This window comes from Sphingobium sp. SYK-6, assembly GCF_000283515.1.
GTDB lineage: Bacteria > Pseudomonadota > Alphaproteobacteria > Sphingomonadales > Sphingomonadaceae > Sphingobium > Sphingobium lignivorans.
Map to the genome: position 1 here is coordinate 55,140 of NC_015976.1, position 910,456 is coordinate 965,595.

At 66.6% G+C, this 910,456-nt stretch carries 845 protein-coding genes, 5 tRNA genes, 1 other RNA gene, 6 pseudogenes, 3 riboswitches and 1 other annotated feature (2 of these 861 only partly in view); of the genes and pseudogenes, 443 read left to right on the top strand and 414 right to left on the bottom strand.

Going from position 1 to position 910,456, the window contains the following annotated elements:
- Both SLG_RS00275 and SLG_RS00280 read left to right on the top strand, forming a co-directional pair.
- On the top strand, nt 1-33 hold the end of the coding sequence (locus tag SLG_RS00275) for an SLC13 family permease (RefSeq protein ID WP_014074385.1). It extends 1,743 nt beyond the left edge of the window; the window shows 33 of its 1,776 coding nt (coding positions 1,744-1,776); its start codon lies off the left edge, out of view; its stop codon occupies nt 31-33.
- 94 nt (nt 34-127) lie between these two features.
- Nucleotides 128-2,200, top strand: a complete 2,073-nt coding sequence (locus SLG_RS00280; RefSeq protein ID WP_014074386.1) for a S9 family peptidase — start codon at nt 128-130, stop codon at nt 2,198-2,200.
- A gap of 17 nt (nt 2,201-2,217) precedes the next feature.
- Here the strand turns inward: SLG_RS00280 and SLG_RS00285 are convergent, their stop codons facing one another.
- The gene (locus tag SLG_RS00285) at nt 2,218-2,478 is read right to left on the bottom strand and encodes a hypothetical protein (protein ID WP_014074387.1); all 261 of its coding nucleotides are present in this window, start codon (nt 2,476-2,478) and stop codon (nt 2,218-2,220) included.
- 122 nt (nt 2,479-2,600) lie between these two features.
- Between SLG_RS00285 and hisN the strand changes: the two genes are divergently transcribed.
- Nucleotides 2,601-3,383, top strand: a complete 783-nt coding sequence (gene hisN, locus SLG_RS00290) for a histidinol-phosphatase (RefSeq protein WP_014074388.1) — start codon at nt 2,601-2,603, stop codon at nt 3,381-3,383.
- A 276-nt stretch (nt 3,384-3,659) separates the two neighbouring features.
- On the opposite strand, the gene SLG_RS00295 is transcribed toward hisN, so the two are convergent.
- Complete coding sequence (locus SLG_RS00295; RefSeq protein WP_051003821.1) at nt 3,660-3,851, bottom strand: YMGG-like glycine zipper-containing protein; 192 nt, start codon at nt 3,849-3,851, stop codon at nt 3,660-3,662.
- An 84-nt stretch (nt 3,852-3,935) separates the two neighbouring features.
- The gene (locus SLG_RS00300) at nt 3,936-5,234 is read right to left on the bottom strand and encodes a dipeptidase (protein ID WP_014074390.1); all 1,299 of its coding nucleotides are present in this window, start codon (nt 5,232-5,234) and stop codon (nt 3,936-3,938) included.
- Between the two features lie 147 nt (nt 5,235-5,381).
- Between SLG_RS00300 and SLG_RS20130 the strand changes: the two genes are divergently transcribed.
- A complete protein-coding gene (locus tag SLG_RS20130) occupies nt 5,382-5,846 on the top strand; it encodes a hypothetical protein (protein ID WP_148276448.1) in 465 nt (154 codons plus the stop codon).
- Nucleotides 5,847-5,865: 19 nt separating this feature from the next.
- Here SLG_RS20130 and SLG_RS00310 read toward each other — a convergent pair whose 3' ends face one another.
- Complete coding sequence (locus SLG_RS00310) at nt 5,866-6,705, bottom strand: diacylglycerol/lipid kinase family protein (protein ID WP_014074392.1); 840 nt, start codon at nt 6,703-6,705, stop codon at nt 5,866-5,868.
- Nucleotides 6,706-6,875: 170 nt separating this feature from the next.
- Between SLG_RS00310 and SLG_RS00315 the strand changes: the two genes are divergently transcribed.
- The 4 genes from SLG_RS00315 to SLG_RS00330 all read left to right on the top strand — a co-directional run bounded on the left by SLG_RS00315 (nt 6,876) and on the right by SLG_RS00330 (nt 11,001).
- Complete coding sequence (locus SLG_RS00315) at nt 6,876-7,661, top strand: succinate dehydrogenase iron-sulfur subunit (protein WP_014074393.1); 786 nt, start codon at nt 6,876-6,878, stop codon at nt 7,659-7,661.
- Nucleotides 7,662-7,924: 263 nt separating this feature from the next.
- Nucleotides 7,925-8,662, top strand: a complete 738-nt coding sequence (locus SLG_RS22070) for an NF038132 family protein (RefSeq protein WP_158512657.1) — start codon at nt 7,925-7,927, stop codon at nt 8,660-8,662.
- Between the two features lie 96 nt (nt 8,663-8,758).
- Nucleotides 8,759-9,877, top strand: a complete 1,119-nt coding sequence (zapE, locus tag SLG_RS00325; protein ID WP_014074395.1) for a cell division protein ZapE — start codon at nt 8,759-8,761, stop codon at nt 9,875-9,877.
- Nucleotides 9,874-11,001, top strand: a complete 1,128-nt coding sequence (locus tag SLG_RS00330) for a glycosyltransferase (protein ID WP_014074396.1) — start codon at nt 9,874-9,876, stop codon at nt 10,999-11,001. The genes zapE and SLG_RS00330 overlap by 4 nt, the downstream gene beginning before the upstream one ends.
- Here SLG_RS00330 and SLG_RS21185 read toward each other — a convergent pair.
- The gene (locus SLG_RS21185) at nt 10,979-11,320 is read right to left on the bottom strand and encodes a hypothetical protein (RefSeq protein WP_148276449.1); all 342 of its coding nucleotides are present in this window, start codon (nt 11,318-11,320) and stop codon (nt 10,979-10,981) included. The two genes, SLG_RS00330 and SLG_RS21185, sit on opposite strands and share 23 nt — an antisense overlap.
- A 67-nt stretch (nt 11,321-11,387) precedes the next feature.
- On the opposite strand from SLG_RS21185, the gene mdh reads away from it, so the two are divergent.
- The 6 genes from mdh to SLG_RS00360 all read left to right on the top strand — a co-directional run bounded on the left by mdh (nt 11,388) and on the right by SLG_RS00360 (nt 19,720).
- Nucleotides 11,388-12,350 carry a malate dehydrogenase gene (gene mdh, locus SLG_RS00335; RefSeq protein WP_014074398.1) on the top strand — a complete coding sequence of 321 codons (963 nt, stop codon included), beginning with the start codon at nt 11,388-11,390 and terminating at the stop codon, nt 12,348-12,350.
- 66 nt (nt 12,351-12,416) lie between these two features.
- The gene (sucD, locus tag SLG_RS00340; protein ID WP_014074399.1) at nt 12,417-13,301 is read left to right on the top strand and encodes a succinate--CoA ligase subunit alpha; all 885 of its coding nucleotides are present in this window, start codon (nt 12,417-12,419) and stop codon (nt 13,299-13,301) included.
- A gap of 98 nt (nt 13,302-13,399) precedes the next feature.
- Nucleotides 13,400-16,219, top strand: coding sequence for a 2-oxoglutarate dehydrogenase E1 component (locus SLG_RS00345; protein WP_014074400.1), 2,820 nt, complete (start codon nt 13,400-13,402; stop codon nt 16,217-16,219).
- A 34-nt stretch (nt 16,220-16,253) separates the two neighbouring features.
- On the top strand, nt 16,254-17,528 hold the full coding sequence (gene odhB / locus SLG_RS00350; RefSeq protein ID WP_014074401.1) for a 2-oxoglutarate dehydrogenase complex dihydrolipoyllysine-residue succinyltransferase: 1,275 nt from the start codon (nt 16,254-16,256) through the stop codon (nt 17,526-17,528).
- Nucleotides 17,529-17,617: 89 nt separating this feature from the next.
- Nucleotides 17,618-19,018, top strand: a complete 1,401-nt coding sequence (lpdA, locus tag SLG_RS00355; RefSeq protein WP_014074402.1) for a dihydrolipoyl dehydrogenase — start codon at nt 17,618-17,620, stop codon at nt 19,016-19,018.
- 12 nt (nt 19,019-19,030) lie between these two features.
- Nucleotides 19,031-19,720 (top strand): hypothetical protein, encoded by a 690-nt coding sequence (locus SLG_RS00360; RefSeq protein WP_014074403.1) that lies wholly within the window; start codon nt 19,031-19,033, stop codon nt 19,718-19,720.
- Between the two features lie 6 nt (nt 19,721-19,726).
- Here SLG_RS00360 and SLG_RS00365 read toward each other — a convergent pair whose 3' ends face one another.
- Nucleotides 19,727-20,305, bottom strand: a complete 579-nt coding sequence (locus tag SLG_RS00365; RefSeq protein WP_014074404.1) for an NADPH-dependent FMN reductase — start codon at nt 20,303-20,305, stop codon at nt 19,727-19,729.
- A gap of 136 nt (nt 20,306-20,441) precedes the next feature.
- Between SLG_RS00365 and SLG_RS00370 the strand changes: the two genes are divergently transcribed.
- Nucleotides 20,442-21,110 (top strand): trimeric intracellular cation channel family protein, encoded by a 669-nt coding sequence (locus tag SLG_RS00370; protein WP_014074405.1) that lies wholly within the window; start codon nt 20,442-20,444, stop codon nt 21,108-21,110.
- On the opposite strand, the gene SLG_RS00375 is transcribed toward SLG_RS00370, so the two are convergent.
- Nucleotides 21,086-21,475, bottom strand: coding sequence for a GFA family protein (locus tag SLG_RS00375; RefSeq protein WP_014074406.1), 390 nt, complete (start codon nt 21,473-21,475; stop codon nt 21,086-21,088). The genes SLG_RS00370 and SLG_RS00375 overlap by 25 nt on opposite strands.
- 7 nt (nt 21,476-21,482) lie before the next feature.
- A complete protein-coding gene (sppA, locus tag SLG_RS00380; RefSeq protein ID WP_014074407.1) occupies nt 21,483-23,375 on the bottom strand; it encodes a signal peptide peptidase SppA in 1,893 nt (630 codons plus the stop codon).
- Between the two features lie 375 nt (nt 23,376-23,750).
- Between sppA and groES the strand changes: the two genes are divergently transcribed.
- The 3 genes from groES to SLG_RS00395 all read left to right on the top strand — a co-directional run bounded on the left by groES (nt 23,751) and on the right by SLG_RS00395 (nt 26,818).
- The gene (gene groES, locus SLG_RS00385; protein ID WP_014074408.1) at nt 23,751-24,038 is read left to right on the top strand and encodes a co-chaperone GroES; all 288 of its coding nucleotides are present in this window, start codon (nt 23,751-23,753) and stop codon (nt 24,036-24,038) included.
- A gap of 56 nt (nt 24,039-24,094) precedes the next feature.
- The gene (gene groL / locus SLG_RS00390) at nt 24,095-25,729 is read left to right on the top strand and encodes a chaperonin GroEL (protein WP_014074409.1); all 1,635 of its coding nucleotides are present in this window, start codon (nt 24,095-24,097) and stop codon (nt 25,727-25,729) included.
- 420 nt (nt 25,730-26,149) lie between these two features.
- Nucleotides 26,150-26,818 (top strand): PEPxxWA-CTERM sorting domain-containing protein, encoded by a 669-nt coding sequence (locus SLG_RS00395; protein WP_014074410.1) that lies wholly within the window; start codon nt 26,150-26,152, stop codon nt 26,816-26,818.
- A gap of 1,052 nt (nt 26,819-27,870) precedes the next feature.
- Here SLG_RS00395 and SLG_RS00400 read toward each other — a convergent pair.
- Nucleotides 27,871-28,284, bottom strand: coding sequence for an EVE domain-containing protein (locus SLG_RS00400; protein ID WP_014074411.1), 414 nt, complete (start codon nt 28,282-28,284; stop codon nt 27,871-27,873).
- A 136-nt stretch (nt 28,285-28,420) separates the two neighbouring features.
- On the opposite strand from SLG_RS00400, the gene SLG_RS00405 reads away from it, so the two are divergent.
- Complete coding sequence (locus SLG_RS00405; protein WP_014074412.1) at nt 28,421-29,365, top strand: isopenicillin N synthase family dioxygenase; 945 nt, start codon at nt 28,421-28,423, stop codon at nt 29,363-29,365.
- 39 nt (nt 29,366-29,404) lie between these two features.
- Here the strand turns inward: SLG_RS00405 and SLG_RS00410 are convergent, their stop codons facing one another.
- Nucleotides 29,405-29,806, bottom strand: a complete 402-nt coding sequence (locus SLG_RS00410) for a dihydroneopterin aldolase (RefSeq protein ID WP_014074413.1) — start codon at nt 29,804-29,806, stop codon at nt 29,405-29,407.
- Nucleotides 29,807-29,900: 94 nt separating this feature from the next.
- On the opposite strand from SLG_RS00410, the gene SLG_RS00415 reads away from it, so the two are divergent.
- The 4 genes from SLG_RS00415 (at nt 29,901) to SLG_RS00430 (ending at nt 32,930) form a co-directional block, all read left to right on the top strand.
- Entirely contained in the window at nt 29,901-30,446 is a 546-nt protein-coding gene (locus SLG_RS00415; RefSeq protein WP_014074414.1) for a GNAT family N-acetyltransferase, read from the top strand.
- Nucleotides 30,447-30,523: 77 nt separating this feature from the next.
- On the top strand, nt 30,524-31,093 hold the full coding sequence (locus SLG_RS00420; protein WP_014074415.1) for a DUF1285 domain-containing protein: 570 nt from the start codon (nt 30,524-30,526) through the stop codon (nt 31,091-31,093).
- Nucleotides 31,090-31,713, top strand: a complete 624-nt coding sequence (locus tag SLG_RS00425) for a CoA pyrophosphatase (RefSeq protein WP_014074416.1) — start codon at nt 31,090-31,092, stop codon at nt 31,711-31,713. The genes SLG_RS00420 and SLG_RS00425 overlap by 4 nt, the downstream gene beginning before the upstream one ends.
- 8 nt (nt 31,714-31,721) lie before the next feature.
- Nucleotides 31,722-32,930: a CCA tRNA nucleotidyltransferase gene (locus SLG_RS00430; protein WP_041392267.1), complete on the top strand. Its 1,209-nt coding sequence runs from the start codon at nt 31,722-31,724 to the stop codon at nt 32,928-32,930.
- Here the strand turns inward: SLG_RS00430 and SLG_RS00435 are convergent.
- Both SLG_RS00435 and parC read right to left on the bottom strand, forming a co-directional pair.
- Nucleotides 32,894-34,600 carry a putative bifunctional diguanylate cyclase/phosphodiesterase gene (locus SLG_RS00435; protein ID WP_231848712.1) on the bottom strand — a complete coding sequence of 569 codons (1,707 nt, stop codon included), beginning with the start codon at nt 34,598-34,600 and terminating at the stop codon, nt 32,894-32,896. The genes SLG_RS00430 and SLG_RS00435 overlap by 37 nt on opposite strands.
- Nucleotides 34,601-34,864: 264 nt before the next feature.
- On the bottom strand, nt 34,865-37,156 hold the full coding sequence (parC, locus tag SLG_RS00440) for a DNA topoisomerase IV subunit A (protein ID WP_014074419.1): 2,292 nt from the start codon (nt 37,154-37,156) through the stop codon (nt 34,865-34,867).
- A gap of 133 nt (nt 37,157-37,289) precedes the next feature.
- On the opposite strand from parC, the gene hemB reads away from it, so the two are divergent.
- The 3 genes from hemB to SLG_RS00455 are packed head-to-tail and all read left to right on the top strand — an operon-like array spanning nt 37,290 to nt 39,389.
- Nucleotides 37,290-38,285: a porphobilinogen synthase gene (hemB, locus tag SLG_RS00445; RefSeq protein ID WP_148276660.1), complete on the top strand. Its 996-nt coding sequence runs from the start codon at nt 37,290-37,292 to the stop codon at nt 38,283-38,285.
- Nucleotides 38,278-38,835 carry a GNAT family N-acetyltransferase gene (locus tag SLG_RS00450; protein WP_014074421.1) on the top strand — a complete coding sequence of 186 codons (558 nt, stop codon included), beginning with the start codon at nt 38,278-38,280 and terminating at the stop codon, nt 38,833-38,835. The genes hemB and SLG_RS00450 overlap by 8 nt, the downstream gene beginning before the upstream one ends.
- On the top strand, nt 38,832-39,389 hold the full coding sequence (locus tag SLG_RS00455; RefSeq protein ID WP_014074422.1) for a gamma carbonic anhydrase family protein: 558 nt from the start codon (nt 38,832-38,834) through the stop codon (nt 39,387-39,389). The genes SLG_RS00450 and SLG_RS00455 overlap by 4 nt, the downstream gene beginning before the upstream one ends.
- On the opposite strand, the gene SLG_RS00460 is transcribed toward SLG_RS00455, so the two are convergent.
- Nucleotides 39,364-39,906 carry a hypothetical protein gene (locus SLG_RS00460; protein WP_014074423.1) on the bottom strand — a complete coding sequence of 181 codons (543 nt, stop codon included), beginning with the start codon at nt 39,904-39,906 and terminating at the stop codon, nt 39,364-39,366. The genes SLG_RS00455 and SLG_RS00460 overlap by 26 nt on opposite strands.
- Nucleotides 39,907-40,122: 216 nt before the next feature.
- Between SLG_RS00460 and rplU the strand changes: the two genes are divergently transcribed.
- The 3 genes from rplU to SLG_RS00475 all read left to right on the top strand — a co-directional run bounded on the left by rplU (nt 40,123) and on the right by SLG_RS00475 (nt 41,624).
- A complete protein-coding gene (gene rplU, locus SLG_RS00465) occupies nt 40,123-40,482 on the top strand; it encodes a 50S ribosomal protein L21 (RefSeq protein WP_014074424.1) in 360 nt (119 codons plus the stop codon).
- 29 nt (nt 40,483-40,511) lie between these two features.
- Nucleotides 40,512-40,781, top strand: a complete 270-nt coding sequence (gene rpmA, locus SLG_RS00470) for a 50S ribosomal protein L27 (protein ID WP_014074425.1) — start codon at nt 40,512-40,514, stop codon at nt 40,779-40,781.
- Between the two features lie 270 nt (nt 40,782-41,051).
- Nucleotides 41,052-41,624, top strand: coding sequence for a GNAT family N-acetyltransferase (locus SLG_RS00475; protein WP_014074426.1), 573 nt, complete (start codon nt 41,052-41,054; stop codon nt 41,622-41,624).
- Here the strand turns inward: SLG_RS00475 and SLG_RS00480 are convergent.
- Entirely contained in the window at nt 41,594-42,154 is a 561-nt protein-coding gene (locus SLG_RS00480; protein ID WP_014074427.1) for a GNAT family N-acetyltransferase, read from the bottom strand. The two genes, SLG_RS00475 and SLG_RS00480, sit on opposite strands and share 31 nt — an antisense overlap.
- Before the next feature lie 179 nt (nt 42,155-42,333).
- On the opposite strand from SLG_RS00480, the gene SLG_RS00485 reads away from it, so the two are divergent.
- Nucleotides 42,334-43,239: a hypothetical protein gene (locus SLG_RS00485; RefSeq protein WP_041391657.1), complete on the top strand. Its 906-nt coding sequence runs from the start codon at nt 42,334-42,336 to the stop codon at nt 43,237-43,239.
- Between the two features lie 102 nt (nt 43,240-43,341).
- On the opposite strand, the gene SLG_RS00490 is transcribed toward SLG_RS00485, so the two are convergent.
- Nucleotides 43,342-45,009 (bottom strand): MFS transporter, encoded by a 1,668-nt coding sequence (locus tag SLG_RS00490; protein WP_014074429.1) that lies wholly within the window; start codon nt 45,007-45,009, stop codon nt 43,342-43,344.
- Between the two features lie 221 nt (nt 45,010-45,230).
- Between SLG_RS00490 and obgE the strand changes: the two genes are divergently transcribed.
- From obgE to SLG_RS00505, 3 genes are read left to right on the top strand one after another with little or no spacing between them, the layout of a single operon-like run.
- Entirely contained in the window at nt 45,231-46,289 is a 1,059-nt protein-coding gene (gene obgE / locus SLG_RS00495) for a GTPase ObgE (RefSeq protein WP_014074430.1), read from the top strand.
- 29 nt (nt 46,290-46,318) lie between these two features.
- Complete coding sequence (gene proB, locus SLG_RS00500; RefSeq protein ID WP_041392273.1) at nt 46,319-47,464, top strand: glutamate 5-kinase; 1,146 nt, start codon at nt 46,319-46,321, stop codon at nt 47,462-47,464.
- Nucleotides 47,461-48,411, top strand: a complete 951-nt coding sequence (locus tag SLG_RS00505; RefSeq protein WP_041391658.1) for an NAD-dependent epimerase/dehydratase family protein — start codon at nt 47,461-47,463, stop codon at nt 48,409-48,411. Before proB ends, SLG_RS00505 begins: the two co-directional genes overlap by 4 nt.
- On the opposite strand, the gene SLG_RS00510 is transcribed toward SLG_RS00505, so the two are convergent.
- Nucleotides 48,354-49,112 carry a hypothetical protein gene (locus tag SLG_RS00510; RefSeq protein WP_014074433.1) on the bottom strand — a complete coding sequence of 253 codons (759 nt, stop codon included), beginning with the start codon at nt 49,110-49,112 and terminating at the stop codon, nt 48,354-48,356. The genes SLG_RS00505 and SLG_RS00510 overlap by 58 nt on opposite strands.
- Nucleotides 49,113-49,369: 257 nt before the next feature.
- Between SLG_RS00510 and SLG_RS00515 the strand changes: the two genes are divergently transcribed.
- From SLG_RS00515 to lptG, 5 genes are all read left to right on the top strand, one after another.
- Nucleotides 49,370-49,618 carry an acyl carrier protein gene (locus SLG_RS00515; protein ID WP_014074434.1) on the top strand — a complete coding sequence of 83 codons (249 nt, stop codon included), beginning with the start codon at nt 49,370-49,372 and terminating at the stop codon, nt 49,616-49,618.
- A gap of 3 nt (nt 49,619-49,621) precedes the next feature.
- The gene (gene spt / locus SLG_RS00520) at nt 49,622-50,881 is read left to right on the top strand and encodes a serine palmitoyltransferase (RefSeq protein ID WP_014074435.1); all 1,260 of its coding nucleotides are present in this window, start codon (nt 49,622-49,624) and stop codon (nt 50,879-50,881) included.
- Nucleotides 50,882-50,951: 70 nt separating this feature from the next.
- Nucleotides 50,952-52,949, top strand: coding sequence for an ATP-binding protein (locus tag SLG_RS00525; RefSeq protein WP_014074436.1), 1,998 nt, complete (start codon nt 50,952-50,954; stop codon nt 52,947-52,949).
- Between the two features lie 228 nt (nt 52,950-53,177).
- A complete protein-coding gene (locus SLG_RS00530; protein WP_014074437.1) occupies nt 53,178-54,392 on the top strand; it encodes an LptF/LptG family permease in 1,215 nt (404 codons plus the stop codon).
- Nucleotides 54,393-54,396: 4 nt separating this feature from the next.
- Nucleotides 54,397-55,491, top strand: coding sequence for an LPS export ABC transporter permease LptG (lptG, locus tag SLG_RS00535; RefSeq protein WP_014074438.1), 1,095 nt, complete (start codon nt 54,397-54,399; stop codon nt 55,489-55,491).
- 215 nt (nt 55,492-55,706) lie between these two features.
- Here the strand turns inward: lptG and SLG_RS00540 are convergent, their stop codons facing one another.
- Entirely contained in the window at nt 55,707-56,777 is a 1,071-nt protein-coding gene (locus tag SLG_RS00540) for a fatty acid desaturase family protein (RefSeq protein WP_041392277.1), read from the bottom strand.
- A gap of 190 nt (nt 56,778-56,967) precedes the next feature.
- Between SLG_RS00540 and SLG_RS00545 the strand changes: the two genes are divergently transcribed.
- Both SLG_RS00545 and SLG_RS00550 read left to right on the top strand, forming a co-directional pair.
- Nucleotides 56,968-58,128, top strand: a complete 1,161-nt coding sequence (locus SLG_RS00545) for a hypothetical protein (protein WP_041392279.1) — start codon at nt 56,968-56,970, stop codon at nt 58,126-58,128.
- Nucleotides 58,129-58,277: 149 nt separating this feature from the next.
- Nucleotides 58,278-58,712: a TIGR01244 family sulfur transferase gene (locus SLG_RS00550; RefSeq protein ID WP_041391659.1), complete on the top strand. Its 435-nt coding sequence runs from the start codon at nt 58,278-58,280 to the stop codon at nt 58,710-58,712.
- A gap of 83 nt (nt 58,713-58,795) precedes the next feature.
- Here SLG_RS00550 and SLG_RS00555 read toward each other — a convergent pair whose 3' ends face one another.
- The 4 genes from SLG_RS00555 to SLG_RS00570 form a co-directional block, all read right to left on the bottom strand.
- Nucleotides 58,796-59,197, bottom strand: coding sequence for an MAPEG family protein (locus SLG_RS00555; RefSeq protein ID WP_014074442.1), 402 nt, complete (start codon nt 59,195-59,197; stop codon nt 58,796-58,798).
- A gap of 284 nt (nt 59,198-59,481) precedes the next feature.
- A complete protein-coding gene (locus tag SLG_RS00560; RefSeq protein WP_014074443.1) occupies nt 59,482-60,813 on the bottom strand; it encodes an ammonium transporter in 1,332 nt (443 codons plus the stop codon).
- Between the two features lie 16 nt (nt 60,814-60,829).
- Entirely contained in the window at nt 60,830-61,168 is a 339-nt protein-coding gene (locus SLG_RS00565; RefSeq protein ID WP_014074444.1) for a P-II family nitrogen regulator, read from the bottom strand.
- Between the two features lie 639 nt (nt 61,169-61,807).
- The gene (locus SLG_RS00570; protein WP_014074446.1) at nt 61,808-62,704 is read right to left on the bottom strand and encodes a prephenate dehydratase; all 897 of its coding nucleotides are present in this window, start codon (nt 62,702-62,704) and stop codon (nt 61,808-61,810) included.
- Nucleotides 62,705-62,884: 180 nt separating this feature from the next.
- Between SLG_RS00570 and SLG_RS00575 the strand changes: the two genes are divergently transcribed.
- Complete coding sequence (locus SLG_RS00575; protein ID WP_014074447.1) at nt 62,885-63,514, top strand: c-type cytochrome; 630 nt, start codon at nt 62,885-62,887, stop codon at nt 63,512-63,514.
- Between the two features lie 60 nt (nt 63,515-63,574).
- Here SLG_RS00575 and SLG_RS00580 read toward each other — a convergent pair whose 3' ends face one another.
- Nucleotides 63,575-64,456 (bottom strand): TIGR00730 family Rossman fold protein, encoded by an 882-nt coding sequence (locus SLG_RS00580; protein ID WP_014074448.1) that lies wholly within the window; start codon nt 64,454-64,456, stop codon nt 63,575-63,577.
- A gap of 42 nt (nt 64,457-64,498) precedes the next feature.
- Entirely contained in the window at nt 64,499-65,185 is a 687-nt protein-coding gene (locus SLG_RS00585) for an extensin family protein (protein ID WP_148276450.1), read from the bottom strand.
- 289 nt (nt 65,186-65,474) lie between these two features.
- On the opposite strand from SLG_RS00585, the gene SLG_RS00590 reads away from it, so the two are divergent.
- The 4 genes from SLG_RS00590 to SLG_RS00605 all read left to right on the top strand — a co-directional run bounded on the left by SLG_RS00590 (nt 65,475) and on the right by SLG_RS00605 (nt 70,502).
- On the top strand, nt 65,475-66,623 hold the full coding sequence (locus tag SLG_RS00590; protein WP_014074451.1) for a phosphoserine transaminase: 1,149 nt from the start codon (nt 65,475-65,477) through the stop codon (nt 66,621-66,623).
- Nucleotides 66,624-66,772: 149 nt separating this feature from the next.
- Nucleotides 66,773-68,356 carry a phosphoglycerate dehydrogenase gene (gene serA / locus SLG_RS00595; RefSeq protein WP_014074452.1) on the top strand — a complete coding sequence of 528 codons (1,584 nt, stop codon included), beginning with the start codon at nt 66,773-66,775 and terminating at the stop codon, nt 68,354-68,356.
- 113 nt (nt 68,357-68,469) lie between these two features.
- Nucleotides 68,470-69,606: an ATP phosphoribosyltransferase regulatory subunit gene (locus SLG_RS00600; RefSeq protein ID WP_014074453.1), complete on the top strand. Its 1,137-nt coding sequence runs from the start codon at nt 68,470-68,472 to the stop codon at nt 69,604-69,606.
- A 137-nt stretch (nt 69,607-69,743) separates the two neighbouring features.
- Entirely contained in the window at nt 69,744-70,502 is a 759-nt protein-coding gene (locus SLG_RS00605) for a Crp/Fnr family transcriptional regulator (RefSeq protein ID WP_014074454.1), read from the top strand.
- Nucleotides 70,503-70,509: 7 nt separating this feature from the next.
- On the opposite strand, the gene SLG_RS00610 is transcribed toward SLG_RS00605, so the two are convergent.
- Nucleotides 70,510-70,950 (bottom strand): hemerythrin domain-containing protein, encoded by a 441-nt coding sequence (locus tag SLG_RS00610; protein WP_014074455.1) that lies wholly within the window; start codon nt 70,948-70,950, stop codon nt 70,510-70,512.
- Nucleotides 70,951-71,662: 712 nt separating this feature from the next.
- On the opposite strand from SLG_RS00610, the gene SLG_RS00615 reads away from it, so the two are divergent.
- The 3 genes from SLG_RS00615 to SLG_RS00625 are packed head-to-tail and all read left to right on the top strand — an operon-like array spanning nt 71,663 to nt 78,412.
- Nucleotides 71,663-75,007, top strand: a complete 3,345-nt coding sequence (locus SLG_RS00615; RefSeq protein WP_014074456.1) for a transglutaminase family protein — start codon at nt 71,663-71,665, stop codon at nt 75,005-75,007.
- Between the two features lie 5 nt (nt 75,008-75,012).
- Nucleotides 75,013-77,505 carry a circularly permuted type 2 ATP-grasp protein gene (locus tag SLG_RS00620; protein ID WP_014074457.1) on the top strand — a complete coding sequence of 831 codons (2,493 nt, stop codon included), beginning with the start codon at nt 75,013-75,015 and terminating at the stop codon, nt 77,503-77,505.
- 10 nt (nt 77,506-77,515) lie between these two features.
- Complete coding sequence (locus SLG_RS00625) at nt 77,516-78,412, top strand: transglutaminase family protein (RefSeq protein ID WP_014074458.1); 897 nt, start codon at nt 77,516-77,518, stop codon at nt 78,410-78,412.
- Nucleotides 78,413-78,471: 59 nt separating this feature from the next.
- Here the strand turns inward: SLG_RS00625 and rpsT are convergent, their stop codons facing one another.
- From rpsT to SLG_RS00660, 7 genes are all read right to left on the bottom strand, one after another.
- Nucleotides 78,472-78,735 (bottom strand): 30S ribosomal protein S20, encoded by a 264-nt coding sequence (rpsT, locus tag SLG_RS00630; protein ID WP_014074459.1) that lies wholly within the window; start codon nt 78,733-78,735, stop codon nt 78,472-78,474.
- Nucleotides 78,736-78,873: 138 nt separating this feature from the next.
- On the bottom strand, nt 78,874-79,440 hold the full coding sequence (locus tag SLG_RS00635) for an HdeD family acid-resistance protein (RefSeq protein ID WP_014074460.1): 567 nt from the start codon (nt 79,438-79,440) through the stop codon (nt 78,874-78,876).
- A gap of 21 nt (nt 79,441-79,461) precedes the next feature.
- Nucleotides 79,462-80,595, bottom strand: a complete 1,134-nt coding sequence (locus SLG_RS00640) for an AI-2E family transporter (RefSeq protein ID WP_014074461.1) — start codon at nt 80,593-80,595, stop codon at nt 79,462-79,464.
- Nucleotides 80,596-80,743: 148 nt separating this feature from the next.
- Nucleotides 80,744-81,094, bottom strand: a complete 351-nt coding sequence (locus tag SLG_RS00645) for an arsenate reductase (RefSeq protein ID WP_014074462.1) — start codon at nt 81,092-81,094, stop codon at nt 80,744-80,746.
- Entirely contained in the window at nt 81,091-81,579 is a 489-nt protein-coding gene (locus SLG_RS00650) for a GFA family protein (protein ID WP_014074463.1), read from the bottom strand. Before SLG_RS00650 ends, SLG_RS00645 begins: the two co-directional genes overlap by 4 nt.
- Nucleotides 81,576-82,010 (bottom strand): RrF2 family transcriptional regulator, encoded by a 435-nt coding sequence (locus SLG_RS00655; RefSeq protein WP_014074464.1) that lies wholly within the window; start codon nt 82,008-82,010, stop codon nt 81,576-81,578. Before SLG_RS00655 ends, SLG_RS00650 begins: the two co-directional genes overlap by 4 nt.
- A gap of 174 nt (nt 82,011-82,184) precedes the next feature.
- The gene (locus SLG_RS00660; protein ID WP_014074465.1) at nt 82,185-83,558 is read right to left on the bottom strand and encodes a class II 3-deoxy-7-phosphoheptulonate synthase; all 1,374 of its coding nucleotides are present in this window, start codon (nt 83,556-83,558) and stop codon (nt 82,185-82,187) included.
- Between the two features lie 95 nt (nt 83,559-83,653).
- On the opposite strand from SLG_RS00660, the gene SLG_RS22335 reads away from it, so the two are divergent.
- From SLG_RS22335 to SLG_RS00670, 3 genes are read left to right on the top strand one after another with little or no spacing between them, the layout of a single operon-like run.
- Entirely contained in the window at nt 83,654-83,779 is a 126-nt protein-coding gene (locus SLG_RS22335) for a hypothetical protein (protein ID WP_269453889.1), read from the top strand.
- A 13-nt stretch (nt 83,780-83,792) separates the two neighbouring features.
- Nucleotides 83,793-84,059, top strand: a complete 267-nt coding sequence (locus SLG_RS00665) for a helix-turn-helix domain-containing protein (protein ID WP_014074467.1) — start codon at nt 83,793-83,795, stop codon at nt 84,057-84,059.
- Nucleotides 84,056-85,780: a SulP family inorganic anion transporter gene (locus tag SLG_RS00670; RefSeq protein WP_014074468.1), complete on the top strand. Its 1,725-nt coding sequence runs from the start codon at nt 84,056-84,058 to the stop codon at nt 85,778-85,780. The genes SLG_RS00665 and SLG_RS00670 overlap by 4 nt, the downstream gene beginning before the upstream one ends.
- Before the next feature lie 36 nt (nt 85,781-85,816).
- On the opposite strand, the gene SLG_RS00675 is transcribed toward SLG_RS00670, so the two are convergent.
- From SLG_RS00675 to thrS, 5 genes are all read right to left on the bottom strand, one after another.
- Complete coding sequence (locus SLG_RS00675) at nt 85,817-86,776, bottom strand: D-2-hydroxyacid dehydrogenase (RefSeq protein ID WP_014074469.1); 960 nt, start codon at nt 86,774-86,776, stop codon at nt 85,817-85,819.
- Entirely contained in the window at nt 86,766-88,241 is a 1,476-nt protein-coding gene (gene cysS / locus SLG_RS00680; RefSeq protein WP_014074470.1) for a cysteine--tRNA ligase, read from the bottom strand. Before cysS ends, SLG_RS00675 begins: the two co-directional genes overlap by 11 nt.
- A 153-nt stretch (nt 88,242-88,394) precedes the next feature.
- Nucleotides 88,395-89,075, bottom strand: a complete 681-nt coding sequence (locus SLG_RS00685; RefSeq protein WP_041392287.1) for a PEPxxWA-CTERM sorting domain-containing protein — start codon at nt 89,073-89,075, stop codon at nt 88,395-88,397.
- A 186-nt stretch (nt 89,076-89,261) separates the two neighbouring features.
- Nucleotides 89,262-89,798, bottom strand: a complete 537-nt coding sequence (gene infC / locus SLG_RS00690) for a translation initiation factor IF-3 (protein WP_014074472.1) — start codon at nt 89,796-89,798, stop codon at nt 89,262-89,264.
- 281 nt (nt 89,799-90,079) lie between these two features.
- Nucleotides 90,080-92,083 (bottom strand): threonine--tRNA ligase, encoded by a 2,004-nt coding sequence (gene thrS, locus SLG_RS00695; protein ID WP_014074473.1) that lies wholly within the window; start codon nt 92,081-92,083, stop codon nt 90,080-90,082.
- Between the two features lie 389 nt (nt 92,084-92,472).
- On the opposite strand from thrS, the gene SLG_RS00705 reads away from it, so the two are divergent.
- Genes SLG_RS00705 through SLG_RS00715 form a run of 3 tightly spaced genes read left to right on the top strand, consistent with a single transcriptional unit; the run spans nt 92,473 to nt 93,263 of the window.
- Nucleotides 92,473-92,652: a hypothetical protein gene (locus SLG_RS00705; RefSeq protein WP_014074474.1), complete on the top strand. Its 180-nt coding sequence runs from the start codon at nt 92,473-92,475 to the stop codon at nt 92,650-92,652.
- A gap of 3 nt (nt 92,653-92,655) precedes the next feature.
- Entirely contained in the window at nt 92,656-93,075 is a 420-nt protein-coding gene (locus SLG_RS00710) for a hypothetical protein (RefSeq protein ID WP_014074475.1), read from the top strand.
- Nucleotides 93,072-93,263: a helix-turn-helix transcriptional regulator gene (locus SLG_RS00715; RefSeq protein ID WP_014074476.1), complete on the top strand. Its 192-nt coding sequence runs from the start codon at nt 93,072-93,074 to the stop codon at nt 93,261-93,263. The genes SLG_RS00710 and SLG_RS00715 overlap by 4 nt, the downstream gene beginning before the upstream one ends.
- A 25-nt stretch (nt 93,264-93,288) precedes the next feature.
- Here SLG_RS00715 and SLG_RS00720 read toward each other — a convergent pair whose 3' ends face one another.
- On the bottom strand, nt 93,289-94,026 hold the full coding sequence (locus SLG_RS00720) for a methyltransferase domain-containing protein (RefSeq protein ID WP_041391661.1): 738 nt from the start codon (nt 94,024-94,026) through the stop codon (nt 93,289-93,291).
- 171 nt (nt 94,027-94,197) lie between these two features.
- Between SLG_RS00720 and SLG_RS00725 the strand changes: the two genes are divergently transcribed.
- Together SLG_RS00725 and SLG_RS00730 are read left to right on the top strand one after the other, a co-directional pair.
- Nucleotides 94,198-95,256, top strand: coding sequence for a YjgN family protein (locus SLG_RS00725; protein WP_014074478.1), 1,059 nt, complete (start codon nt 94,198-94,200; stop codon nt 95,254-95,256).
- Nucleotides 95,257-95,334: 78 nt separating this feature from the next.
- Complete coding sequence (locus SLG_RS00730) at nt 95,335-96,414, top strand: M48 family metallopeptidase (protein WP_014074479.1); 1,080 nt, start codon at nt 95,335-95,337, stop codon at nt 96,412-96,414.
- Between the two features lie 7 nt (nt 96,415-96,421).
- Here SLG_RS00730 and SLG_RS00735 read toward each other — a convergent pair whose 3' ends face one another.
- Nucleotides 96,422-97,432: a sensor histidine kinase gene (locus SLG_RS00735; RefSeq protein WP_014074480.1), complete on the bottom strand. Its 1,011-nt coding sequence runs from the start codon at nt 97,430-97,432 to the stop codon at nt 96,422-96,424.
- A gap of 303 nt (nt 97,433-97,735) precedes the next feature.
- Here SLG_RS00735 and SLG_RS00740 point away from each other — a divergent pair, with 303 nt between their 5' ends.
- Nucleotides 97,736-98,491, top strand: coding sequence for an alpha/beta hydrolase (locus SLG_RS00740; RefSeq protein ID WP_014074481.1), 756 nt, complete (start codon nt 97,736-97,738; stop codon nt 98,489-98,491).
- A gap of 7 nt (nt 98,492-98,498) precedes the next feature.
- A complete protein-coding gene (locus tag SLG_RS00745) occupies nt 98,499-99,416 on the top strand; it encodes a hypothetical protein (protein ID WP_014074482.1) in 918 nt (305 codons plus the stop codon).
- 52 nt (nt 99,417-99,468) lie between these two features.
- Here SLG_RS00745 and SLG_RS00750 read toward each other — a convergent pair whose 3' ends face one another.
- Entirely contained in the window at nt 99,469-101,274 is a 1,806-nt protein-coding gene (locus SLG_RS00750) for an AMP-dependent synthetase/ligase (RefSeq protein WP_014074483.1), read from the bottom strand.
- A gap of 201 nt (nt 101,275-101,475) precedes the next feature.
- On the opposite strand from SLG_RS00750, the gene ggt reads away from it, so the two are divergent.
- From ggt to SLG_RS00765, 3 genes are all read left to right on the top strand, one after another.
- A complete protein-coding gene (ggt, locus tag SLG_RS00755) occupies nt 101,476-103,212 on the top strand; it encodes a gamma-glutamyltransferase (protein ID WP_014074484.1) in 1,737 nt (578 codons plus the stop codon).
- A gap of 261 nt (nt 103,213-103,473) precedes the next feature.
- A complete protein-coding gene (locus tag SLG_RS00760) occupies nt 103,474-103,995 on the top strand; it encodes an EI24 domain-containing protein (RefSeq protein ID WP_014074485.1) in 522 nt (173 codons plus the stop codon).
- A gap of 4 nt (nt 103,996-103,999) precedes the next feature.
- Entirely contained in the window at nt 104,000-104,392 is a 393-nt protein-coding gene (locus SLG_RS00765) for a hypothetical protein (RefSeq protein WP_014074486.1), read from the top strand.
- A 5-nt stretch (nt 104,393-104,397) separates the two neighbouring features.
- Here SLG_RS00765 and queG read toward each other — a convergent pair whose 3' ends face one another.
- Nucleotides 104,398-105,477 (bottom strand): tRNA epoxyqueuosine(34) reductase QueG, encoded by a 1,080-nt coding sequence (gene queG / locus SLG_RS00770; protein WP_014074487.1) that lies wholly within the window; start codon nt 105,475-105,477, stop codon nt 104,398-104,400.
- Nucleotides 105,478-105,541: 64 nt separating this feature from the next.
- Here queG and msrB point away from each other — a divergent pair, with 64 nt between their 5' ends.
- Nucleotides 105,542-106,051 (top strand): peptide-methionine (R)-S-oxide reductase MsrB, encoded by a 510-nt coding sequence (gene msrB, locus SLG_RS00775; RefSeq protein WP_014074488.1) that lies wholly within the window; start codon nt 105,542-105,544, stop codon nt 106,049-106,051.
- A 68-nt stretch (nt 106,052-106,119) separates the two neighbouring features.
- On the opposite strand, the gene SLG_RS00780 is transcribed toward msrB, so the two are convergent.
- The 14 genes from SLG_RS00780 to SLG_RS22075 all read right to left on the bottom strand — a co-directional run bounded on the left by SLG_RS00780 (nt 106,120) and on the right by SLG_RS22075 (nt 126,526).
- Nucleotides 106,120-107,943, bottom strand: a complete 1,824-nt coding sequence (locus SLG_RS00780) for a hypothetical protein (protein ID WP_148276451.1) — start codon at nt 107,941-107,943, stop codon at nt 106,120-106,122.
- Nucleotides 107,904-108,299, bottom strand: coding sequence for a GtrA family protein (locus SLG_RS00785; RefSeq protein ID WP_014074490.1), 396 nt, complete (start codon nt 108,297-108,299; stop codon nt 107,904-107,906). The genes SLG_RS00780 and SLG_RS00785 overlap by 40 nt, the downstream gene beginning before the upstream one ends.
- 9 nt (nt 108,300-108,308) lie before the next feature.
- Complete coding sequence (locus SLG_RS00790) at nt 108,309-109,853, bottom strand: NAD(P)/FAD-dependent oxidoreductase (RefSeq protein ID WP_014074491.1); 1,545 nt, start codon at nt 109,851-109,853, stop codon at nt 108,309-108,311.
- Nucleotides 109,854-109,927: 74 nt separating this feature from the next.
- The gene (locus tag SLG_RS00795) at nt 109,928-110,674 is read right to left on the bottom strand and encodes a hypothetical protein (protein ID WP_014074492.1); all 747 of its coding nucleotides are present in this window, start codon (nt 110,672-110,674) and stop codon (nt 109,928-109,930) included.
- Between the two features lie 253 nt (nt 110,675-110,927).
- A complete protein-coding gene (locus SLG_RS00800) occupies nt 110,928-111,245 on the bottom strand; it encodes a DUF6152 family protein (protein ID WP_197535676.1) in 318 nt (105 codons plus the stop codon).
- A gap of 124 nt (nt 111,246-111,369) precedes the next feature.
- Nucleotides 111,370-114,006: a M1 family metallopeptidase gene (locus tag SLG_RS00805; RefSeq protein WP_014074494.1), complete on the bottom strand. Its 2,637-nt coding sequence runs from the start codon at nt 114,004-114,006 to the stop codon at nt 111,370-111,372.
- A gap of 29 nt (nt 114,007-114,035) precedes the next feature.
- Nucleotides 114,036-115,625, bottom strand: a complete 1,590-nt coding sequence (purH, locus tag SLG_RS00810; protein ID WP_041392294.1) for a bifunctional phosphoribosylaminoimidazolecarboxamide formyltransferase/IMP cyclohydrolase — start codon at nt 115,623-115,625, stop codon at nt 114,036-114,038.
- A 12-nt stretch (nt 115,626-115,637) separates the two neighbouring features.
- Nucleotides 115,638-117,389 carry a heparinase II/III family protein gene (locus SLG_RS00815; protein ID WP_014074496.1) on the bottom strand — a complete coding sequence of 584 codons (1,752 nt, stop codon included), beginning with the start codon at nt 117,387-117,389 and terminating at the stop codon, nt 115,638-115,640.
- On the bottom strand, nt 117,386-118,048 hold the full coding sequence (gene rpe / locus SLG_RS00820; protein WP_014074497.1) for a ribulose-phosphate 3-epimerase: 663 nt from the start codon (nt 118,046-118,048) through the stop codon (nt 117,386-117,388). The genes SLG_RS00815 and rpe overlap by 4 nt, the downstream gene beginning before the upstream one ends.
- Before the next feature lie 110 nt (nt 118,049-118,158).
- A complete protein-coding gene (locus SLG_RS00825) occupies nt 118,159-119,460 on the bottom strand; it encodes an RsmB/NOP family class I SAM-dependent RNA methyltransferase (RefSeq protein WP_014074498.1) in 1,302 nt (433 codons plus the stop codon).
- A gap of 94 nt (nt 119,461-119,554) precedes the next feature.
- Nucleotides 119,555-120,718, bottom strand: a complete 1,164-nt coding sequence (locus tag SLG_RS00830) for an L-lactate dehydrogenase (RefSeq protein WP_014074499.1) — start codon at nt 120,716-120,718, stop codon at nt 119,555-119,557.
- A gap of 198 nt (nt 120,719-120,916) precedes the next feature.
- On the bottom strand, nt 120,917-124,219 hold the full coding sequence (locus SLG_RS00835) for an error-prone DNA polymerase (protein WP_014074500.1): 3,303 nt from the start codon (nt 124,217-124,219) through the stop codon (nt 120,917-120,919).
- Nucleotides 124,216-125,676, bottom strand: a complete 1,461-nt coding sequence (locus tag SLG_RS00840; RefSeq protein WP_014074501.1) for a Y-family DNA polymerase — start codon at nt 125,674-125,676, stop codon at nt 124,216-124,218. Before SLG_RS00840 ends, SLG_RS00835 begins: the two co-directional genes overlap by 4 nt.
- Before the next feature lie 28 nt (nt 125,677-125,704).
- Entirely contained in the window at nt 125,705-126,526 is an 822-nt protein-coding gene (locus SLG_RS22075) for an ImuA family protein (RefSeq protein ID WP_014074502.1), read from the bottom strand.
- 344 nt (nt 126,527-126,870) lie between these two features.
- On the opposite strand from SLG_RS22075, the gene SLG_RS00850 reads away from it, so the two are divergent.
- Nucleotides 126,871-127,155, top strand: coding sequence for a hypothetical protein (locus SLG_RS00850; protein WP_014074503.1), 285 nt, complete (start codon nt 126,871-126,873; stop codon nt 127,153-127,155).
- A gap of 119 nt (nt 127,156-127,274) precedes the next feature.
- Here the strand turns inward: SLG_RS00850 and SLG_RS00855 are convergent, their stop codons facing one another.
- Together SLG_RS00855 and SLG_RS00860 are read right to left on the bottom strand one after the other, a co-directional pair.
- Entirely contained in the window at nt 127,275-128,048 is a 774-nt protein-coding gene (locus SLG_RS00855) for a TerC family protein (RefSeq protein ID WP_041392297.1), read from the bottom strand.
- Nucleotides 128,049-128,086: 38 nt separating this feature from the next.
- A complete protein-coding gene (locus tag SLG_RS00860; RefSeq protein ID WP_014074505.1) occupies nt 128,087-128,803 on the bottom strand; it encodes a Bax inhibitor-1/YccA family protein in 717 nt (238 codons plus the stop codon).
- Between the two features lie 373 nt (nt 128,804-129,176).
- Here SLG_RS00860 and ligA point away from each other — a divergent pair, with 373 nt between their 5' ends.
- The 4 genes from ligA (at nt 129,177) to SLG_RS00880 (ending at nt 132,829) form a co-directional block, all read left to right on the top strand.
- Complete coding sequence (ligA, locus tag SLG_RS00865; protein WP_014074506.1) at nt 129,177-129,578, top strand: protocatechuate 4,5-dioxygenase subunit alpha; 402 nt, start codon at nt 129,177-129,179, stop codon at nt 129,576-129,578.
- Nucleotides 129,578-130,447 carry a class III extradiol dioxygenase subunit beta gene (locus SLG_RS00870; protein ID WP_014074507.1) on the top strand — a complete coding sequence of 290 codons (870 nt, stop codon included), beginning with the start codon at nt 129,578-129,580 and terminating at the stop codon, nt 130,445-130,447. The genes ligA and SLG_RS00870 overlap by 1 nt, the downstream gene beginning before the upstream one ends.
- Nucleotides 130,448-130,516: 69 nt before the next feature.
- On the top strand, nt 130,517-132,139 hold the full coding sequence (locus SLG_RS00875) for an NAD(P)/FAD-dependent oxidoreductase (RefSeq protein WP_014074508.1): 1,623 nt from the start codon (nt 130,517-130,519) through the stop codon (nt 132,137-132,139).
- A 327-nt stretch (nt 132,140-132,466) separates the two neighbouring features.
- A complete protein-coding gene (locus SLG_RS00880) occupies nt 132,467-132,829 on the top strand; it encodes a hypothetical protein (protein WP_148276452.1) in 363 nt (120 codons plus the stop codon).
- 35 nt (nt 132,830-132,864) lie between these two features.
- On the opposite strand, the gene SLG_RS00885 is transcribed toward SLG_RS00880, so the two are convergent.
- Nucleotides 132,865-133,503, bottom strand: a complete 639-nt coding sequence (locus SLG_RS00885) for a TlpA family protein disulfide reductase (protein WP_014074510.1) — start codon at nt 133,501-133,503, stop codon at nt 132,865-132,867.
- A 31-nt stretch (nt 133,504-133,534) separates the two neighbouring features.
- Here SLG_RS00885 and argH point away from each other — a divergent pair, with 31 nt between their 5' ends.
- The 6 genes from argH to SLG_RS00915 all read left to right on the top strand — a co-directional run bounded on the left by argH (nt 133,535) and on the right by SLG_RS00915 (nt 139,136).
- Nucleotides 133,535-134,917 (top strand): argininosuccinate lyase, encoded by a 1,383-nt coding sequence (argH, locus tag SLG_RS00890; RefSeq protein ID WP_014074511.1) that lies wholly within the window; start codon nt 133,535-133,537, stop codon nt 134,915-134,917.
- On the top strand, nt 134,914-135,177 hold the full coding sequence (locus tag SLG_RS00895; protein WP_014074512.1) for a hypothetical protein: 264 nt from the start codon (nt 134,914-134,916) through the stop codon (nt 135,175-135,177). The genes argH and SLG_RS00895 overlap by 4 nt, the downstream gene beginning before the upstream one ends.
- A 156-nt stretch (nt 135,178-135,333) precedes the next feature.
- Complete coding sequence (lysA, locus tag SLG_RS00900) at nt 135,334-136,596, top strand: diaminopimelate decarboxylase (RefSeq protein WP_014074513.1); 1,263 nt, start codon at nt 135,334-135,336, stop codon at nt 136,594-136,596.
- A gap of 5 nt (nt 136,597-136,601) precedes the next feature.
- Nucleotides 136,602-137,387 (top strand): precorrin-2 dehydrogenase/sirohydrochlorin ferrochelatase family protein, encoded by a 786-nt coding sequence (locus SLG_RS00905; protein ID WP_014074514.1) that lies wholly within the window; start codon nt 136,602-136,604, stop codon nt 137,385-137,387.
- A 112-nt stretch (nt 137,388-137,499) separates the two neighbouring features.
- Nucleotides 137,500-138,258, top strand: coding sequence for a winged helix-turn-helix domain-containing protein (locus tag SLG_RS00910; RefSeq protein ID WP_014074515.1), 759 nt, complete (start codon nt 137,500-137,502; stop codon nt 138,256-138,258).
- A complete protein-coding gene (locus tag SLG_RS00915) occupies nt 138,255-139,136 on the top strand; it encodes an SMP-30/gluconolactonase/LRE family protein (RefSeq protein ID WP_014074516.1) in 882 nt (293 codons plus the stop codon). The genes SLG_RS00910 and SLG_RS00915 overlap by 4 nt, the downstream gene beginning before the upstream one ends.
- A gap of 88 nt (nt 139,137-139,224) precedes the next feature.
- On the opposite strand, the gene SLG_RS00920 is transcribed toward SLG_RS00915, so the two are convergent.
- The gene (locus tag SLG_RS00920; RefSeq protein WP_041392302.1) at nt 139,225-141,279 is read right to left on the bottom strand and encodes an alpha/beta hydrolase family protein; all 2,055 of its coding nucleotides are present in this window, start codon (nt 141,277-141,279) and stop codon (nt 139,225-139,227) included.
- Nucleotides 141,280-141,538: 259 nt separating this feature from the next.
- Nucleotides 141,539-142,402 (bottom strand): PEPxxWA-CTERM sorting domain-containing protein, encoded by an 864-nt coding sequence (locus tag SLG_RS22080; RefSeq protein WP_231848713.1) that lies wholly within the window; start codon nt 142,400-142,402, stop codon nt 141,539-141,541.
- 244 nt (nt 142,403-142,646) lie between these two features.
- On the opposite strand from SLG_RS22080, the gene ispG reads away from it, so the two are divergent.
- Genes ispG through bla form a run of 3 tightly spaced genes read left to right on the top strand, consistent with a single transcriptional unit; the run spans nt 142,647 to nt 145,052 of the window.
- Nucleotides 142,647-143,792 (top strand): flavodoxin-dependent (E)-4-hydroxy-3-methylbut-2-enyl-diphosphate synthase, encoded by a 1,146-nt coding sequence (gene ispG, locus SLG_RS00930; protein ID WP_014074519.1) that lies wholly within the window; start codon nt 142,647-142,649, stop codon nt 143,790-143,792.
- Entirely contained in the window at nt 143,789-144,079 is a 291-nt protein-coding gene (locus SLG_RS00935; protein WP_014074520.1) for a hypothetical protein, read from the top strand. The genes ispG and SLG_RS00935 overlap by 4 nt, the downstream gene beginning before the upstream one ends.
- Nucleotides 144,060-145,052 (top strand): class A beta-lactamase, encoded by a 993-nt coding sequence (gene bla, locus SLG_RS00940; RefSeq protein ID WP_083853278.1) that lies wholly within the window; start codon nt 144,060-144,062, stop codon nt 145,050-145,052. Before SLG_RS00935 ends, bla begins: the two co-directional genes overlap by 20 nt.
- A gap of 48 nt (nt 145,053-145,100) precedes the next feature.
- Here bla and SLG_RS00945 read toward each other — a convergent pair whose 3' ends face one another.
- Nucleotides 145,101-145,628 carry a hypothetical protein gene (locus SLG_RS00945; RefSeq protein ID WP_051003662.1) on the bottom strand — a complete coding sequence of 176 codons (528 nt, stop codon included), beginning with the start codon at nt 145,626-145,628 and terminating at the stop codon, nt 145,101-145,103.
- Nucleotides 145,629-145,786: 158 nt separating this feature from the next.
- Between SLG_RS00945 and SLG_RS00950 the strand changes: the two genes are divergently transcribed.
- The 7 genes from SLG_RS00950 (at nt 145,787) to SLG_RS00980 (ending at nt 153,161) form a co-directional block, all read left to right on the top strand.
- The gene (locus SLG_RS00950) at nt 145,787-146,695 is read left to right on the top strand and encodes a DMT family transporter (protein ID WP_014074523.1); all 909 of its coding nucleotides are present in this window, start codon (nt 145,787-145,789) and stop codon (nt 146,693-146,695) included.
- Complete coding sequence (locus SLG_RS00955) at nt 146,692-147,177, top strand: GNAT family N-acetyltransferase (protein WP_014074524.1); 486 nt, start codon at nt 146,692-146,694, stop codon at nt 147,175-147,177. The genes SLG_RS00950 and SLG_RS00955 overlap by 4 nt, the downstream gene beginning before the upstream one ends.
- 128 nt (nt 147,178-147,305) lie before the next feature.
- On the top strand, nt 147,306-149,648 hold the full coding sequence (locus tag SLG_RS00960) for an FtsK/SpoIIIE family DNA translocase (RefSeq protein WP_014074525.1): 2,343 nt from the start codon (nt 147,306-147,308) through the stop codon (nt 149,646-149,648).
- Nucleotides 149,649-149,761: 113 nt separating this feature from the next.
- On the top strand, nt 149,762-150,430 hold the full coding sequence (locus tag SLG_RS00965; protein ID WP_014074526.1) for a LolA family protein: 669 nt from the start codon (nt 149,762-149,764) through the stop codon (nt 150,428-150,430).
- 271 nt (nt 150,431-150,701) lie between these two features.
- Nucleotides 150,702-151,517, top strand: coding sequence for an exodeoxyribonuclease III (locus SLG_RS00970; RefSeq protein WP_014074527.1), 816 nt, complete (start codon nt 150,702-150,704; stop codon nt 151,515-151,517).
- On the top strand, nt 151,517-152,578 hold the full coding sequence (gene ribA, locus SLG_RS00975; protein WP_014074528.1) for a GTP cyclohydrolase II: 1,062 nt from the start codon (nt 151,517-151,519) through the stop codon (nt 152,576-152,578). The genes SLG_RS00970 and ribA overlap by 1 nt, the downstream gene beginning before the upstream one ends.
- Before the next feature lie 55 nt (nt 152,579-152,633).
- On the top strand, nt 152,634-153,161 hold the full coding sequence (locus SLG_RS00980; protein ID WP_014074529.1) for a L,D-transpeptidase family protein: 528 nt from the start codon (nt 152,634-152,636) through the stop codon (nt 153,159-153,161).
- Nucleotides 153,162-153,189: 28 nt separating this feature from the next.
- On the opposite strand, the gene SLG_RS00985 is transcribed toward SLG_RS00980, so the two are convergent.
- From SLG_RS00985 to metX, 10 genes are all read right to left on the bottom strand, one after another.
- Entirely contained in the window at nt 153,190-154,593 is a 1,404-nt protein-coding gene (locus SLG_RS00985) for an alpha/beta fold hydrolase (protein WP_014074530.1), read from the bottom strand.
- 238 nt (nt 154,594-154,831) lie between these two features.
- Nucleotides 154,832-155,446: a PEPxxWA-CTERM sorting domain-containing protein gene (locus SLG_RS22085; RefSeq protein WP_041391662.1), complete on the bottom strand. Its 615-nt coding sequence runs from the start codon at nt 155,444-155,446 to the stop codon at nt 154,832-154,834.
- Between the two features lie 214 nt (nt 155,447-155,660).
- Nucleotides 155,661-157,532 (bottom strand): ABCB family ABC transporter ATP-binding protein/permease, encoded by a 1,872-nt coding sequence (locus SLG_RS00995; protein ID WP_014074532.1) that lies wholly within the window; start codon nt 157,530-157,532, stop codon nt 155,661-155,663.
- Nucleotides 157,533-158,088: 556 nt separating this feature from the next.
- Complete coding sequence (locus SLG_RS01000; RefSeq protein WP_014074533.1) at nt 158,089-159,018, bottom strand: dioxygenase family protein; 930 nt, start codon at nt 159,016-159,018, stop codon at nt 158,089-158,091.
- 80 nt (nt 159,019-159,098) lie between these two features.
- Nucleotides 159,099-160,034 (bottom strand): glutaminase, encoded by a 936-nt coding sequence (locus tag SLG_RS01005; RefSeq protein ID WP_014074534.1) that lies wholly within the window; start codon nt 160,032-160,034, stop codon nt 159,099-159,101.
- A gap of 10 nt (nt 160,035-160,044) precedes the next feature.
- A complete protein-coding gene (locus SLG_RS01010) occupies nt 160,045-161,355 on the bottom strand; it encodes a dicarboxylate/amino acid:cation symporter (RefSeq protein WP_014074535.1) in 1,311 nt (436 codons plus the stop codon).
- A gap of 64 nt (nt 161,356-161,419) precedes the next feature.
- Nucleotides 161,420-162,670 carry a multidrug effflux MFS transporter gene (locus SLG_RS01015; RefSeq protein ID WP_014074536.1) on the bottom strand — a complete coding sequence of 417 codons (1,251 nt, stop codon included), beginning with the start codon at nt 162,668-162,670 and terminating at the stop codon, nt 161,420-161,422.
- Nucleotides 162,671-162,786: 116 nt separating this feature from the next.
- On the bottom strand, nt 162,787-163,380 hold the full coding sequence (gene metW / locus SLG_RS01020; RefSeq protein WP_014074537.1) for a methionine biosynthesis protein MetW: 594 nt from the start codon (nt 163,378-163,380) through the stop codon (nt 162,787-162,789).
- Nucleotides 163,377-163,838, bottom strand: a complete 462-nt coding sequence (locus SLG_RS01025; protein ID WP_014074538.1) for a GNAT family N-acetyltransferase — start codon at nt 163,836-163,838, stop codon at nt 163,377-163,379. Before SLG_RS01025 ends, metW begins: the two co-directional genes overlap by 4 nt.
- The gene (gene metX, locus SLG_RS01030; protein ID WP_014074539.1) at nt 163,835-164,980 is read right to left on the bottom strand and encodes a homoserine O-acetyltransferase MetX; all 1,146 of its coding nucleotides are present in this window, start codon (nt 164,978-164,980) and stop codon (nt 163,835-163,837) included. Before metX ends, SLG_RS01025 begins: the two co-directional genes overlap by 4 nt.
- 165 nt (nt 164,981-165,145) lie before the next feature.
- Between metX and hisC the strand changes: the two genes are divergently transcribed.
- The 3 genes from hisC to SLG_RS01045 all read left to right on the top strand — a co-directional run bounded on the left by hisC (nt 165,146) and on the right by SLG_RS01045 (nt 167,937).
- On the top strand, nt 165,146-166,273 hold the full coding sequence (hisC, locus tag SLG_RS01035) for a histidinol-phosphate transaminase (RefSeq protein ID WP_014074540.1): 1,128 nt from the start codon (nt 165,146-165,148) through the stop codon (nt 166,271-166,273).
- The gene (locus SLG_RS01040; protein ID WP_041391663.1) at nt 166,270-167,178 is read left to right on the top strand and encodes a prephenate/arogenate dehydrogenase family protein; all 909 of its coding nucleotides are present in this window, start codon (nt 166,270-166,272) and stop codon (nt 167,176-167,178) included. The genes hisC and SLG_RS01040 overlap by 4 nt, the downstream gene beginning before the upstream one ends.
- Before the next feature lie 84 nt (nt 167,179-167,262).
- Nucleotides 167,263-167,937 carry a hypothetical protein gene (locus SLG_RS01045; protein WP_041392319.1) on the top strand — a complete coding sequence of 225 codons (675 nt, stop codon included), beginning with the start codon at nt 167,263-167,265 and terminating at the stop codon, nt 167,935-167,937.
- A gap of 24 nt (nt 167,938-167,961) precedes the next feature.
- Here SLG_RS01045 and SLG_RS01050 read toward each other — a convergent pair whose 3' ends face one another.
- On the bottom strand, nt 167,962-170,316 hold the full coding sequence (locus SLG_RS01050) for a ribonuclease R family protein (RefSeq protein WP_014074543.1): 2,355 nt from the start codon (nt 170,314-170,316) through the stop codon (nt 167,962-167,964).
- 195 nt (nt 170,317-170,511) lie between these two features.
- Between SLG_RS01050 and SLG_RS01055 the strand changes: the two genes are divergently transcribed.
- Nucleotides 170,512-171,777: a mechanosensitive ion channel family protein gene (locus SLG_RS01055; RefSeq protein ID WP_197535677.1), complete on the top strand. Its 1,266-nt coding sequence runs from the start codon at nt 170,512-170,514 to the stop codon at nt 171,775-171,777.
- Between the two features lie 161 nt (nt 171,778-171,938).
- Entirely contained in the window at nt 171,939-172,655 is a 717-nt protein-coding gene (locus SLG_RS22340; protein ID WP_014074545.1) for a methyl-accepting chemotaxis protein, read from the top strand.
- Between the two features lie 113 nt (nt 172,656-172,768).
- On the opposite strand, the gene dapD is transcribed toward SLG_RS22340, so the two are convergent.
- The gene (gene dapD / locus SLG_RS01065) at nt 172,769-173,611 is read right to left on the bottom strand and encodes a 2,3,4,5-tetrahydropyridine-2,6-dicarboxylate N-succinyltransferase (RefSeq protein WP_014074546.1); all 843 of its coding nucleotides are present in this window, start codon (nt 173,609-173,611) and stop codon (nt 172,769-172,771) included.
- Nucleotides 173,612-173,899: 288 nt separating this feature from the next.
- Here dapD and SLG_RS01070 point away from each other — a divergent pair, with 288 nt between their 5' ends.
- The 6 genes from SLG_RS01070 to SLG_RS01095 all read left to right on the top strand — a co-directional run bounded on the left by SLG_RS01070 (nt 173,900) and on the right by SLG_RS01095 (nt 182,702).
- Complete coding sequence (locus SLG_RS01070) at nt 173,900-174,328, top strand: GlcG/HbpS family heme-binding protein (RefSeq protein WP_014074547.1); 429 nt, start codon at nt 173,900-173,902, stop codon at nt 174,326-174,328.
- 18 nt (nt 174,329-174,346) lie between these two features.
- Entirely contained in the window at nt 174,347-176,449 is a 2,103-nt protein-coding gene (locus SLG_RS01075; RefSeq protein WP_014074548.1) for a malate synthase G, read from the top strand.
- 326 nt (nt 176,450-176,775) lie between these two features.
- Nucleotides 176,776-177,462 (top strand): response regulator transcription factor, encoded by a 687-nt coding sequence (locus tag SLG_RS01080; protein ID WP_014074549.1) that lies wholly within the window; start codon nt 176,776-176,778, stop codon nt 177,460-177,462.
- Nucleotides 177,459-178,814 carry a sensor histidine kinase gene (locus SLG_RS01085; RefSeq protein ID WP_014074550.1) on the top strand — a complete coding sequence of 452 codons (1,356 nt, stop codon included), beginning with the start codon at nt 177,459-177,461 and terminating at the stop codon, nt 178,812-178,814. The genes SLG_RS01080 and SLG_RS01085 overlap by 4 nt, the downstream gene beginning before the upstream one ends.
- A complete protein-coding gene (locus SLG_RS20135) occupies nt 178,811-179,416 on the top strand; it encodes a hypothetical protein (RefSeq protein WP_014074551.1) in 606 nt (201 codons plus the stop codon). The genes SLG_RS01085 and SLG_RS20135 overlap by 4 nt, the downstream gene beginning before the upstream one ends.
- Before the next feature lie 226 nt (nt 179,417-179,642).
- Nucleotides 179,643-182,702, top strand: coding sequence for a TonB-dependent receptor domain-containing protein (locus SLG_RS01095; protein ID WP_148276454.1), 3,060 nt, complete (start codon nt 179,643-179,645; stop codon nt 182,700-182,702).
- Between the two features lie 424 nt (nt 182,703-183,126).
- Here the strand turns inward: SLG_RS01095 and SLG_RS20140 are convergent, their stop codons facing one another.
- The 3 genes from SLG_RS20140 to SLG_RS01115 all read right to left on the bottom strand — a co-directional run bounded on the left by SLG_RS20140 (nt 183,127) and on the right by SLG_RS01115 (nt 185,511).
- Nucleotides 183,127-183,774 carry a hypothetical protein gene (locus SLG_RS20140; protein ID WP_014074553.1) on the bottom strand — a complete coding sequence of 216 codons (648 nt, stop codon included), beginning with the start codon at nt 183,772-183,774 and terminating at the stop codon, nt 183,127-183,129.
- 85 nt (nt 183,775-183,859) lie between these two features.
- Nucleotides 183,860-184,651, bottom strand: a complete 792-nt coding sequence (locus tag SLG_RS01110; protein ID WP_014074554.1) for an OmpA family protein — start codon at nt 184,649-184,651, stop codon at nt 183,860-183,862.
- A 143-nt stretch (nt 184,652-184,794) separates the two neighbouring features.
- Nucleotides 184,795-185,511 carry an SIMPL domain-containing protein gene (locus SLG_RS01115; protein ID WP_014074555.1) on the bottom strand — a complete coding sequence of 239 codons (717 nt, stop codon included), beginning with the start codon at nt 185,509-185,511 and terminating at the stop codon, nt 184,795-184,797.
- 110 nt (nt 185,512-185,621) lie between these two features.
- On the opposite strand from SLG_RS01115, the gene SLG_RS01120 reads away from it, so the two are divergent.
- The 3 genes from SLG_RS01120 (at nt 185,622) to SLG_RS01130 (ending at nt 187,523) form a co-directional block, all read left to right on the top strand.
- Nucleotides 185,622-186,053, top strand: coding sequence for a VOC family protein (locus SLG_RS01120; protein WP_014074556.1), 432 nt, complete (start codon nt 185,622-185,624; stop codon nt 186,051-186,053).
- Between the two features lie 131 nt (nt 186,054-186,184).
- Complete coding sequence (gene gloB / locus SLG_RS01125; RefSeq protein ID WP_014074557.1) at nt 186,185-186,928, top strand: hydroxyacylglutathione hydrolase; 744 nt, start codon at nt 186,185-186,187, stop codon at nt 186,926-186,928.
- A 190-nt stretch (nt 186,929-187,118) separates the two neighbouring features.
- Nucleotides 187,119-187,523: a DUF6491 family protein gene (locus SLG_RS01130; RefSeq protein ID WP_014074558.1), complete on the top strand. Its 405-nt coding sequence runs from the start codon at nt 187,119-187,121 to the stop codon at nt 187,521-187,523.
- 39 nt (nt 187,524-187,562) lie between these two features.
- On the opposite strand, the gene purD is transcribed toward SLG_RS01130, so the two are convergent.
- Nucleotides 187,563-188,873 carry a phosphoribosylamine--glycine ligase gene (gene purD / locus SLG_RS01135; protein WP_014074559.1) on the bottom strand — a complete coding sequence of 437 codons (1,311 nt, stop codon included), beginning with the start codon at nt 188,871-188,873 and terminating at the stop codon, nt 187,563-187,565.
- On the opposite strand from purD, the gene xseA reads away from it, so the two are divergent.
- Both xseA and SLG_RS01145 read left to right on the top strand, forming a co-directional pair.
- Entirely contained in the window at nt 188,872-190,380 is a 1,509-nt protein-coding gene (xseA, locus tag SLG_RS01140; RefSeq protein ID WP_014074560.1) for an exodeoxyribonuclease VII large subunit, read from the top strand. The two genes, purD and xseA, sit on opposite strands and share 2 nt — an antisense overlap.
- A gap of 276 nt (nt 190,381-190,656) precedes the next feature.
- The gene (locus SLG_RS01145; protein WP_331386498.1) at nt 190,657-191,367 is read left to right on the top strand and encodes a M23 family metallopeptidase; all 711 of its coding nucleotides are present in this window, start codon (nt 190,657-190,659) and stop codon (nt 191,365-191,367) included.
- 41 nt (nt 191,368-191,408) lie between these two features.
- On the opposite strand, the gene SLG_RS01150 is transcribed toward SLG_RS01145, so the two are convergent.
- Nucleotides 191,409-191,972, bottom strand: coding sequence for a hypothetical protein (locus SLG_RS01150; RefSeq protein ID WP_014074562.1), 564 nt, complete (start codon nt 191,970-191,972; stop codon nt 191,409-191,411).
- Nucleotides 191,973-192,428: 456 nt separating this feature from the next.
- On the opposite strand from SLG_RS01150, the gene SLG_RS01155 reads away from it, so the two are divergent.
- Nucleotides 192,429-195,368: a TonB-dependent receptor gene (locus SLG_RS01155; RefSeq protein ID WP_014074563.1), complete on the top strand. Its 2,940-nt coding sequence runs from the start codon at nt 192,429-192,431 to the stop codon at nt 195,366-195,368.
- Nucleotides 195,369-195,577: 209 nt separating this feature from the next.
- Here SLG_RS01155 and SLG_RS01160 read toward each other — a convergent pair whose 3' ends face one another.
- Nucleotides 195,578-196,603, bottom strand: coding sequence for a hypothetical protein (locus tag SLG_RS01160; RefSeq protein ID WP_014074564.1), 1,026 nt, complete (start codon nt 196,601-196,603; stop codon nt 195,578-195,580).
- A 199-nt stretch (nt 196,604-196,802) separates the two neighbouring features.
- Between SLG_RS01160 and SLG_RS01170 the strand changes: the two genes are divergently transcribed.
- The 3 genes from SLG_RS01170 (at nt 196,803) to SLG_RS01180 (ending at nt 198,852) form a co-directional block, all read left to right on the top strand.
- On the top strand, nt 196,803-198,083 hold the full coding sequence (locus SLG_RS01170; protein ID WP_014074565.1) for an aspartyl/asparaginyl beta-hydroxylase domain-containing protein: 1,281 nt from the start codon (nt 196,803-196,805) through the stop codon (nt 198,081-198,083).
- Between the two features lie 85 nt (nt 198,084-198,168).
- Complete coding sequence (locus SLG_RS01175) at nt 198,169-198,453, top strand: hypothetical protein (RefSeq protein ID WP_014074566.1); 285 nt, start codon at nt 198,169-198,171, stop codon at nt 198,451-198,453.
- A 123-nt stretch (nt 198,454-198,576) separates the two neighbouring features.
- Entirely contained in the window at nt 198,577-198,852 is a 276-nt protein-coding gene (locus SLG_RS01180) for a hypothetical protein (RefSeq protein ID WP_041391667.1), read from the top strand.
- A 209-nt stretch (nt 198,853-199,061) separates the two neighbouring features.
- On the opposite strand, the gene clpB is transcribed toward SLG_RS01180, so the two are convergent.
- Both clpB and SLG_RS01190 read right to left on the bottom strand, forming a co-directional pair.
- The gene (clpB, locus tag SLG_RS01185; protein WP_014074568.1) at nt 199,062-201,641 is read right to left on the bottom strand and encodes an ATP-dependent chaperone ClpB; all 2,580 of its coding nucleotides are present in this window, start codon (nt 201,639-201,641) and stop codon (nt 199,062-199,064) included.
- A 197-nt stretch (nt 201,642-201,838) separates the two neighbouring features.
- Nucleotides 201,839-203,428: a leucyl aminopeptidase gene (locus tag SLG_RS01190; RefSeq protein ID WP_014074569.1), complete on the bottom strand. Its 1,590-nt coding sequence runs from the start codon at nt 203,426-203,428 to the stop codon at nt 201,839-201,841.
- A gap of 194 nt (nt 203,429-203,622) precedes the next feature.
- Between SLG_RS01190 and SLG_RS01195 the strand changes: the two genes are divergently transcribed.
- From SLG_RS01195 to SLG_RS20145, 3 genes are all read left to right on the top strand, one after another.
- Nucleotides 203,623-206,484 carry a M16 family metallopeptidase gene (locus tag SLG_RS01195; RefSeq protein WP_014074570.1) on the top strand — a complete coding sequence of 954 codons (2,862 nt, stop codon included), beginning with the start codon at nt 203,623-203,625 and terminating at the stop codon, nt 206,482-206,484.
- 27 nt (nt 206,485-206,511) lie between these two features.
- Complete coding sequence (locus tag SLG_RS01200; protein WP_041391668.1) at nt 206,512-206,814, top strand: hypothetical protein; 303 nt, start codon at nt 206,512-206,514, stop codon at nt 206,812-206,814.
- 83 nt (nt 206,815-206,897) lie between these two features.
- Nucleotides 206,898-207,347 carry a hypothetical protein gene (locus SLG_RS20145; RefSeq protein WP_148276456.1) on the top strand — a complete coding sequence of 150 codons (450 nt, stop codon included), beginning with the start codon at nt 206,898-206,900 and terminating at the stop codon, nt 207,345-207,347.
- A gap of 171 nt (nt 207,348-207,518) precedes the next feature.
- On the opposite strand, the gene pal is transcribed toward SLG_RS20145, so the two are convergent.
- The 6 genes from pal to ybgC form a co-directional block, all read right to left on the bottom strand.
- Nucleotides 207,519-208,031: a peptidoglycan-associated lipoprotein Pal gene (pal, locus tag SLG_RS01210; protein WP_014074573.1), complete on the bottom strand. Its 513-nt coding sequence runs from the start codon at nt 208,029-208,031 to the stop codon at nt 207,519-207,521.
- A 106-nt stretch (nt 208,032-208,137) separates the two neighbouring features.
- Nucleotides 208,138-209,481, bottom strand: a complete 1,344-nt coding sequence (gene tolB / locus SLG_RS01215) for a Tol-Pal system beta propeller repeat protein TolB (protein WP_014074574.1) — start codon at nt 209,479-209,481, stop codon at nt 208,138-208,140.
- Complete coding sequence (locus tag SLG_RS01220; RefSeq protein ID WP_014074575.1) at nt 209,478-210,347, bottom strand: TonB C-terminal domain-containing protein; 870 nt, start codon at nt 210,345-210,347, stop codon at nt 209,478-209,480. The genes tolB and SLG_RS01220 overlap by 4 nt, the downstream gene beginning before the upstream one ends.
- A gap of 7 nt (nt 210,348-210,354) precedes the next feature.
- Nucleotides 210,355-210,825 carry an ExbD/TolR family protein gene (locus tag SLG_RS01225; protein ID WP_014074576.1) on the bottom strand — a complete coding sequence of 157 codons (471 nt, stop codon included), beginning with the start codon at nt 210,823-210,825 and terminating at the stop codon, nt 210,355-210,357.
- Nucleotides 210,825-211,538, bottom strand: coding sequence for a protein TolQ (gene tolQ / locus SLG_RS01230; protein ID WP_014074577.1), 714 nt, complete (start codon nt 211,536-211,538; stop codon nt 210,825-210,827). The genes SLG_RS01225 and tolQ overlap by 1 nt, the downstream gene beginning before the upstream one ends.
- Nucleotides 211,539-211,667: 129 nt before the next feature.
- The gene (ybgC, locus tag SLG_RS01235; protein ID WP_014074578.1) at nt 211,668-212,120 is read right to left on the bottom strand and encodes a tol-pal system-associated acyl-CoA thioesterase; all 453 of its coding nucleotides are present in this window, start codon (nt 212,118-212,120) and stop codon (nt 211,668-211,670) included.
- Nucleotides 212,121-212,344: 224 nt separating this feature from the next.
- Between ybgC and SLG_RS01240 the strand changes: the two genes are divergently transcribed.
- The gene (locus SLG_RS01240; RefSeq protein WP_014074579.1) at nt 212,345-215,197 is read left to right on the top strand and encodes a CHAT domain-containing tetratricopeptide repeat protein; all 2,853 of its coding nucleotides are present in this window, start codon (nt 212,345-212,347) and stop codon (nt 215,195-215,197) included.
- A gap of 69 nt (nt 215,198-215,266) precedes the next feature.
- Here SLG_RS01240 and SLG_RS01245 read toward each other — a convergent pair whose 3' ends face one another.
- Entirely contained in the window at nt 215,267-215,746 is a 480-nt protein-coding gene (locus SLG_RS01245) for an SspB family protein (RefSeq protein WP_041391669.1), read from the bottom strand.
- Nucleotides 215,747-215,873: 127 nt separating this feature from the next.
- On the opposite strand from SLG_RS01245, the gene hisB reads away from it, so the two are divergent.
- The 7 genes from hisB (at nt 215,874) to SLG_RS01285 (ending at nt 221,422) form a co-directional block, all read left to right on the top strand.
- Nucleotides 215,874-216,461 (top strand): imidazoleglycerol-phosphate dehydratase HisB, encoded by a 588-nt coding sequence (hisB, locus tag SLG_RS01250; protein ID WP_014074581.1) that lies wholly within the window; start codon nt 215,874-215,876, stop codon nt 216,459-216,461.
- 6 nt (nt 216,462-216,467) lie between these two features.
- Complete coding sequence (hisH, locus tag SLG_RS01255) at nt 216,468-217,082, top strand: imidazole glycerol phosphate synthase subunit HisH (RefSeq protein ID WP_014074582.1); 615 nt, start codon at nt 216,468-216,470, stop codon at nt 217,080-217,082.
- Nucleotides 217,079-217,834, top strand: coding sequence for a 1-(5-phosphoribosyl)-5-[(5-phosphoribosylamino)methylideneamino]imidazole-4-carboxamide isomerase (hisA, locus tag SLG_RS01260; RefSeq protein WP_014074583.1), 756 nt, complete (start codon nt 217,079-217,081; stop codon nt 217,832-217,834). Before hisH ends, hisA begins: the two co-directional genes overlap by 4 nt.
- Nucleotides 217,831-218,595 carry an imidazole glycerol phosphate synthase subunit HisF gene (gene hisF / locus SLG_RS01265; RefSeq protein WP_014074584.1) on the top strand — a complete coding sequence of 255 codons (765 nt, stop codon included), beginning with the start codon at nt 217,831-217,833 and terminating at the stop codon, nt 218,593-218,595. The genes hisA and hisF overlap by 4 nt, the downstream gene beginning before the upstream one ends.
- Nucleotides 218,596-219,040: 445 nt before the next feature.
- Nucleotides 219,041-219,358 carry a phosphoribosyl-ATP diphosphatase gene (locus tag SLG_RS01275; protein WP_014074586.1) on the top strand — a complete coding sequence of 106 codons (318 nt, stop codon included), beginning with the start codon at nt 219,041-219,043 and terminating at the stop codon, nt 219,356-219,358.
- A 4-nt stretch (nt 219,359-219,362) separates the two neighbouring features.
- The gene (locus SLG_RS01280) at nt 219,363-219,740 is read left to right on the top strand and encodes a histidine triad nucleotide-binding protein (protein ID WP_014074587.1); all 378 of its coding nucleotides are present in this window, start codon (nt 219,363-219,365) and stop codon (nt 219,738-219,740) included.
- A 143-nt stretch (nt 219,741-219,883) separates the two neighbouring features.
- On the top strand, nt 219,884-221,422 hold the full coding sequence (locus SLG_RS01285) for an amino acid permease (RefSeq protein ID WP_014074588.1): 1,539 nt from the start codon (nt 219,884-219,886) through the stop codon (nt 221,420-221,422).
- Between the two features lie 98 nt (nt 221,423-221,520).
- Here SLG_RS01285 and SLG_RS01290 read toward each other — a convergent pair whose 3' ends face one another.
- The 8 genes from SLG_RS01290 to SLG_RS01325 form a co-directional block, all read right to left on the bottom strand.
- Nucleotides 221,521-222,636, bottom strand: coding sequence for a 5-methyltetrahydropteroyltriglutamate--homocysteine S-methyltransferase (locus SLG_RS01290; protein WP_014074589.1), 1,116 nt, complete (start codon nt 222,634-222,636; stop codon nt 221,521-221,523).
- 231 nt (nt 222,637-222,867) lie between these two features.
- On the bottom strand, nt 222,868-223,293 hold the full coding sequence (locus SLG_RS01295; RefSeq protein ID WP_014074590.1) for a secondary thiamine-phosphate synthase enzyme YjbQ: 426 nt from the start codon (nt 223,291-223,293) through the stop codon (nt 222,868-222,870).
- A 15-nt stretch (nt 223,294-223,308) separates the two neighbouring features.
- Nucleotides 223,309-223,893 (bottom strand): hypothetical protein, encoded by a 585-nt coding sequence (locus SLG_RS20150; protein ID WP_051003665.1) that lies wholly within the window; start codon nt 223,891-223,893, stop codon nt 223,309-223,311.
- On the bottom strand, nt 223,890-224,960 hold the full coding sequence (aroC, locus tag SLG_RS01305) for a chorismate synthase (protein ID WP_014074592.1): 1,071 nt from the start codon (nt 224,958-224,960) through the stop codon (nt 223,890-223,892). Before aroC ends, SLG_RS20150 begins: the two co-directional genes overlap by 4 nt.
- A 7-nt stretch (nt 224,961-224,967) precedes the next feature.
- Entirely contained in the window at nt 224,968-225,771 is an 804-nt protein-coding gene (gene fabI / locus SLG_RS01310) for an enoyl-ACP reductase FabI (protein ID WP_014074593.1), read from the bottom strand.
- On the bottom strand, nt 225,768-226,733 hold the full coding sequence (locus SLG_RS01315; protein WP_014074594.1) for a YihY/virulence factor BrkB family protein: 966 nt from the start codon (nt 226,731-226,733) through the stop codon (nt 225,768-225,770). The genes fabI and SLG_RS01315 overlap by 4 nt, the downstream gene beginning before the upstream one ends.
- Nucleotides 226,734-226,869: 136 nt before the next feature.
- Nucleotides 226,870-227,811, bottom strand: coding sequence for a DnaJ C-terminal domain-containing protein (locus tag SLG_RS01320; RefSeq protein ID WP_014074595.1), 942 nt, complete (start codon nt 227,809-227,811; stop codon nt 226,870-226,872).
- A gap of 106 nt (nt 227,812-227,917) precedes the next feature.
- Nucleotides 227,918-228,619 carry a DUF4136 domain-containing protein gene (locus SLG_RS01325; RefSeq protein ID WP_014074596.1) on the bottom strand — a complete coding sequence of 234 codons (702 nt, stop codon included), beginning with the start codon at nt 228,617-228,619 and terminating at the stop codon, nt 227,918-227,920.
- 125 nt (nt 228,620-228,744) lie between these two features.
- Between SLG_RS01325 and pdxH the strand changes: the two genes are divergently transcribed.
- The 3 genes from pdxH to SLG_RS01340 are packed head-to-tail and all read left to right on the top strand — an operon-like array spanning nt 228,745 to nt 231,082.
- Nucleotides 228,745-229,368 carry a pyridoxamine 5'-phosphate oxidase gene (gene pdxH, locus SLG_RS01330; RefSeq protein WP_014074597.1) on the top strand — a complete coding sequence of 208 codons (624 nt, stop codon included), beginning with the start codon at nt 228,745-228,747 and terminating at the stop codon, nt 229,366-229,368.
- Nucleotides 229,365-230,291, top strand: a complete 927-nt coding sequence (locus SLG_RS01335) for a cation diffusion facilitator family transporter (RefSeq protein WP_014074598.1) — start codon at nt 229,365-229,367, stop codon at nt 230,289-230,291. Before pdxH ends, SLG_RS01335 begins: the two co-directional genes overlap by 4 nt.
- Nucleotides 230,288-231,082: a PhzF family phenazine biosynthesis protein gene (locus tag SLG_RS01340; RefSeq protein WP_014074599.1), complete on the top strand. Its 795-nt coding sequence runs from the start codon at nt 230,288-230,290 to the stop codon at nt 231,080-231,082. Before SLG_RS01335 ends, SLG_RS01340 begins: the two co-directional genes overlap by 4 nt.
- An 11-nt stretch (nt 231,083-231,093) precedes the next feature.
- Here SLG_RS01340 and SLG_RS01345 read toward each other — a convergent pair whose 3' ends face one another.
- The gene (locus tag SLG_RS01345) at nt 231,094-232,212 is read right to left on the bottom strand and encodes a serine hydrolase domain-containing protein (RefSeq protein WP_014074600.1); all 1,119 of its coding nucleotides are present in this window, start codon (nt 232,210-232,212) and stop codon (nt 231,094-231,096) included.
- Nucleotides 232,213-232,238: 26 nt separating this feature from the next.
- Here SLG_RS01345 and SLG_RS01350 point away from each other — a divergent pair, with 26 nt between their 5' ends.
- The gene (locus tag SLG_RS01350) at nt 232,239-232,577 is read left to right on the top strand and encodes a hypothetical protein (RefSeq protein ID WP_014074601.1); all 339 of its coding nucleotides are present in this window, start codon (nt 232,239-232,241) and stop codon (nt 232,575-232,577) included.
- 48 nt (nt 232,578-232,625) lie between these two features.
- Here the strand turns inward: SLG_RS01350 and SLG_RS01355 are convergent, their stop codons facing one another.
- From SLG_RS01355 to SLG_RS01455, 21 genes are all read right to left on the bottom strand, one after another.
- Nucleotides 232,626-233,549, bottom strand: a complete 924-nt coding sequence (locus SLG_RS01355) for a DUF808 domain-containing protein (protein WP_014074602.1) — start codon at nt 233,547-233,549, stop codon at nt 232,626-232,628.
- Between the two features lie 69 nt (nt 233,550-233,618).
- The gene (gene ung / locus SLG_RS01360; RefSeq protein ID WP_014074603.1) at nt 233,619-234,341 is read right to left on the bottom strand and encodes a uracil-DNA glycosylase; all 723 of its coding nucleotides are present in this window, start codon (nt 234,339-234,341) and stop codon (nt 233,619-233,621) included.
- A 79-nt stretch (nt 234,342-234,420) separates the two neighbouring features.
- Nucleotides 234,421-234,810 (bottom strand): flagellar export chaperone FliS, encoded by a 390-nt coding sequence (gene fliS / locus SLG_RS01365; RefSeq protein ID WP_014074604.1) that lies wholly within the window; start codon nt 234,808-234,810, stop codon nt 234,421-234,423.
- Between the two features lie 53 nt (nt 234,811-234,863).
- A complete protein-coding gene (fliD, locus tag SLG_RS01370) occupies nt 234,864-236,249 on the bottom strand; it encodes a flagellar filament capping protein FliD (RefSeq protein ID WP_014074605.1) in 1,386 nt (461 codons plus the stop codon).
- Between the two features lie 90 nt (nt 236,250-236,339).
- Nucleotides 236,340-236,777 carry a hypothetical protein gene (locus SLG_RS01375; RefSeq protein ID WP_014074606.1) on the bottom strand — a complete coding sequence of 146 codons (438 nt, stop codon included), beginning with the start codon at nt 236,775-236,777 and terminating at the stop codon, nt 236,340-236,342.
- Between the two features lie 57 nt (nt 236,778-236,834).
- Nucleotides 236,835-237,977, bottom strand: coding sequence for an EscU/YscU/HrcU family type III secretion system export apparatus switch protein (locus SLG_RS01380; RefSeq protein ID WP_014074607.1), 1,143 nt, complete (start codon nt 237,975-237,977; stop codon nt 236,835-236,837).
- A 3-nt stretch (nt 237,978-237,980) separates the two neighbouring features.
- Entirely contained in the window at nt 237,981-238,757 is a 777-nt protein-coding gene (gene fliR, locus SLG_RS01385) for a flagellar biosynthetic protein FliR (protein WP_014074608.1), read from the bottom strand.
- Nucleotides 238,754-239,026: a flagellar biosynthesis protein FliQ gene (gene fliQ, locus SLG_RS01390; protein WP_014074609.1), complete on the bottom strand. Its 273-nt coding sequence runs from the start codon at nt 239,024-239,026 to the stop codon at nt 238,754-238,756. Before fliQ ends, fliR begins: the two co-directional genes overlap by 4 nt.
- 47 nt (nt 239,027-239,073) lie before the next feature.
- A complete protein-coding gene (fliP, locus tag SLG_RS01395) occupies nt 239,074-239,877 on the bottom strand; it encodes a flagellar type III secretion system pore protein FliP (RefSeq protein ID WP_041391671.1) in 804 nt (267 codons plus the stop codon).
- A 1-nt stretch (nt 239,878) separates the two neighbouring features.
- On the bottom strand, nt 239,879-240,148 hold the full coding sequence (locus tag SLG_RS01400; RefSeq protein ID WP_014074611.1) for a flagellar biosynthetic protein FliO: 270 nt from the start codon (nt 240,146-240,148) through the stop codon (nt 239,879-239,881).
- Nucleotides 240,145-240,474 carry a flagellar motor switch protein FliN gene (gene fliN / locus SLG_RS01405; protein ID WP_014074612.1) on the bottom strand — a complete coding sequence of 110 codons (330 nt, stop codon included), beginning with the start codon at nt 240,472-240,474 and terminating at the stop codon, nt 240,145-240,147. Before fliN ends, SLG_RS01400 begins: the two co-directional genes overlap by 4 nt.
- A 9-nt stretch (nt 240,475-240,483) precedes the next feature.
- On the bottom strand, nt 240,484-241,353 hold the full coding sequence (locus SLG_RS01410) for a flagellar motor switch protein FliM (RefSeq protein ID WP_014074613.1): 870 nt from the start codon (nt 241,351-241,353) through the stop codon (nt 240,484-240,486).
- 39 nt (nt 241,354-241,392) lie between these two features.
- On the bottom strand, nt 241,393-242,016 hold the full coding sequence (locus SLG_RS01415; protein WP_014074614.1) for a flagellar basal body-associated FliL family protein: 624 nt from the start codon (nt 242,014-242,016) through the stop codon (nt 241,393-241,395).
- A gap of 11 nt (nt 242,017-242,027) precedes the next feature.
- Nucleotides 242,028-243,923 (bottom strand): flagellar hook-length control protein FliK, encoded by a 1,896-nt coding sequence (locus tag SLG_RS01420; protein WP_014074615.1) that lies wholly within the window; start codon nt 243,921-243,923, stop codon nt 242,028-242,030.
- On the bottom strand, nt 243,920-244,345 hold the full coding sequence (locus tag SLG_RS01425; protein ID WP_014074616.1) for a hypothetical protein: 426 nt from the start codon (nt 244,343-244,345) through the stop codon (nt 243,920-243,922). The genes SLG_RS01420 and SLG_RS01425 overlap by 4 nt, the downstream gene beginning before the upstream one ends.
- On the bottom strand, nt 244,342-245,673 hold the full coding sequence (locus SLG_RS01430) for a FliI/YscN family ATPase (protein ID WP_014074617.1): 1,332 nt from the start codon (nt 245,671-245,673) through the stop codon (nt 244,342-244,344). Before SLG_RS01430 ends, SLG_RS01425 begins: the two co-directional genes overlap by 4 nt.
- A complete protein-coding gene (locus tag SLG_RS01435) occupies nt 245,670-246,335 on the bottom strand; it encodes a FliH/SctL family protein (protein ID WP_014074618.1) in 666 nt (221 codons plus the stop codon). The genes SLG_RS01430 and SLG_RS01435 overlap by 4 nt, the downstream gene beginning before the upstream one ends.
- Entirely contained in the window at nt 246,328-247,353 is a 1,026-nt protein-coding gene (fliG, locus tag SLG_RS01440; protein ID WP_014074619.1) for a flagellar motor switch protein FliG, read from the bottom strand. The genes SLG_RS01435 and fliG overlap by 8 nt, the downstream gene beginning before the upstream one ends.
- The gene (gene fliF / locus SLG_RS01445; protein WP_014074620.1) at nt 247,346-249,067 is read right to left on the bottom strand and encodes a flagellar basal-body MS-ring/collar protein FliF; all 1,722 of its coding nucleotides are present in this window, start codon (nt 249,065-249,067) and stop codon (nt 247,346-247,348) included. Before fliF ends, fliG begins: the two co-directional genes overlap by 8 nt.
- A gap of 6 nt (nt 249,068-249,073) precedes the next feature.
- Nucleotides 249,074-249,421 carry a flagellar hook-basal body complex protein FliE gene (gene fliE, locus SLG_RS01450; protein ID WP_014074621.1) on the bottom strand — a complete coding sequence of 116 codons (348 nt, stop codon included), beginning with the start codon at nt 249,419-249,421 and terminating at the stop codon, nt 249,074-249,076.
- 17 nt (nt 249,422-249,438) lie between these two features.
- Nucleotides 249,439-250,725 carry a sigma-54 interaction domain-containing protein gene (locus tag SLG_RS01455; protein WP_014074622.1) on the bottom strand — a complete coding sequence of 429 codons (1,287 nt, stop codon included), beginning with the start codon at nt 250,723-250,725 and terminating at the stop codon, nt 249,439-249,441.
- A 371-nt stretch (nt 250,726-251,096) separates the two neighbouring features.
- Here SLG_RS01455 and SLG_RS01460 point away from each other — a divergent pair, with 371 nt between their 5' ends.
- Nucleotides 251,097-251,921 (top strand): flagellin N-terminal helical domain-containing protein, encoded by an 825-nt coding sequence (locus SLG_RS01460; protein ID WP_014074623.1) that lies wholly within the window; start codon nt 251,097-251,099, stop codon nt 251,919-251,921.
- Nucleotides 251,922-252,962: 1,041 nt separating this feature from the next.
- Here the strand turns inward: SLG_RS01460 and dnaA are convergent.
- The 8 genes from dnaA to SLG_RS21885 form a co-directional block, all read right to left on the bottom strand.
- A complete protein-coding gene (gene dnaA / locus SLG_RS01465) occupies nt 252,963-254,357 on the bottom strand; it encodes a chromosomal replication initiator protein DnaA (RefSeq protein ID WP_041392348.1) in 1,395 nt (464 codons plus the stop codon).
- Between the two features lie 511 nt (nt 254,358-254,868).
- The gene (locus SLG_RS01470; protein ID WP_148276458.1) at nt 254,869-256,311 is read right to left on the bottom strand and encodes an efflux transporter outer membrane subunit; all 1,443 of its coding nucleotides are present in this window, start codon (nt 256,309-256,311) and stop codon (nt 254,869-254,871) included.
- 5 nt (nt 256,312-256,316) lie between these two features.
- Complete coding sequence (locus SLG_RS01475) at nt 256,317-257,429, bottom strand: ABC transporter permease (RefSeq protein ID WP_014074628.1); 1,113 nt, start codon at nt 257,427-257,429, stop codon at nt 256,317-256,319.
- The gene (locus tag SLG_RS01480; RefSeq protein ID WP_014074629.1) at nt 257,426-258,604 is read right to left on the bottom strand and encodes an ABC transporter permease; all 1,179 of its coding nucleotides are present in this window, start codon (nt 258,602-258,604) and stop codon (nt 257,426-257,428) included. Before SLG_RS01480 ends, SLG_RS01475 begins: the two co-directional genes overlap by 4 nt.
- Nucleotides 258,601-260,424 carry an ATP-binding cassette domain-containing protein gene (locus SLG_RS01485; protein ID WP_231848716.1) on the bottom strand — a complete coding sequence of 608 codons (1,824 nt, stop codon included), beginning with the start codon at nt 260,422-260,424 and terminating at the stop codon, nt 258,601-258,603. Before SLG_RS01485 ends, SLG_RS01480 begins: the two co-directional genes overlap by 4 nt.
- Nucleotides 260,425-260,460: 36 nt before the next feature.
- Nucleotides 260,461-261,462: a secretion protein HlyD gene (hlyD, locus tag SLG_RS01490; protein ID WP_014074631.1), complete on the bottom strand. Its 1,002-nt coding sequence runs from the start codon at nt 261,460-261,462 to the stop codon at nt 260,461-260,463.
- 4 nt (nt 261,463-261,466) lie between these two features.
- Nucleotides 261,467-262,141 (bottom strand): CerR family C-terminal domain-containing protein, encoded by a 675-nt coding sequence (locus SLG_RS01495; protein WP_014074632.1) that lies wholly within the window; start codon nt 262,139-262,141, stop codon nt 261,467-261,469.
- A gap of 170 nt (nt 262,142-262,311) precedes the next feature.
- Complete coding sequence (locus SLG_RS21885) at nt 262,312-262,464, bottom strand: hypothetical protein (protein ID WP_014074633.1); 153 nt, start codon at nt 262,462-262,464, stop codon at nt 262,312-262,314.
- Between the two features lie 113 nt (nt 262,465-262,577).
- Here SLG_RS21885 and SLG_RS01500 point away from each other — a divergent pair.
- Nucleotides 262,578-262,652 (top strand) — tRNA-Thr (locus SLG_RS01500).
- A gap of 173 nt (nt 262,653-262,825) precedes the next feature.
- Here the strand turns inward: SLG_RS01500 and SLG_RS01505 are convergent.
- On the bottom strand, nt 262,826-263,269 hold the full coding sequence (locus SLG_RS01505; RefSeq protein ID WP_041392355.1) for an EF-hand domain-containing protein: 444 nt from the start codon (nt 263,267-263,269) through the stop codon (nt 262,826-262,828).
- Nucleotides 263,270-263,283: 14 nt separating this feature from the next.
- Complete coding sequence (locus SLG_RS20155; protein WP_014074635.1) at nt 263,284-263,859, bottom strand: hypothetical protein; 576 nt, start codon at nt 263,857-263,859, stop codon at nt 263,284-263,286.
- Nucleotides 263,860-263,993: 134 nt separating this feature from the next.
- On the opposite strand from SLG_RS20155, the gene SLG_RS01515 reads away from it, so the two are divergent.
- Together SLG_RS01515 and SLG_RS01520 are read left to right on the top strand one after the other, a co-directional pair.
- Entirely contained in the window at nt 263,994-264,746 is a 753-nt protein-coding gene (locus tag SLG_RS01515; protein ID WP_014074636.1) for a response regulator, read from the top strand.
- Between the two features lies 1 nt (nt 264,747).
- Nucleotides 264,748-266,112, top strand: coding sequence for a sensor histidine kinase (locus SLG_RS01520; protein WP_014074637.1), 1,365 nt, complete (start codon nt 264,748-264,750; stop codon nt 266,110-266,112).
- Nucleotides 266,113-266,133: 21 nt separating this feature from the next.
- On the opposite strand, the gene SLG_RS01525 is transcribed toward SLG_RS01520, so the two are convergent.
- Complete coding sequence (locus tag SLG_RS01525) at nt 266,134-267,081, bottom strand: helix-turn-helix domain-containing protein (RefSeq protein ID WP_014074638.1); 948 nt, start codon at nt 267,079-267,081, stop codon at nt 266,134-266,136.
- Nucleotides 267,082-267,634: 553 nt separating this feature from the next.
- Between SLG_RS01525 and SLG_RS21200 the strand changes: the two genes are divergently transcribed.
- The 4 genes and pseudogenes from SLG_RS21200 to SLG_RS01545 form a co-directional block, all read left to right on the top strand.
- On the top strand, nt 267,635-267,904 hold the full coding sequence (locus SLG_RS21200) for a DUF4168 domain-containing protein (protein ID WP_148276459.1): 270 nt from the start codon (nt 267,635-267,637) through the stop codon (nt 267,902-267,904).
- Nucleotides 267,905-268,104: 200 nt separating this feature from the next.
- Nucleotides 268,105-269,109, top strand: a complete 1,005-nt coding sequence (locus SLG_RS20160) for a helix-turn-helix domain-containing protein (protein ID WP_014074640.1) — start codon at nt 268,105-268,107, stop codon at nt 269,107-269,109.
- Nucleotides 269,110-269,241: 132 nt separating this feature from the next.
- Complete coding sequence (locus SLG_RS01540; RefSeq protein WP_014074641.1) at nt 269,242-270,396, top strand: iron-containing alcohol dehydrogenase; 1,155 nt, start codon at nt 269,242-269,244, stop codon at nt 270,394-270,396.
- 228 nt (nt 270,397-270,624) lie between these two features.
- A pseudogene (locus tag SLG_RS01545) lies at nt 270,625-270,948 on the top strand (GNAT family N-acetyltransferase); the annotation flags it as partial.
- 36 nt (nt 270,949-270,984) lie between these two features.
- On the opposite strand, the gene SLG_RS01550 reads toward SLG_RS01545, so the two are convergent.
- On the bottom strand, nt 270,985-272,301 hold the full coding sequence (locus SLG_RS01550) for a hemolysin family protein (protein WP_014074643.1): 1,317 nt from the start codon (nt 272,299-272,301) through the stop codon (nt 270,985-270,987).
- A 262-nt stretch (nt 272,302-272,563) separates the two neighbouring features.
- On the opposite strand from SLG_RS01550, the gene SLG_RS01555 reads away from it, so the two are divergent.
- Nucleotides 272,564-273,238: an OmpA family protein gene (locus tag SLG_RS01555; RefSeq protein ID WP_014074644.1), complete on the top strand. Its 675-nt coding sequence runs from the start codon at nt 272,564-272,566 to the stop codon at nt 273,236-273,238.
- Between the two features lie 65 nt (nt 273,239-273,303).
- On the opposite strand, the gene SLG_RS01560 is transcribed toward SLG_RS01555, so the two are convergent.
- Together SLG_RS01560 and SLG_RS01565 are read right to left on the bottom strand one after the other, a co-directional pair.
- Entirely contained in the window at nt 273,304-274,158 is an 855-nt protein-coding gene (locus SLG_RS01560) for an acyl-CoA thioesterase (protein WP_231848717.1), read from the bottom strand.
- A gap of 57 nt (nt 274,159-274,215) precedes the next feature.
- Nucleotides 274,216-274,419, bottom strand: a riboswitch (cobalamin riboswitch).
- An 82-nt stretch (nt 274,420-274,501) separates the two neighbouring features.
- Complete coding sequence (locus SLG_RS01565) at nt 274,502-275,680, bottom strand: DUF1176 domain-containing protein (protein ID WP_158512658.1); 1,179 nt, start codon at nt 275,678-275,680, stop codon at nt 274,502-274,504.
- Nucleotides 275,681-275,759: 79 nt separating this feature from the next.
- Here SLG_RS01565 and SLG_RS01575 point away from each other — a divergent pair, with 79 nt between their 5' ends.
- Nucleotides 275,760-276,629 (top strand): 3-hydroxybutyryl-CoA dehydrogenase, encoded by an 870-nt coding sequence (locus SLG_RS01575; RefSeq protein ID WP_014074648.1) that lies wholly within the window; start codon nt 275,760-275,762, stop codon nt 276,627-276,629.
- Nucleotides 276,630-276,657: 28 nt separating this feature from the next.
- Here SLG_RS01575 and SLG_RS01580 read toward each other — a convergent pair whose 3' ends face one another.
- The 4 genes from SLG_RS01580 to SLG_RS01595 all read right to left on the bottom strand — a co-directional run bounded on the left by SLG_RS01580 (nt 276,658) and on the right by SLG_RS01595 (nt 280,694).
- Nucleotides 276,658-277,431 (bottom strand): MerR family transcriptional regulator, encoded by a 774-nt coding sequence (locus SLG_RS01580; protein ID WP_014074649.1) that lies wholly within the window; start codon nt 277,429-277,431, stop codon nt 276,658-276,660.
- 55 nt (nt 277,432-277,486) lie between these two features.
- On the bottom strand, nt 277,487-278,719 hold the full coding sequence (locus tag SLG_RS01585; protein WP_014074650.1) for a NupC/NupG family nucleoside CNT transporter: 1,233 nt from the start codon (nt 278,717-278,719) through the stop codon (nt 277,487-277,489).
- A 172-nt stretch (nt 278,720-278,891) separates the two neighbouring features.
- A complete protein-coding gene (locus SLG_RS01590; protein ID WP_014074651.1) occupies nt 278,892-279,344 on the bottom strand; it encodes a hypothetical protein in 453 nt (150 codons plus the stop codon).
- Nucleotides 279,345-279,365: 21 nt separating this feature from the next.
- Complete coding sequence (locus tag SLG_RS01595) at nt 279,366-280,694, bottom strand: amidohydrolase (RefSeq protein WP_014074652.1); 1,329 nt, start codon at nt 280,692-280,694, stop codon at nt 279,366-279,368.
- A 238-nt stretch (nt 280,695-280,932) separates the two neighbouring features.
- Here SLG_RS01595 and SLG_RS01600 point away from each other — a divergent pair, with 238 nt between their 5' ends.
- The 7 genes from SLG_RS01600 (at nt 280,933) to SLG_RS01630 (ending at nt 285,589) form a co-directional block, all read left to right on the top strand.
- On the top strand, nt 280,933-281,625 hold the full coding sequence (locus SLG_RS01600; RefSeq protein WP_014074653.1) for a queuosine precursor transporter: 693 nt from the start codon (nt 280,933-280,935) through the stop codon (nt 281,623-281,625).
- A gap of 58 nt (nt 281,626-281,683) precedes the next feature.
- On the top strand, nt 281,684-282,601 hold the full coding sequence (gene argB, locus SLG_RS01605; protein WP_041391673.1) for an acetylglutamate kinase: 918 nt from the start codon (nt 281,684-281,686) through the stop codon (nt 282,599-282,601).
- A 141-nt stretch (nt 282,602-282,742) separates the two neighbouring features.
- Complete coding sequence (locus SLG_RS01610) at nt 282,743-283,036, top strand: YggT family protein (protein ID WP_014074655.1); 294 nt, start codon at nt 282,743-282,745, stop codon at nt 283,034-283,036.
- 36 nt (nt 283,037-283,072) lie between these two features.
- Nucleotides 283,073-283,366 carry a DUF167 family protein gene (locus tag SLG_RS01615; RefSeq protein ID WP_041392367.1) on the top strand — a complete coding sequence of 98 codons (294 nt, stop codon included), beginning with the start codon at nt 283,073-283,075 and terminating at the stop codon, nt 283,364-283,366.
- On the top strand, nt 283,363-284,259 hold the full coding sequence (folD, locus tag SLG_RS01620) for a bifunctional methylenetetrahydrofolate dehydrogenase/methenyltetrahydrofolate cyclohydrolase FolD (protein WP_014074657.1): 897 nt from the start codon (nt 283,363-283,365) through the stop codon (nt 284,257-284,259). Before SLG_RS01615 ends, folD begins: the two co-directional genes overlap by 4 nt.
- A complete protein-coding gene (locus SLG_RS20165; RefSeq protein WP_014074658.1) occupies nt 284,256-284,972 on the top strand; it encodes a hypothetical protein in 717 nt (238 codons plus the stop codon). Before folD ends, SLG_RS20165 begins: the two co-directional genes overlap by 4 nt.
- Nucleotides 284,969-285,589, top strand: coding sequence for a MarC family protein (locus tag SLG_RS01630; protein ID WP_014074659.1), 621 nt, complete (start codon nt 284,969-284,971; stop codon nt 285,587-285,589). The genes SLG_RS20165 and SLG_RS01630 overlap by 4 nt, the downstream gene beginning before the upstream one ends.
- Nucleotides 285,590-285,632: 43 nt before the next feature.
- Here the strand turns inward: SLG_RS01630 and SLG_RS01635 are convergent, their stop codons facing one another.
- Both SLG_RS01635 and SLG_RS01640 read right to left on the bottom strand, forming a co-directional pair.
- Complete coding sequence (locus SLG_RS01635) at nt 285,633-286,889, bottom strand: gallate dioxygenase (protein WP_014074660.1); 1,257 nt, start codon at nt 286,887-286,889, stop codon at nt 285,633-285,635.
- Nucleotides 286,890-287,023: 134 nt separating this feature from the next.
- A complete protein-coding gene (locus SLG_RS01640) occupies nt 287,024-287,671 on the bottom strand; it encodes an SOS response-associated peptidase (protein WP_014074661.1) in 648 nt (215 codons plus the stop codon).
- Nucleotides 287,672-287,751: 80 nt separating this feature from the next.
- Between SLG_RS01640 and SLG_RS01645 the strand changes: the two genes are divergently transcribed.
- Entirely contained in the window at nt 287,752-288,186 is a 435-nt protein-coding gene (locus tag SLG_RS01645) for a cupin domain-containing protein (protein ID WP_014074662.1), read from the top strand.
- Between the two features lie 11 nt (nt 288,187-288,197).
- Here SLG_RS01645 and SLG_RS01650 read toward each other — a convergent pair whose 3' ends face one another.
- The 3 genes from SLG_RS01650 to SLG_RS01660 form a co-directional block, all read right to left on the bottom strand.
- Nucleotides 288,198-288,776 carry a 2'-5' RNA ligase family protein gene (locus tag SLG_RS01650; RefSeq protein ID WP_014074663.1) on the bottom strand — a complete coding sequence of 193 codons (579 nt, stop codon included), beginning with the start codon at nt 288,774-288,776 and terminating at the stop codon, nt 288,198-288,200.
- 68 nt (nt 288,777-288,844) lie between these two features.
- A complete protein-coding gene (locus SLG_RS01655; RefSeq protein ID WP_014074664.1) occupies nt 288,845-289,648 on the bottom strand; it encodes a DODA-type extradiol aromatic ring-opening family dioxygenase in 804 nt (267 codons plus the stop codon).
- Nucleotides 289,649-289,688: 40 nt separating this feature from the next.
- Complete coding sequence (locus tag SLG_RS01660) at nt 289,689-291,236, bottom strand: hypothetical protein (protein WP_148276460.1); 1,548 nt, start codon at nt 291,234-291,236, stop codon at nt 289,689-289,691.
- Between the two features lie 201 nt (nt 291,237-291,437).
- Here SLG_RS01660 and SLG_RS01665 point away from each other — a divergent pair, with 201 nt between their 5' ends.
- From SLG_RS01665 to SLG_RS01675, 3 genes are all read left to right on the top strand, one after another.
- Nucleotides 291,438-291,680 carry a DUF2061 domain-containing protein gene (locus tag SLG_RS01665; protein WP_014074666.1) on the top strand — a complete coding sequence of 81 codons (243 nt, stop codon included), beginning with the start codon at nt 291,438-291,440 and terminating at the stop codon, nt 291,678-291,680.
- Between the two features lie 85 nt (nt 291,681-291,765).
- Nucleotides 291,766-292,542, top strand: a complete 777-nt coding sequence (locus SLG_RS01670) for a transglutaminase-like domain-containing protein (RefSeq protein WP_014074667.1) — start codon at nt 291,766-291,768, stop codon at nt 292,540-292,542.
- 97 nt (nt 292,543-292,639) lie between these two features.
- Nucleotides 292,640-292,948 carry an alkylphosphonate utilization protein gene (locus SLG_RS01675; RefSeq protein ID WP_014074668.1) on the top strand — a complete coding sequence of 103 codons (309 nt, stop codon included), beginning with the start codon at nt 292,640-292,642 and terminating at the stop codon, nt 292,946-292,948.
- A 134-nt stretch (nt 292,949-293,082) separates the two neighbouring features.
- Here the strand turns inward: SLG_RS01675 and SLG_RS01680 are convergent, their stop codons facing one another.
- From SLG_RS01680 to SLG_RS01695, 4 genes are all read right to left on the bottom strand, one after another.
- Nucleotides 293,083-293,616 carry a COG3650 family protein gene (locus SLG_RS01680; RefSeq protein WP_014074669.1) on the bottom strand — a complete coding sequence of 178 codons (534 nt, stop codon included), beginning with the start codon at nt 293,614-293,616 and terminating at the stop codon, nt 293,083-293,085.
- Nucleotides 293,617-293,700: 84 nt separating this feature from the next.
- Complete coding sequence (locus SLG_RS20170) at nt 293,701-294,477, bottom strand: hypothetical protein (RefSeq protein WP_014074670.1); 777 nt, start codon at nt 294,475-294,477, stop codon at nt 293,701-293,703.
- Nucleotides 294,478-294,623: 146 nt separating this feature from the next.
- Nucleotides 294,624-295,013 (bottom strand): DUF4440 domain-containing protein, encoded by a 390-nt coding sequence (locus tag SLG_RS01690; protein ID WP_041391674.1) that lies wholly within the window; start codon nt 295,011-295,013, stop codon nt 294,624-294,626.
- A 22-nt stretch (nt 295,014-295,035) separates the two neighbouring features.
- Nucleotides 295,036-296,175, bottom strand: a complete 1,140-nt coding sequence (locus SLG_RS01695; RefSeq protein ID WP_014074672.1) for a Fic family protein — start codon at nt 296,173-296,175, stop codon at nt 295,036-295,038.
- A 215-nt stretch (nt 296,176-296,390) separates the two neighbouring features.
- Between SLG_RS01695 and SLG_RS01700 the strand changes: the two genes are divergently transcribed.
- Nucleotides 296,391-297,050, top strand: a complete 660-nt coding sequence (locus tag SLG_RS01700; protein WP_014074673.1) for a DUF2726 domain-containing protein — start codon at nt 296,391-296,393, stop codon at nt 297,048-297,050.
- A gap of 30 nt (nt 297,051-297,080) precedes the next feature.
- Here the strand turns inward: SLG_RS01700 and thiC are convergent, their stop codons facing one another.
- The 13 genes from thiC to SLG_RS01765 form a co-directional block, all read right to left on the bottom strand.
- Complete coding sequence (thiC, locus tag SLG_RS01705) at nt 297,081-298,955, bottom strand: phosphomethylpyrimidine synthase ThiC (protein ID WP_014074674.1); 1,875 nt, start codon at nt 298,953-298,955, stop codon at nt 297,081-297,083.
- Nucleotides 298,956-298,972: 17 nt separating this feature from the next.
- Nucleotides 298,973-299,392, bottom strand: a complete 420-nt coding sequence (locus SLG_RS01710) for a DUF2065 domain-containing protein (RefSeq protein WP_014074675.1) — start codon at nt 299,390-299,392, stop codon at nt 298,973-298,975.
- A 61-nt stretch (nt 299,393-299,453) separates the two neighbouring features.
- Nucleotides 299,454-299,563: riboswitch (TPP riboswitch) on the bottom strand.
- 57 nt (nt 299,564-299,620) lie between these two features.
- Nucleotides 299,621-300,496, bottom strand: a complete 876-nt coding sequence (locus SLG_RS01715; RefSeq protein WP_014074676.1) for a MipA/OmpV family protein — start codon at nt 300,494-300,496, stop codon at nt 299,621-299,623.
- Nucleotides 300,497-300,763: 267 nt separating this feature from the next.
- Entirely contained in the window at nt 300,764-301,450 is a 687-nt protein-coding gene (locus SLG_RS01720; protein WP_014074677.1) for a phosphoribosylanthranilate isomerase, read from the bottom strand.
- 259 nt (nt 301,451-301,709) lie between these two features.
- Complete coding sequence (gene galE, locus SLG_RS01725) at nt 301,710-302,714, bottom strand: UDP-glucose 4-epimerase GalE (protein ID WP_014074678.1); 1,005 nt, start codon at nt 302,712-302,714, stop codon at nt 301,710-301,712.
- 189 nt (nt 302,715-302,903) lie between these two features.
- Nucleotides 302,904-303,962, bottom strand: a complete 1,059-nt coding sequence (locus tag SLG_RS01730; RefSeq protein WP_014074679.1) for a mannose-1-phosphate guanylyltransferase/mannose-6-phosphate isomerase — start codon at nt 303,960-303,962, stop codon at nt 302,904-302,906.
- A 72-nt stretch (nt 303,963-304,034) separates the two neighbouring features.
- The gene (locus SLG_RS01735) at nt 304,035-305,018 is read right to left on the bottom strand and encodes a type II secretion system F family protein (protein WP_014074680.1); all 984 of its coding nucleotides are present in this window, start codon (nt 305,016-305,018) and stop codon (nt 304,035-304,037) included.
- A gap of 15 nt (nt 305,019-305,033) precedes the next feature.
- Complete coding sequence (locus tag SLG_RS01740) at nt 305,034-306,029, bottom strand: type II secretion system F family protein (RefSeq protein WP_041392382.1); 996 nt, start codon at nt 306,027-306,029, stop codon at nt 305,034-305,036.
- A gap of 49 nt (nt 306,030-306,078) precedes the next feature.
- Entirely contained in the window at nt 306,079-307,383 is a 1,305-nt protein-coding gene (locus tag SLG_RS01745; protein ID WP_014074682.1) for a pilus assembly protein CpaE, read from the bottom strand.
- A 1-nt stretch (nt 307,384) separates the two neighbouring features.
- Complete coding sequence (locus SLG_RS01750; protein ID WP_014074683.1) at nt 307,385-308,050, bottom strand: CpaD family pilus assembly protein; 666 nt, start codon at nt 308,048-308,050, stop codon at nt 307,385-307,387.
- An 18-nt stretch (nt 308,051-308,068) separates the two neighbouring features.
- Entirely contained in the window at nt 308,069-309,580 is a 1,512-nt protein-coding gene (locus tag SLG_RS01755; RefSeq protein ID WP_014074684.1) for a type II and III secretion system protein family protein, read from the bottom strand.
- A 2-nt stretch (nt 309,581-309,582) separates the two neighbouring features.
- Entirely contained in the window at nt 309,583-310,593 is a 1,011-nt protein-coding gene (cpaB, locus tag SLG_RS01760; RefSeq protein WP_014074685.1) for a Flp pilus assembly protein CpaB, read from the bottom strand.
- A gap of 52 nt (nt 310,594-310,645) precedes the next feature.
- The gene (locus SLG_RS01765) at nt 310,646-311,119 is read right to left on the bottom strand and encodes an A24 family peptidase (protein WP_014074686.1); all 474 of its coding nucleotides are present in this window, start codon (nt 311,117-311,119) and stop codon (nt 310,646-310,648) included.
- 103 nt (nt 311,120-311,222) lie between these two features.
- On the opposite strand from SLG_RS01765, the gene SLG_RS01770 reads away from it, so the two are divergent.
- Complete coding sequence (locus SLG_RS01770; RefSeq protein ID WP_014074687.1) at nt 311,223-312,341, top strand: NAD(P)/FAD-dependent oxidoreductase; 1,119 nt, start codon at nt 311,223-311,225, stop codon at nt 312,339-312,341.
- 45 nt (nt 312,342-312,386) lie between these two features.
- On the opposite strand, the gene SLG_RS01775 is transcribed toward SLG_RS01770, so the two are convergent.
- Complete coding sequence (locus SLG_RS01775; RefSeq protein ID WP_014074688.1) at nt 312,387-312,932, bottom strand: c-type cytochrome; 546 nt, start codon at nt 312,930-312,932, stop codon at nt 312,387-312,389.
- 236 nt (nt 312,933-313,168) lie between these two features.
- Between SLG_RS01775 and SLG_RS01780 the strand changes: the two genes are divergently transcribed.
- From SLG_RS01780 to SLG_RS01795, 4 genes are all read left to right on the top strand, one after another.
- The gene (locus SLG_RS01780) at nt 313,169-313,720 is read left to right on the top strand and encodes a MarR family winged helix-turn-helix transcriptional regulator (protein ID WP_158512659.1); all 552 of its coding nucleotides are present in this window, start codon (nt 313,169-313,171) and stop codon (nt 313,718-313,720) included.
- A gap of 102 nt (nt 313,721-313,822) precedes the next feature.
- Nucleotides 313,823-314,788, top strand: coding sequence for an NAD(P)-dependent oxidoreductase (locus SLG_RS01785; protein ID WP_014074690.1), 966 nt, complete (start codon nt 313,823-313,825; stop codon nt 314,786-314,788).
- An 8-nt stretch (nt 314,789-314,796) separates the two neighbouring features.
- Nucleotides 314,797-316,017, top strand: a complete 1,221-nt coding sequence (locus SLG_RS01790) for a glycerate kinase type-2 family protein (RefSeq protein WP_014074691.1) — start codon at nt 314,797-314,799, stop codon at nt 316,015-316,017.
- A 1-nt stretch (nt 316,018) separates the two neighbouring features.
- Nucleotides 316,019-316,906 carry an alpha/beta fold hydrolase gene (locus SLG_RS01795; protein WP_014074692.1) on the top strand — a complete coding sequence of 296 codons (888 nt, stop codon included), beginning with the start codon at nt 316,019-316,021 and terminating at the stop codon, nt 316,904-316,906.
- Nucleotides 316,907-317,203: 297 nt separating this feature from the next.
- Here the strand turns inward: SLG_RS01795 and tgt are convergent, their stop codons facing one another.
- On the bottom strand, nt 317,204-318,373 hold the full coding sequence (gene tgt / locus SLG_RS01800) for a tRNA guanosine(34) transglycosylase Tgt (RefSeq protein ID WP_051003670.1): 1,170 nt from the start codon (nt 318,371-318,373) through the stop codon (nt 317,204-317,206).
- A 398-nt stretch (nt 318,374-318,771) separates the two neighbouring features.
- On the opposite strand from tgt, the gene SLG_RS01805 reads away from it, so the two are divergent.
- Nucleotides 318,772-319,644: an AbiTii domain-containing protein gene (locus tag SLG_RS01805; protein WP_041391675.1), complete on the top strand. Its 873-nt coding sequence runs from the start codon at nt 318,772-318,774 to the stop codon at nt 319,642-319,644.
- A 387-nt stretch (nt 319,645-320,031) separates the two neighbouring features.
- Nucleotides 320,032-320,439: a hypothetical protein gene (locus SLG_RS01810; RefSeq protein WP_014074694.1), complete on the top strand. Its 408-nt coding sequence runs from the start codon at nt 320,032-320,034 to the stop codon at nt 320,437-320,439.
- Between the two features lie 59 nt (nt 320,440-320,498).
- Here SLG_RS01810 and SLG_RS01815 read toward each other — a convergent pair whose 3' ends face one another.
- The 3 genes from SLG_RS01815 to SLG_RS20175 all read right to left on the bottom strand — a co-directional run bounded on the left by SLG_RS01815 (nt 320,499) and on the right by SLG_RS20175 (nt 325,217).
- Entirely contained in the window at nt 320,499-321,395 is an 897-nt protein-coding gene (locus SLG_RS01815) for a CHAD domain-containing protein (protein ID WP_014074695.1), read from the bottom strand.
- Nucleotides 321,396-321,479: 84 nt separating this feature from the next.
- Entirely contained in the window at nt 321,480-324,272 is a 2,793-nt protein-coding gene (gene polA / locus SLG_RS01820; RefSeq protein WP_014074696.1) for a DNA polymerase I, read from the bottom strand.
- Between the two features lie 75 nt (nt 324,273-324,347).
- Nucleotides 324,348-325,217 carry a hypothetical protein gene (locus tag SLG_RS20175; protein WP_158512660.1) on the bottom strand — a complete coding sequence of 290 codons (870 nt, stop codon included), beginning with the start codon at nt 325,215-325,217 and terminating at the stop codon, nt 324,348-324,350.
- A gap of 432 nt (nt 325,218-325,649) precedes the next feature.
- Here SLG_RS20175 and SLG_RS01830 point away from each other — a divergent pair, with 432 nt between their 5' ends.
- The 3 genes from SLG_RS01830 (at nt 325,650) to SLG_RS01840 (ending at nt 327,988) form a co-directional block, all read left to right on the top strand.
- Complete coding sequence (locus tag SLG_RS01830; protein WP_014074699.1) at nt 325,650-326,393, top strand: YebC/PmpR family DNA-binding transcriptional regulator; 744 nt, start codon at nt 325,650-325,652, stop codon at nt 326,391-326,393.
- 94 nt (nt 326,394-326,487) lie between these two features.
- Entirely contained in the window at nt 326,488-326,982 is a 495-nt protein-coding gene (gene ruvC, locus SLG_RS01835) for a crossover junction endodeoxyribonuclease RuvC (RefSeq protein WP_014074700.1), read from the top strand.
- Nucleotides 326,983-327,085: 103 nt separating this feature from the next.
- Nucleotides 327,086-327,988 carry a DUF481 domain-containing protein gene (locus tag SLG_RS01840; protein ID WP_041392393.1) on the top strand — a complete coding sequence of 301 codons (903 nt, stop codon included), beginning with the start codon at nt 327,086-327,088 and terminating at the stop codon, nt 327,986-327,988.
- 112 nt (nt 327,989-328,100) lie between these two features.
- On the opposite strand, the gene SLG_RS01845 is transcribed toward SLG_RS01840, so the two are convergent.
- Both SLG_RS01845 and SLG_RS01850 read right to left on the bottom strand, forming a co-directional pair.
- Nucleotides 328,101-328,439 (bottom strand): DMT family protein, encoded by a 339-nt coding sequence (locus SLG_RS01845; RefSeq protein WP_014074702.1) that lies wholly within the window; start codon nt 328,437-328,439, stop codon nt 328,101-328,103.
- An 87-nt stretch (nt 328,440-328,526) separates the two neighbouring features.
- Nucleotides 328,527-329,069: a MarR family winged helix-turn-helix transcriptional regulator gene (locus SLG_RS01850; protein WP_083853285.1), complete on the bottom strand. Its 543-nt coding sequence runs from the start codon at nt 329,067-329,069 to the stop codon at nt 328,527-328,529.
- A gap of 138 nt (nt 329,070-329,207) precedes the next feature.
- Between SLG_RS01850 and SLG_RS01855 the strand changes: the two genes are divergently transcribed.
- Nucleotides 329,208-329,636: a SufE family protein gene (locus tag SLG_RS01855; RefSeq protein WP_041392396.1), complete on the top strand. Its 429-nt coding sequence runs from the start codon at nt 329,208-329,210 to the stop codon at nt 329,634-329,636.
- A 70-nt stretch (nt 329,637-329,706) separates the two neighbouring features.
- On the opposite strand, the gene SLG_RS01860 is transcribed toward SLG_RS01855, so the two are convergent.
- Genes SLG_RS01860 through SLG_RS01870 form a run of 3 tightly spaced genes read right to left on the bottom strand, consistent with a single transcriptional unit; the run spans nt 329,707 to nt 335,474 of the window.
- On the bottom strand, nt 329,707-331,095 hold the full coding sequence (locus SLG_RS01860) for an efflux transporter outer membrane subunit (RefSeq protein WP_014074705.1): 1,389 nt from the start codon (nt 331,093-331,095) through the stop codon (nt 329,707-329,709).
- Nucleotides 331,096-331,097: 2 nt separating this feature from the next.
- A complete protein-coding gene (locus SLG_RS01865) occupies nt 331,098-334,313 on the bottom strand; it encodes a multidrug efflux RND transporter permease subunit (protein ID WP_014074706.1) in 3,216 nt (1,071 codons plus the stop codon).
- Nucleotides 334,314-334,319: 6 nt separating this feature from the next.
- The gene (locus tag SLG_RS01870; RefSeq protein WP_014074707.1) at nt 334,320-335,474 is read right to left on the bottom strand and encodes an efflux RND transporter periplasmic adaptor subunit; all 1,155 of its coding nucleotides are present in this window, start codon (nt 335,472-335,474) and stop codon (nt 334,320-334,322) included.
- 233 nt (nt 335,475-335,707) lie between these two features.
- On the opposite strand from SLG_RS01870, the gene SLG_RS01875 reads away from it, so the two are divergent.
- Nucleotides 335,708-336,202: a flavin reductase family protein gene (locus SLG_RS01875; RefSeq protein WP_014074708.1), complete on the top strand. Its 495-nt coding sequence runs from the start codon at nt 335,708-335,710 to the stop codon at nt 336,200-336,202.
- Here SLG_RS01875 and SLG_RS01880 read toward each other — a convergent pair.
- The gene (locus tag SLG_RS01880) at nt 336,166-336,684 is read right to left on the bottom strand and encodes a hypothetical protein (protein WP_014074709.1); all 519 of its coding nucleotides are present in this window, start codon (nt 336,682-336,684) and stop codon (nt 336,166-336,168) included. The two genes, SLG_RS01875 and SLG_RS01880, sit on opposite strands and share 37 nt — an antisense overlap.
- 417 nt (nt 336,685-337,101) lie before the next feature.
- Between SLG_RS01880 and SLG_RS01885 the strand changes: the two genes are divergently transcribed.
- The gene (locus SLG_RS01885) at nt 337,102-339,267 is read left to right on the top strand and encodes a putative bifunctional diguanylate cyclase/phosphodiesterase (protein ID WP_041391677.1); all 2,166 of its coding nucleotides are present in this window, start codon (nt 337,102-337,104) and stop codon (nt 339,265-339,267) included.
- Nucleotides 339,268-339,339: 72 nt separating this feature from the next.
- Here the strand turns inward: SLG_RS01885 and SLG_RS01890 are convergent.
- Nucleotides 339,340-339,413, bottom strand: a tRNA-Gln gene (locus SLG_RS01890).
- Between the two features lie 213 nt (nt 339,414-339,626).
- Here SLG_RS01890 and SLG_RS01895 point away from each other — a divergent pair.
- The 3 genes from SLG_RS01895 (at nt 339,627) to SLG_RS01905 (ending at nt 342,429) form a co-directional block, all read left to right on the top strand.
- Complete coding sequence (locus SLG_RS01895) at nt 339,627-340,697, top strand: Ppx/GppA phosphatase family protein (RefSeq protein WP_014074712.1); 1,071 nt, start codon at nt 339,627-339,629, stop codon at nt 340,695-340,697.
- Nucleotides 340,697-341,401, top strand: coding sequence for an RlmE family RNA methyltransferase (locus SLG_RS01900; protein WP_014074713.1), 705 nt, complete (start codon nt 340,697-340,699; stop codon nt 341,399-341,401). Before SLG_RS01895 ends, SLG_RS01900 begins: the two co-directional genes overlap by 1 nt.
- A gap of 80 nt (nt 341,402-341,481) precedes the next feature.
- The gene (locus SLG_RS01905) at nt 341,482-342,429 is read left to right on the top strand and encodes a hypothetical protein (protein ID WP_014074714.1); all 948 of its coding nucleotides are present in this window, start codon (nt 341,482-341,484) and stop codon (nt 342,427-342,429) included.
- A 36-nt stretch (nt 342,430-342,465) separates the two neighbouring features.
- Here SLG_RS01905 and SLG_RS01910 read toward each other — a convergent pair whose 3' ends face one another.
- From SLG_RS01910 to SLG_RS01920, 3 genes are read right to left on the bottom strand one after another with little or no spacing between them, the layout of a single operon-like run.
- Entirely contained in the window at nt 342,466-342,666 is a 201-nt protein-coding gene (locus SLG_RS01910) for a hypothetical protein (RefSeq protein ID WP_014074715.1), read from the bottom strand.
- 4 nt (nt 342,667-342,670) lie between these two features.
- Entirely contained in the window at nt 342,671-342,976 is a 306-nt protein-coding gene (locus SLG_RS01915; protein ID WP_014074716.1) for a hypothetical protein, read from the bottom strand.
- Nucleotides 342,973-343,509: a J domain-containing protein gene (locus SLG_RS01920; RefSeq protein WP_014074717.1), complete on the bottom strand. Its 537-nt coding sequence runs from the start codon at nt 343,507-343,509 to the stop codon at nt 342,973-342,975. Before SLG_RS01920 ends, SLG_RS01915 begins: the two co-directional genes overlap by 4 nt.
- 121 nt (nt 343,510-343,630) lie before the next feature.
- Here SLG_RS01920 and SLG_RS01925 point away from each other — a divergent pair, with 121 nt between their 5' ends.
- Nucleotides 343,631-345,442, top strand: a complete 1,812-nt coding sequence (locus SLG_RS01925) for a hypothetical protein (RefSeq protein WP_014074718.1) — start codon at nt 343,631-343,633, stop codon at nt 345,440-345,442.
- Here the strand turns inward: SLG_RS01925 and SLG_RS01930 are convergent.
- The 13 genes from SLG_RS01930 to SLG_RS01985 all read right to left on the bottom strand — a co-directional run bounded on the left by SLG_RS01930 (nt 345,400) and on the right by SLG_RS01985 (nt 357,645).
- Entirely contained in the window at nt 345,400-346,299 is a 900-nt protein-coding gene (locus SLG_RS01930; RefSeq protein ID WP_014074719.1) for a hypothetical protein, read from the bottom strand. The genes SLG_RS01925 and SLG_RS01930 overlap by 43 nt on opposite strands.
- Before the next feature lie 54 nt (nt 346,300-346,353).
- Nucleotides 346,354-346,781, bottom strand: an RNA gene (gene rnpB / locus SLG_RS20640) — RNase P RNA component class A.
- Between the two features lie 32 nt (nt 346,782-346,813).
- Complete coding sequence (locus SLG_RS01935) at nt 346,814-347,752, bottom strand: ornithine cyclodeaminase family protein (protein ID WP_014074720.1); 939 nt, start codon at nt 347,750-347,752, stop codon at nt 346,814-346,816.
- A 3-nt stretch (nt 347,753-347,755) separates the two neighbouring features.
- The gene (locus SLG_RS01940; RefSeq protein WP_014074721.1) at nt 347,756-348,892 is read right to left on the bottom strand and encodes a dipeptidase; all 1,137 of its coding nucleotides are present in this window, start codon (nt 348,890-348,892) and stop codon (nt 347,756-347,758) included.
- On the bottom strand, nt 348,882-350,267 hold the full coding sequence (locus SLG_RS01945; RefSeq protein ID WP_014074722.1) for an amidohydrolase family protein: 1,386 nt from the start codon (nt 350,265-350,267) through the stop codon (nt 348,882-348,884). Before SLG_RS01945 ends, SLG_RS01940 begins: the two co-directional genes overlap by 11 nt.
- Nucleotides 350,268-350,382: 115 nt before the next feature.
- Nucleotides 350,383-351,066 carry an N-acetylmuramoyl-L-alanine amidase gene (locus SLG_RS01950; protein ID WP_014074723.1) on the bottom strand — a complete coding sequence of 228 codons (684 nt, stop codon included), beginning with the start codon at nt 351,064-351,066 and terminating at the stop codon, nt 350,383-350,385.
- Between the two features lie 87 nt (nt 351,067-351,153).
- Nucleotides 351,154-352,017, bottom strand: a complete 864-nt coding sequence (locus SLG_RS01955; RefSeq protein ID WP_014074724.1) for a CheR family methyltransferase — start codon at nt 352,015-352,017, stop codon at nt 351,154-351,156.
- On the bottom strand, nt 352,014-353,099 hold the full coding sequence (locus SLG_RS01960) for a chemotaxis protein CheB (protein WP_014074725.1): 1,086 nt from the start codon (nt 353,097-353,099) through the stop codon (nt 352,014-352,016). Before SLG_RS01960 ends, SLG_RS01955 begins: the two co-directional genes overlap by 4 nt.
- Before the next feature lie 21 nt (nt 353,100-353,120).
- Nucleotides 353,121-353,486: a response regulator gene (locus SLG_RS01965; protein ID WP_014074726.1), complete on the bottom strand. Its 366-nt coding sequence runs from the start codon at nt 353,484-353,486 to the stop codon at nt 353,121-353,123.
- Between the two features lie 75 nt (nt 353,487-353,561).
- Nucleotides 353,562-354,005, bottom strand: a complete 444-nt coding sequence (locus SLG_RS01970; protein ID WP_014074727.1) for a chemotaxis protein CheW — start codon at nt 354,003-354,005, stop codon at nt 353,562-353,564.
- On the bottom strand, nt 354,002-356,425 hold the full coding sequence (locus tag SLG_RS01975) for a chemotaxis protein CheA (RefSeq protein ID WP_014074728.1): 2,424 nt from the start codon (nt 356,423-356,425) through the stop codon (nt 354,002-354,004). The genes SLG_RS01970 and SLG_RS01975 overlap by 4 nt, the downstream gene beginning before the upstream one ends.
- Nucleotides 356,426-356,514: 89 nt before the next feature.
- The gene (locus SLG_RS01980; protein WP_014074729.1) at nt 356,515-357,174 is read right to left on the bottom strand and encodes a histidine phosphotransferase family protein; all 660 of its coding nucleotides are present in this window, start codon (nt 357,172-357,174) and stop codon (nt 356,515-356,517) included.
- A 60-nt stretch (nt 357,175-357,234) separates the two neighbouring features.
- Nucleotides 357,235-357,645: a Mov34/MPN/PAD-1 family protein gene (locus SLG_RS01985; RefSeq protein ID WP_014074730.1), complete on the bottom strand. Its 411-nt coding sequence runs from the start codon at nt 357,643-357,645 to the stop codon at nt 357,235-357,237.
- 15 nt (nt 357,646-357,660) lie between these two features.
- On the opposite strand from SLG_RS01985, the gene SLG_RS01990 reads away from it, so the two are divergent.
- From SLG_RS01990 to SLG_RS02015, 6 genes are all read left to right on the top strand, one after another.
- Nucleotides 357,661-358,614, top strand: coding sequence for an RluA family pseudouridine synthase (locus SLG_RS01990; RefSeq protein ID WP_014074731.1), 954 nt, complete (start codon nt 357,661-357,663; stop codon nt 358,612-358,614).
- A gap of 61 nt (nt 358,615-358,675) precedes the next feature.
- The gene (rpoH, locus tag SLG_RS01995) at nt 358,676-359,578 is read left to right on the top strand and encodes an RNA polymerase sigma factor RpoH (RefSeq protein WP_014074732.1); all 903 of its coding nucleotides are present in this window, start codon (nt 358,676-358,678) and stop codon (nt 359,576-359,578) included.
- 307 nt (nt 359,579-359,885) lie between these two features.
- A complete protein-coding gene (locus SLG_RS02000; RefSeq protein ID WP_014074733.1) occupies nt 359,886-360,521 on the top strand; it encodes a hypothetical protein in 636 nt (211 codons plus the stop codon).
- A complete protein-coding gene (locus SLG_RS02005) occupies nt 360,511-360,966 on the top strand; it encodes a hypothetical protein (protein WP_041391678.1) in 456 nt (151 codons plus the stop codon). The genes SLG_RS02000 and SLG_RS02005 overlap by 11 nt, the downstream gene beginning before the upstream one ends.
- Before the next feature lie 127 nt (nt 360,967-361,093).
- Nucleotides 361,094-361,477 carry a fluoride efflux transporter CrcB gene (gene crcB, locus SLG_RS02010; RefSeq protein WP_014074735.1) on the top strand — a complete coding sequence of 128 codons (384 nt, stop codon included), beginning with the start codon at nt 361,094-361,096 and terminating at the stop codon, nt 361,475-361,477.
- The gene (locus SLG_RS02015) at nt 361,474-362,817 is read left to right on the top strand and encodes an RluA family pseudouridine synthase (RefSeq protein ID WP_014074736.1); all 1,344 of its coding nucleotides are present in this window, start codon (nt 361,474-361,476) and stop codon (nt 362,815-362,817) included. Before crcB ends, SLG_RS02015 begins: the two co-directional genes overlap by 4 nt.
- Before the next feature lie 33 nt (nt 362,818-362,850).
- On the opposite strand, the gene SLG_RS02020 is transcribed toward SLG_RS02015, so the two are convergent.
- The gene (locus tag SLG_RS02020) at nt 362,851-364,935 is read right to left on the bottom strand and encodes an AsmA family protein (protein WP_014074737.1); all 2,085 of its coding nucleotides are present in this window, start codon (nt 364,933-364,935) and stop codon (nt 362,851-362,853) included.
- A 138-nt stretch (nt 364,936-365,073) separates the two neighbouring features.
- On the opposite strand from SLG_RS02020, the gene SLG_RS02025 reads away from it, so the two are divergent.
- Entirely contained in the window at nt 365,074-366,519 is a 1,446-nt protein-coding gene (locus tag SLG_RS02025; RefSeq protein ID WP_014074738.1) for an MFS transporter, read from the top strand.
- Nucleotides 366,520-366,564: 45 nt separating this feature from the next.
- Here SLG_RS02025 and yghU read toward each other — a convergent pair whose 3' ends face one another.
- On the bottom strand, nt 366,565-367,464 hold the full coding sequence (gene yghU / locus SLG_RS02030) for a glutathione-dependent disulfide-bond oxidoreductase (RefSeq protein WP_014074739.1): 900 nt from the start codon (nt 367,462-367,464) through the stop codon (nt 366,565-366,567).
- 186 nt (nt 367,465-367,650) lie between these two features.
- Here yghU and SLG_RS02035 point away from each other — a divergent pair, with 186 nt between their 5' ends.
- On the top strand, nt 367,651-368,412 hold the full coding sequence (locus tag SLG_RS02035; RefSeq protein WP_014074740.1) for an SIMPL domain-containing protein: 762 nt from the start codon (nt 367,651-367,653) through the stop codon (nt 368,410-368,412).
- A 74-nt stretch (nt 368,413-368,486) separates the two neighbouring features.
- Here the strand turns inward: SLG_RS02035 and SLG_RS02040 are convergent, their stop codons facing one another.
- The 5 genes from SLG_RS02040 to ftsE all read right to left on the bottom strand — a co-directional run bounded on the left by SLG_RS02040 (nt 368,487) and on the right by ftsE (nt 372,383).
- The gene (locus SLG_RS02040; RefSeq protein WP_041392403.1) at nt 368,487-369,272 is read right to left on the bottom strand and encodes a DUF1134 domain-containing protein; all 786 of its coding nucleotides are present in this window, start codon (nt 369,270-369,272) and stop codon (nt 368,487-368,489) included.
- A gap of 206 nt (nt 369,273-369,478) precedes the next feature.
- Complete coding sequence (locus tag SLG_RS02045; protein WP_014074742.1) at nt 369,479-370,216, bottom strand: lysophospholipid acyltransferase family protein; 738 nt, start codon at nt 370,214-370,216, stop codon at nt 369,479-369,481.
- 11 nt (nt 370,217-370,227) lie between these two features.
- Nucleotides 370,228-370,758 (bottom strand): YdcF family protein, encoded by a 531-nt coding sequence (locus SLG_RS02050; RefSeq protein WP_014074743.1) that lies wholly within the window; start codon nt 370,756-370,758, stop codon nt 370,228-370,230.
- Complete coding sequence (locus tag SLG_RS02055) at nt 370,755-371,669, bottom strand: cell division protein FtsX (protein WP_014074744.1); 915 nt, start codon at nt 371,667-371,669, stop codon at nt 370,755-370,757. The genes SLG_RS02050 and SLG_RS02055 overlap by 4 nt, the downstream gene beginning before the upstream one ends.
- A gap of 3 nt (nt 371,670-371,672) precedes the next feature.
- On the bottom strand, nt 371,673-372,383 hold the full coding sequence (ftsE, locus tag SLG_RS02060) for a cell division ATP-binding protein FtsE (protein ID WP_014074745.1): 711 nt from the start codon (nt 372,381-372,383) through the stop codon (nt 371,673-371,675).
- A gap of 170 nt (nt 372,384-372,553) precedes the next feature.
- Between ftsE and SLG_RS02065 the strand changes: the two genes are divergently transcribed.
- Nucleotides 372,554-373,453: a zinc-ribbon domain-containing protein gene (locus tag SLG_RS02065; RefSeq protein WP_014074746.1), complete on the top strand. Its 900-nt coding sequence runs from the start codon at nt 372,554-372,556 to the stop codon at nt 373,451-373,453.
- Here SLG_RS02065 and SLG_RS02070 read toward each other — a convergent pair.
- Complete coding sequence (locus SLG_RS02070) at nt 373,428-374,804, bottom strand: MATE family efflux transporter (RefSeq protein WP_014074747.1); 1,377 nt, start codon at nt 374,802-374,804, stop codon at nt 373,428-373,430. The two genes, SLG_RS02065 and SLG_RS02070, sit on opposite strands and share 26 nt — an antisense overlap.
- A gap of 362 nt (nt 374,805-375,166) precedes the next feature.
- On the opposite strand from SLG_RS02070, the gene SLG_RS02075 reads away from it, so the two are divergent.
- From SLG_RS02075 to SLG_RS02085, 4 genes are all read left to right on the top strand, one after another.
- Nucleotides 375,167-375,253, top strand: a tRNA-Leu gene (locus SLG_RS02075).
- 528 nt (nt 375,254-375,781) lie between these two features.
- Nucleotides 375,782-375,958 (top strand): hypothetical protein, encoded by a 177-nt coding sequence (locus tag SLG_RS21585; RefSeq protein WP_014074748.1) that lies wholly within the window; start codon nt 375,782-375,784, stop codon nt 375,956-375,958.
- A 390-nt stretch (nt 375,959-376,348) separates the two neighbouring features.
- Nucleotides 376,349-376,422, top strand: a riboswitch (cyclic di-GMP riboswitch).
- A gap of 209 nt (nt 376,423-376,631) precedes the next feature.
- Nucleotides 376,632-386,543 carry an autotransporter-associated beta strand repeat-containing protein gene (locus SLG_RS02080; protein ID WP_014074749.1) on the top strand — a complete coding sequence of 3,304 codons (9,912 nt, stop codon included), beginning with the start codon at nt 376,632-376,634 and terminating at the stop codon, nt 386,541-386,543.
- A 477-nt stretch (nt 386,544-387,020) separates the two neighbouring features.
- Complete coding sequence (locus tag SLG_RS02085) at nt 387,021-387,350, top strand: hypothetical protein (RefSeq protein WP_014074750.1); 330 nt, start codon at nt 387,021-387,023, stop codon at nt 387,348-387,350.
- A gap of 139 nt (nt 387,351-387,489) precedes the next feature.
- Here SLG_RS02085 and SLG_RS02090 read toward each other — a convergent pair whose 3' ends face one another.
- The gene (locus tag SLG_RS02090; protein ID WP_014074751.1) at nt 387,490-389,772 is read right to left on the bottom strand and encodes an FdhF/YdeP family oxidoreductase; all 2,283 of its coding nucleotides are present in this window, start codon (nt 389,770-389,772) and stop codon (nt 387,490-387,492) included.
- Nucleotides 389,773-390,110: 338 nt separating this feature from the next.
- Here SLG_RS02090 and SLG_RS02095 point away from each other — a divergent pair, with 338 nt between their 5' ends.
- The 4 genes from SLG_RS02095 to SLG_RS02110 all read left to right on the top strand — a co-directional run bounded on the left by SLG_RS02095 (nt 390,111) and on the right by SLG_RS02110 (nt 393,427).
- Nucleotides 390,111-390,941 (top strand): sulfite exporter TauE/SafE family protein, encoded by an 831-nt coding sequence (locus SLG_RS02095; protein WP_014074752.1) that lies wholly within the window; start codon nt 390,111-390,113, stop codon nt 390,939-390,941.
- Between the two features lie 36 nt (nt 390,942-390,977).
- Nucleotides 390,978-392,105: a pyridoxal phosphate-dependent aminotransferase gene (locus SLG_RS02100; protein WP_014074753.1), complete on the top strand. Its 1,128-nt coding sequence runs from the start codon at nt 390,978-390,980 to the stop codon at nt 392,103-392,105.
- Nucleotides 392,106-392,324: 219 nt separating this feature from the next.
- Entirely contained in the window at nt 392,325-392,828 is a 504-nt protein-coding gene (locus SLG_RS02105; RefSeq protein WP_014074754.1) for a CinA family protein, read from the top strand.
- A gap of 86 nt (nt 392,829-392,914) precedes the next feature.
- The gene (locus tag SLG_RS02110; RefSeq protein WP_041392409.1) at nt 392,915-393,427 is read left to right on the top strand and encodes a hemerythrin domain-containing protein; all 513 of its coding nucleotides are present in this window, start codon (nt 392,915-392,917) and stop codon (nt 393,425-393,427) included.
- Between the two features lie 342 nt (nt 393,428-393,769).
- On the opposite strand, the gene ligD is transcribed toward SLG_RS02110, so the two are convergent.
- Genes ligD through ku form a run of 3 tightly spaced genes read right to left on the bottom strand, consistent with a single transcriptional unit; the run spans nt 393,770 to nt 397,714 of the window.
- The gene (gene ligD / locus SLG_RS02115; RefSeq protein ID WP_014074756.1) at nt 393,770-396,277 is read right to left on the bottom strand and encodes a DNA ligase D; all 2,508 of its coding nucleotides are present in this window, start codon (nt 396,275-396,277) and stop codon (nt 393,770-393,772) included.
- The gene (locus SLG_RS02120) at nt 396,277-396,768 is read right to left on the bottom strand and encodes an MgtC/SapB family protein (RefSeq protein ID WP_014074757.1); all 492 of its coding nucleotides are present in this window, start codon (nt 396,766-396,768) and stop codon (nt 396,277-396,279) included. Before SLG_RS02120 ends, ligD begins: the two co-directional genes overlap by 1 nt.
- Before the next feature lies 1 nt (nt 396,769).
- Nucleotides 396,770-397,714 (bottom strand): non-homologous end joining protein Ku, encoded by a 945-nt coding sequence (gene ku, locus SLG_RS02125; RefSeq protein WP_014074758.1) that lies wholly within the window; start codon nt 397,712-397,714, stop codon nt 396,770-396,772.
- 175 nt (nt 397,715-397,889) lie between these two features.
- Between ku and SLG_RS02130 the strand changes: the two genes are divergently transcribed.
- From SLG_RS02130 to SLG_RS02150, 5 genes are all read left to right on the top strand, one after another.
- Entirely contained in the window at nt 397,890-399,056 is a 1,167-nt protein-coding gene (locus tag SLG_RS02130) for a PepSY-associated TM helix domain-containing protein (RefSeq protein WP_014074759.1), read from the top strand.
- Complete coding sequence (locus SLG_RS02135) at nt 399,053-399,232, top strand: hypothetical protein (protein ID WP_014074760.1); 180 nt, start codon at nt 399,053-399,055, stop codon at nt 399,230-399,232. The genes SLG_RS02130 and SLG_RS02135 overlap by 4 nt, the downstream gene beginning before the upstream one ends.
- A 42-nt stretch (nt 399,233-399,274) precedes the next feature.
- Nucleotides 399,275-401,467: a TonB-dependent receptor gene (locus SLG_RS02140; RefSeq protein ID WP_041392410.1), complete on the top strand. Its 2,193-nt coding sequence runs from the start codon at nt 399,275-399,277 to the stop codon at nt 401,465-401,467.
- A 195-nt stretch (nt 401,468-401,662) separates the two neighbouring features.
- Nucleotides 401,663-402,118 (top strand): hypothetical protein, encoded by a 456-nt coding sequence (locus SLG_RS02145; protein ID WP_014074762.1) that lies wholly within the window; start codon nt 401,663-401,665, stop codon nt 402,116-402,118.
- Entirely contained in the window at nt 402,115-402,927 is an 813-nt protein-coding gene (locus tag SLG_RS02150) for a ferredoxin--NADP reductase (protein ID WP_014074763.1), read from the top strand. The genes SLG_RS02145 and SLG_RS02150 overlap by 4 nt, the downstream gene beginning before the upstream one ends.
- Nucleotides 402,928-403,091: 164 nt before the next feature.
- On the opposite strand, the gene SLG_RS02155 is transcribed toward SLG_RS02150, so the two are convergent.
- Together SLG_RS02155 and SLG_RS02160 are read right to left on the bottom strand one after the other, a co-directional pair.
- Nucleotides 403,092-404,066: a DUF6607 family protein gene (locus SLG_RS02155; RefSeq protein WP_014074764.1), complete on the bottom strand. Its 975-nt coding sequence runs from the start codon at nt 404,064-404,066 to the stop codon at nt 403,092-403,094.
- 23 nt (nt 404,067-404,089) lie between these two features.
- Complete coding sequence (locus SLG_RS02160; protein ID WP_231848718.1) at nt 404,090-406,408, bottom strand: TonB-dependent hemoglobin/transferrin/lactoferrin family receptor; 2,319 nt, start codon at nt 406,406-406,408, stop codon at nt 404,090-404,092.
- Between the two features lie 310 nt (nt 406,409-406,718).
- On the opposite strand from SLG_RS02160, the gene SLG_RS20180 reads away from it, so the two are divergent.
- Nucleotides 406,719-407,102, top strand: coding sequence for a c-type cytochrome (locus SLG_RS20180; protein WP_051003673.1), 384 nt, complete (start codon nt 406,719-406,721; stop codon nt 407,100-407,102).
- Between the two features lie 102 nt (nt 407,103-407,204).
- Here the strand turns inward: SLG_RS20180 and SLG_RS02170 are convergent, their stop codons facing one another.
- Complete coding sequence (locus SLG_RS02170; RefSeq protein WP_014074767.1) at nt 407,205-408,128, bottom strand: VOC family protein; 924 nt, start codon at nt 408,126-408,128, stop codon at nt 407,205-407,207.
- Between the two features lie 22 nt (nt 408,129-408,150).
- Entirely contained in the window at nt 408,151-410,088 is a 1,938-nt protein-coding gene (locus SLG_RS02175; protein WP_014074768.1) for an outer membrane protein assembly factor BamB family protein, read from the bottom strand.
- Nucleotides 410,089-410,420: 332 nt separating this feature from the next.
- Here SLG_RS02175 and SLG_RS02180 point away from each other — a divergent pair, with 332 nt between their 5' ends.
- The 5 genes from SLG_RS02180 (at nt 410,421) to SLG_RS02200 (ending at nt 418,535) form a co-directional block, all read left to right on the top strand.
- Nucleotides 410,421-413,633 (top strand): autotransporter outer membrane beta-barrel domain-containing protein, encoded by a 3,213-nt coding sequence (locus SLG_RS02180; RefSeq protein ID WP_014074770.1) that lies wholly within the window; start codon nt 410,421-410,423, stop codon nt 413,631-413,633.
- A gap of 271 nt (nt 413,634-413,904) precedes the next feature.
- The gene (locus SLG_RS02185; RefSeq protein WP_041391679.1) at nt 413,905-414,426 is read left to right on the top strand and encodes a sigma-70 family RNA polymerase sigma factor; all 522 of its coding nucleotides are present in this window, start codon (nt 413,905-413,907) and stop codon (nt 414,424-414,426) included.
- Nucleotides 414,416-415,351: a FecR family protein gene (locus tag SLG_RS02190; protein WP_014074772.1), complete on the top strand. Its 936-nt coding sequence runs from the start codon at nt 414,416-414,418 to the stop codon at nt 415,349-415,351. Before SLG_RS02185 ends, SLG_RS02190 begins: the two co-directional genes overlap by 11 nt.
- The gene (locus SLG_RS02195; protein WP_231848730.1) at nt 415,333-417,810 is read left to right on the top strand and encodes a TonB-dependent receptor; all 2,478 of its coding nucleotides are present in this window, start codon (nt 415,333-415,335) and stop codon (nt 417,808-417,810) included. The genes SLG_RS02190 and SLG_RS02195 overlap by 19 nt, the downstream gene beginning before the upstream one ends.
- A gap of 173 nt (nt 417,811-417,983) precedes the next feature.
- A complete protein-coding gene (locus tag SLG_RS02200; RefSeq protein WP_051003675.1) occupies nt 417,984-418,535 on the top strand; it encodes a hypothetical protein in 552 nt (183 codons plus the stop codon).
- Between the two features lie 6 nt (nt 418,536-418,541).
- Here SLG_RS02200 and SLG_RS02205 read toward each other — a convergent pair whose 3' ends face one another.
- From SLG_RS02205 to otsB, 4 genes are all read right to left on the bottom strand, one after another.
- Nucleotides 418,542-418,931 carry a nuclear transport factor 2 family protein gene (locus SLG_RS02205; protein WP_014074775.1) on the bottom strand — a complete coding sequence of 130 codons (390 nt, stop codon included), beginning with the start codon at nt 418,929-418,931 and terminating at the stop codon, nt 418,542-418,544.
- Nucleotides 418,932-419,002: 71 nt separating this feature from the next.
- Nucleotides 419,003-420,469 carry an alpha,alpha-trehalose-phosphate synthase (UDP-forming) gene (locus tag SLG_RS02210; protein ID WP_014074776.1) on the bottom strand — a complete coding sequence of 489 codons (1,467 nt, stop codon included), beginning with the start codon at nt 420,467-420,469 and terminating at the stop codon, nt 419,003-419,005.
- The gene (locus SLG_RS02215; protein ID WP_014074777.1) at nt 420,466-422,262 is read right to left on the bottom strand and encodes a glycoside hydrolase family 15 protein; all 1,797 of its coding nucleotides are present in this window, start codon (nt 422,260-422,262) and stop codon (nt 420,466-420,468) included. The genes SLG_RS02210 and SLG_RS02215 overlap by 4 nt, the downstream gene beginning before the upstream one ends.
- Entirely contained in the window at nt 422,259-423,071 is an 813-nt protein-coding gene (gene otsB, locus SLG_RS02220) for a trehalose-phosphatase (protein WP_014074778.1), read from the bottom strand. Before otsB ends, SLG_RS02215 begins: the two co-directional genes overlap by 4 nt.
- 86 nt (nt 423,072-423,157) lie before the next feature.
- On the opposite strand from otsB, the gene SLG_RS02225 reads away from it, so the two are divergent.
- From SLG_RS02225 to SLG_RS02255, 7 genes are all read left to right on the top strand, one after another.
- Complete coding sequence (locus SLG_RS02225; protein ID WP_014074779.1) at nt 423,158-423,631, top strand: low molecular weight protein-tyrosine-phosphatase; 474 nt, start codon at nt 423,158-423,160, stop codon at nt 423,629-423,631.
- A 371-nt stretch (nt 423,632-424,002) separates the two neighbouring features.
- Nucleotides 424,003-425,961, top strand: coding sequence for an extracellular solute-binding protein (locus SLG_RS02230; protein ID WP_014074781.1), 1,959 nt, complete (start codon nt 424,003-424,005; stop codon nt 425,959-425,961).
- 209 nt (nt 425,962-426,170) lie between these two features.
- Complete coding sequence (locus SLG_RS02235; RefSeq protein ID WP_041392417.1) at nt 426,171-428,051, top strand: extracellular solute-binding protein; 1,881 nt, start codon at nt 426,171-426,173, stop codon at nt 428,049-428,051.
- Entirely contained in the window at nt 428,048-429,127 is a 1,080-nt protein-coding gene (locus SLG_RS02240) for a microcin C ABC transporter permease YejB (protein WP_014074783.1), read from the top strand. The genes SLG_RS02235 and SLG_RS02240 overlap by 4 nt, the downstream gene beginning before the upstream one ends.
- The gene (locus SLG_RS02245; RefSeq protein WP_014074784.1) at nt 429,127-430,212 is read left to right on the top strand and encodes an ABC transporter permease; all 1,086 of its coding nucleotides are present in this window, start codon (nt 429,127-429,129) and stop codon (nt 430,210-430,212) included. Before SLG_RS02240 ends, SLG_RS02245 begins: the two co-directional genes overlap by 1 nt.
- A complete protein-coding gene (locus tag SLG_RS02250; RefSeq protein WP_014074785.1) occupies nt 430,209-431,849 on the top strand; it encodes an ABC transporter ATP-binding protein in 1,641 nt (546 codons plus the stop codon). Before SLG_RS02245 ends, SLG_RS02250 begins: the two co-directional genes overlap by 4 nt.
- A 128-nt stretch (nt 431,850-431,977) precedes the next feature.
- Nucleotides 431,978-433,027: an ABC transporter substrate-binding protein gene (locus SLG_RS02255; protein ID WP_041391680.1), complete on the top strand. Its 1,050-nt coding sequence runs from the start codon at nt 431,978-431,980 to the stop codon at nt 433,025-433,027.
- Between the two features lie 79 nt (nt 433,028-433,106).
- Here SLG_RS02255 and gmk read toward each other — a convergent pair whose 3' ends face one another.
- On the bottom strand, nt 433,107-433,787 hold the full coding sequence (gene gmk, locus SLG_RS02260; RefSeq protein WP_014074787.1) for a guanylate kinase: 681 nt from the start codon (nt 433,785-433,787) through the stop codon (nt 433,107-433,109).
- 146 nt (nt 433,788-433,933) lie between these two features.
- On the opposite strand from gmk, the gene SLG_RS02265 reads away from it, so the two are divergent.
- Both SLG_RS02265 and SLG_RS02270 read left to right on the top strand, forming a co-directional pair.
- A complete protein-coding gene (locus SLG_RS02265; RefSeq protein ID WP_014074788.1) occupies nt 433,934-434,077 on the top strand; it encodes an entericidin A/B family lipoprotein in 144 nt (47 codons plus the stop codon).
- Nucleotides 434,078-434,101: 24 nt separating this feature from the next.
- Complete coding sequence (locus SLG_RS02270) at nt 434,102-434,407, top strand: hypothetical protein (RefSeq protein ID WP_014074789.1); 306 nt, start codon at nt 434,102-434,104, stop codon at nt 434,405-434,407.
- Between the two features lie 84 nt (nt 434,408-434,491).
- Here the strand turns inward: SLG_RS02270 and SLG_RS20185 are convergent, their stop codons facing one another.
- Together SLG_RS20185 and SLG_RS21890 are read right to left on the bottom strand one after the other, a co-directional pair.
- Nucleotides 434,492-435,163, bottom strand: coding sequence for a hypothetical protein (locus SLG_RS20185; protein WP_148276463.1), 672 nt, complete (start codon nt 435,161-435,163; stop codon nt 434,492-434,494).
- Between the two features lie 259 nt (nt 435,164-435,422).
- Nucleotides 435,423-435,581 (bottom strand): hypothetical protein, encoded by a 159-nt coding sequence (locus SLG_RS21890; RefSeq protein WP_014074791.1) that lies wholly within the window; start codon nt 435,579-435,581, stop codon nt 435,423-435,425.
- Between the two features lie 207 nt (nt 435,582-435,788).
- Between SLG_RS21890 and SLG_RS02280 the strand changes: the two genes are divergently transcribed.
- Both SLG_RS02280 and SLG_RS02285 read left to right on the top strand, forming a co-directional pair.
- Complete coding sequence (locus SLG_RS02280) at nt 435,789-436,358, top strand: NAD(P)H-dependent oxidoreductase (protein ID WP_014074792.1); 570 nt, start codon at nt 435,789-435,791, stop codon at nt 436,356-436,358.
- Between the two features lie 73 nt (nt 436,359-436,431).
- Nucleotides 436,432-436,563 (top strand): entericidin A/B family lipoprotein, encoded by a 132-nt coding sequence (locus SLG_RS02285; protein WP_014074793.1) that lies wholly within the window; start codon nt 436,432-436,434, stop codon nt 436,561-436,563.
- Between the two features lie 28 nt (nt 436,564-436,591).
- On the opposite strand, the gene SLG_RS02290 is transcribed toward SLG_RS02285, so the two are convergent.
- Nucleotides 436,592-437,083, bottom strand: a complete 492-nt coding sequence (locus SLG_RS02290; protein ID WP_014074794.1) for a nuclear transport factor 2 family protein — start codon at nt 437,081-437,083, stop codon at nt 436,592-436,594.
- Nucleotides 437,084-437,267: 184 nt separating this feature from the next.
- Complete coding sequence (locus SLG_RS02295; protein WP_041391681.1) at nt 437,268-437,822, bottom strand: glycine zipper 2TM domain-containing protein; 555 nt, start codon at nt 437,820-437,822, stop codon at nt 437,268-437,270.
- 346 nt (nt 437,823-438,168) lie between these two features.
- Between SLG_RS02295 and SLG_RS02300 the strand changes: the two genes are divergently transcribed.
- Nucleotides 438,169-439,323 (top strand): HNH endonuclease, encoded by a 1,155-nt coding sequence (locus SLG_RS02300; RefSeq protein ID WP_231848731.1) that lies wholly within the window; start codon nt 438,169-438,171, stop codon nt 439,321-439,323.
- Between the two features lie 42 nt (nt 439,324-439,365).
- Here SLG_RS02300 and SLG_RS02305 read toward each other — a convergent pair whose 3' ends face one another.
- The 4 genes from SLG_RS02305 to SLG_RS02315 form a co-directional block, all read right to left on the bottom strand.
- Nucleotides 439,366-440,421 carry a ribonucleotide-diphosphate reductase subunit beta gene (locus SLG_RS02305; protein WP_041391682.1) on the bottom strand — a complete coding sequence of 352 codons (1,056 nt, stop codon included), beginning with the start codon at nt 440,419-440,421 and terminating at the stop codon, nt 439,366-439,368.
- Between the two features lie 370 nt (nt 440,422-440,791).
- Entirely contained in the window at nt 440,792-440,959 is a 168-nt protein-coding gene (locus tag SLG_RS21590; protein ID WP_014074798.1) for a hypothetical protein, read from the bottom strand.
- A gap of 14 nt (nt 440,960-440,973) precedes the next feature.
- The gene (locus SLG_RS02310; RefSeq protein ID WP_014074799.1) at nt 440,974-441,393 is read right to left on the bottom strand and encodes a PepSY domain-containing protein; all 420 of its coding nucleotides are present in this window, start codon (nt 441,391-441,393) and stop codon (nt 440,974-440,976) included.
- A gap of 40 nt (nt 441,394-441,433) precedes the next feature.
- Entirely contained in the window at nt 441,434-441,745 is a 312-nt protein-coding gene (locus SLG_RS02315; RefSeq protein WP_014074800.1) for a hypothetical protein, read from the bottom strand.
- Between the two features lie 184 nt (nt 441,746-441,929).
- Between SLG_RS02315 and SLG_RS02320 the strand changes: the two genes are divergently transcribed.
- The gene (locus tag SLG_RS02320; RefSeq protein ID WP_014074801.1) at nt 441,930-442,232 is read left to right on the top strand and encodes a DUF2171 domain-containing protein; all 303 of its coding nucleotides are present in this window, start codon (nt 441,930-441,932) and stop codon (nt 442,230-442,232) included.
- A gap of 323 nt (nt 442,233-442,555) precedes the next feature.
- Here SLG_RS02320 and SLG_RS02325 read toward each other — a convergent pair whose 3' ends face one another.
- Nucleotides 442,556-444,481, bottom strand: a complete 1,926-nt coding sequence (locus SLG_RS02325; RefSeq protein WP_051003677.1) for a ribonucleoside-diphosphate reductase subunit alpha — start codon at nt 444,479-444,481, stop codon at nt 442,556-442,558.
- A gap of 508 nt (nt 444,482-444,989) precedes the next feature.
- Here SLG_RS02325 and SLG_RS02330 point away from each other — a divergent pair.
- Nucleotides 444,990-445,574: a hypothetical protein gene (locus SLG_RS02330; RefSeq protein ID WP_014074804.1), complete on the top strand. Its 585-nt coding sequence runs from the start codon at nt 444,990-444,992 to the stop codon at nt 445,572-445,574.
- A 20-nt stretch (nt 445,575-445,594) separates the two neighbouring features.
- Nucleotides 445,595-446,824, top strand: coding sequence for a multidrug effflux MFS transporter (locus SLG_RS02335; protein ID WP_014074805.1), 1,230 nt, complete (start codon nt 445,595-445,597; stop codon nt 446,822-446,824).
- 36 nt (nt 446,825-446,860) lie between these two features.
- Here SLG_RS02335 and SLG_RS02340 read toward each other — a convergent pair whose 3' ends face one another.
- On the bottom strand, nt 446,861-448,321 hold the full coding sequence (locus tag SLG_RS02340) for a methyl-accepting chemotaxis protein (protein ID WP_014074806.1): 1,461 nt from the start codon (nt 448,319-448,321) through the stop codon (nt 446,861-446,863).
- A gap of 171 nt (nt 448,322-448,492) precedes the next feature.
- Here SLG_RS02340 and SLG_RS02345 point away from each other — a divergent pair, with 171 nt between their 5' ends.
- Nucleotides 448,493-449,416 (top strand): SMP-30/gluconolactonase/LRE family protein, encoded by a 924-nt coding sequence (locus tag SLG_RS02345; RefSeq protein ID WP_014074807.1) that lies wholly within the window; start codon nt 448,493-448,495, stop codon nt 449,414-449,416.
- Here SLG_RS02345 and SLG_RS02350 read toward each other — a convergent pair.
- The 3 genes from SLG_RS02350 to SLG_RS02360 form a co-directional block, all read right to left on the bottom strand.
- Complete coding sequence (locus SLG_RS02350) at nt 449,397-449,816, bottom strand: hypothetical protein (RefSeq protein ID WP_014074808.1); 420 nt, start codon at nt 449,814-449,816, stop codon at nt 449,397-449,399. The two genes, SLG_RS02345 and SLG_RS02350, sit on opposite strands and share 20 nt — an antisense overlap.
- A gap of 9 nt (nt 449,817-449,825) precedes the next feature.
- A complete protein-coding gene (locus tag SLG_RS02355) occupies nt 449,826-450,893 on the bottom strand; it encodes a DDE-type integrase/transposase/recombinase (protein ID WP_014074809.1) in 1,068 nt (355 codons plus the stop codon).
- Nucleotides 450,894-451,203: 310 nt separating this feature from the next.
- Entirely contained in the window at nt 451,204-452,127 is a 924-nt protein-coding gene (locus SLG_RS02360) for a DMT family transporter (RefSeq protein WP_041391683.1), read from the bottom strand.
- Nucleotides 452,128-452,284: 157 nt separating this feature from the next.
- Here SLG_RS02360 and SLG_RS02365 point away from each other — a divergent pair, with 157 nt between their 5' ends.
- Complete coding sequence (locus SLG_RS02365) at nt 452,285-453,472, top strand: serine hydrolase domain-containing protein (protein ID WP_014074811.1); 1,188 nt, start codon at nt 452,285-452,287, stop codon at nt 453,470-453,472.
- Between the two features lie 50 nt (nt 453,473-453,522).
- Here SLG_RS02365 and SLG_RS02370 read toward each other — a convergent pair whose 3' ends face one another.
- Nucleotides 453,523-455,046 carry a fumarate hydratase gene (locus SLG_RS02370; RefSeq protein ID WP_014074812.1) on the bottom strand — a complete coding sequence of 508 codons (1,524 nt, stop codon included), beginning with the start codon at nt 455,044-455,046 and terminating at the stop codon, nt 453,523-453,525.
- Nucleotides 455,047-455,226: 180 nt separating this feature from the next.
- Here SLG_RS02370 and SLG_RS02375 point away from each other — a divergent pair, with 180 nt between their 5' ends.
- Complete coding sequence (locus tag SLG_RS02375) at nt 455,227-455,478, top strand: GlsB/YeaQ/YmgE family stress response membrane protein (RefSeq protein ID WP_014074813.1); 252 nt, start codon at nt 455,227-455,229, stop codon at nt 455,476-455,478.
- Between the two features lie 30 nt (nt 455,479-455,508).
- On the opposite strand, the gene SLG_RS02380 is transcribed toward SLG_RS02375, so the two are convergent.
- The 3 genes from SLG_RS02380 to SLG_RS02390 all read right to left on the bottom strand — a co-directional run bounded on the left by SLG_RS02380 (nt 455,509) and on the right by SLG_RS02390 (nt 457,545).
- Entirely contained in the window at nt 455,509-456,378 is an 870-nt protein-coding gene (locus SLG_RS02380; protein WP_014074814.1) for an arylamine N-acetyltransferase family protein, read from the bottom strand.
- Between the two features lie 56 nt (nt 456,379-456,434).
- The gene (locus tag SLG_RS02385) at nt 456,435-456,830 is read right to left on the bottom strand and encodes a VOC family protein (protein ID WP_014074815.1); all 396 of its coding nucleotides are present in this window, start codon (nt 456,828-456,830) and stop codon (nt 456,435-456,437) included.
- Nucleotides 456,831-456,981: 151 nt separating this feature from the next.
- Nucleotides 456,982-457,545: a DUF3617 domain-containing protein gene (locus SLG_RS02390; RefSeq protein WP_014074816.1), complete on the bottom strand. Its 564-nt coding sequence runs from the start codon at nt 457,543-457,545 to the stop codon at nt 456,982-456,984.
- A 374-nt stretch (nt 457,546-457,919) separates the two neighbouring features.
- Between SLG_RS02390 and SLG_RS20190 the strand changes: the two genes are divergently transcribed.
- From SLG_RS20190 to uvrB, 3 genes are all read left to right on the top strand, one after another.
- Nucleotides 457,920-458,456 (top strand): FxDxF family PEP-CTERM protein, encoded by a 537-nt coding sequence (locus SLG_RS20190; protein ID WP_158512662.1) that lies wholly within the window; start codon nt 457,920-457,922, stop codon nt 458,454-458,456.
- Nucleotides 458,457-458,908: 452 nt separating this feature from the next.
- The gene (locus SLG_RS21210) at nt 458,909-459,724 is read left to right on the top strand and encodes an N-acyl amino acid synthase FeeM domain-containing protein (protein WP_158512663.1); all 816 of its coding nucleotides are present in this window, start codon (nt 458,909-458,911) and stop codon (nt 459,722-459,724) included.
- Between the two features lie 263 nt (nt 459,725-459,987).
- Nucleotides 459,988-462,183 (top strand): excinuclease ABC subunit UvrB, encoded by a 2,196-nt coding sequence (uvrB, locus tag SLG_RS02405; RefSeq protein WP_014074819.1) that lies wholly within the window; start codon nt 459,988-459,990, stop codon nt 462,181-462,183.
- 37 nt (nt 462,184-462,220) lie between these two features.
- On the opposite strand, the gene SLG_RS02410 is transcribed toward uvrB, so the two are convergent.
- A complete protein-coding gene (locus SLG_RS02410) occupies nt 462,221-463,126 on the bottom strand; it encodes a LysR family transcriptional regulator (protein WP_014074820.1) in 906 nt (301 codons plus the stop codon).
- Between the two features lie 96 nt (nt 463,127-463,222).
- Here SLG_RS02410 and SLG_RS02415 point away from each other — a divergent pair, with 96 nt between their 5' ends.
- The 5 genes from SLG_RS02415 to SLG_RS02435 all read left to right on the top strand — a co-directional run bounded on the left by SLG_RS02415 (nt 463,223) and on the right by SLG_RS02435 (nt 470,538).
- Nucleotides 463,223-463,552, top strand: coding sequence for a nuclear transport factor 2 family protein (locus tag SLG_RS02415; RefSeq protein ID WP_041391684.1), 330 nt, complete (start codon nt 463,223-463,225; stop codon nt 463,550-463,552).
- Complete coding sequence (locus SLG_RS02420) at nt 463,549-464,337, top strand: SDR family oxidoreductase (RefSeq protein WP_014074822.1); 789 nt, start codon at nt 463,549-463,551, stop codon at nt 464,335-464,337. The genes SLG_RS02415 and SLG_RS02420 overlap by 4 nt, the downstream gene beginning before the upstream one ends.
- A 487-nt stretch (nt 464,338-464,824) precedes the next feature.
- Nucleotides 464,825-466,000 carry an efflux RND transporter periplasmic adaptor subunit gene (locus SLG_RS02425; protein ID WP_014074823.1) on the top strand — a complete coding sequence of 392 codons (1,176 nt, stop codon included), beginning with the start codon at nt 464,825-464,827 and terminating at the stop codon, nt 465,998-466,000.
- 51 nt (nt 466,001-466,051) lie between these two features.
- Nucleotides 466,052-469,201, top strand: coding sequence for an efflux RND transporter permease subunit (locus SLG_RS02430; RefSeq protein ID WP_041391685.1), 3,150 nt, complete (start codon nt 466,052-466,054; stop codon nt 469,199-469,201).
- Between the two features lie 89 nt (nt 469,202-469,290).
- A complete protein-coding gene (locus tag SLG_RS02435; RefSeq protein ID WP_041392434.1) occupies nt 469,291-470,538 on the top strand; it encodes a DUF445 domain-containing protein in 1,248 nt (415 codons plus the stop codon).
- Nucleotides 470,539-470,568: 30 nt separating this feature from the next.
- On the opposite strand, the gene SLG_RS02440 is transcribed toward SLG_RS02435, so the two are convergent.
- From SLG_RS02440 to rph, 6 genes are all read right to left on the bottom strand, one after another.
- The gene (locus SLG_RS02440) at nt 470,569-471,897 is read right to left on the bottom strand and encodes a hypothetical protein (protein ID WP_014074826.1); all 1,329 of its coding nucleotides are present in this window, start codon (nt 471,895-471,897) and stop codon (nt 470,569-470,571) included.
- 128 nt (nt 471,898-472,025) lie between these two features.
- A complete protein-coding gene (locus SLG_RS02445; protein WP_014074827.1) occupies nt 472,026-472,787 on the bottom strand; it encodes an NRDE family protein in 762 nt (253 codons plus the stop codon).
- A gap of 3 nt (nt 472,788-472,790) precedes the next feature.
- Nucleotides 472,791-473,939 (bottom strand): radical SAM family heme chaperone HemW, encoded by a 1,149-nt coding sequence (gene hemW / locus SLG_RS02450; protein ID WP_014074828.1) that lies wholly within the window; start codon nt 473,937-473,939, stop codon nt 472,791-472,793.
- Nucleotides 473,940-473,969: 30 nt separating this feature from the next.
- Nucleotides 473,970-474,407 carry a hemerythrin domain-containing protein gene (locus SLG_RS02455; RefSeq protein WP_014074829.1) on the bottom strand — a complete coding sequence of 146 codons (438 nt, stop codon included), beginning with the start codon at nt 474,405-474,407 and terminating at the stop codon, nt 473,970-473,972.
- Nucleotides 474,408-474,539: 132 nt separating this feature from the next.
- On the bottom strand, nt 474,540-475,163 hold the full coding sequence (gene rdgB, locus SLG_RS02460) for an RdgB/HAM1 family non-canonical purine NTP pyrophosphatase (protein ID WP_014074830.1): 624 nt from the start codon (nt 475,161-475,163) through the stop codon (nt 474,540-474,542).
- 16 nt (nt 475,164-475,179) lie between these two features.
- Nucleotides 475,180-475,896 carry a ribonuclease PH gene (gene rph / locus SLG_RS02465; RefSeq protein ID WP_014074831.1) on the bottom strand — a complete coding sequence of 239 codons (717 nt, stop codon included), beginning with the start codon at nt 475,894-475,896 and terminating at the stop codon, nt 475,180-475,182.
- A 147-nt stretch (nt 475,897-476,043) separates the two neighbouring features.
- Here rph and hrcA point away from each other — a divergent pair, with 147 nt between their 5' ends.
- Genes hrcA through SLG_RS02480 form a run of 3 tightly spaced genes read left to right on the top strand, consistent with a single transcriptional unit; the run spans nt 476,044 to nt 478,057 of the window.
- Nucleotides 476,044-477,087, top strand: coding sequence for a heat-inducible transcriptional repressor HrcA (hrcA, locus tag SLG_RS02470; protein WP_014074832.1), 1,044 nt, complete (start codon nt 476,044-476,046; stop codon nt 477,085-477,087).
- Nucleotides 477,088-477,096: 9 nt separating this feature from the next.
- Complete coding sequence (gene grpE / locus SLG_RS02475; protein WP_014074833.1) at nt 477,097-477,654, top strand: nucleotide exchange factor GrpE; 558 nt, start codon at nt 477,097-477,099, stop codon at nt 477,652-477,654.
- A gap of 10 nt (nt 477,655-477,664) precedes the next feature.
- Entirely contained in the window at nt 477,665-478,057 is a 393-nt protein-coding gene (locus SLG_RS02480) for a hypothetical protein (protein WP_014074834.1), read from the top strand.
- A gap of 235 nt (nt 478,058-478,292) precedes the next feature.
- Here SLG_RS02480 and SLG_RS22420 read toward each other — a convergent pair.
- The 5 genes and pseudogenes from SLG_RS22420 to SLG_RS02500 all read right to left on the bottom strand — a co-directional run.
- A pseudogene (locus SLG_RS22420) lies at nt 478,293-478,409 on the bottom strand (PEPxxWA-CTERM sorting domain-containing protein); the annotation flags it as partial.
- 75 nt (nt 478,410-478,484) lie between these two features.
- Nucleotides 478,485-479,435, bottom strand: a pseudogene (locus SLG_RS22100) (NF038122 family metalloprotease); the annotation flags it as partial.
- 137 nt (nt 479,436-479,572) lie between these two features.
- Nucleotides 479,573-480,325 carry an SDR family oxidoreductase gene (locus SLG_RS02490; protein ID WP_014074836.1) on the bottom strand — a complete coding sequence of 251 codons (753 nt, stop codon included), beginning with the start codon at nt 480,323-480,325 and terminating at the stop codon, nt 479,573-479,575.
- Nucleotides 480,326-480,337: 12 nt separating this feature from the next.
- The gene (locus SLG_RS02495) at nt 480,338-480,655 is read right to left on the bottom strand and encodes a heavy metal-binding domain-containing protein (protein WP_041392438.1); all 318 of its coding nucleotides are present in this window, start codon (nt 480,653-480,655) and stop codon (nt 480,338-480,340) included.
- Nucleotides 480,656-480,774: 119 nt separating this feature from the next.
- The gene (locus tag SLG_RS02500; RefSeq protein ID WP_014074838.1) at nt 480,775-481,014 is read right to left on the bottom strand and encodes a DUF2312 domain-containing protein; all 240 of its coding nucleotides are present in this window, start codon (nt 481,012-481,014) and stop codon (nt 480,775-480,777) included.
- A 205-nt stretch (nt 481,015-481,219) separates the two neighbouring features.
- On the opposite strand from SLG_RS02500, the gene SLG_RS02505 reads away from it, so the two are divergent.
- Nucleotides 481,220-481,675, top strand: coding sequence for a carboxymuconolactone decarboxylase family protein (locus tag SLG_RS02505; RefSeq protein ID WP_014074839.1), 456 nt, complete (start codon nt 481,220-481,222; stop codon nt 481,673-481,675).
- Complete coding sequence (locus SLG_RS02510) at nt 481,675-482,541, top strand: sigma-70 family RNA polymerase sigma factor (protein WP_014074840.1); 867 nt, start codon at nt 481,675-481,677, stop codon at nt 482,539-482,541. The genes SLG_RS02505 and SLG_RS02510 overlap by 1 nt, the downstream gene beginning before the upstream one ends.
- A gap of 99 nt (nt 482,542-482,640) precedes the next feature.
- Here SLG_RS02510 and SLG_RS02515 read toward each other — a convergent pair whose 3' ends face one another.
- Nucleotides 482,641-484,452 (bottom strand): DEAD/DEAH box helicase, encoded by a 1,812-nt coding sequence (locus tag SLG_RS02515; protein WP_014074841.1) that lies wholly within the window; start codon nt 484,450-484,452, stop codon nt 482,641-482,643.
- 350 nt (nt 484,453-484,802) lie between these two features.
- Between SLG_RS02515 and parS the strand changes: the two genes are divergently transcribed.
- Both parS and SLG_RS02525 read left to right on the top strand, forming a co-directional pair.
- The gene (gene parS, locus SLG_RS02520) at nt 484,803-485,225 is read left to right on the top strand and encodes a type II RES/Xre toxin-antitoxin system antitoxin (RefSeq protein WP_231848732.1); all 423 of its coding nucleotides are present in this window, start codon (nt 484,803-484,805) and stop codon (nt 485,223-485,225) included.
- Nucleotides 485,222-485,659, top strand: coding sequence for an RES family NAD+ phosphorylase (locus SLG_RS02525; RefSeq protein WP_014074843.1), 438 nt, complete (start codon nt 485,222-485,224; stop codon nt 485,657-485,659). Before parS ends, SLG_RS02525 begins: the two co-directional genes overlap by 4 nt.
- A 48-nt stretch (nt 485,660-485,707) precedes the next feature.
- On the opposite strand, the gene SLG_RS02530 is transcribed toward SLG_RS02525, so the two are convergent.
- Nucleotides 485,708-486,751: an aspartate-semialdehyde dehydrogenase gene (locus SLG_RS02530; RefSeq protein WP_014074844.1), complete on the bottom strand. Its 1,044-nt coding sequence runs from the start codon at nt 486,749-486,751 to the stop codon at nt 485,708-485,710.
- A gap of 324 nt (nt 486,752-487,075) precedes the next feature.
- The gene (locus tag SLG_RS02535) at nt 487,076-487,369 is read right to left on the bottom strand and encodes a DUF1244 domain-containing protein (RefSeq protein WP_014074845.1); all 294 of its coding nucleotides are present in this window, start codon (nt 487,367-487,369) and stop codon (nt 487,076-487,078) included.
- A gap of 114 nt (nt 487,370-487,483) precedes the next feature.
- On the opposite strand from SLG_RS02535, the gene pyk reads away from it, so the two are divergent.
- A complete protein-coding gene (gene pyk, locus SLG_RS02540) occupies nt 487,484-488,941 on the top strand; it encodes a pyruvate kinase (protein WP_014074846.1) in 1,458 nt (485 codons plus the stop codon).
- A gap of 89 nt (nt 488,942-489,030) precedes the next feature.
- Here pyk and SLG_RS20735 read toward each other — a convergent pair whose 3' ends face one another.
- The 3 genes from SLG_RS20735 to SLG_RS02555 form a co-directional block, all read right to left on the bottom strand.
- Nucleotides 489,031-491,223, bottom strand: a complete 2,193-nt coding sequence (locus SLG_RS20735) for an SIR2 family protein (protein ID WP_014074847.1) — start codon at nt 491,221-491,223, stop codon at nt 489,031-489,033.
- 297 nt (nt 491,224-491,520) lie between these two features.
- Nucleotides 491,521-492,147 carry a hypothetical protein gene (locus SLG_RS02550; protein ID WP_014074848.1) on the bottom strand — a complete coding sequence of 209 codons (627 nt, stop codon included), beginning with the start codon at nt 492,145-492,147 and terminating at the stop codon, nt 491,521-491,523.
- Nucleotides 492,134-493,216, bottom strand: coding sequence for a Rieske 2Fe-2S domain-containing protein (locus SLG_RS02555; protein WP_014074849.1), 1,083 nt, complete (start codon nt 493,214-493,216; stop codon nt 492,134-492,136). Before SLG_RS02555 ends, SLG_RS02550 begins: the two co-directional genes overlap by 14 nt.
- 81 nt (nt 493,217-493,297) lie before the next feature.
- Between SLG_RS02555 and SLG_RS21980 the strand changes: the two genes are divergently transcribed.
- On the top strand, nt 493,298-493,846 hold the full coding sequence (locus tag SLG_RS21980) for a TetR/AcrR family transcriptional regulator (RefSeq protein ID WP_014074850.1): 549 nt from the start codon (nt 493,298-493,300) through the stop codon (nt 493,844-493,846).
- 38 nt (nt 493,847-493,884) lie between these two features.
- Here SLG_RS21980 and SLG_RS02565 read toward each other — a convergent pair whose 3' ends face one another.
- The 4 genes from SLG_RS02565 to ubiA all read right to left on the bottom strand — a co-directional run bounded on the left by SLG_RS02565 (nt 493,885) and on the right by ubiA (nt 496,722).
- On the bottom strand, nt 493,885-494,598 hold the full coding sequence (locus SLG_RS02565; protein ID WP_148276465.1) for a 2-phosphosulfolactate phosphatase: 714 nt from the start codon (nt 494,596-494,598) through the stop codon (nt 493,885-493,887).
- Between the two features lie 121 nt (nt 494,599-494,719).
- Nucleotides 494,720-494,845, bottom strand: a complete 126-nt coding sequence (gene ykgO, locus SLG_RS02570) for a type B 50S ribosomal protein L36 (protein ID WP_008069451.1) — start codon at nt 494,843-494,845, stop codon at nt 494,720-494,722.
- 271 nt (nt 494,846-495,116) lie between these two features.
- Nucleotides 495,117-495,761 carry a YqaA family protein gene (locus SLG_RS02575; protein ID WP_014074852.1) on the bottom strand — a complete coding sequence of 215 codons (645 nt, stop codon included), beginning with the start codon at nt 495,759-495,761 and terminating at the stop codon, nt 495,117-495,119.
- A 55-nt stretch (nt 495,762-495,816) separates the two neighbouring features.
- Nucleotides 495,817-496,722 carry a 4-hydroxybenzoate octaprenyltransferase gene (gene ubiA, locus SLG_RS02580; RefSeq protein ID WP_041392444.1) on the bottom strand — a complete coding sequence of 302 codons (906 nt, stop codon included), beginning with the start codon at nt 496,720-496,722 and terminating at the stop codon, nt 495,817-495,819.
- A gap of 154 nt (nt 496,723-496,876) precedes the next feature.
- On the opposite strand from ubiA, the gene SLG_RS02585 reads away from it, so the two are divergent.
- The 3 genes from SLG_RS02585 (at nt 496,877) to SLG_RS02595 (ending at nt 499,272) form a co-directional block, all read left to right on the top strand.
- Nucleotides 496,877-497,248 (top strand): DUF4440 domain-containing protein, encoded by a 372-nt coding sequence (locus SLG_RS02585; RefSeq protein ID WP_014074854.1) that lies wholly within the window; start codon nt 496,877-496,879, stop codon nt 497,246-497,248.
- Between the two features lie 261 nt (nt 497,249-497,509).
- Nucleotides 497,510-498,118, top strand: a complete 609-nt coding sequence (locus SLG_RS02590; RefSeq protein ID WP_014074855.1) for a DUF4136 domain-containing protein — start codon at nt 497,510-497,512, stop codon at nt 498,116-498,118.
- Nucleotides 498,115-499,272, top strand: a complete 1,158-nt coding sequence (locus SLG_RS02595) for a M14 family metallopeptidase (protein ID WP_014074856.1) — start codon at nt 498,115-498,117, stop codon at nt 499,270-499,272. Before SLG_RS02590 ends, SLG_RS02595 begins: the two co-directional genes overlap by 4 nt.
- Nucleotides 499,273-499,559: 287 nt before the next feature.
- Here SLG_RS02595 and map read toward each other — a convergent pair whose 3' ends face one another.
- The 5 genes from map to SLG_RS02620 form a co-directional block, all read right to left on the bottom strand.
- On the bottom strand, nt 499,560-500,330 hold the full coding sequence (gene map, locus SLG_RS02600; protein ID WP_014074857.1) for a type I methionyl aminopeptidase: 771 nt from the start codon (nt 500,328-500,330) through the stop codon (nt 499,560-499,562).
- A gap of 1 nt (nt 500,331) precedes the next feature.
- Entirely contained in the window at nt 500,332-500,544 is a 213-nt protein-coding gene (locus SLG_RS02605) for a ParD-like family protein (RefSeq protein ID WP_014074858.1), read from the bottom strand.
- Nucleotides 500,545-500,826: 282 nt separating this feature from the next.
- Nucleotides 500,827-502,020, bottom strand: coding sequence for a hypothetical protein (locus tag SLG_RS02610; protein WP_041391687.1), 1,194 nt, complete (start codon nt 502,018-502,020; stop codon nt 500,827-500,829).
- A gap of 41 nt (nt 502,021-502,061) precedes the next feature.
- Complete coding sequence (locus SLG_RS20195; protein ID WP_148276466.1) at nt 502,062-502,457, bottom strand: hypothetical protein; 396 nt, start codon at nt 502,455-502,457, stop codon at nt 502,062-502,064.
- Nucleotides 502,458-502,726: 269 nt separating this feature from the next.
- Complete coding sequence (locus SLG_RS02620) at nt 502,727-503,443, bottom strand: dienelactone hydrolase family protein (protein WP_014074862.1); 717 nt, start codon at nt 503,441-503,443, stop codon at nt 502,727-502,729.
- A 126-nt stretch (nt 503,444-503,569) separates the two neighbouring features.
- Between SLG_RS02620 and gpmA the strand changes: the two genes are divergently transcribed.
- Entirely contained in the window at nt 503,570-504,256 is a 687-nt protein-coding gene (gene gpmA, locus SLG_RS02625; RefSeq protein WP_014074863.1) for a 2,3-diphosphoglycerate-dependent phosphoglycerate mutase, read from the top strand.
- 289 nt (nt 504,257-504,545) lie between these two features.
- On the opposite strand, the gene SLG_RS02630 is transcribed toward gpmA, so the two are convergent.
- Nucleotides 504,546-505,469: a diguanylate cyclase gene (locus SLG_RS02630; RefSeq protein WP_014074864.1), complete on the bottom strand. Its 924-nt coding sequence runs from the start codon at nt 505,467-505,469 to the stop codon at nt 504,546-504,548.
- Between the two features lie 230 nt (nt 505,470-505,699).
- Here SLG_RS02630 and purE point away from each other — a divergent pair, with 230 nt between their 5' ends.
- From purE to SLG_RS02660, 6 genes are all read left to right on the top strand, one after another.
- The gene (gene purE, locus SLG_RS02635; protein WP_014074865.1) at nt 505,700-506,188 is read left to right on the top strand and encodes a 5-(carboxyamino)imidazole ribonucleotide mutase; all 489 of its coding nucleotides are present in this window, start codon (nt 505,700-505,702) and stop codon (nt 506,186-506,188) included.
- On the top strand, nt 506,185-507,273 hold the full coding sequence (locus SLG_RS02640; RefSeq protein WP_014074866.1) for a 5-(carboxyamino)imidazole ribonucleotide synthase: 1,089 nt from the start codon (nt 506,185-506,187) through the stop codon (nt 507,271-507,273). The genes purE and SLG_RS02640 overlap by 4 nt, the downstream gene beginning before the upstream one ends.
- Nucleotides 507,274-507,292: 19 nt before the next feature.
- Nucleotides 507,293-507,787 (top strand): dihydrofolate reductase, encoded by a 495-nt coding sequence (locus tag SLG_RS02645; RefSeq protein WP_014074867.1) that lies wholly within the window; start codon nt 507,293-507,295, stop codon nt 507,785-507,787.
- A gap of 128 nt (nt 507,788-507,915) precedes the next feature.
- Nucleotides 507,916-508,848, top strand: a complete 933-nt coding sequence (locus SLG_RS02650) for a bifunctional riboflavin kinase/FAD synthetase (RefSeq protein ID WP_014074868.1) — start codon at nt 507,916-507,918, stop codon at nt 508,846-508,848.
- Between the two features lie 102 nt (nt 508,849-508,950).
- Nucleotides 508,951-509,514, top strand: a complete 564-nt coding sequence (locus SLG_RS02655) for a GNAT family N-acetyltransferase (RefSeq protein WP_014074869.1) — start codon at nt 508,951-508,953, stop codon at nt 509,512-509,514.
- A gap of 16 nt (nt 509,515-509,530) precedes the next feature.
- Nucleotides 509,531-509,923 (top strand): nuclear transport factor 2 family protein, encoded by a 393-nt coding sequence (locus SLG_RS02660; protein WP_014074870.1) that lies wholly within the window; start codon nt 509,531-509,533, stop codon nt 509,921-509,923.
- A 10-nt stretch (nt 509,924-509,933) separates the two neighbouring features.
- On the opposite strand, the gene SLG_RS02665 is transcribed toward SLG_RS02660, so the two are convergent.
- The 3 genes from SLG_RS02665 to SLG_RS02675 form a co-directional block, all read right to left on the bottom strand.
- Nucleotides 509,934-510,737 carry a MipA/OmpV family protein gene (locus SLG_RS02665; protein ID WP_014074871.1) on the bottom strand — a complete coding sequence of 268 codons (804 nt, stop codon included), beginning with the start codon at nt 510,735-510,737 and terminating at the stop codon, nt 509,934-509,936.
- Between the two features lie 161 nt (nt 510,738-510,898).
- Nucleotides 510,899-511,177 carry a hypothetical protein gene (locus tag SLG_RS02670; protein WP_014074872.1) on the bottom strand — a complete coding sequence of 93 codons (279 nt, stop codon included), beginning with the start codon at nt 511,175-511,177 and terminating at the stop codon, nt 510,899-510,901.
- A gap of 67 nt (nt 511,178-511,244) precedes the next feature.
- Entirely contained in the window at nt 511,245-511,433 is a 189-nt protein-coding gene (locus SLG_RS02675; protein ID WP_014074873.1) for a Thivi_2564 family membrane protein, read from the bottom strand.
- Between the two features lie 338 nt (nt 511,434-511,771).
- On the opposite strand from SLG_RS02675, the gene ileS reads away from it, so the two are divergent.
- From ileS to SLG_RS02695, 4 genes are all read left to right on the top strand, one after another.
- Complete coding sequence (gene ileS, locus SLG_RS20740) at nt 511,772-514,822, top strand: isoleucine--tRNA ligase (RefSeq protein WP_014074875.1); 3,051 nt, start codon at nt 511,772-511,774, stop codon at nt 514,820-514,822.
- Nucleotides 514,819-515,334, top strand: a complete 516-nt coding sequence (lspA, locus tag SLG_RS02685; protein WP_014074876.1) for a signal peptidase II — start codon at nt 514,819-514,821, stop codon at nt 515,332-515,334. The genes ileS and lspA overlap by 4 nt, the downstream gene beginning before the upstream one ends.
- 1 nt (nt 515,335) lies before the next feature.
- Entirely contained in the window at nt 515,336-515,755 is a 420-nt protein-coding gene (locus SLG_RS02690; protein WP_014074877.1) for a DUF3035 domain-containing protein, read from the top strand.
- 65 nt (nt 515,756-515,820) lie between these two features.
- On the top strand, nt 515,821-516,309 hold the full coding sequence (locus SLG_RS02695; protein ID WP_014074878.1) for a pyridoxamine 5'-phosphate oxidase family protein: 489 nt from the start codon (nt 515,821-515,823) through the stop codon (nt 516,307-516,309).
- An 88-nt stretch (nt 516,310-516,397) separates the two neighbouring features.
- Here the strand turns inward: SLG_RS02695 and SLG_RS02700 are convergent, their stop codons facing one another.
- Both SLG_RS02700 and dxs read right to left on the bottom strand, forming a co-directional pair.
- Nucleotides 516,398-517,222 carry a DUF72 domain-containing protein gene (locus tag SLG_RS02700; RefSeq protein ID WP_014074879.1) on the bottom strand — a complete coding sequence of 275 codons (825 nt, stop codon included), beginning with the start codon at nt 517,220-517,222 and terminating at the stop codon, nt 516,398-516,400.
- Nucleotides 517,219-519,147 (bottom strand): 1-deoxy-D-xylulose-5-phosphate synthase, encoded by a 1,929-nt coding sequence (gene dxs, locus SLG_RS02705; protein WP_041392450.1) that lies wholly within the window; start codon nt 519,145-519,147, stop codon nt 517,219-517,221. The genes SLG_RS02700 and dxs overlap by 4 nt, the downstream gene beginning before the upstream one ends.
- A gap of 91 nt (nt 519,148-519,238) precedes the next feature.
- Here dxs and SLG_RS02710 point away from each other — a divergent pair, with 91 nt between their 5' ends.
- Complete coding sequence (locus SLG_RS02710) at nt 519,239-519,625, top strand: VOC family protein (RefSeq protein WP_014074881.1); 387 nt, start codon at nt 519,239-519,241, stop codon at nt 519,623-519,625.
- 3 nt (nt 519,626-519,628) lie between these two features.
- On the top strand, nt 519,629-519,949 hold the full coding sequence (locus SLG_RS02715; protein WP_014074882.1) for a hypothetical protein: 321 nt from the start codon (nt 519,629-519,631) through the stop codon (nt 519,947-519,949).
- A gap of 69 nt (nt 519,950-520,018) precedes the next feature.
- On the opposite strand, the gene SLG_RS02720 is transcribed toward SLG_RS02715, so the two are convergent.
- Nucleotides 520,019-520,483, bottom strand: coding sequence for a Fur family transcriptional regulator (locus SLG_RS02720; RefSeq protein ID WP_014074883.1), 465 nt, complete (start codon nt 520,481-520,483; stop codon nt 520,019-520,021).
- Between the two features lie 110 nt (nt 520,484-520,593).
- Between SLG_RS02720 and SLG_RS02725 the strand changes: the two genes are divergently transcribed.
- Nucleotides 520,594-521,595, top strand: coding sequence for an alpha/beta hydrolase (locus tag SLG_RS02725; RefSeq protein ID WP_014074884.1), 1,002 nt, complete (start codon nt 520,594-520,596; stop codon nt 521,593-521,595).
- A gap of 21 nt (nt 521,596-521,616) precedes the next feature.
- Here SLG_RS02725 and dctA read toward each other — a convergent pair whose 3' ends face one another.
- Entirely contained in the window at nt 521,617-522,891 is a 1,275-nt protein-coding gene (dctA, locus tag SLG_RS02730; RefSeq protein ID WP_041392454.1) for a C4-dicarboxylate transporter DctA, read from the bottom strand.
- A 118-nt stretch (nt 522,892-523,009) separates the two neighbouring features.
- Between dctA and SLG_RS02735 the strand changes: the two genes are divergently transcribed.
- The 6 genes from SLG_RS02735 to SLG_RS02760 all read left to right on the top strand — a co-directional run bounded on the left by SLG_RS02735 (nt 523,010) and on the right by SLG_RS02760 (nt 535,565).
- On the top strand, nt 523,010-524,752 hold the full coding sequence (locus SLG_RS02735; RefSeq protein WP_014074886.1) for an acyl-CoA dehydrogenase: 1,743 nt from the start codon (nt 523,010-523,012) through the stop codon (nt 524,750-524,752).
- Nucleotides 524,753-525,091: 339 nt separating this feature from the next.
- Complete coding sequence (locus tag SLG_RS02740; protein WP_014074887.1) at nt 525,092-528,244, top strand: TonB-dependent receptor domain-containing protein; 3,153 nt, start codon at nt 525,092-525,094, stop codon at nt 528,242-528,244.
- A 143-nt stretch (nt 528,245-528,387) separates the two neighbouring features.
- Nucleotides 528,388-530,535: a PQQ-dependent dehydrogenase, methanol/ethanol family gene (locus SLG_RS02745; protein ID WP_014074888.1), complete on the top strand. Its 2,148-nt coding sequence runs from the start codon at nt 528,388-528,390 to the stop codon at nt 530,533-530,535.
- A gap of 432 nt (nt 530,536-530,967) precedes the next feature.
- Nucleotides 530,968-531,531: an alkyl hydroperoxide reductase subunit C gene (gene ahpC, locus SLG_RS02750; protein WP_014074889.1), complete on the top strand. Its 564-nt coding sequence runs from the start codon at nt 530,968-530,970 to the stop codon at nt 531,529-531,531.
- A gap of 172 nt (nt 531,532-531,703) precedes the next feature.
- Nucleotides 531,704-533,287, top strand: coding sequence for an alkyl hydroperoxide reductase subunit F (gene ahpF / locus SLG_RS02755; protein ID WP_014074890.1), 1,584 nt, complete (start codon nt 531,704-531,706; stop codon nt 533,285-533,287).
- Nucleotides 533,288-533,426: 139 nt separating this feature from the next.
- Nucleotides 533,427-535,565 (top strand): M3 family metallopeptidase, encoded by a 2,139-nt coding sequence (locus tag SLG_RS02760; RefSeq protein ID WP_014074891.1) that lies wholly within the window; start codon nt 533,427-533,429, stop codon nt 535,563-535,565.
- A 54-nt stretch (nt 535,566-535,619) separates the two neighbouring features.
- Here the strand turns inward: SLG_RS02760 and SLG_RS02765 are convergent, their stop codons facing one another.
- The 5 genes from SLG_RS02765 to ispH form a co-directional block, all read right to left on the bottom strand.
- Nucleotides 535,620-535,973 (bottom strand): YbaN family protein, encoded by a 354-nt coding sequence (locus SLG_RS02765; RefSeq protein WP_014074892.1) that lies wholly within the window; start codon nt 535,971-535,973, stop codon nt 535,620-535,622.
- 52 nt (nt 535,974-536,025) lie between these two features.
- Nucleotides 536,026-536,496 (bottom strand): DUF6265 family protein, encoded by a 471-nt coding sequence (locus SLG_RS02770; protein WP_041391688.1) that lies wholly within the window; start codon nt 536,494-536,496, stop codon nt 536,026-536,028.
- 95 nt (nt 536,497-536,591) lie between these two features.
- Nucleotides 536,592-537,050 carry a ribonuclease HI gene (gene rnhA / locus SLG_RS02775; RefSeq protein WP_014074894.1) on the bottom strand — a complete coding sequence of 153 codons (459 nt, stop codon included), beginning with the start codon at nt 537,048-537,050 and terminating at the stop codon, nt 536,592-536,594.
- The gene (gene thrB, locus SLG_RS02780; RefSeq protein WP_014074895.1) at nt 537,047-538,021 is read right to left on the bottom strand and encodes a homoserine kinase; all 975 of its coding nucleotides are present in this window, start codon (nt 538,019-538,021) and stop codon (nt 537,047-537,049) included. The genes rnhA and thrB overlap by 4 nt, the downstream gene beginning before the upstream one ends.
- A gap of 4 nt (nt 538,022-538,025) precedes the next feature.
- Entirely contained in the window at nt 538,026-538,982 is a 957-nt protein-coding gene (gene ispH / locus SLG_RS02785) for a 4-hydroxy-3-methylbut-2-enyl diphosphate reductase (protein WP_014074896.1), read from the bottom strand.
- A 143-nt stretch (nt 538,983-539,125) separates the two neighbouring features.
- Between ispH and SLG_RS02790 the strand changes: the two genes are divergently transcribed.
- The 9 genes from SLG_RS02790 to tatC all read left to right on the top strand — a co-directional run bounded on the left by SLG_RS02790 (nt 539,126) and on the right by tatC (nt 546,501).
- Complete coding sequence (locus tag SLG_RS02790; protein ID WP_014074897.1) at nt 539,126-539,779, top strand: hypothetical protein; 654 nt, start codon at nt 539,126-539,128, stop codon at nt 539,777-539,779.
- A 72-nt stretch (nt 539,780-539,851) separates the two neighbouring features.
- Nucleotides 539,852-541,582 (top strand): arginine--tRNA ligase, encoded by a 1,731-nt coding sequence (gene argS / locus SLG_RS02795; RefSeq protein WP_014074898.1) that lies wholly within the window; start codon nt 539,852-539,854, stop codon nt 541,580-541,582.
- The gene (locus SLG_RS02800; protein WP_014074899.1) at nt 541,582-542,325 is read left to right on the top strand and encodes an SPOR domain-containing protein; all 744 of its coding nucleotides are present in this window, start codon (nt 541,582-541,584) and stop codon (nt 542,323-542,325) included. The genes argS and SLG_RS02800 overlap by 1 nt, the downstream gene beginning before the upstream one ends.
- Nucleotides 542,326-542,353: 28 nt before the next feature.
- Nucleotides 542,354-543,367, top strand: a complete 1,014-nt coding sequence (nagZ, locus tag SLG_RS02805) for a beta-N-acetylhexosaminidase (protein ID WP_014074900.1) — start codon at nt 542,354-542,356, stop codon at nt 543,365-543,367.
- On the top strand, nt 543,364-544,233 hold the full coding sequence (locus SLG_RS02810; protein WP_014074901.1) for a segregation and condensation protein A: 870 nt from the start codon (nt 543,364-543,366) through the stop codon (nt 544,231-544,233). Before nagZ ends, SLG_RS02810 begins: the two co-directional genes overlap by 4 nt.
- Nucleotides 544,230-544,841: an SMC-Scp complex subunit ScpB gene (scpB, locus tag SLG_RS02815; protein ID WP_014074902.1), complete on the top strand. Its 612-nt coding sequence runs from the start codon at nt 544,230-544,232 to the stop codon at nt 544,839-544,841. The genes SLG_RS02810 and scpB overlap by 4 nt, the downstream gene beginning before the upstream one ends.
- Nucleotides 544,842-544,994: 153 nt before the next feature.
- Nucleotides 544,995-545,240 (top strand): twin-arginine translocase TatA/TatE family subunit, encoded by a 246-nt coding sequence (locus tag SLG_RS02820; RefSeq protein WP_014074903.1) that lies wholly within the window; start codon nt 544,995-544,997, stop codon nt 545,238-545,240.
- 32 nt (nt 545,241-545,272) lie between these two features.
- Entirely contained in the window at nt 545,273-545,731 is a 459-nt protein-coding gene (tatB, locus tag SLG_RS02825) for a Sec-independent protein translocase protein TatB (RefSeq protein ID WP_014074904.1), read from the top strand.
- Nucleotides 545,728-546,501, top strand: coding sequence for a twin-arginine translocase subunit TatC (tatC, locus tag SLG_RS02830; RefSeq protein WP_014074905.1), 774 nt, complete (start codon nt 545,728-545,730; stop codon nt 546,499-546,501). The genes tatB and tatC overlap by 4 nt, the downstream gene beginning before the upstream one ends.
- Before the next feature lie 24 nt (nt 546,502-546,525).
- Here tatC and SLG_RS02835 read toward each other — a convergent pair whose 3' ends face one another.
- Complete coding sequence (locus SLG_RS02835; RefSeq protein WP_014074906.1) at nt 546,526-547,587, bottom strand: cell wall hydrolase; 1,062 nt, start codon at nt 547,585-547,587, stop codon at nt 546,526-546,528.
- Nucleotides 547,588-547,786: 199 nt separating this feature from the next.
- Here SLG_RS02835 and SLG_RS02840 point away from each other — a divergent pair, with 199 nt between their 5' ends.
- The 23 genes from SLG_RS02840 (at nt 547,787) to SLG_RS02950 (ending at nt 573,342) form a co-directional block, all read left to right on the top strand.
- Nucleotides 547,787-548,773, top strand: coding sequence for a cysteine synthase A (locus SLG_RS02840; RefSeq protein ID WP_014074907.1), 987 nt, complete (start codon nt 547,787-547,789; stop codon nt 548,771-548,773).
- 58 nt (nt 548,774-548,831) lie between these two features.
- Complete coding sequence (locus SLG_RS02845) at nt 548,832-549,218, top strand: hypothetical protein (RefSeq protein ID WP_014074908.1); 387 nt, start codon at nt 548,832-548,834, stop codon at nt 549,216-549,218.
- 7 nt (nt 549,219-549,225) lie between these two features.
- On the top strand, nt 549,226-550,560 hold the full coding sequence (locus SLG_RS20200; RefSeq protein WP_014074909.1) for a DUF4350 domain-containing protein: 1,335 nt from the start codon (nt 549,226-549,228) through the stop codon (nt 550,558-550,560).
- 204 nt (nt 550,561-550,764) lie between these two features.
- Complete coding sequence (locus tag SLG_RS02855; protein WP_041391689.1) at nt 550,765-551,247, top strand: division/cell wall cluster transcriptional repressor MraZ; 483 nt, start codon at nt 550,765-550,767, stop codon at nt 551,245-551,247.
- Nucleotides 551,244-552,224, top strand: coding sequence for a 16S rRNA (cytosine(1402)-N(4))-methyltransferase RsmH (gene rsmH, locus SLG_RS02860; protein ID WP_014074911.1), 981 nt, complete (start codon nt 551,244-551,246; stop codon nt 552,222-552,224). The genes SLG_RS02855 and rsmH overlap by 4 nt, the downstream gene beginning before the upstream one ends.
- Nucleotides 552,221-552,850: a hypothetical protein gene (locus tag SLG_RS02865; RefSeq protein WP_014074912.1), complete on the top strand. Its 630-nt coding sequence runs from the start codon at nt 552,221-552,223 to the stop codon at nt 552,848-552,850. The genes rsmH and SLG_RS02865 overlap by 4 nt, the downstream gene beginning before the upstream one ends.
- Complete coding sequence (locus SLG_RS02870) at nt 552,850-554,607, top strand: peptidoglycan D,D-transpeptidase FtsI family protein (protein WP_014074913.1); 1,758 nt, start codon at nt 552,850-552,852, stop codon at nt 554,605-554,607. Before SLG_RS02865 ends, SLG_RS02870 begins: the two co-directional genes overlap by 1 nt.
- Nucleotides 554,607-556,034, top strand: coding sequence for a UDP-N-acetylmuramoyl-L-alanyl-D-glutamate--2,6-diaminopimelate ligase (locus tag SLG_RS02875; RefSeq protein WP_041392469.1), 1,428 nt, complete (start codon nt 554,607-554,609; stop codon nt 556,032-556,034). The genes SLG_RS02870 and SLG_RS02875 overlap by 1 nt, the downstream gene beginning before the upstream one ends.
- The gene (locus tag SLG_RS02880; RefSeq protein WP_014074915.1) at nt 556,031-557,416 is read left to right on the top strand and encodes a UDP-N-acetylmuramoyl-tripeptide--D-alanyl-D-alanine ligase; all 1,386 of its coding nucleotides are present in this window, start codon (nt 556,031-556,033) and stop codon (nt 557,414-557,416) included. Before SLG_RS02875 ends, SLG_RS02880 begins: the two co-directional genes overlap by 4 nt.
- Nucleotides 557,413-558,483 (top strand): phospho-N-acetylmuramoyl-pentapeptide-transferase, encoded by a 1,071-nt coding sequence (mraY, locus tag SLG_RS02885; RefSeq protein ID WP_014074916.1) that lies wholly within the window; start codon nt 557,413-557,415, stop codon nt 558,481-558,483. Before SLG_RS02880 ends, mraY begins: the two co-directional genes overlap by 4 nt.
- A complete protein-coding gene (murD, locus tag SLG_RS02890; protein WP_014074917.1) occupies nt 558,480-559,808 on the top strand; it encodes a UDP-N-acetylmuramoyl-L-alanine--D-glutamate ligase in 1,329 nt (442 codons plus the stop codon). The genes mraY and murD overlap by 4 nt, the downstream gene beginning before the upstream one ends.
- A 74-nt stretch (nt 559,809-559,882) precedes the next feature.
- Nucleotides 559,883-561,082 (top strand): putative lipid II flippase FtsW, encoded by a 1,200-nt coding sequence (ftsW, locus tag SLG_RS02895; RefSeq protein WP_041392470.1) that lies wholly within the window; start codon nt 559,883-559,885, stop codon nt 561,080-561,082.
- Nucleotides 561,079-562,242 carry an undecaprenyldiphospho-muramoylpentapeptide beta-N-acetylglucosaminyltransferase gene (murG, locus tag SLG_RS02900; protein WP_014074919.1) on the top strand — a complete coding sequence of 388 codons (1,164 nt, stop codon included), beginning with the start codon at nt 561,079-561,081 and terminating at the stop codon, nt 562,240-562,242. Before ftsW ends, murG begins: the two co-directional genes overlap by 4 nt.
- Nucleotides 562,239-563,666 carry a UDP-N-acetylmuramate--L-alanine ligase gene (murC, locus tag SLG_RS02905; protein ID WP_014074920.1) on the top strand — a complete coding sequence of 476 codons (1,428 nt, stop codon included), beginning with the start codon at nt 562,239-562,241 and terminating at the stop codon, nt 563,664-563,666. The genes murG and murC overlap by 4 nt, the downstream gene beginning before the upstream one ends.
- Complete coding sequence (locus tag SLG_RS02910) at nt 563,666-563,884, top strand: hypothetical protein (protein WP_014074921.1); 219 nt, start codon at nt 563,666-563,668, stop codon at nt 563,882-563,884. The genes murC and SLG_RS02910 overlap by 1 nt, the downstream gene beginning before the upstream one ends.
- Nucleotides 563,884-564,807, top strand: coding sequence for a UDP-N-acetylmuramate dehydrogenase (gene murB / locus SLG_RS02915; protein ID WP_014074922.1), 924 nt, complete (start codon nt 563,884-563,886; stop codon nt 564,805-564,807). Before SLG_RS02910 ends, murB begins: the two co-directional genes overlap by 1 nt.
- A complete protein-coding gene (locus SLG_RS02920) occupies nt 564,804-565,775 on the top strand; it encodes a D-alanine--D-alanine ligase (RefSeq protein WP_014074923.1) in 972 nt (323 codons plus the stop codon). The genes murB and SLG_RS02920 overlap by 4 nt, the downstream gene beginning before the upstream one ends.
- Nucleotides 565,772-566,746 (top strand): cell division protein FtsQ/DivIB, encoded by a 975-nt coding sequence (locus tag SLG_RS02925; RefSeq protein ID WP_014074924.1) that lies wholly within the window; start codon nt 565,772-565,774, stop codon nt 566,744-566,746. Before SLG_RS02920 ends, SLG_RS02925 begins: the two co-directional genes overlap by 4 nt.
- A gap of 5 nt (nt 566,747-566,751) precedes the next feature.
- Complete coding sequence (gene ftsA, locus SLG_RS02930) at nt 566,752-568,014, top strand: cell division protein FtsA (RefSeq protein ID WP_014074925.1); 1,263 nt, start codon at nt 566,752-566,754, stop codon at nt 568,012-568,014.
- Between the two features lie 115 nt (nt 568,015-568,129).
- Nucleotides 568,130-569,614 carry a cell division protein FtsZ gene (gene ftsZ / locus SLG_RS02935; protein WP_014074926.1) on the top strand — a complete coding sequence of 495 codons (1,485 nt, stop codon included), beginning with the start codon at nt 568,130-568,132 and terminating at the stop codon, nt 569,612-569,614.
- 54 nt (nt 569,615-569,668) lie between these two features.
- Nucleotides 569,669-571,471, top strand: a complete 1,803-nt coding sequence (locus tag SLG_RS02940; protein WP_148276468.1) for an SPOR domain-containing protein — start codon at nt 569,669-569,671, stop codon at nt 571,469-571,471.
- Nucleotides 571,468-572,628: a deoxyguanosinetriphosphate triphosphohydrolase gene (locus SLG_RS02945; RefSeq protein WP_014074928.1), complete on the top strand. Its 1,161-nt coding sequence runs from the start codon at nt 571,468-571,470 to the stop codon at nt 572,626-572,628. The genes SLG_RS02940 and SLG_RS02945 overlap by 4 nt, the downstream gene beginning before the upstream one ends.
- A 36-nt stretch (nt 572,629-572,664) precedes the next feature.
- Nucleotides 572,665-573,342 carry a DUF938 domain-containing protein gene (locus tag SLG_RS02950; RefSeq protein WP_014074929.1) on the top strand — a complete coding sequence of 226 codons (678 nt, stop codon included), beginning with the start codon at nt 572,665-572,667 and terminating at the stop codon, nt 573,340-573,342.
- On the opposite strand, the gene SLG_RS02955 is transcribed toward SLG_RS02950, so the two are convergent.
- From SLG_RS02955 to SLG_RS02990, 8 genes are all read right to left on the bottom strand, one after another.
- Nucleotides 573,305-574,258, bottom strand: coding sequence for a DMT family transporter (locus SLG_RS02955; protein ID WP_014074930.1), 954 nt, complete (start codon nt 574,256-574,258; stop codon nt 573,305-573,307). The two genes, SLG_RS02950 and SLG_RS02955, sit on opposite strands and share 38 nt — an antisense overlap.
- Entirely contained in the window at nt 574,255-575,166 is a 912-nt protein-coding gene (gene rarD, locus SLG_RS02960) for an EamA family transporter RarD (protein ID WP_014074931.1), read from the bottom strand. The genes SLG_RS02955 and rarD overlap by 4 nt, the downstream gene beginning before the upstream one ends.
- On the bottom strand, nt 575,163-575,384 hold the full coding sequence (locus SLG_RS02965) for a hypothetical protein (RefSeq protein ID WP_041392478.1): 222 nt from the start codon (nt 575,382-575,384) through the stop codon (nt 575,163-575,165). Before SLG_RS02965 ends, rarD begins: the two co-directional genes overlap by 4 nt.
- Nucleotides 575,385-575,516: 132 nt before the next feature.
- On the bottom strand, nt 575,517-576,092 hold the full coding sequence (locus SLG_RS21215; RefSeq protein WP_014074933.1) for a PEPxxWA-CTERM sorting domain-containing protein: 576 nt from the start codon (nt 576,090-576,092) through the stop codon (nt 575,517-575,519).
- Between the two features lie 135 nt (nt 576,093-576,227).
- On the bottom strand, nt 576,228-577,511 hold the full coding sequence (locus SLG_RS02975) for a cystathionine gamma-synthase family protein (protein WP_014074934.1): 1,284 nt from the start codon (nt 577,509-577,511) through the stop codon (nt 576,228-576,230).
- A 100-nt stretch (nt 577,512-577,611) separates the two neighbouring features.
- Nucleotides 577,612-578,895 (bottom strand): UDP-N-acetylglucosamine 1-carboxyvinyltransferase, encoded by a 1,284-nt coding sequence (murA, locus tag SLG_RS02980; RefSeq protein WP_014074935.1) that lies wholly within the window; start codon nt 578,893-578,895, stop codon nt 577,612-577,614.
- 103 nt (nt 578,896-578,998) lie between these two features.
- Nucleotides 578,999-580,318, bottom strand: a complete 1,320-nt coding sequence (locus tag SLG_RS02985) for a M20/M25/M40 family metallo-hydrolase (protein WP_014074936.1) — start codon at nt 580,316-580,318, stop codon at nt 578,999-579,001.
- 99 nt (nt 580,319-580,417) lie between these two features.
- Nucleotides 580,418-580,984 carry an HNH endonuclease gene (locus SLG_RS02990; protein WP_014074937.1) on the bottom strand — a complete coding sequence of 189 codons (567 nt, stop codon included), beginning with the start codon at nt 580,982-580,984 and terminating at the stop codon, nt 580,418-580,420.
- Between the two features lie 96 nt (nt 580,985-581,080).
- Here SLG_RS02990 and gluQRS point away from each other — a divergent pair, with 96 nt between their 5' ends.
- Genes gluQRS through SLG_RS03005 form a run of 3 tightly spaced genes read left to right on the top strand, consistent with a single transcriptional unit; the run spans nt 581,081 to nt 582,833 of the window.
- Nucleotides 581,081-581,965: a tRNA glutamyl-Q(34) synthetase GluQRS gene (gene gluQRS / locus SLG_RS02995; RefSeq protein WP_014074938.1), complete on the top strand. Its 885-nt coding sequence runs from the start codon at nt 581,081-581,083 to the stop codon at nt 581,963-581,965.
- A 32-nt stretch (nt 581,966-581,997) separates the two neighbouring features.
- The gene (locus SLG_RS03000; protein WP_014074939.1) at nt 581,998-582,234 is read left to right on the top strand and encodes an HIG1 domain-containing protein; all 237 of its coding nucleotides are present in this window, start codon (nt 581,998-582,000) and stop codon (nt 582,232-582,234) included.
- A 14-nt stretch (nt 582,235-582,248) separates the two neighbouring features.
- Nucleotides 582,249-582,833 carry a cob(I)yrinic acid a,c-diamide adenosyltransferase gene (locus SLG_RS03005; protein WP_014074940.1) on the top strand — a complete coding sequence of 195 codons (585 nt, stop codon included), beginning with the start codon at nt 582,249-582,251 and terminating at the stop codon, nt 582,831-582,833.
- A gap of 32 nt (nt 582,834-582,865) precedes the next feature.
- On the opposite strand, the gene SLG_RS20210 is transcribed toward SLG_RS03005, so the two are convergent.
- Nucleotides 582,866-583,819, bottom strand: coding sequence for a hypothetical protein (locus SLG_RS20210; protein ID WP_148276470.1), 954 nt, complete (start codon nt 583,817-583,819; stop codon nt 582,866-582,868).
- A gap of 122 nt (nt 583,820-583,941) precedes the next feature.
- Here SLG_RS20210 and SLG_RS03015 point away from each other — a divergent pair, with 122 nt between their 5' ends.
- From SLG_RS03015 to SLG_RS21595, 3 genes are all read left to right on the top strand, one after another.
- A complete protein-coding gene (locus SLG_RS03015; protein WP_014074942.1) occupies nt 583,942-585,207 on the top strand; it encodes a glutamate-5-semialdehyde dehydrogenase in 1,266 nt (421 codons plus the stop codon).
- Nucleotides 585,204-585,782, top strand: a complete 579-nt coding sequence (locus tag SLG_RS21985) for a hypothetical protein (protein WP_014074943.1) — start codon at nt 585,204-585,206, stop codon at nt 585,780-585,782. Before SLG_RS03015 ends, SLG_RS21985 begins: the two co-directional genes overlap by 4 nt.
- Before the next feature lie 398 nt (nt 585,783-586,180).
- Nucleotides 586,181-586,324, top strand: coding sequence for a hypothetical protein (locus SLG_RS21595; RefSeq protein WP_158512665.1), 144 nt, complete (start codon nt 586,181-586,183; stop codon nt 586,322-586,324).
- Nucleotides 586,325-586,377: 53 nt separating this feature from the next.
- Here SLG_RS21595 and SLG_RS21225 read toward each other — a convergent pair whose 3' ends face one another.
- The 3 genes from SLG_RS21225 to SLG_RS03035 form a co-directional block, all read right to left on the bottom strand.
- Complete coding sequence (locus tag SLG_RS21225) at nt 586,378-587,094, bottom strand: L,D-transpeptidase family protein (RefSeq protein ID WP_041391690.1); 717 nt, start codon at nt 587,092-587,094, stop codon at nt 586,378-586,380.
- 93 nt (nt 587,095-587,187) lie between these two features.
- Nucleotides 587,188-587,703: a DUF2721 domain-containing protein gene (locus SLG_RS03030; protein WP_014074945.1), complete on the bottom strand. Its 516-nt coding sequence runs from the start codon at nt 587,701-587,703 to the stop codon at nt 587,188-587,190.
- Entirely contained in the window at nt 587,700-588,911 is a 1,212-nt protein-coding gene (locus tag SLG_RS03035; RefSeq protein WP_014074946.1) for an LL-diaminopimelate aminotransferase, read from the bottom strand. Before SLG_RS03035 ends, SLG_RS03030 begins: the two co-directional genes overlap by 4 nt.
- A gap of 119 nt (nt 588,912-589,030) precedes the next feature.
- Between SLG_RS03035 and SLG_RS03040 the strand changes: the two genes are divergently transcribed.
- The 7 genes from SLG_RS03040 to ppc all read left to right on the top strand — a co-directional run bounded on the left by SLG_RS03040 (nt 589,031) and on the right by ppc (nt 597,114).
- Complete coding sequence (locus tag SLG_RS03040; RefSeq protein ID WP_014074947.1) at nt 589,031-590,773, top strand: PHA/PHB synthase family protein; 1,743 nt, start codon at nt 589,031-589,033, stop codon at nt 590,771-590,773.
- Nucleotides 590,774-590,923: 150 nt separating this feature from the next.
- Complete coding sequence (locus SLG_RS20655; protein WP_014074948.1) at nt 590,924-591,847, top strand: phasin family protein; 924 nt, start codon at nt 590,924-590,926, stop codon at nt 591,845-591,847.
- 152 nt (nt 591,848-591,999) lie between these two features.
- On the top strand, nt 592,000-592,329 hold the full coding sequence (clpS, locus tag SLG_RS03050) for an ATP-dependent Clp protease adapter ClpS (protein ID WP_173385012.1): 330 nt from the start codon (nt 592,000-592,002) through the stop codon (nt 592,327-592,329).
- Nucleotides 592,330-592,546: 217 nt separating this feature from the next.
- Complete coding sequence (locus SLG_RS03055) at nt 592,547-592,876, top strand: ArsR/SmtB family transcription factor (RefSeq protein ID WP_041392486.1); 330 nt, start codon at nt 592,547-592,549, stop codon at nt 592,874-592,876.
- A complete protein-coding gene (arsC, locus tag SLG_RS03060) occupies nt 592,873-593,292 on the top strand; it encodes an arsenate reductase (glutaredoxin) (protein WP_014074951.1) in 420 nt (139 codons plus the stop codon). Before SLG_RS03055 ends, arsC begins: the two co-directional genes overlap by 4 nt.
- Nucleotides 593,289-594,356, top strand: a complete 1,068-nt coding sequence (gene arsB, locus SLG_RS03065) for an ACR3 family arsenite efflux transporter (RefSeq protein ID WP_014074952.1) — start codon at nt 593,289-593,291, stop codon at nt 594,354-594,356. Before arsC ends, arsB begins: the two co-directional genes overlap by 4 nt.
- 70 nt (nt 594,357-594,426) lie before the next feature.
- On the top strand, nt 594,427-597,114 hold the full coding sequence (ppc, locus tag SLG_RS03070) for a phosphoenolpyruvate carboxylase (RefSeq protein ID WP_331386504.1): 2,688 nt from the start codon (nt 594,427-594,429) through the stop codon (nt 597,112-597,114).
- Between the two features lie 102 nt (nt 597,115-597,216).
- On the opposite strand, the gene SLG_RS03075 is transcribed toward ppc, so the two are convergent.
- Complete coding sequence (locus tag SLG_RS03075) at nt 597,217-597,783, bottom strand: outer membrane protein (protein ID WP_014074954.1); 567 nt, start codon at nt 597,781-597,783, stop codon at nt 597,217-597,219.
- 246 nt (nt 597,784-598,029) lie between these two features.
- Nucleotides 598,030-598,479: a peptidylprolyl isomerase gene (locus tag SLG_RS03080; RefSeq protein ID WP_014074955.1), complete on the bottom strand. Its 450-nt coding sequence runs from the start codon at nt 598,477-598,479 to the stop codon at nt 598,030-598,032.
- Between the two features lie 279 nt (nt 598,480-598,758).
- On the opposite strand from SLG_RS03080, the gene mgtE reads away from it, so the two are divergent.
- Nucleotides 598,759-600,186 (top strand): magnesium transporter, encoded by a 1,428-nt coding sequence (mgtE, locus tag SLG_RS03085; RefSeq protein WP_014074956.1) that lies wholly within the window; start codon nt 598,759-598,761, stop codon nt 600,184-600,186.
- 30 nt (nt 600,187-600,216) lie between these two features.
- On the opposite strand, the gene SLG_RS03090 is transcribed toward mgtE, so the two are convergent.
- The gene (locus tag SLG_RS03090; protein WP_041391693.1) at nt 600,217-601,869 is read right to left on the bottom strand and encodes an MFS transporter; all 1,653 of its coding nucleotides are present in this window, start codon (nt 601,867-601,869) and stop codon (nt 600,217-600,219) included.
- Between the two features lie 265 nt (nt 601,870-602,134).
- On the opposite strand from SLG_RS03090, the gene SLG_RS03095 reads away from it, so the two are divergent.
- The 4 genes from SLG_RS03095 to SLG_RS03110 all read left to right on the top strand — a co-directional run bounded on the left by SLG_RS03095 (nt 602,135) and on the right by SLG_RS03110 (nt 604,916).
- Nucleotides 602,135-602,452: a hypothetical protein gene (locus SLG_RS03095; RefSeq protein WP_014074958.1), complete on the top strand. Its 318-nt coding sequence runs from the start codon at nt 602,135-602,137 to the stop codon at nt 602,450-602,452.
- A 118-nt stretch (nt 602,453-602,570) separates the two neighbouring features.
- Nucleotides 602,571-603,359, top strand: a complete 789-nt coding sequence (locus SLG_RS03100) for a nucleotidyltransferase family protein (protein WP_014074959.1) — start codon at nt 602,571-602,573, stop codon at nt 603,357-603,359.
- Entirely contained in the window at nt 603,343-604,116 is a 774-nt protein-coding gene (locus SLG_RS03105; RefSeq protein ID WP_014074960.1) for a metallophosphoesterase family protein, read from the top strand. The genes SLG_RS03100 and SLG_RS03105 overlap by 17 nt, the downstream gene beginning before the upstream one ends.
- 188 nt (nt 604,117-604,304) lie before the next feature.
- Nucleotides 604,305-604,916, top strand: coding sequence for a DUF3885 domain-containing protein (locus tag SLG_RS03110; protein ID WP_083853297.1), 612 nt, complete (start codon nt 604,305-604,307; stop codon nt 604,914-604,916).
- Nucleotides 604,917-605,012: 96 nt separating this feature from the next.
- On the opposite strand, the gene SLG_RS03115 is transcribed toward SLG_RS03110, so the two are convergent.
- On the bottom strand, nt 605,013-605,462 hold the full coding sequence (locus SLG_RS03115; protein WP_041391695.1) for a MarR family winged helix-turn-helix transcriptional regulator: 450 nt from the start codon (nt 605,460-605,462) through the stop codon (nt 605,013-605,015).
- 92 nt (nt 605,463-605,554) lie between these two features.
- On the opposite strand from SLG_RS03115, the gene hppD reads away from it, so the two are divergent.
- Genes hppD through maiA form a run of 4 tightly spaced genes read left to right on the top strand, consistent with a single transcriptional unit; the run spans nt 605,555 to nt 609,154 of the window.
- Nucleotides 605,555-606,646 carry a 4-hydroxyphenylpyruvate dioxygenase gene (gene hppD, locus SLG_RS03120; protein WP_014074962.1) on the top strand — a complete coding sequence of 364 codons (1,092 nt, stop codon included), beginning with the start codon at nt 605,555-605,557 and terminating at the stop codon, nt 606,644-606,646.
- Nucleotides 606,643-607,191, top strand: a complete 549-nt coding sequence (locus SLG_RS03125; RefSeq protein ID WP_014074963.1) for a VOC family protein — start codon at nt 606,643-606,645, stop codon at nt 607,189-607,191. Before hppD ends, SLG_RS03125 begins: the two co-directional genes overlap by 4 nt.
- Complete coding sequence (gene fahA, locus SLG_RS03130; RefSeq protein WP_014074964.1) at nt 607,188-608,486, top strand: fumarylacetoacetase; 1,299 nt, start codon at nt 607,188-607,190, stop codon at nt 608,484-608,486. The genes SLG_RS03125 and fahA overlap by 4 nt, the downstream gene beginning before the upstream one ends.
- Complete coding sequence (maiA, locus tag SLG_RS03135) at nt 608,483-609,154, top strand: maleylacetoacetate isomerase (RefSeq protein ID WP_014074965.1); 672 nt, start codon at nt 608,483-608,485, stop codon at nt 609,152-609,154. The genes fahA and maiA overlap by 4 nt, the downstream gene beginning before the upstream one ends.
- 11 nt (nt 609,155-609,165) lie before the next feature.
- On the opposite strand, the gene SLG_RS03140 is transcribed toward maiA, so the two are convergent.
- Nucleotides 609,166-609,543 carry a winged helix-turn-helix transcriptional regulator gene (locus tag SLG_RS03140; RefSeq protein WP_014074966.1) on the bottom strand — a complete coding sequence of 126 codons (378 nt, stop codon included), beginning with the start codon at nt 609,541-609,543 and terminating at the stop codon, nt 609,166-609,168.
- A 103-nt stretch (nt 609,544-609,646) separates the two neighbouring features.
- On the opposite strand from SLG_RS03140, the gene SLG_RS03145 reads away from it, so the two are divergent.
- Both SLG_RS03145 and SLG_RS03150 read left to right on the top strand, forming a co-directional pair.
- On the top strand, nt 609,647-610,228 hold the full coding sequence (locus tag SLG_RS03145) for an FMN-dependent NADH-azoreductase (RefSeq protein ID WP_014074967.1): 582 nt from the start codon (nt 609,647-609,649) through the stop codon (nt 610,226-610,228).
- Between the two features lie 230 nt (nt 610,229-610,458).
- The gene (locus SLG_RS03150; RefSeq protein ID WP_014074969.1) at nt 610,459-611,418 is read left to right on the top strand and encodes an IS1595 family transposase; all 960 of its coding nucleotides are present in this window, start codon (nt 610,459-610,461) and stop codon (nt 611,416-611,418) included.
- 20 nt (nt 611,419-611,438) lie between these two features.
- Here the strand turns inward: SLG_RS03150 and SLG_RS21600 are convergent, their stop codons facing one another.
- Nucleotides 611,439-611,603, bottom strand: a complete 165-nt coding sequence (locus tag SLG_RS21600) for a hypothetical protein (RefSeq protein ID WP_158512667.1) — start codon at nt 611,601-611,603, stop codon at nt 611,439-611,441.
- On the opposite strand from SLG_RS21600, the gene SLG_RS03155 reads away from it, so the two are divergent.
- Entirely contained in the window at nt 611,602-612,417 is an 816-nt protein-coding gene (locus SLG_RS03155) for a hypothetical protein (RefSeq protein ID WP_148276472.1), read from the top strand. The two genes, SLG_RS21600 and SLG_RS03155, sit on opposite strands and share 2 nt — an antisense overlap.
- A gap of 179 nt (nt 612,418-612,596) precedes the next feature.
- Here the strand turns inward: SLG_RS03155 and SLG_RS03160 are convergent, their stop codons facing one another.
- Complete coding sequence (locus SLG_RS03160) at nt 612,597-615,119, bottom strand: ABC transporter permease (protein ID WP_014074970.1); 2,523 nt, start codon at nt 615,117-615,119, stop codon at nt 612,597-612,599.
- Nucleotides 615,116-615,805, bottom strand: coding sequence for an ABC transporter ATP-binding protein (locus tag SLG_RS03165; RefSeq protein ID WP_014074971.1), 690 nt, complete (start codon nt 615,803-615,805; stop codon nt 615,116-615,118). The genes SLG_RS03160 and SLG_RS03165 overlap by 4 nt, the downstream gene beginning before the upstream one ends.
- Here SLG_RS03165 and SLG_RS03170 point away from each other — a divergent pair.
- The gene (locus tag SLG_RS03170; protein WP_041392492.1) at nt 615,804-616,538 is read left to right on the top strand and encodes an arylesterase; all 735 of its coding nucleotides are present in this window, start codon (nt 615,804-615,806) and stop codon (nt 616,536-616,538) included. The genes SLG_RS03165 and SLG_RS03170 overlap by 2 nt on opposite strands.
- A gap of 130 nt (nt 616,539-616,668) precedes the next feature.
- Complete coding sequence (locus SLG_RS03175) at nt 616,669-617,532, top strand: amidohydrolase family protein (RefSeq protein WP_014074973.1); 864 nt, start codon at nt 616,669-616,671, stop codon at nt 617,530-617,532.
- A gap of 32 nt (nt 617,533-617,564) precedes the next feature.
- On the opposite strand, the gene SLG_RS03180 is transcribed toward SLG_RS03175, so the two are convergent.
- The 10 genes from SLG_RS03180 to SLG_RS03225 all read right to left on the bottom strand — a co-directional run bounded on the left by SLG_RS03180 (nt 617,565) and on the right by SLG_RS03225 (nt 628,873).
- Nucleotides 617,565-618,200: an O-methyltransferase gene (locus SLG_RS03180; protein ID WP_014074974.1), complete on the bottom strand. Its 636-nt coding sequence runs from the start codon at nt 618,198-618,200 to the stop codon at nt 617,565-617,567.
- A gap of 93 nt (nt 618,201-618,293) precedes the next feature.
- A complete protein-coding gene (locus tag SLG_RS03185; protein WP_014074975.1) occupies nt 618,294-619,139 on the bottom strand; it encodes an HAD-IIA family hydrolase in 846 nt (281 codons plus the stop codon).
- A 59-nt stretch (nt 619,140-619,198) separates the two neighbouring features.
- Nucleotides 619,199-620,665: a biotin carboxyl carrier protein gene (locus tag SLG_RS03190; protein WP_014074976.1), complete on the bottom strand. Its 1,467-nt coding sequence runs from the start codon at nt 620,663-620,665 to the stop codon at nt 619,199-619,201.
- 3 nt (nt 620,666-620,668) lie between these two features.
- The gene (locus tag SLG_RS03195; RefSeq protein ID WP_014074977.1) at nt 620,669-622,033 is read right to left on the bottom strand and encodes an acetyl-CoA carboxylase biotin carboxylase subunit; all 1,365 of its coding nucleotides are present in this window, start codon (nt 622,031-622,033) and stop codon (nt 620,669-620,671) included.
- Nucleotides 622,034-622,189: 156 nt separating this feature from the next.
- Nucleotides 622,190-622,675 carry an acetyl-CoA carboxylase biotin carboxyl carrier protein gene (gene accB, locus SLG_RS03200; protein WP_014074978.1) on the bottom strand — a complete coding sequence of 162 codons (486 nt, stop codon included), beginning with the start codon at nt 622,673-622,675 and terminating at the stop codon, nt 622,190-622,192.
- A 1-nt stretch (nt 622,676) separates the two neighbouring features.
- On the bottom strand, nt 622,677-623,720 hold the full coding sequence (locus SLG_RS03205) for a PEP/pyruvate-binding domain-containing protein (RefSeq protein WP_014074979.1): 1,044 nt from the start codon (nt 623,718-623,720) through the stop codon (nt 622,677-622,679).
- Between the two features lie 43 nt (nt 623,721-623,763).
- Nucleotides 623,764-625,602, bottom strand: coding sequence for a PEP-utilizing enzyme (locus SLG_RS03210; protein WP_014074980.1), 1,839 nt, complete (start codon nt 625,600-625,602; stop codon nt 623,764-623,766).
- Between the two features lie 222 nt (nt 625,603-625,824).
- Nucleotides 625,825-626,790: a helix-turn-helix domain-containing protein gene (locus SLG_RS03215; protein WP_014074981.1), complete on the bottom strand. Its 966-nt coding sequence runs from the start codon at nt 626,788-626,790 to the stop codon at nt 625,825-625,827.
- A gap of 71 nt (nt 626,791-626,861) precedes the next feature.
- Nucleotides 626,862-628,349, bottom strand: a complete 1,488-nt coding sequence (locus SLG_RS03220) for an MFS transporter (protein WP_014074982.1) — start codon at nt 628,347-628,349, stop codon at nt 626,862-626,864.
- Between the two features lie 128 nt (nt 628,350-628,477).
- Nucleotides 628,478-628,873, bottom strand: coding sequence for a cupin domain-containing protein (locus tag SLG_RS03225; RefSeq protein WP_014074983.1), 396 nt, complete (start codon nt 628,871-628,873; stop codon nt 628,478-628,480).
- A 127-nt stretch (nt 628,874-629,000) separates the two neighbouring features.
- Here SLG_RS03225 and SLG_RS03230 point away from each other — a divergent pair, with 127 nt between their 5' ends.
- Together SLG_RS03230 and SLG_RS03235 are read left to right on the top strand one after the other, a co-directional pair.
- A complete protein-coding gene (locus tag SLG_RS03230; RefSeq protein ID WP_014074984.1) occupies nt 629,001-629,903 on the top strand; it encodes a CmcJ/NvfI family oxidoreductase in 903 nt (300 codons plus the stop codon).
- Nucleotides 629,904-630,002: 99 nt separating this feature from the next.
- Nucleotides 630,003-630,500, top strand: coding sequence for a MarR family winged helix-turn-helix transcriptional regulator (locus tag SLG_RS03235; protein ID WP_014074985.1), 498 nt, complete (start codon nt 630,003-630,005; stop codon nt 630,498-630,500).
- A 76-nt stretch (nt 630,501-630,576) separates the two neighbouring features.
- Here the strand turns inward: SLG_RS03235 and SLG_RS03240 are convergent, their stop codons facing one another.
- The 5 genes from SLG_RS03240 to SLG_RS03260 all read right to left on the bottom strand — a co-directional run bounded on the left by SLG_RS03240 (nt 630,577) and on the right by SLG_RS03260 (nt 638,565).
- Nucleotides 630,577-633,777 (bottom strand): TonB-dependent receptor plug domain-containing protein, encoded by a 3,201-nt coding sequence (locus SLG_RS03240; RefSeq protein WP_014074986.1) that lies wholly within the window; start codon nt 633,775-633,777, stop codon nt 630,577-630,579.
- Nucleotides 633,778-634,634: 857 nt separating this feature from the next.
- Entirely contained in the window at nt 634,635-635,531 is an 897-nt protein-coding gene (locus SLG_RS03245) for a hypothetical protein (protein ID WP_014074987.1), read from the bottom strand.
- Nucleotides 635,532-635,700: 169 nt separating this feature from the next.
- Nucleotides 635,701-636,165 (bottom strand): nuclear transport factor 2 family protein, encoded by a 465-nt coding sequence (locus tag SLG_RS20225; protein WP_014074988.1) that lies wholly within the window; start codon nt 636,163-636,165, stop codon nt 635,701-635,703.
- 109 nt (nt 636,166-636,274) lie between these two features.
- Nucleotides 636,275-637,315 (bottom strand): amidohydrolase family protein, encoded by a 1,041-nt coding sequence (locus SLG_RS03255; RefSeq protein ID WP_014074989.1) that lies wholly within the window; start codon nt 637,313-637,315, stop codon nt 636,275-636,277.
- Complete coding sequence (locus tag SLG_RS03260; protein WP_014074990.1) at nt 637,312-638,565, bottom strand: MFS transporter; 1,254 nt, start codon at nt 638,563-638,565, stop codon at nt 637,312-637,314. Before SLG_RS03260 ends, SLG_RS03255 begins: the two co-directional genes overlap by 4 nt.
- Before the next feature lie 662 nt (nt 638,566-639,227).
- Between SLG_RS03260 and SLG_RS21230 the strand changes: the two genes are divergently transcribed.
- Nucleotides 639,228-639,695 (top strand): hypothetical protein, encoded by a 468-nt coding sequence (locus SLG_RS21230; RefSeq protein ID WP_148276473.1) that lies wholly within the window; start codon nt 639,228-639,230, stop codon nt 639,693-639,695.
- Nucleotides 639,696-639,902: 207 nt separating this feature from the next.
- On the opposite strand, the gene SLG_RS03265 is transcribed toward SLG_RS21230, so the two are convergent.
- The 4 genes from SLG_RS03265 to SLG_RS03280 form a co-directional block, all read right to left on the bottom strand.
- Entirely contained in the window at nt 639,903-641,087 is a 1,185-nt protein-coding gene (locus tag SLG_RS03265; RefSeq protein ID WP_014074991.1) for a glycosyltransferase family 2 protein, read from the bottom strand.
- 115 nt (nt 641,088-641,202) lie between these two features.
- Complete coding sequence (locus tag SLG_RS03270; RefSeq protein ID WP_014074992.1) at nt 641,203-642,090, bottom strand: EpsD family peptidyl-prolyl cis-trans isomerase; 888 nt, start codon at nt 642,088-642,090, stop codon at nt 641,203-641,205.
- Nucleotides 642,091-642,653: 563 nt separating this feature from the next.
- Entirely contained in the window at nt 642,654-643,625 is a 972-nt protein-coding gene (locus SLG_RS03275; RefSeq protein WP_014074993.1) for a hypothetical protein, read from the bottom strand.
- Entirely contained in the window at nt 643,586-643,807 is a 222-nt protein-coding gene (locus SLG_RS03280; protein WP_041391699.1) for a DUF6471 domain-containing protein, read from the bottom strand. The genes SLG_RS03275 and SLG_RS03280 overlap by 40 nt, the downstream gene beginning before the upstream one ends.
- A 98-nt stretch (nt 643,808-643,905) precedes the next feature.
- Between SLG_RS03280 and SLG_RS03285 the strand changes: the two genes are divergently transcribed.
- A complete protein-coding gene (locus tag SLG_RS03285; protein WP_014074994.1) occupies nt 643,906-644,886 on the top strand; it encodes an IS1595 family transposase in 981 nt (326 codons plus the stop codon).
- Here the strand turns inward: SLG_RS03285 and SLG_RS20755 are convergent.
- The 3 genes from SLG_RS20755 to SLG_RS03290 all read right to left on the bottom strand — a co-directional run bounded on the left by SLG_RS20755 (nt 644,825) and on the right by SLG_RS03290 (nt 646,325).
- Nucleotides 644,825-645,490: a Fic family protein gene (locus SLG_RS20755; protein ID WP_083853299.1), complete on the bottom strand. Its 666-nt coding sequence runs from the start codon at nt 645,488-645,490 to the stop codon at nt 644,825-644,827. The genes SLG_RS03285 and SLG_RS20755 overlap by 62 nt on opposite strands.
- Before the next feature lie 66 nt (nt 645,491-645,556).
- Nucleotides 645,557-645,724, bottom strand: coding sequence for a hypothetical protein (locus tag SLG_RS21605; RefSeq protein WP_158512668.1), 168 nt, complete (start codon nt 645,722-645,724; stop codon nt 645,557-645,559).
- Between the two features lie 175 nt (nt 645,725-645,899).
- Nucleotides 645,900-646,325, bottom strand: coding sequence for a hypothetical protein (locus tag SLG_RS03290; protein ID WP_014074995.1), 426 nt, complete (start codon nt 646,323-646,325; stop codon nt 645,900-645,902).
- A 678-nt stretch (nt 646,326-647,003) separates the two neighbouring features.
- Between SLG_RS03290 and SLG_RS22425 the strand changes: the two are divergent.
- Nucleotides 647,004-647,117 (top strand): annotated as a pseudogene (locus tag SLG_RS22425) (PEPxxWA-CTERM sorting domain-containing protein); the annotation flags it as partial.
- Here SLG_RS22425 and SLG_RS21610 read toward each other — a convergent pair.
- The 9 genes from SLG_RS21610 to SLG_RS20230 all read right to left on the bottom strand — a co-directional run bounded on the left by SLG_RS21610 (nt 647,105) and on the right by SLG_RS20230 (nt 652,110).
- Nucleotides 647,105-647,266: a hypothetical protein gene (locus SLG_RS21610; RefSeq protein WP_158512669.1), complete on the bottom strand. Its 162-nt coding sequence runs from the start codon at nt 647,264-647,266 to the stop codon at nt 647,105-647,107. The pseudogene SLG_RS22425 and the gene SLG_RS21610 sit on opposite strands and share 13 nt — an antisense overlap.
- Nucleotides 647,241-647,675 carry a hypothetical protein gene (locus SLG_RS03300; protein ID WP_014074997.1) on the bottom strand — a complete coding sequence of 145 codons (435 nt, stop codon included), beginning with the start codon at nt 647,673-647,675 and terminating at the stop codon, nt 647,241-647,243. Before SLG_RS03300 ends, SLG_RS21610 begins: the two co-directional genes overlap by 26 nt.
- Before the next feature lie 29 nt (nt 647,676-647,704).
- Nucleotides 647,705-648,187 carry a lysozyme gene (locus SLG_RS03305; RefSeq protein ID WP_014074998.1) on the bottom strand — a complete coding sequence of 161 codons (483 nt, stop codon included), beginning with the start codon at nt 648,185-648,187 and terminating at the stop codon, nt 647,705-647,707.
- A gap of 88 nt (nt 648,188-648,275) precedes the next feature.
- Nucleotides 648,276-648,551, bottom strand: a complete 276-nt coding sequence (locus SLG_RS03310; protein ID WP_014074999.1) for a hypothetical protein — start codon at nt 648,549-648,551, stop codon at nt 648,276-648,278.
- Between the two features lie 6 nt (nt 648,552-648,557).
- Entirely contained in the window at nt 648,558-649,778 is a 1,221-nt protein-coding gene (locus SLG_RS03315) for an SGNH/GDSL hydrolase family protein (protein ID WP_014075000.1), read from the bottom strand.
- Nucleotides 649,778-650,044 (bottom strand): spike base protein, RCAP_Rcc01079 family, encoded by a 267-nt coding sequence (locus SLG_RS03320; RefSeq protein WP_014075001.1) that lies wholly within the window; start codon nt 650,042-650,044, stop codon nt 649,778-649,780. Before SLG_RS03320 ends, SLG_RS03315 begins: the two co-directional genes overlap by 1 nt.
- A 92-nt stretch (nt 650,045-650,136) precedes the next feature.
- A complete protein-coding gene (gene nth / locus SLG_RS03325) occupies nt 650,137-650,805 on the bottom strand; it encodes an endonuclease III (protein WP_014075002.1) in 669 nt (222 codons plus the stop codon).
- A 7-nt stretch (nt 650,806-650,812) separates the two neighbouring features.
- Nucleotides 650,813-651,580, bottom strand: a complete 768-nt coding sequence (gene dapB / locus SLG_RS03330; RefSeq protein WP_014075003.1) for a 4-hydroxy-tetrahydrodipicolinate reductase — start codon at nt 651,578-651,580, stop codon at nt 650,813-650,815.
- A 167-nt stretch (nt 651,581-651,747) separates the two neighbouring features.
- Nucleotides 651,748-652,110 (bottom strand): DUF7079 family protein, encoded by a 363-nt coding sequence (locus SLG_RS20230; RefSeq protein WP_014075004.1) that lies wholly within the window; start codon nt 652,108-652,110, stop codon nt 651,748-651,750.
- 88 nt (nt 652,111-652,198) lie between these two features.
- Between SLG_RS20230 and SLG_RS03340 the strand changes: the two genes are divergently transcribed.
- Both SLG_RS03340 and SLG_RS03345 read left to right on the top strand, forming a co-directional pair.
- Nucleotides 652,199-652,900, top strand: a complete 702-nt coding sequence (locus tag SLG_RS03340; protein WP_014075005.1) for an NAD-dependent deacylase — start codon at nt 652,199-652,201, stop codon at nt 652,898-652,900.
- Between the two features lie 66 nt (nt 652,901-652,966).
- Complete coding sequence (locus SLG_RS03345; RefSeq protein WP_041391701.1) at nt 652,967-653,644, top strand: MBL fold metallo-hydrolase; 678 nt, start codon at nt 652,967-652,969, stop codon at nt 653,642-653,644.
- Nucleotides 653,645-653,809: 165 nt separating this feature from the next.
- Here SLG_RS03345 and rnk read toward each other — a convergent pair whose 3' ends face one another.
- On the bottom strand, nt 653,810-654,211 hold the full coding sequence (gene rnk, locus SLG_RS03350) for a nucleoside diphosphate kinase regulator (RefSeq protein WP_014075007.1): 402 nt from the start codon (nt 654,209-654,211) through the stop codon (nt 653,810-653,812).
- 547 nt (nt 654,212-654,758) lie between these two features.
- On the opposite strand from rnk, the gene rpmF reads away from it, so the two are divergent.
- The 5 genes and pseudogenes from rpmF to SLG_RS22105 form a co-directional block, all read left to right on the top strand.
- Nucleotides 654,759-654,938, top strand: coding sequence for a 50S ribosomal protein L32 (gene rpmF / locus SLG_RS03355; RefSeq protein ID WP_014075008.1), 180 nt, complete (start codon nt 654,759-654,761; stop codon nt 654,936-654,938).
- A 23-nt stretch (nt 654,939-654,961) separates the two neighbouring features.
- On the top strand, nt 654,962-656,008 hold the full coding sequence (gene plsX / locus SLG_RS03360; protein ID WP_014075009.1) for a phosphate acyltransferase PlsX: 1,047 nt from the start codon (nt 654,962-654,964) through the stop codon (nt 656,006-656,008).
- On the top strand, nt 656,005-656,976 hold the full coding sequence (locus tag SLG_RS03365) for a beta-ketoacyl-ACP synthase III (protein ID WP_014075010.1): 972 nt from the start codon (nt 656,005-656,007) through the stop codon (nt 656,974-656,976). The genes plsX and SLG_RS03365 overlap by 4 nt, the downstream gene beginning before the upstream one ends.
- Nucleotides 656,977-657,130: 154 nt before the next feature.
- Complete coding sequence (locus tag SLG_RS03370) at nt 657,131-657,427, top strand: integration host factor subunit alpha (RefSeq protein WP_014075011.1); 297 nt, start codon at nt 657,131-657,133, stop codon at nt 657,425-657,427.
- Nucleotides 657,428-657,477: 50 nt separating this feature from the next.
- Nucleotides 657,478-657,759, top strand: a pseudogene (locus SLG_RS22105) (MerR family transcriptional regulator); the annotation flags it as partial.
- 252 nt (nt 657,760-658,011) lie between these two features.
- On the opposite strand, the gene SLG_RS03380 reads toward SLG_RS22105, so the two are convergent.
- The 3 genes from SLG_RS03380 to SLG_RS03390 all read right to left on the bottom strand — a co-directional run bounded on the left by SLG_RS03380 (nt 658,012) and on the right by SLG_RS03390 (nt 661,872).
- Complete coding sequence (locus tag SLG_RS03380; RefSeq protein WP_014075013.1) at nt 658,012-658,563, bottom strand: SixA phosphatase family protein; 552 nt, start codon at nt 658,561-658,563, stop codon at nt 658,012-658,014.
- On the bottom strand, nt 658,560-661,325 hold the full coding sequence (locus SLG_RS03385) for an ATP-dependent DNA helicase (protein ID WP_014075014.1): 2,766 nt from the start codon (nt 661,323-661,325) through the stop codon (nt 658,560-658,562). The genes SLG_RS03380 and SLG_RS03385 overlap by 4 nt, the downstream gene beginning before the upstream one ends.
- Before the next feature lie 136 nt (nt 661,326-661,461).
- Nucleotides 661,462-661,872: a PilZ domain-containing protein gene (locus SLG_RS03390; RefSeq protein WP_014075015.1), complete on the bottom strand. Its 411-nt coding sequence runs from the start codon at nt 661,870-661,872 to the stop codon at nt 661,462-661,464.
- 183 nt (nt 661,873-662,055) lie between these two features.
- Between SLG_RS03390 and SLG_RS03395 the strand changes: the two genes are divergently transcribed.
- Nucleotides 662,056-663,657 carry a lysine--tRNA ligase gene (locus SLG_RS03395; RefSeq protein WP_014075016.1) on the top strand — a complete coding sequence of 534 codons (1,602 nt, stop codon included), beginning with the start codon at nt 662,056-662,058 and terminating at the stop codon, nt 663,655-663,657.
- Between the two features lie 46 nt (nt 663,658-663,703).
- On the opposite strand, the gene SLG_RS03400 is transcribed toward SLG_RS03395, so the two are convergent.
- Nucleotides 663,704-664,138, bottom strand: a complete 435-nt coding sequence (locus tag SLG_RS03400) for a hypothetical protein (protein ID WP_014075017.1) — start codon at nt 664,136-664,138, stop codon at nt 663,704-663,706.
- A gap of 353 nt (nt 664,139-664,491) precedes the next feature.
- Between SLG_RS03400 and SLG_RS03405 the strand changes: the two genes are divergently transcribed.
- The 7 genes from SLG_RS03405 (at nt 664,492) to SLG_RS03435 (ending at nt 673,059) form a co-directional block, all read left to right on the top strand.
- Nucleotides 664,492-664,878, top strand: a complete 387-nt coding sequence (locus SLG_RS03405) for a response regulator (RefSeq protein ID WP_014075018.1) — start codon at nt 664,492-664,494, stop codon at nt 664,876-664,878.
- 87 nt (nt 664,879-664,965) lie between these two features.
- Nucleotides 664,966-666,009 carry an alcohol dehydrogenase AdhP gene (gene adhP / locus SLG_RS03410; RefSeq protein ID WP_014075019.1) on the top strand — a complete coding sequence of 348 codons (1,044 nt, stop codon included), beginning with the start codon at nt 664,966-664,968 and terminating at the stop codon, nt 666,007-666,009.
- Between the two features lie 237 nt (nt 666,010-666,246).
- Complete coding sequence (locus SLG_RS03415) at nt 666,247-667,644, top strand: efflux transporter outer membrane subunit (protein WP_014075020.1); 1,398 nt, start codon at nt 666,247-666,249, stop codon at nt 667,642-667,644.
- Nucleotides 667,641-668,714: an HlyD family secretion protein gene (locus SLG_RS03420; RefSeq protein WP_014075021.1), complete on the top strand. Its 1,074-nt coding sequence runs from the start codon at nt 667,641-667,643 to the stop codon at nt 668,712-668,714. Before SLG_RS03415 ends, SLG_RS03420 begins: the two co-directional genes overlap by 4 nt.
- The gene (gene rbbA / locus SLG_RS03425; protein ID WP_014075022.1) at nt 668,711-671,452 is read left to right on the top strand and encodes a ribosome-associated ATPase/putative transporter RbbA; all 2,742 of its coding nucleotides are present in this window, start codon (nt 668,711-668,713) and stop codon (nt 671,450-671,452) included. Before SLG_RS03420 ends, rbbA begins: the two co-directional genes overlap by 4 nt.
- 4 nt (nt 671,453-671,456) lie before the next feature.
- A complete protein-coding gene (locus SLG_RS03430) occupies nt 671,457-672,578 on the top strand; it encodes an ABC transporter permease (protein WP_014075023.1) in 1,122 nt (373 codons plus the stop codon).
- A gap of 52 nt (nt 672,579-672,630) precedes the next feature.
- Nucleotides 672,631-673,059, top strand: a complete 429-nt coding sequence (locus SLG_RS03435; RefSeq protein ID WP_014075024.1) for a universal stress protein — start codon at nt 672,631-672,633, stop codon at nt 673,057-673,059.
- A gap of 10 nt (nt 673,060-673,069) precedes the next feature.
- On the opposite strand, the gene SLG_RS03440 is transcribed toward SLG_RS03435, so the two are convergent.
- The 3 genes from SLG_RS03440 to SLG_RS03450 are packed head-to-tail and all read right to left on the bottom strand — an operon-like array spanning nt 673,070 to nt 675,332.
- Nucleotides 673,070-673,843 (bottom strand): ZIP family metal transporter, encoded by a 774-nt coding sequence (locus tag SLG_RS03440; protein WP_014075025.1) that lies wholly within the window; start codon nt 673,841-673,843, stop codon nt 673,070-673,072.
- A complete protein-coding gene (locus SLG_RS03445; protein ID WP_014075026.1) occupies nt 673,840-674,370 on the bottom strand; it encodes a DUF892 family protein in 531 nt (176 codons plus the stop codon). The genes SLG_RS03440 and SLG_RS03445 overlap by 4 nt, the downstream gene beginning before the upstream one ends.
- Nucleotides 674,371-674,381: 11 nt before the next feature.
- Nucleotides 674,382-675,332 (bottom strand): manganese catalase family protein, encoded by a 951-nt coding sequence (locus SLG_RS03450; protein ID WP_014075027.1) that lies wholly within the window; start codon nt 675,330-675,332, stop codon nt 674,382-674,384.
- A gap of 622 nt (nt 675,333-675,954) precedes the next feature.
- Here SLG_RS03450 and SLG_RS03460 point away from each other — a divergent pair.
- Nucleotides 675,955-676,590 (top strand): Crp/Fnr family transcriptional regulator, encoded by a 636-nt coding sequence (locus tag SLG_RS03460; protein WP_014075028.1) that lies wholly within the window; start codon nt 675,955-675,957, stop codon nt 676,588-676,590.
- A gap of 21 nt (nt 676,591-676,611) precedes the next feature.
- Here SLG_RS03460 and SLG_RS03465 read toward each other — a convergent pair whose 3' ends face one another.
- Genes SLG_RS03465 through SLG_RS03475 form a run of 3 tightly spaced genes read right to left on the bottom strand, consistent with a single transcriptional unit; the run spans nt 676,612 to nt 680,183 of the window.
- Nucleotides 676,612-678,147, bottom strand: a complete 1,536-nt coding sequence (locus SLG_RS03465) for a TRAFs-binding domain-containing protein (RefSeq protein ID WP_331386529.1) — start codon at nt 678,145-678,147, stop codon at nt 676,612-676,614.
- Nucleotides 678,110-678,595: a nucleotide synthetase gene (locus SLG_RS03470; RefSeq protein ID WP_014075030.1), complete on the bottom strand. Its 486-nt coding sequence runs from the start codon at nt 678,593-678,595 to the stop codon at nt 678,110-678,112. The genes SLG_RS03465 and SLG_RS03470 overlap by 38 nt, the downstream gene beginning before the upstream one ends.
- A 16-nt stretch (nt 678,596-678,611) precedes the next feature.
- Entirely contained in the window at nt 678,612-680,183 is a 1,572-nt protein-coding gene (locus SLG_RS03475; protein WP_148276477.1) for a toll/interleukin-1 receptor domain-containing protein, read from the bottom strand.
- Between the two features lie 282 nt (nt 680,184-680,465).
- Here SLG_RS03475 and SLG_RS03480 point away from each other — a divergent pair, with 282 nt between their 5' ends.
- The gene (locus SLG_RS03480; RefSeq protein WP_041391705.1) at nt 680,466-681,866 is read left to right on the top strand and encodes an aldehyde dehydrogenase; all 1,401 of its coding nucleotides are present in this window, start codon (nt 680,466-680,468) and stop codon (nt 681,864-681,866) included.
- A gap of 64 nt (nt 681,867-681,930) precedes the next feature.
- Here SLG_RS03480 and SLG_RS03485 read toward each other — a convergent pair whose 3' ends face one another.
- Both SLG_RS03485 and putA read right to left on the bottom strand, forming a co-directional pair.
- Nucleotides 681,931-682,944 carry a sensor histidine kinase gene (locus SLG_RS03485; protein ID WP_014075033.1) on the bottom strand — a complete coding sequence of 338 codons (1,014 nt, stop codon included), beginning with the start codon at nt 682,942-682,944 and terminating at the stop codon, nt 681,931-681,933.
- A gap of 198 nt (nt 682,945-683,142) precedes the next feature.
- Nucleotides 683,143-686,763: a trifunctional transcriptional regulator/proline dehydrogenase/L-glutamate gamma-semialdehyde dehydrogenase gene (putA, locus tag SLG_RS03490; protein ID WP_014075034.1), complete on the bottom strand. Its 3,621-nt coding sequence runs from the start codon at nt 686,761-686,763 to the stop codon at nt 683,143-683,145.
- Nucleotides 686,764-686,864: 101 nt separating this feature from the next.
- Here putA and SLG_RS03495 point away from each other — a divergent pair, with 101 nt between their 5' ends.
- From SLG_RS03495 to SLG_RS03505, 4 genes are all read left to right on the top strand, one after another.
- Nucleotides 686,865-687,353, top strand: coding sequence for an Lrp/AsnC family transcriptional regulator (locus tag SLG_RS03495; protein WP_014075035.1), 489 nt, complete (start codon nt 686,865-686,867; stop codon nt 687,351-687,353).
- Nucleotides 687,354-688,075: 722 nt separating this feature from the next.
- A complete protein-coding gene (locus SLG_RS21235) occupies nt 688,076-688,285 on the top strand; it encodes a hypothetical protein (protein ID WP_014075038.1) in 210 nt (69 codons plus the stop codon).
- Nucleotides 688,282-688,515 carry a hypothetical protein gene (locus SLG_RS03500; RefSeq protein WP_014075039.1) on the top strand — a complete coding sequence of 78 codons (234 nt, stop codon included), beginning with the start codon at nt 688,282-688,284 and terminating at the stop codon, nt 688,513-688,515. The genes SLG_RS21235 and SLG_RS03500 overlap by 4 nt, the downstream gene beginning before the upstream one ends.
- Before the next feature lie 403 nt (nt 688,516-688,918).
- Nucleotides 688,919-689,623, top strand: a complete 705-nt coding sequence (locus SLG_RS03505; protein ID WP_014075040.1) for a spermidine synthase — start codon at nt 688,919-688,921, stop codon at nt 689,621-689,623.
- Between the two features lie 94 nt (nt 689,624-689,717).
- Here SLG_RS03505 and SLG_RS03510 read toward each other — a convergent pair whose 3' ends face one another.
- Both SLG_RS03510 and SLG_RS03515 read right to left on the bottom strand, forming a co-directional pair.
- Nucleotides 689,718-691,487 carry a tetratricopeptide repeat protein gene (locus SLG_RS03510; protein ID WP_148276479.1) on the bottom strand — a complete coding sequence of 590 codons (1,770 nt, stop codon included), beginning with the start codon at nt 691,485-691,487 and terminating at the stop codon, nt 689,718-689,720.
- A gap of 110 nt (nt 691,488-691,597) precedes the next feature.
- Nucleotides 691,598-692,701 carry an NADH:flavin oxidoreductase/NADH oxidase gene (locus SLG_RS03515; RefSeq protein ID WP_014075042.1) on the bottom strand — a complete coding sequence of 368 codons (1,104 nt, stop codon included), beginning with the start codon at nt 692,699-692,701 and terminating at the stop codon, nt 691,598-691,600.
- 239 nt (nt 692,702-692,940) lie between these two features.
- On the opposite strand from SLG_RS03515, the gene SLG_RS03520 reads away from it, so the two are divergent.
- On the top strand, nt 692,941-693,594 hold the full coding sequence (locus SLG_RS03520) for an RBBP9/YdeN family alpha/beta hydrolase (RefSeq protein ID WP_014075043.1): 654 nt from the start codon (nt 692,941-692,943) through the stop codon (nt 693,592-693,594).
- Nucleotides 693,595-693,731: 137 nt separating this feature from the next.
- On the opposite strand, the gene SLG_RS03525 is transcribed toward SLG_RS03520, so the two are convergent.
- Nucleotides 693,732-694,478, bottom strand: coding sequence for an SDR family NAD(P)-dependent oxidoreductase (locus SLG_RS03525; protein ID WP_014075044.1), 747 nt, complete (start codon nt 694,476-694,478; stop codon nt 693,732-693,734).
- A 202-nt stretch (nt 694,479-694,680) separates the two neighbouring features.
- Between SLG_RS03525 and SLG_RS03530 the strand changes: the two genes are divergently transcribed.
- Together SLG_RS03530 and SLG_RS03535 are read left to right on the top strand one after the other, a co-directional pair.
- A complete protein-coding gene (locus tag SLG_RS03530) occupies nt 694,681-696,273 on the top strand; it encodes an alpha-glucosidase (RefSeq protein WP_041392519.1) in 1,593 nt (530 codons plus the stop codon).
- 117 nt (nt 696,274-696,390) lie between these two features.
- Nucleotides 696,391-696,446 (top strand) — a sequence feature (sul1 is cis-regulatory element that is thought to sense ions involved in sulfur or methionine metabolism; They are found in Alphaproteobacteria).
- Nucleotides 696,447-696,514: 68 nt separating this feature from the next.
- A complete protein-coding gene (locus tag SLG_RS03535; protein ID WP_014075046.1) occupies nt 696,515-698,011 on the top strand; it encodes a SulP family inorganic anion transporter in 1,497 nt (498 codons plus the stop codon).
- Between the two features lie 62 nt (nt 698,012-698,073).
- Here SLG_RS03535 and SLG_RS03540 read toward each other — a convergent pair whose 3' ends face one another.
- Complete coding sequence (locus SLG_RS03540; RefSeq protein WP_014075047.1) at nt 698,074-699,495, bottom strand: tetratricopeptide repeat protein; 1,422 nt, start codon at nt 699,493-699,495, stop codon at nt 698,074-698,076.
- Nucleotides 699,496-699,880: 385 nt separating this feature from the next.
- Here SLG_RS03540 and SLG_RS03545 point away from each other — a divergent pair, with 385 nt between their 5' ends.
- Entirely contained in the window at nt 699,881-700,639 is a 759-nt protein-coding gene (locus SLG_RS03545) for a PEPxxWA-CTERM sorting domain-containing protein (RefSeq protein WP_014075048.1), read from the top strand.
- A 90-nt stretch (nt 700,640-700,729) separates the two neighbouring features.
- On the opposite strand, the gene SLG_RS03550 is transcribed toward SLG_RS03545, so the two are convergent.
- On the bottom strand, nt 700,730-701,476 hold the full coding sequence (locus SLG_RS03550) for a glutathione S-transferase family protein (RefSeq protein ID WP_014075049.1): 747 nt from the start codon (nt 701,474-701,476) through the stop codon (nt 700,730-700,732).
- An 84-nt stretch (nt 701,477-701,560) separates the two neighbouring features.
- Here SLG_RS03550 and SLG_RS03555 point away from each other — a divergent pair, with 84 nt between their 5' ends.
- Nucleotides 701,561-702,415: an SDR family NAD(P)-dependent oxidoreductase gene (locus tag SLG_RS03555; RefSeq protein ID WP_070098752.1), complete on the top strand. Its 855-nt coding sequence runs from the start codon at nt 701,561-701,563 to the stop codon at nt 702,413-702,415.
- 26 nt (nt 702,416-702,441) lie between these two features.
- On the opposite strand, the gene SLG_RS03560 is transcribed toward SLG_RS03555, so the two are convergent.
- A complete protein-coding gene (locus SLG_RS03560) occupies nt 702,442-703,353 on the bottom strand; it encodes a TauD/TfdA dioxygenase family protein (protein ID WP_014075051.1) in 912 nt (303 codons plus the stop codon).
- Between the two features lie 208 nt (nt 703,354-703,561).
- Between SLG_RS03560 and SLG_RS03565 the strand changes: the two genes are divergently transcribed.
- The 5 genes from SLG_RS03565 to SLG_RS03585 all read left to right on the top strand — a co-directional run bounded on the left by SLG_RS03565 (nt 703,562) and on the right by SLG_RS03585 (nt 710,202).
- Complete coding sequence (locus tag SLG_RS03565) at nt 703,562-704,071, top strand: MarR family winged helix-turn-helix transcriptional regulator (protein WP_014075052.1); 510 nt, start codon at nt 703,562-703,564, stop codon at nt 704,069-704,071.
- Nucleotides 704,072-704,268: 197 nt separating this feature from the next.
- Nucleotides 704,269-705,753 (top strand): aldehyde dehydrogenase, encoded by a 1,485-nt coding sequence (locus SLG_RS03570; RefSeq protein ID WP_014075053.1) that lies wholly within the window; start codon nt 704,269-704,271, stop codon nt 705,751-705,753.
- 168 nt (nt 705,754-705,921) lie between these two features.
- Nucleotides 705,922-708,126 carry a PQQ-dependent dehydrogenase, methanol/ethanol family gene (locus SLG_RS03575; RefSeq protein WP_070098712.1) on the top strand — a complete coding sequence of 735 codons (2,205 nt, stop codon included), beginning with the start codon at nt 705,922-705,924 and terminating at the stop codon, nt 708,124-708,126.
- Between the two features lie 51 nt (nt 708,127-708,177).
- The gene (locus tag SLG_RS03580; RefSeq protein WP_014075055.1) at nt 708,178-708,675 is read left to right on the top strand and encodes a DUF3237 domain-containing protein; all 498 of its coding nucleotides are present in this window, start codon (nt 708,178-708,180) and stop codon (nt 708,673-708,675) included.
- 180 nt (nt 708,676-708,855) lie between these two features.
- The gene (locus SLG_RS03585; RefSeq protein WP_014075056.1) at nt 708,856-710,202 is read left to right on the top strand and encodes an amidohydrolase family protein; all 1,347 of its coding nucleotides are present in this window, start codon (nt 708,856-708,858) and stop codon (nt 710,200-710,202) included.
- Nucleotides 710,203-710,330: 128 nt separating this feature from the next.
- Here SLG_RS03585 and SLG_RS03590 read toward each other — a convergent pair whose 3' ends face one another.
- The 3 genes from SLG_RS03590 to SLG_RS03600 form a co-directional block, all read right to left on the bottom strand.
- Nucleotides 710,331-710,648, bottom strand: a complete 318-nt coding sequence (locus SLG_RS03590; protein ID WP_014075057.1) for a hypothetical protein — start codon at nt 710,646-710,648, stop codon at nt 710,331-710,333.
- Nucleotides 710,649-710,871: 223 nt separating this feature from the next.
- Complete coding sequence (locus SLG_RS03595) at nt 710,872-711,822, bottom strand: SDR family oxidoreductase (RefSeq protein ID WP_014075058.1); 951 nt, start codon at nt 711,820-711,822, stop codon at nt 710,872-710,874.
- Between the two features lie 289 nt (nt 711,823-712,111).
- Nucleotides 712,112-713,773, bottom strand: a complete 1,662-nt coding sequence (locus SLG_RS03600; RefSeq protein WP_041392536.1) for an alkaline phosphatase family protein — start codon at nt 713,771-713,773, stop codon at nt 712,112-712,114.
- Between the two features lie 56 nt (nt 713,774-713,829).
- Here SLG_RS03600 and SLG_RS03605 point away from each other — a divergent pair, with 56 nt between their 5' ends.
- From SLG_RS03605 to SLG_RS03630, 6 genes are all read left to right on the top strand, one after another.
- Nucleotides 713,830-715,956, top strand: a complete 2,127-nt coding sequence (locus SLG_RS03605) for a protein-disulfide reductase DsbD family protein (protein WP_014075060.1) — start codon at nt 713,830-713,832, stop codon at nt 715,954-715,956.
- A 4-nt stretch (nt 715,957-715,960) separates the two neighbouring features.
- On the top strand, nt 715,961-716,704 hold the full coding sequence (locus SLG_RS03610) for a TlyA family RNA methyltransferase (RefSeq protein ID WP_014075061.1): 744 nt from the start codon (nt 715,961-715,963) through the stop codon (nt 716,702-716,704).
- A gap of 127 nt (nt 716,705-716,831) precedes the next feature.
- Complete coding sequence (locus SLG_RS03615; protein ID WP_014075062.1) at nt 716,832-717,380, top strand: TspO/MBR family protein; 549 nt, start codon at nt 716,832-716,834, stop codon at nt 717,378-717,380.
- Nucleotides 717,381-717,417: 37 nt separating this feature from the next.
- On the top strand, nt 717,418-717,723 hold the full coding sequence (locus SLG_RS03620; RefSeq protein WP_014075063.1) for an accessory factor UbiK family protein: 306 nt from the start codon (nt 717,418-717,420) through the stop codon (nt 717,721-717,723).
- Between the two features lie 316 nt (nt 717,724-718,039).
- On the top strand, nt 718,040-718,546 hold the full coding sequence (locus tag SLG_RS03625; RefSeq protein ID WP_014075064.1) for a YbjN domain-containing protein: 507 nt from the start codon (nt 718,040-718,042) through the stop codon (nt 718,544-718,546).
- Nucleotides 718,533-719,372, top strand: a complete 840-nt coding sequence (locus SLG_RS03630; protein ID WP_014075065.1) for a pyrroline-5-carboxylate reductase family protein — start codon at nt 718,533-718,535, stop codon at nt 719,370-719,372. Before SLG_RS03625 ends, SLG_RS03630 begins: the two co-directional genes overlap by 14 nt.
- A gap of 3 nt (nt 719,373-719,375) precedes the next feature.
- Here the strand turns inward: SLG_RS03630 and SLG_RS03635 are convergent, their stop codons facing one another.
- From SLG_RS03635 to SLG_RS03645, 3 genes are all read right to left on the bottom strand, one after another.
- Entirely contained in the window at nt 719,376-720,761 is a 1,386-nt protein-coding gene (locus SLG_RS03635) for a hypothetical protein (RefSeq protein WP_014075066.1), read from the bottom strand.
- Nucleotides 720,758-721,396 carry an ATP-binding cassette domain-containing protein gene (locus SLG_RS03640; RefSeq protein ID WP_148276480.1) on the bottom strand — a complete coding sequence of 213 codons (639 nt, stop codon included), beginning with the start codon at nt 721,394-721,396 and terminating at the stop codon, nt 720,758-720,760. Before SLG_RS03640 ends, SLG_RS03635 begins: the two co-directional genes overlap by 4 nt.
- Nucleotides 721,397-721,498: 102 nt before the next feature.
- Nucleotides 721,499-721,999, bottom strand: coding sequence for a MarR family winged helix-turn-helix transcriptional regulator (locus tag SLG_RS03645; protein ID WP_014075068.1), 501 nt, complete (start codon nt 721,997-721,999; stop codon nt 721,499-721,501).
- A 118-nt stretch (nt 722,000-722,117) separates the two neighbouring features.
- On the opposite strand from SLG_RS03645, the gene SLG_RS03650 reads away from it, so the two are divergent.
- A tRNA-Gln gene (locus SLG_RS03650) sits at nt 722,118-722,192 on the top strand.
- Between the two features lie 16 nt (nt 722,193-722,208).
- Here the strand turns inward: SLG_RS03650 and SLG_RS03655 are convergent.
- Nucleotides 722,209-723,555: an MFS transporter gene (locus SLG_RS03655; protein WP_014075069.1), complete on the bottom strand. Its 1,347-nt coding sequence runs from the start codon at nt 723,553-723,555 to the stop codon at nt 722,209-722,211.
- 46 nt (nt 723,556-723,601) lie between these two features.
- Nucleotides 723,602-724,759, bottom strand: coding sequence for a TetR/AcrR family transcriptional regulator (locus SLG_RS03660; protein ID WP_158512670.1), 1,158 nt, complete (start codon nt 724,757-724,759; stop codon nt 723,602-723,604).
- Between the two features lie 208 nt (nt 724,760-724,967).
- Here SLG_RS03660 and SLG_RS03665 point away from each other — a divergent pair, with 208 nt between their 5' ends.
- Both SLG_RS03665 and SLG_RS03670 read left to right on the top strand, forming a co-directional pair.
- A complete protein-coding gene (locus tag SLG_RS03665; RefSeq protein WP_014075071.1) occupies nt 724,968-727,532 on the top strand; it encodes a TonB-dependent receptor in 2,565 nt (854 codons plus the stop codon).
- A gap of 14 nt (nt 727,533-727,546) precedes the next feature.
- Nucleotides 727,547-728,611: a tyrosine-protein phosphatase gene (locus SLG_RS03670; RefSeq protein WP_014075072.1), complete on the top strand. Its 1,065-nt coding sequence runs from the start codon at nt 727,547-727,549 to the stop codon at nt 728,609-728,611.
- 77 nt (nt 728,612-728,688) lie between these two features.
- On the opposite strand, the gene SLG_RS03675 is transcribed toward SLG_RS03670, so the two are convergent.
- Both SLG_RS03675 and SLG_RS03680 read right to left on the bottom strand, forming a co-directional pair.
- On the bottom strand, nt 728,689-729,777 hold the full coding sequence (locus tag SLG_RS03675) for an ATP-binding protein (RefSeq protein WP_014075073.1): 1,089 nt from the start codon (nt 729,775-729,777) through the stop codon (nt 728,689-728,691).
- Nucleotides 729,774-730,475 carry a response regulator transcription factor gene (locus SLG_RS03680; RefSeq protein ID WP_041391707.1) on the bottom strand — a complete coding sequence of 234 codons (702 nt, stop codon included), beginning with the start codon at nt 730,473-730,475 and terminating at the stop codon, nt 729,774-729,776. The genes SLG_RS03675 and SLG_RS03680 overlap by 4 nt, the downstream gene beginning before the upstream one ends.
- Before the next feature lie 143 nt (nt 730,476-730,618).
- On the opposite strand from SLG_RS03680, the gene SLG_RS03685 reads away from it, so the two are divergent.
- From SLG_RS03685 to SLG_RS03695, 3 genes are read left to right on the top strand one after another with little or no spacing between them, the layout of a single operon-like run.
- Nucleotides 730,619-731,767: an efflux RND transporter periplasmic adaptor subunit gene (locus SLG_RS03685; protein WP_014075075.1), complete on the top strand. Its 1,149-nt coding sequence runs from the start codon at nt 730,619-730,621 to the stop codon at nt 731,765-731,767.
- A gap of 9 nt (nt 731,768-731,776) precedes the next feature.
- On the top strand, nt 731,777-734,908 hold the full coding sequence (locus SLG_RS03690) for an efflux RND transporter permease subunit (RefSeq protein WP_014075076.1): 3,132 nt from the start codon (nt 731,777-731,779) through the stop codon (nt 734,906-734,908).
- A 2-nt stretch (nt 734,909-734,910) separates the two neighbouring features.
- A complete protein-coding gene (locus SLG_RS03695) occupies nt 734,911-736,341 on the top strand; it encodes an efflux transporter outer membrane subunit (protein WP_014075077.1) in 1,431 nt (476 codons plus the stop codon).
- Nucleotides 736,342-736,377: 36 nt separating this feature from the next.
- Here the strand turns inward: SLG_RS03695 and SLG_RS03700 are convergent, their stop codons facing one another.
- On the bottom strand, nt 736,378-736,740 hold the full coding sequence (locus SLG_RS03700; RefSeq protein WP_014075078.1) for a UBP-type zinc finger domain-containing protein: 363 nt from the start codon (nt 736,738-736,740) through the stop codon (nt 736,378-736,380).
- Nucleotides 736,741-736,840: 100 nt separating this feature from the next.
- Between SLG_RS03700 and SLG_RS03705 the strand changes: the two genes are divergently transcribed.
- Together SLG_RS03705 and SLG_RS03710 are read left to right on the top strand one after the other, a co-directional pair.
- The gene (locus SLG_RS03705; RefSeq protein WP_014075079.1) at nt 736,841-738,217 is read left to right on the top strand and encodes an FAD-containing oxidoreductase; all 1,377 of its coding nucleotides are present in this window, start codon (nt 736,841-736,843) and stop codon (nt 738,215-738,217) included.
- Nucleotide 738,218: 1 nt separating this feature from the next.
- Nucleotides 738,219-739,883: an FAD-dependent oxidoreductase gene (locus SLG_RS03710; protein ID WP_014075080.1), complete on the top strand. Its 1,665-nt coding sequence runs from the start codon at nt 738,219-738,221 to the stop codon at nt 739,881-739,883.
- Nucleotides 739,884-739,890: 7 nt separating this feature from the next.
- Here the strand turns inward: SLG_RS03710 and SLG_RS20235 are convergent, their stop codons facing one another.
- The gene (locus SLG_RS20235) at nt 739,891-741,537 is read right to left on the bottom strand and encodes an FAD-dependent oxidoreductase (RefSeq protein WP_014075081.1); all 1,647 of its coding nucleotides are present in this window, start codon (nt 741,535-741,537) and stop codon (nt 739,891-739,893) included.
- Nucleotides 741,538-742,207: 670 nt separating this feature from the next.
- Between SLG_RS20235 and SLG_RS20240 the strand changes: the two genes are divergently transcribed.
- Nucleotides 742,208-743,428: a DUF418 domain-containing protein gene (locus SLG_RS20240; protein WP_014075082.1), complete on the top strand. Its 1,221-nt coding sequence runs from the start codon at nt 742,208-742,210 to the stop codon at nt 743,426-743,428.
- A 260-nt stretch (nt 743,429-743,688) separates the two neighbouring features.
- Here SLG_RS20240 and SLG_RS03730 read toward each other — a convergent pair whose 3' ends face one another.
- Complete coding sequence (locus SLG_RS03730) at nt 743,689-744,393, bottom strand: FadR/GntR family transcriptional regulator (protein WP_158512671.1); 705 nt, start codon at nt 744,391-744,393, stop codon at nt 743,689-743,691.
- Between the two features lies 1 nt (nt 744,394).
- On the opposite strand from SLG_RS03730, the gene SLG_RS21615 reads away from it, so the two are divergent.
- From SLG_RS21615 to SLG_RS03745, 4 genes are all read left to right on the top strand, one after another.
- Nucleotides 744,395-744,550 carry a hypothetical protein gene (locus SLG_RS21615; protein ID WP_231848745.1) on the top strand — a complete coding sequence of 52 codons (156 nt, stop codon included), beginning with the start codon at nt 744,395-744,397 and terminating at the stop codon, nt 744,548-744,550.
- A gap of 138 nt (nt 744,551-744,688) precedes the next feature.
- Nucleotides 744,689-745,966 carry a Rieske 2Fe-2S domain-containing protein gene (locus SLG_RS03735; protein WP_197535678.1) on the top strand — a complete coding sequence of 426 codons (1,278 nt, stop codon included), beginning with the start codon at nt 744,689-744,691 and terminating at the stop codon, nt 745,964-745,966.
- A 13-nt stretch (nt 745,967-745,979) separates the two neighbouring features.
- A complete protein-coding gene (locus SLG_RS03740) occupies nt 745,980-747,182 on the top strand; it encodes a pyridoxal-phosphate-dependent aminotransferase family protein (protein WP_041391709.1) in 1,203 nt (400 codons plus the stop codon).
- Between the two features lie 54 nt (nt 747,183-747,236).
- A complete protein-coding gene (locus tag SLG_RS03745) occupies nt 747,237-748,526 on the top strand; it encodes an MFS transporter (protein WP_014075086.1) in 1,290 nt (429 codons plus the stop codon).
- Nucleotides 748,527-748,553: 27 nt separating this feature from the next.
- On the opposite strand, the gene SLG_RS03750 is transcribed toward SLG_RS03745, so the two are convergent.
- On the bottom strand, nt 748,554-750,014 hold the full coding sequence (locus SLG_RS03750) for an aldehyde dehydrogenase family protein (protein ID WP_014075087.1): 1,461 nt from the start codon (nt 750,012-750,014) through the stop codon (nt 748,554-748,556).
- A gap of 89 nt (nt 750,015-750,103) precedes the next feature.
- On the opposite strand from SLG_RS03750, the gene SLG_RS03755 reads away from it, so the two are divergent.
- Nucleotides 750,104-751,183 (top strand): aldo/keto reductase, encoded by a 1,080-nt coding sequence (locus SLG_RS03755; RefSeq protein ID WP_014075088.1) that lies wholly within the window; start codon nt 750,104-750,106, stop codon nt 751,181-751,183.
- Between the two features lie 12 nt (nt 751,184-751,195).
- Here SLG_RS03755 and SLG_RS03760 read toward each other — a convergent pair whose 3' ends face one another.
- Both SLG_RS03760 and SLG_RS03765 read right to left on the bottom strand, forming a co-directional pair.
- Nucleotides 751,196-752,320: an acyl-CoA dehydrogenase family protein gene (locus SLG_RS03760; protein ID WP_014075089.1), complete on the bottom strand. Its 1,125-nt coding sequence runs from the start codon at nt 752,318-752,320 to the stop codon at nt 751,196-751,198.
- Nucleotides 752,317-753,483: an acyl-CoA dehydrogenase family protein gene (locus SLG_RS03765; RefSeq protein ID WP_014075090.1), complete on the bottom strand. Its 1,167-nt coding sequence runs from the start codon at nt 753,481-753,483 to the stop codon at nt 752,317-752,319. Before SLG_RS03765 ends, SLG_RS03760 begins: the two co-directional genes overlap by 4 nt.
- A 340-nt stretch (nt 753,484-753,823) precedes the next feature.
- Between SLG_RS03765 and SLG_RS03770 the strand changes: the two genes are divergently transcribed.
- From SLG_RS03770 to SLG_RS03820, 11 genes are all read left to right on the top strand, one after another.
- Nucleotides 753,824-756,721 carry a TonB-dependent receptor plug domain-containing protein gene (locus SLG_RS03770; RefSeq protein WP_014075091.1) on the top strand — a complete coding sequence of 966 codons (2,898 nt, stop codon included), beginning with the start codon at nt 753,824-753,826 and terminating at the stop codon, nt 756,719-756,721.
- A 162-nt stretch (nt 756,722-756,883) separates the two neighbouring features.
- Nucleotides 756,884-758,968: an acetate--CoA ligase family protein gene (locus SLG_RS03775; RefSeq protein WP_014075092.1), complete on the top strand. Its 2,085-nt coding sequence runs from the start codon at nt 756,884-756,886 to the stop codon at nt 758,966-758,968.
- A gap of 4 nt (nt 758,969-758,972) precedes the next feature.
- Nucleotides 758,973-759,779, top strand: a complete 807-nt coding sequence (locus SLG_RS03780; RefSeq protein WP_014075093.1) for a crotonase/enoyl-CoA hydratase family protein — start codon at nt 758,973-758,975, stop codon at nt 759,777-759,779.
- 3 nt (nt 759,780-759,782) lie between these two features.
- Nucleotides 759,783-760,955 carry a thiolase family protein gene (locus tag SLG_RS03785; RefSeq protein ID WP_014075094.1) on the top strand — a complete coding sequence of 391 codons (1,173 nt, stop codon included), beginning with the start codon at nt 759,783-759,785 and terminating at the stop codon, nt 760,953-760,955.
- 8 nt (nt 760,956-760,963) lie between these two features.
- Complete coding sequence (locus SLG_RS03790; protein WP_014075095.1) at nt 760,964-761,392, top strand: Zn-ribbon domain-containing OB-fold protein; 429 nt, start codon at nt 760,964-760,966, stop codon at nt 761,390-761,392.
- Entirely contained in the window at nt 761,389-762,165 is a 777-nt protein-coding gene (locus SLG_RS03795; RefSeq protein WP_014075096.1) for an alpha/beta hydrolase, read from the top strand. The genes SLG_RS03790 and SLG_RS03795 overlap by 4 nt, the downstream gene beginning before the upstream one ends.
- A gap of 104 nt (nt 762,166-762,269) precedes the next feature.
- Nucleotides 762,270-763,574, top strand: a complete 1,305-nt coding sequence (locus SLG_RS03800) for an MFS transporter (protein WP_231848747.1) — start codon at nt 762,270-762,272, stop codon at nt 763,572-763,574.
- 111 nt (nt 763,575-763,685) lie between these two features.
- On the top strand, nt 763,686-764,696 hold the full coding sequence (locus SLG_RS03805; RefSeq protein ID WP_014075098.1) for a protocatechuate 3,4-dioxygenase: 1,011 nt from the start codon (nt 763,686-763,688) through the stop codon (nt 764,694-764,696).
- A gap of 26 nt (nt 764,697-764,722) precedes the next feature.
- On the top strand, nt 764,723-765,394 hold the full coding sequence (locus SLG_RS03810; RefSeq protein WP_014075099.1) for an RraA family protein: 672 nt from the start codon (nt 764,723-764,725) through the stop codon (nt 765,392-765,394).
- Complete coding sequence (locus tag SLG_RS03815; RefSeq protein ID WP_014075100.1) at nt 765,394-766,062, top strand: RraA family protein; 669 nt, start codon at nt 765,394-765,396, stop codon at nt 766,060-766,062. Before SLG_RS03810 ends, SLG_RS03815 begins: the two co-directional genes overlap by 1 nt.
- 12 nt (nt 766,063-766,074) lie before the next feature.
- Nucleotides 766,075-767,073, top strand: a complete 999-nt coding sequence (locus SLG_RS03820) for an amidohydrolase family protein (protein ID WP_014075101.1) — start codon at nt 766,075-766,077, stop codon at nt 767,071-767,073.
- Between the two features lie 53 nt (nt 767,074-767,126).
- On the opposite strand, the gene SLG_RS20765 is transcribed toward SLG_RS03820, so the two are convergent.
- On the bottom strand, nt 767,127-770,150 hold the full coding sequence (locus SLG_RS20765) for an NACHT domain-containing protein (RefSeq protein WP_083853302.1): 3,024 nt from the start codon (nt 770,148-770,150) through the stop codon (nt 767,127-767,129).
- Between the two features lie 220 nt (nt 770,151-770,370).
- A complete protein-coding gene (locus SLG_RS03830; protein WP_014075103.1) occupies nt 770,371-771,645 on the bottom strand; it encodes an aromatic ring-hydroxylating dioxygenase subunit alpha in 1,275 nt (424 codons plus the stop codon).
- Between the two features lie 158 nt (nt 771,646-771,803).
- Here SLG_RS03830 and SLG_RS20245 point away from each other — a divergent pair, with 158 nt between their 5' ends.
- The 4 genes from SLG_RS20245 to SLG_RS03850 all read left to right on the top strand — a co-directional run bounded on the left by SLG_RS20245 (nt 771,804) and on the right by SLG_RS03850 (nt 774,763).
- Nucleotides 771,804-772,451, top strand: a complete 648-nt coding sequence (locus SLG_RS20245) for a MarR family winged helix-turn-helix transcriptional regulator (protein ID WP_014075104.1) — start codon at nt 771,804-771,806, stop codon at nt 772,449-772,451.
- A gap of 78 nt (nt 772,452-772,529) precedes the next feature.
- On the top strand, nt 772,530-773,981 hold the full coding sequence (locus SLG_RS03840) for an aldehyde dehydrogenase family protein (RefSeq protein ID WP_014075105.1): 1,452 nt from the start codon (nt 772,530-772,532) through the stop codon (nt 773,979-773,981).
- Nucleotides 773,982-774,095: 114 nt separating this feature from the next.
- Complete coding sequence (locus tag SLG_RS03845; RefSeq protein WP_014075106.1) at nt 774,096-774,521, top strand: putative toxin-antitoxin system toxin component, PIN family; 426 nt, start codon at nt 774,096-774,098, stop codon at nt 774,519-774,521.
- Nucleotides 774,518-774,763: a toxin-antitoxin system HicB family antitoxin gene (locus tag SLG_RS03850; RefSeq protein ID WP_014075107.1), complete on the top strand. Its 246-nt coding sequence runs from the start codon at nt 774,518-774,520 to the stop codon at nt 774,761-774,763. Before SLG_RS03845 ends, SLG_RS03850 begins: the two co-directional genes overlap by 4 nt.
- A gap of 30 nt (nt 774,764-774,793) precedes the next feature.
- Here SLG_RS03850 and SLG_RS21240 read toward each other — a convergent pair whose 3' ends face one another.
- Entirely contained in the window at nt 774,794-775,057 is a 264-nt protein-coding gene (locus SLG_RS21240) for a hypothetical protein (RefSeq protein ID WP_014075108.1), read from the bottom strand.
- A 111-nt stretch (nt 775,058-775,168) separates the two neighbouring features.
- Nucleotides 775,169-776,893 (bottom strand): thiamine pyrophosphate-requiring protein, encoded by a 1,725-nt coding sequence (locus SLG_RS03855; RefSeq protein WP_014075109.1) that lies wholly within the window; start codon nt 776,891-776,893, stop codon nt 775,169-775,171.
- A 152-nt stretch (nt 776,894-777,045) separates the two neighbouring features.
- On the opposite strand from SLG_RS03855, the gene SLG_RS03860 reads away from it, so the two are divergent.
- Nucleotides 777,046-778,155, top strand: a complete 1,110-nt coding sequence (locus SLG_RS03860; protein ID WP_014075110.1) for a 5-methyltetrahydropteroyltriglutamate--homocysteine S-methyltransferase — start codon at nt 777,046-777,048, stop codon at nt 778,153-778,155.
- A gap of 48 nt (nt 778,156-778,203) precedes the next feature.
- Here SLG_RS03860 and ligW read toward each other — a convergent pair whose 3' ends face one another.
- Nucleotides 778,204-779,208, bottom strand: a complete 1,005-nt coding sequence (gene ligW / locus SLG_RS03865) for a 5-carboxyvanillate decarboxylase (RefSeq protein WP_014075111.1) — start codon at nt 779,206-779,208, stop codon at nt 778,204-778,206.
- A gap of 72 nt (nt 779,209-779,280) precedes the next feature.
- Between ligW and SLG_RS03870 the strand changes: the two genes are divergently transcribed.
- Both SLG_RS03870 and SLG_RS03875 read left to right on the top strand, forming a co-directional pair.
- Nucleotides 779,281-779,793 (top strand): MarR family winged helix-turn-helix transcriptional regulator, encoded by a 513-nt coding sequence (locus SLG_RS03870; RefSeq protein ID WP_014075112.1) that lies wholly within the window; start codon nt 779,281-779,283, stop codon nt 779,791-779,793.
- Complete coding sequence (locus SLG_RS03875) at nt 779,783-780,616, top strand: p-hydroxycinnamoyl CoA hydratase/lyase (RefSeq protein ID WP_014075113.1); 834 nt, start codon at nt 779,783-779,785, stop codon at nt 780,614-780,616. The genes SLG_RS03870 and SLG_RS03875 overlap by 11 nt, the downstream gene beginning before the upstream one ends.
- A 65-nt stretch (nt 780,617-780,681) precedes the next feature.
- Here the strand turns inward: SLG_RS03875 and SLG_RS03880 are convergent, their stop codons facing one another.
- Complete coding sequence (locus tag SLG_RS03880) at nt 780,682-782,151, bottom strand: FAD-dependent oxidoreductase (RefSeq protein ID WP_014075114.1); 1,470 nt, start codon at nt 782,149-782,151, stop codon at nt 780,682-780,684.
- A gap of 123 nt (nt 782,152-782,274) precedes the next feature.
- Here SLG_RS03880 and SLG_RS03885 point away from each other — a divergent pair, with 123 nt between their 5' ends.
- A complete protein-coding gene (locus tag SLG_RS03885) occupies nt 782,275-783,666 on the top strand; it encodes an FAD-dependent oxidoreductase (RefSeq protein ID WP_014075115.1) in 1,392 nt (463 codons plus the stop codon).
- Nucleotides 783,667-783,671: 5 nt separating this feature from the next.
- Nucleotides 783,672-784,733: an FAD-dependent oxidoreductase gene (locus SLG_RS20250; RefSeq protein WP_014075116.1), complete on the top strand. Its 1,062-nt coding sequence runs from the start codon at nt 783,672-783,674 to the stop codon at nt 784,731-784,733.
- A gap of 152 nt (nt 784,734-784,885) precedes the next feature.
- On the opposite strand, the gene SLG_RS03895 is transcribed toward SLG_RS20250, so the two are convergent.
- The gene (locus SLG_RS03895) at nt 784,886-785,683 is read right to left on the bottom strand and encodes a MipA/OmpV family protein (RefSeq protein ID WP_014075117.1); all 798 of its coding nucleotides are present in this window, start codon (nt 785,681-785,683) and stop codon (nt 784,886-784,888) included.
- Between the two features lie 151 nt (nt 785,684-785,834).
- Here SLG_RS03895 and SLG_RS03900 point away from each other — a divergent pair, with 151 nt between their 5' ends.
- A complete protein-coding gene (locus SLG_RS03900; RefSeq protein ID WP_051003688.1) occupies nt 785,835-786,488 on the top strand; it encodes a TetR/AcrR family transcriptional regulator in 654 nt (217 codons plus the stop codon).
- Nucleotides 786,489-786,650: 162 nt separating this feature from the next.
- Nucleotides 786,651-787,985 carry an alpha/beta hydrolase family protein gene (locus SLG_RS03905; protein ID WP_014075119.1) on the top strand — a complete coding sequence of 445 codons (1,335 nt, stop codon included), beginning with the start codon at nt 786,651-786,653 and terminating at the stop codon, nt 787,983-787,985.
- A gap of 67 nt (nt 787,986-788,052) precedes the next feature.
- On the opposite strand, the gene SLG_RS03910 is transcribed toward SLG_RS03905, so the two are convergent.
- Entirely contained in the window at nt 788,053-788,487 is a 435-nt protein-coding gene (locus SLG_RS03910) for a MarR family winged helix-turn-helix transcriptional regulator (protein ID WP_148276483.1), read from the bottom strand.
- A gap of 341 nt (nt 788,488-788,828) precedes the next feature.
- Between SLG_RS03910 and SLG_RS03915 the strand changes: the two genes are divergently transcribed.
- Nucleotides 788,829-791,111: a TonB-dependent receptor gene (locus SLG_RS03915; protein WP_231848749.1), complete on the top strand. Its 2,283-nt coding sequence runs from the start codon at nt 788,829-788,831 to the stop codon at nt 791,109-791,111.
- A 258-nt stretch (nt 791,112-791,369) separates the two neighbouring features.
- Nucleotides 791,370-792,062, top strand: coding sequence for a VIT1/CCC1 transporter family protein (locus SLG_RS03920; RefSeq protein ID WP_041391716.1), 693 nt, complete (start codon nt 791,370-791,372; stop codon nt 792,060-792,062).
- A 61-nt stretch (nt 792,063-792,123) separates the two neighbouring features.
- Here the strand turns inward: SLG_RS03920 and SLG_RS03925 are convergent, their stop codons facing one another.
- Genes SLG_RS03925 through SLG_RS03940 form a run of 4 tightly spaced genes read right to left on the bottom strand, consistent with a single transcriptional unit; the run spans nt 792,124 to nt 797,805 of the window.
- The gene (locus tag SLG_RS03925) at nt 792,124-793,338 is read right to left on the bottom strand and encodes a TolC family protein (protein ID WP_014075123.1); all 1,215 of its coding nucleotides are present in this window, start codon (nt 793,336-793,338) and stop codon (nt 792,124-792,126) included.
- On the bottom strand, nt 793,335-793,634 hold the full coding sequence (locus SLG_RS03930; protein WP_014075124.1) for a hypothetical protein: 300 nt from the start codon (nt 793,632-793,634) through the stop codon (nt 793,335-793,337). The genes SLG_RS03925 and SLG_RS03930 overlap by 4 nt, the downstream gene beginning before the upstream one ends.
- Nucleotides 793,631-796,702 carry an efflux RND transporter permease subunit gene (locus tag SLG_RS03935; protein ID WP_014075125.1) on the bottom strand — a complete coding sequence of 1,024 codons (3,072 nt, stop codon included), beginning with the start codon at nt 796,700-796,702 and terminating at the stop codon, nt 793,631-793,633. The genes SLG_RS03930 and SLG_RS03935 overlap by 4 nt, the downstream gene beginning before the upstream one ends.
- Nucleotides 796,702-797,805, bottom strand: coding sequence for an efflux RND transporter periplasmic adaptor subunit (locus SLG_RS03940; RefSeq protein WP_014075126.1), 1,104 nt, complete (start codon nt 797,803-797,805; stop codon nt 796,702-796,704). Before SLG_RS03940 ends, SLG_RS03935 begins: the two co-directional genes overlap by 1 nt.
- A gap of 75 nt (nt 797,806-797,880) precedes the next feature.
- Here SLG_RS03940 and SLG_RS03945 point away from each other — a divergent pair, with 75 nt between their 5' ends.
- Together SLG_RS03945 and SLG_RS03950 are read left to right on the top strand one after the other, a co-directional pair.
- On the top strand, nt 797,881-798,534 hold the full coding sequence (locus SLG_RS03945; protein WP_014075127.1) for a response regulator transcription factor: 654 nt from the start codon (nt 797,881-797,883) through the stop codon (nt 798,532-798,534).
- The gene (locus SLG_RS03950) at nt 798,531-799,865 is read left to right on the top strand and encodes a sensor histidine kinase (RefSeq protein WP_014075128.1); all 1,335 of its coding nucleotides are present in this window, start codon (nt 798,531-798,533) and stop codon (nt 799,863-799,865) included. The genes SLG_RS03945 and SLG_RS03950 overlap by 4 nt, the downstream gene beginning before the upstream one ends.
- Nucleotides 799,866-799,916: 51 nt before the next feature.
- Here SLG_RS03950 and SLG_RS03955 read toward each other — a convergent pair whose 3' ends face one another.
- A complete protein-coding gene (locus tag SLG_RS03955; RefSeq protein WP_014075129.1) occupies nt 799,917-800,405 on the bottom strand; it encodes a MarR family winged helix-turn-helix transcriptional regulator in 489 nt (162 codons plus the stop codon).
- A 294-nt stretch (nt 800,406-800,699) separates the two neighbouring features.
- On the opposite strand from SLG_RS03955, the gene ectA reads away from it, so the two are divergent.
- From ectA to SLG_RS03990, 7 genes are read left to right on the top strand one after another with little or no spacing between them, the layout of a single operon-like run.
- Nucleotides 800,700-801,290, top strand: a complete 591-nt coding sequence (gene ectA / locus SLG_RS03960) for a diaminobutyrate acetyltransferase (protein WP_014075130.1) — start codon at nt 800,700-800,702, stop codon at nt 801,288-801,290.
- A gap of 4 nt (nt 801,291-801,294) precedes the next feature.
- Entirely contained in the window at nt 801,295-802,602 is a 1,308-nt protein-coding gene (ectB, locus tag SLG_RS03965; protein ID WP_014075131.1) for a diaminobutyrate--2-oxoglutarate transaminase, read from the top strand.
- 18 nt (nt 802,603-802,620) lie between these two features.
- Nucleotides 802,621-803,034, top strand: a complete 414-nt coding sequence (locus SLG_RS03970; RefSeq protein WP_014075132.1) for an ectoine synthase — start codon at nt 802,621-802,623, stop codon at nt 803,032-803,034.
- 33 nt (nt 803,035-803,067) lie between these two features.
- A complete protein-coding gene (gene thpD, locus SLG_RS03975; RefSeq protein ID WP_014075133.1) occupies nt 803,068-803,988 on the top strand; it encodes an ectoine hydroxylase in 921 nt (306 codons plus the stop codon).
- On the top strand, nt 803,985-805,433 hold the full coding sequence (locus SLG_RS03980; RefSeq protein WP_014075134.1) for an aspartate kinase: 1,449 nt from the start codon (nt 803,985-803,987) through the stop codon (nt 805,431-805,433). The genes thpD and SLG_RS03980 overlap by 4 nt, the downstream gene beginning before the upstream one ends.
- A gap of 20 nt (nt 805,434-805,453) precedes the next feature.
- Nucleotides 805,454-806,704 (top strand): MFS transporter, encoded by a 1,251-nt coding sequence (locus tag SLG_RS03985; RefSeq protein WP_041392569.1) that lies wholly within the window; start codon nt 805,454-805,456, stop codon nt 806,702-806,704.
- Nucleotides 806,701-808,083 carry an MFS transporter gene (locus tag SLG_RS03990; RefSeq protein ID WP_014075136.1) on the top strand — a complete coding sequence of 461 codons (1,383 nt, stop codon included), beginning with the start codon at nt 806,701-806,703 and terminating at the stop codon, nt 808,081-808,083. The genes SLG_RS03985 and SLG_RS03990 overlap by 4 nt, the downstream gene beginning before the upstream one ends.
- Nucleotides 808,084-808,101: 18 nt before the next feature.
- Here the strand turns inward: SLG_RS03990 and SLG_RS03995 are convergent, their stop codons facing one another.
- On the bottom strand, nt 808,102-808,497 hold the full coding sequence (locus SLG_RS03995) for a MerC domain-containing protein (protein WP_014075137.1): 396 nt from the start codon (nt 808,495-808,497) through the stop codon (nt 808,102-808,104).
- Nucleotides 808,498-808,732: 235 nt separating this feature from the next.
- Here SLG_RS03995 and SLG_RS04000 point away from each other — a divergent pair, with 235 nt between their 5' ends.
- The 4 genes from SLG_RS04000 to SLG_RS04015 all read left to right on the top strand — a co-directional run bounded on the left by SLG_RS04000 (nt 808,733) and on the right by SLG_RS04015 (nt 812,864).
- Nucleotides 808,733-810,163 (top strand): ATPase domain-containing protein, encoded by a 1,431-nt coding sequence (locus SLG_RS04000; RefSeq protein ID WP_014075138.1) that lies wholly within the window; start codon nt 808,733-808,735, stop codon nt 810,161-810,163.
- 31 nt (nt 810,164-810,194) lie between these two features.
- Nucleotides 810,195-810,566 carry a response regulator gene (locus SLG_RS04005; RefSeq protein ID WP_014075139.1) on the top strand — a complete coding sequence of 124 codons (372 nt, stop codon included), beginning with the start codon at nt 810,195-810,197 and terminating at the stop codon, nt 810,564-810,566.
- 200 nt (nt 810,567-810,766) lie between these two features.
- A complete protein-coding gene (locus tag SLG_RS04010; protein ID WP_014075140.1) occupies nt 810,767-811,786 on the top strand; it encodes an alpha/beta hydrolase in 1,020 nt (339 codons plus the stop codon).
- A 37-nt stretch (nt 811,787-811,823) separates the two neighbouring features.
- On the top strand, nt 811,824-812,864 hold the full coding sequence (locus tag SLG_RS04015; RefSeq protein ID WP_014075141.1) for an alpha/beta hydrolase: 1,041 nt from the start codon (nt 811,824-811,826) through the stop codon (nt 812,862-812,864).
- A 33-nt stretch (nt 812,865-812,897) separates the two neighbouring features.
- Here the strand turns inward: SLG_RS04015 and SLG_RS04020 are convergent, their stop codons facing one another.
- The 4 genes from SLG_RS04020 to SLG_RS04035 form a co-directional block, all read right to left on the bottom strand.
- Nucleotides 812,898-813,827 carry an ROK family protein gene (locus tag SLG_RS04020; RefSeq protein WP_014075142.1) on the bottom strand — a complete coding sequence of 310 codons (930 nt, stop codon included), beginning with the start codon at nt 813,825-813,827 and terminating at the stop codon, nt 812,898-812,900.
- Complete coding sequence (locus SLG_RS04025; RefSeq protein ID WP_014075143.1) at nt 813,824-814,963, bottom strand: glycoside hydrolase family 68 protein; 1,140 nt, start codon at nt 814,961-814,963, stop codon at nt 813,824-813,826. The genes SLG_RS04020 and SLG_RS04025 overlap by 4 nt, the downstream gene beginning before the upstream one ends.
- Before the next feature lie 235 nt (nt 814,964-815,198).
- Nucleotides 815,199-816,218, bottom strand: coding sequence for a LacI family DNA-binding transcriptional regulator (locus SLG_RS04030; RefSeq protein WP_014075144.1), 1,020 nt, complete (start codon nt 816,216-816,218; stop codon nt 815,199-815,201).
- 46 nt (nt 816,219-816,264) lie between these two features.
- Nucleotides 816,265-817,518 carry an MFS transporter gene (locus SLG_RS04035; protein WP_014075145.1) on the bottom strand — a complete coding sequence of 418 codons (1,254 nt, stop codon included), beginning with the start codon at nt 817,516-817,518 and terminating at the stop codon, nt 816,265-816,267.
- 441 nt (nt 817,519-817,959) lie between these two features.
- Between SLG_RS04035 and SLG_RS04040 the strand changes: the two genes are divergently transcribed.
- Nucleotides 817,960-820,317 (top strand): TonB-dependent receptor, encoded by a 2,358-nt coding sequence (locus SLG_RS04040; RefSeq protein ID WP_014075146.1) that lies wholly within the window; start codon nt 817,960-817,962, stop codon nt 820,315-820,317.
- 144 nt (nt 820,318-820,461) lie between these two features.
- The gene (locus tag SLG_RS04045) at nt 820,462-822,063 is read left to right on the top strand and encodes a DUF6351 family protein (protein WP_158512673.1); all 1,602 of its coding nucleotides are present in this window, start codon (nt 820,462-820,464) and stop codon (nt 822,061-822,063) included.
- A 130-nt stretch (nt 822,064-822,193) separates the two neighbouring features.
- On the opposite strand, the gene SLG_RS04050 is transcribed toward SLG_RS04045, so the two are convergent.
- From SLG_RS04050 to SLG_RS04075, 6 genes are all read right to left on the bottom strand, one after another.
- Nucleotides 822,194-824,032 carry a DUF885 domain-containing protein gene (locus SLG_RS04050; RefSeq protein WP_014075148.1) on the bottom strand — a complete coding sequence of 613 codons (1,839 nt, stop codon included), beginning with the start codon at nt 824,030-824,032 and terminating at the stop codon, nt 822,194-822,196.
- A gap of 150 nt (nt 824,033-824,182) precedes the next feature.
- Nucleotides 824,183-824,617 (bottom strand): RcnB family protein, encoded by a 435-nt coding sequence (locus SLG_RS04055; protein WP_014075149.1) that lies wholly within the window; start codon nt 824,615-824,617, stop codon nt 824,183-824,185.
- Nucleotides 824,618-824,802: 185 nt separating this feature from the next.
- On the bottom strand, nt 824,803-825,492 hold the full coding sequence (locus tag SLG_RS04060) for a prolyl hydroxylase family protein (RefSeq protein ID WP_014075150.1): 690 nt from the start codon (nt 825,490-825,492) through the stop codon (nt 824,803-824,805).
- A 160-nt stretch (nt 825,493-825,652) separates the two neighbouring features.
- A complete protein-coding gene (locus tag SLG_RS04065) occupies nt 825,653-826,678 on the bottom strand; it encodes an RcnB family protein (protein WP_231848750.1) in 1,026 nt (341 codons plus the stop codon).
- Nucleotides 826,679-826,802: 124 nt separating this feature from the next.
- A complete protein-coding gene (locus SLG_RS04070) occupies nt 826,803-827,357 on the bottom strand; it encodes a (2Fe-2S)-binding protein (RefSeq protein ID WP_014075152.1) in 555 nt (184 codons plus the stop codon).
- 112 nt (nt 827,358-827,469) lie between these two features.
- The gene (locus tag SLG_RS04075) at nt 827,470-828,228 is read right to left on the bottom strand and encodes a class II aldolase/adducin family protein (protein ID WP_014075153.1); all 759 of its coding nucleotides are present in this window, start codon (nt 828,226-828,228) and stop codon (nt 827,470-827,472) included.
- Between the two features lie 167 nt (nt 828,229-828,395).
- Between SLG_RS04075 and SLG_RS04080 the strand changes: the two genes are divergently transcribed.
- From SLG_RS04080 to SLG_RS04090, 3 genes are all read left to right on the top strand, one after another.
- Nucleotides 828,396-830,123, top strand: a complete 1,728-nt coding sequence (locus SLG_RS04080; protein ID WP_014075154.1) for a bifunctional metallophosphatase/5'-nucleotidase — start codon at nt 828,396-828,398, stop codon at nt 830,121-830,123.
- A 186-nt stretch (nt 830,124-830,309) separates the two neighbouring features.
- Nucleotides 830,310-830,516 carry a 30S ribosomal protein S21 gene (rpsU, locus tag SLG_RS04085; RefSeq protein ID WP_014075155.1) on the top strand — a complete coding sequence of 69 codons (207 nt, stop codon included), beginning with the start codon at nt 830,310-830,312 and terminating at the stop codon, nt 830,514-830,516.
- A 66-nt stretch (nt 830,517-830,582) separates the two neighbouring features.
- Nucleotides 830,583-831,134 (top strand): FKBP-type peptidyl-prolyl cis-trans isomerase, encoded by a 552-nt coding sequence (locus SLG_RS04090; RefSeq protein WP_014075156.1) that lies wholly within the window; start codon nt 830,583-830,585, stop codon nt 831,132-831,134.
- Nucleotides 831,135-831,393: 259 nt separating this feature from the next.
- Here SLG_RS04090 and SLG_RS04095 read toward each other — a convergent pair whose 3' ends face one another.
- The 5 genes from SLG_RS04095 to pyrE form a co-directional block, all read right to left on the bottom strand.
- Nucleotides 831,394-832,515: an AI-2E family transporter gene (locus SLG_RS04095; RefSeq protein WP_014075157.1), complete on the bottom strand. Its 1,122-nt coding sequence runs from the start codon at nt 832,513-832,515 to the stop codon at nt 831,394-831,396.
- A complete protein-coding gene (gene lepB, locus SLG_RS04100) occupies nt 832,512-833,456 on the bottom strand; it encodes a signal peptidase I (RefSeq protein WP_014075158.1) in 945 nt (314 codons plus the stop codon). The genes SLG_RS04095 and lepB overlap by 4 nt, the downstream gene beginning before the upstream one ends.
- The gene (gene acpS / locus SLG_RS04105; protein ID WP_014075159.1) at nt 833,453-833,854 is read right to left on the bottom strand and encodes a holo-ACP synthase; all 402 of its coding nucleotides are present in this window, start codon (nt 833,852-833,854) and stop codon (nt 833,453-833,455) included. Before acpS ends, lepB begins: the two co-directional genes overlap by 4 nt.
- Nucleotides 833,855-833,864: 10 nt before the next feature.
- Complete coding sequence (locus SLG_RS04110; protein WP_014075160.1) at nt 833,865-834,596, bottom strand: pyridoxine 5'-phosphate synthase; 732 nt, start codon at nt 834,594-834,596, stop codon at nt 833,865-833,867.
- A 176-nt stretch (nt 834,597-834,772) separates the two neighbouring features.
- Nucleotides 834,773-835,351, bottom strand: a complete 579-nt coding sequence (gene pyrE / locus SLG_RS04115; protein ID WP_014075161.1) for an orotate phosphoribosyltransferase — start codon at nt 835,349-835,351, stop codon at nt 834,773-834,775.
- A 189-nt stretch (nt 835,352-835,540) separates the two neighbouring features.
- Between pyrE and coxB (SLG_RS04120) the strand changes: the two genes are divergently transcribed.
- From coxB (SLG_RS04120) to SLG_RS04160, 10 genes are all read left to right on the top strand, one after another.
- The gene (coxB, locus tag SLG_RS04120; RefSeq protein ID WP_014075162.1) at nt 835,541-836,533 is read left to right on the top strand and encodes a cytochrome c oxidase subunit II; all 993 of its coding nucleotides are present in this window, start codon (nt 835,541-835,543) and stop codon (nt 836,531-836,533) included.
- An 11-nt stretch (nt 836,534-836,544) separates the two neighbouring features.
- Nucleotides 836,545-838,215 carry a cytochrome c oxidase subunit I gene (gene ctaD, locus SLG_RS04125; protein ID WP_014075163.1) on the top strand — a complete coding sequence of 557 codons (1,671 nt, stop codon included), beginning with the start codon at nt 836,545-836,547 and terminating at the stop codon, nt 838,213-838,215.
- Nucleotides 838,216-838,381: 166 nt separating this feature from the next.
- Nucleotides 838,382-839,281 (top strand): heme o synthase, encoded by a 900-nt coding sequence (locus tag SLG_RS04130; protein ID WP_014075164.1) that lies wholly within the window; start codon nt 838,382-838,384, stop codon nt 839,279-839,281.
- Nucleotides 839,278-839,403, top strand: coding sequence for a hypothetical protein (locus SLG_RS22345; RefSeq protein WP_014075165.1), 126 nt, complete (start codon nt 839,278-839,280; stop codon nt 839,401-839,403). Before SLG_RS04130 ends, SLG_RS22345 begins: the two co-directional genes overlap by 4 nt.
- 7 nt (nt 839,404-839,410) lie before the next feature.
- Entirely contained in the window at nt 839,411-839,983 is a 573-nt protein-coding gene (locus SLG_RS04135) for a cytochrome c oxidase assembly protein (RefSeq protein ID WP_014075166.1), read from the top strand.
- 41 nt (nt 839,984-840,024) lie between these two features.
- A complete protein-coding gene (locus SLG_RS04140) occupies nt 840,025-840,855 on the top strand; it encodes a cytochrome c oxidase subunit 3 (protein ID WP_014075167.1) in 831 nt (276 codons plus the stop codon).
- A 2-nt stretch (nt 840,856-840,857) separates the two neighbouring features.
- Complete coding sequence (locus tag SLG_RS04145; protein WP_014075168.1) at nt 840,858-841,268, top strand: DUF983 domain-containing protein; 411 nt, start codon at nt 840,858-840,860, stop codon at nt 841,266-841,268.
- Nucleotides 841,265-841,930, top strand: a complete 666-nt coding sequence (locus SLG_RS04150; RefSeq protein ID WP_014075169.1) for an SURF1 family protein — start codon at nt 841,265-841,267, stop codon at nt 841,928-841,930. Before SLG_RS04145 ends, SLG_RS04150 begins: the two co-directional genes overlap by 4 nt.
- 107 nt (nt 841,931-842,037) lie before the next feature.
- Nucleotides 842,038-843,441, top strand: coding sequence for a threonine synthase (gene thrC / locus SLG_RS04155; RefSeq protein WP_014075170.1), 1,404 nt, complete (start codon nt 842,038-842,040; stop codon nt 843,439-843,441).
- Nucleotides 843,442-843,588: 147 nt separating this feature from the next.
- Nucleotides 843,589-844,461 carry a class I SAM-dependent methyltransferase gene (locus SLG_RS04160; RefSeq protein WP_014075171.1) on the top strand — a complete coding sequence of 291 codons (873 nt, stop codon included), beginning with the start codon at nt 843,589-843,591 and terminating at the stop codon, nt 844,459-844,461.
- 21 nt (nt 844,462-844,482) lie between these two features.
- On the opposite strand, the gene SLG_RS04165 is transcribed toward SLG_RS04160, so the two are convergent.
- Nucleotides 844,483-845,124 carry a heme exporter protein CcmB gene (locus SLG_RS04165; RefSeq protein WP_014075172.1) on the bottom strand — a complete coding sequence of 214 codons (642 nt, stop codon included), beginning with the start codon at nt 845,122-845,124 and terminating at the stop codon, nt 844,483-844,485.
- Entirely contained in the window at nt 845,121-845,747 is a 627-nt protein-coding gene (gene ccmA, locus SLG_RS04170; RefSeq protein ID WP_014075173.1) for a heme ABC exporter ATP-binding protein CcmA, read from the bottom strand. The genes SLG_RS04165 and ccmA overlap by 4 nt, the downstream gene beginning before the upstream one ends.
- 57 nt (nt 845,748-845,804) lie before the next feature.
- Between ccmA and SLG_RS04175 the strand changes: the two genes are divergently transcribed.
- Nucleotides 845,805-846,104, top strand: a complete 300-nt coding sequence (locus tag SLG_RS04175; RefSeq protein WP_014075174.1) for a 4a-hydroxytetrahydrobiopterin dehydratase — start codon at nt 845,805-845,807, stop codon at nt 846,102-846,104.
- 8 nt (nt 846,105-846,112) lie between these two features.
- On the opposite strand, the gene SLG_RS04180 is transcribed toward SLG_RS04175, so the two are convergent.
- Nucleotides 846,113-846,727: a DNA-3-methyladenine glycosylase family protein gene (locus SLG_RS04180; protein WP_014075175.1), complete on the bottom strand. Its 615-nt coding sequence runs from the start codon at nt 846,725-846,727 to the stop codon at nt 846,113-846,115.
- Nucleotides 846,728-846,822: 95 nt separating this feature from the next.
- On the opposite strand from SLG_RS04180, the gene SLG_RS04185 reads away from it, so the two are divergent.
- Complete coding sequence (locus tag SLG_RS04185; protein WP_014075176.1) at nt 846,823-847,140, top strand: 2Fe-2S iron-sulfur cluster-binding protein; 318 nt, start codon at nt 846,823-846,825, stop codon at nt 847,138-847,140.
- Between the two features lie 39 nt (nt 847,141-847,179).
- On the opposite strand, the gene SLG_RS04190 is transcribed toward SLG_RS04185, so the two are convergent.
- Genes SLG_RS04190 through rlmB form a run of 3 tightly spaced genes read right to left on the bottom strand, consistent with a single transcriptional unit; the run spans nt 847,180 to nt 849,215 of the window.
- Entirely contained in the window at nt 847,180-847,632 is a 453-nt protein-coding gene (locus tag SLG_RS04190) for a DUF2147 domain-containing protein (RefSeq protein WP_014075177.1), read from the bottom strand.
- 1 nt (nt 847,633) lies between these two features.
- Nucleotides 847,634-848,425, bottom strand: coding sequence for a hypothetical protein (locus SLG_RS04195; RefSeq protein WP_014075178.1), 792 nt, complete (start codon nt 848,423-848,425; stop codon nt 847,634-847,636).
- A 37-nt stretch (nt 848,426-848,462) separates the two neighbouring features.
- Nucleotides 848,463-849,215, bottom strand: coding sequence for a 23S rRNA (guanosine(2251)-2'-O)-methyltransferase RlmB (gene rlmB / locus SLG_RS04200; protein WP_041391718.1), 753 nt, complete (start codon nt 849,213-849,215; stop codon nt 848,463-848,465).
- A 105-nt stretch (nt 849,216-849,320) separates the two neighbouring features.
- Here rlmB and SLG_RS04205 point away from each other — a divergent pair.
- Together SLG_RS04205 and SLG_RS04210 are read left to right on the top strand one after the other, a co-directional pair.
- Nucleotides 849,321-849,406 (top strand) — tRNA-Tyr (locus SLG_RS04205).
- 74 nt (nt 849,407-849,480) lie between these two features.
- Complete coding sequence (locus SLG_RS04210) at nt 849,481-850,923, top strand: phospholipase D-like domain-containing protein (RefSeq protein ID WP_014075180.1); 1,443 nt, start codon at nt 849,481-849,483, stop codon at nt 850,921-850,923.
- Nucleotides 850,924-850,962: 39 nt separating this feature from the next.
- Here the strand turns inward: SLG_RS04210 and SLG_RS21620 are convergent, their stop codons facing one another.
- The 3 genes from SLG_RS21620 to SLG_RS04220 all read right to left on the bottom strand — a co-directional run bounded on the left by SLG_RS21620 (nt 850,963) and on the right by SLG_RS04220 (nt 853,576).
- Nucleotides 850,963-851,112 carry a hypothetical protein gene (locus tag SLG_RS21620; RefSeq protein WP_158512674.1) on the bottom strand — a complete coding sequence of 50 codons (150 nt, stop codon included), beginning with the start codon at nt 851,110-851,112 and terminating at the stop codon, nt 850,963-850,965.
- A 132-nt stretch (nt 851,113-851,244) separates the two neighbouring features.
- Entirely contained in the window at nt 851,245-852,876 is a 1,632-nt protein-coding gene (locus SLG_RS04215; RefSeq protein WP_014075182.1) for a thiamine pyrophosphate-requiring protein, read from the bottom strand.
- A 169-nt stretch (nt 852,877-853,045) separates the two neighbouring features.
- A complete protein-coding gene (locus SLG_RS04220) occupies nt 853,046-853,576 on the bottom strand; it encodes a MarR family winged helix-turn-helix transcriptional regulator (RefSeq protein WP_014075183.1) in 531 nt (176 codons plus the stop codon).
- Between the two features lie 70 nt (nt 853,577-853,646).
- Between SLG_RS04220 and SLG_RS21625 the strand changes: the two genes are divergently transcribed.
- The 12 genes from SLG_RS21625 to SLG_RS04275 all read left to right on the top strand — a co-directional run bounded on the left by SLG_RS21625 (nt 853,647) and on the right by SLG_RS04275 (nt 869,323).
- Complete coding sequence (locus SLG_RS21625; protein ID WP_158512675.1) at nt 853,647-853,784, top strand: hypothetical protein; 138 nt, start codon at nt 853,647-853,649, stop codon at nt 853,782-853,784.
- A 55-nt stretch (nt 853,785-853,839) separates the two neighbouring features.
- Nucleotides 853,840-856,260: a glycogen/starch/alpha-glucan phosphorylase gene (locus SLG_RS04225; RefSeq protein ID WP_014075184.1), complete on the top strand. Its 2,421-nt coding sequence runs from the start codon at nt 853,840-853,842 to the stop codon at nt 856,258-856,260.
- A complete protein-coding gene (gene glgB / locus SLG_RS04230) occupies nt 856,257-858,410 on the top strand; it encodes a 1,4-alpha-glucan branching protein GlgB (protein WP_014075185.1) in 2,154 nt (717 codons plus the stop codon). Before SLG_RS04225 ends, glgB begins: the two co-directional genes overlap by 4 nt.
- Nucleotides 858,411-858,449: 39 nt before the next feature.
- A complete protein-coding gene (gene glgC / locus SLG_RS04235; protein ID WP_014075186.1) occupies nt 858,450-859,715 on the top strand; it encodes a glucose-1-phosphate adenylyltransferase in 1,266 nt (421 codons plus the stop codon).
- A 203-nt stretch (nt 859,716-859,918) separates the two neighbouring features.
- A complete protein-coding gene (gene glgA / locus SLG_RS04240) occupies nt 859,919-861,373 on the top strand; it encodes a glycogen synthase GlgA (protein ID WP_014075187.1) in 1,455 nt (484 codons plus the stop codon).
- A complete protein-coding gene (locus SLG_RS04245) occupies nt 861,370-863,001 on the top strand; it encodes an alpha-D-glucose phosphate-specific phosphoglucomutase (RefSeq protein ID WP_014075188.1) in 1,632 nt (543 codons plus the stop codon). The genes glgA and SLG_RS04245 overlap by 4 nt, the downstream gene beginning before the upstream one ends.
- Nucleotides 862,998-864,806, top strand: a complete 1,809-nt coding sequence (gene glgX, locus SLG_RS04250; RefSeq protein WP_014075189.1) for a glycogen debranching protein GlgX — start codon at nt 862,998-863,000, stop codon at nt 864,804-864,806. Before SLG_RS04245 ends, glgX begins: the two co-directional genes overlap by 4 nt.
- Nucleotides 864,807-864,933: 127 nt before the next feature.
- Complete coding sequence (locus SLG_RS04255) at nt 864,934-865,851, top strand: SDR family NAD(P)-dependent oxidoreductase (RefSeq protein ID WP_014075190.1); 918 nt, start codon at nt 864,934-864,936, stop codon at nt 865,849-865,851.
- A 79-nt stretch (nt 865,852-865,930) separates the two neighbouring features.
- Nucleotides 865,931-866,704 carry a glutathione S-transferase family protein gene (locus SLG_RS04260; protein WP_014075191.1) on the top strand — a complete coding sequence of 258 codons (774 nt, stop codon included), beginning with the start codon at nt 865,931-865,933 and terminating at the stop codon, nt 866,702-866,704.
- 121 nt (nt 866,705-866,825) lie between these two features.
- Nucleotides 866,826-867,671, top strand: coding sequence for a beta-etherase (locus tag SLG_RS04265; protein WP_014075192.1), 846 nt, complete (start codon nt 866,826-866,828; stop codon nt 867,669-867,671).
- A gap of 77 nt (nt 867,672-867,748) precedes the next feature.
- Nucleotides 867,749-868,546 (top strand): glutathione S-transferase family protein, encoded by a 798-nt coding sequence (locus tag SLG_RS04270; protein ID WP_014075193.1) that lies wholly within the window; start codon nt 867,749-867,751, stop codon nt 868,544-868,546.
- Between the two features lie 252 nt (nt 868,547-868,798).
- The gene (locus SLG_RS04275) at nt 868,799-869,323 is read left to right on the top strand and encodes a DUF2141 domain-containing protein (RefSeq protein WP_014075194.1); all 525 of its coding nucleotides are present in this window, start codon (nt 868,799-868,801) and stop codon (nt 869,321-869,323) included.
- Nucleotides 869,324-869,376: 53 nt separating this feature from the next.
- Here the strand turns inward: SLG_RS04275 and SLG_RS04280 are convergent, their stop codons facing one another.
- The 4 genes from SLG_RS04280 to SLG_RS04295 form a co-directional block, all read right to left on the bottom strand.
- Complete coding sequence (locus tag SLG_RS04280; RefSeq protein ID WP_014075195.1) at nt 869,377-870,570, bottom strand: glycosyltransferase; 1,194 nt, start codon at nt 870,568-870,570, stop codon at nt 869,377-869,379.
- Between the two features lie 54 nt (nt 870,571-870,624).
- Nucleotides 870,625-871,560: a hypothetical protein gene (locus tag SLG_RS04285; protein ID WP_014075196.1), complete on the bottom strand. Its 936-nt coding sequence runs from the start codon at nt 871,558-871,560 to the stop codon at nt 870,625-870,627.
- Between the two features lie 68 nt (nt 871,561-871,628).
- Nucleotides 871,629-872,753: a glycosyltransferase gene (locus SLG_RS04290; protein WP_014075197.1), complete on the bottom strand. Its 1,125-nt coding sequence runs from the start codon at nt 872,751-872,753 to the stop codon at nt 871,629-871,631.
- Nucleotides 872,750-873,478, bottom strand: a complete 729-nt coding sequence (locus SLG_RS04295; RefSeq protein WP_014075198.1) for a DUF2334 domain-containing protein — start codon at nt 873,476-873,478, stop codon at nt 872,750-872,752. Before SLG_RS04295 ends, SLG_RS04290 begins: the two co-directional genes overlap by 4 nt.
- Nucleotides 873,479-873,810: 332 nt before the next feature.
- Here SLG_RS04295 and SLG_RS04300 point away from each other — a divergent pair, with 332 nt between their 5' ends.
- Nucleotides 873,811-874,287, top strand: a complete 477-nt coding sequence (locus SLG_RS04300; RefSeq protein WP_231848751.1) for a GNAT family N-acetyltransferase — start codon at nt 873,811-873,813, stop codon at nt 874,285-874,287.
- Between the two features lie 38 nt (nt 874,288-874,325).
- Here the strand turns inward: SLG_RS04300 and SLG_RS04305 are convergent, their stop codons facing one another.
- The 3 genes from SLG_RS04305 to SLG_RS04315 form a co-directional block, all read right to left on the bottom strand.
- A complete protein-coding gene (locus tag SLG_RS04305; protein WP_014075200.1) occupies nt 874,326-875,729 on the bottom strand; it encodes a surface lipoprotein assembly modifier in 1,404 nt (467 codons plus the stop codon).
- A gap of 28 nt (nt 875,730-875,757) precedes the next feature.
- Nucleotides 875,758-877,317, bottom strand: coding sequence for a hypothetical protein (locus tag SLG_RS21880; protein WP_014075201.1), 1,560 nt, complete (start codon nt 877,315-877,317; stop codon nt 875,758-875,760).
- 82 nt (nt 877,318-877,399) lie between these two features.
- Nucleotides 877,400-877,717, bottom strand: a complete 318-nt coding sequence (locus SLG_RS04315) for a hypothetical protein (RefSeq protein ID WP_014075202.1) — start codon at nt 877,715-877,717, stop codon at nt 877,400-877,402.
- 676 nt (nt 877,718-878,393) lie between these two features.
- Here SLG_RS04315 and SLG_RS04320 point away from each other — a divergent pair.
- Nucleotides 878,394-878,588: a hypothetical protein gene (locus SLG_RS04320; RefSeq protein ID WP_014075203.1), complete on the top strand. Its 195-nt coding sequence runs from the start codon at nt 878,394-878,396 to the stop codon at nt 878,586-878,588.
- Between the two features lie 54 nt (nt 878,589-878,642).
- On the opposite strand, the gene SLG_RS04325 is transcribed toward SLG_RS04320, so the two are convergent.
- Nucleotides 878,643-879,971, bottom strand: coding sequence for an MFS transporter (locus SLG_RS04325; protein ID WP_014075204.1), 1,329 nt, complete (start codon nt 879,969-879,971; stop codon nt 878,643-878,645).
- A gap of 144 nt (nt 879,972-880,115) precedes the next feature.
- Between SLG_RS04325 and pgsA the strand changes: the two genes are divergently transcribed.
- The 3 genes from pgsA to SLG_RS04340 are packed head-to-tail and all read left to right on the top strand — an operon-like array spanning nt 880,116 to nt 881,403.
- On the top strand, nt 880,116-880,682 hold the full coding sequence (gene pgsA / locus SLG_RS04330; RefSeq protein WP_041392600.1) for a CDP-diacylglycerol--glycerol-3-phosphate 3-phosphatidyltransferase: 567 nt from the start codon (nt 880,116-880,118) through the stop codon (nt 880,680-880,682).
- 3 nt (nt 880,683-880,685) lie between these two features.
- The gene (locus SLG_RS04335; RefSeq protein WP_014075206.1) at nt 880,686-880,946 is read left to right on the top strand and encodes a MoaD/ThiS family protein; all 261 of its coding nucleotides are present in this window, start codon (nt 880,686-880,688) and stop codon (nt 880,944-880,946) included.
- 1 nt (nt 880,947) lies between these two features.
- On the top strand, nt 880,948-881,403 hold the full coding sequence (locus SLG_RS04340; protein WP_041391722.1) for a molybdenum cofactor biosynthesis protein MoaE: 456 nt from the start codon (nt 880,948-880,950) through the stop codon (nt 881,401-881,403).
- An 8-nt stretch (nt 881,404-881,411) separates the two neighbouring features.
- Here SLG_RS04340 and SLG_RS04345 read toward each other — a convergent pair whose 3' ends face one another.
- The 3 genes from SLG_RS04345 to SLG_RS04355 form a co-directional block, all read right to left on the bottom strand.
- Nucleotides 881,412-881,720 carry a hypothetical protein gene (locus tag SLG_RS04345; RefSeq protein ID WP_014075208.1) on the bottom strand — a complete coding sequence of 103 codons (309 nt, stop codon included), beginning with the start codon at nt 881,718-881,720 and terminating at the stop codon, nt 881,412-881,414.
- A gap of 93 nt (nt 881,721-881,813) precedes the next feature.
- Complete coding sequence (locus SLG_RS04350) at nt 881,814-882,740, bottom strand: hydrogen peroxide-inducible genes activator (RefSeq protein WP_014075209.1); 927 nt, start codon at nt 882,738-882,740, stop codon at nt 881,814-881,816.
- A 40-nt stretch (nt 882,741-882,780) separates the two neighbouring features.
- The gene (locus SLG_RS04355) at nt 882,781-883,557 is read right to left on the bottom strand and encodes a TSUP family transporter (RefSeq protein WP_041392602.1); all 777 of its coding nucleotides are present in this window, start codon (nt 883,555-883,557) and stop codon (nt 882,781-882,783) included.
- A gap of 134 nt (nt 883,558-883,691) precedes the next feature.
- Between SLG_RS04355 and epsC the strand changes: the two genes are divergently transcribed.
- From epsC to SLG_RS04370, 3 genes are all read left to right on the top strand, one after another.
- Nucleotides 883,692-884,390, top strand: a complete 699-nt coding sequence (gene epsC, locus SLG_RS04360) for a serine O-acetyltransferase EpsC (RefSeq protein ID WP_014075211.1) — start codon at nt 883,692-883,694, stop codon at nt 884,388-884,390.
- Nucleotides 884,390-884,737, top strand: coding sequence for a DUF2794 domain-containing protein (locus SLG_RS04365; protein WP_014075212.1), 348 nt, complete (start codon nt 884,390-884,392; stop codon nt 884,735-884,737). The genes epsC and SLG_RS04365 overlap by 1 nt, the downstream gene beginning before the upstream one ends.
- Nucleotides 884,738-884,919: 182 nt before the next feature.
- Nucleotides 884,920-886,326: an OprO/OprP family phosphate-selective porin gene (locus SLG_RS04370; RefSeq protein ID WP_014075213.1), complete on the top strand. Its 1,407-nt coding sequence runs from the start codon at nt 884,920-884,922 to the stop codon at nt 886,324-886,326.
- Nucleotides 886,327-886,371: 45 nt separating this feature from the next.
- On the opposite strand, the gene phoB is transcribed toward SLG_RS04370, so the two are convergent.
- From phoB to SLG_RS04405, 7 genes are all read right to left on the bottom strand, one after another.
- On the bottom strand, nt 886,372-887,067 hold the full coding sequence (gene phoB, locus SLG_RS04375; RefSeq protein ID WP_014075214.1) for a phosphate regulon transcriptional regulator PhoB: 696 nt from the start codon (nt 887,065-887,067) through the stop codon (nt 886,372-886,374).
- Nucleotides 887,068-887,070: 3 nt separating this feature from the next.
- Nucleotides 887,071-887,769, bottom strand: coding sequence for a phosphate signaling complex protein PhoU (phoU, locus tag SLG_RS04380; protein WP_014075215.1), 699 nt, complete (start codon nt 887,767-887,769; stop codon nt 887,071-887,073).
- A 30-nt stretch (nt 887,770-887,799) separates the two neighbouring features.
- Nucleotides 887,800-888,579, bottom strand: coding sequence for a phosphate ABC transporter ATP-binding protein PstB (gene pstB, locus SLG_RS04385; protein ID WP_014075216.1), 780 nt, complete (start codon nt 888,577-888,579; stop codon nt 887,800-887,802).
- Nucleotides 888,580-888,588: 9 nt separating this feature from the next.
- On the bottom strand, nt 888,589-889,800 hold the full coding sequence (gene pstA, locus SLG_RS04390; RefSeq protein WP_051003839.1) for a phosphate ABC transporter permease PstA: 1,212 nt from the start codon (nt 889,798-889,800) through the stop codon (nt 888,589-888,591).
- 53 nt (nt 889,801-889,853) lie between these two features.
- Nucleotides 889,854-891,236, bottom strand: a complete 1,383-nt coding sequence (gene pstC, locus SLG_RS04395; protein ID WP_014075218.1) for a phosphate ABC transporter permease subunit PstC — start codon at nt 891,234-891,236, stop codon at nt 889,854-889,856.
- Between the two features lie 61 nt (nt 891,237-891,297).
- Nucleotides 891,298-892,335, bottom strand: coding sequence for a substrate-binding domain-containing protein (locus SLG_RS04400; RefSeq protein ID WP_014075219.1), 1,038 nt, complete (start codon nt 892,333-892,335; stop codon nt 891,298-891,300).
- A gap of 75 nt (nt 892,336-892,410) precedes the next feature.
- Nucleotides 892,411-893,706, bottom strand: coding sequence for a sensor histidine kinase (locus tag SLG_RS04405; protein WP_014075220.1), 1,296 nt, complete (start codon nt 893,704-893,706; stop codon nt 892,411-892,413).
- A gap of 89 nt (nt 893,707-893,795) precedes the next feature.
- Here SLG_RS04405 and SLG_RS04410 point away from each other — a divergent pair, with 89 nt between their 5' ends.
- Genes SLG_RS04410 through SLG_RS04425 form a run of 4 tightly spaced genes read left to right on the top strand, consistent with a single transcriptional unit; the run spans nt 893,796 to nt 896,452 of the window.
- A complete protein-coding gene (locus SLG_RS04410) occupies nt 893,796-894,218 on the top strand; it encodes a hypothetical protein (protein ID WP_014075221.1) in 423 nt (140 codons plus the stop codon).
- A gap of 22 nt (nt 894,219-894,240) precedes the next feature.
- Nucleotides 894,241-894,531: an HPr-rel-A system PqqD family peptide chaperone gene (locus SLG_RS04415; protein ID WP_041391723.1), complete on the top strand. Its 291-nt coding sequence runs from the start codon at nt 894,241-894,243 to the stop codon at nt 894,529-894,531.
- Between the two features lie 8 nt (nt 894,532-894,539).
- Nucleotides 894,540-895,409, top strand: coding sequence for an HprK-related kinase A (locus SLG_RS04420; RefSeq protein ID WP_014075223.1), 870 nt, complete (start codon nt 894,540-894,542; stop codon nt 895,407-895,409).
- Nucleotides 895,406-896,452 carry a nucleotidyltransferase domain-containing protein gene (locus SLG_RS04425; RefSeq protein ID WP_014075224.1) on the top strand — a complete coding sequence of 349 codons (1,047 nt, stop codon included), beginning with the start codon at nt 895,406-895,408 and terminating at the stop codon, nt 896,450-896,452. Before SLG_RS04420 ends, SLG_RS04425 begins: the two co-directional genes overlap by 4 nt.
- A 25-nt stretch (nt 896,453-896,477) precedes the next feature.
- On the opposite strand, the gene SLG_RS04430 is transcribed toward SLG_RS04425, so the two are convergent.
- A complete protein-coding gene (locus SLG_RS04430; protein ID WP_014075225.1) occupies nt 896,478-897,149 on the bottom strand; it encodes an HAD hydrolase-like protein in 672 nt (223 codons plus the stop codon).
- A gap of 319 nt (nt 897,150-897,468) precedes the next feature.
- On the opposite strand from SLG_RS04430, the gene glmU reads away from it, so the two are divergent.
- Nucleotides 897,469-898,845, top strand: coding sequence for a bifunctional UDP-N-acetylglucosamine diphosphorylase/glucosamine-1-phosphate N-acetyltransferase GlmU (glmU, locus tag SLG_RS04435; RefSeq protein WP_014075226.1), 1,377 nt, complete (start codon nt 897,469-897,471; stop codon nt 898,843-898,845).
- 404 nt (nt 898,846-899,249) lie between these two features.
- Here glmU and SLG_RS04440 read toward each other — a convergent pair whose 3' ends face one another.
- Nucleotides 899,250-900,281 (bottom strand): AI-2E family transporter, encoded by a 1,032-nt coding sequence (locus SLG_RS04440; RefSeq protein WP_014075227.1) that lies wholly within the window; start codon nt 900,279-900,281, stop codon nt 899,250-899,252.
- Nucleotides 900,282-900,488: 207 nt separating this feature from the next.
- Between SLG_RS04440 and SLG_RS04445 the strand changes: the two genes are divergently transcribed.
- Nucleotides 900,489-902,954: an NAD-dependent epimerase/dehydratase family protein gene (locus tag SLG_RS04445; RefSeq protein ID WP_014075228.1), complete on the top strand. Its 2,466-nt coding sequence runs from the start codon at nt 900,489-900,491 to the stop codon at nt 902,952-902,954.
- Nucleotides 902,955-902,985: 31 nt separating this feature from the next.
- On the opposite strand, the gene SLG_RS04450 is transcribed toward SLG_RS04445, so the two are convergent.
- The 4 genes from SLG_RS04450 to SLG_RS04465 are packed head-to-tail and all read right to left on the bottom strand — an operon-like array spanning nt 902,986 to nt 907,123.
- Nucleotides 902,986-903,273, bottom strand: a complete 288-nt coding sequence (locus SLG_RS04450) for a hypothetical protein (protein WP_014075229.1) — start codon at nt 903,271-903,273, stop codon at nt 902,986-902,988.
- Between the two features lies 1 nt (nt 903,274).
- On the bottom strand, nt 903,275-905,803 hold the full coding sequence (locus SLG_RS04455; RefSeq protein WP_014075230.1) for a cbb3-type cytochrome c oxidase subunit I: 2,529 nt from the start codon (nt 905,801-905,803) through the stop codon (nt 903,275-903,277).
- Nucleotides 905,800-906,771 (bottom strand): cytochrome c oxidase subunit II, encoded by a 972-nt coding sequence (gene coxB / locus SLG_RS04460; RefSeq protein ID WP_014075231.1) that lies wholly within the window; start codon nt 906,769-906,771, stop codon nt 905,800-905,802. Before coxB (SLG_RS04460) ends, SLG_RS04455 begins: the two co-directional genes overlap by 4 nt.
- Nucleotides 906,761-907,123 carry a c-type cytochrome gene (locus tag SLG_RS04465; RefSeq protein WP_148276486.1) on the bottom strand — a complete coding sequence of 121 codons (363 nt, stop codon included), beginning with the start codon at nt 907,121-907,123 and terminating at the stop codon, nt 906,761-906,763. Before SLG_RS04465 ends, coxB (SLG_RS04460) begins: the two co-directional genes overlap by 11 nt.
- A gap of 177 nt (nt 907,124-907,300) precedes the next feature.
- Here SLG_RS04465 and SLG_RS22430 point away from each other — a divergent pair.
- Nucleotides 907,301-907,774: pseudogene (locus SLG_RS22430) on the top strand (c-type cytochrome); the annotation flags it as partial.
- A gap of 13 nt (nt 907,775-907,787) precedes the next feature.
- Here the strand turns inward: SLG_RS22430 and SLG_RS04470 are convergent.
- The gene (locus SLG_RS04470) at nt 907,788-908,456 is read right to left on the bottom strand and encodes a cytochrome b (RefSeq protein WP_014075234.1); all 669 of its coding nucleotides are present in this window, start codon (nt 908,454-908,456) and stop codon (nt 907,788-907,790) included.
- Nucleotides 908,457-908,469: 13 nt separating this feature from the next.
- Nucleotides 908,470-909,183, bottom strand: coding sequence for a cytochrome c oxidase assembly protein (locus SLG_RS04475; protein WP_014075235.1), 714 nt, complete (start codon nt 909,181-909,183; stop codon nt 908,470-908,472).
- 165 nt (nt 909,184-909,348) lie between these two features.
- Between SLG_RS04475 and SLG_RS04480 the strand changes: the two genes are divergently transcribed.
- Both SLG_RS04480 and SLG_RS04485 read left to right on the top strand, forming a co-directional pair.
- Nucleotides 909,349-909,789: a DUF2231 domain-containing protein gene (locus SLG_RS04480; protein ID WP_041391724.1), complete on the top strand. Its 441-nt coding sequence runs from the start codon at nt 909,349-909,351 to the stop codon at nt 909,787-909,789.
- A 14-nt stretch (nt 909,790-909,803) separates the two neighbouring features.
- On the top strand, nt 909,804-910,456 hold the 5' portion of the coding sequence (locus SLG_RS04485) for a PQQ-dependent sugar dehydrogenase (RefSeq protein WP_014075237.1). It continues 670 nt past the right edge of the window; the window shows 653 of its 1,323 coding nt (coding positions 1-653); it begins with the start codon at nt 909,804-909,806; its stop codon lies off the right edge, out of view.

Consider the following 910,456-nt stretch of genomic DNA (forward strand, 5'->3'; position numbering starts at 1 on the left):
ACCACCTGCCTGGCGCTGACATTCTTCTATTGAACGGCGGCGGTCGTGTGCCCCGCCGCACCGACCGCAGCCGCAGGCCCCGGCAAACACCATTGAGCCCGCGGGACGGGACGCCTATCTGCGTTTCATGAACGACATTCCCCGCCCGCCGATCGCGGCGCAACGCCCCCATCAGACCATCCATCACGGCCGTACCCTTGAGGACCCCTGGGCATGGCTGCGCGATCCCGGCTATCCGGACGTCACCGACCCGGCGGTGCTCGACTATCTCAAGGCCGAGAACGCCTATTTCGAGAGCCATATGGCCGCCAAGAAGCCGATGGTCGACGCGCTGTTCGCGGAGATGAAGGCGCGCATCAAGGAAGAGGATCGCTCGGTCCCGCAGAAGGATGGGGACTATGTCTACTGGAGCAGTTTCGAGACCGGCGAGCAGTATCGCCGGCACTGGCGCCGCCGGGTGGGCGCCCCCGAGGATGGTTCAGCCGACGAACTGATCGTGGATGAGCCGGCGATGGCCGCCGGCAAGGATTATTTCCGGCTGGGCGGCGTGGCGATTTCCAACGATGACCGGCTGCTGGCTTATGCCGTCGATGACAGCGGTGCCGAGCGGTACACCGTGCGCATCAAGGATCTTGCGACCGGCGAGATCCTGCCGGACGTCATTCCGGACGTGCTGTCCGCGCTGGTCTGGACGCAGGATGACAGCGGCCTCGTCTATGCGCCGGCCAATGCCCAGTGGCGCACGGATCGCGCGATGCTCCATCGCCTCGGCACCGGCGCGCAGGAAGATGTGCTTCTCTATCACGAAAAGGACGAGGGCTTTCGGGTCTCGGTCGGCCTTTCGGCGGCGGAGGACTGGATCATCATCGCCACTGGCGATCATGTGACGAGCGAGGTTCGGCTTGTGCCCGCAACTGACCCGCAGGCGGCGCCCGTCCTCGTCTCGGCGCGGGTGCCGGAGCGGGAATATGATGTCGATGTGCACGGGGAGTGGCTCTACATTCGCACCAATGACACGCATCCCAACTTCCGGCTGGTGCGCGCGCCTCTCGCTGCGCCCGATCGCTGGGAAGAAGTGCTGCCGCCTTCCGACCATTTCTATCTGACGGACGTCAGCCTCTTTCGCGATTTCTATGTGACGGAAGGCCGGGAGAACGGCCTCGACCAGATCGAGATCCGCGACTACGCGACGCATGCCGCGCGCCGCATCGACTTTCCCGAGGCGAGCTATGTCGCCGGGCTCGATGACAATCCGGAATATCATGTCACCAAGCTGCGCATCAGCTATGAGTCCATGGTCACGCCGGACACGGTCCTCGATTACAACCTGGCGGACGGACATCGCGAGATCCTGAAGGTCCAGGAGATTCCCTCGGGCTTCGATCCCGCGCTCTACGCGACGGACCGCCTGCTCATCCCGGCCCGCGATGGAACGTCGATCCCCGTCTCCATCCTCCATCGCCGGGATTTCCCGATGGATGGCTCGCGCCCCCTCTATCTCTACGGATATGGCGCTTATGGCATTGCCATCGAGCCGGGGTTCGGAACCACGCGCCTGAGCCTCGTCGATCGCGGCTTCGCCTTTGCCATCGCGCATATCCGCGGCGGCGATGATCTCGGCCAGCAATGGTACAAGGACGGCAAGCTCGAAAAGCGCACCAACACGTTCAACGATTTCGTTGATGTGGCAAAGGGCCTCATCGCACAGGGCTACACGTCAGCCGGGCGCATCGCGACGTCGGGCGGATCGGCGGGCGGTGAGCTCATGGGCGCGATCGTGAACAGCGATCCCGAGCTGTGGGGCGCCGTCGTCGCGCATGTGCCCTTCGTGGACGTGCTCAACACCATGCTGGACGAAACGCTGCCGTTGACGCCGGGTGAATGGCCCGAATGGGGCAATCCCATCGAGGACGCCGCTGCTTATGACCTGATCGCCAGCTATTCGCCCTATGACAATGTGAAACCGCAGGTCTATCCGCCCATGCTGGTGACGGCCGGCCTGAATGATCCGCGCGTGACTTATTGGGAGCCCGCGAAATGGGTGGCGAGGCTGCGCGCGACCAAGACGGACGACCATCTGCTGCTGCTCAAGACCAACATGGAAGCCGGCCATGGCGGCAAGTCCGGCCGGTGGGAATCGCTGCGCGAGACCGCGGAGGAGTTTGCTTTCATTCTCTGGCAGCTGGGGGTGGACGCCTGAGTCCCGCGACGCGCCTCTCAGAGCCAGGAGGGCCAGGGGAGTAGGAGCGGCGTCGCCAGGATCAGTGCGAGCGCGAGCAGGAAGCGTCGCTTGCCGGGGATGTCCAGAATGCCCGCGAGGAGGCCGTTCTGCGGCGCCCACAGAAAGGGGCAGGCGAGAACGGCGAGAGCGGCAAGGCCGGGCGCCAGCACGTCTGCCCCCGCGAGGCGCCTGTCGGCGCCCAGCGCGAGGCTGGAAAGCGTGAAGACGATGGTCAGCAGCCATGACAGCTGGCGCATGTGAATTCCCCGGTCTGCTCGTGCAGAGAACGGATGCGCGGCGGCGGGCTTAAATCGGGCAGGCCGGCCGCCGGGCCGCATGGGGCATGGCCTCGCGGCCCGAATCGGGCTAGGCGCAGGCCATGTCCCTCACCGATGACCTCGCTCTCGCCCAAGCCCTGGCTGACGCCGCCGGTGCCGCCATCCGCCCCTTTTTCCGCGCGCCATACGAAATCGAGGCGAAAACCGATGCCTCGCCCGTCACCGAGGCGGATCGGGCTGCGGAACAGGCCATGCGGCGGCTGATCGAGGCGGAACGTCCGCGCGACGGCATCATCGGCGAGGAGTTCGGCGCCGTCCGGGAAGCCGCCAGCCGGCAATGGGTGCTTGATCCGATCGACGGCACGCGCAGCTTCATCGCGGGCCGGCCCATCTTCGGCACGCTCATCGCGCTCATGCAGGACGGCTGGCCCGTGCTTGGCATCATCGACCAGCCGATTAGCGGCGAACGCTGGGTTGGCGCCGTCGGGCATGGCACACGCCTCAATGGCGTGCCGGTAACCACGCGCTCATGCCGCGCGCTCGACCAGGCAATTCTCGCCACCACCGGCCCGCAATATTTTCCGGGGCACAGCGCCGAGCATTTCTCGGTTCTCGGCGGTCAGTGCCGCGACACCATCTGGGGCGGCGATTGCTATAATTACGCGCTGCTGGCCACCGGCCATGTCGATATCGTGGTCGAGGCGGGGCTGAAGCTCCATGATATCGCCGCGCTCATTCCCGTGGTGGAAGGCGCTGGCGGACAGATGTGCGATTGGCGCGGGGAACCGCTCACTCAGGACTGCGAAGGCGACGTGATCGCTCTCGGCGACCCGGCGCGCCTCGATGATGTCATCGAGGCGCTTTCGCACCACCCATCCCACTGATCGCCCCACCAGCCCGGGGAGTCGTCGACCGGGCCAACCAATGGCGGTTCAGTGCATGCAGCAGTGCCCGGGCCGCTGGCGCACAGCGCCGTGCCTTGTTGCGGAGCGACCGATCCTGCCATGCTCGGGCAGGAACCGGTGATTCGCCCGCGTAATCCATCCTGTTATCATTGCCCAAAGCCCGCAGGCTCGGCGAGTCCATTCGGATATGGAAGGTCCAGAAACAGGACGGCAAGAGCTCAAGAGTTCATCCGTGAATCGTCTCGCCGTGAGCCATCAATCGTCGATGACGGTGCCTACGACGGCGCCCGCCGCGCCGCCGACTGCAGCGCCCTTGCCGACATTATTGCCTGTCACGGCGGCAGTACCCGCGCCAGCCGCTGCGCCGATGCCCGCGCCCCGCAGGGTCGAGCAACCGCTCACGACGAGCGCGCCAGCCATGGTCAGCAGGATGCAGACCTGTTTCATCACGTCCTCCATCAGCTAAACTGTTGATTGGAGAACGCATTGTCCCCGTTCACGTTCCCGCACGGGGGCGTCGGGGAGGCTGCCTCAGCGTTCGTCCAGCGCCTTGAGCGTCGCTGTGGCCGGCGGGTCATTCGCCATGGAGGCAGCCACTTTCTCGGCCTGCACCATCACGCGAAGCATGTTGCCCCCGGCGAGCTTCGCGATGTTCTCGTCGCTCCATCCGCGCTTCATCAGTTCCAGCAGCAGGGGCGGGTAGCTTTCCACGCCGTCCATGCCCTCCGGCAGCGCGGGCAAGCCATCATAGTCGCCCCCGAGGCCGACATGATCGTGGCCGGCCACCTTGGCGATATGATCGATATGGTCGGCGACCATCTGGACGGTCACCTTGGGCTCCGGATTGGCCTTGAGCCAGTCATCCATGGCCGCCTTGGCCCGATCCGGCTGGCCGATGAAGATACCGCCGAAGGGGGGCTGATTGTAGAGCGCCTGTTGGGCCCCCTGCTCGGCGCCCCACACGCGGCGCGGCTCGGAAATATAGTTGGGGGCGAAGGCCACCATCACGATGCCGCCGTTTTCCGCTACTTTCCTGAGCACGGTGTCGGAGACGTTGCGCGGATGGTCGCAAAGGGCTCGCGCGCTCGAATGGGAGAAGATGACCGGCGCCTTGCTGGCCGCGATCGCGTCGAGCATGGTCGCTTCGCTTACGTGGGAGAGGTCCACCAGCATGTTCAGCCGGTTCATCTCGCGGACCAGCGCGATGCCGAATGGCGTCAGCCCGTCATGCTGAGGGTTGTCGGTCGCGCTGTCGGCCCAGCTGATGGTCCGGCTATGCGTCAGCGTGAGATAGCCCACGCCCAGTTCTGCATAAGCGCGCAGGACGGAGAAGCTCTCGTCGATCTGGCCGCCGCCTTCCGCGCCCATCAGCGAAGCCACCTTGCCCGCCTTGTGGGCCGCGCGCACCTCCGCCGCCGTCCGCGCAAGCGCGAAGTCCTGCGGGTAGCGGCGCACGATCGCTTTCACCAGGTCGATCTGCTCGAGCGTCTTCTTGACCTGTTCCAGCGGCGGAAGATTGGCCGAGACATAGACCGACCAGAACTGGCCGCCGACCATTCCCTGCCGCAGCCTGCCGATATCGGTATCATAAGCGACCGGATCGAGCTTCCGGAGATCCAGCGTCCAGCGCTTGTCTCCCGCCTCGCTCACCAGCGTGCCGGGCCAGTCATTATGGCCGTCGATCAGCGGCGTTGCCTTCAATATCTTCTGCAGGCGGGGCCAGTTGGGATCACTCGGGTCGGCCGGCGCCGCCATCGCGGCAGAAGAGGCGACGAGCGCACCGGCGGTGGCCAGCAGAGCGGCGGCGAGGGGAAGAGGGGTCCTGAGCATGGCGGCATTAGAGCAGGACCGTCGGAGGCTGGAAAGTGCCAAAAGCGCGGCAGGCGGAGAATGGCTTTCGTCCCGATAACCAATGCCGGCAGCATTTCGTTCGCCAGCATCGGGCGAGAGATGTCGCCCGATGGGAAAATCAATCTGATGCACCAAATCGCAAGCCTGATCGAAGACCATGACCTCATGGAGGCGCTGGCGGACCGGCTGATCGCCATGGCGCGCCCCGGTCAGGGCGAGGCGGCGCAGTGCCATGCCTTGCTGACCGATCTGGCCCAACGGCATGCCGCCCACCAGGCAGTGGAGATGGAGTTCCTCCGGGTCGACCGCTGTCGCCCGGCCTCCCCCTTCGACCGGGAAGTCGCCTTGTTCGAAGCCCAGTTCGGCACGCTGGACGAAAGCTGGAGCGATTATCTGGGGCGCTGGAGCGTGAATCGGATCGCGGCGGAGCGGCTGGCTTTCTGCAGCGAAACCATGGACATGATGACGGCTCTCAAGCTGCGCTTCGCCTGCGAGAACGAGCTGCTCTATCCGCTTGCGCTGGAGGCCGGTCGCATTGCCTCCACGCCGGCGCCGCCACCTTCGTCACTGCCGCGCTCCCTGCAACTCTGAAGGCCGAGGGCCCTTCCGTTCAGCGCCAGGCGTGCCGCCCAAGGATGGAATGGAAGCGGACGGACGATTGCTCGCAGGAGAGGTCCAGCGGAACGGGCGCCTTGTCCTGCTCCCCGTCCACCAGCAGATCGAGATGCTCGCTCGATGAGACCAGCTTCAGTGCGGGCGCGACGTCGACGATCTCGGCGGGGCCATCGCGAAAGTCGCCCTTGAGCCAGGCGAGGCCGTGGCGAAGCAGGTCGCCGGCATCCCCGACCATGACGCCATAGGCATGAAGGCCGTCACCCCATGGCTCCACATAGATGGCGGGATAGCGCTCCTCCCGCCCTTCCACATTGACGCCGGGTGCCTCGAATGTCGCGCTGAGCGCGCGCGGCACCGTCTCGCTGAGCGAGGCGAGATCGCGATTGCGCAGATCCTCGCGGACTTCCCCCCAGAGCGCGGTGGGCCCGGCAATGATGCCGCAATAAGCGGTGAGGGTGCCTGCGCGGATCATGGGCACGGTCATCGCCTTGCCTTTGCCGGCGAGCCAGGCCTCGACGATCTCTTGGGGCGTATGGCGTCCGTGCAGGGCATGGGCGAGGAGATTCATCGTTCCGCCGGGCAGGATGAGCAACGTGCCTTCCCAGCCCGCGAGCCTGTCCGCCGCCGTGCTGACGGTCCCGTCACCGGTGAGCATGACGATGAGGTCCAGCCCCTGCGCCGTCGCTTCCGCCGCGTCGGGCAGATCCTCTTTCCCCAGCAGGACTGTTCGGCCGATCGGCTTTCCGGCCTTCTCGAACAAGGCCAGCAATTCGGCCACCAGCGCGGGGTTGAAGCTGCCGCTGCGCTCGTTGGCGACGAAGAGGCTGCGAATCATGACGTCGGATACCACATGCAGGCATGAGGTGGCCCGCGCGAAACCACAAATCAATGGCTTCTGCGGCGCAGCGCCTTCCTCGGCCCTTGAGCCCCGCGGACCGACGCGCTAGGACGCGCCCACGTCCGCGCTGCGGCCCGCCGCGCGCCCTGCCAGGGATCCATCGAGCAATGGCCGAATTCTCACTTCCCGCCAACAGCGTCGTGCGCAAGAGCGGCAAGGTTCACAAGGCACCGGAAGGCGCCGCGAACGTCAAGACTTTCAAGGTCTATCGCTACGATCCGGACAGCGGCGAGAATCCCCGTTACGATCGCTTCGAGATCGATCTGGACGATTGCGGCCCGATGGTGCTCGACGCGCTCATCAAGATGAAGGGCGAGCAGGACAGCTCCCTCACCTTCCGCCGCTCCTGCCGGGAAGGCATTTGCGGGTCCTGTTCGATGAACATCAACGGCCGGAACGGCCTCGCCTGCACGACCGCCATCGAGGACTGCAAGGGCGAGGTGCAGATCACGCCCCTTCCGCACATGGACGTCATCAAGGACCTCGTCCCGGATTTCACGCACTTCTACGCGCAATATGCGTCGATCCAGCCCTGGCTGAAGACGGTGACGCCGCCGCCGAGCGGCAAGGAGCGGCTGCAGAGCCCCGAGGATCGCGAGAAGCTGGACGGGCTTTACGAATGCATTCTGTGTGCATGCTGTTCCACGAGTTGCCCCAGCTACTGGTGGAATTCCGACCGGTTCCTGGGGCCCGCCATCCTGCTGCAGGCCTATCGCTGGCTTGCGGACAGCCGCGACGAATATACCGGTGAGCGCCTGGACGATCTGGAAGATCCCTTCCGGCTCTATCGGTGCCACACCATCATGAATTGCGCGAATGTGTGCCCCAAGGGTCTCAACCCCGCGCGCGCCATCGCCGAGACCAAGAAGATGCTGGTCGAGCGCGCGGTCTGACGTCGCATTCCTTCCCGGCTGGCTCCGCCGGTCGTGTATTTGGGGCCCTTGGGCGCGGAATAGCGCTCTAAGCGCTGTAAAAATATGCATATGGGGGCGGGTCGCACCTGCCCCCGTTTACAATCTGGTTAACCCACGTTAACCATCCGCCCCGGGTCGCCGACGGGGAAAAAACCCCGCACTTCCAACCATTCTGAACATCAGAATTTCGAAGGGAATCGACCATGTGGGATTCGAAAATTCTATTCATTGCGCCTGTGGCCTTGGCTGCGGCGCTGGCGACGCCGGCGTCGGCCTCCAGTATGGGAAACTGGGGTACGCTCGGAGCGAACGGCGTTGTCACGGCGTCGCCGGATGGCGGCACCTATGGCTATGTGTCGACCGATGGTGGCGTTGAGGGCGCAGGATCGTTGCCGGGCGTGGGTGGGACCACGGGCTCGGTCTACGAGAGCAGCAGCTTCTTCGCCAACGCTGGATCGATGCTGCAATATTATTTCAACTACGTCACGTCCGACGGCGCCGGCTATGCCGACTATGCCTGGGCTGCGCTGCGTCCGGAAACGGGTGACGACATCATCCTCTTCACGGCCCGCACCACGACGTCCGGCGACACCGTGCCCGGCTTCGATCTGCCCGGGCTCGCGCCCGGTGTCGTCCTCGATCCGGGTAGCACGCCGATCATCGGCGGTGCGCCGACATGGAGCGCGCTGGGTGGTTCGTCGGGTACCTGCTGGTCGGCGGGTTGCGGCTATACCGGCTGGATCCAGGCCAATTACAGCATCGTGGACGAAGGCAATTATACGCTGGTGTTCGGCGTCACCAACTGGAGCGATTCCGGCTATCAGTCCGGCCTCGCCTTCGACGGGCTGACGATCGACGATGAGCCCATTGACCCGACCCCGCCGGTTCCCGAGCCCGCGACCTGGGCCATGATGATCGGTGGCTTCGCGCTGGTCGGCTCGACCATGCGTCGTCGCAAGCTCCGGGTGGCCTTCGCCTGAAGGCAGTTGCCTTCGACGACCAGATGATTCGGCGGCGCGGCAGGAAACTCTGCCGCGCCGCTTTTCCTTGTGCGCCGCCTGCGCTAGGCGCGCGGGATGACTCGGCTGATCGATCGCTATGACACTCTCGTCGCCGCCGGCGAGCTGAGGCCCGATCCCGATCAGCGCGCCGCCGCGGTGCGGCTCACCCGGCTGCAGGCCGAACTCGAGGCCGCGCCCAAAAGGGGCTCGGTCCTGTGGCGGATGCTGCGCAAGGCGCCGGAGCCGGTGCGCGGCGTCTATCTCTGGGGCGGGGTGGGACGCGGCAAGTCGATGCTGATGGACCTGCTGCGCGACTGCCTGGACGGTCTGGCCAAGCGTCGTATCCATTTCCACGAATTCATGCTCGATGTGCACGCCCGGCTGCGCGCGGCAAGGGAAAGCGAGACCGGCGATCCCATCCCGCCGGTCGCCGCCGCTTTGGCCAGCGAAGTGCGCGTGCTGTTGTTCGACGAGATGGTGGTGAACAACATGGCCGACGCAGCGATCATGTCGCGACTGTTCACGGCGTTGCTCGACGCCGGCGTCACGCTCGTGGCGACGTCCAATCGCCGGCCGGACGACCTCTACAAGGATGGCCTCAATCGCGAGCTTTTCCTTCCCTTCATCGACCTGCTGAAGGACCGGCTGGACGTGCTGCCGCTCAATGGCCCGACCGACTATCGGCTGGACCGGCTGGGCGGGATGAACACCTGGCATGTCCCCAATGGCGACGAGACGACGGCCCGGCTGCGCGAGATCTTCTTTCGCCTGACCGATTATCCGCCCGAGGACAGCGCGCATGTGCCCAGCGAGGAACTGGCGATCGATGGCGGGCGCACCCTTTATGTGCCCAAGTCCCTGAAGGGGGTGGCGGTCTTTTCCTTCAAGCGCCTGTGCGGCGAGGCTCGGGGCGCGAGCGATTATCTCGCTGTCGCACGCCGTTTCCATACGGTCATCATCGTCGGGATACCCCTGCTCGGGCCGGAGAACCGGAACGAGGCGGCGCGCTTCGTGACGCTGATCGACGCGCTCTATGAGCACAAGGTCAAGCTGATCGCCGGCGCTGCTGCCGAGCCGGCGGCGCTTTACCCGCACGGCGACGGCAGCTTCGAGTTCGAGCGCACGGTGTCGAGGCTGATGGAAATGCAGTCCGACGCCTATCTCGCGCTCGGTCACGGCGCCCACGCGGCATGAACGGGCCGCAGGGCATCGGCGCACCGACCGCCCTGCTTCCTGCCGCGCTCGCCATCATCGTGCCGACCTTCAACGAGGCGGCGAATGTGCGCCTGCTGATCACGCTGGTCGACAAGGCGCTTGCGGGGATTGCCTGGGAGCTCGTGTTCGTCGACGACAATTCCCCGGACGGGACCGCCAGCGCCGTCCGCGAGATCGCGCGCACCGATCCGCGCGTGCGCATTCTCCACCGGTTCGGCCGACGCGGTCTGTCGAGTGCCTGCGTGGAAGGCATTCTCGCGACCGCCGCGCCGATCGTGGCGATCATGGACGGTGACTTGCAGCATGACGAGAGCGCTTTGCGGCCGATGTTCGATCGGATCGGCAAGGGCGATGTCGACCTGGTGGTGGGGAGCCGCCACGTGGCGGGCGGAAGCGACGCGGACTGGAACGAGAAGCGCCGCAGGATGAGCCGGTTCGCGACTCGCCTCGCGCTTCGGCTCACGCGCGTGCCGATATCCGATCCGATGAGCGGTTTCCTGATGATCCGGCGCGAGGCCTTCATGGGCTCGCTCCCCCGGCTCTCCAATGTCGGCTTCAAGATCCTGCTCGACATCCTGGCGAGCGCGCCCGTGCCCCTGCGCGTCGCGGAAATTCCCTATGTCTTCCGCGACCGTCGGCACGGCGAAAGCAAGCTCGATACTCTGGTGCTGTGGGAATATGCCCAGCTTCTTCTCGACAAGGCATTCGGGCGGGTCATTCCCGTGCGGTTCGTCAGCTTTGCCATGGTGGGCGGGCTGGGCGTGCTCGTCCACTTTGCCGTGTTGACGGCAGCCTTCAAGGGCTTCGGCCTGCCTTTCGCGCTGGCGCAGGCGGTCGCGACGGCGGTGGCCATTTCGAGCAATTTCCTGCTCAACAACATCTTCACTTATCATGACCAGCGCCTGCGCGGCTGGGGCCTCCTGCGCGGTTGGATCAGCTTCAATCTGGTCTGCGCGTTCGGCGCGGCCGCCAATGTCGGCGTGGCCGACTGGCTGTTCACGCACCGAAGCTGGTGGGCGCTCTCCGCTCTTGCCGGCATCATGGTAAGCGTGGTCTGGAACTATGTGATGTCGGCCTTCTTCACTTGGCGCCGGCGAGACTGAAGCCGCATCGCGAGTCTCGCAAAGTTCCGGAAGTGATCGCGCCGCGCCGGACTGCCCGGCGCTCGACCAATATGATGCACTCGTCATCGCGCCACCCGTTCTCATGGCTGGCGCTGTCTTCATCCTCGGCGCAAATCACGTCGGTCGATTTGCCAGTCGTCGGTTCATCCGAGCTGGAGGAGCGGGTCGGGGCGGTCCGAAAATGCCGGCCGACCACCTGATTGCACCTCGGATCGCGACAGCCAAAATGAAACGATCGACCATTAATGATATTGCGAACTAATTGCAAAGAAAGTCGGAATTCCGGGCCGATCTTCATTGAACGGTTAGGAAAATGGGCTTAAGGCCCGGCCATTCCTTCCACTGCGCAAAGGAGACAGAGGCGCATGGCTCGCAAGAAGATCGCTCTCATCGGCGCCGGCAACATTGGCGGCACGCTCGCTCATCTCGCAGCCCTGAAGGGTCTGGGCGACATCGTTCTCTTCGACGTGGTGGAAGGCGTGCCGCAGGGCAAGGCGCTGGATCTCTCCCAGTGCGGCCCGGTGGAAGGCTTCGACGCGAAGATCACCGGCTCCAACGACTATGCCGACATCGCGGGTGCGGACGTCATCATCGTCACTGCCGGCGTTGCGCGCAAGCCGGGCATGAGCCGCGACGATCTGCTCGGCATCAACCTCAAGGTCATGAAGGCCGTGGGTGAAGGCATCAAGGCCAACGCGCCCGACGCCTTCGTCATCTGCATCACCAATCCGCTGGACGCCATGGTCTGGGCGCTGCGCGAATTCTCCGGCCTGCCGCACAACAAGGTGGTCGGCATGGCGGGCGTGCTCGACTCGGCGCGCTTCGCCACTTTCCTCGCCTGGGAATTCGGCGTGTCGGTGAAGGATGTGAATGCCTTCGTGCTCGGCGGCCATGGCGACACCATGGTGCCGGTTACCAGCTACACGACTGTCTCGGGTATTCCGGTCGACGACCTCGTGAAGATGGGCAAGTCCAGCAAGGAAAAGATCGACGCCATCGTGGCGCGCACCCGCAGCGGCGGCGGCGAGATCGTCGGCCTGCTGAAGACCGGCTCGGCTTATTACGCGCCGGCCACCAGCGCCATCGCGATGGCCGAGGCCTATCTTGGCGACCAGAAGCGCATCCTGCCCGCAGCGGTGCATGTCGACGGCAAATACGGGCTCGATGGCCTCTATGTCGGCGTCCCGGTGATGATCGGCGCGGGCGGTGCCGAGGAAGTGATCGAGATCGCGCTCGATGACGAAGCGAAGCAGAATTTCCAGGTCAGCGTCGATGCAGTGAAGGAACTGCTGGTGGCGTGCCGGGGCATCGACCCCAGCCTCGCCTGAGCGCATTTCACCTGAACAGTTGCCGGGCGCCGCATATCGGAGCCCGCAAAGGGGAAGAGACACGGCATGAGCATCCTCGTCGACAAGAATACCAAGGTCATCACGCAGGGTATGACCGGTGCCACCGGCACCTTCCACACCGAGCAGGCGCTGGCTTATGGCACGCAGATGGTCGGGGGCGTCACGCCGGGCAAGGGCGGCACGACCCATATCGGCCTGCCCGTCTTCGACACGGTCGAGGAAGCGGTTAAGAAGACCGGCGCGACAGCCAGCGTCATCTATGTGCCGCCGCCATTCGCTGCTGATTCGATCCTGGAAGCGATCGATGCCGAGGTTCCGCTGATCGTCACCATCACCGAGGGCATTCCGGTGCTCGACATGGTGCGCGTCAAGCGGGCGCTCTCGGGCAGCAAGTCGCGCCTCATCGGCCCCAACTGCCCCGGCGTGCTGACGCCCGGCGAGTGCAAGATCGGCATCATGCCCGGCTCCATCTTCAAGAAGGGCAGCGTGGGCGTTGTTTCCCGGTCCGGCACGCTTACCTATGAAGCCGTGTTCCAGACTTCGAATGCGGGCCTCGGCCAGACGACGGCCGTCGGCATCGGCGGCGATCCGGTGAACGGCACGAACTTCATCGACGTGCTCGAGCTGTTCCTGGCGGACGACGCGACCGAATCGATCATCATGATCGGCGAGATCGGCGGCAATGCCGAGGAGCAGGCCGCGCAGTTCCTGATCGACGAGGCAAAGCGCGGGCGCAAGAAGCCGATGGCCGGCTTCATCGCGGGCCGCACGGCGCCTCCCGGCCGTCGCATGGGCCATGCCGGGGCGATCGTCTCGGGCGGCCAGGGCGGCGCGGAAGACAAGATCGCCGCGATGGAAGCGGCCGGCATCAAGGTCGCGGCGAGCCCGTCCGAACTGGGCACGACGCTGCTCGAGGTGTTGAAGGGTTGAGGTGACAGGGCCGGCTCTGCCGTTCGGGCAGCGCCGGCGGCAGAGCGAACGGGCCGCGTCAATGCGGCGGATGACGTGGCGAAACGAGGATTCCGGCCATGGGTTTTGAGAATCAGGATTTCACTGGCCAGGGCGAGGTCGAGCAGGGTCCGAGCTGGGCCCGCAAGGGCTGGCCGCTCGATACGACGGACGATCTGACCGCCGCGCTCGATCCCACGCAGATGCAGCTCGCCGTCAAGGCCGCGAGCGCGAAGAGCGGCGCCACGCTGTCCGAAGCGGACATCGCGAAGGCGGCGGGCGATTCCATCCGCGCGATGATGCTCATCCGCACCTATCGCGTCCGCGGGCATCTTGCCGCCAATCTCGATCCGCTCGGCCTCGTCCAGCGCGATCTGCCGGCGGACCTGACGCCGGAATATCACGGCTTCTCGGGCGCCGACCTTGACCGGAAGGTCTATATCGGCGGTTCGCTTGGCCTTGAATGGGCGACGATCCGCGAGATCGTGGACATTCTGCGCGCCAATTACTGCGGCAATGTCGGCCTTGACTATATGCACATCGCCGATGTGGAGGAGCGCCGGTTCCTGCAGGAGCGGATGGAAGGCAAGGACAAGGAAATCATCTTCACCGAGAACGGGAAGAAGGCGATCCTGGCCAAGGTCATCCAGGCCGAGCAATATGAGAAGTTCCTGGGCCGCAAATATGTCGGCACCAAGCGCTTCGGCCTCGACGGTGGCGAATCGATGATTCCGGCGCTTGAAGCGGTCATCAAATATGGCGGCCAGCTCGGCGTGCGCGAGATCGTCTACGGCATGGCGCATCGCGGCCGGCTCAACGTGCTCGCCAATGTGATGGCCAAGGGCTTCCGCGTCATTTTCCACGAATTCTCGGGCGGCACCGCCAATCCCGAGGATGTCGGCGGCTCGGGCGACGTCAAATATCACCTCGGCACCTCGACGGACCGCGAGTTCGACGGGATCAACGTCCACATGTCGCTGGTGCCCAATCCCTCGCACCTCGAGACGGTCGACCCCATCGTGCTCGGCAAAGTGCGCGCGCAGCAGGTTTTCCGGGACGATATCGGCCCGGGTCAGCACAAGCAGGTCCTGCCCGTACTCATCCATGGCGACGCGGCCTTCGCGGGCCAGGGCATCGTGTGGGAATGCTTCGGCTTTTCGGGCGTGCGCGGCTACAATACCGGCGGTTGCATCCACTTCGTGGTCAACAACCAGATCGGCTTCACGACGAGCCCGCAATTCGCGCGCTCCTCGCCCTATCCGAGCGATGTCGCCAAGGGCGTGCAGGCGCCTATCCTGCATGTGAATGGCGATGATCCCGAGGCTGTGACCTTCGCTTGCAAGCTGGCCATCGAATATCGCCAGACCTTCCACCGCGACATCGTGATCGACATGTGGTGCTATCGCCGCTTCGGTCATAATGAAGGCGACGAGCCGAGCTTCACGCAGCCGCAGATGTACGCGCAGATCAAGCAGCACCCGCCGGTGAGCGAAGTCTATGCTGCGCGCCTGCGTGAAGAAGGTGTGGTCGACGACGCGTTCATCCAGGCCACGGCCGACGGTTTCGTCGCGCTGCTGGAGGAGGAATTCGAGGCCGCCAAGACCTACAAGTCCAACCATGCCGACTGGTTCGCCGGGCGCTGGTCGGGCCTGCATCAGCCGGCGGACATCGAGACGGCCCGCAAGAATGTCGAAAGCGCCATCTCGCCCAAGCTCTTCGAGAGCCTGGGACGCACGCTGACGACCGTGCCGCAGGACCTCAACGTCCACCGCACACTGCGCCGTATCCTCGACGCGAAGGCGGAGATGTTCCGCACCGGCGAGGGTTTCGACTGGGCGACCGGCGAGGCGCTGGCGTTCGGCTCGCTCCTCTCGGAAGGCTATGGCGTGCGCCTGTCGGGCCAGGATTCGGGGCGCGGCACTTTCAGCCAGCGCCATGCGGTGTGGCTCGACCAGGAGACGGAGCGGAAATATATCCCGCTCTCCACCGTGCCCCATGGCCATTTCGAGGTCTATGACAGCCCGCTCAGCGAATATGGCGTGCTGGGTTTCGAATATGGCTATGCGATGGCCGACCCCAAGAGCCTGGTGCTCTGGGAAGCGCAGTTCGGCGATTTCGCCAACGGCGCGCAGATCATCGTCGACCAGTATATCGCCGCGGCCGAAGCCAAGTGGCTGCGCGCCAACGGGCTCGTGCTGCTGCTGCCGCACGGCTATGAGGGGCAGGGCCCCGAGCACAGCTCGGCGCGCGTGGAGCGCTATCTCCAGCTCTGCGCGGAAGGCAATATCCAGGTCGCCAACTGCACGACGCCGGCCAATTATTTCCACATCCTGCGCCGGCAGATGCTGCGGCCGTTCCGCAAGCCGCTCATCCTCATGACGCCCAAGTCGCTGCTGCGCCACAAGCTGGCGGTCAGCAAGGCCGAGGACTTCATGGGCGACCGGCATTTCCAGCGTATCCTCTCCGACCCCAATGGGTCGGCGGATGCGCAGACCCGCAAGCTGGTGCTCTGCACCGGCAAGGTCGCTTATGATCTGCTGGAAGCGCGCGATGCGGCCGGAGACAAGCACACGCAGATCGTGCGCGTCGAGCAGCTCTACCCCTTCCCCACGGAAGCGCTTTCGGTTCGCCTCAAGCGCCTGCCCGCGCTGGAGGAAGTCGTCTGGTGTCAGGAAGAGCCGCGCAACAACGGCGCCTGGTTCTTCGTCGAGCCCTTCATCGAGCAGGCCCTGAGCGATGCCGGAAAGGGCCCGATGCGGGCCCGCTATGCCGGCCGCAAGCCTGCGGCCTCGCCTGCCACCGGCCTCGCGCGCCGGCATGCCGCCGAGCAGGGCGCGCTGGTCGCCGATGCACTTGGTCATAGCGTGCGGACGGAAATTCGCCGCCAGAAGAAAGCTTAAGTCCCGCGAGTCGCGCGGAACCAGGAGGAATGACATGGCCACCGAAGTGAAAGTGCCCACGCTGGGCGAATCGGTCACCGAGGCGACCGTCGGCCAGTGGCTGAAGAAGCCCGGCGAAGCCGTGAAGGCCGACGAACCGATCGCGAGCCTGGAAACGGACAAGGTCGCCATCGAGGTGCCTTCGCCCGTGAGCGGCGTGCTCGGTGAACTGCTCGTCAAGGAAGGCGACACCGTGAATGTCGGCGCGGTCATCGCGACGATCGAGGACGGCGGGGCCCCGGCGGCCAAGGCCGCCAGCGCAGCGCCGGCCCCGGCGAAGGCCGAAGCAGCGCCTGCGCCTGCAGCAACGCCTGCGCCCGCAGCACCGGCACCCGCCGCCGCCCCCGCGGCGGAATCCGAGAGCGCATCCGGGCCGATCACGCTGTCGCCCGCCGTGCGCCGTCTCGTCCTCGAGCATGGCCTCGACCCCAGCCGGATCACCGGCACCGGCAAGGATGGCCGCCTGACCAAGGATGACGTGCTCGCGGCCATCGCCGCCGGCACCGCCGTCGCGGCTGCCCCCGCGGGCGCCAGCCCGGCCGCGGCCGCTGCGCCGGCCTCCGGTCCTTCCCGCGAGCAGGAGCGCGTGAAGATGACGCGCCTGCGCCAGACCGTCGCCCGGCGACTGAAGGAAGCGCAGAACAACGCCGCCATTCTCACGACCTTCAACGATGTCGACATGACCGCCGTCATCGAGGCGCGCGCGAAGTACAAGGACCTGTTCGAGAAGAAGCACGGCATCCGCCTCGGCTTCATGGGCTTCTTCGTGAAGGCCGCGTGCATGGCGCTCAAGGACATTCCGGGCGTCAACGCGCAGATCGAGGGCGACGAGATCGTCTACAATAATTTCTGCGACATCTCGGTCGCGGTTTCCGCGCCCAATGGCCTCATGGTGCCGGTGATCCGCAATGCCGAGAGCATGAGCATCGCGGAGATCGAAAAGACGATCGCCGATTTCGGCAAGCGCGCCAAGGAAGGCTCGCTTTCCATGGCGGACATGGCCGGCGGCACTTTCACCATCTCCAATGGCGGCGTGTTCGGCAGCCTGCTGTCCACGCCCATCATCAATCCGCCCCAGTCCGGCGTGCTCGGCCTGCACCGCATCGAGGAGCGCCCGGTCGTCAGGAACGGCCAGATCGTGGCGCGGCCGATGATGTATCTGGCGCTGAGCTACGACCATCGCCTGATTGACGGGCGCGAGGCCGTGACCTTCCTTGTCGCGATGAAGAATGCGATCGAGGATCCCACCCGGCTGCTGATCGACTTGTAATCGACGCAGCAGGGGCCGGGCTTGCAGGGCCCGGCCCATTGTTCAGGTAGCGCAGCCCTTCGACAGGCGGGGGCGAACGGAGCAGGAAGATGGCAGACCAGTTCGATTATGATGTCCTCGTGATCGGCGCCGGCCCGGGCGGTTATGTCGCGGCGATCCGTGCCGCGCAGCTTGGCCTGAAGACCGCCTGCGCGGAGAGCCGGGAAACGCTTGGCGGCACCTGCCTCAATGTCGGGTGCATTCCCTCCAAGGCGCTGCTGCATGCGTCCGAATATTTCGAGGCAGCGGCGGGCGGCAAGATGGCCGCCATGGGCATCAAGGTGAAGCCGGAACTGGACCTTGCGACCATGCAGGGCCAGCGCATCGACGCCGTGAAAGGCCTCACCGGCGGCGTTGAGTTCCTCTTCCGCAAGAACAAGGTCGACTGGCTCAACGGCCTCGCCACCTTCAAGGATGCGCACAGCGTCGAGGTGGCCGGCAAGACCGTGACGGCGAAGAACATCGTCATCGCGACCGGTAGCTCCGTGACACCGCTCCCCGGCGTCGCGGTCGACAATGCCAAGGGCATCATCGTCGATTCGACTGGCGCGCTGGAGCTGGACAAGGTGCCGGGTCACCTCGTCGTCATTGGCGGCGGCGTGATCGGCCTGGAACTGGGCAGCGTCTGGCGCCGCCTGGGCGCGAAGGTCACTGTCGTCGAGTATCTTGACCAGATCCTGCCCGGCATGGACGGCGACGTGCGCAAGGAAGCGAACAAGATCTTCCGCAAGCAGGGCATCGAGTTCAGGCTGGAAACGAAGGTGACCGGCGCGACCGTGAAGGGCAAGAAGGCCACGCTGACCCTTGAGCCCGCCGCTGGCGGCGAGGCCGAGAAGCTGGAAGCCGATGTCGTGCTCGTCGCCATCGGCCGCCGCGCCAATACCGAAGGGCTGGGGCTGGACAAGATCGGCCTCGAACTCAACCAGCGCGGACAGATCGAGACCGATCACGACTTCTCCACCAAGGTGCCGGGCGTCTGGGCGATCGGCGATGTGATCCCCGGTCCCATGCTGGCGCACAAGGCCGAGGACGAGGGCATCGCCGTCGCGGAGAACATCGCCGGCCTCACCGGCATCGTGAATCATGACGTGATCCCGAGCGTCGTCTACACGCAGCCCGAGATCGCCGGCGTCGGCCTGACCGAAGAGGCGGCAAAGGCAAAGGGCTCTGTGAAGGTCGGCAAGTTCCCGATGCTGGCGAACAGCCGGGCCAAGACCAATCATGAGCCGGACGGTTTCGTGAAGGTCATTGCCGATGCGGAGACGGACCGGGTGCTGGGCGTCTGGATCGTCGCGTCGGTCGCCGGCACCATGATCGCGCAGGCCGCGCAGGCCATGGAATTCGGCGCCACGTCCGAGGACATCGCCTATACCTGCCACGCACATCCCACGCACAGCGAGGCTGTGAAGGAAGCGGCCATGGCGGTGCTCGGCAAGCCGATCCACGTCTGACGGCCCCCGGGGGTGACACAGCGCCTCCGCCGCCGGTTGAATCGCTTCCACGTCTGGCTCGGCTGGCTGGTGGCGGTGCCGCTGCTGGCGTGGACGATCAGTGGCCTCTTCATGGCGAGTTTCCCCATCGAGCAGATACGCGGCGCGCATCTGCGCCGTGAGATGCCGCCGCTGGACCGGGCCGTGCTCGTGCCACCGCAGCCGGGCAACCGGCCGGTCTCCTCCCTGACCGCCGAGCAGCAGGCGTCGGGACCGCGCTGGGTGATTGCCTATGCGGACGGGAGCTTCGCGCGGGCCGACGGACGCACGGGGAAGCGCGTGGCCGCCGTGGATCGGCGGGAGGCCCTGGCCATCGCCCGCGCCGCCTATGCCGGGAAACAGGCCGTGCAGAGCGTGACCTTCTTTGCGACAGACGCCAATCCGCTCGACCTGCGGCGCGCTCGGCCCGCCTGGCAGGTCCGCCATGCCGACGGAACGAATTTCTACATTGATAGCGAATCCGGACGTCTCCTCGCCGTCCGCAGTTCGCTCTGGCGCGTCTATGATCTGATGTGGGGGCTGCACATCCTCGATCTCCAGGATCGGGAAGACAGTCATCATCCCCTTCTTTACGGCCTTGCCGCCATCGCGGCCGCGGCAGTGCTGTTCGGCACTATCCTTCTGCCCCTGACGCTGCGGCGCAGGCGCAGGATGAAAAGCTGACGCCCTTCAGGCAACCGCGCGCTTCGCCGCTGCGGCGGACGCCCACCATTCCAGTTCGTCGGCGAAGGCGGGGAAGGCCTTTTCCAGCGCCGCGCCGCCCTCGCCGGTCGGTTGGCCGGCTTCATCGAGGCTCGCGGTGATGCCGCCCACCGCGACCGTCGCCGGCACCACCGCGATGCCGAGCGAGGCAAGTGTGGGATGCCAGGCCGAGCCGGACCGCGCACCGGCCATGCGCCCGGCGGAATAGGTCACGATCCCGGCCGGGCGCCGGCGCCACTCCTCGACATAGTGATCGACGAGATTCTTGAGGCCGGGCTGGATGCCCCAATTATATTCCCCCGCCACGAACAGGAAGCCGTCCGCCGCGCTGATCCGCCGCGCCAGCGCCGCCATGGACTCCGGCGCCTCGCCCGGCCCATGGTCCATGTAGCGCTTGTCCAGCATGGGCAGCCCGACTGCCCTGGCGTCGACCAGTTCGACGGCATGGCCACGTTCGGCAAGGCGCTCCACGCAATAAGTGGCAAGCCGGATGCCGGCGCGATTCTCCCGGTAGGATCCGTAGAAGACGAGAAGCGACAGGGACATGAGGCGGCTTCCTTTTCCATTGTGCCCGGCGGCGGGCGATAAGTGCTCGAAGGCGAGGTTAGAGCGTCGCTGCGGATATCGCCAGCCAGCCAAGCATGTGCTCGACAGGCTCCGGCCCCGGCAATAAAGCCAAGTCATGCCTCCGTCCGAGTTCAGTGTTCCAGTCGGCCCGATCCTGCAACTGCTGAGCTATATCGGCACGTTCGTCTTTGCCGCGTCCGGGGCTCTTGCGGCGGCCCGGGCGCAGCAGACGCTCGTCACCTTCGCGTTCTTCGCGCTCATTACCGGCGTCGGCGGGGGGACGGTGCGCGATCTGCTGATCGACGCCCCCGTCTTCTGGATCCACGATGCCTGGATGGCGATCATCTGCATTTCCGCCGCCTTCGTCGTCTATCTGACGCCCGAGCGCTGGTGGCCCGCGCGTGCGCTCGACTGGATGGATGCGGTCGGGCTCGCGGCATTCGCCGTGTTCGGAACGGCCAAGGCCATGAGCTTCGGGGTGCATCCCTTCGTGGCGGCGCTGATGGGCGTGATCACGGGTTGCGTGGGCGGCATCATCCGCGATCTGCTGGCGGGGGAGCCATCCATCCTGTTGCGCCCGGAAATCTACGTGACAGCGGCGGCACTGGCGGCGGGCCTTTATGCGCTGTTCCTCAGCCTCGGCCTTCCTTCCGCGCCGGCGAGCGCCCTGGCTGCGACCGCCGGGTTTGCCTTGCGGGCCGTCGCGATCGCGCGCGGGCTGGCCCTGCCGTCTTATGGTTCTCCGGGCGAACCACCCGGTCAGGCGGGCGGACCTTCGGGATAGCAAGGCACGTCATCTGGCAGCGGGACCCATGGCTGCCGGGCGGAGACCCAGATATGCGCGGACGGCGCGAATCGCCCGGGCTCGTCCAGGCTTCCCATGGTGAGACCGATTCTGTTCGTCGCGGCCCGCTCGGAGAATAATGTCGTGCCGCATTGCGTGCAGAAGCCGCGCCGCAGTTCGGCGGAACTGTGGTGCCAGCCGACAGGTCCGGTGATCGTCACCGCGTCGAGCGGCACCATCACGCGCGCATAGAAGGGCGCGCCGGTCGCCTTCTGGCAGAGCCGGCAATGGCACGCCCGGACGTTGATCGGTTCGGCGTCGGTGGTGTAGCCGCACGCGCCGCAGAGGCAGCCGCCCGAGATCATCGGCATCTCACGAGCCCATCTGCTGCCGGAACAGGGCGGTCAGCCACCCGCTGTTCGAGGCGGGGGCGGGCGCGCGGCCCGGCACGAACGCGCGGCACTCGAGGCAATCGGCCCGGATCGCCGCGCCGTCCATCAGCCCCTGAAGATCAGCGACGATCCGCTGCGCGACATGCTGCTGTTGCCGGGCGGCAAGGCTCAGCCAGTCACGCGGCGCAGCGCGGGCGGAAACCTCGTCCGCGCCGAAAATCGCTGCCAGCACTTGGGTGAACCGATCCGGCTCAGGGTCGAAATAACGCCCGCGAGCCGCACTGCCGCTCAGCCTGGCACGCCGCGCGGCTTCCGCGATAGCATCCTCGATGCCGCCGAACCTGTCGACAAGCTTGAGCTGATGGGCCGTGCCGCCATCCCACACGCGCCCCTGGCCGATCTCGTCCACGCGCTGTGGCGTGAGCTTGCGGGAAGCGGCGACGAGGCCGATGAACTTGCCGTAGATATCCTCCACGCTGGCTTGCGCCAGGGCGTCGAACGCCGGGCTGATGCCACCCACCACATCGGGCTCCCCGGAGAGCGCGGTCGCCTTGACGCCGTCGCTGGTGATGCCGATCTTCGCCAGAGTCGTTTCGAAGCTCGGCAGGATGCCAAACACGCCGATTGACCCGGTGATGGTGGCAGGCTCCGCGAACACGACGTCCCCGGCGGTGCTGGCCCAATAGCCGCCGCTCGCAGCCACATTCCCCATCGATACGACCACCGGCAGTCCCTGCGATCTGGCCGCGACCAGCGCCGACCGGATCTCCTCGGAGGCCGCCGCCGATCCGCCGGGCGAATCGACGCGCAGCACCAGAGCCTTGATCTGGGCGTCGCTCAGGGCATCGCGAATGAGGTTTGCCACCGTGGTTCCGCCCGCGAATCCCGGGGGCGCTTCACCATCGACGATCTCGCCGGCCACGGTGATGATACCCACTTGCCCGCCCTGGCCCGAGGTGTGGCGACGGGCATAAGGCGAGAAGGGAATGGCCTTGAAATCGCCGGGGCCGCCATCGTCCGCCGTCCCGGCCAGCTCGGCAATCCGCTTGCCGAAGGCGATCTCGTCTCCGAGCTTGTCCACGAGCCCGGCCGCCTGCGCCGCCTTTGCCGTATCGCCGCCCTGGCCGCGCAGCAGCGCGAGCGGATCGGCGAGATAAGCTTCCACCTTCGCCTTGGGACGCGCCTTGGCGACATTCTCGAGCCAGCCGCCCCAGATCGCCTTGACCAGCGCCTCGCTGGCTGCCCTGGCTTCCGGCGACTGGTCCGTCCGGATGAATGGTTCCACCGCGCTCTTGTAGGTGCCGACGCGATAGACATGTGTCTTCGCGCCGAGCTTGTCGATGAGGCCCTTGTAGTAGAGATTGCTGCCACCCGGGCCGGTCACGCCCACCATGCCCATCGGCGAGAGCCACACTTCGCTGGCATGGGCGGCCAGCAGATAGCCGTCATCGTCATAATAAGTGGCGTGTGCGAGCACCGGCTTGCCGGCCGCGCGCACCTTGTCCAGCGCTTCGCCGACGCGTTCCATGGCGACCTGCCCGCCTCCGCCGAAGCCATCGAGATCGAGCACCACCGCCTTGACCGCGCTGTCGCTGGCTGCCCCCTCGATGGCGCCGACCACGTCGCGCAGGCGATATTCGGTCTGGCCGGCGGATCCGGTCAGCCGCGAGAAGCCGTCCGCGCTGTGCGGCTGTTCCACGATCGGGCCATCCAGCGCGATGTGGAGTGCGCCGCTGGCCGGAAAACCGGTATCCACCCGCGCCATCTTCAGCCCGGCATAGAGCAGCGCAAAGAACAGGATGAGGAACAGGAGAACCAGTCCGTCCTTGATGGCCACCAGCAGTTTCCAGGCGCCTCTCACGATGCTGAGCACGATCAATCTCCTTCGCGAAGCGCATCGCCTAGCGCATCTTCGGCCGCGATGCACCCGGCCTTGTGCGGCCGGGGCGGGCGGGAGCGCGCTCCGCTGAAGGCCGGCGCAGGCCAAGCCTCATCCGGGACGGCTGTGGAGAGTCGCGGGGGCTTCACGGCGAGAGATAACTTTTCGCTGCTCTCCCCTTGACCAACTCCGGCGGCCGCCCATATGGCGCCTGCTAGCACTCACCCAGGAACAGTGCTAACAACCTGATTCACGAGCGGGGAACGAACCGAATCTGGTGATCACCGGTGCCATCGGCAAGGCTCGATGCCATCAGCACTGATACCGCCAGCCGGAACGGGCCACGCCCATAGGAAAGGACAGTAGAGAATGGCATTTCGTCCGCTGCACGATCGCGTGCTCGTTCGCCGCATCGAAGCCGATGAGAAGACCGCCGGCGGCATCATCATTCCGGACTCCGCCAAGGAAAAGCCGCAGGAAGGCGAGATCGTCGCCGTCGGCACCGGTTCCAAGGCCGAAGATGGCAAGGTGACCCCGCTCGACGTCAAGACCGGCGACCGCGTCCTGTTCGGCAAGTGGTCCGGCACCGAGGTCAAGGTCGATGGTGAAGACCTGCTCATCATGAAGGAAAGCGACATTCTCGGCGTGATCGCCTGATCGCGATCCATCGCCGGCAAGTCCATCCAGAACTCAGAAAGTAGAGGAAAGCAATCATGGCAGCCAAGGACGTCAAATTTTCCCGCGACGCCCGCGAGCGCATCCTGCGCGGCGTCGACATCCTCGCCGATGCCGTCAAGGTGACGCTCGGCCCCAAGGGCCGCAACGTCGTCATCGACAAGAGCTTCGGCGCGCCCCGGATCACCAAGGACGGCGTCTCCGTCGCCAAGGAGATCGAGCTCAAGGACAAGTTCGAGAACATGGGCGCACAGATGGTGCGCGAAGTCGCCAGCAAGACCAATGACGTCGCTGGTGACGGCACCACGACCGCCACGGTCCTGGCCCAGTCGATCGTTCGCGAGGGCATGAAGTCGGTCGCGGCCGGCATGAACCCGATGGACCTCAAGCGCGGCATCGATCTCGCCGTGATCAAGGTCGTCGATGATCTCAAGGCCCGTTCCAAGCCCGTCGCAGGTTCGTCGGAAATCGCGCAGGTCGGCATCATTTCGGCCAATGGCGATGTCGAAGTCGGCGAGAAGATCGCCGAAGCGATGGAGAAGGTCGGCAAGGAAGGCGTCATCACCGTTGAAGAGGCCAAGGGTCTCGACTTCGAGCTCGACGTCGTCGAGGGCATGCAGTTCGACCGCGGCTACCTCTCGCCCTACTTCATCACCAACCCCGAGAAGATGCAGGTCGAGCTCGCCGATCCCTACATCCTCATCCACGAGAAGAAGCTGTCCTCGCTCCAGTCGATGCTGCCGATTCTCGAGGCCGTGGTGCAGTCGGGTCGTCCGCTGCTCATCATCGCCGAGGACATCGAGGGTGAGGCTCTGGCCACGCTCGTCGTCAACAAGCTGCGTGGCGGCCTGAAGATCGCCGCCGTCAAGGCGCCGGGCTTCGGTGATCGTCGCAAGGCGATGCTCGAAGACATCGCGATCCTGACCAACGGCCAGATGATCAGCGAGGACCTCGGCATCAAGCTCGAGAATGTCACGCTGGGCATGCTCGGCCAGGCCAAGCGCGTCACGATCGACAAGGACAACACGACCCTCGTCGATGGTGCCGGCGATGCGGAAGCCATCAAGGGCCGCGTCGAGCAGATCCGCGCTCAGATCGAGACGACGACGTCCGATTATGACCGCGAGAAGCTGCAGGAGCGTCTTGCCAAGCTGGCCGGCGGCGTTGCCGTCATCAAGGTTGGCGGCGCGACCGAGGTCGAGGTGAAGGAGCGCAAGGACCGCGTCGACGACGCGCTGCACGCCACGCGCGCTGCCGTGGAAGAAGGTATCGTCCCCGGCGGCGGTACGGCTCTCCTCTACGCCACCAAGGCGCTGGAAGGCCTCAAGGGCGCCAATGACGACCAGACCCGCGGCATCGACATCATCCGTCGCGCCCTGCAGTCTCCGGTTCGTCAGATCGCCGAGAACGCCGGTGCCGACGGTGCCGTCGTTGCAGGCAAGCTGCTCGATGGCGGCGACGTGACGCTCGGCTTCAATGCCGCGACGGACGTTTACGAGAACCTGGTCGCCGCCGGCGTCATCGACCCCACCAAGGTCGTGCGCGCTGCCCTGCAGGACGCTGCCTCGGTTGCCGGCCTGCTCATCACCACCGAGGCGACGATCGCCGAGCTGCCGGACGACAAGCCGGCCGCTCCGGCCATGCCCGGCGGCATGGGTGGCATGGACTTCTAAGTCCTACGCCAGATCAATCGATTGGGAGGGCCGCCGGGCAACCGGCGGCCTTCTTGTTTTCCGTCGCTCTGCACAGGGACCAGTGCCGCGCCTGGCTGATGGCTGGATGCCCGGTTTCGTTCGGGCGTCGAATCACGTCTGGCAAGACAGCGCGAATCGGCGGGCGTCGGAGCATCGACCCTCGATCCGGCCGCGCCGCGACATATAACCAGGCCGAGCTACAGGGCACTTTGGCCCGGCGCAGAGACAACAGTGCAAAGACAGGCACCCTCGTTAACCAATAAAAATCCATCCACCTCAGTCATCCCTCCCGAGGCCGTGCAATTATGGGAATATTAAGGTTAATTTCCATAAATACATTTTGCGACAAATCTGTCCCTGAAGTTATGCCTACTCACCTAATCAAGTGGGAGAACTTCAGTGCGTTCAGTAAAGACACTCGCCATCATCGGCGCCCTGATCGGCGCTACACCGGCTCTGGCCGTGGACTTCACCTTCACGGGCCCGACCGCCATTCCGGGCAGCGGCACCTTCGGTCCGGCTGCTGACTTTCCGATCGAGTTCGCTGTCTCTGGCCTCGGCACCGTGACGGACGTGAACGTGACGCTCACCGGCCTGACGCACAGCTATTCGGACGATCTCCAGATGATCCTGGTCTCGGCCGCCGGTACGCGCGTCCTGCTCATGAACGAGGCTGGTGGCCCCGCGAACTGGAACAACGACACGGTCACCTTCGACCAGTCGGCGGCCGCTGCCATGCCGAACAGCTTCGGCGGCACGAACTTCAACATCCCGAGCGGCTCCTACAAGCCGTCGGCCTATTCGGTCGGCCCGGTGCTTTCGCTCCTGATCGACGGAACCAATCTCGACCTGTTCAACGGCGAGGATGCCAATGGCACCTGGAAGCTGTTCATCAGCGACGTCAATCTCTTCGATGCCGGTTCGGTCCAGGGCGTCACGCTCTCGATCGAAGCGCTGACCCCGCCGCCCGCCGTGCCTGAGCCGGCCACCTGGGCGATGCTGATCGGCGGTTTCGCCCTGACGGGTCTCGCGATGCGCCGCAGCGCCACGCGCGTTTCGTTCGCCTGACGGCGGCATCAACGACAAATCTGGACGGGTCGGGCGCATGTCGCCCGGCCCGTTTCCTTTTCCGCTCGTGAGAGGGGGGAAGGGCGGGGCGCCCGGAGCAGGCGAAGGGCCTCGGCCGAGCCTCGCACAAAATCAAATGGGGGCCGACATTGCTGCCGACCCCCACTGCACCATCGCCTTCCAGTCCGTTTCCGGACATCCGGCGACTGGCATGGCGCCTTCCCGCCGAAAGGGCAGGCGCGCCGGGCTTCCCGAAGACGCGAGGTCCGCGAGAAGCCGCGATCCCGTCCGGCTGGGTAGCCATCGAGGATCAGGCTGGCCAGGCCGCCCGCAGGCAGCACAGGCCTAACCTTGCCGGACCACGTCGCTTGTCTAGACGACAGGCTTCATGCTCCATCCCATCATCTCGCTGTCCACCCCGCAAGGCAGCCAGCATATCCGACGGGGCGGGTATGATGCAGGCAGCGCGTGGCCGCGCACACCGCAAAATCCCTCGAAAATACCCCTAAGCTTCTGATTTCTCTTGGGCTTTTTGGCACTCCGTAAGAAGAATGCTCTCATGGGCGACGAGTCGTGCCAAGTGGAATCTGGCTTAGCCAGCACCATTGCCCCAGCAAATCTGTGGATTAAGGTGGATAAGTCCGGGGATAAGCCGTGCGGATGGCCGGAAAGCGCGGTCTCGCGAGGCGCGTCATCCTCATCCGCCGCGCTTTTCCCTGTCCTACAGCCCCTCCGCCATGGCAGGCCTGCCGGACGCCTGCTTCCGTCGGCGACAGGGCAGGCAAGGCAGGGCTCTTTCTCATGCTCGGGGTGCCATCGCCCGCTCAGGCCACACAGGCTTGGCGGGACAGGCTCTGGCGTCCGCCGCATTCAAAGGTCATGGAAGCGGAAGATGACACGGACGTATCGTCATCTTTGTAAACTTCCAGACCACAGCGCCCTGTTGGAGCGGTATCGTCGGGTCATTGGGCGGCGCTTCAGGGCGCTGAGCGACTTCCATGCCAGGTGCTCAGGTCCGCCTTAGCACGGCGCAGCGCCGGGAAGGAAAAGGCTCAGCTCGCAGCGCCGGCCATGCGCAGGATGCAATCATATTCAGCGTCGGCGACCGGCGAGACGGACAGGCGCGACTGCCGGATCATCGCCATGCCGGCAAGAGCGGGCTCGGCCTTGATGGCCTTGAGGGTCACTGGCTGCGGCAATTTCTCCACCGGCGCCACTTCCACGGCGATCCATTTGCCGGTGGGATCGGTACTGTCCTGCTTGGCCGTGCGGACGATCTCCATGATGCCTACCGCTTCGAGGCCGATATTGCTGTGGTAGAACAGCGCGCGGTCGCCGAGCGCCATGGTCTTCATGTTGAGCTGGGCGGCGTGATTGCGCACGCCGTCCCACTCGGCGCGTCCTTTCTCGACCAGATCGTCCCAGGAGAACACGTCGGGTTCCGATTTCATCAGCCAGTAGCGCATGTCTGTTCCTGTCGCGGATGGATGGCGGCCCGCCTTTCCACGACGATCCCGCCCGCGCAATCCCCTGCAGGTGACAGGCCACACGAGAAGGCCTAGTCAGGCGCCCATCGGATCACTTCGTCAACGAGTCACACGCATGTCCCAGACTATCCTGCCCGAGCAGGTTCCTGTCCTTTCGCTTGCCAGCCTCAGCGCCGACGACTTCGCCGACGCGCTCGGTCGCAGCTTCCGCGAATATGGCTTTGCCGTGGTGTCGGATCACGGCATGGATCCCGATCTGATTGCCCGCGGCTGGGCCCTGGCCAAGGCGTTTTTCGCGCTGCCGGATGAGGCGAAGCGCGCCTATCTCGTGCCCGGTGGCGCGGGGCAGCGGGGCTATACGGCCTTCGGAACCGAAATCGCCAAGGGCGCGAGCGAGAATGACCTCAAGGAGTTCTGGCACGTCGGTCGTGAACTGCCGGCCGGTCATCCGCTCGCCGCGGACATGCCGCCCAATCTCTGGCCGAGCGAGATCGAGGGCTTCCAGGACGTCTTCTCGTCCCTGTTCGCGGCGTTCGATGTCGCCGGGGCGAAGATCCTCTCCGGCGTGGCGCGCCATCTCGGACTGCCGGCGGACTGGTTCGACGCGAAGATCGACGAGGGCAATTCCATCCTGCGCCTGTTGCATTACCCGCCCGTCTCGGCGGATGCTCCGGGCATTCGAGCCGGCGCGCATGAAGACATCAATCTCATCACGCTCCTGCTCGGTGCGGAGGAAGGTGGCCTGCAACTCCTCACCAAGAGCGGCAACTGGATCGCGGCGACGCCGCCGCCCGGCGCGCTGGTCATCAATGTGGGCGACATGCTCCAGCGCCTGACCAACCATGTGCTACCCTCGACGAGCCATCGCGTGGTCAATCCGCCGGTCGAGCGGCGTCACATCCCGCGTTACTCCATGCCCTTCTTCCTGCATCTCGAGCCGGATGTGCTGATCGAGGCGCTGCCGCAATGCGTGACCGCGGACAACCCGCTGCGCGAGCCGCCGATCACCGCGCATGACTATCTGCACCAGCGGCTGCGCGAGATCGGTCTCAAGATGTAGGCGGGGGCGCCGGCAGTCATGGCCGCCGGCGACGGCCGGTCATTTCCGCCAGCGTGACAGCGTGATCCCGATCTTCTCGCCACGCTCGGAAAGCGCCAGCTTCACGATCTTGACCGTGACGTGCAGTGCTTTCCTGTCCTGCAGGAAGATCGTGTCGATGATGTGGTCGGCGACCGCCTCGATCAGCGTGAAATGCTGGCCGCGCGTGATCGCGGTCGTCGCGGCGTGCTTGAGGTCCATGTAGTTCTTGGAGAGGCCGAGCGGCGAATCGGGCTCATAATGCCCGGCATGCGCCAGCAGCGCGCGCACGCTGATGCGCAACGGCTGGGGCAGGTGCGTCTCCTCGGAATAGATGCCGGTGAGCACATCGACCTCCAGATCGTCGATCTCCAGCACCAGCATGTCGTCCATCGACATGGACTGCATTTGCGGCTGCACCATGACTAACCTCGAATTGCCCTTTTCATTTGGGCGCGAACCGCTAAAGGCCGCCGCCTCGGGCGCTATTGCCCGGTTGGAGGTCCAACGGCAAGCGGTGACACGGATCAGGGAACTCGCAGGCGCAGGCGATGCGGCAATCACCCGGTTGCTGGATGAGGCATTCGGTCCGAATCGTCACGGCCGCACGGCCTATCGCATCCGTCTGGGAATGGCCTGGTTCACGGACCTGAGCTTCGCCGCTTATGATTCGGACGATCGGCTCATCGGCACGTTGCAATCCTGGCCCGTGGCTCTGCATGGGCCGCAGGGCGGGCCGGCGCCGCTCGTCATGGTTGGCCCGGTCGCCGTGGTGCCCGACCAGCAGCGCCATGGCATCGGGCGCGCGCTCATGGACCGGCTGATCGAGACGGTCGATGCGCATGGCGCCGATCCGCTGGTGATGATCGGGGATCCGGAATATTATGGCCGCTTCTGGGGCTTCTCGGCCGATGCGACGGGGCAGTGGGACGTGCCGGGCCCGGTCGAACGGCACCGGCTCCTGACGAGGGCGCCTGCCGACATCGTACTGCCGCCCATAGGCATGCTTGGTCCCCGCACGGCATTGCCGCAGCCATCCCTGCAGGCGACCGTCACGCCCTGAGCGCGCAGGCCGGAGGTTGCCCTCCCGCTCGCGCGCGCCCTTTGCCAAGTCGCCTCCGCATGCCTATCTGCTGATCCATGACTGCTGCTCCCACCGGATCACCCCAGGAACCGACCATCGCCGGCGTGCCGGAAGAGCCGGCCGGGGACCGGCGTTACCCGGTCGAGCAGTGGCATCCCCCCCATTGCGGGCACAGTGCCATGCGGATCGATGCCGAGGGCAACTGGCATCATGAAGGTCGCCCCATTGTCCGTCCCGAGCTGACGCGCCTGTTCGCGCGGCTGCTGCGGCGCGAGCCCGACGGTCGCCATGTCCTGGTGACCCCTGTCGAGATGCTCGACATCGATGTGGAAGACGCGCCCCTGATGGCCGTGGACATGGCCTGCGAGGGCAGCGGCGAAGCGCGGCGGCTCCGCTTCCGGATCGGTGCGACCGGCGCGTGGGTGGAGGCAGATGCCGCGCATGCCATTCTGGTGGAAGCCGGCGAAACGGGGCCGCGCCCCTATCTCCTGCTCGATGCCGGCCTGCGCGCCCGGATCACGCGTCCGGTCTATTATGCCCTTGCCGAAATCGCGCTGGAGGCGGGGAGCGAGGCGCCGGGCCTCTGGGCTGGCGGCGCCTTCCATCTTCTCGAGCCGCGGGCATGATGTTGCGCAGACGCCTCGCCGCCGCGCTGGCGCCCGCGCTCGATCAGGCGCAGACGCAGGATGTGTTCCTGTACCGGGATCGTCCAACACCGGACGGTCCCTTCACGCCTGCCGCCGTGCTCATCGCCATTACCGACCGGCGGGATCCGGGGCTCATTCTCACGCTCCGTCACGGTGGCCTGCGCGCGCATGCCGGGCAGGTGGCGTTTCCCGGCGGGCGCCTTGACCCGGAGGATGCCGATGCCGTCGCCGCCGCATTGCGCGAGGCAGAAGAGGAAATCGCGATGCCGCGCGATGTCGTGGACGTGGTGGGGCGCTCCGACCAGTTCCGCACGGGCACGGGCTTCTCGATCGAGCCGATCGTGGGGATCGTCCCGCCGGATCTGGCCTTGCGTCCCTCGGAAGCGGAAGTGGACGCCATTTTCGAAGTGCCGCTCGATTTCCTGCTCGATCCCGCGAACCGGGCCCTGCGGACGGTCGAGTGGCAGGGGGGCGAGCGCACTTATTATGAATATCTCTGGCAGGACCGGCGGATCTGGGGCGTGACCGCCGCCATGCTGGTCAATCTCGCCCGCCGCATCGAAGCGGCCGATTCGAATCTGGCGGGGACGCTTTCGTGACACTCACCTTGCCGGAGCGATTGCCCCCTGCCGACTGGCGCGCGCGCGCCGGACTCACCGCGCTGTGCGACGCGCTCGGCGCTGGCGAAGGCGCCGCGCGTTTCGTGGGCGGCGCGGTGCGCGATTCGCTGCTGGGCATCTCAGTCAAGGATGTCGACATCGCCACGGTCCTTCTTCCCGAGGACGTGGTGCGCCGCGTGAAGGCGGCAGGCTTCAAGGCGGTCCCGACCGGCATCGCCCATGGCACGATCACCGCCGTGCTCAATCACTGGCCCGTGGAAATCACCACCCTGCGCCGCGACGTCACGACGGACGGGCGGCGCGCGACCGTAGCGTTCGGCACGGACTGGCGCGAGGATGCCGCCCGACGCGACTTCACGATGAATGCCCTTTATGCCGATCCGCCGGACGGCACGCTGCACGACTATTTCGACGGACGCGCGGATCTGGCGGCCCGGCGGGTGCGCTTCATTGGCGATCCCCATGCGCGGATCGCGGAGGATCATCTGCGCATCCTGCGTTATTTCCGTTTCACGGCCCGGTTCGGCACGATGGATCCGGACAGTGCCGATTATCGCGCTTGCGTCGCCCGGGCCGCCAGCCTGATGTCCCTGTCACGCGAGCGCATCGCCGACGAGTTGCTGCGCTTGCTGGGCGTGGCGGATCCGGGCGAGGTGGTCGCGGCGATGATCGCGGACGACGTGCTGAGGCCCGTGCTCCCGGAGATAGATGCGCAGGGCGTAGCGCGGCTGCGCATGCTGATCGCCCGGGAAGCCGAGGCGGACGTCGCTCCCGATCCTCTGCGGCGCCTTGCGGCCCTGCTGCCGCCGGACGAGGCACTGGCCGATCAGATCGGTGCGCGCCTGCGCCTCTCCAACAAGGCCCGCGCGCGGTTGCGCAATGCGCTCGCGCCGATCGAGGCGGAAACGCCGGAAGCACTCGCCTACAGGATCGGCATGACCGGTGCGATCGACCGGATGCTGCTCGGCAATGCCTTTCAAGCGGCGGATATCGCGACAGTGAAGGACTGGCAGGTGCCCAGACTTCCGCTTTCCGGCGGTGACCTCATCGCCATGGGACTGGAAGCGGGGCCAAGGGTCGCGCGGGCGCTGCAGGCGCTGGAGCGGGCCTGGATCGCCGCCGGCTTCCCCGCCGAGGCGGAAACCCGGGCACTGGCGACTCAGATCATCGTGCTTGAGCTGCGATCGACCCAGTAGCGATAGGCCTCCACGGGCGGCAGGGGGCGGGCAAAGAAATAGCCCTGGCCGTAGTGGCAGCCGAGCGCCGCGAGCGCATCGGCCATTTCGCGCTTCTCGATGCCTTCGGCCGTCGTCTGCATGCCCAGTGCGCCGGCCAGGGAGACGATGGCGCGGATGATGGCGACCTTGTCCTCGTCGCCGATCATGTCGGTGACGAAGCTGCGGTCGATCTTGAGCAGGTCGATCGGCAGCGATTGCAAGCTGGCGAGGTTGGAAAAGCCGGTGCCGAAATCGTCCATCGCCACAGTGACGTTCATGGCCTGCAGCGCGGCGAGGAGCTGCCGTGTCTTGTCGGGATCACTGATCAGCGCGCTCTCGGTCAGCTCGATCGTGAGACGGCTGCCGTCGATTCCGGCATAGCGCAGCGCCTCTTCGACGGCGCGGGGGACATTGTCGCGCACCATCTGCACGGGCGAGAGATTGACGTTCATCGTCAGCGGGAGCGGTTCCCCAAAGCGCCGGTCCCAATCCGCGAGCGTCTGGGCACATTCGCACAGCGCCCAGCGCCCGAGCGGGACGATGAGACCCGATTCCTCGGCGACCGGAATGAACTCGGCAGGCGAGACCTGGCCCAGCACCGGATCGTTCCAGCGCGCCAGCGCCTCGAAGCCTTTGACCGCCCCTGTCTGGAGATTGATGAGCGGCTGGAAGACCATGGTGAGCTGTCCGCAATCGATGGCCTCGCGCAGGCGATTCTCGAGCGTGAATCGCTTCAGCGCCTCGCGCAGCACATGCGCACGATAGACTTCCAGCGTCCCTGACTTCTTGGCGCGCTTGACGGCCGCCTGCGCCTGGCGGAGCAGGTTTTCGGCCTCCTCGTCTTCTTCCGGCGCAAGGGCGCAGCCGAGCGCCACCTCGACATTGATGAGATAGGTCGAGAGCCGGATCGGCGAATCGAACGCCTTGCGGACGCGCTCCGCGATCTGCAGCACTTCCGACAGGCCATGCCCCACATGCGCGAAGATCGCGAATTCGTTGCCGCCGATGCGCGCGAGCACGTCGCCGGCGCGCAGGACGGATTTCACGCGCCGCGCGACGGTGATGATGAGTTCGTCGCCGGCCATGGCGCCCAGCGATTCGTTGATGCGGCTGAAGCGGATGAGATCGAGCGCGATGATGGCGTAGCCCGGCTTCCCGGGCACCGCCGCCTTGTCCTCGACGAGACATTCGATCTGCTCGACGAAGCCGATTCGATTGGGCAGCGAGGTGAGGCTGTCGGTCAGCAGTTCCTTGCGCAGCGTGCTCTCGGCCTTGCGCTCGCTGGTCCGGTCGGTCGCCGTGAAGAGCAGCATCTCGTGATCCGGCCCGGCCTCGTCGGTCGAGGCTCCGCTCACCCAGGTCAGCGTGCAACTGAACACGCGAACGCCCAGTCGGCCCTGGAATTCGAGCTCGAAACGGTCGGAGGCGCGCCGGGTGTCGAACATCGCGAGCGCTCGCCGGCGCCAGTCGAAATCCCGGCCAGACCTGCGATCGGGTGACGGAATGCTGGAGCTCAGTTCCTCGTCGAATCGGGAGAATTCATCGTTGCCCGCGCAATAATTCAGGTCTTCGCCCTCGCGCGAGACCAGCGCCGCAGGGTAAGGCAGCGCCCGCAGCAAGGCTTCAAATCCCGTAGGCGAGGCGCCCATTTGAGCGGCAAGACGCGAGACGCAATTCGAGGTCGTCCGCACCCGGGGAGCGGCCGTCGTGGAAGGCGCATCGCGTTTCGCGCGGACAGTCATGAGGGCGAGGCATAAGCGGCAGTATGTAAAACAAGGTTAACAACCGCGTGCCCGCCGACAGCTTGCTTGGCCGTTCAATGTCTTGCCTCGCAGGGCTTCCACGATGCCGCTCGCGCAGCCCCCTCCAGCCCCTGCCGGGTTCGGCCCCCGGGCTGGTTGCGGCTCCGAATTCTAGTCGAACCGGTTGTTGCGCGGAAATCCGTTCGGCGGCATGCGGCCGGCTGCACCCCGTGCCGCGCGCCAGGGCAGAAGGTCGGTTTCCGTCCGGACGCGGCCGCGCTCGCCCCCCATCGTCCAGCTGAGCCCTTGGGCGAGTGTCAGCGCGGTGGCATCCGACAGGCCGCCGTCACGATATCGCTGCAGCGTCACGCCCTGCCCGCGCGCCATCTCGGGCAGTTCGGCGAGCGAGAAAATGACGAGCTTGCGGTTCTCGCCGATCACTGCGATCGAATCGGCGTCGGCCGCGATCGGCCGCACGACCTTCAGCGTGGCATTGCCCTTCAGGTTGACCACTTGTCGCCCCTTGCGCGTCTCGGCGACGATCTCGCCCATTGAGGCAACGAAGCCGCGGCCGTCGCTGGCGGCGAGCAGCAGCCTGCCTTCCGGTCGCGCGGGAAGCAGAGCAACGATGCCCGTCTCGTTGGCGAGATCGACCATCAGGCGCACCGGCTCGCCGAATCCGCGCCCGCCCGGCAGCTTGTCGGCGCCGAGCGTGAAGAACCGCCCGTCGCTGCCGGCCAGCAGCAGCTTGTCGGTTGTCTGCGCGTGGAAGGCGAAGGCCGGCCCGTCCCCTTCCTTGAACTTGAGCGCTTCGGTCGCGTCGAGGTCGACATGGCCCTTCATCGCGCGGATCCAGCCGCGCTGGGACATGATGACGGTGATCGGTTCTCGCTCGATCATCGCTTCCAGCGGGATTTCGCGGGCCGGCGCGGCCTGTTCGAGGCCAGTGCGCCGTGCGCCGATGCCCTTTTCCGGCGTGTAGCGCCTGCGCAGCTCCGCCAGATCCTTCTTGAGCCGCGTCTTCTGCCGGGCCGGCGATTCGACCAGCTTGTGCAGTTCCTCCCGCTCGGCCGCAAGCGAATCGCGCTCGCGCCGCAGCTCCATTTCCTCGAGCCGCCGCAAGGACCGCAGGCGCATGTTGAGGATCGCCTCGGCCTGCCGGTCGGTCAGCTGGAATTCCGCCATCATCACCGGCTTGGGCTCATCCTCCGTGCGGATGATCTCGATCACCCGGTCGAGATTGAGGAATGCGATGATATAGCCATCGAGCAGTTCCAGCCGGTTGTCGATCTGGTCGATGCGATGCTGTGAACGGCGGACCAGCACCTCGATCTGGTGCGCGAGCCAGGCCGTCAGCAGCGGCTTGAGCCCCAGCACGCGCGGCGTGTGGCTGGCATCCAGCACGTTCATGTTGAGCGGAAAGCGGCTTTCGAGATCGGTCAGGCGGAACAGGCTGTCCATCAGCACGTCCGGGTCGACGGTGCGCGCGCGCGGCTCCAGCACGATGCGCAGCACCTCGTCGGATTCGTCCCGCACATCGGCGAGGATCGGCAGCTTCTTGTCCGCGATGAGCTGGGCGATCTGCTCGATCAGCTTGCCCTTGGCCACGCCATAGGGGATCTGGTCGATGACCGCGATCCAGGTGCCGCGCCCTTCGTCCTCCCGGTGCCAGCGCGCACGCACGCGCAGGCTGCCACGGCCGGTCTCATAGGCATCGGAGATGACCGAGGGCGGATCGACCAGCAGTCCCCCGGTGGGGAAGTCCGGCCCCCGCATGAGCTGCATCAGTTCGCCATGCTCGGCCGCAGGATTATCGATGAGGAGGCTCGCCGCATCGATGACTTCCGCGACATTATGCGGCGGAATGCTGGTCGCCATGCCCACCGCGATGCCCGCCGCGCCATTCGCCAGCAGATTGGGGAACAGGCCGGGGAAGACCTCCGGCTCTTCCTCCTCGCCATTGTAGGTGGGGCGAAAATCGACCGTGCCTTGATCGAGCCCGGTCATCAGGTCCGCCGCCGCCTGCGTCAGCCGCGCTTCGGTGTAGCGCATGGCGGCCGCGTTATCGCCGTCGATATTGCCGAAATTGCCCTGCCCGTCGATCAGCGGCGTGCGCAGCGAGAAATCCTGCGCGAGCCGCACCAGCGCGTCATAGACCGAGGCATCGCCATGCGGATGATATTTGCCGATGACGTCACCGACGACGCGCGCGCATTTCTTGTACGAGGTATTGTTGCGCTCAGGATTGGCGACCAGCACGTCCGGGGCCGGGCCGCTCGGTTCCAGGCGCAGCAGCCGCATGGCCCAGAGCAGGCGACGATGGACCGGCTTGAGCCCGTCGCGCAGATCCGGCAGCGAGCGCGCCGTGATCGTGGAGAGGGCATAGACGAGATAGCGCTCGGACAGCGCGGAATCGAAGGGATGGTCCTTGATGCTGTCGAGCGGATCGGGAATGTCGGTCATGCCTCGCCGTTACCAAGCGCGGGCCGCCTTGGGTAGGGCGCATGAAGGGCCGGCATGCGCGCATGGCGCCGCCGCCGGGGACGAAGCGCTTGAAGCCGGGCCGGAGCAGGCCTATCCCGCGGCGATGAGCCATATTCACGCCGCAGCCTATCCCGCCCTCCGTCTCCGTCGCACACGTGCAACCGGCTGGAGCCGGGCGATGCATGCGGAGAACCGGCTTTCTCCCGCCGATTTCATCTGGCCTCTGTTCGTGACCGAGGGCCGGGATGTGAGCGAGCCGATCGCGAGCCTGCCGGGCGTCTCCCGCTGGTCGGTCGATCTTGCGGTGGCGCGCGCAAGGGAAGCGGCGGCGGCGGGCATCCCCTGCCTCGCGCTCTTCCCCAACACGCAGGCGGACCGGCGGAGCGACGATGGCGCCGAAGCGCTCAACCCGGACAATCTGATGTGCCAGGCCATCCGTGCCATCAAGGATGCGGTCCCGGACATCGGCCTGCTGACGGATGTCGCGCTGGACCCCTATACCGTTCACGGTCAGGACGGGCTGCTCGACGAGGCCGGTTATGTCGTCAACGATGCCACGGTCGACATGCTGGTGGGGCAGGCGCTCAACCAGGCAGCAGCCGGGGCGGACATCATCGCTCCCAGCGACATGATGGATGGGCGCATCGGCGCCATCCGCGAGGCGCTGGAAACGGAGGGCCATGCCAATGTGCAGATCATGGCCTATGCCGCCAAATATGCGTCCGCCTTCTACGGTCCGTTCCGGGACGCGGTCAGTTCGCGCGGGCTGCTGAAGGGCGACAAGAAGAATTACCAGATGGACCCCGCCAACAGCGACGAAGCGCTGCGCGAAGTGGCGCTCGACATCGCCGAAGGCGCGGACAGCGTGATGGTGAAGCCGGGTCTGCCTTATCTGGACATCGTGGCGCGCGTGAAAGCGAACTTCAACGTCCCCGTCTTCGCCTATCAGGTGAGCGGCGAATATGCGATGATCGAGGCGGCAGCGGCTGCCGGGGCGGGGGAGCGGGACGCGCTGGTTCTGGAGACGCTGATGGCCTTCAAGCGCGCCGGTTGCGCGGGCGTGCTGACCTATCATGCGCTTCACGCCGCCCGGTTGCTGAATGGCTGAACCCGTCGCCCGGACCGAGCGGCTCCTGCTGCGGGGCTGGGACGAGGCGGATCTCCCCGCGTTCCTGCAGGCGACGAACACGCCCGCGGTCATGCGCTGGCTCGGCGGTGTCATGGACTGCGCAGCGCAGGCGGCGCTTCTTGAGCGGGTCATGACCTGCCAGGCGCGGAACGGCTTCTGCTTCTGGATCGTGGAGCGCATCGCGGATGGTGCCATGCTCGGCTTCTGTGGCCTCAAGCGGGCGGATGCGCCCGGCTCCTCGGTCAGCGGCGAGATGGAGATCGGCTGGCGCCTGCGCGAGGACGCATGGGGGCAAGGCTATGCCCGGGAAGCGGCAAGCGCCGCTCTGGACCTGGGTTTCGGCCGATTCGGCGCGGACCGGATTGTGGCGCTGACCGTTCCGGGGAATGCCGCCAGCCAACGCCTCATGCAACGGCTCGGCATGCAGCGCCGGACAGATCTGGACTATCAGGACTGCCGTTTCGGGCCAGACCTCAATCCCACGATTGTCCATGTGATCTCCGCCAGCCAATGGGAAGCCAACTCATGAACGCTCCGCTCATCCTGCCCTTCGGTGGCAAGACCCCCCGGATTCACGACAGCGCCTTCGTGGCCCCCGGCTGCGTCATCATTGGCGATGTGGAGATCGGGCCGCAGGCAAGCATCTGGTATAATTGTATATTGCGGGCGGACATCAATCATATCCGCTTGGGCGCGCGTTCGAACATCCAGGACGGCAGCGTGATTCACGTCGAGACCGACTATGGCGATGGCGGGCACCCCGCCATCATTGGCGATGACGTGCTGATCGGCCACATGGCGCTGGTCCACGGTTGCACGCTTCAGGATCGCGCGTTCGTTGGCATGGGCGCGATCGTGATGGACGGGTGCGTGATCGAAGGCGACGCGATGCTGGCGGCCGGGGCCATGCTCACGCCGGGCAAGCGCATGCCGTCCGGCCAGCTGTGGAGCGGCCGACCTGCCAAATATATGCGTGACCTTTCGGAAACCGATATTCTTGGGATGCAGCGCGGCGTGAAAGGCTATGTGCATGAAGCCGGGCTTCATGCCGCCGCGCTCAAGGCTGTCGCAGAGCGCCCCTGAGCGAATCGAGCGCGTCGTTCTGCGCATCGACGAGGGCGAGCACCTGCATCCGGACCGGATCGATCGTCGCGAGATCCGCCATGACGCGCCCGCTATCCTCGTTGTTCTGCCGTTCGACATGCAGCGTATCGAGGCTGGCGAGAGCCGCGATGCTCTCGTAGCGCGCGCCATCCAGAGCGCTCACCGCCATCTGGGCAGCGACCCAGGCCTCGCTTTCCGGCGCGGCGTTGCGCGCGGCGGAAACGAGCGAGCGTCCCTGGTCGAGCTGCTTGCGGAACGCGGCATCCGCGCCGCTGGCCTTTTCCGCAAGCTGGCTGACCTGCGTGGCGAGCGCGGCGTCAACGGAAGCCGGCTGCACGGGCGCTGGCTCGGGCGGTTGGCGATCGCGCGATTCGGCTGGCCGCTTCGCCAGCGAGGGGTAACGTCCGCTCTCGCTCGTCTGCGCATGGGCATTGAGCGAACCGAGAGCGAAGAGGGCGAGGAAAGCGGCGAGACGGCGGATCATGGTTCCGCTCATGTAGGCGACTGTCCGTGGTCCTTCAACGAGTCTCGGCGAACGAGCGCCGGCAGGCTTCGATCATGGCCTTCGCAGGGCGGTTTCCAGCCGGCCGGAGGGATTCGCGGCATTGACAGGCCTCCGATCGACCACTAAGGGGCCACTTTCCCGCGCGGGCACCCTTTGGCTGTGCCATCATGCTCGCGCCAAGCAATTTGAGCGAAAGAAGTAAAGCCCATGTTCGCTGTCGTGCGTACGGGCGGCAAGCAGTATCGCGTCGCCGCCGGAGACAAGATCGTCGTTGAGAAGCTCGCTGGCAATGCCGGCGACACCATCACGCTGGACGATGTCCTGCTCGCGGGCGAAGGCTCGGAGATCAAGGACAGCAACGGCCTGGCCGTTTCGGCCGAGATCATCGCGCAGGCGAAGGGCGAGAAGGTCATCGTCTTCAAGAAGCGCCGCCGTCACAATTATCGGCGCCGCAATGGCCACCGCCAGCAGCACACGATCCTGAAGATCGTGTCGATCGGTGGCGAAGCGCCGAAGAAGAAGGCCGCCAAGAAGGCCGAGGCTGCACCGGCCGAAGCCGAAGCCTGAGCCGCAGAAGAAATTCGAGGAGTTAGACCATGGCACATAAGAAAGCTGGCGGTTCGTCGCGCAACGGCCGCGATTCGGAATCCAAGCGCCTTGGCGTGAAGAAGTTCGGTGGCCAGAGCGTCATCGGCGGCAACATTCTGGTCCGCCAGCGTGGCACGAAATTCTATCCCGGCCGCAATGTCGGCATCGGCAAGGACCACACGCTGTTCGCGCTGACCGAGGGCCGCGTGGTTTTCCACGATGGCAAGCTCGGCCGGAAGTTCGTGTCCGTGGACCTGATGGCGGAAGCCGCGGAATAACCGGACGATCGGTGGGATCGTCCAGCGGGACGATCCCTTGGTGGCCGGACAGCCGGTTTACCTGAAAGCCAAGGGAGAAGGGATCGCCCCTCCTCCCTTTTTTCATATCTCCCCTGGAGCGATTCTCCCGGCCGGCAGTTGCGTCAGGCCCGGGACCTCGAGACATCCAGCTGCGAGCCGCTTGCGAACCCTGTTCGCAGTTCCCGGTCAAAAGGCTGTCTCACAGGCGTCATCTCGGTGCGGCAGGGCCGTATCGACAGGAGTTGAGATATGTTCGCACGGACCCAAAGACTGCTGCTGCGTCCCGGCTGGCCCGAGGATGCGGCGGCTCTACATGCAGCGATCGCCGACGAAGGCATTGTTCGCAACCTTGCCAAGGCACCGTGGCCCTACACGCTTGCAGATGCGCATGCCTTCCTCACGCGTGAGCGCGATCCGCGTCTGCCGGCGTTCCTGATCGTCAAGCGCACCAATGGCACGCCTCATCTGGTCGGCGGATGCGGCATCGGCGTCCAGGAGGATGGCGGGCTCGAACTGGGCTACTGGATCGCGAGGCGCTACTGGGGGCTTGGCTTCGCCACGGAAGCGGCCGGCGCCGTCATGCGCATCGCCCGCGCCGCAGGCCTGCGCAACATCGGGTGCAGCCATTTTCTCGACAATCCGGCGTCAGGCAAGGTCGCCCGCAAGCTCGGTTTCCGGCCGGTCGGTCGGCCGCGGCAACGCTACGGCCTTGGCCGCGGTCGCGCCGATCTTTGCCAGGTCTACGAGGATACAGGCGAAGGCGAGATGCGTGACGATCCCGCAATGGAACTCTACGCGGACGTCGATTGCCTGGCTGCCTGAGAGGCCGGCGCCACCCGATGCATGAGGACGATCGGCTCGCCATGGAAAGGCGGCCGGTCGACTTCCTTGAAGCCGAGCTTTCCCGCGACCCGTAGCGAGGGCGCGTTGCCCGGTGCCACGATGCAACCGATGCGCGGTGCGTCGAGCGCCTGGTCCGCCCAGTCCAGCACGGCCTGCATGGCTTCGGTCGCAATGCCGCGACCGGCCGCTTCCGGCATGCAGGCCCAGCCCGCCTCGGGCATCCCGGCGAGTCCATCGAGGCCACGCATGGCGTCCAGCAGGCCGCCCTCGCCGAGATAGGCGCCGGTGGCCTTGTCCTCGAAGACCCAGAAGCCGAAGCCCAGCATCGGCCACATGCCGCCATAGCGCAGCAGGCGGAACCAGACCGCCTGATCGTCCTGCGCCACGCCACCGATGAAGCGGATCGTCTCGGGATGCTGCCAGAGCGCCCGGCAGTTGGCGAAATCCTCCCGCCGGTGTGCGCGAAGCCGCAAGCGCTCGGTGTGGATCAGGGGAGCGGATGGAAGCATGAACGCGGCTTGCCGCTCCGTCAGGCCAAACACAAGCGCAAAGGGATGGCGCGTCGCCCGCCTTGCAATGGCTCTCTTGAACGCGCGCCAGAAGATCGTTGCGTGCCGTGGCACCTGACTGCATGATCCGATTGCGCCTCCATGCGACCGCGCGGGGAGGCGCTACCCCGGGGGCTGACATGTCGAAGTGCATTTTCCACATGGGCTATGCGAAATGTGGTTCGACGCTGTTGCAGGAAAAGGTGTTTCCGACGGTCGAGGGCGCGGATCTTCGCCTGACGCCGACGGGGGATTTCTTCGAGGGCATGGGCAGCGCACCCGTCCGGCGGCGTCTGGTTTCACAGATTTTCACTTGCTCGCCAGATGTGTGGGACAATGAAGAGATCGTCCGGGGGCTGTTTCCATCCGATGCCGCGCGGGATCTGCTGATCAGTGAGGAAGCCCTCTACACCACCGATCCTTCCAACGCGCACATCGCGGCGCATGTCGCGGCCATGGCCCGGACAGCCCGCCGGTTGGGATATGAGAGATTCGAGTTGCTCGCCATCCACAGGCGGCAGGATGAACGCATCGCATCGGCATATGCGCAGAACAGCCGCCATCTCGACAAGGCCGGCCAGGAGGATTTCGAGGCGGACTGCCGCCGCCTCATCGATCCCGCGCGAGACCTGTATCGCCGTTCCCAGCGGTTCGATTATGCCGGGCTGGCGAGCCTGCTTATCGATGCGCTCGGCAGGCAGGACGTGACCTTCATCCCTCTCGAACTGCTGGCGACCGACGCCCGGCGCTTCGCGGCGGACCTGGGCGCGGTACTGGAGCAGGACATCGATCATGAGACGCTCGTGGATCGCAGCGTCAACGCCAAGCAGGCGGGGGCGGGACGCTGGAAGATCTCGCCGCGCAAATATGAGCAGCGCGCCTCGGTTTATAATCGCCTTCGCGGCAGGCTGGCGCGCCGGCGCCGGCCGACCAGCTTCACGCTCTCCGAGACATTGGCGGGCGAGGTACGCGCGGCATTCGAGCCCGGGAACCGGCGGCTCGCCGGGATTTTTGGATATCCGCTCGGCGAGCTTGGCTATTTCTGACGATTCGCCCCGGCATGGTTCATCGTGCCCGGATGGCGCCTGCTTCCCGCCGCATGTGCAGGGAGGGGAATCGCTCGGCCGTCCCTCTCATTTGACCAGCCGCTAGCTGTCGATATTGCGCCGGAATGTTTCGGGCAGGAACAGCAGCCCGATGATCACGGTCGCGACGGCGACGAGGACCGGATACCAGAGGCCATAATAGATGTTCCCCGTCGCCGCGACCATGGCGAAGGCCGTGGTGGGCAGGAAGCCGCCGAACCAGCCATTGCCGATGTGATAAGGCAGCGACATCGAGGTGTAGCGGATGCGACTGGGGAAAAGCTCCACCAGCATGGCCGCGATCGGCCCGTAGACCATCGTCACCAGCAGAACGAGGTAGAAGAGGATAGCGATCAGCTTCACCGTGTCGATCTGCGCCGGGTCGGCCTTTGCGGGATATCCGGCGTCCGTGAGAGCCGTCTGCAGCGAGGCCTGATAAGCCGTGATCGCCTCGGCCCGGTCGGGTGCGGAAAGCTGTGCGGGGTCCGGCGCGCTCAGGGTCGTTCCGCCGATTGCGACCGAAGCGATCGTCCCGGCCGGCGCTGCGACATTGCTGTAGTCGATGCCGTTACGCGCGAGATAGGCCTTCGCGATATCGCAACTCGACGTGTCGAACCTGTTCTTGCCGATCGGATCGAACTGGAACGAGCATTCATCCGGATAGGCCGTGACGGTCACCGGGGCATTCGCCACCGCGACGGCCAGAGCCGGATTGGCCGCACTGGAAAGCGCGTGGAAAGCAGGGAAATAGGTGGCGGCAGCGAGAGCACAGCCACCCAGGATGATGTATTTCCGCCCGATCCTGTCTGACAGCCAGCCGAAGATCACGAAGAAAGGCGTCGCCATCGCGAGGGCAATGGCGATGTAGATGTTGGCTGTCGCCCCATCCACCTTGAGGATCTTCTCCAGATAGAAGAGGGCGTAGAACTGGCCGGTATACCAGACCACGGCCTGACCGGCGACGGCACCGAACAGCGCGACGAGAACCCAGCGCAGGTTGGTCCACTGGCCGAAAGCCTCGGAAAGCGGCGCCTTGGAGGTTTTTCCCTCCTCCTTCATCTTCTGGAAAACGGGGCTCTCGTTGAGCTGCAGCCGGATCCACATCGAGACGCCAAGCAGCAGGATGGAGATGAGGAACGGCAGGCGCCAGCCCCATGAGCCGAAGCTCTCCTCGCCCATGACGGTCCGGAATCCGATTACGACCAGCAGCGCGGCGAACAGGCCGAAGGTCGCGGTGATCTGGATGAAGCTCGTGTAGAGGCCCCGCCTGTTGTTGGGCGCATGTTCCGCGACATAGGTCGCAGCGCCGCCATATTCACCGCCAAGAGCCAGACCCTGGAGAATGCGCAGCAGCACTAGGATGATCGGCGCGGCAATGCCGATTGTGTCATAGCCGGGGAGGAGGCCGACCGCGAACGTCGAAAGGCCCATGATGCCCATCGTGACGAGGAACGTGTTCTTCCGCCCGACGATGTCCCCGATCCGGCCGAAGACGATCGCGCCGAACGGCCGCACCGCGAAACCCGCCGCGAAGGCACCCAGCGCGAGGATGAAGGCCGTGGTCTCGTTGACCCCGGCGAAGAAGACCCGGGAGATGAACACCGCCAGCAGGCCGTACAGATAGAAATCGTACCACTCGAAGACGGTGCCGAGCGACGAAGCGGTGATGACCTTCTTCTCGCTCTGCGTGGCGCGGTGATGTTTGGGCTCTTCTTTATGGGCGCTCGCCATGCTTCTCTCTCCCTCGGGCTCTATAGCGCATATTTTTGCCGCGACTTCCATGTGGTCCATGGTGCCGCCAAGGTCTCTCACGATGGGACACGGCCCGATGCCATGGATGAGCGCATGCAGATCCGCCGCCCATCCCCATGTGGGAGGCTATGATGCAGGTGCTGGAGCCCAGACGGTCGTCAGTGCTTCACCTTTGACGCCAAAATCCCTATGGCGCGGCGATGCATTTCCTCGATCAGGCCAAAATCTTCATTCGCTCCGGCGCGGGCGGCCCCGGAGCCGTGAGTTTCCGGCGCGAAAAATATGTCGAATATGGCGGCCCGGACGGCGGCGACGGCGGCAAGGGCGGCGACATCATCTTCGAGGCGGTTCCCGGGCTCAACACGCTCATCGATTTCCGCTACACGCAGCATTTCAAGGCGCGGCGGGGAACGCCGGGCGCCGGCAAGAACCGCACGGGCGCCGGCGGCGGCGATCTGGTCATCAAGGTGCCGGTGGGCACGCAGGTCATCTCCGAGCCGGACGAGGAGGGCTACAGCGAGATACTGGCCGACTTCACCGAGCCCGGGCAGCGCATCGTCCTGCTGCGCGGCGGCGATGGCGGCCGGGGCAATGCGAGCTACAAGACCTCGACCAACCGCGCACCGCGCCAGCATGGCACCGGCTGGCCCGGCGATGAGCGCTGGGTGTGGCTGCGCCTCAAGCTGCTGGCCGATGTCGGCCTCGTCGGGCTGCCCAACGCCGGCAAGTCGACTTTCATCAATCAGGTGACCAACGCGCAGGCCAAGGTCGGTGCTTATCCCTTCACCACCACGCGCCCGCAACTGGGCGTGGTGCTGCACAAGGGGCGCGAGTTCGTGCTGGCCGATATCCCCGGCCTCATCGAGGGCGCTTCGGAAGGTGCGGGCATCGGCGATCGCTTTCTTGGCCATATCGAGCGCTGCCGCGTGCTCATCCACCTCATCGACGCGACGGGCGACGATCCGGTCGAAGCCTGGCAAATCGTGCGGAACGAGCTCGCCAATTATGGCGAAGGGCTCGAGGAGAAGCCGCAGCTGCTGGCTCTCAACAAGGGCGATCTGCTGGGCGACGAGCTGATGAAGGACATCGCCGGAGATCTGAAAAAGGCCGGAGCGGGCAAGGCCTTCATCATTTCCGGCGCGACCGGCAAGGGCGTGGACAAGCTGCTGGATGCGGTGATTCCCCTGCTCGATGCGCCGAAGGAAAGCGACGAGGATGGCGCTGACGAGGCGGAGGACAGGCCTTGGTCGCCGATCTGACGGGGGCGGCGCGCGCGACGGCGCCGCAGGTGGAGGCCAGAGCCCCGACTGACGATCTTACCGGCTTCCCGCCCGGCATTCTCCGCCGCGTGGTCATCAAGGTGGGATCAGCCCTGCTCGTAGAGCCCGATGGCGCGGTGCGTCGCAAATGGCTGGAGAGCCTCGTTGGCGAGATCGCGCAGCGGCGCGCCGAGGGGCAGCAGATCGTCGTCGTCTCGTCCGGTGCGATCGCGCTCGGTGCCCGGCGGCTGGGACTCTCCCGGGGCGGGCGGGCCACGCTGGAGGACGCGCAGGCGGCGGCCGCTGTGGGGCAGATCATCCTCAGCCAGGTCTGGGCCGATCTTCTGGCAAGCCACGACATCGCGGCCGCGCAGATGCTGGTCACGCTTGGCGATCTCGAGGACCGGCGGCGCTATCTCAACGCCGCAGCGACGCTGGACCGGCTGATCGGCCTCGGCGTCGTGCCGGTGGTCAACGAGAATGACAGCGTGGCCACCGAGGAGATCCGCTTCGGAGACAATGACAGGCTCGCCGCGCGCATCGGGCAGGCTGCCCGCGCGGACGCGGTGGTCCTCCTCTCGGATATCGACGGGCTGTATACCGCCAATCCGCAGGCCGATCCCGAGGCGACGCTCATCCCGCTGGTCGAGAAGATCGATGCGCGCATCCTCGCCATGGCGGACGGCAACTCGGCCTCGGGCATGGGCTCGGGCGGCATGATCTCCAAGCTGCAGGCCGCCCGGATCGCGACCGGCGCCGGAACGCACCTCGCCATTGCCTCCGGGCGCGTCGAGTCGCCCCTGAGGCATTGGGCGGAGACCGGCATGGGCACGCTGTTCCGTGCCGCTGCCCGGCGGCGGGGACGCAAGGACTGGCTGGCGGGGCGCCTTACGGTGAAGGGGCGGCTGAGCGTGGATGCGGGCGCTGCCGATGCCTTGCGGCAGGGGCGCAGCCTGCTTCCCGCCGGCGTCACCGGGACGAGTGGCGCCTATGCCAGAGGGGACGTCATCGACATCGCGGACCCGGACGGCGCCGTGATCGCGCGGGGGCTGGCGCAATATGACAGTCAGGACGCCGAGCGCATCATCGGCAAGCGCAGCGAGGATGTGGCAGCCCTGCTGGGCGGCACGCCGCGCGCCGCCATGGTCCATCGCGACCATATGGTGCTGCTCTGAGCCGGCTCGCCGTCACCGGGGGGACGGGGTTCGTCGGGCGCGCCACGCTGGATCGCGCGCTCGCGTCGGGGCACAGCGTCCGGGCACTGGCGCGCCGTCCGCAGCCTCCGCGTGAAGGGCTTGAGTGGATCCCGGGGGCCCTGGAGGATTCTGGCGCGCTCGACCGGCTGGTGCAAGAAAGCGACGCCGTCATTCATATCGCCGGGGTCGTCAACGCGCCCGACCGGAAGGGTTTCGAGGCTGGCAATGCCACCGGCACGGCCGCGGTCATTGCAGCGATGGAGCGGGCGGGGATCAAGCGCCTCGTCCACGTCTCTTCCCTCGCCGCGCGCGAGCCCCAGCTATCGGACTATGGGTGGTCGAAGGCGGAGGCGGAGCGGCATGTCGAAGCCTCGGGCCTCGACTGGACCATGGTGCGCCCGCCGGCCATTTTCGGCCCGGGCGACGCGGAGCTGCTCGAGCTGTTCCAGATGGCCGTTCGCGGGTTCGTGCTGCTGCCCCCGGCGGGTCGCCTGTCGGTCATCCATGTCGACGATCTCGCGGACCTGCTGGTGCGGCTCGGCGGCGTGGAAAGCGCGGCGACGAAGGAAGCGATCTACGAAGTCGACGATGGCCGGCCGAATGGCTGGAGCCATGTCGCTTTCGCCAAGGCGATTGGCCATGCTGTCGGGCGCAAGGCCGTCCGCACGATATCCCTGCCCTCGGTCTGTGTCCGATGGGGCGCCCGTATCGATCGGCTGCTTCGCGGCGATCGCGCCCGGCTTACGCCGGACCGGGCCGCCTATTTCTGCCATGCGGACTGGGTGTCGCGCGCGGACCTGCGCCCTCCCGCCGATTTCTGGGCGCCGGGCATCGCGACGGAAACAGGGCTCAAGGCAACGGCCGCAGCCTATCGCGCGAAGGGATTGTTGCCGTCCTTGTCGCCCGAAGGGGTGCGCCGGGCCTGATTGGCGGCATTGTCGAGAAGCATCGCAACCTGGCGAACCAGCCGGATGCGCTCATTATGGCGCGGGTCGAGACTGTCGGCCGCTTCATAGCCGGCCCGGCGGCGCAACTTCTCCGCGAGGCCGTCAAGCTGGTCGGAAACGGGGGGCGCTGCCTCCTCGATGATCACGTCTGCTACCCATTCCAGCCCTGCATCGTCCAGCCGGGGCATCGCCCTCGCGGCGGCGAGGTTGGTGAGAGTGCGCGCGCTTCCGGCCGCCGCTCTTGCCCGCAGGTGGCGATGAAGCTGAAAGGCCAGATAGCCCCCGATCCACAGTCCGAAATAGCCGGACCAGAGCAGCACCCATCGGATATTCACTTCGACCGGCAATGGTTCCGCTGCCACGACCGCGTCCCACAGCGTCCGGACCAGCAGGACGACCAGCGCCGCAGGCAAGATCGTCGCGATCATCGTCCCCGGACTGGCCCAGCCCTTCTCGGACCCGCCCTTGCCATATTTGAGCGCGAGCCAGAATGTCGCTGCCCCCGCCGTCACGGCCACGAGACGCCGGCCTGTCAGCAAATTGAATGCATCGCCCATGGCGAGCTCGGAACTGAGCGAGATCACGGCATAGGTGAACAGCCAGAAGAGCGCGGCCAGGATCAGGATATGATTGTCCGACGGGTGCCTTCTCTGGGCGGTGAAAAAGAGACTCTGGTCCATGTCGCCTCGCTAGGCCCGCTTGGTGAAAATTCCTAGGCCCTTGAAAGGATGGTGTAAGATCCGCGACGGACCGTGCTGGTGGCGCGTCGAAACCTCTAGCAGCCACTCGCTCCGCCCTGTCTTCCCTCTGCTCTGGAGGCGACCGGCCGGCCGACCGCGGCACCCTGCCCGAATGCCGCCTTATTCGCTTGCCATAGGACTGCCGGACGGGGCATGCCCCCGCGCAACGAACCGCTTCAGGAAGAAAGCCAGCACTCATGTCGGATCGCCAGGACATTTTCGGGCAGGTCGCCGCGCAGATCGAACCTTTCAACAAGAAGGGCGTGGCCCTGAACGAGACCACCAGCTTTGCCGGAGACCTCGAGTGGGACAGTCTCACGGTCATGGATTTCGTGGCGGCCGTCGAAGATGAATTCGACATCATCATCACGATGAACATGCAGGCGGAGATCGAGACCGTTGGGCAGCTTGTGGATGCTGTCCTGAAGCTCCGGGCGGAGGGCTGAGCGATGATGGCGCCGACCGATGACAAGGCTGCAACCATGCGCGTGGCCGATGGCGACAAGGATCTGTTCTCGAAGTTCGATGCGCTGATCGCCGAACGCGAAGCATTGCTGGCCACCGGTGTGCGCGATCCGTTCGCGATCGTGATGGACCAGGTGCTTTCGCCCACGCGCGCGATCATCAAGGGCAAGGAGACGATCCTGCTCGGCACCTATAATTACATGGGCATGACCTTCGATCCGGATGTGGTCGCGGCGGGCAAGCAGGCGCTCGACGAATATGGCGCCGGCACGACCGGCTCGCGCGTGCTCAACGGCACCTACCAGGGCCACAAGGCCTGCGAAGACGCGCTCAAGGATTTCTACGGCACGCAGCATGCCATGGTGTTCTCGACCGGCTATCAGGCCAATCTCGGCATGATCTCGACGATCGCAGGCAAGGGCGATTACGTCATCCTCGATGCGGACAGCCATGCCAGCATCTATGACGGTTGTTATCTCGGCAATGCCGAGATCGTGCGTTTCCGCCACAACAGCGTGGAGGATCTGGACAAGCGGCTCGGCCGCCTGCCCGCCGAAGCGCAGAAGCTGGTGGTGCTCGAAGGCGTCTATTCGATGCTCGGCGACGTGGCGCCGCTGCCCGAGATGGTCGCGGCCGTGCGCAAGCATCCCAATTGCATGATCCTCGTGGACGAGGCGCATGGCATGGGCTTCTTCGGCCCGAACGGCCGTGGGGTCTATGAGGAGCAGGGTGTCGAGAAGGAGATCGACTTCGTGGTCGGCACCTTCTCGAAGTCGGTCGGCACCGTGGGCGGGTTCTGCGTGTCGGATCACCCCAAGTTCGAGGTCATGCGGCTTGTCTGCCGGCCCTATGTGTTCACCGCCTCGCTGCCGCCCAGCGTGGTCGCGACGGCCGCGACGTCGATCCGCAAGCTCATGCATGCGAGCGAGAAGCGCGCCCATCTGTGGGAAAACAGCAGGCGGCTGCACGAGGGCCTGCGGGACATGGGCTTCCGCCTCGGTACGGAAACGCCGCAGTCCGCGATCATCGCCGTCATCCTGACCGACCAGACGCAGGCGGTCGCCATGTGGCAGGCGCTGCTGGAGCTGGGCCTCTACGTCAACATGGCACGCCCCCCGGCGACGCCTGCGGGCACGTTTCTTCTCCGCTGTTCGCTGTGCGCCGAGCACTCGAGCGAGCAGGTCGGGGAAATCCTCGAAATGTTCAGGCAGGCGGGGCGGCAGACCGGGGCCATCGCGGCCTGAGGCGCGATCTCGGGCTCGTTCGCGAAAAAGGCTCCCCAGCCGCGCTCTCCTGGTCTAACCTGGGTTAGAGATGACAGAGGACGCACAAGGCCTCGACGACAGCGCCGATGAGCTGCCTCGCTGGCGGCGATGGGTGCCTTTTGTGCTTGCCGTGGTCTTCGCGATCGCGCTGGCCTGCCTTATCTATCTCGCCGGCCATGCGGCCGACCTGCGCGACCGGGCCATCGCGCTGCAGCGCCACAGCTACCAGGTCATGCTTCAGGCCAAGACGGTCGAAGCCCGGATCGGCAGCGCCGAGACGCTACTGGCCCGCTACGTCATCAGCCATGATGCGGCGGTTGGCCGGCAGTTTCAGGACGAGTGGGGCACCGCCATGCGCGAGCTGGTGGCCCTGGAGCGCTCCACGCGTGGCAACGCGCGCCAGAGCGCGGCGGTGGCGCGATTGCGCGCGGCGATGACCGATCGCGGATCGACCCTGACCGAGATCGCATTGCGGGTCCGCTACCAGCAGTCGCTTGGCGCGCTGGGGCAGCTCGAGGCGACCCGCAAGGAAGCATCGGTCCGCACCATCGCTGATGCGCTCAAGACGGTCGCCGATCTCGCAGAGGCCGAGCGCGCGCGCCACAATGTTCAGGTCAACCAGTCACAGTCGCGCGTGAATCGCCTTAACGACAGCTACAGCGTGATCGGGCTGGGCCTGTTCCTCGCGGCGATCGGGGCGCTCTGGTTTGCCAGCGCGGCGCTCAATGAACGGCGTTACGCGCGCCGCCTCGCCGCCGCCGAAGCGGCCCGCGTCGATAATCTTGAAGCGGCGGTTCTCCAGCGGACGGAAGAACTGCGCGAGGCCAATGCCAAGCTCTACCGGGAGATGGAGGAGCGCATACAGGCCGAGCAGAGCCTGCGCCAGCTTCAGAAAATGGAAGCGCTCGGCAAGCTCACTGGGGGCATCGCTCATGATTTCAACAACATGCTCGCGGTCGTCGTCGGCGGGATCGACGTGGCCCGGCGGCAGATGGGCAAGGATCCGGAAAAGGCGATCACGCATCTGGACAGCGCGATCGAGGGCGCCAACCATGCCGCGGCTCTTATCGAGCGCTTGCTTGCCTTCGCCCGCGCAGAACCTCTGCTTCCCGATCAGGTGGACATCGACAGGCTGATCGCGGGCATGGAAGATCTGCTCGCGCGTGCGATCGGCGGCGGCGTTCGGGTCGAGCTCGCGCTCGATGCCGGGGACTGGCCTGTCTGGGTGGACCGGGCCCAACTGGAAAGCGCGCTCGTCAACATGGCGATCAATGCGCGCGATGCCATGGACGGGCGTGGCACGCTGACCATCGCGACCGAGCGCCTCACGCTGGAGGAGCAGGAAATCGGCCAGTGCGCTGCGGGCGATCATGTCTGCCTCAGCGTGACCGACACCGGCACAGGCATGACCCCGGATGTTCTGGAGCGGATATTCGAGCCGTTTTTCACGACCAAGGCGATCGGCAAGGGCACCGGGCTGGGCATGAGCCAGATTTTCGGCTTCGTCAGTCAGTGCAGGGGCGCGATCGACATTCGCAGCGCGCCGGGAGAAGGTACCTGCGTTCGGCTCCTCCTGCCCCGGCTGGCGGAGGGCCGGGGCTTCGGGGCGACATCGCCGGCCGCCGGAGCATTCGCGCCAGCCGATGCGGCGGGTCCGGCCGGAGGGGGGCTGACCATCCTTGTCGTCGAGGACGATCCGCGCGTATTGCGGTCCACGCTCGCCGCCCTCGCCGCGCTCGGCCATGCGAGCCTGCCCTGCGACCATCCAGGCAAAGCGGCAGAGCTTCTGGAAGCGCATCCCGACATCGATCTCATCCTGTCGGACGTTCTGATGCCCGACATGTCGGGGCCCGAAATGATCGAGACGCTGGGCGCCGTCCTGGCCCAACGGCCAGTGATCTTCGTCACGGGCTTTGCCGGGGACAAGGGCATGACCGCGCAGCTTGCGGGCTTTCCCATTCTCCGAAAGCCCTTCACCGTGGCGCAGCTTGCGCAAGCCATCGCCGATGCGGTGGCGCCCGGTCACGATGGCAAGGCAGCAGCCTGAGCCTGATGTGAGATTGCCGACCAGCGGGAAGGGGCACGGACCGCGCGCTTTCCCGCGGGAATGCGGGGATGGCGCCGCGTCCCGCCGGCGCGATCCGTCGCGTCGGACCGCCTTGTTGGCCTTTTCCGCGGCATTCGGAGGTTGCGACCTTGCCGGAAGCGCCTTACGGCCAAGGGCCATGTCCGCAGGCCCGCTGGACGAAACAAGAAGGTTTCTGCGAGACTGCTCATGCTGACCGCACTGGATCGCTACATGGCGCGGTTGATCGCCGTCCCGCTGATCGCGAGCCTGATGATCGCCGCCATGCTGCTGGTGCTGGACAGGATGCAGCGCCTGTTCGTCTTCGTCGCGACGGAAGGCGGGCCGGTCAGCGTGGTCTGGCGGATGCTGGCCAATCTCCTGCCGGAATATCTGGGCCTCGGCATCCCCATTGGCCTCATGCTCGGCATCCTGCTCGCCTTCCGGCGTCTTGCCCTGTCCTCGGAGCTGGACATCCTGCGCGGGGTGGGCCTCTCCTACACCCGGCTCCTCAAAGTGCCCTACATGTACGCTATCGTGCTGGCGGTGCTCAATCTCGCGATTGTCGGCTTCATTCAGCCGCACAGCAAATATGCCTATGAGCGGTTGCGGTTCGAGTTGCGCTCCGGCGCGCTTGGCGCCTCGATCAAGGTCGGCGAGTTCAACAATCTGGGCGATGGTTTCACGATTCGCATCGAACAGAGCGCGGAGGAGGGCAGGCGGCTCACCGGCATTTTCGCGCGGATGCAGAGCGGGAGCGGCCAGTCGCTCGCGGTCACGGCCGCGCGCGGGCAATTTCTTGCGACGGATGATCCCGACACGATCATCCTGCGCCTGACCGAAGGTGTCCTGGTCCACGATTCGCCAAGCTACAATGAGCCGCGAATCCTCTCCTTCTCCTCGCACGACCTGCCGATCGACCTGCCTAAGATCGAGCAGTTCCGCACTCGTGGGGAGGGTGACGTGGAACTGAGCCTGCCGGAACTGTTCAAGACAGGCCTTTCAAGCACCAATACGCCTCTCGACCGGGCCAAGGCCTGGTCCAATTTCAATTTCCGGGTGGTGGAAGTGGCCATGATGCTCCTGTTGCCCCTTGCAGCGGTCGCTTTCGCGATTCCACCCAAGCGATCCACGTCGGCGCTTGGCGTCTTCCTGTCGATCGTCTTCATCGTGACCTATCACAAGATCAACCAATATGCGGAATCCGTGGGCGCGTTGGGCCGGCTCGACCCGTTCCTCGCGCTCTGGGGACCATTTCTCATCTTCGCCGGCATCATCGGCTGGATGTACTATCAGACGGCTTATGTGCCCGGCGGCCAGCCCATCGGTGCCCTTGAGCGTCAGTTCGCCAAGCTGCTCGGCCTGTTCAAGGCCCTCTTCAAGCGGATCGGCAATCGCCGATACCGCAAGGCGCACGAGAGTTGACGCCATGTTCCTGAACTTCTTCCCCTCGCGCACGCTCGCCATCTATCTCGTCCGCACTTTCCTGTGGCGATGCTTCGCCATGCTGGCGATGCTCGTGCTCGTCCTGCAGATGCTCGATCTGCTGAGCGAGGCAGGCGCGGTTCTGGCCTATCCGGGCAATGGCGACGGGGAGTTGTGGCGTTATGTCAGCCTGCGCGCGCCGCAGATCATTTCGCGCTTCCTGCCTTTTTCGGTGCTTCTCGGCACGATCATCATGCTCACCACGCTCAATGCCAACAGCGAGGTGGTGGCCATGAAATCCGGCGGCCTCTCGGCGCACCAGATTCTCGCGCCGCTCATGCTGGCGAGCCTGGGCGTCGCCGCCATCAGCTTCCTGTTCAACGAGCGTGTGGTGGTGCGGGCCACTGCAACATTGAGCGCATGGGAGCACGCGAAGTTCGGCCCGATTCCGGCGGATCGCGGCATCAAGTCCAACATCTGGGTGCGCGATGGCGAGGATCTGATCCGCGCCGGTACCATCACCGGCCGTGGCCGCGACGTGCGGCTCCAGGACATCGACATCTATGATCGACACGGCGACAAGCTGATTTCCGTGATGAATGCCAAGCGCGGCGCCTACACCGGATCGGGCTGGCGGCTGGAGGACGTGCGCGTTTTCGACGTCGTGCGGGGCACCAGTCGGGATGTCGCGACAATGACGGTGGGCAAGGAGATCACGCCGGATCAGTTCACGCTTTCCACCGTCGATCCCGACGGTCTCTCCTTCTCCGAACTGCGCGAGTCGATCGATACCCTGCGGGAAGCGGGTCGGCCGGTCACGTCGCTCGAAGGCTCGCTCTGGCACAAGATCACCGGCCCGCTGTCCGCGCTGCTCATGCCGCTGCTGGGCTCGGTCGCTGCGTTCGGCATCGCACGATCAGGCAAGCTGTTCGTGCGCGCGGTCATCGGCATGGCGCTCGGCTTCGCTTTCTTCGTCGCCGATAATTTCGCGCTCTCGATGGGCAATCTGGGCGTCTATCCGCCGATGCTCGCGGCCTGGGCGCCCTTCCTGCTGTTCCTCTTCGTCGGCGAGGCTGTGCTCATCACGACCGAGGAATAGCCCCCCGGGCGGGGGCTGACGGCACTCAAGCGGCCCTGCCGGGTTTCCGGCATGACAGACAGGTGGAAGGCTTCACCCCGCCTTCAGCGTCCTCCCTCATCCCAAGGGAGTTTTCACTCCACTGGGATAGAGGCTGGAGCCTGTCAACGCAGGCTCAGGCATCGCGCAGGGTGCCTCGAGGCGCGCCTTTGGACCGGGGGGGTGAGGGGAAAGCTTTACCCGGCCCGCATGGTGCTGCGCGCGATCTTCGCGACCAGCGGTGCCATGCCGCCATAGCTTGCCTTGCCATAGGTCGAGCCGTCGCCAAGATGCGCGACGAGGCGGCGATGCGTCTCGCCGAGCGAATGATAAGGCATGCTCGGCAGCAAGTGGTGAAGGGCATGATAGCGCAGGCCCACCGGTGCCCAGAGCGCGGCCAGCGGCGCGGGCGGCGGCACGTTGACCGAATCGAGGAACTGCCCCGTCACTGTCATCGGCTCGCCTTCATTCTCCCAGAGATGGGCGACCAGCGTGCGAAGCTGATTGACCACGGCCACGCACGCGAAGATGACCATCCCGGTCAGCAGCGGGCGCCATCCGAGCAGGAAGACGCTGGCGACCAGCGTAATGGCCCACAGGCTCGCGCCAGCTTCCTGCCAGGCCCACATGCGGGCGAAATCGCCGTCCGGGGCGCGCCGGCGATAGGCCGGGTTGATCGACAGGGCCGAATAGCGCTCCACCACGATCCGCCGCAGCGGCGGAATCATGACGCTCAGCGGCGTCAACACCGCGAAGCGGAAGATCAGTGCCAGCGGCGCAAGCATCGCCGCGATGATGAAAAGGGGCAGCGACCATGGCTTCATCAGCGCGAGCGGCAGATATTCAGGATCGTCCGCGGTCCCATAGCGCGTCTTGGCATGGTGCTGGGTATGCACGCCTTCATACATGAAGGATGGCACGAGCAGCGGAATGCCGACCATGAGGTTCCACGCCAGCCGGAAGCCGGGGAGCGCGCCCTTGCGGATATGCGTCAGCTCATGGATGAAGCCAACCGCACGGTAGAGCGCGAGCGCGGCGATCACCCCGCCGAGCACGACCGCCCAGCGCTGATCGGCGAGAATGGCGACGGCAAGGCCGGCATAGCCAGCGAAGGCCGAAGCGAGGAAGTCGGGCCAGTAGATGGCAGCGCGGGCGGTGCCGAGGTCGCGCGTGAGTTCCACGGCGGCGCGCAGCATGGCGCTGTCTTCCGGCGTTCTGGCCAATCCCCCGGCAGAGAGCGGGGAAGATGCGGCGTTGCGAGCGTCCATTCTGTTGTCCATTGCGGTCATGACGTCTTCCTATAGGGCAAATGCGAGCAGATCATGGCAGCAATGTGGTTCGTTCCGTCCCGGGCTGGAGAGGTTCGTCCGGCGCGGGTTGACAAGTCGTCCGCCAGCCCCTCTGTGCTGATCCTTTCAGATTGAGCGTCCGATGCGGGCGCAGGACGAGGGCACGGCCGTGGCGAATGCCGATCTAGTCATCACACCCGTCTCGGGCAAGGCGGACCTTAAAGATTTCATCGATCTTCCATGGGCGATCTATGCCGATGACCCCAATTGGGTGCCGCCGCTCAAGGATGAAGTGCGCAAGCTGCTGACGCCGGGCCACAACCCCTTCCACGAGCATGCGGAGCATTGCTATTTTCTCGCCCGCCGGGGCCGGGAAGTGACCGGACGCATCAGCGCGCATATCGATCATCTCGCCCTGTCCATGCCGCCTGAGCAGGGCATGGGGCCGGGCACCGGCAATTTCGGACTGTTCGAGGCGAAGGACGCGGCGAGCGCGGCCGCACTGATCGGTGCGGCGGAAGGCTGGCTGCGCGCGCAGGGCATGTCGCGCGTGCTCGGGCCGATTTCCCTTTCCATCTGGGAAGAGCCGGGGCTGCTGGTGAAAGGCTTCGATCATCCGCCCACGGTGATGATGGGCCACGCCAGGCCGGTCTATCAGGAGTGGATCCAGGCCGCCGGCTACACGCCCGCCAAGACGCTCAACACCTTCGAGCTGGACATCACCCAGGATTTTCCGCCGCTCATCCAGCGCATCGTCCAGTCCGGCGAGCGCAACGAGCGCATCAACATCCGCAAGGTCGACAAGTCGCGCTTCGATTCGGAAGCGGCCATCATCCTTTCGATTCTCAACGACGCCTGGGACCGGAACTGGGGCTTCGTGCCGATCACCGACCATGAGGTCGCCCATTTCGGCAAGGAGCTGAAGCCGATCGTCCGGGAGGATCTCATCCGCATCGCGGAGCTGGACGGCGAGCCCGTCGCCTTCATGATGACCCTGCCCGATCTCAACGAGGCGCTGGCACCGCTCAACGGCTCGCTCTTGCCCTTCGGCTGGGCGAAGCTGCTCTGGTGGCTGCGCCGGCCGCGGTGCCGCACGATGCGCGTGCCGCTGATGGGCGTGGTGCAGCGCCTGCAATCATCGCGCATGGCAAGCCAGCTCGCCTTCATGATGATCGAATATATCCGCCGCGACGCTGTCGTCGAATATGGATCGAGCCGGGGAGAGATCGGCTGGATTCTGGACGACAATCAGGGAATGGTGGCCATCGCCGAGGCGATCGATAGCCGCATCAACAAGAGCTATGTGATCTACGAGAAGCCACTGGGCTGACGGGCGCAGGAGCGGCCCGGTCTGCCGGACCCGTTCACGACGCTTGAGGGGGCCAGCTTGCTCCCCCCGGCTTGCCTTGTGCCGGGGGTTGCCTTGCGCCGGAGGGTGCAGGCAGCGTAGGGATGCCGGTCTCATCAGGGAGTGCCGCGATGCTCAAGCGACTGACGCCGTCCATTTTCGTCTCGCCCCAGATCGATGTCGGGACCGTCGAGGAAGCCAGGGCGCTGGGTGTCACGCTCATCGTCAACAACCGGCCGGAAGGCGAATCGCCCGACCAGACGCCGGGTGCGCAGATCGAAGCCGCGGCGCAGGCGGCCGGCATGGACTATGTGGCCATTCCCGTGTCGCACAGCGGCTTCGCGCCCTGGCAGCTCGATGCGCTGGATGAGGCGCTGGCGGCCAGCGGCGAGGGCAAGGCGCTTTGCTACTGCCGGTCAGGCACGCGCAGCACGCTGCTCTGGGCCCTCGCCCGGGCGCGGGCTGGCGACGAACCCGAGGCGATCGCTGCGACGGCGCGTGACGCCGGCTATGATGTGACGCCGATCCGCGAAATGATGCACGCTCTGGCGGCCGGCACTATCTGACCTCCCACCGGGCAGACGCAGCAGCGCGTTGCAGGCCCGGCACGAGCGGCATCAAGGGGCGGGTTGGCCCGACCGAAACCAGCTCAGACTGTGGCGCGCAGCGCGGGCCAGAGCAGCATCGCGATGCCGATCAGGCTGACACCGAAGGCTAATGTGCGGACCACGGGGACGCCGGCCGCGTAGAGCGGCAGGTAGACGATGCGCGCGCCCAGCCAGAGGAAGGCGCCCCATGTCGTCGTCGTGCCCAGCAGGCCGGCAGCCCAGTCGATCAGGATCGCGATCGCGACGATCGGAAAAGTCTCGAAGAAGTTGGATTGGGCCCGGGTCAGGCGTCCCACCACAGGCTCGGCGGGCGGCAGCGCTTCGTCGCGCGCGCCCATGTTCCAGGTCGTGCCATATTGCCGCGTCTTCACATGCGCGGCAGCGAAGATGTGGACGAGCCCAAGCACGCAGCCCCAGGCAAGAATGGCGAGTTCGATCGGCATGAGCAGCCCTCCCGGTGGCGGTTATGCGCTTCCGGCGGCCACAATGCAAAGCCGGTGCGCATCGCGACGGATGCATGGGATTGGCGCGGCGCCGCTGATGATCCGGCCGCGGCTCAGGGAGCCCTTTGCCCACCCATGCGCCGATCACGGATGAGCGGCGCGCGCTCCCGCCAAATATCAGATCAAAAAGAGGCCGATGCGCATGGCACCGGCCCCAGGGCTGTTCGCAGGAGGAACATCGTCGGGCCGGGCGGCGCCCCCACGGGCCGCCCGGCCAAATTTGATCAGTTGTAGGCGCGCTCGCCGTGCTCGCCGAGGTCGAGGCCTTCCTGCTCGACTTCCGTGCTGACACGCAGGCCCGTGAGAGCCTTGGCGATGTACATGGCGATGGCGGTGCCGACGGCGGAGATGACGATCGTGGCGACCACGGCCGAGACCTGCGTCACGAGCTGGGCGCTGATCGCGTAATCGTCGCCGCCCGGGCCGCCGAGCGACGGAGCATAGACGATGCCTGTGCCGATCGCACCGATGATGCCGCCCACGCCGTGGATGCCGAAGGCGTCCAGCGAGTCGTCATAGCCAAGCGCCGGCTTGATCTTCGAGACGAAGATGAAACAGACGATCGAAGCGACCGCACCCAGGATGATCGCGCCGAACGGACCGCTGTTACCGGCGGCCGGGGTCACGGCGACCAGACCGGCGATGATGCCCGAGCAGTAGCCGAGCGCCGATCCCTTGTGGCCCGAGACCTTCTCGGCAATCATCCAGAACAGCCCGGCCGAAGCCGTGGCGACGAAGGTGTTGATCATGGCGAGCGCGGCCGAACCATTGGCCTCGAGCGCGGAACCGGCGTTGAACCCGAACCAGCCGACCCAGAGCAGGCCGGTGCCGACGAAGGTCAGCGTCAGGCTGTGCGGGGGCATGGGTTCGGTCGGATAGCCCTTGCGCTTGCCGAGGATGAGCGCCGCCACCAGCGCGGAGATGCCCGCATTGATGTGCACGACAGTACCGCCAGCGAAATCGAGCGCGCCCATCACGAAGAAGACGCCGCGCGCTTCCCAGACCATGTGGGCCACCGGGAAATAGACGATGGTCAGCCAGACGATGGCGAAAACCATGATCGCCGAGAACTTCATGCGCTCCACGATGCCGCCCAGGACGAGCGCCACGGTGATCGCGGCGAAGGTCATCTGGAAGGAGATGAACACATATTCCGAGATCACCTCATCGGTGAACGTCGCGGCGGTCGAATCGGCGGTGACGCCGCTGAGGAAGAACTTGCCCCAGCTGATGACCGAGTTGCCCTCGGGTCCGAAGGCGAGGCCGTAGCCGTACATCACCCAGATCAGCATCGCGAGGGCGGCCACGCCGCCGATCTGCGTCATGGTCGCGATCATGTTCTTCGAGCGGGTGAGGCCGCCGTAGAACAGGGCGAGGCCCGGCAGGATCATCAGGAGGACGAGGACGGTCGCCGTCATCATCCAGGCATTGTTGCCCGGATTGGGTACTGCCGGAGCGGCCTCGGCGGCCGCCTCCTGCGCCCATGCGGGCAGGGCAGCGAACAGCGAAAGGGCGGTTGCCCCCGCCACGCCGCAGATCTTCTTGATCGGTGTCATGCGTTACCCCCTTTTCTTACAGCGCGGTCTCGCCGGTTTCGCCCGTGCGGATGCGCACGGCCTGACCGACGTCCAGAACGAAGATCTTGCCGTCGCCGATGGCACCGCTGTTCGCGGCTTGTTGAATGCCTTCGACCACACGCGGGGCGAGGGCATCGTCGCAGACGACCTCGACCTTGATCTTCGGAACCATGTTCGTGGAGTATTCCGCGCCGCGATAGATTTCGGTCTGGCCTTTCTGCCTCCCGAAGCCCTTCACTTCGCTCACCGTCATGCCGGCGATCCCCAGGCCGGAGAGGGCTTCACGCACCTCGTCCAGCTTGAACGGCTTGATGATTGCCATGATGAGTTTCATGCTGCCCCCTTTGGTGGTATGCCAAGGCAGTCAAGCAAGCACCGTGCCAATCGATTAACGGAGCATTAAAGCGGGACCGTGCATCGGCGCACCTCGCTGCGACGCACAATTTTTAAGCAGCGGTTCCGGCCTGCTCAAAAAACAGGCAGCAGAAGAGCGGCTATTTTCCGGGAACTGGTCGGCTGAGGGAGTATGCGCGAAGGCGCGCGCCCGTTCCCATCAGCATTGCTTTTTCCCTGTCCTACATCCCTTCCGTTGTGGCAGCCCCTGCCGGGCGCCTCCTCCTGGAAACAGGGGCGGGCAAAGCACGGCTCCTTCTCAATCAGGGACCTTCATCCTCCGTCGGGTCGCGCAGGCTTGCCGGAACGGGCGATGGCGTCCGCCGCATCGAAAGATGATGGAAGCGGAAGATGACACGGACGGGTCGTCATCTTCGTGAACTTCCAGACCGCAATGCCATGTTGGACCGGCATGGCCGAACCTCGCGCCGTCCGCGCTTTCCATCCTGTCCGCATGATCACCGCTGTCGTCAGGGCTCCGCGAATCATCTTGCCCCGCCCTTGAGCGCTATCTCCACGCGAGGGGAGGGAATCGATCCCGCCCCAACCGCCAACGCGCCCAGAGTTGATCGAAGGGCGATCAGCCGTGGAGGGATCGCGGGCGGGCCTGGCGGTAGCTGCCGAGCAGGCGCACCCATTTGCTATGGAAGCTCAGCTCCTCGAGCGCACGATCCACGGCCGGATCGCCCGGCATGCCTTCGATGTCCGCATAGAATTCGGTCGCGGAGAAACTGGCGCCGCGTTGATAGCTCTCCAGCTTGGTCATGTTCACCCCATTGGTGGCAAAGCCGCCCATCGCCTTGTAGAGCGCCGCGGGCACATTCTTCACCTCGAACAGGAAGCTCGTCATCACCGGCTCATCGCGCGAGGGCAATTCGGGGTCGCGAGCGAGGACGACGAACCGCGTCACATTGTCTTCGCTGTCCTCGATATTCTCCTCATGGATCACGAGGCCGTAGAGCTCGGCCGCCAGCGTGGGCGCAATGGCGGCTGCGCCCGGTTCGCGCACCTCGGCCACCAGAGCGGCAGCGCCGGCAGTGTCGGCATAAACGATGGGTCGGATCCCGTGTGCGCGCAGATATTTCCGGCATTGCCCAAGGGCCTGCACATGGCTGAGCGCGCTGACGGGGGGCGTGGTATCCGCGCTCATCAGCGTGTGCCGAATGGGGAGGAAGAATTCGTCCGTGATGTGGAGCCCGGACTCGGGCAGCAGAAAATGCATGTCCGCCACGCGTCCGTGCAGCGAATTCTCGATCGGGATCATGGCCCGGTCCGCTCGCCCTTCCCGCACCGCATCCAGCGCATCCTCGAAGCTAAAGCATGGCAGCGGAAGCGCTTCGGGGGCGTATTTCATGACTGCGAGATGCGAGTTGGCCCCGGGCGCGCCCTGGAATGTGATGGCGCGCGCCGGAACGCCCGCAGCGGCGTCCATCATCTCGGCGACCAGGCGGCGTGCGGGGAGGGGATAATTGTCCATGTCGGCCGCAGCGCTTAGGACTTCGGGCCGAGCCGCGCAAGGCGCGGTCGCGCCGGGGCGGGGGCACGGCCTTTCCCGGACTTGCACCCACGCGGCGCAGTCATTAAGGGAGCGCGCACAAGGGGCGCCGGAGCATCGCGGTCGGAGGGTCGCGCCGGTCAATTCGGAGACAGAAACCGCATGAGCGATCGTTTCAACACCATTGCGGGCTGGGCGCTGTTCGCCGGCATCATTGCGCTGGGCAGTGGCATCATCAGCAGCAAGCTGTTCCACGGCGAGCGGCCCGAGCCGATGGGCTACGCTATCGAGGGCGTCGAGGCAGAAGGCGCCGGCGGTGCCTCCGGGCCGTCGCTCAACACGCTGCTCGCGAGCGCCGACGTTGCGGCCGGCGAAAAGGTTTTCGCCAAGTGCGTGGCCTGCCACACGATCAATCAGGGTGGCGCCAACGGCATCGGTCCCAATCTCTGGGGCGTGGTCGGCGAGGAAATTGCTCACGGTCGCGGTGGCTTCGCCTTCTCCAACGCGCTCAAGGAAGTGGGCGGAAGCTGGACATTCGAACAGCTCGATCATTGGCTGGCCTCTCCCCGGGCATTCGCCAATGGCACGAAGATGAGCTTTGCCGGTCTCAGCAAGCCGGAAGACCGGGCGAATGTCATCGCCTACATGAATGCGCAGGGCACCAACCTGCCGCTCCCGGCTGCCGATGCCGAAGCAGCTCCGGCAGAAGGCGACAACGCAGCGGCGCCCGCCGAAGGCGAGAATGCCGCAGCACCTGCTGAAGCCGGGAACGCCGCCGCGCCGGCCGAGTAAAATCGCATCTACCGTTGAATGCGGTCACGAAGGCGGGTGCTTGCACCCGCCTTTTGCGTATCAGCAGCCCGGATCCGCGCCGCTTTCCCCATAGAATTCGTCGACCACGCGCCACGCCTCTTCCGCCGTCTCGACCCAGTTGATGAGGTCGAGGTCATGAGGGCTGATGACGCCTTCCTCGGCCAGCGCGTCGAAGTTGACGACACGCGTCCAGAACTCCCGTCCGAACAGGAGGATGGGAATGGGCTTCATCTTGCCGGTCTGCACCAAGGTCAGCAGCTCGAAGAATTCGTCAAACGTCCCGAAGCCGCCCGGGAAGACGGCCAGCGCCCGCGCCCGCAGCGTGAAGTGCATCTTGCGCAGCGCGAAATAGTGGAACTGGAACGAGAGGTCCGGCGTCACATAGGGATTGGGGTTCTGCTCGTGCGGCAGCACGATGTTGAGGCCGATGGTCTGCGCACCCACATCGGCCGCGCCGCGATTGGCGGCTTCCATGATCGAGGGACCACCGCCGGAACACACGACGAAATTGCGGCAACCCGCGGCGTTCACCGGAAACTGGGCCGCGATGCGCGCCAACTTGCGCGCTTCCTCATAATAGCGGGCCTTGGCCGCCAGCCGCTCGGCGACCTTGCGTTCCTGAGGCGTCCTGGCGGCCTCGATCCGCGCCTGCGCCGCTTCGGGCTCGGGGATGCGCGCCGAACCGTAGAAGACGAAGGTGGATGCGATCCTGGCCTCGTCCAGCAGCAGCTCGGGCTTGAGCAGCTCGAGCTGAAAACGCACCGGCCGCAGGTCGGGGCGCAGCAGGAACTCCGGGTCCTGAAATGCCAGCGTGTAGGATTTGCTTTCGGTCTGCGGCGTCGGAATGGCGCGCCGCGCGTCCCGCGCTTCCTCGATGGCCGGGCGGAACTTGCTTTCGTTTACGGAACCATGCTCACTCATGCGCGGGCGCTAGACGATTTCCGGCGGGAAGGAAACGCCGGACTAGCGGCAGAAGCTGCGGCCGCTGCTTCCGGCGTTCGCCATGTCGAGATGAAAATGATCGCGGTGCGCGGCATTATAGTCGGGCCCCAGTACCGTGCGGAAGCGTTTGCAGGCGCTCTGGTGCAACACGCGGAGGAACTGCGCCGGGGGGCCGTCCCCGCGCCAGTCGTCCACGAGGCTGATGCGTCGGCCGTCGGCGAGAACGAAGGCCGCCACGTCCACGGCATTGGCCAGGGCATGTTCGCTGCGCTTGCCGGCGATCGTGCCGCCCGTGCCGCGCACGTCCCGGCAGGCATAAGTGCCGAAAGTCTCGATGCGAACCACTTCGCTGCCGAGATAGAGCCGCGCGGCGGGACGCACCGCATAACGCGCCCAGGCTGCGAAATTGGCCGCGAGGGGGCAAGTCATCGGGCCGAGACTGGCCGTTGGGGTCCCTATGTCCATGAGCTTGATGGTGTCGATCGTCGCGCAGCCGCCGCCCCGGTCCTGATTGGGCAGGGGCTGGTAGCGAACCTTGGCGGCGTCGAGCTTGGCCGCGCACATGCGAAAGCTCTCGCTGTTCGGCATGGCCGAAGGCGGCGCGGCTGGTCGGGTCACCCTGCCCTGCCGCACGACGCTATGGTCCGCGCACGCGGCAACACTCGCGATCGCGACCAGCGCGGCGAGCCTGACAGACAAAGACGTCATTCCCGTCCCGACCATGACGCGAGCATCAGCATGGACATGGTTAACAAAGGGTTAAGCGCCCCGGCAGAGCGAGCCCAGCTGAGTCGAAACCGGGGCAGGCTGCCGTTGATGCCTCCTGGCGCCGGGCGTTCAGGCGCAGAGCGTGCCTCCTCCGGGGTCGGGGCTCGCGCCCCCATGAATGCTTGCGGAGGCCACAACGCGGCTTGACTTTGGCGTGGCTGAGCGTAGGGCCGCCGACGGGCCACGCGGTCCCAACGCCGCGCGTGCTCTCTGCAAGGAGACGCAACACATGACTGAGGTTACCAAGCCGGGCGTCAAGCCCGCGCGCCCCCATTTTTCGTCCGGACCCTGCGCCAAGCCGCCGGGCTACAGCCCCGACAAGCTGGCCACCGCCGTCCTTGGACGTTCCCATCGCTCGAAACTCGGCAAGGATCGCCTCGCTTATTGCATCGCCCTGATGCGCGAGCTGCTGAACCTGCCCGAGACGCATCGCATCGGCATCGTGCCCGGCTCGGACACCGGTGCCTTCGAGATGGCGATGTGGACGATGCTTGGTGCCCGCCCGGTCACGACGCTCGCTTGGGAAAGCTTCGGTGAAGGTTGGGTCACCGATGCCGCCAAGCAGCTCAAGCTCGATCCCACGGTGATCCGTGCCGATTACGGCCAGCTCCCCGATCTTTCGCAGGTCGACTGGTCGAACGACGTGCTGTTCACCTGGAACGGCACCACGAGCGGCGTGCGCGTGCCCGACGGCAACTGGATCGCGGACGATCGCGAAGGCCTCTGCTTCGCGGACGCGACCAGCGCGGTTTTCGCCTACGACCTGCCCTGGGACAAGATCGACGTCGCGACCTTCTCCTGGCAGAAGGTGCTGGGCGGCGAAGGCGGCCATGGCGTGCTGATCCTCGGCCCCCGCGCTGTCGAGCGGCTGGAAAGCTACACGCCGAGCTGGCCGCTGCCCAAAGTGTTCCGCCTCATGTCCAAGGGCAAGCTCGCCGAGGGCGTGTTCAAGGGCGAGACGATCAATACGCCGTCCATGCTCGCGGTCGAGGATGCGATCTTCGCGCTCGAATGGGCGAAGACCATTGGCGGCGACCGGGGCCTTATTGCTCGCGCGCAGGCCAATGCCGACGCGCTGAACGAGATCGTTGAGGCACGGGACTGGCTCGGGCACCTGGCTGCCGATCCGGCGACCCGCTCGATCACCAGCGTCTGCCTGACCGTCGAGGGCGCCGATGCCGACTTCATCAAGAAGATGGCCTCGCTGCTCGAGAAGGCCGATGCCGCTTATGACGTCGCGGGCTATCGCGATGCACCGGCTGGCCTGCGCATCTGGTGCGGCGCCACGGTGGACACGGCGGATATCAAGGCGCTCGGCCCGTGGCTCGACTGGGCCTATGCCGAGACCAGGGCCGCGCTGAGCGCGACGGCCGCCTGACATCTTGCCCTCTCCCCTTGAGGGGAGAGGGTTGGGAGAGGGGCAAACAACCTCTCCCTTATCGCTCCATTCATTCAATAAAAGGGCCGGCGCCGAGAGGCATTCCCCTCTCCCCGGCCCTCTCCCCAAAAGGGGAGAGGGAGATTCACATGACCAAGCCCAAAGTTCTCATTTCCGACAAGATGGACCCTCAGGCCGCGCAGATCTTCCGCGAGCGGGGCTGCGAGGTGGACGAGATCACTGGCCTGAAGCCCGAGGAACTGATCGAGATCATCGGCAAATATGATGGCCTTGCCATCCGCTCCTCGACCAAGGTGACCAAGGACATCCTCGATGCCGCCACCAATCTCAAGGTGATCGGTCGCGCCGGCATCGGTGTCGACAATGTCGACATCCCCTATGCTTCGGCCAAGGGCATCGTCGTCATGAACACCCCGTTCGGCAACTCGATCACCACCGCCGAGCACGCCATCGCGCTCATGTTCGCGCTGGCCCGCCAGCTTCCCGAGGCGGACGCCAGCACCCAGGCCGGCAAGTGGGAGAAGAACCGCTTCATGGGTGTCGAGGTGACGGGCAAGACGCTCGGCCTGATCGGCGCGGGCAATATCGGGTCCATCGTCGCCAGCCGCGCGCTTGGCCTGCGCATGAAGGTCGTGGCGTTCGATCCCTTCCTTACCCCGGAACGCGCGATCGAGATGGGCGTGGAGAAGGTCGATCTGGAGACGCTGCTGGCGAAGGCGGATTTCATCACCCTGCACACACCGCTCACGGACCAGACCCGCAACATTCTCTCCGCCGAGAATCTGGCAAAGACCAAGAAGGGTGTGCGCATCATCAATTGCGCGCGCGGCGGCCTGATCGACGAGGCGGCGCTCAAGGAAGGCCTGGAGAGCGGTCATATCGCCGGCGCCGCGCTGGACGTGTTCGCTGTCGAGCCGGCCAAGGAGAACCCGCTGTTCGGCACGCCCAATTTCATCTCCACGCCACATCTGGGCGCTTCCACCAGCGAGGCGCAGGTGAACGTGGCATTGCAGGTGGCCGAGCAGCTCAGCGATTATCTCATCTCCGGCGGCGTCACCAACGCGCTGAACATGCCGAGCCTCTCCGCGGAAGAAGCGCCCAAGCTGCGCCCCTACATGGCGCTGGCCGAAAAGCTCGGCAGCATGATCGGCCAGCTCTCGCATGACGTCATCCCGCGCATCTCCATCCACACCGAGGGTGCGGCGGCCGAGCTCAACCAGAAGCCCATCGTCTCGGCCGTGCTCGCCGGTTTCCTGCGCACGCAGACGGACACGGTGAACATGGTGAACGCGCCCTTCCTCGCCCGCGAGCGCGGCATCGAAGTGCGCGAGATCAAGACCGAGCGCGAAGGTGACTATCACACGCTGGTGCGCGTCTCGGTAAAGACCTCGCAGGGCGAGCGCTCGGTGGCAGGAACGCTGTTCGGCAATGCGGCGCCGCGCCTCGTCGAGCTGTTCGGCATCAAGGTCGAGGCCGATCTCGATGGCAACATGCTCTACATCGCCAACACCGATGCGCCCGGCTTCATTGGCGCGGTGGGCACCACGCTGGGCGAGGCCGGCATCAATATCGGCACGTTCCATCTGGGCCGGCGGGAAGCGGGCGGGGAAGCGATCCTGCTGCTTTCGGTCGACGGGTCCGTGCCGCAGGAACTGCTGCGCAAGATCGACGCGCTGCCGAGCGTGCGCCGCGTGACGCCGCTCAAATTCTGAACCATGAGGCGCACGCTTCCGGGTCCCCGGGGGCGTGCGTCTGGCGGTCGTTTCAGGACGGATGCGATGAATTTCTCCTCGCCTGCGCGCCCAAATCGACTAAATGCCCGGCCATGACCGACGCGATTGCTCCAGGCCTACTACCGGAAGGTCTTGCCGACCGTCTTCCCCCAAAGGCGGAAGCTTCCGCGCGCCTTGTGCGCGAAGTGCTCGATACTGTCGCGGGGCATGGCTACCGGCGCGTGATGCCGGCGCTTGCGGAGTTCGAGGAAACCCTCGTCGCGCGTCTCCAGTCGGCGGCTGCCGAGGACCTGCTGCGCGCCGTCGACCCGGTTTCGCAGCGCACGCTCGCCATCCGGCCGGACATGACCGCGCAGGTCGGCCGCATCGCCGCGACGCGCATGGCATCGACGCCGCGCCCCCTGCGCCTGTGCTATGGCGGGCCGGTGATGAAGCTGCGCGCGGACCAGCTTCGCCCGGAGCGCGAGCGCATGCAGGTGGGCGCCGAGATCATCGGCACGGACAGTGTCGCTGCCGCCGTGGAGATCGTGAACGTCGCCATCGAGGCGCTGCAGCGTGCGGGCGTGCAGGGCATCACCATCGATTTCACCCTGCCTGACCTGGTGCCGACGCTTGCTGCGGGACCGATGCCGCTGGCGTCATCGGAGGTCGAGGCGGTGCAGGCGCGGCTGGATGCCAAGGATGCCGGCTCTCTGGTGGAGCTTGGCGAAGGCGCGCGCGCTTATCTGGGCCTGATCGAGGCCACCGGGCCGTTTCATGCCGCCATGGAGCGGCTGGAGGCTTTCGATACCGGGCCCGCTCAAGGCGCGCTTGTCGACCGGATCGCTGCGCTGCGCGCCATCGCAAAACCGATTGGCTGGGACATCACCTTGACGCTCGACCCGACCGAACGCCATGGCTTCGAATATCAGAGCTGGTTCGGCTTCTCCGTTTTCGCGGAAGGATTCATTGGCGAGATCGGGCGGGGCGGCGCCTATCAGGTCGCGCGGCCGGATGGTACGAGCGAACCGGCGATGGGCTTCTCGCTCTATCCCGATCCCCTGATCGATGCCGGCTTCGGAGCCGAATCGGCGCGGCGCCTTTTCCTGCCGCTCGATCACGATCCGGTTCGCGCCGCGGAATTGCGCAGGCAGGGCTGGGTGACGGTGGCCGCGCTCTCGCGGGACGATGATCCGCAGGTGCTGGGATGCGAGGCGCTGCTGGCGGGCCAGGACATTCGCGCTCTTTGAGCCCGCCTGCGGGGCGCCTGCAGGGCGAGAATCGGGCGGCCGGCAGTGATCCGCGACGGTTCCCTAGTATTATTCCTTATTTCGGGAAGAGCTTGCCAGGAGCACAATGATCTAAGTCAAACAGATCGGAGGTTTCCATGGCGCGAATGGACGTGCTGCCCGTCGCTCGAGCCTATAGCGACATCGCAGGCCTAGTTGCCGCTCCCCCTCGCTGCCGCAATTGCGCCGTGCGCGACTCGGCGCTTTGCTCGAGCCTGGACAATCGTGAGCTGAGCGCGCTCAGCGACATCGGCCGGCGGCGGACCATCCCCGCAGGCCAGGTCGTCAGCTGGGCTGGCGACGCCAGCAGCAGCTGCGCCAATGTCGTGAACGGGACCCTGAAGGTCACCGCGACCATGGCGGACGGACGCGAACAGATCGTCGGCCTGCTGTTCCCGGGCGATTTCGTCGGCCAGCTTTTCTCCGACGAGACTTCGCTGACCGTGACGGCGCTTACCGACACGGATATCTGCAGTTATTCCCGCACGGCATTCGAGGGCCTGCTGGACGACCTGCCGCGGATGGAGCGGATGCTTCTCAAGCGCACCATGGCTTCGCTCAACGAAGCGCGCGACCGCATGCTGTCGCTGGGGCGCAAGAACGCGCAGGAGCGCGTGGCAGGCTTCATTCTCGATCTCGCCGATCGTTCCGGTCGCGAGGAGCATGATGGCAGCATCCATGTCCATCTGCCGATCAGCCGCGGCGGCATGGCGGACTATCTGGGCCTCACCATCGAGACAGTGAGCCGTCAGCTAACCAACCTCAAGTCCGCCGGCATCATCAGCTTCGCCAAGGGCGATCGGGAATGCCGCATCCTGGATCGCGACCAGCTGGAGGACATCGTCAATCCGGCGTGAGGGGAGCCTAGGGCGCCATCCAGCTTTCCTTCAGCGCGATGGCGCGGCGGCTTCCGTCGAAAAAGCAGCGAAGCATGTATGCCAGCTGCCCGACCTGGTCCCGGTCACCTTGTCGTGATTGCTGGAGGAGCGCGTTCACCAGGTCCTGCGCGTGCATTTCATCGAGTTCGTGCATCCGGCGTAGCGCGGCCAATGCGGCGTCATTCGGACGCACGGCTGGCGGCAGGGCGGCGAAATATTGTTCCGCACGCTTGAAATGCGTGGCGGTGACATGCTCGATCCGCTCGCACAGATGCTGGATCTCCTGAGGGGCCGGCAGCGCGGGCAAGCCATCGGCCAGCGTTTCGAGGTCGCGGCAGAGCATACGCTGCACAATATGATCCTCCCGGATCGCATCGTAGCTGGGCGGCTCGGGCAGCAGGGAAGGGGGGAGGCTTGGGGGGGGCATCCGTCAGGTCTCCTCTCGCGAATGTCGCTCATCATGAGCGAGCGGTGACAAAAGACCTTGATCCCGGTCAAGGGCGAGGAGGCCGAAGAGAAGGGCCATCCGGGCCGCGTGGGACGGATCGGCATTCTCTCCTCCCGAGGAGAAGCGGAATCGCGCCTGACGAGCTGATTCGCCGAGTTGTGGCGAGACCGGGGGCCATGAAGACCGGATGGAGGTGACGGCCCTGCAATGCCGGTCCAACACTGTGCTGAGCTCTGGAAGTTGACAAAGATGATGACACGTCCGTGTCATCTTCCGCTTCCCTGAACTTTGCGGCGAGGAAATTGAGGCGGATGCCAGCGCCTGTCCCGGCAAGCTTGCGCGGCCTGACCGGATGATTGAACCCTCCAATGAGAAAGAGCCGTGCCTTGCCTGCCCCTGTCGACAGGCGCGGCGTCCAGAATGGCTGCCACGGCAGAGGGTCTGTAGGACAGGGGAAAAGCGAGGCTGAGGTGGGAGCGGCGGGCCGCTATCCAGCGCGCTTCTCCGTCCCCCCAATGCGAATGGCGCGGGCCCCTGCATCGGCGCCATCCCCGGGCGCACCCCGCTGATACTCACCTTCGGAGGGTGACCGAGCCCATAAAGGCACAAATTTTCCCCGGACCACCTCACCACGCATGTCCGTTGCGCATTGTCTATTGCGCATTGCACAATATTTGCGTTGATTGCCCGGATGCTCAAAGCCGCCGTCTATCACCGCACCGCCTATCACTACAGCCGGCCTGTCCGCCTTGGCCCCCAGATGGTGCGCCTGCGGCCTGCCCCGCATAGCCGGACCAAGGTGCCGAACTATGCTCTGCGCATCGAGCCGGACAACCACTTCATCAACTGGCAGCAGGATCCCCATGGCAACTGGCAGGCCCGGCTGGTGTTTCCCGAGCCTGTCGACCGTTTCGTGGTCGAAGTGGACCTGCTGGCCGACCTCGACGTCATCAATCCGTTCGACTTCTTCGTGGAGCCTTATGCGGAAAATTACCCGTTCGCTTATGAGGAGGCGCTTGCCAGCGATCTTGCTGCCTATTTCGATCTCGAGGTGCAGGGGCCGCTGTTTGAGTCACTGGTCGCGCAGCATGCCGGGCATCAGGGCCGCACGATCGATTTCCTCGTCGACATCAATCGCCAGCTCGAACAGCGCGTCGGCTATGTGATCCGCATGGAGACGGGCGTGCAGACGCCCGAGGAGACATTGCGGATCGGCACCGGCTCGTGCCGGGACAGCGCGTGGCTGCTGGTGCAGCTGCTGCGCCGGCTGGGCTTCGCTGCGCGCTTCGTTTCCGGCTATTCGATCCAGCTCGTGGCGGATGTCGAGCCGGTCGAGGGGCCCAAGGGCGTGAGCCAGGATGTGGTGGACCTTCATGCCTGGGCGGAAGTCTATGTGCCCGGCGCCGGCTGGATCGCGCTCGACGCCACGTCCGGCATGTTCGCCGGCGAAGGGCATATCCCGCTCTGCGCCACGCCGCATTATCGTTCCGCCGCGCCGATCGAAGGCATGGCCGAGCCGGCCGAGGTCGACTTCCGGTTCGAGATGCGCGTCTCCCGCATCGCGGAAGCGGTCCGCATCACCAAGCCGTTCACGGACGAGCGCTGGTCAGCCGTGCAGGCACTCGGCGAGCAGGTGGATGCCGATCTCGCCGCGCAGGACGTGCGTCTCACCACGGGGGGCGAACCCACCTTCGTCGCCGTGGATGGGGGGCAGGAAGACGAGTGGAATGGCGGCGCCGTCGGCCCCACCAAGCAAGGCTATGCCGACAGGCTGACCCGCGCCCTGCGCGCGAAGTTCGCGCCCGGCGGCATGCTCCATCACGGGCAGGGCAAATGGTATCCGGGTGAAAGTCTGCCGCGCTGGGCCTATGCCATCTACTGGCGCAAGGATGGCGCACCGGTGTGGCGCGACGCGACCCTCATCGCGCAGGAGGATGGTGAAGGCAAGGCGCCCGCCACGCCCGCGATGGCGGAGCGCTTCATGGCCGGGCTGGCCGCCGGGCTGGGTGTGGGGCCAAGCTATGTGCTCCCGGTGTTCGAGGACGAGGAGGAATGGGCGAAGAAGGAAGAAGCGCTTCCCCTCAACGTCACGCCCGAGGACAACAAGCTCGACGACATCGAAGCGCGTGAACGGATGCGCAAAGCCTATGAGCATGGGCTCTCCAACGCCATCGGCTACGCGCTGCCGATCCAGCGCTGGCAGGCTGCGCAACCCGCGCCGCGCTGGATGAGCGAAGTGTGGAGCGTGCGCCGGGGCCGGCTCCGCGCGGTGCCGGGCGACAGTTCGCTGGGCTATCGCCTGCCGCTCGGGGCGCTGCCTTATGTCCCGCCGGCCGCCTTCCCCTATATCCACCCGCGCGACACCAGCGAACCACGCGAGCCGCTGGCCGATTTCCATGTCCAGCGCACCGAGCGCGCGGCCAGGCCCGATCCGCGCGAGCAGATGGTGGCCTCGCGCAGCGAAGCGCCGGACACCGCGGCGCAGGAGCGCGTCGAGCAGGAATTCATCGAAGGCGCGGTCCGCACTGCCATCACGGTGGAACCCAAGGCGCATTATCTCTCCGTGTTCCTGCCGCCGGTCCGCGCGCTGGAGGATTATCTGGAGCTGGTGGCGGAAGTGGAAGCGGTGGCATCCGCGCTGCAGGTGGAAGTGCGGATCGAAGGCTATGCCCCGCCGCCGGACCCCCGCCTGCAGGTGCTCAAGATCACGCCGGACCCCGGAGTCATCGAAGTCAATATCCAGCCCGTCGCGACCTGGGCGGAGACGGTGGACCTCACCGAATCGCTGTATGACATCGCGCGCGAGCACGGGCTGACCGCGGACAAGTTCATGATCGATGGCCGGGCGGTGGGCACCGGCGGGGGCAACCACATCGTGCTGGGTGGGCCGAGCCTTGAGGATTCGCCGTTCATCCGCCGGCCGGACCTGCTCAAGAGCTTCGTCCTTTACTGGCAGCGGCACCCCTCGCTCAGCTATCTCTTCTCCGGCCTTTTCATCGGGCCGACAAGCCAGGCGCCCCGCATCGACGAGGCGCGGCATGACGGCCTCTACGAGCTGGAAGTCGCGCTGGCGCAGGTGCCCGGGCCGGGGGCAGGCGAGATGCCGCCGCCATGGCTGGTCGACCGGCTGTTCCGCAACCTGCTGGTCGACGTGACCGGTAACACGCATCGCACCGAGATCTGCATCGACAAGCTCTTCTCGCCCGACGGCCCGACCGGCCGTTTGGGCCTGGTGGAATTCCGCGGGTTCGAGATGCCGCCGGATGCGCGGATGAGCCTGGCGCAGCAGCTCCTGCTGCGTGCCCTCACGGCCTGGTTCTGGCGCGCGCCGCAGGATGGCGGGCTCGTGCGCTGGGGAACCCGCCTCCACGACCGCTTCATGCTGCCGCATTTCGTATGGAGCGATTTCCTCGATGTGCTCGCGGACCTGCGGCACGCCGGCTATGTGTTCGACCCCGCCTGGTTCGAGGCGCAGCGCCAGTTCCGCTTTCCGGTCCATGGCACGGTGCGCGCCGGTGGCGTGGAGCTGGAGATCGCCCATGCGCTGGAGCCATGGCATGTGCTGGGCGAGACCGGCGCGATCGGCGGCACGGTGCGCTATGTCGACAGCTCGACAGAGCGGTTGCAGGTGCGAGTGAGCGGCCTTGTGGAAGGGCGCCATGTCGTCGCCTGCAATGGGCGACGCGTGCCGATGACGCCGACCGGCGTGGTGGGCGAAGCAGTGGGCGGGGTCCGCTACAAGGCCTGGGCACCCTCGGACTGCCTGCATCCGCGCCTGCCCGTGAATGCGCCGCTGACCTTCGACATATTCGACCAGTGGAGCGGGCGATCGCTCGGCGGCTGCGTCTATCATGTGGCGCATCCGGGTGGTCGCAACTATGATGACGTGCCGATCAATGCCTATGAGGCAGAAGCGCGGCGCAAGGCGCGGTTCCAGGATCATGGCCATACGCCGGGATCGATGGCGCTGCCGCTCGAGGAGAAGACAGGGGAATTCCCATTGACGCTTGACCTGCGCCGCCCCCCGAGCTTGTGACACGGATGGCAGGCGCCACAGTGACCATGGAAGATTTCGATCCCGCCCTGCAGCGTTACCGGCGGGAAGCCAGCCGCAGCGACCTGATGCTGAGCGCGCAGGGCGATCCGCGCATGGCCGCATGCTGGCAGTCCATGCTGGCCACGCTCGCCGGGCCGGACCGGGGCGGCCTTTCCGGCCTGCAGGAGCGCACGGCGCAGCAGGTGCTCGATCTGGGCATGGCCTTTCGGCTGACCGGCGAAGTGGAGGAGCGGGTCTGGCCGCTCAGCCCGGTTCCCATATTGCTCCACGCGACCGAATGGCGCGGAATCGAGGATGGCCTCGCGCAACGGGCCGACCTGCTCGAAGCGGTGCTGGACGATGTCTATGGAGCGGGACGCCTCGTGCAGGAAGGCGCGCTGCCTGCCGCTATCGTCACCGGCAGTCCCGACTACTGGCGCCAGATGCAGGCCATCCCGCCGCCGCATGGACATCGGCTGCAATTCTATGCCGCCGACATGGCGCGCGGGCCCGGCGGGGAATGGCGCGTGCTGGCCGATTATGTCCGCTCGCCGGTGGGGGCCGGATACGCGCTGGAAAACCGGCTGGCGATGACCAGAGCGACGGACGATGCGCTGGGCGCCATGAACTTCGCCCGGCTGGCGCCTTTCTTCGCCAGCTTCCGGCAGGGACTGGCGGCGATCTGCGCCCGCCCGGATCCGCGCATCGCCCTGCTTACGCAGGGGCGATACAATCAGAGCTATCCCGAGCAGGCGCATCTGGCCCGTTATCTGGGCATATTGCTGGTGGAGGGCGATGACCTGACCGTCCGCGACGGGCAGCTGTTCGTCCGCACGATCGAAGGCGTCAAGCGCGTGGACGGTGTCTGGCGCCGCATGGGCACCGATCTGCTGGATCCCCTGGCATTCGACGCGCGCTCGACTATCGGCGTACCGGATCTGTTCGAGGCGATCCGGACGGGTGGCCTTGCCATGGCGAACTGGCCGGGTGCCGGGCTGGTGGAAACGCCCGCCCTTGCCGCTTTCCTGCCGCGGCTGAGCAAGCGCCTGCGGAGCGAAGCGCTGCGCATTCCCAATGTCGCGACCTGGTGGTGCGGTCAGAAGAGCGAACGCGAGCATGTGCGCGCGCATGTCGATACGCTGGCCATCGGTTCCGCCTTCGGCCTGCCGGTGCCTGCCATCCCGCACGGCCGCGCCCGGCTCGCCGCGCGGCTGAGCAGCTCGGAGCGCGCCGCCTTCCTGGCGGAGCTGGATCAGCGGCCCGTCGATTATATCGGGCAGGAACTGGTGCGGCTCTCGACGACGCCGGCGCTGGTCGGCGGCCAGCTCCTCCCCCGCCCCTTCATCCTTCGGACCTTCCTCGCCCGGGATGCGCAAGGCAACTGGTGCGCCATGCCGGGAGGCTTCGCACGCCTCGCCGCCCATGACGACATGCGCGCGGTGCTGATGGGCGAGGGCGACATGTCCGCCGATGTCTGCATCGTCGCCGACGAGCCGCAGCCGGCCATGACGCTGCTGGAAACCGGCAAGGCGATCAGCATCCGGCGCGTGGCGGGCACGCTGCCCAGCAAGGCGGCCGACAATTTCTTCTGGCTGGCGCGCTATCTGGAGCGGGGCGAAATGGTGCTGCGCATGGTGCGCGTGCTCATCGGCGGCAGCATCGAGGCGGAAACCGCGTCCTCGCTCGACCAGCCCACGCTGCGCCGCGTTGCGGACGTGCTGATCGCCTGGGGCGCGGCGACAAACGCCGCCGTGACGGGCGGCATCCACCCGCTATGCGTCCATGCCCTGAGCGATCCGAAGATGCCCGGCAGCGTGCACGCGCTTTTCGAGGCGGCCGAGGCCATCGGACGGGGCTTGCGCGAGAGGCTCGCGATCGATTTCTGGAGGCTGCTCAACCGGGGGCTGGGCGATGTCGCCGCGATGCAGGGGTCACAGCTCATGGCGCATGTCGCCCGGCTGCTGGATCGCTGTGCGTCGCTTTCCGGCCTTTCTGCGGAAAACATGATGCGCGGGGCCGGCTGGCGCTTCCTCGACATGGGTCGGCGGCTCGAGCGCGCGGTGCACATTTGTCGGCTGGTCAAGACCTTTGCGGGCGACAATGCCAGCGCGCACGATCTCAATCTCCTGCTGGACCTCTCCGACTGCCAGATCAGCTATCGCACCCGCTATCTCGCCGGCCTCGCGCTTGCGCCAGTGCGTGACATGCTGGTGCTGGAGCCGGGCAATCCACGGTCGCTGGCGTTCCAGGCCGATGCTCTGCTGGAGCATCTCTCGGCGCTGCCCACGCTGCGTGACGATGGCATGCCCGAGCGGCCGGTGCAGATCGCCAATGCCATCGCCGCGCGGCTGCGCGCCACGACGGCCGAGACGCTTGCGGCAGGCGACCTCGACTTCATCGAGCGGCAGCTTCTCGACCTGTCCGACAGCATCAATGACCGCTTCTTCCTCAAGGGGGAGGATGCCCCGCGCGCGTCGGGCATGACCCGGCTCGCATGAAGGTGCCCGCATGAGATACAAGGTCAGCCACATCATCCGGGTCAATTATAATCCGCTCGTGCGCCTGGCGCATTTCAACCTGCGCCTGGCACCGATTCCCTGGCCCGGGCAGCAGGTCGATCAATACGAGCTCGCCGTTGATCCGCTGCCGGATCGGCGGGAGGAGCGGCCGGGCGCCTATCCTTTCAAGCTCGTGCGCGTCGAGATCATGAAGCCCATATCGACGCTTGAAGTGCGCTCGACCTTCATCGCCGAGGTCGGCGATGCGGAACTGGATTTCGCGGCCTCAGGGCTGACCATCGCACAGGTGGCCAAGGCGGCCCTTGAGGTGCGGCGGCTGGATGCCATGGCGCCGCCCCATTATCTTTTCCCGTCCCGCCTGCTGCCTGCCACGCCGCAGATCGCGCAATGGGCAAGACCCCTCCTGCCGCCGGACGCGGACTGCCTGAGCAGCGCTCTCGCCCTGGCCCAGACCATCCGGTCCAGCTTCCGGTATGACACGAGCGCGACGCAGGCGGATACGCCGGTCGCCGACGCCTTCGCTATCAGGCGTGGGGTCTGCCAGGATTTCGCCCATGTGCTGATCGTGGCCCTGCGGTCGGTGGGGCTGCCTGCGGCTTATGTGAGCGGCTATCTGCGCACTTATCCGCCCCCGGGTCAGCCGCGACTGGTCGGCGCTGACGCGATGCACGCCTGGGTGGCGCTCTGGTGCGGGCCGCAACGGGGCTGGGTCGGCATTGATCCCACCAACGGCGTGATGGCCAATGCCGATCATCTGGTCGTGGCCATGGGGCGCGATTATTCGGACATCTCGCCGATCGACGGGGTGTTCGTGGGCGGCGCCTCGCAGAAGACCTATAATTCGGTCGACGTCTCGCCGATCGATACGCGGACGATGGCGAGCTGACGCAACAAAAACGGCGCCGAACCCGTCGGCGCCGTCTTCAATATCCCGAAGGAATGAATTCAGCCGAGCGCTGCGACGCGCTTCGTCAGGCGACCGAACTTACGGGCCGCCGTGTTCTTGTGCATCACGCCGCGGGCCACGCCGCGCGCCATCTCGGGCTGCGCAGAGCTCAGCGCTTCCTGAGCGGCCGACTTGTCACCCGCTGCAAGAGCCGCCTCGACCTTCTTCACGAGGGTCCGGATGCGGCTGAGCCGGCTACCGTTGATCTCGGCGCGACGCGCGTTGCGACGGATGCGCTTCTTTGCCTGAGGCGTATTGGCCATTGAATTCCTCGAACTCGAAACTGTTGCATGGAACGCGGCGCGAATCCCGGGAGGGAGCCAGCGAGCCCGCGTGGAAGGCCGGGCCATTAGCTGCCATTGGCTCGATCGTCAACCGCCTTATGGCAAAAGACGGTCGGTTCAGGCGGCTGTGCTCGTCGAAACCTTCCGCAGGCCAAGGCCCAGAAGGACGAGAAACAGGCCCCTGAACAGGAAGCTGATTCCGACAATGATGGCGAGGAACGCCAGACTCGGCACGGGGCCCGAGAAGAGCAGGATTGCGCCCAGCACCAGATCGAGCAAGCCGAGGAACAGCCGCCACCAGCGGTCCACCGGAAAGCGCGCGGCCGTGACCAGTTGCATGACGCCGGACACCACCAGCCAGAAACCGATCGCCCAGACCAGCGACAGCGCACCCAGAAGAGGCGCGAAGAGGATGCTGGCGCCGGCAAGAAGCGCGAGCATGCCGAGAATGAGTTCAATCCACCGCCCGCGCCGGGACAGCGACGAAATGGCGGACGCGATGGCGGCGACGCCATAGACGATCAGGACGAGCGCGAGGATGATGCCCGTTGCCAGGCCCGTGGCGATCGGATTGGTCAGTGCCAGGACGCCGATCAGGATCACAAGGACACCATATGCCACGATCCAGCCCCAGCCGGTGCGCAGGGGAGGATCACCGGGAATGGACGATTCGCTGGTTGCCATGAACCTGTTTCCTCCGTGCGCTCAGAGTGTATCGACTGGTCGAGACCCCGCTGACGACTCGGCGGCGTCGCCCGGCACCATAGCGCTTTGCTCAGGCGCGCGCATGTCCGACACGATCGTCCATGTCGCGATGAACAGGGCCGCGATGACAGGACCGATCACGACACCGCTGAAGCCGAACAACTCGATGCCGCCCAGCGTCGAAATGAGCACGACATAATCGGGAAGGCGCGTATCCCTGCCGACGAGAATCGGACGCAGGAGATTGTCGACCAGTCCGATCACGAACAGGCCGCACAGGACAAGGATGATCGACTTGACGATGGCGCCGCTCACGAAAAGATAGATCGATACCGGGACCCAGACGAGGCCGGTGCCGATCGCCGGAAGCAGCGAAAAGAACCCCATGAGGACGCCCCAGAGAAGCGCGCCTTCCACCCCGAGCACCCAGAAGACGAGTCCGCCGATCAGCCCCTGAAGGATGGCGACGACGATGCTCCCCTTGATCGTCGCGCGGATGACCAGCACGAACTGCTTCAGCAGCGCTTCGCGCTGGGCGAGACGCAGCGGTGTGCTGTTCATCAGCCGTCGCGAGAGATCGTCACCGTCCCGCAGGAGGAAGAAGGTGAGGTAGAGCATCACGCTGAGCGCGATGAGGAAGCTGAAGGCGCCCTGGCCGATCACCACCGCCTGCGCCGCAAGAACGCGCAATATGTCGGCGATGCCCGCATTGAGCCGCGCGCGGGCGGCTTCGAAGTCGGCGAAGCCAAGCCGTTCGAGCACGCCCACTGCCCAGCCGGGGAGGTTTTCACGCAGGCGTGAGAACAGCATCGCGAAGTCGATCTCGCCAGATTGGATGCGCCCATAGAATAAGGTCGCTTCCTGGATCAGCGCCATGCTGAGCAGGATCGCCGGGACGATCACCATGGCCACGATCAACACAAGCGTAATGGCCGCGCTGGTGTTCGGCCGGCGCGGGAAAGCCGCAAGCAGGCGGTGATAGACCGGCGTGAAGAGGATCGCAGCGATCACGCCCCAGAGAATCGCCACGAAGAAGGGCTCGATGAGAAAGGCGAATGCAACAGTGACGAGCAGGACAAGGCCCAGGAAGAAGCCGTCCTCTACGCGCATTCCGGGGCGGGCCTGAGGCTCCATGGGCTCACTTTCAATCCGTTCCTGCCGGGAACCGGATGGGCTCCTGCGGCGACATCATCCCAAACGCGCACAAAAGGCAATCGGCTTCCGGCGAAGCGATCTTCCCGGACATGACGGCGGGAAGGCCGCGCGCATCCCGGCGTCATACTCAGGATGCCAGTTCGCGTTCCCAGAGCGCCGGCGCGAACCCGACGAGCAGGTGGTCCAGCCCCGTCACCACCGGCCGCTTGATGATGGAGGGGTGCGCCACCATCAGGGCAATGGCCTTCGCTTCGTCAATGGCTTCCCTGTCTTCGTCGGGCAGCTTGCGGAACGTCGTGCCGGCCCGGTTGAGAAGGGCCTCCCACCCCGCCTGCTCGACCCAGCCCCGCAGTTCCGCCGGTTCAGGCGGCGCTTTCTTGTAGTCGCGAAAACTGTAGGCAATGCCTTTCCCGGCCAGCCATGCGCGTGCCTTCTTCACGGTGTCGCAGTTGGGAATGCCATGCAGGGTGATCGTCATGGGGCCGGCCATTGCTCCGTATCGTGGTCGGGATGCTGGTGATTGCTGGCGCGGATGATCGGCGCTTCCTCCACCATATCGTCTTCGGTCGCGCCGTGGTCCGGCAGCGTGGCGAGATGATCGATGAAGGGGAGGCGCCCTTCCATGCCGACTTGCGTCCGGGGCGGGGCCAGCGCGGGATCGTCGAGCGATCCGAGCGTGAGGGCGGTGCGCCCGCTGGTCTTGCCGCGATAGAAAAGCGGCGTGCCGCAGCGCGCGCAGAAGCCCCGTTCCGCGAGATCGGACGAGGCGAAGACCGCAGGGGCGCCGCGCGTCCAGACGAGCCTGTCATTGGGGGCGCCGACCAGAGCGGCGAAGACATTGCCCACCGCCTTCTGGCACATGCGGCAATGGCAGATATGGGAATTGTCCAGCAATTGCCCGGCGCGGTAGCGCACCGCGCCGCACTGGCATCCTCCGGTCGCGATGATGTCGAGGCGCTTCATGCGAGCGCGTCAGTGCTGACATCCTCGAACTTGTCGGCCAGCGTCAGCCTGTCGAGGATTGCGGCCGTCTCGTCACGGACCTTGAGCATGATCCGCCGCAGTTCGCATTCGTCTTCCGGCAGGCAGTTCTTGCAAGGCTGGTGCGCATAGCGGCTGGCGCAGGGGACAAGAGCGAGCGCCCCGTCGGTCAGGCGGAAGATGTCGCCGTAGCGGATATCGATCGGCGCGAGGGCGAGCCAGTAGCCGCCGTCACGCCCCCGGCGCGTCGCGACCAGCCCGGCCCGGCTCAGTTCGGAGAGAATGACGGTGAGAAACTTGGCGGGTATGTTCTGCGCGGCGGCGATGTCCGCAAGTTGGATCGGCCCCTCGCCATAGTGCCGCGCAAGATGCTGAAGCGCGCGGATCGAGTAGCGAGTGCGTTGCGAAAGCATACCAACCTATTTGGCAGAGAATGCGTCCGGTGCAAGTGGTTTGGCCGAATTTCAGCCGTCATGCGCACATGGCGCGCCCTGTCGCAAAGGCCGAGCGCCTTGTGTCGGTTCAGAAGATCCGCCTGACGGAGCGTCATCGCAGGCGAAGCGCGCGTCAGGCGTCCGGATCTGTCCTCAGGCGGCCTGTTTGCGCCGCTCGGCCAGTTCGTCGTTCAGCATCTCTGCCAGCAGGAACGCCAGTTCGAGGCTTTGCGCCGCGTTGAGGCGGGGGTCGCAATGCGTATGGTAGCGATCGGCAAGGCTCTGCTCCGTCACGTCGACGGCGCCACCGGTGCACTCCGTGACATTCTGGCCCGTCATCTCCGCATGGATGCCGCCGCCGAAGCTGCCTTCCGCGCGATGCACGGCGAAGAAGCCGCGCACTTCGGCGAGGATCCGCTCGAAGGGGCGCGTCTTGTAGCCGGTCGCGGCCTTGATGACATTGCCGTGCATCGGATCGCAGGACCAGACCACCGGATGCCCCTCCCGCATCACCGCGCGTACGAGCGGGGGCAGGCCGGCCTCGATCTTGTCATGGCCATAGCGCGTGATGAGCGTGATCCGGCCCGCTTCGCGCGCGGGATTGAGCAGGTCGAGCAGGCGCAGCAGCACGTCCGGCTCCAGGCTGGGGCCGACCTTCATGCCGATCGGATTGCCGATGCCGCGCAGATACTCGACATGCGCCGAGCCCTCGAAACGCGTGCGATCGCCGATCCACAGCATGTGCGCGCTGGTATCGTACCAGTCGCCCGTGAGGGAATCCTGACGGGTCAGCGCCTGCTCATAGGGCAGGAGCAAGGCTTCATGGCTGGTATAGAAGCTGGTGCCGCCAAGCTGCGGCACCGTCTCGGGAGACAGGCCGCAAGCCTTCATGAAATCCAGCGTTTCGCCGATGCGATCCGCCATTTCCCGGAACTTCTTCGCCCAGGGACTGCGGCCCATGAAATCGAGCATCCAGCCATGCACCCGGTCGAGGCTGGCATAGCCGCCGGTGGAGAAGGCGCGCAGCAGATTGAGCGTCGCGGCCGACTGGTTGTAGGCGCGAATCATGCGCGCCGGGTCCGGTTCGCGGCCCTCGGCCGTGAAAGCGATGTCGTTCACATTGTCGCCGCGATAGCTGGGCAGCTCCACGCCACCCACGGACTCGGTTGCGGACGAACGGGGCTTGGCGAACTGCCCGGCCATGCGGCCGACCTTCACCACCGGCAGCTTGCTGGCAAAAGTGAGCACCACCGCCATCTGCAGCAGCACGCGGAACGTATCGCGGATATTGTTCGGGTGAAACTCGGCGAAGCTCTCCGCGCAATCGCCGCCCTGCAGCAGAAACGCCTCGCCATTGGCGACCTTCGCCAGATCCGCCGTGAGATGACGCGCCTCTCCGGCGAAGACCAGCGGCGGGAAATTGCCAAGCTGAGCCTCGGCCGCGGCCAGTGCCGCGGCGTCGCGATAGTCGGGCATTTGCAGCCCCTCATGATCCCGCCAGCTTGCGGGGTTCCAGTTCGCCGTCATCGCCGAAAAAACTCCGTGCACGGTGCCGAGCGCCCAAGATGGGGCGCGCCGGACCGGGGGCAAGCCCCTACGCCTTCGGCGTGTCGGAAGCAAGGATGCTGCTGCGCACCCGCAGCATGGCGAGCGTGCAGGGCCAGCCGCCGCCCGGAGCCATGCGTCAATTGCAAGACCGCACTCCAGAATTGCAAACTGATATCCTGGATATCAATTATCTGTTTTGATACATGAAGCGTCATGATGACGTCTGCCCAGATGCGCGCCGCTCGTGCCTTGCTCGGCATGGATCAGCGCCAGCTCGCCCAGCTCTCCGGCGTTTCGCTGCCGACGATCCGGCGCATGGAAGCCAGCGACGGCAATGTGCGCGGCAATGTCGACAGCCTCGTCAAGGTGGTGGATGCGCTCAGCGCCGCGGGGGTGGACCTCATCGGTGACGGCGCGCCGAGCCCGGATGGCGGTCGCGGCGTCCGGCTGAAGCCCCGGAGGGGAGAAAACGGATCATGAAGCAACGCGTGGCCGCTCCGAGCTTTGCGGAACTCTTCACGCCCAAGCTCGTCTCCGTGCTCCGGGAAGGCTATGATGCGCGCGGCCTCAAGGCGGACGCGGTTGCGGGCCTGACGGTCGCCATCGTCGCCCTGCCCCTCTCCATGGCCATTGCCATCGCGTCCGGTGTCGGCCCCGAGCGCGGCCTCTACACCGCGATCATCGGCGGGTTCATCGTCTCGATGCTGGGGGGCAGCCGTTTCCAGATCGGCGGGCCGGCGGGCGCCTTCATCGTCCTCATCGCCGCCACGGTCGCGCGGCATGGCGTGGACGGCCTGCTGATCGCGACCTTCCTGTCCGGCCTCATGCTCATGGCGGCGGGGTGGCTGCGGCTCGGCACGTTCGTGAAGTTCATACCCTATCCCGTGACGGTGGGCTTCACCGCCGGGATCGGCATCATCATCCTGGCCAGCCAGCTCAAGGACCTCATGGGCCTCACACTCGCGGGACCGGAGCCCGGCGAACTGCTGCCCAAGCTGCAGGCACTGGGCGTGGCCCTGCCCACGGTGAACGCGGCGGCGCTCGGCCTTGCTCTGGCGGCCATCGCCATCATCCTCGCCTGCCGGAAATGGCGGCCGCACTGGCCGGCCTATCTCATCGCCGTGGTCGCAACCGCCCTGCTGGCCACGCTCGTGAACCTGCCGGTGGAAACCATCGGCTCCCGGTTCGGCGAAATTCCGCGCGGCCTGCCCGCGCCGGGATTGCCCGATCTTTCCCCGGGTCGCGTGGTGGAGCTTCTGCCGACGGCTCTGTCCTTCACGCTGCTGGGCGCGATCGAGAGTCTGCTCTCCGCCGTGGTGGCGGACAGCATGAGCGGGCGGCGGCACCGGTCCAATTGCGAGCTGGTGGCGCAAGGCGCGGCCAATTGCGCCAGTGCGCTGTTCGGCGGGATGTGCGTGACGGGCACGATCGCGCGGACGGCCACCAATGTCCGGGCAGGCGCGCGTGGCCCGGTGTCGGGCATGCTGCACGCCGTGTTCCTGCTCGTCTTCATGCTCGTCGCCGCGCCGCTCGCGAGCTATATTCCGCTTGCTGCCCTCGCCGGCCTGCTGGCGACGGTCGCCTGGAACATGGTCGAGCGCGATCATATCGCCACGCTCGTGCGCGCCTCGCGCGGGGATGCGCTGGTGCTGGCGGTCACTTTCCTGCTGGTGGTGCTTGAGGATCTCAGCCTCGGCATTCTCGTGGGCTTCAGTCTCGGTACGCTGATCTTCCTCAACCGCATGGCGCAGGCAGTGGAAGTGGAGACCGGCAGTCCCCTCGTGGAGGCCGACCGCGCGGACGATGATCGGACCGGTGGCCGATCAGGTTACGAGCTCGCCCCGATCGCGGATCAGGACATCGCCCTTTGCCGCATCTCGGGTGCCTTCTTCTTCGGCGCGGCGGGCGCGGTCTCCGCCATGCTGGACCGGCTGGACGAGAATCCGCGCGCCTATGTCATCAACATGGCAGACGTGCCGATGCTCGATTCGACCGGCGCCGCGACCATGGAGGCCTTTGCGCGCAAGGCGGCTCAACGCGGCGCGGCGCTCTACATCGCCGGGGCGCGCCCGGCCGTCCGCCGCGCTCTTCTGAGCCATGGCGTCCGCCCGCCCCATGCCCACTATCGCGCGAACATGAAGGAAGCCATCGAAGCGGCCCGACTGGCAAAATTGGGCAGCGAAGAAGAAACGCTGCATTGATGCGGCTCGGAGGCGCCGGGCGTACCCTGCCAGCCCTCAGTATCCCCGGCTCAGGTCAACCACATGCTCAAGCGGCTCGCCGGCGAGATAATGGCGCAGATTCTTCAGGAAACGCTGGGCACCCCGGCGGAAAGCGCTGGTCTGGCTCTGGCCGGACAGGTGCATGGTGACAAGCAGGTTCGGCGCATCCCATAGCGGGTCTTCCGGCGGCAGCGGCTCCGGCGTGGTCACGTCGAGGAAGGCGCTGCCGATCCCGCCGGACCGCAAGGCGTCGATCAGCGCGGGCTGATCGACAAGTTCGCCCCGGGCGATGTTGATGAGCCGGGCATCGGCCTTCATGGTGGCCAGCTCCGCCGCGCCGATCATCGCGCGTGTCTCGTCCGTGCTGGGGGCTGCAAGGATCACGATGTCGAATTCGCCGAGGCGGGCGCGCCAGTCGTCCGGCCCGATCACGGTCGGATCGCCGGAGTCCGCGGACCGCCGTACACCGGTCACGTCGACGCCGAAGGCCCGCAGCCGCGTGCCGATCTCGCGGCCGATCGCGCCATAGCCGATGATGAGTGCCTTCGCGCCCAGCAGCTCGAACGAACCGGGCGGCCCGCTGCGGATCCAAGCCTTGCGATCATGGGCGCGGACCACCTCGTCCAGCCGCTTGGCGAGGGTGAGCACGCCGAGCACGGCATAATCGGCAATGACATCGGGCATGAGGCCATTGCCATTGGTGAAGATCTGCCCGCGCTCGCGGATTTCCTTCACTGGAAAAGCATCGAGTCCGACGGTGACGGTGTTGATCCACCGGGCAGACGTCGCGGCGCGAGGGCCCTTCACATAAGCGCCCGATGCCCAGTCGTCGAACCAGCCGATCTCGGCTTCCGGCGCAAGCGCGAGGCATTCCTCGAGCGTCGAGAAACCCCTGACCTCCACGCCCTCCGGCAGCATGGCCGAAAGCTGGGCGCGATAGCGCTCGGGAAAGACGATCAGCGGCTTATGTGCCATGCTCCAGCTTCCACTCCCATCCCAGCGGATCGCCATCCATCACCTCGACTCCGGACGCGATGAGCGAATCGCGGATCGTGTCGGACGTGGCGAAATCCTTCGCCGCGCGCGCCTCTTTCCGCTGCGCCAGAGCCGCATCGATGTCGGCTTCCGCGATGGTAGCGGCTGTGGGGCGCAACCGCAGCGCCGTGCGGTCGAGCGTGAGAAGATCGAGCCCGAACACCGCGTCCATCCGCTCGATCAGCGCGCGCTTTTCCTCGGCCGGCACTTTCTTCATCGCAATCGCTTCCTCGACGACGATGAGCGCGGCCGGCGTGTTCAGATCATCGCTCAGCGCCTCGTCGAACCGCGCCAGCAGGGGCGCCAGGCGGGGATGCGTCACGGCGTCCGCCGCCTCCACGCCCCGGAGCGGTCCGACCGCCATCAGCATACGCTTCAGGCGCGTGAGGGCCGCCGCGAGATTGTCCCAGCTGAATTCCAGTTCCGATCGGTAATGCGCCTGCAGGCACAGCAGCCGGTAAGCGAGCGGGTGATAGCCCCGGTCGACGAGCAACTGCAGCCGCAGGAACTCGCCCGAGGACTTGCTCATCTTGCCGCCGCGATCGATCAGGAAATTATTGTGCATCCAGATGCGGGCACCGCTGTTCTGCGCGCAATCGAGATGGCCGTGATGAGCATCGAAGCCCTGGATCGCCTGATTCTGCGCGATCTCGTTGGGATGATGAATTTCGCGGTGATCGATGCCGCCGGTGTGGATGTCGAATGGCAGGCCCAGCTCGGCCCGGCTCATCACGGAGCATTCGAGATGCCAGCCCGGCGCGCCGCGGCCCCAGGGCGAATCCCATTCCATCTGGCGCGTCTCGCCCGGCGGGGTCCGGCGCCAGATGGCGAAATCCGCGCCATGGCGCTTGCCTTCCACCTGCTCGATCCGGCCCTCGCCTTCTTCCGTGGCCGCGCGCGCCAGCCGGCCATAGTCGGCGACGGTCGACACGTCGAAATAGAGGCCCGAGGGCAGCTCGTAGCAATGCGTATCGGCGATGGCTTTCGCCGCCTCGATCATCTGCGGCACATAATCGGTCGCCACCGTCCATTGCGCGGGATCAGACACGTTCAGCCATTGGAGGTCGCGCTTGAACTCGGCGGTGTAGAAGGCGGCGATATCCCAGGCCGATTTGCCCTGGCTCGCGGCGGCCTTCTCCATCTTGTCGTCGCCCGCATCGGCATCTGACGTGAGATGGCCGACATCGGTGATGTTGATGACATGACGCAGGCGATAGCCCTTGAACCGCAGCGTACGGCCCAGCGTATCCGCGAAGACATAAGCCCGCATGTTGCCGATATGCTGGTAGTTATAGACGGTCGGCCCGCAGCTGTAGACGCGCGCCTCGCCGGGATGGACGGGCTCGAACGGCTGCATCGCGCGCGTCAGGCTGTTGAACAGGCGCAGGGGCGTGGCTTGGGTCATGGCGGGCCATGTGAGCGTTGCCGGCGCCAGGGTCAACTCCCGCCCGCAGCGCAGGATGCAGCGAGTCCAAAAAGGAAGGCGGCGGCCTGTCCGGCCGCCACCTTCTTGGCCTTCTCTCGCATGGCTGCGCCAGCCGAGAGCGGGCGCTTTTCTTCAGACGAAGCTGAGACGGACGCGACGGCGACGGAGTGCGCTACCGACCACGCCCATCCCCGCGATCATCATGGCCCAGCTCGCCGGCTCCGGCACGGCTGCCGGGGGCGGCACGTCCTCGATCGCGCGCACGTCGAAGCGGATGTTGTCGAGGCCGACGTCATAAGCATCCGGTCCCCAGACGAGCCTGATGCCATCGGAGAACCAGCCGCTGTCGACCGCGAGCGTGCCATGGGTGGGATAGAGCGTCGGCGCCGAGCCGGCCGCGATCACTGTGCCGCCAAGCGAGCTGATGTCATAATTGATCGTCTGGCAGCTGCCGCGATTCTGATAGCAACCAAAATCGAGGGAAATCAGCGACACTTCATAGCCGGCCGCTGCCGTGAAGATGATCTCGCTGGCATGGGTCGTCGGCCCGGAGCCGCCCCAGACGATGTTCAGCAGATCGCCGTAGCCGGCCGCCCAATGCTTGAGGAAGCTCTCGTAAGTGACGCCGGTGCTGCTGTCGAAAGAGCGGTAGGACACGTCCACCTGCCCGGCGATATCCCCGTAATTCTGGCCAATGGCCGAGCCGTTGCCGCAGGCTTCGTTGCCAGCAACGCCGCAGATATTCCCGCTGAAATCGAGAACCGACACCGCGCCCGCGGCAGAGGGCAGCGCCATCAGGCCAGTGCCTGCCATCGCCGCGAGGACAAAGTTTTTCACAAACATATCAATCTCCCACATCATCAATCTGGAAGGCGCGCATGCACCCTTCCGACAGATCAAGCGGGAAATTGCCGCGAATCGGACCAGCGGTCCCGCACGGACCGCCGTCCCGAATCGAGATTGCGCAGATTTCTGACAGCCGGCGCGGCGAATGGCGCCTTATTTGGGCGCCAGCACCATGAGCATCTGGCGGCCTTCCATGCGGGGATAGGCCTCGACCTTGGCAATCTCGGTCACGTTCTCGGCAACGCGCTGAAGCAGCGCCATCCCGAGTTGCTGGTGCGCCAGCTCACGGCCGCGAAACCGCAGCGTGATCTTGACCTTGTCGCCCTCGCCGATGAAGTCGTGGACCTTCTTCATCTTCGTATCATAATCATGATCGTCGATGTTCGGACGCATCTTGATCTCTTTGAGTTCCTGCGTCTTCTGGGTCTTGCGAGCGATATTGGCCTTTTTCTGGGCCTCATATTTGTACTTGCCGATGTCGAGAAACTTGCAGACCGGCGGATCCGCAGTGGGCGAGACCTCGACGAGGTCGAGGCCGACATCGGCTGCCTGCTCCATCGCCTCGCGCGTGAACATCACGCCGAGATTTTCACCATTCTCATCAATGACGCGCACCTTGGGCACATTGATGAATTCATTGTAGCGCGGGCCGTTGAGCGGCGGGGGCGGCGCCATAGGGCGGCGCATCATTGGGGGACGTATAGCCAGTTCTCCTTTAATGACAGTTCGAGGCCTCTTAACTTAACGATTTTCGATGGCAACTGAAAGAGGCGTGCTACGCAAGGCACGCCGGTGCGGCGCGATAGCAACAGTGCGTTAATGAGCTGCCAAGATGCCGCGCGCCATCTCCCCATATAGGAATGATGGCGAGCGATTGCGAGACATCCGGCGGACATGCCGGCGTGGCGCCGATCGCCCGCGATCCTTCGATGCCGTCCGGCGCCGGACGAGGTTCGCCGGCGCGCGGGCGCCTATCGCAGATCGGGCGGAGTCGCTTCGGCGACGAGCATGGCGATGAGATCGTCCACCTTCATGACCTTCTGATGCTCGTCCGAGCCCAGCCGGCGCAGCGCTACGGTGCCTTCCTCAGCCTCGCGCCGGCCCACGACCAGCAGGTTGGGGACCTTGGCAAGGCTGTGCTCGCGCACCTTGTAATTGATCTTCTCGTTGCGCAGGTCCGTCTCGACGCGCAGGCCCGCCGCCTGCATCCTGGCCGCGACGTCCTTGGCATAGTCGTCCGCGTCCGAGACGATGGTGGCGACGACTGCCTGCACCGGGGCCAGCCACATCGGGAACTTGCCGGCATGGTGCTCGATGAGAATGCCGATGAAGCGTTCATAGCTGCCCAGGATCGCGCGGTGGAGCATCACCGGGCGATGGCGCTCGCCATCCTCGCCGACATAGCTGGCGTCGAGCCGCTCGGGCAGCACCGTGTCCGTCTGGATGGTGCCGACCTGCCATGTGCGACCGATCGCGTCGGTGAGGTGGAACTCGAGCTTGGGCGCGTAGAAGGCGCCTTCGCCGGGCATTTCCTCCCAGCCCCATTCCGCCGTGTTGCGCCCGGTGGCGGCGACGGCGTCGCGCAGGCTCTGCTCGGACCAGTCCCACATCTCGTCCGAACCGAAGCGCTTCTCCGGGCGCAGGGCGAGCTTGATGGCGTAATCCGAGAAGCCGAGGTCCTTGTAGACGACGTCGAGGAGGTCGCAGAAGGCGGCCACCTCGCTCACGAGCTGATCCTCGCGGCAGAAGATATGCGCGTCGTCCTGCGTGAACTGGCGCACCCGCATCAGGCCATGCAGGGCGCCGTGCGGTTCGTTGCGGTGGCAGCAGCCGAACTCGGCCAGGCGCAGCGGCAGGTCGCGATAGGATTTGATGCCCTGCCGGAAGATCAGCACATGCGCCGGGCAATTCATGGGCTTGAGCGCCATCCATTCCGCGTCCTGCGAGACGACGGGGCCTTCATCCTCGGTATTCGGCGTCTCGTCGGGGATGACGAACATGTTTTCGCGATACTTGCCCCAGTGGCCGCTCTGCTCCCACTGGCGCGCATCCATGATCTGCGGCGTCTTCACTTCCTGATAGCCCGCCGCGTCCAGCCGACGGCGCATATAGGCCTCAAGCTGCCTCCAGATCAGATAGCCCTTGGGGTGCCAGAAGACACTGCCATGCGCTTCCTGCTGGAGATGGAACAGGTCCATCTCCTGCCCGATCTTGCGATGGTCGCGCTTCGCCGCTTCCTCCAGCCGATGGAGATGCGCGTCGAGCTGCTTCTTGTTCAGCCAGCCCGTGCCATAGATGCGCGAGAGCATGGCATTGCGCTGGTCGCCGCGCCAGTAAGCGCCGGAGACGCGCGTCAGCTTGAAAGCATTGGGATCGACCTTGCCCGTGGAAGCGAGATGCGGCCCTCGGCACATGTCGAGCCACTCGCCGCCGGACCAGTAGACGGTCAGATCCTCATCGCCCGGCAACTCGGCCGCCCATTCGGCCTTGAAGGATTCGCCCTGCGCGGTCCAGCGCTCGATCAGCGCCTCGCGGCTCCAGACCTCGCGGCGCAGCGGCTTGTCGGCCAGGATGATCTCGCGCATCTTCGCTTCGATGGCGGGCAGGTCGTCCTCCGTGAACGGCCCATGATCGGCGGGCGGCGCGACATCGTAATAGAAGCCGTCGTCCGTCGCCGGACCGAAAGTGATCTGCGTGCCGGGGAACAGCGCCTGAACGGCCTCGGCAAGGATATGCGCATAATCGTGGCGCGCCAGCTCCAGCGCATCCTTCTCGTCCTTCGCGGTGACCAGCGCGAGATTGGCGTCCGCCTCCAGGGGGCGCGTGATGTCGACCAGTTCGCCGTCAACCCGGGCCGCCAGCGCCGCCTTTGCGAGCCCCGGACCGATGGCCGCCGCGATCTCCGCCGGCGTCGTGCCCCGCGCCACCTCGCGCTGCGAGCCATCAGGGAGCGTGATCTTCACTAGTTCCGTCATCGGTTTTGTTCCTGTCTGCGGCGATGCGCTTAGGGAAGCGCGGCCGTATTGAAAAGAGGCAGGAAAGGGAGGACGCCGTCCGCTTGCCCATTCCCCCGTCGGATGGGCCTCTGGCGACGTGCGTCAGCGGCGAAGCATGACGCGCGTGCCGAGGCCCCCGGTAGTGGTCCGGGTGATCGTCGTCGACCTGATGAGCGCGAACGGTCTCGGCATGGTCCACAACATAAGGGGAGCACGCCGGTTTGTCACGCCTCCGGCTCCCTGCGTGGACAGCGACCACGCCGGATGCGCGCCGGTCGGGTCCCCGAGGGGCGCAACCTGACAAGGGTGCTTGACATCAGGCATCGAATAGTCAACTATCCTTTACATCGATTCAATGGAGCTTGACTATGACCATTCTGTCCAAGGCGCTTTGCTGGGCGGCCGCGCTGATACTCCTGGCTGTCGGTGCACGGCTCGGCGTCGTGTCCGAGCGAGCGATGCGAGTGCTCATGATCGTCCTGCCGATTGTCGCCGTGCTCACATTACGCGGCGGGCGGTGCAGCCGTGCCGCCCGCGAAAGGGCCTGAGCCATGGCAGGCGCATCCACGAACATCGCCTACCGGCGCTATCTGCGGCGCATGGTGCCGATCAGCCTCGCTTATGTCGCGAGTGTCGCACTCGCCACGCGGCTCATTCCGGATGACGCGCCCGCCGATGCCGTCACCATCTTGATCGCGCTGGTGCCCGGCCTTGCCGTCTTCGGCTGGATCTGGGCCATGGCGCGGCTGCTCATCGAGCTGGACGACGAGTATCTGCGCCTGCTCGAAGTGCGCAAGTTCCTCGTGGCGACCGGCGTGACTCTGGCGGGCACCAGCGTCTGGGGCATGGTGGAACTCTATGCCGACGTGCCGCGCCTGCCGGTCTTCTTCGTCTTCCCGCTCTGGTGCGCCGGCCTTGCTATCGGCCAGATCGTCAATCGCCTGACGCTGGGCGACGGAGGCTGCGCGTGAGAAATCGCCTGAAAGTCCTGCGCGCCGAGCGGGACTGGACGCAGGGCGATCTGGCCGACCGGCTGGCGATCAGCCGACAAAGCGTGAATGCCATCGAGACGGGGAAATATGATCCTTCCCTGCCGCTGGCATTCCGCATCGCCGATCTGTTCGGCCTGCGGATCGAGGAAATCTTCCTGCGCGATTGAAAAGGTTGAGCCGCCAGCGGCGACATCAGTTTTTCTCGAGCACCAGCACATAGCCCATCGGCATGACATCGCGCATGCGCCGGCTGAGCGGCGCCAGCGGGGCGAAGAGCGCGCCGGTCATGTAGTGCACGATCCAGGCCGGGAGCGGAAAGCGGCGCGTGTAGACGATCTTGGTGAGCAGATCGCGCACGACATCCAGCCCGCCGGCATAAGCGCGCCCCTCCACCACCGCGAAGCCATGACGCGCCGCAAAGTCGCGCAGCTTGTGAATGGTGTAGCGATGATGATCGTGCGGCTCCTCATGCAGCCAGTAAAGAAACGGCACGCCGATGATCGCCCGCCCACCGGGACGCAGGACGCGCGCCACCTCGGCAAGCAGCCGGTCAGGCTCGCGCAGATGCTCCAGCACGTCGGTGAGCAGCACGGTGTCGAGCGAACCACTGCCGATACGCAGCGGCTCTTCCAGATCCTGCGCGACATCGGGTGCGACGAGCCTGTGTGGTCCGTCCGGGCGATCGACCCAGAGCATCGATGTGACGTGCGGCGCGTAGATGCCCGCCAGCGGCGCGTTGCCGCAGCCCAGATCGGCAAGCGCACCACAGGCATATGCACGGATCGCGGTGACATAGCTGTCCAGCGCCTTGTCCGCGGACAGGCGCGAAGCGATGCCGACATGCCTGACGGCGCTGCGCCATCGGCCGCGCCGCTCGACGAACTTGCTTGGCCGCCAGCCTCTGGCGACCAGTTTTTCCAACTGGACCATATACCGCCTGATCTGCCCCCTGCGGTCGACTCGTCTGCCGGGCCCCCACCCGACTCCTCCGATATAGCGTCCAAAGCTTAATTGTCGCTGCTTGACAGTGCGCGGGCCGGCAGTGTTCTTCCACTCGAGGATGCGGCGTCGAGGGGGCGGGCGCAGGGGGAAGGACATATCATGGAGGAACCGGACGCCGGCGCGTTCGCATTCACCGGCGACTGGCGAGATTATGCGCCGATCGCCTTCACCAATCTGCTGCTAACCATCGTCACGCTGGGGGTCTATCGCTTCTGGGCGACCACGCGCACCCGGCGCTATCTGTGGAGTCGCACCCGGTTCATCGACGAGCCGCTGGAATGGACGGGCACGGGCATGGAGCTGTTCATCGGCTTCCTGCTGGTGCTGGCGCTGTTCGGCATCCCCCTGCTGTTCCTCCAGTTCGGCATGCAGGCGCTCATCTTCAACGGGCAGGCGCCGCTGGCCTTCAGCCTCGCCTTTCTCGCCTTCGCCATGATCTTCTACCTCAGCGGCGTCGCGCGTTTCCGCATGCTGCGTTACCGGCTGAGTCGGACCTGGTGGCACGGCATCCGTGGCGGCAGTGACGAGAACGGCTGGGCTTATGGCTGGTCCTATGTCTGGCGCTATGTGGTGGCCGCCTTCTCGCTCTACCTGCTGATCCCCTGGGCCATGATGTCCCTGTGGAACGACCGCTGGAGCGCGATGAGCTTCGGCCCGTTCCCATTCCGCGCCAAGGCGGGGCCGGGGGCCGTCTTCAAGCGCTTCCTGCTCTTCTACCTGTTGCCTCTCGCCCTGTTCGTCCTGCTGACGATCGCCGGCATCGGCATGCGGGAAGGAGAGACGGCGCTCGATCCCGCGGCTGCGGCGATGGTGGGATTTCTGTTCTTCTTCATCTACGCCGGGCTCGGCGTCATCGCGCTCGTCTTCTACGCCAAGTTCTTTCGCGTCGCGGTCGGGGGCATGTCGCTCTCCGGACTGCATTTTCATTTTCGGGCGCGTTCGCGGGACTGGCTCATGCTCATCCTGGGTGACATCGCGCTGGTGGTGCTGACGCTCGGGATTGGGGCGATCTTCCTGTCCTATCGTCACTGGAAGTTCTTCATCACACATCTCTACGCCACCGGTGAGATCAGCCTTTCCGAGCTCACCCAGTCCACCACGGCGGCACCGAGGCAGGGCGAAGGCCTCGCCGATGCCTTCGATATCGGGGCGATCTGACAAGGGGATGGACATGGGATCATCCCGTTCCGGCAATGCATCGCAGGCGGCGCCCGGCGAGCGCAGGGCGCGCGCATCATGACGAGCGCCGGTCCCGACGAGCGCATCTGGCATTATGACGGGCGGGACGCGACGCGCCACCATCCCAGAATCGACTGGCATGCGGAGGGCTTCTCGCTCGTCTGGCCAGGGGGCAAGAGCGGGCCGCATCGGTGGAGCAATCTGGTGCCACAGGGCAATGCGGGCGGCCGCTCGGTCTATGGCCTGCGCGGGGAAGGGGGCTGGCGGCTGGTTTTCGACGGCCCGCCGCCGCATGATTTTGCCGTGCATCTGCCGCTGCCGGCTCGCTATGGCCGCTGGATCGACCGCATCGGCCTGTGGCCGGCCATCGCCCTCTTCGCCCTGATGGCTGCGATCCTCCTCTTCGTCGTCCTGCGCGCGCCCGCCTGGGTCGCGCCGCTGATCCCGCGAAGCTGGGAAGACCGGCTCGGCGACACGATGATCGGCGATTTCGGCGGCAGGCTGTGCGAAACGCCCGAGAGCCGCGCTGCGCTCGAGAAACTGCGGCGCGAACTGGGCGACGCCGTGCCGATCCGCCGCATCGCCATCGCCAATATCAAGATGGTCAATGCCGTGGCGCTGCCGGGCGGACATATCATCATTTTCAGGGATCTCATCGAGGAGGCCAAGTCGCCCGACGAACTGGCCGGGGTGCTCGCGCATGAAATCGGCCATGTGCGCAATCGCGACACGATGACGGCGCTGGTGCGCCAGCTCGGCCTCAGCGTCCTGCTGGGCGGCTTCAATGGCCAGGTGGGCGGCACCATCAACGGGCTGCTCGCGCTCAGCTATGGCCGCGATGCCGAGCGGGAGGCGGACCGCTATTCCATCGAGGCCCTGCGTGCGGCCGGTATCTCGCCGCTACCGACCGCCGCTTTCTTCGAACGGATGGAGAAGCGCTCCGGCGGCGAAAGCATCGAGCGAGCGATGAGCTGGATGGCCTCTCACCCCGTGTCCGCCGAGCGCAAGGCCGCGTTTGAAGATTCGGCCGTGAAGGGCGGACACTATAAGCCGGCGCTCAGTGCCGTCGAATGGAAAGCCCTTGTCGATGCCTGCGCCCATGACAAGGATGTCGCCCCGCCGCCGTTCGACTTCTAGGCAAGGGTCAGGCGGTGATCTCGTCCAGCGGTGCGCGCATCTCGAGCGAGAAACCGGTCGGCGCGTAGCGCCGGACCACGTCGCTGCGACTGCCGAGCCCCCTGTCGATCAACCGGGAGCCGAAGCCCGACTGTCCGGGCCCGGCAATTTCCGGCCCGCCGCTTTCCTCCCACGCGAGGCGGAACATGCCATCCTCGATGGTCCAGAGCAGGCGGATGCGTCCCTCCGGACAGGAGAGCGCGCCATATTTGACGGCGTTGGTCGCTAGCTCGTTGAGCATGAGCGACAAGGCGAGCGTTGCATGGGAGCCGATCGGGCAGTCCGGCCCATCCAGATCGATCTGCCCCAGCCCGTCATGCGGGGCCAGCGAATCGCTGATGACGCGGCGCAGCGAGACCGCAGACCAGCCCTGCCGCAGCAGGATGTCATGTGCATGGCCCAGCGCCGTGAGCCGCTCGCCGAAGGCATCGAGCGCAGCGGCAGGCGTCGCGTGGCGCAGCGTCTGGAATGCAATTCCCTGCACGACCGCCAGCGTGTTCTTGAGGCGATGCGCCAGCTCCTGGTTCACCGCGGCCAGATCCGCCTGCGCGCGCACCGTATCGCTGGTCTCGATCACGGTATCGAGCATGCCCGCAATCGTTCCGTCCGCGAGGCGCAGCGGGCTGTAGCAGAATGTGAACCACGCCTGCTCGGGGCCACCGGAGCGATGGATGACGAGTGGAAAATCCTCGATATAGGTCGGCGTCCCGGCGAAGGCGCGCTTCACGATCGGTTCGATGTCGGGCCAGACCTCCGACCAGACGTCAGCAAAGGAGCGGCCCAGCGCATCCGCCTTGCCACGAAGAATGGGCAGGAAAGCGTCATTATGGATCGTCGTGAGCTGAGGGCCCCAAATCACCGCCTTGGGAAAATGCGAATCCAGGATCTGGCGCGTGATGATCTTGAGCTCGGAAGGCCAGTCGGCCTGGGGGCCGAGAGGCGTCGTTGCCCAATCGAAGCGGTCGATCCGTTCGCTCATCGACTGGGAGGATCGACTTGTGGTCTCCCCGGTTCCTTCAGATGTCGTGGAAGCCGAGCATGCGTATCCCGCCGCCTCCGGCCTGCTGTTTCCATCCATCGCTTTTGCTCCGCTTGCGCAAGCCCACCTTCGGATGGTTTTCGGCCGAACGCGTGTTCGAGTCCGGCTCGGGTGCCGGATCGTTCCCGCTTATTGTCGCGATTTAGGCCCGTCCAACCGATTCCGATGAACTGAACAGATGGTCGGACCGGAGACACGGTCTCGCCGGTTCAATCTCTCAGCAAAGCAGTCTAGGACGACATAATGAGCGATATGCCCCTGGAGCCGCCGAGCTTCCTCTCCCGTCCGGACACTCCCCGGCTGGCCTACCGGCACCGGACCGGAGCCGGACCGACGACCGTGTTCCTCCCCGGCTACATGTCCGACATGCTGGGCGGCAAGGCTGCCGCGCTGGACAGCTGGGCTGCGGCGCGGGGGCAGGCGATGCTGCGGCTGGACTATGCCGGCTGTGGCGAAAGCGACGGCACCTTTGAGGATGGGACGCTGGCGAGCTGGCGTGACGATGCGCATGCCGTGATCGACTATGTCGCGCCGGACGGGCCGCTGGTGCTGGTGGGGTCCTCCATGGGGGGATGGCTTGCGCTGTTGCTTGCACAGGCGCTCGGCCGGCGCGTGGTCGGGCTGGCCGGCATCGCCGCCGCGCCGGACTTCACCGACTGGGGCTTCGACGCCGCGCAGAAGGAAGTGATCCGGCGCGAGGGGCGACTGGTGGAGCCCACGCCTTATGGCGACCAGCCTTATGTGACCACGCGCGCCTTCTGGGAGTCCGGGCAGGCGCTGCGGCTGCTGGAGAGCGAGATCGCTATCGATTGCCCGGTGCGGCTGATCCAGGGGCAAGCCGATCCCGACGTGCCATGGCAGACGGCGCTGCGGATCGCTGAACGCCTCCGTTCAGCGGACGTGCAGACGATTCTCGTCAAGGACGGCGACCATCGCCTCTCCCGCCCGCAGGATATCGCCCTGCTCTGCGGGACGGTGGCGGCCCTGACGGAGCTCTGATCCCCGCATGTTCCTGCCCATCGCGCTCGCCCTTGCCCAGCTCGCCCAGCCCGCGCAGCACGATCCCGAGATCGAGGCGCTGCTGCGGCGACGTGACGAGCGCAGGCGCAGCGAAGCGCTGGAACAGCCCGCGCCGCGAAACGGCGCGGATGCGGAAACCGGTGACAAGGCGGGGCTGGACCGGGTCCTCCCGCCGCAGATTGCCGAGCGGCTGGCGGCATGCCTTGCGAAAGCCGATGGTGATCCCGACACAGGGCTCGCCGACGCTGCCGCGTGGGCAAAGGCGGGCGGCGGTGCCTATGCGGCGCATTGCGAGGGTTATGCATTGGGGCAGGCCGGGCGCTGGACGGAAGCGGCCGATGCTTTCGCGCGCGGCGCCGGGACGAGCGGACTCGATGTCGAGACGCGCGCGCGGCTCTGGTCGCAGGCCGGCAATGCGGCTCTGGTGGCGGGCGATGTTCCGCGGGCGATCCGTGATCTCGATACGGCATTGGCGAATCCGCTGCCCCGCACCCTTTCCACTGGTGAAATCCATCTCGATCGCGCGCGGGCGCGCGTTGCAGCCGGCGACCTTCCCGGCGCGCGCGCCGACCTTGATGAGGCCGTGGTGCTCGCGGCGTCCGACCCGCTCGCATGGCTGCTGTCCGCCACGCTGGCGCGGCGCATGGACGACCTGCCGCTGGCGCGCCTCCATATCGGGGAAGCCGCGAAGCGCGCAGGCAATGATGCAGCCGTGGCTCTGGAGCAGGGCATCATTCTGGCGCTTTCCGGCGAGCGGGACGATGCAGCCCGTGCCGCCTTCTCACGCGCACGGGAGCTGGCGCGACCGGACAGCGCGATCGGCAAGCAGGCGGCGGACTATCTTGCACAGCTGGGCGCGGAGCCCGAGGCGCCGAAAGAATCGCCTGTCGAGCCAGGGCGATGACGGCCCTTTTTTGTGATTGACGTGGAGCATGGTCAAGAAAGACCCGGCGTGCTCAATCCTGCGCCTTGCCGCCGTACAGGGCATCCAGCTGCGACTGGTACTTCGCCCGGATGATATGCCGGCGGATTGATTGCTTGGGCGTCAGCATCTCGTTCTCGATGGTGAAGGGCTCGTCGGCCAGGGCGAAACGCCGGATCTTCTCGATGATGGAAAGGTCCGCGTTCACCCGATCGACCGCCGCGCGAATGGCGGCAAGAAAGGCCGGGTCCTCGCGCAAGGCGATCAGCTCCGGGGATTTGTGCCGCGTCGTTGCCCATTCTGTTGTCCACTCCGGATCGGGCACGATCAGCGCCACGATATGCGGGCGCCGGTCGCCATGGACCATGACCTGGCCGATCTCCGGCTGGAGCGTGAGCATGCCTTCCAGCTTTGCCGGCGCGACATTGTCGCCCTTGTCATTGACGATGAGGTCCTTCTTGCGATCCGTGATGCGCAGCCGGCCGCCCTCGTCGAATTCGCCGATGTCACCGGTGTGCAGCCAGCCGTCGCGAATGGCGCGCGCGGTCTCGGCCGGGTTGTTCCAGTAGCCTTTCATCACCAGTTCGCCGCGCACGAGGATTTCGCCATCGTCCGCGATTCGCACTTCGACATCCTTGAGCGGTGGTCCCACGCTATCCATGCGCAGGCCGCGCGAGGGGCGATTGCAGCTGACCACTGGTCCCGCCTCGGTCTGGCCATAGCCTTGCAGCAGCGTCAGCCCCAGCGCGTCGAAGAAGGCGCCGACATCGGGATTGAGCGGTGCGCCGCCCGAGACAAGTGCCTTCATCCGCCCTCCGAACCGGCTGCGGACCTTGGGAATGATCGTGCGATTGAGCACGGCCTGGAGCGGCCGGTCGAGCAGCGGAAGCCGGCCGCCATGCGCGCTCCGCTTGCCCCCAAGGCGCTGGGCCTGCTCCAGCAGCAGCGCCGGCAGCCGCCCCTGCTTCTCCACCGCCCGGGATACGCGCATGCGCAGCAGCTCGAACAGGCGGGGGACGACGACCATGATCGTCGGGCGCACCTCGGCGATGTTCGCGCCGAGCTTCTCGAGGCTCTCGGCATAATAGATCTGCCCGCCAAGGCCGATGGGCAGGAACTGGCCTCCGGAATGCTCATAGGCATGGCTGATCGGCAGGAAGGAGAGGAAAACCTCCTCGTCCCAGCCGAAATCGCCCGCGATGATGTCCACGCAGCCCTCGACATTGCAGAGGATCGCGCCGTGATGCTGGACGACGCCGCGCGGCGCGCCGCCGGTTCCGCTGGTGTAGATGATGCAGGCGGTGTCCTCGCGCGTGGCGGTAAGCGCGTCTGCGCAGGCCCACGGGTCGGCGGGGTGGAGCGCCAGCAGCGCATCCCAGTCATGGATGGCAACGGCGCTGCTCTGCATCGATTTCACCGGCTCGATGGCGATCGCGAACTCGATCGGCGAGCGCATCACGGCGGGCATGAGAGTCTTCGCGATCTTGGCGGTCGAGAAGATGACCGCGCGTGCCCCGCTATTGGCGATGATATGCTCATGATCGCGGATGGTATTGGTGGTGTAGGTGGGCACGGTGATGGCGCCGGCGGCCATGATCGCGAGATCGGCGATGCAGAATTCGGGCCGGTTCTCGCTCACCAGCATCACCCGGTCGCCCGGTTCGATGCCGAGCGATTGCAGCGCCTTCGCCATCGATGCGACCTGTCGTGATGCCTGGGACCAGCTCGTCGATTGCCAGTCATCCTCGCTCTTTGCCCAGAGGAAAGGGCGATCACCGCCCTCGGCCGCCCGCGCGAAGAACATGGCGGTGAGGCTCGGGAAATGTTCGAAAGCGCGCAAGCAGGCCTCTCCCTCGATACGATATCGCCGTCTGACGCGGCATGAACGCGCCGTATAGGCTGGCCGTTCCGTAAGGGCCAGAGCCAAGCATGGCAGTCCATGCGGTGCGAGACTGGGCATGCGGCCCTTGCCTTGTCGGCATCGCTCTCCCACTGTGCGGGGATATGCATGTCTTGCACGGCCTGAAGGGAACATCGCCGCATGAGTTTTCTCCGACCGCTCGTCAGCTTCCTTGCCGCTCTCGCGCTCGGCGCATGCGGCGCGGGCACGGGCACTGCGCCGCAAAGCGCCTCCGCTCAGCCGCCGTCTGCCAGCGCGCAGCCGCGCCACTTCGCCATCGCATCCAATCCGCTGGCCGTGGAAGCGGGACTGGCGGTGCTGCGCCGGGGCGGCAGCGCCGCGGATGCCGCGATCGCGGTGCAGGCCATGCTCTCGCTGGTCGAGCCGCAAAGCTCGGGCCTTGGCGGCGGCGCGTTCATGACATGGTTCGATGGCGCGCGCGGCACCGTCACGGTCTATGACGGCCGGGAGACAGCCCCTGCCGGCGCCAGCGAGACGATGTTCCTGGATGCCGCGGGCAAGCCGCTGCCCTTTGGCGACGCCGTGATCAGCGGCCGGGCGACCGGCGTGCCCGGCGCGGTGAGGATGCTCGCCATGGTGCATGGCGAACATGGCAAGCTGCCCTGGGCATCGCTGTTCGACGATGCGGAGCGGACGGCGCGCGAAGGCTTCGTCATCACACCCCGGCTCGGACGTTTCCTGGGCGGGCGTTTCCCGCAGCTCGGCGTGGCGGATGCCCGTGCCTATTTCTCGAATGCCGACGGCACGATGAAGAAGCCGGGCGACCGGCTGGTCAACGCGCCTTATGCCGATTTCCTGTTGCGGCTCGCGGCGCAGGGGCCGGACGCGCTCTATACCGGAGAGACCGCACGGCGCATCGTGGACAAGACCACGTCAGGGACCTTGCCGGGCACGATGACGGCGGCGGACCTTGCTGCCTATCGGCCGGTGAAGCGCGAGGCGCTGTGCAACCCCTATCGTGTCTATCTGGTCTGCGTGCCCCCGCCGCCCTCCAGCGGCGTGGGTTTCCTCGAATTGCTGGCGCTGCTCGAGCGCACGGATATCGACAAGCGCGGGCCGGACGATCCGCAGGCATGGTTCCTCTTCGCGCAGGCCAGCCGCATCATGTATGCCGACCGTGATCGCTATGTGGGCGACCCTGCCTTCGCACAGGTGCCCGTCAAGGGCCTGATCGACCCGGCCTATGTCGCGCAGCGGGCACGGCTGATCGGCACGACGGCGGGTGCACCGCCAGCCGCGGGCATCCCGCCCGGCGCCGCGCTCGCCGGGGTGGACGCCACGGTCGAGCCGGGCGGCACCTCGCATTTCATCGTGGGCGATGCGCAGGGCAATGTCGTTTCCATGACGACCACGGTCGAATCGATCTTCGGCACGGGCCGGATGGTCGATGGCTTCTTCCTCAACAACCAGATGACCGACTTTTCCTTCGTGCCGCGCGATGCCGAGGGGCGGCCGGTCGCCAATGCCGTGGCGCCGGGCAAGCGCCCCCGCTCGTCCATGATCCCGCTCGTGCTCATCGACGAGGCAGGCCGGTTCGCCGGCGCTTTCGGATCGGCGGGGGGCAACGCCATCCTCGCCTATGTGGGCAAATCGCTGGTCGCGGCCATCGACTGGCAGCTGCCTGTTCAGGACGCGCTGGCATTGCCCAATCTCGTCGCGCGCGGGGCCGCCTTCCAGGGAGAAGTCGACAAATTTCCTCCCGATGTGATCGAGGGTCTCAAGGCCCGCGGCATCGATCTGCGGCCGGGGCAAGGCGAGGATTCGGGCGTCCATGCCGTGATGATCCGCGAGGGTGACCGGTTCGATGGCGGCTACGATCCCCGGCGCGAGGGGCGCGCCATCGCCGAGCCGAAGTAAACCAAAGGGGGGCTCGGAGCCTGTCCGGGCCTCCCTGCCGTGCCTGACCTGCCGACAGGAAACGGGGAAGGTGCGATCCGCATCTTGACGCGCGCCTGCTCCCGCGCGAGCGTGCGCCATGATCCTCACCGCCCTGTTCCGGGCTCTTCCGCAGATCGCCCTGCCGGACATCCGGGCCGTGCTCTGGCGCAGTCTGGCACTCACGCTCCTGCTGTTTGCCGGGCTGGGAGTGCGGTCTGGTGGGGCTTGCGGACCCTTTTCATGCGAACGGGCTGGCTCGCGGCGGACGGTTTCGCCGGCGCGGCGCTGGCGGGGCTGATCGCGGCGCTTTGTGCCTGGCTGCTGTTCCGCGCCGTGGCCGTCGCGGTCGTCGGCCTCCATGCCGACCGGATCGTGGCAGCCGTGGAACGGGCGAGCTACCCCGGCCGACATGCCGCCGCCCGGATCGTGCCGGTGACGCAGGGCGCGGGCGGGGCCATCCGCTCCGTGGTACGCGCCATCGGCTGGAATCTCCTCATGCTGCCCCTCTATCTCCTCCTGCTCGCCACCGGCATTGGCGCGCCGCTGCTGTTCTTCGCGATGAATGCCTGGCTGCTCGGCCGTGATCTCGCCGAGCAGGTCGAGGGACGTCATCCCGACCTGCCGCCTCTCAGCGCCGGTCAGCGATCGCAGATCGGTCTCGTTTCGGCTCTGATGTTCCTGTTGCCTGTCCTGAACCTGCTTGCGCCCGTGCTGAGCGTGGCTATGGCAACCCACATGTTTCTTGGGCGCAGGGCGGACTGACGGCATGGTCCGCGCATTCATCATCCGACATGGCAGCGCGGCGGCACTGATGCTCGGCCTGCTGCCCGCGCTGGCAGCCTGCGGTGCCGGCGTCGTCCCGCCCGGCGATGCCGCGCGGCCGGCGGCGGGGTTCACGCCGGCCAGGAAGTCGCAGCCTGGCGGCCTGATGGGGGCCGATGCACGGGGACTGACGCGCCTCTTCGGCGAGCCGCGCCTCGACATCCGCGACCCGGCGGCGCGCAAGCTCCAGTTCGCGAACGGCCGGTGCGTGCTCGATGCCTATCTCTATGCGCCGGCTGCCAATCGCGAGCCTGTCGTCACGCATGTCGACGCGCGCGACGGCAACGGGGCGGACATGGACTGGAACGCCTGCGCGAAGATGTTGCGCGACCGCTAGGCGGATCAGCCGGTCTGGTCGCCCGTTGCTGTGATTTGCGTGGCGAGCCGCTCCAGAGCCCAGCGCGCCGCTTCCGCCACGACGGCGTCATCATCGTCCACCAGCCGTTGCAGCGCAGGCACCAGTGCGGGATCGGCGCTGTTGCCGGCAGCGATCGCAGCGTTGCGCACCATGCGGTTGCGCCCGATCCGCTTGATCGGCGAGCCGGCGAACACGGCCCGGAAGGCCGCGTCATCGAGTGCCAGCAGATCGGCAAGCTCGGGCGCGACCAGTTCTGCGCGCGGCAGATAGGCCCTGTTGGCTCGCGCAACTTGCGCGAACTTGTTCCAGGGACAGACGGCGAGACAGTCGTCGCAGCCATAGACATGGTTGCCAATGCCCGGCCGTAACTCCTCCGGGATCGGGCCCTTGTGCTCGATGGTGAGATAGGAAATGCAGCGCCGCGCATCGAGACGATAGGGAGCCGGAAACGCATCGGTGGGGCAGATGCGCTGGCATGCGTCACAGGAGCCGCAGCGATCCCGCGCGGGCGGATCGGGTATCAGGTCGGCCGTGGTGTAGATCGAGCCCAGGAACAGCCAGCTCCCCTCGGTACGACTGACCAGATTGCTGTGCTTGCCTTGCCAGCCGAGGCCTGCGGCGGCCGCCAGCGGCTTCTCCATGACGGGCGCGGTATCGACGAACACCTTGAGCGCCACGCCGCTGTCTTCCGCCAGCCAGCGGCCCAGTGCCTTGAGCGCCCGCTTCACGACGTCATGATAATCCTGCCCCTGGGCGTAGACCGAGATGCGGCCCGTGGAGGGATAGTCGGCCAGCGCCATGGGGTCGGATCGAGGCGCATAGCTCATGCCCAGCATGATGACGGACCGCACCTCCGGCCAGAGCGCGGCGGGGCTGCCGCGCTGCTCCGCACGGTCCTCCATCCATCCCATCTCGCCATGGCACCCGGCGGCAAGCCAGGCGCGCAGACGCCCCGCCGCCTCCGGAATCGCATCCGCGCGCGTGATCGCACAGGAGGTGAAGCCGAGGCGCAAGGCTTCCGCCTTGATTCGCTCTTCCAGCGTCCGGGAGTCCGGCCGTGCCATGGCGGCGCTGCCTAGCCGAAGCGGGGGGACTTGCGAAGCCCGTTCGCGCGCCCACATCAGGGCGATGGAACACGGGACCGGACAGGACCGACGAGCGATGCTGAGCGGCGCGGCCTCGCTGGCGCTTCTCTCGCTGGCTGGCATCGGGCGGGCAAGCGCCGCCGGGCGACCCAGCGCGCCCTTTCAGCTCACCGATGCGGAATGGCGCAAGCGGCTCGGGCCGCAGGCTTATGCCGTTCTGCGTCGGGCGGCGACGGAACGCGCCTACAGTTCGCCGCTGAACGGGGAGAAGCGCAAGGGAATCTTCGCCTGTGCCGGTTGCGGCCTTCCGCTCTTCTCCTCCGCCACCAAATATGACAGCCGCACCGGCTGGCCCAGCTTCTGGCGACCCTTGCCCAAGGCGGTGGGCACCAGCACCGACCACATCCTGGGCTATGCCCGGACGGAAGTACATTGCGTGCGGTGCGGCGGCCATCTCGGCCATGTCTTCAACGATGGGCCAAGGCCCACGGGCCTGCGCTACTGCATGAACGGCGCCGCCTTGAAATTCATCCCGGCTGCGGCCTCCGGCTGACCGGCTGGCGAATTTGCGGCAGAGATGAAGCGGAGCCGGGCGGATGCCCCTCCGCATCCGAACGCGCCTTATCGAGCCCGAAGCCTGACCCGGTACACCAGCACGCTTTCGCCGGGACGCATCGGCACGAGTTCCAGCCACTCAGGCGGGTTCCCGGAGGCGAGGACTGCGGCGAGGCCACGCGGATTGAGCTGGCGGTACTTGCGCACCTCGTTCTCCTGCGCACACAGCACGACGTAATCCGCCCCGGCGCGCGCGACGATCGCCTGCGCGGCGGAAGGCGTCGCGGTCATGCCTTCGATGACCATCTTCATGCCCTCGATGTTGCGATGATGGCCGGTGCCGATGACGGCATGGTGTGTGTAGGCCAGCACATGCGCGCCGATGTCGAGCGGCGTGAACAATGTGGCGGGAGGCAAAGCGCTCAGCCCCCGCAGGCGGGAAAGACTGGCGCAAGCGACAGATCGTGGTGCTGCCTCGCTATCCCCGGCTTCCTGGTCGTGATGCAGGGCGGCGGTGGCCGAGACGGCCCCGAGCGGCGTGGCGATGGCTGTGGCCGCCGTGAGACTCACGCGCAACGGCATGAACCTCAGCCGCTGTGCCGCCGCTACCAAGCGCCCGAGCAGCACGGCATTGCCCGGAAGCGCGACGAGATGCGCGAATGACATGGCGCGCATGACGCTGAGGGAAACCGCTAGTGCGCCGAACTGGAGGATCAGTATCGCAACCCAGGCCATGCGCTCCGGGCCATGCGCGGCTCGCCGCAGGCCGATGATGCTCCCGACAAGGCCGAGCAGCGAGGGCAGGACGATCATCGCCTGCATGTCGGGCGTCTGCGCCGTCAGGGGCAACCCTTCGCGGACGGAGAGATACCAGTGCCGGTAAACGAGGGGATCGAGCGTATCGAACGGCCCGGCGAGGCATTGCCGCGACAGCGCGAGGAAGGCGGCAAGACCGGCGCCGCCGGCCAGCGCCAAGGGCACCGAGCGCTGCAGGCGCGTGCCGCCTGGAAAGGCGCGCTGCGCGCCGATCAGCACGATCGCGGCGAGCGCGAGCGGCACCAGATAGGCCGGCGAGACGCTGTCGCACCATGGAAACAGCGCGTCAGCCGGTGTGTGGGTGCCGAACAACAATATCGCCGAGAGGCCAGTGAGGGCAGCCAAATAAGCAAGCAGGTCCGGCCAGCGATCGGTGCGGGCAACGTGGCGAAGCCCGAATATGCTTCCGACCAGCACCGCATAAGGCAGGCCCTCGATGGATATCTGCAGCCAGCCCGCCATCGCGACGCCCGCCAGCAATCCGGCGCGCCCGTCACGCCAGTCCGCCCGCGTCAGGGCCAGCATGGCAAGAGCGCCCATGACGATCTGCATGCCATGATGATCGATACGCATGGGCGCGAACCGGATGAGGATCGACGCGGAGGAGAGCAGCAGGATGACCGCCAGCAGCGCCGGTCCGCGATGCAGCCCCAGCGCCCGCGCGGTGGCATGGACGATGAAGCAGAGCGCCAGCAGCATCAGGAGCGGTATCGCGACCAGCGTCACGCGTTCGGCCAGCGCCACACCCAGCATGGGCGTGAGGAGGGCCAGCATCGACGCGATCGGCAGGTCTACCAGCCGTGACCAGTGCATGGGCACGCCGGTCGGTGGATGGATGCGGTGCTGCAGGCTGTCGAACCAGCTCTGTCCTGCCAGCAGGTCCCGCACCTGCACCAGTCGCAGGGCATCGTCGGGATCAAGGAAATAGAGGGCGGTGATGTACTGCCAGTTGATCGCGATCATGACGCTGGCCGACAGCAGCCAGAGCATGAGAATCAGCACGCGCGGGCCCGGCGCGAAACTGGCCGAACCGCTCACCATCCGGAAAACACGATGGACCGGCGCAGCAGCCATGTGACCTGGAAACTGATGACGATGGCCATCAGCTTGGCGAAGATCGGCAGCAGGCCCAGCAGATGGCCAAGGCTCACGATGACGGTGGTGAGCGCGAGCCCCGCCAGTGCGGATCCGACGAACAGCCCTTGCTGGCGAAGCCTCTCGGGCCCGGGAGGCGCCGCGCAATCGGGGAAGACCAGCCGGGACGACATGAGCCAGTGCACGGCGATGCCGATGCCATAGCCCAGCGCGGCGGCGAGCGCCGGGGTCAGGCCGGTGCGCAGGAACAGGACGAACAACCCGACATCACAGACGAGCGCGGCGAGGCTGGCGACGCCATAGCGCATGTAGCGCAGCGAGATGAAACCGGTCATGATGCGGACTCAGGCAGCCCGTACGGGTGCCGGCACCGCGCGCGTGCTCGCCAGCGCCGCCCGTTCGCCCGCCGTCAGGTCCGGTCCCGAGAACACGCCTTCGCGCCCTGCCTCGTGATATTCGGCGTCCTCGTTCACGGCCCAGATATCGTAGATTTTCCTGCCGGCCTGGATGTTGCGCACGGTCAGCATCGCCGTCATCATCGCATGATCCTGGTTGTTGTAGCGATGCATGCCGTTGCGGCCGATCAGGTGAAGCGTGGGATAGGCCTCGTCCAACTCCGCGCGGATCGCCTCGACATTGGCGGCGTAGGTCTCGTCATAGACCGGATAGGCCTTTTCCTGTCGCACCACGGCGCCGCCGACCACCTGATCGGCGGAGACGAGGCCCATCAGTTCCATCTCGCGCGTGGCCAATGCGATGAGATCCGCATCGCTGGCGGACCACAGGCCATCGCCTTCGAAGCAGAAATATTCGAGGCCGACGCAGGCAATGTCGGGATCGGGCACCATTTCGGGCGACCAGCTGCGGAAGTTCTGGACTCGGCCCACCTTCACGCGCGGATCGTGAATGTAGATCCAGTTGTCCGGGAAAAGGTCCTCGGAGCGGATCATCAGCGCCACCGTCAGGAAGTCGCGATAATTCAGCGCAAGCGCATTGCCGAGCGTTTTCGGCACCGGATGGATGCGGCCCGTCAGCTCGCGCATCGGTGCGGAGCTGATGACATGGGCGGCGCTGATCGTGATGGTCTCTCCGGCCTTCGTGCTGGCAACCACGCGCCAGCGACCGGTCACCTGATCCCGCGCCATCCGGTTCAGCGCATGTCCCATCAGCACCCGGTTGCCCCCGGCGAGCACATGGTCGCGCGCGGCGTCCCACATCATGCCGGGGCCGAGACGTGGATAGCGGAAATGCTCCAGCAGCGTCTTCGCGCCCATGCCGTCGTTCGGCTTCCTGTTGAGGCCGAGGCTGCGCCGGAGGCCATCCAGCACCGCGGCGCCGAGGCTCAGACCCTTGATGCGTTGTGCGGCCCAGTCCGCGGACATTTCGTCGCAGGGCATGCCCCACACCTTCTCGGTGTAGGTCTTGAAGAAGATGGAATAGAGCTTGCGGCCGAACTGGTTCACCACCCAGTCCTCGAAGCTCTTCACCTGCCGGATGGGGCGCAGCTTCGCGCGAAGGTAGCTCGCCATGCAGAGTGCCGAGCGTAGCAGGCCGAGATTGCGGAGCGCCTCGAACGCGCGCAGAGGATAGCTGTAGAATTTGCCCTGATAATAGATGCGGCTCATCCGGGGTCGCTCGATGAAGTCGTGCGGCAGGATCTCGTTCCACAGATCGACGACTTCGCGCGACTTGGAGAAGAAACGGTGGCCGCCGATGTCGAACCGGAAGCCCTCATGCTCGACCGTCCGGCTGATGCCGCCGACCTGCGCCGGGTCCTTTTCGATCACGGTGACGCTGTAGCCGGCCTTGGTCAGCAGGTAGGCGGCCGTGAGGCCCGCGGGGCCAGCGCCGATGATCGCGACGTCGACCGGCTGGTCAGGACGAGACATGCAGGCAGTTCCCCCGGATAGATTGTCCTCGCCGGGAAGTGAACGAAATGGCCTAACAAAGCGTTAAACCGGCCTCAGCCGGGCCCTTCCCGTTCGCCATATTCGATGCGGATGCGCACCCAGCTCCCGACCATCGGCTTGCCGTTGATGCGCGGGGGCAGAACGCGGAACTGCCAGGCCGCCTCGCGCACGGCGCGGCCGAAGCCGGAGCCTAGCGGCGATTCGCCCAGCGTCCGGCAATCGTCCACGCGGTAATCCTCGATGGTGCGGCAAGCGATGAGCCCCCAGCCCCGGCGCGGGCGATTGGCCGGCAGATAGCCGGCCAGTTCCGCGTCGCTGGGCTTGCGATACCAGTCAGCCTCATAGAGACGCGCGCCGCCCGGGCCTTCCCCGGGGCCATAGGCAGCCTCGCTGTCAGCCTCTTGCGTCGACGAGCCCCGGCTGCGGCTATGCGAAGGCATGCGGCTTATATCGGCAGCCGCGAACTCGGCGCTGGTCATTGTCAGGTAATTGGGCAGGACAGGCGCGGGGGAAGGATCGGGCTTTGGCGGCTCGGGCGGGCTCGTCGCCGGTTTGGGCGCCTCGCTCGCCGCCTCTTTCGCCTGACGCTGCGTTCGCGCCTTCGAGGCGTCGGCTTGCTCGGGCTTGGAAGCCGGCAGAAAAATGGTGGTCAGCGATTGTTCGACCGTGCGTGGAATCGGCATCGAGCGGTGGAAGAGAAGCAGCGCGATGACCAGTGCGTGCAGCGCGAGCGTGAGCGCAAGCGGACCCAGCTTGCGCGCGCGTACGGAAACGCCGCCATAGCGCTCGCCGGCAAGCATCAGCGGCAGCGTCCCGAGGCAGCGAGAGCCGGGAAGATGAAGTCTGCAATCAAGGGCGGCACGATCTCGAGCTTATCCTCGCTTCGCCGTGTGTGCACGCATCTTAACGGCGGATGACCGGTATGGGCATTTCCGCCGAACCGGGCCCGCCTGCAAGCGCGAGATCTCCCCCGGCCCTCTCCCGGCGGCGTCGAAGATCGAACAATAGCAGCGTCATGTCGCGTTCTTCCGGAGCTGCCCCGCGGCGTGGCCTTCAGCGTAGCTCGTATGCCTTGCCTTTCACGATGACGCGCTCGATCCTCATCTCGGCGGTGCCGTCAGTGCGCGGGTAGCCGATCAATGTGACCGTACCGCCCGGCTTCATCATCGCCTCGGTGAGGCCACGGGCTTCCATGCGCGCGACCGGGGCGAGCACCACGTCCCAATCGCGCCCGTCATGGCGGACCGTGGCTGCGCCATGAGGGTTTGCCCAGCGCAGCGTCTTGAGCGATCCCTCGATCTCGATCGTTTTCCTGGCATCATAGCTGCTCCAGCCATGGTGAGCCGCAGCCAGTGAGGACAGAGGCAGCATCAGGGTCAGCAGACCCGCATGCGCGATATGGCAAAGTCGCATTGGCCAGACCTTTCATGAACGAAAAGACTCGCCCCCGGATCACCAGTGTAGCGACATGGTGCCGCCGGCAAAAGGCCGACGGTCAGTCGAACATCGAGGCGATTTCGCGGCCCCGCGCCGTGCGCAACGCGGCGCAGGCGCGAATCTGCTCGATGGCCCGGTCAAGTTCGAGCGCGCCGCGCTGATACTGGACCACCTTGGGCCGCAGTGCCGCTTCCGCGCGATCGGCTTCCGCCGCCGAGCATCCCGACTGGGTGATCCCGGGCAGGCTGGCCGCCGCGAAGATGCCGGCGCCGGTCACCACCGAATCATAGTTCGCGACCAGCCAGTCGATGGCCAGGGCCCGCGTGGCTGGCTCGCTCGCCATCCCGCGCACCATGCGCAGCGTATCCGTGGGCCGCAGGCCCTCCTGCCCAAAGCGGGAGATCAGCCATTGCGCGATCGCCGGATCGCCACTGCCGGCCAGCGCGCTCAGCATGGCGCCGCGCCGCACCGTATCCTCGCTCGCGAGGGCGCGAGTGAACAGATCGCCAGCCACGGCCTGCCCGCCCTGCGCCACATAGGCGCCAAGTGCGGCGGAAAGGAAGGAGAGGTCGAGCGCACCGGCATCTCCGGCAAGGTCGGCTTTCATCGCGGCGACGAGGGTGTCGCGCACGCCCTTGTCCTTCGCTTCGCCGGCCAGCAGCGAGACGAGGCTGCCGCGCCGCGCGCGACGATCCGGATCGTCGGCGGCATAAGCGCCGGCGCGGGGATCGAAGCCAAGCTCCGCCAGCATCGGCGCATAGATCGCATCGAGCGTTGCCTTGTAGGCATCCAGCGTCTTGCCGGGGAAAAGCCCGCGCCGGCGCAGTCCAGCCAGGCGATCGCCAGCCTCCGTCGCAGCTTCCGAATAGGCATGGCCGGCCATGCTCCGCGCCGCCTTGACCAGCAATGAGGGCGCGGCATGCCCTGCCCGCATGTCCGCCCAGAGACTGTCATTGAGCGCCAGTGCCTCGCCCGGTTCGAGACCGGGGCCGGCCTCGATCAGCCGCACCCACTCCGCCTCATCCAGCGAGAAGCGATAATAGCCGGTGCCGTCGGCATTAGGCATGATTGCGCCGGCCCCGGTGAGCGGCAGCGTTGCCGTCGGCCGATCGAGCAGCGAGCATTGCCGTGCCTCGCCGAGCTTCACGCAGAGCGGAATCAGCCAGCTCTGCGCCGGCACCTGGCTTCCGAGCAGGTGATAGCGGGACTGGCTGACCGTCAGGCCATTTGTCGCGCGCGCGAGCTTCACGACCGGAACGCCCTGCTGGTGGACGAAGCTCTTGAGCGCTTCGACGATCCGCGGGTCGCCCGCCGCCTCGGCCAGAGAAGCGAAGAAATCCTCGCTGCTTGCCGAGCCATAAGCGTGGCGATCCATGTGGAGGCGGACGCCGTTACGGAACTTCTCGTCACCCAGATAGGACGCAATCATGGAGACGACCTGGCCGCCCTTGCCATAAGTCACCGCATCGAAGGCGCTGTCGATCTCGGCATTGCTCTTGATCGGCTGACGGATCGGGCGGCCGGCGGTCAGCGCGTCGGTGTTCATGGCCTGGAACGCCTCGTCGATGGCACCGACGCCGATCTTCAGGTCCGGCCGCCATTCATCGCCGATGCGATAGCCCATCCAATTGGCGAAGCTCTCGTTGAGCCACAGATCGTCCCACCATTTCGGCGTCACGAGGTCGCCGAACCACTGGTGCGCCAGTTCATGGGCCACCACCATGCCGAACAGCTGCTGCTGTCCAACCGGAGGAATTTTGCCGAGCAGCAGGATCGGGTCGCCGTAGATGTCCGCCCCGGCATTCTCCATCGCGCCCTGCATCACAGGCGAGGCGATCTGGTCGAGTTTGGGGAAAGGGAAGGGGGTGCCGAAATAGCGTTCCAGCAGCGTTACGATCGGTCCGGTGTTCTCCAGCGCGAAAGCCAGCTTCTCGCTGTTCGGCTCGGTCGCGACGACACGCACTGGAAGCGGCTTCGCGCGCTCGGGCGTCGGCGCGACGCTGCCTTCCGCCACGGCCATCGGTCCCACGACGAATGCCATCAGATAGGTTGGCAGCGGCAGGGTCGGGGCGAAGCTGTGCTTCACCAGCGTGCCGACCGTCTCTTCACCGGTCTGCGGCGCATTGGTGAGCGCGGTCTGGCCGGCCGGGGCGGTCAGGCTGACCGTGAAGGGCGTCTTGTGGCCCGGTTCGTCGAAACCGGGGAAAGCGGCGCGGGCATCGATCGACTGGAACTGGGTCCAGGCATACCATTTGTCGGCCACCTTGACGCGATACAGGCCGGACGGGCTCGCCCCGAACGGTGCGTCATAATCGAAGACCAGCGTCGCTTTGCCTGCAGGTAGCGGACGAGCGAAATCGAGCCGGGCCACGCCCAGCGAATCGACCTCGGCATAGCTGGCGGCGATCACCTGCCTGCCGACACGCGCTGCCACTTTGTGCATCGCAAGGTCGCGGCCATGGATGAACAGCGACTGGGAGGCTTCCTTCACATCGATGTCGATCTCGACATGCCCCGAAAAGCGCTCACGCTCCGGTACGATGGTGAGATCGATGCGATAGGCGGAAGGCGCCGCCACGGTGGGCAGCAGCCCCTGCGGAACGGACGGCGAACTGGCTTGCTGGGCGGGCTGCGCAATCAGCGGCGCGGCAGTGGCCAGCAGGACCGGAGCGAAGAACTGACGGAAAAAGCGCATGGCCCTGATCCTCCCGATGAATGATGCCCTTAATGCCGGAAATGACGCATGCCGGTAAAGACCATGGCGAGCCCGGCGTCGTCCGCAGCGGCGATCACGTCCGCGTCCCCCAGCGATCCGCCGGGCTGGATCACCGCGGTGGCCCCGGCCTCGGCAGCGGCGAGCAGGCCATCCGGGAAGGGAAAGAACGCGTCGGACGCAACAGCCGAGCCGGCCGTGCGCGGCTGCGCCCAACCCGCGATCTCGGCGGCCTCGCGCGCGCGGATCGCGGCAATCCGGGAGGAATCCCGACGGTTCATCTGCCCCGCGCCAATGCCGGCGGTCACGCCGTCCCGGGCATAGACGATGGCATTGGACTTGACGTGCTTGGCCACGGTCCAGGCGAAGAGGCAATCCTCCAACTCACGATCCGTGGGCGCGCGCTTCGTCACCACCTGCAGCGACTCGCGCGTCACATGGCCATTGTCGCGGCTCTGCACCAGCACACCGCCCGCGATGCTTCGCAGCGTCATGCCCGTCCGTGCCGGGTCGGGCAGCGGGCCGGTGAGGATGAGCCGCAGGTTCTTCTTCGTCGCGAATGCCGCCTTCGCGGCATCATCGGCATCGGGTGCACACACGACTTCCGTGAAGATCTCGGTGATCGCTTCCGCCGTGGCCCCGTCGAGCGGGCGGTTGACCGCGATGATGCCCCCGAAGGCGGACACGGTATCGCACTGGAAAGCCGCCCGATAGGCTTCCGCCAGCGTCTCCCCCGTCGCGACCCCACAGGGATTGCCGTGCTTGACGATCACGACCGTGGGCGGCCCGTCGCGAAACTCGCTGATGAGTTCCAGGGCAGCGTCGGCATCGTTGAGATTGTTGTAGGAAAGCGCCTTGCCCTGCACTTGCCGGTGATCGGCCAGCGTCCCGCCCGGCGCGAATGCGGGCAGATAGAGCGCGGCCTGCTGATGCGGATTTTCCCCGTAGCGAAGCGACTGGCCGAGCCGCAGCGGCACTGAGAGGCGCGGCGGGAACATCTCGCCCTGATCGGCGAGCGCGAACCAGCTTGCGATCATGGCATCATATTCGGCTGTCGCGGCATAGGCCTTGGCAGCGCAGAGCCGGCGGAAATCATAGCTCGTTGCGCCGCCCTGCGCCTCCATCTCGGCCACCAGCCGCGCATAGTCGGCCGGATCGGTGACGATCGTCACGCTGGTGTGGTTCTTCGCGGCCGAGCGAACCATGGAGGGACCGCCGATATCGATATTCTCGATGATCTCGTCCCAGTCCGCGCCTTTCGCGACGGTCTGCGCGAAGGGATAGAGATTGACGACCACCAGATCGATCGCCCCGATCCCGTGCGCCTCCATGGAAGCGACATGCCCGGGATCGTCCCGCACGGCGAGCAACCCGCCATGCACGACCGGGTGCAGCGTCTTGACACGGCCGTCCATCATCTCGGGGAAGCCTGTGAGATCGGAGATGTCGCGCACCGCGAGGCCCGCTTCGCGCAGCGCCTTCGCGGTGCCTCCGGTCGAGACGAGCTCCACGCCATGACCGGCGAGCGCCTTTCCCAGATCGGCAAGCCCCGTTTTGTCGGACACTGAGAGCAGTGCCCGGCGGATCGTCACATCCCGCATCATTTCCTGTCCTTATCCAGATTTCCTGAGCAGCCAGCCAATGCTCATGCCGCCGGCTCCGGCGACGGCATTGACCACCAGTTGCTGCGTGGGATGGGGTCGGCCATCGCCGTCCACCCACAGACTGTCTTCCACGGCCAGTTCGCCCGCCCCTACGCGGAACTGCCAGAGTGCGCCATTGGGCAGGCGCAGCAGCGCGCCCTGCCGGTCCGCCGTCAGGGTGGGCTCCACGTCCGTGCCGAGATGGAAGCGGATCGCGAGCGGGCATTCCGCGATCTTGCGTTTCCTCTCGACCGGCAGGAGCACGTCCTCGCCGCGCAGTTCCCGGCCATCGCCGCTGAGCATGAGAATGCGCCGGCACGTGAAGCCGAGACGGCGTGCATAGCCGTCATGCCCTACGTCCAGCCGGCTGCCCTGCTCGAGCTCGTGGCGCTCCAGCTCCACTTCCACCACGCCCTTGCCCAGCGTGCCGTCCGGCAGGATCGCCGTGGAGTTGCTGTCGTCCAGAACCAGGGTGCTGTGCGCGGCTGTGGTGCGAAGGCCCTGCGCCAGATCCGCAGGCAAGGTCGTGCCTGCCATCACGGCGCCGCCGCAATTGACGATGATGCGCGTGGGTCCGTCGGAAAGTTCGAATGCGCCCGTGGATGCGCAGCCGTTGCGGGCCAGCCGGGCAACCGGCGGCGGTGCCGCATCCACCTGGACGACCGCCTGCCCGGCGGCGAGGCGCTGATAGCCCCAGTCGCGCGCCTGACGCAGCGGCCGCGTCCGAATGCCCGAGGCCGCAACAATGGTCGTGATCCGCGAAGGGTCGATCGGTACGCCACCCTGCCAGCATCCCGGCGCGCCGTCTCCGTGCAGGATGCCGAGCAGCGCGGCCACGACGCGCTCCAGCGTCTGGTTCACGAAGGCCGGCATATCCTCGCGGCGGACATCATAGACGGCGCGAAGCATGGAGAGCAGCGTGATCGCCTCGATCTGCTCCATCGGCGAGCGCGAGATGATGCCGCCGTCGGCGTAGAAGGCGCCTTCCAGCGCCCGCTTGAGCCCTGCCTCGCCAAAGACGCGGCGCGGCTCGCCGCCCGGCAGCAGCAGACTGGCCGCAACGATGCCTGCCCAGGCGGTGACGCGGGCCAGACCCATCGGCGCCTTGTCGGCGCCCCGATCGAGATGGCGAGCGGTACGGGCAATGCCATTGAGGACCAAGCTACGATAAACGAGATCGCCGCTCGACAGGATCAGGGGCGAATAAGCGGTCCAGTGGAGAATCCGCCAGGCGGCATTGTCCACGCGCCAGGCCGGTTCGCTCGGGGTGGTGGCGTGCGCGTCCAGCCAGGCGCGCATCTGCGCCTCGGCCACCGGGACGGCATTGTCCCGGCTGGTTGCGGCAGCGAGATCGCGCAGCCAGCGGAAGCTGTGCAGATAATCGACGAATGCCTCCGGCTGGTCGATCTTCCGCCAGTCGAGCGCCGCAACCGGCTGCTTGATGCCCCGGAACAGGAAATAGCCGGCGCGCAATGCCTTGCCTGCGCGCGCGTCGCCGGGGATGACATCATCCGGAACGGCAAGCAGCTTGAGCGGATATTTTCCCTTCAGGCGCATGCTGTGGAACGGCGTCGCCCAGGTCATGCGGTAGAAATGGTTGGCGAGACGCTGGGCCAGAGACACGCTTCGATCGTCCGAGAGGCGAATCAGCCGCTTGCCCTGTTCGATGCCCTCTTCCTCGGGCGGCTCCGGAACGGGCGCGGGGCGAGGGCGCGCGCTCATGATCCGCGCAATCTCCGGATATTCTCCGCATAAGCGGACGGCCCTCCCCGGAACGTGGCTGTGCCGGCGACCAGCACGTCGGCGCCCGCCGCGATCGCGCGGGGTGCGGTATTCACGTCGATGCCGCCATCGACCTCGAGCGCGATTTCCCGGCCGGACTTGTCGATCGCCTTACGGACGGCCTCGATCTTGCGCAGCTGGCTGTCGATGAAGCTCTGGCCGCCGAAGCCCGGATTGACGCTCATTACCAGCACCAGGTCGATCTCATCCATGAGATAGTCGAGCATCTTGGCTGGCGTGCCGGGATTGAGCGAGACCCCTGCCTTCTTTCCCAGCGCCTTGATCCGCTGGATCGTGCGATGGATGTGGGGGCCGGATTCCGGGTGGACGGTGATGACATCAGCACCCGCCTCCGCAAAGGCATCCAGAAATGGATCGACCGGCGAGATCATCAGGTGGACGTCGAAAGTCTTGGCGCTGTGCGGCCGGAGCGCCTTCACCACCATCGGCCCGATCGTGATGTTGGGAACGAAATGGCCGTCCATGACGTCGACATGGATCCAGTCCGCGCCCGCCTCGTCAATTGCGCGCACTTCTTCGCCCAGCCGCGCGAAATCGGCCGAGAGGATCGAGGGCGCAATACGGATGGATGGCACCATGGCTGTCGCTTAGCCCTGCGATTCGGCCAGCGCAACCGGTCGGGGGATAAAGTTGTGGATGGATTGGCCGGAATGGCCGCACCTGGCTCGCTACGGGACAGGATGTCGCTTCAGAATCGCTCCATCAGCGTCATGAAGAAGCCATCCAGTCCGCCCGTTTCGGCCAGTTGGCCGGGCAGGGTGCGCACGCGGCCGGAGGCGGTTTCGGCAAGTCCCGCCGGCAGGACGCCCGCTGCTATGGCGCGCGGGCGCATGTCGCTTCGCTTCACCAGCAGGGCGTCGACCTGCGCTTCGCCTTCCGCCCGTTCGAGCGAGCAGGTTGCATAGACCATCCTGCCGCCCGGCTTCAGCCAGCCCGCAGCGCGATCCAGCAGCGTGGCCTGGATTTCCGTCATTTCGGCGATCTGCCTCGGGCCCACGCGGTGGAGCACGTCGGGATGGCGGCGGAAGATGCCTGTGGCGCTACACGGCGCGTCGAGCAGAATGCCGTCGACCGGCACGGTGGGCTTCCAGGTCAGCAGATCGGCTTCCACCACCTCGGCGGAAAGGGCCGTGCGCTGCAGATTGGCGCGCAACCGCTCCACGCGGCGGCGCGACTGATCGACGGCGATCACGTGCCAGCCGGCGGCGACCAGCTGCATCGCCTTGCCGCCTGGCGCCGCGCACAAATCCAGCATCAGCCGGCCCTCGCCGGCCCCCAGCAGCCGGGCCGGCAGGGATGCCGCAAGATTCTGCACCCACCACGCGCCTTCACCAAGACCGGGCAGTGATGCGACGTCGGTCTCCGCGGGCAGGCGGACATGGCCCGGGAGAAGCGAGATGCCGCCAAGCCGCTCTGTCCATTCCGCGGTGGTAGCGGCATCGCGCAGGGAGAGGTCCAGGGGTGGGCGCACGGCCATCGCTTCCCGCGCCGCTGCGACCATAGCCTCGCCCCATGCGGCGCCCCAGCGCGCGTCCACCGGCGCCGGCAGCGCGGGCGGAGTGGGAAGGTGGAGGTCTCGCTTCAGCAAGGCGCTCAGCACGCCATGGACCAGCTTGCGCGGGCCTCCGTCGACCAGCGGCAAGGCGGTCGCAACAACGGCATGGTGCGGAGTCTGGAGCAGCAGGGCCTGCGCCAAAGCCAGCCGCAGCACCATGCGCGCCTTGGCGTCGTCCGGCAGGGTCTGCCGTGTCGCGCTGTCGATCAGCGCGTCGAGATCAGGCAGGTGGCGCAGCGTGACGGCGGTAATGTTGTGCGCGAACGCCCGGTCTGCCGGCAGGGCGATGTCCCGGGTCGCCGTCGCCAGCGCCTGTTCGAGCGGCATGCCTCGCCGCAGCACGGCATCGAGCAGCCGCAATGCCGCGCGCCGGGCCGGGAAGCCGGCCGGTTCGTCCTTGTGCCCTGTCGGGCCTTTCTGGGTGGGTCTGGTCATGAGGGGCGGCCTATAGCAGCGATGAGCGACTTTGGACCCCCGAATATCGCCCGACCGGCATCGGGACCGCGCGTGCCCCGAACCGGTGCTGGCCTCAGCGCGGCCAGACCGGCGGGCCCGCCAGCAAATGAGGCCCCGCATCGCGCGCCCGTCCGCAGCCGGTGAGGGCGAGGCCGGCGCGCAGTTCCGTCGCCATCTGCGCCAGCATTCGCGAGACCGCTTCCTCGCCGCCCGCCGCCAGCGCGAAGGCCCAGGGGCGGCCGATCATTACGCCTTTCGCGCCGAGCGCGAGCATGCGCAGGATGTCGAGCCCGTTGCGAACCCCGCCATCGGCAAGCACCGTGAGTCGTTCTCCCACCGCCGCGGCAATCGCTGGCAGGGCTTCGGCGGTGCCTGTCGTGGCATCGAGCTGGCGTCCGCCATGATTGGAGACGACGAGTCCATCCGCTCCGATATCCGCGGCGCGGCGCGCATCCTCCGGATCCATGATGCCCTTGAGCACCAGCGGCCCGTCCCAATGGCTGCGGATGAACTCAAGGTCCTTCCAGGTCACGGACGGATCGAAATTGCGCCCGCTCCAGCTCAGGAAGTCGTTGAGCCGGACATTGCCCTTCATGATCGGCACCAGATTGCCCAGCGTATGCGGCTTTCCGCGAAGGCCGACGTCCAGGGCCCAATGCGGGTGGCTGAGAATCTGCGTCCAGCGCCGCCACTGGCCTGTGAGGCCGGGGGGGCCGGAGAGGCCCGAGCGCTGGTCCCGCCAGCGCGGTCCGGGTACGGGCAGGTCGACCGTCATGAACAGCACCGGGCAGCCAGCCCCCTTCGCGCGCGCAAGCAGGTCCATGACGAAGCCGCGATCCTTGGCGACATAGAGCTGGAACCAGAAGGGCGCCGGAGTTGCGTTCATCACCTCGTCGATCGAGCAGAGCGCGACCGTCGACATGACGAACGGCACGCCATTGGCCTGCGCGGCCCGAGCCGCCTGGATCTCGCCCCGCCGGCGCAGCATCCCGCCCATGCCGACCGGTGCGAGCATCAGGGGCATGTCGAGCCGGTGACCGAACAGGTCGGTGGACAGGTCCGCTTCCGAAACATCGTTGAGCACGCGCTGCCGGAGCGCCACGGCGCGCACGGCGGCGGCATTGCGCGCCAGCGCGACCTGATCGAAACTGCCCCCGTCGACATAATCGAACAGGAAGCGGGGCAGGCGCCGTCGCGCGGCATCGCGCAGATCCGTGAAGCTGTGCGGCCAGACCATCTCAGGCGTTGTCCCGGCCGTGAAGGATGGAGGCGCAGGAAGCTGGCGTGCTGTTCATGGTCATCCTCTCGTCTCTTCACCCGGTCCGGATGAACCGTGGCTCGCGAAGCCCGGTGTCATAACGGCAAGAGATGCGGACAGCTAGCTTCCTATCTTTGGCGGCAGGGGCAGCTGTTGGGATTCCGGCGATTTTCCGCCTCAATGAAAGTCCCGCGAGCGCGGCAACAGTCGGACGTTGCGGGGATGCTGCGCCATGCGCTGCGGCGCCTTGTGGCGGGGATGCTGCGGATGGAGGAAGACGTCGGCACGGCTGAGCTGGGCACGCGGCTCGTGCAACGCCGACAGATGACCAAGCAGGTCGCTCCTGTCGATGATACGGCTCGCCATGACATGGAGAACACCCTCCCGGCTGCGCTGCAGCTCGCCATCGACGATCATCAGTCGCGCCGCCATGACCTCGCGCCGATAGCGCTCGAAGCGGCGTGCCCAGATCACGATATTGGCAATGGCCTCCTCATCCTCCAGCGTGACGAAGATGGCATTGCCCTTGCCGGGCCGCTGGCGCACCAGCACGATGCCGCCCGTGCGGACATGCGCGCCGGCCTTCGCGTCGCGCAGCGCGATGCAGGGGAGCGCACCTTCAGCGGCAAGGAATGGCCGCAGCAGGGCCATGGGATGCGCCTTCAGGGACAGGCGATGCGTCTGATAGTCCGCCGCGACCTGTTCGCCCAGCGCCATGGGCCGCAGCGCAACGGCCGGTTCCTCACCCAGTTCGCGTGCGCGGGCAGCCGCGAAAAGCGGCAGCTCGTCGGTTGGCGTGCGCCGCGCTTCCCACAGTGCCTCGCGCCGGCCATGCCCCAGCGAGCGCATGGCATCGGCATCCGCCAGCAGATGCAGCGCGCGGGACGGCAGGCCTGCCCGCCGCGCGAGATCCTCCACATTCGCGAACGCGCCTTCCGCGCGTGCCGCGGCGATGGCGTGGCCCCATTCTTCCCGGAAGCTGCCGATCTGGCGGAAGCCGAGACGCAGGGCGAGGGCGGAGGCGCTCGCGCCCGGCCCGTTCTCCAGCCCATTATCCCAGTCACTGGCATTCACGTCGATCGGGCGCACCGCGACGCCATGCTCAATGGCATCGCGGACAAGCTGGGCCGGCGCGTAAAAGCCCATGGGCTGGGAATTGAGCAGCGCGCAGGTGAACACGGCGGGCTGATGGCACTTGATCCATGCCGAGACATAGACGAGCCGCGCGAAACTCTGCGCGTGGCTCTCCGGAAAGCCATAGGAACCGAAACCCTCGATCTGCCTGAAACAGCGCTCGGCGAAATCGCGCTCATAGCCACGCGCGACCATGCCGCCGACCAGCTTGTCCCGATAGCGATCGATGGTGCCGAGATTGCGGAATGTGGCCATGGCGCGGCGCAGGCCATTGGCTTCGTCATTGCTGAAGCCCGCGGCCGTGATGGCAAGTTTCATCGCCTGTTCCTGAAAGAGCGGGACGCCGAATGTCTTGCCGAGCACGTCATGGAGTTCATTCGGGTCGTGCGGCGGGTGCGGCGCGGGATAATCGACCGGCTCCTCCCCGCAGCGGCGGCGCAGATAGGGATGCACCATGTCTCCCTCGATGGGGCCGGGACGGACAATGGCCACCTGCACGACGAGGTCATAGAGGTTGCGCGGCTTCAGGCGCGGCAGCATGTTCATCTGCGCCCGGCTCTCGACCTGAAAGACGCCGATGCTGTCACCGGTGCACAGCATGTCATAGACAGCCTCGTCGTCCGACCGGAGGTCGATCTCCAGGCTGTGGTCGCCCAGGCCATGCCGGCGCATCAGCTCATAGCTCTTTGCGATGCAGGTGAGCATGCCGAGCGCCAGGACATCCACCTTCATCAGGCCAAGCGCGTCGATATCGTCCTTGTCCCATTCGATGAAAGTGCGGTTGTCCATCGCGGCATTGTGAATCGGCACCAGCTCATCGAGCCGGCCCTGCGTCAGCACGAACCCGCCGACATGCTGCGAGAGATGGCGTGGCAGGTTGAGGATGCGCTGCACGAAATCGTTGAGCCGCGCGATCTCGGGATTGTCAGGGTCCAGCCCCGCCTCGACGACGCGCTTCCTCTCATAGGATGCCGCGTAACTGCCCCAGACGGTGCTCGCCATATGCGCCGTCACATCCTCGCTGAGGCCCAATGCCTTGCCCACCTCACGCACCGCGCTGCGGGGGCGGTAATGAATGACGGTCGCAGCAATGCCGGCGCGCGCGCGGCCATAGCGCCGGTAAATATACTGGATCACTTCCTCGCGGCGCTCATGCTCGAAATCGATGTCGATGTCCGGCGGCTCTCCCCGCTCGGCGGACAGGAAGCGGGAGAAGAGCAAGCGGTGCTCGGATGGATCGACCGAGGTGACCCCCAGCAGGAAGCAGACGATGCTGTTCGCCGCGCTGCCGCGGCCCTGGCAGAGAATGGGCGGCTTCTGCGCCCGGGCGAAGCGGACGAGATCATGCACTGTCAGGAAATAATGCGCATAAGCGCGATCCCGAATGAGCGCGAATTCCTCGGCGATGCGTTTCCTCACATCCTCCGGCAGATCCGCCCCATAGCGCTTGTGCGCTTCCTCCATGACGAGATGTTCCAGCCACTGCTGCGCATCCCAGCCGAAGGGCACGGGCTCGTGCGGATATTCGTAGCGCAGCTCTTCCAGCCGGAAGCCGACGCGGCGCGCGAACGCCTCCACCTGCAGCATGGCGTCCGGGCAGGCGGCGAACAGGCGCAGCATTTCCGCCGGGGGCTTCAGGTGCCGCTCGGCATTGGCATGCAGCACCCGTCCGGCTTCCCGCACGGTCGTGCGCAGGCGGATGGCGGTCATGACATCCTGCAGGGGGCGGTCTTCCGGTGCAGCATAGAGCGCATCATTGAGCGCGATGAGCGGCACGCCCGAGGCGCGGGCGAGCGCCTGCGCACGCGCGAGCCGCCGCGCGTCCCGCCCCTCGCGATTCATCATGGCGCCGAGCCAGACCCGACCCGGCGCGGCGGCGGCAAGGCGGTGCAGCAAAAGCGATGTTGCGGCTTCGCCGCCAAATTGCTGCGGCAGGACGATCAGCAGCAGATCCTCGCTATGCATGAGCAGATCATCGAGGCGCAGGTCGCATTCCCCCTTCTTCGCGCGAAGATTGCCGGTGCTGAGCAGCCGGGTGAGGCGGCCCCAGCCATGGCGCGTGGCGGGATAGGCAAGAATGTCATCCGTCCCGTCCGCAAAGACGAGGCGTGCACCCGCGAGGAGGCAGAAGGCCTCCGGCACGGCCTCGCCCTCTTCGCGCAGGCGATCGAGCGCGATCTTGGCGCGCACCACGCCGGCCACCGTGTTGCGATCCGCAAGGCCGATACCGCGATGGCCCAGCGCCACGGCCCGCGCGACCATTTCAGCCGGCGCGCAGGCCCCGTGCAGGAAGCTGTACGCGCTTGCGCAGCCCAGCTCGACATAGAAGGGCACGTCCGCCGTCATGCGAACAATCCGTGGAGATACCAGAGCGGCGAGACGGCCTCTCGTCCGTAAAGGCCATGGCAAAAGACCCAGAAACGGCGCCCCGCCGCATCCTCCACGCGGTAATAATCGCGCGTGAGGCCGGGGTCCGTGGCATGACCTTCCGGCCGGCGCCACCATTCCGGCGCGATCCGCTCGGGGCCTTCCTGCCGGGCGATGTGATGCACCGCGCCGCGCCAGCGGAACTGGCGCGGGGGTCCATCCGGCACCTGGGCGATCACGTCGATGCGCTCGGGCGGATCGAGCAGGCTGATCGGCCGTAGCGGTGGCTCGCCGGGCTGCGGTCTGGCCCATGGCCGCGGCGGGGAGGATGCCGGCGCCAGCCGCGTCGCGCGCTCGGGCACATGCGTTTCGCGGGGAGCGAGGCGGCGGAAGCGGCCCGGCCCGGCCCGCACGCCCAGCCGGTCAAGCAGGGCGGAGAGGTCGGACGCCTTCACCGGATCGCTCTCCAGCCCGCCCTGCTCGGCATCGTGCGCCTCGGCATGCGGCACGGCAAGGCGCACGAGATCGAAGCCGAAGCCCGGGTCGAGCGGATCGGCCAACGTCGCGATCCGCTCGTCGAACAGGCGGAGCACCACGGCGGGGTCGCGCACCGGTTGCCCGGTTTCCACGACGAGATCGCGCATCGCCCCATCGCTGCGATAAAGCCGGACCGCGAAGGCGCGGCCGCCCTGATGCCGGTTGCGCAGCATTTCGCAGACTTCGGCCAGCAGGTCCGCCAGGATCGCCATGACCGTCTCGACCCGCGCTATTGGCTCGGGGAAGCGACGCTGGGCATGGATGGCGGGCGGCAGGCGCCGGGGCGTGATGCGGCTGTCGGTGTGCCCGAGCAGGCGGTCCAGTGCATCGACCATGGCAGCCCCGAAACGCGCCGCAAGAGGCGCGCGCGGCAGTCCGGCCAGATCGCCGATGTTCGTGAAGCCCGCCCGGCGCAGCGCCAGCGCGACATCGGGATCGAGCCGCAAGGCCAGCAGCGGCAAATGGCGAACGGCTTCGGCCTCGTCCTCGTAGCGGCGTTCTCCCAGACGTGCCAGTGCCAGCGCCGCCTCGGGGGTTGCGGCCCGGGCGACACGCACGCGCAGGTCCCACGCACGCATGAAGTCCCGCGCCTCGCGCGCGAGGCTCGCCTCGTCGCCGAAGAGATGCGCACAGCCGGCAACATCCAGCACCAGCGCATCGGGCGGATCGATCGCGACCATGGGCGTGAAGCGGTCGCACAGGTCCGCCAGATGCTCCAGCAACCGCATCTCGCCGTCCGGATCATGCGGCACGGCCCGGAGTGCGGGCAGCCGCGCCCGCGCATCGGCCAGCATCATCCCCGGCTCCAGCCCGAGCGCCAGTGCGTCCGCGTCCAGTGCCAGCAGGCGATGGGCGCCGCGTTGCAGGGTGACGAAGACCAGCGGCGGCTCTTCCGCCATGCCGGACGATCCGAGGGGAGAAGTCGCGTCAGACGGCGATGCGCCAGCCGCCGTCATTCCCGGCATCGCGCGCGCTTCCCGCATCCGGAACAGATCCGCTGCCAGGAAGGGGAAAGCGAGAGCCAGGAAGCGCCGCCGGCCTGAAACAGGCTGCTTCATGATTCCACTCCACGGTCCAGTCGAGCCCTGCCGCGCCGCCGCGCTGGCGCAGCAGGGAAATATGCAATGCCGGATGACCAGGCGCATCGGCTTCCAGTGGGGACGATGGCAGGGACGCCACCTGCCATCGCGTCTGCGCCGCGCTGGGCATCGCCCGTCCGCCCCGCAGGCGCAGCAGCAGTGGCGTCACGCCCGATGCCTCGGCGGCGAGCGTGAGTCGGCGGGTTGCGGTCAGGTCAAGCAAGGGCGGATTGCCGCCCAGTTCCAGCACCACCACGCCCAGTGCGGCGCAACGAAGCGCATCCACGCTCGTGCGCAGCAGGGCCCTGGCATCGGGCAGCACGCCTAGCAGCAGATGCGCGGGATCAAGCCCCAGATCGGCAAGGCCTGGACCATGCAGCCCGGCGCCTCGCTGGGCTGCATCCTCGCGCAGCCAGAGAATGGTGGGCGCGGCGCCTTGTGCCTGCGTGAGCAGGCAAGCCAGCATTGCCGCAAAGCCGGCGGTGCTGGCTTCGTCATGCCCTTCCCGAGGAAAGACTTCATGCAGCCGCCCGGCCGCAAGACCGCCGCCCAGCACCCGGTCGATCGCTTCCATGCCGAACGGGTGCAACGCCGGCGCGGTTACGCCACGGGGCGGCCCACCGGCGAGAGCCCGCTTGAAAGCAGGGGGAAGGCGACTCGTCTCATGCATGTTCTTATTATGTTCTCAAGTGCGCCATGGGAGTCAAGGGACTTGGCCTAGTCCCGGGTCTCTGCCCTGCACGGGCTGGCTGGCTTTGGCCCCGCGCTCCCGCACCAGAAAGGCTGTCATTCCGTAACGGAAAAAAACATCACGGACAGCATGAGGGCTTTGCAGGAAAATTCCCAACCCTTGGGCTTGATTGCAAACTGATGGGAAATCATCAGGCCGCAAGCGCTTCTGAAAAACCGGCAATATCCTTTAAAAACAATGATATGCCTGTTTGGCACGCTTAATGCACTAAGTCAGGTGCAAGCATCCCCCGCTTGCAAGGTTCAAAGTGAGGAGAGTTCAAAATGTCGAAGTTCAAGTCCCCCCTGGTTGCCGCTGCTGCTCTCGGCCTGTTCGCTGTTTCTGCTCCGGCGCTGGCCGGTACCGGCGAGCCCGTCCGCCACTATCAGGCCAAGACTGTCGAGACCGGTGGCGAGCCGCTCTACTGCGTCAAGGAAACGGTTGCCGGTTCGATGATCCCCCAGCGCGTCTGCATGACGAAGCGCGGCTGGACCGAAGCGGGCGCCCGCGTCGTCGAGAAGGATGTCGAGGTGCTGGCAGTCAACGCCACCAAATATCCGCGCCGGTGATGCGCGAAGGCCGCGGCGCCGCTCCATTCCCCCTCAGGAGCGGCGCCGGCAGGCCCTGCATTCACTTCCAAGGCAAGCTTGCGGCCGCGACGCCAGAGACGTCGGCGGCCGTTTCACTTTCAGTGAGGGCGTATGTTTCCCTCAAGGGCCTCGGCTGCCTTTCCGGCCTCCCGTCGGCGACGCGCCATGATGTTGAGCCCCTCCACAAGCGCCGAGAAGGCCATGGCGGCATAGACATAGCCCTTGGGCACATGCGCGCCGAACCCTTCCGCGATGAGCGTGGTGCCGATGAGCATCAGGAAGCTCAGCGCCAGCATGACCACCGTGGGATTGCGCTCGATGAAGTTGGCGAGCGGCGTCGCGGCGAACAACATGGTGCCGACCGCCACCACCACCGCGATCACCATGATGGCGATATTGTCCGTCATGCCCACAGCGGTGATGATGCTGTCGATCGAGAAGACGAGATCGAGCAGGATGATCTGGCCCACTGCGGCGCCGAAGCCGATTCCCAGCGCGCCGGCATCGAACATCTCGTCGCCCGAACGGGGATCGATGTTGTGGTGGATTTCCTTGGTCGCTTTCCAGACGAGGAACAGGCCGCCCGCCACCAGGATCAGGTCGCGCCAGGAGAAAGGCTGGCCGAACGCCTCGAACAGCGGCGCGGTGAGCTGCATGATCCAGGCGATGGACGCGAGCAGCACGAGCCGCATGATCAATGCGAGGCCGATGCCGATCCGCCGTGCCCGGACCCGCTGATGTTCCGGCAGCTTGTTGCTGAGCACGGAGATGAAAATGAGATTGTCGATGCCCAGCACCACTTCCATGGTGACGAGCGTGGCGAGGGCCACCCAGGCGGCGGGTTCGCTCGCCAGGGCGGCAAGGCCTTCCATCATGACCAATCAGACCTTTCGGCAGCCGGGAGAGCGCTTCACTCGCGCTCGCCGGTCAGGTTGAGCAGAAGCTGGAAGATGTTGACGAAGTTCAGGTAGAGCGACAGCGCCCCGAACACGGCCATCTTGCTCAGCGCCTCATGGCCGAGCGTTTCGGCATACTGCGCCTTGATGTTCTGCGTGTCCCACGCGGTGAGGCCCACGAACACCAGCACACCGACGATCGAGATGACGAGTTGCAGCGCGCTGGAGCCCAGGAAGAGGTTCACGAGCATCGCGATCAGCACGCCGATCAGGCCCATCATCAGGAAGCTGCCGAAGCGCGAGAGATCGGCTTTGGTCGTATAGCCGTAGAGGCTCATCGCCGTGAACATCGCCGCGGCAATGAAGAAGGTCTGCGCGATGCTGGTGCCCGTGAAGACCAGGAAGATCGACGCCATGGAGACGCCCATGGTGGCCGCGAACGCCCAGTAGGTCGCTTGCGCGGCGAACGCGCTCATCTTCTCGATGCGGAAGGAGAAGAAGAACACGAAGGCCAGCGGGGCGAACATGAAGACCCATTTGAGCGGCGTGCCGAAGATGGCGCTGACGAGCGCCGGCGTCGACGCCACGACCAGCGCCACGATGCCGGTGAGGAGAACGCCCGACGCCATATAATTGTAGACGCGCAGCATGTGCGCTCGCAGGCCGGCGTCAAAAAGGGCCGCATCCTGGGGCACGCCGCCGCGTGAGAGAACCCGCTCTTGTTCGTACATGGCAAAAACCTCGTTTGCTTGCTGTCCAAACGAGTGGCTCTTCTGCCGTTTTCAGGAACATCAACAAAACGGCCGGCATCGAGCGCACTCGATGCGGTCCGACATCACGACCGCCGAAACGATCGCCAGAGGGGCCCGGCCCGCATTGCTGCCATAAATAGAGGCATGGACCCCGCAAATCAATGATCCTGCGCGGCAGGCGCCTTGCATGGCCAATATTCTTCGCGTGGTGCGCGCCGAGGGCATCTCCTTCGCAGTCGCAGCAAAATAGCGCTTGATTCCGGAAGGCCCCGGTGACAGGAGCCCACGGCCCACTGGAAAGAGGCGGTGGGCTCCATTATATCTTCAAACCGTCCGATCGAAAGGTCAGGCCATGCGCACGCGCCCCTATCCGCTTACCGACCTGGAAGACATCCCCGGCACGACCGTGTTTACGGCCCGGCGATCGCGCGAGGCCTATCACCTGCACAAATTCTGCATGTCGCTGATGGAAGCCGCGAACCGCGCTGCCTTCAAGGCCGACGAGCGCGCCTATCTCGAGCGGTTCCGGATGAGCGAGGCGCAGAAGCAGGCCGTGCTCGCGCGGGACTTCAATCGCCTCATCGATCTGGGCGGCAACATCTACTTCCTCGTCAAGCTGTCGAATACGGACGGCTGGAGCACGCAGCGGGCGGTCAGTTCGATGACCGGCATGACTGCCGATGAATATGCCGCGATGATGCGGAGCGGCGGGCGTTCGCCCGAGGGCAACCGCTCGATCCGCGAGGGCAACTGATGGCCCGGATCACCGCAGGCGTCGCGACGAGCCATGTTCCCGCCATCGGCGCCGCGTTCGACCATGGCCGGACCGGGGAAGCCGACTGGCAGCCCATCTTCGCCGGCTATGAATGGGTGAAGGCGTGGGAAGCGCAGGAAAAGCCCGACGTGGTGATCCTGTGCTATAATGATCATGCGTCCGCCATGATGCTCGACGTGGTGCCCACCTTCGCGCTCGGCTGCGCCGAGGAATATCAGCCGGCCGACGAGGGCTGGGGCGCGCGTCCGGTGCCGACTGTCTACGGCCATGTCGAACTGGCGGCCCACATTGCCGAGCAGCTCGTGCTGGACGAATTCGACATCACCATCATGAACCACATGGATGTCGACCATGGCTGCACGGTGCCGCTCAGCCTGATGTTCGGCCAGGTCGAGCAATGGCCCTGCAAGGTCATTCCGCTCGCCGTCAACGTGACGCAGTTCCCGACGCCGTCCGGCAATCGCTGCTGGATGCTGGGGGAAGCCATCGCCCATGCGGTGGAAAGCTTCCCGGAAGATCTCAACGTCCAGATCTGGGGCACCGGCGGCATGAGCCACCAGCTCCAAGGGCCCCGTGCCGGCCTCATCAATCCGGAATTCGACAATGCCTTCCTGGACAAGCTGATCGACCGGACGGACGAGCTGCGCCAGATCACGCGCCTGGAATATCTGCGGGAATCGGGCACCGAGGGCATCGAGCTCATCATGTGGCTCATCATGCGCGCCGCGCTTGGCGCGCAGGTGGAGCAGCTCCAGCGCTTCTATCATGTGCCCGCTTCCAACACTGCGGTGGGACACGTCGTGTTGCGTCCGGTTGCGAGCGGCGTGACGGCGCAGGCGGCGGAGTAGCCACTCCGGACCGCGGCTGCGCGCCGGCAGCCTGTTGGACGGACGGGCAAAGCGCATTATGGGCCCTGCATGATCCGCCTTTCCGGCCTCACCCTCCCGCTCGACCATCCGGTCGAGGCCATGGCTCCGGCCATCTGCGCGCGGCTGGGCATTCCAGCCGAGGACCTGCAGCATTTCGAGATCGTCCGGCGCGGCAATGACGCGCGGCGCAAGAGCGCGATCCTGCTTGTCTACATGCTCGATGTCGCGCTGCGTGACGAGGCCGCCGTCCTGGCGCGCTTCGCAGGCGATCACGAGGTCCGCGCGCGGCCGGACACCGACTATCATTTCGTCGCGAAAGCGCCCGAAGGCTGGTCCGGCCTGCGCCCGGTCGTCATCGGGGCCGGGCCATGCGGCCTGTTCGCCGGGCTCCTGCTGGCGCAGATGGGTTTCCGCCCGATCATCCTCGATCGGGGCAAGGTGGTGCGCGAGCGGACCAAGGACACCTGGGGCCTGTGGCGCCGGTCAGTCCTGAACCCGGACAGCAATGTCCAGTTCGGGGAGGGGGGCGCGGGCACCTTTTCCGACGGCAAGCTCTACTGCCGCGTCAAGGATCCGCGTTTCCTCGGGCGCAAGGTGCTGGAGGAGTTCGTGAAGGCCGGCGCTCCGGAGGACATCCTCACCGAGGCGCATCCTCATATCGGCACGTTCCGGCTCGTCACCATGGTGGAGAACATGCGCCGCACCATCGAGGCGCTGGGCGGCGAATATCGCTGGCAGACCCGCGTCGATGATCTCGCGCTGGATCGGGACGGGGAAGGCCGCATGGCCCTGCGCGGCCTGCATCTGCAGGATGGCAGCTTTCTGGAAGCCGACCATGTGGTCCTCGCCATCGGCCATAGTGCCCGCCCGACTTTCGAGATGCTGCATGCGCGCGGCGTTTACATGGAAGCCAAGCCCTTCTCCATCGGCGTGCGCATCGAGCATCCGCAGAGCTGGGTGGATGAAGCGCGCTACGGGGCCTGCGCGAAGCACCCGATCCTGGGCGCAGCGGCCTACAGCCTCGCGCATCATTGCGACAACGAGCGCACGGTCTACAGCTTCTGCATGTGCCCCGGCGGGCGGGTCGTGGCGGCCACGTCCGAGGAAGGGCGCGTGGTGACCAACGGTATGAGCCAATATTCCCGCGCGGAGTTCAACGCCAATAGCGGGCTCGTCGTCGGCATCGAGCCCGCGCGGGATTATCCGGACGGGCCGCTCGCCGGCATCGCGCTGCAGCGTCACTGGGAGAGCCAGGCCTTTCTCGCCGGCGGTTCCGACTATCGCGCGCCAGCGCAGACCGTGGGCGACTTTCTTGCAGAACGCCCGTCAACAGCCACCGGCTCGGTCATCCCCAGCTACAAGCCGGGCGTGACGATGACCGATCTCTCCGCCTGCCTGCCTCCGTTCGTCATTGAGGCCTTCCGGGAAGCCTTGCCCGCCTTCGGCAAGCAGATCCGCAACTATGACCATCCTGACGCCGTGATGACGGGCGTGGAGACGCGCACTTCGTCTCCCGTCCGAATCACGCGTGGCAGGGACTTCCAGAGCCTGAACGTGGCGCGGCTGTTTCCGGCCGGGGAGGGCGCCGGCTATGCCGGAGGCATTCTCTCGGCGGCGATGGACGGTATCAAGGTCGCGGAAGCCGTCGGGAAAAGCATCCTGGCGCGCTGAGAGAGCGACCAGGAGCTTGCACCCGCCCGCTCCCCCCGTGAATTCTGCTTGACCTTCTTACTCTACTTAATAGATTGAGTTTCGCGGCCGATCGGGATCTTTGATCACAGGCGCGCCCGAGGCGACAACGCCAGGTCCGCGGTTGCCCTTCCGAAATACGGAAATGCGCCGCGATGCTTTTTCAGACGCTCGGCACCCCTCATGGCTCGAGGTCCATTCATGCTGCATTCTTCCTTGCGTCGGTTCATCACGCCTTTTCAGCAGGCCAATCTTCGCCGGCATGCCGCGTACCTTCTGTCGCTTCCCGCCGGTTATGAAGCGTTCGACATGAGGCGCATCACGAGTGAAGGTGCCCGGGGAGAGAGCCGCGCACCAGCCTATCTGCCGGCGGAGGGGATCGTCTGCTGCGCGATCGGCCATGGACCCAGAGCGGGCTTCGCGCCGGACGGAACGGAGAACTGGTATCGCTACTCCTGCCGCTATTTCATCGATGCCGGCGCAGGCTATTGGAGCGATGACGAGGAGTCTCCGGCGCGGGAGGCCTGGCTCTGGTGCTTCGACACGCTCTGGGCGGCCAGCGACAACAGCAGCGAGGGGGCGGCCCGCCGCATCCTCTGGCTGCTGGATCATGGCCTGCCCCCGCTCGCGGAGGCGCAGCGAGAAGGACTGGCGCCCCTGTGCTATCGCTGATCGCGATGCCGGAATGAGAGCGCGAGGGCCTTCCCTCAGTCGCTGATTTCCGCGACCAGGGCCTGTCCATCCGCGCCATCCCATTCGAGCGCGCCGATGACCCGGGCGACTTCGCTGCCCTGCGCGTCATAGAGGATCGTGGTCGGGAGAGTTCCCGTGCCGTAATGGAAGCCCAGCGCATTCTCAGGGTCGAGCCAGGTTTTCAGGGTGGAGAGCTTGCGCGCCGTCCAGAAGGCCGGCACGCCGCCCGGCTCCATGTCCTGCGAGATGGCGGCGACAGCCACGCCCCGGCGCGCGCCGGCGGCCGCGAGCCTGTCCAGCGCAGGCAGTTCCGCGATGCAGGGCGCGCACCATGTCGCCCAGAGATTGACGAGAAGGGGCTTGCCGCCGGCGATTTCTTTCAGCGTGGCAGCCTTGCCTTCCAGCGTGGTGAAGGGCTTGTCCGGCATCGCTTCGCCCTTGTGGCTGCGGTCCACCACATGCTTGAAAACGGCTTCGGTCTCGCCTCCCGCCGCGGACGGCACTTCATCGGCGGTCACTTCGTCAGGCGTGACTTCGTCGGGTGCCACCGCGTTCGCGCCGCTGCCTTGCGCGGTTTCCCCGGAACGCCTATCGCACCCGCTCGCGGCCAGCGAGAGGCCGATGAGGACAGCAAGGGCAGCGGAAAAGCGCATGGCAGACTCCGGTAAAAAGGACGCGAACAGCATGTGGGGCGGCCGTTTCGAAGCCGGTCCCGCTGCGGTCATGCGCGAGATAAATGCCTCCTTGCCATTCGACAAGCGGCTGTGGCGGCAGGACATCGCTGGCTCCATCGCCCACGCCCGGATGCTGGGCGCGCAAGGCATCCTCACTGTCGAGGAATCGGAGACGATCATTGCCGGCCTGCAGGCCATCCATGCCGAATATGAGGCAGGCGACCTGCCGACCGATCTGGACCTTGAAGATATCCACATGGCCACGGAGGCCCGGCTGGCGGACAGGATCGGCCCGGTCGCCGGGCGCCTGCATACCGCGCGCTCCCGCAACGATCAGGTGGCGACCGATTTCCGTCTTTTCGTCCGCGATGCCATGGATGATGTGGATGCGGGACTGGCGGCGCTCCAGCGCGCCCTCATCGATCGGGCGGACGAGCATGCCGCCTCCGTCATGCCGGGTTTCACGCATCTCCAGAGCGCCCAGCCGGTGACCCTCGGCCACCATCTCATGGCCTATTACGAGATGATCGCACGCGACCGCTCACGCTTCGCCGATGCGCGGGCGCGGATGAACCTCTCGCCGCTCGGTGCCGCCGCGCTGGCCGGCACGGGCTTCCCGACCGACCGGCACATGACCGCTGCCGCGCTCGGCTTCGACGGGCCGACGCGCAACAGCCTTGACAGCGTCTCGGACCGTGATTTCGCGCTCGATTATCTGATGGCTGCTACGCAATGCAGCCTGCATCTTTCGCGCCTCGCGGAGGAGTTCGTGATCTGGGCGAGCCAGCCTTTCGGTTTCATCACCCTGCCCGATGCCTATTCAACCGGCAGCTCGATCATGCCGCAAAAGCGCAATCCGGACGCCGCCGAGCTGGTGCGCGGCCATGCCGGGCGGATCATGGGCTGCATGACGAGCCTCGCCGTCACCATGAAGGGCCTGCCGCTCGCTTATTCCAAGGACATGCAGGACGACAAGCCGCCGCTGTTCGAGGCGCATGATCTGCTCGGCCTGTGCATCACGGCGATGACCGGCATGATCGAGACGACCCGCTTCCGCACGGACCGGATGCGCGCGCTCGCGGAAGCGGGGTTCTCCACCGCCACCGACCTTGCGGACTGGCTGGTGCGCGAGGCGAACGTGCCGTTCCGGGAAGCGCATCACATCACCGGCCGCGCCGTGAAGGCGGCGGAGGACGCCGGCAGCACGCTGGCCGACCTGCCGCTCGAAACGCTTCAGGCCATCGATCCGCGCATTGACGGGCGCGTCTTTGCCGTGCTCACTGTCGATGCCTCGGTGGCAAGCCGCCGCTCTTATGGCGGTACCGCGCCGGAGCAGGTCCGCGCCCGGATCGTCGAGGCGCGCGCCGCGCTGGACAAGGAGACGGCCCGATGAAAGCCATTCTGGCCTCGACTTTCCTGTTCGCGACGCTGGCAGCCTGTGGCTCGGTCACGCCGCTGCGCCCGCAGCAGGGTATGAGCGAAGTCCCCAAGGCGGCCGCGGCAGAGCGGCGCGAGACGCCGGCGGAACTCATGACGCCGTCCACGCAGGCGCAGCCCGAGCGGCGCGCCGACCTGCTGACGCGATCCGCCGAGCGCGAGGAAGATCCCTTCGCGCTTCCGCCGGGTCCGGACAACGGCAAGCCCAAGGACTGACGCCGACCGGCCGGGATGGCGAGGCCTCGTCGCCAGTCCGCGCGCCCTGACCGGCCCGGTGGACCGCTGGCGTTTCAGGCAGCGCAATCCTGCTTTCGCGCAGGCAGGGAAAAGTTGGTTCCCTTCCGCTCGCCCGCTCTCTAGGGGCAGCACATCATGGATCATTTCGCCTACAAGGATGGCGTGCTGCACGCCGAGAACGTGTCGATGAGCACGATTGCCGATGCGGTCGGCACGCCGGTATATGTCTACTCCCGTGCCACGCTGGAGCGGCATGCCCGGGTGTTCCGTGAGGCGCTGGACGCAGTCCCCCGCAAGCACATCGCCTTCGCGATCAAGGCCAATCCCAATCTTGCCGTGCTGCGCGTGCTGGCGCGCGAGGGCTATGGCGCGGACATCGTGTCGGGCGGGGAGATGCAGCGGGCGCTGGCTGCCGGCATGCCCGCGCGGGACATCGTCTTCTCCGGCGTCGGCAAGACCCGCGCGGAGCTGGCGGCGGCGCTGGAAGCCGGCATCGGCCAGTTCAATATCGAGCTGGAGGAGGAAGGCGTTGTCCTCGCGCAGATCGCGCAGGAAATGGGGCGCACCGCCGATGCCGTGCTGCGCGTCAATCCGGATGTCGATGCGGGCACGCATGCCAAGATCTCGACCGGCATGAAGGAAAACAAGTTCGGGGTGCCGATCGATCAGGCGGGCTGGATTTTTGCGCGGCTGGCGACGCTGCCGGGTCTCGCCATGCGCGGCATCGCGATTCACATCGGCAGCCAGCTCTTCGACCTTGCCCCGCTGGAAGCGGCCTATGGCAAGATCGGAGCGCTCATGCGCGATCTGCGCGCGGCCGGTCACGTCATCGACCGGGTCGATCTTGGCGGCGGTCTGGGCGTGCCTTACGAGCGCGACAAGATACCGCCGAGCCCCGCCGACTATGGCGCGATGGTGGCCCGCGCGACGAAGGACTGGGACGCGACGCTCTATTTCGAGCCGGGCCGCGTGATCGTGGGCAATGCCGGCGTGCTGTTGACGCGCGTCATCTGGGTGAAGCCGGGGGTGATCCGGCCTTATGTGATCGTCGATGCCGCCATGAACGACCTCGCCCGGCCTGCCATGTATGATGCCTGGCACGATTTCGAGGCCGTGGCGCCGACGGGCGAACGCTTCGTCGCCAATATCGCGGGCCCGGTCTGCGAGAGTGGCGACACTTTCGCGATGGCGCGCGATATCGATCTGGTGAAGGCGGGTGACCTTGCGGTGTTCCGCACAGCGGGCGCTTATGGCGCGACCATGGCAAGCACGTACAACAGCCGCCCACTGGTGCCTGAGGTCATGGTGGATGGCGACCGTTTCGCCGTCGTGGCCGATCGCATCATGCCCGAGGCGATCATTGCGGCCGAGCGCATGCCGGACTTCCTCCAAGATTGAGTGCCATGCACAGCCTGCCGCTCTTCTTCAGGATCGCAGGCAGGCCGGTGATCCTGCTCGGCACTGGCGAGGCGGCACAGGCGAAGCGAAGGCTGATCGAGCGGGCCGGCGGCATTCCGGTCGGCGAGGCGGACGAGGCGGCGTCCCTTGCCTTCATCGCTTTGGATGACCCGGAGGAAAGCGCTCAGGCTGCGGGGCGGCTGCGGGCCCGGGGCATTCTCGTCAATGTCGTCGACCAGCCCGCCCTTTGTGATTTCACGACCCCGGCGATCGTCGATCGCGATCCCGTGCTGGTGGCCATCGGGACCGGCGGCGCGTCGGCGGGACTGGCCAAGGCCGTGCGCCAGCGCATCGAGCGACTGCTGCCCCCTGGCCTCGGCGCGCTCGCGCAGGCGCTGGCGGAGGCTCGCGCGGCACTGCGGGCGCGCTGGCCCGATGCTCGCCAGCGTCGCCAGGCGCTGGACGACGCACTGCGCGAGAAGGGGATGCTCGATCCGCTTGGAGAGCGCCCTGCCGACGCCGTGCGCCTCTGGCTGGAGGGATCGGGAGAGGATGGACCGGCAGACCGCGCGGAGACCATCCTGCTCACGTCGTCCGACCCGGACGATCTCAGTCTCCGCGCGGCGCGTCTGCTCGGTGAGGCGGATCGCATCCTTCACGACCCGACGGTGCCCGAAACGATCCTCGCCCGGGCGCGCGCCGATGCGTCGCGGGTGCGCCTGACCAGCGGAAGCCCCCGACCGGCCGGCCCCGGCCTGACGCTGATCGTCACATGGGCAAAAGGGGCCTGAAACTGCTCCGATCCGGAGCATATGCTGCGTCGACAGGCCGCTTTTCCGCCTAGCTTGCCGGCGATGCCCGCCTCCTGCGGCGGAGCGCATCGAGAGGCGTGAGAAGGCGAACGTGCAGCGGATCGAGATCTGGCTCTGCCACCATGATGACGCGCGGGATCGCCGGCTCGCCATTCTGATGCGCGCCCTGCGGAGAGCGAATGTAGCCGTGCATCTGCGCACGATCAGGCCAAAGCACGCCGGCGTCGCTTCCCGTTCGCCGGATAATGCCCTCTGCTGGCAGCGCCGGGACGATGTGCGCGCGCGCATCCGGATTCTGGCGGCCGGTGCCGTCGACGTCATCGGGCCATGGATGAGCGAGATCGAAGCGCTGGCCCGCAGCTTGCGCCATGCCCGCGCGGTGGCCGTGGCAACGCCTTTTGCGCGTCCCCGCGTCCGCCTGGGCGAACTGGAGATCGATCTCATGCAGCGGGAGGCCTGGCGGCTCGGCCGCCCGCTCGGCCTCGTGCAGCGCGAGTTCGAGCTGCTGCATTGTCTCGCGCTGCATCCCGGACGGCCGCAGACGCGGGAGGCCTTGCTCTGGTCCGTCTGGGGTGTGGGTTTCGATCCGGGCACCAATGTGGTCCAGGTTCATGTCTCGCGCCTGCGCGCCAAGCTCGACCGCGATTTCGACTGGCAGATGCTGCGCACGGTGCGTGGCGTGGGCTATGCCCTGGTGGCGCGTCCACGCGCGCCCGGTGCGGGGCTCACGGGGGCGGCCGGAATGCCAATCCTGTCCGGTGCGTCCCGCCTTGCCGTCGCGCCTGGAGGGCATTTTGCGCCGGACCGCCTTGCCCCACGCGGCGAAACACGACATGCCCATGCGCGATGACTTCTCCCATCGTCTCCGTCGCGCTCGATGCCCATGCCGATCTCGGCGAAGCGCCGCGCTGGCACGCCGCCGAGCGCCGGCTCTACTGGGTGGATATCAACCGCAACGCGCTTCACCGATTCGATCCGGCAACGGGCGAGGACGACCTGCGCCGGTTCGATCAGCCTGTCGGCTGCTTCGCCTTTCGCGCTGGTGGCGGATTTCTGCTCGCGATGAAGGATGGGCTGGCGATGCTGGACGGCTGGGAGGCGGAACTTCGCCCCTTCGGCAATCCCATCCTCGCTGGCCGGCCGGACCTGCGCTTCAACGACGGGCGCACCGATCCTTCGGGACGGTTCTGGGCAGGCACGGTCAACACGGCCAAGAGCGCGCGGGACGCCGCGCTCTACCGGATCGATCCGGACGGGACTATCACCTGGATCGAGGGTGGCATGCTGACCTGCAATGGCGCGGCCTTCAATGCGGATGGCACCGCTTTCCGCCATGCCGACACGCCAAGCCATGTGCTGCGCGGCTATGATGTTGATCCGGCGTCGGGCACCCTGTCCCCCGCGCGCATCGTGCATCGCTTCGAGCAGGGCACGGGGCGCCCGGACGGTGGCTCCTTCGATGCCGAGGGCTGCTACTGGAGTGCTTTGTTCGACGGCGGGCGCGTCGTGCGCCTTTCGCCCGAGGGCGAGATATTGCAGACGGTGGCCTTGCCAGTCAGCCGGCCGACGATGATCGCCTTCGGCGGCGCGGATCTGCGCACTGCTTATGTCACCAGCGCGCGGACGGGGCTCTCCGAAGCCGATCTCGCTGCCCAACCCCATGCCGGGGCGGTCTTCTCATTTCCGGTGGACGTTCCCGGGCTGCCGGAGTGGCCTTTCGGGGCATGAGGATGTGCTGGCCGGGAGGGATGAAACGCCATCAGCCCCCGTTCCTTCATCCCACGGTGCCTTTCCTCTCCGCGCTTCCTCGGTCCGCTCAAGGCTGGGAGGCAGTGCGGTAGCGGCCAAACCATTCGAGAATGGCTGAAGCCTTGGCGGCGGACTGGCTGGGCCGGGCCGCGAAGCCGCCATGGCTGGCGCCCGGCACCTTGACCAGAGCCGTTGGGATGCCTCGCAGCTTGAGCGCGGTATAATATTGCTCGGACTCGCTGACCGGCGTGCGATAATCTTCCGAGCCCACGACAACGAGCGTCGGCGTCGTCACATTGCCCACAAGGCTGAGCGGCGAGCGCGTCCAGTAGCTGTCCGGATCTTCCCACGGCTTCTTTTCGAACCAGTAAGGCGAGTAGAAATTCGAACCGTCCGAGGTGAGCACGAAGCTCGACCAGTCGATCACCGGCTTCTGCGTCGCGGCTGCCTTGAAGCGGTTCGTCTTGCCCACGATCCAGGCCGTGAGCACACCGCCGCCCGATCCGCCGGTGACGAAGAGATTGTTCGGGTCCGCGATGCCGGACGCGATGGCCGCGTCCACGCTCGCGATCAGATCGCCATAATCGTCGCCGGGATATTTCTTGTCGATGAGATTGGCGAACTCCGCGCCATAGGAGGTGCTGCCGCGCGGATTGGTGTAAAGCACTGCATAGCCCGCCGCGGCGTAGAGCTGCACGTCCGTCGAGAAATAGGGCCCGTAGGCGGCAAAGGGTCCGCCGTGGATCTCCAGGATGAGAGGCACGCGCTGCCCTTCCCGGTAGCCGGGCGGCGTCGCGAGCCACGCGTCGATGGCGCGGCCATCGGGCGCGGTGACCGGAAGCTTGCGCACCTGCGCGAGCGATTTGGCGCCCAGCCACTCGCTATTCAGCCGGGTCAGGCGCTTCCCGTCCTTGCCGTCGGCCAGATAGATGTCAGCCGGGCTGAGCGGGTCGCCGCCCGAATAAGCAACGATGCCCGCCTTCGACACGCTGAACCCGCCGCCCGTATAGGGCCGATCCAGCGAATCGCCGGCCAGTCCCTGCGCCACCGGAGTCATCCTGCCGTCGAGCCCGATGCGGCCGACGCGGCTCTGGCCATGATCGTCGTAGGACACATAGAGCGTGGCGTTGCCGGCCCACTGCACATTGTCGATGCTGCGGTCCAGGGTGGCTGTGAGGGAGCGGACACCGCTGCCGTCCGCGTTCATCACATAAAGCTGCACATTGTCGTAGCCGCGCCGGCTGTCGTCATAGCCGAGATAAGCGATTTTCGAGCCGTCCGGCGAATAGCGCGCGCCGCCATCCGGCCCGTCGCGGCTGGTCAGGGCCTTCACCGCGCCGTTGGCCACGTCGAGCGCATAGACCTCCCCATTCACGGGATTGAGTTCCCAGTCCTCATTTCGGTTGGACGAGAAGAGGATCGTCCGCCCGTCCGGGGACCAGCTCAGCGGACCGCCATCGTCCCACTTGCCGAAGGTGAGTCGGCGCGGCGCACCGCCATCGGCCGACACCACGAAGATCTGGCTGACCCCGGGCTTCAGATAGCCGGCGCCGTCCGCGCGATAGGTCACCTTGTCGATCACTTCGAGCGGCTCGGCCCATCGGGCGCCCTCCGGCTTCTCCGGCGCCTTGCCCAGCGTGGCACCGGTCCCCGGCACTTGCATGGTGTAAGCGATCCGCCGACCGTCCGGCGACCAGGCGATGGCACCGGGACTGTCCGGCAGGCCAGTGATCTTCACGCTGGCGCGGTCGGCCAGCCAGAGGACATGGAGTTGCGGCGCCCCGTCCGACGCGGAGACATAGGCTAGGCGCTTGCCGTCCGGCGACCAGCGCGGCGCCATGTGCGCGCCCGGACCCGCGACCAGAGGCTGCTGGGTGCCGCTCGCCACGTCGATCAGCCAGATGGTCGGTCGGGCCTTGTCGGTCATGATGTCGTTCGACTTGCGGACATAGGCGATCCACTTGCCGTCCGGGCTGATCTGGGGATCGCTCGCGGCTTCCAGCGAAAAGAGATCGCGCCCGGTCAGGAGAGGCTGGGCCCCTTCGACAGCCGGTGGCGGCACCTGCGCCGGCGCGATGGAGGGAAGACCGAGCAGCAGCAGGGCGGGAGCGAAACGACGCATGCATGTGTCTCCTTGCCGAACGGGGCCCGGCGCGATGATGAGCGCCTCGATCGTCGGGAAGACGGCGGGACGCGACACGCCGAGCTTAGGCGGCGACGCGCGCGTCGGCAACGGTGCCGGCGTGCCCATGTCGACATCCCGGCCTCTCCTGCGGAAGGTGCGGCGAAGGGACATCCTTTGATGGGAGATGCGACAGGACGCCGGGGAACGGGAGCGGCATCCGGCAGCGGATGGTCCCTTCCCCCGGCGTTCGTCCGTCTCAGGCCATGACCAGTCCGGCGCGACGGCGCATCGTGTTGCCGATCAGGCCGAAGCCGGCGATCATCATGGCCCAGCTCGCCGGCTCCGGGACCGCACCCGGCGTCGGCGTCTTGTCGAAGCCGAGGAATGCCCCCGATTCCGACGTGAAGCTGCCACCGGGCGCGACGATGCCGATCGTGCTGGTGTGCAGCGCGTCCATCGTGATTTCGCCCGGCATGGAACCCGGCGTCGCGAGCAAGTTGAAGGCCGCGTAGACTTCGTAGGATTTGCCGGATTCCAGGAAGAGATCCGTCCCGAGGCTGCCGGCGTAATTGTACGAGAAGCTCTCGCCCTCGTCCTGGAAAGTCACGAAGGCGCGATCATTGTAGAGAGCCAGATCGCCATAGGGGCTGAAGATCGTCCAGGATTCCCAGTTGGCGCCGGTGCCCGCTTCAAACACCGCGAAATAGACATCCAGCGCCAGGTAGCGCGCGTCGTTCGGATCGTCGACAAATGCCTGATCGACGAACAGGTCCACATTGAAATCATAAGTGAAGGCAACGGCGACGTCCGATGCCCCTGTATAGCGGATCGTGTCACCCATGACGCCCGTCGCGCCGGAAAAGTTATTGCTGGGGCCATAGCGGCTGAGCAGCGTCTTGATCGTTCCGTCGCTGAGGTCGACATGAGCTTCCAGCGCGGTCGAGCCGTCATAATAGGTCTGGGAATTGCTGGTTGCGCCATTGATATCGATGCCGTCCTGCAGGCTGCCCTGATACTGGAGCACCGGCCGCACGAAATAGTCCGCCTGCGCGGCGGCGGAAAAACCGAGGCCCGCCGTCACCGCGATCAGCATCGCGGCCTTGCGTATCATCGCTGTCATCATGTCACTCCCACTTGTCCCATTGGGGCGGCACCTGCGCGCCGCCGGGGCAACGCCGTGTCGCCTCCATTCTGCTAAGCGCGCCTTGCGGAAGGTTCGGATCAGCCAGGGGCAACGATTTATTGACCATCTCCCCGCGCCCGTCTCATATCGGCACGGGGCCTAGCGCCGAACGGCGCTCTCGCTTCCGGCGGCCGCCGCCGCTATATGTCCCGCATGAGCATTCATCCGGTGAGTTCCCGTCATGTCCGAGCATAATCCCGGTCTGCGCCCCTGGCGTGACATCGCGCGGCGCGAATGCCGGCAGATCATGGTCGGCAATGTCCCCGTGGGCGGTGGCGCGCCGGTGACCGTGCAGACCATGACCAACACGCCGACCTCGGATGCGCGGGCAACGATCGACCAGATTCGCCGCTGCGAGGATGCAGGGGTGGACCTGATCCGCGTCTCCTGCCCGGATGTCGAGAGCACCGCAGCGCTGAAGCAGATTGTGCGGGCGGCGCGCGTGCCGATCATCGCGGACATCCATTTCCACTACAAGCGCGCGCTGGAAGCGGCCGATGCCGGCGCTGCCTGCCTGCGCATCAATCCCGGCAACATCGGGTCCGCCGCACGCGTCAAGGAAGTGGTGGATGCGGCCAAGGCCAATGGCTGCGCGATCCGCATCGGCGTCAATGCCGGGAGCCTCGAGAAGCATCTTCTGGAGAAATATGCCGAGCCGTGCCCCGAGGCGCTGGTGGAAAGCGCGCTCGATCATATCAGGCTGCTCCAGGACCAGGACTTCCACGAATATAAGGTGGCGGTAAAAGCCAGCGACGTGTTCCTCGCCGTTGCCGCCTATATGCAGCTTGCCGAGGCGGTGGATTGCCCGCTGCATCTGGGCATCACCGAGGCGGGCGGGCTCATCGGCGGGACGGTGAAGTCTGCCATCGGCATCGGCAATCTCCTGTGGTCCGGCATCGGCGACACCATCCGCGTCTCGCTCTCTGCAGAGCCGGAGGAGGAAGTGCGCGTCGGCTACGAGATCTTGAAGGCGCTGGGCATCCGCACGCGCGGCGTCCGCGTCGTCTCCTGCCCATCCTGCGCGCGCCAGGGATTCGACGTGATTCGCACTGTCGAAGCGCTGGAAACGCGCCTCCAGCACATCCACACGCCGCTCTCGCTTTCCGTGCTCGGTTGCGTGGTCAACGGCCCGGGCGAAGCGCGCGAGACCGACATCGGCATCACCGGCGGCGGCAACGGCAAGCACATGGTCTATCTCTCCGGCGTGACCGATCATCACATCAACGATGCGGAAATGATCGAGCATATCGTCCGGCTGGTGGAGGCCAAGGCGGCCGAGATCGAGGCCGCGAATGGCGCGAATGCCGATCCGGTGGCTGCGGAATGAGCATCCAGCCCGTCCCGAAGACCGAGACACCAGCCCCGGCTCCGGCCTCTCGAGGGGCCGTCGCCACCGGCGCTTCGGCAACCGGTGCGTCAGCGACCGGCGTTTCGGCCACCGGTGCCTCCGCGCTGGGCGCGGTCGCCGTCGGTGCGCTGGCCCTTGGGGCGCTGGCGCTCGGCGCGCTGGCCATCGGTCGCCTGTCGATCGGGGCCGCACGCATTCGCCGGCTGCGGATCGACGAACTGATCGTCGGCAAGGTCTCGCGCGCCGATGGTTCGGCCGTCAAGTGAAGCCCGGCCTTCCGGCGAAGCGATGATTGTCGGCCGCCGCCATGTGTTGTCCGGCGTGATGGGGACGGCCCTTCTCGCGCTTGCCGCATGCGACAAGGGGGCACAGCCACCCGAAGAACGTGAGGACACGCCCGATGAAGCCGCGCGGCAGGCATTGGCCGCGCTTGAGACTCGCTCGGGCGGGCGGCTGGGCGTGGCGATGCTGGATTCACGGGATCTTGCGCTTGTCGGCCATCGGCAGGACGAGCGCTTCACGATGTGCTCGACCTTCAAGCTCTCGCTCGCGGCGGCGATGCTCGTCAGGATGGACGCGGGAGCGTTCGGGGAGCAGGAGCGGCTTCTTATCACGCGCGACGATGCCGTGGGCCACGCGCCCGCCGTTCGGGCTGCGCTGGAAGACGGCGAGGACAGCATGACAGTGCTGGATCTTTGCGCGGCCGCCCAAATCGAGAGCGATAACGGCGCTGCCAACATCCTGCTGCGCAAGCTTGGCGGCCCCGAGGCCCTCACCCGCTTCTGGCGCGCGCTGGGCGATGATGTGTCGCGGCTGGACCGTTACGAGCCGGCGCTGAACACCAGCCATGGCGAGGATATTCGTGATACGACCAGCCCCGCCGCGATGGCGGGGGCATTGCGCGCGATAGTGGCCGGAGAGGTGCTGAAGCCCGCCAGCCGGGAGCGACTGACGGGCTGGACCATCGAGACGCGGACGGGCCTGCGGCGCCTGCGGGCCGGATTGCCGGCGGACTGGCGTGCCGGTGACAAGACGGGCTCCTTCTGGGGAGACCCGGCTTTCGGCGACAAGCTGAACGATATCGCCATTGTCTGGCGTCCGGACAGGCCGTCGCCGTTCTTCGTCACAGCTTATTTCGAATCGCCGATCAGGGGCGGAAGCGCCTTGCGCCCGCAGGACGAAGCGGTGCTGGCCCAGGTGGGGGCCATTGCCGCGCGCTGGATTGCGCACCGGACCTGAGCGCCACCGGGAAATGCGCTGTTCCTTACCCGCACCGCGGCGGGCAGCTCAGAAATAGATGTCGACATAATCGGTGAGGCCGTCGCAGGCTTCCATCTCCTGCAGGCGCCAGTAGCGCCGGTTCTGGGTCACCCGGAAGCTCATCTGGCCTTCGCGTCGACAAACCCGGCCGATGTCGGGCGTGTCGATGATGTCGATCCGCCCCTCAAAGGTGAAAGAGTCCCGGTCGATGCGCGTCACTACGCCGTCCAGCACCAGCTTCCCGGGACCATCGCTGGCGGACTGCCCGCCGCGCAGGTGAAGCAGATCCGTCGCATAATCAGCCGCGAGGTCGCCGCGCCGGCCCCAGCCGATCCATTGCAGCGTGATCCCGCTGTTGCCGAGCAGACGCTCGAGCGCTTCGCGGTCGGCAATGAAGGTTCGATCAGAAACGGAAGGGGCGGTCGGTGCCGGTCCGGGCACGGCGGCGTGGGGCAGGGCGACCCCATGCCTCCCATCGGGAGAATCGAGCGCAGGCTGCCCTGCGCAGCTGGCGAGCAGGAGGAGGGCGGGGAACGGACGGAGCGCGTGTGCCATGCCCCCCGGTACCAGCTTTCCGCGCTCATCAACATGGCTCTCGCTTCGCGATCGTGGCTGGCATAGAGCATGGCCGGCTCGCGAGTCGGGCGAGGCTCCGGCGTCTGCCATCCCGCCCGTCACTGCCGCCGGCCAGGGGACTGTTTTCGCGAGACGCCATGCCATCGACCCGTGCCAACCAGGCGCTCGTGCCTTTCGCGGTCGCCTGTGCCGCGATCGCGATCTTTGCGGGCATGGACGCGGTCATGAAGACGCTGTCGATCGCGATCGGCGCCTATAACGCGCTGCTCTGGCGCGCGATCATCGGCACGATCGTCCTGACGCCGCTGTATCTCCTTCGGGTCCGACGCATTCCGGACCGACAGACGAGGCTCCTGCATCTGGGCAGGAGCGCGGCCGGCGCCGTGTCAGTCCTCCTGTTCTTCTGGGGACTGGTGCGCACGCCGATCGCGCAGGGCATCGCCTTGTCCTTCATCGCGCCGCTCGTCGCGCTCGCCCTCGCGGGGCTGTTCCTCAAGGAGAAAATCAGCAGCCGGGCTGTCATGGGCTCGCTCGCCGCCTTCGTGGGCGTGATCGTCATTCTCGCCGGCCAGTCCGGCGCGAAGGGGCAGGCCGGAACATTGGAAGGCGCCGTCGCCATTCTCGTCGGCGCGGTGCTCTATGCGGTCAGCCTGGTCATTGCCCGCCGCCAGTCGCTCGCCGCAGGGCCCATTGAGGTCGCCCTCGCCTTTAACCTGATCGGCGCGGTACTTTACGGCCTTGCCGCGCCGTGGCTGGGGCAAGTGCCGGACATGGCGCACTGGCCCTTTCTGCTGCTCGCATCCGCCGGCGGCACGAGCGCGATCATGCTGCTCGCCTGGTCCTATGCGCGCGCGGAAGCGCAGCAGCTTGTCGTGGTCGAATATACCGCCTTCATCTGGGCTGTCCTGCTCGGATGGTGGATTTTCGGCGAGACCGTCCTGCCCACCACTTATGCGGGCGCGCTGATGATCGTGGCCGGTTGCCTCTGGGCAGCGCGGGCGCGACCGATCGCACCCCGCACCTTGAAACCGGAAATCCTGCAATGACGATCCATATCCGTTTCGCCGAGGCTCGCGACATCGATCTGATTCACGGCTTCATCCTTGCGCTGGCGGATTATGAACGCCTCGCCCATGCGGTGCGGGCGGATAAGGCGGTGCTGGCACATCATCTGTTCGGTCCCCGACCGGCAGCGGAGGTGCTGATCGCCGAAAAGGACGGGGCGGCGGCCGGCTTCGCGCTCTTCTTTCACAATTTCTCGACCTTCGAGGGGCGGCCCGGCCTTTATCTGGAAGATCTCTACGTGTCGCCGGAAGCGCGCGGGGCCGGCATCGGCCGCGCCTTGTTCGCCCGGCTCGCCCGCATCGCCGCGGAGCGGGACTGCGCCCGGATGGAATGGGCCGTGCTTGACTGGAACAGTCCGGCCATCGCTTTCTACCGGTCGCTGGGCGCCGAGGCGATGGATGAGTGGACCGTAAACCGGCTGGACGGCGCAGCGCTCGCCGCCCTCGCCGGGGCGCCGACCTGAGCGGAAGGCCGCGCGCCCAACCCGCCGACTCTTGACGGCGAGTCCGCGAAGGAGGATTGTGCCGCGACGGAACATTTCGGGATCGACGCGCTGCACTGGCGTTACCCGACGCAGGGAGTCACAGGCACATGGCAAGCCGGGCAAGCGGCCCTCGCACTCCCGAATGGCAGGCGATGCTCCGCCGCAGCCTCGTGCGCATCGGCACGTTCCTGGGCGCGGTCGGCCTCTATGCGCTCGCCCTTTTCCTTTTCCTGGCATTGCTGAGCTACAAGGTCGGCGATACCGCGCTGAACACGGCCGCCGGGCCGGATGTGCGCAACCTCATGGGCGCGGCAGGGGCCTGGGCCGCGGACTTCCTGTACACGATCGCGGGCGTTCCGGCGCTGCTGCTGCTGCCGCTGATCCTTGTCTGCGCACGACGGCTGTGGGCGGATCAGGACATGACCGGGTGGCAGGGGCAGATCGCCAAATGCGCCGCGGGCCTCGCGCTGATCGGCACCGGGCTCTGGCTGCTGCAGCCTGAGCCGCTTGTCGGCCTGCCGGCCCGCTGGGGCGGTGTCATCGGTTTCCTCTTCGCTCAGGGCCTGACGGCGCTCACTGCCAAGCTCGGCAATCCGGCCGACCAGATCCTGCAATGGCTTCTCCTCGCCCTTTGTCTGACCGGCGGCCTGTGGCTCTGGGTCCGCAGCCTGGCACTGGAAAAGCCGCTCTGGCACCTTGCCCGGCCGGCTCTTCCGCTGCTGCCCAGCATGCGGCTGCCGCGTCCGGGCTTCTCCAGCAAGGAGAAAGTGGCCGCGGACACAGCTGAAAGCGGCCCGGCGGCCGGGACCATGCGAGAAGCCGAGCCGCGCCGCCCGGTCGAAGCGACGGCGCGCCAGCCCATCACCATCCAGACGCCCAACGCCCATGCAGTCACCAAGGCATTCGCGCCCGTTTCGGGGCAAAGCGATCTGTTCGGCAACGGCGCTCTTCCTTCCGCCGACCTTCTCTCGCCCGCCCCGGAAACGCCGGGAAGCCGCATCGACCGGCAGGGGCTGGAGCGCAATGCCCGCCTGCTCGAATCCGTGCTGGACGATTTCCATGTGAAAGGCGCGATCACGGAAGTGCGGCCGGGGCCGGTCGTCACCATGTACGAGCTCGAGCCCGCGCCGGGCATCAAGGCCAGCCGGGTGATCCAGCTCGCCGACGATATCGCTCGCAACATGTCGGCTCTTTCGGCCCGCGTGGCGACGATCCCCGGTCGCACCGTCATCGGCATCGAGCTGCCCAATGCGGACCGCGAGTCCGTGGTGCTGCACCAGCTCATCACCAGCCAGCAGTTCGCGGACCAGAAATCGGCGCTCCCCATCATCCTGGGCAAGAACATCTTCGGCGAGCCGGTGATCGCGGACCTCGCCGCCATGCCGCATCTGCTCGTCGCGGGCACGACCGGTTCGGGCAAGTCGGTCGGTCTCAACTGCATGATCCTCTCGCTGCTCTATCGGCTGACGCCGGACGAACTGCGGCTCATCATGATCGATCCCAAGATGCTGGAACTGAGCATCTACGATAATATCCCGCACTTGCTCTCCCCGGTGGTCACCGAGCCCGCCAAGGCCATCCGTGCGCTCAAATGGGCCGTCGAGCAGATGGAGGACCGCTATCGCATGATGGCCTCCATCGGTGTGCGCAATCTCGCCAATTACAACGAGAAAGTCCGCTCAGCCCGCGCCAAGGGCAAGACGCTGGGACGGCGCGTCCAGATCGGCTTCGACGAGCAGACGCGCCAGCCTGTCTATGAGGACGAGGAGCTCGATTACCAGCCGCTGCCGCAGATCGTGGTCGTGGTGGACGAGCTGGCGGACCTCATGATGACGGCGGGCAAGGAAGTGGAGTTCCTGATACAGCGTCTCGCGCAGAAGGCCCGCGCGGCAGGCATCCACCTCATCCTCGCCACGCAGCGTCCCTCGGTCGACGTCATCACCGGCGTCATCAAGGCCAACCTGCCGACCCGCATCAGCTTCTTCGTTACCAGCAAGATCGATTCGCGCACGATCCTGGGCGAGCAGGGTGCCGAGCAGCTGCTGGGCAAGGGCGACATGCTTTATATGGCGAGCGGCAAGGGCCTGGTGCGCGTCCATGGGCCGTTCGTCAGCGATGACGAAGTACGCCTCATCGCCGATCACTGGCGCTCCAAGGGCCAGCCCGATTATATCTCCGCCGTCACCGAGGAGCCCGAGGACGGCAGCTTCGCGCTCGATGGCGTGGACCTGGGCGACGACAGCGCGGATGCCAAGCTGTTCCGCAAGGCCTGCCAGCTCGTCTTCGAGAACCAGAAGGCCTCGACCAGCTGGCTCCAGCGCCAGATGCGCATCGGCTACAACAGCGCGGCGCGCCTCATCGAGCGGATGGAGAATGAAGGCATGGTCGGCGCGCCCAATCATGTCGGCCGCCGCGAAGTGCTGCGTGACGAGATGGGCAATCCGAAATAGCAGCCATGGAGATGGCGAAGCGTTGGTTGACTGACGCATGGGATGCGTTCCCCACGTCGAGCGAAGGCGCACATTCAGTGGACATTCAAGGCCCGCACCCTATCTGCGCGTTCATGACGAACGCTTCTTCCCGCTTCGCCCGCGCGCTGCTCATCGGCGGCGCGCTTGTTCTCCCCCTTGCCGGATTCGCCGGTGTGACGGCCGGTCAGGCTCAGGCGCAGTCGCCGGCGGACGACCTCGCCCTCGTCAATCGTGCGATCCGCGCGATCACGACGATCAGCGGCAATTTCACGCAGACGGATCGCAACGGCCAGGTGCAGACCGGCAAGCTGCTGCTCAAGCAGCCAGGGCAGATCCGTTTCGATTATGGCGGCACGGGCAATGATCTGCTGATCGTCGCCGATGGACGCTCGCTCTACATGGTCGATTATCAGGTCAGCCAGGTCCAGCGCTGGCCGATCCGCAATTCGCCGCTGGGCGCGCTGCTCGATCCCACCCGCGACCTCACCCGCTATGGCAAGCTGATGCCGACAGGCGACCCGCGCGTGCTCTCGATCGAGGTGCGCGACCCCGATCATCCGGAATATGGCGTCATCAATCTCATCTTCACGCGCAAGGCGAGCGCGCCCGGCGGCCTGGAGCTTTACGGATGGGTGGCGAAGGATGCGCAGGGGAACCGCACCAACATCCGGCTGACGAATTTGTCTTATGGTGCAGCCATCGCGGATTCAGCCTTCAAATGGCGCGATCCGCGTCCGAACCGCGCCGGTCCCAGGCGATGAACCGAGGCCCGCGCGCGATGACTGGCGATGCGGCACTGGCCGTTCATCAGCCGCTCATCTGACGGGAGCTATCCAATCTTCGTGGCGTCGGAGCGCGCCGGGATTTCCCCCCTGTTGCCCGGCCGTCCCGCGCCACGCCTGCGCCAACGCGCTTTGGAAACCCCCGTTCCTGCCCCCCGGAGCGGGGGTTTTTCACGCCCGTGGGGCCGCGCCTTCACTCTCAAAAAAAATGCGGCGACCCTTGGGTTCACTGCCAAGGCTCGCTAGGGACATGCCCATGCCGACAAAAAGCAGCAGCCAGACTCTCAAGGTCGCATCCTGGAACATCAACAGCGTTCGTGCCCGGGCGGAGATCGTCGAGCGTTTCCTCACCGAGCAGCAGCCCGACGTCCTCTGTCTGCAGGAAACCAAGGTCGTGAACGACTCCTTCCCGGAAGGGCTGTTCCGCAGGCTCGGCTACAATCACATGATGCTGAACGGCCAGCGCATGCATCACGGTGTCGCCATCATCAGCAAGCTTCCCATGCGCGACGAGGATCGTCTGGACTGGCAGGCCAATGGCGAGGCGCGGCATATCGGCGTGCGGCTGGAGAACGGCCTGCGCATCGAGAATGTCTATGTGCCCGCCGGCGGCGATGAGCCGGACCGCTCGGTCAATCCCAAGTTCGGGCAGAAGCTCGATTTCATCCAGCGCATGATCGACTGGTCCGGTCGGCTGGACGGCTCGACGCTGCTGCTTGGCGATTTCAATGTCGCGCCGCTCGAATGTGACGTGTGGAGCCACAAGCAGTTGCTCAACGTGGTCAGCCACACACCGGTCGAGGTCGAGCTGCTGACGGCCCTGCAGAATTCGCACAACTGGGTCGATCTCGGCCGCCGGTTCGTGCCGGCGCCGGAGCGGCTCTACACATGGTGGAGCTATCGCGCGCTGGATTGGGCGAAGTCCGATCGCGGCCGGCGTCTCGATCATATGTGGATGAGCCCGGACGTCGCGACGGCGGCGGTCGGCCATCAGGTGATCGAGGGTGCGCGCAGCTGGACCCGCCCGTCCGATCACGCACCCCTCATCACGGAATTCGCGTTCTGATGGACGGGCGCGCGGCGGCCCGCGCCATCGACGCGCTGCGCCGGGGATGGCCGGTGCGCCTCGCCGGCAAGGCAGGCGCGCTGGCGCTGCTGCCGGTGGAAGGCGCGACGCTGGAAACGCTCGCCGCTTTCGATCCGGACGGTTCCGCGGCGCTGCTGCTTTCGGCAGCGCGCGGCGTGACGCTCAAGCTCGCTAACCAGCGGGAGGCGGCCGATCCGGAGGCGCCGGTGCTGATCGCGCGGGAGCGATGGATCGATGCCCCGGCTGCCATGGCGATCGCCGATCCGGCGCTCGATCTTGCCACGCCGTTCAAGGGGCCGTTCCGGGCACTACCTGTCCCGCATGCGGACGCGGCTGGCGCCGCCCTCAATCTCGCGCGGCTCGCGGGACTGCTGCCCGCCTATTTCGTCGGCGATGCGAACGCGCCGACCGAGGTCCAGTGCACAGTCGCGGACATTGCCGCTTATGCCGATCCGCATCGGCTGGCCATCGCCGCGCGCGCGCGCCTGCCGGTCGCGGCCAGCGTCGAGGCGGAGATCGTCGCCTTCCGCTCTGTGGAGGATCCGCGCGAGCATGTCGCGCTCGTGCTGGGCAAGCGGGACGGCACCCCGCCGGTCGTGCGGCTGCACAGCGAATGCCTGACCGGAGATGTGCTCGGCTCGCTCAAATGCGATTGCGGCCCGCAGCTTCATGGCGCGCTGCACGAGATCGCCCATGCCCGCTGGGGCGTGCTGCTTTATCTGCGGCAGGAAGGGCGGGGCATCGGCCTCATCAACAAGCTGCGGGCCTATGAACTGCAGGATCAGGGCTTCGACACGGTGGATGCCAACACCCGCCTCGGCTTTGCGATCGATGCGCGTGATTTCGGCGTGGCCGCCCGGATGCTGCACCTGCTCGGCATCGGCGAGGTGCGGCTGCTCACCAACAATCCGGCCAAGGTGGCGGGGCTGGAAGCACAGGGCATCAGGGTGATCGAGCGCTTGCCGCTCGCCTTGCCGAGCAATCCCCACAATGAGCGCTATCTGGCCACCAAGCGCGATCGAACCGGACACGATCTGTGAGCCGGTGCAGCGGCGGGACGCGGCGGACTCTCCCGCGCAGAGAGGCGCGCACCTGATGTCGGCGCCCCTCATCCGCGTCGATGGCATGGCGGGGCGGCTCTCCATTGGCGATTGGTCCTGCGCCTGCGTCATCGGCAAGGGCGGCCTCCTCGCAGCAGCCGACAAGCGGGAAGGCGATGGGGCGACGCCGCTGGGCGACTGGCCGGTCCGCGCCGCCCTGCTGCGCCCCGGCCGTATCGACCGGGCGCACGCTCCGGCTATTCCCTGGCGCTGGATCAGGGATGATGACGGCTGGTGCGACGACCCTGCCGATCCCGCCTATAATCGCCCGGTCCGGCTTCCCCGCGCGACGAGCCACGAGTGCCTTGCGCGGGCGGATCAGGCCTATGATGTCATCATCGTCCTCGGCCACAATGATGCGCCGCCGGTGCCGGGCATGGGCAGCGCCATCTTCTTCCACCAATGGGTCATCGGCGCGGACGGCGCGCCAAAAGCGACCGAAGGCTGCGTGGCAGTAGCACCGCAGGACATGCGCGAGGCGCTGGGACGACTACAGCCGGGAACGGTTCTGCGGATCGGGTGAATCCATGCGGTCCCTGCGCGACCGACCATCAGGGCTTTGCTGAAACGATCACGGCCTTGGCCTCGCAGCGATCCGGCGCAGACCCTGCGGTCATGAAGCGCGATACGACCTTCACGAAGCAGTCCGGCGCCACCAGCGGCAGGAAATGCGCCGCGCCCGTCACCGTCGTGAACCGGACATCTCCCCCAGCACCAGCAAGCGCTGCGGCATGGAGCTGGGCGCCCTCATAGGGCGTATTGGGGTCCAGCGTGCCGTGGATCACCAGCGTGCGAGGCAGTCGGGCCGGCACGTGGCCGAAATAGGCGTCCCGATCATAGAGGGGAGCGGGGCTGCCGACCAGCAGGCCGGGTATGGCGCTGGTGAACAGGGCATCCTTTGCTTCCTCCGTGACGATGCTTGCGGTGAGGTCGCGGCGATGATTGTTCTCCGAGCCGCCGATGAGCATGATCAGAGGCATTGAAGGTGGGGACTGCGGATAGGCGCCCAGCGCCTCCATTCGGCCTTGCAGGTCAGCCGTCACTTGAGCGAGCGGCGCCATATCATCGCGCAGAAGCCCGTCGATGATCGTCGGAATCTGGTCACGCAAATCTGAAAAGCTGAGCAGATGCCCCATGAACCGTCGCAAGTCGCCTCCCGGGACGGCCGCGCTCCAGCCGGGCTCCTTCTGAGCCAGCAGGGTCCGATAGCGCTCGGTCTGTTCCGGCGTCAGGGTTGCGCGCCCTACCGCATCGACGACCTGCGTGCGGCGACTGAGATCCCATCGCTGGTCGGCCTCGGGCGGCACGAGCCCGTCGAGGATGATTCCGTCGACCTTGGCCTGCGCGGCCTGCATCATGCGCAGGATGAGCTGGGTGCCATAGGAGACGCCATAGAGATAGACTTCGCCGGTCCCCCGGTGCCGGGCGATCAGAGCCGAAAGATCATGGGCGGCATTGGTGATGGTAAAGGCCCGGGTGCGAGCGGCGTTGGCATGCATGAAGCCAATGCACGGCCCCCATTCCTGACCGGCCAGGGCGATGCCCGCGTCACTTTCGGGCGCCTCCTCCCGGGGGCATATCTTGGAGGAGTAACCCGTCCCGCGATGATCGGGAATGATGAGGTCGTGGTCGGGAAAGGCGCGTTTCAGCACCGGAAGAACCGGCAGGAAAGAGGCGCCCGGTTCGCCTGGGCCGCCGGCGACCAGCCAGATCTCGCCCCTCCGCCGGTCCGAGTTGGCGGCCGGGAATTTCCGCACAAACAACGCGATCATTTCCTTGTCGACGGTCGACGCGCCCCCGGCATCCAGCGGCACCGCGCTCTCGATGCACAGCGAGCCCGCGAGGACAGGAAAGGAGGCCGCGTCAGCGCAAGGCTCGAAGGCCTGCGCAGCGGCCGGTTCGGACATGAGCGCAGCAAGCGCGAGCAGGCCGGGCTTCAGGAACTTTCTCAGCATCAAGACCGCCTAGATCGTTTTCAGGTCGGAGGGAATCATCTGCCGATCCGAAAAATGCAGAAAAAGGGCCCATCAATACAGGGGTGACGGTTCGATCCGGACGGCTCGCCAAAAAGCGGCCGAAGGCTGCGTGGCGGTAGCACCGCAGGACATGCGCGTGACGCTGGGACGACTACAGCCGGGCACGGTCCTGCGGATCGGGTGAAGGTCCGCCTCCGGAGAGGCGGACCGCATCGTTTCAGCCGAAGCTCACGGCTAGCTTGCGACGCCGCAGCGCTGCGCCGGCAAGCCCCATGCCGGCGATCATCATCGCCCAGGTCGCGGATTCGGGCACCGGCGAGACTGTCACTTGCGTCGCCGTGAAGGTGATCCGGTTCTGCCCGTCGGAGGTCAGCCAGTCGACCCCGCCATAAGGCAGGCCATAGGCCAGGACGGCGGACGGCTTGTTCGGCAACGTGAAGCCCTGGCTGGCGGTCGCGCTGTTATCCTGCCAGTTGAGAAAGAGATCGTGGAAAGCCATGCCGTTCACGTCGGCGGCATTTGCCTCATAGTCGTCGATCAGGAAACGGTCCATCGCGCCGCCGAATTCGTTGTCGGTCACGAAAGCACGAGCGCTGTTGCTGAACGTCGCCGTATAGCCGCTGACGCTGATGAAGCCGCCGACGACAGCGTTCGAAAACAAATAGGTATCCGGATAGAATTCGGAGCCCATTACGCTTGTGTCCAGCAGCAATCGCGCTGTCACTTCATCACCAAGCGAGAAACGCGACTCGACCGACTCGGATACCTGATAGAGATTGCCAGTGATATCGATCTTGATAATGGCAGCCTGTGCTGGAATGGCTGATGTCATCAGCAATAATGTCATGAATTTCTTCACTTTTACCTCCCACATCGTAAAGTGAATGTCTTATTGATGACAGAACAGACAATGGGAGTCCAGTTTCCGCTTAAACCGGCCATGACGAAATTGGGACAGTTCTCGGCGTGCGAAGAATAAGTATCGGAAAAGACTTGCTGATCGGGCTATTCGCTCAAGTATGAAGGGGAAGGACGGCGCGCCGCCGTCATTCCGCCGCATCTTCCAGCCGCCCGCTCCGCCGCACGGCGATCTCGCCCGCTTCCGGGTTCATTCGTTCGGCTGCCTGCCGTGCCCACATCTGGGCGTAGATCCCGCCGCTGGCGAGCAGGGATGCATGCGACCCCTGTTCGGCAATACGGCCATCCTCCAGCACGATGATGTTGTCCGCGTGAACGATCGTCGAGAGCCGGTGCGCGACGATGATGGTGGTGCGGCGCGCCGAGACGTCCTCCAGCACGCCCTGGATCGCGGCTTCGGTGCGGCTGTCCAGCGCACTCGTCGCTTCGTCGAGGATGAGGATCGGCGGGTCCTTCACCAGCGTCCGTGCGATGGCCACGCGCTGCTTCTCCCCGCCGGAAAGCTTGAGGCCCCGCTCGCCGACCCGTGTGTCGTAGCCGAGCGGCTGCGTCTCGATGAAGCGGTCGATCGCCGCGCCCCGGGCTGCGGCCTCGATGTCCGCCTGCGTCGCATCATCCCGGCCATAGCCGATGTTGAAGCCGATCGTGTCGTTGAACAGCACCATGTCCTGCGGGACGATGCCGATGGCGCGCCGCAGCGAGGTCTGCCGGACCTGCGCGATGTCCTGCCCGTCGATGAGAATGCGGCCGCCCTGGATATCGTAGAAACGGAAGAGCAGCCGGGCGATGGTCGACTTGCCCGCGCCGCTGTGCCCGACGATGGCCAGTGTCGAGCCCGGGGGCACGGTGAAGGAGACGTCCTTGAGGATGGTCCGCTCCGGCTCGTACCCGAAGACGACATGGTCGAACCGCACTTCGCCGGCGCGGATCTCCAGCGGCGGGGCGTCCGGCCGGTCGCGGATCTCGGCATCGGTGTCGATCAGGCGGAACATGGCTTCCATGTCGATGAGGCCCTGCCGGATCGTGCGATACACCATGCCCAGCAGGTCGAGCGGGCGGAAGAGCTGCATCAGCAGGGCATTGACCAGCACCACGTCGCCGGGCGTGAAGCGTCCCTGGCTCCAGCCCCACACGGTGAAGGCCATCGCACCGCCCATCATGAGGTTCGTGATGAGGGCCTGGCCGATATTGAGGAAGGCGAGGCTGTTATTGCTCTTGGTCGCGGCGTCCATGTAGCGTCGCTGCGCCTGGCTGTAGCGCGCCGCCTCGCGCTCCTCGGCGCTGAAATATTTCACCGTTTCGAAGTTGAGCAGGCTGTCGACCGCATGGGCGGTGGCGCCGGTGTCGAGGTCCACCATCTCCCGGCGCAGATTGTTGCGCCATTCCGTCACCTTCTGCGTGAAGCCGATATAGGCCGCGATCATCACCAGCGTGGCGGCAACAAGCCCGAAGCCGAACTTGATCTGGAAGATCACGGAGACGGCGACCAGCTCGATCGCGGTGGGGCCGATGTTGAAGATCAGGAAGTGGAGCATCGTCTCGATCGACGACGTGCCCCGCTCGATGACGCGCGTGACGCCGCCGGTTTTGCGGTTGAGGTGAAAGCGCAGCGAGAGATTGTGCAGGTGGCGCAAGGTCTGTTCGGCGATCAGCCGCTGCGCGTTGCGCCCCACCCGCTCGAAGGCGACATTACGCAGATTGTCCGAGAGCACGCCGCCGAACCGCGCGCCGGCATAGGCAAGCACCAGCGCGATGGCGAGGGCCACGCCGCTCTCCATGCCCGGCCCCATATTGTCGATCACGCCCTTGTAGGCGAAGGGCATCACCAGCGTGATCGCCTTGCCGGCCAGCACCAGCACCAGCGCCAGGAGGATGCGCGCTTTCAGGCGCGGCTCGCCGGCGGGCCAGAGATAGGGCAGGAAGCGCCGCAGCGTCACCCATGCCGATGGCGTGGTGGTCCCCTCGCCACCGGCAATCCCGTCTGCCTGCTTCATCGCCATCCGGCCCCACCTAGGCGCGGCCGGGGCGAATGCCAATAGGGTCGGCCGGCGGGGAAACGGAATGGGGGTTGGACCGGCTGATTCGCAGAGCCGGGGCGGGAGCGGGGCCCCATCAGGATGGGAAGGGGAGCGACGGCCGGCGCGTGAGCTCCACAAGGGGCCGGGAGGCCGTCCAACACTGCGCAGCGGTCTGGAAGTTCACAAAGATGATGATACGTCCGTCCCATCTTCCGCTTCCGTGACCTTCGCGGCAGGTCCGATGCGAGGGACGCCAGAGCCCATCCCGGCAAGTCTGTGCGGCCAGACCGGATGAAAATGCTTCCGGTGAGAAAGAGCCATGCCTTGCCTGCCCTCTTTCCGGAAGAGGTTTCCACCATGGCTGCCATGGTGGAGAGGGTGTAGGACAGGGGAAAAGCGAGACGGTTCGGGAAAGAGGGGAACTACTCCCCGCACCAGCTCGTCCGTGTGTGGCAGGACTGGTCGATCGAGCCGTGGACAAAAAGGCTGAAAAGCCCGCTTCTGGCTCCCTCAACGTCCGCGAATATGTCCGCGCAACCTAGATCGGCACATTCTCGTCAACGACGATCGTGACCTCCGCCGTATAGCCCGCCGAGGCACTTCCGGTGGCGACGAGGGTGCGTGCGTTGTTCTGCGCGGTCGTGTTGTTCCCGAAGACATTATCGTTGGCGACGGTTACGCCAGCGAAATTGGTCGCGGAGCCCGGATAGGTGGCGGTGTCCGCATAGGCGGCCGTGCACATCGCCGCCGGCAGGATGAGCTGGGTGACGAAACGGGCATTGCTGCCGATCGTCGCATTGGCCACGCTCGAGAAGATCTCGACATAGATGTGGGGATAGCGCCCCGCGATGCAGCCGGGCACGATGGTCGTGAACGTCACCTTGCCGTCCGCGCCTGTCTGCTGGACCCCGCGCAGATAGGATTCGGTCGGGATCGGCTGATAGAGCGAGAAGCGGCCCTGCGCATCGGCATGCCAGATGTAGACCGCATAGTTGGCGAGGGGGCCGCACTGGGTCCGGACATTGGCAAGCGTGATGGTGAGCGCCAGTCGCACACCAGCGGCCGTTGTCGTGGACGTGCCGAGGAAGCTGGTGCGGATGTCGCTGCGGACGACCCCCGTCTGCGAGAGAATGTTGTTGGTGATGCCATTGCTGGCCGTGGTGCCGTCGGCCGGATAATCGCCTTTCGATTCCTCGGGCGTGACCTCGCACGTCACCGGCGGTGCGGTGGGCGTGGGGCTTGGGGTCGGCGAGGGGCTCGGCGTGGGCGAGGGCGTCGGTGTCGGGGGAATGACCGTGTCGCCACCCCCGTCCGAATCCGAGCCGCACGCCGTGAGCAGCGCGAAGGTTCCCGCGCCCGCAAGCCAGCCGACGACGCGCCGCCGGCCGATGGAGGACCATTGTTGTTCTGGTATTTGACCATGATTCTCGACGTTGCGGTTTTCGGACACGCGATCGGACATGGTCATGGCATCTCTCCCACTCTGCCTCCACGGGCTCTCCAACGCCGAACGCGACAAAACGTTCCCGTGCATCGTTGAGGCGGGGATCAGGCCCGTGCCCTGAATATGCTCCAGCCAGTCGCTTCGGCCAGTCTTTCGAGCGCCAGCGTGCCCAGTTGGGAGTTTCCGCTCGCGTTCAGTCCGGGCGACCAGACGGCGATGCTCGCCTTGCCCGGCACCACCGCGAGGATGCCGCCGCCGACGCCGGATTTGCCCGGCATGCCGATGCGGAAGGCGAAGTCTCCGCTGGCGTCATAATGGCCGCACGTGAGCATGAGCGCATTGATGCGCCGCGCGCGGCGTGGGGAGATCACGCGGCCGGCGCCGGGCTGCATGCCGTCCAGCATCAGGAAGCGGCCCGCCATGGCGAGCTGGAGGCAACTCATCGCGATGGCGCACTGGTGGAAGTAGCAGCCCAGCACCAGCTCGACGGAATGATGGATATTGCCGAAGGCGCGCATGTAATTGGCGAGGGCGATGTTGCGATAGCCTGTCTCGGCTTCCCCGCGCGCGATGGCCTCATCCACCACGATCGTCTCGTCATCCGCGAGGAAGCGCACGAAGCGCAGCAGCTCGCCTATCGACTCCCGCGGCATGTGTCCGGAGAGATTGACGTCCGCGACGACGATCGCCCCGGCATTGATGAAGGGGTTGCGCGGAATGCCGTGCTCCGCCTCGAGCTGGACGATCGAATTGAAGGCATTGCCCGAGGGCTCCCGTCCGACCCGGCGCCAGAGCTGGTCGCCGATCTTGCCCAGCGCCATGGTGAGCGCGAACACCTTGGAGATGGACTGGATGGAGAAAGGCATTTCCGCGTCGCCGCCCATCGCGGTCGCGCCATCGGCCGTGACGACGGCCATGCCGAACCGGTCGGTGGATATGCCCGCAAGGCCGGGAATGTAGCGGGCCGGCGCGCCTCGCTCCGTCTCGGCCGCCATGGCGGCGACGATCTCGTCGACTATGGCCTGCAGATTTGGCGTCATCCGGGCGTCGTCAGGCCATGTCCGGATCGGGATCCCGGGCCCGGCTGAGGCTTGAGATGACCTGCGCGGCGACCAGGTCGCCGATCACGTTCAGCGTCGTGCGGCACATGTCGAGGAAGCGATCGATCCCCAGGACGAGGCCGATGCCTTCCGGCGGAACGCCCACGGTGCCGAGGATGAGCGCGATCACCGGCAGGGAGCCCGCGGGCACGCCCGCCGTCCCGATCCCGCCCAGGATGCAGACCAGCATCACCACGAACTGCTGCCCGAGCGTGAGATCGATGCCGAAGAACTGGGCGAGGAAGAGGACCGTGACTCCCTCGAACATCGCCGTGCCGTTCTGGTTGGCAGTCGCGCCGATGGTGAGCACGAAGCGGGCGATGGGGCGCGGCAGCCTGAGCTTGTCCTCGGCCACGCGCAGTGCGGTGGGCAAGGTCGCGTTGGAGGAGGACGTGGCGAAAGCCATCACCATGGCTTCCTGCGTCTCGCGGAAGAAGGCGACGGGGCTCTTCCGAGCGATGGTGGAGAGGATCAGCGGAAAGACGCCGAACATCTGCAGGCCGAGCGCCAGCAGCACCACGAAGACATAGGCCGAGAGCCGGATGATGAGATCCCAGCCGAACTGGGCGGCGAGATTGAACATGAAGCAGAAGATCGCGATTGGCGCGAGCTGGATCACGAGGCCGATGAGCCGCATCGACACTTCGAACACGCCGTCGAAGGCGGCCTTGAGAGTCGCGGTCTTGCTGTCGTCCACCAGCAGCAGGCCGATGCCGAAGAAGAGCGCGAAGAACATGACGGCCAGAATGTCGTTGCTGCTCATCGCGGCCACGAAGTTCGTCGGAACGATGGCGAGAAGCGCGTCAACGCCGCTCTTTGCTTCGCCCGCCCCCTTCAGGATCGAGGACGCGCCTTCGGAGGAGGCGGCGATCAGCCCGTTCGCCACCTCGGGATCCACGCCCGCGCCGGGCCGCAGCAGATTCACCAGAAGAAGGCTGATCGCCACGGCGATGGCCGAGACGATGACGGTGTAGACCAATGTGCGCAGGCCGATGGAGCCGAGCCGCTTCGCCTCGCCCATTTCGGCGACGCCCACGATCAGCGCGGAAACCAGAAGCGGTATGACCAGCATGAACAGCAGCCGCAGGAAGATCTGCCCGAGCGGCTGCGTGACGTAGCCGATGACGACATCGACCCAGGGCGCGCCGGCGGCGAAGCTGTGGACGATCAGGCCGAGCACCAGCCCCGCCAGGAAGCCTCCAAGCATCCGGTATTGCAGGCGACTTTCACCGCGTTCCGACGCCGCGCCGGTTGCATTCATGGCGATTGCTCCCTTGCTCGCTCCCATCACCTAACAGTGGCGGGGCGGGGGCGCAAACCCGGCCTCAGATGTTGGGCTGCTTGGGCCGCAGCATGGCGCGGCGCGGGCGCGTGAACAGCTTGCCGTGCTCGGCCCACAGGATGAAGCCCAGGCCAATCAGCCCGGTGAGGAAGAAGCCCTCCGCCAGCGGCTGGGTCGTCCCGTCGAATCGCTGGCCGGTGAGCGCGCCGATGAGCGTCGCCACGGCCATGCGCGCGAAGCTCTGGAAGCTCGCCGCCGCCCCGGCGATATGGCCGAAGGGCTCCATCGCGATCGAGCCGAAATTGGAACCGGTGAAGCCGACCATGCCCATGTTGAGCGCGATGAGGGCAAGGAACAGCAGCATCGGCTCGGGATGCAGCTGGCTGGCCCCCAGCTGCGCCAGGCTCAGCACGATGAAGGCGATCAGGGCCATGTGCGAGACGCGCCGGGCCCCGAACCGTTCGACGATCCGGCTGTTGGAGAAGTTGGCGATCGCCATCGATCCCGCGACGCAGGCGAAGGCGAGCGGAAAGATGTCCGCCGCATCGAACACGTCGAAGAAGATCTGCTGGGCGCTGTTGAGGAAGCCGAACATGCCGCCCATCATGATGCCGGCACCGAGCATGTAGCCCAGGCCCTGCCGGTCCGTGACGACGGACAGCCAGTTCCGCGCGATGACCGTGGGCGCGATGGGCTGGCGATAATCCGGATCGAGCGTCTCGGGCAGGCGGAACCAGGCCCAGACCAGCACGCCCGCGGCGCTGACCGCGAGCACGTGGAAAATCTCCCGCCAGCTCGCCACGATCAGCACGAGCTGGCCGATGGATGGCGCGAGCACCGGCACCAGCAGGAAGATGATGATGATGAGGCTCATCACGCGGGCCATGCGGTCGCCTTCATAGCGGTCGCGGATCACGGACACGGCGAGCACGCCGAGGCCCGCGGCGAAGAAGCCGTGGATCGCCCGCATGGTGAGCAGCGCTTCGTAAGTGGGTGCGACCGCGCTGGCGAGGCCGCCGAGCGCCGAGCATGTGATGCTGACCAGCAGCATGGGCCGGCGCCCGAAGCGATCGGACATGGGCCCCGCGACCAGCGAACCCACCGCATTCGCCAGCATATATGACGTAATCATATATTGCAGCGAATTGGGATCGGCCACGCCCAGCGACGCGCGGATCGCGGGGAAAGCGGGCAGCATCGCATCGATCGCCAGCGCATTGAGCGCCATGATCGACGCCATCAGCGCCACGAATTCGCGATCGTGCATCGGAAAGGGCTTCGCCTGCGTGGCCATGGCTCCTGCTCTTCATGGTGGTCGGTCGGATGCCTATGCACAGGCCGGCGGTGCTTGGCCAGCCCCGCGGCGCGCTTTCATCGCATGGATGCGGCGGCCGGCAAGCCGGCGGCGATTCATCCCCTCAGCAGGAAGACCGCATGTTCGGCGAACAGATTGGCATTGGCGGAGCCGGTTTCCCGGCCGTCGTTGAGGAACCATTGCCCGTCAATGGTCCAGCCCCGCTCGCGCACCATCGCCCGGAAATCGTCGATCGTCACATGGTGGATGTTGGGCGTGTCGTACCAGCGGTCCGGCAGCAGCCGCGTGACGGGCATGCGGCCGCCGAACAGCAGCGAGAGCCGCCCGCGCCAGTGCGCGAAATTGGGGAAGGACACGAACGCCTGTTTGCCGATGCGCAGCAGGGATTCGACCACCTTGTCCGGCCGGCGCGTCGTCTGAAGGGTCTGGCTGAGGATCGCGAAATCGAAGCTGCGGTCGGGATAATAGCGAAGGTCAGTGTCGGCATCGCCCTGCACCACGGCAAGCCCGCGCGCCACGGCGGCGGCCACGTTGGCGGGGTCCAGTTCCAGCCCGCGCACATCCGCTCCGACCCTGTCCCGCAGCGCCGCCATCAGCGCGCCGTCGCCGCAGCCCACGTCCAGCACGCGCGCGCCGGGCGTCACATGGCGCGCGATCAGCGCCAGGTCGGGACGCAGGACTTCGCTCATGCCGGGGCGTCCCCGCCGCCATTGAGCAGGGCGTCGAACGCGGGATCGAGACGCTCCATGTAGCGATCCGGCTTCTTCAGCGCACGGAAGCCGAGCGCGGCATAGACGCCATGGGCATCGAGCGTGGTGAGGCCGATGCGGCGCATCCCCTGGAAATCGGGATGATCGAGAAACCACTGCACCATCCGGCGCCCGAGCCCCACCCCGCGCGCGGCCTCGTCGATCCACACGTCGCTCAGCCAGCCGAATGTCGCATGGTCGGTGATCATCCGCGCGAAGCCGATCTGGATGCCGTCCCGATAGGCGCCGAGACAATGCGATCCGTCGATCGCCCGGTCCACGAGCGCGCGCGCGATGCCGGGCGACCAGTAGCTCGAGGCGAGCCAGCCATGGATGCGCGCGCGGTCCAGCCGCGCGGGATCGTCGCTCAACTCGATTTCGTCCTGCGCCTCGTTCACGCGCCCGCCCTCAGGAAGCCGTCCAGCACGCGATTCATCTCCGGCGCTTCCAGCAGGAAGCTGTCATGGCCGAAGGGACTTGAAAGCTCGACGAAGCTCGCCGCGCGGCCGGCGGCATGCAGCGCGTGGACGATGTTGCGCGATTCCGCCGTGGGATAGAGCCAGTCGGTGTCGAAGCTGATGATGCAGAAGCGCGCGTTCGTCCGCGCGAAAGCGCTCGCAAGGCTGCCGCCATGATCCTCCGCCAGATCGAAATAGTCCGTCGCGCGCGTGATGTAGAGATAGCTGTTGGCGTCGAACCGCTCGACGAAGCTGATGCCCTGGTGCCGCAAATAGCTCTCGATCTGGAAATCGGCATCGAAACCGAAGGTTTTGGCCTCGCGGGCCTGCAGCTTGCGGCCGAACTTCTCGGTCAGCCCCGCCTCGGACAGATAAGTGATGTGCGCGGCCATGCGCGCCACCGCCAGGCCGGCCGTCGGCGCGTTGCCGTCCGCATAATAGTCGCCGCCGCGCCAGCGCGGATCGGCCATGATCGCCTGCCGCCCCACTTCGTGAAACGCGATGTTCTGCGCGCTGTGCCGGGCCGTGGAGGCAATGACGATGGCCGCGCGGACGCGCTCGGGGAAGAGCGTGGGCCACACCAGCGCCTGCATGCCGCCCATCGATCCCCCGACGACCGCCGCCAGTTGCGCCACGCCCAGATGATCGAGCAGCATCGCCTGCGCGCGCACCATGTCGGCAATGGTGATGACGGGAAAGCGCATGGCATAAGGCGTGCCCGTGGCGGGATCGACACTGGCCGGGCCCGATGAGCCGAGGCAGCTTCCCAGCACATTGGCGCAGATGATGAAGTGGCGCGCGGGGTCTATCGGCTTGTCCGGGCCGACCGCGCGGGTCCACCATCCGGGCTTGCCCGTGACGGGGTGCTTGGAGGCGACGAACTGGTCCCCGGTGAGGGCATGACAAATCAGGACGGCATTGCTCCGGTCCGCGTTCAGCGTGCCATAGGTCTCATAGGCAATGTCGACGGGCTTCAGCGCGGCACCGCTGTCGAGCAGCAAGGGGCCCGGCAGGCGCACGGAACGGCGCAAACCATAACGCTGGTCGCCCGGTTGTGTCGCGATCTCGCTGTGCGCGGTCATGACCGGAGCGCTTGAGCCGATGCGCAGGCGTTGTCAATCGGGGCTCCGCCATGCAGGCGCCGTCATGCCCCCGCGACGCCCGGCAGCACGTTGGCGCGCCGCTTCCCGCAGGATCGCCGATCGCTGCCTTTGCCAATCGCGCCGCGCGGAGCTAAAGGCGCTGCCATGGCAGAGACAGACAGCATCCCCGCGGCACAGGCGCCCGTCCCCAAGGACTGGATCATGGCGATCGCGCCTTATGTGCCCGGCAAATCGAAGACCGATGATGGGCGGGCCGTGGCCAAGCTGTCGTCCAACGAAAATCCCTTCGGCACGTCGCAGGCCGCGCGGGACGCCTTCATCTCTGCCGCCGAATGCCTTGAGCGCTACCCGGACGCCGCGGCCGCCGAGCTGCGTGAGGCTCTGGGCGCGCATTACGGCATCGAGCCGGAGCGGATCATCTACGGCACCGGCTCCGACGAAGTGCTTCACCTGGCGGCCGGCGCCTTCGCCGGGCCGGGCGACGAGATCATCTATTCGCGCTTCGGCTTCTCGGTCTATCCGATCGCCACCCGCCGCGTGGGCGCGACACCCGTCGTCGCGCCGGACAAGGATTATGCGACGGATGTGGATGCCATTCTCGCCCGCGTGACCGAGCGCACGCGACTGGTCTTCATCGCCAACCCGAACAACCCGACCGGCAGCTATTCCACGCGGGAGGACATTGCGCGCCTGCATGCCGGTCTGCCGCGCCATGTGCTGCTCGTGCTCGATCAGGCCTATACCGAATATCTCGGCCCGGATGAGGATGACGGTGGCCTGGAGCTGGCTCGCACGCAGTCGAACGTGCTGGTGACGCGCACCTTCTCGAAGATCTTCGGGCTTGCCGCCGAGCGGATCGGCTGGGGCTATGCCAGCCCGGAGATCATCGCCGCGATGCATCGCATCCGCGCGCCCTTCTCGTTCGGCATCGGTGCGCAACGCGCCGCCATCGCCGCTCTCGCGGACAGTGCCTTCGTGGCACACAGCTACGCCCATAACCGCCACTGGCGCGACTGGTTCGAGAAGGAAATCGCCGCGCTCGGCAACAAGGGGCTGCGCGCCGTCCCCTCGCGCGCCAATTTCAGCCTCGTTCTGTTCGAGGGCGAGACCAGCGCCGAGACGGCCTACAAGGGGCTGATGGACGCGGGATATATCGTGCGCTGGCTGCCGGGGCAGGAACTGCCGCATGGCCTGCGCATCACGATCGGCACGGCCGAGCAGATGACGGGCCTCGTGGCCGCCCTGCGCAAGATCGTCGGCGCGGAGGCATGATGCCGTTCACGCGTGTCGCCATCATCGGGCTGGGGCTGATCGGCTCCTCGCTGGCGCGGGCCATTCGCGCGAGCATGCCGACGGTGCGCGTGACCGGCCATGACATGGACCCGGCGGTGCGGGACACGGCGCGGCGCCTCGACCTGTGCGACGACGTGACGGACCATGCGGGCGCGGCCGTGAGCGACGCCGATCTCGTGCTCCTGTGCGTCCCCGTCGGCGCGATCGGCGCGGTGGCGGCGGAGATCGCGCCCGATGTCCCGGCCGATGCCGTGGTGAGCGATGTGGGCTCATCCAAGGCGGGCGTGCTGGCGGCGATGCAGGCGGCGCTGCCGGGGCGGGCCATCGTTCCCGCTCACCCGGTGGCAGGCACGGAGAACAGCGGACCGGAGGCCGGTTTCGCAACCTTGTTCAAGGGCCGCTGGTGCATCCTGACCCCGCCCGAGGACGCCGATCCGCTGGCGGTGGAGCGTGTCGCGGCCTTCTGGCGGCGGCTGGGCGCCGATGTCGAGCTGATGGACGCTGCCCATCACGACCTTGTGCTCGCTGTCACCAGCCATTTGCCGCACCTCATCGCCTATACGATCGTCGGAACCGCCAGCGATCTGGAGGACGTGACGCGCAGCGAGGTCATCAAATTCTCGGCGGGCGGCTTCCGCGACTTCACGCGTATCGCCGCCTCCGATCCGACCATGTGGCGCGACGTGTTCCTCGCCAACAGGGAGGCCGTGCTGGAGATGCTCCAGCGCTTCACCGAGGATCTGACGCAGCTCCAGCGTGCCATCCGCTGGGGCGATGGCGACATGCTGTTCGACCATTTCACCAAGACCCGCGCTGTTCGCCGCTCGATCATCGAGCAGGGGCAGGACGATGCCGCACCGGATTTCGGCCGGCATCACGCATAAGGCGGGTCCGCCCCCATCCGGAACCAAGGCGCGGCTGGCCCGTTAGCGCAGCGATATCGTCATTGCCGCAAAAGGGGACCGATGATGACCGTTTCGTTCGCGGGCGTCGGCGCTATCGTCGCGCCGGCGCTGCTGATAGCCGCGCCCGTCTTCGCGCAGGATACGCCGCCGCGCCTCTCGCTGGGCGTCACCGGCGGCACGCTCGGCATCGGCCCCGAGGCTGGCCTCCGCTTCAATCGCACCGTGGGTGTGCGCGCGAGCGCGGCCTTCCTCGATTTCAGCCATGAATTCGATGTCGACGACATCGATTATGACGGCCGGGTGAAGCTCGAATCCTATGGCGCCATGGTGGACATCTACCCGACCGGGAGCGGCCTGCGCGTCTCGGGCGGCGTGCGCGTCGATCGCAACCGGGTGAATGTGACCGCAGCGCCGACGGGCAATGTGACCGTGGGCGACATCAGCTTCACGCCCGAGCAGATCGGCACCTTGCGGGGTCATGCCGATGCCGACGATGTCGCGCCGCTGGTGACGATCGGCTATGCGGGCGGCCTCACGCGCGGGATCAAGTTCGGCGTGGACGGCGGCGTGATGTTCCATGGCTGGCCGCAGGTGCGGGAGCTGACGGCGGACGGCAGTTTCGCCGCGAATCCGATCTTCCAGGAGGAATTGGCCAAGGAGCGCGTGAAGCTGTCCGATGAAGTGGACGGTTACCGCATCTATCCCGTCCTGCAGTTTTCGCTCTTCTACGCTTTCTGAACACCGGGCCGGCAGGGCCTCTCCTCAGCGCCGTTTGACCGGACCGCGCTTGCTCGACGTATGGCGGATATTGGCCGGTCGCCCCTGCCGGCGGATGGTGCGCGGCCCGCCGGGCGGGCGGCCACTCCGCCGGTCCCGGCCTGCCGGCATATGGCTGGCACCCTCCGGCAACTCGAACCGCAGCGCGCCGTTGATCGGGTCCGACTCGACGAGGCGCAGATCGATGTGGTCGCCAAGTGCATAGCGCTCGCCCGTTTCCTCGCCTTCCAGCGCCTGATGGACTTCGTCATAGCGGAAGCGCTCATGGCCGAGCGTCGAGACCGGGACGAGACCGTCCCCGCCCAGCTCCTTCACTGTGGCGAAGAAACCGAAGCTCTGCACGCCCGTGATGCGGCAGGCCATGATCTCGCCGACATGGCTCGCGAGGAACGCCGCGACATAACGGTCGACGGTCTCGCGCTCGGCCTCCATGGCCCGGCGCTCAAACTGGCTGATCCGTTCGCCAATGGGCGTCAGGTCGGCGGCGTCCTCGGCTGAGAGGCGCGTTTCCCGGGCAATGCCGCGATCCTTGGGCGCCGGCAGTTCAAGGCCATAGGCGCCGACCAGCGCGCGATGGACGAGAAGGTCCGCATAGCGCCGGATGGGCGAGGTGAAATGCGCGTAGCTGCCCAGCGCGAGGCCGAAATGCCCCAGCCTCTGGGGGCCGTAATAAGCCTGCGTCTGGCTGCGCAGAATCTGCTCCATGATCTGCGGACGCGCCGCCGCATCGTCCGGAATGCGCTCGATGATGCGATTGAAGGTCTTGGTGGTGATGACCTGTCCCAGCGTCAGGGGGATATCGAACGTGTCGAGATAGTCCTTGAGCGAAGCCAGCTTCTCGCGCGTCGGCGGCTCGTGGACGCGATACATGACCGGGGCCTTCTTCGCTTCCAAGGCCTTGGCCGCCGCCACATTGGCGGTGACCATGTAATCCTCGATCAGCCGGTGCGCATCGAGCCGCTCGCGCACAGCGATGCTGACGATCCGCCCCTCTTCATCGAGCACCACCCGCCGCTCGGGCAGATCAAGGTCCAGCGGGCCACGCGCCTTGCGATCCCGCGCCAGCAGCCGCCAGCAGGCCCAGAGCGGCTTCAGCGCCACCTCGACGAGATCCTCCGGGCCTTCGTTCCACGCGAAGCTGGCCGGCGCATCCGGGCGGCCTTTGCCTTCCGCCTTGTCCATGGCGGCCTGCGCCTGCTCATAGGGAATGTTCGCCGCCACGCGAATGAGCGCGCGCGTGAAGCGCCAGGATTGCATCTTGCCGTGCCGGTCGATCACCAGATGGCAGGCCATGGCCGCACGATCCTGCTCCGCGCGCAGCGAGCACATGTCCGATGAGAGGGCATGCGGCAGCATCGGCACGACCCGATCGGGGAAATAGACGCTGTTGCCGCGCTTGCGCGCCTGCCGGTCGAGCTGCGAGCCCGGCCGCACATAATAAGAGACGTCCGCGATGGCGACGATAGCCTTGTAGCCGCCCTCATTGGCGGGATCATCGTCCGGCGTGGCCCAGACCGCATCGTCGAAATCGCGCGCGTCCACCGGATCGATGGCGACGATCGGCAGGGCGCGCAGGTCCTCGCGCGCCTCGGCATGGAGCGGAAGGTCATGGACCTTCGCCGCTTCCTCTTCGGCTTCCTCCGGGAAGGCATCGGGGATGCCATATTTGTGAATGGCGATGAGGCTGAAGGCGCGCGGCTGGAAAGGGTCGCCCAGTACATCCGTCACGCGCGCGGTGATGCGCGGCGGCCGTCCGGTCTTCTCGGCAAGGACGAGATCCCCGGGCACGGCCTCGCCATGCTCGCTGATCGGCGTCTCGCGGCGGATGCGCTTGTCGACGGGACGCAGGACCAGCTTGCCGCGCTCGTCCTTCGCCACCACGCCGAGCATCTGCTCGGCCGCACCGGCAAGCTTCTTCATCGGATGGGCGACCCAGCCATGGCCCGCCTGCTCGGTGCGCGCGAGGATGCGATCTCCCACGCCCAGAGCCCCGCGCTTGCCGCGTTCGATGACGCGCAGCTTCGGAATCGGATGCCCCTCCGCTTCCCAGCGCTCCGGCACCGCGATGACCTGCGCGCCTTCCGTGTCGATGACGCGCAGCACCGTTACCTTGGGCACGCCGCCCATCTGGTGGAATGCGCGGGCCGGGCCGATATCGATCAGCCCCTCGTCCGCCATGTCCTTCAGCAACGCCTTGAGCGCGATCTTTTCGCTGCCCTTGAGGCCAAAGGCGCGCGCGATTTCCCGCTTGCCGGCCGGCTGGTCCGATGAGGCGATGAAATCCAGGATCTGCTGGCGGGAAGGGAAACCGGCGGGGCGGGGCTTTTGGGGTGATGCCATGGCACTGATATAGAGGCGGCGGCGCCAAGGGCCAATGAATTGCGGGCAGGATGCTACCTGTTCTCGCCCGGACCATGGCCGGACTGCGCGGCTGGCCGGGTTTGACATGGCGGACCCCACAGGGCAGGGTCGCATCTTCCCCATCCCCTTCAGGAGTATTCGCCGGCCTCGCGGCAGGTCGGCCAAATCATGCCCATGATCGATTTCACCATGTCCACCGCTGCTTTTCCCTGGCTCGGCGACGTTCCTCTCTGGACAGAGACGCTGATCGGCCTCGCCCTGCTCGCCACGGCCTCGTGGCTCGGCAATTTCCTCGTCAAGAAAGTCATCCTCCAGCTCGTGATGCGGGTGCTGCCGCATGACGGACCGACGCCGGTCAATGCGGTTGCGCGGCTGGCCAACATCGTGCCCGCCGTCATCATTTCGCGCGGCATCGCGGCCGTGCCGCATCTTTCCGAGGGGGTGATCGTGGTGACGCGCAATGTCGTCAGCGCGTTCATCATCCTCACGATCGTGCTGGCGCTGAGCACCGCACTCACCTTCGCGAACGATCTCTACCAGCGCCGGCCCGATGCGGCGAGCCGGCCGATCAAGGGCTATATCCAGGTCCTCAAGATCGTGCTGTTCGCGGCAGCGGCGATCCTGATGATCGCGGTGCTCATGGAGCAATCGCCCCTGCTGCTGCTCTCGGGACTGGGCGCGATGGCGGCGGTGCTGATGCTGGTGTTCAAGGACACCATCCTCTCGCTCGTCGCTTCGGTGCAGCTCACCTCCAACGACATGCTGCGCGTGGGCGACTGGATCGAGATGCCCCAGCTCAATGCCGACGGCGACGTGATCGACATCGCTCTCCATACGGTGAAGGTGCAGAACTGGGACAAGACGATCACCACCATTCCCACGCACAAGCTGATCGAGCAGAGCTTCAAGAACTGGCGGGGCATGTCCGAGTCAGGCGGCCGGCGGATCAAGCGCGCGCTGCTGGTCGACCAGACGAGCGTGCGCTTCCTCACGCATGACGAGGAAAAGCATCTACGCCGCTTCGCGCTCATCGACGATTATCTCGACCGCAAGCAGGCCGAGATCGACGCATGGAATGCCACGCGCGTGGTGAAGGAGGGCCGGGATCCCGTCAACAGCCGGCGGATCACCAATATCGGCACGTTCCGGGCCTATGTCTTCGCCTATCTGCGCGCGCATCCCGGCATCACGAACGACATGACACTGCTGGTCCGCCAGCTCCAGCCGACGGCACAGGGCCTGCCGCTGGAAATCTATTGCTTCACCGGCACGACCGCCTGGGCCGTCTATGAGGACATACAGTCCGATATTTTCGACCATCTGCTCGCGGTGATGGGCGAATTCGGCCTGACTGTCTTTCAGGAACCCAGCGGCGCTGATCTTGGTACTCTGGCTGCCCATCTGGGGGATCGATCACAGGCGACCGCCGGCCGAAGGTGAATTTCATGGCGGGAGGGGGCGGTTTGCCCCTCCCGCGATGGGTTGAGACGGTCCGCTCCACGGCTCGTCGCACAAATGCCCGGACGAGCGTCCCGCGCTACCTTTTCTTTACGGAATTAACCCTATCGCTCGCGGGACTCGTTTGGGAGCCTCCAGCTACAATGGTGCATGATGACGAAATCGCCGGGCGGGCCGAGGCCGTCTGGGCGGCACTGGATCGCTCGCAGGCGATCGTCGAATTCTCGACCGACGGTTTCATCCTTGATGTGAACCAGAACTTCCTGACGATCTTCGATTATGATCGCGCCACGCTCATGGGCGAGCATCATCGCCTGCTGTGCAGTCCCGAGGAAATCGCGACGGACGCCTATCGGGAGTTCTGGCGCCGGCTGGGACGGGGCGACTATCTGTCCGGTCGCTTCCAGCGTCGCGCGAGAGGCGGCCGCATCCGCTGGATTCAGGCGACCTACAATCCCATTCTGGACGGTGCGGGGAAAGTCGCGCGCATCTTCAAGATCGCCAGCGACATCAGCCGGCAAGTCGAGCTTGAGGAGGAAGTGAAGGCCAGTCTTCGGGCCGCCGAACGCTATCAGGCGGAGCTTGCGGACCGGAAGGCCGAGCTGGAGAGCGCGATGGACCGGATCGGCGGGATCGTGACCGCGATCGACAGGATTGCCTCCCAGACCAAGATGCTCGCGGTGAATGCTGCCATTGAAGCATCACGGGCGGGGGAAGCGGGCGTTGGTTTCGCGATCGTGGCCAATGAGGTGAAGAAACTGGCAGGCGATACGCGCAGCGCGACCGAGCAGGCGCGCCTCATGATGACTTCCGCGAGCACCGTGGCCGGTCCCCGGCTGCTTGTTCCGCTGGCGGCCTGAGCCGCTCGGCGCTCAGGAAATGCGGTCCCGATGGAAGCAGGTCTGCATCCCCTCTCTGCCTTGCCGCATGCCTGGCGCCGGATGTCTCCATCCGGCGCGGCTTTTGAAGCAGTTCAGTCGCGCAGCAGATCGTTGATGCCGGTCTTGGCGCGGGTCTGCGCATCCACGGTCTTGACGATCACGGCGCAGTAAAGGCTGGGACCGGGCGTGCCGTCCGGCAGCGGCTTGCCGGGCAGGGCGCCGGGCACGACCACGGAATAAGGCGGCACTTCGCCGATGAAGACCTTGCCGGTGGCGCGGTCCACGATCTTGGTCGACTGGCCGATGAACACGCCCATGGACAGCACCGATCCCTTGCCCACGCGCACGCCCTCGACCACTTCCGAGCGCGCGCCGATGAAGCAGTCATCCTCGATGATGACCGGGTCCGCCTGAAGGGGCTCCAGCACGCCGCCAATGCCCACGCCACCGGAGAGATGGACATTGCGGCCGATCTGCGCGCAGCTTCCCACCGTCACCCATGTGTCGACCATGGTGCCTTCGCCGACATAAGCGCCGATGTTCACGAAGCTCGGCATCAGGATGACGTTGCGGCCGACATGGCTGCCGGCGCGCACGATGCTGCCCGGAACGGCGCGGAAGCCGGCCGCCCGGAACTCGGCCTCCGTCCAGCCGGCGAACTTGCTGGGCACCTTGTCCCACCAGTGGCCGGCGCCGGGACCGTTGTCGATGAGGGCATTGTCGTTGAGGCGGAAGCTGAGCAGCACGGCCTTCTTCAGCCACTGATTGACTTGCCAGCCCTCTCCGGCCGGCTCCGCCACGCGTGCTTCACCCGAATCGAGCATGGCCAGCGCGCGGTTCACCGCGAAGCGCACGTCGCCCATGGTCGAAAGGCCGATGTCTGCGCGATCCTCCCACGCGGCATCGATGGTGGCGATCAGGCTTGTGTCGGTCATGGCGTCCTCTTCCGGAATGATAAGGTCGCGCGCCCCTTAAAGTAATTTCGGTCCGGGTGGAAACAACCGACGAAGCGAAGAATGAAGGAAAGCAGAACCATGGAACAGTCGCGGGTCGGTCGGAGCCCTGGTGCGGCCTCAGTGGCAAGCCGGCTCATCGTGGGGTTAGTGCCGAGCGTCGACAAACCCTGAGAATTCGAACGACTTGCCTCTATCGCCTCCGGCTCGCCCTCGCTATGCCCCTTGAGGAATCGCGCGGCCTCAGCCGCCAGCCAGCGGGAGGAAGTCATGAGTCAGATCACGCTCGAACAGGCCAATGCCATCATTGCCGGTGCTTTTGCCAAGGGACGGGAAGCGGGCTTCAAGCCGCTGAGCGTTGCCGTTGTGGATGCGGGTGGCCATCTGATCGCCTTTCAGCGCGGGGACGGCGCATCCTTCGCGCGCGCGCAGATCGCGACGGGCAAGGCGGCCGGCGCGCTTTCGTTCGGCGTTTCATCGCGCAAGGTGGGCGACATGGCCGTGGAGCGGCCTTGGTTCATCGGGGCGTTCGCTTCGTCCGCGCCGCATCCGGTCATTCCCGCAGCCGGCGGCGTGATCGTGGTCGACGGAAGCGGCGCCTTCATCGGCGCGGTCGGCGTGACCGGCGAGACCTCGGACAATGACGAGATCGCAGCTCTGGCCGGCATCGCCGCCGCCGGACTTGCCGCGCAGGGTTGAGCCAGGGAGACGAGGATCATGACGAAGATGGTTGAGCGTGCCGGCCTGTCGGTGGCTGCGGATCTGGCGGCCTTCATCGAGACGCAGGTGCTGCCGGGAACAGACATTCCCGCCGACGCCTTCTGGGCCGGCACGGCGGGCATCTTCGCGCAATATGCGCCGCGCAACCGGGCGCTGCTCGCCACGCGCGACAATATGCAGGCCCAGATCGACGCCTGGCACGCCGCGCGCGCCGGCAAGCCGCTGGATCAGGCGGAATATGAGGGCTTCCTGCGCGAGATCGGTTATCTGGTCCCGGAACCGGCGCCCTTCACCATCGGCACGAAGGATGTCGACCCGGAGCTGGCGGTGCTCGCCGGCCCCCAGCTGGTCGTGCCCGTGCTCAATGCCCGTTTCCTGCTCAATGCCGCCAATGCGCGCTGGGGCAGCCTGTATGACGCTCTCTACGGCACCGATGCCTTGCCGGGCGCGCCCGCCGGCAAGGGCTACGATCCCGCGCGGGGGGCGCAGGTCATAGGCTGGGTGAAGGCCTTTCTCGACGAGGCGGTGCCGCTCGCCAGCGGCTCATGGGCGGACTGGACCGGGCAGGGCGATCCTGATCTCGCCGATCCGACCCAGCTTGCCGGCTGGTCCGGCGACAACATCCTGCTGGCCCATCATGGCCTGCACATCGAGCTGGTGATCGACCGCACCCACCCGATCGGCAAGGATGATCCCGCCGGCATCGCGGACATCCTCCTGGAATCGGCGCTGTCCACCATCGTCGATCTTGAGGATTCGGTGGCCGCGGTGGACGCCGAGGACAAGGTCGCAGCTTATGCGAACTGGCTCGGCCTGATGAAGGGCGATCTCACCGCGACATTCGAGAAGAGCGGACACAGCATGACCCGCGCGCTCGAGGCCGACCGCCGCTACGACGGCCGGGACGGCGAGGAATTGCTGCTCAAGGGCCGCAGCCTGCTGTTCGTGCGCAATGTCGGCCACCTCATGACCACGCCGGCGGTGCGGCTGCACGATGGCAGCGAGGCACCGGAAGGCATATTGGACGGCATCGTCACCAGCCTGATCGCCCTGCACGACGTGCGGGGCCTCGGCACGTTCCGCAACAGCACGACCGGCAGCATCTATATCGTCAAGCCCAAGATGCACGGGCCGGAGGAGTGCGCCTTCACCAACGACCTGTTCGATGCGATCGAGGATCTTCTGGGCCTCGGCCGCCACCAGCTCAAGGTCGGCGTGATGGATGAGGAGCGCCGCACCTCTGCCAATCTCGCGGCCTGCATCCGTGCGGTGAAGGACCGGGTGGTGTTCATCAACACCGGCTTCCTCGACCGCACCGGCGACGAGATCCACACATCGATGCGGGCCGGTCCGATGATCCGCAAGGGCGACATGAAGACGTCCGACTGGATCAAGGCCTATGAGGACCGCAACGTACAGATCGGCCTTGCCTGCGGTTTCTCGGGCCGCGCGCAGATCGGCAAGGGCATGTGGGCAGCGCCCGACCGGATGGCGGACATGCTTGAGCAGAAGATCGGCCACCCGATGACAGGCGCCAACACGGCATGGGTGCCCTCGCCCACCGCCGCGACGCTCCATGCCACGCATTATCACCGCGTCGACGTGCATGCCCGGCAGGAAGCCCGGGCGAAGGAAGCGCCGGCATCGCTGGGCGCCTTGCTCAGCATTCCGCTGGCGCATGGCGTCAACTGGTCCGAGCAGGAAGTGCGCGAGGAGCTGGAGAACAATGCGCAGGGCATACTGGGCTATGTCGTGCGCTGGGTCGATCAGGGCATCGGCTGTTCCAAGGTGCCGGACATCAATGATGTCGGGCTGATGGAGGACCGCGCGACGCTGCGCATCTCTTCCCAGCATATCGCCAACTGGCTGCTGCACGGCGTGTGCAGCGAGGCGCAGGTCAACGCGGCGTTCGAGAAGATGGCGGCCAAGGTGGATGCCCAGAATGCGGGCGATCCGCTTTACCGGCCGATGGCGGGCCATCCCGAGAGCATCGCGCTGCAGGCGGCGCGCGCGCTGGTGTTCGAGGGCGTGTCGCAGCCCAGCGGCTATACCGAGCCACTGCTGCATGCCTATCGCGCGAAGGCGAAGGCACAGACCTGAGGTCCCCCATGCCGTCCGGAGCGCCGGCGGCTGGCGGCGGCGCGATACGGCGCTTGTCACCAATCTAACGATGATTGTCATCGGACAGTCCTCGACCGCACCGCTAGGACAGGCGCACAGCATCTGCCTGCAGGGGGTGGGGACCGAGGCATCCTCCGGGATGCGCGGGCCGCCAGCGGGTAGCTTGCCGCAGGCAGGTGGGTAGGCCGGCGGCAGGAACGGGCGGCGCACGCAGCGACCCGGTGCGCCGCCCGGCCCCGAGCGGGCCTTGCCCGGCCTGCGCCGGCATTGTGCCCTTCGCGCGAGCGGATATACCGGGGAACCAGATGGCCAGCCTGAACATCCTCTATGTCGAAGACGATCCTCTGGCGGCAAGCGCCGTGCAGGCGCTGGTCACGCAAGGCGGGGACCATCTCGCCTGGGTGCAGTCAGGCCGCGCCGGACTGCAACGCGCCGCAGCGGACCGCTTCGACGTCATCATCCTCGACCGGATGCTGCCGGATCTGGACGGCCTCACCATCGTCTCCCGGCTGCGCGCCGCCGGCATCGAGACGCCGGTCCTGATGCTCTCCGCACTCGGGCGCAGCGAGAACCGGATCGAAGGCCTGGACGCGGGCGTGGACGATTATCTCGCCAAGCCATATGAGCCGCAGGAGTTGCTGGCCCGGGTGAAGGCCCTGCATCGCCGTTCCTCGGGCAAGGTGCATGGCGCCGTCATCATCTACGGCGCGCTTGAATGCCATCTCAAGGCGCGCACCGCCTTCCGCGCCGGTCGCCACATCGCGCTCAGCCCCCGCGAGTTCGAGCTGTTCCGCTACTTCATGGAAAATGCCGGCGAGACGGTGACCCGCGAGATGCTGCTGCGGGACGTCTGGAACATGAGCTTCGATCCGCAGACCAATGTCGTCGACGTGAATATCGGCCGCCTGCGCCGCAAGCTGGAGGACGGCTTCACCACGCCGGCGCTCGAGACGATCTGGGGCGCGGGCTATCGACTGACCGCTTGCGAATGAGGCCGGAAGCTGGCGCCCGGCGGCGCGGATCGATCGTCTGGCGCGTCGCTGCGGCCTCCCTGTTGATCGCGGGTCTGGCCGTGACGCTGTTGTTCGCGGCGTCCTGGTCCACGCTGCGGCGCGGCACCAGTGAAGCGCTGGCGGCGACCGTGACCACTGACATTGCCGGGCTGATCGACATCCACGCCAGCGGCGGGGAGCGCGAACTGCTCCGCCGTGTCGCCGATCGCAAGGACGTGGTGACAATGGAGGGGCGGCGGCCCCATTATCTCGTCGCCCGCGCGGACGGAACGCCCCTGGCCGGGGACATCCGCGCCTGGCCGCCCCTGTCCGCCGCATTGTCCGAGCAAGGCTATGTGACGCTGGCGGGGGGAACACCGGTCTATGCGCGGGCAGCGAAGCTCGGCCCGGACCTCCAGCTGCTCGTCGCGCGGGAATATGCCCAGGACCGGGAGACGATGCGGCGCCTCACGCACATCTTCCTGGCGGTGGGCGCGGCCATCGTGCTTGGCGTCGGAGCGGTCGCGATGCTCACGGCGCGCGGCCTCGCGCGGCGGATCGATCATGTGAATGCAAATCTGAGGGCGGCTGCGGAAGGCTATCCGGCCGCGCTCGAGAGCCCCGGCACGCCGCGCGACGAGATTGACGAGCTGGCCTTGCAGGGCGCGCGGCTGCTGGCCCGGCAAGCCCGGCTCGTGCGCGTGCAGAAGCATGTTTCGGACCATGTCGCTCACGAGATCCGCACGCCATTGATGCACCTCGACGCCCGGCTCGCCGCCGCGCTCCAGGAGCGGTCCGAACCGGGCGGCAGCGGCACGCTCACGCGATCACGCGCGGACATCCGCACTATCGTCACCATGCTCGATTCGCTGCTGGACATCGCATCCAACGAAGGGCGGCGGGGCGATCTCGCCGGGCTGTCGGAACTCGATCTTTCCGCGCTCCTCACCGACGTCGCCGCGCTTTACGAAGGCAGCGTGGAGGAAGCGGGACTGGCGCTGGAAACCGCCATCGAGCCCGGCGTGACGATGCTCGCGGAGCGCATGCAGATCGTCCGCCTCGTCTCCAACCTGCTCGACAACGCGATCAAATATGTGCCGGCCGGGGGCACCGTGTGCCTTGCGCTGACGCATGGCCCGCGCATCATCATCGCCGATGACGGGCCGGGCATTCCGCCCGAGGACAGGGCACGGATCTTCGAGCGCTTCGCCCGCAGCGCCGGGCAGGTGACGCAGCCGGGCCACGGCCTCGGCCTTGCGCTGGCCCGCGCGATCGCGCAGCGGCACGGACTGGTGCTCCGCCTGGATGAAACCGCGCGGGGCGCCTGCTTTGTGGTGGAGCCGGAGACATGAGACAGGTCACTCTCGCCGCTGTCCTGACAGCGATGCTTGCCTCGCTGCCGGCCGGCTGCGCCAGTCCGCAGGCGCGCGGGGCAGCGTCTCTCCCAGCGGCACCTGTCACGCGCGCCGACATGGTCGCGCGCCTTCTGGTGGCAGCGGAACAGGCCGCCAATGCGCCCGACCCGCAGCCGGGCAGACTTGCAGAAGCGCTTGCTGCGCTCGACCGGCTCGGCGCGCGTCCCGCGCCCGGCGCGACGGATAGCCTGACCGATCCTCTCCCCGGCTGGCGCACCAGCGCGCCGAACGCGGCGGTGCCTACGATGCGAGGCAGGCTGCTCGGCCCGGCCTATCGCCGCGGCCATCTCGAACCCGGCGCCACGACGACGCTCGCCCAGCTCTTCGATGGTGGGCGCCAGGCCCGCGTCGCCATCGCCGCGGCGGGCGGCGGACCGCTCGGCATCGCCGTGCTGGACGGCACGGGCAAACCGGTCTGCCCCGTCCGGCAGGGCACCGGCAGCCAGTGCAGCTGGGTGCCGCCCTTCAGCGGCCGGCACCACATCAGGCTCAGCAACCCAGGTGCGATGCGGGTGGCTTATTATCTTGTGATAGAGTGACGAATTCCCGGTAACGCCGGGAAAACAGGCTGCCAAGCCTATGGATTTGTTCAGGATCGGGGTGCACGTTCACGTTTCGCTCGTGCCGCTTGGCACGCGCGAAGTGCATCCGAATTGTTCCCTCCTGGATAAGTTTCCGACGTCGCTTTGGACCACTCAGGCCACGATCCGGATTAGCGCATCTGTCAGCCATCGGCGCAGCGCACCGGTTCCGTGTCAGGGGAGGATGAAAGTGAATTGGCATAAGCTGGATCGCGCGAGCGTCATGGGAACAAGTGGGAGCTGGGCTTCGACGGTATCCGCTCTGGCGCTCATGTGTGCCGCTGCGCCTGCGCAGGCACAAGATAACATTGCACCGCAAGCGGCTTCAGAGGGCGAAGATGGGGCGGCCATTCTGGTAACAGGTACGCGCATCAAGCGCGACGGCTTCAATGAGCCGACGCCGGCCACCGTGATCGGGGCTGATCTGATGGCCAATCTTGGCCAGGTGAACATTTCAGAGACGCTGCGCGTCATTCCGCAGAACTCGAATTTCCAGTCGGATGCCACTGCAGGCATCACCGCAGGCGCCAATGTCGGTGCATCCTTCGCGAACCTGCGCGGGCTCAACCCGTTCAACGGCACCCGCACACTGACGCTTGTCAATTCCCGACGGTTCATCCCGACCTCCGATGGCGGGGCGATCGATCTCAACGTCATCCCTTCGGCGATGATCCAGCGCGTGGAAACCGTGACCGGCGGCGCTTCGGCAGCTTATGGTTCCGACGCGATCGCGGGCGTGGTCAATATCATCCTCGATACGCGCTTCGAGGGTATCAAGGCCCAGGCGGACTATGGCCAGACGACGCGCGGAGACGGCAAGAGCTATCATGCCTCGCTGATGGGCGGCACCAGCTTCGGCGGCGGGCGCGGCCATATTGTCGCGGGCATCGAGTACCAGAAAAACGAGGGGGTCGGCGACTGCGCGAAAGTGCGTCTCTGGTGCGCGGAGAGCTATGACATCTTCACAAATGCCAATTCGATCCTGCCGGGAACGACGGCCCGGACGGGCTACAATATCCCCGGCTCGCCGACTTACGGTCTGCCGCATTACATCATCGCGCCCGGCTCCAAGCAGGCCTTCAATGATCCTCGAGGCGTGGTGCGCGACGCGACGGTCACAAATCCTGCCGCCCGCTACAAGCGCTTCAATGATGAAGGGACCGGCGTGGTCGATTTCGACGCCGGTCGTTTCCTCGGCGCCGCGCTGATTGGGCCTCGTCAGGGGGGTGACGGTGCGTCGACCTATGACGACAGCGACCTGCAGACGCCGCTCAAGCGGTGGGTCGGATATATGTACGGCGAATATGAGCTGACCGACACCCTCACGCTCCAGACCGAACTGACCTATGCGCAACGCATCGCATCAAACACGAGCTACATCGTCGGTCCCCGGTCCACTTTCTATGTTCAGCCGGACAACCCCTATCTCCCCAATGACCTGAAAGCACTGCTCGCAGGAACCCGTTTCAGTCTCGGTAAGGATCTCGATGGCGTACTCACCTCGGAAAACCGGGCTGATGCAAGGGTGTTTCGCGGCCTGATCGGACTATCCGGGCCGTTGTTCGGCGACTGGACCTGGGATGCCTATTACCAGTACGGCCGCAACAAGCGACATCAGGACCGGACCAACAACCGCGTCAATCAGCCCTTCCAATATGCTCTGGATGCCGTTGACGAAGGGCTCGTGACCACCGGCGTTGCCTCCGGCAACATCGTTTGCCGGGAGCTCACACGGGCCAATCCCGATCCGCGCGCGCAGGGCTGCAAGCCCATGAACCTCTTCGGTCTCGGGAATGTCGATCCCGCCGCGCTCGCTTACGCCTACCGACCCGTGGTTGAGGACTTCATCTACGATCAGCACGTCCTTTCGGGTTCTGTGCAGGGTACGGTGTTCGAAGGCTGGGGTGCAGGGCCCATCGCGGCAGCCGCGGGTGTCGACTGGCGATCCGAGGGTGGCGACGTCACGCACGGAAACATTCCCGATTACAACGACTATGCCTTCACATTCGGCCTCGATTATTCGGGCCAAATCAATGTGCTCGAGGGCTTTGGGGAGCTGAACGTACCGATCTTCCGCGACTCCGCGATCGGCGATCTGCTCGAGCTGAATGGTGCTGCCCGCTACACGCGCAATCACGCGCGGAACAATGACAGCAGGGAAGAGAAGACTTCCGAGGCGGTAAGCTGGAAGGTTTCGGCGGTGTACGACATCATTCCGGATATCCGCATCCGGGCTTCACGGTCGCGCGACATTCGCGCGGCGGGCTTCCGCGAACTGTTCCTGCGCAACGTGCCGACCGAACCGGGATCGACGAGCGGCATCGTCAATAACTGGTGGCTCGATCCGGTGGGACAGCAGACCGGGAACGACTGGACGCCCATCCTCAATGGCGGCAGCTTTGCGCTGACGCCGGAGAAGGCGGATACCACGACGCTGGGCGTCGTTCTCCAGCCGAGTTTCATTCCTGGCCTGCGGGTTTCGGCGGACTGGTACCAGATCAAGATCAAGGATGCGGTCACGACGCTGACCGGCCAGCGCATTGTCGACTTCTGCTTTGATTATGAGCTGTTCTGCGATCGCATCAACTTCGCGACGGCGGATCGGAAGGACGTCAGCTTCATCGATGCACGTCAGGTCAATCTGGCCAAGATGGTGCTGCGCGGGTTCGACTTCGAGGTCGACTATCGCATGCGCCTTTCAGACGTCAGATCCGACTGGAACGGAGCTGTCAGCTTCCGGCTGCTGGCCAACCGGCAGTATGACTTCATCAGCCAGGCCAACCCATCGGTTCCCGAGATCAATTATGCCGGCCAGACCGGGCCTGTCGTCGATGGCGGTGACTTCAACCCGTCGCCGCCGTGGATATGGAACGCCTTCGTGACCTACGACAATGGCGGGTTCAACACGACCTTCTCCTGGCGGCGCTATAGCGAAGGCATTTTCAATGTCCTTCGTACCGGGCCTGAGGATGAAGGCTATGATCCCACGCAGGCGAACAGCATCAGCACGAACCGTGTGAAAGGCGCGAGCTATTTCAATCTCGCAATGACCTATCGAATCCCGATGGGCAGTTCGGATACGCGCTTTGTGGAACTGTTCGGCACGGTCGACAATCTGTTCGATCGCAAGCCTCCGGTGGCGCCCGGCGGCGGTGGTGGCGCAGGATCGAACTATCCCACCAATCCCGTCTTCTTCGATACGTTCGGATCACGGTGGCGCGCCGGCATTCGCGTTCGCTACTGAGGACGGGTTGAGGGCATGCATACCATGCCCGGTCACAATCAGGCCGCCGGAGGGTCACGTCCTCCGGCGGCTTCATTTTTCCTGAGACTTGTCACACGCCGTGAATGGCCTCGGATTGGGCTCATCATTGTGACGGTGCAGCTAGGAGGTGTCGGGGCTCTGGCTCAAAATCTGTGGAATGCGAGGACATCGGCGAATTGGCATGCATGCCCCGCAGATGGATCAGGATCAGGTCCCGGACCGCCGGCTGTGCCACCGATGCGGGTCGAATGTCGAAAGCGTCGGTCATGGGTGCCGTCATAGCCACGCGCGCGGGCCCATGGAACAGTGGACCGGCGCCATGACGCCCGAACAGATCCGCATGCAGCGCGTCGTACGAGAGCGTCGCTGCCCGCGGGATGAAGCGCGCATGCGTCTGCCCCAATCAGAGATGGCCGTAACGTTGATCGAAGAGCGCCATGTCTCCGCGCGCCAGCAAGCGGGCCTGCGCGATCCACTCATCGCGGATGATGCTGCCCTTGAAGGGACCGAGACTGCCGTCGATCCGTTCGATGTCTTCCGGAAGCCAGCCCGCAATATCCTCGAACCGCTGGACGCCCTGCCTCCGCAGCAGAAGTTCCAGTTCCGGCCCGATCCCCTTGATCCGCGTGAGATCGTCCGGTGGCAGGACGGTTTCCACCTCCGGCGCCGCCGGCATCACCACAAAATCAGCGTCAGGCGCCTCACCGGCCGACGACGCGGCCGCGATATTTGCACCATCCTCCTCCGGCCTGCTCGCGGCGATCACCGGGCCAAGCACATCCGCTTCCCCAGCGCCCGCCGGTTCTGCCATGGTCGGCCGATGGCCGATATCGTTGGCCGGCGCGACAGGCACGGGCGAGGCGACGCCCACCGAGGCCACGGGGTCTGCTGGCGACGGGACCGTATCGGCCGGCGCATGCCATGCTCCGTCCGGATCGAACGGGATCAGCTCCACAGCCGCTCGCCGGCCCCAGCTATGCCAGGCAGTGAACAGGCCGATGGCGAACGACAGAAGCAAGGCCGGCCAGTAATGGAGCACGAGCGCGGTCACCGGCGCCTCCAGATCGCCGCGCCAGCCACGAGCCCGAGGGCAAAGACCAGCAGGAACAGGGCAAGCGTCTCCACCAGCAGCGGCATCAGCTTGTCTCCCGGGATACCGTGAACGTGATACGCCGGCTGGACGGACCGCCATTGGCAAGCGGACGACTGGCCCCGAAGCCCCGCGCCGAGAGCAGCTCGGCCGGCGCGCCATGTTCCACCAGCAGGGCGCGCACGCGATCGGCACGCTCCTGCGACATGGCGCGATTGACCCCCTCGCTCCCCGTGTCGTCGCTATGCCCGCCGACCTCCAGTCGGTAGCCCGAACATTCCTTCAGCGCCGCGGCGACATCCGCGACGATCGCGCGCGTCGTCGGGTTGAGCCAGGCACTGCCGGAACGGAAACTGAGCGGCCGGTTCGCGACGGCAGCATCGACGCCGCGCTGGCATCCGTCCGGCCCTGCAAAGGCGATCGCCGCGCCTCCCGTGGGCGGCGTGAGAGGCGGCTTGGCGGATGCGGTGTCGGATTTCGCAGCTGGCGTGGCGGCGGCGGCGCTTGCGACAGGGATTGCCGGCGCGGGCTGAGTGCTACGAGCGACACCGCTCTCGCTCCAGATTGCGCCACCACCGCCAGGCAGCGCGCGCACCACCTGCAGCGCATCGCTCTGCCGCACGAGATCCGCGTCGCCGGACAGGACGGCGGTGCGGACGAGTGGACGCTGCGGATAGCGAACATGGATGTCCCCCAGCCCATGCGCGGCCAGCGCGCTCTCAGCGCGCGCGCCGAGATCGGCCAGGAAGGCCTCGCCCTGCCCGAGAGGACCATGAACCAGCAACGCCAGCAGCCCGGTGGCGCCGGCGCCGAGCATGATTTTCAGGCCGGCCTTCATGATGACGATTCTGCCCCCGCGGAATTGGGAGCAAGCTGACCCATTAGGCCGGAACCATCAATCCCTCATGGCAACCGATCGTGCCGTTATGACACGCCTGAGCGCCGCCATCCGGCAGGGACGGTGCAGCCCCAGCTGCGCCCTCAATCGAGGTAGAAGTCCACGGTCGTGACGACCCGGACCTTCTTGTACGGCGTATCGGCCGCGCCATAGCCGCCGGACTGCTCTCCATCCCGCGGTTCAATGGAGAAATAGCCCTGCGTGGCGCTCTTGATCCCGCCCACAGCAGTACCGGAATCCTTGGCAAACTGCTCCGCCGCGCTTCGCGCATCCTTGGTGGCGGCGGCCACCATCTCGGGCTTGATATCGTTGAGCTTGGTGAAGCTGTAGGTCATGCCCGAGCCCTCCTGCAGCGTCACGCCGCGCCGGACGAGGTCGAACTGACTGGCCACGGCGCGCTGGGCGCGGGCGATGTCGCTCGTGCGCAGTTGCATGCGCTGCGTAATCGTGATCGTGTTGACGCCATTGTTCATATATTGATTGACGCCGGCGCCCGTCGCGCTGAGCGCATCGGCGGGGAAGCCGAGGTTGCGGAAATAATCGCGCAGGGCCGTGGTGTTCGCCTCGATCTCAGCGCGCACGGAGGGCAGATCCGTACCATTGGCGGAATAAGCGATGGTCCAGGTGGCGAGATCGGCGGTCACGTTGCGCTCGGCCAGACCGCGCACCGTCACGGAGCGCTCCGCAGCATGGGCGCGGCGCAGCCCATCGCCGAGCAGATATCCCCCCACGATCAGGCCGCCGGAAAGCACCACCGCGCCCGCCAAAGCGACCTTGTTGACATCCTGTAACCAGCCCATCGGCAATTCCTCTCTTTTCCCGCTCCCACGCCGAGCTTATCTCAGCAGGACCGAATTGCCATCCCAGAGATGAACCGTTGCTGACGAGCGACGAACGGAGTTGAAGCTGCATGCCCAAATATCTCCACACCATGATCCGTGTCACCGACATCGATGCGACGCTGCGTTTCTTCGAGCTGCTCGGCCTCAAGGAGGTCCGCCGCTTCGATAACGAGGCTGGACGCTTCACGCTCGTCTTCGTCGCCGCACCAGGCGACGAGGACGCGCAGGTGGAGTTGACCTACAACTGGCCCAAGGCGGGCGAGGAATCCGAAGCTTATGGCGGGGGCCGGAATTTCGGCCATCTCGCCTATCGCGTGGAGAATATCTACGAGACCTGCCAGCGGCTGATGGACGCCGGCGTCACCATCAACCGGCCGCCGCGCGACGGGCACATGGCCTTCGTGCGCACGCCTGACGGCATCTCCGTCGAGCTGCTGCAGGACGGCAGGCTGGAACCGGCCGAACCCTGGGCCTCCATGCCCAATACGGGCGTGTGGTAACGCCATGCCGGTGCGCGCCCATGCGCGCCTCGGCTCGGCAGGTTGAGACCGAATGACCGGACTGCTCGTCATGTTTGCCGATCTGTCGGGCCATGGCTTCTGCCTGATCCAGTTCAACAAGGAGGGCCATGATGCCATCGCCTGAATCTTCCCCGCTCGAGATCGTCCGCGTGCCGGTGCTGAACGACAATTATGTCTGGCTGGTCCATGATCCGGTGAGCGATGAAACGCTGGTGGTGGACCCCTCCGTCGCGGAGCCCGTGCTGGCGGCGGCGGACGCGCGCGGCTGGCGCATCGGCCAGATCTGGAACACGCACTGGCACGGCGACCATATCGGCGGCAATGCCGGCATCGTCGCGGCAACCGGCGCGACGGTGACGGCACCGGCCGCCGAGCTGGCGCGCATTCCCGACGTGGATCGTCCCGTGAGCGAAGGCGACCAGGTCCGACTGGGCGCGCACGAGGCCATCGTCATGGCCGTGCCGGCACACACGGCCGGGCACATCGCTTATCATTTCCCGCAGGACGGCATCATCTTCGTGGGCGACACGATGTTCGCCATGGGCTGCGGCCGCCTGTTCGAGGGCACGGCTGAGCAGATGTTCGACAACATGCGCCGGCTTGAGGCGCTACCGGACGAAACCCGCGTCTACTGTGCGCATGAATATACGCTCTCCAACGGTCGCTTCGCCTTGCGCGCCGAACCGGACAATAAGGCGGTGGTGGCGCGGATGGCCGAGGTGGAAGCTGCCCGCGCGCGCGGTGAACCCACCGTGCCCACGACCATCGGTGCGGAACGGGCGACCAATCCCTTCCTGCGCGCAGGCAGCGTCGCGGAACTCGCGCGGCGGCGGTCGGAGAAGGACAAGGGTTGAGCAAGAGCCGACCGGCGGCTGCGCGCGCTGTCGAGATGACGCAGCCGCAGCCTTCTCCCGGCCAAGGCGAATGCCGGACGACTCCGTCGAAGGAGATGCGAGGCGGGCCGAAAGCTGCTAGGCTCGCCCGCAACACCCGCGCATCCGTGCGCCGGGAAACAGACAGACAGGGGTAAGAGGAGCAAGTGCGATGAAGAGGATATTTCTGGCACTGGCGCTGCTTCCCATTGCGGGCTGCACGCAGACCGAGACGGAGCCCAAGCTTGGCGTCCGGGAGGAGACGGAACTGGCCAAGGCGATCGAAGGCAAGGTGGCGGGCGAGCCCGTATCCTGCATTTCCGGCTATAACGCCACGAGCATGCGGGTGCTCGGCGACAACACGCTGCTGTACCGCGTCAACAAGGACTTCATCTACATCAACAGGTTGCAGGGCGCCTGCCGGGGGCTCGCACAAGGCGACACGCTGGTGCTGCGACGGACGACGAGCCAATATTGCCGGGGCGACATCGGCCAGGTGATCAACCTGCCATCGGGCATGATGAGCGGCAGCTGCGCGCTGGGCGACTTCATTCCCTACAAGACTGCCGGCAAGTAGCGCCGGGCGGGGCAGCGAGCCGCCGCGACCGGGGAGCCGTCAGGCAGTGCCGGCTGAGGTAACCGCGCCTTCCGGCTGCGTGGCGGCCTCGCGCGCGGCTTCCCGCCAGCCGATGTCGCGACGGCAGAATCCACCCGGAAAATCCACCCGATCGACAAGCGCATAGACCGCCTCACGCGCCTGCGTGACGCTGGGCGCGCGGGCCGTCACATTGAGCACACGGCCGCCGCTGGCCACGAGCTGCCCGTCCCTCAGCGCCGTGCCGGCATGGAAGATCATGGCGTCGCCATCGGCATCCGGCAGGCTGATCGGCGCGCCTTTCTCGGGCGTGCCGGGATAGCCTGCAGCAGCCATGACGACTGTGAGCGCAACGTCCGCCGCCATGTCCGGCACGGCACGCCCGGCAAGGCTCCCTTGTGCGACAGCCAGCAGCAGATCGGGCAGATCGCTTTCCAGCCGCATCATCAGCACCTGGCACTCGGGGTCTCCGAAGCGGCAATTATACTCGATGAGCTTGGGCCCCTGCGCGGTCAGCATCAGGCCCGCGAACAGGACGCCGCTATAAGGCGTGCCCCGCGCGGCCAGCGCTGCCACGGTCGGGCGGATGATCCCGGCCATCACCTGCTCTTCCAGCGCCGGCGTGAGCACGGATGCCGGGCTGTAGGCGCCCATGCCGCCGGTGTTCGGGCCGGTGTCGCCCTCCCCCACCCGCTTGTGATCCTGTGCGGAGCCGAAGGCCAGCACGTCCTTTCCATCCGTGAGGGCGAAGAAGCTGGCTTCCTCGCCTTCCATATATTCCTCGATCAACACCTGCGCACCCGAGGCGCCGAAGCCGCCATCGAACATGTCGCGGATCGCCGCGTCCGCCTCGGCGCGCGTCATGGCGATGATGACGCCCTTGCCGGCCGCCAGCCCATCCGCCTTCACAACCACGGGAATGGTGAAATCCGCGAGCGCGGTCAGCGCGGCCTCGGCGCTCTCGCAGCGCACATAGCGCGCGGTCGGAATATCGGCCTCGCGGCAGAGATCCTTTGTGAAGCCCTTCGATCCCTCGAGCTGCGCCGCCGCGGCGCCGGGCCCGAACACGGCCAGACCGGCCGCGCGCAGGCTGTCCGCGATGCCATCCACCAGCGGCGCTTCCGGACCGACAACAATCAGATCGACCGATTGCGCCCGGCAGAAGGCGATGACGCCCTCATGATCGGTAAGGTCGAGGTCGACCAGCGTCGCATGAGCCGCTATGCCCGGATTGCCCGGCGCGGCGAAGAGCGCGGTGCAGCGTGGCGATTGCGCCAGCTTCCAGGCGAGGGCATGTTCGCGGCCACCACCGCCCAGCAGAAGGATATTCATGGAAGAGGGTCCAGTCCGGTTCGATACGTCGGGCCGCCTGTTAGCGCAGGAGCGTCAGGGGGACAATCTGGCCGCGCTCAGCGTCTCGGAATTGTCCTCGCTGCTCAAGCGGACCGTGGAGGACCGCTTCGGCCACGTGCGGCTGCGCGGCGAGATTTCCGGCTGGAAGCGGGCCGCGTCCGGCCATGCCTATCTCTGCCTCAAGGACGACGCGGCGCTGATCGACGGCGTGATGTGGAAAGGCACGGCGGGGCGCCTCGCCTTCGCACCCGAGGATGGGCTGGACGTGATCGTCACCGGCAAGGTGACCACTTATCCCGGCCGCAGCAAATATCAGATCGTCATCGACAGCATGGAACTGGCCGGTGAAGGCGCGCTGATGCAGCTGTTCGAGAGGCTGAAGGCGAAGCTGGCGGCCGAAGGACTGTTCGACCCCGCGCGGCGCCGGCCCATCCCGATGCTGCCGCGCGTCATCGGCGTCGTGACCTCGCCCACCGGCGCGGTGATCCGCGACATTCTCCATCGCCTTGCCGACCGCTTTCCGAGCCGCGTGCTGCTCTGGCCCGTGCTGGTGCAGGGCGAAGGCGCCGCCGCGCAGGTCGCCAGTGCCGTGCGCGGTTTCGGCGCACTGCCGGCCGATGGCCCCATCCCCCGGCCGGACGTGCTGATCGTGGCGCGCGGCGGCGGCTCGATCGAGGATCTCTGGACGTTCAACGAGGAGATCGTGGTGCGCGCCGTCGCTGCATCGCCGATCCCCGTCATCTCGGCTGTCGGCCATGAGACGGACACGACCTTGTGCGATTTTGCCGCCGATCTGCGCGCCCCGACGCCCACCGCCGCCGCCGAGATGGCCGTGCCGGTGCGCGCGGAGCTGTTGGCGCAGGTGGCCGAGCTGGGCGCCCGCATGGGCCGCTGCGTCTCGCGCGGGATCGACCGGTCCCGCGAGCGGCTGGAAGCGCAGCGGCGCCTGCTCCCCCGGCCCGACGTACTGCTCGACCTCGCCCGGCAGCGTGCGGACGAGCTGGGCGACCGATTGCGCCGCGGGCTTGCGCACCGGCTGAGCAATGCGCGGCATGAGCTGGCCAATGCGACCGGAGCACTGCGGCCGGCGCTGCTCGACGCGCGCGTGGCGCATGCGCGACAGACGCTGTCTGCTACACGCCTCACGCCCGCCCTGCTGGAGCGCCGGCTGGCCGATGCCCATCGCCAGTTCGACGCGCTCTGGCGGCTGGCGCAGTCGCTCAACCCCGATGCCCCACTCAAACGGGGCTTCGCGCGGGTGATGGCGAACGGCGCGCTGGTGCGAACGAGTACCGAAGCGCTGGCTGCCCGCCATGTGATGCTCAAGTTCGCCGATGGCGAGATCGCTGCCGTGACCGGCGGGGACGGGGCAGCGCCAAGGGCGCCCGCCGTCAATGCCCCGGCAAGCGCCCCGCGGACCACCGGTGGAACGCGCGCCCGCAAGGCCGATCCGCCGCCCGGAGCACAAACCGACCTGTTCGACTGACATCATGAGCCAATCGGCGGACCGACCTTGCACCGGCCCGGCGCAATGGGCCATGGTGACGGCATGATCGCTTCGCGCCATCGCATCGGTTCCGTCCGACGCTGCCTGCTCATGCTGCCAGTCTTACTCGCAAGCTGCGTCTCACCGGGCGGAGGCCCTCGCGTATCCGCCCCGCCGATGCGGACACCCGCCCCCGTATCGCCCCCCGCCCCTGCGCCCGTACCCGCCGGTCCCGAGACGCTTCAGCTCCGGGGAGAAGCGCGGCAAGGCGGTCTCATGCGTGGGCTCGCGCCCGCGGGCACCCGCATGCTGATGCTCGACGGCGCACCGGTGCCTTTCGACGCGGAGGGCAATTTCATCATCGCCTTCGACCGCGATGCGCCGGCTGCGGCCACGCTGGTCGCGACCCTGGCCAACGGCGAGACGCAGACGCGTACCTTCGGCGTCGCGCCGGGAGACTGGCGGATCGAACGCGTCAACGCCTCCATCAGCGCGGGCGTCCCCAGCGAGGAATTTCAGCGCCGGCGTGCCGGCGAACTGGCGCGGATCGCAGCGGCCCGCGCGCGAAACAACCGCAGCGAGGGCTGGCGGCAAGGCTTCATCTGGCCCGTCAAGGCGCGAATATCGGGCGTGTTCGGATCCCAGCGCATCTATCGCGGCACGCCGGGAAGCTACCATAGCGGGCTGGACCTCGCTGGCGGCGCGGGCACCGTCTATGTGGCGCCCGCCGATGGCGTAGTGACCCTGGCGGTCGACGAACCTTTCACCCTGGAAGGCCGGCTGCTAATGATCGACCACGGCATGGGTCTCAACAGCGCATTCCTGCACAGCGAGCGCCTACTCGTGAAGGAAGGCGACGTGGTACGGCAGGGCCAGCCGATCGGCATCATCGGCGCCACTGGCCGGGTGACGGGCCCGCATCTCCACTGGAGCATGAAATGGGGCCCGGCGCGGATCGATCCCCAGCCGCTGCTACCTACGGAGTGAGTGAGCCGGAGCAGCTTTCAGCGTGAAAGCCGGCGGCTCTCTCAGTTCACCCGCTTGGCCCGGACTGTCCGCCCCGAGCCCTCGAACACCGCGAAGAAACCGCCGAGCGCCGCCCGCTTGAGAACCACGGACTTGCCCTTTGTCGGCTGCCCGTAAACCACCGCTTCGGTCGTGACCCATTGGGCGCCGTCCTCCAGCGCGAAGGCCCATTTCCCGTAACCGAGAGACTTGGTCGAGGCGATGGTGGCGGTCAACTGGGCTTCGCCTTCGCCGTCGGGCTCGCCTTCGTCACTCTTGCCGCCGCCGAGGAAAGGCAAGGGCGGGAGCGCAAGGCCGAACAGCGAGCGGCGTGTCTTGCGGACATCCTCCTTGTCGAGAACCGCGATTTCGTTCGCGGCGTCCGCCGCCTCGAGCGACGCGCTTTCCCGATCGAAGCAGGCCAGCCGATCCTCCGGGACAGCGACCTTCCGGCAATCGAGCAGCGGACGGATGGCCGTGGGCCGCGCTCCCGCCTGCGCCGATACGGGGGCGCCCGCCGCCGAGAGACATGCCGCGAACAGGACGGCAATCCCGCTCGCCTTGCTCATGTTCAGCCGAGCCATCATGCCTGCCTCCTGTGTTTTCAATTCACAACATCTCTGGTCGCGTGTAGTCGCGGCCCTACCTGTGCAACGCCGTGCGCGTCGTCAAGCGCTGTCGTCCCGCCGCCGCGTCGCTTTCCGCTGTTGCGAAGACGCCTCTCCCCAGAACTCTTGTTCCTTTGCTGCAGCAAAGACATCTGCAGCATACATTCTTGGCGAAATGGGGCGCGCTTGCGCAATTTTGTGTTGCAGCGCGCAAAGTTTGCGTTCGAATCCGGCCTCATTCATGTTGCGTAAATGTTACACCCCCTTCAAAACAGCCCTGTTCCTGCCGTCTTGCGCTTTACAGGCCGGGTACCGCCGCGCAGTTTTGCAACAGCACGTGCAGGGGAATCACGTGAGCACCAAGCATGCGTCCCTTGCCGTTCGGCGTCGGGTTTTCCCGGCGCGCCTCATCATTCCAGAGCAAGGGACTGGATCGTGAAAAAATTCTCCAACCAAACATTGCTGAAGGTCGCTGCGGCGCCGGCCGTGCTGGGCCTCGCCCTGCTGTCGACGGCGGCCAACGCGCAGGAGCCGCAGGGTGCGGACGACGCGGAAACCGGTGACGTCATCATCATCACCGGCTCGCTCATCAAGAACCCCAACCTGCAGGGCTCGACGCCGGTCAATGTGACCACCGCCGACGAAATCGACCTTCTCCAGTCGAACGTCGCCGAAGAGATGCTGCGTGAAATCCCGGGCATCGTGCCGAGCATCGGCTCCGCGGTGAACAACGGCAACGGCGGTAACTCCTTCGTCAACCTTCGCGGCCTGGGCTCCAACCGCAACGTCGTCCTGCTCGATGGCGTGCGCATCGTCCCCGCCGACCTGGTGGGCCGCGTCGACCTCAACAACATCCCGCTCGCCCTCATCGAGCGCGTGGACGTGCTGACCGGCGGCGCCTCGACCACCTACGGTGCCGACGCCATCTCGGGTGTCGTCAACTTCGTCACGAAGCAGGACTTCACCGGCCTCGAAGCCACCGCTGCCAGCCAGATCACCGAGCGCGGCGACGGCAAGACCTATCGCTTCGACGTGACCACGGGCGTCAGCTTCGACGACGGCCGCGGCAACATCGTCCTCTCCGTCGGCTACCAGCATGCTGATCCGGTCTATCAGGGCCAGCGCAAGATCGGCATGAACACCATCGGTTCCTACACCGGCGCTTCGGCCGGTTCTGGTACCGCGGTTCCCACCCGCTTCAGCGTCCCGGGTTCGGGCACGCTGCAAATCGCGCCCGACGGCCAGTCGCTCGTCGGCACCTATGCGCCGTTCAACTTCGCGCCGGACAACATCTTCCAGACGCCGTTCGAGCGCTACAACATCTACTCGGCTGCTCGCTATGAAGTCGCCGACGGGATCGAAGTCTATTCGCGCGGCCTATTCACGAAGAACACGGTCGACACGATCATCGCGCCCTCCGGCGCATTCGGTATCGCCGTCGACATTCCGCTGAGCAACCCCTACCTGCCCACTGGCATCCGCAACCAGTTCTGTTCGGCCTTCGACATCTCGGGTGCGGATTGCGCTGCAGCCGCCACCGCGACCGATCCGAGCGATCCGGCCTACCGGGAAGTGACCACGGCCATGTTCCGCCGCGCGGTCGAAGTCGGTCCGCGTATCAGCGAATATTCGAACACCGTGTTCGACTATCGCCTCGGCCTGCGTGCCGGCGTCACGGACTCGATCGATTTCGACGTCTACGGCGCCTATGGCGAGGCCGAGCAGGTCCAGACCATCATGGGCTACACGCTGAACTCGCGCGTGCGTGAATCGCTGCTGGCGACCAACACCACGACCTGCCTCGACGGCACGCGTTCGGACTGCGTTCCCGTCAACTGGTTCGGCGCCACGCCCGGTGGCTTCACCAGCGAGCAGATCGACTTCCTCACCGGCGAGAGCACGGTGCGCGTCAAGACGTCGCTTACCCAGGCCCACGCCACCCTGTCGGGTGACTTCGGCGTGGCCAGCCCGCTCGCGGCTGACCCGATCAGCTTCGCCGTCGCCGGCGAGTACCGCAAGTACACGGCGCAGCAGGCATCCGACACGCTGGCAGAGAGCGGCGATCTGGGCGGCTCCGGCGGCCCGGCTCCGAACATCCGCGGCGCCTTCGACGTCTACGAGGCCATCGGCGAGCTGGTCGTCCCGGTCGTGACGGACAAGCCCTTCTTCGAAGAGCTGACGATCCAGGCAGGTATCCGCTACTCGAGCTACACGATTGATGCCGTGGGCACGCCGAGCTTCGATACGACGACTTGGAAGGTGCAGGGTACCTGGACCCCGACGCCGGGCTTCACGCTCCGCGGCGGTTACTCGCGTGCCGTTCGTGCGCCGAACATCAACGAGCTGTTCGCGCCCGTCAGCACCGGCCTCACCAGCCTGAGCTCCGATCCGTGCGCCTCGATCAATGACGAAGGCGTGCGCATCTCGCCCGGACCGACGGGTGTTCTGCGTGATGTCTGCCTTGCGCAGGGTGCAACGCCGGCCAACGTCGACTCGATCAACGTGCCGATCGCCAGCCAGGCCAACCAGACGAGCGGCGGCAACATCAACCTGAAGCCGGAAACGTCGAACAGCTACACGATCGGCGCGATTTTCCAGCCGGCCGTGCTGTCGGGCTTCTCGGCCACGATCGACTATTACAACATCAAGCTGACCGGCGCGATTTCCACGCCGACGCCGGGTGACGCGATGGATGCCTGCTTTGCAGGCAGCAACCTGAGCCCGACGAACCCGGCTTGTACGGTCATCCGTCGCGATCCGCTCACGGGCGGCCTGAACGGTGATCCGACGACGACGCCGGGCCTCTTCCTGGCTTCGTCGAACCTCGGCGAGCTGGCGACGGACGGCATCGACCTCACGATGAACTATCGTCATCAGCTTGGCTTTGCCGATCTGGCCCTGAACTTCGTTGGCAACTGGACGAACAAGTCGACGTTCAAGTCCTCGCCCAGCGCTGTTGCGCTGGACTGCGTCGGCCTGGTCAGCGCGAACTGCGGCTCGCTCCAGCCCGAACTGCAGTGGTCGCTCCGTACCACGCTGGCGTTCAGCGGTTTCGACGTGTCGTTCCTGTGGCGCCACATCGACAGCTTCGTGCATGAAGATGCGCCCGACCTCTTCGTCGGCGTGCCCTTCGGCTACACGGAGTCGTTCGACTTCAACCGCATCAAGGCCTACGACTATTTCGACCTCACGGCGCGGTTCAACATCATGGAGAATCTGTCCCTCACCTTCACGGTGCAGAATCTCTTCGACAAGGATCCGCCGCTCGTCGGTTCGGACGCTGGTGGCACCGCATGGAACAGCGGCAACACCTTCCCGTCGACCTACGACGCGCTGGGCCGTCGCTACGGCGCCCAGGTCAAGCTGCGCTTCTGATCGAAACGCAGAGCGAAACAACGGAAAGGCGGGCCTTCGGGTCCGCCTTTTCTCTTTGGGCTGAGGAGATCGCCGGAGGACGGCCAGGTGCCGATAATGCCGATAGTGGCACGCGGCGATGCGTGGCTAATCCCGGCCTGCGACTGATGGATAACCAGTTGCCTCGGCAGGCTGGAGAAGCGCCGGGAAAGTCGCCGATGGCCGGAGCGTCAGTCCAGTAGTGGCGCCGGCAGGGTCATGGCAATGCCCGCATGATCGGCGACCGCGCGCGCCCAGACCGCCGTCTTCTCGATCTCTTCGGCATGCGCCGCAGCGACGGCATCATGCTCCCGGGTGCGGGTTTCGCGATCATAGGCTTCCCCCCATTTGGAATGGCGGGAGAATGTCGCGGCGACCGTCTCGCTCAAACGCTGCGGGCCGGGTGTGAGCGCAAACAGATCCATCGCGGCCGCCAGCGCGTCGGTCGGGCGCGCAAGGAAAAGCTGGCTGTCGATGGTCCTCACCCGATCCGGCCCGAACCGCGCGCACAGATCATGGAACAGCTTGTGCTGCGCCAGCCAGCCGACGGCGGCGCATTGCAGATCGGTATGGCGCAGATGATCCTCGCCCGTGAAGCCGAGGTCGATCACGCCATCCTTGAGCTGGCCCACCACGAGCTCGCGCGCCCAGAGTCGGCACCACATGCCTTTCTTGGCGACGGAAGTGAGGAAGGTATCGAGAGGCGCGACCATGAGCAGCGCGCGCGAGGCCGGCTTAAGCGCCAGCGCTGCGGCGGCCAGGGGATTGAGGATGTTCGATGGCTTGACGATCACGGCTTCGCCCGGCTCGAACGGCTTGGCCAGCAGCGTCCCCGCATTGTCGAGCAGGCGAGCGATCTCGCGCGGCTCCCCGCCACATCGGCGCCATCCCACCACATCCTGAAGAATCAGCGGTTCCTTGAGCGCCATCGAGACGCCCGGCATGTCGAAGGCGCGCGCGGCCAGCGTGGAGCAGCAGAAGGCGGAGTGAAAGATCCAGTGCAGCGGCGCGGGCGTGGCATTGGCCGCCAGCGCCGCCTGTCGATCGACCTTCTCGACCGTCGCGGCCGGCCCCAGATATTCGTCGGTCAGGAACACGGCCTTGCCGTGCTCCCCCCGCGTCACCCGGCGATACCAGACCGTGTCGGTGAGCGGATCATGGCGATGGGCCAGCCATTCCGGCCTGCCTGCCAGCATTGTCGGATCATCAGCGCCCATGCTCACCATCCTGCCATGGCATTCGCAGAGAAAGAACCTCCCTTGCAAACGCATCTTCGCAGCGAAAGGCCTGAGTGCCGACCGCGTCGGACGGCTCTAATAAGCTGTGCCAAAGCTGGCAAGGAAGGCGGGCGGCCTCTTGCACCTGCACAATCTCTATCATAGGATAAACCATGATTTTCCGCACCAGCCGACATCCGTGAGCGATCGGCAGACAGAGCAACTTCTCGCGCAGGCGATGCAGGCCGCAAGGCGCGGCGATGGCGCGGCGCAGCTTGCCTTTCTGGATCGGGCCTGTGCCACTGCCCCTCGCGATCCGCTGGTGCTCAACAGCCGCGGGATGCTGCATCTCCAGCGACAGGAATATGCCGAAGCGGCTGACATGTTCGCACGTGCAGCAAAGGAAGATCCCACGGCGCCGGCGCTCTGGATGAACCTCGCCAAGGCCCAGCGGCTGATGGGCGATGACGAAGGCGAGCGAAAAAGCCTGGAACAGGTACTCTCCCTCGACAGGCGCGATTTCCTGGGCCAGCTACGCATGGCCGAGCTGCATCAAAGGCTGGGCGAGACGCAGCAGGCATTGCAGGCCTGGCATGCCGTCCTTCAACTGGCGGCCGGCACTGCCCAGATCGCGCCGGAGCTGCGCCCCGTGCTGGATCAGGCCCGCGCCTGGATCGCACGCGAGCAAGCCCGGGTGGGAGAGGCCGTCGCAGCGGCGACGGATCCGTACATTGCGCCCCTCTCCCAGCGAGATGCGCGCCGGACCCGCGCCTTCATCGATCATGCGCTCGGGCGGCGGCGCATCTATACGAACGAATGTGCCGGCGTCTGCTATCCATTCCTGCCGGCGGACGAGTTCTTCGACAGGGAGCATTTTCCCTGGATGGCGGCCCTTGAGGCGCAGACCAACGTTATTCGGGAGGAGTTGTTGGGGATCATCGCCGATCCCGGCGACGCGCTGCGTCCCTATATCCGCCTCGACGAGGGTTCGCCGCAGTCCAAATGGACCCCGCTCGACCGTTCGCTGGATTGGGGCGCCTGCTTCCTGTGGGAATATGGCGCGCCCAATGCGCCGGTGCTGGAGCGATGCCCCGCCACCGCCGAGGCGCTGCGCGCGATCCCGCGCGCGGATATTCCCGGCCGTGGACCGACTGCCTTCTTCTCGCTGCTGCGCCCGCGCAAGCGCATTCCGCCGCACACGGGCGTGACCAACACGCGCACCATCGTGCACCTGCCGCTCGTCGTGCCTCCTGGCTGCGCCTTCCGGGTGGGCGGCGAGACACGGCCCTGGCGCGTGGGCGAAGCCTTCGCCTTCGACGACACGATCGAGCATGAAGCATGGAACGACAGCGACGCCTTGCGCGCCGTGCTGATCTTCGATGTCTGGAACCCCCATCTTTCCCTCGAAGAAAGGGACGTCATCGCGCGCTATTTCCGTGCGGCCGACGCGAGCGGGGGCGGCGGGGGCGGACCGATCTGACAAAAGGGCATTTACGCGATCGTCACACGATGCGACGATCAAGAAACAGAGACATCAAACCAAAGAAAGGGATCCTCTCGTGCATATGCTTCTCCTGAGCGCGATCGCGCTGAGCACCTCTCCCGCGCCGTCCGCCTTTGCCGATGCCGATGTCATCGCGGCAGAAGAAAAGCTCCCGCGTGATCATCCCCAGGCGATCCGCTGCAAGCGGCTCTCCGTGACCGGATCGCTGGCCCGGCGCGAACGCATCTGCAAGACGAACGCCGAGTGGCTCGCCATCCGCGAGCAGCAGCAGGATGATGCACGCGATCTGGTCGTTCGCTCGCGGGCCGGCATCGATTGCGGCGCGCCGGGCGGCGCCGGCTGCTGAGCCACCCGCCCTCATGATGTTGCCGCAGCGAACCATTGTGCGCTGCGGCAACTTGTCTTCGCGTTCTGTTTTTGGCATATTCACCTCATCTGCGGCTTATCCGCCTGCCTGAGGATGTGCTTCATGCGTCTTGCGCTCATTGCTCTTCTCCTTGCGACTCCGGCGGTGCCCGCCATGGCCCAGGCCCAGCCGGACTCGGCCGAGCCCGCCAAGCTTCCCAAGGATCATCCCGACGCTGTGCGCTGCCGTCGGCTCGAGGTCACCGGATCGCTCGTGCGCAAGCAGCGCGTCTGCAAGACCAATGCCGAGTGGCTTGCAAGCCGCGAACAGCAGCAGGGCGATGCGGATGATCTGGTGACGCGCAGCCGCGGCATGGGCGCGGGCATGGTCGGCGGCTGAACGCCGACATGACTTTGCCGGATTGCCCGGCCAGAACCTGATGCTCCGGCACCAGGGGACATGAAGCGCGAAAAGGCGGCGACCCTTTCATGGGCGCCGCCTTTTCGCGTCAGGCCTGTTCAGTCATCGGATCGGGCCGCCGCAGGGCGCAAAGACACGAGTCGGGAGGAGAGCATCGCCGTTGAACCGGCGACGCCCCCTCTGGCTGATCAGGTCACCTTCAGGCTAAGGCCGCCGTCCCCTTCATCGACATGGACCGTCGCGCCATCCGGCACTTCGCCGCGCAGGATGAGATCGGCCAGCGGATCCTGGAGATAGCGCTGCACCGCCCGCTTGAGCGGCCGCGCGCCATAGACCGGATCATAGCCCACCCGGCCCAGCCAGGCCCGCGCGGCATCCGTGAGGTCGAGCGTGACCTTGCGGTCCTTGAGCAGCCGCCCGACGCGGCCGACCTGGATGTCTACGATCGGCCCCATATGTTCGGCACCGAGGCGATGGAACAGCACGATCTCGTCGAGCCGGTTCAGGAACTCGGGCCGGAAATGGGCCCGCACCACATCCATCACCTGATCCTCGACCTTCTCGACGGGTTCATCGTCGGCAAGGCTGGCGATGAACTGGCTGCCGAGATTGGAGGTCAGCACGATGATGGTGTTGGTGAAATCCACCGTGCGCCCCTGCCCGTCGGTCAGACGGCCATCGTCGAGCACCTGGAGGAGCACGTTGAACACGTCGGCATGCGCCTTCTCCACTTCGTCGAACAGCACGACCTGATAGGGCCGGCGCCGCACCGCCTCGGTGAGCACGCCGCCTTCCTCATAGCCGACATAGCCCGGAGGGGCACCGATCAGCCGCGCGACGCTGTGCTTCTCCATGAACTCGCTCATGTCGATGCGGACCATCGCGTTGTCATCGTCGAACAGGAAGCCGGCGAGCGCCTTGGTCAGCTCCGTCTTGCCGACGCCCGTGGGGCCGAGGAAGAGGAAGCTGCCGAGCGGCCGGTTGGGGTCCTGCAGGCCGGCCCGCGAGCGGCGCACGGCGGTGGAGACGGCCTTCACTGCGTCGGCCTGACCGATCACGCGCTTGCCCAGCTCGGCTTCCATGGCGAGCAGCTTCTCGCGCTCGCCTTCCATCATCCTGTCGACGGGAATGCCGGTCCAGCGGGAGACGACGCTCGCGATATCCTCGCTCGTCACTTCCTCCCGCAGCATCGCGCCCTGGGATGCGGACTGCGCCTCGGCGAGCTGCTTCTCCAGCCCGGGGATGGTGCCATATTGCAGCTCGCCCGCCTTGGCATATTCGCCATTGCGCTGCGCCTGCTCCAGCGCGATGCGCGCCGCGTCGAGCTGCTCCTTGAGCTTGGCCTCGCCGGCGATCTTGTCCTTCTCCGCCTGCCAGCGCTGCGTCAGCTCGGCCGACTGCTGCTCGAGATTGGCGAGATCCTCCTCCAGCGCGGCAAGGCGATCCTTGCTGGGCTGGTCGCTTTCCTTCTTGAGCGCCTCGCGTTCGATCTGGAGCTGCATGATGCGCCGGTCGAGATTCTCGATCTCCTCGGGCTTGCTCTCCACTTCCATGCGGATGCGGCTCGCGGCCTCGTCCATGAGGTCGATCGCCTTGTCCGGCAGGAAGCGGTCGGTGATGTAGCGGTTCGATAGCGTCGCGGCCGAGACGATGGCCGCGTCCGCGATCCGCACACCGTGGTGCGTCTCATATTTGTCCTTGATGCCGCGCAGGATGGAGATGGTATCCTCCACTGTCGGCTCACCGACGAACACGGGCTGGAAGCGCCGCTGGAGCGCCGGGTCCTTCTCGACATATTTGCGATATTCATCGAGCGTGGTCGCGCCGATGCAATGCAGCTCGCCGCGTGCGAGAGCGGGCTTCAGCAGGTTGGAGGCGTCCATCGCGCCTTCGCTCTTGCCCGCGCCGATCAGCGTGTGCATCTCGTCGACGAACAGGATGATGTCGCCCTCGCCGGCCTTCACTTCGTCGAGCACGCCCTTCAGCCGCTCCTCGAACTCACCGCGATATTTAGCGCCCGCAATCAGGCTGCCCATGTCGAGCGCCATCAGCGTGCGGCCCTTGAGCGTATCGGGCACGTCGCCATTGGCGATGCGCAGCGCAAGTCCTTCCGCGATGGCGGTCTTGCCGACGCCGGGTTCGCCAATCAGCACCGGATTGTTCTTGGTACGCCGGGCAAGGATCTGGATGGTGCGACGGATCTCTTCGTCACGGCCGATCACCGGATCGAGTTTGCCCTCCCGCGCCGCCTCGGTCAGGTCGCGGGCGAACTTCTTGAGCGCGTCATAGCGGTCCTCGGCGGACGCTGTGTCCGCTGTCTTGCCCTTGCGCAGCTCATTGATCGCGGCATTGAGCGCATCGGCTTTCACGCCCGCCGCCTGCAGCGCCTTGCCAGCGCTGGTGTTGAGGCTGAGCGCCAGGGCGAGCAGCAGCCGCTCGACGGTAACGTAGCTGTCCCCCGCCTTCTGCGCGACCTGCTCGGCCTGATCGAGCACGCGCACCGAATCATTGTTGAGGCCGGGCGCCTGCTGGGCGCCGCCACCGGACACGGCGGGAATCTTCGAGAGGGCGAGGTCTGTCTCGCTGAGCGCGCGCTGCGCGTCACCACCCGCTGCGCGGATGAGCCCGCTCGCCATGCCCTGCTCGTCTTCGAGCAGCGCCTTGAGAAGATGGTCCGGCGCGATCTGCTGATGGTTCATGCGGATCGCCACGGTCTGCGCGCTCTGGAGGAAGCCCTTGGCGCGGTCAGTGAATTTTTCGAGGTTCATGGTCTCTCCCTTCGCGGCCTTCCAGATAGTGTTGCTGATGTGCAACACAAGGGTGCAGGCATGGGAATCTTAGTCCGCGCAGTGCCCCGCTCCCGTCCTCGAGGGGGACACTGCCCGGCCGCATGTGGGCGCGCCTTGACGCGAGTCAACCACAAGAGGAGCGCGCGGCGAGCACGAAGCCCGCCACGCGAGACTTATCAGGGCTTCCAGCTGCGCGCCAGTTCGTCAAGCAGGCGGACGCCCCAGGCGGTTGCCCCCTTGGGCGTCACTGCGTCGCCGCGGTCGGTCCAGGCCGTGCCGGCGATGTCGAGATGTGCCCAGGGCGTGCCTTCCTTCACGAAGGAACCGACGAACCATGCGCCGATGCTGGCCCCCGGGCCATCCCCGCCATGCTTGAGGTCCGCGATGGGCGAGCGCAGATCATCGGCGTAGCTGTCATGCAGCGGCAGGCGCCACACCGCCTCGCCCGTGGGCGTGCCGACGGCATCGATCGCCTCGATCAGATCATCATGCCGGCCGAACAGCGCGGTATACTCGTCGTCCAGTGCCCGCACCGCGGCACCGGTGAGTGTCGCGATGGTGATGACCGCGGCAGGCTTGTACCTGTCGACCACATATTCGATGCCGTCGGCCAGCACCATCCGCCCCTCGGCATCCGTGCTGATGATCTCGACGGTCTTGCCGCTCATCGTGCGCACGACGTCGCCGGGCCGCTGGGCATTGCCGCCGGGCATGTTCTCGGCCAGCGCGGCCACCGCCACGACGTTGACCGGCGCCTTCGCCTTTGCCAGCGACAGGACAGTGGCGACGGCAGTGGCAGCGCCGGACATGTCCGTCTTCATCCGCCCCATGCCCGCCCCGGGCTTGAGGCTGATGCCGCCGCTGTCGAACGTGATGCCCTTGCCGACGATGGCGAGCGGCGCGGCCGGCGCACCGGCACCCTTGTAGCTTACCACCATCATGCGGGGCGGTCGCGTCGAGCCCTGCCCCACGCCGAGAATGGACCCCATGCCCAGCTTGCGCATCGCCGGCTCGTCCAGCACCTCGATGCTGACGCCGGGCACGCCGGCCAGGGCGGTGCGCGTCCGCTCTACGAAGGATTCGGGATAGATCACATTGGCCGGCTCCGTCGCGAGGTCGCGCGAGAGCGTGACAGCCTCGGCCTGCGCGGCGAGGCGGTCACGCCACAGCGTGCCCATCGCTTCCGCATCGGCACTCACGAACGTCACCGGATCGACCGGGGGTGCCTTGCGATCGCTCTTGTATCGGTCGAACCGATACTGGCCAAGCGCATAGCCGAGCGCGAATTCGGCCGTCTGCGCAGCCGCGCCGAGACCAGTCGGTACGGCGAAGACCACCGGCTGCTTCTCGCTCACCAGCGCCTGCGCGGCACGGCCGCCGGCATCCCGCAAGGCGGCACGAAGCGCTTCGTCCTGCGGCAGCGGGCCCGTGCCCACCAGCAGGATCTGCGCCCAGCCACCAATCCCGCGCAGCGCCAGCGTCTCCTTCTTCCCGCCCTTGAAGCCGGCATCTCCGATCGCACGGGTCACGGCAGCGCGGCTGGCCTCATCGAGCGTTACGCCGGACAGCGCGGGCAGCGCGGTGCCGCTCATAGGCACCACCAAGGCGCCCTGCGCACTGGCCTGCGTTGCGAAGCGGAAGGGGCGCGGGTCGCTGTTCGGGACGGTGCTCGGCGGCACGGCGGTCCCGACCACGGCCTGCGCGGCAAGCGGCGCGGACGCGAAAGCAGCAAATGAAAGGGCAAGAGAAGCGACGACTGGGCGCACGAGTGTATGTCTCCTCTGAAGGCAGGATCGGATCTTTGCGCCCGAAGGCGTGTCCTTGGAGCCAGACTAGGCCGGAAAATGATCCTGTCCAGACAGCAGACGCATTGCACGGCCGCGCCACGCGGCTATGGTCCCGCCATCCTGAGGCGCCGCCGTGGCACGGCCGGCCGCCCGCCCTGCTCCTGGAGTTCCGCATGGCTCTGATTTTCCCAAAGCGCTCCCTCTCCTTCTTCTCCGGCGTCTGCAGCGCGGCGCTCATCCTGTCGCTGGGCACTGCGACCCCGGTCTGGGCGCAGGGCAGTCCCGCAGCCGCAGTGAAACCCGCGCCGCTGACCGACCTCGTCCGGCAAGTCGACATTCCCTATGAGATGTTCACGCTGAAGAATGGCCTGCGCGTGATCGTCCATACCGATCGGAAAGCGCCGGTGGTCGGCGTCACCGTCTATTATCGCGTGGGCTCCAAGAACGAGCCCGAGGGCAAGACCGGCTTTGCCCATCTTTTCGAGCATCTGATGTTCGGGGGATCGGAGAATGTGCCGACGCCCGACGAGACGCTGATGGGCGCGGGCGCGAGCGGGCTGAACGGCTCCACCTGGTTCGATCGCACCAATTATGTCGAGACGATGCCCACCGGCGCGCTCGACCTCGCCCTGTTCGCCGAGGCGGACCGCATGGGCCATCTGCTGGGCGCGGTCACGCAGGCCAAGCTCGACGCGCAGCGCGCCGTGGTCCAGAATGAGAAGCGTCAGGGCGACAACCAGCCTTACGGCCTCGTCGAATATGCGCAGCTCGCCGCCCTGCTGCCGAAGGGTCACCCTTATGCCCACTCCACCATCGGCTCGATGGCCGATCTGGACAGTGCCAGCCTGGAAGACGTGAAGACCTGGTTCCGGGACAATTACGGACCGAACAACGCGATTCTCGTGCTCGCTGGCGATATCGACCTGCAGACGGCGCGGGAGAAGGCGGAGAAATATTTCGGCGCCATTCCCGCCGGTCCGGTCGTGAAGCCGGTCGTCTCCCCGGTGCCGACGCTGCCGGCGCGCATCGATCAGGTGATGAAGGATCGCGTCGCGACCACCCGGCTCCACCGCATGTGGGTGACGCCGGGGCGCAACGACAAGGATTCCTCGCTGCTCGCAGTAGGCGCGGCCGTGCTCGGCGGGCTCTCCAGCTCGCGGCTCGACAACGAGCTGGTGCGCAAGGAACAGGTCGCGGTCGGCGTGACGGCGAGCCTGCAGCAATTCGAGCAGATCGGCTTCGTTGAAGTGACGGCTGACGTGAAGCCTGGCGTGGACCCCGAGCTGGTCTCGCGCCGGCTGGACGAGATCATCGCCGATTATGTGAAGACCGGCCCGTCCGCCGACGAAGTGACGCGCGTCGCGACCCGGCAGGTTTCAGCGGAAATCGCAGCGCTGGAAGTGGTCGGCGGCTTTGGGGGCAAGGCGACGACCCTTGCCGAGGGGCTGCTTTATGCGGGGGATCCGGGCCAGTACAAGAAGGACCTCGCCGCTATCGCCTCCGCCACGCCCAAGGGCGTGACCGCCGCGATGCAGCGCTGGCTGACGCGCCCGGTCTACGCGCTCAAGGTCGAACCGGGCGAGCGCGAGGCCTATGAGGAAGCCGCGGTGAGCGCGCCGGGCGAAGCGGCTGCGCAGGAAACCGCGCCTGCCGCCGCGCCGAAGCTGGCACTGCCGGACGTGACGTCGAGCCCGGCGCTCGATTTTCCCGATGTCGAGACCGCGACGCTCGCCAATGGCATCAAGGTCCACCTCGCCCGCCGCGCGACGGTGCCTGCCGTGCGGATCGCCGTCAGCTTCGACGCCGGCATCGCGAGCGACCGCAAGGACCGGCTGGGCCTGAGCGCGCTGATGCTGAGCCTGCTCGACGAAGGCACGACCACGCGCTCGACGATCCAGATCGCCGAGGAGCAGGAACGGCTGGGCGCCAGCATCTCGACCGGCCAGAGCATGGACCGCACGTCCGTCTCTCTCTTCGCGCTCAAGGCCAATCTCGCGCCCTCGCTTGACCTGCTGGACGACGTGGTGCGCAATCCCGCCTTCGCTCCGGGCGAGGTCGAACGCCTGCGCGCGACTCAGCTCGCCGGCATCGCCGCGGAAAAAACGCAGCCCCAGGGACTGGCGAGCCGCGCCATCTTCCCGCTGCTTTATGGCAGCGAGCATCCTTATGGCAGCTCGGCCAGCGGCCGTGGTGACGAAGCCAGCGTGAAGGCCATCACTCGCGAGGATCTCCTGCGCTATCACAGCTCCTGGATGGTGCCCGGCAAGGCACAGATCTTCGTGGCGGGCGACATCACCATGGCGGAGATCAAGCCTCTGCTCGATGCCCGGTTCGGAAGCTGGCCGCAGAATCGCATGGCCTCGCCCACCAAGGACTTCGCCGTGACGATTCCGGACCCCAAGCCCGGCGTTTATCTGATCGACCGGCCGCAATCGCCTCAATCGATGATCCTGGGCGGCGTGGTCACGAGCGCGAAGGGCAGCGACGACCTGCTGGCCTTCAGCACGGCCAATGTCATCCTGGGCGATGATTTCCTGTCGCGGCTCAATACCGACATCCGCGAAGTGAAGGGCTGGTCCTATGGCGTGCGCGCCTATCTCACGCCGCGCGTGGAGCGCAGCCCCTATATCGTCGCGGCGCCGGTGCAGGCGGACAAGACGGGGCCTGCCATCGCCGCCATGCGGGACGATATCGCGCAGTTCGTGGGCGCCAGGGGCGTGACGCCGCAGGAGTTCCGCCGCGTCATCAGCGGGGAGATCGCCAAGTTGCCGGCGCGCTTCGAGACCACGGGCGCGGTGCTTGGCCAGATGCAGGCGGACGCGCTGTTCGGCCGGCCGTTCACTTATGTGGAGACGCTGGGCCAGCGTTATGCCGCGCTGACGCCGGAGGAGCTGGACAAGGCAGCCCACACCCTGATCGATCCCGCCCGGCTGAGCTGGGTCGTGGTCGGTGACAAGGCGAAGATCAAGGACCAGCTCGATGCGCTCGGCATGCCCGTGACGGAGATTGACTCGGACTCGCCGGCTGCTCAATAGCCCGGCCATGCTATGAAGGAGACAGCCATGACCAAGGTCGACGGCGCCTATGACTGCATCACGAAGACGCCGATGGGCGAGCAGCCCAGTGTCTTCACGATCGTGACGGACGGGGACAGGTTCAACGGCACGAACGCCGGGCCGCTCGGTTCGCTCGACGTGAAGGACGGCAAGGTGGACGGCAATCGCCTGAGCTGGACGATGGAAATGACCATGCCCATGCCGATGACGCTGAAATGCGAGGCGGTGGTGAACGAGGGCACGATCACCGGCACGATCGATGCCGGCGCCTTCGGCACGCTCACCATGTCTGGCACGCGGCGCGGCTGAACCGGAACGGGGGGCGGCCTCCTGCCCCCCTTCTGCACGGCGCAGGATGCCCGATGGCAATCATCGGGCACTCGGGAACGGACATGCGGAATGAGCGGCATTATGTCGTTGGCGCCATCACGGCGTTCCTGAACCGCACCGGCAGCGGTCAGGACTGGGGCGACTTCACCTCATCGCCGCTTCGCGATGCGGAGCTGGACCGCATCCGGCAATGCGCCGGCGCCATCGACCTGCCGCTCGATGCCGAGGGCGAAGCCGCCTTGCGCGCCCTGCTCCAGCAAGCCGACCTCGTCAGCGTCTATGATGGTCCGGTTCCGTGGCGCCTGTCCGCCGGGGGTTTCGCGGGGCTCCTGCTGGGCGCCATCCTCTGGTGGTTCCACCATCTTCCCGGCGCGGGACTCTTTCACGATCTCCATCTGCTGGTGGTTCCGGCGGCACTGGGTGCTTTCCTCGTGGCCTTGCGCAACAGCCGGATGAAGGTCGGCGCGCATGACCCGCGGATCGTTGCCCAGAACAGGCGCGGTCGGGTCTGACGAGCCCGGGCGCTGCCTGGAAACGGCCGGACTTGCCGACTGCGCCCACGACACTTGCGCAATGCCCTGCTTCGCGCCTCAGCGCTTCCCCCCTCCTCCAAGCGCGGAAGCCGGACACGAAAAAGGGCGGTCGCAGTGACGACCGCCCTTTCCATGTGATCGATGGCTGCTTCAGTCGACCGTGACGGTGACCGCGCGGCGATTCTGGGCCCAGCTGGCTTCGTCCGATCCCAGCGCCACCGGGCGCTCCTTGCCATAGCTGATGGTCGTGATCCGGCCGGCGTCGATGCCCAGGGCCGCCAGATAATTCTTGGCGGCGTTGGCGCGGCGCTCGCCCAGAGCGAGGTTATATTCGCGCGTGCCGCGCTCGTCGCAATGGCCTTCCACCGTGATGCGCTTATTGGGATAACGCATCAGCCATTCGGCCTGGCTGCGCAGCACGGCGCGATCTTCGTCATCGATATCGCTCTTGTCGGTATCGAAGAGGATGGTGTCCGACGTGACGCTCGCGATGAAGTCCGCCTGGCTGCCGGCAACGGGGCCGGACGGCGGGGGCGGCGGGGTCGGTGTCGTCGGAGCCGTATCGGCTGGCGGCGGCGGAATGTCTTCGGGCGCTTTCTTGGAGCAGGCCGATAGTGCCAGCGCGGCACTGGAAACAAGTAGCATCACAGATGTCGTACGCATGGGTCTTCTCCTATTGTCCTCGCTCAAAGGGGTAACCGTTCATCGCATGCTCGGGGCGTTTGGCCGACAAGTCAACCACCAAACGTCATGAATTCGTTCCAAAATCTCATTGCAACAGGGGACCCCAGGCCGGGTCGGAACCATCTACCGGCGTCTGGATCTGCCGCAGGTTCACCCCGGTCAGGTCCACTTGCCAGATCGACGAGCGGCCGCCACGCCCCTGGCTGGTGCGGAAGAACTGCAGCACCCGGCCGTTGGGGGACCAGGTCGGCGCCTCGTCCTGCCAGCCATTGGTCAGCAGGCGCTCGTTGCCGCCGCTCGGGCTCATCACGCCGATGCGGAAATTGCCCGCGATCTTGGTGAAGGCGATGAGGTCCCCGCGCGGGCTCCACTCGGGCGTGGCATAGCGACCGCCGCCGAAGCTGATGCGGCGCTGGTCCGAACCATCAGCATTCATCACATAGATCTGCTGCCCGCCTGAACGATCGCTCTCGAACACGATGCGCGCGCCGTCTGGCGAGAAGGAGCCGCCGACATTGATGCCTGGCGTGTTGGTCAGCCGGACCGGCCGCCCGCCATTCACCCCGATCTTGTAGATGTCGGTATTGCCGCCACTTGCCATCGAATAGAGCAGCGTGCGGCCATCCGGCGACCAGCGTGGGGCGAAAACTGCGTTGTTCGTTTCGAGGATGGCGCGCTGGCGTCCCTGATCCACATCGTAGATGTAGATGCGGACGGTCTTCCCGACATAGCTCACATAAGCGATCGACTTGTAGTCGGGCGACCAGCGCGGCGTGAGCGCGAGGCTCTGGCCATTGGTGATGAAGCGGTGATTCGCGCCGTCGCTGTCCATGATCGCGAGGCGCTTGACCCTGTTATCCTTGGGGCCTGTCTCCGCGATATAGGCGATGCGGCTGTCGAAGAAGGGGCTTTCGCCGGTGAGGCGGGAGTAGATGAGGTCCGCGCAGCGGTGCGCGGCGCGGCGCCAGTCGCGCGGCGCGACGACATAGCCCTGCCGCGTCAGTTCGCTCTTGAGCGCGACGTCGAAAAGATAGCAGCCCACGGTGATCTGCGAGTCCCCGCCGGCCGACCGCACGAAACCCTGCACCAGCGCCTCCGCGTTCATGGCGGACCAACGCTCGAACTCGGGATTGGTGACAGCCGCGATCGAGGGGCGCGGCATGCCATCCGGCCCGAGCGGCGTGAACAGGCCGCTGTTGCGCAGGTCATTGGCAATGACTTCGGCGATTTTCTGCCCGAGCAGCTCGGTCGAACCGGCTGGCGTCTCGACATTCTGCTGCGCCGGCATGGGCGGAATCGCGATGCGCAGATCATTCTCGATCTGGCCGGTCACGTCCACGCTGAGCTGCGCGGCGGCAGGCGCAGTGACGAGAACGGTGGCGAAAAGACACATGGCGCCGCGCAGGCGCGGAAGAATGGACAAGGTCATTGGGACAGTCTCGCGTCAAATCTGAGGGGCTGGAGCCATTTCCACTGGTCGTAATATTCCGGCGGCAGGTTACGGAACGGCGACGCGCGCATCACGGCCTGGATGGCACGCTCGGCATGCAGGTCTGCCTGAGCACGATTGCTGGCGGTGATGCCTTGCTGGCCCACCACTTCGATCCGTCCCACGACCGCGCCGTTCCGGTCGAGATGGACGCTGAGCAACGTCACGAGCCGATCGGCATCGGCACCGGAAGGCGGGCGCCAATGGGGCTTGATCTGCCGGTTGATCTCCGCATTGAGCGCGCGCGCGGCCACCGCGCCCATCGGCGCGGCCGATCCGCTGGTGGCAGGCGCATTGCGGGATGGCGGCGCATCACTCTCCAGTCCCTTGAGGAAATCGCTGCCAAGGCGCGAAGCGCGCTGAGGCCGGGGCTTTTCCTGCGGCTTGGCCTCCGCCTTCGCTGGTGCGGGCTTCTGCTGTTCCTTCGGCGTGGCCTTGGGCGGTGTCGGCCGGGGCGTCTCGCGCGGCTTGGGCGGTGCGGGCTGCGTGGCGCTAGGCCGCTCCGGCGCGGCAGGCCGCGGCGGGGGAGCGAGCGGCGCCGGCGCCGCTTCCACGGGCTCGGGCGGCGCGGCATCGGGCTCCGTCTCGCCCACTTCGGGCGCAACGGCGCTGGTCGCGGTCTCCGCCGCGGGCTCGGTGGTCCGACTTTCGAGGGCAATGCTGTCCGCGAGCGAGACGTCGATCGTCGCGGGCGGCGGGGGCAGAGTCACGCTGGTCGTGAGCAGGCCGAGCGACAGCGCGCCGAACAGCAGGACATGGCCTGCCGTCGACACCCCCAGTCCGAGACGTTCGCTCCGGTCCATCATGAACGGCCTATTGATCGCCAGATGAACGCGTGCTGGACGAATCCGATCCAGTTGTGCCAGCCGTCGTGACGAGCGACACGCGGTCCAGCCCCGCCCGGTTCAGTTCGCCCATCACACGCATCACCGTGCCATAATCCAGTCCGGCATCGGCGCGCAGGAACAGCTGGTCGGTGGGTGAGAGCGTCTCGCGCAGAGCGGCAAGGCGCTGCGGCAGCGCCTGTTCCGGCACCGGCTCGTCGTTCAGGAACAGCGCGCCGTCCCGGTCGATGGACAGAACGCTCGGCCGCTGGTCCTGATCAAGCGCGCGGGCGCGGGATTCGGGCAGGCGGATGGGAACGCCGGTGACCAGCAGGGGCGCTGTGACCATGAAGATGATGAGCAGCACCAGCATGACGTCCACCAGCGGCGTCACGTTGATCTCCGCCATGGGAGCCCGGCGCCCGCCGCCGCGCCGGCCGGGAGGAAGGCTCATCGACATCAGGCTTCAAGCTCCCGGCTGAACGTGGTGTAGAGGCCGTCCGAAAAACGCTGGAGCCGCGCCTCGAGCCGGTTCACGCCATGGCTGAGCCGGTTGTAGGCGATGACGGCCGGAATGGCCGCGAAGAGGCCGATCGCGGTCGCGAACAGCGCTTCCGCGATGCCCGGCGCCACCACGGCGAGGCTGGTGTTCTGCTCGCCCGCGATTGCCGTGAAGCTGCGCATGATGCCCCAGACGGTACCGAAGAGGCCAACGAAGGGCGCCACCGAGCCGACGGTCGCCAGGATGTTCAGCCGGTCCGAAATCCGGTCGATGGTGCCGGCGAGGGCCGATCCCATCGCTGTGGCCAGCCGATCCCGCGTCCCTTCCGCCTGCATGCCCCGCAGGGCAGTGGAGCGCCGCCACTCCCCGATCGCGGCGGACAGCAACTGCGCGCTCGGCAGATCCTCCTTGCCCCGCTCCTTCACGAAGGCGTCCATGTCCTTGGCCTGCCAGAACGCGCGCTCATACTCCTCGCAGCCCTTGCGCAGGGTCTTCAGGCGGCCCGAGAAGCTGACGATGATGCTCCAGGTCCACACGCTCGCCGCCAGCAGGCCGAGCATGACGATCTTCACGACGATGTCCGCTTCCATGAACAGGGTGAGCGGCGACAGGGTGATCGGACCGGTCGAGGCCGGCGGCAGCGCAGCGGCAAGGAAAGGCGGCAGGGTCATGAGCGAATCAATCTCTCCGGGCTTGTCTGATGCTCTTTTCGAGCGGGGATAGCGGATGAGGCCGAGTGCAAGCGACCGGCCTGGAGGCACGAGTCGCTTGGGCAGCACAAGGTGAACCGCAGATGAATCTCATGCCGCGCGCAGGCGGTTGAACCGCTCTATCCAGTCGGCTGGCTGACGACGCGGGCGCCCCGTGGGATCGACGAAGGCCACGGTCACGTCCGCCTGTGCCAGCAACACGTCGCCCCGCCACACGGCCTGGGCGATCACGCATCGCGCGCCGCCCACATCCTCGAGGCGACTGCGCACGAGCAGGTCATCGTCCAGCCGGGCGGGGGCACGATAGCGAAGGTCCGCACGCGATACGGCATAATGGCCCAGCCCCTGCTCCACGGCGGCGCGCTGGTCGATCCCCGCCACGCGCAGCATGTCCGAGCGCGCGCGCTCCATGTAGCGCAGGAAATTGGCATGGTAGACGACGCCCGACAGGTCGGTATCCTCATAATAGACGCGCAGCGGGAACAGGTGCTCCGCGCCCTCGAAAAAGCCCGAGGCGGGCAGAGGTTCCGGCTTGGTCGGCATGAAGCGACCATAAGGGAGCGGATTCGCCGGGGGAAGGGAAAATGCCCCCCGCGTTCCGCTCGCGCCGGTCCTTTTCCGGGCGACCTTCCCCGCGCCCGCTCCAGCGGCACCTTCGGCGCTGGGGCACCCGCTTCCAAAAGACGCGCGATGGCACCGAAAAGGCCTTGATCTCGGGGCTGGCGCGATGAAGGAATCATCGCGGGTCATGACGGGGTGGGGATCGCATGAAGACATATCTGGCCGGCTGGGGCGCCGGCGCCATTCTTGCACCGCTGCTTTTCATCGGGCTGGCGATGCCGGGCGTGGCGAAAGCCCCCGTGGATCGCAGCAGGCTCGATGATCTGATCGCGCGCGCTGATGCCGCCGACCCCGATTCCGATCCGGAAGCTTACCGCGCGCTGGGCGCGGCGGCGCTTGCCGAAGCGAAGCGTCTCTACCCCGCGGGTCATCCCGAAGTCGCGGCACGGGAGCTCTCTGTAGCGCAGAGCATGGCGACCCGCGGCGAGATGGCCGAAGCGCTGGCGATGCTGGACCGGATCATTCCCGTGCTGGCGGGCGCCGTCTCCGATCCGGCCTACCGGGCCTCCTGGCGCAACGCGCTGGGGACGCGGGGCTATATCCTGAACTTCCAGGGCGATCATGCCGGCGCCTTGGCCATCACCGAGCAGGTCGTCGCCGATTTCGCGGCCGATCCGGCAGCCGGACTGTCCAAGGACCGGGCCACAGCGCTCAGCAACCTTGCCGCTTCCTATCTCGAGCACGGCCGGCTGGAGGATGCGCTCGCCCGCAATGCCGAGGCCATCGACATCGCGCTGAAGCTGCCGCAAGTGCCGGTCGACGTCGGCATCTGGTATGGCAATCGCGTCGTCTACCTCTACACGGCCGGCCGCACCGAGGACGCGATCACCACGGCGCAGACCGCGATCGCCCGCCTCGGCCCGGCCATCGGCCCCGAGCACGCGATGATGGCCAATCTCCATGCCAATCTCGGCGCCATCATGCTGCGGGTGAACCGGCCCCGCGACGCCATGCCCATGATCCGGCGCGCATACGAGCTGCTCGAGAAGGCCGCGGGCGCGCCGACGCAGACCAGCGCGACGATGCGCGTGCAGTTCGCGCAGGCCCTCGTCCGGGCGGGGCAGTTCGAGGATGCCGTCGCCTTCCTGGAGGTGGCGACGCCGATCATCGACGCGCAGCTGGGCAACCAGAGCGACCGGGCCCTCAATGCGCGCGACACGCTGCTCGTGGCGCTGATCGGCGTGGGCGATGGCGCGCAAGCGCAGGCGCTGGCGCAGCAGCTGGTGGCTGTGCGGGACGAGCGGTTGCCGGCGGGACATCGCGACCGGGCCAATGCCCGGGACAATCTGGCGAAGGCGGCGTTCGCCAATGCCGACTGGCCCACAGCCGCGCGCGCGGCGGAGGAAGCGGTGAGCCTTCGCGCGGCAATGCTCCCGGCCAGCCATCCCGACCTGTTGCTCGCCCGGGCCATGATGCTGCGCGTGCAGGACCGTGCCAACACGCGCGATGCCGCCGCGCTGCTTGCGGAGGCGCGGAGCCTGTTTGAGGCAATGGTGCTCAATGCGAATCTGCTGCGCGGCTCGGCGCAGGCGGAACGGCAGCGGCCCGCCTATGGCTGGCTGGCCGAGCTGTTCGCGCGGCGCGGCGCGGTCGAGGAGGCTTTCCAGGCGCAGCAATGGGCGGCGCGCACTGCGCTCGACGACGTGCTGGCCATCGCCGCGCTGGAGCGCGCCACCGCGACCGGCCCGGACCTCGCCGCGCTGATCGGTGAGCGGCGCCAGCTCCTCGCGGCACGGCAGGGACTGGAAGCGCAGCTGGACGCCAATCTCGGCAAGCCGGACGCGACATTCGATCTGGCGGGTCTCTCGACGGCGCTGGAAGCGAACCTCGCCGAGATCGCGCGGCTCGATGCATCGCTGGACGCCGAAGAGCGGGCGCGCCTGTTCTTCCGCCCTTCCACGCTGGCGGAGGTCCGGGCCGCAAGCGATCCGCGCACCCTCACGCTCATGATCACCGCGCTGGACCAGATGCATCTGGTGACGGCCATCGATGGCCGCAGGGTGCGGCAATATGAAATCGACGCCGCCGCCCCCATCGCCGCACTGGTCGCGCGGCTGCGCTCCGCGCTCGACATGGGCGAGGCGTCGACATTCGACAGGGACGCGGCCGCGCAGCTCCATGCGCTGCTCTTCCCGCGCGACATCGCGGCGATGATGCGGCCCGCCCGGCGGCTCGCGATCATCGCCAATGGCGCGCTGGGCGCTCTCCCTCTCGGCCTCCTCGTGCCGGACATCCGGTCGCGCGACTATCTGGCGGACCGCCATGTGATCAGCCGCCTCGTCCGCGCGCCGCGCGCCGGGCAGTCGACGCAGGAGGCTGCGATATCGGGCGCGGCCCTGATCGCGCTCGGGGGCGTGGAAGGGCGGCAGGCCGGCGCGCGAATGGCCATGCGTTCGGCCGGGACAGCGCAGGCGATCAATGCCCTGGCCGATCTGCCCGAGGCCCGCCGGGAGCTGGCCACCCTGGCGCAAGCGCTTGGCGCGCAGGCGCCGCAGATCTTCACCGGGGCGGCCGCAACCAAGGCGCGGCTGCGCGCTCTGGATGTCCCGCCAGACGCCATCCTCGCCTTTGCGACGCATGGCCTCGTGGCCGGCGATCTGGACGGGCTGGCCGAGCCTGCCTTGCTGCTCACGCCGGAAGGCGAGGACGACGGACTGCTCAAGCCCAGCGAGATCGGCCGGCTTGACCTGCCGGCCGGGCTCGTCATCCTCTCGGCCTGCAACACCGCCGGCGCGGCTTCGGGCGATCGGCCGCAGCTGTCCGGCCTCGTGCAGGGCTTCTTCCTGGCCGGGGCCCGGCGCGTGATGGCGAGCCACTGGCTGGTGCGCGACGACATGGCCCGCCGGCTCTCGGTGGGCACGGTTCGCGCCATCCGTGAGGGCATGGACCCGGCGGGCGCGCTCGGCAGGGCCATCCGCACGGTCCGCACCGGCAAGGACGGCGAAGCCGCGGTGGACCATCCGGCACTCTGGGCGCCGTTCGAACTCTTCTCTGGTTGAGGGCCCCGCGCGCGGGGAGTGGACGCTTCGGAAAGCCAGCGACCGGGGACAGGCCGGTCGCCGAGACGCCTACTTCTTCTTGCCGAAGTCGATCGTCACCACGTTCGAGCCCTCATCGCCATCGATCGCGGGCTCGTCATTCTCCGCCGCGTCATGGGGATCGGGCTCGTCGCCACTGTCCTGCACCTGGAACTCCAGGCTGAAGTTCACCGCAGGATCCACGAAGAAACGCAGCGCGGCAAACGGGATCACCAGATGCGCCGGCACCTGATTGAAGGTCAGACTCACCTCGAACGTGTCCGCCCCGACCTTCAGGTCCCAGAACTTGTGCTGAAGCACGATGGTCATCTCGTCGGGAAAGCGCTCGACCAGCCGCTGCGGAATGCTGACGCCGGGTGCCTGCGTCTTAAATGTGATGTAGAAATGATGGTTGCCGGGCAGCGCCCCGGTCCGCTCGATATCCTTGAGCACGCGCCCCGGTATGGCGCGAAGGGCTTCCTGGACGATCTCGTCATAGGGAATCAAGCTGTCAGGCGTCTCGTCCGTCATGGCCACAGTCCTAGCGCAGAGGACGGGGTGGTCAAGCGGGGAGCGGCGCCGGGCGTTCATGTCGCGGCGCTCCGGCCATGGGAGAAGCACGTTGCGCCCCTGCGCGAGCGCGCTATAGGCCGCAGCCATGCGCACGGCAGAAATCAGCAGGAAGACCGCGGAAACGTCCATCGACGTGCGGGTCAATCTCGACGGGACGGGCACCTACGCCATCTCGACCGGCATCGGTTTCCTCGATCACATGCTCGAGCAGCTGTCGCGCCACTCGCTGATCGATCTCGACGTGAAGACGGTCGGCGACCTGCATGTCGACCAGCATCACACCACGGAAGATACCGGCATTGCGGTCGGCGAGGCGATTGCCAAGGCGCTGGGCGACAAGCGCGGCATCCGCCGTTATGGCGAAGCGCATTCGCCCATGGACGAGACGTTGACGCGCGTCGCGCTGGATATCAGCGGCCGACCCTGGCTGGTCTGGAAAGTGCAGATCGGCATGCAGCGCCTCGGCGAATGGGATACCGAGCTGATCGAGCACTGGTTCCAGAGCTTCGCCCAGAGCGCCGGCATCACGCTTCATGTCGAGACGCTGTACGGCTCCAACAACCATCACATCGTCGAGAGCTGCTTCAAGGGGCTGGCACGGGCGCTGCGCAGCGCGGTGGAGATCGACCCGCGCAAGAGTGATGCGATCCCCTCCACCAAGGGCGTGCTGTAGGGCGCCATGACCGTCGCCCTCATCGATTATGGCGCCGGCAACCTGCACTCGGTGCACAATGCCCTGAGAGCGGCCGGCGCGCATGGCGTGGTCATCACGGCCGATGCCGAGGTCGTTCGCCGCGCGGATCGTGTCGTGCTGCCGGGTGTCGGCGCGTTTCGCGCCTGCATCGAGCCGCTGCGGGCCATACCGGGCATGATCGACGCCATGCGGGAAGCAGTGTTCGATGGCGGGCGGCCGTTCCTGGGCATCTGCGTAGGCATGCAATTGCTCGCTGATGCGGGCGAGGAATTCGGCCGTCACACCGGTCTCGGCTGGGTTCCGGGAACGGTGCGGCTGATCGAGCCGACAGTCCCCGGCATCAAGGTGCCGCATATGGGCTGGAACGATGTGACGCCGGCGGCGGCGCATCCGCTGCTCGTTCCCGGCGAGGCCTATTTCCTGCACAGCTATCATTTCGCGGCGGCTGATCCGGCGCATGTCATGGCCGTCACGGACCATGGCGGGGCGCTGGTGGCGGCCGTCGGCCGGGACAATATCCTCGGCGTGCAGTTTCATCCCGAGAAGAGCCAGGCTTACGGTCTCGCGACGCTCGCACGCTTTCTGGAGTGGAAGCCATGAGCGCTGCCGGCGGCATCCCGCCCTTCATCGTCTTCCCCGCGATCGACCTCAAGGGCGGGCAGGTCGTGCGGCTGGCGGAAGGCGACATGGACCGCGCCACCGTCTATGGTGACGATCCGGCCCATCAGGCGCGGCTGTTCGCCGAGCAGGGCTCCGATTTCCTCCACGTGGTGGATCTTGATGGCTCCTTTGCCGGCCGTGCCGTCAATGGCGCCGCGATCGCTTCGATCGTCGCGGCCTTTCCGGGGCATGTCCAGCTTGGCGGCGGCATCCGGGACGCGCAGGCGGTCCAGGGCTGGTTCGAGGTCGGCGTGTCGCGCGTGGTCATCGGCACGGCGGCGCTCAAGAACCCGCAATTCGTGAAGGACATGGCAGCCGCTTATCCGGGCGGCATCGTGGTTGCAGTGGATGCGCGCGACGGCATGATCGCCACGGACGGCTGGGCGGAGAAATCGGACATGCCGGTCGTCGACCTCGCGCGCCGGTTCGAGGATGCCGGGGTGGCATCGCTGCTCTTCACGGACGTGGGACGCGACGGGCTGCTCAAGGGCGTCAATATCGAGGCGACCGTCGATCTTGCCCGGGCGGTGGACATCCCGGTCATCGCCAGCGGCGGTGTGGCCGGCATTTCGGACATCCGCATCCTCAGCCTCCATGCCGGAGACGGGATCGAAGGCGTCGTGACCGGGCGCGCGCTTTATGACGGGCGGCTCGATCTGCGCACAGCGATCGAAGTGGCCAGCGCGGCATGACCGTCCGCACCCGGATCATTCCCTGCCTCGACGTGGCCAACGGCCGGGTCGTGAAGGGCGTCAATTTCGTCGACCTGCGGGACGCCGGCGATCCGGTGGAGCAGGCACGGGTCTACGACGCAGCCGGCGCGGACGAACTGTGCTTCCTCGACATCACGGCCAGTCACGAGGATCGCGGCACTCTGCTCGATATCGTCGCGCGGACGGCCGAAGTGTGCTTCATGCCGCTCACTGTGGGGGGCGGCGTGCGCTCCGCCGCCGATGCGCGGGCGCTGCTGCTTGCCGGGGCGGACAAGGTGGCGGTGAACAGCGCCGCCGTCGCGCGCCCGGAGCTCGTGGGCGAGATCGCGGACAGGTTCGGCAGCCAGTGCGTCGTGGCCTCGGTCGATGCGCGGCGCAGTGGCCCCGGACGTTGGGAGATCTTCACTCATGGCGGCCGCCGCGCGACAGGTATCGACGCGATTGCCCATGCGCTGCGACTGGCGGCGCTGGGGGCAGGCGAGCTGCTGGTCACGTCCATGGACAGCGACGGGACGCGGCAGGGCTATGACATCGAGCTGATCCGCACGATTGCCGACGCCGCACCGGTGCCGGTGGTGGCGAGCGGCGGGGTAGGTACGCTCGACCATCTTGTCGAAGGCGTGAAATCGGGCCATGCGAGTGCCGTTCTGGCGGCATCCATCTTTCACTTCGGGCAGCATAGCGTTAAGGAGGCACGGTTGGCGCTTGCGGCCGCCGGGGTTCCCGTCCGCAGTGCATGAGTGCCTGAGGGTCGCATTCCTTATCGTGACGAACGCCGGCTCGAGCCGGGCGCGATGACAGTGATTGTCCTTGTGGGGGGACGGATATGAAGCTTGGCATGGGCTTGCGCATGCTGCTGGCAGCTGTGCTTATCGGCGGAGCGATGCTCGGCATCGCTGCGATCTTCTATGCGCCCGCAAATGGCGCGGCACCAGGTTCCCGAACGCCTGACTGGGCGCTCCTTGCTGCGGCGGGCGCGGCATTCCTCATCGGCAGGCTTGTCATCCGGAGCGGCCCGAGGCCTGACCGGAAGCAGCGCCGCTGAACACAGCCGGCCCGGCGACAGGCGGCAGCAGCCGCCCGCCTGCGTTGCACCGGAAAGACACTTCCCAAACGCTGTCCCCGTCGCGCGCAGCGCGCAAAATCCATTGACGGCGGACGCCGCAGCGGCAAGGACGTCGCCCCATGGAGACATTGGCTCGCCTCGAGAAACGGATTCAGGACAGGCGCGGCGCCGACCCCGCGACCTCCTATGTGGCGAAACTCTTCCGGTCCGGCCGGCCCAAGATCGCGCAGAAGCTGGGGGAGGAAGCGGTCGAGACCGTGATCGCCGCTCTCGGGAGCGATCCGGATGCGCTGACCGGCGAGGCTGCGGACCTGATGTTCCATCTCATCGTCCTGCTGTCCGATTGCGGCGTCAGCCTGGCGGATGTCTGCGCCGAGCTGGACCGGCGGGAAGGCGTCTCCGGCATCGTCGAGAAATCGTCCCGCCCGAAGGAGTAGAGCCGTGCCCATCGATCCCACGCTCCCCTATGACGAGGGAAATATCTTCGCGCGGATCCTGCGCGGGGAAATCCCGAACAAGACGGTCTACGAGGATGAGCACGTCCTCGCCTTCCACGACATATCGCCCAAGGCGCCGACCCATGTGCTGGTCATCCCCAAGGGCGCCTATGTGAGTTGGGATGATTTTTCCAGCCGCGCCAGCGATGCGGAAATCGGCGCTTATGTCCGCGCCATCGGGCTGATCGCGCGCGAGGCGGGGCTGGTCGAGCCGGGCTATCGGCTGCTCGCCAATGTCGGCGAGGACGGCGGGCAGGAAGTGCCCCACCTCCATATCCACATATTCGGCGGAAAGCCGCTGGGGCCGATGCTGGCCCGCTGACCCTCGGCCGGGCGCATCGGCGGGTTTCGCGCCACCGCGCCGGACTGCTTCGCACTTGCACCCAATGATTTAGTCTCTAGTCTGCCTCCCCATTCAGGGGGACAGCGGCACATCGACCGCTGCACATCGAAAGAGACAAGCGCATGATCTTTGGCCGCATCAAGCCGCTGGACGCCATTCTCGCCACTGCCGAAAAGAAATCGCTGCACCGCTCGCTGGGGGCTTTCCAGCTCACCATGCTGGGCATTGGCGCAGTCATCGGCACCGGCATTTTCGTTCTGACCGCCGAGGCCGCCCAGAAGGCGGGCCCCGGCATGATGATCAGCTTCATCATCGCGGGTTTCGTCTGCGCCGTCGCGGCGCTCTGCTATGCGGAAATGGCCTCGATGGTGCCGGTGTCCGGCTCGGCCTACACTTACAGCTATGCCGTCATGGGCGAGATCATCGCATGGATGGTCGGCTGGGCACTCATCCTCGAATATGCCGTGGCGGCGGGCGCCGTGTCGGTCGGCTGGTCCGGCTATGTCATCGGCCTGATCGAGCACGCCTTTTCCATAGACATACCTGATCTGCTGGTGCTGGGCCCGTTCGATGGCGGCCTCATTAACCTGCCGGCGATGCTCATCGCCGGGCTCGTGACCTGGCTGCTGGTCATCGGCACCAAGGAAAGCGCGACCGTCAATGCCGTTCTCGTCGCCATCAAGGTGACGGCGCTCACCTTGTTCATCATCCTCGCGATCCCGGTCATGAACAGCGAACAGTTCTCGCCGTTCGCGCCCACCGGCTTCCTGGGCATCTCGATGGCGGCGGCATCGATCTTCTTCGCTTATGTGGGCTTCGACGCGGTGTCGACGGCGGCTGAGGAAACGAGGAACCCGCAGCGCAACATGCCCATCGGCCTCATCGGCAGCCTTCTCTTCTGCACCGTCTTCTACCTGCTGGTGGCAGCGGGCGTCATCGGGGCGCCGGGCCTCTCCAGCCAGCCGGTGCGTGACGCGGCGGGCCTGGTGCTCGAGCCCGGCAGTCGCGAACTCGCCAGCCAATGCGCGGCGCGCGCGGCGGAAGGCTTCAAGGACGTGGTCTGTTCCAAGGAAGCGCTGGCCTTCACGCTGCGCGAGATCGGCTGGCCGCAGATCGGCAACCTGCTCGGCCTCGCCGCCGGGCTCGCCCTGCCCTCCGTCATCCTCATGATGATGTTCGGCCAGACCCGCATCTTCTTCGTCATGAGCCGCGACGGGCTGCTGCCCCCGGCCTTCTCGAAGATCCATCCGCGCTTCAACACGCCGCACGTCATCACGATCATCACCGGCGTCTTCGTGGCGCTGTTCGCGGCCTTCTTCCCGGTCGGCCAGCTCGCCAACATCTCCAACTCCGGCACGCTGTTCGCCTTCGCCGCCGTGTCCATCGCAGTCCTTGCCCTGCGCCGGACGGATCCCAAGCGCCACCGGCCGTTCCGTACACCCGCCGTCTATCTCACAGCGCCGATCGCGATCGCCGGCTGTGCCTATCTGTTCATCAGCCTCGATCACAAGAGCATCATTCTCTTCCTGATCTGGGCAATCATCGGCCTGGCCGTCTATTTCGGATACAGCCGCAAGCGCAGCCATGTCGGCCTTGGCCATGTCGAAGTGCATGAGGACGATCCGGACGCGCCGCCGCAGCCGGTGCCGCCAGTCAACTGACCGTCTCGCGAACGGGACAAAGGAAAAGGGCCGCCCGGGGATCACCGGGCGGCCCTTTCCTGTTTCATCCGTGGGGCAGTGAGCGCCCCGGCGCGTTCTCAGGCGCTACCCCAGACTTCCTCGGCCACTTCGACCACCAGCTCCATCTTCGCCTTCTGCTGCTCGACCTCGATGTCGTTGCCATGCACCGTCGATGCGAAACCGCACTGGGGCGACAGAGCGAGCTGGTCGAGCGGCGCGAACTTCGCGGCTTCCTCGATACGCCGCTTGATCTCGTCCTTGGTCTCCAGCTCGCCGAGCTTGGTGGTAACGAGGCCCAGCACCACGATCTTGCCCTTGGGCAGAAAACGCAGCGGCGCGAAATCGCCTGAACGGGCGTCATCATATTCGAGCAGGAAGCTGTCGATCGCCAGTTCGTTGAACATGATCTCGGCGACCGGCTCATAGCCGCCCTCGGCCGCCCAGCTCGAGCGGAAATTGCCCCGGCACAGATGCACGGCGGTGAACATGTCGTCCGGCGCCGTCGCGATCGCATCGTTGATCATCTTGGCATAATGGCGCGGCAGATCATCGGGATCGAGGCCCCGCTTGCGGGCATTCTCGCGCTGCGTGTCGTCGCACAGATAAGCGAGGTTGGTGTCATCGAGCTGCAGATAGCGGCAGCCGGCATCGGCGAGATCGGCGACTTCCTCCTGATAAGCGGCCGCGACGTCGGCGAAGAACTCGGTCATGTCGGGATAGGCCGCCTCGCTGATCCCTTCGCGCCCGGCGCGGAAATGGAGCATCGTGGGGGAGGGGATCGTGACCTTCGGCGTCTCGCGCGTGACACTCGCCAGGAACTCATAGTCCGCGCGCTGGATCGGCTTGGCATGGCCGATCTTCCCGGTCACCACCATCTTGGGCGGGGCGAAATGCACGTCCTTGCCGATGGCATTGTGGAACGCCACTTCCATGCCGCCCTGCTCCTCGATGCCGGCGAGCTGGAGCAGGAAATCGGTGTGGAAGAACTTGCGGCGATACTCGCCGTCCGTGATGGCCTTGAGGCCGACGCTTTCCTGAAAGGCGACCACGCCACGGATCGCTTCGTCCTCGACCGCGCGCAGCGCCGCCGCGTCGATCTTGCCCTGGGCGAAGTCGTCCCGGGCGTCGAGCAACGCCTTGGGGCGCAGGAAGCTGCCGACATGATCGGCGCGAAACGGTGGTCTGGACGGCATGATCTTCTCCTTCGGGCGCGGCGCGGGGCGACCCGTCCGCTCAATCTGCAACAACATCATATAAAGCATTCTTTATATATAGGAAGCTTTATGTCGCAAAAGGCCGCCAATTCCATCGTTCGCGGAACACGGCCCGGAGGGCGCGAGCCGCCAACCTGCACCCCGCAGGAATGCGCGCGTTGTCTCTGGCGATGAAAATTCGGCTCCGGTCGGCCTCGAGCCGTCTGGAATTCAGGTGCCCAGAAGATGCAGGGCGATCTCGCGATGGTGCGGCCTGCGGCGATGCTCCACGAGGTAGATGCCCTGCCAGGTGCCGAGCGCAAGCGCGCCGCCGATCAGCGGGATCGAGAGCGTCACACCCGTCACCATGGCCCGGATATGCGCGGGCATGTCGTCCGGCCCCTCATCGTCATGGGCGTAGGGATGATCTTCCGGTGCGGCCCGGTCCAGCCAGTCGAGCAGGTCGCGGCGGACGGCCGGCGCGGCATTCTCCTGGATGGTCAACGAAGCGGAGGTATGCCGGCAGAGCAGCGTCAGCAGCCCTTCGTTCATGCCTTGCCCCGTCACCCATGAAGTAATCTCGTCCGTGACTTCGACCAGCGCGCGGCCGGGCGTGCGCACGCGGATGATGCGGCTTGCCTGCCGCAGCTCAGCCATGCGGGGAACGGCGGCTCAGGCGCATCCCTCGACCCACTGGACCTGTTCCCAGTTGCCGAAACGGTAGCTCTGCACGGTCTTGCCGTCCGTCTCCACGATCAGGCCGCGCGGCGCGCCTGCCTCATGCACCACCAGATAATGACCTTCCGGCCCGGTATAGGGATGCGGCTGGACCACGGCGCGGCCGCCGAGCCGCCGCAGCGCCTCGGCTTCGCTCTGGCCGACGCGGAGGCCGCCCAGGGTCGGATGTGCAGGCGTCGCGACATCGATCCGCGTCACGACCGGCCCGTCGAGCATGAGGAACACGTCCGGCAGGGACGTGATGCGCGCATAGGAGCAGGTCGAGCCGGGCAGCGGTTCGTCGGTCCGGATCGCCACGCCCGCGCTGCGCAGATCGGCCGCACGCGCGCCGATGCGCACGGGGCCGAGCCGGTCGAAGGGCGCGCTGTCCTCATCGGGCGCTGCCTCGGACGCGTCTTCCTCGGAAACAATGACGGTGTCGACGTCATTGGCCGCGGCGAGATTGGCTTCATCCTCGCGCGTCGGCCCGCCGCAAGCGGCAAGGGCGGCGAGCATCAGCAGCGGCCAGGTGCGTGTCATCCACATTGGGCCCTGTGTAGCAGCTTCTGGTCGGCGAGTACCAGTGCCACCATGGCCTCGACAACCGGCACGCCGCGAATGCCGACGCAAGGGTCGTGCCGGCCCTTCGTCCTGATCTCGGTCGCCTCGCCCTCGCGCGTGACGGTTTCGACGGGGATCAGGATGGAACTGGTCGGCTTGAAGGCCACACGCAGGCGGATCGGCTGGCCCGTGGCGATGCCGCCCGCGATTCCGCCGGCATGGTTGGCCAGGAAGATGGGCGTATGGCCATTGCCGGGCCGCATGGGATCGGCATTCTGCTCGCCGCGCAGGCGGGCGGCAGCGAAGCCATCGCCGATCTCGACGCCCTTGACGGCATTGATGCCCATGCAGGCCGCCGCTAGCTCGCTGTCCAGCTTGGCATAGAGCGGCGCGCCCCAGCCGGCCGGCACGCCGGTCGCGACGCACTCGACCACCGCGCCGAGCGAGGAGCCGTCCTTGCGCGCCGCGTCCACCAGCGCTTCCCAGCGGGCGGCTGCCTTGGCATCCGGGCAGAAGAAGGGATTGTTGCCGATCTCGGTGGGATTGAAGTTCGCCGGATCGATCGCATCGCCGCCAATCTCGCTCACATAGCCGGTGATCTGCACCTGCGGGATGACCAGCCGCGCCACCGCGCCCGCCGCGACCCGGCTCGCCGTCTCCCGCGCGGAGGAGCGTCCGCCGCCGCGATAGTCCCGGAAGCCATATTTGGCGTCATAGGCATAGTCGGCATGGCCAGGCCGGTAAGCCTGCGCGACTTCGGAATAATCCTTCGAGCGCTGGTCGACATTCTCGATCATCAGGCTGATGGGCGTGCCCGTCGTCAACCCCTCGAACACGCCCGAGAGGATCCGTACCTGATCGGGCTCCTGCCGCTGCGTGGTGAAGCGGGAGGTGCCCGGCCGGCGCTTGTCCAGCCAGGGCTGGATGTCGCTTTCCGAAAGCGCGATGCCGGGCGGACAGCCATCCACCACGGCGCCGATCGCCGGGCCGTGGCTCTCGCCCCATGTGGTGAAGCGGAAGCTCCGCCCGAAGGTGTTGAAGCTCATGCGCGCGTCAGCTGAGCGCGATGTCTGGCGCGTCCTCGGCTTTCATCCCGATGACATTATAGCCCGCGTCGACATGGTGGATCTCGCCGGTCACGCCCGAGGCCAGATCGGACAGCAGGTAGAGGCCGGCGCCGCCCACATCCTCGATGGTGACGTTGCGCCGCAGGGGCGAGTTCAGCTCGTTCCACTTCATGATGTAGCGGAAATCGCCGATGCCGGAGGCGGCGAGCGTCTTGATCGGCCCGGCGGAAACGGCATTCACCCGGATATTCTCCGGCCCCAGGTCCATCGCGAGATATTTGACGCTCGTCTCGAGCGCCGCCTTGGCAACACCCATGACGTTGTAATGCGGGATGACCTTCTCGGCGCCGTAATAAGTCAGCGTCAGGATGGATCCGCCATTCGCCATCATCGGCACCGCGCGCTTGGTCACCGCGACGAAGCTGTAGGCCGAGACGTTCATGGTCAGGAGGAAATTCTCCAGGCTGGTGTCGACATATCGGCCGCGCAGCTCGTTCTTGTCCGAGAAGCCGATGGCGTGGACCAGGAAATCGATCGTCGGCCAGCGCTCGGCAAGCTGTGCGAAGCAGGTGTCGATCGACGCCATGTCCGCAACGTCACAGGAGAGGAGGAAATCGGATCCCAGCTCCTCCGCGAGCGGGCGCACGCGCCGCTCCAGCGCCTCGCCCAGATAGGAAAAGGCAAGCTCCGCCCCCTGGGCATGCAGCGCCTTCGCGATGCCCCAGGCCAGCGACTTGTCGTTGGCGAGGCCCATGATGAGCCCCCGTTTGCCTGCCATCAGGCCTGTCATGCAGTCGGCTCCTCCGTCTCTTCCGCTGGCTCTTCTTCCTCGTCATCCTCGGGGAAATCGGCCAGCGCCGCATTGAGTTCGGCGCCAATTACCACGCCGAGCCCGATGATGAAGAAAAAAATGAGGGCCAGCATCGCGCCCGCCAGACCGCCATAAGTGAGGCTGTAGCTGGAGATGCGGGAAAGGAAGATAGGCAGGAGCAGCGACGTGCCATACCACCACAGGGCCGTGAAGGCAGCGCCGGGCCATTTCGGGAACGGGCCGGTGCGATAGCGCCCCGGCGTCAGCGCGACGAACAGGAAATAGAGCGCCAGGAACAGGAAGGCGGTCGGCACCAGTCGGTAGGCGGTGATGAGGCCGAACGCCTTGTCCGCCACCGGGAAGAATTTCTCGATCACGGTCTCGACCGCGGCGAGCAGCACTTGCAGCGACAGCGCCACCAGCGCGCCCAGAACGCTGAGAATGATGAGCCCCATCGCGCGCAGGCGGTAATGCCAGAAGGGCTGCTTGGAGCGCGTGCCATAAGCGCGGCGCAAGATATCCCGGATCGTCTCGATGAGGCTGCCGACGGTCCACAGGCCGACCAGCGCGCCGATCCACAAGAGATTGCCCGTCCGCGCGCTCAGAACGTCCGTGATGGCGGGGCGCAGCACGTCCGCCACATTGGGGGGAACGGTGAGCAGGAAGCCGTTCACCGTGGCGATCCCCGCCTGTGTCCGCCCCAGCAACTGCGCAATGGCGGCGGCGAGGATGAAGAAGGGAAACACTGCGACGAGAGTCAGATAGGCAAGATTGCCCGCGTGAATGAACCCGTCCGTATAGACGCCCACCGCCACCCGCTTCAGCACCGTGATCGCGCGGGCGCCCACCCGGCTCCGCCGGATGCCGGCATGCAGGCGCGCACCGCGCTCGCGCAGCCGTCGGCGCCGGGCTTCCGGCGATTCGGGAGACAGGCCAAGCATGGATCAGATCTCCGGGCGGGATGATGTCATGCGTCCAGCCGATCCTTTACATCGCGAGCCCAGCGCCACGGCACGGGCCCGTGCTTTCGCAGGATTGCGCGCCGCTTTCAACGCCGCCGGCCCGGCAATCGGCCGATCACACGCCCAGATGGGCCCGCAGCGGCCGGCTGTCCGACCAGTCCTCGGCAAAGGTCTTCAGTGCCGGATCGTGCGCCGGGAGATCGATCAACAGAGTCACGAGCTGGTCTCCGCGCCCGCCCTGCTTGTGCGTGAAGCCCTTGCCCTTGAGGCGCAGCGTCTGGCCCGAGCGCGCGCCGGCCGGTACGGCGAGCATGACAGGCCCGTCCACCGTCGGCACCTTCACCCGCGCGCCGTTCACGGCCTCGTTGAGGCTGATCGGCAGGTCGAGCCGGACATTGTCGCCCTCCTTTTCGAAGAAGGGATGCGGCGCCACCTCGATGGTGACGATGGCGTCGCCTGCGCCGGCAGCCCCCGGCTGGCCCTTGCCGGAGAGCTTCATCTGCGTGCCGCTCTCCACGCCGGCGGGCAGCTTGAGGTCGATCGTCTTGCCGTCAGCGAGCGTGATGCGCTGCGGCGCAAGCGTCGCGGCGTCCACGAAGGGAACCGAGAGGCGATAGCTCATATTGGCGCCGCGCTGGGGCGGCGCGCTCCGCCCCCCGAACCCGCCGAAGGGGCCGCCGCTGCGACGCCCGCCGCCACCGAACAATCCCTCGAAGATGTCGCCGAAGTCGGCACCGCCCGCCCCGAACTCGAATTCCGCGCCGGGGCCGCCGCCGCGCGAGTAGGCCGAGTAGCCCTGGCCGCCGCCATTGCCGAACCCGAAAGGATGAGTGGGATTGCCGTCGGCATCGATCTCGCCACGGTCAAACTGCGCGCGCTTGTCCTTGTCGGACAGCAGATCATAAGCGCGCGTGACCTCAGCGAATTTCTCCGCGGCCTTGGGATTGTCCTGATTCCGGTCGGGATGAAGCTCCTTCGCGAGCTTGCGATAGGCGGACTTGATCGCTTTCTCGTCCGCGCTCCGCGAAACACCCAGTAGGGAATATGGATCAGCCATTTCGTTCAATCACCCGTTCGCCCCGGCGCGCATGCGCCACCTGCATTCATCTGGCAACTGCAGGGGCCCGCCGCAAGTGGGTGACGGGGCGGTACTGACGCTGAATCTAGCGGCGAGCGAGGGTTTCGCCGCTCTTCCCGGGAAAGCCATCGAACAATGCGTCGGCCAGCCGCGTGGCGATGGCTTGGTCCGTCCAGCGGGAATCGCCTTCGCGCGTGGCCATCTCGGCCCTGCCTTCCCAGAGCGCCTTGCCGGTCGCGCGGTCAAGGACGCGGGCTTCCAGCCGGGTGGAGACGAGCGCCTTGCGCGGCTTGGTGAGATCGACCCCCACGGCCATACCGACCATCGAGCCATAGTTCGAAACGCCCACCGCCATCTCGCCACTCACCGGCTTGCGCTTCTGCTCCTCGGGCACGAGCACGTCGCGCACGATGCGGATCTCGGCGATCTGCCCGCCTTCGGGGCTGGCTTTCATCGTGTCATAGCCGGCCTTCACGAGCTGGTCTATGACGGCGGCTTCGTAGACCGCGGGCTCACCGGCCCTGGCTTCCCCGCCCGTGGTCGCGGTGACCGCGATGGGGCCGTGACCCAGCGCATCGCCGGCGTCTTCCGCGACGAAGCGCGCGGCGTCCACCTTGCCCTCGCGTTCATCCTGCCCGCGAGCAAGGCGCGGCGAACGCCAGTCGTCAGCGCCCGCGCGAGCGCGGCCCAGTCCGGGCGTGCCCCAGCCGGGCTGCGCGGAAGCCGGCATCGCACAAGCCAGAGCAGCGATCAGCAGCGGAAGCGAGAGAACAGGGCTGGTAGACATGGTTCCTCCTTGAAGCACCCCATGATGCCACCCGTGCGCAGGCCTAGCCGCCACGGCCTTGCGGGCAGGTGAACAACCCCGCGCCGTCGCTCGACAGTCCGCCCGGCCCGGCGTAGGAAGCGGCCATGATCAATCCCGCCGACACCACCTCCGCCGCGCCGACCACGCTCGCCGCCGATCCCTTCATGCTGTTCGACACATGGTTCGGGGAAGCGCAGGCCAGCGAGCCGGGCGATGCGAATGCCATGACGCTGGCGACCGCGGATGCGCGCGGCCGCCCTTCGGCGCGCATGGTGCTGCTCAAGGACCATGGGCCGGACGGCTTCACTTTCTACACCAATCTGGAAAGCCGCAAGGCGGACGACCTGATCGCCAATCCCCATGCCGCATTGCTGTTCCACTGGAAGTCATTGCGCCGCCAGATTCGCATCGAAGGGCCGGTCACCCGCGTCGACGACGCCACGGCCGACGCCTATTTCGCGAGCCGGCCCCGCGATTCGCAGATCGGCGCCTGGGCATCGGACCAGTCCCGCCCGCTCGATGCGCGCAGCACCTTCGAGCAGCGCATCGCCGAGGCCGAAGCGCGCTTCGCGGGCGGCGCGGTGCCGCGCCCGCCGCACTGGTCGGGCTTCCGGCTCGTGCCCGAGACGATGGAATTCTGGCTGGACCGCATGTTCCGGCTGCATGAGCGCAGCCGCTACGAAGCGGACGGCGCCGGGGGCTGGCGGGCTGGATATCTCTTTCCGTGACGGCCGAACACCGCCTCGCTGCCAGAGGCGCGCTCAATCGCAAGGCGGCGATCGCCAGTGTCGGCGTCGCGCTCATTCTCGGCACGCTCAAAATCTATGCGGTGCTGCGCACGGGCTCGATCGCCATGCTCGGCTCGCTGGCGGATACCGGCCTTGATCTGATCGCCAGCATCGTCACCCTCGTCGCGGTGCAGATCGCGGCCCGGCCCGCCGACGAGGATCATCGCTTCGGCCATGGCAAGGCGGAGGCGCTGGCCGCCTTGTTCCAGGTGTCGCTCATCAGCGTCGCAGCGGTCGGCATCGTGGTGCGCTCCATCGAGCGGTTCGGAAGCGGCGGCACGCCGGTGGACATCGAATATGGCGTCGGCGTCTCGCTTATCGCCATTCTCCTCACCATCGCGCTCGTCGGCTATCAAGCGCATATCATCCGCTCGACCGGCTCGATCGCCATCGCATCGGACAGTCTTCACTATCGCAGCGACCTCGCGCTCAATGGCTCCGTCATCCTGGCGCTGGTGCTGGAAAGCCTGCTGCAGGTCAGGGGCGCCGACGCCCTGTTCGGCGTGGCCATCGGCCTGTGGCTTGCCTGGAACGCGATGCGCACCGCCACGCGCGCCATCGATCAGCTGATGGACAAGGAATGGCCGGACGACAGGCGGGCGCGTTTCCTCGCCATCGCTACCGACCATCCCGAAGTGCGTGACGTGCATGATCTGCGCACCCGCACCAGCGGCTCGCGCGACTTCGCGCAGTTCCATGTGCGCGTGGATCCCGCCATGACCATCGCTCACGGGCACCGGCTGATGGATGCGCTCGAGGACCGCCTGCACCGCGATTTTCCCGACGTCGAAATGCTGATCCACCTCGACCCCGTGAACGAAATGGAGCCCCCGACACGCGCCAAGGAGCCGCCAAAGCCATGACATCCCTTCCCTTCACGCAGGTCGATGCCTTTGCCGACGCACCGTTCACCGGCAATCCGGCCGCCGTGATGCCGCTCGATCGCTGGCTCGACGACAAGGTGCTGCAAGCGATCGCGCAGGAAAACAATCTCGCTGAGACAGCGTTCACGGTGAAGCTGCCCGCGGACGCCGGGGCGGACTATGAGCTGCGCTGGTTCACGCCCTCCGTCGAGGTGGTGCTCTGCGGCCACGCGACGCTCGCCAGCGGTCATGTGCTGATGCCGGACGATGTCGACATGCTGCGCTTCCGCACCCGCCGCGCCGGTGATCTGGCGGTGCGACGGGACAGCGATGGCTATGCGCTCGATCTGCCCGCCTGGCCGACACAAGCGGCGGAGCGGCCGGACATCGCGGCCCTTCTGGGACCTGTCGCCCCGGTCGAGACGCGCTGGCGGGAAGGCGGCTACCTGCTATTCCTTTACCCCGACGAAGACAGCATCCGCGCGCTGCGACCCGATTTCCCCGCTCTGGCGCGCCATGGCGATGTCCTCACCATCGCGACCGCGCCGGGCATCGCCACCGATGTCGTGAGCCGCGTGTTTGCGCCCGGTGCGGGCATCGACGAGGACCCGGTGACCGGCTCGGCCCATGCCCTGCTGACCGCTTATTGGGCGCCACGGTTGGGGCGGGATCGCTTCACTGCCTTTCAGGCGAGCGCGCGGGGTGGCCATATCGGCTGTTGCCTGTCCGGCGATCGTGCCATCCTCACCGGTCGCTGCCGCACCGTCATCGAAGGACGGTTCATCCTTTAATCGGCGGGCGCTCAGTCCGGGAAGCGCCGGACAAGCCGCGCGAGCGCATCGCGAAGCGCATCCATGTCGTCCTCGCGCGTGATGCCGAGCCGCACGATGGTCAGCCTCTGACCGGGCGAGACCAGCAGATACTGGCCGCGATTGCCGACGCCGGCCACCAGCCGCTCCGTGGCCTGGCCGGGGAACAGCACGGCCTGCTCTCCGGCCCGGTTGAGCCAGATATGGCCGCCATAGGCCGCGTTCGCGGGCGAGGGCGCGAGCATGAAGTCGAACCACCGGTCCGCGATGAGCTGCCGCCCGTCCAGATGTCCCCGATGCCGGATGAATTCGCCGATGCGCGCATAGTCGCGCGCGGTCATGTGCATCATCACCGAGCCGTCCAGCGTCCCGCTCTCGTCATATTCGGGCGTGAAGCCGGTGAGGCCCAGCGGCCCGGAGAAGCGCGCCGCGAGGAAGCGGGCCATCGCGTCCCGCCGCGCCCGCGGGTCGCGAGTCGCGCCGGCGAGCTGGTCGGTCATGATGCCGGTCAGGATCATGCTGGTCGCGCTGCTGTAATTGAACGTCCGGCCATCCGGATCCACCAGCGGCTTGGCGGCGGCGAAGGCGGCCTGATCCGCTGCCCCCTCGCCGACCAGCATGTCGAGCGGATCGGAATGCCGCGCGGGCGTCCACAGCTCGCGGTTCAGCAGGCCGGAGCGCATCTGCAGCAGCATCCGCAGCGTGATGGCGGCCCGGGGATCACCTGCTTGCCGCCAGGCGGGCACGGGCGCCGGATCGTCCAGTGCCAACCTGCCATCCGATACCATGATGCCCGCGATCAGCCCGGTCACTGTCTTGGCGATGGACCAGGAGAGGAACCTGCTGTCCGGCCCGAAGCCCTCCGCGTAGCGTTCTGCGATGATCTCCCCGTCGCGCATCACGATCAGCGCGCGTGTCTCGCCCACGGACTTGCCGGACGCGGCATCGAACAGCGGATCGATCGCTTCGCGCAGCGCCGCCGCCGAGACGCCGGGGCTGTCCGCGAGCACGGCATAGCGCCGTGCCGGCACGTCCTGCGAGGCGCTGGCACCGGCAAGCAACAGGCTGGCGCCGAGAAGAGCGCTCCAGCGGCAAAGCATTTTGATCTTCATCACCCGGCGCCCTATCACGCCTCGCGATGAAAGGGGACAACCGCATCGCGAATCGCGCCGCGCGCTATCTGGTCTGGGTGCCGGCCGCTCTGGTCGCCTTCTATGTCGCGATAAGCTGGTCGGGATGGCGGCATCAGGCGGCGCAGGCCGCCGGCCTTGGCGCGCGCATGACCTGCTCCTGCCGTTATGTGGAGGGGCGGGGCCTCGAAAGCTGTCAGCAGGATCTGGCCGGCATGCCGTGGATGGCGCTGGTGCGCTATGGCGACGATCCGGCCGCGCGACGTGTCACGGCTTCCATTCCGATGATGGCGGAACGCTCGGCCGGGCTGCGCGAGGGCTTCGGCTGCCTGCCGGACAAACCCTGACCGGACAAAGACCCGGGATCAGATCGATGGATGCCGTCTTCGTCCCGGTCAGTGGCGGCCGCGCATCATGCCGATCACATGGACGATCCCCACGATCACCAGTCCCGCCAGGAAACCGAATACCGCAGAGAGCAGCGCATTGATCGTCCAGAGGACCACGCTCGCGTGGCTCACGGCTGCCGCCATGTCATGCACCGCATGCGGCAGGGCGGCGAGCGGCGTTCCTTCCAGTCCATGCAGGATGATCCCGCCGCCGACCCAGAGCATGGCCGCCATGCCGACCGTTTCCAGTGTTCCGAGGATGGTGGGCATCAGCTTGACCAGCCCCCGGCCGAACCGCCGGACTGCTGCGGGCTGGCGGCGAGCCAGGTGCAGGCCGATGTCGTCCAGCTTCACGATCAGCGCGACGACGCCGTAGACGCCGACCGTCACCACCAGGCCCACGGCGGCAAGCACCAGCGCCTGCATGGCCAGGGGCTCTCCCGCCACCTCGGCGAGCGAAATGGCCATGATTTCGCCGGACAGGATGAGGTCGGTGCGAATCGCGCCGGATACCTTGGCCTGCTCGAGATGCGCCGGATCGCCCGTTTCCGGTGCTTCCTCGGTTCCGTGATGCCCGCCCAGCAGCTCGACGACCTTCTCCGCGCCCTCGAAGCAGAGGAACGCACCGCCGAGCATCAGCAGCGGCGTGATCGCAGCGGGCAGGAAAGCGCTGAGCAGCAGGGCGGCGGGCAGCAGCAGCAGCAGCTTGTTGCGCAGCGAGCCCAGCGCGATCCGCCAGATCATCGGCAATTCGCGCTCGGGCGAGAAGCCAGTGACATAAGTGGGCGTCACGGCGGCATCGTCCACCACCACGCCTGCTGCCTTCATGCTGGTCTTGCCCGCTGCGGCGGAAACGTCGTCGAGCGAGGCAGCGGCCAGCCGGGCGATCGCGGCAACATCGTCAAGCAGAGCGGCAAGGCCGGAAGCCATGGGCAGACATCCTCATATGGTCGATCCGGCAACCCTCCTGCCCCAGCGCGCGGAGCGTGGAAAGCGGGATCAATGCGCGTCCGGCAATGTCCAGTCGATTTTGCCGCGGCCGTGCGCTTCCAGGAACGCATTGGCCTGCGAGAAGTGGCGGCAACCGAAGAAGCCGTTATGCGCCGACAGCGGCGAAGGGTGCGGCGCGCGCAGCACGAGGTGACGGCCGCCGCGCGCCACGTCCTCCACGAAACCGGCCTTCTTCTGGGCATGAGCGCCCCAGAGCAGGAAAGCGACGGGCTTTTCCAGCGCCGCCACCCGCGCGATGACCGCGTCGGTGAAGCGCTCCCAGCCCCGCCCCGCATGCGCGCCCGCCCGGCCCATCTCGACGGTGAGGACGCTGTTGAGCAGCAGCACGCCCTGCCGCGCCCAGTGGTCGAGATGACCATGGCCCGGCGGCGTGAAGCCGATATCCGCGCGCAGTTCCTTGAAAATGTTGACGAGGCTCGGCGGCGGCCGGACCCCGGGGCGGACGGAAAAGCACAGGCCATGCGCCTGCCCCGGGCCGTGATAGGGGTCCTGCCCGAGGATGACGGCCCGCACCTTATCCAGCGGCGTCAGCGCGAGGGCATTGAACCAGTCCTGTCCGCGCGGGAAGATCTGGGCGCCGGCCTGCTTGCGTTCCAGCAGGAAGCGCTTGAGGTCCGCCATGTAAGGCGCGGCGAATTCATTACCGAGCGCGGCGCGCCAGCTCTCATCGAGGGACGCAGGCACGGCGGGGGGATCGACAGGCGCGTTCATGCGCGATGCCTATCGCTGCCGCGCGCCGCTGCCAAGTGCGCGGCTGATGCCGGCCATGACCGAGAGGCCTGCAGGGACCTCAGCCGATCTGGTTCCAGGCGTCGGCGATGTCCCCGATGAAGCCGCGCGCCGCTTCCATCGGCACGGCGTCATTGGTCGTCGTGGCTTCCAGCACACGGCGGCGCACTTCGCGATAGACCACCGCGAGGTTCGTGGCGATCTCGCCGCCGCGCTCGAAATCGAGGCTGGTCTCCAGCGCGTGGAGAATGGCGAGGGCGCGGGTCTGGCGGTCGAGGCATTTGGCGCGGTCGCCGGCCCGCAGTGCGAGAGCCGAGGTATCGAGCGCCAGGATCAGTTCGTCGAACAGCACCTTCACAAGCTGGTGGGGGCTCGCACCCTCCACGCGGCTGCCGGTATCCACGGCCGCATATTGCCGCAGCGCCCGCATCGGTTGCTGACTCATGAACATGATTGCTTTCCCCGTTTTCTGGATGATGAAAAGTCGTTGCGGCCTCTGGCGGATCAGTCGTTGCTGCTGTTCCAGGCCTTGATCTGCTGGTCGAGATAGCTCTGCGTGGCCTGCAGCTTCAGCAGCCGCGTCTGCATGTTGCCGTAGGTCTTGGTCAGCTGATCGGAATAGGTCCCGCGCTGCTCATCGAGCTTGTCGAGATCCTTCTGCAGGCTTGCCTTGAGCTTGTCATAGGTGGTCGTGGAGCTGGTGAGCGGGCCATCCGGTCCGTTCAGATAGTCCGTCACGTCCTTGAGCGCCCCCGCGATGCCGGGATTGGAGGCGCTCGGCACCGTCGGATTAAGCATCTGGGTGACGGCCGCCGGATCGGCCTGGATCGCGGCTTCGAGCTTGGCGGTGTCCAGCGACAGCGTGCCGTCGCGCTCGGTGCGCACGCCGAGATCGCTCAGGGTGCGATAGGGGCCGCTGTCCGCCAGCTGCGTGCCGACCATCGCTCCGAGACGGCGCGACATCTCGCGGACGCCGGGGTCGGCCGTCAACAGCCCGGTCGTCCCTGCGGTGATGGCGGTGGCGCTGTTCAGGGCGCGCTTCAGTTCATTGTAGGCCGACACATATTCCTGGACGAGATCGTTCATCGTCGCGGTCGGCTGATCGGTCGCGAGGGTGACGCTGGTCCCCGGCGCGGCCTTGTTGAGGTTGATCCGCACGAAGGGGATCGCGGTGGTGACTTCGTTGCTCTCGAACGCCATCTCGACATTGTCGAGGCGAATGAGGGCATTGCCCGCCGTCTGATTGCGCGTCATGCCGCCCGCCGCGCCATCCCAAGTGAAGCGCTGGAGGTCGGCATCCGCGTCCGCGCCGGCAGTGAGCGTGAAGGCCTTGCTCTCGCCCGTGGCGCCCTTGAGGACGAGGCGAGCGCCGTTCTGGTCGGTCATGACGGAGGCAGTGACGCCCGCGCCCGAGTCATTGATCGCGGTGGCGAGGTCGGCGAGCGTATTGGCGCCGCTTGCCAGCGTGATGGTCTTGCTCTCGGCCCCCACGGTCAGTGTCAGGCTGCCGGTGCCCGCGACGGCACTGGAGGCCGTGAGCGTCGATGACTGCAGCACCTGCGCTGTCGCCAGCTGAAGCACTTCGAGCTGGGCGGGCAGGCCGGCAGGCACGCCGCCCTGCATCAGGCCCACGGAAGCGACCGTTGGGTCGCTGGATGCGGGTTGTCCCCGATAGCCGCTCGTCTTGAGCAGCTCGGTCAACGCGGTGGAAAAGGTTCCAAGCGCGCTCTTGGCCGAAGCAAGCGCGGAAATCCGGGCATCATTCGTGCTGACGCGCTCGTTGACCACGCTCGCCCGGGGCCCGAAGGTCGCATTGGTGAGATCGGCGACGAGCTGAGCGGTGTTGATGCCGGAACCAATACCGAGCGTGCCTGCGATGTCGATTGCCATGAGCAGCGGTCCTTTCAAGCACCAGAACGGCTGCGCGGCGACAAGCTTTAGAATATTTGCGGACAGGCCCCTGCGGCCCGCGGGCGCGGCTCAGTGCGCGGCGGCTTCCACCATGATGGGCGTGGCATGCGCCTGCGCCGCCCGGGCCTGGGCCGCCCGCTCGGCCACGGACTGGGCGACCTGCGCGACGAATGCGACAAGGGCCGGATCGGTCGGCGGCAAGGGCAGCATGATGACCGGGCTGGGCATCATTGCCAGGATCTGGCGCTCCGCCACGCCGGCGGTTTCGATGGTCTTGCTGCCGGCCGGGTCGATGCGGGCCAGCACGTCGGCGATGTCAGCCTGCAGCCGCGCATAATCCGCCACTGCCGAAGACCGGCTGCTGACGGTCGGCGCATAACTGGCCTCGCTCTCGTTCTCATCATGCGCTGACCGGGGAGGGACCGGAGCCGGGACGGCGGAGGAACCCCTTTCGGCGGTGCTGACGATCCGAGCCACGGGCCCCGTGCGGGACAATAATTCGCTCATGACACATGCCTTGTGATGTGTCCCCGTCAACAAAGGACGGACGAGTTGCGCTAAGCCTTAATTCACGATGTTTCGACCGTCCGCATCGAAACGCATCGCGTCCGGCAGGTCGATGTGCGGGCGATCCATTTCGCCAGCCATGCGATTCTCGATGCGGAACACAAAGGCGAGCACCATGGCGACGGCCATGAACAGGCGTTCGTCGATCTGCTGGCCGGCGCGCGAGGTGAAGTAGATGGCGCGCGTCAGCTCGGGATATTGCAGCATGGGCCGTCCCTTTTCCGCCGCCAGCGCGCGCATGGCCGCCGCCATGTCGTCCACGCCGCGCGCCAGCACGACGGGCGCGGCATCGCGGCCGGGATGATAGCGCAGCGCCACCGCAAAATGGGTGGGATTGGTGAGAATCACCGATGCTTCCTCGACGGCCTTGCGCATCGATCCGTTGAGCACTTCATATTGCCGACGCCGCAGCTGCCCTTTCACTTCCGGCGAGCCCTCGGTTTCCTTGTGCTCGTCGCGGATTTCCTGCTTGGTCATGTTCAGGCGGCGGGTGCGCTGGAGGATCTGCGCGGGCACGTCGATGCCGGCAATGAGGAAGAGTGACGCTGCGAGGGCCAGCGCAACGAGCATGAAGATAGACCCCATCTCGCTGATCGCGCGTTCGATCCCGGCCTTGCTCAGGCCCTGGATCACGTCCATCCGCTCCCAGAGGAGATAGGCGCCGATCGAACCGATCAGCAGGATCTTGGCGAGCGACTTGACCAGTTCGATCAGTCCCTGGATGCCGAAGATGCGCTTGAGGCCATTGACCGGATTGAGCTTGTCCGGCTTGGGCTGGAAGGCCTGGGGCCGGAAACCGAGCGAGCCGAGCAGGGCCGGCGCGGCGATCGCGGCAATGAAGGTCGCCAGCAGCACGCCTGCCAGCGGCAGGGCGATGACGGCCAGAAGGTGCAGCGCGCGCTGCTCCGGCGCGAAGGACGAGACGTCCCCGCTGTCGAAGCGCAGGCCGTCCGCCAGCATCTGGCCCACCGCGCCGATCAGCGTCGGCCCGGTCGCCGCGAGCCAGGCGACGCCGGCCATCACCACCATGGCGGTGGAAAGCTCGCGGGACTGGAGGATGTCTCCCTTCTTGGCGGCGTCGGCAAGACGCTTGGGAGTCGGTTTCTCCGTCTTTTCGCCGCCGGGCGCCTCCCCTGCCATGGCTCAGCCTCCCGCCAGCACCCGGACGAGGTCGAGGCTGTCGCGCAGCGTCTGGACGATCGCTTCGCCCATCACCGGCGCGGCGATGGCAAGCAGCACGAGGCCGGCCAGCAGCGTCGCCGGCATGCCGACCGCGAACAGGTTGAGCGACGGCGCCGTGCGAGCCAGCATCGCCATGACGAGCTGCACCAGCACCAGCGTGAACGTGACCGGCAGGGCAATGACGGCGCCGGCCGCGAACATCGTTCCGCCGAACCGCGCGATCGCCTCGAAGGCTCCGGCGGGCATGAGATGGCCGGGCGGCAGCGCCTGATAGCTCATCACGATGAAGCGGACGAGCAGCAGATGGCCGTCCATGGCGAGCAGCAGGAAAGTGGCGATGATGGAGAGGAACTGGCCGACGACCGGCGTCGCATTGCCGGACAGCGGATCGACCATGGTGGAAAAGCCCAGGCCCATGGCATTGGCGATCGACTCGCCCGCGATGAAGGCGGCCGAATAGCCGATCTGGAGCGCGAAGCCGAGGCTGAGCCCGGCGACCACTTCCGCCGCGACGAACGCGATGCCCGTGACACTGGCCAGCCCGTCGTCCGGCAGCGTGAAGGGCACGCTGTTGAGCGCGGCGATGCCGATGGCGAGCGAAAGGATGATGCGCAGTTGCAGGGGCACGGCCGCGGCGCCGAAGATCGGCGCCGCGATGAAGGCCGCCCCCGGCCGGATCATGGCAAGCAGCCAGAGCCAGAGCTGCGCCTCGACGCCGGCGAAACCCGGTGCGATCATGAGAGCAAGTCCGGGATCCGCTCGAACACTTCGCGCGTGAAATCGACCACGAGCATCAGGATCGAGCCGCCGAACAGCACCAGCGTCGCTCCCACGATGATGAGCTTGGGCACGAAGGACAAAGTTGCCTCGTTGATCGAGGTCGCGGCCTGGATCATGCCGATGATGAGCCCGGCGAGCAGCGCGGGCAGCAGGATGGGCGCGGTGGCGAGCGCCGCCACCCACAATGCCTGCTGGGCGAGGCCAAGGAAGAAGTCACCATTTTCCATGGTTCATGCCTCTCCCGGTCCAGCCGCCGTCATGTCGTGCGCGCGGATCATGTCGCGAACGACGCAGCGAGGCTGCCCATGGTCAGGGCCCAGCCGTCGACCAGCACGAAGAGCAGCAGCTTGAACGGCATCGATATGATCGTCGGCGAGAGCATCATCATGCCGAGCGCCATCAGCGTGGACGAGACCACCAGATCGATGATGAGGAACGGCAGGAAGATCATGAAGCCGATCTGGAAGGCCGTCTTGAGCTCGCTGGTCACGAAGGCTGGCAGCAGGATGGAGAAGGGAATGTCGTCCGGCGAGCGAAAGGCCGGCGCATTGGCGAGGTTCTGGAACAGCGCGAGGTCGCTCTGGCGGGTCTGCTTGGTCATGAAGCCGTGGAGCACCCGGGCTGAGCGGCTGATCGCTTCCTCCACCGTGATCTGCCCCTCGCCATAAGGCGTGTAGGCCGTGGCGGAGATCTGGTCGATCGCAGGCCGCATCACGAACATCGAGAGGAAGAGGGCAAGGCCGACCAGCACCTGGTTCGGCGGCGTCTGGGCAAGGCCGAGGGCCTGGCGCAACAGCGAAAGCACGATGATGATGCGGGTGAAGCTGGTCATCATGAGCACGAGCGACGGCAGCACCGTCAGCAGGCTCATGAGGACGAGGATCTGCAGCGAGAGCGAGAGCGGGCGGCCCTCGCCCGAAACATCGTCCAGAGCGCGGGTCAGCGCGCCGGAGGCATCCGCCGCGGCGGGCGCGACGGCCCCGGTGGCCGGTGCCTGCGCGGCCTGCGCCAGCGCGGGATCGGCCATGAGCGCCGCGCCGGCGACAAACGCCAGCATGAGCAGGAAGAGCCGCAGCATCCTAGCCATGACGCATGTCGCTTTCCGCGACTTTCTCCACCTTGCCGCGCGAGACCGCGAGCAGCAGGCGCTTGCCTTCGAACTCCACCACCGCGAGCTTGCCGAGCGTGCCGAGCGGCATCACGTCAACGAGGCGCACCATGCGGTCGCGCTGGCCGGCGATCATGCCGGGCTGATATTTGCGCCACAGCCAGAGCGCGCCATAAGCCATGCCGCCGACCATCGGCAGCAGGATGAGCAGCTTGAGGAAGTACCAGCCGAGCGCGCTCATGCGCGGCGCTCGATGCCGGCGAGGCGCGCTTCTGCCGAAGCGATCTCCACGATGCGCACGCCATAGCGCCCGTTCACCGTCACCACCTCGCCGCGCGCGACGAGCGTGCCGTTGACCATGATGTCGAGCAGCTCGTCGGCCTGCCGGTCGAGCTGGACCACGCTGCCTTCGCCAAGCTGCATGATTTCGGCGAGGCGCAGCTGGGTGGAGCCGACCTCGACCGACATGCGGACGGGAATGTCCGCCAGCAGCCGCATGTTGCCGCCGAATCCACCGTCGGCCCGGGTATCAGCATCCAGTCTGGGTGCTTCGGTCATGTCGCTCATTTCGTGTCCTCAGGCCAGTTTTTCGATCATGAAGGCTGCGCAGCCGTCCTGTTCGCCGATCGTGCCCTGCGCAAAGATGCGGTCGCCGATCAGCAGCGGCAGGTTCCGCGCGATATGGATGGGAATGACGTCGCCCGGCTTGAGGGCGACCAGTTCCGAGATCTTGAGATTGGGCCGCGCCAGCACCGTCCGTGCGGAAAAGCGCACGTCCTCGAGCCGGCGGGAAAGCTGGCGCTGCCAGAGCGGGTCCGCCACGCGCAGTTCCTCGGGCACCTTGCTGCCGCCCGGCAGTTCAAGGCCGGCAAAGCCATCCTTCGGGTAGACGATCTCGATCAGGCCCGGCGTGCGATCGCCGATATCGATCTCGAAGGACTGGACCAGCACGGGCGTCTCGCCGGCCATGAGCTCGGCATGCGCCACATTGGTCTCGCGCCCCACCAGCATGACCTCGACGGGCACGATCTCGGACCAGCACTGCACCAGCGCCGCCATGATCTGCTCGGCGAGGCGCGCGGAGAGGCGGACCTCGGTGGGCGTGAATTCACGGCGCTCGCCGGTGAGCCGCTTGCCATGGCCGCCATAGAAGCGATCGACCAGCAGCGAGACCAGTTCCGCATCGATCCGCAACGTGACCGGTCCCTTGATCGGCGGCAGCCGATAGATGGACAGATTCACGAAGGCAGGGACGCAAGCGTCCCACATCATGAACATGGTGTCGTCGAGGGGTTTGGCGCTGACCAGGGGCCGGCCGCCGCTGAATGGCTCCACGATCCCGCGCAGCCGTCTGGCCAGGCGGTCGCCCAGCTTCTCCAGCCCGCCGATCGCGGCGGAGGGCACCGGGCCCTGCCGCCCGAAGGCATAAGGTTGCACGTCGTTCATTCGTTCTGGTCCCCATCCGACCCCGGTCGGACACGGACGCTACTGAATAACGAAATTGGTAAAATAAACGTTATCCACCCCGCCGTAGCCGGTCTTCGCCTTGAGCGTTCCGTTGATAATTTCGAGCAGTTTCTGCTGCAGCGCTTCCTTCCCCTGAGGGGTCGAAAGGTCGATCTCGTTCTGCTGCGCCATCATCATGAGGATGGCCGAGCGGATCGCGAGTTCATGGCTCTGGACCGCCTGGATGACCCGATTGTCATAATAGGTCGAGACGGCAATGGAGATCTGCGCGAAGGCATCGCTCTCCGCCAGGTTCGACGTGAAGGGGGCCGGAATCTGGAAGTAAGTGGGTTGATAAGCCGCGGGATTCTGCGGCCGCGGCAAGTCGACGCCCTTGCCCTCCGGAAGGGCTGCCGCCCCGGCTTCCTTCGCCTTGGCAAGCCCCTGGTTCGCGATCTCCTCCGGGTTCTCGCCCTTGAGCACGAGCTGCGGCTTGTTGGGATCCTCGTGAGGTCCGGCCTCCTTGTGCATCGATCCGGCGACGAAAAAGCCCGCCGCCGCGCCGCCCCCACCCAGCAGCGCCACGGCCCCGAGCAGGATGATCATCTTTTTCTTGCCGCCGCCTTTTTTTCCGGCGCCCTTCTTGTCCGCTGCATCACTCATCGATCTGCTCCTTACGCAAAGCGCACACGGCCATCGGCTGCCCGCCCGGAGGGCAGGCGCGAGGACGCGTCGCTTCGCTGATTCGGTTCATCCCGGGCGATTCGGCTGACCCAATCGCCCTGCTGTCCATGGCCGGCCCGGCCGCGCGCATCGCCTTCGCCATGCTGCTGCCCGGACTGTCCGGCAAAATTCGTGCCCTCGCGCGGCTGTCCGGACCTGTCGTCCCGTGCGGCCGTGTCCTGCTGCGTCGCGGCCTTCTCGACCGTGATGGTGCCAAGGCTGATCGAGGCAAGGCGTGCATCCCCCTGCAGTGCCGGCCGTCCTTCGGCCAGGCGTCGGGCGGCTTCATCCGTCTCGGCCAGCAGGCGCACGTTGGTCTCCGCGCCATCGCGCCAGAGATCGATCTCCAGCCGCCCCAGATGCGGCGGGCTGAGGGTGAACCGGCTATGCCCCGTACCGGCGGCGAGATCAGTGATTTCCCGTGCCATGCGGTCGATCCACTGGCCGGAAACGCCCATGTCGATCACTTGCTCGCCGAGCGCCGCACCGGCACTTTCCGTCGGGGCAGGCCCCGCCACGACACGAACGGGCGTCGCCATGAGTTCGGATTGCAGGACCGGCGGCAGCCCCTCGACGATCGCGCGGACGGGCGCACTCATCGAGGCCGCTTCACCGGCGGCCGGACGGGCCGGGGACGATCCTTTTTCCGACGACGCATGGAAGGATGCCGGGCGCTCGGAAGAAGAGGCCGTCGCGGTTGAGGATGGTGCCGGGGGCACCGGCACCTGATCGGCCATGCCGGACTTCGCCTCGCTCGCTGTCACGGTTCCGGAGGACCCATCGGGCTTGAGTGCGGGTCGGACGGCGGCCGGGCTGAGTATCTCCACCGCCGGAGCGGACTTGCCGTCCTGCTCGCTCACCGCCTGCGCCGCCATGCCCACGGCCCGTTCGCCGGTCGATGGCGATGCCGGGCGCTGGTCCGGCGAGATCATCTGCGGCGTTGCTGCCTCGGATGCCGCTGCAGGCCGGGAAACTGCGATGTCCTTTCCAACGGCATGTGAGGACGGAACTCCGGGTGCTTCGACGCCAACCTCGCTGATCGGCGCAGCTCGGGATGGCTGGCCTTCTACCTGCTCGGCAGCACCTGCCATGGCGACCGCAGCCCCGCGCGGCGAAGGCATGTCGGCCCCGCGCACCGGACCCGTTGCCGATGGGGTCGCATCGACGCTGGTCCGCGCGGGCGGGGGCGCACCGGCGCTCTCATTGGTCGGCGCCGGCGCCGGGAGATGGGCCACTTGCACCAGAGCAGGGTTGAGCCGATCCGGCGTCGTCGCCATCGCCGGCTGGTCAGCCTCGCGCGGGGTGTCGGGCGTGCCTTCATCCACCGGCACAATGTCCCCCGGCGCGTCGCTCTCGGGTGCCTCGCGCACGGCAAGGGCAAGCGCCTCCGCCTCGGCCATCTTCTCCGCCCGGGAGGATCGAACCGCCATCTGTTTCGCAAGGGAGACATGAACCGGGACAGCCGGGACCATATCATCCGGCTGAGACTTCACGCCGTCCGCCCCTTCTGCCCCGGTCGTCGCCTGCCACGCTGGAGGGCGTCCGCCGTCCAGCACCGGCATGTCCTCGCCATCCGGCGAGATCGCCGCGGGCAGATTGCTCATTGCCGGCGTCGGAACCAGGGACGGCGCCAGGTCCGCGCTGTTGTCCACCACGAGGCGCGGGCGGCCGGCCCCGGTCTGCCCATCCGCTTCGGCGACATGACGGACCAGCGCGGCAAAGGCGCCGCCCGTGGCAATGCCCTGCGGCTGTGCCTGCCCTGCCTTGCCACCGGCCATCTGCGGCGATTCCTCGGCCATGCCCTTGCCGGTGATCCGGCCCATCAGCCCCGCCAGATTGATCATCATTCGGTCCCCCTGTCCTGCATCCGGCGATAGCTTGGCAGCGCCGCCAGACGGGCCTCACGCCGCGCTTCCCGCGCCGCATGGGCCTTGTCCTTCAATCGTTCGGCAATCTCGCGGTCCCGACCGGCCACGACGCGCTCGGCATCGCGCTGGTCGATCCGGCGGTTCGCATCGTAGAGCGCACCGTCGAGTTGCCGCCCCGCGCGCTCGAGCCGCGTGGCCAGTTCCCGCTTCGAAGCAAGAAGCGCGCCAGTTGTCGCGCCTTCGTTGCCGATCAGTTCATCCCGGACCAGCGCGATGCGGCGCGCATTCTCCGTAATCTGGCTGGCTTCGTCGCGCGCGCTCATCACGGCCGCCACTGCCTGGCTGTGCTGGGCATGCCGCACGCGCAGCAGCCGCTTGCGGGATGCGATGAGCCGGCTCACCGGCCGAATTCCGCCACGAGGGCGTCGGCGCTCGCGGTCAGGCCGATCGTGGATTTGCTGCTCTGGCGCAGGAAGTCGAGCAGTTGCTGGCGCCGCTGGACGGCTTCGTCGATCGTCGCGTCGTTGCCCGGCCGGTAGGCGCCCATCAGGATGAGATCGCGATTTTCCTCATAGGCTGCCCAGAGCCGGCGGTAATTGGCTGCGGCGGCAAGGTGCTGCTCGTCCACGATGTCCGCCATCACGCGGCTGAGCGAGCGCCCGACATCGATGGCCGGGAAAATGCTCTGCTCGGACAGCTGGCGGGAGAGGACGATATGCCCGTCCACGATGGCGCGCGCGGTGTCCACGATGGGATCGTCATTGTCGTCGCCATCGGCCAGCACGGTGTAGATCGCCGTGATCGCGCCACCCGAGCGGCTGTCCACGCCGGCACGTTCCACGAGGCGCGGAATGAAGGCCAGCGCCGAGGGCGGATAGCCTTTCATGGCCGGCGGTTCGCCAAGGGAAAGCCCGATCTCCCGCTGGGCATGGGCGCAGCGGGTGAGACTGTCGATCAGCAGCAGCACATTCTTGCCGCGAGCCCGGAAATATTCGGCGATGGCCGTCGCGCGGGCGGCCGCGCGCAGACGCAGCACCGGCGGATGATCCGCCGGGACGGCAACGACCACGCTCTTGCCCATGAGCGCGCCGCCGATCTTGGTCTCGAGGAAGTCGCTCACTTCGCGGCCGCGCTCGCCGATCAGGCCCACGACGATGATGTCCGCCTCGGCGCCCCCGATCATCTGGCCCATCAGCACGGACTTGCCGACGCCGGAGCCCGCCATGATGGCGATGCGTTGGCCGCGCCCTGCGGTGAGCAAGGCATTTACCGCGCGCACGCCGAGATCGAAACGCTCGGTCACGCGGCCCCGGTCCAGCACATTGCCGCGCACGCCGTTCAGGGGCCATTGTCCGTTCGCGAGGATCGGCCCCTTGCGATCGAGCGGCTGCCCCATGGCATCCACCACCCGGCCGATCAGCCCCTCGCCGACCTGCACCATGTTCGCCGCGCTGTCGGGTTCCACGCGCGCGCCGTTTTCCAGTGGCGCGTCCTGATCGAGCGGCACCAGCACGGCGCGGCTGCCGCGAAAGCCCACCACCTCGGCGCGGATCGCATGACCGTCGGCGGCCCGGATGCGCGCGCCGGCGCCAATCGGCCGATTGAAGCCGGTCGCTTCCAGCATGCCCGCATCATGGCCGACCAGCCGGCCGACATGGCGGGGCGCCTTGTTGGTGACCTGCATATGGTCGAGCAGCTTCACGGCCTGATCGAAGCGGGCCTGCCTCATAGCCGCCCCTCCATGTCGTCCATGAGCGCGCGGAGCCTGTCGAGGCGCACGTCGGGCCCATCCTCGACCCAGCCTTCGGCGGTAGCGAGGCGGACCGATCCGCGCGGCAGAGCCGGATTGGCCGCAAGCGCGACGCCAGTCTGCTCCATGTCCAGCAGCGGCAAGTCCTCGGGATTGACTTCCAGCACGGCGCGCGCGTCGTCGCCATCGATGCAGGCGGCGACCGCCTCGCAGCGGGCCTGCAGCACGTCCGCATCGACCGGCACTTCCCCGACGATCTGGGCGACGAGACGGATCACGGCGTGCGAGAGCATCGTCGCCAGCGCGCCTTCGCCGCTGCCGGCCAGCAGCCGCAGGGCGGAGGCCAGCTCGGCACGCGCGGCATTGTCCTGTTCCAGCGCCTCGCGCGTGAGCCGCTCCCCTTCCTGGAAGCCCTGGAGGAAGCCTTCCCGCGACGCTTCCTCGATCGGGTCGACCGGATCGAGCGTTGCGGGCGCGTGCGTGGTCTGGGCGGGATGCGTGACGTTCCAGGCGCGGCTCGTCTGATCCTCGGAATAGAGGGAACGGAAGCCCTCCCCGTTGCCGGCCAGGCTGCCGAAGGCGCCCCAGCCCGCGATCGGTGCCGCGTCGCCAATGCTGTTGCTGGACCAGATCCTAGACATAGTCGTCGCCCCGGCCGCCAAGCATTACCGTGCCTTCGTCCGCCATGCGGCGCGCTTCGGCGATGATCGCCTTCTGCGCTTCCAGCACTTCGGCAAGGCGCATCGGTCCGCGTTCCTCCATCTCGTCCTGGATGGACTGGGCGGCGCGCTGCGACATGCAACCGAGGATCTTCGTGCGCAGCGCTTCGCTCGCGCCCTTGAGCGCGATGACCAGCAGGCTGTTGTCCACCGAGCGCATGACCGTGCCCAGATCCTTGTCGGAGAGCTCGATGAGGTTCTCGAAGATGAACATCTCATCCTCGATCGACTGCGCCACCACCTTGTCCCGCTTGGTCAGCGCCTTGATGATCCGCTGCTCATGATCCTTGCGGACATTGTTCATGATCGCCGCGGCCTCGCTGGTGCCGCCGCGCTTCGTCGTCGACGCGCCGCCCCGAGCGTGGCCGGGACGGGTGGAAAGCAGTTCCTCCAGATCGTCGAGCGCCTCGGCGCTTACCGGGCCGAGCGTTGCCACGCGATAGACCACGTCATCCTGCACTTCGGGCGGCAGGAGCTGGAGCACGGCGGCGGCGGCCACGGGATCGAGATGCGCGAGCACGATCGCCATGATCTGCGGATGCTCCGTTTCGATGATCGCCGCGATCTCGGCCGGCTCCATCCATTTGAGCATGGCGAGCTTGGTCGATTGCGTCGGCGGCGTGATGCGCGCCAGCATGTTGTCGGCCCGCTCGGGACCAAGCGCCTTGTGCATGGCGCCGCGAATGTGCTGGCTGGCGCCGTAGCCGATGGTGGTGCGGCCCTTGGCCTTGCGCACGAACTGGTCGAGCGCGGCGTTCACTTCGCCCACTTCCACGTCGGCCACGTCATACATGGCATAGCCGAGCTGGCGCACTTCTTCCGGCTCCAGCCGCGAGAGGATCTGCGCCGCCTCGTCCTCGTCGAAGAGCATGAGCAGGACGGCGGCGGCGGCGCTGCCGGTGAGCCTGGCGTTCTCGGCCTCAACCTCGCTCTCAGCCATCGGCCTTGGCTCCATCCTTGAGCAGATCGCGCACGACCAGCGCGGCGCGGTCCGGATCCTGCTTCACGAAATTGCGGATGAGCGCGGCCCGGTCGGTATAGTCATGGGTCGAGCTGATCATGTCGAGCGTCACCGGCTGTTCCGGGTCATGCGCGGCCACCCGGCCCAGCTCCGCCTGGATTTCCGTGCCCAGCTGCTGGGTGCGCTGTTCCTCGACGACCTGCTGCTCCACCTTGGCGGCGGACCAGCGCTTGAGGAGCGGGCGACCGATGCCGAGCAGCAGCACCAGCGTCACCAGCAGCGCCGAGAGGTTGCGGGCCAGCAGCGGAACCCAGCTCGCTTCGTACCAGGGCACATCTGCCGCCGCTTCCTCGGACTGGACGAACTTGCGGGAAGAGAGCGCCACGACGTCGCCACGGGTCTGGTCGAAGCCGATGGCGCCTTTCACCAGCGCTTCGAGCGCGGCGATCTCCTGCGCCGTGCGGGCCTTCCCGTCCGGCCCGTCGTCCAGCGCGACCGCGATGGACAGGCGCTGCACGGTGCCGATCGCATCGCGCGTGACGGAGACTTCGCGGCCAAGTTCGAAATTGCGATTGAATGTCTCGGCCGTCTTGAACGGCGGCATGCCGGGCGCGGCGGGCGTCTGCGCCGTCGCCTGGTCGAGCGTGGGCGGCGGCGCGCCGGGATCGGCCGGGTTGACGGGTGCGTTGGGCTGCAGCGCGCCGGGAATGCCGCCGGCGGCACCGCCATTGCCTTGCGCGTCGCTGTTCCAGCTCCCCGTCTCGCTGCGCAGCCGCGCCTCGTTCTGGGGATAGGTCTCGCGGGTCGCCTGCCGCTCCGCGAAATTCACTTCGGCATGGACTTCCGTCGAGAATTTGCCGGCGCCCACGATGGGCGTGAGCAAAGCGGTCACTGCCTGGCGATAGCGATCCTCGATCTTGGCCTGAAGCTCGATCTGCCGGTCCGTCTGCGCCCCGTCGCCGGTCGACTGGCTCAGCAGCCGGCCGTTCTGGTCGACGACCGACACGGCCTGCGGCGCCATGTCCGGCACCGAGGACGCGACGAGGTGGACGATCGCCTCGACCTGCCCTTCGGAAAGCGAACGCCCGCTGGCGATCTGGAGCATCACCGACGCCGTGGGCCGCGAGCGCTCGCGCAGGAAGATGCTCGGCGGCTCGACGGCAAGATGCACGCGCGCCTTGAGCACGGAGTCGATCGCCTCGATCGTGCGGGCAAGGTCCATCTCCCGCGCACTGCGCAGCTTCTCGCCCTCGACGGCGCGGCTGGCGCCCATCGGCATGGAGTCGATCAGCGTGTCGCCATCCGGCGCGCTGCGCGGCAGGCCTTCGCCGGCCAGCTTCATCTTGGCCGCGAAATAATCGTCCTCCGAGACGGTGATGGCGCCCGTGGACTTGTCGAAGCCATAAGCGATGCCGCCCTTGCTGAGCACGTCGGCGACGGCGGCCTTCTCCGTGTCCGGCAAGCCGCGAAAGAGATCGCGCTGCGGCGGCTCGCGCAGCGCCAGCCATGCGAGGCCGGCCAGTGCGGTGACGCCGAGCAGCCCGGCGAGCGGCAAGGCGCGCTGCACGGCGGGCTGGCGCATGAAGCCGGTCAGCTGCAGCCGCAGGGCCTCCATGCCTGGCCCGGCCCGGCCCGATATTGCAGGGAGCGCCGGCTGGATGGCGGGGGCGGTGATGATGTTCGCGTCGCTCATCTGGGTTTATACCGGCATGCTCATGATGTCCTTGTAGGCGGACAACAGTTTGTTGCGGACTTGCAGGGTGGTCTCGAAGCCGACCGATGCCTGCTGCTTGGCAAGCATCACGGCCGCAATGTCGGTGGTCTCGCCCCGTTCGAAGGCCGCGGCGGCGTCGCTCGACTGGGACTGGAGATTGCTGACTTCGTGGACGGCGCTGCGCAGCGCATCACTGAAGCTGGCCTTGCCGGGCGCGCCGGCCGTCTCGCCGGCTGCCGGGGCGGCGCCGCTCGCGACATCCCGGATGGCATTGTTGCGCTGGAGGATGGACTGGCGCAGCGCCAGCACATTGTCGACGGAGAGTCCTGCCATGATTGCGTCCTCCTGCCTCAGACGGCCATTGCCAGGTCACGCATTTCGGCGAGCCGATAGCGCAGCGTGCGTTCGGAAATGCCGAGCATGCGCGCGGCATGGGCCCGATGCCCGCCGGTGTCCCGCAGGGCGGCGCGGATGGCATCCATGGCCGATGCGCGAGCGACGTCGTGCAGGCGCGCCGGCGCGGCGGGCCGGGCGGCGGCGCGCGACGGGAAAGGCGCAGGCGCTGCGGCGGGGCTCGGCGTGAGGCCGAGATCGCCAAGGTCGATGCGGTTTCCCTCGCGCAGCACGATGGCGCGCTGGAGGACATTGCCCAGCTCGCGGGCATTGCCGGGCCAGTCATGGGCGGCGAGCTGCTCGATCGCCCGGGGCGTGGGCCAGGCGAAGTCGCTGGCCGCGGCGCTTCCCGTCCGCTGGGTCTGGTGACGCAGCAGGAACGCGGCCGAGATCGCAATGATGTCGCCCCGCCGCGCGCTCAGCGGGCTGAGCTGAAGCGGCATCACGTTGAGCCGCCAGTAAAGGTCTGAGCGGAAGCGTCCGGCATCCGCCTCGACAGCGAGGTCGCGGTTGCAGGCGGCGATGACGCGCACGTCCACCGGCACCGGATGCGTGGCGCCGACGGGAAGGACTTCGCCTTCCTGCAGGGCCCGCAGCAGCTTGGCCTGCAGCGCGAGCGGCAGTTCGGCGATCTCGTCGAGGAACAGCGTGCCGCCATTGGCCGCGAGGAAGAGCCCCTCCGAGGAAGCGCCTGCCCCGGTGAAGCTGCCCTTCTTGTGGCCGAAGAGCATGGCTTCCATCATCGTTTCGGGCAGGGCGGCGCAATTGACGGCGATGAAGTCCTTGTCCGCGCGCGGCGAATGATCGTGGAGGAAGCGCGCGATGCCTTCCTTGCCGGTGCCGGTCTCGCCCTGCACCAGCACCGTGGCATCACTGGCGGCGATGCGGGCGGCGAGGCGCATCAGCATGGCGCTGGCGTCATCGCCCACGGCGGGCATGCGCGCCGGGCGCAGCAGTTCGGCAATGAGCGCGAAGGCCATCGTCCTGTCCTGCGGACCGAAGGCGATGCGGGCCGGGAAGCCGCCTGCCGCCGGCATGAGGCGCGGTTCGCCCTCGCGCCATTCGATCAGGATGTCCCGGCAGGTCGCATGAGCAATTTCCTCTGCCAGCAGGATGCGCCGCGTGGTCTTGCCTCGTGGCGTCTCGGCCGCGACCGGCCTTGTGGTGAAGCAGGCAGTATCAAGCCACGTCCCGAGATCCGGCAAAAGCCGGTGGACGCGCTGGCTCATGTCGACAGGCAACATGCATCAGTCCCCAGTTCTTTTGGCCCCGCTCCCCCGAGCCGGACCCTTTCGGTGCATCAGCTTTAACGGGAAAATGCTTATCATTCGGTTAAGCACGGCGAGTGATTGCCGGTTGCGGCAAGATCCTGCCGCGTCGCGGGACTGGGGGGAAACTTTGTGCGGCAGCCACCAAGGCACTTTTCCGCGCTGCCGGCGCTCTTGCAGGAAGACTCCCGCGCGTAGGGAGGGGCCCACAGACCGCCGCGGCCCCCTGCCGCCAGAAAATTTTCCCTGCGCCCTTAAAGCTCCTCGCCCCCTCGTCGTTATGGGGATCGTGGCCGCCACCGCCCGAGGGCAGCGACCCCATTTGAAAGCGGGAAAGGAACTCTCGAATGACTGTTATCGCGTCCAACATCTCTGCCATCCGCGCCCAGAACGCCGGCAACAGCGCCAATGCCGGCCTGTCCCAGGCGATGGAGCGCCTTTCGACCGGCAAGCGCATCAACACCGCGAAGGACGACGCCGCCGGCCTCGCCATCGCGACCAAGATGACGTCCGAAATTCGCGGCCTCACCGCCGCACGCCGCAACGCCAATGACGGCCTCTCCATGGCGCAGACCGCTGAAGGCGCGCTGGCCGACGTCTCCAACATGCTCGTCCGCATGAAGGAACTGGCCGTGCAGTCCGCCAACGGCACGAACGACACGGCCGCGCGCACCAATCTGAACGCCGAAGTTCAGGCGCTGAAGGCCCAGATCACCAATGTCGCGGCGCAGAAGTACAATGGCGTCGACCTGTTCAACACGGCGGCTGCTGATGCGACGAAGATCCAGGTCGGCACGGGCTCGACTGACACCGTCTCGATCGACTCCTCGGTTGTGAAGGCGGCGCTGACCGCTGTCACGGGCGCTGACCTCGACATCGCCACCGACAGTGCCTCGATCACGGCTGCGATGGGTGCGCTCGAAACGGCGATCACTGCCGTCGCGACCGGCCGCGCCAATCTCGGTGCGACGCAGAGCCGCCTCGAATCGGCTTCGAGCAACCTGACCTCGACCATCACGAACCTGACGGATGCTCGTTCGCGGATCGAGGATGCCGATTTCTCCGAGGAATCGACCGCGCTCGCCAAGAACCAGATCCTGAGCCAGGCCTCGACGGCGATGCTGGCCCAGGCCAACCAGAGCCAGCAGGGCGTGCTGAGCCTGCTCCGCTAAGCGGCAACAAGCTTCGGTCGGCGTCGGTTCTGGTCCACCGCCGCCGTTCGTCGGCCCCCGGCACCTAACAGTCCCCATCGTGCCGGGGGCCAAGACTTTCGAGAGGACCAGACTCGAAAACCCTCGCTCCCCCGGGCGGGGGTTTTCATCGTTCAGACCGTCGCGGGAGGCACGGCGCCTGTTCGCACCCGGGCCCATAAACGCCTTGGCCCCGCTCTCCGGGAGGGAGAGCGGGGCCGGCGGGGACCGATTCTGAAGAGCCCTGGGGGGAGAAGCGGCTCTTCTTTCACCAGCGCCGGGGGAGTAGCGCTGATGAGGACTGTATAGGGTCAGATTGTCACGAGAGTTTGTCGGCGACAGTCCAGATTGTATCAGATTGTCGCAAGCGCCCGGTCCATGTGAAAGATGCGCATGCTCGCATTGCCAGGCCTTCCTGCGGTGCCTGATTCGACTGCAATCGGCCCGGAGGGAGCAGCCTCGCGGCCATACGGCTCACCCCGCCTGCAGGGAGGCGCCCAAAGGCGCCGGAGGAAGCTTGTCGTCCGCAGCGCCTGTGCGCTGGGAGCTGGCCTCCGCGCATTCATCCCCGACCTCGTTTTTCCTCTGTCCTACAGACCCTTCGCCATGGCAGCCCTGCCGGACGCCACTTCCCGTCGGCAGGCGACGGGCGCAGCGCAGCAGGGCTCTCTCTCAATGGAAGAATTTTCATCGTCCGTCGGGCCGCACAGCTTGCCGGGACGGGCTCTGGCGTCTGCCACATCAAAAGGTCCCGGAAGCGGAAGATGACACCGACGGGTCGTCATCTTTGTAAACTTCCAGACCGTGGCGCCCCGGTTGGACCGGCAAGGCAAGGCCCTTCCAGGGGGTCTCGCGCCGCCCGTCGCGCCATCCCATCCTCATGGAAAAGGCTCTTCGCCACAGCTCCGCCAATCAGCCTGTCGGGCCCTGGCGGTGCGTCAACGCGTGCTTCGGACCGGCCGCAGCCCAATCCGCACCGTGCAGATCGCGGCGCAGGCCGCAAAGCCTGCTCCTGTTCGGGTGTCAGCCCTCGAGCTGCTTCTGCAACGCCCGGATGTCGGCATCCATTTCGGGATTGTCGAGCCGCATCGCCTCGATCGTGCGCACGGCATGGATCACCGTGCTGTGATCGCGCCCGCCGAACACCCGGCCGATCTCCGGCAGCGAGCGCAGGGTGAGCTTCTTGGCGAGATACATCGCGACCTGCCGGGGCCGGGCGACAGCCCGCGCCCGCCGGTGCGAGCGCATCTCGGATGCGTCGATGCGGTAATGCGCGGCGCAGACCTTCTGGATCTCGTCGATGGTGATGCGCCGGTTGCTGGCCCGCAGCGCTTCGGCGAGCATGGTCTGCGCCAGCTCGACGGTGATCGCCTTGTCGACCAGCTGCGCATAAGCGACGAGCTTGTTGAAGGCCCCTTCCAGCTCGCGGATGCTGGTGCGGATGGAGCGGGCGAGCAGCGCGATCACATCGTCGGGAACCGTGATCGGCGCGACCGCATCGCGACGCGCCGCGAGGATCTTCAGCCGCAGGTCGAGGCTGGCCGGCTGGATATCGGCCACCAGGCCCCCGGCGAAGCGGGAGAGAATCCGGGGATCGACAGCGCCGAGCTGCTGTGGGGGCCGGTCGGCGGCAATGGCGATGCGCGCGCCCGAATCGATGAGATCGTTGAGCGTGTGGAGGAATTCCTCCTGCGTCGGCCCCTTGCCTGCGATGAACTGGATGTCGTCGACCAGCAGCATGCGCGCCGCGCGCAGCCTGGCCTTGAACGAGAAGGTGTCGTTGGCGCGGATCGCCGCCACGAATTCGTTCATGAAGCGCTCGGCCGACATGTAGAGAATCGCGCCTTGGGGAGCGGCGCGTCCCTCTTCGCTCAGCGCGGCGCCATAGGCGCCCGCGATCGCGTGCAGCAAATGAGTCTTGCCGAAGCCCGTGGGGCCATGGATGAACAGCGGATTGAAGCGCGGCTTGCCGGGCTCGGCCATCGCTTTCGCGGCCGAACAGGCGAGCATGTTGCTCTCGTCCGTCATGAAACTCGCGAAATCGTGCCGCGGCTCGAAATGAGCGGTCCGCGTCGTCGCGGCGGCGCTCTGCACGGCAGTGCTCGTGGCCGCCTGCTTGGTGCGGACGGGGAGCACCACGCGCTCTGCGGCTTCACGCGCCCGGACGATGCGGATGTCCCGCACGGCCGGCTGCGTCGTGCGCCAGGCAAGGCCCAGATGGGAGGCGAAATTGCTCGAAACATAGCTGGCGGAAAACTCCGTCGGCGCTTCCAGGTCGAGCGTCCCCGAGAGGGTGCAGAAAGCGCCCAGACGCAGGGGCTTGATCCACTGGTCGAACTGGCGGACACCGATGCCTCGTCTCAGTCCGGCACGGACGTCCGACCAGCCTTGCTCCAGATGCTCGCGCGCGGGAGGCATATCGTGCGTTCCGCCTGCGTCCATCCCCTCCATTACCCCTTCATATCGTTGCTGGCCTACATTCTGCCCCATGTCCGTGACCGCCCCTTAAAGCTCGTTCTCGCCTCGATCGTCTCCCATGCGATGGGCACAGGAATGCCGCCACGGGAATTGCCCTTCCCGCGCGCGAGGCCCAATCTCGATCGCTGTGACAGGAGCCGCGAGTCGGGCCCTGCCGGAGGAAGGGTTCTGACAGCCCCCCCGGGCCCGATCAAGGGCAGCACATGTCAAAAATCTGAAATAAATTGCTTGACCAAGGATTCCTCAGGCATACGCGAGACGCCCATATAACCCATTGATTTTACATTATTTTTTCAACTCATCGCAGAGCGGTCAGGGGGCATGTCAGGCGCGAATCGCGGTGAATCCTGCATTCCCTGTTTTGGCGGCCGAACAACGCCTGCGACGCATCGCAAGCACCGGGTCACGCCGTCGTGCCGCCTCCTCCTGGCGGCAGTGCCGCGCATCGCCGTCAGGGCTGCCTCGAGGCCGAATCGACTGCGTCCGAGTCGAATTCCCAGCCGCCGCCCAGTGCCTTGTGAAGCGCGATCGCCGCTTCCGTGGCTTCCGCCTGCGCAGCCGCTTGCGCCCGCTCGGCAGCGACCAGAGCGAGCTCGGCGCGGGCCTGCGTCAGCCGGTCGTCTTCCCCGGCCGCGACGCGCCGCATGGCCAGCGCATGGGCCGCGCGCTCGCGCGCCGCGGCCGATCGCGCTGCGGTGAGCGCGACGAGGCTGCGATCGAACCGGTTGATCGCCGCTTCGCTGTCCGCCAGCGCGCCGATCACCGCGGCATCGTAGCGCGCCGCCGCCGCCTGCGCGCGCGCATCGGCGGCCCGCACCATCGCGCGGGCGCGGCCGCCATTGAAGATCGGCCAGAGCAGGCTCGGCCCGGCCTGCAACCGGGTGCTTCCCTCGTCGGCAAGGTCCGCGACGCTCCGCGCCTGCTGGCCGAGAGCAAGGCCGAGCGACAGGCGCGGGAACAGGTCGGCCTTGGCAACGCCGATGTCCGCCGTCGCCGCCGCCAGCTCGCGTTCCGCCGACAGGATGTCCGGGCGACGACGCAGCAGTTCGGACGGCAGGCCGGCGGCAATGGCCCCGGGCGGCGCCGGAATGGCCCCGGGCGCTTCCAGCCGGGCCAGCAGCTCGGCGGGCGGCTTGCCGGCGAGCACGGCCACGCGCAGCGCCGCCGCGCGCATGGCCGCCTGCGCGCCTGCCAGCGATGCGCGCGCTGCATCCGCTTCGCCCTGAATGCGATTGGCATCGATGGCGCCCGCCTCGCCATGGGCCGCGCGCAGGGCGATCAGGTCGGCAAGCGCAGTGCGCGCCGCCAGGGTGGCCCGCGCCGTTGCGAGGTCCGATTGGGCGAGGCGCAGGTCGACATAGGCCCGCGCCAGCTCCGCCACCAGTTGCAGCCGCGTGCCTTCCACGGAGAGCGCGGCGGCCTGCGCGCGCGCCTGTGCCGCCTGGTTCTCGCGCGCCTGCCGCCCCCACAGATCAATTTCCCAGCTCGCATCGAAACCGAGGTCGAAAAGGCCGAAGTCGCGCGCGAAGCCGGGTATCTGGCCGACCGGCATCTGGCCGTTCTCGCTCAGCACCACCTGATTGGCGCTCGCGCTGCCATTGACTTGCGGCAGGCGGCCACCACGCACCGCATCGCGATTGGCGCGCGCCTCCGCCAGCCGTGCCTGCGCCACGCGCAGATCGGGATTGTCGGCCAGCATCTCCTCGATCAGCGCATCGAGCATCGGATCGTGCAGGTCCCGCCACCATGGCGCGGCCGTGACAGGGCCCGCGCCGGCCGCGCCGGCCCATTGGTCGGCAATGCGCGGCGCCGGCGCGCGATAATCGGGCCCCATGACGCAGCCGGCCAGCATCAGCGGCAGGAGCAGAGTTAGGGAGACGGTGCGGGCATGCATGGACATCACTCCATTCGGGCGCGGAACAGCCAGACGGCCGCGCCGAGCGTGACGCAGGCGATCAGCGCCATCGGCCAGGTCTGGGAAAAGACGACGGACGCGGGCATGGCCTTGAGGAACAGGCCCTGCACGATGATGAGGAAGTAGCGGATCGGGTCCGCATAAGTGACGATCTGCAGCCAGTCCGGCATATTGTCGATGGGCGCTGCATAGCCGGAGAGCAGCATCAGCGGCACGGTCACCACGAACGAGCCGAGAAAGGCCTGCTGCTGCGTCATCGAGGCCGAGGAGACCAGCAGGCCCATGCCGATGAGCGCGAGCTGGTAAACCGCCATGGAGAGAATGAAGAGCAGGAAGGAGCCGCTGAACGGCACGCCGAAGCCGAACCGCGCGACCAGCAGGAACAGGATGCCGTTGAACAGCCCGACCAGCATCGGCGGCACCATCATGCCGATGAGGATCTCGTGCGCGCGCAGCGGCGAGACCATGAGCTGGTCGAACGTCCCCAGTTCGCGTTCGCGGGCCACGGCCTGGGAGGTGATGGCGATGCCGGCGATGGAGACGATGATCGCCACCAGCGAAGGCAGAGTGAACCACATGAAATCGAGGCTGGGATTGTACCAGTGGGTGACGTCGCTGCCCCCACCCCGGGCGGCCATGCGTGGGGACAGTTCCGCGCCATAGTCCGCGACGATGCGGCTCACATAACCACCGAGGATCTGCGCGGCATTGGAGCGGCGCCCGTCAAGCACGAGGCCGACAGTCGCGCTCTCCCCACGGGCGAGCTTCTGGTCGAAATCGCTTTCGATGACGAGGGCGGCCAGCACCTTCTGGCCGTCGATCGCCGCCTCCATCGCCTGGAAGGACGGCAGCACGATCACGTCCCGGAACTGGGGGCTGGCGGCGATGCGCTGGACAAGCTCCTGCGCATGGGCACCATTGGACCTGTCGACAAGGCCGATGTCGACATTCTTGACGTCGAGGGTCGTGGCGAAAGTGAAGATCAGGAGCTGGATGAGCGGCGGCAGGATCAGCACCATGCGCGACTTGGGATCGCGCAGCAGCGCCCAGATTTCCTTGACCGTCATGGCCTTCAGCCGGGTGAGGCGGCCGCTCATGCGTCAAGGCTCCGCCGCGTCGCCCGGAAGCAGAGCAGGAAGAAGAGGACGCCGAAGCCCAGCATGATGGCGATGTTGGGCAGGATGACCGACCAGACGTCGCCGGCCATGAACACCGTCTGCAGCGAGGGGATCAGGTAGCGCGCCGGTACCGCATAAGTGAGTGCCTGGATGGGCCAGGGCATGGACGCGATCTCGAAGATGAAGCCGGAGAGCAGGAAGGTCGGCAGGAAGGATGAGAAGAGGGCCATCTGGCTCGCCACGAACTGGTTCTTCGTCGTGGCCGAGATGAACAGGCCAAGGCCCAGCGCCGGCAGCAGGAACGCCGCGGCAATCGCCATCAGCGCGACAATCGAGCCCCGGAACGGCAGGCCGAAGAAGGCGACGGCGATCAGCGTGCACAGCGCCATGGAGCCGAGGCCGAGCAGGAAATAGGGCAGCACCTTGGACGCGACGAATTCCGCCATCCGCATCGGCGTCGCCATCAGCGCTTCCATCGTGCCACGCTCCCACTCGCGTGCGACGACGAGCGCGGTGAGCAACGTGCCGATCATCGTCATGACCACGGCGATGGCACCGGGCACCAGGAAGAAGCGGCTGTGCAGGCCGGGATTGAACCACACACGCTGCGAGACATCGATGGGTGGCCCGGCGCCGCGCATGCCCGCCATGTCCATTTCGCTCGCCATCCAGTTCATCCGCACCCCATCGGCATAATTGGCGATGAAGGTCGCCTGGTTGGGCTGGGTACCGTCGGTGACGATCTGGATCGGATGCGGGGCCCCTTTTCCCATGCTTGCCCCGAAATCGGGGGGAATCACGACGAAGCCTCGGATCGCGTCCCGCTCCATGAGCGCGCGCGCGGGCGCGACGCCGCGCAGCAGCGTGACGCTGAAATAAGGCGAATGGACATAGGCCTGCGCCAGCCGCGCGGCCGGTGCGCTTTCGTCCTGCACCACCAGGGCGATTTTCGTCTCGCGCGGGTCGAGCGAGATGGCATAGCCGAAGAGGAAGAGCAGCAGCAGCGGCATGGCGAAGGCGATCAGGAACGTCGAAGGGTCCCGCCGGATCTGCGCATATTCCTTGATGACCAGCGCGCGCATGCGCCGGCTCGCGCTGCCGCGCGGCGCAGGCGCCGGCTCGCCGGAGGAGGGCGGGAAGGCGCTGTCGCTCATGCCGCTTTCTCCGTGCCGTCTTCCTCGCGATGGGCATCCGAGGCTTCGATGAGGGCGATGAAGGCATCCTCCATCGTCGGGTCCGGCCGGCCGGTCAGCTCCGCGGTCTGCTGCTTGAGCGCATCGGGGGGGCCGCTGGCGATCTGCCGGGAGCGATAGATCAGGGTCACCTGATCGCAATATTCCGCCTCGTCCATGAAATGGGTCGTGACCAGCACCGTGACGCCCCGGCGGACGAGCCCGTTGATATGCGTCCAGAATTCCCGGCGCATGACGGGATCGACACCCGAGGTCGGCTCGTCGAGGAACAGCACCGGCGGCTCGTGCATCACCGCGCAGGCGAGCGCGAGCCGCTGCTTGAAGCCGAGCGGCAGGGTGCCGGCATTGCGGCGCAGATGATTGCCCAGCTCGAAAATGTCCGTCACGCGCTCGATCGCCGCGCGCGCCCGGCTGCCGGAAAGATCATAGGCCCCCGCGAAGAAATCGAGATTCTGGGCTACGGAGAGGTCGCCATAGAGCGAGAATTTCTGCGCCATGTAACCCAGCGAGGCGCGGGCCTGCGCGGCAGCTCGACGCAGATCATGGCCGGCGACGGACCCGCTGCCCTCGCTCGGCGTCAGCAGGCCGCAGAGCATCTTGAAGGTCGTCGACTTGCCGGCGCCGTTGGGGCCGAGCAAACCGAAGGTCTGGCCGCGCGGCACGGTGAAGCTCACGTCCCTGGCGGCGGTGAAATCGCCGAAGCGCCGCGTGAGGCCCTTCGCCTCGATAGCAGGCGCATCGCTGGGCGGGATCTCGCGATAGGCCTGGGCCAGCGCGCTCGTCCCTTTCGGCCCGCCGCCGAGCTGCTCGATGAACCCGTCCTCGAAGCGAGCGGGCGTGGGCTCCACCCTCGTGTCCGGCCCGAGGTCGAGCGCGGCGGCGTCGGGCACGCCGTGGCCCTGCCCGATCAGCAGGCGAATGGCCCGGCCCTGCAATGTGCCGTCGACCACATCGGGCCTGTCGAGCGCCTTCGTGAGCGCCTCGCGCCGCCGGTCTGAAAAGCCGGTGACGCGGATCACCCGGTCCGCGATCGAATCCGTCAGCGTGGCGGGCGGACCGGAGAAGATCAGCCGGCCCTCGTTCAGCAGGTACACATGGTCGCACAGCTCGGCTTCGTCGAGATAGGCCGTGGACCAGAGCACGCCGATGCCTTCGCTGGTCAGCTCCGCCACCATGGCCCAGAGTTCACGCCGGCTGATCGGGTCCACGCCCACGCCCGGCTCGTCGAGCAGCAGCAGTGGCGGCGTGCTCACCAGCGCGCAGGCGAGGCCGAGCTTCTGCTTCATGCCGCCCGAGAGCTTGCCGGCCGGACGCGTCTGGAACCGGGCGAGATCCGTGAAACTGAGCAGCCGCTCGAACACCGCGCCCTGTTCGGCGCGCGGCAGGCCGCGCAATTCGGCATAGAGGACGAGATTTTCCCGGACGGTCAGGTCTTCGTAGAGGCCGAAACGCTGCGGCATGTAGCCGATCGAATCGAGTCGCTCGACAGGCGGTCCGCCCAGGATCGAGACCTCGCCTTCATCCGGTTTCATGAGGCCTGCCAGGATGCGGATGAGCGTGGTCTTGCCCGCTCCGTCCGGCCCCACCAGTCCGGTCACCTGGCCCGGCGCGATGGTGAGGCTTACGCCCTCCAGCGCGGCGGGGCCGGTGCCGAAGCGCTTGACGATGTCGCGGACCAGCGCGACCGGCGCGCTGGCGTCTCTGGGAGTGGCGGCGGCGGTCATGCCAGCCGGGGGCGCGCCGGACGGCGATGCCACCGCCCGCGCGCCTGCTCGCTGCACCAATGCCGGATGGGCCATAACATGGAGGGCATGGCCTTAGTTCGCTTTCGCGTCCGGCCCGGTGATCTCCACCGTCACCGGCTGTCCCTGGCGCAGCTTGCCGTCCGGATCCTCCACGATGATGCGCAGGCGATAGACAAGGTCCGTGCGCAGGTCGCTGGTCTCCACCGTCTTGGGCGTGAACTCCGCGCGCGGCGAGATATAGCCGATCGTGCCGGTGTAGCGCTTCGGGTTGCCGTCGGCCGTCACGGCCACCTTCATGCCGGGCGCCACGCGGCTGAGCTGCTTCTCGCCCACATAGGCGCGCACGCGCAACGGCCGATCGATGGCAAGCGTGAAGACCGTTTCCCCGGGCGCAACGATGGCTCCCGGCTCGCGCGCACGCGTGATCACTGTGCCGTCCACGCTGGCGGTGAGCCGTGTATCGCCAAAGTCGGTGCCGACACCTGCCCGCGCGGCCTGCGCCGCCTGCAATGCCGCCTGCGCGGCTTCGATGTCTTCGCGGCGCGGCCCCGTGCGCACGAGCGAGAGCGCTGCCTGCGCCTCGGCAAGCTGCGCCCGCGCGCGATCCCGGGCAGCGACGGTCGCGTCCCAGACATCGCGGCTGATCGCACCGGGCTCGACCAGCGGCGCACGACGGGCATAATCGCGCTCGGCTGCGTCGGCGGCGGACTTCGCCGCGGTGAACCGCGCCTGCGCCTGCGCGACGTCCTCGGCGCGGCTGCCACGCTGCAGCTTGAGAAGTTCGGCGCGGGCCTGCGCGACCTGCGCTTCCGCCTGCGCCACCGCGCTGTCGATCGAGGCACGGTCGAGTTCGGCGAGCAGATCGCCCCGCTTCACGCGCGCGCCTTCCTCCACCGGTATTTCCGCGATGCGCCCGCCCACGCGAAAGCCGAGATCAACCTCGCGGATGTCGACATTGCCGTAGAGCAGGAGCGGACCATCGTCACGCTCGAACAGGCCGAAGCCGCGCGTTACGAGCGCTGCGATCAACAGGGCGGCAATGGCGACGAGGATGATCAGGCGCTTGCGGTTCATGGCATCAGCTCTCCATGAGCAGGGTTCGGGCGGAGCGACGGACGCTCGCAATCAGCATGTCCGCCGTCTCGGGATCGATGTCCTCGGCCTCCATGGTCCGCGCCACGCAGGCGCGCGCGATGCGCAGCACCAGCGCCATGCCGAGGCAATGGAGAACGAGGGCGCGCCGGGCCTGCTCGTCCAGCGATGGCCGGGCAAGGGCGAGCAGTCCCACGGCGGTTTCCAGCACAGGCGCCATCACCCGCGCATATATCCGCTCGAAAGCCTCGGTGGGCCGCTGCTGCTCGCGCACCACGAATTGCGAGAAGCGCTCGGATTGCGGCGCCAGCATGAACCGCGCGAAGTTTTCCAGCAGCGCCAGAAGCGCCGTCCGCGCCGACTCGGCGTCGGCGGGCGGATGCGCGCGGATCTGGTCGAGCAAGGGCGCATGCACGGCGCCGATCTGCTCGGCCACATGATCGGCACAGGCCAGATACAGGCCTTCCTTGCCGCCGAAATGATATGTGATGGACGACATCGCCGTGCCGGATGCCCGCGCGATCTCGCGTGTGCTCGCGCCCGCAAATCCGGCGCAGGCGAACTGCGCGATCGCCGCCTCGATGATTCGCAGGGAGACGAGGCTGCCGTCCTGACCGGCGCGGTCCTGAGCCGGGCGGTCGGCAGCCGTGACGGACGGCATTCCTGGCGCCGAACTGGCCAGGCCAGTCGCGCTCCCCTGCTCACGCGCGCTGGCGAGTCCGGGAGAATCGGGGGGAGGCGTCAGGGAAGAGCCCATAGAAGTTTCCTGTTCGATCGAACGAACATTGTCAAGCGGAGCGTCTCCTCCGCCCGATTTTCCCGGCCCTACCTTCAGTTCACTGGATCGTTGTCCCCGGGCGCTGGCTGCGCCGGTCCGCCCGTCGTGCCGCCTGCCCGCTCGCGCGCCTGCCCTTTGCGGCGGCGAAGATTGTTTCGCAGCGCCTGCGCCAGTCGCTGCTGCCGGTCTTCCTTGCTCTCGCTCATGCACCGCGCCTACCGAATCCCGGCCGTGCACCGCAAGTCGCCTTGACAAGAGCCGTACCGCAGGGCCATAGGCGCGACCTTGCTGGCGCGGGGCACCCTCCGCGTACGGTCGTGCTGCCGTAGCTCAGTGGTAGAGCGCATCCTTGGTAAGGCTGAGGTCGTGAGTTCAATCCTCACCGGCAGCACCATCATTTCCTGATCGATCATTTCCCCGGTGGGGGACTCCGCGGGGCTCTCGCTACCGCAATCCGGCGACGCCGCGCTTTCGCGGCTCTTCGGTGCGAACCGGACCTTCATATGCAATGATCTGCCGGCGGCACCCAGGTTGGGGGGCGGACGGGTGCCGCCGGCAGGGGCGCCCTTAGCGGGCGCGCCGGGCGGCGGCTTCCTTGCGGAATGCCGCCAGCTCGGTCGGGTCGACCACGCCGTCACCATTGGAATCGGCGCGATCGAACACGGGCATGGGGGCCTTCTGGAACTCCTCGCGGGTCACGCGTCCGTCGCGATTGGCGTCCATCTGCTCCATGAGCTGCGCGATGCGTTCGCCGATCTGGCGGCGCGCCAGCATGCCGCCGGACTTGTCGTCGGCATTGATGATGCCATCGCCATTGCGATCCAGCCGCTCGAACATCTGCATTCGCGCGTTCTGATATTCGGCACGGGTAATGCGTCCATCGCCATTGGCGTCCGCACGCTCGAGCAACTGGCCGGGGTCGCGCTGCGGCTGGGCATGGGCCGCGCCGGCCATGGCCGCCATGCAGCCGGAAAGCGCGAGCGCCATGATGGGGGTGAGGGAAAGTTTCATGATCTGGGTCATCCTCAATCGCGCCGGGAATAAGTGCGGGTGCTGCTCACGGCACGCCCGGAGCCGGTCGCGGCGTTGCGGTCGACGGTGACCGAGTCGCCGTTCACGGAGACGTCGCGTGTCGCCGAATAGCTTCGGCCGCTGGACGTAGCGCCGCTCCGCGTGCGCGTGTAGCCATCGTCCGTCCGGTAGATCGTGCTCCAGCCCGATTGGCTGTTCCCCGCGGGGCCCGTGCGATCGCGCTGGACGCTCACGGATCCGTCGCCGTTGCGCACGAGCGAGCTGTCGCGCGACATGCCGGTGCCGTTGGCATAGCGCCTGTCGACGCTGTTGGTCACGGCGCCGTCGCCCCATTGGGTGGAGCGGGTCTGGCCGTAACCGCGCCCGCCATAAGTCGCCGCGCCGCGCGTCACCTGCGTGGAGCCGGGCTGGCGGGACACATGACGGCCGGCCACATAGCCCCCGCCATAAGGGCCCTGGGCCCTCACGATCCGGCCGTGCTCGCGCGCTTCGGCGGGAGCAGCGACAAGGGCGCCGGCGCCACCGGTCGCCAGCATCGCGAATGCCGGAATGATCGCAGATCTGAACATGAATAATCTCCTGCATGGATGAGGTCTCCTTCATCCCCCGCCCCGGTAAGCCGGCCATGAACCCCTGGTGAGGAACGGCAACGAAGTGTAACAGCCGCCAATTGGGTCTTGAGATGCGCCCGCCATCCGGTGACATGAAGCGCATGACCCGTGCCGAGCCCGCTGCGGAACGCACTTTCATCGCCCTTGTCGAGGATGACGAGGACATCAGCGAACTGGTGAGCGATCTGCTTGTCCGGGAAGGCTTCGAGGTGGGCGCCTGCCGCTCAGGCGCCGAGCTGGACCGGCTCAAGGACCGGCGCCGGGTGGATCTCGTGCTGCTGGACCTCATGCTCCCCGGCGAGGACGGCCTGTCCATCTGCCGCCGCCTCCATGCCGCGGCGCTGCCCATCCCTGTCATCATGATCACGGCGAAGGGCGACGACATCGATCGCATCCTCGGGCTGGAGATCGGGGCCGATGATTATCTGCCCAAGCCCTTCAATCCGCGTGAACTCATTGCGCGCATCCGCGCGGTCCTGCGCCGGACGCGCGAGGCGCACCGGCCATCGCCCGTGGCCGGCCGATGGTATCGCTTCGCCGGGTGGAGCCTGGATGCCGGGTCGCGGTTGCTGCGCGATCCGGAGGGCGAGGCCGTGGAACTGACCGGGGGCGAGTTCGATCTCCTGATCGCCCTGCTCGATCATCCCCAGCGCGTGCTGACGCGTGACCAGCTGCTCGACTGGACGCGGGGCCGCGATGCCGGTCCCTATGATCGCACGATCGACGTGCAGCTGAGCCGCCTGCGCCGCAAGCTCGGCGATGATCCTCGCAGTCCGGTGATGATCCGCACCGTGCGCGGCGGCGGCTATCTGTTCGCCCCGGCGGTCGAAACCGGCGGCGCCTGAGATGGGGCGGATCACCGGCAGCCTGCTGTTTCGCATCGCGGCGCTTTTCCTGCTTGGCCTTCTCGCCCTGCAGATGACGATCCTGCTGGCGGCGATGTGGCCGGACGGGCGGCCCATCATGTTCCGCCTGATCGCGCCGGAAGATGCCCGCGAGATCGCGGAAGCCATCGAACAGGCGCCCCCGGCGCTCCGTCCCGCGATCGCGGCGGCCGCGAGCACCGGCCCGACCAGCGTCGAGCTTCTTGCGCACTTTCCCGAGGAAATGGGCACCGGCGCGCGAGAGGGTGAAGCCCGCCCGGCGCCATGGCTGGAAGAGCGATTTCGCCGCTATGCCGAGGCGCTGAGCGGCCGGCCGCTCCGGGTCCAGGCGCGCGAGGGCACCATCTTTTCCTGGAACCGCCGGCCCGGCGAGCCGCCGCGCGGGCCGATCCGCGTCCTCATTGGCTTGCGCAGTGGCGAAGTGCTGGCCATCGAGCGCGCCCCGCTTGCCCTCCAGCAGCTGGCCTCGCGCTATCTCCTCGTCGGGCTGGTGGCCGGCGCGGTGCTGCTGCTCATTCTGTTGACGCTGCTCTGGCAGGTGGTGCGGCCGGTCGCCCGGCTCGCGCAGGCGACCACGGCCTTCCGCGAGGATATCGCGGCGCCGGACATCGTGCCGGGCGGCGCACGGGAAGTCCGCATCCTGGGCGAAGCCTTCAACGCCATGAAGCAGCGGATCGGCGCGCTGGTGGGGGAGCGCACGCGCATGCTGGCGGCCATCGCCCATGATCTGCGCACCTGCCTTACCCGCTTGCGGCTGCGGGCCGACCATATCCCCGATGACCGGCAGCGCATGCGCGCCGTCAATGATATCGAGGAAATGAACCGGCTGCTGGAGGACATCCTGCTTTTCGCCCGTGCAGAGACGGGCCCGCCGGCACCGACCCAGACGATTGATGCCCGGGCGGAAGCGCTCGCTTATGTGGAGCTGCGTCAGGAGACAGGGGACAAGATCAGCTTCTCGGCGGCAGAGCCGGCCATGCCCTGCCGGTGCGCGCCGCTCGCCTTCCGTCGCATTCTCGCCAATCTGCTCGACAACGCGATCCGCTACGGCGCGCGTGCGCACCTGTCGCTGCGCCAGGAAGACACGAGCATCGCCATCGTAGTGACGGACGAAGGCGCAGGCGTGCCGGAGGATATGATCGCGCAGATCACTGCGCCGTTCGAGCGGCTGGAGCAATCGCGTGGCCGTCACGGCGGCGGAGTCGGCCTTGGCCTTTCGATCGTGAAGGCGCTGGCCGAAAGCCATGGGGGCAGCCTGACGCTGGAAAGCCCGGGCGACTCCGGCCTTCGGGCGACGGTCAGGCTGCCGGCGGCGGCCGGAGGATGAGAAGTCCCAAGATGGCCCGCCTCAGTTGAACTGCGCCTTGCGATAGTCGCCGGGACTGACGCCGAAACGCCGGCGATAGGCGCGCGTGAAGAGCGGCAGGCTCGTGAAGCCCAGCCCATAAGCGATCTGGGCGACCGTCGAGCCGCGCCAGCGCGGGTTGCGGAGCTGGCGCGCCGCCAGTTCAAGCCGGCGGCGCAGGATATAGGCCCGCAGGCTGTCGCCCCGGCGCGAGAACATGGCGGCCAGCTCGCCAGCGTCAATGCCGATCGCGCCGGCCACGAGCTGGGCGTTGAGGCCGGGGTCACGGATATGGTCCTCGATGAAGTTGAGCACCCGCTCCTGATAGACCGCATCCAGGTCGGGCCCGTTCAGCTGGCTGCCGAAGGCGACGCTGTAGGAAGTGGAGATCATGTCGAGCAGCTGATGGGCAATGCTGTCGTCATGGGCTGAGTGAAAGCCGCGTTCGAGCTGCTTCCACAGGCCGCAGGCCATCAGGGCGGCGGTCGGGGTGAGCCCTTCGCGCGCCGGAAGGCGGCGGCCGCACAGCAGTTCAGGGTGTGGCAGATAATCGTTGATGACGTCTCCCGGCACCCGGACGAGCAGCATTTCCGCGTCATCGTCCAGATTGAAGAAGTGCGGGACGGCATTGTCGCACATGGTGAAGTCGCCTGCGCGCAGCATCGCCTCGTTGAGGCCCTGATGGAAAAGCCCGCGCCCGGCGAGCTGGATCAGGAAGGAATAGACGCGCGGCGTACTCCCGCTGATATGGTCATCCGTGCGGCGGATGGTGCAGGGGCCCGTGACCAGCCGCGCGAGGCTGATCTGCCCCAGCCCGCCCAGCTTGAGCCCGGCGCTGAAATTCCCGTGCTGCGGAATGAAGTCGGTCGCGGAGAGGCGTGTCGAATAGATTTCGTTCCAGGCCTGGGCGCGCCCCCTGCACACCAGTGCCTCCGTGCTGAAGCTTTCCATAGCCCTCCGCGCTCCACGCCTCCGGACGAGCCGGCGACGCTTCCTCTCCCGCTGATCCTCTCGTCTGGAAATCCTATATCAGATAGGAAAATTCTTTCCACGAGAAGAGTTCAGCTCTCCATCGCTCGCCTTAGGGCCGATGTCGATCCGGGACTTGCACCAGTCGGAAGGAAAGAGGGCCATTTCCCGTGTTTCCGACGCTGCACACCGTGTGCGCGAAATCGGCCGCTGATCGCCCGTCATGCCGTGACATCGGCAACGCGTTATATTTTCTCGTTATATTGTCGACCCTTTATCCACCCGCCCCGGTCGAGGAACGGATGGTCGACCAATATTTGTCACATATCGGTCAGCGCCTAGATTGGAGGGGACGGTCCCCAAAAAAAGGAAGGCATTCATGATGAGAAATTCCCTCAAGATGGCCCTTGTCGGTGCCGCGATGGCCGCAAGCGCTCCGCTTCTGGCTCAGGAAGCGGCCCCGGCGCCCACCCCAGCCCCAGCCCCGGCGCCTGCGCCGGCGCCAAATTCGCCTGCTGATCCCGCACAGCCTGGCATGCCGCCGGCAGCGACCGAGCAGTATACCGACGCCGATCTCAAGGCCTTCGCCCGCGCCGCAATCGAGGCCAGCAAAATTCAGCAGGACGCCACCGTGCCTGCGGAAGAAAAGCAGCCCAAGATGCTTGCCGCCGTTCAGGCGCAGGGGCTGGATCCAGTGAAGTTCAATGAGATCGCGCAGGCTTCGCAAGCCAATCCCACGCTTCGGCAGCGCATCCAGCAAGTTGCTTCGGCTGAAGCGCAACCTGGCGCTCAGCCGCAGAACTGAGGCAAAAAATGCCCGACGGTCGCCGCCGGCTCCGGAAACGGGGCCGGCGATCCGTTTTTGAGGGACAACTTGATCCCGGCTGACCAGCCCCTTCGCCCATGAGCGATTGGGGCGTGCCTCCCACCCCTTTCCAGCGCCTGTTTGTTGCTGATAATGCCCCTCATGACGCCAGAACGAGCGGGTGAGGATCAACAGCGCCAATGTCGATGATAGAAGTGCATCACGTGTCTCCCGGCACCCGGGCGGGACGAGCACGTGCCTGGGAAGAGCTTTACGCCACTCAGGTGGAACGGGCCACGGCCACACTTGGCGAATCCGAGACGGGGCCGACCCTCAGCAGCGGAACGCTGGGTCCAATGCGGCTGGTGCGCATCGAGATGGGCTCAGGCTCGCTCCAGCGGACGGCCGAGGAAATCGGCCATGTCGCCGAACCCGCTTATTCCTTCCTGCTGCAGATCGCGGGTCAGGCCAGCTTCTCCCACTACGGGCAGGATTGTGTCCTGGGTCCGGGCGACATGTCGCTCTGCAACAATGCTGTCCCTTACAGCTACACCGCGCACGGCCCTGTCGAACTGCTCCTCATCCGCGCGGGAATCGGCACGATACGCGAGCATCTGCCTTCGCCGGAACAGTTTTGCGGGCGGCACCTGCGCGCCGCGGAGGGGCTGACCGAACACGCTGTTGGGCTGTCCCAAAGTGTCTATTTCCAACTCGCCGCGGACCTGCCGGAAGCGGTCCACAATCGCGTGGCGCGCAATTTGCTGGACGCGCTGGCCACCGCCTTCGCGATCGGCTTCGATGACCTCATCTCCTCTTCCGCAGTCCTCACCGGCCGCCATGCCCGGGTGCGTCTCTTCATCGAGGAGAATCTCCGAAATCCCGATCTCAGCCCCGGCTTCATCGCCACGCGCCTCAAGGTATCGTCCCGTTACCTGCGCATGATCTTCGCGGCGGGGAATGAGACCGCCTCGGCCTATGTCCTGCGCCGCCGGCTGGAGGAATGCGCCCGGCAGATGGCTGATCCAGCCTGCGCCCATCTCACCATCACCGACATCGCGTTCGGCTGGGGCTTCAATAGCGCGCCCCATTTTGCCCGCAGCTTTCGGGAGCGTTTCGGCGAGGCGCCGCGTGTCTATCGACGTGAAAAGCTGGAAGCGCTCGCCGCCGGCGGCGCGCCATCCGCAGGCGCCACCCAGAGCGTCTGACGCGGCACCGACTCTCGGCCGGTGCGCCGCCGCGCGCCCTGTTCAACGCGTAGTTCCGCCTCGTGCAAGTCGCACCCGGCGTTCGCTCGCAATGGTGCGCCGTTTCCGAAATGGCCAGACGGACCTGCGCGCATGAGCCTCAACCGCCCCGTTACGATCTTCAATGTCGGCGTGGTCCGGATCGGACAGGGCGTCGTCCTGTCCTGCGCGGAGGATTTCGCCGCACGGGGTGCGACCTCGGTGCTTCTCGTCACCACCCCGCCGACACGCGGCCTGTGCGCGCCCCTGATCGCGGCGCTGGAATCCCGGGCGATGAGCGTGACCGTCTGGGACGCGCTGACCGGCGAGCCAACCATCGAGAATTTCCACGATGCTCTGGCGACCACGCGCGCCTGCGGGGCCGATGCCGTCATTGGCCTGGGCGGAGGTAGCGCGATGGATGTGGCCAAGCTCGTCGCTGCCTTGGCGGACGGACGGCAGGGCATCGATGAGGTCATAGGCGTGGATCTGCTCGCCGGCCGGGCCTTGCCGCTCGCCTGCGTGCCCACCACGGCCGGCACCGGCAGCGAAGTGACGCCCATCGCCATCCTCGGGGACGAGGAGGAGGATCTCAAGAAAGGCGTGGTCAGCCCCTGGCTCATCCCTGATTTCGCTTATCTCGATCCGGAACTCACCGTCTCCATGCCGCGCGCCGTGACGGCGTCGACCGGGGTGGATGCGCTCACCCACTGTATCGAGGCTTATGCGAACCGCTTCGCTCATCCCGTGGTCGACATCTTCGCACTGGAAGGCATAAGCCTGATCGCATCGCATCTCGAGCGCGCCTGCGCCGACGGCACCGATCTGGTGGCACGCGAGGCGATGCTGCGCGCCAGCTATTATGGCGGCCTGTGCCTCGGCCCGGTGAATACCGCCGCGGTGCATGCCCTGGCCTATCCGCTGGGAGGGGAATTCCACATCCCGCACGGGGTCGCCAATTCCATCCTGCTCCCGCATGTGCTGCGCTTCAATCTCGCGGCGGCTCCGGGGCGCTATGCCGCCATCGCGCGCGCTATGGGCATCCCCGACGGGCCGGACGACGAAGCGACCGCCCGTGCCGGCATCGAATTCGTGGCCGACCTGTCTGCCCGCGTCGGCATCCCCGCCGGACTCTCCGGCATGGGCATCAGTGCCAATGCCATTCCCCGCATGGCCAGCTCCGCGATGAAAGTAACGCGCCTCCTCGAACGCAACCTGCGCGACCTGACCGAAGAGGACGCCGCACGCATTTATGAAGCGGCGCTGTAGCGCGGGACGACATTCATCCAATATTTTCGTCATGCTGAACTTGTTTCAGCATGACGTTTTACTGGGAGGCAACGCGCCCCAGAGGTTGAATGTCGATCAGCCTAGAGCGCGGGGCGACAGCTTGACAATCTGAGCAAAGTGGCCGGGCCGCCTTTCGTGTGAAGTGCGGAGGGATCGCCGCCCGGCCATGTCTGGGCTCTCGATCTCTCGGGCTATGAGGAGCCCTCGCTCAGCCTGTGGGGCGCCTGGCAGGGCGAGGCGCTCGCCGGTATGATTGCGCTCAAGCGGATCGCCCTGGGCCATGGCGAGATCAAGTCGATGCGCACACATCCCGATCATCTGCGGCAGGGTGTCGGCAAGGCACTGCTCGTCCATCTCGTGGAGGCGGCACGCGGGCTGGATTTCGTGCTGCTCTCGCTGGAAACGGGCCGTGGCGAAGCGTTTGAGCCCGCGCTGGCGCTCTATCGCGCCCATGGTTTCACGGATGGGCCGGCTTTCTCGCATTATGAGGCCAACGCGTTCAGCCAGTTCCTGCACATGCGCCTGACCTGACGCCTCTCCTCCAGCAACGGCGACGGGTTTACGGCTTCAGTCGGTCGTGGCGCTCACCAGCAGCTTGTCGATCTTGCGCCCGTCCATGTCGAGCACCTCGAAACGCCATCCTTGCTGGTCGAAATTCTCACCTTCCTCAGGCAGGCGACGCAACACCGCCAGCACGAAGCCGGCCACCGTTGCGAAGTCGCGGTCCTCGGGCAGGCTGATATCCAGCCGCTCGGCCAGCGCATCGATGGACATCTGGCCCGACACCAGCAGCGATCCGTCCTCCCGCTCCGTCACCATGGGCTGCGCGTAGAGATCGCTGTCGGAGGCGAACTCGCCTGCGATGGCCGACATGAGGTCGGATGGCGTCACGATTCCTTCGAAGTGACCATATTCGTCATGGACCATGAGCATGGGTACGTCGGCTTCGCGCAGCCGGTTGAGCGCGTCCATCGCATCCACCTGATCGGGAACGATCGGCACGGTGCGCATCAAGGCGCGCAGGTCAAGCGCTTCCCCGCGGAACAGCGCCGCCATGATGTCGCGGGCCTGCACCACGCCGATAATGTCTTCCACGCTGCCCTGCGCCACCGGCAACCGCGTATGGGGAGTTGCCAGCAGTTTCTGGCGCAGGTCGGCAGCGTCGCCGTCCGCGTCCAGCCAGTCCACTTCCGGGCGGGGAGTCATCACTTCGCGAACGGGCCGGTCCGCGAGGCGCACGACGCCCGAGATGATCGCGCGTTCGCTTTCCTCGATCACGCCCTGCCGGCTCGCTTCGGCCACGATGAGCTGCAGTTCCTCGGCCGTGACATGATTGGAGGAATCCGGCTTGATCCGCAGCAATCGGAACACCAGCTCGCTGGACTTGTCCAGCAGCCAGACGAGAGGAGCCGTGGCCCGGGCCAGTCCCTGCATCACCGGCGCGATCACCACCGCCAGCGGCTCGGGATTGCGCAGGGCCAGCTGCTTGGGGACCAGCTCGCCGATGATCAGCGAGAGATAGGTGGCGAAGAGGATGGCGATCGTGAAGCCCGCATTCTCGGCGATATTCGGCGCGACGCCATAGCTGGCGATGATGGCGCCGAGCGGCCCGCCCAGCTTGTCGCCGGAATAGGCGCCCGACAGCACGCCGATGAGGGTGATGCCGATCTGCACGGTGGAGAGGAAGCGGCCTGGCTCGGCGCTCAGTTCCAGCGCGGCGGCCGCCCCTCGCTTCCCTGCTTTGGCCATTCCCTGAAGGCGCGGACGGCGCGCGGATACGATCGCCAGCTCGGACATCGCGAACAGGCCATTGATGGCGGCGAGCGCAACGACGATCGCCAGATCGATCCATGGAAAAGCGGGGGTGACTTCAGGGAGGGGCATGAAGTGAGACTCTAATAGACATTTTTTTGCGGCGCGCCACAACGGAGAGCATGTCCAGGCAGTCAGCGTGATGGCGGATTTTGGCAGATTATATTGCCCTGCTTCCCGCAGCCTTTTATTTTGGCGCGAGAGCGAACGACCGGCGCCGGATGCCAGAATTGGTTCCCAGGAGGGATGGCCGTTCAGGGAACGATCAGGTTTTGAGGTGCGTTATGGGCGCGCCCGTGCTGGGCGGGCCCTGTAAAGGATGAGGGAGAAAGACATGAACGTTCGCAGCCACCCCCGAATTGCCCTAGCCGGGGCGGCGCTCGCGGCACTGGCTCTCTCCGGCTGCGTCACGGACCCCGAGACCGGTAACCGCACAATCTCCAAGGCAGCGATCGGCGGCGTCGGCGGTGCCCTGGGCGGCTATCTCCTTGGCGATCTGCTCGGCGGCCGGAACGACAGGACCGAGAAGATCGTCGGCGCAGGCATCGGCGCGATCGCCGGCGCGGGCGTCGGCGCCTATATGGATGCGCAGGAAAAGAAGATGCGCGAACGCACTGCCGGCACTGGCGTGGATGTCGTGCGTCAGGGCGACGAGCTGCTGCTGCGTATGCCCTCCGGCATCACTTTCGCAACCAATCAATCGAGCATCCAGCCGCAGTTCCAGCCCACGCTGAACGAAGTGGCCGCAACGCTCGCCGAATATCCCAAGACCATGATCGATGTGCTCGGCCACACCGATTCGGATGGTACGGAAGCCTATAACCAGGCGCTTTCCGAGCGGCGCGCGCAGAGCGTAGCCGATTATCTGGCGTCGCACGGAGTCGCGCGGGTGCGCGTGGCGACGATGGGCTATGGCGAGACGCGGCCCATCGCATCGAACGAGACCCCCGAGGGCAAGGCGCAGAACCGTCGCGTCGAGATCAAGATCGTCCCGGCCGTGGAAGGCTGAGGCCGGATCTCGCCCGGGCGCCGCATTCGTTTCACGCGGCGTCCGGGCCCCCTCCTGCCGTATGGTCACCGCGTGAAGGGGCTGGGTCGTCCTTCCCCGTCCACGGCGACCATCGTGAAGGTCGCCGCTGCCGACTGCCGGCGCTCTCCCGTCATGAGATCTTCCGCCCGCAGGTCGACTGCGACCCGCAACGAACTGCGTCCGACTGACAGCACGTGCGCGGCGAGATCGACCATTTCGCCTGACCGGATGGGCGAGGCGAATTCGATCCGATCGGAAGCCGCCATGACGATCACGGCCCTTGCATGGCGGGACGCGGCGATGAACGCGGCCTTGCCCATCATCTTGAGCGCGTCGCCGCCGTAGAGCGTGCCATAATGATTGGTCTGCGGCGGGAACACCATGTCCACCATGCGCAGCATGCCGTCCTCGGGAGCGGCGCTTGGCTCCCCGTGTCTCTCCGTCGTCAGTGTGGGCAGCGGAAGTTGCGTGCCAGGCCCCTTGACCGCGACGAGCGTGAAGCGCCCCCGGGTGCACAGGCGACGCTCGCCGGTCACCGGATTTTCGGCGACCAGTTCCACGTCAACATCCAGCGCGCTGTTGCCCACGCGGGCCACGCGTCCGCTTGCCTCGATCATGTCCCCGGTGCGTGCCGGCGCGGCGAAGTCGATCTTCTCGGAGGCCGCCGTCACGAACGGCGCCCGGCCGTGACGGGTCGCGGCAAGGAAGGCGATCTTGTCCATATGCGCCAGCGCAACACCGCCGAAAAGCGTGCCGTGGTGATTGGTGTCGCCGGGAAACACCATGTCGATCAACCGGACGGTGCTGTCGTTCGTAGCGGGGGCCGCGGGCTGGGTGGTCTGGGTCACTGCGTCATAATCCCGATTGGGACGGAGCAACGGACGGACGCCAGAATCCATCGCGCGCCTGTGACAGGCACGGCTGGGCAAGCGACCAGCCCGGACACCCCGCCGGTGGACGTTATCGCGTCGGAGGCAGGTCTCCTGGCTCGCGGGTCGGCGCGGACGGTCTGGCCTTCCCGGCAAGCGTGCTTGCCAGTGACGCGTGATGACCGCCGCTCGCCGCTTACAGTTGCGGGGGCAGCGCCGGCTTTCCACCGGCTTCCCTCTTGGCTCCGTCCGGCATGGGCCAGACGGAGAACCTCGACGGCGTGGACATCGCCGGAGCGGAGAGAGGCGTCAAGGGGCACGGTTCGTATCCGTGCGCCCGGTTCGTTTGGCCGCCGTTGGGAGGCCGGGCGCTTCAGCCCTTCGCGTTGACCGCCGAATAGAGGACCGGCCATTCCCAGGCGCCGCGACACACCGGCATGGATCGCGCCTCGGTCAGCCGGAACAGGGCACCGTCCCAGCGATAGGTCTCCGCAGTGCCGCAATCGCCCAGACCCCGCCCCTTGGCGAAGCTGGAGAGCTCGCCTCGAGCCGGATTCCAGCGCGCATTGACGAGCATGGGCGGCGTGCCGGGATCGCCGGTGAAGCCCGGCACATGGTCGAAGCGGGCAATGCTGAACTGCCACTGGCCGTCCCCGCCGGTCGCGAGGAGCGGCACCATGCTGACATTATAGGCGCCGCTGTCGCAAGGCAGGAGAATGAGGGCGTGCTGCGGATCGAGCCGGTGGGTTTCCAGTGGCGGCCCTGCGTCGACCTGTCCCTCGCAAGCCGCGAGCTGCCGGGCCGCGATCTGCTCCTGTGCCGTGAAGATGGGGGGCGGGCTGTCCGGCACGGCCGGCGCCGCGGGGGCGAGGTCGCTATCCGGCGGCAGCGGCTTGGCGAGATCCGCCGGGCCGTCGCCCAGCGCAGCGAGCGCGCCCTTGCTGCCCACCCGGCCCTGCTGTTCGTCGATGTAGCGCAGGGCGGCGGGCAATCCGCGCAGGGACGGCGCGTCGATCAGCACCGGCGCGCTCTTCCGTTTCTTCGGGCGCTCCCGCACTTCGAAAGCGTAGCTCGATCCGAGCGCGCGCATGATGTCCAGCGCCAGGGGGCCAGTCAGCTCGATCATGTCCTTGTTCGCGGTGGCCTGGGTCAGGCTCTTGTTGTCCACCACGATGTCGATCTGGCCACTGAGATGATCGGCGCCGATGAGGCGCAGCGTCGCTTCGCCCGTGGAGCCGCCGGCCCGCTGGATGGAAACGAGCACGGAATAGGCCGTGCCGGCTCCTTCCGGCACGAGTGAAACGGCACTGCAGCTGAGCCGGTTGTCGCAGCCCACTGCCCAGTCCTCGAAAATCTGGATGCGCCCGAGCATGGGACTTTCGACGCCGGGAAGTCCGGCCGTCATGGCGCCCATGCCGGGTGCGGCCGGGATCGACTGGCCCGCCTGTGGTGCCGCGGCCGGTTGCGGCACTGCGGCGGACGGCAGTGCGCTTGCGGTACAGGCAAGCGACAGGGCCGCGATTCGGTTCAGGGCAGTGACCAATCTTGTCATCGTACCTGTCATAATGCAGTTGCTCAGGATCGAGTAGAGCCTAGCATGGTTGGCGGTTCATTCATCGAAAGGATAGCGCATGCGCAAGATCGGAGTGATCGGGGCTGGCCAGATGGGCGCCGGAATCGCTCATGTCTCCGCCCAGGCCGGCTATGAGGTGCTGTTGCGCGACATGGATCTCGGCCGGGCCGAAGCAGGCAAGGCCGGCATCAGCAAGCGCATGAAGCGCGCGGTCGAGGGCGGCAAGATGGCGGAGAGCGACGCGCAGGCGGCGCTGGCACGCATCACCCCCGTTGCCGAGCTTGCGCCCTTTGCCGACTGCGATCTGGTCATCGAGGCGGCGACGGAGCGGGAGGAGATCAAGCGCACCATCTTCGGTGAGGTCGGCAAGCTGCTCGGCCCCGATGCGATCCTTGCGTCCAACACCTCGTCCATCCCGATCACGCGGCTGGCGCAGGCGACGGGGGACCCGGCGCGGTTCGTGGGTGTGCATTTCTTCAATCCGGTGCCGGTGATGGGACTCATCGAACTGATCCGGGGCCTTGCCACCGCGCCGGAGACGGTTGCCGCCGTGGAAGCGTATGCACGCACGCTCGGCAAGGAAGTGGTCCATGCCTTCGATGCCCCCGGCTTCATCGTCAACCGCATCCTCATGCCGATGCTCAACGAGGCGATCTTCGCGCTGGGCGAGGGCGTGGCGAGCATGAAGGATATCGACACCGCCATCCGCCTGGGCCTTAATCATCCCATGGGTCCACTGACGCTGGCGGATTTCGTCGGCCTCGATACCTGCCTGGAGATCTGCAAGGTGCTTCACGAGACCACCGGCGATCCCAAGTTCCGTCCGGCCCCGCTGCTGGTCAAATATGTCGAGGCGGGCTGGTATGGCCGCAAGACCGGCAGGGGCTTCTACGATTATTCGGGCGAGGAACCGGTGCCGACGCGCTGAGGCGCCGGCACCTTTCCTCACGCGGAAATCAGGCGCGGCCTGCCCGCGCCGCCTCCTGAATGAAACGGAAGACAGCGGCGTCGAACCCGGGGTCGGCCTTGCCTTCGCCCGTGCCGTGCCAGCTTTCCATGTCGTTATAGAGCCGCGTCACGCCTTGCATCATCGCCGGGGTCGCGACGGCCTGGAAGGGGGCGAGCAGCGCTTCCCATTCCCGCAGCAAAGCCTGTGCCTCTTCCCCGGCCGGGTCGAGCGGCAGGGCGCCCTTGATCCGTGCGCCGAGGTCGGCCCACTGTGCGGCATAGCGCTCCTGATCGAAATCCGCCGGCAGTGCGGCGTGAGCCGTGGCGAAATCGTCCTTTGCGTCTTCGGTCAGATATTGGTCGGTGATTGTCCGCCAGGTCTGTGTGTTCATGGTGCTTTCTCCATCCCGGATCAGCGAGCAGAAGGTCGCGACATCGATGGGCTCGCTGCGATCGATGCGGGACAGGATGGCCGAGAGGCGCGTGCGTGCGTCGGCGATCTCGCGCGCCTGCGCCGTGAGCGACGCGATCTGTGCGGTGATCAGCGCGCGCAGGTCCAGCCGTCGGCCGGCGGCAATGCGCTGGATCTGCGCAAGGCTGAGCCCGGCCCGCTTGAGCGCGAGGATCTGATGCACCCGCTCCAGCTCCGCCGGGCCGTAATGTCGCCGGCCGGATGCCGTGCGCAGCGGCGTCACCAGCCCCCGCGCTTCATAGAAGCGCAGTGCGCGGGCCGTCAGGCCCGTGCGGCGGGCGACTTCGGCAATATCGAGCGACTCGGTCATGCCGCGTCTATGCCAGTTGACGCTGCGTCAACTTCAAGAGGTCTTGGGCAGCGCGTCAGAGGCTGAGCATCAGCCCCGCCAGCGCCGCACTCATCAGGTTGGCGAGGCTGCCGGCGATCAGTGCCTTGATGCCCAGTTTCGCGATCATGGGCCGTTGATTGGGCGCGAGATTGCCGGTGACCGCCATCTGGATGGCAATGGACGAGAAATTGGCGAAGCCGCAGAGCGCGAAGGTCGTGATCGCGATCGTGGCCGGGGAAAGCGCGCCCTGGACCTGGCCGAGCTCGATATAGGCGACGAATTCGTTGAGCACGACCTTGGTGCCGAACAGGCCGCCCGCGATCTGTGCCTCGCTCCAGGGGATGTTGAGCAGCAGCATGACGGGCGCGAAGATCTTGCCGAGCAGCATCTGGAAGCTGAGGCCGGGATAGCCGAACCAGTCACCCACGCCCGCGAGGAGCCCGTTCGCAAGTGCGACCAGCGCCACGAAGGAGAGGACCATGGCACCCACGGCCACGGCCAGTTTGACGCCGGTCTGCGCGCCCTGCGCCGCCGCCATGATGATGTTGGCGGGCTTCTCTTCCTCATGCGTCGCGTCCGGCAGGATCACCGGTTCGATCTCGGCATCGTCGGGGTGGTCCGGCATGATGATCTTGGCCATCAGGATGCCGCCCGGCGCCGCCATGAAGCTCGCGGCGAGCAGATAGTCGATCTGGATGCCCATGGAGGCATAAGCCGCGAGGATCGTCCCCGCCACGCCGGCCATGCCGCTCGACATGACGGTGAAGAGCTGCGCGGGCGTGAGGCTGGAGAGATAGGGCCGGATGACCAGCGGGCTTTCGCTCTGCCCCACGAAGACGTTCGCGGCGGCGCACAGGCTCTCCACTTTCGAGACGCCGGTGACTTTCTGGATGCCGCCGCCCACCCAGCGCACGACGAGCTGCATGATGCCGAGATAATAAAGGATGGAGACGAGGCTGGCGAAGAAGATGATGACCGGCAGCGCGGCGATGGCGAAGCTAGTGCCGCCGACTTCGGGCCGGGCCAGCGGACCGAAGATGAAATCCGTGCCGGCCTGCGCATAATGCAGCAGGTTCGAGACGCCCTGCGCCATGCCGGCGATGATGGCCTTGCCGGCCGGCACGTAGAGCACCAGCAGCGCGATGCCGGCCTGCAGTGCGAAGGCGGAAGCGACCACGCGCGGACGGATGGCGCGCCGGTTGTTGGAGAGCAGGAAGGCGATGGCGAGGATGGCGAGAATGCCGCCGAGGCCGATGACGATGGGCATGAAGAAGTGCGCGGTCCCCTGACCCCCTGGCCCGAGCGGCGGAGGCACGGTCGCCCCTTATACAGGGGCGGGGCGCCGCGGCAATCCGGTGGCTCGGTTCGGGAGGATGGCGCCGTCGCGGCCGGTGCGACCTGTGGCACTTCGCCTTCGCTCGGGCCCTCCCAACGCCTTCTCAGAGGGCCGCGAGAATCGATCCGGCCAGCTTCTCGGGCTGCTGGGAGCCGATGAAGAGCACCTTGCCGTTGCGCAGCACGATCTTCACCGCGCGATTGCCGCGCGCGCTGTACATCCGTCCCTCGCGCCCGACCCTGAGCCCCCACCCGCCGAAATCGCGCAGCGGCCGGTAAGCCACCGCTTCCACTTGAGCGATGTCCGTGAGCGGCACGCGCCGGCGCAGTCCGGCCGGAAAGCCGAACTCGATCTCCGTTTCGTCCACCCTGGTCACGAGGCGGAAGGCATATTGGAGGATTGCAAGGATGCCCGCCACTGCCGCGAGCAACGCGAGCGCGCCGGCGACCTCATTGCGCGGCGCGGAGACCAGTGCCGCGATCGCGACCGCGCCGATGACGGCTAGCACTGCCGCGAGCACGCCGGGGGAGAACCGCTGTTCCTCGTGAAATCGCATCCATGTCTCTCCCCGGACGGTTTAGCTCCGTGGCGGAGCCAGCAGCTCCAGCGCCGCTGCCGTCATGGCCGTGGCACCGGTTACTACGGCCGGTTCGGGCGATATCTTGAACAGCGGGGAGTGATGGGAGGCAATCGGCGCGCCGCCCGCCTTCTCGGCGTCCAGCCAGGCCTTCTCGGCGCCGCCCACGGCAATATAATAACCTTTTACCCCGGTGTCCGGCGTGACGAAATAGGCGAAGTCTTCCGCACCCATCGTCTTCTGTTCGAAAGGCGTCACCTTGTCCGGCCCGAGCGCCTGCGCCACCGCCGCGTTGAGCTGCCGGGCGAGCGCGGGATCATTCGCGGTGACCGGCGTGCTCTCCACGACGTTCACGACCGGCATTTTGTCCTCGGACATGCCGTTCAGCGTCGCGATGCTGCTCGCGATGCGGCGGATGCCGTCGATCAACCGATCCCGTTCCGTCTGGTTGTTCGCCCGCACCGTGAGTTCGAGCTTGGCCTGCTCGGAAATGATGTTGTGCTTGGAACCGGCGTGGAAACTGCCCACGGTGATGACGCCCGGATCGAGCGGGGGGCGTTCACGACTGATGAGACCCTGCAGCGCGATCACCATCTGCGAGGCCATGTACACCGGGTCCTTGCCCATGTGCGGCGCCGCGCCGTGGGCGCCCACGCCCGGAAAGATCACGTCGACCGCGTCGGCCGAGGAATATTGCGTGCCTTCGGCTGCCGAGACGGTGCCCGCAAGCCGGGACGCGTCGACATGGAAGGCAAGCGCATAGTCTGGCTTGGGAAAGCGCGTGTAGAGCCCGTCCTTCACCATTGCGATCGCGCCGCCGATCCGCTCTTCTGCCGGCTGGACAACGAACAGAACGGTGCCGGACCAGCGATCCTTCATGGCCGCCAGCTGCCGCGCGGTGGCGACGAGCCCGGTAATGTGCGTGTCATGCCCGCAGGCATGCATGACCGGCTTCTCCACCCCGTCGATGTCGACCTGACGCGCCTTGCTGGCCATGGGCAGGCCGGAGCGTTCCTCGACCGGCAGGCCGTCCATGTCGGCGCGGATCAGCACGGTCGGGCCCGCGCCGTTCTTCAGGACGCCCACCACGCCGGTGCCGCCCACCTTCTCCGTCACCACCACGCCGGGCACAGCCCGCAGCGCGGCGGCCATCTTCCCGGCCGTGCGGTCCTCACGGAAGGAAAGCTCGGGGTTGCGGTGGAAGTCCTCCCACATCGCGCCGAGGTCCTTCTTGTAGTCGGCGCGGATCGCGGCGGCGTAATCGGTCTCGGCAAGCGCGGGCTGGCCGGCAAGAACGGCCGCCAGGACGGCCGGGATGGTGATGCGCATATATTTCCCCTTTTGGGCGAGCCTATCCAGCGCGGGGGCGGATGTCATCGGGATTTTTTGCGGACGCGAAGAGACGGCCGGGGCGCGCAGGGCGCCCGTTCCGCCGGCCCGAGCGACCAGCCCCGACGAAGGAAAGCGCACCGGCCGGGCGAGGGCACCGGAGCGGGAAGGAGTCCGCTGCGCCACGCTCCTCAAGGCCGCTCTTTCCGCATGGCGCCAAAGTGGATATGGATCGCGCATGCCAGCCTCTTCCACGCCGGATTTCCCCCGCGCCCGCCTCTCCACTTCGCTGTTCTTCTTCTCGGTCTTCTACGGGGGAATGGTTTGCGTCGCCGGTGTGCTCGGCAACAAGCAGGTGTCCTTGGGCCCGTTGTCGGCGATCGGCCCACTGCTCGGCGTGGGGCCGTTGGCGGTGGAAGCGGGCATCTTTGCCTTCCTGCTGCTCGTGGTGGTGTCGAGCGCCGTTGCCGAAGTGCATGGGCGTGCCCTTGCCAACCGGCTGGTCGTCTACGGCTTCGTTCCGTTGCTTGCCTCCATGGCGCTTTCCTGGCTGGTGCACTGGCTGCCCGCCTCGCAGGAGATGCAGCCGGCCAATCGCGAGGCGATCCAGCTCGTGTTGGGCGCGACATCGCGCATCTGGGGGGCCGGCATCATCGCTTACGGCATTTCGCAGACGCTCAATGTGACGCTCTTCGCCTGGCTCAAGGGGCGCGAGGGCAGTCGCCTGCTCTGGCTGCGCGCCGCAATTGCCAGCATCCTTTCGCAGATCGTCGATACGCTCCTGTTCGTATCGATTGCCTTCTACGGCGTGTTCCCGATCGGCGACCTGCTCATCGGGCAGATGCTCGCCAAGGTCGTGCTGTCGGCGCTGATGGTGCCGCCGCTCATCTATGTTTTCGTGGCGCTCGCGCGCCGCTTGGACGCGCGCTGACCCCGGGGAAACAGGCCCGGGACGGCGGCATTTCTTGCGCCTGTTCCCGCAAGGGCTTATGCGCGCGCGCATGACCAATCATCACGCGCCCGACCCCGCCCTGCTCGCCAAGGCCGAAACCCTGACTGAAGCGCTGCCCTACATGCAGCGCTATGCCGGCGAGACGTTCGTCGTGAAATATGGCGGCCATGCCATGGGCGATCCGGAAGCCGCCCGCGACTTCGCGGAGGATGTCGTGCTCATGAAGATGGTCGGCATCAACGTGGTCGTCGTGCATGGCGGCGGCCCGCAGATCGGCGCCATGCTCAAGAAGCTGGGCGTGGAAAGCAAGTTCGTGAACGGCCTGCGCGTGACCGATGCGGAGACCGCGCAGATCGCCGAGATGGTCCTGGCCGGCTCCATCAACAAGGAGATCGTGGGCTGGATCAGCCAGGCCGGCGGCCGGGCGGTCGGCATTTCCGGCAAGGATGCCGGCCTCGTGCTGTGCGAGAAAGTGGGCGACAAGCGCGAGCCGGACCCGAACAGCGGGATCGAGCGCAATGTCGATCTCGGCTTCGTCGGCGATCCGGTGCGGATCGACCGGCGCATTCTCGACAGTCTCTCGCGTGATGGCATCATTCCGGTCGTGGCGCCGGTCGGCATCGGTGCCGATGGCCAGACTTACAATGTGAACGCCGACACCATGGCCGGTGCGATTGCGGCCGAGCTCAACGCGCGGCGCTTCTTCCTGCTGACCGACGTTCCGGGCGTGCTGAGCAAGGACAAGGCGCTGCTGAGCGACCTCGATCCGGCGAAGATCGGCGCGCTGGTCGCGGACGGCACCATTTCCGGGGGGATGATCCCCAAGGTCGAGACCTGCGTGAAGGCGGTCGAAGGCGGGGTGGATGCCGCCGTGATCCTCGATGGGCGCGTGCCGCATGTCATGCTGCTGGAGGTCTTCACCAGACAGGGGGCGGGAACGCTGGTGCATCTCTAGGCCGTGCGGCGCGGGCTTGCATCCGGACGGCCGCGGACACATCTCTCCCCGGCCGGTCTTCCACGCCTCGCCCCTAAGCGCTTGTCCCCGGTGTATTAGCTGGGCTAGACTCCCTCCATCCCTTCTTCCACAGGATAAATCATGGCCCTTGCCCTCATCCAGACGCTGGCGATCCTGCTCAATGTGGCATGGTGGATCATCATCGTGCAGGCGATCCTGAGCTGGCTCATCGCGTTCAATGTGATCAACATGAGCAATGACATCATGCGCAGCATCTGGATCGCGCTCGATCGACTGACGGAACCGCTCTACCGGCCGATCCGGCGCATCATGCCCGATCTCGGCGCGCTTGATCTCTCGCCGATGGTCGTGCTCATCATCATCATCATCCTGCAGGGGCCGGGCCTGACCGCGCTGGCGTCCCTGCTGCTCTGACGGCGCGTGCCGGTCCGCCGCGACGGCGCCGATCTCATGCTCGCCGTCCGGCTCACGCCGCGCGCGGCCCGCGAGCGGATCGGCAGTACTTTCGCGGACGCGCATGGCCAGCGCTGGCTGCAGGTCAGCGTCACTGCGCCGCCGGACAAGGGCCGGGCCAACGCGGCGCTCATCGCGCTGCTCGCCAGGCGGCTCCGGCTGCCACAATCATCGATTTTACTGGAGACAGGCGATACCAACCGGCTAAAGCGCCTGCGGCTCACGGGCGCAGATCCGGGGGCTGAAGAGTCTTTGAGAGATATTGCCGGACAGGAGCGTAGCACAGCATGACTTTGGGCAAGGAAATCGACGGCAAGGCTTTCGCGGCGGGGCTGCGGGGACGCATCGCAGATATCGTGCCGGGTTTCGTGGCCCAGAAGGGCCGCAAGCCGGGCCTTGCCGTGGTGCTGGTGGGCGAGGATCCGGCCAGCAGTGTCTATGTGCGCTCCAAGGGCAAGGCGACGGTCGAGGTCGGCATGGAGAGCCTGGAGTTCAAGCGCCCCGCGACGATCAGCCAGGAAGAGCTGATCGAACTGGTCGAGGAGCTGAACGCCGATGACAGTGTCGACGGCATTCTCGTCCAGTTGCCGTTGCCCAAGCATCTCGACGATGCGGCGGTGATCGCCACGATCGATCCTGCCAAGGATGTCGACGGTTTCCATGTCGTCAATGCCGGCAAGCTGGCGGTGGGCGATCCCACGGCGCTGGTGCCATGCACGCCGCTTGGTTGTCTGATGCTGCTGAAGGACGAACTCGGCGATCTGTCCGGCAAGGAAGCGGTGGTCATCGGCCGCTCGAACATTGTCGGCAAGCCGATGGCGCAGCTTCTGCTTGGCGAGAGCTGCACGGTGACCATCGCGCACAGCCGCACGCATGATATCGCCAGCGTCGTGCATCGCGCGGACATCGTCGTCGCGGCGGTGGGCCGGCCGGAGATGGTCAAGGGAAGCTGGATCAAGCCCGGCGCCACGGTCATCGATGTCGGCATCAATCGCGTTCCTGCCGAAGAGGAAGGCAAGACGAAGATCGTGGGCGATGTGGCCACGGCCGAGGCGATCAATCATGTCGCGGCGATCACGCCCGTGCCGGGCGGGGTCGGTCCCATGACCATTGCCGTCCTGCTGCGTAACACGCTGGTCGCGGCGCATGTCCGTGCCGGCCTGCCGGTGCCCGAGGGGCTTTGATCGGCCGGGCTGCCTCCTTCGCGGCCTGCGCGCTGCTGCTCGGCGCGACCACGGTCGCGGCCGACGCGCAGCAGCGCCGGCCGCGCGGCGCGCCCAGTGCCAATCCCAGCGCCATCGTGTCGGCGGAGCTCGCCTTTGCCCGGCTGGCGCGGGAGAAGGGGCAGTGGACGGCCTTCCGCGAAACGGCGGAAAAGGATGCGGTCATGTTCGTGCCGGACGCGGTGAACGCGCAGACCTGGCTACGGAAACGTGCCGATCCTCCCGAAACCGTCTCCTGGCGTCCCGATCGCGTCTTCGTGTCGTGCGACGGCACCTATGCCCTCTCCACCGGACCTTGGAGCGGGCCGAATGATACCGCTGGCAGCTTCTACACCGTGTGGCGCCGCCAGAAGAATGGCGACTACAAGTGGGTTCTGGATTTCGGCACCACTAAGCCGCCCCCGGCGCAGGAAGAAGGCGTCATCGAGGGCAAGGTCGCGACCTGTGCGGGCGGCCCACGGCCGGACCGGCGCGGGGATGATCCCGCGCGTGCACCCGTGCTGATCGCCAACCCGCCGCCGCTTTCGGGCGAGGGCCAGTCCGCAGATGGTTCGCTGCGCTGGCGCTGGGCGCGCGAGGAGAAGAACCGCGTGTTCGAGCTGTTCATGCGGCAGGCCGATGGCGAGCAATCCGTCCTGCGCGTGGTCGAGCCGGTCGCGGAGACGGCTCCATGATCGAGTTGTTCCTCTCCGCTTTCGTCACCTTGTTCGTGGTGATCGATCCGCCGGGCTGCGCGCCGATCTTCTACGGCCTGACCACGGATGCGACATCGGCGCAGCGGCGGCGCATGGCGATCCGCGCCGTCCTGGTCGCGACGTTCATTCTCGTCGGCTTTGCCGCAGTTGGCGAGCAGCTGCTGCGCGCGCTCGGCATCAGCCTGGAGGCTTTCCGGATCGCCGGCGGTATCATGCTTTTCTTCATTGCCATGGACATGGTGTTCGAGAAGCGGACCCAGCGTCGCGAGGACCGGGCCCAGAAAGTGAAGGAGACGCCCGAGATCGAGGACGTCTCCGTCTTCCCCATGGCCATGCCCATGATCGCGGGTCCGGGCTCCATCGCCACGGTCATGCTCCTGATGGCACGGGCAGATGGCGCGCCGGAGAGCTTCGCCGTGCTGGCCGCACTGGCCGCCAATCTCATCCTCATGATCCTCGCGCTGCTGGCGGTCGGGCCGATCATGCGGCTGTTCGGCGGGCAGGTGGAAGCCGTCATCACGCGCCTTCTGGGCGTGATCCTGGCCGCGCTCGCCGTCCAGTTCGTGCTCGACGGGCTGGAGGGCAGCATCCTGTAGCGGCCCGGCGGGGATTTCCCGCTGCGGGCCGCTCGGGCGCTGCTTACTGTTTGCCGGCTACCGAATAAGTGATCGCGGCGTTGCGGGTCTTCTGGAACTCGGGAACCGAAAGACCGCGGAAAGCGGCGTAGACGTCGATATTCCCGATGCCCAGCACGGCCGCCATCTTCTCCAGCATGAAGAAGATCACGCCGTAATGGATCATGCCGATCCAGTCGCGGTTTCGGATGAGGCTCTTCTCCTCTTCCGTGAGGTCCGATTCCGCAAACAGCCCCTCCGGATCCTCGACGAAGCGCTTGCGGAAGTCCGGCTCTATGAGGCGGTGCAGGAAGTGATTGATGCGGAAGCCCTTCACGGCCCTGTCGATGGTGAAGGGATATGTGCCCTCGATCTCCTCGACGCCGGCCAGTTCGCGCTTCGCCCGGGCGCGCAGTGCCTCGTCGCTTTCCGCTGGCGGCGCGGCATCGCCCTGGTCCTCGAAGAGCATGGTCGCGATGGCCGTCATGGAGGGGAGGAAATAGCTCTGGTGCAGCGTCTTCACTTCCGGCGAGAGCGCGCCGCGCATCAGCAGCCACATCACTACTTCCGCACCTTCCCAGCCGCCCTTCTTCGCCAGGTCGGTCACGGTCGCGCCGAGCAGCGATTCGGGGTCGTTGGCGAGGCGCTCCATGAACTCCATGTCCCACTCGGTGTTGTTGAAGCCCGCGCGCTCGCCATGGACCTGGTGTGAGAGGCCGCCTGTGCCGGCGATCGCGACCTTGATGTCCCTGGGATAGCTCTGGATCGCGCGGCGCAGTGAGCGACCGAAGTTCCAGAAGCGCCGCGCCTTGGGGATGGGGTGCTGCAGCACGCCGCACTGGAGCGGCACGATCCGGCATGGCCAGCCATGCTCATGCGGCAGCAGCACGGACAGCGGCGAGAAGGCCCCGTGATCGAGCCCCATGCCCTGCCAGTAGGCAAGGTCGAATTCGTCGGCGACGAGGCACTCTGCGATATGTTTGGCGAGCTCGGGATCGCCCTTAATCGGCGGCAGGTCGCGCTGGCCGCCGCCTTCGTCCGCAGGCGAATATTCCTCGCCCACGCCCAGCGCGAAATGCGAATAATGCTCGAAAAAGGAGGTCATGTGGTCATTGTAGACGTAGAAGGTCACGTCCGGCTTCTGCTCGGCCAGCCACTGCTTTACCGGCTCGAAACCCTGGAAGATCGGCGCCCAGACCGGATCGTCATATTTGTTCGCATCGTGGGCGAACGCGATGGTGGGCGTATGCGAGACGGCGAAACCGCCGATGATCTTTGCCATATGACCTCTCCTGCATGTTCGGCTTCCGGGTCCGCCCGGTGCTGAGCAATGCCGGCAGACTGCCGAACTTCTGTATGTGACACAAACGAAATTTTTTCGAATGGGCAGTGCGTGAAACCGGCCGGAAAATCCGGTCACTCCGGGCCGTCCACGGCCAAGCTCTGTCCTTGATCCGGCGCAAGGCGCGGACCTTTGTCGATCTCGAGCGCCTGAGAGGGGAACGGCGCGACGAGCCGCCGGGCCGTTCTCCAGTCTTCGCGCAGCCAGTGTTCCTGATCCTCCCTATGCAGGATGACCGGCATGGAGCGGGGATTGATCGCCCCGAGCAGCCTGTTCGGCTCGCATGTCAGAAGTGCGAAGCTCTGCACCTCGCTATCGCGCCACAGGCCGGCAAAGGCGAAGGGTCGCGATCCGGGCAACGAAACCCGGTGGACAGCATGTTTCCCGGTGCGCGGGTCCACGGCCTGCGACCAGATCTGGAAGGATGTGGCCGGTATGAGGCATCGAAAGGCCGTGTGGCGCAGTGAACCGATCCAGAACGGGCTGTCGAGATTGCGGACATACGCGACGGGCGGCTCCCCGGCGAGCATGGCAAGCGGCGCGGGCGGCACGCCCCACAGGCGCGGCACCATGCGGCGCCCGCCCCGCGCCGTGCCGATGATGACAGGTGCGAAGCGGCCCGGCGCCACATAGCCGCCCGCCCATGGGTCCTCGCCGCGATCGGCGCTGAACATGGCCGCGACCGCTTCGGCCGGTGCATCGAGGCGGTAGAGACGCGTCATGCGGGGCACCGCTCCGGGCAAAAGGCAGGATCGCGCTCGAAAGCCTTGCGCGGCCCCGCGGCCATTGCCAGACAGGAGCCATGAGTGATCCGCAAGCCCGCGCTCTCATCGAGCGTCTGCAGCTTCAGCCGCATCCCGAAGGCGGCTGGTACCGGGAGACATGGCGGGCCGGGGCGGCGCCCGGCGCGCGGGCCGGCGCGACGGCGATCCATTTCCTGCTGGAGGCGGGGCAACGGTCCCATTGGCACAAGGTGGATGCCACGGAAATCTGGCTCTGGCATGCAGGCGATCCTCTTCTGCTCTCCACCGCACCGGGCGAGAGCGGCCCCATAACCTCCCTGCGTCTCGGCGGCGATGCGCTTTGCGGACAGGTGCCGCAGCATGTCATTCCGCCGGATTGCTGGCAGGCGGCCGAGGCGGATCAGGGCTGGACGCTGGTGTCCTGCATCGTGTCGCCGGGCTTCGAGTTCGCCGGGTTCACGCTTGCCGAACCCGGCTGGGCGCCGCGCGGCTGAGCGGAGGCGTTTCAGAACAGGCTGCCCTGCACGGGCTCCGGCGAGCGGAGTGGCCAACGGGCGACCACATCGTGCCGGTGCAGGCCGACGAAGCTGTGGATCCGCACGAAGTCACGCACGGGCCACCCGAACCCGGTCACTGGCCGGGAAAAGGGCTCGCCCTTGCGATAGCAGAGCGTTTCGTGCGGGCTGAATGCCCAGTCCGGCCGCAGGGCAACATCATGCTCGGCCATGGCCGAAACGATCCGCGCCTGGAGATCCACCAGCGGCGCCACGGTCCTGCCCGGCCGCAGCGCGATGGTGTGCCGGCCGGCTGACAGTCGGTCGAGCGACAGATCGAACGGCGCGGCGCGCACCGTGTCGCCCGCCCGCCGCAGCGCTTCGATGAGCGGCGCGGGCGCATCTGTCCTGTCGGGCGTCAGCGCCAGCGTGACGTGCAGGCGCTCCGGCTCGAGCAGGCCTGTCTGCCCGCACTCGCTTTCGGCGAAGGCATGGGTCCGCCGGGCCGTCACCGGATCGGGCCGGAGCGCGAAGAAGAAGCGATGCGCCGTCAGGCTCGGAGCGCCGGTGGCGGGAGGAATCAGGTTCATGATGTTCTTATTATGTTCTAAACGACGGCGGAGTCCATCCTTCATGGCGTCTTCAGTGCCGTGCCGGCTCACGCAAAGCTGAACCCCGAGATCGCGCTCTCCATCACCACCGCGCCGAAATCCTGTCGGCCGGGTGACGACGATGCGCCGGCCGCGACCATGAGCGGCAGCAGATGCTCCGCGCGCGGGTGGCTGGCGCGGGCATAGGGCGCGTCCTTCCAGTGGATCAGCCGCTCCGCGCGGGCGTCCGCCGGTGCAAGCGCGGCCTGCGTCAGCCACTGGTCGAACAGCGTGGAGGGCTCCAGCGCGCGCGGATCGCCATAAGCGCGCAGATTGTGAAAACTCATGCCCGAGCCGATCACGAGCACATTTTCCTCGCGAAGGGCCGCGATCGCCTCGCCGGCCCGGATGTGCAGCGCCGGGTCGAGGCTTGCGTCGAGCGACATCTCGACGAGCGGAATGTCCGCCTCGGGAAAAGCGACTTTCATCGGGATGAAGACGCCATGGTCAAGGCCCCGGTCGGGATCGATCGTCGCTTCCAGCCCGGCAGCCCGCAGCAGGTCTGCCGCCCGTTGCGCCAGCCAGGGTGCGCCGGGCACGGGATAAGCAATTTCATAGGTCTCGGGCGGGAAGCCGTAATAATCGTAGATCAGGCCCGGTCGCTCCGCGCCGGTGAGTGCGAAGCCCGTCGTCTCCCAATGGGCGGAGATGAGCAGGATTGCCTGCGGCCGCCGGGGGAGGCGTGTCGTCATATCGCGCAGATAGTTCTCCATCTCACGCCAGATGCCGCGCGGATCCGGCATGAAGAAGCAGGGGCCTCCGCCATGGGGAATGTAGAGGCTGGGCTGCGGCGTGGTCTTATCGTTCGTCATGGACCTTATGTGGCGTGTGCCGGGGTCGGGGAAAAGGGGGTCACTCCTCCGGCCTGGACGCCGCGCCTTCGTCGGCCGGCGAGTCCTCCTCGAGGCTCGACGGGTCGAAGTCCTCGAGGTTTTCGCCGGAGTTCAGTCGGTCGATCACCCGGCGCGCGAAGGCCGAGCCCGATCCGCCGTGCGGATTGTAGGCGACCGGCCCCAGCGTGACGACCGCCTCGTCATAATGTTTGTCGCGGATCTGCTGGAAGGCGAGCTGCTGACGCAGGCCGAGATCGAAAGGGGCGAGCTCGACGGCCCGCTGCAGCGCCTGCACCGCCGTGTCGGTGGGAGTGACGCCTTGCCCGACGAACGCCAGATAATAATAGACCAACGGCAGGGGATGGTCGTTCTCCAGCTTGTTGAGCGCGAGGAAGGGGGCGCGCGCCGCGCGATAGGCGGCTTCCGGGTCCTCGGCCTTCTCGGCCTTGCGGAACAGTGAGAGACCTTTCTGGACATAGGCATTGACTTGCCGAGGATCGATGGCGAGCGCGGCGTCGGCTGCGCGGATCGCGGCATCATCGTCGCCCGCGTCGTGCGCCGCCTCGGCAAGGGCGGTCAGCACGGCCGCATCGCCCGGGTAGCGCGCGGCGATGGCCTTTGATTCGGTGAACATTTGCCCCGCTTCCTCTTCCGTCACGCCGAGCTGCGAGCGGATGCGGATCGGCATGATGGCTGCCTCGCCGTCGCCCAGTTCGCGCAGCGCCACCGGGCTGGCCTGGATCAGCGCGGGAGAGAGGTGAATGTAGCTGAGCCGGGGCCGCTTCATATATTGCTCGACATAGCGCTCCAGCACATCGAGATCGCCGAAGGCTTCCTGCGCGGCGTCCACGGAGCGCTTGCCGCTCTGGAGCAGCGAGAGATATTTCTTGAGCTGCCCGCTGCGGCTCTTCTCCAGCGACAGATAATGATAGAGCAGCCAGGACTTGCCGTAATAAGCGTCGTAGCCCCGGCGGTTCTTCTTCTTCTCGTAGCTTTCCGGGTCCAGCAGGTCGCGCGCGGTGACGTCCGGCACGTAGAAAAGCTCTGCCGCCCGGTGCCGGGCCGGCATGCCGAGCATCACCGTGCCGTCCCGGCTGAACTGCGCCGAGGCGAAGAATTCCGCCGAACCTTCCATGAACCAGAGCGGCCAGGGAAACTGGGCGATCGAATAAAGGAAGTGATGCGTATATTCGTGGAGCAGCGCGATCATCGAGAAGTCGAGCCGGCCCGTGCCGGTGTTGACACGGGGCGTGACCGCGATCGAGGCGCCTGCGCGCGGCTTGTAGAAAGCGTAGACGAAGCCGGAGTTGTCGCGCGCCAGCTTGCGTACCTCCCGCTCGTTCTTCACCACGAATATGGTGACGCGATTGGAGGGGCTGGGCGGCTCCTTGCCCGCGTTCAGCAGGAAGGCCATGCCGCTGTGATAGCGTTCAAGCTGGTCCGAGAACTGGCGCAGCTCCTCTTCCGTGTCGTTGGCGTAGATGACGAAGTGGGCGGACGAGGCTTCGAGCCATTTGGCCTGCGCGGCGGCAGGCATCACCAGCATGGCGATAAGCAGCAGGAGCATCCTGCCCATAGCAAAAACCCCCCTTTGCTGCGGCAATGGCCGGCTTTCTCCTAACCGCTCCCGGTGCGGCCGACAACTCCCGGCAAAGCGGGGTCGGTCAGGCTGTTGATCGATTGTAGCGATCAGACTGCGCATCTTTGCTTTCTTGAAGTTGATAATCGTTCGCAATAAATAGGAGCCCTTCCACAAGGGACCTCCGCCATGCCGCGCGACCTGCTCAAGACCTTCACTTATCTGTCGATCCACCTCATCGTCGGCTTCTCGGTGGCTTATGCCTTCACCGGTTCGGTGGGCCTTGCCGGCGGCATTGCCCTCATCGAGCCCTGCATCAACGCCGTGGCCTTCTTCTTCCACGAGAAGGCATGGAAGCGGGCCGATGCGCGCGCGGTCCGCCCGGGCTCGACTCTGGATCCCTTCTTGCGCGACGCCGTGGCGCATGGTTGAAGCCCCCCGAATCACTGCGGCGCCGGTGCCGGATGATTTTCTCGCGCCGCCCGCCACCAAAAGCGGTGCCGGGCATTGAGGGGCCATGAAACTCCAGATCCACGCCACGCTCGACTATTCCGTCCCGGCGCCCACTGACCTGCTCCTCCATGTCGAGGCCGCGCATCTGCCCGAACAGGCGGTGTCGGACGCCGTGATCCAGCTCGGTGAGCACGAGCATTTCGCGCGGGTGCCCGCGCAGGATAACATTGGCGAGCGCATCTCCCTGCGCGTCGCCGAGCGGCTGAGCGTCGATTACCGCGCCACCGTGGACATCAACCGGAAGCTGGCGGACATCTCGGGGCTGGAAGCCGTGCCGCCGCACCTTCTGCCCGGCCCCACCGTGCCTTATCTGCTCGACAGCCTCTATTGCCCGGCCACCCGCTTCCGCAGCTTCGTGGAAGGCGAGTTCGGCCCGCTGAGCGGGGGCGCGCGCATTGCGGCGCTGCGCGATTATATCCACCAGCGCTTCCGCTATGTCCCCGGCTCCAGCACGCCGCAGACCGACGCGATGGACACCTTCGTGCAGCGCGAGGGCATCTGCCGGGATTTCGCGCATCTGCTCGTCACGCTCGCCCGCGCCTCGACCATCCCGGCGCGCTTCGCCAGCGTCTATGCCCCCTCGGTCAATCCGCCCGATTTCCATGCCGTCGCGGAAGTCTTCCTGGATGGCGAGTGGCATCTGGTGGATGCGACCGGGATGGCGCAGGAAGGCGAGATGGCCAAGATCGGCATCGGGCGGGACGCGGCCGACGTCGCATTTCTCACGGCCTTCGGGTTCGCCAACATGGTCGGCCAGAGCGTGGAGGTCACGGCCCTGTAGCGCTCGGAGCGGGCGCCTTTGCCGCCCTCCGGCACTGGACATCGCCGCTGCCAGCGGCCATGCCGCCCCGGACGCGTGGGGCGGGAAGGACCAGGGCATGAGCGACAGCGAAGAAGACTATGTCTATGACGAGGCGAGCGGCGAGTGGATGCCGGCCTCGCAACTGGCGGCGCAGCGCGCGGCAGCAGACACCGTGGAAGTGCGGGACGCGGTGGGCAATCTCCTCGCCGATGGCGACCAGGTGACGCTCATCAAGGACCTGGAGGTCAAGGGCGCGGGCCAGACGCTCAAGCGCGGCACGCTCATCAAGTCCATCCGCCTCACTGGCGACCCCCAGGAAATCGACTGCAGGTTCGAGGGCATCAAGGGCCTCGTGCTGCGCGCCGAGTTCGTGAAGAAGCGCTGAGCGGCTTTTTATCTGCGGCACCGGCCCGCTCCCCCACCCGGCCACCCATATCATACTGCCGTTGGGTGGCCGGGTGGGGGAGCGGGCCGGTGCCGAATGGAACTGCGCCCCCGACGCGCCGCTCCCGAAGACTCTCAGGGCGCCTTGTCGCCCTCGAAGGGATATTTGCCTGACCAGCCGCAGCCATGGCGCAGCGCGGCCTCGCCCATCTGTAGCGTGACGACGAAGGGATAGGTCCGGTCGGACATGCCGTCGCTGCACGCGCCTGGCGTCACGGCCATGGTGATGCCCGTGCCGTCGATCGTGCCGCTGTAGGAGAAGCCGCCGCGCCCGTTGAAGCGGGCGAGCGCCACGCGCTGGCCTTCCGGGCGCTCCGGCGTCTTCCAGATCATCGTCTCGCCCCTGATCTCGCCGGACCAGAAGGGCTCCGTGCCGACGATGCGCAAGATATCGTCCGGCGCCACGCCTTCATAAGGCTGGGTATCGCGCCGATCGCCGGGGATCTCCGCACCGTTCGTCCCGCCGGCGTGGCAGGCGGCGAGCGCTGCGGGAAGCGCCAGCGCCATCACCAGAGCGCGCGCACGTCCCTTTCGCGCGGGATTTGCGGGGGTGGCGGCAGCGGCGGGGCGCAGCGGGCGGCCGGCGGGGACGATGGCGGTGCGTGTCATGCCGCGCCTATGCCATGGGCAGGGCAGGCTGGAACAGGGGGAATGCGCGGGGCCGGGGGCGGGGGCGCCTCGAGCCCCGGAAGTTCACGAAGATGACGACACGGGGGCATCATCTTCCGCTCCCTCATCTTCCGCGTCCTCATCTTCCGCTTCCACCTCTTTCATGAAAGCCTCCCAGTCCCAGTCTTCCGTTTCCGACGTTTTCGAGTGGTCGGCCTTGGGCTTCTGCGGCTTGTACGCGTTCCTGAGTGTCTCGAACTGGGCCCAGAAGCGCCCGATCTCCTCGACCGTCGACAGGCGCGGCCGATAAGGCTCGTGTTTCGGGAGCGGCTCGCCCGCGTCATACGCATGGCCGTCCTTGAGCATACGCAGCAGCAGACGGGAGAAGTCGAGCACTACCGCATCGGGATCATCGCGCTCGAATATATGTTGGTCGTTAAACTTGCCGTAGCGGATGGGATCGCGATAGCGCAGCAGGAAACGGGTGAGATTCTCGTCATAATAGCGCCGCTCGCCGATCTGCTCGCCCTGGAAGAAGACCGGGCGCGCCACGCCGTTCAACGCGCGGCTGAAGGCGGCATCGGACAGGCGCTGGACGGCATGATCCAGCGCCGCCTCCCATGCGAAGCGGAAGCTCTGCGCATCAAGGCGCGCGCGCAGGGCATAGGCCGAGTTGACCGACATGCCGACCCGCGCGCACGCCTCCGTGACGCAGCCGCTCTCGGCCAGTGCCTGGATGAAGGTCATTTGCCTTTCCGCTGTCCAGCCATCATGACGCTTGCGCACGATGACGGGCTCGAAGGCGAAATCGGGCTCATCGGGGCCATGGAAGCCGGCCCGGGGCTGCTTGTGCTTGCTCATGCGTGCATGGGGCCATGAAAAGGGCCGTGTAGGACAGCTTTTTCGACGGAGACCGCGCGCAGGGCTGGGCAGGCGCCGGGGGCTGGCGCGAGAACGAGGCGCCAGAGCCAGCCGCCAGAGACAGCCGCCTGACTCAGGCGCCGGGCTCAGGCAAGCGTGAGGAAAATCTCCGCCTCGATCACCCATTGCCCGGCAACCTCGCGCCACTTGGCGGTGTAGAGGCCGGATGCGGCGACATCCTCCGTGCCCGCCGCCATGCCCCGCCATTCGCCCTGTTCCAGCGCGATCGGCTCGGCAGCCGAGGCCGTGATGACAGTGGACCGGCGCACATAGACGAGGCGGTGCTGCGCGGCAAACTCGCGCTGCCAGACCTTCACCTGCGCCGCGCGCCCAGCAATGACGGCGCTGTCCGTGCCCGTGACCATCACGCAATCCCTCGCGAGAAGCGGGCCGATGGCGGCGGCGTCGCCGTCCGCAATGGCCCGATTGAACGCGGCGCGGCGGGCGCGGATGGCGAGGTCTGCGGGGGTGGTCAATGAATGTCGAGCCCGGTTGTCATCAGATTGATCGTTCCTCATCAGAGAACAAAGCCACCAATGGGGTATTGATATAGTAATTGTTGCGCCCCGACTGATGCTTGATCAACAGCCCGGCCTCCGCAAGCTGATCGAGATAGCGAGCGGCGGTCTGTCTGGTGACGTTCAGGTCTTGCTGAACATATTCGATTCGGGTGTATGGGTGACGGAAAAGGTTGTTCAGAAGATCCTGCGAATAGATGCGGGGATGATCCGTCCTCAGGCGGTTCTTGTAGTCGGCCATGAGGCCGCGAATGCCTTCGATCAGGTCCAGCGTCTCCCGGGCTGTATCGCCGACAGCACGCAGCATGTAGATCAGCCATTCTTCCCATTCACCGGTTTCGCGCACGGTTTGGAGCAGGCGATAATAGTCTGCTTTTCGGGCGGTGATCGCTCGGCTGAGATAGAGAATGGGAATGTCGAGCAGGCCCTGACGGGTCAGATAAAGGACATTGATGATGCGCCCGATGCGACCGTTTCCGTCCGGAAAGGGGTGAATGCTTTCGAACTGATGATGGATGATAGCCATCTTCACCAGCGGGTCGAGGTCGCTTTGGTCGTCATCGTTTATGAAGCGCTCAAGCTCGGTCATCTGGCGAACGACATCTGTGCCATCCTGCGGCGGAACATAGACGATGTGGCCGCTTGCCTCGTTGAGCAGAGCCGTGCCGGGCGCGTTCCGGAAGCCTCCTGTCGTACGCTTGAGCACCCGGAACATGGCGATCATAGCGTTGTTGCTGAGGATGCCCTGCTGCTCCCTCAGCCTGTCGAAACCGCAGCGCAACGCATCACGATAGAGGGCGACTTCCTTGGCGGCCGGAGACCCGGGATGATCCGGGAACAGGCTGGCCTGAAACATTTCGTCCTGAGTGGTGACAATATTCTCGATCTCGGAACTCGCCTTGGCCTCCTGAAGCGAGAGCGTATCGATCAATATGCCTTGATTGGGAATGGCGGCTGCCCGGCCCTTGAGCTCAGCAAGATAACGATGGGCCCTTGCCGCTTCCCGCAGCACGGCATGGGTTTCAATGGCGCCGGAAGGCGGCAGGGCTGGGATAGCATAGGTGGGCTTGAGCGCCATATCATCCTGGTCATGTTTGAGGGGTTCGCGCAGAACGAACATATCAAAAAAATGTGTTAAAGAAACGGGAATATATTAACACGTCTTTCTGAAAGGGCGGTGCTCCGGGTGACACCTTTAAAGAGAGGCGTCCACATCCTCTGTCTGGATGGACCGGATCAGAGTGCATAAATGCATTAACCCGTCACTATCATTTTCCAGCTTAGGCTCCGGCAGCCTGTCCAAACGGTGCAGGTCTCGGTATTTCGGAGCCTTCGATGCCGTACGAGATCATCGCCTTGATCGACAAGCCCTGGCTGCTGCTGGCCGTTCTGGCCGTCGGTGCGGGACTGGGCATGCTGACGGAGCGGCTTGCCGAAAAGGCCAACAAGACTGGGCGCAAGGCTTGGTGGCAGACCAAGAACAGGAGCAAGTTCAGGACCCGAAATTCCGGCAACGGTGCGCTCGGCGCCGAGATTGCGGCCCTCAAGGGAGCGCCTTCTGCTCGACGGTTCCCGGACGCATCCGATCAGCTGCGTATCGTTCTGGGCGCACAATTTCGCGCAAGGCCGCTGCTTAACAAGCCGGAGCAACGTCTGCTTGCCCATCTTGACCGGACGCTGGCGCGTGAAGCGCCGGATTGGCGAGCAATGGCGCAGGTCTCGCTCGGCGAGATTCTGGCGAGCGAGGACCGCGAGGCCTTTCTGGCTATCAATTCAAAACGGGTCGACTTTCTGCTTGTCGACGCGGCCTCCCGGCCACTGCACGCCATCGAGTTTCAGGGGACGGGTCATCATCAAGGCAGCGCGGCAGCGCGCGACGCCGTGAAGCGGGAGGCGCTCCGCCGTGCAGGCATCGGCTATGTGGAGATCGCCAGCGGCGACACGCCGGCGGAACTCGGTGCAACCATCCGCAAGTTGCGCGAGAAGGCGAGCTGAGCCTCCTTCCCGCGCGACCTGCGGTGAGCGTCAGTCGTGCTCGCGGTCGCCGGCGCCGATGTATAGTTCGCGCCCGCCCTCGTTGTAGCGTTGCGCCATCTCCGCCATCCCGGCCTCGGCTTCCTCCGCAGCGATGAACCCGGTGCTCTCCTGATTCTGCTTCGCCGCAAACTCCCGCACTTCCTGCGTGATCTTCATCGAGCAGAATTTGGGCCCGCACATGGAGCAAAAATGCGCGGTCTTGGCGCCTTCGGCGGGCAGGGTCTGGTCGTGATACTGCTCCGCCGTGTCGGGATCGAGGCTGAGGTTGAACTGGTCGCGCCAGCGGAACTCGAACCTTGCGCGGGACAGCGCGTCGTCGCGGACCTTCGCCGCCGGGTGGCCCTTGGCGAGGTCGGCGGCGTGGGCGGCGAGCTTGTAGGTGACGACGCCGACTTTCACGTCGTCCCGGTCGGGCAGGCCGAGATGCTCCTTGGGCGTGACGTAGCAGAGCATCGCCGTGCCGTACCAGCCGATCATCGCGGCGCCGATGCCGCTGGTGATGTGGTCATAGCCCGGCGCGATGTCCGTGGTGAGCGGGCCCAATGTGTAGAAGGGCGCCTCGCCGCAGGCTTCGAGCTGCTTGTCCATATTCTGCTTGATCTTGTGCATGGGCACATGGCCCGGGCCCTCGATCATCACCTGCACGTCCTGCTCCCAGGCGCGCTTGGTCAGCTCGCCCAGCGTGTAGAGCTCGGCGAACTGGGCCTCGTCATTCGCGTCGGCAATGGCGCCGGGGCGCAGGCCGTCGCCCAGCGAATAGGCGATGTCATAGGCCTTCATGATCTCGGTGATCTCGTCGAAATGCTCGTAGAGGAAGCTCTCCTTGTGGTGCGCGAGGCACCATTTCGCCATGATCGAGCCGCCGCGCGAGACGATGCCGGTGACGCGCTTGGCGGTCAGCGGGATGTAGGGCAGGCGCACGCCGGCGTGGATGGTGAAATAGTCGACGCCCTGCTCGGCCTGCTCGATGAGCGTATCGCGGAAGATTTCCCAGCTCAGCTCCTCGGCGATGCCGCCGACCTTCTCCAGCGCCTGGTAGATGGGAACGGTGCCGATGGGGACGGGGGAATTGCGGATGATCCACTCGCGCGTGTCATGGATGTTGCGGCCGGTGGAGAGGTCCATCACCGTGTCCGCGCCCCAGCGGATCGACCAGACCATCTTGTCGACTTCGTTGGCGACGTCGCTGGCCACGGCCGAGTTGCCGATGTTCGCGTTGATCTTCACCAGGAAATTGCGGCCGATCGCCATCGGCTCGGATTCGGGGTGGTTGATGTTGCTGGGGATGATCGCGCGGCCGCGCGCCACTTCGTCCCGCACGAACTCGGGGGTGACGTAATCGGGGATCTCGGCGCCCCAGTCCTGCCCGTCACGCACATATTCGGCGAGGCGCTCGCGGCCGAGATTCTCGCGCTCGGCGACATATTCCATCTCCGGCGTGATGATGCCGCGGCGGGCATAATGCATCTGGGAGACGTTCGCGCCCGGCTTCGCGCGCAGGGGGCGCTGGACCACATTGGGGAAGGGGCGCACGCCGCCGGACCGGTCGGGGCCGAGCTGGCCATTGTCCTCCGGCTTCACCGCGCGGCCGTCATAGGCCTCGACGTCGCCCCGGCCGAGAATCCAGTCGCGGCGCAGGGCGGGCAGGCCGGCCATGATGTCGATGTTCGCCGCCGGATCGGTATAGGGGCCGCTGGTGTCATAGACACGGATCGGCGGCTCGCCGGACGAAGGCTCGAGGTGGATTTCGCGCATCGCCACGCGGATGCCGCTGCCGGACTTCGCCGCGACATGGATCTTGCGGCTGCCGCGGATGGGGCCGGTGGTGACGCCGATCTCGGTCTTGGCGGGAATGTCTGCCATGCGGGAAATGCCTTTCTTCAGACGAAAACGGATTGCGCAGCGTCCGCCCGGCCCGTGAGCCCGGCAAGCGCGAGGAAGAGGCCCAGCGCGATACTCGCGAAGGCCCAGTGGCGGGTGAAGCGCAGCGACGCCTGGCCGATGCGGATGAGCGGGCCGGGCGTGGCGATGAGCAGCGCGCCTTCCAGCAGCGCCAGCCAGCCGATCACCGTGACGATGATCGCCAGCGGATCGACAAGGATGCTGTGAGCGATCGCCAGCGCCGCGCCAATGGCGAAGACAGTGAAGCCCATGACCATCTGCAGTCCCGCGGAGCGGGCGAGATCGTCCAGCATCGCCTGCCAGCGCTGCGGCGCCGCAAGGCCGGAGAGGCCCGCCACGATCATGTAGAGGCCGATTGCCTGCGCCAGGTGCAGGGTCAGGCTGGTCGCCGTGGTCATTGTCCGCCTCCTTGCCTCTCGCTCGGCCGGATCGCGGGCGGGGAAGGAAGGGATGACCGGTGATCCGGCGCGGTCCACTCCCTCCGCCGGTACGAGCCGGTTCAGGTTCGACGGGTCGGATGGCGCTACCCATCCCTCTCAGCCAGTCAGCAGGCTCCCCGGGGAAGGGCCCATGTTATCCTGCTTTGCAGGCGGGGCCAAGCCGTAAACGGGCCGACCCGGGATCGCTCAGAAGGTGTAGGCCAGCCCCAGACCCGCCATCCACTGGTCGCGCGATCCGGCGATGCGCACGACCGGGCTGTCCGCAATGTCGCCAAGCAGGCGGGTATAAGCGAGACCGCCGACCAGCGAGAGGCCGCCGGAGAGATCGCCGGTCAGCGAGACATTGCCTGCTGCGGCGAGCGTCCAGTCCTTCCAGCCGCTGCCCGCGCTGTGGACGGGCAGGGTGCTCGCGGCGCTCTGCTCCGGCGTGATGGAGAAGAAGGTGCGCGCATAATCGTCGTCCACATGATTGGCCGAGGCGGCGAGGATGACGAGGCTCTTCGTGCTGAGCGGCGTCATGTAGCTCAGCGAGGGCGTGATGATCGTGCCGCCATGCGCGCCCGCGACGTCCTTGCGGACAGTGACGGTGGCCGAGAGCCGGTCATAATTGCTGGTGATGAGGCCCCAGCGGCCGATGCCCGCGAAGCCGCCCAGCTCGACCGAATGGCCGACCTTGCCGAGCGCGCGGATGCGCTCGTCATCGATATTCTTCACGCTCGCGCGATTGAAGCCGACCGTGGCGACCGGACCGAGCTGGAAATCCCAGCGCGATCCGCCATCGTTGATGAGATCGAGGCTGAGGCGATTGCCGACATAGAGAAAATTGAGCCCGCCGACCTTGCCGACCGCGCCGGGCACCGGCACGAGGCTCGATCCGCTCGCCCCCTCATATTCCGGGATCAGCGCGCCGCCGAGGCCGACTGTGAGCCGGTCCCCCGCACGGGCCCGGGCGGCCGCACGCTCCTCGGCTGCCTCTGCGGCGTCCGTGGTCTGGGCGAAAGCGGGGAAGGAATGAGCGGCGAGAGCAGCGAGCAGGGCGGGCAGGACATGGAAGAGGCGCAAGTTGAAACTCCGGCATGGGGCTGATGCCATCAACGCAGTAGCCGGCACTTGGCTCCCGCTCCATGTTCGATGCTCGTGCGACGCCCGATTTCGGGGGGCATCGCGGGACGCAATCTGAATGGAGGCCACGAGGCTTCCTGCCTACCTCATCAACTGGATGACGGGAAAGAGGCAGCGATCCCGCTGTCTCCTCGGGTCCGGACCGGCCGCCGCGACGTTCGGGGTGTCCTGCCCCCGGGGGGCAGCGAGAATGGAGAGGAGGTTGCGTCAGGCGACCAGGGTGGTGGATTCCAATTCAGCGTCGGTCTGCTCCACGGCCAGCACGAATGCTGCCAGCTTCCCGGGATCAAGCTGGCCGGCAGTCCGCACCCCGGAACACAGGTCCAGCCCATAGGGTCGAACCTGCCTGATTGCGTCAGCCACGTTCGCGGCGGACAAGCCGCCCGCCAGGAAGACCGGCCTCTGCGTCGCTCGAACGAAGGCCGCACTTATTGCCCAATCGTGGGCGCGACCGGTTCCGCCAAGCTCCGCGACCGGGGCGTTCGGCCGACCCGAATCCAGCAGGAAAGCATGGACATGCGGCGCATAGACCGGGATCAGATCAAGAGCTTCCGGCCCTTCAACATGGATGACCTGAACACGACGCACATGCGGTTCCAGCGCCGCCAGCTTCTCGGATTCCGCCGGATCGATGTGCGAAACAACCTGAACCGTGGACGGGTTGGTGGCTCGTATATGAGCGGAGATCGCTTCGGCGGTCGTCTCGGATGTCAGCAGGAAGGTGGCGACAGGTGGCGGAACGAGCGCCGTTATCTCGGCGATCAGGGCGTCAGCGATAGGACCTGGCCCGGAAGGCATACGCGCCACCAGTCCCAGCGCGTCGGCACCCCCTTCGATTGCGATGCTTGCCTCACCAGGCGAAGCGATGCAGCACACTTTGATCCGCGTCCTCATGAGGAAGGAATATCGCGACGGCAAAGCGGCGGCAATCTGTCACTTTCCCGCAGACGAACAGTATCTTGCCCGCCGTGCTAACGACTATCCGAACCGGGCCCGGTTTGCTGCAGAATGCCGGCGAAAGAGGCCACAAGGCCGTCTCATCCTCGCCACCTGGCCGTCCGCGCGCAAGGGCGCATGGCTCGCGGCGGACCTTCGGACGTGCCCCCGCTTCTATCGCTTCTATCGCATCTATCGCTCGTCCCGCGAGCCGCGATCAGCTGCCGCGGATCGCGCTCAGCTTGCGCTCCCACGCGAGGGCATGTTCGACGATGACCGGCAGGTCCGCATAAGCGGGCACCCAGGGCAGTGTCGCCTTGATCCGGCTGTTGTCGGAAATGAGGGCCGGCGGATCGCCTGCCCGGCGCCCCTCGATCCGGCGCTCGACCTTCATGTTGGTGACGCGGTCCACGGCGTCGAGCACTTCGAGCACCGAGAAGCCCCGGCCATAGCCGCAATTCATGGTGAGGTTGCGCGCCGGCTCGGCCATCAGCGCTTCCAGCGCGAGCACATGCGCGGCGGCGAGATCGCTGACATGGATATAGTCGCGCACGCCCGTCCCGTCCGGCGTCGGGTAATCGGTGCCGAACACGCCGACATGGCTGCGCTTGCCCAGCGCTGCCTCCACCGCGACCTTGATGAGATGCGTGGCGCCGGCCGTGGACTGGCCCGAGCGCCCTTGCGGATCCGCGCCCGCCACGTTGAAATAGCGCAGCGCGCAGAAATTGAGCGGATGGGCCGCCGCCACGTCCCCCAGCATGATCTCGGTCATCAGCTTGGACATGCCATAGGGATTGATCGGCTGTTTCGGGCTGTCCTCGCGCACCGGGCTTTCCTCCGGCACGCCATAGGTCGCTGCGGTGGAGGAGAAGATGAAATGGGGCACGCCCGCGTTCACCGCCGCCTCGATCAGCGCGCGGCTGTTGGCCGTGTTGTTGCGATAATATTTGAGCGGATTCTCGACGGATTCGGGTACGATGATCGAGCCCGCGAAATGCATGATGCCTCGCACGCCATGGGTGCGCAGGACATCCTCCATGAACGCCACGTCGCCGACATCGCCTTCGACGAAGGCGGCCTTCTCATGGACGGCCCAGCGGAAGCCCGTGGTGAGATTGTCCACCACGACCACCGGCCAGCCGCCGTCGACCAGCGCCAGAACGGCATGGCTGCCGATATAGCCGGCGCCGCCGGTGACCAGGATGGTGGGCTTGTCGGTCATGGAAACTCCCTCGCAATGGCGCCGGTGCACTGGCATGGCGCATGTCTCCGCGGAAGGGCCTGCCTTCCCCGGTCAACCCCGTTCAATAGAAGCGCGCGATCAGCGGCACGATGACCATCACGAACAGCAGGATCGAAAGCGCAGCCAGCCAGTGCGGCCGGTTCATGCCGTTTCCGTTCCGCCCGCCGGTCATGTCTCGCCCTTCCGCTGCTTCATTGCCGCCACGGCCTTGCGCACTTCCTGTGAGCGGCCCCGCGGCAGGATCAGGATCTCGTCTCCGGTCGCGATGACGATGAGATTCTGCCCGCCGACCACGGTCACATGCGGGCCGTCGCTGCGGATCAGGCATCCATTGGCCTCGATCGCCTGCGCGGCGCCCTGTACGGCATTGCCGTCGGCATCGCGATCCGCGAGGTCATACAACGCATCCCAGCTTCCCACGTCGGACCAGCCCATGGCGACCGGTACGCAGGCGACCTTCTCGCCCCGCTCCATGACGGCATAATCGATCGAATCGGACGCGCAGAGCGCGAATGCCGCTTCGGAGGGGCGGATCACCTTCCCGTCCCGCTCGGCTTCCGCCATGGACTGGCGGGCCGCCGCGAGCATGTTGGGCTGATAGATCGCGAGCGCATCGAGGAAGGCGCGGGCGCTGAACAGGAAGATGCCGGCATTCCAGACATGGCCGCCCTGCGCGAGCATCGTCTTGGCCCGGTCCAGCGGCGGTTTCTCGATGAAGCGGGAGACCTTGCGTACGCCTTCAGCCAGCTCCTCGCCCAGTGCGATGTACCCGAAGCCCGTCTCGGGCGCATCCGGCTCGATGCCAAAGGTGACGAGCCAGCCCTCGGCGACCAGCGGCCGTGCCCGCTCGATCGCGGCATGGAAAGCCGCGACATCGGTGATGACGTGATCGCTCGGCATCACCAGCATGGCGCTGTCCTGTTCCTCCAGGGCCATTGCCGCAAGTGCGATGGCCGGCGCGGTATTGCGCGCGCAGGGCTCCAGAATGACGGTGATGTCCGGCCCGCCCTGGGCGCGGATGATGTCGGCATGGGCCGCGTTCGCCACGACGAGCGGCGTCTGTGCATCGGCCAGCCCGGCAACGCGCGCCAGCGTCAGCTCGAACATCGTCTGCGGCGCGGTGAGCCCGATGAACTGCTTGGGCTGGGCGGTCCGGCTGACCGGCCAGAGCCGGGTGCCCGAGCCGCCGGAGAGGATCACGGGCGTGACGGGCTGGATCTTGGGCAAGGCTGTCGCTCCTCCGGGCGTCTGGAATTCTCGTGGCCTAGTGGCGCAGGCCCGGTCGCATCGCAAGCCCCGTCAGAAGGCTTCGCTGATCGAACAGGCAGCCGGACCCAGAATGACCACGAACAGTGTCGGCAGGATGAAGAGGATGAGCGGCACAGTCATGATCGCCGGCAGGCGCGCGGCTTTCTCCTCGGCGCGCATCATGCGCTCGTGGCGGAACTCGGCCGAGAGGATTCGCAGCGCGGAGGCCAGCGGCGTGCCGTATTTCTCGGTCTGGATCATGGTCGTCACCACGCCCTTGAGCGCATCCAGCTTCACGCGCGTCGCCAGATTCTCGAAGGCCATGCGCCGCTCGGTGAGGAAGGAGAGCTCGATGGCGGTGAGCTGGAACTCCTCGCCCAGCTCGGGATAGGCCGCGCCCAGCTCCCGCGCGACGCGCGCGAAAGCGGCGTCCACGGTCAGCCCCGCCTCGGCGCAGATGACGAGCAGGTCCAGCGCATCGGGTATGCCCTTGCGGATCGCCTGCGAGCGCTTGGTGACCATATTGTCGACATAAAGGTCCGGCGCCTTGTAGCTCAGGAGCAGCGCGCCCGCGAACATGCCGAACTTCTTCATGGCGCCCCAGTGCGGCCAGAGATCGACCCCGTAGATGAGCAGGGCCGCCATGCCGCCCACCACGATCGGCAGCACGAGCCGGCCGAAGATGATGGCGATGGCCCAGTCCTTGGAGCGGATGCCGGCCTGCGCCAGCTTCACTTGCGCCACCTTGAGCTGGTCGTCCTGCAGCACCTTGAGCGACGACAGGAAGGTCCGCATCCGGTCCGTCGTGTCGTTCTGGTGAACGATCTTCGCGCGCCGCTTGCCGGTCGAGGCAGTGATGCCCGCCTTCAGTTGCTCGCGCCGGTCGTTGAGCGCCTTCACGCGCCGGTTCATCGGGTTGCGCACTGTCGAGGCGGCATAAAGCGCGACCAGCACGGCGAGTGTCGCCAGCGCCGCGAGCAGCGTGCCGACATCGGCTGCGGTCAGTCCCATCAGGGTGGCGCCGGTGGATGACATGGTCCCTGGAGCTCCCTAGATCTCGAAATTGATCATCTTGGACATGATGAACACGCCGATGCCCATCCAGCACATGCCGCCCAGCCCGACGAGCTGCATGAGGCTCAGCCCGAAGAGACCGCCGGGATCGCCGTTGAAGAAGGGCGTCATATATTTGAAGTTGATCCAGCTGATGAGGCCGAACACGAGGAAAGGCAGCGCGCCGATGATATAGGCCGAGGCCTTGGATTCGGACGACATCGCCCGGATCTTGAGCTTCATCTGCGCGCGCTGTCGCAGCACGGAGCCGAGATTGGCCAGCGTCTCGGCGAGATTGCCGCCCGTTTCCCGCTGGATGTTGAGCGTGATGCAGAAGAACTGGAATTCCGGCGTGCCGAGCCGCGCCGCGGTTTCCTGCAGCGACTGGTCCATGGACTTGCCGATCTTGATCCGCTCGGTGATCATCTTGAATTCCTCGCCCACGGGCCCGGGAATTTCCTGGCTCACCACCGTCATCGTCTCGCTGACCGGCAGGCCCGAGCGCAGGCCTCTCACCAGCAGGTCCAGCGCATCCGGGAAATTGGCGGTGAACTTGTCGATCCGCTTCGCGATCAGCTTGCCGATCACCCAGTGCGGCAGGCCGAAGCCGGTCGCCATCGCCAGCAGCAGGGCCGGCACGAAGGAAAAGCCGCGCAGCAGCAGGAGGGCGAAGACCGTGATGGCCAGCCCGACGCAGACCATCATATACTGGCTGAGCCTCCATTTCCGGCCGGTCATGGCCAGCCGCTTGGTGAGCTGCTCGGGCCGGGGGACAAGCGAGGTGAGGAGCTTGTGCTTCTCCTGCTGGGTGGAGGCGATCGCCTTGCGCATGCGCGCCTCGATCTGGTTGCCGTCATTGCCGGTGTGGCGCCCGCGGATCGCGGCCATGCGGCGCGCGCGCGCGCGCTCGGGCGACGGTCCGGAAAAGGCGAAGAACAGCATGGCGAGCATCGCCACCATGAGCAGGATCAGCAGGAGGAACCGTGCGTCCATCATCATCCCGTTCAATGACCGGGCGCGAAGTCAGCGCCGCGGCGATCCATCACCCCGAAACCAGGTCCGCACTGGCCGGGCCCTTTGCCTTGCCCTGCCGGGGCAGCTTGCCTTCCAGCAGGCGGCTGATGAGCGAGCCGCCGGCCGCCTTGCCGGCGCCCTTGCTGTCCGCCGGATCGACCGAACCGCCGCTGGTCGCAATCGTCCTGCCGAGCTGCGCGAGACCCTGGCCGAGCTTGCTGGCGCGGCCGCTTTCAGCGACCGTCTTGCCCAGCTTGGCGGCCTGCGCGGTCACCTTGGAATCATAGGGCAGGACGAGGTCGATCGGCCGCTCGATCGAATGTTCGAAATCCTTGCGCGCGATCTCCACCACGCCCGGCTGCGCCTTGTTGGCGACCACCATCACATGGCTTTGCGGCGCATTGGACTTGAGCCAGGAGAGGATGCGGATCGTGTCGCGGGCGGATGCGAGCGTGAACTCCGTCACCACGATCACCACGTTCGATTCGTGCACCAGATGCGGGTGCTGGATCAGCATCGAGCGCGGCAGGTCCACGAATGTCCATTCGAAGGCGCTGCGAAGCTCTTCCTCCAGCTGATGATAGGCAGAGCCGTCCGTGATGAGCGGCTGGCTGATCGGCGCCTCGGCGGAGAGGAGCGCGAGCGTCTCGCTGGCCCGCACCATGGCGCGCTCGATGAAGAGCCCGTCGATGCGGCTTGGATTCTCGACCGCGTCGGTAAGGCCGCGGCCGGGCTCCAGATCCATCGCGAGCGCCCCGGTGCCGAAATGCACGTCGAGGTCGAGCAATGCGGTGGGGCTCTTGCCCTTGGCGCTGCTGAGATAAGCGAGCGAGGTCGCGATCGTGGAGGCGCCTACGCCGCCCCGGGTGCCGATGACGCTGACCAGCACGTGCGGCCGATCATCGCCGATGTCGGCCTTGGGCGCCAGGAAGACGGCGTGCGCGCCGGCCAGGGCATCGCGCAGCGTGTCGGCGGACAGCGGCTTGAGCAGATAGTCCTGGATGCCGCTCGCGATGAGATCGCGATACAGGCGCACGTCGTTCACTTGCCCGCTCGCGATCACCACGGTGCCGGGCTCGCAGACTTCCGCAAGGCTGTTGATGTCGTTCAGCGGATCGCCGGATTCGGAGAGGTCGACGAACAGGACATTCGGGCTCGCCGACATGGAGAGCGACTGCACGGCATTGCGCAGGCCGCCCTTGTAGACCTTCTCGACCGGCCAGCCCAATTCCTGGACCACGGCGCGAATAAGATCGAGGCTGTGATCGTCGCACACATAGGCATGAAAGGGGTCGCGTCCATGGGGGCCGCCGGGTTTCCACGGTGCGTTCATCTCACTTGCCTCCCGCCGACATGGCCTGAAGTCCGCCGGCGCCGGTGGGCGCCTTTTCCTGATAGGCCTTGATCGCCTTGCCGCTCACGCCGTTGGTGGGATCGATGTCCGAGGCGCGTCCCTCGACGAGGTCGCGCGGATCGGCCACCATCGCGGCGAGATTGGAGGCCGCGGCGCAGCCATAATTGTCGCTGAGGCCGCCGACGAAATCGGCTTCCGCCTTGTCCCGCCAGCTCGGGCAGCCCGGCACGCTTGCCGTCGAGCGGCTGACCACGACGCGCACGCCGCCTGCCGGCGCTTCCCCGGCCGTGACCGGCGCATCGCCTTCCACCAGCAGCCCATAGCGCCCGACGACCTCGCCCACGGCATCGCGCAGGGCCAGCGATCCGCCGGCGCTGGCCAGCGAGACATGATCGCCATAGCCCAGGCGCAGCGCGCTGAACCAGGCGTTGAGGCGGCTGCGGTCAGCCGAACCCAGGGTGCCGTCGCTCTCGCCCGTCACGTCGAAGACGAAGTCGGTGCGCTCGACCACCGGCTGATGCGCCGATTCGACGCCGCGCTCGGCCTTGCGGGCCGTTGCCGGCGTGGCCACCAGCACAGGCGCGATGACAAGGCAGAGCGCCAGCGCACGGGCGGCGGGCCTGAAGAAGAAGCTCGTCTTTTCCATCCTGCGTATCTTCCCTTGTCAGAAGCTGAAACCGGGCGCGGCCTGGCCCTTGTTCGACCGGGCGGCATTGCCGACCTTGTCCGGCGTCACGGTGGTCGGCTGCGCCGCCTTGGGCGCGGGCCGGCTGGCACCGGTCTCGCCGGCATGGATCTGGCCGCCGAGGATGCGCTGGCCGTCGTCGGCATTGCGATAGCCATCGGTCGGCAGCACGATCTGGCGCGCATCCACCGGCTTCACCAGATACGGCGTCACGACGATGACCAGCTCCGTCTCCTGGCGGCGATAGCCCTGCGACTTGAACAGGTTGCCGATGATCGGCAGGTCGCCGAGGAACGGCGCCTTCTCGATGGTGTTGCCGCTGGAGCTGGACAGCAGGCCGCCGATCATGAAGCTCTGGCCCGAGCCGAGTTCCACGGTCGTCTCCGCCCGGCGGGTGGAGATGCCGGGGATGGTGAAGCCGTTGAGGCGCACTGCCGAACCATTGTCGAGCTGCGACACCTCCGGACGGACGCGCATCGAGATGCGGCCGTCGGCGAGGACCGTCGGCGTGAAGGCAAGGCTGACGCCATATTGCTTGTACTCGACCGAAACCTGACCCAGCGTCGTCGAGAGCGGAATGGGAATTTCGCCACCGGCCAGGAAGCTCGCCGTCTCGCCGGAGAGCGCGGTCAGGTTGGGATTGGCCAGCGTGGAGGCGAGCCCCTGCGTTTCCGCCAGGTCGAGCGCGCCGAGCACGTCGAGGCCGAACAGCCGGCCCTCGCCGAACAGCGACGTGCCGCTGGTGCCCGGCGTCACGGCCGTCGCGCCTTCCGACACTTTACTGCCGACCAGCAGCGGGCCGCCCATGGTCCATTGCGGATAGAATTCCCGGCCTTGCCCGACCCCGAACTTGAAGCCGCCGGTCGCGTCGGCGGTGGCGAGGTTGAAGCCGATATTCTTGGAGAGGCTCTTGTTCACCTCGGCGATGCGGACCTGCAGGTTGACCTGCAGCGGCGTCGCGGTCTTGAGGCGGCTGACGACATTGGTCTCCTTGCCCGAGAAGGCCTGGACGAGGCGCTCGACCTCGGCTGCGTCTTCCGGCGCGCCGACCGTGCCGGTCAGCAGCACCAGCCCGTTCATCGTGCTCACCTGGACATTGGCGTCCGGCATGGCGAGGCGCAGCATCTGGTCGATGCTGGTGATGTTGTTGCCCACGCGGACCGCATTGGCATAGAGCATCTTGCCATTGCCCGAGGTCACGAAGATGTTGGTCTCGCCCGGTGCCTTGGCGATCAGGTAGATCTGGCGCTGGGAGCGCACATGGACGTCCAGCACATTGGGATTGGCAATCACCACGTCGGTGAGGCTGTCGGGCAGGTTGACCACCCGGCTCTCGCCCACGGCGAGCAGCAGGGCGCCGTTTTCCTGCGGCGCGGCACCGGCGGCGAGCAGCCCCGGCGGGGCAAGCACGGCGCTGGACGCAATGGCGAGCGCGGCGGCGAGAGCGCCGGCCGCGACGCGCGCCAGCGATGGCTGGAGGACATGGCTCATCTTCACTTGCTCCCGACCTCGACGGTAGTGACGCTGCCGCCCCGCGCCACGCGCACGACCGGCCCCGAGCCGCTGCCCCCGCCCGCGGCGACCACGGCCGGCGCATTGGGGTCGACGGGCTTGCCGGGCACGCTGCTGCGCTGGTAGCGCGAGACATCCGCGCCGGTGGAATAGGACGAGCGGCGGTCGGACGGGCTGCGCGCCAGTGCGGCGATCATCGCCTTCTCGCCCTTCTCGTCGCCCGCGCCGGACGCATCGATGTCCCCGGAGGCGAGCGCCTCCTCAAGTTCCTGATTGTTGTCCGCGATCGAGCGCAGCGAGAGCGTGATGGCGCCGACGGTCTGCGCCACGCTGATCTTCTCCGCCATGCGCGGGGTGACTTCGAGCGTGACGTTGGAGAATGTCTGGACGACCGGCTGGCCATCCTCGCCCACCGCATTGGTGCGCTGGTCAGTGGCGAGCACGCGCAGATTGCGCAGGATCGTCTCGGCGACCTTGAGCGGCTCGCCTTCGCCGCCACCCACGACGCTCTGCGTGAGCATCAGATCCACCCGGTCGCCGGGGAACACGAAGCCCGCGACGCTGCTCTGCACGGAAACCGGCACGGTCACGGCACGCATGCCCGGCCCGAGCGCGGCGGCGAGGAAGCCGCGGTCGCCGGCCTTGATGAGCGAGCCCTGCGTGACGGGCTGGCCCGCGGCGATCGCCGTGCGCACCACGGCGCCGGCCAGCTTCGCCTCGTCGGCCTTGCCCTGGATGAAATAGGCTTCCTCGACCAGCTCCTTGGGCCAGGGCTGGTAGCGATAGGCATCCGGCCCCATGATCGTGCCGACGGGCAGCGACTTGGTCGCGACCAGCACATGGGGCATGTCAGCAGGATTGGGCATTGCGGCCGCCGTCGCGCTGGGCGCACCGCCGCCGCCTCCGCCGCTGAACATGGAGCGTGCGAGGAATGCCGTCGTCACCGCAATGATGAGGGCACCCGCCAGCAGCGCGATCTTCCTGGGTTCCATGTAGACAACCGCCTCCGATCGATGGGACCACGAGTCCCGGTCGCATTCATTATTAAGTCAAAGGGTTAAGATAGCGTTCGCCCATTACCCACAGCCCGGCGAGCGCGATGGCGACGCCATAGGGGATTTCCGGCCGGCCGATCCTGCGGCTCATCCGGTGATGGACGACCGTCGCGAGCGTCACCACGCCGCCGATCAGCGCCATCACCACGATGAGCAGAGACATGGCCTGAAGCGGCAGCCACAGCGCGATCGCGGCGAGCATCTTCACGTCGCCGCCGCCCATCATCCCGAGCGAGAACAGGACGGCGAAGAGCACGAAGACCGTCAGCGCCAGAGCGATCTGGAGGACCACGTCCGGATAGAGCGCAAGGCCATTGGCCCACCACCAGAGAGGCGCCAGCAGCGCGATGCCGAGATTGAGGCGATTGGAGATGATGCGGCTGCGCAGGTCCGTCGCCGCGCCCCACAGCAGGAGCAGCGCCAGAGCCGCGCTCAGCAAAGAAGAAGCCCACACCCCCAACATACCGGATTATGCCTAGACGTTGCGCCTTACCAAATCGTAACCAGCCCCCCATGCCCGCCCCCTCGCTCTCCCCGCTCTCGTCCGATCCCGCGGTCCTGTCCGCATGCTGACGACCGACATCCTCATCGTCGGCGGGGGCATGGCCGGGTTCAGCATGGCCGCGACTCTCGCGCCGCATGCCGGGGTCATCCTGATCGAGCAGGAGTCGCAGCCGGGCTATCACGCTTCCGGGCGCTCGGTGGCCTTCTGGGAAGAGAGCTATGGCGGGCCGGGCGTACAGCCGCTCACCAGCGCCAGCGGCCCGCTGCTGCGCGCGCCGGACCCGGCCTTTTCCGAGACGTCCTTCCTGGGGCCGCGCAGCGCCATTCACATCGGCAAGGCCGATGATGACGGGCTCGCAGAGGGCATGCTGGCGGCCTTCGCCGGGAGCGGCGTGACGTTCGAGCGGGTCGACCGGGCCGCCATGCTCCGGGCCCTGCCGGGCCTGCGCGAGCCCTGGGTCGTGGGCGTCGCCGAGCCCTCCTGCCGGGACATCGACGCAGCCGGCCTGCTCGGCGCCTATCGCCGCGCGGCGATTCGCGCGGGCACCCGCGTGCAGCTCTCGACCGCCTTTGCGGCCGCGCGCCGGGAAGGGCCGGGATGGCAGGTCGAGACGAGCAGCGGAACCATCGCCTGCGGCATGATCGTCAACGCGGCGGGGGCATGGGCGGACGATGTCGCCCGGCGCGCCGGGCTGGGGCCACTGGCCATCAAGCCCTATCGCCGCACGGTCGTGCAGCTTCGCTGTCCCGAGGCGCCGGCGCATTTCCCGCTGATCGCGGATCTGGGCGGCGGCTTCTACTTCAAGTCGGAAGGCGCGGGCCGGCTCTGGCTTTCCCCGCATGACGAGACGCCCGATGTCCCGCGCGACGTGGCGCCTGAGGAACTGGATGTCGCCATCGCGATCGACCGCTTCTGCGCGGTCGTCGACTGGCGGATCGCGGCCGTCGAGCACAAATGGGCCGGCCTGCGCAGCTTCGCGCCGGACCGGCTGCCGGTCTATGGCTTCGACCCGCGCACGGAGGGTTTCTTCTGGTTCGCGGGGCAGGGCGGCTTCGGCATCCAGACCGCGCCGGCCGCGGCCCTGATCGGTGGCGCCCTGGCGCTTGGCCAGCCGCTTCCGCCCGCCGTGGCATCGATCGACGCGACGGCCTACGCGCCGGGACGGCTCATCCCATCCTGACAGGAAGAGAGCAGCGGCGGCGCGCCGGGCGCCGCCTGCCGTGCCTTATTTCAGCGTATCGAGATAAGCGATGATGTCGGCGCGGTTCTTGTCGTTGGCGACGCCGGCGAATGCCATCTTGGTGCCGGGCACCACTTTCATCGGAGCGCGCAGATAATCGGAGAGAGTGGCGTTGGTCCACACCTTCCCACTGGCCTTCATCGCCGGGGAATAATTGAAGTCGGGCAGGGACGCGGCCTTGCGCCCGACCACGCCATGCAGCGAGGGCCCGAGGCCGTGCTTGCCCGGTTCGAGCGCGTGGCAGATCTTGCACTGGGCATAGAGCTTCGCGCCATTGGCTGCGTCTCCGCCAGCGGCGGTCTCCACCGGGGCAGCCGGCGTGGGCTCGGGTGCGGCCGGCGCAGCGGCAGCGGCCGGCGTGGCGGTGGCGGCCGGAGTCGGCTGGGCTTCGGGCTGCGTCACATTGGCAGGCGCGGGCTCGCCAGCGACATTGTCGGGCGCTTCGCTGACCGGGGCGTCAGGCACGGCCACGGCATTGCCGGCCGGTTCCGGCTGGCTGCCGCAGGCGGCGAGAAAGAGAAGCAGTCCCATGCTGATGGCGCCGGACGCGAGTCCAGCGTCGGTCCGACCTGGCCGACGAAGCTTGCCCACTTGATCACTCCCTGACTGTTCTGTCGTTCCCGTTGCCTTGCGGCAAACGGCGATCCTCTGCGCCGGGACGCGGACATCGTCAACTGGCAATCACCGCCCGGAGAAGCGTCCCGAAGCCGGGCGACCGCGCGGTTCCGCGTGACGAGGGCAGTTGACAGGGACCGGCAAAGATGTCGATGAACGGCCAACCAGCCGCGATCACCGGATGGAAGGGGCCGAGATTGAACGAGACGGGTGAGACTCTCCTGGAGGAGCCGGACGCCATGCCGAAACTGGACGGTACGACCAGGCTCGACCGGGAATATGGCTTCACTTACCGGATCATCCTGATTGCCCGGCGCTACCGGGCCCTGCTGGACGAGCAGCTGCGCCCGCTCGGCTACGGCACGGCGCGCATGGAAGCGCTGTCCACCATCGCCCGCTCCAGGGAGCCGAGCGCGCAGATCTCCATCGCCAAGCGCATCGGCATCGAAGGCCCGACGCTGACCCGGATGCTCGACACGCTCGAGGCGGACGGGCTGGTGGTCCGGCGGCAGGACCCCAATGACCGCCGCACCAAGCTCATCGAGCTGACCGCCGATGGCGAGAAGGCGCTCGAGGAGATCATGGAAGTCGCCAATGCTTTCCGGGCCAGCGTGCTGGAGGCGCTCAGCGACGATGAACTCGATCAGGCGAACGGCGTTACCGACAAGCTGATGCGACTGCTCTGCGAGGGCGCGGAACGCTGAAGGCCGGTTCGGCCGGGCGCGCGAAACGGGCCCGGGCGGTGCTGGACTTCGCCCGGCGGCCCATATAGTTGCAGAGCGAATGATCTGCGGGAGGATGCGGGAATGACGGACGGCGCGGGAACGGTTGCGGGCGCATTGCCCCGCATCGTGCATCTCGACAGGATGACGATGGGCGGTTTCGAGATTCCGCGCCCGGACTTCCCCCATGAGTGGATCGCCCATGAGTTCACCGAGCCGGACGAGGTCGTCCAGCGCCTGCAGGGCGCGCAGGTCGCGGTCATCAACAAGGTCCGCATGGACGCGGCCACGCTTGCGCAACTGCCGGACCTGAAACTGATCGCCGTCACCGCGACGGGCACCGACGTGGTCGACAGCGCGGCCGCGCAGGCGCAGGGCATCGCAGTGCGCAATGTCGTCGGCTATGCCGGGACCTCGGTCGCCGAGCATGTCATCATGCTCATCTTCGCCCTGACGCGCGGGCTCGTGCCGTTCCGCGATTCGGTGATCGACGGGCGCTGGGAGAGCGGCAAGGCCTTCTGCGTGTTCGCAGCGCCGGTGCGGGATCTGGCGGGGCAGCGGCTCGGCCTGTTCGGCAGCGGCGCCATCGCGCAGGCCGTCGCCGAACGCGCGCGGGCGCTCGGCATGGAGGTCGTCTTCGCCGGACGCAAGGGGCAGGCCCCGGCGGAGGGCAGGCTGGCTTTCGAGGAGGTGCTGGCGACAAGCGACATCATCAGCCTGCATTGCCCGCTGACCGACGAGACCCGGCACATGCTGAACGCGGACAGCCTCGCCACGATGAAGCAGGGGGCGCTCATCATCAACACCGCGCGCGGCGCGCTCATCGATCTCGATGCGCTGGAAGCCGCGCTGGAGGCGGGGCGGATCGGCGGCGCGGGCATCGATGTCGCGCCGGTCGAGCCGCCGCCGCCGGGCAGCCCGATCCTGCGCCTCGCGCGCCGCAGCGACGTGATCGTGACGCCGCATGCTGCCTGGCTCAGCACGCAGGCCGTGCAGGACCTCGCCCGGCGCACCGGCGAGAACATCGCGACCTTCCTCGCCGGCCGATGAACGGCCCGATGCACAAGCGGGCGCTCTTGGAAAGCGCCTATGACGCGGCGGTCGCAGCCTGCAAGCGCCCGGAGACGATCATCGCCGCGCTGCCGCCCAAACCGGCCGGGCGCGTCATCGTGATCGCCGCCGGCAAGGGCGCGGTGCCGATGGCGCAGGCGATCGAGGCGCACTGGCCGGACGCGACCGGCATTGCCGTCACGCGCACCGGCTATGGCGGCCCGCTCCGGCGGATCGAACTGGTCGAGGCAAGCCATCCGGTGCCCGACGCCGCCGGGCAGGCGGCCGCCGCCCGATGCCTGGCGCTGGCGGAAAGCGCCGGGGAAGGCGATCTGGTGCTCGTGCTGCTTTCCGGCGGCGCTTCCGCCCTGCTCGCCGCGCCCGCGCCGCCGCTTGACCTCGCGGCGAAGCAGGCCGTGACGCGCGCGCTGGTCCGCTCCGGCGCCTCGATCGGCGAGATCAATCTGGTGCGGCGGCATCTCTCGCGCATCAAGGGCGGGCGCCTCGCCGCCGCTGCCTTCCCGGCGGACGTGCTCACACTCGCCGTCTCGGACGTGGTGGGCGACATTCCCGAGGATATCGGCTCCGGCCCGACCGTGGGCGACGCCGGCACGACCGTCGACGCGCAGGCCGTGCTCGCCCGCTACGGCATTGCCGATCCGGGCGGCTGGAGCGAATCGGTAAAGCCCGGCGACCCGCGCCTCGCGCGCAGCCGGTTCGCGGTGATCATCCGCCCGGACGACGCGCTTGCCGCCGCCGCGGATTTCCTGCGCGCGCATGGCTACACGCCCGAGATCATCGAGAAGGAAGCGACCGGGGATGCACGCCTCGTCGCGCGGCGCCACGCGCGGATCGCCGTCGATTCCTGCAGCCGCGGGCAGCGCACGGCCCTGATTTCCGGGGGCGAGCTGACCGTGACCGTCACCGGATCGGGCTGCGGCGGGCCCAATCAGGAATATGCGCTGGCGCTGGCCGCCGCGATCAAGGGTCTGGCGGGTGTCGCCGCGCTCGCGGCCGATACCGACGGCGTCGACGGCAATCGCGATGTCGCGGGCGCCTATGTCGATGGCGAGACGCTGGACGATCTCGAGGAAGCCGACATCGACGTGGCCACCGTCCAGGCGAACAATGACGCGGGGAGCGCGCTGGGCGAGATCGGCGCGCTGTTCGTGCCGGGGCCGACACTCACCAACGTCAACGACCTGCGCATGATCCTGGTCGATCCCTGAGATGACGCCCGAGCGCCTCGTCGTCGCCACGGAGCTGCTCGACATCGCGCTCGATGCCTGGGGCGATCCGTCCGGCCCGCCGGTGCTGCTGCTGCACGGCTTCCCATTCGACCCGCGCTCGTTCGATGCGGCAGCGGCGCTGCTGGCGCAGGCCGGCATGCGCGTGCTGGTGCCCTGGCTGCGCGGCTTCGGGCCCACCCGCTTCCGCGACGCGGAGACGATGCGCTCGGGCCAACAGACCGCCATTGCCGACGATGCGCGCGCGCTGCTCGATGCGATGGGCATTGACCGTGCGCTGGTGGCTGGCTTCGACTGGGGCGGCCGGGCAGCTTGCATCATGGGCGCGCTGTGGCCCGAGCGCGTGCGCGGGGTGCTCGTCGTCGGCGGCTATCTGGTGCAGGACCTCTCCGATCCCACGCGGCCCGTGCCCGCCGCCACGGAGCACATGATCTGGCACCAGTATTTCCTCTCGTCCGAGCGGGGGCGGCGAGCGCTTGCCGAGGCGCCGCGCGACATCTGCCTGCACTTGCGGCGGCAATGGTCGCCGGGGCTGGTGGACGAGGCGCTGTTCGATCGCACGGCGCCCGCCTTCGACAATCCCGACTTCGCGGCGGTGAGCTGGCACAGCTATGCCCATCGCATCGGCGCGGCGCCGGGCGATCCCCGCTATGCCGCGCTGGACGCCGCGCTGCTGCCGCCACCGCCCGTCCCGGTCCCCGCCATCGTCCTCACGCGCGGCGGCGGCATGATGGGGGGCATGCGCGCCGCCGGCCAGTTCCCCGCGCTGGTGCGCGAATGGCCGGTCGAAGACACGGGCCATGATCCCGCCGCCGAGAAGCCGCAGGCCTTCGCCGAAGCGCTGCTGGCCCTTGCCCGCGCCGCACCCTGAGCGCCGCGGCGGGCCGGCGCGACATCGCGCGCCCGCCTGACACATGGCGATCGCCCACGGACGCCGGAAAACGCCGTTCCCGAGCCGGGAATCACGCGCCTGCCCGAGCAATTACCGGACAGATCAGGACACATAAAACAGCATCGGCTTTCCTGCCGCATCGGGGCCGGGGCAGGCGGTTGACAGGGCCCTCGGTGGCTATGAATGATATGGTATATCATACCAAAGCGGATCGCCGCCGGGACCAAGCGCTTTGCCGGGCTGTGAGGGCCGCCTTGCTGGCGCTGTTGCCGCCCCTCAGAACTGCCGGGAGGCATAATCCCGCCGGAAGCCGTCCGCGAAGGCCTTGAGGTCCCCGTGCGCGATCGCGTCGCGCAGGGCGGCCATCAGCGCCTGGTAGAAATGGAGATTGTGCTGGGTCATCAGCATGGCGCCCAGCATCTCCCCGGCCTTCACCAGATGGTGGAGATAGGCGCGGCTGACGCTGCCGCAGACCGGGCAGGTGCAGCGCGCGTCGAGCGGCGTGGGATCCTCGGCGAAGCGGGCATTGCGGATGTTGAGCGGCCCGCTCCAGGTGAAGGCCTGCCCGTTGCGGCCCGAGCGGGTCGGCAGCACGCAATCGAACATGTCGATGCCGCGCTCCACCGCGCCCACGATGTCGTCCGGCTTGCCGACGCCCATCAGGTAGCGCGGCTTTTCGGCCGGCAGATGATCCACGCAATGATCGAGGCAGGCGAACATCGCGTCCTGCCCCTCGCCCACGGCGAGGCCGCCCACCGCATAGCCATCGAAGCCGATGTCCACGAGCGCCTGCGCGGACTGGCGCCGCAGCTCGACGTCGAGTGCACCCTGCTGGATGCCGAACAGCGCCGCCCGCGCGGCATGGTCCCCGCCGCTGTCAAACCCCGCGCGCGAGCGGGCCGCCCAGCGCATGGAGCGCTCCATGGCCTGCGCCTGCGCGTCGCGGCTGGTCGTCGTCGGCACCAGCTCGTCGAACGCCATCACGATGTCACTGCCGAGCAGGCGCTGGATCTCGATCGATCGCTCCGGGCTCAGCATGTGGCGCGTGCCGTCGATATGGCTGGCGAAGGCCACGCCCTGCTCGGTCACCTTGGTGAGGGCGGAGAGGCTCATCACCTGATAGCCGCCGCTGTCCGTGAGGATCGGCCGCTCCCAGCCGGAAAGGGCGTGGAGGCCGCCCAGCTTCGCCACCCGCTCGGCGCCGGGGCGCAGCATGAGGTGATAAGTGTTGCCCAGGATGATGTCCGCCCCGCTGGCGCGCACCTCGGCCGGGCGCATCGCCTTCACGGTCGCCGCCGTGCCCACGGGCATGAAGGCCGGCGTGCGGATGACGCCCCGCTTCATGACGATCTCGCCGGTGCGCGCCTTGCCGTCCGTTGCATGGACGCTGAAGGCGAACCGCGCCTCCTGCGGATCGGCCGGCACGCGAAAGGGGGGCGGGGTCATGGATGCAGTCTCGCTCATGCCCGTGCCATAGCGGGCCACAGCCGCAATGAAACCCCCGCGCGCGGGGGTGGGTTGGACAGGTTGAGAAATTTGAGGGGCGGCTGCTGGTTGGGGTTATGGGGGAAGTGGACTGACGGGATGCGACCAGACCACGTCGCTTCGGTGCAATGACGAAATGTCGACTATCCGGCGCAAAACGGGCGTTAGCATTATGATAGCGAACCTGTGTGGGTCGAAAAGTACGTAATTCCAGTCTCTAGCTGGTTTGTGACTGCAACTGGAATGGCTCTTAGGCTATCAAGCGTCCCAGTTTTAATTTTGCCAATCACGGCGCGCATCGCATCTTGAACTTTGCGGGAGCTCTACCCAATTTGCCTCCCCAAGCATGGGGGCTGATAATGACAGGGTTAGTTGAGGAAATACAGGCGAAGGTGCTGGACAAGAATGTCAGCATTACTGAGCTTTTGCGCATGGTGAAGTTGGCGGCATCTAAGCTTCAACTCACTGATGCCATTGAATGGGTTGACCATGAGCTAAGGGGCTATCCAACGCGAGATAGTGTGCCTGAATACCGCCGCACGATGGGCGAATTGAAGGCCCACAACCCTATGCGTGGTCCCATTCCCGTCGCTGGCGATCAAGGGTTGATTAGGAAAATCTCTGAGCAATTTATCACAGAGCCAATCAGTAAGGTTGAGGCTCTGTGCGGTGATGGCACTGGTACGCTAATTTCTAAGGTTGATGGCGAACTTACGGCCGCCATCGCCAAAGGAAACTACGGCATCCACATGGATATGTTTGTCCACATGTCTGCTGCCGTTTTCGTCGACATTCAAGAACAAGTGAGAAATCAAATTTTGGATTGGGCAGTCAGTCTCGAGCAAGCTGGCGTGCGTGGTGAAGGAATAAGCTTTAGCATGGAAGAGAAGAAAAAGGCTGCTGACGTAGCTTCTTCTGTCATTCACAATTATGGTGTAATCCATAACGGCGATAATAGCGGAAATCAGAACCGCATGAACGTCAACGCGAGTGATAATTCTACTAACTCACTGGATATAGATAACACATTCCAGAATCTCTTACTGGCCGTTCAAGAGGGCGTTCCCAACGCTGAACATCGTGAAGAGATGATTGAAATCATCAAAACAATGAAAGAGACGAAAGGCACATCAGGCTACGTGTCAGCGTTTCAAAAGCTTGTTGGATATGCTGCGGACTATGCCACTGTGTTAGCACCGTTCATTCCTGCCCTTAGTTCCTTGTTGAGCTAGCCTCTCTAGGCGCCCAGAAGCGGACAGTTCGGATTGTCCGACGGTCCCGACCTAGGTAGTGGAGCCTGCGCAGCTATGCGAACGTCCGTTATCAGCAACCAGACATTGCAGTTTCAGGGTGATAACGGCGGCATTGTCCCATTTTCTACCGGAAGCCGCCTGTCCGCTCCCCACCCCCTTTCCGACATCCGATGACCCAAAAGCCCCAACAAAAGCGCCCCCCCTCCACCTGCCGGTTTGTCCCACCCCCCTCTCCCCTTCCCCAATTTTCCGGCTGGACCGGCGGCGCGGCCGCGCTAATGTTTGCTGGCCGAGGAGCGCATCAAGGCCCCGGTCAACGCGCTGGCCCTATGCTGCCCGGGGGCTGGCTCTCATGGGGAGAGGTTCGTGGCAGAATTCGACATGATTGACGCGACGGCCTGGGCGGCGATGCTGCTCGGGGCCTTTACACTCGCCGCCGCCATCGGCGCGCTGCGCAAGCCGGGGCTGTGGCAGGCCATGGTCCGGGAAATCGAGCAATCGCCGGCGCTGCAATTGCTCTGCGGGCTGGTCGAGCTGATGCTCGGCGCTGCCGTCTATCTCGCCAATCCCTGGATCCCGGCGGATATCCTCACCTGCATCATGAAGACGCTGGGCGGCATCATGATCGCCGAGGCGCTGGTGGTGCTCGCTTTTTCGGATCTCTACTTCCATTTCTGGCTGCGCAACCTGGCGCACATGCAGCGGACATGGGTGATCCTCACCTTCGTCTTCGGCCTCGCGCTCACCGTGGCGGGACTGGCGCGGCTGGCATAGGGCTGGATCCGCCCCAGGAAGCGGGGCGGCAGGGTCGAGCGGCCGCCACGCGTGGCCGGTCAGCCGGGGCTGTCCTCGAAGTGCCAGTGGCGGATGAAGGCCGAGGGCTTGTCCTCGAACAGATCCTCGCCCACACGCCGCGCCTTGCGCATGAGGCGCGCGATGCGCTTGCGGGCCAGCGCGGAGAGCAGGGCGGCGGCGGCCGGGTCGGGCAGGGCGTGAGCCTGCGCGCCGATCCAGTCCAGCAGCATGTCGAGATCATGGCGCTCGCCGAGCAGGTCGCCCAGACGGTCGGGCGGAGCGATCCGGTCGCCGGCATGATCGGGCGCGAGGCTGCGCAGCAGGCGCATGTGCTGCCAGTGATATTTTGCCTGCTTGCGCCACTCGTGACTGGCGGCCGATTCGGCAGGCGACCCTTCGAGCGTGGCCAGCGTCGCCATGGCGCGCCGCGCCTTGCGGTAGGTCTGGCGCAGGCCGGGGAGCAGGGCCGCCTTCCCATGATCCGTGAGCGACCAGCTTTCCGCCCGGACGCGCGCCGCGAGCAGGGGGGCGGCGCAGCCATCGAGCAGGGCCGCCGTCCGGCCGGTCGTGCCTTCGGCCTCGCCCGTCAGCGCTGTGCGCAGCGCGGCCAGCGCGGCGGGGGAGATGTCGTCCCCCGCGTCGCGCGCCAGCAGATCGATCGTTTCGCCCAGAACCCGCCTGTCGCGGGTGCCCGAAAGCGCCGCGCCGATATCGCGAAAGGCGGCATTTTCGGTGCGCCAGGCCGGGAAAGCGGGGCGGACGAGCCGCAGCAGCCCGCGCATCGCCTTGCAGGCGCGGCGGACCTGATGGATCAAGTCCTCGTCCGGCGCCGCGCGTTCCCGGACCAGCGCCAGAGCGCCATCCAGCGTCTCGCACGCGATGCGACGAAACCCGGCTTCCACCGTGTCATCCGATGGCCTGAAACGAAAGGGCATGCGACCCCGATCCTGACCTCACCCGCCAGCGACGCTAATTATTTACCTCCCGAGCGGCAATGGTCCTTTTTCGGGGGAGGCGCCTCAGTGCGCCGCGCCCCAGCTCGCGCCGGTGCCGATCTCCACGCCGAGCGGCACGGACAGCGTCACCATCGGCGCGGCGGCGCCGGCCATGACTTCGCGGATGACCGGCGTGGCCGCGTCCACATCGCTTTCCGGCAGCTCGAACACCAGCTCGTCATGCACCTGCAGCAGCATCCGCACCCGCTCCAGCCCGGCCTCGCGCAGCGCCGGGCCCATGCGGGCCATGGCGCGCTTGATGATGTCCGCGCTGGTGCCCTGGATCGGCGCATTGATCGCCGCGCGCTCGGCGCCCTGCCGCACATGCTGGATGGATGACCGGATCTGCGGGAACCATGTCTTGCGACCGAACAGGGTGAGGGTGTGGCCACTCGCCCGGGCCTTTTCCAGCGTCTCGTTGATGTAGACGGAGATGCCGGGGAAGCGATCGAAATAGCGGGCGATCATGGCCTGCGCTTCCTCCGGGTCGATCTCCAGCCGCGCCGCGAGGCCCCAGCGGGAGATGCCGTAGAGGATGGCGAAATTGATCGTCTTGGCGCGGCCGCGCGTATCGCGGTTCACTTCGCCGAACAGCTCCTGCGCGGTCGCGGCGTGAATGTCCTCCCCGCGCTGGAAGGCAGCGCGCAATTGCGGGACATCGGCCATGTGCGCGGCCAGCCGCAGCTCGATCTGGCTGTAGTCCGCCGCGAGGATGACATTGCCGGGCTCGGCGACGAAGGCGTCGCGGATCTGCCGGCCCATCTCGGTGCGGATCGGGATGTTCTGGAGATTGGGGTCGGTCGAGCTCAGGCGCCCGGTCTGCGCGCCGGTGAGCGAGTAGCTGGTGTGGACGCGGCCGGTCTCCCGGTTGATCTGCGCCTGCAGCGCATCGGTGTAGGTCGACTTGAGCTTGGCGAGCTGGCGCCAGTCGAGCACCAGCCCGGCGATCTTCACGCCATCCGCCTTCATTTTCTCGAGCACGGTCACGTCGGTCGAGTAAGCGCCCGACTTGCCCTTCTTGCCGCCCTTGAGGCCCATCTTCTCGAACAGGATCGCGCCGAGCTGCTGGGTGGAGCCGATGGCGAAGGCCTGGCCCGCCTCGGCATGGATCTCCTCTTCCAGCCGCGCCATTTCCTGCGCAAAGCGGCCGGACAGGCGCGAGAGATGATCCCGGTCCACTTTCACGCCGGCGCGTTCCATGCCGGCCACGACCGGGATGAGCGGCCGGTCGACCAGCTCATAGATGCGCGTCGCGCCTTCCTGGTGCAGGCGAGGGCGGAAACGCGTCCACAGCCGCCAGGTGACGTCCGCATCTTCCCCGCCATAGCGCGTCGCGGCGTCGAGCGGCACCTGCGCGAAGCTGATCGCCTTCTTGCCGGTGCCGGTGACGTCCTTGTAGCTGATGCAGCTGTGCTCCAGCACGGCATGCGCGATCTCGTCCATGCCGTGCCCGGCGAGCGACTGCCCGGCATCGAGGTCGAAGCTCATAACCATCGTATCGTCGATGGGGCTGACCTGCAGGCCATGGCGAGCCAGCACGTTGATGTCATATTTGATGTTGTGGCCGATCTTGAGCACGGCCGGATCGACCAGCAATGGCGCGAGCCGCGCGACGACTCCCGCCATCGGCAATTGCGGCGGCGTCTCGCCGAACATGTCGTCGCTGCTCTTGTGGGCAAGCGGGATGTAGCAGGCCGTGCCCGGCGCGGTGGCGAGACAGATGCCGACGAGCCCGGCGGCGATGCTGTCCAGCGAATCCGTCTCCGTATCGATGGCGATGATGCCGCTTTCGCGCGCCTGCGCGATCCATGCGTCGAGCCGCTCGAAGGTCGTCACCGTCTCGTAGCTGTCGCAATCGATGGGCGGCAGGGGCACGAAATCGGGCGTGCCGGGGTCTGCCGGCGCGGCCGCCGCCGCCACCGGATCGGCCTTCGTGCGGCCCGGCGCATGGACCGCCATGCGCGAGAGCAGCGAGCTGAAGCCCTGATCCTCCAGGAAATGCCGCAGCGGCTCGGGCGGGATGCCGTCCAGCTTCAGCTCGTCGAGCGTCTGCGGCAGCGGCACTTCGCAATGCAGCGTCACCAGATCGCGCGAGAGGCGGGCGAGGTCGGCATGCTCGATGAGCCGCTCCCGCAATTTCGAGGGCTTCATGTCCGGCGCGGCGGCCAGCACGGTGTCGAGATCGCCATATTCGAGGATGAGCTTCGCCGCTGTCTTGGCGCCCACGCCCGGCACGCCCGGCACATTGTCCACGCTGTCGCCCATCAGTGCGAGCACGTCGCGCAGCTTCTCCGGCGGTACGCCGAACTTCTCCATCACGTAGCTGTCGCTGCGCCGCTCGTTCTTCATCGTGTCGAGCATGTCCACGCCCGGCTGGATGAGCTGGGCAAGGTCCTTGTCCGAGGAGACGATCGTGACGTCCCAGCCCTGCGCGCGCGCCTGCACGGTATAGGTGGCGATGATGTCGTCCGCCTCGAAGCCGTCCTCCTCGATGCAGGGCAGCGAGAAGGCGCGGGTCGCTTCCCGGATCAGCGGGAATTGCGGCACCAGATCCTCCGGCGCGGGCGGACGATGCGCCTTGTACTGATCGTAGAGATCATTGCGGAAGGTGTGCGAGCCCTTGTCGAGGATCACCGCGAGATGCGTGGGCCCTTCCTCCTTGTCGAGCGCATCGGCCAGCTTCCAGAGCATGGTGGTGTAGCCATAGACGGCGCCCACGTTCAGCCCGTGCCGGTTCGTCAGCGGGGGAAGCTGGTGATAGGCGCGGAAGATGTAGCTCGAGCCATCGACGAGATAGAGGTGATTCCGGGAAGACATGGAATGCGGGATAGCGCTCCCTTGGTCATGAAGCCAGCCTCCCTGCATCCCATGTCGTGCCGAGCCGCGCGCCGTTCAGGACTGCGGCTGATCGTCCTCGTTCTGCGTCTCGTCCTCCTGCGGCTGCGTCTCGTCGGGCGCGGTGGAACCGCTTTCCACAAGCGCATTGCCTGCGGTCTGGAAATTGGTGACCGCTTCCAGCTCCACGCTCCTCAGCTTCTCCTGCAGGGCGTTGTAAGTGTCCGTGTCGCCCCGGGCGCTGGCCGCCGTCATGGCCTGCTGCACGGTCCGCCGCGATGCTGCCAGATTGATGTTCTTGAGCAGGGCGTCGGTTCCGGCCTTGTTCTCGGAGGCCTGCAATAGCAGTTGCAGGCCGAGCTGGAACGAGCAGGCCTGGTGATAGCCATTGACCATGCGGATCATGTCGTCTGCGGTGTAGCTCTCCAGCGCGAGCGGCCGCCGGGCGATGATCTCCGTGAGGAGCTTCCGGCGCTCGGCGTCGATCACGTTCGTGATCGCGGGGATGATCTGGTTCTTGTAGACATTGGCCGTCACATGACTGCGCGTGGCGGTCGACAGCCCGGCGAGACCGGCGAGAATGGACTTGGCCTGCTCTCCGCCCACAATGGTCGAGGCGGTCGACAGTCCCGAGGCGAGCACGTCAAAGGCCAGCCCGACCGAAGCCTCCTTCGCGTAGATACTCCCCTTTTCCTTTTCGCAATTCGCGTCGGCATGGGACAGCAGGACGGATTCCAGCCTGTTCCGGTAGACCTGCGATGCGCGGGCCAGCGAATATGCGGTGTACAGGGACTCATCGACCGTGGCTGGCGCGCCCTGCGGCAGCGTGCCGACGAATTGCTGTGGCGCGCCGTCCGCAGTCGGCTTCTGCAAGGTAAAACAATCGAGATTGATCGCGAAACTGAAATCGCCCCCGATTCCGGACACATATTGGCAAGCGGGCGTCGCCGGACGCGTGGCGATCGTTGCAGGATTGGCGCGGGCGGCGCGGCCCAACTGAACGCATCCGCTCAATAACGGTGCAGTCGCCAGAATGATCATGAATACACTTTTCATTGGCCTTCCCTCCCAAGGCGTTGAAAAGCGACCGAAGGTGTTCCTCCTTTTGGAAAGAATATCATTTCAGAGACTGCTCGGCAACGGGGCGGCGTCGCGTTTCCGCAAGATTCCAGGGGGTGGGAGGCCGGGATTTACAATCGCAGGACTGCGCTATGCCATGCGCCTCGACTGCCACGCAGGGCCCTCATGCCCGACGGAATGTCCGCACGGTCCTTCGGCCGGCACCGCCCCGTTGCCTCCGCGCCCCTCCCGCGATAGGAGGCGCGATCTTTTTCTGGGATCAAGTCGAAGGAGCCGGCCGTGGCAGGCCATAGCAAATTCAAGAACATCATGCATCGCAAGGGCGCGCAGGACAAGAAGCGCTCGGCCATGTTCTCCAAGCTCTCCCGCGAAATCACTGTCGCGGCGAAGATGGGGATGGCGGACCCGGACATGAATCCGCGCCTGCGTCTCGCCGTCAATGCCGCCAAGGCGCAGTCCATGCCCAAGGACAATATCCAGCGGGCCATCGACAAGGCGACCAAGGGGGAGGGCGAGAATTACGAGGAAGTGCGCTACGAGGGCTATGGCCCCGGCGGCGTCGCCATCATCGTGGAAGCGCTGACCGACAATCGCAACCGCACCGCCACCAATGTGCGCACCGCCTTCTCCAAGAATGGCGGCAATCTGGGTGCGTCCGGCGCGGTGAGCCACGGTTTCGACCGGATGGGGCTCATCGAATATCCCGCCGCCGTGGGCGATGAGGAAAAGGTGCTGGAAGCGGCTATCGAGGCCGGGGCCGAGGACGTCGAATCCAGTGAAGATGGTCACGCCATCTGGACTGCCATGGATGCCCTGCACGAAGTCTCCAAGGCACTGGAAGAGACGCTGGGCGCGGCCGACAGCGCCAAGCTCGCCTGGCGCCCGCAGACCACGGTGGAACTGGACGAGACCAACGCCGGCACGCTGCTCAAGCTCGTCGACATGCTCGACGATGACGACGACGTGCAGACCGTGTGGGGCAATTATGAAGTGCCCGACGAGGTGATGGAGAAGCTGGGCTGATGGACCCGCGAGGCGAGGCCATCGTCCTCGCCGCTCCGGGCGATGCACGGCCGGGCCTTGCAGGCGCGGGCGGTTCTTCCGATCGCTTGCCCACATGCTGATCCTCGGGCTCGACCCCGGGCTGGGGACGACCGGCTGGGGGCTGGTGAGAGCGCAGGGGAACCGGCTTTCGCATGTCGCCAATGGGCAGATCCGCACGGATGCCGCCTTGCCGCTGCCCAGCCGGCTCGTCGCGCTCGATGCCGCGCTTGCCGCCCTGATCGCCGCCCACGCGCCCGACGAGGCGGCGGTGGAGGAAGTGTTCGTCAACAGCAATCCGCAATCCACGCTCAAGCTGGGGCAGGCGCGCGGCGTGGTGCTGCTCGCGCCGGCGCGGGCAGGCCTTCCGGTCAGCGAATATGCCGCGCGGCTCGTCAAGAAATCGCTTGTCGGCGTGGGGAGTGCCAGCAAGGATCAGGTGCATGCCATGGTCGCCCGGTTGCTGCCGGGGGCTGTCATCAGCGGCGCGGACGCGGCCGATGCCCTGGCGGTGGCGATCACCCATGCGCATATCGGCGCAACGACCCGGCGCCGCGCGGGGCTTGCCTGAGCGCCTGTCCGATCAGGCGAATAAATGTATACGATTTGTGTCCGAGCTATGGCCGAGCGTTGCGTGATCGGATAAGGACCCCTCAGCGGAAAGGAGGATGTTCATGACGGTACCCGTGCGGGCGATCACGTGGATCGTCCTGCTGGCATCCGCGGGCAGCCCGGCAAAGGCCGAACTGCCGGCGCCGGTCCGGGCCATGCTGGATGCGGCCATCGCGAGCGGCAGCGAGGCGGACATCGCCAGCGTGGCGAAAGTGGCCAAGGTCGCAAATCCGGCGGATGCGAAGGAAATAGACGCGATGGTCGCCAGCCATCGCCAGGCCGTCAAGCGGGCGGAGCTGGCGCACAAGCGCGAAGCGAGCACGTTCGAGGACTGGCACGGCAATGGCGAACTGGGCGGTTCCACGACCACCGGCAATACCCGCAGCGCCGGCCTGAGCGCTGGTCTCACATTGACCAAGACCGGCATCAAGTGGCGCCACAGGGTGCGGGCAACCACGGACTATCAACGCAATGACGGCGCGACCACCCGCAACCAGTGGATGGCCAGCTACGAGCCCAATTTCCAGCTGCGCGACAGCTTCTATCTCTTCGGCCTCGCCATGTACGAGAAGGACCGCTTCCAGGGCTTTTCCGATCGCACCACCGTGTCCGGCGGCTTCGGCTACCGCGCGGTGGAAACCGACGATCTGAAGATCGATATCAAGGGCGGCCCCGCCTGGCGCGGCACGCATTGGCTTGACGACCCGGCGACCAACGAACTTGAGGGGCTGGCCGGCACCGATCTGGTCTGGCGCCTCACGTCGCGCATCGAGATCAGCGACAATGCCCAGGCGATCTGGGGTGCGGACAACAGCACCTACAGCAATACCGCCGCCTTCACGGCGAAGCTCAACGGTTCGCTGTCCGGCCGCTTCTCCTATGCCGTGCGGCACGAGACCAATCCGCCGCCCGGCTCGGTGGCGACCGACACCATCACGCGCGCCACGCTGGTCTACGGCTTCTAAGCGCAGGGCGGTCGCCTTTCAGCTTTTCTGACTGACTGAACAGGCGCCCCGGTCAGTCCGGCCAGGGAGCCTCCCGAAGCCCCCCAGCCCGGCACGCGGAACGCTCAGGACCTCAGTTCCGGCCCCAGAACAGGAAGGCCACCGCCCCCATCAGGCACAGGAAGGCGCCGGCATGCCGCCAGTTCACCGGCTCGCCGAGGTAGGTGACCATGAAGATGCCGAAGATACCGAGCGCGATGACTTCCTGCACGACCTTGAGCTGCCCGGCGCTCCAGCCGCTGGCATAGCCGAGGCGATTGGCGGGCACGGCGAAGCAATATTCGAACAGGGCAATGCCCCAGCTCATCAGGATGACCAGCAGCAGCGGGCGCGTCATGCCGCCCTTGAGATGCCAGTACCAGGCGAAGGTCATGAATATGTTCGAGACGAGCAGAAGCGCGATGGTCGGCATGGCGCCCTGAATGCCAGCAGGGCGGGGGAAACGCCATGGGGATGTGAGGCCAATCCGGCGCGGTGCGGCCGGGCGGCGGCGGGCGGTTCAGGTGCGCGCCACTCGCGCGAAGATCTGCCGGAGCGTTTGCGCGCATTGCTCAAGCTCCCGGTCGGAGAGGTCGGCCAGCATGGCGCGCCGCTCGCTGTCGAGGATCGGCTGGATCTTGTGGACCACGGCAAGGCCCGCCGGCGTGAGCGTCACCAGCTTGGAGCGGCCGTCGCGCGGATTGTCCCGTCGCTCGATGAGGCCGTCCGCCGCCAGGCCCTCCACCACGCGGACGAGGGTGGGCCACTGCACGAGCAGCCGCTGGCCAAGATCGGTCAGCGTCACCGGCTGCGGGCCGAACGCGATCGTGAACAGCGCCTGCCAGCGCGCCCGGCTCTGCCCCGTCTCGGCGCGCAGCCGGTTGTCGATATGTGTGACCCACGAGCGGCCGGACATCACGAGCAGGCGCGACAGGCGATACTCCCGGTCGAGCCGCTCGCCCACGGGATAGAAATCATTGTAGAAGCACGCCCAGTCGTCGAAATCGCTGATGGTGGCCCGCGCTTCGCTGTCCGTCTTCTTCATACCCCCGTCAGCAGCCATGCCCTCTCCGTCCCAGTCGTTAATCCTACCCTTGTAGACGGTTGCGGCGAGAAAGGAACGGCTGTTCGTGGACTGGCTGTGGCCGGGTGCGCGCCACTTCCCGCTGGCCTCGCCGCGCGCGGCGCCTATATGGAGCGCATGACCAGTCCCACGTTCCGGCAGATCCTGGAAGATTACGAACTCCTCGAAGGCGACGAGCGCTATCGCCTGCTGATCGACCTTGGCCGCGCGCTCGAGCCCATGCCGGACGCGCTGAAGACCGACGCGACGCTGGTGCGCGGCTGCTCTGCCGCTGTGTGGGTCTACCCCACCCGGCGCGAGGACGGCGCGCTGCATTTCCTGGCGGACAGCAATGCCGCGATCACCAAGGGTATCATCGCGCTGGTGCTGCTCGCCGTGCAGGACCGCATGCCGGCCGAGGTGGCGGCGGCCGACATCGAAGGCGCGCTGGCGCCCTTCGATCTCAAGCGCCAGCTTTCCTCCAACCGCACGCAGGGCCTGCCCAACATGATCGCGCTGATCCGCGAGACGGCCACGCGGCTGGCGGCCGGCGAACAGGGCTCGTAACGGGGCATCGTCCTGCCGCTTGGCGGACGCGATGCGCGAACGGCGCCCGTTCCGATATGCCTGCCCTGTCTCAGGGCGCCGGGGGTGCCGGCATCATTTCCCCGCCCAGCGCGCGGTAGAGCGTGACGCGGTTGCCGGCCGCTTCCAGCAGCGAGGCGACGAGCGTGCGCCGGGCAGTGTAGAGGCTGCGCTGGGCATCGAGCGCGGCGAGGAAGCTGTCGATGCCGCCGCGATAGCGCGCGTCGACCAGATAGGCGGCATCCTCGCTGGCCTGCACGCGCAGCCGGTCCGCGCCGAGCTGGTCGTCGATGGTCGCCTGCCGCGCCAGCGCGTCGGCCACTTCCCGATAGGCGGTCTGGATCGCCTTCTCATAAGCCGCGAGCAGTGCATCCCGCTGGGCCTGGCTGGCGGCGACGCCCGCGCGCGCCGCGCCGCCCTGGAAGATCGGCCATGTGATCCCGGCCGCCCCCTGCTGAAGCTGCGTGCCGCCGCTGCCGAACAGGCCATCCAGCGAGGAGCCGACGAGGCCGAACAGCGCGCCGAGCGTCACGCGCGGGAACAGCGCCGCGCGGGCCGCGCCGATCTGCGCATTGGCGGCGCGCAGGTCATGCTCGGCGGCCATGATGTCCGGACGGCGCAGCAGCACTTCGCTGCTCGTGCCGGGCAAAGGCGCGTCGATCGTCTCGCCCGCTTCCTCGATGCCGCCGGGCAGCAGGGCAGGATCGACCGGGGCGCCCACGAGCAGGGCAAGGAGATTGCGGTCCTGCGCGATCGCGGTCGTGTACCGCGCCATGTCGGACTGGGCCGTGGCGAGGATGGTCTGCGCCTGCCGCAGGTCGCTGCGCGGCGCGATGCCGCTCGCGAGCCGCGCCTGCGTGAGCGCTTCGGTCCGCTGCGCCGTCTCCGCCGTCAGCCGGCTGATCTCCAGCAGGCTCGCATCGGCCGCATGGGTGAGCCATGCCTGCGCGATGTCGCCGATCAGCGCGAGCCGCACCGCCTGCGCGTCCGCCGCCGTCGCGAGATAGTTTTCGCGCGCGGCATCGGTGAGCGAGCGGATGCGCCCGAACAGATCGATCTCATAAGCGGTGACCGACAGATCGGCGGTGGCGGTCGTCCGCGTCTCGCCGCCGGCCTGGTTGCCGCGCACCACATCGGCGCCCGCATCGAGCTGCGGGAAGAGATCGGCGCGCTGGATGCGGAACTGGGCGCGGGCCCGGGCGACATTGGCGGCGGCCTGCCGCAGATCGCGATTATTCTCCAGGGCGATGTCGATCAGCGCGATCAGCCGCGGATCGCGGAACAGCGTGCGGTAATCGGCGGCGGGAAGGCCGGCCTGATCCGCCAGCGCGGCCGCGTCCCCGGGCCATTGCGCCTGCACCGGCGCCGCCGGGCGCTCATAGGCCGGGGCGAGCGAGCAGCCGGCGAGCAGGCAGGCCGCCAGTGGCAGGGCGCGGCGCATGCTCACGGCTCCTTCCGTCCGGCGCGCCGCGCCACGATCCGTTCGCTGATCCGCTGGAGGGTGTCGCGCGTCAGGCGGCGCACGATCACGAAGAACAGCGGAATGTAGAAGATGGCGAGGACCGTCGCGGTCAGCATCCCGCCGATGACTGCCGTGCCGATCGCGATGCGGCCATTGGCGCCCGCGCCGGTGGAGACGGCCAGCGGCAGCACGCCGAAGATGAAGGCGAAGCTGGTCATGAGGATCGGCCGCAGGCGGCGCCGCGCGGCTTCCGCCGCCGCATCGATGATCCGCATGCCCCGCTTCTCCGCCTGCTCGGCGAACTCGATCATCAGGATCGCGTTCTTGGCGGCAAGGCCCATGGTGGTGAGCAGGCCGATCTGCAGGAAAATGTCATTGATGAGGCCGCGCAGGGTCACCGCGAGGACGGCGCCCACAAGGCCCAGCGGCACGATGAGCAGCACCGCGATGGGAATGCTCCAGCTCTCGTAGAGCGCGGCCAGGAACAGGAAGACGACCAGCAGCGAGAGCGCGTAGAGCAACGGCCCCTGCCCCTGCAGCAGCCGCTCCTGATAGGAGAGGCCGGAGAAGGCGAGGCCGATCCCGGGGATGTCCTCCACATGCTGCTCGATCCGCCGCATGGCCTCGCCCGAACTGTAGCCCGGCGCGGCCTGGCCGAGCAGCTGGTAGGAGGGAATGCCGTTGAAGCGCGAGAGGCTGGGCGGCGTCATCGACCAGCTCAGCGTCGCGAAGGACGCGAAGGGCGTCATCTGGCCATTGCCGCCACGCACATGCCACTGGCCCAGATCCTCGGGCTTGGCGCGATAAGGCGCATCGCCCTGCACATAGACGCGCTTCACGCGGCCACGATCGACGAAATCGTTGATGTAGCGGCCGCCCCATGCGGAGGAGAGGGTGAGATTGACATCGCTCTGGTTGAGGCCAAGCGCCGCCAGCTTCTGATGATCCACGTCGACGCGCAAGGCGGCCTGATCGGGCAGTTCCTGCAGGCGGACGGCGGCCAGCTCCGGGTCCGCCCGCGCGGCGGCCACGACCTTGTCCCGCGCCGCGGCGAAATCGGCCGCGCTCAGATTGCCGGTATTGAGGATCTGCGCCTCGAAGCCGGTGGATTGGCCAAGGCCCGGAATAGCGGGGGGCGTCAGCGCGAAGATCTGCGCATCGCGCAGGCCCGAGAGGGCGCCGCTGGCGCGCCGCGAGACGGCTTCGGCCGTGTTCTCCGGTCCCGGCCGCTCTTCCCACGGCTTGAACATGATGAAGCCCCGGCCGACATTCTGGCCGATGGCGCCGCCCGGGCCCGAGGTGCCCGCGACCGTGAACAGCGTCGCGACGGTGCCGCTCTCATGCTCCGCGAAATAATCCTCCACCACCTTCTGCACCTCGGCCGTGCGGTTGATGGTGGCGCCGGTCGGGAGCTGGAAGCTGACGATGCCCACGCCCTGATCCTCATTGGGCAGGAAGCCGGTGGGCAGGCGCTGGAACATGACGACGAGCAGCAGCACCACCAGTGCATAGATGGCCAGCGAGAGGCCCCGCCGGTCCACGATCTTGCGGACGGCCGCCACATAATGGTCGATGCCCCGGTCGAACCGGCTGTTGAAGCCGTCGCGCGCCCGCAGGAGCCAGCCGTGAACGCGCGGCAGGCGGCGTTCCATCCAGCTCCTGTCACCCTCCCGGATGGCGTCGCTCTCCCGGTGGGGCTTGAGCAGATGCGCCGTGAGCGCGGGGGAAAGAATGATCGCGACGAAGACCGAAAGGATCATCGCCGAGACGATGGTGATCGCGAACTGGCGGTAGATCACGCCGGTCGACCCGCCGAAGAGCGCCATGGGCATGAACACGGCGGACAGGACCAGCGCGATGGCGATCAGCGCCATGGTGATCTCGCGCATCGAGCGGATCGTCGCTTCCCGGGCCGTCATGCCGGGATTCTCCGCCATCAGCCGCTCGACATTCTCGACCACGACGATGGCGTCGTCGACGAGCAGGCCGATCGAGAGCACCAGCCCGAACAGGGTGAGCGTGTTGATCGTGAAACCCGCGACATACAGCACCCCGAAGGTGCCGAGCAGCACCACCGGCACGGCGATGGTGGGAATGAGCGTCGCGCGCCAGTTCTGCAGGAACACGAACATCACGATCACCACGAGGATGATCGCCTCGATCAGCGTCTTGGTGACTTCCGAGATGGAGAGCTTGATGAAGGCCGTCGTGTCCTGCGCGAAGCCATATTCGAAGCCCTCGGGGAAGGTGTCGGACAGCTCGGCGACGCGCGCCTTGATGAGCTCCGCGGTGGTGAGCGCGTCCGCCCCGGGCGCGAGCATGAACGCCACGCCCGCGCCGGGATGGCCGTTCACATGGATGGTGACGGTATAGTTGTCCGCCCCGATCTCGACGCGCGCGACATCGCCCAGGCGCACGGTCGCGCCGGTCGGCAGCGTCTTGACCACGATGTCGCGGAACTGCTCGGGCGTCTGCAGCCGCGCCTGCGCCGTCACATTGACGTTGAGATACTGGTCCGGCGCGGACGGCTCCGCGCCGAGCTGGCCGGCCGCGACTTCCGTATTCTGCGCCTGGATCGCGGCGATCACGTCGCCGGGCATGAGCTGGAAGCTCGTCAACCGCTCCGGGTTCAGCCAGATGCGCATGGCATTGGGCGAGCCGAACACATTGACGTTGCCCACGCCCGGCACGCGGCTCAGCGTATCCTGCAGGTTCGAGGAGAGATAATCCGAGACCTGCTGCGCGGACATGCGGTTGGACGCATCGTAGAAGCCCACGATGAGCAGCATGTCCGAATTGGCCTTGCGGACCTGCACGCCGCTCTGCTGCACTTGCTGGGGCAAGCGCGCGATGACCGACTGGAGCTGGTTCTGGACCTGCACCTGCGCGATGTCCGGGTCCGTGCCCTTGTCGAACGTGGCGGTGATGTTGGCGCGCCCGCGCGCGTCCGATGACGAGGTGAAGTAGAGCAGGCCGTCGATGCCGTTGAGCGACTGCTCGATGACCTGCGTCACGCTGTTCTGCACCGCCTCGGCCGATGCGCCCGGATAATTGGCGCTGATGCTCACCTGCGGCGGCGCGATGTCCGGATATTGCGCGATCGGCAGCGAATAGATCGCGCCGATGCCGGAGAGCATCACGATCGTGGCGAGGACCCAGGCCAGGATGGGCCTGTCGATGAAGATGCGGGAGAGCATGGCCGCTCAGCCCCCGGCGCGCGCGGGCGCCACCGGTTGCGGGGCATCCGCCGGCACGGCCCGGATATCCTGCCCGGGGCGCAGGTCGCCGGTGCCCTGCACGATCACGCGGTCGCCGGCCTTCAGGCCGTCCGTGACGACCCAGTTGGCGCCGAGCGTGCGTGGCGCCTGCACCGAGCGCGCCTCGGCCTTGTTGTCCCGCCCGGCGATGAACAGGCGGGCGCCGCCCTTGCCGTCCCGCGTGACGGCCGCCTGCGGCACGAGGAAGGCGCCGCGATCCACGGCCTGGGCGAAGCGCGCCCGCACGAACATGCCGGGCAGCAGCAGGCCATCGGGATTGGAGAAGCGCGCGCGCAGCGTCACCGTGCCGGTGGCGGGATCGACAAGCGTCTCGGAGAACTGGACGCGTCCGACGCCTTCATATTCGCTGCCGTCCTCCAGCAGGAGGCGCACGTCCGCCGAGGAGGGCGAGGCGCCGCCGCGCGCCAGCAGCCGCCGCAGCGCGAGCAGATTGCCGGCGCTCTGCTGGATATCCACGAAGATCGGATCGAGCTGGTTGATGACCGCCAGCGCAGTGGCCTGATTGCTGGTGGCGAGCCCGCCGGGCGTGACCAGCGAACGGCCGATCCGGCCACTGATGGGGGCAGGCACGGTGGTGAAGCGCAGATTGATGCGCGCCGTCTCCAGCGCCGCCCGCCGCTGCGCCACGGCCGCTTCGGCCTGCTCGGCCGCGGCGACGGCATTGGTATAGTCCTGCTCGCTGATCGCCTGGATCACGACCAGCGGCTTGTAGCGCTCCGCAAGTGCGCGTGCCGCTTGTGCGCTCGCTTGCGCGCTCGCCAGATTGGCCTGCGCTTCGGCTGCCGTGGCGCGATAGGGCGCGGGATCGATCTGGTAGAGCGGCTCGCCCGCGCGCACGAGCGCGCCCTCGGTGAAGAGGCGGCGCAGGATCACGCCGGAGATCTGCGGCCGCACTTCCGAGGTGAGATAGGCGTTCACGCGCCCCGCCAGCACGGTCTCGAGCGGTACATCCTGCGGCTGGACGACCACGAAACCGACAGTCTTCTGGCCCGGGCCACCGGCGCCGGGTTGCTGTTGCTTGCCGCCGCTGCCGCAGGCCGACAGCGCGACCAGCAAGGCGCTCGACAGAGTGATCGCCATCCATCGGGGTCGATAAGGCAAGGCGTTGGATCCGATGCTGAAATGGCGCGGTGGGGCTCGGCCTGAATTCCTACCGAACGGTAGACGATGTCAAGTCCTCGAAAAGGCTATGGGGAAAATCCGGGGCGCCATTTCGAGCCCGGCGGGTTTTGTGCCTATAAGGAGCGCGACTCGACCGGGCCGTCAATGCGGGCGGCAACGGGACGAGCGAGAGGTGAAGGAGGCAAGGCGCGTTGATCGATCCGAAGCATTTCCGCGATGTGATGAGCAGCTATCCGACAGGCGTGTGCGTGGTGACCGCCACCGCTGATACGGGGGAGCGCTGGGGGCTTGCCGTCGGCTCGTTCACGGCGATTTCGCTCGATCCGCCGCTCGTGGGCTTCCTGCCGGACAAGCGCTCGCGCAGCTGGGAGCAGATCGCGGGCGTGGGGCGGTTCTGCGTCAATGTGCTGGGCAGCGAGCAGCTCGACGAGTGCCGCCGCTTCGCCTCGCGCCATGACGACAAGTTCGACGGCATGGCGCATGGCCACAGCCCGGGCGGCCATCCGTTGCTCGACGATGCGCTCGCCTGGATCGATTGCGACGTGGCCGAAGTGGTGGAGCTGGGCGATCATCTGCTCGTCGTCGGCGCCGTGCGCGCCATGGAGCGGCGGGACGGCGGCGCGCCCCTGATCTTCTATCGCGGCGGCTATCACACGCTCGCGGGACTGGGCGAGGAAACCGCCTGACCGAAAGGCAGGATCGCTTCCAGCGCGGACAGCGGCGGCGCGCCGGGAACGGCGCGGCCGAGGCGCATCAGGAAGACATGGCGCACGATCTCGGCCTGCTGCTCGATGCCATAGCGCGAGAAAGGCCGGCCGGGCTCGAACGCATAGCCATAACGGCAGAAGGGATGCCGCCGCAGCAGGAGATTGAGCCCGCGCTGGTGCTGCCAGACATGCGTCATCTCATGCAGGAACAGGCCCTGATGGGCCAGCGTGCCCTCGCCGAAGCAGGCGCAGTAGCTGTGCCCCTGCGGATGGAAATGAATGTGTCCGCGCGGGGCCATCACGATCGCGCGAGGCTGGAAGGGCCACCATTTGCGCCGGCGGATGCGCACCGCATCGAGATCGATCGCGGTGCCGAACATGCGCCCGGCAAGCGCGCGCTCGGCGGCCGTCAGCGATCGCTCGCCATCATCCTCCGCCGCCAGAACGCGCATGTCCGCCATCGCACCGAGATAGGTGCGCGGCGGGCGTGAACAAGGCGGGTCAGGCCTTCGTCTTGTCCAGCACGGTGACGGCCAGCATGGTGATGGTGAAGGCGACCGTCATGCCGATGAAGACGATGACGGGCCACTGGGCGAGATGCTCCATGATCTGTTGCTCCGTAGCTCAATATTCCTTCTGCCATCCTGGCCATGGCGCGCGGCGAGGCATTGATCTGCGTCAATGACGGGAACGGAGATTTTGGGGAAAGGAAGGCAAGGTCTCGTTCGATGTCCGGCTGATTCTGCCGCTGATGTCGAGAGCTGGCGGGACGGATCATGCGGGGGTCCCACCAGATGGCGCAAGCCGATTGCCTTCGGGCCTTCTTTTCGGGATTATTAAGGAACCTCCGGAATGATGTCCGGCGGAAGGAGAGTCCCGTGCGCTGCCCCAGCCAGACAGAGGATGAGGAAGGACGCCTGCGTGCACTGGCCGATTATGGCCTCACGCCCGGCGTCGTGCTGCCCTCGCTAGACCCCATCGTGGAAATCGCGGCGCGCATGTTCGACGTGCCGGTCGCGGCCGTGAACATGATCGGCAGCGATCATGTCTTCCTCCCCGCCAGCGTGGGCATCGGCGTCTGCGATGACCGGCGGGAGGTCTCCTTCTGCGCGCATGCCATCAATCAGGACGAAGTGCTCGTGGTCGAGGATGCGCTGCTCGACGTGCGCTTCCATGACAATCCGCTGGTCCGGGACGGCATCATCCGCTTCTATGCCGGCGTCCCGCTGCGCACGCGCAGTGGGCATGCGCTGGGCGCGCTGTGCGTCATCGACAGCGAGCCGCGGGCCGCCTTCAGCCGGCAGGACAGCGCGCGACTGAAGGATCTGGCTTCGCTCGTGCTCGACAAGCTGGAACTGCGCCGGCTGGAAGTCTCCGCCACCAGCATTCCCCCGCGCCTCGAAGCGAGCGCGGCGATATCCCCCAACGCGGTGATCTGCTTCGATCCCCAATCGCGCATCACGGCCTGGAACGAGGCCGCGGCCACGATGTTCGGCTACCAGGCGGCCGAAATCGACGGGCGGCCGCTCGATCTGCTGGTCGCGGAAGATCAGCGCGCCACGGTGCATAAAGGCGTCGAACTGGTCCTGGCCGGCGCCCCGCCCAGCAATGTCGGCACGGACCTGACCGCCGTGCGCGCCAATGGCGAGCGCTTCCCGGTCGAGTTGTACTGGTCGCGCTGGTATGAGGGCGACCGGATGCATTTCGGGGCCATCGTGCGCGACATGACCGACCAGCGGCGCGAGCGCGATGCGCTTTATCACCTTGCCAATTTCGATACGCTGACCGGCCTGCCCAACCGCAACCTGCTGCATCAGCGCGCCGCCGAGGCAATCCGGCGCGCCAGCGGCGCCGCGCTCATCCTCACGGATCTCGATGGCTTCAAGGACGTCAATGACACGCTTGGCCATGGCGCGGGCGACGCGGTGCTGCAGGTCGTGACCCAGCGCCTGCTTGGCCTCGTGCCGCCCGGCAGCACCGCCGCGCGCGTCGGCGGCGACGCCTTTGCCGTGCTGCTGGTGGAGGATTGCGATCCGCTGCGCCTCGCCCGGCTGGCGCGGGAGATCGGCGCCGCGATCGCCGAGCCCATCGTCGTGGAAGGGCATGAAGTGCGCATTGCCGCCAGCTCCGGGCTCGCCGTCGCGCCGGACCATGGCGAGACGGTCGAGGAACTGACGAGCAGTGCCGATCTGGCGCTGTTCCAGGCCAAGAGCGGCGGCCGCGGCCGCGCCTGCCTGTTCATCCCCGCCCTGCGCGCGGAAGCCGTGGCGCGCAGGCGCTATGAGGCCGAGCTGCACCGCGCCGTCGAGCGCAGCGAATTCGTCCTGTTCTACCAGCCGCAAATTCGCCTGGGCGACGGCGCGCTGGCCGGGGCGGAGGCCCTGATCCGCTGGAAGCATCCGGAGCGCGGCCTGCTCGCGCCCGCCGCGTTCCTGCCCGCGCTCGAAAGCGGGGCGCTGGCCGCGCGGGTCGGCAGCTGGATTTTGCGGACCGCCTGCGCGCAGGCGGCGTCATGGCGCTGCGATCAGCCGTACTTCAAGATCAGCGTCAATCTCTTCGCCGAGCAGTTCCGCACCGGCAGCCTCGTGCAGGACGTGCACGAGGCACTGACCGCCAACGACCTGCCGGCCGAAGCGCTGGAGCTGGAGATCACCGAGAACATCATTCTCGACCAGCAGGAAGTGGTGCTGCGGCAACTGCGCGAATTGCGCAAGCTGGGCGTCGCGCTGTCCTTCGACGATTTCGGCACCGGCTTCGCGTCGCTCAACATGCTGCGCACCTGCCCCGTCACGCATCTCAAGATCGACAAGAGCTTCACGCAGAGCATCCACCGCTCGCAGCAGGATCAGGCGATCGTCCTTTCCATCCTGGACCTCGCGCAGAAGCTGGGGCTGGAAGTGGTGGCGGAAGGTGTGGAGAAGAAGGCGGACGCCACGTTCCTGCGGGAGCATGGCTGCGCCAAGGGACAGGGCTATCATTTCGGCCGGCCGGTCCCCGCCGCGGTGTTCGGCGAACTGTTCTGGCCCGAGCAGCGCACCGCCTGAAGCGCATGCCGTTCAGGCCCCAAGGCTGGGCCGCGAGCGCTTGCCGATTCGACGATGTGAGGGTGAGGAAGCTGGATGCCCGACGAGGATTCGAACCTCGATTGACGGAGTCAGAGTCCGTAGTCTTACCTTTAGACGATCGGGCAACAGGCGGCGGGCTCTAGGCCGCTGAAATCCCCGCGTCAAGGTTTTTGGGGTGCGAAAGTCCAGCAGCGCTTGCAGGGACGAAGCCGCAAAAATCAGGATCGCCCGGTGGCGGATAGCGCCCTGACGCGGCCGTGCTTGCGCCGCGCGCCGCGCGCGTCTAGCGTCTGCCTCAAGTCCCGGCGCCAGCGCGCCGGCGGGAAGGTACGGCGGTCATGGCACAGAAGGCCACATCCGTGCCGCGCACGGGTTCCTGGTCGAGGCCGCCGGGTCCGCCCAGCGGCAAGGACAGCAGCGGCGACGCGATGTCGCGAATCATGCCGCGCGGCAATCTCGCCGCGCTCGACCTTGGCACCAACAATTGCCGCCTGCTGATCGCCCGGCCCGAGGGCGACCGATTCGTCGTGGTCGACGCCTTCTCGCGGATCGTGCGGCTGGGCGAAGGGCTGGGCGCCACCGGCCGGCTCTCCGACGCCGCGATCGATCGCACGATCTCTGCCCTCTCGGTCTGCGCGGACAAGCTGCGCCGGCGCCGCGTCGTGCTGGCGCGGTCGGTCGCGACGGAAGCCTGCCGTCAGGCAGCCAATGGCGCGGAATTCGTGGCGCGCGTCGCGGCCGAGACGGGCATCATGCTGGACATCATTTCCGCGCAGGAGGAAGCGCGGCTCGCGGTGCTGGGCTGCCAGTCCCTGCTCGAATCGGGCGAGGGGCCGGCGATGATCTTCGATATCGGCGGCGGCTCGACGGAGCTGGTGCTGCTGGAGGACGGGCCGGATGGTCACCGCATCATCGACTGGCTGAGCGCGCCGCTGGGCGTCGTCTCTCTGGCCGAGGCCGTGCCCGGCCATGTCAGCGACCCGGCCGAACGCGCCGCCGCTTATGGCCGGATGACCGCGCTGATGCGGGAGGCATTCGCCGGGTTCGCCGCGCGCCTGCCGAAGGACCGGCCAGTGCGGCTGCTCGGCACCTCCGGCACCGTCACGACGCTGGCGAGCGTGCATCTCGGCCTGCCCCGCTATGACCGGCAGGCGGTGGACGGGCTGATCGTGCCGGCCGAGGCCATGCGCGACATCGCCCGGCGCCTCTCCGGCATGAGCATGGCCGAGCGGGTGGCGCTGCCCTGCATCGGCGAGGAGCGGGCCGATCTGGTCGTGGCAGGCTGCGCTATTCTGGAGAGCATCATGGATATCTGGCCAGCCGAACGGCTCGGCGTCGCCGATCGCGGCATTCGCGAAGGCATATTGCGGGCGCTGCTCGACAGCGGCTCGCGGCGGAAGCTGGGCTGATGGCGCGGGGAGACAAGCCCGTCGGCACGCGGGTGCGCACTGCGCGCGGCCGCACCGCCCAATCCACGCGCTGGCTCTCCCGCCAGCTCAACGATCCCTATGTGAAGCGCGCCAAGGCGGAAGGCTATCGCAGCCGGGCGGCCTACAAGCTGATCGAGCTGGACGAGAAATTCGGCCTTCTGAAGGGCGTGCGCCATGTCGTGGACCTGGGCGTCGCGCCCGGCGGCTGGGCGCAGGTGGTGCGCAAGAAGGTGCCGCAGGCCGCCATCGTCGGCATCGATCTCCTGCCCGTCGAGCCGATCGCCGGCGTCACGCTGCTGCAGATGGATTTCATGGCGGACGAGGCGCCCGGGCGGCTGATCGCGGAACTGGGCAGCGCGCCCGATCTCGTCATGTCGGACATGGCCGCGAACACGGTCGGCCACCAGCAGACCGATCACCTGCGCACCATGGGATTGGTCGAGGCGGCGGCGGACTTCGCGATGCGGACCCTGAAGCCGGGCGGCGCCTTCGTCTCCAAGGTCTTCGCCGGCGGCACGGACGATGCGCTGCTGCGCCAGCTCAAGGCTGCGTTCCGCACGGTCAAGCATGCCAAGCCGCCGTCGAGCCGCAAGGGGTCGGTCGAGTGGTTCGTCGTCGCGCAGGGCTTCAAGGGCCAGCCGCAGGGCAGCGCCCCGGCGGACCATCTCCCCGAGGAAAACTGACCGAAATCCGGACAGTCCGGACAGTCCGGCACCCGTGCGGCCGATTGCCCGGCGCTTGGCGGCGGGATAGACGATTGTCCATGATCCGCCGCACTTTCTCCATCCTGGCCGCGATTGCCGCCAGCCTCGCCGCGGGGGCGGCCGCGCAGCAGCAGGCCGGCGCGCCTTTCCTGCTGGTCGAGACCGGGCAGGGCTATGCGCGCCTTGCCGACGCGCTCGCCGCGATGGGCGAGGGGGAAGGCACGATCCTGGTCGCGCCGGGCACCTATCGCCAGTGCGCGGTGCAGGAAAGCGGCGTGCTCACCCTGCGCGCCCGCGAGCGCGGCACCGCGATCTTCGAACGCATCGCCTGCGAGCAGAAGGCGGGACTGGTGCTGCGCGGCCGGAGCGCGACGATCGACGGCCTCGTCTTCCAGAACTATGCCGTCCCGGACGGGAACGGGGCGGGCATCCGGCTGGAGCAGGGCGATCTCACGGTCACGCACAGCATCTTCCGGGACAGCGAGGAAGGCATTCTGACCGCGCCCGACCCGGACGGCCAGATCGTCATCGATCGCTCGACCTTCCGGCGCCTCGGCCGCTGCGACCGCGACCTCGATTGCGCACACAGCCTCTATGTCGGCCAATATGGCGCGCTCACCGTCACGCGCTCGCGCTTCGAGGCGGGCAATGGCGGCCATTATGTGAAGAGCCGCGCGGCGCGTGCCCACATCGTGGACAACAGCTTCGACGACAGCGAGGGCCGCGCGACCAATTACATGATCGATCTGCCCGCCGGCGCCACCGGCCGCATCGAGGACAATGTGATGGTGCAGGGCCGCGACAAGGAGAACTGGAGCGCCTTCATCGCGCTGGGCGCGGAGGGCGGCGAGAATGGCTCTGAAGGCCTTGTGGTGCGCGGCAACCGGGCGAGCTTCGTCCCTGGCGTCTCCCGCAACAACACCTTCCTGGCGGACTGGACCGGCGAGCGAATCGCGCTGGGCGAGAATGTGCTGGCGAAGAGCATCAAGCCCTATGAACGGCGCTGAGCGCCTGTTCGGCCGGGCCCGCCGCAGCGGCGCCCGTCACTCCTCGATCAGGTCGAGATAAGCGATCACGTCATTGTCGGTGGCGATGAAGAGGCCGGCCTGCACGTCTTCGCTCTGCTGGGCCGCCATGGCGAGCGCGTCCGAAAGCGAACCGTACATCAGCGTCTGCGCGCCGCCGCCTTCCGCCTCGGAGAGATGATAGAGGCGCACGGTGACGCCATCCGACGTGCTGCGCATCGCCTCAGCCCTTGAGCCCCAGCTCGTGCGCCAGACCATCGAGATTGGCGCCGGGGCGGACGATGAGCCACTGGTCGGGATGGCGCGTGTCGACGACAGTCACGGCGCGCTTGGGGCAGATGTCCAGACAGCCGACCTCGATGATGCCGGCGCCGGACTTGGGCCCCTTGCCGAGGTGGAGCTGCTTGCGCAGCGCCTTGGCGAGCGGCTTGTCTCCATCCGGTCCGAAGCCGCCCTTCACTTTCTTGGAGCATTTGCGGCAGACGAGCACCGCGTTGGCCCAGCGTGATTTCGCGCGGCGAGTGGTCATGCGGGCTTCCAGCTGCGACGTTCCTCGGCAGCGCGCAGCACTTCATAAGCGGTCTGGATCGCCTGGAAGCGGGTCGCGGCCTCGGCGTCGCCGGGGCGGACGTCCGGGTGATTCTCCTTGGCAAGCGCGCGCCAGTTCCGGCGCACCGCGTCGAAGTCGGCATCGCTGTCCAGCCCCAGCACGTCGAGCGCGCGCATCTCGTCGCGCGAGCGGGTGCCGTCGCCGGGGCCGCCCCATTGATGATGCGCGCTGCTGCGGAAGCCGGAGGCGTCGCGCTGCTCGTCCTTCATGCGGGAAGCGCGCTCTTCCTCGTCCAGCCCCGCGAAATAGTCCCAGCCCTTGTTATACTCGGCGGCGTGCTCCTGGCAGAAATACCAGCGCTCGGGACTGTTGGGCGATTTGGGCGCGGGGCACTCGCCCGGCCGGTCGCAGCCATGCCGGTCGCACAGGCGAACCTGCTGCGCCTCGCGCGCGGAGCCATAGCCCCGCCAGCGGGGAAAGCCCCAGTCATTGGATCGCCGTGCCTTGGACATCCCACCCCAGATAGAGAGTCAATGTTACGAAATCCACCGCAACGCGTCCTTCGCCATTGCTTTGGGCTGGTTGCCATGGGCATGATCGGCGCGGGGCAGGCAGCAGGGTGGGGCTTCGGCAATGGAATTGCTGGAATGGCTGAACGCGGGATTCGACCTGTTCGGGGACAAGTTCGGGGATACGGCGGCGGGCCGATGGCTGGACCATGGCCTGAGCGCCCTTTCCCTCCTGCTGTTCCTGTTCGCGCTGGCGCTCATCTATCAGGAATTCCTGCGCTGCTATCGCCTGCTGCGCCGGATGAACCCCAATGTCCGCCGGGGCTCGCGCCTGCAGGTGGCGGAAAGTGTGCTGCTCCTCGCCATCACGGACCGCGCGCTGCTCTCGCGCGACCGGCGGACGCTGCTGCGGCGCACGCGCATTCTCGTCGAGCATGAGCTGTTCGTGCCCCGGCCCCAGCCGGACTGGCGCGACGGCGGGGTGGACGCGCCGGAAGGCGGGTTCCTCGGTCGGCAGATCTGGCGGATGGGCGGGCGCTGGCGGGCCTGGCGCGCCTATCGCGCGGAACTGCACGCCTGGCGACAGGACATTCGCCGTGCGCTGGCGCTGGAAGGCAACTGGACCATCCATGTCGACAATCCCGCGCTGGTGAGCGCGCGGCTGGATGACATCGGCCGCTATTTCGAATGCCTGCGCTCGCTGGGGCTGGATGGCGAGGAAGCGGACCGCTTCATCTGCCCGATCGAGATCGGGTCCGGCTTCATCGCGCCGCTGCACCTGCTCACCGGGCTGCTCATCCAGTTCAACGACAAATGGCGCCCGATCCTCGAATCCTTCGACCGGGATGCCAACAGCAGCGCCGAGGCGGCCGGCCGGCCAATCGATGCGACGGATCGCGACCTGCGCCAGATCCAGCTCTTCATCTATAATTGCTGGCTGCTGTGGGGCCCGAGCATCCCGATCTGCGAATGCCGCAACTGGGACGCGCGCTACGCCGTCGTCCAATATGGCTATGGCGACGAGAATAATTCCATCGAGGTGGTGGGCAGCCGGCGCGACATCGCCGCCGCGCTCAAGGGGCTGATGGACGGCCAGTGCCGCCATGAGCGGGCGATCGGCACGGTGGGCGCCACGCCGCCGCCCGAGAAGCCCTTCACCGGCATGGCCGTGCCGGCCAATGTCATGGGGCGCCTGCGCCTCTCCCGCAGCCTTGGCCGGCGCACGGCAAGCCAGGTCAATGCGCTGCCGCAGGCGGCCCTCACCAGCTGGGGCGGCGGTCAGGACGAGCGGCCGGTGCTGTTCATTTCCGAGATCGTGAGCAGCAACGCTGTGGAAGGCGATGTCGAGCGGCGGGAAGCCAGCCGTGGCCACATCGTCATGGATACCGGCGCTTATCCCTCGCGTTATTATTCGGCTTATCTCTGGGCGGCGGTGGTGGTGCTGATGCGCGGGCCGGATGGCCGCCTGACGCCGCTCACCAGCCTGCAGCCCGGGCCGGCGCAGCCGTGGAAGGACTTCATTCCCTTCTTCGAGCATGGCAATCTGGCGGACCCGGAAAGCTGCCTGTTCGGCAAGCGCCAGCTCGCGCTCAAGGTGGTGAGCGGCCTTGCCGCCGCCGTGCGCCAGTGGGGCACCGATCGCGAGCCACTGACCTTCGCCTTCGCCTGCGCGATAGACGAGGCGGGCTGCGGCCATCGCCTCGCTTATCCCGACTGGTCAGGCCATTTCACCATGCGGACCCTGATCGCCGAAGCGCTCGACAGCCTGGCTGAGAGCGATGCGGCCGCGCGGCGGCTGCGCGACGACAAGCTCCTGCGGTTCGACTATTTCAACGGCCAGCCGGGCGGGCACGACTTTTCCGCTTGCGGCTTCCCCGGCATCGTCTCGGCACATTACGACTGGATGGACGAGGCCACCGCTTCGCGCAGCGACTGAGGCCGCCCCGGGCTGCCGAGCAGCGCGCGCGGATCGCCGGGCCCGGCGAGGAAAGGCGCCGGATCGAGCAGGGCGATCGTCTCGCCGCGCACGGCCATGCCGTCCAGCCGGTCGAGCTGGGCCATGGCCGCCGGCACCGCGTCCAGCGGGGCGCCCTTGAGCACCGAGATGCCGAAGAAGGCAGCGAGGTGCCGGCGCAGCACGGCCGGGGCCAGCGTGGTGCCGGGCAAGCCCATTACCGAATAGACCAGCGTGTCGTCGGCCGCCTGTCCGGCGGAGAGAGGCGGCTGGACATAGGGGAAGTCCACCACTTTCGTGCCCATCCGTGCCCAGATGCGCAGCCGGTCGAACTGGTCCATGCCGCTGTGCGCCGAATCGCGCTCATAGGCTTGCGGCGTCATGCGGAAGGGGTCGTTCTGCTCGATGAAGATGGCGACTTCCGTCCCCGCGCGCTCACCGAAGAGGCCGCCGATCAGGCCATGCAGTGCTTTCATGAAGGCACGCAGCGCGCCGCGCCCGCGCGCCTGCGGGCAGACATAGAGATAATTGAGATTGGCGGTGACCGGCGCGCCGGGCGTGGCGGGATCGGGCGCCATGGCGATGAAGTTCGCGCCGCCGGTCATCGTGCCGTCCGCGCGGTCGCTGGCAATGACGCACAACTCGCGAAACGCACCGAAGCGCGCGGCAAGGCGCGCATGGTCCGGCCCGTGATTGAGTGCCAGGCAGCGGGCGAATCCCTCCCGGTCCTCCATCTCGTCCGGCAAGGTGAACGCGCCTTCATAGCCGGTGAAGAAGCGCTCGAAGAGCGGATCGTCGGCTGTGTCGGTCTGTGCGAGCGAGAGCATGAGGTCAGTCATCGCGCGCCTTCACCACAGCGCGGCCGGGGGCGCAAGCGCGGGTAGCGGTGCAAAAATGCCAGGCGGCCTGTAAGCCGGGTTCTGTCCACCGCCGCCGTATCCCCAAGGGGACGCGCGGGCGGATGGGCGATCATTCCTCTAGGACCGTTCTCTCGAACGGCCTCAAGCAACCAACCCGGGCGGTCGGGCCGAAACATGCCCTGCGGCTTGCGCCGCGTGCCGCCCCTATTCGGTCTTGCTCCCGGTGGGGTTTGCCGTGCCGCTCCCGTTGCCGGGCGCGCGGTGCGCTCTTGCCGCACCCTTTCACTTTTCACGCGGCCGAAGCCCTAGTCCGAAGACAGACGTGACCTGCTCTCTGTTGCACTTTCCCTGACCCCCGCTTGCGCAGGAACCGCCGGACGTTATCCGGCACCGCCGTTTCGTGGAGCCCGGACTTTCCTCGCCGATCCCATGAGGATCGCCGCGATCGCCCGGCCGCCTGGCGAGGCGCATATAGGCGCGCGGGCGGCGCGAGTCATCCCCTGCCGGCAAGCAGCCAGGCGGCGCAGGCGAGATCCTGCACGATGGAGCCAAGGGACTTGTAGATCGTCACGTCCCGCGCATCCGTCCGCCCCGGCGCGTCGCCGCTCAGCACGGCGCCGATCCCGGGCAGGACATGCGCGTCGGTGACGAGGCCCGCGGCCCGCGCGTTCAGGAACTCGGCGCCCTGCGCCAGCACACCCTCGCGATGATCGGGAATGAAGCGCGCGCGGGCGACGAGGTCGATGTCGATCTCGGACGGCCCGGCGCGGCTGGAGCCGACCGCATTGATATGCGTGCCGTCCGCCACATCGCGCGAGAAGAGGATGGGCTCGGCGGCTGCCGTGGTCGTGCAGATGATGTCCGCGTCCCGCGCCGCCTCCGCCACGCTGGCTACGGCGCGGGCCGGGAGCCCGAGTTCCTTGGCGACGCGCTGCGCCATCGCCTGCGCCTTCTGAGGCGTGCGGCCCCAGAACGCGACGCTTTCCAGCGGGCGGACATGGCGGATCGCGGCGGCATGGTGCCAGGCCTGCTCACCCGTGCCGAGAATGGCGAGGCGCGTCGCATCGGGCCGGGCAAGGGCATCGGTCGCGGCGGCCGACGCGCTGGCGGTGCGGATGGCCGTCACTTCGCCGCCATCGATCACGCCGGCCGGGGCGCCGGTGCGCGGATCGAACAGGACAATGAGCCCCTGATGCGATTTGCCCTGCGCGGCGGAGGCGGGGAAGACGCTGACGATCTTGGCGCCGAAGCCTGCCCCCTCCAGCGCGCCGGGCATCACGCCGAAGGCCGCGCCTTCGCCCAGATCGATGATGCCGCGCAGCAGCTGCTGGCTGCGCCCCCGATGCAGCGCGATCATCGCTTCGCGCATCAGGGGAATGCAGGCGGCATGGTCCAGCCGCCGGCGGACTTCCTCGGCGCCGATGACGATCATGGCTCAGCTGCCCCAGATCGTTTCGGCATAGCGCAGGAAGTTCGTCCCGAGGATCTTCTCGATGCGCGCCGCGCGGTAGCCCTTCTCGCGCAGCAGGCGAGCGAGCTTGCGGAACTGGTCCGGCCCGCGCAGGTCGACGACGAAGGGATAAGTGTCCGGCCGCTCGCCGGTGGCGCTGATGCCGGCGGCGCGGCGCTGGGCGATCTCCTCGGCCAGCGCGGCCTCATAGACCTTGAGATCGTCGATCTGCGTGACGCTGCCGTCCGTGCCGATGCCGACATGATCCTCGCCGCACAGATTCACCGCATGGTCGATATGCGCGACGACATGCTCGGCGCGGGCATGGCCGGAGACGTCGAGGAAAGGCATGAAATAGATGCCGACGAAGCCGCCCTTCTCGGCGACGAGGCGCAGCTCTGCATCGGTCTTGTTGCGCGGCAGGTCGGCGACCGCGCGGCAGCCGGTGTGATTGATGGAGATCGGCGCTTTCGAGATGCGCGCGGCCTCGAGGCAAGTGCGCTCGCCGCTGTGCGAGAGATCGACCATCACGCGCTGTTCGTTGAGGCGCGCGATCACTTCGCGCCCGAAGGGCGTGATGCCGCGATTCTCCGGCGCCATGGAGCCATCGCCGATCTGGTTGGCGGGATTGTAAGTGAGCTGGAAGATGCGCACGCCGAGATTGGCGAAGATGTCGACGCGGCTGGCATCCTCGCCCATCATCGCGCCGTTCTGGAAGCCGTAGATGATGCCGATCCTGTTCTCGGCTTTGGCGCGGCGGATGTCCGCTGCGCTCAGGATCTTGAGAAGGTCCTTCTCGTGGCGGCGCAGCAGTGCGTCCGTCTCCGCCACGTCGCGTACGCTGATCTCGAACGGGTCGCCGGGTCCGGAAACATAGCCGAAGGTGCAATTGACGGCGGTGAGGCCGGAAGCATGGGCCTCGGCCAGCACGCGCGGGCTGAACGGGTCCGCCTCGCCGCGCCGGTTGGGATCGCCGAGCCCGCCGAGCGCATTGATGACGATCCAGTCCTCGCCCATCGCCTCGCCTGTCGCCTTGTCTGCCGCCCAAGCGGCGCGCGGCAGGAGAGCGGCGGCGGCGAGCCCTGTCGCGCCGCCGAGCAGCGCGCGCCGGTCAATCCTCATCCCTGCCTCCCATTTCCGCCTTGGTGACGGGCGTGTAGTCCGCGCGGCGATAGGCGCGGCCGCGCTTCACGGTCGTCTCGATGCTGCGGACATGATCGATGTCCTGCAGCGGATCGGCGGTGAGGACGATGAAATTGGCGAGCTTGCCCGGCTCGATGGAGCCCATCTCCTTTTCCTGCCCGGCCGCCCGCGCGCCGATCAGCGTGGCGGCGCGGATGACCTCCAGCGGCGGCATGCCGACATCATGCTGGAGGAAATGAAGCTCGTCGAACAGCGCCGGCCATGGATCGTCCGTTTTGTGCACGAAGTCCGTGCCGGCCGAGATGGGCACGCCCGCCTGCCATGCCTGCCGGGTGAGGCGGGTGGTGGCCGGGCCGGTGCAGCGCAGCGGCTTGGCGGCGGGATTGTTCCGCCGCTCTTCCTCGAACAGCACGAACAGGCTGCCGGTCGCATCGAGCACGGCGCCGCGCTCCAGCATGGCGGCAAAGAGCCTCGCCAGCACCGGGTCGTCCCCGCTGGCGGCAAGACGGCGCTCGTCGACCGGGGTGCGGTCCTCATAAGCGGGCAGCATGGCCGGCTGGGTCTGGTAAGCGAGATAGCAGACATGGCTCAGCGAATCCGGCCCGGCCGCGATGACGTCCGCCGGCCATGTCGGGAAGACGGCGCTGTGGGCCCAGATCATCATGCCCTGCCGATGCGCTTCCTGCGTGATTCCGGCGATGAGGCTGGCTGGCAGGTTCGCATAGATCTTGATCGCAGTGGCGGAGGTTCCCTTCGCGAGCGTCACGGCCGTGCGCAGGTCGGTCTTGTCGTCGATCGCCTGCATCCATGGCGCGGTGCCGGGCGTCTTGCCCAGGCTGACCGCGAGGACGCGCGGGTCCTCGAAGAAGGACGGTCCGGCCATCAGCGCGGCGTAGAAGATGTCCGGCGCGGGCATCTCCCCGGCCAGCGAGGCGCGGGAGAGCTCGCCCACCGCGCGCAGGTCGTCGGCCATGTCGCGCACCGCCGTGACGCCGCCATAAAGCTGCCGGCGCAGCATCGCTTCGGCCCGTCCCCGATTGGGCGGCGTGGCGAGATGGACATGGCTGTCGATGAGGCCGGGCATCACATGGCGGCCGGAGAGGTCGACCGTTCGCGCGCCGCCGGTCCGGGCGGCGTCGAGCGTGCCGCTGGGCCCGACCGCCTCGATCCGCTCGCCCCGCACGAGGATGTCCTGATCTTTCCGCGCCGGCGCGCCTGTCCCGTCGATCAGCGTCGCGTGCGTATAGAGCACGGCTTCGGCCGCCTTGGCCGGCAGTTGCGCGGTGGCGGGCAGGCCGGCGGCGAGGAACGTCGCGGCCGCGACGAAAGCGGCAATGCGGGGTAAGGTCGTCATGACCTGTCGATATGGAAGCAACGGACGGCTGGCAAGCGCGGCCGTCTTGCAGACAGCCTTGCTTCTTCCACCCGTGTGAACCCCGAAGGCATCCGTAGGATGGTGTCGATCCGACCTAATCGTCGCCGCGGGGGCGGGGCAGCAGCAGCGCGAGCAGGATCGCCCGGCATTCGCCATCGATCACGCCGTCGATCAGCTCGGGGCGGAAGCGCCGCTGGAACGCGACGACGGCGGCCTCGGGATCGGAAATGTCGTAGCCGAAGCGCTCGAGCGCCAGCATGAAGCCGCCGTCCGACCAGTGCGGGTCCATGAGATTGCGAGTGGGGCGCGGAAGAGCGAGCCGCAGCCGGGCCAGCTTGTGCCAGGGGAAAAGCTCGCCCGGGTCCTGCTTGCGTGCCGGGGCGATGTCGCTGTGGCCCACGACATTGCCGCGCGTGATGCGATGGCGCGTCATGATGTCGTGCACCAGCGGGATGAGCGCGTCGATCTGCTCGTCCGGGAAAGGGCGATAGCCCCATTCATGGCCGGGATTGATGAGCTCGATGCCGATGCTGGCGGAATTGATGTTCGAGATGCCGCGCCACCAGGAGACCCCGGCATGCCAGGCGCGCTTGCGCTCGTCCACCATGCGGATCACTTGCCCATCCTCGGTCACCACATAATGCGCGGAGACCTTGCTTTCCGGGCTGGCCAGCCACTGGATCGCGCTCGGCGCATCGGGCATGCCGGTATAATGCAGGACGAGGACGGAGATCGGCAGGGTGCGCTCATCGAAATTGGGCGACGGCGTCTCGATCATGCAGGCTCTGGTGCCCCTGGTTCTTCCTGCCGCGACGAAGCGGCTCCCTGTCCCCTAGCCGATCGGCGGGCCGGGCGGAAGGGCCGTTCAGCCGGCGAGGCGGCTGATGACGCCATTCGCGGCGATCGGCCGCTCGGCAATGTAGATGCAGCTGAGTTCCCGGCAATTGGTGAAGGCGTTGTTGCCGCCCGCCAGCATCTCGCCGGCGCCGAGTACGAGGAACGTGCCCGGCCGGGCATGGCGGGCAAGCTGGTCCTGCGCGAGGCGGCGCTTGTCCTCCGGAAAGTAGAAGAGGAGATTGCGGCACAAGATGAGATCGAACAGGCCGGAGACCCGGCTGGTGTCGAGGAGATTGTCGGCCTGGAAAGTGACCATGGCGCGGATCTCCTCCGCGATCTGCCAGTCCTCGCCGAGCGGGCGGAACCAGCGCAGCAGATCGTTGACCGGCAGGCCGCGCTGCATGTCCATCTGCGCATAGCAACCGCGCCGTGCCGTTGCGATGGATAGCTCCGAGACGTCGGTGCCCAGGATGTGGATGCGCCAGCCGTCCCACATGTCGCCCATGCGGCGGATCATCATGGCCAGCGAATAGGCTTCCTGACCCGTGGAGCAGCCCGCGGACCAGATGCGCAGCACTTTCTCGCGCGCCTGATCGCGGATGCGGGGCAGCACCTGGTGCTCGATCGCCTCGAAAACCGCATGATCGCGGAAGAAGGAGCTTTCATGATTGAGCATCGCGTCGATCGCCTGACGCGTCAGCATGCCGTCCGGATCGGCATCCAGCGCCACGAGCAGCGCATCCAGCGAGGGAAGGCCCCGCGCGCGCAGCAGCGGCCGCAGCGAGGTCTCGATGCGCCAGCGCCGGGCTTCGGTCAGGATCTGCCCGGTCCGGCTGGCGAGCAGATCGCCCAGCCGCGCGATCGTCTGGTCATGCGTGCCGGTGCCGCTCATGCCGCGGTCTGCCATTGATCGAGGATGAGTTCGCCGATCGATCCGGGCGGCAGGATGGCACTGGCGAGGCCCGCCCGGGCGACCGAGCCTGGCATGCCCCACACGGCGCTGCTGGCATGATCCTGCGCGATCATCCATCCGCCGGCCTCGATGATGGCGTGCGCTCCGGCCAGCCCGTCGCGGCCCATGCCGGAGAGGATGACGCCGCACGCCCCCGGCCCGTAAACGCGCGCCATGGCGAGGAACATCGGGTCGACGGCCGGGAAGCTGCCATGCAGGCACCGCTCCCGCGACAGGCGGATGGTCACCCGGCCGCGCGCTTCCCGAACCAGCGAGAGATGCGCGTTGCCCGGCGCGACATGGATGACGCCGGCGCGAACCGGCAGCCCTTCCTCGGCGATCACCACCGGCCTCTGCGTCGCGCGATGGAGCTGCTCAGCGAAGAGCGGCTGGAAATTGGCGGGCAGATGCTGGGTGATGAAGATGGGGAAGGCATTGCCCGGGTTGAGGCCCGAGAGCAGAGTCATGATCGCGCTGATGCCGCCGGTCGATCCGCCCACGCCGACCGCGCGCACCATCGTGCCGAGCGGCCGCAGCCGCGCGCTTTCCTCATCGATGCGCTCGGGCGTCCGGTTGCGCTCGGGCGCGGGGACGAGATGACCGAGCCGATCGAGCAGATGCTCGACGAAATTGTCGCTGAAATGGCCGGCGCTGGGCTTGGCGACGACATCGCTGGCGCCCATGGCGAGCGCCTGCAGCGCGATCTCGCTGCCTTCACGGCAGGTTCCGGAGAGCAGCACCACCTGCACCTTGCGCTCGCTCGCCAGCAGCCGGGGAAGCACTTCAAGCCCGTCCATCCCGGGCATCTGCATGTCGAGGAGCACCAGATCGACCGGCTGGTTGCGCACGAAGTCGATCGCCTGGGTCCCGCTGGAAACCGCGCCGGTCACGCTGAACCGGTCGTCCGCCGCCAGCACCTTCGCCATGATCCGCCGGACGACCACCGAATCATCGACGATGAGAACATCGACAGGCCGGCGGGGACCATGCGGCTCGGCGAGGTCGAAGGAAATCGGCGTCATGGGACGATGCCCGCAGGGGGATTAGAGAACGCCGACGATCTGGAGCTTGCTTTCCAGCGTGTCGCGGTCGAACGGCTTCATGACATATTCGTCCGCGCCGGCGTCCACGGCGGCGCGGATGTGATCGACACCATTCTCCGTGGTGCAGAAAATGACCTTGGGCGGCCGGGGCAGGTTGCGGCGGGAGAGTTCCTTGAGGAAATCGAGCCCGCTCATGATCGGCATGTTCCAGTCGAGCAGCACCACGTCGGGCACGCTGGCATCGCATATCTCCAGCGCCTCGCGTCCGTCCCCCGCTTCCTCCACCTGGAGATCGAGAGATTCGAGGATGTGGCGGGCGACCTTGCGGATCACCTTTGAATCATCGACCACGAGACAGCTCGGCATGGTGCGCAACCCTTCGGCTTGTTGTTGTCCGGTCTATATCCTTGGGACGTAAGGTTTTCGTAAATGAGGTAAACGTCAGGCCGCGAGCGTGCTGGCGGCCGGCGAGCCGACGAAATCCGGGAGGCTGAGCAGCAGGTGACTGCGCCCGTCCCACTCCACCAGGCCGGAGGCGAAAGGCGCCCAGGCCGGATCGATGCGCCCGCGGATCGGCTGGATGCCTTCCGCCGCGGTGCAAATGTCACTGACCGAATCGACCAGGAAGCCGTAGCTGTGCGCGGCGATGTCCGCGATGATCGCCAGAGTGGCTGCCTGCGTCCCCCGGCCCGTCCCGAACACGCGTGCGTCCATGTCGATGACGGTGAGGACCCGACTGCGCAGGGCGGCGAGGCCGCGCACATAAGGCGGCATGAGCGGGATCGGGACGATATCGCCGATGCGAACGACCGCCTCGATCTGCGAGGCGCGGATCGCGACGGGCGTGCCCGCGATGGACGCGAACAGGAAAAGCGTGTCGGTCATGCGGCCCTCCGCGCGGCTTCGACGATGGCCGCCATGATCTTTTCGCGATCGTAGCGGTAGATGGAGGCATGAGCGTCCGAGGTGTCTTCCGCCACGTCGCGCAGCATCAGCACCGGCACGTCGCCGGCCGGATCGTCCGGCGGCGAATCGCCGCACAGGATCACGTCAGGCGATTCGGCCTGCGGGCCGAAGCGCACATCGTGCCCCGCCCGGATCAGCAGCGGCGCGAGGATGTTGCGCAGCCATGGGTCCTCGGCATCGGCAATCAGGCAGCGGATCGGTTGCCCCGCCGCGGCCGCCTGTCGCGTCCGCGCGGCATCGGCGAACAGTGCGAAGGGGTCGATCATCTCGAGCTGGCTCTCGCCGACCATGACGAGACCGGCGATCCGTCCCGCGCCTATCGGCACGTCCAGCGTCGCGGGAACCTCGATGATGTCGATCACGTCCTCGATCAGATAGCAGATCTGGTCGCGGCCATCGTGAAGGCGCAGGGACTTGGGCAGGCCGCTTTCCTCGCCCTGCGTGTTGAGCGCGGGCAGCAGCCGGTCCTCGATGCGGGCGAAGGCGCGGCCGTTGCTGGCAGTGATGCGGGAAGCCTCCAGGTCTTCGACGCGATCGACCACCGCGAGCGGCAGCAGCCGCGTCGTGCCGTCGCGCTCCCGGAAGACCAGCGCCTGGATCGTCTCCTCGCGTGTATCGGCCATGGCGGCGGCAGGCGCGGACCGCGTGCGCAATTCCGCCTCGCGCAACGGCAACTCGGCGACCTGCGCCAGGCCGGCCGCATCGAGCAGCAGCATCGGCTGGCCATTGTCCGGCAGCGTCATGCCCGCGAACACGCCGGCCGCGGTGATGGCGGGCGAGGCGGGGCGGATCACCAGCTCCTCGTTGCTTTCCACGGACTGGACGCCAAGCACATAAGGCTGGCCGAGCGAGGAGCGGATCACCATGAGGGTGCGCGGGCCGCTGCCCTCGACACGGGGGAGCCCGAGGATGTCCTCCAGCTCGACCAGGGAATAGTGCTCGCCGCGAATGGTGGCGATTCGCGCGCCGCCGACCGCCTCGATCGAGACCATGCTGCTGTTCTGGTGAAGCAGCTCGACCACATTGCCGCGCGGCATGGCGAAGAAATGCTCGCCGCAGCGGACGATCAGCCCGGGGATGATGGTGAGGGTGAGCGGCACGCGCATGGTGATCGTCGTGCCCTGACCCGGCAGGCTGGTGATGCCGATCACGCCGCCGATCTGCTCGATGTTCGCGCGCACCACATCCATGCCGACGCCGCGCCCGGAGACCGAGGTGACGCTGGCCGCCGTGGAAAGTCCGGGGTGGAAGATCAGGCCGAGCTTCTCGGCATCGCTGAGGGTTGCCGCCTCGACGGCCGTGCAGAGACCGGCCGCCACCGCTTTCTCGACCAGCGCGGCCCGGTTGATGCCGCGCCCGTCGTCGCTGATCTCGATGACGATCTGGTTGCCGGACTGGCGGGCCACAATGCGCAGCGCGCCGGCTTCCGGCTTGCCGGCGGCGAGCCGCGCCGCGGGTGCCTCGATGCCGTGATCCAGCGCATTGCGCACGATGTGCGTCAGCGGATCGACGACCATCTCGACCATCTCGCGGTCCATCTCGACGTCACCGCCGTCGAGGCTCAGCACGGCCTTCTTGCCCAGCTCGCGCGTGAGATCGCGCACCATGCGCGGGATCGCCGCGTAGAGCCGGTCAACGCGCTGCATGCGGGTCTTGCTGATCATGTCGCGCAGGTCCGCGACATTGGCGGACAAGCGCTCGAAGCTGCTCTCCAGATCGGCGTCGACGCCATGATCGCGCATCTTGCGCGCCAGGTCGTTGCGCGCCAGCACCATGTCCGAGATGCCGTTCATCAGCTGGTCGATCAGCGCGAGCGGCAGGCGTATGGTCCGGGGCGCGCGATCGCGGTTGCCCCCATCGCTGCTGCGGCGCGCCAGGGGCTCGGGCGCGGGTGCGGGGTCCGTCCCGCGTTCCTCGCCGTCGGGCTCGGAAGCGATCTCGGGCAGGGGCTCGAAGATCTCGAAGCCGCCGGAGCTGATCGACAGCGCGTCGAGCAGGGCATCATCCTCGGAGTCGGGGATCTGCACATCCTCGCCGATGCCGCGTGCGAGGGCGCCGATGCGGTCCATCACGGCGAGCACCGCGCTCACCGTGGCCGGATCGGCGACCCGCTCGCCCCGGCGCACGGCGGCCAGCACGTCCTCGGCGCCATGGGCGAGCCGCTCGAAGCGGGGCAGGTTCAGGAAGCCGCAGCTGCCCTTGACGGTGTGGAAGAAGCGGAAAAAGGCGTCCAGTCGCGACCGGTCGGTCGGGTCCGCTTCCCATGCGACGATCTCGCCGGAGAGCGTCTCCAGCGTTTCCAGTGTCTCTGCGATGAATTCCGCGAGTATCTCGTCCATGCGGCCAGCCCCGGTGTCAGGAGCGTCCTCATTGGCCGGACAGCGTTAAATCGTGGTAAATCCTTCGCAATTGCCGGGCGATATCCTCGTCAGCCCCGCATCGGCAGGCTCGCGCCGAACATGAGGAAAGCTTCCTCCGGCGCGGAGATCATGATCTGCCCGCCCGTCTGGTCGGCGATGGAGCGGATCAGATAGGCGACGGAGGTGCGCGTGGTGAGGTCGCCCGCGCCGGCCAGCGCGCTGCGGATCGCCGGATCGAAAGTGATCCGCTGGCCTTCGCCGCGCACCACGATCTCGATCGCGGTCGCGCCGACTTCGGCGCCGATGGCCAGCGTGCCGCCGCGCGGCAGGGCCTCGCCGGCCAGCATCACCAGATTGAGCAGCAGCTTGGCCGCCGGCTTGGGCAGGCTGTCGCCATCGATCAGCCACTGGATTTCGAGCCGGCCGCCCGGGGGGAACAGGCCTTCCACCGCCGCGCGTACCTCATGCACCGGGATGCCTTCGCCAAAGCCGCCAGCGGCGCCGAAGGCGAGGCGGAAGAATTTGAGCTTGCCCGCCGTGGTGCGCGCACTGTCGCCGAGCAGGCCCATGCATTGCTCGCGCATGTGCGGATCGGTCTCGTCGGCCAGCAGTTCGATGCCGTTGTTGAGGGCCCCGACAGGGCTCAGCAGGTCATGGCACAGACGGGAGCAGAGCAGGCTGGCGAAGTCGATGGGATCGGTCGCGGGCGTCTGTGCCAAAACGGGCATCCTCTTGTTCAAGAAACCGCGCCCTAATGCCGGTCGGGCGCAGGGGGCGCAAGACCGACATTAGGGCAGGGGGTTCAGTTCGACGGGTTCGAAGCACCCGTGGACACTGCCCGAAGGCAGGGCGCGCCATGCCTTCATCGCGCCCTCCCCGCCCATGATCAGCCAGAATTCCCCTTGCCCCTCTGCCATGGCGGCGTCCACAAGCGAGGGGAACGGCGCGCCGCCCGGATGCGAATGATAATGGCCGATGATGGCGGGCCCTCCTTCGCGCGCGGCGCGATGCGCGCGCAGCAGCACGATCGGGTCGATCTCGAAGCGATGGAGGGGCGCGTCCGCGACATTCCGGGCGGGCACGATCGCATGCACGTCGCTGCCCGTGCCGAGCAGCAGGCCGCAGCATTCCTGTGGCGCAGCGGCGCGCGCATGGGCGCGAATCTGGTCGAGAAGCGTGGTTGAAATGGCAAGGCTCATCCCCACATTCCTAGCATGACAGAGGGGGTTGTCAGCTTTTCGGCGGAGATCACGCCGGCGCTTGCCGGTGTGCGGCTTGACCGTGCGCTCGCGACGCTGGTGCCGACCCTCTCGCGCGAGCGGGTGAAGGCGCTCATTCTTGCCGGTCATGTGCGGGGCCCCGGCGGACGGCCGGTCAGCGATCCGGCGCTCAAGGTGAAGGCGGATACGGCTTTCGCCCTCGCGGTGCCCGAGGCCGCTCCGGCCGAAGCGCAGCCCCAGAAGATCGCGCTTGTCATCCCCTATGAGGATGAGGACCTCATCGTCATCGACAAGCCCGCCGGCATGGTCGTGCACCCCGCCGCCGGCAATCCGGACGGCACGCTGGTCAATGCGCTGCTGCATCATTGCGCCGGGCGCCTGTCCGGCATCGGCGGCGTCGCCCGCCCGGGCATCGTCCATCGCATCGACAAGGATACGTCCGGGCTGCTGGTGGTCGCGAAAAGCGATGCCGCGCATGAAGGGCTGGCCCGCCAGTTCAAGGATCACAGCATCGAGCGGCGCTATCTCGCGCTGGTGAACGGCGTGCCCGCGCCTGCCGCCGGCACGGTGGACCAGTGGATCGGCCGCTCGGATGCCGACCGCAAGAAAATGGCCGTGCAGCGCGCCGGGCGCGGCAAGCACGCCGTGACGCATTATCGCACGCTGCAGAAGCTGGATCGCGCGGCGCTGATCGAGTGCCGGCTGGAGACCGGCCGCACCCATCAGGTGCGCGTCCACATGGCGCATATCGGCCATCCGCTGCTGGGCGACCCCGTTTATTCGCGGGGCGGCCCGCACAAGGCACTGCTCGGCGAACTCGGCTTCCGGCGGCAGGCACTTCATGCCGCCTTTCTGGGTTTTGTTCACCCGGTGACAAGAAAGGCTGTGCAGTTCGATAGTCCGATTACGGATGACATGCAGCAACTGTTCAGTCATCTTCGCGTATAGGAGTCGACGCGGTGCCAGCATCCTCCCCTGCATCCGCGTCACACGAAAAAGGATCACGTCCGTGAGTAATGGCAGCAATGTCCCCGCGACAATTCCGGCGCTTGGCAGCGATGCCAGCCTGAACCGCTATCTGGCGGAGATCCGGAAGTTCCCGGTGCTCAAGCCCGAGGAAGAATATATGCTCGCCAAGCGCTACCAGGAGCATGGCGATCCGGAAGCCGCCGCCCGGCTGGTGACCAGCCATCTGCGCCTCGTGGCGAAGATCGCGATGGGCTATCGCGGCTATGGACTGCCGGTCAGCGAGCTGATCTCGGAAGGCAATATCGGCCTCATGCAGGGCGTGAAGAAATTCGAGCCGGACCGGGGCTTCCGCCTCGCGACCTATGCGATGTGGTGGATCCGCGCCTCCATACAGGAATTCATCCTGCGCTCGTGGAGCCTCGTCAAGATCGGCACGACGGCCGCGCAGAAGAAGCTCTTCTTCAACCTGCGCCGCATGAAGAACCAGATCGAAGCGTTCGAGGACGGCGACCTGCGCCCCGAGGACGTGACCAAGATCGCGACCGACCTCGGCGTGTCCGAGGACGATGTCATCTCGATGAACCGCCGCATGGCGATGGGCGGCGACACCTCGCTCAACGTCTCGATGAACGAGGATGGCGAGGGCCAGTGGCAGGACTGGCTGGCCGACGAGCGTCCGCTGCAGGACGAGCGCATCGCGGACGCGCAGGAAAGCAATGTGCGTCATGACATGCTGCTGGCGGCCATGGACGACCTCAACGATCGCGAACGGCACATCCTGCAGGAGCGTCGCCTCGCGGAGGAGCCCAAGACGCTTGAGGAGCTCTCGCAGGTCTATGGCGTCTCGCGCGAGCGGGTCCGCCAGATCGAGGTGCGCGCCTTCGAGAAGCTGCAGCGCGCGATGATGCGCATTGCCGGCGAGAAGCGTCTCATTCCCGCCTGAAACGGCGTGGGACGGCCCTAGGCGACGTGGACAAATTTCCGGACCTTGAGAGAGCCGGAAGCATAGTTTTCAGCCATTTTCCTTGGTCGTCCCGGGCTTGACCCGGGATCCCGCTGCCTTGAAGATTGCCGGGGCCGGCCTGCTTTGAGAAACAGGGAGAAGCGGGATCCCGGATCAAGTCCGGGAGGACGTCGTTCATGGCGGGATATGGTGCCTGCCATGGCCGCGGAATTTGTCCACGCCGCCTAGCGGTCTGTTAAGCATTTCCGGCTAACGGGAAGGCTCCTCATTCTGGGAGCCTTCCGTCATGACCTCCATGGCCGTTCATTTCCGGTCGCTTTGCCTTTGCGGCGGCCTCGCGCTGCTTGCCGCCTGCGGTGGGCCGAAGGAAGCGGACAATCTCGCCGAACTGGACGCGCGGCTGACCAACGGCAGCGATGCCTTGTCCGGCGATGCCAGCGATGCGATCGCCATCGCCGAGGCCGGCGGCAAGATCGAGAAGGCGCCCCCCGCGAAGGAAACCGCCGAGACCCCGGGTCGCGCGACGATCGGTGGCTTCGTCCGGCGCGGCGAGGGCACCGGTGCGGCGCCCGCGCCCGGCGGCTGCGCCAGCGATCTCAAGTCGGGTTCCGAATGGGCGGAGCGGATGCCCCGGCCTTTCCGGCTCTATCCCGGCGCCCGGCTGACCGAGGCTGCGGGCATCGACCGGGAACAGTGCCGCCTGCGTGTGGTGAGCTTCGCGACCGACGCCGGCATCGACCAGATCATGGACTATTATTACACGCAGGCGCGCCGGGCGGGCTATGATGCCGAGCATCTGCTGAGCCAGGGCGAGCATCAGCTTGGCGGCACGCGGGAGAAGGACGGCGCGGCCTATGTCGTCTTCGCGCGCGCGGGCAAGGACGGGCAGACCGACGTGGACGTGATCGCCAATGCCGAATGACCCGCTGGCCGCTGCGGCGGACCAGCCTGGTACCGGACGCGCGCCGATGCGCGTCTTCAGTCCGGCGGCCCGGGGGCATCTCGCCTTCGAGGTGCGGGAGCGGGACGGCTGCGTGCGCGTGTTCGGCGCCGGGCTGTGGTCGCCCGATGAGGCGCAGGCGCATTTCCGCGCATTGGAACAGACCATCCTGAAGCTGCGGCGCGAGCGGGCCCCTGTGCGGGTGCTCGTGAACCTGCGGGAAGCGGCAGTGCAGACCGCTCAGACCGCCGACCTGATGCGGACATGGACGGCGCGCATTTATCGCGCGGCCGATCGCGTGGCGGTCGTCTGCGCGACGACGCTGCTGGCGCTCCAGATCCGCCATGTCGCCAACGTTCCCAATCTCGCGACGTTTCAGGACGTCTTTCTCGCGGAGGAATGGATCGGCGAGCCGGATCCGGCCTGAGCGCCGGCCCCCAGATCGCGCCGTTTTTCCGCCGCGCGTCCGGGTCCGGATGGGTCTCTTGCGGGCCGATCGCGTGCTGAATGATGCCGGCATTCTCTTTTGCGCGCGGATGCTTTAGGGGCGTGCCATGGTGAACATGTTCCTCGTCATGGCAGGCGGCGCGATCGGCGCCGGGCTGCGCTATCAACTCGGCCGTGGCGCCCTGCGCCTGCTGGGCCCCGGCTGGCCATGGGGAACGCTGGCGGCCAATGTGCTGGGCGGTCTGGCCATGGGCTTGCTGGTCGGCTGGCTCGCTGCCCGTTCAGCGCCCGGGGCGGAGCCGATCCGCCTGTTCGTCGCCGTGGGCATCCTCGGCGGCTTCACGACTTTCTCGGCCTTCAGCCTCGAGACGATCCTCATGATCGAGCGGGGTGCGTGGCTTTCCGCGCTGGCTTATGTGCTGGTGTCCGTTCTGGCAGCCGCGAGCGCGCTGGCGCTGGGGCTGATGACGATGCGGACGGTGGCGTCATGAGCCGGGGCAAGGCAGGCGATCCGGCGGCCGTGCGCCAGTTCACCGTGGCTGCGGATGATGACGGCATTCGCCTCGACCGCTGGTTCAAGCGACACATGCCCGATGTGTCCTTCGCCACGGTCTCGCGCTGGGCGCGGACCGGCCAGTTGCGCGTGAACGGCGCGCGCGCCACGCCGGGCGACCGGATCGAGGAAGGGCAAGTGCTGCGCGTGCCGCCGCTCGAGGCCGCGCCGGACCAGAAGGCCGGCCGGACGCCGCGCGCCCGGCCCGTGCTGAGCGAGGACCAGATGGCGTTCGCCGAGAGCCTCGTCATCCATCGCGATGCGCAGGCGCTCGTCATCAACAAGCCGCCCGGCCTCGCCACGCAGGGCGGCACCAAGACGCATGAGCATGTCGACGGGCTTCTCGACGCGCTGATGTTCGAGCGGGACGACCGGCCACGCCTCGTCCACCGGCTGGACAAGGACACCAGCGGCGCGCTGCTGCTGGCGCGCACGGCGCGTGCCGCCGCGCAGTTCGCGAAATCCTTTTCCTCGCGCACCGCGCGCAAGGTCTACTGGGCGATCGTGATGGGCGTGCCCGACGTCGCGGACGGCGTCATCGACCTGCCTCTCGCCAAGCAGCCGGGCACCGGCGGCGAGAAGATGCATGTCGACGAGGAGAACGGCATGCCCGCGCGCAGCCGCTATCGCATCATCGAGCGGGCGGGCAACCGCGCCGCCTGGGTCGAGCTCCAGCCCTATACCGGGCGCACGCACCAGCTGCGCGTCCACATGGCGGCGATCGGCCATCCCATTGTGGGCGACGGGAAATATGGCGGCAAGGATGCCTTCCTGAGCGGCTCCATCAGCCGCAAGATGCATCTGCACGCACGCCGCATCCGCATCGATCATCCCGACGGCTCGCCGCTGGACGTGCGGGCGGACCCGCCGGCCCATTTCGCCGAGACGCTCGCGAGCCTGGGCTTCGACGTCGCCGAGGGCGACCTGCCGCTCGAAGTGGATAGCCAGCCGAGCGTGTTCGAAAAGAAGGTCGCGGAAAAGCGCGCCGCCAGCCAGCATGCCAAGGACATGCGCAAGGCCCGGCGCGGCGAGCGTCGCTCACGCGCCGGTGGGGGTGCTCCAGGTGGCAAGCCGGGTGGTGGCAAGCCGGGTGGCGGCAAGCCCGGCGGTGGTCGACCCGGGGGAAGCAAGCCGGGCACGGGCAAACCGGCGGCCGGCCGGTCGGCGGCTGGCAAATCCGGTGGCAAGCCGGCCGCGGATGGCCGTCCATCAGGCGGAAAGGCCCGACCCCGCACCACGGGCGCACCGGCCCCCGGCTCACGCGGAAAGAAGCGCTGAGGCGCGCTGCGCCCGGCGCCCGCGATCAGATATCTATCGCCGCGCTCGCCCCATGGGCCGTGTCGCGGGTCCCTCGTTGAGGGCAAGCTGGCCGGTGGCTTCCCGGTCGCGTTGCGCGGCCGCCGGCGCGGCGCGCAGCAGCGGGCCGCAGGCGGGCGCCCGGGCCTGATCGGGATCGACGAAGCCGAACATCGCGCGCAGATTGGGCAGGGGGAAGGTGAAGCCGAGGAAGCTGGCCGGGCTGGCCCAGGCGATCGGCTCGCGTGCGACCAGCGGGTCCGCCAGCGTGCCCGCGATGCGCAACGGGTTTGGGCGGCTGAAGAAGGCGAGGCGTTTGCCATCTGCCTGCAGGCGCAGGTTGAGGGATTCGTCGCGCAGGTCGAGGAAGCCGCTGCCGGACAGCACATGTCCGCCGGTATCGATGAGGATGGGGTCGGCGCTCGCCAGCCCGTTGCGCACGGTGAAGGCGATGAGGCCGCAATTCACGTCCGTCGCCTGCTGGGCCTCGTCGCGGAACATCGCCTCGCTCAGCGTCGCCATGTCGAGCGCGGAGGCACTGGCGCGCCGCGTGCGCATCTCGCCGCCGGGAATGACGAGCGCCATGCGACCGTTCGCCTGCCCGAGCGCCTCGCGCAATGTCGTGCCGCGCCCCGTGAGTTCGACACGGCCCTTTGCCATCACGGTCGTTCCGGCAGGCGCAATGCCCCAATCGTCCAGCAGCCGGCCCATCGGGGTGGGCGAGAGGCGGATGTCGGCGCGGACCAGCGCCGGGCTGGTGCGGGCGTCGACCAGCAGGTCGGACGAGACGAAGCCGCCGGCCATGTCGACGCTGGCGGGGGAAAGCTGCAGGATGCCGCCCACCAGCGCCAGCCGCATGGTGAGGTGCCGGGGTGCCTGCGTGGTGCCGATGATGCCGGCGGCGCTATAGTCCACGACCGCATCCACCTGACCAAGCGCTTCGGGCGACAGGCTGGCATCGGGCATCAGCCGCGCGCGCGTCGGGGCGAGGGGGCCGAGCGCGTCCGCTTCGATGAGCGGGGCATCGTGAAGGCCGAACAGGGCGCGGGCATCCGCAAGATCGAGCTGCCGTGAGGCGAGGCGCCCGACGATGCGCGGCCGTGCCCCGCGCTTGTCCAGCGTGAGCTTGCCGCTGATGTCGGTCCGCCCGATCCGGCCTTCGATCCGGCTGAAGAGCCAGCCTTGCGGCGCGTGGCTGAGCTGCCCGCTCAGCGCATAGCCGGGCATGGCAGGCAAGGCGATGCCGGCAAGATCGGCAAGGCGCGCGAAGTCGGCGCCTTCCGCCCGGGCCTGAAGGCGCGCGGTCGCCAGGGCGGAGGGCCGCTCCGCCGTCCCGCTCAGGGCCAGCGAGAGGCCCTGCATGCGGGCATTGAGATCGATGGCGGCGTCGCGGCTCTCGGATGTTTCCAGCGTGCCCCGCATGGCGAAGCGCTCGTCCGCGACGGTACCGTTGCCCGCCATGGCGATCAGGCCCGGCCCGCCGGCGGAAAGGGCGATCCGTGCCTGCGCGTCTCTGGCGGGATCGTGATAGCGCAGCGTCACGCCGTCCGCGTCGAGGCGGCGGATCGCGGTCAGGTCGTATGCTGTCTCGCGCTGGCCGTCCGCCCAGCTCATGGCCTTGCCGTCCGCCGAGCGCTCGAGGTCGAGCGTTCCGCCGCGCAGTGCGAGCGCACGAGGCACCGCGCGGCCGATAAGGAAATCGAAGGTGGCGAAGCGGGCCGTGAGATCGCTCACATCGAGCAGTGTGTCGCTGCGCGCCCATGCGGGATTGGCGATCCGCACGTCGGCGGCGGAGATAGTGACGGAGAGGGGCGTGAGCAGGATGCGCACCGGGCCAGCGATCGAGACCTCGCGGTTGAGCGCCGCGCTCGCCTCGCGCGCCAGCGCGCCCTTGAGCGGCGTCGCCGCGCCGGCATAAAGCGCCGTCCAGCCGATCGCGGGCACGGCGAGGGCGGCCCAGACCAGCCCGCGACGGCGCTTGCCAGCGCGCGCTGGTGGAGGATCGGGCTGATGCGAATAGCCGGCCCCGACATCCTCGGAGAGTCCCTGCGCGGGCGCGGGGAGGTTCGCGGCGGAACCGGACGGGAACGAACCGCTCATGACATTGCCTTTGGCGATTCGTTGCTGAACGCAGGCTGAGTGCCCGGCAGGGCCATCGGCGCATCGCTCCAGCCGTTCGCTTCGCCGCCAGGAAAGGGCAGATTTGCAATCGGTTAATCCCGGGGCCATGATGGCGCCATGTCTTCTCCCGTATCGTTCCCGGTCATCACGACCGACGTTCCCGCGAGACTGGACAGGCTCCCCTGGGGGCGCTTCCACTGGCTGGTGGTCGTGGCGCTCGGCGTCACATGGATCCTCGACGGGCTGGAAGTCACGCTCGCCGGCTCCCTCGCGGGGGCACTGCGCGAGAGCCCGGTGCTGCAATTCTCGGCCTCGGACGTGGGCCTCGCCAACAGCGCCTATCTGGCCGGGGCGGTGCTGGGCGCGCTGTTCTTCGGCTGGCTGACGGACAGGCTGGGGCGCAAGAAGCTCTTCAGCATCACGGTCCTGCTTTATCTCGTCGCCACGGCCGCGACGGCCTTTTCCTGGGATCTGGGCAGCTTCATGCTGTTCCGCTTCCTCACCGGCGCGGGCATCGGCGGGGAATATAGCGCGATCAACAGCGCGATCCAGGAGCTCATCCCGGCGCGGCGGCGCGGCTGGACGGACCTCGTCATCAACGGCAGCTTCTGGATCGGGGCGGCGGTGGCGGGCGGTGCCTCGATCATCCTGCTCGATCCGCGCATCGTGGACCCGGAGACGGGCTGGCGACTGGCCTTCTTCGGCGGCGCGGCGATCGGCCTCGTCATCCTCTTCTTGCGACGGCACATTCCCGAGAGCCCGCGCTGGCTCATCATCCATGGCCATGCCGAGAAAGCGGAAGGCATCGTCTCGCAGATCGAGGCGGGATTCGAGCGGGCCGGGCACAGCCTGCCGCCGCCGACGCATCAGGCGCGGCTGCGTGCCCGGCGCTATACGCCGCTGCGCGACGTGTTCGGGGCGCTCTTCCGCCTCTATCCGCAGCGCACGCTGCTGGGGCTCTGCCTGATGGCGGCGCAGGCCTTTCTCTACAATGCCATCTTCTTCACTTACGCCATGATGCTGACGGACTTCTACGGCGTCCCGTCGGAAGAAGCGGGCTATTATGTGCTGCCCTTCGCGCTCGGCAACGTGCTGGGCCCGCTGCTGCTGGGGCGCCTGTTCGATACGATCGGGCGGCGCACGATGATCGTGTTCACATATGGAATGTCGGGCCTGTTGCTGGCCGCGACCGGCCTGCTGTTCCAGCAGGGCATGCTCGATGCGACGACGCAGACCCTGTGCTGGAGCGTCACTTTCTTCTTCGCCTCGGCGGCGGCTTCATCGGCCTATCTCACCGTGGCGGAGTGTTTCCCGCTGGAAGTGCGGGCGCTGGCCATCGCGATCTTCTACGCGTTCGGCACCGCCATCGGCGGCGTCATGGCGCCCTGGGCATTCAGCGTGCTCATCGAGAGCGGATCGCGCGACCAGGTGCTGCTGGGCTATCTCTTCGCCAGCGCGCTCATGGGGCTGGCGGCGCTGGTCGCCGCACTGCTGGGCGTGCGCAGCGAGCGCCAGCCGCTGGAGAGCGTCGCACGGCCGCTCTCCTGGCATGATGACGACTGACGCCCTGCGCCGCCTCCGGCCAGCTTGCCGGAGGCGGCGGGCAGGTCAGGCCTCGGTCTTCGCGGCTTCTTGCTCGGCGGCCTTGATGGACGCGTCCAGATCGGCGGCGCTGTGCCGCTCGGCGATGCCGCCGCCCGGCCGGCCGGCGCTGTTCACGAGCAGGCCCCGCTTGACCCCGGTGCGCTCGGAAAGCTGCGTCACCCAGCGATCGACATTGCGATATTCATGGGTGGAGAGGAATTCCTGCGCATTGTAGCCGCCGCGCATGATCGATCCGTACCAGGGGAAGATGGCGAAGTCCGCAATGGTGATCTCGTCGCCGATCATGAACTCGCGGTCGGCCAGGTTCTTGTCCAGCACGTCGAGCTGGCGCTTGGTCTCCATGGCATAGCGGTCGATCGCATATTCGATCTTGAACGGCGCATAGGCATAGAAATGCCCGAATCCGCCGCCCACGAATGGCGCCGAACCCATCTGCCACATCAGCCAGTTGAAGGTCTCGGTGCGCTTGCGGATCTCGGTGGGGAGGAAGGCGCCGAACTTCTCGGCAAGATAGACCAGCATCGATCCGCTCTCAAACAGGCGCAATGGCGGGTCCAAGCCATGGTCCATCATCGCCGGGATCTTGCTGTTGGGATTGATCGCGACGAAGTCGCTGCCGAACTGCTCGCCGGTGTAGATCTTGATGAGCCAGGCATCATATTCCGCGTCGAAACCGGCCGCCAGCAGCTCCTCGAGCATGATGGTGACTTTCTGGCCGTTCGGCGTGCCCAGCGAATAGAGCTGGATGGGGTGCTCGCCCACAGGCAGCGTGACGTCCTGCCGGGCGCCCGCCGTCGGCGCATTGATGTTGGAGAACTGCCCGCCATTCTCCTTGTCCCAGGTCCAGACCTTGGGCGGCACATAGCCTGTAGGCTGGTTCATGGAGGGGTCGCTGTCGGCCATGTCTCGTCTCCTGAGGACTCGTGCTGATGGGCAAACAGTCTAGCGTCTCGCGGGGCGCTGGCTAGCCGTGGCGCCGGATGACTATTCTAGGCAGTGAAATAGCCCTTCTTTAGGACGCAAGGTTCATCGGTTATTGCGAACGCTTCGCAACCTTGTAGGTTGGGATCACCGTCATTGGAGGTTCCCATGCATCGTCTTGTCGTCCTTCTCCCGATCCTCGTGCCATGCGCCGCGCTCGCCCAGACCGGCGAGGCGCCGCGTCCCCAGATCGTCGTCACGAGTGCCGCGACGATCCCGAGCCCGCCTGACCGTGCCGTGGTGAGCTTTTCCGTTCATGGCGAGGGCGCGACAAGCGACGAGGCCGTGCGCGCCATGGTGGCGAAGCGGGATGCGATCGAGAAGGGGCTGGCAGGCGTCTCCGGCCAATCCGAGCTGCGCGCCGCGCAGGTCGCAATCGCCGAGGTGCGTGGGCGCGACTGCAATCGCAACTATGGTAATCCGCAGCTCTCCACCGGCGAATGCGCGATCATGGGCTATACAGCCGATCTTCAGGTGGAGGTGCGCACCTCAGCTGTGAACGATGCCGGCACGATGGTGTCGCTTGCCGGCCGCCTGGGCGCGACCAACCCCCGCATCGATCGCTTCTTCCTCGCGGAGGACAAGGAGATAAGGCGGCGCGGGATCGCGGAGGCGCTGGCCGAAGCGAAGCTTCAGGCGGAAGCCATCGCCCGGGCCTCCGGCGTCAAGCTTGGTAGCGTCATCAGCGTTTCCAACCTCAGCTTCAACGGCCCGGGTCCGTATGACGAGATCGTCGTCACGGCGCAGGGGGTCGTCGCGCCGCCCGCACCGCCGCCCCCGCCGCCAGTGGCCATTGGCATGAAGCCCCGTGCGATCGAAACGCAGGTGCGCGTGCAAGTGGTCTATGCCATCCAACCTGACCGATCCTGATCGGAAGCGCGGCAGCCGTCCTGGAATGACCGGCCTTCGAAGCAGTCGTCAGACGGTTCGGGGCGGGCTTGTCCTCAGAAGGGCATCCAGCGCCGCTTCTCGCTGAACTTCATGTAGCCGGCATTCACGCCGAGGCGATAGCCCACGCCGAGCCGGATCGGGATGATCACGACGTCCTTCCAGCGCATGTAGCTCGCCGTGAAGCCGCCGACGAGATAGGCCGTGCCCTCGCCGGCGGGGAAGCGCTTGTAGAGGTTCTGGCTGTCATAGAGATTGTAGACGAGCACGAAGGTCTTGCTGGCGTTGCCCCCCAGGTCGAAGCCCAGCGAGGGGCCGGTCCAGTAGACGTCCCGCTGGCCCTCGATCTTGTGGAAAAGCGTGCCCGAGCCATAGCGCAGGCCCACGCCGATGGCGCCCGAGGCTTCGCGCCCGGCGATATAGGCGACGGGCTCGCCCTGATCCTTCAGGATGTTCTCGATCATGCCGGCGAGGCCCTCGGCGCCCTTGCCGAACACGCCTTCCGCCGCGCCGATGAGGTCGTCCTGCTGATAGGTGCTCGCCGCTGCATTGGCGGGGACGCCGGCCGCCGCCGCCGAAGCGGTGGGCGGCGAGGCGGGCGGGGTCGTTGCGGTTTCCGACGCGGGTGGCGGGGGCGGAGGCGGAAGGTCCGCCTCGTCCTCATAGGCCGGCGGAGTCGGGACGGTGGCGTCGCTGGCCGGCGCGCCGGGCGCCAGATCGGCATCGATCGCGGTGTTCGGATCGACAGTGCCGACCTGCGCGGCGGCCGGTGCTGCCGCCAGTCCGGTCGCGATCGTCGCCGCCACGGCAAGTCTTGTCCAGTGACGGAGCGCTGACGTCATCCGGTTCATTTCATAATTCTCCCCGGCCGGTCGGCCGATCATTAGCTGCGCGCAGGCGCGACCCATTCTCACTCCTCGTCTATCCGCCGCGCGACATGAAACGACAATGAATGAACGGCGAGGCGAATCGATTTCGCGCCGGACCGAGTCCTTTCGATCAACGGCTCACCTCCCGCGACACACGGCCGGTCGCGGGAAACGCGTCTTCAGGCGCGCTCGCCTGCCGCCTCGCGATTGAGGGCATTGATGGCGGCATGGACGCGCGCTTCCGCCTCCGCGCGAGGTAGTCCGGTCGGGATGACCTCGCCGATCCGGTACGTGATCGTGCCCGCGCGCTTGAGGAAGCTGTTGCGCGGCGACAGCCGGCCGCTGTCCACGGCGATCGGGACGACCGGGCAATCGAGCACGGCATAGAGTCCGGCGAAGCCCGACCGCAGGTCCGGACATTCCCCGTGCGGAACGCGCGTCCCTTCGGGATAGAAGATCACCGGCCGCCCCGCCGCGAAGGCGGCCCGTGCTTTCGTGCGGATCGCCCGCAGCGCGCTCGCGCCGCCGTTGCGATCGACGATAATCAGCCCGTAAGCGCGCGCCACTGCCCCCCACACCGGGATCCGCCCCAGCTCGGCCTTGGCCGCGATGACGGGGCGGCGGAAGAGGCAGAGCGCATCCAGCGTCTCGAACATCGATTCATGCTTGCAGACGATGAAGCGGGGCTCGTCCGGCAGCCGGCCTTCCACCACGATCTTCTGCCCGAGCACATGGCGCACGAGCAGCCGGTGCATCCTGGCCCATGCCTCCGCCGCCGGCGCGACGGTGCGCGCGCGAATGGCCATCATGACCAGCGCTACCATGAGCATCACGACGGTCAGGCAGTAGAACAGCAGGGCGAACAGCACTGACCTCAGGAACGTGACGACGAGCGCTGGCGGCGAAAGCGGCGGCATATCGATGGCGCTCAGACGCCGAGGAGGCCGGCGGCGCGGCGAAGCAGATATTTGTGATATTCGCGCAGCAGGACCATCAGGCTGGGATTGGACCGCACCGCATCGGGGACGATGGTCACGGGGCCCTCGATCTGGCGCGAGAGCTCGTACCGCGCCCGGCGCATGTGCCAGTCCGCGGTGATGATCCGCACCGAGCGATATTTGTTTCGCGCGAGCCACTGGCTGGTTTCCACGGCGTTTGAGCGGGTGTCGATCGCCTCGCGGCCGAGCGTGACGCAGCAGTCCATCAGCTCTTGCGGAACATCATAGGCCGCGGCGAATTCCACGCGGCGGACATCCCGGTCGACGCCGGAAACGAGCAGCTTCTCGCTCTGCTTGCGACGCAGCAGGGCGAGGCCCCGATCGATCCGCCCGGCCGATCCGGTGAGGACCACGATGGCGTCGGTCGGCTCGTCGCCGCGCGGCTGGGGCAGCAGCAGCGCGAACCAGGCGAAGCCCAGCGCCCAGACCAGCAGCATGAGGGCGATCAGCCGCCGGGTCATAGCGACCGTTGCAGCGCGCGCTGCAGCGTGACGCGCGCGGAGAGCCAGGCCACCGCCACGCCGGCGAGCGGCAGCAGTGGCAGCAGCACCCACGCGAAGCCGGGCAGGGAAACGCTCTGGATAAGGTCCGAGGCGACTGCCGCCATCGACCGGCCGACCAGGATGATGACGGCGATGGCGCAGGTGAAGCCGATGACGGCGCCGAACAGCGCGTCGAGCATCATCCGCTGCTGGAACAGGCGGACGACCTGCGCGTCGGTCGCGCCCAGCATGTGTATGATGTCGATGGTGCCCCGGTGCGTCGCATGGGCGCCGCGCGCCGCCAGCACGACCACGGCGCCGGTCGCGATCGCGACGAGCGCCACCACGCCGAAGGAGAGGAGGCCGATCGCCCCGACCAGCCGCGCGAGCGGGGCAAGATAGGCCGCGTGCGGTTCCACGCGGGCCTGCGCGCTGATCGCCTTCACGGCCTTGTCGAGATCCGCGATCCGGCTGTCCCGTTCCGTGCGGGAGGCGACGAGATCCGCGTCGATCAGCGCCGGGAGGGGGATGTCGCTGATCCTGAGATCGCTGCCGAGCCAAGGGGTGAGCTGCGCGGCGAGGCGCGCCTCCGGAATGACCTCGACATTGCCTACGCCTTCGGTCTGCTCCAGCAGCGTCACGACGCTCCGGACCGCGCGGCCCCGCACTTCCGGGTCGGCTTCCGCGATCTGGATGGTCAGGCGATCGGAGACGTCCGCGCGCAAGGCGAAGGCGGCATGGTTGAGCGCGATGCCGGCCGCCGCCGCCAGCACCGTCAGGAACATCATGATGGCGATGACCCAGGGCATGGGCCCGGTCAGCCGCCCCTGCGGCAGCAGCGAGCCGGGCGCATAGGGCTTGTTGGGCATCTCTTTCTGCTCGCGCGCCATGGCTCAGTCGGCTCCGGCGGGGCGCGGGGGATAATGAAGGCCATCGGCGGGTTCGGCGAGCCGGCCCTTCTCCAGCCGCAGCATCTGGGCATCGCTCACCTTGCCGAGCAGATTGAGGTCGTGCGTCGCGACGACGATGGTGGTGCCCAGCTTGTTGAGCGCCTCGAACAGCGTGATGAGCCGCGCCGCCATGTCGACGTCCACGTTGCCGGTCGGCTCGTCGGCGACCAGCAGTTCGGGTCGGCCGATCACGGCGCGCGCGATGGCGACGCGCTGCTGCTCGCCGCCCGAGAGGGTCGCGGGGAGCGCGCGGGCCCGGTCGGTCAGCCCGACCCAATGGAGCATTTCCTCCACCGGCGGGCGAAGCTGGTCGTCGGTCACGCCCGCGATGCGCAGGGGGAGCGCGATATTGTCGAAGGCGGAGAGGTGCGGCACCAGCCGGAAATCCTGGAAGACGACGCCGATCCGGCGGCGAAAGCCGGGGAGACGCGCGCGCGGCAGCGTCACGACATCCGCGTCGAACAGGCGGATCGCCCCGCGGCTCGGCCGTTGCGCGAGATAGAGCAGCTTGAGCAGCGACGTCTTGCCCGCGCCGGATGCCCCGGTGAGGAAGTAGAACGCCCCCTCATCGAGCGAGAAGGTCAGGTCCGACAGCGTCTCGGGGCCGGGCCCGTAGCGCAGCCCGACATTCTCGAACTGGACAATCCTTGCCATCGCGGCGCTGCATATCCCCATTTTGCGGGCGCTTGTCTGCCGCGCCCGCGGACTATCGCGGCGTGCATGGCACAGGCTCCCGGTGCGGGCAAGGCGAAGCGCGCCCACGCGTGCCATACCGGCAAACGCTCCCTTGCTCTCCTGCGAAAAGCGGTGTTTATGGGCGCCAAATGATCCTCATCTGTCCGCAATGCGCCACGCGATATGTCGTCCCTGATAGCGCCATCGGTTCGTCCGGGCGGCAGGTCCGCTGCGCGGCATGCCGGCATAACTGGTTCCAGGAAGGCATCGAGATCCAGCGGCCGGAGCCGGCCCCGGCGGAACCGGCCAGCGCCGTGCCGGCGTCTCCGGCGCCCGCGCAGCCCATGCCGCCTGTGCAGCCGGATGTCGCTGCTGCCTTCCCGCCCGTGTCGGCGCCGGCCGTACCCGAGCCTGCCGCGCCTGAGCCGCCTTTCCCCGCCCCCGAAACCGCGCCCCCGGTCCAGCGGGAGCCCGAGGCATCGCCGGCCCCCGTCACGGCGGAGCAGGCCGTTCCGCGCCATGATCCGGTGGACGCCGCGCCCGTGGCCGCACGGCAGCCGGCGCCCGAGGAGTTCGTCCATTATCCCGACGAGGCCTATGAGGCGCCCGTCCGTCGCCGCCGCAACCCGGCGAAGCTCTGGACGATCGGCGCGATCGTCTTCTTCCTGCTCGTCAGTGCCGCGGGCGCGGCGCTGGTCTATTTCGGGCCGCCGTCATGGGCCGTGAATCTGGGCCTTTCGGCCCGGCAGGATGAAGCCGGCCTCGTCTTCTACCTGCCCAAGCCGCCCGAGCGGCGCAACCTGCCCACGGGCGAGGAATATTTCGCGTTCAGCGCGCGCATCCTCAACGATACCGATCAGGAACTGCCGGTGCCGCCGGTGGTGGTCGAGCTGAGGGACGATCAGGGGCGTCTGGTGTTCAGCTGGATGACCAAGGCGGACAAGTCCCGCCTGAAGCCCAACGAGGAAGCGCGCGTCTCCGAAAGCCGGCTCGACATTCCCAAGAATGCCCGCAATCTGGAGCTCAGGTTCGTCGATAGCGCGAGCTGACGAACCAGAAGCGGCCGCCCTGCAGCAGCATGGCGGCGACCATGCCCAGCGCGGACGCGATCGCCAGCCCTGCCGATCCCCATGCCAGCGTCCACGCCGCCCAGCCGGCGAGCGACATGATGCCGAAGAAGGCGATGATGCCGTTGACGCCCGCCATGACCTGATCGCCCAATGAACGCAGCGCCGCGACCAGAATGGCCTGCAGCCCGTCGCACAGGATGAACGGCGCGAGGATCATGACCATGAGGATCGCTTCGCGCGCGACGGCGTGATCGGCCGTGAGAGCATTGACGATCGGCCCGGCGAACAGGAGATAGACGAGCACCACCGCGCCCATCACCACGGTCGAGAGGCCGCAGGCGATGAGCGTGCGTGACCGCGCCGCCCATGGCTCGCCCGCACCCACCGCATTGCCGACGCGCACGCCCGCTGCCGATCCCAGCCCCAGCGCGAGCGCGAAGCCGATATTGTGCAGCGAGAGCATCACCTGGAAGCCGCCGGCGATGATTTCCCCCATGCGGGTGGAGAGGATCATCAGGAACGAGAAGCCGAGCACTTCCATCGCCGCGCCCACGCCCGGCACGACGCCGAAGCGCACGATCGCGGGGAAGCCGGCCAGCGCCTCCCGCCAGGCGCGCAGGTCGGTCCGCCGGATCTGCCGGGCATGGGCGCTCGGCAGGGTCCACGCCATGATCGCCATCGCCAGTCCGCCCAATGTGCTCGTGATCGAGGTCGCGAGCGCGGCGCCCACCGCGCCCATGGCCGGCATCCCGAGATGGCCCAGCGTCATGGCCCAGGCCAGCAGCGCGTTGACCGGCAGGGTCATGAGATTGACGATGAGCACCCGGCGCGGCGCGCTCACGCCTTCCAGAAAGAAGGCGCAGGCGATCGAGAGCATCTGCCCCGGCAGCCCCAGCATCATGGCGCCCAGCACTGCGGCGCCGGGCGCGACCAGATCGGGCGCCACGCCGGTGAGCGCGAGCAGCGGGCGGGCAGTCAGCCCGATCATGAGGGCACTGGGAATGCCCAGCAGCAGGCCCGCGAGCACGGCTTCCCGCCAGAGCGCGCCGGTGCGCGGCAGGTCGCCGGCGCCGTCCGCCCGGCTTGTGAACACGATGATGCCCGAGAGGCCGCTCAGCAGCAGCATGAGGATCACGAACATCACTGCCCGCCCAGCCGCCAGCCCGCCCAGCTCGTGCGTGCCCGCGAATCCGACGACGGTCACGTCGATCAGATGCATGATCGTCCAGTTGAGATTGGTGAGGACGATGGGCCAGGCGAGGCGCGAGATGCGCCGTGCTTCCTGCAGAAGCGAATCCCGGGGGGATGGGGCGTGCTCGGTGGTCTTCATTCCAGGGGTGTCATCCGGGGCGTGGTTACCGCTTCTCAGCCGCGCGCAGGCAGCGGCCGGGCGCGAGGGGCGCGCAGGGAGGGGCCGATCGCGGCGCAGGCGCGCGGAAGGTTCGGCATGGCGAATACTCTCCTGTTCTGTGTCGCTGCATCGGGCGCGCGCTCGGCATATCGCCCGCCGGTCCGGAAACACGCATCGGCGAGGGGCGCCGGATCGCCCGGCCGTCCGGCGAAGTCAAGCCGCGCGCGGGGCGCGGGACGCCATGTTCGAGAACATGATTTTCGACAGTTGCATAGCGCATGACGCTTTGCTAATGGCCGCCGCCTACCTGGGAGCCGACCGGCTTCCAACCCTCCTGATGTGCGGTCGTGGCGGAACTGGTAGACGCGCAACGTTGAGGTCGTTGTGGGCGAAAGCCCGTGGAAGTTCGAGTCTTCTCGACCGCACCAATCCCGGGTCAAAGATGGGCATTTGGCTCTCCTTTGACGCCGCTGCCGAGATGGCAGCGGTTTCGAGGGTAGAGTTCTGCCACCCTGATAGTGACCCAGTCTTGGTGTCGGCGCCCGGGCATGCGGAAACCACCACCTCCTCGACGAACATGCGAGCATGGTTTCGCTTTTGTTGAGCGCTATCCTCCCGAACTTATCCCGAATGAGTTTGCTCAACCGGACGAGCACATCGCTGGTGAGCGCCGTCGACTTCCAAGCAAGTTGTCGCTTCAGCAGCGAATCCGCTCGGACAGGATCGCAACGCGCGTTTCGTCCCGCACGCGCTCCGCGCCCGCAAAGATGCAACGCAGCGAATGGAAGTCATAGCCAGGGCCCTGGGGCAGGGGAACGGGTGAAGGAACCTTCGTGCGTGAGCCTGTCCATTCTGCGGGAAACGCCGATGACCCAGTCCCTGCCGACAGAAACCGTACGGCAGAGCGTGCTCCTCGCCTGAACGTCAATCCGCCCTAGTGTTCTACCTCAGCAGCATTGATCCTTGCCTTCGCGCTGGCCGGGGCGATTTCCCCCAATCAGGCGAAGCAAACCGCCAACGAAGCGACCGTCGAACGCACGATCATCTTTCCCAGGAAGCTGACGCTCGCGCAGCCTGACCTTTCACTGTTTCAGAGAGTGCCCGACGTGAGCGGCATCCCGTGCCCAAGCTAGCCGCTGTAATCGATTGGAGCGTCGGCCAATCGCAGCCATCTCATTGGCCGACAAGTTTGCAGGCAACGACACGGAGCCGCACTGGCCAGGTGGCAATCCCTCATGCCCGAAGCGCATCTTTCCCACCGGCGATTATGGCTCGTGGAGCCCGGTTCGCACGGACTGATGCCACCTCCTGACGACAGGCGGTCGCTGCTCTGCCGGCGTGGGACGGATTGTCGTTGGAACATCCAACAACAGGGTCGCGACGCTACGGCGCAGGGACGTTGGATGCGCTTTCGTGAAACTTGAGGGGATGCTCTGGCCGACGCTTTTATAGTTGACCGACGATCAAATATCATTAGCGGAAACTCAAGAAGTCGGCGGCTCCAATTTTCTGGCGCTTGTTGCCTTCGCCAAGGGCAAACCGTCGGTAACGGCGGGACGCAAAGCCTCCGGCCCCATGGGGTAGCGGGGTTGCCGGAGGACAAGCTGAGCACTGCTGTAATTACTGCATCTGAATGACGGTTCGATCCGGCCAGCCTGAACAGTCCGGCTGAGCGCTATCATTCCGCGCAGGCATGCACCCGCCATCGAGCGCGGGCAGCGCTTTCCCTCCGACACGACCATGCGCTGCTGCGCCCCGGTTCGCCCTTTGCATCGCTTTGAAGACCGATTGCACAGGGGAACGATAATGCAGGTTGAGGATCGCACAAAGAACAGCACCGTCCGCAAGTCTCTGAAGGCAGGCTTTTTCACGAGTGTTGGACTGGCAGGACTGCTGGCCGGTGCGCCGGCCTGGGCAGAGCCCAGCGTGTGCGAAACGACTGGCGATGTCATGTTCTTCAACTGCGGCACATCAATCACATACCGTGCCGAGAGCGGCGAGACGAGCCTCACCGTCACGGGCGCTGAGCTGACCGACGGCACCATCAACTACAACGCCAATGCGAATGCGGAAGGGCCACTGACCTCAACGCTGACCGTGACGGACTCGATCGTCAACGCGACCGATTATGGCGGCATCAACATGTTCTCGGCCAATGAGGGCGGCAATACGGTCACGATCTCGCTTGGCGAAGATGTCTCGATCACCAGCAGCGCCGGGTTCGCCGGTGTGTGGGTCCGCAACGAAGTGGGCGGTGACATCGATATCACCAGCGCAGCCGAACTGAATGTGTCGGGCACCGACACCAACGGCATTTCCGCCACCACCAACAGCGGCTCGGTGCACATCAACAACAGCGGCGACATCACGGTCGCCGAAACTCTCAACCCGGCAGATTATACCCAGCGCGGCATTTATGCCGATGGCGGCTACACCAATGTCGAGCCTGTGGAAGTTGAGGTCATCAACAGCGGCAAGGTCAGCGCGCAGGCTGCCGGTATCCGCGTGGTCAATTACAATGGCCTGGCAAGAATCGAGAACAGCGGCGAGGTCAGCTCCGTCAACAATCAGGGGCTGGTGGCCTGGACGCCCAATGGCGAGGTGGAGGTCGTCAACAGCGCTCAAGGGAGTGCCACCTCCCTGTCCGGCCCAGCCATTCAGGGCGCCTCCCAGATTGGCGACATCAGCATCGCCAACGACGGCTCGGCCGAAGGTGTGTCCGGCATCCTTGCCATCGCGGGATTTGACAGCGGGCAGCCCGGCGGCGGCAGCATCACGATCAGCAATTCCGGTGCCGTCACGGCCACCGGCGGCATCGGCGTCAGCGCCCGGACGCCGGACGGCGACGTGTCCTTCACGAACACTGGAACCATCTCAGCCGTTTCGGCAGGCGTTGACCTCGACACGATCGATGGCACGGTCCTGATTACCAACAGCGGCACGATCGAGGGTTATCACGGCATCGTCACGAATGATGCGGCGACCCGGATCGTCAATTCCGGCACCATTGCGACCAATGGCAACGGCTCTGCGATCGTGATGGGTTCGGGGGACGTGACGCTCGAACTGCATGCCGGTTCTGCGATCAGCGGCTTGGTGCAGGATGCCGACCCCGTCAACGGCACGAACACGCTGGTGCTTGGCGGGGCGGACAACGCCTCCTTCAATGCCGGTTCGATCGGCGCGGATGCCCAGTATCGCGATTTCGACGCCTTCGTGAAGGCGGGCGACAGCATCTGGACACTAAATGGCGAAGGCACCACGGGCTGGACGGTCGAAGCCGGCACGCTGACCGCTGACACTGGCGGAGCCTTCGGCGTGGATCAGGCCTACGTCGTGAATGGCGGCACGCTCGATTTCGCAGGCACGACGGCCAGCATCGCCAGCGTTACTGGCACGTCTGAAGGTTCGGTGAACATCGGCGCAGGTGGCGGTCTGACGCTCAACCAGGGCACCGACGGCACCTACGCTGGCCAAATCACGGGCAGTGGCAAACTCACCAAGGCCGGAAGCGGCACCCTGACGCTGACGGGTGACAGCAGCAGCTTCAGCGGCAATCTGTTCCTGACAGGCGGCGAAACCGTGCTCGATGGAAACAGCATGGCCGCGGGCATAGTGTTCCTTGGCTCAACAGATGAGCCGATGCTAACGGTTCAGAATGGCGGCGTGCTGAATGCTGCCAACGTCATCGTTGGTAACAGCACCAACAGCTATGCCCCTTATTTGGCAGACGAGAGCGGTTCGCTTTCTGTCACGGGCAGCGGGTCTGCCGTCAACGCGGATTTCCTGACAGTTGGTTACTATGGCGATGGCGCCCTGTCGATCTCCGGGGGCGGCACAGTGACGACCTCGACCGTAATTACGGTCGGCTCCGTCGCGGACAGCGCAGGCACGATCACCATCTCAGGCGAGAACAGCCGCCTCCAGGGAGGCAATCTCCAACTCGCGGGGAGCGGCACAGCAGTACTCAGCGTTTCCGAGGGTGCTACGATTGAGACGTCGTTCGGTGGCCTCGGTGTCAATGCTGGCAGCATCGGCACCGCTACAATCAGCGGCGCAAATACCCGTTGGGACATCACCCAATCCGGCCTCGCGATCGCAACGTCAGGGCAAGGGCAGGTTTCCGTTCTGGACGGCGCCACTGTCGCCGCGAGCAGTGGTGATATCAGGCTCGGTGCTGCCGCTGGAGGCCAGGGCAGTCTCACGGTGTCGGGCATGGGCAGCAGTGTCAGCACGACTGAAAATTTCATCGTCGGCAGCTATGGCACGGGTAATGTCACTGTCGATGATGGCGGTCAGATCCAAGGCGACAAGCTGATTGTCGGATTCGTTGATGGTGGCGCTGGCACGCTCAATCTCAGTGGTGCCGGAACGCAGGTGCAAGGCAACACCTACATCATGGTGGGTACCTACGCAGGAAGCAGCGGTACGGTCACATTGTCCGATGGCGCGACCTTGAAGGCCGATGGCACCCGGGGCATTACCCTGGCGTTCGAAGCGGGATCTGCCGGTACGCTGAATATCGGCGCGGCGGCAGGCGAGGACGCCGCAGCGGCGGGATCGATCGAGGCTGAATATGGGATCCAGTTCGGCAATGGGACTGGCAACCTTGTTCTGAACCACAATGAAGCCGGTTATGAACTGGCGACAGGGCTTTCGGGTGCTGGCGTCATCAACATATTGGCCGGCGAGACGATCTTTTCGGGGAATGGAAGTGCGTTCAGCGGCACGCTGGACATATCCGGCGGCAGCTTCGAAGTGACAAGCACACTGGGAGCGGACCATGTCTCGGTCGGCGGCGTGGAAAGCGCGCATCTTTCGGTCGTGCAGGGCGGCGTGCTCGAATCCAACACGGGCTCCATCGGCATGGGTGGGACCAACGGCAGCGTGACGATCGATGGCGCAGGATCATCCTGGGTCAGCAGCGGCGGCATCCAGATCAGTCGTGACGGAGGCTCGACCGGCTCGCTCGCCATCACGGACGGCGGATCGTTCGAGACGGTTCTGGGCGGGCTCTACATGGGCGCGGGCGGCTCTATCAGCGTCAGTGGCGAGGGTTCATCGCTGCTGATCGGCACGCTGCATAGCGAGCTGCCGGCAAGCTGGAACGATGCGGACGGCTGGTTCAGTGTTGACGAAGGCACCGTCTCGATCACCGATGGTGCGCTGCTGGCCACTGACGGCAGCTATATCGGCGGCAGCGGCACAACCGTCGCCACCATGACCGTCGATGGCGAGAACACCGTCTGGTCCAACGGCATTCCGCTGTTCATCGGCGGCACCGGCAATGGCACTGTGGGTCATGGTGACGTGACGGTCTCGGGTGGCGCGACCGTCACATCCTACACCAGCGCCCTGGGCGTCGACACCGGCTCGAGCGGCAAGCTGACGCTCACCGGCGAAGGCACGACCTACACCGTGCTCGGCCGCGAAGGCTTCGCTGGCAACATGCGTGTGGGCTATGACGGCACCGGGACGGTGACCGTGTCGAACGGCGCCCTGCTTGCCGCCACGGCGCTGGTCGACGTCGCCAGCCAGTCTGGCAGCGAAGGCACGCTCGTCATCGAGAATGGCGGTCATGTGACCGGACAATCCATGCGGATCGGCGGGCAGACGGAAACGGTCGGCAGCGTCACGGTGGATGGCGCGGGTTCCACGCTCGTGATCGGCAGCGGCCGGATTGGCGTCGGCATCTCCGGCGACGGCACGCTGACGGTCAGCAACGGTGGCTCGGCCAGCTCGGAAGGCGCAGTGATCGGCTGGGAAGCCGGAGGCAAAGGCACGGTCAATGTCACCGGCGCCGGCAGCACCTTCAGCAATGACGGCAGCCTCTATGTCGGCAATGTGGGCGAAGGCACGCTCAACATCAGCGATGGCGGCCGCGTGACCAGCACCGATGGCTATGTCGGCACGGTCGCTGGCTCGAAGGGCGTCGTCACCGTCAGTGGCCCAGAGTCCATCTGGGATATGAGCGGCGTCTTCATCGTGGGCAATGAGGCAACTGCCCGAGCCGAGGCCACCATCTCGGATGGCGGTACACTCCGCGCGGTTCAGGGGACCCTGGGCAATCTCAATTCCTCATTCGGGAGAATGACGGTTACCGGCGCCGGCTCCACATGGAGCGCTTATGATGATGGCATCACGAACTGGGCGGGCTACCTGAATGTCGGCCTCTCGGGTTCTGGACTCCTGAACGTTTGGGACGGCGGCACGGTCGACGCCGTTCGTCTCTACATCGGCAATGATGCCGGATCGAGCGGCACCGTGCTGCTGACCGGTGCTGGCTCCACGATCAGGACGGAGCAGGGCCTTTACGTCGGCGCAGAAGGAACCGGCGAACTCACTTTGATGAATGGCGCTCACATCGAGGCCCAGACCATCAAGGTGGGCTATCTCGCGGGGTCAACCGGCACGCTGATCATCGGCGGGCTGGCAAGCCAGCCGGCGGCAGCAGCAGGCACTATCAATGCCGATGAAATCCATCTCGGCAGCGGCAATAGCCGGCTCGTCCTCAACCATACGAGCACCGATTATGAGCTCGGGGCCAATCTTACCGGGTTCGGTGATGTGGATGTGTTCGCCGGCACGACTGTGCTCTCCGGCGACAACAGCACATTTGCGGGCAGCCTCGCCATCGACGGCGGAAGGCTCATCCTCGCCAGCGCCACCAATGCAGTCTCTACAAGCATCGGCACCGAAGGCACGCTGCAGATCGGCAATGGCGGCACCAGCGGCTCGCTCAACGCCGACATCGTGAACAACGGTTCGCTGGTTTTCGACCGCTCGGACGCGCTTCATCATAACCGGGTTATCTCCGGCACAGGCGATCTGACCGTTGCGGGCGGTGTCATCACGCTGAGCGGAATGAACACATTTACCGGCGCCACGATCATCGACACGGGGGCAACGCTGGCGCTCTCAAATCAGGGCCGGATCAACCAGTCCAGCCTGGTAACCGTCAACGGCACGTTTGATGTAACCGAAGGAAGCGCGCCACGGATCAAGGACATTGCCGGCAACGGCACGGTCGTCCTGGGCAACGCGGGGCTCCAGATCGACAACGCCTCGCATGTCTTCTCCGGCAGCATTACCGGCGAGGGCGGGCTGAACCTCAACGGCGGCATTCTGATCCTGACGGGCGCAAGCGATTTCACCAATGGGCTCGGCATCAGCAATGGCGCCGTCGTCCACATCGGTAATGGCGGTACAAGCGGATCCATCACATCCGGCACGACCAATTACGGCACGCTCGTCTTCGACCGTAGCGACGAATGGACCTATGGCGGAGCGATCACCGGTCAGGGCGAGATCATTCACGCCGGATCGGGGACCACTAACCTGACCGGCGGAATGGGCGGCAGCCACTTCATCATCGAGAACGGCACGGTCAACATGAGCGGTGGGCTGGTGGCGCTGCTCGGTGAAGGCGCCGGCATCTCGGTCGAAGGCCAGACTTCCGTGCTCAATGTCAGCAATGTCGGCGCGCGAGCCAATCACACGGTCTATCGCGTCAGCGATGGCGGCTCGCTTGCCATCAACGGCGGATCGGTCCGGGTCGGCACGGCTGCCGGATCGGCCGGCGTCCATCTGGTTTCGGGCAGCGCCTCGGTCACCGGCACCAGCTTCGATGTCAAAGGCGCCAGCACGTACGGCGTCATTGTCGAGGCCGGCAACACGCTCACGCTGGCTGACAGCAGCATCAAGACGATCGGCAATTCCGCGATCGGCGCACTGGCGCGGGATGGCGGCGTGCTGGATATCAGTGGCAGCACCGTCCAAACGACGGGGACGGATGCCTACGCCGCCTATGCGGCCAATGGCGGACGGATCACCCTGGCGAACAGCACGATCTCCACGTCCGGCATGGTTGCCGATGCGCTGGTCTCTGATGGCGAAGGCAGTCTGATTAGTGCTACCAATACGACGATCGAGACCACCGGCACCCAGACAGCGGCCGTCGTGGCCCGCAACAACGGGGCCATCGATCTGAACGGCGGATCGGTCTCGGCGACCGTCAATGAGGAGAGCCCGGCGGCCGTCTGGGCGCTGCTGGCCAAGGATGGCGGATCGATCACCGCGACCGACGTCAACCTCTCGCTGACCATGCTGGACAACAGCGCCTATGTGACCGGCGTTGCCTATGCGATGGATGAGGGCAGCAGCATCACCATCACCGGCGGCACGGCCACGGCGACCGGCAAGCGCGCGAACGGCATCTTTGCCTATAACAGCGGCTCGGTGAGCGCCGAAGGCCTGACCATCTCGACCTCGGGGGAGCAGGCACGTGGTGTCTATGCGAATGCTGACAGCAACGCGGCAGGCTCGGTGACGCTCAAGGATGCGAGCATCAGCGCGAATGGCACGAGCTCGCACGGTCTCTTCGCGGAGCGGGACAGCGGCTCGACAGGCAACCAGATCGCTACCATCACTGGCGAGAATGTGAACATCACGACCTCCGGCGATCAGGCAAATGGCATCTATGCGGCCGTGGGCGGTGTCATCACGGTTACGGGCGGATCGGTCACGACCACTGGTTACCAAAGCATGGCTTTGGCAGCGAGCGGTTCGGAGTCTGGCATGACTGGTGGCGGCATCCTGACCGTCTCGGATGTGACCGCCCACACACTGGGGAACTCTGCAGCAGGAGCGAATGTATACACCGCCGGTCAGATCGTCGCAAATAACATCACAATCCTGACGGAAGGCTCTTCGGCACAGGGCATCGTGGTTGCTGCCGGCATCGGCACATTCGCAAATTCCACAATCGCAACCACCGGCAATAGCTCAACGGGGACACTGGTCAGATACCAAGGCCAACTGACCCTTACAAACAGCGCGATCACGACCAGCGGGGCCCAGTCGGCCGGGGTTACCGTAGGCGGCAATTCACAGGCTCAACTGACCGACAGTTCGGTGGCAACCTCGGGTGAGGGCGCCCGCGGCCTGTTTGCCTCCACGGGGTTGATCTCCGTGACTGGCGGCAGCGTCACGACCAGCGGCGCGGGATCAGATGGCCTCAATACACGGGGTAATGGCGCGATCAGCCTGACCGGCACCGAGATCACCGTCAGAGATGCCAGTTCAGCCGGCGCAAGCATTGAGGACAACGGCATCATCGACATGACCGCCGGCAGCATCCGCAGCGCGGGATCGACCCTGGCAGCGACCTCGACGGACGACAGCCTAGCGCGGTTCAGCTTTGCGGGAACCGACCTCGCCAGCGATAGCGGCGCGCTGCTCTCCGTGGCGCACGGTCCGGGTGAAGGCACTGGCATCGTGGGCTTGTTGCTCACCGACGGCAGCACGGCAAAGGGCGACATTGCCGGCACCGGCGAGGGCATTCTTGACGTTTTGGTCAGCGCATCCAGCCTTGAGGGTGGCCTCTCCAATATCACGAAGCTGACGCTGGACAATGCGGACTGGACGGTGACGAGCCTTGCGGGCCTTGGCGAGCTGGAGATTGCGACGGGCACCGCCACGATCAGCACGACAGGCACGGTCAGCCATGATGGTGCGCTGACCGGCAGCGGCACCTTCAACAAGACCGGCACCGGACAGTTCATCCTTGCGGGCAACGGCAGCGATTTTGCCGGCGCCACGCAGATCGATGCCGGCTCCATGCTGCTCACCGGGTCGCTTGCCGGCAGCCTGCGCATCAATGCGCAGGGCACGATGATCGTCGGCGACGGCGTGACCAGTGGTGACCTGATTGCCAGCACGGTGAATGACGGCACGTTGATCTTCAACCAGCTTGGCGATTATGACTATGCCGGCGCGCTCTCGGGCAGTGGCGGGCTTGTCAAGCGGGGCAGTGGCACGCTGCTGCTCTCGGGCGATTATGGTTATACCGGCTCGACTGTTGTGGAGGGCGGCAAGATCAGGCTGCTGGCGCAACTCGACAGTGCCACCGATCTTGTCATCAATGACGGCGAGTTCGACCTGAGCGGCACCGACCAGACCGTCGCCGGCCTGAGCGGCACCGGCGGCACGCTCAACATCGGGACCAGCACGCTGACCGTCAATCAGACCGAGAACACGGCCTTTGGCGGCGTGTTTCAGGGCGGCGGAATGATCGTCATGCAAGGGCCGCAAGCGGGCCTCCCGCCTACCATTTACCTGACCGGCCAGAGCTTTAGCGGCTTCAATGGCGATCTGTGGCTGCAAGAGATCGTCGCACGCGTCAACGGCTCGCTGGGCGGAACGATCACAGTCGGCGAAGACGCGGGTCTTGGCGGCGCGGGTAGGGTCGACAACATCGTCGTGACCGCTGGCGGCACGCTGATGCCGGGCAACTCGATCGGCACACTCACCGCGTCCGGCAATGTCGTCTTCGAGACCGGATCGGTCTACGAGGTCGAGGTCAATGCCGATGGCGAGAGCGACAAGCTGCTCGTCGGCGGCACCGCGACGATCGAGGGCGGCACGGTCTCCGTGCTGACGGCAGCGGGCAACTACCGCTTCTCCAGCGACTATGTCATCATCAGCGCAGCCGGCGGCGTGACCGGCACGTTCGATGATACGGACGTCGACCTGCCATTCCTGACGCCGTATCTGAGCTATGACCCCAACAACGTCACGCTCACGCTGGTCCGCAACGATCGCACTTTTGCGAGCGTTGCCGCCACGTCCAACCAGATCGCCGTGGCCTCGGCCCTCGATGCAAGCGATCAGGAGGCGAGCCTGCCGCGCGCGGTAGCCGGGCAGATCGAGGAAGAGGGGGCGGTACGGGCCTTCGATGCGCTCTCCGGCGAAATCTGGGCGACCACTGGCACGCTGATGATCGACCGCAGCCGCCGCATGGGGGACATGGTGATCGGCCGTCTGGATCAGGCGGACAGCCTCAGCGCCTCGCTGGCCTCGGCCCGCAGCGCCGCGCGCCAGACCCGCGACGGGCAAACCGCCGTCTGGGGCCAGGGCATCGGCACATGGAACATGCTCAAGAGCAACGGCAATGCCGTGAAGGCCACGCAGAGCAGCTTTGGCTTCATCACCGGCCTCGATACGATGCTGGGCGACTGGCGCCTGGGCGTGGCGGTGAGCCAGAGCGAGGACAAGGTCCGCGTAGATGGCCGAAGCAGCGAAGCGACGGTCAAGGGCACTAGCGTGGCGGCTTATGCCGGCGGTGGCTGGGGCCCGCTGCGCACGCGGATCGGCGCGAGCTACAGCTGGCTCGATGTCGACGGCAGCCGCAAGGTGGTGTTCCCGGGCGTGAACGATGCGCTCTCGGGCAGCTATGACGCCAGGAGCGTCACGGCCTTTGGGGAAGTGAGCCTGGCTTTCGCCATGGGCGGGGCGAGCATCGAGCCCTTCGCCGGGGTGAACCATGTCCATCTCAAGAGCGACGCCTTTGCCGAGAGCGGCAGCGCCCTCACAGCGCTGGGCGTCGAGGAGAGCACTCGCAGCGTCACCTACACGACGCTGGGCCTGCGCCTGGGCAGCGTGATGCCGATCAGCGAGAGCGCCGTGCTTGCGCCTCGCGTCTCGGCCGCATGGCTGCGCAGCTTTGGCGATACCGATGCGACCAGCCGGCATATCCTCCCCACCGGGCAGGCGTTCTCCATAGCCGGCCTGCCGACCACGCGCGACACGCTGCGCATCGAGGGTGGCCTCCAGGCTAACATCCTGCCCGGCGGATCGATCGGCGCTACTTATGTCGGCAATATTGGTGACCAGTGGAAGGACCATGGCGTGAAGCTGGGCTTCTCTTACAGCTTCTGAGATCAGTCGCTTGTTCCAGGAGGCGCGGCTTGAGTCGCGCCTCCTCGTTGGCCCCCTGTCGCCGGCGTTCGATGGCCCTCCATTTGATCCTTTTGCGCTGTTGATGATGGCTTCGGCCCTGCTGGAGCAGGGGCCCGCCGGGTCATGACAAACATCTGGTCCCGTCCTGACCCAGCCGCGAAAGAGCGTGGCAGCTTCGGTGGCCGATCCGGCTCCTCCCCTTCCCGAAATGATCCCGGCCTCGCTGAAAGCAGCCATCCTGCCGCCACGCGCGTCTTGTCGCGCGCGGACGAAACCAGAAGCCGGGAGGGCCGTTAACAAGGAAGAGGTTTTCAGCTTGGAAAGGACGGCATGACCGGAATACGGAGCGAAACCCGCGCCCGACGCCTTCGGCGCGCAGCAGCAAGCCGGCCGGCCGATCATGGCGTTCCCCTGGCCGAAAGCCGCCCGGTTTGACAACAGCCACGAGGTGCAGTGATGGACGTGCAGATCAACAGCGACAATGTGACGGATTTCCGCTCGGACAACGTCCAGACCGCGGAGGACCAGATCCGGTCGCGGCTGGATCGCTTCTCCAGGCGGCTGACGCGCGTGGAGCTTCATCTTCGCGATCATGACGGCCCGCAGACGAGAACCGCCGATGGCCTTGAGGCGATGCTTGAGGCGCGGCCGGCCGGCGGGCAGCCGCTCGCCGTTTCCCATAAGGCGCGCGAACCCCTGGAGGCGCTGGGCGGCGCGCTCGCCAAGCTGGTGGCCCGGCTCGACAGCGCGTTCGGCAAGGCGGACCGGGTGCGCGTCGCCAATTAGCCCCCAAACCCTCCTGATCCCGCTATGAATCCCACTGGCCTCCGGGGCGATCCCGGGGGCCAGTGTGCAACCGACAGCGCCGCGACCATTGCGTCCGGAAGGCGAGATCGCATCCCCGGGTTGCTCCCTCTCCGGCGCCTTATTCCGCCCGGATGCGCACCGGCACCGACTTGGACGCCGGGGTCTTCGAGAGCTGGTCATGGTGGGACAGGGCGATCAGCGGGTTCATCTCGGGATAATAAGCTGCCACGCAGCCGTCCGGCAGCGAGAAGGGTGTGACGACCAGGCCGCCGACTTCCCGATGCTCGCCATCCCCGGCATCGCTGACCAGCGCGACCAGTTGCCCGCTTTCCAGCCCCGCGCGCGCGATCTCGTCCGGGTTCATCAGCAGCACGTCGCGCGTGCCTTCCACGCCCCGCATCCGGTCGGAATAGCCATAGATGGTGGTGTTGAACTGGTCGTTCGAGCGCAGCGTGATGAGGCGGTAGCGGCCCGGCGCATCTTCGAAGCCGCAAGCGCGGAGCGTCGTGGGCAGAGTGAACTCGGCCTTGCCGCTCTCGGTGGCCCAGATCCGCTCGCGCGCCTTGTTGCCCCGGTAGAAGCCGCCGGGCGTGAACATGCGCTTGCTGAAATCGGCGAACTGGTCGGGATAGGTGGCTTCGATCAGGTCGCGGACCTTGCCATAGTCGCCGGTCCATTCGTCCCATCGGACCTTGGGGTTCGGCGGAAGCGTGGCCTTGGCCAGCCCGGCGACGATCGCCAGCTCGGAAAGCAGATGCTCGCTGGCCGGCTTGCGCTTGCCGACCGACCCGTGAATGCAGGAGAGGCTGTCCTCCATCGTCACTGTCTGGGGGCCGCTGGCCTGCATGTCCTCCTCGGAGCGCCCGAGACAGGGCAGGAGATAAGCGACCTCGCCATTGACGAGGTGGCTGCGGTTGAGCCGGGTGGCGATCTGCACCGTGAGGCGCATTCCGGTCCACGCCTTCTCCATCCTGGCGCGTTCGGGAATGGCGCGCACGAAATTGCCGCCCAGCCCGATGAATGCCTTCACCCGGCCCGCGATGATGCCCTCGCACGCCTCGACCGTGTTCATGCCCTTCTCTGTCGGCGGGTGGAAGCCGAATAGTTTCTTCAGTGCATCCAGCGGCACCAGCTCGGGCTTTTCGGCAATGCCGACCGTACGCTGGCCCTGCACGTTGGAATGGCCGCGAACCGGCGAGATGCCGGCGCCTTCCTTGCCGAGATTGCCGCGCAGCATGAGCAGGTTCACCAGCATGCCGATGGTCTGCGAGCCATGGACATGCTGCGTGACGCCCATGCCATAGACGCCGATCACCGTGCGCGCCTCGCAATAGATGTCGCCTGCCGCCGCCAGATCCGCGCGCGAAAGACCGGATTCCCGCTCGATCTCTTCCCAGCCGGTCTGCTCGACGCACTGGCGGAACCCGTCAAAATCCTGCGTGTGCTGCGCGATGAAATCCACGTCGATGAGATGGCGCTGCTCGCTGGCCCATTGCCGGGCTTCCCGCTCGAGCACATGCTTGCACAGGCCCATGATCGCCGCGAGGTCGCCGCCCGGTTTCACCTGGAAATAGAGCTCCGAGATCGGCGTGTCCTTCCCGGTCAGCATTTCCGCGGGGCTCTGGGGATTTCGGAACGCGATCGATCCTCTTTCCCGCACGGGATTGAATGTGACGATCCGGCAGCCTCTCTGCACGGCCTCCTGGAGCGGGTGGAGGAAGCGGGGGCTGTTGGAGCCGGTATTCTGGCCGAAGAAGAAAATGGCGTCGCACAGCTCGAAATCGGAGAGGACGCAGGTGCCGACCGGCGAGCCGATCACTTTCTTGAGCCCGACCGAGGTCGTCTCGTGGCACATGTTGGAACTGTCCGGCAGATTGTTGTGGCCATAGAGCCTTGCAAACAGGGCGTAGAGATAAGCGGTTTCCAGGCTGGCGCGGCCAGAGGCATAGAAGACGGTCGATCGGGGATCGAGCGCCTGCAGCTCGGCCCCGATGGCGTCAAAGGCCTCCTGCCAGCTGGTCGGGACATAGCGGTCGCTGGCGCGGTCATAGCGCATCGGATGAGTGAGGCGGCCTTGCTGCTCCAGCGCATGGTCCGTCCAGCCCTGCAGTTCCGAGACGCTATGCTCCGCGAAGAAGTCCGGCGTGCAGCGGCGGCTGGTCGCTTCCCATAGCGTCGCCTTGGCGCCGTTTTCGCAGAATTCGAAGGGATGTGGTTTGGCGGGCTTGCCCCAGGCGCAGGAGACACACATGAACCCGCCCGGCTTGTTCTGCCGCCGCAGCGTTTCCAGCACGGCGGGCGAATCCATCTCCTTGCCGAATATCCGCGCGATGCCCTGGAGCGAGCCCCACCCGCCGGCGGGGCCGTCATAGCCGACCGTTTCGTCATTGCTGTCGCTCATCCTGCTCCCTCCGTTGCGGCCGAGGTCATGGCGGGGATGCCGCGACCGGAATATGTGGCTGGCGGATATGGGGCTAACGGCCACGCGGGCGCGATGTTCCCGCGCGATTCCGGAAACGTCCGGTCGCTGGCCGGCCTGGCAGCCCCCTTGACAGCGCCCCCCATGCGCCGCAGCTTGCTGGCGCCGGGAATGGCCGGCGGAGGGGGATGTTCTGACGGTGCTCTGAAAGCGGCAGCGGCTGACCGCCGTGGCCATCGGGAGGCCCAGCAGCTGACGACCTTATATCGCGCCCTGACAGTGCCATTCCGGACGACGCCTTCCCGGCGAGCCGCGCGGCCATGACCGAGGCGCTCGTCATGAGCTGGCTCGTCCCGGCGCTGATGATGCTCGGCGCGGGGTTGCTGGCCGGTTTCGCGGCGGGCCTTTTCGGGATCGGGGGCGGGTTCGTGGTCGTGCCCGCCTTGTTCGCCGTGCTGCCGCTGCTGGGCGCGGCGCAGGACGAGCTGGCGCATGTCGCGGTCGGCACGTCGCTGGCGACGATCGTGGCGACGTCAGCCCGCTCGGTGCAGGCCCATGCCCGCAAGGGCGCCGTGGATTTCGACCTGCTGCGCAGCTGGGCGATCTGGATCGTGCTGGGCGTGGGCGCGGGCGTGATGCTGGCGGCGCGGATCAGCAGCGACATGCTGGCGCTCATCTTCGGTGGCGGCGTGATGCTGATGGCGCTGCATTTCCTATTTCCCGTGCTGGCCCGGCGCCAGATCGCCTCGGAGCTGCCGGCCGGCTATGCGCGCGCGGGCATCGCCGGGGGCCTTGGCGCCTTCTCCTCGCTGCTCGGCATTGGCGGCGGCACCATCGCCATCATCGTGATGACACTGTGCGGCAAATCCATCCACCGCTCGATCGCGACCGCGGCGGGCATCGGCTTCATCATCGCGCTGCCGGGGATGATCGGCTTCATGCTCATCGGCCTTGGCATGCCCGGCCTTCCCGCTGGCTCCGTGGGCTATGTGAACATTCCCGCGACGCTCGCGATCATCGCGACCTCGGTCATCACGGCGCCATGGGGCGCGGCGGCGGCGCACCGGCTCAGCCCGGCGATGCTGCGCCAGATTTTCGGCATCTACCTGCTTTGTATCGGCGCACTCATGGTCCGGCATGGCCTGACATGAGCGGGGGCGCTTTCTGGTGAAGAAAGGACTGTGACGATGACATTCGAGCTTTCCCGGCGCCACCTGTTCGGCGCCGCATCCCTTGGCACGGCAATGGCGCTGGGGGGCGCCCCTTCCATCCTGCGCGCGGCGAGCGCGCCGGCCGGAGCCACGCTTTTCGGCCCGGCGGCCGGCGTCGCGCAGCTCTCGCGCAACGAGAATCCTTACGGCCCCAGCCCGAAGGCGATCGAGGCCATGATGGCCGCAGCCGCAAAGAGCTGCTATTATTCGGACGTCGGCGTGCGCGTCCTGACCGAGATGATCGCCGAGCGCTTCAACGTGCAGCCCGAGCAGGTCGTGCTGGGCGAGGGTTCGACGGAAGTGCTGAACGCGGCGGCGCTGGCACTCGCGCGGGACGGGCATATCCTCTGCCCGGACCTGTTCTGGGACACCACCGTCAATTATGCGGCGCACCAGGGCGCCCGGGTGGTGCGCGTGCCCCTGAAGGCGGACATGAGCATCGACCTCGATGGCATGGCCGCGGCGGTCTCGCCCGACACGAAGCTGGTGCAGCTGTGCAATCCCAACAATCCGACTGGCATGCTGGTCGACGGTGCTACCATGGCCGCGTTCGTCACGAAAGTGGGGCCCCAGGCGACCGTGCTGGTGGACGAGGCCTATAATGAGCTGGCCGATGCGCCGGAGGCCGCCTCGGTCGCTCATATGGTGAGCGCCGGGGCGAACCTCATCGTGTGCCGTACATTCTCCAAGATCTACGGCATGGCTGGCCTGCGTGTCGGCTACGCGATCACCACGCCCGAGCTGGCCGCGAAGATCCGCAGCCACATCATGAGCTTCGGCGGCAATACCATGGGGCTCGCGGCGGCGATCGCGAGCTATAATGACACGGCGTTCATGGCGGCCTCCAAGGCGCAGATCGTGGAAGCGCGCGGCATCATGCAGGAGGCGGCGAAGCGCGCGGGGCTGGACGTGCTGCCCTCGCAGGCCAATTTCCTGTTCGTGAAGGTCGCGGATGCCGACCGGCTGCGCACCGCGATGGCGGATCGGAACATCATGATCCGCGGCGCCTATGGCAAATGGACGCAATGGTCGCGCGTGTCGACCGGCCGGATCGAGGATGTGAAGCGCTATGCGGCGGCGCTGCCCGAACTCGTGCAGGCCTGATCCCCTGGCCGGGTGCGTTCGCCCGGCCTGAACCACTCGCGCCTTCGCGCGTTGCCCGGGCATCGCTTCTTCGCAGGGAGATGTTGATGGCCAGCGGAGCGCCGCGCGGAGCTGCCGGTTCCCCTTTCCCCGCCGTCGCGGGCCTCGCGCGGTGCGTTCCGGCCGTGCCTGCCAGGGAAAGAGAGCCGCGTGACCGAGCCGCGTGAAGAATTGAAGGACATGGAACTGCTTGTCGATCGCTTGCCCGGCGATCTCGAGCGGGCCGTGCGCGCCGTGCTGGCGCAGGCCTGCGAGCGCGACCTCAGGCTGGCGACGGCCGAGAGCTGCACCGGCGGGCTGCTCGCTGCGTTGCTGACGGACGTCGAAGGATGCAGCCACGCTTTCGAGCGCGCGTTCGTGACCTATAGCGAGGAAGCGAAGACGGATATGCTCGGCGTCGACCCGGGGCTGATCGCCGAGGCGGGGGCGGTCAGCGCCGCCGTCGCTCGCGCCATGGCCATCGGCGCGCTGGCGCGCAGCCGCGCCGACATCGTGCTCGCGGTGACCGGCTTTGCCGGCGCTGCCGGGCCGGACGACGAACCCGGTCTGGTGCATTTCGCCTGCGTGCGCCGGGGCCGCGAACCCACGCTGCGCGAGGCCCATTTCGGCAATGGCGGCCGGAGTGCCATCCGGCTGGAAACCGTGCGGATGGCGATCGGCATGATGCGCGACGCACTGGACTGAACGCGCGCTGCTGCGAGTCGTTCGCAGGGAACCGCAGCCCCATGCTGTGGCTTCTTGCAGCAGTCCGCACGAAGGAGATGATCCCCATGGCCACTTCGCAATTCACCGATGCCATCGCGCTGCTCAAGGCCGACCATCGCAAGGTCGAAACGCTCTTCGAGGAATTCGAGAAGGCGCGCTCGAGCAATCGCAAGCAGAGCATCGCTCATGAGATCTGCGTCGAACTGAAGGTTCACACGCTGCTCGAGGAGGAAATCTTCTATCCCGCCTTCCGCGGCAAGATCGAGGATGACACGCTGGATGAGGCCTATGTCGAGCATGATGGCGCCAAGCTGCTCATCAACGACATCGAGGCCGGCTCTCCCGGGGACGATTTCTACGACGCCAAGGTCAAGGTGCTTTCCGAGGAGATCAAGCATCACGTCCATGAGGAAGAGATGCAGAGCGAAGGCATGTTCGCCCAGTGCCGCAAGACCGACGTCGATCTCGTGGCGCTTCGCGACCAGATGCTCGCGCTCAAGGAAGAGCTGATGGCCAAGGCCAAGAGCGACGGACTGCCCCCCGCCCAGCCGCGCGCCGTCAACGTGGTCCCTGCCTGATCGGTGCCGCGGGGGAGGGCGGGGCTTCCCGCCGCCCCCGGCATCGCCTTCCGTTGAAATCGCCTGTGGACCTGAAGCGCGTCGACCCGAATGCTCGCCCCAGGCGGCGTGACAAATTCGCGGACTTTGAGGGGGTGGAAGCGCGCTTTCCCCCAATTTCCTTCGTCATCCCGGACTCGATCCGGGATCCCGCTTCTTCCTGTTCTTCGAACTGCCCGACCCGGCGATCGTCAAGGCAGCTGGGTCCCGGATCAAGTCCGGGACGACGTCGTGAATGACGAGATATAGCGCGCCGCCATCGCCTCGGAATTTGTCCACGCCTGCCTCATTTGTCCACCTGCCTCAGTGGTCCGGCAGGCTCTGCGTGACGAACCCCCAGCCCTGCAACGCCTTGTCCCGCGCCCGGTCCATGAGGGTCTTGGCATCGCTGATGCTGAAAGGATGCGCGTCCTTCATCTTGTCCAGCTCTTCCCAGCTGATCGGTATCGCGACCGGCGCGCCGGCGCGGGCGCGGGCCGAATAGGGCAGCACCGCCGTGCTGCCGCGCTGGTTGCGCAGCCAGTCGATGAAGATGCGGCCCTTGCGCTTCGCCTTGCTCATCGTCGCGACGAAGCGGTCCGGCTCGGCAAGGCTCAGCGCCTCGGCGAAGCGCTTTGAGAAGTCCTTGTGCGTTTCCCAATCGTGGTCGGGCGTCAGCGGCACCACCACATGCACGCCCTTGCCGCCGGAGAGCATCGCGAAGCTCACCAGCCCCAGGTCGGAGAGTCGCCGCCGGATGTCCCGTGCGGCGCGCTTCACTTCGTCGAACCCGAGGCCCTCGTCGGGATCGAGGTCGAAGATCATCCGGTCGGGCTGCTCCACATCCTCCGCCTTCGCGCCCCAGCCGTGGAACTCGATCGTGCCCATCTGCACGCAGGCGAGAATGCCGTCCGCATCGGTGAGGTAGAGATAATCCTCGGTCCCGCCGTCCTTTTCGCGGATCGGGACGTGGGAGACGTGCGGGCCAAACGAGCCGCTGTCATGCTTCTGGAAGAAGCAGTGCCGCGCCCGTCCCTGCGGGCAGCGCACGAGGCTGATCGGCCGGCCCGCCGCGAACGGCAGCATCAGCGGCGCGATCGCGCGGTAATAATCCGCAAGCTCTCCCTTGGTTTGCCCGCTTTCGGGAAAGACGACGCGGTCCGGACTGGATATGCGGATGTCGCTGCGCGGCTCCGGCGTGTCGGCAGGCGTTTCGGGCGTCACGTCTTTCGCCTCCTTGTCGCTGCGCAGGCCGAGGAAGCTCCCGTGGCGAACGCGGCCTTCCGCCGTGAATTCGGCAAAGGCGATCTCGCCCACCAGCTTCGGGCTCAGCCATTGCGCGCCCCGGGCCTCGCTCCGCGGCACCTCCGCCGGGGCGGTGGCGCGTGCGAGCCTGCCCATTCGCTTCGCCAGATCCTCCATCGTCGCCCGGTCGAATCCGGTGCCGACCTTGCCCTTGTAGACCAGCTTGCCGTCTTCATGCTGCCCGAGCAGCAGCGAGGCGAAGGCGCGGCCGCGCGCCGCGCTCTTCGTCCAGCCCAATATCACGAATTCCTGCCGGCGCGTGCATTTGATCTTGAGCCAGTTGTGTGTCCGCTTGCCGCGATAGGGCGCATCCACCCGCTTGGCGATGATGCCTTCCTGCCCCGCGCTGCACAAAGTCTCGAAAAGCGCTTCGCCCGCGCCGATGACATGATCGGCGACCTGCACGGGGGCCGTCGCCTGGCGCAGTAGCGCTTCGAGCCGCTCCTTGCGCTCGATGTTTGGCAGGGCTTTCAGGTCCTCGCCGGCAAGGCTGAGCAGATCGAAGGCGAAATAAGCGAGTGTCGCATCCCGTCCTTCCTTGAGCGCGGCCTGCAAGGCGGAGAAGCTGGGATTGCCGTGCCCGTCCAGCGCCACGACTTCGCCGTCGATCAGCGCGGCGGGCAGGTCGAGCGCGGCCAGCGCCTCGGCGATCGGCGGGAATTTCTCGGTCCAGTCGAGGCCGGAGCGCGTGAACAGGCGCACCTGCGCGCCCATGACCGCCGCCAGCACCCGATAGCCGTCGAACTTGATCTCGTGCATCCACTGGTTGCCGGTGGGCACGGTGTCGACGAGGGTCGCGAGTTGCACGGCCTCGAAGCCCGGGAGCCGGGCGTCCTTGTTCTGGCGGCGAGCGGGCCCCCGGGCGGTTTGGCGGTTATGCGCCGCCGCGTCGGCCATCACGGCATTGAATGCCTTGCCCCGCTTGCCGGCGAGCGAGCGCACGCCTTCGCGATCGGCAGCGATTTCCGCCATCGTGCGGCCGGTGAGCACGCTGGTCAGTTCGCGCTCGACCAGAATGTCCCCGGTGCCGGCTTCGGCATCGTCGATCTTGCGCAGCAGCCAGTTCTCGCGCTTCTCGCCCGGGCGGGGCTTCATGCGGACCAGCAGCCATTCGCCCTTCATGCGCTCGCCATGGAGCTCGAAATGGAGATGGCCCTTCTCGATGTCCTTCGCGCTCTTGCCCTTGATCGGCGCCCAGACGCCCTGATCCCAGAGCATCACCGTGCCGCCGCCATATTCCCCCTCGGGAATGCCGCCCTCGAACTGCGCGTAGGAAAGCGGATGGTCCTCGGTGCGCACGGCGAGCCGCTTGTCATGGGGGTCGAGGCTGGGCCCCTTCGTCACGGCCCAGCTCTTGAGCACGCCATCCATCTCGAGGCGGAAGTCCCAGTGCAGGCGCGTCGCGTCGTGCTTCTGCACCACGAAGAGATTGCCGCCTTCGCTGCGCCGGGCCTCGCCGGCCGGCTCCGGCGTCTTCCCGAAGTCGCGCTTCGCATTATAGGCGGCGAGCGGATCGGTCCGCGCCATCACTCGGCGTCCATTCCGGAGCCGCGATCGCGGTGCTTGAGCCAGCGCTCCTCGGCCACGCCGAGCACGGTGAGCATGACGACCGCCACCAGCGCGGCGACCAGCACCAGCGGCCATTGCCCGGCGCCGCAGGCGATGCCGATGATCGCCGCCAGCCAGATGTGCACCGCGGTGGTGAGATTGCGCACCTCGCCCTTGCTCACCACGATGAGGCCCGCCGCGATGATGCCGACGAAGGTGCCGGTCCCCTCGAAGATGCGCAGCGGATCCATCCGCGTCCCCTCGGTGGCGAGCTGGTGATAGAGAGCAATGGCGGAGACGGTCATCACAGCGGCAGTGAAGCATACGATGCCGTGCGTGCGCAGCCCCGCGCTATGGCCTTTCAGCTCCCTGTCGAGCCCGAGGAGCAGTCCGAGCACCGCCGCCAGCCCCAGCCGGAACACCACGTCGGTGTCGATCCAGTGCAGCGGGACGGCAGGATTGAGGACCATGTCAGGCGCTCTTGCGACGCCTCGCGGGCGCGGCGGCGCGCTTGGTGCCGCCGGAGGCGGACTTGCCGGATCCCGACTTGGCCGATCCCGACTTCGCGCTTCGGGAGGCGGTGCTTTCCTTAGTCCCGGACGAGGATCGCTCCGGCATGCGGCCGCCGCTGCCGACCGACTTCTTCAGCGCGGCCATGAGGTCGATCACATTGCCGCCGCTCTGCTGGCCGGGCTCCTCGACATCTTCCAAAATGCGCTTGCCGCCCTTGGCCTTGCGCTTCTTCTCGATCAGGCGCTCGAGCGCATCGATATAGCGATCGTGGAATTCCGCCGGCTTGAACGGCGCGGATTTCTTCTCGATGAGCGTGACGGCGAGGTCGAGCAGGTCCTCCTGCGGGGTCGCCTCGCCGATCTCGCGGAAATAGCCCTGGGCCTTGTGGACTTCGTCGGCATAACGCAGCACTTCCATCACCATGCCGCGTCCGCAGGGCTTGATGGAGACGAGCCGTTCGCGCCCGCGCACGGAAAGCTGGCCGAGCCCGACCCGTCTGGTCTGTCGCAGCGCGTCGCGCAGCACGACATAGGCTTCCTCCGCCAGATCGTCGGCCGGCACGATGAAATAGGGCTTCTCATAATAGAGGACGTCGATTTCGCTCGCCTCGACGAACTGCACCAGCTCCAGCGTCTTGCGGCTCTCGATCTTGACCGCTTCGATCTCGTCCTCGTCGAGCAGCACATAGCTGCCCTTGGAGACCTCGAAGCCCTTCATGATCTCGTCACGGTCGACCGGCCCGACGCCGGGCGCGACCTTCTCGTAGCGGATGCGCTTGCCGCTCGGCTCGTGGATCTGGTGGAAGCTGATCGCCGCGCCGGATCGCGTGGCGGGATAGACCTCGACGGGGATCGAAACGAGGGCGAGCTTGATCTGCCCCTGCCAATATGCGCGTGCCACCATGGAAACCTCCAGACCAGAAAGCCGTCCGGGCCCTGTTGGTTCCCGCGCGCGGCAGGCGCGGCGTGAGGGCGTATGCAGAGGGCGGGCGCAGGACCGCTTCCCCGCGCCTATTGCCAATCCGGCCATCCCGGACTAGTCGCTGCAACTCACTATCAATAGCGAACACTGAAGGTCCGTGAGCAGGCAATCCATCCGTGTCTGGTATCTCGTCCACAAATGGACGAGTCTCGTCTGCACGGCGTTTCTCCTGATGCTGTGCGTGACCGGCCTGCCGTTGATCTTCCATGACGAGATCGACGCGCTGACCGAGGACCAGTCCGCGATGGAGACGGCCGGCCCGGCCTCCTCCGGCGAGGGCCCCGGCCTGCAGCCGCTCGACGCCATGCTGGGCAAGGCGCTCGCCGCGCGGCCGGGGGAAGTCCCGGTCTTCATGGCTTTCGACAATGAATCCCCGATCCTGACCGTGACCACGGCGCCGCGCCCGGATTCGCCGGCGGCGGACATGACCATCCAGCTGTTCAACCGCGCGACAGGCGCGGCGGTGGGGCAAGTGCGGGACGAAGGCGTCATGCACTTCATCCTCCAGCTCCATACCGACATGTTCCTCGGCCTGCCGGGCATGTTGTTCCTGGGGGCGATGGGCTTGCTGTTCCTCGCCGCGATCGTCTCGGGCGTGGTGCTTTACGCGCCTTTCATGCGCAAGCTGCCGTTCGGCACACTCCGGGTCTCGCGGAGCCGGCGCCTCAAATGGCTCGATTATCACAATCTGCTCGGCATCGTCGCGCTGGCCTGGATGACCGTGGTGGGCGCCACCGGCGTCATCAACGCGCTGGCGACGCCGATCATCCAGGTCTGGCAGATGGGCGAGCTGGCGGAAATGACCCGGGCCTATGCGGGGCGCGAGGCACTGCCGCCCTCGCGCTATGGCTCGCTGGACAAGGCGATGGCCGCGGCGCGTCAGGCGATCCCCGGCAACAATCCGCAGTTCATCGCCTTTCCCGGCGGTTCCTTCAGCAGCCGGCATCATTATGCCGTGTTCTTCCAGGGGGCCACGCCGCTCACCGAGCGCGCCCTCACGCCGGCGCTCATCGATGCCGAAACCGGCGCGCTGACCGATGTGCGGCCCATGCCCTGGTATGTGCTGGCGCTCACTTATTCGCAGCCGCTGCACTTCGGCGATTATGGCGGCCTGCCGCTCAAGATGCTGTGGGCCGCGCTTACCCTGTTCACGATCGTCGTGCTTGGCTCCGGCCTGTATCTCTGGCTCGGCAAGCGCCGCTCGTCCCTCGACGCGCGCCTGCGCGAAGTCGAGTCCGGCGGGCGGCTGGCCCCGGCGGAATGAAGGGCAAGCTGCCGATGATGGCGATCTTCGCCGTGCCGACCGCGCTCGCGGCGCTCAGCCTCGTGGGGCTGGTGAGCGCGCTCACCGGCGATGGACTGCGCGACGCGATTTCCTGGGCGACTCTCGCCATGCCGCTCGCGGCTGTTGCCTGGGCCATGAGAGCCCGCCGATCCTGATTTGAGATGATGCGCGTGCGTGCGCGCAGGGAGATAAAAATCATGAATGCGTTCCGTTTCCCGACCCTGCTTCGCCTGACCGCCGCCGTGCCGGCGCTGGTCCTTGGCGTGCCTGCCCTCGCGCAGGCACCCGCCGACGACCCGCAGGACATCATCATCACCGCGCAGCGCGCGAACGAGACGCAGGTGCGCGCCGGCGGCAGCGTCGGCGTGCTGGGCGACAAGGCAGCGGAAGACGTGCCGTTCAGCATCCGGGGTTACAATGCCGCGCTCATTCTCAACCAGCAGCCGCAGACGCTGGGGCAGGTGCTGGAGAATGATCCGACGATCCGCACCACCTACGGGTTTGGCAATGCCGCGGAGCAGTTCGTGATTCGCGGTTACCCGCTCTATGGCGACGATGTCGGGCTGGACGGGCTCTATGGCATCGCGCCGCGCCAGCTCGTCGCGCCGGAACTCTATGAATCGGTGCAGGTGTTGAATGGCGCCAGCGCCTTCCTGAACGGCGCGGCTCCCGGCGGAACGGGCATCGGCGGCAGCGTCAACCTCATCCTCAAGCGGGCGGACCGCGCGCTCAATCGCGCCACGCTCAATTATGCGTCGGGCGAGCATTTCGGCGGCTCGGTGGATCTGGCGCGCCGCTTCGGCAGCGGCGAGGCGTTCGGGCTCCGGCTGAACGGCGTCGCGCGGCGCGGCGATGTCGGCGTCGATGACGAGTTCCGCAGCACTTATGCGGTGGGCGGCGCGTTCGATTATGATGGCGGGCCGCTGCGGCTCTCGCTCGATCTTGCCTATAACCGCGTCCATGTGCGCGGGCTGCGGCCCAAGGTCACGGTCGGCAGCGCCGAGATCCCCGCCGTGCCGGACGCCGCGCATAATTATGCGCAGCCCTGGACCTACACCACGATGCGGGACATCTTCGGCATCGCCCGGCTGGAATATGACCTGGCCGACAATGCGCTGTTCTATGCCTCCTTCGGCGCACGCGACGGCATGGAGGACGGGATCTACGGTGGCATCACCGTGACGGATGCGCAGACGGGTGCCGCGACCGGCAATGCGCTCTATGTCCCGCGGACGGACAATAACGAGGCGGCGCAGGCGGGCGTGCGGATCGACCTGGCGGCGGGCGGCGTCACGCAGCAGTTCAACATCGGCGGATCGGCGGTCTGGCAAGTCAACCGCAATGGCTATGACTTCCTCTACGGGCCCGGTTTTGCGGGCTTCGCCACCAATCTCTACGTCACGCCGGAAGTGCCGATCCCCGCCTCGGCGCTCGTCGGCGGCGATCTGGACAATCCTTTCCCGATCAGCCGCTCGAACCTGTTCAGCGTCTTCGCGTCGGACACGATCGGCCTGTGGGAGGATCGCATTCTCCTGACGGTGGGCGGGCGCATCCAGAACATGCGCTTCCGCAGCTATTCCTATGCCGATGGCGCGCTGGAGTCGGATTATGAGAGCAGTGCCATCACCCCGGTGGTGGGACTGGTGCTCAAGCCCGTCGCGGGCGTCTCGTTCTTCGCCAACCGCATCGAGAATCTGGCGCAGGGGCCAACCGCGCCGCTGTCCGGCTTCTATCCCGGCCTCGGCACGCTGCCGGTGAGCAATGCCGGCGAGATTTTCGCGCCCCATCGCGCGGTGCAATATGAAGTCGGCGGCAAGGTCTCGCTGGGCGGCATCGATGCGAGCCTTGCGCTGTACCAGACCGAGCTGCCGGTCGGCCAGGTGGGGCCGGACGCGGACAATCCTGGCTTCCTGCGCTTCGACCTGTTCGGCGAGCAGCGCAATCGCGGCATCGAGTTCACTATCGACGGGGAAGTGGCGCGCGGCCTTCGGGTCATCGCCGGTGGTTCCGTGATCGAGGCCGAACTGCGCGATACGCCTGGTGGCGTGCAGGACGGCAACAAGGCGCAGGGCATTCCCGATTACATGCTCAACGCCAATGTCGAATGGGACGTCCCGTTCCTGCCCGCGCTCACGCTGACCGGCCGCGTGGTCCACACTGGCAAGCAGTGGCTGAGCACCGCCAACACCCAGCGCCTGCCGGAGTGGACCCGCTTCGATCTCGGCATGCGCTATGTGGCGGTGGTGGGGGACAAGCCGCTCACCTTGCGCTTCAATGTCGATAACGTCGCCAATGAGCGCTACTGGGCCTCGGCCTTCGATGCGTTCAACCAGACCTTGCTGCAGGGTGCCCCGCGCACCTTCAAGGCATCGGCTTCGATCGACTTCTGAGGGCAGCGAGCGAAGGGAGGCGAGGACGCCTCCCTCGCGGGCGGGGCGCAACGCGATTCGTCGCGCCAAACTTGCGATTCGTTATCATTATCATTATTGCCGATTCGGCGGCCAAGGGGCCGATGCGCATGCCGGGGCGAGGTTTTTCGCCAGCGGCGGCCTGCGTTTTCGGTCGGCGAGGAGAAGGAGCCCGGCATGTATGATTTCATCGACCGCCCGATCGCCCGGCTGGATGGCGGCGCTGCTCTTCTGATCGCCGCGATGCGCCTGTGGGTGCGGGCTGCGGGAGAAAAGCGCTGCCCGTGCCGCGATGTCGCCGGGGCGTTCCGCGCCCGGGAACATATCGCCGCTCTCCCTCATTTCCATGTGACGATGGCCATGCTCAACCGGGACGCGACCGAAAGTCTCGGGTTCGGCTCTGTTGACTATCCGCTGGTGAGCGAGCATGAGGCGCTGATCCTCAGCATGGTCGGCTCTGTGGTCAGTCGGCCGGCGGATGAAGCGTGCGCGACTATGGCGCTGATCATGGCACCGGACGCGGTGAAGCCGCTGTTCATCGCCATGTCGGCCCTGGCGCGGTCGCTTGCGAAGGGCGGCCTGTTGCCGGTCGCGCCTGTCTCTGATCCTGATTGTGCGAGATTTTCCGAATGAACGACATGGCCCACCAGGGTTTCGAACTCGAACCGACCAAGGCGCTCAGCGTGGAGAAAGTGCTCTGGGTGCGGCACTGGAACGAGCATCTGTTCAGCTTCGCGGTCACGCGCCCGGCGAGCTTCCGTTTCCGCTCCGGCGAATTCGTGATGCTGGGCCTGCAGGTGGAGGGCAAGCCGCTGCTGCGCGCTTATTCCATCGCCAGCGCCGCTTATGCCGAGGAGCTGGAGTTCCTCTCCATCAAGGTACCGGACGGCCCGCTCACCTCGCGCCTGTGCAACATCAAGGAAGGTGACCAGCTCTATCTCGGCCGCAAGCCGACCGGAACGCTGGTGGCCGATGCGCTCAAGCCGGGCAGCCGCCTGTTCCTGCTCTCGACCGGCACGGGCCTTGCGCCGTTCCTCAGCCTGGTGCGCGATCCGGACATCTATGACTGTTTCGGCCAGGTGATCCTGGTCCATTCCGTCCGGCGCGTCGCTGACCTTGCCTATCGCGAGGAGCTGGAAAGCCAGCTCGCCGACGATCCGCTGGTGCAGGATCAGGCGCTTCTGCAGTTCCATTATGTGCCGACCGTGACGCGCGAGCCGTTCCGCACCAGTGGCCGGATCGGCACGCTCATCGAGGACGGCACGATGTTCCAGGGCGTCAGCGGCCCGGCGAAGCTCGATCCGGAGACGGATCGCGTCATGCTCTGCGGCTCCATGGCGATGATCCGCGAGCTGGCGGCCCAGCTTGAGGAATGGGGCTTCGAGGAAGGTTCGAATGCCAAGCCCGGCGACTATGTGATCGAGCGGGCTTTCGTCGACTGAGCTCTTCTGGTGGGGTCCCGGGGGTGCGAAGGGGGCCTCCCGGGGAGAAGGGCACGAGAGACGCGACAAAGGAAAAGGGCGGCCATGGAGCCGCCCTTTTTTTGTCCGCCGTCCATTCATTCCCGGCTTGCCGCCACGCGGGGCATGGTGGCAGGCCGCATCGCTCACAATCTGCGCGTGTTGGCGTCCATCAGCTTCTTCGCTTCGCTCAGGGCCGCCGCCGTGCTGGTCCTGCCCTTCGCGACATCATCGCCCAGCTCGAGCAGCCGGCCGGAAATGACGGTCCCCGTCTCGGCTTCCTCCTGGATGGCGATGCCGCCCTTGGCCGCCGCGATCCGGTCCCACTCGGCGCGGATGGCTGCCCAATAGTCCTTTGTCGCGGCCCAGTAGTCGTCGGCGGCCTTCACGTCATAGCCGTCGAAGCGGGTGTAGCTGTTCAGCACATATTCCTGCACGATCGGGGCGAGCTTGCCGTTCTTCGGCCCCATCTTGGTGTTGTCCTGCCAGTGGATCCACCCGTCGGGGGTGTTCTGGTGGCGATTGATGGAGAGGTAGCGGTCGTAGACGGGCTTGCGCACCGCGTCCCGCCGGGCGAGCGGCCGCCAGGTCCAGTTGGAGCGCCAGCGCCGGACACCGCCCTGCGTCTCGAACTGGCCCCAGCCGCCGTAGCGCGGGGAATCGTCCACTTGCCACACGGTTTGCGACCAGCGGCCGGTGCGCATCCGCTCCGGCACCTCCTCGAAGGTCCAGGCATTGCGGTCGGAATAGACGAGCACGCGGGCGGGCTCATATTCCCAGTCCTGCCGCCAGTGCTTGATGATGTGGCTCTGCCCCTCCATCTCGACCACCAGCAGATGCTGGAGGACGATCTTGCGCCCCGTGTCCTCGACCACGCGGACGACTTCATGTCCGCCGGAAATCTTGCGGTCGAGCGGCGTGTAGGCGCTGTCCCAGCGGGTCGATTCCTGCATGTCGAAGCGGACCTTGTAATTGCCGGCCATGGCGAGGATGTCGGCACGGTCCTGCTCGAAGGTGGCGGCGGCCTGCTCCGCCGCGATCGGCGGATGGGCGAGGGCGGGACTGACGGCGAAGGCAAGCGTGAGCAGGCCGGCGCCGAGGAAACTGCGGATGGAAATCATGATCGTTGGTCCTTTCGGCACGCTCAGAAGCGATAGCTGAGCGAGAGGCTGGCGTTGCGTCCGGGCTGGGTATAGGCGTCGGTCACGGTCGAAGAGGCGCTCAGGCCCCGCACGTCGCTCCACCACGCATATTTTTTGTCGAGGATGTTGAAGATGCCCGCGCGCAGCGTGAGGCCGTCCATTGGCTTCACGAACAGCGTGGCATCGAGGATGGTGAAGGCGCCCGGGCGATAGCATGGCGCGCCGCTGCAGATGGTCGTCGCGCTGCCGTCCACATCCGTGCCGGTCGTGCGATCCTCGGACTTGCGGGCGCTGTGCGTCGCGATGATCTGTCCGCCGAACAGGCCGCCCGGATCACGGTAGCCCACGCCCACGACGAGCTTGATCGGGTCGATGGTGGTCAGTGGCAGGTCGGTCAGGCCGGAGCCGTCGACGTCGCCCGTCGCGTAGGAGAAGGCGAGCGTGCCATGCAGGCCGGACTGCGCGCGGAACTCGGCGCGCGCCTCGGCGCCTTTCACTTTCACCCGCGAGAGATTGATGAACTGATAGATCGCCGGATCGCTGGGCGTGAAGCCGCCGCCCACCACTTCCTGGCTGATGAAGTCATGGTAGATGGAGGAGAAGGCGGTCAGGTCGAGATTCACGTTGCGGCTCGCGAAGCGCACCCCGCCCTCGAGGCTCTCGCTCCGCTCCGGCTTGAGGTCGGGATTGGGCTCCGACTTGTAGCCGAACGCCAGATTCTCGAAGAACTGGTTCACTTGCCCGGGCTCGGGCGCCTTGAAGCCGGTGGCGTAGTTGGCGAACAGCCGGATGCCCTTGTCCAGCTTGAGCACGGCGCCGAGCTTGGGTGACAGGCGCGAGCCGTCCTGCGCCGCGCCCGCGAAGGTGGGCAGCAGCGGGTCGTCGTCCGGCGAGAGGTCGTAGAAATCGAAACGCAGCGCCGGATACAGGGTGAAGAGCCCGTCCGCGATGCTGATCTCGTCGCCCACGAACAGGCCGCCCCGCGTGAAGTCGGTGCTGGGGAAGGCGCGGGTCGGGAAGGTCTCGCCGGCCGGCGGCACGGTGCCGTCCCGCAGGCCGCGCTGGCGGGTTTTGCTCACGTCGCCACCGAAGACGAGCCGGTGCGACAGAGCGCCGGTGGCGAATTCCGATTGCGCGTCGGCCGCCGCGCCGATCACCCGGTTCTCGAACGTGTTGAGCCGCTCGCGATCGACTGCGGGCGTGCGGTCCTCGTCAGTGAACTGGCTGTCGAGCCCGTCCTGCCAGTAGATGGCGGCCCGGGCGGCGGTGATCGCGCCGGTGCCGGTCCAGCTCCAGTCCAGCGCCACGCGCTTGCGCTCGCCGGTGTCGCGGCCGTGCAGCAGCTCGACAGTGGAGCTGAGGCCGGTCAGGCCGTTGGTGAACAGCCAGGTATCGAGATATTCGCCGGTCAGCCGGATCTTGTGGCCGCTGCCGCCCGGCGCATAGACGATGCGGCCGAGCAGGGCATTGGAATGGCCGTCCTGCGGGTTGGGCTCCGTGCGCGCGGCGCCCGTGCCGCCGACGCTGCCCTTGTTCTTCAGCTCGTTGAAGTCGCGCCGCGTATAGGCCGCCATGGCCGACCAGTCGCCCGCCCTGCCGGCGAGGATCGCGGTTTCGCTGAACTCGTTGTCCGCGCTGCTGTAGGCCGCGCGCACGAGGCCGCCGACCGGGGCGCTGCCTTCCAGAAAGTCGGCGGGGTCGGCAGTGATGAAGCTCACGGCGCCCGCGAGCCCATCACTGCCATACAGCGCGGAGGACGGGCCGCGCAGTATCTCGACGGATTTGATGAGGCCAAGGTCGACATAGTCGCCGCGCCCGGCGGCCTGGGCGCCGAAGCTGAAGCCGTCCGGCACGCGCACCCCGTCCACCTGGATGAGCACGCGATTGCCGCCGATGCCCCGGATGTTGAAACTGTCGTTGCCGGTGCGCCCCGTCGCGCTCAGCGCGGCATTGAAGCGGGCGGGCTGGCGCTGGACGCTCACGCCCGGTTCGAAGCGGATGAGGTCGCGAATGTCCGTGACCAGCTCATCCGCCATCTGCTCCTCGTCGATGATGGAGACGGTGACGGGCGAATCCTCGATCCGCACGGGCGTGCGCGTGGCGGTGACGACGATGCGGTTCAGCCGGTTGAGCAGGTAGAGCCCGTCATTGTCCTGCGCCATGGCGTCCGTGGCGCAGAGAGCGCTCGCGAGCGCAAAGCCCGCTGCGGTCGCGAACCGGATCGCGCCGGGGCCACGGCGCGGCACGCGCGCGGTTCCACGGTCGATATCCGATTTCGCCGCCCGCCGGCACGCCAGGGCTGCTGATCCCGCACTCGTCATTTCTTCTATTCCCCTTCTGCTTTTAAGAATGCGAATCATTCGCATTAGCAATGCGAATTGCGCCGGGGAGATCGCTGCGTCAAGGGAGGAGTTGCTGGCGAGGCAAATCGAGCGGGTAGGGGGAGGCGGCGGAATCGTCCGCCGGCTCTTGCCAGATCAGCACAGCCGATCCGCCGGAATCGTCATGGATTGTTCAGCCGGTTCGGGGCAATCATCGCTGGCCCGGCCAATCTCCCGCTGGACAAACGGACGCTTGTGCCTAGAGAGATAATGGTTGGAATATACAACGATATGACTGGAAGGATCGACTGTGGTTTCGCAAAAGGCAAGGATCGCCGGACGGATCGGCGCCGCGACGCTCGTGGCCACGCTGGCCCTCGCGCCGCTGGGACAATTGCTCGCGCAGCATGAGGGGCATGAGGGGCATCAACAGGCCGCGCCGGCGGGCAATGCCGAGAAGGGGAAGGCCGTGTTCGAGAATGCGGCCTGCGGGGCCTGCCATGTCCTCGCTGCTGCGGAAGCGACGGGCGAGATCGGCCCTTCGCTGGATGGCAACGCCAATCTCACCCATGCCTTCGTCCTGAGCCGCGTGCGGGACGGGCAGGGCGCCATGCCGCCTTATGCCGGCCAGCTCAGCGACGAGGATATCGAGAATGTCACGGCCTATGTGCTGAGCGCCGCCGCCAGGAAATAAGCCGGCCGCACCGGCACGCCCCGTCGTGCCGGTGGCGCCATCTTGCAGATGCTCTTGGCAGCGCGGGCGTGGCCCGGACAGCCGCCGGTAAGGGGTGTCGCCCTATCGCCCCGCCGCCGGCCGCTCGTTCGCGCCGGGCTGCGCGAAATAGTTGGTCACGCCGTCGGGATCATTGAGCCACACGAAGCGGATGCTGAAATTCGGCAGGCCGCCCAGCGGCTCCTCCACCGTCACCTTGTCCCGCATCGCGGCGGCATTCACGCCGTCGACATTGCCGATGACATACTGGATGCCCGCGCTGCCTGTGTCGGCGGGCAGGTCCTTGCCGGCGGACCACAGGCTGATCGTCGTCTCGCCATGGCGGAAGGGATATTTGGTGACGCCCAGCAGCCTGTCTTCCACCGATGGCAGTTCCTCAAGGCCCACGAAGCTGCGGTAGAAGGCCCGGCTGCGCTCGATATCCGAGACGTTGATGCCGACATCGACGCCCGGCCGCGCCTGCGGATCGATGACGAGCTGGATGCCGAACCCGGCCGGATCGCTCACCAGCGCGCCGCGCAGGCCGCCGCCCATGTCCTTGAATGCCGGTGCCGGGAAGCCCGCGGCCTTAAACCGGGCGGTCAGCGCGGCTTCGTCGGGGTAGCGCAGGGCGAAGAGGCGGATGCCGGTGGCATCGGCGGGGCTGCCGACATGATGGAGCCGCCCTTCCTTGAGGCCGGCCGCCAGCTTGATCTGCCCGGTGCCGATGCCGAAAAGGATCATCTGCTGGCTGGCATTGAGCTGGATCGGCTGGAGCGGCTTCAGCCCCAGTGCCTCACCGTAGAATGTCACCATCCGCGGCGTCAGGCCGGGCTCGAACCGCCGATAGACATTCATCGAGTCCTGCGTGAAGCGCGGCTTTTCCGGCGTGGCGGCTTCAGGGGCGGCCTCGGGGGCGGCGGCAGGGCCGGGGCTGGTCTGCGCTATGGCGGCCGGGGCCATCAGCAGCGATATCGCGACAAGGGCGGTCTTGAATGGGCCGTGCATCGCATCTCTCCTGTTCGTCGGTTCATTTCGGCAGGGCGAAGACCATGAGCGATTCATTGTTGCTCGGCTTGCCGCCCGCGCCCTGCGGGCCGCTCACCGCGCCCCATCCGCCGGCCATGATGGCGACATATTGCCGTCCGTCCTTGCCCTGATACGTGATGGGAACGGCCTGCGCACTATATTCGAGCTTCGCTGCCCACAGTTCCTTGCCGTTGCGCGCATCGAAGGCGCGGAAGCGCCGGTCGTCCGTCGCTCCGATGAAGACCAGCCCGCCGGCCGTGACGATCGGCCCGCCGAACCCGTTGTTGCGCCCGGTGTCCTTCCTGTCCTCGGGCAGGTCGTCGCTCACGCCGAGCCGGGTCGCCCAGGCGATCTCGCCGGTCTTGCCGTCCACGGCGATCAGCCGGCCCCAGGGCGGGCGGATGCAGGGCATGGTGACCTTGCGCCCGTTCTCGTCCTCATAGCTTGCGGTGAAGGTGGAATAGGCGCCGGGTCCGCTCAGGCTCGCGCGGTCGTAAAGCTGTTCGGAGCCGGCCGTGCCGCGTCCATAGTCGGCGCCTTCCTTGCGCTTCTCCATGAAGCCGATGCTGCCGCCCTCGCTCACATTGATGAAGATGAGGCCGCTCTCCGGGTCCACGGCGCTGCCGCCCCAGTTCGAACCGCCATTGTTGGGCAGGTTGATGGAGGCTTTCACCGGCCCGCCTTCCTCATGCAGGAAGAAGGGCGTGAAGGGGCCGGCATTGAAGAAGGTGCCGCCATAGCTCTCCAGCAGCGCGCGGCAGGCGGCGGCATGGGCCTCGTTCGTGTCGGCGGCGGAAACGATGTCCTCCGGCGTCCAGTGGTTGCGCACGAGGTCGCGCGGCTTCACCGGGATGGGCTGGGTCGGCGAATACCATTCGCCCGGAACGTCCGCCGCCGCGACCGGCTTTTCCTCCACGCCGAACACCGGCTTTCCGTCGTGCCGGTCCAGAATGTACATGAGGCCGGGCTTGCCGGTCTCGGCCAGCGCCTGCACCGTTCGCCCGCCCACCTTGGCGTCGTAGAGCACGGGCGGCGCGGGAAGGTCGGAATCCCACAGGTCGTGGTGGATCGTCTGGAAATGCCAGCGATATTTGCCGGTCAGCGCGTCCACCGCCACGATCGAGTTGCCGAACAGGTTGGCGCCGGGCCGGTCCCCGCCATAATAATTGGCCGAGGGTCCGCCCACCGGCATGTAGAGCGTGTCCGTCTTCTCATCGACGGTCATGTACCACACCCAGACATTGGTGCCGGAGCGGCCCTTCCAGCCGTCGTCCAGCCATGTCTCGTGGCCCACTTCGCCGGGCTGCGGCACGGTGTTGAATTCCCAGAGCTTCTCGCCCGTGCGGGCATCGTAGGCCCGGCTGTTGCCGGATGGACCGACCAGCATCTCCGCCACATTGGCACCGACCACGAGCACATTCTTGTAGACCGTCGGCGGGGACGCATAAGGCACGCCGAGCGCGACGGAACCGTCCTTGCCGAAGCCCGTGTCGATCTCGCCCGTGCGGGGATCGAGCGCGGTGATGCTGGCGCCGTTGCTGTAGAAGAGGCGCGGGCCGAGCGTGCCATCCCCGGGCCACCAGGAGACCGTGCGCCGCGCGAGGCCCTTGACCGGATGGCGCCAGAGCTCCTTGCCGGTGTGGCCTTCCAGTGCCACCACCGCATTGCCGATGGGCAGATAGAGCACCCCGTCCACCGCGATGGGCGTGGAGCTGCCGACCAGGCCGCCGCCGCCCTCGGGGCGCACCCGGAATGACCAGGCCTGGCTCAGCCTGCCGACATTGCCGCGATCGATCTGCCGGAGGGGGGAGAAGCGCGTGCTGCCAAGGTCGCGGGCGTAGCGCGGCCAGTCGCCGGGCGGCGGCGCGGAGCCGGATTGCGCCTGCGCCGTTTGTGCCAGCAGCGCAGCGCTCAGCATCAGGGCCATCGAACGACGCATGCAATCCCTCCCCCATGTCGGCTTCGTCCCCGTGCGTGTCTCGCCGGGTTGTGCGGGCCGGATGAACTCTCGCATGCCTTGTAGGCGCAATCTCGTTCGGCCTGCAACAGTAGAGATGCTTATGGCAGTGAGATTCAACCTTTGAGATAAGTAAACATTATGGAGCGCCAGGGAGTCGCAATCGCGGGCGGCCCTGCCGCCATTCCAACATGCCCGCATGTTTCGCGCCCCGTCGCAATTTTTCGCCAAGGCTCCGCCTCGCCGGTTCCGTCAGGACTGGCAGAGGCTGGAGAGGAACCCGGCCTGGGGATCAAGAAAAGACCGGAGCTTTCATGCGTTGCTATCTGCTTGCCTCGACCTGCTGTGTTGCTCTTGCGTCGGCCGCCACGGCCGAGACCACCATCACCACAAAGCAGACTGCCCCCGTGCGCACCTCGACCATCAAGAGCGGCGCGCCGGATGACATCAAGATCACGTCCGCCGGCTCCCTCGAGCTGACCACTGCCGGCCCGGCGATCACCGTGGACAGCGCGAACAAGGTGACCAATGAAGGCACGATCCAGATCGCCAATACCGATGATGCCCGGGGCATCGTCGCGCTGGCCGGCACGTCGGGCGGCATCGTCAACACCGGCAAGATCGTCCTCGACGAAAGCTACGCCCCGACCGACGGGGACAATGACGGCGATATCGACGGCCCCTTCGCGGTCGGCAAGAACCGCATCGGCATCCATGTCGGCGGCGCCTATACCGGCGACATCGCCAGTGATTTCGGCGGCTCGATCGCCATCGAGGGTAATGACAGCTTCGGCATCCGGCTGGACGGGCCGCTGAACGGCAAGCTCACCCACAATGGCTCGACGACCGTGCTCGGCGACCGGGCGGTCGGCATCCAGGCGGGCGCGATCAACGGGTCGGTGCGGCTGGCCGGCACCGTCGCGACCGTCGGCCTCGGCGCGGTCGGCGCCCGTTTCGACGGGCCGATCGACGGCACGCTCACGATCCAGGGCGCCATCACGTCCACCGGCTATCGCTACACGACGCCGCCCGCGGACACCTCCAAGCTCGATGCTGACGATCTGCTGCAGGGCGGATCGGCCGTGATCGTCGCGGACAATGTCGCCGGCGGCATCATCCTCGCCGTGCCGCCCAAGGACAACAGCACCACGGACAATGACGAGGACAAGGACGGCATCGAGGACAGCAAGGAAGGCTCGGCCGCCGTTCGCTCCTATGGCGCCGCGCCCGCGATGCGCATCGGCTCGGCAACCAAGGATATCGCCATCGGCGCGGTGCCGGCCACCGGCACGGGCTATGGCCTCATCATCGATGGCACGATTGCCGGCAGTGGCCTTTACAAGGACGTGACCGGCACGGGCCTCAGCGTCGGCGGCCTTGGCGGGAGTGTGACGATCGCCGGCGGCATCGGCGTGAGCGGCACCGTCTCGGCGAGCTCCGTCAACACGTCCGCGACGGCCATCCATCTCGGTGCGGGCGCCTCGACACCGCTCATCCATGTCACCGGCACGGTTTCGGTGAGCGGCAGCAGTGCGGCCAATACCGTCGCGGGCGGCATCGTGGTCGATGCCGGCGCCTCGCTGCCCACCATCCGCAATGCCGGATCGATCAAGGCGGCGACGACCGGCGAGGACGGCACGGCCGTCGCGATCTGGGATCGTTCGGGCACGGTCGGCCTCGTCGAGAATGCCGGCACCATTGCCGCTACGGGCGCGAAGGCGGACTCCGGTCGCAACGTCGCGATCGATCTCTCCGCCAACAACAGCGGCGCGACGATCCGCCAGACGCAGGTCGCGGCCGGCATCACGGCCCCCAGCATCACCGGCAACATCCATTTCGGCGGCGGCAATGACGTGCTGGACGTCGCGGACGGCACCGTCACCGGCAACACCTCTTTCGGCACCGGCGCGGACACGCTGCGGCTGAGCGGCGACGCCATCTACAAGGGCGACGTTGATTTCGGCACGGGCGGCGCGACCATGACGCTCACCGGCACCGCGCAGTTCCAGGGCAAGGCGGACTTCAGGGGAGAAGCCTCCACGCTCGGCATCGCGACCGGGTCGATCTTCTCCGGCAGCCTCGCCAATGCCGGTGCGCTGGCGCTCACCGTGAACGGCGGTGCGCTCGACCTCACCGCGCCGGCCGCGATCGGCAGCCTCGCGGTGTCCGACAAGGGCATCCTTGCCGTCACGCTGAGCGATGCCGGCAACACAACGCCGATCCTCGACGTGGCCGGCACCGCGAGCTTCGCGGCGGATTCCCGGCTCGTCCTGCGCGTGACCGATGTGGAGAATGCGGAAGGCAATCACCTCGTGCTGCGGGCCGGCACGCTCACCGGCGCGAGCAACATCACGGCGGATACCGCGCTGGTGCCCTGGCTCTACAAGGCGAGCCTCTCCTCCACGGCGAATGCGCTCAACGTCGCGCTCGCGCGCAAGTCGACCACCGAGCTGGGCCTCAACCGGTCGGAAGCGGCGGCCTTCGACGCGATCTACGCGGCGCTCGGCAAGGATGCGAAAGTGGAAGGCACTTTCCTCTCCATCATGAACGAGGAGACTTTCGGCCTCCAGATGCAGCAGATGCTGCCCGACCATGCCGGCGGCATCTTCTCCGCCGTCACGCAGGGCTCGCGGCTCTTCGCGGGCATGCTCCAGGATCCCACCGGCCCGTTCAAGGACGAGGGCAAATGGGGCTACTGGATCAATCAGGTCGCCTGGGGCGTCGAGAAGGACCGTGGCGACACCAGCGCCTTCGAGAACAGCGGCTGGGGCATTGGCGGCGGCGGCGAGATCAAGACCGGTCTCGGCAGCTTCGGCGGATCGCTGGCCTATCTCTGGAGCCGCAATCGCGGCACCGAGACGGCGAACCAGACCAATGCCAAGCAGTTCGAGCTGGCGGCCTACTGGCGCCTCAAGTCCGGCGGGCTTCGCGCCACGGCGCGTGGATCCATGTCGTTCATCGACCTGGACGGCAGCCGCGCCTTCGAGGGCATGAACGGCACCGAGAAGGTCTCGCTCACGGCGAACAGCGATCGCGGCGCCCGCCTCTATTCGGGCTTCGGCTCGCTGTCCTATGACTGGGTGTCGACCGGCGGCATCTCCTTCCGCCCCGTCGTCGCGCTGGATTATTACCGCCTGCACGAGAAGGCCTATACCGAAACCGGCGGGGGCGATGCCTACAACCTCGCCGTGCGGTCCCGCACCAGCGACGAACTGGCCGTCACCGGCAGCGCCGTGGTCGGCCTCGACATGGGCGGCGCGGATCAGTGGTCCGGCTGGTCGCGGTTTGAGCTCGAGGCAGGCCGCCGCGAGATCGTGAGTGGCAATCTCGGCAAGACGGTCGCGCGCTTCGCGTCCGGCGGCGAGGAATTCACGTTGCTGCCGGACGATCGCGAAAGCGGCTGGATCGGCCGCCTGCGCGGCCTTGCCGGCAATTCCGCCTTCCAGATCGGCGGCGAATTGGGCGCTGAGCAGCATCAGGGCAACTGGGCCCTGTCGCTCCGCGCCAGTCTCCGCGTCGGCCTCTGAGTCCCGGATGCCGACGCCTGGGCAAGAGGGAGTTCGCGATGCCCCCCACCGACCGACTCCCTCTTGCCCAACCTGGAGACGACGCAGAATGCATGCGACCGGCCTGAGGAGCGCCATGACGCGAGACCGTGACTCCGGCCGGCCAGCCCCCCGCCGCGCCGGGCAGCCCTTGCATGGCACCCCCACGCCGTTATATGCCGCGGCGACCGGGGGGATGCAGGCAGGAGCCCGTGCCGATCTGGCGCGGCGCATGGACCGGACAAGGCAAGCAATGACGGGAGAGCGCGGTCAGGGAATGGATGCCGTGCTGCTGGCGCATCGCCCGCAGCTCATCCGCTTCCTCGAGGCGCATGGCGCCGGGGACGCGGCGGAGGATCTCGTCCAGGAATTGTGGATGCGCGTCACGCAGCGCCCCACGGGCCCGGTCGCCAATCCGCTTGCTTATCTTTATCGCGCGGCCAACAATCTGATGGTGGATCGCTATCGCGCCGAGCGTCAGGCGCGCGTGCGCGATCAGGCCTGGACGGAAGCGCGCGGCGCCACGGGCGAGCAGGTTCCGGAGCCGAGCGCGGAGGAAACGATGGTGGCGCGCGAGGAATTGCGGCGGATGGACGCGGTGCTTGCCACGCTGGGCGAGCGCGTCTCCCGTTGCTTCCGCCGCTTCCGCCTGGACGGCATCCCGCAAAAGCAGATCGCGCTGGAGCTGGGCGTCAGCCTCAGCACGGTCGAGAGCGACTTGCGGCGCGCCTATGCGGCCCTGCTTGCCGCACGGAGGCAATCCGATGACGCATGATCCGCATCTCGAGACGACGGCGATCGACTGGCTGATGCGCCAGCGCGATCCGGCCTTCGAGGACTGGGAAGCGTTCGCGGACTGGCTCGCCGCCGATCCGGCGCATCAGCGCGTCTATGCCGAGCTGTCCGCGCTCGATGCCGATCTCGCGGGGCTGCCGGGGCCTCCGGCGCGTCACTCGGTCGGCGATGTGGATGCGTCCCCCGCCGCGCCGCGCCGGTTCGGGCGGCGGCAATGGCTCGCCGGCGCGCTCGCGGCATCGCTGGTCGGCGTCGTCAGCATCGGGCTGCTCCAACGCGCGCCGGACAGCTACCGGATCGAGACCGCGCCGGGGCAGATGGAAGTCGTCTCGCTGGAGGATGGCAGCAACATCGTGGTGAATGGCGGCTCCTCCGTGCTGCTCAGCCATGCCGATCCGCGCCGCGCGACGGTGGAGCGCGGGCAGGCGCTCTTCACCGTGCGGCACAGCGACGAGGCGCCGTTCCGCGTGGCGGTCGGCAATGCCCAGCTGGTCGACGTGGGCACGGTGTTCGACGTGACGCGGACGGACGACCGCACTGTCGTCGCGGTTTCGGAAGGCGCCGTGATCTACAATCCCGATGCGGATGCCGTTCGCGTCGATGCCGGCGCGCGCCTTGCCGTGCGCGATGGCGGCGCGGCGGACGTCTCGCCGGTCAGCCTCGCGGCGGTCGGCGGCTGGCGCAGCGGCCAGCTCGTCTATGACGGCGTGCCGCTGGCGGATGTCGCGGCGGAAGTCTCGCGCACCACGGGCATTCCCATTCGCACCGCACCGGGCGCGGGCGGCATCCTGTTTCGCGGCGCGCTGCAGGCCGGGCGGGACGAGACGCGCATCGTGAACGATCTGGCCGGCCTCTCGGGCACGCGCGCGACCCGGGATTCAGGAGGGTGGACGCTCGCGAGGTGACTCGATCCGGCCTGCTTCGCCTCGGCGTCGTCGCGCTGGTTTGCGCCGGCGCGCCCGTGTGCGCGCAGGCCTCCGAATCGCGCCGGATCGATGTGCCCGCCGGGCCGCTGGCGCAGAGCGTGCCGCAACTGGCGCGCCAGTCCGGCGTGAGCATCAGCGTGACCAGTCACGAACTCTGGCAGACGAAGGTGCGCGGGGTGCGCGGCCGGCTCACGGCAGGCGAGGCGCTGGCGCGGATGCTCTCGGGCACGCGCAGCCGCGCGGTGCAGCTCAGCGCCACGAGCTGGCGGATCGAGGCGATGGCGGCCCCGCTCGCCGCGCGCGACGCCCCGCCGCCCAAACGACGTGTGCCCGAGCAGCCGCTGCCGACCGTCTCCGACGACGAGACGCCGATCATCGTCACCGCCAGCAAGATGGACCAGAATTACCAGGATTTTCCTGGCACCGCGCATGTCATGAACGGGCAGGATCTTGGCTTCGGGGGGGAGCGCGGCACGGAGTCCATTCTTTCGCGCATGGCGAGCGTTGCCTCCACGCATCTTGGCTCGGGCCGCAACAAGCTGTTCATCCGCGGCGTCGCGGATTCGAGCTTCACCGGGCCCACGCAGGCGACGGTCGGCCAGTATCTCGGCGACCTGCGCCTCTCCTACAATGCGCCCGATCCGGACCTGCGCCTGCATGACATCAAGCAGGTCGAGGTGCTGGAGGGCTCGCAGGGCACGCTTTACGGCGCGGGATCGCTGGGCGGCATCATCCGGCTCGTGCCCAATGATCCGGACCCGCGCGCCTTCTCCCTGGAAACGATGGCCGGCGTCAGCGCCACCTGGCACGGCGAGCCGGGCGGCGACATTGCCGCGACAGTCAACATGCCGCTGGGGGAGAGCGGTCATGCCTTGCGGGTCACGGGCTATGGGCTGAGCGACGGCGGCTATATCGACAATCCCCTGCGCGGCGCGGAGAATGTCAATCGCACGCGCATCGGCGGTGGCCGCGCGGCGCTGCGGCTGGAGGCCGGCGATGGCTGGACGGTCGATGTCGGCGGCATCTACCAGACGACCACGATCGACGATTCCCAATATGCCGACCGGGACGGCCCGCCGCTCAGCCGCGCGAGCGCGGTGGTCGAGGATGCCGACGCCGATTATGGCATGGCGATGGTGGTCGTGCGCAAGGCATGGGGCGACCTGCTGTTCCAGTCCTCCAATGCCTGGGTGAGCCACGGCCTTGGCGAGCGCTTCGATGCCTCCTCCTCGACCGAGAAGCCCAGCGTGTTCGATCAGCGCAACCGCACGCGCATGTGGGTGAGCGAGAACCGGCTGTGGCGCCCCGTGACCGACGGGGTCGGCTGGGTGATCGGCGCGAGCTTCATCGACAACCGGACGGAGCAGCGCCGCGCCTTCGTGGAAGGCGGCGAGCGGCGCCCCATCACCGGCGTCACCAACCGGGTGACGGAAGTCACCGCCTATGGGAAGCTCAGCCTGGAGCTGAAGCCAGGCCTGCTGCTGAGCGGTGGCGGGCGCCTGACCCACAGCCGGCTGGGCGGCGAGGGCGAGGACGTCCAGCCCCTGTTCGTGGCGACCGGCCGCTCGATCACGGCGGAACGGACCGAGACCGAGCTGCTTCCCTCCATCGAGCTGCTCGCGCATGTCATGCCGGGCGTCACGCTCTACAGTCGCTTCGAAGAAGGATTCCGGCCCGGCGGACTTGCCATCGAGACGCATTTCGTCCGCCGCTTCCGCAACGATCATGTGGAAAGCTGGGAAGCGGGCGCGCGCTTCGGCAGCCCGCGCGACGGCATTGCCGCCAATCTTTCGCTCACGCATGTCTACTGGCGCGACATCCAGGCCGATTTCATCGATGGCAGCGGACTGCCGAGCACGGCCAATATCGGTAATGGCCGGATCACGTCGGTGGCAGCAAGTGTGGCCCTGGCGCCTACCCGCGACCTGCGCATTGACCTCAGCGCAGTCTATAATCACAGCCGCGTCATTGCCCTGACGCCCGAGGTGGCGCGGCTTGCCGCCTCCGCGCCGCTGCGCCTGCCGGTCACCGGGTCCAGCTTCGGCCTGCCGCTGCAGGGAACGCTTGGCACTTTCGAGCCGGAGGCGCGCCTCGGCCGCATTCCGAACGTGGCCGATTATGCGATCCAGGCCAGCTTCGATTATCGGATGCCCGTGGGTCGCGACGATCTCCGGGTGGGCGGCTGGCTCAAATATATCGGTCCCTCCCGGCTCGGCATCGGGCCCGTGCTGGGGGACGAGCAGGGCGACTATGTCGATACCGGCTTCGCGGCCCGGCTGGGCGATGCATGGCGCGGCGTCACGCTCTCGCTCACCAATCTTCTCGATACGCAAGGCAATCGCTTCGCGCTCGGCACGCCGTTCGACATCGAGACCGGCGGCTTCATCACGCCCCAGCGTCCGCGCACCATCCGGCTGGCGTTCGACTGGCGCTATTGATCCTCCCCTGATTCTTTTCCGGGGGATGACCACCAGACGCCGCCGCTTCGGACAGGCCCTTTCGCCACGGCTCATGGGGGACGTTGCGCCGCGCAAGGATGCGCGGGGCGTGGACAAGTGCCTTAAGCTATATATATAAGTATATAGCTCATCTGCTTCGAGAGGACCTTACCTTGTTCCTGCGACATGCCTGCCTCGCGTTGCTTCTCGCCGGTGCGGCCGGGACAGCGCTCGCCCAACCCGCCCAGCCCGCCTGCGAGGCGCCTGCCTTGCCCGCGCATCTCGCCGGCTGGTCCGCGCCCGTCGCACGCGTGGCGGCCCGGGACGCCGCATCGGCGCAGGCCGCGTCGCTCGTGCTCGGGCAGGCCGCCGACCTGTCGCTCGCGCCGGTGGGGGAGGTCCGCTTTGCCGCCGAGCCGGGCAAGCAGCCGGGGCCCGAAAGCCATGCCGGGCTCGCCGGGTTCACGGTGACGACGGCCGGCCAATATCGCGTCGCCGCGGACAGCCCCGTCTGGATCGACGTGGTCGCCGCCGGGCAGGCTCTGCCCTCCGCCGGGCATGGCCACGGGCCGGCCTGCTCGGGTATCCGCAAGATGGTGGACTTCGCGCTGGAGCCGGGCCGCTATCTGCTGCAGATCGCGGGCAGCGCCGGGGCGTCGACCCGCGTGCTGGTGGTGGCGCTTCCGGCGAACGAGGCGGAGGGAGAGGGCGGGGGCAAGCGCTGAGGGGCGTCAGAACATCCCGTTCACATTCGGCCCGCCGGTCACGACATCCTGCGCCACGTCCCAATGTTCCGCGATGAGGCCGTCCTCGATGCGGAAGATGTCGATCACTGCCCATCCGGCATCGTCCGGCCAGCGGCGGACATGATAATGGACGATGACATGGTCCCCGTCCGCGAACATGCGCTTCACATCATGGACGCCGTGCGGGTTCAGCGTTTTGATCGTGTCGAGAAACGCCTTGAGCGGCTCGCGTCCGGTTTCGACATTGGGATTGTGCTGGATGTAGCCCGGCGCGATGAACCGGTCGACCGCGCCTGAGTCCATGGGATTGAGCACGTCGTCGAAGAGCCCGCGCACAAGCTCCAGATTGGCCTGCTCGGCCGGCGTATGGGGCATGTCCTCTCCACTCTCCGCTTTGCGGGATGAGTATATGAGCGGTGGGATCAGGCCCGCAAGGTCGCGTCCGCTCAGCCGGGCGTCAATCCGGGAGCGTGGGGGCGCTCTTCGGCGCTGTCCTGTGCGTCGTTGGCGGCTGCGATGCGCGCGGACGCCGGCTCCCCGCTGTCGTCGAGCGCATCGAGGAAGCTGCGCAGCCACCAGTGGACATCCTCGCGCTCGACATTCGCCATGAGCGCTTTCCAGCGCGACTGGCGTTCGCCAAGCGGCATCCGCAAGGCCTGCGCCAGCGCGTCCGCCAGTTCCTCGGGGCTGAAGGGATTGACGAGCAGCGCTTCCTTCATCTGCTCGGCCGCCCCGGCGAAGCGCGAGAGGATCAGCACGCCGGGGTCGTCCGGGTCCTGCGCGGCGACATATTCCTTCGCGACCAGGTTCATTCCGTCCCGCAGCGGCGTGACAAGCGCAGCGCGCGAGGCGCGGAACATGCCGGCCAGCGAAGCGCGGTCATAGCCGCGATTGACGTAACGCAGCGGCACCCACAATGCGGTGGCGAACTCGCCGTTGATATGGCCGGACAGCGCATCGAGCTGCCGGCGGATGTCCTGATAGCTCTCGACATTCTCGCGCGAAGGGGGCGCGATCTGCAGCAGCGAGACTTTCTCCTGATATTCCGGATGGTCGGCGAGCAACCGCTCATAGCCGTGAAAGCGCTGCTCCAACCCCTTGCTGTAGTCGAGCCGGTCGACGCCGATGATGAGAGCGCGGCCATCGAGGCTCTTGAGCATGTCGAGCCGGGCCTGTTCGGCCTCCTCGCTGCGGGCACTGACCACGAATTCGCGCGTGTCGATGCCGATGGGGCAGGCGACGACCCGGACGGTGCGCTCGCCCAGCCGGATCGTGCCGTCCTCGGTCACGTCCGCTTCGGCGAACTGCTCCCGCACGTAGAGCAGGAAGGAATCGAGCCATGTCTGGCTCTGGAAGCCAATGAGGTCATAATCGAACAGGGCTTCGACGAGCTGCCGGTGGCTCGGCAGGGCAAGCAGCAGCCGGAGCACCGGCCAGGGCGTGTGCAGGAAGAAGCCGATATGATTGGTGACGCCGCGCTGGCGCAATTCGCTGCCCAGCGGAATGAGGTGATAGTCATGCACCCAGATCAGGTCTTCGGACGTGACGAGCGGCAGCATCGTTTCGGCGAAGCGGGCGTTCACTCGCTCATAGCCGCCCGCGAAGGTCCGCTCGAATTCCGCCAGGTCCACCCGGTCATGGAACAGGGGCCAGAGCGTCCGGTTGGCAAAGCCGTTATAATATTCCTCGACGTCCTGCGCCTCGAGGTCGACGGTGGCGGTGGTCACGCCGTCGTTGCGGGCGAAATTGATCTGGCCGGTGAAGGCGTCGATCTCGTTGCCGGACCAGCCGAACCAGATGCCGTTGGTTTCCCGCAGCGCGGAGGACAAGGCGACGGCGAGGCCGCCCTGGTTCGCCTTGCCTTCCCCCACGGGAGGACTCACGCGGTTCGAGACGACGATAAGCCGGGTCAACGGATGGCGCTCCAGGGTTTGCTCAGCAGGACGGCGCAATTGATCAGTCCGACCAACGAATAGGTCTGGGGATAGTTGCCCCACAGCTCCCCCGTCACCGGATCGATGTCCTCGGAGAGCAGCCCGGCAGCAGTCCGCCGGCTCAGCATTTCCTCGAACAGCACGCGGGCCTCGCCGATGCGCCCGGTGGCGTGCAGCGCCTCGATCAGCCAGAAGGTGCACACGTTGAAGGCGGTGGCGGGCAGGCCGAAATCGTCTTCCGTGGCGTAGCGCAGCATGTGGCTGCCGCGCCGCAGCCCTTCCTCCACCGCCTCGAGCGTGCCGAGAAAGCGGGGGTCGTCCGGCGCCAGGAAGCGCAGGTCGAGAAGCTGGATGATGCTTGCGTCCAGATCGTCGCCGCCGAAGGTCGCGGAGAGGCGGTTGGTATCCGGGCGCCAGGCCTCCCGCTCGATGGCGGCGCGAATGACGTCCGCGCGCGCCTGCCAGAACTCGGCCCTTTCGGTGAGGCCCAGCGCGGTCGCGGCATTGGCGAGCCTGTCGCAGGCCGCCCAGCACATGGCCGAGCTGTAGGTGTGGACATGGGCGCGGGTGCGCAGTTCCCACAGGCCCGCGTCCGGCTTGTCATAGACGGCCCATGCCCGCTCGCCCACGGCTTCGAGCGCATGGAAATCCTCGATGCCGCCCATGCGCAGCAGGCGCTGGTCGAAGAAGCTCTGCGTATTGGACAGCACGATCTGGCCATAGGCATCGTGCTGCACCTGTTCGGCCGCCTGATTGCCCACGCGGACCGGGCCCATGCCCCGATAGCCCTCGAGCCCCGGCGCGATCCATTCCCTGAGCGTCGCTTCCCCGCCCACGCCGTAAAGCGGCTGGATATGGCCGCCCCGGGCATTGTCGACGATGTTGCGCAGATATTCGAGATAGGTCTCGAGGACGTCCAGCGCACCCAGCCGGTTCAGCGCCTGCACCGTGTAATAGGCGTCGCGGATCCAGCAGTAGCGATAGTCCCAGTTGCGGCCGCTGTTGGCATGTTCGGGAATGGAGGTGGTCAAGGCGGCGACGATGGCGCCGGTTTCCTCATGCTGGCAGAGCTTGAGCGTGATGGCGGCGCGGATCACCGCGTCCTGCCATTCGACCGGCGTGGCGAGCCCTCGCACCCAGCCCTGCCACTCGCGCACCGTGCGATCGAGCATGGAATCGAGCGCCAGCCGCAGGTCCTCGCCGAAGCTCTCGTCCGGGCCGAGAAAGAAATGCAGCGGGCGCTCCACCCGAAACAGCCGCTCATCCTCGATCCAGCCGACCGGCGCCGTGGTGGTGAGCCGCAGCGTCATGGTGTCGAGCAGATAGCGCACATGATTGGTGCCGCGGGTATGGCCGGGGTCGCTGGCGCCCCAGTTGCGGGCCGGGCGCAGCCGCACCCGGATGCGCGGCGATCCCGCCACCGGCCGCACGATCCGCGCGAAGGCGACGGGCCGGTACATCCGGCCGCTGCGGAAGAAGCGCGGGCAGAAATCGGTGACTTCGATGGCGTTGCCCGCCGCGTCGCAGTGGCGCGTCACCAGCACCGGCGTGTTGCGGATGTAGCGCTGCGTCGTCTCCACGCAGTCTTCCAGGTCGATTTCCCAGAAGCCCCGTGCGCCCGGGGCGGCGCGAGCCGCAGGGTCGAGCAGGGAGGAGAAGGTGGGGTCGCCATCGACGCGGGGGAGGCAACCCCACACGAAGCGGCCGGCCCGGTCGACGAGCGCGGAGACCTGGCAATTGCCGATCGGCCAGAGGTCGAGCGTGGCGGTCATTGCGCGAGCCGCTCCAGCCAGCCGCGCACCGCGTCCGGGTCCGGCAGGGCGTGGATTGCCGCGGTCGGTTCGCGCTGGCCCACGAGCACGCCGGTGCCGCCCAGCGATCGCGCGGCGGCGAAGCCCGGCTCGTCCGTGGCATCATCGCCCAGGAACCAGGGGAGCGTGCCCTGCATCGGGGCGCGATCCATGAGCATCAGCAGCGCCTTGCCCTTGTCGCCGCCCGGCAGGCGCAGTTCCGTCATCATCTTCCCCGGCTGGACGACGAGGTCGAGCGTATTGGCAAGTATGTCCGTCAAGGCCTGCGCTTCCTTCTCCACATCGGGGGCCATGCGGTAGTGCAGGGCCACGCCGAAGCTCTTGTCCTCCACCAGCACGCCGTCGCGCCCTTCGGCAAAGGCGCGCAGCCGCTCGCGGGCCTCATCGAGCGCATGGGGGCGGATGGGATGAGCCGTCACGCCGCGCCAGCGATGTTCGCTGCCATGGCTGCCGGACAAGGCGAGCCTGTCCGCCACGGGACCCAGGATCGCGTCCATCTGCGCGATCGACCGGCCGCTCACGAGCGCGAGCCGGCCCTCCAGGCGATCGGCGAGCCGCAGCAGCAGGGTACGCAACGCCTCGTCGGCAACGACGTCATCGGGCCGGTCGACCAGGTCGAGGAGCGTGCCGTCGAGATCGAGGAACAGGCTGATGCCATCCGCTTCCGGGATGGGCGGGACGGTGAGGCGGAGACGTGGTGGTTCGAAAATGGTTCTTTCCCCCTGTCGTGTCTGACATTCTCGGCAGAGTCGTTTTCCAATGCAACGCATCGGATGCCGCCGACGTTCCCGCACCGGATGATCCACGGGAAGCAGAGCGGAATGACAGCGGCGCTCGGGCCTGCTACCGGGCGGCAATGGCCGTTCTTCCGCGACCCGCCGTGCTCTTCGTCTGCCTCGGCAATATCTGCCGCTCCCCCCTGGCGCAAGCTGCCTTTGCCCATGAGGCGAGGCGGGCAGGGCTCGATGTGCTGGCCGATTCGGCCGGAACCGGCGACTGGCATGTCGGCAATCCGCCTGATCTGCGGGCGCAGGCCGTGGCCTTGCGACACGGGATCGACATTTCCGGCTATCGCGCCCGGCAGGCCGGGGCGGCGGATTTCGAGCGGTTCGACCTGATCTATGCGCTGGACCACAGCAATCTCGAAGCACTGCGCGGAATCGCGCCGAGGGCCGCGCGCGCACGCCTGTCGCTCCTGCTCGATCTTGTCCCGGGCCGCGCCGGGCAGGCCGTCGCCGATCCTTATTTCGGACCCGACAGCGGCTTCGAGGAGAGCTGGGCCGATGTGACCGCCGCCGCCCGGGCGCTGGTGGCGCGCCTGCGCCGCTGACGGCAGGTCGGTCTCCCGCGCCGCGCGCGGCTGATCCGATCGGGCATAAGCAACAGAGCTGCACGTCACAGGGTGAAATGCCCGCGCGTTGGCAAGGCGAATTTTCTCTGCCGATGCCGGGAAAGACATTATGTTTCGATCGCGCCCGAGGCGGCGGTTCGACGCGAAAATACGGGAATTTCGGGCTCGGTCTGGGGCTCGCGACCCTCCCCGCTCAGGATGGGTGAAGGGCCCATCTCCCGCCTCGCCAACCATGCGATTCGAATTGTTTATTATCTCAACCATTATTAGAGTGACGAGAGTCGGCGCAAGAACCGGACTTAATCAAGAAGGCTGATCGGCACGAGCGGTCGGCGGGGCTGAGAGGAAAGATGCGGACCAGTCGCAATGACGAGGCGCGCGGATCGGGCAGGGAGCGCAGGGCGCCCCCGGCAGGTGTCCGGTCCTGGCTGGCGCGGGCGCTTGGCCTGTCGCTGCTTCTCGCGACCACGACTTCCGATCTGGCCGCGCTTCCGGACCAGCCGGACGTCACGACCGCTCATGGCTATGCCGTCTTTGGCGAGCTCAAATATCCCGCCGATTTCAAGCATCTCGATTATGTGAACCCGGATGCGCCCAAGGGCGGCACTTATCGCTATGCGCAGACCGGCAGCTTCGACACGCTGAATTTCTTCGGGTTGCTCGGCACGCCGCCCTTCGCGCTTCTCTGGATCTATGACACGCTGATGCAGCGCAGCCTCGATGAGCCTGCCTCCTATTATCCGCTCATTGCGGAGACGATCAGCTATCCCAGGGACCTTGCCTGGGTGGAATTCCGGCTGGACCCGCGCGCACGCTGGCATGACGGCAGGCCGATCACCCCCGAGGACGTGATCTTCACGGTCGCCAAGTTCAAGGAACTGGTGTCGCCCACTTACCGGCGGATCGGCGCGGCCGTGAGCCGCGTGGAGAAGGCCGGTCCGCGCAGCGTGCGCCTCTATTTCGTGCAGAAGGGCAATCCGACGATGCCCACGGTGGTCGCGGCGATGCCCGTCGTCCCCCGGCACATTTGGCAGGGCAAGGATTTCACGGCCTCCACGCTGGAGCGTCCGGTGGGCAGCGGTCCCTTCCGCATCGGCCGGATGAGCCCGGGCCGCTGGCTCGAGATGGAGCGGGTGAAGGATTATTGGGCGAAGGATCTGCCCATCAACAAGGGCAAATGGAACTTCGACATCATCCGGCATGATTTCTATCGCGATGTCGGCGTGATGAACGAGGTCTTCCTCTCGGGGCAGGCGGACCTGCGGTTCGAGGGCAGCGCGGCGCGCTGGGACGCGCAGGACCAGATGCCTGCCTTCAGGGCGAAGAATCTCGTCCGCGACGTGATCCGTTACGAGAACGGCGCCTTCTACATGGGCCTGATGATGAACAGCCGCCGCCCGTTTCTCGCGGACCGGCGCGTGCGCAAGGCGATCACGCTGGCTTATGATTATGAATGGGTGAAGCGGGTGCTGCTGGCCGGGCATCATGGCCGGCTGGCGAGCTTCTTTGCCAATACCGAGTTTGCTGCGGAGGGGCTGCCCGGCGAGGACGAGCTGGCGCTGCTCGCCCCGTTCCGGGACCAGCTGCCGCCCGAGCTCTTCACGCAGCCGCCGGAGCTTCCAGTCGCCGGCCAGTGGGGCAGCCGCAGGGAGAATCTGGTGCAGGCGGCCGCGCTGCTGCGCGAGGCGGGCTATCGCATCGACGACGGCCTGCTCATCGATCCGCGCACGCGCCAGCCGGTGCGCCTTGGCCTCGCGGCCTATTCCGCGCTCATGGACCGGCAGGTGAGCCTGTTCATCGAGAATATGCGCCAGCTCGGCATCACGGTGGATTTCCGCAGCTATGATACGGCGCAGTTCCGCCACAAGATCCGCAATTTCGATTTCGATCTGATGATCAACCTGCCGACCTTCCCGCCCCTGGTGACGCCGGGGTTGGAGCTCATGCAGTTCTGGTCGTCGCAGGCGGCCGATACGCCGCAATCGTTCAATTATATGGGCGTGCGCAGCCCGGTGGTGGATGCGCTGGTCATGAAGGTCGGCACCGCGACCGATCGCGCCACGGTGGTGAGCGCCATGCGCGCGCTCGATCGGGTGCTGCTGTGGGATTATTACGCCATCCCGTTCCAGCATACCTATCCCGCGCCCATGGGGCAGGTGCCGATCACTTACTGGAACCGCTTCGGCAGGCCGGCCAAGGACCCCACTTATAATTTCCCCTTCCTCACCATGGATCATTGGTGGATCGACAAGGAGAAGGAAGCGCGGCTGACTTATGGCGACTTCGGCCGTCGGGCGCAGGGCAAGTGACCGAGCGCCCGATGCCTCCCGCGCCGCCATCCGTGCGAATCGAATTGTTTCGGATATCAACCAACGATAGGGAAAGACCATGCCGGCGCGAGAACCGGCGAGGCTCGGGCCAGGGGCGGTCATCCCGTCCCCTGCGTGGCTGGGAAAGGAATGGGATGGCCAAGCGCGTGGACGGCGCGTGGATGCGAAGCAGTGCATGGGGCCGGGCCATGCATCGCGTCAGGGGCGGCGCGCGCTTCTGCTGGCTTCCGGTGGTGCTCTGCGCGGTGACGGCCGACGCCGTGGCAGTGCAGGAAGAGCCGGAGATCAGGACCGGCCATGGCTATGCCGTGTTCGGCGATCTCAAATATCCCGCCGGCTTCACCCATGTCGATTATGCCAATCCGGATGCGCCTAAGGGCGGCACGTACCGCTATGCCAATATCGGGAGCTTCGACAGCCTCAACCTCATGAACCTGCTCGGCACGCCGCCGCTCAGCATGGTCGCCATCTACGACACGCTGATGCGGCGCAGCGCGGACGAGCCTGCCGTGCGCTATGCGCTTGTCGCTCGCTCGATCAGCTATCCGCGCGATCTGGCCTGGATGGATTTCCATCTCGATCCGCGCGCGCGCTGGCATGACGGCCGGCCGATCACGCCGGAAGACATCATCTTCACGATCGACCAGTCGCGCGGGCTCGTGGCGCCGGCGCTCAAGCGGGTGGCGCAGGCCGTCGCTCGCGCCGAGAAGCGCGGCCCGCGCACCGTGCGCGTGTGGTTCGTGCAGAAGAACAATCCCACGCTCCCCAGCGTCGTCATGGATATGTGGCTGCTCCCGCGCCATCATTACGAGACGCACGATCTGCTGGCCGCTTCGCTGGATCGCCCGCTCGGCAGCGGGCCCTACGAGGTGGGCCGGTTCAGCGCCGGCCGCTGGATCGAATATGAGCGCGTGAAGGATTATTGGGCGAAGGACCTGCCCATCAACAAGGGCCGCTACAATTTCGACATCGTCCGGCACGATTATTATCGGGACGCGACCATCGCCAACGAGGCCTTCTTCGCCGGCAATGCCGATCTGCGGTTCGAGACCAGTGCCGTGCGCTGGGCCAGCGAGGCGAAGATCCCCGCGTTCCGGGCCGGCCGCATCCGGCGGGAATTCGTCCCCTACAGCAATGCCGCCTTCTACATGGGGCTGGTGATGAACACCCGGCGCCCGATCCTGGAGGACCGGGCGTTCCGCAAGGCGCTGATGCTGGCCTATGATTTCGAGTGGGTGCGCCGCGTCGTCCTTGCCGGCCACCATGGTCGCTTGCCGAGCTTCTTCTCCAACAGCGAGTTCGAGGCGAACGGCCTGCCCCAAGGGCGCGAGCTGGCCCTGCTGGAGACAGTGCGCGATCAGGTGCCGCCCGAAGTGTTCACCACCCCACCCGGCCTGCCGGTCGGTGGGAACTGGGCCAATCGCCGCGCCAATCTCGTCGAGGCGGCGCGGCTGCTGCGTGCGGCGGGCTATCGGGTGGTCGACGGGCAGCTGCGCGACAGGCGGTCGGGAGAGCCGGTGGTGCTGCAGCTGGTCGCCTACACGCCGCTCATGGACAAGCAGGTCTCGCTGTTCATCGAGAATGCGCGCCAGCTCGGCATCACCGTCAATTTCCGCGCTTTTGACAGTGCGGAGTTCCGCCATCGGCTGCGCCATTATGATTATGATCTGCTGGTGAACGTCCCCATGTTCCCCGGCGCCGAGACCCCGAGCACCGGCATGCTGCTCATGTGGGGCTCAAAGGCGGCGGACATGCCGCAGCAGCTCAATTATGCCGGCGTCCGGAACCCCGCCGCCGACGCCATGATGGAGCGGATGATCCAGGCGGAGGATCGCGAGACGGTGGTGGCGGCGATGCGCGCGCTCGATCGCATCCTGCTGTGGAATTATTATGCCGTGCCTTTCCAGCACAATTATCCCGCGCCGCTCGGCGAGATGCCGATCACTTACTGGGACCGCTTCGGCAAGCCGGACAAGCAGCCGCTCTACAACTTCCCCTTCACGACGCTCGACACCTGGTGGATCGATCCGGCCAGGGACGCGAAGCTCATGCACGGACGGTCCCAATGACAGCCCTCTGGTCCTACATCGCGCGCCGCCTGCTGCTGATGGTACCCACTCTCATCGGCATCGTGACGGTGAGTTTCATCATCATCCAGTTCGTGCCCGGCGGGCCGATCGACCAGATCCATGCGCGCTTCGCCGGGCAGGCCATGGATGCCACCGCCACGATCAGCGGCAGCACGGACGTGAGCGGCGGCGGCGGCCTCACGCCGACCGGCGAGCTGGACCCGGAAATGGTGAAGGAGCTGGAGAAGCTCTACGGCTTCGACAAGCCGGTGCTCTACCGCTATTTCAAGATGCTCGGCGATTTCGCCCGGTTCGAGTTCGGCAACAGCTATTTCAAGGACCAGCCGGTCGTCGATCTCATCATCGAGAAGCTGCCGGTCTCCGTGTCGCTCGGGCTGTGGACGACGCTCATCACCTATCTCGTGGCCGTGCCGCTCGGCATCCGCAAGGCGGTGCGGGCGGGCACGTCCTTCGATGCATGGACCAGCTTCTTCGTCACGGTGGGCTATGCCATTCCCGGCTTCCTCTTCGCGGTGCTGCTGGTCGTGCTGTTCGCCGGAGGCAATTTCTGGAGCATCTTCCCGGCGCGCGGCCTCGTGTCCGAGAACTGGGAGGAACTCTCCACGCTGGGCAAGATCGGCGACTATCTCTGGCACATCACCCTGCCGGTGACGGCGATGGTGATCGGGGCCTTCGCCAATCTCACCATGCTCACCAAGAATTCGATCCTCGATGAAGTGAGCAAGCAATATGTGACGACCGCGCGCGCCAAGGGGCTTTCGGAGAATGGCGTGCTCTACGGCCATGTCTTCCGCAACGCGATGCTCATCGTGATCGCGGGCTTTCCCGCCGCGTTCGTGGGCGTGCTGTTCACCTCCTCGCTGCTCATCGAGGTGATCTTCTCGCTGGACGGGCTGGGGCTGCTCGGCTTCGAGGCGACGATCAACCGGGATTATCCGGTGATGCTCGGCTCGTTGTTCATCTTCTCGCTGCTCGGCCTCCTCGCCAATCTCATCGGCGACATCACTTATGTGCTGGTCGATCCGCGCATCGATTTCGAAAGGCGGGACGTCTGATGAACGCCGAAGCGAAAGTCGCGACGGGGGGCGAGGTCGCGAGCGGCCCGGCGAAGCGCAGCCGGTTCAGCCCGCTCACCCGCCGCCGCTGGGCCAACTTCCGCAATCACAAGCGCGGCTACTGGAGCCTGTGGCTGTTCCTCGCGCTTTATGGCGTCAGCCTGTTCGCGGAGCTGATCGCCAACGACCGGCCGATCCTCATGAGCTACCGAGGCGAACTCCATGCCCCGGTGCTGAAGGCCTATCCGGAAACCGCGTTCGGCGGGGTGCTGGAGACCGAGGCCAATTACAAGGATCCGGCAGTGCGCGAGATGATCGCGCAGGGCGGCGGCTGGGCGCTCTGGCCGCTCATTCCCTACAGCTATCGCACCATCGATTATGACATTCCCGTGCCCGCGCCCGCGCCGCCTTCCGCGCGGCACTGGCTCGGCACCGACGATCAGGCGCGCGACGTGCTGGCGCGGCTCATCTATGGCTTCCGCCTCTCGGTCACTTTCGGGCTGGTGCTTACCTTGCTCAGCTCGATGATCGGCGTCACCGCCGGGGCCATCCAGGGCTATTTCGGCGGCTGGACGGACCTGCTCTTCCAGCGCGGCATCGAGATCCTGCAGAGCCTGCCCATGCTTTACCTGCTCATCATCATGTCCAGCTTCCTCCAGCCCGGCTTCTTCACCCTGCTGGGCGTGCTGCTGCTGGTGAGCTGGATGACACTGGTGCATGTCGTGCGCGCCGAGTTCCTGCGCGCGCGCAATCTCGATTATGTGCGGGCCGCGCGCGCGCTCGGGCTGGGCAACCGGAAGATCATGTTTCGCCACATCCTGCCCAACGCGATGGTGGCGACCATCACGTTCCTGCCCTTCATCCTGTCCAGCTCGATCACGATCCTCACCGCGCTCGATTTCCTGGGCTTCGGCATGCCGCGCGGTTCGCCGTCGATCGGCGAGCTGCTCAATCAGGCCAAGAACAATCTCTACGCGCCCTGGCTGGGCATTGCCGGCTTTGCCGTGATGGCCACCATGCTCTCCCTGCTGATCTTCATCGGCGAGGCGGCGCGCGACGCCTTCGATCCGAGGAAATCCAGATGAGCGCAGGCGAGACGAGCAGGACGGACCAGCCCCTGCTGGCCGTGGAGGACCTGAGCTGCTGCTTCCATTCGGAAGGCAAGGTGGTGGAAGCGGTGCGCGGCGTGTCCTTCACGCTGGAGAAGGGCGAGACGCTGGCGCTGGTGGGCGAATCCGGATCGGGCAAGTCCACCGCGGCGATGTCGATCCTCCAGCTCCTGCCTTATCCGATCGCGTTCCATCCCGCCGGGTCGATCCGGCTGGACGGGCAGGAGATCGTCGGTGCGGACGAGCGGACGATGCGCGCGATCAGGGGGCGGCGCGCCGCGCTCATTCCGCAGGAGCCGCTCACCGCGCTCAATCCGCTGCACACGATCGACCGGCAGATCATCGAGGCGATGAAGCTCCACCATCCGGAGATCTCGCAGGCGGAAGCGACCGCGCGGACCATCGACCTGCTCAAGCTCGTCGGCCTGCGCGATGCGGAGAACCGCCTGAAATCCTATCCGCACCAGCTTTCCGGCGGGCAGCGCCAGCGCATCATGATCGCCATGGCGCTCGCCAACGAGCCTGACCTGCTGATCGCGGACGAACCTACCACGGCGCTCGACGTGACGGTGCAGGCGCAAGTGCTCGATCTGCTCAAGAGCCTGCAGGAGCGGCTCGGCATGGCGATGCTGCTCATCACGCACGATCTGGGTGTCGTGCGCAAGATGGCGAGCCGCGTCTGCGTGATGACGGCGGGCCGGATCGTCGAGGCGGGCGACACGGCGGAGGTCTTCGATGATCCGCAGCATGCCTATACGCGCAAGCTGCTGGACGCGACGCCGCGCGGCGAGCCGCTGAAGATCGAGGGCGATCCGCCCGCGCTGGTGCGCACCGAGAATCTGCGCGTGCATTTTCCCGTCAAGGGCTGGTTCGGGCGGCCGCGCAGCGTCGTGAAGGCAGTCGACGGCGTCTCCCTCTCCATTCCGCGCGGGCACACGCTGGGCGTCGTCGGCGAATCCGGCTCGGGCAAGAGCACGCTGGGGCTGGCGCTGCTGCGCATCAGCCGGAGCGACGGGCCGATCTTCTTCGATGGCGAGCCTCTGCATGAGCGCAACTGGAAGCAGATGCGTCCGCTGCGCCGCCGCATGCAGATCGTCTTTCAGGATCCCTTCGCCTCGCTCAGCCCCAAGATGACCGTCGGCCAGATCGTCGGGGAGGGCCTACCCATCCATCGGCCGGACCTCACGCCGGGCGAGCGGCACGCCGCCGTCGCCACGATCATCGGCGAAGTGGGCCTCGCGCCCGACGTGCTCGATCGCTATCCCCACGAATTCTCGGGCGGCCAGCGCCAGCGCATCGCCATTGCCCGCGCCATCATCCTGCGGCCCGATCTCGTCATTCTCGACGAGCCCACCTCGGCGCTCGACATGTCCGTTCAGGCGCAGATCGTCGATCTGCTGCGCGACCTGCAGGCGAGCCACGGCCTCACTTATCTGTTCATCAGCCATGATCTCAAGGTGGTGAAGGCGCTCGCCCATGAAGTGGTGGTGATGAAGGAGGGCCGGATCGTCGAGCAGGGCACTGCCGAGCAGATCTTCACCGCGCCGCAGACCGACTATACGCGCGACCTCATCGCTGCCGCGCTGGAACTGAAGGCGCGGCAGGCCGCCTGAGCGCGGCCACCCTGCCTCACGCACGACAATCGTCACGAATGGTAAACGATCACTGCCGTTCTGCGCATGGTCGGGCTGTTGCGCGTCCGCTAGACGGCGAAGTGGCAATCAAGACCAAGGAGGACAGGATGGCAGAGGCAAGCAATGCACGCGTGGGTGACAGGCAGCGGGGCAGGATGCGGTCCCGCCTGGCGATGGCCGGCGCCGTTCTCGCCATGCTCACCAGCGGCTGCGCGCATGCGCAGAGCCGCGCCGATGCCGGTCCCGGGCCGATCGCGGTCTATGGCAACACCACCACCTTCGAGATCGCGCCTGTCTTCGTCGCCGCCGAATCCTATTATCCCGGCGTCGCGACCGTGAAGATGGGCAGCGTCACCAATCTGGTCGGCGAAGCCTCCGTCCCCGGCTATGGCAGCGAAGGCGTTGCCGACGTGGCGACGAACGCCGAGACGCAGGCCCTGCGCTATTCGCTGCGCAATCCGGACATGCGGATCATCATGACGGTGACCGAGGGGCTTTATCGCATCGTGGCGAAGCGCTCGTCCGGGATCAACAAGCTGGCCGACCTCAAGGGCAAGAAGATCGCCACCATTTCCGTCACCTCCTCCGGCTACTTCACCCAGAAGATGCTGAAGACGGTGGGCCTCACCAGCGATGACGTGACCATGGTCGGCATGCGCCTGCCCGACATGCCCAAGGCGCTTGCGGACGGGACGGTCGATGCGGTCGCCATCTGGGAGCCCGAGGTCGAGCGGGCTGCGCAGGCGATCGGCTCGGATGTCATCGAGTTCAGCGGCAAGGGCGTCTATCGCGAGCTGTTCAATCTCAACACCATCGCGCCCAACCTCGCCGATCCCGAGAAGCGCCGCAAGATCGTGACCTTCGTGCGAGCGATCATCGATGCCGCGGCAGAGGTTCGCGAAAAGCCCGCCCGCGCGCAGGAACTGGTGTCGGAGCACAGCAAATATCCGCTCGATCTGGTCAAGCAGAGCTGGTCGCACCACGCCTTCATCGCCGACTGGACCGGCGATCTTCTCGACGTGATGGAGGAAGAGGAGGCCTGGCTCGCCAGGCAGGACAAGCGCACGCCGCGCACGCGCGCGCAACTCGCCACACTCATCGACACCAGCGTGCTCGAGGAAGCGATGGCCATGAAGCCGCTGCCCCGGCGGAAATAGGCGCGCCGGGAGCAAGGGCGGCGCAGGCACGCGGCCGGCGGACTTGTCCGCCGGCCGCGTGCCACGCCCTCCGGCGGGTTCAGCCTTCTTCGGTATCCAGCTTGCGGATGAAGCCGATCAGCCCGGTCTGCCGCGAGCGCTTGAGGCGCTCGGCGTGCAGGATGGTGCGGACTTTGGCGAAGCAGGCGTCCGCATCGTCATTGACGAGCACATAATCATAGCCGTCCCAATGCGCGATCTCGCTGTGGGCGCGGGCCATGCGGCGATCGATCACGTCGTCGCTGTCCGTCCGGCGGCCGCGCAGGCGCTTCTCCAGCTCGGCCATGGAGGGCGGCAGGATGAACACGCGGACCACGTCCCCGCCCGCCAGCTGGTAGAGCTGCTGCGCGCCCTGCCAGTCGATGTCGAACAGGATGTCGTGGCCACGCTCCAGCAGGCCTTCCACCGGTGCGCGCGGGGTTCCGTAGCGATGGTCGAAGACATGCGCCCATTCGAGGAAGGCGTTGTCGGACACCATTTCGCGGAACTTCTCCAGGTCGACGAAATGATAGTCGCGCCCGTCCTCCTCGCCCGGCCGCATCGGCCGCGTGGTGGCGGAGACGGACATGGTGAGGCCCGCATCGTCGGCCAGCAGCTTGCGCGAGATGGTGGACTTGCCGGCTCCCGAGGGGGAAGACAGCACGAAGAGCAGACCCCGGCGCTTGAAGGAGGCGGGCTGGGCAAGCGCGTCGGCGCTGGCGTTTTCGGTCATGTCGGCCATGCCCGCTCCTGCCGCGACTTGCGGGCCGCGTCAATCAGGGTAGCATGGCGAGGACGACAAAAGCGCCGGGATGACGAGTCGCGGCAGAGCCCTGATCGGCCCCGGCAACCGTTCCGTCGGCCGATCGTTCTTCCATGTGATGAAAGATGGAGGACAAGATGACTCGCAATGCCATCATAGGCTTCTTGCTCGGCGCGACCCTGATGCTCAACGCTTGCGCGACAGTGAAAGGCGTGGGCCGCGACATCGAATCGGTGGGTGAAGCCGGCTCCGAAGCAATCGACCAGTAAGAGGCGGCGAAAGAGGAGGACAGCATGATCCAGCCCGAGGGCGGCAGACCTGTGAACAATGATCCCGAAAGGGAGAATGCCGAGCAGGACGAAAGCGACACGCAGGCGCAGGACGTCGCCAGCGACGCGCTCGAGAATCCCTGGCGTGGCGGCGAGGAAACAGAGCATGGCGGCCGCCCGAATGTCGCTCAGGTCATACCCGACGATGTTCAGGATGTGGTGGACCACATGACCGACATGGAGCGCAGCGGACGCATCGACATGGATGCGTTCGAAGGCGAGGAGAATATGGACGACGAGGACGGATCGGTGCCGGACACGGGCGCCTGATCCTGTCACCCCGTCGAGCGAGAGTCCCCGGCCGGTCGCAGAACCAGCCGGGGCTTGTCTCAGGCGTGGTCGATCACTGATCGATCACTGGATGCCGGTGCCGGACGTGGCGTTCGGGCCTGCGCTGCGTGCCGAGATCGGCGTGCCGGCCGGAAGGCTGGCCGCGCCGCCGCTCGCTGCTGCCGCTGCCGCACGGGCGAGCTTCCCGTCGGGATCGGGAATCCCGGCCGCCTTGTTCAGCTCCCAGAGCATCGTGGTCGCATGTTCCGAGAGATGCAGGGCCGTGGCGCTCTCGGCCTGCGTGAGCAGCTCCTTGGAGCGGCCGCAGAAGGCTTCGCGCGTCAATGTGCCGGAATAACCATTGTAGACCTTGGTCATCTTGTCGTCATAGACTTCCTGCCATTTCTTTCCGCCGGTGGCGCGGAAATGCTCCACCGTGGCCCGCGCCGCTTCCGCGAGCAGGCCCTTGTGCGTGTTGAGCAGGCGGTTGTAGCTCGCGACCATCGCCTCGTTGTCCGGGCCCTGGCACAGCAGGACCGCGACGTTGAGGCCGGAGCGCAGATGCCACAGGTCTTCGTTGCGGCTCTGGTTGATGAGCACCGGGGGCGGGGGTGGCGGCGGCTCGATGAGCGGGATATTCTCCGGCAGCGGCGCCGGAATGTTCGCGATCGGCGTTTCGGTCGCCTTGGGCGGCCCGCAGCCCACCAGCGCGGCAAGCGGCAGGGCAAGCGCCACCAGGGCGGACGCTCTGGTCATGCGCACGGCCATTTCCATTCTCCCCAATGGGGCGGCGCCTTGACTTGACGCGCACCCGTTGATCCATTCCCCCGTCCTGATCCCCATATCTTCTCATCCGAGTCGCATGGCAAGAGTCCGCGCGACTCGGCTCATCGTTTTGCCGGAGATCTGTGGAGCAGCGGGCACGCGCGTGCCGCGAGCCGGGAGACTGCGCAGGGGCGCTGCGCACCGGGCGACAGCATCGCCCGGCGGCATGGCGCCCGTCGGGGCAGGGGGATCAGGCGGTCGCTCGGGCCCGCTCGTCGGCAGCGATCATGTGCTGCAGCACCACCACGCGCTCGCGCTCGCGCGTCCAGTCGCGCGAGGGATTGGCCTGGATCTGCTCGAGCAGGCTGCGCAGCTCCTTCTTGCGATCGTCGATGGTTACCGGTGTCATGAATATCCTCCTGCAGAAAAGGGCGATCCGCCGGTCCGCTGGCGCATGTGCGGGATGTCTCTCCGGCGCGCTGCCAGCGCCCGTGGTCGCACGGGCTCTCCCGGCAATACGCATGCGCACAGCGCCGGTTCCCTTGCGCACCCTTGATGCCCGTCAAGGCCGGCGGCGGCCCCATCGGCAAGGTGCGGGCGAGGAGGGCAAGCCGCCATGCGCATCTTCATCCTGCTGGGCCATCCGGACGCTGCGAGTTTCAACGGCCGGATCGCCGACGCCTATGAGGCGGCCGCGCGCGAGGCGGGGCATGAGGTCCGCCGGCAGGATGTCGGCGCGCTCGCCTTCGATCCGATATTGCGCCGGGGCCATCGCGATCCGCCGCCGATCGAGCCCGATGTCGCGGCCGCGCAGCAGGCGCTGATGTGGTGCGAGCGGTTCGTGCTCGTCTATCCCATGTGGTGGGGTGGCATGCCGGCACTGCTCAAGGGCTGGATCGACCGGGTGTTGATGCCCGGCTTCGCATTCCGCTATCATGACGCCGATCCATGGTGGGACCGGCATCTGGCGGGCCGCACGGCGCATATCATTTCCACCTGCGATTGCCCGGCCCTCTATGCACGCTGGCGCTATCGCGACTGTGATTTTACCGGCCTGCGCCACGCCATTCTCGGCTTCTGCGGCATGCGGACGACGCGAACGAAGCGCATCGGCCGCGTCAAGTTCCTGGATGCGACGGCGCGGGAGCGGGCGCTGGCGGCCGTGGCGAAGATGGCGCGCCGCTGAGCCGGGCGCTGCACCGGATTGCATGGCCCGCCGCTTTGTGGAAGATCGGCGCGGAATGAGAAAAGGATCGGTTATGAAGGGCTCGCTTCTGCTGGCCGCGCTGCTCGGCGCGGCGCTCGTGCTTTCCGGCTGCGCCACGGTCAAGGGCCTTGGGCGGGACATCGAATCGGTCGGGCAGGCCGGCTCGGACGCGATCAACCGCTAGAGACTGCCAAGGGTGGAGCGGCCGCCCTTCAGTCCACGGCGCGATGGCTGAGGCTGAGGACGCGCGCGAGCCGCCACGGGCCCTGCCCGTCCTTCTGCCAGAGCTGGACGAAGCGCGCGCGGCCGACCAGCCGCTCCGGCCCGTCTCCCTTGTGTTCGTAGAAGAGATGCTCGCCTTCCTCGATCGCGCCGAAGCCGGGGACGGGCTCGACGTTCAGGCTGTCCTCCACCAGTGCGCGGCGGCTGCGCCAGGCATCCGGGCGGGACCGCGCGGCGCATCCCTGCGCATAGCGCGCGACGAAGCTCTTGCCGTCCCGCGCCACGACGCCCTCGCGGTCATGATACATCTCGAAGTCGGGCGCGACCATCTCGCTCAGCGCGGCCGGATCGCATCGCTCGAAGAACAGGGTGAAGAAGGCCGTATCCGCCGCCTGGATCTCCGCGCGTAACGTGGCGGCGTCTGTCGGGATGGGCGAGGCACTGCCCTGCGCAAGGGCCATGGCAAGCAGCAGGGAAAGCATGGCGGCCTCCAATGTGTATTATGCGAATAATACGCTTGGGAAGGTCGACGCGCAAGCGGCGCTGATGCCGCCCGTCGAAGCATGCGAAAACGGCGCGGGGCAAGGGGGCCCGCGCCGTTTCCATCTCATGCCGGCGGGTGTCCGGCGGGCGATCGAGGTCGCCCGCGGCCGCCGGGTCGCTTGCTCAGCGGCAGACCACGTCGCCGCGGTCGATCTCGCGGCCGATCATCGCCCCGGCGCCCGCGCCCAGCACGGCGCCCAGGATGGACGAGCGGCCCTGGTCGATCTGGTCGCCCAGCAGTCCGCCGACCGCCGCGCCGATGATGAGGCCGGTGGTGCCGTCCGAGCGGCGGCAGTAATAGCGATTGTCATAGCCGCGATAGACGCGGGTCTGGCGCGTCACGCGGATCGGGGCATAGCCGCCGCGATAATAACGGTCCGCATAATAGCCGCGATAGCGCGGGTCGGGCCGGTTCCAGTCATAAGCATAGACGACGCGCGGCGCCGGGCGGACGACAGGGCGGCGATCGATCACCACGACCCGGTCCGGCCCGCGACGGTCATGCTTCCAGTGGCGGTCATTCCGGCGGTCATGATGCCGGCGATCGTCGCGATCGCGCTTCCAGTTGCGGTCATTGTCCCGCCCGCGATCGGCATAAGCCGGGGTGGCGGCCAGTCCGCCGATGGTCACCGCGCCCAGCACGAGGGCCGCGACGCTCTTCTTCAGTGCCTTGTACATCTGTCTCACTCCGACATCTGTTCTGTCTCTCCCGGCAGCGGGGAGAACAGGTCGGAACCTAACGCGATTCGCCTGAACCGGCAGCGACGGGCGGTTCATGTGGGAGAAAGGGGGTATTTCGGTGCCAATGGCATTTCTGCTATCTGTGTTCGGCTTTGGCAGTCACGGTAGAAAGCATCGTCGTAGGCCGTTCCCAGCACCCATTCTTGCTGCGCTTCATTCCACTCGGCCCATGCATCCAGCGCAACGGCCGTGCCCTGGCAGTTCAGGCAGATATATGTGACGGGCTTGCGACCAGTTTGCACCTGAGTAGGATCGCACGCTGTGGCAAAGGGGGCAAGTAAACGTGACGAAAAGTTGGTCCGATGCGGTGACCGATGCTGTGAGACGACACGTCGCCGCCACGGGTTTGCGAACCTTCACGCGTCAAGCGCTTATAGATTCTCAGTTAGACAATATTGTATCGGAAACCGGCTCTGCTGGAGCGACACCTCACCAGACTCTCAGCCGGGAATTGCAGCAACTTCGCGATAGGGGATTACTCGAATTTCTCGATCATGGAATCTATCGTTGGATGGGTGCTGCGCCTAACCCGGATCGCAAAGGGTTACATAAAGGCGTCTTCGTTATCGGGTCACATTCCATTTATCAGGATGAACCTGATCGTTTTTATCGCTTCCCGGTAAAATGGCTTGCCAATGCCTCCAAGCTCGAAGGCAACTGGATTATCTATCAAGAGCCCCGGCGTGCCGGACGGCGGGGCTATTATGCTGTTGCCAGGTTCGAAAAAATTGTTCCTGACCCGGCTAAAGAGAAAATGTACTTGGCCCTCATAGCGCCCGGTTCATATTTGGAATTCGGTCGTGACGTACCTTTTCAGGTGGAGGGCGCGGCGGTCGAGCGAGGGCTCCTAAATCCCGATGGTCGGCTGAACAACGGACGAGCCATTCAATCCATAAGGCCGATTTCGGACGAGGATTTCAATCGTATCGTTGGCTTGGGCCTTGTCGATGAAGACGAGCTTTTGCCGAGAAGCGAGAATGCTGAGGTCCTCAACACCGTTCGGGAAGAGGCTCTACCCTGGCACGGCCAAATCGACCGGGCCACAATGCTTGTCAATCGCACTGTCAGAGATCGGCAGTTTCGCAAGCGAGTGCTTGATGTCTACGATTGCCGTTGTGCACTGACTGGGATGAAGTTGATCAACGGCGGTGGTCGTGCTGAGGCACAGGCCGCGCATATTATGAGCGTCGCGGCCGGTGGGCCTGATCTGGTTAACAACGGAATCGCTCTTTCCGGCACCGTTCACTGGATGTTTGACAGAGGACTGATCTCGTTGAGCGATGATGGCGAGATTTTACTCTCTCGCAAAATCAACGACATTGAAGGCGTCCGCAGGCTCATCCATGATGACCAGAAAGCTCGATTTCCGATCTCTTTGGCGCACCGTCCCCATGCGCGTTACCTTGATTGGCACCGGCGCGAGTGCTTCAGCCCTTAAGGTTCAAACTTTCGAGGGCAGAGGGATTGCTTCTCTGTAGCCCTACTCCGCCGCCACCCCGGCCCGGGAGAACATGTCCTCGCCGCCTTCGGTTTCGTCGCCTGCGCTGTCGTTCGCGCGCATTTTCTTGCGGCTGTCGAAGCTGTCCCACACTTCGTTCCAGTTGCCGCGCGTGGCGCCCTTGGAATATTCGGTGGCGCGGGTCTCGAAGAAGTTGGCGTGCTCCACGCCGTTGAGCAGCGGAGTGAGCCAGGGGAGCGGGTGCTCCTCGATCATGTAGACCGGCTTGAAGCCGAGCTGGCCCAGGCGCCAGTCCGCGATGTAGCGGATGTAGCGCTTGATCTCGTTGGCGGTCATGCCCGGCACCGGCCCCTGCTCGAAGGCGAGGTCGATGAAGGCGTCTTCCAGCCGCACGGTCTTCTGGCAGCAGTCGATGATGTCTTCCTTCACCGCCCGGGTGAGGCAGTCGCGCTCCTTCACGAATTCGTGGAACAGGCGCACGATGCCTTCGCAGTGCAGGGTCTCGTCGCGCACGGACCAGGTGACGATCTGCCCCATGCCCTTCATCTTGTTGAAGCGCGGGAAGTTCATCAGCATGGCGAAGCTTGCGAAGAGCTGCATGCCCTCGGTGAAGCCGCCGAACATGGCGAGGGTGCGGGCGATGTCCTCGTCGCTGTCCACGCCGAACTGCTGCATATAGTCATGCTTGGCGCGCATCTCGTCATATTCGAGGAACATCGAATATTCGCTCTCGGGCATGCCGATGGTGTCGAGCAGGTGCGAATAGGCCGCGATGTGGATCGTCTCCATGTTGCTGAACGCGGTCAGCATCATCTTGATCTCGGTCGGCTTGAACACGCGGCCATATTTGTCGTGGTAGCAATCCTGCACTTCCACGTCCGCCTGAGTGAAGAAGCGGAAGATCTGCGTGAGCAGGTTGCGCTCATGGTCGGAGAGCTTCTGCGCCCAGTCCCGGCAGTCCTCGCCCAGGGGCACTTCCTCGGGCATCCAGTGCACCTGCTGCTGGCGCTTCCAGAAGTCATAGGCCCAGGGATATTCGAAGGGCTTGTAGACCTTGGAGGCTTGAAGAAGAGACATGGGATTACTCCGGAACGGCAGAAGAAGCGTGGATGGACGAGGGCCGGGCGGGGGCGGCGAGGCCCGGGCCGGCGGCACGGATGGAATATGGGCGGATCTGGTGCCCGGGGGAAGAGCGGACGAGCCCTGCGCGGCCGTGAAAAGCGCGCGCCTGCATGCGTTGCCGCCCGCGCGACCGGCGGCGCATATCGCTGCCCGGACAGGACAAGGACGGCATTGACGATGGACTCCCCGCTGGACGTTGCAACACCAGATCAAGGGGTATGCTACGCCGATTCACCACAATGTCTAGCGTCGAGATGGGGGTTGCCCACAGCAAAATTTCTTGCCCGCGGGCTTGACTTTCCCGCAGGCGCGCGCGGTCCGCGCGTCAGCCCTGGATGCGCTCCAGCCCCCAGGCGAAGATGGCGAGGATGAGCGCGAAGGAGAGCGCCATCGTCCCGGCGATGCGCTTGAGATAGACGGCCTGCATGCTGCGCGCGGGGCGGGCGAGCAGGATGCCGCCCGCGAGCGCGGAGACGGCCGCCACGCCGGCCATGACGAGAGGCGGCGTTATTTCCAGAACAGTTCCTTCCGGTGGCGCGCGCGCCGCTGGCGATACATCTGGAGATACATCCACATGCCCGACCCCGCGAAGAACAGCAGGGCGAAGCCGGCGAGAAGCGAGATAATCACGCCCACAGGGCCGAAAAATTCGCCCGAGTGGAGATGATGGAACAGGCCGACGAGCTGGCGCGCGGCGCTTGGTGCGGGTGGCGTGGCCGGTGTGGTCGCGAGAGCCGTCGCGGGCGCTGCGCCGGCGGCCGGAGCGGCGCTCGCGGGCGCGCCGCGGGGCGGTCCTTCGCTCTGCGCCTGTTCGAAGAAGCTGCCGCGCGCATACATCGCCGCGAAATGGCTGCCCAGCCCGGTGAGGGCAATGAACAGCATGAAGATGCCAATGAAAACCGTGATCCAGCGATGCCACTTGCGCATATTGTGCTCCTTGCGAGGACGGGAACGTGGCAGCGGAAATTCAGCGCGATCGCCAGCGATCGACATAGACAGTGACGGTCTTCGATTTCCGCGCGCCCACGCCGAACACGACGATGCCGAGGAAATAGCCGAAGTCGTACCAGCCGCCCGTGTTCGGCACGGCATAGATGGCGACGTCCGGGAAGATCAGCGAGAGCAGCCAGGCGACCGGAAAGATGAAGCCGTGCCACAGCCCGAGCAGGAAACCGGGCGTATCCGGCGCGGTGGAGACGGCCTGCGCGCTCTGGCGTGCGCAGGCGGCCAGCGCCAGCAGCGCGGAAGCGGCAAGAGCGAGGCGGGGCCATGCGATCACGAGGGCGAAGGGTAGCGAAGGTCCTGATGGCTGGCAACTCAGGGTTTCCCCGCATTGCGGCGCGCGAGGCAACGCGCGGGCAAGGCCCGACGGGGCGTTGGAGAGTCGCGGCGTGCTGCGCGCCTTTCCGGGAACCGCGGGCCGGGCCCGGGGGTTGTCCCCACGTCAGTGGGAGACAATCATCATGCATGAGGGACTGCGGATCGAGCCCGGCTCGGACGTCATCGATGCGAACGGGCAGCGCGTGGGCACGGTCCTCTCCGTGGAAGGCGGGATCATGCGCATGGCCTTTCACGACGCCGGGGTCTCGCCCAGCCTGCCGATCCGGGTGAACGGCATTGCGCGCGTCGATGCGGATGGCGTGCATCTCGCCGGGCCGGTGTCGCAGGATCTCGGGGGCGAGGGGGACGAGGACGGGAGCGGCATTGATCTCAACCCCGCCGCCCTGAACGCCCTTCACCGGGGACAGGAAGGCTCCGCCGCGTGAAGCGCTGCGCCTGAAAGAGGCCATGCGGGCTCGCCTGCCCGCTGCCCCTTCCCATTGCCATGGCTGACATAGCTACGCCCGGTCTGCCGGAGGTCCGGCGACGCTGTCCGAAGGGACGGCCGGTGCAGCCCTTGCGCCCGGCCGCATCGATCCTATCTCCTGTTTACCGGGTTCATCTCCCACAAGGGAGGAGAGAAACTGCAAGGCGACGGACTCCCACACGCCGCCTTCCGGTTGAAATGGTCCGGCCTTCCATCCCCCCGGAAGGCCGGACTTTTCTTTTCAGGCTCTTGCGGGCTGTCTGCGTCCGCTCGCCCTCTGCCTTACTGGCAGGCGAGGCACTCGTCATAATCGGTGTTCGGCAGCTCGATCTTCTTGAGCTCGGCGGTGTTGTCCGCCTCGACCCCGCCCGCGAAGCCCGCGCGCTGGATCGACTTGGAGCGCAGATAATAAAGCGACTTCACGCCCAGCTCCCAGGCCCGGTAATGGAGCATGAGCAGATCCCATTTCTCCACGTCGGCGGGGATGAAGAGATTGAGCGACTGGGCCTGATCGATGAACGGGGCGCGGTCGGCGGCCAGTTCGAGCAGCCAGCGCTGGTCGATCTCGAAGCTGGTCTTGTAGGCGTCCTTCTCGTCCTGCGTCAGGAAGTCCAGATGCTGGACCGAGCCGCCCTTCTCCAGGATCGAATTCCACACATTGGTCGAATCCTTGCTCTTGGCCTGGAGGATCTTCTCCAGATACGGGTTCTTGACGATGAAGCTGCCGGACAGCGTCTTGTGCGTATAGATGTTCGCCGGGATCGGCTCGATGCAGGCCGACGTGCCGCCGCAGATGATGCTGATCGAGGCAGTCGGCGCGATCGCCATCTTGCAGGAGAAGCGCTCCATCACGCCCTGGTCGGCGGCGTCCGGGCAGGGGCCGCGCTCATGGGCGAGCAGCATCGATGCCTCGTTGGCCTTGGCATTGATGTGCTTGAAGATGCGCAGGTTCCAGCTCTTGGCCATCGCGCTTTCGAAGGGGATGCCGCGCGCCTGCAGGAAGCTGTGGAAGCCCATGACGCCCAGACCCACCGAGCGCTCGCGGCTGGCGGAATATTTGGCCCGCGCCATCTCGTCCGGCGCGCGGTCGATATAGTCCTGCAGCACATTGTCGAGGAAGCGCATCACATCCTCGATGAAGCTCTTGTCCCCCTGCCACTCGTCCCAGGTTTCCAGGTTGAGCGAGGAGAGGCAGCACACGGCGGTGCGATCGTTGCCGAACTGGTCCTTGCCGGTCGGCAGCGTGATTTCCGAGCAGAGGTTGGACGTCGAGACCTTGAGCCCCAGGTCGCGGTGATGCTTGGGCATCGTGCGGTTCACCGTGTCCGAGAACACGATATAGGGCTCGCCGGTCGCAAGCCGCGTCTCGACCAGCTTCTGGAAGAGCGAGCGGGCATCGACCTTGCCGCGCACGCTGCCGTCCTTGGGGGACCTGAGCGCGAACTCGCTGCCGTCCCGCACCGCTTCCATGAACTCGTCGGTGACGAGCACGCCATGGTGGAGGTTCAGCGCCTTGCGGTTGAAGTCGCCCGAGGGCTTGCGGATCTCGAGGAACTCCTCGATTTCCGGGTGGGAAATGTCGAGATAGCAGGCCGCCGAGCCGCGCCGCAGCGAGCCCTGCGAGATGGCGAGCGTGAGCGAATCCATCACCCGCACGAAGGGGATGATGCCGCTGGTCTTGCCGTTGAGGCCGACCGGCTCGCCGATGCCGCGCACGCTGCCCCAATAAGTGCCGATGCCGCCGCCGCGCGAGGCGAGCCAGACATTCTCGTTCCAGGTGTTGACGATGCCTTCCAGGCTGTCGTCCACCGAGTTCAGATAGCAGCTGATCGGCAGGCCGCGCCCGGTGCCGCCATTGGAGAGCACCGGCGTCGCGGGCATGAACCACAGGCGCGAGATATAATCATAAAGCCGCTGGGCATGCGGCTGATCGTCCGCATAAGCGGCGGCCACGCGGGCAAACAGGTCCTGGTAGGATTCGCCGGGCAGCAGATAGCGGTCCCGCAGCGTCTCCTTGCCGAATTCGGTCAGCAGCGCGTCGCGGCTGGCGTCCGTGGCGATGTCGAAGCGGCGCGCATCGACGCTGTTCGAGGCCGCGGCCTTGCGCGTCTCCCGCGCCTTGGGCTCGGGACGCGCGCCTTCGGTCGCCGGCTCGGCGACAACCAATTCCGCTGCTGAACCTTCTGCCTGCAAATCGCGAAACTCCATGCTCAAGACCCCCAATATTTTCTCTACATTCGCTTCGATCAAGGGGCCGCGGCGCTCATGCGCGCGGCGGCGGGAAAACGCGCTGCAGTGCTGACTTCAGCCTGCCTGCAGCCACAATCTGTTGCGTGAACCCCTGTTCCTGACCACCATCGATTGTGCCACAGCGGCACGGCGATGCAAGGCGTAAACGTTCTGGTCATGATTCATTTCGTCGATGAAATGACTCGTCTCATGGACGGCGGGGCGGGCCGGCAGGGCGCGACGCGCGGCCAGTCCTCGCCTGCCGGAAATGCAAGGGAGAAAGCGCTGCCGAAAAAATAATCCTGTGGACAGCGGGAAGGGGCCCGCCGCACCGCGTTCCTTCCGATCCGCCCGTCCGCGTCGCCGCCGATTCCCGCTTCCGGGCGTGCAAGGCGCTTTTCCTCGCCACGCAACTCCCTTACTGGCAATGGCCGGCCGCCATGCGTATGATTGGCGCCGTTTCGCACGATTTCCGAAGGGGCCTCCATTGAGCCAGAACCTCATCCTGATCGTCGTCGCACTGCTGGTCGCGGTGCTGGTCATCTGGCTGCTGCGATCGCGCTCCGGCCAGGCGGGGCATCATGTCGACAGCTCGGCCACCGCCGTCGGCGCGGCGAGCGAGACGGCCCGGAACGTCGCGGAGGAAGTCGCCCAGACCGTCGAGGATTCGCTGGAGGCAGACGTCGTCGCGAGCGGCGCCAAGCCGGACGATGCGTCCGCGGTGGCGAGCAATGCCGCGGCGATCATGGCCAGCGGCGGCGCGGCGGCCGGTGCCATGTCCTTCACCGAGATCGGCGTGCCCGCGGATGGCGGTGCGCCGGACGATCTTCGGCAGCTCAAGGGCGTGGGCCCCAAGCTCGCCAGCCTGCTGACCAGCCTCGGCATCACCCGCTTCGACCAGATCGCGGCGTGGAGCGATGCGGACATCGTGTCCGTGGACAGCCAGCTCGGCACGTTCAAGGGGCGGATCACGCGTGACAACTGGGTGGAGCAGGCCCGCTTCCTCGCCGCCGGGGATATCGCCGGCTTCGAGGCGAAGTTCGGCAAGCTGGACAGGCCGGGCAACAACTGACGGATCGATCGTTCCGGACCATGGCCCATCGCACCGATAGCGGGTCGCGGCGTGACGCAACGTCTGCCGGCCCCGAGAAGCTGCCGCTCGGGCAGATCATCCTGCTTGCCGCGCTGACGGCAGTACTCCCCGCGTCGATCGATGGTCTCTCGCCCGCTCTGCCCGCAATCGCCGCCGCGCTCTATACGCGGGCGGCGCATGTGCCCGCGGCGATCAGCGCCTTCGTCATCAGCTTCGCCATTGCCCAGCTGCTGGGCGGCATGCTGGCCGATGCGCTGGGCCGTCGCCCGGTCGTGCTCGCCGGCCTTGCCATCTATGTGCTGGCCAGCGTCCTTGCCTTGTTCGCGACCAGCTTTCCCCTGCTCCTCGCGGCCCGCGCGCTGCAGGGGCTGGGCGCCGCCGCCGCCGTCCTCCTCGCGAGGACGATCGTGCGCGATCAGCTCCCGCGCGAGGCGGCGGGGCGGGCGCTGGCGCAGATCGGCATCTTCTTCTCCTGCACGCCCATCATCGCGCCGCTCATCAGCGGCGTGCTGGTGAGCGTGGGCGGATGGCGGGCGCCGCTGCTGGCCATGGCCGTGCTGGGCGTCGTCATCGGCGCCGCCAGCCTGCTGCGCCTTCCCGAGACGCTGGCGCGCGACAAGCGCCTGCCGTTCGATGGCCCGGGGCTGCTCGGCTCCTTCGCGCGCCTCTCCCGCTCGCCCGCGCTGCTGGCCTATGTGCTGGCCAATGCCTTCGCCTATAGTGGCATACTGCTCTTCTCGGCCGCCGCGCCGCAGGTCATGATCGATCATATGGGGCTTGGCGCGCTCGATTATGCGCTGCTGTTCGCGCTCTCGACCATGGGCTTCATGGCGGGCAATGCGGCGTCCTTCCGGCTCGTGCGGCGGCGGGGCGTCGATGGGACGCTGCGCATCGGCGTGCCTTTCCAGCTCGCGGGGCCCATCGCCATGCTCGTGGCGACGCAGCTGTGGCCGGAAGCCTGGGCGGCGCTGATCGTCCCGCAGATACTCTACACTTTCGGCTGGGGTATCGTGCAGCCGCAGGCCCAGGCCGGCGCGCTCTCGACGCATCCGGAGAGCATCGGCCAGGCCTCCGCGCTGCTCGGCTTCGTGCAGCTCGCCATCGCGGCGGTCATCGTGGCGGTCTTCTCGCGCCTCACCGGCGGCACTTCGCTCGCCCTGGCCCTCGGCATGGCCTTCTGCGGCGCCGGAGCCCTGCTGTGCGGCTGGCTGATGGTCGGGCGGCGCTAGGGGGGCAGCCGCGCCCAGGCTTCAGCCCTGCTCCTGTCAGGCCACGCGTTCGCGCTGCGGGAGCGGGGCGGGTTGGTCGGCTTCGGCCTGCGCCGCCGCCCGGCTGACGGGGTCCTCATAAGCGAGCTGGAGCACGCCCCAGTGGCGGCCCGCCACATGGATGGACGCGATCACCTGCTTGAGCAGCATCACGCCGCCCGTGGCGACCGGCCGGCGATAGGCCTTGAGGCAGAAGGGCTGCGTCATCTGGCATTGGTCGCGCGTGTCGGAGAAATTGAAGATCTGGCCGGCGCGCGAATATTCGAGGTTCCAGTCGATCTCGCCGGGCCGCTGGGGCAGCGACCGCTCCGGCATGGCGACGGCGCCGAAGGCATTGCGGTCGGTGCAGCTCATGCCGAAAAAGCCCGGCAGGCTGCGGGCCTTCTCCTGCCACGGGCGGGCCGCGCGCGTGATGATCGGCTGGGCGGGATGCGCGTAGAGCGGCGGATCGCTCCCCGGCACCGGCTCATAATGGTCGCTGAGCATGGCCTCGGGCGTGATCTCGCCGGCCGCGAGCGCGGCTTCCAGGCCCAGCACGATGCCCTCCGCCGCTTCCAGGCCGAACTGGATATAGGGCGAATCGGGGAGGTCGACGCCGCTTTCCGCCAGATACTGGAGCAGCAGGTTCGTATCATCGCTGACCGAGGTCACGCGTGTGGAGAGCCGCTGCAGGCCGATCGCATTGTCGATCGAGGCGTCGGCAAGGTCGCTCAGCCCGCCCCGGATCTCGCCGATCGCGCCCAGGATGGAATGAACATTGCCCGAGACCGCCTCGCTGTTGTCGGACAGGCCGAGGATGAGGTCGCGCAGCCGGTCGACGAGCGCGCCGATCTCGCCGGAGGCGCGATGCGCGTCATTGGCTTTCTCGCTGCCTGCCACGATGCGCGAGAGCATGGCCTCGGCCTCGCTGGTCAGCTCGCGGATGGAGCCTTCGATCTGCTGCGTGGCGAGCGCGGTTTCCTGCGCGAGCTTCTTGACCTCGCTGGCGACGACCGCGAAGCCCCGCCCGGCATCGCCCGCGCGCGCGGCCTCGATGGCGGCATTGAGCGCGAGCAGATTGGTCTGCCGGGCAATGGTGCTGATGATCTTGCTGGTATGGCCGACGCTGGCGAGCGCGTCGTTGAAGCTGCCGAGGCCATGATGGATGCGGGAGACCTGCTCGATGAGTTCGAGCACATTCTGGGACGCGGAGCTGAGCTGCTGGCTGGAATCGTCCACCACGGCGCGCGCGGTGTCGGCCTGGGCGCGGGCGGCATCGACTTTCTTCTCCACCTGGTCGCTCGACTGGGCGAGGCCGATCGCGGCTTCCTCCAGGGATTCGAGCATCGCGGCCTGATCGGTCACGCGGTCGGCGAGTTCGGCGATGTCGGCCTGCAGGTCGAGCGTCCGGAGGCCGAGGTCTCCGACATTCTCGACGGTGCGGATGATCGTGGTTTCCAGTTTGCTCGTCTGCGCCACGCTGCTGTGTCTGCCTGTTAGTCCCTGCCCCGGTTTCGCTAGATGAAAGCGGTTAACAGGCCCTTGTCCTTCCGCTTGCATAATATGCATCATGGGGCGGCGGAGCGAGTGCTGGCCGGCGCCGCGGCAGAACAGACATGGCGGGCATCGCGTCGGCCGGAAAGGGAGCGGATGACGATCGAGATGGAGACCGTGGCCGAGGGGCTCGACTTCCCGGAAGGGCCGATTGCCTGCGCGGACGGATCGGTGCTGCTGGTCGAGATCGCGCGGCAGACCCTGACCCGCGTGCGGCCGGACGGCACGGTGGAGATCGTCGCGCATCTGGGTGGGGGCCCCAATGGCGCCGCCATCGGCCCGGATGGTGCCGTCTATGTCGTCAACAATGGCGGCGCGCTCGAATTCCCGGAAGGATGGAAGGAGGCCGGCAAGCTCGGCCTGCCCGCGCATTATGAGGGCGGCTATGTCCAGCGGGTCGATCTCGCGACCGGCGCCGTCACGCGGCTCTACGACAATTGCGACGGCAAGCCGCTCAATGCGCCCAACGACATCGTGTTCGATGCCAATGGCGGCATGTGGTTCACCTGCTTCGGCTTCTCGGACGGGGAGACGCGGCGGCTGGGCGGAGTCTATCATGCCAGGCCGGACGGCTCGGCGATCACGCGCTGGCGCTCCGAGCAGATATCGCCCAACGGCATCGGCCTCTCGCCGGACGGCCGGACGCTCTACTGGGCGGATTCCATGCTGCAGCGGCTCTGGTCGCTCGATATCCTGGAACCGGGCGTGGTCGCGCCGGAAGCGGGCCATGACAGCGGCGCGATCCTCACCAACCTGCCCGGCATGCAGTGGTTCGACAGCCTGGCCGTGGAAGCGGGCGGCAAGGTGGCGGTCGCGACCCTGTTCAATGGCGGCATCACGCTGGTCGATCCGGCCGACGGCAGCGTGGAGCATATTCCCGTGCCCGATCCCATCGCCACCAACATCTGCTTCGGCGGCGCGGACATGCGCACGGCCTGGATCACCGGATCGGCGACGGGCAAGCTCTTCCGCTGCCGCTGGCCCCGGCCGGGCCTGCGCCTCAATTTTCAGGCGGTCTGACCGGCCGGCGCGGCGCCGGCGCGCCGGGGAAGGCAATGAGCGCGGGGAGCAGGGCGAAGATCACTTGCCCGGCAAGACCGATCCAGCCGGGCGTGCGCAGGAGGTCCGCCGCCCATGCGGCAGGATCGCGCCCTTCGAGCAGCAGCGCCAGCCCCGCGTCCGCCGCCATCAGCAGGACGAAGGCGATCGCCCCCATGCCGAGCGCCGCCGGCGCGCCAATGCCGCGCTGGCGCACGATCCGCCGCGCCACATAGCCGCTCGCGGCCAGCATGACCGGCAGCTCGATCAGCACCGCGCTCGTCGCGTCGGTCGCGGGCGAAAGCCAGATCACCCGCATCGTCCCCAGCAGGAAGCCAAGGACGAAGATCACGCCGAAATAATTGAACGCCGGAAGGATCATGCGCCCCTTCTAAGCGGCGCGGAGGAAATTGGACAACCGCCGTGAGCAATGCCTGCCGAAAAAATGGGACAGGGCGGGACACGATGAAAAGGAGAGGTCATCTCGTCCTCCCATCGTCATTCCCGCGCGCGTGTTGTGTTTCGTGAGGATGGCAAGTTGTTGCGCTGGGGCGTGGTATGCGAGGCATCGCAGTCTTGTTCGGTTATAGTTATTGACGAACTGTCGGATGAAGCTGTTGCGCTCCTGATGTGAAGAGAAGTGGTTTCGGCCTGCATTTTGGTTGTTTGCGGGGTGAGCGGCGATGGCCTGGCTGATACGTCTGTTGAAACGCTCGACCATGCCGTTGGTTTGGGGATGATAGGGCCGTGTGAGCTTGTGCTTGATGCCATGGGCGGCGCAAACCTGATCGAAGGCATGGCGGCCTGTTCCGGTGTTGCGTTTGCCCCAGTAGGCGCCACCGAAGCGATCGGTGAACTCGCTGCCATTATCTGTCAGCACGGTGTGGACGGGATGGCTGAAGGCTTTGAGGAAGCGCTCGAAGGCGGCAGCGAGGGTTGCGGCGCTGCGATCATCGAGGATGTCGACATGGACGAAGCGGGTTGCCCGCTCGATGACGACAAGCACATAGGCTGGTTTGCCGAGCAGGCGGGGCAGATGCTTGAGATCGGCATGGACATAGCCGAAGGGTGCAGGATCGAAGGGCAGGCTTGCGCCAGCGCCTTGATCGCTGGTGCGCGGGGCAGCGATGCCATGCCGACGCCACAGGCGGTAGAGAGCGGCGCGGGAGATATCGGCGCGCAGACAGCGGCGCATCACCTCGAGTGCATCGTCGAGCGAGAGGGCAAGGCGGGAGCGCAGTTCGACTGCGATATCCTCTTCCTCGGTTGAGAAGCGGGTCATCAGGCGGTGGGGTGTTGATGGCCGGTCCATCGTATCACGCCGCCCTTTCCAGCGGCGGATGCAACTCTGGTTGACGCCCAGTTCACGCGCCAGGTCCGCAACGCTCTTGTCGCTGGCCTGGATATAAGCCCGCTGGCGCGGGGTCGTGGTCGCATTCCGGTGAAGCTTGATCAGCATAGTCCGCGACTCCTCAGCCACGTCATGCCTCTCTCTACCCCAGAGGCTTCATGCCAACCATCCGAAACACTACACGAACGCGGGAATCCAGCTTAGCGACGTTACGATGAAGCGCTGCCGCAGCCTCGGTTTCGCGCCGCTAGGGTGACTGGATTCCCGCGTCCGCGGGAATGACGGGAAGTGGGAGTGTTATTTCTGCTTCCCACAACAATACCGCCTTTCAGGACACCACAACATTGCGGACGTTAACGCTGGCCATTCTCTTGCGGAAGGCGATGCGCTTTCCTTCCCGGACGAAGCGCATTCCCGCTCAGTGCCACGCCCCTGCGAGCGCCAGCACCACCCCGGCGACGACCAGCGCCAGCCCCGTCACTTCGCTGCGCCGGAGCGGCTCGCGCAGGTAGAAATGGGCGAAGCTCAGCGTGAAGAGCACTTCCACTTGCCCCACGATCCGCACCAGCGCGACCGGGGCGCTGGCGAAGCCGGTGAACCAGCAGGCCGAGCCGAGCGAGGAGAGCAGGCCGACCTGCCCGGAGATGCGCCAGCTCGTGAACACCGCGCGCACCTGCAGCGGTTCCCGCCAGATCAGCCAGGCACCCTGCATCAGCGTCTGCAGGGTCACGGTCACGGCCAGCACGATCAGCGCGGCGGAGATGGCGTCGCTGGTCGGCACTTCCATCGTCGCGCGCCGCACGCCCACGGCAGTGAACGCGAAGAACAGGCCGGAGGCGATGCCGTAGCGCGCCGCCGGATGGCCGAGCGCGCGCAGGAAGTCCGCGGCGCTCATCCGCCGTCCGCCGGTGGAGAGGATCATGACGCCCGCCACGCCCGCGCCGATGCCCGCCCAGGCCAGCAGGCCGAGCCGTTCGCCGAGCAGGGCCCAGGAGAGCAGGGCGCCCTGCGCCGCTTCCGTCTTGGAATAAGCGGTGCCGACGACGAAATTATGCTCGCGAAAAGCCATCAGCAGCAGGTTGGTGGCGATGATCTGGGCCAGCCCCGCCGCCGCGCTGAACATCAGCAGGCCCGCGCCCGGCATGGGCAAGGCACCGCCATGGACGACCGCGTGATAGCAGAGCGCCAGCAGCAGCGCGAAGGGCAGGCCGTAAAGATAGCGCACGAGCCCGGCGGCATTGACGGAGAGGCTCTGCCCCACCCGGCGCTGGACGGCCGTGCGCCAGGCCTGCAGCGCGGCGGCGGCGAGCGTGGCGGGCAGCCAGATGAACGCGTGGATCAGAAGAGGCTCCGCAAGGAGAGGGGATGAGGGCGCGCGCGAATGGCTTGCCCGGCGGGATGGCTGCGATGCGCTCTCCTATCCCGCGGCGCTGGGGAATCAATGGCTGGCGCGCAGTCCGCGCTTGCCCCGCCCGGGCGATCCGTCGCACAGAAAGGCGATGATCGCTTGTCTTCGCTGGGTCCTGCTCCTGCTTTCCTGCGCCGGTGCCGCCACCGCCGCACCGCCACCCGCAGACGCCGCGCGCGCCTGGGCGGCCTTCGATCGCGCGGGCATAAAGGCGTCCCATGCGTCCGGGCTCGCCGATCGCAAGACGGGGCGATCCGTCACCGCCGACGACGCGGCGCGCATCGCGTCGGTCTCCAAGCTGGCGGTCGCGCTCGGCGTCATGCGTCTCGTCGAGGCGGGCCGGCTCGATCTCGATGAGGATGTGTCGGTGCGGCTCGGCTGGCGGCTGCGCCATCCCGGCTTCCCGGACCAGCCGGTGACGCTCCGGGCGCTCCTCTCGCACACCGCCGGCATTCGTGACGGGATCGATTATGCCCTGCCGCTCGATGCGGATCTGGAAAGCGAGATGCGTCGCCCGGAAGCCTGGGACGTCGCTCACGGCCCCGCAGCGGGCTTCTACACATACAGCAATCTCAATTTCCCGGTCATCGCGGCGGTCATGGAAGCGGCGACGGGCAAGCGCTTCGATGTGCTCATGAAGGAGGAAGTGTTCGCGCCGCTCGGCATCGACGCCTGTTTCAACTGGACGACCTGCAGCGACGATGCGGTTGCGCGCGGCGTGGTGCTTTATGATGGCGAGGGGCAGGCGCTGCGGGACGATAATGGCGGCGTCCGCCCCGCCTGCGGCGCGATTCCGGCGCGGGACGGCTCCTGCGACGTCGCGACGTATCGGCTCGGCCGGCAAGGTGCTTTCTTCTCCCCGCAGGGCGGCATGCGCATTTCCGTGAAGGGCCTCGCGCGGATCGGCCAGCTGCTGCTCGGCGCGGTGCCGGACTATCTGCCCGCCGCGCGGATCGCCGAGATGATGCAGCCCCAGTGGCGCTATGATGGCCGCAACGGGGATATCGAGAATGGCTATCCCTGCGCGTTCGGCCTCGGCGTCATGATCCTCGCCTTGCCGGACCAGCCGGCCCCCTGCCGCGACGATCCCTTCGGCGATGGCCGCACCCGCGTTGGCCATAGCGGCGAGGCCTATGGCCTGCGCTCGGGCCTCTGGGTCGATCCGCAGGGCGGGGAAGGCGTCTCCTTCTTCGTCACCGCGCTTGCCCCCGACACGCCCCGGGGACGCACCGCCTTCACGCTGGCCGAGGAAGAGATGATCGCCCGCGCCCGGCGCTGAAGTGATCGCCCGGAAGGGCGCGGCGGCGGCTCAGCCCGGTGCGCCGCGCCTCATGCCTTCTCCAGCAGCCCTTCCTTCGCGATCTTCTCGCGCCAGACGAGCGGGGCGAGCTGGTGGACATTGTTGCCCTCGCTGTCCACGGCGACCGTGACCGGAAAGTCCTTCACCTCGAATTCGTAGATTGCTTCCATGCCGAGATCGGCAAAGCCCACGACCTTGCTGCCCTTGATGGCGCGCGCCACCAGATAGGCCGCGCCGCCCACGGCCATCAGATAAGCGCTCTGCGCATCCTTGATCGCCGCGGTTGCCGCCGGGCCGCGCTCGGCCTTGCCCACGCAGGCGAGCAGGCCCTGATCGAGCATCATGCGCATGAAGCTGTCCATGCGGGTCGCGGTGGTGGGGCCGGCGGGGCCGACCACTTCCTCGCCGACCGGATCGACCGGGCCGACATAATAAATGACGCGGCCGCGGAAATCGACGGGCAGCTCCTCGCCTTTCGCCAGCATGTCCTGGATGCGCTTGTGCGCGGCATCGCGCCCGGTGAGCATCTTGCCGCTCAGCAGGATGCGGTCGCCCTGCTTCCAGCTGCGCACCATCTCCGGCGTCAGCGTGTCGAGGTCGACGCGGATCGCCGCGCTGTCCGGCGCCCAGTCCACCTTGGGCCATTCGTTCAGTTTCGGCGCTTCCAGATAGGCGGGGCCCGATCCATCGAGGCTGAAATGCGCGTGGCGGGTCGCCGCGCAATTGGGGATCATCGCGACCGGCTTGGAGGCGGCGTGGCACGGCGCGTCGAGTATCTTCACGTCGAGGATGGTGGCGAGGCCGCCCAGCCCCTGCGCGCCGATGCCGAGCGCGTTCACCTTGTCGAAAATCTCGATGCGCAGCGCCTCGAGATCGTTCTGCGGCCCGCGTTCCTTGAGCAGGCTCATGTCGATCTGCTCCATCAGCGCCTTCTTGGCGAGCAGCACGGCATGTTCGGCGGTGCCGCCGATGCCGATGCCGAGCATGCCCGGCGGGCACCAGCCGGCACCCATCTGCGGGATCATCTCCAGCACCCAGTCGACGATATTATCGCTGGGGTTCATCATCTTGAACTTGGACTTGTTCTCGGAGCCGCCGCCCTTGGCCGCCACGTCCACATGCACATGATGCCCCGGCACCATCTCGACATGCAGCACGCAGGGCGTGTTGTCCTTCGTGTTGCGGCGCGTGAAGGCGGGGTCGGCGAGCACGGAGGCGCGCAGCTTGTTCCCGGGGTTGAGATAGGCGCGGCGTACGCCCTCGTCGACGATCTCCTGCAGAGACTTGCTGGTGTCGTCGAGGCGGCAGTCCATGCCCCATTTCACGAACACGTTGACGATGCCGGTGTCCTGGCAGATCGGCCGGTGGCCTTCCGCGCACATGCGGCTGTTGGTCAGGATCTGCGCGATCGCATCCTTCGCGGCGGGGCCCTGCTCGGCCTCATAGGCCGCGCCGAGCGCGCGGATATAGTCCATCGGGTGGTAATAGCTGATATACTGGAGCGCGTCGGCAACGCTCTCGATGAGATCGGCGGTCTTGATGGTCACGGTCATGGCGCTTGGCGAGCTCCCGGCAGGACGGCGGAACAGGGCGGACGGGCGCGCTATACGCCAATGCCCGGGGGTGACAAGATGCCGGAACGCTTGCGTTCCATCTGTATTGCTGCGACAACACACGTGGACGGCCCGGCGCCTGCCGCGTCCGTCGCGAAGGTATCAGGAGAGCGGAACGCCATGGGACGGGTTATCGGCACCATCATCGTCGGGTTCATCGTGGGCGTGCTTGCGCGGTTCTTCTATCCCGGGCCCGTGCCCATGGGCTTTGTCGGCAGCGTGCTGCTCGGCATCTGCGGGTCGCTGGTCGGCGGGTTCGTGCCGCGCCTGTTCAGCGGCAACCGGTCGACGGCGCCGTTCGAGCCGGCCGGCATGGTGGGCTCGGTGCTCGGCGCCATCCTCGTGATCTTCCTGGTGCGCGCGCTGTCCTGATCGCGCGTTTCCGGCCGGCGCGCGCCCGCTTCAGCGGCGTATCGCCTTGCTGAAGAGCGGCAGCCGCGCCAGGTCCTCGCGGTCGAGGTCGAGATGGAACTGCCCGGCGAGGCAGCGGTGATAATCGTCCGGCCCGGCAAGCACGGCCTCGTGCAGCGCGCCGCCGCGATGCACCTTGAGCGCCTGTTCGGTCAGGGATGCAAAGCCGTCCGGCAAGGCGATGCTCACCACATGCAGCGTCGTGAAGCGCGTCGCCGGGCGCGTGGCGGTCCAGTGATTGCACTGGTCGAGATCGGCCTGCACGACGGGCAGGAGATCGAAGCCATATTGCGCCTGCCAGTCCGCCTGCGGGCCGGCGCGCCCGTCGGTCGCACCCGCGTCGCCGGCGCGTTCCAGCAGCCATTCCCCGCCGGGATCGCCGGCCTCCCCGATCCTGCGCAGCCGGTGCGCCGCGCCGTCGCCGGTCCGCACGGATGCGCCGTCGCGCAGCGGCAGCGGCGGCACATAGCTGCCGCCGAAGCCCGCATCCGCGATCCAGGGCGCGCCATCGACCTGCGCGAGCAGCAGCACATGCGTGCGCGGCGGTGTCTCGTCCGGCGCCACGCCCAGCCGCACCCGCGCCAGCAGCGGCCGGTTGGGGATGCCGAGCATGGCCAGCATGTCGCTGAACAGGCGGTTATGCTCGAAGCAGTAGCCGCCCCGCCGCCGCGTCACCAGCTTGCCGAACACCGCGTCGCTGTCGATCGCCGGCGGCCGGCCGAGCCGCACGTCGAGATTCTCGAAGGGGATGCGTTCGCGATGCGCCGCCTGCAGCGTGGCGAGGCCCTCCGCGCTGGCCGGGGGCGCGTGCTCGAGGCCGAGGCGGTCGAGATAGAGGGAGAGACGATCGGGACTGGTCATGGTCCGGCCAGTGGCACGATTGGCCTCCGGGCTCAATCGGTGCTCACCGGGCACGATCAATCGTCGCCGCCCGGCCCGACGCAGTAGAAGCAGAGCTTGTTGCCATCCAGGTCACGCACATAAGCGGCATAGAAGGCCTGGCTGCCATCGGCGCCGCGCACGCCGGGCATGCCCTCGTCAGATCCGCCCAGTTCCAGCGCCTTGGCGTGAAGCGTGCGGACCTTGGCGCGGGTCCGCTGGCCGAGCGCGATCATCACCCCGTTGCCCGGCGTGGCGCGGCTGCCGTCATAGGGCTTGGCGACGCCGAAGATCGGCTTGCTCCAGTTCACGCCCCAGGCGGCGATCTGTGGCAACTCGAGCAGGCGCGTGATGCCGACGCTTCCGAAGAGCGCGTCATAGAAGGCCATGGCCCTCTGCAGGTCATTGGTTCCAACCGTTGTATAGCCGATCATGGATCAAGCTCCGGTCCGGCCGTTGCGAGGCGCGCGACTCGTTTTATCTCTGACGATATAGAACATAGCGTTTCCCGCCGGGGCGGGCCAGCGATGCTTGGCTGGCCACTGCCCCGAAATGAGCCTGCCGGGGCAGGCGCCGGGGAGGCGTTCAGCTCTCGTCCTCGGTGCCGCGGCAGACGCCCACGCGCTTGGCATTGACGGACATCTTCATGGACATCGCGCCCATCGGCGAATTGCCCTCGGCCCTGGAGGTCATGTCCATGCGATAGGTGTCGGCGGAATAGTCGCCCTTCATGCTCATGGTCATCTTGCCTTCATCGCCGCGGTCGCAGGTCATGCGCGCGTCGATCTTGCCCCCGGACAGCGAGAAACTGTCATATTTGCAGCTCTTGTCGTCCATATCGCCAGTGAATAAGGCCTTCTGCTGCTTGACGTCCTCCTCGGTCACGCAGCTGACGAAATTGTTGGTGCGGCTGAGCTGGGCCCGCATCTGTTCCTTCGCCTCGGGCGGCATGTTGGGCACGTCGATCTCGTGAATGGCCATCGCGCCTTCCCATCGGCCGGGCTGCACCATGACCGTGTCCCCGGCCCCGGACGCCGCCAGCTTCTCCTGCACTTCCGCCTGTGTCGCATTGGTGGCGGTCACGCTCGGGCCGCTGTCGCAGGCTGCGAGCGGCAGGATCAGGGCAATGACAATCGGGGCGAGACGCATCTGGACTATCCTCTCATGCTGGGAACGGCGCGACCGGCGCCCCTTCGGGGTCTGCAGGCGAGATGCCGCCTTCGATCCGGCGGGGCAAGGCCTTTCGCTTCCGGGGAGCGAAAGGGGCAGTGTGAGGAAAACGACTCCGTCGCGCCCCGCTCCCCGGAAGGGCCTGTCATCGGATACACAGCCCGGAAATGCGACGAGCCGAGCCAAGAGTTCCCGGGCCAGCGGCAAGGCGTTGCTAAATCGGGTTAATTTTCTGTTACCTAATGGGATCGATTGGGCTGCAGGGGCGTATAAGGGCCGGGGCGAGGCATCTTTGCGCGTGCACGACGCGTCTGGGTGTCCGGCCTCGTGGGAAAACCATGGGAGAAAAATACATGAAACCCTATCTCTTGGCGGGGGCGCTTGCCGCGCTCGTGGCAACGACTCCTGCTGCGCAGGCGGCTGTGTTCAACGTGGGAAGCGACAACTTCTTCCTGACCAGTGGCGATCCGTTCAGCCCGTCGATCACGGCGGTGTTCTTCAACGGCTTCGAAACGACGACGGAGTTCGACGACACCTTCCAGTTCACCATTCCCCAGAATGGCGTTGGCAGCGGGTCGATCTCGACGAGCTTCTCGAGCAACCTCAACATGCTCGTCATCGATGAGCTGTGGATCAACGATGTGCTCTACAACGTTCCCTCGACCGGCAGCGGCCAGTCGGTGACCGTGGGCAACATTCCGATCTTCGACGGCGTGCTCAACTCGATCCGCGTTGTCGGCCGCACCTTCGGGTCGGGCAGCTATTCGGGTACGGCGACCTTCTCGGTCAGCCCGATTCCGGAGCCCGCGTCCTGGGCGCTCATGATCGGCGGCTTCGCGCTGGTCGGCTCGGCGATGCGTCGCCGCGCGGTGAAGGTTTCCTTCTCCTGAAATTGAGGCTTGAGCCGCCGGCGGAGCGCCGGCGGCTCAACCCCTTGGGCAGGCAGGCGAATCGCCGCCTTTCCCCTTCCGGCAGCGCGCCGTTTCCCCCATTTCACGAACGATCCCAGGGCTGATCTCAAAGCGGACACAGTTCGTCGCGCGCGGGCCCGTTAGTAAATAGAAAATTTACTTCTCTGCTGCTTAGTGAGCGCACTGCACGACGCGGGCGTTCTGCAAGCGCACATCAAGATAGCGCAATCAGGGACGTCTCGAACGGGCAGAGCCGGTGATTTTCGGCCACTGCTCGAGTGGTGGCCGGCACATGCCATAGTCGGGAGAACGGGGGCTTCGTTCACCTCAACGATCTGACTGCGAAGCAGCTGCTTTGCAGAACGACGCCGCGTGTCGACCGACTTGGCCAGAGACAACCCACTGTCAAAGGTCGCTACGCAATGACGCTCATGCTTTTGGATCAAAGGGAGAAGGTTGGCCCTCCCTTCAGCCGCTTCCGGGACCTCGATGATGCCCGGACGCTTTATTCAGCGGACGTGACGACGGCCACGCCCGGCCAGCCGTCCTGCCGGCTCGATGTCCGGCTGGCGACCAGCGATACGGATCGCACGGCCGCCCGGCAGCTCATCAATCATCGCTATGAATGGCGGGGCTATGGCAATAGCCATGTCCTTCCTGCGCGCCAGACGCATTCCACCTTCGTCGCGGCCCTCGACGACGAGATCGTGGGCACCGTCACGCTGGCGGTCGATTCCCCCGCCGGCCTCGCCGCGGACACGATCTTCCGTGACGAGATCAACAGCTATCGCCGGGTTCCGGGCGCCAGCGTCTGCGAACTGACCAAGCTGGCCTTCGATGCGGAGATCCCCTCGCGCAAGCTTCTCGCCTCGCTGTTCCACATCGTCTTCATCTATGGGCGGCGGCAGCATCGCTGCACGGACCTCTTCATCGAGGTGAACCCGCGGCACCGGCGCTATTATGAAGCGATGCTGGGCTTCAAGCCCATCGGCGAGCTGCGCACCAATCCCGGCGTCAATGCGCCCGCGCAGCTGATGTGGCTGCGGGTGGCCGACATCGCCGCGCGGATCAGCGAATTCAGTGGCAAGGGCGAGGCTGCGAACAGTCGCTCGCTTTACCCGTTCTTTCTCAGCCGTTCGGACGTGCGCAATGTCCACGCCACGCTCAGCCGTGGCCTGCGCCGGAACCCGATGCCGCCGCCGGGGCATATGACGGGCGGCGCGGCCGGCATGGAGAATTTCGCCTGATCCCGGTTGCCCTGATTCCGATTGCATCGACCTGATGCCGGGGAGCGACTGAAGCGCCTCAAGAGTCGCTCCCGGGCCATCTCTTTCAATTCCCGGCCTGTGGGCGTGGGAGGGCACCCGGGCCGATTGACCTAGAAACGGCCCAGAAGCCTGCGGGTTCCCGGTGGCGCGGCGCCGCTTTGCGCGTCCGGCCGTGCGCGGCTTGCCCCACATTTGTTCTTCTGCGCATTGCCGCCGGGCGGTCCGCTCGCCATATTGCCGCCATGGCGATCCAGATCCGCACCACGCTCGATGAACCGCAGACCGGCGACTCCTTCGTGCCGCACCGGCCCGCGCGTCCCGAAAAGGCCGAGGGCGGCCGCAAGTTCCGGCTTGTCTCGGACTATGAGCCGGCGGGCGACCAGCCCACCGCGATCGCCGAGCTGGTGGAAGGCGCGATGGCGGGCGAGAAGGATCAGGTGCTGCTCGGCGTCACCGGCTCGGGCAAGACCTTCACCATGGCCAAGGTGATCGAGGCCGTGCAGCGCCCGGCGCTGGTGCTGGCGCCCAACAAGATCCTCGCCGCCCAGCTCTATGGCGAGTTCAAGAGCTTCTTCCCGGACAATGCCGTCGAGTATTTCGTCAGCTACTACGACTACTACCAGCCAGAGGCCTATGTGCCGCGCTCCGACACCTATATCGAGAAGGAGTCGAGCGTGAACGAGGCGATCGACCGGATGCGCCACTCGGCCACGCGCGCGCTGCTGGAGCGGGACGATGTGCTCATCGTCGCCTCGGTCTCCTGCCTGTACGGCATCGGCTCGGTCGAGACCTATTCGGCGATGACCTTCTCCCTCAAGAAGGGCCAGGTCGCCGACCAGCGCGAAATCGTCCGCAAGCTTGTCGCCTTGCAGTACAAGCGCAACGATGCGGCCTTCGCGCGTGGCAATTTCCGCGTGCGCGGCGACAATCTGGAGATCTTCCCCAGCCATTATGAGGACAATGCCTGGCGGATCAGCTTCTTCGGCGACGAGATCGAGGAGATCGTCGAGTTCGATCCGCTGACCGGCAAGAAGGCCGCGAGCCTCGATTACATCAAGGTCTTCCCGAACAGCCACCATGTCACGCCCGGCCCCACGCTCAAGCAGGCGATGGAAGCGATCCGCCATGAGCTGACCGAGCGGCTCAAGGAGCTGGTCGAGGAAGGCAAGCTGCTGGAGGCCCAGCGGCTGGAGCAGCGCACCAATTTCGACCTGGAGATGATCGCCGCGACGGGCAGCTGCGCGGGCATCGAGAATTATTCCCGCTTCCTCACCGGCCGCCTGCCCGGCGAGCCGCCGCCGACCCTGTTCGAATATCTGCCGGAAAACGCGGTGCTGTTCGTCGACGAGAGCCACCAGACCGTGCCGCAGATCGGCGCAATGGCGCGGGGCGACCATCGCCGCAAGGTGACGCTCGCTGAATATGGCTTCCGCCTGCCGAGCTGCATCGACAACCGGCCACTGCGCTTCAACGAATGGGATGCGATGCGCCCGCAGACGGTCAGCGTCTCGGCCACGCCCGGCCCCTGGGAAATGGAGCAGACCGGCGGTACCTTTTCCGAGCAGGTCATCCGCCCGACCGGCCTCATCGACCCGCCGGTGGAGATCAAGCCGGTCGAGGACCAGGTCGACGATCTCATCAACGAGGCGCGGATCACGGCGGCAAAGGGCTATCGCACGCTCGTCACCACGCTCACCAAGCGCATGGCCGAGGATCTGACCGAGTTCATGCACGAGGCGGGCCTCAAGGTGCGTTACATGCACAGCGACGTCGAGACGCTGGAGCGCATCGAGCTGATCCGCGACCTGCGGCTGGGCGTCTATGACGTGCTGGTCGGCATCAACCTGCTGCGCGAGGGGCTGGACATTCCGGAATGCGGCCTTGTCGGCATTCTCGATGCGGACAAGGAAGGGTTCCTGCGCTCCGAGACCAGCCTCATCCAGACCATCGGCCGCGCCGCGCGCAATGTCGACGGGCGCGTCATCCTCTATGCCGATCGCATCACCGGCTCCATGGAGCGCGCGCTCAACGAGACGGGCCGGCGCCGCGAGAAGCAGATGGCCTATAATCTCGAGCACGGCATCACGCCGGAAAGCGTCAAGAAGCAGATCGGCGACATCATCGCGCATGTCTCGAGCAAGGATCAGGTGACGGTCGAGACCGGGCTGGAGGATGCGCCGCACCTCGTCGGCCACAATCTGCGCGCCTATATCGAGGAACTGGAGAAGAAGATGCGCGCCGCCGCCGCCGACCTCGAATTCGAGGAAGCCGGCCGCCTGCGCGACGAGATCCGCAAGCTGGAAGCCGAGGAACTGGGCCTGCCCGCCGACCAGCAGGTCACCGCCGGCGCCGGCCGCTACCAGGGCCGCGCGACCGAGGGCAAGCCGGGGACGCGCAAGATGCGCTACGGCAAGACGCAGCGGAAGATGGGGCGCTAGGCGGCGCGGAGGAGGTCTTCCGGCTTGCCATTCAAGATCATGCAAGCCGTCCGGCGGCGAAGTCGCGCGCGAGGGCGATAAAGGCCTGGAAGGCCGCGGAGGAATTGCGCCGATTGGAATAATAGAGGCACAGCGGCACCAGCGGCGGCGTCCAGTCTTCGAGAATGCGCACGAGCCGGCCCGCCGCAATGTCGTCGCGTATGTCGGCTTCCATGAAATAGCCGATCCCTACGCCGTTGGTCACCGCGATCCGGGCTAGCGACGCTTCGTCGAGAGTCATCGGGCCCTCGACGTCGAGCTGCAATTCTTCACCGCCCTTCTCGAACCGCCATCGGAACAAGGCGCCATTGGGAAGCCGCACGCGAACGCAGGGATAAGTGAGCAGCTCCTGCGGCACTTGCGGGATAGCCCTGCTTTCGAAGAAGGCGGGGGCCGCGGCAACCGCCATGCGTCGCATCTGACCCAGCGGTATGGCGATTGCGTCGCTGGGCACCAGATCCGCGCTGCGCACGCCCAGATCGAAGCCCGCCGCCACGACGTCGACCAGCCGTCCTTCGGTGACGAGGTCGATATGAACCTGCGGATAGCGCTGCAGATAGGTCAGGACCAGCGGCACCATGATCTCGCGCGCCGCCGTCGCGAAGGCATTGATGCGCAATGTGCCGGACGGCGTCTCCTGCTGGGAACGCGCCGTGTTCATCGCCTTCTGGATGTCCTCCAGCGCTGGCTTGATCTGTGCGACGAAGATCCGACCCGCATGAGTGAGCGAGACGCTGCGTGTGGTGCGATTGAACAATCGCACGGCAAGCTCCCGCTCGAGCTTGCCCACTGCGTTGCTGATGGCCGTGGTCGACATGCCGAGATCGAGCGCCGCCGCGCGGAACGATCCGCAGCGGACGATGGCGAGAACCGCCTCGAGCTCGATCAGCGAATGGCGATTCATTGTCCCGATATCCGCAACATCCTATGTCGATTTGTCTCGATTATCAGGCGAAATGTCCATCGCTAAATAGGCCTCCTCACTGTCGAGGAGATGACCATGTCAATGGACCTGCCCAAGCCGATTGCCGACTATGTCGAAGCGAATGCCCGTCTCGATATCGACGGCATGTTGAAGTCTTTCCTGCGCGAGGCCGTCTTCATCGACAACGGCAAGCCTTTCGAGGGGCAGGCGGCGATCCGCCGGCTGTTCGAGGAAGAAGTGATCCCGGTGAAAGCGATCTTCACGCCCGATACCGTCCGGGAAGACGGCAACGATATCGTCGTCGAAGGTCCCGCTCATGGTGACTTCCCGGGTAGCCCGCTGCGCTTCACTTACCGCTTCACGCTGGTGGACGGCGCCATCGGGACGCTGGAGGTCACGCTATGAGCATCAGGGTCGATCCCACCGAGTTCGCCGGCAAGCGCGTGCTCGTCAGCGGCGGCACCAAGGGCCTCGGCCGCGCCACGGTCGAGCGCTTCCTGGCCGGCGGAGCCCGTGTCATCACGGCTGCCCGTGCGATCAAGGATCCCATGGAGGGCGTCGACTATGTGCAGGCGGACCTGACGACCGCGGAGGGCGGCGAAGCACTGGCCAGGGCGGCGCTCGAGCGGCTGGGCGGCATCGACATTCTCGCCCATGTCATTGGCGGTTCGGCTTCGCCGGCGGGTGGCTTCGCCGCGCTGACGGACGACCACTGGCTCGCCGAGCTGAACCTCAATCTGCTGGCGACGGTCCGGCTCGATCGGCTGCTGATCCCGCAGATGCTCGAGCGGAGCGAGGGCGTGGTGGTACACGTCACCTCGATCCAGTCCGTCCTGCCGTTGCCTGAATCCACGACCGGCTATGCCGCTGCCAAGGCTGCGCTGAGGACCTACAGCAAGTCGATCTCGAAGGAGCTCGGTCCCAGGGGCGTGCGGGTCAACTCGGTCTCGCCCGGCTGGATCATGACGGATGCCGCCGGACATTTTCTTGAAATGCTGCGGGCTGCCAATGGCGGCACGATCGACGATGCGCGCCAGTCCGTGCTCGATGCCCTGGGCGGGATTCCGATCGGCCGGGGCGCCGAACCGGAAGAGGTGGCCGACCTCATTGCCTATCTCGCCTCGGACCGTGCCGCCGCGATCCATGGCGCCGAGTTCGTGATCGATGGCGGGACCATCCGCACCGTTTGAGCGGCCATCCGGCGCTCGTCCTCCGGGGAAGCCCCTCGCGCAAATGCTGAACGGCAGCTTCTGACAGGGGCTGCCGTTCCACCTGTCGCACGAGACCGACGGCTTGGTCCCTCCGGGCCGTTTCATTTCCGACGCGCGGATAATTTCGGTGTGTTTTTCATAGCACTATTGGGCGCGCGATGCAGTATAACGCGGCAACGGCACAGTGAAACCGATTGACTCAAGGTCGACGAACTCTACAGAGACTGCCGGTCGTTTCGGGCTGCGCTGGCGGTTCGGAGGCGAGATACAATCAGCCACATGCCGAGCTTAATGCCCTGTTCATGGCGGAAGGACCACATGGCCGCAGGCCATGACTGGCCGGCCGGCTGGGGACGAGAATGTTGCAGCTGCGAAATTTCTTCGAATCCGGCTTGTCGGTGGTGATTTATTCGGATAATACAGTGCGGACCACGAGGGGCGCTCATGCACCGAGGCGGCGGAACCCATGAATTACGAAACCAACATGAAATACGAGGCCATGCTGGGGGACGAAATCGACGCGGAGACGGCCCGCAAGCGGCGCAGGATGCTCCTTTTCGTTGGCCTTGGGGTGCTGCTCGCGCTCGCGGTCTTCATTGGCTATCGCATGTTTGCCGGTTCCGGCGACCAGGGTGAGACGGCCAATCAGGTCCCGCTGGTCACGGTCGCCGTGCCGGGGCAGGAAGCTGTCACCCGCATGGCGAATGCCACCGGCACGCTCGCGGCGCGCGTCGACATGCCCGTGGGCGTGGTGGGCGAGGGCGGTCGCATCCTCGCGGTCCATGTCCAGCCGGGCGATCGCGTTGGGGCCGGCCAGATCCTCGCCTCGATCGAGCGTTCGGTCCAGGCCGAGCAGATCGCGCAGCTGGCCGCCAGCGTGGACGTGGCGAAGGCTGATGCCAAGCTCGCCCAGAACAATCTCGATCGTGCCCGCGCCCTGCTTTCGGACGGCTTCGTCTCGCAGGCCGATATCGATCAGCGCGTCGCGACGCGGGATGCCGCCGTGGCGCGGGTCAATGTCGCGGCTGCCCAGCTCAATTCCATGCGCGCGCAGGTCGGCCGGCTCGATATCCGTGCCCCCGCCGCCGGCATCGTGCTCACCCGTGATGTCGAGCCCGGCCAGGTGGTCAGCGGCGGCAGCGGTGTGCTGTTCCGCATCGCCCGTGGCGGCGAGATGGAACTGCGCGCCCTGCTTTCGGAAGACGAACTTGCCCGCCTGAAGATCGGCACGGTCGCGAATGTGACGCCCGTCGGCTTCGAGCGCAGCTTCGAGGGCCATGTCTGGCAGGTGTCGCCGGTGATCGACCAGTCGACCCGGCAGGGCATCGCGCGCATCGCGCTGCCTTATGATCCCGCCCTGCGCCCCGGCGGCTTCGCCCACGCGCAGATCGCGATGGAGCGGCTGGATGCTGCGGTGCTGCCGGAATCGGCGGTGCAGAGCGACCAGAAGGGCAGCTTCGTCTACATCGTGGGCAAGGACAACAAGATCGAGCGCCGCGACGTGCGGACCGGTGCGGTCACCGCTGCCGGCATCGCGATCACGCAGGGTCTCAAGGGTGGCGAGAAGGTGGTGCTCTATGCGAGCGGCTTCCTCAACCCCGGCGAGACGGTGAATCCGCGAATCGAGAAGAAGAGCAGCTAAAGGCGCGTCCGCGCCGGCGATCGGCCGGCGGGTCGCAGCCTGACGGAGCAAGTGGCTATGCGCAATATTTCGGCCTGGTGTATCCGCAATCCGGTGCCGCCCATCGTCATTTTCCTGGGGTTGCTGCTCGCGGGCATCATCTCGTTCATGAACATGGCGGTCGTGGACAATCCCGACATCGATTTCCCGGCGGTGGAGATCACGATCACCCAGCCGGGCGCCGCGCCGACGGAAATCGAGACGCAGATCACGCAGCGCATCGAGTCCGCGGTGCGCGGCATCAATGGCGTGGACGAGATCCAGTCGACCGCGCGCGAAGGCTCCAGCGACACGTTCGTCCAGTTCCAGATCGGCATCGATCCCAACGTCGCCGTGCAGGAAGTGAAGAACGCGGTCGACCAGATCCGCTCCGACCTGCCGGACGGCATTCTCGAACCCTTCGTGCAGAAGGTGGACGTGGGCGGCGCGGAAATCGCTTATTATTCCGTCCAGGCCTCGGACATGACGATCGAGCAGCTGAGCTGGTTCGTCGATGATACGGTGGCCAAGCGTCTGCTCTCCATTCCCGGCATGGCGCGCGTGGGCCGCGGCGGCGGCGTGGACCGCGAGATCCGCGTCATCCTCGATCCGGTGAAGATGCAGTCGCTTGGCGTCACGGCCACGCAGATCAATCAGGCGCTGCGCCAGGTGAACCTGAACGCGGCGGGCGGCCAGGCGGAAATCGCCGGCTCGCGCCAGTCGGTCCGCGTGCTCGCCAACGCGCAGTCGGCTTATGATCTGGGCCAGACGCAGATTTCGCTCGGCAATGGCCGCAGCGTGCTTCTCTCCGAGCTGGCCACCGTGACGGACGGCTATGGCGAGCAGAAGCGCATGGCCAAGGTGGCCGGCAAGCAGGTCGTCAATTTCTCGATCGAGCGCGCCAAGGGCGCATCGGACGTCAACGTCTATGACGAGACGATGCGCGTGCTCAAGAGCCTGGAGGAAACCAATCCGGGCGTGAAGTTCTACCAGCGCTTCACCAGCGTCAATTATACCAAGAACCAGTATAACAGCTCCATGCACGCCATCGTGGAAGGCGCGGTGCTGGCGGTCATCGTGGTGTTCATCTTCCTGCGCGACTGGCGCGCCACGGTCATCAGCGCCATCGCCATCCCGCTCTCGGCGATCCCGACCTTCTTCTTCATGGACATCATGGGGTTCAACCTCAATTTCCTGTCCCTGCTGGCGCTCGGCCTGGTCGCGGGCGTGCTGGTCGACGATGCGATCGTGGAGATCGAGAACATCGTCCGGCACATGCGCATGGGCAAGACGGCCTATCAGGCGTCGATCGACGCGGCGGACGAGATCGGCCTCGCGGTCGTGGCGACCACCATGTCCATCGTCGCGGTGTTCCTGCCGGTCGGGCTCATGCCCGGCATTTCCGGCCAGTTCTTCAAGAATTTCGGCTTCACCGTCGTCATCTCGGTGCTCATCAGCCTTGCCGTGGCACGCATGATCACGCCGATGATCGCTGCCTATTTCCTCGAGCATCATGGCGAGGAGAAGCATGGCGAAGGCTGGCTGATGGACCGCTATATGGGCCTGCTCGCCTGGGCGCTCGATGACCGGCGGGCCAAGGCCTATGCCAGCGGCGGCGGCTTCGGCCGGCGCATCACCGCGAAGTTCCTCGATCATCGCCTGTGGATGATGGGCTTCGGCCTCGGCGCGTTCGTCCTGACGATCGTGCTGCTGATGACGATGCCGCAGCAGTTCGAGCCGAACCAGGACAATGACTTCAGCCGCATCAACATCGAGATGGTGCCGGGCACCACGCTGCGGCAGTCGGAAGCCGTCGCCGATCGCGTCGCGGCGCTCATCAATGCCCAGCCAGAGGTGGAAAACGCCATGGCGAACATTGGCGAGGGCAATGCGCGCATCTTCATCACGCTGAAGAAGGATCGCAAGCGGTCGAGCATCGAGCTGGAGCGCGAACTGGCGCCGCGGCTTGCCGAGTTCCCCGATGCGCGCGTCACCTTCGCTTCGCAGCAGGGCGGCTTCGGCACCGGGCGCGACATCTCGGTCATGCTCAACGGTTCCGATCCCAAGGTGCTTGAGGAGACCGCCGCAAAGCTCGCCGAGGAAATGAAGTCCATTCCCGAGGTGGTGGCACCGCGCGTGAATGCGGACATGCAGCGCCCCGAGCTCATCATCCGTCCCCGGCTTGATCTGGCCGCGCAGCTTGGCGTGACCACGACCTCGCTGAGCCAGGCGATCCGCATCGCCACGCTGGGCGACATCGACCAGAACAGCGCGAAATTCTCGCTGTCGGACCGGCAGGTGCCGATCCGGGTGATGCTGCCCGAATCGTCCCGCCGCAATCTCTCGACCATCGAGAACCTGCCGGTGCAGACGGCGGGCGGCGGATCGGTGCCGCTCAGCCGTGTCGCCGAGATCAGCTTCGGAGCCGGCCCGACCACCATCCAGCGTTATGCCCAGCAGCGCCGCATCTTCGTCGGCGCGGATCTGGCGCGCGGGGCCGTCAAGGGCCCGGTGATGAACAAGATCAACGAGCTGCCCACGATGAAGAACCTGCCGGCCGGCGTCACCAATCAGGCCGTCGGCAGCGATCGCTGGCAGCAGGAGCTGATCGTCAACTTCATCGTCGCGGTCGCCTCGGGCGTGATGCTGGTCTTCGCGGTGCTGGTGCTGCTCTACAAGCGGTTCATTTCCCCGCTGGTCAACATGTGCTCGCTCGCGCTGGCGCCGCTGGGTGGCCTGCTCTTCCTGCTCGTGCTGGGCGAGCCGATCTCGCTGCCGGTCTATATCGGCCTGCTGATGCTGCTCGGCATCGTGGCCAAGAACTCGATCCTGCTGATCGACTTCGCGCTGGAGGAGATGGATCGCGGCGTGCCCAAGTTCGAGGCGATCATGGAAGCGGGCCACAAGCGCGCCCAGCCGATCGTCATGACCACGGTCGCGATGACCGCGGGCATGGTGCCGACCGCCCTGTCGCTGACCGGCGATGGCGCCTGGCGCTCGCCGATGGGCATCACGGTGATCGGCGGCCTCGTGCTCTCGACTCTGCTGACCCTCGCGATCGTCCCGGCGGCCTTCAGCCTGGCGGACGGGCTGGAGAAGCGGCTCGGGCCGTGGCTGCGCCGTCGCTTCCTCACTTATGACGGTCGCGAAGACACGCCGGCGGCCACGCACCCGGCCGAATAGCGCGCTTTCGGGAACCAAAGCGCGCCATCGGGCTTGTCACCATGCCGGGTGGGCGGCATGACAGGCGAGCGATGGGCGGCGAGAGAGGCATGATCCGGATTTCCGCTGGCGGCGGCGCACGGCAGATGCGGATCGTCGCGACCGGTCTGCTGCTGGTGATGGCCGCGCTTTACGTCACTGCCCGCAGCTTCGAACCCGTGCATCCCGGCATCGGCTTCGTGCGCGCCTTTGCGGAAGCGGCGATGGTCGGCGGGTTGGCGGACTGGTTCGCCGTCACTGCGCTGTTCCGCCATCCGCTTGGCCTGCCGATCCCGCACACCGCGATCATCCCGCGCAACAAGAACCGCATCGGCGACACGCTGGCGGCCTTCCTGCGCGACAATTTCCTCACGCCCGCCGTCGTTGCGCGCCGCATGGGCCGGGTCGACGTGGCCGCCGCTGCCGGGCGGCTGCTCGCGGCGCCGTCCGGCACGGACGACCGGCTGCGGCGCGGCGCCTCGCGCCTGCTGGCGGACGGGCTTGAGGCGCTCGATGACCAGCGCCTCGGCGGCATGATCAAGGCCGCGCTGGTGCAGCGCATCAGCCAGGTGCAGCTTGCGCCGCTCGCCGGTCAATTGCTCAGCGCCGCGATGCGGGAAGGGCGCCACCGCCCGGTCATCGACGCGCTGATCCGCTGGGCCGCGCGCACGCTGGAAGCCAATGCCCCGCTCATCCACCAGATCGTGCACGAGCGGTCGGGCACGATCATGCGCTGGACCGGTCTCGACGAGACGCTGGCGGGCAAGATCATCCAGGGGCTGGAAAACCTCCTGCAGGAAGCCGCCGACGATCCTGACCACCGCCTGCGCGCCAAGGTCGAGGAAGGGCTGATGACGCTCGCCTTCGATCTGCAGCATGACCCGAAGATGCAGGCGCGGGTCGATCGCATGCGGGACGAGATGATCGCCAATCCCGCGATGCAGCGCTGGCTGGACGGGCTCTGGCAAGCCGCACGCGAGGGGCTGCTGCGCGCGGCGCGCGATCCCGAGGCGGTGCTCGCGGGCCGGCTGGGCGAGTTCACGCGGCAGATCGGCGAGACCATGCGGGACGATCCGGCGCTGCGCCGGCTGGTGAACCGCTTCGCCCGGCGCGTCGCCGTGGGCACGGCCGCGCGTTATGGCGGCAGCATCGTGACGCTCGTCTCGGAGACGGTGCGCAGCTGGGATGCCCGCACCGTGACCGACCGGCTGGAAAGCGCGGTCGGCCGGGATTTGCAATATATCCGCATCAACGGCACGCTGGTCGGCGGGCTGGTCGGCGTCGTCCTGCACAGCATGTCGGCGCTGTTCCCCAGCTGAGGGCCCATTAGCGCCGAACGTCGATCAGCCTCACAGTTGCGCGCATGGCCGCAGGGCCGTGCGCAGCGTCGCCGGGGCATTGGCAAGCGAAGCCTCGCCTTCCAGCTTGCCGTTCAGCCGCAGCATCACCGTGCCTTTCTGCTGCATGAGCAGCGGCAGCAGCGGCGTGCCGGAGACGCTGCCGATCCACTGGGTGCCGTTGTTGCTCGCGGCGCGCACCGGCAGATTGACCAGCCGCCCGGAGAAGTTCCACGTCATGGTGAGCGCGCCCGGGCGGGCCGGCTTGTTCAGCAGCATCGCCATATAGGGCTTGCCGCCCTCGCAATAGAGGCTGAGCGATTCGATGTTGGGCGATCCGGCGGCGCTCACATAAGCGAGCGGGGCGCGGCCCTGCACCGGCACCAGCTCCCAGGGCGTGCCCGGCAGCGGCGTGGCCGTTTCCGGCGGGCTGTTCTGCAGCATGGTCGCGATCTCGGCAGGCACGGGGATGCGGCCGCCCTGCGCCGGGGGATAGACGGTCAGCTTGCCCTTTTCCCAGAGGCCCACCTGCACGGCCTTGCGCGCGGGGTCGATCAGCACATAGGCCTGCTCGACGCCGCCCTGATGCTGCGCATTGCCGGAGATATAATAGAGATTGCCCTGCCGGCCGAGCGGGCCGACCACATTGAGGTTGGTCTTGAGCACGTCCATCTTCGGGCCGAGCCGGCTGCGCAGCGCGGCGGCGACCGCGCCCTTGTCGAACAGGTCGATATTGTCGCGCGCATAGCTGCCGGGATATTTGCCGACGAGGCTCGGCAGGTTCGTCCATTCCATCGGCAGGCCCGCGACCGGCGCGACCGGTGCTGCCCTGGTCGCCGCCGGGGCAGCCGTCACCGCCGCGCCGGTGCCCTTGCAGAGCTGGAAGGGGGAGGCGGACGTGAAGGCCGCCTGGAAGGGGTCGGCGCGCTGCCCCGGCCCCAGATCGGCATCGAAGCGGATGACGCCCCGCTTCTCGTCGTCATTCACGAACATGATGAGCCGGCCGAAATCGTTGGCGCTGACCGGGAAGGGGAAGAAGACGGACGTGATGCCGTCATAGGTCGGTCCCATGAAGGATGCGGCATATTCCACGCGGTGCTGCGTCACCGTGCGGCCCGTGGCGCGAAAGGTGAAGCCCTTGTCGTCGATGGTGACGCTCGGCCCGCTCGCGCACTCGCCGCGCGGCGCGTAGCTGCCATAGATCTCGCCGAAGGCGCCGCGCGTGAGGCCGTTCAGCGTCACGGCCTGCGCACTGCCCGATATCAGCAGCGCCGCGATGCCCAGCGCAAGACCATGTCCGTGCCGGGCCACCCGCCCGGAGCGTGCAATCTCACTCGCCATATCCTGTTCCCTCCCACCATGAACCCAGGCGAAGAATAATGCGACGAAATGAACGATGGTGGAATGGACTTGTCAGCGCATCGACAGCTTGATGTCCCGCCTGCCCGGGCGCGGCCGCCCCGGCGGGCTCATGAAGGCCATGCAAAGGCGAGGCGGGTTTCGCCTGCCGGCGCGCCGTCCGGCGTGAAGCGTCGCTCGATGATCGTGCCCTTGCCGGCCCGGTCGATCGCCACCACGCTGCTGCACCGCGTGCCATAGACGGGATTGCGGATGAACACCGGCGACTGGCGCGGCTCCTGCGCGATCTCGGACGGGACGGCGGGCGCCTGCCCGAAATCGGGGAGATGTTCCTGCCGCAGCGGGTCGAGCAGCGCGGCGGGGTCGCCGGCATCCGTCAGCAGCCAGTCGAGCAGGGCGGCCTTGAGTTGCACGGTCTTGGGCCAGGGCTCGTCGAGCGCGCCGTTGGAAAGGCCGTAGAGGCCCGGCCCCAGCCGCACGCGGACGGGCGACGGCCTGTTGGTCATGAACAGCGCGCCCTGCCGGTCGGCGACGATGAGGTTGAAGGGATTGAAAGCGGTGAGGTCGGCCGTCCGTGCGTCGGCATGGGGGCCCGTCCCGGTGAGCAGGTCGGCGACCAGGGCCCCGCGCGAGGCCCGGCCGGGCACCGGCGGGCCGTAGCCGCGCAGATTGGTCACCACGGCGAAGCGGCCTTCCTCGGAGACACCGAGCCAGCTTCCGCCCGATTGCAGGTCGCGCCCGCCGATCACATGCTCGGCGTCCGGCCAGCGCCCGAGCGGCGCCGCCGGGCGGTCATGCAGCTCGTCGCGATTGCCCGCCATCACCAGCGCCCAGCTTGGGTGAGCGTCCCAGGCGAAGGCCAGCACGCACATCGCTCAGACCGCCACGATCTCGGCGAGGATGCCGTCGAGCAGCAGCATGCCCGCCGGGGTGGTGGCGAGCCGGTCGCCCGCGCGCGTCACCAGCCCGTGCCCGGCCAGTCGCGTCACGGCGGCCTCGTCGATGAGGGCGTCGGGGGCGAGGCCGGTGCGTGCGGCGATCGCGCGCAGGTCCACGCCATCGGCGAGGCGCAGCCCCATCATCAGCGCTTCCCCCGCCTGCTCGGCGGGCGAGAGCAGGCGCTCCTCCACGAGGCCATGGCCATTGCGCTCGATGGCGCGCATCCAGTTCTCGGGCTTGCGGTGGCGCGCGGTGGCGGTGCCGCCGCGCCGCCCATGCGCGCCCGGACCAATGCCGGCATAGTCGGCATAGCGCCAGTAAGCGAGATTGTGCCGGCTCTCCTGACCGGGGGCGGCATGGTTGGAGACTTCATAGGCCGGGCGCCCGGCAGCGCCCGTCATGGCGCGCGTCAGTTCGAAAAGGTCGGCGGCATGGTCCGCATCGGCGGGCGTGAAGGCGCCGCGCCTCACGTCCGTCTCGAACCGCGTGCCGGGCTCGATGGTGAGCTGGTAGAGCGAGAGATGATCGGTGCCGAAGGCGAGCGCGCGGCGCAGCTCGCCGTCCCAGTCGGCAAGGCTCTGGCCGGGGCGTGCATAAATGAGGTCGATGCTCACGCGCTCGACGCAGGCCTGCGCCGCGTCCAGCGCCGCGAGTCCCTCGCTCAGGTCATGCGCGCGGCCAAGGAAGCGCAGCGCCGCGTCGTCGAGCGCCTGCAGGCCCAGCGAGAGGCGGTTGATCCCGGCATCGGCCGCCTGCCGGAAGCGCGCGGCTTCCGCGCTGTTCGGATTGGCTTCCATGCTGATCTCGATGGTCTCGTCGAAGTGCCAGTGCCCCGCCGCCGCGTCGATCAGCGCGGCAATGGTGGCGGGTGGCATCAGCGAGGGCGTGCCGCCGCCGAAGAAGATGGAGCCCAGCGTCCGGCCCGGCAGCAGCGCGGCCTCATGGGCCAGGTCGCGCAGCAGCGCGTCCCGCCAGGCCTCCTGGTCCACCTCTTCGCGCACATGGCTGTTGAAGTCGCAATAAGGGCATTTGGCGACGCAGAACGGCCAATGGATGTAGAGGGCAAGAGGCGCCGCGGGAGTCATCGCGCCGCTATAGCGGCTGCGCGCGGAAAGTCAGCCGGCCTGCGTCTCCCGGGGCGTCGCGCCCAGCAGTCGCAGCGCGGGCCAGTAGAGCAGCCGTTCCTCGCGTTCCATCATGACGCGCAGCTGGTCGAGCATCTGCGAGAGCGCCTGTGCATAGCCGGCCCGGTCCGCGTCGATGGCGGGGAGCGTCCATCTGCGCACATGGTCGGAATAAGCGCCATGCCCGGCCCGGCATTCGGCGATCAGCGCCGCGGCGCCGGGGATCTGGTCGATCCGGCCGCTGCTCATGAGCGGCCTGACGATCGTTTCCTCCTCGGCCTTGAGATGCGCCATGGCCAGCCCGGCGAGGCGCACGCGCAGCTGCGCGATCTCCTCGAGTCGCGCCGGTGGCGTGCGGCGCGCCGTCGCTAGCAAGTCTTCCCCCGCCGCGATCATCACGCGGTGCTGCCTGAAAATGTCGTCCGTCATTGCGGACTGCCCCCTTATTGACCCTGTCTAGGACCATAGCCATCGGCGGAAAGACCATAGCATCTGGTTAACGAGGGCCGGCACAGGGGCGGAAAACTGCGAAAAAAAGGCGCGTCCGCGCCTCCGCCGGGGTCAGAAGAGCCCGGCGACCAGCCGCTCGAAGGCGCGGGTGCGGTGGCTGATCGCCTTCTTCGCCTCGGGCGCCATCTCGCCGAAGGTCAGGGTCTGGCCGGCGGGCTGGAACACCGGATCATAGCCGAAGCCCTGCCGGCCGCGCGGCGGCCAGACGAGCAGCCCTTCGGCGCGTCCCTCGAACAGGGCGGTCTCGCCGTCCGGCCAGGCGAGGCACAGCGTGCAGACGAAGGCCGCGCTGCGGTCGGCATCGGGGCCGATCTCGCACAGCAGGCCCTCGACCTTGCCCATCGCCATGTACCAGTCCCGGCCTTTCTCGCCCTCGAACCATTGCCGCTCCGCCCAGTCGGCGGTGTAGACGCCGGGCCGCCCGCCCAGCGCCGCGACTTCAAGGCCGCTGTCGTCGGCCAGCGCGGGCAGGCCGGACGCGATGGCGGAGGCCAAGGCCTTGATCCGCGCATTCTCGGCGAAAGTCGTGCCGGTCTCCTCGGGCTCGGGCAGGCCGAGCGACCCGGCCGAGACCGGCTCCATGCCATGCGGGCCGAGCAGCGCGGTGATCTCGCGCACCTTGCCTTCATTATGGCTGGCGATGACGAGGCGGCCGGGGGGGAGCGTGCGGGTCATGGCAGCGTGCGCGGGCTCAGCGCCCCGTCGCCTTGTCCTGCGCCGCGAAGATCTGCGTGCAGCCGATGCGGGCGAGGCGCAGCAGGCGCAGCAGCGCTTCCTCGTCATAGGTCGCGCCTTCCGCCGTTGCCTGCGCCTCGGCGATGTTGCCGTTGGAGAGCAGCACGAAATTGGCGTCGGCATGGGCATTGCTGTCCTCGATATAATCGAGGTCGAGCACCGGATTGCCTTCATAGATGCCGCAGGAGACCGCCGCGACCTTCGCCTGGATGGGGTCCACGCTCAGCGCGCCGCTCGCCAGCAGCTTGTCCACCGCGATGCGCAGCGCCACCCATGCGCCGGAGATGCTGGCCGTGCGCGTGCCGCCATCCGCCTGGATGACGTCGCAATCGAGCGTGATCTGCCGCTCGCCCAGCGCCTTCAGGTCCACCACCGCGCGCAGCGAGCGGCCGATGAGCCGCTGGATTTCCTGCGTGCGGCCCGATTGCTTGCCCTTGGCCGCCTCGCGGCTGCCGCGCGTGTGTGTGGCGCGGGGCAGCATGCCATATTCCGCCGTCACCCAGCCCTCGCCCTTGCCGCGCAGGAAGGGCGGCACGCGCTCCTCGATGCTGGCGGTGCACAGCACCCGCGTATCGCCGAAGGAGACGAGGCAGCTCCCTTCCGCGTGCACGGTGAAGCCGGGCTCCATCGCGATGGTGCGCATTTCGTCGGGGGCTCGGCCGGATGGGCGCATGAACGTCGGTTCCTTCTTTGCTGACTCGAGGGCGCTCTAGAGCGATTCCGGGCGCGGTGGAACACCCGCCGGGCCGAAATCGCGCGATGAGCGCATATCGCGCGAGAATGCTTGGCCCGCGCCCCGCGGCGTCCTACATTGGGCAGCATGACAGGCCCGCCTCTCGATTTTCTGAGTGATCGCGCACGCGACATCTTCCGGGTGGTGGTCGAATCATATCTCGGCACCGGCGCGCCGGTCGGCTCGCGCACGATCAGCCGCCTGCCCGGGCTCAACCTGTCGCCCGCTTCCATCCGCAACGTGATGCAGGACCTGGAGGAAGCCGGCCTGCTCGCCGCGCCGCACACCTCGGCCGGGCGCATGCCTACGGAAACCGGGCTGCGCCTCTTCGTCGACGCGATGATGCAGGCGGATGAGCCGCATGACGACGACAAGCGGGCGATCGAGCGGGAGCTGTCCGGCGAAGGGCCGATCGAGAATGCGCTCAACACCGCCACGGCCTTGCTCTCCGGCCTGTCCGCCTGCGCGGGGCTGGTGATGGTGCCGCGGCGTGAGGCGGTGGTGAAGCAGTTCAGCTTCGCCTGGCTCTCGGGCACGCAGGCGCTGGCCGTGCTGGTCGGCACGGACGGCAGCGTGGAGAACCGCGTCGTCGATCTGCCGCCCGGCACCACGCCGTCCATGCTGATCGAGGCGGCCAATTTCCTGTCCGCCCATGCCAGCGGCCGCACGCTTGGCGAGGCGCAGCAATGGCTCGCGCAGCAGATCGCGGACGGCGAGCATGCGCTGGACGAGGCGGCGGCCAATCTCATCGCGCGTGGCCTCGCCGCCTGGAGCCGCGATTCGGAGGACCGGCCGGTGCTGCTGGTGCGCGGGCAGGCCAATCTCATCGATGCGCATGCGACGGCCGATCTGGAGCGGGTGCGGCAATTGCTCGACGAGCTGGAAGGCAAGAGCGAGATCGCCCGCCTGCTGGACAGTGCCCGGGCCGGTGCCGCGACGCGCATCTTCATCGGTTCGGAGAACAAGCTCTTTTCCCTGAGCGGTTCTTCGGTCATAGCGGCCCCGTATCGCGGCCCCGGCGGCCGCGTGATCGGCGTGGTCGGCGTGATCGGCCCCACCCGGTTGAACTACGCCCGTGTCGTCCCCATGGTGGATTTCACGGCGCAAACCCTCAGCAGATTGATGCAGTGACGGAACGACATGACTGACGAGACAAGGAACGAGAACGAAACGCTGGCCGCCGACGTGGCGGAAAGCACCGGCAACACCGGATCGCCCGAGGAAGCCGTCGCCGCGCGCATCGCCGCGCTGGAGGACGAGCTGGCGACGGCGAAGCAGGAAACGCTCTATGCCATGGCCGAGACGCAGAATGTCCGCCGCCGGCTGGAGAAGGAGCTGACCGACACGCGCGCTTATGCCGCGACGGCCTTCGCCCGCGACATCCTGTCCGTCGCCGACAATCTCTCTCGCGCGCTCGATGCCATTCCGGCCGAGCTTCGCGACGACGAGAAGATGAAGGGGCTGGTCGCCGGCCTCGAAGCGACCGGCAAGGAGCTGGAAAGCACCTTCCGCAAGCATGGCGTGGAGAAGTTCGTCTCCGTGGGCGAGGCGCTGGACCCCAACCGGCATCAGGCGATGGTCGAGATCCCGTCGGACGCGCCGGCCGGCACGATCGTGCAGGAAATGCAGGCGGGCTACACGATCAAGGATCGTCTGCTGCGTCCCGCCCTCGTCGGCGTCGCCCGCGCGGCGGACTGACCGGGCGGCCATGCCCTTTTCCGGACGAGGCGGGCGCGCCGCTCTTTTCGCGGGCCTCGGCCTCGGCGTCGGGATGCTTGCCGCTCTCGCGCAGGCGCAGGCGACAAACCCGCCTGCCGCGCCGGCCGCCTCCGCCCCGGCCCCGGCTGCCCCGGCACTGGCCGATGCGCTCGCGGCTTTCGGCGCGGGCCGCGTCGGCCCGGACGATCTGCGTGAGATCCAGTGCAGCCCGGCCGCCGCGGAAGAGCCCACCGAACAGGAATGCCGCTGGGAGCAGCGCACCGCGCGGGGCTGGTATCGCTATGCGAGCTGGCTGGCGCACGACGGGCGCGGCTGGACCCTGCTCGAAGACCCGCTCCCGGTGCCCCGGGGCGATGACTCAAAGCTCAGGAAAGCTCTCTAGACGAACTGGACAACTTCCCAGACTTTGAGGGCGCCAAAAGCCAGATTTTCAGCCATTTTCCTACGTCATCCCGGGCCTGACCCGGGATCCCGCTGCCTTGAATCTTGCAAGCCCGGGAGGACATCATTCATGACGAGATAGGGTGCCTAGCCATGGCGCCGTAAATCTGTCCACGCCCCCAGGCCGCTTTGATCCCGGCCTGCGCTGTGGAACCGCAAGGCCGGGATCGCTCTGTTCAGGCGAGGGCCGGCGCCATCTTCCCGAAGCGAACGGTCCGCCGCCGCAGCGATGCCCCGATGAGCGCGAAGCCGCCGATCATCATGGCCCAGCTTGCCGGTTCCGGCACGGCGCTCGGCCCGAACATGGCGGCCGTGGTGATGCGCAGATCGGGGTCGGCGAGCGCGTCGACGCTGAGATTCCAGCCAAGCGCATCGAACATGGCGAGGTCCAGTGCCCTCAGGACGCCCATTTCGCCCTTCGCGGCGGTCGGGTCCATGATGCCCAGCCCTTCCTTCCAGTGCGAGGCCTGCTGGCCATCGCCCCAGTTCGCGCCGGTCGAGAAGGCGCCGCCCAGCAGGGCCGTCTCGCCGCCATCGATCGAGAAGAAGGGCGTGCCGCCCAGCGACCAGTCCAGCCCGTCTTCCGAATAGCGGAAAATGTCGGTGCCGTGGCCGATCCAGTCCCAGTCCCAGTGATAGCCGTCCGAGGGCGCGAAGGCGTCATAATAGTCGACGCCGGAGGTGAAGCCGAGGATGTGGCCGATCTCGTGGAAGGCGGTGAAGGTGAAGTCGTAGCTGCCGGCATCGATGCCGTCGGTCGGATCGAAGTCGAAGGACAGGTCGGAATTGAAATTGATCGAACCATCCTTGTAACTGTCGACATAGACCAGCCCCAGCGCCTTGCCGAGCGCCCATGTCACGCCGAAGGTGCTGTTGTTGTTGCTGCCGTCATTGTCCCATTGCTTGGCGAACGGGTCGGCGCCGGTCTGCGCCACGGGATCGGTATAGGCCGGGGTCCACATGCCGATGGAGCCGGAGCTGGCATCGGGCAGATGAGCGATGGCCGTCTGATCGATCGCCGAGCCGGATGCGACGCTGGCCATGGCGTTCAGCACCGTGGAGACATTCGCGGTATAGTAATAGTTGCTGGTGCCGCCGATCGGCCCGTTGATGCCCTGCGCATTGAAATAAGTGTCGATGCGCACGGTGGTATCCGTGGTGATCAGCTTTTCCCAATAATTCGCCGCCGTGCGGAAGGCGGTATACTGCGCCGTGCCCTGCGCCATGCCGCCCATGTCGAACAGATCGATGGTGAGTGCCTGTGCCGGCGCGGCGGCAAGAGTCGAGGCCAGAAGAATGGCGGCGACCGACGTCCTCATGATGATGATACCCCCCTTGTTAACTATGTCGGCGAAGCTGGTTCACGCGCCGCAAAAGTCAACTGCCGACATGGCGACATGGCTCAATCCGGGACATTCCGCGCCGGATCGCAGGAGCGTGGCCATCCGCGCCCGGCCTACCCCCGCCCGATGAAGGGCATCTTCGTCGGCATCACCGTCAGGAACTGGGCATTGGCGTCCGGGGGCAGGCTGTCCATATAGGCGACCGTCTCGCCCACCACGCTGGCATCCATCACCGGCTCGGGCACCAGCCGGCCGTCCGCCTGCGGCACCCCGCGCGCGAAGGCTTCGGAGAAGGCGCTGGCGGCATTGCCGATGTCGATCTGCCCCACCGCGATGTCATGCCGACGCCCTTCGAGCGAGGCGGCCTTGGTCAGCCCCAGCACGCCATGCTTGCTGGCGCAGTAGGCGACGGTGTCCGGCCGCGGGCTGTAGGCGGAGATGGAGCCGTTGTTGATGATGCGTCCGCCGCGCGGCTGCTGCGCCTTCATCACGCGGAAGGCCGCCTGCAGGCAGAGGAAGGCGCCGGTCAGGTTGACGTCCACCACTTCGCGGAAGAGCGCGACGTCCATGTCCTCGATCGGGAAGCGCCCGCCATTGAGGCCGGCATTGTTGAACAGCAGGTCGACGCGGCCGAAACGCGCCACCGCCTTGTCGAACAGCGCCGCGACGGACCCTGCGTCGGAGACGTCGGTCGGCACGCAGAGGATCGGCTCGGGCGATCCGCTGGCGAGCGCGGCCGTCTCGTCCAGCGCGTCCGCCCGCCGGCCGGCAAGTACGAGCCGATAGCCCCGCGCGGCGAGCGTGAGCGTGACGGCGCGGCCAATGCCGCTGCCCGCCCCGGTGATGACCGCGACGCGTCCCGTCATGCTGCGCGGCCTTCAGACATACACGGCGGTGCCGGTGGCCGAGACCATCAGCATCGATCCGTTGGCGCCCAGCACTTCATAATCGAGGTCCACGCCGATGACGGCATTGCCGCCGAGCGAGGCGGCGCGCTCGCGCATCTCGGCCAGTGCTTCCTCGCGGGCGCGCGAGAGCACTTCCTCATAGGCGCCCGCGCGGCCCCCGACGATGTCGCGCACGCTGGCGAAGAGGTCGCGGAAGAGATTGGCGCCGACGATCACTTCGCCGGTCACCACGCCGCAATAACGCTGGACGGGGCGGCCATCCACATTGTTGGTGGTGGTCACGATCATCTCGCCCGGGTTGCCGCCCCATGGTCCGTCGGTCATATCGCCTGTCCTCTCGCTCTGTCCCGGGTTCGGGTCCCGGAGAGGATGGCTAGCGCGCGCCACGCGAAATGACCAGAGGGCCCTTACTCCATGCCGAGCGCGGCCAGATAGGTCTGGAGGATGGCTTCCATCTCCTGGCGGTCGTGCGCCGGCATCTTCCGCAGCCGGATGATCTGCCGCATGATCTTGACGTCATAGCCGGTGGCCTTGGCTTCGAGATAGACGTCCTTGATGTCGTCGGCGATGCCCTTCTTCTCTTCTTCCAGGCGCTCGACGCGCTCGATGAGAAGGCGCAATTGATCGGCGGCGATATTGTCGCTCATGATGTGATGGTCTCCGGAAAGGAATGTGGGTCAGAATCGGATGCGCGCTCCTAGCCATCCGGCCGGGCCGGTGTCCAGCATCGAGAGTGGGCAGGGGCGCTCGCGGTGCGCGCCTGGCCCCGCCAGCATGAAAAAATCGGGGCCGATGTCACATTCGCTGGCGCCGGTTCGTCATGTCCGTGCAACCTGACCGAAGGAGATGACGATGACCACCCGCTTCAATCCCTATGCCGCCGCGCCCGCGCTGATGAAGAGCTGGACGGATGTGTCCCTCGCCGTGGCCGACAGCCTCGAGTCCAGCCTGATCGAGCTGGTCAAGATCCGCGCCTCGCAGATCAACGGCTGCGCGAACTGCATCAACATGCACAGCCATGAGGCGCGCGCGAAGGGCGAGACCGAGCAGCGCATCTACCTGCTCTCCGCCTGGCGCGAGGCGCCCTGCTACACGGATCGCGAGCGCGCGGCGCTGGGCTGGACGGAAGCGCTCACCCGCCTGTCGGAGGGCCATGCGCACGCGGCGGCGAAGGAAGCGCTGAACTGGGAATTCACCGAGGAGGAGCAGGTGAAGCTCACCTTGATGATCAACATCATCAATGGCTGGAACCGCATCGCCGTCGGTTTCGATCTCTGGTACGACATGCCCGTGAAGGCAGCGGCCTGATGGAGCGGGGGACGCGGCAGGACGCGGCGGCGCGGTTCGATCCGCTGCGTCCCCGGCTGGTCCGGGTCGCTTACCGGATGCTCGGCTCGGTGGCCGATGCCGAGGACATGGTGCAGGAAGCGTTCATTCGCTGGATGGGCACGGATCAGGCCGCGATCCGCGAGCCCGAGGCGTTCCTGCGCCGGGTCGTCACGCGCCTGTGCCTCGATCATCTCAAGTCCGCGCATGTCCGGCGGGAAACCTATGTGGGGCCGTGGCTGCCCGATCCGCTGGTCGAGGAGGATGCGGGCGAGGAGGAGGAAGACGTCACCTTGCCGCTGATGCTGGCGCTGGAGCGTCTCTCGCCGCTCGAGCGGGCGGCCTTTCTCCTGCATGATGTGTTCGGCCTCGGCTTCGCGGAAGTCGCCGCGACGGTCGGGCGGGATGCGGCGGCGTGCCGGCAGCTCGCGGCGCGGGCGCGCACGCATGTGCGGGAAGCGCGGCCGCGCTTTCGCATCGCGCGGGATCGCGGGCTGGAGATTGCCGGCGCTTTCTTCGCTGCCTCGCGCAGTGGCGACATGAGCGCGCTCGGGGCGATGCTCGCGCAGGATGTGAGCATGCACAGCGATGGCGGCGGCAAGCGCCCGGCGACGATCCGCCCGGCGCTCGGTTTCGCGCAGGTCATGCAGCTTCACAAGGCGCTCGGCATCCTGTTCCGCAAGCATGGATCGCAGCTGGTGCGCGTCTGCTTCGTGAACGGCCTGCCGGGCTTCGTGACGCTGGAAGCGGACGGCGAATATCAGACGACGGCGCTGGACATCGAGGATGGCCGCATCGCCGCCATCTACGTCATGCGCAATCCGGACAAGCTGCGCCACCTGCATTGAGGGGCGCGCGCGGCTCGGGTCCGGATCGAAGCGTCAGTCCGCCCGCCGCGTGCACAGGCGCGGGGCGGGCGGGACGATCATATCTTCGCGCAGAAGCGGTCAGCCGCTCCGGCCAGCCCGGCTGCGGCGCCCGCCGCCACCGGCATTGCCCTGCGGACGGCCATTGCCGAAGCGGCGCTGGCCGCCGTCGCGGCGCGGGCCACGCTCGGCTTCGCCACCGGCGGGCGCGCCTTCGCGCATCCGCTTGGGCAGTTGCTCGCCGTCGCGCCGGGCCGGCTGATCGCCATAGACGGCCAGCGGATCGAAGTTCGGGCGGCCCTGCCCGCCACCGCGTGCCTCGCCCTGGCGAGCGCCGTCGTGGCGCTGTCCGTTGCGGCCGCCGCGCTCGTTGCCCTCGGGGCCACGACGCTGGGGGCGGCCATCGCGGCTCGCATGATCCCGACCGCCCTCAGGCGTGCGCTCGGACCAGGCCGGGCGGCCGCGGCCTTCGATGCGGATCTCGATCAGCGGCCGCTCGCGACGGCCCTCGCCCTGCGGGGCGGCCTGCTCGGCGCGGGCGGGCCGGCGATCCTGCCGCTCGGGCCGGGGTGCATGCCCGTCCTGCCGGCGGTCGGCCTGTGCCGGTGCGCCGCGCTCGCCATGGCGTGCGCGCTGCGGACGACGGCCCTGGCGCGCGCTATTGCCGGCATTGCGGCCCGGGGCGCTGTCGCCCACGGCCTGCTCGATGGCTTTCTTGGAGGGCAGCGGCAGGCGCCGTGCCTCGACCACGAAATTCTCGGGCAGCGGCATCTGCTCCAGCTTCACGCGGGTCAGCCGCTCGATGTCACGCAGATAGGGGCGCTCGTCCGGCGCGACGAAGCTCATCGCGATGCCGTCTGCGCCTGCGCGCGCCGTGCGGCCGATGCGGTGGACATATTGCTCGGGCACGTTGGGCAGCTCGAAGTTGAACACATGCGAGACGCCCGAGACGTCGATGCCGCGCGCCGCGATGTCGGTCGCCACGAGGATCTGGACGCTGCCGTCACGGAAGCCCTTGAGCGCGGCGGTGCGCTGGCCCTGGCTCTTGTTGCCGTGGATGGCGGCGGCGCTGATCTGGGCGGCGACGAGGTGGCGTGCCACGCGGTCCGCGCCATGCTTGGTGCGGGTGAAGACGAGCGCCCGGTCCAGCGCGCCCGAGGCGATCGCCTCGCGCAGGCGCAGGGTCAGCAGCGCCTGCTTCTCCTGCTGCTCGACGAAGGTGGCATATTGTTCCACCCGCTCGGCAGTGGTCGATTGCGGCGCGACTTCCACCTTCACCGGATTGTGGATGAACTGCTTGCCCAGGTCCGCGATGGCCTGCGGCATGGTGGCGGAGAAGAACAGGCTCTGCCGCTCCTTGGGCAGCATCCCGGCGATGCGCTTGAGCGGCTGGATGAAGCCGAGGTCCATCATCTGGTCGGCCTCGTCGAGCACGAAGATCTCGACATTGCGCAGCGTGAGCGCGCGCTGCTCGATCAGGTCGAGCAGGCGGCCCGGCGTGGCGACGAGGATGTCGCAGCCCGGCACCAGCGCGCGCGCCTGCTTGCCCACCGGCACGCCGCCGAAGACGACCTGCACGGAAAGGTTCAGATATTTGGCATAGCCGCGCATGTTCTCGGCGATCTGCGCGGTGAGCTCGCGCGTGGGCGAGAGCACCAGCATGCGGCAGGAGGCCGGCTTGCGGGCCTGCGCATTGCCGATCAGCCGGTGCAGCGAGGGGAGGGAGAAAGCGGCGGTCTTGCCGGTGCCCGTCTGGGCAATGCCCAGCAGGTCGCGCCCTTCGAGCAGCGCGGGAATCGCCTGCTGCTGGATCGGCGTCGGGTCGGCATAGCCCTTGGTTTCGAGCGCGCGAAGGAGGGGCTCGGCAAGACCAAGGTCGGAAAAATAGGACATGAATATACTCTCGATAAGGACATGCGGCGCATGCGCGTCAGAGGCGCGCGCGCAACAGGGGTCTCCGTTACGGGCGACCCTGCGTGAATAAGGAAGCTTTTGCGGTTTCGCATCCGTTCGTCCCGGCCGCCCTTGTGCGAAGATCGCGGGGCCTCACGCTGCTCGGAATTGCGCCGGATCACTAGTCCGCGCGCCGAATGCTGCGATGCACATAGGGCTGTTCGCGGGGAAAAGCAAGATGGGGCGCCGCAATGTCGCGAGCGACTGGCTTGCCGTAGTTCCGTCACAGGCCTATATTACAAAATGCCGGACCATGATCGGCATTTTGCAGGAGTCGGATATTGGGCGCAGTGGCAAGAATTCAGGCGCTGCTCGGCGGCGAAAGCGTGACCGGTCCGCTGAACGACGAGCGGGATATCGTCCGGCTCGTGCGGCGCGGCGTGCCCACGCAGGCGGTCGATCATTTCCTCGCCGCCGCCGGTCTGCCCTTCAATGCGCTGGATCCGCAGGTCCTCAATCGCCGCACCTTCCGGCGGCGGCAGAAGAGCGAGCAACCGCTCGACCAGGCGGAGTCGGACAGGCTTCTGCGCCTCGTCGGCGTCGTCGCCGCTGCCGAGGAAACCTTCGGCGACACGCAGAAGGCGCATCTCTGGCTCAATCGGGAGAACCGCGCGCTTGGCGGCGAGACGCCGCTGGCCACGGCCGATACCGATCAGGGCGCGCGCGTGGTGGAAGCGCTGCTGGGGCGGATCGCGCACGGCATCGCCGCGTGATCGTTCACCGGCTGTGCAAGGCCGCCCATGTCGCGCTGGACGGGGAGGGCGCGCGCCTGTGGGGCGGGCGCTGGAATTCGGCGGGGCGGCCCATGGTCTACACCGCCGCCAGTCCCGGCCTCGCGGTGCTGGAAGTGCTGGTGCATCTCGATCTGCCGTCCACCCTGCTGCCGGACGATTATCAGCTGCTCGCCATCGAGATACCCGATGATGCGCCGGTCCATCGGATCGAGCCCCGCCCGGTTACGGACGCAGCCTGTCGCCGCGCCGGGGATGATTTTCTGACGGCGGGCGCGGCCCTCGTCCTCATGGTGCGCAGCGTCATCGTGTCGCAGGAGTGGAACATGCTCCTCAATCCCCGCCATCCGGCCATGTCGGGCGTAGCCATCACCCGCACCGACCCGTTCCGCTTCGATTCCCGCCTGTTCCCCTGATCGCACCCCCTCCCCGGCGCATCACCGGGGAGGGGAGGCTACGTCAGCTCATCGGCCGCAGAGCACTTCGCCGATCTGCACGGCGTTGAGCGCGGCGCCCTTGCGCAGATTGTCGCCCACCACGAACATGGCGAGGCCGTGGTCCACCGTGCGGTCGGGGCGCACGCGGCCGACGAACACGGGATCGGCGCCGGTCGCTTCCAGCGCGTTCGGCACGTCGCTCAGCACCACGCCGGGCGCCTTGCCGAGCAGGGCCAGCGCCGTCTCCACGTCGATGGGCCGCTCGAACTCGGCATTGATGGAGAGGCCATGGCCCGTGAACACCGGCACGCGCACGCAGGTGCCCGAGACGGGCAGGTCGGGAATGCCCAGGATCCTGCGGCTCTCGTCGCGCAGCTTGAGCTCTTCCTCGGTGTAGCCGTCCTCGCCCAGCACATAATTGAGCGGCACGATGTTGTTGGTGATGGGCACGGCCCACTTCTCGGGCGCGGGAAGGAAGTCCGCCTTGCCGTTGAAGGCGAGCGCGGCGCCCTTGTCGCCCACGGCGGCGATCTGCCGGGCCAGCACATCGATGCCTTCCATGCCGCCGCCCGAGACGGCCTGATAAGTCGCCACGATCAGCCGCTTGAGCCCCGCCGCCTCATGCAGCGGGCCGAGCACGGGCATGGCGGCCATGGTGGTGCAGTTGGGATTGGCGATGATGCCCTTGGGCATGTTGGCGAGCGCATGGGCATTCACTTCGGCGACGACGAGCGGCACGTCCGGATCGCTGCGCCAGGCCGAGCTGTTGTCGATCACGATGGCGCCCGCGGCGGCCACCTTGGGCGCCAGCGCCTTGCTGGTCGAGCCGCCGGCGGAGAAGAAGACGAGGTCGAGCCCGGCGAAATCGGCGGTGGCGGCGTCCTCCACCGTCACTTTCTCACCCTTGAAGTCCACCTGCGAGCCGGCCGAGCGGGCGGAGGCGAACAGGCGCAGCGTGCCGACCGGGAAGTCCCGTTCCTCGAGCAGCTGGCGCATCATCGAGCCGACGAGGCCCGTCGCGCCGACGACGCCGACATTGAGCGGAACATTGGATGAGAAGCGGGCAACCATGAGTGAACGTCTCCTTGTGTTGGGCGGAGAACGCGGCGGTCAGGCTTCCGGTCGGAAAGTCGGCCCCGCGCGCTTCGCGGGGCTTGCGGTCCGGATGATCGTGGCCCTCAGGCCGCGCGCGTACCAGACACCGCCCCGCGAATGCGGGTCGGTTTGGTCATAATCGTCGGCAGGGCGATCATCGTGAACATCGCGCGGGCCTCTAGCGGCGTCGGTGCCCCAAGTAAACAGGGGGTGCGCAAATTTTGTGACAAGGCTGCACGGCGCGCCCGCTTCACGACATTTCCTTGCGTGAAAAGCGCTCCCCGCGCGCCGCGACACAGATCAGCCGGCGTTGCGCGCCACGCTGGCTTTCATGCGCTCCAGCTGCTCGGGCGTGGCTTCGCTCTGGTGATGGTCCTTCCACTGCGCATAGGGCATGCCGTAGATGATCTCGCGCGCGCTTTCGCGGTCCATCGCCCCGTCCGCCTCGGCCACCCAGTCCGCGAGGCAATTGCGGCAGAAGCCGGCCAGGCCCATCAGATCGACATTCTGCGCGTCGGTGCGATGGCGCAGATGGTGGACGAGCCGCCGGAAAGCCGCTGCCGCCGTCTTGTCATCGAGCGTCTCTATCGTCATTGAATGCCTCTTCTGCTTTCTGTTCGAACCATTGCCGCCCTGTTCGCCGCGCTTGCCGCGTCGCTTTCGTCATTTGGGCAGGCATATCGCTGACGCAAGGGGTTGCCTTTACCGATGAAGAAACTTGCCCCCCGAACCCGCAAGGTCCGCATCCTCGCCACGCTCGGCCCGGCCAGCAGTGGCAGCGAGATGATCCGCCGGCTGTTCCTGGCCGGGGCGGACGCGTTCCGCCTCAACATGAGCCATGGCGGGCATGAGGGGCATGCGGCGAATGTCGAGGCGATCCGCGCGCTGGAGAAGGAGCTTGGCCGGCCGACCACGATCCTGGCGGACCTGCAGGGCCCCAAGCTGCGCATCGGCACCTTCGCCGATGGCCCGGTGATGCTCAAGCCGGGCGACAGCTTCCGGCTGGACCGCGACACCGAGCCCGGCGACGCGCGGCGCGTGGCGCTGCCCCATGCGGAGATTTTCGCTGCCGCTCAGCCGGGCACGCGGCTGCTGCTGGACGATGGCAAGCTGGTGCTGCGCGTGAAGGCCGTGAGCGACGATGCCATCGAGACGCTGGTCGAGGTCGGCGGGCAGCTCTCGGAGCGCAAGGGCGTCAATGTGCCGGACGTGGTGCTGCCGATGGCCGCGCTCACGGACAAGGACCGGCGCGACCTCGCTTTCGCCATCGAGGCGGGGGTGGACTGGATCGCGCTCTCCTTCGTGCAGCGGCCGGACGATCTGGCCGAGGCGCGCCGGCTGATGGGCGGCTATGGCCAGCTCCTCGCCAAGATCGAGAAGCCCGCCGCGCTCAACCGGCTGGAAGAGATACTGGAGATGTCGGACGCGGTGATGGTGGCGCGCGGCGATCTCGGCGTCGAGCTGCCGCCTTATGCGGTGCCGCCGCTGCAGAAGCAGATCGTCGAGAGCGCCCGGCGCCTCGGCAAGCCGGTGGTCGTGGCGACGCAGATGCTCGAATCGATGATCAAGTCGCCCACGCCCACCCGCGCGGAAGTGTCGGACGTGGCCACGGCGGTCTATGACGGCGCGGACGCGGTGATGCTCTCGGCCGAGACGGCGGCAGGCGACTGGCCCGAGCAGGCCGTGGCGATGATGGACAGCATCGCGCACAGCGTGGAGCATGATCCGGGCTATCTCGATCGGCTGCACTTCACCAAGACCATGCCCGATCCCACCACGTCGGACGCGCTGGCCGGCGCCAGCCAGACGATCACCACCACCGTCTCGGCCAAGGCGATCGTCTGCTTCACCGCATCGGGCAGCACCGTGCGCCGCATCGCGCGCGAGCGGCCCTCCGCGCCCATCCTCGCCCTCACGCCGCGCGCCACCACCGCGCGCCGCATGGGCCTGTTCTGGGGCGTCCACGCCGTGCGCACCAAGGATATCGGCAGCTTCGAGGAAATGATCGGCAAGGCCAAGCGCATGGCCCTGCGCCACGGCATCGCGGCAGGCGGCGACAAGATCATCGTCCTCGCCGGCGTCCCCTTCGGCACGCCAGGCTCCACCAACGTGCTGCACGTCGCCACCATCCGGGGCGATGAACTGCGGGTCCATGGGGAGGGTTAGGGGCGCGGAGATGGGCCAGGCTGAGGGGGCGCGCGATTGGGGCGCCTGGTGAGCCGCGAACTAGTTCCGAAGCGTAATTTTCCTTGGATTTATCCCAAAAGACGGATGGCTTGATCAATCGCCGCTCGCGTCAAGTCCGAACCAGTTCGGGCCCGATAATCAGCAGGCAAGCGCGACAAGGTGGCACTGAGACGTGATAGCCAGAAGGCCAACGCCACTTTTTCACCCGAACTAAAGTCGCCGCGTCTCAGATCGATGAGAGGCGATATACCCTCTAATACCTTTATTGCGAACGATCTGTGGCTCTCTTCGTTTAACATGCTATCGAAGAGTTCGAGCATTTTGATAATCTCGTCGAAATGCGCGACGGCCTTTCCAGGCCCCTCATCGATCTCTGTAAGCAAGAGAATTCTAAATGCTTGCGTATCGATCTGATAGGTTTGGAACCCCGGCCGATCGGCGGCACGATCGTAAGCGGTTTTGATAAATTCCCTTGCTGGCAGTAAGCGCCCGCGTTCCGCCATCGCAATAGCATATTGGAGCCAGAACAATGGTTCGTCGTTAATTCTTTCGTCGTATCGCAGCCTCTCATATATATCGAGAACAATAAATGAGGCATTTTTATGAGATTTAAGCGTCTCGTGAAGATTTGAATACTGAAGAAGATTCGACATCAAAACTCTGTATTGACGGGATGATTTTCGCTCGGCCGCAGCCAACGCCGCGCTGACAACGCAATCAGCGATCTCATTCGGCGTCATAAAGTGCCGGACGGCATATTCAGAGAATATAGAAGACCTCATACGGAACGCGTCTGCACTTAATTCAAATACCTCATCCGCAATTTCCTGAACGGGTTTAAATTCATGGTAAGGATCTACACCCGTCACCGTACGAATGAAGCTAGGATCGGCAGATACTTGATAGGTGCTCAGAAGCATCGTCAGTAACAAGACCTTTCTACGCGGCTCGTTAGAGAAAACAGAAGAAAGTTCATTGCGTATTCTATCTTTTATTTGCTCACTTTCAAAAAGTTCCAACAGAACGTCTCGCATTTCTACCGTCGTCCTGCTGATGGATACTCCAGATGCTAATCCAGCCTTCCGGCAAAGCTCCCTAAAGGCAGCCACGTCGGCTGGCGAAAGCTTGTTGACGCCAACACGAACGAAAGGACGTGGCACGCTGTCCAGTAGGTCGTGGTAACGGACCTCCAGAATCGATGTTCTGACCTCTACAATAAACTTTGCCGCGGGAATCTCAGATCCCAATCGAGCAATAATGTCCTGGGCCATTGTGAACTGATCGAAAATAATTACCGGACGGGGAGCATGCCTAAGTAAATCAATTTCGGCATCTATTTCTGGTCCAAATCCCTTGAATAAGAAGCAATTGTATCCCTGAGAGGCCAGCTCAATAAAGCATAGATGAAGAAATATTGTTTTTCCATTGCCGAGTCTACTATCAATAATAGCAGAACGATTTTCTGATAGCGCTGTTACAACATCACGAATTTCTTTTTCTCTAGATATGACATAAGTCTGCTCGGGGAGTGTTGATACACACCTTGCATAATTGAAGCTTCCGTAAATCAGAAGCTCAAGAACTTCGTTTGCGGTTGGTGCGCGGACCGCCTTGTTATCTCGCAAGGGATCAAGATATTTGAAGCTTTTGAGCCGTGTGACGTCAGAGGGCTTTGCTGGACGAGGAAGAACGCGGATAGCCTCTGCTAACCCTTTGACGCCGATGAAAAGAGCTGTTCCGTATGAACTAGTCCGCCGAGAGAAGACAGGATCAACTCGGTTAGACTGTACAAAAAACGTCTTCGACGCCAGATCCGGATTTTCCATTAGGAGGGCGGAAATATGATAGTCAGAAAGACTATATCCCACGACGATAAGCTTTGAGGCAAATTTAACATCTGCCTGAAATTGATTGTACCAAGGCGATTTCTGAAGATACTGTCGAATATATGACGTTTCACCAAGAACGAGGCTGGTAGTTATATTTTCCGGTGTTAAAGTTCGGATACTACCATGCAGATGAACGATGGAGTTTTTCGGAAATCTATTCGGGATTGGTTGAGATACATCAAACGATGACAGAACGCGGCCAGAATCCAGATGCTGAAACTCGGCGGCATCGTCATAGTTAGTGGAATAAATGCGCAGCCACGTTTCGGCCAACACCGCCCTCTGCTCGGGGGATATCGCCGATATGCGAAATGTTTCGTATAATTCTTGATAAAGGAGCTCTGCGTCTTGCTCGGCGAACTCCTCTGTCAAAACCTGAAGGTCGTAGCCTGTCTCTGGGGGGGAGCCCTAGCAGGTCAAGGAAGTGGCGACGCAGGCCCGAACCGTTTGGCGGCGATTTGCCCCGGAGGTTCGTGCAGCCAAGGCTGAATCCCGAACCCAGAAGGAGGACCGTCGAGTTAGGGTCGATCTCATTCAAGGCGACGATTGCTTCTGACACCACTTTCTCCATTCAAGCTGCGCTCCACTCTATCGCGGCCGCTTGTACGGGCCAGCAATTTTAGCGCTGGCCAATAGCGGCGCCCGCCCTTTCGCCCTACACCCCCCCAATCACACCGTCGCCGCGTCCGGTTCCCAAACCCAGAACTTCTCGCCGAATCGGGCGTGGAGCTGGTCCAGCAGGTCCTTCTGGATCGCCTTCACCCGCGCGGCAGTGGTGAGTTCGGCTTCGTCGACTTCCTCCCACACCAGGCTCGTCTTGTCCTCGTAGAGATGTTCGCCGGCCAGCAGCGCGCGGCTGTCATAGGGCCAGATGAAGGCCTGCCGGCTGCGGACATGGTAGAATTTGTGCGGGTCCGGCACGTCATAGCCGATCGCCTGCATGATGCCGCCGAGCCCCAGCAGGTTGAAGGTCAGCTCGTCCGCGATGCCCCAGTCGGCCACGGCGATGCGGTCATCGCTGTTCCAGAGCACCACGTCGCCCACGCTGTCGTAGAAAGCCTTCACGCCCTCGCGCCCCTCGATCACGGCGGGATTGGCGCCCCATGTGATCCGGTAGACCGGCCGCTCCACCATCATGTCGTCGGCGCAGATCTGGTCGTAGAGCCCGGCGCCCTCGAGATGGACGTGGCGCCAGAAGTTGAGGATGATCTTGCGGTGGAAGGGGTTGCGCGTCTGTTCGTAAAGCGCCTCGGTGGGCTTCATGCAGTCGTAGACGGCCTGTTCAAACCGGTTCATCCTCTCGTCTCCTCTCCGATGCGGCACCGGCCGGGCCTTGCGCCCGTTCCCGGTCCATCATCGCCTGGAGGATACGGCGGCCCTGCACCGCTGTCACGTCGCTCTTGAGCATCAGTTCGGGCGGCAGCGCGTCCATGGTGCTGATGATCTTCTCGATTTCCTCGGTCGCGAAACTGTCCTCGGCGAGCACCGGCTCCAGCCGGATCTTCGCGTCCTCCAGCCGGTCGCGGGAAGGCGCGCTCATGCCGAAGAAATAGTTGCAACTCGTCTTCGTCGCCGGCGTCACGGCATGCCACACGCGGCTGGTGTGGAGCAGCCGCCCGCCCTGCGGCCGGTCTTCCGGAATGCGCGATTCGCCGATCCCGGCGTGGAAGCCCGGGAAGTAGAAGTCCATGCCCGAGATCCGGTCGACGGGACCGTCATATTCGCTGCGGTCGTGATAGGGCGGCATCGGCGTGTTGTGCATGAAGCGGCGGCTGGAGAGGCGCCGTTCGTTGAGGTCGCGCACTTCGGGCGTGGCGGCATCGTCCGGCGTCCCGATCGAGGTCGCGTGCAGATAGCCCAGATGCGAGAGATCGAGCAGATTGTCGTTGAGCAGCTGGTAGCGGCCCTTGACGTGCATCGAATAGAAGGCGTCGGGGATCATGCCGGGGATGTTGAAGCCGATCTCGTCGAGCGTCGGGATCAGCGCCTCGTCCGCCTTGTCCGGGTCGCCCGGCCAGATCCAGGCCCACAGGCCCCGCTCGACCAGCTTATAGGCCTTGATCGAATAGACGCCGGGGATCGTCTTCTGGCTCGGCACGAAAGTGCATTTGCCGTCCGCGCCGAAGGTGATGCCGTGATAGCCGCACTGGATGGCATCGCCCACCCGCTTGCTTTCGCCCAGCGGATAGTGCCGGTGCGGGCAGCGCCCGTCCACCGCCACGGCCGTCCCGTCCGCCTTGCGATAGAGCACCACCGGCTGGTTGAGGATCCAGCGGCTGAGCAGCGGCTCGCCGATCTCGCGGCAGAAGGCGGCGACATACCAGCCGTTGCGCGGCGCGTAGCTTCCGGGCGTGAAGGGGTACATGCATCGTCTCCATCGGCTAATCGAACAATGTTCGTTTTGCGATGGATGCTTTTTGCGCGCGTTGGTGTCAAGGCGCTTCCCATGTCTTTCTCAAAGCTCGACCGGGACATGATCGTGGCGGAGGCCGTCGCGCTCCTTCGGGCGGAAGGGCTTGGCGCGGTGAGTCTGCGCCGGGTCGCCGCGCGGCTGGGCGTCAGCGTCTCCTCGCTTTACTGGCACGTGCCGGACAAGGGCACGCTCCACGGGCTGATGTCCGCGTCCATCTTCCGCGCCTGCCTGGATGCCATTGCGCCCGCGCAGGACTGGCGCGGCTGGCTCCATGGCTTCGGCCTCGCCTTGTGGGACGCGCAGATCGCGATTCCCGATGCGCGCCAGCTCATCATCGTCGCGCGCCCGCAGGCGGAGCTTGCCGAGGCTTCGCTGGCGCGGATCCTGGACGCGCTGGAGCAGCTCGGCCTGCCGGCGCCGCACGCGCTTGTCGCGCAGCGCTCGGTACAGGCGCTGGTCACCGGCTGGACGACCTTGCGCTCCGTGCGCCCGGATGCCGTGGCCGCCGATCGCGGCAGTTTCGTCATCGCGCTCGATGTGCTGATCGACGGCTGGGCGAAACGAGTGGCGGCGGAGGCCTGAGGGGAGCGGGCCGGTGCCGCACGCCACAACATGCCTCCCTATTGCCGATAGGCCCCGTCCACCAGCAGCGGCGCGCCGTCGCTCGCGTCGATGTCCAGCGCCATTTCCACGTCGCCGCCATGGCCGGCCGCGATCAGCTCCCTGCCGGAAGCCGATGCGCGCACGAGCCGCGCCACGTCCGCCCGGGCCGCGTGCCAAGCCATGCAGGCGGTCTCCGCTTCGGCAGCAAGGTCGGGCCCGAGCCCGGCGATGATCGCGCCCGCGCCCAGCCAGTCCTCGATCGCCGGGCGCAGCGATCCGTCGGGCCAGCGCTCCCCGGCGGGAATCACCGCGATGTCGCGCCCGGCCGCGAAGGCGCGCACCGACTCCGCGAGCGCGGTGGCATTGCGCAGGCAGCCGGTGAACACCGGCCGGTCGCCGCAGGCCAGCGAGAGGCGCCCGCCATTGGGGGAGGGGAGGATGAGCCGCGTGGCCGGCGCGATGTCCGACAGGCTCACCGGGGAGAGGGAGAAGCCGCCGCCGGGCGCCCCGCGCGGCTGAGCGATCACGCTTCCGGCCGGGGGCTCAGCCTCCCGGGTGCCCGGTGCGCCGCCGTCCGCCTGCCCGAGGTCACGCGGGCAGACCAGCGCCCCGCGCGCCGTCGCCACGTCCACGGCGGTGGAGAAGGACAGTACATCGACGATCACGATCACGCCGACCGCGTCGCGCAGCGTCTCGATGCCGTGCAGGCCCCATTCGCAATGGACGGTCATGCCGCTCTCCCGTGCGCCTCTCATGGGCCGGATCGGCAACGCCAAAACGCCCGGCCAGAGACTGGCCGGGCGTCTTCTGTTCCGTCAAGCGGACTTGAGGCAGTCCGCCGCGTGCGCTGGATCAGCCCTGGCGGGCCTTGAAGCGACGCTGCGTCTTGTTGATGACATAGGTGCGCCCGCGACGACGGATCACGCGGTTGTCCCGGTGGCGGTCCTTGAGCGACTTGAGTGAATTGCGGATCTTCATGATCGGGCGTCCAGTGAATCGTGCGGTCGGAAAATCGAAGCCGCGCCTCTATGGGCCGGTCCGGGGAAAGTCAAGGCGCGAGGGGCCGAAAAATCGCCTTCCCTCGCCCGGCCGCATGGTCGCAGCGCGGCGGGGATCGGCCGTTTTCCCCCGTCATGCGCCGCGCGGGGCGGGCGCGGGATGGGCTGGGCGCGACCGGCGGCGCCCGCTCCAGCGCCGATTCGCGCGAGGGTGCGGGAGCGGCACAATGGGCCCCCTGCATCGCGCATCCTTACCGGGCGATGATCTGTTCCATGGTGGCGTTGCCGCACTTGTCGTTCGTGGCGCCGCTGCCGCCGCCGAGCACGCCCGCGAGCAGCACGCCGCCCACCAGCAGCACCGCGAAGGCCGCCGTGATCCAGCCGAGATAGCGCTCCAGATAGACCTTGATCGGCGCGCCGAACTTCCAGAACAGCGCGCCCACCAGCACGAACTGCATGGCGCGCGAGGCGACGCTGGCCCACAGGAAGGTGAACAGCGGCAGGCCGATGAAGCCCGCCGTGATGGTGATGAGCTTGAAGGGGATGGGCGTGGCGCCCTTCACGAGGATGATCTCGGCGCCATAGTCGCGCAGATAGCAGGCCGCCTTGGGGAAGCTCTCGGTCAGGCCGAGCGTCGCGAGCAGGCTCTGCCCCAGGGCCTCGAACAGGAAGAAGCCGATCGCATAGCCGAGCAGCCCGCCCGCGACCGAGGCGAGCGTGCAGATGATCCCGTAGCGCAGCGCCCGGGCCGGGCGCGCGAGGCACATCAGCCCGAGCAGCGGATGCGGCGGGATCGGGAAGATGCTCGATTCGAGAAAGGAGACGACGATGAGCCACCATTCGGCATGGCGGTGCGCGGCCTTGGCCAGCGTCCATTCGTAAAGGCGATGCAACATCGCCGGCGCCCATAGCCGCTTTGCCGGGCGGGCGCCAGCGCCGGTGCGGGAGAAATCAGGCGCTGCCGACGACGAGGCAGGCGAGGAACATCAGCAGGCCCGCGAACCGGTTGGAGCGGAACTTGATGAGCGGGTCGGCCCCGTCTTCGCGCAGCGTGCCGACCTGCCAGAGGAACTGCGCGGCGAGCGGCAGCAGCGCGACCGGCGCGAGCCACACAGGCGCGACCAGCCAGAGCGCCGCGCCCCAGAGCGCGAGGGCCAGCGCGAAGCAGGCGGCGACGCCCGCGCGCACATGCCGTCCCATCGCCAGCGCGCTGGAGCGGATGCCGACCAGCGCGTCGTCCTCCCGGTCCTGCAGCGCGTACACCGTGTCGTAGCCGATCACCCAGAAGAAGGCGCCGGCATAGAGCAGCAGCCCTGCCGCGTTCATGCCGCCGGTCATTTCCACCCAGCCCACCAGCGCGGCCCAGGTGAACACCAGCCCCAGCCAGGCCTGCGGCCACCATGTGATGCGCTTCATGAAGGGATAGGCCGCGACGAGGGCAAGGCTGGCGAGCGCCACCAGCTGCGCTTGCCAGCGCAATTGCAGCAGCACGATGAGCCCGATGAAGCAGAGCGTCAGCAGCCATGCCCAGCCGGCCTTGAGCGAGACGGCGCCGCTCGCGATCGGGCGGCTCGCGGTGCGCGCCACCTTGGCATCGAGGTCGCGGTCGACGATGTCGTTGTAGACGCAGCCCGCCCCGCGCATGGCGATGCTGCCGAGCAGGAACCAGAGCAGCATCGGCCAGCGATCCGGCAACCCGCCCGCCAGCGCGATCGCCCAGGCGCCGGGCCAGAAGAGCAGCCACCAGCCGATCGGCCGGTCGAACCGGGCAAGCAGCGCATAAGGGCGCGCGGCGGCGGGGAGCAGGCGCATCAGGCCGCGCATCTGCGTATCCGGTACGAATTGCGCCGCGTCCATGATGTGCCGCTCCGGTCCCCGTGCTGTGCCGATGCTCCGGCCCATAGGATCGATCGCCGCGCAAGGGGAGTCCCTCTTTCGCTCGTCCTTCCGCGCAACCTTCTGCCCGGCGCCGCATTGGCAGGAAGATGGAGATGGAAAAGGAGAAAGCGTGATGGAAGACGATCGCGTCTGGTCGCATGAGAAGGCGTTGTGGACCGGCAGTGCCGAGCAGTTCGCCGCGGCACTGGATGAATCGTGCCTGATGGTCGTGCCGGCGCCGCCTTATGTGCTGGAAGGCCGCGACGCCATCGAGAGCATTGCCGCCACGCCGCGCTGGGCGGAGGTCACGCTGGCTCATGGCTGCATCGTGCGCCCGCAGGACGGGCTGATCGTCGCGGCCTATGAGGCCTATGCCAAGCGCCCCGACGCCACCGAGATGCGCGCCTGGTGCACCTCGACCTGGCGCCGCATCGCGCATGACGACTGGCGGCTGGTCCAGCACCAGCAGATGCATGCTGCCGATGGCCCGCTTCGCTCGGGCTGAGGGCCTGTCTGGAAATGCGCGCATGTGCGCATTTCGAGGCCGCACCAGCCCGCTCCCCCGTCCGGCTACCCATGGCTTACTGTCGTTGGCTGGCCGGGTGAGGGAGCGGGCCCGCACCGCACAGCCTGCCATCGCCGCCCGCTTTCCCTTTTTCCCCATGCGCACGGCGATCTTGATCCCGGCGCGGGGAGAGTGCACTGCATTGTCGGTCGCCAGCGGGCGGCAGGAACAACTGGCAAGAGACGCAAGGATGGAGAGGCGATGATGCGCACGAAGCACTTGAAAGGCGCGCTGCTGGCGCTTGCGCCGGCGCTTCTGCTCGCGGGCTGCGCCACGTCCACGGGCCCGGTCGAGGTCACGCGCTTCCATGCCGATCAGGTGTCGCGCCAGGGCCGCGTGACGATCGTGCCGGCCGATGCGGCGGACAGCAACAGCCTGGAGTTCCGCGCCGTCGCCAATGCGGTGAGCGCCGCGCTGGCCCGCAACGGCTTTACCGTGCTCGATGAAGGCGCGGCCGGCGGCGATGTCGAGGCAGTGGTCGCCCTGACGCGCGACACTTATGCGCCCGGCGCGCAGGGCCGCTCGCCGGTGAGCGTCGGCGTCGGCGGATCGACGGGCAGCTTCGGCAGCGGCGTGGGCGTGGGCATCGGCCTCAATCTCTCGGGCAAGCCCAAGCCGGTGGTGGCGACGCGCCTGCGCGTGCAGCTGCGCCGCGTGTCGGACAAGGTGGCCTTCTGGGAAGGCCGGGCCGAGACGGCCGCGAAAGAGGGTTCGCCCGCCGCGCAGCCGGGCATTGCGGTCGGGCGTCTGGCCGATGCGCTTTTCCAGGGCTTCCCCGGCTCGTCCGGCGAGACTATCACGGTGCAATGACCAACCAGACACGTCCCGCGCCCGCCCCTCTTTTCATCACCAGCCGGTTCGACAGCGGCAATATCATTGTCGAGCGGATCGATGGCACCACGGCCACCCTCTCCATCCGCAAGGACAATGAGAGCGATTTCTTCCAGTGGTTCCATTTCCGCGCCGCCGCGCCGGCCGGCACGGCGCTGACGCTGCGCATCACCGGCCTGCATGGCTCGGCTTATCCCGATGGCTGGCCGGGCTATCATGCCGTCGTCTCGGAGGATCGCGAGCAATGGCTGCGCGCCCCCGCCACTTATGATCGGGGCGAGGATGGCGGCACGCTCACCATCCGCCACGAGATGGGCGCCGATGCCGCCTGGTTCGCCTATTTCGCACCCTATTCGCTGGAGCGCCATCAGGACCTGCTGGCGAGCGCCGCGTCCTGCCCGGGCTTCACGCTGCGCCAGCTCGGCCTCAGCCTGGATGGCCGGCCGATCGATTGCCTGGAGCTGGGCACGGGCGAGAAGCCGGTCTGGCTCATCGCGCGCCAGCACCCCGGCGAATCCATGGCCGAGTGGTGGATGGAAGGCGCGATCGACATGCTGACCGATCCGGCCAATTCCCATGCCCGCCGCCTGCTGGCCGCCTGCCGCTTCCACATCGTGCCGAACATGAACCCTGATGGTTCCTTCCGTGGCCATCTGCGAACCAACGCGGCCGGCATCAATCTCAATCGCGAGTGGCATGCGCCTGCCGCCGAGCGCTCGCCCGAAGTGCTCTGCGTGCGTGACCGCATGGACGAGACCGGCGTCGCCTTCTGCATGGACGTGCATGGCGACGAGGCCATTCCCGCCGTGTTCCTCGCGGGGTTCGAGGGCATTCCCACCCTGCGGCCGGAGCGGATCGCCCTGTTCCGCAAATATCGCGATACGCTCGCCACCCGCACGCCGGATTTCCAGACGCGCCTCGGCTACACCGAATCGCAGCCCGGCAAGGCCAATCTCTCCATGGCCACCACCCAGATCGCGGAGCGCTATGGTGCCGTCGCCATGACGCTGGAAATGCCCTTCAAGGACAATGACGACCTGCCCGATCCCCGGCAAGGCTGGAGCCCCGAGCGCTCCATGCAACTCGCCCGCGATTGCCTCGCCACGCTGGCGGAGATGGTCGGGGACATCTGAGCGGGGAGGAGGCACCCGCGCGCCGGACGCGCCGATCGGGGCTGCCACCCCCGGCCCCGCACGCCCCGACATTCACGCCCGGTCTTCTCAGCGCCCCGGCCTTCTCACGCCCGGCCCCCATATCCTTCGTCATCCCGGGCTCGACCCGGGATCCAGCTTCTTCTTTTCTCAAACCTGCCGGGCCCGACGCTCCTCAAGCCAGCGGATCCCGGGGCAAGCCCGGGATGACATCGTGCCAGGATGACATCGTACGTAACAGGACAAGGCGCCCCCCAAGCCCCGCCGCGTCACGCCATCATCGCCGCCTCCTCGCGGCGCAGCGTCAGCACGTCCACGCCGCGCCCGGTCACCGCGACGGTATGCTCGAATTGCGCGGAGAGCTTGCCGTCCTGCGTCACCACCGTCCAGCCGTCGTCCTGCGTCGTCACTTTGCGGCTGCCCTGGTTAAGCATCGGCTCGATGGTGAAGACCATGCCCTCGCGCAGCTTCATCCCCGTGCCGGGCTTGCCGAAGTTGAGCACCTGCGGCTCCTCGTGCATCTCGCGGCCGATGCCGTGCCCGCAATAATCGCGCACCACGGAATAGCCGTGCTGCTTGGCATGCCGCTCGATCGCGAAGCCGATGTCGCCCAGATGCGCGCCGGGCCGCACTTGCCTGATGCCTTTCCACATCGCCTCGCGCGCCACGCGCACCAGCCGCCGCGCGGCCGGGGGCGCATCGCCCACGATGTAGGTCTTGCTGGAATCGGCGATGAACCCGTTCTTCTCCAGCGTGATGTCGAGATTGATGATGTCGCCCTCGCGGATGATCTGCCCCGCATCGGGCACGCCATGGCACACCACATCGTTGATCGAGCAGTTGAGCACATAGGCAAAGCCATATTGCCCCTTGCTCGCCGGCCGCGCGGCAAGGTCCGCCGTGATGAACCGGTCGACCAGATCATTGACCGCGAGCGTGGACATGCCCGCCAGCGCCTGGCCGTCCAGCATCTCGAAGACCGATGCCAGCAGTCGGCCGGAGATACGCATCAGCGCCAGCTCGTCCGGGGTCTTCACCATCTCAGGCGGCCACCGCCTCGGGCACCGCAGCCTGCCCCTGCGCCGCCGCCACCTGCATCCTGACGATCTCCACATAGGAGAGCGCCGGGTTCGCCTCGGCCAGCATGCCGATCTTCATCCAGAACTCCGCCTGCGCATTGATGGAGCGGCACATCACCCCGCTCGCCCGCCGCACCTCCTCATGCAGATCATCCCCGATCTTGACGATACCCATGTTTGATTCCCCGTGATGGACTATACGGTTCGTATATGAATCGTATATTGCGGGGTGTCAAAGGGGGATACATGTTTACGAATGACAGCTATGTCTCTCGTTATCGCCTGGTTCCGCAATCGGTCATCCTCTCCTAAGTGCACCGCAAACAAGGAGGATGCTTGCGATGCGAGCCAGAGGCGAGTGCCCGACGGGACTCGACGACAAGGCCCAATGAGAGCGTAGCGTCTGTGCTGACGTGGAGTTACCGGCTCGCGCTCCTAATAGTTTCTTCGACAAGGATTACATTAGGGGCGGCATGCTGAATATGCGCCGCAACGCGGTCCATGCCTCGACCAGCCCTGTTCGCCAATCGTCAGGGCTGGCCCCGCCTACCTCGAACTCAATCTCCAACGCTGGTTCAAGCGCCGCTGGTGGCTCACCGCCCAAGGTCTGCATGGCGGGCCAAAACAACCCTTCGAGGCCCGTAACGCCAAGCCGGACGCGAAATGGCCCTGCGCCGCCGCTTTCCGAGAGCCGTTTCAGCGATGCGTCAAGCAATTCGGCCCAATTAGCAGGAATCTGATCCCCAAAAAAACATGGCCGTCCTTTCCAGTCGCTACCGATACCAGTCTGGGCAGTCCAAATTTCGCCCGTGCTTCGAAACCACATAGATGCAGCATCCAATTCCGCCACGACATTCGCTCGGACGCTACCACTATAAGTCAGCACACCGCCGGTCACATTGCCCCAGTTGTAACCGCCATAGCCACTGATAAACGGCCCGTGCGTGCCCCCATCGAGAGCGGACGGATCGAAGGTTCGCGGCAAGACGCGGACATACCAGCGCCCGCCTTGTCCCCATACCCTGTTTCCCGATCCGGAGCGCTCGTTGATCCTAAATTGCGAGCCGGGCTCGATCCAGAGCGATGGGTCACTTTGGGACGTGGGCTGCCAGGCTGGACCCGCAAAGGCCGGGAGTGGAATGCCGTCGAGGCAAGCGCCGATGCGATCGACAAATCCCTCCACTAAGACGCCCCGTGCTTTGCCAAGCTCCTCGCGGCTTGCGCCGGCTTCAAGGGCGTAGGTGATTGGGCCACGGCGACCGCGAAGATCGAAAGGCAAATCCTCGAAGCGGCTCTGAGTGAAAGCCGTATTCCATACTGTCAGGACGCGATCGACGCCCAAAGCTTTCTTGGCGTAGCCCAACTCGATCAGTACGTTGGGGTTGGCGACATGCTTGCCCATCTCAGAGATGGTGATCGGTGTCACGTCGGCGACAAATACCGCGGCGGCGTCAATCTTAGCGAGGATAGCTGTGACAATATCAGGGGAACCAGGCAGGCCGCGTGTGTCGTGGTCGATCTCAAGTCGCTCTTCAATATGGGCACCGCCAGTCAGATGACCGAGCGCAAGAACAAGTGCCTCGCGAATCAGATGACGCGTCACACGTTCATCGCGATCGCTTTCCCAGGACCAGAATACCGTTCGTGCCACGTTTCTCAAACCCCTTCGGCTGTCCGGCGACGGCAGAACATCTAACCCCCGGAGGGCTGCCATAGCCGGGCAAAAACGTGCCGATAATGCCATGCCAGCACGGCCCACCAGATGGGCCAGATGCTACCCCAGACATAACTGCCGGTCAGGAAATAGTGAAACAGGGCGATCACCGTGATGGCAGGGGCCACCAGCAGGAGTCCCACCGGCGATGACCGATTGAACATCAGCGCCGCGCCCCCTGTCAGCAGCGAAACGATAAGAAGCGGGTTCATGAAACCGGACCTGTTGAGTGCGCCGGTGAGGTCTGCGGCAGCTTCAACGGCTTCAGGGGGATGATTTCCGTCAAACTGTATGACGACGGATAGCGTCAGGCCGATCAGGCACAATCCGAACAAGTAGCGCGCTACCTTCCAACCGATCTCGTTCCAACGCATCCTGACCGTTCCCCTGCGGAGCTCAAGGAGGATAAACATCAGAATCGAGGGGCCGACAAGCCAGGACTTCGCGCAACTTTGGGCGGCGACGCTTCATCCCCGTGCCATCATGAAATGCCCTGCGGCGTTTACTTGAAAGCCGGCATGCCGCTTCGGCCCGTTTCTGGCGAGGACCTGCCGTTCAGCAATCGGCTATGAAGGGACATCGATGAGCTGGCGCTGGCCGCCCCTGCGCCACCCGGCATTCAGCTATCCGTTAATCCCGGCCCTCACCCCAGCATTTCCCCCAAAAAACCCGTCGCCGCTGCCCAGCTCCTGCGGTTCGTGTCCGGCTGGAAGCCGAAGCTGCGGTCCGCGTTCAGGGGCACGTCGTCGGCGGTGAAGGCGTGGCCGGTGCGGCTGTAGGTGATGAACTGGAAGTCCACGTTCGCCTGCGCCAGTTCCTTGCACAGGGCCGTCTTGGCTTCGGGCGGGCAGAGATTGTCGTTCCAGCCGTCGCAGATCATCAGGCTGGCGGTGATGGGCGCGTTGGGGAAGGGCGGGGCGTCGTACACGCCGTGGAAGGAGACGCCGGCCTTGATGTCGGCGCCCGCGCGGGCGAGGTCGAGCACGCATTTGCCCCCGGCGCAGAAGCCGATCGCGCCGAGGCGGCCCGTGTCCACGCCCGGCAGGCCCTTCAGCTCGGCCAGCGCATCGAGCAGCCGGGTCTTCACAGCCATGCGGTCCGCCATGAAGTCGTGCAGCAGCTTGCCGGAACTTTCCATGTCCGTGCCGCGCTTGCCCTGCCCGTAATAATCGACGACGAGCACCTTGTAGCCGAGCGCCGCGAGCGTCTCGGCCTTGGCGAAGTCCCATTCCTTGGCGCCGAAGAAATTGGGGAAGAGCAGGATGCCCGGCTGCGCGCCGGCCGCCGCGTCGCTCACGAACATCGATTCGAACGGGCCGCCGGGGCCCTCATGGATGTGCACGGTGCGGGTGATGGCCATGATCCGTCTCCTTCGCTTTGTCGGGTCGGGGGCTTCAATGGCCGATTGTCCGGCGCCGGACAAGTTGCGCCGTCCTGAAATCGCGCTATCAGGCCCCCAGCCCAAGACAATCCGGAGTGATCCTGCATGCCCACGCTTGTCCTCATCCGCCATGGCCAGTCCGCCTGGAACCTGGAGAACCGCTTCACCGGCTGGTGGGATGTGGACGTGACGGAGAAGGGCGCGGCGGAAGCGACGGCGGCAGGCGCGCTGATGAAGGAGAAGGGGCTGGATTTCGACCAGTGCTTCACCTCGCTGCAGAAGCGGGCGATCAAGACGCTCCATCTCGCGCTGGAGGAAATGGACCGGCTCTGGCTGCCGGTGGAGAAGGACTGGCGCCTCAACGAGCGGCATTATGGCGGCCTCACCGGGCTCGACAAGGCGGAGACGGCGGCCAAGCATGGCGACGCGCAGGTGAAGATCTGGCGCCGCAGCTTCGACGTGCCGCCGCCGCCGCTGGAAGCGGGCAGCGAATATGATCTCTCGAAGGACCGGCGCTATGCGGGCATCGACATTCCCGCGACGGAAAGCCTCAAGGATACCATCGCGCGCGTGCTGCCTTATTGGGAGAGCCGCATCGCGCCGGAGCTGAAGGCGGGCAAGCGCGTGCTCATCTCCGCCCACGGCAATTCGCTGCGCGCGCTGGTCAAGCATCTCTCCAACATTCCCGATGACGAGATCACCGGGCTGGAGATCCCCACCGGCCAGCCCATCGTCTATGATCTCGCGGACGATCTCACGGCGCTCGACCGTTATTATCTCTCCGAGCGCTGAGCAGGGGAACGCGCGGGGGGCGCGGCAGGGGCCTTGTGCCGCCGTTGCCCTCCCCGTATGCGGCAATCCACCATCAAGCCATTGATATAAAAGAAAAATAGGATCGACCGCGATCCGCTCGCCCGGGGCGACCGTCCCCGGGCGGAGACCACCCTTTTTATATGTCCTGATGTGTCCGGAAATGGCGCGCGGCTGGCCGCGCCGCCGGGATCAGATCCCGCCGAAAACCGCGCTTCTTCCTGCTGAAAACACGCCATCGCACCGATGGCGAACCGTCCGCCTTTTTCCGTCAGGCAGCGAGCACGTCGCCTGCCTCGGGGTGCCGCCGGAAATAAGTGACGACATAGCTGCACAGCGGCCGGATCTTCAGGCCCCGCGCCCGCGCATCCGCGACCACGCCGTCGATCAGCCGGGCCGCGATTCCCTGGCCCTGCAACGCGGGCGGCACTTCGGTATGGGTGATCGCGAGCACATCGCCCTGCCGGTGATAGTCGGCGAGCGCGAGCCCCCCATCCACCGCCAGCTCGTAGCGGCTGCGTTCCGCATTGTCCCGGACGTCGCTCATGCCTTTCTCTCCTGCGGGCGGGCGGGCGGGTGGGGACCAGCTCCCGCCGCTCGCCTGCCTTTTGGCGCTGTACATGGCCATGTCCGCGCGGGCGATGGCGGCGAAATCGCTGTCGCCCGGGCGCAGGTCCGTGCAGCCGAACGAGGCGGAAAGCGGCAGCAGATGATTGCCGAAGCGGCATTCCGTCTCCGCGATCATGCTGGCGAGCTGGCGCGCCTTGTCCGCCGCGCCGCCCTCGCTCACGCCGTCGAGCAGCAGCGCGAATTCATCGCCGCCCACCCGGGCCGCGATGTCCGTGTTGCGCACGCAGGCGCCCAGCATCCGGGCGACGTGCAGCAGCGCATAGTCGCCGGCGCTGTGGCCGAATGTGTCGTTGATGAGCTTCATGCCGTTCACGTCGACGAACACCAGGGCCGACTGCGCACCATAGCGCTCCAGCCGGTTCAGGCGTTCCGCGAGGCAGGCGATGAAATGCCGCCTGTTGTAGAGCGGCGTGAGCGTATCGCGCACGACCAGTCGCTCCAGCTCCTCATTGGCGAGTTGCAGCAGGCGCACTTCCTTGCGGAGCGCGTCCACTTCCTGTTCGAGTGCCGAAACGTCGCCGCTGCTCTGATCGCGCGAAACGTCCCGGGTAGTGGCTCGTGCCAAACTCTACCTCCCTTGCGCGACCGCGGGATGATGATGTTTATCGCTGTATAAATTCATGTTCTGAAAAATGCAGCCCAAAAAGCGCGTTTCGGCCCATGGATGGACCGCTTTGACTGGTTGTGCAGCATGGCAGTGATCTCTATTGGCCAGTGCCTTAACGATACATTGCCAGCTATTCCCTACCGGAAAGTTCGGCATCTTTTTGAAACCGCAAGGGCAGGGACGCGGCCATGGTGAAAGTGGGAATTATCATGGGGTCCCGGTCGGACTGGGAGACCATGCGCCACGCGGCCGAGACGCTGGAAGCGCTGGAAATCCCCCATGAATGCAAGGTGGTGTCGGCTCACCGCACGCCGGATAGGCTGGTGGACTATGCCAAAAGCGCGGTCGGCCGGGGCCTTCAGGTCATCATTGCGGGCGCCGGCGGGGCCGCGCATCTGCCGGGCATGACGGCTGCGATGACTCGCCTGCCGGTGCTGGGCGTGCCGGTCCGCTCGGCGGCGCTCTCCGGCGTGGACAGCCTGTATTCGATCGTCCAGATGCCGGGCGGCATTCCGGTCGGCACGCTGGCGATCGGCAAGCCCGGGGCGATCAATGCCGGGCTGCTCGCCGCCGCGATTCTCGCCAATGGCGATCCCGCACTGGCGGAGCGCCTTGAGGCATGGCGTGCCCGCCAGACCGAATCGGTCGCGGAAACCGTCGCGGACGATGTCGAATGAAGGTCGTTCCGCCGGGGTCCACCATCGGCATCGTCGGGGGCGGCCAGCTTGGCCGGATGATGGCGATGGCCGGGGCGCAGCTGGGCTATCGCGCCCACATCTTCGCGCCCGAGCCGAGCGGCCCGGCCGCTGACGTCGCCGCGGACTGGACGCAGGGCGCTTATGAGGATGCCACGGCGCTGGCCCGCTTTGCCGAGGCGGTGGACGTCATCACTTATGAATTCGAGAATGTGCCGGCGGCCACGGTCGATCTGCTGGCCGGGCTGGGGCATGTCCATCCCAATGCCCGCGCGCTCGGCATCGCGCAGGACCGGCTGAGCGAGAAGGCCTTCTTCGCGGGCCTCGGCGGACGGACGGCGCCTTATCGCCCGGTGGCCGATCGCGCGGGGCTGGCCCTGGCCGTGGAGGAGATCGGCGCGCCCGCCATCCTCAAGACGACCCGCTTCGGCTATGACGGGAAGGGGCAGGCCCGCATCATGGCGGCCGATCCCGCACAGCTCGATCGCGCCTGGGCGGAGATCGGCGGGCGCCCGGCCCTGCTGGAAGGCTTCGTGCGCTTCGATCACGAATTCTCGGTGATTCTCGTGCGGGCGCGTGACGGGGAGGTCCGCTTCTGGGATTCGCCGCACAACGTCCATGTCGAGGGCATCCTGTCGACCTCGGTGGTGCCTGCGCCCGCGCCGGTGCTGGCGCAGGTGGATGAGGCACGGGAGATCGCCGCGCAGGTTGCCCATGCCCTCGATTATGTCGGCGTGCTGACGCTCGAATATTTCGCGGGCGACAAGGGCCCGATCTTCAACGAGATGGCGCCGCGCGTGCATAACAGCGGCCACTGGACCATCGAGGGCGCCGTCACCAGCCAGTTCGAGAATCACGTCCGGGCGATTTGCGGCCTGCCGCTGGGCTCGACGGCCCGCGCCGCGGCAGGCGTCGCCATGGAGAATATCATCGGCGCGCGAGCGCACGACTGGGCAGCGATCCTCGCCGACGAGACCGCCCATCTCCATCTCTATGGCAAGCATGAGGCCCGGCCCGGCCGCAAGATGGGCCATGTGACGCGGCTGCGCCTGAATGGAACGGCCTGACATGCCGGAGGATCGCACCATGACGGAAGATCGCCCTGAGATCGTTCTCCTCCTCGCCCGCGCCGATAATGGCGTGATCGGCAGCGAGGGCGATATTCCCTGGCATATTCCCGGCGAGCAGCGGCGTTTCAAGGCCATGACGATGGGCACGCCGATGGTCATGGGGCGCAAGACGTTCGACAGCCTCCCCCGCCTGCTGCCCGGCCGGCGGCACATCGTGCTGACGCGCGACCGGGCGTGGCAGGCCGAGGGAGCGGAAGTCGTCCACAGTGTCGAGGAGGCGATTGCCATCGCGCGGGCGCCGGTCCTGTCCGTGATCGGCGGCGCGGAGATCTATCGCCTGTTCGAGCCGGTCGCGGATCGGCTGGAAATCACGCAGGTCGGGCTGAACCCGCCCGGGGACGCGCGCATCGATGCGCCGTCACCGGCGCGCTGGCGCGAGGCTGCGCGAGAGGATTTTGCGGCCGCGGGCGATGTCCCCGCCTACAGCTATCTGACCTTCCTGCGCGCCTGAAGGCCCTGAGAGCTTCCTCTGCCGTGGCCGGGGCATCGCGCGCCCGGGCGGCCAGGCCGCGCCATCCTTTGCTGCGCCGGCACGCGGGGACTGGCGCAGGCGCGGCCCGGTGCCTATAGCGCGCCGGAATGGAACGGATCACGAGCGATGAGCCCATGCCCGCGCATCTGCGCGGCGCCATCATCGCACTGGGCAATTTCGATGGCTTCCATGCGGGGCATCAGGCGGTCGTTGGCCGCGCCGTGGCGCGTGCCCGCGCGGAAGGGCGTCCCGCCATCGTCGCGACGTTCGATCCTCATCCGATCAGTCATTTCCGCCCGGACCTGCCGTTTTTCCGCCTGACCACGCTGGCGCAGCGCGAGCGGCTGTTTGCCGAGGCGGGGGCGGATGCCATGCTGGTGTTCCGCTTCGGCGCGGAAATGGCGGCCATGAGTGCCGAAGCGTTCGTCGACCTGCTCTGCGGCAGGCTCGCGGCGGCGGGCGTGGTCACCGGCGAGGATTTCACATTCGGCCGCGGTCGCAGCGGTACCATCGCGACGCTGGCGACGCTGGGCGCGAGCCATGGGCTGGCCGTGGAGGCCGTTGCCGCCGTGCGGGACGAGACGGGCGCCGTGATCTCGTCGAGCCGCATCCGCGAGGCGCTGGCGGCGGGGGATTGCGCCACCGCGACGCGGCTGCTCACCCGGCCTTTCACCATCGCCGCGCCGGTCATCCACGGGGACAAGCGCGGGCGCACCATCGGCTTCCCGACCGCGAACATGGATCTGGGCGACTATCTTCGCCCGGCCTACGGTATCTATGCGGTGCGGGTGCTGCTGTCGGACGGGCGAGTGCTGCCGGGCGCCGCCAGCCTCGGCATCCGTCCCACTTTCCAGCCTCCGAAGGAACTGCTGGAAACCTTCATCTTCGATTTCTCGGAGAGTCTGTACGATCAGACCGTGGAAATCGCGTTGATCGAGCGGCTGCGTCCCGAGGAGAAGTTCGACAGCCTGAAGGCTCTTGTCGCGCAGATGGACGAAGACGTCGCCCGCGCCCGGGCGATCCTCGCCGCCGCGCCCTGAGACGCGGGGAAAGACTCGCCCCGCGCGCGTCCCTTGCGCAGATCTGTTGCATCGGTCGCTCTCCTGCCCTCAGATAGGAAGACAAGAGGACAGGAGAGGACCGTGACCCAACCGCCCACCATCGAAGCACCGCGTCTCATCCTGCGCGCTTTCCGCGCCGAGGATGTCGACACCTTCTGCGCGCAGATGGCTGACGATGCGTTCGCCACTTTCATCACCCGGGAGGGCCGGGGGCTTTCCCATGGCGAGAGCTGGCAGCGCTTCTGCTCGCTTGCCGGCCATTGGGTCGCGCGCGGCTTCGGGAATTTCGCGGTCGAGGAGAAGGCGAGCGGTGCCTTTATCGGCCATGTCGGTCCGCTGGAGCCGCCCGGCTGGCCGGCCTTCGAGATCGGCTGGGGGATTTTCCCGTCCTATCAGGGCAAGGGATATGCGAGCGAAGCGGCGGCGGCGGCTTTCCGCTGGGCGCATGACGCGCTGGGCAGGACCGAGACGCTGCACATGATCGATGACAGCAATGCGGCCAGCCAGAAAGTGGCCCGTGCCCTTGGCGCAGAGCCCGGCGAGATGTGGACGCCGTTCTGGCCCGACGCGAAGCCGGTCCGCAAATGGCGCACCACATGGGAGGCCTTCACGGCCTCCCCGGCCTTTGCGCGGCTGACGACGTAAGCGGAGGGGGAACGGTATGACGGATGCCCAGCGGGCGATCGAAGCCGCGAACAAGCAGGTCGTGCTGGAGATGTGGCACGAGGTGATCGACGGGCGCAACGTCGCGGCGGCGGCGAACTATATCGCCCGCGATTACATCCAGAACAGCCCGAGCGCGCCTTCAGGGCTGGAGGCGCTCGTCGCTTTCCTTCGCAAGGAATTCGAGGATTCGCCGCCCCGGGCGCCGGGCACCTATCCGCTCACCCGCTTCGAGTTTGTCCTCGCCGAGGGCGATCTGGTGCAGCTCATGTTCCGCCGCGAGGTGCCGGATCCGCATGATCCCGCGCGCCTCCGCCCCGTCTGGTGGTATGACAGCTATCGCGTGCGCGACGGCCTGATCGTGGAGCATTGGGATTCGGCGCTGGAATGAGGCGCGTGCCTCAGCGCCGGGCCCGGCGGAAAGTATAGCTCAGCGCCAGCCCGCCGGAAATCTGGTCCCGCGATCCATAGTCCCGCACGATCGGCGAGTCGGCGACATCGCCGATCAGCCGGTCATAACGCGCATAGCCATGCACGCTCCAGCGCTGGTCGATCTGGCGGATGAAGCCGACCGTGCCGCCCACGGCCTGCGCGCCGCCGCCGGGATCGAAGGCGGGCAGGCCGGAAGCCGCGCTTTCCGCCTGCGACACCCCGAAATAGGCGCGATGAAGGCGCTTGCCGCCCAGCGTGAGGCGGGGCCCGGCCGAGACCAGCCAGTTGTCCGCGTCCCGCAGGACCCAGTCGGCACTGAGCCCGCCGACCCAGGCCTTGTGGCCGCCCAGGCCGCGCCGCACGTCCGCGCGCAGTCGCAGCGTCTCCACGACATAGAATTGGACGAAGGCGCCCGCTTCCAGGGTTCTTTCGACCGTGGCGATGCCCGGCGCGGTGTCGCTGCTCCGGCGCCTTCCCTCGAAATTGAGCGCGGGGCCGATCTCGAATGTCCCCACGCGCGCCAGCGGAAAGCCGAAGCTTTCATCCGGCGCCTCGAAGGGAAAGGGGCTCTCGCCACGGGCCAGATCGACTTCCATGAACGGACGCAGCGAGACCCGGTCGGCTCCGGGATAGGCGGGGACGAGCTGAGGCCCGAGCGCGACGCGGATGCGCAGGGGTTCCTTGTCGCTGCTCGTCTGCTGGGCCTGGGCGGTGGCCGGAAGAAGGAAAGCAAGGCCAGAGAGGAAAGCTGTGCGAAAAAGGGCGATCGGCATGTCGTCTCCGGCTCGCAGCCTGGTGCCCGGCCCGGTGCCGACGCCGCTTGCGATGTCTATGCTCTCTGCATAACCCGCTGCGCCGCCCTGTAAATATTGAAAGCCCGAAGCGGCACCGCGATGCCGGCTTCGGGCTTGTCATTCGCATTTGGATTGAAGGGTCAGTCGCGGATCCGGTTGCCGGCCTCGCTCATCGCTTCTCCGGTTTCGTCAGCCGCGGCATCTGCGCCTTCGCTGATGTCCCGGCCGAGGTCCCGCGCGGCTGCGCCAGCGTCGTCGGCCGCCTCTTCGGTGGCCTGCACCGCGTCATCGCCGGCTTCCTCGATATCCGAGCCGATCGCATCGCCGGCCTCGCGACTTTCCTCCTGAGCCCGGTCACTGCACGCCGGAAGCGTGGCAGCAAGCAGGGCGGCTCCAAAGATTGCCAGGGACGTTTTCATGAGTTCTCCTTCTGTGAAAGCATGTAGGCCGGCCCGCCCGGCGGCGGGACCGGAACCGCGCCTGCGATCAGTCGACGCGCACGTCGCCCAGCGAGCCCAGCACGCCAAAGGCCTGCAGCAGCCAGAGGATCACGGCGATGACGACCACGACGTTCAGGATGCTTTTGATCTTCCCGTCCATGGGGATGTAGGTGTTGATCAGCCACAGCAGCACGCCGACGACGACCAGAATGATCACGACACTGACGAGCGACATCGGAATTCTCCCTGCATTTTGGCCGTCGACGGTCGGAATGAAGATCGCGGCCGGGCATAGGCCCTGTTGATGACGCGCAAACGTCCAAACGCGCGGGAAGGTTCCTTCGTCGCAGTTCTGAGCCGGGATCGGGCGTTGCGGACCGGCGCGGCTTCCCATGGCAGGACAGGCCTCTCGCTTGCGCAGGTCCGCGCGCTCGCGTAGGGGCGCATGCTGAACGATGCACCTGCATGTAAGCCAAGCCCGCTCGGCTGAGCCTGTCGAAATGCCGCCCCATTGCTCCGGGGCGTCCGGCGTCTCGACAGTCCCGGACCGGCGGCGGACCTGACCGGAAAACCATGACCGACCAGCCAGACTATAAGAGCACCGTCTTCCTGCCCCAGACCGACTTTCCCATGAAGGCGGGCCTCGCGCAGAAGGAGCCGGGCATTCTCGCGCGCTGGGAAGCGATGGACCTGTACGGCAAGCTGCGCGCCCAGCGCGAAGGGCGCGAGCGCTTCATCCTGCATGACGGCCCGCCTTATGCGAATGGCGACATCCACATGGGCCATGCGATGAACAAGGTCCTCAAGGACATCATCGTGCGCAGCCAGAGCCTGCTCGGCAAGGACGCGCCTTATGTGCCCGGCTGGGATTGCCACGGTCTCCCCATCGAGTGGAAGATCGAGGAAGCCTATCGCAAGAAGAAGCTGAACAAGGACGAGGTGCCGCCGCAGGAATTCCGCGCCGAGTGCCGCGCTTATGCCGAGCAGTGGGTCGGCGTGCAGAAGGAGCAGTTCAAGCGCCTCGGCATCATGGGCGACTGGGATGACCCCTATCTCACCATGAAGTTCGAGGCCGAGGCGGCGATTGTCGGCGAGCTGCTGAAGTTCGCCGAAAGCGGCCAGCTCTATCGCGGCGCCAAGCCGGTCATGTGGTCCCCGGTCGAAAAGACCGCGCTGGCCGAGGCCGAGGTGGAATATGAGGATGTCGTCTCGACCCAGATCGATCTGGCCTTCGAGATCGTCGAGGCGCCGAACGCGCCCGAGCTGGTCGGCGCTTATGCGGTGATCTGGACGACGACCCCGTGGACGATCCCTGTGAATCAGGCGATCGCTTATGGGGAGGATATTGAGTATGTCGTCCTGACCTATTCGTCTGACAACAAGCGTCCCAGCCCTGTACCGGCTACCCGTTTCCTGGTCGCACGGGAACTGATGCTCCCTGTCCTCGATCGCTTGCAAGGTCTCTTTGAAGATCCCGATAGTGAAGAGAATGTCCTTTGGGAGCGTTCGGAAGGGTTCATCAAAGGCTCCCAGCTCGCCGGCGCCATCGCGCGCCACCCGATGGCCAACCTCCTTCGTCATCCCCGCGAAAGCGGGGATCCAGCTTCTTCTTCAACCGGCGGCGAAGGCAGCGGGACCCCGGATCAAGTCCGGGGTGACGCGAGCGGGAAGGGCCCGCTGTCCAACTTCTTCGATCGTCCCCGCCCGTTCATCGCCGCCGATCATGTCACCACCGATGCCGGCACCGGCCTCGTCCACATGGCGCCCGATCATGGCGAGGAAGACTTCATCGCCTGCAAGGCGGTGGGCATCGATCCCGTGTTCGCCGTCACGGACGATGGCCGCTATCGCGACGACTGGCCGTGGCTCGGCGGCCAGGGCAGCGTCATCAACACGAAGTTCAATGGCCCCGACGGCCCGATCCTGACGGACCTGCGCGCCACGGGGCAATTGCTGTCCGTGGGCGAGCTGAAGCACAGCTACCCCCATTCATGGCGTTCCAAGGCGCGGATCATCTATCGCTGCACGCCGCAATGGTTCATCCCGATGGACAAGGCGGCCACCGCATCCGATTTCGTGGTGCCGAGCCTCATGGCCGGGGTGGGCGCGGGCATCGCCATGGCGGTGAACCCGGACACGCCCGATCACATCATGACCAATGGCCCGACGCTGCGCGAAGTCGCGCTCGATGCCATCGAGCAGACCCGCTGGGTGCCCGCGCGTTCGCGCAACCGCATCCATGCGATGGTGAGCGACAGGCCGGATTGGGTCATCTCGCGCCAGCGCGCCTGGGGCGTGCCGATCGCGCTTTATGTGGACCGCCAGACCGGCCAGTATCTGAGCGATCCCGAGGTGAATGCCCGCATCGTGGAGGCATTCCGTCAGGGCGGTGCGGATGCCTGGTTCGGCGCCGATCATCAGGCGCTGCTGGGTCCGCGCTATCGCCTCGCCGATTTCGAGGTGGTGAACGACATTCTCGACGTGTGGTTCGACAGCGGCTCGACGCACAGCTTCGTCGTCGAGGCACGCTATGGCGAGGGCGTCCGCGCCGATCTCTATATCGAGGGCTCGGACCAGCATCGCGGCTGGTTCCAGTCCTCCCTGCTGGAGAGCTGCGGCACGCGCGGGCAGGCGCCCTACAAGGCTGTCCTCACGCACGGCTTCGCGCTCGACGGGCAGGGGCGCAAGATGTCCAAGAGCCTGGGCAATGTCGTCGATCCGCTCAAGGTGATCGACGAAAGCGGCGCGGACATCCTTCGCCTGTGGGCGGCCAGCACCGATTATTTCGACGATGTGCGCATCGGCAAGGAAGTGCTGTCCGGCGCGTCCGACGCCTATCGCAAGCTGCGCAACACCTTCCGCTATCTGCTTGGCGCGCTCGCCGGCTTCGAGACGGCGGACCGGGTGCCCGTCGCCGGCATGCCCGAGCTGGAGCGCTACATGCTCCACCGCCTCGCCGAGCTGGACATGGAACTGCGGTCCGTGGTGGATCGCGAGGCGCAGTCCGAGGACTGGCTGGAATTCGGCCGCTATGTGCGCGCGCTGGGCGAGTTCGCCAACAATGATCTGTCCGCCTTCTTCTTCGATATCCGCAAGGATTGCCTCTATTGCGACGTCAACCCGGCGAGCGGGCAGGAAACGGACAAGCGCCGGGCCTATCGCACCGTGCTGGATCATCTGTTCCATGCGCTGGTGCGCTATGCCGCGCCGGTCATTCCCTTCACGGCGGAAGAAGTCTGGCAGGCGCGCTATCCCGATGAGGACGGCTCGGTGCACATGCTCGAATGGCCGGACGTGGATGCCCGGTGGCGCGATCCGTCGCTTGGCGTGCGCTGGGCGGCGATCCGTTCATCTCGCGATCAGGTGAACGAAGCCATTGAGCCCCTGCGGCGGGAGAAGGTCGTGCGGTCCAGCCTGGAGGCGGACGTGCGCATGGCCGATGTTCCCGAGGCGGTGGATTTCGCGGAGATGTGCATCGTGGCGAATGTGAGCGAGGATGCGGCTCTGGAAAGTCCCGCGATCAGCCCGACGACGCATCACAAATGCGGCCGCTGCTGGCGCCACCTGCCCGAAGTGACGGACGACGGCGCGCTGTGCGATCGCTGTGCGGCGGTGCTGGCGTGACGCGCGTGCCGGCCTTTCATCGCAGGCTTGGCCTGTCGCTTGCGGGCGGCATCGTGCTGTTCGACCAGCTCATCAAGTTCTTCGTGACGCACACGCTCCAGCTCCAGTCGCGCGGGCCGCTGGGCATCGAGCTGCTGCCCTTCTTCAATCTCACCTGGACCGAGAATCGCGGCGTCTCGATGGGCTTCTTCTATGCCGAGACGGAGCTGATGCGCTGGGCGCTGGTGGCCATGACCATGGCGATCGCCGGTTTCGTGGCCTGGTGGATGTGGCGCGAGACGCAGCGTGACGATGCCGTGGCGCTCGGCCTCGTGCTCGGCGGCGCCATCGGCAACATCATCGACCGCGTGCGCCTGGGCTATGTCATCGACTATGCGGACTTCCACATTGGCGAGTGGCGTCCCTTCCTCATCTTCAACCTCGCCGATGCCGCGATCACCATCGGCGTCCTCATCCTGCTTGCACGCGCGCTGCTGCTGCGCGAAAAGGCCGCACCCAAGGAGTCCCGTTAAGATGCGTACGACTTACCGCCTTCCGCTGATGCTCGCCGGCGTCGCGACGCTCTCGGCCTGTGGCGGCACCAATCTGTTCAATCGTGACCGGCCGGACGAGATGGCGGTCTCCCGCCAGCCCCCGCTGGTCATTCCGCCCGATTTCGCGCTCACCCCGCCGGCGCCCGGTACGGCGGCGAGCCAGCAGAACACGCTGCAGCAGCAGGCCCTGGAGGCCATGTTCGGCGGCACGGCCCCGCGTAGCGGCGGCGAGAGTGCCGCGCTGCGTGAGGCGGGCCGGTCGACGGCCGAGGTCGGCATCCGCTCCTCCGTGGGCGACAACCAGACCGAGGTGATCGACAAGGGCTCGACCACGCAGGACATCGTCGCCGCGCCGGAAGGTGACGGCCAGACCGCACGCGTGGTCGGCGGCGGTCAGTAACGCCGCCGCACGGCCGGGCAACCAAAGCCCGCGCCGCCCGTTGCATGGAGGAAAGGAGAGCCTCCATGTCCGACGATCTTGAGCGGGAAGTCACGCATCAATTCTGGAAGGCGCTGGCCGACAGCCCCATCCTCATGGTCCGGCGCGATGGCAGCGGGGAACACGCCCTGCCGATGACCGCGCAGCTTGACGAGGCGCTGGGCCCGCAGCGGGGTGGCGCGATCTGGTTTTTCACCGTGACCGACAACCGGCTCGCGGCCGGTGGCCCTGCCATGGCCCAGTTCGCCGCGCGGGATCATGATCTCTTCGCCTGCATTTCCGGCCGGCTCGTGGAGGAAAAGGATCCGGGCGTGATCGATCGCTTCTGGTCCAGCGGCGTCGCTGCCTGGTACGAGCAGGGCCGGTCCGACCCCAAGCTCCTCATGCTGCGCTTCGATCTCGACGACCTGGAGATCTGGACGGCCGACATGAGCATCAAGGGCCGCTTCAGATTGCTCTTGGGGCGCAAGGTCGACCCGGAGGATGCGGGCGCCCATATCCGCACCCACGCCTGATTGGCCGACATCCGGCAGGGACGTTTCGGGTGACGAGATGTCTCTGCCGGCCGGTTGAAAGCGAGGGCGGGCCCCTCGGGGATCGCGCCTAAGCGGGATTGGCCAGTCGATCGGCGAGAGCCATGGCTGCCGCCGGGTTTCTCAGCTTGGCACCTGAAATGAAATAGATGAACACGTCGCGGGCCGATCCGTCCGCGGCGTTTTCGCCCGTGACATCTCCGTCAGTGACATAGGTCAGCTCCGCCGGACATTGTCCCTCGGACCACATGCGGGCAATGCCTGCCCAGCGGTCCAGTTCGTCCGGACCATAGCCCGTTGGCACGTCCTCCTGGCTCTGCATGAGCCGTGCATACATGAAATCCGCCGTGGGATCGGCGATCATCGGATGCTTGTCATGCGCCGCCACGACGATACCCACGCCGTGCCGCCGCGCCAGCGCGACAAACTCGGGGCAGGCAAAGCTCTCGTGCCGCACTTCCACCACGTGGCGCGTGCGCACGCCATCGATCCGCGCGGGCAGCATCGCCATGAAAGCGGCGATGTCGTCCGGATCAAACTGGCGCGTCTCGCGGAACTGCCACAGGATCGGGCCGAGCCGGTCGCCCAGTTCGGACAGGCCGGATGACAGGAAGCGCCCGATGGACTCCTCCGCTTCCGCCAGCTTCTTCTTCGCCACGCAATATTGCAGCGCCTTCACCGCATAGACGAAGCCCTCGGGCGCGGCGTCACGCCATTTGGCGTATGTCGCGGGAGTCTGGGTGCGGTAGAAAGTGCCGTTGATCTCGATGGTGCCGAGATGATTGACGGCATAATCCAGCTCCCGGGCCTTGGGCAGATCGGCCGGGTAGAAATTGTCGCGCCAGGGCTCGTAGGTCCAGCCGCCGACACCGGTGCGGATGGTGCCCGGCGTCACGCGCGCGCGCCCGCTTCCTCCACGCCCGCGCTGTTGTGGCGCAGCGCCGTCAGCACCGTCTCGACGATGTGCGGCGCATTGAGGCGGGCGTCGTCATATTGCTTCTCGGGCTTGTCCTGATCCTGGAAGATGTCCGGCAGGCGCATGGTGCGCAGGCGCAGGCCGCCGTCGATCAGGCCCTCGTCGCTCGCCAGCGTCAGCACATGGGCGCCAAGGCCGCCAATGGCGCCTTCCTCGATCGTCACCGCGACGTCATGCGTGGTCAGCAGCCGCCGGATGAGCGCTTCATCGAGCGGCTTGGCGAAGCGCAGATCGGCCACGCTGGTGGAAAGGCCGCGCGCGTCCAGCGTGTCAGCGGCTTTCAGGGCCTCCTCCAGCCTTGTGCCCAGCGAGAGGATCGCGATCTTCTTGCCTTCGCGCAGCAGGCGGCCCTTGCCGATCGCCAGCCGCTCCGGCGTCGCGGGCAGCGCCACGCCCACGCCATTGCCGCGCGGATAGCGCAGGGCGATGGGGCTCTCGTCATGGCATGCGGCGGTGTGGACCATGTGGACCAGCTCCGCCTCGTCCGCCGCCGCCATCACCACCATGTTCGGCAATGTGGCGAGATAGGTGATGTCGAAGCTGCCGGCGTGAGTCGAGCCGTCCGCACCCACCAGCCCCGCGCGATCGATGGCGAAGCGGACCGGCAGGTTCTGGATCGCCACGTCATGCACCACCTGATCATAGGCGCGCTGGAGGAAGGTGGAATAGATGGCGCAGAAGGGCCGCATGCCCTGCGCCGCCAGGCCGGCGGCGAATGTGACGGCATGCTGCTCGGCAATGCCGACATCGAAGCAGCGCGCCGGGAAGGCCTTCTGGAACTTGTCCAGCCCCGTGCCCGAGGGCATGGCGGCCGTGATGGCCACGACCCGATCGTCGCGCTGGGCTTCGTCCATCAGGGCCTGCGCGAACACATTGGTATAGCTCGGCGGCCCGGCCGGCGCCTTCACCTGCTCGCCGGTGATGACGTTGAACTTCTGCACGCCATGATATTTGTCGGCAGCGGCTTCGGCGGGCGCATAGCCCTTGCCTTTCTGCGTGACGACATGGACGAGCACCGGCCCGTCCGCCATGTCGCGCACATTCTCCAGCACCGGGATGAGCTGGTCGAGATTGTGGCCGTCGATCGGCCCGACATAATAGAAGCCCAGCTCCTCGAAGAGCGTGCCGCCCATCGCCATGCCGCGCGCGAACTCGTCGGTCTTGCGGGCCGCGTGGTGCAGCGGGCGGGGGAGCTTGCGGGCCAGCTTCTTGAGCGCCTCGCGCACCGAGAGGAATTCGCGGCTGGAGACGATGCGCGCCAGATAGGCGGACAGTCCGCCCACCGGCGGCGCGATCGACATGTCATTGTCGTTGAGGATGACGATCAGCCGGTTGCCGGCTTCCCGCGCGTTGTTCATCGCCTCATACGCCATGCCGGCGGACATGGCGCCATCGCCGATGACGGCGATTGCCTTGCCCGACCTGCCGGTCAGCCGGTTGGCGATGGCGAAGCCGAGCGCGGCGCTGATCGAGGTCGAGGAATGCGCGGCGCCGAACGGATCATATTGGCTCTCGCTGCGCTTGGTGAAGCCGGAGAGGCCGCCACCCTGCCGGAGCGTGCGGATGCGGTCCCGCCGGCCCGTGAGGATCTTGTGCGGGTAGCATTGATGGCCCACGTCCCACACCAGCCGGTCCTCCGGCGTGTTGAACACATAATGGATGGCAGCGGTCAGCTCGACCACGCCGAGCCCGGAACCGAGATGGCCCCCGGTGACGCCTACCGCGGAAATCATCTCTGCGCGCAGTTCGTCCGCGAGCTGCCGCAGCTGGCCCGGGGCAAGTTTACGAAGGTCGGCAGGATCGCGCACCTGGTCGAGCAGGGGCGTCTCGGGCTGATCGATCATGTCCGGCATTTAGTGTGCCCGGGCTCAAATGTCGAACCATGTTCGCGCGAAACTTGTTATAAGCGCCTGGGCGAACGAAAGGAGTGAGTTCATGGGGGTCGTGAGCGGAGGGCGCGCCATCGCGTTCGTGCTGAGTAGGGACGTCGGTGCTCTCAAGCCATTCTACCGGGATGTGCTGGGTCTGCCTCTGCTCGCGGAGGATCCCTATGCGGCGACGTTCGACCTTGGCGGAGGGACGTCGCTGCGCCTGACCGCCGTGGGTGACCATGTGCCCGGGCCGCATGCCGTGCTGGGCTGGCAAGTCGACGATCTCGACACCGCGCTGGGCCGGCTGGAGGCCACCGGGACCTCATGCGAGATCTACACCGGCTTCGGGCAGGATCCGCGCGGCGTCTGGACCAGTCCGGACGGCGATGTGCGAATCGTCTGGTTCAAGGATCCGGAAGGCAATCTGCTGAGCATGACGCAGTTCAACTGACGCGTGGATTTCATTCAGCAAAGCAAGGTCTGGCTGGTCGCCTTTACCGGCCTCACGCGGGATGCGCTGCATATCCATGTCGCGCTGGTCCTGTATTTCGGCGCCGTGCTGCTCCTGCGCTGGCGGATCGGCAGCTGGAAGCCGTGGCTGCTGGTGCTGGGGTGCGCCCTGCTGGGCGAGGTGATGGATATCTGGGAAAGCCTGCGCAGATCACTGCCCATCCCCTGGCAGGAAAGCTGGAAGGACATCTGGAACACGATGGTCTGGCCCAGCGCCATCCTGCTGCTGGCACGCTACACCGGGATATTCCGGCAGAGGCGATAGTGGGGGGCAAGGTTCATGTGGGCCAACACCGCGCCGGGGCATGCATGATTATTGATTCGGTCCGGGCCTTCAGCCGCACTTGGCGCAGGTGCCGAGCACTTCGATCACGGGGCGTTCGGCCTTGAAGCCCTCATGCGCCGCCACGCCCCGCACGCGCCCGGTCAGCGTGTCGTCATCGATATGCGTGGCTTCCCCGCAGGTCTTGCAGACGAGGAAGATGCAATCGTGAAGGCAGCCGGGATGCGCGTTGGCGATGTAGGCATTCGCGCTCTCGACCCGCTGGGCGAGATTGTTCGTCACGAACAGATCGAGGATGCGATAAACGCTGTTGGGTGCCACGCGCTTGCCGCGCTTGCGTGAAACCTTGTCGGCGATGTCATAGGCCGAGGCGGGCTTTTCCTCCGCCGCGAGCACGGTGAAAATGTCTCCGCGCATCTCGGTCCATTGCTCGCCCTTGCCTTCAAGCGTCGCGCGCGCGGCCGTCTCCAGCAGGGAGCCGGTGGGTTCGTTGTGATCGTGCCGATGGTGGGCCATGGTTCCCAATCTAAGTCTTGCCGAGGCAACCCACAAGCCTTGCCGAGAAGCCTTGGCATCGCGCGCCCGCTGCGCTATCGATGACTGGACAAAATCAACAAGGAGGGGGTATGCGATTCCCGGGATGGATGCGGCGGCTCGGCGAAGGCCTGGCTGCCCTCGGCCTCGCGATGGCGGTGCCGGCCACGGCGCAGGTGTCCGTGGAGAAGGTGCGCGTGCATTCCCCGGCCATCGCGGGCAATCTTGAGGGCAACAGCGCCGAGCGCGAGGTGATCGTCGTCCTGCCGTCCGGCTATGCGCGCGATACGAACCGGCGTTATCCCGTCGTCTATTTCCTCCACGGCTTCATGGCGACGGCCGCGAAATATGACGGGTTCATCGGCTTCGCGGAGGCGCTGGGCGATCGGGACATGATCCTCGTCGTGCCGGACAGCTATACCAAGCATGGCGGCGCCATGTATTCGAGCTCGTCGACCGTCGGCGATTTCGAGAGCTTCATTGCCCGCGATCTGGTCGCCTACATCGACGGCCATTACCGCACCATCGCCCGGCGCGAGGGACGCGGCCTTTCCGGCCATTCGATGGGCGGATACGGCACGCTCAAGATCGGCATGAAATATCCGGGCGTGTTCTCGAGCCTTTATGCCATGAGCAGTTGCTGCCTTTCCGCCCGCGGCATCACGCCGGAACGCGGAAAGCAGCTCGAGGCGATGGACATGGCGCAAGCGCTTGAGGGCGATTTCGGGGTGCGCGCCGATTTCGCGGCGGCCGCAGCCTGGTCACCGGCGCCGGACAAGCCGCCCTTCTTCCTCGACCTCGGCACGAAGGATGGCGTGGTGCAGCCCGGCGTGCTCGCGCAATGGGCCGCGAATGCGCCCCATGCGCTGGTGCCCCAATATCTGCCGGCGCTGCGCAGCATGAAAGCGATCGCCATGGACGTGGGCGACAAGGATTTCCTGCTCGCCGACAACCAGGAAATGACGCGGCTCCTCACCCGCTTCGGCGTGCCGCACAGCTACAGCATCTATGACGGCGATCATGGCAATCGGGTCGCGGAGCGGTTCCGCACGTTCGTGCTGCCGTTCTTCGCGGAGCATCTCGCCACGCAATAAGGGGGTGGCGCGGGCGCCGGGCTATTTGCCCAGTGCCCGCGCCAGCATATCGCGATCGAGCTCGCCTTCCCATTTGGCGACAACGATCGTCGCCACTGCATTGCCGATGAAGTTGGTGAGCGCGCGGCATTCGCTCATGAACCGGTCTATGCCGAGGATCAGTGCCATGCCCGCGATGGGCACGCTCGGCACCACCGCCAGCGTGGCGGCAAGCGTGATGAAGCCCGCGCCTGTCACGCCCGCCGCGCCCTTGCTGGAGATCACTGCGACCGTCAGCAGCGCGATCTGCTCGCCCAGTGACAGGTCCACGCCGCAGGCCTGCGCGATGAACAGCGCCGCCAGCGTCATGTAGATGTTCGTGCCGTCGAGATTGAAGCTGTAGCCCAGCGGCACCACGAGGCCGACGATGCCGGGCGCGCAACCGGCCGATTCGAGCCGGGCGATGAGCGGCGGCAGCGCCGCTTCCGAGGACGAGGTACCCAGCACCAGCAGCAATTCGCTGCGGAGATAGGCAATGAGGCGCAGGATGGAGAAACCATTGGCCCGGGCGATGGCCCCCAGCACCAGCAGCACGAACAGCGCCGAGGTGAGGTAGAAGGCCGCGACGAGCCCCACCAGATTGCCGAGCACGCCAAGGCCATAATGCCCGATCGTATAGGCCATGGCAGCGAAGGCACCGACCGGGGCAAGTCGCATGAGCAGCGCGACGAGCCTGAAGACGATCACCGCCAGCCGGTCGACGAGATCGACCACCGGCTCGGCGGGCTCCCCGACCAGCGCGATGGTGATGCCGAACAGCACCGCGACGAACAGCACCTGCAGGATCGATCCCTCCGTAAGGGCGGAGAGCGGCGTGGTGGGAATGATGTCCAGCAGGAAGGCGGAAAGGCTGCTGTGCGCGGCCGCGCCGACATAGCCGGACACAGCCTCGCTATCGAGCGTACGCGGATCGATGTTGAGGCCGGCGCCGGGCTGCGCGACATTCGCGACGACGAGGCCGACCACCAGCGCCAGCGTCGACACCACGATGAAATAGCCGAAGGCGCGGGCGGCGACGCGGCCCAGCTCTCCCAGCGCGCGCATGTGGGCGATGCCGCTCACCAGCGTGAGGAAAATGACCGGCGCGATCACCATCTTGATGAGCTTGATGAACCCATCGGCCAAAGGCTTCATCGCGCTGCCCCATTCCGGGCGCAGCGTGCCGAGCAGCACGCCCGCGACGATGGCGATCAGCACCTGCACATAGAGCTGGCGCGACCAGGCGAACCGCCGCCCCGGCGCACCGCTCCTTTTCATCCCGATCGTCTCCATGATGCAGGCGTGTCCCCGTCCTCGCTCGTCGGCCGATCGCCGGACCTACACGAGCGTCGCGTTTCGCGATACAGGTCGGTCCAAATCAATGGAGAGGATTTTTATGGCGGACTATCACGCGCCGACCGGCGAGCAGCTTTTCGTGCTGGAGACGGTCGCGGGGCTGGAGAGCCTGAGTGCGCTGCCCGGCTTCGATGACGCGACGCCCGAGCTTGCCCGCCAGATCCTCGAGGAATCGGCGCGGCTGGCGGAACAGGGCTTCGCGCCGCTCAACGCGATCGGCGATCGCGAGGGCGCGCGGCTGGCGGAGGGCAGGGTAACGCTGCCAGCGGGCTTCGCGGAGGCCTATCGCGATTATGTGGCAGCGGGCTGGAATGGCCTTTCCGCCGATCCCGCGCATGGCGGGCAAGGCCTGCCCTTCGTGCTCTCGGTGGCGGTGCAGGAGCAGTTCACGGCCGCGAACATGGCCTTCTCGCTGTGCCCGATGCTCACGCTGAGCGCGATCGAGGCCCTGCAGGCGCATGGCGACGCGGCGATGAAGGCGCTGTACCTGCCGCATCTCGTCTCCGGCCACTGGGCAGGGACCATGCTGCTCACCGAACCCCAGGCGGGCTCCGATGTGGGCGCGCTGCGCACGTCCGCCACGCCTGCGGACGATGGCACCTATCGGCTGCGCGGCCAGAAGATCTTCATCACCTGGGGCGAGCATGACCTCGCCGAGAACATCATCCATTTTGTGCTCGCGCGCTTGCCGGACGCCCCGGCGGGATCGAAAGGGATCAGCCTGTTCCTGGTCCCCAAATATCTGCCGGACGCGGACGGGAAGCCGGGCACGCGCAACGACATCCGCTGCATCGCACTCGAGCACAAGATGGGCATCCATGCCTCGCCCACCTGCACCATGGCGCTGGGCGAGGAGGGGGCGTGCGTCGGCTGGCTGATCGGCCAGCCCCATGGCGGCATGGCGGCGATGTTCACGATGATGAACCACGCCCGCATCAATGTCGGCAATCAGGGCGTCGCCATCGCCGAGCGGGCCTGGCAGGATGCGCGGGCCTATGCAGCGGAACGCGTGCAGTTCGGCCCCATCATCGGCCATGCCGACGTGCGCCGGATGCTGATGACCATGCACAGCCTGACACAGGCGGCCCGCGCGATCGTCTATGCCAATGCCGCTGCCGTGGACCGGGCGCATAGCGAGCCGGAGTCAGAGGCGCGCGCTTACTGGAAGCGCCGCGCTGATCTGCTGACCCCGATCAGCAAGGCCTGGGCGACCGACGTCGGCATCGAGGTGTCGAGCCTGGCGATCCAGGTGCATGGCGGCGCGGGCTTCATCGAGGAAACCGGCGTCGCCCAGCATTACCGCGACGCGCGCATCGCGGCCATTTACGAAGGAACCAACGGCATTCAGGCCATGGACCTGGCCGGCCGCAAGCTGCGGCTCGACAATGGGACTGGGATGGCCGAACTTGAAAGCGCGATCCGGCGCGACATCGATGACTGGCAGGATCAGGAGGCGCGGCAAGCCATGACGGTCGCGCTCGAGCGGCTGGCGCAAGCCCGCGAAGCGATGCTCGCGCATGATTCGGCGGGCGTGGGCGCGGCGGCCTCGCCATTCCTTGCCCTGTGCGGCGCTGTGGCCGGCGGCTGGCTGCTCGGGCTCCAGGCCGAGGAAGCGGAGAAGCGTCTGGTCGCCGGGCAGGCGGATCAGGGCATGCTGAAGTCCAAGCGGGCCGCCGCGACATTTTTCCTGCACCAGCGCCTGCCGGTTGCGCTGGCGCAGATCGAGGCCGTGCGTGCGTCCCCCGACCAGCTGCTCACCGGGAGCGATTTCCCCTCGGCCTGATCGCATCGCCTGAGAGCCTCAAGTTGATATTATCCATTTCGGTCACCGTTCGGCGCACAGAGAGACCATGACAAAACGCCGCTCAGGACGGAATATTATTCAAAATATTCAGTCATTTATAATACATGTTGCTTTCAGGGCACAGTCGGCTGTTCGTTGTGTAAGGATGATGAACTCCGCTTGAATGAATATATCATGATAGCTAGTTTCCCTCCGCCAGCCTGTGAAACCGGCACGCCAGCATCGCTGGCAACCTCGATAATGAGCAATTCAGCGAGGGTCCGGTTCGCCAGGACTGGTCGGCCCACCAGACGGGCCACTGGTAAGGGAGAGGAACCAATGACTTCCATATTCGGCATCCATTGCAGGCGCGCGGCCCTGGCATGTTCCACCGCGCTCACCGTCTTCACGCTGCCCCAGGCCGTGCATGCGCAGGAAGCGCCGCAAGCCGCCGAGGAGCAGGCGATCGTCGTCACCGGCTCGCGCATCGTGCGCCGCGACTATGAAGCCAACAGCCCGATCGTGACGGCTGGCGAAGAACTTCTTCAGCGAAGCTCCACAGCAGCGCTGGAAACCAACCTCAACAAGCTGCCGAACTTCACGCCGGTGCAGACGCCTTCGTTGGGTGGCGATATCCAGCCGACCGCGACAAACACGCCGGGCGCGGCGACGGTCTCGCTGCGTGGCCTCGGCACCAATCGCAGCCTTGTGCTGGTCGACGGCCGGCGTACCACCCCCGCCAACGCACTGGGCGTGGTCGACATCAACACCATTCCTTCCGCCGCAATCGAGCGTGTCGAGATCATCACTGGCGGCGCCTCGGCAACCTATGGTGCTGACGCCGTCGCCGGCGTGGTCAACTTCATCCTGAAGAAGAATTTCCAGGGCCTGCAGCTCGATGCCCAGATGGGCATCTCCCAGCGAGGCGACGGTCAGGAATATTCGATCAGCGGCATCATGGGCTCGAACTTCGAGGACGGGCGTGGCAACATCACCATCGGCCTCTCGGTCAACAATCGTGAATCCGCCTATCGCCGTGACCGCCACTGGTTCCGTGATGCGTGGCAAGATCCGCGCTTCACCGGCAACGAGTTCTTCCCCTACTTCTCGGGCTATCAGCCGATCGGTTCAAATACGCCGTCGCAAGCCGTGATGAACTCCATCTTTTCCGGGGCAGCCCCCGGTGCGGTCGGCGCAGGCTCGCGCCTTTACTTCAACGAGGATGGCACGGCTTTCTCCGGTTTCTTCCAGAGCCCGGCGGCAGGCGCCTATCGCTTTAAGGGTGATCTGACTGGCCTCAAGTACAAGAGGCAGGGCGACGGCACGCTGGGTCAGAACTTCCAGGACGAGTTGCTGCTGCTCCCGCTCGAGCGCTACAACATTTACACGCGCGGCAACTACGAGATCAACGACTGGGTTGGCGTGTTCGCGCAGGGCACATTCACCCGTGTGCAAACCCGGACGATCAACCAGCCCTCACCGTCGGTGAACGGTTGGTCGGCAGCCATCCCCAATGACGGCCGCGCGATCCCGACCGAGTTGGCCACGATCCTGAACAGCCGTGCGGATCCAACGGGGCCCTGGCAGCTCACTTATTATCTCGACTTCATGAACCGTGAGTCGAAGACCGACGTGCTTACCTACAACATGGTCGCCGGCTTCGAAGGCAAGATCCCGGGCACGGACTGGACTTGGGAGGTCTACGGGTCGCAGGGTGAATCGGAGACCAGCTCGCTAATCACCGGCACGGCCTCGCTGGAGCGGTTCCGCGCGGTGATCTCGGCGCCAAATTGGGGTGCCGGCTTCAGGGCGCAGGGGAATGCCGCATTCGGCGGCTTTGGCGCATCCTCAGCGACCTGCACCAGCGGCTTCGATCCTTTCAACAAGGCCACGCCGATCTCGCAGGATTGCATCGACGCGATCAGCGCGCCGCTCTCCAACCGCGCCGTGATGCAGCAAACCGTGTTCGAGGCGAACGCCCAGGGCGGCCTGTTCGAACTGCCTGCTGGCCAGGCGCGGGTCGCGCTCGGTGCCAGCTATCGTCAGAATGCCTATGACTTCCACAACGATACGTTGACCGAGCAGGGCACGTCCTTCCTTGACCAGACGATCGGTATCTATCCGAGCGGAAGCTCGGCGGGCACGATCCGCAGCAAGGAGCTCTATGGCGAGTTGCTCATTCCGATCCTGGCGGATCTGCCGCTGGTGAAGAAGTTCGAGCTGAACCTCGGCGCCCGCAACGCGGACTATAACACGACGGGCAATGCGTTTACGTGGAAGGCCGCCGGCGACTGGGAAGTCACCGACTGGCTCCGCGTGCGCGGCGGATACAACAAGGCGATCCGCGCGCCTAACGTTGCCGAACTCTACCTTGCCCCGCAGCAGACCTTTACGGCAGCTGGTGGCGGTGACGTCTGCCGCCTCAACAACACGCTGGCCTGGTCCGCCAATCCTGCGGCAAATCCGAATGCGGCGAATGTCCGTGCGGTCTGCTCGATCTTGATGAATCAGAACGATGGCACCAGCGGCCGAGACACGGCGGCCGTCTTCTACGGCGACCCGCAGTTCTACAACGCCCTCGGCCCGGCATTCGCATTCCCGACTCTTGTCGGTAACCCGAACATCAAGCCCGAGACGGCGAAGACCTGGACTCTGGGTGCGGTGATCAACTCGCCGTCGTCGAACGAGTTCTTCCGCCGCTTGCGCCTGAGCGTCGATTACTACAACATCAAGGTCGACGACGCGATCGGACCGCTCACGCTGGACACCGCCCAGCGCGCCTGTTTCGATTCGACCTTCAACCCCGCGATCACCAGCAATCCGGCTGCCGCTGCGGCTACTGCGCAGTGCCAGGCAATCGGTCGCGTGACGGGAGACGGCGCCCTCGGCAACGTGCAGGTGACCTATCTCAACAATGGTCGCTTCCGCACGCAGGGCATCGACGCTCAGCTCGACTGGGCCTTCCCGGTCGGTCCGGGCACGTTCAGCCTCAACACCGTCTTCAACTATCTGCTCACGCTCAAGTCCGCTCCACTTCCGGCTTCTGCCGGCGCGGCGGGTCAGCTGGTGGAATATGCGGGGACGCTGGGCCCGGCAGGCAGCAATGCCATCGCCGAGAATGGGCTTAATCCGGGCGCCTTCCGCTGGAAGTTGTTCAACACCTTCACCTATGGTGTCGGTCCGGTGTCGGTGTCGCTGCAGTGGCAGCATCTCCCGGCGGCCAAGTCGATCGCCTACACGTCGAATAACGCCACGCCCTTCGTCGGTGCTCCCGCCTACGATCTGTTCAACCTGAACGGCAGCTTCTCAGTGACAAAGACGGCGTCGCTGCGCTGGGGTGTGGATAATCTGTTCGACAAGGCCCCGCCGCTGGTGGAATATAATGCTTCCAGCACGGGTCTGGCGAACGGCATTGGCGCGAGCCCGTTCAACGCCTACTTCTATGACTTGAATGGCCGGCGGTTCTACATCGGCGGAAGTTTCAAGTTCTGATCGACCGGAAGATGAGGGGCTGCCTGACCGGTGGCCCCTCCATCCAGACATCCGGCGAGCGCTGCTCTCGCCGGGCGCTGTGATCTCGCCCCGGTCGGAAGCTGAAGGCGGACAAGCGACGGTTCATCGAGGGAGGGGAAAGAATGGCAAGGCAGGCAAAGCGGTTTCTGAGCACCGCGCTGCTGGCACTGGCCCTCGCCGGCTGCGGCGGCGGCAGGGAGGAAGCGGACAAGGGCCCCGGCGCGATCGACCAGGCCCGGCTCGAAGCGGCCGCAAGCGATGACGACAACTGGCTGACCTATGGCCGCACTTATGCCGAGCAGCGCTTCTCCAACCTCACGCAGATCAATGACGGCAATGTCGGCGAATTGTCGCCGGCATGGGTCGTCGAGCTGGACACCACGCGCGGGCAGGAAGGCACGCCGATCGTGGTGGACGGCATCCTCTACACCTCCACCGCATGGTCCAAGGTGGTCGCCGTCAACGCCGCGACCGGACAGAAGCTCTGGCAGTTCGATCCGGAGAATGAGGGCTCCAAGGCGGCCCATGCCTGCTGCGACGTCGTCAATCGCGGCATCGCGGTGTGGAAGGGCCGGGTCTATGTCGGCACCATCGACGGCCGGCTCATCGCCATCGACGCGAAGACGGGCCAGAAGGTCTGGGAAACGATCACCGTCGACCAGAAGAAGCCCTATACCATCACCATGGCGCCGCGCGTGGTGCGCGACAAGGTCATCATCGGCAACAGCGGCGCGGAACTGGGCGTGCGCGGCTATGTCTCGGCCTATGACACCGCGACGGGCAAGCTGGTCTGGCGCTTCTACACCGTGCCGGGCAATCCGGCGGACGGGCCGGACGGCGCCGCCTCGGACGAAGCCATCGAGAAGCTTGCCCGGCCGACATGGTCCGGCGACAATTACTGGAAGCTGGGCGGCGGCGGAACGGTGTGGGATTCCGTCGTCTACGACCAGGAGCTGAACCAGCTCCTCGTCGGCGTCGGCAACGGCTCGCCCTGGAACCACAAATGGCGCAGCGAGGGCAAGGGCGACAATCTGTTCCTTTCCTCCATCGTCGCGCTCGATCCGGATACCGGCAAGTACAAGTGGCACTATCAGGTCAATCCCGGCGAGACATGGGACTATACCGCCACGCAGGGCATCATGCTCGCCGACCTCAAGATCGACGGCAAGGACCGCAAGGTCTTCATGCAGGCGCCGAAGAACGCGTTCTTCTATGTGGTCGATCGCACCAACGGCAAGCTGATCTCGGCCAAGCCCTATGCCTATCAGAACTGGGCCGAGGGCATCGATCTCAAGACCGGCCGCCCGATCGAGAAGCCCAATGTGCGCTATGAGGACGGGCCGCAGCTCATCATCCCGTCGGGCATCGGCGCCCATGCCTGGATGCCGATGAGCTATTCGCCCAAGACCGGCCTCGTTTACATCCCCGCGATGGAGCATCCGCTGGTCTATGGCGACGCCAAGCCGTTCGAGATCCATGAGGGCCGGTGGAACACGGCCGTCTCCTTCCTCGATCCGCCGCCGCTCCCCGGCCTGCCGGACACGGTGGAAGGCCGCCGCAAGGCGCTCGAGGGCATGGTGAAGGGCAAGCTGGTCGCTTATGATCCGATCGCGCAGAAGCCGGTCTGGGAAGTGCAGCGCGACTGGCCGTGGAACGGCGGCACGCTGGCCACCGCCGGCAATCTCGTTTTCCAGGGCACCGCGAAAGGCGATTTCGAGGCTTATCGGGCCGACAACGGGCAGAAGCTCTGGGCCTTCCAGACGCATCGCGGCGTGCTTGCCGGGCCGATCACCTATCGCGTCAATGGCGAGCAATATGTCGCGGTGATGGCGGGCTATGGCGGATCGATGGGCATGGCCTCGGGCACGCCGTTCATGAAGAACAAGATGCCCAATGGCCTCATCATCGCCTTCAAGCTGAAGGGCAAGGCCACGCTGCCGCCCTATACGCCGATCCCGCTCGACAAGCCGACGCCGAGCGACGAGCGGTTCACGGCGGCGCAGATCGCCACCGGGCAGAAATATTTCTTCACCTTCTGCCAGATCTGCCATGGCGGCCCGGTCAACCCGGATCTGCGGCGCTCGACGCTGCTGCGGGAGAAGGACGTGTGGCAGCAGGTGGTCATCGATGGCGCCTTGTCGCAGAACGGCATGGCGAGCTTCCGCGACTATCTCACTCCCGCGCAGGCGGAAGGCATTCGCGCCTATCTGAACCAGCGCGCGAAGGAATTGCTGAAGGAAGAGGAAGCCAAGGACGCCAAGGCGGACTGAGCTGCCTCTTCTTGCTCGGATGCGCTGTCCGGCCGAGGGCGGTCGATCTCCGCCGGTCGCCTCGCAGGCTGCGCGACAGGAGTGATCGACCCGAAAGCGCTCTCCCAGCGGCGCAACCGGACAGTGTCGGGGAGCAGAATGACCGTAGGTTGCCGACCTTGCATGCTGAGGTCGGCAAATCCGGAATCGCGCCTCTTCGCCGGACAAAAAGGCGCGTTCACCCCATCGCTGCGAAAACCGCCGCGCCATCCCATTCCCGGCCTTGAAAGCGCAAGGCGTTTGACCCAGTTCAGGGCCGGGACGCTGTGTGTCCCTCAAAACCAAGGAAGCTCATTGATCGAGTGAATCGATCTTTGGGCTCACTTTAATCAATTTTGCGCATTTAAGCCGGACGCCTATCTAAAGGTCGTCATTCAACCCAAGGAGCAGACCATGAGTCTCGTCAATACCCCGATGAAGCCGTTCGCAGCCACTGCCTTCAAGGAAGGCAAGTTCGTCGACGTCACCGACGCGGACGTGAAGGGCAAGTGGGCGGTCTTCTTCTTCTATCCTGCCGACTTCACCTTCGTCTGCCCGACGGAGCTGGAGGATCTGGCCGACATCTATCCCACGCTGCAGGGCATGGGCGTGGAAGTCTACTCGGTCTCGACCGACACGCATTTCTGCCACAAGGCATGGCATGACACCTCGCCGGCCATCGGCAAGATCAATTATTACATGCTGGGCGACCAGAACCACAGCATCTCGAACAATTTCGAGATCCTGCGTGAAGGCGTCGGCCTTGCTGATCGCGGCACCTTCGTCGTCGATCCGGACGGCATCATCCAGCTCGTCGAGGTCACGCCGGAAGGCGTCGGCCGCAACGCGACCGAGCTTTTGCGGAAGATCAAGGCGCTTCAGTACTGGGCCAGCCATCCTGGCGAAGTGTGCCCCGCCAAGTGGGAAGAAGGCGAGAAGACTCTCGCGCCTTCGCTCGACCTGGTCGGCAAGATCTAATCAGTTCTCCCACGGTTCCGGGGCCCTTCGGGGTTCCGGGATCGGGAGCAGCCCGACCCCTGGCTGTCAGGCAAGGGGCAGGGGGTGAGGCGCACGCAGCAATCTGCGAAAACCCCGCCCTGACCCCGGCCCCTCTCCTGAAGAGAAGGGATTTCATCCAAAGGAGCTCACCATGTTGGACGCCGCGATCAAGACCCAGCTGCAGGCCTATATGGCCAACATCAAGCTGCCGATCGAGCTGGTGCCCTCGCTCGACGGCGGCGCCAAATCGGCCGAGCTGCGCGACCTGCTCCACGAAATCGAAGGGCTGAGCCCCCTCGTCACGCTGGCAGCGGACGAAGGCGATGCGCGCAAGCCCAGCTTCCTCATCCGCCGCACGGGCACGGACATCAGCGTGCGCTTCGCCGGCATTCCCCTCGGCCACGAGTTCACCTCGCTGGTGCTTGCCCTGCTGCAGGTCGGCGGCCATCCGCCCAAGGTGGACGATGACGTGATCGCGCAAGTGAAGGCGCTGGAGGGCGACTTCGTCTTCGAGACCTATTTCTCGCTCTCCTGCCAGAACTGCCCGGACGTGGTGCAGGCGCTGAACCTGATGAGCGTGCTCAATCCGCGCATCCGCCACACCGCGATCGACGGCGGCCTGTTCAAGGCCGAAGTGGACGCGCGCAAGGTGATGGCCGTGCCGACCGTCTATCTCAACGGCGAGGTGTTCGCGTCCGGCCGCATGGACATCGAGCAGATCATCGCCAAGCTGGACACCGGCGCGACCGCCCGCGCGGCCGAGAAGATCGCCGCCAAGGAGCCGTTCGACGTGCTCGTGGTGGGCGGCGGACCGGCCGGTGCGGCCGCGGCGATCTATGCCGCGCGCAAGGGCATCCGCACCGGCATCGTCGCCGAGCGCTTCGGCGGGCAGGTGCTCGACACCATGGCCATCGAGAACTTCATTTCCGTGCCCCACACGGAAGGGCCCAAGCTCGCTGCCGCACTGGAGCAGCACGTCAAGGATTATGACGTGGACATCATGAACGTGCAGAAGGCGAAGAAGCTCGTGCCGGCGAAGACGCCCGGCGGCTATGCCGAAGTGCAGCTCGAGAGCGGCGCCTCGCTGAAGGCCAAGGCCGTGATCCTCTCCACCGGCGCGCGCTGGCGGCAGATGAATGTGCCGGGCGAGGACGAGTATCGCAACAAGGGCGTCGCTTATTGCCCGCACTGCGATGGCCCGCTGTTCAAGGGCAAGCGCGTCGCCGTGATCGGCGGGGGCAATAGCGGTGTGGAAGCGGCGATCGATCTGGCGGGCATCGTGGCGCATGTCACGCTGATCGAGTTCGACAGCCAGCTGCGCGCCGACGCAGTGCTCCAGCGCAAGCTCTACAGCCTGCCCAACGTCTCCGTCATCACCTCGGCCCAGACGACCGAAGTACATGGCGACGGCGAGAAGGTGATCGGCCTGACCTACAAGGATCGCAACAGCGGGCAGTCCCATCTGCTGGAGCTGGAAGGTATCTTCGTGCAGATCGGGCTCGTGCCGAACACGGAGTTCCTGGTCGACACGGTCGGCCTCTCCAGCCGCGGCGAGATCGAGGTCGACGCGCGGGCGCATACGTCCCAGCAGGGCATCTTCGCGGCCGGCGACTGCACCACCGTGCCCTACAAGCAGATCGTCATCGCCATGGGGCAGGGTTCCACCGCCGCCCTCTCGGCCTTCGACTATCTCATCCGGCTCGCGCCTGCCGACGAGCAGGCGAAGGCGGCATAAAAGCCACAACCGGGCGGAAGAGGCGCCGGGAGTTTCCCCGGCCCGGCGCCTCCACCTTGCAACACCTTGATGAGCCGGTAGACTTCCGGTCAACGATCCGCCTCTTGCGCGGTTCAACGTCAATCAAGGATATGCATCGATGCACGCCAGGTTCGTTCTCACATCCCTGACGGCTCTTGCCGCCGTTTTCGCGACACCCGCCATGACCCAGACCAGCAACAGCATCACAGCCGAATGGACCGGACCTTATGGCGGCGTGCCCGCCTGGGACAAGGTGAAGGTGGCGGACTTTCCGCCCGCCTTCGAGGCGATGATGGCCTCGATCAAGGCCGACTTCGAGAAAGTGGTGTCCAGCAAGGCGGCGCCCACCTTCGACAACACGATCGCCGCCATGCAGAAGGAAACGCTCGACGACCGGGTGATGCCGATCTGGGGCGTCTACACCTCCAATCTCTCCAATGACGAGGTGCGCGCGCTGCAGCGCGACTGGAGCCCGAAGCTGAGCGCTTTCTACAGCCAGCTCACGCTCGACCCGCGCTACTTCCCGCGCGTGAAGGCCCTCTATGACAAGCGCGCGACGCTGGGGCTGGACGCCAAGCAGATGCGCCTGCTCGAGCGCACCTATGACAATCTGGTGGCCAATGGCGCGCAGCTCGACGCGGCGCAGAAGAAGGAGCTGGTGCGGCTCGGCACCGAGCTGGCCCAGCTCTACAGCACTTTCTCCAACAATCTGCTGGCCGACGAGGAGAAATATCTCACCTTCACCAGTGAGGCCGACCTGGCGGGGCTGGAGCGCGACTTCATCGCCACGATGAAATCCGCCGCGGAAGAGCGCAAGGTGCAGGGCTGGGTGCTGGTCAACACGCGCAGCTTCGTCTCGCCCTTCCTCGAAAGCTCGACGCGGCGCGACCTGCGCGAGACCGTGTTCAAGGCCTTCGCGAACCGCGGCGACAATGGCGATGCGCATGACAATAATGCCGTGATCGCCAAGATCGTGGCGTTGCGCGCGGAGCGGGCGAAGCTGCTCGGCTTTCCCACCCATGCCCATTTCCGCATGCGCGACACCATGGCCGGCACGCCGGAAAAGGCGATGGACCTCATGATGAAGGTGTGGCCGGCGGCCGTCGCGCGGGTCCATCAGGAAGTGGCCGACATGCAGGCCATTGCCGATGAGGAAGCCAAGGCGGGCAAGGGGCCCAGGATCGTCATCGAGCCCTGGGACTATCGCTTCTATGCGGAGAAGGTCCGCAAGGCCAAGTACGACCTCGACCAGAATGAGGTGAAGCCCTATTTCCAGCTCGACAAGATGGTTGCCGCGATGTTCGATGCGGCGGGGCGGCTCTATGGCTTCAGCTTCACCGAGAATACGGGCAAGGTGCCGGTGTTCCACCCCGACATCCGCACGTTCGAGGTGACGCGGAACGGCAAGGTGGTCGGCCTCTTCTATCTCGACACCTGGGCGCGCACCGGCAAGCGCTCGGGCGCGTGGATGACGACCTACAAGAGCCAGAATCACCTCAATGACAGCGAATATGTGCTGGCATCCAACAACAATAATTTCGCCAAGGGGCAGCCGGGCCAGCCCACGCTCATCAGCCTCGATGATGCAAGCACGCTGTTCCACGAGTTCGGCCACGCGCTGCATTATCTGAGCTACGACATCACATGGCCGGGCCTGGGCGGCACGCCGCGCGACTTCGTGGAATATCCGAGCCAGGTGAATGAGAATTGGCTGCTCACGCCTTATGTGCTCGAGACCTATGCGCGCCATTACCAGACCGGCGAAGCGATCCCGCAGGCGCTGCTCGACAAGATCGAGGCCAGCAAGACCTTCAACGAGGGCTTTTCCACCGTGGAATATCTCTCCTCGGCGATCGTCGACATGAAGCTGCACAACCGGGCGACCGCGCCGACCGACATCGACGCCTTCGAGCGCGAGACGCTGGCGGAAATCGGCATGCCGAAGGAGATGATCATGCGGCACCGCCTGCCGCAGTTCAGCCATCTCTTCTCTTCGGATGCCTATTCGGCGGGCTATTACAGCTATCTCTGGTCCGAGACGATGGACGCCGACACATGGGCCGCGTTCGAAGAGACCGGCAATGTCTGGGACCCCGCGACGGCGAAGCGCTTCAACGCGACATTGCTCTCCACCGGCAACGAGACCGACCGCGCCGAGGCCTATCGTGCCTTCCGCGGCCGCGATCCCGACGTGAATGCGCTGCTGCGCCGGCGCGGCTTCCCGGTGCCCGGCGAAGCGGGCGAAAAAGGCAAGTGACGGATTGAGGAGAGGGAGTGCGGCCGGCCGCGCTCCCTCTTCACATCGGGCGGATCATTCCGGCCGCGTCCATATCCAGGTGCCGAACACAAGAGCGGCGGCGATGGAGGCGAGCGGCCACGGCCAGGGCGCCATCGCCAGCGAGATGCCGACGCTCAGCGCGAAGGCGACGAGCGCCGCGCGCTTGCCCCGCCGGCTGATCGCGCCCCGCTCGCGCCATGCCCGGATCGGCGGACCGAAGCGGGGAGACTCGATCAGGCGCCGCTCCAGCGCGGGGCTGCTCCGCGCGAAGCAGAACGCGGCGAGGATGAAGAAAGGCACGGTCGGCAGCAGCGGCAAGACGATGCCCGCCGTGCCGAGCAGGACGGAGAGCGCGCCGCCTGCGAAGAACAGCGGTCTCAGCAGCATCGCGCGAGGGGACCGTGCGGGCCCGTAGACCAGCCCCGAATGAGCGACAACGTCAGGATCGCCTGAAGCTCCAGCGCATCGGCCGCGACCCGTCCAGCATCGCGATCTCCGCTTCGAGATGGCCGTCGGTCAGCCGATAGGTGACGCGCTGCGGATAATCATTGTCCGGATTGACGAAGCTGACCGACGCCGCCTCCGGGCCGCCGGGCGGGGTCTGTCGGTCGAGTGCGAAGCGGGTGGGCGGCGCGCCGCCGGGCTGCGCGATGAAGACGATCGTCCTGCCCTCGCGCACGATGCGCATATGCTCGAAGCTGTAGCTGCGCTCGCCGCCGAACATATGGCCGCTGCCGATCATTATCGCGCCGCGCGGGGTAGTCCAGCATTCCTCGCTGAAGCGCGCCTCGCCCGTCTCGGCGAGCCAGCAGCCGGCCATCCAGCCGGGCAGCGACGCGACGACGGGCGCATCAGCCCGCGCGCCTGCCGCCGCCAGCAGGCCTGGCAGGATCATGACCGCCACGAGCATGTTTCGCCGCCCCAACCGCATGGCCCCTTCCTGCCCGTGCGACGGGGCGGAGTCAAAGCTTCGTCCATCGTCGCCATGCGCAGGCGCGGTCGATCCTAAAGCTGTTGCTGCGGAACCCGCCGCGCGGCTTCGGCCGCCGCGCTCGCCAGCCGGTCGGCGCGCTCGTTTTCGGGATGGCCGGCATGGCCTTTCACCCAGCGCCAGTCGACCCGGTGCCGCCCGCTCGCTTCCAGCAACGCTTGCCACAGGTCCGCATTCTTGACCGGCTTCTTGTCGGCCGTGCGCCACCCATTGCGCTGCCAGCCGTGAATCCAGCGGGTGATGCCGTCCTTCACATAATTGCTGTCGGTGGAAAGGATCACATGGCAGGGGCGCGTGAGGGCTTTCAGACCCTCGATGGCGGCCATCAGTTCCATGCGGTTGTTGGTGGTGTGGACCTCCCCGCCGGACAGTTCCTTCTCATGGCCGTTGAAGCGCAGCACTGCGCCCCAGCCGCCGGGCCCGGGATTGCCCTTGCAGGCGCCATCCGTGAAGAGCTGGACCGTCTGCGTCATTGCGTGTGCCGGACCAGCTCCGGCGCATAATGGGCCAGCCGCCGCACATAAGCGAGCGGGTCCTTGCGCGTGACCAGCGCGTCTGCCGGGGTGTTCAGCCAGTCCCACGCGCGCGAGAGGGCGAAGCGGATACACGCGCCGCTCGCGAGATTGCGGAACTGCGCCTGCTCGAAGAGCGAGAGCGGGAAGCGGCTTTCATAGCCCCGCAGCAGCCCGTCCCCCACGGCGGCGTCATGATGGCGACCCGTGGCATCGAACGACCAGGCGCTGTGCATGATGGCGAGATCGTAGACGCGGATGTCCGTGCAGGCGAAATAGAAATCGATCAGCCCGGTGACCTTGTCCCCCAGCATCAGCACATTGTCCGGGAAAAGATCGGCATGGATCGCGACATGATCGAAGTCGCCGGGCCGCCAGGCGGCGGTCACCGCGTCGATGGCAAAGCCCAGATCGTCATGGAGACCGGGCGCGATCTCGTCGAGGCTGCGCCCGCAGCGCTCGAACAGCGGCTGCCAGCTCGCCATCCCCATCGAATTGGCGCGGGTGGGCGTGAAATCGGCAACGGCGGCATGCATGTCCGCCATGGCCCGGCCCGCCGCGAGAGCCTGCGCGGGCGTGGGGTGCGAGAGCGAGACGCCGGGCAGGAAGCGGATGAGGCAGGCGGGGCGGCCCGCCAGCTCCTGGATTTCCCGCCCTTCCCGATCCTTGACCGCAGGGGGGACGGGCAGGCCCTTGTCGGCCAGATGATCGAGCAGGGCCATGAAGAAAGGCAGGTCCGCCGCGTCGACCCGCTTCTCGTAAAGCGTCAGGATGAACCGCGCGCCCGTGCCGTCAGCGCCGGTGGTGTCGACCAGATAATTGCTGTTCTCCACGCCCTCGGCGATGCCCTTGGCCGCGACCAGCGTGCCTACGTCATAGCGCTCAAGGAAAGCGGCCAGCGTCTCGGCCGGAACCTGCGTATAGACGGCCATGCGCTCAGGCTGCTTCCAGGCCGCGCGGCAGCTTGAAGGAAATCACCTCGGTCGAGGTGCGCACTTCCTCCTCGGTGATGGCGAAGCGCTGGCCGAGCGCGTCGATCACGCCGCGCACCAGCACTTCGGGCGCGCTGGCGCCGGCAGTGAGGCCAAGCGTCGCGATGTCCCCAAGCCACTCGAAATCGAGATCGTCCGCGCTGCGGATGAGCCGGGCGCGCGCGCCGCATCGCTCGGCCACTTCCACGAGGCGCAGCGAATTGGAGCTGTTGGGCGCGCCGATCACCAAGACCGCCTGCGCCCGGGCCGCGATCTCCTTGGCGGCGGCCTGCCGGTTGGAGGTCGCGTAACAGATGTCCTCACCCTTGGGGGCCGCGATATCCGGGAAGCGGCGCTGGAGAATGGCGACGATGGATGCTGTGTCGTCCACCGAGAGCGTGGTCTGGGTGAGGAACGCCAGCGACTGGCCCGGCGCGGGCGTGATCGCCTCGGCATCCGCTTCGGTCTCGATGAGAGTCATCGTGCCCTCGGGCACCTGGCCGAAGGTCCCGATCACTTCGGGATGATTGGCATGGCCGATGAACAGGATATGCCGCCCGGCTTCGACCTGCCGTTCGGCCTGCCGATGGACCTTGGAGACGAGCGGGCAGGTCGCGTCCAGATAATCCAGTCCGCGCGCCTGCGCATGGGCCGGCACCAGCTTGGGTACGCCATGGGCGGAAAAGACGACGGGCCGGCCATCGGGCACTTCATCGAGTTCGTCGACGAACACGGCGCCGCGCGCGCGCAGGCCATCGACCACGAAGCGGTTATGGACGATCTCGTGGCGGACATAGACCGGCGGCCCGAATTTCTCGAGCGCGCGCTCCACGATCATGATTGCGCGGTCGACACCCGCGCAGAAGCCACGGGGCGCGGCGATGAGCACGTGGAGCGGCGGGAGCGTTAATGATGCGGCCATGTAGCGCTCTTTAGGGCCATGGAACGCGCAGGGAAAGGCGCTTCCTTTCAGTTGCGCGGCCGGGGGTCCGCGACTAAGAAGCGCGGACTTGTTTGCGAGCCGGTGCCGCCTTGCGCGCCGGATGAAGAAGGGTTTGGGCCATAGTGCGGATCGCCGCTGCATCGAAATTCGTCGTTCTGGCCGGCGCGCTGGCAGTTGTTTCCGGCTGCGCGAAGCGGGGCGACATCGATCCGACAGGCCAGGGCATCATCCAGTTCCGTTCGGCATGCCCCCTTGTCGCCATCCCTGCCCACACCGGCGACATCACGGTCTTCGATCCCCCGCAGAGCCGGGATGCGGCGGCCGTGGACATCGTAGCGAACATCACCAATCTGCGCTCCAGCTGCACGCCCACGGGCGAGGAAATCCACAGCCAGGCCACTTATCTGGTGAGGGCGCTGCGTCGCGATCCGGGTCCGGCCCGCGACGTGGATCTGCCGGTTTTCTCCACGGTGGTGCGCGGCGGCACGCAGGTCATCGCCAAGCGCGTGACGACCGTCCGCCTGCATTTTGCGGAAGGGTCGCTGCGCGCCGAGGCGAACGGCACGGCCGCCGCTTATGTCAATCGCGCCGCAGCGACGCTGCCGTCGGACATCGAGCAGATGATCACCAAGCCCCGCCGCACGGGCGATGCGGACGCCGCGCTCGATCCGCTGGCGCGCCCGGAAGTGCGGGCGGCGATCCAGCGAAGCAGCTTCGAGCTGCTCGTGGGGTTCAACCTGACCACCGATCAGCTCCGCTACAACATCACTCGCTGAGATTTTTTCCCGGCGGCCGGGCGATCATGACCATCCTGTCGCCGGACGCCGCCGCTGACAGGACTGCATGACATGAGTATCTTTGCCCGCACTGCCGCTGCGCTCGACGGCCTGCTCGACGAGATGGTGGCCGCCGGAGAACTGCCCGCCGGCCTCAACCGGACGGCCGTGACCGTCGAGCCCCCGCGCGACCCTGCCCATGGCGACATGGCGACCAACGCCGCCATGGTGCTCGCCAAGCCGGCCGGCACCAATCCGCGCGCGCTCGCGGCGCTGATCGTGGCGCGGTTGAGTGCGCTGCCGGACGTGGAAAGCGTCGACATTGCCGGGCCCGGCTTCATCAACATGCGCCTCGTGCGGTCGGCATGGGAAGGCGAGCTGGCCGCCGTCCACGCGGGCGGCGCCGACTATGGCCGCTCCGCCACCGGCGCGGGCCGCACCGTCAATATCGAATATGTCTCTGCCAATCCGACGGGGCCCATGCACATGGGCCATTGCCGCGGCGCGGTGGTGGGCGATGCGCTCGCCAGCCTGCTTGCCTTCAGCGGCTACGATGTCACCCGCGAATATTATATCAACGATGCCGGCAGCCAGGTGGAGACGCTCGCCCGCTCCGTGCACCTGCGCTATCGCGAGGCGCTGGGCGAGGACATCGGCGAGATTCCCGAGGGCTTCTATCCCGGCGACTATCTGGTCCCCATCGGGCAGGCGCTCGCCGCCGAGTTCGGCGACACATATGTCGCCGCCGCCGATTCGCTCTGGCTGGAGCTGTTCCGCACGCGCGCCGTCGCGGCGATGATGGACATGATCCGCGACGATCTCGCTCTTCTTGGCATCCATCACGACCTCTTCTCCTCCGAGGCGGAAATGCAGCGCAGCGGCAAGGTGGACGCGGCGATCGCGCGGCTCGAGGGCATGGGGCTCATCTACGAAGGCACGCTCGAGAAGCCCAAGGGCGAGGCCGACGAGGACTGGGAGCCGGTGCCGATGGTGCTTTTCCGCGCCAGCCAGTTCGGCGACGACAGCGACCGGCCGGTGAAGCGGCCGAACGGGCAGTACACCTATTTCGGCAACGACCTCGCTTATCATGCCGAGAAGGCCAGCCGCGCGGACGAGCTGATCGACATCTGGGGTGCCGACCATGCCGGCACCGTCAAGCGCATCAAGGCCGCCGTCGCAGCGCTGACCGGCGGCAAGGCCAGGTTCGACGTCAAGCTCGTGCAGATGGTGCGGCTGCTGCGCGACGGCGAGCCGGTGAAGATGAGCAAGCGCTCGGGCAATTTCGTCACGCTCGCCGATGTGGTGGAGGAAGTGGGCAAGGATGTCGTGCGCTTCACCATGCTCACGCGCAAGGCGGACGCGCAGATGGACTTCGACTTCGCCAAGGTGGTGGAAGCCTCGAAGGACAATCCGGTGTTCTACGTGCAATATGCCCATGCCCGGATTTCCTCGCTCGGCCGGCGCGTGAAGGAGACATTTCCGGACACACTCCCGGCGCCCGACCTGTCCCGCTTCGGGGCGGAGGAGCTGGACCTCATCCGGCAGCTCGCGAATTTCCCGCGGGTGGTGGAGAGCGCCGCCCTGGCGCGCGAACCGCACAGAATTGCCTTCTATCTCTATGACTTGGCTGCATCTTTCCATGGCTGGTGGAATCTCGGCAACGATCAGCCCGAGCGGCGCGTCATCGTCGCGAGCGATGGCGCGATCACGGCGGCGCGACTGCACTTGAGCGCGGGAATCGGGCAGGTTATCAGGAACGGGCTCGCCCTGATGGGTGTCGCGGCGCTTGAGGAGATGAGCTGATGACTGCCGAACAGGGGGATGGTTTCAATCTGGACGATCGCGACCGACTGCCCTGGCTGGAGCCCGCCGGAGCCGAGGAAGAGCCGGAGCGCGCCTCGTCCGCGAAAGTGATCGGCCTCGTGCTGGCCGGGCTCGTTCTGCTCGGTGCCATCGTCGGCGGCGGCTACTGGCTCAAGAACCGCAACGGCGCGGCAGGCGGAACGGAAGAAGCCCGGCTCATCCAGTCCGAGGGGCAGAGTTTCAAGATCCCCGCCAATGCCTCCGATGCCCGGGAATTCGACGGGGAAGGCGACGCGGCCTTCGACGCGAGCGAGGGTGGCGAAGCCGCCGGCCGCATCGACGCCAGCAAGGCGCCCGAGGCGCCGCGGACCGACCTCAAGGCCGCGATCGAGCCGACGACGCCGCCAGCCCGCCCTGCCGCCGGCAAGCCCAATGTGACCGCGCCGGTCAAGACCGTCTCCGTCGCCTCGAAGAAGCCTGCGACCACGGCCGCGAGCGCGAGCGACGGCACCCCGCGCATCCAGCTCGGCGCTTTCGGCTCCAAGGAGATCGCGGAAGGCGTCTGGAAGAAACTGTCCGGCCGCTTCGAATATCTCACGCCGCTCGGCCATTCGGTGGAGCCGGTGGAGACCGGTGGCAAGACGCTGTACCGCCTTCGCGTGCCCATGGCCTCCGTCGCGGAAGCCGGGACGACCTGCGGCAAGCTCCGCGTGGCGGGCGAAAACTGCATGGTCGTCCGCTGAGCTGCATGGGGGAACCGGGGCACAGGCCATGAAGCCAGTGATCTTCGGCCTTGCGGGCGCGCGAGTGAGCGAGGCGGAGCGCGCGCTGTTCCGCGCCTGCGATCCGGCGGGCTACATCCTCTTCGGCCGCAACATCCGCGACCGCGCGCAGGTCCGCGCGCTGACCGGCGAGCTGCGCGAGATCGCCGGGCGCGACGATCTGTTCATAATGGTCGATCAGGAAGGCGGCCGGGTCGCGCGGATGCGCGCGCCGGAATGGCCGGATTATCCACCCGCCGCCGCGTTCGACGCACTTTACGAGCTGGCCCCATCGAGCGCGATCGAGGCGGCGCGCTGCAACGCGCGCGCGCTCGGCGCGATGCTGGCCGAGGTCGGCATCACGGCGGACGCGGCGCCGGTGCTGGACGTGCGGCAGGAAGGCGCCAGCGATATCGTGGGCGATCGGTCGTTCGGCAGCGAGCCGATGCGCGTCGCGGCGCTCGGCCGCGCGACGCTGGACGGCCTGCGGGCCGGCGGCGCGGTGGGCATCGTCAAGCATATGCCGGGTCATGGCCGGGCGCTGGTGGACAGCCATCATGCGCTGCCCACCGTCACCGCGAGCAGCTGGGACCTGGAAAGCGACATGGCGCCGTTCCGCGCGCTCAACGGCGCGCCGGCGGGCATGACGGCCCATATCGTCTACACTGCCTGGGACGCGGAGCGCCCCGCCAGCCTTTCGCCGCGCGTGATCGGCGAGATCATTCGCGGCGCCATCGGCTTTGACGGGCTGCTGATGTCCGACGATCTCGACATGAAGGCCCTGAGCGGTGCGGCGGACGAACTGGCGGCCGGCGTCATCGCGGCGGGCTGCGATCTCGCGCTCAATTGCTGGGGCCGGATGGCGGAAATGACCGCCATCGCCGCCCGGCTGCCCGACATGAGCGATCGCGGACGCGAGCGACTGGCGCGGGCGATGGAGACGATCGCCGACGGGCCGGACGCGGACTGGCCGATCGAACTGTCGCTCGCCACGCGCGATGCCCTGCTGGCGCAACGGGCATGAGCGGGGACGCCGGCTCCGGGGCGGGGGCGTCGGCGGACATGGATCGGGTCGGCATGGCCGGCGATCCGCCCCGCGATCCGCCCCGCGACATCGACTGGAACGAGCCCGTCCGCCGGGCGCCGGGGGAGGCCGTGCTCACTGTCTCGGTGGAGAGCTGGGAAGGGCCGCTCGACGTGCTGCTCGCACTGGCGCGGACGCAGAAAGTGGACCTGCGCGAAATCTCCATCCTCGCCCTTGTCGAGCAATATCTGCACTTCATCGAGGAAGCGGCCGAGCTCCGGCTGGAGCTGGCGGCGGACTATCTCGTGATGGCGGCCTGGCTGGCCTATCTCAAGTCCGGCCTGTTGCTGCCCCGGGAAGCCCAGCCCGATCCCTCGCCCGAGGAACTGGCGCTGCGCCTGCATCTGCGCCTGCAGCGGCTGGAAGCGATGCGCGAGGCGGGCGCCCGGCTGCTGGCCCGCGACCAGATCGGCCGCGACGTGTTCGTCCGGCCCGCGCCGGAAGGGCTGCATCGCCCGCGCGCGATCGTCTGGCGCGCGAGCCTTTATGATCTCATCCAGGCTTATGGGCAGGTGAAGGCGCGCACGGCGCCGCGCATCCATATCGTTCATCGCCGGCCGGTGATGACGCTGGACGAAGCGATCGAACGGGTCTCGCGGCTGGTCGGCATGGAGATCGACTGGGCCGCGCTCGGCCGCTTCCTGCCCGACACGGCCGATCCGCAGCTGCGCCGCTCGGCGCTGGCGAGCAGCTTCGTGGCGGCGCTGGAGCTGGCCCGGCAAGGCCGGGTGGAGCTTCGGCAGGAAGGGATTTTCGAGCCGCTCTATCTTAGGGCTGCGTCGCGCCCGGCGGGAGCAGGCGCATGACGGGGGACATGGCCGCGCGGCTGGTGGAAGCCGTGCTTTTCGCTGCCGAGGGGCCGCTGACACCGCAGGAAATCGCGCGCCATGCCGGGCTGGAAGGCAGCGCGCTGCCGCATCTCGCGGCCCTTGCCGATCATTATGCCGGGCGCGGCATCGAGCTCGTCGAGCGTGGGGGGCGCTGGCATTTCCAGACCGCGGCGGACCTTTCCCACATCCTGCGGCGCGAGCGCGAGGAGCCGCGCAAGCTCTCCCGCGCCGCCGTCGAGACGCTGGCGATCATTGCTTATCATGAGCCGGTGAGCCGCGCCGAGATCGAGGCGATTCGCGGCGTGCAGGTGGCGAAGGGGACGCTTGACGTGCTCATGGAAGCGGGATGGGTGCAGCCGGCGGGCCGGCGCGAAGTGCCCGGGCGGCCCCTCATTTATGCCACGACGCCCGATTTCCTCAGCCATTTCGGCCTTGCCAGTCGCCGCGATCTGCCGGGAATCGACGATCTGCGGGCAGCCGGTCTCCTCGATCCCGTCGACCTCGCCATGGAAGCCGCGGAAGCGCATTCGCTGCTGGAAGGGGAGGACGAGGATGAAGCGCGGGACGAGCCGGAAGACGAGTGACTCGCGATTTTCCGGCCGGACGTCCCGGATTTGTCACGATCACCGGGCATGGCGCGCTGCCCGCATGACATCATGGCGGACAATCGACGCCGCCATGCATTGCGCATCGCGCCCGCAGGCCCTAGTTAGATCGGATTGACAGGAGAATTTCGCATGGGTTTCGGTTCCCCCCTGCATTGGATCGTTCTGGTCCTGGTCGTCGTGCTGCTGTTCGGCGGCGGTCGCATTTCGGGTTTGATGGGCGACGTCGCCAAGGGCATCAAGAGCTTCAAGAAGGGGCTCGCCGATGACGAGGATGAGACGGCGGCCTCGGCCAAGCCCGCGCAGCGGATCGAGCAGCGTCCCGTGGCTGCTGGCGAGCAGGCCGCGACGCGCGACGAGCAGAAGCTCGATAGCTGATTTCAACGCGCTGACACGGCGGGCCGCCTGCAATGCTTGATATCGGCTCGTCCGAGCTGCTGCTGATCATCATCGTGGCGATCGTCGTGATCGGCCCGAAGGATCTGCCGCGCGCGCTCTACAAGGTCGGGCAGGTGGTCGGGAAAGCGCGCGGCATGGCGCGTCATTTCCGCACGGGCCTCGATGCCATGGTCCGCGAGGCGGAACTGGAAGAGCTGCAAAAGCAATGGGCCCGCGAGAATGAGCGGATCATGCGCGAGACGCAGCTCCCTGGCATGAGCACGTCCGCGACCGCGTCCGCTTCCGCAGCGGACGGCGCGCCCGCGCCTGCCCTCGAGTCGCCCGGCGCTTCTCCGGAAGGGACATCCACCGCTGAGAGCGCGTCGCCTCCGGGCGAGGCAGTGCCGCCATCGCCATCCCTCGCCGGCACGGACCAGCCCTCGCTCCCGCTCGACGGAGGCACAGAGCCGCCCAAGGGGTCCGCGGCATGATGGACATCGACGAAAGCAAGGCCCCGTTGCTCGATCATCTGATCGAGCTGCGCAAGCGGCTGCTCGTCTGCGTCTGGGCCTTGTTCCTCTCCGGCGGCATCTGCTACTATTTCGCCAGTGAAATCCTCGGTTTTCTGATCCAGCCGCTGAAGGACAGCTTTGGCCCCGGGCAGGGGCGGCTGGTCTACACCAAGCTCTACGAGGCCTTTTTCGTGGAGCTGAAGGTTGCCCTCTTCGGCGCGCTGTTCATTTCCTTCCCGATCACCGCGAACCAGCTCTGGGCTTTCATCGCGCCCGGCCTCTACGCCAAGGAGAAGCGGGCGCTGCTGCCCTTCCTTCTCGCCACGCCCGTGCTGTTCTTCTCGGGTGCGGCGTTCGCTTATTATCTGGTGATGCCGACGGCCTTCCATTTCTTCCTGAACTTTCAGGGGGAAGCGGGCGGGCTCGATGTCGAGGCGCTGCCCAGCATGGAAAGCTATCTCGGCCTCGTCATGCAATTCATCCTGGCGTTCGGCATCAGCTTCCTGCTGCCGGTGCTGGTGATGCTGCTCAACCGGGCCGGCATCGTGACGCGCGCACAGCTAGCTGGTGCGCGCCGCTACGTGATTGTCGGGGCGGTCGCGCTGGCGGCCGTGCTGACGCCGCCGGACGTGATCTCGCAGCTCATGCTCGCGATCCCGCTGTGCCTGCTCTACGAACTCGCGCTGATCGCGATCTGGTTCACCGATCGCCGCAGCGCGCGCGAACAGGCGCTGGCAGAAGTAGAGTAGTTTCCCCACAGGCTGTCGCCAGCCCTAGCGAAGCGACCGGCCGCTTTCGAGATATTCGCGCTTGATGTGCGATTCCGGGAGGCCGCGCGCGGCGCTCTCCTGTGGGACTTGCTGGAGGGAGGCGGGCGCCGCGCTGGGGGAGCGGGGCGCCAGGTCGCGCATCGGCACCGTATCGGCGACCGGCAGAGCGGACAGGGCCGGCATGGCGAAGGCTGCCTTGCGCGGATCGATATAGGCGTTGGCGCCCGGTCCGTTCACGCTCTCGATGCCCGCATAGGATGCGCGGAACCGGGTGGGCAGGCCGGCATCGCCCGGCGCGCGGTAGAAGACGTGCGCGCCGATGATCGCGACGGGGTGCATCCGGCTCGCCCAGCCGGGAAACACCGTCATGGCATGATAGAAAGTCGCGTGGCCGGCGGGCGCGAAGGTCGCGCCGCCGAGCGCGGCCTGCGCGACGCGGCGGGCCCTCAGCCAGCGGCCGGGCTCGGGCGCGCGGGCCATGGCGCCATTGCAGGCGAAGGTGAACTGGCAGCGCAGGTCGTCCCGCTCCGTGCCTTCGTAGACGACGCCGCAGACGCTGTTCGGCCAGTCCGGATGGCGCACCCGGTTGAGGATCACCTGCGCGATGGCGCGCTGTCCTTCCTCCGGCTCGTTGGCGCCCTCATAATAGATGGCGTTGGTGAGGCAGGAGAGGGCGCGCATCCGGTCGATCGCGGTGCGGCCGGCAAAGCGATGAGGGGCGGGCGGCGCGCCGATATCGATGGCGAGAATGTGCCGGTTGCCGCGCCATTGCGGGGGCAGGCCGTCGACACGGCGCGCGGCCTGATCCGCCGTCGGCATCAGGGCGCCTTCCGCGTAGAAATAGGCCGATCCGGGAAAAGTCGCGCCCGGCTGTGCGAAGGAGGCCGGGGTGCCGGAGCCGGCGGGTTCATGGCCTCCCGCGATCTCGCTCGCCGCCATGGGAATGAGCCGCAGGCCCAGCGCCAGGAACGCGAACGGCAAGATCCAGCGCCAGACCGACAGGCCACTGCGCGGCGCAAGGGCGTGGGCGCGCGAGCTCTGTAGGGCAGGGGCGATCGGCGGCATGGCGCTTCCTATCACAAGCGGCGTAAATTTTCCCGAAAGCCGTGCGCCGGGCGGAGCGCGAACCGGCCGGGGAAGCCTGCCGGCGCGGCCCCGTGGGAACACCGGTGCATATGAGGACAGCAGGCGCCCAATCTGCGCTTGCGGGCGCGCGCAATCTCCTTGCTTGCCGTGCGCGTGCAGGCATCCTACGTCAGGGCGCATGACCCTTCACAGCAACACGCTTTCCCTGATCGGCAACACGCCGCTCGTGCGCCTTGCCGGTCCATCGGAGGCAAGCGGCGCCGAGATCTACGGCAAGTGCGAATTCATGAACCCCGGCGCATCGGTGAAGGACCGTGCCGCGCTCTCCATCGTCGAGGATGCCGAGGAGAAGGGACTGCTCCTGCCCGGCGGCACCATTGTCGAGGGCACGGCGGGCAATACCGGCATCGGCCTGGCGCTGGTTGGCAATGCCAAGGGCTATCGCACGATCATCGTCATGCCCGAGACGCAGAGCCAGGAGAAGAAGGATACGCTGCGCGCGCTCGGCGCGGAGCTGGTGCTGGTGCCGGCCGCGCCCTTCTCCAATCCCGGCCATTTCGTGCATACTTCCCGCCGGATCGCGGAGGAGACGCCGAACGCGATCTGGGCCAACCAGTTCGACAATATCGCCAATCGCCGCGCCCATATCACCGGCACGGCCGAAGAGATCTGGGCGCAGATGGAAGGCCGGATCGACGGGTTCACCTGCGCGGCGGGTACCGGCGGCACCATCGCGGGCGTCGGGCTTGGCCTCAAGGAGAAGGACGAGCGCATCGCCATCGCGCTCACCGATCCGCATGGCGCGGCGCTCTATAATTATTATGCCCATGGCGAGCTGAAGGCGGAAGGATCGTCGGTCGCCGAGGGCATCGGGCAGGGCCGCATCACCGCCAATCTCGAGGGCGCGCCGATCGACACGCAGTTCCGCATTTCCGATGCCGAGGGCCTGCACTGGGTGGAAAAGCTGATGGGCGAGGGGCTGTGCGTGGGCCTTTCCACGGGCATCAATGTCGCGGGCGCGGTGGCGCTGGGGCGGGCGCTGGGGCCGGGCAGCCGGGTCGTCACCATCCTGTGCGACACCGGCCTGCGCTATCTCTCGACTCTCTACAATCGTGACTGGCTCGAATCGAAGGGGTTGACGCCATTCCCATGGCTGTCCAACTAAGGCTCGGGGTGGATCGGCCGCGCTGGGTAGCGTCGGCTGGCCGACCGGGAGTTTGAGCGTGGCTCAAAAAGGCGAAGTGCGCGCCCATCGCGAGGAACTGCAGCGTGTCCAGATCGGTCTTGTCGGTCTGGCGGCGGTCCTGTTGATCGTCACCCTTGCCAATCTCGTGGTGCAGACCGCGCGGGGAGACAAGTCGAGCAACGGCACCCCGGTAGTGATCGACGAGAGCGCGATCGGCATCGTGGTGCCCAATGGCAGCGGCAGTGCCCAGCCGAGCGCGAACGAGCCGCTCGCCGACCTTGGCGTGACGCCGACCGCGGACAGCGCGGCCGCACCCGCGCCCCAGTCCACCGCGCCGAGCGGTGCCGTGCCCGACCTCGAACCTGACCCGCGCCTGCGCGAACGCATGGACCAGGACGCCGATCGCACCAATTCCACGCGCTGATCCGGCCGTGCAAATCCTCGCTTCGCCCCGGCGAGTCCTTCCTTCATTCCTGCTGACGCTGGCGGTGCCGGGTGGTGCGCTGCTGGCCGGCTTTGCCGGGTCCGCATTGCGCACCGGCCGGCTCGATCCGCTGGACTGGCTGCTGCCGGGCATGGCAGCGGTGCTGCTGCTGGTCTGGTTCACGTCGGGCGGCCCGGGCTGGCTGCGGGCGGGCCGGGCGATGAGCCTCGTCGCCGCGCCGCTGCTGGCGCTCTTCATCATCGCCGGCACCGGCTGGCCATGGGCAGGCCTCGTCCTGCTGGTGGCCGGGCTGGCGCTGGCGGCAGGGGCAGGACTGATTGCGGCCCGAAATGCCGGGAAGGCGCGGTGGCTGGCGCTCTGCGGGCTTCTCCTTCCGGCGATCGCCTTACCCTCTCTTGCCGACGCGCTTGGCGGCGCGGGTGGCGCAAGGGGTGCGGTCGGGCCGGTGGGCGTCATGACAGCTTTGCCGCTGCATGGCGCGGCGGTGGCGGCCGCGCCCGGCCATCCCTCGCTCGATTCGGTGGGACTGCGCGCGCCGCTCTGGCTTTGGCTGGAGCGGCATGGTCCCCTGCGCCCGATCGACGCGCTGGACCGCGCCGCGCTCGACGGGGTCGGCACGTTGCTCCTTGCCCAGCCGCGCGCGCTCGCGCCGGACGAACTCGTGGCAGTCGACGACTGGGTCCGGGCCGGCGGGCACGCGGTGATCCTGGCCGATCCCCTGCTGCACTGGCACGATCCCCGGCCGCTCGGTCATCCTGCGCGACCGCCGCTGACCAGCCTGCTCGATCCGCTGCTCGCGCATTGGGGCCTGCGCCTCGACATGGCGGAAAGCGCGGGCGCGGCGGATGCCGTGGAGCGGCGCCCTCTGGCATCGGGAGCGCTGCTGCAGCTTTCGGGCGCCGGGCGCTTCGAGCGGCATGGGAAAGGCACGGCATGCGTCCCCGATGAGGCCGGGCTGATCGCGCGATGCCGGATCGGCGCGGGGCAGGCGCTGCTCGTCGCCGATGCCGACTGGATCAATGACGCCCTGTGGACGCTGGCGCCGGACCGGCCCGGGGATCGCGGGGCGTGGACCAGCGACGCGCCACGCGTGCTGGAGAGCTGGCTGCGCGGCGGGGACTCGCCTGCCGATCCGGTCACGACATGGCTGGCCAGCGGCGAGGCGCTGGTGCGTGGCCTGCGGGCATCGCTGCTCCTGCTGCTCCTTCTCGCACTGGTGGATGGGCTGGTGGCACGGCGCCCCAGCCGTTCCCACGCGGCGAAAGAAATGAAGAGGGATCAAAGAAGGAACATTTCAAAAACATCGATCGATACGGGGTGAAGTCGGAGCGAGTTCCCCCATCTCAGCCCAGTTTTCCCAAGATTCTCCCTTCCGTTCCCCGGCGTCTCCTGCTAATTGGAAGCGTCAAGGGGCGCTCGTAGTGTGTGCGAGTCTGTTGCCCGGCATGCGGTTTCCCCGCTTGCCGGAACGGGAAGCGCTGCGCCCTGGCAGGGAGGCCTTGAGCGGGTGTCGTCGGCGGTTTTCATGGGCAACGGAGCAAGCGCCCTGGATGGGAAGGGGCGCTTTGCGCTGCCTATTTCCTTCCGCTCCGTGCTCAACGCCCATAGCGACGAGCCCGGATCGATGCTCGTTCGTGCCGAACCGCGCCGCAAGTGCATCACGCTGTTCGGGAGCAAGCAGGTCGATTTCTTTCAGGCAAAGGCTGACGAAACCGCGCAGATTGCCCTGACGCGCGGCGACGATTTCGATCCCGACCAGGCTGCCGTGGACTTCTGGAGCACCATCAAGTCCGTGACGATCGATTCGGGCGGGCGCTTCACCCTGCCGCCCGCCTTCCGCCGCCTCTACGGCATCACCGACGGCGTGTTCATCGTCGGTGGCGGCCGTTTCGCACAGATCTGGGATCCCGAGCGCTATCTCGCCGAGAGCCCCACCAATCCGCTCGCGGTCGAGGAATGCGAGATGTTCCTCGAGGAGCTTCGTTCCAAGCGGGAGGGTCGCGCATGAGTGCGGCATCCCCCGCGAACCCGCCGGCCGAGCAGCACCGCCCCGTGCTGCTCGATGAAGTGCTCGACGCGCTCGCCATTGCCCCTGGCGAGTGGCATGTCGATGGCACTTTCGGTGCCGGCGGGTACAGTTCGGCCATGGCGGCGCGCGGCGCGCGCGTCTTCGCCATCGATCAGGATCCGGACGCCATTGCGGAAGGCCAGCCCGTCATCGCCGCGAGCGAGGGCGCGATCCGGCTGGTGCAGGGCAATTTCGGCGAGATGGACCGGCTGCTCGCGCATGAAGGCGTCGATGCCGTGGACGGCGTCACGCTCGATATCGGCGTGTCCTCGATGCAGCTCGACCGGCCCCGGCGCGGCTTCGCCTTCCGCTTTCCCGATGCCCCTCTGGACATGCGGATGAACCAGTCCGGCGAGACGGCCGCTGAATTCCTGAACCGGGTGGACGAGACCGTGCTGGCCGACATCCTCTACACCTATGGCGAGGAGCGCCAGTCGCGCCGGATCGCCCGCGCTATCGTCGCCGCGCGGCCGCTGGCGACCGTCGGCGATCTTGTCGGCGCCGTGCACCGCGCGATCGGGCGGCGGCCCGGTGACAAGACCGACCCGGCGACGCGCACCTTCCAGGCGATCCGCATTCATCTGAACGGCGAGCTGGACGCGCTGGAGCGCGGGCTGGACGCGGCCGAGGCTGTGCTGAAGCCCGGCGGTCGCCTCGCCATCGTCACGTTCCACAGTCTCGAGGACCGTATCGTCAAGAATTTCCTGCGCGCGCGCAGCGGTCAGGAAGGCGCCGGTTCGCGCCACCGGCCGGAGACCCGCGCCGCGCAGGCCCCCACCTTCCGCAAGCCCGCCCGCGCCGTGCGCCCCGGCGAAGCGGAAATCGCCGCCAATCCGCGCGCGCGCTCCGCCACGCTTCGCAGTGCCGTGCGCACCGCAGCCCCCGCCCGCATCTCTCGACAGGGAGCAGACTCATGATCGCCATCAAGCGCCTGCAAAGCATCATGTGGATTCTCGTCGTCGCGATGGGCGCGCTCGCCGCTTATCTGATCAGCCTGCGCGTCGCGACCGAGCGGAACGCGGTTCATCACCTCATCGACCAGATCCGCTGGACGCGCTCGGAGATTCGCTATCTGGAGGCGGAGTTCGGCGCGCGCGCGAGCCTGCGCCAGCTCACGGCCTGGAACCAGAACGACCTGCGCCTCTACGTGCCGGGCCCGGGCCAGTATCTGCCCGACGAGCGCGCGCTCGCCAATCTGGAAGGCATGGCGCCGGTGGGGGACGGCTACGCGCCGCCGCCGGTGATGGTCGCCATGGCGAAGCAGGATGAGGCGGCGCCCGTCGAGCTGGCCGCCGCCGCGCCGCGCAAGCCCAGCACAGAGGTGCGTGCCCCTTCGGAGTTCGCGCTGATCCGCACCGCATCGGCTGCCGAGCCGGTGCCCGGACGCGTCAACCTCGCCGACACCAGGCCGCTGCCAAAGCGGACCGACAAGGCCGCCGTCCGGCCTGACCCTGCCGCGCGCAAGACGGCACGCCTCGCGCTGCTGGACGAGAAGCTGCTCGGGGGCACGGCCTTCGCCAGCGGCGAGGGCAAGGTGCGCTGATGGCAACCATCCTCGCGCAGCCGGAGCCGCGCCCCAATCACGGCAAGGCCGTCGATCTCGTCTCCGTTGCGCATGGCCGTCTCATGCTGGTGCTGCTCATCTTCGTGGCGATCACCGGCGTGATGACGGTGCGCATGGCATGGATGGGCGTGGACGCCGGCGTGCAGCATGAGCGGTCGATCAGCCCGCTGCCCGTGCCGCGCCGCGCCGACATCGTCGACCGCAACGGCGTCCCGCTGGCGCGCGACATCGACGGCTATGCGATCGCGGTGCGCCGTGACAGGCTGCTTGGCGACCCCCGCGAGCTGGCCGTGAAGCTGCACGAGATCTTCCCCGACCAGACGGTCGGCTATTTCTACAAGAAGCTGACCTCGGGCAGCCAGTGGAACTATCTGCGCACGCGCGCCCTGCCGCGCGAGGTCGCCGCGGTGAATGCGCTGGGCGAGATCGGCATCGAGTTCCCCCGCGAGCCCGAGCGGCTCTATCCGCAGCGCACGCTCGCGGCGCATCTGGTCGGTTTCGTCGATCGGGACGGACATGGCGCGATGGGCGTGGAACGGGCTTTCGACAATCGCCTGCTCGACGCGCAGATGCGCGGCAAGCCGCTCCAGCTCTCCATCGACACGCGGGTACAGGCAGCGCTGGAGGACGAGCTGACGCGCGGCATGGAGGACCAGCGGGCCAAGGGCGCGGTCGGCCTCGTGCTCGATGCGCGCAATGGTGAAGTGGTCGCCATGGCCTCCCTTCCCACGTTCAATCCCAACCGGATCGATCCCGTGCCGGCGCCGCCGCCGGTCATGGGCGCCGACGGCAAGCTGCGCCCCGGCCGCATCACTTGCGACATGTCGCCGCGCTGCAACCGCGTGGTGCAGGCGCGCTACGAGCTGGGCTCCACCTTCAAGCCGCTCTCCTTCGCCATCGCCATGGACGCGGGCGTGATCGTGAGCATGACCAAGCGTTATGACGCGACCGCGCCGCTGCCCGTCGGCCGCTTCACCATCAAGGACGATCATCCGCTCGGCCGCTGGCTCACCGTGCCCGAGGCGCTTGTCCATTCCAGCAATATCGTCACGGCCCGCATCGCCGACGAGATGGGGCAGGCGCCGCTGGAGCGCGCCTATCGCTCGCTGGAGTTCGACCGGCCCGCCAGCGTCCAGCTCCGTGAGCAGGCCGGCACGCTGTTCCCCACCAAATGGTATCGCACCACGATCATGACCACGGCTTATGGCCATGGCATCGCGGTGACGCCGATGCATCTCGCCAGTGCTTATGCCGCGCTGGTCAATGGCGGCATGTGGCATCCCGCAACGGTGATCCGTCGCGCGCCGGGCGAGAAGATCGATTCGCGCCGCGTGTTCAGCGAGGCGACCAGCGCCCGGATGCGCCAGTTGCTGCGCATGATCGTGCAGACCGGCACCGGCCGCAATGCCGACGCCGCCGGCTATCGCGTCGGTGGCAAGACCGGCACGGCCGAGAAGCCCAAGGACGGCGGCTATGCCCGCCGCTCGCTGGTCTCGACCTTTGCCTCCGCCTTCCCGATGGAAGACCCGCGCTATGTCGTCGTGGTGATGATGGACGAGCCCCAGGGCAGTGCCCGTTATCCCGGCATCCGCACCGCGGCCTATACTGCGGCGCCGGTCGTCAAGGCGTTCGTCTCACGTGTGGGGCCACTCCTCGGCGTCTATCCCGAAGCCAACCGGGACGTCGACATTTCCGAGTTGATGCCGCTGGTCGAAGGGGACAAGGAGGCCGAATGATGCGTCTCTCGACCTTTCTTCCCGACCTCGAGTCCGCTGCGGGCGACGCGGCGGTGAGCGGCTTCGCCATCGATCATCGCAAGGTGGCGCCCGGCACCATTTTCGGCGCGTTCCGGGGCGCGCGGCTGAACGGCGAGGACTTCATCCCCGCGGCCGTCGCGGCCGGGGCGATCGCGGTCGTCGCGCGGCCCGAAGCGAAGGTCGAGGGTGCCGTCCACATCGCCGACGAGGATCCGCGCCGCCTGTTCGCCGCGCTCGCCGCGCGTTATTATGCGCCTTATCCCGAGACGGTGGTGGGGGTGACCGGCACCAACGGCAAGACATCGACGGTGGAACTCACGCGCCAGCTCTGGCGGATGCTCGGGCACAAGTCCGCGTCCATCGGCACGCTGGGCGTCACCACCTCGGTCGATCAGGTGTCGACCGGCCTCACCACGCCGGACATCGTGACATTTCTTTCCAACATGGCTGGCCTCGCCAGGGAAGGCATCAGCCATGTTGCTTATGAGGCGTCGAGCCACGGTCTGGCGCAGTTCCGCAGCGAGGGCTTGCGCGTCGCCGCCGGCGCCTTCACCAATCTGAGCCGCGATCATCTCGATTATCACGGCACCATGGAGCATTATTTCGCCGCGAAGATGCGCCTGTTCGACGAGGTCGTGGCGCCCGACGGGACGGCAGTGGTCTGGGCGGACGACGAGCGCTCGGGCGCGGTGATCGAGCATGCGCGCGCGCGCGGCCTGCGGGTCGTCACGGTCGGCACGAAGGGCGAGACGCTGCGCCTCGCCGGCCGCACGCCGACCCAGCTCGGCCAGACGCTGCTGATCGAGGCGGAAGGCGCGACGCACAAGGTGGAGCTGCCGCTGATCGGCGCCTATCAGGCCGCCAACGCGCTGACCGCCACGGGGCTGGTGCTGGCGACGGGCGGCGCGCTCAAGGAGGTGCTGGGCCTGCTCGCGCGGGTGCAGCCGGTGCGGGGACGGCTGGAACGCGCGGTCATCACGCGCGTCGGCGCGCCGGTCTATGTCGATTATGCCCACACGCCCGATGGCCTGCGCGCCGCGATCGAGGCGCTGCGGCCGCACACACGGGGGCGGCTCATCACGCTGTTCGGGGCCGGCGGCGACCGGGACGCGGGCAAGCGGCCGCTGATGGGGCGCGTGGCCAGCGAACTCAGCGACATGGTGATCGTGACCGACGACAATCCGCGCAGCGAGGAACCGCAGGTCATTCGCGCCGCGATCATGGCCGGTGCGCCGGACGCGCGCGAGATCGGCGGGCGCCGTGCCGCCATTGCCGCCGCCATCGCGGAAGCGGGGCCGGACGACATCGTCCTGCTCGCCGGCAAGGGCCATGAACAGGGGCAGATCATCGGCGACAGGGTGCTGCCATTCGACGACGTCACGGTCGCACGGGAATGCGCCGCATGACGCCCTTGTGGACATCCGAGGCGATCGCCGAAGCGACTGGCGGGACGGCTAACTCGTCCTTCGACGTGACCGGCGTGGCCTTCGACAGCCGCGAGGTGGCGCCCGGCGACCTGTTTGTCGCGCTGCGGGGCGAGCATGCCGACGGGCATGACTTCATTCCCATGGCGCTGGCGGCCGGAGCGGGCGGCCTGCTGGTCGAGCGTGAGGTGAACGGCCCCTTCGTCAAGGTGGCGGACGCCGCGCGCGGCCTTGAGGATCTGGGCCGGGCATCGCGCCGTCGCACGGGCGCGCGCATCATCGGCGTCACCGGATCGGCCGGCAAGACCGGCACCAAGGAAGCGCTCTACCGTGCCTTCGACCGGATGAGCTTCGGCGGCGCGCACCGCTCTCTCAAGAGCTACAACAATCATGTCGGCGTCCCGCTCAGCCTCGCGCGGATGCCGGCGACGACGCGCTATGGCGTCTTCGAGATGGGCATGAACCACGAAGGCGAGCTGCGGGCGCTCAGCCGCATGGTTCGCCCGCATGTGGCGATCGTCACGACCATCGCGCCGGCGCACATCGAGTATTTCGGCAGCGAGGAGAAGATCGCCGATGCCAAGGCCGAAATCTTCGAGGGGCTGACGAGCGACGGCACTGCCATCATCCCGGCCGATTCGCCACATGCCAGCCGGCTCTACAATGTCGCTGCCCGCCATGCCGCGCGGATCGTCACGTTCGGTCTGCGCGCCGGCGCGGACGTGCGCGTGGTGGAGGAAGCCCCCTCTGCACGCGGCGGCACGCTGGTGACGGCCCAGTTGCGCACCGCGCGCCTCAGCTTCACGGTCGGCATGCCCGGCCGCCACTGGGTGAGCAATGCGCTGGCGGTGCTGGCGGCCGTGGAAGCGGTCGGTGGCGATCTCGCCCAGGCCGGGCTGGCGCTCGCCGAAATGAACGGCCTGCCGGGGCGTGGCGCGCGCCGCACGCTGCGCACGGCCGATGGCGGCGAGGCGCTGCTGATCGATGAATCCTACAATGCCAATCCCGCCTCCATGGCCGCGACGCTGGCGCAGCTCGGCGAGGAGCGAGGCGAACGGCGCATCGCCGTGCTGGGCGCGATGAAGGAACTGGGCGCGCTGTCCGAGAGCCTGCACCGGGGCCTCGCCGATGCGGTGCGGGCGGCCGGCGTCAGCCTTGCCGTGCTGGTGGGTGACGAGATGGCGCCGCTGGCCGATGCGCTGGCCGGCGATGTGCCCGTGGAGCGGGCGAAGGATGTGACGGACGTGCTCGACCTGCTGCCCGGCCGCCTGCGCGGCGGCGACGTGATCCTCGTCAAGGGGTCGAACAGCATCGGGCTCTCCCGCCTGGTCGACCGGCTCGCGGCGGAAGAGGTGGCGGCATGATCTACTGGCTTGCCGAGCAGCTCAATTTCCCCGGCGTGCTCAACCTGATCCGCTACCTGACGTTCCGTGCCGGCGCCGCCATCATCACGGCGCTGCTGATCGGCCTCATCATCGGCCCGCGTTTCATCGGCTGGCTGCGCGTGCGGCAGGGCAAGGGGCAGCCGATCCGCGACGACGGACCGCAGACGCATCTCGCCAAGCGCGGCACGCCCACCATGGGCGGGCTGATGATCCTCACCGCGCTGGTGCTTTCCGTGCTGCTGTGGATGAACGTCGCGTCCATCTATCTGTGGGCCTGCCTGCTGGTGACGTTGGGCTTCGGCGCCATCGGCTTCATGGACGATTACGACAAGGTGACCAAGGCGAGCCACAAGGGCCTTTCCGCCCGCATGCGGCTGCTCGCCGAGTTCGCCATTGCCGGCCTCGCGACCTGGCTGATCGTGCGGCACAACGGCACGATGCTCTATCTGCCCTTCTGGAGCGGCGGCGCGATCGATCTCGGGCCGCTCTACTATCTCTTCGGCGCTTTCGTGATCGTCTCCTTCGGCAATGCGGTGAACCTGACGGACGGGCTGGACGGCCTCGCCTCCATGCCGGTGATCGTCGCCTGCATGGCCTTCATGCTCATCGCCTATCTGGTCGGGCGCGCGGACTATGCTGCCTATCTCGGTATTCCGCATGTGCCGGGCGCGGGCGATCTGGTCATCCTGTGCGGCGCGATCGTCGGCGCCGGGCTGGCCTTCCTGTGGTTCAACGCGCCGCCGGCGGCCGTGTTCATGGGCGACACCGGCAGCCTTGCGCTCGGTGGCACGATCGGCGTGATCGCCGTCGTCGCGCATCACGAGATCGTGCTGGCAGTGATCGGCGGCCTGTTCGTGATCGAGGCGCTGTCCGTCATCATCCAGGTGTTCTTCTACAAGCGCACCGGCAAGCGCGTGTTCCGCATGGCGCCGATCCACCATCATTTCGAGCAGCTCGGCTGGGCGGAATCGACTGTCGTCATCCGCTTCTGGATCATTTCCTTCGTGCTCGCGCTGGCGGGCCTCTCCACGCTGAAGCTGCGATGATCGTCTCGGACGCCTTTGCCGGCAAGCGCTATGCCGTCCTCGGTCTCGCCCGCTCCGGGCTGGCGACGGTGGACGCGCTGGCGGCAAGCGGTGCCTGGGTGATCGCCTGGGACCAGCGGGAAGACGCGCGCGCGCAGGTCGCCGGCAAGGCCGTGCTCGGCGATCCCATGGAAATGGACCTCAATGGGCTGGACGCGCTGGTCGTCTCGCCCGGCGTGCCGCTCAATCGCCATCCGGTCACATGCCGGGCGCGCGCGGCCGGCGTGCCGATCATCGGGGATATCGAGCTGTTCGCGCTTGCGCGGCCCACTTTGCCGCCGCACCGCGTCGTCGGCATCACCGGCACCAACGGCAAATCGACGACCACCGCGCTCATCCATCATATCGTGCGGGTCGCCGGCCTGCCAACGCGGATGGGCGGCAATATCGGCCTGCCCATCCTCGCGCAGGATCCGCTCAAGGCGGGCGGGGTCTATGTGCTCGAACTGTCGAGCTACCAGATCGACCTCACCTTCACGCTCGACTGCGACGTTGCGGTGCTGCTCAACGTCACGCCCGATCATCTCGATCGCTATGCCGATTTCGATGCCTATGTGGCGTCCAAGGTGCGTCTGTTCGGCATGCAGTCGCCCGATCACACCGCCATCATCGCGGTCGACGACGATGTGACGCGCGGCGTGGCGGCAGGGCTCCCGCGCGTCCGGCGCGTTTCGGCGGCATCCGTCGATCCCGCGATGCAGGCCCGCTGGCCCGCCCTGCAGGGGCCGCACAACGCGCAGAATGTCGCGGTCGCGGTCATGGTGGCGCAAGCGCTCGGGATTTCCGACGCGAATGTCGGCGCCGCGCTCGAAAGCTATGCCAGTCTGCCGCACCGCATGCAGCGCGTGGCGGAGATCGACGGCGTGCTCTACGTGAACGACAGCAAGGCGACCAATGCCGCCTCGACCGCGCCGGCGCTGGCCGCCTGGCCCGCGATCGGGGGGCGGCCGCGCATCCACTGGATATTGGGCGGCCTCGCCAAGAGCGAATCGCTGGACGAGTGCGCCGCCGGTCTTCCCAACGTCGCCCATGCCTACACGATCGGCGAGGCCGGGCCGCTGTTCGCCCGGCTGCTGGGCGAGGCCGATGTCCCCGTGACCGAATGCGAGCTGCTGGTCACTGCCGTTGCGGAAGCGGCTGCTCGCGCGCAGGCTGGTGATGTCGTGCTGCTATCGCCGGCCTGCGCATCCTTCGATCAGTTCCGGGATTTCGAGGCGCGCGGCGATGCCTTCGCGGCAGCCGTCGCCGCGCTGGGCGAGAAGGCGCCTGCGGGGGACAGCCGATGAGCGACCAGAGCGACGAGGGCATCACGCTGATCGACGGCGGCGCGCCGCGCCAGCCGCGCTTCGGCCAGCTCGACATGGCACTGGCGCCGCTGCGCGCCCGCCCCGGCCGGCCGCTGCCGCGCGAACGCACCGCGCTCGCCATCTGGTTCTGGGAAATCGACCGGGTGCTGCTCGGCCTCATCGTGGTGCTGATCGCCATTGGCCTGGTGGCCGTGGCGGCCGCTTCCCCGGTCGCCGCCGCGAAGCTGTCCGGCCGGGGCAACGAGCTGACGCCGCTCTATTTCTTCTATCGCCAGCTCATGTGGATCGGCCTCGGCCTGCCCATCATGGTGGTGATCTCCATGCTGCCCCGCCCGCAGGCGCGCCGGCTGGCGGTGGCGCTGGCGCTGGTCTTTGCCGCCTTTCTCCTGCTCGTGCCGTTCGTGGGCACGACCGTGAACGGCGCGACGCGCTGGTTCGGCAGCGGCGCTTTCCGCTTCCAGCCCTCGGAGTTCCTCAAGCCTTTCTTCGTGGTCAGCATCGCCTGGCTGCTCTCCCTGCGCGCGCGCGATCCCTCGCTGCCGGTGATACCACTGACCGGCATGCTGACCGGCATCGTCGCGCTGCTGCTCATGCGCCAGCCCGATTTTGGCCAGACGGTGATCTTCTGCGCGGTGTGGGCCGGGCTGCTGCTCATTGGCGGCGCATCGATGCGCATCATGGCGGGGCTGGGCTGCGTGGGCCTCGGCCTCTTCGTGCTCACTTATCTCTTCTACGAGAATGGCCGTGACCGCATCGATGCGTTCCTGTTCCCGGTCGCCGACCCCGCCGCCGGGCCCGATCAGGTGCAGCTCGCCCATGCCACCATCACGCGCGGCGGCCTGACCGGCGTTGGCCCCGGCGGCGGCACGGCGAAGTTCAACCTGCCCGAGGCGCATACCGACTATATCTTCTCCGTGATCGGCGAGGAATTCGGCCTCATCGCCTGCATGGCGATCGCGCTGGTCTATCTCGCCATCGTGGTGCGCGTCCTGCTGCGGCTGCTGGACGAGGAAGACCCCTTCGTCATCCTCGCGACCGCCGGGCTGGTCATGGTGATGGGCTTCCAGGCGATCATCAACATGGGCGTCAATATCCATATCTTCCCATCCAAGGGCATGACGCTGCCCTTCATCAGCTATGGCGGCTCCTCGATGATCGCGCTGTGCGCCGGGGTAGGCCTGTTGCTGGCATTCACGCGGCGCAATCCGTATATGGCGCGCTCACCTTATGTCGTGACATGGAGCGGCCGATGAGCATCTTCCGCCACTATGTGCTGGCGGCGGGCGGCACCGGGGGGCACATGCTCCCGGCCCATGCCGTCGCCCAGGAACTGATGGCGCGCGGCCACCGGGTGGCGCTGGTGACCGACGAGCGCGGAACGAGGATTCCCGGCATCTTCGAGGATGTGCAGACGCATGTCCTGCCGGCCGGGCGGATGAGCGGCGGCCCTTCCGGCTGGTGGAAGGGGCTGAAGGCGATCCGCGAGGGCCGGGCCATGGCGCGCCGCCTCTACGAGACGTTCGAACCCTCCGCGGTCGTCGGCTTCGGCGGCTATCCGGCGCTGCCCGCGCTGCTGGGCGCCTTTGCCGAGCGCATCCCGACCGTGATCCACGAGCAGAATGCCGTGCTGGGCCGCGTGAACCGGCTGGTGGCAGGCAAGGTCAACGCGATCGCGACGGCCTATCCTGAAGTCCGGCGCCTCGCCGGGCGCCACGCCGGCAAGGTGCATCTCGTCGGCAATCCCGTGCGGGAGAGCGTGCTCGCCCTGCGCGAGGAGCTATTCCCGGTCTTCTCGGACGAAAGCGTGCTGCGCCTGCTGGTGACGGGCGGGAGCCTGGGCGCGAGCATCCTCTCCGATGTGGTGCCCGCCGGTCTCGCCCTGCTGCCCGTCAGCCTGCGCCGCCGCCTGCAGGTGACGCAGCAATGCCGGCCGGAGGACATCGAGCGCGTCCGCGCCATCTATGCGGAGATGGAGATCCCCGCCGATCTCGCGACCTATATCGACGACATGCCGACCAAGCTCGGCTGGTCGCATCTCGTGATCGCGCGGGCCGGCGCCTCGACCATCGCGGAACTGACCTGCGCCGGCCGCCCCGCCATCCTCGTGCCGCTGCCCATCGCGACGGACGATCACCAGACCTTCAACGCGCGGGAGCTGGCCAGGACCGGCGGCGCCCGGCTCATCCCCCAACCCAAATTCACGCCAGCGGAACTCGCCAAGCAAATGCAGAAACTCGCCATGGAACCCGGCGCCCTCCAGAATGCAGCCGCGCGCGCTCGCGCCGCCGGCTTTCCCGACGCGGTCAGGGACATGGCCGATCTCATCGAGAGCTTCAGCCCCGCGCCGCAGACGATCGACACGGTGCGCGTCGAGACCCCGGCGATGCCCGGTCTCGCGGGAGCAGGCGCATGAAGGGCGTCGGCACCGACATCGGCACGATCCATTTCATCGGCATCGGCGGCATCGGCATGTCCGGCATCGCCGAGGTGATGCACAATATGGGCTACACGGTGCAGGGCTCCGACGTGGCCGAGGGCTATGTCATCGCGCATCTGCGCGAGCTCGGCATCAAGGTGATGATCGGCCATGCCGCCGAGAATCTGGGCGATGCCGCCGTGGTCGTCACCTCGACAGCGATCCGGCGCGGCAACCCGGAAGTGGAGCTGGCGCTGGAGAAGCGCGTGCCCGTCATCCGCCGCGCGGAAATGCTGGCCGAGCTGATGCGCCTCAAGTCGACCATCGCGGTCGCGGGCACGCACGGCAAGACGACGACGACTTCCATGGTCGCCGCGCTGCTGGATGCCGGCGGCATCGACCCCACCGTCATCAACGGCGGGATCATCAATAGCTATGGCTCCAACGCGCGGCTCGGCTCGTCCGACTGGATGGTCGTGGAAGCCGACGAGAGCGACGGCAGCTTCCTGCGGCTCGACGGCACGCTCGCTGTCGTCACCAACATCGATCCCGAGCATCTCGACCATTATGGCTCGTTCGACGCCGTGAAGGACGCCTTTGTCGAGTTCGTGGAGAATGTGCCTTTCTATGGCGCGGCGATGCTCTGCCTCGATCATCCCGAAGTGCAGGCTATCCTGCCGCGCGTGCAGGACCGGCGGATCGTGACCTACGGCTTCTCGGCGCAGGCGGACATCCGCGGCGAGAATGTCCGCCCCGTGCCCGGTGGCAACATGTTCGACGTGCAGATCCGCGAGCGTGACGGATCGGTGCGGCGCATCGAGGACATCACCATGCCGATGCCCGGGCGGCACAATGTGCTCAATGCCATGGCGGCCATCGGCGTCGCGCTGCAGATGGGCATTGCGGACGCGACCATCCAGTCCGGCTTCGCCAGCTTCGGCGGCGTCAAGCGGCGCTTCACGCGCGTGGGCGAGATCGCGGTGGATGGCGGCGAAGCCGTGGTGATCGATGACTACGGCCATCATCCGGTGGAAATCCGCGCCGTGCTTGCCGCTGCGCGGGAAGGCGCGCAGGGCCGCGTCGTCGCGGTGGTGCAGCCGCACCGCTTCACGCGGCTGCGCGATCTCATGGACGAGTTCCAGCAGGCCTTCAACGATGCCGACATCGTCTATGTGACGCCGGTCTACCCGGCGGGCGAGCAGCCCATCGATGGTGTCGATGCCGAGGCGCTGGTCGCCGGGCTCAAGCGCCGGGGCCATCGCGCGGCCCAGACCATCCAGAGCGCCGAGGCGCTCGCTGCCGATCTCGCCGCCGAGGTGAAGGCGAACGACATGATCGTCTGCCTGGGCGCGGGCGACATCACCAAATGGGCCGCCGGCCTTGCCGGTTCGGTCACCGCACTGCGCAAGGAGGTCGCCTGATGTGGGAGCTGATGCGCATCGGCCTCGAAATGCAGGAGCGCATGATCGAGGCGCAGAGCAAGGGGCTGGACGTCGCGCGCTCGATGATGGACGCCGCCGAGAAGCAGGGCGACGTCGCCCGGTCCGCGCTCGACATGGGCGAGGCCATGAACCGCGCCGGCAAGGCGCAGGCGGACCTGTTCGACCGCTGGATCAATTTCTGGAGCGGCCGTCTTTGATGAACGCGGCCGCCCTCATGCCCGATCTGCCGCCGGTGCGCGGGAAGCTGACGGCGCATGCGCCGCTGGCCCCGCTCGTCTGGTTCAAGGCGGGCGGCGCGGCCGACTGGCTGTTCGAGCCGCAGGATGCGGACGACCTTGCCCATTTCCTTGCCGCGCTGGACCCGGCCATGCCGGTGATGGCGCTGGGCCTCGGCTCCAACCTGATCGTGCGGGACGGCGGCGTGCCGGGCGTCGTCGTGCGGCTGGGCAAGGCCTTTGCACGGGTCGAACGGCTGGACGCTACGAGCCTGCGCTGCGGCGGCGGGGCGTCGGGCATCCTCGTCTCCTCCACGGCGCGCGACGCGGGCATTGGCGGCCTTGAGTTCCTGCGCTCCATCCCCGGCACGGTCGGTGGCTTCGTGCGCATGAACGGCGGCGCTTATGGCCGCGAAGTGAAGGACGTCCTTGTCGAGGCCGACATCGTGCTGCGCACCGGCGAACGGGTGACACTGCCGCTCGATGCGCTGGGCTATACCTATCGCCACAGCGAACTGCCCGAGGGCGCGGTGGTGATCGCCGCGACGTTCCGTGGTCATCCCGAGGCGCCGGAGACGGTGCAGGCGGAGATGGACCGTATTTCCGCCGCGCGCGAGGCGAGCCAGCCGCTGCGCAGCAAGACCGGCGGCTCCACCTTCAAGAATCCTCCCGGCGAGAAGGCCTGGGCACTGGTCGACCGCGCCGGCTGCCGGGGCCTGACGCTGGGCGGCGCGCAAGTGAGCGAGAAGCACACCAATTTCCTCATCAACACCGGCGCGGCGACCAGTGCCGATATCGAGGCGCTGGGCGAGGAAGTGCGCCGCCGCGTGAAGGCGGAGAGTGGCGTCACCCTCGAATGGGAAATCCAGCGCGTCGGCCGTGCGGCGGAAGGGGACGGCGCATGAGCGGTCCCTGGAAAGTCGCGGTGCTGATGGGCGGCTGGTCCGCCGAGCGGGAGGTGTCGCTGAGCAGCGGCGCGGGCATCGTCAAGGCGCTGGAAGAGCGCGGGCACAGCGCAATTCCCATCGATCTGGGTGCGAGCCCGGCGGAAGGGCGCGACTTGCCCGCCAAGCTGATCGCCGCCGATCCCGACATCGTGTTCAACGCGCTGCACGGCGTGCCGGGCGAGGACGGGACGGTGCAGGGGCTCATGGACATCATGGGCTATCGCTACACCCATAGCGGCCTTGCCACCTCGGTCATCGCGATCGACAAGCAACTCACCAAGCAGCATCTGGTGCCGCACGGCATCCCCATGCCCGGCGGGCACATCGTGGCGAGCGAGGATCTGTTCGCCGCCGATCCGCTGCCGCGGCCTTATGTGGTGAAACCGGTCAACGAAGGGTCATCGGTCGGTGTCGCCATCGTCACTGCCGAAGGCAATTACGGCAATCCCATCGGTCGGGACGTGAAGGGGCCGTGGCAGGAATTCGACGAGCTGCTGGCCGAGCCGTTCATCAGGGGGCGCGAGCTGACCGTCGCGGTGCTCGGCGATCGGGCGCTCGCGGTGACGGAACTGAAGCCCAGGAGCGGCTTCTACGATTATGACGCGAAATATACCGACGGCATGACCGAGCATGTCTGCCCGGCCGACGTGCCGGTGGACATCGCGCAGGCGATGATGGACATCGCGCTGCGCGCGCACCGGCTCCTCGGCTGCAAGGGCACGTCCCGCTCCGATTTTCGCTGGGATGACGAGCAGGGCGTCGAGGGCCTCTTCCTGCTGGAAGTGAACACCCAGCCCGGCATGACGCCGCTCAGCCTCGTGCCCGAGCAGGCGCGGCATCTCGGCATGAGCTACGGCGCGCTCGTGGAAGCGATCATTGCGGACGCGCTGGCGGAAGGCACGCCGGCGAAGGGAGCGAAGGAATGAGCACGGCAACGATCAGGCGCGGATCGGGACGCGGCGCGCGATCGGGCTCGAGTGGCGCGGGCAACCGCCGGCCGCGGCGCGGCAAGAGCACGATCGACCGGCTGATCGGTCTCATCCCGCTGTCCCCCGAGCAGATCGCGAAAGGGATGACGTGGGGCATCGCGCTGGTGGTGCTGGTGCTCCTGTGGGTGGCGGCCCGCTTCCTCGGCTTGCCGGCAATGATTGGCGCGGAGATCAGCGAGCTGGCCGGCCGGGCGGGCTTCGCCGTCACCAAGATCGAAGTGCACGGGCTCGATCGCATGGACCAGATGCCGGTGACCGACATCGCGGTCAAATATGTCGATCGCTCGATGCTTTCCGTCGATCTGGACAAGGTGCGCGGCGAGGTCATGAAGCTCGGCTGGGTGAAGGACGCACGCGTTTCCCGCCGCCTGCCCGATGCGCTGATCGTGGACGTGATGGAGCGCCAGCCGGTCGCGGTGTGGCAGCATGACGGGCAGCTCAGCCTTGTCGACGCCACCGGCGTGGCGCTGGGCGGCGTCGATCCCGATGCCATTCCCGATCTGCCGCTGGTCGTCGGCCCGGATGCGAATCTCAAGACCGCCGCGCTCGCGCGCCTGATGGATTCCGCCCCCGCGCTCAAGCCGATGCTGGCGGGTGCGACTTGGGTTGGCAATCGCCGCTGGGACCTGCGCTTCCAGTCGGGCGAGCAGCTTCTCCTCCCGGAAGGCGAGGCCGAAGCGGCCGCCGCTCTCGTCAACTTCGCGCGGATGGACGGCGTGGACCGGCTGCTCGGCCGGGGCGTGCTGCGCTTCGACATGCGCGATCCCTCGCGCTTCGTGCTGCGGCTGCCGCCCGGCCAGAGCAAGGCGGATGCGCCGACGGTGACGTCGGCACCGACCAGCCGCGCGGTGGTGACGGATGGCGGCGATGCGGGGACGACCCGCTCCACTCAGGCGACGGAGGGCTGAAGCACATGGCGGGGGGGCGCAACGACGGGCTCATCACGGCGATCGACATCGGCACCTGGAAAGTGTCGGCGCTCATCGCGCGCAAGCAGGAGAACGGCACGCTGGCCGTGCTGGGCACTGGCCAGCGGGAAAGTCGGGGCGTGCGGCGCGGCTTCGTGATCGACATGGAGCGCACCGAACTCGCCGTGCGCGAGACGGTGGAGCAGGCGGAAAAGGTCGCCGGCACCAATATCGAGAAAGTCATCCTCAGCTTCTCGGGCGGCAGCGTCGAGAGCAAGGTCGAGCCAGTGGAAATGAGCATCGGCGGCCGGCGCATCGAGCAGGCGGACATCGACACGCTTTATGACCGCGCCCGCGAGCGCATCGATCCCGAGGGCCGCGTCATCCTGCAGGCGCAGCCCACGCTCTACACCATCGACGGCATGCGCGGCGTCGCGCGCCCGCTCGGCCTCCATGCCGACCGGCTGGGCGTGGACATCCATGTCGTGCTGGCGGACGGCGCGCCGCTGCGCAATCTGGAGACGAGCGTGCGCGGCGCCTATCTGGACGTGCAGGCGATCGTCGCGGCGCCCGTCGCCACCGCCACCGCCTGCCTTTCGGACGAGGAGCGCGATCTTGGCGTCGCGCTGGTCGAGCTGGGTGCGGGCGTCACGAACATCTCGCTGCACATCGGCGGCATGCTCGTGGGGCTGCGTTCCATTCCCATGGGCGCGGCAGACATCACGGACGACATCGCCTCGGCTTTCGGCATCCGCCGCAGCCAGGCCGAGCGCATGAAATGCTTCTACGGATCGGCCATGCAGTCGCGCCGGGATTTCCGCGAGATCATCGAGATCGCACCGGCAGCCAGCAGCGGCGACCATGCCGAGGCGCGCCGGGTGACGCGGGCCGAGCTGGTCGGCGTCATCTGCGAGCGGCTGGGCCGGCTCATGGGCGAGGTCGGCAAGGCGCTGGACGAGATGGGCTTCCATTCGCCGGTCGGCCGCCAGGTGGTGCTCACCGGCGGCGGTGCGGAACTGAAGGGCATCGCGGACTATGCGCAGACGGCGCTGGGCCGGGCCGTGCGCATCGGGCGACCAAAGGCGCTGGAGGCGCTGCCGGAAGCGCATCGCGGCCCCGCGTTCACGACCCTGACAGGACTGGCGTCCTATGCGCTGAAGGAGCGCGAGGACTTGCTGAACCGGCCTCTGGCGGAGCAGCGCGTGCACCGCGCGCGCGGCACCGCGATGGTGCAGCGGCTGATCGCCGCGTTGCGTGCGGGCTACTAGGGCCGGACGCAATATATTGTGGATGAATGGTTAAAAAGGACGTGAATTGGCCTCCCAACTGGTGCATGGTCCCCATGTATTGTTGGCGAGGATAGCGCCGGTAGGAGATTATTCGATGAGCATTGAGATCGGGCCGCCCCATGTGGACGAGCTGAAGCCGCGGATCACCGTGATCGGTGTCGGCGGCGCGGGCGGCAATGCGATCGCGAACATGATCGGGGCGTCGGTCGACGGGGTGGATTTCATCGTCGCCAACACCGATGCCCAGGCGCTCAATGCCTCCCCGGCGGAGCGTCGCATCCAGCTTGGCCCCCGCATCACCGAGGGGCTCGGCGCCGGATCGCGACCGGACATTGGTCGCGCGGCCGCCGAGGAAACGATCGCCGAGGTGCAGGAAGCGCTCGAGGGCGTCCATATGTGCTTCATTGCGGCGGGCATGGGCGGCGGCACCGGCACGGGCGCCGCGCCGGTCATCGCCAAGGCAGCGCGTGACAAGGGCATCCTCACGGTCGGCGTGGTCACCAAGCCGTTCACGTTCGAGGGTGCGCGTCGCATGCGCTCGGCCGAGCAGGGCATCGAGGACCTGCAGAAGCATGTCGACACGCTGATCGTCATCCCGAACCAGAACCTGTTCCTGATCGCCAATCCGAACACGACCTTCAAGGAAACGTTCGAGATGGCCGACGAAGTGCTGCAGCAGGGCGTGCGCGGCATCACCGACCTCATGGTCATGCCTGGCCTCATCAACCTCGACTTTGCCGACGTGCGCTCCGTGATGGAGGAAATGGGCAAGGCGATGATGGGCACCGGCGAGGCCGAGGGCGACGGACGCGCGCTGCAGGCCGCCGAAAAGGCAATCGCCAATCCGCTGCTCGACGGCGTCTCGATGCGTGGCGCCAAGGGCGTCATCGTCTCCATCGTCGGCGGCGAGGACATGCGCCTCATGGAAGTGGACGAGGCCGCGAACCACATTCGCGAGCTGGTCGATCCGGACGCCAACATCATCTGGGGCTCGGCCTTCAACGAGAGCCTCAACGGCAAGATCCGCGTCTCCGTGGTCGCCACGGGCATCGATACGGAAGCCGGCGCCAGCCAGCCCAAGAGCCAGCCTTTCCGGCTCGGCGACATGGGCGGCGCCTCGCGTCCGGCGGTCGGCACGGCGCCGTCCTTCGCGGCGGCCGCGCCCGCGCCGGCGGCTCCCGAGCCCGAACCTGCGACCGTGCTGGATCTCGGTTCCGTCGACGAGGATGAGGAGGAAGCCGCGCCGCCGGCCACCTTCACCGTTTCGGCACCGGAAGCGCCGGCAGGGGCAGCGCCCGCTTCCCCCCGTTTCCAGACGACGAAGTTCGACGACATCACTGGTGATGACGAGCTGGTGCTGGACAGCCCCTTCGAGGATGCGCCGGCGCCCGTCGTGCAGCCGCCGTCTCCGGCGCCCGCACCGGCGGCCGAGCAGCCCAAGGTGGTGGGCGGTACGCTGTTCGAGCGCATGTCGCAGCTCGCGCGCGGACAGACCCGCCCGGCGGACGACGATGACGGCGACAATGACCGCACCGACTTTGAAGTGCCGCGTTTTCTCAATCGGCAGAACAATCAGTAATCCGGCGTGCCGGGCGCTCTCCAGCGCCCGGCCGACCGGAGAGGGTATCGCATCGTGACAAGGACGCGCTGGTTCATGGCCCTGATGCTGGCCACGACCGCGGGCGCGCAGGCCCAGACGAGCGGCGAGGTGGTGCAGGCCACGCCTCCGGCCGCGGCGGTCGAGCAGCTCAATCGCAATCTGGCGCAGCTCTCGCGCAATCCGCAGGACGTCAATGCCCTGCTCGGCGCGGGGCAGGCGGCGCTCGACCTGGGTGACATACAGGCCGCCAACGGCTTCTATGCGCGCGCCAACATGGTCAATCCGCGGCTCGGCAAGGCAAAGCTCGGGCTGGCGATCGTCCAGATCGCGCTCAAGCAGCCGGTCGAGGCGGCGATGAACTTCGATCTCGCGGCGGAGCTTGGCGAGCAGGCGCAGGGCCATCTCGCGGAGCGGGGCCTGGCTTATGACCTTACCGGCCAGCAGGAGAAGGCCCAGCGCGATTACGCAGCGGCGTTACGCGCGAATCCGGGCGACCAGCTTGCGCGGCTGCGTCATGCCGTGTCGCTCGGCATATCCGGCCGGGTGGCTGAATCCGACAGCGAGCTGGAAAAACAGCTTTCCGATGGCGACCGGGAAGCGTGGCGCATGCGCGCCTTCATCTACGCCATGAACGGACGGATCGGGGAGGCGCGTCGCGTCACTCAGTCCGTCATGCCCAAGGGGCTCGCCGAGGCGCTCGATCCCTATATGCAGCGCTTGCCCCTGCTCGATGCCGGGCAGAAAGCGGCTGCGGCTTATTATGGCGAGTTTCCCGCCAATGTGCTGAAGCTGGCGGCGCCCGATCCGGTGCGCGAGCGTGACGTGCAGGTCGCGGCGGCCAATGCCGAGCGCGAGGCAGCACGGTCCTCGCGGCGCAACCGATCATCAGACCGCAATGCGGGCCGGGACAGCCGCCAGCGTACGGCGAATGCGGGGCAAGCTGCGGAGAGGCCGAGCGCGAGCACACCGGCGTCTGCTGGCTGGTCAAACGCGCCCAAGGCACCGGCCGGGCAGCCCCCGGCGCCGACGACACCCACGCCGACGCCTGCCCCCGCGCCTGCAGCATCGGCGCCCGCATCCACGCAGCTCGCCTCCGGCGCACAGACGGCGCCGCCGTCGCGCGCGACCACGCCACCCCCGGCACCCGCGCCGCAGACTCAAGGCGCGACAGCCGCGCCGCCGCGCGCGCAGGGGCCGAGCGACCCTGGCACCGCCATCGCCGCCGCGACGCCTTCGACGCCGCCCTCCGGGCCCGCGCCGGCACCGGCTCCATCGGCCGGGGCGCCTTCCCCCGGCTTCAGCCCCTCCGCCCAGCCCGTTGCCGCGCCGGCGCCTTCGCTGGCCGATGCGCTTTCCGCTCTCTCGATTCCCGAGGAAGAACGGCGGAGGGCCGCCGCCGCCGATCTGGAGGCCGTCGCGCGCATCCAGGAGCAGCGGCGCAAGGCGCAGGCCGCAGCGGACGCCAAGGCGAAAGCGGAGGCCGAGGCAAAAGCCAAGGCCCGGGCCGAGGCGGAAGCCGAGAAGAAGGCCGAAGCCGAGCGCAAGGCTAAGCTCGCCGCCAATCCCTCCCGCAACTGGGTGCAGATCGCCACCGGCAAGGACGTCGATGCGCTTGCGTTCGACTTGCGCCGCATGCGCCGGACCTATGCCGACGCAATCGGCGATCAGGCCGGCTGGACGGCGCAGTGGGGCGCGACCCGGCGGCTGCTGGTCGGCCCGTTCAAGAATGTGGAGGATGCCCGCGCGGTGGTGGCGAAGATCGCCAAGTCCGGCGGGGACGCGTTCCTCTGGCAAAGTGAGGCGGGCGAGGACGTCACGAAGATCGGCGGCAAGTGACGCGGCTCGCATCCTTTGCCTGCGATCCGGCGCACAGCCGGGGCCGGTGCCATGCCGAGCCGGGCGGCGAGGCGCGCGGCCCGCGCGACATGTTCCAGCGCGATCGTGACAGGATCATCCATTCCATCGCCTTCCGCCGCCTGCGCCACAAGACGCAGGTGTTCATCGCGCCGGACGGCGACCATTATCGCGTCCGCCTGACGCACAGCCTGGAAGTCGCGCAGATCGGCCGCACCATCGCGCGCGTGCTCGGCCTCAACGAGGATCTGACCGAGGGGCTGTGCCTGGCGCATGATATCGGCCATCCCCCCTTCGGCCACAGCGGCGAGGACGCGCTTGAGGAAGCGATGGCGGCGCATGGCGGCTTCGATCACAATGCCCATTGCCTGCGCACGCTGACCACGCTCGAAAATGCCTATCCGCGCTTTCCCGGCCTCAACCTGAGCTGGGAGATGCTGGAAGGGCTCGCCAAGCATAACGGCCCCGTCACCGCGCCCAACTGGGCCATGCGGGAAGTCGATGCCGCCTTTCCGCTCGATCTGGAAAGCTGGCCGTCGCTGGAAGCGCAGGTCGCCGCGCTGGCGGACGACATCGCTTATGACAATCACGATATCGACGATGGGCTGCGCGCAGGCATCCTCTCGCTCGAGCAGATTCTGGCGGTGCCGCTGGTGCGCCGGAGCTGGGACCTGGTCACGGCCCGCCATCCCGATCTTCCGGCCGAGCGGCTGATGCGCGAGCTGGTGCGCGAACAGATCGGCCTCATGGTCAATGATCTCATCGCCACCACCCGCGCCAACATCGCGGCCGCCGGGCTCGCGCAGGCCGATGTGGCGGCCGTGCGCGCCGCGGGCCATGCCATCGCCGCTTTCTCGGACGGGATGCGCGAGGAAGAGCGGGTGCTCAAGCGCTTCATGTACGCCAATCTCTATCATCACCCCAGCCAGCTGGAGGCGGCCGGCCGGGCGCGCATCATCGTGCGGGACCTGTTCGCTGCCTATCATGCCGATCCGGCGCTGATGGGAACGGCGTGGGACGCAACCTGCTCGGCCGATGAGCCCTGGCGCAGCCGTCACATCGCCGATTATATCGCCGGGATGACCGACCGCTTCGCCGAGCGCGCCCACCGGGAGATTTTCGGCGACCGCGCGTCGTGAACCTTGCGGGCGTGGAGCAGGACGGGAGACCGGCGCATGAGTGAGGATCGCGGCCTGCCACCCGGCGCGCGGCCATGGCTCGCCGCCGAAAGCCCGGCCGCCGGGGACAAGCGCCATGCGCCCGCCACGGCGCGCAATCGCGATGCCATTGCCGAGGTGCTCGCACGGACCCTGCCGCCGCACGGCCGCGTGCTGGAAGTCGCGAGCGGATCGGGCGAGCATGTCGTCCATTTCGCGCGGCTCTTCCCCGGCCTCGTCTGGCAGCCGAGCGACCCCGATCCCGCGGCGCTGGCGTCGATCGCGGCGTGGAGCGCCGAGGCAGGCCTTGCCAATGTCGCGCCGCCGCTGCGCCTCGATGCCGCCGCGCCGGAGACATGGGGCGTCGGGCAGGCGGACGCGGCGCTGTGCATCAACATGGTGCACATCAGCCCATGGGCGGCGACGGTGGGTCTGTTGAGCGGATGTGCGTCGATCCTGCCACCGGGCGCGCCGCTGATCCTTTACGGTCCCTATCTCGAAGACGATGTGGAGACGGCGTCCTCAAACCTGGCGTTCGATGCCTCGCTGAAAGCGCGCAACCCCGAATGGGGATTGCGGGACGTAGCCGACGTTGATCGGCTCGCAGCCGAATGCGGTTTCGAGCGAACGCAGCGCGTCGAAATGCCCGCGAACAATCTCAGCCTGATCTACCGGCGCGGTCCTCGTTCGGGCTGATGATGCTTGCGCGACGGCGCACATGCTCGCGCCAGGCGATGTAGAGGCCGCTCACCGCGATGAGGGCGGCGCCGGCCCAGGTGGAGGGCGCCGGCCAGCTGGCCCAGAGCAGCCAGCCTGCCCAGGTGGCCCAGATCATCTGGCTGTAGTCCATGGGGATCACGATCGAGACCGGGCCCCAGCGCAGCGCGGCCGTCATCAGCAGTTGCGCCGCGCCGCCGGTGACGCCCAGCGCCACGAACAGCGCCCAGCCGACGGGATCATGCGCCTGCCCGGCCCAGAGCATGACGATGCCGAGCGGTGGCAGCGAAAGCAGCGTGAACCAGAAGACGATGACCGGCGCCTGCTCGACGCGCCCGAGATCGCGCAGCACGATGGCGACGATGGCCGTGACCAGCGCGCCGGAGAGCGCGACGACGAGGCCCAGCGATGCGAAACTGGCCGATTCGGGATGGGCCATGATGACCACGCCGACGAAGCCCAGCAGCACCGCGCCCCAGCGGTGAATGCCGGTCGGCTCCTTGAGCACCAGCGCGGACAGGATCGTGGCGAAGATCGGCATGGTGAAGCCGATGGTCGTCGCTTCCGCCAGCGGCATCAGCGCGACCGCGCCGAAGTTCAGCAGCATGCCGAACAGGCCGAGCCCGGTCCGCGCGACATGGGTGCGCATCGGCGCCATCGGCACCAGCGCCAGCCCGAGCGTGGCGAAGGCCCAGCCGGCCGCCACCGGAAAGGCGAAGAGCTGGCGGTAGAACAGGATCTCGCCCAGGTTCGCGCCGCGCTCCACCAGCAGCTTGCCGATGGCATAAGTGAGCGCGAGCATCATCATCGCCAGCAGCCGCAGCACGATGGCGTAGATCGGCCGGTCGCGCCTGTCCTCGCGGATATGCGGGAGCGCCCCTGCGGGCTGCGTCATGCCCTGCGCGCTCCCCGCAGGCTATCCCAGACGAACAGCGCGAGCGCCGCCCAGATCAGCAGGAAGCTGGCCCAGCGCTCGGGCGAGAGCGTCTCGCCCAGCAGCAGCACGCCGCTCAGGAACTGCAATGTCGGCGCGATATATTGCATGAGGCCGAGCGTCACCAGCGGCAGCGCGCGCGCAGCACTGGCGAAGAGGATGAGCGGCACGGAGGTGACGGCACCCAGGCCGATCAGCAGCGTCGTGGTCCAGATGTCGCGGCCGAACACGAGGCTGCCGTCGCGCGCGACCCAGGCCAGCACCGCGAGCGCGAGCGGGGCCAGCAGCAGCGTCTCCACCGCGAGTCCCACCGAGGCGGGCACCGGCGTCAGCTTGCGCACCAGCCCGTAGAGCGCGAAGCTGATGGCCAGCGTGAGACTGATCCACAGCGTCTGGATTTCTCCCGCCGCCAGAATGGCCACGCCGACGCCCGCGAGCAGCACCGCGATGAACTGGCCGCGCTGCAGCCGCTCCTTGAGCACCAAAGTGCCGAGCAGCACATTGACGAGCGGATTGAGGAAATAGCCAAGGCTTGCGGCCACGACATGGCGCGTGTCGACAGCCCAGACATAGACCAGCCAATTGGCGGCGATGAGCAGGGCACTGATCGCCAGTGCCGCCACGATGCGTGGCTGGCGCAGCGAATCGCGCAGGGCGGGATAGAGCCGGTAGCTCGCCAGGACGATCGCGAGGAACGCGACCGACCAGACGATGCGGTGCGCCACCACTTCCATCGGCAAGGCGCCATGGATCAGCTTGAAATAGAGCGGCAGCAGGCCCCACATGCCATAAGCGCCAAGGCCGGCAAGCAGCCCGGCGCGATGGCGGGCCTGCAGCTCGGCTTCGCTGAGGGGGAGCGGGGCGTTCAAAACAGGCCGCCCCCCGCCCACAGGCGCAGCATCCCGAAGGCCGCGACTGCGAGGCAGAAATTGCGTGCGCCGTTCCCGCTCGCGAACTGGCCGACAAGCGCGCCGAACAGCGCGAGCGGCACGATCAGCCAGTTGGCCCAGCCGAGGCCGGGGATGATGGCTGGAATGGCGAGGATGAGCGCGACCGCGCCGATCAGGACGGAAAGCAGCGAAACCATGCGCGCGCCATGAGCCTCGGCGCTCGTCTTGGCAAGAGCGCCGCGCCCCATGACAGGATCGCGCGGACAGGGCGCCCGCAAAAGGGCCGTGCAGCAGGGGCCAGCCGGGTGGCCGACCCCTGCTTGCCGCGATCAGGCGAACCGGATCCGGGTGGCGCGCTGGCGGCGCATCGCGCCACCGGCGAGCGCGAAGCCGCCGATCATCATCGCCCAGGTGGCGGGCTCGGGCACCGCGCCGGCGCTGGCGACATCATAGGTCACGTCATCGATGACCCAAAAATTGCCGCCCGAGCCCGTGATCACCACCTTGTCGACGAGGCCGGCATAGCCGTTGCCGATCAGGGTCGGTGCAGCGCTCAGCGACACAGCGCCCGTCGAAGAGACCAGCGACCCGCCGAGATAGAGGTCGACCAACAGCGTGTTAAAGCCTGCGAAATATGCGCCGCCGAATGTGATGGGGGCGGCCCACATCATCGTGCCGGTGGGCGATGACGAGTCGGCATAGGCACGGAAGCTGCCGGACGCCGGGGTGTAGGGCGACTGCTCGCCTTCATAGACATACCAGCCATTGGCGGACCAGTCGATGCCGCCATAATTGGCCGGTATCGCGCCGTTGCTGAGGTCGTCGAAATCGACCACCACGGCCTGCGATGCGGAGGGCGCAACCGCGAGAGCGGCGGCGAGCAGCAGATATTTCGTCTTGAACATGATTTTTCTCCCACGATTCGCCGCCAGCAGGACCCCCGTACGCGGCTCATGCTCCCTGGCCGCGCACCCACCCGGGTTGCAATCTGATTAACCCTGTATCGCGCGTGCCTGATCGGGACAGGTGACCGCAGCCGGTCAGGCGAGGTCCAGCGCGAGCCCCAGATCGGCGATCAGGTCGTCGGGATGCTCGATGCCGATCGACAGGCGGATGGTCGAATCCAGCACGCCGATCCGCTCGCGCACCGCCGCCGCCACGCCGCTGTGCGTGGTGGTCGCGGGATGGCTCGCGAGCGATTCCGTGCCACCCAGGCTGACGGCCAGCTTGAAGATGCGCAGCGCGTTGAGGAAGCGGAACGCAGCGGCCTGCCCGCCCACGATGTCGAAGGAGAAAGTCGATCCCGCGCCGGTGCATTGCGCGTGGAAAGCGCGGCCGGTGGGTGAGAGCTGATCGGCGAAGGGCAGGTAATGGATGTCGCCTACCTTGGGATGATCGCGCAGGAAGGTGGCGATGCGGCCCGCATTGTCGTTGGCGCGCTCCATGCGCAGCGCCAGCGTTTCCAGGCTGCGGCCGAGCATCCAGCAACTGTTGGGGTCGAGCTGGGTGCCGATGGCGCTGCGCAGCGCGCGCACCGGCCGCATGACGTCCCTCGCGCCCAGCGCTGCGCCGGCGATCAGGTCCGAATGGCCGCCGACATATTTGGTGAGCGAATAGAGCGAGATGTCCGCGCCATGCTCGATCGGCCGCTGGAAGACCGGGCCGAGCAGCGTGTTGTCGCACATGATGATCGGGCGGTGGCCTTCCTGCTGCGCCGCGATCTCCTCGGCGATCTCGCGGATCAGGGCAATGCGCACCAGCCCGTTGGTGGGATTGGCCGGCGTCTCGATGAGGATGGCGGCAAGGCGACCCTTGCCGGCGGCTTCCCGCGCGGCGGCCTCGATATTCTCGCGGTCCACGCCATTGGTGAAGCCGACCGAAAGAATGCCGAGCCGTGCGAGGCTATTGCCCAGCAGTGTCTCCGTACCACCATAGAGCGGCTGGGAATGCAGCACCACGTCGCCGGGGCGCAGATAAGCGAGCAGGCTCGTCGTGATGGCCGACATGCCCGAGGAGAAGAGCACGCAGGCTTCCGTGCGCTCGTAGACCGCAAGGCGATCCTCCACGATCTCGCTGTTGGGGTGATTGAAGCGGGAATAGACGAGGCCGCCTTCCTGCCCGGCCGGCGGCTCCCTGCGGCCGGACACATAATCGAAGAAGTCCTTCCCTTCCTCGGCGGACCTGAACGCGAAGGTGGAGGTGAGGAACACCGGCGGCTTCACCGCGCCTTCGGAGAGGGCGGGGTCATAGCCATAGTTCAGCATCTGGGTTTCGGGGTGCAGCGCGTGGCCGCCGATATGGGTCTTGCGGGAATTGTCGGTCATGGCGCGCTCCTGGCGGCAATGGGTTCATGCTCCGAGCATAGCCCGGGACAGCGCCGACACCATGTTATTTTATTGCGGGCGCCTGTTGCCCGCCGGTCCCTCAGCCGTCGCTGTCGCGCTCGATGTCGGCGCCGACGGCGGAGAGCTTCTCCTCCAGCCGCTCATAGCCCCGGTCGAGATGGTAGACGCGATTGACGATCGTCTCGCCCTGCGCGGCGAGGCCCGCGAGAATGAGGCTCATCGAGGCGCGCAGGTCCGTCGCCATCACGGGCGCGCCGGTGAGGCCCGGCACCCCGCGCACGACTGCCGTGCGGCCGTTCACCGTGATGTCCGCGCCCATGCGCGTCAGTTCGGGCACATGCATGTAGCGGTTCTCGAAGATCGTCTCGGTAAGCACGCTCGCGCCGTCCGCCAGCGCCAGCATCGCCATGAACTGCGCCTGCATGTCCGTCGGGAAGCCGGGGTGCGGCGCGGTGGAGAGCGTGAGCGGCTTCAGCCGTCCATTCGCTGCCACGCGCAGGCTCCGGCCGCTTTCCTCGATATGCACGCCCGCGTCGCGCAGGCCCTTGAGGATGGCATGCATGTCATCGCTGCTCGCGCCGACCAGCTCCAGCTCGCCGCCGGTGATGGCGGCCGCGCAGGCATAGCTGCCGGCCTCGATCCGGTCGGGCATCACTTTGTAGGTGGTGCCGTAGAGCCGCGGCTTGCCGTGGACCACGAGCCGGTCCGTGCCGATCCCCTCGATCTCGCTGCCCATGGCGACGAGCAGGCCGCACAGGTCCACGATCTCCGGCTCGCGCGCGGCATTCTCGATCACGGTCTCGCCGCTGGCGAGCGACGCGGCCATGAGCGCGTTCTCGGTGGCGCCGACCGACGGGAAGGGGAAGGAAATGAGCGCGCCGCGCAGGCCGCCGTCCGGCGCCAGCGCGCGCACATAGCCATTGGCCATCTCGATCGTCGCGCCCAGCGTCTGGAACGCCTGGAGGTGGAAGTCGATCGGCCGGTTGCCGATGGCGCAGCCGCCCGGCAGCGAGACGGTCGCTTCGCCCGCGCGCGCGAGCAGCGGCCCCAGCACCACGATGGAGGCGCGCATCTTGCGCACGATGTCATAAGGCGCGACGCTGGACGTGATGCGGTTCGCCCGCAGCGTCATAACCCGGCCGAAATCCTCCTGCCGCGAGCCCTCGACAGTGGTCGAGACGCCGAGCTGGTTGAGCAGGTGGCCGAAGCTGTCGACATCCGCCAGCCGCGGCAGGTTGCGCAGCGTCAGCGGCTCCTCGGTGAGCAGCGCGCAGGGCAGCAGCGTGAGCGCTGCGTTCTTTGCGCCGGAGATGGTGATCCTGCCGGAGAGCGGCTTGCCGCCGCGAATGACGATACGGTCCATCGCGGCTTCCTAGCGTGTGCCGCGCCGAGCGCAAGTGGGGCAGGGGTCCGCGCGCCGATGCCGGGCGGATTTTCGCCCGATGCCATGGCCCGGGCGCGGCCGCCTATCGTGCCGACGGCTCGCGGCTCAGCCGGGACATCAGCAGCGCGGCGCGCTTGGCCTGCCGCTGGAAGCTGGGCAGGTCCACGCTTTCACCCGGCGCATGGCTGCCCGCGCCATCCGGCCCCAGACCGGCGAGGCCGTCCACGTCCGCCGCGACGAAGCCGATGTCGCCCGCGCCCCGCCGCAGCGGATCGAGCGCCGGCATCGCGGGGAGGCCGAGGTCGCCGTTCACGGCATTGAGCCGGGTCAGCAGCGCGGTGTTGCCCTCGGTCGGCGCCATCGGCGGATAGCCTTCCTTGAAGCTGATCGTGGCCTGCGCGCCGGGGCCGTGTGCCGCGACGATCTGCTCGATCTTCTGGCGCACCCGCGCCGCCTGTTCGGGCGTGAGCGCGCGATAATCGCCGGTGGCGACGGCCTGCGCGGGAATGATGTTGGTCTTGCCGCTGGCGCTCACCGAGGCGTCGTTCGCCGCCAGTTCCGCCTGCGCGCCCCCGGCGACGAGGCCGATGTTGAAGGTGAGGTTAGGCTCGGGCAGTTCCTTGCGCATGGTGCTGATGATGCGCGCGACTTCATAGATCGCGCCATCGCCCACCTGGCCGAAGATACCGCTGGAGTGCCCCGATTTCGCCGTCACGCGGATGGTGTAGCTGGTCGAGGAGCGCCGCGCGATCGAGCCATAGTCCTGCCCGTCGATGGTCACCAGTCCCTCGAAGTCGAGCGCGGCGTCGGCGCGCTTGCCCGCCGCGATCAGGTCCGCGCGAGCGGCGTCGATGGGCTCGCCCACCGATTCCTCGTCGCCGGTCAGCACCACTTCGATGTTGGCGTCGCGCAGCGTGCCCGCGTCCTTCATGGCCTTGAGCGCCATCAGCATCACGACCACGCCGCCCTTGTCGTCGCCGATGCCGGGGCCGGTCGCCGTATCGCCCTTGCGCTCGAACCTCTGGAACGGCGAGCTTTCCTCGAACACCGTGTCGAGATGGCCGATCAGCAGCAGCCGCTTGGTGCCCGGCTTGCCGCTGTGCGTCGCGATGATGTGCCCGGCGCGGCCCGTTGCGTCCATCGGCTTCCATGTGACGGTGAAGCCGAGCGTCTCCAGCTCCGGTCGCACCATTTCGGCGACCTTGATGACGCCCGGGATGTTGCGGGTGCCCGAGTTCTGGTTGACCATCCGTTCCAGCAGCGCGATCGCCTCTTCCTGCTGCGCTTCCACGCTGCGGACCATGCGCTGCTCGGCGGCGCTGAGCTTCGCCGCGGCGGGACTGGCGGCGAGCGCGAGGAGGGGAAGGGCGAGCAGGCGCGCGGCGCGGGGGAAGTGGATCATGGCGCGCACGATAGGCGAAGTGCGGCGGGCTTTTCCAGCCCTCGCGCATCGCTCCCGCGCAATGCCGCCGCGTCGTCTCTCCGGCCGGAGTCGCAGGCCTCAGGCCAGCAGCTCGACATCCCAGTAGAGCCAGTCATGCCAGCTGTCGTGCAGATGGTTGGGCGGGAAGGCGCGGCCATGATCCTGGAGTTGCCAGCTCGTCGGGCGGATTGGCTGCTCGCGCAGCGCCATGTTGGCCTCGCGCGGGGTGCGGCCGCCCTTGCGCAGGTTGCAGGGCGAGCAGGCGGTGGCCACATTCTCCCATGTCGTGCGTCCGCCGGCGCGGCGCGGCACCACATGGTCGAAGGTCAGGTCGCTGGTCGCGCCGCAATAGAGGCAGGAGAAGCGGTCGCGCAGGAAGAGATTGAAGCGGGTGAAGGCGGGATATTCGCTCGGCCGCACATATTGCTTGAGCGCGATCACCGATGGAATGCGCATCTGGAAGCTGGGCGAGTGGACTTCCCGGTCGTAGCTGGAGACGATGTCCACCCGATCCAAAAAAACCGCCTTGATGGCGGTTTGCCAGGGCCAGAGGCTCAGCGGATAATAGGAAAGCGGGGTATAGTCGGCATTGAGGACCAGTGCCGGACAGTTTTCTGGATGGCGTATTCGATCGGGATGATACATGCGCGCTCGTGCCCCTTTCGTTGCGCCGCGATCCATCGTTGAGAACCGTGACGTCCTCATGACAGCAGAGATGATGACTCCTCGTCAAGAGCTAGTATGACCCGGGTAGACGCTCCACGACATCTGGTGACGCGCTTCGCGCCCAGCCCGACCGGCCGGCTCCATATAGGGCATGGCTGGTCCGCCCTGCAGGCCCATGATCTCGCGCGGGAAAGTGGCGGCACTTTCCTCCTGCGCATCGAGGACACGGACGTGACTCGCTGCCGCCCGGAATTCACCCAGGCCATCCTGGAGGATCTGCGCTGGCTCGGCATTGGCTGGGATGGACTCTTGATCCAGTCGACGCGGTTCCCGGCCTATGAAGCGGCGCTGGAGGCACTGAAAGGGCAGGGCGTTGCTTATCCCTGCTTCTGCACGCGCGGCGACATCGCGCGCGAGCTGGCGGCGAGTCTCCACGCGCCGCACGGGGCGGACGGGCCGCTCTATCCGGGGACATGCCGTGGCCTCGATCCGGCGACGCGCGCGGAACGGATCGCGCGGGGCGATCCCCATAGCTGGCGGCTGGACATGGGCGCGGCGCTTGCCCGCACCGGGCCGCTCAGCTGGCACGATGCGCAGGCGGGGGACGTGCCGGTCGACCCCGGCGCGCTGGGCGATCTTATCCTCAAGGGGCGCGACCGCCCGGCCAGCTATCATCTCGCGGTGGTGGTGGACGATGCCGCGCAAGGCGTGACGGACGTGGTGCGCGGGCGCGACGTGTTCGCCTCGACTCATGCGCATCGCACCCTGCAGGCGCTGCTCGGCCTGCCCGTGCCGCTGTATCGCCATCATGCTCTGGTGGTGGATGCCGAGGGCAAGCGCCTCGCCAAGCGCAGCGAAGGGCTGGCTCTTGCCGATCTGCGGGCGGCGGGCGCGGACGGGCGGGGGCTGGCGGACGATCTGCGGGCAGGGCGGTTTCCGGTTGGAATATTCCTCCGCTGAACCTACATCGCTCCAAACGGAGTCTTATCCCGATGGGCAATGTCGTTCTCGTAATCCTCATCATCCTCGCGGCGCTCGGCGCGGTGGCTTATCTCGTGCGTGGCGTCGTCACGTTCCTGAAGACGACGGAAGCCGATCTGCGGAATGACGGCACCGGCCCCAGCCAGTCGAGCCTCAAGCAGAACCGGATGATGATGGGCCGCGTCACCATGCAGGCGGCGGCGATCCTGCTGATAGCGCTGCTGCTGCTGTTCAACGGCAGCAAATAACCGGCTGAACAGTCTTGGTCCGCCTCAATCGCATTTACACGCGGACGGGCGATGACGGCACGACCGGGCTGGTCGACGGCACGCGCGTGGCCAAGGACGATCCGCGCATGGCCGCGATCGGCGAGGTGGACGAGCTGAACAGCGCGCTCGGTCTGGCCATCGCCGCCATGGCAGGCGAGCCGTCGGCGGCAAGTCTCCTCCAGGGCATCCAGAACGATCTCTTCGATCTCGGCGCCGATCTCGCGACCCCGGGCGAGAACTTCACGCCTTCGGAGATGGTGCTGCGTATCGTCCCGGCGCAGGTCGAGCGGCTCGAGCAGGCCATCGACCGGCTCAACGATCCCATTCCGCCCCTGCGCAGCTTCATCCTGCCCGGCGGCAGCGAGAGCGCCGCCCGCGTGCATCTCGCCCGGGCCATTGCCCGGCGCGCCGAACGGGTGGTGCTGACGGCGAGCCGGGCCATGGCGATCAACCCGGCCGCGCTCGCTTATCTCAACCGGCTCTCCGACCTGCTGTTCGTCCTCGCGCGTGCGCTCAACGGCAATGGCGCCGGGGATATCCTCTGGGTGCCGGGCGCCAGCCGCGCGGCGCAGGACTGAGGCGCAGGCCCGGGGAGGGGGCCCCACCCCGATCAGGCGTTCCCGCATCGCACCCGGCGACTGTCGGCAATGTCCAGAGACTGCCCGTCCGCGCCGAGTCCGAGCGTCAGTGTCCTTGTCCACTGCTCGCCTTCGCCCGTGAAATCCGCCGTGATCCGGACGCTGTCCGGCGAGAGCATCTGCACGCTGCGCACCATGCCGCTGCTTTCGTGGAAGGACAGACGGTCGGCGGCGATCGCCAGCCGGCTTTCGTCGTCGGCCCGGCCGCAGGCCTCGCGTGATGAAGCCCAGCGCCCCTGGAACGCAACCGGTATCCGCGCCGCCGTGGCGTCTGCGCCGGCCGGAACGACCCTGACCGTGCCGCGCGGCCGCAGGTCCGAGTCGCCGATGAGCCAGGGCCTTTCCCCCGGCTCGCCTTTCTGGCCATCGGGATTGCGCACCAGCGTCATCGTGCCGATCAGGTTGAACGGCGCGCCGTTCTCGCGCAGGCGGCCATAAGCCTGCACCGGCACGCGCGCCGTCACGGTGCCGCCGGTCTGCGGTCGCCCGACGAGGACGTGGAACTCGGAATATTTCCGGTAGCTGTCGGCGAAGTCGGCCTCGGTCATGCCGCTCTGCCGGCCGTCCTCGCTCCACAGGCGATAGGCATCGCCATAGCGGCCTTCGCCGATCGCGAGGCCCCAGAGTTCGATCGTCGCGCCCGACGCCTCGACGCTGGCGGGATTGCGCGCGGCGCTTTCGTTGAGCGGCGTGCGGTCGTCCGGGAGCCCGCCCTCCTCGCCCGGCGCGGGCGGGACGAGCATTCCCCCGGCCGCGCCCGCGCTGTTGCCGGCGGCTCCGGGCCCGGCGACGTCGGCCGCATTCGCCGCGTTCCGGGTCATGCCATTCTCGGCCATGTCGTTCGCAGGGTCCTGCTGCTGTGATCCGCAGCCTGCCATCAGCGTCGCCAGTATCAGCGGTGCCAGACCGAAAGATTTCAACGGCATGTTGCTGTCCTCCTCATTGCCGGAGCGGGAACGTCCGGACCGGTCGCCGGTTGCAGCCATTTGCGTGCTTCCCCGGCCATGCTATGGGGATCGCCCCCCGCCGCCGGAGCGCCGAACCAGCAATGAACGATCTCACGCAAACGCCGGAAATGCTCATTGCCACCATGGGCGCGCGCGCACGCCGCGCCGCGACGGAGATGGCGATGGTGCCAAGCGCGCGCAAGGCCGAAGCGCTTCTCGCCGCGTCCGCTTCCCTTCGCGAGTCCGCCGCCAGGATCATTCTCGCCAATCGCGCGGACATGGAGCGCGGCGCTGCCAACGGGCTTTCCTCCGCCATGCTGGATCGGCTGCGGCTGGATGAGGCGCGCATCGCCGCCATCGCCGATGCCGTGGCCAATGTCGCCGCGCTGGACGATCCGGTCGGGCAGGTGATCGACGAGGCGGTGCGGCCCAATGGCCTGCGCCTCCAGCGCGTGCGGGTGCCGCTCGGCGTCATCGGGATCATCTACGAGAGCCGGCCCAATGTGACGGCGGACGCCGCCGCGCTCTGCCTGCGCTCGGGCAATGCGGTGATCCTGCGCGGCGGCTCCGAAGCGCTGGAAAGCAATCGCGCGATCCACGCCGCGATGGTCAGGGGCATCACGCAGGCGGGGCTCCCTGCCGAAGCGGTCCAGATCGTGCCGACCAGCGACCGCGCGGTGGTGGGCGCCATGCTGCGCGCGGTGGGGCTGATCGACATCATCGTGCCGCGCGGCGGCAAGAGCCTGGTGGCGCGCGTGCAGGATGAGGCGCGCGTCCCCGTGCTCGCGCATCTGGACGGCATCTGCCACACTTATGTCCATGCCGCTGCCGATCCGGTCATGGCGCGCGAGATCGTGGTCAATGCCAAGATGCGCCGCACCGGCATCTGCGGCGCGATGGAGACATTGCTGATCGACCGCGCCTATCCCGAGCCGGAAGCGCTCGTGCAGGCGCTGCTCGACGCGCGCTGCGACGTGCGCGGCGACGAGGGCGTGCGCAAGCTCGACGATCGCGTCGAGCCCGCCCAGCCGGGGGACTGGGACACGGAATATCTCGATGCCGTCGTCGCTGCCCGCTTCGTGAGCGGGATGGACGAGGCTCTGGCCCATATCGCGGCGCATGGCAGCCACCATACAGACGCGATCGTGACCGGGGACCCGGCCGTCGCGGAGGATTTCCTCAACCGGTGCGACAGCGCGATCGTGATGTGGAATGCGTCCACCCAGTTCGCCGATGGCGGCGAGTTCGGGCTTGGGGCGGAGATCGGTATCTCGACCGGTCGGCTGCATGCGCGCGGGCCCGTCGCGCTGGAAGGGCTGACCACGTACAAATGGGTTGTGCGCGGCAACGGGCAGATCCGGCCATGAGCGGCGCGCGCTCCCTGATGCCGTCCCTGAAGCCGTCGCTGCGCCACCTCGGCATGCTGGCCGCGCTCGGTTGGCTGGCAGGATGCCAGGCCGTGCCGCCGCCGCGAACCGAGCCTGCCCCGCGCCCCGCGCCGCCGCCGCCACCGCCCGCACCCGCACCAGCGCCGCAGGCACCGGCCGTGCCATGGGATGTCGCGCCGGTCGAGCCGGGCGACTGGTCCTATCGCGCGGAGGGGCGTGACAGCCTCGCGATGTTCGCACAGGCCGGCGCGCAGCCGCGTGTGGCGTTCGTCTGCCGGGCAGGCACCCGCGAGGTGGCGATGCGGCTGCTTTCCGTGGACGGGTCCGCGCGGCAAGTGGTGATCCGCACCAGCTACGGCGCCTTGCAATGGTCCGCGCTTGCCGCGACCGACGGGACGCGGCTGGTGACCATCACCCGGCCGGCGAGAGATCAGGGCTTCGACTGGATCGCCTATTCGCGCGGCCGCATCGGCATCGAGGCCGGTGGAGAGCCGTTGCTCGTCATCCCGGTGGGAGCGGAAATTGCGCGCGTTGTGGAGGACTGCCGGAACTGAGGTTTTCCGGCGGTTTCTGCCCGGATCGGCGGACGCATGATTATGATTCGAAAAAAGATAAATACAAGTCTTGTTCGCACGTGCGTTATGAATCACATCTATGCTCATCGCAGGGCAGAGGCTTCCAGCCGCAACCTCGCGAAATGGTTTTAACGCAAGCGAAAGGAGGTGATCCGATGTCTCATGGTTCAGCAATGGGGTCGGTCAAGTCCGTTCGGGGAGCCTGCCGCTAAGGCATTGGCGGCGGGTCGCGCGAGGATCCTGACAAGGGATCGGAACGCGGCGTAAATCCCCGGGTGGCGGCACTTCCGGCCGCTGACCATGTATGATGGGCCGCTCGGCGCCTCCAGAAGCAGGAGGTTCCGGCGGCCCCTCTCATTTGGGGGCATGAGCGAGGAATGGCGCGAACGCTGCTGGGCATGGCCTGTGCGCTCTGCATCGCGAGCGTACCCGCGCCGGCGATAGCGCAAGAGGAGGGCTGGTCCGCGGCGCCATGGCGCGAGGATCTGGCGGCCGGCCCGCCGCTTCCCGACGCGGGCTGAGAGCAAAAGAGTTTCGCGGATCTCGGCAGACGCGCCGAGCCGTGAGGCCCCGCTCAGTTGCTGTGCAGGGCGGCCTGCGCCATCTGCGCGCCCTGCGGCACGGCCATCATCTTGCCGGACGTGACGATCACGCGCGTGCCGAGCTTCGCCTCGGCGAAGACCAGCTTGGCGAACGCGAGCGGCACGCCGATGCAGCCATGCGTGGCATTGCCCCAGGCGACTTCGCTGGCGTGGATCGCGACCCCGTCATTGGTGAGGCGCATCATGTAGGGCATGGGGGCGCCATAGAGGTTGGACACATGGTCCACTTTCTTCTGCATGATGGGGAAAGTGCCGAGCGGGGTGGGCTTGTCGTCCGCGCCATAGAGGATGACGGCGGCGCCGATCTGGTAGCCCCCGCGGAACACCGCGATCGTCTGCGCCTGCAGGTCCACCGTGATGATGACTTCGCCCGGCGGCACGCCTTCCTCGTCCCACACATAGTCGCCATGGCGGAACGGCCCCTTGACCTCCAGCACGCGCTTGAGCTGCATGGGGTCGCCGGCGTCGAAGGACGCGGGATGCGCCTCGGCGGCCGGGACCGGTTGCGCAGGCGCGCTCTCCTGTGCCTCTGGCTGCACCGCCGGTGCCGCTGGCACGGGCGCTTCCCGGGCCGTGTCGGCGCGCGCGAAATGCATCGGGGCGAGGCTGGTCGTCAGCACGCCCGCCGCCAGCACGCCTGCGAGGGCGAGGCCGGTGCGGATCATCCTGCGTTGCGTGGTCGCTTTCATGGCGCGGGTCCTGCGCCCATTCGGGGCCGGTGCGCAATGTGCCATTTCCGGTCGTTTCCCGATGGGACAGCCGCGCACGGATATCTTAACGGGTTAACGCGGGGCCTTGTCGTCCTCCGCCGCGCCATTCTCCTCCTCGGCCTGATGGTAGAGGATTTCGTTGCGGATATGGATGACTTGCGATCCCAGCCGCGTCTCGACGATGAAGATCGCGAACGCGCTGGCGATGGAGATCATCGATCCCATGAACAGCAGCGCGATCAGCGTGCCCAGATTGGCCATCACGAGATTGGATGCGAACAGCAGGATGACGACCGCGCTGATCAGCAGCGCGGCCAGCACCGACAGGAAGATGGCGGTATTCACCACCGATATCCGCCGGTCGAGGATGCGGATTTCCTGGATCAGCCGGTCATGCTCGGCCCCGGTCGACTGGGGCACGAGCTTCTCCACCACCCGCGCCCGGTCGATGACGCGGGCGAGGCGGCTGGCGCAAACGTTGAGGAAGCCGCCGATGCCTGCGAGCAGGAACACCGGCGCCACCGCAAGCTGGATGACATGCGTGACTTCGCTGACCTCGGGATAGCTCAGCGCCGGGATGGCACTCATCCGGTCGCCTTGGTGCCGGGCACGTTCACGCCCATTGACTGGAGGTAGCGCTTCACGTTGCGTGCCGCCTGGCGCAGCCGCTGCTCGTTCTCCACCATTGCGATGCGGACATAGCCCTCGCCGTCCTCGCCATAGCCGACGCCGGGCGCCACCGCGACCTTCGCCTCGGTGAGCAGTTGCTTGGAGAATTCGAGGCTCCCCATCTCGCGCAGCGCGGGCGGCAGCGGGGCCCATGCGAACATGGAGGCGCGCGGCGAGGGGATGTCCCATCCCGCGCGGGCAAAGCTCTCGACCATCACGTCGCGGCGCTTCTGGTAGAGCTGGCGGTTCTTCTCCACAATGTCCTGCGGCCCGTTGAGCGCGGCGCAGGCAGCGGCCTGGATGGGCGTGAAGGCGCCGTAATCCAGATAGGACTTCACCCGCGTGAGCGCCGCGATCAGCTTCTTGTTGCCGACCGCGAAGCCCATGCGCCAGCCGGCCATGGAATAGGTCTTGGACATGGATGTGAATTCGATGGCGATGTCCTTCGCGCCCGGCACCTGCAGGATGGAGGGCGTCGGGTTGCCGTCATAATAAAGCTCGGAATAAGCGAGGTCGGAGATCAGCCAGACCTGATTGTCCTTCGCCCATGCGACCAGCCGCTCGTAGAAAGCGAGGTCCACCGTCTCCGCCGTCGGGTTCGACGGATAATTGACGATGAGGATGCTGGGGCGGGGCACGGTGAAGTGCATCGCGCGCTCCAGCGCCCGGAAATAATTCTCGTCCGGCGTGGTGGGCACCGAGCGGATCGTGGCCCCGGCGATGATGAAGCCGAAGGTGTGGATCGGGTAGGAGGGGTTGGGCGCCAGCACCACGTCGCCCGGCGCGGTGATTGCCGTGGCGAGGCTGGAGAGCCCTTCCTTGGAGCCCATGGTCACGACCACTTCGCTCTCGGGATCGACGTCCACGCCGAAGCGCCGGGCATAATAATTGGCCTGCGCCTTGCGCAGCCCGGGAATGCCCTTGGACTGGGAATAGCCGTGGGCGTTGGGTTTCTGCGCCACTTCGACCAGCTTGTCGATGACATGGGCGGGCGGCGGCAGGTCGGGATTGCCCATGCCCAGATCGATGATGTCCTCGCCTGCCGCACGCGCCGCGGCCCGCATCGCATTCACTTCGGCGATGACATATGGCGGCAGGCGCTTGATGCGGTAGAACTCGTCGGACATTGTGAAGTCGGTCTCCGTGGATGGAACGGGCCGGGCGATCCTGTCTTGGGACTGCCGGGCCACTCGTCCATATAGCCTGCGCAGCAACCACGTGCCACCAAAACCGAAGAGGTGCCCTGATGGAACAGCAGACGATCGATGCGCCGGGTCTGGCCCAGATGCAGCACTGGACCCGCGTGATCGGCCTGGCGCAGCAGCGCATCCTCGAGCGCAGTGCCGATCTGGCCGAGCGGGCCATGCGTTTCCGCAGTCTGGAAGCGCATCCCAATCTGGAGAAGATCGCCGAGATCCAGGCGCAGATGGCGAACCGCAGCATGGCGCTCTGGGAGCAGTTCCTGGCGCGCGCCGGCGGATCGGAGAGCGGCGAGGGCGAGGCACCTTCGCAGGCCGATCTCGATCGGCGCTTCGCCGATCCGCGCTGGCGCGACAATCCGGTGTTCGATCTCATCCGCCAGATCTATCTGCTCGCGTCGGAATTTCTTCTCCAGCTTGCCGAGAATGTCGACGGGCTGGACAGCCGCGAGAAGGAGAAGCTGCGCTTCGTGACGCAGCGTTTCGTGGAAGCCTCGAGCCCGAGCAATTTCCCCTTCACCAATCCGCTGGTGATCGAGCGGACGATCGAGACGCGCGGCGAGAACCTGCTCACCGGGCTCGAGCATCTGCTGGCCGACATCGATCGCGGCCAGCTCACGCATACGGATGGCTCTGCCTTCGAGCTCGGCCGCAACATCGCCACGACGCCGGGCAAGGTGGTGCACGAGACGCCGCTTTACCAGCTCATCCAATATGCGCCCGCCACGCCGGATGTGATGGCGACGCCGCTGCTCATCTTCCCGCCGTGGATCAACCGCTTCTACATTCTCGATCTCAATCCGCAGAAGAGCTTCGTCAAATGGGCGGTCGACCAGGGCCTCACCGTGTTCATGGTGAGCTGGAAGTCGGCCGATGCCAGCATGGCCGATGTCGGCCTCGATGATTATGTGCTGCGCGGGCAGATCGACGCCATTGATGTCGTGCGGGGCCTGCTCGGCGTGCCGGCGGTCCATGCCGTGGGCTATTGCGTGGCGGGCACGGTGCTCTCCGCCACGCTGGCCCTGCTTGCCGCGCGGGGCGAGGCGGACAAGGTGGCGAGCGCGACGTTCTTCACCACGCAGGTCGATTTCTCGCAGGCGGGCGATCTCAACCTGTTCGTGGACGATGAGCAGATCGCGCTGATCGAGAGCCTCGTCACGGAGGGCTTTCTGGACGGGCGCTACCTTGCCGCCACCTTCAATCTGCTGCGCGGGCAGGACCTGATCTGGAACTATGTCGTCAACAACTACCTGCTCGGCAACGACTATCCGCAGTTCGACCTGCTGTACTGGAATGGGGACACCACCAATCTCCCTGCCCGGTGGCATCGCGCTTATCTGACGGATTTCTACCGGGACAACCGGCTGGTGCAGCCGGGCGGTCTCGTCGTGGACGGTACGCCGATCGACCTCAGCCGTGTCGAGACGCCCAGCTACGTCCAGGCAGGCATCGAGGACCATATCGCGCCGGCCTGCTCGGTCTGGAAGATCATGGATCATTTCACTGGTCCCCGGCGCTTCGTGCTGGCCGGTTCGGGCCATATCGCCGGGGTGGTCAATCCGCCCGCCGCGGGCAAATATCAGTACTGGACCAGCGAGGAGGCACAGGGCGATTTCGACTCCTTCCGCGCGCATGCGAAGGAGACACGGGGAAGCTGGTGGCCGGACTGGGTCGCGTGGCTGAAAGGCCTTGATCCCACCCGCGTCGCGGCGAGCGGCGCCCGCATCCCGGGGGAAGGCGCGCTGGCCGCGATCGAGGACGCGCCGGGGCGTTACGTCCGCCAGCGCTGAGGGCGTGCGCGCGGCGCCTGACGGGCGCGATCCAGCATAAGGACGGGGCCGCGAGCGCGGGGCAGGCGCCCGCGCAAGAGCCTCCCAGCGCCTGTAAGACACTTTTGTTGCAGTGCATCATTATCCTTGCCAACAGGGGCGGAATCGCCTATGCTGCATTGCAACAAAACATTTCAGGAGATTGTTTTGGCTACTCCACCAAAGCCTGCTTCGCGGAAACCGGGCGCAAAAAGCGCGCCCGCAGGTGCGAAGCCAGCGACCGTGAAGTCGTCCACAGCGAAAGCCGAGACGCCGTCGAAGCCTACCGTCAAGGCGAAGCCGGCGCCGTCTGCCGCGGCACCCGCGCCCAAGCCTGCGGCGCCTGCGCCGAAGGTCGCCACGCCTGCATCGCAGGCCAAGCCTGCGCCCGTCGACCAGAAGGCGGCACCGGCGCCCAAAGCTGCTGCCCCGGTCGAATGGCCGGTCTCCTCGCCGGCGAAGTCCGAGCCGGCCGTAGAACAACAGACTGCTGAAAAACTGACTGCGCAAGCAGCCACCCCCACTCCTCCCAAGGCGGTTGGCGTCGACACCCCTTCTGTCGCGACCGCCAAGACGAAAGGCGAATTGATCATGACCGATGCGATGGAAACCGCGAAGACCTTTGCTGAAGAAACCAAGACCCGCATGCAGAGCGCGTTCTCTGAAATGAACGATAAGGCCAAGACGACGATGGAGAAGTCGGCGAAGGCGTTCGAGGAGCTGGGCGAGCTGACCAAGGGCAATCTCGAAGCCATGGTCGAATCCTCCAAGATCGCGGCCAAGGGCGTCGAATCGCTGAGCCAGGAAGCTGCCGACTTCGGCCGCAAGTCCTTCGAGAAGACCAGCTCGACCATGAAGAGCTTCGCGTCGGTCAAGACGCCCGCCGAGTTCTTCCAGCTCCAGAGCGAGCTGCTGAGCCAGGCGATGGACAGCTTCGCGTCGGAAGCGTCGAAGAACAGCGAAGCGATGCTGAAGCTGGCCGGCGACATCGCGCAGCCGATCAGCAACCGCGTCTCGATCGTCACCGAGAAGATGAAGAAGACGCTCGCGGCCTGATCGCGCAGCTCTTCCGGAAAAGAGAAAAGGCGGCGCGCTCCGGTGCGCCGCCCTTTTTTTTCGCTTTATGGGCTCGGCCCTTGCAAGGGGGGCGGGCGATATCCTATTTTCGGGACATGAGAATGACCGGCGCTGAGACTTTCCGCCCCATCATGGCCGGACGGCAGGATGAGGAAGGGCCTGGGGGACCGGGGCTCGGCATTGCCACGCGCGCGCGCACCCGCACCAAGAAGCCGACGCCCTACAAGGTGCTCATGCTCAATGACGACTACACGCCGATGGAGTTCGTCGTGGATGTGCTCCAGCGCTTCTTCCGCATGGACCTCGAGCAGGCGACCCGCGTGATGCTCCATGTCCACCAGCGCGGCGTGGGCGTGTGCGGCGTGTTCAGCTATGAAGTCGCCGAGACCAAGGTCAATCAGGTGATGGATTATGCCCGGCAGAACCAGCACCCGCTGCAGTGCACGCTGGAGCACGCCTGAGCGCCACCTAGCGGCAAGGGCCAAGCCCTCCGCCTCTCACTGACTCCCTGCGAAACAACCGTGTGACCCACGGCGGGGGGCGCTTCGTGCGCTCGCCCGTTGGGCGTCCGCGTCAGCGCCAGCGCCGGCGCCTTCCGTCCGCCAGCTCATCAATTCGATAATCGTCGAAATATCTGTTGACGTGAAAAACGGGCAGGTTATTTCGACATTCATGGAAATGAACTCTCCCGCCGTGATCGAAGCGCTTGGCGCTCTTGCCCAGGAGCACCGGCTCCGCCTGTTCCGCCTGCTGGTTCAGGCAGGGCAAGAGGGGCTCCCCGCTGGTGCGATCGCCGAGGCGCTGGATATTCCCAACTCCTCGCTGTCCTTCCACCTCGCGCAACTCAGCCGGGCCGGGCTCATTCAGCAGCGCCGCGAAGGGCGTTCGCTGATCTACACCGCCGACTATGCCGCGATGAATGCGCTGGTCGGCTATCTGATGGAGAATTGCTGCGGCGGCGCGGCCTGCGCGCCCGAGGTCGCCGCAACGGCGATGTGCCGGTCATGAGCGTCACCATCTATCACAATCCCGCCTGCGGCACGTCGCGCAATGTGCTTGGGCTGATCCGCGCGACCGGCGAGGAGCCGCGTGTCATCGCCTATCTCGAGACGCCGCCGACGCGGGAGGAACTGGTCTCGCTGATCGCGCGGATGGGCATCACGCCGCGCGATCTGCTCCGGCAGAAGGGCACGCCTTATGCCGCGCTGGGGCTCGACGATCCGACCCTCGGCGATGACGCCCTGATCGACGCGATGATGGCGCATCCCGTGCTCATCAACCGGCCCATCGTCGTGGGGCCGCGCGGCGTCGGGCTGTGCCGGCCTTCCGAACGGGTGCTCGCGCTGCTCGATCGGCCGTTGCGCGAGGATTTCGTGAAGGAAGACGGCGAGGTCGTGAAACCGGACGCGAAGGCGCCGCGATGACCAGCCTTTCCGATGCCCGGCAAGAGGCTGGCGCGCTCGGGCTCTTCGAGCGGTGGCTGTCGCTCTGGGTCGCGCTGGCGATCGTCGCCGGCCTCATCCTCGGCAATGCGGCGCCCGGCCTGTTCGGTGCGCTCGCCGGCCTTGAATTCGCCTCGGTCAATCTGGTGGTCGCGGTGCTCATCTGGGCGATGATCTACCCGATGATGGTCGCGGTGGACTTCGCGAGCCTGCGGGACATCGGCGCCCGGCCGAAGGGGCTGATCCTCACCATCGTGGCCAACTGGCTGGTGAAGCCGTTCACGATGGCGGCGCTTGCCGTGCTGTTCTTCGAGTTCCTGTTCGCCGACCTCATCGCGCCCGCGGATGCGCAGCAATATATTGCCGGGCTGATCCTGCTTGGGGCCGCGCCCTGCACCGCGATGGTGTTCGTCTGGTCGCAGATGACGCGTGGCGATCCGGCGTACACGCTCGTCCAGGTGTCGGTGAACGACATCATCATGGTGTTCGCCTTCGCGCCGATCGTCGCCCTGCTGCTCGGCATCACGGACATTGCGGTGCCGTGGGAAACGCTGCTTCTCTCCACGCTTCTCTATGTGGTGATCCCGCTCGTCGCCGGCGCCCTGACGCGTCGCCATCTGCTGGCCGGAGCATCGGGCGACGTCGAGGACGTCACTCGCTTCACGGCCGGTCTCAAGCCGCTTTCGGTGATCGGGTTGCTGCTGACCGTGGTGCTGCTGTTCGGATTTCAGGGGCGCGTGATCGTCTCGCAGCCGCTGCTTATCGCCCTGATCGCGGTGCCCATCGTCATCCAGAGCTATGGCATTTTCCTGCTGACCTATGCGGCCGCATGGGCCTGGCGGATCCCGTTTCCCATCGCCGCGCCCTGCGCGCTGATCGCCACGTCGAATTTCTTCGAGCTGGCCGTGGCCGTCGCCATCGGGCTTTTCGGTCTCGGCAGCGGTGCAGCGCTGGCGACGGTGGTGGGCGTCCTTGTCGAAGTGCCCGTGATGCTCTCGCTGGTGGCGATCGCCAACCGGACCCGGCGGCGGTTCCCGCCCGTCTGAACTGCGCGAATTCAGCCCTCCCCGCCAATCCGTCCTTGACCATCGCCACGCTGCAATGCAGCATGATGCCATGGCTCCGGCACGCCCGCCCATCACGCAGAATCCGGACATCCGCTATCTCGGGCGGCTGCTGGGCGACGTGATCCGCGTCTATGGCGGGGACCGGCTGTTCCGCCAGACCGAATATATCCGCTCCACCTCGGTCGATCGTGCGCGCGGCGTGGCCCCGCCCGAAGGGGTGGATACCGGTCTCTCGGCGCTCACCCTGGACGATACGCTCGCTTTCGTGCGCGGCTTCATGCTGTTCTCCATGCTGGCCAATCTGGCGGAGGACCGGCAGGGCATCGCTGCCGAGCCCGGCGCGGACGTTGCCAGCGCCATCGCGAAGCTGGAGAAGGACGGCATCGCCCCGGCGGATGTCATCGCGCTGTTGCAGAAGGCGCTGGTCGTTCCCGTCCTCACGGCGCACCCCACCGAAGTGCGCCGCAAGTCGATGATCGATCATCGCAACGTGATCGCGGACCTGATGGCGCTGCGCGACACCGGCGCCACGGAGACGCCGCAGGGCGAGCTGATCGAGGAAGCGATCAGCCGGCAGATCGCGCTGCTCTGGCAGACGCGCCCGCTGCGCCGCGAGCGCCTGTTCGTGCGCGACGAGATCGACAATGCGCTGTCCTATTTCCGCGATATCTTCATGCCGGTTCTGCCCGGCCTCTATGCGCGGTGGGACCGGGTGATGGGTGCCCGCGTGCCCGGCTTCCTGCGGCTGGGCACATGGATCGGCGGGGACCGGGACGGCAATCCCTTCGTGCAGGCCGAGCAACTGCGGCTCGCGCTTGGCCGGGCCAGCGGCTCCACGCTGCGCTTCTACATGGAGGCGCTGCACGAGCTTGGCGCGCAACTCTCCATCTCCAGCGAACTGGCCGCCGTCCCCGCGCCGATCCGGGAGCTGGCGGCGGCGAGTGGCGATGATGCGCCGAGCCGGCGGGACGAGCCTTATCGGCGCGCCGTCGCGGGCATCTATGCCCGGGTCGCCGCCAATTACGAGGCGCTGACCGGCCAGCCGGCCCCGCGCCCCGCCAAGCTCAGGGGCGAGCCTTATCCCGATGCCGCCGCACTGCGGGCCGATCTCGTCACGCTTGGCCGGGGGCTGGCGGTGGAAGGAAATGGCGCGCTCGGGTCCGGGGGCGGGCTTGCGCGGCTCATCCGTGCCGTCGAGATTTTCGGCTTCCATCTCGCCACGCTCGACATGCGCCAGAACAGCGCAGTCCATGAGCGCGTCGTCGCCGAGCTGCTGAAGGTCGCGGGAGTCGAACCGGACTATCTGGCGCTGGACGAGGACGCGCGCGTCGCGCTGCTGCGGCGGGAATTGGCGCACAACCGCCCGCTCGGCACGCATTTCGCCGATTACAGCGAGGAAACGACGACCGAGCTCGCCATCGTCGAGGCGGCGGCCGAGGCGCACCGGCTCTATGGCCCGGCCTGCATTACCCATTATCTCATTTCCAAGGCCGAGACCGTCTCGGACATGCTGGAAGTGAATATCCTGCTCAAGGAAGCGGGCCTGTGGAAAGCGGCCGACGCCGCCGAGCCGCCCCGCGCGCCGATCATGGCGGTGCCCCTGTTCGAGACCATCGCCGACCTTGAGAATGCGCCGGGCATCATGACCGCCTATTTCGAATTGCCGGAGATCGGCGCGCTCGTCCGTGCGCGCGGCCATCAGGAAGTGATGATCGGCTATTCCGACTCCAACAAGGACGGCGGCTATCTCACCTCCACCTGGAGCCTGCACGAAGCGAGCAAGGCACTGGCGCCGGTGTTCGAGGCGGCAGGTGTGTCGATGCAGCTCTTTCACGGGCGGGGCGGCGCGGTGGGGCGCGGCGGCGGCTCTTCCTTCGCGGCCATTCAGGCGCAGCCGCCCGGCACGGTGCAGGGGCGCATCCGCATCACCGAGCAGGGCGAGGTCATCGCCGCCAAATATGGCACGCAGGAAAGCGCGCGGACCAATCTGGAAGCGGTGACCAGCGCCGCCATCCTCGCCAGTCTCGAGCCCGAGCAGCTCTCCCCGCGCGATAGCGCCCGCTTCTCCGCGGCGATGGACCGCATCTCGGCGCTGGCCTTCCGCTCTTATCGGGACCTGGTCTACGAGACGCCGGGCTTCCGGGATTTCTTCCGGCAGCTCACGCCCATCCAGGAGATCAGCGGCCTCAAGATCGGCTCCCGCCCGGCGAGCCGCACCAAAAGCAGCCGCATCGAGGATCTGCGCGCCATCCCATGGGTCTTCTCCTGGGCGCAGGCGCGCGTGATGCTGCCGGGCTGGTATGGCGTGGGGCAGGCGCTGAAGGAATTTGGCGACGATGCGCTGCTGCGTGACATGGCGCAGGGCTGGGCCTTCTTCCGCGCCAGCATGGCGAACATGGAGATGGTGCTCGCCAAGTCGGATCTCGGCATCGCTGCCCATTATCTGCCGATGGTCGAGGACCGGGAGGCGGGCGATGCGATCTTCGGCCGCATCCGCGAGGGGTGGCAGCTCGCCCATGACAGGCTGCTGAGCGCGACCGGCCAGCCCTATCTGCTGGCGGACAGCCCGGCGCTCGATGCCTCGATCCGGCTGCGTCTGCCCTATATCGAGCCGCTCAACCTGCTGCAGGTGGAATTGCTGAAGCGCCACCGGAGCGGCGAGGACGATCCGCGCATCCGCGAAGGGATCGAACTGTCGATCAACGCCATCGCAACGGCATTGCGCAACAGCGGCTGAGGCGTCGCTTTCCGGGCGTTGCCCTGCGGCCCGTCCCCCAAAAGGGAAACGGCCGGGGAGGGGCCCGGCCGTTTCGTCTTCATTCAGGTGATCGCGGGGCGATCAGAACTTGGCGACTACGCCGACCATCGGGCGGAAGCTGTGGAAGTCTCCGCGCGTGTCGATCTGCGCGCGCAGGCGCATGTTGCTGCGGTCCGCCGTGCCGCCCATGTCGGCGGGGGAGAGTTCCACGCCGAAGCCGTAGATCGTGCCGTCATAGTGGCGATTGGTGGAGACCGCCGGGCGGGCGGAATCGTCGAACTTGGTCCACTGGTAACCGGCCCGGGCGAAGAACAGGCTGTCCTTGCCGGCCTTGAAGCCGACGCGGCCCGCGGCGGTATATTCCCAGTTGATGTCCTTATCGACGCCCTTCGCCACGGCGCCCTCGGCACCGACGACGAGCTTGCCGAAATTATAGTTGGCGCCGGCGACGCCTTCCACGAGCCAGCCGCGATAGCCGCTCGGCGGGCTGCCGTTATACTGGTCGTTGTCGAAATCGTGGAGGCCGCCCAGCACGCCGACATAAGGCTCGAACCGGCTGCTGTTGTCGGTCGTGTCCTGGGCCAGGGCCGGCGCGGACATGCCCGCGCCAAGCGCAAGAGCAAGGGCAGTGAGGGGAAGAGATTTCATGATACTGAACCTTCTGTTTTTGACGAAGCGGGCTGGGTGCCCGCAATCACGATCGAACCGCGTCGATCGCCTGCCAAAAATGAGCTCAGCGCATGAACCGTTCCCGAATGAATTGTGGCGCAAAAGTGGAGAGGCCCCACTGTGTCATTTAGATGACACTGCGGGGCCTATTCATTTGGCGTTCAGTTATATTGTACAGCGCCCGGCGGAAGACTTGTCTTCTCCTCCGCCGGCCGCGTTTGTTGTTCAGTTCACCGTCGCCTTGATGATCTTGCCCGGCTGTGCGGGCGGCTCGCCCTTGGGCAGCGCGTCGACATGTTCCATGCCTTCGGTCACCACGCCCCACACCGTGTACTGGCGGTCGAGGAAGGTCGCGTCGTCGAAGCAGATGAAGAACTGGCTGTTGGCGCTGTTCGGGTTGCTCGCGCGGGCCATCGAGCACACGCCGCGCACATGCGGCTCGGTGTTGAACTCGGCCTTGAGGTCGGGCATTTCCGAACCGCCCATGCCGGTGCCGGTCGGGTCGCCACCCTGCGCCATGAAGCCGGGGATGACGCGGTGGAACACCACGCCGTCATAGAAGCCTTCCTTCGCGAGCGTGGTGATCCGCTCCACATGGCCGGGCGCGAGGTCCGGGCGAAGCTGGATGACGACATCGCCCGTGTCGAGCGTCAGGGTAAGCGTTTGATCGGCCATCTTGGAGAACTCCTTCTTTCGCCGCGCGATGCGGCGGGGGGGCTGGCTGCCCGGCACATGGAGGGCCGCCCTTGTGGTTGCAAGGCCTAAGAGGCGGTCGGGCCGCTCGCCGGGGCGGGAAAATGATCCCGGCCGGGCCGGAACGTGCCGGGGATGGCATCGGATCGTCGGAAACCGCCCTGCCGGGATGCCCGGCGCGTGTTGCATTTGCGAAAGCCTTGGGCGAAAGGGTGAGGATGGCGCGGCCACGGGGGCGGGCGCGGGAAAGGGAGACGCCGCATGAGCGAGTCCGACGCCGCGCATCGCCTGGACGCGTCCTCCGATGATCTGGACATCGCGATCGAGACCAATCTCGACGAGGACGACCGGCTGAAGCCCGAGTTCGTCTCCGCCGTCCTGGACGCTGTCGAGGCCGGGCGGGACGAGGATGCGCGGGCGCTGGTCTATCCGCTGCACCCCGCCGACGTCGCCGACCTTATCGAGCTGACCCCGGAGGACAGGCGCGCCGCCGTCGCCGCGGCACTGGGCGATCTGGTCAGTGCCGAGGTGCTCTCGGAACTGAACGACTATGTGCGTGACACGGTCGTGGATGCGCTTGAGCCAGCGCAGCTCGCCGAGCTGGCATCGGAACTGGATACCGACGATGCGGTCGCCATCATCGAGGATCTCGACAAGGCGGACCAGCAGGCCGTGCTGGACGCGATGGAGCCCGAGGACCGGGCTGCCATCGAGAACGCGCTGTCCTATCCGGAGGAAAGCGCCGGCCGCATCATGCAGCGCGATCTGGTCGCGGTGCCGGAGCACTGGACCGTCGGCCAGACCATCGACTATCTGCGCGACACCGTCGACCTCACGTCGGATTTCTGGGAAATCTTCGTCGTCGATGCGGCCCATCGGCCGATCGGCACCTGCCAGCTGAGCTGGGTGCTGCGCTGCCCGCGCGACATCGCCATGACCGACGTGATGAAGCGCGAGCAGACGCTCATCCCGGTCGACATGGATCAGGAAGAGCTGGCGCTGCGCTTCCAGAAATATGCGCTCATTTCGGCGGCGGTGGTCGATCCGGCCGGGCGCCTGGTGGGCATGATCACCGTCGACGACGTGGTGCACATCATTCAGGAGGAAGCGGGCGAGGACATCCTGCGGCTTTCCGGCGCCGGTGATGGCGACATCAACGAGCCGGTGCTGGACAGCTACAGGGCGCGCGTGCGCTGGCTGATCTCCAATCTCCTGACCGCGCTGCTCGCATCCTTCGTCATCGGCATGTTCGAGCACACCATCGAGGAAATGGTGGCGCTTGCCACGCTGATGCCGATCGTCGCCGGGGTCGGCGGCAATGCCGGCAGCCAGACGATGGCCGTGACGGTCCGCGCGCTGGCGACCAACCAGATCACCGCGTCGAACACCTGGCGCACGGTGCTGCGCGAGATCCGGGTGGCGCTGCTCAATGGCGTGACCGTCGCGACGCTGCTCGGGCTCGGCGTGATGATCGTGTTCGGCAATCCGCAGCTCGGCGGGGTCATCGCGGCGGCGATGATGACCAACATCGTCACGGCAGGCGTGGCCGGCGCGTCGATCCCGCTGATGTTCGACCGGTTCAATATCGATCCGGCCGTCGCCTCCTCGATCTTCGTCACCATGATTACCGATTCGATGGGCTTTCTGGCCTTTCTGGGCCTCGCGACGCTGGCGGGGCTCGCCGGCTGAACGCCGGGCCGGGCCCGGCGTCCGCGAGTCCTAGCTGAACCGGCTCGGGTCGGTCATGGGATCGAGCTCGCCCGCATCGGGCGCGCGGGAGCGGGGCAGCGAGCTGGTCTGGCGCTCGATCCGGCGATGGACGACCGGCTCGGTGCCCTCGATCCGCAAGCCCCGCAGTTCCTCGGTGTTGGCCTGATCGGCCTTGGTGCGCCGGCGATTGTGCCGGACATAATCGAGCCAGGTCGCGACATGATAGCGCTCGATCCAGAGCTGCGGCTCGGCGAGGTCCCGCAGCAGCGTCCAGTGGCTCGCGCCGTCGCGCCGGCGGATGCGCTTGCGCTCGTCCATGGCGGCGAGGAAGCGCGGCACATTCTCCTCGGCGACCCGGTATTCGATGGTGATGACGATGGGCCCGCTGCGCGGCTCGATCCGCAGCGCGGTCTCGGGTTCGCGCCAGCCGTCCGCGGGTGCCAGGTCGAGGTCCTCGATGGCGGGTAGCGGCATCAGGAAGGCCAGCGCCAGTCCCAGCAGCTGAACCACCGAGGCGATGGCCAGCGCGGCGGCCACGCCGTGATGGTCGGCCAGAACGCCGAAAAGCCAGCTTCCCGCCGCGAGACCCCCGAACGCGGCCATCTGATAAAGCGCCAGCGCCCGCGCCACGACCCAGCGGGGCGAGGCCATCTGGACGCTGACATTGAAGGTCGAGAGCGCGAGCACCCAGCCGCCGCCCGCCAGCGCGAGCGCGACGAGCGTGGGCAGGAGATAGCCGAGGAATGCGGTCAGGCAGGCACCGGTCGCCACCGCCAGCGATGCGAGGCGCACGATCATCTCGGTCGAGAACCGGCTGCGCAGCCTGCGGCTGGCAAGCGCGCCGCCCACCGCGCCGATGCCGAATGCGCCGAGCAGAATGCCGTAGGTCAGCGGCCCGCCGGCAATGAGGTCCCGCGCCACCAGCGGCATCATCGCGGGAATGGCGGCACCCGGCACGCCGAAGATGATGGCGCGGACGAGGACGATGCGGATCGCGGGGGAAAGGCTCACATAGCGCACGCCGGCCAGCATCGCGAGGCCGAGGCTCTCGCGCGGCAGGGTGCGTGGCGGCCTGTCCGGCTTCCAGCGCGCGAGCACCAGGATGAGCCCGACATAGCTCACCGCATTGGTCGCGAAGGCCGCCGCCGCGCCCGCGACCGCGACGATGGCGCCGCCGATGGCCGGGCCAAGGCTGCGCGCGATATTGAAACCCATGCTGTTGAGCGCCACCGCTTCGGGCAGCATGGGGCGCGGCACCATCTCGCCGACAGAGGCTTGCCAGGCCGGGCCGTTCACGGCGGTGCCGCAGCCGATGAGGAAGGTGAAGCCCAGCAGCGCCCAGGGCGTGAGCAGGCCCGCCCAGGCCGCCAGCGCCAGGATGACGGAGGCCACGAGCATGAAGGACTGCGCGCAGAGCATCACCTTGCGGCGATCGAGATTGTCCGCCACCGCGCCGGCCCAGAGCGAAAGCAGCACGATCGGCAGGCTGACCGACGACTGGACCAGAGCCACCATCTCGGCGGAGGCGCCCATGCTCGCCATCGTCCAGGACGCGCCGACCGACTGGACGAGGCCGCCGAAGTTCGACGCGAGGCTCGCCATCCAGACCGCCCTGAACAGGGGCAGGCGGAGCGGGGAAGAAGGGAGCGATGCCTGTGCCATGGTTCCGTTAAACTCGAGACGCGTCGCCTCGATCCGTCTCCTGCCATTTCTTTCCGGCATTCGGCACATCGCGGCCGAACATCAACCCCAAAAGCCCCGTTCGCGCGCGCAAAGTTGAAAACATGGGCGGCCAGCGCTGGATGTCGATTGGACCTAAAGCAGGTTAGGTCCATGCAACCAACAGCTTCACTGCACCATTTCCCGCCGGAGTGACAGGCAGACAGGTCGAGGTCGCAAGGCCTCCTTGCAGATAAGGCAGAACGCCATGACGGACAGGAACGACACCAGCCAGGACAGCGACAGCGGGAAGCAGCCCGTGCAGGCCAATGATGGCCGCCCCCATGGCAATGCGCCGGACGGCGTCTCCAGCGCCGCGACGCACGGGCGAGGCGGGAAGGGCGAGAGCGGCGGCGGCGCTTATCCCAATCCTCACCAGGGCAAAAAGAAGGATCGCAAGGCCGACCCCGGCAGCTTCATGGGCCATGGCGGCCAGAGCGACATGGCCTATCACGGCACCGGCCAACTCGGCGAAACCGACGTGCCGGAGCAGGACAATGACAATTCGCCCACCAGATCGGACTGACGCCCGGCGCGCGTGAGGCCGGCCGTGGCGGGGCTGCCGTCCCCCGAGCGGGACCGCGGAACCCGCCGCCCGCCCCGCCGTTTCTTCAGGGCCTTCTCCAAAGTCTGGACCCCATTTCATGCTCGATATTCCCGGGTCGCAGGACCCGCCCAGCTTCGATCCCCCGCCGGAAGCGGCCGCCTTTTATGCTGACAGCCTGAAGCTGCTGAACGAGTGGGACATCCCCTACCTCCTCTCGGGGACCTATGCGCTCACTTGCCATACCGGCGTCGTGCGGCCGACCAAGGACATCGATATCTTCTGCAAGCCCGGGGACGCGCCCCGGCTGCTCGCCCGGTTCAAGGAGAGCGGGTACGACGTCACGGTCGAGGATGAGCGCTGGATCGCGAAAGTCTGGTCCGGGGACAATTTCTTCGACGTCATCTTCAACATGTCGTCCGCGTCCATCCCGATCACCGACGCATGGTTCGTCGAGGCGAACACGGCGGACGTCTATGGGACGACCGTCCGCGTGACGCCGCCGACCGAGTTCATCGTCTCGAAAGTCTTCATCCAGGATCGCTATCGCTACGACGGCGCGGACGTCGCGCACACCATCCTCAAGAAGCATGACCAGATCGACTGGCAGCGCCTCCTGTCGCTCATGGAGCTGCATTGGGAAGTGCTGTTCATCCACATCCTCAATTTCCGCTTCATCTACCCCACCGAGCGCCACCTCATTCCGCGCTGGCTGTTCGATACCCTGCTGGAGCGCATTCACGCCCAGGCGGAGCTTCCGGCGGCGAAGGTCCGCATATGCCGGGGCCGCCTGTTCTCGCCCCGCGACTATCTGGTCGACATCAGCGAATGGGGCTTCGCCGATCTCGTCGGCAAGGGAATGGACGAAAAGCATGAACGCCACCTCTGATCCGGAGCTGTCCGACCACACCGGGCCCGAAGCCGAGCGGCCCGATCGGGTCCGCGTCGCCGCCATCGGCGATCTCCACGTCACGGAGCAGGACGATCGGCGCTACCGTGACATGTTCGAGGAAATCTCCCGCAATGCCGACATTCTCGCGCTGTGCGGCGATCTCACCAATTTCGGCAAGACGAGCGAGGCCGAGCGGCTGGCCGAGGATCTCTCCGGCTGCTCGGTCCCCATCGTCGGCGTGCTGGGCAATCATGATTATGAGTGCGGCCAGCCCGAGGAAGTCGCTCGCATCCTCCAGCAGGCCGGGGTCCGCATCCTCGACGAACAAGCGGTCGAGATCGAAGGCGTCGGCTTTGCCGGGGTGAAGGGCTTCGTCGGCGGTTTCGGTCGCGGCGAACTCGGCGCTTTCGGGGAGACGGCGATCAAGACGTTCGTCGATGAATCGATCAACGAGGCGCGCAAGCTCGAGAACAGCCTGCGCTCGCTGCGCACCGAGCGGACCGTCGCCGTGCTGCATTATGCGCCGGTCGCGGCCACCGTGGAAGGCGAACCGCTGGAAATCTTCCCTTTCCTCGGCTCTTCGCGCCTCGCCGATGCCATCGACCGCTTCGAGAATGTGAAGATGGTCGTCCACGGCCATGCGCATCGCGGCACCTATGCCGGCGAGACCCTGCGCGGCATCCCCGTGTATAATTGCGCGCAATGGGTGGTGTCCGAGAAGTTCGGCCGCCCTTATGCACTGCTGGAGGTGTGAGCGCGTCGGGCGCTCTTGTCCGCTCTTCATGAAGGCGGCCTGCGCACTGAAGTAGGCTCGGTTCAGGCGGCTTGTATGAATTTATTGGCTTTGCGGAACGGCGACTATCCGACGTTTTCGCTCCAAGAGCGGTCTGTCCAGACAGGACGACATTGCGGTCATTGAGCCCCAATAATAGTAGGCACAACATGACGTTGATCCTAGGGCCAAATTGGGAGCGAAATCTATGGTGCTCGCCTTTTCGGCTCAGGTTTGGGCTGAACGAGGGTGGAGCTTGCGTGACGATGTTCACGACCAGCTACGATCGTGCCCGCAGTCTGGCCCGCGCCGCACTCTCAACCGAAGAGCCGATTGCCGTTATCGCGGCATATCCTGATCCAAAAAAAGGATTGGGTGCGGAGCGCCACGGATGGATGAGCGGGACAGGCTTCGATCACCTGAGAGAACTGGGCGTGCCAACCGACGATGCGGTGGCAACGTGGGCTGGCTACTGTAGGCCCGGGGAAGAGGACGACGATGAAGCAGAACCCTGGATCCATAGGGCGGTAAAGCTAAGCTGGGATCAGGCTGACATCCTACTCTGGAATCAAGTCGCGCAGGACTTAGGTGTTGCACCGCGCGCCCCGGTCAAATCGAAACTCGTCGATCTGGGACGAGGCCTCTCCGTCGACGCATATGATGATCGGGGCATGGATATTACTGCACTGACCAAAGCGACCATTGCCAGACTTTACGAACAGTTCGATGAGTGGTTGCTCGATTATGACCGAGACCGGATGAAGGAAGCATTTGAACACTGATCGCATGCCCGGTCTCCACAACATTTCAGCCATGGCGCTGGCTATCAAGGCGACCCGATATCGTCTCCCTGCCAAGCCGGAACCTATCCGCTCCGCCTAATCCACCAGCCGTTCCGCCGCGCGGGAAATGCGGTCGAGCATGTCGCGCAGCAGCGTGAGGTCGGCGGGGTCGAGCTGGCCGAAGATGCGGGCTTCCAGCTCCAGCGCCTTGGGGGCGACATTGCGGTAGAGCTCGGCGCCTTCCTCGCTCAGCGTCAGCAGCTGGGAGCGGCCGTCCTGCGGATGTGCCTCGCGGCGGATCAGGCCGCGTCCGGCCAGCGCGATCGCGGCCCGGCTGACCGTGACCTTGTCCATGCGCGTGCGCAGGCAAAGCTGCTGCTGCGTGATCCCGTCGTTTTCCGCCATCACCGCGATGAGGCGCCATTCCGGCACGGTCAGCGCGAACAGCGCGCCATAGGCCCGTGCGATCACGTCGCTCACCAGGTTGGAGGTGATGGAGAGGCGATAGGGCAGGAAATCGTCCAGCCTGAGAGTGCGCTGCGTCATGCGGCAGGAAGTATCATTTGACACCATCTCTTCGGAAGGGCAAAATAGTATCAATTGACACAATATTCCGCACAGTCGGAGAGGATGCCCGGATGTTTCAGTCATTTCCCAATCCCGTCGGGCTCGACGGGTTCGAGTTCGTGGAGTTCTGCGCGCCGGAGCGCGGCGTGCTGGAGCCCGTGTTCCAGGCGCTCGGCTTCACGCATGTCGCGCGCCACCGCTCCAAGGATGTCGATCTCTGGCGGCAGGGCGACATCAATCTCATTGCCAACTACGAGCCCGGCTCGCCCGCCGCTTTTTTCGCGGCGGAGCATGGCCCGTCCGTCTGCGGCATGGCCTTCCGCGTGCGCGACGCGCACAAGGCCTGGGATGAAGTGATGGCGCGCGGTGCCGAGGCGGTCGAGATCAGGACGGGGCCGATGGAGCTGCGCCTGCCGGCCATTCGCGGTATCGGCGGCGCGGTCGTCTATCTCGTCGATCGCTATGGCGATGCGCTGTCCATCTACGACATCGATTTCGATTATCTGCCGGGCGTCGACCGCCATCCGGAGGGTGCCGGGCTGAAGCTGATCGATCATCTCACGCACAATGTCTATGCGGGGCGCATGGCGCACTGGGCCGCGCAGTATGAGCGCATCTTCAATTTCCGGGAGATCCGCTATTTCGACATCAAGGGCGAATATACCGGCCTCACGTCCAAGGCGATGACCGCGCCGGACGGCCTGATCCGCATTCCGCTCAACGAGGAAGGCAAGGCCGGCGGCGGCCAGATCGAGGAGTTCCTGCGCGCCTATAATGGCGAGGGTATCCAGCATATCGCGTTCCTGTGCGACGATCTCACCGCCACCTGGGACAGGCTCCATGCGCTGGGCGTCCCGTTCATGACGCCGCCGCCCGACGCTTATTACGAGATGCTGGAGGAGCGCCTGCCCGGCCATGGCGAGCCGGTCGAGGCGCTGGCCAGCCGGGGCATCCTCCTCGACGGATCCACCGAGGACGGTGACCCGCGCCTGCTGCTCCAGATCTTCTCGCAGACGATGGTGGGCCCGGTCTTCTTCGAGTTCATCCAGCGCAAGCGCGACGAGGGCTTTGGCGAAGGCAATTTCACCGCGCTCTTCAAGTCCATGGAGCGCGAGCAGATGCGCAAGGGCGTGCTGACGGCGGACGAGAAGGCCGGCGCATGACTCATCCCGTCACCCTGAGCCGCATCCATCATGTCGCCTATCGCTGCCGGGACGCGAAGGAGACGGTGGAATGGTATGAGCGCGTGATGGGCATGCGCTTCACCACCGCTTTCGCCGAGGATCATGTGCCCTCCACGGGTGACTATGATCCCTATATGCACGTCTTCCTCGATTGCGGGGGCGGCAATGTGCTGGCCTTCTTCGAACTGCCCAATCAGCCGGAGATGGGGCGGGACGAGCATACGCCCGCCTGGGTGCAGCATCTCGCTTTCGAAGTGCCGGACATGGATGCGCTGCTCGCCGCCAAGGCGCATCTGGAAGCGCAGGGCATCAAGGTGCTTGGTCCCACCTGGCACGGCGTGTTCCGCTCGATCTATTTCTTCGATCCCAACGGCCACCGGCTGGAGCTGGCCTGCAACATCGGCACCCCGGCGCAATATGAGGAGCTTGCCCGCGTCGCGCCGCTGATGCTGGAAGAGTGGTCGCGCACCAAGAAGGCGCCGCGCCATGCCGAGTGGCTGCACAAGGAGCCCGCGGACTCATGAGCATCACCGATGTGACGCATGATCCGGCGGCCCGCTGCTGGGTGCCGGGCGCGCAGGCGCATCCCGACTTCCCGGTGCAGAACCTGCCGCTGGGCGTCTTCTCCTCACCGGGCGGGGCCGCGCGGGGCGGAGTTGCCATCGGCGACCATATTCTTGATCTCGCGGCTGTCGCGCCCTTGCTGGAAGGGCAGGCGGCGACCGCCGCCGCGCTCGGCGGGCAGGGGACGCTCAATGCCCTGCTTTCCGCTGGCGGCGAGGCGCTGCGAGCGCTGCGCCACGGCCTCTTCGCGCTGCTGACCGATTCGGCGTGCGAAGCGGCGGCGCAGGCGGTGCTGCACCCGGCAAGCGACTGCACGCTGCATCTGCCGGTCGCCGTCAGCGAATATACGGATTTCTACAGCGGCATTCACCATGCCGTGAATGTGGGCAAGCTGTTCCGGCCGGATGCGCCGCTGCTGCCCAATTACAAGTTCGTGCCGATCGGCTATCATGGCCGCGCGTCCTCCGTGCGGGTCTCGGGCGGCGATGTGCTGCGGCCGCGCGGGCAGGTGAAGGCGCCGGATGCGGACATACCTATGTTCGGCCCGTGCCGGCGTCTCGATTATGAGATGGAAATGGCGGTCTGGATCGGCAGCGGCAACGCGCCGGGGCAGCCCATCCCGATCGGCGGGGCGAGCGGCCATGTCGCCGGCCTGTCGATCCTCAACGACTGGTCCGCGCGCGATGTCCAGGCATGGGAATATCAGCCGCTCGGGCCCTTCCTCGCCAAGAATTTCCATACGTCGGTCTCGCCGTGGATTGTGACCATGGATGCGCTGGCGCCGTTCCGCACGGCCCAGCCGTCCCGGCCCGAGGGCGATCCCGCGCCGCTGCCCTATCTGCTGGACGAGGCCGATCAGGCTGCCGGCGCGTTCGGTGTCACGATGGAGGTCCACATCCTCACCGCGGCGATGCGCGTGGCGGGGCTGCCGCCGCACCGGCTCAGCCGTGGATCGATGACCGCGATGTACTGGACGATCGCGCAGCTCGTCGCGCATCACAGCTCGAACGGCTGCAATCTGCGCACGGGCGATCTGCTGGGCACCGGCACCTTGTCGGGCGAGTCGGCCGAGAGCCGGGGAAGCCTGCTGGAGCTGAGCGAGGGCGGCCGGCAGCCGATCGCTCTTCCTGGTGGCGAGCAGCGCACCTTCCTGGAGGATGGCGACGAACTCATCATGACCGCCTTCGCGCAGGCGCCGGGCTTCGCGCGGATCGGCTTTGGCGAATGCCGCGGCCGGATCGCGCCCGCGCCATGACCGCGCCGGGCCCGCTGATCCTGCATGACTATTGGCGCTCCGGCGCAAGCTACCGCGTGCGCATCGCGCTCAACATCAAGGGTCTGGCCTATGAGCAGGTAGCCCATGACCTGCGGACGGGCGCGCAGCGCGCACCGGATTATCTCGCGCTCAATCTGCAGGGGCTTGTGCCCGCGCTGGTGACGGACGGCGGCCTGCTGACGCAGAGCCTCGCCATCATCGAATATCTGGACGAGACCTGCCCCGATCCGCCGCTGTTGCCCGAGGGGGCCGCCGATCGCGCCATGGTCCGCGCGATGGCGGCGGCGATCGCCTGCGATATCCACCCTCTCCACAATGCCCGGGTGCTCGGCTGGCTCGGCGATGCGCTGGGCGCCGACGAACCTGCCCGCCAGCGCTGGATCGCGCACTGGGTCGGCACCGGCTTCACTGCCCTTGAAGCCATGATCCGCCAGCATGGCCGGGGCTTCGCGTTCGGGTCGCGGCTCTCGCTGGTCGATTGCTGCCTCGTGCCGCAGCTCTATGCGGCGCGGCGGTTCGGCGTGGCGCTGGAGAGCTTTCCCGCGCTCATCGAAGCGGCCGAGAATGCCGCGGGCGATCCCCGCGTGGCGGCGGCGCATCCGGACCGCCAGCCCGATGCGCCGGAGGCGGCAGCGCCGCACATCTGAGGGGACCGCGGTCAGGCGGCGTCGGTCTCCTCGTCGTAGCGGGCGCGGTGCCCGTCTATCTCCGCCAGATGCGCGAGCACCCACTGGCCGAGCCGCTCGCCTTCCTTCGCCAGCGAGTGGCCCATGGCGGTCAGCGCATATTCGACCTGCGGAGGCACGGTGGGGTGCACCGTGCGGGTGACCATCCCGTCCCGCTGCAGCGCGCGCAGGGTGCGGGTGAGCATCTGCTGCGAGATGCCGTCCACGACGCGGCGGATCTGGTTGAACCGCAAGGACTCCTCGCTCAGCGCCACCACCACCGGCAGTGTCCAGCGGTCGCCGAGCCGGCCGAGCAGCTGCGTGATCCGCATGCATTCGCCGGCGTCGTGGCGGGAGACGGTCATCTTCATGTGACTATACCTCAAAAATATGCGTTCTTGTCCCTGCCCCGGGGCGTTCCTAGTTCGTTGCAAAGCGATACCGGTCAGTCAACGCCACGAAAGGGCTCTCTTCATGAATCTGCTTCACATCGATTCCAGCATCCAGGGGGATGCGTCCCTCAGCCGCGCGATGTCGGCCGCTGTCGTTTCCCGCCTGCGGGCTCTCCATCCCGATGTCACGGTCACGTATCGCGACCTCGCCGAGCATCCCCTGCCGCACATGACGCTGCCCGGCTTCGCCACGCCGGAGGCGCAGGCGGTGCTGGAGGAATTTCTCGCGGCCGATGTCGTGGTGATCGGTGTGCCCATGTATAATTTCACGATTTCGAGCCAGCTCAAGGCCTGGCTGGATCATATCGCCATTGCCGGCAAGACGTTCCGCTATACCGAGCAGGGCCCGGTCGGCCTGGCGGGCGACAAGCGCGTCATCCTCGCCTTGTCGCGCGGCGGCTTCTATTCGGAAGGACCGGCCGCTTCCATGGAGCATGCCGAGACCTATCTGCGCGCGATCCTGGGCTTCATGGGCATCACGGCGCCCGAGCTCGTGCTGGCCGAAGGCGCGGCACTGGGCCCGGACCAGCGGGAAGCTGCGCTCGCCGGGGGTCTGGAAGCCGCGAACAGGATCGAGCCGACACCCGCCGAGTCCGTGGCCTGAGCCGCCGGGCCGGCACGCCGCCAAGCGGTTGCCGGCCTTGTTCTTCCCGTGCGCCCGGGCGGCGCGCCCTATCTCGTCATTCACGACGTCCTCCCGGACTTGCTCCGGGATCCCGCTTCTTCCTGTTCCTCGAACCGGCTGGACCCGGCGAACGTCAAGGAAGCGGGATCCCGGATCCAGTCGGGAATGATATACTTGACAAAGCAGCGCTGACAGAGTAGTCAGAATGCATGGATATCACCGCGCCCCGCTTCACCGACGAGAATGCAGCCCGCGAGCACCTTGAGGCTCTGCGCTGGCCGGAAGGACCGTTCTGCCCGCATTGCGGTTCGTTCAATGCGAAGCGGCTCCCGGCACAGCGTGGCCGTCCCACGAAAGCTAATCCGGAAGGCGCAATCCGCGCTGGCGTGATCCAGTGTAACGATTGCCGCCAGCAATATTCGGTGACCGTCGGCACTGTGTTTGAGAGCAGCAAGATCGCTCTGCACAAGTGGGTGCTGGCGACCTTCCTGCTTTGCTCATCCAAGCGCGGCATGTCGGGCCACCAGCTCGCTCGCATGCTTGGCGTGACGCAGAAAACAGCTTGGTTCATGTCCCACCGTATTCGCGAGGCCATGAAGCCCGTTGACGGCGAGCCGCCGCTTGGTGGCGAAGGCAAGACTGTAGAAGCGGATGAAACCTTCATCGGCGGCAAGGAAAAGAACCGCCATAAGTCCAAGCGCGCGATCAAGCGCCTTGGCGGTAGCTGGGGCAAGGAAACTGTCTTCACGCTGGTGGAGCGCGACGGCAAGGTTCGCTCAACCCATGTCCAGAGCGTCACCGCTGCAAACCTTCGCCCGATCCTCGTTTCACAAGTGGACAAGGCGACGACGCTCTACACCGATGATGCCGGTCAATATCGCCACATGAACCGCGATTTTACGCATGAAGTCGTGAACCACGGCAAGGATGAATATGTTCGCGGCAAAGCCCACACGAACACAGTTGAAGGCTATTTCTCAATCCTCAAGCGCGGGATCACAGGAACCTATTATCACCTGAGTGCGGAGCATCTGCATCGCTACTGTGTCGAGTTCGATTTCCGTTATAATACGCGGAAAGAAACTGATTTCGAGCGTTGCCAGAATGCGCTCAAGGGCATCACCGGTCGCCGCCTGACTTATCGGCGGTCTGATCAAATCGCCGCCTAAGAAGATTGGTCCGCCACAACTTACATTTGGCTTTGTGACGGATCGGAAGAAGCGGCGTTAGCTTTCTTCTGGTCTTTATCGGTGTCTTTCGGACTCGACTCTTTCGCCGGTTTATGCGGCTTAGGTGGCGTGCTGAGCATCCGGCGCAGCACGTCATCTTCTTGCTGTTGATCGGTGTGTGTCATGGCTTCCCGCTTCGATGAAATAGTTAAACCGTCACTACTCAAGATCGATCGGGCAAAGCATCACGTCAACCAGCTTGCTAGCTGCATCGATTCCTACCTCGCAAAAAATCCTTTTCGTCTCGTCATCGTTGGGAATGCAAAAACCTTGGAGAAGGCCCATTCCATCGAACAGCAAATGCCCTTCCCTGATGAAATTTCGCTGTGTCTCGGTGACGCTGTCCACAACCTTCGGAGCGCTCTCGATATTTTGATGTTCTCCATGATCGGAAGTCGCGCCAAGCGCCCTGAGGGCGTGCAGTTCCCTTTCGCGTGGAAGAAGGACAGCCTTGTATCCACCATGACGAATAGAGAGACAGAGCTTGCCGGAAAAGAGGTCGTCGCTGAAATTGAGGCTATGGAGCCTTACCCAGGCGGAAGTGAGTGGTTCCACGGCCTTCACGCTCTCGATATCACAGACAAACACAAGCTCATCATTCCGGTCGGTTCGAGCGGGACTATGACAACGCTTGAGTTCAGCGTACTTTTTGGAGGCGCTGTGGATGCAAATTTCCCCAGCACTCAAATTGTAATGATGCAGGGAACGACTCTTATCCAGCGCTATCACGGCAGTAGGGCTCAATACACTGCACAAAACGGCCGTTTCCGTGCCGGAAAATATGAAAGCGATAAACAACCCACCTTCCAGATATGCTTTGGTGAGGGCCAACCCTTTGACGGGAGGCCTATCATTCCCATAATGGTCGCTCTCACGGGCGAAGTGGAGCGGGCAACTTTGAAACTCGCGGGAATTTTCATCGCCCATCCTCCCGCCTAAGAAAGCTGGATGAACTCCATAAGCTAGCGCCGGCCTGTCGGGCGCCGACATAGCAGGATCAGTCTGCTTTGTCATCTATATCACTCCCGATCCAGTCCGGGACGACGAACGAAAAGGACTGAAAAAGCGCGCCTCCGGCTCCCTCAAAGGCCGCGAATCCGGCCCCGCAATCTGGGCCCCTACAGCTGCCTCAGCGCGCTTGCCGGCCGGACCGACATCAGGGGCACCGAGCCGGCGAGCCCAATGCCGAGCGTGAGCAGGGCGCCGCCGCCCAGCGTCAGCAGCACCACGCCCCAATCGGGCGCCCAGCCGAATTCGAAGACCTGCACGATCACGAACCAGGCCGCGCCCATGCCGAGCAGCAGCGAGACGCCGGCCAGCATCGCCGCGAGCAGGCCATATTCGAGCGCCTGCGCACCCAGCACCTGACCGCGCGTGGCGCCCAGCATCTTGAGGATCACGCTGTCATAGCTGCGGCTCTGGCGCGAGGCGGCGATGGCGCCGACCAGCACCGCGATTCCGGCGAGGATGGTGATCGACGCCGCCGTCAGGATGGCGCTCGCCATCTGGTCGAGGATGCCGCTGATCTGTTCGATCATCTCGCCCACCGCGATCACGGAGACGCCGGGAAAGGCGCCCAAAAGCGCCTGCGTCATCGCATTTTCCCGTCCGGGCGGCATGGTGATCGTCGCGGTGAGGCTGTGCGGCGCGGATGCGAGGCCGCTGGGCGAGAAGACGAGGACGTAATTGAACCCCATCGTGTCCCAGTTGATGCGCCGCAGCGAGGCGATGCGCGCCTCGATCTCGCGGCCGAGCACGCTCACGACCATCGTGTCGCCGACGCCCACGCCGAGCGCGCGCGCCTGCTCCTCGTCGAGCGAAAGCAGCGGCGGCCCGGCATAATCGGCGGGCCACCATTGGCCTTCCACCAGCTCGCTGCCTTCCGGAAGGGTGGCGCTGTACGTCACGCCGCGCTCGCCGCGCAGGATCCAGGCGCCGTCCGGCCGGGTCTCCAGGTCCGCGACGCGCTGACCACCATAAGCCACCACGGTTCCGCGCAGCGAGGGCACGATGTTGAGCGTGGCGTCCGACGCCCGTTCAGCGACGATCCTGCGGAAATCGGCCTCGCCGGTCGAGGGCAGGTCGAGCACGAAGAGATTGGGCGCCTTGCGCGGTACGGTGCGCTCGATTTCCGCGTCGAGGCTGGTCTGGATGCCGGCAAGCGTGACGAACAGGGTGAGCGCGAGGCCGAGCGCGACGACCAGCGCCGATGTCTGCGCGCCCGGACGATAGAGATTGGCGACGGCCAGTCGCAGCAGCGGCCTGCGCGGGCGGCGCAGGCGCCGGGCAATCCGGCTGATGGCCTGGCCAAGCAGCAGCAGGAGCAGGAGCACGGCGGCCGTCGCCCCCAGCACCGCCGCGGAAAAGAGCGGCTCGCGCGCGGTGCCGAGCGCGATGGCGACGAGCGCCGCCAGCGCACCGCCGACCAGCAGCAGGGTGCGCCTGTCCCGCGTGCGCGGCGGATCGACCAGCGCGCGCAGGATCGCGGCGACCGGCTCGGTGCGCGCGCGAGCAAGCGGGGGCAGGGTGAAGATCAGTGCGACCAGCATGCCATAGGCCGCGCTGGTGACCAGCGGCAGCGGATGAAGCCGGAAGCCCGGCTGCACCGGCAGCACGTCGCCCGCCAGCGCCACCACCAGCGGCGGCACCAGCGCGCCGACGCCCAGCCCCAGCAGGATCGCCACCGTCGCGACGGCGCCGATCTGGAGCAGATAGATGCGCTCGATATCCGCCGAGGTGGCGCCCAGCACCTTGAGCGTCGCGAGGCTGCCGCGCCGCAGCGCGAGATAGGACGCCACGCCGTTGCTCACGCCGATGCCGGCGATGATGAGCGCGGTGAGGCCGATCAGCGAAAGGAACTGGCCCATGCGATCGATGAAGCGGTTGGTGCCCGGCGCCGCGCGGTCGCGGTCCTTATATTCCCAGCCTTCGGAGGCGTAGCGCTGCTCAAGTTCCTTGCGCAGCGCGGCGGCATCTGCGCCTTCGGGCAGGCGGATGCGATATTTGCTCTGGAAGAGACTGCCCGGCTGGATGAGGCCAGTGCGCCGCAATCCCTCCATGGAGACGATGGCGACCGGCCCGAGCGTGAAGCCTTCACCCACCCGGTCCGGCTCGTCCGCGATGATGCCGGCGACGGTGAAATCAGCATCCCCATAGCGCAGCCTGTCCCCGGTGCGGATGATCAGCCGTTCGGCCAGCGCCGGGCCGATGAGGATGCGGTCCGCCGGCAGCGGCGCATAGCGTCCGGCTGCCAGCGTCAATGTGCCATAGAGCGGATAGCGCCCGTCGACGCCCTTGAGTTCGGTCAGCACGCTCTCCGGCGCGCCGGGCGCGGCAGGGCCGAGGCGCCGGGCCATGGCGCGCATGCGGATGGTCTCGCTCAGCGTGCCGAGCGCGCGCAGGGCGGCCTTGTCCGTCTCGCCCAGTTCGCGCTGGCTCATCTCCACTTCGATGTCGCCGCCCAGGATGCTTTGCCCGCGCTCGGCAATCTCGCCGGTGATCGCGGCGGTCAGGCTGCCGATCGCCGCCAGCGTCGCCACGCCGAGAAACAGGCAGATGAACAGGAGGCGCAGGCCGCGAAAGCCACCGCTCAGGTCCCGGCGCGCCATGCGCCAGGCAGTGCGCCAGGGCAGCGCGGTCACGCGCGCCGCTCGGCGATCACGCGCCCGTCGCGCATTTCCAGAATGCGGTCGCAGCGCGCCGCGAGCCCCGGATCATGAGTGATGATGAGAAGGGTCGCGCCCGTCGCCTGCTGGCGGCCGAACAGCAGCTCGACTACGGCGGCGCCGGTGGCGGCATCGAGATTGCCGGTCGGTTCGTCCGCGAAGAGGATGGCGGGGCCCGGCGCCATGGCGCGGGCAATGGCGACGCGCTGCTGCTCGCCGCCGGAAAGCTGGGCGGGATAATGGTCGAGCCGATGCCCGAGCCCCACGGCGTGCAGTTCCTCGCCCGCTCGGCCGAAGGCGTCGTCATGCCCGGCCAGCTCCAGCGGCACTGCGACATTCTCCAGCGCCGTCATCGTCGGCAGGAGGTGGAAGGATTGCAGTACGATGCCGATGCGGCCGCGCCGGGCGCGGGCAAGCGCGTCCTCGTCCAGCGCGCCGAAATCGGTGCCGGCCACGCTCACCGTGCCGCCGCTGGCGCGCTCGAGGCCGGAGAGCACCGCCATCAGCGATGACTTGCCCGATCCCGATGCGCCCAGGATGGCGAGGCTTTCCCCGTTCACGATGTCGAGGTCTATGCCTTTCAGGATTTCAGTGGCGCCAAGGGAAAGGGTGACATCGCGCGCGCGGATCGCGATAGTGGTGGGCGCGGCGGTGGCATGCATGGAAAGGACGGTCTCCTTGACCTTTAAGTTTCGACAATATGGGGTATCTTTTCTGCTTGTCCACTTGGCAGTGGGCTGTTCGCCTTCCCAGCCGTCGCCCGAGGACGCGCCGGTCACCAATGCCGCCGCGGCCGCGGGCAACGTCGCGGCACCGGCGGGCGCGCCGGTGGAGGATGCCAGGCTGGTCGTCGTGTTCGGCGACAGCCTCTATGCGGGCTATCAGCTCGAGCGAGAGGAAGGCTTCGCCCCGGCGCTGGAGCGTGATCTTGCCGCGCGGGGCATCGCTGCGCGCGTGGTCAATGCCGGCGTCTCGGGCGATACGAGCGCGGGCGGGCGCGGGCGCCTCGCCTTCGTGCTGGATGGATTGCCGCGCAAGCCCGATCTCGTGGTCGTCGGGCTCGGCGGGAACGACATGCTGCGCGGGCTCGATCCCGAGCAGACGCGCGCCAATCTGGAAGCGATCCTCACGGACCTGAAGGCGCGGGGCATTCGCGCCATGCTGACCGGCATGCTGGCCGCGCCCAACATGGGCAGCGATTATGCCGCGCGCTTCAACGCCATCTATCCGGATCTCGCGCGCGCGTTCGACGTGCCGCTCTATCCCTTCTTCCTCGATGGCGTGATCGGCGATCGGGCCCTGATGCTGGCGGACGGCATTCACCCCAATGCGCAGGGCGTGACCGCCGTGACCGGCCGCGTGGCACCGCTGGTCGTGCAGGCGCTGGGCGACTGACAGGGGCCGGCCGGGCGGCAAGGGTCCGCGGACCCTTGTCGAAGGCCGGTGCTGTCAAGCGATCCTGCCAGTCTGTGCAAGTGGCGGTCCCCGGCTTCGTCCAGACATGGGCAGAGTCAAGGGAGGCAGGATGGGCGAGCGCGGAACCACGGACAATGGCGGATCGGACGCGCCCTTCGTCGATAGCCATGCCCATATCTTCCTGCAGGACATGCCCCTCAGCAGCGAGGCATGGACGCAGATCGACTATGGCTTCACAGCCGAGGACCTGCTCGCGCTGATGGACGCGCATGGCGTGCATTTCGCCGTCATTTCGGGCCTCAGCATTTCCGGCTTCTACAATGACTATATGATCCGGGCTCTGCGGCGGTACCGGCGGTTGCGCGGCACGGCCATCGTCCCGCCGGAGACCGATCTCTACGCGCTGGAGAGGATGAACGCCGACGGGATCGTGGGCATCCGCCTCCAGCTCGCACGGCAGGAGCAGCTGCCGGACCTGCGCGGCGACGCCTATCGCATGCTGTTCCGCCGCGTGCGCGATCTTGGCTGGCATGTCCATGTCGCCATCGAGGGCCCTTGCCTGCGCGCCGTGCTGGAACCGTTGCTCGAAACGGGCGTCAATATCGTGGTCGATCATTTCGGCCATCCCGATCCGGCCGATCCGCTGGGCTGCGACGGGCAGCGCGCGATGCTGGAAGCGGTCGATCGCGGCCATACATGGGTCAAGATGTCGGGCGGGTTCCGCCTGCCGGGCACCGATGCCTGGCGCACCGATCCGGATGGCGACATCGATTCGATCGCGCAGCTCGTCGCCGGGTCGCTGCTTGGCCGCGTGGGCCCGGACCGGCTGCTCTGGGGCAGCGATGCGCCGTTCGTGGGCTATGAGCGGCGCGTGACGTACGGCCGGGTGCTTGCGAGCTTCCGCGACTGGGTGCCCGATCCACTGATGCGGGCGGAAATCTCCCGCACGGCGCTGCGCCTCTATTTCTCCTGAGCTCCCACCGCCCGGGCCGTCCCCGCCGCTCTTCAGAGCCGGGGATTGCCCGGGCTCCACCGGACACTGAGCTCGATGCCCTGGCCGATGGGGAGGAGCATCGTCTGGAGGTCGCTCCGGGCGCGGACTGCCTCGCGATAGTCCCACACGGAGGCGCGGGCGGAGGCCGGCTCGATCATGTTGTCCGCCGCGATCAGCGCTTCCTCGGCGAGCTTGGGGTAGAGGGCCTCGAAGCAGGGCCGGTAGGCATCCTTCCAGATATCCAGCAGCACGAAATCGAACGGTCCCGGATCGGCCTCGATCATCGCTACCGCATCCCCCGCGCGGAAATCCACGAAGGCCGCGAGGCCGGCGCGTTCCAGCTGCTCCCGGGCATGGTCCTGCTTGTAGGCGGCGAGATCCATGGAGATGACGCGCGCGCCCGTCCGGCGCGCGGCATCGGCGAGGAAAAGCGTCGAATAGCCGTAGCTGGTGCCGAGCTCCAGGATGCGCGCGGGCCTGCGCCCCAGCACCAGCGCGTGGAGCAGCGCGGCCGCTTCCGGGCCGACCGGCAGCAGCAGGTCGTCGCGTGCGCGCGCGCCGTTGCCGGGCGCCCGCTCGGCGGCGATGCGTGCTTCATAGTCCGCGAAGACCGCGCGGACGGCTGGATCGTCGAAGATCATGGCCATGCCTCTCCCGTTTTCTTGCGAGCGCCATGGTCCCTCAAGTCGCGGGCTTATGCCAGCGGGAATGCGCTCGGGCCGTCCGCCCGGGCGTCCGCCTCAGCCCAGCAGGCCGAGCGCCCGCAGTTCGCCGAGCCCGTCGATGATGCGGTGCGGCCGGCGCTCGGGCGGCTGGGCGGCCCATTCCTGGGCGCTGGTCGTTCCGGTGGTGACGCCGATGCCCATGGCGCCGCCGGCGCGGGCCATCTCCGTCTCGACCTTGGGATCATCGCCGATCACTGCGATGCTTTCCATCGGCACGCCGAGCCTCGCGGCGACGAAGTTCATCGCGTGGAGCGAAGGCTTGCCAGTGAGTTCCGGCTCCTTGCCGGTCACGCGAGCGATGGCCCCGCCGATCGCGCAGCTATAGCCGAAGGCCCGGCCGCTCTGGGACGCGAAGAAGGGTACGTCGGACGCGGAGAACAGCGCCGCCCCCGCGAGCACGGCCTCGCAGGCGGCATGGATGTCCGGCATCGCGCAGTCGGGATGCCAGGCGACATAGACGGCGTCGGCGCTGGTCGCGCCGTCCTCGCCCGGCCGCACGGTGGCGATGCCCTCGCCGGTCAGCGCGTCGACCACGCCCTGCGTGCCGAGCACGAGCACGCGCCCGAAGCCCCGCTCGCGGAACACATGGCCCGCCACGCTGTTCGGCGTGAAGAGATGCGAATCGGGGATCGGCAGGCCCAGCGCGCGCAGGCGCGGCCCCTGCTGGGCGGCCGGATAGGCGCTGCCATTGGTGAGCGCGAGGAAGGGGAAGCCGCTGGCCTCCAGCTCGCTCAGCAGTTCCACCGCGCCGGGCAGCAGCTTGTAGCCGCCCAGATTGCGGTCGCTCAGGATGAGCGTGCCGTCGAGGTCGAACATGATGCCCTGGGCGGGCCGCAGCGTTTCGGTGAAGGGGGCGGTCATCGCGATGGTCCTTTTCGGGCAGCAGCCAGCCTCTCCCTGGTAAAGGGGGAGGCGGTCAGTCAGCCATGGCTTTCCAGTTCCAGCCGGAAGCCGGCCTTCTCCACGCTCACCCGGTCGATGTCCGTCCGGGCCAGCAGCTTGCGGATCAGCGCCATGGCCGGGCGGAGTGTCGGGTCGTAATGGCGCGGCGCGGGACCGGCGGCCTGCATCGCGTCCACCTGCCCGGCGGGCATGGTCGCGCGCAGCAGGAATTCCTCGTCCGGCAGATGGGTGCCGATGCGCTTGCGCAGGTCCGGCAGGTCGGCCATGCCGGGCTCGGCGGCGAGTTCCTTCGTGCGCGGCAGGGCCATGATCCGGTCGAGCACATTGGGGGCGATGGGCTGGTTGGGGCGGCCGAACCGGCCGATCGCATAGCGGATCACTTCGTCCGGGATCACGCTGTAGCGCTCTGTCCCGGTCACGTTCATCACCGCCTGCGTCATCACCATCTGGGCGAAGGGCGTCATCACGATCGGCCAGCCCAGCTCCTCGCGCACGCGGCCCAGCTCCTCCACCACGGCGCCTTCCAGATGCGGCACGCGATGGTCGGCCAGATGCCGCCGCATGGTGCCGACCATGCCGCCGGGCAACTGGTGCTGGAGATAGGCCGCATCGAAGGGCATGGGCGCACCGGTCGGCAGTCCCTCGGCCTGCGCGAGATCGGTGAAGTAGCGCCCGGCCTCCGCCAGCGCCGCGTCATCGATGTCGACGCTGTGGCCGAGCGCGCGCAGATTGGCGACCACGCGCTCGAGCGGCGGATTGGATGTGCCGTCGCCCAGCCCGCCGGATGCGCCCTGCAGTGCCTCCACGCCGAGCCCGGCGGCCTCATAATAGCTCTGCTCGCCCAGGCCGATGGTGCAATGGGCGTGGAGTTCCAGCGGCTTGTCGCCGATCACGGCGAGGATCGCGGGGATGAGCGTCCGCGCGCGCTGGGGCGAGAGCAGCCCGCCCGGATCCTTGATGTAGAGCGCGTCGATATCCGGGCTGGCCGCCATCGTCGCGGCGGCCTGCGCATAATGGGCATCGTCATGAATGGGGCTCAGCGTGAAGACCAGCGCGCCGACCACATAGGCATCGCCGTCGCGCTTGATCATCCGCGCCACCTGCACATTGGCCTCGGCATCGTTCATCGGATCGGCGAGGGCGAAGCGGCCGATGCCGTTCTTCATGAGCGTGGCGAAGGCCAGCGCCATGAAGTCCGGGCTCGCCGTCTCCCAGGCAATGAAGCGGAAGCCGGTGGAGAGGAACTGCAGCGGCGTGGTGGGGCAGGCCTGCTTCATCAGCCGGATGCGCTCCCACGGGTCCTCCTGCTTGTAGCGCACCGCCACGCCCATATGCGTCGACGTGGTGAAGTCGATCGCTTTGAAGCCGACGCGTTCCAGCACCGGCGCGATGGAGAGAGTGCGGGCGGTGTCCACGCCGAGCGCCCCCCACAGACACTGGTTGCCGTCGCGCAGCGACGTTTCGACGAGCTTGATGTCTGCCATGGTTCAGGTCTCTGTGCGCTCCGCCTGCCGGGCGGCGCGGCGGGCGAGGAAGCCGGTATCGACGCCGCCCGCCGCGAAATCGGGGTCGGCCAGTATCTCTGCCTGAAAGCGAAGGTTCGTCGAGACGCCTTCGATGCGGGTTTCACGCAGCGCCGCCTGCAGCCGCGCCAGCGCGGTGGCGCGGTCCGGCCCGTGGGCGATGACCTTGGCGATCATCGAATCGTAGAATGGCGGGATCTTCGCGCCGTCCACGATATGGGTGTCGACGCGGATGCCCTCGCCGGCGGGCCAGTGCGCCCGGCTGACCGTGCCGGGGCTGGGCATGAAGTCGCGGGCCGGGTCCTCGGCATTGATGCGGCATTCGATGGCGGCGCCGTCGATGGCGACGTCGCCCTGCGCGAGGCGCAGGCCCTGCCCGTCGGCAATGGCGATCTGCTCGGCGATCAGGTCCACGCCCGTCACCATCTCGCTGACCGGATGCTCGACCTGGATGCGGGCATTCATCTCGAGGAAGTAGAATTGCTCGCGCGCCATGTCGTAGAGGAACTCGACGGTGCCGGCGCCGCGATAGTCAAGCCGCGCGGCGAAGCGCATCGCCGCCTCGTGCATGGCCGCGCGCGCCGCGTCCGGCACGCGGGGCGCGGGCGTTTCCTCCACCAGCTTCTGATAGCGCCGCTGCACCGAGCAGTCGCGCTCGCCCAGATGGATCACCTTGCCCGCGCCGTCGCCCAGTACCTGCACCTCGACATGGCGGCCCTGGGAGACATAACGTTCGAGATAGACGCGTGCATCGCCGAAGGCGGCGCCGGCCTCGGCCGATGCCATGTCCATGGTCGCGGCGAGATCGTCCAGATCCTCGACCAGCTTCATGCCGCGCCCGCCGCCGCCGCCCACTGCCTTGATGAGCAGCGGCGCGCCGATCCCGGCCGCCAGCGCCTGCGCTTCGGCGAGGCTGTCCACCGGGCCGCCGGGCACCACCGGCACATCGGCGGCGATCGCTTCGGCGCGGGCGCGCAGCTTGTCGCCCACCGCCTCGATCTGCGCGGCGGTGGGGCCGATGAAGATCACCCCTTCCGCTTCGCACAGGCTGGCGAGCGCTGCCCGCTCGGAGAGGAAGCCATAGCCGGGATGGATCGCGTCGCAGCCCGATCCGAGCGCGGCCTGCACGATGGTCTCGACGCGCAGATAGCTCTCGCCGGGCCGCGCCGGGCCAATGCACAGCGCGCGCGTCGCCATCCGCGCGCCGAGCGAATCGCGATCGGCCTCGGAGACGGCGAGAACCGTCTCCAGCCCCAGCGAGTGGGCAGTGCGGATGATGCGCACCGCGATCTCGCCGCGATTGGCGATGAGGATCCGGCGGATGGTCATGAGAGGTTCTGGAATGAGCCGGCTCCCCCTACGTTCGCCGTCATCCCCGCGAACGCGGGGATCCAGTCGCCGTGGCAGGAAATGATCTCATGACCGAAGCTGGATTCCCGCCTGCGCGGGAATAACGGATTACCATCAGGAACAGGCATCTCCGCCTCAGGCGTCCGGCCGCACGAGCATCAGCACTTCGCCATGCTCCACCAGCTCGCCATTGCGGCCGATGATCTCGACGACTTCGCCGCTGACCCCGGCGGAGACGGAGTTCATGAGCTTCATCACCTCGATGATGCCGATCACCGTTTCCGTGTCGACGCGGCTGCCGACATCCACGAAGGGCGCTTCGCCGGGCTTGGGGGCGTGGTAGAAGATGCCGAGCAGCGGTGCGTTGATTTCCACCAGTCCCGCCTCGCGCTCCGGGCGAGCGGCAGCGGGCGGTGGCGCCGCCGGGGCGGGGGCTGGTGCCGGCGCGCTTTCCGCAGGCGATGCGGGCGCGGCGCCGGTTGCGCGCGCCGGTCGCGTCGCGCCCGCGCCGCCGCGCTCCAGCTCCAGCCTGATGCCGTCCATTTCAAGGCTCAGCCGGTCGAACGTCGAGCCTTCGAGGAGCTTCATGATCTCCTCGACATCCTTTGCCGTGAGGCTCATCTTATCTGCGTCCCCCGAAAATCGTCATGACATGCTTGAGCGGGTCGTCGATCACTGGTGCCACCGGCTTCTGTTCCTTGGCCGACCAGACCGTTTCCGGCCGGCTCTGCAGCAGCAGCAACGCGCCGCTCTTGTCGATGGCCCACTCGATGTCCTGCGCGCGGCCATAATGTTTCTCGATCCGGCGGCCGACGCCGCGCAGGGCCTGAAGCTCCTCGTCGGAGAGGCAGGGCGTCTTGCGCAGCTCTGCCGGCACGTCTTCGTCGACAATGCCGCCGCCCGCCGCGGGCACTTGCCGGATATGCTTGTCCGAGATGTCGCGCACGCTGATCTCGCCGGTGATCTTGCCCATCACCCAGCGATCGGGCGTCACTTCGCCGGATACGACCGCGCTCCCCAGGCCCCAGGCGCCCTCGATGGTGATGACCGACTTGTCGCCAGTGGTGGGCGAGCGCGTGAACATCACGCCCGCCGTCCGCGCGTCGACCATGGTCTGCACGACCACCGCCATCGCCACGCCGTCCTCGGGCAGGCCGTGCTTGCGGCGATAGCAGATCGATTCCACCGAATAGAGGCTGCCCCAGCATTCGCGCACGCGGTGGATGGCGTCCTGCGCGTCGGGCACCCACAGGAACGTGTCCTGCAGGCCGGCGAAGCTTGCATCCTCCGCGTCCTCGGTGGTCGCCGAGGATCGCACGGCGACGGTGAGCGCGGGATTGTCCTTCGCCAGCGTGGCATGCGCCTCGAGGATTGCGGTTTCCACCATGGCGGGCAGCGGCTCGTTCTCCACGCGGACGCGCAGACTGCGCGAGATCCGCGACACCGTGTCGAGATCGTTCGGGTCGAGCGTTTCCACCAGCGCGCGCACCGGGGAGGATCGTTCGAGCGCATCGAGGAACAGCTCGAAGGCCTGCGTCGTCACCACGAAGCCCGGTGGCACGTCGATGCCGGCATGGGTCAGCTCGCCAAGGCTGGCGCCCTTGCCGCCCACGGTGGGCCGATCGGTGATCCACAGGTCGGGGAACCAGGAGACGGCGGCCGTCATGCGCGCGCCGCCCGGGCGGGAGTGGAAAGGCCGGGCAGTGCCATCATGCGTCCTCCAGAACCCGTTCTTCTTCCAGGATCGTCACGGTGCCGCGCCCGCCATCCACGCGGATGCGCTGCCCGTCCTTGATCTTCTGGGTGGCCGAGCCGGTGCCGACCACTGCGGGCAGGCCATATTCGCGCGCCACGATCGCCATGTGGCTCATCGATCCGCCGATGTCGGAGACGGCCGCCGCTATCTTCTGGAAGATCGGCGCCCAGGTCGGGTTGGTGACCTGGCAGACGAGGATGTCGCCCTGCTGCAGCCGGTTGATCTCCTCGACGGACCGGACCACTCGCGCGGTGCCTTCCACCACGCCGCTCGACGCCGCGAAGCCCTTGAGCTCGTTGCTGTCCCCCTCGCCGTCGGACAGCCAGACGTCGAGGCTCTCGCGCGTGATGCCCCAGAGCATGACGATCGCCGGATCGTCGATCACGTCCGGCACCTGGCCGAGCGCGGGCGGCACCACATGGCCCGCCCATGCCTTGATCGCGGCCTTGCGCTCGGCGACCTTCGCCGGCCAGACGCGCGGCCCGATCGGGTCCGAGCCGCTGGACCAGGCGAGCATCAGGTCGATGATCGCGCTTTCCAGCTCATAATGGGTGAGGTTGAAGACATCCTCTTCCTTCTCCCAGAAGCCATGGTCCCGCAGCAGCGCGCCGAACTCGCGGATCTTGTTGAAGAAGAGATTGGTGTACCAGTGCTCGCAGTAGAATTTGTGGCCTTCCACATAAGGGAAGACGCGGTGGGCGAGCGTGATGAGCTGGTCGTAGGTCGCCCGGTCCTCGTCGGTGTCGAGCAGGTCGCGATAATCCGCGATGAGCGCCTGCCGCTCCTCGATCAGCCGTTCCATCGGCCGCTCGATCGCGGCGCCGGCCTTCACCTTGGCGATGTAGCCCGGCAGCGCCGCGAAGGGCATGGACAGGTCATCGTTCCATGAGCGGTGATAATGGTAGAAGCCGTCGCCGACATTCACGTTGAACCACGGGTTGCGGCTCGTCTCCAGCTCCCGCAGCCAGGCCTTGCCGTTATCGCCGAGCTGGTCGAGCGCCGTGAGCACGTCCTCGATCACCATGCCGTCGTGGAACCTGTCGTCCACGCCCAGTTCCACCGCGCGGCGGGCGAGGCGCTTCACTTCCTCGTCGGGCCTGAAGATCTCGGCTTCCATGCCCGCCACCATGCGGCTGATCGCCTGATCGCTGATCTCCGGGAAGGCCTTCTTGCAGAAGTCGAAGAAGGTCAGATAGGCGCCATAGCCGAGCAGCAGGAACTCGAAATGATGGTGCCACATGCGGAAATAGCCCTCGAGCGTCTTCCGATATGTGTCGATGAGGTCGTGGTTCGCCGCCACGCCCTTGCCCGTGTGCGTCGTCTCGATGGGTTCAAGGTCGGGCAGTGACGGCTTGGAGAGCGCCTGCGCGTCCGCGATCAGCGCCTTCATCTTCTCCTTCCACTGGGCATAGAGGTCTTCCCAGTGCTCGTAATAATAGAAGGCGCGCTGCTGGAATTCCTTCGCGCGCGCCTCGATCTCGGCGGGGTCGGTGACGGCCACGCCGCCGATGAACACCCGGCCGTTGATGATGCGGTGATCGATGCCCTTGGTGGTGGGCAGCACATGCACGCGGGTGTTGAAGCTGCCGAGCGCGCAATAGGCCGCTTCCGCCGTGATCATGTCGAAATGATGCATCGGCTCGGGGAAATGCATGCTGTTGTAGAACCAGAAGCGCTCGTCGTCGCCGTCATGGAACTGGCAGTAATAGGGATAGGCGGCCTGGGCTGCCTCGGTGCCCGGCACGATTTCCAGCGAGCTGGGCAGGGGGAAGCCCTTGGTCGGTTCGCTCATGGCAGTCCTCTCATATGCTCTTTTCCGCGCCGTCCGCCGGCCGAATCCGCGAGGGATCGACCGGCAGCGCCGCGGGATCGTTGAGGAACCTAACCATGTGCGCTGCGCGCCCCAAGGATTTGCGCGCAAGCGCATCAGGACAAAAACGCAGCGCTGCAGTCTTGTTGACCGCATTTCATTTCCGCATGGATTTCCCGGCCCGGGGGAAGGCGCGGCGCGGCGCTATTGCGCGCGGTGGCGTTCGCGCCAGTCCTTGGGCGTCATGCCGAAGCGCTTGCGGAAGAGCCGGGTGAAATAGCCCGGGTCGAGGAAACCGCAGCGGAACGCGATGTCGCCGAGCGAGAGGCCGCCTGCCCGGGGATCGGCAAGCAGGTTGCTGGCCCGGTCGAGCCGGGTTGCGTTCAGTTCGCGCACGAAGCTGGTGCCCGATCCGGCGAGCAAGGCCTGCAGGTAGCGGCGCGAGATGCCGAGGTCGCCGGCGATCCGGTCCGGCGAGAGTTCCGGGTCGGCATGGTCGGTCTCGATGCGGCGCAGGATCTGCCGGGCGAGCTGGCCGCGATGGCGGCTCGGGGCAGGCTCGTGGAAGCCGGTGGCGAGCGTCAGCAGCGCGCCGACCTGCTCGGCGATGAGCGGGCGGGGGAGGGGGCTTTCGTCGATGCCCGCGACCATCGTCTCCAGCAGGCTGCCGAGCGGCGCCCCCCAGCCTTCGCAGGCGGAGATCGGCCGGGCGAGCAGCGCCTCGGGGTCCGGCAGATATTTCTCCAGCCAGCCCTGCGGCATCATGAGGTCGATCGCCTCGTGCGCGGTGTCCATCTCCATCTGGTAGAAGCGGGTATTGTCGAGCAGCACGAACTGCCCCGGCGCCACGGTGAAGCGCTTGCCCTGCATGCTGGTATCGAGCGCGCCGCGCCGGGCATAGACGAGCTGGATGGACGGCGTTGCCCGCCCCGCGCTGCCGTCCGTCCCGCAATGGACGACGCGCTGCGCCGGGGCATGGAGCTGGAGCAGCCTGAGCTGGCCGACGCCATGGCTGGTCCACTGCGCGGCGAAATGATCGGTGTCGAACACGGTCACGTCGATGGGCGCGATGGTGCTCGCGGCCCAGTCGCGCCACTGGTGGATCGCCTCGCTGCGCGCAAGGCCGCTGGAACTCCAGCTATGGTCGTCCTGGCTTGGTTGCGCCTGCATGTCAGGGGCCCTCTCCGGCTTCCTGAGGGCAAGTCTATGCCCCGGGGCGCCCGGGCGCAAGCGCGCGGCGCTCAGGCGGTCTCCCCGCGCTCCGGGTCGCCGATCGCGGGCCGGCCCCGGCGCACCCGCCCGGTCAGCTCCGCGCCTGCGTCCCGGGGGAGCCGCGCGAACAGTGGCGCCGCGCAGGCGGCCATGGCGGCGAGAATCAGGATCGCCAGCCGGAAGTCAGGCAGGCTCGGCGCATCGGCCTGGCCGGCAAGGAGACCGAGCAGCGCCGCCGCACCGGAAATGGCGACGGCCTGTGCCAGCGAATTGCTGAGGCTGCCGAGCACGGTGGCGCCGCCGATCTCGCTTTGCGGCATGTCGGCGAAGCGCAGCGGCATCAAGGCGGTGAAGAGGATGGAGCGCGCCATCCCCACGCCGATCATGATCGCGAAGAGCAGCCAGAACGGCATGCCCGGCGGCAGCGCGGCGCAGACCAGCAGGGAGACCGCGAGGCTGATCGAGCCGCTGACGAGCGCCGTGCGAAAGCCCAGCCGGCGCAGCGCGCGCGAAGCGATCGTCTTGAGCGCGAGGTCACCGGCATTCTGCGCCAGCAGCAGCATGCCCGCCTGGAAAGGCGTGAGGGCAAGGCCGATCTGTAGCATCAAGGGCAGGGTGAAGCTCATAGCCATGAAAGGGATGCGCACGAAATTGCCCGCGCCGATGGTTGCGGCGAAGAAGCAGGGGTGCCGCAGCGGCGTGAGCGGCACGATGGGGTGCGGCGCGGTTCGCGCATGGCGCCATGCAAGGAAGCCGAACCCGGTGGCCGCCACCAGCAGCGCAGCGCCGATCCGGGGGCCGTTGCCGCCCTGGCCGAACCGGTCCATCGCGCCGATGAAGGCGCACAGGAAGCCTGCCGTCACCGCGAAGCCGCGCAGGTCGAAAGGCGTGCGCGCGGCGGCGGGGATGCGCGGGATGAAGCGTAGCGCGGCGGCCAGCGCCAGCAGGCCGGTCGGCACGTTGAGGAAGAAGATCCAGCGCCAGTCCACGAAGGTGGTGATGAACCCGCCCAGCGGCGGCCCCAGCACCGGCGCGACCAGCGCGGGCGTCGAGCTGATCGTCATCGCCGTCACCAGATAATGGCGGGGCGTGATGGTGAGCTGCACGATGTTGCCAACGGGAATCATCAGCGAGGCGAAGGCCGCCTGCGAGACGCGCGCCGCGAGGAACAGGGTGAGGTCGGGCGAGAAGCCGGCACCGACCGAGGACAGCGTGAAGCCGACGATGGCGGTGAGGAACACGCGGCGCGAGCCGAAGCGCTCGCCGATCCAGCGGCTCAGCGGCTGCAGCGCGGCGGAGACGAGGATGTAGATGGTGATCGTCGTGCTCAGGGTCGTCGCCGGCACGCCGAAATCGGCGCCCATGCGCGGCAGGGCAGTGATGAGCGTCGTGCTGTCGATGCCTACCATGAACATCGTGCCGGCCAGCACGATGGCGGTCGCGCGGGCCCGGGCCAGCGCCGCGCGCTCTTCTGCGCGCTGCGTTTCGCTGGTCGAGACGTCATCCGGCATGCTCATATCCTGCCGCTCATGGCAGGCGCGGCGCGCGCGGCCAAGCCGCGAGGCGGATATCCGGTCAGGATGCCGGGCAGTGAAATGCGGCGCTGCCGGCGGTCATGCGCCGCCGGCAGCGCGATGTCGCGAACTCACTCGGTCGTGCGGCCGTCAAAATGCTCATGGGCCTGCTGCGCGTCGGCGCAGCTCTTGTGGACGGTCCCGTCGAGATGTTCCGGCGGCCCGTAGATGGTGTAGAGCTTGAGCGGCTCCGTGCCGGTGCAGATGACATTGTGCCGCGCGCCCTGCGGCACGATCACGCCGTCATCGGCCTTCACCTTGTGGCACACGCCGTCGATCCAGACTTCGCCTTCGCCCGCCTCGAAGCGGAAGAACTGGTCGCGATCGTCATGCACTTCCTCGCCGATCTCCTCGCCCGGCCGGATGGCCATGACCACGAGCTGGAGATTGTGGCCGGTGTAGAGCACGCGGCGGAAATCCTCGTTCTCCTCGGTCGCCTTCTCGATGTCGTCGACATATCCCTTCATGCGAAATCCCCTTCATTTGTCATGGACCCGGCCGATATCGGGTCGCGCACCGACACCCGCAACAGGCGTTTGTGAGGATATCCGCCTTTGGCTATGATCGCGCGACAAGCAGAGTGAAGGAGAGAGCATGGCCGTCCGGCAGATCGACATCGAGGAGAGCGTGCGCAGTGTCGAGGCGGCGCTGAACTATCTGCTGCCCGGTCCGGACATCAACCGGCGGTTCGTTTCGGCGGGCGTCGAGGTGAATACCGGGCGCTACGGGCCCTTCGTCACCACCATTCGCGACGGGCGCGCCATTCGCGATCATTTCTCCTTCGACCGGCAGGGCTTCCGCCTCCTCGATGCGCCGACGCAGGTGCGCGATTTCTCGGATACGGCGGAGATCGACCGCGTCTATCCCGCCGAGGTGGAGGGCTATGTGCGCGAGGCCTTCGGCGCCGATCTGGTCGTGCCGATGGGCTGGATGATCCGCACGTCCGGCGAGGTCGCCAGCCGCCAGAAGAAGAGGGACCAGCCCTATCGGCACCAGGGCGGCGTCCAGCCCCCGGCGGGCGAAGTCCATGTCGACACAGAGCCCAGCCGGCAGCTTGCCGCCGCCCGCCGGACTTATGATCGCGTCCGTCCGGGCGGGCCGGGCTTTCGCCGCTTCATCATCTCCAGCTTCTGGCGCACTTTCTCGCCGCCGCCGCAGGATTGCCCGCTGGCGCTGTGTGACGCGCGCAGCGTCAGCGATGACGAAGGCACGCCCAATGTCCTCTGGGTGGTCGACGAGATTCCGCAGGGCGATGCGATGTTCGCGCCGATGGACGATGACGGCCAGATGGCGGCGGCGATCTTCCGCCACAATCCGGCGCATCGCTGGTGGTATTTCTCGGGCATGACGCGGGACGAGGCGCTGCTCTTCAAGTTCCACGACAGCGATCGCAGCGTCGGCTGGCGCACGCCGCACACCGCTTTCTGGGACGACAGCCTGCCCGGCGCCCATCCGCGCGAAAGCATCGAGCTGCGCAGCATCGCGTTCTTCGAATGACGGGGGCAGGATCATTCGTTGTTCGACACAATAGTTGATATTATCCACTCTATCCGCCAAGAGAGCGGCTCGGGCAACGCGAGCGAAAGACGGGACGACATGAGCGAGAATGCGCAGGCGAGGGACGCGGCGGCGATTGCCGAGCGGATGAACTGGGGCCCGCTCTCGAGCGCGGTCGGCACCAATGTGCGCCTGTTGCGCAACGAGCTGGTGACCCGGATCGTCGAGGCCTACGCGCCCTTCGACCTTCGCTCCGGCGCCTTGTCGGTGATGGTGCTCATCCGGGGCAATCCGGGCTGTTCCCAGTCCGAGCTCGCCCGGGAAGTCGCCATGGACGATTCCGCGATGGTGGCGATCATCGACGAGCTGGAACAGCGGGGGCTGGCGCGCCGCACCCGTTCCACGACCGATCGCCGCCGCAACAGCCTCAGCCTCACGCCGGAAGGCGAGGCGCTGATGACGGAGATGGTCGGGTGCGGCACGGCTGTCGAGCGCCCGATCCGCGACGAACTGAGCGCGGTGGAGCTGGAGACGCTCATCGCGCTCCTCCGGCGCGCTTATGGTGCCCTGATGGCGGCACCGCGCGACAGGGCCTGATTCCCGCACGGCGGGCGAGGCAAAAAAGAAGGCCTCCCCGAGGGGAGGCCGGCAAGGGAGGAGGGGGCGCTCGCCTTCAGAACTTGAAGTTGGCGCCAATGGCGAAGCGACGGCCGATCAGGTCGTAATCCTGGCCGGCGGCGGTGGAACTGGGCGCGCCCAGCGCGCCGCCGCGCAACTCGCCATTCGCGGCGTTCGGCGCGGTGTTGTAGTTGATGAGCGGCGGCGCCTTGTCGAACAGATTGTCGATGCCGAAGCGGATCGTCGCATTGCGCGTGATCGAGATGCTGCCGTTCAGGTGGAAGAGATCATAAGCCGGCGCGCCGAAGAGGGTGGTGTCCGGGTTGGTCGCCGCGGCCGAGGCCCGGGTCGCCGGCAGATGCGACCATTGCAGGGCGATGCGGACGCTGTCGAGCGCATAGCTGAAGGTGTTGAACAGCTTCCACCGATAGGCGCCGCCCGCGTTCAGGCCGTTCTGGACCGTGCCCAGCGTCCCGGCGAACTCGTCCATCGGGTTGGTCGGGAAGTTCGCGGACTTGAGCGAGATCAGGTAATTGAAGACGGTCGTGATGCCGAACCGGCCCGGAAGGCCGATGCCCGCATCCTGCAGGTCGATCGTCCAGTCGAGCTGGGTATCCACGCCCGAGGTCTTGATGCGGCCGAAATTCTGGTACTGGCCGACGAGATTGCCGATGGTACCGATGCCGACATTGCGCACCACTGCCTCGCACGCCGCGCTGTTCGGGTCGAGTGTCGGGTTGAACGCCACGTCGAAGCATTTCTGCTGGATGAAGTCCCCGGTCTCCGCGCCGATCGCGTCGTCGATCTGGATGTTGTAGTAATCGACCGAGAGGCGCATCCCGCTGAGCCAGGGGGATTGCACCGGCGAGGCGATCACGGCGCCCACCGTCCAGGTCTTCGCGATTTCCGGCTTGATGGCGAGATTGCCGGTGGAGGTCGCGAAGCCGGTCGTCGCGCCCGAGACCTGCGTGCCGCTGTAGAACTGGTCGGCCGTCGTCGGGTCGATCGCGTTCATCAGCGTTTCGCACAGCGCGCGCACGGCGGCACGGTTGGTGGTGTTGGCGGGGCCGGCACCATAAGCCAGCAGATTGTTGGTGCTGGAGCAGGCATCGCCGCGATTGAGGCTCACGAAGGATTGCTGCGGGGCCTGGAACAGCTCGGCGATATTGGGCGCGCGCACCGCCCGGTTGTAGCCGCCGCGCACGCGCAGCCAGTCGGTGACTTCCCAGTCCGCCATCGCTTTCCAGGTGAAGGCATTGCCGGTCGTGTCATAGTCGGAGGTGCGGGCGCCGAGCTCCAGCTCCAGCTTGCGGATGAGCGGCAGGTCGGAGAGCAGCGGCACCAGCAGCTCGCCATAGAGCTCCTTGACCGTGATCGAGCCCTTCGAGTTGCCGCTCGGATAAAGGCCCGCCACCTGGTCGAGGAAGGACTGGCCCTGCGTGGAAAGCGTATCATTGGTGAAGGTGAAGCGGTTGCGCCGGTAGGATGCGCCGACCGCCGCGCGCAGGTCGCCTGCCGGCAATGCCACCAGCGAGCCCTGTGCATTCGCTTCCCAGTTGGTCTGCTGCATCACCGAGCGGGACTTCACGTCCGCCGAGATGGCGTCGAGGCAGTCCTGGCTGGTGGCGATGTTGTCGAAGGGGTTGAGGCCGCTCGTGCAGGTCGCGCGGGACGCGCCGAAGCCGCCCTGGCTCTGATTGCCCTGCGCGGAGAAGCCGGCACCCCAGTTGGGCGCGGTGATGACCGTGCGATAGCGCTCCAGCGAGACGAAGCCGGAGGAGAGGAAGCTGGTCTCGGATTCGCCCTGCGAGCCGGAAATGTCCCAGGTCCAGTCGGTGCCCGGCACCCGGCCTTCCAGCGCGACGAGCATCTGGTAGGTATAGACGTCCGCATTCACGGAGCGAGGCACGTCGAGCGGATACTGGTTGAGCTGCCAGTCGCAATTGGCGGCCGATCCGGGGACCAGCGGACTGGCTTCCGGGCAATTGAGGTTCGCCAGCGCCTGTGCGGAGGTGCCGGGCGCGGGCGTGCGGCTGGCGAGGATGGCGCGCAGCTCGGCGGGCACCTCGTGCGTGATGGGGATGTTGGCGCTCCAGCCGTTCACGGCGCCCGCGCGCTGCTGGATGGTGCGGGTGGAGGTCTTGTTGAAATAGCCCTGTGCGGTCAGGCTCACCCAGTCGGTGATCTCGAAATTGCCGCGCGCGTAGAGATTGAAGCGGTTGAGCGGCAGGACGAGCTGGTCCTCGAGGAAATTCTCGCCGAGGAAGCCGAGGCTGTTCTCCTTGAACCCCGGCCCGTAGGCCCCCGCATAGCGATAGGCCCCGGCCCGGGTCGCGAAATTGTTGATGCCGCCGAAGACGGTCCCGTTGGTGTTGAACCAAAGCGTGCCGGTCGTCGGATAATTGGGGAACTGCGCCACGTTCCGGCCGGAGAAGATGCTGTTCATCACGGCTTGCGAGGGTCGGTTCACGCCCGGGATGTAGCTGGGATAATCGGAGAAGTTCTGGTTTCCGACGGTGTCGGGGTCCGAATAGAAATCGCGGAACCACTTGCGGTCGACCCGCTTGGACGACGAGCGGTCGTTGGTTTCCATCGCGATGCTGATGTTGCCCCGGCCATCGGCGAAGTCGGTGCCCATGATGCCGTTGATGGTATATTCCTGCCCGTCGCCGCGCTGGGAAATGCCCATCCGGCCATCGAGCTGCAGGCCCTGGAAATTCTTCTTCAGGATGAAGTTGACGACGCCGCCCACTGCGTCCGCGCCATAGGTTGCCGATGCGCCGCCGGTGATGATCTCGACGCGCTCGATCGCGGCCGAGGGAATGGAATTGATGTCCACCACCATGTTGGCGTTGCCCGGCGTCGCGCGGCGTCCGTCGAGCAGCACGAGATTGCGATTGGCGCCAAGGCCCCGCAGCGAGACGCTGGCCGCGCCGGGCGTGTTGGTGGCGGTCGCCTGGATGTCGCCGCCCAGCGCCGGCGTCTGGGCCGGGGTGAATTGCGGCAGCTTGTTGAGGCTGGTCTCGATGGCCGCGGACGTGGAGGTCTCCAGCAGCTCCGAGCCCACGGTGACGATCGGGCTGTTCGCTGAATAGTCCCGCCGCGCGATGCGCGAGCCGGTGATGACGATGGCTTCGTTTTGCCCGGCGGTGTCGGCCTGCGCTTCCTGCGGTTCCTGCGCCAGTGCCGGCGCGGCGAAAATGGCGCTGGCGGACATCGTGCCGGTCAGCAGCAGTGCGCGCAATTCACGTCTCATGATCGTCTCTCCCTCTGTTCTCGTTCGGACTCTTGTTCCGTGACCGGCCGGCACATGCGCCGGCCGGCCCGATCATGCCGGGAAGGATGAGGGGGAAATGGCTTTGGAAACCGGAGGATCGAGCGGTCGGGCAGGGGACTCGCCCCGGCGCCGTCCGCATGGTTCACGCGGAATGAATATGCCTCGCCGCCGGGTTCCGGTGCCGTCCTCTCCTTCGGGCTACAATCGTTGATAACCTCAATTTTTGCGATGTCGTATCGTTGCTCAGGATGACTGTCCAGCCCGGGGCCGGCATGCGCCCGGGTCGCCGGCCGGCATGGGTCGGCCACAGTGGGACAGAAGCGTTCAATGGTCAGGACGATTGTGTCGGGCGCCTGCCGCCGGGGCACGGAATCCCTAGGAACCCTGCGGGATAAGCACGCCCGCCCGGCTTTGAGAGGCTATTTCATCGCATGAAATGCGCAGCGGGCCCGGATGGCCTTCCATCGGGAAGCGCAGGCGCAGGCTTGCCCGTCCCGTATGGTGCCCTACGCGGTGAGGACGAATTCCAAGGCCATCGCGGCGTACCCTATCGCGTCATTCACGAATATCTCGTCATCACTTTGACGAACTGGTCTATTTTCCCGGCCTCGCGGGCTTGCTTAAGCGTGGTCATCATGCGATTCTAACGGAACCGGTGGGCCATGTCGCACAAAGAAAAATCACGAGAAACAACCAGAGAATGGATCACTGGCCTTGTCGTGCTGGCCGCGACGATCATTGGCTTAGCTAGTTTTGCCCGCATATCTCTCGGCGTGATGATAGCGGCCTCGGCGATTAGCCTGTGCGGCCTATTGGGCGTATCGTGGGTGATCGGATCAAGGCTTCGGCGGCAAAGGCGTAGGTGATATCACCTTCACGACACGGCGGCTTTTCGGTTCGGTCTTCCACACTTGGCCTTCTAACCGCTCTGAATAGGCGAGGCGGATTCTCATCACGACGCCTTCCTGGAGATTGATAGGCACGCGGCCTTCTTTCACAGCAAGCAGGAACTGCGCATCGTCCATAAGCGCGCTGAAAGTGAGGCCGTCACGCGAAAACTGCCACGGCAAGCGTTTGTGTGAAAACGGCGCGCGAAGTAGCACAACGTCCCACTCGTCGATCTTCTCGTGTGCTGGAGCTGGATCTTCCTCAATCGACCAAAGTCCGCTTCTTGCATGAAACTCGGACCGGGGGACGATTACAGGCTCCTCTTCTCGCGATTGCGCGACACCCACACCTGTAATGGCGGGGTCTCTCTCGACGATTTGATAGAACTTCCGGCTCGCAGTCTGGACGGAAGTCGACTCGCTGATTTTCGCTTCCATTTCAGATTTCGCTGCTTGCCCACCCTCTGTGAGTTCTACTTTCTGCACTTCTGGCGCCAATGATGCCGCAATCAGGCCGCCGACCACGCCTGTGGCCAGAACGTGCGCTGAGCCGATGACCGCCTTCCGAATATATGGATACTGCTGCCAAGCGGCATCCACGTCCGCGATGCCCTGCTCAATGAATTTGATGATCTGTGGGAAGCGAAGACTACCGCGCTCGTTGCCGATAATTTCGAGTTCCACGGTCCCCGCCGGCTCGATCGCCTTTACCGCTGCCTCTACCAGTTCAGCCCAACGAATGAGGGCTTCCGCTACAATCTTCGTGTCTGCGAACTGGCCGGGAGCCAACTCAAAATGAAGGACGATTTCGTCCTTTCCGGCCCCCTCTTCGTATGAGATTTCCATACTTCCCCCTGCAAGGAAGCTATGTCGTAACGGCCCTTTTCGTCAATTCAGTATGCGAAGGGGATAAACGCCGATTGAGTCCGGGATGACAAAGGAAAAATGGCTGAAAAGGGCTTCTCGCTCCGCCTCTCAAAGTCCGTCAACCTGCCCGCCGCCAGCGCTGGAGGCATCAGCCTTCACGCGTCTCGAAGCGCTCCAGCACCTTCCCCGCCCAGCCCATGATGTCCTTGGAGCGGATCAGCCATTGCCCGTCCACTTTCGCGACCACGTCGCGGACATGGCCGCACCAGTGGAGATGCGGCGGTGCGGGCGGGTGATTGATGGTCGCCCAGGCGTAGGAGCGCACCACCCAGTGATCGGGTCGCCCATCCGGATCGGCCTCGAACAGGAACTGCGCCATCTGGTGCTGGTGGCCGGGGAAGTCCGGCCGGTCATGGAATTTGAGGACGAGCCGGTGAATGTCCGCCTTGCCCTTGAGCACCTCGAGCGTGCCGTCGCTGGCTTCCTCGGTCGCTTCGCAATCCTCGGTGAACAGGGCGACATAGCCGTCCGTATCGCCGGTATCGAGCGCCCAGCTGTAGCGGGCGTAAAGCTCGAAGATGGCGAGGCGGTCTTCCGTGCCGGGGCCGGTCATGTCTCTCTCTCCTCTTTTCGTCTCCGGTCTCGACGGACCGTTCTGCAGATGTCGCCGCTGCCGTCGGCCGGGGGCGGGCGCCGGTGTCTAGCGCGCCCCCGGTCTCCGCTCAGTCCGCCAGCGGGGCGATGTGGAAGATGCGCTCGGCATTGCCATGGTAGAGCGCGTGGCGTTCCGCCTCCGTGACCGGCGCGGCGTCCATAAAATCCACGGCCGGCTTTTGCGGCTGATAGGGATAGTCGATCGACCAGAGCACATTGTCGATGCCGATCTTGTCGATCGTGTAGCGCAGCGCCAGCGGGTCCTCGACACCGCTGGTGGTGACGACGAAGTTCTGCTGGAAATATTCCGCGATGCTGAGCTTCGTCTTGGGCGCGCGGCCGATCTTCTGCGCGCGGCTGTTCATGAAATTGATGCGCCAGATCCAGAAGGGGATGGCCTCGCCCATATGGCCGATGCAGATCTTGAGCCTGGGGAAGGCATCGAACACGCCGCCGGCCATCATGCGCACCACATGGGTGCCCACTTCCACGCCATAGCCCCACATGGCGCTGTCCATGCCATAGTCCTGCAACGGGCCCTTGAGCGTGTCCGATGCGGCGCGCGGGTGGATGTAGATGCAGGCGTCGAGCGCTTCGGCCGCCTCGAGGCACGGCCAGTATTTCGGATCGTCCAGATACTCGCCATGGGTGTGGCTGTTGAGGATGAAGCCGTTGAGCTTCAGCTCGTTGATCGCGCGCTCCATTTCCTTCGCCGCGCGCTTCGGGCTTTGCGGCGCGAAGCTGGCGAGCCCGGAGAAGCGGTCCGGGCGCTTGCGGCAGACCTCCGCCAGCCGATCGTTGGCAAGCGCGGCAAGGTCCGTCGCGGTATCGGCATCGAACATCTGCACGCCCGGCGCGGTGAGCGAAAGCAGGTGCATGTCGACGCCCAGCGCGTCCATTTCCGGCAGGCGCTTCTCCTCGATGTCGAGCAGGCCGTCGAGGAAGTTCATCGCCGAATAGCCCGATGCGTCCGCCGGCGGATCGTAGATGCCGCCGACGAGCAGCTTGTCGAGGCTCTGCGACGGCCCGCGCGAGACATCGCGCAGCGCGGCGGCGACTTCGGGGATGGTCCAGGCTTCCTCGGTGGCGATCTTGCGCATCTTGGTCATGGTGTGTCTCCGTGAGGGATGGGATCGGGAGCGCCCGCCGGCTCGGGCGGCAGCGCGGCGGTGCGGCGCGCCAGCCAGATCGCGAGGGCGCAGGCGATCAGCAACGGCACAACCGGCAGGATGAAGAAATGGCGCGGCGCGGCGAGGCCCAGCAGGATGGCAAGCGATCCCACCAGTGGCCCGGCGATGGAGCCGATCCGCCCCATGCCGAGTGCCCAGCCCAGCCCGGAGGCGCGCATCGCGGCGGGGTAGGTCGCGCCGCACGATCCGTTGAGGCCGTTCTGGGTGCCCGTGCTGAACAGGCCGACCAGCACCAGCAGCAGCGAGAGGCCGACGATCCCCCAGTCGCGCAGGGTGATGAGCGCCAGCGCCGCGGCCGCCATGCCCGCGAACAGCGCGACGACGGACCAGCTGCGGCGCACCAGCAGCAGGCTGGCCATCACGCCGCCCAGCACGCCCCCGGCATGCGATGCCGTGGCGATCCAGGAGGCCGTCGCCGTGGAATAGCCCTGATCCTTGACCAGCAGCGGAATCCAGCCCGTCAGCAGATAGACGACCATGAGGACGAGCGCGAAGACGATCCAGATGACGATGGTGCGCGCGCGATATTCCGGCGCGAGGATGGCGCCGACGCCGGAGGTGCGATGCGCTTCCCCGCCGCGCTGCCGCAGCGCCGGGCTTTCCGGCAGGCCGATCCAGAGCAGCACCGCGATGGCGATCGGCAGCAGTCCGCCCGCGATGAACAGGCTCGGCCAGCCATGGGTCGGCAGGAACGACGCGGCGACGGCGCCGGCCAGCACCCCGCCGAAGGTGATGCCGATGCCGACCAGCGCAGTCGCCCGGGCAAGATATTTGCGCGGCGCGAGTTCGCCCGCCAGCGCGAGCGCATTGGGCAGCACCGCGCCCAGCCCCACGCCGATGAGGAAGCGCAGCGCCATGAGCTGCGTGATGCTGGTGGCAAAGGCCGCCGCCAGCGAGATCAGCCCATATGTGAAGCAGCAGGTGATGAGGATCGTGCGCCGCCCGATGCGGTCGCCGAGCGGCCCGATCAGCACCGCGCCGATCAGCACGCCGACCAGGCTCGCGGAAAGCAGCGGCCCGATTTCCGTGCGCGTGACGCCGAAATGCTCGAGGATGGAAGGCGCCGCGAAATTGGCGGCCTGCAGGTCGAAACCCTCGACCACCAGCGAGAGCAGGATCAGGAAGAAGCCGCCCCAGCCACGCGCCGGGTTGTCGATGCCATCGTCCAAATCTGTCCTCCCCGCAGCTGCCCTGTCACCGGCGCGGCCGGCAATAGGGCGGCTTCGCGCCAGCGATGCAAGCGGAAACTGCCTGCATCGGGGTGATGGGGCAGGGCGGGGGCGGAAGGGCGCCCCTCGCGCGCTGCGCCCGCAAGCGGCAGGCCCGGCCGCCACGGCCTCCCCGATATCGCGGCCCCCTCTTCGTCATTCCCGCGAATGCGGGAATCCAGCTGAACCCTCGCGATATCATGACGACGAAACCGCGAAGGACGACCGCTGACACCGCAGTCCCGGTCCGCGCTTTCAACGCGCGCCCAGGCGACGCGACCAAATTCCCGGCCTTCGATGGAGCCAGAAGGCGCGCTTTTCAGCCATTTTCCGCCGTCATCCCGGACTCGATCCGGGATCCCGCTTCTTCCTGTTTCTCAAACCTGCTGGGCCTAGCGAGATTCAAGGCAGCTGGATCCCGGATCGAGTCCGGGATGACATCGTGAATAACGAGATAGGGTGCACCACGATTTCCACATTGGTCTAGGAAACATGGTCAAAAGCACAGAGCCCTATGGCAGAAATGAGGGGCGAGACCTCAAAAGCGGCCTGTCAGGACACGACGACTTTCTGGTCATTCCCCGCTTGCAATTTACTGCCTAATAGCGGTCATTGCAGACACAATGATGACGCTACTTCGCCGCAGTCTGATAGGCCTTGCGCTAATAGGTGCTGTTGGCGCGTTAGCTGTGTTCGTCTGGCGTTGGGACGATCGCCACCATGTGGCAACGATGCTGAACTTAGAGAAGTTGCCGCAATCCATCAGAGGAGTCGATTGTACCAGCTTTGGCGTCACCGATGTCCTTGAGCGGTGCTCGTTTGAAGTAGAGCCTGACGATTTCTCCAAATTAATGTCGGGACACAAATTTCAGGTGCCACCGGTTTGCCGAACTGGACAAAGTAGTCTTTGTGTCGATAAGGCTGATGCCGGTATGGCCCATGATTATTGTTGTGGCCCGAAAACTGGCGAGAACTTTCCTATCGCGACAATCTACATTGCGACGCCACGCGATGCGCCGCACGGGGGCACTCTGACGATCCTTACTGATACGTCCAAGCGGCGCGCAATGGTTGATCTCTACGTCGAATAAATGGCCGCTATTTCCTTTTTCAAGTTTGATAGCAGACCGTCCCCTCACCACCCCATTTACGCCAAAACCCCTGCGAGCCGACTGCCCTGAAAGCGGACATTCGCAGTTTTCTGCGACTTCTTCGGTGTTACAACCAAAACCCCTTGCTCGGAATTGGTCCACGCTGCCGGGAGCACAACCCCGCGCCCTCTCACCCAGCCCCCGCCCCTACTCCTCCCCGGCGCGCTTTGTGCGCACCCAGCGGGTCTCGCCGCCGCGTGCGAGGCGCAGGTAGACGGGGATTTTCCAGGCGAGGTAGAGCGGAATGCGCGCGAGGGTCGCGGCGCTCACGGCCTGGCGTCCGTCCCGGGCCCAGCCGAGCATCAGCAGCAGCGCCGTCAGGGCGAGCGCGCAGCCGAGAGCGAATGCGGGCACCGGGCTCGCGCCGATCAGGGCGAGCACGGTCGTGGCGACGAGCGCGGCGAGGCTGGCGCTCATCAGCAGCGCCAGGGGCGGCACCATCAGGCTGAGGCCGAACCAGGCAAGCCCCGGCCGCAGCTTGCCGATCCCTTCGGCGAACAGGGGCAGGCCCTGCCGCAGCGCGGTCTGGATATAGCCATGTTCCCAGCGGGTGCGCTGGGTCAGCGTGTCCTTCTGGCTGGCCGGGTCGCTCCAGGTCGTCGCCTGCTCCAGATAGGCCGGCGCATGCCCCCGGCGCGCGAAATCGATGCCGAGCACGAGATCCTCGACCAGATGGCTCGTTGCCAACGGCGCGTCCGCCATCAGCGGCCATGGAAAGGCCATGCCCGTCCCGCCCAGAATGGCCGGCGCGCCGAGGCTGGCGGCGCCGCGCTGGCGCACCCGGTTCTTGATGAGGAAGGCGAAATTGGAGATCTGCGTCATCGCGCTGTCGCCGGGGCGTGATCGCAGCAGATAGCAGCTCTGCACCGGCCGGCCGCTGCGCGCCGCGCTGTCGATGAGCCGGCGCAGGTCGTCGCGGCCGATCTCGCAGTCGGCGTCCAGTACGACGACGCAGTCCGGCGGGTCGGCGCGCAGATGGTCGCGGCCGAAGGCGAGCGCATGGCCCTTGCCGCGCCGCGCCGCGTCGTGCCGTTCGAGCACCGTGGCGCCTGCCGCGCGGGCGATCCGCGCCGTGTCGTCCGTGCAGTTGTCGGCAGTGACGATGAGGCGGATGGTCTCGTCCAGCGCCGGCCGCAGCCGCTCGATCGTCGCCGCGATGCCGCCGGCCTCGTCATGCGCGGGCATCAGGATGGCGGCGCGCGGCCGGCCGCTGTCCGGCGCGGCCGGACGGGCGGGCCGCGCGAGGATGCCGGCCAGCAGCTCGATCGCGAGCACGATCAGCAAGGCGAGCGGCACGGCCGCAAGGCACCAGGCGATGATGTCGGCGATCATGGTCCGGCTCTCCGCGATGAGGCGCCCGGCGGCGCGGAGGCGCGCCGGGCTGCTGGCGGGTCAGGAGAGGCGCGGCCTCGCACGGCGCGCGCCCCTGCGCTGTCCCTTTGCCGGATCAGGGCGTGGCGGGCGCCGCGCCGTTGGTCGCCGCGCCGATTGCGGGCGCGCTTTTCTCCGCGCCGTCCTTGGGCTCGAAACCGGACTGATACTCGATCTTGGCCTTGGCCTTGGCTTCCTGCAGCCGCTGCTCGCCGATCTTGTTCAGCTCCTCGTTGCGCATCGCCTGCGCCGCCATCTGGCGGGATTGTTCGGGCGTCACGGTGATGGGCTCGCGGCCCACGATGGAGTTGATGACGAGGCGGTTGCCGTTCGGCACGATGAAGGGCTCGCCGGCGGGCAGAGCAAGAATGCGCTGCAGCACCTGCGGCGCGATCGTGGCGGAATCGAGCGCGCCGGCGTTGCGCTGGAAGCTGATGCCCATTGCGGTCAGGCGGCTCGCCACTTCGTCAAGCGTATGCGCGCTTTCGAGTTCCTTCAGCCGCTTGGGGTCGGACGGCATGTCGATCACGAGCTGGTCGAGCCGGAAGCGGGTGCGCTCGGCGAACTGCTGGGGATGCGTCGAGACGAAGCGGTCGAGCGCGGCCGTGTCCGGCACCTTGATCGTGTCCATCGCCTTCTTGCCATACATGCTGACGAGCAGCTGCTCCTGCATGCGGCGCTCCTGCGTCAGATAGGCAGGGTCGCGGTCGAGCCCGGCTTCCTTGGCGGCCTGCACGAGCAGGCGGCGGTCGACCATGCGCTGGAGCACCCGGCTGCGCACCGCATTCTTGTCGGCGGAGGCGGGCAGGTTCATCTCGGCGATTTCGGCATTCAGTTCCGTAAGGGTGATTTCCTCGCCATTGACGATGGCGACAACCTGTCCCTCGGCCTTCTTCTGGCAGGCGGAAAGAAGCAGGGAAAGGGAAGTCACCGCAACGAGCGAGACGCTCCTCAGCTTAGGCATCGATAGTCTCCAGACAGGCATGAAACAGGATGGAATGGCTTGATGAGGGCAGTGTGTGCGACCTTCCGGAACCCGACGCGCGACGCGGCCCATTCTCTTGCGGACCTGCCTGCCAATAGGGGAAGATGAAACCGGACGACAAGATCAACGCTCTCCAGCAGCCACTGCCAGCGCTGGCGGGTTGGATCTCATCCGCTCGGACCTCCTCTCGCCGAACCTCGTCGGGCTGTTGAATGTCCGGCCGGCGTCGTGTCGCGCCTCTTACCGCGCCCCACGGGCCTAAACAAGTCCGTCCCACCATCGGAACGGCCCTGTACCGTTCCGGCACCGAATAAGCCGGGACGATTAATTTTGCATGGAGGATGCGCCCCCGGGAGAGGGGATGGGGGCGGTGCGGGGCCGGGCCGGTCGATAGCGGTCGGGAGCGGTGCGGTGCCAATAGATCGTTCCGCGAGCCCTGCCGACCGCGTCCCCTCTTTCCCGTCATTCCCGGCATTATGTAGCAAACGCACCAAGGCCGGAGACGGCGAGTGATTAGCGCGATAGCCGCGCTAGTGTTAGGATTAGGTGGCTCGGCTCAATCCAGTTCTCTGGACGGTCATATCTTTCGCAGAGAGGTTGTCCGGGAAATCGTAAGACAACGTCCGGTTGTCGATCAGGCTATTGTTCTGCCCGACAGAAAAGCTCTGCATGGCAAAGCGCCACACCTTGTCGCCGGGGAGGCGGTATCGAGCCATGGCCAGTATCATAATATAGCAGTCCTTACGGAAACCAACGCGGGTATTCCAAGGCATGGATTCAATCGCGTGCGAGGCTTCCGAACTCCACTCGGTTACGTCACCGGGTATGATAGCGCGATCTTCCACGACTTCATTCGCTTCAAACTGGTCGAACCATTCCTTGATGTGCTCGGCCAAGTGGCTGTCCATCGGGACGAGGCTGACATGGGAATGAAAATTTTCTGCCACCATTTGGCCAGTGTTGCGAAACTGGACTTTAAACCCGAGCTTAATACCCCGCCTTTCGATCAAGGTGCACGACAAGAGATCAATGTTAATGAATATCCATGGCCGTTGGGCATTGGCCGCAATCTCATTCTGAACCAGCATCGCATTGGTAGCTTTGCCGGTATCTTCAACAGCATCCAAAGTGGCGTCCAGAGTTTTTTTAACAAACCACACACCGACAGCAGAAAGCGCGAGCGTAGCAACGCTGGCTATGAGCATCAGGAACGCCCATTTAGCCATGTCCTGCTGAGCATAAAGGTCTTGTCGGGATTCGGATTGTTCCTGGGCGGCCTCTATGGCTTTGGTCACACACTCAGCCAGAGCCGAACTCTGTCGCCCGGCGCAGGCCTCAAGCGCGTCCTTCTTGGCGCGCTCATAATGCTCGCGGGCTGTTACTTGATTGCGTCCGGCCTCTATTCCGTAGGCTCGCCCCGTTGCGTAAATGACGGCACAGAGGCCGAGCAACGCCAGAATGCAGAAGAATGCTTCTAAAGGCGTAATTCGTTTGCGCCGATTGCCTCCAGACATTGTATCAGAAACACCGCTGTAAATTTCCCCCGGCTTAGCTTGTTCCTGATATTCGGTTCAGAGTCCACCACGCCAATCTCAGCCAGCTTTTCCACAAGCTGGGCATAGCTCACATTCCTGCGCTTTAGCTCTGCCTTCAATAGCCCCTTAACGCGGGCTTCCCACTCTGCACTGTCTGCCATGGTATCTCCTATGATGCGAAACGTATCATATTCGATGCAAATGCCATTGACAACAGTGGCTGTATGTCATTATATGCAGTGCATAGGCACCGCAAACGATGGCACAACATTTCCTCCTCTCGGCCCAAGCCCGCACGATCAGCCTCAAGGCTGTCTTCACGATGGGCGAAGAAAAGGCCTACGAGACGTTCCGCGCCATGCGATGGCCGGAGACGGACGGTGAGGCTGTTTGCCCGCGCTGTGGCTGTGTCGAAACCTATGACATTGCCACGCGCCGCAAGTTCAAGTGCGTTGCCTGCCATCACCAGTTCAGCGTCACGTCCGGCACCATCTTTGCCTCGCGCAAGATGAGCTTCACGGACCTGCTGGCCGCCATCGTCATCTTCGTGAACGGTGCAAAGGGCGTTGCCGCTCTCCAGCTTAGCCGCGATCTGGCTTGCCAGTATAAGACGGCCTTCGTTCTCACGCACAAGCTGCGCGAGGCGATGGCACGCGAGCAGACAGGCCGCACGCTGAACGGCGCCGTGGAAATCGATGGCGCCTATTTCGGCGGCTACGTGAAACCGGAAAACCGCAAGGAAGATCGCCGCGACCGTCGCCTGACTGAAAACCGTTCTGGCAAGCGCCAGTGCGTGGTCATCATGCGCGAGCGCAACGGCAAGTCATTGCCCTTCATCGTTCGCAATGAAGGCGATGCCGTCCCCTATGTCCGCGACCACGTTGGCACGCTCGCCACGATCCACGCCGATGAAGGAACGGGCTGGGATGCGCTGCACGCCGGTTGGGATACGAAGCGCGTCAATCACTCGGTCTCGTTTTGGGATGAAGGCGCCTGCACCAATCAGGCGGAAAGCTACTTCTCACGCCTGCGTCGCATGGAAGTCGGCACGCATCATCATATCGCTGGCCCCTACCTGCACCAGTATGCGCGTGAGGCTTCATGGCGCGAGGATAACCGCCGCGTCGATAACGGCATGCAAGCTGCGATGGTTCTGGATGCTGCGATGGGCGCGCGGGTTAGCCGGAATTGGAAGGGGTATTGGCAGCGCGGCGAGCAATCTCATCCTGCGCAAGCCTAACCTGTTCGGCTAATAGCCGCGCAATAAGTTCATCCATTTCAGATAAGTCAGTAATCATGTCAGGACGGTTTCTGGCATCATGCATGCGCTGCAGAATATCGCAGTGATGGTCGCGATGTTGGGTGCGTATTAGCTCTAAGACCGTGGTTGAACCGGGAAGCCATTGAGATAATTTTCGACATAGAACAAAGTAACTTAGGGCGCGCGCTGTACGCCCATTTCCCTCACAAAACGGATGGATATGATTGACGCCCCACAACGTATAGGAAGCCGCCTGGGTGGGTGACCACCCCGACCAATTTCTATGCAGGACTTCTAGAAAGGCCTCCATTTCCTCGTAGACGAGGCACCAATCTGAGGGGCGATGCTGCCCGACTTCGACATTGTAGTGAAGGCGATACTTCCCCGGCTGTTGAGAAATGTAGCGCGTTGCATAGGCGTTAAGTGTGCATATGAATTCATGGTCTATCTGAAGGCCAAAACCGGCGTTAGCGATGACAAAGGAAGTGTGCAAAAAATCAAATTGTCTTGCTCGATTCCGCGCCGATACGAATTGTTCCGCCTGTTGCCCCGCAGCAGTTTTGGTATCGATTAAAAATGGCATGTCCCCTCCCACGAAAAAGGCCCGACGATTGCCGGGCCTTTAATCGCATTCCACCGCGATCGAGTGTCAAGCCATTTGTGCGAGGTCGATGGCCTTTTTCACTGATTCTTTGGTGTCATTTCCCTTTGAAGGAGCGTTCCCATAAACGAAGCTAATGCGCTGAGCATCAAGCTCCGCTTGGGACATGCGATATCCTTTTAGGCTATCCAACGCCTTCCTTAGCTCTTCGGTCATGTATGGCCTCCTTACCCACAAAACGAAAACAACCTAATGTTGTTCCCGTTAAGAAAGAGTGCAGAGTATCATATGTGATGCTTTTGCAAGCGTCGTTGATACTCTTTGACCACAGAATTATGTGGTTATTCCCACGGCGGCGCAACAAAGTTTTCATTTCTGCGAACGATTAGCATTAGCGCGCCACCTCCCACCGCCGAGGGCGCCCTTCAATCACAACGACCTCGCCGTCTCGCTTCGCCAGCGCTTTGTTTATCGGCCCCACAAGAGCCTTCACGGCGGCCTTGTCGCTTTCTGCGTGAGGATCGAACGCCAAGGCCCGCTCTGCTATCTCCAGCGACGTGAGCGGCCTTCCTGCCTCGCGCAGAACAGTCAGGAAAACGCGAAGGCCGATTCCGCGCTGTTTCCAGCGATTATAGCTGCGCGGCTGAATTGGCCGCGTGTCTGACAGGTCCAGCCCGTCATCAAATAGCTTGGCTGCAATCTCGACATGACCGGCAAGATCGCGCAGCCTTTCCGCCTCGCGCTCGTGATGCTCAGCCTCTCCGATAAGGCGCGCATACTTGTCCCGAAGCGCGAATGTGACGTGACGCTCTGCCATCCCCGCAAAATAGCGAGAGACACGCTTTTAGGGGATTCTCATGCTGGTGCGTTTGCTACATAATGCCGGTCATTCCCACGCAAGTGGGAATCCAGTTGCCACGCCGCGATGCAGAGCGGCATTCATCCCCGCCCGCGCCTGTCCCCCGGGGAATGTTTGAGCGACTCAGCCAGTTCCTTCATGCTGCCCGCCTCACTGTGGGAGGTGAACATCATGAAGAAGTTATTTCTGGCGACTCTGCTGATTGGTTCCGCCATGCCTGCGCAGGCGCTTACAACATATCGCTATGATTTCGCCTGGGGCACCGGATCATCTTATTATTATGTTCCGGAGTTGGGCTATGTAGATACTCCAGGCTGGTTCTCGGCCACGATGAAGCTGAGTATTACGGACGAAGGATTCATCTGGTGCTCGATGTGGTCCGGCTCAGCAATTTGCGAGATCGGCCCGTCGGGTTTCATTGTGGAATACGAAAATTATCAGACAATGTTCAGATTTGAGGCCCGGTTTGATCCGTTTGTTGGCCGATTGCCCACCTCGTCTGAGGGCTTCCGATATGCCACTTTGAGCGGTTACTACCCATTCCGGGGCTATTGGGCTGATTTCAAGCATGTAACGGTCTCTGTCTACCAGGAGGATGAGGAGCCGTCCGATACATTCAGGTTCAGCTTCCACCCCGGCATCCCCGAGCCCGCCACATGGGCGATGATGATCGGCGGTTTCGCGCTGGCGGGCGGGGCGTTGCGGCGGCGGGGGATGGCGGCGCGCGTTCGGGGCGTTCAGTTCGCCTGATCGTTCCAGGTCCGCGCTTCGGCGCGGGCCGCCTCATAGGCATTCACGGTGCCGGCGTGGCGCAGCGCGCACTGGCCGAGCAGTCGGGCCGTCTCGGCGAGCTTGAGCGTCAGCGTGGCGATGTCATTGCGCGCCAGCAGCGGCGGCATCGGGCAGGGTGCAGACAAGGCCGCCGGCAGGGCGGGGGGCACAGGCGACAGCCGCGAGGGCGCGGTTGAGTTCGGCGCGCACGCCGTCAGTAATGCCGGCAGCAGGGTCGGAAAAGCGTGTCTCACGGGTCAGCTCCCTGATGAGCGTGGGCTGGATGATGGTGGCGTGGCGCGCGTCCAGCGCGTCGATCTGCCCGGTCACCCGCGTGCCGATCGCGCCGATGCTGCCGGCGAGCCGCTGCTCGCTGCGGCGCAGTTCCGCACGGAGCTGGTTCTCGCTCATGATCCGCGCGGTCTCGATCTGGGCGCGGGTCCGCGTGGCGGCATTGCGGTCGATCCAGAGCATCGCGCCGAGCAGGGCGGCGAGCGCGATCCCATGCGGCAGCAGGCGCAGGAGCCAGGCAGGCATCACAGGTCCAGGCATCACAGGCTCCGGCATCACAGATTGGTGAGGCACAGCTTGCGCTCCGCCTCCCGCCGGTTGACGAGCCCCTGCACGCGCTGGCCGCCCGCATTCACCCACATCAGGAAGGCGTCGCAGCCGCCTTTCCAGTCGCCGGCATTGAAGCGCCGCGCCACGGTCGAGCGGGCGAAGGCGGCCGGGCCGATATTGTAGGTGAGGCTGATCGCGGCGGCGAACTGATGCGGCCGCTCGCGCAGGGCAGGGACGGCGGCAAGCACGGCCGGAGCGAACTCCGCCGAGAGCGTGCCGTCCAGCATCGCCTCGCATTCGGCGGCGGTGTAGCGGCGCATCGCCACGCGCGTTTCGCCGGTGCAGACGGTCCAGATGCCGACCACGTCGCGATAGGGCTCGGTGCGCGTGCCTTCCCAGCGCTCGATGAGCGGGGACGCGATCAGGATCGCCAGCGCCACGAAGGCACTGCCGATCGCGCCGCCGGTGGCCTTGGACTGCGCGCTCATTGCCGGGCCTCGCGCCGGGTCCTGCGTCCGTGGGGGATCAGTCGTGCGCGCAGCGCGCTGCGCATCCTGCCGTGCATCATTGCGTCTCCTATCTGTGCAGGCCGCCGCCCTTGATGGCAGCGATGATGCCGCCGATGCCGGCGAGCAGCGCCGCCACCCATCGGATGAGGCGGCCGGCGGTCTTGGCGGTCGTCCAGGCAGCAAGGACTTCCCGCGTCTCGCGGGCGATCTGCTCCAGCAGAGCGACGCGCTCGGCCAGCGTGCCGAGCTTCTCGCCCTGTCCATCTACCTTGCCGGTGAGGGCGCCGATCTCGCCGATGAGCCGGTCGAGCTTGGCGCCGAGGTCGTTGTGGGTGCGGGGCATGGCCGTTCAGCCCATCTGCTCGATGTGGCGCAGCGTGCCGGCCATCAGCGCCGCCGTAGCGGCATAGCCTTCCGGCGTCTGGTGGATGCCGTCCGCGAGCAGGTAGCCCGCGCTTACCGCCGCATCGCCGCTGCCATAGAAGCTGCGCAGGTTGACGACCGGCACATCATTGCTCGCCGCGAGCGCCAGGATGGCGTCGTTATAGGCGAGCTGCCGGGCCGCGGGCACGGCCTCCGCGCTCGTTTCGGCCGAGGGGCAGGGGCACAGCAGGATCACGTCCGCGCCGCCCGCCTTCGCCGCCGTGATGAGCGACTGGAGCGCGACGTCATAAGCGGCGGTCCAGTTGCCTGCCCGCCAGTCGTTGATGCCGAGGTTGATGATGACGAGATCGGCCTGCTCGGCCTGCAGCAGCTCCAGCCGGTAATAAGGCCGGCCGGTCGGCGTGGGCCAGGCCACCGCCTTGCTGGACGAGATCGCGGCATTGTAGACATTGACGAGGCGCTCGTCCCGCAGGCCCTCGATCGAGATGACCGCGTGATAGCCGCTCACCCACGAGAAGCTGATCGTGTGGAGGCCGGGCGTTGCCAGCGCCGGCACGGTGGCGGCATCGATGATGAGCTCGCCAAGCGCATAGCCCGCGCCGTTCTGCCGGTCGACGCTCGTCGCCGCGCCGCCGTCGATGCTCCAGGAGAAGACGCCGGTCGCGGTCGATCGCGTATAAAGCACCCGGAAGCCGGTCACATCCTCGCTCGGCGTGAAAGTGAACGTGCCGGTGGTGGACTGGCCGAGGATCTTGCCGCCCAGCGAGTCCTCCACCGGATTGCACTGCCCGGTGAAGGTGAAGTTGGGGAAGCTGGCGTTCATGGCGACGGCCGTGCCCTGGCCGTTGAAGCCCACCAGATTCTCGTGGCTGGTCGCCAGCCCGGCCTCGCGCAGCAGCCGCGCCATGCGGGCCGGCCACGAATGGTAGCGCGAGTTGCCAGTGACGACGCCGCCCGTGGCGGTCGTGCTGTCGCCCACGGTGATGACCCGCATGTTCCGCGTCCCGGCCCGCACGGCGGCGAACCCGGCGCGGATGGCGGCCGTGTTGGCGAGCGTGAGGCCGCTCACCGAGGGATCGAGCGGCGGGGCGGCTGGAATGCCGCCACCCCCGCTTCCCGCCGGCGGGCGATGGCGGCGCATGCTGCCCGCCGTGCCGAGGCCGAAGCCATAGTCGCGCAGCGTCATCAGGCGAGGCCCACAATGTCCGCGGCCGTGGTGCCGGCGACGCGGATGAAGCGGGGGCGCACGTCGAGGATCTGGCCCGAGGCCACGTTCCGGAACGTCACGTCGGCCGCCGCGCCGGCCGTGCGCAGGGTGATGTGGCCGCCGGTGCCGACATAGATCGCCTTGGGCAGCGGATCGATCTCGCTGGTGGCGTGGGGCGTGATCGCGAAGGCGTCGCGCGCGGGGAGGGAAAGCGTGTCGATCTGGTGATCGAAGCGGTCGGCCATGAGTCTGCCCTTCCTTGGCTGGTCAAGCGCGGCCGAATCGCCGCCTCGCCCTTAAGCCAGGAAAGGGCCGCTGTAGGACAGCGGAAATTTACCTATTTGGATATTTTCGGATCGACGAGGATCTTGTCGCGGTACAGGCAGATGTCGTTCACCGGGCAGCGCCAGCATTCCGGCCGCCGCGCCTTGCAGATGTAGCGTCCGTGCAGGATCAGCCAGTGATGCGCATCGCGCCGGAAGGGCTGCGGCACACGCTTCTCCAGGCCTTTCTCCACCGCAAGGACCGTCTTGCCCGGCGCCAGCCCCATGCGGTTGGCGACGCGGAAGATGTGCGTGTCGACCGCGAAGGTCTCCTCGCCGAACGCGGTGTTCATCACCACATTGGCGGTCTTGCGTCCCACGCCCGGCAGGCTGGTCAGCACGTCGCGGTCGCGCGGCACTTCACCGTCATGGTTCGCGATCAGCGCTTCGGAGAGGGCGATCACATTCTTCGCCTTGGTGTTGAACAGGCCGATGGTGCGGATATGGTGCTTGAGGCCGTCCTCGCCCAGCGCCACCATCTGTGCCGGGGTCTTCACCGTTTCGAACAGGCGCCGCGTCGCCTTGTTGACGCCCGCGTCCGTCGCCTGTGCCGAGAGCACCACGGCGACGAGGAGCTGATAGTCATTGCCATAATCGAGTTCGGTGCGCGGCGCCGGGTTCGCCTCGGCGAGGCGCGAGAACAGCTCGAAGATCTGCGCGCGGTTGAGCTGGCGAGCGGCCATGGCGGCGTCAGAGCCCCAGCACGTCCGCCATGGTGTAGCGCCCCGGTGCCTTGCCGATCAGCCATTGCGCGGCCTTCACGGCCCCGCGCGCGAAGATCACCCGGCTCTCCGCCCGGTGCCCGAGCTCGATCCGCTCGTTTTCCCCCGCGAGGATCACCAGATGGTCGCCCGCCACCGATCCGCCGCGCAGGCTGGCAAAGCCGATGTCGCCCGGCCGCCGCGCGCCGGTGATGCCGTCGCGCCCCCGCGCGCTGTGGGTGGCGAGGTCGACGCCGCGTCCCTGTGCTGCCGCCTGCCCCAGCAGCAAAGCGGTGCCGGAGGGGGCATCCACCTTGTGCCGGTGATGCATCTCGGCGATCTCGATGTCCCAGTCGTCGCCCAGCCGGGCGGCCGCCTCGCGCACCAGCGCGGCGAGCAGGTTCACGCCGAGCGAAGTGTTGCCGGTCTGCAGCACTGCGATGTGCGTCGCCGCCGCGTCGATCGCGGCCTGATGCTCGGCTTCCAGCCCGGTCGTGCCGATGAGCAGCGGCTTGCCCGCCGCGATGCAGGCATCGAGATGCGCGCGCAGCGCCGCGGGCACGGAGAAGTCGATCAGCACGTCCGCTCGCGTCGCGAGGGTCCCCGGATCAGCGGTGATCGGCGCGCCGGCCGCGCCGATGGTTCCCTCGGCCTTGCCGTCCGTCCCGCCCGCGATCGCGAGCCCGGCCGCGTCCGCTACGCCCGCAATCGCCTGGCCCATGCGCCCCCGCGCCCCGAAAATGCCGATCGCCGTCATCCTTGCCGCGCCCTTCATGGAAATGCCGTCCGCCCGGCCGATGCCAGACTGGCGCGCGCTTGTCATCCGCTCTCGTCCGGCGTCATCCGTGGCCCGGCGCCACCCGGCGTGGGAAGGGAGTCTGGTCGAGCAAGCATGTAGGGTTGTAAGCTGGAAACAGCGATCCGCTAGGAAAGCCGCGAAGCGATCGAGTGCCAATCGTGCGGCAGGGGCCTTGGAGTCATTCGCTTCCGGACCCATGATAACAAACCGCTACTGGATGTTTGCCTGAGCGATTTTTCCATGATTGCCTGAACCTCATCCTTCGACCACGGCGCCCATTCGCCCGCGATGGAGAACAGGTTGCCGCCAAATGCGGGCGACACCTCTTCCCTTAAGATGTGTTCGAGCTCGCTTTTTCGATAGGGAGATTCATTGAGAACCGTGGCAATACGATCATAATCGGCATCATCGAATGAAGTGTCGAGGAATAGTTCGCTCAGAACCGTCCAGACCGGCAGTCGTTTCTCAATGTCAAGCTGCGGATTCATGGCGCTCAAGATACCACTCGAGCGGTTGACAGCAATAGATCTCGCTTTTTGAATTGCACGTTTTCGAGGGCTCTGTTTGTTGCGGCTTATGTCTGAAGTTCATAACATCGTCATTCTCACCGGCGCCGGCATTTCCGCCGAGAGCGGCCTTGCGACCTTCCGCGGCCCCGGCGGCCTTTGGGAAGGGCACCGGGTCGAGGATGTCTGCACGCCCGGGGCGCTGGCGCGCGATCCGGCGCTGGTGCATCGCTTCTATGATCTGCGCCGCGCCGCGCTGGCGGGGGTGGCGCCCAATGATGCGCATGCGGCGCTCGCCCGGCTGGAGCGTGCCTGGGCCGGCGACTTTCTGATCGTCACCCAGAATGTCGATGATCTTCACGAGCGGGCGGGCTCGCGCCGGGTGCTGCACATGCATGGCGAGTTGCTGTCCGCCCTGTGTGCGGCCTGCGGCCACCGGCTGGCGTGGCAGGGCAGCCTTGCACCCGGCGCGCTATGCCTCAGCTGCCGCGCCCCGCGGCTGCGGCCGGACATCGTGTTCTTCGGCGAGATGCCTTATGCCATGGAGCGGATCGAGGCGGCGCTGTCCCGCGCGGATCTGTTCGTTTCCATCGGCACGTCGGGCGCGGTCTATCCCGCCGCGGGCTTCGTCCGCATGGCAGGCGCCTTCGGTGCCGCCACGCTGGAGCTCAATCTGGAGCCCTCCGCCGGCAGCGACTGGTTCGACGCGTGCCGGCACGGGCCGGCGAGCGTGGTCGTCCCTGCCTGGGTGGATGAAATGCTCGCGCCTTGAGGCGGTGGAGCCGGCCCCGCATCGGGCGCCCTTGCGCCGCCGCCGCCCCGCTGCCACATCGGCGCCATGAACGCTCCCACCGAAAATCCCCCGATGCGCGCGACCATGATCCCGGTCACGCCGCTCCAGCAGAATTGCACGTTGATCTGGTGCACGCGCACCATGCATGGCGCGCTGGTCGATCCGGGCGGGGATCTGCCGCGCCTCAAGCAGGCGGTGGAGCAGCATGGCGTGATGCTGGAGAAGATCCTCGTCACCCATGGCCATATCGATCATTGCGGGCAGGCGATCGTGCTGGCGACGGAGCTTTGCCTGCCCATCGAGGGGCCCCATGAGGATGATCGCTTCTGGATCTCCCGGCTGGATGAGGACGGTAAGCGCTGGGGCCTGCCCGGCAAGCCCTTCGAGCCCGATCGCTGGCTGGTGGACGGCGATCAGGTGACGGTCGGCGAACTCGTGCTGGATGTCATCCATTGCCCCGGCCACACGCCTGGCCATGTGGTGTTCCATCACGCTCCCTCCAAGCTCGCGCTGGTCGGCGACGTGCTGTTCCAGGGCTCGATCGGCCGCACCGATTTCCCGCTCGGCAATCATGATGATCTCATCGCGTCGATCACCCGCAAGCTCTGGCCTTTGGGCGGGGACACGATCTTCGTTCCCGGCCATGGCCAGCCCAGCAGCTTCGCGCATGAGCGCGCGAGCAATCCCTATGTCGGCGATGCCGTGACAGGCCTGCGCGGCTGACCGACGCGCCGCGCCCCACCGCGCCCTCGACCCTGGATTCCCGTGTTCACGGGAATGACGAAGAAAAGGCGCACCACGTCCCGCACTCAAGCGCCCTGAACCCTCTCCCCTTCAAGGGGAGAGGGTTGGGAGAGGGGTCGGGCCCCTTCCGACCCCCGGCACCCCTCAGGCGTGCCGCACCTTGTCGATGCGCAGGGTGCGCTCGGCGCCGCCGCGGTCGGGCCAGAGGATGGACTGGCCTTCGCGCAGGCCGATCAGCCCGGCGCCCACCGGCGTGAGGATGGAGATGCGGCCGGCGGCGATATCCGCGTCGCCGGGGTAGACGAGTTGCACGCAATGCTGCGCCCCGCTCGCCTCGTCCGTGAAGTCGACGGTCGCGCCCATCGTCACGGTGCCCGCCGGCATGTCCTGCGCGTCGTGGACGTCCGCGCGGCCCACTTCCTCGAGCAGCAGCGCGCTCACCTGGGGCAGGCGCTCGGCGGCGGCCAGGGCGAGATCGGTCAGCGCGTCGGCTTCGGTCTCGATCATGTGCACCGGCGGGCGCCGGTCGGGCGAAGAAAGGGTCATGGCTGGTCACTCTATATATGTTGATGGAGAATGTCGGCTGGCGAGGGTGGCGGCGCGGCTGCGCCGGGCGCGGTCTGTGCCGCATGGTCCCTTGCCAATGGCTGGCCCCGGGCTCGGGGCATGACGCACCTGACCCGGGGCTAGATGCCCGCGAGGCGCTGTCCCCCGTGATGCCGGGAGCGCAGACAGGATCGGTAGCAAGTCATGGCGGGCAGGATGTCAGCCCCCTGGCCGACCGTCAACCATGCGTTCGATCAGGCGTTCGCGCGCACAGGTTGCGGGGCGGCGGGGAGGGCGGGGCTGGCCGTCTGCCCTCTCCCGGTATAAGAGCGCGATGCGTCGTGGCCGGCTGGCGGAACGCACCCGCCGGTCATGCCGGGCGGCGCAAGGAATGGGTTGCGTGGGCGCAAAAAAACGCTATAGGCGCTCACTCTCGCGAATGCCCGGCCCCCTTTGAGGTCGCGTCCCTTTGTGGCCGCCGCGATGCCGAACAGGCGGCCAGGCAAGCGACCCGTTTTGACGATCAAGATTTTGAACAGGTGCCCTCATGGCTGTCCCTAAGAGAAAAACCACGCCGTCCAAGCGCGGCATGCGCCGCAGCCATGATACGCTGCGCGTCGAGGCGTTCCAGGAATGCCCGAATTGCGGCGAGCTGAAGCGTCCGCACAATCTGTGCACGGCCTGCGGGCATTATAACGGCCGCGAAGTCGTCGCGATCGGCGCCTGACACCCGGTCTGGGGGATAATGTCGTGACACTGCCGCGAATCGCGATTGATGCGATGGGCGGCGATGAAGGCGTGCGCACCATCGTGGCGGGCGTCGCGCTCGCGCGACGGCGCCACGAGGGGCTGCGCTTCATCCTGTTCGGCGATGAAGCCCAGATCCAGGACGCGCTCGGCCATCACCCCAATCTCTCCCGCGCGGCCGAGATCGTTCATACCGATCGTGTCGTCGCCGCGACGGACAAGCCGAGTCAGGCGATTCGCCAGTCGCGCGGCAGTTCCATGGGTCTCGCCATCCAGGCCGTGAAGAACGGGGATGCGATGGCGGCCGTCTCGGCGGGCAACACCGGCGCGCTGATGGCGATGGCCAAGCTCGCCTTGCGGACGCTGCCCGGCATCGATCGTCCCGCCCTCGCGGCCTTCCTGCCCACGCTCGGCGACAATGATGTCGTAATGCTGGACCTTGGCGCGAACACCGAGTGCGATGCGCGCAATCTCGTCCAGTTCGCGATCATGGGCGCGGCTTATGCCCGGGTGGTGCTGGATCTGGAGACGCCGCGCGTGCGGCTGCTCAACATCGGGACCGAGGAGCTCAAGGGCACGGACGAGATTCGCGATGCCGCGGCATTCCTGCGCGCGGCATCGGGGCTGCCCCTGCGCTTCGATGGCTTCATCGAGGGTGATCGCATCGGCAGCGGCGATGCGGACGTGATCGTCTCGGAAGGCTTTGCCGGCAACATCGCGCTCAAGACGGCGGAAGGCACTGCCCGGTTCGTGACGGACGTGCTGCGCCGCGCCTTCACCAGTTCCCTGCGCTCGAAGGCGGGCTTTCTCCTGTCGAAGCCGGCGCTGCATCTCCTCAAGGTCCATCTCGATCCCAACAATCACAATGGCGCGGTCTTCCTGGGCCTCAACGGCATGGTGGTGAAAAGCCATGGCGGCGCGGACGAGAAGGGCATCGCCAATGCGGTGCATGTGGCCGCCCGTCTGGTGGAAGCCGATCTGGCCGCGCGGATTGCCGGGGACATGGCGCGCGTCGGCCCCATATTGAGCGAGGAACTGATCGCCAAATGACCTTGCGTTCCGTGATCATGGGAACGGGTTCGGCCTTGCCGCGCCGCTGTGTCGACAATGCCGAGCTGGCCACGATGGTGGACACGAGCGACGAGTGGATCGTCGGGCGCACCGGCATCCGGACCCGCTATATCGCGGGCGAAGGCGAGACGACGGCCACGCTCGCCACCGAGGCATCGCGCAAGGCGCTCGAGGCGGCCGGCATGGTCCCCGGCGACATCGATCTCATCGTGCTGGCGACGGCGACGCCCGACCAGACCTTTCCGGCCAGCGCGACGATCGTTCAGGCCGCGCTCGGCATCAACGACTGTGTCGCGTTCGACGTCGCGGCGGTCTGCTCCGGCTTCCTTTATGCCATCACCGTTGCGGACAACATGCTGCGCGGCGGCGCTGCGAAGACGGCGCTCGTCATCGGCGCGGAAACCTTCAGCCGCATCCTCGACTGGGAGGATCGCGCGACCTGCGTCCTGTTCGGGGACGGCGCGGGCGCGGTCGTGCTGCAGGCGCAGGATACGGACGAGGCGACCGGGCGCGGCATCCTCGCCAGCCGCCTGCATGCCGATGGACGCCATAACGGGCTGCTGAATGTCGATGGCGGGCCGTCCACCACGGGCACCGTCGGCAAGGTGCGCATGAAGGGGCAGGACGTGTTCCGCCATGCCGTCGTCAATCTTGCCCAGGTCATGCGCGAAGTGCTGGAGGATGTCGGCGTCACGCCCGATCAGGTGGATTGGGTGATCCCGCATCAGGCCAATGCGCGCATCCTGGATGCGACGGCGCGCAAGCTGGGGCTCGATCCCGCGCGCGTGGTGGTGACGGTGGACCGGCATGCCAATACCTCGGCCGCCTCGGTGCCGCTGGCGCTCGATACGGCCGTGCGGGACGGGCGAGTCAAGCAAGGCGACCTCGTCGTGCTGGAGGCGATGGGCGGCGGTTTCACATGGGCCGCTTCGATCCTGCGCTACTGATCATTGCGCCCTGCGCAACGGCCCGGCAATTTTCCGCCCAGAATCGGCGGCTTGCCCCTTATGTTCCCATTGCAAAGCCCGGATTTCTGGCTCACAGATCATGTTGCGGCGATATGGGGGTATGGCCGCGAATCTTTCGTTTTTGGGGGACGAAATGAGTGCTGATGAAACCTTGACCCGTGCGGAGATCGCCGAGCAGCTCAATCGCCAGATCGGGCTGTCGCGCGCGGAGTCGGCGCAATTGGTCGAACAGGTGCTGGAACTGGTCACCGAAGCGCTGGAACATGGCGAGAATGTGAAGATTTCCGGCTTCGGGACATTCGTGCTACGCGACAAGAATGAGCGGATCGGCCGCAATCCCAAGACCGGCATCGAGGTCTCGATCACGCCGCGCCGGGTGCTGACCTTCCGTCCGAGCCAGTCGCTGCGCGATCGTGTCGCGGGCGCCTGAAACGCCCGAGCCGGATTGACCCGCGCGGCGGGATCGTTGCACAATGCGCCATGGCCAAGGATGACGGCGCGTTTTTGACGATAGGAGAGCTGGCTCGGGAACTGGGCGTCGCTCAACATATCCTGCGCTATTGGGAAACGCGCTTCCCGCAACTCCGTCCGCTGCAGCGCTCGGGCAATCGCCGTTATTATCGGCCCCGCGACGTGGAGATCGCCCGGCGCATCAACCGGCTGCTCAACGAGGAAGGCTTCACCGTGAAGGGCGCCCAGCGGGCCCTTGCGGGGCGGAGCCCGGCGCCGGCCGACATGCCCGGCCCGACGCCATCCGCCGATGGGGCCGCAACCGCGCCCACCGATGCCGCGCCCGCGCTGCAGCAGGCAGCCCCTGTCGCCCCGGTCCCGCCGGCCGGTCCGCAAGGCGTCCTGCCGATCGGTGATCTGCCGGTGGCCGCCCGGCCCGCGCCCCGTCAGGTCGCGCAGACCGATCTCGCGCTGCTCATTGCCCGGCTGACCGTCATTCGCCAGAATCTCGCGGACGCGATCGAGGGCGCCTGAGGCTTGCCGCGCGCTGGCGCGGCGCCTCGCTCAGCGCTGGTCCGGGCCCAGCGCCGGGTCGAGATCGCGTGGCCGCACGAAGCTGCGCAGCGTTGCCCGCCCGGCGAAATCATGGGCCAGGCTCGCCCAGTCCGTGACATCGAAGTCCAGCACGGCGAGCGCGGCGGTGGGGAATTTGGTCTCGACCGAATCGCGCAGCGGTGATCGCGCATCGTCGGGCACGGCGGTGAGGATCAGCTCCTCCAGCCCGGGGCTGTGCCCGGCCAGCAGGATGCTCGAAGCGGGTTCCTGCGTCTCGGCCAGCACCTCGGCCAGTGTCGTTCCGGCCGCCAGATAGATGCGCAGGTCATAGGCCGGCTCGGGGCATTCGCCATAAGCCTCGCGGAAATGGCGCAGCGTATCGACCACTCGCGCGGCGGGCGAGGCGATGATGGCATCGAAGGTCAGCCCGTGATGAGCGGCCCAGCGGCCCATCACGGCAGCGGCGCGATGTCCCCGGTCGTTCAGGCTGCGGTCAAAATCCCGCAAGGCGGCGTCGCTCCAGTCGGATTTCGCGTGACGCAGGACGATGACTCTCTTCATTCCCTTGTCGGCACTCCCTCGATCCGCGACCCGTTCTGCGCCTCCTGCCCCAATTTCGTAGCGGAACCAAGCCGGGAGCGCACTCTTTCGATCGCTTCGTCGAGCGGGATGCGCAGGATCGGGACGCCGGGGGGAAAGGCGCCGAGCAGCCGGCTCGGCATGGCGGCGGAGAGGATCACGAACTGGCCGCGATCGTCCGCGCGGCGGATGAGGCGGCCGAAGGCCTGCGCCAGCCGCGCGCGTACCTGCCGGTCGTCATGCGCCGTCGGGGCGCCGCTCGCCTGGCGCCGCACCGCGTTCAGCACCGAGGGCTTCGGCCATGGCACGCCTTCCATCACGACGAGGCGCAGCGAATCGCCCGGCACGTCCACGCCGTCGCGCAGCGCGTCGGTGCCCAGCAGCGAGGCGCGCGGATCGTCGCGGAACATGTCGATCAGGGTCGCGGGGTCGAAGGGGTCGACATGCTGCGCGTAGAGCGGCAGCCCGGCCCGCGCGAGCCGGTCCGCGATTCGCGCCTGCACGGATCGCAGCCGGCGGATGGCGGTGAAGAGGCCGAGCGTGCCGCCGCCCGCCGCCTCGATGAGCCGCGCATAGGCGCCCGCCAGCGCTGGCAGGTCGCCGCGCTTGATGTCCGTGACGATCAGCACTTCGCTCTGGCTGGCATAATTGAACGGGCTCTCCACATCGAACCATCGCGGCGTGGCGGCGAGATGGCTGGCGCCGGTGCGGCCGATCGCTGTCTCCACCTCGCCGCCCGCGCGCAGGGTGGCGGATGTGACGAGCACGCCATGCGCCGGCTGCAGCACCACTTCGGCCAGCGGCCGGGTCGGGTCGAGCCAGTGGCGATGCAGGCCGATGTCATATTCGCGCCCCTCCGCACGGTCGACGGCAAGCCAGTCGACGAAATCGGGGTCCGGCGCGCTGCCCACGCGCAGCAGCAGGGCGATCCAGCTGCGCAGCAGGTCGCACCGCCAGCCGAGCGCGGAGATCGCGCCGTCGATGCGGGCCCGAGCCGGCGTGTCGAGCCAGTCGGGCGCGAGTTCGATCACGGCGACGAGCCGCTTGGCGAGCCGCTGCAGGGGCGTGAGCAGCGCTTCGAGCGCCGCCGCGCCTTCCGTTGCGGCATCGATCAGCGCGCCATCGGCCTCGGCCAGGTCCACTTCCAGCCCATAGCCGGGGTCGGTTTCCTTCCCGTCACGCTCCGCGCGGGCATAGACGGTGTCGCGCACCGCGCAGAGCAGCGCCTCGATCTCGCCGTCCGGCGCGCGTTCGTGCACGCGGCGCATCCATTCCTCGCCCGGCAGCGCCCGCGCCGCCTCGCGCGCATCGTCGATGGCGTGGGCGCCGTCGGCGTCATAGCTCGCCACGTCGGAGAGGCGCGCCGCAAGGCCCCGCCGCCGTCCGCGCCGCTCCTTCTCCGGCCCCATGATCCAGCGGCGCAGTTCGATGGCCTCGCGGCCGGTCAGCGCGGCGGCGAAGGTCGAATCGGCCGCGTCGAAGAGATGATGGCCCTCGTCGAAGACGATCCGCGTCGGCGCGCCCTGCGTCTCGCGCCCGCGCGCGGCATTGATCATCACCAGCGCATGATTGGCGATGACGATGTCCGCGCCCTGGCTCGCCCGGCTCGCGCGCTCGATGAAGCAGGTGCGGAAATGCGGGCAGCCGGCATATATGCATTCGCCGCGCCGGTCGGTGAGCGCGGTGGCCCCGGCCCGGCGGAAGAGGGCGGGCAGCCATCCCGGCATGTCGCCGCCCACCATGTCGCCGTCGCGCGAATAGGCCGCCCAGCGCGCCACGAACTGCGCGAGCACTGCCGCGCGCCCCGCGAAGCCGCCTTGCAGCGCGTCCTCCAGATTGAGCAGGCAGAGATAGTTCTCGCGGCCCTTGCGGATGACCACATGCCGCCGGAAGCTGGCGTCGTCCGGATAATGGCGGCGCGCCTCGCGGTCGAGCTGGCGTTGCAGCGCCTTGGTGTAGGTGGAGATCCACACGGTGCCGCCGGCGCGTTCCGCCCAGAGCGTGGCCGGCGCGAGATAGCCCAGCGTCTTGCCGATGCCGGTGCCGGCCTCTGCGAGCACGATATTGGGCATGTCCTGCCGCGTGCGCGGATCGAAGCCGTCGGCGGCGGCGAGCGAGAAGTCGCGCTGGCCGCTGCGCGTCTCGGCGCCGTGCCCGGTCAGCGCGGCGAGGCGGCCGAGCACCTCCTCGTCGGCCAGCGTCACGGGGCGGGGCTGCGGGCGCGGCGGCTGGTCCTCCCATTGCGGCAGGCGGCTGAACAGCCAGCGCTCGGCCTGCGCGGGCTGGGCGATCCGGTCGCGCAGCAGCGGCACCCAGCTCCAGCGCAGCCGCTCGAGCTGCTTCAGGCTCGTCCATGCGCCTTCGCGCTCGGCCCAGTCCGGCCGCCCGGTCCAGTCCAGCATGGCAAGCGCGAGGTGCGGCACCAGCGCGGTCGCTTCGGTGTCGTTGGCCGGCGGCGCCATGGCCAGTGCCCGCGCCAGCCCCGCGACCGTGGGAATGACGAAGCGCGCGGGAAAGAGGAAAGCGAACAGCTCGAGCAGGTCGAGGCCGGAGAGGTCCGCATGGCCCAGGCGCGCGCCGAGCAGCGGGGCATTCACCATCAGCAGCGGCGTGTCAGCGGCGCGGGCCAGCGCTTCGCCCCGGCTCAGGGAAAGGACGTCGTCACGCCCGTCGCTCAGCCAGATCCCGGCATGGTTGGCGTGCAGCGCGGGCGGAAGCGGGACGGGGAGGGAGGAGAGAGCCACGCCACACCCATAGCCTGCTCGCGACGAGGTGGGAACGCTTGGAGAACATCGCGGGGAAGATTTTTGCCCGGGCCGGTGGCGGGATGGTCCCTGCCGGCGTCAGCGCCGATGCCGGGGTGGTCGCCCGGTCGTGCGTTCAGCCCGTGCGGCGGCCGAAGCCCCCGGTCGCGCGGCCGAATGGGCGCAGGCCCTGTCCGCCGAGCCGCGCCTGCATCGGTTCATAAGCGAGGTGCGTGCCGGTCGGTGCCTCGCCGGGCAGCTGGCTGGCGCGCGCGAGCATCAGCCGCTCGTGCAGGGGGCCGTCGGTGAGCGGGAAGGAGAATTTCACGCCCATGCGGTCCACTTCGGCCCAGCGACACTGGGCGTAGAGGGTCTGGCCCATATATTCGATCTGGAAGCGCGTTCCGGCCGGCAGGGTGCAGCCGATGACCTGGGCGCCATGTTCGGTCATGTCGGCGATGGCCGCCTCCAGCGAGTCGAGCACAGTCGTGATCGTCACCGGAATTTCGACGCCGATCCGCCTTTGCCGCTCAACCTGTGTTTCCATGCCCGTTTCCTTGTGTCTCCGCCATGCTGCGTCGTCGTTCGAAGTCGTGTCGAAAACTGCCCTCTAGCCTGTTATATTAGGACTGCACTGGTAAAATTTCCCGTAACCGCGAATATTGGAAATGGGGGCGTGCCGGGCTTTTTGGCTTGGCGCTCCCGGTGACTTGAAGCTAGAGCGCCCGCCATGACGACGCGTGCGATATCTCCCGAGCTCCGTGAAGCCGCCAGGGTCTCCAAGGCCTGGCCTTATGAGGAAGCGCGCAAGCTGCTCAAGCGCTATCCGGGCGGCAAGCCGGATGGTGCGCCGGTGCTGTTCGAGACCGGCTATGGCCCCTCGGGCCTGCCGCATATCGGCACTTTCAACGAAGTGCTGCGCACGACGATCGTGCGCCATGCCTATGAGGAACTGTCCGGCGCGCCCACGCGCCTCGTCGCGTTCAGCGATGACATGGACGGGCTGCGCAAGGTGCCGGACAATGTGCCCAACCAGGCCATGCTGGCGGATTATCTCGGCAAGCCACTCACGCAGGTCCCCGATCCCTTCGGCAAGTTCGAGAGCTTCGCGCATCACAACAACGCGATGCTGCGCGACTTTCTGGACAGCTACGGCTTCGACTATGAGTTCGTCTCGTCGACGGACATGTATCGCGGCGGCCAGTTCGACGACGCGCTGAAGAATGTCCTGCGCCATTATCAGGCAATCATGGACATCATGCTGCCGACGCTGCGCAAGGAGCGGCAGGCGACCTATTCCCCGGTCCTCCCGGTCAGCCCGAAGAGCGGGAGCGTGCTTCAGGTCCCCATCGAGGTGGTGGATGCCGATGCCGGCATCGTGCGCTTCACAGATGAAGGCGATGTGATCGAGCAGTCCATCCTGTCCGGCGGCGCCAAGCTGCAGTGGAAGGTCGACTGGGCGATGCGCTGGGTCGCGCTCGGCGTCGATTACGAGATGGCCGGCAAGGACCTGATCGACAGCGTGACGCAAAGCTCCAAGATCGCTCGCGCGCTCGGCGGTCGCCCGCCCGAGGGCTTCAATTACGAAATGTTCCTGGACGAGAAGGGCGAGAAGATCTCCAAGTCCAAGGGCAACGGCCTCTCGATCGAGCAGTGGCTGACCTATGGCACGCGGGAAAGCCTCGCTTTCTATATCTATCGCGAGCCCAAGGCGGCCAAGCAGCTCCATATCGGCGTGATCCCGCGCGCGGTGGACGATTATGAGCAGTTCCGCGCCGCTTATGCCGACCAGCCGCTCGACAAGCAGCTCGGCAATCCCGTGCATCACATCCACAATGGCGATGTGCCGCAGGACGGGCTTCCGGTCACCTTCGGGCTGCTGCTCAATCTGGTCGGCGTCATGGGCGCGGATGCGACCGAGCATCAGGTCTGGGCCTATCTGCGCAATTATGCGCCCGACGCCACGGTGGAGCGCTATCCGCGCCTCGGCGGGCTGGTGCGTCATGCGCTGGCCTATAATCGCGATTTCATTGCGCCCACGCTGCGGCGGCGGGCGCCCGAAGCCCATGAGGCGATGGCCCTGCGCGAACTGGATGCCCAGCTTGCCGCGCTCGATCCGCAGGCGGGGGCGGAGGAGATCCAGAACATCGTCTATGCGATCGGCAAGGATCCGCATTACGGCTTCGAGCAGCTTCGCGACTGGTTCAAGGCGCTTTACGAGACCTTGCTCGGGGCCGAGCAGGGCCCGCGCATGGGCAGCTTCATCGCGCTCTACGGTGTCGAGAACAGCCGCGCGCTGATTGCCCGGGCACTGGAAGCCGCGCCCGCCTGATCCCTGTTGAGGGGAAGGGCGGGCAGGACGTCTTGCGCCTCGCCGCTCATGCCTCCGGGCGCTGTGGCTGCAACCGGGCCGACTGGATCGCGCCGACCGCCGCCACCGCATCGAGGAACAGCCGCCGCGCCGTGAATTCGGGCACCATGTCCCGCAGCAGCGTGACGGCGCAGGATTCGTCCCCCTGCGCCGCCATGACGGTGAGGTCGCCCAGCACCGCCTCGTCGGGCGTCAGGGTCATGCAGCACGGCCGGTGAATGAGGAACTGCTCGGGCCAGCTCTGCTGGATGCCGTGCACCAGCCGCGCCAGGCGCCGCGCCGCGTCCATGCTGCGCAGCCGCACCGCCAGGTCGGGCAAGGGGTCCCGCCCGGCCTGCCCGAACATGATGCACAGCCGCGTCGCCATCACCATGTGCATGGCCGTGAGCGGAAAGGAGCGCAGGTCCCTGAAGCGAAACAAGTGCGAAAGCGTCTGATTCATGGGGGCTCCTCCGGTCGCGCTGCCATCGTCTCTCCCGGCAAATTATGCTATTGCGAACGAATTGCAATAACTTTCAGAAACACCAGTCGCACCGGGACGCGTTTTATCTGTCCTAATATGTCCGGTTTCTTCGTCGCAGATCGGGAGAAAATGGCGGTTTCCCGCGCCATGGCGGGCCGTCGGATCGACGGCGCGGACTGTAAGCCCATGTCCCGGTCCGCGCCGTTCCCCTCCGCGAACCTTCCCCCGAGCCGTCCCACCGATCGCCCCCGTAGTTTTGCGGATTCCGAAGGCCGGCTGGCCCCGCCACAAAGGGCGCATCAGGCCTGGCCCCAGACCTGCGGAGACGGACAATGATCGAACTGAGCGGCCCCCATGCCCACGCCCTCATCATCGAGGACAACATGATCATGAGCCGCGCGATCGAAGCCCAGCTCATGGCGGCGGGCTTCCGCTCCATCTATCATGCCCGCACCCGGAATCGCGCCATGGCGCTCGCCCGCGTGCAGTCGCCCGATGTCGTGGTGGTGGGCGAGCATGTCGATCAATGGGCGGGGATCGCCGCCGCGCAGGAGCTCAGCCATCGCGACGGGACCGCTGTCATGATGGTCACCACCGATCCGCAGTTCTGGCGGCGCCCTGTCCCCGAGGATGTTCCCATGCGCGGGCCCTATCGCATCGATCAGTTGAGCCGCGCCTTCAGCCCCCGGCGGCAGGGAAGCGCGGCGCCCGTCGCGTGACGGGGCGGGGGAACGGACGACTCCGCGCGCCGGTCCGCCGCGATCCCTTGGGCGTCCCACATCTCAACCAGTCAGGAGTCAGTTCCCATGCAGAAGACCATGAAAGCCGCCGTCGTCCGCGCGTTCGGCAAGCCCCTCGTCATCGAGGAAGTGAAAGTGCCCGAGGTCGGTCCCGGCCAGATCCTCGTCAAGGTCGCCGCGGCCGGCGTCTGCCATACGGATCTCCATGCCGCCGAGGGCGACTGGCCGGTCAAGCCGACGCCGCCCTTCATTCCGGGGCATGAGGGGGTGGGGCATGTGGTCGCGGTGGGCGCCGGCGTTGCGCATGTGCGCGAGGGCGATCGGGTCGGCGTGCCTTGGCTCTACAGCGCATGCGGCCATTGCGTGCATTGTCTGGGCGGCTGGGAGACGCTGTGCGAGGTGCAGCAAAACACCGGCTATTCGGTGAACGGCAGCTTCGCCGAATATGTCCTCGCCGATCCGAACTATGTCGGCCATCTGCCCGCCAATGTGGGTTTCGTGGAGATCGCGCCGGTGCTCTGCGCGGGCGTCACGGTCTACAAGGGGCTGAAGGTCACGGACACGAAGCCGGGCGACTGGGTCGCGATATCGGGCATCGGCGGGCTGGGGCACATGGCGGTGCAATATGCCAAGGCGATGGGGCTCAATGTCGTGGCGGTCGATATCGACGATGAGAAGCTGGCGCTCGCGGAGCGGCTGGGCGCCGACCTGTCGGTCAACGCGCTCCACGCCGACCCGGCCGCCTTCGTCAGGAAGGAGATCGGCGGCGCTCAGGGCGTTCTGGTGACAGCGGTGAGCCCCAAGGCGTTCCAGCAGGCGATGGGCATGGCCCGCCGGGGCGGCACGGTCTCCCTCAATGGCCTGCCGCCGGGCGATTTTCCGGTGTCCATCTTCGACACGGTGCTGAATGGCACCACCATCCGGGGCTCGATCGTCGGCACGCGGCTCGATCTCCAGGAAGCGCTGGATTTCGCGCAGGCGGGGAAAGTCCACGCGACGGTGAAGACCGATGCGCTGGAGAACATCAATGACGTGTTCGCGCGGATGCACCGTGGCGAGATCGAGGGGCGCATCGTCCTCGATTTCGAGGGCGCCGGAACGCCGGCCTAGAACGCCTGAACTCTGGTCGCGGCCGGAGCCTCCGGTCGCGACGCCAACCTTCGCATCCCTGCCTCGCGGGGCGACATCGCACGCCCGGAGGGCGGCCTGCCGGCGCGCGCCTGCCCTGAGCCCTCCGGGATCCGAGGCGGCTACGTAGCATCCCCAATGATGCCCGTCGCTGCGCTGCGGTAACAAACCCGGAAAGCTGAACGGACGGGCAAATTGGCAAGTTTCCTCAGACGATCGATGGCAGTTTTCGGGGCCGCGTCGCTTGCCGGCTGCTCCTTTGCCCCTGCACCGCAGCATCCGGCGATGCCGGTGCCGGCGCTCTATCCCGAGGAGAGCGCGCCGCTCGGCGGGAACGCCGCGGCGCAGATCGGCTGGGAGGCCTTTTTCGGCGACGCGCAAGTCAGGGCGCTGATCGGCCGCGCCCTTGCCAACAATCGCGATCTGCGTGTCGCTGCGGCCCGGATCGAGCAGGCCCGCGCGGCGCTGCGGGCGCGTGGTGCCGATCTCGCGCCCCAGCTCGCCGGGTCCGCCGGCATGGTCAAGGCCGGGCTGCCGGAAAGCTTTTCCCAGATGCTCCGCGAGGACACGCTGACCAGCTATGACGGCATGCTGCAGACGAGCTGGGAAATCGACCTGTTCGGGCGGCTGCGCAGCCTGCGGACGGCCGCGCTCCAGCAATATCTCGCCAGCACGGAAGCGCGGCGGGGTCTGGCGACGATCCTGGTCGCGCAAGTGGCGGCGGGCTGCCTTGCCGATCGCGAATATGCCGAGCGGCTGGAACTGGCGCGCGAAACGCTCGCCAACCGGGAGCGGGCACTGCAGATCCTCACCCGGCGCTACGAACTGGGGTCTGGCTCGCGGATCGAAGTGACGCAGGCCGAGACGCTGCGCACGCAGGCCGCCGGCGCCATCCAGTCGATCGAGCTTTCCCGTGCGCAGAACCGGACGGCCCTGGCGCTGCTGGTCGGCGCGCCGGTCGAGGAGGCGGCGCTGACGCACAGCCTCGCCGAGATGGGGCGCACCCAGTCCATTCCCGCCGGCCTCCCCTCCGAGCTGCTCGCCAATCGGCCGGACATCGTGGCCGCCGAGCATCAACTGCGCGGGGCGGAAGCGAATATCGGCGCCGCCCGTGCCGCCTTCTTCCCCAGCATCAGCCTGACCGGCGCGGTGGGCACCACCAGCAACGATCTCGATGGACTGTTCGGTGCCGGCACCGGCCTGTGGCTGTTCCGCCCCACCGTCTCGCTGCCGATCTTCACCGCCGGCAAGCTGCGCGCCAGTCTGCGGGCAAGTGAGGCGCAGCGTGACGAGATGATCGCCACTTATGAGAAGACCATTCAGGCCGCCTTTCGCGACGTGGTCGATGCGCTGGCGCAGCGGCGCTGGCTCAATGAGCAGATCGCGACCACCGAGCAGGCGATTGCCGCGCTGAGCGAGCGCTCCCGCCTGGCGACGATCCGCTTCGAGGCCGGCCGCGCCGCCTATCTCGAGGTGCTGGATGCCGAGCGCGACCGTTTCTCAGCGCAGCAGCAGCTCGTCCAGCTGCGTCGCGCCTGGCTGGCCAGCGGCGTGGCGCTTTACGCTGCGCTGGGCGGCGGCTTTTCCGAACCCGAAGGGCAGGGGCAGATGCCATGAGTACCAACTGGAAGAAATGGGCGATACGCCTCGCCATAGCCGCCGTGGCCATCGCCGCTGTCCTGACCTGGCGCTACTATCTCACGCGCGATCCGCTTGGCGAAGGGATCGCCAGCGGCAATGGCCGGATCGAGGCGACGGAAGTGGATGTCGCTGCCAAGGCGCCGGGGCGCATCCGCGACATCCTCGTCGATGAGGGGGATGAAGTGAAGGCGGGCCAGTTGCTGGCGACGATGGACGTCGACACGCTGGAAGCGCAGCATGCCCAGACGAGCGCGCAGAGCGAAGCGGCGCGGTCCAGCGTCCGGTCGGCGCAGATGCAGGTGGCGCAGGCGCTCAGCCAGCGCACGGCAGCCCTTGCGCAGCTCCGCCAGCGGCAGGCCGATCTCGCCACCGCGCGCCAGCATCTCGGCCGCTCGACCGCGCTCGCGGCCGAAGGCGCGACGCCGCGCCAGGAGCAGGAGGATGACCATGCCCGGCTGCAGGCCGCTCAGGCCGGTGTCGACGCGGCGCAGGCGCAGGTCGCGGCCATCGATGCCGCGATCGCCACGGCCCGCGCGCAGGCCAGTGGGGCGCAGGCCAATGCGCAGGCGGCGAGCGCGCTGGTCCGTCAGGTCGAAACGAATATCAACGATGCCGCGCTGCGCGCGCCTCGCGCCGGGCGCGTGCAATATCGCATTGCCGAGCCGGGCGAGGTCATCGGCGCGGGCGGCAAGGTGCTCAATCTCATCGATCTCACCGATGTCTATCTCACCTTCTTCCTGCCCGAGCAGGCGGTCGGCCGGGTCGGTCTCGGCGACGAGGCACGCCTCGTGCTCGATGCCGCGCCGGATCGGGTGATCCCGGCGCGCATCACCTTCATTGCCGACGTCGCCCAGTTCACGCCCAAGACGGTGGAGACGAAGGACGAGCGGCAGAAGCTCATGTTCCGCGTGCGCGCCTCGATCGATCCCAAGCTGCTGGCCCGCTACCGCAATGTGGTGAAGTCGGGCATGCCGGGCATGGCCTATGTGCGGATCGATCGTTCGGGGGCATGGCCGGCGCAGCTCGCGCTGACTCCGCTCAAATGACCGACGATGCCGTTCGCCTGTCCGGCGTGCACCTGCGCTTCGGCGATGTGGTGGCGCTCGACGGCATCGATCTTCAGCTCCCCGCCGGGCGCACGGTGGCGATGATCGGGCCGGACGGCGTCGGCAAGTCGAGCCTGTTCGCGCTGGTTGCCGGCGCCCGCGCGATCCAGGAAGGGCAGGTCGAGGTATTGGGCGGAGACATGGCCGACGCCCGGCACCGGCGGCGCATCTGCCCGCGCATCGCCTATATGCCGCAGGGCCTGGGCAAGAATCTCTACCCGACCCTGTCGGTCTTCGAGAATATCGATTTCTTCGCGCGCCTCTTCGGCCAGGCGCGTGCGGAGCGCGAGGCGCGCATCGAGACGTTGCTGGCCGCGACCGGCCTCGCACCGTTCCGCACGCGCCCGGCCGGCAAGCTCTCCGGCGGCATGAAGCAGAAGCTCGGCCTGTGCTGCGCGCTCATCCACGATCCGGATCTGCTGCTGCTCGACGAACCGACGACCGGTGTCGATCCGCTCTCCCGCGTGCAGTTCTGGGAGCTGATCGACCGGATCCGCGCCGAGCGCCCGGGCATGAGCGTGCTGGTCGCCACGGCCTATATGGAGGAGGCCGAGCGCTTCGATCATCTCGTCGCCATGGATGCGGGGCGAGTCCTTGCGACCGGCACGGCAGCCGAGTTGCGCGAGCGCACCGGCGCCGCGAGCCTGGAGGAGGCGTTCATCGCCCTGCTGCCCGAGGAGCAGCGGCGCGAGCATCACGCCGTGACGATCCCGCCCCGGGACGCGATGGCGGACGGCATCCCCGCGATCGAGGCGCGCGGCCTCACCATGCGCTTCGGCAACTTCACGGCCGTCGATCATGTGGATTTCAGCATCGGGCGCGGCGAGATCTTCGGCTTCATCGGGTCGAACGGCTGCGGCAAGACGACGACGATGAAGATGCTGACCGGCCTGCTCCCCGCTAGTGAAGGCCAGGCCCTGCTGTTCGGCCGCCCGGTCGATCCGCGCGATATCGAGACGCGCAAGCGGGTCGGCTACATGTCGCAGAGCTTCTCTCTCTACACCGAGCTGACAGTGCGGCAGAATCTGGAGCTTCACGCCCAGCTCTTCCAGGTGCCGGACGACCGGATCGCGGCGCGCGTGACCGAGATGGCCGAGCGCTTCGGCCTGCTCGATCTGATGGACGCCTGGCCGGAAAGCCTGCCGCTCGGCCAGCGCCAGCGTCTCAGCCTCGCCGTGGCGATGATCCACGCGCCCGAGATCCTGATCCTCGACGAGCCGACCTCGGGCGTTGATCCCATCGCTCGCGACGCGTTTTGGCAGATGATGATCGACCTGGCCCGCAAGGACATGGTGACCATCTTCATTTCCACCCATTTCATGAACGAGGCCGAGCGTTGCGACCGGGTGGCCCTCATGCACATGGGCCGGGTGCTGGCGACCGATACGCCGGCCGGCGTGGTGCGCGCCAGCGGGGCGGCGGACCTCGAGGCGGCATTCATCGATCATCTGCGCCGCATGGGCGGTTTCGAGGGCGATGGTGAAGCGCTGGCGGGCGATACCCCGGCGACGCTGGCCGCCGCGCCCCGCACGGGCGATAAGGCGGACGCGCGCTTCAGCCTGCGCCATATGCTGAGCTACAGCCGGCGCGAGGCGCTGGAGTTGCGCCGGGACCCGATCCGCGCGACGCTGGCGCTGGTGGGCAGCATCATCCTCATGTTCATCATGGGCTATGGCATCAGCCTCGACGTCGAGAATCTGACCTTCGCCGTGCTCGACCGGGACGGGACCACCACCAGCCAGAATTATGCGCTCAATCTCTCCGGCTCGCGCTATTTCGTCGAGCATGCGCCGGTGCATGGCTATGCCGAACTCGACCGGCGGATGCGGGACGGCGAGCTGAGCGTCGTCATAGAGATTCCGGAGCATTTCGCGCGTGACATCCGCCGGGGCAGGCCGGTGTCCGTGGGCATGTGGGTGGATGGCTCGATGCCGAGCCGCGCCGAGACCGTGCTGTCCTATGTGCAGGCCATGCACCTCAGTTGGCTCTCGGATTTCGCCATGCGGGAGCTGGGCGCGCGGCCAAGCCTCGGCCTTGCCGGCATCGAGACGCGCTATCGCTACAATCCCGATGTCGCGAGCCTCGTCGCGATCGTGCCGGCCGTGATCCCGATCCTGCTCCTGCTCATCCCGTCCATGCTGACCGCGCTCAGCGTCGTGCGCGAGAAGGAGCTTGGCTCCATCGTCAATCTCTATGTGACGCCGGTGACCCGCACCGAGTTCCTCCTCGGCAAGCAGCTTCCCTATGTGGTGCTGGCGATGCTGAACTTCGTCCTGCTGACGATCCTCGCCGTCACGGTGTTCGGCGTGCCGCTCAAGGGCAGCCTGTTCGCGCTGAGCCTGGGTGCGCTGCTGTTCGTGCTCAGTTCGACCGCGATCGGCCTCATCTGCTCCACTTTCCTGCGCACCCAGATCGCCGCCATCTTCGGCACCGCCATCGCCACCATCATCCCGGCGGTCCAGTTCTCGGGCATGCTGACGCCGGTCGCCTCGCTGGAAGGGTCGGGCCGCTTCATCGGCACGGTCTATCCCGCCACGCACATCCTCACGATCAGTCGCGGCGTCTTCTGCAAGGCGCTGGGCGTCTCGGATCTTCCCGGAGCCTTCACGGCTCTCGCGATCACCGCACCCCTGCTGATGGCGGCAGGCATTGCGCTGGTGCGCAAGCAGGAGCGTTGAAGCGATGCGGCTGGCCAACATCATGCGGCTCGGCATCAAGGAGATGCGCAGCCTGTGGCGCGACCGGATGATGGTCGTGCTGATCCTGTGGGCCTTCACCGGCTCGGTCTATGTCGCCGCGACCGGCATTCCCGAGACGCTCAACAAGGCGCCGATCGCCATCATCGACGAGGATGGCTCGCAGCTCTCGCGCCGGATCATCGGGGCATTCTACCCGCCTTATTTCAATCCGCCGGTCATGATTACCCAGAGCGATATCGATGCCGCGATGGATCAGGGACTCTACACATTCGTCCTCGATATCCCGCCCAACTTCCAGCGCGACCTGCTGGCCGGCCGCAATCCCGCCATCCAGCTCAATGTCGATGCGACACGCATGGCGCAGGCCTTTTCCGGCAATGCCTATGTCCAGCAGATCGTGAACAAGGAGATCGCGACTTATGCGGCGCGCAGCGCGCCCGCGGCAGCGCTGCCGGTCGATGTGGCGGTGCGCGCGCGCTTCAACCCCAATCTGACCTCGCTCTGGTTCGGCGGGGTGATGCAGGTCATCAACCATGTCACGCTGCTCTCGATCATCCTGACCGGCGCGGCGCTCATCCGCGAGCGCGAGCATGGCACGGTCGAGCATCTGCTGGTCATGCCGGTCACGCCATTCGAGATCATGGCCGCCAAGGTCTGGTCCATGGGGTTGGTGGTGCTCGTCGCCACCTGGTTCTCGCTCAGCATCATCGTGCGCGGTGCCATGCAGGTGCCGATCGAGGGCTCCGTTGGGCTGTTTCTGCTCGGCGCGGCCGCGCATCTTTTCGCCACCACGTCCATGGGCATCTTCCTCGGCACCTTCGCGCGCTCGATGCCGCAATTCGGCCTGCTGGTGATCCTCACGATCGTCCCGCTGGAACTGCTGTCCGGCGGCAGCACGCCGCGCGAGAGCATGCCGCAAGCGGTGCAGGACGTGATGCTGGCCGCGCCCACCACGCATTTCGTGAAGCTGGCGCAAAGCATCCTCTACCGGGGCGCGGACATCAGCGTGGTCTGGCCGCAGCTTCTCGCCATCATCGCCATTGGCGCGGTCTTCTATGCGGTCGCGCTCGCCCAGTTTCGCAAGGCCATCAACACCATGGCCTGAACCTTGCGCTTCACAACGGACCGGAAGGGCCGCAGTTCTGGAGGACAGATTGATGGACAGGATCATGGTGGCGACGGACGGCTCGGCGGGTGCCGACCGCGCGGTCGACATGGCGGCGCAGCTTGCGCGTGGATTGGAGGCGGATCTCGTGATCCTCACCGTCGCCGGGGAGCTGTCGGCGGAAGAGATGCGCCAGCTCAATCATGCCGAAACGGACATCGGCAGCGCTCTCGACAGCGCCGCCGAGCAGATCGTGGCGGCAGCGGTCGAGCGCGCCAGTGGAGCCGGCGTTGTCACCATTCATCACTGCTTTCTCTGGGGCGATCCGGCTGAAGCGATCCTGTCCGAAGCGGCACGCAGAGCCGTGGATCTCATCGTCCTCGGGCGGCGCGGTCGCGGTCGCCTCACCGGCCTGCTGCTCGGCAGCGTTTCCCAGAAACTCGCATCGCTGGCGCCTTGCCCGGTGCTGGTCGTGCCCTGACCCGGCCTTTTCAGGCGAGCGTCACGTCGAGGAAGATCATGATTGCAAGGCCAGCCATGAGCCAGGCCCTGCTCGTGCGGCCCTCGGGCCGGTCATGCATGTCGGGGATGATCTCGGCGGTCACGATGTAGATCATCGCGCCCGCTGCCGTGCCCAATGCCCATGGCAGGAAGGATTGCGCCACCGCCACGGCTGCGGCGCCCGCCATCCCGGCGATCGGCTCGGCGAGGCCGGACAGCAGGGCAATGAGGAAGGACAGGCCTCGCGAGAGCCCCAGGCTCATTGCCGCGCCTGCGACGGCGAGTCCCTCGGGGATGTTCTGAAGCCCGATCCCCAGCGCCGTGGTCATGCCGGCGGCATAGTTTCCACCGCCGAAGCTCACGGCCACGGCCATGCCTTCGGGGAAATTGTGCAGGGTTATCGCCGCGATGAACAGCCATATGCGCCGGCTTCGGGCATCGGCGAAGGATACCGGCCAGGGCCCGACGGCATGGAGTTTCGGGAGGGTCGCGCCGAGCACGCCCAGCGCCCCGGCACCGATGAGCACCGCGATCACCACGATGGCCGCAGCGGCAGGGCGCGTCGCGCCCAGCGCCTGCGCCTGCTCGATGCCCGGAATGATGAGCGAGAAGAAGGATGCGGCGAGCATGACGCCCGCCGCAAACCCCAACAGATTATGATGTTGTCCCTCGCTGGGTTTGAGCGCCAGGATGGCCAGCGCACCCAGGCCCGTGGCCAACCCGGCGACCAGGCTTGCGAGGCTGCCCGCCCAGAAAGGGCTCAATGGCCGGCCTGTTCGCCGGCCGCCCGCAGTGAAAGATATTTCGTCACCACGGCAGGGAGGGTTTCATCGAGGAAAGTGATCATGGCTTCCTCTTCACGCAGGGTCTCCTCCAGCAGCGGAATGGCCTCGCGATAGCCACCGGCCTCCGCCATGATGATGAGGGCCTTGTAGCTGGCTTTCTCGAAATTCTCGAAAGCCATGTTGGCGAAGCTGTTCTTGAGGATCTCGTCCGACGCGAAGCTGTGCGCCAGCGCGGCCAGTGAGCCGCCGATGCTCATGGTGATGTCCTTCACCGTCGAATGAGTCTCGCCGAGCGAAGCCAGGATGCGTTCCAGTCGCTCGACCTGATGTTCGGTCTCGCCGCGATGGCTCCTCAGGCGCTGTTCGACCTCGGCATATCGGGCAAGGTGCTCGATCTGCCGGTCCATGATCGAAAGTGCCTGCTGCTCCATTGCGTGAGCATTTTTGAGACCGACGACGAATTCATGTCGCAGCGCTTCGCTGCGGTCAGTCGCTTGCGTCGCCATTTCGTTGTTCCTCAGGATTTTGCGTCGCTCATTTTCTTCGCCTGCGCCATGTCCTTGGCGCCGCCGAGATCCTCGTCGGTGGTCTTGCCGGCACCGGGGGCGGCTCCAAGATCTGCGCCGGTCGTGGGATTGGCGTTGGGATCCGATTGCAGCCGCGCCATCATCGCCGCGGACCGCTTCATGTCCACGCTCGGGAGCTTGACGCTCGCCTGCCCGTCACCGCCATCGAGCGGCAGATTGGCCTCGACCTCGTCGATCCGCTCCCATTGCTCACCCGTGTTCCAGGGGCCGGTCGCATCGCCCTCGCCCTGCGAGGTGTTCACGTAGAGATTGGCGTAGGGCTCCAGTCCCGGCAGCTTGCCCGGCGGGAAGTTGTCCTTGATCGAGTACAGGGCTTTCTCGAAACTCTTCTGGTGAGCGATTTCGCGCGTCATCAGGAACCCCAGCGCATCCTTGATGCCAGGATCGTCGGTGATGTTGATCAGCCGCTCGTAGACGATCTTGGCCCGGCTTTCCGCGGCGATGTTGGACCGCAGGTCGCAGGTCGGGTCGCCACGGCTGTCGACATAGGCGGCCGTCCACGGCACGCCCGAGCTGTTGGTGAGTGCGGGGCCGCCGCCGTACAGGATCGATTGCGTATGGCTGTCGCCACCCGCGTTCAGCGACATGTAGAGTTCCGCTTCCTCAAGCGCGCCTTCGCTCATCGCGGCCTTGGCGCCCTTGTTCAGCATGGCGACGATCGACCCGATGACTTCCAGATGGCTGAGTTCCTCGGTCGCGATATCGAGCAACATGTCCTTTCGGCCCGGATCGTCTTCCGCCAGGCCCTGCGTGAAATAGCGCATGGCGGCTGCAAGCTCGCCATCCGGGCCGCCGAACTGCTCGAGCAGCATGGAGGCCAGGGCCGGGTTCGGCTCGGATACGCGAACGGTATATTGAAGGCGCTTGTTATGAAGGAACATCGTCTCGTCTCCTGGGGGTTGGGTAGGGGCGGTCGAGATTATGTGGTTCGGGAATGACAGAGGGCGCGGGTCGGCGAGGCCGCCAAGGCAGTGTGGCTGAAGCGACCGCTCAACAGCAGCGCCGAGGCTGTGCCGAGCGTATCGATATGTGCCGTGAGGTTCATGTCACCGACCAGGTCGGCCAATCCGGCCACGGCTCCCGCAATGACGATCGCGACTCCGCACAAACGCCGGACGGTCCATATCTCCTGCCGCACCGTTGCTCTCCCGCTGTTGTCCCATGCAGGAGGAAGGAGTTTTCGGGGGTGGAAGTTCCGCATGAAGCGGCAGCGCAATAACCTGCTTTATCGGAGCGTCCCGTGCGGGGTGGCCCTGGACAGGCCCTCGTCGAAAAAATGGCCCGACAACCAGAGTTGCCGGGCCAAAGTTATAGGTAGCCGGTGAGCCACCTTCGGGTCGCAGGTGGAGAGCTAGCAGATTTTTCCGCCGGGGAGCGTGACGGAGATCACGGCCTCGTTTTGCAGTCGCTCGTCAGCAGGCGGTTTCACGCAGGGCCGGAAGTGCGCTATGCGCTGGAAAGCTAGTCGGGGAGCGGCATCCATTGGAGATTGAGGAGCAAATCATGGCCGTCGGGGCCATCTTGCAGTGCGATGAGGCAACCGCGCGCCTCCTCCTCGCCGACGCGCTTTGCCATGTCCGCGTGGCCGCTAAGGAAGTGCTCGCGCAGCAGGGCGCTGCACTCGATCACAACTGGCTGGTGGTTGATGGTCGCGTGCGGGTCCAGACCTTGCGAATGGATGGGCAATGGCAGCAACTGGCCCAGCATGGGCCGGGCGAATTCTTCGGGGCCTATCCTGCCGCAACCACGTGCAGGGGCGAGATCGTCGCGGTGGATGACTGCCATCTTCTCCGCGCCGAGGCCCGGACGATCGCCGCACTCGCGGCGAAACATGCGCAGATCGGGGCCGCTCTGGCGATTCTGCTTGCACGGCAGCTCGACAGGGCCCTCGATCGCATGGCCGCGCGAACCACATACAGCGCTGCCGGGCGAGTCTATGCCTTGCTGATGGAACTGGCCGACGAGGACAATCGGATCTCGCCGCCGCCTCAGGTCACGACTCTGGCCCTCAGCGCCAACACGACAAGGGAGACAGCCTCCCGGGCGATCGCCATCCTCTCCCGCCGTGGCATCATCAGCAGGGATGATGACGCGATCATCATCCTCGCGCCGCGCATGCTCCGCGACATGATCAACTGAGCTTGCGGGGCCGGAGGCGGCTCAAGCGGCGCCGGAGAGCGAAAACAGCCGAATCGGGATGTCACCGAACTGCGTCACCAGTTCGCCGGCCGCTTCGAAATGATGGCCGGGCGCGCACAGGTCGAGCGCGAAGGCACCGGGCGCCGCCGCACAGATCGTTCCCTGCGGCGCACGGCAGGCAAGCAGGCTCGCAATCTCGGCGAGCTCCTGTTCATCATCGTCCTTCCTGTCGACGACGTGATATACGAGGCCGAGGGAGTTTTCCGGGGCGCTACGCAGGAAGGTCGTGGCGATTTCGATGGCGTGACCCAGATCGTCGAAGTCCATCAGCCACACATCCTGCACGAACCGTGGGCGATTGCCTGACGTCCGTTCGAGATCGGCCGGAAAGGCTTCGGTGGAAGCCAGGATGGCGCGTCTTCGGCCCGTGTCCAGCGTCGCGAGCATCGAAGCCGGAGATTCCCGGTCGATCGCGAGGTCATAAACGGGGAGTCCCCGGCGTCGCCAGACCGCTTCCGATGCCTTCACCTGATCCGTCGAGCGTCGCAGGCGCAGCGCAACCGCCTTGCTTGCGAGCGAATGGGCGTGGCGGATCGCCAGCCCCATGGCCATCTCCTCGGCCAGCGTGACGGCCGCATCCGACAGGCGCGTGATCCCGCCCAGCGTCTCCACAGCGTCGGCGGCCTCGATCAGCGTATCGAAGCGTCGCGCCCACTGATCGCCGAAGGGGATGACCGAGGATTCGCGAAAGAGATCGACCGGGCCGGGCAGCACGACATGCAGCCGGGCCCCGCGCGCCAGCACCATTTCGCCGATCAGAATGTCCGAGCCGGCGGCGAGCGCGCCAAATGCGAAGCCGGGCCGTATCTGGTCGAGCATCGCTTCCACGACGTCGCGGATACCCTCTTCCTGAACCGGCAGGTGGATGATGCCACTGAAATGCAGGCATACCGGAGGACGCAAATGATCGAAAAGATCATTCGCGGCGTTCGCCTGCTGGAGGATCAGCTGCAGCTGGCGGATAGTGGCTGCATGGTCCTCCCAGGCCTGGGGCGCTCTGGCGACGGCGGCCTCCAGAGCGGTGACGCCTCCGGGAATGTCTCCCAGCAGCAGCAAGGCCTCGGCCCGGGTCGCCCCCAGCCAGTATGCCGTTTCCGGTTCGTAGTCGCCGCTCTCGAGAACGGCCAGCGTTTGCTGCGCCAGCATCTGCGCGCGCTCGGGCTTGCCATTGAGGAAGGCGATCGTCGCTGCGTTGATGAGAGGATATGTGGCGCGCCGGTTGCCCGCGGCGCGCATATAGGCAGCCTCGGCCTCGTCAAAATAGCGCGTACGGTCCTCGCCGGCGCTCCTGAGGGCCCGATCCTTCAGGAGTCGCCCGCGCAGGCTCAGCGCGTCGGCCTCGTCGGAGTTCAACCAGCCCGCGGCCTCGAACATGCGCCACGCACGAAGCGTGTCGCCTGTTCGGGCCGTTTGCCTGATCTGGGAGAGGCTGAACAGGGTCAGGACCTTTCGTTTCCGGTCAGCTCGGGATCGGCGGGGGATTCTTGATGTCCGGATCGATGGTCAGTGCCGTCCACTTGGGTTGCCGCTGATCGTCGAACCCGCGAAACAGATCCACATTAACATTGAAACCATGAATTGTCCCGGCCTGGCCGCCGTTATTGTATCGCGCATGAAATGAAACCATACGATATCGACCCGTCTTACGGTCATACTGCTCGTAAGTGAGGCCGCCATAGAAAGAAGCCAGCTCGGTCTTGGTCGTGATGCCGTCCAGATCCTTGGAGAAAAAGATCTGGTCACCATGCAGGACGATTTCCACGAAACAATCCTCGGTGATGGTGATGAAGTCCTGACCCGGACATCCAGCCTGCTCGAACTCCAGGACAACGGCCCCGTCCTTGGCGCCGAGCGTGATGTCGAACCGCACCTTGTTTGTGGTCGAGGCCGCCTCCGGCGGCGCGAAGGGAGCAAGCTGCTTCTGAACATAGCTGGGGCCGTACATTCGTGTCTCCTGGTTCCTATTGTTCGAACTTGGTCCGCCACACCCGCCAATCATTATTCTCGGGATCCGTCGAGATCAGGTTGTCCGCCAGCTTCAGCGCTTCCTCCCTCATTTCGGTCGCTTTCTGGTGTTGTCCCAGAGACTGAAGAAGGCTGGACGTCGAGTAGCGGGCGAGCATCCAGTCCTGAAGGAAGGAGGCGTTGCGGGGATCCTGCCTCAGCAACTCTTCAATAATGGTTGATTGCTTCAGTCTCTCGGCGAGCGCTTCTTCATCGCGCCCCGTCAGATGCAGGGCATCGGCGAGCCAGGCATGGCGATTGGCGAGATCGGCCTGGATGCCCTGGTCTTCCGGCTGGGAGCGGGCCACCCGCTCCATGGTTTCCAGCGCGCTCCGGCAAGCCTGAAGATCTTCGCTGGGTTTTGCCAGCGCGATGGCGACCGCGCAGATATTCCCGTCCGCATAGGCCAGCTCGCGCTGGTAGCTCATGTTGTCCGGCGCGAGCCGGATCAACTCGCGGGCATAGTTCCGATAGGTGGTGAAGCCCCTCATGGCGTCCGAATGGCGTTGCCGAACGAAATCGAGATAGGCGAGCCAGAATTCGCTCTGGGCATGGGCGTAGATCCGAAGCGGGTCCTCCGGCGCGGAGCTGAGCAGGGCGCTTGTCACCCTGTGCGCTTCCCGGAACTTGGCCTGTGCCGCGCGGGTGTCCCCTCGGCGCTGATCGTCCTCGCCCATCGCGTGCAATATGCGCGCGCGCCGCTCGAGGGATGCCGTCGGCAGCGCCGCCAGATCCGTCTGCTCCCCGTAATAAGCGAGGGCGCGCTCGTTCACGGACCGAAGCACGTCGAGGCGACCGACGCCCTTCAGCCTGTCCCGCAAGTCAGTCAGCATGAACTCGACCAGACCCTCTGCCTGATAACGCGCTCTTTCTGCCTCCCGCCGGGCATTGGCTACATAAACAAGCATCAACGCCATGAATATCACGACCAGCAGAAACAGAAGCGTGACGGCGATCACGCGTTGCAGTTGCCGCTGCGCTTCCCGCTGGAGCAGTTGGTCGAGCGCCAGGCCTGTCAGGCCGGCGACGACCTTCAGTCGGGCGAGCTTGGGACCGTCCTGATTCTTGCGAAAATCGGCGGCGACCGGCTCACGGGCGATGCCCTGCTCGTCCGGCGCCAGCAAGGCGTCGGGGAAGCTCTCTTCCGGCTCGCCGTCCAGCAGGGCCGCGATGACGGGACGGTCGGGATGCAGGTCCCGAAAATAGCTGATCTCGGCGTTGACCCATCTGGAGCCTTTCGCAGCCGGGGAGCACAGGACCAGCAACGTTTCGGACGCTGCCAGCGCTTGCCTGACCTCGGCATTGAGATCGCTGGCCGCCGGCAGCTCGAGGCGATCGCGAAAAATGGGGGTGAGCCGGCCTTCTACGGTGCCGCGGCTTGTCTTCTGGCCTTGGAGCCGCTTCGGGATCCTGTAGCGTTCGAGCCATTTGTGCAGCTTCTGGGCAATCGCTTCGTCGCTATGGCTGTAGCTGATGAAAGCGCGATAGGTCTTCGGGCGGAGATCACTCTCGGAAAGGGAACTGGCCATGAATTTCCGTCTTGCCCCCATTTGTGCCCTGCGCGAACCGGGCAGCCCCGGTTACTGGCCCGCCTTCGCAGCTGCACGTCCCCGGGCCAGATGCGCCCGGCGCTGCCTCCCGGTCAAGTCGACATTCCCCCTCACGGTCAAGCGGGGCGGGCATCCAGTGCAGCAATGCCGGCCGACATGACAATTCCCATGCCTTCACACTGGACTTGAGCGGGAGTCGCGGCAAGAAGGTCCCCGTCAATGGACTCAGCGCGGATCGCGCCAGACCAGGAGAGAGACAGAATGGAATTTACCCGGCTTAACCCCATGACCGGCGAAGTCGCTTCGTCGGCGCCCGCGCTCAAGGCGGGTGACATTCCCGCGATCGCCCGCAAGGCCCGCGAAGGCTTCACCGCCTGGTCGGTGATGGGCCCCAATGCGCGCCGCGCCGTGCTGATGAAAGCCGCGACGGCGCTGGAAGCCCGCGCGGACGCGTTCGTCGATGCGATGATGGGAGAGATCGGCGCCACCAAGGGCTGGGCTCTGTTCAATCTCGGACTGGCGGCCAGCATGGTGCGCGAGGCAGCGGCCCTGACGACGCAGATCAATGGCGAAGTCATCCCCTCCGACAAGCCCGGCTGCCTCGCCATGGCGCTGCGCGAACCGGTGGGCGTCATTCTCGGCATCGCGCCCTGGAATGCGCCGATCATCCTCGGCGTGCGCGCCATCGCCGTGCCGCTGGCTTGCGGCAACAGCGTGATCCTGAAGGCGAGCGAGACCTGCCCGCGCACCCATGCCCTCATCATCGAGGCATTCGCAGATGCGGGGTTCCCCGAGGGAGTCGTCAACGTCGTCACCAATGCGCCAGCCGATGCGGGCGAAGTGGTCGGCGCGCTGATCGACGCGCCGGAAGTCAAGCGGATCAATTTCACCGGCTCCACCGGGGTCGGCAAGATCATCGCCAAGCGTGCCGCCGAGCATCTCAAGCCCGTGCTGCTGGAGCTGGGTGGCAAAGCCCCGCTCATTGTCCTGGAGGACGCCGATCTGGATGAAGCCGTCAAGGCGGCCGCCTTCGGCGCTTTCATGAACCAGGGGCAGATCTGCATGTCCACGGAGCGGATCATCGTGGTGGATGCGGTGGCCGACGAATTCGCCGCCCGGTTCAAGGCAAAGGTTTCGGCCATGCCTGTTGGCGATCCCCGGCAGGGAAGCACGCCGCTGGGAGCGGTCGTCGACACCAAGACTGTCGCGCATTGCCTGTCCTTGATCGAGGATGCGCTTGGAAAGGGCGCGGAGCAGCTGACGGGCGGCGAGACGACGCAGAATGTGCTGATGCCGGCGCATGTGATCGACCGCGTCACGCCCGACATGAAGCTCTTCCGGGACGAGAGCTTCGGTCCTGTCGTGGGGATCATCCGCGCACGCGACGCCGAGCATGCGATCGAACTGGCCAACGACACCGAATATGGTCTCTCGGCCTCGGTCTTCACGCGCGACACGGCCAAGGGCCTCAGCGTCGCCCGGCGGATCGAATCCGGGATCTGCCATGTCAACGGGCCGACGGTCCATGACGAGGCGCAGATGCCCTTCGGCGGCGTGAAGGCTTCGGGCTATGGTCGTTTCGGCGGCAAGGCCGGCATCGACAGCTTCACGGAGCTGCGCTGGATCACCATCGAGACCCAGCCGGGACATTTCCCGATCTGAGGGCGTCGCGCGGCCGGCTCATCGAGCCGGTCGCGTCCGCAGCTGCCTGGTCGCTCTCGCGCGCTCAGGGACGGCTGATCAGGTCCAGACGCCGACCGCTCTGCGAGACGGTCACCTCATGGCGTGCGCCGGCTTGCGCTGCCAGGGCTTCGAAGAGGGAGCCGCCAAGGCCGCTCCCCGACGTCGCTGCCTTCGTCATGTGACTGGCTCCGCCAACGCCATCATCCATGATGGCAAGCTGCCAACCATTCTCCGTGACAACCAGCGTGACACGCACGGTGCCGGCCCGACCTTCCGGAAAAGCGTGCTTGGCGCAATTGGTCAGTGCCTCGTTGAGATAAAGCCCCACGGCTACGGCGGCCTTGCCCGGAAGCGAGACGTCCGTAAGCGCGCTTTCGATGGCGATGCGCTCGCTGAACAGGCCTTCGCTGAAGCGCTCGAGAAGCCGTGCGAGATAGGGCTTCATGGCAACCTCGCTGCTTTCCCCCGGGCTGGCTTCGAGCTGGGTGTAGGCATCCGCGAAGATATGAATGCGCTTTATGGCATCGTCGAGCGCGAGGCCGACCTCCGGAGAGGTTGATTGCCGGCGCTGGAACTCCAGAAGGCTGGCGACCATGGCGAAGTTGTTGCGGGTGCGATGCTCGATTTCCCGCAGGAGCATCTGCCGCCGGGCAAGCTCGGTCTCCCGTTCCAGGGCCAGGCGATCGACATGCGCGCGGAAAGTCTCCGTCAGGAACAGAAGAATGAAGCCGATCAGCCCCACTGTGAGCGCGCGCGCGCCATCCGTGAGAGGAAGAACCTGATAGACAGCCTGATTGGGAAGGATGAAAAGCCAGATCCCGAGAATGCCTGAGGCCATCGCGACCGTGCCGGCCAGCCAGCGTCCGTAGAGCGTCGCCAAGACGATGGCCGGAAGAAGCCAGGCGAAGGGAGCCGGAAGCCTCGTTGTCGATCCGATAAGCCGCATGCACGCGATCAGCAGCGCTGCGCAGCCCACCCCGAACAGGACCCGTGCGAGGCGTTGCGTGTGGCGATGCGCGAAATATCGACCGATGTCGTGCTTTGCGAGGCGATGCATGTTTCTCCCGCCCCCTGCATGACCAGCCGGCTTGACTACCCGGCAGCCAGGGCCGCTGGGGATGCCAGCCTACAGGCGAAGCGAGGCTTTGCGCAATATGAAGCGCGCCGTGCAAGCCGGCAATTCCCACACGCATGTTAGCGGCCCATCAGATTGGCTGATCGATATCCGCACCTGCTGCCTTTCAGGGCAGCGCGATCACGCGATCGTCATCAGGCTCGCATTGCCGCCCGAAGCGGTGGTGTTGACCGATGTCGAGACTTCCTCGACCAGCCAGTCCAGTCGATAGACGGGCCCTCCGGCACAGGCGGCCGGGCTGGCGCCTTGCGGCAGCATAACGGCGCCCGGGCGCGCGGCGATCTCCGCCAGAGCAGCGCTCAGGCGCTCGGCCTCGCCCTCGATGAGGGCGCCGCCAAACGCGTCCTGCGCGCTGGCGGACAGGCGGGTCGCGACGCCGGGCGGCAGATCGGCCGGCAGCGACATGCCCTCGACACGGCCCTTGTTACCTGTCGCGAGAATGGCGGCGATCTGCTGGTAGAGGCCGTTGGTCGTCGCGGGCATCAGCAGGATGGCGCCACGCGGATGCAGCGCATAGACATTGGTCTCGCCGACGGGGCCGGGCAATTCCGTTTCCAGTCCAAGCGGTGATCGCGCGCCATAATCCCGCGCGACGGCGGCGGCCGAGGTCTCCCCCCGATTGTCCAGCCAGGCAATGAAGGCCGCAAGGGCCGGATCGGGCCGCGCAAGCGCGGGCGGCAATGCCTGCGGATTGCCCTGCACCATGCGGCCGAGATAGAGCGGCCCGCCAGCCTTGGGGCCGGTGCCCGACAGGCCCCGTCCGCCAAAGGGCTGCACGCCCACCACGGCGCCGATGATGTTGCGGTTCACATAATGATTGCCCGCCCGCACGCGGGACGTGACATGCGCGATGGTTTCCTCAAGCCGCGTGTGCAGGCCGAAGGTCAGGCCATAGCCGGTGGCGTTGATGGCATCGATCAGCCGGTCGAGATCGGCGCGCTGGTAGCGGATCACATGCAGCACCGGACCGAAGACCTCGCGGGTAAGATCCGTGATGTCGTCCAGCTCGATGATGGTGGGCGGCACGAACGTGCCGTGGGCGGTCTCCTGCGGCAGCGGAAGCTGCTCGACCGTCCGTCCCCGCGCGCGCATGGCGTCGATATGCTCTTCGATGCCGGCCTTGGCCTGCGCCGTGATGACCGGGCCGATATCGATGGCCAGCGCATCGGTGCGGCCGACGCGCAGTTCCTGAAGAGCGCCCTTCAACATCGTCAGCGTGCGGTCGGCGATATCGTCCTGCAGGCAGAGGATGCGCAGGGCGGAGCAACGCTGGCCCGCGCTGTCAAAAGCCGAGGCAATGACATCGGCCACGACCTGCTCGGGGAGCGCGGAACTGTCCACGATCATGGCGTTCTGGCCGCCGGTTTCGGCAATGAACGGGATCGGCCGGCCGGCCGGAGAAAGGCGCTGGGCAAGCGTGGCCTGGATGAGCCGGGCAACTTCCGTCGAACCGGTGAACATGACGCCGGCGGTCTCCGGGGTCGCGACGAGCGCCGCGCCAACCGCGCCGTCCCCGGGGATGAGCTGGAGCGCATCGGCGGGAACCCCCGCCTCATGCAGGATGCGCACGGCCTCCGCCGCGATCAGCGGCGTTTCCTCCGCCGGCTTGGCGAGCACGGGATTGCCCGCGACCAGCGCGGCCGCGATCTGGCCCGTGAAGATGGCGAGCGGGAAATTCCACGGAGAGATGCAGACGACCGGGCCGAGCGGCGGCATGTCGGGCGCCAGGGTCGCGCGCGCCTGCTGGGCGTAATAGCGCAGGAAATCGATCGCCTCGCGCACTTCGGCAATGGCGTTCGGCGCGGACTTGCCCGCTTCCCGCATGATGAGGCCGAGGAGGACCGGCATGCGTGCCTGCAGCGCATCGGCGGCCTTTTCCAGAGGGGCGGCGCGCTCGGCGACGGATATGTTCGCCCATGGGCTGGCGGCGGCGCGGGCGACGGCGGCGGCCGCATCCTCGGGCGCCATCTCGACCACGCTGCCCACGACATCGCGATGGTCCGCCGGATTGACGACTTTCCGTTCCGTGCCCCTGCCGTCCGCTGGGGCAGCGGTCCATGGCATGGCGGCACTGTCCAGCAACGCGCGGGAGAGCGAGGCAAGCTGGCTCTCGTCGCTCAGGTCCAGCCCGGCGGAGTTGAGCCGGTCAGGGAACAGGCCGGAGGGCGGGGCGATCTGGTCGTGCCGGGCGCCGGGTATCGGCATGGCGGCCACTTCCGCCACGGGATCGGCGATCAGGGCCTCGACCGGCACGCGAGGGTCCGCGATGCGGTTGACGAAGCTCGAGTTCGCGCCGTTCTCCAGCAGGCGACGAACGAGATAGGCCAGCAGCGTCTCATGGGTGCCGACCGGTGCGTAGATGCGGCAGGGACGGTCCAGCTTGCCCGCGCCGACCACCTCCTCATAAAGCGGCTCGCCCATGCCGTGCAGGCACTGGAACTCATAGTCGCCAAGCGTGAACTCCGGCCCGGCCATGTGATAGATCGTCGCGAGCGACTGGGCATTGTGCGTGGCGAATTGCGGGAAGATCACGTCCCGCGCCGCCAGCAGCTTTGCCGCGCAGGCGACATAGGCGACGTCGGTGTGGACCTTGCGGGTATAGACGGGAAAGTCCGGCAGGCCGTCCACCTGCGCCCGCTTGATCTCCGCGTCCCAATAGGCGCCCTTGACGAGACGGACCATGAGGCGGCGATTGGCACGGCGCGCCAGATCGATGATCCAGTCGATCACGAAGGGGCAGCGCTTGCCATAGGCCTGGACGACGAAGCCCAGGCCGTTCCAGCCCGCCAGTTCGGGATCGAGCGCAAGGCTCTCCAGCAAGTCGAGCGAAAGTTCGAGCCGGTCGGCTTCTTCGGCATCGATGTTGAGACCGATGTCATAGGAGCGGGCCAGCGCGGCAAGCGCCTTCACCCGGGGCAGCAGCTCGGTCATGACGCGGTCGGCCTGCGCGCGGGCATAGCGCGGATGGATGGCCGACAATTTGATGGAAATGCCATTGCCGGCATAGACGCCCCGGCCGGCCGCGGCCTTGCCGATGGCGTGGATCGCCTGCTCATAGTCGCGCATGTAGCGGGCGGCGTCCTCTGCCGTCGCGGCGGCCTCGCCCAGCATGTCGAAGCTGTAGGTGAAGCCCTTCGCGTTGAGCTTTCCGGCCCGCCGGAGCGCTTCCCCGATGGTTTCGCCGGTCACGAACTGCTCGCCCATCATGCGCATGGCGATGTCGACGCCCTTGCGCACCACCGGCTCGCCGGCGCGCGCGACGAGGCGAGTGAGTGCGGCGGAGAGGCTGCCGTCATGCACCGGGTCGACCAGCTTCCCCGTGACGACCAGTCCCCAGGTCGCGGCATTCACGAACAGCGAGCGCCCGCCGCCCAGATGCGAGGCCCAGTCGCCGGGGGCGATCTTGTCGCGGATCAGCGCGTCGCGGGTCGCGGCATCCGGGATGCGCAGCAGCGCTTCGGCCAGGCACATGAGCGCCACGCCTTCCTGGCTGGAAAGCGCATATTCCTGCACCAGTCCCTCGACGCCGCTGCCTTTGTGCTTGGCGCGCAGGCGGGTGATGAGCATGCGGGCGGTCTGGGCCGCGGCGGCCGCGACGGGCTGCGGCAGAGTCGCGGCGGGAAGCAGGGCGGCGATGCACTCCGGCTCCGGGCGGCGATAGGCGGCGGTGATGGCCTGGCGGAGAGGGGACTGATCGCGGACGGGGGGCGCGAAAGCGGCGAAGGGGGCGGTGTAGGACATGGACAATCTAGTACAGCAGTCTCGACTTTTTCGCATGCCTGATTATGACGCTGGGATTGGGCATATCGCCTGATTATCGGCAGCTTGATAGGCAAGAAGCTATGAGAAGTCCTGAACAGCAGGCGAATCTTGATGCATTCGACCGCAAGATACTGGACATTCTCCTGCGCGACGGGCGCATTCCCATCACCGAGCTCGCCGCGCAGGTCGGCCTCTCCAAGACGCCCTGCCAGAACCGCGTGAGGAAACTGCAGGAGACCGGCGTCATCCGCGGTTACCGGGCGATCATCGATCCGCGCCGGCTCGGCCTCGATCATGTTGCCTTCACCGAAGTGAAGCTCTCCGACACCCGCGAGGCCGCGCTGGAGGAGTTCAACCGGGCGGTCCGTCGGATCCCGGAAGTCGAGGAATGCCACATGATCGCGAGCAACTTCGACTATCTCCTCAAGGTCCGCACTGCCGATATCCGCCGTTATCGCATCGTGCTGGGCGAAAAGATCTCCAGCCTGCCGCATGTCGCCAGCACGTCGACCTATGTGGCGATGGAGACCGTGCTGGACACGAGCAGCCCATCCGCGCGCCAGAGCTGATCTCACGCAGGGCCTTGCGTTGGAGTGGAAGGCTGGTGCGAGCCGGCTTGTCCCAAAGCAGGACATGCCCGGGGGCGACGACATTGACCGTGGCGCTGGTTGTGGAATCATCGGCCCCGGTTCAGCGATGAGTCGTCATGGACTGGCCCGACCGGGGGAACAATGCTGCAAGAAGGCCATCGGCTGCCGGCCGATGCGCACTGATTATGTGGGAGGAGGCGGGCGCGCTTGTCGCGTCCGCCTTTTGTTCGGCCGGGGCTGCAGATCGACCGGCGCTTTCGCGGCTCTGGCAAGGCGGCGTGGACAAAATCGCAAACCTTGAGGATGCCGGAAGTGCGCTTTCAGCCATTCTCGTTGGTCATCCCGGGCTTGCCCCGGGACCCCGCTTCTTCAAGCTCCCCAAAGTGGTTGGACCCGGCGATCTTCAAGGCAGCGGGCTCCCGGATCAGGGTCCGGGAGGACGTCGTGCATGAAGAGATGTGGTGGCCGCCATGACCTCGGGATTTGTCCATGCCGCCTTGGCGCGTGCGGCGCTGCGAGGTGACGCGCCGGGCTCGGGGGCGACAGGCCACGGCGCCTTGCCGCGGGCCGAGCGGCACGAATTGCGGCGACAACAAGCGGCGCTTGTGCCATAAGGCCGCATTGCCGCGAACCCGCTCCGCAAGCTTTCGCCGCAACTGAGAGACCATCCGCGCTCCCGCTTGCTGATCGGGACATGCCTGATGGAAGATTTCAATGGACTTTTACACGACCAGCAGCTCGCGCTGCTGCGAGCCCAGTTCTCCGACTGCGGCCAGAGCCGCCGGAAATTGCGCGAGACGGCGCGGGCGATCGGGCGCCGGATAGCGGCCCATCCCTACGCAGTGAACGGCCTTCCTGGGCCGCAGAAGCAGCTCGGCGGCCGCCGCATCCTCGGGGTTTCGTTCGCATGAGCCGCGCGATCGCCATCAACGCTTCCGTGGCGGAAGTGACCGACTATTGCGCCAAGCAGGATCTGGGCATCTCCGTGATCGAGCCGCTGACATCGGGGGGCACGCGGGTCGTGCTCAACAATGTGCCGGACACCGAAGCCCTTCGGCGGGGCATGAAAGCGCGGGTGATCGAGACGCCGGTGGTGCGGTCCTCGCTGTATGTCTGCCGGATGCCGAAATCCTATCTCTAGGGCTAATCGACATTCAGCGCTGGCGGCCTGCAAATGGCGGTTTTCCGGGCTTCCGGTGCTCACGTACCTTGAGTACGCGGCGCTCCGGGTCCCGAGAAACCACCATTTTCGCCACGCCATCATCTAAATGTCGATCAACCCCAAACCGCAGGGGCGGCGCCCGTTTCGCGTGCAATCGCGGACCGGTCGCCGCAATTGCCTTGTCTCCCCGCCTCCAACCTGCGCATGGGCGATGCGTATCGCCGCTTGATGAAGGCCATCCGGCTGACGCCGCGCGCAATATCAACCTGACAGGACGATTGATGAGCCAGTTGTGCAGAGCCGGCCGCCGGCGCCGTTGCGCCATTCATGCCAGGCCGAAGGGGGCCTTGCCTGCATTTTCCCTCGTGACGGCGGGCGTCGCATGAGCAGTGCGCCCGGCAATCTGGCAGAGGCCAGCACGCTGCCGGTCGAGCTGATCGACACGGCGGAGATTCCCGGCGGCGGCCAGTTGCTGCTGCGGCAATGCGGCAAGGATTTCGCGATCGAATATGGCGACATCCAGCTCATGGTGAGCTGGGCCAGCCGATCCGAGCGGGCGCTGGCGACGCTGGCCTGCCAGCGCATCGCCACGCCGGACAGCCGGATGCTGATCGGCGGGCTGGGCATGGGCTTCACGCTCGTCGCCGCGCTTGCCGCCTTGCCCGCCAGCGCCCGCATCGTCGTGGCGGAACTGGTGCCCGCCGTGCTCGAATGGGCGAAGGGGCCGCTGGCGCATCTGTTCGGCGACGCGCTGCAGGACGAGCGCGTGACGGTGACGATCCGCGACGTGTACGACCTGATCGTCCATTCCCATGAGGATTTCGACGCGATCCTGATGGATGTCGACAACGGGCCGGACGGACTCATCCATGTGCCTAACGACCGGATCTATTCCCGGGAAGGGCTCGCCATGTGCCACGCCGCGCTGCGGCCCGGCGGCGTTCTGGCGATCTGGTCGGGCTATCCCGATCCCGGCTTTGCCGACGAGCTGGAGGATGCCGGCTTCATCGTGGAGGAAATCAGCATGCGCACCGGCGAGAACGGCCGGGGCGACAAGCACGTCATCTGGCTCGCAACGCGCGAGTAGGGCACGCCGCCGGCCTGACGCGCGCACCGGGCCGGAACGGTCCGGGTGGGCAGGGCGAGGATCAAGGCAGCGGGCAAAGGCAGCAGTCAGCGCGTCACAGGCGATCCATGCGGAGCCAGCGCCTGTCCCCCTGCCATGCCTTGCCGAGCGCCTGTTTTGCCGCGGCCGCCTCCAGCCGGTGGCCTTGCGAGGCTTCGCTGCGCATGAGGCCGTAGAGCGCCCAGCCATTGCCCGGCGTCTGCACCAGCGCGGCGCGGAAGGCGTCGGCCGCCTCGTCATGGCGCCCGGCCCGGAACAGGGCGGCGCCGAGCGACTGGCTGACCGGATAATACCAGTAGGATGGCTCGGTGTAGGGCAATGTCGCCTCGATGGCGATGGCCCGGCGATAATGGTCCGCGGCGTCGCCATGGCGCCCCTGCGCATCGGCGAAGCGGCCTTGCGCCACGGCCTGGGCGAGCGCCAGCAGATCGGGCGCGGGGACGTCCTGCGCGACCATGTCCGCGAAGGCATCGGATGCGGACCATCGGGCAAGCGCCGCCATTTCGCGATCGAAGCCTTTCCGGTCCTGCATCCGGGCAAAGGCGATCGCACGCGCATAATGCCGCATGGCAACGGCATAAGGCAGCCGCGCGTCGCCCTCGGGCAAGGCAAGGATCGCGCGCGCTTCCGCGAACTGGGCATAGGCCTGATAGGGCGCCGCATCGATCAGCTGGATCCAGGCGATCCTGGCCGATGTCGCCGGATCGAGCACGGCGCGCAGCCGCTTCGCTTCCCGGATGGCGGTCGCCATGTCGCCGCTCATCTGGGCCGAAGTGACGATGAAATGGATATTGTGGGGATAATAGCCGTAGCGCACGAGGCTCCGGTCGTCCGTATCGCGGATGAAGGCTTCGTCTGCCCGGACGGCGGCGACGTTCACCCGGATCGACTCCGCATAACGCCCCCGCCGCGCATAGATGTGGCCGGGCATGTGGACCAGATGACCCGCGCTTGGCGCGCGCGGGCTGGCGAGCCGGTCGGCGGCCGCCTCGGCACGCGCCGGATCGCTGGCTTCCATGAGATGGATGTAGAGATGCGCCGCCTGGACATGCGCGGGATCGCGCTGCAGCACGGCCTCGACCAGACGGACGGCTTCCCCGGCGCGGCCGATGGGCGTGCGCTTGTCGGCTTCCCAGTAATTCCAGGGCGTGGTGTCCATGGCCGCTTCGGCGGCGAGCAGGGCGATATCGTCATTGGCGGGGAACGCCCGGGCGACGGCGAGCATCGCATCGGCATAAGCGGCATCCAGTGCCGCGCGATCGGCCCCGGCATCGGGCGAATAACGCTGGGCGAGCGCTTCGATCAGGGCCCGCTCATGTGGCGCGGTACGCGTGCGCAGCGCCATGGCCTTCTCGATCGCCGCCAGTGCTGCCGGCCGGTCGCGTTCCTCCATCGGCGCATTGATATTGGGGCCGAGCGCCACGGCCTCGCCCCACCAGCACATCGCGCAATCCGGATCCAGCCGCTGCGCCTCGCGGAACGAGCGCACGGCGCCGGCATGATTGAACCCGTAAGTGAGCAGCAGGCCCTGGCTGAAATAACGCTGCGCCTCGGGAGCGGCGGTCGTGACCCGGAAGGGCGATGTCGCCAGATCGGAATAGAGGGGAATGGGCCCGAGCTGGTCCATCGGCGCCGCGACTGCCGCGGCGATGAGCAACTCGCGAGCAAGCGCCGTGCCCACGGCCCGGGAGCCGCACATGAACGCGGCGAGGCGCCCGGGATCGAGCGCTGCCAATATCGCAGGCGAGATATGCGGCGCATGAGCCGAGCCAGCGAGGGTGAGCGCCGTTCCCCCCAGGACGCAGGCCTTCCAGAACCTCTTCATCCGCCTTTCCCCCGCGGAAGACGCCGTGCCGCGTTCCACGGCTGGGGGATAATACATGATTCAGGGGGTGCGGGATAGCGCTGCGCTCACCGCCCGGCCCGGCCGATGCGTCAGCTTCCGAACAGCGTGGGATAACGGCGGGGCTGGCAGCGCAGATATTGCGGCGGAGCCGTGACTTGCGCGCCCAGATGCGCGGCGGCGTGCCAGGGCCAGCGCGGATCGTAGAGAATGGCGCGGGCGATGGCGACGAGGTCCGCATCGCCCGTCCCGACAATGGCTTCGGCATGCTCGAAATCGGTGATGAGGCCGACGGCCACGACCGGCATGGCAACGGCCTGCTTCACTGCGCGGGCCAGCGGCACCTGATAACCGGGGCCGACGGGGATGGCCTGGCGCGGATCGAGCCCGCCGCTGGAGACATGGATCGCCGCGCAGCCGCGCGCTTCGAGCGCCTGCGCGAAAGCGACGGTCTGCTCGCTCGTCCAGCCGCCTTCCACCCAGTCCGTGCCGGACACGCGGACCGTCACCGGCCGGTCGGCCGGGAAAGCGGCGCGCACGGCATCGAACACTTCCAGCGGGAAGCGCATGCGGTTCTCGAGGCTGCCGCCATAATCGTCATCGCGCCGGTTGGAGAGGGGCGAGAGGAACTGGTGCAGCAGATAGCCATGCGCCGCGTGGATCTGCACCGCATCGATGCCGATGCGCGCCGCGCGCCGGGCCGACTCCGCAAAGGCATCGCGCACGCGGGCCAGCCCCTCCCGGTCGAGCGCGAGCGGTGGCGTCTGGCCCTCGGCGAACGCGAGAGGCGAGGGGGCCTGCGTCTGCCAACCATTGGGATCGGTGGGCGGCAACTGGTGACCGCCCTTCCACGGCACTTCCGTCGAGGCCTTGCGCCCGGCATGGGCAAGCTGGACCGCCACCGGCATGTCCGACCAGCGGCGGATGCTCTCCAGCGTGCGCGCCATCGCCGCCTCGGTCTCGTCATTCCACAAGCCCACATCGGCATGGCTGATGCGGCCTTCCGGCACCACGGCCGTCGCCTCGATGGTGAGGAGCGCCGCGCCGGACATGGCAAGCTGCCCCAGATGGATGAGATGCCAATCGGTCATGCAGCCATCCACCGCCGAATATTGGCACATCGGCGCAATGACGATGCGGTTGCGCAGCGGCAGGGCGCCGACGGACAGGGGCGTGAACAACGCGGCCTTTGACATGGGCATTCCTCGAAAGAACGGGATGAGGGCTCACAGATGGTGGCGCGGCGCGAGCAGGGCAAGATGCGCGGCAACATGACCCGCGAGGCGGCCCGAGGCCCGACAATGCCGTCAGCCGTGGCGCAGGCGCGGCGAGGCGGACTTGTCAATTGAAGAAGTAGACATTAGCTTCAGATCATGGCCGGAACGTATGCCGAGTCGACTGGTCGCCATGCCCCCTTACACAAGGAGACTGACCAATGGCCCATGCATCAGACCGCGCGGCGCGCACGCCGCTCATCCTGACCGTCCCCGGACTGGGCAATAGCGGCCCGACCCACTGGCAAAGCATCTGGGAACGCGAGCTCGAGGATTGCGCGCGCGCCGAACTGGGAAGCTGGGAGAAGCCGAATCGCAACGGCTGGGCGAACCAGCTCAACCTTGCCATCCGCCGCGCCGGGCGGCCGGTGATCCTCGTCGCGCACAGCCTCGGCTGCCACGCCGTTGCCTGGTGGGCGGCGCTGGAGCGGCCCGCTTATGGCGAACCGGTGATCGGCGCGCTGCTGGTGGCTCCGCCGGAAGTGGACGTCGCGCCGACGGACAGCCGGCTCAAGCCTTTCGGTCCCGCGCCGCGCGGCCCGCTGCCTTTCCCCTCGATCGTGGTGGGCAGCCATGACGATCCCTATATCCGCATGCATCGTGCGCGACGACTGGCGCAGTTCTGGGGCAGCCGCTTCGCCGATGCCGGCGCGGTGGGCCACATCAATGCCGCCTCGGGGCTCGGCGCGTGGCCGTTCGGCCAGTTCCTGCTGCGCACGCTGCAACGCGCCGGCACGGATGCGCAGCGGGCGGAGGCGGGACCAGTCCCGCACATTCCGGTAGACGACGCGCCGGGGATCGATCTGTCGATCTGACCGTTCAACCTTTGCCTCTCCGTGGAGAGGCCGGGAAGGGATCGCGGCCCCGATGAACCACGCTCCCAAAGCTCTACTTGTCCTGGTCGTGAGCCCTTCCCACATTTTCCTCATGGTGCACGCGCGTAGACGCGCTCTCAAAGCTCCACGCAGCCGCCATCCACATAGAGATCGATGCCGGTGATGAAGCTCGCCTCTTCCGACGCGAGGAAGAGCACCGGGCGCGCGATTTCCTCCGGCGTGCCCATGCGCTTCATCGGCACCGCCTGCGTCATGATCTCGCGCAGGCCCGGCACGGCCTCGGCCGGGACGCCGCCGGTGCGGTTGATGATCGGCGTCTCGGTGGGGCCGGGGCTCACCATGTTGACGCGGATGCCGCGCCCGACCAGCTCCGCCGCCAGCGTGCGGGCAGCGGCGCGCAGGCCCGCCTTGGCCGTCGCGTAGATCACATTGCCCGGCACGGTGGCGACGGAGCCGATCGAGCCGGTGATGACGATGGCGCCGCCCTTGCCCATCAGCGGCAGCGCTTCCTGCACCGCGAAGAAGCAGCCGCGCAGATTGACATTGTGGACCTCGTCCCACTGCGCGGGCGTCACCTCCGCGACGGGCGCGAAGGTGCCGATGCCGGCATTGACGAACAGTATGTCCAGCCTGCCATGCGCCTCCCGGATCGCGGCGAGCGCCTGCGCCCCGCTGCCGACCTGCGCGATATCCGCCTGGAAGCCGCGCGCGCCGGGGATGGCGGACACGGTCTCGTCGATCGTCGCCTGCGCGCGGCCGGTGAGGAAGACATGGGCGCCTTCCGCCGCGAATGCCTGCGCCGCGGCACGCCCGATGCCGCTGTTGCCGCCGATCACCAGCACGGCCTTGTCCCTGAATCGCATGCGCCTCTCCTACATCTTGTGACGCCGTTCTAGAGGGCGGGGAAGGACGCGCTCAAGCCCCGTTCCACGCCCGATTGCACAGGGCGGCGCAACGATGCAGTCTGCGGCCATGAATCACCCCGCGCCCGCCCGTCCGCCCGCTTCTTCCGCCGCCGCCGATGAAGCCCGGAGCCTCCCCGTCAGCCAGCGCGAGCCGGCCGCCATGCCGTGGTGGCTGGGCGCAGTGATCTACCAGATCTATCCCCGCAGTTTCGCGGACAGCAATGGCGATGGCGTGGGCGACCTGCCCGGCATCACCGCGCGGCTCGACCATGTGGCGGGGCTGGGCGTGGACGCCATCTGGCTCTCGCCCTTCTTCACCTCGCCGATGCGCGACTTCGGCTATGACGTGGCGGATTATTGCGATGTCGATCCGCTGTTCGGGACGCTCGCCGATTTCGACGCGCTGGTGGCGCGGGCGCATGCGCTGGGCCTGCGCGTCATCATCGACCAGGTGTTCGCGCACACGTCCGACCGGCACCCATGGTTCATGGCGAGCCGCGCGAGCCGCGACGGGGATCATGCCGACTGGTACGTCTGGGCGGACGCGAAGCCGGACGGCTCGCCGCCGTCCAACTGGCAAAGCGTGTTCGGTGGCCCCGCCTGGACATGGGACGCGCGCCGGCGGCAATATTATTTCCACAATTTCCTCAAGGAACAGCCCCAGCTCAACGGGCATAATCCGCATGTGCAGCAGGCGCTGCTCGATGTCGCGCGCTTCTGGCTGGAGCGGGGCGTGGACGGCTTCCGGCTCGATGCGCTCAACTTCCTGATGCACGATCCGCGATTGCGCCCCAATCCGCCGCATCCCGATCCGGCCGTGGCGCGCAACCGCCCGTTCGATTTCCAGCGCCGCGTGCACAATCAGGGGCATCGGCACATTCCCCGCTTCATCGAGCGGGTGCGGGCGCTGATGGACGAATATGACGACCGCTTCACTGTCGCGGAGATCGGCGGGGATGATGCGCTGCGCGAGATGAAGCTCTACACGCGCGGCGCTGGGCGGCTGAACACCAGCTATGGCTTCGATTTCCTCTATGCGCCCGCGCTGACGCCCGGCGCCGTCGCCGGGGCGCTCGGGCAATGGCCGGACGGGGCGGACACGGGCTGGCCGAGCTGGGCCTTCGAGAACCACGATGCGCCGCGCGCCGTCACCCGCTGGCTGCCCGAGGACGCGGACGAGACGGCGCGTGCGCGCTTCGCCGCGATGAAGATGCTGCTGCTGCTCTGCCTGCGGGGCAACATCTTCCTCTATCAGGGCGAGGAGCTGGGCCTCACGCAGGTGGACATCGCCTTCGAGGACCTGCAGGACCCCGAGGCGATCGCCAACTGGCCGCTCACGCTGAGCCGCGACGGCGCGCGCACGCCGATGCCCTGGCAAGGCGATGCGCCGCACTGCGGCTTCTCCACCGCCCGGCCTTGGCTGCCGCTGGGGCCCGACCATGCCGCGCTGGCGGTCGACGCGCAGGCGCGCGACCCCGCTTCGCTGCTGCATCTCACCCGCCGGCTGCTCGCCTTTCGCAAGGACCATCCCGCGCTGCGCTGGGGCGCCATCCGCTTCCGTCGCGCCGCCGGCAATGTGCTGCTCTTCGAGCGCAGCTTCGGCGAGAAGCGCCTGCTCTGCCTCTTCAACATGGGTGAGGCGCCGGCGCCCTGGCCCGCCACCGCCCCCCGCGACGCTGCCCCGCTGACCAGCGTAGGCGGCGCGGGGCAAGGGGAACTGCCGGGCTGGTCGGGCTGCGTGATCGCGCTCTGAGGGGCGCTGGCGCAGCGGTGCCGGCCTGACGACAGGGCCCAGAGAGGCTGCCTCGTTTCCGAAAGCCCTTGCTTCCCCTTGCGCGCGCAGCGCCTGGGGCTATGACGCGCTTATTCGCATGGACCCGGTGAAAATCCGGGTGGCTATTCCGGCCGCCGATCCGCCGGACAACATCACACATGAAACATAACCCCGCGTCCCCATCCGGACGCCATGTGCCTTGTTGTGGAATTTTCCCCAGATGACAGATTTTCTCTCCCGCTATCGCCATCAATGGTTCGGCGGCCCCGACGCAGTACGCCGGGATTTTCTGGCCGGTGTCGTGGTGGCCCTGGCGCTCATTCCCGAGGCGATCGGCTTCTCGATCATTGCCGGTGTCGATCCGCGCGTCGGGCTCTATGCTTCGGTCGCCATCGCGATGGTCATCGCCTTCGTCGGCGGACGGCCGGGCATGATCTCGGCCGCGACCGCTGCCGTGGCTGTCCTCGTCGTGCCGCTGGTCCGCGACCATGGCGTCGAATATCTCTTCGCCGCCACCATCCTCATGGGCCTCATCCAGATCGTGGCGGGCCTGCTTCGCCTCGACCTGCTCATGCAATTCGTCTCGCGCTCGGTGATCGCCGGCTTCGTCAACGCGCTGGCGATCCTCATCTTCATGGCGCAGCTCCCGCAACTCACCAATGTCGGATGGGAAACTTATGCGATGGTCGCGGCCGGGCTGGCGATCATCTACCTGCTTCCGCGCGTCACCCGGGCCGTGCCTTCGCCGCTGGTCGCCATCCTCGTGCTTTCGGCAATCAGCATCGGGCTCGGCCTGCCGGTCAATACGGTCGGCGACATGGGCAAGCTGCCGGAGGGCCTGCCGAGCCTTGCCCTGCCGGATGTTCCCCTGACCATGGACATGCTGCGGATCATCCTGCCCTATTCCCTGACCATGGCTGCCGTCGGCCTTCTGGAATCACTGCTGACCGCGCAGATCGTGGACGACATGACCGATACGGACAGCGACAAGAGGCAGGAATGCGCGGGGCAGGGGACCGCGAATATCGTCGCAGCCTTCTTCGGCGGGATGGGCGGCTGCGCGATGATCGGCCAGTCGGTCATCAATGTGACATCGGGCGGGCGCGGGCGCTTCTCCACCTTCGTGGCAGGCGCCTTCCTGCTGTTCCTGCTGGCCGTGCTCGGGCCGTTCGTGGGGCGCATTCCCATGCCGGCGCTGGTCGCGGTGATGATCATGGTCTCGATCGGGACGTTCAGCTGGAACTCCATCGCCAATCTGCGCCATCATCCCGTCACCTCCTCGATCGTGATGGTCTCGACAGTCATCGTGGTGGTCGCCACGCATGATCTCTCGCTCGGCGTGCTGGCCGGGGTGCTGCTTTCCGGCATCTTCTTTGCCGGCAAGGTGCAGCGGATGATGTCGGTCGAGCGCACAGGCAGCGCGGACGGCGAGGAGATCGTCTATCGCGTCACGGGCCAGATCTTCTTTGCCTCGGTCGATCGCTTCACGCGCGCTTTCCAGACCGAGGAGCGGGCCGCGCGCGTCCTCATCGATGTGTCCGCCGCGCACTTCTGGGATATCTCGGGCGTGGCCGCGCTCGACAAGATCATCGCGCGTTTGCGTCGCGACGGATGCGCAGTGGATGTGGTGGGCTATAACCGCGCAAGCGCCGACATCGTCGATCGCTTCGCGCTGCATGACAAGACCGGCGTGGAGACCGGTGCCGTGCCGCACTGAGGGACCGGAGCGGCGCTGGTGGCCTGCAAATGGCCGTCCTCAGCTATCTGGCCTATGCAGCCCTAAAGCGGGCCGAGCCTTGGGGGCGGGGTGCGGAGCTGGCGCAGCAGCCGGGTGACTTCCGCGTCGTGCCGCCATTTCGCTTCCATCCGGCGTGTGACGCTGTGGGAATACCAGCGCTCGCCGAGCAGCACCGCCTCGTGCAGGAGGTCGAGCATCTCCGTCCGGTCGCCGACGGCCGAGGCATAGAAAGCGGGGACTTCCCGGATGCGGCGCGTGCCGAGCGCGATCTCGCGGCGGGCATCCTCGATGAGGACGCGGTGCGCGGTGGCGGGATCCTGTTCCACCGCCGCGTCGAGCCGGGCGGAGAGGGCGAGTAGATCGGGCTCGCGGCGCAGGGCGGCAAGTTCGCGATAGGCCTGCGCGGCGCCGGCCATGTCACCAAGCCCGATATGCACCCAGCTCAGGCAATTGCGGATCGTGGGATCGGCAGGATGCTGCGCCCGCAGCGCCTCCAGAAGCTGCAGCGCGCGCTGATCCCGCCCCGCCTGCCACTGGGCGCAGGCATGCTCGATCGCGATCGGCACGGAGCCGGGCGAAAGCAGCCGCGCCTGCGCATAATGGCGCTCGGCGGCCTGATCCTGCCCCAGATCGGCAAGGATGTTGGCGAACCAGAAATGCGTCTGCCCGTCCCGGTCGTCCAGGGCCAGTGCGCGCTGGAAAGCGCTGACCGCGCCGGCCGGATCATTGTCCCACCAGTAATCGATGAAGCCGAGCGCGCGGTGGGCGCTGGGCAGCCCGGGATCGAGGCTGATCGCCTTCTGCGCCGCGATGCGCGCCGCCCCATAGGCCCGCGCGTCCGTGACGGCGCCATATTCGCGCCGGATGAGCCATGCCTCGGCAAGGCCGGCACGCGCGGGCGCGAAGCCGGGCTCGGCGCGGATGACTTTCTCATAGAGCTGGATCGCCCGGTCGAGATCGGCGGGGGTCCGCCGCGCCCAGGCATCGCGCGCCGCGATGAAGTCCGCACTGGCTTGCGCGCCCTGCGGAAAGGCGGAACGAGGCGCCTCCGCGCCGCCGCCCATGGCGAAGAGCGAGGCGGCGCCGATGACGCAAAGCGCCACGCCGACGCCGAGCACCCGCCGGCCGGGGCCAAGTGCGCGGAGCCGGGCGAGGATCCGCGCCGGCAGACGCGGCTTTTCAGGGGAGAGCGAACCGGTAGACTCCGGTCGCGGTGGAACGGGTGCCGGAACGAGCGGGATGGCAGGGGCTGCAGCCTCGTCGGCGGTGGTGTCGTTACCGAAGTTGCGCGTTGCCCAGTCCCGCAATTCATTCTCGAAGGCGAAAACCGAGCGCTGCTTGCCGCCGGGAATGACATGAACGGGAAGACCCCGCTCCCGCGCCCAGCGCGCGACCGTGTTCCGGTCCCGACTGAAATAGGCGGCAATCGCTTTCCAACCGACAAGCTTCTTGTGTGTCGACATTCTTCTGGTCTGGTTCCCCGCCACCCGTCAGCGCAGCTCTATCATCGGCCTCGTTAATATCGAGAGTCAATCGATCGTATACTGCGCAGATATCCTGTGGAGCGCTGGGTCTCCTGATAATATTATTACGCGCCCGGCGTTGGGAGATGACACCCCTATAGCCGCGCGGCGCCGGTAACGTACCGTTCTGGCACGATTTCCTGAAATCCTGGTAAACGCTGGCAGCGCAGCGAGCACTGCGGCGCCGCAAGTGCGCAATATTGCGCGCTTTGCAGCAATTTGCAGCACGCGCCGCATCGCCCGGCCATGCCAGAGATTGCTCAGCGCCGCTCCGTGGTCCCGGCCGTTGCGCCGAGCCCGTTGCGGCCGAATGTGGGAGATTGTGATGACGAAATATCTGGCCGCCATGGCCATCATGCTGGCGACGCCCGGCATCGCGAGCGCCAGCCAGATCGTGCTCAGCGCGAGCAACATCGTAGGCGTCAGCAGTGCCTATAACCAGGGCGCCGGCGATAATGGCCCGGCCTTCGTGGCGAATGGTGCGCGGGTGACCGGTGTCTACGGCGCCGGCAATCTGTTCAACGCCCAGATCGGCCAGCCCGCGGTGGAGAACTTCACCGACGGAAGCTACTTCCTCACCGGCGACGGCGTTTCCTCTCCGACGGTGAGCAATCCGTTCGTGGCGGTCGACCTCGGCGCGGCCTATACGCTTTCCGGCTTCGAGCTGTTCAATACCAGCAATGGGCATGTCCAGGATCGCGGCACGGCGACCTTCGCGATCTTCGGCTCGAATGTCCTGATCGACGACGGCGCGAACGGTTCCAGGATCGGCGGCGCTCCGACCCTGCTCGCGGTGGGATCGCTGATGGTCCACACCCATGGCGTCGCGCCGCTTGCGCAATCGTTCAGCGCGCTGTCGGACGAGAGCTTCCGCTACATCCAGTTCATGCCGCTGACCGGCGGCGCGCACAATCTCTACCAGCCCTTTGCCATGGGGCTCAACGAGCTGAAGGTCTTTGGCAGCGACCAGAATGCCGGACCCGGTGCGGTGCCGGAACCGGCGACCTGGGCCATGATGATCGGCGGTTTTGCGATGGCCGGCGCGACGTTGCGCCGCCGCAGGATGGCCCTGCGTTTCACCTGATTGACGAGGCGACCCGAGGAGCACTGGACACGCCCCGGCCGGCAACGGTCGGGGCGTATTTTCGTAGCTCGGGCGGCAGCGCCGCGCCGATCAGCCCTCTGCCCGCGCGAAGCTGGTGTGATTGGGCATGGCGAGCGCGGCCGCCACGCCGGGGCGGGCCTTCATGCGCTCCAGCCACGCCATGGCATGCGGCGTGCGCTCGGCATTCCAGAGATGGCCATGGCTGCGCGGCATGGAGATGGCCATGGCGAACACGGCGATGTCCGCAAGGGTGAAGCGATCCGCCACCAGCCAGTTATGGCCGGTGAGCGCCTGCTCCACCCGGTCGGTCACTTCGGCGAGATTGTGCCGCCAGCTCTCCAGCTCGCGCTCGGTGAAGCCGCCGCTCGCCGCCAGCGCCCATTTGTCGCGCTTCTCCTTCAGGGGGATGCGGGCGAGCCGTTCCTCGAACGCGCCCTCGGGCATGGCGCCGGCAAGCCCGGGAATGACCGCATGCCAGGCCAGGAAGGAGAGGGAGGGGCGGAACACCTCGTCGACATATTTGGTCCAGATGCGCATGAGGCCCTGATCGTAGGGATCGGCCGGCTTGAGCGGCGGGCCGGGAAAGGCATCATCGATATATTCGTTGATGACGGTGGATTCGACAAGAACGCGCCCGTCATGCACAAGTGTCGGCACCTGTCCGGCAGGATTTATCCTGAGATATTCCGGATCATGCTGCTCGAATTTCGTCAGGTTTATGTAATGGCTGGTGAAGGGCACGCCCTTCTCGTGAATGGCCTGAAGGACCTTGAGGCTGTTAGACCCCGGTTCGCCATGATAAAGATCGACAGCCATCGATTAATTTCCTTTTTGCGTTGACTTTTCACTTTCCCGGTCATGAGAAATGCGGGTGAGCGACGAGTGTCGACAGGAGGGATGATGGAAAGCGTTTCCGGTGCGATGAGCTTCGTGACGGGCGGCGGCAGCGGGATTGGCCTCGGCATCGCGCGGGCGCTGGCGGCGCAGGGCGCGCGGGTGGCGATCTGCGATCTGCGGGAGGACCATCTGGCGCAGGCGCGCGATGTCGCGGCGCGGGAAGGCTGGGCCGACCGCTTCGCTGCCTTCCGCCTCGACGTGACGGACCGGCCGGGCTTCGCCGCCGCGCTGGACGAGGCCGAGGCGCGGCTCGGGCCGCTGCGCATCCTCGTCAACAATGCCGGCGTGGGCATCGCGGGGCCCGTCGACGAAGCCACGCATGAGGACTGGGACTGGGGCGTGGGCGTCAATCTCATCGGCGTGGCGAACGGGCTCGTCGCAGGGCTGCCGCGCATCAAGGCGCACGGAAAAGGGGGCCATGTCGTCAATGTCGCGTCCGAAGGCGCGGTGATGAGCGCCCGGCTCACGCGGGGCATCTACGCGCCGACCAAGGCGGCAGTGATCTCGCTCACCGAGCATCTGCGGCTGGAGCTGGAAGCCAAGGGCCTCGCCATCGGCGCCAGCGTGGTCTGCCCCGGGCCGGTCGCCACCAACATCGCGCAGACGGAAGAGAACCGCCCGGCCGCTTTCCGCGTGGAAAGCCCGTTCCGCGCAAGAGGCGAGCCGCACGGTGCGCTGCCCGCCGACACCGGCGGCGCGCCTTTCTGGCTCGATCCGCTGGACGTGGGGCACATGACGCTCCACGCCATCCGCGCGAACAAGCTCTATGTCATCACCCATCCGCAGTTCATCGACTCCGTGAAAGCGCGCCACGCCGCCATCGAGGCCGCGATGGCGCCGGATTATCTGCCGCGCTGAGAGAGGCCCGCGCGGCGGCATCGACCTCAGGCCTGCGCGCTTTCCTGCCGGCGGCGATACTCATAGGCATCGATTTCCTCGCCGCTCTCGTTGATCGTGGCGCGGCGCATGTCGCGGCGATATTTGTCGGTTTCCAGCGGCGTTGCGGCGTGCAGCGCAAAGCGATTGTCCCAGATCACGATGTCGCCGAGCCGCCAGTGGTGGCGATGGACGTAGCGGGGCTGCGTCACATGATCGTAGAGTTCCTCGACGAAGCGATGGCCTTCCTCCGGGTCCATGCCGACCACGCCGACGCAATGGCCGCCGACGAACAGCGCTTTGCGCCCGAGCGGCGCCTCGCGCACCAGCGGATGATGGACCGGCGGCATGGGCATCGCCGCCCGCATCTCCTCGGTGACTTCGAGTCCCGCATATTTGCGGCCGAGCCAGAAATCATGAATGCCGGTCATGCCCTCGACCCGGGCCTTCATTTCCGGCGGCAGATCGTCATAGGCCGCGCGCAGGTCCACGAACAGCGTGTCGCCGCCGACTTCCGGCGGGGGGCATTCGACACCGCGCAGCATCGACCATTTGGACGGCAGCGGATTGAAGGAACTGTCCGCATGGAAGCGCTCGGCGCCCTTGGCGACATTCTGGTTGGCCGGGGTGAGGGGCTTGATATTGCCCTCCAGATCGAGATTGCCCGCGAAGAACAGCTCGGGCGCCATGCGGCCCGCGGGGCGGGTGCCATAGCCGGGCGGCAATTCGAGTGGGCCGAAGAGGCGCGCGAAGCGGATATGCTGCTCATCGGTGATCGGCCCCTGCCGCACGACGCAGACGGCGTGGCGGTCCATCGCATCCTGAACGGTATTGCGCAGGTCCTCGCTGGGTTCGGCGGTGAGGTCCGCTCCGACGATCTCGCCGAAGAAGAGAGGGTGCAATTGATTGACGACGATCATGTCCGGCGGTCCTCTCTCCTGCGCGCGTCCTGCGTCGCCCGCTTAGGGACGGGACTCGCGCATGCGCCGCTATTGACTTTTTCCGGACACATCTGTGAACCGGCTCAAGTGCGCAAGTCAAGATGGTTGTGAAACTCAACCATTGAATGGGCGCATGGTCAGTTTTGCAGCAACGCGCCGCCGTCGCGCGCCAACAGGGACCAATGCCATGACCGAGCCGCTTCAGGACCAGTCCGGTGCAGCCGAGACCCGCGCGCCGGATGCGGGCATCGGGCCGGGCATGAATCGCGGCATGCTGGGCGAAAGCATCGGCCCGACGATCCGGCTGCTGCGCAACATGCTCACCACGCGCATCGTGGCCGCTTTCGAGCCGTTTGGCCTGCGCTCGGGCACCTTCTCCACCATGGCGCTGATCGCCGCCAATCCGGGCTGCTCGCAAACCGAGATCGCGCGCGAGATCGGGACGGACAAATCCATCGTGGTCGCGATCGTCGACGATCTGGAAAAGCGCGGCCTTGCCGAGCGGCAGCGCTCCACGCAGGACAGGCGCCGCAATGCGCTGCGGCTGACCGGGGCGGGCGAAGCCGTGATGGCGGACCTTGCCGCGCTGGGCCGGCAGATCGAGCAGCCGATCCGCGCCGCGCTGTCCGAAGCGGAAGTGACGCAGCTCATCACGCTCAGCCGCCGCGCGGTCGACGCGCTGATGGCGGACGGCTGAACCCGGGCGGCCCGTCGGGAGGCGGCCCCACGCAACACGCCAGACAAAGTCAACAAATCGTCGCGGCCGGCGATGTTTGCACTTGCGCCGCGCAAGTGCCGATGATTAGCATTCGACCCATCGAATCCCATGCCTGAAGCGACATGGGACCATGGCTGTCCGCCAACAAGGCGGTGGCCGCATGCAGGAGAGAGAGCGTGGCCCAGCCAGGACTGAACCCCGAAGGCGTCTTCGTGAAGCATCCCGACAAGCTGTGGATCGGCGGGGAATGGCGCGCGGCGCATTCCGGCCGCATGATCGAGCTGGTCTCCCCCAACAGCGAGCAGGTGGTCGGCGCCGTGGCCGAAGCTGATGACGCGGACATGGATGCCGCCGTCGCCGCCGCGCGCGACGCCTTCGACCGGGGGCCGTGGCCCCGGATGAGCGTCGCCGAGCGCAATGCCGTCATGGAGAAGATCGCCGCGCATCTGCGGAGCCGCGAGCCGGAGCTGGCCCGCGCCTGGACTGCCCAGATGGGTGGCCTCGCCACTTTCGCGCCCGGCATGGCCGCCACGGGCACTGTCCAGTTCGACAATATCCGGAAGGTTGGCGCCAGCTTCGACTATATCCAGCAGCGCGAGACGCAGGCGGCCGCGGCCGCCTATCTCGCTTATGAGCCGGTCGGTGTTGTCGCCGCCATCGCGCCGTGGAACGCGCCTTATGCGCTCATGGCGTCCAAGCTCGCCAATGCGCTCATCACCGGCTGCACGGTCATCATGAAGCCCTCGCCCGAGACGCCGCTCGAAGCCTATATCATCGCGGAAGCCTGCGACGCGGCGGGCGTGCCGGCGGGTGTCGTCAATCTCGTCTGCGGCCATCGCGAGGCAAGCGACCATCTGGTCTGCAATCCCGGCGTGGACAAGGTGAGCTTCACCGGCTCCACGCTCGCGGGCCGGCGCATCGCCAGCGTCTGCGGCGAACGCATCGCGCGCTGCACGCTGGAGCTGGGCGGCAAGTCCGCCGCGATCGTGCGGGACGACTTCAGTGCCGAGGAAACCGCGAAGCTGATGACCAACACCATCACGCTGCTTTCCGGTCAGGTCTGCGCGATGCTCAGCCGCCTCATCGTGCCGCGCGGCCGGCAGGACGAGATCGCCGACGCCATCGCCGCCGAGATGCGCAACGTGAAGATCGGCTATTCCGACGATCCCGCGACGCAGCTTGGGCCCCTCGCCATGAAGCGGCAGCTCGAGCGCGTCGAAAGCTATATCGAGGAAGGCAGGAAGACGGCCGATCTGGTGACGGGCGGCAACCGGCCCACGCATCTCAACCAGGGCTATTTCATCGAGCCGACGCTGTTCAAGAATGTCGACAACAAGTCGCGCATTGCCCAGGAGGAGATCTTCGGGCCGGTGCTCAGCATCATCCCCGTGGAGGACGAGGAGGAAGCGATCGCGGTGGCGAACGACAGCGTCTACGGCCTCTCCGGCTCGGTGCTGACCAAGGACCCGCAAGCCGCCTTCGACATCGCCCGGCGCGTGCGCACCGGCGGCATCGGCCAGAACGGCCTCAAGGTGGACTGGAACCTGCCCTTCGGCGGCTACAAGCAATCCGGCATCGGCCGCGAGGGCGGCGTCGACGGGCTGATGGCCTATCTCGAGATCAAGGCCATGTATGTCGACGCGCCGGTGCGCGCGGCCTGACCGGATGACACACGCAGCGCCTCCCGGGGCGTTGCAAGGCTGGCTCGCGGCCCCGGTGCCGTGAGCTGCACGCCCTGCCGTTCGCGACCGGGAAAGCCCGGCGAGGCAGGGCACGATCGTCGAGCCGATAGCGAAGAATGCGCCTGCAGGCGCGGATCGGGGGAGGGGATGAGAGGACCAAGGCTAGCCCTAGGGCTGATCGGGGCCATGTGCCTGCTGGCGCTGGCCGCATGCTCCGGCGCGGACGGCGGATCGGGCAGCGGGTCGCTCGCCGGGCAGGACTGGGTGACGCCGGGCGGGGACATCGGCAAATCCCATTATTCGACGCTGACCGACATCGACACCGGCAATGCGGACCGGCTCGGCCTTGCCTGGGAAGCCGCGCTCGGTACCGGGCGCGGGCTGGAAGCGACGCCCTTGGTCATTGACGGCGTGATGTACACGAGCGGCGTCGCCGGGCGCGTCTATGCCTTCGATGCGGCGAGCGGGCGCGAATTGTGGCGCTTCGAGCCCGAGATCGACATGCAGGTCAATCGCACGGTCTGCTGCGACATGGTCAATCGCGGCGTCGCGGTGGCGCGCGGCAAGGTCTATGTCGCGAGCCTCGACGGCTGGATGTACGCGCTGGATGCGAAGAGCGGCACGGTCCTGTGGAAAAGCGATATCGTGGTCGACCGCGCGCGCGGCGACACCTCGACCGGCGCGCCGGAAATCGCGGGCAATGTCGTCGTCATCGGCAATGCGGGCGCAGAATATGACGTGCGCGGGGCCGTGAGCGCCTTCGACCTGGAGACGGGCAAGCTCGCATGGCGATTCTTCGTCGTGCCGCGCGACCCGGCGCTGGGGCCGCAGGACCATCCCGACCTCGAGCCGGCGGTGAAGACATGGGACCCGCAGAGCCGCTGGGACATCGGCGGAGGCGGCGCGCCGTGGGACGCGATCAACTACGATCCCGAGACCGGGCTCGTGCTGGTGGGCACGGGCAACGGCGGACCCTATGCGACCTCCCGCCGCAGCCCCAAAGGCGGGGACAATCTCTACCTCTCCTCCATCGTTGCGCTCGATGCGAAGACCGGCCGGCTGAGATGGCATTATCAGGAAACGCCCGGCGACAACTGGGACTATACCGCCACCGCGCCCATGATCCTCACGCGCATGACGGTGGACGGCGAAGAGCGGCCGGTGGTGCTCCATGCGCCCAAGAACGGCTTCCTCTACGTGCTCGACCGGCGCGACGGCAAACTGCTGCGCGCCAATCCGCTGGTGCGGGTGAACTGGGCGGACGGCGTGGACATGAAGACCGGGCGGCCCCGGCTGACGCCCGAACGTGCCGACTATACGGACGGGCCGAAGATCATCTTCCCCGCCACGCCGGGCGCGCGCAACTGGCATCCGGCCGCTTATGACCCGAAGACCGGGCTCTACATCGGCGCGGTACAGGACATGGGCAATGTCATCTTCATGACGCCGGGCCAGAAGCCGGTGGCGCGCAAGATGCTGAACACGGACGCCGCGCTGCTGTTCACCTCCGACCTGCTCGCTATCCTGCCGACGCTGCCGCCGCCGCTGCGCGCCGCCATCGAGGCGCGGCCCGAAATGGCGTGGGTGAAGGAGAATCCCGGCAGCACGGAGCTGCGCGCCATCGATCCGCTGACCGGCAAGACGAAATGGGCGCGCAGGACGGCCGGCTGGCAGGACCGGGGCGGCGCGCTGGCGACGGCGGGCGGTCTCGTCTTCCAGGGCAGCATCGACGGGCATCTGCGCGTGTTCGACAGCGCGAACGGCAAGCTGCTCAAGGATATCGACACCGGCACGTCCATCCTCGCCGCGCCGATGACCTACAAGGTGGGCGGCGTGCAATATGTCGCGGTGATGGCGGCCTGGGGCGGCGGCGGATTTCCCTATGTGCCGCCCTATTCGGCCGCCTACAGCCGCGGCAATGCCGGGCGCATCCTCGTCTTCCGGCTCGATGGCGGGCCCGTGCCGATCCCCGACGAACTGCCGCCGCTCCAGCCCGCGCCGTCGCCGCCCGCGCAGGCGCCGGGCGTCACGCCGCAGACCATCGCACAGGGCATGGAGCTGTTCATGGGCAATTGCGCGCTCTGCCATTCCAACCAGCCGCGCTCCATCACGCCGGACCTGCGGCGGATGAGCGAAGGCACGCACAAGGCCTTCCGCCAGATCGTGCTGGAGGGGCTGCTGCTGCCCAATGGCATGCCGCGCTGGGACGACCGGCTGGGCCCGGCGCAGGTGGACGCCATCCACGCCTATCTGATCGACCTGCAGGGCAAGACGCGCGCGGAGGAACTGGAGAAGCAGAAGCGCGGACTGCCGCTCGATACGCCGGGCCTCACCATCCTCTCCAATTATTGAGAGGGTGAGTGCAGGAGCGCCATCCGGGACTGCCGACACAGGAGCCGAGCCATGACCTATTCCACTCTCGACAATCCGGTGCTCGAATTCGCTTTCGAGTGCCGCCTCATGTTCACGCGGGTCTTCGCCGTGCCCAATGTCCACAATGGCGGCTTCCGCTCCGCCGTGCTGGTGGACGAGGGGCATTTCGAGGGGCCGCGCCTGCGCGGGCGCGCCGTGCCGAACTCGGGCGGCGACTATGCCCATTTCCGCGATGACGACACGGCGGTGTTCGATGCCCGCTACCTGCTGGAAACGGACGACGGCGAGATCATCTACATGCAGAACCGGGGCTATCTCTGGGGGCGCAAGCCGGACTCGATGGCCAGGCTGCGCGCCTGGGCGTTCGAGGGCGGGGAGCCGGTGGCGCATGAGGATTATTATCTGCGCGCGCAGCCGACCTTCGAGACGAGCAAGGGCAGATATGACTGGATGACTCGCCATGTCTTCATCGGCGTGGGCGAGCGCAAGCCGGACGGCAATTTCGTGCGCTATTACGCCCTGAGCTGAGCGCGAGGGATTCGCGCGGGTCGGGCGCCGAGCGAAACACATTGAGCCTGCCCGAAGGCCCTCCGCTGGCCGTTTTTCCAAGGCTTTTCTAGCCCTTAGACAACTCGTCGCGGATCGCAGCAAGACGGGTTGTATTTAGTATACGGTTTGATACTGTCCCCTTCATCACGGGGGATAGACATGGTTCGATTCATGATCGCGGCAGTCACGCTGCTGCTCGCGCAGATCATTCCGGGCATGGCCGCGCGGGCGGAGACGCTGGCGCTGGTCGGCGGGACGCTGGTGGACGGTACGCTCAAGGCGCCGATCCGCAACAGCGTGATCCTTGTCGAGAACGAGCGGATCTTGGCGGTGGGCACGGTCGACACGCTGGCGGTGCCGGCGGACGCGAAGCGGATCTCCACCGAGGGCATGACCGTGCTGCCGGGCCTGTGGGACATGCATGTCCATCTGATGCTGACCGGCCATTCGGTCTATGAGCATTGGCAGAAGACCTATCCCGACCAGTTCCGCGACGTCATCATGCCCGCCAGCGCCAAGCAGCTGCTGATGGCCGGCATCACCGGCGCGCGCGATCTGGGCGCGGCGCTGGAGGACAGCATCGCGGTGCGCGACGCGATCAAGGCCGGCAAGATCCCGGGGCCGACGCTGTTCGTCTCCGGCCCGTTCATCCAGAAGAAGCCTTATCCAGGCACCGAGCGCTATCGCTGGGGCGTCTCCTCGCCCGAGGATGCCCGCGCGAAGATCCGGCGCATCGCCAAGGCGGGCGTCGATCTGGTCAAGCTGATCGACGTGGACGAGATGAGCGAGGCCGAGATCACCGCGATCGTCGACGAGGCCCATGCCCATGGCCTGCAGGTGGTGGCCCATGCCCATCGCCCCGAGGAAATCCGCCTCGGCCTGAAAGCGGGCGTCGACGATTTCGAGCATACCGGCCTTGGCGCAGCGCCCGAATTCCCCAAGGACGTGATGGACATGCTGGTGGAGCGCACGGGGCGCAGCGGCGCGCTCGGCCCGCTGTTCTGGACGCCCACCGTCGCGATCCTCAACAATTATCCCGACTGGATCAACAATCCCGAGTTCGTCGACGGCGAGGCCTGGCATGAAGGCCTGCCTCCGGAGATCGTCACGGACATCCGCCAGTCCCTGAGCCATCCAGAGCGCATCGAATATTTCAAGCAGGTGCCCCAGCGCGGCCCCACGCTGCGCCGCAAGTTCGACCAGCTGCGCCAATCCGGGGCGGTGCTGCTGATCGGCACGGACTCGGGCGTGCCCATGTTCTTCCACTCAGGCAGCACCTGGCAGGAAATCGACCTGTGGGTGAACAAGTTCGACGTGCCGGCCATCGAGGCCATCCGCGCCGCCACTTACTGGCCCGCCGTCGCGATGAAGGCGGACAAGGATTACGGCACTGTCACCGAGGGGAAATATGCGGACATTATCGCGGTGAAAGGCGATGTGCTCAATCAGGTGGCGCTGCTCCAGCGCGTCGACATCGTGGTGAAGCACGGGAAGCAAGTGAAGTAATCCAGCGAGGTTGAACGGTCCCCATCATCCGTTTCCGCGGGGGGCCGTTCCGCAAGGCTCCGGCCGTTCTGGCGGCCGGAGCCGTCCTTTTGTCCGACTTGTCCGGGGAATGCCTGCGGGCGGCGTGTTCAGCCGGGCGGCATGAGCGCGCATTCCACATTGGCGATCCTGCCGTCGCGCAGCGTGTAGAAGATGAATTGCCGCATCTCCTGCACTTCGCCCTTGCGGATGGGGAAGAGTCCCGGCGCGCCATGCGCATCGAGCGGCGCGCGGTCGAGATCGCTGATGCCCTCCACCCGCACGATCGCATCGACGGCGGTGAGCGTCTCGCTGGCCGCGAAATTGAGGACGCGCACACTTTCCAGCACATGGGCATGAAGAAAGCCGTAGAAGCGCTTCATGCCCTCCCGGGAGCGCAGCACGACGCCGAAGAAGCGCATGTCCATGGGCTCGGCATAGAAATCGCAGACCGCGTCCAGGGCTCATCGACATCCAGCGCTGGCGGCCTGCAAATGGTGGTTTCCCGGTCTTCCGGTGCTCACGTACCTTGAGTACGCTGCGCGCCGGGTCCCGGAAAACCACCATTTTCGTCACGCCATCATCTGGATGTCGATCAGCCCTGGTCCTTTGCATGGAAGGCGGTGAGGTAGCGCGCATAATCGGCGCGGTTCATGCCGGCTGGGCCGCATTGTCCGCCGCCGCCTGCAGCATCGCCCGGTTCTCCTCGATCATCTGGCGCACGGAGCGCGCCTTGCGACCGGTGAGTTTCTCCACGTCGTCCGTGCAGATCTCCAGGAAACCCTCGCGAATGGCGCGGCCGAACGTCACCATGTCGTCGCTGTTCCAAGGAATGCCCCTCACATACTGGTCGTCCACCGGGCGGCGCGGAATGCCCATGGCATCGAAGAGGGCATATTGGCCTTCATCGCCCACCTTCACATGCTCGAGCGGGCGGCCGGTGATCTCGCGCACCAGCGCGGCGACCTCGTCGAAGGTCTGAAGCGCCGGCCCGGTGATATTGTAGACCTTGTTCTCATGGCCCGGCGTGGTGAGCACGGCGACCGCGCAGGCCACGCAATCGTCTCGCCAGACCATCGCCTCGCGCCCGTCGCCGGCATTGCTCACCCATTGGCCGGTGGCCATCATCCCCGGGCCCGCCATGAGCAGCATGGCATCGGCATAATGGGCGTCCCGCAGCGCCGTCCATGCCATGCCGGAGGCGCGCATGAGCCGCTCGGTCTCGATATGGTCGTGCCGCACCTCGGCGGGATTGGCGGGATCGTCGATGCCGATGAAGCTGGTGTAGAGGATGTGGCGGACGCCGGCCGCCGCCGCCGCGTTGATCGCGGCCTTGTGCTGGACGACGCGCGCGCCGACGCGGGTGCCGGAAATGAGCAGCATCTTCTCGGCGTCCCGGACGGCATCGGCCAGCGTCTCCGGCTTGTCATAGTCGCCATAGCGCACCGTGCAGCCCTGCGCGACGCGATCGGCGAGGCGGGCGGGGCTGCGGGTGATGAGGATGAGCCGGTCCGCCAGCCCCTGCGCGATCAGCAGGTCCGTGGCGAGCCGTCCATATTGGCCCGAGGCTCCGGTGATGACGATGCGGCCCTGGCTGGTCATTCGCTCTCCTGTCGCTTGCCCGGCCGGTCCGCCGGATCTGTCAGGGGAGTTTAGCGATCTTCCATGGCCCCGCAACTGCCCGTGCGGGCAGGGCTGATCGACATCGCCACGCCATCAACTGAATTTCGATACCCCACGGTGTGGACAAATTCGCGGACTTTAAGGGAGCCAAGGAGCGTGCTCTTCAGCCATTTTCGCTCGTCATCCCGGATCGAGTCCGGGATGACGTCGTGAATGACGAGATGTGGTGCGCCGCCGGCCTCGGGAATGTGTCCGCGCCGCCGCGGCGTTACCGGGCCGGGCAGCTGCTCGCGGCGGTGGCATCGAGATCGAGGCATTTGCCATCGATGCCGGTCGCGGGCAGGGCGAGGCCGATCTGTGCGGCGAGGGTGGGGAGGATGTCCACCGTCTCGACACCGAGCGGCTGCTCCATGTGCACCATGTCCTTGCGCCAGAACAGCATCGGCACGCGGCGATCATAGTCCCACGGGCTGCCATGCGTGGCGACATAGCCCGCGCCGCCGTCCGCGATGGGCGTGACCCGGGGCTTGAGCAGCACGACGAGATCGCCCGAGCGCTGCGGGTCGAAGCTCGCCTTCGCCATGGTGAGCAGGCTCCAGCTTTCCGGCGGGCCGGAAGGTTCGGGCGCAGCGACCAGCTCGGCGCGGGTGAACACGGTCTCGACCTGCGGATGGGCGAGATAGAAAGCGCGCGCTTCCTTGAGCACCTGCGCCTGCTGCGCGGGCGTGAGGCTGCGGTTGACGTAGACGTCGCCAAAGGGGCCGGTGCCGAGGATGAGATCGCCGGTGAGGCCGGTCTTCGCCGCCAGCGCCGCGCTGACCGCCTTGGGGTAAAGCGACGGCTGCACGCGCGCGGCATCGCTCGCCGCCTGTTCGCGCTGCCGCTCGGGCAGGTCCTGCCCGCCATGATCGGCCGTGAGCGCGACCATATAATCGATCCCGGCGGCATCCAGCCGGTCGAAGAAAGCGCCCAGCTCGCGATCGAGGCTGTCCATCTGCAGGCACATTTCCGCGCCGCGCGTGCCGAAGCTGTGGCCGATATAATCGGTGGCGGAGAGGCCGAGGATGAGCAGGTCCGTCGCATCGCCACGGCCCAGCTTCTGGTCCTCGAGCAGGCTGGCGCCGAGCGCGAGCACTGCCGCGTCATATTCCGGCGAGGCGCGGAAAGCGCGGATGTCGCCTGCCTTGCGCGCGAAATGGCCCGCGCCCACGGAGACGGTCGGCGTCACCTGCACGGGCCGATCCACCGCGCGGCACTGATCCGGGATTTCCATGGCGGGGCGATCCTGATCGATCAGAATCTTCACGCCGGCATTCACGCGCTGCACCAGCGGCGTCACCGCCGTGCCCTTGTAGCTGGTGAAGCCGTCCGCGCCCCACCACCAGATCTGATCGAGCTTGCGCCCGCCCATCATGATCGCCGCGCGGTCCTTGCCCGCGACGGACACGACCTTCGAGGCGGGATTGGCGGTCTTCATGTAATCGCCGAGCGTGGGCACGCGCAGGAACTGGACGGACGCGACATAATCGCGCGAGCTGCTGCCCGGTTGCGCGGGGTCCTCCGAGCAATAGACCGTCTTGTCCTGCCGGGCGACGGACTGGTCGATCCAGTCATTGGCGACGATGCCGGTATGGCCCGGGCGATTGCCGGTGAGGATCGTCGAGTGGCCGGGGCAGGTCTCGGTCGCGGCGTGGCTCTGATAGCCCTTGGGGAAGACGGCGCCCTGCGTCAGCCGGGCAAGGCCGCCGGTCCATGAAGCGCGATGGGCCGCGAAGACGTCTGCCGAGAACTGGTCGACGGAAATCACCACCAGCAGCCGGGGCGGTTTGGCGGGCGTCGCGGCGGGCGTGGACACGGGGGCCGGGGCGGGCTGGGCGCTTGCCGGCGCCGATAGGACCAGCATGGTGCCTGTGAGAAAGCCCGCGAGCATGCGCTTCATGAAATTCTCCTTGGGATGACGATAGGCTGCGCCTAGATATCCGGCCGATGGATCGCTCCATGGACCTTCCCTTGCGCCTGCTCAATGGCCTTTTGTTGGCGGCCTGCCTGCTGCTGGCGGCGCTGGCGAGCGCCTCGGGCGCCCATGCCCAGGCGGGCGGTGCCTTCGCGCAGAGCGGCACGCCGCATATCCGCGCATCGCTGGCGGCCGAGACGTCCACGCCGGCGGCCGGCGAGACCGTGACGCTCGCCATCGTCATGCGGCCGGACAAGGGCTGGCACGGATATTGGGAAAATCCGGGGGATGCGGGCGCGGGCATGCGCGTGGCATGGGACCTGCCCGAGGGCGTGAAGGCCGGGCCGTTCCGCTATCCGGTGCCGGAGCGGCTGCTGATCGCGGGCCTCATGAACCATGTCTACGAGCATGACCATGCGGTGCTGCTCGACGTCACTCTGCCGGCCGGTCTGGCGAAGGGGACAAGGCTGCCCATTCGCGGCAAGGCGCAATGGCTGGCCTGCACGGACAGCATCTGCGTGCCCGAGCAGGGCGAGATCGCGACCACGCTGACCATTGGCGACGGCGCGGTCCGGCCCGAGGACCGGGCGCTGTTCGACGGCTTCCGCGCGGCGCTGCCCCGCCCGCTCGACCAGCAGGCGAGCTATGCGGCGCAGGACGGGCGCATCGCCATCGCCGTGCCTTATCCCGCCGCTGCAGCAGTGGGCGAGCCGTGGTTCTTCGCGCTGACACCGCAACGCGTGCGCTATGCCGAGCCCCAGCGGGCGCGACGGGTCGGCGACGCGCTGGTGATCGAGATGGAGGCAAGCGACGGCGCGGCGACGGACGGCGTGATCGAAGGCGTGCTGGCGATCTCGCCCGGGGTCGCACTGCAGATCCGTGCGGCGCCGGGGCCGGTGCCGTCCGGCGGGACCTGGGCCGACGGTGGTGGCGATATGGCGGCCAGCGGGGGCCTCAGCCTTGCGGGCGTGCTGCTGGCGCTGGGCGGGGCCTTCCTCGGCGGGCTCGTCCTCAACATCATGCCCTGCGTCTTCCCGATCCTCAGCCTCAAGGCGATCAGCCTCGCCAAAGCCGGGGGCGACCAGCGGCAGGCGCGCGGGGAAGCGCTGGCCTATACCGCCGGCATCCTGCTCACCTGCCTTGCGCTGGGCGCGCTGATGCTGGCCATTCGCGCAGGCGGCGCGCAGATCGGCTGGGCCTTCCAGCTCCAGGATCCGCGCGTCATTGCGCTGCTGCTGGTGCTGATGGTGGCGATCACGCTCAATCTGGCCGGCGCCTTCGAGATCGGCACCATCGGCGTGGGACAGGGCAAGGCCGGGCAGGGCGGCCATGTCGGCGCGTTCTGGACCGGCATCCTTGCCGCCTTCGTCGCCACGCCCTGCACCGGGCCCTTCATGGGTGCGGCCATGGGCGCCGCGCTGGTGCTGCCCTGGCCGCTCGCGCTGACCGTCTTCGCCGGGCTGGGACTGGGGCTCGCCACGCCGTTCATCGCCATCGCCTTCGTCCCCGCCTTGCGCCGGCTGATGCCGCGCCCGGGCGGCTGGATGACCCGCTTCCGCAGGATCATGGCCGTGCCGATGGGGCTGACCGCGCTGGGGTTGGCGTGGCTGCTCTCGCGCCAGCTCGGGACGGGCGGCATCGCGCTCGGCGCGGCGCTGGCGCTGGCGACCATCGCCCTGCTCGTGCTGCTCGGCCGCCGCCAGCGACTGGGCCATGTCACGCCCCGGGCGGCCGGCGCGCTGGCGCTGGTGCTGCTGGGCACGGCAGCGATCGCCGCGCCGCCGCTGGTGCGCTCGGACCGGCCGGCCACGGGCGCGGAACTGGCGGGGGAACCCTTCAATGCCGCGCGCCTTGCCGCGCTGCGGGCGGAGAAGCGCCCGGTCTTCCTCTATTTCACGGCGGACTGGTGCCTGACCTGCAAAGTGAACGAAGCCAACGCCATCGACCGCGACGAAGTGCGCCGCGCCTTCGAGCGGGGGAATGTGGCCGTGATGGTGGGCGACTGGACCAATGCGGACCCCGCGATCAGCCGCTTCTTGGAGGAGCACGGGCGATCGGGCGTGCCGCTCTACCTGCATTATGCGCCGGGCGCCGCACAGCCGGCGGTGCTGCCGCAAGTGCTGACGCCCGCCATGCTCACCGCCCTCGTGAAGAACTGAGCCCATGGCGAAGAAACGGCTCGACCAGTTGCTGGTGGACCGCGGGCTGGCGGAGAGCCGCACCCGCGCACAGGCGCTCATCATGGCCGGCAATGTGCTGGTGGGCGACAAGCCGGTCGACAAGGCGGGGCAGGCGGTGGCCGAGGATGCCGCGATCACGCTGCGCGGGCGCGATCATCCATGGGTCTCGCGCGGGGGGCTGAAGCTCGCGCACGCGCTGGCGCATTTCGCGCTCGACGTGACCGGCCGCGTGGCCATGGACGTGGGCAGTTCCACCGGCGGGTTCACCGACGTGCTGCTGGCGAACGGGGCCGCGCGAGTCTATGCGATCGACAGCGGCACCAACCAGCTCGCCTGGAAGCTGCGGCAGGACCCGCGCGTCATCGTCCATGAGCAGACGAGCGCCCGCATCCTCACCGAGGCCCATGTGCCCGAGCCGATCGACATCATCGTGTGCGATGCGAGCTTCATCAGCCTTGCCAAGGTGCTGGAGCGCCCGCTCGGCTTCGCGGCGCCCGGTGCGCTGCTGGTCGCGCTCATCAAGCCCCAGTTCGAGGCGGGGCGCGCCGATGTCGGCAAGGGCGGCGTGGTGCGCGATCCGGCGATCCATGCGCGGGTGTGCGAGGATGTGCGCGGCTGGCTCGCTGCGCAGCCGGGCTGGCAGGTGATCGGCATCACCCCGAGCCCCATCACCGGACCGGAAGGCAATGTGGAATTTCTCATCGCGGCACAGCGCGCGGCGACCTGACACGATCCTGTCTCGCATCTGCGGCATTTCCGCTTGCGTGGCAGGATGAGAGGCCGCAAACCTTGCGCATCCGGGATTTCAGCGGTTGGGGGATTCGGAAAATGAGCTCTGGCTTCGAGGCGCACGCGTGAACGAAATAGCCTCGCGAGGACAGCTTCGCCTTTCCTATCTCCGCTGGGCACTGGTCACTGTGCCCACCATCATGTTCCTGGGCGTGGTCTCGGGCTATGTCTCCGGCAGCGGCTACGGCAATCGCTGGTTCGCCGCGCTGGACAAGCCGGACGTCACGCCGCCGGGCTGGGTATTCGGCACCGTCTGGCCACTGCTCTACCTGCTGATGGGCCTCGCGCTGGCGATGGTGCTCCATGCGCGCGGCGCGCGGGGGCGGGGCATCGCGATCACATTGTTCCTCGTCCAGCTCGCCTGCAATCTCGCCTGGTCGCCGCTGTTCTTCGGCGCGCACGAAGCGACGCTGGCCTTCTATCTCATCCTCGTGATCCTCGCGCTGGCGGTGGTCACGACGCTGCTGTTCGGCCGCGTGCGGACGCTGGCGGCCTGGCTGATGGTGCCTTATCTCGTCTGGCTATCCTTCGCGAGCATACTCGCCTACCAGATCGACCGCGCAAATCCTGACGCGGAAAGCCTTGTGCCGCCCGGTGTGCGTACCCAAATCTGACGATATGCCGCCACGGGGGCGGAAAGGAATTCGAACGATGCAGAGCGAGAACCGTTTTTTCGACGACCTCTCAAGGATCATCAACGGCGCCGCGGGCACGGTCGCGGGCATGACTCGCGAGTTTGAAGGCAATGCCCGCGAGCGCGCGCGCGAATGGATCGGCGGGCTGGATTTCGTCAGCCGCGAGGAATTCGATGCCGTGAAGCAGATGGCCGCCGAGGCGCGCGAGCAGGTCGCGCAGCTCGAGGCCCGGCTGGCTGCGCTCGAGGGCAAGGCGCCGGCCGCGTCTGCCGCTGCATCGGAAGCCAAGCCGCGCACCCGCGCCGCCCGGAAGCCGGACTGAGCGCCGGCTGCGTCTCGGCGCAGACCTATCTTTGGCCTGCCCTGCCGAAGCGCGGGGCAGGCGCATGCTTGTCCGTTGAAAGCGCGCCGGATCGGCTGTGGCGCGTCGGCGTGCCGCCCGAGGGACGAGAGCGTTTCGTCCCCGCCTTATCCGCCGCTTATCCACAGCTTATCCACCATTTGGCGCACATTGGCGGCCTTAGATGGCAGTGCCGGTGCCCCCGGCGCTTTGCGCTCCAGCGGCGCCATGCTAGATATGGCGTGACAAGGGCGGACTGCGGCCCGACCCAACAGATACGGATTTGCGATATTTTGAGATGATGGACCGGGACGGATTTACCATCGGCGAGCAGGAAGCCGAACCGATCGACATGCTCGCTGCCTATTTCGAAGCGCATGAATGGGCCTTCGAGCATGTCGGCGAGGACGAGATCGTGGCGCGCCACCGCGGGAGCTGGACCGAATATGAGGTCCGGGCGATCTGGCGGGACGACGACATGGTGCTCCAGCTGCTCGTCCTGCCCGACATCCGCGTGGCGGACGACAAGCGCATCGCCATCTGCGAGACCATCGCGCTCATCAACGAGCAGCTCTGGCTCGGCCATTTCGAACTCTGGTCGGCCAGCAGCACCCTGCTGTTCCGCCATGGGGCGCTGCTGGGGCCGAGCGGATCGCTCACGCTCGACCAGGCGCAATTGCTGGTGGAAAGCGCGATCGACGAGTGCGAGCGCTTCTACCCCGTGTTCCAGTTCGTGCTGTGGGGCGGCAAGACGCCGCTCGAAGCGATGGCTGCAAGCATGATCGAGACGCATGGCGAAGCCTGACGCGGACGCCGGCTGGCCGGCGCGACTTCTGCTCATCGGTTGCGGGAACATGGCGGGCGCCATGCTGGCCCGCTGGCTGGAGCTTGGCCTGCCTGCCGAGCGCGTGACGGTTGTCCGCCCGAGCGGCCGGCCCGTCGCGCCGGGCGTGACCGTCGTCACCCAGGTCGAAGGGCCATTGGAGCCCGGCACGGTGGTGATGCTGGCCTTCAAGCCGCAGCAGCTCGGCGCGGTCGCGCCCGGGCTTGCCGGATCGATCGGCGCGGAGACCGTGCTCCTCTCCATCCTCGCGGGGGTCCCCGTCGCGCGGTTGCGCAGCGCTTTTCCGCAGGCAGGCGCGATCCTGCGCTGCATGCCCAATCTGCCGGTGCGCATCGGCAAAGGCGTCTCCACGCTCTATGGCGAGCCCGGGATGCCGGACGGCGTGCGGGCGCAGGCCGATGCCCTGTGCCGTGCGCTGGGGCTGGTGGAATGGCTGGAGGACGAAGCGCTGTTCGACACGGCGACCGCGCTGGCCGGTTGTGGTCCCGCTTTCGTCTACCGGTTCATCGACGCGCTGAGCGCGGCCGGCGCGGAGCTCGGCCTCGCCCCCGACATGGCGGCGCGCATGGCGCTCGCGACGATGGAAGGTGCCGCGCTGAGTGCCGCATCGAGTGACGTGACGCCGGCCGCGATGGCCGATGCGGTGGCCAGCAAGGGCGGCATGACGCGGGAAGGGCTGAACGTGCTGGACGAGGAGGACGGGCTTGCCCCGCTCATCGCCCGCACCGTGCGCGCGGCGCGCGATCGCGGCGCGGCGCTGGCGGCGGCATCGCAGCAGGCGGACTGAGCCTCAGGCCGAGAAATAAGCGTACCAGGCGACGAGCAGTACGAGGCGTGGCGCGAAGGGACCGCCGCTGAGCATCGCCAGCCCGAGCGCCCCGGTCGAGGCCGCCGCCCCGGTGCCGAGCGCGAGCAGCAGCGGATCGGGCGAGAGGCGCACCAGTGCGGCAGGCAGTGCCATCAACAGCGCCCAGAGCGTGCCCGCCGCAAGAAAGGCAGCGCGGCGCGCGGCCGGCGGGAGGGATGTCGTGCGCGTCAGCATGAGCAATCCGCGCGCCTCGCACCGGCCCGCATGGGCACTCAGCGCGAAGGCGAGCAGCAGCAAAGCGGCGACGCTGCCGCCGCGCCGATAATCGCCGGCCAGCCCGATGGCGGTGGCGGCGCTCGCCAGCAGCAGGAAGACCCGGCCCGTGCCGATGAGCCTGAGCTCGCTCCACAGCAGGCCGGCGAACGGCCGGCGCGCGGGCAGCGCGGGCGGCGCTGCCGGATCGGCGCGAGGCGGCGGGCCGGCCGAAAGCAGACGGGCAAGGCGGCCCTGCATCGGCGCGCGCCGGCCGGCACGGTGCGGCCGATAAGCGAGCCCCGAGAGGATCACCAGGAGAATGGCGATGCCGATCCACGCCATGCGCGAGGCGACATAGCCGGGCGCGCCCAGCGCCTTCGCCACGTCCAGCACGACGCGCCCGGGCTCGACCTCCACCCCGCCGATCGCGAAATCGCTCGCGCCGCCCGGCGCCCCGGCGACCAGCGGCCGGTAATAGCCGGCGAAATCGAGCAGATTGCTGCTGAAGGAGGACGCGCTGCCCTGCATCATGGCGGGCATGGCGATGGACGTCAGCCACAGCAGAACGAACAGCAGATCGCCCGCCCCGCCGCGCAGCCAGGGCCGCGCGCTCAGCCAGGAGCGCAAGGCGGCAAGGCCGATGAGCGAGGGCGCCGCGATGATCCACAGGCTATAGCTCATGCCCGGCAGATCGAGCGGGCCTTGCGCAAGCAGCCAGCAGAGGAACCAGCCCGCCAGCGTGAGTGCGGCGAGCGCGGCGAGGAGGACCGCTGCATCGGCAACGAAACGCCCCAGCATGATCGCGATGCGGGAGGCCGCGGTCACCTCCTCCACTTGCCAGGGCTGGCGGCGCGTGACGTTTGCGCGCAGATAGGCATAAGCCACCGGCAGCAGCAGCGTGGAGACCACGATGCCCAGCCACAGGCCAAGCACCGGCGCGGTGAGCAGGGGCAGCCGATTGTCGATGGCGATGTGCACGCCGCCGCTCTCGTCCCCGATCATGAAGCGCGCGCCAACCGGTGCGACGAGCAGCAGCAGCCACAAGCCCCAGCTGCGGCGATAGCGCAGCAGGCCCGCGCGGGCGGCCGAGCGGACCACGCCGGCCGCGCTCATGACGCGGCGGTCATCTTGCCCGCCTCGACCCGCAGCACCTGCACGGCCTGCGGCGCCAGCGCATCGGCCAGATGCGTCGTCATGATGACGCAAGCCTCCTGCGCGCGCTCGAGAATGAGCAGGCCGACATGATGCGCCGTCTCCGCGTCCAGCTCGGCCGTCGGCTCGTCGAGCACCAGCAGGCGCGGTGCGCCCAGCAGCGCCTGCGCGAAGACCAGCCGCCGGCGCATCCCGCCGGAATAAGTGGCGATCCGCCCGTTGATGTCCGCATGAAGACCGATGCGATCGGTGATGGCGCCGAACTGCGCATCAGCGGCGCGCAGATCGAGCCCCTTGAGCGCCGCCATGTGCATGGCGAACTCGCGGCCGGTGAGTTCCTCGGGCAGGTCGACGGCCTGGGGCGCATAGCCCAGCGTGCGGCGCAGCGCCGCGCGGGCGCGGGGAAGCGGCACGCCTTCCCATCCGATCACCCCGCCATCGGGCTTTTCCACCGTGGCGATGAGGCGCAGCAACGTGGACTTGCCCGCCCCGCTCGGCCCGACGAGCAGCGAGAGGCCGACCGGGAAATGCGCGGACACGCCAGCCAGCACCACCTTGCGGCGATAGGATCGGGACAATCGGGTGACCGTCAGCATCATCGTGTACTATACCAATAACACAGTTCGTGCAATCATTGCAGGTGGCGGGCGCGGGACGCACGCGCGGTTCATTCAGGCCGTATTCCTGGCCCCGAGCGGCTAGGCGCCGATCTGGAGCCCCGCGACCATCCGCTGATGATCGGCATCGAGCAGGTTTTCGAGCACGCGCCAGAAGCCGGTCACGGAGCCCTGGCCGGCGGCGGAATAAGCCGCAGCGACTCGCTCGCGCATGGCATCGAACAGGGCCCTTTCGATCGCCTCGCCGCTCGCGGTGAGACGCAGCAGCCGCTGGCGCCGATCCCGCAGGCCGGGCGCCATCTCCACGAAGCCGCGCTCGGCGAGCTCGTCCAGCACGCGCCCGAGCGACTGCTTGGTGACCCCGAGCAGGCGGATCAGCGCGGAGACGCTGAGATCGGGCCGGCGGGCAATGAAATAAAGCGCCCGCTGGTGCGCCCGGCCGAGCCCGTGGGTCGCCAGCACCGGCTCCATCACCTCCGCCAGCGCGGCATGGCCGAACTGCAGCAATTCGATGCCGCGCCGGATCTCCTCCTCGCGCAGGAAGAGGGGGGAGGCAGCGGGACTGGAACCGGGCAACGTCATGACCGCCTCCTAGCCCATCGGGCGCCGGGCGCAAATCCGCTCGCGCGACGGACACGGCCGCTTGGCTTTTGCCCCCAGCGCGCTATATGACGCCGCTCTCGGCGCGATGCCGCGATGCTGGGGCGTAGCCAAGCGGTAAGGCAGCGGTTTTTGGTACCGCCATGCGGAGGTTCGAATCCTCCCGCCCCAGCCAAACTTCCAGATTTCGTTCAGCCCGGGACGATCGCGACATCCGGACCGGCGCGTTCGACCTGTCCCCGGCCGCGCAGGATGCGTATCGCCACCACGGCACCGATCATGACCGGTGCGCAATGCAGCAGGCGGATCGCTACGAGGCGCAGATCGTCCCACGCTTCGCCCGAAACCAGAGCAAGCCCCCACATCACGCCGCCGCTGCCCAGGCCCATCGCGATCTTCAGGGCAATGCTGCTCACGCCATAATAGCTCCCGGCCACGGTCGTGCCGTCCGCATCCTTGTCCGACAGATCGGCTACCATCGCGCGCAGCAACATGAAGTCCACACCCCAGCCAAGGCCCTTCAGCACCAGGATGCCGGCGAGCATCAGCGGCGCGCCCGGGGGCAGGGCCAGCAGCATCGCGACGCAGACGGCCTGCCAGCCATAAGAGATCATGAGGACGTTGCGCCGCCCGATCCGGGCACTGAGGCGACTCCAGACCGGCAGCGCGACCAGCGCCACAACGGGCTGGATGAGCAGGAGCGAGGCGCCCCACCGCTCCAGCGACAAGGCATCCTCCACGAGGTAAAGAAAGCTGCTCGCCGCGGCGGCATCCCCGATGCCCGTGACCATGTAAAGCATCAGCAGCGCGCGCATCGCGGGATCGCGGAGCATCGCGAGGAAGAGGTGTCCCGGATGCCGGGGAGCTTGCGCGACCGGCGTGGCGCGCTCCTGGAACAGGAGAATGACGCACAGCACCGTCAGGGGCGCGAGAAGCGCGATCGTCCAGCCGACCAGCGCCATTTCCGCGCGCAGCGATATGCCGAAGCCGCGCTCCAGAACCGCCAGAATGCCCAGCATGGCGAGGGACCCGAGCACGCCGAACCACACCTTGGCGCCCATGATGCGCGTGCGCTGGTGCCTGTCCCGCGAAAGCTCCAGTCCCCAGCCGCCATGAGGGGTGATGATGAACGAATAGCCGATGTGAAGCAGCAGGCTCGCGATGACGATCGTCCCGAACGCCGAGCCATCCGGGGCGAGGAACAGTGGCAGCGCACCGAGCGGCACGAGGATGGCGCCGAGCGCCATCCACGGCTTGCGCCGGCCGAAGCGCGTCGGCCGCATGTCGCTCAGCCAGCCCAGCAGTGGGTCCGCCACCGCGTCGAGCAGCCTGGCGCCCAGCATCAGCGCACCGACGAGACCCAGCGCGATGCCGACATCGAGGTTGAGGAACCGGGGAAGATAAGCGCGCCAGGCCATCTCGATCGCCTGGAACAGCAGCACCGGCAAGGTGAAGGCCGCCAGATGGAGACGGCTGATGCGCACGTCCGCCAAAGGCGGTGCGGCGGCAGTCGCCTGCGAGTCTGGGCTGGCTTGCATGCCCCGCCGTTAGGTTGCGGCGATGACATTGCTGTGACCGCGCGTGTCAGAGCAGGGAGACCATGCTCTCGATCGCCTGCCGGATGCGCGGGCGCGCATCCGTCGGCGCGTCATCGGCATGCATGCGCGGCAGCGAAGACAGGAAGCTGGACAGCAGGGCAGCCTCCAGATGGCTCGGCTCGGCACGATCGGGCCGGAGCATCGCCAGCAGCGACCCCGAGGTCATGCCGCGCAGGTAGCGCAGCTGCAGGCCAAAGGGCCGCAGGGCCGGATCGCGCGCAACGGCGAGGTGCAGCGCGTGAACGCCCTGACCGCGCAGGGACTGGCTCATGAAGTCCGCCAGACCATCGAGTGTCGCGTCCGCCGTCGCCGGGCTGATCGTCGAGGTGTGCTCGCGCAGGCGAGTCACCGCGGTGAGATAGACAGCCTCGTAACCGGCCTGAAGCAGGTCCGTCTTGGTGCGCAGCTTGTGCGAAACAACGCCGAGCGTGAGGTCGGTCCGCTCGGCGACGGCGCGGTGCGTCACGCCGGACGGGCCAGCCTCCTCGATCAGGGCGGCGGTGGCAGCGGCGATGCGGCTGGTCGTGCCGTCGTGGCTCGGCATCACGGGCGCCGCCCGCAGCGCCTCGGTGCGGGCGAAGTCGCGCCAGGGGGCCGGCGGCACCGGCTCGCCGCTCATCCAGGCACTGACGCCCCGCGCGAACTCGTCAAGTCCGGCCCGGTCAACGGCCCTGTGCCAACCGATCATGTGGACGAAGGACTCATTCTCGAACAGGTGCTCGGCAAGCCAGGCGCGATCCCCGAGGCCAAATCGGTCGCAAGCTTCCTGCCAGAAGGCAGCCCACAGCTGACGCCAGCCGAGTCGCATCTGCATGCCGGGCTCGCCCTCAATGCGCAGCATCTGTCCTTCCCGCCATGCGAAGGCGAGTCGCCGCTGCTGGTGCACCCAATCGTCGATGGTCGCCGCGAAGAAGGGGGCGAAGGCCCGGGCATCCGCGGAGAAGCCGGCCAGCTGGTCGAGCCGCGTCTCGCACCAGTCGCGCGCGCAGGCTTGCGCCTGTTCCTGAGCCAGAACCAACAACTGTTCCAGAGAGCCGAAGTGATGATAGATGGACGACACCGGAACGGCGGCATTGGCAGACACCTGACGGGCGGAAACCACCTCATTCCCGCCGCTCTCCCAGACGTCGATAACGGCGTTCAACAGCCTGTTATCTGAGGATAATTCTGTTGTTTTCATTGTCGCTATCCAAGCATTTCCCGGCGTGCAGCATAGCCATGTCCTCCCCAAGTGACGAGAGCGTTTCCGCAGGGCACGATCGTTCCATCATCTTCGACAACTGTCACATAGCTTACATACAAGCGTTCTAGGCGCCGCGGCAAGCCAGACCAGATCCACCAGGGAGCCGACCATGACCTTGCCTAGCGCCTTGCTTTTGCGCACGACCGCGATTTGCGGCGTGCTCCTGTTGACCCAGCCATATGCTGCCCTGGCGCAGCAGACGGTCGCGCCGGAAGACGGCGCCGAAGAAGCCGACGAAATCGTCATCACCGGCTCCATCCTCTCGGCGCAGCAGGACTCGATCGCCCTGAAGCGCAATGCGCCGAACCTCTCGGACGTCGCGGCATCGGACGCGGTGGGCCGCTTCCCCGACCAGAATGCCGCCGCAGCCTTGTCCCGCCTGCCCGCCGTCGCCGTGCAGCGCGACCAGGGACAGGAACGCTACATCCAGGTGCGCGGCGCGCCCAATCGCTGGACGTCCGTCAGCATCGACGGCATTCCGATGGTCGGCGTGGACGAGGGCGGTGACACGCGCGCTTTCCGCTTCGATGCCATTCCCGCAGTGCTGCTCTCGCAGATGGTCATCAACAAGTCGCTGACCAGCGACCTGCAGGCCGACGCGGTGGTCGCGACCATTGACCTGCGCACCTATTCGCCGATGGATCGCAAGGGACTGCACGTCTCGGGCGATCTCGGCTATGGCCAGATGAGCCTGGGCGGTGGCGAGCAGCGCCAGGGCTCGCTGCGCCTCTCCTGGTCGAACGACAATTTCGGCGTCGTGATCGGCGGCTCGCATTATCGCCGCAAGCAGCTGACCGACAATCGCGAGGTGGGCGCGTATGACGCGAAGGGCCCGACCGAGTTCGATATCCGCCAATATGAGATCGAGCGCTGGAACAACGGCCTGTTCGGCGGCGTGGAGTTCGATCCGGGCAATGGCCTGCGCCTCTACGCCAAGGCGATCTTCTCCGAATTCAACGACAATGAGCAGCGCAATCAGTACGAGTTCCGCCTCGACCGCGCGACCGGCGGCACGCGCACGCAGGACAGCGGTTCGCTGACCGGCGTGCCGTTGCGCGGCAGCTTCAACTTCGGCGAATATCGCAACCGCAACTATATCGGTACGATCGGCGGAGACTATGACACGGGCGACGGCCTCACCGCCTCGCTCAAGCTGAACTACACGAAGACCGAGAACACGAGCTACCTGCCTCTCGTCCAGGCCTCGACCAGCGGCGCCAACAATCTCTCGCTGAGCTACGACAACAGCAACCCCAATTTCCCGATCGTGACGATCAACGGCACGTTCAATCAGGCCAGCATGACGAGCGCCGGCGCCTACATGATCGCGGCGCGGCAAAAAACGGTGTCGGACAGCTACACCGCCAAGCTCGACGTCGCGAAGGAAATGGGTGACCTCACCCTGTCCGCCGGCGCGCTCTATGCAGACCGCGACATCGACGGGACGCTCTTTTCGACCTCCAATCTGGCGATGATCGGCGCGCAGGGCGCAGCTGTCGGCCAGCCCTTCGATATCAACAGCTACGTCACCAACCGGCCGTGGGACACCGGCTTCCCCCTCGGCGTGACGTTCAATTATATGGACAATGTCGCCATGCGCCGCGACATCGACACGCTGCTGGTGCGGATGCAGGCGGCCGGCCTTTACAACCCCGCGCTCGATACGCCCGCGAGCGATCGCTACGCCCAGCGCGAGAAGACGCTGGCCGGCTATGTCATGGGCAAGGTGGAAAGCGGCGCGCTGACCGCCGTGGGCGGCATCCGTGTGGAGCGGTACAGCATGGACAATCGCGGCACCGTGATCGCGGGCGGCGTCGCCACACCGCTCAGCTACGACCGGACGAAGACGGACATCTTCCCCAGCCTGAACCTCAAATATGCCGCCACCGACAATCTGGTGCTGCGCCTGGCGGGCCAGCGCGGCGTATCCCGCCCCGCTTATGGCGCGATCCGCGTCGGCGCCTCGATCAACGACACGAACAGTCCCGGCACGATCGGCGGCGGCAATCCCATGCTGCGTCCCGAATATACCTGGGGTGCGGACGCCAGCATCGAATATTATCTGCCCGGCAACGGCATGATCTCGGTCGCCGCCTTCCATCGCTGGGTCGACAATGTGCTTTACCAGAGCCAGGCGGTCGTCGGCACGGACTTCTATAATTTCGGTGGTGTCGATCGCTCCGGCTACCTGCTGAGCGGCACTTACAATGGCGAGAGCGGCAAGCTCTACGGCGTCGAGTTCAATCTGCTCAAGCAGTTCGACTTCCTGCCCGGCGCGCTCGACGGCCTGGGCTTCCAGGGTAACGTCACTCTGCTCGACGGCAGCTTCGATACGCCGACGGAGAAGGACATCGCCTTCCAGGGCATGTCCAAGACCATCGCCAATGCCTCGATCTTCTACGAGAAATATGGCATCTCGGCGCGCGTGAGCTATCAGTGGCGCTCACACTGGCTGGACACGCTCGGCGGCCTGGGCAGTGGCGAATATCGCCAGGGTTATGAAAATCTCGACGTGTCGCTGCGCTACGCGCTCACCGACAATCTGACGCTGTTCGCCGATCTCGCGAACCTCACGGACGAAACCTACATCGCCTATCAGGGCACGCCCGCCACGCCGACCGAGGTCGAGCAGATCGGTGCGCGCTACCTGTTCGGCGTCCGCTTCAGCTTTTGACGGGAGCCAGACCCATGCGCATCACTCACATCACCTTTTTTGCGGCCCTCGCCGCATCGACCGCCTGTCCCGCCCTCGCGCGGGAGGCAGCCACTGTCACGCGCATCGATGCCCAGAGCGTGACGCTCGACCGGGGCGAAACCGCCCCGGCCGCGATCTGGATCAGCAAGGACGGGACAATCGACGCGTCCGACCAGAAGGTCGATGCGGCGACCATCAAGGCCGCGGGCAAGGACGGCGGGATCAGGCTCGCCATTCCGGCCAGCGAGCGCCGCTATGTGCTCCTTGATGATGGCAAGGGACGCGTCACGGTCGTCGCCGAACGCGTGCTGCCGACCGAGCAGGGCAGCAACTTCCGCGACATCGGTGGCTATGTCACCAAGGACGGGCACATCGTCCGCTGGGGCAAGGCCTTCCGCTCCGGCGCCATGCCGATGCTGACGAAGGCCGACTACAGCCTTATCGACCAGCTCGGGCTCAACGCCGTGGTGGACCTGCGTTCGCTCGAGGAGCGCGAGGTGGCGCCCGATCAGGTTGACGATCGCACCGGTGCCCTGTTCGTCGCCAATGATTATTCGCTCAAGCCGCTGCTTGCCGCCTACGGAAAGGGCGATGGCGAGAATGCCTATCGCGGCATGGAGAAACTGCTGATCCCGCAGCTTCGCTCGCTCTATCGGCTTCTCGCCGCCGACGACGGCGCCGTTCTCTACCACTGCTCGGCAGGGCAGGACCGCACCGGCATGGCGACGGCGCTGCTCTATGACATGCTTGGCGTCGATCGCGAGACGATCCTGAAGGACTATCATGCCTCCACGGCGCTGCGCCGGCCGCAATGGGAAATGCCGGACGTCGACCCGGCCGACTATCCCAACAACCCGATCCTGCGTTTCTACATCGACAAGGACGGCAAGAAGCGCACGGTGGCCGAGCCGCTCTACACGCCGAGCGGCGCCTCGCATCTGGCGCAGTTCTTCACTTATATCGACACGCAATATGGCGGTTCGGAAGCCTTCATGAAGCAGGCGCTGCGTCTGGACGAAAGCGATATCGCCAAGCTGCGCAAGACCATGCTGGATTGAGTGATTTGGCCGATATGCTGCCCCGAACAGCGGCATATCGGCCGGGCTTCCCCGCCGTCGCCGCGATCCCCGGCCTGCTAGGCGGTTTCGGACGCCCGGCTGCGCCGGCGGATTTCCATGCAGAAGCAGGCGCCGCCGTTCAGGGGCTCATAGGTCGCCTCACCGCCATGCGCCCGGGCGATGACGCGCACGACCGAGAGACCGAGGCCGCTGCCTTTCGCGCTGCCGCCCTGCGCCATGTAGCGCCGGAATGGGTCGAAGGCGTGCCGCGCGAAATCCCCGTGCAGGCCGGGCCCCTGGTCCGCGACGCTGAGACGGACATGCTCTTCCCCGATCCGCAGCGCGACGTCGAGCCGTGCCGGGAGCGCATGGCGCCGGGCATTGTCCAGAAGGGCAAGGAGCGCCTGGCGGATGCGGGCGGTGTCGACTTCGCAGAACCCCCTGTCGAGGCTGGCGGAAATGGTGAAGCCGGCTGACTCGAGGGAGGGCTGCATGAGGCGGATGACGGCCTCGATCTCGTCCGCCAGTTCCACCGACTGAAACTGCATCTCCATCCGTCCGCCCTCGAGCAGGCTGACGGTGCGCAGGTCCTCGATCAGCCGCGCCAGCGCATCGACCTGCGCCACGAGCGAGCGGAACAGGGCCTCGTCCGGCTTGAACACGCCATCGGCCAGACCCTGCAGGCGGCCGCTCAGGATCGTGACGGGCGTGCGCAGCTCGTGCGCGATGGTCGCGTTCCAGCGCAGCAGGGCTTCCGAGGCGCGCGCCAGCTCATCGGCGAGATGGTTGAAATCCTCGACCAGCATCGTCGCCTCGATCGTGGCGCGATCGCCGGCTTCTGCCCGCGCCGTCAGGTCCCGCGCGACGATGCTGCGCGCGCTCTTCGCCACCGAGACGAGCGGCTTGACCACGCGTCGGGCAAGACGCGTCGCCATCGCCGCGGAAATACCGGCCGCGACGATGCACAGGGCCAGGATCACCAGCCATTCGACCCCGCGCGGCAGCCACTGGTCGTTGAGCGGGAACAGGAGGTCGGGCGCGAAGCGGATGACGACGCCGTAGAAGATATAAAGGCCGGCGATCGCGACCATGACGGAGGTCAGCGTGGCGATCACCGTGGAGAGGATGATCTCCCGGCCGAGGCCAGAGGAGGAGCGCTTTCTCACGACACGTCCGCCAGCCGGAACCCGACGCCCCGGACGTTATTGACGAGCCCCGGCGCGCCTGCTTCCTCGAGCTTGCGGCGCAGCTTGCTCAGATGCGTGTCGACGGTACGGTCGAGCGCCTCGCCCCCGGGGAGGCAGGCATCGACCAGCTCGCTGCGCGAGAAGGCCCGCCGCGGCGCCCGCGCCATATGGGACAGAATGCGGAACTCGGTGAGCGTCAGCGGCAGCGTCACGCGATCTGCATTCTCCTGCGCGACCACGCTCGCGAGATGACTGTCGAGATCGACCTCGACGGGCCCCACCCGCAATGTCTTGCCATTGCCGCCGCCCGAACGGCGCAGCACGGCCCGGGCGCGCACCGCGACTTCCATGGCATTGAACGGCTTCACCACATAATCGTCCGCACCGATCCGCAGGGCCTGCAGCTTGTCGATATCCTGATCCAGCGCCGTCAGCATGATGACCGGCGTGTCGCCCCGCCGCCGCAGTTCCGCGAGCACGGCCCATCCATCGAGGCGCGGCATCTGCACGTCGAGCATCACGAGATCGGGCTTGAGAGCGAGATGAAGCTCGAGGGCCGAACGCCCGTCGGCCGCCCGCACCGTGCGGAAGCCCTCGCGCTCCAGATAGGCGGCGATGACCTCGGCGATCTCGGGCTCGTCTTCGGCCACCAGGATGAGGGCATTGTCAGTATTCATGGTGGGCACGCTCTCCGTTGGCCGTATAATGCGCGACATACAGCCTGCGCGCTATGCATCTCCACACTCTCTCCACATTGTTTCGACAATTGTTCGACAAGGCGAGTGCAAGGCCGCAGCGACACGAAAGCCAGAGCAAAGCAATGATGATTTCCTCCCGCCCCGGGCGTTGCCACGCCCTGTTCGTCATTGCCTCTGCGCTGACGCTGTCCGCCTGCTCCGGAGACGCGCCGCCCCCTGCGCCTCCGCCGCCAGACGTGTCCGTCGTGCGGGTCTCCCCCACGCAGATGGCCGTGGCGGACGAACTGCCGGGCCGGGTCGTGGCGTTCCGCGTGGCCGAAATCCGGCCCCAGGTGAACGGCGTGATCCAGCGCCGGCTGTTCGAGCAGGGGACGGAAGTGCGGGCCGGGCAGCCCCTGTTCCAGATCAATCCCGCGCCTTTCCGTGCCGATGCCAACAGCGCCGCCGCCGCCGTGCAGCGCGCGCAGGCGGCGCTCGCGCGCGCCAGCCTGCAGGAAAAGCGCCTCGCCCCGCTGGTGAAGGCCGACGCGGTGAGCGGACAGGATTATGACGATGCCGTGGCCACCCGCGACCAGGCCGCCGCCGATCTCGCGGCGAGCCGGGCGGATCTGGCGCGCAGGCAGGTCGATCTCGGCTTCGCCACGGTGCGCTCGCCGATCAGTGGGCGCATCGACCAGGCGGTGTTCACCGAGGGCGCCCTTGCCAGCATGACCAGCGAGCAGCCGCTCGCCACCGTTCAACAGATTGACCGCGTCTATGTGGACGTGCGTCAGCCGGCCGCCCGCCTCGAAATGCTGCGCGAGGCGGCGCGTGCCGGTACTGCCGCCAAGGGCGCGCCAGTGGAAATCGTCTCCAGCGACGGACGCGCGCTGCCGGTCAAGGGCCGGCTGCTCTTCTCCGGCATCAGCGTGGACCCGAGCACTGGCGAAGTGATTGCCCGCGTCGAGGTGCCCAATGCCGACCGCGCGCTGCTGCCCGGCATGTTCGTGCGTGCCCGCCTGCCGCGCCTCGCCATTCCCGACGCCCTGACCGTGCCCGAACAGGCCGTGCAGCGCGACCCGACCGGAAAGGCGAGCGTCAGCGTCGTAGGCAAGGACGGCAAGGTCGCGCCCCGGCCGATCCAGACCGGCGACACGCGCGACGGCAAGATCATCGTGACCGGCGGCCTCAAGGCCGGCGAGACGATCATCGTCGAGGGGCAGGACCGCGTCCAGCCCGGCATGGTCGTGAAGCCGCAGCCCTGGCGCGCCACCGCGCCGGCGCAGCGCTGAGCCGCGCCGATGCCCCGTTTCTTCATCGACCGGCCCGTCTTCGCCTGGGTCATCGCGATCGTCATCGTGCTGATCGGCGTGATCTCGATCCCGCAATTGCCGATCGAGCGCTATCCGAGCATCGCGCCGCCGAGCATCCAGATCACCGCGACCTATCCGGGTGCCACGCCGCAGACGATGAACGACAGCGTCGTCAGCCTGATCGAGCGTGAACTCTCCAGCGTCAAGAAGCTGCTCTATTTCGAAAGCTCTGTCGACACGTCCGGGCAGGCGACGATCACCGCGACCTTCCAGCCCGGCACCGACCCCGAGCTGGCGCAGGTCGACGTGCAGAACCGCCTGAAGACCGCCGAGCCGCGCCTGCCGCAAGTGGTGCGCCAGCTCGGCATCGTGGTCGAAGCGGCCAATCCGAACTTCCTCCAGCTCGTCAACATCGAGTCCAAGAATGGCGACCTCGATGCGACCGCGCTGACCGACTATGCGGCGCGCTATGTGGTCGAGGACTTGAAGCGCGTGAACGGTGTGGGCCGCGTGCAGCTGTTCGGCTCCGAGCGGGCCATGCGCATCTGGGTGGACCCGGCCCGGCTTGCCGCCGTCAACCTCGCCATGAACGACGTGACGCAGGCGATCGGATCGCAGAACGCGCTCATCGCGCCGGGCGCGCTCGGCAGCGAGCCGACCGCGAGCGGCCAGCGCGTGACCGTGCCGCTGCTCATCGACGGGCAGCTCCAGACGCCCGAACAGTTCCAGCAGATCGTGCTGCGCGCCAATCCTGACGGATCGAGCGTCAAGCTCGGCGACGTGGCGCGCGTCGAACTCGGCTCGCAGGCCTTCTGGTTCAAGACGCGCTCCAACGGCAAGCCGGTGGCGCTGGTCGCGGTGCAGCTCGCGCCCGGGGCGAACGCCGTCGCCACCTCCGCCGCCGTCAGCGAGCGGATGGCGGAACTCGCCAAGGCGATGCCGCAGAACATCACCTATCGCATCCCGTTCGACACCGCGCCCTATGTGCGCATCTCGATCGAGAAGGTGGTAACCACGCTGATCGAGGCGATGGTGCTCGTCTTCCTCGTGATGTTCCTTTTCCTCCAGAAGTTCCGCTACACGCTGATCCCGGCGATCGTCGCGCCGATCGCGCTGCTCGGCACTTTCTCGATCATGCTGATCGCGGGCTTTTCCATTAACGTGCTGACCATGTTCGGCATGGTGCTGGCGATCGGCATCATTGTCGACGACGCCATCGTGGTCGTCGAGAATGTCGAGCGCATCATGGCCGAGGAAGGCCTGTCGCCCCTGGAGGCGACACGCAAGGCGATGACCGAGATCACCGGTGCGATCATCGGCATCACGCTGGTGCTGACCGCCGTCTTCATCCCGATGGCCTTCTCCTCGGGCTCGGTGGGCGCGATCTATCGCCAGTTCACCATCTCGATGGCGGTCTCCATCCTCTTCTCCGCCTTCCTTGCGCTCACGCTGACCCCGGCCCTTTGCGCGACTTTGCTCAAGCCCGTGCATGGCCATGAGGAGAAGCGCGGCTTCTTCGGCTGGTTCGACCGCAAGTTCGACGCGATGGCCAATGGCTACCAGAGCTGGGTGGCGAAGCTGCTCAAGCGGACGGGCCGGATGATGGCGGCGTTCGCGGTGGTGCTCGTGCTGCTCGGCGTGGGCTTCATGAGCGTGCCGTCCGCCTTCCTGCCCGAAGAGGACCAGGGCTATTATCTGACCCTGTTCCAGCTGCCGCCCGACTCCACCGCGGAGCGGACGCTCGAAGCGATCAATGTGCTGGAGAAGCACAGTGTCGGCCGCCAGGGCGTGGCGGATATCGAGGCTGTGCAGGGCTGGGGCTTCACCGGCGCGGGCTCGAACGTGGGCATCGCCTTCACGATCCTCAGCCCCTGGGGCGAGCGCGAGGGCGCGACGGCCGCCGGCGAGGTTGCCGCCGCCAATCAGGCGACATCCGTGGTGCGCGAAGGCATGATCATGAGCGTGATGCCGCCCTCCATCGACGGGCTCGGCACGACCAGCGGCTTCTCGCTGCGTCTCGAGGATCGGGCCGGGCATGGCAATGCGGCGCTGATGGCGGCGCAGTTCCAGCTGCTCGGCATGGCCGCGAAGAGCCCGGCGCTGGTTGGCGTCTATCCCGAAGGTCTGCCACCCGGCAGCGCCATCAAGCTGGAGATCGACCGGCAGAAGGCGCAGGCACTGGGCGTTCCCTTCGAATCCATCGCCGCCACGCTCGGCACGGCCATGGGCTCGACCTATGTGAACGACTTCCCCAGCAATGGCCGCATGCAGCAGGTGATCGTGCAGGCGGAAGCCTCCGCGCGCATGCATCTGGAAGACGTGCTCAAGCTCTATGTGCGCAACAGCGGCGGCCAGCCGGTGCCGCTCGCCGAAGTGGTGACGCCCAAATGGGAGCAGAGCCCGCTGCAGCTCGTGCGCTACAATGGCTATCCGGCCATGCGCATCTCCGGTGCGGCCGCGCCCGGCCATTCGAGCGGCGAGGCGATGGCCGAGATGGAACGGCTTGCAGCCCAATTGCCGCCCGGCTTCGCGGTCGAATGGAGCGGGCAGTCGCTGCAGGAGATCCTGGCGGGCGACGAGGCGCTGGTGCTGATGGCGCTTTCCATGCTGGTGGTCTTCCTGGTGCTGGCGGCTCTTTACGAGAGCTGGGCGATCCCGCTCTCGGTGATGCTGGTGGTGCCGCTCGGCCTCATTGGCGCGGTGGCGGCGGTGCTGCTGCGCGGCTTCCCCAACGACGTGTTCTTCAAGGTCGGCCTCATCACGCTGATCGGCCTCTCCGCCAAGAACGCGATCCTGATCGTGGAGTTCGCCAAGAGCGCGCGGGAGCAGGGCATGTCGACGATCGACGCGACGATCCACGCGGCGCGGCTCCGCCTGCGTCCGATCCTGATGACCAGCCTTGCCTTCACGCTCGGCGTGGTCCCGCTGATGATCGCGGGCGGTGCCAGCAAGGAGACGCAGCAGGCGATCGGCACCGGCGTGTTCGGCGGGATGATCAGCGCGACGGCGCTCGCGATCTTCTTCGTGCCCGTCTTCTTCGTCGTCGTCCTCGGGCTCGTCGAGCGGTTGCGGCGGCGGCGCAAGGCCGGCCCGGCTGCCGAACAGACAGTGGAGGGATGACCATGCGCAAGCTTTCGCTGATCGCCCTGCTCCTGACGGGCGCCTGCTCGATGAACCCGAAGCTGGAAGTGCCGGCGGCGCCCGTGGCGCAGACCTATCCGGATGCGCAGGCGGCGGAAGCGGCGAGCGCGGCAGGCATCGACTGGCCCAGCATGTTCGGCGATCCGCGCCTGCAGCGGATCATCGCGCTGGCGCTGGAGAATAATCGCGACCTGCGCATCGCGGCGCTCAACGTCGAGGCGGCGCGCTCCCAGTTCCGCGTGGCGCGCGGCGCGCAATTGCCGCAGGTCGATGCGACCGGGAGCTATACCCGCCAGCGCGTTCCGACTGCCGCCGCGACGGCCGGCATTGGCGGCGTTCCGGGCAATGGCGACACGCCGAGCGGCTTCGAGTTCGAGCAATATACGGCGAGCGCCGCGCTCACGAGCTTCGAGATCGATCTGTTCGGGCGGCTGCGCTCGCAGAGCCAGGCGGCATTCGAGCGCTATCTGGCGTCCGACGAGGGGCGGCGGGCTGCCCGCATCGCGCTGATCGGATCGGTGGTCGATGCCTATCTGGAGGAGCGGCTGGCGCAGGAGCAGCTTGCCCTCACCGAACGGACGCTGGCGGACTGGACGGCTTCGCTCGACATCACGCAAAAGCGCCATGCGGCGCGGCAGGCGAGCGGAATGGATCTGGCGCAGGCCGAGGGGCAAGTGCGTCAGGCGGAGGCCGATCAGGCGATGCGGACGCGCGCGCTCTCCCAGGCGCGCAATGCACTGCAACTGCTCGTGGGCGGACCGCTGCCGGATGACTTGCCGGCGCCCATGAGTCTCATGGACCAGCCGGTTCGCACGCAATTGCCCGCCGGCCTGCCGTCCGACCTGCTGCGCAACCGGCCCGACATCCGTCAGGCGGAGCATACGCTGATCGCCGCGAATGCCGATGTCGGCGCGGCGCGGGCGGCCTTCTTCCCGCGCCTTTCGCTGACCGCGATGTTCGGCTTCACCAGCCTGGCGTTCGACGGGCTGTTCGACAACGACAACCGCAACTGGTCCTTCTCCCCGCAAGTGACGCAGCCGATCTTCCGGGGCGGCAGCCTGCGCGGCGAATTGCGGCTGGCGGAAGTGCGCAAGTCGATCGCGGTCGCCGAATATGAGCGTGCCATCCAGGCGGCCTTCCGCGAGGTCGCGGACGGGCTTGCCGGTCGCGCCACCTTCGCCACCCAGTCGGAGGCGCAGCGCAAGGCAACGCAGGCCGCGGCGCGGCGCGTGGAGCTCTCGACGCTGCGCTATCGCGCGGGGCTCGACAGCCGCCTCGAACTGCTCGATGCCCAGCGCAGCGACTATGCGGCGCAGCAGGCGCTGCTCGACCTGCGGCGGCAGGAACTTTCCAGCGCGGCAGGCCTGTATCGCGCGCTCGGGGGCGGAGACGAAGAGCCTGAAGGGAACTGACCGGCCGGGCGGGATCGTCCGGGCCGGCGCCTGCGATCAGATCTTCGGCGACAGACCCTTCACGGCGGAGGCGATCAGAAGGCCGGAGGAATTGACGAATTTGGGGATGGGCCCGCGTTGCGGCGTCGTGTCTCCGCCGAAATCGATCTCCACCTCGTCGATATAACACCAGCCCCAGCCCTCGGGTGGATCATAGCCCTCGATGATCGGATGGCCCGTCGCGTGGAAATGCGCGGTCGCGTGGCGATTGGGGGAATCGTCGCAGCAGCCGACATGGCCGCAGGCGCGGCACAGGCGCAGATGCACCCACCAGCTGCCGCTGGCGAGGCACTCGGCACAGCCGAGGCTCTGCGGCGTGACGTCGTTGACGGTGGCGGCATGATCGCAACCTTCGGCCATGCTTTACTCCTTCGCGCTGTCCTCATCCTGACTTACCATGGCCTCATCGCGTCGCGAACGATTCGATCAGTTGCCGAGCGAGTGCCTGAATGCGCGTACAATGAGCCAGAGTTTCGATGCCATCATCATCGGTGCCGGGCAGGCGGGGCCGCCCCTTGCGGGTCGCCTGACCGCGGCGGGCATGAAAGTGGCTCTCATCGAGCGCAAGCTGATCGGCGGCACCTGCGTCAATACGGGCTGCATGCCGACCAAGGCGCTGGTCGCAAGCGCTTATGCCGCGCATCTGGCACGGCGGCACGACCTCGGCGTGATCGCCCGCGACGTGCAGGTCGACATGAAGGCCGTGGCGGCGCGCGCGCAGAAGGTCGCGAGCGATGCGCGCGGGCGCAACGAGAGCTGGCTCGGGAAGATGGATGGCCTCACATTGCTGCGCGGCCATGCGCGGCTGACCGGCCCGACCAGCGTGACCGTGGACGGCGCAGAGCTGACGGCGCCGCGCATCTTCCTGAATGTCGGCGGACGGGCGAGCGTGCCGGACATGCCGGGCGTGGGCGATGTGCCGCATCTCGACAATACCGACATGGTGGCGCTGGACAGCCTGCCTGCGCATCTCGTGGTCGTCGGCGGCAGCTATATCGGCCTCGAGTTCGCGCAGATGTACGCGCGCTTCGGCGCCAGGGTCACGATCGTGGAGCGTGCCGGGCGGCTGATCGCGCGCGAGGACCCGGAGATTTCCGAGGCGATCCGCGATTTTCTCGAAGCCGAAGGCATCACGGTGCGCACCGATGCCGATTGCATCGGCTTCAAGCCGCATCCCTCGGGCGCCATCGTGACAGTCGCTTGCCGGAGCGGCGAGCCGGAAGTGGTGGGCAGCCATGTCCTGCTGGCGGTCGGGCGGCGGCCAAACACGGATGATCTCGGCCTGGATGCCGCGGGCGTCGCGACCGACGAGCGCGGCTATGTCAAGGTGGATGACCGGCTCGCGACCAATGTGCCGGGCATCTGGGCGCTGGGCGATTGCAATGGCCGGGGGGCGTTCACCCATACCGCCTATAATGATTTCGAGATCGTCGCGGCGAACCTGCTCGACGGGGAGGACCGCAGGCTCAGCCAGCGCATCACGGGCTATGCACTCTATACCGATCCGCCGCTCGGCCGCGCGGGCATGACCGAGACGGAGGCACGGGCGAAGGGGCATGACATCCTCGTCTCGACCCGGCCGATGTCCCGCGTCGGCCGCGCCGTCGAGAAAGGCGAGACGCTCGGGCTGATGAAGGTGATCGCCGAGCGGACGACGCGGCGCATCCTGGGCGCGGCGATCCTGGGGACGAGCGGCGACGAGGCGATCCACGGCATTATCGATGCCATGTCGGCGGGCGAACCGTTCGATACCCTGCGTTGGGCCGCGCCGGTGCACCCGACCGTCTCGGAACTGATCCCGACATTGCTGCTGGGGCTGGACGAAGGGAAAGCATGAGATGAGCGTGGTCGAGGAGCGGGCGGCACAGCTCTTTCCGGTGCTGGACAAGGCGCAGATCGAGATCGCATCCCGCTTCGCCAGTGGGCCGGCGCGGCGTTTCGGGCCGGGGGAGGCGCTTTATACGATCGGCGAGACCGGCGATCCGGCCTGGCTGGTGCTGGAAGGCTGCATCGAGGCGATCCGGCGCGACGGGATCGCGGGGGAAGCGCTGATCCACCGGCATGGCCCGGGCGAACTCAGCGGCGAGGTCAACCAGCTGGCGGGCCGGCCCTCCCTGGCGAGCGGGCGCGCGGGCGCGGAAGGCTGTCTCGCGCTGCCTTTCGATGCGCCGCATCTGCGCGCCTTGATGGTCGGCGCGGCGGAACTGGGCGAGACGATCATGCGGGCGCTGATCCTGCGGCGCGTCGGGCTGATCGAGGAAGGCGCCGGCTCGATCCTGATCGGCCGGCCCGGGTCCGCCGATCTCGTGCGGATCCAGAATTTCCTGACGCGCAGCGGCTATCCCCATCTCGTGCTCGATGCCGATGCCGAAGGGGAAGGCCATGATCTCGTGGCGCAGCTGGGCGTCGGCCCTGCCGACCTGCCGATCATGGTCTGCCCCAATGGCAGCTTCCTCAAACGGCCGCAGGATGTCGAGGTGGCTGCCTGCCTCGGCATGGCGCCGGAGATCTCGCCGGACACGCTTTACGACGTCGCGATCGTGGGGGCAGGGCCGGCAGGGCTCGCCGCCGCCGTCTATGCCGCGTCCGAGGGGCTTTCGGTGCTGGTGCTGGACGAGCGGTCCTTTGGCGGACAGGCGGGCGCATCGATGCGGATCGAGAATTATCTCGGCTTCCCGACCGGCATCACGGGGCAGGCGCTGGCGGGCCGCGCTTTCAACCAGGCGCTCAAGTTCGGCGCGGAGATCGCGATCCCGAACTGCGTTTCCCATCTCGAATGCGGCGGCGATGACGGCGAGCATCAGCTCGTGCTGGCGGGCGACCAGCGTGCCCGGGCCCGGGCGGTCATCATCGCATCGGGCGCGCGATACCGCCGGCCGGACATTCCGGGCATCGAGGCCTTCGACAATGTCGGCATTTCCTACTGGGCCTCGCCGATCGAGGCCAAGCTGGTGCAGGGGCAGGTTGTGGGGCTCGTCGGCGGCGGTAATTCGGCGGGGCAGGCAGCCGTCTATCTCGCACCCTTCGTCGAGCGGCTGCATCTCGTGGTGCGCCGCCCGCTGGAAGCCACCATGTCGCAGTATCTGATCGAGCGCATCGCCAGCCAGCCCAATATCGAGGTGCATGTCGGCAAGGAGATTTCATCGCTCGAAGGGCCGGGCGACGGCACCATCGCGGCGGCCAGCTTCCGGTGCCGCACGCATGGCGAGATCGTGAGCCAGGCGATGCAGCATCTGTTCCTGTTCATCGGCGCGGAGCCCAATGCGGACTGGACACGCGGCTGCGTCGCCACCGATCCGGGCGGCTTCATCCTGACGGGGCGCGATATTCCCGGGGATGCGCGGACGCCGGACAATGCGGCGCAATCCCTCGAGACCAGCATGCCGGGTGTCTTCGCGATCGGCGATGTGCGCGCGGGCTCGACCAAGCGGGTCGCCGCCGCCGTGGGCGAAGGCGCCGCCGTCGTCGCGCAGATCCATCAGGCGCTGCAGGCGGCGCGCTGAACGCCGATCAGCCCTCGGCTCGGCGCAGCAGGACGCCCTGATCCACGAGGCGCGACTGGAGACTGGCCATGTCCACCTGGCGGGGCGGCACGCCGGTCCGGCAGGCAAGGCTGGCTGCCGCTCCCGCAGCCTCGCCCATGGACATGCAGGTCGCCTGATCCCGCACCGCGCCGAGCGCCGCGAATGTCGTCGAGACACAGCGGCCCGCGACGATCAGGCCGTCCACATCCTTCGGCAGCAGGCAGCGATAGGGGATGTCATAGGGCGCCTTGAATGGTGAGGCCACGCCTTCGCCCCACAGTCCGGTGACCGAATGGAGATCCGGCCCGCGCGGGCCGCCCATAGCGATCGCATCGGCGAACCGGCGGCCCGCGAGCACGTCCTGCTCGGTCAGGACATAATCGCCGATGATCCGGCGGCCTTCCCGGGCGCCGCCGGTCGGCGATTCCATGACGATATAGGCATCCTCGAAGCCGGGGATGCGCTCGCGCAGGAAGCTGAGATAGACCCGGTTGAGCTTGCGCCGATAGATCAGCGACTTGCTGACTTCCTCCTCGTTGGTGTGGTCGTACCAGACTTCATAGACGCCGGACATCATCTGGCCGTCGCGCATCTTGCCGTGGCGGAATATGCCGGGGCTGCCAAAGCGCGGGGGCGGGTAGACCGGCGCCACCGCGCCAAGCAGCAGCGGCACCTTGCCGGCCTTGATATAATCCACCCATTCGCGGTCCAGCCCGGCCGGCAGCGGCACATATTTGCCATCCACCCTGGGCGCCGTGGCCTTGCCGGGAATGGGGCCGCCGGCGGCCGGCGAGAGGCGCAGCCTGGGAATGCCCCCGGCCGCGCGGATGCGATCGACCTCGTCCCAGTCGGTGGGCTGTACCACCGGCTCGCTGTAGAGCGTCTCGCCATCGAGGGACTTGTAGACATTCGGCGGGCGGCCGCCGCCCATCAGTTCGGAACGCTCGCGGTCCAGCTCGGCGCGCTCTTCCTCGGTGAGGAGGGGCTGGGCGCGCAGATAGGCGATCAGCCTGTCGACATCGATGCCGCCGATCTGCATGTCCATGGACCCGCCATGATGGCGCCCGTCCTCCTCGCGCCCATGGTTGAACGGCGCCCCGGCCCAGGCGGCGATATCGGCATCGGCGGACGCATCGATGACGACATCGGCCAGCATGATCTGGCCGCCGGACTTGTTGGCGATCGCCACGCCCTTCACTCGGCCATCCTCGACGAGCGTATCGAACACCATGGTGTTGAACAGGACCTCGACGCCGGCTTCCTCCATCATGTCGTCGAGAAGGCTCGTCATCATGACCGAATCGGTCGGATGCCGGGCGATGGGGTCCCCTTCGGGCGCGCCGCCAATGGCCTGGATGCGATGGAGGATCTCCAGCGAGATGCCCTTCACGACCGGCGTGCCGACGCCCTTCTCGATGATATAGCCATTGATGCCGATGCCGCCGATGCCGCCGCCGGTCATCATGCCGCCGAGATAGCCGACGCGTTCGATCAGCATGACGTCGGCGCCGTTTCGCGCGGCACTCAGCGCGGCGACACAGCCGGCAGGTCCGCCCCCCACGACGACGACATCCTTCTTCTTCGCAAGCCGCAACGACGTGCTGAAGCCGTCATCCTGATTGTTGATCGACATCCTGTCCTCCCGTCGCGCGGTAAGCCCGCGCTGATTGCATCGCTTCACCTCGTGCGCAGCGAAGGATGGTATAATGAATAGACGGTATTACAGTTTAAGCCGGGAGCCGCAAGGGATCGAGCGCGGCAGCGCCGACTGACAGGGCCTGTTCGATACGCTCGCCTAACAAGAAGGGAGCCCCGGACCGAGACTGAGATGACGATGTTGGCTGTGAGCGCAATATCGTCGTGGCCGAGATTCTGTTTTTGGCCCAAGAAAGGGACGAGCGGTGATGATCGGACTTTGCCGTCGTTCCCTAGGAAACGCCTCAGATGGCAGGTTGAGTCAGGAGCGGACACCGGAAGTTTGCCCGTCTCGCAAGGCAGAATGACGGAGAGGGAGTCGGGGACGGATAGGCAGCTTCTGGCCGACTCGCCGCCAAGAGCGCACGTTGCCAGCGCTCAGCCATGATCGAGGGAAGTTGGGCCGGTAGGGGAATGGCCGCTCCTTGCGGTTGGATTGCGAACGCTGACAACGTGCGGGTCGCTAGCGAGACGGCTCAGAATAGCGTGGCTGATGCGCCCGAGATTCCGGGGTGCTTCCAATCGTTGCCAGGCGAGCATGCTTTGCGGTCAGGCCGCTAGCCGACCCACGCGAAGCGAGATAAAAGCCGAGGCCCAGGGGGAACATCATGACGGACATCTCAGCGTCGGCGGTGGGAAAATTCGCGCCAGCAGCCGATCGCGTTCATCTGCTCGACGCACTGCGCGCGATCGCTCTCTTCGGCGTGATCCTTTTCAACATCACTGGGATGGTCGGTGCCTGGGCGGGGTCCGAAGTGTTGTCGAAGGCGACTCCGTTGGATCTCGGTTTCATCGCGTTCGACCTGATCCTCATCCAGGGCAAGGCGCGCGCCTGCTTTGCCCTGCTGTTCGGCGTCGGCTTCGGATTGATGATGGATCGGGCAGCCGCGAGCGGACGCCGCTTCGTTCCGTTTCACCTGCGTCGCATGACTGTGCTTCTGCTGATCGGCTGCTGCAACCTCGCCTTTCTTTTCTTCGGCGATATCCTCATCCTCTATGCACTCATCGGCATGCTGCTGCTCGCCTTCCGCGGCTTGAGCAATCGTGCGCTACTCGTGAGCGGGCTCGTGCTGCTGCTCGTCCCGCCGGTCGCAATCGGTCTTGGCGAAGCCGTCACCGGCGCGCCGCTGCCCAATCTGGCCGGGCTTGATCCCGCGCAAGCCGAAACATGGATGGCGACGCTCGCGCCCGCTTATCGCAGCCCGCACTATCTCGATTTCGTCGCCGCCAACCTGCGCTATTACCTTATGCGCGACGGCGTCGAGACCGCCGATGCGATCATGTACGACCTGAGCGTGCTCGGCCTGTTCGTGATCGGGCTGTGGACCGCGCGCTGCCGGGTATTGTTCGATGTCGAGCATTGGCGCCCGTTCCTGCGCCGCGTCGCATGGTGGACGCTGCCGATCGGCCTGGTCTTCAGTCTCGTCTTCGCCACGCGCCGTATGGGCATCGAAGCGACTGGGGTGCTGCACGGCCTGGTTACTGCCAGCTACGCGGGCCTCGCCTTCATGGCGTTCGGCTATGTCGCGCTGCTTGCGCTGTTTCTGACGGGCAAGGGAGAGGGACTGCAGCGAGCCCTGGCGCCAGCTGGGCGGATGGCCCTCACCGGCTATCTCGCGTCGAATGCGATCGGGGGCTTCGTCTGGTATGGCTGGGGTCTGGGCCAGCTCGGCAAATGGAACGGCGCGGCAATCAACCTGCTTGGCTGTGCCATCTTCGCGGCGCTCTGGCTGTTCAGCGCTCTGTGGATGCGCGCGTTTCGCTTCGGCCCGGCCGAATGGATTTGGCGCTCGCTGAGCTATGGCAAGGCCCAACCGCTTCTGCGGTGAGCAAGTGCTCACGCAGTCTCCCTGTGAGAGCGGCGACCGCGATGGCGGCCCACCGCGGAGGACAATTGCGACGTTAGTGGCCGCTTTCGAGATTGAGCGAAGCGGGCGGGAATGACCGATTATAGGGCGCGTTGGCGACCGCCCACTTGCCCTGCGCGATCATCAGCTTTCGTCAAGACCGGACCTGAACCGGAGATGGAATGAGCGACGGTTCCGGTCGAACCGTCATTCCACTATGTCATCGAAGCTGTCCCCGCCGCTCAGCCTTTCGGGGCGGCATCCGCGGCGGCGCGGGCCTGATCGCTCATCTGCTTGAGGCGGTAGAGCATGGATTGCCGGCGATCGAGCAGGTGGGCGCGCATGGCGGTGAAGGCGCCTTCGGGGTCATGCGCCGCGATGCGATCGTAGATGCCCTGAAGCGCCTTGTAGCCGATGCGGCTGCTTTTCGGTGAGGCCTCGATCGCCGTGAAAAGGTTCAGCAGCGCGTGTTCGAGCGCATGCATGAGCGTGACGAGCGTGCGCGCGCCGGACGCCTCGACGATCGCGCGGTGGAAGGCGAGAATGCGCTCGACGGCTTCGGGGCGGGAAATGTCCGGTTCCATGATGCGATCCAGCGCAGCCTTGAGCGCCGCCAGCTGCGCATCGTCGATCCGCTCGGCCGCCAGTTCCGCTGCCCGGCACTCGATGCCGAGGCGAGCGTCGAAGACCTCTTCCGCCGTCACCTGGATGAGCATGAACTGGACGGCGAGCGCCGTGGCGAACTGATCGGGCTTGCCTTCGGCGATCGTCGCGCCGCCGCCGACTCCGGTCTTCACGGTGATCACGCCCAGCGCCTCGAGCCGCCCCAGTGCCTCGCGGATCGGCACGCGGCTGGTCTGGAAGGTTTCGGCCAGCTGCGCCTCGGTGCCGAGAAATTCGCCGGGCTTGAATTGCCCCGCGAACAGGGCGGCGATGACCTGCGACACGATGCGCGACGCCAGCGATTGCGACCGGATGGAGCTGAAAACGGGTTCTGAATCGGCCACGCGCAAGCAACTTTCTCTGGAACAGCCCCGGAAGCGGGCAGGCGGCATTCTGTCTTTTCGTATGATGAATCCCCGCAATTCACCAGATGCCGCTTGAGAGCTGGCTTGACAAGCCGAACCCTTCCTTCGAAAAGAAATAACGATAATATAGTTATATATTCGAGGAGGCGGCATGCGGGCAGACGAGAACAGGACCCTGACGCAAACGGGCCCCGAAACGCCGATGGGACGCCTCATGCGGCAATACTGGATCCCGGCCTTTCTCCCGGAGGAGACCCCGGCCGGCGGCGCGCCGCTGCGCTTGCGCCTGCTGGGCGAGAACTTCCTCGCGTTTCGCTCGCCGGACGGGAGCCTCGGCGTGGTGGACCATCGCTGCGCCCATCGCTGCGCCTCGCTTTTCTATGGGCGCAACGAGGAGGGCGGCATCCGCTGCGTCTATCATGGCTGGAAGTTCGACCGGACCGGCCAGTGCATCGAGATGCCCAGCGAACCGCCCGAAACGGACTACAAGCATCTCGTGAAGATCCGCGCGCTGCCGGTTGTCGAGCGCTATGGCGTGGCCTGGGTCTATATGGGGGATCGCGACGTCCCGCCGCCCTTGCCGCATTTCGATCTGGACGAACTGGGCGCGGACGAGCCGATCTCGGTGAGCTTCATGATGCGCGAGTGCAACTGGCTGCAGGCGCTGGAAGGGGACATCGACACTTGCCATGTCGGCTTCCTGCATCTGGGCGGCGCGAGTCCGGACCAGTTCGAGGAAGGATCGATCAATTATTATCGTCAGCTGCCGGAGAATCTGGCCCCGCGCTACGAAGCCATCGAGACGGATTATGGCGCCGTATACTGCGCCTATCGCCATGCTGGGCCGGACAATCTCTATCACCGCATCGGCCATTTCGCGCTGCCCTTCTGGACCATGTCGCCGTCCGAACCGATGGACCATATCCGGGTACGGGCCTGGGTGCCGATCGACGATCATCACGCCATGCTGGTCGTCATCGGCGGACCGCGTACGGGCGGCACGACGCTGACCAGGGAGGGAAAGCCCCTGCCGGGCACGACCTCGCCGATCAAATTCCTGCCCAACAGCAGCGACTGGCTGGGCCGCTGGCGCATCGAGGCCAATCTGCGCAACGATCATCTCATCTCGCGGGAGGTCCAGTCGACGCAGAGCTACAGCGGGATCGAGGCGATTCCGGTGCAGGACCAGGCCGTCACCGAAAGCATGGGGCCGATCGTCGATCGCACCATGGAGCATCTGGGCACCAGCGACCGGATGATCGTGCTCACCCGGCGCAAGCTCCTGCGGACGGCCGCGGCGCTCAGCAATGAAGGGATCGTGCCGGACGGTGTCGACGAGGCCGGCATCTATCACGACATGCGCTCCGGCTTCGCCGTGCTGCCCGCCGATGAGGACTGGCTGGCTTATTACAATGCGCGCCGCGCAGCCTGGAGCGGCGGCAAGGCAAAACCGATCGCCCGCAGACCAAAATCCCTGCCCGTATCCGCTTGAGGAGCAGCCATCCATGTCCGATTCCGTGAAGCCCGGCCCGCATTTCCTGCAATTGCCGGGACCGACGACCACGCCGCTGCGGATGATGGAGGCCATCGCACGACCGACCATCAATCATCGCGGCCCCGAGTTCCGCGCGCTGACCGTCGAGGTGCTGGAGGGGATCAGGACGATCTTCAAGACCTCCGGACCGGTCATCATCTACCCCTCCTCGGGGACCGGCGCGTGGGAAGCGGCGCTGGTCAACGCCCTGTCCCCGGGTGACGCGGTGCTCATGTACGAGACCGGCTGGTTCGCCACGCTCTGGTGCCGGCTGGCGCGCAAGATCGGCCTTGAGCCCGAGCTTCTGGCAGGCGACTGGCGCAGCCCGGTCGATGCCGAGGCGATCGGCGCGCGGTTGCGCGAGGACAAGGCGCACCGGATCAAGGCGGTGTGCGTCGTCCACAATGAGACATCGACCGGGGTGACGTCCGACATCGCCGCCGTGCGGCGCGCGATCGACACGGCAGGGCACCCCGCGCTGCTGATGGCGGACCTCGTGTCGTCGCTGGCGTCGGTCGATTATCGGCATGACGAATGGGGCGTGGATGTCGCCGTCGGCGGTTCACAGAAGGGGCTCATGCTGCCGCCCGGCCTGTCCTTCAATGCGCTGTCCGAAAAGGCGATCCGGGCCGCCGAAGCATCGCGCATGGCGCGCGCCTACTGGGACTGGGCCGAGATGCTGGAGGCCAACCGGCGGGGCTTCTTTCCCTACACGCCCGCCATCAACCTGTTGCAGGGACTGCGCGTCGCCATCGAGATGCTGAACGAGGAGGGGCTGGACGCCGTGTTCGCCCGTCACCGGCGCGCGGCGGCCGCCACGCGGGCGGCGGTCGCCCGCTGGGGCTTCGAGACGCAGTGCAGCGATGCGACCGCACATTCGCCGGTGCTCACTGCGGTCCGGATGCCCGAGGGCGTATCCGCCGACGCCGTGCGCGACCATGCGCTCGAGCGCTGCAACATGAGCCTGGGCAATGGCCTCGGGCAGCTTGACGATCGCGTGTTTCGCATCGGCCATCTCGGCGACTTCTCCGAGCCGCTGCTGCTCGGGACGATCGCCGGCATCGAAGCCGCGCTCGGCTATGCGGGCGTCGCGCATCGTCGCGGCGGGACCGAAGCGGCCATCGCGGCGCTGAGCGGCACCGGGATGGCCGGCGCGGCCGATATGGCGGCATGACCGCGCCACGGGAAAGCTGTCGCGGCTGACGCCGCGAGAAGGGGAGAGCGGACGATGACGAGCCTGTCAGTCTTTCAGGAGAAGCTCGGCATCCTCCGGGCAAACTGGCGCTACCCCGGCTGGGGCATCGTCGCCAAGGCCTTCGTCATCTTCTTCCTGGCGTTCGGCGCGCCGCTCACCATGCCGTTCGTCTATCCGGAAGTCATGAAGGAGTTCGGCTGGACGCTGACGCAGGCCACGCTGATCTACACCTACAAGAGCATCACCGGCGCCATCATGGCGCTGTTCATCATCGGACCGCTCGTCGAGCGGCTGGGGCTGAAGGCGGTGCTGGTGACCGCGATGGTCGCCGAGGCGATCGGCCTCGCCAGTTTCCTGTTCGTCCAGTCGCTCTGGAGCTATTATCTCGTCGGCTTCATGATCGGTACTGGCCAGGCAGCGGTCATCATCAGCCTCAAGCTGCTGGTATCGCGCTGGTTCATGCGCAATGTGGGGCTGGCCGGCGGGATCGCGATCGTCGGCGCGAGCTTCGGCGGTGTCGTCTTTCCGTTGGTCACCAGCCAGCTCATCCCGGTCTATGGCTGGCGCGTGGCGTTCGCGTGCCTCAGTCTCGGCATCTTCCTCGTGTCGATCCCGCTGGCCCTCTCGGCCCGGGCCAATCCGACCGAAGAGGACGTCCTGCCCGAGGCTGTGCAGGCCAGCGCCGGCGTAAGCGGCGAGCGGCTGCGGGCGGTGGAGCTCGATTTCGGATTTCGCGACCTGTTCCGGCAACGCAGCTTCTGGTTCATTGCGCTCGCGACCTGCCTCTCCGCGGCGGTGGACCAGGCGCTGTTCCAGCACAGCATCTTCTACCTGACCAACGAAGTGGGCCTGACGCGGACGCTGGCGGCCAGCGCATGGTCCGTCACCTTCCTGGTGGGCATGGCCGCGAAATTCGTGGCCGGCGCGACGTTCGACCGCTTCTCGCTGAAAGGCGTCGCTTTCTGGAACCTGCTGCTGGGCACGGCGATCATCCTGGCGCTCCCCGCGCAGGGCCTGCTCACCGCCCTCGTCTTCACGTCCGTGCTGGGGCTGGCGCATGGCGGGCTGGTGGTGGACAGTCCCGTCGTCGCCAAGCATGTCTATGGGCCGCGCCACATGAACCGGCTGCTCCCGCTGCTCTCCGGCTTCAACACGCTGGGGTCAGCGATCGGGCCGGTGCTGCTCGCGAGCACATATGACCGGACGGGGACATATCTGGCGGGCTTCACGCTGTATCTGGGCCTGACCGTCGTCGCGGCGCTGCTGCTCTGGCGCGTGCAGCCCGTCTATCGGGACCGATTGCGCGCCCTGCTGCACGGCTGATCGGCGACCGGCAGGGCGCGCATGCGCTCAGTCGACCGGCACGGTCACGACCTGCATTTCCATGTAGGAGCGCATGCCCTCGACGCCCTGCTCGCGGCCATAGCCTGAATATTTGGCGCCGCCGAACGGCACGTCCCGCCCGTTGCCGCCATGCCGGTTCACCCAGACGAGGCCAGCCTGCATATGCCCGGCGACGCGCGCGCCCTCGCGCAGGTCGCGCGTCCAGACCGACGCGCCAAGGCCGAACTCGGTGGCATTCGCGCGCGCGATCGCATCGTCGACATCGTCATAGCGCAGGATGGGGAGGACCGGCCCGAACTGCTCCTCGCGCACCAGCGGCGCGTCGTCCGGGAGGCCAGTGACGATCGTGGGATCAATGAAATAACCGCTCCCCTCGTGGACAGTGCCGCCCGTGACGATGCGTGCCCCGGGGGTCTGCTTCACCTCGCGGAGGAGGGCGGCCACCTTCTCGAACTGCATGCGGTTCTGGAGCGGCCCCATGCGCGTATCGGGCGCAGTGCCCGGTCCGGTCTTGATGGCCGCAGCACGCGTGGCGAGGGCCTCGACCGCAGCGTCATAATGAGAGGTGTGGACGAAGACGCGCTTGATCGCCATGCAGACCTGCCCGCAATTGGCGAAGGCGCTGCGGACGATGCCCTCGGCCGTGAGGTCGAGATCTGCGTCGGGCAGGATGATGGCGGGATCATTACCGCCCAGTTCCAGCGTCACGCGCTTGAAGGTGCCCGCCGCGCTTTCCAGCACGCGCCGGCCGGTGGCGACCGAGCCGGTAAAGCTGATCTTGTCGATGCCGGGATGGCTGGTGATCCACGCGCCGAGATCATTGCCGCCGCTCACGATATTGACCGTGCCAGCGGGCGCGATGTCGGCGATGGCCTGGCCGATCGCCAGCGTGGAGAGGGGCGTGAAGGGGGACGGCTTCAGGACGATCGTATTGCCGGTGTAAAGCGCCTGCGCGACCTTCACCATCGCGAGCATTACGGGCACGTTCCAGGGCGTGATGCCGCCGACCACGCCGAGCGGCCGGTAGCGAATCTCGACGCGCTCGCGCGCGTCCTCGCGCAACAGCTGGTCGGAGAGATCGAGCATCGTCAGCGCTTCGATATGATCGGCCGCGCGTCGGATTTCGCCGATTGCGTCGCTCAGCGGCTTGCCCTGTTCGGCCGTGAGCAGCGCGCCGATCGGCTCGGCCCTTTCGCGCAGGCGCGCGGCAATGGCGTGAACGACTGCGCGCCGGTCTTCCGGCGATCGGGCCGTCCAGTCCGGGAAGGCCGCCCGCGCCGCTGCGACGGCCCGATCCAGATCATCGCGCGTGGCCGCCGGGGCAAGGGCGAAAGCCTCGCCCGTCGCCGGATCGATCACCGGCAGGGGCTGACCATCCCCGGCGATCATCTCCCCGCCGATGAGCATGGCGGTTGCGAGGGGATGCCGCGTGAGAGACGGCGCGATCATTGTCTGGATATCGTTCATTTGCTCTCCTGAGGCCCGTGGCGCTTGCGACCTGCGACTTAAAAGATATGATGGTTGTACAGTTATAGCAATGAGTGCCGGGAGGGGTGATGCTCGACGATTTCGTGACCTTCGGTCGATCCGGTCTGCGCATCAGCCGCATGGCGCTGGGCGGCTTCAATTTCGGCGGCGGGCAGCCGTGGAGCCTCGATGGCAAGGCGGCCGGGCAACTGATATCGCGCTATCGCGATCTCGGCGGCAATCTTCTCGACGTTGCCAACAGCTATGGGGGCGGGGAAGCGGAGACGATCGTCGGGGACTATCTTGCCGCGCATCCCGGCGTCCGAAACCGGATGGTCATCGCCAGCAAATTCGGATCGAACGTGCATGCCGGCGATCCCAATGCCGGCGGGGGCGGTCGCAAGGCCATCATCCAGAGCTGCGAGGATTCGCTGCGCAAGCTCGGGACGGACCGGATCGATCTCTACTGGATGCACATCCATGATCCCATGACGCCGATGGACGAGACGCTGCGGGCGCTCGACGATCTCGTGCGGGCGGGCAAGCTGCTGCATGTCGGCCTCTCCAACCTGCCGGCATGGCAAGTGGCGGAAGCGCACTGGCTGGCGCAGTTCCGCGACAGGACACCGATCGTCGGGCTGCAGCTCCAATATTCGCTCATGGAGCGGAGCATCGAGATCGAGCATGTGCCGATGGCGCAGGCCTATGGACTGGGGATCGCGGCCTGGTCGCCGCTCAAGAGCGGGGCGTTGAGCGGCCGCTACCGCCGCGAGGATACGGCCAATCATGACGCCGAGGGCCGGGGCGCGTTCCTGGCGCGCGTCCTCGATGAGAAGGCGGAACGCATTCTCGCGGTGGTGACGGAGATTGCGGATCGGATGAGCGTGAGCCCCGCGCAGGTGTCGCTGGCATGGCTGCTCGCGCGGCCCTGCGTGACCACGATTCTCATCGGCGCGAACGATCTCGCGCAGCTGGAGGAAAATGCTGGCGCGAGCAGCGTCACGCTCGCGCCGGAGGATATCGCCGCGCTGGAGGACGTGGGGCGGCCCGCCATGCCCTATCCCGCGGACTTCGCACGGCGGGCGATGGGATCGATCAGTGGCGGGACACGGATCAACGGCGTCGCGCCCCCCACCGGTGGCGGCTCGCCCAGCCAGGCACGCCGCTGATCCCGCCCCGCGCTACAAGGTGAGGGCGGCATAGCGCTCAAGATGATGGTTTCGATCGCCATATGAGAGCTCGAACAGGCCGAGCCGCGCGAAGAGATGGGCGGCCTGATATTCCTGCACCAGCCCCATGCCGCCGTGCAGCTGCACGCATTGCTCGCCGACGAGGCGCGCGGCTTCGCCGACCCTGACCTTGGCCGCCGAGACGGCGCGCATTCGCGCGGTCGGATCGCTCCCGTCGCAGGCGGCGATGGCGGTATCGGTGATCGCGGCGGCAAAGGCCTCATCGATGAGCATGTCGACAAGGCGATGCTGGAGGACCTGGAAGCTGTCCAGGCTCCGGCCGAACTGGCGGCGCGTGTGCGTATGATCGCGCGTCAGCCGGTTGGCAGCCCGGATGCTGCCGACCGCATCGGCGCAAGCCAGTGCCGTCGCTTCGTCCAGAGCGGCGGAGAGAACGTCCTCGCCGCAAGGCAGCCGTGCATCGGTCGGCAGGTCGACATCGTCGAGCAGGATGTCTGCCGCGCCCGTCCAGTCGAAGCAGCGATAGGCGCGCCGCTCCACCGCGTCGGCCGGCACGAGGAAGAGGGCGATCGCATCGTCAAGCCGGGCCGAGACGATGAGCATATCGGCGCTGTCGCCGCCCGCAACGGTGAGCTTGCGGCCCCGGAGGCGCCAGCCATCCCCGTGCCGAATGGCGAGGACGGGACGCGCGCCGTCATCCTCATGCGCCAGTGCCGCGCGGAGGCGGCCCTCCACGATGCCGGGCAACCAGGCCGCTTGTTGCGCCGGCGTCGCGCCCGCGGCGATCAGCCGTGCCGCAACCATCGTAGGGATATAGGGCTCCAGTGTCATGGCGCCGCCCATGGTCTCGGCGGCCATGGCGATGTCTGCAAAGGCAGCGGGCAGGCCGCCCTGCTCCTCGGGCAGGGACAAGGCCAGGAGGCCGAGCTCTGCATAGGCCGACCAGGCCGCCGCCGATTCGCGCGCTTCGGATTCATGGGCATCGCGCCGTTGTTCGAAACTATAGTGGCGGGCCAGAACCGTCTCCAGCGACTGGCGCAACTGGTCACGGATGTCCTCGGAGTCGTCGGTCTGGTCGATGGCCGGGGCCGGGTCCGCAAAAGTCGAAATGGTCATTTCCCGCCTCCAAGGCCAAGCGTCTTCGCGATGATGTTGCGCTGGATCTCGTTCGAGCCGCCGTAGATGCTGACGACGCGCGTATCGAAGTGGTTCTTGAACAGCCGGTGCTCCCAGGGGCGATCCGGATCGCGAGCCTCCGCGCCATGGCGGGCCGCGCCGCGTCCAGCCGCTTCGACCAGCAGGCGTGTGAGGCGTTGCTGCAACTCGGAGCCCCGGATCTTGAGCATGTTTGCTTCGATGCCCGGGACGAAGCCGGCCCGGACCCGAGCGAGCATCCCCATGGCAAGGGCTTCGATCGCGGCCAGCTCGATCTCCGCTTCCGCGATGCGCGCGCGGAACGTCGGCGATGCGGTAAGGCCCTGCTCGCCGGCGATGCGCTTGAGCCGGGCAAGCTGGCGGCGGTTGATGCCGATCCGTGCGATGGAGAGCCGCTCATTGCCGAGCACCACGCGCGAATAGGTCCAGCCCTTGTTCGCCTCGCCGACCAGATTGGCCGCCGGGACCTTCACATTGTCGAAGAAAACCTCGTTGGTCGTGCGCTCGCCGTTCAGCAGGATGATCGGCCTGATGTCGATGCCGGGCGTGTTGGCCAGATCGATCAGCAGCATGGAGATGCCCATCTGCGGCTTGGGCGCCGCCGGATCGGTGCGGACCAGAGCGAACATCATGTTCGCCTCATGGGCCATGGTCGTCCACATCTTCTGGCCATTGACCACCCAGTGATCGTCGACAAGCTCGGCACGCGTCTTCAGCGAAGCGAGGTCGGATCCGGCGCCCGGTTCCGAAAAACCCTGGCACCAGATGTCCTCGCCCGACAGGATGCGCGGGAGATAGCGGCTTTTCTGGGCCTGCGTGCCATAATGCATGAGCGTGGGCCCAAGCATCTTCAGCCCGAAGGAGCCCAGGTCCGGCGCGCCTTCCTCGGCGAGCGTCTCCGCGAAGATATAGCACTGGATGGCGCTCCAGCCCGTGCCGCCATGCTCGGGGGGCCAATGCGGCGCTGTCCAGCCGCGCGCATGGAGCGCCCTGTGCCAGGCCTGCCGCTCGGCGGCGGTTATGCCTGCCGCCTCGCAGACCTTCGCCCGCACCTCCGCCGGACAATGCGACCGGACGAACTGACGCACTTCCTCCGCAAATTCCTGTTCCTGAGCCGTAAACATCTCTCTCCCTCCGCAAGGCGGCTTTGGCCGCTTCGACGCGTTTATATGACAAGCAGCTTTATATAAAGCGACTGAAGAAATATAGTTGTCATTAGCATCGATATGCGCAACAATCGAATCGGCCATGCGAGTGGCTTGAAGCCCGGCCCAGGGCTGGGAGGAGGCGGATGATCGCAAGCGGACGGCCACGCCAAGGCAGCGCGGCTCAGACTGGAAGTGCCATCCGGCTCTGGCGGATAAAGATAATATAGTTATACCATAGTATTGACTTGACCGGTGCGGTCGATAGTTTTCAAACGCCAGCGGGACACTCGATCTCGCGGCCAAGGAGGAGAGGAATATGGCTCGCGGAACGTACTTGCTCGCATCCGTCGCGGCTTGCGGTGTCCTGGCATTCGTGTCGCCGGCGCATGCGCAGCAGGCGGCTCAGGAAATGACGGCGCAACAGGCTCAGGACATCATCGTCACCGGGTCGCGCGTGGCCCGAAGCGGGTTCGACGCGCCGACGCCGACACTCGTCATGACCGCGGAGACGATCGCGGAGCGCGGCGCGACGAACATCGGCGACTTCCTCAACGAAGTGCCTTCGTTCCGGCCGAGCGTGACCAACCAGACGAACACGCAGTCATCCAATCTTTCCGGCGCGACCTTCGCGGACCTTCGCGCGCTGGGGAACATCCGCACGCTGGTGCTGGTCGACAACCGGCGGCACGTGCCGACATCGCCCACCGGCCAGGTCGATCTCAATCTCATTCCGACCGTGCTGATCGAGCGTGTCGATGTCGTGACGGGCGGCGCGTCCGCCGTCTACGGCTCGGACGCCATTTCGGGCGTGGTCAATGTCATCGTCAACAAGACGTTCGAGGGTTTCCGGGGCGATCTTTCGCTCGGCCTCTCGGAGGAGGGCGACAATTTCGAGCGCCGCGTCGGGCTCGCCTGGGGCACGAGCTTCGCGGATGGGCGCGGGCATTTCGTCATCGGCGGCGAATATGTGAAGTCGGACGGCATCGACTCGTTCGAGGAGCGGGCATGGAGCCGGCGCTATGATGAATCGGTGTCCTTTGCCGCCAACCGGCCGGCGGGGACGCCTTCGCGCATGTTCGCGAGCGGCGTGCGGTTCATCAATTCCCTCCCCGGCGGCGTCATCCTCGGCAACAACAGCGACGAGAACCCGGCAAACGGCGTGGATGTGCTGCGCGGAATCTATTTCCCCGATCCGGGCGTCGTGGGCTCGTTCACTTATGGCCAGAATTCGGGCGGATCATCCTACAACATGTCGAGTTCCGTGGGTACGCCGCCGCGCCTGGGCCACACGCTGGTTCTCCCGATCGATCGCCATGTCGTCATGGGTCACATGGACTATGAACTGAGCGATTCGATCGGCTTCTTCGCCGAGGGCAGCTATGGCCGCTCGGGGTCCGATTATTCGGGGCCGATGCCGCGCGACACCGCCGTGAGCGGTGGCCGGGCCGTCATCATCCAGCGGGACAACGCGTTCCTGCCGGCCGAGGTCGCCTCGATCATGGACGCCAACAATATCCGGTCCTTCGTGCTCGGCCGGTCCAATCCCGATTTTTCCTCGACGCGGATCGTCAATTTCAACAGCACCTATCGCCTTGCTGCCGGCCTGAAGGGTGATCTCGGCAATAGCTGGGGATGGGATGCCTATGTGCAATATGGCGAGAACAAGCTCGACTCCCAGATCCGCAACATGCGCATCCAGCAGAACTTCATGTGGGCCTTCGATGCGATCCGGCTGCCCAATGGCCAGATCGTCTGCCGGAACGAAACGGCGCGCGCGCAGGGCTGTGTTCCGCTCAATCTCTTCGGACTGGGCGCCATGTCGCCGGAGTCGGTCGATTATGTGAACGGGACGCAGTTCCAGTCGATCACGACGACCCAGACGGTCGCGGCCGTCAATCTTCAGGGTCAGCCTTTCTCGACCTGGGCCGGGCCCGTGGCCTTCGCGATCGGCGGCGAGTATCGGCGGGACAGCGCGCGCAGCGTGGTGGACTCGCTGGCCGAGGCGGGTGCGTATAATTTCTCGAACCCCGCTCCCTATTCCGGCGCGTTCGTGACCAAGGAAGGCTATGTCGAAGTGCTCGTTCCGCTGGCGCGAGACATGCCCTTCTTCCGCTCGCTCGATGTGAACGGCGCGGTTCGCTACACCGACTATGAAACCTCGGGAGGCGTCACCACCTGGAAGCTCGGCGCGACCTGGGAGCCACTGGACGGCCTGCGGTTCCGGACCACGCGTTCGCGCGACATTCGTGCACCGAACAGCGCGGAACTCTTCTCGGTCACCTCGACGCAATCGACCTTGCGCAATCCGTTCAACGGTGTCTCGCGCTCCTACACCGTCTCCTTCGCGCCAAGCGCTACGCTGGCCCCGGAAAAGGCGAATACCTTCACCATCGGTGCCGTGGTTTCGCCGCCCTTCCTGCCCGGGCTCTCCGCGTCGGTCGATTATTACAACATCGATATCGGCGGCGCGATCGCCAGCTTCCCGGCGCAGCAGATCCTCGACAATTGCTATGCGGAGATCCAGGCCGGAAGCCCGGGAAGTTTCTGCAACAATGTCGAGCTCTCGGGCAGCGGCGCGGCGACCGAGATCGACTCCGTCACGGTGCAGCTGCTGAACCTGGCCTCGCTCAAGACGCGCGGCGTGGACTTCGAGCTGAGCTATCGCTTCAACATGGGGCCCGGCCGGGTGACCACGCGCCTGTTCGGCACCTATGTCGCGGAGCTGACCTCAGACGATGGCCTCGGCGTGGCGCCGTCCTATAATGCGGCGGGCATCATCCAGACCCGTGGCAGCGTGATCGACCGCGCGGGGCAGCTCGGCGGATTTACGTCCGGCCTCAACACGGGCGCGACGAGCGTTCCTCACTGGCAGCTCAATGCCAGCCTCAACTACGAGACAAGCAAGTGGGGCACTTCGCTCACCGCACGCTGGATCGACGGCGGCATCGTGGATGCCACGCTCGTCCAGCCCGGGGACCCCGACTACAATCCTGCCTCGCCGATCTCGGTCGCGGACATGAACGTCAATTCGCGCCTGTATCTCTACTGGTCGGGCAACGTCACGCTGATGGAGCGGGACGGCAAGCGCGTGCAGCTCTACGCCGTCATCAACAACCTGCTCGACAAGGATCCGCCGTTCCCGAACACCCAGCTGGCCGGCTTCTACGACCGTATCGGCCGCGCCTACAAAGTCGGCGTGCGGTTCGGCTTCTGAAGACACAGGAGCGGCGGCCGATGCATGCGGCCGCCGCTCTCATCCCCTCACTGGCAGGGCGGACGGAAAGCGCCCCGGATTCACGATTGGAATGACATGACTGCCACCTTGCTGCCCGCCAGAACCGAATCACCCAGGGGCGCGGAGGCAGTTGCCCTCTTCATGCGGCCGAGATCCATCGCGGTGATCGGCGTCTCCGCCAAGCCAAAGACGGCGGGCCGCACCGTTCTCGCCAATCTCCAGCTCAACGGCTATGCAGGCGACGTCCATGTCGTGGGCCGCGCCGAGGGCGAGATCGACGGCTATCCCGTCACGCAGAGCGTGGACGAGCTTCCCGAAGGCATTGACCTGGCGGTCTTCACCTTGCCCGCGGCGGGGGTGAAGGATGCGCTGGAGGCCTGTGCGCGGCGTGGGGTGCGCGCGGTCACGGTCTTTTCCTCGGGCTTCGCCGAAGCGGGCAACCGCGCCGGGCAGGATGAGCTGGTGAAGATTGCGCAGGAGGGCGGCATTGCCCTGCTCGGGCCGAACTGCCTTGGCTACACCAATCTCGTGCAGGGCCTCCCGATCGGCTTTGCAAATGCCCGCAAGGTCGCGCGCCTTGAACAGGACAATCCCAATCCGGCCGTCGCGATGGTGTCCCAGAGTGGCGGCCTGATGGCTTATGCCAGCACCAATCTTGCCGCGCGGCACTTGCCGGTCGCCTATACCGTATCCACCGGGAACGAGGCCGGCATCGGCATTCCCGACTTCATCGATTTCTTCGCGCAGGACGAAGCAACCGCCGTCATCGCGCTCTACCTTGAGGAAGTGCGCGATCCGCAGGCCTTTCTCGCGGCGGCGCGGCGCGCGCGGGCCGCGGGCAAGTCGCTGGTCGCGATCCATCCCGGCCGGGGCGAGAAGGGCAAGGCAGCGATCCAGTCGCACACCGGCGCTCTCGCCGGCGACTATGCGACGATGCAGCTTCATCTCGAACGGGCGGGCGTGGTGCTGGTCGAGACGCTGGAGGAATGGGTCGACGTCATCGAACTGCTCGCCCGCTATCCCGTCCCGCCCACCAAGGGGCCGGGCGTATTGACCTTTTCCGGCGGCTTCTGCGCGATCGCGCATGATTATTTCGAGAAGCTGGACATGGAGATGCCGGCGCTCTCGGAAGAGACGCGCGCGTCGCTGGCGCCGCAATTGCCTGTCTTCATCCCGCCCCGGAATCCGCTCGATCTCGGCACGCAGGCGATCTTCCAGCCCGAGCTGATGCCGATGGGGACGAATGCCCTCATGGCGGACAGCGAGGTCGGCAGCGTGCTGATCGCCATCAACAGTGGCACGGCCGCCTCGCAGCGTGGCTATGGCCATTATTTCGTCGATGCCATCAAGGGGAAGGCGCGCCCCGCGATCCTGGCTTTTCCCGCGCCCGAACTGGACCCCGGCTTCGAGGCATCAATCCGCGAGAACCAGCTCATCCTCAGCCGGTCGATCGAGCGATCGATGACGGCGCTTGCGCGCGTGACGCATCATGGGCGGTCGCTCGAACGCGCCGCGCGCTCGGTAAGCCATGCGCCGTTCGCCGATCTTCCCGCGCTGGGCGCCGGCCCGCAGCCCGAGTGGCTGGGCAAGCAGCTGCTCGCGGCCATCGGGGTGCGCGTGCCGGACGGCGGGCTCGCCCGGAGCCCAGATGAGGCGGAAGCCATTGCCGAGCGCGTCGGCTACCCGGTCGCCATTAAGGCGCAGGCAGGCGCCCTGGCGCACAAGACGGAAGCGGGCGGCGTGCTGCTGGGCATTCGCGATGCCGCGCAACTGCGCGCGGCATGGCAGGACCTGCAGAACAATATCGCCCGTGCCCAGCCCGGCCTCGTCCTCGACGGCGTGCTCGTCGAGCGGATGGCGCCCAAGGGCCTCGAACTGATGATCGGCGCGAAGCGCGATGCGAAGTGGGGGCCGGTCGTGCTGGTCGGCCTCGGCGGCATCTGGGTCGAGGCGCTGGGCGATGCCCGCCTGCTTCCGGCGGACATGGCGGAAGCGGACATCCTGGCCGAGATCATGAAGCTGCGCACCGCGAAGCTGCTCAAGGGCTTCCGGTGTTCGCCGCCGGTCGACGTCCAGGCCGTGGCGCGCACGGCATCACTGGTCGGCCGCCTGATGACGACCGTGCCGGACATCGAGGAGATCGATCTCAATCCGGTCTTCGTTCATCCCGAGGGGGAGGGGCTGACCGCTGTCGACGCCCTTGTCATCACGAAGCAGGTGGGGTGAGGCGATGAGCGACACATTCGCAACCTATGCGCTCGAAGGCGATGTCGCCCTCATCGGCATCAACCGGGCGGCCAAGCGCAATGCGGTCAGCGCGGCCGTCATGGCCGATCTGCACGAGGCCTTCGAGCGCGCCGTGTCCGAAGCGCGGGTCGGCATCCTGTTCGGCCATGGCGGCAATTTCTCGGCCGGGCTCGATCTGGCCGAGGCCGCCTCACGCATGCAGGGCGGCAGCGCGCCGAAACCCTGGGAGCGCGGACGCTGGACGGTGCCGCTCGACCTGATCGCGCGCGGCCCGATCCCCTGGATCGCCGCGCTCGAAGGCGCCTGCATCGGCGGAGGGCTTGAGATCGCATCGGCGTGCCATGTGCGCGTGGCGGATGCGACGACCTTCTTCGCCCTGCCGGAAGGCAAGCGCGGCATCTTCGTCGGGGGTGGGGGCGCGGTGCGCATCCAGCGGCTGATGGGCTATGCGCGCATGGCGGACATGATGCTCACCGGCCGCGTCCTCAGCGCGGCGGAAGGCGAGCGGGCCAATCTTTGCCAATATGTCGTGCCGGCGGGTCAGTCCATGGAGACGGCACGCGAACTGGCGCTCAAGATCGCCAGCAACGCGCCCAACACCAACTGGGCGATCTGCGCCGCGCTGCCACGCATTGGCGACATGGGCCATGGCGACGGCCTGTTCTTCGAGGGCCTGATCGGCGGCGCATCGCGCAACAGCGAAGGCGCCGGCCGGATCGCTGCCTTCATCGAGCGCGGCGAGAACAAGGTGGCCGCGCCGCCGCCCTCCACGACGGACGGGGAGGGCTGACCGGTGGCGCTCAGTGACATGGCGATCGTCGGCTATGCCGAGACCAAGATCGTGCTGCGCAGCGACGTCGATGTCTGGGAGCTGGGTGCGGAAATCCTGGACTCGCTGCTGGAACGCACCGGTTTCGAGAAAGGGGAGATCAATGGATTGATCCTGTCCTCATCCTCGACCGGCGCGGGCAATATCTTCTGGTCGCAGACCACGGCTGACCAGCTCGCGCTCGAACTGGACTTCTGCCAGACGGTCGATATCGGCGGGAGCTCGCCGGTAGGTACGGTCGCGCGGGCCGCCGCCGCGATCGATGCCGGTCTTTGCGATACGGTGCTGTGCCTTTTTGCGGACACCGCCGTGGCGGAGAACAATGGCCGGCCGCGTTCCTATGGCGCGGAATGGACCACGCCTTATGGCTATCTCGGCGCACCGGCCGCTTTCGGCATGCTGAGCCGCTATTATGACGATCGCTTCGGCCTCGATGCGCGCGCGCTGGGCAAGCTCGCGGTCGCGCAGCGTGCGCACGCGGTCCTCAACGAGAATGCCTGCGAGAAGCTGCGCAAGCCGATCACGGTCGACGATTATGTGCACTCGCGGATGATCAACGACCCGATCCGCCTGCTGGACTGCGTGATGCCGTGCGACGGGGCGAGCGGCATTCTCATCACGCGCCGCAAGACTGCCGAGCAGCGCGGCCTGACGCGCTGCGCCGTGCCGGTGGGCTATGGCGAGCGCACCAATGTCGGCGCGGCAAGCGCGATCGTCGATCCGACGCTGACCGGCCATCGGGAAGCCGGCGAGCGTGCGTTCGCACAGGCCGGATTGCGCCCGGCGCAGATCGGCTCCTTCCATCCCTATGACGACTTCATCATCGCCATCATGATGCAGCTCGAGATGCTCGGCTTCTGCGCGCACGGGCAGGGCGCAGCCTTCATCCGGGAAACGGATTTCAGCTTCTCGGGCGATCTTCCGCTGAATACGGGTGGCGGGCAGATCTCTGCCGGCCAGTGCGGGCTCGCGGGTGGGGGCACCAATCTGGTCGAGGCTGTGCGGCAGCTCTTCGGGGAAGGCGGCAGCCGACAGGTCAGCGATACGGCCCATGCGCTGGTCACGGGGATCGGCGGCATTCCTTACGGCCGAAACTGGAACAGCAGCACCGTGCTGATCCTCTCTTCCAATGCATGAGGCAAGGCATGACCGACATCAATGACCTGCTCTCGATCGATCGGCCGCTGCCACCCGAGCGGAGCTTTTCGCGCCCCTTCTGGGAAGCCAGCCGGGAAAAGCGGCTGCTCGTCCAGTATGACAAGGTTGCCGGCGCCTATCAGTTCTATCCGCGCCCGACGAGCATCTACACGGGCCGGCGGGACAATCTGGAGTGGCGGGAAGTGTCCGGGCGCGGCGCCCTCTTCAGCCACACGATTGTGCGGCGTGCCCGCCCGCCGTTCCGCGATCATGAGCCCTATGTGCTGGCGATGGTGACGCTGGACGAGGGCGTGAACGTGATGAGCAACATCATCCATTGTGCCGAAGAAGATCTCAGGCCCGGCCTTCGCGTGAAGCCCTATTGGCATCCGCTGCCGGACGGGCGGCACCTTCTCCTGTTCCAGCCCGACACATGATCGCGGACATTCCCTATCGGCACCTCGCGGGCTGGCAGGGAATGCTGGATATCCATCTGCCCGCGGGCGATGGGCCGCATCCCGCGCTGCTCTATCTCCATGGCGGCGGCTGGCGCATGGGCGACAAGGCGGCCGGTGCCGTGCATGCGCCTTTCTGGTGCGCCATGGGCCTGGCCGTCGTCTCGGCCAGCTACCGGCTCGCGGATGAAGCGCCGGCACCCGCCGCGGTCGAGGATGCGGCCGCTGCGCTGGACTGGCTGGGAGACGAGGGCGCTGCCTACGGGGTCGACACCACCCGCTTGCTGATCGGTGGCCATTCGGCAGGCGCCACGCTTGCCCTGGCGGTCGCCTACACGCACGCGCGGCAACCCCGCGCGGTGCTGGCCTGGAGCGCCCATGCCGATCTCGCCGCTTATCATGACGAGCGCAAGCGCGCCGGCGAGCCGGTGGCATGGCTGACGGCTTCGGCGGATCCCGATGGTCTGGCGCGGGCGCTGTCTCCACAAGCTCTCGCGCGGCTAGGGCTGCCGCCCACGCTGCTGGTCCATAGCGATCGCGATCCGCGCGTCCCTTATGCCGCTGCCGCGCGGCTGGCGGAAAGCCTCTCGGGACATGGCGTCTGCGCCGAACTCGTGACGATGCGCAGCGATCATCATTTGCCCAAGGATCATCCGCCGGACGAGATCGCCCGCGCTCATGCCCGCACCCGGGCGTTTCTCCACAGGGTCGGGTTGATCGGCGAAGCGGTTCCTCATCCGGCGGAAGCTGGTTAGTTGTCTATGACAACGAATATGTTGACACCCCCAGCAATCGCATGGGATGCGTTGCCCTCAAAAGATAAACCAAAAGATTCGCGGATTCCATGGAGAGGATGACGATGGCAACCAATCTCGCGCCGGACGGCAAGCTTGCCACCGGCATTCACTATCCCGGCTGGTGGGTCGTTGCGGCGGGCTTCGTCATTTTCTTCCTGTCGTTCGGCGGGCCCACTTATTCGCTGTCGCTCCTCTATAACGAGGTCGTGGCGGAGTTCGGATGGACCCGTGCGCAGGCGACCGGCATCTATGCCTGGAAAGGGGTGACCGGCGCTGTCGTCGCCATCTTTCTGATCGGGCCCGCAGTGCAACGCTTCGGTCTGAAACCGGTGTTCCTGACCGTGCTCGTTATCCAGGCGCTGGGGTTCTTCACCTTTCTCAACGTGACGTCCATCACCACCTATTTTCTGGCCGGCTTCCTGATCGGTCTGGGCCAGGGAGCCGTGCTGCTCTGCATCAAGCTGATGGTGGCACGCTGGTTCATGCGCAATGTCGGCTTTGCGAGCGCCATGGCGTTGATCGGCGGCAGCGCGGGCGGCGTCGTCTTCCCCATCGTGATCGCCTCCCTGCTGCCGGACCTTGGCTGGCGCACGACCTATGCCCTGATCGGCGTCGCCATCCTCGCGATCTCGGTGCCTCTGGTCATGTTCGTCAAGCAGAACCCGAGCGAGGAGGACCTGCTCCCTGAAAGCCTCTCCTCCAAGGGCGTCCCGCCCAGTCCCGCGCTGACCGCAGCGACGCGCGCGGCGGACATTCCGGTGACCTATGGCGAACTGATCCGCAAGCCGATGTTCTGGGGAATCACCATCGGCGTGTTCATCATCGCCGGCGTGGACCAGGGATTGTTCCAGAATATGCAGCTCTACTTCGTGCAGGAAGTCGGGCTCAGCCGGGAGACCGCCGCCTGGCTGCTCTCGCTGACGTCGCTCATCGGCCTCTTCTCGAAATTCGTGGCCGGCAAGTTCTTCGATGTCTACTCGGTCAAGGGCATCTCGGCCTGGTATCTGCTCATTGCCGTGATGGTCCTGCTGGCATTTCCGGTGTCCAGCCTCTCCACCGCGATCATCTTCACCTGTGCGCTGGGCCTCGCCCATGGTGGTCTCGTGTGCGAGGGGCCAGTGCTGGCCAAGCATGTGTTCGGGCCCCGCAACATGGACAAGGTATTGCCCATCGTGACGGGGTGCTTTGCGCTCGGCTCCTCGGTGGGGCCGGTCACGCTGGCCTATATCTACGACACGACCGGCCATTACAGCTCGGGCTTCGGGCTGTTCTCCGCGCTGGCGGTGTTCGCGGCCTTCCTGCTGACGTTCGTCCGCCCGCTCTACCGCGACAGGCTGCGCTCCGCGACCGCCAAAATCCCGGACTGAGGAAGCGCGATCGGGACAATTCCGCGATCGAACAAAGTTGCATATGACATTTATATTGTTTACTCAGTCTACAATATGAATGCGGTGCCGAAGAGGAGGCTGGGAGAGGATATGGCCGAAATCGTGCTGGGTATGTGGACGTCGCACGGGCCGACCCTGTCCACCACGCCGGAGCAATGGACGCTCCGGGTTTCCGCGGATTTGAAGCGGAAGCACCCCTTCCGTGGCGAGGAATACAGCTTCGAGGAACTGGTCTCGCTGCGCAGCGGCGAGAAGCTGGCGGAGGCCTGTTCCCTTCCCGAGCGCGAGCGACGCGCGGCCGGGTGCCAGAGTGCCATCGCCGACATGGCCGACCGCTTCGCGGCCGCGAAGATCGACGTCGCGGTCATCATGGGCAATGACCAGCGGGAGCTGTTCCTGGAGGATGTCACGCCGGCGATCACTGTCTATCTCGGCGAGACGATCTGGGACCAGCCGGCCACGCCCGAGCAGGCCGCGCGGATGCCACCCGGCATTCACGAGGCGGAATGGGGGCATAGCCCGCCCGAGCGCCGGGACTATCCCTGCCAGCCCGAGCTCGGCATGCATGTGTGCAAAACGCTGGTGCCGCAGGGCTTCGATCTGGCGGTCTCCAAGACACTGCCCGAGCCCGCCGGCCACTGGTCGAGCGGCGCGCCGCATTCGCTCGGCTTCATCTACCGCCAGATCATGCGTGATCAGGTGGTGCCCAACCTGCCGATCATCATCAACACCTTCTTCCCGCCGAACCAGCCGACCGCCCGGCGCTGCTTCGAGCTGGGGCGCGCGGTCGGCAAGGCGATCCGCAGCTGGAAAGAGGACCTGCGCGTGGCGGTGTTCGGCTCGGGCGGGATGAGCCACTTCGTCATCGACGAGGATTTCGACCGCATGTTCTTCGAGGCGCTGCGCAATCGGGACGCGGAGACGCTGTGCGCCATCGAGGACAAGCATCTCCAGTCCGGCACCTCCGAGCTCAAGACCTGGATTGCGGCGGCCGGCGCGCTGTTCGACACGGACCTGAAGGGCGACGTGGTGGGCTATGAGCCCTGCTACCGCTCCGAAGCCGGGACCGGCACCGCCAACGGCTTCGTCGCCTGGCAATAAGCCAACGCGTTTTCAAAGGATGGATGATGACTGCAACAGACCCCCATGTCGCGCGCCTGCGCAAGCTGGATGCCTGCGCGGTATCGGACACGCTGGACAAGCTGGGGCTTGCCGGTTGCGTGACCGGCCTGCGCTCGGCCTCGCCGGGCAGGCGGATCGCGGGGCGGGTGCATACGGTGAAGCTCAAGGCCGGCAACGCGCCTGCCGATCGCCCGCCGGTGCATCTGGGCGCGGCGGCGATCGATGCGAGCGGGCCGGACGATGTGATCGTGGTCGAGCAACGCACGGGGATCGATGCGGGCTGCTGGGGCGGCATTTTGTCGCGCGGGGCGCAGCACAAGGGCGTCGCTGGCGTGATCTGCGAGGGGCTGGCGCGTGATGTCGACGAGGCCCGCGAGATCGGCTTCCCGGTGTTCTGCCGGGGCTACACCGCCCGCACCGCGCGCAACCGGGTGTACGAGGACGCCACCGACGTGCCGGTGACGGTGGGCGATTTCACGGTCGAGCCCGGCTTCTACGTGATCTGCGATTCCAGTGCGGCGGTGTTCATCGCGCCGGCTGACATCGCCCGCGTGCTCGATGCCGCCGAGGATATCGTGCGGCGTGAGGGCGAGATGACGCGCAGGCTGGCGACCGGCGAGAGTGCCAGCGCCGTGCTGGGCGCCAATTACGAATATATGCTCAAGGGCGATAACTGATGCCGGAAGACCAGACCGAAAACGCCAACGTCACCCGCGCCGCCGCGCTCGACACCGCCACGCTGAGCGACGCGCTCGACCGGCTCGGCATCGTCGGCCAATGCTACCAGATCGCCGGGCGCGATCCGGACTTCCGCATGGCCGGCCGCGCCTACACCATGCTCTGCGGCCCGGCCTCGACCCCGCCCGGAACAGTGGGCGATTATATCGATGACGTGCCCCCCGGCCATGTCGTGGTGATCGACAATGGCGGGCGGGACGATGCCACCATCTGGGGCGATATCCTGACCGAAATCGCGCATCGCCGGGGCCTCGCCGGCACGGTGATCGACGGAATCAGCCGCGATGTCTCGCTCTGCCGCGCGCTGGGCTATCCGGTGTTCAGCAAGGGTCACTGGATGCGCACCGGCAAGGACCGGGTGCAGGTGGAAGTCACCAATTGCCCCGTCAACATCGGTGGCGCCCGTGTGGCGCCCGGCGACATATTACGCGGCGACCCGGACGGCGTGATCGTCATCCCGCAAGCGCATGAGGAGGCGGTGCTCGATGCCGCCGAGGAGATCCACGCCGCCGAGGAAAGTATCCGTGCCGCCTGCCGCACCGGCATGCGCCTCGATGAGGCGCGCAAACAGTTCAAATATCACAGCCTTCAGACACGTCAGAAATAAGGGGATCACCCGATGATCATCGACTGCCATGGTCACGTCAGCGCTCCGGTGGAGCTTTGGGCCTATAAGGCGAGCCTGCTCGCGCATCGCGGCTCGCATGGGCGCGGGGGCGTCAAGGTGACGGACGAGCAGATCATTGCCGCCGCGCACCACAAGGAGACCTGGCCGGACGGGCACATCGAGCTGCTGCACAATCACGGCACGGACATGCAGCTCATCTCGCCGCGCCCGTTCCAGATGATGAACTCGGCCAAGCCCGCCCGCGTCGTCCACTGGTTCTGCGAGGAAGTGAACACGCTCATCCACCGCCAGTGCACGCTGATCCCGGAGATGTTCATCCCGGTCGCCGGCCTGCCGCAGGTGGCGGGCGAGCCCATCGAGAATGTGTTTGCGGAGATGGACCGCTGCGTCTCCATGGGCTTCAAGGGCTTCCTGCTGAACCCGGACCCCTATGAGAATGGCGCCGAGGAAGCCCCGCCACTGGGCGACCGCTACTGGTATCCGCTCTACGAGAAGCTGTGCGAGCTGGACCTGCCCGCCCATATCCACGCCACCGGCTCCCAGTCCGAGCGCTCGCCTTATTCGCTGCACTTCATCAATGAAGAGACGATCGCCACCTATAACCTCTGCACCTCATCGGTGTTCGATGATTTTCCGCAGCTCAAGGTGGTGGTGAGCCATGGCGGCGGCGCCATCCCCTATCAGCTCGGCCGCTTTGAATCCCAGTCGCGCCGCAGCAAGCACCTCTTCTCCGAGCGGATGGCCAAGCTCTATTTCGATACCGTGCTCTACACCGAGGGCGCGCTGCGGCTGCTCATCGAGACCGTCGGCCCCGAGCGCTGCCTGTTCGGCTCCGAATGCCCCGGCGTCGGCTCCACCATCGATCCCGCCACCGGCAAGCAGATGGACCACATCGCGCCCTTCATCCAGAAATTCGACTTCCTGAGCGACGCCGACAAGAAGCTGATTTTTGAGGATAATGCGCGGAAGGTGTTTAATTTGGAGGTTTGAGGATCTAGTAGGTCTGATCATCGACTGGGAGAGACGTAAACTAATTCAGAATCCTAAACGGCTAAGGGCGAAAAGCTTCTTTCGCCTATTAACCACTCACGAAACATAGTTGTCTCACCTGCGCGATCAGCAAATTCAAGAATTTCTTCCCCAATCTCCGGAGGGAGGAAGCGATCAAAAAGTTTGGACCTCTTGTACATAACTTTTATCTTTTTGCTCCTACGGTATTTGGGGCGGCTGAGCTCATAGGGCTGCATCTCTTCTACGAACGTAAGCAGCACGATCAAGCATCTGATCCACAGTTTCGACCTACGATTAGGACGCTTCCGAGTGAGCATCGCCTCCCGGTATAATGCTCTCCAGGTCTCATCAATGATATCGTGGACTTCATGAATATATGTATTACTTACTACGACTGCGCTCGGGGTCACCGCTTTTTGGCAAATGGCGACGGAAAAAAGATCGAGTATCTCAAACTCAAGGGAACGATTTTTTGAACTTAGATCAAATGACACATTTCTAGCAAAAATATATCTAAAATTATTATAGACCGAAGGCGCGAGTTCATCGGCATTCGCGTAAAACAATTTTATTCCGTGAATATTCCAGATATCATGTAACCGATCACCATATATAATATAATATTTAATTGCAGAGACAGGCTCAATCAGAGCGTCTTCCCAAAAATCGATCTTATACTTATTCTTAATGTGCGCAATCCAAGGCTCGCCCGCGGCAAGAGAATCATACGATCCCTTAAAGCGATACAGGCTGTCACGTTCCATCAATATAGACTTGACCAGCGTCTTCCCATCATCGCCAGAACTGCAGAGATGATCGAAACGTCCAAATAAAACGTCGTCTGTTAATTTCGTCTTTCTGCGCCCTGATTTTGAGAGCACGGATAGCAATGAAGTGCTAGAGAAGCTGAAGCTCATAGCTAATTCGATAATGCTATCAATAATGAACTGAATAGCATTCTGATATTTTGGATCCGGTACAGGAAGGTACTCGAGCGCGCGACAGAAAAAAGAGATGAAATTGAGCTCTTCCACTGGTTGACGGCGGTGAGAGTTTAACAGCGCTAATAAGCCATCCACGGCCTTCTCTGCTTTCGGGCCGCTGCTAGCTGCCATCTGCAAGGCCAAATGACTTACCACGTCCCACTGAGCAGCAATTGCCTTCGGATAAAGTACTTCAAGCAAGCTAGCTACGCTCTCAGCCTCGGATTCAATTCGGCGAGCGACAAAATACTCCAAGAAAGTACGATGAGTGAATTTATAAATTTTCGGCCCAGCATCGCACATCACCCACGCTCTGCCGGTGATAAAATTGACGAGTGCTTTAGACGCAGCGACGGCTTTCGCCTGATCATTGTACCAATCTGAGAAGAATGAACGCAGATGGCCTAGAATCCACTCTTCGGTGACGCCGTCTTCCGATTCTGAATCTCCAAAAATTTTGACCGCTATAAACCCAAACAAATCTAGTAACTCGAAGTCATCCGGGTATTCAAATATTATGTCGCGTCTTTGGTCCCATTTCAAAAACAGTAGCTGAGAACATGCTTTATATATCTCCGGCCTATTATTTGGTACATCTCCTCGCTCCATGAAGATGTAAACCATGAGGCCGAGAAGAAGCGGATTTCTTCTAAGATCTCGGGCATTAGATTCGGTTTGTTTTATGAATACTGCTGCAAGTGCCTTTGGGTCTCGGTTCTGGCCGCCAATTGCTTTGATCAGTTTTTGAGCAAAAAGTTCAACTTCGTTAGGTGACAAGCGCGACAAAATTACGGTTTGATACTCTTCGGCGAGTGGTGCGTCGACATAGCCAACTAAGCGCGAAGTAATCAGAGTTGCACAGCCTGCATATGCCGTGCAGAACCGCTCAATCTGGGAAACCATACTCTTTCGTCTAGCAACCTCTAAAACTTCATCGAGTCCATCAAATAACAGCAGAGCTTTTCCGGTAGTTAGTATTGTCACAACAAATAATTCAGCGAGGTTTTTATCATTATCAAAAGCATCTTTGATATCGTCTACCATGTAATCTATTATTGAATAACTGGGGTTCTTTTTTTGATTACTATCCAGGGTTCTGACAATAACCCGGATCGGCAATCTTATATCCCGGTCGTCCATCTTGTCGGCGTTGGAGTAAATGTCTAGAGTCAGTCGTTTTGCTAGATCGTAACATAGGTGCTGAGTTAATGTAGATTTTCCGCCACCTGGGTCGCCTAAGACGACGGCGCGTCGCAATGAGCGACGAAAATCAATCAGTTTTTCGCTTGGACCATCAGGGATATCTTCGCCAGAAGCCGGTAAATTTTCATGAGAAAACTTCTGAAGCCTTGCGGGTATAACTAGGCTTTTTATTGGAACTCTTTTTGTTCCTCGTTCTGTTTCAACTGGTATATCTCTGTTCAAGGCTTCTATAGATTTTGAAACTCTGAGGCGAGCTTCAATGAATTGTTCGGTCGTCAAAGCTTTTAGCGTTGAGGCCTGCTGAAGGGATGCTACTATCTTAGAAATCTCGCCCTTTATATCATCGTGCTGCTTTCTAATTATTTCTAGAAGAGTCGGATCCTTTACAGAAAAGTCGATATGACTTCGCAATGCTGCCACATACGAGCTAAATAATTTTTCACAAGGAAAAGGAAGAGGGGAAAAAGTCTCATAGATCAGCTTAAATGCTGGGTATAAGTCGTTTCCATCCCTGCCGAGTGAAATATAATTATAGAGAGTGGCAGGAATTGCACTTGACCGCAGTTCTATTAGAAATCGTTCTATGGACGTGGTGTAGGCCCCGAATTCCGTCGCTAGTACTTGCGTTAGGTCAGACATGGCCGATTCAAGTCGGCGACTTTGGTTGGTTTGCGCATGAGAATGCGTACCAGAAGCGCCGGCGATGATCTCTTTTCTACGCTTATCGAGAGCCATGAAAGAGATGAAGGGCTTGCGCAAGCCTTCAAACAAGGCAGACGTCACAAGGCCTGTCGCTAAGTCCGCGGGAAACGCCACTTCATTCCTCCCTTTGTCAAACCTCTGTTGCCTTGGACTCTTGATCTTAATCAAGCGAATTTAGCGTGCGGTACATCTCATACTGCCCGTTTAGGTTAATAGATCAGGTGCCAGATGGGCTGCTGGCCGATATTCGGGTGAATGAATCCGGCCTTGAGGATCTGGCCGGCGGAGTGGTCCCACCCGCAAAAAGCCCGGCCAGATCGCTCCAGCCGGGCCAGTCTGATGCCGAGAGAGGTCGGCCGATCCGTCGTAAGTGCCCTTCGCGCCGCCCTCAGGCGTCGACATAGCCCTTGTTATCCTGGCTGATGCGCATCGCGTCCTGCTGCATCTTCAGCACGTGTTCGGGCTGGCCATATTGGAAGATGAAGCGCTTGAGGTGCAGGGCGCCGCCGGCTTCGATCTCCTCGGCGGTCATGCCTTCCATCACGGCGTCGCGGTGGATGGTGGGCAGCGGAATTGCCTTGTTGATCGCGGGGTCGCGGATGATGGCCTTGGGGTCTTCGCCGCGGCTGATCTTCTCCATGTCGCGCAGGAACTGGCGGCGCATCATGCCGATGCCCTTGTCGCTGAGGCCGAGATTTTCCTGCGTGCGGTCCGAGATGGTGCCCTGGCCGATCCAGGCGACGAAATCCTGGTTCATCACATGGCTGGTGATCCACTCGCCTTGCGCGTCCTTGATCGGGCCATGCCAGACGGGGATGGACTCCTGCACATAGGGCTCGGCATCGCGCGGCACGCGGGTGAAGAACCAGCCGACGCTCATCATCGTCTCATCGTCGATGGGCACGCGATATTCGAAATGGTCGCCCGTGAACATCGCATTGGGCCACAGGCAGGCGCGGCCGATGGTCCAGAGCGGATTGGTCTCGTCCGTGTCCTCGCGGATGCGGTTGTAAGTGAAGCCATAGTCATATTCGCGGAAGTCGATCTTGAGATGCTTGGGGCCATAGGGGCCGGTCTCGCCGCGCAGGCGCTTGCTCCAGTTGGCGTGCATCCACTCGAAATGGATCGGGTCCATCGAGTTTTCCTGCCCCTGCAGCCAGTTGCACGGCAGCACGGAAATGACGATCTGGCGGAAGCCGTTCTTCCAGGAGAAGGGCTCCCAGTCCGGCAGTTCGGGCGCGGGGAGGGGGCCCATATAGGCCCAGAGCAGGCCGCCCAGCGCGCGCACGGGATAGGCCTTGATGCGGACCTTGTCCTTGTAACGCCCCTTGGGATTGGCGGTATCCTCGAAGGGCTGCTCGGTGCAGGCGCCCTGCGCATCGAACATCCAGCCATGATAGCTGCAGCGCAGGCCATCCGCCTCCACCATGCCGCACGCCATGTCCGCGCGGCGATGGGGGCAGTGGCGATCCATCAACCCGTAATTGCCGGAGAGATCCTTGTAGAGGACGAGGTCCTCGCCCATCAGGCGGACCGGGCGCGTGGCCTTCGTCTCGAACTCGCTCTCGCCGCCGATCGGATGCCAGTAGCGACGCAGCAATTCCCCCATGGGCGTCCCCGGCCCGACGCGCGCCAGCTTGTCGTTCTGCTCTGCGGACAGCATTGGCCTCTCTCTCCTGGCTGCTGGCGCCCTGCGCGGGCGCGTGTTTGTGTCGAACCATTTCGTTGTCATAGACAACAAACAAGGTCAAGCCATGCCATCGTGTCTCGCGAGAATTGTTGTGCTCGCCAACATCCTCGCCCTATAGTGCCGCTCCACGCATGAGGGGGACTTATCCTGTGGCCACCCAGAAGGCCGATGCTGCGGTGAAGCGTCCGAACTTCCGCAGCCTGATGACTTTTCGCCTGCACATGGTCGCAAGATTTTCTGAAGGTATTTCAGAGGATTATTATCGCAAGCATCTGGGGCTCTCGCTGCCGGAATGCCGGGTGATCGGTATCACCGCGAGCTATGGTTCGGTGTCGTTCAAGCAGGTGGCCGCCGACGCGCATCTGGAGAAAAGCTATGCGAGCCGGGTCGTCTCCTCGCTGGTCGACCGGGGCCTGATCGAGAAGCTCGCCAACCCCGCGGACAGCCGCTCCGTGCTGCTGCAGCTGACCGAATCGGGCCGCATGATTCACGAGCAAACCTATGCGCTTGCGCTGCGTTTGAACGAGGTTCTGCAGGCGCCGTTCACGCGCGCGCAGGTGGATGCCTTCACGGCGTTCCTCACCACGCTCGACCAGCAGCTCAAGCGCGTGAGCGGCGTCGTCGAGGATGTGAGCGCCCTTGGCGCCATGCCGCGGCTGGAGATGGTGAGCGGCGGTGATCGGGAGGGGCGCCCGGCCGAGGAGACGCTGCCGCTGGATCGCGATTTCGCCCGGCGGCTGCATGATCTGCTCGGGCAATATCTGGCGTCCACGCCCTGATTTCCACGCTCGTACGAATAAGGGTTGTGGATTCAGGCAACAATATTCATGCTCCCCGCATCGTTGAGGGAGAAGGATATGAGCGAGGTGGACGGGCTCAACCGCTTGCAGTTTGCGGATGGTGCCGACGCGCATCTGATCGGCGGCCGGCCAGTGACGGGCAATGCAGGGTTCGAAGTGATCGATCCCGCCACAGGCCGCGCGTTCGCGCTGTGCCCCGATGCATCCCGCGCGGACCTGGATGCTGCCGTGGCCGCCGCGCGCGCCGCTTTCCCGGGCTGGGCCGCACGGAGTTATGAGGACAGGCGCGCGCTGATCGGGGCGCTGGCCGACCGGATCAGCGCGGCGGCGGACGATCTTGCGCCGCTGCTCACGCGGGAACATGGCAAGCCCCTTGCGCAGGCGCGCATGGAACTGGCGGTCTCGGGCCATCACATGAAGCAGCTCTCCGCGCTCGACCTGGCTGACGAGGTGCTGCGTGACGATGAGCGCGGGAAAGTGGAACTGCGCTGGCATCCCCTCGGCGTCGTCGGCGCGATCGCACCCTGGAACTTCCCGATCGCGCTCGCCATGCACAAGGTCGCGCAGGCGCTCTACACCGGCAACACGCTGATCCTGAAGCCATCGCCCTACACGCCGCTCACCACGCTGGCGATCGGCCGTCTGGTGGCGGACCTGCTCCCCCCCGGCGTGCTCAACATCCTGGCCGGCGGCAATGACCTGGGCGCCTGGATGACCGCGCATGAGGGGATCGACAAGATCAGCTTCACCGGATCGGTGGCGACCGGCAAGAAAGTGATGGCCAGCGCCGCCGCCACGCTCAAGCGCATCACGCTGGAACTGGGCGGCAATGATGCGACGCTGGTGCTGGAGGATGCCGATCTCGATCTGGCGGCGGCCGGGGTGGCGCGCAGCGGCTTCTACAATTGCGGGCAGATCTGCATGGCCATCAAGCGCGTCTATGTCGCCGAGCCCGTGCGCGATGCGTTTCTCGGCAAACTCGTGGAGAAAGTTGCAGCCCTGAAAGTGGGCCCGGGCTCCACGCCGGGCATGGACATGGGGCCGATCCAGAACGGGCCGCAATATGAGAAGGTGAAGGCCTATCTGGAGGATGCCGTCGCCCGCCCCGGTGCGCAGGTGTTGACCGGCGGGAGCGTGCGCGGCGGGGAGGGATACTTCATCGAGCCGACCGTCATCGCCGGGCTGGACGAGACCGTGCCTCTGGTCTGCGAGGAGCAGTTCGGCCCGGTCATGCCCGTGCTCAGCTTCGCCAGCGAGGATGAAGCCGTGCAACGCGCCAACGCCACCCGCTTCGGCCTCGGCGCCTCCGTCTGGAGCGCGGACGAGACCCGCGCCCGCGCTGTCGCCGGGCAGCTGATGGCCGGCACAGTCTGGATCAACCGCCACGGCCTCAACGAGTCAGACGTGCCCTTCGGCGGCATGAAAGAGTCTGGCTATGGCCGCGAGCATGGCGTGTTGGGTATACGGGCCTATCAGGAACTGCAGGTGGTGAGCCGGCCGGTAGGGTGAGGGGGCTAACGCCCCCGCGCGTAAACGTCACTCCCCGTTCGTGTCGAGCGAAGTCGAGACACCACAGTACCGCTCTGTCTTGAATATCCCTTGAGAAGTGATATCTCATAAGATATGCACCGGGTGGTACTCGATACCGATGTCATCGTGACGGCCCTGCGCAGTGCAGAAGGCGGCAGCAATGCCGTACTGCGCCACGCCGCCCTTGGCCGGTTGACGCCGCTGGTCACGCCAGCCCTGTTCCTCGAATATGAGGCGGTGCTCAAGCGTCCCGAGCAGCGGCTGGCCCACGGCCTCGGGCTGCGCGAGATCGACAGGTTTCTCGCCGCCCTCGCGAGCGCCAGCGAAGCGGTCGAGGTGAGTTTTCAGTGGCGGCCGCAATTGAGCGACCCCAATGACGAGATGGTGCTGGAGGCAGCGGTGAATGGTCGCGCCGACGCGCTCATCACGCATAATGTGCGCGATTTTGTGAAGGGCGCGCAGCGGTTCGGCCTGCATGTGCTGCGGCCCGGAGACGTTTTGAAGGAGCTACGATCATGAGCAAGGCATCCTACCCGCTCAAGCTGCCCGCCTCGGTGAAGGCTGCCGCCGCGCGCCTCGCCAAGGAGGATGGCGTGTCGCTCAACCAGTGGATTTCCGTCGCCATCGCGCAGAAGATCGGCGTGGTCGAGACGGCCTCCGATTTCCTCAAGCGCCGCGCGGGCAAGGCGCGCCCGGAGGATATGCTGCCCTTCCTCGACAACGCCAGGCGCGAGGCGCCGCCGAGTGGGGATGAGGTTTGAGGCAATAGGGTTGTCCGTGCGGATACGCTGTCAATATCGCCAAAGCGAGGCGGCAGCGAGCGCATAGGTAACCAAGGTGCGTATCGTGCCAGCTTTCTGAGCTCGGATATTCCGGCTTGAACAGCGCCTGCCGTTTCTCCTCCCGATCACCCGCACCGCCTCGCGCAGCGCGTCGGCCAGCACCGGGTCGGCCACGCGCGTGGTCCACGCGCGTGAGGCTTCGGCAATCTTGCAGAAGTCGGCAGCGGCTCGATTTTGCCCAGCTTTCCTCATTTGATAATCGTCCACGATCATCAAATGAGTTTGTTGTTGGGAAAACACACTTTTACGATCACCAAACCGGTCTGTTCCGCGAACTGCTTGATATCGCGGAAGGGCGCGACGCCTTCTAAGGGCGAGCGCCCGTCAGTGCCTCGCCACCTTCACCTCCACTAACGCCTGCCTCTTCTCCTCCCGGATCACCCGCGCCGCCTCGCGCAGCGTGTCGGCCAGCGCGGCCGGGTCGGCCACGCGCGCGGTCCAGGCGCGTGAGGCCTGCGCGATCTTGCAGAAGTCGGGCAGCGGCTCGAGCGAGGTGATCGGCATCACATTGGCGCGCGCCGCGTGGCCCTTGGGGTAGATGCCCAGGGTCGATCCGCGCACCGCGCCCCAGATGCCGTTATTATAGACGATAGTGAGCAGCGGCAGGCCGTGCGCCTCGGCGATCTGGTGGCAGGCGACCGGATTGGCGAACATGTAGCTGCCATCGCCCACCGTCGCGACGACGAGCCGGTCGCGGTCCGCCAGCTGCACGCCCAGCGCGGCGGGGAGCCCCCAGCCGAGCCCGCCGGAAATCGGGTTCTGGAAGAACTGGTCGCCGCGCAGGCCGGTCACGAATTCCGGCTTGGCGCCCAGCTCGCTGACGATGCAGCCCTCCGCGCCGATCAGCTCCACGATGGCGCGGGTCACGAAGGCGGCGGACATGGGCGACCCGGCGCGCACGGCACTGTCCAGCTGCGCGCGCCGCGCGGCGTGGCGCTCGGCCAGTCGGGCGAAGCGGGCGGATCGATCCCGCGCCGGGGTCAGGCCGCGCATCGCCTCGTCCAGCGCGGCGATGATGTGGGCGGATTCGCCGGTCAGCGCCAGATCGGTGGCGAAGCCGCGCAGGGGCACTTCCAGCTGGTGCGGATCGGCCCCGGCCTGGATCACCGTCGCCTGCTCGGCAAAGCCGTGGCGGTGCGGCAGCCAGGGCACGATGGCATCGAGCACCAGCACCACGTCCGCCGCCGCCAGGTCCTCGCCGGGGTCGAACCCGCCATGCATGGGCGAGGCGCCGTCGATGGAGAGCTGCGAGGGCCAGAACTCGACCACGGGGATCGCGTGGCGCTCGGCAAAGGCTGTGAGTGCGTCGAACCCGCCGCCGCGGGCTCCGGTGCGGAAGGCAACGATCAGCGGGCGCTCGGCGGCATCGAGCAGCCGGGCGGCCTGCGCCAGATCTTCCGGGTGCGGCGCGGCGCGGGCGGCGGCATTGCGCGGCTTGCTGTCGCGATAGGTCGTTACTTCGCACAGCGCCTCGCGCGGGAGGCCCAGATACACCGGGCCGCGCGGGCTGGAGGTGGCGATGGCCACGGCGCGGTCGACCAGCGGGGCGATCTGCTCGGGGCGGGACAGGGTGGCATCCCACTTCACCGGCTCGCGCACCATCGCGGTCTGGTCGCGCATGTTCTGGCCCCAGTTGATCGGCGAGTTGCGGTGCCCGAGGGGGCCATGCTCCGTGTGCGGGGTGATGCCGCTGGCGAGGATCATCGGCACCTGGTCGGATGCCGCGTTGAGCACGCCCATGACGCAATTGGCCAGCCCGACATTGGTGTGGACCATCACCGCCTGCGGGCGTCCGGTCGCGAGATAATAGCCATGCGCCATGCCCAGCGCGGCTGTCTCATGCGGCACGATGACCGGGGCGGGCACCTTGAAATCGGCGGTCTGCGCATGGGCATAGCCCTCGATGATGGGCGCGAAATCGGTGCCGCCATTGGCGAAGAGATAGTCGATGCCGTTGGCAGCCAGGCGTCGCAGGAAGATCTCGCCGGCGGAGGCCTCGATCTGGTCGCTGCCGGCGGATCGGAGCGCGTGGGCGGTGGGCGTGGTCATGGTCTCTCCCGGTCCATTGTCGCTGTTATGGTTGTCATTGATAACGAAATTGATATCTGGTTCAAGGAAACAAGAGAAAAGGCCCGGGGAATCGGGTTGTGCCAATTGTTTCCTTGATCCACAAAATGCGACCCCAGCGGGAGAGATGTTCCATGAAGCCAGCGCCGTTCCGTGCCGACCATGTCGGCAGTCTGATCCGTCCCGATTATCTGATCGAGGCGCGCAATCGCCATGCGAGCGGAGAGATCGACGCGGACGAGCTGACCACCATCCAGCAGAAAGCCATTCGCGAGGTGGTCGCGCTGCAGGAAGGGCTGGGGCTCAAGTCCATCACCGACGGCGAGTATAATCGCGGCAGCTGGCATACCGACTTCCTGCTGCGCTTCGAGAATGTCGAGCCGTGGCAGTCCAAGTACAAGACGACGTTCCACAATGAGCAGGGTACGGTGGAGAGCAAGCCGCACACCGTGCGCGTCGCCGGCAAGCTCGCGCGGCCGAAGCCGATCTTCGTGGAGGATTTCAAATATCTGAAGTCGGTGACGAAGGAGACGCCCAAGATCACCATTCCTTCACCTTCGATCATGCATTTTCGTGGAGGGCGCGAAGCGATCGACACGGAAGCCTATCCGACGATGGAGGAATTCTATGCCGATCTCGCGGCCGTCTATGCCGAGGAGATCGGGGACCTGATCGATGCAGGCTGCCGCTATCTGCAGATCGACGAGACCAACTTCGCCTATCTGTGCGACCCCAGCCTGCGTGCGCAGGTGCAGACCAGCATCGGCGAGGATCCGGACGAACTGCCCCATGTCTATGCCCGGCTCATCAATGCGGCGATTGCCGCTCGCCCGGATGACATGGCGGTCTGCATGCATGTGTGTCGCGGCAATTTCGCGGGGCGCTGGGTTGCGGAAGGCGGCTATGAACCGATCGCGGACGTGATGTTCAACGAGCTGAACATCGACGGCTATTTCCTCGAATATGATTCGGACCGCGCCGGCGGGTTCGAGCCGCTGCGCTTCGTGCCGAAGGGCAAGACCGTCGTGCTCGGCCTGGTGACGACCAAGCGCGGCCAGATGGAAAGCGCTGACGAACTCAAGCGCCGCATCGAGGAAGCCTCGAAGTTCGTGAGTATCGATCAACTCGCGCTTTCGCCGCAATGCGGCTTCTCGAGCGGCATCGGCGGCAACACGATGGGCATCGAGGACGAGAAGCAGAAGCTGGCGCTGGTGGTGAAGGTTGCCGAGGAAGTCTGGGGCTGATCCGAGGCGGTCTGGCGGGCGTCGCAAGGGCGCGATGCTCGCAGGACCTCAGGTGATGCGGAAGATGCGCGCCGCATTGCCGCCCGCGACCATCGCCTTCACATCCTCCGGGATCGGTGCAGTCCTGATGAACTGCACGGCCGGCGCCATCGGCTGATAGGGGTAGTCGATGGCCCACATCACATTTTCCGGCCCGAGCACCTCGATCGAATAACGCAGCGCCGCGTGGCTCTCCACGCCGCTCGTCGTGATCGCGAAGTTGCGGCGGAAATATTCAGACGGCTTGAGCTTGAGCTTCGGCGCGCCGCCGAACGTCGTGGCATTGCCGTGCATATAGTCGAGGCGCCAGAGCCAGAAGGGAATGGCCTCCCCCATATGTCCGAGCACGATCTTCAGCCGGGGAAAGCGGTCGAACAGACCGGAGAGGATCATGCGCACCGCATTGGTGCTGGTTTCGATGCCATAGCCCCAGATCGCCGAGTTCATCCCATAATCGCGAAACGCCCGGTCGATCTGCTTCGAGGGCGCGCGGGGATGGATGTACAGCGCGAGACCACTCGCCTCGATCGCTTCGAAGACCGGATGGAAGAAGGGATCGTCATAATAAAGATCATTGGTGTGGCTGTTGATCACCAGCCCGTTGAGCCGAAGCTGCGTGGCGACGCGCTCGATCTCGCGGGCCGCGCTGGCGGGATCCTGGGGCGCGAAGGTGCCGAGCCCTGCGAAGCGCGTCGGATTCGCCGCGACCGTCTGGGCCATGAGGTCATTGGCGATCCGCGCGAGCCGGGTGCCCGTCTCCGCGTCGAACATCTGCACGCCGGGGGCCGTGAGGGACAGGAGGTGCATGTCGACCCCATTGCTGTCCATCTCGGCAAGCCGCTCGCCGGTCACGTCGCTGAGCCGCCCGATCATCGCCGGGCGGGCAGGCTCGTCGCCATAAACGTCCCGCACCAGGATCATGTCGAGGCTGGCATCGTCCGTGCGCGAATGGGCGCGGAGGGCGTCCACCACGGGCTGAAAAGTGACGGCTTCCTCGGTGGCGATCAGTCGCATCGGCACTCTCTCCTCTTTTCCGCAGCTTGACATCAGCCAGTTTTCATATCAAGCAACTTGATATAAATTCACTTGTCAATTGGGCGGACTCTTCATGGCCATTGCTGCCGAGAAACGGGCGATCACGGGGGGAATGGCCGCGCGCGCTATCGGCTGCTCTATCTGCTCAAGCGGAGTTACACCGTTGCCAAGCTCGGACTGGATGACGTTGTCCGCGAGCATGGCCTGTCAGCGAGCGATTTCACGCTGCTCTCCTTCCTGCGCCAGCTTGAGCCCTGCTCGGCCGCCGACCTCGCCCGCGCGCAGAATGTGACGCCGCAGGCCACGACGCAGCAGGTCGCCCAGCTGAAGGCCAAGCAGCTCGTGGTCAGCGAAGCCAGCCCGGTCAATCGGCGCATCTCGCTGATTACCATGACCCCGCTGGGGCGCGCTCGGCTCGCCGAGGTGAGCAAGCAGGCGCGGCGCCTGGAGGACGGGATGATGGCCGGCCTCAGCGATGCGGAACGCACCGCGCTCATCGACCTGCTGGCGCGCATGATCGAAACTGTCGAACACAAAGAGAATGAGGATGCCGATGTCGGATGAACTGACATTCGAGACCGTGAAGGTCACGCTTGATGACGGAATTGCCTGGGTGGCGCTCAACCGGCCCGAGAAGCGCAATGCGATGAGCCCCACCGTCAATCGCGAGATGTGGGTCGCGCTCGACGAGCTCGAAATCCGCGACGACGTGGGCGTCGTCGTGCTGACGGGCGAGGGCGAAGCCTTTTCCGCCGGCATGGATCTCAAGGAATATTTCCGGGAAACCGAGGGCGAGTCGGCGATCGTGCAGGCGCGGTATCGCCGCGCGGCGACGGACTGGATGTGGCGGCGCCTGATGCACTATCCCAAGCCGACCATCGCCATGGTCAATGGCTGGTGCTTCGGCGGTGCCTTCACGCCGCTCGTTGCCTGCGATCTTGCCATTGCCGCCGACGAGGCGACGTTCGGGCTTTCCGAGATCAACTGGGGCATCATCCCGGCCGGTAATGTCACTCGCGCCGTCGCGCAGGTCATGAACCACCGCGATGCGCTTCATTATATCATGACCGGCGATCCCTTCGACGGGAAGGAAGCAGCGAAGATGGGGCTGGTCAATCGCTCCGTCCCGCTGGCGGAGCTGCGCGGCGAGGTCGAGGTGCTTGCCCGCAAGCTGCTTTCCAAGAACCCGACGATCCTGCGCCATGCCAAGTCGGCGTTCAAATATGTCGAGCGGCTGGACTGGGACACGTCCGAGGCCATGCTGGGTGCGCTGGCCGCAACGGCCGCCTCGCAGGATACCGAGCGCGGCCGGCGCAAGGGCATGACGCAGTTCCTCGACGAGAAATCCTTCAAGCCCGGGCTGGGTGGCTATCGCCGCGAGGACTGAGCGGCCCGCCCTGCGACGGCACCCGGGCATCCCCAGGGGGAGGGGCTGCCCGGGTGGCTCGCCGATCAGCTCACCAGCACATTGAGGCCGCGACTGGCCAGCGTCTCGCGAACCTGAGCCACACGCACCTTGCTGCGGTCGAGATTGGTCCCGCCCTCCACCAGCATTGCACGCACAGCCGCAATGTCCACCTGGCGCGGCGTCACGCCATCGCGCACGGCGAGGGCGGCCGCGGTGCCCGCCGCTTCGCCCATGGCCATGCATTCCGGCATCAGGCGCACTCGCTGGTGCGCTTCATTGTCGAATGAGACGGTCTTGCCGGTGACGATAAGGTTCTCCATGCCGACGGGCAGCATGCAGCGATAGGGCAGGCCGAGCACCACGATGGAAATCGGCATTTCGGTCAGGTCATGACCCTTGCCGCCCTCGCTCCCGTCCGGCTTGTGACGGACCCAGCCCTTGAGATTGGGCCCGCGATAGACCTTGAGCGCGATCTCGTCGTCGAAGACCGCGCCGTCGAAGATGTCGTCGCGCGTCAGCGTATAGTCGCCGACGATGCGGCGGCTGTCCCGCACGCCGATCTGGGGCGCCATATCGATGAGATAGGCGTCTTCCATGCCCGGAATGCGCTTCACGAAGGGAAGGAAATCGCGCGCACGCCGGCGCCCTTCGATCTCGGCACCGGTGAGGTCGGCGGCATCGGTCGGATCGCGATCGAGCACCTGCACGGCGTAGAGATAACCGATGCCGCGCTCCAGATTGGCAGGCGTGGCGCCGAAGATCGAGATATGATGGCCGAATGTCCCGGGCAGGCTGCCTTCCGCCTTGCCTTGCGCGACGAGCGACTTCCAGCCCGTGAGATGCACATATTGCGCGCCATCGAGGCGATTGGCGGGCGTGCCCCAGAGCTTGGAGAAATCGTCGGGATTGTCGCGGGCATGCGCTTCCATGCGTCGCCAGTCGACGCCGCCCATGCGGCACAGCATCATCATCGGCTGGGGCGCCTCGCGCGGATGCATCGGCAGGCCGGCGCGCGCCGCGACATCGGCATCGCCGCTCGCGTCGATCACCACGTCCGCGAAAATCGCCTGGCGGCCCGACTTGTTCTCGATGATGACGCCCTTGAGCGCATCGCCTTCCCGGATCACGTCCACCACCGAGGTGTTGAGCAGCAGCTCGACACCGGACTCGACCAGCATGTCCAGCACGACCAGCTTCAACATTTCCGGGTCATAAGCGAGGTTGAAATATTCCGGCAGGAACGTCTCGGGCGCGGCGCCATGGGCGGCGAGCCGCTGCTGCACTTCGCGCAGGATGCCGCCGATATTCTCGCAACTGAGAAACTCGGTCACGAAGGACATCGGGCCGGTTCCGCCGACCACGGCGTTGCGCTCGATGAGGAGAACCTCGGCGCCGTGCCGCGCTGCCCGGATCGCGGCGGGGTAGCCGCCCGCCCCGGCGCCCACCACCAGCACCTGCGTGCGCCTGGCGACCGGAATGGCCCGGGCGGGTTCGATGAATGTCTCCTGCGTCACGACGACTCCTCTATCCTGCTTAAAAAGTAATATCGTTATATCATTGCTCAGGCAACGGCTTGCAAAAGATATTATGGTTATATATTTGACAGGCGAGCAAGAGAAAAAAGAGGGGCACTGTCCATGGCTGAGAGTGGCGATATCGAATGGATCGATGAGCCCGGCCGAACGATTCCGGTGTGGCGCGAGACGGAGGTTCTTGTCTGCGGCGGCGGCGCAGGCGGCGTGGCGGCAGCGGTCGCCGCGGCGCGCAACGGCGCGCGGGTCCTGATGATCGAACGGGATACGACGCTGGGGGGAACCGGCCCCCGATCCTTCGTGACCGAATATCACCAGGCCTTTTTCACCGGTGGCATCATGAAGGAAGTCATCGAGCGTCTGCGGGCGGTGGGCGGTGCCGATCCCGATCTGGAGGACGGGCATTTCGCCGTTCCCTTCGATCCCGAGATACTCAAATTCGTTCTAGCCGAGATCGTCGAGGGCGCCGGGGTCGAGGTGCTGACCCGCACCTGGGTCACCGATGCCATCATCGAGGATGGGGCCGTGAAGGGCGCCATCATCGAGAACAAGGGCGGCCGCCAGGCAATCCTGGCCGATATCGTGATCGACGCCACTGGGGACGCGGACATCGCCGCCCGGGCTGGCGCGCCGATGCAGGACTATAATCCCCCGCAGCCGATGGTGATGCTCTTCCAGATCGGCGGCGTGGATTATACGCGCAGCCAGGACCGCAAGGGCCGCACCGAACTGGTCAAGGCCGCCAAGGACGCGGGGCTGCTCAGCGACGATCTCTATCTCGACAATTTCTCCAATTTCGGCATCGCGCCTTCCACGCGCGAGGGGCAGATGGGCTATATCTATGGGGTGCGCGTCCTGCGCCGCGATCCCTATGATGCCGACGACCTCACCGATGCCGAAATCCGTGCGCGCGAGGGCGTGCGGGCGTTCATCCCTTTCCTGAGCACCGTGCCGGGTTTCGAGGACGCCTTTCTGATCAAGGCCGCGCCCATGATCGGGGTGCGGGACTCGCGGCGCATCCTGGGTGACTACACGCTGACCCGCGAGGATATATTGGGCGGCATCTTTCACCCCGATGATATCTTCAAGCGCTATCACCGCTTGCCGGATACCCCCGGTTTCGTCCGGCACCCGACCGACGGGAGCGAGACAACCGCCGCATTTCGCGAGAAGCTCGCCAAGTCGACGATGGTCACATCCGTGTTCGGCGTGCCTTATGGCTGCCTGCTGCCGCAGACGCTGGAAAATCTTCTGGTGGCCGGCAAGACGGTATCGATGAGCTATGAAGCGCATTCGCGCTGTCGCCAGATCCCGGACTGCATGGCCTTCGGGCAAGCGGCGGGAACGGCGGCTGCCCTTGCCTGCCGCCATGGCGTTTCCCTGCGCAAGGTCGACATCGAGGAACTGCAGGCGCTGCTTATCGCGCAGGGCCAGAATCTGGCCGATGGCGCGATCGACATCACCAAGGCCAAGCTTCACAACATGGTGCAGGATTGAGCGACATGAACATCGAGGCAACGGGGCTGAGGGCCATCGCCGCCAGCCAGGACATCGCTCTTCCCGCCCGCCGGACGCCCGTCTACCGATCGGTGGACGTGGTGGTATGCGGGGGCGGCCCGGCCGGCGTCGCGGCGGCCGTCACGGCGGCACGGGGCGGGGCGCGGACGCTGCTGGTCGAGCGCCATGTGGTGCTGGGCGGCAATGGGCCGCTGTCCTTCGACATCGATCTCGAACAGCATCCGGAATGGATCGCGGCGGAAGTGGCCGCGCGGCTCGAACAGGCCGGCGAAGCGGGGCCGGACCGGATGGGAGAGGGCCGCGTCCATGATCCCGAGGCGATGAAATATGCCCTGCTGGATATTGCCCGGGAAGCAGGCGTCAGCTTCCTGCTCTCGACCTGGGTATCGGACCCGATCATGCGCGATGGCGAAATGCGGGGCGTGATGGTGGAGAACAAGTCCGGCCGCTTCGCTGTCCTCGCTGGAATCGTGATTGACGCGACCGGTGATGGCGAACTGGCGTCGCGGGCGGGCGTCGCCATCGCCCCGGTCGACCAGTCGTCCGCTGTGCGGCTGAATGCCAGGATCGGCGGCATCGATTTCGATCGGGCGCTGGCCGGGCGGCATCAGTGGCCTGCCCTGGTAGCCGAAGCGAAGCGGGAAGGGCGCCTCGCCGACGATCAGCCGGACACGATCGAACTCTATGGGGTGCTGCAGCCGGAGCGGAAAATCGCTTTCCTGCGTGGCCCCCGGATCGAAGGGCAGGGCGGGCGCGACGTGGAGGGCCTGAGCCGTGCAGAGGCTCATCTGCGAAACCTGATGCGGGAATTCCTCCCCTTCCTGAAAGGCGTCCCCGGCTTCGAGAATAGTTTTCTCGTCGATGTGGCGGGCGCGCTCCAGCTTGGCGATGCGCGTCGGGCCAGGGCTTCACGGCCGACGAGCGCGGTCGATGCAGGGGAGCCCCCGGCAGTGCCCGACTGGCTCGAGGGCGACGCGGCAGCGCAATTGCTCAGGATATGTGCGAAACCGGCCGGGGTGGAGCGGCTGCTCATCGCGGAGCGCTGAGACCGGCGGGTCGGTTGCGTATCCTTCGTCTTCCCCGGACGCAGCCGATCCCGGCATGGAGCTTTGTCCCGATCCGGATAGCCGCCTGTCATGACGGCTCGGATCGGGACATCTCCCTTCGGCCCGAACCTTCGGGTTCGGGATGCAAGGGATCAGAAGGAATAGGCGAGGCTGAGGCTTCCGACAAACTGGTCGCTGCTGCCCACATCGGACACGACCGGACTGTTTTTCGCACCTTCGAACAGCTTGCTGTAACCCGCGATTCCCAGCAGGCTCCAGCGGCCGCCAAGGGAATAGGTGCCGGTGAGAACGGCTCCGGCATCGACGAGGCCACCCTTGGGACGATAGGCCGCCAACCCGGAAGCAGCCGCGCCGGCCGCGTCGATGCCGAAATAGCGCTGCACATAGGAATCGTCGCCGAGCGTCGCGCTCAGCATCAGGCCGACTGTGGCCTTCCTTGAAACGGGCAACCGATAGGCAATGCCGGGCTGGATCGTGTAGCCCTTGTGAACGTCGCTGACGTCGAACAGCAGCTTGCTGGTGATTTCCAGCGAGTCGTGTTCGGAGGCGACGCCGGAGAAGCCAAGTCCCACCATGCCGCCGGCCTCCCAGGCGTCGTCGATCCGCCCGAGCGTGCCGACGGCCGCGCTCTTGATGTCCGACGGCCTGCGCCCGATGCGGAAATTGATCGCGGGCCCCAGCAGGACATGATCGATTGGGGAGAGGTTGGCGACAAGGCCGGAGCCTTCGCTGCGCACGAACATCTTTCCATAGTGGACGGAGAATCCGCCGAAGGGTGTGACGCGATATTCGTCGGAACCGACATAATCGGGCGCGACGATCGGCCCGAGATAGACGGTGCCGTGGATTTCATCGCCGGATGTCGCCTGGGCGATCGAGGCCGAGGGAAGGAACAGGTATAGCGGCGCGGCGAAGAGGAAAAAACGCATGGGGTGACCTCGGGATTGTGGACGATCCGCCAGGCAAGGGCATCACGGCGCTCTTCCGAACCGCGTGTGTCTGATTGTGCGACTTGCTCTTGGCGGGGGCCAAAATATCCGCGAAACAGCCGTTCCCTTACTCGCTTTGGACATTACCGGCGTGCCGATTCCCCAGGAGCTTCATCCCCGGAAAAATCCCCGTCAGAGCCGGGCCCAGGCGACCGTCGACGCCATTCTGGAAGCGACTGCTCACATTTTGGCGAAGCGCGGCTATGATGGCATGACGACCAATCATGTCGCCGAGCGGGCGGGTGTCAGCATCGGTTCGCTCTACCAATATTATCCGAGCAAGGAATCGCTGGTCGCGGCGCTGCTGCAGAAGAATGCCGAGGACAATCTGCGCACGCTCCAGCAGGCGATTGACCGTGCGGCGGGGCTGCCGCTCGTCCAGGCACTCGAAGTCCTGATCGACGACTTCCTCGAGCTGCACGCGACCAATCCGCAGCACCATGCCGTGCTGATCGACGGCGCGCCGCAGATTGGCATCCTGGAATGGGAACGCACATCGACGAAGGACAATCTCGGCGTCCTCGCCGATTTCCTTTCCACCTATAGCGATGAATTCCGGCCCGGGCTGGATCTTCCGCTGGCGCTGACGGTGCTCGCGGCCATGACGAGATCCATCTTCGACCGTCTGGTGGTTCATGATCCCGCAGGCCTGAAGAGCGATGCCATTCGCCGCGAAATCCTGATGGTGATCATCGTCTATCTGACCGGGCGCGCGCCCGGCCCCCGAAGCGACGCCGCCGACTGAGCACGCGGCCAAAGGCGAGCCGGACGGCGCCTTTCGATCCGGTCTTGAAGCCGGAGAGTCCGAAATCCCTCGGGTCTGGCGGCGCGCGGGCCCTACGCAGTTATGCGAGTTGTCAGGGCGTCGCCGATCTACCAGCTTTCCCCCGCTTCAGGAGGACAAGCGATGCAGGACAAGGAATATTCCCGACGCGAGGCGCTGCGCGGGGCCGGCATGTCCGGCGTCGGCATGGCTCTGGCGATGGGCGCCAGCATGCCGGGCCTGCCGGTCCATGCGGCGGGTGGCGAGGGGGCCGGCAAGCAATGGTTCGAGCTCGAACTCATGCCCGATCCCATCCTCAATCAGGTGCTCCTCTTCTATCTCGGCGCAGCCTGGCAGAAGATGTCCGACATTGGCGAATGCCTCGAAACGGCGAGCCGCGTCGATGGCGCCGACCCTTATAGCTGGTCGCGCGAATGGCAGACCACGGCGAGGCGGCTGGTCAGGACCGCCGGCGAGAGCCGCAAGGGCGGCCATCCGATCAGCGCGGGCGAGGCAGACATGCGCGCCGCGAATTATTTCATCGCGGCGCTCCATCGTCATCCCGATCCCTGGGCGCACGAGGTGGCGGCGCTCACCCGCGAGGCGGAGCAGGCCTATCGACGGGCATTGCAGGACCTGCCGCTCGGCGCGGAACCGGTCGCCATTCCCTATGAGACGACGAAGCTGCCGGGTTATTTCTTCGCGGCGCCGCGAAAAAAGCGCGAGCGCGCGCCGCTGGTGATTGCATTCAACGGGCGCGATGCCTGGGCGGAGCAATGCAAATATATCGCCGAGGCGGCGAATGCGCGGGGGATGCATTGCCTGATCTTCGATGGCCCCGGCCAGGGCAAGGTCATTCGCCTGCAGGGCCTGCCTTTCCGGCCGGACTGGGAGAATGTCGTCCGCCCCGTCGTCGATTTCGCGGTTCGGATGCCGGGCGTCGACCCGAACCGGATCGCGCTGATGGGTCTCAGCATGGGCGGTGCGCTGGCGCCGCGCGCAGCCGCCTTCGAGCATCGGCTGAAGCTCTGCATCGCCAATCCCGGCGTTCTGAACTGGCGCGACGTGATCCGCCGCTTCTTCGAAGAGGCGCTCGGCAGTGACATGCTGGCCCTGGCGGAACGCAACCCCGCAGCGTTCGACCGCCGGATGAAGGATGTGATGGCGAACACGCCCCTCATTGCGTGGGGCGTCACGGATTCGATGTGGAAGCATGGCGTGCGGACACCCTCTGCGCTCATCGCCGATATGAATCGCTATCGCGCCGAGGACGTCGTGGACAGGATCCGGTGCCGCACGCTCGTCATGGATGGCGAGATGGACGAGTTCAGCCAGGCCCGGGCGCTTTTCGAGAAGCTGAGATGTCCCAAGGACTTCATCCTGTTCACGCGGGAGGAGACTGCCATGCTCCACAATCAGGTCGGCGCGCTCGCGGTTTCGACCCAGCGCAGCTTCGACTGGATCGAGGCTCATATCTAGGCGCGTGAATGGCTTTTCATGCGCCGGCGTCCTGCCGGCCTGCGCATGAGCCGAGTGGGCTGGCGCTTCAGGTCGATGTCGGTGCGTGGACCTTGCGCAGCAGGGCGATCAGGGTCTCGCGTTCCTCCGTCGTGAGATCCTGGAGCATCCGGTCTTCGTGAGTGCGGATCTGCTCGAGCATTTCGCGCAGCTTCGTTTCCCCTGCCGGCGTCAGGCTGAGCGAGAAAGCGCGGCGATCGCGGCGTGCCGTCTTGCGCGCGACGAGGCCTAGATCGACCAGGTCATTCACCAGCGCCACCATGTTGGCGCGCTGGATGCCGAGCGCCTCGCCGACCTTGCCCTGGCTCGTGCCCGGCGCTGCCGAGACCACGGACAGGACGCCGAACAGCACCTGGCGCATGGCTGTCTCCGCGAAGGTCTGCGTGAAGTCCGACTTCATCGCCGATGACGCGCGCCTCAGATGATAGCCGACTAGCTCGTCGAGCGGGCCAAGGGCCGTCATGTCGTCGCTGTTCCGATGGTCGCGCGTCCACCCCTCTGGCGCATGTCTCTCTCCCAAGCCTGTTTTTCTGTCCGGGAAGACCGGTGCCCGGGCGGGCACCGATCCGCACGGATTTTATCGCATGTTTCCATGCCATATTGCCACACATTGTTTTATCATATAACTAAATTCACAGGCCCGCTTGTGCCACTGACCGCAAAGATGCGGCCGTCATTTTTCAGGATCCAAAGGGGAGAGGCGTCATGAGAGTCCGATTGTTGAGCAGCGTAGCGTCCGGCACGCTTCTGCTATTGTCATGGGCAGCGCCGGCCCAGGCTCAGCAGCCACAGGCAGACACGGCCGTGAGCGACGAAGGCGCGACCGATGCGATCATCGTGACGGCGCGGCGAAGGGCGGAATCGTTGCAGGACACGCCCGTCGCCATCTCGGCCTTCGATGCCGAGACCCTGCAGGAGCGCCAGATCAATCGCGCGAGCGATCTCGAGCAGATCACGCCCAGCCTCCAGTTCAAGCCGGCCGGCCAGCTTTCCGGCAACAGTTCAGCCTCGGTGGTCTTCATCCGTGGTGTGGGCCAGCTCGACCCCACAGCCGCGGTCGATCCCGGCGTCGGCATCTACATCGACGAGGTCTATGTCGGGCGTGCCGTGGGCGGCGCGATCGACTTTGGCGACATTGCCGGCGTCGAGGTGCTGCGCGGCCCGCAGGGAACGCTGTTCGGCCGCAACACGATCGGCGGCGCCATTCTCGTACGCACCAAGGAGCCGGAGATCGGCCATTTCGGCGGCGAGGCGCGCCTGCGCACCGGCACGGACAATCTCTTCGAAGGCTTCGGCGTCCTCAACCTTCCGCTGGGCGACACGGCCGCGGCGCGCGTATCCGGCGGCTTCCGCAAGCGCGACGGCTATGTCATTCGCGAGTTCGACGGACTCGACCTGGGCAATGACAACGGCTTCACCCTGAACGGCGCGGTGCTCTGGAAGCCTTCGCCCGACATTCGCGTGAACCTGCGCGCCGACTACACCAAGCGGGACGAACATGGCGCCCCGTTCGTGTTCGCCGGGATCAACGAGCAGGCGCCGGTCGCGGCGATCGCGAGCGTCGCGGCCGGTTGCCCGGGCGCCACCATCCCGTTCGCGCCGCTGACGCCGGGCGATCCGCGCTTCGGCGCGCCGAATGTCCCGCTCATCAATGATGCGCGTTGCGCCAATGATTTCCAGGCGCGCGGCCCGTTCGTGAACGGCGGTACCGCGGAGGTGCTGAGCACGTCCGAAGTGTGGGGCGTGTCCGGAACGATCGTCGCCGATCTGAGCCCGCGCTTCACGCTCAAGTCGATCAGCGCCTATCGCTCGACCGAAGCGCGCGGCATCCGCGATGCGGACAACACGCCGTTCCTGCTGATTACCACGGACGTGGGTGCGCAGTCGGACCAGTTCAGCCAGGAGCTCCAGCTCCAATATGCCTCGCGCAGCGTGAACGCGATTCTCGGCGGCTATTATTTCCACGAGAAGACCAACGAGCGGGCCACGGTGCCCCTGTCCTTCCCGCCGTCGCCGCCCGTCATTGCCTCGCTGCTGGCCGGCGGACCGGGGTCGCGCGACTTGCAGGTTTCGGACCTCAAGACGAAGTCCTTCGCGGTCTTCGGCGAAGTGTCGGTCAAGCCGATCGAGAATCTCGAAGTGTCGGGCGGCCTGCGCTACACGCGGGACGAGAAATATTATCGCGGCACGGTGCTCAACCTGTTCCCCGCGACCCTGCCCGATCCCGACCCGCTGCCCACCACGGCCATTCCGGATGGCGGGCCGCTGTTCATCTATCCGGGGCCTTATGAGCGGGCCTTCTCGGCACTCACCGGATCCGCTAGCATCCGCTATTCCTGGTCCCGCGCGATCAGCACTTATGCGTCCTATGCCCGCAGCTTCAAGTCCGGCGGCTTCAACACGCGCTACAACGCCGCCCCCCCGGGCAACGTGCCGACGCCGTTCGATGAAGAGACGGTCGACAGCTACGAGATCGGCGCGAAATTCGATCTTGGCGATGTCCGCCTGAGCGCGGCAGCGTTCATTGCCGAATATACGGATATCCAGCTGATCTTCCGGCAGGGCGTGGTCCCGCTGCTGTTCAATGCCGGCAAGGCGCGGATCAAGGGTCTGGAAGGCGAGCTCAACTATCGCTCGCGCAATTCCGGCCTGCAGCTCGACTTGTCGGGCAGCGTGCTGGATGACCGCATCCTCAGCATCACGCCGGTGCCGGGCGCCACGGCGACGGTCGCGCCGGGCGACGATCTGCCGTTCACGCCCTCCTTCCAGGGCAGTTTCGGCATCGGATATGAAATCCCGATCGACCGCATGACGCTGACGCCTCGGTTCGACGGCACTTACAACACGAAGATCACCTTCATCACCGGCAGCGTCCCGGAGATCGAGCAGGGCGACTATTTCGTCGGCAATGCATCGATCACCCTGAGTGACAAGGATCGCGGCTGGAAGCTGACCGGCGGTGTGCTCAACCTGTTCGACGAGCGCTACCTGGTCCAGGGCAACGCGTCGCTGGGCACGCTGGGCTATGCGGAGAAAATCTACGCACGGCCGAGGAACTGGTATCTTCAGGCATCCTTCTCTTTCTGAGCGAGGAACCCGAGGCGGGGGCGCTTGTCCCCGCCTCGCTTGAAGGAAGAGGCGGTCTTCAGGCTGCGATCATGCCCTTTTTCCGGTCGCGCCTTCGCGTCGGGGGGCCGCTATCGCCACTGCCGGATCGAGAGCCCCACGCGCATGACCATGCGTGAGCGGGAATGGCTTTGCGGGCGCGGCTGATGCATTGTTTCCGGAGGGCGTTGGTCGATCCAGCGCTGATGGCGCCGGTGACGGCCGATGGAGGGAGCGCGCATGAGGCCACATAAGGAACAGCATCTCGTCTCGCGCATCGGCTGGCTGCGCGCGGCGGTGCTGGGCGCGAACGACGGCATCGTCTCCACGGCGAGCCTCATTCTCGGCGTTGCTGCCTCCGGCGCGGATCGCCCGGCCTTGCTGATTGCAGGCGCTGCGGGGCTGGTGGCCGGTGCGATGTCGATGGCGGCCGGGGAATATGTCTCGGTCAGCTCGCAGGCCGACACCGAGCAATCCGACCTCGCGCGGGAACGGAAAGAGCTTGCCACGGCGCCCGAAGCCGAACTCTCGGAACTGGCCGACATTTACGTGGCCCGGGGCGTCGATCCCGCGACGGCACGATCGGTGGCAGAGCAGATGATGCGTTTCGACGCCCTCAAGGCGCATGCGCGCGACGAGTTGCACATCAACGAAGTGACGACCGCGAGGCCGGTCATTGCCGCTTTCACCTCGGCCGCCACATTCACTGTCGGCGCCGCGCTGCCACTCCTGCTCGCCGCCTTGCTCCCTATGTCGATGATGGTCGCGGGCGAAGCGGCCGGATCGATCCTGTTTCTGGGCGCCCTCGGCGCTGTCGGCGCCATCGCGGGCGGCGCCAGGCCATTGAAACCCGTGATGCGCGTGGTCTTCTGGGGCGCGCTTGCCATGGCTATCACCGCGGGGATCGGTCGACTGGTGGGGACCGCGGTTTAACGACGGGAACAGCCGGACAAGCCTTTCCGTGCGACCTGCGGGCCCGTCCGCTTTCCTAGCCCTAATCCATCCACAGCATATGTGAGTCGATCCGCAGCTTGAGGATGAGGCGTGCAGCGGCGGCGCGCGCGGTGAGTTCCTGCGCGCGGGCCTCATTGGCCTGCCGGTCGGCGTAGAGGCGATCGGCGAGATCGATCGCGCCCAGTTGCTGGCCCCGCGCGGCCAGCGCGGCGCTCTGCTCGGCGCGCGAGACGGCGTCGCGGCTGGCCTCCCAGGCCGCGTGGCGGGCTCGATATTCGGCCACGTCGGCCGCGGCATCGCCGATGATCTCGCGCTCGACGGCGGTGAGTTCGGATTGGGCTGCGGAGGCCTGGGCTTCGGCGCGGCGCGCAACGGCGCGGCGGTGGCCGCCGCCCAGAGGAAGCGAGACGAAAAGGCCTGCGCCGCGTTCCTCGCCGCCCCGTTCGCTGAACAGGCGGACGCCGAGCGAGGGATCGGCGATGCGATCGGCCCGGGCGCGCTGGGCAAGCACGGACTCGCGCGCCGCTTCACCGCTCGCGGCGGCAATCTCGTGGCTGCGTTCGACGATCAGCGTCTGCAACTCGCTAAGCTCCTCGGCCGATGCGACGGGCGCCAGGATGCCGGGGGGGTCGATCGGCAGAGGCAGGTCCGGGAAGCGGCTGCCGAGCAGTGCGCGCGCCCGGTCGCGCATGGCTGCCGCATCGCCGCGCTGTGCCTGGGCAAGCGCCAGCGCCGCTTCGGCCTGCTGGAGATCGAGCTCGGCGGCGTCCCGCGCGCGGACGCGCCTGCGCGTGCCGTCCACCAGCGCCTGCTGGGTCTGCACCAGCGCCCCGGCATTGCGATGCAGCTCCGCAGCCAGCAGCCAGTCGTACCACAAGCTGCCCAGCGTCAACGCCGCATGATGGCGCACATCCTCCATCCGGTCCTGGGCGATCTCGACGCCGAGCGCGCCCGCGCGCCTGTCCAGCGCCGCCTTGCCGGGGAGGCGGAAGGGCCGGCTGATCGTGGCGTCATATTCGGCGAAGCGATCGCCCTGCTCGATGGAGCGGCGCGAGACGGTGCCTTGCGCCGTGATCTCGTGCGGCCCGATACGCATCGCGTCGCCTTCCGCCCGCGCCGCCGTGACCCGGGCGACAGCGGCCTCGACGGTCGGCTGGGCATCGAGCGCGCGCGCGGCGAGCTCCGCCGGCGGTAGGTCGCTCTGCGCGAGCGCCGGCATCGTGGCGCCGGCCAGCAGGAGCCACGCCCATCTCATTCCACACGTCCTCCATCGAGCATCGCCACGGTGCGCCAGCGGAACGGCAGTCGGCGCCGCGCGCGGCGCGCCGTCTCGACAGCTTCCGCCACTTGTCGGGCCATGATCTCCACCTCGACCGCCATGCGCAGCAGCGTACCCGCGACCCGCTCGCCCGTGCCCGCATCGCCGAAATCCCGGCCGAGCACATCTTCGCGCCGCAGGTGGACGGGTGCGTCCAGCGCGTCTCGCAGGGCGGCGGCGATCGTCTGGCCGTCGCTCGCCGCGCAGAAGATGGTCAGCACCAGCCGGCTCATGCCTGCGCCTCCCTGCGGCTCTCGCCGAAGCGTTCATAGAGGATGGGCAGCAGCACCAGAGTGAGCAGCGTCGAGGTGAACAGCCCGCCGATCACAACGATCGCGAGCGGTCGTTGGATCTCCGATCCCGGGCCGGTCGCGAACAGCAGCGGCACGAGGCCGAAGGCGGTGATGCTCGCCGTCATCATCACCGGGCGCAGGCGCCGCTCCGCCCCGGTGCGCACGGCCTGCGCCATCGGCAGCCCCTCCTCGCGCAGCTGGCGGAAATAAGCGACGAGGACCAGTCCGTTGAGCACCGCGATGCCGAGCAGCGCGATGAACCCGACCGAGGCCGGCACGGAAAGATACTCGCCCGTCATCCACAGGGCGATGATCCCGCCCACGGCGGCGAAGGGAATATTGGCGAGGATCAGCAGCGATCCGCGCAGCGACTTGAGCGTCACGTAGAGCACGCAGAAGATCAGCAGCAGGGCCAGCGGAATGACCAGCATCAGCCGCGCCGAGGCGCGCTGCTGGTTCTCGAACTGGCCGCCCCAGACGAGCCGATAGCCGGCGGGCAGCGCGACTTCAGCCGCGACCCTGGCCCGTGCCTCGTCGACATAGCCGACCAGATCGCGCCCGGAGACGAACGCCTGCACCAGCGCATAGCGCGAGCCGCTCTCGTGATCGAGCCGGATCGGCCCCTCCACGCGCTCGATGCGGGCAAGATCGCTGACCCGCGCCAGCTCGCCAGAGGGCGTCGTCACCTGCAGGTCAGCAAAGCTCATGGGATCGCTGCGCACGTCTTCCGCGCCGCGGATCACCACCGGCACGCGCTTCTGTCCTTCCGCGACCACGCCGGCGGGCAGGCCCTCCAGCTGTGCCCGCAAGCTGTCCTGCAGCATGTCGACGGGCATGGCAGCGCGCCCGGCAGCGGCACGATCGATGTCGAGCTGGAGATAGTCGATGGTCTCGTTGGCAACGGTCAGCACTTCGGAGGCGCCGCGCGTGGACTGGAGCACGCGCTGTATCCTGCCGGCCAGCTCCGCCAGCGTGGCGAGATCCGGCCCGAAGATCTTAACCGCGAGGTCGCCGCGCGCGCCGGTGAGCATCTCGGCGACGCGCATCTCGATCGGCTGGGTAAAGCTCGGGTCGAAGCCGGGCATGCCTTCCAGCGTCTTGCGCATTTCCTCGACGACGAAGTCCCGATCGCCGCGCCACTCGGACGAAGGCCGGAGCGTCACGAACAGGTCGGTCTCGTTGAGCCCCATGGGATCGAGCCCGATCTCGTCGGTACCGGTGCGCGAGATGACGCCGGTCACTTCCGGCACTTTCGCCATCAGCTCCGCCTCGATCCGCGTGGTCAGCTCCAAGGAACGGTCGAGGCCGACGGTCGGCAGCTTGGTGACCTGTATCACCACCGATCCCTCGTCCATCGTCGGCATGAAGGTCTTGCCGACTGAACCATAAGCCAGCCCTGCGAGCACCAGCCCGGCGGCCGCCAGCCCGTAGACCAGCTTCTTGCGCGCGAAGGCGCCGCCGAGCAGCGCGGCATAGCGCGGCGAGAGCTTGCGCATGATCCAGGGCTCGCCATGATGACCCGCCTTGAGGCCAAAGGAAGTCAGTACCGGCACCAGCGTGAGCGCGAGCAGCAGCGACCCGGCGAGCGCGAACATGATGGTGAGCGCGACCGGTGCGAACAGCTTGCCTTCCAGTCCCTGCAGCGAGAGCAGGGGCAGGAAGACCAGCGCGATGATGACGAGCCCGGCCGAGACCGGCACGATGACTTCGGCGGTCGCGCGGAACACGACATGAAGGCGCGGAACTGCCTCGTCCTTCGCGTGATTGAGCCGGTCCACGACATTCTCGACGACGACCACGGCGCCATCGACCAGCATGCCGATGGCGATGGCGAGGCCACCCAGGCTCATGAGGTTCGCCGAGAGCCCCATGCCGCGCATGAACAGGAAGGTGGTGAGCGCCGCCATCGGCAGCGTCGAGGCCACGATCGCTGCCGCGCGCCAGTCGCCCAGAAACAGGATGAGCAGCACGATGACGAGCACCGTCGCTTCGATCAGCGCCTTCTGCACCGTGTTTACGGCCCGGCCAATGAGGTCCGAGCGATCGTAGAAGATCGTGAGCCGGGTGCCTTTGGGCATGCTGTGCTGCAGTTCGGCAACCCGCGCATTGATCCCGTCGACCACGAGCCGGGCATCGGCGCCGCGCAGGGCGATGACGAGGCCCTGCACGGCCTCACCCTTGCCATGCGCCGTGACGCCGCCATAGCGCGTCAGGGACCCCGCGCCGACACTGGCGACATCTCCCACGCGCACGATCGCGCCGTTGCGCGTGACGATCGCCATGCGCTCTATGTCGGCCGCGTCGCGGATGGCGCCGACAGCACGGACGATCAGCGCTTCCTCGCCCACAGCGAGCCGGCCCGCGCCATCGTTGCGATTGCCGCGCTCGATGGCGTTCCTGAGATCATCGACCGAAAGGCGCGCCGCCGCCAGTGCCACCGGATCGGGCCGCACTTCATATGTGCGGACATGCCCGCCCAGCGCATTCACGTCCGCGACGCCCGGCACGGTGCGTAAAGCAGGGCGGATCGTCCAGTCCAGCAGCTCGCGTTTTTCCGTGAGCGACAGGGGGCCGTCGATCGTGAACATGAAGACGTCCGAGAGCGGCGTGGAAATGGGCGCCATGCCGCCGGTCACGCCCTCGGGCATGTCGGCCATCACGCCGGCCAGCCGCTCGCCGACCTGCTGGCGCGCCCAGTAGATGTCCGTGCCATCGGTGAAATCGATGGTGATGTCGGCAATCGCGTATTTCGCCGTCGAGCGAAGCACGGCCTGATTGGGCAGGCCCAGCATCTCCAGTTCGATGGGCGCGATCACGCGCGTCTCGACTTCCTCGGGCGTCATGCCCGGTGCCTTGAGAATGATCTTGACCTGCGTCTGGGCGATGTTCGGGTAGGCATCGACCGGCAGCGAGGCATAGGCAAGGGCGCCCAGTACGCCGACGGTGAGCGTCAGCGCCAGCACGAGCAGGCGGTAGGAAAGCGACCAGGTGACCAGCGCGCGCAGCATCAGTCCTGCCCCGCAATCGCCTTGAGTTCGCTCATGCCGGCGACGGCGATCTGCTCGCCCGGCCGCAGCCCCGCGCGGACGAGCACGCGGCCGTCCGCCTGGTCGCCAACCGTCACCGGGCGCACCGCGACGCCTTGCGGCGTGCGCACGAACAGGCTGGGTTTGCCGTTCACATCCAGCACCGCGCCGGCGGGGACGAGGAATGTGCCGGCCGGTGCCGGGGCCAGGATAGTGATAGGCAGGGCGCGACCGGAGACGATGCCGGGCCCGGGAGGAATGCGAGCGCGCAGCGTGGCTGAGCGGGTCTGGGGATCCAGCACCGTGCCGACGCTGGTGATCTCGCCGCGTATGTCGCCGGGCAGGCGCACGCCCATGCCGGTGCGGACCTGTCCCAGCAGGCGCTCGGGCAACTGGGCGGTCAGCTCATAGCGGCTCGCAGCGTCGATCACATAGGCAGCGGTCGATTCGCTCACGGGGCTGCCGGTCTGGATGGAGGCCGTGGTGATCCGGCCCGCAATGGGGGCGGTCAGCGTGTAGCTGCCTTGTCCGGGCGAGCCGTTGACGAGCCGGACGATGCGCTTCTGCTCGTTCAATTCCGCCTGCGCCTCCCGCAGGGCCGCGCGCGCTTCATCGGCCCGGGCGCCTGCGATGACGCCCTCGCGGGCAAGCTGGCCCAGCCGCCGGTCGCTGGCGCGTGCCACCTCGACACGGGCCGCGGCCTGCTCGATACCCGCGCCGAGCGTGAACAGCTCGCGCGCCGCGACCACGGCCAGCGGCTGGCCGGCGCGGACCATGTCTCCTTCGACGACCAGCGTGCGCGTGACCACGCCCGGTATGACGGCCGCGACCGCGACGCGGGCATTGGGCGGCGGCGCCAGCGTCCCGGGCACGGTGGCGACGGGAATGTCGCTTGCGGTCTCGGCAGGGGCGAAGCGGATGCCGATCCGGTCCATCTCCGCTGCGGACAAGGGAAGAATGCCGGCCGGCGCTCTGGGGCCGTCCTGCGCGGCGGCATCATTGCCGGCACTCTCGCTCCCGTTCCCGGAACAGCCGCCCAGGGCGGCAAGCAGCGCAAGCGTCGGCAGGAGCCGGAATCCCAGCATATGAACGTCCCCGTTTTTTCGTGCGGTGCAACATCTAGCTTCGCAACCTGACAGAATGCTGTCAGAAGCGGGGCCATGCGGATCCTCCTCGTCGAAGACGAACCCGCGCTCGCGCAGCGCGTGACGGCCAATCTGGCCCGTCACGGCATGACCTGCGAATGGCTGTCGAACGCGGAGGATGCGCTCGATTTCGCGAGCGATGGTTTCACCGTTCTGGTCGTGGATGTCGGCTTGCCGGGCATGTCCGGCATCGATCTGGTTCGGGCGTTGCGCGCGCGGTCGCTGGCGACGCCGATCCTCATCCTCACCGCCCGCAGCAGCTGGGAAGAGAAAGTGGAGGGGCTCAATGCCGGCGCGGACGACTTCATCGTCAAGCCGGTGCGCACGGAGGAGCTGGTCGCGCGCCTCCATGCGCTGGCCCGCCGCGCCTTCGGGCACAGCGCGACGCGGATCGCTGTCGGCGCCATCGCGATCGATACGGCGAGCGGCGAGGCCTGGCTCGACGATGCACCGCTGGCGCTCACCGCCAGCGAATTCCGCCTCCTGCAGATGCTGGCCTACCGGGCCGGGCGGACGCTGACGCGGCAGGCAATCCTCGACAATCTCTACAGCCTCGCCAGCGAGCGGGACGAGAATGCTATAGAGGTGCTGGTCGGACGCCTGCGCCGTAAGATCGGCCGCGAGCGGATCGTGACCGTGCGCGGCCTTGGCTATCGGCTGGAGGCATGAGCATGGGGCGGGGCCTGCGCCTGCGCGGCAGCCTGCAATTTCGCCTGATCGTCGGTTCGGCGGTGGGGGTGGTGCTGGCGGTCCTGCTGGCCGGGCTCTTCATCGGCAATCTCTACCGGATCCACACCACCGAGCGCTTCCAGAGCGAACTGGACCATCATTTGAGCGAGCTGATCGCGATGACCCGGGTGGACACGGCCGGGATGCCGAGGATCCCCCAGCCGCTTTCCGATCCGCAATTCAACGCGCGGCATTCAGGGCTCTACTGGCAAGTGGATGGCGGGGAGGGGCGCATCGCGCGCTCCGTTTCGCTCGGTGCGGATCGCCTTGCGGTGCATAACGATAGCAGCGCGTGGGAAACGGGCCGGGCGGGCGACGAGATGCTGCTCCAGCGCAGCGCGCGCGTGACCCTGGATGGGCATGAGGTCGTCGCCACGATCGCCTCGGCGCAGGAATTGCTCGAAGAGCAGATCAGCCATTTCTGGAGCGATCTCGCCTGGTCCATGTCCGCGGTCGGCCTGCTGCTGCTCGCTGGCGCCATCGCGCTGGTCCGCTTCGGCCTCGCGCCCGTGCGGCGGCTTGGCGAGGAAGTCGACCGCCTGCGGCATGGCGAGGTGGCGCGGCTCGACCCGGACGTGCCGACCGAATTCGCGCCGCTCGTCGAGCGCCTCAATGCCCTGCTTGCCGCGCAGGCGCAGCTCATCAGCCGCGCCCGCACGCAGTCCGGCAATCTCGCGCACAATCTGCGCACTCCGCTGGCGCTCATCATGGACGAGGCCGAGCAGTTGCGGCTCGCCGGCCATGTCGAGACCGCGGATTTCCTGCTGGGGCGCAGCGCGCTGATGCAGCGCCAGATCGATTATCACCTGACGCGCGCGGCCGCCGGCGGCACGCGCGGCGCTGGCACGCTCACGGAAGTCGCGCCCCTGCTGGACCAGATCATCACGGCCATGAAGCGCCTGCACGCGGGCCGCGACATCGCCTTCGAGGTCGACCTGCCGCCCGGCCTGCGGCTCCCCTGCGACCGCGGCGACCTCGCCGAGATCCTTTCCAATCTCATCGACAATGCCTGCAAATGGTGCCGTCACCGCGTCATCATTACCGGGGCGCCCGGGGGCATCGAGATCCGCGACGACGGCAAGGGCATCGCGGCGGCCAATCTTCAGGCGGTGCTCATCCCCGGCACCCGGCTCGATCCCGAGACGCCGGGCACGGGCCTGGGACTGGCCGCGACGGCCGATCTCCTGAAATTCTCCGGAGGGGAGCTGACGCTCGGCGCGGCGAGCGAAGGGGGATTGTCCGCCAGAGTGTCCTTCGCGGAAGCGCGCTGAGAGTCCTGGCGCGGCGGCCGTCCGGGTGCTCTCGCGGTTCCGGGGTGCGGCTCAATCGGGCAGGGGGCGATCGATCCGGCCACTGTCGAGGAGGGGAGCGGCGTCCATGCCGGCCGCATCGAGCAGCATGGCGAGACGTTCCGTCGCGGCGAGCAGCATCGCCTGTTCCCAAGTCGGCAGGGACGCGAACCGCTGGGTGAAGCTCGTCTGCAGCGGATCGGCCACTTCCACGAGCGCCGCCCGGCCCGCCGGCGTCACGTCCAGCAGGAACTGCCGCTTGTCCCTGTCGCTGCGGCGGCGCTGGACGAAGTCGAGGGCGACCAGCCGGTCGACAAGGGCCGTGATCGTCGCCTGGCTGAACTGAAGCGCGTGCGCCACCGCACTCGGATTGGTCTGGTCACGCGATTCGATTTCGCGCAGCACGAGCCATTGCGAGGGCGTGAGGCCCGTCGCCAGTGCCAGCTCCCGGTTTCCGATTTCCGTAGTGCGCAAGACGCGACGCAAGGCGCGCAGCGTGAGCGTTGCAAGATCCGTATCCAAGCGACCCTTCCTTATTGCGGTGCCTGCCAGACTAGGTCGGCAGAGCCGCCCGCGGCAAGCCTTGACGCTGCCGCCAGCGACATTCCGGTCCTGTGCGGCCTAGGAATGGTCCGAGGTAAGAAATAAAATTGCTTCATTAAACGAATGATTTTTGGGAGCTATTCCGGCTTTCGGAGATTCTCATGGTCCGGAATGGGTTGAAAATGAAGCATATACAGATATATAAAGCAGCAACAGTTTGAAGCGGCGTGGACCGCCAGCAGAAAATAATTCGGGAGATAAATCATTATCGACATGCAACCTGATGAGGCCGCGTCGCGGCCGCAGACGGCTGTGCACGGCGATCCCCGGGGCGGGGCAAGGGGCAAGGGCGAGATCGATCTGCGCCTTCCCCGAAGCACCGACGGACCTGCGATCACCGGTCTCATCGCGGCCTGTCCGCCGCTCGACCGGAATTCCGCCTACTGCAATCTTGTGCAGTGCACGCACTTTGCCGACAGCTGCGTCGTTGCCGAGCGCGACGGCGACATCGTCGGCTGGGTATCCGGGCACCGTCCGCCATCCGATCCCGCCAGCTTCTTTGTCTGGCAGGTGGCGGTGGGCGCGCAGGCCCGGGGTCTCGGCCTGGCCGGCCGCATGATCGAGGCCTTGCTCGATCGCCCACAGGCGGCGGGCGTCACCAGCCTCATCACCACCGTCACCGCCGACAACCGCGCCTCATGGGCGCTGTTCGAAAGCCTTTCCCGCCGATGGAGCGCGCCGCTCGAGAAGAGCGTGCTGTTCGATCGCGACATTCATTTCGCCGGTGCGCACGCCACTGAATGGCAGGCGCGCATTGGCCCCCTGCCGCAGCGAGAGCGGCAGCAAACCCGCCAGGAGCTTTGAGATCATGACCATCACTCTTCCCGAGCCGACCAAGGCCATTCCCGACCGGGCGATCTATGAACGGCGCGAGTCCGGCGTGCGCAGCTATGCCCGCTCCATGCCGCGCCAGTTCAACCGGGCCGAGGATGTGTGGCTGCACGATAATCAGGGCGGCCGCTATCTCGATTTCCTGTCGGGCTGCTCGACTCTGAACTATGGCCACAACCACCCGATCCTGAAGCAGGCGCTGCTCGACTATATCGCGAGCGACGGTATCGCGCATGGCCTGGACCTGCATACCGATGCCAAGGCCGATTTCCTCGAGACGTTCGAGGCAGTGATCCTCAAGCCTCGCGGCCTTGATTATCGCGCGATGTTCACTGGCCCGACCGGGACCAATGCGGTCGAGGCGGCGATCAAGCTGGCGCGCAAGGTGACTGGCCGCGAGATGGTCATCGCCTTCACCAACGGTTTCCACGGCATGACGCTCGGCGCGCTGGCCTGCACCGGCAATGCCGCCAAGCGCGGCGGGGCAGGGGTGCCGCTCAGCCATGTCTCGCACGAGCCCTATGACGGCTATCATGGGCCGGACGTCGACACGGCTGAGCTGCTGGAACGCCGCTTGTCTGATCCGTCGAGCGGGCTCGATGCGCCGGCCGCCATCCTCGTCGAGACGGTGCAGGGCGAGGGCGGGCTCAATGTCGCGTCCCCGGAATGGCTGCGCAGGATCGCCGAGATCGCGAAGCGCCATGGCGCCCTGCTGATCGTCGACGACATCCAGGCCGGCTGCGGGCGCACCGGCGGCTTCTTCAGTTTCGACGACATGGGCTTCACGCCCGACATCGTCACGCTGGCGAAATCGCTCTCCGGAATGGGGCTGCCTTTCGCGCTCACCCTGTTCCGTCCGGAACTCGACCAGTGGTCGCCGGGCGAACACAACGGCACCTTCCGGGGCAACAATCATGCCTTCGTGACGGCCACTGCGGCGCTTCGCCACTTCTGGAGCGATGGCCGCTTTCAGGAGGATGTCCGCCGGCGCGGCGCGATGCTGGAGCGTCGCCTCGACGCCATGGCGGCCGAGCACGGCCTTTCCACGCGCGGGCGCGGCATGATGCGCGGCATCCATGTCGGCTCGGGCGAGGTCGCCGAAGCCATCACCCGGGCCTGCTTCGCGCAGGGCCTCATCATCGAGACCAGCGGCGCGCATGACGAGATCGTCAAGGTGCTGGCGCCTCTCGTGATCGACGACGCCATTCTTTCCGCGGGCCTCGACATTCTCGAGGAGAGCCTCCGCGAGGCGTTGACCGTCACTTATGGCGTCGCCGCAGAATAAGAAAAGGAATCCAACATCATGATCGTTCGCAAGCTGAAAGACGTCCGCAAGTCGGACAAGCACGTCAAATCCAAGGGTTGGAGCAGCACCCGCCTGCTCCTCAAGGATGACGGCATGGGCTTCTCCTTCCATCTCACCACGATGTTCGCGGGCGAGGAACTGCACATGCATTACCAGAACCATCTGGAGGCGGTGCTGGTCCTCAAGGGCAATGGCACGATCGAGGATCTCGAGACCGGCATCATGCACGAGCTGGCGCCGGGCGTCATGTACGCGCTGAACGCCAATGACCGGCACGTCGTGCGGCCCGCGACCGACATCCTGTGCGCTTGCGTGTTCAATCCGCCCGTCACCGGCCGGGAAGTGCATGACGAGAATGGCGCGTACCCGGCCGATCCGCAGCTCGGGAAAGAGCCGGAACTGACCGACTGAAGAACAGACAAGACTGAACAAGGGAGAAGTCCCGTGAAAGACATCTACCCCTCGCGCCACGCCAAGCAGGCGGAGTTTCTGCCGCGCCATGATCCGGTCGTCCACAGCGACTGGACCGAAGACGCGCCGCTCAGCCGCGCGCAGACGGAACAATTTGAGCGTGACGGCTATCTCGTGCTCGAAGACATTTTCTCCGAGGAGGAAGTGGCTTTCCTGCAGCGCGAAGCCCGCAAGCTGCTTGCCGATCCGGCCGCGCTGGACGCGGAAACCGTCATCAGCGAGCCGGGCGGGAAGGAAATCCGCTCGATCTTCGAGATCCATGCCCAGAGCCGCGTGATCGAACGCCTGGCCGCCGACGCGCGGCTGGCCGAGGCGGCGCGCTTCCTGCTGGGCGACGCGGTGTATCTCCATCAGTCGCGCCTCAACTACAAGCCGGGCTTCCAGGGCAAGGAATTCTACTGGCACAGCGATTTCGAGACCTGGCACGTGGAGGATGGAATGCCGCGCATGCGCGCCCTTTCCATGTCGGTCCTGCTTGCGGAGAACACGCCCAACAACGGCCCGCTGATGCTGATCCCGGGATCGCACCGCACGTTCCTCACCTGCGTGGGCGAGACGCCGGAGGACCATTATCGCATGTCGCTCAAAAAGCAGGAATATGGCGTGCCGGACGAGGACAGTCTCGCTGAGCTGGCCTACAAGCACGGCATCGTCGCGCCGACCGGGAAGCCGGGCAGCGTGGTGATCTTCGATTGCAATGTGATGCATGGCTCCAACGGCAACATCACGCCGTTTCCCCGCGCCAATGCCTTCCTCGTCTACAATGCGGTGAGCAACCGGCTGCAGGCGCCCTTTGGCGTCGAGAAGCCCCGCCCCGGCTTCATTGCCGCGCGCGGCGAACCGCGAGTCATCGCGCCCCGGCATGGCCGGCTGACCGAGGAGGCAATGGCATGAGCGGCGTCCACAGCGTCGAGAAGATCGGCGGCACGTCCATGGCCGCGACGGCCACATTGCTCGACAATGTGCTGATCGCTGGCCGCAGCGGCGCGGACCTCTACAATCGCATCTTCGTCGTCTCGGCTTATGCCGGGATGACGGACCTGCTGCTGGAGCACAAGAAGACCGGCGAGTCCGGCGTCTATGCCCGCTTCGTGGCGGACGAGGACGCGAATGGCTGGCGCCGCGCCATGGAGACGGTGCGCGACGCGATGCATGCGCGCAATGCCGAGATGTTCGCGCGGCCGGAAAGCCAGCTCGAAGCGGACCGTTTCGTCGACATGCGGATCGATGCCGCGACGCAGTGTCTGGACGATCTCGCGCGGTTGCGCAGCCATGGCCGTTTCGCGCTCAAGGAACAGCTCCTCACCGTGCGCGAACTGCTCGCAGGGCTCGGCGAAGCGCACAGCGCGCACTCGACCGCGCTGCTGCTGCGCGAGCGGGGCGTGAATGCGCGCTTCATCGACCTCACCCTCTGGAACCAGGAGGACAGGCGCGGGCTGGACGAGCGCATCGAGCAGGCTCTCGCGCCGATCGAACTCGCCACAACATTGCCGATCGTGACCGGCTATGCCGGCTGCAGCGACGGCATGGTGCGCCGCTATGCCCGCGGTTATTCGGAAATGACCTTCTCGCGCATCGCGGTCCTCACCGGCGCGCGCGAGGCGATCATCCACAAGGAATTCCATCTCTCGAGCGCGGACCCGAAGCTGGTCGGCACGGAGAAGGCGCGCAAGATCGGCCGCACCAATTATGACGTGGCGGACCAGCTCGCCAATCTGGGTATGGAAGCCATCCATCCCGGTGCCGGCCGTGGCCTGCGGCAGACCGCCATTCCGCTGCGCGTGCGGAACACATTCGACCGGGAAGATGGCGGCACGCTGATCTCCGGCGACTATGTCTCGGAGCAGCCGAGAGTCGAGATCGTCACCGGTATCCGGCAGATGCAGGCGCTGCAGTTCTTCGAGCAGGACATGGTCGGTGTGAAGGGCTATGATGCCGCGATCCTGGAGGCACTGACCCGTCATGGCGCGTGGATCGTCAGCAAGTCGTCCAACGCCAACACCATCACCCATTATCTCTCGGCCGATGTGGCGACGATGAAGCGGGTGATCGCGGACCTGCAGAAGCGCTATCCCGATGCCGCGATCACGGCGCAGCCCGTGGCGATGGTTTCGGTCATCGGCAGCGATATCGCACGGCCGGGGCTGATCACCGACGCGCTTGGCGCGCTGGCTGGTGCCGGCATCGACGTCATCGCGATGCAGCACCAGATCCGCAACGTGGACGTTCAGTTCATCATCGAGGTCAGCCAGTTCGAAGGCGCCATCCGCGCATTGCACGCCGCGCTCGTGGAATGCGACGGGGACCGGACGGAGGAAAGCGAGCGGGCGGCCGCCTGACGGCGCCCCGCTGAATGCCCGTGCTCGCCGCGATCGCTCCCGTCCGCAGCCTGCTGATCGCCATCTTCATGCTGATGGCGGGCAGCGGCTTCATGGCCACTCTGCTCAGCCTGCGCCTGGAGCGCGCCGGACAAGGCACCATCCTCATCGGCGCGGTGGCGACCGCCTATTTTGGGGGGCTGGTGCTTGGCGCGATCCGGGCCGGGCAGGTGGTCAGGCGGGTGGGCCATATCCGCGCCTTCGCGGCATTCGTGGCGATGCTCTCGGCGAGCACGCTCGCTTATGCTCTCATCGACGGGCCGCTCTTCTGGGCGGGACTGCGCTTCATCGATGGCGTCTGCGTGGCCGGCGTCTTCGTCTGCCTGGAAAGCTGGCTGAACGACCGGGCGGAGGCCCGCACGCGCGGCACCATCCTCGCGGCCTATATGGTGGCGCTATATTGCGGGCAGGCGGTGGGGCAGTCCCTGCTCGGCGCGACCGGCACGCTACCCGGCATGCCATTCCAGATCGCGTCCATCCTCATTTCGCTGGCGATCATTCCGCTGTGCCTCACCCGCAGTTCCGCGCCGCCGCCGGTGGAGGCCAGCGCCTTCTCGATCCGCGCCCTGCTGGCGATCTCGCCGCTGGGGGCGCTCGGGGCAGCGACGACGGGCCTGATGCTGGGCGCCTTCTATGGTCTGGCGGCCGTCCATGTGCGGCGCCTGGGTCTCGACCTGACCGAGACCGCTGCCTTCATGATGATCGTGATTCTGGGGGGCGTGGCGCTTCAGGCCCCGCTTGGGCATCTCTCCGATCGGTTCGACAGGCGGCGCGTGATCGTGCTGAGCTTTGCCGCGACGGCGTTCGTCAGCATGGCACTGGCGCTGTGGCCCGGCGGCGGCGTGCCGTTGCTGGTGCTGGGCGCCCTGTTCGGCGGCCTGAGCTTCGCGCTCTATCCGCTCTGCGTCGCGCAGTGCAATGACAGGCTGCTGGCTGCCGACCGGGTCGCCGCGAGCGGACGTCTGGTGCTCCTCTATTCCATCGGCGCGGCGCTCGGTCCGCTTGGCGGGGCCGTGTTCATGAGCGTGATCGGTACGGGCGGCCTGTTCCTCTTCATCGCCCTGTGCGCATCCGCCATGCTGGTCTTCGGCCTGTGGCGCCAGGCCTTCTTCGCACCGGTGCCGGCGCCGGCGCAGCAGGATTTCCAGATCGTGCCGCGCACTACGCCCATGGCGTCGCTGCTCGACCCCAACACGCCCGATGATGCGGCGCCCGCAGGACAGACAGAATGACGCAGACCGACCGCCTCCATCCCCCGATCAACGCCGTCGCGACCGAATCCACGGACCCGGCCGACCGGGCCGTGCTGCACCGCGCCATCGCCGCGTCGGCGCTGGGCAATGCCACCGAGTGGTTCGACTACGGGATTTATGCCTATGGCGTGACCTACATATCGGCCGCGTTGTTCCCTGGCGACGTGGAGGAAGCGGTGCTGTTCGCGCTGGCGACCTTCGCCATCTCCTTTCTGGTCCGTCCGCTCGGCGGACTGTTTTGGGGGCCGCTGGGCGACCGGCTGGGGCGCAAATCGGTGCTGGCGCTCACGATCCTGCTCATGTCTCTCGCCACGCTCTGCGTGGGGCTCATCCCCTCTTATGCGACGATCGGCTTCTGGGCGCCGGTGTTGCTGATCCTGCTGCGCATGGTCCAGGGCTTCTCGACCGGTGGCGAATATGGCGGGGCGGCGACCTTCATGGCCGAATATGCGCCTGATGACCGGCGCGGCTTCTATGGCAGCTTCCTCGAGGTCGGCACATTGGCGGGCTTCTCCCTGGGCGCTGTGCTGATGCTCGGCTTCTCGCTGCTGCTGGGCGATGTCGCCATGTATGACTGGGGGTGGCGCGTGCCATTTCTCGTCGCGGCACCGCTCGGGCTGATCGGCCTCTATCTGCGCTCTCGCATGGAGGACACGCCCGTCTTCCGCGCGCACGAGAAGACCAGCGAGGACCTGCCCTCGCCGGGGCTGGGCACACTGATGCGCCATCACTGGCGGCCGATGCTGGTGGTGAGTGGGCTCGTCGTCGCTCTCAACGTCGTCAACTACACGCTGCTCAGCTACATGCCGACCTATCTGCAGCGCCGCATCGGCCTCTCGGGGGATGAAGCTCTCATCGTGCCGATCATCGGCATGCTGTTCATGATGATGTTCCTGCCGTTCATGGGCGGGCTTTCGGACCGGATCGGCCGGCGACCGCTCTGGCGCTTCTCGCTGATCGGGCTGCTGGTGGGGGTCGTTCCGCTCTACATTTTGATGGGGACCGGCCTGCCCGGGGCCATGCTTGCCTTCGTCCTGCTCGGCCTGCTCTATGCGCCGCAGCTTGCCACCATCTCGGCGACCTTTCCGGCGATGTTCCCCACTTATGTGCGCTTCGCCGGCTTTGCGATCGCCTATAATGTCGCCACGTCCATCTTCGGCGGGACGGCCCCGGCGATCGGCAGCGGCCTCATCACGCTGACCGGCAATCCGCTGATGCCCGCCTTCTACATGATGGGGGCGTGCGTTGTCGGGCTGTTGGCACTGCGCTTCATGCCGGAGACGGCGCGCTGTTCCCTGCATGACGATCCGTTCGCAAGTCGGGCATCAGGCGAGGGCAGGACAGTCGCGCGCGCCTGATGTGGCGAGGCGAGGCGGTCAGCGCCGCAGCCGCCAGTTCGCGACATGGCCGGCAATGAGGAGCACGCTGCCTGTGACGGTCAGCCACAATTCCCCGCCTTCCCCGACATCCGGGAGCAGCGCCAGCGCGAGGAGCAGGAGGCCGACCCCGCCGGCCAAGGCGACATGGCCGCTGCCGTGGCGGCGATAGCCAAGCCAGAATGCCAGACCAGCGCTCGGCGCGAGCAGGGCCAGCGCGACGACATGGAACGCCTCGGATTGCGCGAACAATAGCATGGTGCCCGGCAGAAGGAGCAACAGGGCGGGCAGGGCGAGGCAGTGAAGCAGGCAGATCAGCGAGCCGGAAATGGCCGCGCTTTCAATGACATTGATCCCGGCCCGGGAAGAGCCCGTTGAAGTCCGATTAAGCGCCATGGCATCCAGATTCCCGTTAATGTATGATATAACGTATCATAATAGGTACGCGCTCATGAATGTTGAAGGGGGCCAGGCATGAATATTCGCACCTTCTTTCTCCCGGCGGTGTCGGCTGTCGCTCTGCTGGCGGGTCCGGCGGGAAAAAGCGCTTTCGTTTTCCCTTTACCCTTGGCCCTTTACCCTCGGAGCGCAGGCTGTATCAGGAGACCAGCCTATTTAGGAGATTCCCCTGATGCATGAGATACCCCGTCTTGCGAGCGGGATAAGCGGACTGGACAAGGTTCTGGCCGGCGGATTCATCACTGGGGCCTCCTATATCATCCAGGGCCGACCGGGCGCCGGGAAGACCATCCTGTCTAACCAGATCGCCTGCGCGCACGTCGCGGGCGGCGGGCGCGTCCTCTATGTCACGCTCCTTTCGGAAAGCCATGAGCGGCTGTTCCAGTCTCTGGACTCGCTGTCCTTCTTCGATCGCAGGAAGCTGGGCAGCGAGATCATTTATGTGAGCGTCTTCCAGACGTTGAGGGACGAAGGTCTCGACGCGGTCGTGAAGCTGCTGCGCAAGGAGACGAAGCGGCAGGATGCCTCGTTGCTCGTGTTCGACGGGCTGCTCAATGCGCGCGACCGGGCGGACACCGACTTCGACGTGAAGACCTTCGTTGCCGAAGTGCAGGGACAGGCGGCGTTCGTCGGATGCACGGTTCTCTTCCTCACCAGTTCGCGCGCGAATGAGGTCTGCCCGGAGCACACGATGGTGGACGGCGTGATCGAACTCACCGACACGCTGGCCGGCGCGCGCACGGTGCGCCAGCTTCAGGTCCGCAAGTCGCGCGGCAGCAAGGCGCTGGGCGGGCTGCACAAGTTCGAGATAACGGACGAGGGCGTCACCGTCTTTCCCCGAATCGAGACTCTGGTCACGCCGGAGATCGCGGACGCGCCGGTGCGGGAGGGCTGCCTTGCCACTGGCATTCCGAACCTCGATGCCCTGATCGGCGGAGGCGTCCCTGTCGGTTCGGTCACCCTGCTTGCGGGGCCCACGGGCAGCGGCAAGACAACCATCGGTCTGCATTTCCTGTCGCAATCGACCGCGGAGGAGCCGGGGCTCCATTTCGGCTTTTTCGAGACGCCCCAGCGGCTGCGGGCCAAGGCAAGGGCGCTGGGCCTCACACTGGCGGAGGAAGGCGACCCGTCGCTGACGGTGGAGTGGACGCCGCTTGCAGACAATATCCTGGACAAGCTCGCCCATCGGCTGATTGATCGGGTGCGGGCGCAGGGCGTCCGGCGGCTTTTCATCGATGGCCTGGGCGGGTTCGAGCGCGCTGCGGTGTACCGTCCGCGGCTGGTCGAGTTTTTTGCCTCGCTGATGGATCAGTTGAGGGCTGACGGGGTTACCACATTGGCAACATGGGAAATCCGGCAACTCCTCGGCACCGACGTGGAGGCACCGGCGACCGACATCTCGGCTATTCTGGATAACATGATCCTGTTACGTCGTTGGGAGGAAGATCATAGCATTATCAGGGGTATATCCGTTCAAAAGATGCGCGATCGCCCGTTTAACCCGGCGATCTGCGCGATCGACTTCACGGAGCAGGGACTGGTCGTCGGCGGGCCATTGAGTGATCGCCGCGCGCTCTCTTCGCTTCCTCCGAACCAAGGCTGACGGTTATCATCGGGCCCGCGGGATTCTGAACATGGCGCTTGTCCTTGTAGTCGATGACGAATTTCTGCTGGCCACGATGCTCGCCGACATTCTGGAGGACGAGGGCTATGAGGTGGAGACCGCTTCCAACGGCCAGCTCGCGCTGGCGGCGGTCCAGAGGAGGAAGCCGGATGTGGTCATCACCGACTTCATGATGCCGACCATGACCGGGCTGGAATTCGCGGAAGCCGTGCGCGCCGATGAAAGCCTCTCCGACCTGCCGATCATTCTGGTGAGCGGGGCGCAAGGCGCCATCGCGCGGGAGCATCCGCAGCTCTTCCAGGCGGTGTTCGACAAGCCTTACGCAAATCGCAACATCCTCGAAGCAGTCGAGCGGCACGTCAAACCGACCCGGGCGGGATAGAAGCGCCGCCACCGGGTAGAGCGGGGCGGATCGGCCGCCATGTCTTCAGACGCTTCCAATCGCTGTGTCGGCCTCCGGGTTCGCGGCGTCTTGCCTCATCGTTCGCCCTGTTAATCGAGCACGATCTGCAATCGATTGTAGACAAGGGCCGCATCTCCATGGAAAGCGAGGGACGGATCGGAAAAGCCAAGAGGGCGGACATGACGGGAGCGGATTTCGACGGGCCGGGCATCGACCGCAGGCGAGTCATGGCAGGCTCGCTTGCCGCGCTGGCCAGCGTGGTGGCACTCACGCAGCCGGCCCGGGCCAGTTCTCCCGCCGCCGCGAGGCCCGATCCCGCTCGTCCGATCCCCGCGCAGTGGGATGCCGCGCCGAGCATGAAGCTCTGGCCGGATGGTCCGCCCACCGGGGGCTTCGCGCCCATTCCGCTGCCGATGGCCGATGCGCCGCCGGTCTTCCTTCACAATGTCGCGCAGCCTTATCTGAAGGTGTTCCGACCGGCGCGTTCGAATGGCCGGGCGGTGCTGGCCATGCCGGGTGGCGCCTATATCTTCGTCTCGATCGACAATGAGGGTGCGGAACTCGCCCAGGCCCTGACGGCGCGCGGTTATACCGTGTTCGTGCTGGTCTATCGTTTACCCGGCGAGGGCTGGGCCGGTCGTGCCGACGTGCCGCTGCAGGATGCCCAGCGCGCCATGCGGCTGATCCGCGCCAGCGCCCGGGACCATGACTATGATCCGGCCCGGATTGCGGCGATCGGCTTCTCCGCCGGCGGTCATCTTGCAGCTTCGCTTGCCACCGATTTCGCGCAACCGCTGTTCGCACCGCGCGATGCGCTGGACCGGCTCGATGCCCGTCCGTTCGTGACGGGCCTCATCTATCCGGTCATCAGCATGAGCGCGCCGATCACGCATGCCGATTCGGCGCTGCGGCTGCTGGGGCCAAAGCCGGGCGACGCGCTGGTCGCCCGCCGCTCGCCTGCCGCGCATGTCGGCCCGGATACGCCGCCGACCTTCATCATGCACGCGCTCGACGATCCAGCCGTCCCTCCGGAAAACAGCTTCGAGATGCTGCAGGCCCTGCGCGTGGCGCAGCGGCCGGTCGAGGCGCATTTCTTCGAGGAAGGCGGCCATGGTTTCGGTCTCGGCGATCCGGCCTTGCCGGCGCGTGGCTGGCTGGACCTGTGGACGGCCTTTGTGGACCGGCATGCGGCCGCCTGAGCGAACCGGAATTGGGAGTGCGAGTGAGATGAGAAGCATGAACAGGCGCGATCTCGGCCGGCTGGGCGCGGCCGCTTTGGTCACCATGATGGCCGGACGCATGGGCCACGCAGCCCAATTGCCCTCCGACGATCCGCTCGCCTATCTCGACCCCGAATTGTTGCCGGCGGCGCGAGAAGTCATTGCACAGAATGAGGGGCTGACGTGGACGAAGGAGGCGCTCGCGCGGATCCGGGCCGGGACGCCGCCATCGCCGCCGCACCTGCCTGACGTGCCGGTGCAGCAGCTTCGCCTGCCCGTGGGGCCGGGCCAGCCCGATGTGCCCGTCTTCATCATCAATGCCCGGCCGGGGACGCGCCGCCCAGGCATCCTGCACATGCACGGCGGCGGCTACATCCTCGGCCGCGCTGGGCTCGAAGTGGCCTATGAGCAGGCGCTGGCGCGCGAGCTGGATTGCGTGATCGTCACGGTGGATTACCGGCTCGCACCGGAAACGACCTATCTCGGCTCGGTCGAGGACAACTACGCCGCGCTGCGATGGATGTACCATGAGGCCGCGAGGCTGGGGTTGGACCCTGCGCGGATCGTGGCGATGGGCGAGAGCGCCGGCGGCGGTCATGCGGCGCGCCTTGCCATCACTGCGCGCGACCGGGGCGAGGTGCCGCTGGCCGGGCAGATGCTCATCTATCCGATGCTGGACGATCGCACGGGGAGCAGCGTCCACCTGCCGCCCTTCATTGGCGCGTTCGGCTGGACCGGGCAGGCCAATCGCTTCGGCTGGGCGAGTTTCCTCGGCATGGAGCCGGGCGGACCGGACGTGCCGGCAGCCGGCGTGCCCGCACGAGTCACCGATCTGTCCGGCCTGCCGCCTGCGTTCGTCGCGGTGGGCGGCGTCGACCTCTTCGTGCGGGAGGACATCGATTATGCACGTCGCCTGACGGAGGCCGGCGTGCCGACCGACCTGCTGGTCGTGCCCGGTGCTTTCCATGCCTTTGATCGCGTGGCGCCGGAGGCCAGGGTCTCGCAGCGCTTCACGGCCGCGAAGATGGATGCCCTGCGCCGGGCTTTCGGCGCCTGAGCGGTGGATCGGCCGGGGCGCGGCTTGGCTCGATTATCCCGCAGCCGAGGGCGCCCCGCGCTTATCCGAACAGGCTGACTGCGCAAGCGCGATGCAGCCCAGCGGCCCGGCCTGATCGCCCAGATGCGCGGGGCCGATCATCGCCGTGGCCGACCGGGCGTCGAACGCCGGCAGATAGCCCTGCAGCAGATCGAGCGCCCGCGCCCGGATCCGCGGGAACAGAAAGGCGCGGCGGACCGCGACGCCGCCGCCGAACAGCATCGCCTGCGCTGCGGTTGTCAGCAGCAGCATGGCGGAAATCTCGGCCAGATCGGAGACGACATGCTCCCAGAGCGCATCGTCGTCGTCCACCGCGTCCATCGGACGGCCGAAGCGGGCAGCCAGAGCAGGGCCGGACACGAGGCCCTCCACGCAATCGCCATGGAAAGGGCAGGTGCCCTCGAAACGATCCCCCGCCGCGCGTCGCGCGCGAACATGGCCGATTTCGGGATGCATGGCGCCGTGGACCGGCCGGCCGCCGATCAGCAGGCCGCCGCCGACGCCGGTGCCGACGGTGATGTAGCAGAGGCTGTCGAGCCCGGCACCGCCGCCCCAGCGATATTCCGCCAGCGCCGCGCCATTGACGTCGGTGTCGATCGCCCATGGGCAATCGATGCCCTGCGTCAGCCCGCCAGCGACATCGGCATGCGTCCACCCATGCTTGGGTGTCGGGAGCATATGGCCGAAATCCGGAGCTGCCCGGTCGAGGCGGATCGGGCCGAAGGACGCGACGCCGATGCCATCCAGCGGCGCCTCGGCATGCCAGGCGATCAGCCGATCATGGGCGCGGGCCAGCGTTTCGGCAGGCGTGGTCGTCGGGATGGTCTCGCGCGCGATGATCGCGTCGCCATGGGCAAGCACGGCAATCGTCTTGGTGCCGCCGAGTTCGACGCCGCCAAAACGGCCTTCGCCGCGCCGGGTCATGGCGCTGCCCGCAGGCGGGCCCGCTCGCCATTGAGCGCGAGCGTGAGGAAGGGCGCGAAGGTGCCGCCGAAGCGCCGGGTGCCGGCATGATCGGCGCCATGCCCCCAATCGTCCACGAAGCTGGTGACGCGCAGATCGGGCAGCACGAGCCAGCTATAGGCCTGTCGCGGCGCTTCCGGCGGATTGGCGATCACGAGGCCGGTACCGTTGAGCGGCCGCCACTCGCCCTCCAGCCGGTCCGAGACCATGCCATAAAGGCCGGTGGGGCCGACCGGCCCGGCGGGATCGAACACATGCGCCTGGGTGGACCAGAAGAGATAATAATGGCCGGCATGGTGGATGACATGCGGGCGTTCCAGCTCATTGTTGAGGCCGTCCGCGCTGATGACCGGGGGCACGATCTGCCACGGGTCATCCGGGCCCCCTGCGCCGCGCGCCGCGCCGATCACGCCGTTGAAAGCCGACGCCGAGCCAGCCCGCGAGCCGGTGAAGAAGAGCCAGGCCTCGCCCGTCACGGGATCCCGGAAGAAGCCGGGGTCGCGGAATGCCTTGATAGTGCCGATGCCGCCGCCGCCGCTCAGCGGGTCCATGTAGAGGCACTCGTCCAGCGCCACGCTTTCGCGCAGGTCCCGCCAGTCGGTCAGACGTGGAGCGTCGGCATCCTCGGCGAGCCTTGCCCGGGCCTGGAACAGGCGTTGCCCGAAGGTCGGCTGCGCCTCGCCGCGCGTGCCGGCGGCCGTGAAATAGAGCGTCAGTCCGCCACCGTCGGCATCCATGATCGCCGAGCCGGACCATTCCCGGCTGCCCGGCGCAAAGCCTTCCGGCATGGCCGGTCCGAGGCTGCGCCAGCCGGATGCCTGCCGCAGGAGAAGATGGATCCGCGCATGAGCATGCCGGTCGTCGGGATTTTCGAACCAGGGCGCGCCCAGTGCCATCCACAAGCCGGTGCCGTCCGCGAAGCGATGGATGGACCCATCGTCGTTCTGGATGGGCCACGCGTCCCACAAGCCAAGCTCCGGCAGGGCCTCCGCGAGATCGGCAGCTCCGATCAGCGGCGCGGCATAAGGCGCGACCGGTCCGATCGCCGCGACATGATCGGCGCTCCAGAGAGTGCCGGCCGTTTGATCGGAAGGCATGGCGGACGTGTCAGGCAAGATCGATACCCCTGTCGGAGAGCGAGGAAAGGCGGGCCGGCAAGGGCAGGGCGGCGCCGGCAGACGGCGTGCAGCCTCCGCAAGCCTTCCGGCTTTCCGGGCTCCCCTGCGTCGATCCCATGGGCTGATACACGGACAGCGAAATCGATTGCAAAGCAATTTTTGCGTGCATGTCGTGTGTCTTGCCGGATGCGATGCCGGATGTCGCCGCGACTGCTTAGCTGGTCCCGCGAACGACGAGTTCGGGGTTGAGGACGATCGAGCCGGTCTGCTTGCCGTCGATGCGGCGGAACAGGCAGTCGATCATCTGCCCCGCGCCGGTCTGGATATCCTGCCGGATGGTGGTGAGCGGCGGGACAGTGCTGCGGGCAATCGGCAGATCATCGAAGCCCACGACCCGCACGTCGCCGGGCACCGACGTGCCCCGCGACGCGAGGATCTGGATGGCGGTCTGCGCGATCATGTCCGAGGCCGCGAAAATGCCGTCCGGCATGCGCTCGACGCTGTCCAGATAAGCCGCGATATCGCCGGCGCTCAATTCGCTGGCGAGGTGGATGGTGACTTCCGCCAGCTCGACCGGCGCGCCGGCCGCGCGCACCGCCGCCTTGGCGCCCTCGAGGCGCTGCGCGATCTCGATCGCCTGTGTATTGCCCAGAAAGACGATGTTGCGGCTGCCGCGCGCGATGAGATGCTCCGCCGCCATGCGGCCGCCCAGGAAATTGTCCGTCCCGACGGAGCAATGCACCTGACCCTGCGTGAAGGCGCCCCAGGCGACCATCGGCAGATAGGAGCGGGCAGCGGCATCGAGCACGGCCGACTGGTCGGACTGGCCGATGATGATGAAGCCATCGACCCGCGCCTTGGCGATCATGGCTTCCAGCCAGTCCTGCTTGTCCGGGATCACGCGGGACAGAACCAGGTCGAAATCGCGCTCGGTCAGTTCGTCGGCGAGGCAACCGATCATCGTCATGAAGAACGGGTCGGAGATATGCTGCGCGCGCTCGTGGCCGAGCGGGATCACGACACCGATCGCGCCACTGCGCCGGGTCCGCAAATTGCGCGCCAGCGCGCTGGGCTGGAAACCGTGCTGCTGCGCCAGCTTGCGGATGCGCTCGGCCGTCTCGTTGCTGACGACGGTCTTGGCCGCCAGCGCCCGCGACACGGTGGCGGCGGATACGCCGGCCAGCTCCGCCAGATCGTAGATCGTCCGGATCTGTTTTGGCTTCACCGCTGTCACGCCCTTTCCTGTTCCGGCGACCTGAATAGAAGATCGCGTTTCGATTTCAGCACGGATTTTCCGGCGCGCGCGAATAATCCGCCTGGTTGCGTGCCAGCAACCGGGCGGCAAATGGCGCGCGCCGCCAGTTCCACAGGCAGAGCCCGGTCAGCGCGGTGGCGAACAGCGCGCCCAGCAGGATGCTGTAGCCGCTGTCGCCCAGCCAGTCGCCCAGCAGGGCCATGGCCAGCGGCGCAAGCACGGCGCTGACGCAGGTGTAGAAGAGCAGCAGCCCGGCGATGGAGCCGTGCCGGCTCTTCTCGTAGCAACTGATGCCGGTGGAATTGATGGTGGGATAGAGCACGGACATGAACAGGCCTGTCGCGGGCAGGGCGAAGACGGCGATCTCGGGGCCGCCCGCCAGCGCGATCCAGAACAGCACGGTCATGCCGAAGGTGCAGACAAGAAGGACGACGCTCCAGTCGAGGCGGGACAGCAGCCAGGCGCCGAGAAAACGGCCCATCGCGCGCAGCACGAAGAAGACCGAGACGGCATAGAGCGCAAGCCACGGGAAGGGCCCGGAATAGCCTGCCAGATAGGTCGGCACCCAGACATAAATGGCTGCTTCCGCCCCGACATAGAGCATGAGGGCGATGCTGAAGAACCAGGCCGTTGGCTCGCTCATCATGCGCATGGCATCGCGCGGGTCTGCCGGCTGTGCCTGCTCGCGAACCGGCGTCGGAAAGCGTGCCAGCGCGATGCCGACCAGCAGTGCCGCGCAGAGCATCGCGGCGATCAGGTAAATCCATTTCCAGCTGGTCTGCTGCTGGAGGAGGAAGGCGACCAGCGCCGGGCCGACGATCGCGCCGACTCCGAAAAAGCCCTCGACCAGATTCATCGTCGCGGCATGCTCGCGGGTGGAGCTTGTCAGATCGCCGATCAGCGCGAGCGCGCCCGATTTGAAAATGCCGATGCCAAGGCCCGAAAAGAACAGCAAGACGACGAAGAACGCCATGCTGTGCCCCGCTGCGAACAGGCCCGAGCCCACGCCGAACAGCATCAGTCCCAGCAGGATGGTCCACTTGCGGCCGATCCGGTCGGCGAGGAAACCCAGCGATATGGCGGCAATGCCGATGCCGGACATGGTGGCATATTGGAACGAGCCGCCGGCGGTCAGGCCGAGATCGAACTCGCGAATCACTTCCGGGATCACCGTGCCGACCGCGTCGGTCGTCATCGCGAACATCGCGAACATCAGGAAGATGAGGAGCTTGAGGAGATGGTTGGCCGGCCGATCGGCCCGGCTGACTGCATTCGGCATGAATCTCCCCTTCGTTCTTTCTATCCGGCCCTGTCCGCGCAGGGCGTGGCCGCGGGATGAATGTCGGTGCATGGGTTCCGGAACGCAATCGGTTGTGATTGACCGCTTCCCATGTGCCGGCTGGCGCCTGTGACATTTTTGCAAGCGAAGGTCAAAGCATAGCACTTCTGTTGATTCTACACATTGTGCTGCAGGAAGATCTTCGTTAGACGGTCACGCAATCGATTGCATAACATCGATGGAATGACAGTGCGAGAGGGTGGGCCGGAATCATGGCACTTTTCCTCCGCCAGGCATCGAGAGCAGCTCACTGACGCATGTGGGCGAACTCTCTTTCGTGCATCCATCGCATCCGGTTGAAAACGGCCAGAGCCGTCGACCGGGTTTTCGGTCCGTGCATCGAGGGTCCGGTAAGGTGACCGAGTCTTTGGGAGTTGGCAGTTGAAACGCAATAATCTCTTCATCGCATGCAGCATCCTCGCGCTTGCGACCCCGGCATTCGCGCAGGATAACAGCGCGCCCGACGAGCCCTATGATGGCGGCGAGATCATCGTGACCGCGCAGAAGAGCGCGGAAAGCCTCACCAAGGCGCCGATCGCCGTCTCGGTCGTGCAGCAGGATGCGCTGGACCGTCAGGGTCTTTCGAGCGCCGACGCGCTGGTGACCACCGCGCCCAACCTGCAGCTCAGCCAGAACGGCTTCTCGATCCGCGGCATCGGCAGCAACAACAGCTTCAGCGGCTATTCGACGGTCGCGACGCAGATCGACGGCATCTACGATCCCTCCGCGCAGGTGCTGCAGCTCGGCCTGTTCGACATCGGGGCAGTGGAAGTGCTGCGCGGCCCGCAGGGCACCGTCTACGGGCGCAACGCCACGGCCGGCGTGGTGAACATCAACACCGCCGACCCGGGCTTCCGCTTCGCCGCGGAAGGGGACATCCAATATGCCAGCCGCAACCAGATGCGCGTGCGCGCAGCGGTGGACCTGCCTGTCACCGACACGCTGGCGATCCGCGTCGCGGGCTTCCGCCTGGCAGACGACGGGCTCGATCCGTATCTGGGCGCCGGCGAGGCATGGGGCAAGACCGACCTTTCGGCCGTGCGGGTCACGGCCCTCTGGGAGCCCACCTCGACGGTCAGCTGGCGGGTGTCGCTGAACTATGGCGAGAACCAGGGCACCATCCCGCTCAGCTATATGCGCAGCTACAATTACTATCCCGACGCCGACATGGCCTATACGGGCACGGACATCCGCAACGGGCTCTTCGGGCCGGGCGTCACCGTCTATGACAAGCAGTACAATCCGGGCGTCGAGGATGTCACCGACAACCGGATCAACACCAAATATTATGCCGCCCGCTCGCGCCTGAGCTGGGATGTGACGCCCAATCTCACCGCCACCTGGCTGGCGGGCTACTCGATGCTCAAGGACAATGGCGTCACGGCCTCCACCGGCGTGTTCGAGCAGCGCGCCGTCGATGCCAAGACCGAGACCTGGTCGCATGAGCTCGATCTCAATTACGAGATCGGCCGTTTCTCCATGGTCGCCGGCGCCTACATCTATCAGGACAAGAAGCCGTCCGGCAGCGCCCTGATCCATGCCGGCAACACCGCGCCCTATCCGTTCAACAGTGTCTTCAACATGTTCGGCGCCAAGGTCGTCGGCGAGGGCTTCAACATCTCCACGATCGATGCCGTGGATGTGGTGAACTACAATTCCAACGTCGGCAGCAAGTCGCAGGCGCTGTTCGGCCAGGCCAAATATGAGCTGCTCGACGGCCTGAACATCACGGGCGGCGTGCGCGCCACCTGGGATCAGGTGCTGAGCCGCAACACGCAGCTGGTCTGCGCCGGCGGCACGGTGACGCTCGAGACGATGAACCCGACCACATGCCCGGTCGGCGATCCCATCGCCTTCACTGACGACACCGATCGCCCCGAGGCGAAGTACAGCAAGGTCAACTGGAGAGCCGGGCTCGATTATCAGATCACGCCGCAGCTCATGGCTTATGGCACGGTGAGCACCGGCTATCGCAGCGGTGGCCTGCAGTCGAGTTCCAACCCGGTCGCTTTCCGGTCCTACGAGCCCGAGACGGTGACCAATTACGAGGCCGGCATCCGCGCCGACCTGTTCGACCGCCGCCTGTTCCTGGGCCTCACCGCCTATCAGATGGATTACAACAACCTGCAGGTGGCCTCGATCATCGTCGATCCCATCCAGGGGCCGATCCCGGTTTCGACCAACGCGGCCAAGGCGCGCATCCGTGGCGTCGAGCTGGAAACGCGCTTCTCGCCGACGCGGAACGACCACTTCTCCGGCTATGTGTCGTTCCTCGACACCAATTTCCTGTCCTTCCCCAATGGCCAGGACAATCTCTATTCGGCCGACACGATGTACAACATCTTCGGCCCGATCCTCGGCTTCTCTTCGATCCCGTCCCAGACGGCGGACTTCTCCGGGAACGAACTGCCCAATGCGCCGCGCTGGAGCGGACGGGTGAGCTATGCGCATGATTTCTACATCGGTGACGGCAAGCTGACGCCGGCTGTGGACTTCTACGTGCAGTCGCGGACCTTCGCGGACATCGGCAATTATGCGCAGAGCCGCAACGGGTCCTACACCAAGACCGATCTCAACCTCACTTATGTGTTCCCGGGCGAGACTCTGACGCTGACCGCCTTCGTGAACAATCTCGAGGATGAGCGGATCGCCCAGAATGTGACGACGGTCTGGAGTTCCACGGTGGTGAACTACAGCGCGCCGCGCACGATCGGCGGGCGCATCGGCTTCCGGTTCTGAACCGATAGAAAAATCAACGGGGCGGGCGGGTCTCTCGCTCGCCCCGGTTGCTTCACGGCGCGAAGCCGTCTGTAAAGGGGACAATCTCCGGCGACAGACCGGATGCGCCGGGCACTGCCGGCGAGAGTTGTGGAGATGAAGATCATGCGCACCCGACGACTGAACTCTGCCACCCTGCTGATGGCATCCGCTGCTGCCCTTTGCGCCATGCCCGCACAGGCGAAGGATGCCGTCGCGCAGCCCGCTGCCGCCCGCTGCGAAGCGCTGGCCGGGCAGTCCTTCGGCCCGGACGTCAAGATCCTCTCGGCGCGCCATGTCGCCGCAACGCCGCCCAGCGACCAGGTGAATGCCCATGGCTGGCGCATCTCCTCCGCGCTCCCGGGGCACTGCCGGGTCGATGGCATCATCAACGAGCGGCAGGGCGCCGGCGGCAAGACCTATGGCATCCGCTACGCGATCGCGATGCCGGACGACTGGCAGGGCCGCTTCCTCCTGCAGGGTGGCGGCGGACTGAATGGTTCGGTGCTGGAGCCGACGGGCCCGGTTGCGGCCAATGGCGTGCCAGCGCTGGCGCGTGGCTTTGCCGTCATCAGCCATGACAGCGGCCATGAAGGCGCGGTGTTCGACAATAGTTTCATGGCCGACCAGCGGGCCGCGCTGGATTTTGCCGAGACTTCGGTCCGCACGGCCACGCTGCTGGGCAAGAAGGTGACCACCGCTTATTATGGCCGGGATATCGCGCACAGCTATATGGCGGGCTGCTCGACCGGCGGCCGCGAGGCCATGCTGGCTTCCCAGCGCTATCCCGAATTGTTCGACGGCATCATTGCCGGTGCCCCGGCCATGCGCACGGGGGATTCCAATCTCGCCATCGACTATTCGCATGTCCTGTTCAATCAGGTCGCCCCGAAGGGCGCGGACGGCAAGCCGGACGTCTCCGCCCTGTTCAGCGATGCGGTGCGCCAGACCATCCTCCACGGGCTGCTGGCCCAGTGCGATGGGCTCGACGGCCTCAAGGACGGCATGATCGAGAATGTCGCGCAATGCCGCTTCGATCCCGCGAAGCTGGTCTGCAAGCCGGGCCAGAGCAAGGACTGCATCAGCGCGGGTCTGGCGGGCGCGCTCAAGGCGGGCTTCGCGGGGCCGCGCGACAAGGCGGGTTATCCCCTCTACACGGCGATGCCCTTCGATACCGGCATCGTCGTGAAGCCGATGGGCTATCTGCCCACCGGGGCTCCCGGCCCGTTCGGCCCGCCCAGCACGGAGGCCGCCATTGATCTCGATGCGCGCATCCAGGCCATCCGCAACGACCCCGTGCAGCGCCTGACCGATACCAACTACTGGACCAATCTCGGCACATTCCTCGATCGCGGCGGGAAGATGCTCTTCTTCCACGGCGTTTCGGACTTCTGGTTCTCGGCGCAGGCGACCTGGGACTATTATGAGCGCGCGGCGGAGACGAACGGCAAGGCGTTCACGGATGCCACGCGCTTCTACATGGTGCCGGGCATGCTGCATTGTCAGGGCGGCAATGCCTTCGACCAGTTCGACATGCTGGGCGCGCTGGTCGACTGGGTGGAAGAGGGCAAGGCGCCCGAGGCCATTGTCGCCGCGCGGAAGGATTTGCCGGAGGAAACCCGGCCGCTCTGCCCCTATCCCGGCCATGCCCGCTATGTGGGTGGCGACGCAAAGAAGGCGAGCGCCTTCGCCTGCACGCCCGCACAGGACGTCCCGGCAGGCGACTGACGCCGGCAGCGGGGGCGTTCTCGCCAGCCTACGCTGAAAGTCTTTTTCGAGGGCGCGGCCTCGTCCCGGCCTGCGTCTGCGCAGACAGGGGGGAGCGCGATCGGAAGGACCGCGCTCCCTTTCTTCCGGGTCAGCTCGCCTTGGTGGCGGCGATCCAGTCGTCGATCTTCTTCTCGAGCACGGTCATGGGGAGCGAGCCCGTCATGAGAACCTGGGCATGGAAGGCCTTGGCATCGAACTTCGGCCCCAGCTCGTCCTGCGCCTTCTTCTTGAGCCGCTGGATGGTCAGCGCGCCGATCTTGTAGGCGAGCGCCTGGCTGGGGATGGCGATGTAGCGCTCGACTTCCGCCGTGGCGTCCGTCTTGCCCATCGAGCTGTTGTCCAGCATGTACTGGATCGCCTGCTCGCGGGTCCATCCCTTGGCATGGATGCCGCTGTCGACGACCAGCCGCATCGCGCGGAGCATCTCGTCGTCATAATGACCCATGCGCTGATAGGGGTCCTCGAACAGGCCGAAGTCGAAGCCCAGCGTCTCTGCATAGAGGGCCCAGCCCTCGACATAGGCCGTGTTGCCCCCGAAGCGCATGAAGGCGGGGAGACCTTCATTCTCCTGCGCGAGGCTGAGCTGGAAATGATGCCCCGGTGCGCCTTCGTGCAGATAGAGCGTGGTCATGCCCGGCAGGCTGCGCGAGGGCAGGTCGTAGGCATTGAAGTAGAACACGCCCGGCCGTGAGCCATCGGGCGTCCCGTTCTCATAGGAGCCGCCCGCCTCGAACTTCTCGCGAAACTCGGGATAGGGCCGGATTTCCAGCGGCGCCTTGGGCAGGGTCGAGAACTGGCTTCCCACTTTCTGGTCCACCACTTTCCCGATGCGATAGAATTCCTCCGTCATCCATTCGCGCGACTTGGGATGGAATTCCGGCGAATCCCGCAAATGCGCGAAGAACTGCTGGAGCGTCCCCTTGAAGCCCACTTCCTTGCGCACCGCCTCCATGTTCTTCTGGATGCGGGCGACCTCGGAGAGGCCGAGCTGGTGGACATAGTCGGCGGTGAGGGGGAGGGTGGTCGTGCCGCGGATCAGCTCGCCATAGAGCAGGTCGCCGCCCTTCATGGTGCTCAGTCCCACGGTCTCCCGGGCGACGGGCAGATATTCGGTGGCCAGGAAATCCCGCATCCGCTTCTGCGCCGGGTTGATGCCGTTCACGATGATGTCGCGATAGGCGGCGGTGAGCCGGGTCTTGTCCGCTTCGGAGATGCCTTCGGGGAAGTTGAGCACGGGCTGGTAGAAAGGCGATTCCTCGACACTCTGTGCGGCCAGATTGTCGAACTGCTGGATCACATTGTTGATCGTGAGCTTGGTTTCCACCACGCCGCTGGCCATGCCCTGCCGGAAGCGTTCGATGGCGCGGTCCGTGAGCGCGATATAGTCCTTGTGGCGCTTGAGATTGTTCTCGTAGTCCTCAAGCGTCTTGAACGGTGCGGCGCCCTTGCCCGAGGCGAAGGTCGGATAGAAGGTGTGGAAGCCGCTGAAGTGATTGACCGGTCGGACGATCGTCAGGGCCAGGATTTCGGGGCGCAGTCCCCTCAACGCCTCGTCGGTCTGCCACTCGAATACGTCATAGGCGATCTGGTTCTGCGCGGTCAGTCTTGACCGGTCGATGGCTTTCAGGGCTGCCAGATCCTGCTCGGCCGCCTTGCGTTCGGCATCGATATAGGCGTCCGTGAGATAATCCCCCAGCCGGTCTGCATAGCGCAAGTCGCCACGGAAGATGGCGTTGATGGGATTGCGCTTCAGATTGGCTTCGTCCGAAGCGGCGAACAGGGCGAAGAGCCTCTGGTCTTCGCTCTGGGCGGACTGCGTTGCGGGCGCGGCGCCATGGCCTTCATGCTGGGCCAGGGCCGGCGGGGCGAGCATCGCCGTACCGAGCAGAAGGGCAATCGCCCGGGTGGTTCGCGAGGCGCGAGACATGCATCATCCTTTCGATCTGAGAGCGATCATCGCTGATCGTGTGTTGCGTGCCTAACACTGCGCGTGCGGCCCCGCAATCTGCCCGGAACATGGATGTGTGCATGAAGGCAGGCCCCCTCCGGCGATGCGGAAGGGGCCTGCGCGGGAGGATCAGCGGAAGGCGTTGTGGACGACCTTCACGACGCGTCCGGTCTTGATGTTGACGAGCAGCGCATCGTTATAGTGGCGCACCCAGCGCTGGTTCACGCCCGGCTTGGCCCAGCGGAAGCGGCCATAATCCGAGACGATATAGGCGCGGCCATAATAAGCCGGCTGGATACGCGCGCCGGGCTGGAAGCGCTGGTAGCGGAAGGTGGCGCGCCAGGGATGGGCGCGATTATAGTCCCGGACCTCGCGTGCATAGTCCCAGCGGGCGTCCCGAACATCGCGTTTCGCCTCGCGCAGGTCCTGCCGGGCATCGTGCACCTTGCGCGCGTCCTTCTGCGCCTGATGGCGCTCCTGCTGATAATGGCTGGCCGGCTGCGCCATGGCGGTGGCCGGCAGGAGGGCCAGGGTAGCGAGGCCGGCAAGGATCAGTTTCTTCATGGCATGACACTCCTTGTATCTTTGCCGGGCGCGGCGTGGATGCCGTGAGGAGGAGGAGCAGAACCGCCGCCGCACCCGACATGGCCCTTATGGAGCCGGAGCGCTGAACGGCGCGGGAACGGCGCTGTCAGCTTTCGCTCATAAGTGTCTCAAATTGTCTGTGGGCGCGGGGATCGGAGGCGAGTTCAGGGCTTGCTGTGCGGTTCCCAGCGCCGCTCGCGATACCAGCGAGTCACGACATATTTGACGCCCCGGCTCACGGGCAGCGCCGCGTGGAGCGTGTCGTGGTTGGGCGATCCGTCCGCATTCATGTTGTTCCACATCAGCAGCGTGCCCGCCCGCGGCGGCACGGTGAGGCCGAGGCGCGGGAAGTGCGTTTCGCCGCCTTCCTCGACGTCGCAGAGATAGGCCATCGCCGTCCAGCAGCGCTGCCCTCCGCTCACGCGCATGGCCGGCCAGTAATGCACATTGCCGGGAAAATAATCGCAGTGGAGGTGATATTGCTGGGTCTGCTCGTAGCGCTGGCCCTGGAGCAGCTCTCCATGGTCGCCTTCCATCCCCATCAGCGCGTCGATGCGCTTTGTGATGGCGATGACGAACGGATCGTAGATGTCGAGATTGCAACTGCTGCTGGTGCGGTAGCCGGAGGCCGTGCCCGAGAACAGCTTGGATGGCTTGCAGCCCGCGTCGATCTTGTCGATCAGCTTCGCGCATTCCGCAGGCGACACCAGGCCGTGGCGCAGGAACATCTCGGCTTTGTCGGTGGGTAGGCGGCTGACCATGGGATTGCGCGCCAAGCGCTGGCGAGTTCGCTCCCCAATCCCCGCCCGTGCCTGCGATGGAACGTCTGCGTCATCGAGCCATGTCTGCGTCATGAGGGAGGCTCCTGCCATCGGTCGAACGCTGGGGCAAGAGCGCAGAGCCACGCCGAGGGGCAGGACGTGCAGCGAAAAAGGACCGGCTCTCGCCGTTGGGAGAGCCGGTCCAGTCTTTCCTGAAGGCCGATCAGGAAGTCGTCCCGGGAAGCGCTGGCGCTTACCAGAAGAAGTTGTGGATCACGTCGACGACATAGCCATCGCGGATGTCCACGAGCAGGGCATCGTCATAATAGCGGACCCAGCGGAGCGAGCCGTAGGCGGGCGGCAGGCGATAATAATAAGGGTCGTTGATCCAGTAGCTCGACGAAAACAGCATGTTGCTCAGGTAGAAACCGATCGAGAACGACCGGTAGCCATAGCTCCAGCCATAAGGTGCGCGGTAGGCCGGCAGCCTGTAGATCGTGCGGTGGCGCACTCGATAGCTGTTCCAGTCATAGCGCCTGTCGTTGCGCCAGCGATTGTCCCAGCGCCGCTGATCCGACCACCGCTCGCGTTCGTTCAGCCGGCGCTGGTCGTTCCAGCCCCGCTGGCGCGACCAGTCTTCCCGGTCGCGGGACCAACCCTCCCGATTGCGGGCATCGTCGCGACCGCGGGACCAGCCCTCTCGGTTCCGGGCATCGTCGCGACCGCGATCATCTCGCTGCCAGTCGGCGCGTCGCCGGTCGTCGCCATTACGCGACCAGGTCCCGTCGTTCCGCCCGCGATCATTGCGTGCTTCCTCGCCGGGCCGTCGATCGCCGCGGCGCGGCCCATCGTTCTGGCTGCGGTCATCATTGCCGCGGCTCCAGTTGGGGCGCGGTCGATTGGCGGGGGGAACGGTGGCTCCCGGGCCGGGTTCGACCGGCGTGAGGCGACGCTGGTCGGGCCAGTTGGTCACTTCCGGGCGTCCGACCCGGTTCTCCCGATCGCCGCCTCTTCGCTGGCCGTTGTCGCCCTGCGCGCGCGAGGGCGGGACCCGCGTGGTCGTGACTGCCGAAGGGGGACGCTGCTGCCGGGCAGCGGGCGGGGACGACGGAGCGGACTGCCGCCGTTCGGTTCGGGGTGTGGGTTGGGGGCGCGCGGACATATTGCCTTCGACAGCCACGCGCGGGCGATTGCGCCCTTCGTTCGGCTGGGCGAGAGCCGGCGCGGTGGTGCCCAGCACGGTGGTCACCATCAAACCCAGGGAAAGCATCCGTCTCATCAGGAGTTCCTCAAAAACAGGCGAATCGTCGCCATTGAGGACGTTATGGAGCCGGGGGGCTGTCCCGGCGCTGAACATCTGTGTCAGCCAGCGGCAAGCTTGCCCCAAAGCGGGACCGGGGGCTCTATGGCTCCCCACTGTCCGCCGGCGGCGTGAGGCCGGGAACGCGCCGGGCTGCATCATCAGGCGCGATGCCGGGCGCGGGCGCGGCGGCCACGCGCTCCTCACCGCGCATGATCCGCCCGGCCTGCCGAATGGCTTCGCGGATCCTGGGATAGGTGCCGCAACGGCAGATGTTGGTCATCGCCGCTTCGATCTCGGCGTCGGTCGGATTGCTGTTGCGCTTGAGCAGCACGGACGCGGTCATGATCATGCCGGACTGGCAATAGCCGCATTGGGGCACGTTCTGGGCCGCCCAGGCCTGCTGGAGCGGGTGGCTGCGATCCGGCGAAAGGCCCTCGATTGTCGTGACGAAACGCCCCTCGATTGCCGCGATGGTGACCTGACAGGCGCGGATGGCCTGCCCATCGACATCGACCGTGCAGGCGCCGCAGTCGCCCGTGCCGCAGCCATATTTGGTGCCGGTGAGGTTCGAGGCATCGCGCAGCGCCCAGAGCAGCGGGGTCTGCGGGTCCATGCGGTACTGCACCGGGCGATCGTTGACGGTAAACTTGGTCATGGCGAGTGAACGGCCCTTAGAGCAGTTTCACGTCGGATGGGAGCGCCTCGCGATCCGAAAATGCGAAGCGCTCCGGCTGCCACGGTCGTGAACGCTTCCGGCTTGGTTGAGCTCAGTCGCGCCAGCTGGGGTCGATCCGGTCGATGATGCGCGTATAAGCACCGAATTCGGCGACACCGCGCTGCTCGGGCGGGGTGGCCAGGAAGACATCGCGCTGGTGGACGGCAATCACCGCATCGGGCACGCGCAGCGGGGTGCCGGCGCTGCGCGTCGCCATCTGGATCTGGCAGGCCCGCTCGATGACATAATAGTTCACGAATGCCGCAGGCAGGGTTGGTGCCATCACCAGCAGGCCGTGATTGCGCAGGATCATGAAGCGCTTGTCGCCCAGATTCTCGATCAGCCGCGCGCCTTCCTCCTCCCGGACAGTGACGCCCTCGAAATCATGATAAGCGACCTGCCCGGCAAGCAGGCCGGAATAGAAATCGGTCGGCTGCAGGCCCTCGGCCGTGGAGGCGATCGCCATGCCGGCGGTCGTATGCGTGTGGATGATGCAATGGGCATCGGGCACATGGCGGTGAAAGACGCTGTGCTGCACGAAGCCGGCGCGATTGACGGGATAGGGGCTCTCGCCGAGCTTGTTGCCGTCGATATCGATCTTGACGAGATTGGAGGCCGTCACTTCGGAATAATGAAGGCCGAAGGGATTGATGAGGAAGGCGTGGTCCTCGCCCGGGACGCGCAGCGATATGTGATTGTAGATCAGTTCGTCCCATCCCAGATGGGCGAAGATGCGGTAGCAGGCGGCGAGCTGCTGGCGGGCCTGCCATTCGGCATCGGTGAGCGCGGGTGGTCTCAGCGCGGTGGCCATGGCTTTCTCTCCTTGCGACGTGTTCCTGCCCTTCGCTGGCGAGGGCTTGCGGCAATCATGCGCGCGAGGGCGAAAAATGTCGAGGCGGCCCGCAGAGGACGCCTTCTTCCGTCCACGCGATCTGCTATGGGGCGCCCCACGGAGTCCCCCATGAATGAGGTTGCAGGATGATCGGTCGGCTTGGCGCTCCATTGGCTCTGCTGTTGCTGGCGGCCTGTGCGCAGGTCGACAGTGGCGATCTCGGACGGCCGGGCGCGCGTCCGGCGGATGTGACGACGCTTCAGGTGATCGCCTTCAATGACTTTCACGGCCATATCGGGCCGGACGACCAGAGCGTCGTGCCGCCGGACGGCGCGGTCGATGCGCCGCGAGTCAAGGCCGGCGGCGCTGTCTATTTTGCCGAGGCAGTCGCACGCCTGCGCGCGGAAAACGCCAACAGCGCGGTCGTGTCCGCTGGCGATCTCATCAGCGCGTCACCGCTGATTTCCGGGCATTTTCTGGATGAGCCGACGATCCGGGTGATGAACGACATCACCATCGACTTCAATGCGCTGGGCAATCACGAATTCGACCGCGGGCAGGACGAGATCCGTCGCATGCAATCGGGTGGCTGCGAGCGCTATACCGTCCTGGAGCCCTGCCGCGTCATGCCGGACTTTCCCGGTGCGCGTTTCGGTTTCCTTGCCGCCAATACCCACCAGACTGACGGAACGACTCTTTTCCCGCCTTACGGCATCAAGCGTTTCGATATCGGCGGAAAGACGGTGCGCATTGCCTTTGTCGGCATGACGCTCAAGGGCACGCCGGAGATCGTGTCGCCCCGCTCCGTCGCCGGCCTGCGCTTCGCGGACGAGGCGGAGACGGCGAACGCCCTGATCCCCAGGCTGCGCGCGGAAGGGGCCGACATCCTCGCGATCCTCGTCCACGAAGGCGGCGTCATGGCGCCCGAGGGCGACCGGAGCGACTGCAATGGCCTCACCGGCGCGTTGAAGCCGATTCTCCAAAGGCTGGACCCGGCGTTCGACCTGGTGATTTCCGGCCACACGCATCAGGCCTATGTCTGTTCCTACGCGCAGGTCGATCCGACTCGGCCCTTTCTTGTCACCAGCGCCGGACAATATGGCACGCTGCTGACCCGAATCACGCTCAGCTACGATCTCGGTGCCCGTCGCCTCGTCTCCAAGCAGGCGGAGAATCTGGTCGTGCAGCAAAGCGGCGAGGCTGCCGCGCGCCAGCCGGACATCGCGGCACTGGTGAGTCGCTATCAGGCGGCCGCGGCAGACGTGACCGGCCGCGTCGTGGGACGGGTCGCCGGGCCGCTGGAAAAGATGACCGATGCCACAGGCCAGAGCGCCCTTGGCAATCTGATTGCCGATGCGCAGCGTGCTGCCATGGCGGCGCCGGCCTCCGGCGGCGCGCAGATCGCGTTCATGAATCCCGGCGGCATTCGCGGTTCGATCACGCCAGGGCCGGACGGTACGGTGTCTTTCGGCGATCTCTACCGGGTCCAGCCCTTCGGCAACACGCTGGTCGTGAAGGCCCTGACCGGGGCGCAGATCCGGGAAGCGCTGGAATTCCAGTTCCTGCGCGCCGAAAGCCCAAGCATTCTCTCGGTTTCGAAAGGATTTTCCTTTGCTTTCGACCTGCGCCGTCCGGCTGGGCAGCGCATCGTGGAGGCGACGCTGGACGGGGCGCCCCTGAATGACGAGACGACCTACCGTGTCGCGATGAGCAACTTCCTGGGGCAGGGGGGCGATGGCTTCACGATGCTCGCCGACGCGCCGCTTGTCGCGGAAGGTCCGCTCGATGTCGCTGCGCTGGAGGCCTATGTCGCGTCCCGCCCGGGCATGGCTGTTCCCGCGCTCGACCGCATCCGCAACCTGTCACCGCAATGAGGCGGCCGGGAGCGAAAGCCGGTTCCCTGCGCCTTTCCGGTCTTGATCCGGTAACCTCTCCCTGATATGGGGCGGGCCGAGCCGCCGTGACTGATTGTCGCGGCGCGTGTTGTTTTTGGTGTCCGCGTGTGTGCGTTCGGTGACCGAGCCGCGCGGATCAGCATGGAATTGGAGACTGACGAGCTTATGCAAATCATCGTGCGCGACAACAACGTCGATCAGGCGCTGCGGGCGCTCAAGAAGAAGCTGCAGCGTGAAGGCGTGTATCGTGAGATGAAGCTGCGTCGTCACTATGAGAAGCCGTCCGAGAAGCGCGCGCGTGAGAAGGCTGCTGCCGTGCGTCGTGCCCGCAAGCTCGAGCGCAAGCGCGCCGAGCGCGACGGCGCGCGTTAAGGCGCTCTGCCGGCCGACAGGGCCGGCACGGGATGAATCTGCGAACAACATACAAGGTAGGCGGCCATGTCGGTGACGGCGGTTCCATTGCGACCCATCCAGCGCGGGTCCGTCCGCCGTTTCTGGCTCGCCGCCATTCTGGTCCTTGCGCTGGCCTTCGTGCTGGCCTGGGCCGGAAGCCAGCAGTTCGGCCGCACTGAAAGCGGCCTTCGCTACCAGATCACGCAGCAAGGCACCGGCGGCAGCCCCACGCGCGAGGATTTCGCGCTGGTCGCCTACAAGGGCATGCTGCCGGATGGCACGGTTTTCGACGAGAATCCGGGCGCACCGATGGAGCTGGCCTCCACCGTGCCGGGCTTCTCCGAGGCCGTGACCCTGCTCCAGAAAGGCGGGAGCCTGCGGGTGTGGATTCCGGCCGAGCTCGGCTATGGCGCCAATCCGCCCCCGGGAGGCGCTATTCCTCCGGACAGCCCGCTGCAGTTCGATATCCGCCTGATCGAGTTCAAGACGCGCGCGGAAATCATGGAAACGCAGCGCATGATGCAGATGCAGCAGATGATGCAGCAGCAGATGGGTGGACCGCCGCCCGAGGCGATGGAGCAGGGCGGGCAGCCCTGACAAGCTGACCTGCTGGCCCGCCACGGGCCGGCTTTTCCAGTCCGAATTGCCTGTCTCTCGGCGGATGCGGCCATGCCGCGCTGTTCAGCGAATCTGCTCCTGCCCTGAAACCCCGCGGGTATTTTTGCGACAATCAGGTGACGTCCGGGGACGGGGCCGGCTCAGTGCCGTTCTGTCAGGCCGGTTACGTTGTTGTTGCGGTCGGTCTGTCCTGTTGGCCCCATTTCCGTGCCAGGAGCGTCCGGACAGTGGTCCGGGCTCAGGACTGCTGCTGCCGCTCGGCCGTGCGTCGCTTGGCGCGTTCTTCCAGGAAGACTTTCATCACCGCGAGAATCGGGTCCGCCAGGGCCAGCCCGAGCACGCCGAACAGCGTGCCGAACAGGATCTGCGCGCCCAGCACGATGGCCGGGGCGATATCCACGGCGCGGCGGGCGACAGTGGGTGTGATGAGATAGCTCTCCACGGTCTGCACGGCGAAATAGATGCCGATCGCGAAGAGGCCGTGCTGCACGTCCACGGAAAAGCCGACCAGCGTGATGAGCACGCCTGACAGGATGGCGCCGATATTGGGCAGGAAAGCGAGCATGAAGGTGAGCACGCCGAGCAGGGTCGCCATCGGGATGCCCACGAGCGTCAGCAGGATGCCGGTGAGCACGCCCGTGACGGCCATGCCGACCAGCCGCCCAGCCATCAGCCGGCGCAGGGTGAAGCCAAGCTTGTCGATCAGGGCATGGGCCTCATCGCGTTTGTCGACCGGCACGAACCATGCGATGCCGCGCGAATAGAAGCGCGATTCCGCCGCCAGGAAAATGGCGAGCACGCCCATCATGATGAGGCTGGACATCAGTCCCGCGGCACTGCTGAGCGCGGCAGTCACGCGGCCGAGCGATCCCATGAGCTGCTCGCCGGCCTGTCGCATGTCTGAAAAGCCGATGTCGATGCCGTGCCCGGCGAGCCATGCCGATATTCGCGCGACCTGCGATTCGATGAGGGGCGGCAATTGCGCAGCCTGTTGTGCGACCTGGGTTCCTGTCAGCCAGACAGTCCAGGACACAAAGGCTGCGATTCCCACCATCAGGATCGCGAGCCGCCAGCCGCGCCCGATCGGCAGGACCCGGCCAAGCAGGCGAGTGCCGCCGTCCAGCATGACCGCGATGACGATCGCGCCCATGATGTAGAGCAAGGGCTGGATCAGGAGAACGACGAGCGCCGCGCCCCCGACGACGCCGACCCAGATGAGCGCGCGCTTGATTTCTCGCCAAAATTCAACGCTGTGGGCATCCGCGGGGCCGGGGCGTTCATCGGCCCCGCCTTGCGACTTGCTGTCCTTGGGGGCCGGCGCGGCATCCGACTGTCTGCCGCTCGCGCCTGACCCGGTCATTGAGCGGGCGTTTCCGCATGTTCGGGACGCAGCGAGGTGCCCGCACGGCCCCCCCGGAAGCTGCTGAACCATGTCGCGGGATTGAGCGTCGTGGTTCCATCGAGCGAGAAGGTGATGAATTCAGCACGCCCGCCGATCGTTTCCCACGGGATCGGGCCGCCAAGCCCTTGCTGCTCCAGGCTCACGCGGCTGTCCGCGCTGTTGTCGCGGTTGTCGCCCATCAGGAACACATGCCCCTCGGGGATGCGAACCGGCCCGTACCAGTCGATCTCGCGCGGGCCGGTGTCGACGATGGTGTAGCTGGCGCCATTGGGCAGCGTCTCGCGCTTGACCGGCAGCACGCAAACGGTCGAGCCGTCCGGCTCCACCTGCAGCGCGCCGGGCAACTGGCGGGGGTCGCAGGGGGAATTGGCGTCTACCGGCAACCTGAGCGGGGTCAGCCATTCCTGCTTCACGGGCGTGCCGTTGAGGATGACGATGCCTTCGCGCACTTCCAGCGTGTCGCCGGGAAGGCCGATGACCCGCTTGATATAATCCTCGTTGCTGTGCCGGGGCGTCGCGATCACGATGTCGCCGCGCTCGGGCATCTTGCCCCAGATGCGGCCCTCCATGAAGGGCAGGGTGATGCCCCAGGGCTCGGGTGGCGAACGCAGCACCACGTTGCGGAAAATCGCCAAGGGATTGGGGATGGTCGGCGAGACGTAGGACCAGCCATAGGCATATTTGGAGACGACGAGCCGGTCGCCCACCAGCAGGCCCGGCATCATCGACTCGGAAGGAATGTAGAAGGGCTTGGCGATGAAGCTGTGGAATCCCAGCACGGCGAGCAGAAGCAGCGTGATGCTCTTCACCTCGGCCCACCAGTCGGTGCCCTTGCTCTCCTTGCCTGTTCTGCCGGCCCGGATGCTCCTGGTCGGTTTGATCGATGCGTCGTCCGTCACGGAAACCGAGCCTCCAATATGACGAACGCCTGCGCCCAAGGGTGATCGTCGGTCAATGTCACATGAACAAATAGGCTGGCGCCCGGCGGGGTCAAGACATCGAGACGCGCTCTCGCACCGCCCGTCAGCGCCAGCGTGGGCGCGCCGGACGGCAGGTTGACCACGCCGATGTCCTTCATGAACACGCCGGCCTTGAAGCCTGTGCCCACCGCTTTCGAGAAAGCTTCCTTCGCGGCGAAGCGCTTGGCCAGCGTCGCGGCCTTGGTGAACGGCCGCCGGCTTGCCTTGGCGCGCTCCACGTCCGTGAACACGCGGGCCTCGAATTTCTCGCCGAAGCGGTCCAGAGACGCCTGGATTCGCTCGATATTGCAGAGATCGGAGCCGAGGCCGATGATCATGGGAGCGTCCTCATCCGCGCGCCGCATCCATTTGCCGGCGCATTTCAGCCACGCTTTCGTGCAGGCCGAGGAAAATCGCTTCGCCGATCAGGAAATGGCCGATGTTGAGCTCGGCGATTTGCGGAATGGCAGCGATCGGCCCGACATTGTCATAAGTGAGGCCATGGCCGGCATGGGGCTCAATGCCGTTCTTGGCGGCAAGGGCGGCCATGTCGGCGATGCGGCGCAGTTCCGCCGCGCGTTCCATGCCCTCGACCTCGCAATAACGGCCGGTATGCAGCTCGACGACAGGTGCCCGCAGGCGCAGCGCCGCCTCGATCTGGCGTGGATCCGCCTCGATGAACAGCGATACCCGGCAGCCGGCCTCGCGGAGTCGGTCGATCATCGGCGCCAGATGATTGTGCAGCCCCGCCGCGTCGAGTCCGCCCTCGGTCGTTCGTTCCTCGCGCCGTTCGGGCACGAGGCACACGGCATGCGGCCGGTGGCGCAGCGCGATCGCCAGCATTTCCTCCGTCGCGGCCATCTCGAAATTGAACGGAATGTCCAGTGCGGCCGAGAGGCGGGCGATGTCCTCGTCGGTGATATGCCGCCTGTCCTCGCGCAGATGCGCGGTGATGCCGTCCGCGCCTGCCGCCTGCGCCGCCAGCGCTGCGCGCACCGGGTCCGGATAGCGGGTTCCGCGCGCGTTCCGGATTGTCGCGACATGGTCGATATTGACGCCGAGGCGCAGATGGTCGGTCATGGACAGGCTACTTTCGAGAGGATGTCATAGCGAAGCCCCCGCTTGCCCGGGGATCGCCGAAAGCGCCGGAAACGCGCCATTGGATCGGCCATCAACTGAGACCGATTCGGCGAGCCAATATAGAGAGCCGGGCAGGGCCGCCGCCACCGCGATGAGCAGCAGGGCCCCGGCCCGGATCACTGCCGGCTGCCGGGCTTAATCGCGGGGATCGCCGCCAGTTCCGGCGGCACTTCGTCCGGCTCGTAGACCGGGAAGTTGAGGCTCACCAGATTGAAGAAAGGCACGCCCAGATTGGCTTCGCCCGCCGAGCGATCGACCAGCGCCGCCTCCGCGATCACTTCGCCGCCCGCCGCGCGCACGGCGTCCATGGCCTGCCGCGAGGAGAGGCCCGTCGTGACGACGTCCTCCACCATCAGTACTTTCTGGCCCGGCGCGAGCGCGAAGCCGCGGCGGAACATGAAGGTGCCCTCCGGGCGCTCCAGGAACAGAGCGTCGCAGTTCAGTGCGCGGCCCATCTCATGGCCGATGATGACGCCGCCCATCGCGGGCGAAACGACCACATCCACGGCGGAGCGGATGTCGCGCGGCAGCTTCTGGGCCAGCGCGATGGCGAGGCGTGCGGCCCGCTCCGGGTTCATGAGCACGCGTGCGCATTGCAGATAGCTGGCGCTGTGCTTGCCCGAGGAAAGCAGGAAATGCCCCTGCAGCAGGGCATCGGCCGCCCGGAACTCGGCGAGCACTTCTGATTCTGTCATTGGTTCATGGGCCTTCTTTATATGCGCGGGGCAGATAGCGGCGGATGCGCGGACAATCAACGTCTCCCGCTGCCATTTGAGTGCTTGAGGCATCGGGAATGCCTGCGTATATGGCCCGGTGATGAAAGAGGGGGGCCGTTGTTTCCGCCTGGGAACCAGCGGCCTGAAAACGTAAGGCAGGTCGACCGCATGAACATAAGAATCAAGGGCTTCATGATGGCGATGGCCATGGGACTGAGCGCGCTTGCGCCGTCCGCGGCTATGGCGCAGGCTGAAGCGGCTCCGGTCGCGGCGGCTCCGGCTCCGGAGACGCCCGCAACCACTGGTGAGGCAGCGGCGACCGCCGCGGCTCCGGCTTTCGACCATGCCAGGCCCGTCGAGGGCGTCGGCATGCCCAAGCCGGGCGAAACCTATTTTCAGGAGCAGGTGACGCCGACCGGCCGTTATGCCTGGTGGATGCACTCTTATGTGCTGATGCCGGTGATCACGATCATTTCGCTGTTCGTGCTCGGCCTTCTGCTCTGGGTGATGGTGCGCTATCGCCGCGCCGCGAACCCCGACGCCTCGCGCACCTCGCACAACACGCTGATCGAAATCATCTGGACGGTCGTCCCGGTGCTCATCCTGGTCGGCATCGCCATTCCCTCGATCGACCTGCTCGCCAAGCAGTTCAAGCCCGCGCCTGCCGATGCGGTCACCGTCAAGGTCACCGGTTATCAGTGGTACTGGGGCTATGAATATCCCGACAACGGGATCGGCGAATATGTCTCGAACATGCTGACCGACGAGCAGGCGCTCGAGCGCGGCGAGCCGCGTCTGCTGGGCGTGGACAACCGTATCGTCCTGCCCGTCGGCGTGCCGGTCAAGCTCATCATCACGGGCGCCGACGTCATTCACAGCTTCTCCATTCCGGCCTTCTGGGTGAAGGAGGATGCCGTGCCCGGCCGCCTCAACGAGAAGACCTTCACGATCGAGAAGGAAGGCGTCTATTACGGCGTGTGTTCCGAGCTGTGCGGCGCGCGTCACGGCTTCATGCCGATCGCCGTCGAGGCCGTGAGCCCCGAACGATTCGCGCAGTGGGTCAGGTCGCAGGGCGGCACGATGCCCGGCGAAGAGGCCGCCGCCGAACCCGCCGCCGCCAACGCTGCCGCGCCCGCCCCGGCGCCCGCTACCGCTTCCTGAGGTAACCAATCATGACCACCACCACCGCAGATGAGCTCCACGGCGGGCATGCGCACCACGACCATGATGCCGAGCACAAGCCCGGCTTCTTCGCCCGCTGGTTCATGTCCACGAACCACAAGGACATCGGCACACTCTATCTGATCTTCGCGATCATCGCCGGCGTCATTGGCGGCGCGATCTCCGGCCTCATGCGGGCCGAGCTCGCCGAGCCGGGCATTCAGTATCTCCAGCTCTGGGCGCAGTATTCGGACGGTTCCGGCGCCACGATCGACCAGGCCTATCACCTGTGGAACGTGCTGATCACGGCACATGGCCTCATCATGGTGTTCTTCATGGTGATGCCGGCGATCATCGGCGGGTTCGGCAACTGGTTCGTTCCGATCATGATCGGCGCGCCGGACATGGCCTTCCCGCGCATGAACAACATCAGCTTCTGGCTGCTGATCCCTGCCTTCCTCCTGCTCCTCGGCTCGACCTTCGTGCCTGGCGGCACGGGCAACGGCGCCGGGACCGGCTGGACCGTCTATGCGCCGCTCTCCACCAGCGGCAGCGCCGGTCCCGCTGTGGACATGGCGATTCTTTCGCTGCACATCGCGGGCGCCAGCTCGATCCTCGGTGCGATCAATTTCATCACGACGATCTTCAACATGCGTGCGCCGGGCATGACCCTGCACAAGATGCCGCTGTTCGTCTGGTCGGTGCTGGTCACGGCATTCCTGCTGCTGCTGGCGCTGCCGGTCCTGGCCGCCGCCATCACCATGCTGCTGACGGACCGCAATTTCGGGACCGTGTTCTATGACGCTGCCGGCGGCGGTGACCCGGTGCTCTACCAGCACCTGTTCTGGTTCTTCGGCCACCCCGAAGTGTACATCATGATTCTGCCGGGCTTCGGCATTGTCAGCCAGATCGTCTCCACCTTCAGCCGCAAGCCCGTCTTCGGTTATCTCGGCATGGCCTATGCCATGGTCGCGATCGGCGTCGTCGGCTTCATCGTGTGGGCGCACCACATGTTCACCACTGGCCTCAGCGTGAACGTGAAGATGTACTTCACGGCCGCGACGATGGTCATTGCCGTGCCAACCGGCGTGAAGATCTTCTCGTGGATCGCGACCATGTGGGGCGGTTCGATGAGCTTCAAGACCCCCATGGTCTGGGCGCTCGGCTTCATCTTCATGTTCACGGTCGGCGGCGTGACGGGCGTGGTGCTCGCCAATGGTGGCATCGACGACAATCTCCACGACACTTATTATGTCGTCGCGCACTTCCATTATGTGCTGTCGCTGGGCGCCGTGTTCTCGCTGTTCGCCGGCTTCTACTACTGGTTCCCCAAAATGTCGGGCCGGATGTACAACGAGTTCCTCGGCCAGCTGCACTTCTGGGTGTTCTTCATCGGCGTGAACATCCTGTTCTTCCCGATGCACTTCCTGGGCATGAGCGGCATGCAGCGCCGCGTCCCGGACTATACCGACGCGCTCGCCTACTGGAACGGCATTGCCTCCTGGGGCTATGTCATCATGGCCGTGGGCGTGGGCATCTGGTTCGTGAACATCATCCTGTCGCTCGCGGCCGGCCGCAAGGCGGAAGGCAATCCCTGGGGCGAAGGCGCCACGACGCTGGAATGGACGCTGTCCAGCCCGCCGCCCTACCACCAGTTCGAGACCCTGCCGGTCGTCGACTGAGGGGCGCGAATCTGTCCCCGGCAAGGCTCGCCGGGTGACAGAGCGAATGAAATGAATGGGGGCGAGGGCGCGCAGGTGTCCTCGCCGCACCGTTGAAACACTATGGAACACTGAGCCAGAGGTTTAGGTTTTGGCGAGCAAGGCAACTCTTCCCCCGGGCGACACGATGACGGCATCGGTTCCCCTGCCGGCCGAGTGGCGCGATTTCGTCGCGCTGACCAAGCCGCGCGTGATGACGCTCGTCGTCTTCACCGGTCTGTGCGGACTGCTCGTCGCGCCGGGCAGCCTGCCGCCGGCGCTGGCATTCACGGCAATCCTGTGCATCGCGCTGGGCGCGGGTGCCGCCGGTGCGCTCAACCAGTGGTACGAGGCGGACCGGGACGCGCGGATGAAGCGCACGGCGGGGCGGCCACTCCCTGCTGGGCGGATGAGCCGCGAAAGCGCGCTCCACTTCGGCGTGGGATTGTCCTTCTTCTCGGTGCTGCTGATGGGCGTCGCAACCAACTGGTTCGCCGCTGCCGTCCTCGCTGTTTCCATCCTCTTCTATGTCTTCATCTACACCATCTGGCTGAAGCCGCGCACCGCGCAGAACATCGTCATCGGCGGCGCCGCCGGTGCCTTCCCGCCGCTGATCGGCTGGGCAGCGGTGACCGGGGACATTGCGGCGCTGCCGATCGCGCTCTTCGCGCTCATCTTCTTCTGGACGCCGCCGCATTTCTGGTCGCTCGCCCTGTTCGTGCGGATGGACTATGCCAATGCCGGCATCCCGATGCTGCCGGTGGTGGCGGGCGAAACCGCGACCCGGCGGCAGATCCTGCTCTACACGGCGATCATGGCTGTCGCCGCGCTCGCGCCCGTTCTGCTGCGGCTGACCGGCCTGATCTACGGGCTCACGGCGCTGGTCGCGACCGGCATCTTCGCCGCCATGGCGCTGCAGGTCTCCCTGCGGCGGGAAACCGATCCGGCGCGCATGGGGCCGGAGAAGCGGCTGTTCAAATATTCGGTGCTGTATCTCTTCCTGCTGTTCGCGGCGGTGGTTGTCGATCACTGGGTGCGCGGCGCATGACTCCGGAAGAGCAGAAGCTGATCCAGGAGCGCCAGCGGGCGCGGGCCCGCGTCATGGCGCTGGTGCTGGGCGCGCTTGCGATCCTCTTCTTCGCGATCACTATCGCCAAGATGTCGAACTGAGGCGCCGATGACGAGCATCACAGGGCAGCATTCGGGCAACCGGCGCACCGCGGTCATCGCGGGGCTGATCGCGCTGGCCATGCTCGGGCTCGGCTTCGCGTCGGTCCCGCTTTACCGGCTTTTCTGCCAGGTCACCGGCTATGGCGGTACGACGCAGCGCGTCACGCAGGATCAGGCCGTTGCGCAGAAGATCGAGACGCAGGGCCGCCAGCTTTCGATTCGCTTCGATTCCAATGTGAGCAGCGGCCTTCCCTGGGATTTCTATCCCGAGAAGCGCCGCCTCAACGTGGGCGTCGGCGGCAAGTCGATGGCGATCTTCATCGCGAAGAACCGGTCGGACAAGCCGGTGAAGGGCCGGGCGGTGTTCAACGTCACGCCGGAGCAGGCGGGGCGGTTCTTCTCGAAGATCGAATGCTTCTGCTTCACCGAGCAGACGCTGCAGCCGGGACAGCAGGTCCGCATGCCCGTGCTGTTCTATGTCGACAAGGAATTCCTGGACGATCCGGACAACAAGGATGTCCAGGAAATCACGTTGAGCTACACTTTCTATCCGGTTGAGAAGCCGGGCAACGAGAGCTAAACAGGCGCGCGAACAGAGCGCTCAGATACGGGGAACATCATATGGCCGGCGCCAAGAATCACGATTATCATATTCTGCCACCCAGTTTCTGGCCGTTCATGGGCTCCATGTCGGCGCTCGTGATGGCGATGGGCGCTGTCGCCTGGATGCACCCGGACGCTCTGGGCGGCTGGGGCGGCACCGGCTTCCTGCTCGGCCTGCTCGGCGTGCTCGCCACGATGTTCTTCTGGTGGGCGGACGTCATCAAGGAAGCGCATGCCGGCGACCATACGCCGGTGGTCCAGCTTCACCTGCGCTACGGCATGATCCTGTTCATCGCCTCGGAAGTGATGTTCTTCCTCGGCTGGTTCTGGGCGTTCTTCGATTTCTCGCTGTTCCCGACCGAACTGCCGCCGATCAACGGGCTGTTCCCGTCCGAGGGCATCGAGGTGCTGAGCGCGTTCGAACTGCCGCTGCTCAACACGCTGATCCTGCTCTGCTCGGGCACTACGATCACCTGGGCGCACCATGCCATCATCCATGGCGATCGCGACAGCTTCAAGAAGGGCCTGTGGCTCACCATCCTGCTGGGCGTGCTCTTCACCTGCATCCAGGCCTATGAATATATGCATGCGCCTTTCGCGTTCGGTGAGACGCCTTATGGTTCGGCCTTCTACATGGCGACCGGTTTCCATGGCTTCCACGTGCTCGTGGGCACGATCTTCCTGATCGTCTGCCTGGTGCGCGCCTACAAGGGCCACTTCACGCCGCGCCAGCATTTCGGCTTCGAAGCCGCAGCCTGGTACTGGCATTTCGTTGACGTCGTGTGGCTGTTCCTCTTCATCGCCGTCTATGTCTGGGGCGGCTGGGGCGCGCCGGTCCACGCCGGCTGACCATGACGACAAGCGCTGACCAGACCGCGCGGGCGACACCGCTCGTTCGCGCGGCCCTGGCGGCGCGCTGCCCCCGCTGTGAAGTGGGGCCATTGTTCGAGGGTTGGGTGCGGTTCGCGCCCAGATGCCGGGCCTGCGGGCTGGACATAAGCCAGTTCAATGTCGGAGACGGTCCGGCCGCTTTTCTCATCCTCATCGTCGGCGGCCTCGTGACTGCGCTGGCGCTGTTCCTCCAGCTGGCGGCGAGCCCGCCTTTCTGGGTGCATATCCTGCTCTGGGTTCCGCTCACGACTGTCCTGGTCGTGCTGTGCCTGCGGGCTTCCAAGGCGGCCCTGCTCATTCTCGAATATCGCAATCAGGCGCGGGAAGGGCGCCTTGCCGCCCAGCCGACGGTGCCGGACGAGACGCCGTGATCCGGCCCGTTCCGCTGGTCCCGACGATCATCGTGGCGCTGGCCATCGCGTTGATGATCGCCCTCGGCTTCTGGCAGCTCGATCGTGCCCACGAGAAAGAGGCCGCGATCGGCATCTGGCACCGGAACATGGCGCTGCCCGCCACGGCCTATCCGGTTGCTAATCCCGTCGACGAAAGCCTCCTGTTCCGGCGTCTCTCCGCCAATTGCTTGCGCGTGGTGGACTGGCGGGTGATTGGCGGACGGTCGCGAGAAGGTCGGCCGGGCTGGCGACATGTGGCCTATTGCGCCACGGGAGCGGAAGGCCCGGGACTGGTGGTTGATGTCGGGGTGAGCCTCGCGCCCGATGCCCGCGTCGCCTGGACCGGCGGCCCCGTGCAGGGCATCGCGACCCACGAGCCGGACAGCACGCCCTGGCTCGACCGGCTGGCGCGCCGCTCGCCGCCGCTGCGCCTCATGATCGTCGCCGAGACGCCTGCGCCGGGACTCGTCGCGTCGGCGCCGCCCGATCCGGCCTCGGTTCCGAACAATCATCGCTCCTACATGGTGCAGTGGTGGCTGTTCGCTCTCGTGGCGGCCGTCATTTATGGGCTCGCGCTGCGCAAGCGCTGGCACGGGCGCTCGCAGGGCGCGGATCCATCCCCGCCGCCGCCGGGGTCCTGAACGTCGGTCAGCCGCGTGCGAACGGCGGCATTTGCGAAGCCCCCTTATCCTGCCATGTGTCCGGGCGAGTTGCAGGGCGCGCAACTCAAGGCTAAGAGCGCCCCGTCATGCAATATGTGAGCACCAGGGGGCGCGCGGACGCGCTGGATTTCGAAGGCGCGACCCTGGCGGGGCTCGCGAGCGACGGCGGGCTCTATCTGCCCGAGCGCTGGCCGACCTTCACGGCGGCGGACCTCTCCGCCATGCGCGGGCTCTCCTATGTGGAAACGGCGGTGCGAGTCATCCTGCCGTTCGTGGGGGACAGCCTCAGCGAAGATGAGCTGCGCGATCTATGCACGCAGGCTTATGGCCGCTTCGCGCATGCCGCCGTCACGCCGCTCGTCCAGCTCGACCATGGTCACTGGCTGCTGGAGCTGTTTCACGGCCCGACGCTGGCATTCAAGGATGTCGCGCTTCAGCTGCTGGGACTGCTGTTCGAGAAATTCCTCAGCCGACGCGAGACACATCTCACGATCATCGGCGCGACCTCCGGCGACACCGGCTCTGCAGCGATCGATGCCGTCGCGGGGCGCGCCGGGATCGACATCTTCATGCTGCACCCGGCCGGCCGTGTGTCGGACGTGCAGCGGCGGCAGATGACGACGGTGCTGGCGCCCAATGTCCACAACATCGCGATCGAGGGCAGTTTCGATGATGCGCAGGCGCTGGTGAAGCGCGCGTTCAACGATCCCGATTTCTCTTCCCGCTACGATCTGTCGGCGGTCAACAGCATCAACTGGGCGCGGCTGGTCGCGCAGGTTGTTTATTATATCTATGCCGGCGTCCGCCTCGGCGCGCCGGATCGCTCGGTGGCCTTCGCCGTGCCGACCGGCAATTTCGGCGATGTGTTCGCGGGCTATGTGGCCTCGCGCATGGGCCTTCCGATCGAGCGGCTGGTCGTTGCGACCAACGTCAACGACATCCTTCACCGCGCGCTGTCCGAAGGCGATTACAGCCAGGGCACGGTCGTCCCCACCGCGACGCCGAGCATGGATATCCAGGTCTCGTCCAATTTCGAACGGCTGCTGTTCGACCTGAACGGCCGGGATGGCGCGGCGCTGGCCGAGCAGATGAAGGGCTTCGAGCAGACAAGGGCCATGCGCCTTACCAATGCGCAGCGTGATGGCGCGGCTGCCCTGTTCTCCTCCGCGCGGATCGATGCGGACGGCATGTCGCGCGCCATGCGCTGGGCCTATGACGCGGCCGGGCAGATCATCGATCCGCATAGCGCGATCGGTCTTGCCGCCGCCCGCGCCGCGGCGGTGGACCCGTCCGTGCCCATGGTGACGCTGGCAACGGCGCATCCCGCCAAGTTCCGCGATGCCGTCGAGCGCGCGACAGGTGTGCGCCCGGGCCTGCCGTCCCGCACGGGCGACCTGTTCGGGCGCGAGGAGCGCTACGTGACGCTCCCGGCGACCTTCGAGGCCGTGACCGACTATATCGCCGGGCACGCCGTGAAGCGGGGCAGCTGAGATCAGCGCTCCGCGCGCCGGATCGATGAGGGGAAGGCGGCACCACGGGGCCTCACGTCCCCGCCATCGGCGTGCGGAAGATCTGCTCGCCGCTTTCCGGCCTTTGCAGGCTGGCGATCGCACGACAGAATGAGGCATCGAGACGCCATGCAACTCCAGACCCTCATAGGCGAGCCCTGGCCCGATTACGGGCTTGTGGACTCAGGTGCAGGCCGCAAGCTGGAGCGCTACGGGCGCTATCGCTTCATCCGCCCCGAGCCGCAGGCGATGTGGCAGCCCGCCACCGCAGACTGGGCGGCGGACGCGAGCTTCATTCCGGCATCGGATGAGGATGGCGGCGGCCGCTGGCATTTCGAGCGGCCCGTCCCGCGCGAGGGCTGGCCGCTCGTCTGGAACGAGGTGCGCTTTCAGGCGAGTTGCACGCCCTTCCGTCATCTCGGTTTCTTTCCGGACATGGCACCGGTCTGGCAATGGGGGCGGGCGCAGCTCGCCGGACTCGCAGAGCCGCAGTTCCTCAATCTGTTCGGCTACACCGGCGTCGGCACGCTCGCATTCTCGGCAGCCGGTGCGCATTGCGTGCATGTCGATGCCTCCAAGAAATCCGTAGCGCAGGCGCGCGCCAATGCCGCCCTGTCCGGCATGGAGGCCAATCCGGTCCGTTGGATCGTGGAGGATGCGGCCCGCTTCGTTGCGCGCGAAGTGCGGCGGGGCCGGCGCTACGACGGCATCCTGCTCGATCCGCCCAAATATGGCCGCGGGCCGGATGGCGAGATCTGGCGACTCGAGGAGGACCTGCCCGGTCTCATCGCGGATTGCCGGCGACTGCTCGATGGCGAAAGCCGTTTCCTTTTCCTCACCGTCTATGCCGTGCGCATGTCCGCGCTGGCGATCGGCGAGCTGTTGCGCGCGCATCTGGCGGATCTCCCCGGTCGCATCGAATGCGGCGAACTGGCAGTGCGCGAGGAAGCACGCGGGCTGCTGCTGCCCACGGCGATCTGGGCGCGCTGGTCGCGGGATTGAGCGGCAGCGCCGCCGCCGGGCCTATTCCCGTCCGGCCCGCAGCGCCGCGCCGCCAGCGACGGGCGCGGCCGCGCATAACAGCAGCGAGCAGGCGGCAACGAGCTTGAGCGCGCCGACACCGCCGGACTGAAGCGCGCCGGCGCCGAAGATGAGGATCGGGACGGCGAGCGGCAGCACCAGCAGTCCGGTGAGCGCCCCGCTGCCGCGCAGGCCCGCCGTCAGCGCTGCCACGAGAAGCGCAAGCGCGGCGAGGCCGGGCGTGCCGACCGCCAGCCCCAGCATCACGATGCCCAGCATCTCCGGCTCCAGCTTGAGCAAGGCGCCTGCGGGCAGCGCCGCGAGAAGCAGCGGCGGCCCGAAGCTCAGCCAGTGCGCAATGCCCTTGGCGAAGAGGATCGTGCCTTCGCCCGCGCCGCGCAGCACGAGCTGATCGATGACGCCGCTTTCGCGATCCGGCTCGATCAGCCGGTCGATGGGCAGCAGGCTGGCGAGCAAGGCGGCGATCCAGAGCAGGCCGCCGCCCGTCCGCGCGAGCACCGTGGCGTCCGGCCCCACCGCGAAGGGAAAGAGCGCCGCGATGAGCAGCAGGAACGCGAGCGGAAGCCATATGCCGCCGCTGCGGAAGGCGCGGGCGAGATCACGCCGGACGATCGCGCCGATCATGCCGGCATGTCCTCTTCCTTCTCGTCCATCTCCTCCGCCGCCGGTCGCTGGAGGTGGATGGTGACGTCCTGCGCCCAGGCCAGTGGCAGATGGGACGCGGCGAGCACGATCCCGCCCGCTGCGCGGTGGCGGTCCACAAGGCCGCCAAGGGCAGCGGCGGAAGCCGTGTCGAGACCGTTGGCGGGCTCATCGAGCAGCCAGACCGGCGCGCCGCTGACGAGCGTGCGGGCCAGCGCGGCGCGCTTGCGCTGGCCGGTCGAGAGCATCCGCACCGGCACGTCGGCAAGGTGCGGGATGTCGAGATCGTCGAGCGCGGCCGCGATGCGCGTGACCGGCACCTCATCGATCCGCGCCCAGAAGGCGAGGGCGTCCTGCACGGTCCTGTCGCGGTCCAGCGCGACGAGTTCATCGGTGAGCGCGACGGCGCCTTCGCAATGGACCGTGCCTGCGAAGGGGCGCAACAGCCCTGCCACGATCCGCAGCAGGCTGGATTTACCGATGCCGTTCGGCCCCGCGATCTGGGCGCTGTCCCCTGGCCCGAGCGCGAGATCGACGCCGGTGAACAGCAGTCGCCCGCCGCGCAGGCAGGCCAGGCCGCGAATGGAAAGGGCCGCACCGCTCATCGCTTGACCATGCAAGGGCGACTGGTCGAGAAGGGTCGCCAGATCAAGGAGAGTGTCATGCCACGCATCGCCCGCCTCACGAACGAAGAGCGCGCCGCCGCGCTGGCCACGCTGCCCCAGTGGCGCCTTGCAGATGATGCCAGCCGGATCAGTCGCAGCTTCAATTTCCCGGACTTCGTGACGGCATTCGGGTTCATGAGCCGGGTCGCCCTGCTGGCCGAGCGCGCCGATCATCACCCGGAATGGTCGAATGTCTATGGCCGCGTCGATATCCGCCTGACCACGCATGATGCCGATGGCCTGAGCCAGCGGGACATCGCGCTGGCGCGGGAGATCGAGGTGCTGCTCGCCGTCTAGGCATCGCCCTAGAGCACTTTGGTATTGTAGTGATGCCAGGCCATCAGCGCCATCGCGCTGCGGTGCGGCCGCCAGGGCTCGGCGAGGCTGCGCGTCAGCTTCTCGTCGGGGCGCTCGCCAAGGCCGAGGATCTGCCCGACAGCGATCTGCACGGCAAGATCGCCCGCCGGCCAGATATCCTTCCGCCCCTCCGCGAACAGCAGGTAGATTTCCGCCGACCAGCGGCCGATCCCCTTGATCCGCACCAGCTCCGCAATGGCTTCCTCGTCATCGTGTGGCAGGGCATGCAAGTCGAGTGCGCCGCTCGTCACCAGCTCGGCAAGGCTGCGGGCATAGCCCTGCTTCTGGCGCGAAAGGCCGCAGGCGCGCAATGTGTCGAAGTCGCTGGCCAGCAGCGCTTCGGGCGCGCAGCCGGCGCCCAGCGCGGTTTCGAGCTTGGTCCAGACCGACGCGGCGGCCGCGACGCTCACTTGCTGGCCGACGATCGTCCGCAGCAGCGTCTCATAGCCCGGGACGCGTTGCCGGGGCGGGGGATAGCCGAGCCGCCCGATCAATGCCCCGATCGCGGGATGCCCGGCGGCGATCGTGTCCAGGGATGAGCGCAGGGCCGTTTCGTCGAGCATCGCTTGTTCCAAACATCCGCGCCGGCGCGCATGTGCCGGTTGATTTCTCGCTTTCCGCCCCTCATAGCGAGCCCGACCACGGATTGGAGAGAAAAATGGCGCAGCTGAAGGTCGTGACGCGGGATGGCAGTCTTCATGAGTTCGAGGCCCCTGACGGCTACACGGTCATGGAAGCCATTCGCGATCAGGGCATCGATGAATTGCTGGCCATCTGCGGCGGTTGCTGCTCCTGCGCCACCTGCCATGTCTTCGTGGAAGAGGCATTTCTCGACAAGCTCCCGCCGCTGAAGGGCGACGAGGACGATCTGCTCGACAGCTCCGATCATCGCCAGGCGAACAGCCGCCTGTCCTGCCAGCTTCCCATCGGCCCGGAACTGGGCGGCATGACCGTCACCATCGCCCCGGAGGATTGACCCGGGGCCATGGGGGCTGGGCGGCCCTTGCCGGCCGATTCAGTCCACGCGCGTCCAGACCTGTGATTTGCAGGCCACTCTCCCGAGCAGGCATCCCGTCGCGCGCATGGTCCGCTCGTCCACGGCGGTGATCGTGCCGGAGAAGGTCTTGCGCAGATCGGGCACGAAGACCTTGCCGCGCCAGGTGGTCTCATCTTCGCGCACGAAGCCGCTGAACAGCTGGGCGCCGACGAGCTCCTCCGTTCCGCCCTTGCGTGCATCCGCCTGCGCCTTGGCATTGGCCCACACCACGGTGCCGCACATCGCCGGCGTGCAGGGATGGACCTTCACGCGGACACTGCGCTGCGGATTGGTCCATATCCCGTAGGAGGGTCTCTCCGGCTGGGTCCCGCCCGCTTTGAGCGGGGCAAGAGCGACAAGGCCGGCCATGAGGCAGGCTGCGGCGATGCGGAGCCTGCGCTGCGGCGCGCCTCGGTTGGGGAGCGGGCCCATGTCAGGGCAGGGCCTTCAGGCGCAGCACTGCCATCGGCGCGTCACGCGTGCCGGGATTGACCGGCCATACCAGTCGCTTCGTTCCATCGGGCATTGTCTCGACCCCATCCTCCTGGTTCTGGCTCACGATGTCCGCGTCGGTGGTGAGCGTGAAGCGTCCGTCCAGCATCGATCCGGGCCGCTCGCTCGCGCCCGGGGCGCCCATGCCCGCCATGGAGCCGGGGCCGGACTGATCGTTCGCAAAGCCGGGGGCCTTGACGCGCACGCGGTCCTTGCCGCGCAGTTCCACGGCGACGAAGGGAATGAGGACTTCTCCGTCCGGATTGAACGGAAAGATGAAGGCATGGTCGAGCCGCCCGTTGATCCGGTAATCCACCGCAAGCTTGCGGCCCCCGATATAGCGGGCAGACCGAAAGCCATATTCCTGCGAAAGCGCCTCGGCGAGCCTGCCGAGTTGCGCGGCCTCTTCCTCGCTGTCCGCCGTCGTCAGGGCAAAGTCGGCTTCCGCCTCGTTCTGGGCGGAGGTCATCGATGCCAGCGCCGTATCGCCGCGTTTCGCGTTCCACGACCCGATCTCGCCGGTCCCCGCCGGCTCTTCGCTCTCCAGGTCAGGCGTGCCGGAGCGGAGCAACTGCACTTCGCCCACATAAGTGAAGGTGAAGCTGCGGTCAGCCCGGATATCCAGCGTGGAGACGAATTTCGCGGGGACGAGCAGGCAACTCGTCAGCAGCAGCGGTGCGGCCAGCAGTACGGGCCAACGCAGCCATCTCGCCATGCCCATTGCCACGCCCATCTGCTGCGTTCCTCCTCGCGGCCCGGCGCGGCAACGCCTACCGCGTCATGCAGGCATATAGCGCGATGGCCGCCGCGTTGGAAACGTTGAGACTCTCCATGCGCGGGCTGATCGGCAGCTTCGCCAGCATGTCGCAATGATTGATGCTGTTGAGCCGCAGGCCTTCCCCTTCCGCGCCGAGCACCAGCGCGACCCGATTCGCGCCTTCGAGCGCCTTGCCCAGCGTTTCCGTCGCCTCGCCGTCCAGCGCGATTCGCCAGTATCCGGCCTCCGCGATCTCATCGAGCGCACGGGCGAGATTGACCACGCGCACCCAGGGCACGATCTCCAGCGCCCCGGCCGCCGCGCGCGCGATCACCCCGGATTCGGGCGGGGCATGCCTGTCCTGCGTGACGATGCCGAGCGCGTCGAACGCGGCGGCCGAGCGCAGGATCGCGCCGACATTGTGCGGATCGGTGACCTGATCGAGCACGAGGATGGGGCGCCGCGCGGCGTCATCCGCTGCGCCGTCCTCCAGCAGATCGCCCAGCCAGATGTCTTCCAGCGGCTCCACTTCCGCGACGATCCCCTGATGCGGCGCGTCATTGGGCACCATGCGGCCCAGATCCGCCACGTCCGAATAGACGATGGGCAGGACGGGCGGCAGTTCCAGCGCGCCAATGGCTTCGCGCGTGCCCCATATCTTGCGGATGACCCGTGCGGGATTGGCGAGCGCTGCCGTGACGGCGTGACGCCCGTAAAGGCGGGGATAGCCGCCCTTTGGTTTACCTGTGCGATGACCTCTCTTCATTCGCAGCGCTTTTCCACAGCGTGGCATTGACAGGCAAGGCCCCATTCGTCATTGAGCGCCCCTCCCGTCCGTTCGGCGATGCATGCCGGGCGGATCAGGCGCCTTGGAAGGGTGGCCGAGTGGTTAAAGGCAGCAGACTGTAAATCTGCCCGCGTGAGCGTACGCTGGTTCGAATCCAGCCCCTTCCACCACAAATTTGACATCCCCTTGCCCGGTCGTGTTCATATCTTGCTGGGGCAGGGCAAGAAGGGAGAGTCCTCAAATCGTGCTGCGGCCAGGCGAGAATTGCTGGCGGATCGAGCAGGCGGACCGCTTTGCTCTCATCGTCGATGCCGCCGATTATTTCGAGGCGGCGCGTACGGCGATGATGACCGCGCGCAAGAGCATCTTCCTCATCGGCTGGGATTTCGACACCCGCATCCGCTTTGGCAGCAGGGACGACGAAGGGCCGGAAAAGCTCGGCGACTTCTTCCTGTGGCTCGCGAAGCGGACGCCCGGCCTCGAAATCCGCGTGCTGCGGTGGGATACCGGGGCGTTCAAGGCGATGTTTCGCGGCCGTACGCTGGCAACCATCCTGCGCTGGAAAGCGCATCCCCGCATCACGCTGAAGCTCGACGGCGCTCATCCGATCGCGGCCTCGCATCACCAGAAGGTCGTGGTCATCGATGATTGCCTGGCCTTCTGCGGCGGCATCGACATGACGATCGGGCGGTGGGACCGGCGCGCGCATGAGGATGAAGACCCGGAGAGACAGGCGCCCAACGGCAAGCCCTACGGTCCGTGGCACGATGCGACCAGCGCCCTGGATGGCGCCGCCGCACGCGCGATGGGGCAACTCGCGCGGGACCGCTGGAAAGCCGCGACGGGCGAAACGCTGGAGCCGGTCGACGCGGGGCGGGATTGCTGGCCGGCCGGCCTTGAACCCACGTTCGAGAAGGTGAAGCTGGGTATCGCGCGCACTCGGCCCGAAATGGCGGATGTCACGCCGATCCACGAGATCGAGCAGGCCTATCTCGACCTGATCGCGCGCGCCAGAAAGTGGATCTACGCCGAAAGCCAGTATTTCGCCTCCCGGAAGATCGCGCGCGCCATCGCGCAGCGGCTCGCGGAGGAGGATGGCCCGGAGGTCGTCGTCATCAATCCCGTTTCGGCGGATGGATGGCTTGAGCCGCTCGCCATGGATACCGCGCGGGCCCGGCTGGTGGAAGCGCTCCGGCGTCTGGACCGGCACGGCCGTTTCCGCGTCTATCATCCCGTCTCAGCAGGCGGACAGCCGATCTATGTCCATGCCAAGGTGATGGTCGTGGACGATTGCTGCCTGCGCATCGGCTCGTCCAACTTCAACAATCGTTCGCTGCGGCTGGACACCGAGTGCGATGTGGTGCTGTCGGCCGACGAACCGGGGAATGAAGGGGTTTCGGCCACGATCGCGGCGATCCGCGATGATCTGATCGCCGAACATCTCGATGTGGACGCCGGGGACGTGGCCGCTCGCCTGAAGGCGGAAGGCTCGCTCATCCGCGCGATCGAGGCGCTGCGTCATGAGGGGCGGACCCTCGTCGATTACGAAATTCCCGAACTCAGCGCCACGGAGGAGTGGCTCGCCGATAACGAGATCCTCGATCCGGAAGGGCCGGACGCCATGTTCGAGGCATTGAGCCAGCGGAGCCTGTTCAAGGGATGGCGCCTGCCCTGGCGAAAGCGATAACGGCGCCCGGGGGCGGTCCGGAGGCAGCTCCCCGGTTCTTCAGCCGATCGCGAGGCCGGCCTTGGGCGGCAGTTCGTTCATGCGCGCCAGCTCCGCAATGTAGCGTTCGATCTCGGAGCGGTCCTGCGGGTTGTTGAGCGACGCCAGCAATCTCTGGGCGCGCTCCAGCTCCGCGCGAATCTGTGACATGCCTTCGGTCATGCGTGAACTGTCTTTCCCTCGTGGCGGACCGGGCTGAAAGCGCAAAACGTGCGCCATTGCAGCAGCGCTGTGTTCAACCGCTCCGCTTCCACGACAGGACGATGCCGAAGGCTCTCACCCTCAGGGGTAGCGGGAAAATTCCTGCTCCTGCGAGGTCATGAATTCCAGCAATGCGGGCTTTCCCGCCTCCGTCGCGGCGATGGCGCGCCGGATTGCCGGCACGATGTCTTCCACCGCGCTGATTCGTTCGCCATGGCCGCCCAGCGCGGTCGCGAACTGCGCATAGTTGCCGGAGATGTCGGTGGAGCGGAACCGGTCCGTCGCCGTCGGCATTACCTTCAGTTCCATCGCCATGGACGCGTTGTTGAGCAGGATGGACAGGATCGGCAGCCGCTCGCGCACCGCCGTCTCGAAATCCATGCCCGTGAAGCCGATGGCGGCATCGCCCCACACGTTGATGCACAGCTTGTCCGGGCAGGCGAGCTTGGCGCCCATCGCGAGGCCGAGGCCGTAGCCGAGCTGCGTAGTCTTGCCCCAGCCCAGGAAGCTGTGCGGCGCGCGCGTCTTCCAGAAGGGCGAGAGCTGGTCGCGCGGACTGCCGGCATCATGCGTGATGATGGTGTTGGCGACGTCGACCGTATTCTGGAGATCCCAGAGTACGCGATAGGGCGTGATCGGCACCTGATCGCTGGTGAGCTTCGGCATCCACTTCGCGAGCCAGGCATCGTCCAGCTTGCGAATCTCGGCCGTGACGGCGCTCATGTCGCGCGGCGCGCCGCCGGTGAGCGCCCTGCAAGCCGCGATGAGCGCGCTCAGTGTCAGCTTCGCGTCGCCGATCAGCGCGACATCGGTCTCGACGGCGCGATTGAGCTCGACCGGGTCGAGCGTGGCGTGAATCACCGTCTTGCCCGCCGGCATGCGGATGCCGAAGGCCGTGGCCGTGAAGGAGCAGCCGACGCCCAGGATCACATCGGCTTCATCCAGGAAATGGCGCACGGCATGCGGCATCGCGGCGCCGCCGGAGCCGAGTGCCAGCGGATGCGTCTCATCGAAGCTGCTCTTGCCGGGCAGGCTGGTGCAGACCGGAATGGCCAGCAGCTCAGCCAGTTCCTTCAGCTCGGCATAAGCGCCGGACCAGTGGATGCCTTGTCCCGCGTAGAGCACGGGACGCTTCGCCGCGCACAGCAGGCTCGCGGCGCGGGTAATGCTCTCGCCGTCCGGCGCGAAGCGGCTGCGCAACACCGGCTGGTAAGCGACCTGCGCGCCATCCTGTTCGAGCACGTCGAACGGCAGTTCCACCAGCGCGGGGCCGCCGCGTCCGTTGCGCAGGGCCGTGAAGGCGCGGCGCATCACCGCGTTCACATGCGAGGGAAAATTCAGCGGCTCGGCCGACTTGGTGATCTGCGCCATGTTGCGCACACTGTTGAAGTTGCGCCCGACATGCGCCGTGGCCGTGGAATATCCGCCGGGCATGACGAGGATGGGCACGGATTCGCCATAGGCCTGCGCCACGCCGGCATAGGCCACTTCCGCGCCCGGCCCGTGCTGGCAGCAGAAGACGCCGATCTTCTCGCCTCGCGTCAGGCGCGAATAGGCGTCGGCCATGTGGAGGCCAATGCGCTCCTGCCGGGGAATGATGGTACGGATATTCGCCTGCGCCGCCGCTTCGAGAAGGGCATTGCGCGGATAGCCGAACAGGACGTCCACACCTTCCAGCTTGAGAATCTCGACGATGGCATCGCAGGTCTTCATTCATACTCTCCCGGGCCGGCATTCGGCAGGACCGGCATCTTATGGCCGGAAACGCCAGCAACAGCCTGTCTTAGGGGCAAGCCGCGCGAGACGCTAGGGCGAGTTGACATGCTCAACCCGGATGCCGCGCAGTGAAAGTGGCAGCGCGCGCCTGTCCGCGGCTCAGGTCCTACTCGCCGGCCGGCAGGGCGAGCCCTTCCTCGATCCGTTCGAGCAGGATGGAGAGAAAGCCGAGGTTCGCGCGGATGTCGTCCAGCGGGATATCCGCCAGCAACTGGCTGCGCAGCTTGCTGGTCAGGTTCAGCATGTCCGCCAGCGCATCAAACCCGGCGGGCGTCAGCTTCATGTGCTTGTTGCGCCGGTCGGTGGGGTCGGGGAGGCGCTCCACCAGGCCGTCCGCCTCCAGCATGTCGAGCGTGCGCGTGAGCGTGGGCCCCTCGATGCCGATCCGCTTGGCGATCTGGATCTGCGTGGCGCGCGGCGGCGCATAGGCGATGGCGGCCATTGCCTCCATGCGCGAGGCGCTGTGGCCCAGCGCCCGCAGCTGCTCGTCGATCAGGGAGCGCCAGCGCCGGCCGGCAAGCACGATCGACATCGTGAGCCCAAGCTCGGGCGGCGGATAGTCTTCCCGGGCAGGAAGCGCCGATCCGAACGGCGTGCCTGCATCATTCACTGCTTCGGCTGTCGCGCCGTCCGCCACGTCCCGACCCTTTCATGAGAAGCCGGACGTCGGCCTTGATTTTGTCCGGACCGATGACGTTAGTTCCTGAATGATTTCAATTCAACTGTCCTTCGTGCTGCGGCTTGGCGCGGGATGGGACATGCGCTCGCGGTGGTCCGGCCGCCGCGATGGCCATACACCCCCCGATTTCCTGAAACGAGCAGTGGCGGAGGACGCGATGCCTTGATATCCCTCGCCTGTGCCGCACTGCGGCATGCACAATGGGGAAGGGAAAGCACCGCATGGCAACCATCGAATCCGCGACCGAAAAAGGCCTCCAGGCGCGGATCGTCGATGCGCTTGTCCATCGGATCGGGAAGGATGCGCAAGCGGCGCTGCCCCATGACTGGCTCGCCGCCACCATCTACGCCTTGCGGGACGACATCATCGAGCGGTGGATGACCTCGTCCAAGGCAGCCCATGCTGCAGGTGCGAAAAGAGTCTATTATCTCAGCCTCGAGTTCCTCATCGGGCGCCTGCTGCGCGACGCGCTGAGCAATCTCGGTGTCTCGGAGGAAGTGCGCGCGGCGCTGGCCGAGCATGGCGTCGACCTTGACGAGATCGAGGAGATCGAGCCCGATGCGGCTTTGGGCAATGGTGGTCTGGGGCGGCTCGCCGCCTGCTTCATGGAAAGTCTCGCCACGCTCGATATCCCGGCTTATGGCTACGGCATCCGCTATGTGAACGGCATGTTCCGCCAGCGCATCGATGATGGCTGGCAGGTGGAGCTGCCCGAGAACTGGCTCGCCCATGGCAATCCGTGGGAATTCGAGCGGCGGGAAAGCGCTTACCGCATCGGCTTCGGCGGCGAAGTGATCGGCGATATCGACGGCAGGATCGAGTGGCGGCCTGCCGAGCAGGTGATCGCCACGGCGGTCGATACCCCGATCGTCGGCTGGCGCGGCAAGCGGGTCAACACGCTGCGCCTGTGGAATGCCTTCCCGGTCGATCCCATCCGGCTGGATGCGTTCAATGCCGGCGACCATGCCGGGGCGCTCGCCGAGCAGGTGCGCGCCGAGAGTCTGGTGCGCGTGCTTTATCCGGCGGACTCGACAGCGGCCGGGCAGGAGCTGCGCCTGCGGCAGGAATATTTCTTCTCCGCCGCGTCGATCCAGGACATTCTGCGGCGGCACATGCAATATCATGGCGACATCCGGACCCTGCCGGACAAGGTCGCCATCCAGCTCAACGATACGCACCCGGCAGTCTCGGTCGCCGAGCTGATGCGCTTGCTGATGGATGACCATGGGCTCGAGTTACCCGACGCCTGGACGATCACGCGCAAGACATTCGGTTATACCAACCACACGCTCCTGCCGGAGGCGCTGGAAAGCTGGCCCTTGCCTTTGTTCGAGCGGATGCTGCCGCGCCACATGCAGATCATCTACGCCATCAATGCGATGGTGCTGCGGGAAGCGCGGCTCAGCAAGAAGCTGGACGAAAGCGCGATCTCGGCGATCTCCCTCATTGATGAAGGCGGCGAACGGCGCGTGCGGATGGCCAATCTCGCCTTTGCCGGCGCGCACAGCGTGAACGGCGTGGCGGCCCTGCACACCGAACTGATGAAGCAGACGGTCTTCGCGGATTTTCACCGGCTCTATCCCGAGCGGATCAACAACAAGACCAATGGCGTGACCCCCCGGCGCTGGCTGCTCGAATGCAATCCCGGGCTGACGGACCTCATCCGCGAGGCCATTGGCGATCGCTTCATGGACGACGCCGAGGAACTCGTGGATCTCGCGGCATTCGCCACGGACGGCGCCTTTGCCGAGCGCGTCGGGGCCATCAAGCGCGCCAACAAGGAAGCGCTGGCCAATCATCTGCGGGTGCATATGGGCATCCGCCTCGATCCCGCCGCGATGTTCGACGTGCAGATCAAGCGCATCCACGAGTACAAGCGCCAGTTGCTCAACCTGATCGAGACGGTGGCGCTCTACGACCAGATCCGCAGCCATCCCGAGCGTGACTGGATGCCACGCGTCAAGATCTTCGGCGGCAAGGCGGCCCCGAGCTATCATAATGCCAAGCTCATCATCAAACTGGCCAATGACATCGCGCGCCGGGTGAACAGCGATCCTTCGGTGGGCGGCCTGCTCAAGGTCGTGTTCGTGCCGAACTACAATGTCAGTCTCGCCGAGAAGATCATCCCGGCCGCCGATCTCTCCGAGCAGATTTCCACTGCGGGCATGGAGGCATCCGGCACCGGCAACATGAAGTTCGCGCTCAATGGCGCTCTCACCATCGGCACGCTGGACGGCGCCAATATCGAGATCAAGGACCGGGTCGGCGACGACAATATCGTGATCTTCGGCCTTACGGCGGACGAAGTGGCCGAGAAGCGCGCCAATGGCTACAATCCCCGGGCGGTCATCGAGGGTTCGCGCGAGCTGCAGCAGGCCGTCTCGGCAATCGCGTCAGGCGTCTTCTCCCCCGACGATCCGGGGCGATATGCCGATCTCATCGGCGGTCTCTACGATCATGACTGGTTCATGGTCGCGGCGGATTTCGAGAGTTACAGCCACGCGCAGCGCGCCGTGGACCGTCGCTGGAGCGAGCCTTCGCAATGGCAGGCATCTGCGATCAGGAACATTGCGAACGTTGGATGGTTTTCATCTGACCGCACCATCGCTGAATATGCGAAAGACATCTGGGGAGTATTGTGAAGCCGCCCAAAGCGGCCATTGAAGCCCTGCTCGCAGGCACGCACGCTGATCCTTTCTCGCTTCTGGGTGTCCATGAGGGCCCCGGCGGCGCGCATGCGAGGGTCATCGTGCCGGGTGCCGAGAGCGTAGAGGCCCATGACCTTGGCGGTAACCCGCTGGGTGCGCTCGGCTGCGCCGACCAGCGCGGCCTCTTCGAGGGGCCCATAGCGGGCGGCCGCCAGCCCATTCGCTACCGGGCGCGGGCCGGCGCGGCGGAGTGGTGGCTGAGCGATCCCTACAGCTTCGGCCCGGTGCTGGGACCGGTCGATGACCTGCTCATGGCGGAAGGCACGCATTTTCGCCTGTTCGACAAGCTGGGCGCGCATCTCATCAGCCATGAAGGCGCGGAAGGGGTGCATTTCGCCGTCTGGGCCCCCAATGCCCAGCGTGTCGCTCTGGTCGGCGATTTCAACGACTGGGATGGCCGGCGGCACGTCATGCGCCGCCGCGCCGACATCGGGGTGTGGGAAATCTTCATCCCGGATATCGGCGCCTGGCATGCCTATAAATATCTCATCATCGGTCCGGACGGCACCGCACAGCCGCTCAAGGCCGATCCCTACGCTTTCGCGTCCGAGTTGCGGCCGAAGACGGCATCGCTGACCTACGAGACCGGCACGCATGAATGGGGCGACGCGGCGCATCGGGCGCATTGGGCTTCGGTCGATCCCCGCCGCACGCCGATCAGCATCTACGAGGTCCATCCGGGCTCCTGGCAGCGGGACGAGAGCGGCTGGTTCCTGCCATGGGACGAGCTCGCGGCCCGGCTCATTCCCTATGTCGTCGAGATGGGCTTCACGCACATCGAGTTCCTGCCGATCTCCGAGCATCCTTATGACCCAAGCTGGGGCTACCAGACCACGGGTCTCTATGCGCCCACGGCGCGGTTCGGCGATCCCGACGGTTTTGCGCGCTTCGTGGACGGGGCACATCGGGCCGGCGTGGGCGTTCTTCTCGACTGGGTGCCCGCGCATTTCCCCACCGACGCGCACGGGCTTGGCCGGTTCGACGGGACCGCGCTCTACGAGCATGAGGATCCGCGCCTCGGCTTCCATCCCGACTGGAACACGGCCATCTACAATTTCGGGCGGCGGGAAGTCTCCAGCTTCCTCGTCAACAACGCGCTGTTCTGGGCCGAGCGCTACCATGTCGACGGGCTGCGCGTGGATGCCGTCGCGTCCATGCTCTACCGGGATTACAGCCGGCCTGCGGACCAGTGGATTCCCAATCAGGAGGGGGGGCGCGAGAACTGGGAAGCGGTGGCTTTCCTCCAGGCGATGAACAAGGCCGTCTATGGCGCGCATTCCGGCATCGTGACGATCGCCGAGGAATCGACCGCCTGGCCGGGCGTCACGCATCCCGTCCATGACAACGGACTGGGTTTCGGCTTCAAGTGGAACATGGGGTTCATGCACGACACGCTCAGCTATCTGGCGCGTGATCCGGCGCATCGGCGCTATCATCATGACGAGATCACATTCGGTCTGATGTACGCCTATAGCGAGAACTACGTGCTGCCGCTCAGCCATGATGAAGTGGTGCACGGCAAGGGCTCGCTGCTCACCAAGATGGCGGGCGACGACTGGCAGAAATTCGCAAATCTCAGGGCCTTCTACGCGCTGATGTGGGGATATCCCGGCAAGAAGCTGCTGTTCATGGGGCAGGAGTTCGCGCAGCGGCGGGAATGGAGCGAAGGGCGTTCGCTCGACTGGGACTTGCTGGATGCGCCCGCTCATGAAGGTGTCCGCACGCTCGTGCGTGATCTCAATCATTTGTACCGTGATCTTCCCGCCCTGCATGAGCGGGATTGCGAGGCGGACGGGTTCGAGTGGCTGATCGCCGACGACCGGGACAATTCGGTTTTCGCCTGGCTCCGCAAGGCGCCGGGCGCTCCGCCGGTGGCGATCATCGCCAATCTGACGCCCCGGGTGCTGGATCATTACGAAGTGCCGCTGCCGCTGGACGGCGTCTGGCGCGAAATGCTTAACAGTGATGCAACCATCTATGGCGGAAAAGGTGTCGGCAACATGGGCAAGGTGACGGCCGAACATGGCCGGGCCGTCATGACCCTGCCGCCGCTTGGAACGATCATGCTGCTTGGTGAGGGATGACGGAACCGGACGCCGTTAGCTGGGAAAGGAACGTTACGCGTGTCAAGTCGGGAGAGATGGGGACAACCTCTGGCGCGTGACGCCATGGCTTATGTGCTGGCCGGCGGCAGGGGCAGCCGCCTCATGGAACTGACGGACAATCGCGCGAAGCCAGCCGTCTATTTCGGCGGCATGTCGCGCATCATCGATTTCGCGCTGTCCAATGCGCTCAACAGCGGCATCCGGCGCATCGGCGTGGCGACGCAGTACAAGGCGCATTCGCTCATCCGCCACATGCAGCGCGCCTGGAACTTCATGCGTCCCGAGCGCAACGAGAGCTTCGACATCCTGCCCGCCTCGCAGCGCATCGACGAGTTTCACTGGTATGAAGGCACGGCGGACGCCGTGTTCCAGAACATCGACATCATCGCGAGCCACGCCCCGCAATATATCGTCATCCTCGCGGGCGATCACATCTACAAGATGGATTATGAGCTCATGCTCCAGCAGCATGTGCAGGAAGGGGCGGACGTCACGGTCGGTTGCATCGAGGTGCCACGCATGCAGGCCACGGCCTTCGGCGTGATGCATGTCGATGAAAACGGCCAAATCACCAGCTTCCTGGAGAAGCCCAAGGACCCGCCGGCCATGCCGGGCAAGCCGGATGTCGCGCTGGCGTCCATGGGCATTTATGTGTTCACGACCGAGTTCCTGTTCGAACAGCTCCGCCGAGACGCGGACGATCCGGAAAGCAGGCGCGATTTCGGCGGGGATATCATTCCCTATATCGTGAAGCACGGAAAGGCGGTCGCGCACCTCTTCTCGTCCAGCGCCATCCGCGCGGGCGCGCAGATCGAGGAATATTGGCGCGATGTCGGCACGCTCGATGCCTATTGGGAAGCCAATATCGATCTCACGGACGTGGTGCCCAAGCTCAACATGTATGATCGCGAGTGGCCGATCTGGACGGATCAGATCATCGCCGCTCCGGCCAAGTTCGTGCATGATGAGGAGGGACGGCGCGGCATGGCGGTCTCCTCGCTCATTTCGCAGGACTGCATCGTCTCGGGCGCCAGCGCCTGGCGCAGCCTGCTGTTCACGGGTGTGAAGATGGGCAGCTTCTCCGATGTGCAGGAGGGCGTCATCCTGCCTTATTGCAACATCGGCCGGGGGGCGCGGCTCAAGCGCGTCATCGTCGACAGTGGCGTGCGCATTCCCGAAGGGCTGGTGGTCGGGGAGGATCCCGTGGCGGACGCGCAGCGTTTCCGGCGCACGGAGAGCGGGATCTGCCTCATCACCAAGTCGATGATCGACAGATTGGACTAGCGGCATTGGCGGGCCGGCTGCCGGTATCGTCCTCCGGCTGGCGGCTCCACCCCTGCACCTTCAAGACGGATATCTCTGGTCTGCGGCCAGTTGCGTAGCTTAAAACAGAAGCATGAGATGCACTTCTTTGATCCAGTCGCAAGTGAACCCGCCATGTCGATGGTCGCCATGCTGACCCTGCATGCGCCACGGGGAAGCCGCCGGTGAGCCCGCTTTCGGTCCTCTCCGTGGCGTCCGAATGCTGGCCGCTCGTCAAGACGGGCGGGCTGGCGGACGTCGTCGGCGCCTTGCCCGCCGCCGTTGCGCCGCACGACATTGCGATGACGGCGTTCATCCCCGGCTATCCCGCCGTGCTGCGGGCGCTGGAGCGCAAGCGCACCGTCCATCGCTATGCCTCGCTGCTTGGCGCGCCGGCGCGCATCCTGGCCTGCAGGCATGAGGACCGCCCGCTTCTGGTGCTCGACGCCCCGGCCTATTTCGATCGGGATGGCGGGCCCTATTCCGATGCGATGGGGCGCGACTGGCTCGACAATGGCCTGCGCTTCGCGGCGCTGGCCAAGGCAGCGGCCGACATTGCATCAGGACAGGCGGGCGTGAAGCCCTTCGACGTCCTGCATGCGCATGACTGGCAGGCGGGTCTCGCGCCGGCCTATCTCGTCTACACGCAGGATCCATCCACCCGGCCGGCCAGCGTCATGACGATCCACAATATGGCGTTCCAGGGCTATTTCGGCGCGGACTTCTTCCACCGGCTCGAACTGCCGCCCACGGCCTGGTCGATCGACGGCGTCGAATATCATGGCGGCGTGGGCATGCTGAAGGCGGGGCTCATGCTGGCCGATGCCATCACCACGGTCAGCCCGGGCTATGCCGAGGAAATCCGCAAGCCCGAGTTCGGCATGGGGCTGGAGGGGCTCATCAACGGCCGGCAGGATCGTCTCTCCGGCATCGTGAACGGCATCGACACCCGGGAGTGGAATGCGCGGACCGATCCTGCCCTTCCGGCCCATTATTCGGCCGAGACGCTGGAGGATCGCGCGGCCAACAAGCGCGCGGTGGAAGCGGCCTTCGGTCTCGAGCCGGGTAACGGGCCGCTGTTCACCGTCATCAGTCGCCTGACCTGGCAGAAGGGCATGGATGTCCTGCTCGAAGTGCTGGATCATCTGGTGGGGCTCGGGGGCCGGCTGGCTCTGCTCGGCACGGGCGATTCCGCGATCGAGGCGGGCCTGCACGCCGCCGCCGCACGGCATCCCGGTCGGATCGGCATCCGTATCGGCTATGACGAGCCGCTTGCCCATCTCATGCAGGGCGGCTGCGATGCCATTCTCATCCCTTCGCGCTTCGAGCCGTGCGGCCTCACGCAGCTTTATGGGCTTGCTTATGGCTGCGTGCCGGTTGTGGCGCGTACCGGCGGACTGGGCGACACGGTGGTCGATGCCAATGTCGCTGCGCTCGCCGCCGGCGCGGCGACCGGCATCCAGTTTTCACCCGTGAGCTATGAGGGCTTGTCCGACGCCATCACCCGCACCGTGCGGCTCTTTGCCGACCGGGAAACCTGGGCGCAGATCCAGCGGAGCGGGATGCTGACCGATTTTTCCTGGGCCAAGAGCGGCCGGGCCTATGCCGCCCTGTATCGGCGACTGAAGGAGCATGCATGACCATCCGGACCGTTGAGACGACGCCTTTCGAGGGGCAGAAGCCCGGGACTTCCGGCCTGCGCAAGAAAGTGAAGATCTTCCAGCAGCCCAATTATTCCGAGAACTTCATCCAGTCGGTGTTCGACGTGGTGGAGGGCAAGGAAGGCGTGCTGCTCGTCATCGGCGGCGACGGGCGGTACCACAACCGCACTGTCATCCAGCAGGCGATCCGCATGGCGGCGGCCAATGGATTCGGCAAGGTCATGGTGGGGCAGGGCGGCATTCTCTCCACGCCCGCGGCCAGCCATCTCATCCGCAAATATGGCGCGCTTGGCGGACTGGTCCTCTCGGCCAGCCATAATCCCGGCGGGCCGGACGAGGATTTCGGTATCAAGTATAATGTCGCCAATGGCGGCCCGGCGCCTGAGAAAGTTACGGACGCCATCTTCGCGCAGACGCAGGTCATCGATCGTTGGCTCGCCGTCGACGCGCCGGATATCGACCTCGACGCGCCGGGCACGGTGATGGTCGGCGGGATGTCCGTCGAAGTGGTCGATCCCGTGACCGACTATGCCGCGCTCATGGAGGCGCTGTTCGATTTCGAGGCCATTCGCGCGATGGTGGCGGGCGGCTTCACGATGGCCTTCGACGCAATGAGCGCTGTCACCGGCCCTTATGCGACGGAGATCCTCGAGCGGCGGCTCGGCTTCGCGCCCGGCACCGTGCGCAATGGCGTGCCGCTGGAGGATTTCGGCCATCATCACCCGGATCCCAATCTCGTCCATGCCCGCGCGCTCTATGATCTGATGATGAGCGATGCCGCACCGGACTTCGGCGCCGCGTCGGATGGAGACGGGGACCGCAATCTCATCATCGGGCGTGGCCGCTTCATCACGCCATCGGACTCGCTCGCGATGCTGGCCGCCAATGCGCATCTGGCGAAAGGCTATGCCGGCGGGCTCAAGGGGATTGCCCGCTCGATGCCGACCAGCGCGGCGGCGGACCGGGTGGCGGATGCGCTGGGCATTCCCTGCCATGAGACGCCGACCGGCTGGAAATTCTTCGGCAATCTGCTCGATGCCGGCATGGCGACCATCTGCGGCGAGGAAAGCGCGGGCACCGGCAGCGACCATGTCCGCGAGAAGGATGGCCTGTGGGCCGTGCTGCTCTGGCTCAACATCCTGGCTGTGCGCAAAATCCCGGTGGATGCGCTGGCGCACGACCACTGGGCCCGCTTCGGCCGGAACTATTATGCGCGACACGATTATGAGGCGATCGAGACGGACAGGGCCGACGCGCTGATGGCAGCGCTCACCACGGCTCTTCCGGCGCTCCCGGGTGCGCGGTTCGGCGCGCTGACCGTCGCGGCGGCGGACAGCTTCTCCTATGTTGATCCGGTCGATGGCTCAGTCAGTGCCAACCAGGGCCTGCGGGTCATGTTCGAAGGCGGCTCGCGCGTGGTGTTCCGTCTGTCGGGCACGGGCACGCAGGGCGCCACGCTGCGCGTCTATCTGGAGCGCTATGAGCCCGCCGATGGTGCGCTGGACGAGGAGACGCCGGATATGCTCGCGGACCTCATCTCCGCCGCCGATGTCATTGCCGGTATCGAGCGCCATACCGGCCGGACCGCGCCTGATGTCGTGACATGAGTGACGAGCGGGGCGCCCGGCTCACGCGGGACGGGGCGCAGTTCGCCGTCTGGGCGCCCGACGCGACCGGCCTGACCCTGTGCCTGTTCGATGCGCAGGGCGAGGAGCGGCAATATCCCATGGCCCGGGAAGGCGATGTCTGGAGCGCGGCGGTGCGGGGCGTCGGGGCCGGGCAGCGATACGGCTTTCGCGCGGAGGGGCCGTGGAATCCCGCGCAAGGCTTCTGCTTCGACCCGTCCAAGCTGCTTGTCGATCCCTGGGCGCGTGCCATCGACCGCCCCTTCGTCCATGATCCGCGCCTTGGCGAGCGCGGCGTCGACACGGCCGCTTTGGTCCCGAAGGCGGTCGTCGAAAAGCCCTTGCCGGACGTGCGCAAGGCGCCGGTGCGTTTTCGTCCGAGCGGCCTCATCTATGAACTGAATGTGCGCGGCTTCACCATGCTGCATCCCGAGGTGCCGGAGGCGCAGCGCGGCACCGTGGCGGCGTTGGCGCATCCGGCGGTCATCGCTCATCTGCGCAAGCTGCATGTGTCCGCGATCGAACTGATGCCCATCGTCGCGTGGATCGACGAGCGGCATCTTCCCTCGCTCGGGCTCCGCAACGCCTGGGGCTATAATCCGGTGGTGCCGATGCCGCTCGATCCCCGGCTGTGCCCGGGCGGCATGGCCGAGCTGCGCGCCACCGTGGCGCGGCTTCACCGCGCGGGCATAGGCGTGATCCTCGACCTCGTGTTCAATCACAGCGGCGAGAGCGACCGGCAGGGGGCGACGCTCTCGATGCGCGGGCTTGGCGAGCGCTGCTATTATGCGCTGGCGCCGGATGGGAGCCTCATCAACGATGCTGGCACCGGTAATGTGCTCAACGCCGCCGCGCCGGACGTGCGCGCGCTCAAGCTCGCAAGCCTGCGCCATTTCGTGCGGCAGGCCGGCGTGGACGGCTTCCGCTTCGATCTCGCGACGGTGCTGGCGCGCGAGCCCGGCTTCAACCCGCAGGCGCCGATCTTCGGCGAGATCGCCGCCGATCCCTGGCTTGGCGACCGGCTGATGATCGCGGAACCCTGGGACGTGGGGCCGGGCGGCTATCAACTCGGCAATTTTCCCGACGGCTGGCTGGAATGGAATGATCGCTATCGCGACGATGTCCGCCGCTTCTGGCGCGGGGACGGATCGATCGGCACGCTGGCGACCCGCATGGCCGGCTCATCGGACATATTCGGCAAGCCCAGCCGCAGCGTGAATTTCCTCGCCGCCCATGATGGCTTCACGCTCGCCGACACAGTGGCTTATGCGGCGAAGCACAACGAGGCCAATGGCGAGGGAAATCGCGATGGCCATGATGAGAATCTCAGCTGGAACAACGGCGTCGAGGGCCCGACCGATGATCCGGTGGTGAATGCGCGCCGGCAGGCGGACCTGCGCGCGCTGCTCGCCACGTTGTTTGCGTCCACCGGCGCGGTGATGCTCACGGCAGGCGACGAGTTCGGCCGCACGCAGCACGGCAACAACAATGCTTACGCGCAGGACAACGCGCTGAGCTGGGTGGATTGGACCGGGCGGGATCGTGCGCTGGAGGACTTCACAGCCGCGCTGTCCTCCGCCCGCGCCGCCGATCCGGAGGTTTTTGCGCTGTTCCCCGAGCCCGGCCGATGGTTGCGGCCCGATGGAGCGGAGATGACGGCGTCCGACTGGGAAGCGCCCGAGGCGGACGGTTTCGTCTATGAAGCGCCGCTCCCCGATGGCCGTCTGTTCCGGCTCTCGGTCGATCGCGCGGGGCGTCGGGTCTTTGTTGACATTGTCCGGAAATGAGTGGAAACCCGCTTCAAGCAGATGGCGCGGGCATCGTTGCCGGCGCCCGTCATGGGATCGCCCATGACAGGCCGGTCAACCGGTTGGTTGGCGCGTCATCGGCCGTAGAAATCAGGAGAGGGTCGGAATGAAGGATTTCCAGGATCAGGTCGCGTTCATCACGGGCGGCGCGTCGGGCGCCGGCTTCGGCCAGGCGAAAGTGTTCGGTCAGGCAGGCGCGAAGATCGTGGTGGCGGACGTGCGGGCCGAAGCGGTCGAGAAGGCCGTCGCCGAGCTGGAAGGGCTCGGGATCACCGCGCATGGCATCGTGCTCGATATCATGGACCGCGAGGCCTATGCCCGGGCGGCGGACGAAGTGGAGGCCGTGTTCGGCCAGGCGCCGACGCTTCTCTCCAACACCGCTGGCGTGAACAGCTTCGGGCCGATCGAGAAGACCACTTATGATGATTTCGACTGGATCATCGGCGTCAATCTGAACGGCGTCATCAACGGCATGGTGACCTTCGTGCCGCGCATGATCGCGAGCGGGCGGCCGGGGCACATCGTCACCGTCTCGTCGCTCGGCGGCTTCATGGGGAGCGCGCTCGCCGGGCCCTATTCGGCGGCCAAGGCGGCCAGCATCAATCTGATGGAAGGCTATCGGCAGGGGCTAGAGAAATACGGCATCGGCGTCTCCGTCTGCACGCCGGCCAACATCAAGTCGAACATCGCGGAAGCCTCGCGCCTGCGTCCCGCGAAATACGGCACCAGCGGCTATGTGGAGAACGAGGAATCGATTGCCTCGCTGCACTCCATTCACCAGCACGGGCTCGAGCCGGAGAAGCTGGCGGAAGCGATCAAGAAGGGTGTCGAGGACAATGCTCTCTACATCATTCCCTATCCCGAAGTGCGCGAAGGACTGGAGAAGCATTTTCAGGCCATCATCGATTCGGTCGCGCCGATGGAGAGCGATCCGGAAGGCGCCCGCCAGCGGGTCGAGGCACTGATGGCCTGGGGACGGGACCGCACGCGGGTCTTCGCCGAGGGCGACAAGAAAGGCGCCTGACGAAATGCACGGGCGTGGCGGCTTAACCGCCGCGCCCTTTTCGCTCATGACGAGATGACAAGAGATCTGGGAGACAGGAATGACGTTGAAACTCTACAGCTTCGGTCCCGGGGCGAACTCGCTCAAGCCGCTCGCGACGCTCTACGAGAAGGGCCTCGAATTCGAGCAGGTCTTCGTCGATCCGAGCAAGTTCGAGCAGCATTCGGACTGGTTCAAGAAGATCAATCCGCGCGGTCAGGTGCCGGCGCTCTGGCATGACGGCAAGGTCGTCACCGAATCGACGGTGATCTGCGAATATCTGGAGGACGTGTTCCCCGAGTCCGGCAATTCGCTGCGCCCGGCCGACCCCTTCAAGCGCGCCGAAATGCGGGTGTGGACCAAGTGGGTCGATGAATATTTCTGCTGGTGCGTCTCCACCATCGGCTGGGCCTTCGGCATCAAGGCGATCGCGCAGAAGATGAGCGACGAGGAATTCGAGGAGCACATCAACAAGAATGTGCCGATCCCCGAGCAGCAGCTCAAATGGCGCCGCGCGCGCAACGGATTCCCGCAGGAGATGCTGGACGAGGAATTCCGCAAGGTCGGCGTCTCGGTGGCGCGGCTGGAAGAGACGCTCTCGAAGCAGGACTATCTGGTCGACACGGGTTACAGCCTCGCGGACATCTGCAATTTCGCCATCGCCAATGGCCTGCAGCGCCCCGGCGGCTTCTTCGGCGACTATGTGAACCAGGAAAAGACGCCCGGCCTGTGCGCCTGGCTCGACCGGATCAATGCGCGTCCGGCGATCAAGGAAATGTTCGAGAAATCGAAGCGCGAGGACCTGCTCAAGCGGCAGAACGAGAAAGTCGCCTGAACAGGAAAGCGCGTCCCGGCGCCCGCCGGACAAGGCCAGCCGGTTGACGTTCGCCTTGTCCGGCAGCGCCGTTCGCGCGGCCCGGGCGCGCCGCTGCGTTGAATGATGGAGAGGATTGCCGATGGCCAGGAACAACACCATCACTCTGTATGACCTGCAGCTGGAGTCCGGCTGCACGATCAGCCCCTATGTCTGGCGCACCAAATATGCGCTCAAGCACAAGGGCTTCGACATCGACATCGTGCCCGGCGGCTTCACCGGCATTCTTGAGCGGACCGGCGGCCGGTCCGAGCGCGTGCCGGTCATCGTGGACGATGGCGAGTGGGTGCTCGACAGCTGGGTGATCGCGGAATATCTCGACGAGAAATATCCCGATCGCCCCATGCTGTTCGAGGGGCCGACCCAGAAGAACCTCATGAAGTTCCTGGACAACTGGCTGTGGTCCACGGCGGTGGGCCCGTGGTTCCGCTGCTATATCCTCGATTATCATGATCTCTCGCTGCCGCAGGACCGCGATTATGTGCGCTGGAGCCGCGAGCAGTGGTTCCTGGGCGGGCAGCGCCTGGAAGACGTGCAGGCCGGCCGCGAGGATCGGCTGCCGCTCGTGCCGCCGACGCTCGAGCCCTTCCGCCGCATTCTCGCGGAAACCAAGTGGCTTGGCGGCGACCAGCCGAACTTCGCGGACTATTCCGCGCTGGCGGTGTTTCTCTGGACCGCGTCCGTCGCCCGCACGCCGCCGCTGACCGAGGATGATCCGCTGCGGGACTGGCTGGACCGTGGCTTCGACCTGTTTGATGGGCTGGGGCGGCATCCCGGCATGAACCCGCTGTTCGGGCTCAAGCTGCGGGAAGGCGACCCCGAGCCTTTCGTCCGGCAGACCGGCCCCGCGGGCGCTGGCGGGCAGGCGCTCAACAAGGGGCCGCAGACCACGAAGATGCCGCCGCGCGTCGCCGAGAAAGCGGACTGACGGAAGGGGAGGCGGGTGCGCCGCCTCTCGCTTTCGGGAAGGCTGAAGACCGCGGACACGAGGACACAGGAGCAAGCATGGCCGAGCCACAGGAACTGACGATCTATCACATTCCCGGCTGCCCCTTCTCCGAGCGTGTGGAAATCATGCTCGAGCTCAAGGGCCTGCGCATGAAGGATGTCGAGATCGACATTTCCAAGCCGCGCCCGGACTGGCTGCTTGCCAAGACGGGCGGCACGACCGCGCTTCCGCTTCTCGACGTCGAGAATGGCGAGAGCCTCAAGGAAAGCATGGTCATCCTGCGCTATCTGGAGCAGCGCTACCCCGAGCCGGCGGTGGCGCATCCCGATCCCTTCTGTCACGCGGTGGAAGGCATGCTGGCCGAGCTGGCCGGGCCTTTTTCCGGCGCGGGCTACCGGATGATCCTCAACCGGGAGATCGGCAAGCGCGAGGAGATGCGTGCCGCTGTCGATGCCGAGTTCGGCAAGGTGGACGCGTTCCTCAAGCGTTATGCGACCGGCAGCGACTTCCTGTTCGACGATCGCTTCGGCTGGGCGGAAGTGGCTTTCACGCCGATGTTCAAGCGCCTGTGGTTCCTGGACTATTATGAAGATTATGAAGTGCCGGCCAATTTCGACCGGGTGCTGCGCTGGCGCGCGGCGTGCACGGCGCATCCGGCCGCGCAATATCGCTCGAAGGAAGAGTTGCTGAAGCTCTATTATGACTACACGCAGGGCGGCGGCAATGGCCGCATTCCCGAGGGGCGCAGCATTTCCAGCTTCTCGCCGGATGTCGACTGGCGTACGCGCCCGATGCCGCCCCGCGACAAATGGGGACATGCGGCGACCGACGCGGAACTGGGCCTCACCCGCTGACGCCGCGCGGGGCGCCTCGCGTCGTGACGCAGCCCTCCCGGAGCTTGGGCGTAACGCTGGCCGGCCTTGTGGGTCGATCTGCAGCCCAGCCACGTCCCGTTAAGGGAGTTCATGGCATGGAAGCGGCTTCGGGGCTATCGCAGCCTAGCGAGGGCTAGGTAAAGCAGCTACATAGCCCACCATCCGGCGCTGGCGGGGCAACAGGCTGTTTCCCAGGCGCCATCCTTTCCTCAACCGGGAGATGACCAGTTGATGTCGATGAGTTTGTTGCTGGCTGCCGCGGCTGCCGCCGGATCGGCCAATTACATCCCGTCCTCACCGGACCTGGGGATTGAAGAAGGACGCTGCCGCCCGAACGAGAGCGGTCCCTCCTTCCTCATCACCCTGGCAGGCCTCAAGGATCGCAAGGGCCGCGTGAAGGTCGAGCTTTATCCCAATAATGACGATGATTTTCTGCAGGACGACAATATCCTCGTGATGGCAGGCAAGGCCTTCCGCAGGGTCGAGATGCCTGTGCCGCAAACCGGCCCGGTCGTGCTCTGCATCCGCGCGCCTGCAGCGGGAAATTACACGCTCAGCCTGCTTCACGATCGCGATGCCAATCGCAAGTTCGGCCTGTCGGTCGATGGCATCGGCTTTCCTGGCGATCCCAAGCTCGGCTGGTCCAAGCCCAAGGCCCGCAGCGCGGCGGCGGCGGTCGGCAATGGCCCGACGCGCATCACGGTGACGATGCAGTATCGCAAGGGCCTGTTCAGCTTCGGCCCGCTCAACAAGTAGCAGCGGGTCGCTTGCCTCAGTCGCGATGCCGGCCTTCCGCCTTCGTCGCGCGCTCAGCCGACGGGCGGGCGGGAGCGGTCCACCACCGGATTGGCGACCAGCTTTTCGTAATAGGCGAAGAGGTCGGCGAAATGCTCGTCGATCGTCCGCACATTGCGGGCATGCTCCAGCGCGCGGGCGCGCACAGCCTCGCGCGGGGCGGCGATGAAGTCCAGAATGACCTTTGCGGCTGATCGCGGATCGGCCGACGCGTAGAGCCAGCCGTCCGCCAGACGGGCATGGTCCGCCGCGCCGCCCCGGTCGGGCATGATGAGTGGCAGGCCGGCCGCGCGCGCTTCGCCGCCGACCGTGCAGAAGACTTCCGCCTCGCAGCCGTGGATCAGCGCGTCGCAGCTCGCAAAGAGCCGCGCGACTTCGTGCCGGTCCGAGATCGGCGAGATGAGATGCACATGCGGGTTCTCCGCGGCGGCGGCGACCACACGGGCCTGATCGCGCCCGTCGCCGGCGATGATGAGGCCCACCGGCGCGTGGACGCCGGCGGCCGTGACGGCTTCGATCACCATCGGCCAGCGCTTTTCCGGCCCGTGACGCCCCGCGCCGAGCAGCAGAGTCGCGGACGGGTCGAGCGCGCATCGGGCGAGCAGGCGGGCGCGCAAACCCTCGTCGCGATAGGCGGGGGAGAAGATGCCCGGCTGGACGCCCATGGGATTGGTGATGACCCGGGTCATGCCGCCCGCGAGCAGCCGGTTCGTCTGGTCCTCGCCGGTGGTGATGGCGCCGTCGAAGAGCTGGTCCATGCGCTGGAGATGCCGCCAGAACATGCCGAAGGCGCGATCGATGACCGGGCGGGAAGCGATGGGGTCGAACCAGCGATAGGCATAAGCGGACATGGGGTCCGCGTGCATGATGAGCGCGCGGGGCGCCTTGCCGGGCCATTCGCCCACGAAGCGCGCACTGCGCCAGGGCGAGGATGCTTCCACGATGTCCGGCGCGAGCTGGTCCAGCGTGGCGTGGAGCGTCTCCACATCCCGGAAATAATGATAGCGCCGGTCGAGCGGAAACTGCGGGTCCTTCAGATAGACGATCCGCGCGCCTGGCCCCCGGTCCTCGACACGATAGCCAGGCCCCGGCGCAATGACGATGATCTCGTGCCCGGCCGCGGGGCCGGCGAGCAGCTTTCGCTCGATATAGGTTTTTACGCCACCGCCAAAGGGCGTGTAGAAGGCTGCGACATCGACAATCCGCATAGCGTCAGTGGGGCAGGCCGGTGCCGGCGGCGCCTGTGGACGGGAGCGCGCGCATCAGGCCGCCTTGCCGCGCTTGGGCGGCAGCGTGACGAGATCGCCGATCGCAAGGGCTGCGCCGACCAGAAGATGCGTGAGCAGCATGAGCGTCGCCATCAACGCCATGAGGATCTGGATCTCCTTGTCGTTGCCGACCACGAGCACCGCGAAGGCGGCGAAGATCACATCCTTGTTGCTGATGAGCGGCAGGCGGCCAAGCAGCATCTTGGCGGTGGCCAGCACCAGCCACCAGCCGAGCGCCACCTGTGGCAGTGCGATGCTCCAGAGCACCGCCATGAGCACGTTGGAGACAATGAGCCGCACCGCATGAAGGGCGGAAATGCCCCACAGCTGTCCCTTGGACAGGCTGAAGATATGCTTGCTGAACAGAGCAACGATCAGGGAGATAAGCGTGATGACGCCGACCGAAGCGGCAAGCGCGGTGCTGGTCAGCCCCAGATTGAACGTCCGGGCGAAGGGATAGACCATCGCCATCATCACCAGCGTCACGATGTTGGAGACGAAGGCCGAGAGAATGGCCACGTCCTTCACCGCGCCGAAGGGGGAAGTGGTCATCTTCACCTTCTTGCGTGCCCAGCTGTAGAAATAGGCCTCGCCCAGATAGTCGACGAGAAGCTGGTTGCTCACATTCTTGCGGGCCAGCGCGACCATGCCCTCGAGGGGTATGCCCCACAGCCAGCGGAAGATGATGAAATCGAAGACGATGCCCGTCATGTAGTATATGACGAACACGCTCCAGAAGAGGGGGCTCTTGGGCACCACCGCGATCAGTTGCTGGAAATCGAAGGTCCGGAAATGCCAGGCCACGATCGCCAATATGGCGATGGAAAGCGCAGGCGTGATCCAAACCCACCAGGAATGCTGGCGCACCGGCAACGGTAGTGGGTCATTGGGAGCGGCGCTGTCGAGAGTCGCCGAAATCTGCCTCGTCAAGATCGGTACTCAGACATGGCCTTTATACATGGCGGGCCGATAGCAATAATATTCGGCGCCTCAAAGGACTATTTCCGCGCCACCTTGCGGAACAGCCCGATCCACTGATCGATCGTCGCTTCCAGGGTGAAGCGCGCGGCGCGCGCGCGCATGGCCGGGACATCGACCGGATCGTCCCCGATGGCGTCCATCGCGGCCGCCAATGCCGTAGCGTCACGGACCGGCACCAGCCGCCCCGCGCCCTCGATCATCGAAGGGATGGTCACTGCGCAATCGGTGGCGACGATCGGCAGGCCAGCCGCAAGCGCTTCCACCAGCACGGCCGGAAGGCCCTCGAAATCGGACGAAAGGATGAAGGCATCGGCACGGGCGAACCATGGGTCGACGGGGTGGCAATGCCCCGGCAGCTCCAGTTGCCCGGCAATGCCGAGATCCTGCGCCTGCCGCGTCAGGGCCTCGCGCAGCGGTCCCTCGCCCACGATGGTCAGCCGGTCGTCGGGCCGGGCGATCCGGGCGAAAGCCTCCAGCAGCAGCGCGAAGTTCTTCTGGGGGGAAAGGCGACCGACCGCGAGGAAGTGCCGGCCGGCATGGTCGCGGGGCGTGGCATCGCGCAAGGTGGCAAGCCGCTCTGCCGTGTCACGAGCGAGCGCGCCATTGTTGATGACCGTCACGGCCTGCGGCGAGACGCCCATCTCCTCGATGATCTCGTCCCGCAGCGGCGGCGCCATTGCCACGATGGCAGCGTAGATGCGGCCATGCAGACGCAGCAGCGCACGGTGGAGCCGGTGATGCAGCGCGCTCCAGTGCGGCGGGCGCAGGCTGTTGCTGGTGCGCAGAACGATGGGTGGGCAGTCCCGGCCGAGACGCAGCTTCGTCACGGCGGCGACGGCCATCAATCCGTTGCTGGCGAAGAACAGCACGTCCGGCCGCTCCTGCCGGACGATGGCGGGCAGGCGCAGCATCATCCACAGGCTCTCGGTCTCGATCCGCGCCAGCCGGCCCTTCTTCGGGATGATGTAGGGAACGTCCGGCGCTTCTTCCTCCAGCCGGCCCTCGCGGCGACCGAGCGCGATGCGCGCGTCGACTCCCGCGTCCCGCCAGCCTTTGGTGAAGCGCAGCACGTCTCGCTCCACGCCGCCCGGTTCCAGACTGTGCAGCGCGCTCAGCACGCGCAGCGGCCGGGATTGCGTCATCCGCCGTGCAGATCCGCGTAGCGTGACGGCCGGTGGGTGCGCACGAACTTGCCGTAAGTGGCATCGATGCTGTCGAGCAGCGCCGGAACGGTCGTGTCCGGCGGATGGACCGCGATGCGCGCGTTCTGCAAGGCCCAGGGCGCCGCGCGTGCCGCCGCGGCCACCATCAGCGAACTGGCGATGCGGCCCTGGGTGCGGCTGGCCCATGTGATCACCGGCCCCTTCGCGACCACGCGTCCCGTCGTGGGCTCCCACACCTTGAGATGATCCTCGGCGAGCGGAAAGCCGCCGTCGCGCAGCGCGTCCAGGCTGCCGGGCGAATAGAGCCATGCCGGCGCCACGAAGCCGGTGACCGGCCGCCCCAGCGCATCCTCGACCACCGCTCGGCCGCGCTCCAGCCGGCGCAGGGCCTCCGAGCGGGAAAGCTGGGCGAATTCGCCCGCGCCGGCGGTCATGTGCTTCTGCATGAAGCCCTTCACGCGCGCATCGTCGCGATGGCACCAGCCGTGCAGGAACATCTCGACCCCGGCGTCCGCCCATGCGCGCAGCTTGCCGGCGAAAGCGGCATTGCCCGCGAGGGGAGCCTTGTCCTCGAAATCCGGCACCACCAGCATGGCGAGGCGAGGGCCGCCCAGCAGCCCGCTCAGCCGATCGAACAGCGCATCGACCTCGCTTTCGAAATGCGGTGTCACATCATGGATGGAAGCGAAAAGGCGCGGCGACATGCGCGCGCCGTTACACGCTTTCCAGCGCCGCGTCACGCCCCGCTCTGCGAAGGGAGCGCTGGCGGCCGTCCACGCAGCGCGGCCGCCAGCGCCGCGTCACGCCCCGCTCTGCGAAGGGAGCGCTGGCGGCCGTCCACGCAGCGCGGCCGCTTGACTCGGGCTGGCGGCAGGCGCAAGGGCGATTCCATGATCGTTCGTGCTGTCCCGTCCAGCTTTTATTGGCTTCGTCACACATAGACGCGGCCCGTTCGATCATGTGAGTGAAACTGGTGCCGCCGCTGGAGCGGCATCGCAGCACAAGAACCAGTGGCGGACCTTGCGAGGAGGCTACTGTGTTGCAATCCGACGATATACGAGAAGGGCGGGGCCGCGTGCGGCCCATGGACCGGCATGACCTGGCCGTGGTGGCGGACATGATCGTCCGGCTGGCACGCCATCATGGCGATGATCCGGCGATCGACGCGGCCCGGCTGGAGGTCGATCTGTTCGGCGAAACCCGCTGGCTGCACGGTCTCGTCGTCGAGCGTTTCGGCTATGTCGTCGGCTATGCGCTGCTGGTGCCGCGCTATCGCGCGCAGCTCACCTTGCGCGGGCTCGATCTTCACCATCTCTTCGTGCTGGAGGGATCGCGCGGCCTTGGTCTGGGGCGGTTGCTGGTGGCTGGTGCGCAGGCCGCGGCGCGGGAGGCCGGCTGCGCATTCCTCACCGTGGGTGCGCGTGCGGAGAATGGCCGGGCACAGGATTTCTATCGCTCGCTCGGTTTCCAGCCCCATCAGGCGGCCGGTCAGGGCTTCGCGATGACCCTGTGAGGGCGCTCTTTTGGGCGGGGGGATTGCCTCCCCGGCCCTCAGAAGGCGCGCGTAATGCCGAGGTCGATGGTGGTGCGGCGATAGTCGTAGATGCCGACGGTCGAGATGTTGCGCTCGTAGGCGAGTCGCACCACCGGCGAGAAGCCCGCCACCTCAATCTGGCGGAACGTCGCGCCGGCCGCGCCGCGCAGGAACCATTCCTTGCGCCGTTCCGTGAAGGGGAAGAGCCGCGCATCGGATTCGAGGCGCCGGGCCGTGACATGGCCAAAGACCGTCATTCGGCCCATGTCGCGCCAGCCGAGCAGCGTCACGCCGCCCGCCGCGGTCGAGAAGCCGGGGTCGCGGGCCGTCTGGCGGGTGCCGCTCAGCGTCACGCCGATTCCGGTGCGGGGAGAGAGCGCGCGCTCGATCCCCGCGCTCAGGTTGAACAGGTCACCATCCTGCATCTCGTTGAACAGATAATGCGTCCGGCCATAGGAGAAGCCGACTTCGCTCTGCGCGCGGCGGCCGACGCGCTGTGTCAGGCGCAGATCCGCCGTGGCGGTGCGCGCATAGGCCCTGCCACCATAAGTGCGCCACGTGGCGCCGAAGGAGGGCATGAGGCGCGTGCCGCCCGCTTGCCATTCGAAGCCGAGCAGGGCGCTGCCGGAAAGATCATTGAACTGGCTCTTGCCATAGAAGGTCCCATCGCCGGAGAGGCGCGGCACCAGCGTCAGGCGTGGTGTCAGGCCGAGGCGCGCGAAGACCTGGCCGGTCAGGTGCAGGCCTATGCCGGACTGCTGGCGCGCATCGTCGGAGAGGTTGAGCGGCGCGATGACGGTGTCCAGCTCCCGCGCGTCGGTGGCCCGGTTGACGTTGCTGTCCGGCGCCATGGCCAGCTCGAAATTGCCGCCAAAGCGCCGGTTCGAGCGCAGGGCTGTCGCGAAGCGGTCCACCACTTGCGCCACGTCCGGCGGAAGGCCGCTGGCTTGCGCCTGGCGAAGCTGCTGGCGCGCCCGACCTTCCTCGCCCATCGCGGCAAGCACGCGGGCAAGCTCCAGCCGGACACGGGCGGCCTTGGGGCGCTCGTCCAGCAAGGCGCGGAATGTGAGGGCTGCGTCGGCGTTGCGGCCCTGGTCGGCCTGCATCATGCCGAGCCGGAAGCGCGCCTCAGCCCGCACTTCGCCATCCGGGTCTCGCGCAAGCGCGGCATAGATGGCTTCGGCATCGGCAAGGCGTCCGGCAACGCGCGCCTGATCGGCAATGTCGAAAAGCTGCGCCGCGCTCAGTCCGCTGAGTGCCGCGCCGTCCTGCGTGACGCGCGGTGTCGGCGCAGGCGTGCTGGCCTCGGGGCGATCCGGGGCAGCTTCGCTCTCCGCCTGAGCGTGGGCGGGGCCGGCGGCGCTGGCGAGCGCAATGACGGCACTCATCATGCCCAGCCCCGCAGCGACGCGGCGCCTCATGATCGCTGCCCCCGAATCCCGATCCCGGTCAATTCCCCGTCCGCGTGCCGACGATCACGCCGCTGAGATAAGCGGCGCTGGAGCTGCCCGCTCCGCCACTGTCGGTATTTTCCGTCTGCATGCCGAAGCTGCCAGCCACCTCGGTCGCACGGGGGCCGTAAAGCGCACCTTCGAAGAAGCCGAGATAGGCGTTGTTGTTATTCACGATGTCCGCGGTGAGCCCCGCGTCGAGGTCGATCGCGCCGCGGGCGAAAGCGAAGGTGCCGAAATCGCGGGTCGCGCCGTCGCTGAGGCTCGTGCCGATCGGGTTGAGCGAGCCGGTGAAGGTGCCGCCGGCAAAGTCCATGCTGAAATTGCTCGTGCCGCTCAGCGCATAGACCGGGCCGCCCCGGAAACGCGCGGCCGTGCCCTGGATGATGCCGGCGAATTCGCCTGTCCCGCTCGGGATCTGGAAGCCGTTGGTGCGGATGCCCCAGGTGAACCAGCGGTCGATCCGGTCGCTTGCCGATGCCTGCGCGCGCTCCCACCGGCCGAAGCTGGCATAGCTGAGCTGGATGGCGGGATTGCCGGCACCCGGCTGGTTGAGCGTCAGGCGGTAGGTCAGCCCGTCGCTGCCGGTGAAGCTGTAGACCGCGAGCCGGGCATCCGTCTCGGCAGCGACAAGCTGCGCCGGGCTGAAATCCATGTCGATCCCGCGTGCCGTGTCGAGATAGCGATAGGTGGCCGTATCGGCGTCATAGCCCAGATAAGCGTCGGAGCGCAGAAGTTCGGCATTGTCGGCGCTACGGCCCCCGCCGAGATCGGTGAAGCTGAGCTCGCTGAAGCGGTGCGCAAAGCCCTGGTCGAAGACGAGCGGCGTCAGCGTCCAGTTGACTGGTTCGATCGTGCCGTCCTGGCGCCCCAGCATATAGCCGGCAGCGACTTGTCCATCGGCGCTGGTGAGATGCCAGGCCGCGCCGACTTCCTCCGCGCCGGGGCCATAGAAACGTCCGGCCCATCCGCCCGTGAAACGGGTGCCGTCGTCCATGAAGAAATCGCCGGAGAAATTGTTGGCCGTGCTGGAGACGCTGGCCTCGCCGAAATAGACGCCGATCCCCTTTATCAGCCCGGTGCCGACATCGATGCTGGTCAGCACGCCGCTGCTGGCCAGCGATCCGCTCAGGAAGTCGACCTGCAGCGTGCCGCTGCCCGCCATGGCATAAGGCGCTTCCATGGCGCGGGCCCCGACGAGGCTGACGGCATAGACGCCCGTGCCGGTCCGGGCGAGCGACGTGTCGGGCGTCTCGATGCCGTATGTGAAGGGATCGTAGGAGAAGTCCAGCTGATCGCCGGAGACAGTCGCGCGTTCCCAGGCACCGCCGCCGACATAGCGATAGGTCAGCGCGCCGGAGGTCCCGGGCCGCGTCAATGTCAGCGCTTCGCTCGTGGTGCCGAGCTTTTCGAAGCTGATGAAGTCGGGCGAGCCGGATTCGACTAGGTCGGCTGGCGCGAAGGTTGCGCTCCGGCCGGCCGTGCTGATCGTGTAGCTCCGGCTCCCGGCATCATAGGCAATGGTGAGCGCGCCGGAAGCGGCCTGGCCATTCTCCACCGGCCGTCCATCCCCGAAGAACCGCGCCGAGGCATTGGCCCCGTCGTTCGTGAAGGATTCGCTTTGCAGCGGCCCGATCAGGTCATGGTTGACCCCGGGTGTGGGCGGGGGCGTGGGTGTGGGCGTCGGGGTTGGTGAGGGAGTCGGGGTAGGTGTCGGTGTTGGGGTCGGCGTTGGCGTCGGCGTCGGTGTTGGAGACGGCGTGGGGCTCGGCGTCGGAGACGGCGTCGGCGTCGGGGACGGCGTTGGGCTGGGCGTCGGAGACGGCGTCGGGCTCGGCGACGGAGTCGGGCTGGGCGTCGGCGTGGGCGTCGGCGGGGGCGCGGGCGTCGAGCTGACGCCACCGCCTCCACCACCACCGCACGAAGCCAGCAACGAAACAAGCAATGGCAGGGCCCATTTTGCTTGGCGGGACATGGTTAAGATCTCCGGACAGCCTTGCGTGTCTTTCAACGCAGAAGTAGCCAGGACGTTGCTCACAACATAGTTAACGAAAAGTAACCATTGAGCGATTGGGCGCCTTGATACGACCCTTTTTGCGGTGAGCGGTTGGCGCGCGAGCTGGGCATCTCGGGTGCATATGCGCGGGGCGTTCTGACCCTTCCGTTTCCCCCTCCGCCTCGCTTTTCCCCTGTCCTACACACCCTGCGCTATGGCAGCCCTGCCGGACCCCTCCTTCTGGAAGCGGGGGGCGGGCGAGGCATGGCTCTTTCTCATCCTCGGCATTGCATCATCCGGTCGGGCCGCACAGGCTTGCCGGGACAGGCTCTGATGTCCGCCGCACGCAAAGGTCACGGAAGCGGAAGATGACCCAGACGTGTCGTCATCTTTGTAAACTTCCAGCGCGCAGTGGCGTGTTGGAACGACATGGGCGGGCCCCTCGTGGAGCCGGCGCGTCGTCCGGGGGACCTCCCGCCTTCAGGGCAACGGTCCTGCCACGGCTCGGCGAGTCGGTCTGTCCAGTGCCGACGCCCGTTTCGGATCACGCGCCCGAACATGTCCCATAACAGCGCGTTCGCCCGTTAACCATCTTTGGCTCTTCCTCGGCTGTTAACCTTTTGGTAACCCTTTTTCTTATGAAACGGCCTCTCGTCCTGACCCATGAGCAAGCGCGGCATCCCTTCCGGCAGTCGCTGCCGCGGCATGTCTTCGCGCCGCGCGTGGAAACGGCGCAGCCGGCGCCGACGGCCCGGTCCGATGATGAGGATTGGAAGCTCTTCGTGCTGAGCTTCGCGGCGTTCTTCACGGTGGCTTACACGTTCATCGCCTGACCGCTGCGCATTCGCCGACGGGCCCAAGCCAGCCGGGGCCGCCGTCGCGCGCCTTCAGCCGGCGCGCCCGCCGCGCGCGGGGAGGCTGCCGGCCTCGCGATCACAGGCCCGCTGGAGGCGCATGGCCATGAGGGCGGAGACGAAGCACATGCCGCAGACGATCAGCAACGCATGGCGGCTGGAGAGGCCGGCGCCCGTCGCGCCCATGATGACCAGTGCGCCGAACACCATCGCCCCGGAATTGACGACATTGTTGGCCGCCACCGTGCGCGCGGTCTGATCCCGGCTCACCGTCGTCGTCAGGAAGGCGTAGAGCGGGACGACGAACATGCCGCCGAACACCGCGATGCCGAACAGGGCGAGGAGGATGCGCCAGCTGTGCGGTGCGGCCAGAAAGTCCGGCACGGAGTAGAGAGCACCGTCCGGCGCCGGCGCCCAGCCGGCCGAGGCGAACTGGAAGAACCAGACGAACGCGGCCATGATCACCACCGATATGGGCGCATAGCGGGCCGAGACGTGGCCCTGCAGCAGCCGGTTGATGGCGACCGATCCCACCGCGACGCCGATGGAGAAGATCGCGAGGAACATGCTCGCCACTTCCTTGGTGGCGGTGAAATCATTCTTCACCATCGGCGGGAAGATGATGATGAGCACCGTCGCGATCATCCAGAAGAAGCTGATCGACATGATGGCGAGGAACAGCCGCCGGATGTGCATCGTGGCGGAGATGAGGCGCCAGGAGGCGCGGAAGGGATTGAAGTCCAGCACGACCGGCGGGCCGAGCCTTGGCGCGGGCGGCACCATGCGCCCGGAAAGATAGCCGATGATCGCGACGCCGATCACCACGCCCGCCGCCGCCACCGGGCTGATCCATCCGGCGACGATGGTGCCCGCGAGGATCGCGACATAGGTGCCGGCCTCCACCAGCCCGGTGCCCCCCAGCACATGCTCCTGCTCCAGATGCTGGGGCAGCACGGCATATTTGATCGGGCCGAAGAATGTGGAGTGGATGCCCATGGCGAAGACCGCGCCGAGCATGAGCGCCACGCCGACCATGGGATAGGCGCCCGAGACCAGCAGGCCCGTCGCGCCCACCAGCATGATGAAGATTTCCGCCAGCTTCACCATGCGGATGATGCGGGCCTTGTCCATATTGTCGGCAAGCTGGCCGGAGAGAGCGGAAAGCAGGAAGAAGGGCAGGATGAACAGCCCGGTCGCGAGCGCGTTGAAATTCGATTCCTGCTGCGGGTCGCGGAAGACTTCATAAGTGGCGAAGAGAATCATCGCCGTCTTGAACAGATTGTCGTTGAAGGCCCCGAGAAACTGAGTGACGAAAAGGGGAAGGAATTTCCGGTGGGCGAGCAGCCGCAGGGATGCCTGCATGGGTGCGAAAACTCTTGTGGCCTGGCGGTGTGCGTGCCGTCCCGGGGCTTCTAGCGGCGAAATGGGACAGTGAAAAGACGGACAATGCGCTGCGATGGCGAGCCCCTTGTCTGCCCGCGCCGGCTGTGGCAGGCCAGCGGGGCCGTGATGTTGTTGCCGAACCTCCTGACCCTGTCCCGCATCCTGGCGGTGCCGCTGCTTGTGGCGCTGCTGTGGCCGGCCGACTCGGGTCATGCCTGGCGCCTGGGCTATCTGGCGGCCTTCGCGCTATATTGCCTCATGGGCATCACGGATTATTTCGACGGCTATCTGGCGCGTGCCCAGGGCACTGTCTCGCGCCTCGGCGTGTTTCTGGATCCGATCGCGGACAAGATCATGATCGGCGCGGTGATCCTCATCCTGTGCGCGGCGCGGGACATACAGGGTGTGCACATCGTGGCGGCGCTGGTCATCCTGCTGCGCGAGATTGCCGTCTCGGGCCTGCGCGAGTTTCTGGCCGGGCTGCGCATTTCCGTGCCGGTTTCCCGGCTCGCCAAGTGGAAGACGACCTTCCAGCTCGTTTCGCTCGGCGCGCTCATCCTGGCCGGCGGCCTGCCGGAATTCGCGTTCGTGAAGACGACCGGCCTGCTCACGCTCTGGGCAGCGGCGCTGCTCACGCTCGTGACCGGGTGGGACTATCTGCGAGCCGGCCTAAAGCACATGAACGCCTGAGCCATGGCGGCGCTCAGGATTCTCTATTTCGCCTGGGTGCGTGAGCGGATCGGGCTCGACGAGCAGGAAATCGCGCCGCCTGCTCCGGACGTCACGGTTGCGGCGCTGCTGGACCGGCTGGCGGCGCAGAGCGCTGGCCATGCCGCTGCCTTCGCCGAGCGGGGCCGCCTGCGCGCGGCGCTGGACCAGCGCTTCGTTCCGCTCGATACGCCGGTCGGAGAGGCGCAGGAACTGGCGATCTTCCCGCCGGTCACCGGGGGCTGACATGGCCCCACGGCTCCAGGTGCGCGTCACGGCCGAGGATTTCGAGCCGGGCACAGAGCTGGGCCAGCTTGAGGCGCTGCCCGGCGGGGCAGTGGCGAGCTTCACGGGCCTCGTGCGCGATGATGGCGGGCTGGAGGCCCTGCATCTCGAGCAATATCCCGGCATGACCCAGCGGCAGCTCGAGGCGGTCGTCGCGCAGGCCGCCGATCGCTGGCCGCTGCTGGGCATCACCGTGATTCATCGCCACGGCACGCTGCCGGTGGGCGCGCGGATCGTCTTCGTAGGCACGGCCTCGTCTCACCGCGTGGCGGCGCTCGAATCCTGCGCCTTCCTCATCGACTGGCTGAAAGTCTCGGCGCCTTTCTGGAAACGGGCCATCCGCGCGGATGGCACGGGCGAGTGGGTGGACGCGCATCAGGCCGACGACGCGCGTGCCGCGGCCTGGCGCCCGGACTGAGCTTCGCGTCAGTGCGCTGCAGTCACCAGCAGCGCGACCAGGAACGCCACGGTGCAGGCTACGGCCGTCTCGTAGCGGGCGTGCCGGTTCCATTCCCAGACTTTCAGGCCGACCAGCACCGGCATGTTCCGCCGCTTCCCCTCATCCGAGGCTTCGATCCACTGATATTCCCTCTGCGTGACTTCCCGGACGATGCAGACGGCGCAGGCGGCAAAGCAGCCAAGCCACAACGCGGCGGCCTCGGGAATCCCCACGACCTTGCCGAAAAGCCAGGCAGCGAACTGAACGAACAGGACGAGAGGGATGTGCGCCAACATGGTCGGGAAACGCAGTGAGCCCCGGTCGGTTTCCGGCTGTTTTCGAGCAGGGGCGCTTGGGCGCCTTTTGGGCCGCTGGCGCCCGCCCGCAGCTCAGGCCGCCAGCGCTTCCCGCTGCTGGAGAGCGGCATTGCGCAGGATGCCGGCCATCAGGCGGAAATCCGTCTCCCGGGGGGAATTGCGACGCCAGATCAACGCGATGTCGCGGTGAGCTTCGGGGGACCGGATCGGCCGCGCGACAATGTCCGTATTGGCGAGAATACCGCCCCTGATGGCCATTTCGGGCAGAAGGGTGAGGCCCAGCCCATTGTCGACCATCTGCACGAGCGTGTGCAGGGATGTCCCCGTGATCGTCGCTTCGCTGCGCAGCTCCGCGCGATTGCAGGCGGCGAGCGCATGTTCCTTGAGGCAGTGCCCGTCTTCGAGCAGCAGCAGCCTTGTCCCGTCGATCATGTCCGGCGCGACCTGCGCGGGTGGGTCGCGGGGATCGTCCTTGGGAAAGGCGACATAGAGCGGGTCCTCGAACAGAACTTCGGTCTCGACATCGCCGCACGGGAAGGGGAGCGCGAGCAGCACGCAGTCGGCATGGCCGTGACGCAGCGAATCGAGCGCCGCGTGGCTGGTTTCCTCGCGTAGATAAAGCTGGAGCGCCGGCCGCTCCGCCCGCAGCCGGGGCAGCAGGCTCGGCAGCAGGAACGGGGCGATGGTGGGGATCACGCTCATCCGCAGTTCGCCCGCAAGCGGCGAGCCCGATGCCTGGGCGATCGCCGCCAGCTCTTCCGCTTCGCGAAGCACGCGATGTGCTTTCTCCACGATCCGGTCGCCCAGCGCCGTGAAGCGCACGATGCGGCGCGTGCGCTCCACCAGCGTCACGCCGATCAGCGTCTCCAGCTCGCGGATGCCGGCGGACAACGTCGATTGCGTCACGAAGCAGGCATCGGCGGCACGGCCGAAATGACCCTGCTCCTTCAGCGCCACAAGATATTGTAGCTGCTTCAGGGTGGGCATGTAGGTCGACATTGATCGCTCCTCTCGATGGGTTCGAAAGGAATTAAGTGACTTAGCCGATCAATTCAAGCGATCGAAGAATGCCGTAGCCCGTGGTGAGCGTGAGCACGGCGCCGACCATGATGAGGAGCGGTCGCGCGGGGACGTGGCGCGCGATCCAGGCACCCAGCGGTGCCGCGATCACGCCGCCCACCAGCAGGCCGATCGTCGCGGTGGTGAAGGTCTCCCAGCCCAGATGCAGCAGGAAAGTGAAGCTGATCGACAGCGTGAGGAAGAATTCCACCGTGTTGACCGTGCCGATCGTGTGGCGGGGGCTCGATCCCTGAATGAGCAGGTTGGACGTGACCACCGGGCCCCAGCCACCGCCACCGGATGCGTCCAGAAAACCGCCGACCAGGCCGAGCGGCGTCACGAAACGCGCGTCGTCGAATCGCTGGGGCGGGTAGCGCAGGCCACGCCAGAGCAGCCACAGGCCGATGAAGGCGAGATAGGCGAGCACATAGGGGCGGATGAGCTCGCCATCGATGTTCGACAGGAAGGAGGCGCCCGCGACGCCGCCCAGAACCCCGGGCACGAGCAGCTTCCAGAAGAGCTTCCAGTCGACGTTGCGGTGCATCACATGGCTGATGGCGGAGACCGCCGTCGTGCAGGTCTCGGCGGCATGCACGCTTGCCGACGCGGCCCGGGGGGGGACGCCCAGCGCGAGAAGCAGGCTGCTCGAGATCACCCCATAGGCCATGCCCAGTGCGCCATCGATGATCTGCGCGCCGAATCCCACGAGAATGAAGGGCAACAACAACTGCAGGAATTCCAGCCAGGCATCGGGCACATGCATTCCTTTTCTCAATCAATTTCATGGAGAATTACGGAGACTTGCAGCGAGTGTCAATCCGGGGGGCGGGCTGGAAATTCGCTCCCGCGGGGACTAGATAGTGGTTCTCGTCATCTACAGGGGCGCTTGCCATGGGACTGCTGTCCTATCTCGATTCCGTGAAGGCGCGCGATCCTGCGCCGCGGTCCCGCATGGAAGTACTGATCTACCCGGGCGTCTGGGCGCTGGGCTTCCATCGGATCGCTCATCGGCTGTTCCGCTGGCGCCTTTTCTTCCTGGCTCGCCTCGTCAATCATTTCTCGCGTTTCCTCACCGCGATCGACATCCATCCGGGCGCCAAGATCGGCCGCAACTTCTTCATCGATCACGGCTTCACGGTGATCGGCGAGACGGCGGTCATCGGCAATGACGTGACGATCTATCAATGCGTCACACTCGGCGGGACAGATCCTTCCAACGGCGTGGCCGGCAAGCGGCATCCCACGATCGAGGACGGCGCTATCCTTGGCTCGGGCTCGCAGGTGCTGGGGCCGATCACCGTCGGCAAGCGGGCGCGCGTCGGCGCCAATGCGGTGGTGACGAAGGATGTGCCGCCCGGCGCGGTCATGATCGGCATTCCCGCGCGGGCCACGCTGGTCGACGCGAAGGAGTATCAGAAATCTTTCGTGCCTTATGGCACGCCCTGCAGCGAGATGTTCGATCCCGCCACGCAGAAGCTGGAGGCGCTGCAGTGCGAGGTGGAAGGGCTGCGGCAACGGCTGGCCGAATTGCTGGCCGAACGCGATGCCGCCCGTGAAGTGCCCGAAAGCCAGTCGCGTACGTCGGCTTGATGAGCAACATCACACCGTTTCCGCGCAAGCAGGCGGGCGGACCGGCCCAGACCGGTTTTGACCGCATAGAATTGTCCCGCATCATGGATCTCTACGGCCGCATGGTCTCGGCGGGCCATTGGCGGGATTATGCCATAGACCTGACGCGCGACGTGGCGATTTTCTCCGCGTTCAGGCGGACTGCGGAACGGCCCGAGTTCCGCATCGAGAAGCGGCCGGCCCTGCGCCATCGCCAGGGCATGTGGGCGCTCATCGGGGAGGCGGGCGCGGTGTTGCGTCGCGGGCATGACCTTGCAGGGGTGCTTGCGCCGGTCGAGCGTCGGCTCGTGAAGCTGGTGGAGGAATAGGGCCACGATGGTCCGGAAGGGGCCGGGAGGGACCGCCCATTCGCCCCGCCGCTTCCTTCTGCCGCTCTTCCCCGCTTTCTGCTCGTATGACTTCTTGGCGTCGTAAATCTGTAACAAAACTGTCATAGCCGCCGCGAACCCCGTTACGCCGAAGCAGGATACCCGGATACGTGCGACACCAGATGGCTGTGATCCTTGCTGCGGGCTTGCTTTCCGCCCCGTCCACGCCGGCCATGGCGCAGGACGAGGCGGCTGTTGCCGCCATGCGGGACGAGATTGCCCGGCTGCGCGCGCAGGTGGCCGCTCTGGAAGAGAGGCTGGACCTGATGGCCGCCGAGGGGAGCAAGACCGGCTCCACGCCCCCGTCCGCACCGCTTTCCTCCTCCCTGGCGGCATCTCAGCCCGCGCCGGCGCATGTCGCGAGCGCCGCGGGCAACGCCCAGGCACCGGCTCAGGCACAGGCCCTGGCCGTGCCGGCCGCCTCTCCGCCCGCGCCGACGCCGGCTTCGGGCTTCACGCTCAAGCAGCGCGGCCGCCTGCAGTTCGATGGCAACATCGTTTCCCGGCCGGCCGGCATGACGGAGCCCACGCTCGGCTGGTCCGCCGATGTGCGCCGGGCGTTCCTGGGCGTCGAAGGCAGTTTAGGGGGTGGCCTGGGCTATCGTTTCGAAATGGACTTCGCGAGCGGCGACCCGTTGTTCACCGATCTCTGGTTGACCTACAAGAAGGGTTCCTGGACCGTCACGCTCGGCCACGACCGAATGACCACGCTCGAAGACCTGACGAGCGACCTTCAGACGAGCTTCCTCGAACGATCCGGCTTCATCCAGGCGTTCGGCTTCGAGCGGCGGCTGGGCCTTTCCGCTGCTTACAAGGACAGCGACGTCGTCCTGAGCGCGGGTATCTATTCGGATGATCTCGAGACGCTGGGCTCCGGCGTCGCGGACAACAGCTATGCGGTGGATACGCGCTGGGTCTACATGCCGAAATTGGGGAAGGTTCAGTTGCACCTGGGCGGCTCCCTCCATCATCGTGAGCTGAACGACCTTGCGGACAGCCTGCGCTACCGGGCGCGGCCCGGCGCGCGCACGACCAGTGTCCGGTTCGTCGATACCGGCTCCTTCAGCGCATCGGCAGAAACCGGCTACGGGCTCGAGTTCGCGGCATTGCGCGGGCCTTTCCACGTCGCGGCGGAAAGCTACTGGCAGAATGTGGATCGCCCGAATCTGGCGGACCCTACCTTCTTCGGCATCTATGGCGAGATCGGCTATGTCTTTGCCGGGGGTGAGGCGCGGGGATATCGGGCGGGTTCTTTCTCGTCGATCAAGCCGACGAAGGGGATCGACAAGGGCGGCGCCGGCGCGTGGCAAGTGAATCTTCGCTACGACTGGCTCGACCTGAACGACGCCGGGGTGCGGGGAGGAGAGCAGGCGATAGCGGGCCTCTCACTGATCTGGGTGCCGCTCGAGCATGTGAAGTTCATGGCCAATTATCTGCATGTCGATGTCCGCGACACGCCGATCCTGTCGGACGGTCGCGACGATTATGATGCCGATGTCTTCGGGTTGCGCGCGCAATATGACTTCTGAGCCCGCGCCGGGGGAAGTCGCTCCGGCGCGGCCCTGACGGGCTGGTCAGACGGCGTCGGCGTCCAGGGAATAGCCTGCGGATCGAACGGTCCGGATGATGTCCGGCCGTCCGTTCGCATTGATCGCCTTGCGCAAGCGACGGATGTGGACGTCCACGGTGCGCAGTTCGATCTCGCTGTCCTGCCCCCAGACGCTGTCCAGCAGGCGCTCGCGGGAGAAGACCCAGCCGGGATGCTCGAGCAGGTGACGCAGAAGCCGGAACTCCGTCGGGCCGAGCGGCACGAGTTCGCCGCCGCGCCGGACCTTGTGCGCGACCGTGTCCATTTCGAGATCGCCGAAGGTGAGGACTTCACCGGCCAGCGCCGGCCGCACGCGGCGGAGCACGGCATTGACCCGGGCGATCAGCTCGCGCGGCGAGAAGGGCTTGGTCACATAATCGTCGGCGCCGGTTTCGAGGCCGCGAACCCGGTCCTCTTCTTCGCCGCGCGCGGTCAGCATGATGATGGGCACGTTCGCCGTCTCCGGCATGCGGCGCAATCTCCGGCAAACCTCGATTCCCGAGAGATTCTCGACCATCCAGTCGAGCAGGACGATGTCCGGCGTCCGTTCCTGAGCCAGGATCAGCGCTTCCTCGCCGTCGGGCGTCTGCGCGACGTCGAAGTCCTCCCGCTGGAAATGCCAGGTCAGGAGTTCGGCCAGCGCGGCATCATCCTCGACCAGGAGCATTTTCGCCCGCGCCATGGTTCAGCGCTCCGTCAGAGGATCGATGACGACGGACTTCTCGCGCTCCGGCGGCTTCTCCCCGGTCGCGACATAATGCACCATCTCGGCGATGTTCGTCGCATGGTCGCCGATGCGCTCCAGATTCTTGGCGATGAAAAGCACATGCGCGCTTTCCGAGATCATCTTCTGATTTTCCATCATGAAGGTGACCATGGTGCGGAAGATGGAGTTATAGAAATCGTCCACCGCCCGGTCGCGGTCGATCACTGCCAGGGCGAGATTGGCATCGCGCGCCGCGAAGGCATCGAGCGCCGACTTGACCATCTCGCGGGCGATCTGGGCCATGGAGGGCAGCAGGGAGAGCGGTTCGAGGCGGCTCGACGCCGTGACCGTCTCGACGCGCTTGGCGATGTTCTTCGCATAATCCGCCATGCGCTCGACGATGCCGGAGATCTTGAGCACCGCGATGATTTCCCGCAGGTCGTCCGCCAGCGGCGCCCGCAAGGCGATGGTCTGCACGACCAGCCTTTCGATCTGCGCGTCCAGCTCGTCGATGCGCGCATCGCCTGCCACCACGCTCTTGGCCAGTGCGATGTCGCGGGTCGTCAGCGCCCGCATCGCATTGTCGATCGCGTCTTCGGTCAGACCACCCATTTCCGCGATCAGCGCGCGCAGGGCATTGATGTCGTCGTCGAAGGCCTTGACTGTATGTTCCGTCATGACTTCGTTCCCGTCCGTAAAAGTGCCGGATCAGCCATAGCGACCGGTGATGTAGTCCTTCGTGCGTTCTTCGCGCGGATTGGTGAATATCTCGGTAGTCGGCCCCTGTTCGACAAGGCGGCCGAGATGAAAGAAGGCGGTCCGCTGCGAGACGCGCGCGGCCTGCTGCATGTTGTGCGTGACGATCACGATGGCGTAGTTCCCGCGCAGGTCGAGGATGAGTTCCTCGATCTTGGCGGTGGCGATCGGGTCGAGGGCCGAGCAGGGCTCGTCCATCAGGATGACTTCCGGCTCCACCGCGATGGCGCGGCCGATGCACAGGCGCTGCTGCTGGCCGCCGGAAAGGGCCGTGCCGCTGTCATGCAGCCGGTCCTTCACCTCTTCCCACAGCCCCGCCCGTCGCAGGGATTTCTCCACGATCTGGTCGAGCTCGGCCTTGCCGGACGCCAGGCCGTGGATGCGGGGGCCATAAGCGATGTTCTCGTAGATGGATTTCGGGAACGGGTTCGGCTTCTGGAACACCATGCCCACGCGGGCGCGCAGCTGCACCACATCCATGCCGGACGCGTAGATATCATCGCCGTCCAGCGTGATCGTGCCGGTCACGCGTGCGCTCGGCACTGTGTCGTTCATGCGGTTGAGCGTCCGAAGGAACGTCGACTTGCCGCAGCCGGACGGGCCGATGAAGGCCGTCACATTGTCGAGATCGACGTCGATCGAGACGTCCTGGATCGCCTGCTTCTCGCCGTAGAAGACATTGACGTTCCGCGCCGACATCTTGGCGGGGGTAGTGGTCTCGGAGTCAGCCATGGGTGTGGGTCACCATTTCTTCTCGAACTTGTTGCGCAGGTAGATGGCGATGCTGTTCATCGTCAGCAGGAAGACCAGCAGCACGATGATGGCCGCCGATGTCTTTTCGATGAAGCCGCGGCCGACCTCGTCCGACCAGAGGAAGATCTGGACAGGCAGCACGGTCGCCGGATCGGTGAAGCCGCCGGGCGGGGACGCGACGAAGGCGCGCATGCCGATCATCAGCAGCGGCGCGGTTTCGCCCAGCGCCCGGGCCATGCCGATGATCGTGCCGGTGAGGATGCCCGGCAGCGCCAGCGGCAGCACATGGTGGAAGACCACCTGCACCGGCGATGCGCCGATGCCGAGTGCGGCATCGCGGATGGAGGGCGGAACGGCCTTGATCGCGTTGCGCCCGGCAATGACGATGATCGGCATGGTCATCAGCGCCAGCGTCATGCCGCCGACCAGCGGCGCGGAGCGCGGCAGATGCATGGTATTGAGGAAGATGGACAAGCCCAGCAGGCCGAAGATGATCGAAGGCACGGCCGCGAGATTGTTGATCGACACTTCGATCAGGTCGGTCCAGCGATTGCGCGGCGCATATTCTTCCAGATAGAGCGCCGCGAAGACGCCGATGGGGAAGCTCAGCAGGAGCGTGATGCCCATGGTAAGCAGCGATCCCTTCAGCGCGCCCCAGATGCCCACGGTGGTGGGGTCCGTGCCGTCGCTGCCCAGCAGGAAGCGATAATTGAGCGCGGTGGAGATCAGCCCGGCTTCATCCAGCTGGTCCGCGATGGCTTCGTCGGCCGCGCTGCCCTTGCCCTTCACGGCAAGGTCGATGCCTTCCGAGGCGGGAACGGAGATGACGACCTTGCGATCGAGGATCGCGGGATCCGCGAGGATCGCGTCGCGCACCGCCACCACGGCGCCCGAGGAAACGAACCGTTCGCCCCCCTTTCCGAACGCTGTCTGTGCCGCCTGATCGACGACGGACGGCAGGTTGGCATTGGCAAGCACCTGAGCGGGATTGGTCTTCAGTGCCGCGGGATCGAGCAGGATCGGCGAGCGCGGGAAGTCGACGGTGAGGGCGATCTCCGCGCGCGTGAAGCCCTTCACGCCATTGGCCATCATCGTGACGAGCAGAAACACGAGGAAGCCCGCCGACAGCAGCACGGAGAACAGCCCCAGCAGCTTGAAGCGTCGCTCGGCGGCATAACGGCGCGCGATGCGGCGGCGCATCTCGTTGCCGCGCCAGTCCGTCGGCGCGCGCGGGGTGGAAAGAGTCGCGGCGGTCACTCGTAGGCCTCCCGATACTTCTTCACGACGCGCAGGGCGACGATGTTGAGCAGCAGCGTGACGATGAACAGCACGAGGCCGAGCGCGAATGCGGCCAGCGTCTTGGCACTGTCGAATTCCTGGTCGCCCGTGAGGAGCTGGACCATCTGCGTCGTCACCGTGGTCACGCTGGCGAACGGATTGAGCGTGAGATTGGCGGCAAGGCCTGCTGCCATCACCACGATCATCGTCTCGCCGATGGCGCGGCTCACGGCCAGCAGGACGCCGCCGACGACGCCGGGCAGGGCAGCGGGAATGAGCACCTTGCGGATCGTCTCGCTGGTCGTCGCGCCCATGGCGAGGCTGCCATCCCGCATCGATTGGGGGACAGCGGCAATGCTGTCATCCGCCATCGACGAGACGAAGGGGATGATCATGACGCCCATGACGAGACCGGCCGCCAGCGCGCTTTCCGATGATGCGCCGGGGATGCCGATGGTGGCGGCGAGGTTGCGCAGCGCCGGTGCGACGGTGAGGGCCGCGAAATAGCCGTAGACGACGGTGGGGACGCCGGCGAGCACCTCCAGCATCGGCTTCATCCACTTGCGCACCTCGGGCCGGGCATATTGCGTGAGGTAGATGGCGCTCATGAGCCCGAGCGGGATGGCGACGACCATGGCGATGATCGCGCCAATGAAGATCGTGCCCCAGAACAGCGGGACCGCGCCGAAGGCGTCATCGTTCCCGTAGCCCATCGCTGCCGACTGCGGGCTCCATTTGAGACCGAAGAGGAAATCCAGCGGATTGACCATCGAGAAGAAGCGCATGGATTCGAAGATGAGCGAAGCGACGATCCCGGCCGTGGTGATGATCGCGATGAGCGAGGCCAGCAGCAGCGTCCACATGACCACCCGTTCCACGCGGTTGCGGGCCGTGAAGGAGGGGCCGACGCGCGAAAAGGCGAAGGCGCCGCCCGCGAAGGCGAGGATCGCGGCGAGCAGGGCGCCTGCTGCGGAATAGCGCGCCGTCGCGTCCCGGAAGGGCTCGACCAGCGCCATCGACTGCGGATTGAACGCAGCGGCCTGCGCGCCGCGCGCGATCGCATTCGCTTCGCCGAGAATGACGTTGCGGGAGAAGTCATCGGCCGGGAGTGACTGTGCGGCCGGCGAGGCGAGCACGGAGTCGAACACCAGCCCCGGCATCACATTCGCCCACACCATCAGGAATGCGAGTGCGGGCAGCGCCGTCCACAGCGCGACATACCAGCCATATTGGCTAGGCCGGCTGTTTGTCGCCAGACGCCCGACCTCTGCCTGGAAACGCGTCGCGCGAGCACGCGCGAAGATCCAGCCAATGGCCGCAAGCGCGATTATGATGATGACGATCATGGCGCCACTCATCGGTCAATGCCCCCCGTGCCTCTGCATGCCCCGGAAAAACGCCTTGCTGAACCGCCTGCGCTCACTTGAGATCGTCGCCAGTCATGACGGTCAGGTTGGTGACGACATCGACATTGGCCTGCCGGACGCTGTCCTGCGCCGCCACCATGCCGCGGCGGGTCAGCGGACCGCCCGGGTTCCAGTTCCGGGAGAAGGCTTCCACATAGGCCTTCAGGCCGGGGACCGCGGCGATGTGCGCCTTCTTGACGTAGATATAGAGCGGCCGTGCACCCGGATAGGCGCCGGACGCGACGGCATCGTAAGTGGCTTCGACGCCGTCGAGGGGAATGTCATTCAGCTTGTCCCGGTTGGCATCGAGATAGGAGAAGCCGAACACGCCCACCGCGTCGGGATTGGCTGCCAGCTTCTGGACGATGAGATTGTCGTTCTCTCCCGCGTCCACATAGGCGCCGTCTTCCCGGATCTGGGTGCACAGCTGCTTGTGCCGGGCCTCGTCGCTGTCCTTCAGCGCCTTCATGGCGGGATCGCTGTCACACCCGACGGTCAGCACGAGTTCGGCAAGCGAATCGCGCGTTCCGGAGGTGGACGGCGGGCCGAAGACCGAGATCGCCACGGCGGGGAGCGAAGGATCCACATCCTTCCAGGTCTTCGCCTTGTTGGGGCCCTTGCCATAAGGATTGGCCGCAAGCGCTTCATAAACCAGCTTGGGCGTGAGGCCGTAGCCCGGGCCCTTGTTCGATTCGGCGAAAGCGATGCCATCGACGCCGATCTGCACCTCGACGATCTCTTTCACGCCATTGGCCTGGCACTGATCGAACTCGCTCTTCTTCATGCGGCGCGATGCATTCTCGATGTCGGGATACTGGCTGCCGACGCCCGCGCAGAACAGCTTCATCCCCGCGCCCGTGCCGGTCGATTCGATGATCGGCGCCTTCATGCCGGGGTTGGTCTGTGTGAACAGGCCGACCGCTTCCTGGGCGAAGGGATAGACGGTCGACGAGCCGACGGCGCGGATCTGATCGCGCGCGGCGCCCGAGCCGGGCTGGCCCTGGCAACCGGCAAGCACCAACAGGGAGGCCGTTAGAATGGCGTAACGCATGAAATTCTCCTGAGGCGATCTTGCGCGAGTTCCGGACACGCCTTGGACCGGGTTCGTCGCGCCTTTGTGACGATTTTATTGCGCTTTTGTGACATCTGCGACGGGTGCATTCAAAGTTTCGCTGTCGGTCCTCACCGGATGGTCGCCGGGGGGCGCGGCAAATCGCGGTAATTCGACCCGAACCGTCGTGCCGACCCCGACCGTGCTTTCGAGGTTCAAAACCCCTCCATGCCGTTGAACGATATGCTTCACGATGGCGAGGCCCAGACCCGTTCCTCCCATCGCGCGGCTGCGACTCGAGTCGACACGGTAGAACCGCTCGGTGAGCCGGGGAAGATGCTCGGGCAGAATGCCATCCCCCTGATCCGTCACGCGCAATTCGACCATGTCCCGCTCGATCGGCTGGACGCTGACGGTGATCGGCGTGCCGGGGCTGCCATATTTGGCGGCATTGCTGATGAGATTGTGAAGGAGCTGGCTGAGCTGCGCGCGATCCCCCCTCACCAGCGGCAGGGCCGGGTCGACGTCGATCACGACGTCCTGCCCGCGCTTGTTCTGGCCCTGGCGGAAGACGGCCGCCACTTCCTCGACAAGCGATTGCAGCGCCACGGGCTGATCGGGCAATCGATATTTGTCCGCCTCGATGCGGGAGAGGGACATCAGGTCGTCGACCAGCCGCTGCATTCGCCGCGCTTCGCCGTCCATGATGGTGAGAAACCGCTCGCGCGTGGCCTGATCCGCGCCGGCAACCGGGTCGCGCAGCGTTTCGATGAAGCCCAATATGCCGGCGAGGGGCGTGCGCAGCTCGTGGCTGGCATTCGCCACGAAGTCGACGCGCATGCGCTCGGTGGCCTGCCGCCCGCTCTGGTCGAACAGCATCACCAGCAGGCGCTGTCCCGTGATCGGCTGGATGTCGAGTTCCCAGCTCTGCTCGGCGGCGCCAAGGCCCACGATCTCGATCCGGGCCGGACCCGTCGTGGCCCGGGCGCCTGCCAGCAGGTCGATCGCGGCGGGGTGGCGCAGCGCGAGTCGAACGTCCTGGCCGAGGATATGGCGGCCCAGCAGCGCGAGCCCGGCCTCATTGCAGCGCTCGATGCGTCCGGCATGCACGATGAGCGAGGGATGGGGCAATGCGCGCAACAGGGCATCGATGTCGTCCAGCTCCGTCCCGCCCTTGGAGGCAGCGGGCATGCGGACAGCCGTCGAGACCGTCCGGCGCTCCACGGCGTCGAACAACATGGCGACCCCGAACAGACCGCCGACGGCGCAAACGAGCGTCGCTTCCCAGCTGCTGGTGATCAGAAACACGAGAATGGCTGCCGCAGTCCCGGAAAGGCACAGGGTCCAGATCGATCGGTCGATACGGCTCATGGCCGCAGCCCCTAGATTATTTTGCCAAAGACTGCGATGCCGAATAAAAGGCACGACCGATTGGCGTGTAGGGGCATGAGGGCGAAAGCATGAGCGAGAGCAACCGGCCGGAGTCCCCGGATCAGCCCGCACAGGGGGCGGGCGAGGCCGGGGCAACGTCGCGGCGGCAATTGCTGCGCATGGGCGCCGTGGCGGGGACCGTCGTACTGACCATACAGCCGGGCATCGCCCAGGCCGCGACGTCCGTGCTCACCTGCACCATTCCCGTGCCGGACCCGGCAAGAGCGGGGCAGGCGATCGCGCCGGACGGAACCACCGTCACGCGCGGCACGTCCGGCGCCTTTCCGGGCGGGCGCGTTTTCACGGGAGAAGATGTGCGGTCGGGCCTTCGCGGCGGCAATTTGCCCGGAACCGGTTATGAGGAAGGCCAGGCCTATCTCAATTACATCCGTCGCCTGCGCCACGGCCGAAGCGGCTTCACCTGCTATGCGTCGCTGATGGCCGCCCGCTAGGCGGGCAGAAAGGATGGCGGGGATGATCTACCGGGCGGAGCCGCCGGGCCAGATCCTGCTCGAAAGCCTGGGGCCTATCGATGCCCTTTTCCACAAGCGCTCGGGCGCTACGCATCTCGTGGCGGCGCCGGTGCCGCAGATCCTTGCCGCGCTTGCGGAAGGCCCGGCGGATATCGATGTCCTGCTGGCGCGGCTGGCCACCCGGTTCGATCTGGAGGGCGAGGCGGTTGCCGTGCAGGATGCCTTGCAAGCGCGCCTTGCGGAACTCGCGGCGCTCGGCCTCGTCCATGGCGACCGGCCGGCGGCGGGCTGACGGCGGCGGTGCGCCACGAGATCGCTCTTGGCATCGGTCCGGTCATTTTTCGGGTCGGCTCGGCCTGGCCTGAGCCGGTGCGGCAACTCGCGGCCCTGTATGCCGCTTATCCGCCGGTCGATCCTGCCCGGCGCGTGCCTGATTTCACCGTGCGGCTGCAGCCGACCCGTCCCTGGCGACGGCTGATCCGGCCTTCCATCTTCGTGGCCGGCGATCACTGGCTGCCCGATGCTGCCCCGATGGCGCTGGCGCACGGCCTGCTGGCGGCCGAGATGGGCATGAACCTGCAGATGGCGCTGGGATGGCGGCGGCATGTCCTTCTCCATGCGTCCTGCGTGGAGAAAGAGGGGCGCGCCATCGTCATCACCGGCGAGTCCGGCAGCGGCAAGTCCACGCTCGCGGCGCTGCTGGGGGAGCGCGGCTGGCGCCTGATGGGCGACGAGTTCGCCTTGCTCGATCCCGCGAGCGGCGCCGTGTTCGGCTTCCCGCGTCTCATCAGCCTGAAGAACGAAGCCATCGACGTGGCCACCGCCGGCATCGATCCGCGGCGGCTCGGGCCGCGCCTTGAGGGAACGGCGAAAGGCGCGATCCGCCATCTCGTTCCGGCGGCGAACGCGATCGCGCGCATGGCCGAACCTGCCGAGCCCGCGCTGCTGCTCATGCCGCGTTTCGGATATGCGGCTGCGCAGAGGCCGGTGGACTCGGGCGAGGCCTTCATGCGGCTGACCGAAGCCTCGACCAATTATGTCGCGCTCGGCGAAGCGGGCTTCAGGGCGCTGACCCGCTTCGTGCGCCATGTGCCTGCCGTTGCGCTCGATTATCCGGACAGTGCGACCGCGCTCGACCAGGTGGATACCCTGTGGAGCGGGCTCGCATGAGGGCGGCGTGGCTGCTTGTCGCCGTGCTGCGCGATCCTGCGCTGGCGGAGCGGCTGAATGCTCGCGACTGGACGGCGCTGCTCACCGCAGCCCGGGCGGAGCGCCTGATCGGTACGCTGGCCGAGAAGCTGGACGGCGGCCTCCCTGTGCCCGAGGACGTCGCCGCCATTCTCGCTGATGCGCGCGTGGATGCACTGCGCGACCGACAGCAGGCCTTGTGGGAAATCGATCGCGCCATGGCCGCGCTCGCGCCGCTGGAATGCCCGGTCGTGCTGCTCAAGGGCAGCGCGTTCGTGGCGGCGGGCCTGCTCGCGGGGCAGGGGCGGGCGATCGGCGATCTCGACATTCTCGTGCCGCGCGACCGGCTGGATGCGGTCGAGGCGGCGCTGCTTGCCGCCGGCTGGGAATGGGTCAAGCCGGACCCCTATGATGATGCTTATTATCGGCGATGGATGCATGAGTTGCCGCCGCTCATCCATGTCGAGCGGGACCGGATGATCGATGTTCACCACACGATTCTGCCCCTCACTGCCCGGCGGCGGCCGGACGCGGCGGGGCTGATCGCGCAGGCCGTGGACCTGCCCCGCTCAGGCGACGGAAGGCCATCAGCGCGCGTGCTGCGGGTCGAGGACATGCTCTGCCATGCCGCCGCACACCTGCTCGCCGACGGGGACCTGACCGGCGGGCTGAGAAACCTCTGGGATATCCATTGCCTCATCATGGAGTATCGCGAGGCGCCGGGCTTCTGGGAAGCGCTGGCCGCGCGCGCCGCGCATCATGATCTGACCGGTCCTGTGCGGCGCGCGGTGCGCCTTTCCGCGCGCATCTTCGGGACCGACATAGCCCGGTCATGGCGCCAGAGCCGCTTCACGGACAGCCTGTTCGCTGCCCGGCTCACTTGCCGGACGGGATGGGGCACCGAGAGCCGCCCCCTCCTGCGACAGGGCTTCTACATCCGCTCGCACCTGCTGCGCATGCCGCCGCTCATGCTCGCCAGGCACCTCTGGACGAAGTGGCGCAAGGGATATCGGCTGGCCGGCTGAGTGCGGCCCCGCATGCCCGCCCGCGTCAGGACCAGCGCTCCAGGAGCGGCACAAGCTCGTCATAATGATCGATGCCGGCATCGGCGCCGAGTTCCTCGGCCGTGCAGGCGACGAAGCCGAAGCTGACTGCGATGGAGGGAATGCCCGCCGCGCGCGCGGCGATGGTGTCATTGTCCGTATCGCCCAGGAAGATCGCGCGTCCGCCGCCTGCGCGCGTCACCATCTCGTCGACCAGATCGGGCAGGGGCTTGAGGCGATTCGGCCCCAGCGTGTCGCCGCCGACGATCGCGGCGAAGCGCGGCGCGAGGCCCAGCGTCTCCAGCAGCGGGCGGGCGAGATATTCCCGCTTGTTGGTGCAGACCGCCAGCCGCACGCCCCGGGCCTCAAGCACGTCCATCGCCTCGATCAGCCCGGGATAGGGCCGGGTGTGGACGGCGATATTGGCAGCATAATGGTCCAGCATGATCGGCTGGAGCGCGTCGAGCAGTGCTTCGTCCGTGACGCCGGCGATGGCGAGTGCCCGCTCCAGCATGCGCCGCGCGCCGCGCCCGATGAAGGGGCGGATCGTCTCCACCGGAAACGGGCCATGGCCGAGCGTGCCAAGCGCGTGATTGACCGCAGCGGTCAGGTCGGCGCTCGTATCGAGCAATGTGCCATCCAGGTCGAAGCCGACGATATCGAAGGGAATTTTGGTCATCGGGCTCCCCATGCCCGTTGTGCGGTGGCGCGATCAAGCCAAACATGGCAAGGGCGCGGGGCGACAAGGCGCCGGTGTCCGGTGGCTTCGTGCAGAGCGGCCGACGGCCGGCATGCGGAGCGGCGTCTCCGCTGGGCCGCGCGGGCGAAATGCTCTTCATGGCCACCGGGGCAGGGGCGCCTTTTGCCCGGGAGAAGCGGGCGCGGGAAGGCGGACCCGCGTCCCGATCGGCGCGAAGGCGGCCCGATCCCCGTCCGTCGTCATTTGGTCCGGACATGCGGGGCTGTGCCTCCTCTCCGGTCAGGGAGGATAGCGAATCGTGTCCACGTCGCCTCATGCGCCGCTTGCCGTCATCATTCTTGCCGCCGGGCAGGGAACCCGCATGAAGTCGCGCGTCCACAAGGTTCTGCATCCCGTGGCGGGGCGGCCGATGCTGCTGCATCTGCTGGCCAGTGCGGGCGAACTGGCCCCCGCGCGGCAAGTCGTCGTGGTGGGGGCCGGCCGCGAGCAGGTGGAGCGCGCGGTCGCGGGCAAGGGCGTCGACATCGCCGTGCAGGCGCAGCAACTCGGCACGGGCCATGCCGTGGCGCAGGCGAAGGAGGCTCTGGTGGGCTTCGAGGGCGATGTCCTCATTCTCTACGGGGACGTGCCGCTGGTGCGCGCGGAAACGATGCAGGCCATGGTCCGCCGCCTGCACGGAGCGGACGATCCCGCCTGCGTGGTGCTTGGCTTCCGGCCCGCCGACGCGGCGGCTTATGGTCGCATCATCGCGGATGCGGACGGGCGCATCGCGCGCATGGTCGAGTTCAAGGATGCCGATGAGGCGGAGCGCGCGGTCGATCTGTGCAACAGCGGCCTCATGGCCGTGCGCTCGGCCGATCTCTTCGCGCTGCTAGAGCGGGTGGGCAATGACAATGCGGCGGGCGAATATTATCTGCCGGACATCGTGATGCTGGCCGCGTCCGACGGCCACGCGAGCGCGGTGATCGAGACGGACGCGCACGAGGTCGCCGGCGTCAACAGCCGCGCGGAACTGGCCGCGGTGGAAGCGATCTGGCAGGACCGCCGGCGCGCGGAGGCGATGCGCGAGGGCGTGACGCTGGTGGCGCCCGGGACCGTGTTCTTCGCGCATGATACGCAGATCGCGGCGGATGTGACGATCGAGCCAAATGTGGTTTTCGGGCCCGGCGTGCGGATCGAGGAAGGCGCGGTGATCCATGCCTTCTGTCATCTGGAAGGCGCGCGTGTGGGGCCGGGCGTCTCGGTCGGTCCCTATGCGCGGCTGCGGCCCGGCGCGGTGCTCGAGGAGAAGGCCCGCGTCGGCAATTTCGTCGAGATCAAGAATGCCACGCTCGGCAAGGGGGCCAAGGCGAATCACCTTTCCTATGTCGGCGATGCGACGGTGGGCGAGGAGGTGAACATCGGCGCCGGCACGATCACCTGCAATTATGACGGCTATTTCAAGCACCAGACGATCATCGGCGACCGGGCCTTCATCGGTTCGAACAGCGCTCTGATCGCGCCGGTGAAGATCGGGCGCGACGCGATCGTCGCGGCCGGCAGCGCCGTCTCGCGGGACGTGGCGGACGGGGAATTGCGGCTCGTCCGGGCCGAACAGCTCGTCAAGCCGGGCTGGGCGGACCGCTTCCATGACGCCATGCGCAAGAAGAAGGCCGCCGACAAGAAGACGGATTAGGCGCCGCGGACGAATGCGGGGGCCGCGCGTCATCGGGTGCCCGGCGCCTGTTCGCGTCCAGCGCCCGCTATCGCTGCGCCCAAATGATGGTGCAGTGCGACAAAATGGGATGATTTCGTTGTCCGATGACGAAATTATGCAATCGTTTCTTCGCCAGCCATGCCAGACCAGCGTCCGCGACGGGCTTTGGTCCGGGCGCGGAATCGCTCGTCCGGATGAGTGTGGGGCTCCTTGGACAGCGTTTCACCGCGTTTCCCGAGCTGGCGCGCTGGCTCGACATCACGTCTCCGTGGGAGGTGCGCGAGAGCGCATGCGAGGCGTTCATGTGGGAAGGGGAGAGGGCGGCGCCTGCGCCGCCCTCTCTTCAGCCGGTGGGCCGGGCGCCAGACGGTCCCGCCATATCCTCAGCGCTCCACTTTCGCGTCGCTGCTCATCAGCAGCGCGACGGGACGAAGCGTCGGCACCACGCGGCACAGATCGACAAGGAGCGCGGTGAGCGGCGTCGCCAGGAGCGTGCCTGCCGCGCCCCAGGCCCATGTCCAGACGAGCAGCGAGACGAGCACTACCAGCGAGGAGAGCGCCATCTGCTTCCCCATCACGCGCGGATCGACATAATTGCCCATGATCTGCTCGATCACCAGCAGGCCGGCGGCAATGACCAGCGCCGTGCCGACATCGCGCGTTATCGCGACATAAGCAGCGGGCAGCGCCCCGGCGATGATCGATCCGATCGTCGGAATGAAATTCAGCAGCAGCGCGAGCAGGCCCCAGGTGAGGAGCAGATCGACTCCGAAGAAAGAAAGCCATAGCGCATAGAGAGCGCCGGTGACCGCGCCCAGCAGCAGGCGCACCAGCATGAAGCGCCGAAGTTGGGCGCCGGCCTGTTCGATGGCATCGAGCCAGGCCCCGTCCCCCCCGAGCGCTTCCATCTTCCGGCGCCAGACCGGACCTTCGAGCAGCATCAGCAGCACGAGGAAGAGGATGAGCACAAGGCCGGTCACGATGGTGGCGGTGGTTCCCAGCAGGCCTTGCGTGATGGTGAACGCCGGTTCCATCAGGCGCGCGGCGAGCCCCTGCAATTGCTCCGGTTCCATGAGGGAGGCGCCGAGCAGGGCGTCGCCGCCACTTTGCGCCAGCTGCTTGGTTCGCTCGGCGACGGCGGGCGCCATCGAGACAATCTGGCCACCGGCGATGGAAAGGCCCGCGCCCAGCGCGACGATGAGCGCAAGGACGAGGCCTGTTGCGGCAAGCGGGCCGAGCCAGCCCAGGGAGGGCGGCACGGCGCGGCTGATGCGCTTTGCGAGGGGGGCGACCGCCAGCGCAGCGAGCAACGCCGCGACGACCGGCACCGCGACCATCGCGGTGGCGCGCAATGTCCACGCGACGACTAGCACGGCGATGAGCGCGAGCAGGGCGTTGCGGGTCGGCAGGGCCATCGGGATGCGCTTTCTTTGCTGGCGAAGAGGAAGACCGGCGCTGTGCGGCCGGAGCCGCGTCTTCGAACGGCTCCCGGAACGGAATGCCGGGGCGCGCGGCAAGTTCCCTTGCACCGGAGGGCGAATGACGGGGAACGATCCCGTCCCGGGCCCGTAATGAACCGGAAAGACCGGTCCTTCGGGATCATGAAGGGAGGCGCCAGCAGCATGGCAGGGAAGCCCATTGTCCTCATCACGGGCGCCGCCGGCAATGTCGGCCGCTCGCTCGCCACCGCGCTGCGGGAGCACTACCGGATCGTCGGGCTCGATGTGAAGAGCGGCGACACCGATTATCCCGTGCTCGAAGTCGACCTGACCGACAAGGCAAGTGTCGAAAACGTGCTGCGCCGGGTGCGGGAGGAGCATGGCGAGCGGATCGCCAGCGTCGTGCATCTCGCGGCCTATTTCGATTTCACCGGCGAGGATGCGCCGCAATATCGCGCGGTCAACGTGGAGGGCAGCCGCAACCTCGTGGAAGCGCTCCGCGATTTCGAGGTGGAGCAGTTCCTCTATTCCGGCACGATGCTGGTCCATGAACCCGGGCAGCCCGGCGAGCGCATCGACGAGTCCCAGCCCATTGCGCCCGGCTGGGCCTATCCCCGGTCGAAGGCGGAAGCCGAAGCCGCCATCAGCGCTGCACGCGGCGACATGCCGGTGGTCTTCCTGCATCTCGCCGGCCTGTACGACGAGCGCAGCTCGGTTCCGACCTTCGCGAATCAGATCGCCCGCATCTACGAGCGGGATTTCCAGAGCCATCTCTATTCCGGCGATACCGATGCCGGGCAGGCGATGGTCCATCGCGAGGACATGATCGACGCCTTCGTGCGGACGATCGACCGGCGCGATCGGTTGCCCGGGGAGACGGTCATCCTGGTCGGCGAGCCGGATGCGATCGGCTATGCGGACTTGCAGGATCGGCTGGGCTGCCTGATCCATGGCGAGGAAGACTGGGCGACGCTGCGCGTTCCCGCCCCGGTCGCTGCTGCGGGCGCATGGGCGCAGGACAAGGCGGAGCCGCTCGTGCCCGACGCGCTGGATGGCGGCGAGAAGCCCTTCATCCAGCCCTTCATGACGCGCATGGCGAGCGATCATTATGCGCTGGACATCAGCCGGGCCCGCGATCTGCTGGGGTGGGAGCCGCGCCACCGGCTTGCCGACAAGCTGCCCGCGATCGTCGCCACGCTGAAGGAAGATCCGGCCGGCTGGTATGAGGCAAACCGCGTCCCGCCGCCCGCCTTCGTTGCCGAAGCGCAGGATGTCGGCCTGCATGCCGAGACGCTGCGCGCCGATCATGAGACCTGGCTGCGCACGGTCCATGGCGAATGGCGCTGGGCGCATTTCGTCAACATGGCGCTGGGCTTCTGGATCCTCGTGCAGCCGGTGATCGTACAGGTGACGGAGCCGGCGCTGTTCTGGTCCGAGATCGTGCTGGGCGCCGCGCTCATGCTGTTCTCGGGTCTTTCCCTCTCCTGGCGCATGGGCTGGGCGCGCTGGGCGAGCGCGGCCGTGGCGGCGGGCATCATGGCGGTGCCGTTTCTGTTCTGGACGAGCAATCCGGCAGCTTTCATTTCCGACACTTTGGTCGGCGCCTTCGCCTTCGGCCTCGCGGTGGGAACCCGGCCGGAGCCGGGCCCCTCCATGGTCGCCGCGATGACCGGACCGGACATTCCCCCCGGCTGGAGCTACAATCCCTCGACCTGGACGCAGCGCGTGCCGATCATCGTCCTCGCGCTCGTCGGCCTGCTGGTGGCGCGCTATCTCACCGCGTACCAGCTCGGGCAGATCGACAGCGTGTGGGAGCCGTTCTTCCCCGGCCTGCCGGACGACCCCGCCAAGAACGGGACCGAGGCGGTCATCACCTCGCATGTCTCGGAGGCTTTCCCCATCCCCGATGCGGCGCTGGGCGGCTACACCTATGCGTTGGAGATCGTGACCGGCATCGTGGGCTCGCGCGCGCGCTGGCGCACCATGCCCTGGCTGGTCTTCCTGTTCGGGCTGATGATCGCGCCGCTCGGCGTGGTCTCCATCCTGTTCGTCATCATCCAGCCGGTGGTCATCGGTACATGGGCGACGCTCACGCTCGTCGGCGCGGCCGCGATGCTCATCCAGATACCCTATTCGCTCGACGAGCTGCTCGCGACGCTGCAATTCGTGCGGCGCCGCGCGAAGGCGGGGCGGCCTTGGCTGCGGGTGTTCCTGTTCGGCGATACCGATGAAGGCCCGCGCCCGACGCGTGAAGACGAGTTCGATCGCGGCGCCGGGGAAATCGTTCGCGACATGTGGGCAGGCGGGGTCAATCTGCCGTGGAATCTCGCGCTGGCTGGCCTGCTTGCGGCCTCCTTGCTGTTCACCCGTCTGACCTTCGGCGCGCAGGGCGCGATGGCCCATGCCGATCACATCATCGGCTTCCTTGCCCTCACCGTCATTTCGCTCGCAGCCGCCGAAATGGCGCGGGCCTTGCGCTACCTGCTCATTCCCCTCGGTGGCGCGCTGGCCGCAGCGCCGTTCCTGCTCGGGGCGGATGGCGCGCACACCGCCGCGAGCGTCGTCATCGGCATTGCGCTGGCCTTGCTCAGCCTGCGTCGTGGACCGGTGCACGAGCATTATGGGCAGTGGGATCGGTTGATCGTCTGAGCCGGGGGGAGGGGCCGGCCCCCCCGCGCCTTCACTGGGAGAGCAGCGCGGGGAGGGCCTGCCAGAGGATGGCGACGCCGCCGAGCAGCAGCCCCCCGAGCGTGGATTGACGGCGCCAGCGCTCGTGGCCATCGACCGGCGCCGCCCGCCACAGCCTGAGGAAGATCGCAGCGGCGATGCCAAGCGCCGCCAGCGTCAGGATGGCGACCGCAATGCGCGGAGCGATCCCTTCGCCCCAGAACTCGCCGATGCCGTAGAGAAGGAAGAAATGCCCGGCCCACAGGACGAGCCCGGACAGCAGGATCAGCCAGCCGCGCATCTCAGCCCGCCCCGATCAGGCGGCTGAACACCGAGCCGACGAGGCCTTCCGCCGCCGCGAAGGCAATGAACAGCGCGCAGACGTCAACCGTCGTGTTGGCCGGCACGCTGACGAGCCCGCGCAGCACGCGCGCGACGCAATATCCGGCCATGAGCCCGCCGACTGCGAACGTGCAGCCTTGCAGGAGCTGGATGGCATAGACGATCGCGGCCTGCCCGCTCATCTGGGGATGAAGGCCCGTGGCCATCCACTGGCCATTGTCCAGAGCCAGCGCGAGCGCGCCGCACGCCACGGCACCGACCAGAGCGCCGCTCGCCCAGCCGGCTCCGATCCGGAGCAGCCGGCGCGTCGCCACCGCGAGCGCAAGCGCGAGGCCGTGCAGCGCGAGCGTCGGCAGGGCGGCCAGGAGCGAGGGCGGCGCGCTCCAGAAGTCCGGCTGATTGGAGCGCAGATAAGCCAGGCCGAACAGGGCCATGGCGAACATCATGCCCAGCACGACGAGCAGCGTGACGGTCGCCCACCATCCGAGGGAGGACGGGCCGGTTACATAAGTCGGCACCTGGATGCCCGCGCCGATGTCCACGCGCTCCATCGGAAGGCGCCGGTCCGTGTCCCACAGCCAGCGCAGAATGGCGATGACCGCGAGGATCGCGCTCGCGAAGCCGAACGCATAGGCCTGCACCGTGAGGGACAGAAAGAAGCCGGCCGTGAATACCGCGGCGGCCAGTGGCCAGGCCGATGGCGTCGGCATGATCTGGAGATATTGCGGTTCCGCGCGGAGCGGGCTGGTGACCATCGTTTCACGCAGGCCGGTCGCCGAACCAGGCAGGAAATAGCGCCCCTGCGCCACGTCGTCCGCCAGCGCGGGATCTCTCCAGAGCGGTTGCCGGCTGTCGACGATCGGGATCGACCGGGCCGAATAGAGTTTCGTCGGCAGCCATTCGAGCGTGCCCGCGCCATGGACGTTCCCCGCATTGCCGCCGCCCGGCGCAAGACGGAAATTGCGCAGCAGATCGATGACGAACAGCAGGACGCCGGCCGCGAACATGAACGCGCCGATGGTGGAAATGAGGTTGGGCAGGTCCCAGCCATGTTCCGGCAGATAGGTATAGACGCGCCGGGGCATGCCCATGAACCCCGTGAGGTGCATCGGCATGAAGGCGATGTTCATGCCCAGGAACATCAGGCCGAACACCCATCTGGCCAGCCGCTCCGAGAGGGCGCGGCGGCTTATCATGGGCACCCAGTGGTAGAAGGCGGCGAACAGCGGGAACACCATCCCGCCGATCAGCACATAATGGAAATGGGCGACGATGAAGTAGGTATCGTGCACTTGCCAGTCGAACGGAACGAGCGCGACCATGACGCCGGTGAGGCCGCCGGTGACGAAGATGATGATACTGCCGAGCACGAACAGGCCGGGGCCATTGTAGCGCGGCCGGCCGGTGGCGAGCGTCGCGATCCAGGAGAAGACCTGGATGCCGGCCGGCACGCTCACCGCCATGGACGCGGCCGAGAAGAAGCCCGTCGTCATCGGCGGCATGCCGGTCGTGAACATGTGGTGCGCCCAGACGCCGAAGCTGATGAAGCCGGTCCCCAGCATCGCCAGCACGATGAGCCGGTAACCGACGAGCTCGGTGCGCGCGACGACCGGCACGATCATGCTCATCATGCCCGCCGCAGGCAGGAAGATGATGTAGACTTCCGGGTGCCCGAAGAACCAGAAAAGATGCTGCCAGAGCAACGGGTCGCCCCCGCGCGCGGATTCGAAGAAGGGCCAGTTGAAGGCGCGTTCGATCTCCAGCAGCAGGGTGGCGAGAATGACGCTCGGGAAAGCGATGATGATCATCACCGCGAAGACCAGCATCGCCCAGGCGAAGATCGGCATCTTGTCCAGCGTCATGCCCGGCGCGCGGGTGCGTAGCACGCCGACGATGATCTCGATGGCGCCCGCAATCGCGCTGATCTCGATGAAGCCGATGCCGAGCAGCCAGAAATCGGTATTGATGCCGGGCGAAAAGGCCTTGGACGTGAGCGGCGGGTACATGAACCAGCCGCCATCCGGCGCGAGGCCCACGAAGAGCGAGGCGAAGAAGCACAGGCCGCCCACCGCATAGGCCCAGAAGGCATAAGCCGAGAGGCGCGGGAAAGGCAGGTCGCGCGCGGCCAGCATCTGCGGCAGCAGCAGCACGGCCGCCGCTTCCACCGCGGGCACCGCGAAGAGGAACATCATCACCGTGCCATGCATGGTGAAGACCTGATTGTAGGTCTCCTGCGGCAGCACGTCGAGCAGCGGCGCCGCAAGCTGGACCCGCATCAGCAGGCCGAGAATCCCCGCCAGCAGGAAAAACAGGAACGCAATGCCGACATAATAGACGCCGACATAATTGTTGTTGACGACGGTGAGATATTCGAGCCCCCGGGGCTTGCACCAGATGCGGCGCAGCGTCTCTTCCTCTTCCGGGGGACGCGGCTCGCGCGTGGGGAAACGCGCGTAGAGTGCGGGATCGAAACCGGTCTCGGAGGTCACTGGCGCGTCGCCAGATAGTCGCCGAGCGCGCGCAGCTCCTCGCCCGAAAACTGATGATAGGCCGGCATGCGGTTGGCTGGCTTGATCGCCTGGCTGTCGGCGATCCAGCCATTCAGCGTGCCCGGATTATTGGGGAGGATGCCTGCGCCCAGCGTGCGGCGCGTGCCGACATGCGTGAGATCCGGCCCGGCGAGGCCGTTCGCTTCCGTGCCCCGGATCGTGTGGCAGGCCGCGCAGCCGCTGGAGAGGAACAGGGCGGCGCCGCGCGCGGCGGTGCTGCCCGGCGCGGGCGCGGGTGCCGGGCGTCGGCTGGCCTGCCAGCGCGCGAAATCGTCCGGCGCATGCGCAATGACGACGAAGCCCATGAGGGCATGAGGGCCGCCGCAATATTCGGCGCATTGCCCCCAATAGACACCCGGCTTGTCGGCCTGGATCAGCAGGCGGTTGGTGCGGCCCGGGATCATGTCCATCTTTCCGCTGAGGCGCGGCACCCAGAAGCTGTGGATCACGTCCGCCGCGTCCAGCTCCAGCAGCACCGGCTCCCCGACGGGGATGTGCAGTTCGTTGGCGTCACGCAGGGTTTCGCGGCCGCTCTGGTCGAGATAATGCACGCGCCACCACCACATCTCGCCGATCACCCGCACGCGCATTTCCGTGCCGGTGACGCGGTGGGCGGAAAGATGGCTGGTCAGCGAAAGGCCCCAGATCAGCAGGCCGCTCAGCACGACGACGGGGAAGGCAAAGCCGCCGATCCAGATCGCTTTCTCGCCGCCTAGTTTCGCCTTGAGCGTTGGCGTGCCGAACAGCGCGATCCAGAGCGCGGCGAGCACGACGCCGAGGACAGCGAAGCCGCCGGCCAGCAGCACCCATGCGAGCGTCGTCACCGGCTCCGAGAACGGACCGGCCGGGTCCAGAACGGGTGGCAGCCAGCCATTCCCCGTCGCCGAGACTGGCGCCTCAGCGCGCACGGAAGCTTTGCAGCCAAGCCGCGATGTCGCGAGCCTCCTCGTCCTTCATCGGGATGGCGGGCATGGCGGTGCCGGGCGCGATCGACGGCGCATCGCGAACGAAGCGGGCAAGCTGCTCGGGTCGATTGGGCACGCGGCCCGCGATCAGCGCACGGTCCCCATAGCCATGAAGATCCGGCCCGACGCGTCCCTGCGGCCAGCCGATGCCCGGCATCGTGTGGCAGGCGCCGCAGCCCAGCCGCGCCGCAGCGTCCTGCCCGCGCGCGATTGCCTGGGCGTCCGCCTCGCGCGGCCGAAGCTCGGCCGGCTTGCAGGCGCCAAGTGCTGTGGTCGTCAGTCCGATTGCCGCCATCAAGACGATTCCCCTTGGGCGGAGCATGATTGTCCCCGAGTCTGCGTTCCTGACTGGAACCGCTCTGCGGCCCGATCCGTTCCCGGCAATGTGCAGCTTCGTTTCATCCTTGCCCTGCTTCCGCTCGCCGGTTGCGACCTGCCGCCCCGGGACAGCCGTTTCCGCGCCACCGGTGAAGTGATCGCCTTCAGCGGCGCGGATGGCGGCGCGACCGCCGCGTGCTTCTCCTGTCATGGCGTCGATGGCCAAGGCGATGGCGGGGCCACGCCGCGCCTCGCCGGCCTGGATGCGGGCTATCTGCATCGCCAGCTGGACGATTATGCCTCCGGGCGGCGCGACCATGCGCCCATGCGGGCCATCGCCCAGCACCTCGATGCGGACGATCGGGAGAAAGTCGCCGCTTACTATGCGGGACTGGCACCCACATGGGCGCCCTCTGCCGCCACGGCCTCCGCGACCGATCCGCATGCTGCGCGATTATACAGCGAGGGCGACCCCGCGCGGGGCCTGCAGGCCTGCGCCCAATGCCATGGCGAAAATGGCGAGGGGGGCGGGCCGGGCAATCCGCCGCTCGCGGGCCAGCCGGCCGACTATATGGCGCGGCAATTATGGGCTTGGCGGACCGGAAAGCGCCTCAATGATCCGCTCGGCGAGATGCTGGCGGTCAGCCGCCGGCTTTCTTCGGAGGAGGTGGCGGCGGTTGCAGCCCATGCCGCGGCACTTCCAGGGGCGCATCTTCCGGAAGCTCCGGCAGCATCCCGCGCAGCACGTCGTGTCGATTCCAGAAATGATGCTTTAGGGCCGCGCCCACATGCAGCGGGATCATCACGATAAGCAGCAGAATCAGGATGGCGTGGATGCTCTCGCCCCAGTTCAGGGCCAGCCACTGGACCGGCACCGGCGTCGCGGCGAAAGGCATGAGCGGCCAGGGGACGAGCCCTGCAAGGCGAAGCGGCGGGCCGCCGTCGATCGCTGACCACATTGCCCAGCCGCTCAGCGGCAGGCCGAAAAAGCAGATGTAGAAGAGGACATGCGTCACATAAGCGGCGCGGGTCTGCCATCCGAGATCATTGGCGTCGTTGATGGGCGCCGGAACGATGAACCGCCAGAGCAGGCGCAGCAGCGCGAGCATCAGCATCAGCAGGCCGATCTCGGCATGGACCTCGAAGGCGCGCAGCTTGTCGCCTCCCGCTGGCAGCCGGCTCATGTACCAGCCCCAGCCAAGCTGGAAGAGGATGAGGGCGGCCATGGTCCAGTGGAAGACCTGCCCAATCGGGGAGTAGCGCCGTTCCGCCGTATGACGGGCCGCCCAGGCCCGGATCGCCTCGATCATGCCCGCGCCTCGATCATGCCGGGAGGGCTCGCGCAGGCGTGAGCATCCGCCAGCCGCGCAGCAGCGCGGCGCCGAGATAAAGCGCGGAGGCCGGCGCCCACATGATGAGCCCGCCCACCTGCTGGTCCTCCAGCGGGGTGAAGCCCCAGGGCTGCGTGCTCAGCCAGTGCGGCGCGTACATTGGTTGCGTGGCGAAGGTGATGAGCGCGCCGAGCAGGCCCATCTGCACCATCATGATGAGCAGCAGGCCGATGGCCGAGCTATCCGCCGTGCCTCGCAGCGCTGCCCAGAAGCCGAGGGCGCTGCCGAGCAGGCTGGCCTGCATCAGCCAGTAGGCGGCATCGCTGGAGAGCGCGAAGGCATAAGGCCCCGGCGCATGCCATATCCAGAAGAGCAGCGCGTGCGCGCCCGCCCAGTAAGCCACGCCGCCCGGTGACCGCAGCCCGAGGCCCCGGACGAGCAATGGCGCTGCCACCGCCGTAAGCAGGACATGATGGACGACGCGCGCGCCGAACAGGGCGGAAGACAGCGCGCAGAGCGGCGATATGAAGAGCAGCGCAAGGCAGGCAAGGCCGAGGCTCGCGGATGTCCGGTCCGCCCCACGCCGCCACGCCCAGAGGCCCGCCAACAGCAGCGCGGCGATCACGAGCGGATCGAAATTCCAGCGCGTCAGCCATTCGGACGGCAGTGGCGCCACGCCGCAATAAGGTATCCAGGTGCGATCCATCAGTCGGTTCCTTCCCCACTTCGGGAACCTTGGCAGGAGCGTGCGGTTCCCAAGGAAGGCTTGTGGAGAGGATTTGCCGGAGAGGAATACCCGGAATGACGTCTCTGCCGGCCGAGAATGATCGCGCCGCGTCCCGGCAGTCCGCAACCGGAGGAATGCACCCCCATGACCGCTTTGCACCGCAGAAGGGAGACGGTGCTTCATCCCCTTCACGCCATTCTGCTGAGCTTTCCCGTCGCCATGTTTTCCGGCGCGCTTCTCTCGGACCTTGCTTATCTGAAGACGGCGGAGATCCAGTGGTCCAATTTCTCCGCATGGCTGATCACGGGGGCGATGCTTGGCGGCACGGGCGCGCTTGTCTGGGCCGCGCTGTCCTTTGTCCTCGGCAAGCGGAGGGCGCCGGGACGCCCGCGCGCGCTTGGCTATCTGCTGATCCTCGCGGCCATGTGGATACTCGGCCTCATCAATGCCTTCCAGCACAGCCGTGACGGCTGGAGCTCGGTGGGCGGCGCGGGTCTGGCGCTCTCCATTCTCTGCACGCTGCTGGCCCTGCTCGCGGCATGGATCGGCTTTGCCGGCATCCGCCGCAAGGAGGTGCTGGCATGACCCGGCTCATGAAGATGCGCGCGCTGCGCCGCCAGTCGGTCTCGCGCCCGGCCGTGGCCGGCCTGGCGCTCAGCCTCGCTCTGGCGGGATGTTCGGACGGTCCGTTGCCGCCGGAGCAGATCGGGTCCCGCCCGCATCTGCCCGAGCCTGCGGAGACGCTGGTCCCGCCCATGAAGATCGCCTCGCCGACCGGCTGGGACGGCGGGAAGCCCCGTGCGCCGGCGGGCTTTACCGTCACGGCCCTCGCCACCGATCTCAAGGTGCCCCGCCAGATGCTCGTGCTGCCCAATGGCGACCTGTTGGTGGCGGAGGGTCTGGGTGGCGGCGCCCCGGTGATGCGACCCAAGGATCTCATCGCCGGCATCATCAAGAGTCGCGGCAAGAGCGGCACCGAAGGCGGCGACCGCATCACCCTGTTGCGGGATGAGGATGGCGACGGCCGGGCGGACTTTCGCACCACGTTCATTTCCGGGCTGAACGCGCCTTATGGCCTCGCACTGGTGGATGGCAGCCTGTACGTCGCCAATCAGGATGCCCTGCTGCGCTTCCCTTATCAGGAAGGCCAGACGCGGATCACCACGCCTGGCACGGAAGTCACCAAACTGCCCTCGCGGCTCAATCACCACTGGACCAAGGCACTGGTCGCCAGTGCCGATGGCACGAAGCT

Coding starts and splice junctions, on each gene's coding strand:
- SLG_RS03110 (WP_083853297.1), top strand. CDS start 604,305: ATGACGTTGATCCTAGGGCCAAATTGGGAGCGAAATCTATGGTGCTCG.
- fliR (WP_014074608.1), bottom strand. CDS start 238,757: ATGATCGCACCGGGTTTCGCCGGCGTCGAGGCGCAGCTCTGGCTCTGG.
- gpmA (WP_014074863.1), top strand. CDS start 503,570: ATGCCCACGCTTGTCCTCATCCGCCATGGCCAGTCCGCCTGGAACCTG.
- SLG_RS00460 (WP_014074423.1), bottom strand. CDS start 39,906: ATGAGCGGAACCATGATCCGCCGTCTCGCCGCTTTCCTCGCCCTCTTC.
- pstA (WP_051003839.1), bottom strand. CDS start 889,800: ATGCGCCGCCGCATCGCGCGCCGTTATGCCGCCGAGCGACGCTTCAAG.
- SLG_RS02120 (WP_014074757.1), bottom strand. CDS start 396,768: ATGGTCCTCAATCCTGCCGTCCCGCTGCACTGGATCGACACCGACGTG.
- SLG_RS01085 (WP_014074550.1), top strand. CDS start 177,459: ATGAGGCCGGAAGCTGGCGCCCGGCGGCGCGGATCGATCGTCTGGCGC.
- ftsW (WP_041392470.1), top strand. CDS start 559,883: ATGGCACTGGCGCCGCTGCGCGCCCGCCCCGGCCGGCCGCTGCCGCGC.
- murC (WP_014074920.1), top strand. CDS start 562,239: ATGAAGGGCGTCGGCACCGACATCGGCACGATCCATTTCATCGGCATC.
- SLG_RS03475 (WP_148276477.1), bottom strand. CDS start 680,183: ATGGCCAGTTCCCTTTCCGAGAGTGATCTCCGCCCGAAGACCTATCGC.
- SLG_RS02455 (WP_014074829.1), bottom strand. CDS start 474,407: ATGACGGACGACATTTTCAGGCAGCACCGCGTGATGATCGCGGCGGGG.
- SLG_RS20225 (WP_014074988.1), bottom strand. CDS start 636,165: ATGACCGGCCCCGGCACGGAAGACCGCCTCGCCATCTTCGAGCTTTAC.
- SLG_RS21595 (WP_158512665.1), top strand. CDS start 586,181: ATGGCGCGAACGCTGCTGGGCATGGCCTGTGCGCTCTGCATCGCGAGC.
- SLG_RS02435 (WP_041392434.1), top strand. CDS start 469,291: ATGATCCGGATTTCCGCTGGCGGCGGCGCACGGCAGATGCGGATCGTC.
- SLG_RS01855 (WP_041392396.1), top strand. CDS start 329,208: ATGACCAGTCCCACGTTCCGGCAGATCCTGGAAGATTACGAACTCCTC.
- SLG_RS03685 (WP_014075075.1), top strand. CDS start 730,619: ATGATGATTTCCTCCCGCCCCGGGCGTTGCCACGCCCTGTTCGTCATT.
- SLG_RS00785 (WP_014074490.1), bottom strand. CDS start 108,299: ATGACCGGTTTCATCTCGCTGCGCTACATGCGCTATGGCGTCGCCAGC.
- SLG_RS01755 (WP_014074684.1), bottom strand. CDS start 309,580: ATGAGCCATGTCCTCCAGCCATCGCTGGCGCGCGTCGCGGCCGGCGCT.
- SLG_RS02740 (WP_014074887.1), top strand. CDS start 525,092: ATGACTTCCATATTCGGCATCCATTGCAGGCGCGCGGCCCTGGCATGT.
- SLG_RS04015 (WP_014075141.1), top strand. CDS start 811,824: ATGAACAGGCGCGATCTCGGCCGGCTGGGCGCGGCCGCTTTGGTCACC.
- SLG_RS01610 (WP_014074655.1), top strand. CDS start 282,743: ATGGCCCTTGCCCTCATCCAGACGCTGGCGATCCTGCTCAATGTGGCA.
- SLG_RS01630 (WP_014074659.1), top strand. CDS start 284,969: ATGATCGAGTTGTTCCTCTCCGCTTTCGTCACCTTGTTCGTGGTGATC.
- SLG_RS02000 (WP_014074733.1), top strand. CDS start 359,886: ATGACCTCCATGGCCGTTCATTTCCGGTCGCTTTGCCTTTGCGGCGGC.
- SLG_RS00600 (WP_014074453.1), top strand. CDS start 68,470: ATGACCGACGCGATTGCTCCAGGCCTACTACCGGAAGGTCTTGCCGAC.
- SLG_RS03175 (WP_014074973.1), top strand. CDS start 616,669: ATGGGCGAGCGCGGAACCACGGACAATGGCGGATCGGACGCGCCCTTC.
- SLG_RS01175 (WP_014074566.1), top strand. CDS start 198,169: ATGCTTCTCCTGAGCGCGATCGCGCTGAGCACCTCTCCCGCGCCGTCC.
- SLG_RS00885 (WP_014074510.1), bottom strand. CDS start 133,503: ATGCGCTTTTCCGCTGCCCTTGCTGTCCTCATCGGCCTCTCGCTGGCC.
- rpsU (WP_014075155.1), top strand. CDS start 830,310: ATGCAAATCATCGTGCGCGACAACAACGTCGATCAGGCGCTGCGGGCG.
- SLG_RS01870 (WP_014074707.1), bottom strand. CDS start 335,474: ATGGCGATCACTCTGTCGAGCGCCTTGCTGGTCGCGCTGTCGGCCTGC.
- SLG_RS04270 (WP_014075193.1), top strand. CDS start 867,749: ATGGCCGAGCCACAGGAACTGACGATCTATCACATTCCCGGCTGCCCC.
- SLG_RS20150 (WP_051003665.1), bottom strand. CDS start 223,893: ATGACACGCACCTGGCCGCTGCTGATGCTCGCCGCCCTTGCCGCTTGC.
- SLG_RS00960 (WP_014074525.1), top strand. CDS start 147,306: ATGGCAAGCCGGGCAAGCGGCCCTCGCACTCCCGAATGGCAGGCGATG.
- SLG_RS01480 (WP_014074629.1), bottom strand. CDS start 258,604: ATGAGCGACAGCGCCTTCCCGCCCTCCTCCGGCGAGCCGGCGCCTGCG.
- SLG_RS03055 (WP_041392486.1), top strand. CDS start 592,547: ATGAACTCTCCCGCCGTGATCGAAGCGCTTGGCGCTCTTGCCCAGGAG.
- SLG_RS00480 (WP_014074427.1), bottom strand. CDS start 42,154: ATGCTTCCATCCGCTCCCCTGATCCACACCGAGCGCTTGCGGCTTCGC.
- SLG_RS03940 (WP_014075126.1), bottom strand. CDS start 797,805: ATGCTGGGATTCCGGCTCCTGCCGACGCTTGCGCTGCTTGCCGCCCTG.
- SLG_RS03030 (WP_014074945.1), bottom strand. CDS start 587,703: ATGAGTGCCATCCCGGCGCTGAGCTATCCCGAGGTCAGCGAAGTCACG.
- SLG_RS03605 (WP_014075060.1), top strand. CDS start 713,830: ATGGATCGCTCCATGGACCTTCCCTTGCGCCTGCTCAATGGCCTTTTG.
- SLG_RS01895 (WP_014074712.1), top strand. CDS start 339,627: ATGGCACAGAAGGCCACATCCGTGCCGCGCACGGGTTCCTGGTCGAGG.
- SLG_RS04345 (WP_014075208.1), bottom strand. CDS start 881,720: ATGTTGGCGCACATCCCTCTCGTCCTGTTCGTTCAGTTCGCTGCCTGG.
- SLG_RS04110 (WP_014075160.1), bottom strand. CDS start 834,596: ATGACCGACCATCTGCGCCTCGGCGTCAATATCGACCATGTCGCGACA.
- SLG_RS00525 (WP_014074436.1), top strand. CDS start 50,952: ATGACAGAGGACGCACAAGGCCTCGACGACAGCGCCGATGAGCTGCCT.
- argB (WP_041391673.1), top strand. CDS start 281,684: ATGCGCGCGCGCATGACCAATCATCACGCGCCCGACCCCGCCCTGCTC.
- SLG_RS00425 (WP_014074416.1), top strand. CDS start 31,090: ATGATGTTGCGCAGACGCCTCGCCGCCGCGCTGGCGCCCGCGCTCGAT.
- SLG_RS01670 (WP_014074667.1), top strand. CDS start 291,766: ATGAAACTCCAGATCCACGCCACGCTCGACTATTCCGTCCCGGCGCCC.
- SLG_RS02710 (WP_014074881.1), top strand. CDS start 519,239: ATGGGGGTCGTGAGCGGAGGGCGCGCCATCGCGTTCGTGCTGAGTAGG.
- SLG_RS03690 (WP_014075076.1), top strand. CDS start 731,777: ATGCCCCGTTTCTTCATCGACCGGCCCGTCTTCGCCTGGGTCATCGCG.
- SLG_RS01640 (WP_014074661.1), bottom strand. CDS start 287,671: ATGACGCGTCTCTACCGCCTCGATGCACCGGCCGAAGCGGTCGCGGCC.
- SLG_RS03935 (WP_014075125.1), bottom strand. CDS start 796,702: ATGCTGCGCGCGCTGGTCACCTGGTCGCTTTCCTACCGCCTGCTCGTG.
- SLG_RS02150 (WP_014074763.1), top strand. CDS start 402,115: ATGAACGACATGGCCCACCAGGGTTTCGAACTCGAACCGACCAAGGCG.
- gluQRS (WP_014074938.1), top strand. CDS start 581,081: ATGACCCGGGTAGACGCTCCACGACATCTGGTGACGCGCTTCGCGCCC.
- SLG_RS04365 (WP_014075212.1), top strand. CDS start 884,390: ATGAGCAACATCACACCGTTTCCGCGCAAGCAGGCGGGCGGACCGGCC.
- SLG_RS01430 (WP_014074617.1), bottom strand. CDS start 245,673: ATGAGGCAGGCCCGCTTCGATCAGGCCGTGAAGCTGCTCGACCATATG.
- tatB (WP_014074904.1), top strand. CDS start 545,273: ATGCTTGATATCGGCTCGTCCGAGCTGCTGCTGATCATCATCGTGGCG.
- SLG_RS02015 (WP_014074736.1), top strand. CDS start 361,474: ATGAGCCGGGGCAAGGCAGGCGATCCGGCGGCCGTGCGCCAGTTCACC.
- SLG_RS03395 (WP_014075016.1), top strand. CDS start 662,056: ATGACGACGCGTGCGATATCTCCCGAGCTCCGTGAAGCCGCCAGGGTC.
- SLG_RS03035 (WP_014074946.1), bottom strand. CDS start 588,911: ATGTCCGACGAGTTCTACCGCATCAAGCGCCTGCCGCCATATGTCATC.
- SLG_RS03310 (WP_014074999.1), bottom strand. CDS start 648,551: ATGCCCCGCACCCACAACGACCTCGGCGCCAAGCTCGACCGGCTCATC.
- SLG_RS03645 (WP_014075068.1), bottom strand. CDS start 721,999: ATGACGTTGCCCGGTTCCAGTCCCGCTGCCTCCCCCCTCTTCCTGCGC.
- SLG_RS03525 (WP_014075044.1), bottom strand. CDS start 694,478: ATGCGATTCAGGGACAAGGCCGTGCTGGTGATCGGCGGCAACAGCGGC.
- SLG_RS03435 (WP_014075024.1), top strand. CDS start 672,631: ATGGACAGGATCATGGTGGCGACGGACGGCTCGGCGGGTGCCGACCGC.
- SLG_RS00880 (WP_148276452.1), top strand. CDS start 132,467: ATGAGGCGCATCACGAGTGAAGGTGCCCGGGGAGAGAGCCGCGCACCA.
- lptG (WP_014074438.1), top strand. CDS start 54,397: ATGTTCCTGAACTTCTTCCCCTCGCGCACGCTCGCCATCTATCTCGTC.
- SLG_RS01985 (WP_014074730.1), bottom strand. CDS start 357,645: ATGAGCCTTGCCATTTCAACCACGCTTCTCGACCAGATTCGCGCCCAT.
- SLG_RS00640 (WP_014074461.1), bottom strand. CDS start 80,595: ATGGAGCCTCAGGCCCGCCCCGGAATGCGCGTAGAGGACGGCTTCTTC.
- SLG_RS04280 (WP_014075195.1), bottom strand. CDS start 870,570: ATGCGGATTGTCGATGTCGCAGCCTTCTACACGCCCTTTGGCGGTGGC.
- SLG_RS03095 (WP_014074958.1), top strand. CDS start 602,135: ATGACGGACAGGAACGACACCAGCCAGGACAGCGACAGCGGGAAGCAG.
- SLG_RS00280 (WP_014074386.1), top strand. CDS start 128: ATGAACGACATTCCCCGCCCGCCGATCGCGGCGCAACGCCCCCATCAG.
- SLG_RS01935 (WP_014074720.1), bottom strand. CDS start 347,752: ATGATCGTCATCGGCGCCGAGGAAGTCCGCCGGCGGCTGGACCATGCC.
- SLG_RS03950 (WP_014075128.1), top strand. CDS start 798,531: ATGAGCATGGGGCGGGGCCTGCGCCTGCGCGGCAGCCTGCAATTTCGC.
- SLG_RS01120 (WP_014074556.1), top strand. CDS start 185,622: ATGCCCAAATATCTCCACACCATGATCCGTGTCACCGACATCGATGCG.
- SLG_RS01775 (WP_014074688.1), bottom strand. CDS start 312,932: ATGGGACTGCTTCTCTTTCTCGCCGCCTGCGGCAGCCAGCCGGAACCG.
- SLG_RS02175 (WP_014074768.1), bottom strand. CDS start 410,088: ATGCGTCGTTCGATGGCCCTGATGCTGAGCGCTGCGCTGCTGGCACAA.
- SLG_RS03280 (WP_041391699.1), bottom strand. CDS start 643,807: ATGGCAGACAGTGCAGAGTGGGAAGCCCGCGTTAAGGGGCTATTGAAG.
- serA (WP_014074452.1), top strand. CDS start 66,773: ATGACCAAGCCCAAAGTTCTCATTTCCGACAAGATGGACCCTCAGGCC.
- SLG_RS01520 (WP_014074637.1), top strand. CDS start 264,748: ATGGGGCGGATCACCGGCAGCCTGCTGTTTCGCATCGCGGCGCTTTTC.
- SLG_RS04410 (WP_014075221.1), top strand. CDS start 893,796: ATGAGCGAGAGCAACCGGCCGGAGTCCCCGGATCAGCCCGCACAGGGG.
- SLG_RS02100 (WP_014074753.1), top strand. CDS start 390,978: ATGACATTCGAGCTTTCCCGGCGCCACCTGTTCGGCGCCGCATCCCTT.
- pyk (WP_014074846.1), top strand. CDS start 487,484: ATGAAGAAACTTGCCCCCCGAACCCGCAAGGTCCGCATCCTCGCCACG.
- SLG_RS00965 (WP_014074526.1), top strand. CDS start 149,762: ATGACGAACGCTTCTTCCCGCTTCGCCCGCGCGCTGCTCATCGGCGGC.
- SLG_RS03815 (WP_014075100.1), top strand. CDS start 765,394: ATGCCGGAAGACCAGACCGAAAACGCCAACGTCACCCGCGCCGCCGCG.
- SLG_RS04430 (WP_014075225.1), bottom strand. CDS start 897,149: ATGACCAAAATTCCCTTCGATATCGTCGGCTTCGACCTGGATGGCACA.
- SLG_RS21590 (WP_014074798.1), bottom strand. CDS start 440,959: ATGGCCGGCGTGGCGGCCGTCTCCGCGCTCGCGGGCGGCATCCTGCTC.
- SLG_RS03930 (WP_014075124.1), bottom strand. CDS start 793,634: ATGAGCCGGCTGGTGCTGACCATCTTCTGCGCGGCGAGCGACGGCCAG.
- SLG_RS02990 (WP_014074937.1), bottom strand. CDS start 580,984: ATGTATCATCCCGATCGAATACGCCATCCAGAAAACTGTCCGGCACTG.
- SLG_RS21610 (WP_158512669.1), bottom strand. CDS start 647,266: ATGCCGCCGCTGCTGGCGCGCAATGACATCGCCACGCTGACGCTCAAG.
- SLG_RS03560 (WP_014075051.1), bottom strand. CDS start 703,353: ATGATCGTCGTCAATCAATTGCACCCTCTCTTCTTCGGCGAGATCGTC.
- SLG_RS02245 (WP_014074784.1), top strand. CDS start 429,127: ATGAACGCCGAAGCGAAAGTCGCGACGGGGGGCGAGGTCGCGAGCGGC.
- SLG_RS02810 (WP_014074901.1), top strand. CDS start 543,364: ATGAGCGGGGACGCCGGCTCCGGGGCGGGGGCGTCGGCGGACATGGAT.
- phoB (WP_014075214.1), bottom strand. CDS start 887,067: ATGGCGCGGGCGAAAATGCTCCTGGTCGAGGATGATGCCGCGCTGGCC.
- parC (WP_014074419.1), bottom strand. CDS start 37,156: ATGACCGACATTCCCGATCCGCTCGACAGCATCAAGGACCATCCCTTC.
- SLG_RS04470 (WP_014075234.1), bottom strand. CDS start 908,456: ATGATCGAGGCGATCCGGGCCTGGGCGGCCCGTCATACGGCGGAACGG.
- ahpF (WP_014074890.1), top strand. CDS start 531,704: ATGTTGGACGCCGCGATCAAGACCCAGCTGCAGGCCTATATGGCCAAC.
- SLG_RS03990 (WP_014075136.1), top strand. CDS start 806,701: ATGACGCAGACCGACCGCCTCCATCCCCCGATCAACGCCGTCGCGACC.
- ung (WP_014074603.1), bottom strand. CDS start 234,341: ATGAACGCGCCTGTCGATCCCCCCGCCGTGCCTGCGTCCCTCGATGAG.
- SLG_RS03220 (WP_014074982.1), bottom strand. CDS start 628,349: ATGAGCATGCCGGATGACGTCTCGACCAGCGAAACGCAGCGCGCAGAA.
- SLG_RS03745 (WP_014075086.1), top strand. CDS start 747,237: ATGACGAGCCTGTCAGTCTTTCAGGAGAAGCTCGGCATCCTCCGGGCA.
- SLG_RS02440 (WP_014074826.1), bottom strand. CDS start 471,897: ATGGCGAGTGAGATTGCACGCTCCGGGCGGGTGGCCCGGCACGGACAT.
- SLG_RS00560 (WP_014074443.1), bottom strand. CDS start 60,813: ATGACACCGATCAAGAAGATCTGCGGCGTGGCGGGGGCAACCGCCCTT.
- map (WP_014074857.1), bottom strand. CDS start 500,330: ATGGTGAAGACCCCGGACGAGCTGGCGCTGATGCGTATCTCCGGCCGA.
- SLG_RS03530 (WP_041392519.1), top strand. CDS start 694,681: ATGCCGTGGTGGCTGGGCGCAGTGATCTACCAGATCTATCCCCGCAGT.
- sucD (WP_014074399.1), top strand. CDS start 12,417: ATGAGCATCCTCGTCGACAAGAATACCAAGGTCATCACGCAGGGTATG.
- SLG_RS01860 (WP_014074705.1), bottom strand. CDS start 331,095: ATGCGCCGCGCCCTGCCACTGGCGGCCTGCCTGCTCGCCGGCTGCTCG.
- SLG_RS00780 (WP_148276451.1), bottom strand. CDS start 107,943: ATGGCTGCTGCGCCGGTCCATCGTGTTTTCCGGATGGTGAGCGGTTCG.
- SLG_RS03790 (WP_014075095.1), top strand. CDS start 760,964: ATGACCGACATCAATGACCTGCTCTCGATCGATCGGCCGCTGCCACCC.
- SLG_RS03665 (WP_014075071.1), top strand. CDS start 724,968: ATGACCTTGCCTAGCGCCTTGCTTTTGCGCACGACCGCGATTTGCGGC.
- SLG_RS01475 (WP_014074628.1), bottom strand. CDS start 257,429: ATGAGCGGCCGCCTCACCCGGCTGAAGGCCATGACGGTCAAGGAAATC.
- hisC (WP_014074540.1), top strand. CDS start 165,146: ATGGCAGAGACAGACAGCATCCCCGCGGCACAGGCGCCCGTCCCCAAG.
- SLG_RS02205 (WP_014074775.1), bottom strand. CDS start 418,931: ATGCCCCATACGCCGGCCGAGCAGGCCAATCTGGAGCTTGTGCGCGGG.
- SLG_RS02670 (WP_014074872.1), bottom strand. CDS start 511,177: ATGAAAACGTCCCTGGCAATCTTTGGAGCCGCCCTGCTTGCTGCCACG.
- SLG_RS02005 (WP_041391678.1), top strand. CDS start 360,511: ATGCCGAATGACCCGCTGGCCGCTGCGGCGGACCAGCCTGGTACCGGA.
- scpB (WP_014074902.1), top strand. CDS start 544,230: ATGACGGGGGACATGGCCGCGCGGCTGGTGGAAGCCGTGCTTTTCGCT.
- SLG_RS03495 (WP_014075035.1), top strand. CDS start 686,865: ATGAGAAGTCCTGAACAGCAGGCGAATCTTGATGCATTCGACCGCAAG.
- SLG_RS03315 (WP_014075000.1), bottom strand. CDS start 649,778: ATGACGCTGCGCGACTATGGCTTCGGCCTCGGCACGGCGGGCAGCATG.
- SLG_RS03765 (WP_014075090.1), bottom strand. CDS start 753,483: ATGTTTACGGCTCAGGAACAGGAATTTGCGGAGGAAGTGCGTCAGTTC.
- SLG_RS03545 (WP_014075048.1), top strand. CDS start 699,881: ATGACGAAATATCTGGCCGCCATGGCCATCATGCTGGCGACGCCCGGC.
- SLG_RS02575 (WP_014074852.1), bottom strand. CDS start 495,761: ATGTTGCATCGCCTTTACGAATGGACGCTGGCCAAGGCCGCGCACCGC.
- SLG_RS01910 (WP_014074715.1), bottom strand. CDS start 342,666: ATGCGCAGCACGTCGGATGGCGTCACCGTGCGCCTCTATCATCTCTCC.
- SLG_RS03625 (WP_014075064.1), top strand. CDS start 718,040: ATGATGGACCGGGACGGATTTACCATCGGCGAGCAGGAAGCCGAACCG.
- SLG_RS01345 (WP_014074600.1), bottom strand. CDS start 232,212: ATGAAGATCAAAATGCTTTGCCGCTGGAGCGCTCTTCTCGGCGCCAGC.
- SLG_RS02215 (WP_014074777.1), bottom strand. CDS start 422,262: ATGACCGCCACGCTCGACCTCTGGCCGATCGGCAATTGCCAGGTCTCC.
- SLG_RS03345 (WP_041391701.1), top strand. CDS start 652,967: ATGAACGCTCCCACCGAAAATCCCCCGATGCGCGCGACCATGATCCCG.
- SLG_RS03895 (WP_014075117.1), bottom strand. CDS start 785,683: ATGCGTTTTTTCCTCTTCGCCGCGCCGCTATACCTGTTCCTTCCCTCG.
- SLG_RS21210 (WP_158512663.1), top strand. CDS start 458,909: ATGCTTTTGGATCAAAGGGAGAAGGTTGGCCCTCCCTTCAGCCGCTTC.
- argH (WP_014074511.1), top strand. CDS start 133,535: ATGTGGGGCGGCCGTTTCGAAGCCGGTCCCGCTGCGGTCATGCGCGAG.
- nth (WP_014075002.1), bottom strand. CDS start 650,805: ATGGCCGCTCGCCAGCTCAACCGCGCGCAGATCTTCGAGCTGTTCTCG.
- metX (WP_014074539.1), bottom strand. CDS start 164,980: ATGACCGCGCACAGCGAGATCGCGACACAACCGGGCGACCAGCGTTAT.
- SLG_RS04185 (WP_014075176.1), top strand. CDS start 846,823: ATGGCGCAGCTGAAGGTCGTGACGCGGGATGGCAGTCTTCATGAGTTC.
- SLG_RS01955 (WP_014074724.1), bottom strand. CDS start 352,017: ATGAGCGGCACCGGCACGCATGACCAGACGATCGCGCGGCTGGGCGAT.
- SLG_RS01325 (WP_014074596.1), bottom strand. CDS start 228,619: ATGTCTACCAGCCCTGTTCTCTCGCTTCCGCTGCTGATCGCTGCTCTG.
- SLG_RS02135 (WP_014074760.1), top strand. CDS start 399,053: ATGAAGGGCAAGCTGCCGATGATGGCGATCTTCGCCGTGCCGACCGCG.
- SLG_RS00815 (WP_014074496.1), bottom strand. CDS start 117,389: ATGAGCGCGCGCCCTCGCCCCGCGCCCGTTCCGGAGCCGCCCGAGGAA.
- SLG_RS02770 (WP_041391688.1), bottom strand. CDS start 536,496: ATGCTCGTGGCGGTCATGATCCTGCCAGGCCTGCTGGCGGCGGCAGGC.
- SLG_RS03820 (WP_014075101.1), top strand. CDS start 766,075: ATGATCATCGACTGCCATGGTCACGTCAGCGCTCCGGTGGAGCTTTGG.
- SLG_RS02335 (WP_014074805.1), top strand. CDS start 445,595: ATGGCCCATCGCACCGATAGCGGGTCGCGGCGTGACGCAACGTCTGCC.
- SLG_RS00905 (WP_014074514.1), top strand. CDS start 136,602: ATGCACAGCCTGCCGCTCTTCTTCAGGATCGCAGGCAGGCCGGTGATC.
- SLG_RS21230 (WP_148276473.1), top strand. CDS start 639,228: ATGATGACGCTACTTCGCCGCAGTCTGATAGGCCTTGCGCTAATAGGT.
- infC (WP_014074472.1), bottom strand. CDS start 89,798: ATGATGCGCCGCCCTATGGCGCCGCCCCCGCCGCTCAACGGCCCGCGC.
- SLG_RS00870 (WP_014074507.1), top strand. CDS start 129,578: ATGGCCCGGATCACCGCAGGCGTCGCGACGAGCCATGTTCCCGCCATC.
- SLG_RS03555 (WP_070098752.1), top strand. CDS start 701,561: ATGGAAAGCGTTTCCGGTGCGATGAGCTTCGTGACGGGCGGCGGCAGC.
- SLG_RS01055 (WP_197535677.1), top strand. CDS start 170,512: ATGATCGATTTCACCATGTCCACCGCTGCTTTTCCCTGGCTCGGCGAC.
- SLG_RS01200 (WP_041391668.1), top strand. CDS start 206,512: ATGACCAAGGTCGACGGCGCCTATGACTGCATCACGAAGACGCCGATG.
- SLG_RS02690 (WP_014074877.1), top strand. CDS start 515,336: ATGCGTACGACTTACCGCCTTCCGCTGATGCTCGCCGGCGTCGCGACG.
- fliS (WP_014074604.1), bottom strand. CDS start 234,810: ATGTTCATGAGTCAGCAACCGATGCGGGCGCTGCGGCAATATGCGGCC.
- murD (WP_014074917.1), top strand. CDS start 558,480: ATGATCGTCTCGGACGCCTTTGCCGGCAAGCGCTATGCCGTCCTCGGT.
- SLG_RS03925 (WP_014075123.1), bottom strand. CDS start 793,338: ATGAGATGGGCGTGGCTCCTGCTGGCCGGCGCCACGATGCCGGCGCTC.
- SLG_RS03285 (WP_014074994.1), top strand. CDS start 643,906: ATGGCACAACATTTCCTCCTCTCGGCCCAAGCCCGCACGATCAGCCTC.
- zapE (WP_014074395.1), top strand. CDS start 8,759: ATGACTCGGCTGATCGATCGCTATGACACTCTCGTCGCCGCCGGCGAG.
- tatC (WP_014074905.1), top strand. CDS start 545,728: ATGATGGACATCGACGAAAGCAAGGCCCCGTTGCTCGATCATCTGATC.
- phoU (WP_014075215.1), bottom strand. CDS start 887,769: ATGACGGAACATACAGTCAAGGCCTTCGACGACGACATCAATGCCCTG.
- SLG_RS03320 (WP_014075001.1), bottom strand. CDS start 650,044: ATGGCCGACCGCTTCGATCACCAGATCGACACGCTTTCCCTCCCCGCG.
- SLG_RS03875 (WP_014075113.1), top strand. CDS start 779,783: ATGTCGGATGAACTGACATTCGAGACCGTGAAGGTCACGCTTGATGAC.
- SLG_RS00840 (WP_014074501.1), bottom strand. CDS start 125,676: ATGGCGGAAGAGCCGCCGCTGGTCTTCGTCACCCTGCAACGCGGCGCC.
- SLG_RS00475 (WP_014074426.1), top strand. CDS start 41,052: ATGTTCGCACGGACCCAAAGACTGCTGCTGCGTCCCGGCTGGCCCGAG.
- SLG_RS00915 (WP_014074516.1), top strand. CDS start 138,255: ATGACTTCTCCCATCGTCTCCGTCGCGCTCGATGCCCATGCCGATCTC.
- lysA (WP_014074513.1), top strand. CDS start 135,334: ATGGATCATTTCGCCTACAAGGATGGCGTGCTGCACGCCGAGAACGTG.
- SLG_RS21885 (WP_014074633.1), bottom strand. CDS start 262,464: ATGAGCGAGAGCAAGGAAGACCGGCAGCAGCGACTGGCGCAGGCGCTG.
- SLG_RS20135 (WP_014074551.1), top strand. CDS start 178,811: ATGAGACAGGTCACTCTCGCCGCTGTCCTGACAGCGATGCTTGCCTCG.
- galE (WP_014074678.1), bottom strand. CDS start 302,714: ATGACCGACAAGCCCACCATCCTGGTCACCGGCGGCGCCGGCTATATC.
- SLG_RS00745 (WP_014074482.1), top strand. CDS start 98,499: ATGTTCCTGCCCATCGCGCTCGCCCTTGCCCAGCTCGCCCAGCCCGCG.
- SLG_RS03115 (WP_041391695.1), bottom strand. CDS start 605,462: ATGACGCAGCGCACTCTCAGGCTGGACGATTTCCTGCCCTATCGCCTC.
- SLG_RS01320 (WP_014074595.1), bottom strand. CDS start 227,811: ATGGCTGATCCATATTCCCTACTGGGTGTTTCGCGGAGCGCGGACGAG.
- SLG_RS04400 (WP_014075219.1), bottom strand. CDS start 892,335: ATGCGTTACGCCATTCTAACGGCCTCCCTGTTGGTGCTTGCCGGTTGC.
- SLG_RS04165 (WP_014075172.1), bottom strand. CDS start 845,124: ATGATCGGCGCGATCGTCCGGCGTGATCTCGCCCGCGCCTTCCGCAGC.
- SLG_RS03400 (WP_014075017.1), bottom strand. CDS start 664,138: ATGAATCAGACGCTTTCGCACTTGTTTCGCTTCAGGGACCTGCGCTCC.
- SLG_RS00955 (WP_014074524.1), top strand. CDS start 146,692: ATGACGATCCATATCCGTTTCGCCGAGGCTCGCGACATCGATCTGATT.
- ftsZ (WP_014074926.1), top strand. CDS start 568,130: ATGAGCATTGAGATCGGGCCGCCCCATGTGGACGAGCTGAAGCCGCGG.
- ruvC (WP_014074700.1), top strand. CDS start 326,488: ATGCTGATCCTCGGGCTCGACCCCGGGCTGGGGACGACCGGCTGGGGG.
- fliD (WP_014074605.1), bottom strand. CDS start 236,249: ATGGCAATCGACATCGCAGGCACGCTCGGTATTGGTTCCGGCATCAAC.
- rph (WP_014074831.1), bottom strand. CDS start 475,896: ATGCGCCCATCCGGCCGAGCCCCCGACGAAATGCGCACCATCGCGATG.
- SLG_RS00400 (WP_014074411.1), bottom strand. CDS start 28,284: ATGCGCTACTGGCTGATGAAATCGGAACCCGACGTGTTCTCCTGGGAC.
- SLG_RS00995 (WP_014074532.1), bottom strand. CDS start 157,532: ATGGCGATGAAGCAGGCAGACGGGATTGCCGGTGGCGAGGGGACCACC.
- murA (WP_014074935.1), bottom strand. CDS start 578,895: ATGGACCGTATCGTCATTCGCGGCGGCAAGCCGCTCTCCGGCAGGATC.
- ggt (WP_014074484.1), top strand. CDS start 101,476: ATGAGTTTTCTCCGACCGCTCGTCAGCTTCCTTGCCGCTCTCGCGCTC.
- SLG_RS03275 (WP_014074993.1), bottom strand. CDS start 643,625: ATGTCTGGAGGCAATCGGCGCAAACGAATTACGCCTTTAGAAGCATTC.
- SLG_RS02255 (WP_041391680.1), top strand. CDS start 431,978: ATGGCAGAGGCAAGCAATGCACGCGTGGGTGACAGGCAGCGGGGCAGG.
- tgt (WP_051003670.1), bottom strand. CDS start 318,373: ATGACCCCGCCCCCCTTTCGCGTGCCGGCCGATCCGCAGGAGGCGCGG.
- SLG_RS02170 (WP_014074767.1), bottom strand. CDS start 408,128: ATGCACGGCCCATTCAAGACCGCCCTTGTCGCGATATCGCTGCTGATG.
- SLG_RS21980 (WP_014074850.1), top strand. CDS start 493,298: ATGTCTTTCTCAAAGCTCGACCGGGACATGATCGTGGCGGAGGCCGTC.
- SLG_RS00570 (WP_014074446.1), bottom strand. CDS start 62,704: ATGGACAATTATCCCCTCCCCGCACGCCGCCTGGTCGCCGAGATGATG.
- rnhA (WP_014074894.1), bottom strand. CDS start 537,050: ATGACGCAGACGGTCCAGCTCTTCACGGATGGCGCCTGCAAGGGCAAT.
- SLG_RS00310 (WP_014074392.1), bottom strand. CDS start 6,705: ATGATTCGCAGCCTCTTCGTCGCCAACGAGCGCAGCGGCAGCTTCAAC.
- SLG_RS01920 (WP_014074717.1), bottom strand. CDS start 343,509: ATGTCCAAGGCACGGCGATCCAATGACTGGGGCTTTCCCCGCTGGCGG.
- SLG_RS03255 (WP_014074989.1), bottom strand. CDS start 637,315: ATGACCAAGATGCGCAAGATCGCCACCGAGGAAGCCTGGACCATCCCC.
- murB (WP_014074922.1), top strand. CDS start 563,884: ATGAACGCGGCCGCCCTCATGCCCGATCTGCCGCCGGTGCGCGGGAAG.
- purE (WP_014074865.1), top strand. CDS start 505,700: ATGGTGAAAGTGGGAATTATCATGGGGTCCCGGTCGGACTGGGAGACC.
- SLG_RS20145 (WP_148276456.1), top strand. CDS start 206,898: ATGCGGAATGAGCGGCATTATGTCGTTGGCGCCATCACGGCGTTCCTG.
- SLG_RS02320 (WP_014074801.1), top strand. CDS start 441,930: ATGCATGAGGGACTGCGGATCGAGCCCGGCTCGGACGTCATCGATGCG.
- SLG_RS01110 (WP_014074554.1), bottom strand. CDS start 184,651: ATGAAGGCCGGCCTGAAAATCATGCTCGGCGCCGGCGCCACCGGGCTG.
- rlmB (WP_041391718.1), bottom strand. CDS start 849,215: ATGAAGAGAGGTCATCGCACAGGTAAACCAAAGGGCGGCTATCCCCGC.
- SLG_RS04075 (WP_014075153.1), bottom strand. CDS start 828,228: ATGGCCACCGCGCTGAGACCACCCGCGCTCACCGATGCCGAATGGCAG.
- SLG_RS01015 (WP_014074536.1), bottom strand. CDS start 162,670: ATGGCCACGCAGGCGAAGCCCTTTCCGATGCACGATCGCGAATTCGTG.
- SLG_RS21620 (WP_158512674.1), bottom strand. CDS start 851,112: ATGTCACAGATTCGCGCGGAGCTGGAGCGCGCCCAGAGATTGCTGGCG.
- SLG_RS03390 (WP_014075015.1), bottom strand. CDS start 661,872: ATGGAAACACAGGTTGAGCGGCAAAGGCGGATCGGCGTCGAAATTCCG.
- SLG_RS03420 (WP_014075021.1), top strand. CDS start 667,641: ATGAGTACCAACTGGAAGAAATGGGCGATACGCCTCGCCATAGCCGCC.
- SLG_RS04135 (WP_014075166.1), top strand. CDS start 839,411: ATGACGAGCATCACAGGGCAGCATTCGGGCAACCGGCGCACCGCGGTC.
- SLG_RS02490 (WP_014074836.1), bottom strand. CDS start 480,325: ATGACGGGACGCGTCGCGGTCATCACCGGGGCGGGCAGCGGCATTGGC.
- SLG_RS02735 (WP_014074886.1), top strand. CDS start 523,010: ATGGCGGACTATCACGCGCCGACCGGCGAGCAGCTTTTCGTGCTGGAG.
- SLG_RS02250 (WP_014074785.1), top strand. CDS start 430,209: ATGAGCGCAGGCGAGACGAGCAGGACGGACCAGCCCCTGCTGGCCGTG.
- SLG_RS00855 (WP_041392297.1), bottom strand. CDS start 128,048: ATGGAAGGCCTTGCCGCCCTGGCGAGCGAACCCGCCGCCTGGGTGGCC.
- SLG_RS00410 (WP_014074413.1), bottom strand. CDS start 29,806: ATGGTGCAGCCGCAAATGCAGTCCATGTCGATGGACGACATGCTGGTG.
- SLG_RS02185 (WP_041391679.1), top strand. CDS start 413,905: ATGACGGGAGAGCGCGGTCAGGGAATGGATGCCGTGCTGCTGGCGCAT.
- SLG_RS00670 (WP_014074468.1), top strand. CDS start 84,056: ATGAAGCAACGCGTGGCCGCTCCGAGCTTTGCGGAACTCTTCACGCCC.
- SLG_RS20170 (WP_014074670.1), bottom strand. CDS start 294,477: ATGAGCAAGCACAAGCAGCCCCGGGCCGGCTTCCATGGCCCCGATGAG.
- SLG_RS02765 (WP_014074892.1), bottom strand. CDS start 535,973: ATGCTGCTGAGACCGCTGTTCTTCGCAGGCGGCGCGCTCTCCGTCCTG.
- rdgB (WP_014074830.1), bottom strand. CDS start 475,163: ATGACCCGCACGCTCCCCCCCGGCCGCCTCGTCATCGCCAGCCATAAT.
- SLG_RS01350 (WP_014074601.1), top strand. CDS start 232,239: ATGAAAGGGGACAACCGCATCGCGAATCGCGCCGCGCGCTATCTGGTC.
- SLG_RS02725 (WP_014074884.1), top strand. CDS start 520,594: ATGCGATTCCCGGGATGGATGCGGCGGCTCGGCGAAGGCCTGGCTGCC.
- SLG_RS02950 (WP_014074929.1), top strand. CDS start 572,665: ATGAGTGAGGATCGCGGCCTGCCACCCGGCGCGCGGCCATGGCTCGCC.
- SLG_RS03770 (WP_014075091.1), top strand. CDS start 753,824: ATGGCTCGCGGAACGTACTTGCTCGCATCCGTCGCGGCTTGCGGTGTC.
- arsB (WP_014074952.1), top strand. CDS start 593,289: ATGACCAGCCTTTCCGATGCCCGGCAAGAGGCTGGCGCGCTCGGGCTC.
- SLG_RS02875 (WP_041392469.1), top strand. CDS start 554,607: ATGCGTCTCTCGACCTTTCTTCCCGACCTCGAGTCCGCTGCGGGCGAC.
- thrC (WP_014075170.1), top strand. CDS start 842,038: ATGCAATATGTGAGCACCAGGGGGCGCGCGGACGCGCTGGATTTCGAA.
- SLG_RS20245 (WP_014075104.1), top strand. CDS start 771,804: ATGAGGGGGACTTATCCTGTGGCCACCCAGAAGGCCGATGCTGCGGTG.
- SLG_RS01275 (WP_014074586.1), top strand. CDS start 219,041: ATGGAGACATTGGCTCGCCTCGAGAAACGGATTCAGGACAGGCGCGGC.
- SLG_RS02510 (WP_014074840.1), top strand. CDS start 481,675: ATGGAGCGGGGGACGCGGCAGGACGCGGCGGCGCGGTTCGATCCGCTG.
- polA (WP_014074696.1), bottom strand. CDS start 324,272: ATGTCTTCCCGGAATCACCTCTATCTCGTCGATGGCTCGAGCTACATC.
- SLG_RS01635 (WP_014074660.1), bottom strand. CDS start 286,889: ATGGCAAAGATCATCGGCGGTTTCGCCGTCTCGCATACGCCCACCATC.
- SLG_RS00625 (WP_014074458.1), top strand. CDS start 77,516: ATGAGATACAAGGTCAGCCACATCATCCGGGTCAATTATAATCCGCTC.
- folD (WP_014074657.1), top strand. CDS start 283,363: ATGACTTTGGGCAAGGAAATCGACGGCAAGGCTTTCGCGGCGGGGCTG.
- SLG_RS01580 (WP_014074649.1), bottom strand. CDS start 277,431: ATGACCGAGTCGCTCGATATTGCCGAAGTCGCCCGCCGCACGGGCCTG.
- SLG_RS04350 (WP_014075209.1), bottom strand. CDS start 882,740: ATGTCGACCTACATGCCCACCCTGAAGCAGCTACAATATCTTGTGGCG.
- accB (WP_014074978.1), bottom strand. CDS start 622,675: ATGAGCCTCACGGCAAAGGATGTCGAGGAGATCATGAAGCTCCTCGAA.
- SLG_RS01815 (WP_014074695.1), bottom strand. CDS start 321,395: ATGCCCTTTCGTTTCAGGCCATCGGATGACACGGTGGAAGCCGGGTTT.
- SLG_RS02270 (WP_014074789.1), top strand. CDS start 434,102: ATGATCCAGCCCGAGGGCGGCAGACCTGTGAACAATGATCCCGAAAGG.
- SLG_RS03180 (WP_014074974.1), bottom strand. CDS start 618,200: ATGGCCATGATCTTCGACGATCCAGCCGTCCGCGCGGTCTTCGCGGAC.
- SLG_RS02305 (WP_041391682.1), bottom strand. CDS start 440,421: ATGTCTCTTCTTCAAGCCTCCAAGGTCTACAAGCCCTTCGAATATCCC.
- SLG_RS04095 (WP_014075157.1), bottom strand. CDS start 832,515: ATGACCGGGTCAGGCGCGAGCGGCAGACAGTCGGATGCCGCGCCGGCC.
- SLG_RS00635 (WP_014074460.1), bottom strand. CDS start 79,440: ATGGCAACCAGCGAATCGTCCATTCCCGGTGATCCTCCCCTGCGCACC.
- SLG_RS01970 (WP_014074727.1), bottom strand. CDS start 354,005: ATGACCGACACGCTTTTCCTGTTCGCGTCCATCGCGGGCACGCCCGTC.
- SLG_RS00345 (WP_014074400.1), top strand. CDS start 13,400: ATGGGTTTTGAGAATCAGGATTTCACTGGCCAGGGCGAGGTCGAGCAG.
- SLG_RS04065 (WP_231848750.1), bottom strand. CDS start 826,678: ATGAGACGGATGCTTTCCCTGGGTTTGATGGTGACCACCGTGCTGGGC.
- SLG_RS03885 (WP_014075115.1), top strand. CDS start 782,275: ATGGCTGAGAGTGGCGATATCGAATGGATCGATGAGCCCGGCCGAACG.
- SLG_RS02910 (WP_014074921.1), top strand. CDS start 563,666: ATGTGGGAGCTGATGCGCATCGGCCTCGAAATGCAGGAGCGCATGATC.
- SLG_RS03775 (WP_014075092.1), top strand. CDS start 756,884: ATGCGGCCGAGATCCATCGCGGTGATCGGCGTCTCCGCCAAGCCAAAG.
- SLG_RS02265 (WP_014074788.1), top strand. CDS start 433,934: ATGGAGGACAAGATGACTCGCAATGCCATCATAGGCTTCTTGCTCGGC.
- SLG_RS04160 (WP_014075171.1), top strand. CDS start 843,589: ATGCAACTCCAGACCCTCATAGGCGAGCCCTGGCCCGATTACGGGCTT.
- adhP (WP_014075019.1), top strand. CDS start 664,966: ATGCAGAAGACCATGAAAGCCGCCGTCGTCCGCGCGTTCGGCAAGCCC.
- SLG_RS00730 (WP_014074479.1), top strand. CDS start 95,335: ATGACGAGCGCCGGTCCCGACGAGCGCATCTGGCATTATGACGGGCGG.
- SLG_RS03185 (WP_014074975.1), bottom strand. CDS start 619,139: ATGACCGCCCCCTTCACCGAAACGCTGCGGCCCGCCCAGGGCATCATG.
- ribA (WP_014074528.1), top strand. CDS start 151,517: ATGGACGGGCGCGCGGCGGCCCGCGCCATCGACGCGCTGCGCCGGGGA.
- SLG_RS04255 (WP_014075190.1), top strand. CDS start 864,934: ATGAAGGATTTCCAGGATCAGGTCGCGTTCATCACGGGCGGCGCGTCG.
- SLG_RS01315 (WP_014074594.1), bottom strand. CDS start 226,733: ATGCTTGGCCTGTCTCCCGAATCGCCGGAAGCCCGGCGCCGACGGCTG.
- SLG_RS02985 (WP_014074936.1), bottom strand. CDS start 580,318: ATGATCCACTTCCCCCGCGCCGCGCGCCTGCTCGCCCTTCCCCTCCTC.
- SLG_RS03860 (WP_014075110.1), top strand. CDS start 777,046: ATGAAGCCAGCGCCGTTCCGTGCCGACCATGTCGGCAGTCTGATCCGT.
- SLG_RS01495 (WP_014074632.1), bottom strand. CDS start 262,141: ATGCCGTCCGTCACGGCTGCCGACCGCCCGGCTCAGGACCGCGCCGGT.
- SLG_RS03290 (WP_014074995.1), bottom strand. CDS start 646,325: ATGGCAGAGCGTCACGTCACATTCGCGCTTCGGGACAAGTATGCGCGC.
- SLG_RS03830 (WP_014075103.1), bottom strand. CDS start 771,645: ATGCTGTCCGCAGAGCAGAACGACAAGCTGGCGCGCGTCGGGCCGGGG.
- SLG_RS00590 (WP_014074451.1), top strand. CDS start 65,475: ATGACTGAGGTTACCAAGCCGGGCGTCAAGCCCGCGCGCCCCCATTTT.
- SLG_RS04415 (WP_041391723.1), top strand. CDS start 894,241: ATGATCTACCGGGCGGAGCCGCCGGGCCAGATCCTGCTCGAAAGCCTG.
- SLG_RS00705 (WP_014074474.1), top strand. CDS start 92,473: ATGACCATTCTGTCCAAGGCGCTTTGCTGGGCGGCCGCGCTGATACTC.
- SLG_RS01555 (WP_014074644.1), top strand. CDS start 272,564: ATGAACGTTCGCAGCCACCCCCGAATTGCCCTAGCCGGGGCGGCGCTC.
- SLG_RS02020 (WP_014074737.1), bottom strand. CDS start 364,935: ATGAGCGGTTCGTTCCCGTCCGGTTCCGCCGCGAACCTCCCCGCGCCC.
- SLG_RS01070 (WP_014074547.1), top strand. CDS start 173,900: ATGAGTCAGATCACGCTCGAACAGGCCAATGCCATCATTGCCGGTGCT.
- murG (WP_014074919.1), top strand. CDS start 561,079: ATGAGCATCTTCCGCCACTATGTGCTGGCGGCGGGCGGCACCGGGGGG.
- maiA (WP_014074965.1), top strand. CDS start 608,483: ATGACCGCGCCGGGCCCGCTGATCCTGCATGACTATTGGCGCTCCGGC.
- SLG_RS00795 (WP_014074492.1), bottom strand. CDS start 110,674: ATGCTTGCCGGCGAGCGCTATGGCGGCGTTTCCGTACGCGCGCGCAAG.
- SLG_RS02155 (WP_014074764.1), bottom strand. CDS start 404,066: ATGATTTCCATCCGCAGTTTCCTCGGCGCCGGCCTGCTCACGCTTGCC.
- SLG_RS01645 (WP_014074662.1), top strand. CDS start 287,752: ATGAGTGATCCGCAAGCCCGCGCTCTCATCGAGCGTCTGCAGCTTCAG.
- SLG_RS02310 (WP_014074799.1), bottom strand. CDS start 441,393: ATGCGCAAGTGGCATCGCTGGATCACGGTTTTCATTGGCATCTTCATG.
- queG (WP_014074487.1), bottom strand. CDS start 105,477: ATGGCACGGCCGGACTCCCGGACGCTGGAAGAGCGAATCAAGGCGGAA.
- arsC (WP_014074951.1), top strand. CDS start 592,873: ATGAGCGTCACCATCTATCACAATCCCGCCTGCGGCACGTCGCGCAAT.
- SLG_RS04275 (WP_014075194.1), top strand. CDS start 868,799: ATGTCGATGAGTTTGTTGCTGGCTGCCGCGGCTGCCGCCGGATCGGCC.
- SLG_RS01905 (WP_014074714.1), top strand. CDS start 341,482: ATGATCCGCCGCACTTTCTCCATCCTGGCCGCGATTGCCGCCAGCCTC.
- SLG_RS00660 (WP_014074465.1), bottom strand. CDS start 83,558: ATGACGGCGAACTGGAACCCCGCAAGCTGGCGGGATCATGAGGGGCTG.
- SLG_RS03190 (WP_014074976.1), bottom strand. CDS start 620,665: ATGGCAGACATCAAGCTCGTCGAAACGTCGCTGCGCGACGGCAACCAG.
- fliP (WP_041391671.1), bottom strand. CDS start 239,877: ATGCTGCGGCTCTTCCTGCTCATGCTGGCGTTTGTCGCCGGCGCGGCG.
- SLG_RS02290 (WP_014074794.1), bottom strand. CDS start 437,083: ATGCTTTCCCTGCTGCTTGCCATGGCCCTTGCGCAGGGCAGTGCCTCG.
- rpmF (WP_014075008.1), top strand. CDS start 654,759: ATGGCTGTCCCTAAGAGAAAAACCACGCCGTCCAAGCGCGGCATGCGC.
- SLG_RS03550 (WP_014075049.1), bottom strand. CDS start 701,476: ATGGCTGTCGATCTTTATCATGGCGAACCGGGGTCTAACAGCCTCAAG.
- SLG_RS01455 (WP_014074622.1), bottom strand. CDS start 250,725: ATGTTGCCTGTCGACATGAGCCAGCGCGTCCACCGGCTTTTGCCGGAT.
- SLG_RS01245 (WP_041391669.1), bottom strand. CDS start 215,746: ATGACGGACGAGACGCCTGACAGCTTGATTCCCTATGACGAGATCGTC.
- SLG_RS04425 (WP_014075224.1), top strand. CDS start 895,406: ATGAGGGCGGCGTGGCTGCTTGTCGCCGTGCTGCGCGATCCTGCGCTG.
- mdh (WP_014074398.1), top strand. CDS start 11,388: ATGGCTCGCAAGAAGATCGCTCTCATCGGCGCCGGCAACATTGGCGGC.
- SLG_RS00720 (WP_041391661.1), bottom strand. CDS start 94,026: ATGGTCCAGTTGGAAAAACTGGTCGCCAGAGGCTGGCGGCCAAGCAAG.
- SLG_RS02500 (WP_014074838.1), bottom strand. CDS start 481,014: ATGAGCGACAATATCGCCGCCGATCAATTGCGCCTTCTCATCGAGCGC.
- SLG_RS02410 (WP_014074820.1), bottom strand. CDS start 463,126: ATGAATCGCCATTCGCTGATCGAGCTCGAGGCGGTTCTCGCCATCGTC.
- SLG_RS03845 (WP_014075106.1), top strand. CDS start 774,096: ATGCACCGGGTGGTACTCGATACCGATGTCATCGTGACGGCCCTGCGC.
- SLG_RS02515 (WP_014074841.1), bottom strand. CDS start 484,452: ATGTCCTATTTTTCCGACCTTGGTCTTGCCGAGCCCCTCCTTCGCGCG.
- thrS (WP_014074473.1), bottom strand. CDS start 92,083: ATGACGGAACTAGTGAAGATCACGCTCCCTGATGGCTCGCAGCGCGAG.
- SLG_RS02820 (WP_014074903.1), top strand. CDS start 544,995: ATGGGTTTCGGTTCCCCCCTGCATTGGATCGTTCTGGTCCTGGTCGTC.
- SLG_RS04445 (WP_014075228.1), top strand. CDS start 900,489: ATGGCAGGGAAGCCCATTGTCCTCATCACGGGCGCCGCCGGCAATGTC.
- SLG_RS04140 (WP_014075167.1), top strand. CDS start 840,025: ATGGCCGGCGCCAAGAATCACGATTATCATATTCTGCCACCCAGTTTC.
- SLG_RS01460 (WP_014074623.1), top strand. CDS start 251,097: ATGACTGTTATCGCGTCCAACATCTCTGCCATCCGCGCCCAGAACGCC.
- SLG_RS21625 (WP_158512675.1), top strand. CDS start 853,647: ATGATTTCAATTCAACTGTCCTTCGTGCTGCGGCTTGGCGCGGGATGG.
- SLG_RS21225 (WP_041391690.1), bottom strand. CDS start 587,094: ATGAAAGCGACCACGCAACGCAGGATGATCCGCACCGGCCTCGCCCTC.
- SLG_RS21605 (WP_158512668.1), bottom strand. CDS start 645,724: ATGACCGAAGAGCTAAGGAAGGCGTTGGATAGCCTAAAAGGATATCGC.
- SLG_RS03575 (WP_070098712.1), top strand. CDS start 705,922: ATGAGAGGACCAAGGCTAGCCCTAGGGCTGATCGGGGCCATGTGCCTG.
- SLG_RS03365 (WP_014075010.1), top strand. CDS start 656,005: ATGACCTTGCGTTCCGTGATCATGGGAACGGGTTCGGCCTTGCCGCGC.
- SLG_RS00615 (WP_014074456.1), top strand. CDS start 71,663: ATGCTCAAAGCCGCCGTCTATCACCGCACCGCCTATCACTACAGCCGG.
- SLG_RS01040 (WP_041391663.1), top strand. CDS start 166,270: ATGATGCCGTTCACGCGTGTCGCCATCATCGGGCTGGGGCTGATCGGC.
- SLG_RS03500 (WP_014075039.1), top strand. CDS start 688,282: ATGAGCCGCGCGATCGCCATCAACGCTTCCGTGGCGGAAGTGACCGAC.
- epsC (WP_014075211.1), top strand. CDS start 883,692: ATGGGACTGCTGTCCTATCTCGATTCCGTGAAGGCGCGCGATCCTGCG.
- mgtE (WP_014074956.1), top strand. CDS start 598,759: ATGAGCGAGTCCGACGCCGCGCATCGCCTGGACGCGTCCTCCGATGAT.
- SLG_RS02695 (WP_014074878.1), top strand. CDS start 515,821: ATGTCCGACGATCTTGAGCGGGAAGTCACGCATCAATTCTGGAAGGCG.
- pyrE (WP_014075161.1), bottom strand. CDS start 835,351: ATGACAGAATCAGAAGTGCTCGCCGAGTTCCGGGCGGCCGATGCCCTG.
- SLG_RS01655 (WP_014074664.1), bottom strand. CDS start 289,648: ATGACGAACGATAAGACCACGCCGCAGCCCAGCCTCTACATTCCCCAT.
- cysS (WP_014074470.1), bottom strand. CDS start 88,241: ATGACCCAAGCCACGCCCCTGCGCCTGTTCAACAGCCTGACGCGCGCG.
- SLG_RS01700 (WP_014074673.1), top strand. CDS start 296,391: ATGCCGTACGAGATCATCGCCTTGATCGACAAGCCCTGGCTGCTGCTG.
- SLG_RS01615 (WP_041392367.1), top strand. CDS start 283,073: ATGCTCGCCGTCCGGCTCACGCCGCGCGCGGCCCGCGAGCGGATCGGC.
- SLG_RS03505 (WP_014075040.1), top strand. CDS start 688,919: ATGAGCAGTGCGCCCGGCAATCTGGCAGAGGCCAGCACGCTGCCGGTC.
- SLG_RS04335 (WP_014075206.1), top strand. CDS start 880,686: ATGGCGGCGCTCAGGATTCTCTATTTCGCCTGGGTGCGTGAGCGGATC.
- SLG_RS04005 (WP_014075139.1), top strand. CDS start 810,195: ATGGCGCTTGTCCTTGTAGTCGATGACGAATTTCTGCTGGCCACGATG.
- SLG_RS03695 (WP_014075077.1), top strand. CDS start 734,911: ATGCGCAAGCTTTCGCTGATCGCCCTGCTCCTGACGGGCGCCTGCTCG.
- SLG_RS20250 (WP_014075116.1), top strand. CDS start 783,672: ATGAACATCGAGGCAACGGGGCTGAGGGCCATCGCCGCCAGCCAGGAC.
- SLG_RS01790 (WP_014074691.1), top strand. CDS start 314,797: ATGCACAAGCGGGCGCTCTTGGAAAGCGCCTATGACGCGGCGGTCGCA.
- SLG_RS00610 (WP_014074455.1), bottom strand. CDS start 70,950: ATGCCCCCCCCAAGCCTCCCCCCTTCCCTGCTGCCCGAGCCGCCCAGC.
- SLG_RS02925 (WP_014074924.1), top strand. CDS start 565,772: ATGAGCACGGCAACGATCAGGCGCGGATCGGGACGCGGCGCGCGATCG.
- SLG_RS01095 (WP_148276454.1), top strand. CDS start 179,643: ATGAAAGTGAATTGGCATAAGCTGGATCGCGCGAGCGTCATGGGAACA.
- hppD (WP_014074962.1), top strand. CDS start 605,555: ATGTTTCAGTCATTTCCCAATCCCGTCGGGCTCGACGGGTTCGAGTTC.
- SLG_RS02045 (WP_014074742.1), bottom strand. CDS start 370,216: ATGCCGCCGCTTTCGCCGCCAGCGCTCGTCGTCACGTTCCTGAGGTCA.
- SLG_RS02865 (WP_014074912.1), top strand. CDS start 552,221: ATGATCGCCATCAAGCGCCTGCAAAGCATCATGTGGATTCTCGTCGTC.
- SLG_RS01980 (WP_014074729.1), bottom strand. CDS start 357,174: ATGCCCGTTTTGGCACAGACGCCCGCGACCGATCCCATCGACTTCGCC.
- SLG_RS03700 (WP_014075078.1), bottom strand. CDS start 736,740: ATGGCCGAAGGTTGCGATCATGCCGCCACCGTCAACGACGTCACGCCG.
- SLG_RS02840 (WP_014074907.1), top strand. CDS start 547,787: ATGACCCTTCACAGCAACACGCTTTCCCTGATCGGCAACACGCCGCTC.
- SLG_RS02280 (WP_014074792.1), top strand. CDS start 435,789: ATGCGCATCTTCATCCTGCTGGGCCATCCGGACGCTGCGAGTTTCAAC.
- SLG_RS03450 (WP_014075027.1), bottom strand. CDS start 675,332: ATGTTCCTTCATAACAAGCGCCTTCAATATACCGTTCGCGTATCCGAG.
- hisN (WP_014074388.1), top strand. CDS start 2,601: ATGTCCCTCACCGATGACCTCGCTCTCGCCCAAGCCCTGGCTGACGCC.
- dapD (WP_014074546.1), bottom strand. CDS start 173,611: ATGACCGACACAAGCCTGATCGCCACCATCGATGCCGCGTGGGAGGAT.
- SLG_RS03580 (WP_014075055.1), top strand. CDS start 708,178: ATGACCTATTCCACTCTCGACAATCCGGTGCTCGAATTCGCTTTCGAG.
- SLG_RS21200 (WP_148276459.1), top strand. CDS start 267,635: ATGCCGCCGGCAGCGACCGAGCAGTATACCGACGCCGATCTCAAGGCC.
- msrB (WP_014074488.1), top strand. CDS start 105,542: ATGGAACACGGGACCGGACAGGACCGACGAGCGATGCTGAGCGGCGCG.
- SLG_RS02325 (WP_051003677.1), bottom strand. CDS start 444,481: ATGGAGTTTCGCGATTTGCAGGCAGAAGGTTCAGCAGCGGAATTGGTT.
- SLG_RS04295 (WP_014075198.1), bottom strand. CDS start 873,478: ATGTCGCCGCGCCTTTTCGCTTCCATCCATGATGTGACACCGCATTTC.
- coxB (WP_014075162.1), top strand. CDS start 835,541: ATGAACATAAGAATCAAGGGCTTCATGATGGCGATGGCCATGGGACTG.
- SLG_RS02530 (WP_014074844.1), bottom strand. CDS start 486,751: ATGGTTGCCCGCTTCTCATCCAATGTTCCGCTCAATGTCGGCGTCGTC.
- putA (WP_014075034.1), bottom strand. CDS start 686,763: ATGTCCTACACCGCCCCCTTCGCCGCTTTCGCGCCCCCCGTCCGCGAT.
- SLG_RS03305 (WP_014074998.1), bottom strand. CDS start 648,187: ATGAGCGCGCAGTCCAAGGCCACCGGCGGCGCGATCGGCAGTGCCTTC.
- SLG_RS00710 (WP_014074475.1), top strand. CDS start 92,656: ATGGCAGGCGCATCCACGAACATCGCCTACCGGCGCTATCTGCGGCGC.
- SLG_RS20755 (WP_083853299.1), bottom strand. CDS start 645,490: ATGCCATTTTTAATCGATACCAAAACTGCTGCGGGGCAACAGGCGGAA.
- SLG_RS03515 (WP_014075042.1), bottom strand. CDS start 692,701: ATGTCAAAGGCCGCGTTGTTCACGCCCCTGTCCGTCGGCGCCCTGCCG.
- SLG_RS01415 (WP_014074614.1), bottom strand. CDS start 242,016: ATGAGTGATGCAGCGGACAAGAAGGGCGCCGGAAAAAAAGGCGGCGGC.
- SLG_RS02870 (WP_014074913.1), top strand. CDS start 552,850: ATGGCAACCATCCTCGCGCAGCCGGAGCCGCGCCCCAATCACGGCAAG.
- SLG_RS01975 (WP_014074728.1), bottom strand. CDS start 356,425: ATGGACGAGATACTCGCGGAATTCATCGCAGAGACACTGGAAACGCTG.
- hisH (WP_014074582.1), top strand. CDS start 216,468: ATGACCGTCGCCCTCATCGATTATGGCGCCGGCAACCTGCACTCGGTG.
- gloB (WP_014074557.1), top strand. CDS start 186,185: ATGCCATCGCCTGAATCTTCCCCGCTCGAGATCGTCCGCGTGCCGGTG.
- SLG_RS02375 (WP_014074813.1), top strand. CDS start 455,227: ATGGGACGGGTTATCGGCACCATCATCGTCGGGTTCATCGTGGGCGTG.
- ftsE (WP_014074745.1), bottom strand. CDS start 372,383: ATGGCAAGGATTGTCCAGTTCGAGAATGTCGGGCTGCGCTACGGGCCC.
- SLG_RS02235 (WP_041392417.1), top strand. CDS start 426,171: ATGCATCGCGTCAGGGGCGGCGCGCGCTTCTGCTGGCTTCCGGTGGTG.
- SLG_RS20655 (WP_014074948.1), top strand. CDS start 590,924: ATGCTGCATTGCAACAAAACATTTCAGGAGATTGTTTTGGCTACTCCA.
- SLG_RS02350 (WP_014074808.1), bottom strand. CDS start 449,816: ATGATCCTTCCGGCGTTCAATTATTTCGGCGTGATCTTCGTCCTTGGC.
- SLG_RS02065 (WP_014074746.1), top strand. CDS start 372,554: ATGATCCTCATCTGTCCGCAATGCGCCACGCGATATGTCGTCCCTGAT.
- pstB (WP_014075216.1), bottom strand. CDS start 888,579: ATGGCTGACTCCGAGACCACTACCCCCGCCAAGATGTCGGCGCGGAAC.
- ctaD (WP_014075163.1), top strand. CDS start 836,545: ATGACCACCACCACCGCAGATGAGCTCCACGGCGGGCATGCGCACCAC.
- fliN (WP_014074612.1), bottom strand. CDS start 240,474: ATGAGCGACATGACCGAAGCACCCAGACTGGATGCTGATACCCGGGCC.
- SLG_RS00285 (WP_014074387.1), bottom strand. CDS start 2,478: ATGCGCCAGCTGTCATGGCTGCTGACCATCGTCTTCACGCTTTCCAGC.
- SLG_RS03840 (WP_014075105.1), top strand. CDS start 772,530: ATGAGCGAGGTGGACGGGCTCAACCGCTTGCAGTTTGCGGATGGTGCC.
- SLG_RS00330 (WP_014074396.1), top strand. CDS start 9,874: ATGAACGGGCCGCAGGGCATCGGCGCACCGACCGCCCTGCTTCCTGCC.
- SLG_RS02050 (WP_014074743.1), bottom strand. CDS start 370,758: ATGACCCGGCGGCTGATCGCCCTCATGCTGCTGGTCTGGGCGCTGGGC.
- uvrB (WP_014074819.1), top strand. CDS start 459,988: ATGGCGATCCAGATCCGCACCACGCTCGATGAACCGCAGACCGGCGAC.
- thrB (WP_014074895.1), bottom strand. CDS start 538,021: ATGGCCGTCTATACGCAGGTTCCGGCCGAGACGCTGGCCGCTTTCCTT.
- rnk (WP_014075007.1), bottom strand. CDS start 654,211: ATGACCCTTTCTTCGCCCGACCGGCGCCCGCCGGTGCACATGATCGAG.
- SLG_RS00830 (WP_014074499.1), bottom strand. CDS start 120,718: ATGGTCTGGCCGCACAGCTTCACGGATCTGCGCGATGCCGCGCGACGG.
- SLG_RS03540 (WP_014075047.1), bottom strand. CDS start 699,495: ATGTCGACACACAAGAAGCTTGTCGGTTGGAAAGCGATTGCCGCCTAT.
- SLG_RS20240 (WP_014075082.1), top strand. CDS start 742,208: ATGACGGACATCTCAGCGTCGGCGGTGGGAAAATTCGCGCCAGCAGCC.
- SLG_RS03210 (WP_014074980.1), bottom strand. CDS start 625,602: ATGAGCGAACCGACCAAGGGCTTCCCCCTGCCCAGCTCGCTGGAAATC.
- SLG_RS01145 (WP_331386498.1), top strand. CDS start 190,657: ATGCGTGGGCTCGCGCCCGCGGGCACCCGCATGCTGATGCTCGACGGC.
- SLG_RS00365 (WP_014074404.1), bottom strand. CDS start 20,305: ATGTCCCTGTCGCTTCTCGTCTTCTACGGATCCTACCGGGAGAATCGC.
- SLG_RS00450 (WP_014074421.1), top strand. CDS start 38,278: ATGGCTGAACCCGTCGCCCGGACCGAGCGGCTCCTGCTGCGGGGCTGG.
- dnaA (WP_041392348.1), bottom strand. CDS start 254,357: ATGCCTCCCGCGCGCGAGCATCTGGAGCAAGGCTGGTCGGACGTCCGT.
- SLG_RS01505 (WP_041392355.1), bottom strand. CDS start 263,269: ATGAAACTTTCCCTCACCCCCATCATGGCGCTCGCGCTTTCCGGCTGC.
- SLG_RS02370 (WP_014074812.1), bottom strand. CDS start 455,046: ATGACCGTGACCATCAAGACCGCCGATCTCATCGAGAGCGTTGCCGAC.
- SLG_RS02285 (WP_014074793.1), top strand. CDS start 436,432: ATGAAGGGCTCGCTTCTGCTGGCCGCGCTGCTCGGCGCGGCGCTCGTG.
- SLG_RS02535 (WP_014074845.1), bottom strand. CDS start 487,369: ATGACGATAGAGACGCTCGATGACAAGACGGCGGCAGCGGCTTTCCGG.
- SLG_RS03780 (WP_014075093.1), top strand. CDS start 758,973: ATGAGCGACACATTCGCAACCTATGCGCTCGAAGGCGATGTCGCCCTC.
- SLG_RS03805 (WP_014075098.1), top strand. CDS start 763,686: ATGGCCGAAATCGTGCTGGGTATGTGGACGTCGCACGGGCCGACCCTG.
- SLG_RS21985 (WP_014074943.1), top strand. CDS start 585,204: ATGAGCGGCGCGCGCTCCCTGATGCCGTCCCTGAAGCCGTCGCTGCGC.
- SLG_RS01540 (WP_014074641.1), top strand. CDS start 269,242: ATGAGCCTCAACCGCCCCGTTACGATCTTCAATGTCGGCGTGGTCCGG.
- SLG_RS20160 (WP_014074640.1), top strand. CDS start 268,105: ATGTCGATGATAGAAGTGCATCACGTGTCTCCCGGCACCCGGGCGGGA.
- SLG_RS21890 (WP_014074791.1), bottom strand. CDS start 435,581: ATGACACCGGTAACCATCGACGATCGCAAGAAGGAGCTGCGCAGCCTG.
- SLG_RS00420 (WP_014074415.1), top strand. CDS start 30,524: ATGACTGCTGCTCCCACCGGATCACCCCAGGAACCGACCATCGCCGGC.
- SLG_RS01295 (WP_014074590.1), bottom strand. CDS start 223,293: ATGGCTGAGCTGCGGCAGGCAAGCCGCATCATCCGCGTGCGCACGCCC.
- SLG_RS01695 (WP_014074672.1), bottom strand. CDS start 296,175: ATGTTCGTTCTGCGCGAACCCCTCAAACATGACCAGGATGATATGGCG.
- SLG_RS03480 (WP_041391705.1), top strand. CDS start 680,466: ATGGAATTTACCCGGCTTAACCCCATGACCGGCGAAGTCGCTTCGTCG.
- SLG_RS02420 (WP_014074822.1), top strand. CDS start 463,549: ATGAGCATCAGGGTCGATCCCACCGAGTTCGCCGGCAAGCGCGTGCTC.
- SLG_RS02415 (WP_041391684.1), top strand. CDS start 463,223: ATGTCAATGGACCTGCCCAAGCCGATTGCCGACTATGTCGAAGCGAAT.
- SLG_RS04190 (WP_014075177.1), bottom strand. CDS start 847,632: ATGGGCCCGCTCCCCAACCGAGGCGCGCCGCAGCGCAGGCTCCGCATC.
- SLG_RS02955 (WP_014074930.1), bottom strand. CDS start 574,258: ATGACGCAGCCCGCAGGGGCGCTCCCGCATATCCGCGAGGACAGGCGC.
- SLG_RS00650 (WP_014074463.1), bottom strand. CDS start 81,579: ATGAAGCGCCTCGACATCATCGCGACCGGAGGATGCCAGTGCGGCGCG.
- SLG_RS03995 (WP_014075137.1), bottom strand. CDS start 808,497: ATGGCGCTTAATCGGACTTCAACGGGCTCTTCCCGGGCCGGGATCAAT.
- SLG_RS21615 (WP_231848745.1), top strand. CDS start 744,395: ATGCGCGACGCCAGCGATTGCGACCGGATGGAGCTGAAAACGGGTTCT.
- SLG_RS03585 (WP_014075056.1), top strand. CDS start 708,856: ATGGTTCGATTCATGATCGCGGCAGTCACGCTGCTGCTCGCGCAGATC.
- SLG_RS20185 (WP_148276463.1), bottom strand. CDS start 435,163: ATGACCAGAGCGTCCGCCCTGGTGGCGCTTGCCCTGCCGCTTGCCGCG.
- ectB (WP_014075131.1), top strand. CDS start 801,295: ATGACCATCACTCTTCCCGAGCCGACCAAGGCCATTCCCGACCGGGCG.
- SLG_RS01940 (WP_014074721.1), bottom strand. CDS start 348,892: ATGAGGATTGACCGGCGCGCGCTGCTCGGCGGCGCGACAGGGCTCGCC.
- SLG_RS04050 (WP_014075148.1), bottom strand. CDS start 824,032: ATGTCTCGCGCCTCGCGAACCACCCGGGCGATTGCCCTTCTGCTCGGT.
- SLG_RS03040 (WP_014074947.1), top strand. CDS start 589,031: ATGGAACAGCAGACGATCGATGCGCCGGGTCTGGCCCAGATGCAGCAC.
- SLG_RS03595 (WP_014075058.1), bottom strand. CDS start 711,822: ATGACCAGCCAGGGCCGCATCGTCATCACCGGAGCCTCGGGCCAATAT.
- SLG_RS03945 (WP_014075127.1), top strand. CDS start 797,881: ATGCGGATCCTCCTCGTCGAAGACGAACCCGCGCTCGCGCAGCGCGTG.
- SLG_RS00945 (WP_051003662.1), bottom strand. CDS start 145,628: ATGGCACACGCGCTCCGTCCGTTCCCCGCCCTCCTCCTGCTCGCCAGC.
- SLG_RS02025 (WP_014074738.1), top strand. CDS start 365,074: ATGTCTTCTCCCGTATCGTTCCCGGTCATCACGACCGACGTTCCCGCG.
- SLG_RS22345 (WP_014075165.1), top strand. CDS start 839,278: ATGACTCCGGAAGAGCAGAAGCTGATCCAGGAGCGCCAGCGGGCGCGG.
- SLG_RS01400 (WP_014074611.1), bottom strand. CDS start 240,148: ATGAGCGCGCTCGGCTGGTACTTCCTCAAGCTGCTCATCCTGCTGCCG.
- SLG_RS02550 (WP_014074848.1), bottom strand. CDS start 492,147: ATGAACCGGTTTGAACAGGCCGTCTACGACTGCATGAAGCCCACCGAG.
- SLG_RS01240 (WP_014074579.1), top strand. CDS start 212,345: ATGAAGACATATCTGGCCGGCTGGGGCGCCGGCGCCATTCTTGCACCG.
- hisA (WP_014074583.1), top strand. CDS start 217,079: ATGAGCGCTGCCGGCGGCATCCCGCCCTTCATCGTCTTCCCCGCGATC.
- SLG_RS02230 (WP_014074781.1), top strand. CDS start 424,003: ATGCGGACCAGTCGCAATGACGAGGCGCGCGGATCGGGCAGGGAGCGC.
- SLG_RS02835 (WP_014074906.1), bottom strand. CDS start 547,587: ATGCCGCCGATCGCCCCTGCCCTACAGAGCTCGCGCGCCCACGCCCTT.
- SLG_RS03195 (WP_014074977.1), bottom strand. CDS start 622,033: ATGACCATCCGCCGGATCCTCATCGCCAATCGCGGCGAGATCGCGGTG.
- SLG_RS00850 (WP_014074503.1), top strand. CDS start 126,871: ATGTCGAAGTTCAAGTCCCCCCTGGTTGCCGCTGCTGCTCTCGGCCTG.
- fabI (WP_014074593.1), bottom strand. CDS start 225,771: ATGACAGGCCTGATGGCAGGCAAACGGGGGCTCATCATGGGCCTCGCC.
- SLG_RS03230 (WP_014074984.1), top strand. CDS start 629,001: ATGGCCGTCCGGCAGATCGACATCGAGGAGAGCGTGCGCAGTGTCGAG.
- SLG_RS00370 (WP_014074405.1), top strand. CDS start 20,442: ATGCCTCCGTCCGAGTTCAGTGTTCCAGTCGGCCCGATCCTGCAACTG.
- SLG_RS02745 (WP_014074888.1), top strand. CDS start 528,388: ATGGCAAGGCAGGCAAAGCGGTTTCTGAGCACCGCGCTGCTGGCACTG.
- SLG_RS02660 (WP_014074870.1), top strand. CDS start 509,531: ATGACGGATGCCCAGCGGGCGATCGAAGCCGCGAACAAGCAGGTCGTG.
- SLG_RS00805 (WP_014074494.1), bottom strand. CDS start 114,006: ATGCGCTTTTTCCGTCAGTTCTTCGCTCCGGTCCTGCTGGCCACTGCC.
- SLG_RS03905 (WP_014075119.1), top strand. CDS start 786,651: ATGCAGGACAAGGAATATTCCCGACGCGAGGCGCTGCGCGGGGCCGGC.
- SLG_RS21235 (WP_014075038.1), top strand. CDS start 688,076: ATGGAAGATTTCAATGGACTTTTACACGACCAGCAGCTCGCGCTGCTG.
- hemW (WP_014074828.1), bottom strand. CDS start 473,939: ATGACTCCCGCGGCGCCTCTTGCCCTCTACATCCATTGGCCGTTCTGC.
- pdxH (WP_014074597.1), top strand. CDS start 228,745: ATGATCAATCCCGCCGACACCACCTCCGCCGCGCCGACCACGCTCGCC.
- SLG_RS00605 (WP_014074454.1), top strand. CDS start 69,744: ATGGCGCGAATGGACGTGCTGCCCGTCGCTCGAGCCTATAGCGACATC.
- SLG_RS02095 (WP_014074752.1), top strand. CDS start 390,111: ATGACCGAGGCGCTCGTCATGAGCTGGCTCGTCCCGGCGCTGATGATG.
- SLG_RS03850 (WP_014075107.1), top strand. CDS start 774,518: ATGAGCAAGGCATCCTACCCGCTCAAGCTGCCCGCCTCGGTGAAGGCT.
- ppc (WP_331386504.1), top strand. CDS start 594,427: ATGGCTCCGGCACGCCCGCCCATCACGCAGAATCCGGACATCCGCTAT.
- mraY (WP_014074916.1), top strand. CDS start 557,413: ATGATCTACTGGCTTGCCGAGCAGCTCAATTTCCCCGGCGTGCTCAAC.
- SLG_RS00435 (WP_231848712.1), bottom strand. CDS start 34,600: ATGGGCGCCTCGCCTACGGGATTTGAAGCCTTGCTGCGGGCGCTGCCT.
- SLG_RS03565 (WP_014075052.1), top strand. CDS start 703,562: ATGACCGAGCCGCTTCAGGACCAGTCCGGTGCAGCCGAGACCCGCGCG.
- SLG_RS00575 (WP_014074447.1), top strand. CDS start 62,885: ATGAGCGATCGTTTCAACACCATTGCGGGCTGGGCGCTGTTCGCCGGC.
- SLG_RS02495 (WP_041392438.1), bottom strand. CDS start 480,655: ATGATCGTGACCACCACCAACAATGTGGATGGCCGCCCCGTCCAGCGT.
- SLG_RS02160 (WP_231848718.1), bottom strand. CDS start 406,408: ATGACGAGTGCGGGATCAGCAGCCCTGGCGTGCCGGCGGGCGGCGAAA.
- SLG_RS01550 (WP_014074643.1), bottom strand. CDS start 272,301: ATGCCCCTCCCTGAAGTCACCCCCGCTTTTCCATGGATCGATCTGGCG.
- SLG_RS03855 (WP_014075109.1), bottom strand. CDS start 776,893: ATGACCACGCCCACCGCCCACGCGCTCCGATCCGCCGGCAGCGACCAG.
- SLG_RS02675 (WP_014074873.1), bottom strand. CDS start 511,433: ATGTCGCTCGTCAGTGTCGTGATCATTCTGGTCGTCGTCGGCGTGCTG.
- SLG_RS01795 (WP_014074692.1), top strand. CDS start 316,019: ATGACGCCCGAGCGCCTCGTCGTCGCCACGGAGCTGCTCGACATCGCG.
- SLG_RS00765 (WP_014074486.1), top strand. CDS start 104,000: ATGGTCCGCGCATTCATCATCCGACATGGCAGCGCGGCGGCACTGATG.
- fliF (WP_014074620.1), bottom strand. CDS start 249,067: ATGAGCGACGCGAACATCATCACCGCCCCCGCCATCCAGCCGGCGCTC.
- SLG_RS03100 (WP_014074959.1), top strand. CDS start 602,571: ATGCTCGATATTCCCGGGTCGCAGGACCCGCCCAGCTTCGATCCCCCG.
- SLG_RS01945 (WP_014074722.1), bottom strand. CDS start 350,267: ATGACGACCTTACCCCGCATTGCCGCTTTCGTCGCGGCCGCGACGTTC.
- hisB (WP_014074581.1), top strand. CDS start 215,874: ATGCGCACGGCAGAAATCAGCAGGAAGACCGCGGAAACGTCCATCGAC.
- SLG_RS01930 (WP_014074719.1), bottom strand. CDS start 346,299: ATGACTGACCTCATGCTCTCGCTCGCACAGACCGACACAGCCGACGAT.
- SLG_RS03215 (WP_014074981.1), bottom strand. CDS start 626,790: ATGCAGGCGCAACCAAGCCAGGACGACCATAGCTGGAGTTCCAGCGGC.
- SLG_RS04020 (WP_014075142.1), bottom strand. CDS start 813,827: ATGACCCGGCGCGGCGAAGGCCGTTTTGGCGGCGTCGAACTCGGCGGC.
- SLG_RS01180 (WP_041391667.1), top strand. CDS start 198,577: ATGCGTCTTGCGCTCATTGCTCTTCTCCTTGCGACTCCGGCGGTGCCC.
- SLG_RS03430 (WP_014075023.1), top strand. CDS start 671,457: ATGCGGCTGGCCAACATCATGCGGCTCGGCATCAAGGAGATGCGCAGC.
- SLG_RS01750 (WP_014074683.1), bottom strand. CDS start 308,050: ATGGAAAAGACGAGCTTCTTCTTCAGGCCCGCCGCCCGTGCGCTGGCG.
- SLG_RS03740 (WP_041391709.1), top strand. CDS start 745,980: ATGTCCGATTCCGTGAAGCCCGGCCCGCATTTCCTGCAATTGCCGGGA.
- SLG_RS03810 (WP_014075099.1), top strand. CDS start 764,723: ATGACTGCAACAGACCCCCATGTCGCGCGCCTGCGCAAGCTGGATGCC.
- SLG_RS03165 (WP_014074971.1), bottom strand. CDS start 615,805: ATGCATGCCACCGCCGCGCCCACCACTATCGCGATCCGCGCGCGCGAT.
- SLG_RS03620 (WP_014075063.1), top strand. CDS start 717,418: ATGCAGAGCGAGAACCGTTTTTTCGACGACCTCTCAAGGATCATCAAC.
- SLG_RS01045 (WP_041392319.1), top strand. CDS start 167,263: ATGACCGTTTCGTTCGCGGGCGTCGGCGCTATCGTCGCGCCGGCGCTG.
- ubiA (WP_041392444.1), bottom strand. CDS start 496,722: ATGGACGCGGCGCAATTCGTACCGGATACGCAGATGCGCGGCCTGATG.
- SLG_RS03635 (WP_014075066.1), bottom strand. CDS start 720,761: ATGAGCGCGGCCGGCGTGGTCCGCTCGGCCGCCCGCGCGGGCCTGCTG.
- SLG_RS01865 (WP_014074706.1), bottom strand. CDS start 334,313: ATGCTCTCCCGCATCTTCATCGACAGGCCCATCCTGGCCTGGGTCCTC.
- SLG_RS01900 (WP_014074713.1), top strand. CDS start 340,697: ATGGCGCGGGGAGACAAGCCCGTCGGCACGCGGGTGCGCACTGCGCGC.
- SLG_RS01840 (WP_041392393.1), top strand. CDS start 327,086: ATGACGGTACCCGTGCGGGCGATCACGTGGATCGTCCTGCTGGCATCC.
- SLG_RS00530 (WP_014074437.1), top strand. CDS start 53,178: ATGCTGACCGCACTGGATCGCTACATGGCGCGGTTGATCGCCGTCCCG.
- SLG_RS20190 (WP_158512662.1), top strand. CDS start 457,920: ATGAAACCCTATCTCTTGGCGGGGGCGCTTGCCGCGCTCGTGGCAACG.
- SLG_RS01850 (WP_083853285.1), bottom strand. CDS start 329,069: ATGGCTGCTGACGGGGGTATGAAGAAGACGGACAGCGAAGCGCGGGCC.
- hisF (WP_014074584.1), top strand. CDS start 217,831: ATGACCGTCCGCACCCGGATCATTCCCTGCCTCGACGTGGCCAACGGC.
- SLG_RS03080 (WP_014074955.1), bottom strand. CDS start 598,479: ATGGCCGATCAAACGCTTACCCTGACGCTCGACACGGGCGATGTCGTC.
- SLG_RS03795 (WP_014075096.1), top strand. CDS start 761,389: ATGATCGCGGACATTCCCTATCGGCACCTCGCGGGCTGGCAGGGAATG.
- SLG_RS00620 (WP_014074457.1), top strand. CDS start 75,013: ATGGCAGGCGCCACAGTGACCATGGAAGATTTCGATCCCGCCCTGCAG.
- SLG_RS04260 (WP_014075191.1), top strand. CDS start 865,931: ATGACGTTGAAACTCTACAGCTTCGGTCCCGGGGCGAACTCGCTCAAG.
- SLG_RS00565 (WP_014074444.1), bottom strand. CDS start 61,168: ATGAAACTCATCATGGCAATCATCAAGCCGTTCAAGCTGGACGAGGTG.
- SLG_RS04000 (WP_014075138.1), top strand. CDS start 808,733: ATGCATGAGATACCCCGTCTTGCGAGCGGGATAAGCGGACTGGACAAG.
- SLG_RS03145 (WP_014074967.1), top strand. CDS start 609,647: ATGAATCTGCTTCACATCGATTCCAGCATCCAGGGGGATGCGTCCCTC.
- SLG_RS03670 (WP_014075072.1), top strand. CDS start 727,547: ATGCGCATCACTCACATCACCTTTTTTGCGGCCCTCGCCGCATCGACC.
- SLG_RS02380 (WP_014074814.1), bottom strand. CDS start 456,378: ATGACCAGTCCCGATCGTCTCTCCCTCTATCTCGACCGCCTCGGCCTC.
- SLG_RS01075 (WP_014074548.1), top strand. CDS start 174,347: ATGACGAAGATGGTTGAGCGTGCCGGCCTGTCGGTGGCTGCGGATCTG.
- SLG_RS00935 (WP_014074520.1), top strand. CDS start 143,789: ATGAGCATCCAGCCCGTCCCGAAGACCGAGACACCAGCCCCGGCTCCG.
- SLG_RS01585 (WP_014074650.1), bottom strand. CDS start 278,719: ATGCCCATCGTCATCGGCCTCGGCGGCATTCTCGCCATCCTCGCCATC.
- SLG_RS00645 (WP_014074462.1), bottom strand. CDS start 81,094: ATGACGATCACCCTGCATGGCATTCCCAACTGCGACACCGTGAAGAAG.
- SLG_RS04180 (WP_014075175.1), bottom strand. CDS start 846,727: ATGCTCGACGAAACGGCCCTGCGCTCATCCCTGGACACGATCGCCGCC.
- SLG_RS03015 (WP_014074942.1), top strand. CDS start 583,942: ATGAACGATCTCACGCAAACGCCGGAAATGCTCATTGCCACCATGGGC.
- SLG_RS03680 (WP_041391707.1), bottom strand. CDS start 730,475: ATGAATACTGACAATGCCCTCATCCTGGTGGCCGAAGACGAGCCCGAG.
- SLG_RS03755 (WP_014075088.1), top strand. CDS start 750,104: ATGCTCGACGATTTCGTGACCTTCGGTCGATCCGGTCTGCGCATCAGC.
- SLG_RS02240 (WP_014074783.1), top strand. CDS start 428,048: ATGACAGCCCTCTGGTCCTACATCGCGCGCCGCCTGCTGCTGATGGTA.
- fliQ (WP_014074609.1), bottom strand. CDS start 239,026: ATGGAAAATGGTGACTTCTTCCTTGGCCTCGCCCAGCAGGCATTGTGG.
- SLG_RS01915 (WP_014074716.1), bottom strand. CDS start 342,976: ATGACCACTCGCCGCGCGAAATCACGCTGGGCCAACGCGGTGCTCGTC.
- SLG_RS03510 (WP_148276479.1), bottom strand. CDS start 691,487: ATGAAGAGGTTCTGGAAGGCCTGCGTCCTGGGGGGAACGGCGCTCACC.
- SLG_RS01805 (WP_041391675.1), top strand. CDS start 318,772: ATGACAGGGTTAGTTGAGGAAATACAGGCGAAGGTGCTGGACAAGAAT.
- purD (WP_014074559.1), bottom strand. CDS start 188,873: ATGAATATCCTTCTGCTGGGCGGTGGTGGCCGCGAACATGCCCTCGCC.
- metW (WP_014074537.1), bottom strand. CDS start 163,380: ATGAGCGAAGTCCTGCGTCCCGACCTGGCGCTGATCGCGCGCCATGTG.
- SLG_RS22335 (WP_269453889.1), top strand. CDS start 83,654: ATGCTGCTGCGCACCCGCAGCATGGCGAGCGTGCAGGGCCAGCCGCCG.
- SLG_RS01770 (WP_014074687.1), top strand. CDS start 311,223: ATGCTGACGACCGACATCCTCATCGTCGGCGGGGGCATGGCCGGGTTC.
- ispG (WP_014074519.1), top strand. CDS start 142,647: ATGTCCGAGCATAATCCCGGTCTGCGCCCCTGGCGTGACATCGCGCGG.
- SLG_RS02880 (WP_014074915.1), top strand. CDS start 556,031: ATGACGCCCTTGTGGACATCCGAGGCGATCGCCGAAGCGACTGGCGGG.
- SLG_RS01965 (WP_014074726.1), bottom strand. CDS start 353,486: ATGCCGAGCTGTCTCGTGGTCGATGATTCAAAGGTGATCCGCAAGGTC.
- SLG_RS04145 (WP_014075168.1), top strand. CDS start 840,858: ATGACGACAAGCGCTGACCAGACCGCGCGGGCGACACCGCTCGTTCGC.
- SLG_RS02565 (WP_148276465.1), bottom strand. CDS start 494,598: ATGACCGTCCATTGCGAATGGGGCCTGCACGGCATCGAGACGCTGCGC.
- ispH (WP_014074896.1), bottom strand. CDS start 538,982: ATGGCCGCATCATTAACGCTCCCGCCGCTCCACGTGCTCATCGCCGCG.
- clpS (WP_173385012.1), top strand. CDS start 592,000: ATGGCCGGACGGCAGGATGAGGAAGGGCCTGGGGGACCGGGGCTCGGC.
- SLG_RS03705 (WP_014075079.1), top strand. CDS start 736,841: ATGAGCCAGAGTTTCGATGCCATCATCATCGGTGCCGGGCAGGCGGGG.
- SLG_RS00970 (WP_014074527.1), top strand. CDS start 150,702: ATGCCCATGCCGACAAAAAGCAGCAGCCAGACTCTCAAGGTCGCATCC.
- SLG_RS02295 (WP_041391681.1), bottom strand. CDS start 437,822: ATGTACAAGGCACTGAAGAAGAGCGTCGCGGCCCTCGTGCTGGGCGCG.
- SLG_RS03460 (WP_014075028.1), top strand. CDS start 675,955: ATGGCCGTCGGGGCCATCTTGCAGTGCGATGAGGCAACCGCGCGCCTC.
- hrcA (WP_014074832.1), top strand. CDS start 476,044: ATGACAGGCCCGCCTCTCGATTTTCTGAGTGATCGCGCACGCGACATC.
- SLG_RS01845 (WP_014074702.1), bottom strand. CDS start 328,439: ATGCCGACCATCGCGCTTCTGCTCGTCTCGAACATATTCATGACCTTC.
- SLG_RS02555 (WP_014074849.1), bottom strand. CDS start 493,216: ATGTACCCCTTCACGCCCGGAAGCTACGCGCCGCGCAACGGCTGGTAT.
- fahA (WP_014074964.1), top strand. CDS start 607,188: ATGAGCATCACCGATGTGACGCATGATCCGGCGGCCCGCTGCTGGGTG.
- SLG_RS03000 (WP_014074939.1), top strand. CDS start 581,998: ATGGGCAATGTCGTTCTCGTAATCCTCATCATCCTCGCGGCGCTCGGC.
- ybgC (WP_014074578.1), bottom strand. CDS start 212,120: ATGCCGACCAAGCCGGAACCTCTGCCCGCCTCGGGCTTTTTCGAGGGC.
- SLG_RS03405 (WP_014075018.1), top strand. CDS start 664,492: ATGATCGAACTGAGCGGCCCCCATGCCCACGCCCTCATCATCGAGGAC.
- SLG_RS01740 (WP_041392382.1), bottom strand. CDS start 306,029: ATGGACGCACGGTTCCTCCTGCTGATCCTGCTCATGGTGGCGATGCTC.
- SLG_RS00735 (WP_014074480.1), bottom strand. CDS start 97,432: ATGAGCGAACGGATCGACCGCTTCGATTGGGCAACGACGCCTCTCGGC.
- ykgO (WP_008069451.1), bottom strand. CDS start 494,845: ATGAAGATCCGCAATTCACTCAAGTCGCTCAAGGACCGCCACCGGGAC.
- SLG_RS02445 (WP_014074827.1), bottom strand. CDS start 472,787: ATGTGCGTGCTGGCCTTCGCCTGGGACGCTCACCCAAGCTGGGCGCTG.
- SLG_RS02035 (WP_014074740.1), top strand. CDS start 367,651: ATGCATCGTCTTGTCGTCCTTCTCCCGATCCTCGTGCCATGCGCCGCG.
- SLG_RS02055 (WP_014074744.1), bottom strand. CDS start 371,669: ATGGCGCGCGAGCAGAAAGAGATGCCCAACAAGCCCTATGCGCCCGGC.
- SLG_RS03075 (WP_014074954.1), bottom strand. CDS start 597,783: ATGAAATCTCTTCCCCTCACTGCCCTTGCTCTTGCGCTTGGCGCGGGC.
- ftsA (WP_014074925.1), top strand. CDS start 566,752: ATGGCGGGGGGGCGCAACGACGGGCTCATCACGGCGATCGACATCGGC.
- SLG_RS04305 (WP_014075200.1), bottom strand. CDS start 875,729: ATGAGGCGCCGCGTCGCTGCGGGGCTGGGCATGATGAGTGCCGTCATT.
- SLG_RS02620 (WP_014074862.1), bottom strand. CDS start 503,443: ATGGCCATCACCCGCACCGTGCACATCCATGAGGGCCCCGGCGGCCCG.
- SLG_RS00835 (WP_014074500.1), bottom strand. CDS start 124,219: ATGACGGCGGACGTGCCCTTCTATGTCGAGCTGGGCTGCGCAAGCGCG.
- SLG_RS04070 (WP_014075152.1), bottom strand. CDS start 827,357: ATGACCAAGTTTACCGTCAACGATCGCCCGGTGCAGTACCGCATGGAC.
- SLG_RS22085 (WP_041391662.1), bottom strand. CDS start 155,446: ATGACATCAGCCATTCCAGCACAGGCTGCCATTATCAAGATCGATATC.
- ligD (WP_014074756.1), bottom strand. CDS start 396,277: ATGGCGCGGACCGATCCGCTCGCCGCCTATAATGCGAAGCGCGACTTC.
- SLG_RS01560 (WP_231848717.1), bottom strand. CDS start 274,158: ATGGATTCTGGCGTCCGTCCGTTGCTCCGTCCCAATCGGGATTATGAC.
- SLG_RS01005 (WP_014074534.1), bottom strand. CDS start 160,034: ATGACGCCAAATCTGCAGGCCATAGTCGACGAGATCGTCGCCGCCATG.
- SLG_RS00790 (WP_014074491.1), bottom strand. CDS start 109,853: ATGTCTCGTCCTGACCAGCCGGTCGACGTCGCGATCATCGGCGCTGGC.
- SLG_RS01925 (WP_014074718.1), top strand. CDS start 343,631: ATGGAATTGCTGGAATGGCTGAACGCGGGATTCGACCTGTTCGGGGAC.
- SLG_RS21240 (WP_014075108.1), bottom strand. CDS start 775,057: ATGATCGTGGACGATTATCAAATGAGGAAAGCTGGGCAAAATCGAGCC.
- SLG_RS01285 (WP_014074588.1), top strand. CDS start 219,884: ATGATCTTTGGCCGCATCAAGCCGCTGGACGCCATTCTCGCCACTGCC.
- SLG_RS03270 (WP_014074992.1), bottom strand. CDS start 642,090: ATGCCTAAGCTGAGGAGCGTCTCGCTCGTTGCGGTGACTTCCCTTTCC.
- SLG_RS03225 (WP_014074983.1), bottom strand. CDS start 628,873: ATGAAGGGATATGTCGACGACATCGAGAAGGCGACCGAGGAGAACGAG.
- SLG_RS03140 (WP_014074966.1), bottom strand. CDS start 609,543: ATGAAGATGACCGTCTCCCGCCACGACGCCGGCGAATGCATGCGGATC.
- tolB (WP_014074574.1), bottom strand. CDS start 209,481: ATGACCTTGTCCATTCTTCCGCGCCTGCGCGGCGCCATGTGTCTTTTC.
- SLG_RS01595 (WP_014074652.1), bottom strand. CDS start 280,694: ATGCGCATCACCATCCCGGCCGTCCTGGCGGCCGTTCTTGCCGGCCAG.
- cpaB (WP_014074685.1), bottom strand. CDS start 310,593: ATGGAACCCAGGAAGATCGCGCTGCTGGCGGGTGCCCTCATCATTGCG.
- SLG_RS02650 (WP_014074868.1), top strand. CDS start 507,916: ATGGAACGGATCACGAGCGATGAGCCCATGCCCGCGCATCTGCGCGGC.
- SLG_RS03380 (WP_014075013.1), bottom strand. CDS start 658,563: ATGAAGAGAGTCATCGTCCTGCGTCACGCGAAATCCGACTGGAGCGAC.
- fliE (WP_014074621.1), bottom strand. CDS start 249,421: ATGGCAGGACTCTCCGTCGACAATGTGCTGGCGCTGCGCCAGTCCATC.
- dapB (WP_014075003.1), bottom strand. CDS start 651,580: ATGACGGCGATCGGCATTTTCGGGGCGCGGGGGCGCATGGGCCAGGCG.
- SLG_RS04035 (WP_014075145.1), bottom strand. CDS start 817,518: ATGCCGAATGCAGTCAGCCGGGCCGATCGGCCGGCCAACCATCTCCTC.
- bla (WP_083853278.1), top strand. CDS start 144,060: ATGGTTCGGCCGTCAAGTGAAGCCCGGCCTTCCGGCGAAGCGATGATT.
- SLG_RS20195 (WP_148276466.1), bottom strand. CDS start 502,457: ATGCGTTGGAACGAGATCGGTTGGAAGGTAGCGCGCTACTTGTTCGGA.
- SLG_RS01745 (WP_014074682.1), bottom strand. CDS start 307,383: ATGAACGCACCGTGGAAACCCGGCGGCCCCCATGGACGCGACCCCTTT.
- SLG_RS01080 (WP_014074549.1), top strand. CDS start 176,776: ATGGCCAGCCTGAACATCCTCTATGTCGAAGACGATCCTCTGGCGGCA.
- SLG_RS04290 (WP_014075197.1), bottom strand. CDS start 872,753: ATGACGCAATCCCGGCCGCTGCGCGTGCTGAGCGCGCTGCACAGTCTG.
- SLG_RS01160 (WP_014074564.1), bottom strand. CDS start 196,603: ATGGGCGCTGATGATCCGACAATGCTGGCAGGCAGGCCGGAATGGCTG.
- SLG_RS01590 (WP_014074651.1), bottom strand. CDS start 279,344: ATGCGATTTCACGAGGAACAGCGGTTCTCCCCCGGCGTGCTCGCGGCA.
- SLG_RS03655 (WP_014075069.1), bottom strand. CDS start 723,555: ATGCAAGCCAGCCCAGACTCGCAGGCGACTGCCGCCGCACCGCCTTTG.
- SLG_RS00980 (WP_014074529.1), top strand. CDS start 152,634: ATGTCGGCGCCCCTCATCCGCGTCGATGGCATGGCGGGGCGGCTCTCC.
- SLG_RS03610 (WP_014075061.1), top strand. CDS start 715,961: ATGGCGAAGAAACGGCTCGACCAGTTGCTGGTGGACCGCGGGCTGGCG.
- SLG_RS00740 (WP_014074481.1), top strand. CDS start 97,736: ATGAGCGATATGCCCCTGGAGCCGCCGAGCTTCCTCTCCCGTCCGGAC.
- SLG_RS04225 (WP_014075184.1), top strand. CDS start 853,840: ATGGCAACCATCGAATCCGCGACCGAAAAAGGCCTCCAGGCGCGGATC.
- SLG_RS02145 (WP_014074762.1), top strand. CDS start 401,663: ATGTATGATTTCATCGACCGCCCGATCGCCCGGCTGGATGGCGGCGCT.
- SLG_RS00585 (WP_148276450.1), bottom strand. CDS start 65,185: ATGACGTCTTTGTCTGTCAGGCTCGCCGCGCTGGTCGCGATCGCGAGT.
- SLG_RS01410 (WP_014074613.1), bottom strand. CDS start 241,353: ATGAACGACGTGCAACCTTATGCCTTCGGGCGGCAGGGCCCGGTGCCC.
- SLG_RS04405 (WP_014075220.1), bottom strand. CDS start 893,706: ATGAGCCGTATCGACCGATCGATCTGGACCCTGTGCCTTTCCGGGACT.
- SLG_RS01375 (WP_014074606.1), bottom strand. CDS start 236,777: ATGAGCGAATTATTGTCCCGCACGGGGCCCGTGGCTCGGATCGTCAGC.
- SLG_RS02595 (WP_014074856.1), top strand. CDS start 498,115: ATGACCAACCAGACACGTCCCGCGCCCGCCCCTCTTTTCATCACCAGC.
- SLG_RS03640 (WP_148276480.1), bottom strand. CDS start 721,396: ATGCTGACGGTCACCCGATTGTCCCGATCCTATCGCCGCAAGGTGGTG.
- SLG_RS03520 (WP_014075043.1), top strand. CDS start 692,941: ATGGCCCATGCATCAGACCGCGCGGCGCGCACGCCGCTCATCCTGACC.
- SLG_RS03245 (WP_014074987.1), bottom strand. CDS start 635,531: ATGGAAATCTCATACGAAGAGGGGGCCGGAAAGGACGAAATCGTCCTT.
- SLG_RS03125 (WP_014074963.1), top strand. CDS start 606,643: ATGACTCATCCCGTCACCCTGAGCCGCATCCATCATGTCGCCTATCGC.
- SLG_RS01470 (WP_148276458.1), bottom strand. CDS start 256,311: ATGCATGCCCGCACCGTCTCCCTAACTCTGCTCCTGCCGCTGATGCTG.
- SLG_RS02105 (WP_014074754.1), top strand. CDS start 392,325: ATGGAACTGCTTGTCGATCGCTTGCCCGGCGATCTCGAGCGGGCCGTG.
- SLG_RS03300 (WP_014074997.1), bottom strand. CDS start 647,675: ATGCCTGCCTGGCTCCTGCGCCTGCTGCCGCATGGGATCGCGCTCGCC.
- SLG_RS03470 (WP_014075030.1), bottom strand. CDS start 678,595: ATGTACGGCCCCAGCTATGTTCAGAAGCAGCTTGCTCCCTTCGCGCCG.
- SLG_RS02225 (WP_014074779.1), top strand. CDS start 423,158: ATGGCCGTTCTTCCGCGACCCGCCGTGCTCTTCGTCTGCCTCGGCAAT.
- SLG_RS20130 (WP_148276448.1), top strand. CDS start 5,382: ATGCACCAAATCGCAAGCCTGATCGAAGACCATGACCTCATGGAGGCG.
- rpe (WP_014074497.1), bottom strand. CDS start 118,048: ATGGTGCCATCCATCCGTATTGCGCCCTCGATCCTCTCGGCCGATTTC.
- SLG_RS03630 (WP_014075065.1), top strand. CDS start 718,533: ATGGCGAAGCCTGACGCGGACGCCGGCTGGCCGGCGCGACTTCTGCTC.
- SLG_RS04325 (WP_014075204.1), bottom strand. CDS start 879,971: ATGCAGGCATCCCTGCGGCTGCTCGCCCACCGGAAATTCCTTCCCCTT.
- fliG (WP_014074619.1), bottom strand. CDS start 247,353: ATGGCTGAGAGCGAGGTTGAGGCCGAGAACGCCAGGCTCACCGGCAGC.
- SLG_RS00725 (WP_014074478.1), top strand. CDS start 94,198: ATGGAGGAACCGGACGCCGGCGCGTTCGCATTCACCGGCGACTGGCGA.
- SLG_RS02645 (WP_014074867.1), top strand. CDS start 507,293: ATGACGGAAGATCGCCCTGAGATCGTTCTCCTCCTCGCCCGCGCCGAT.
- SLG_RS02590 (WP_014074855.1), top strand. CDS start 497,510: ATGATGCGCACGAAGCACTTGAAAGGCGCGCTGCTGGCGCTTGCGCCG.
- dctA (WP_041392454.1), bottom strand. CDS start 522,891: ATGAAAAGGAGCGGTGCGCCGGGGCGGCGGTTCGCCTGGTCGCGCCAG.
- xseA (WP_014074560.1), top strand. CDS start 188,872: ATGGAAGAGGGTCCAGTCCGGTTCGATACGTCGGGCCGCCTGTTAGCG.
- SLG_RS02855 (WP_041391689.1), top strand. CDS start 550,765: ATGGGCAACGGAGCAAGCGCCCTGGATGGGAAGGGGCGCTTTGCGCTG.
- SLG_RS04465 (WP_148276486.1), bottom strand. CDS start 907,123: ATGGCGGCAATCGGACTGACGACCACAGCACTTGGCGCCTGCAAGCCG.
- SLG_RS04340 (WP_041391722.1), top strand. CDS start 880,948: ATGGCCCCACGGCTCCAGGTGCGCGTCACGGCCGAGGATTTCGAGCCG.
- SLG_RS02070 (WP_014074747.1), bottom strand. CDS start 374,804: ATGAAGACCACCGAGCACGCCCCATCCCCCCGGGATTCGCTTCTGCAG.
- SLG_RS00760 (WP_014074485.1), top strand. CDS start 103,474: ATGCGAACGGGCTGGCTCGCGGCGGACGGTTTCGCCGGCGCGGCGCTG.
- SLG_RS02480 (WP_014074834.1), top strand. CDS start 477,665: ATGCCCTTTTCCGGACGAGGCGGGCGCGCCGCTCTTTTCGCGGGCCTC.
- SLG_RS03105 (WP_014074960.1), top strand. CDS start 603,343: ATGAACGCCACCTCTGATCCGGAGCTGTCCGACCACACCGGGCCCGAA.
- SLG_RS04265 (WP_014075192.1), top strand. CDS start 866,826: ATGGCCAGGAACAACACCATCACTCTGTATGACCTGCAGCTGGAGTCC.
- SLG_RS00675 (WP_014074469.1), bottom strand. CDS start 86,776: ATGGCACATAAGCCGCTGATCGTCTTTCCCGAGCGCTATCGCGCCCAG.
- SLG_RS02180 (WP_014074770.1), top strand. CDS start 410,421: ATGCGTTGCTATCTGCTTGCCTCGACCTGCTGTGTTGCTCTTGCGTCG.
- rbbA (WP_014075022.1), top strand. CDS start 668,711: ATGACCGACGATGCCGTTCGCCTGTCCGGCGTGCACCTGCGCTTCGGC.
- SLG_RS00510 (WP_014074433.1), bottom strand. CDS start 49,112: ATGGACCAGAGTCTCTTTTTCACCGCCCAGAGAAGGCACCCGTCGGAC.
- SLG_RS03370 (WP_014075011.1), top strand. CDS start 657,131: ATGAGTGCTGATGAAACCTTGACCCGTGCGGAGATCGCCGAGCAGCTC.
- SLG_RS04060 (WP_014075150.1), bottom strand. CDS start 825,492: ATGACGCAGACATGGCTCGATGACGCAGACGTTCCATCGCAGGCACGG.
- SLG_RS20210 (WP_148276470.1), bottom strand. CDS start 583,819: ATGCCGTTGAAATCTTTCGGTCTGGCACCGCTGATACTGGCGACGCTG.
- SLG_RS01290 (WP_014074589.1), bottom strand. CDS start 222,636: ATGCCGTCCAGACCACCGTTTCGCGCCGATCATGTCGGCAGCTTCCTG.
- rpsT (WP_014074459.1), bottom strand. CDS start 78,735: ATGGCCAATACGCCTCAGGCAAAGAAGCGCATCCGTCGCAACGCGCGT.
- SLG_RS00405 (WP_014074412.1), top strand. CDS start 28,421: ATGTCCCAGACTATCCTGCCCGAGCAGGTTCCTGTCCTTTCGCTTGCC.
- SLG_RS04055 (WP_014075149.1), bottom strand. CDS start 824,617: ATGAAGAAACTGATCCTTGCCGGCCTCGCTACCCTGGCCCTCCTGCCG.
- SLG_RS02640 (WP_014074866.1), top strand. CDS start 506,185: ATGAAGGTCGTTCCGCCGGGGTCCACCATCGGCATCGTCGGGGGCGGC.
- SLG_RS01195 (WP_014074570.1), top strand. CDS start 203,623: ATGGCTCTGATTTTCCCAAAGCGCTCCCTCTCCTTCTTCTCCGGCGTC.
- hlyD (WP_014074631.1), bottom strand. CDS start 261,462: ATGAACCGCAAGCGCCTGATCATCCTCGTCGCCATTGCCGCCCTGTTG.
- SLG_RS01600 (WP_014074653.1), top strand. CDS start 280,933: ATGCCAGCCTCTTCCACGCCGGATTTCCCCCGCGCCCGCCTCTCCACT.
- SLG_RS02085 (WP_014074750.1), top strand. CDS start 387,021: ATGGACGTGCAGATCAACAGCGACAATGTGACGGATTTCCGCTCGGAC.
- obgE (WP_014074430.1), top strand. CDS start 45,231: ATGCATTTCCTCGATCAGGCCAAAATCTTCATTCGCTCCGGCGCGGGC.
- SLG_RS04245 (WP_014075188.1), top strand. CDS start 861,370: ATGACCATCCGGACCGTTGAGACGACGCCTTTCGAGGGGCAGAAGCCC.
- SLG_RS00550 (WP_041391659.1), top strand. CDS start 58,278: ATGCTCAAGCGACTGACGCCGTCCATTTTCGTCTCGCCCCAGATCGAT.
- ectA (WP_014075130.1), top strand. CDS start 800,700: ATGCAACCTGATGAGGCCGCGTCGCGGCCGCAGACGGCTGTGCACGGC.
- SLG_RS01225 (WP_014074576.1), bottom strand. CDS start 210,825: ATGTCGATGAGCCTTCCTCCCGGCCGGCGCGGCGGCGGGCGCCGGGCT.
- SLG_RS00515 (WP_014074434.1), top strand. CDS start 49,370: ATGTCGGATCGCCAGGACATTTTCGGGCAGGTCGCCGCGCAGATCGAA.
- SLG_RS20235 (WP_014075081.1), bottom strand. CDS start 741,537: ATGTCGATCAACAATCAGGATGACGGCTTCAGCACGTCGTTGCGGCTT.
- SLG_RS04080 (WP_014075154.1), top strand. CDS start 828,396: ATGATCGGTCGGCTTGGCGCTCCATTGGCTCTGCTGTTGCTGGCGGCC.
- SLG_RS01720 (WP_014074677.1), bottom strand. CDS start 301,450: ATGAGGACGCGGATCAAAGTGTGCTGCATCGCTTCGCCTGGTGAGGCA.
- SLG_RS04440 (WP_014075227.1), bottom strand. CDS start 900,281: ATGGCCCTGCCGACCCGCAACGCCCTGCTCGCGCTCATCGCCGTGCTA.
- SLG_RS03235 (WP_014074985.1), top strand. CDS start 630,003: ATGAGCGAGAATGCGCAGGCGAGGGACGCGGCGGCGATTGCCGAGCGG.
- argS (WP_014074898.1), top strand. CDS start 539,852: ATGAGTATCTTTGCCCGCACTGCCGCTGCGCTCGACGGCCTGCTCGAC.
- SLG_RS03155 (WP_148276472.1), top strand. CDS start 611,602: ATGGCTTCCCGCTTCGATGAAATAGTTAAACCGTCACTACTCAAGATC.
- SLG_RS00825 (WP_014074498.1), bottom strand. CDS start 119,460: ATGACCAGACCCACCCAGAAAGGCCCGACAGGGCACAAGGACGAACCG.
- SLG_RS00875 (WP_014074508.1), top strand. CDS start 130,517: ATGATCCGCCTTTCCGGCCTCACCCTCCCGCTCGACCATCCGGTCGAG.
- grpE (WP_014074833.1), top strand. CDS start 477,097: ATGACTGACGAGACAAGGAACGAGAACGAAACGCTGGCCGCCGACGTG.
- crcB (WP_014074735.1), top strand. CDS start 361,094: ATGGTGAACATGTTCCTCGTCATGGCAGGCGGCGCGATCGGCGCCGGG.
- SLG_RS00800 (WP_197535676.1), bottom strand. CDS start 111,245: ATGCTGCCTCTGTCCTCACTGGCTGCGGCTCACCATGGCTGGAGCAGC.
- rplU (WP_014074424.1), top strand. CDS start 40,123: ATGTTCGCTGTCGTGCGTACGGGCGGCAAGCAGTATCGCGTCGCCGCC.
- SLG_RS02505 (WP_014074839.1), top strand. CDS start 481,220: ATGACCACCCGCTTCAATCCCTATGCCGCCGCGCCCGCGCTGATGAAG.
- SLG_RS02365 (WP_014074811.1), top strand. CDS start 452,285: ATGATCGCTTGTCTTCGCTGGGTCCTGCTCCTGCTTTCCTGCGCCGGT.
- groL (WP_014074409.1), top strand. CDS start 24,095: ATGGCAGCCAAGGACGTCAAATTTTCCCGCGACGCCCGCGAGCGCATC.
- SLG_RS04090 (WP_014075156.1), top strand. CDS start 830,583: ATGTCGGTGACGGCGGTTCCATTGCGACCCATCCAGCGCGGGTCCGTC.
- SLG_RS00540 (WP_041392277.1), bottom strand. CDS start 56,777: ATGGACGCTCGCAACGCCGCATCTTCCCCGCTCTCTGCCGGGGGATTG.
- SLG_RS04010 (WP_014075140.1), top strand. CDS start 810,767: ATGACGGGAGCGGATTTCGACGGGCCGGGCATCGACCGCAGGCGAGTC.
- SLG_RS03590 (WP_014075057.1), bottom strand. CDS start 710,648: ATGGACATGCGCTTCTTCGGCGTCGTGCTGCGCTCCCGGGAGGGCATG.
- ku (WP_014074758.1), bottom strand. CDS start 397,714: ATGGTGGCACGCGCATATTGGCAGGGGCAGATCAAGCTCGCCCTCGTT.
- SLG_RS00860 (WP_014074505.1), bottom strand. CDS start 128,803: ATGTACGAACAAGAGCGGGTTCTCTCACGCGGCGGCGTGCCCCAGGAT.
- SLG_RS01675 (WP_014074668.1), top strand. CDS start 292,640: ATGAGCGACAGCGAAGAAGACTATGTCTATGACGAGGCGAGCGGCGAG.
- SLG_RS03240 (WP_014074986.1), bottom strand. CDS start 633,777: ATGAGACGTGAATTGCGCGCACTGCTGCTGACCGGCACGATGTCCGCC.
- SLG_RS00985 (WP_014074530.1), bottom strand. CDS start 154,593: ATGCTGAGAAAGTTCCTGAAGCCCGGCCTGCTCGCGCTTGCTGCGCTC.
- SLG_RS01420 (WP_014074615.1), bottom strand. CDS start 243,923: ATGATGATCAATCTGGCGGGGCTGATGGGCCGGATCACCGGCAAGGGC.
- SLG_RS02390 (WP_014074816.1), bottom strand. CDS start 457,545: ATGCGTCTCGCCCCGATTGTCATTGCCCTGATCCTGCCGCTCGCAGCC.
- SLG_RS02760 (WP_014074891.1), top strand. CDS start 533,427: ATGCACGCCAGGTTCGTTCTCACATCCCTGACGGCTCTTGCCGCCGTT.
- SLG_RS01150 (WP_014074562.1), bottom strand. CDS start 191,972: ATGATGGCTCGGCTGAACATGAGCAAGGCGAGCGGGATTGCCGTCCTG.
- SLG_RS01650 (WP_014074663.1), bottom strand. CDS start 288,776: ATGAACCTGATTCCTCCCGCCACCGGCGCTCCGAGCCTGACGGCGCAT.
- tolQ (WP_014074577.1), bottom strand. CDS start 211,538: ATGACCCTGCCGCCTTTCCTTGCCGCTGCGCTGCCGCCGGCCTCGACC.
- SLG_RS01765 (WP_014074686.1), bottom strand. CDS start 311,119: ATGTTGGGGGTGTGGGCTTCTTCTTTGCTGAGCGCGGCTCTGGCGCTG.
- pstC (WP_014075218.1), bottom strand. CDS start 891,236: ATGAGTGGCGCCATGATCGTCATCATCATAATCGCGCTTGCGGCCATT.
- ligA (WP_014074506.1), top strand. CDS start 129,177: ATGCGCACGCGCCCCTATCCGCTTACCGACCTGGAAGACATCCCCGGC.
- SLG_RS04175 (WP_014075174.1), top strand. CDS start 845,805: ATGCCACGCATCGCCCGCCTCACGAACGAAGAGCGCGCCGCCGCGCTG.
- dxs (WP_041392450.1), bottom strand. CDS start 519,147: ATGATCGATCAGCCCGAGACGCCCCTGCTCGACCAGGTGCGCGATCCT.
- SLG_RS01780 (WP_158512659.1), top strand. CDS start 313,169: ATGAACGGCCAACCAGCCGCGATCACCGGATGGAAGGGGCCGAGATTG.
- SLG_RS02605 (WP_014074858.1), bottom strand. CDS start 500,544: ATGGGTATCGTCAAGATCGGGGATGATCTGCATGAGGAGGTGCGGCGG.
- SLG_RS00485 (WP_041391657.1), top strand. CDS start 42,334: ATGTCGAAGTGCATTTTCCACATGGGCTATGCGAAATGTGGTTCGACG.
- SLG_RS03265 (WP_014074991.1), bottom strand. CDS start 641,087: ATGATCGCCGACATCATCGCCTGGTGCCTTGCGGCCGTGCCGCTCGCC.
- SLG_RS00655 (WP_014074464.1), bottom strand. CDS start 82,010: ATGCTTTCGCAACGCACTCGCTACTCGATCCGCGCGCTTCAGCATCTT.
- SLG_RS00375 (WP_014074406.1), bottom strand. CDS start 21,475: ATGATCTCGGGCGGCTGCCTCTGCGGCGCGTGCGGCTACACCACCGAC.
- SLG_RS01680 (WP_014074669.1), bottom strand. CDS start 293,616: ATGACACGCACCGCCATCGTCCCCGCCGGCCGCCCGCTGCGCCCCGCC.
- otsB (WP_014074778.1), bottom strand. CDS start 423,071: ATGCGTTGCATTGGAAAACGACTCTGCCGAGAATGTCAGACACGACAG.
- SLG_RS01000 (WP_014074533.1), bottom strand. CDS start 159,018: ATGACCATGTCCGATCGCGTGTCCGAAAACCGCAACGTCGAGAATCAT.
- SLG_RS02425 (WP_014074823.1), top strand. CDS start 464,825: ATGAATTACGAAACCAACATGAAATACGAGGCCATGCTGGGGGACGAA.
- SLG_RS00555 (WP_014074442.1), bottom strand. CDS start 59,197: ATGCCGATCGAACTCGCCATTCTTGCCTGGGGCTGCGTGCTTGGGCTC.
- SLG_RS01380 (WP_014074607.1), bottom strand. CDS start 237,977: ATGGCAGGGGAGGCGCCCGGCGGCGAAAAGACGGAGAAACCGACTCCC.
- SLG_RS03205 (WP_014074979.1), bottom strand. CDS start 623,720: ATGACGGCCGCCGTCTCCTGGTTCCCCGACCTGTGGATCACCGATCGG.
- rpmA (WP_014074425.1), top strand. CDS start 40,512: ATGGCACATAAGAAAGCTGGCGGTTCGTCGCGCAACGGCCGCGATTCG.
- SLG_RS04215 (WP_014075182.1), bottom strand. CDS start 852,876: ATGAAGACCTGCGATGCCATCGTCGAGATTCTCAAGCTGGAAGGTGTG.
- SLG_RS00295 (WP_051003821.1), bottom strand. CDS start 3,851: ATGAAACAGGTCTGCATCCTGCTGACCATGGCTGGCGCGCTCGTCGTG.
- SLG_RS01735 (WP_014074680.1), bottom strand. CDS start 305,018: ATGTCATCCACCGGCGCCACCCTGATGGGACTGACCGCAGCCGATGTC.
- SLG_RS01660 (WP_148276460.1), bottom strand. CDS start 291,236: ATGCTCCTGCTGCTTATCGCCATGCTGGTGATGCCTGCCGCCGCGCAG.
- aroC (WP_014074592.1), bottom strand. CDS start 224,960: ATGAGCTTCAACACCTTCGGGCGGAGCTTCCGCTTCACCACATGGGGC.
- glgX (WP_014075189.1), top strand. CDS start 862,998: ATGAGTGACGAGCGGGGCGCCCGGCTCACGCGGGACGGGGCGCAGTTC.
- SLG_RS01435 (WP_014074618.1), bottom strand. CDS start 246,335: ATGTCTAGGATCTGGTCCAGCAACAGCATTGGCGACGCGGCACCGATC.
- SLG_RS04450 (WP_014075229.1), bottom strand. CDS start 903,273: ATGCGCGGCTGGCTGATCCTGCTGTCCGGGCTCGTCCTGTGGGCCGGG.
- SLG_RS04320 (WP_014075203.1), top strand. CDS start 878,394: ATGAAACGGCCTCTCGTCCTGACCCATGAGCAAGCGCGGCATCCCTTC.
- nagZ (WP_014074900.1), top strand. CDS start 542,354: ATGAAGCCAGTGATCTTCGGCCTTGCGGGCGCGCGAGTGAGCGAGGCG.
- SLG_RS01220 (WP_014074575.1), bottom strand. CDS start 210,347: ATGATGGACCGGAGCGAACGTCTCGGACTGGGGGTGTCGACGGCAGGC.
- SLG_RS03920 (WP_041391716.1), top strand. CDS start 791,370: ATGAGGCCACATAAGGAACAGCATCTCGTCTCGCGCATCGGCTGGCTG.
- acpS (WP_014075159.1), bottom strand. CDS start 833,854: ATGATCATCGGCCTCGGCTCCGATCTCTGCAATATCGAGCGAATCCAG.
- clpB (WP_014074568.1), bottom strand. CDS start 201,641: ATGAACCTCGAAAAATTCACTGACCGCGCCAAGGGCTTCCTCCAGAGC.
- gmk (WP_014074787.1), bottom strand. CDS start 433,787: ATGGCCGACATGACCGAAAACGCCAGCGCCGACGCGCTTGCCCAGCCC.
- SLG_RS20230 (WP_014075004.1), bottom strand. CDS start 652,110: ATGAATCCGCAGCTTGACATTGAGAAACGACTGCCGGTCTGGACGGTT.
- SLG_RS01960 (WP_014074725.1), bottom strand. CDS start 353,099: ATGACGCCGATTTCCTTCGACCTCGCCGAGCCGCATGGTCCCCGCCGG.
- SLG_RS02800 (WP_014074899.1), top strand. CDS start 541,582: ATGACTGCCGAACAGGGGGATGGTTTCAATCTGGACGATCGCGACCGA.
- purH (WP_041392294.1), bottom strand. CDS start 115,625: ATGCGGGATGTGACGATCCGCCGGGCACTGCTCTCAGTGTCCGACAAA.
- SLG_RS01950 (WP_014074723.1), bottom strand. CDS start 351,066: ATGATCGAGACGCCGTCGCCCAATTTCGATGAGCGCACCCTGCCGATC.
- SLG_RS01880 (WP_014074709.1), bottom strand. CDS start 336,684: ATGGCGGACATGCGCGTTCTGGCGGCGGAGGATGATGGCGAGCGATCG.
- SLG_RS21600 (WP_158512667.1), bottom strand. CDS start 611,603: ATGACACACACCGATCAACAGCAAGAAGATGACGTGCTGCGCCGGATG.
- SLG_RS04045 (WP_158512673.1), top strand. CDS start 820,462: ATGCGCACCCGACGACTGAACTCTGCCACCCTGCTGATGGCATCCGCT.
- SLG_RS00920 (WP_041392302.1), bottom strand. CDS start 141,279: ATGCGTCGTTTCGCTCCCGCCCTGCTGCTGCTCGGTCTTCCCTCCATC.
- SLG_RS03090 (WP_041391693.1), bottom strand. CDS start 601,869: ATGGCACAGGCATCGCTCCCTTCTTCCCCGCTCCGCCTGCCCCTGTTC.
- SLG_RS03750 (WP_014075087.1), bottom strand. CDS start 750,014: ATGAACGATATCCAGACAATGATCGCGCCGTCTCTCACGCGGCATCCC.
- SLG_RS03800 (WP_231848747.1), top strand. CDS start 762,270: ATGGCAACCAATCTCGCGCCGGACGGCAAGCTTGCCACCGGCATTCAC.
- SLG_RS01525 (WP_014074638.1), bottom strand. CDS start 267,081: ATGGAAAGCTTCAGCACGGAGGCACTGGTGTGCAGGGGGCGCGCCCAG.
- SLG_RS03970 (WP_014075132.1), top strand. CDS start 802,621: ATGATCGTTCGCAAGCTGAAAGACGTCCGCAAGTCGGACAAGCACGTC.
- SLG_RS03415 (WP_014075020.1), top strand. CDS start 666,247: ATGGCAGTTTTCGGGGCCGCGTCGCTTGCCGGCTGCTCCTTTGCCCCT.
- ahpC (WP_014074889.1), top strand. CDS start 530,968: ATGAGTCTCGTCAATACCCCGATGAAGCCGTTCGCAGCCACTGCCTTC.
- SLG_RS01575 (WP_014074648.1), top strand. CDS start 275,760: ATGCGCAAGATCGGAGTGATCGGGGCTGGCCAGATGGGCGCCGGAATC.
- SLG_RS04480 (WP_041391724.1), top strand. CDS start 909,349: ATGACCGCTTTGCACCGCAGAAGGGAGACGGTGCTTCATCCCCTTCAC.
- ileS (WP_014074875.1), top strand. CDS start 511,772: ATGACCGACCAGCCAGACTATAAGAGCACCGTCTTCCTGCCCCAGACC.
- groES (WP_014074408.1), top strand. CDS start 23,751: ATGGCATTTCGTCCGCTGCACGATCGCGTGCTCGTTCGCCGCATCGAA.
- SLG_RS00315 (WP_014074393.1), top strand. CDS start 6,876: ATGGCCGAATTCTCACTTCCCGCCAACAGCGTCGTGCGCAAGAGCGGC.
- SLG_RS02965 (WP_041392478.1), bottom strand. CDS start 575,384: ATGGTTTCGCTGCTTTCCGTCCTGATCGGCGCGGTCGCGCTCATCCTC.
- SLG_RS04025 (WP_014075143.1), bottom strand. CDS start 814,963: ATGCCTTCCGATCAAACGGCCGGCACTCTCTGGAGCGCCGATCATGTC.
- SLG_RS04195 (WP_014075178.1), bottom strand. CDS start 848,425: ATGGGCGTGGCAATGGGCATGGCGAGATGGCTGCGTTGGCCCGTACTG.
- SLG_RS03760 (WP_014075089.1), bottom strand. CDS start 752,320: ATGACCATTTCGACTTTTGCGGACCCGGCCCCGGCCATCGACCAGACC.
- SLG_RS01665 (WP_014074666.1), top strand. CDS start 291,438: ATGCCGCGCGACCTGCTCAAGACCTTCACTTATCTGTCGATCCACCTC.
- SLG_RS01990 (WP_014074731.1), top strand. CDS start 357,661: ATGACAGAGGGGGTTGTCAGCTTTTCGGCGGAGATCACGCCGGCGCTT.
- SLG_RS01050 (WP_014074543.1), bottom strand. CDS start 170,316: ATGGCATCACCCCAAAAGCCCCGCCCCGCCGGTTTCCCTTCCCGCCAG.
- SLG_RS00950 (WP_014074523.1), top strand. CDS start 145,787: ATGCCATCGACCCGTGCCAACCAGGCGCTCGTGCCTTTCGCGGTCGCC.
- SLG_RS00455 (WP_014074422.1), top strand. CDS start 38,832: ATGAACGCTCCGCTCATCCTGCCCTTCGGTGGCAAGACCCCCCGGATT.
- SLG_RS22340 (WP_014074545.1), top strand. CDS start 171,939: ATGGTGCATGATGACGAAATCGCCGGGCGGGCCGAGGCCGTCTGGGCG.
- SLG_RS02080 (WP_014074749.1), top strand. CDS start 376,632: ATGCAGGTTGAGGATCGCACAAAGAACAGCACCGTCCGCAAGTCTCTG.
- SLG_RS01010 (WP_014074535.1), bottom strand. CDS start 161,355: ATGAATGCAACCGGCGCGGCGTCGGAACGCGGTGAAAGTCGCCTGCAA.
- SLG_RS03735 (WP_197535678.1), top strand. CDS start 744,689: ATGCGGCAATACTGGATCCCGGCCTTTCTCCCGGAGGAGACCCCGGCC.
- SLG_RS00300 (WP_014074390.1), bottom strand. CDS start 5,234: ATGCTCAGGACCCCTCTTCCCCTCGCCGCCGCTCTGCTGGCCACCGCC.
- SLG_RS02345 (WP_014074807.1), top strand. CDS start 448,493: ATGACGATCGAGATGGAGACCGTGGCCGAGGGGCTCGACTTCCCGGAA.
- SLG_RS00490 (WP_014074429.1), bottom strand. CDS start 45,009: ATGGCGAGCGCCCATAAAGAAGAGCCCAAACATCACCGCGCCACGCAG.
- SLG_RS03910 (WP_148276483.1), bottom strand. CDS start 788,487: ATGACGGCCCTTGGCCCGCTCGACGAGCTAGTCGGCTATCATCTGAGG.
- SLG_RS04315 (WP_014075202.1), bottom strand. CDS start 877,717: ATGGGCCCTGCCATTGCTTGTTTCGTTGCTGGCTTCGTGCGGTGGTGG.
- SLG_RS04475 (WP_014075235.1), bottom strand. CDS start 909,183: ATGGATCGCACCTGGATACCTTATTGCGGCGTGGCGCCACTGCCGTCC.
- SLG_RS02585 (WP_014074854.1), top strand. CDS start 496,877: ATGGAAGACGATCGCGTCTGGTCGCATGAGAAGGCGTTGTGGACCGGC.
- SLG_RS01710 (WP_014074675.1), bottom strand. CDS start 299,392: ATGACCACGGCGACCAGCCTGACCCTGCACCTGGCGCAGGCAATCGGC.
- SLG_RS20155 (WP_014074635.1), bottom strand. CDS start 263,859: ATGTTCAGATCTGCGATCATTCCGGCATTCGCGATGCTGGCGACCGGT.
- SLG_RS03600 (WP_041392536.1), bottom strand. CDS start 713,773: ATGCTCGCGGGCTTTCTCACAGGCACCATGCTGGTCCTATCGGCGCCG.
- SLG_RS01515 (WP_014074636.1), top strand. CDS start 263,994: ATGAAGCGCATGACCCGTGCCGAGCCCGCTGCGGAACGCACTTTCATC.
- SLG_RS00895 (WP_014074512.1), top strand. CDS start 134,914: ATGAAAGCCATTCTGGCCTCGACTTTCCTGTTCGCGACGCTGGCAGCC.
- SLG_RS02975 (WP_014074934.1), bottom strand. CDS start 577,511: ATGACCGACAATTCCCGCAAGACCCATATCGGCGGCCACGCGCTGCAC.
- SLG_RS03485 (WP_014075033.1), bottom strand. CDS start 682,944: ATGCATCGCCTCGCAAAGCACGACATCGGTCGATATTTCGCGCATCGC.
- SLG_RS03710 (WP_014075080.1), top strand. CDS start 738,219: ATGAGCGTGGTCGAGGAGCGGGCGGCACAGCTCTTTCCGGTGCTGGAC.
- SLG_RS02385 (WP_014074815.1), bottom strand. CDS start 456,830: ATGATCGGCTATACAACGGTTGGAACCAATGACCTGCAGAGGGCCATG.
- SLG_RS02720 (WP_014074883.1), bottom strand. CDS start 520,483: ATGGCCCACCATCGGCACGATCACAACGAACCCACCGGCTCCCTGCTG.
- SLG_RS02355 (WP_014074809.1), bottom strand. CDS start 450,893: ATGCTGATCAAGCTTCACCGGAATGCGACCACGACCCCGCGCCAGCGG.
- SLG_RS02110 (WP_041392409.1), top strand. CDS start 392,915: ATGGCCACTTCGCAATTCACCGATGCCATCGCGCTGCTCAAGGCCGAC.
- SLG_RS02040 (WP_041392403.1), bottom strand. CDS start 369,272: ATGACGTCAGCGCTCCGTCACTGGACAAGACTTGCCGTGGCGGCGACG.
- SLG_RS03445 (WP_014075026.1), bottom strand. CDS start 674,370: ATGGCGACGCAAGCGACTGACCGCAGCGAAGCGCTGCGACATGAATTC.
- ligW (WP_014075111.1), bottom strand. CDS start 779,208: ATGCGACTGATCGCCACCGAGGAAGCCGTCACTTTTCAGCCCGTGGTG.
- SLG_RS01355 (WP_014074602.1), bottom strand. CDS start 233,549: ATGGCTTCCGGCCTTGCCGCTCTGCTTGACGATGTTGCCGCGATCGCC.
- lpdA (WP_014074402.1), top strand. CDS start 17,618: ATGGCAGACCAGTTCGATTATGATGTCCTCGTGATCGGCGCCGGCCCG.
- SLG_RS01130 (WP_014074558.1), top strand. CDS start 187,119: ATGAAGAGGATATTTCTGGCACTGGCGCTGCTTCCCATTGCGGGCTGC.
- SLG_RS02665 (WP_014074871.1), bottom strand. CDS start 510,737: ATGCCGATCGCCCTTTTTCGCACAGCTTTCCTCTCTGGCCTTGCTTTC.
- SLG_RS03535 (WP_014075046.1), top strand. CDS start 696,515: ATGACAGATTTTCTCTCCCGCTATCGCCATCAATGGTTCGGCGGCCCC.
- yghU (WP_014074739.1), bottom strand. CDS start 367,464: ATGGCCGACAGCGACCCCTCCATGAACCAGCCTACAGGCTATGTGCCG.
- SLG_RS21215 (WP_014074933.1), bottom strand. CDS start 576,092: ATGTTCAAGACGAAATATCTGCTGCTCGCCGCCGCTCTCGCGGTTGCG.
- SLG_RS03340 (WP_014075005.1), top strand. CDS start 652,199: ATGTCTGAAGTTCATAACATCGTCATTCTCACCGGCGCCGGCATTTCC.
- ccmA (WP_014075173.1), bottom strand. CDS start 845,747: ATGAGCGGTGCGGCCCTTTCCATTCGCGGCCTGGCCTGCCTGCGCGGC.
- thiC (WP_014074674.1), bottom strand. CDS start 298,955: ATGGCAGACATTCCCGCCAAGACCGAGATCGGCGTCACCACCGGCCCC.
- pal (WP_014074573.1), bottom strand. CDS start 208,031: ATGCGTACGACATCTGTGATGCTACTTGTTTCCAGTGCCGCGCTGGCA.
- SLG_RS03980 (WP_014075134.1), top strand. CDS start 803,985: ATGAGCGGCGTCCACAGCGTCGAGAAGATCGGCGGCACGTCCATGGCC.
- SLG_RS01340 (WP_014074599.1), top strand. CDS start 230,288: ATGACATCCCTTCCCTTCACGCAGGTCGATGCCTTTGCCGACGCACCG.
- SLG_RS03150 (WP_014074969.1), top strand. CDS start 610,459: ATGGATATCACCGCGCCCCGCTTCACCGACGAGAATGCAGCCCGCGAG.
- SLG_RS21185 (WP_148276449.1), bottom strand. CDS start 11,320: ATGAAGATCGGCCCGGAATTCCGACTTTCTTTGCAATTAGTTCGCAAT.
- SLG_RS03170 (WP_041392492.1), top strand. CDS start 615,804: ATGGAAAGGACGGTCTCCTTGACCTTTAAGTTTCGACAATATGGGGTA.
- odhB (WP_014074401.1), top strand. CDS start 16,254: ATGGCCACCGAAGTGAAAGTGCCCACGCTGGGCGAATCGGTCACCGAG.
- SLG_RS02140 (WP_041392410.1), top strand. CDS start 399,275: ATGAATGCGTTCCGTTTCCCGACCCTGCTTCGCCTGACCGCCGCCGTG.
- SLG_RS00665 (WP_014074467.1), top strand. CDS start 83,793: ATGATGACGTCTGCCCAGATGCGCGCCGCTCGTGCCTTGCTCGGCATG.
- SLG_RS22080 (WP_231848713.1), bottom strand. CDS start 142,402: ATGACAGCGATGATACGCAAGGCCGCGATGCTGATCGCGGTGACGGCG.
- SLG_RS01115 (WP_014074555.1), bottom strand. CDS start 185,511: ATGGGCTGGTTACAGGATGTCAACAAGGTCGCTTTGGCGGGCGCGGTG.
- rsmH (WP_014074911.1), top strand. CDS start 551,244: ATGAGTGCGGCATCCCCCGCGAACCCGCCGGCCGAGCAGCACCGCCCC.
- SLG_RS02920 (WP_014074923.1), top strand. CDS start 564,804: ATGAGCGGTCCCTGGAAAGTCGCGGTGCTGATGGGCGGCTGGTCCGCC.
- SLG_RS04370 (WP_014075213.1), top strand. CDS start 884,920: ATGGCTGTGATCCTTGCTGCGGGCTTGCTTTCCGCCCCGTCCACGCCG.
- SLG_RS04130 (WP_014075164.1), top strand. CDS start 838,382: ATGACGGCATCGGTTCCCCTGCCGGCCGAGTGGCGCGATTTCGTCGCG.
- SLG_RS00685 (WP_041392287.1), bottom strand. CDS start 89,075: ATGGCAGGCACTGGCCTGATGGCGCTGCCCTCTGCCGCGGGCGCGGTG.
- SLG_RS00580 (WP_014074448.1), bottom strand. CDS start 64,456: ATGAGTGAGCATGGTTCCGTAAACGAAAGCAAGTTCCGCCCGGCCATC.
- SLG_RS02190 (WP_014074772.1), top strand. CDS start 414,416: ATGACGCATGATCCGCATCTCGAGACGACGGCGATCGACTGGCTGATG.
- SLG_RS02090 (WP_014074751.1), bottom strand. CDS start 389,772: ATGAGCGACAGCAATGACGAAACGGTCGGCTATGACGGCCCCGCCGGC.
- SLG_RS01565 (WP_158512658.1), bottom strand. CDS start 275,680: ATGACAAGATTGGTCACTGCCCTGAACCGAATCGCGGCCCTGTCGCTT.
- SLG_RS22075 (WP_014074502.1), bottom strand. CDS start 126,526: ATGCATGAGACGAGTCGCCTTCCCCCTGCTTTCAAGCGGGCTCTCGCC.
- spt (WP_014074435.1), top strand. CDS start 49,622: ATGATGGCGCCGACCGATGACAAGGCTGCAACCATGCGCGTGGCCGAT.
- SLG_RS01785 (WP_014074690.1), top strand. CDS start 313,823: ATGACGGACGGCGCGGGAACGGTTGCGGGCGCATTGCCCCGCATCGTG.